The sequence below is a fragment of the Streptomyces europaeiscabiei genome (assembly GCF_036346855.1).
In the GTDB taxonomy this organism is placed as follows: domain Bacteria; phylum Actinomycetota; class Actinomycetes; order Streptomycetales; family Streptomycetaceae; genus Streptomyces; species Streptomyces europaeiscabiei.
The window spans coordinates 7,230,660-8,153,405 of record NZ_CP107841.1; the positions used below are offsets into that span (position 1 = coordinate 7,230,660).

A 922,746-nucleotide genomic window follows, 5' to 3' on the forward strand; every position below is an offset into this window, starting at 1 on the left:
CGTCGGGCGTGCCGAGGCGGGCGGTCGGGGCGTAGAACCCGGTGACCTGGTAGCCCCAGGAGCCGCCGAAGGGATGCTCGGCGATGGGCAGCAGTTCGACGTGGGTGAAGCCGAGGTCGGAGACGTACGCCGGTAGCTGCTCGGCGAGTTGCCGGTACGTCAGTCCCGGGCGCCAGGACGGCAGATGCACCTCGTAGACCGAGAACGGTGCCTCGTGCGCGGGGGTCTGCGTCCGCCGGGCCAGCCACTGCTCGTCGGTCCACTCGTAGTGCGAGGCGTGGATGACGGAGGACGTGTTCGGCGGAACCTCCGTGCGGCGGGCCAGCGGGTCGGCCCGGAGCGTCTTCGAGCCGTCCGGCCGCGTGATCTCGAACTTGTACAGCTCGCCCTCGCCGATCCCGGGCACGAACAGCTCCCACACACCGGAGGAGCCCAGCGAACGCATCGGGTAGCCCGTGGCGTCCCAGAAGTTGAAGGTCCCGGCCAGGCGCACGCCGCGTGCGTTCGGCGCCCACACCGTGAAGCGGGTGCCGGTCACGCCCTGGTGGGTCATCGGCTCGGCGCCGAGCGCCCGCCACAGCTCCTCGTGCCGCCCCTCACCGATCAGATAGAGGTCCAGCTCGCCGATCGCGGGCAGGAAACGGTACGCGTCCTCCGTCTCCTGCTCCGTCCCCTCGTACGAGACCAGCAGGCGGTACCCCTCCGGCACCTCCCGCAGCGGCAGCAGCGCGGAGAAGAACCCGCCCCCGTCGTCGTGCAGCTCCGCCCGCAGCGACTCCACCGCCACACTCACCCCGAGCGCGTAGGGCCTGAACGCCCGGAACACCACACCCCCGGGCGCGGGGTGGGCCCCAAGCACCGAGTGCGGCGCGTGATGGGTCCCGTCGAGCAGCCGCTCGCGATCGGCGCCGTCCATCGCGGGGGAGAAGACGGGCTGGGCGAGGGCGGGTTCGGCACCGGGGATGCCGACCGGCTCGGCGGCGGAGGGCTGGGGCACCGTCGGCCCGGCGGCGTCCTGCTCGGGGACCGACGGCTGGAGGGCCACCGACTCGGCCGGCACCGGCCCGGCGACGGCCTGCCTGGGCACCACCGGGTCGGGGGCTGTCGGCTCGGCGGCGGCCTGCTTGGGGAGTACCGGTTCCGGGGGCGGCGCATCGGCGGGCTTCGGCACGGGAGTGGACGTTCCGGCGCCCGGCGGGACGGCAGGGACCAACACCGCCCTCTCCGCCCGTCGCGGCGACTTCACGGCCCTCTTCGCGGCGTCGGCCTTCCTGGCGGCGGCCTCGGTGGTCACAGCTTCCTCGGCCACGGTCTTCTTGCCCGCAGCCTTCTTCGCGACGGTCTTGTTGCCCGCAGCCTTCTTCGCGACGGTCTTGTTGCCCGCAGCCTTCTTCGCGACCGTCTTCTTGACTGCTGACTTCTTCGCGACGCTCTTCCTGACAGCCGCGGGTTTCGTGACAGCTGTTTCCGCGACAGCCGTGTCCGTGTCAGCCATGTCCTGCACGGCCGCTTTCGCGACAGCCGTCTTCGCGACCGCTTTCTTCGCGACAGCCGTCTTCGCGACCGCTTTCTTCGCCACCGCCTTCTTCGCGGCGGACTTCCTGGCGGGGGCCTTCTTGGCGAGGGCCTTCCCGGCCACGCCCCCGGCCTCGGCCGACTTCCTCGGTGACGACTTCTTGGCGACCGCCCTGCCCTCGGCAGGCTCCTTCGCCGTCGGTGTCCCCTCGACGGCCTTCTTGACCGCCGCCTTGACCTCGGCCGTCTTCCCGACCGTCGACGTCCCGCCGGCCACCTTCTCGGCCGGTGGTGTCTTCTCGGCCGGCTTCCGGCCCCTGGCCGTTCCCTCGGCAGCCTTGGCCGTGCTCCTGGCCGCCGCGTTCGTCGCCTTCGTCGCCGCCTTTTTCGTCGCCGTCTTCTTCGCTGTCGCCTTCTTCGCCACGGTTTTCTTCGCGGCCGTCTTCTTCGTGGCCGTCTTCTTCACCGGGGCGGGCCCCTCGGCGGTGGGGCCGGTGTGCTGGGTGCTGTCGTCGGACGGCGGGCGGGGAGTCACAGGTACTGCCTCCTCGGCAGGGGCTGGGGTGGGGCGGTGTCAGGGGGTGTCGGCGTTGGGGTCCGTGGCCAGCCGGTGGACGGCGGCCAGGGGCACCGGTAGCCAGTCGGGGCGGTGCCGGGCCTCGTAGAGGACCTCGTACACGGCCTTGTCGGTCTCGTAGGCGCGCAGCAGTACGGGATCCATACGTGGGTCGGCCCCGGCGACGTCCGCGTAGCCGGAGCAGTACGCGGCCCTGCAGGCGGCCGCCCAGTCGGCGGCCGACGGCTGGAGGGAGTGCGCGGCGTAGTCGAAGGAGCGGAGCATGCCGGCGACGTCACGGGCGACGGGCTGCGGCATCCGCCGCTCGGCCAGCGGCTTCGACGGCTCGCCCTCGAAATCTATGAGCGACCACTCCCCGGAGGGCGAGCGGAGACACTGCCCGAGATGGAGGTCGCCGTGGATGCGCTGGGCGGTCCAGGCACGCCCCTCGGCGGCCAGGTCGGCCAGGGCTTCGAAGGCCGTGTGCAGACCGGGTGCGTACGGCCGCAGCGCGGGTACGGCCTGCGCGGCGGCCTCCAGGCGTCCGGTCATCCCGTCGACCAGCGACTCCAGTTGCGCCCGCCCCAGGGTGACCGTGGGCAGGGCCCGCGCCAGCGCGGTGTGCACCTCGGCGGTCGCCCGCCCCAGTGCCCGCGCCTCGGCGGTGAAGTCCTCGCCCTTGACGAGCATGCTCAGCGCCAGTTCCCAGCCGTCCGCCGCGCCGTGCAGGAACGGCTGGAGGACGCCCAGGACGTGATGGCCGTCGGCGCCGGCGGTTCGGTCCAGCTCCGCCACCATCCAGGCCACCGGCGCGGGTACCCGGGGGCAGCCCTCGCGGGACAGCTCCATCGGCAGTTCGAGGTCGGGGTTGTCCCCGGGCACGACCCGGCGGAACAGCTTCAGGATGAACGTATCGCCGTAGACGATCGAGGAGTTGGACTGCTCCGAGGTCACCACACGCGGCACCAGGCCCTCGGGGATGTCGTGCCGCATGTCCCGCCCGCAGCGCACCTCACCGACCTGCGCCCTGGCCCGCATCGCCTCCAGGAGGACGTCGGCGAGGCGCGGGTCGTGCAGCGCCTCGTAGACCGTCCGCCCGGCCAGCGGTCCTTCGGCCACATGCCCGATCAGCGCGGGCGCCAGCCATGGCGGCAGCGCCTCGCGTACGCCGAGCAGCAGTTGGTAGCAGTCGCCGGGGTGGGCCGGGGCGCCCTGGGACGGCACCAGCGGCTGGTGGGCGCGTACGAGGAGATGCAGCAGCCCGGCCTTGGCGGCGGCCGCCGGCAGCAGTTCGGTGGCCGCCACCAGACTGAATCCGGTGACCGGCCGCCCCTTCCCCGCGAACCAGCGCTGCCGTGGCAGCCACTCCCGCAGCAGCGGCTCCAGGGAGGTGAGCAGCCCGGGGGCCGGCTCTGTGGCGGGCGGTGGAGCAGGACTTGGCGCGGTGGGGTGCGTGGCAGCTTCCGACATGGCCTCGCGTCCTTTCCCCGGTGGCGGGGTGTTCCTGTCTGCGTGCCCCGGGCGGGCTGGGGGAAACCGGCCCGCCCGGGGTTCCGGTCGGGCTTACACGGCGTCCTTCCGCAGGCGGAACCAGTAGAAGCCGTGGCCCGCGAGGGTGAGGAGATAGGGCAGTTCACCGATGGCGGGGAAGCGCACTCCGCCGATGAGTTCGACGGGGTGGCGTCCTTCGTAGGCGCGCAGGTCGAGTTCGGTGGGCTGTGCGAAACGGGAGAAGTTGTTGACGCACAGCACCAGGTCGTCCCCGTCGCCCTCGGTCGAGGGCGCCTCCCGGAGGAAGGCGAGGACGGCCGGGTTGGACGACTGCAGTTCGGTGTAGGTGCCGAGGCCGAACGCGGGGTTCTGTTTGCGGATCTCGATCATGCGGCGGGTCCAGTGCAGCAGTGACGACGGCGACGACATGGACGCCTCGACGTTGGTGACCTGGTAGCCGTAGACGGGGTCCATGATCGTGGGCAGTGACAGCCTGCCGGGGTCGCAGGAGGAGAAGCCGGCGTTGCGGTCGGGTGTCCACTGCATGGGGGTGCGTACGGCGTCGCGGTCGCCGAGCCAGATGTTGTCGCCCATGCCGATCTCGTCGCCGTAGTAGAGGATCGGCGAGCCGGGCAGGGACAGCAGCAGGGCGGTGAAGAGTTCGATCTGGTTGCGGTCGTTGTCCAGGAGGGGGGCGAGCCGGCGGCGGATGCCGATGTTGGCGCGCATGCGCGGGTCTTTGGCGTACTCCGCGTACATGTAGTCGCGTTCTTCGTCGGTGACCATTTCGAGGGTGAGCTCGTCGTGGTTGCGCAGGAAGATGCCCCATTGGCAGCTGGAGGGGATGGCGGGGGTCTTGGCGAGGATTTCGGAGACGGGGTAGCGGGATTCCCTGCGGACCGCCATGAAGATCCTCGGCATCACCGGGAAGTGGAATGCCATGTGGCATTCGTCGCCGCCGCTGGGGAAGTCGCCGAAGTAGTCGACGACGTCCTCCGGCCACTGGTTCGCCTCGGCCAGCAGCACGGTGTCGGGGTAGTGCGCGTCGATCTCCTTCCGCACCCGCTTGAGGAAGTGGTGGGTTGCGGGAAGGTTTTCGCAGTTGGTGCCCTCCTGCTGGTAGAGGTAGGGCACCGCGTCCAGGCGGAAGCCGTCGATGCCCAGGTCCAGCCAGAACCGCAGCGCCGAGATGATCTCCTCCTGTACCGCCGGGTTCTCGTAGTTGAGGTCCGGTTGGTGGGAGAAGAAGCGGTGCCAGAAGTATTGCTTGCGGACGGGGTCGAAGGTCCAGTTGGAGGCTTCGGTGTCGACGAAGATGATGCGGGCGTCCTGGAACTGGTCGTCCTTGTCGGCCCAGACGTAGTAGTCGCCGTAGGGGCCGTCGGGGTCGTTCCTGGATTCCTGGAACCACGGGTGCTGGTCGCTGGTGTGGTTCATGACGAAGTCGATGATGACGCGCATGCCGCGTTGGTGGGCGGCGTCGACGAACTCGACGAAGTCGGCGAGGTCGCCGAACTCGGGGAGGACGGCGGTGTAGTCGGAGACGTCGTAGCCGCCGTCGCGCAGGGGCGATGTGAAGAAGGGCGGGAGCCAGATGCAGTCGATGCCCAGCCACTGCAGGTAGTCCAGTTTGGCGGTGAGGCCCTTGAGGTCGCCGATGCCGTCGCCGTTGCTGTCCTGGAAGGAGCGGACGAGGACCTCGTAGAAGACGGCGCGTTTGAACCAGTCGGGGTCCCGGTCCTTCTGCGGAGTGTCCTCGAAGGTGTCCGGAACGGGCTCGTTGACGATCATTGTGTGGGTGACCCCCCGATCTGCGGGTTGGACGGTCGCAGGACGGTCAGTACGTGGGCGGGCGTGCGGCCCGGTTCTAGACGTACGTAGTTGTTCCTGCCCCAGGTGTAGACCTCGCCGGTGAGCTCGTCGCGCACCAGCACGGACTCATGCCAGTCCAGGCCGAGTTGCGGCATGTCCAACGAGACCGTGGCCTCCTGGGTGTGGTGGGGGTCGAGGTTGACCACCACCAGAACCGTGTTCGAGCCCGCCCGCTTCGAATAGACGATCACCGCTTCCTGGTCGGCGTGGTGGAAGTGCAGATCCCGCAACTGACGCAGCGCCGGACTTCGACGCCTGATCTCGTTGAGCTTGCCGAGCAGTGGTGCGATCGTACGTCCGTCTTGTGCGGCTGTGTCCCAGTCGCGGGGGCGGAGTTGGTATTTCTCGGAGTCGAGGTATTCCTCGCTGCCGGGTTTGAGGGGTGTGTTCTCGCAGAGTTCGTAGCCGGCGTACACGCCCCAGGTGGGGGAGAGGGTGGCGGCCAGGACGGCGCGGAGTTCGAAGGCGGGGCGGCCGCCTTCCTGGAGGAAGGCGTGGAGGATGTCGGGGGTGTTGACGAAGAAGTTGGGCCGCATGTAGCTCGCGGCGTCCCCGGCGAGTTCGGTGGCGTAGTCGGTGAGTTCCTGTTTGGTGGTGCGCCAGGTGAAGTAGGTGTAGGACTGCTGGAAGCCGGTGGCGGCCAGGGTGTGCATCATGGCGGGGCGGGTGAAGGCCTCGGCCAGGAAGATGACGTCGGGGTCGGTGGTGTTGACGTCGGCGATGACCTGTTCCCAGAAGAGCACCGGTTTGGTGTGGGGGTTGTCGACGCGGAAGATCCGTACGCCGTGGTCCATCCAGTGGCGCAGGATCCGGGTGGTCTCGGCGACGAGGCCGGGCAGGTCGGCGTCGAAGGCGATGGGGTAGATGTCCTGGTATTTCTTCGGCGGGTTCTCCGCGTAGGCGATCGTGCCGTCGGGGCGGTGGTGGAACCACTCGGGGTGTTTGTGCACCCAGGGGTGGTCGGGTGAGCACTGCAGGGCGAAGTCCAGGGCGATTTCCAGGCCGAGGGCGCGGGCTTCGGCGACGAAGAAGTCGAAGTCCTCGAGGGTGCCCAGGTCGGGGTGGACGGCGTCGTGGCCGCCCTCGGGCGAGCCGATCGCCCAGGGCACGCCGACGTCGTCGGGGGTGGGGGAGAGGGTGTTGTTGCGGCCTTTGCGGAAGGTGGTGCCGATCGGGTGGATCGGGGGGAGGTAGACGACGTCGAAGCCCATCCGGGCGATGGCCGGCAGGCGGCGGGCGGCGGTGCGGAACGTGCCGTGGGGCTGCTCGGGGGTGCCCTCGGACCGTGGGAAGAACTCGTACCAGGAGCCGAACAGGGCCCGTTCCCGTTCCACCAGCAGCGGCAGCGGCTCGGAGGACGTGACCAGTTCGCGCAGGGGGTGGCGGGTCAGGACCTCGTCCACCTCCGGCGCCAACGCCGCCGCCAGCCGGGAGGACGCGGGCCGGGCGGTGTCCCGCAGCGCGTCCACGGCGGCGAGGAGCGTGCCTCGTCCGCTCCGGCCCTCGGGGATGCCGTCGGCGGCGCGTTCGTGGAGGCGGGCGCCCTCCTCCAGGACGAGTTCGGTGTCGATACCGGCCGGGATCTTGATGCGGGCGTGGTGGCGCCAGGTGGTGATCGGGGCGCCCCAGCCCTCCACGGTGTAGGACCAGACGCCCTCGCCCGGTACGGAGACGGTGGCGCCCCAGCGGTCCGTGCCGGGGGCGAGTTCGCGCATCGGGGTCCAGTCGGCCGGGCGGCCCTCCGGGTCCCTGAGCACGACGTTGGCGGCGACCGCGTCGTGGCCCTCCCGGATGACGACGGCCGAGATCTCGAACGCCTCGCCCACGACGGCCTTCGCCGGCCGGCGGCCGTGGTGGACGGTCGGCCGTACGTCGAGAACCGGTATCCGCCCGATGGTGGGGGCGCCCGGTGTCGCGGGGGTCTTCGGGGGTGGCGTGACCGGCGCGGGCGGGCCCGTGTGCGCCGGGCGTGCGGGGCGTGCGGCGGTGCTGTCGGGTGTGGCGGTGGTGGTACTGGGCGTCGGGGGTGGTGACGAGTGGTGCGTGGCGGGCATGACCGCTCCTGTCCGCGTCAACGTGGGTGGGCGGATGAGGGTGTGGGGAGGTGGGGCCAGCGGGACGTACCGGTGGAGCCTTCCCACACAGTGCGGGTGGGCATTCCGGCACTTTGTTAACTACTCACGCGTATGTCTACACACAAGACCGGCCTCGTCCGAGAGGGGCGAGGCCGGTCACTGTAGTCGCTCTGGGTAAAGAGCCGTTCACCTGTGGTGTTACGGGCTCCTACGAGTTGTCGACGTGGAGAAGCTTGTTCGGGGAGCCCGGATATTTGTCCTTGACCTTGCCTGAAATCGAACGCTCCACCAGCGCCCTGCCCACGTCGGCCGGTGCCGCCCGTGGATGGTCGGCCAGATACAGGGCCGCCGCGCCCGCGGCGTGCGGGGAGGCCATGGACGTACCGGAATGGGTCACCTTCCCGGTGTTGCTCCGGTGGGACGCGGAGGTGATGGACACACCGGGGGCGAACAGGTCAAGACTCGGGCCCCAGTTCGAGAACGTGGCGCGGACGTCCTTCTTGTCGGTGGCGCCGACCGTGATCGCCTGCTTGACGCGGGCGGGCGAGTAGAGGCGCGCGGCGAGGCCGTCGTTGCCCGCGGCGACCGTGTACGTGACCCCGGACGCTATGGAGTTGCGTACGGCCGCGTCGAGCTGGGCGTTGCCGTGCCCGCCCAGGCTCATGTTGGCCACGGCCGGCTTCCTCGCGTGCTTGGTGACCCAGTCGATGCCCGCTATGACCTGGGAGGTCGTCCCCCCGCCCGCGTCGTCGAGCACGCGTACGGCGACGACCTCGGCCTTCTTGGCGACGCCGTAGGCGGTGCCGGCGACGGTGGCCGCGACATGGGTGCCGTGTCCGTTGCCGTCCTGTGCGGTCCGGTCGTTCTGGACGAAGTCCCAGCCGTTGGCGGCCCGGCCGCCGAAGTCCTGGTGCGTGGTCCGGATGCCGGTGTCGATCACGTACACGGTGACGCCCTTGCCCGCCGACTTCGGCCAGGTGTAGCTCTTGTCGAGCGGCAGGTTCGACTGGTCGACGCGGTCCAGGCCCCACGCGGGCGGGTTGGGCTGCCGACGGCCGGACGCGACCTGGCTGCTGTCGTAGGTGACCTTCGTGTCCTGGACGACCGAGGCCACGCGGGGGTCCGCCGCGAGACGCCCGGCCTGTTTCTCGTCGGCCCGCACGGAGTAGCCGTTCAGGGCCGTGCTGTACGTGTGGCGTATTTCCGCCCCGTACTTCGCCGCTATGTCCTTTCCGGCCTTCGACGGGGCCTTCGTTCCCGCCTTGAGGGTCACCAGGTAACTGCCGTTGACGGAACCGGGACCCCCGGCTCCCTGGACGAGCCCCTCCGCGGCGGCCTGTGCGGGCAGGGAAATGGCCGAAAGTGCCGCGGCCGTCATGACCGCGGTGAGCCCTCCCGCCCAGCGCGTCCGCCTGATTCTCGCCTCTGCCGGGTGACGCATGTGTGAGAACCCCCTCCTCGAACCGGCGCACCAACACCAGGGTTCTCCGGAAGCCGGTCGTGGCGGGCTGCCGGAGTGCGCCCGATTCGGCCGAGGTCGGCCGGTACGCCACCGGGCAGCCTCTCGTGCGGTGTGAAGCACCACAAGGCCGCACGGAGGGGTGTAATCGGCCATATCGCCCGTGGGGTACATGTGAAGTTGCGGCGGGGATGCGGCGAATTCAGGACTGAACTCCCCGGGGTGGACTGCCCGGCGGGGCGGCCGGGGTACGGATGCGCCGTAATCGCATACCGAGGGACGCCCCGTGGTTGCCGGGCCCCCGCGCCGCTACCGTCAGGGGGTGACGAACGGCGCACAGCGGAGTGCGTCCCCCGGCCCGTACGTCCTGGCGCGAAGGTGGAACCCTCTGTGAAGGCCATCCGCAGATTCACCGTCCGACCCGTCCTGCCCGAAGCCCTCCATCCGCTCAGCGAGCTGGCGCGCAATCTGCGCTGGTCCTGGCACGCGGAGACCCGTGACCTCTTCCAGTCGGTCGACCCCGAGCGCTGGGCCTCCTCCGGCGGCGACCCCGTGCGCCTGCTCGGCTCCGTCTCCACCCGGCGGCTCGCCGAACTCACCGAGGACCGGCGCTTCCTGCGCCGGCTGACCGCCGCCGCCGACGACCTGCGTGACTACGTCACCGGGGACCGCTGGTACCAGGAGCAGGGGCGGGGGGAGGCGCAAGGGCAGACACGGGCACAGACGTCCGAACTCCCGTCCGCCATCGCCTACTTCTCGCCCGAGTTCGGCATCACGGCCGCGCTGCCGCAGTACTCCGGCGGCCTCGGCATCCTCGCCGGCGACCATCTGAAGGCGGCCAGCGACCTCGGCGTCCCGCTGATCGGCGTCGGGCTGCTCTACCGGCACGGCTACTTCCGGCAGTCCCTGTCCCGGGACGGCTGGCAGCAGGAGCACTACCCGGTGCTCGACCCGAACGAACTGCCCCTGGTGCCGCTCCAGGAGGCCGACGGCTCACCGGCCCAGGTCGGCCTGGCACTGCCCGGCGGACGCCGACTGCACGCCCGGATCTGGCAGGCCCAGGTGGGCCGGGTGCCGCTGCTGCTGCTCGACTCGGACGTCGAGGAGAACGACCTCGGCGAACGCGGCGTGACCGACCGGCTCTACGGCGGCGGCAGCGAACACCGGCTCCTCCAGGAGATGCTGCTCGGCATAGGAGGAGTGCGGGCCGTACGGACGTACTGCCGTCTCACCGGTCACGCCGGGCCCGAGGTCTTCCACACCAACGAGGGTCACGCCGGCTTCCTCGGCCTGGAACGCATCGCCGAACTCCGCGACGAGGGGCTCGACTTCGACGCCGGACTGGAGGCGGTCCGCTCCGGCACGGTCTTCACCACCCACACCCCCGTCCCCGCCGGCATCGACCGCTTCGACCGCGAGCTGGTCGCCCGCCACTTCGGCCCCGACGCCGAACTCCCGCGCATCGACGTGGGCCGCATCCTGGGGCTGGGCATGGAGACGTACGCGGGCGGCGACCCGAACGTCTTCAACATGGCGGTGATGGGGCTGCGGCTCGCCCAGCGCGCCAACGGTGTCTCCCTGTTGCACGGGCAGGTCAGCCGGGAGATGTTCTCGGGACTGTGGCCGGGGTTCGACCCGGACGAGGTGCCGATCACCTCGGTCACCAACGGCGTGCACGCCCCGACCTGGGTGGCCCCGGAAGTCTTCCGCCTCGGCGCCCGGCAGATCGGTGCCGAACGGACCGAGGACGCCATGACGGTCGGCGGCTCGGAGCGCTGGGACGCCGTGGGCGACATCTCCGACCAGGACATCTGGGACCTGCGCCGCGACCTGCGCGAGCAACTGGTCGTGGAGGTACGGGAACGACTGTCCGCCTCCTGGCGCCAACGCGGCGCCGGCACGGCCGAACTGGGCTGGATCGACGGAGTCCTGGACCCTGACGTCCTGACCATCGGCTTCGCACGCCGCGTCCCCTCGTACAAACGTCTGACCCTGATGCTGCGCGACCCCGACCGGCTGATGGAACTGCTGCTCCACCCGGAGCGTCCGGTGCAGATCGTGATCGCGGGCAAGGCGCACCCGGCGGACGACGGCGGGAAGCGCCTGATCCAGGAGCTGGTGCGGTTCGCGGACGACCCGCGCGTCCGCCACCGGATCGTGTTCCTCCCCGACTACGGCATGGCGATGGCCCAGAAGCTGTACCCGGGCTGCGACGTCTGGCTCAACAACCCTCTCCGCCCCCTGGAGGCGTGCGGGACGAGTGGGATGAAGGCGGCGCTGAACGGCTGTCTGAACCTGTCGGTGCTGGACGGCTGGTGGGACGAATGGTTCCGGCCGGACTTCGGCTGGGCGATCCCCACGGCGGACGGTACGGCGACGGACGACGACCGCCGGGACGACCTGGAGGCGTCGGCTCTCTACGAGCTGCTGGAACAGCGGGTCGCCCCGCGGTTCTACGAGCGCGGGCAGGGCGGCCTGCCCGACCGCTGGATCGAGATGGTCCGCGAGACCCTGACGCATCTGGGCCCGAAGGTGCTGGCCGGCCGTATGGTCCGGGAGTACGTCGAGCGCCTGTACGCTCCGGCCGCCCGAGCCCACCGGTCGCTGGTCCCGGACGTGGCCCGGGAACTGTCCGAGTGGAAGGCGCGGGTGCGGGGCGCCTGGCACCGGGTGACCGTGGACCATGTGGAGACCTCGGCGGCTCCGCTCAGTACGGCCGCCGAGCTGGGCGCGACGCTGGTGCTGCGCGTCAGGGTCGGTCTGGGCGAGCTGGTCCCGGACGACGTCGAGGTCCAGGCGGTCTCCGGCCGCGTCGACACCGACGACCGCATCACCGACGCGACGTACGTCCCGCTGAAGCCGACGAGCGGCCCCGACGACGAGGGCCGCTGGGGGTACGAGGGCCCGCTGTCCCTGGACCGCACGGGCTCCTTCGGCTACACGGTCCGCATCCTGCCCGCCCACCGGCTGCTGGCCTCGGCCGCCGAACTGGGGCTGGTGGCGGTGCCGTCGGAGGAGATGGGGGAGCAGGCGGGGGTGTTGCTGCGGTAACGGCTCCTACCGTGACCGCGCCCCGTATGGGCAGTGCCTGTACGGGGCGCGGTCACGGCCCATGGGGGCGCCGGGCAGGTGCCCTCGCGGGTGACATGTGGACATGGGGCACTTCGCGCGGGCGAGGGCAGGGCTCGTCCCATGTCTGTGTCAGCGACCTGCGGCGCTGTGGACTGCGGCCCGGATCACGCCTTCGGGTCCCCCGCCAACCGCCGCAACACCACCCCGCACCGCCGCGCATACGCATGCTGCAACCCCCTCGTCGCCGCCCCGCCCGCCCGTGCGTACCACTTCGCGCCCCGGCTGAAGGCCGTGACCGTCAGCCAGACCGTGCCGTCTCCGGTGCGGTCGACGACGAAGGCCTCCTCGCCGCACTCGGGGTGGCCGGGGAGCGTGCCGTAGGCCCAGCCCTTGCGGCGGGGCTCGTCCACGGTCCACACCACCCGGCACGGGGCCTTGATGACGCCGCCCAGCGTCACCGTCACGTCGACTCCGGGGGCCGCCTCGGGGGCGGAGGCGCGTATGCCTACGCCCAGGGCGCGGTGCATCTCCCAGGTGCGGACGGCGTGCGCGGCCCGGTCGAACACGTCCGTGCCCTCGCCTATGCGGGAGCGGACGTGCATGGGGTTGAAGTCGGGCGGGCAGTGGCCGTCGCGGGTCGCGCCGACCGCGTCGTACGTGAAGGGACCCTCGGGGAGCGGGCCGTTTGTTGCGGGCATGGCGCAAAGCCTAGGGCGGCACCCGGAGTCGCCTTCTCTCCGGGTACCGCCCCAGTCACCTATACCTGCACCACCACGTCAGGTCAGGCGTTGACGTTGACCGCCGCCCACGCCGCGTTCACCGCCGCGTACTCCGTGCTGCCGGAGCCGTAGAGGGAGGACGCCGCGTTCAGGGTCGCCGTGCGGGCGCCCTTGTAGTTGGTCGTCGAGGTCATGTACGTGCTCAGCGCCTTGTACCAGATCTGGACGGCCTTGGCGCGGCCGATGCCGGTGATCGTGGCGCCGTTGGAGGTCGGGGAGTTGTAGCTCACCCCGTTGATGGTCTTGGCGCCGCTGCCCTCGGAGAGGAGGTAGAAGAAGTGGTTCGCCGGGCCCGACGAGTAGTGCACGTCCAGGCTGCCCAGCGACGACGACCAGTAGTTGGCCGAGCTGCCGTCCTTGCTGGGCTGGTCCATGTAGCGCAGCGGGGTGCCGTTGCCGCGGATGTCGACCTTCTCGCCGATGAGGTAGTCGCCGACGTCGGAGGAGTTGGCCGCGTAGAACTCGACGGCCGTGCCGAGGATGTCGGAGGTGGCCTCGTTCAGGCCGCCGGACTCGCCGGAGTAGTTGAGGCCGGCCGTGTTGGAGGTCAGGCCGTGGCTCATCTCGTGGCCGGCCACGTCCAGGGAGGTCAGCGGCTTGATGTTGCCCGCGCCGTCGCCGTACGTCATGCAGAAGCAGCTGTCGTCCCAGAACGCGTTGACGTACGCGTTGCCGTAGTGGACGCGGGAGTAGGCGGCGACGCCGTTGTTCTTGATGCCGTTGCGGCCGAGGACGTTCTTGTAGAAGTCCCAGGTGACCTGGGCGCCGTAGTGGGCGTCCACGGCGGCGTTCTGGTCGGTCGAGGAGCTGGTGACGCTGCCGGTGCCCCAGACGTCGTTGGCGTCGGTGAACAGCGTGCCGGCCGAGGACGACGTGGCGCGGGCCTTGTTGTACGTCTTGTGGTTGCCACGGGTGGCGTCCGTCAGGTTGTACGTCGAGCCCGACAGGGTCGTGCCGATGGTGACCGAGCCGTTGTACTTGCTGTTGCCGGTGCCGGTCTGGATGGCCTCGAACTCGTACAGCTTCTTGCCGGTCTCCGCGTCGGTGATCACGTGGAGCTGCTGCGGGGTGCCGTCGTGCTGGAAGCCGCCGACGACCGTCTCGTAGGCGAGCGCGGGCTTGCCGCTCGCCGCCCAGACGACCTTGCGCGGGGCCTTGTCGGCCTCGGTCTTGGTGGAGCCCTCGGCCTTGGCGGCCTTCAGCGCCTGCTTCTCGGCGGTGGCCTTGGTGACGTCCGCGGTGAGGTCGGAGACCTTGACGGCGGCCTTGGTGGCCTTGGTCACGCTCTTGATGTCGCCGGCCTTGGACTCGTGGACGACCAGGTCGCCGCCGAGGACCGGGAGGTCGCCGAACGTGCGCTCGTAGCGCGTGTGGACCGTGCCGTCCGCGTCCTTGAGGACGTCGCGGACGACCAGTTCCTCCTTGGCGCCCAGGCCTATCTCGTCGGCGGTCTCGGCCGTGGCCGCGTCCGCCTTCTTGATCAGGGCGGTGCGCGCGGCGGGGGTCAGCTTGACCGGGGCACCGGCAGGCTGGGCCTTGTCCGCGACGGGCGCGGGCTGGGCGGTGGCACCGGAGGTCAGCCCGGTGGTCAGCAGCGCACCGGCGGCGACAGCGGTCGCGAGGGCCAGCGTGGTGCTCTTGCGACGCGCGTAGAACGGAGTCACTCATGCTCCTTGGTGGGGGAGACCGAACGGTATGGGGGTGCCGTCCGGCGGAACTGAAGTTACGAGTGCGGCGGTTGGGTGAATCGTGACACCCGGGCGCGTACATGTCAGGAGGGCAAGGTGATGTTGGCCGAAAGTCAACCGTCCTGAAATATTGCCGCTATGTAAAACCGCTTCGAACACGGCAAAGGCGCAGCAAAGCAGGCCCCGGAGAACGGCAAAGCAGCGCCCGGAGAACGGCAAAGAAGGCGCCGCCCCGGGGAGTTGGATCCACCGGGGCGACGCCCTGTCACTTCACGCTCACCTCAGGCCCCGTACATGAAGGGCCGTGGCGCGCCCTACGGGAACGTCAGCTTCCAGCCGCTGATGTGGCCGGTGTCCCGGGCCGCGTTGTCCTGGACCCGCAACTGCCAGACACCGTTCGCGACTTCGGAGGACGCGTTCACGGTGTATGTGGTGTTGAGGTTGTCCGAGCTGCCGCCGGTGCCGTACGCCTTCATGGTGTACGCCGTGCCGTCGGGGGCGACCAGCTGGACCTGGAGGTCACCGACGTAGGTGTGGACGATGTCCACGGCGACCGCGAGGTTCGAGGGGGCGTTGCCGGTCCGGCCGGAGACGGTGATCGGCGAGGTGACCGCCGCGCCGTTGTCCGGAATCGACACGTCGGTCGTGCTCTCGAACGAGGTACCGCCGCCCCCGCCACCGCCGGGCCGCGAGCCCACGTTGATGCCCGCCCACGCGTTCTGCACCGCCGTGTACTCGGCGGACGTGGTGCCGTACAGCTCACCGGTGACCGCGAGCGTGCCGGTGCGGGCCGCCGCGTAGTTGGTCGTCGAGGTGAACTTCGTGGTCAGCGCCTTGAACCAGATCTGCTCCGCCTTGGCGCGGCCGATGCCCGTCACCGGGAGACCGTCCGAGGTGGGCGAGTCGTAGTTGACGCCGTTGATGGTCTTGGCGCCGCTGCCCTCGGAGAGGAGGTAGAAGAAGTGGTTCGCGGGGCCCGACGAGTAGTGCACGTCGATCGAGCCGATGCCCGAGTACCAGGCGTCCTTGGACGAGCCGTCCTTGCTTGGCTTGTCCATGTAGCGCAACGGCGTGCCGTTGCCGTTGATGTTGATCTCCTCGCCGATGAGGTAGTCACCGACGTCGGAGGAGTTCGCCGCGTAGAACTCGACCGTCGAGCCGAAGATGTCCGAGGTGGCCTCGTTCAGACCGCCGGACTCGCCGGAGTAGTTGAGACCGGCTGTGTTGGACGTGAGGCCGTGGGTCATCTCGTGCGCGGCCACGTCGATCGACGTCAGCGGGTTGGCGTTGCCCGAGCCGTCGCCGTACGTCATGCAGAAGCAGGAGTCCTGCCAGAATGCGTTGACGTAGTTGTTGCCGTAGTGCACGCGCGAGTAGGCGCCGACGCCGTCGCCGCGGATGCCGCTGCGGCCGTGCACGTTCTTGTAGTAGTCCCAGGTGAGCGCCGCGCCGTAGTGGGCGTCGGCGCCGGCCGACTCCAGGTTCGACGGGGCGCCGTTGCCCCACACGTCGTCGGGGCCGGAGAACAGGGTCCCGGTGCCGGAGGTGCCGCGGTTGAGGTTGTACGTCTTGTGGCCGCCGCGCGCGCCGTCGGTGAGGTTGTACGTCGAGCCGGACTGCGTGGTGCCGAGGGTCACCTGGCCGCTGTACACCGTGTTGCCGGTGCCGGTCTCGACCGCCTCCCACTCGTACAGCTTCGCGCCGCTGGTGGCGTCGGTGACGACGTGCAGCTCCTGCGGGGTGCCGTCGTGCTGGAAGCCGCCGACGACCGTCTCGTAGGCGAGGACGGGCTTGCCGCTCGCGGCCCAGACGACCTTGCGGGGCGCGCGGTTGATCTCGGGGCTCTTGGCGTCCTCCGCCTTCGCCGCGCCGAGCGCCTGCTTCTCGGCCTTGCCGGTGGTGACGGTGGGCGTCAGCGAGGGGACCTTGATGGTCGCCTTGGTGGCCTTGACGATGCCCTCGGTCTCGCCCGCCTTCGACGTCTCGACGACCAGGTCGCCGCCGAGGACCGGGAGGCCGTCGTACGTCCGCTCGTACCGCGTGTGCACGGTGCCGTCGCGGTCCTTGAGGACGTCACGGACGACGAGCTTCTCCTTCGCGCCGAGGCTCAGCTCCTCGGCCGTCTCCGCCTTCGTCGCGTTGGCCTCGCGTATCAGCTCGGCCCGCTGGGCGGGGGTGAGCTTCATGGAGAGCGCACCCGGGTCGGCCTTGCCCGCAGCCGACGGTGCCTTCTCCGGGGCGGCGGTGGCGGCGCCCGACTGGACGGCCGCGGCCAACAGGGCGGTGACGGCGACGAGCGCGCCGGCGGCCGCGCGCCGACGAGGGCTGCGGCCGAAGGTGTTACCGGTGTGGGAGGTGCGTCTGTGGGACTGGCGTCTCAACACTGACTCCTTCTGCATGGCCGCGGTTCGCGCGGCCAGGGGAGACCGGACGGCTGGTGGCCGCCCGGGCAGAACAAGGTGAGAACTGGTGAACGCTTAACCACATGCGTGGGGGGTGCTTCGCGGCACGGCCGGACCTTCTTGTGAGGTTGCTGTGTCGCGGTTGTGGGCAGAGTGGCAGGAGACTGCGGGTCCTGTCAGGAGCGCGTCAAGAAGTTGGCCGGAAATGGTCCGTTGCCCGGTTGGTCATGTTCGTTATACGGACTGTTCGCCGTGGGCCACTTGAAGCGTTCCGGTGCGTACGGTTTCCTGCACTTCTTTCAGCCGAGGCCCAGTTCGTGGCGCCACCGCCACGTCAGCGCGAGGCAGGTGCGGCCCGCCGCGAGGGTGCCCGGGTGGGTCGCGTAGCCCTGGACGTTCTCCTCGGTGAAGGGGATGCCCTGATAGGCCGTGCCGGTGCGGCTGCCGACGACAAGGACGCCCTCCTCGTTGCGTTCGCCCATCGCCGCGAAGATCTCGTCGAAGGCGGGCGCGTCCCACACACAGACCAGGCAGATCTCGGGCTTCCAGGGCAGCGGGTCCAGCCCCAGCCCGAGGAAGCGCACGCGGGCCCGGCCCTCGCGCACGGCCCGCTGGAAGTCCGCGTACGGCTGGTCACGCTCGTAGTCGATCGTCACGCCGCCGTCGCCGGTGGCGTCGGCCGCGCCCAGGAATTCCTCCGCGTACTCGCGCATCGTGTTGCGCCACAGGTCGAGGTCGGACCGCCAGACGGGCAGGGCGTCCGTATGCGGCTGGAACTCCCCGGCCGGGACGACGTGCGTGATGCCCGTGGCCACGGCGACCTTGCCCGCCTCACGCCGGTGCAGGAAGAAGTACGGCCGGCCCTCCTCGACCCGGATCGTCAGGGTGCTGACTCCCGGGAGCGCGGCCCGTGCGCCCAGCGCGAAGGGGCTGCCCAGCCTGCGCCGGTAGGGCCCGGCCGACGGCCTGCCCCCACCCTTGCCCCTGCCGCGCAGATCGCGCAGCGCCGCCTCGTACGCGAGAGCCTCGCCGGTGTCCAGGCCGTCGAAGTAGCGGCTGAGGGAGAAGGTCAGGTCGAGCCCGGCCTCCGGGGCGTCCGCCGGCGGGGCGGCGACCTCCAGCAGGCGGTACGAGGGGCCGTTGAACCAGACGGCGGGGCGGTCGTACGCCTCGATCGCCGCCGAGTAGGCGGTCAGTCGGCCGGTGCGCTCGCCGCGCGGCCAGTAGCGGTGCAGCGTCGCGCGGGAACCGTTCAGCCGCTCCTCGGGGCGCGCCTCGCGCAACGTCATCCGGATGGCGTCCAGGGGCAGCGGCCGGGGCGGGATCCAGCCGGGCCGGGTCAGCAGGGGCAACTCCGGGTACGCGCGGTGCTCCGCCTGGACGCCGTGGCACGCCGTCGTCAACTCCGGCCGCCGGACCCGTAGATGCTGCCGGGTGCGGACGAACAGCGCGACACTCCGTTCCCGGCTCGCCAGCCGCTGCGGCGCGTACGCGAGCACCGCCGCCACGACCGTCACCAGCAGACCGGCAACCGCGAGCACGGTCTCCAACTCCATGACGTCCCCCGTCAGATCGGCCTTGATCATTCAACCAGGAGAAGGGAGCGGGGTGCAGTCCGTCGGGGGCCGAAACACCTGCGGCGGGGCCGTTCGTCTCGTCGCTGTCACCGCCAGGCCCCCTCTCACCGTCGGCGCGGTGGATGCCGTCAGGCCGCCCCCTCCCCGTGCCACCTCTGCCACAGCGCCGCGTACGCGCCCTTCGCCGCCACCAGCTCCTCGTGTGTGCCGAGTTCGGTGAGCAGACCGTCCTCCATGACGGCCACACGGTCCGCGTCGTGGGCCGTGTGGAGGCGGTGGGCGATGGCGATGACCGTGCGGCCGTGGAGGACGGCGGCGAGGGCGCGCTCGGTGTGACGGGCGGTGGTGGGGTCGAGGAGGGCGGTGGCCTCGTCGAGGATGAGGGTGTGGGGGTCGGCGAGGACCACGCGGGCGAGGGCGAGCTGCTGGGCCTGGGGGCCGTCGGTGCGGCGACCGCCCTCACCGAGGCGGGTGCCGAGACCGTCGGGGAGGTCGCGGACCCAGTGGTCCGCGCCCACGGCCGTCAGCGCCGTCCACAACTCCTCGTCCGTGGCCGCCGGTTCGGCGATCAGGAGGTTGTCGCGAACCGTGCCCAGGAAGACGTGGTGCTCCTGGGTGACGAGGACGACCTGGCGGCGCAGACGTTCGGGCCCGAGATCGACGACGGGGACACCGCCGACCGTCACCGTGCCCTCGGTCGGCGCGTCGATGCCGGCCAGGAGGCGGCTCAAGGTCGTCTTGCCGGCGCCGGACGGGCCCACCACCGCGAGCCGTTCGCCCGGCCGCACGGTCAGGTCCACACCGCGCAGCACCTCACCGCCCCGCTCGTAGGCGTAACGGACCCCGGTCACGTCGATGCGGTCGTCCGCCGGTTCCGGGGTGTCGGCGGCGGCGACACGCGGGGCACCGGCCAACCCCTCCACCCGGGCGAACGAGGCGCCGCTGCTCTGCAGCAGCTCCACCCGCATCAGGATCTCGTCGAGCGGGCCGCTCAGCTGCTGCAGATACAGGGCCGCCGCCACCACCGCGCCCAGGCTGACCGAACCGCGCGCGAGCAGCACCCCGCCGACGAGGAGGACGAGCACCTGGGGCACGAAGTACGAGACCTCCACGCCCGGGAAGAACACCGTGCGCAGGAACAGGGTGTGGAACCGGCGCCGCCGGGACACCTCCAGCGCGTCCCGGCTCGCGGTGGTCCGCCGCCGCTCCAGCCGCAGCGCCTCGACCGTACGGGCCCCGGACGCGGTCGCCGCGACGATCTCCGCGACCTCGGAACCGGCCGCGCCCTCCGCGAGATAGCCGGTACGCGCCCGGCGCAGATACCAGCGCAGCACCACCCCGATACCGACCAGACCGGACAGCGCGCACACGCCGAGCAGCGGATCCAGCGCGAACACCGCGCCGATCAGGAACACCGCCTGCACCGAGCTGATCAGCAGCTCCGGACCCACGTCCCGCAGCGTCCTGCCGACCGCGTCCACGTCCGCCGTGCCGCGCGCCGTCAGATCACCGGTCCCCGCCCGCTCCACGACCGACGCCGGCAACGCCAGCGTCCGGTCCACGAACTCCTCGCGCACCCGCGCCAGCGTCCGCTCCCCGAACCGGTGCCCCACGAACCGGGCCCAGCGCGCCAGCAGCAACTGCGCCACCGCGCACAGCAGGATCACCGCCGCCAGCCGGTCCACCGCTGCGACGCCACCCCCGCCGCGCACCTCGTCGATGATCCGCCCAAGCAGCCACGGCCCGGCCAGCCCCATCGCGGCCGCCGCCCCGTTCAGCCCCAGTACGGCGAGGAACGCCCGCCCGTCCGCCCGCACCAGCCGTACGGTGGCCCGCCGTACTGCGACCGCCTCCGCGACGGGCAGCCGGCCCGAGGCGGGGGGTGTGAGTTCCGTGGTCACCGTGCGACCTCCTCGACCGTGCTCTCGGTCGGGTCCGCTTCCTGGCCCGAACCGTCTTCCTGCCCCGTGGCGTCTTCCTCCCCGGGACCGTCTTCCTCTCCCGCGTCCCGCGCCACCAGCGCCCGGTATCCCGCCTCGCCCGCGAGGAGTTCGCGGTGGGTGCCGACGGCCGCGACCTTGCCCTCGACCAGGTGGAGGACGGTGTCCGCGTGGTCCAGGACGAGGGGCGAGGTGGTGGTGACCAGGGTCGTACGTCCCTCGCGGGCGGCCCGCAGCCGCTGGGCGACCCGTGCCTCGGTGTGGGCGTCGAGCGCCGAGGTCGGCTCGACGGCGAGCAGGATCTCGGGGTCGGCCACCAGCGCCCGCGCCAGCCGTACGCGTTGGCGCTGCCCGCCGGAGAGGTTGCGGCCCCGGGCGTCGATCGCCGAGTCGAGGCCGTCCGACAGGCCCTGCACGATGTCCTCGGCCACGGCCGCGCGCAGCGCCCGCGCGGCCGTCGCGTCGTCGACGTCGCCGTGTCCGCCGAGCAGGTCGCGCAGCCGGCCCGCGAACAGGTCGGCCTCGTGGTCGGCGACCAGGATCCGCGCGCGGACCTGCGCCAGCGGGATCGCGTCGAGCGGGGTCCTGCCCCAGGTCGCCGCGGTCGGCGCGTACCGGCCGAGCCGGTCCACCACGGCCGCCGCCTCGGCCGGCCGGTCGGCGGCCAGCGCGACCAGCCGCCCCGGCGGCACCCGTACACCCGACTCGGGGTCGTGCAGCGCCGAGGGCTCGGCGGGCGCGTCCGTGGTGCCGTGGTCCGGCAGCGGCTCCAGGGTCACGAACCGGATGACGCGCCGCGCGGCCACCACCCCGCGGCTCACCTCGTACCCCCAGGCGACGAAGTACGACACCGGCCGCACCAGCACGGTGACGTACCCGTACACCGCCACCAACTCGCCCACGGTGATGGCCCCCTGGGCGGCGAGCCGGGCCGCCAGCCAGGTCACCACCGCGAGGAACAGCGTCGGCAGCCCGACCCCGAGCGCCTGCATCCAGCTGGTCACCGCCCCCACCCGGTACCCCTGCGCCCGCAGCCGCTGCGAGTCCCGGTGGAACGCGTCGGCGACCAGCCCCTTGCCGCCGAGCCCGTTGAGGACGCGCAGCCCGCCCGCGAGGTCCGCGATCCGCGCGGTCAGCACGCCCTGCCGCTCCCGGTACTCCGTCTCCGTGCCCTGCAGCCGCCGCATCAACGGGCCCACGATCACGACCATCAGCGGCATCCCGAGCAGGACGACCGCGGCGATGGGCAGGGAGACCGACACGAGCAGCCCGGCGACCACCAGATACGCGGCGAACGCGCCGACCCCCGGGCCGATGACCGTCAGCGAGGAGGAGATCGTGTTGACGTCTCCCACGCCGATCGTGACGACCTCCCCGGCGCCGACGCGACGCGGCAGCGCCGCCCCCAGCCGGACCGCGTGCGCCACCACGACCTTCACCGTGCGGAAGTTGGCGTCCATCCGCACCCGGGTCATCGTGCGGTGGCGCATGACGCTCAGCCAGGCGTTGAAGGCGCCGACGCCGAAGAGCGCGGCGGTCCAGCCGGCGAGTGCCGGATGGTCGCCGGGTTCGAGTCCTTCGTCGATCGCCCGGGAGAGGAGGTACGGGGTCGCCGCGAGCAGGATCATCCACACACAGGAGATCAGGGAGCCGAGTGCGGAGCGGCCTGCCTGCTGTCTGACCAGCCACCACAGGTAGCGGCTGCCGCTGCGGCAGTCGGGTGTGCCGGGGTCCTCGTGCGCGTTGATCATGGGCCCCCGATTCTCGTGTGGGACGGGTCGTGGTTCGGCTGCGGGTGGTGGGGCTGGTCGCGCCCACGTGGCCGGCCGCATGGTGATACAGCCCCGCGCTCCTCAAGAGGGCTTCGCCCTTCTCACGGGGCGCGGTTCGTCACGCCAGGCTGTCCCTCCACGCCCGGTGCAGGTCCGCGAAACGGCCCGTGCCCGCGATCAGGTCCGCCGGGGTGCCGTCCTCGACGATGTGGCCGTGTTCCATCACGAGCACCCGGTCGGCGATCTCGACCGTGGAGAGGCGGTGGGCGATCACCACGGCCGTACGGCCGCGCAGCACCGTGGACATGGCGCGCTGGACCGCCCGTTCGCCGGGGACGTCGAGGGAGCTGGTCGCCTCGTCCAGGATGAGGACGGCCGGATCGGCGAGCAACGCCCGTGCGAAGGCGACGAGTTGACGCTGACCGGCGGAGATTCGGCCACCGCGCTTGCGTACGTCGGTGTCGTAGCCGTCGGGCAGGGCGGTGATGAAGTCGTGGGCGCCGATGGCCTTGGCGGCGTGCTCGATGTCCTCGCGCGTGGCGTCGGGGCGGCCGATGGAGATGTTCTCGGCGACCGTGCCGGAGAACAGGAACGACTCCTGGGTCACCATGATCACCCCGCGCCGCAGCTCGGGCACCGGGAGGTCGCGCAGGTCGACGCCGTCGAGGAGGACCCGCCCGGACGAGGGGTCGTAGAAGCGGGCCACCAGCTTGGCGAGGGTCGACTTGCCGGCGCCGGTGGAACCGACCACCGCCACCGTGCTGCCCGCCGCCAGGGTGAGGTCGAAGCGGGGCAGGACCTCGCCGCCGGTGCGGTACGCGAACCGCACGTCGTCGAACACGACCTCGCGGCCCGGGAGTTCGCAGGCCGCCGCCGGCAGCTCCTTCGGCTCGGCGGGCTCCGGGACCGACGGGGCCTGGGCCAGCAGGCCCGCGATCTTCTCCAGCGAGGCCGCCGCCGACTGGTACGAGTTGAGGAACATGCCGAGCCGGTCGATCGGGTCGTACAGCCGCCGCAGATACAGCACAGCCGCCGCCAGCACACCCAGCGCCAGAGTCTGGGACGCCACCCGGTACGCGCCCCACAGCACGATCGCCGCGACCGTGATGTTGGCGACGACACGGGAACAGACCACATAGCGGGCCATCTCCAGGATCGCGTCGCCGTTCTTGCGCTCGTGGTGCCGGTTCAGGGCACCGAACTCCGTGTCGTTCGCGGCCTCCCGGCGGAACGCCCGCACCGGCCGGATGCCGTTCATCGTCTCCGCGAACTTCACGATCACCGCGGCGATCGCGCTGGACCGGGCCGTGTAGACGCTCGCCGCGCGCCGCCGGTACGTCCGCACGAACCCGTACAGCGGCACGAACGACGCCAGCGCCGCCGCGCCCAGCCCCAGGTCCAGCCAGAGCAGCATCGCCGAGATGTAGACGAAGGCGAGGATCACACCGATGAGTTCCTGCAGCCCCTCGTTGAGCAGTTCGCGCAGTGACTCGACGTCCGTGGTGGACCGGGAGATGAGCCGGCCCGAGGTGTACCGCTCGTGGAAGTCGATGCTCAGCGCCTGCGCGTGCCGGAAGATCCGGCCCCGCAGATCCAGCAGCACGTCCTGGTTCACCCGCGCGGACGCCCCGATGAACGCGTACTGCAGCCCGCCGGCCGCCAGCGCGCACAGCAGATACCCGACACCCACCGCGATCAGCGGCCCGTGCCGGCCGTCCCGGAGCGCCGGTACGGCACTGTCGATGGCGTACGCCACCAGCAGCGGGCCCGCCTGCACCGCCGCCTGCTGGAGCAGGAGCAGCATGCTCGCCATGACCACCCGGGCCCTCATCGGCGCGAGCAGGGAGCGCAGCAGGGCGAGGGTGGCGCCCGGGGGAGTGGGGAGGTCGTCGTGGTCGAACGGGTCGCCGGCGGACGCCCGGTGCGCGGCGGCCGGCCGGTCGCCGCCGGGCGGCTTCGCCAAGGACGTCGCCCTGCCGGACTCGCCGTTCGACTCCTCGTCCGGGTCCTTGTCCGGCGCGGTGGTCATGGGCGCCGTCATCGCTCGTCCCCCTCGGTTCCGGACATCAGATGGGCGTACTCCGTGTTCGTGTGCAGCAGTTCCTGGTGGGTGCCCACCGCTGTGACACGCCCGCCCGAGAGCAGGGCCACGCGGTCGGCGAGCAGCACCGTCGACGGGCGGTGCGCCACGATCAGCGCGGTCGTCTCCGCGAGCACACGGCGCAGTGCGGCCTCCACCGCGGCCTCCGTGTGCACGTCCAGCGCCGACAGCGGGTCGTCCAGCACGAGGAAGCGGGGGCGGCCGACCACCGCCCGCGCCAGTGCGAGGCGCTGCCGCTGGCCGCCGGAGAGGCTGAGGCCCTGCTCGCCGACCTGGGTGCCGGTGCCCTGGGGGAGCGCGTGGGCGAACTCCGCCTGCGCGATGGCCAGGGCGCGGTCCAGTTCGGGTTCACCCGCGTCCGGCGGGGCGCCCATGAGGACGTTCTCGCCGATGGTCGCCGAGAAGAGGGTGGGTTCCTCGAAGGCCACCGCCACCTTCGCCCGCAGTTCCTCACGAGACATCTCGGTGATGTCCTCGCCGTCCAGCGTGATGCGGCCGGACGTCACCTCGTGCAGGCGGGGAACGAGAGCGGTGAGGGTGGTCTTCCCGGAGCCGGTGGCGCCGACCAGGGCCATGGACTCGCCGGGGCGGATGTGCAGGTCGATGCGGTCGAGGGTGGGGGCGCTGCCGGGGGCGGCGTCGGGATAGCGGAAGGTGACGTCGTGGAACCTCAGTCCGCTGCCCACGGCGGGGGCGGCGGGGGCGTCGGCCCGCGTCGTCGACTCCGGCTTCTCGTCCATCACCTCGAAATACCGCTCCGTCGCCGTCGCCGCCTCCTGGCTCATCGCCAGCAGGAAGCCGATCGAGTCGACGGGCCAGCGCAGCGCGAGGGCGGTGGAGAGGAAGGCGACCAGCGTGCCCGCCGACAGTTCACCGTCCGCGACCTGGACGGCGCCGAGGACCAGCGCCGCGCCGATGGCCAGTTCGGGGAGCGTGATGATGACGCCCCAGATCGCCGACAGGAGGCGGGCCTTGCGCAACTCCGTTCCCCGCAGGGTCCGCGACAGCTCGCGGAACGCGCGGGCCTGGCTGCGGTGCCGGCCGAACCCCTTGATGATGCGGATCCCGAGGACACTCTCCTCGACGACCGTGGTGAGGTCGCCCACCTGGTCCTGCGCGAGGCGCGCGACCTTGGCGTACTTCCTCTCGAAGAGGACGCAGGTGACGATCACGGGGACGACGGGCCCGAGGATGACGAGCCCGAGGGTCCAGTCCTGGATCAGCATGATGGTGACGCCGACCACGATGGTCACCGCGTTGACCAGCAGGAACGTCAGCGGGAAGGCGAGGAACATCCGCAGCAGCATCAGGTCGGTCGTGCCGCGCGAGAGCAGCTGCCCGGAGGCCCAGCGGTCGTGGAAGGCGACCGGGAGGCGCTGCAGATGCCGGTAGAGATCCGCGCGCATCGACGCCTCGACACCGGCCAGGGGCCGCGCCACGAGCCAGCGCCGCAACCCGAACAGCAGCGCCTCGGTGAGGCCGAGCAGCAGCAGGTACAGCGCCCCGAGCCACACGCCCGCCGGGTCCCGGTCGGCGATCGGCCCGTCCACCATCCACTTCAGGACGAGCGGGATGAACAGGCCCACGCACGAGGCGACTATCGCGACGAACGCGGCGACGGACAGCCGCGCCCGCACGGGCCGCACGTACGGCCACAGCCGCAGCAGCGTGCGTACGGCGGACCGCCCCTCGGCCCTCCCGGGTGCCTCGGCCCTCGCGGGCTCCTCGGGCGGCGCGGCGGTCTCGGGTTCCTCGGTCGGGTCGGGTTCCTCGGCGGTTGCACGTGTCGTGGGCATCAGCAGCGAGCCTACGGATCGGCACTGACATCGCCCACCGAGTTTTGGCCGGACCGCGGTCGGTCGTAAGACCTACGGCCTGCCTGGGCGCGAGGGCATAGCGGCAGATCAGAGGGGCCGTAGCCGCACATCGACCGATCGGCGGACGTCCGTTCGAGCGTGACGGCCGATGTGCGCGCGCGGGCTCCGCCGGGATTCTCGACACACGCCACACAGGTCGTCCACACCCGTCATCGAGGTCACCGGCCTCCGCTCCCGATCTTCCTCCAAGGGTGGGCCCAGGCGGCCGGATACGGCAGCAGACCGGCCGCGACGCTCTCCCACACGGTCCCCGGTTCGGTGAGCAGCTCCGGTTCGTCGGGGGCGAGGTCGGCCTGTTCGCGGGAGTCGGCGGCCAGGTTGTACAGGTGGTCCGCCCCCGCGGCGTCCCGGTAGTACTTCCAGTCGCCCCGCCGGAGCGCCCGGTCGGCCCGGACCCGCCAGAACAGCTCGCGCTCGGGCACGTCCTCGCCGCGCAGCAGGTGGCCCGCCCGACCCGTGGCGTCCAGCGGGTACGCCGCCTCCGGCCGGGCGCCGCCCAGTTCCACGAGGGGCGCCGTCCAGTCGGGGGTGAGAACCGGCTCGTGGCTGACCTGACGCCCGTCGATCCGGGCGGGCCGGCGCAGCATCGTCGGCACCCGGATGCCGCCCTCCAGCAGCACGAACCTCTCGCCGCCGGGGGCCAGTCGTAGGAGTAGCGCTCGCCGCCGTTGTCGCTGAGGAAGTTGGGACGCCTGCCGGTGGCCGTGGCGGGCGTCGCCTCGAAGGGGCGTTCGGGGGTGGCGGCCTCGGCGGCCTCTGCGGTGGCGGCCGTACCGGCGACGGGAGTCACCGCACCGCCACCGACGAGACCACCGAGGGCACGACGGGACATCTCGGGCATGCGATCGAGTCTGATCAGTCGGCAGCCCCTTCTGGCCAGGAATCCGGCGCGGAGTTCATGGACCTGCCACAGGCCCGAAACGTCGCCTCAGCCGATCACCCGGAGCAACAGCACACACCGCGCCGGCACCGTCACCGCCTCCCCGGCCCGGTGCACCACCCCCGGCCCCTCCACCTGCTCCTCCCGTGACGTGTCGACGACCACCTCGTACCGCTGCGCCCACGGTGTCCCCGGCAGGACGAAGCTCACCGGGCGGTCGCCGGCGTGCAGGACGGTGAGGAAGCTGTCGTCGACGATCGGGGTGCCCCGGGCGTCGCGGCCGGGGATGTCGCGTCCGGAGAGGTACATGCCGAGGGTCGCGGCCGGCGCGTACCAGTCCCGTTCGGTCATCTCGGTGCCGCGTGCCGTGAACCAGGCCAGGTCCCGCAGCCCGTCCGCCGAGTGGGCCCGGCCGGAGAAGAAGGCCCGGCGGCGCAGCACGGGGTGGTCGTGGCGGAGGGCGATCAGGCGGGCCGTCAGGTCGAAGAGGGCCTTCCAGGCGGGGTCCTCCAGGAGGCTCCAGTCGAGCCAGCTGATCTCGTTGTCCTGGCAGTACGCGTTGTTGTTGCCGCCCTGGGTGCGGCCCAGCTCGTCCCCGGCGACCAGCATCGGCACGCCCGTGGACAGCAGCAGCGTCGTCAGCAGGTTCCGCAACTGCCGCCGCCGCAGGGCCCGTACACGCTCGTCGTCCGTCTCGCCCTCGGTACCGCAGTTCCAGGAGCGGTTGTCGTCCGAGCCGTCCCGGTTGCCCTCCCCGTTCGCCTCGTTGTGCTTGCGCTCGTACGACACGAGGTCCCGCAGCGTGAAACCGTCGTGCGCGGTGATGAAGTTGACCGACGCGTACGGCCGCCGCCCGCCCCACGCGTACAGGTCGCTCGACCCCGACAGCCGGTACCCCAGATCCCGCACATCGGGCAGCGCACCCCGCCAGAAGTCCCGGACGGCGCCCCGGTAGCGGTCGTTCCACTCCGTCCACAGGGGCGGGAAGGCGCCGACCTGGTAGCCGCCCGAGCCCACGTCCCACGGTTCGGCGATCAGCTTCACCCGCCGCAGCACGGGGTCCTGGGCGATGACGGCGAGAAACGGGGACAGCATGTCGACGTCGTGCATCGAGCGCGCGAGCGCGGCGGCCAGGTCGAAGCGGAAGCCGTCCACGCCCATCTCCGTCACCCAGTACCGCAGCGAGTCGGTGATCAGGCGCAGGACATGGGGCTGGACCACGTGCAGGGTGTTCCCGCAGCCCGAGTAGTCCGCGTACCGGCGGGCATCGCTCTGCAGCCGGTAGTAGCCCCGGTTGTCGATGCCGCGCAGCGACAGGCTCGGGCCGCGCTCGTCGGCCTCGGCCGTGTGGTTGTAGACCACGTCGAGAACGACCTCGATCCCGGCGGCGTGCAGCGCCCGCACCATCCGCTTGAACTCCCCGACCTGCTGCCCCGTCGTGCCCGACGAGGCGTACGCCGCGTGCGGGGCGAAGTAGCCGATGGAGTTGTAGCCCCAGTAGTTGCGCATGCCCCGGCGCAGCAGATGGTCCTCGTGGGCGAACTGGTGCACGGGCAGCAGCTCCACCGCCGTCACGCCCAGCTTCACCAGGTGCTCGATCGCGGCGGGGTGCGCGAGCCCGGCGTAGGTGCCGCGCAGTTCCTCGGGGATGCCCGGGTGGGTCATGGTGAAGCCGCGTACATGGAGCTCGTAGATGACCGAGTCCGCCCACGGGGTCTTCGGCCGGCGGTCGTCGGCCCAGTCGTCGTCGTCGTGGACGACGACACCCTTCGGGACGTGCGGCGCCGAGTCCCGCTCGTCGCGCACGGTGTCCGCGACATGCTGCTCGGGCCAGTCCCGGACATGCGCGTACACCTCAGGCGGCAGTCCGAACTCGCCGTCCACGGCCCGCGCGTACGGGTCGAGGAGGAGCTTCGCCGGGTTCCAGCGGGCGCCGGTCCACGGGTCCCAGCGGCCGTGCACGCGATAGCCGTACCGCTGCCCGGGGCGGACGCCGGGCACGAAACCGTGCCAGATCTCATGGGTCAGCTCGGCCAGTCTCAGCCGGGTCTCCTCACCCGCTTCGGAGAACAGGCACAGCTCGACGGCCTCCGCCCCGCCCGCCCACAGCGCGAAGTTGGTGCCCGCGACCCCGTCGGGGCCCACCCGGAACCGCGCGCCGAGCGGCGTCGACGCCCCCGGCCACACGGGCCTCGTCTCCGGCGCCGGCTCATCGCGCCGACCGCCGTTCAGCACGGTGGCCGGACGCGCGGCCGGTACCCCGCGCGTCCCCCGCACTTCCTCCTGCTCGGCTGCGCTCGACACCTCAGGCCTCCCGCGGCTCGGTGGGGCGACGGAAACGGGGAGCCGGCCGTCCCTTCACCGCTCCCCATCACGTCGTCCTCCCAAGTGTTCTGCCCAGAGCACGCCTCGCACTCACGTTTCCCGGGGGCGTGCGCCGTCGTTGGGCCGCACGTGAACCACGCACAGACGCACGCGCGCCGCGCCGTGGCCGCCCTGGCCGCCGCACTCACCTGGGCAGGCCTGCTGGCCGGGGCCGCCGGATGCACCGCCGGACCGCCACTGACCAGCGAAAAGGCGCCCGACGACACGATCCGGGTCACTCCGGAGGACGGCAGCAAGGGCGTGCGCCCGGAGCAGCGCTTCGAAGTACGGGTGCCCAGCGGGCGCCTGGAGTCCGTCAAGGTGGTGAAGTCGCAGGACGCGCAGGAGTCACCCGTACCGGGCCGGTTGTCCGCCGACGGGCTGAGCTGGCGCCCCACCGGCTCACCGAAGCTCGCGCTGGCCGCCAGGTACACCGTCGACGCGGTCGCCCTCGACGGCCACGGCCGTCGCTCGGCACGGCACGTCACCTTCACCACCTCCGTCCCCGACGAGCGCTTCATCGCGTACGTCACGCCGGAGAACCGGGCCACCGTCGGCACCGGGATGATCGTCTCCCTGGAGTTCAACCGGGAGATCGAGAACCGCGCGGCCGTCGAACGCGCCGTCGACGTGACCGCCGAACCGCCCGTCGAGGTCCGCCCGCACTGGTTCGGCGGGGAACGCCTGGACTTCCGCCCCGAGACGTACTGGAAGCCCGGGACCAGGGTCACCGTCGGACTGCGGCTGCGGGACGTCGTGGGCGCGCCCGGCGTCTACGGCCAGCAGTACAAGACGTTCTCCTTCACCGTCGGCCGCCACCAGGTCAGCGTGGTCGACGCGGCGAAGCACACCATGCGCGTGGAACGCGGCGACGGCGTGCTCGCCACGCTCCCCGTCACGGCCGGGGCGCCGAAGACGACGACGTACAACGGGAAGATGGTCGTCACCGAGATGCTGGAGGTGACTCGGATGAACGGCGCCACCGTCGGCTTCAGGAAGGCGAACGGCAAGGGCGAGTACGACATCCCGGACGTCCCGCACGCGATGCGCCTCACCACCTCCGGCACCTTCCTGCACGGCAACTACTGGGCGCCGGACGCCTTCGGCCGGGCCAATGTCAGCCACGGCTGTGTGGGCCTGCGCGATGTGAAGGGCGGCGATTCCGGCACCCCCGCCGGCTGGTTCTTCGACCGCAGCCTCATCGGGGACGTCGTCGAGGTGATCAACAGTGACGACAAAACGGTCTCTCCCGACAATGGGCTCGGAGGCTGGAACATGGGGTGGAACGCATGGAAAGCGGGTGCGGCGGTGAAGTAGACGGACATAGCGCCGACATGGGGGTACGCGCGTGATGATTGAAGTTGGGACTGAACGGTGACATTCACCGAGGCCAAATCCTCCCGATCATCTGGTTAATGTACGGGCGTACGCGCATGTGGTGCGTAGGGGTGCGGGCCTGATCAGGCCGTGCGAGGGGAGAACAGAGAGTTGAACGGGCGACCGATATCGGGGGCGTCGGTTGGCGCGCGGACGCGGCGGCGCAAGGGGGCCCTGGCCGTGCTGCCGGTCCTGATGCTGCTCGCGGTCACCGCGTGCGGCGGAGGCGGGGGTTCGGACACCGGCTCCGGCGACGACAAGGGGAAGGGCTCCGACAGGACCGCCTCGGACAAGGCGGCCACCAAGGCCTCGGAGGCGGTGGTCTCCATCGCTCCGAAGAACGGCGCCGATGACGTGGCCACCAACGGCGCCCTCAAGGTGAGCGCCGCCAAGGGCAAGCTGTCCGAGGTCACGGTCGAGAACGACAAGGGCGAGAAGATCGCCGGCGAGATATCCGGCGACGGCGCCACCTGGACGCCGTCGATCCACCTCAACTCGGCCACCGAGTACAAGGTGCACGCCGTCGCGAAGGACTCCGAGGGGCGTGAGGCGGCCGAGGACTCGTCCTTCACCACGTTGACCCCGAAGAACACCTTCGTCGGTATCTTCACCCCCGAGGACGGGTCGAAGGTCGGCGTCGGAATGCCGTTCTCGATCCGCTTCACGCGGGGCATCACCGCCCCGGAGGACGTCGAGAAGGCCATCACCATCAAGACCGAGCCGGCCGTCGACGTCGAGGGCCACTGGTTCGGCAACGACCGCCTCGACTTCCGCCCGGAGAAGTACTGGAAGGCCGGCACGAAGGTGACCGTCGACCTCAACCTCGACGGTGTCGAGGGCCGCGACGGCGTCTACGGCGAACAGAGCAAGAAGGTCTCCTTCACCATCGGCCGCAGCCAGGTCTCCGTCGTCGACGTCAAGAAGCTGACCATGAAGGTCTCGCGGGACGGCAAGGTCGTCAAGACCATCCCGGTCACCACCGGCCAGCCCGGCATGGAGACCTGGAACGGCCAGATGGTCATCAGCGAGCGCCTGCGCGTGACCCGGATGAACGGCGAGACGGTCGGCTACGGCGGCGAGTACGACATCAAGGACGTGCCGGACGCCATGCGTCTGACCAACTCCGGCACCTTCATCCACGGCAACTACTGGGGCGGCGGCGCCTTCGGCAACTACAACGCCAGCCACGGCTGCATCGGCCTGCGCGACACCCGCGGCGGCTACGACCGCGGTGCGCCGGGCGCCTGGTTCTTCGACCACTCCATGGTCGGCGACGTCGTGGTCGTGAAGAACTCCAACGACCGGACCGTGGACCCGGACAACGGCTACAACGGCTGGAACATGGACTGGGACAAGTGGAAGGCGTAGGCGCCTCCTGAGAGCCCGAGATCCTGACGCACGGCCCCGGTGTGATGTACCGCACCGGGGCCGTTGCCGTTAGTCGCCGTTAACCTGCCCTCATGACTGTGCATCTCGAAGTCGCCGAAGGCGTGGGCACGATCCGCCTCGACCGGCCGCCCATGAACGCCCTGGACATCGCCACCCAGGACCGCCTCAAGGAACTCGCCGAGGAGGCCACGCGCCGCGACGACGTCCGCGCGGTGGTGCTCTACGGCGGGGAGAAGGTCTTCGCGGCCGGCGCGGACATCAAGGAGATGCAGGCCATGGACCACGCGGCGATGGTCGTCCGGTCCCGCGCCCTGCAGGACTCCTTCAGCGCCGTGGCCCGCATCCCCAAGCCGGTCGTCGCGGCCGTCACTGGCTATGCGCTGGGCGGGGGTTGCGAGCTGGCGCTGTGCGCGGACTACCGGATCGCCGGGGAGAACGCGAAGCTCGGCCAGCCGGAGATCCTGCTCGGGGTGATCCCGGGCGCGGGCGGCACCCAGCGGCTGTCCCGCCTCGTCGGCCCCTCCAAGGCCAAGGACCTCATCTTCACCGGGCGCATGGTCAAGGCGGACGAGGCGCTCGTGCTCGGTCTGGTGGACCGGGTCGTCCCGGCGGACGAGGTGTACACCGCCGCGCACGAGTGGGCCGCCCGGCTGGCGCGGGGGCCGGCGATCGCGCTGCGGGCCGCCAAGGAGTCGATCGACGCGGGGCTGGAGACCGACCTGGAGACCGGGCTCGCGATCGAGCGGAACTGGTTCGCGGGACTGTTCGCCACGGAGGACCGCGAGCGCGGGATGCGCAGCTTCGTGGAGGAGGGGCCGGGCAAGGCGAAGTTCGTCTGACGGCGGTGGATCAGGGCCGGGGGTCCGGAAACCGGCCCACAAGTTCCGCCGAACGACTTGCAGTTGACGCGATGTATGACCCGCGTCCCCCGAAGGGGCGGTTTGCCCGTTCCTTAAGGCAGTCTTAAGAGAGCCTTGCCCAAGGCTCTTGGCGCTGACCGGAGTTCAGGGTGTCGGCGCAGGTCGGACGGGCTGTCGCGGGTGGTTTACTGCCTCTGGCATATGCCATCCGAAACCTCCGGAATGGTTGGTTCCGGGGGTTGTATTCCTGCGGAACGGCCCCGGAGGAGGCTCGGGACGGCCATGATGGGGGCATGGCGGGGCTGGAGGGTATCGAACAGCCGCGGCGGCACGGGAGTGCGACCGCGGCGCGTTGGTCACCTGCGATCGAGGACGAACGGGCGCAGAAGGCACTGGAGTTGTTCGGCAACCCGACCGAGGCAGAGGTTCCGCTGCCGTCCCGTCCCGAGTCCGCGGCCACCGCCCGGCGGCTCGCCCAGGTTGTCATCCTCCGCCAGTGGCGGCTGTCGCCGAGGATGACCGAGGACGCGGTCCTGCTCGTCTCCGAACTCGTGGGCAACGCCGTGCGCCACACCGGCGCCCGCGTCTTCGGACTGCGCATGCGCCGCCGGCCGGGCTGGATCCGGATCGAGGTCCGCGACCCCTCGCGGGGACTGCCCTGTCTGATTCCGGTACAGGAGACGGACATCAGCGGGCGCGGGCTGTTCCTGGTGGACAAGCTCTCGGACCGCTGGGGGGTCGACCTGCTGCCGCGGGGGAAGACGACGTGGTTCGAGATGAGGGTCGCCGACCGGTAAGGGGTGCCCGAAGCCCTGGCAAGGAGGCGGGGCTGTGACACGGTGCGGCTCCGCCGCGCGGGCGCGACCAGCCGCGGACGACCCGCGGTCGCAAGCCGGTGGAAGCGCCCACGGCGCGCGGCCCCCAGGTGCCCGGCGGCAGCCGCCACGCACCTCCGTCGATCGGGCCAATCGCCGGAATTCGCGGCGGACCTCCCTATAAAGGTCGCGTGACCACGCCCCGCACCCCCCTCATGCAGTGCAACCTCGTGCAGCGCGCCCTCCTCGCGGCCGCCGTTCTCGCCGCCGTGGCCGCGTGCGGCGCCGGGACCGGGACCAGTGAGCAGCAGCAGAGGATCCGGGCCGACCGGGCCATCGCCGAAGCCGAAGCCGCCGAGAGGAAGAAGAAACAGCGGACGGCGGTCAGAGGACTGCGCGGCATGCCGCCCGTGCTGGACCCCAGGGACGTCTATGCCGCCGACCGCCCGAACCGGCTCTCCCCAGTGGTCGAGGACTTCCCGTCCCGGGTGTACGTCCCCAACAGCGAGTCCGACACCGTCACCGTCATCGACCCGAAGACGTACGAGATCATCGAGACGATCCCGGTGGGCCGCCAGCCCCAGCATGTCGTGCCCTCCTGGGACCTGAAGACCCTGTGGGTCAACAACAACCGGGGCCACACCCTCACCCCCATCGACCCGAGGACGGGGAAGGCGGGCAGGCCGGTCGAGGTGCACGACCCGTACAACCTGTACTTCACCCCCAACGGCGAGTACGCCGTCGTCATGGCCTCCCTCGACCGCGAACTCGTCTTCCGCGACCCGCACACCATGAAGCGGGTCAGGACCGAGCCGGTCACCTGCTACGGCGTCAACCATGCGGACTTCTCGATCGACGGCACGTACTTCATCGTGTCGTGCGAGTTCAGCGGTGAGCTGCTGAAGGTCGACACCGCGAAGATGAAGGTGATCGGGCAGCAGAAGCTCCCGTTCGAGGGGGCCATGCCGCAGGACGTGAAGATCTCGCCGGACGGCAAGCGGTTCTACATCGCCGACATGATGGCCCACGGCATGTGGGTCCTCGACGGCGACAAGTTCGACGAACCGAAGCTCCTGCCCACCGGAAAGGGCACCCACGGGCTGTACGTCGGCCGCGACTCACGCGAGATGTACGTCTCCAACCGGGGCGAGGGCTCCGTGTCCGTCTTCGACTTCACCGAGAACAGGCTCACCAAGAAGTGGCACCTCCCCGACGGCGGCAGCCCCGACATGGGCGGCGTCTCCGCCGACGGCAAGGTCCTGTGGCTCTCCGGCCGCTACGACTCCGAGGTGTACGCCATCGACACCCGCAGCGGGGAGCAGCTCGCCCGCATCCCCGTCGGCAGCGGCCCGCACGGCCTCGCGGTCTACCCGCAGCCCGGCCGCTACTCGCTCGGCCACACCGGCATCTTCCGCTGACGACCGCCCGGCGACCGGAATCTCCCGGTGACACACGACAACCGGGCGGGCTGACACGCCGCCGTACGGGTGATGATCCGCGGCCCGGCGCCGCGCAGCCGAGATCGTGCTCACCATGATCACAACTCGTCTGCGGCGCCGGGCCGCCGCCGTCGTCCTGTCCCTCTCCGCCGTCCTCGCGACCTCCGCCGCGACCGCTCCGGCACAGACACCGACCACCTCTTCGGCCAAGGCCGCCGCACCGGCCTGCCCCCAGTTCGACGACCCGGTCCACGCCGCCGTCGACCGCCGCGTGGACGTCGACCGCATCACCCCCGAGCCCGCCTGGCGCACGACCTGCGGCACGCTGTACCGCAGCGACAGCCGGGGCCCGGCGACCATCTTCGAGCAGGGCTTCCATCCCAAGGACGTCATCGACGGGCAGTACGACATCGAGCAGTACGTCCTGGTCAACCAGCCCTCGCCGTACGTCTCCACGACCTACGACCACGACCTGTACAAGACCTGGTACAAGTCCGGCTACAACTACTACATCGACGCCCCCGGCGGCGTGGACGTCAACCGGACGATCGGCGACCGGCACAGGTGGGCCGACCAGGTCGAGGTCGCCTTCCCCGGCGGGATCAAGCCGCAGTACGTCATCGGCGTCTGCCCGGTCGACAAGAAGACCAGGACGGAGAAGATGAGCGAGTGCGAGAGCAACCCGCACTACGAGCCCTGGCACTGACACCCGCCGGGGTCCCCACGGCTCGACGGGTGGCCCTATCGGGCGCTGAGCAGTATCTCGGAGCCCACCGGCAGATAGCCGGCCGACTGGAACGCCCGCACGCTGCGGGCGTTCCCCGGCGCGATCTGCGCCCACAGCGGCTCGGCGACCAGATGCCGTGCGGCACTCACCAGCGCCCGGCCCAGCCCCCGGTGCCGTACGTCCTCGTCCACCTCGACCGAGACCTCCAGCCGCCCGGCGATTCCCCGGCCCGTCGTCAGGACTCCGCCGTCCGCAGCCCAGACCCGTACGTCGTCACGGCGTCGCCGCGCGTACGCGACGCGGGGGTGTCCGGCGTCCTCGATCTCCTTCAGCGCCAGCGGCGGTTCGCCCGGCAGGGGCGAGGCGACCAGCATCGCGTCGATGGTCTCGGATGTACGGCCCGTCCGCTCCATGAGGGCCGCCAGGAACCGTGGGTTCATGCTCGCGGACAGCGCGTCGCACTCCGCGGCCGCCAGGCTCTCGTACACCCACCGGGGATCCTCGTCCGTGAAGACGACGGAGTGTGCGGTGAAGCAGAGGACGCCCGCGTCCCGGGGAGAGTGCTGAGCGACGACGGTCGTACCGCCGTCGGCCGGCGGGAAGACACCTCTGGCCACCGCGTCCAGAATGTCCCGCAAGCGCTCCGTCACCGGACTCCTTCGCCGTGCTCCTTGAGTCTCCACCCACTGGAAGGCCCACACTCGCAGACATGATCGAGAACGGCACCGGCCTTTTCACCATCGGGCAGCTCGCCCGCGGCTCCGGTCTGTCCGTCCGCACGATCCGCTACTGGTCGGACGAGGGCGTCCTGCACCCGGTCACCCGCAGCGAGGGAGGCTACCGGCTGTACGACGCCGAGTCCGTGGCCCGGCTCGAACTCATCCGCACCCTGCGGGAGCTGGGCCTCGGCCTGGACCACGTACGGCGGGTGCTCGCGGGCGAGACGACCGTCGCGGAGGTGGCGGCCACGCATGTGGCCGCGCTGGACGCGCAGATCCGCGGCCTCAAGGTGACCCGGGCGGTGCTGTCGACCGTGGCGCGACGCGGCTCGACCGCGGAGGAGATGACCCTGATGAACAGACTGGCCCGGCTGTCCGCCGCCGAACGAGGGCGGATCATCGACGACTTCATGGAGGAGACCTTCGGAGGACTCGACACCGCGGACCCCGACATCCGTACGAGGCTGAGGTTCAGCCTCGCGGATCTGCCGGAGGACCCCACGCCCGAGCAGGTGGACGCCTGGGTGGAGCTGGCCGAGATGCTTCAGGACCCGGGGTTCCGGGCGCGGATGCGGCAGACGGTCGAGTTCAACGCGGCGGACCGGGGGCCGGACGTGCCGTCGGGCACCTCCCTGTGGTTCATGAGCCGCCTGGTGCAGCTCGCGGGGGAGGCGCTGCGGGACGGCGTCGACCCCGCCTCGCCCGCCGCCGACCAGGTGCTGACAGGACTGCTGGGCGACGCCGACCGGGCCGTCCTGCTGGAACGCGTCACCTCGGCGGCCCATGCCGAGCTGGCCCGGTTCCGGGAGCTGGCCGCGCTGGTGCGGGGCGTGGAACCGCTGTCGGCGCACACCGAGGAGTTCGCGTGGGTGGTCGCCGCACTCCGCACTCGCGTGGCCGGTTAATCTGACCTGCGTCAGTAGGACTGTCAGCAGGACTGCCTGAGACAGGCAGGGCACCAAGAAGGGGCGGATCGGTGGCGGACATCGAGGCAGCGCGCAAGGAGTTCCAGCGGATCGACGCGGACGGTGACGGGTTCATCACCGCCGCGGAGTTCAAGACCGCCCTGGCCCAGGAGGGCGACTGGAACGTCACCGAGTCCGTGGCGGAGGTCATCATCCGCACCCGCGACCTCAACGGCGACAAGCTCCTGTCGTTCGACGAGTTCTGGGCCCACCTGGACAAGTGAGCCACAGGTGAATGGGGCGCCCCACCGCACCGAGCGGTGGGGCGCCCCATTCGTTTGGCTCAGCTGTTTGGCTCAGCGCGCCAGAGTGCCCCATCGCCCCCATCGCCCCCGGTCGTGCGAGGAGGGAGGGCCGCGTCTGTGAGTTCAACGAGGCGTCGTCGAGTGTCCTGGATGTGACCGGCAGGAGCTGACATCGATGCCCCGCGGCATGGGGCTCTCCGGAGGTGCGGGGGAGTCGGCCCGGTCGCAGACCTGTGGCGGTCCGGCCGGTCCGGCCGGTCAGGGCTCCCGGATCCGGACCAGTGGCGTCCGCCTTTCCCGGCACAGTCCCCGCCTCACCCCTCGCGCGTTCCGTTCCCGCTCTAGCTGTTGCTGTTCGAGCGGCCGAAGAACTCGATCTCGGCTATGGCGACCTGCTTCTTGTCGTCGGCGCCGTAGGCGGAGCGGATGGTGAAACGGACGGTCTCGGCGTCGCCGACGCGGAACTTACGGCTCTGGCCGCCGGCGGTCTGGTCGAGGGTGAGGATCTTGGTGGAGGTGGAGCCGTCGGCGGCGGTGATCGTCGCCTCGATGCGGTGCGGGCGGGCCGACTCCGCGCGCTGGTCCGGCTTCTTCGAGACACCCGGCGTGATGACCACGTCCAGCAGCCTGACGGGCTGCTCGAAGTGGGCCTCGATCCACTCCCCCTCGCCGGACTGCGTGACACCCGGGCCCCACCACGTGTTGCTGTACGTGTCGAAGGCCAGATCCGGCTTGTGACCGGGGAACGAGCGGGACGCCTTGGAGCTGTCGGGGAGGACCGAGGCGCGCTTGGCGAAGTGGTCGCGGGCCGCCTGGTAGCCGTCGTCGGCCTGGAGCGCGAGGGTGACGATCAGGGTGAGGACGAGGGCGGCGACCACCCAGTTGAGGATCCGGCCGAAGCCGCGGCGCAGGCGGGGGCGGTCGCCCGCCCACGGGGTCTGTGTGTTGTGGCCGTTCAGCATCCGGCGCCACCACGGCAGCCGTCCCGGTGCCTCCGTGCGCCCGGCCATCGGCATCGCGCAGCGCGCGCAGAAGTGCCGGTCCGGCCGGGTGGGGGTCCCGCACCAGGGACAGGGCACGCCGCCCTCCGTGCCGAACTCCGGTCCGGGGGTGCGGACTTGGGGCCGCTGCACGTCGGGGCGGCCGGGCAGTACGGGTGCGACGGCCGGTTCCGCCGGGGCACGGGGTTCGGGGTCGGCCACCGGGACCAGGAGGGACCTGGCCCGCTCGGCGGCGGAAGGGGTGTGGGCGTGGGAAGGGGGCGGCGAGGCCGGCGTCGGGAGGGGGGTGGTGGGGGCCTCGTCGTCGTGGTGGGGGTGCGCGGCCGGGTGGCCCGGTTCGGGGGTGGGGGAGGAATGGGCGGGCGGGGATGCGGGGGTGGCCGTCACGGTCGGGGCCTCGGTCTGGACGTTGGCCTGGGCCTGGGCCTGGGCCGTGGGAGGTGCCGGTGTCCTGTCGGCGGGCGACGGATCGGGGGCGGGGTGGGTGGGCGCGGTGGCTGCGGTGGGCGCGTCCGCGCGGACCGTCGTGCCGGCCTCCGGGGTGCGGACGCCGGTGGCGGCGGTCGCGGTCGCGCCCGCCTGGGCCGGGTCGTGGCCGGTGCGGGCCGTACCCGTGCCGGCGCCCGGGTGGGCGAAGGCGTCCCAGCCGCGCTCGTCGTCGTCGGCCGTCGTGCGCCCGGCGTTCGCCGGAGCCGGAGCCGGAGCCGGAGCTGGGGCCGGAGCCGGAGCCGGGGCCGGGGCGTCGGTCTTCGGGTGTCCGGTGCCCGCGCGGTCGGTGGGTTCGCTCCCGGTGCCGCCCGTGGTCGCTCGGGCCGGGGTTCCGGACCAGCCGAGTACCGCGCCGCAGGCGTCGCAGAAGGACTGGCCGGGCTCCCCGCGGGTTCCGCATTCGGCGCAGCTCCGGGCCTGGCCGGTGCCGGGGGTCTGGCTGGTCATCTCTCGGGGATCCTTTCGGCGGCGGTCACCTGGACCGTGTAGGGCATGTGGGCGGGGCGGGCGGCGGCCACGAGGCTGTCCAGCCGGTGTTCGTCCGCGGGGGTGGGGTCGGGCAGGCGAAGGGCCACGTGGAGGCGGGGTCGGGCTTCGCCGGGGACCGGGCCGAGGGGGCGGGCGTCCCAGGAGGCTGCGCCGCTCTCGGTGATCTCCGGGGTCACGCCGAACACCAGGCGCACCGCCTCGGACAGCCCGCGCCGCGTGCCGCGTACGCGGTGCAGGTACGCGGCGGCGGCGACCGCGGCGCGCAGGCGGGCCTCCGGTTCCGTGCCGTCGGTCTCGGCGCCGACCCAGCCGGCGAGCCACTGGGTGAAGTCCACGGGGGCGAGCGACGGCGTGAAGTAGGAGTCCAGGCAGTCGAGGACGGACAGGATCGGGGCGAGTACGTCGTCCAGCCCGCCGATGAAGCGCTGGGCGAGGTCGTCGTCGGCGAACACGGCGGGCAGCATGGTGCCGATGGGGGTGGGGGAGCCGAGGCCGTCTATGGAGCCCCTCATGTGTGGTCGCCTCTCGGTGAGGTGCCTGGTAGCTCGGGGCCTGCTGTTCTTCGGCGGCTGCGGGTTGTCTTTGGTTGCTCGCGCAGGTCCTGGCGCCCCTGACGGGGCGCGGCCCTCACGGCTTGTCCCCGATCACTCGGACCCGGTGGTCGAAGGAGAAGACCAGGGACGGCGGGGAGAGGTCGATGCGGTTGGTGGGGTCGCCTCGCTTGCCGGTGAGGGGGTCGGCGGGGTGGAGTTGGACGTCGTCGACGAGTTCGACGCCGGGGACGCGTTGGAGCACGGCGAAGACCTCGCCGGACTGGACGGGGCGGCCGAAGGGCCAGCCGCGGCCGTCGGCGCCGCCGGTCAGCGGATCGAGATGCCGGTAGAGCGCGTCGTGGGCCTGGCGGCGGACCCGGTCGGTGTCGGTGCCGCGGAAGGCGTGCAGCGTCGCGACGACGGTGACGCCCTGGTAGAAGGGCGGGCCGACCGCCAACCGTGTGCCTATCAGGCGGCGTTCGTCCAGATGGCGGGTGATGCGGCGCAACAGCGCGTCGCCGGGGACCAGTTGCTCGAAGCGGAGGCGGCCGCCGGGGTCCGGGACGGCCTGCGGTACCACCAGCACCCGCACCGCGTACGCCCCGTGCTCGCCCTCCTCGCCCTCCAGACAGGTGATGCGGGCGGTCTCGGGGGCCGCGCGGCGGGCGAGCTCCTCGTAGTCGCGCAGGGTCACCGCGCGTTCCTGGGCGCGCAGGGTGATCGGCGCCCGGACCTTCGCCTCCTCCACGGTCTCGGCGTCGACACCGCCGCGCGCGGCCTCGCGGTTGACGACCTCGGACACGTACGGGACGGAGGTGCGCAGCACCCGGATGGCGCCCCGGGCGACGTTGCCGGCCCTGCCGCCGCCGGTGCGGTAGCGCACGGCGCGGATGACGGAACCCTTGGGCGCGGCGGCCCCGTACGCGCGCAGGGTGCCGTCGGGCTCCCTTACCGCCGGGCCGAAGGCGATCTCGCCGGTGGCCGAGTCGAGGGTGATGTGCCGGTCGTACGAGGTGGACGCGGCGAAGGACGGGACGACGTCCCAGTCGGTCCAGCCGTCGTGCTCTGCGGTCTGCAGCAGGACGGGCGGGGTGTCACCCACCACCGGGAAGTGAGCCAGGCGCAGCCGCTGTCCGGGCAGGCCGGTGGACTCGCCGAGCGCCTCGTCGTACACGGTCTCGGCGTGGACGGCGGTGGTGGTGCCGCCGATGGTGAAGGCCTCGGACGCACGGACGGTCGGTGAGGTGGTGTAGAAGGGCTGGCCGGGCAGGGGTTCGGTGACCCGGCAGCGCAGCCAGCCGGCCTCCTGCCCGCCGGTGCGGGACAGGGTGTGCCCGCCGGGCATGTGCAGGACCACCTCGCCCGGCCGGTTGAGGCCTCCCGTGCCGTCGCGGTCGACCTCGCACGCCGTCCAGCCGTCCTCGGTCCACGCCTCCCAGACCAGCGGCGGCTGCCGCGGGTCCACGCCGACACCGTCGACCACGCTGTCCAGCTCCAGCACGATCGCGCAGTACGGCACGGCGGCGGTCAGCCCGAACAGCATGCAGTCGCCGGGCCTCGGGGACTCGGCGAAGCACATCAGGTCCTTGCCCTCGGCGAGGTCGGCCGTGCGGTCGGCGACCGGCTCACCGGGTCGCTGGGTGACCAGATACCGCAACTCGCAGGGCACGACGGACAGTTCGCGCTCGGTGGCGAAGACGACCGCCTCCTCGCTCTCGGTGCGCAGGGTGGCGACCTCGGTGCCCACGGGCAGCGGCACCGGCTCCTCCTGCGGCGCGGACAGCCAGAAGGTCACGTCCGTGCGGGCCGCCGAGGGCGGGAACAGGGTGATGCCCACCAGGTCCAGGAACGCCAGATGGTTCTTCTCCGGCACCCGGTTGAGCCGGTAGACGATCTGGTCGGCCATGTGGGCGACCGTCTCCACCAGGGTGACGCCGGGGTCGGAGACGTTGTGGTCGGTCCACTCCGGGGCCCGCTGCTGGATGTAGCGCTTGGCGTCGTCGACGAACTGCTGGAAGCGGCGGTCGTCGAGGTTCGGGGAGGGCAGGGCCATCAGCGGTCGCTTTCGGGACGGTCGGAGCCTTCGGAAGCCAGGTCCGGCTCGTCGTGGGAGGGGATGACGTAGAACGGGAAGACCAGGCTGCGCGGGTTGTTGGTGCCGCGGATCGCGTAGCGGACGTCGATGAACAGGACGCCCTGGTCGGCGCCCGCCGTCACCTCGACGTCGGTCACCTCGATCCGCGGCTCCCAGCGGTCGAGGCTCGCGTACACCTCGTGCTGGATACGGCCGGCGGTGGCCTCGTTGACCGGCGCGAACACCAGGTCGTGGATGGCGCAGCCGAACTCGGGGCGCATCGGCCGCTCGCCCGGCGAGGTGGCCAGGATCAACCGGATGGCCTCCTCGACCTCGCGCTCCCCGCTGACCAGGGCGATGCCCCCGGTGGGTCCGATGCGCAGCGGGAACGCCCAGCCGGATCCGACGAACTGCTCGGCCATCAGCGGGCCACCCTTCTTCGTGGAACGTGGGACTCCCCGTCGAACTCCCCGGCGGACTTCTCGCCGGTCTCCTCGGCGGCCTTCCGGGCAGTCACGGGACCGCATACGGAACCGCATACGGGATCGGCCTCGGCATCGGTTTCGGGATCCGTCTCGGGACGGCATACGGAATCGGTCACGGGATCGGGTACGGCTTCTTGTTGACCAGCACGATGCCCGTGATGTCCACGTTGGCCGCCCGGAGCGCCGCCTGGCCGACGGCGTTGATCTGCACGGTCCCGGCCGCGCTGATCGTCGCGGCACCGGCCGCGTTCACGGCGACGGCGCCCACCGCGTTGATGTTGACCGCACCGCCGAGCGACCTCAGGCCGACCATGCCCTGGCCCTGGAGGTTCAGGGGTCCGCCGCTCCTGATGGTCACGGACCGCAGCGCGCTCAGCGTCAGATCGGTCCCGGCCTTCACGGACACCGAGGTACCGCCCGTGATGCTGACGGCACCCTTGCTGTCCACCGTGATCTCGGTCTTCGTCCGGTCGAGGTTGATGATCAGCCGGTCGTTGCCGCTGGCGATGCGGACGCCCTGCTTGCGCAGGCCGGTCTGCTGGCTGAGCAGGTCGACGCGGTTGCCCTCCCGGTCGGACAGGGTGTGCCGGATCGCCTTCTTCTTGACCGGGTCGTGCAGCCACACGTCCTTCACGGGGGTCGGCTTGTCGATGCCGTTGTAGAGGCCGCCGATGACGAAGGGGTGGTCGAGCGCGCCCCGGTCGAAGGCGACCAGCACCTCGTCGCCGACGTCCAGCGGGAAGATCCCGCCGCCGCCCTTGCCGCCCATCTGCACGGTCCGCGTCCAGTCGCTGACGTACGTGTCGTCCAGCCACGGGAACTGGAGCTTCACCCGGCCCTGCTTCAGCGGATCCTGTACGTCGGTGACCAGCGCGTTGGCCACACTGGGCAGCCGGGGTGAGCCGGAACCGCCGCCGGACGCCAGCCCGAACAGGGAGCGCCACTGCCGGCCGCTGACGGTCACCCAGGTCTCGTAGTGGCTGCCGTCGCCGAAGGAGTGCCGTACGGAGGTGCAGGTGTACTTGCCCTCGAAGGGGGCGCCCACCTCGGTGAGCGTGACCGGCACGCCGGGCCGCAGCTGGGGGTTGCCGCGCACGGTGACCTCCAGCTCGGCGAAGGAGGAGGTGATGTCGTCGGCGAGGGAGGCGGCGGCGTGCGTGACCTCGCTCTGGAGGTCGTACGGCGTGTCGGTCTCGACCAGCTTCGCGGCCGTGAACGCGGCCGCCGCCTTCTGCGGGGTGGTGCCGATGGCGATACCGGGGTTGGCCTTCGCCGGGGTCGTCGCGGTGAGCTTCTTCTTCGTCGTGACGTTCCAGCCGCGCGCCTCGACCTTGCCGACCTGGTCGGCGGCGGTGACGGCGGCCCGGCAGCGCAGGATGTCCACACCGGCCTGCAGCACGAAGGGGCTCTTCTCGCCGGGCGTGCTCGTCGGGGGCGCGCCGGACGCCGGCTTCGGCTTGACGAACTGGAACTTCCCCTTGGCGTCCAGCGACATCACCATCTCGTTCTCGTCGGCGAGCCGCGCGAGGAAGTCCCAGTCGGTCACATTGGACTGGCTGATGAAGTCGTAGACGGTCTTGGTGGACTGCACCTGCCCGACCGGGATGCCGTTCATCCCGGCCAGCTTGCGGGCGATGTCGGCGGCCGTCTGATTGCGGTACGCCGCCACCCTGCGCACCCGCATCAGCCGGTGGCCCGGGTCGTAGCCGCGGACGACGGTGAAGGTGCCGGTGCCGTCGTAGTCGGTCTCCATGCCGGTGACCTCGCCGGTGAGCAGCGGGGACGCCGCGCCCTGCCCGTCGGCGACGGGCGCGATGACCACCTTGCTGCCGAACCTGACGTTCAGTTTGCCCAGCAGCAGCCCGTGCGGGTCCCGGAAGGTGAGCCGGAACGCGCCGGGCACCCCGGCCCCGAGATCGACCCAGCCGCCGACCAGCAGATCGGCGTACTCGGTCGGCAGCTTCGCGCCGTCGAGGGTGACATGGATGACGTTGGAGAAGGACGGCTTCACCATCACAGACCCACCTCCTCGGCAGCCGGGAGGACGAGTTCGATGCCGGTGGGCAGCCGGGTCGGGTCGTCGATGCCGTTGGCCTCGGCGATGGCCCGCCACGCCGAGGCGTTCCCGTACTCCCGCCACGCCAGCGACTGCAGCGAGTCGCCCGCGACGACCCGGTGCACGCTCTGCGCGGTGAGCGCGCCCGATGTCGGGTTCTGCCCCTTGGTCGTACTGGGGATCTCGTGCAGCGACATCCGGCAGGTGGCCCGGATCGGCACACCGGTCGTCCCGAACAGGGAGTACGTGACGTCCACGGAGCTGACGTACGCCGTGAAGCGTGCCGTGGAGAACGACCCCCACTGGAACACCACCCAGGGCGGCGACGGCTGCTTCGCGGCGAGGCTCTTCGCCGTCACCTCGCAGCACGACAGCAGCGACTCCACCTTCTTCAGCACCGTGGTGCCGCTCGGCTTGGCGGAGGAGTCGAGGAAGATCTCGACGTTCATCTGCCGGGCCTCGGGTCCCATGAACTCCGGGAGGGCGCCGTCGCGTACGGCCGCGCTGATCGTGGTCTTCCACTGGGCGCCCCGGCGCAGCGTCAGCTCCGCCGGGTTGAACTCGAAGCTGAACGTCTTCATAAGACCGCCCGGCGTCGTGCTCGTCCCGACCGGCGGCTCGTGAATGGCCAGTGTGGCCCGCACGAGGCTCTTGCCCGCGCCGCCCTTGCTGCCCTTCGCCATGTTCTGTTTCCGCCCCTCAGTCCGTGAACCCGTGGTGCGTGATCTCCAGGACCTCGGTCGCCACGCTCGGGTTCGCCGGGTCCAGGGACGGCCCCTGCCAGCTCACCGGCAGGACGTCGATCAGTCCCCAGTGCGCCACCTCCGAGCCGTCCGCGCGCAGCGCCGCGATCTGGGCCGTCGGCCGCTTCACGCCCGTCGCCACGGACGAGATCCACGCCGCGACCTTCGCCGTGTCCGGCGTCAGCGGCCTCGTCAGCCGGATGTTCGAGAACGTCACACGCGACGGGAACTGCCAGACGAACCCGTTGTTCCCGCCCTCCTGGCGGTGCTCGATCTCCACCGTCGAGGACAGCCCTTCACACCCGTTGAAGTAACCGAGGCTCTCGCCGTCGATGGTCAGCGTGAAGAAGATGGTGGAGCCCGGGTCGAGATCGCGGGGCATCGGGGAGGGCCTTTCTGGTGGTGCGGGGGCGGCGGCCGACCGGGCCGGTGTGGGTGGGCGGCGGGTCGGTGGTGGAGTCGGTGGTGATCAGTGGCGGGGGTCGCGGAGTTTGCCGATTCGTTCGCGGTCGAGACGGAGTTCGGTGCGGACGAGGCGGGTGATCCGGCCGATGAGCTTGTGCGTCAGTTCGTCGAGCTGGAAGTCGGTGAGGGCGCGGGGGTCGAACGGGGCCTTGGAGGAGGCGTCGTTGTCCACCGCGGAGTAGGGGGGCGGGAGGTCGGCCGACGCGGTGCGGTGGGCTGTGGTGGTCGTGCCGGCTGTGGTGGCCGTGGTGGCTGCGGTCGTTGCGGTCGCTGTTACGGGTGAGGCGGCTGTGGTTGTGGTGGCGGGCGTGGGACGGAGGGGGATTCCTGGGGCCCGCTGGATTGGTGCGGGTGCGGGTGCGGGTGCGGGTGTGGGGGTGATGGGTGTGGTGCCGGGTGTCTTCGGGGCGTGGGTGGTTGGGCGCTGGGCGACGGCCGGCCTGGCGGGGAGGGCGCTCGGTCGCCGGGGTGCCTGCGAGGGCGTCGTGGGGGCGACGGTGAGGGGGAGCGCCGTACGGGACGGGGCGGTGGGCTTGCCGGGCTTGTCGGGCTTGTTGGCTGTGAGGCGTTGTACGGCGGGGCCGGTGCCCGGCGATGAGGGTCGGCCGTTCGTGGAGGTGGGGCGGCGCAGGGGTATGGCGGTCCGGGGCGCCTGACGCTGGATCGCGGGGGACGCCGTGGTGGTGGGCAGGGCCGAGGTGAGGGCGCGGGTGGGGGCGAGGGGGCGTACGGGGGTGGGGATGGGGGTGGGCGAGGGCAGGGGGGAAGGCGTTCTGGACTGTGGTGCTGAGGGAGAACCTGATCGCCCAGGGAGTTGCCGGGGTGGGGTGTGGGGCGGCTGTGGGGAGGGTGGGGCTGATCGCGTGTTTCCCCGAGTCCCTTCAGGGCGGTGTCCGTGGCCCGTGGTCGTCAGTGGGACGACCGGGGGGTGGTGCGGTGCTGCCGGTGAAGAGGCCGAGACCTGAGGAAGCGGGCCCGGGGTGGGGTTCGCCTTCGCCCGGTGTGCCGTTGCCGCCCGCTGCAGGGGAGGGGGGACGGGGAGGCCTGAGCCGCCGGGGGGCGTGCGCTTGGAGAGGGGCTTCGCGTCCTCGGGCGGGGTGGAGAGGGGAGCACCGAGCAGGGGACGCTGACGGGGGGTGGAAGCTCCGGCGTGGGGTCGGTCTGGCGGGGCCGGGGCCGGGTCTTGGGGTGCGGGTGCGGCGGATCCGGGTGGCCGAGGGGTGGTCGCGGCGGGGGGCCGGGGGGCCGGGCTCGGGTGCGTGGGTGTGGGGGCGACCGTGGGGACGGGACCCGAGGTGGGTGTGCCGAGGCCTATGCGCCTTGTTCCGCCGGCGGCGCTCCGTTGTACGGGGTGGGTGCCTGGGGCGGTGGTGGGGGTGATGCCGGGGCCGGGCGTTGTCGGCCTGGGGCTGGAGAGGTTGGTGGTGTCGGCTGCTGCCGCCCGTTGGATGTGGGCATGTGGGGAGGTCGGGGTGCCGGCTGATGTACCGGCGGGGGTCGTGCTGCCGGCGCCGGCGCCACTGGCGGTGTCGAGGCTTGTCGAGGTGTGGGTGGAACGAGGTGGCCCTTCAGCCGGGTTGGCCGTGGTCCCACTGGGGAGTGCCGCAGAAGTCCCGGTGCCCGCCGCCGAGGGGTGGACGGGCGCGGTGTCGGTGAGGCTGCCGGTGCTGTCCACCGGTCCGGGGGAGTGCACCCTGAGGGGGGCGGGCGTGGTGCCCGTACCGCCGGGGTCGGCCTTCGCCCGTTGGACGTTGACGGCTGTGCTGCCGGAGGCGGAGCCGGTCGCCGTACCGCCGGGGCTGGAGACCGCGTTCGGGGAGGCGGCCGGTGTGCTGCCGCGGCCGGTGGCCGCTCTCTGGACGACGGTCACAGGATCACCTGTGCTGGAGGGTGCGCCGTCAATCGAGCCGACTGCCGCTCTGCCGAAGCCGGTTGCCGTTACGCCGGGACCGTTTGCCGCAGTGTCGCGACCGCGCACTGCCGGGCTGGGGCCGGGCGGTGTCGCGGCCGGGGTGGTCGGGGCTCCGTCGGGCTCGACTGCCGTACGGCTGGGACCGGTCACCGCTCGCTGGACGTTCACAGCTCCGCCGGAACGGCCGGTCGAGGTGCGCCCGGGGCTGCCCACCGTCCTGCCGGAGCCGGAGCCGGAGCCGGAGCCGGAGCCGGAGGTGCTCGTCCTGCCGGGCGGGGTGCTGGTGGGTCTGGCCGGCGTGGCATCGGGGTTCATCGCCGCGCGTTGGATGGCGGCCGCCGGATTGCCTGGGGCGGTTCCGCGGGGGGCCGGTGCGGGGGCGCTCGGTGCGGGGCGGTGGCCTGTCGTCGTGCCGGGCGTCGTGCCCGCCGTGTTGCCGAGTCCGGCCACGGGCCGCTGCGCGTCGACCGCCGCTGTGTTCGGGCTGGTCGGCTTCCCATCGGGGCCGCCCGATGTTCCGCGAGAGGCGGTCGGTGCTCCGGCGGAGCCGGTGGCCGTCGAGTCGCGGCCGGCGTGCGTACCGCCGGACCCGGTCGACGCCCGCTGGACGCTGACCTCGGCGGGTCCGGCGGGGAGCGGGGTGCCCCCAGAGCTGGGGCCCGTCCCGCCGGGGCCGGTCGCAGTCCCGGCAGGGTCGGCTGCCGTTCGGCCGGAGCCCGCTGGTGTACTGCCCGAGTCGGTCGCCGCCCGCTGGATGTCGAGCCCCGCCCGACCGAGGTCGGCTGCCGTCTTGCCGGGGCGCCTGGTCGCGTCGGCGAAGCCGCCCCGGGAGGTGTCGACGCCGACAGCCGCTGCGGGAGGCGCCGTTGCCCCGAGCGGGCCTCCGGACGCGCCGACCGGATCCGCACCCGAGTCGGCCGAGTCCGACGTGTTACGCGCGGACGCCGTACCCCCCGATGCCGTATTCCCCGACGGGCTGTCGCCGGACACCGAACGCTGCGGCGAAGCACCGCCGGAAGCCATGTGCCCGGACGAAGAATCGCCCGAGGTACCGCCCGGTGTCGTATGCACACCCGAGGTACCGCCCGACGCCGTACGCCCAGTCGAGGCAGCCCCCGAAGCCGTACCCCCCGGCGCCCCAGCCGCCCCAGCCGCCCGGGGAGCCTGCGGGCGTGCTGTCGGCAGCGTCCGTCGCCGGACGGCGGGCGGCGCGGCAGGGGACTTGGTCAACAGGGCCGGGCGGGTGGTGCGGGGCGGTACGGGGGTCACCCGGGGGCCGGTCGGGCGGGACGGTGTGACCTGGTAGGGCGCGCGCTGTACCGGCCGTGGGTCGGCGGGCGGGTCGGCACGGGCCTCGGGCTCCTCGTACGCCACCGGCAGGGTGCGCGAGGGAAGTTCGAGTCCGGCGACGGGTGCCGCCGATGTGGTGAGGACGTCCTTGACCAGCCCGCCCGGCGCTTCGGGCAGGACGGCATGGGACAGGGTCCCGGTGAAGGACGGGTTCTGCCAGGTGCTCAACCGCCCGCTGAACCCGGCGTCCGCGACAACGGCCCGCCCCCCGATGGCCCGCTGAATAGGGGCGAGCCCCTCCCAACCACGGCCCGAGGCAACACCACCGACCGAGTCGGTTCCACCGACCGAAGCGCCCCCGCCGACCGAGTTGCCCCCGCCGGCCGAAACAGCCCCACCGACCGCGGCGGCCCCCATTGCCCCGGACGCACCGGTCGGCGACGTCAGGCCGTCTCCCGACCCGGCGCCGAACGAACCGCTGCCCGCACCCGCCGGATTCCCCTCGGAACCCGCGGGCCCAGCGGCGGACTTCACCTCGCCGACCGAGCCGGCCCCGGCCGCAGAGCCCACGCCGGTACCGACGTCGCCCGAGACGGCTCGACCACCCGAGCCGTTCCCCTCACCCGAGTCGGCCCCGTCGGCTCGACCCCGGCGCCCCGCCGGCCCGGCGGCACCCCGTAGGCGATCCAAGAAACCCACGTGTCAGCCCTCCGCCCCGCCCCGTGTCACGAGGGACGCGATCTGTTCGGTGTAGCGGCGGCGGTCGTGGTGTTCGAGGTCGAGGATCTCCTCGAAGCTCCAGTGGAAGTGGTAGGCGACGTACGCGATCTCCTCGTGCAGCCGGTCGGTCGCGTACGTCACGATTCCCCCAGGCGGCTCCCGCCGAGTTCGACCTCGAAGGGCTCGGAGCAGTGGGGGCACTCCACGGCCGCACGGGTGTGACCCTCCGCGTTGACCTGCCGGTAGAAGTCCTGCAGGAACGCGAGGTCGGACGCGAACATGTTCTCCACGATCCCGTCGTGGACCATCGGCAGGTTGCCGAGTCGGGTGATGACCCGGCCGAGCAGCACGACCGACAGATACGCCGGGTTCTCCTGGACGCGCACGTCCCGGAGCGGGATCAACTCGTCCCGGGCGGTGGCGAGTCGCATCACGCCCTCCCGGTGGACGTTCCCCGCCTCGTCGACGTAGCCGCGCGGCAGCTCGAACGGGAACTCCGTCCGCAGCCGCTGCGCCACCGGCGCGACGGCCGGAGCCGACGCGGGGGCAGGAGCAGGAGCAGGAGCAGGAGCGGATGTGGAGACGGGGGCGAAGGCGGAAGCGGCCGGAGTCGCCTCCGCGCCCATGCCCGCACCCATGCCCGCACCCGGCACGTCCACGATCGAGCCCGAGCCCGCGCCCGCCCTGGCAGCCGAACGCCGCATTACTCGATGACCAGTTCTTCGAAGACGATGGTCACGGTCTCGGTGAGCGCGGACGCCTCGCCGGCCTTGAGGGTGCTCGCGTCGATCTTGCTGCACCAGGCGTTGCGCATGTTGTACCGCTTCACCGGATTGTTCTGATAATCCATCATGATGATGGACGCGTTCTTACGTGCCGAGCCCATCTGACCGTTGATGGAGTCGTTGATCCACGTGTTGAACGCGGCCGACTGGGTCATACCGCGCACCACGGTGCACTGCCCGTTCTTCTGCACACCGGGCAGCAGATTGACCTCGGGTCGGCCCTGGGCGGAGTTCTGCTGGTACGTGATGACGTCCTGTTCGAGGGTGAGGCCGCTGACCTCCGCGAGGTACTCGACCATCACCCCGTCGATCTGGAGGCCGAAGTTGTGTGAGGTAAGGGCGTCACCCGGCGCGAGACTCATCTGTTCTCTGTCCTTCTAGGGGTCTTGAGGTGTGGCGGACGAGGGCTGTGATGGGGAGGGGCACCGAGTGCTACTCCTCCAGCTCTCCGTTGCCGCTGGAGAACTGGGCCAGCCGGAAGATCACGAACTCGGCGGGCTTGACCGGGGCGATACCGATCTCACAGATGACCCGGCCGAGGTCGACCGACTCCGGCGGGTTGGTCTCGTCGTCGCACTTGACGTAGTAAGCGTCCTCGGGCCGCTGGCCGAAGAGGGCGCCGCTGCGCCACTCGTTGACCAGGAACGCGGAGACGTTGCGCCGGATCCGGGCCCACAGCGCGTGGTCGTTCGGCTCGAACACCACCCACTGGGTGCCGATCAGGATCGACTCCTCCAGGTAGTTGAAGTACCGGCGGATGTTGAGGTAGCGCCAGGCCGGGTCGGAGGACATGGTGCGGGCGCCCCAGACGCGGATGCCGCGGCCCGGGAAGGCGCGGATGCAGTTGACGCCGATGGGGTTGAGGAGGTCCTGCTCGCCGCGGGTGATCTGCAGCTCCAGGTCGACCGCGCCACGTACGACCTCGTTGGCGGGCGCCTTGTGCACACCGCGCTCGAAGTCGTTGCGGGCCCAGACGCCGGCGACGTGACCGCTCGGCGGGATGACGCGGGACTGGCCGCTGGCCGGGTCGAAGACCTTGATCCAGGGGTAGTAGAGGGCCGCGTACTTGGAGTCGTACCCGGCGGTCTCCTGGCGCCAGACCCGGATCTGCCGGGCGTTGAGGCCGGGCGGCGGGTCGATGACGGCGACCCGGTCGCCCATCAGCTCGCAGTGCGCGATCAGACCGAGCTGGACCGCCTTGACGGCCTCCAGGTCGATCACGCCGCGCTGGTAGGCGGCCATCAGGTCGGGCACGGCGACCATCGAGATCTCGTCCACGGCCTCCAGGCCGCCGAAGCCGGTGCGGTCGGCGGAGTCGCCGAGGTACTCGGCCGGGCCGGGGTGACCGCCGTCCGTCGCGGCGGGCGCGACGACGGCCGGGGCGGCGGGGGCCGCCAGCGCCACGGTCTGGTTGTCGGGGCGCGCGAGCTGCGCGGCCGGCGCCGTCTCCTGGACCGCGATGAGCTTGGAGCGCTCCTTGACCTGGGTGACGACGTAGTTGCGCCCGCCCTTCTTGGCGGTCACGTCGAACGTCTCCACGGCCTTGTCGCCGTCCTTGACGACCAGCTTGAACCGCTCGGCCGGGCCCTCGCCCTCGGGGTCGGCGACCTCGACGCTCAGCGAACCGCCGGCGATGGCGGTCACGCTGAACGTGCCCAGCTGCTTCGGCTCGCCCGGCGGCAGCGCGGCCGGCGCGGCGGCACCCGTCACGGCTGCCGGGCCACCGGCGGACGCGCCGCCCTGGTCCGTGCCGCCGACCCGGACGACGTACGCGGCGCTGCCGCCGTTGTTGAAGAACCCGTACACCGAGTGCGCGAGGTAGTAGCCGTCGGTGAACTCGCCGAAGGCGGCGACGTACTGGGACCAGTTGGTCACCAGCGTCGGCTCGTTCAGCGGACCGGTCGGGGCCAGGCCGACGAAGGCGGCCACCGAGGTACCCACACCCTCGATGGGACGCGAGCCGCTGGCCACCTCCTCGACGTAGACGCCCGGCGACAGGTAGGACGGCATGCTCTGCTCTCCTTGGGGTACGAGACAGGTCGCCTCTCACCCTCACGCGCGAAGCGCGTCCCCTGAAACGTCCTCCGGTACCTGATCGGGGGCACATCCGTTGCCCCCAGGGGCAGTCCGGCCGATCGGCGGGAACGCCCCGGGGCAGCCTGCTCGCGCACACCCGGCGGCAGCACCCCGCACATACCCCGCGAGCGTCCCCGGGCCCGTGCGCGATGCCCTTTGGGGCACCGCGACCGTGCACTTTCTCCTCCTGACCCGGCCCCCGCCCTCCCGGTAGCGTCCTGACGTGAGCCTCTGGACTTCCCTCGAACCCGCCTCCGCGACCGTGGACCCGGGGAGCAGTGCGACCGTTCGGCTGCGTCTGCGCAACACCGGTGACGTGGTCGACGAGTACCGCTTCGAGCCGGTCGGTGACATCGCGCCGTGGACGACCGTGGAGCCGCAGACGCTCCGCCTGTATCCGGGGACGACGGGGTCGGTGGAGCTGCGGTTCTCTCCGCCCCGTACCTCGGACGCGACGGCGGGACCGAACGCGTATGCGGTGCGCATCACGCCGACCGAGCATCCGGAGGCGGCGACGGTTCCCGAGGGGAGCCTGACGATCACGCCGTTCACCGAGGTGCGGGCGGAGCTCGTGCCGCCGACGGTGAAGGGGCGGTTGCGGGGGCGGCCCAAGCTGGCCATCGACAACCTGGGCAACACCAAGGTCACCGCGTCGGTCAGCGGCAGCGACAACGGTGACCAGCTGTCGTACGACATCCATCCGAGCAATGTGCAGATCGAGCCCGGCCGTGCCGCGTTCGTGAAGGCCACGCTGAAGCCGCGGCAGATCACCTGGTTCGGGTCGAAGGAGGAACGGCCGTACACCTTCGCGGTGAAGCGGTCGGGAGTGACGCCGCTCGACGTCGAGGGCACCTATGTGCAGCGCAGCTTCCTGCCCGGCTGGCTCGCCACCTGCCTCGGCATCCTCCTGGCCCTCGCGATCACCTTCCTCACCCTGTGGCTCGCCTACAGGCCCCAGGTCATCAGCGCCGCCACGGAGCTGCAGAAGACCGGCGTCAGCACGCTGCCCCCCAGCCCTTCGGCACCGGTGTCGACCCCTCCGCCGCCCACTCCCTCCGCGCCCCCCGCCTCCTCGGCACCCCCGCAGGCGACGGAGACGGAAGCCGGCAGCGACGGCGGGAACGGCAGCGGCGGCAGTGGCGGCGGCTCCGGCGGTGGTTCCGAGGAGAAGAAGAAGCCCGCGCCCACGGCCGCGACCGCCGTACGGCAGCTGGCCGCGGCGGACCCGGGCGGCCGGCACATCTGCTACCGAGCCTTTGTGACGGGCAAGGGCTGGACGGCCCCCGAGTGCGACGGCGACACGGCCGGCACGGTGGGCCAGGGCAGGTCGCTCAAGGCTCTCAACATCGCGGTGTCCGGCGTCAACGGCACGGCCAGTGCCGCGTTCGTCCACAACCCCGATTCGACCAACGGCCAGGGCCATTACCCGAAGCCCTGGTCGAACGCACCCGACGGCCTCGACAACTACTTCGGCAGCTCCAAGGCGGGCGCCCCGGACATGCTGGGCTTCACCATCAACGTCGACAACGGCGGCCGGGGGGTCTGCCAGTCGGTCCACCAGAAGGACCGGGGCTGGCAGAACCTGGCCTGCGACAAACCCGGCGAGGGGGAGAACTACATCTTCGGCGGCACCCTCGACAACGGAATCTGGCTCGAAGCGGTCAAGTTCACCGTGTGACAAGGCTGTTGGGGCAAGGCCGTTGGGGCGGGCGCCGGTGGCCGCCGGGGCAGCCGAGCCTGCCCCGACGGCTCCTGACCGGACGACGCCCGCCGCGTAGCGTCCCTCCGTGAGCCTTTGGACTTCTCTGGAACCCGCGTCGGCCGCGGTGGACCCCGGTGGTACTACGACCGTTCGGCTGCGTCTGCGCAACACCGGTGACGTGGTCGACGAGTACCGCTTCGAGCCGGTCGGTGACATCGCGCCGTGGACGACCGTGGAGCCGCAGACCCTGCGGCTCTACCCGGGCACGACGGGGACGGTGGAACTGACGTTCGCTCCGCCCCGTACCCCGGACGCGACGGCCGGCCCGAACCCGTACGCGGTGCGGATCATCCCGACGGAACATCCGGAGGCGGCGACGGTTCCCGAGGGGAGCCTGACGATCACGCCGTTCACCGAGGTGCGGGCGGAGCTCGTGCCGCCGACGGTGAAGGGGCGGTTGCGGGGGCGGCCGAAGCTGGCCATCGACAACCTGGGTAACACCAAGGTCACCGCGTCGGTCAGCGGCAGCGACAACGGTGACCAGCTGTCGTACGACATCCATCCGAGCAATGTGCAGATCGAGCCCGGCCGTGCCGCGTTCGTGAAGGCCACGCTGAAGCCGCGGCAGATCACCTGGTTCGGGTCGAAGGAGGAACGGCCGTACACCTTCGCGGTGAAGCGGTCGGGAGTGACGCCGCTCGACGTCGAGGGCACCTATGTGCAGCGCAGCTTCCTGCCCGGCTGGCTCGCCACCTGCCTCGGCATCCTCCTGGCCCTCGCGATCACCTTCCTGACGATGTGGTTCGCCTTCCAGCCCAGGGTGACCAGTGCCGCCACCGAGTTCACGGAGGCCGGTGTCAGCACGCTGCCTCCCTCGGCCTCGCCGCAACCGCTGGAGTCCGCGAAGCCGGAGCCGACGCCGGAGCCGGAGGCGGAATCGGCCCCGTCCGAGAAGGCGGACGACGACGGCGGTGGTGGTGGCGGTGGTGGCGAGACCGCCGGGCCGACCGAGCAGGCTGAGGAGAAGGACGAGAGCGTGCTGCCGGCGCGCAACATCCTCCTGCGCAACCTCGCCACCAAGCTGTGCGCCGACGTCCCCGGCGAGGGCAACGGGCGGAGAGACGGCCGGGTGCAGCAGTTCACCTGCGACGACAGCACGGCGGACAACCAGCTCTGGCACCTGGAGGTGAAGGCTGAGAAGAAGGCGCCCGACGGCAGTGATCTCTTCCAGATCCGCAACGCCAAGGACCAGCTCTGCATGGACCTGCCGAACTACGGAGAGAACCCGATCCATACGAAGATCACGGAGTTCACCTGTGACGGCACGACCAGCGACAACCAGTTGTGGTGGCTCGACCCGCAGCAGAGCGGCGGCTACTGGATCCGCAACTTCGCGAGCAAGAACAGGTGTCTCGAAATCGCGGGCAACGAAGACACGCGCGACGAGGTGACCTTGATGCTCTTCCACTGCACCGTCACCGACGACCAGGAATGGCAGATCGTTCCTGGCGCGGGGGCCTGACCATGAGCCTCTGGACCTCCCTCGAACCCGCCTCCGCGACCGTGGATCCGGGGAGCAGCACGACCGTTCGGCTGCGTCTGCGCAACACCGGTGACGTGGTCGACGAGTACCGCTTCGAGCCGGTCGGGGACATCGCGCCGTGGACGGCCGTGGAGCCGCAGACGCTGCGGCTGTACCCGGGGACGACGGGGACGGTGGAACTGACGTTCGCTCCGCCACGCACCCCGGACGCGAAGGCGGGCCCGAACCCGTACGCGGTGCGGATCACGCCGACCGAGCATCCGGAGGCGACGACCGTCCCCGAGGGGAACCTGACGATCACACCGTTCACCGAGGTACGCGCGGAGCTCGTGCCGCCGACCGTGAAGGGGCGGTTCAGGGGTCGGCCCGAGCTCGCCATCGACAACCTCGGCAACACGAAGGTCACCGCCGCCGTCAGTGGCAGTGACAACGGTGACCAGCTGTCGTACGACATCCATCCGAGCAATGTGCAGATCGAGCCCGGCCGTGCCGCGTTCGTGAAGGCCACGCTGAAGCCGCGGCAGGTCATCTGGTTCGGTTCCAAGGAGGAGAGACCGTACGCGCTCGCCGTCCAACGGGCGGGCGTCGCAGCGCAGTCCGTCGACGGCACCTATGTCCAGCGGGGGTTGCTGCCGGGCTGGCTCGCCACCTGCGCGGGAGTCTTCCTGGCCCTGGCGATCACCTTCGTGACGCTGTGGTTCGCCTACCAGCCCAGGGTCACCAGCGCCGCGACCGATCTCCAGCAGGCCGGCACGACGGCCCTGCCGAGTGCCAGCCCGTCCGCGATGGCCCCGGCGCCGAGCATCTCCGCGGCGCCGCTGCCCTCGGAGACCCCCGAGGCTCCCCAGCGGGAGGAGGAGCCCGAGGACCCGGGTCCGGGATCCGGTTCCGGTTCCGGTTCGGGCTCCGCCTCCGGGGGGTCGGGAGCGGGGTCGGGGTCGGACAAGGAACCGGACACGAAACCCACGACGAAGAAGCCGGCCGCCGCCAAGGGGTTCAGGATCATCGGCCAGGCCTCGAACCGCTGCGTCGACGTCACGGACGCGAAGAACGGCAAGGGCAAGGACGGCACCCCGCTCCAGATCTGGGACTGCGCCGGTACCGCCAACCAGAAGTGGGACTTCCGGGGCGACGGCACCGTGCGCTCCCTCGGGCTGTGCATGGACGTCGCCTGGGGTTCCCGCGACGACGGCGCCGTCATCCAGGTGGCCAGGTGCAGCGGCAACCCCGCCCAGCAGTTCGTGCTCAGCACGGCCGGTGACCTGGTCAACCCACAGGCCGACAAATGCGTCGACGTGAAGGACAACGGCACCGGCGACGGCGCCAGGCTCCAGCTGTGGACCTGCGCGGGCACGCCCAACCAGAAGTGGCGCGTGAAGTAGCCCTCCCGGCGGGGCGTCCTCACCGCGGCGCTCCCGCTGTCCTCACCGGGGGCGCTCTCGCCGTCCTCACCGCGGCGCCCCGCCCGACTGCTGCCGCGCCGACTACCAGTTGCCCTCGCCCGGCACCAGCCGCCCGGCCTTGCGGTACTCGCGCTCCGCGCCCTCCCGCAGGTCGGCAGTGGTGACCGCCCCGGCGCGCCCGGCGGCGGCGTAGGCGGCGGTGACGACCGCGCTGCGGATGGAACCGCCTGCCAGCTCGAAGTCACGGGCGACCGCCGCCGGGTCGGTGTCGTCCGCGCGGGGCACCGCGGCGAGGCTGTGCCGCCACAGGGCCAGCCGCTGGGCGGCGTCCGGGAACGGGAAGTCGACCACCAGATCCAGCCGTCGTGTGAACGCCTCGTCGATGTTGGCCCGCAGATTCGTGGTCAGCAGGGCGATGCCGTCGAAGGACTCCAGACGCTGGAGCAGATAGGCGCTCTCCATGTTGGCGTACTTGTCGTGGGAGTCCTTGACCTCCGACCGTTTGCCGAACACGGCGTCCGCCTCGTCGAAGAGCAGCACGGCGTCCGTGCGGTCGGCCTCCGTGAAGATCCGTTCGAGGTTCTTCTCGGTCTCGCCCACATACTTGTCGACGATCGAGGAGAGCTGCACGACATAGAGGTCCAGGCCGAGTTCGGCGGCCACGACCTCCGCCGACAGCGTCTTGCCGGTGCCCGACTCGCCCGCGAAGAGCCCCAGGACCCCGTGACCCCGGCCGCCCCCGGCACTCAGCCGCCAGTCGCCGAGCACCCGGTCGCGATGGCGGGCGCGCAGCGCGAGTTCCCGCAGCTGGGCGAGGGGCTTGTCCGGCAGGACGAGGTCGTTCCAGCCGACGTCCGGGCGGATCCGGCGGGCGTGCCGCTCCAGACCGGAGGCGGACTGCAGCCGCGCGGCCAGCCGCAGATGGGCGGCGGTCACCTCGGTGCCGTCGAACGCCGCGAGGTCCACGGCGGCGCGGGCCGCCCGCGCGATCCGGTCACCGCCGAGCCGGTACGGGGCGACCGTGGCCGCCAGGTCGAACCCCGGCCCCTCCGACCCGGCACCGAGCGCCGCCGACCAGGCGTCCACCGCGCCCGAGGGCGGCCGGGGCACGTCGAGGACCAGCGGGTCACGGTCGCACCACTGCGGGTCGTACGGCTGCGTCCCGGCGAACAGCACGGACACGTCGGCCGCCGTCAGGGCCCGGACGAGCGGCCCCGGCTTCTCCGGCAGCGGCGACACCACGACCGCGCAACCACGCAGCCGGGCCTCGCGCAGCAGCCGGGGGAGGAGCACGGCCCCCTCGTCCTGGGCCGCCGGGGGCGTGAAGTGCAGCGCCTCCATCCCCGCCGCACGAAGTGCCGCCGAGGCACGCACCAGCCCGTCGCCCTCACGGTGCTCCCGCAGATGGACGGTGACCGGGGCGGCGGCCAGCCGGGCGGCCAGCCTGGCGGTGAACCCACCGTCCTCCACGGACACGGACAACGATGGGGACAACGACGGGGACGGAGACAACGACGGAGACAACGACGGGGACGGGGACGGGGACAACGACGCAGGCGCGGCCGAGGACGAAGGCTCGTCCAGGGACGACGGCGGCGACGGCCACGCGAGCGGGCGGACATGACCGACGAGCCCCGCGTCCAGCGTGTCGTCGCCCAGCAGATGCGCGACCAGCCGGTCCGGTACCCGCAACACCCGCCCGAGGAAGGGACGTTCGGTCTCCTCGACGGTCAGCAGTCCGAGCGCGCTCAGTGGCGCCGAGGGCAGGAACCGGGCCCGCCCCCGAGCGAGATGCACGGGCAGACCGCACAGGTCGAGTGCGAGCCCTATGGTGGCCCGACGCCTGCTGACGTCGTCGTTCAGATACCCGTACAACTGCTCGTAGGAGCGGTCCAGATCGGGCGCCAGGGCGATCAGCAGGATCCGTGTGTCCAGCTCGGTGAGCCCGAGCCGCCCTGAGAGCCGCTCCAGCGGACCGTCCGGGGCCGCCTCGGCGGCCTCGAAGCCCTCGAACACGGGGGCGTACGACCCGGCCGACGGCCCCAGCAGATGCCGTACGCCCTCCTCGGACACGTACAGCCCCCGCAGCGGATCACCCGCCGTCGGATCCCCGGCACTGCGCTGGGCCACCAACTCGGCGACACGGTCGCGCAGTCGGGCGAGCCGGAGGAGGAGGGTGCCGGTGGTGGGGGAGGTGTGAGCCGGCAGCGAGCCGGGAGACGCGTGAGTGCTCACCGCTGCCGTTCTCCGGTGCTGGTGCTGGTGCTGGTGCTGGTGCTGGTGCCGGTGCCGGTGCCGGGTACGGACGTCGGACGGCGGCCCTGCCGCTCTCCGGAGATGGGCGCGGACGCCAACTGCCCCGGCCGGTGGGCGCGTTCCTCGGAGCCCTCCGGGGAGCCGTCCACGCCGCGTACGCGGATCGCCGCACCCTCGGTGACCGGGGGACCGGCGTCGTACTCGGGGAAGGCCGGGAAGGGGGCGGTGACGACGAGGTCGAGGGACGGCTTCAGCTCGCCGCCCAGCGCGGACCAGATCTCGGCGAGCGACCGCGACTCGGAGTGCAGCCCCGCCACCGACACCGGCACGGACAGGCCCAGCGCGCCCAGCGCGCCCGGAAGTTCGGCGGGCGGCAGCAGCTCGCGTGGCAGCAGGTTGGCCAGCACCGCGGAGAGCAGCCGGTGTTCGTCCTGGGGCTGTTTGGTCCACGCCGTGACCAGGTACGACAGCCGGAACCAGCGGGGCGGCTGCCGACGGCGTACGACGATGTCGCGCTCGTCGCGGACCGGCATGTGGCCGCGCTGGCGGCGGGAGACGTCCTCGCGGATGTCGTACAGATAGGTGTTGACGGCGGGCGCGTTGCGCCGGGCCGCCCAGTCGCGGGTCGGCGCCTCGAAGGAGACGTCGATGCCGGAGCCGGCCAGGGCACCACCGCCGATCAGTCCCTTGAGGACCTCGTCCACCTCGTGGATCACGGTCGTGCTCCTGCTGTGTCGTGTGCCTTTCCGTCGATCCTGTCCGCTGCGGCGCCGCCCTTCCAGACGCGCCGGGGACGACGAGGGGGCACGGTGTCCTGCCCAGCGGGCCCGGTGGGTCTGCCCGTTCGATCAGATGTAGCCTTCCCGGAGGGCATAGGCCACCGCGTGCGCCCGGTTGCGGAGATGCAGCCGGGTGGTGAGCCCGTGCATCACGTTCTTGACGGTGCGTTCGGAGTAGGAGAGTTTGCTCGCGATCTCGCCGGTGTCCATCCCCTCGGCGACGAGCCGGAGGACGTCGATCTCACGCGGCACCAGGCCGGACAGCGGCGCCCCGGTGCGGCCGGCCACGGAACGCTGCAACGTCCCCACCTGGTTGATCAGCCGGCCGAGCAGATCTGCGGGCAGATCGCCGTCCCCGCGCGAGGCCGCGAGCACGGCCTGCGACAGCCGGTGCGCGGTGGCCTCGTGGCGCCACACGATGGCCCCGACCCCGCACTCGATGACGTCGAGCAGTTCGGTCTCGCGGATCAGGCTCACCACCAGGACGGCCCGCGCCCCCTCGCTGCGCACCATCCGGCGCAGCGCGGACAGCAGTGGCTCGTCCGGCGTCTCCCCGACCAGTACGGCCACGGTGCCCGGCCGTACCTGGGCGTCGTCCACCAGGTCGATCACCGGGTGCCCGCGCAACTGGCTGAGCACTCCGGCGCGGGAGAGCGGGTCGAGGGTGTGGACCACGACCGGGACACGGCGCCGGGGCTCCTGGTGCTCCGCTGTGACGCCGGCCGTGGGCGCCGTCGTGTCCGCGGTCCGGAATGTGCTGCGCAACCGTTTCTCCCGTATGCACGAAATCGCCGCTCCTGTGAGGGGAGTGGCTGATGGGCTCGATTCACCCTTCTGTGTGTCGTGTGCGCTGCGCAATCGTGGAGGACCACGAGACACACCACGAGATTCACCACAGGACGACCGGCCACGGTGCTTTCCCGCCGACTGTCCGCGGCCGGTGCACCGCAACGGTCCAAGCCCCGTCTACGGAAGCGGATGACGACAGGCCCGCGACAGCTCATGACAGGCACGACAGTTCATGACGGTCCATGACAGTCACGACAGGAGACAGCGATGTGCGCGCCGGAACCGCTTCTCGAACGCCGTGAGCCCCTGGAGCTGCTGGCCGCCGAGGCCGCCCGCGCCCGGACCGGCTCCGGCCGCCTGGTGCTGCTGCGGGGCGCCACCGGCACCGGTCGCACCGCGCTCCTGGAGGCCGCCGCCGAGCACGCGGCGGCCAACGGCATGCGCGTCCTGCGGGCCCGCTGCTCGCCCGACCACAGCTCCGTACCGTTCGGCGCGGTCTTTCAACTCCTCTCCCACGGGCCGGAGTTCGACCAGGCCGTGGGCGAGGCGCCGGACCCGCCGGGCACCCAGCCGCACCGGGGCAGGCCCGCGCGCCTGTGGCGGCTGCTGCGTTCCTACGCGGCCGAGTCCCCGCTGCTCGTCGCCGTGGACGACGCGCACTTCGCCGACACGCCGTCCCGCAGCTGGCTCGTCGAGGCCGTCCGCCGCATCGACCGGCTGCCGGTGCTCCTGGTGGTCACCGAGCGCAGCCAGTACGACCTCGACCCCCCGGCGGACGGTCTCGCGCACGCCCTCTCCCCTGCCCTCGTGCACACCCGCACCCTGGCCCCGCTGAGCCCGGACGCCGGGGCGCGGCTGGTCCGTTCCGTCCACGGCGACGCCCCGTCGGACTGGGTGGACGCCTGCTTACGTGCGGGCGCGAGCAGCCCCTTGCTGCTGCGCGCCCTGCTGTCCGACCTCCGCGACGCCGACCCCGAGGCCTCCCCGGCGGCCCTCCCGGACACCTGCGCGGCGCTCTATCCGGGCACCTACGCCGCCGCGGTGTCCTGGTGGCTGGACAGTGCCGGGCCCGCGACCACCGGGATCGCCCGCGCGCTCGCCGCTCTGGACGACGAGGACGCCCCCGTACCGGCCGACGCCGACCTGCTCGCCCGGACGGCCGACGCCGACCCCGCCCGCGTCCCCGGCTGGCTCACCGCGATGACCGGTCTCGGCCTGCTGCGCCCCGACCCCGAGGGACGGCCCCGCTACGCCCACCCCCTGCTGCGGGACGCCGTGCTCGGCGGCTGGGCCGGCGCCGACCGGCAGGCCGCCCACCGCCGGGCGGCCGAGGCGATGCTGCACCGCGGCGACCACGCCGAGGCCGTCGCCGGCCAACTGCTGCGCTCCGGCCCCGTCGGCGAGGCCTGGGCGACCGGCGCCCTGCTCGACGCCGCCGACCTCGCCGTCCGTGACGACCGCGGCGACGACGCCCTCGCCTACCTCCGCCGCGCCCTCGACGAACCGATGCCGGCCGCCCGCCGCACCGTGGTCCTCACCGAACTGGGCTCCCTGGAATACGCCACCGTGCGCTCCACCGCCGGCATCCCCCGGCTCGCCGAGGCGATGCGCCTGCCCGGCCCGCCCCGGGAACGCGTCCACGCGGCGGTCGCCCTCGGCACCGCCCTGGCCCGCCGGGGCGAGGCCCGCGCCGCCGTCGACGTGCTGCGCGGGCTGCGCGACGAGCACCTGACGGGCCACCCGGACCTGATCCGCACGGTCCAGACCGCCTCCGCGCTGCTCTCCGACCACGACCAGGGCGTACGGCAGGAGGTGTACCGCTGGCTGCGCGAGACCGCCGAACGCTCGCCCCACCTGGTCGGCACCGCCGGACAGGCCCTCCTCGTCCGCTACGAGGCCACCGCCGGCCTGATCTCGGCGGCCTCGGCGATGCACCGCGTCCGGGCCCTCCTCGCCCAGCCGGCCGACCCGCTGTCCGAGGTCTTCCTGCTGGGCACCGCCGCCGCCGTCGCCCAGTGGGCCGACCGGCTCGACGAGGCCGAACGCCTCGTCCACCGCGGCCTCAGCGGCCAGCGCACCTCCCTCCTCCACCCCATGCATCTGGCCCTCCTCAACGTCCGTATCGACATCGCCGCCGCACGGGGCGCCCACGAGGAGGTCCTCGCCGACCCCGAGGTCGCGCGCGCGGTCGCCGGCCGTCCCGAGTCCCCCAACGCGCTGGCCCACGCGGTCATCGCCCTCGTGGAGACCGGCCGTACGGACGAGGCCGCCCGCCTCGCCGACGCCTTCGACCTCCAACGCGCCCACGACTCCTGGGAGCTGAACCGCTTCCTCTACGCCCGGGGCCTCCTTCGCGTCGCCACCGGCGACCCGGCGGCCGCCCTCGACGACTTCCTGGAGTGCGGCCGCCGCCAGTGCGCCCGGGACGTCGTCAGCCCCGTCGTCACGCCCTGGCGCACCGCCGCCGCCGAATGCCACCTCGCCCTGGGCCGCCCCCACGAGGCCCTGGCCCTCGAAGAACAGGAACTCCGCCTCGCCACCGTCTGGAACACCCCCCGCGTGCTGGGCCGAGCCCTCTCCGCCCTCGGCACGGCGACGGGCGGCCGCCGGGGCCTGGAGCTGGGGGACCGGGCGGTACGGATGCTGCGCAAGGGAGCCGACGGGGCGGCGGAGGAGGCCGCGGGGGCGGCCGGGGCCGAGGTCGTGACGCTGGGGGGCGCCGCTTCGGGGGCCGGCGGCCGGCTGTCGGCCAGGGGGCCCGCCGCGGCCGGGGGCGGCTGGAGGCAGGGCGGAGCACGGGTGATGGCGACGGCCGTGCACGGCTGGGCGCCGGGCGGAGCCTCCGCACGGGCCGTGGGCGGCTGGGCGGTGGGCGGAGCGTCCGCGGTGCCGTCGATCGGAGGCTGGGCGGCCGTCGAGGCGCCGGACGGAGTGCAGGACGGAGCGTCGGACGGTGCGCCGGGTGGAATGCCCGGTGGGATGCCGGTGGAGACGGAACTGATACCGGCGCTCGTGGCGCAGGGGCGGGCTCTCGCCTCCCTCGGGGAGCGGGCGCGGGCCCGTGACGTCTTCCGGGAGGCCGCCCGACGTGCCGAACGCCTGGGCGCGCTCCGCCTGCGCGCGGTCGCGGAGGAGGCCCTGCGCGAGGGCGGCGCCCGCCGCACGGCGGCGGCCCTGACCGGCCCCTCCGCCCTCACCGCGGCCGAGCGCCGCATCGCCGAACTCGCCGCGCAGAGCCGCACGAACACCGAGATAGCCCAACTCCTGCACCTCGCCCGCCGCACCGTCGAGACCCACCTGACCAGTACCTACCGCAAGCTCGGCATCCGCCGCAGAGCAGAACTCGGCACGGCCCTCGCGAACCCGGGCGAGAACACCTGACCGGCACCCGGCGTGGTGCGGACGTCTTGTACGCCGCCCCGAAGTCGGCGCCGGGCTCCCTGAACCGGAGACCGGGCGCATGCGTAACGAAGAACCGGGAGCACCCACGCGTAGCCGACACATCCGAGGAGTACCCATGAGCAGCACCCCGCGCCTGAACGACTGGCTCACCACGCGCCAACCCCTCGTCCTGGGCCTGTTCCGCATCGTCCTGGGCCTGCTGTTCGCCAGCGAGGGCGCAGCCACGGTCTTCGGGATCCTGGACCGCAAGGCGAGCCCGGTCGGCGACTGGCCCTTCTGGTACGCCGGAGTCATCGAGCTGACCTGCGGCGTCCTCATACTCCTCGGTGTCGCGACCCGCGGCGCCGCGTTCCTCAGCTCGGGCGTCATGGCCTTCGCCTACTTCACGGAACACCAGAAGGACGGCCTCTTCCCCCTCCAGAACGGCGGCCTCGCCCCCGTCCTCTTCTGCTGGGGTTTCCTCCTCCTGGTCTTCACCGGCCCCGGCGCCCTGTCCCTGGCGGGCCTGACCGGCCGCGAGGCGGCCCCCCGCCGCGTCACCGAGTCGTCCCGGGCGACCGCGCCCTGACCCTCGACTTCTGCTGGGGCTTCCTCCTCCTGGTCTTCGCCGGCCCCGGCGCCCTGTCCCTGGCGGGCCTGACCGGCCGCGAGGCGGCCCCCCGCCGCGTCACCGAGTCGTCCCGGGCGACCGCGCCCTGACCCTCGACGGCATGCGCTTGCCTGCTTCGCCACCCACACCAAGGACACCCCGATCGCCGCGCTGGAACTGCGTCGGCGCCGGCGCGCCCGCGCCGAAGACCGCATCCGCGCCGCCCGCGCCACCGGCCCGCGCAGCCTCCCGCTCCACGACATGGTGCAGAGCCAGATCCGGCTGGAGATCGTCCAGATCGCCCCGGACCTGCTCGCCCGGAAGCCCATGCTCGCCCGGAAGCCCATGCTCGCCCGGCAAGCCCCGTCCCCGGAGCCCCGCCGCCTGCGCCCGCGGCTGTTCTCCACCGCCACCCAGCTCATCACCACCGGCCGCCGCCGCATCCTCCGTCCCGCCCGCCGGCGGCCATGGAGCAGTGTGATGTAGACCGGCCGGTGCGGCAGGCTAGGTACCACTCGGCCTCTGTGCTCGCTCCGCGACCAGCTTCTCCAGCACCGCGACGGTGTCGTAGGCGGTCGGCATGGTGGCCACCTCCTCGCTCAGTCGGAGTGCTTCCGCTCGGTGGCTCGGGTCCTGCAAGAGCCTGAGCAACTGCTCGCGGACCTGCCCAGCCGTTATCTCGCTGTGGTGAACGAAGAATCCTGCGCCCTCCCGCTCCAGTGTCCGACCACGCAGTTCCTGGTCGGCAATGTAGGTGGAGAGGATGAGCTGCGGGACCGCGTAGGTCAGGGCGGTGGAGAAGGTGCCCCAGCCACCGTGGTGGATGACTGCCGAGCAACTTGGCAGCAGGGTGTGCAGCGCCACGTCGTCGACGACGACGGCATTGGCCGGGACAGGGCCCAACTCGGCTTTCTGCTGAGGCAGAACCGTGACCACGACTTCGATGTCGAGGTCGGACAGTGCATCGAGAATCGTGGGTATGGAGATGTAATCACCGGCATACGCTTCGGTGTTCATGTTGCCGAGCGTGAGGCAGACGCGCGGGCGCTTGGGCGGCTCACGTAGCCAGTCCCAGAGCACGGCCGCGCCGTTGTAGGGCTGGTAGCGCAGCGTGAGCTGCGGCAACGGGGTAGCCGGGCGCAGGCTCGGCGGAAGAAGATCCAGGGTGTAGTCGCCCTGCAGGAGTTGCTCGTCAGAGACGATTCCGTATGGCCGACCGCGCTCGTTCATCCAGTCGGCGAGCGGGTCGACCCGCTCGCTCTCAGGGAGTTCTGCCATGAGGCGCACATAGCGGCTGCGGGCTATGCCGAAAACATCGGCGCACCACAACATCCGCAGATGCAAGGCTCCCGCAGCGCGGGCGGCCATGGCCCCGGCGTACGAGAGCGGATCCCGAACCACCACGTCCGGCCGCCAACTCTGCGCCAGAGCCACCAGTTCGTCCATAACCGGATCGTTGAACAGGGCATAACCGTACGGGACGCTCAGTTCGTAACATTCGCGCAGGGTGGCCACATCCGTTTCGCCCTGCGCGAGTCTGCTCCAGTTGGTCAACTCGCTGTCCTGTGTCTCACGGGCCGCGGCAAGTCGCGGATGCATCGTATGGTCACGGCCGACTGGAGCCGCGACAAGACCGGTCCCGGTGATCACGTCTGTGAAACCTGGGCTGTTCGGCATCATCACCTCGTGCCCGGCTGCCGTTAGAGCCCAGGCGAGCGGTGCCATGCCATAGATGTGGGACTTCTCCGGCAGGCATGTAAACATGACCTTCATAAAGAATTCTTTCCTTCCTGGGCCTATTTGCGGAACGCTGTTGTGCGGATGGATTGCATGGAGAGGGTTTCCTGGCGGACCTTCCCGACGGCTGCGGTCGGAACCAAGGCTGTTTCAGCGTGATGTATGGCATTGAGGGGCTCCGGTGCCGGGAGGTTCCTCTAGGGAAAGCCCTAGTCATCGCCGAGGTTCTACTCGTGGGCCGGCAAGGCCAATGAAGATCTGTGCTTCAGTGGGTGGGCTGTGCGGTCGACCGGACGTCGGGCCGGTAGCCGGTGAGCGGTGGCCCGTGCCTAGTGAACTGGGAGAATTCTGATGCAAGTCGACGGCGTTTACATAGACTCATTGGGTGTCGATCTCCACGAGTGGGCTGACGCGGAGCAGGCGGTTGCGGACGGGCTGCTCTCGCAGGAAATGCTGACCACCACCGGCCTCACGGGTGCCTGTGTGGCCGGTGAGACGCCCGCCATGGACCTGGCTGCGAACGCCGCGCGGCAGGCCCTGAGCCGGTCGAAAATCCAGCCCGACGAGATTTCCGTGCATCTGCACAGTGCTGTCGCGTACCAGGGACCCGAGGGTTCCTATCCGCCCGGCTACATCATGCGGGAATTGGGGCTGGGAAATATTCCGGCATTCTATCTGCGGCAAGGCTGCAACGGAATGCTTGGAGCGCTGGAGATCGCCATCGGGCAGATCACAGGTGCTGCCGCGGCCGAGTCGGTGCTGATTACCACCGGGGAGAACTTCAGCTCTTCTGGAATTAACCGATGGGCCGACGGTCAGAATCAAACATATATCCTGGGCGACGGTGGCGCGTCGGCGTTGGTGAGTGCCGACGAGGGTATCGCCGAAGTGAAGTCACTGAACGCCGGGGTTTTGCATCGGCTGGAGCGGTGGCACCGCGGCAACGGACCCTTGTACGACGATGGAACTGCGGCATCCGACATGACTGCGATGACCCAGCAGACCATGGACTTCTACGAGTCCGACCTGTCGATCACGGAGACGTTTGAATGGATGACGCGGTTCGACCTGGAAATCATGCAGAGAACGCTGGTTGATGCCGGTCTCAACGCATCCGACGTCTCCAAGGTTCTGACGACCCATGTCGACAGGCGCGTCGTCGAGTACGCAGTGATGGCGCCCCTCGGGCTGCCGATGTCACGGTCCGGCTTCGAGTTCGGCAAGCGGGTCGGACACGTCGGAGGAGCAGACGTGTTCCTCGCCTTGGAGCACATGATCCGCACCCGCGAGGTCGGCCCGGGTGACAACGTGCTGCTGATGTCGCACGGCCCGGGCTGGATCTGCACAGCAGCGGCCCTGACCATCACGGAGTCACCAGAATGGGAGTTGGGCTGACAGCGAGTCCGCGGTGGCGCCCACCTGAGGTGGAGGCGTGACAGGGGTGCGTGCAGGGCAGGCCGACGACCCTCTAGAGGGCGCCATGGCAGAGAGCTTCACCTCGAACGAGGTCACCTTCCGGCTGGCCCGCTTCCGCCGAAGAGTGCCGAGGTCCCGGGCCGCTCCGCATGCCGTACTCGGCCTATGGGGTGTCGGACAGGACGTCCTGGAGTCGGGCGGGCGAGGACCGCTGCTCGCGGAGGCGTTGGCCCACCGCCGGGGCGTCAGGGAGCGCGCGGGCGGGATCGGGAAGACGGCGTGGTACGCGGCCGCAGGCGTCGCTCGTCCTCTGCGGGTCGACCCGCGGACGAGCACGTGGTCGCGGATCGGACGGCCAGGGGGAAGGCGAGTGCAGGGGGACCTCCACGCCTGTCCCAGGGGCGTTCCGGGGACTTTCCGCCGCGTGGACAGGGAAGGCCCTGACAGCGCTGAAAGAAACGAACGCGCTGGTCAGGGCCTATCCCCTCAGCACTCGATGATGTTCACCGCAAGCCCGCCCCGGGCCGTCTCCTTGTACTTGACGCTCATGTCGGCGCCGGTCTCCTTCATCGTCTTGATGACCTTGTCGAGGGACACCTTGTGGGTGCCGTCGCCCCGCATGGCCATGCGGGCGGCTGTGACGGCCTTCACGGCGGCCATGCCGTTGCGTTCGATGCAGGGGATCTGGACGAGGCCGCCGACGGGGTCGCAGGTGAGGCCGAGGTTGTGTTCCATGCCGATCTCGGCGGCGTTCTCGACCTGTTCGGGGGAGCCGCCGAGGACTTCGGCGAGGGCTCCGGCGGCCATGGAGCAGGCGGAGCCGACCTCGCCCTGGCAGCCGACCTCGGCGCCGGAGATGGAGGCGTTCTCCTTGAAGAGCATGCCGATGGCGCCGGCGGCCAGCATGAACCGTACGACTCCGTCCTCGTCCGCGCCCGGGACGAAGTTGATGTAGTAGTGCAGGACGGCGGGGATGATGCCGGCCGCGCCGTTCGTGGGGGCCGTCACCACCCGGCCGCCCGCCGCGTTCTCCTCGTTCACCGCCATCGCGTACAGCGTGATCCACTCCATGGAGCGGGCCAACGGGTCGCCCTCCGCCCGCAGTTGACGGGCCGACATGGACGCGCGGCGGCGTACGCGCAGACCGCCGGGCAGGATGCCCTCGCGGGACATGCCGCGGGAGACACACGCCTGCATCACGCGCCAGATGTCGAGGAGACCGGAACGGATCTCGTCCTCGCTGCGCCAGGCCCGCTCGTTCTCCAGCATCAGGGCGGAGATCGACAGACCCGTCTCCTTCGCCACGCGGAGCAGCTCGTCGCCCGTGCGGAAGGGGTACTTGAGGGGCGTGTCGTCGAGTTTGATGCGGTCCGCGCCGACCGCGTCCTCGTCGACGACGAAGCCGCCGCCGACGGAGTAGTACGTCTTCGACAACAGCTCCGTGCCCGCCGCGTCGTAGGCCCAGACGGTCATGCCGTTGGCGTGGTACGGCAGCGTCTTGCGGCGGTGCAGGACCAGGTCCTTGTCGAAGGAGAAGGGGATCTCGTGGTCGTCCAGGAGGCGGATACGGCCCGCCTCCTTGATCGCTTCCACCCGCGCGTCGGCCGACTCGACGTCCACCGTGCGCGGTGAGGCGCCTTCCAGGCCCAGGAGTACGGCCTTGGGGGTGCCGTGGCCATGGCCGGTGGCGCCCAGCGAGCCGTACAGCTCGACGCGCACCGAGGCCACGCCCGCGAGCAGCTCCTCGTTGCGCAGCCGCCGGGCGAACATGCGGGCGGCGCGCATCGGGCCGACCGTGTGGGAGCTGGACGGGCCGATGCCGATCGAGAACAGGTCGAAGACCGAGATGGCCACGGTGACTCCTCAGAACGGGGGAGGTTGGTGCAGGGGGTGGGGCACCGCGCACTCCCCAGTGTGCGGTGCCCCGGAAGAGCGGGACTACGTACCGATGAAGTCGGGGTTACTTCCCCAGCCCCGGGTACAGCGGGTGCTTGTCGGCGAGGGCCTTGACCCGGGTCCTGAGGGCCTCGACGTCGTACGACGGCTTCAGCGCCTCGGCGATGACGTCCGCGACCTCGGTGAAGTCCTCGGCGGTGAAGCCGCGGGTGGCCAGGGCCGGGGTGCCGATGCGGAGCCCGGAGGTGACCATCGGCGGACGCGGGTCGTTGGGGACGGCGTTGCGGTTGACGGTGATGCCGACCTCGTGGAGACGGTCCTCGGCCTGCTGCCCGTCCAGCTCGGAGGCGCGCAGGTCGACCAGGATCAGATGCACGTCGGTGCCGCCGGACAGGACGTCGACACCGGCCTCCCGGGCGTCCGGGGCCGTCAGCCGCTCGGCGAGGATCCGCGCGCCCTCGACCGTACGGCGCTGGCGCTCCCTGAACTCCTCGGAGGCCGCGACCTTGAAGGACACCGCCTTCGCCGCGATCACATGCTCCAGCGGACCGCCCTGGAAGCCCGGGAAGACGGAGGAGTTCAGCTTCTTCGCGAACTCCTTCTTCGCCAGGATGATGCCGCCGCGCGGGCCGCCGAGGGTCTTGTGGGTGGTGGAGGTGACCACGTCCGCGTACTCGACGGGGTTGGGGTGCAGTCCGGCGGCGACCAGGCCCGCGAAGTGCGCCATGTCCACCCACAGATACGCCCCGACCTCGTCGGCGATCCGGCGGAACTCGGCGAAGTCCAGCTGACGCGGGTACGCCGACCAGCCCGCGATGATCACCTTCGGGCGGTGCTCCTTGGCGAGCTTCTCCAGTTCGGCCATGTCGACGAGGCCGGTGGCGGTGTCGACGTGGTAGGCGACGACGTTGAACTGTTTGCCGGAGAAGTTCAGGCGCATGCCGTGGGTGAGGTGGCCGCCGTGGGCGAGGTCGAGGCCGAGGATGGTGTCGCCGGGCTGGGCGAGGGCGAAGAGGGCGGCCTGGTTGGCGGAGGCGCCGGAGTGGGGCTGGACGTTGGCGTATTCGGCGCCGAAGAGGTCCTTGAGGCGGTCGATGGCGATCTGTTCGGTGACGTCGACGTGTTCGCAGCCGCCGTAGTAGCGGCGGCCGGGGTAGCCCTCGGCGTACTTGTTGGTCAGGACGGTGCCCTGGGCCTCCATGACCGCGACGGGGGCGAAGTTCTCCGAGGCGATCATTTCCAGGGTGGACTGCTGGCGGTGCAGCTCGGCGTCGACGGCGGCGGCGACCTCGGGGTCCAGCTCGTGCAGGGGCGTGTTCAGAAGCGACATGCGTACGACCTCGTCCTCTCAGCCGGCGGTGTGGGCGACGTACTCGTCGGCGGTGAGCAGGTCGTCCGGCTCCTGCGCGACTCGTACCTTGAACAGCCAGCCGCCCTCGAACGGGGCGGTGTTCACCAGCGACGGGTCGTTGACGACGTCCTCGTTGATCTCGGTGATCTCACCGGAGACCGGTGAGTACAGGTCGCTGACCGACTTCGTGGACTCCAGTTCGCCGCAGGTCTCGCCCGCGGCCACGGTGGAGCCCACCTCGGGAAGCTGGGCGTAGACGACATCGCCGAGCGCGTTCGCCGCGAACTCCGTGATGCCGACCGTCGAGACGCCGTCCTCGGCGACCGACAGCCACTCGTGCTCCTTGCTGTAACGCAGCTGCTGGGGGTTGCTCATGGCCTGAATTCTCCTGTACGCGGGGGAGTGGTGAGGAAGGGGGGGGACTGCTGAAACCGCTGTTGAGCAGCGCGGATGTGCCCAGTGTCACTCTCGGGGTCCACACGGGTGCCGCTTCCGAACGACTACGTGTACGACCTCGCACACGACTACGGGCGGACGACTACGAAGGTGTCACTTCTGCCGCTTGTAGAACGGCAGCGCCACGACCTCGTACGGCTCGTGGCTGCCCCGGATGTCCACGCCCACACCGGCCGTGCCCGGCGCGGCGTGCGTGGCGTCGACGTACGCCATGGCGATCGGCCTGCCCAGCGTCGGGGAGGGAGCGCCGGAGGTGACCTCGCCGATCACCTTGCCGTCGGCGACGACCGGGTATCCGGCGCGCGGCACCCGGCGGCCCTCGGCGACCAGGCCGACGAGGACGCGGGGCGGGGCCGAGGCGGCGCGCTCGGCGGCCGCAGTCAGCGCCGTACGCCCGACGAAGTCGCCCTCCTTCTCGAACTTCACGACGCGCCCGAGCCCGGCGTCGAACGGCGTCAGCTCGGTGGTCAGCTCGTGACCGTACAGCGGCATGCCCGCCTCCAGGCGCAGCGTGTCCCGGCAGGACAGCCCGCAGGGCACCAGGCCCGCGCCCTCGCCCGCCTTGGTCAGCGCCTGCCACAGCTCGACGGCGTGCTCCGGCTTCACGAACAGCTCGAAGCCGTCCTCACCGGTGTACCCGGTCCGGGCGATCAGCGCGGGGACCCCGGCGACCGTGCCGGGCAGCCCCGCGTAGTACTTCAGACCGTCGAGGTCGGCGTCGGTGAGGGCGGCCAGGATGCCGGGCGACTCGGGGCCCTGGACGGCGAGCAGCGCGTACGCGTCCCGGTCGTCCCGCACCTCGGCGTCGAACCCGGCGGAACGCTCGACGAGCGCGTCCAGCACGACCTGGGCGTTGGAGGCGTTCGCGACGACCATGTACTCGGTCTCGCCCAGGCGGTAGACGATCAGGTCGTCGAGGATGCCGCCGTCCTCGCGGCAGATCATGGTGTAGCGGGCGCGGCCGGGCTTCACACCGCCGATGTTGCCGACCAGCGCGTGATCGAGCAGCGAGGCGGCCTGCGGGCCGGAGACGGTGATCTCGCCCATGTGGGAGAGGTCGAAGAGGCCGGCCTTCGTGCGGACGGCGGTGTGCTCGTCGCGTTCGGAGCCGTAGCGCAGGGGCATGTCCCAGCCTGCGAAGTCGGTCATCGTCGCACCGAGCGAGCGATGCAGGGCATCGAGCGCGGTACGGCGCGATCCAGCGGTGGGGCTACTGCTCATCGGTTCTGCTCCCAGGGCATGACAGGCGAGGGCGATCCTCCCCATCTGTCATCGGAACCTGAGAGGTTCACCACGACCGCACGTACTGGTGGTCATGGTTTGCACCTTGGGTGGAGCCGTCCTCTGCGCAAGAAGAGGTGCGGCCCGCTTTTCAGATGTGCCTCGCCCACGCGGTATCTGAGCCTGAGAGATTCAAGGGAGGGACTTGCTCCTTCGGCGCCCCAGCGAGACTGCTGGGAGCTCTCCCGCGCGGATTCAAGCGGCCGGTATGCAGTTGGCGCGCACATCATTGCACGCATCGACGTGGTGCGGCAGGGGGACCTTTCACAGGTGGGGACACGACGAGCACAGGCAGACACAGCGGTCCGTAGCAGTCTTGTGGCCATACGAGGACTGAACCAGGAGGGATCGGGCATTACCTTTTCTTTACGGTCTGTGGGGATGGGACTCCATACCCATTCCCCTGGGGAGGACGATCACGGTGAACAGGACCACGGCGTACGCGACCACTTCGGGCATCGCCATGCCCAAGCAGCCCGTCGTACCGGCCGGTGAGGCGTGCGGCCCGTTCCCGAGGCCGGTCGTCCGCGACCTCAGGGAGCGTGCTGGGCGGAGCCCCCACGGACTGTCCTTCGGACCGGACGACCTGGTGGTGGTCACCGGGCTCCCGGGCAGCGGCAAGTCGACGCTGATGCGGCGGTCCGTGCCCGGCGTCCGGATCGACTCCCAGGACACCCGGGACCGCTTCGACGCGCGCTTCGCCCGCCACCTGCCGTACGCGGCCTACCGGCCCTTCGTGCGCCTCGCGCACTACGCGGGCCTGCGGCGTGCCCTCCGCTCGGGGGAGGGCGTCGTCGTGCACGACTGCGGGGCGCAGGCGTGGGTACGAAGTTGGCTCGCGCGTGAGGCCAGAAGGCGGGGCGGCACCCTGCATCTGCTGTTGCTCGACGTGACGCCCGACGAGGCGCGGGACGGGCAGCGGGAGCGGGGAAGGGGCGTGTCGCGGTACGCCTTCGCCCGGCACAGGGGGGCGATGAGGCAGCTGCTGCGGGCGGCGGAGCGGGGCAGGCTGCCGGAGGGGTGCGGGGCAGCGGTGATCATCGATCGGGCCGCGGCGGACGTCTTGAAGCGGATCGACTTCGGGGGGTGAGATCCGGGAGAGCGTCGGGGGTGCTGTGCGTCGCGGACCGCGGGTACGGCGTGGCTGGTCGCGCCCACGCGGCCGAGCCGCCGGTCGGCGCTGTCCCGCGTTCCTTGAGGGGCGCCCCGGCGAGTCGGTGGCATTAAGGTGCAGGGACAACAGCATCACGGAGCAAAGCGGTAGGCAGCAGATGGACTTCCCGGCGGACTTTCCGGCACAGGCACATCCCCACGGGCACGGCGGGTGGCCCGGCAACGAGCTCGAGGAGGTGCTGTCCGCGTCGCTCGGCGTGCCCCAGGCCGGGGCGCGGATCGTGGAGGTGCTGGCCCGCAGCTTCGTCTGGGTGCCGCTGCCGGAGGGCGGCGGGCCGCAGAGCGGTCAGCTCGATCTGCCCACGATGGAGTTCGACGGCCAGGCGTATGTGCCGGTCTTCAGCTCCGAGGAGCAGTTCCGCCAGGTCGCCGGCAGTCACATGTCGTTCACGATCGCCCCGGCCGTCGAGTTCGCGCGCGGCCTGCCCCCGCAGATCGGCCTCGCCCTGAACCCGGACGGTGTCGTCGGTATGCCGTTGCCGCCGCCCGCCGTGGCCGAGCTGTGCCGGGCCGGGCGGACCCCGCTGGACGGATCGGCGAACGGCGCCCGCGTACGGCTGTTCGAGCCGGACTGGCAGGACGACCCCGTGGACTTCCTCGCGGCCGCCTCGGCCGAGTTCGCCGCGACCGGAGTGGTCCTCTCCGCCCGCCGCTGCCTCGCCTCCGTCGAGACTGCCGACCCCGTCATGTTCATCGGCGTCGAACTGGCCTCCTGGGAGGCCGACCGCGCACTCCCCCTGGCCGGCCTCGGCCGTGCCCTGACCAAGACCCCCGTCCCCTGGCCGGTCAACATGGTCTTCCTGGACGTGGCCCAGGACCCGGTGGGGGACTGGCTCCGCGAAAAAGTACGGCCCTTCTACCAACAGGGTTACTGACCGGATTCATTTACGGGCGCGGGGAACTGCGCGACCAGCCACGACGGCGCCGCGGCCCGCAACGCACAACAACCCCCGAGCCCTGACCGGCTCAACCTGCACACCACCTAAGCTGGTTCCTATAACCAGGGTCCAACACCAACCACGGTCCACATCGAAGGGCGGCCAACGTGAGCGCGAGCGGCAGCCGCATCGCCACCGGGCAGGTCGAGCACATGCTGCGGCAGGTGACGCCCGGGCGTTACGACGCCTACGAGGCGCTGCTGCGTGCCCTCGCCACCCCGTCCTCCGGCCAGATCTGGATGCTCCTCTGGCACGGCCAGGCCGGCTCCCCGGACGCGCAGTACGGGAACATGGAGGTCGACGGGTTCAACTACGCCCCGTGCGTCACCTCCGCCCAGGAGCTCTCCGCCAGTGGCTGGAACCGCAGTTACGAGGTGGTCGACGGCCTCGACGTGGCCCGCACCCTCTACCCCGACCACTACGGCCTCTGGCTGAACCCGCACGCGCCGGGCGGCGGCGTCGGCATCCCCTGGCTCGACCTGCGCCGGATCGCCACGGGCCTGGAGCGCCAGCCCGCGGGCCCGCTCCGGCTGTCCGAGCCGGCCATCGAGATCCCGCAGTTCTACGCCCTGCTGACGCAGAACGCCCACCGCACGCCCGCCGTGCGTTCGCTGCGCCGCGCCTGGGTGCAGCCCGCGCTCGGCGCGCCGTACCTGGCCATCGGCCTCGACGTGTACGACACCTCACCGCCGGCCGTCGACTCGGTGCGCGGGATGATGCAGCAGTCCATCGGCGCGGTCCCCGACGGCCTGCCCGTCTCCACCGTCGCCATGTCCGACGAGTACGACCCGGTCGCCATGTGGCTGCGGGCCGGCGCCCGCCCCTTCTACGACCGCGAAGCCCATGCGGCCCCGGCGCAGGCCCCGGCGGCGGGCGGATACGGGTACCCGCGCGCGTACTGAGCGCTCGCGCTCCGCGCAGGCCGCCTCGCCCCTTCATGCCGTGGCCCGGGTCACGTGTCACTGTCGTGCCCACCGCTCAACAGAGCGTCTCGTCCGGATAGCGGAACCCTGCTGGCCACATCACGGTTGCGCATACATTCGCCGCCGGGTCTGGTGCCTGATCGCGCGACCGTTGAAGACTCCCCCAGAGCGATGGGGGGATCGGACGAACGCGCTGTTCATACGGCGAAGTTCGATGCCGCGTCTCCCCTCGTACCAAGCAGTAACACAGAGCGACAGAGAGAACAGCAGTGGTGACGGACCGCACCGCAGATCCGGGCGGCCGTCAGGCACAGTCGGCAACCACCGGCACGGGCAAGCACGAGGGACGATGACCGCACCCATTGAGACGACCGGATCGCAGGCCGAGGCGCAGCCCGAAGCCGTGCTGGAAGGTGTCGAGGCCAAGAAGATCGAGGGCCGTTCGCTAGGCCAGATCGCCTGGACCCGCTTCAAGCGCGACAAGGTGGCGGTCGCCGGCGGTCTCATCGTCGTCCTGCTGATCCTGATCGCGGCCCTCTCCCGGCCGCTGCAGTCGATGCTGGGGCTCGACCCCAACACCTTCAACCAGGATCTGATCGACGCCAACACCTCCCTGCCCAAGGGCGACTTCGGCGGGATGAGCTGGGACCATCCGCTCGGGGTCGACCCCAAGTTCGGCCGTGACATCCTCGCCCGCGTCCTGGAGGGCTCCTGGGTCTCCCTGGTCGTCGCCTTCGGCGCGACGATCCTGTCCAACGTCATCGGAGTGGTGCTCGGCCTGGTCGCCGGCTACTACGGCGGCCGGGTCGACACCATCGTGAGCCGACTGATGGACACCTTCCTGGCGTTCCCGCTGCTGCTCTTCGCCATCGCCATCTCCGCGACGCTCCAGGGCGGCGCCTTCGGTCTCGAAGGACTGCCGCTCCACATCTCGGTGCTCATCTTCGTCATCGGTTTCTTCAACTGGCCGTACATGGGACGCATCGTGCGCGGTCAGACCCTGGCACTGCGCGAGCGGGAGTTCATCGACGCCTCGCGGGGGATGGGGGCCGGCGGCCCGTACGTCCTGTTCAAGGAGCTGCTGCCCAACCTGGTCGCGCCGATCATCGTCTACTCGACGCTGCTCATCCCGACCAACATCATCTTCGAGGCGTCGCTCAGCTTCCTCGGCGTCGGTATCCAGCCGCCGCAGGCCTCCTGGGGCGGCATGCTCAACGACGCGGTCGACTTCTTCCAGGTCGACCCGCAGTACATGATCGTTCCCGGCCTCGCGATCTTCATCACGGTGCTGGCCTTCAACCTCCTCGGTGACGGCCTCCGGGACGCCCTCGACCCCCGCAGCCGCTGACGTCTGCGACCGCGGCCCGGTTGTGGCCCGTAGTCCCACGCAACTGTCCAACTACGAAGGAGAACCCGACCATCATGCGAAGGTCAGCAATGGCCGCTGTCGCGGTTGTGAGCAGCGCCGGCCTGCTTCTGTCCGCCTGCAGCAAGGCGGAGGACGGCACGGAGGACACCCCCAAGGGCGCCGGCGCCAACGCCGCGACCAAGGGTGTCGTCAACGAGTCCACGGCGAAGGGCGGCACGGTCACCTACGCCAGCTCCGACGCCCCCGAGTCCCTCGACCCGGGCAACATGTACTACGCGTACGGCTTCAACTTCAGCCGCCTCTACGCGCGTCCGTTGATGACGTTCAAGCCCGGCGCCGGTGAGGCGGGCAACGAGCTCGTCCCGGACCTGGCAGAGAGCGCGGGTACGCCCAGCGACGGCGGCAAGACCTGGACGTACAAGATCCGCCAGGGCGTCAAGTACGAGGACGGCACCGCGGTCACCTCCAAGGACGTCAAGTACGCCGTGGAGCGCTCGAACTTCTCGCGTGACGTGCTCTCGCTCGGTCCGAACTACTTCCAGCAGATGCTGGACGACCCGAAGAAGTACAAGGGGCCCTACGCCGACAAGAGCGACAAGGGCATCTCCTCCATAGAGACCCCGGACGACCACACGATCGTCTTCAAGCTCAACAAGCCGTTCTCCGAGTTCGACTACCTGGCGAGCATGCCGCAGACGGCTCCGGTGCCGAAGGCCAAGGACACCGGCGTCGACTACACCAAGAAGGTCGTCTCCACCGGCTCGTACAAGTTCGAGAAGTACGACGAGGGCAAGCAGATCGTCCTCGTCCGCAACACGGAGTGGGACGCCAAGACGGACCCGCTGCGCAAGCAGTACCCGGACAAGATCGTGGTGAACCTGAAGGTCAACAAGGCCACCATCGACAAGGACGTCATGGCCGGCGACACCATGATCGACATCCAGGGCACCGGTGTCGACGCCCAGACCCAGGCCGAGGTCCTCAAGGACAAGGACAAGCTGGCCAACACGGACAACGCGTCCGGTGGCCGCCTCGTCTACACGGCGATCAACACCAAGGTCGCGCCGTTCGACAACGTCGACTGCCGCAAGGCCGTCGAGTACGCGATCGACAAGACCGCCGTGCAGACCGTCATGGGCGGCCCGAAGCGCGGTGACATCGCCTCCACGGTGCTGCCCCCGGACGTCACGGGCTACGAGAAGGCCGACCTGTACGCCACCCCGGGCAACAAGGGTGACGTCGCCAAGGCCAAGGAGAGCCTGAAGGCCTGCGGCAAGGAGGGCGGCTTCAAGACCTCCATCTCCGCCCGCACCGACCGTCAGGGCGAGGTCGACGCGGCCACCGCGATCGCCGAGGCGCTGAAGAAGGTCGGCATCCAGGCCGACATCAAGCAGTACCCGTCGGGCAAGTACTTCTCCGACTACGCGGGTGTGCCGTCCTTCAACAAGAAGAACGACATCGGCCTCATCATGATGCAGTGGGGTTCCGACTGGCCCACGGGCTACGGCTTCCTGCAGCAGATCGTGCACGGCAAGGCCATCGGCCAGTCCGGCAACACCAACCTGTCGGAGCTTGACGACCCCGCGGTCAACAAGCTGCTGGACGACGCGATCGGCAACACCGACGAGGCCGCCCGCACCGCCGCGTACACCGAGGTCGACAAGAAGGTCATGGAGCAGGCCGTCATCGTGCCCCTGACCTACTTCAAGGTCCTGCTGTACCGCTCGCCGTACGCCACCAACCTGGTGTCGTCCTCGGCCTTCAGCGGTCAGTACGACTACCTCAACATCGGTGCCAAGGAAAAGAAGTAGCCCCGGAAGGCAGGTGAAGGCATTGGCGCCCGCGGGTGATCACACCCGCGGGCGCCGGCGCCGGTCCTCGTGATCTCGTACATCATCCGCCGGACGATCGCGGCGGTGATCCTGCTGCTCGTCGTCTCCGCGGTCACCTTCGGCATCTTCTTCATCCTGCCGAAGCTCGCCGGACAGACCGTCGACCAGCTGGCACAGCAGTACATCGGCAAGAACCCCTCGCCCGAGGACATCGCGGCGGTCAAGCGGAACCTCGGCCTGGACCAGCCGGTCTACGAGCAGTACTGGAACTTCATCAAGGGCGTTGTCTCCGGTGCCACGTACGACCTGGGGCCCACCACGGTCCGCTGTGACGCCCCCTGCTTCGGCTACTCCTTCAAGGACCACCTGGAGGTCTGGCCGCAGCTCACCAGTCGGCTGCCGGTGACCATCTCGCTAGCCGTCGGCGCCGCCGTGCTGTGGCTGCTGGGCGGTATCACGGCCGGTGTCATCTCGGCCCTGAAGCCCGGCTCGTTCTTCGACCGGGCCGCGATGGGCGTGGCGCTCGCGGGCGTCTCCCTGCCCATGTTCTTCACCGGACAGCTCGCCCTGCTGCTGTTCAGCTACAAGCTGGAGATCTTCGGCAGAATCTACGTCCCCTTCACCGAGAACCCCTCGCAGTGGGCCAACACCCTGTTCCTGCCGTGGTGTTCGCTGGCGCTCCTCTACTCGGCCATCTACGCCCGGCTCACCCGCTCGGGCATGCTGGAGACGATGAACGAGGACTACATCCGCACCGCGCGGGCCAAGGGCCTGCGTGAGCGCAAGGTGGTCGTGAAGCACGGTCTGCGGGCCGCGCTGACCCCCCTGGTGACCGTCTTCGGCATGGACGTCGGCCTGCTCCTCGGCGGTGCCCTCATCACGGAGTACGTGTTCTCCCTGCACGGCATCGGCGAGTACGCGGTCCAGTCGATCAGCGCCAACGACCTGCCCCCGATCCTCGGGGTGACCCTGCTCGCGGCGTTCTTCGTCGTCTTCATGAACCTTGTGGTGGACCTGCTGTACGCCACGATCGACCCGCGGGTGAGGCTCTCGTGACCGAACTGTCCAAGACCGGGGCCGCCGTCGGCGAGCCCGCACGCGCCGGGGACGCCCCCCGGGCGTTCCTCGAAGTGCGCGACCTCAAGGTGCACTTCCCGACCGACGACGGCATGGTCAAGTCCGTCGACGGCCTCTCCTTCCAGCTGGAGAAGGGCAAGACCCTCGGCATCGTGGGCGAGTCCGGCTCCGGCAAGTCGGTGACCTCGCTGGCGATCATGGGCCTGCACCGCCTCGGCGCACGCGGCAAGAACGTGCAGATGTCCGGCGAGATCTGGCTCGACGGCAAGGAACTCGTCGGGGCGAGCCCCGACGAGGTGCGCCGGCTGCGCGGCCGCGACATGGCGATGATCTTCCAGGACCCGCTGTCCGCGATGCACCCGTACTACAAGGTCGGCAGCCAGATCGTCGAGGCGTACCGCGTCCACCACGACGTCAGCAAGAAGGTCGCCCGCAGGCGCGCCATCGAACTCCTCGACCGCGTCGGCATCCCGGAGCCCGACAAGCGGGTCGACGGCTACCCGCACGAGTTCTCCGGCGGTATGCGCCAGCGCGCCATGATCGCCATGGCCCTGGTCAACAACCCCGAACTGCTGATCGCCGACGAGCCCACGACCGCCCTGGACGTCACCGTCCAGGCGCAGATCCTGGACCTCATCCGGGACCTGCAGAAGGAGTTCGGCTCCGCGGTCGTCATCATCACGCACGACCTCGGCGTGGTCGCCGAGATCGCCGACGACATCCTCGTGATGTACGGCGGCCGCTGCGTGGAACGCGGGCCGGTCGACGACATCTTCTACGGGCCGCAGCACCCCTACACCTGGGGCCTGCTCGGCTCGATGCCGCGCATCGACCGCGCCCAGACCGACCGGCTCATCCCGGTCAAGGGCCAGCCGCCGAGCCTCATCAACGTCCCCTCGGGCTGCGCCTTCAACCCGCGCTGCCCCTACGCGGACCTCCCCAAGGACAACATCACCCGCACCGAGCGCCCCGACCTGCGCGAGGTCGGCGGCCGGCACTTCACCGCCTGCCACCTGTCGCAGGAGGACCGTACGCGGATCTGGACCGAAGAGATTGCGCCGAAGCTGTGAGCGAGACCGATACCCGGGCCGCCGTGCCGGCCCAGCGTGACGACGACGAGACACCGCTGCTCAGGGTCGAGGGCCTGGTCAAGCACTTCCCCATCAAAAAGGGCCTGCTCCAGCGGCAGGTCGGGGCGGTCAAGGCCGTCGACGGCATCGACTTCGAGGTACGCCGGGGCGAGACCCTCGGCGTCGTCGGGGAGTCCGGCTGCGGCAAGTCCACCATGGGCCGGCTCATCACCCGTCTCCTGGAGCCGAGCGGCGGCAAGGTCGAGTTCGACGGCACGGACATCACGCACCTCAAGACCGCCGGGATGCGCCCGCTGCGCCGCGACATCCAGATGATCTTCCAGGACCCGTACGGCTCGCTGAACCCCCGGCACACCATCGGCACCATCGTCTCGGCGCCGTTCAAGCTCCAGGGCGTCGAGCCCGAGGGCGGGGTGAAGAAGGAGGTCCAGCGCCTCCTGGAGCTGGTGGGCCTGAGCCCCGAGCACTACAACCGCTACCCGCACGAGTTCTCCGGCGGCCAGCGCCAGCGCATCGGCATCGCCCGCGCGCTCGCCCTCAAGCCCCGGATGGTCGTCGCCGACGAGCCGGTCTCCGCGCTCGACGTGTCCATCCAGGCCCAGGTCGTCAACCTGATGGACGACCTCCAGGACGAGCTGGGCCTGACGTACGTGATCATCGCGCACGACCTCTCGGTGGTCCGCCACGTCTCCGACCGCATCGCCGTGATGTACCTCGGCAAGATCGTGGAGCTGGCCGACCGGGACTCCCTGTACGCGACGCCGATGCACCCGTACACCAAGGCCCTGCTCTCGGCCGTGCCGATCCCGGACCCCAAGCGTCGGAACGCCAAGAGCGAGCGGATCCTGCTCAAGGGCGACGTTCCGTCGCCGATAGCGCCGCCGAGCGGCTGCCGCTTCCACACCCGGTGCTGGAAGGCCACGCAGGTCTGCACGACCACCGAGCCGCCCCTCGCCGAGCTGAGGCCCGGCCAGCGGGTCGCCTGCCACCACCCCGAGAACTTCGAGGACCAGCAGCCCCAGGACGTCGTCCTGCTGACGGCCGCGAAGGAGGCGGGCGAGCTGGTACCGGACGCGGTCAAGAAGACCGAGGCGCCTGAGGCGCCTGAGGCGCCCGTGGAGCCCGAGGCGCCCGCGGAGACCAAGGTCGCCAAGGCACCCGAGGCTCCCACGGAGACCAAGGTTGTCAAGGAGCCCGAAGTCGCCGAGGAAACCGACGACAAGTAAGCAAGAACGAGCCCCTCGCCTTGCAATGTAAGGCGGGGGCTCGTTGTTGCGTCACAATGTACGGGTGTCTCCCTACCCGCTCGACCTGATCGGCATCTTCGTCTTCGCCATCTCCGGCGCGCTGCTGGCCGTCCGCAAGAACTTCGACGTCTTCGGTATCGCCGTCCTCGCGGAGGTGACCGCGCTCGGTGGCGGGCTGTTCCGGGACCTGGTCATCGGCGCCGTACCGCCGGCCGCCTTCACCGACCTCGGCTACTTCCTCACCCCGCTGCTCGCCGCCCTCCTCGTCTTCTTCCTCCACCCGCACGTGGAGCGCATCCAGACCGGGGTGAACGTCTTCGACGCGGCCGGCCTCGGCCTCTTCTGCGTCGCGGGCACGACCAAGGCGCACGAGTACGGCCTGGGTCTGACCGCCTCCGCAGCCCTGGGCCTCGCCACGGCGGTCGGTGGCGGTGTGCTCCGTGACGTCCTCGCCAACGAGGTGCCCTCGCTGCTGCGCTGGGACCGCGACCTGTACGCCGTGCCCGCGATGGTCGGCGCCGGATTGATCGTCCTGTGCATCAGCCAGGACGCCCTGAACCCCCTCACGTCGGCACTCGCCGCGGTCACGGCCTTCGTGCTGCGGCTGCTGGCGATGCGGTACCACTGGCGGGCGCCGAGGGCCTGGAACCGGCGGTCCGCGGCGGTCGAGGAGGGGTGACGAGCGGGTCCTCCGGCCGGGGCGGACGGCTGCCTCCGGCCGGGGCGGCCAGGTCTCTCCGGCCGGGACGGCCAGGTCTCTCCGGCCGGGGTGAAATGTCACCGCAACACATAAGCTACCGCTTAGTATCTACTTGTTGTACGGTACCGCCATGGCTCAGGCATCCCAGGCGACCATCGGTAACAGCGAGTTCGACCGCGACACGACGGCCACGCGGCGCGATGAGGGCGTCTACGACATCGACCTCTCCGCAGGCTGGACCATCACCGGCGCCGTCAACGGCGGCTACCTCCTCGCCGTCCTGGGCCGCGCGCTCGCCGACGCGCTTCCGCACGGCGACCCGTTCACGATCTCCGCGCACTACCTGACCGCCTCCCGGCCCGGCCCGGCCGTCGTGCGCACGGCCGTCGTCCGCACCGGACGGACGCTGTCGACCGGCCAGGCCTCGCTCTTCCAGTACGACGACGAGGGCCGCGAGGTCGAGCGGATACGCGTCCTCGCCTCCTACGGCGACCTGGACACCCTCCCGGACGACGTCCGTACGACGGCGAAGCCGCCCGCGATCCCGCCGATCGAGCAGTGCTTCGGCGCGGAGGATGCCCCCGCCCCCGTCCCCGGTGGCTCCGCGCTCGCCGACCGGCTGCTCCTGAAGCTGGACCCCGCGACACTCGGCTGGGCGCTGGGGGCGCCCTCCGGCAACGGCGAGATGCGGGCCTGGTTCGGGCTCGCCGACGGCCGGGACGCCGACCCGTTCACCCTGCTCCTCGCGGTGGACGCGCTGCCGCCGACCGCCTTCGAGCTGGGCGTCATGGGCTGGGTCCCGACGGTCGAGCTGACCGTCCACGTCCGGAGCCGTCCGGCGCCCGGACCGCTCCGGGTCGCCATCGTCACCCGCAACCTCGCCGGCGGCTTCCTGGAGGAGGACGCAGAGGTCTGGGACAGCGCGGACCGGCTGGTCGCGCAGTCGCGGCAGCTGGCGCGCGTCAGGCTGTCGGACTGAGCGGCCTGCGGCCCAGCCGGGCCGCCATCCGGCCGTAGGCGTCGGCCCCTCCGGGGCCGACGCCTACGGTTCGAAGGGACGGCCCTCACGCGGTCCGTCCGGCAGGGCGACCCGCGCCGCCGCGAGGGAGTGCTCGGCCGGTTCCGGGTCGACCGCGACCGGTCGCCCCAGGCCCCGGAGAGGTCCCAGGTGTGCACCACGATCTCCATGACGTACGCGGACAGCACGTCCCGCCCGGGGATCTCGCCCCACGGGACCCGCACGGGCACCGCCATCCGCTCGTCGCTCTCCCGGGCTCTGAGGACCCGGGGCCTGATCTCCCCGTACGCGCTCGGCCTGTCGTCGTCCGGGACACCGTCGACGAGCATCTGTACGTCGAGCCCGTCCCCCTGCTCACCGCAGATCGCGATGCGACAGGTGCCGCCGACGATATGGCTGAGCAGGGTGCGCACGTCGTACTCGTTCCTGCTCCTCCAGGCGGCCTGGCTGGCGGAGCCGCCCGAGGGCGACGGCGAGAGCGAGCGGCTGACCGCGCGGCTGTCGTACGGAGTGCCCGGCGAGGTGCGCCAACTCCTGGTCCTCGCCGACCACCTGGAGGTGCTGGACCCTCCTGAAGCGCGCGCCGAACTGGCGGCCGCGGCCGCCTCTGTCACGAGCCTGTATCAGGGCCGAGTTGCGAGAGAAGCGTGAAAGGCCAGGTCAGATGTGGTGAGTTGGCGATCGCTTTGCTCTTCGCACAGGTTTGGCACAGCGCGAACCCAAGAGAGCCCAAAGCTGCGTTGATTCGATGCCGCCCACGAACTCTTCATCGTTCTTGGAGCTGTCTCTCATGAAGCGTGCACGTCTCGTCCCCGCCGTCGCCCTGCTGGCGGCCGCACCCCTCTTCCTTGTGGCGTGCGGCTCCAGCGACTCGTCGTCGTCCACCTCGAACAACGGCAACTCCGGCCAGCAGAGCTGCCAGGCCCCGTCGGGCGCTCCGTCCGGTGCCCCCTCGGGCGCCCCCTCCGGCCAGCCTTCCGCGAACGGTCAGGCCCCGTCCGGTGCCCCCTCGGGCCAGCCGTCCGGTGCCCCGAGCGGTGCCCCGAGCGGCGCCCCGGGGGGTGGCGGCCAGAACGGCGGCCCCGGCGGCGGTGGCGGCTGCGGCGGCGGCCCCGGCGGCGGCGGTCAGCCGGGCCAGGGCGGCCAGGCTCCGAGCGGGGCACCGAGCCAGGATGCCTCGGCGTCTGCGTCCAAGGACAGCTGACCGGCAGGCTGAACGGCAGGCAGGCAAGCAGGAGGGCGCGCCCGTTCACGGGCGCGCCCTCCGTGTGTTCGGGCAGTTCAATCCAGCCAGTGGCGACAGCCGATGCTGATCAGCCGCATACGGCGGCTCGCCAGCCGGGTCACCCGGAGGCGCTCCTCCTCCGTCTCGTCCAGGGCCGCCAGGAACAGTGAGGCGGTCACCAGCATCTGATCGACGTACAGGCCCGCGAGCATCAGCCGGTCGTCGTCGGTCCACCCGTGGGTCTCCGGCCGCTTGGCCAGTTCGCCGCGCACCTCCTCGGTGAACCGGGCCAGCTGTCCCTGGATGGCGTCCCGCACCGGCTGGACCCCGCTGTGCCGTTCGCGCGCGATGAATCTGACGTGTGCGGGGTACGCGTCCACGTGGCGGGCGATCAGGTCGACGGCGCGCTCGATGAGTTCGTCGCTGTCGCCCACCGCCGACATCAGATCCCCGAGTACCGGGTGCAGGCTGCCGAGCACCTCATCGACCAGTGCGACACCGAGGTCCGCGGTCGACCGGAAGTGCCGGTAGAACGCGGTGGGGGCGACGCCCACGGCCCGGGTGACCTCGCGAAGCCCCAGACTGCTGAGGCTCTGCTCCTCCAGCAGACCGAGCGCGGCGTCCATGAGTGCCTGCCGGGTCCGCTGTTTCTGGACCTGCCGGATGCCGGGAGTGTGACTCATGCCATGCAGTTAACAACTGTTCTCCGTAATTGCAAAGCCGGGCGACACGCTAGACTTGGCAGTCAGTGAACAGTTGTAACCACAACCGTTCACCCAGCCGTGACGAACGCGATTCGTGACGAACCATTCGTGACGAACGATCCGAAACGACGAACCGAATCGACGAACCGAAACGAGAGGCGAATCCGCCATGTTGTTCCTCGTCGCCGCACTACTGCTGCTGGGTGTCGTCCTGGGCACCGTCGCCCATGTGCCGCTGGCCGTCTCGTCCGCCCTGGCGGCCGGAATCGCCCTCTGGCTGGCGGCCTTCGCGTACCGCGAGCGCCACGCCCGCCACAGCCGCACCACCGACTGACCGTCCGTCCACCACCGACCGGCCGTCCACCGGACGACCTTCCCCGAGAGCCCGTTGGGAGCAGACCGACCATGCAACTCACCGCCGCACGTCAGCAGACCGGGACCACCACCACCCGCACCGGCCGCCGAGGCCGGGACGCCGACGGCATGGCCGTCGCCTCCTTCATCCTCGGCCTGCTCGGCCTCCTCGTCCTCAACCTCTTCCTCGGCCCCATCGCCGTCGTCCTGGCCGCGGTCGCACTGAAGCGGGGCACGACCAGGCGGGGCCGTGCCTTCCTGGGCCTGGGCCTGGGCATCGCCGACCTCGTGATCCTGGCCACCCTGATGCAGACGACGAACACGGTGTCCTGGAGCTTCTGAGAGCGGAAAGTCCCTGGCCGGAACTCTGGGCAAGCGTTCCGCAGGTCCGAACGGATCGGCGCGGCCGACAGTGCCGGGCGCCTTACGGCCAAGTCCGCGAGCACCCCGAGGTCACCCGCACGGGGCCCCGTAGAATCGGCTCACCATGGCTTACCTCGACCACGCGGCGACCACCCCGATGCTCCCCGAGGCGGCAGAGGCCCTGACCGCCCAGCTGAGCGTCACCGGCAACGCCTCCTCGCTGCACGCCTCCGGCCGCCGAGCGCGGCGCACCGTCGAGGAGGCCCGCGAAACCCTCGCCGAAGCCCTCGGAGCCCGCCCCAGCGAGGTGGTCTTCACCTCCGGCGGCACCGAGGCCGACAACCTCGCCGTGAAGGGCCTGTACTGGTCCCGTCGCGACACCGACCCTGCCCGCACCCGCGTCCTCGCCAGCCCCGTCGAGCACCACGCGGTCCTCGACGCCGTCCACTGGCTCGGCGAACACGAGGGCGCCACCGTCGAGTACCTCCCCGTCGATCCGTACGGCAGGGTCCACCCGGACACCCTTCGCGAGGCCATCGCCCGCAACCCCGACGACGTGGCCCTGGCCACCGTGATGTGGGCCAACAACGAGATCGGCACGATCCTGCCGGTCCGTGAACTCGCCGACGTGGCAGAGGAGTTCGGCGTCCCGCTGCACGCCGACGCGGTCCAGGCCTTCGGCCAGGTTCCGGTCGACTTCGACGCCTCCGGCCTCGCCGCCATGACCGTCTCCGGCCACAAGATCGGCGGCCCGTACGGCATCGGCGCGCTGCTGCTGGGCCGCGAGTACAGCCCCGTACCCGTGCTGCACGGCGGCGGCCAGGAGCGCCACGTCCGCTCCGGCACCCTCGACGTCCCGGCCATCGCCTCCTTCGCCGTCGCCGGCCGGCTCGCCGCCGAGCAGCACGAGTGGTTCGCCCGGGAGATCGGCGCCCTGCGCGACGCCCTGGTCGAGGCGGTCCGTACGGCGGTGCCGGACGCGATCCTGGGCGGTGACCCGGCCCCGGCGGGACGCCTCCCGGCCAACGCGCACTTCACCTTCCCCGGTTGTGAGGGCGACTCCCTGCTCCTGCTGCTCGACGCCCAGGGCATCGAGTGCTCCACGGGTTCCGCCTGCACCGCCGGCGTCGCCCAGCCCAGCCACGTCCTCCTCGCCACCGGCACCGACCCCGACCTGGCCCGCGGCACCCTCCGCTTCTCCCTCGGCCACACCTCCACGGAGGCGGACGTGGAGGCGGTCGCCAAGGCGATCGGCCCGGTGGTGGAACGCGCCCGCAACGCGGGTCTCAGCTGAAGAACCATGCCCGGCACGTGAGTTGACGGCGGGGCCGCGGTCACCGAGTCCGCGGATACGCGACCCCGCCGCCGTCCTGGGGCTCCCCGGCCCAGGGCATCAGGTGCCGCAGCCCGACGCCGACACGATCCGAGCGGCAGGCCCTAGCTCTCCATCACCATGAGGCCGGCCATCATGCCCTCGTCCTCGTGCTGGAGGAGGTGGCAGTGGAGCATGTACATGTATGTGTCGTCCGCGAAGTCGGTGAACTCCATGGCGATCTTGATGGAGCCGCCGCCGACCACCTCGTAGGTGTCGAACCAGCCGAGATCGACTCCGGTCGGTTCCTCGCCGTTGATCTCGATCAGCTGGAACGGCACGTCGTGCAGATGGAACGAGTGCTCCAGCATCGTGTTGTTGGTGATCGTCCAGATCTCCTTGGAGCCGAGCGTCGTCATGATCGTCGCCATGGAGTCCATGGTGGTGCCGACCGCCCCGTTGATCGCCATCTCCAGGCCGTCCTGGTCGAGGGTGATCTCGCGGGCGGTGAAGCTCGATGTGTCGTACCGCTCGATCGTGTTGAGCGAGGACGGCAGGTCGTCGGGGCTGTCCGAGGCGTCCGGGGTGACGGTGAGGAAGTCGAACGTACCGCTGCCGCCACGGACCCACCCGGTGGTGATGACGGCCTGCAGCGTGACCGCGTCGCCGAGGTCCATGACGAACTCGGCGCGACCGCCCGCCACCAGCCGGATGGACTTCACCTCGGTGGCCTCGGTGAGATAGCCCTGCTCGGTGGCGACCTGGGTGAGCGTGCCGCCGTCACCGCGCTGGACGGTGATGATGTCGGACGGCGAGGCGTTGAGCACCCGGAACCGGGTGCGGGTCCTGGTGGCGGTGAACGTGAGCGTGGTGTCGTCCACGTTCGTGCCGTTGCACAGCACCGGGAAGCTGAGGGTGTTGCGCAGATAGCCGTTCAGGTCGTACTTGATGTCGCCCGCGGCGTCGGTGGCCAGGCACTGCAGGACGATCGGGATGTCGTCGACGCCGTACTCGCTCGGCAGCGCGGCGGACGCGTCGGTCTCGTCCTCCACGATGATCAGACCGGCCAGACCGTGCACGACCTGCTCGGCCGTGGTGCCGAGCGCGTGCGGGTGGTACCAGAGTGTCTTGGCCTCGTCGAGGATCTCGAAGGTGGGGGACCAGGTCTCCCCGGCGGCGAAGGCGTTCTGCGGGCCGCCGTCCATGTCGGGCGGGATGTGCGCGCCGTGGAAGTGGACGCTGGTGTCGGCGTCGAGGTCGTTGGTGATGTTCAGCAGGACCGTGGAGCCGGTGGTCCACTTCATGGTGGGGCCGAGGTACGACCCGTTGTAGCCGGCGGTGTCGCTGGTGACACCGCTGAGGACCTCGTGGGTGCCCGTCTGGGCGGTCAGTGCGAACGTGGTGGTGCCGTCGGAGGCGGTGCCCTCCAGGAGGTCCGGGATGTTCAGCGAGGCGGTGTTGGTCGCGGCGCCCGCCTTGTTGCCCTTCGCGTCGGTCAGCAGCGAGAAGGTCGTACCGGCCACCGCGACCGCCGCCAGCCCGGCCCCCGCCATACCGCCGAGGAACTTGCGGCGGTGCAGTCCCTTGCCCTTGCGGTGTTCGCCCTTGGGACGACTGGCCGTGCCGCTGGTGGGCTCCATGTTGTTCGTCATGAGCCGGGATGCTTGACCTGAGGACTGTGTGAAGACTGGGGCGAAATTAGGAGCGGACCGAGCGGGCTGTGAGATCGCGGTGAGCAGTGACCTTCCTCAACTCCTGTGTGGGGAGGTCGGGTTGAGGCCGCCGCAGGTCGAGTCCGTGGCGTGGGACGTATCGGACGGCCGCTGAGCGGACGGCTCCCGCCGGACACGTTCGTGTGATGCCTGTCACATTCCGACTGGTCTGTGTCGCCGCTGTCCCGGCCCCCTCGCACCGCTGTGACCTGACTGTCCGCCCCGCCGATGCGACGGCTGTCGGGGTCGGCCGGGCGACGGGGTCAGGTGGGCGTCGGGGCCATGCGACGGGGTCAGGTGGGCGTCGGGGCCATGCGACGGGGTCAGGTGGGCGTCGGGGCCATGCGACGGGGTCAGGTGGGCGTCGAGGCCATGCGACGGGGTCAGGTGGGCGTCGAGGTCTGGGCGGCTGCCGCCGCGCGCACCAGCTTCATGTAGCGGTCCCAGTCCCAGCCCTCGCCGGGGTCGGTGTGGTCCGTTCCCGGGACCTCGACGTGGCCGAGGATGTGCTCGCGGTCGACAGGAATGTCGTACCGCGCGCAGACACGGGCCGTCAGCCGCGCGGAGGCCTCGTACATCTCGGCGGTGAAGTCCTCGGGGCGCTCGACGAAGCCCTCGTGCTCGATGCCGACACTGCGCTCGTTGTAGTCCCGGTTGCCCGCGTGGTACGCCACGTCCAGCTCGCGGATCATCTGTGTGACGTGGCCGTCCTTGCGCACGATGTAGTGCGCCGCCGCGCCGTGCTCCGGATCCCGGAAGACCTTCACGGCACTGTCGAAACTCCCCTGGGTGACATGGATGATCACCATGTCTATGCCGAAGTCGTCCGGCCGGTCCGCCAGCCGCCAGTTCGCGTCCGACGCCGAGACCCACTTCGCACCCGTGTAGTCGACCTCGCCCTCCTTGCGCGGCTTCGCGACACCGGGCACCCGCCACCACGCGCGCTTCAGCTCGTCCTTGGCCACGACGGCCGTACCGACGGCGGCCACGGCCGTGCCGATGAGCAGCGCCCGGCGCCCGACGCGTCGGCCCCCGTCCCCGCCCGTGCCCCCGGAAGCGCTGCCCTTTGATGCCTTTCTGGTGCCCACGAGAGCGTCAACGGATACTCGCGGGCTTCGGTTCCCGGCGCCCCGTACCCTGGAGGGGTTATGACTGAGACCTCACAGCCCCGCCCCCTTCGCGTGCTCGCCGCCATGTCCGGCGGAGTCGACTCCGCCGTGGCCGCCGCCCGCGCGGCCGAAGCCGGGCACGACGTGACGGGCGTCCACCTCGCCCTCTCCGCGAACCCGCAGTCGTTCCGCACGGGCGCGCGTGGCTGTTGCACCATCGAGGACTCGCGCGACGCCCGCCGCGCCGCCGACGTCATCGGCATCCCCTTCTACGTGTGGGATCTCGCCGAGCGCTTCCGCGAGGACGTCGTCGAGGACTTCGTCGCCGAGTACGAGGCCGGCCGCACCCCGAACCCCTGCCTGCGCTGCAACGAGAAGATCAAGTTCGCGGCCCTGCTCGACAAGGCCCTCGCCCTGGGCTTCGACGCGGTCTGCACGGGCCACTACGCCCAGGTGGTCGTCAGGGACGACGGCACACGCGAGCTGCACCGCGCCTCCGACATGGCCAAGGACCAGTCGTACGTCCTGGGCGTCCTGGACGACAGGCAGCTCGCCCACGCGATGTTCCCGCTGGGCGACACGCTGACGACGAAGGACGAGATCCGCGCGGAGGCCGAGCGCAGGGGGCTGGCCGTCGCCAAGAAGCCCGACTCCCACGACATCTGCTTCATCGCCGACGGCGACACCCAGGGCTTCCTCGCCGACCGGCTGGGCCGCTCCGAGGGCGACATCGTCGACGAGTCCGGCACCGTCCTGGGCACCCACGAGGGCGCGTACGGCTACACCATCGGCCAGCGCAAGGGCCTGCGCATCGGCACCCCCGCCCCCGACGGCAAGCCGCGCTACGTCCTCGACATCTCCCCGGTGGACAACACGGTGACCGTCGGCCCCGCCGCCGCCCTCGACGTGGACGCCCTGACCGCGATCAGGCCCCGCTGGTGCGGCGCGGCCCCCAGCGGCCCCGGCACCTACACCGCCCAGCTCCGCGCCCACGGCGGCGAGACGGAGGTCCGTGCCGAGCTGGTCGACGGCACCCTGGAGGTCACCTTCACGGAGCCCGTCCGCGGCGTGGCACCCGGCCAGGCGATCGTCCTGTACGACGACACGCGTGTCGTGGGCTCCGCGACGATCGCCTCCACCACGCGCGCGCGGGCGGGCCTCGCGTAGGCCCACGGCCACGATCGTCCCTCCCCGGGTAGCCGTCTCCGTGTGCGCGGAGCAGGCTGCTTGGTGAGCTCTCGAGCTCTTCCAGGAGGCCTTCGCGGGCCGCAGGGACGTGAAGGAGGTCGCCATGACAGCCGCAGATCCGGCAGAACAGGCTTCAAGCCCGTCCGGGGGCCCGTCCCCGGACGGGCCCGGAGACCCGTCCCGGGATCCGTCCAGGAACCGTCGGAGTCTCAGCCACCGGATGCGGTACGCCCTGCGCCATCCCCGGCGCGTGCCCGCGCACGCCCACCGGGTGGCGCGTGACACCTGGCTGCGGCTGCGGCATCGCGATCACATCGAGTTCTACCGGGCCGTGATGGCCGCCGACACGGCACGCAGCCCGGAGGCCGCCGTCGGCCACAACCCGTCCGTCGAGAAGTGGGAACGCATCGGCCGGATGCAGTTCGACTACCTCCTGCGGCACGGCCTGGAGCCCCGGCACCGGATGCTGGAGATCGGCTGCGGGAACCTGCGGGCCGGGCGCCTGTTCATCGACCACCTGGACGCCGGGAACTACTACGGGATCGACATCTCGCCGGCCATCCTCATGGAGGCCCAGCGCACCCTCGTGCGAGAGGGTCTGCAGTCCAAACTTCCTCACCTGGCGCTCGTCGCCGACCTCACGTTCTCGTTCCTGCCCGCCGCCCACTTCGACGTCGTCCACGCGCACAGCGTGTTCTCCCACTCCCCGCCGCACGTCATCGAGCAGTGCCTCGCACACGTCGGCCGCGTCCTCGCCCCCGGCGGCTACTTCGACTTCACCTTCGGCCGCACCGAGGGCAAGGAACACCAGGTGCTCCACGAGGACTTCTACTACCGGACCGACACCCTCGTCGAGCTCGCCCGGCGGCACGGCCTGTCCGCCCGCCTCATGGACGACTGGGAGGACCTGCCGCACCGCCAGTCCAAGATCCGTGTGACCGTGGCGGAGGAAGCCGGTGGGCAAGGGAGCCCCGATGTCGGTGCCGCCCCCTAACGTGGACGCATGAACATCTGCGTCTTCCTCTCCGCCGCCGACCTCGCCGAGCGTTACACGCGCCCCGCGAAGGAGTTCGCCAAGCTGATCGGCAAGGGCGGGCACACCCTGGTGTGGGGCGGTTCTGACGTCGGGCTGATGAAGGTGGTCGCCGACGGCGTGCAGGAGGCGGGCGGCAGACTGCTGGGCGTCTCGGTCGAGTTCCTGGCGGCCAAGGCGCGGCCCGGCACCGACGAGATGGTGATCGCGCGGGACCTCGCCGAGCGCAAGCGGCTGCTCCTGGAGAAGGCCGACGCGGTCGTCGTCATGGTCGGCGGTACCGGCACGCTCGACGAGGCGACCGAGATCCTGGAGCTGAAGAAGCACGGCCACACCGAGATGCCGGTCGTGCTTCTGAACACCGCCGGCTTCTACGACGGCCTGAAGGAGCAGTTCCGGCGCATGGATGACGAGGGCTTCCTGCCCCGCCCGCTCACCGACCTGGTCTTCTTCGCGGAGGAGCCGGTGGGGGCGATGGCGTACCTGGAGGAGAGCCGGGGCGTCGCCTGAGCCGTTTCTCGTCCCGCTCCGGTGATGCGAGCATGACCGCATGGCTACTCATGTGATCACCGGGGCGGGTTCCGGCATCGGCGCGGCCGTCGCCCGACGGCTGCACGAGCGCGGGGACGACCTCGTGCTGCACGCGCGCGACGCGGGGCGGGCGAAGGAGCTGGCGGCGGAGTTCCCCGGGGCGAGGACGCTGGTCGGTGACCTGGCGGACCCGGACAAGATCTCCTGGGCCTTCTCCCACCAGAGCCTGCCCGACCACGTGGACTCGCTGCTGCACATCGCGGGCGTGGTCGACCTCGGCCCGGTCGGTGAACTGACGCCCAAGGCCTGGCGCCACCAGCTCAACGTCAACCTCATCGCCCCCGCCGAGCTGACCCGTCACTTCCTGCCCCAACTCCGGGCCGCCCGTGGGCACGTGGTGTTCGTCAACTCCGGCGCGGGCCTGAACGCGCACGCGGACTGGTCCGCGTACGCCGCGTCCAAGCACGGGCTCAAGGCGCTGGCGGACTCCCTGCGGTGGGAGGAGCACGGGAACGGGGTGCGGGTGACCACGGTGTACCCCGGGCGTACCGCCAGTCCCATGCAGGCGAAGGTGCACCAGCAGGAGGGCAAGGAGTACGACCCGTCCCGGTGGATCGCCCCCGAGTCGGTCGCGACGACGATCCTCATGATCCTGGACCTGCCCCGGGACGCGGAAGTGAACGACCTGACGGTGCGCCCCGGGAGCGTCCAGTAGCTCGGGGACGACTGCGATCGGGCGGCTGCGGGTGGTTCGTGGTTGCTCGCGCAGTTCCCCGCGCCCCTCGAAAAGCAGGGGCTGCGCCCGTGCTTTTCGCCTCTGAGTGGCCGTAGGCCCTCAAGGGGCGCGGGGAACTGCGCGACCGGCCCACACCGGGCGCGCGGCTGGGGCCGAAGGGGCGCAGCCCCTGGATGAGGGCACCTCCCGCTCGAGCGAAGCCGAGAGTGGGGGAGGGACGGGTAGGGGCGGCGGGGGCGAGAAACGTAGGCTTCGGGGCGTGAAACAAGACTTCGGCTTCGGCCCCGCCACCGGCATCGGCTCCATGCCCGGCGGTGACGCCCGGGAAGCCGCCAGGACCGTCACCGGGACCTTCGAGTGGCCGGAGACGGGCATGGCGTACCTGCCCGAACTCCCCGGCAGAGGCCCCGGCGCCGACATGATCGGCAGAACCGCCGGAATGCTGGTCGAGCTGTACGCGCGCGTGGAGCCCAGCGGCTGGCGCATCGGCGACCGACCGGGACGCGACACCAAGCGCGCACGTTCGTGGCTCGGCGAGGACCTGGACGCGCTGGAGGAGTTCACCCAGGGTTACGAGGGCCCGCTGAAGGTGCAGGCCGTCGGGCCATGGACGCTCGCCGCCGCGCTGGAGCTGAGGAACGGCGAGGTCGCCCTCTCCGACCCCGGCGCCTGCAGAGACCTCGCCGGCTCGCTCGCCGAGGGCCTGCGCCAGCACCTTGCCGAGGTCCGACGACGCGCACCGGCGGCCCAACTCGTCCTCCAGCTCGACGAGCCCTCCCTCATCGCCGTCCTGCGCGGGCAGGTGAAGAGCGCGAGCGGCTACCGCACGCACCGCGCCGTCGACCGCCAGCACATCGAGGCCACCCTCAGGGACGTCATCGGCGTCCACGCTCCCGAGGGGGCGGTCGTCGTGCACTCCTGCGCCCCCGACGTCCCGTTCGCGCTCCTGCGCAGGGCCGGCGTCACCGGGATCTCCTTCGACTTCACCTTGCTCACCGAACGTGACGACGACGCCATCGGGGAAGCGGTGGAAGGGGGCACGAAGCTGTTGGCCGGTGTCGTGCCGACCACGGAGGGCCCATTGTCGGACCCTGCCGGTAGCGTCATGGGTGTCAGGGCGCTGTGGCGCAGGCTGGGGCTGCATCCGGGGCTTCTCGCGGAGGCGGTCACGGTCACTCCGACGTGCGGACTCGCGGGCGTCTCCCCGGAGTACGCGCGCCGGGCGCTCGCCCACTGCGCCAAGGCGGCGAGATCTCTCGCGGACAACCCAGAGTAACGGGAGGACGAAACGGTGGCCGGCGACAAGGACGCACAGCCCACATCGGTACCCGCCGAGGCAGCGGTACCCGCCGAGGCAGCGGTGCCCGCCGAGGCAGCGGTGCCCGCCGAGGCAGCGGTGCCCGCCGAGGCAGCGGTGCCCGCCGAGGCACGCGAGAAGCACGCGCGGCTCGCCGAACAGATCGAGGAGCACCGCTTCCGGTACTACGTGAAGGACGCTCCCGTCGTCAGCGACGCGCAGTTCGACGAACTCCTGCGCGGCCTGGAGGCGTTGGAGGAGGAGTACGCCGAACTGCGCACCCCGGACTCGCCGACACAGAAGGTCGCCGTCGAGTACGAGACCGACCTCGCCGAGGTGGAGCACCGCGAGCGCATGCTCTCCCTCGACAACGTCTTCGACGACGCGGGCCTCGCCGCCTGGGCCGACCGGGTGGCCAAGGACGTCGGCACGCCCGACTACCACCTGCTGTGCGAGCTCAAGATCGACGGCCTCGCGGTGAACCTGACCTACGAGGACGGCAGACTCACCCGCGCCGCCACCCGTGGCACCGGGCGTACCGGCGAGGACATCACGCCCAACGTCATGACGATCGCCGAGATTCCGCACCGGCTGAAGGGCGACCGTGTCCCGCGGCTCGTCGAGATCCGGGGCGAGGTCTACTTCCCGATGGCGGCCTTCCTCGGCCTCAACGAACGCCGAGTGGCGGCCGGTGAGAAGCCGTACGCCAACCCCCGTAACTCCGCCTCGGGTTCGCTGCGCCAGAAGGACCCCAAGGTGACGGCCACCCTGCCCCTGCACATGGTCGTTCACGGCATCGGCGCCCTGGAGGGCTTCGACGGCGGTTTCACCCGTCTCTCCGAGGCCTACGGCCTCCTCAAGTCCTGGGGCCTGCCCACCGCCGAGCACAACAGGGTGGTCGACGACCTCGACGGCGTACGGGAGTTCATCGCCCACTACGGCGAGCACCGTCATTCCGTGGCGCACGAGATCGACGGCGCGGTCGTCAAGCTCGACGAGATCCGTCTGCAGGGCCGTCTCGGATCGACGGCGCGCGCACCCCGCTGGGCGATCGCGTACAAGTACGCGCCCGAAGAGGTCAACACCAAGCTCATCGACATCAAGGTGGGTGTCGGCCGCACCGGCCGGGTCACGCCGTACGCCCAGGTCGAGCCGGTCACGGTGGCCGGCTCGGAGGTCGAGTTCGCCACGCTGCACAACCAGGAGGTCGTCAAGGCCAAGAACGTCCTCATCGGGGACACGGTCGTGATCCGCAAGGCCGGTGACGTCATCCCCGAGATCCTCGGGCCGGTCGTGGACCTGCGCGTCGAAGGCGAGACCCGCCCGTTCGTGATGCCGACCGAGTGCCCGGAGTGCGGGACGACGCTGAAGGCGATGAAGGAGGGCGACATCGATCTGCGATGCCCCAACGCCCGCAGCTGCCCCGCCCAGTTGAGAGAGCGCGTCTCGTATCTGGCGGGCCGGGAATGCCTGGACATCGAGCACTTCGGCGGGGTCGCCGCCGCCGCCCTCACCCGGCCCCTGGAGCCGGCCGACCCGCCCCTCGTCGACGAGGGTGACCTCTTCGACCTCACGGTGGAGAAGCTGCTCCCCATCAAGGCGTACGTCCTGGACGCCGACAGCGGTCTGCCGAAGCACGATCCGAAGACCGGCGAGCCGAAGGTCGTCACGGTCTTCGCCAACCAGAAGGGCGAGCCCAAGAAGAACACCCTCGCGCTGCTCCAGAAGATCGAGGAGGCGAAGAGCCGTCCGCTCGCCCGTTTCCTCAACGGGCTCTCCATCCGTCACGTCGGACCGGTCGCCGCACAGGCCCTGGCCCGTGAGTTCCGTTCGATCGACCGTATCGAGCAGGCCACGCAGGAGGAGCTCACGGCGGTCGACGGCGTGGGCGCCATCGTCGCGACGGCACTGGAGGAGTGGTTCGCCGAGGAATGGCACCGAGAGATCATCCGTAAGTGGAAGGCGGCCGGTGTCCCTCTGGAGGAAAAGAGGGCCGGCGAGGACGAGGGACCGAGGCCCCTCGAAGGGCTGACGGTCGTCGTCACCGGCACACTCGAACACCACACGCGCGACGGGGCCAAGGAGGCGCTGCAGAGCCGGGGCGCCAAGGTGACCGGCTCGGTGTCGAAGAAGACCTCATTCGTCGTAGTGGGTGAGAACCCGGGCTCCAAGTACGACAAGGCGATGCAGCTCAAGGTGCCCGTCCTGAACGAGGACGGCTTCGCCGTACTGCTCGAACAGGGACCGGACGCGGCGGCGGAAGTCGCGCTCCCGATCGAGGAGTAGGGGTTGAAGGCCACCCGTTCGGCGCATACCAGATGCATACGGGTGGCCGGTCGCATTCTGGCAACCGACGTCGACCGCTGCCCGTAGAAGCCTTGTGCGGCCTACTGTTGAGGTGTGCGCCTGCCGTGCCCGGACGCGTGGTGGGTTCTCGGACGCGGTGCCGTTGAGGTTGTCGGGAGCAACGGGCTGCGTGGCGTGGGCACCGCCGGCTGTGAGAGGGACGGGAATGGAACCGACCGAGAGCGTCGCCCCGGACTCACGGCTGCGCCGCGTGTCCGGGGCCTGGAGATGGGGGCGCTCCCTGCTCATGGGAGGACGCCCGTTCGAGGGAAACCGAGAGCGGGGCCCCGGGCAGGCGTCGGCGGCCAATTCCCCGGTCGGGACGGCACGGCCGCCGAGCCGTGAGAGCACGAGCGCACGCGGCCCCCTCGTTCCGGGCCCGGCACAGCTCGCCGCCGGCACGGCGGCCGGCTCGGGCGGAGCCCCTGCCGTCACCGGCGCGCTCAGCGAGGGCCGCGGACACGAACTGCCGGGCCACGACGCCGAACGGCAGCTGTCCTGGCCCGCGCTGCCCGCCCTGATCGTGGGCCTCGCCGGCGCCATCCTGGGCGCCGGCTTCTACCGGGCGTTCGCCGGGCAGCATGCTCTCTTCCCGGCCGGCGCGGTCGGCTGGTCCCTCGCCCTGCTGACCGGCATCATCGTCGGCCATCTCGTCGCCATGGGCCGCGCCCGCTGGTGGGGCGGCACCGGCTCCGGCGCCGCCCTCACCCTCGCCGTCCTGCTGCTGTACGGCTGGGTGGCCGCCGGGATGGTCAGCCTCACCGTCGTCGTCCTCGTCGGCATCGCCCGCCGGGGCCGCTGGCGCCAGGGCGTCCTGCACGGCGCGGTCGACATCATCGGCATCGGTGCCGGCGCGCTCGTCCTGAAAGTCTTCGGCCGTGTCCCCTCCGTGGAGCGGCCCTGGGACCCGGACAGCTGGAACCTCTACTCGGCGCCCCAGGTGGCCCTGGTCGCCATCGCCTACCTCGCGGTCAGCCGAGCCCTGCTCTGGTATCTGGCGGCACCGCGCGGCGGACTGCCCACCGTCGCGCGCACAGCCCTGGTCAGGCAGGGGCTCGTCGCCGTCGCTCTGCTCGGCATCGCCCCGCTCGTCTGCGTCGTCGCCATAGCCCAGCCCCTGCTGCTGCCGCTCTTCGCCATCCCCCTCATCGCGCTCGACTCCACCCTGTGGATAGCCCGCGCCCGCGCCGAGGAGCAGCTGCGCGACCCGCTCACCGGGCTGCCGAACCGCCAGTGGCTGCTGGAACGGACCTGGACCGCCCTGGACGACGCCGAACGCATCGGAGCGAGGTCGGCGCTGATGCTGATCGACCTCGACCGTTTCAGGTCGGTCAACGACACACTCGGGCATCTCGCGGGCGACCGGTTGCTGTTGCAGATAGCCGATCGGCTGCGGGTCGCCCTGCCGCGCGGAGCGGAGGTCGCGCGGCTCGGTGGTGACGAGTTCGCCGTACTGCTGCCCGTCGCCGACTCCACGACGTCCGCGTCGCGGGTCGCCCGCAACCTCGTCGCCGCGCTCGGCTCACCGCTCGACCTCGACGGGCTCACCCTCGTCCTGGAGGCCAGCGCCGGGCTCGCCGTCTTCCCCGACCACGCGCTCGACGCGGAGGGGCTGCTGCGCCGGGCGGACGTGGCGATGTACCAGGCGAAGCGCGACCGTACGGGCGTCGAGGTGTACGAGTCCAAGCGGGACTCGAACACCCCGGACCGGCTCGGCCTGCTGGGCGATCTGCGGCGCGCGCTCGACGCGCACGAGGTCGAGCTGCACTACCAGCCGAAGGTCCGCTTCGACGGGCAGGTCGCCGGTCTGGAGGCGCTGGTGCGGTGGGTGCACCCCGAGCGGGGGAAGGTGCCGCCGGACGAGTTCATAGCGATCGCCGAGTCGTCCGGACTGATGCCGCATCTGACGGAGTACGTCCTGGACACCGCGCTCGGACAGGTGGCGCGGTGGCGGGCACAGGGGCTGCACGTACCGGTCGCCGTGAACGTGTCCCCGCGCGATGTCCACACCCCCGGCTTCGCGGGTGCGGTGGCCGCGCGGCTGGCCCGCCACGGGGTTCCCGCCGGGTCGTTGCAGCTGGAGATAACGGAGCATGTGCTGCTCGAGGACCCGCAGCGGGCCGCGGACACCCTCGCCGGGCTGACCGGGCACGGGGTGAAGATGTCGCTCGACGACTTCGGGACGGGGTATTCGTCGCTGGTGCATCTGCGGCGGCTGCCGGTGAGCGAGCTGAAGATCGACCGGTCGTTCGTGGCTCGGCTGGCGATCGACAACGAGGACGCGGAGATCGTGCGCTGCACGGTCGATCTCGCGCATTCGCTGGGGCTGCTCGTCGTCGCGGAGGGGGTCGAGGACGACGAGACGTGGGAGCGGTTGCGGGACCTGGGGTGTGACGCGGTGCAGGGCTGGCTCGTCGCCGCCGCGATGCCGCCGGAGGAGGCCACGGCCTGGTTGCGGGCTCGGGGGTCCCGGGGGTGGCAGCGGCCGAAAGCGGCCTTGCCCGCGGCGACGGCGGACGAGTAGTTCCCTTCGCCCCCCGAGGGGTGCCACGCGTAGTTGTTCGGCTGCGGGTGCGTGGGGGCTGGTCGCGCAGTTCCCCGCGCCCCTGAAACGCCGGGGCCGCGCCCCGGCTTTTCGTCGGCCCGCAGGGCCGGATCCTGTTGGGGGCGCGGGGAACTGCGCGAGAAGCCCCACCGGACCCGCACCCGCCCACGAATCCGTAACCTCCCGAGCTTCGAGGCGTCCGAGTCCAAACCCGTGCGCGGGCAGCATCGCGCGCCCCATAGGATTGGCGCCAAACCACATTCACTCACCCCAGAGGATCGCTGCATGCCTGGCATCACGCGCGAGGAGGTCGCCCACCTCGCCCGGCTGGCGCGTCTGGAGCTGAAGCCCGAAGAGCTCGAACACTTCGCGGGCCAGCTGGACGACATCATCGGCGCGGTCGCCCGCGTCAGTGAGGTCGCCGACCAAGATGTACCGCCGACCTCGCACCCGCTGCCGCTGACGAACGTCATGCGCGCGGACGAGGTCCGTCCGTCGCTCACCCCCGAGCAGGCACTTTCCGCCGCCCCGGCCCAGGAGCAGCAGCGTTTCAAGGTGCCGCAGATCCTGGGGGAGGACTGATCACGTCATGACCGACAGCATCATCAAGCTCACCGCGGCGGAGATCGCCGCGAAGATCGCCGCCGGTGAACTCACCGCCGTGCAGGTCACCGAGGCCCACCTGGCCCGGATCGAGGCCGTCGACGAGAAGGTGCACGCCTTCCTGCACGTCGACCGCGAGGGCGCCCTCGCCCAGGCCCGCGCCGTCGACGAGAAGAAGGCCAGGGGCGAGAAGCTCGGCCCGCTCGCCGGTGTTCCGCTCGCGCTCAAGGACATCTTCACCACGGTCGGTATCCCGACCACCGTGGGCTCGAAGATCCTCGAAGGGTGGATCCCGCCGTACGACGCGACCCTCACCAAGCGGTTGAAGGACGCCGACGTCGTCATCCTCGGCAAGACCAACATGGACGAGTTCGCCATGGGGTCCTCCACCGAGAACAGCGCGTACGGGCCGACCGGCAACCCCTGGGACCTCACCCGTATCCCCGGTGGCTCCGGCGGCGGTTCCTCCGCCTCCCTCGCCTCCTACCAGGCACCCCTCGCCATCGGCACCGACACCGGCGGTTCCATCCGTCAGCCGGCCGCCGTCACCGGCACGGTCGGCGTCAAGCCGACGTACGGCGCGGTCTCCCGCTACGGCATGGTGGCGTTCAGCAGCAGCCTCGACCAGGGCGGGCCCTGCGCCCGTACGGTCCTGGACGCGGCGCTCCTGCACGAGGTCATCGCCGGGCACGACCCGCTGGACTCCACGTCCATCGACGCCCCGGTCCCGCCGGTCGTCGAGGCCGCCCGCAACGGCAGCGTCGCCGGGATGCGCGTGGGCGTCGTCAAGCAGTTCCGCGGCGAGGGCTACCAGGCCGGTGTCGTCCAGCGGTTCGACGAGTCCGTCGAACTGCTGAAGGAGCTGGGCGCCGAGATCGTCGAGCTGGACTGCCCGTCGTTCGACCTGGCGCTGGCCGCGTACTACCTGATCGCGCCGAGCGAGTGTTCGAGCAACCTCGCCCGCTTCGACGGGCTGCGCTACGGCCTGCGTACCGGCGACGACGGCACGAACTCCGCCGAGGCGGTCACCTCCCTCACCCGTGAGGCGGGCTTCGGCCCCGAGGTGAAGCGCCGCATCATGCTCGGCACGTACGCGCTCAGCTCCGGCTACTACGACGCGTACTACGGCAGCGCCCAGAAGGTCCGTACGCTCATCACGCGCGACTTCGAGAAGTCGTTCGAGAAGGTCGACGTCATCGTCTCGCCGACCACGCCCACCACCGCCTTCCCGATCGGCGAGCGCGCCGACGACCCGATGGCGATGTACCTGGCGGACCTCTGCACCATCCCGACCAACCTCGCGGGCAACGCCGCGATGTCCCTGCCCTGCGGCCTCGCGCCGGAGGACGGGCTGCCGGTCGGACTGCAGATCATCGCCCCGGCACTGAAGGACGACCGTCTTTACAAGGTCGGCGCCGCCGTGGAGGCCGCCTTCGTGGAAAAGTGGGGGCACCCGCTCCTCGAGGAGGCTCCGTCGCTGTGACCAACGCACTGTCCAAGGCCAAGGACTTCCAGAAGTCCAAGTCCGGCACGTACGTGTCCATCGCCACCACCGCCTTCGGCGCGTGGGGTATCGCCAAGCGGATCAAGAAGGCCCGCGCCGAGCAGGACACGCTGCGGCTGATCGACTCGACGGTCGCCGCCGTCGGCATCGTCACCGGCCTCGCCATCCTGTACCGCGAACTGAAGCGGCTGGGCGACGACGACGTCCTGCTGGGCTGAGAGGGAAGTTCAACCGTGACCACCACGACCGACCTGGTGTCGTACGAGGACGCGCTGGCGTCGTACGACCCCGTCATGGGCCTCGAGGTCCATGTCGAACTCGGCACCAGGACCAAGATGTTCTGCGGCTGCTCGACCGAACTCGGTAGGGACGCCAACACGCAGACCTGCCCCACCTGCCTCGGCCTGCCCGGCGCGCTCCCGGTCGTCAACGCCATCGGCGTCGAGTCCGCGATCAGGATCGGTCTCGCGCTGAACTGCGAGATCGCCGAGTGGTGCCGCTTCGCCCGGAAGAACTACTTCTATCCGGACATGCCGAAGAACTTCCAGACCTCCCAGTACGACGAGCCGATCGCCTTCAACGGCTACCTCGACGTACAGCTGGAGGACGGCGAGACCTTCCGCGTGGAGATCGAGCGCGCCCACATGGAGGAGGACACCGGCAAGTCGACGCACGTCGGCGGTGCCACCGGCCGCATCCACGGCGCCTCGCACTCGCTGCTCGACTACAACCGCGCGGGCATCCCGCTCATCGAGATCGTCACCAAGCCGATCGAGGGCGCGGGCGAGCGCGCTCCCGAGGTCGCCAAGGCGTACGTCCGTGAGCTGCGCGAGGTCATCAAGGCGCTCGGTGTCTCGGAAGCCCGCATGGAGATGGGGCAGATGCGCTGCGACGTGAACCTGTCGCTGCGCCCGCACGGCCGTGAGAAGTTCGGCACACGTTCCGAGACGAAGAACGTGAACTCTCTGCGCAGCGTCGAGCGTGCCGCCCGCTTCGAGATCCAGCGGCACGCGGCCGTCCTGAACGACGGCGGGACGATCATCCAGGAGACCCGGCACTTCCACGAGGACACGGGGTCCACGACCTCGGGCCGTGTGAAGGAGGAGGCCGAGGACTACCGGTACTTCCCCGAGCCGGACCTCGTTCCGGTGGCCCCCTCGCGCGAGTGGGTCGAGGAGATCCGGGCCTCGCTGCCCGAGCTGCCGCTGGTCCGGCGCAACCGGCTCCTCGCGGAGTGGGGCATCTCGGGCACCGAGATGCAGGCCATCCTCAACGCCGGCGCACTGGACCTGATCGTCGCCACCATCGAGGCCGGGGCGGACTCCGTCTCCGCCCGCAAGTGGTGGATGGGCGAGCTGGCCCGCAGCGCCAACGAGTCGGGCACCTCGCTCGACGAGCTGGCGATCACGCCGGAGCAGGTCGCCCGGGTCACCGCGCTCGTCGCGTCCGGCGACCTGAACGACAAGCTGGCTCGCCAGGTCATCGAGGGCGTCCTGGCGGGCGAGGGCACCCCGGACGAGGTCGTCGACAAGCGCGGTCTGAAGGTCGTCTCCGACGAGGGGGCCCTGACGACTGCCGTCGAGGAGGCCATCGCCGGCAACCCGGGCATCGCCGACAAGATCCGTGGCGGCAAGGTGGCAGCGGCCGGAGCCCTGGTCGGCGCGGTCATGAAGGCCACCCGGGGTCAGGCCGACGCGGCTCGCGTCAAGGAGCTGATCCTGGAGCAGCTGGGCGTCAGCGAGAGCTGAACGGGCGACCGGTTCACTGCGTATCCCTGAGGGCGGCACATCACTGCGATGGGCCGCCCTCAGGCGCGTGCACGGCAGTGACACAGGGCGACAGAGTGCCGCCGTTTGTCCTGTGAGGTGCCTCCCATCCCATGTGAGGAGAGCCTCAAAGGGGCCAAAAGATCACATTGCGGTGCAACAGTTGCCGGGAATTGCTCATGTCTCCCCCCTTTCAGGAGCACGATCCGTGGCAGCCCTCGCGCGCTGGTGTGTCCGGCACCGTCTCGTCGCCGTACTTCTGTGGCTTCTTGCGTTCGCCGGCACGGCCGCCGGCGCCGCCGCAGCGGGAGCCGCGTACTCGAACGACTACAAGACCCCCGGCACCGAGTCCAGCCGCGCCACCGAACTCCTGAGCGAAGGCTTCCCCGGCGTGAGCGGCGACAGCGCCACCGTCGTCTGGCACACGGACAAGGGGTCCGTACGGGCCGCCGCCGTCGAGCAGACGATGACCCGGACCCTCGACGAGATGGCCGACCTGCCGGGCGTCGCCGCCGTGACCGACCCGTACGACGGCGCCGACGGCGGCCGGATCAGCGAGGACGGGCGTACGGCGTACGCGACCGTCACCTTCGACAAGCCGGCCGAGGACGTGGACAAGGCGCAGGCCGAGGCCGTCGTCGACGCCGCGAAGGGCGCCGAGGGCGCCGGGCTCCAGGTGGAGCTGGGCGGCACCTCGATCGAACTCACCGAGTCCTCCGGCGGGCACCTCGCCGAGATCGTCGGCGTGCTCGTCGCCGCCGTCGTGCTCTTCCTGGCGTTCGGCTCGCTCGCCGCCAGCCTGCTGCCGATCGCGACCGCCCTGGTCAGCGTGGGCACCGCCTACGCGGGGATCACCCTGCTCGGGCACGCGATGACGGTCGCCGACTTCGCGCCCATGCTGGGCACCCTGATCGGCCTCGGCGTCGGCATCGACTACGCGCTGTTCATCGTGACCCGGCACCGGCGCGGGCTGAAGCGGGGGCTGTCCGTCGAGGAGGCCGCGCGGAACGCGGTCGCGACCACCGGACGGGCCGTCGTCTTCGCGGGCGCCACGGTCTGCATAGCCCTGCTCGGCATGCTGATCCTGCGGCTCGGCTTCCTCAACGGCGTCGCGATCGCCGCCTCCCTCACCGTGGTCCTCACCGTCGCCGCCTCCGTGACGCTGCTGCCGGCCCTGCTGTCGTTCATCGGCATGCGGGCCCTGAGCCGCCGCGAGCGCCGCCGCCTCGCCGAGCACGGCCCCGAACCCGAGCTGCCCACGGGCTTCGCCGCCCGCTGGTCCGCCTTCGTCGAACGGCACCCCAAGAAGCTCGGCGCGATCGCCCTCGTCGTCATGACCTTGCTCGCCCTGCCCACGCTCGGGCTGCGCCTGGGCACATCCGACCAGGGCAACGACCCGGCGGCGACGACCACCCGCCAGGCCTACGACCTCCTCGCCGACGGTTTCGGGCCCGGTGTCAACGGCCCGCTCACCCTCGTCACCAAGGTCGACGGCGCCGCCGACAAGCTCGCGCTCGACAACCTCGACACCACGCTGAGGGCCACCGAGGGCGTCTCGGCGGTGACCCCGGTGACGTACAACGCCGGCGGTGACACCGCCTACCTCACCGTCGTACCGGAGTCCTCCCCGCAGTCGGCGAGGACCAGCGGCCTCGTCGAACGGCTGCGCGACGAAGTGCTGCCGCGCGCCGAGACCGGCACCTCGCTCGATCTGCACGTCGGCGGGGTGACCGCCGGGTACGACGACTTCGCGGACGTCATCGTCGGCAAGCTGCCGCTGTTCGTGGGTGTCGTCATCGGCCTCGGCTGTCTGCTGCTCCTGCTCGCCTTCCGGTCCATCGGGATACCGCTCAAGGCCGCCGCGATGAACGTGGCCGCCGTCGCCGCCGCCTTCGGCGTGGTCGTCGCGATCTTCCAGTGGGGCTGGGGGAGTGAACTGCTGGGCCTCGGCAGCGCCGGACCGATCGAGCCCTTCCTCCCCGTGATCATGGTCTCCGTCCTCTTCGGGCTCTCCATGGACTACCAGGTCTTCCTGGTCAGCCGGATGTACGAGGAGTGGCTGGAGACCGGCGACAACCGGCGCGCGGTCCGGGTGGGCCTCGCCGAGACCAGCCGGGTGATCAACTCCGCGGCGGTCATCATGATCTCCGTCTTCCTCGCCTTCGTACTCAGCGGCGACCGTGTGATCGCCATGTTCGGCATCGCCCTCGCCGCCGCCGTAGCCCTCGACGCCTTCGTCCTGCGTACGCTGCTCGTCCCCGCCCTCATGCACCTGCTCGGCGGCGCCAACTGGTGGCTGCCCCGCTGGCTCGACCGGCGCATGCCGCGCATCAGCATCGAGCCGCCCGAATCCCGCGCCGCCCATGAGAGGCTGGCCGCCGCGACGGACGCCGAGGCGGCGGACGTACTGGCGGGGGACGCCGGTGAGGTACCGGCGCGGGACGCCGACGCGACGGGCGTACGGGCCACGGACGTACGGGCGAAGGAGCGACAGCCGGATGTACGCGATATCCCTGGGTGACGACGGGGCCGAACTGCGGCCCCTGGAACCCTGGCACGCCGAGGAGTTCCTCACGCACCTGGAGCGAGGGCGGGACTTCGTCAACGAGTACGTCCCCTTCGGCCAGAGCGCCACGGACGTGGGGTCCGCGCACGCCGTCCTCCAGCGCTACGCCGACATGCGCGCCGCCGACACCGGCTCCCTGCACGGCATCTGGTTCGACGGCAGTCTCGTCGGCGGGGTCCTCTTCCTCAACTTCGACGCGGAGAACGCCAACTGCGAGGTCGGCTGCTGGCTGGAGCCCGCCGGCACGGGGCGGGGCCTGGTCACCCGCGCGATGCGGATCCTCATCGACTGGGCCGTCGACGTTCGTGCCATCCACCGCGTCGAGTGGATCGCCGCCTCCGGCAACACGCCGAGCCTGAACGTGGCACGGCGGCTCGGCATGGTCAGGGACGGTGTACAACGGGAGAGGTATCCCCATCGAGGTGTCCGGCACGACTTGGAGATATGGTCCGTCCTGGCGCCCGAATGGCGTGCGGCACGTGATCGCAGTGCTCACAGCGATCATTAAGAAACCTCTCAGACAACATTCGTACGGTGCGAGGTATGGGAACCAAGACAGTTGACGAGACCGGTGCCGATACGGGCGCCGAGGCCAGGAACGACGACGAGTCGGTGAAGGGCGCCGACGTCACCAAGGACGACGCGGCGACGGAGGAAGCCACGACGGACACCGGCGACTCGGTCGAGGCCGACGACTCCGACGAGACCGGAGAGTTCGACGAGGAGTTCCCGCCGGCCGTCGCGAAGACGTCGCCGGGTGTGGGACAGGGTGCCGCCGGCATCGTGTCCGTGGTGCTGGGCCTGGTGTCGCTGACCGGCGGCTGGGTCGGCACGGTCGCCTCCGCGCGCGCGGAGATCACCGGCCAGATCGAGATGCAGGCCGCGACGAACGCGACCGTCGCCACGCAGCTCCAGGCGGTCTACGGCGATGCCTGGCAGGCCTCCGCGCTGTGGGGCGGCATCTTCGCGCTGGTCGGGCTGCTCGTCGGCGTCGCCGTGCTGGTGCGACCCGCGTTCGGCGACCCCGACCAGGTACAGACACCGTGGATCAAGTCGGTGGCCTGGGCCGGCGTCGCGGTCGGCTTCATCGGGCTGGTGCTCGCCGCCCTGAAGTACTCCGACATCCTGCTGGGGCTGCCGAGCACCTGACGCCCGCTTCGGCAGGACGGCTTCTGAGGGGCCTTAGGCCCGTCGTAGGTATCCCTACGACGGGCCTAAGGCCCCTCACGCGTTCAAGATGCGGAACTCTCCCGATGTGGCCGCCCCGCCTTGGAGACGAAGGTTGAGACATCGCAGAAAGCGAGCCGAGACCGACTCTTCACCAGGGGTATCCAGATGTTCCAGTACGAGCTCCAGCAGATCCGTTCCGCAGAGCTGATCCGTGAGGCGCAGCACAACCGTCAGGTACGCGAGGCCCGCCGCGCCCGCCGCGAGGCCGCACACGACTCCAGGACGACGGCGAGGTCCGCGTCGGGGGAGGGGGACAAGGACGCCGAACGGCCGGTGCTCGGAGAACGCATACGCCGACTGCGCTTCCCCCGCGCCGCGTGAGCGGGGAGAAGGGCCGCGAGGGCGGGGGCGTCGGCGGCGGGGGAGCAGAGGCCGGACGTGGGGGTGCGGAAGCCGGATGTGCGGCGGGCGACCGCCGTCCGGCTGTCCGGGGCCTGCGGATAATCGGTGCCGAAGTGTCCGAGGGTCGTGCGATGCTCGGCGATGTGGAGACCAGGTCCGTCAGTCCCGTGTTCGTCGGTCGCGCCGACGAACTGGAGGTGTTGCGCGAGGCGTTGGCCCGCGCCGGTGGAGGCGTCGCGCGGGCGACGGGGCACGGGGGAGGCGAGGGCGGGCCGCAGGCACTGCTGCTCGGCGGTGAGGCCGGGGTGGGCAAGACCCGTCTGGTGGAGGAGTTCGCCGGTGAGGCTGGGCGCGGGGGCGCGGTCGTCGCGACCGGCGGCTGCGTCGAGATCGGCGCCGACGGGCTGCCCTTCGCACCCTTCTCCACCGCGCTGCGCGCCCTGCGCCGTCGGCTGCCCGACGAACTGGCCGCCGCGGCTGCCGGACAGGAACAGGAACTGGCCCGACTGTTGCCCGAGTTGGGCGAGACCTCGCGCGCACGGCACGACGAGGAAGGCACGGCCCGCCTCTTCGAGCTCACCGCCCGCCTCCTGGAGCGCCTCGCCGCCGACCGGACGATCGTCCTCGTCCTGGAGGACCTGCACTGGGCCGACGCCTCCACCCGCCACCTCCTCTCCTACCTCCTGCGCACGCTGCGCACCGGCCGCCTCGTCGTCCTCGCCACCTACCGATCCGACGACATCCACCGCCGCCACCCGCTGCGCCCCCTCCTTGCCGAACTCGACCGCCTCCGTACGGTCCGCCGCATCGAACTGCCCCGCTTCGACCGCGCCGAGGTCGGCCACCAGCTCGCCGGCATCCTCGCCGCCGAACCCGACCCGGAACGCGCCGACGAGATCTTCGAACGCTCCGACGGCAACGCCTTCTTCGTCGAGGAACTCGCCGTCGCCGCCCACGACGGCGGCTGCCCCGGTCTCACCGACTCCCTGCGCGACCTGCTCCTCGTCCGCGTCGAACGGCTCCCCGAGGATGCCCAGCGGATCACGCGCATCGTCGCCGAGGGCGGTTCCACCGTGGAGTACGCCCTGCTCGCGGCCGTGGCCAGGCTCCCCGAGGACGAACTCATCGAAGCCCTGCGGGCCGCCGTCGGCGCCAACATCCTGCTCGCCGCCCCCGGCGACGACGGCTACCGCTTCCGGCACTCCCTGGTCCGCGAGGCTGTCAGCGACGACCTGCTGCCCGGCGAACGCTCCCGCCTCAACCGCCGCTACGCCGAGGTCCTGGAAGCCGACCCGACACTTGTCCCCGCCGACGGCCGCGCCACCCGCCTGGCCAGCTACTGGTACCACGCCCACGACGCCGCAAAGGCCCTGCCCGCCGTCCTCGACGCCTCCACCGAGGCCCGCTCCCGGCACGCCCACTCCGAACAACTGCGCCTCCTGGAACGGGCGATGGAGCTGTGGGACGCGGCCCCCGACGCCGTACGGGCCGCGCTGCGCCCCGTCGACTACACCGAGGTGTACCCGCCCTGCGGCTGCGCTCCGGGCACCCACCCCCTGCGCTACCTCGACCTGATGGCCGAGGCGGCCGTCGCCGGACGGCTGTGCGGAGAGCGGGAGCGGGCCCTGAGAATCACCCGGCGGGCCCTCGACCGGCTCGCGGACACGGACAACCCCCTGCGCGCCGCCTGGTTCTGGGTGCAGCGCTCCCTGCTGACCGAGGGCCTGGCCCGGGGCGACGGCTGGAAGGAGCTCGCCACCGCCCAGGAACTGGTCCGCGGCCAGCCCCCGTCCGAGGTGCACGCCGAGGTGCTCTCCCGCGTCGCCGCCTGGTCCATGCTCCACGCCCCGGGCCCCGACGCGCTCTCCGACGCCCAGCGCGCCGTCGAGTACGCGCGCATGGTCGGCGCCGAGGACATCGAACTCAATGCCCGCCTCACCCTCGGCGGCCTGATGGTCGACGCGGGCGACGTCGAAACAGGCATCACGGAGATGAAGGCCGTCCTTCGGCGCTCACTCGAACGCGGTCCCGCCGCCGTCGTGGGCCGCGCCCATGTGAACCTTCCGTCCTGTCTGGAGGGCGTCGGCCGCTCGCAGGAGGCCGCCCGCCTGCTGCGCACGGGACTCGACGTCACCCGACGCATGGGTCTGCGGGACTCCGAGGCCTGGATCTGGGGCAACCTCTCCGAATCGCTCTTCTCCCTCGGACAGTGGGACGAGGCGATGGAAGCCGCCACGAAGGCCGGGTGCACCGGGACCAGCACCAAGATGCGCGGCGGCAGCTCCCTCTCTCTCGCCGCCCTCGCGCTCGCCCGCGGCGACACCGCCGATGCCCGGCGCCAACTCGCCGCCGCTCAGGGTTACTTCGGCACCCACAACCCCATGCCCCAGAACAACCTGCCGTTGTCCTCCCTCACCATCGGCATCGCCGCCGCCGAGGGCCGCCTCCCGGACGCCCGCGCCGAACTGGCCCGCGTCCTCGACGTCGGCTTCCCCGTCGGCACCCAGTGCTACGCCTGGCCCCTGCTGCTCACCGCCGCCACCGCCGAGGCCGACGCCCGCGCCCTGCCGACCGCCGGGCCCGGCCGGGCCGACGTCCTCGACCGGATCTTCACCGTGGTCAAGAAGCTCACCACCGGCGCACCGGTCTGGCTCGCCCACGAAGGCTGGATCCGCGCCGAACTCCAGCGCGCCGAGGGCGTGACGGCCCCCGGCACCTGGTCCGACGTCGTCACCGCCTTCGAGTCCCTGGAACGGCCCTACGACCTTGCCCGCGTCCGGCACCGACTCGCCGAGGCGCTGCTGGCCGAAGGCGCGGACGACGAGGCCCGGGACCGCGCGACGGAACTGCTGCAGCTGGCCGCCGCCGTCGCCGACCACCTCGGCGCCCGCCCGCTCGCCGACGAGGTCGCCCTCCTCGCCCGCCGCGCCCGTCTCACCCTGAGCCGCGCCCCCGAGCCCGCCCTCACCCAGGCCGACCCCGTCGCCGCGCTCGGCCTCACCGGCCGCGAACACGACGTCCTCCGCCTGGTGGCCGTCGGCCGCACCAACCGCCAGATAGCCGAGGAACTCTTCATCTCCCCGAAGACGGCCAGCGTCCACGTCTCCAACATCCTCGCCAAGCTCGGTGTCTCGGGCCGGGGCGAGGCGGCGGCGGTGGCCCATCGGCTGGGGTTGTTCCCGGAGGGGGCCGGGGAGCGGCTTGCGGCGGGATGATGGCAGGGAGGACCGCCGAGGCTCCGCTGTTCGACCGGGACCGACCGCCCGCCGCCTCGCGGCCCTGGGGGAGGGAGAGCTGTGTTCAACGCCTTCGAGGAACTTTTCGCACCCGGCCGCAAGCACACCCGTGACGAGCAGAAACGGCTGGAACTGACCCGTGAGGACGTAGGGGACAACGACCCCGGACGTGGACCGATAGACCTCGCGTCCGGGAAGGTCGTCGTACGGCGGCCCGAGCCGGTGGCGGAAGAGGCCGAGGAGCGCCTCGCAGAGGAGTAGGGGCGGGCGGTCTACTTCACCTCCAGCTCCAGGATCTTGTCGTCGCCGCCCTCCGGGGAGCCCCGGCCGTCCGTCTCGCTCGTCACCAGCCACAGCTTGTCGCCGCCGGCGGAGACGACCGTGCGGAGGCGGCCGTAGTCGCCTTCGAGGAAGGCCTGGGGGTCGGCGGAGGTCTTGGTGCCGTCCAGGGGGATGCGCCAGAGGCGCTGCCCCCTGAGGCCCGCCATCCAGACGGAGCCCTCCGCCATGGCGATGCCGCTGGGGGAGGCCTCGTCCGTCTTCCAGACGGCCACCGGGTCTATGTAGCCGGACTTGCCGCCCCTGCCCTCGACCTCCGGCCAGCCGTAATTGCCGCCGGGCTTGATCTGGTTCAGCTCGTCCCAGGTGTTCTGGCCGAACTCCGAGGCCCACAGGCGCTGCTTGCCGTCCCAGGCGAGCCCCTGGACGTTGCGGTGGCCGTACGAGTACACGACGGAGTTGTCGAAGGGGTTGCCCGGGGCCGGCTCGCCGTCAGGGGTCATACGGAGGATCTTGCCGCCGAGGGAGTCCTTGTCCTGGGCCAGGGGGCCCTCGTACCGCTCGCCCGTGCTCGCGTACAGCATCTTGTCGGGGCCGAAGGCGAGCCGGCCGCCGTTGTGGTTCGTTCCCTTGGGGATGGAGCGGAGGATGGTGTCGGGGGCGCCGAGCTGCTCGCCCGCGGGCTTCTCGGGGTCGTACAGCATCCGCACGATCCGGTTGTCGGACTCCGAGGTGAAGTACGCGTAGATCATGTGGTCCGAGGCGTACTCCGGGGAGACCGCGATGCCCATGAGGCCGCCCTCGCCGGCCGGGGCCACGCCGGGGACCTCCCCGAGCACGGTCTCCTCGCCGGTCTCCTCGTCGATTCTGCTGATCGTGGCCTCGTCACGGGAGGACACGAGAAGCCCGCCCTCGGGCAGGGGCGCGAGGCCCCAGGGAGTGTCGAGGTCCTCGGCGACGGTGCGGACCACCGTCACCGAGCCCTTGGCGGGGGGTGCCGCGTCCGCCGCCTGCTCGGGCGGGGGCGACTCGGCACTGCTGCTGCTCGGGGGTGAGCTGCCGGCCGCGTCCGTCTTGTCTCCCTCGTCGGAGGAGCAGCCGGTCGTCACCAGAAGCACGGCTGCGGCCAACGCGGCCTTCACCACTCGACGTTGCACCATCACGATCCCTTCGGCGTGGAGCTTCTACTTGTCTTACACCGCGAGCGCCCCACAGGTTCCACCTCGGCCCGATCAAGCAGATATTTCCCCACGACGCCTGACGCACGACGCCTGACGCACGACGCCTGACGGACGGCCCGGCAGTCGTCCCCTCAGTCCCAGGATCCCCGCGCGGGAGGAAGGCCCGCCACCTCGGCCAGATCCTCGGCCGTGAGGCGCAGGGCGTGGGCGGCAGCGTTCTCCGTCACCCACCGTGCCTGCTTGGTGCCCGGCACCGGGACCACGTGCGGGCCGAGGGACAGGACCCAGGCGAGAGCGACCTGGGCCGGGGTCACGGTCGCCCCGTGCCGGGCCGCGACGCGACGGAGGCCGACGACGAGGGCCTGGTTGGCGGCCATCATGTCGGCGGTGAAGCGTGGGTGGCGGGCGCGGAGGTCGTCCCGCTCGAAGCCCCCGCCGGGCGTCAGGGTGCCGGTGAGGAAACCATTCCCCAGGGGCATGGCGGCGAGGAACCCGATACCGCGGGCCACGCACCAGGGGAGCAGGGAGGCCAGGGCCTCCCGAGACCAGACCGACAGCTCCGCCTGCACGGCGCTCACCGGGAAGACCTGCTGGACCCGCCGGAGCTGGCGGATCGTGGTGTCGTACATGCCCGCGCCCGGCCGACGCCCCGCCCGCGCGCCCACCGCGCACAGGCCCAACGCCCGCACCTTCCCGGCCTGTACGAGTTCCGCCATCGCGCCCCATGTCTCCTCGACGGGGACCTCGGGGTCCGCCCGGTGGAGCTGGTAGAGATCGATGACGTCGGTCTGGAGCCGGCGCAGCGAGGCGTCGCAGGCGCGTCTCACATAGCCGGGGCGGCCGTTGGCCACGATGTGCTGCTCACCCACCAGCAGGCCCACCTTGGTGGAGACGAAGGCTTCCGCGCGGCGCTCCTTCAGTACCCGGCCCACCAGCAGCTCGTTGGTGAAGGGGCCGTACATGTCGGCCGTGTCCAGCAGCGTGCTGCCGAGGTCGAGCGCCCGGTGCACGGTCCGCATCGACTCTTCGCCCCGTTGCCGCGACCCGGTGTACGCCCAGCTCATCGGCATGCACCCGAGTCCTACGGCCCCCACCTCGAGCGTCGCCGCGCCGATCGTCCTGCGCTCCACCTGGTCGTGACCCTCCCTCTCCCGACCCCCAACCTAACCTCTGCCGTGCCGGGTACCTGACATAGCCTCCGGGCATGACTGCTGACGAGACTGCCGACCCGGCCGCGGACGTGACCGCCGACGTGTGGCTCCCCATCCCGCCGGACGAGATCGAGGGGCTCCCGCAGGGTCCCCGCTACCTCTTCTGGGACGGCGGTGAGGACGGCACACAGTCGTATCCGGGCGACCCCGCGGACTGCGTCCTGTACGTGGTGCCCTACATGAAGCGCTGGCCGGTGAAGGTGAACCCGCTGGAGCACATGCGGAACCTGCGGGTGATCCAGACGCTCACGGCGGGTGTCGACGACGTCCTGGCCCGGCTCTCGGTGCTCGCTCCCGGGGTCCAGCTGTGCAACGCGCGGGGAGTGCACGAGGCCAGCACGGCCGAGCTCGCGCTCACCCTGACCCTCGCCTCGCTGCGCGGTGTCCCCGACTTCGTACGGGCCCAGCAACAGGAGTGCTGGCAGGGCGACTTCCGTCCCGCGCTCGCCGACCGGACCGTCCTGATCGTCGGCTACGGCGCGATCGGCGCCGCCATCGAGGACCGGCTCGTGCCCTTCGAGGTGGCGCGGGTGGCGCGCGTCGCGCGCTCTGAGCGCACCACGGCGCGCGGACCGGTGCACTCGTTCACCGAACTGCCCGCCCTCCTGCCGCAGGCGGATGTGGTGATCCTGTCCACTCCGCTCACGGAACAGACGAAAGGCCTGGTCAACGCCGACTTCCTGGCCCGTATGAAGGACGGGGCCCTCCTGGTGAATGTTGCCCGCGGAGGCGTCGTCGACACCAAGGCGCTGCTCGCGGAACTGGACAACGGACGCATCACCGCGGCACTCGACGTCACCGACCCGGAGCCGCTGCCGCCGGGGCACCCGCTCTGGCGTGCGCCCGGCGTGCTCATCAGCCCCCACGTCGGCGGCCCCACCTCGGCCTTCCTGCCGCGTGCCAAAAGGCTGCTGGTGGACCAGTTGGGGCGATTCGTGAACCGGGAGCCACTGCGCAACGTGGTCCTTACGACGGGCGAGACGGACGTCGTGTAATCCACTTCGGGCACCCTCCGCGTTCCTTCGGAAGCGGACCGTGCTCGTGTTGCCAGAGATGGTCACTGAGCGTAGAGGAACTATGTCCCTGAGTGACGAGACTGGTGTATCGTCCCGACAGGGGCTGCGCCGCGCATCGTTCGGCGCCGGGGACGGACTTGAGACAGCGAGGGGGGCGACGGGCGATGCACGGCCTATGGACGAACGATCCGACGCGGCGGAGCCGCCGACGGCGGCCCTGGCGAGCTGCGACGCGGAGGCATCCGCACGGGAGCCACGGCGGCCGCAGCGGTCACGGTCATCACCACGGGCACAACGACCGCAGAAGGCGCACCCACCCGACGCACCGGAGGCGCGACACGGGAGCGGTGCTCACCAGGGAGACCCGGTGAGTCCCCGCCAGTCCTCCGCCTCCACGCTGAGCCCCACGTTCCGGGCGGCCAAGCCGCTGCCCGGTCCGATGCCGCCCGGCGGGCGGTCGTCCGGCCGCGGCGGCGCGAGCCTGCGGGCCCAGCTCGTCCTCGCCCTGCTCTGCGCGGCCTACGCCGTCGGCGCCGCGCTCGGCTGGGGCGATGAGCAAGTCGCCCTTGTCATGGGTGACTTCGGGCTGAGCGCCGCCGCCGCAGCGGCCGCCGTCTCCTGCTTCCGCTACGCGCGCAGGCGCCGCAGCCGCTTTCGCCCCGCCTGGCTGCTGTTCGCCCTCTCCTCCGCCATGGCGGCCCTGGGCAACGGCGTCTGGGGGTGGTACGAGGTCGTCCTGGAGCGGCCCGTGCCCGAGCCGAGCTACGCGGACCTGTTCTTCCTCTGCTTCGCGCCTCCCGCCATCGTCGGCCTGCTGGTGCTCGCCAAGAGGCCCGTGACCAAGGCCGGGTGGGTGTGCCTGGCACTGGACTCCTGGCTCATCGGCGGCTCCCTCGTCACCATCTCCTGGAGCCTTGCGCTCGCCCAGACCGCCCAGCTCGACGGCTCCAGCACCGCGCACACCGCGCTCTCGCTGGCCTATCCGCTGCTCGACATCGCCCTGGTCAGCATGGTGCTCGCGCTGCACTTCCGACGCTCCGCGAGGCATCGCCCCGCGGTCAACACCGCGATCGGCGCCCTCGCGCTCACCGTGATGTGCGACGCCCTGTTCACCTCACCCCTGCTGCACACCAGCTACCGCTCCGGCCAACTCCTCGACGCAGGCTGGTTCGCCGGCTCCCTGCTCCTCGCCTACGCCCCCTGGGTCGGCCAGCGGCACGGACAGGCGGACGAGCGCGGGCGCGTGGTGCACGAACACATCCCGGGCCAGCGCCACGACGTGCAGCCGGGCCACCGCCACGAGGTCCAGCCCGGCCACCGGCACGACGGCCCCCAGGGAGGGCACGCGCACGTGCTCCTCCAGGGAGGAGGTCACGGTCGCAATCCGGCCACTCGCCCCATCGCCGGATCCCTGGCCGCACTCACGCCCTACCTCGCCGCCGCCGTCTGCACCCTGGGCATCCTCTACAACGTGCTCAACGGCCGCAGCGTCGACCGCGTGGTGCTCATCACCGCCTGCACCGTCGTGCTCGCCCTCGTCGTGCGCCAGGGCATCATGCTCCTCGACAACATCACCCTCACCCAGGAACTGGCGCAGAAGGAGAACCACTTCCGTTCCCTGGTGCAGGGCTCCAGCGACGTCATCATGATCGCTGCACCGAACGGCATCCTCCGCTATGTCAGCCCGGCCGCCGCCGGGGTGTACGGCCGCCCCGCGGAGGACCTCGTGGGCAAGGAGCTGGCCTCGATCATCCACCCCGAGGACCTCGGCTGCGTGGTCCACGAGGTGCGCCGCTTCCTCGCCGCCAGTCCGGCCGAGGAACCCACCACCCGCATCGAGTGCCGTTTCAAGGCCGGCGGTGGGGGAGGCTGGCTGAACGTGGAGTCCACGGTCAACCGCCACCACGGCGGCCTCATCTTCAACAGCCGGGACGTGACCGAGAGAGTGCGCCTGCAGGCCCAGCTGCAGCACAACGCCGAGCACGACCCGCTCACCGACCTGCCCAACCGCGCCCTGTTCACCAAGCGCGTCCAGCAGGCGCTCTCCGGCCGCCGCTCCTCCGACCGCGGTATCGCCCTGCGCAACACGGCGGTCCTCTTCATCGACCTCGACGGCTTCAAGGCGGTCAACGACACGATCGGGCACCAGGCCGGGGACGAGCTGCTCGTCCAGGCCGCCCGCAGACTGCAGGACGCCGTCCGGCAGGGGGACACCGCCTCCCGCCTCGGCGGCGACGAGTTCGCCGCCCTCATCGTCGGGGACGGCTCCCGCGACCGCACCGCCCGGGAGCAGCACATCCTGGAGCTCGCCGACCGGCTCCGGGTCGCCCTCTCGCAGCCCTACACCATCGACGGCAACGATGTTCGGGTCGCCGCGTCCATCGGTGTCTCCTTCGCCGAGCCCGGCCTCGGCGCGGGCGAGCTGCTGCGCAACGCCGACCTCGCGATGTACCGGGCCAAGGCGGCCGGCAAGGGCCGTGTCGAGCTGTACAAGCCTCAGATGCAGCAGGACGTCGTACGCAAGGCCGAGCTGGCCACCCGGCTGCGGGCAGCGCTGCACGACGGAGAGTTCATGCTGCTGAACCAACCCGTGGTGGAGCTGGAGACCGGCCGGATCTCGTCGGTCGCGACCGCGGCCCGCTGGCGCTCGTCCCAGGGGGTGCTCTTCACGCCCGCCGAGTTCCTGCGGGTCTCCGAGGACAGCGAGAAGACCGCGGAGCTGGGCCGCTGGATGCTGGAACAGGCCGTCGAGCAGGCCGCCGACCGGCTCACCAGCGGCCTGAACGTACCGGTGTCCGTGCGCATGAGCGCCCGGCGTCTGCTGGACCGCTCACTGCCCCCCGGCTCGGTGGAGACGCTCCTGACCCGCCACGGGCTGCCCTCGGGCTCCCTGGTCGTCGAGCTGTCCGACACCGAGCTGAAGGGCCCGCCGGACGAGCTGGAGCGCAGGCTGAACCACCTTCGCCGCCTCGGTGTCCGGATCGCCCTGGACGGGCTCGGCAGCGGCCACGCGGCCATCACGGCACTGCGCCGGCTCCCCGTCGACGTACTGAAGCTGGACCGCGGTCTCGTCGAGGGGGTCGTGGAGTCCACGCGGCTGCAGAAGATCACTCGTGGGCTGCTGCGCATCGCCGACGACCTGGGGCTGCAGTCCGTGGCCGACGGGGTGGATCTGCCCGAGCAGGTCGTCGCCCTGCGCGCGATGGGCTGCACCCACGGCCAGGGCGCCGCCTTCTCCGGACCGCTGGACGAGTACCGCCTGCGCCGGGCCCTGTCCCTCGGGCACTTCCCGGTGCCCTCCGGACCGGCGGAGCCCGCGTTCGCGGGGGGTGGGGCGGGGGTGTACACAAGTGGTGTGACCGCTGTCTACGGAGGCGGAAGTGCCCTTCGCTCACATAATGAGACTCCCGTCCCACCCACTTGACATGCGGTGCGCGCCGGGGGGAGGGTCAGTGCCATGCGCACTCGAATCCTCGTACTTGGAAAGCGCGTCGGCTGAAGCTGGGACCCACCGGACGGCGATCCGGAATCCCCAGCGACCGTACCCGACGCGCTCCCCTCGCTTGCCTCGTGGCAAGGAGGGGTTTTTTGTTGCACGGGCACCAGTCCGGCGTTAGCCGCACACCGCCACAAACCTCGCAAAACACCCTCAGCATCGAGAAGAGAATGCCGATGACCGAGCAGGCCACCGGGGCCCACCATCCGCAGCCGCGGCCCCGATCCGGAGGACCGTCCACCCCCGTCGAGCACGTCACGGGTGCGCAGTCCCTCATTCGCTCGCTCGAGGAGGTCGGGGCCGACACGGTGTTCGGCATCCCCGGGGGCACCATCCTGCCGGCGTACGACCCGATGATGGACTCCAAGCGCGTGCGCCATGTGCTGGTCCGCCACGAGCAGGGCGCCGGGCACGCGGCCACCGGTTACGCGCAGGCCACCGGCAAGGTCGGGGTGTGCATGGCGACGTCCGGGCCGGGCGCCACCAACCTGGTCACCCCGATCGCGGACGCGCACATGGACTCCGTGCCGCTGGTCGCGATCACCGGGCAGGTCGTGTCCAAGGCGATCGGTACGGACGCCTTCCAGGAGGCGGACATCGTCGGCATCACCATGCCGATCACCAAGCACAGCTTCCTGGTCACCAAGGCGGAGGACATCCCCCGGGCGATCGCGCAGGCGTTCCACATCGCCTCCAGCGGCCGCCCGGGGCCGGTCCTGGTCGACATCCCCAAGGACATCCTCCAGGCGAAGACCACCTTCAGCTGGCCGCCGGCCATGGACCTGCCCGGCTACCGTCCGGTGACCAAGCCGCACGCCAAGCAGATCCGCGAGGCCGCCAAGCTGATCACCGCCGCCAAGCGGCCCGTCCTGTATGTCGGCGGCGGCGTCATCAAGGCGCAGGCGACGGCCGAGCTGAAGGTGCTGGCCGAGCTGACCGGCGCGCCCGTCACCACCACCCTGATGGCGCTCGGCGCGTTCCCCGACAGCCACCCGCAGCACCTGGGCATGCCCGGCATGCACGGTTCCGTGGCCGCCGTCACCGCGCTGCAGAAGGCCGACCTGATCGTCGCCCTCGGAGCCCGCTTCGACGACCGGGTCACGGGCAAGCTGGACAGCTTCGCGCCGTTCGCCAAGATCGTCCATGCGGACATCGACCCGGCCGAGATCGGCAAGAACCGCGCCGCCGACGTGCCGATCGTCGGTGACGCCCGCGAGGTCGTGGCCGACCTGATCCAGGCCGTGCAGAAGGAGCACAGCGAGGGCGGTCAGGGCGACTACACCGCCTGGTGGAAGGACCTCAACCGCTGGCGCGAGACCTACCCGCTCGGCTACGACCAGCCGGCCGACGGCTCGCTCTCCCCGCAACAGGTCATCGAGCGCATCGGACAGCTCGCCCCCGAGGGCACCATCTTCACGGCGGGCGTCGGCCAGCACCAGATGTGGGCCGCCCACTTCATCCAGTACGAGAAGCCCGCCACCTGGCTGAACTCCGGCGGCGCCGGAACGATGGGGTACGCGGTCCCGGCCGCCATGGGAGCCAAGGCCGGAGCCCCGGCGCAGACCGTCTGGGCGATCGACGGCGACGGCTGCTTCCAGATGACCAACCAGGAGCTCACCACCTGCGCCCTGAACAACATCCCGATCAAGGTCGCCATCATCAACAACGGTGCCCTCGGGATGGTCCGCCAGTGGCAGACCCTGTTCTACAACCAGCGCTACTCCAACACCGTCCTGCACAGCGGCCCGGACGACGTCAATCCGAACGCCCGCGGCACCCGTGTCCCCGACTTCGTGAAGCTGTCCGAGGCCATGGGCTGCTACGCGATCCGCTGCGAGTCCCCGGACGACCTCGACAAGGTCATCGAGGAGGCGAACTCGATCAACGACCGCCCGGTCGTCGTCGACTTCGTCGTCCACGAGGACGCGATGGTGTGGCCGATGGTCGCCGCCGGCACCTCGAACGACACGATCATGGCCGCCCGGGACGTCCGCCCCGACTTCGGCGACAACGAAGACGACTGAGCGAGAGAGACTGAACGAGACATGTCCAAGCACACGCTCTCCGTCCTGGTGGAGAACACCCCCGGCATCCTGGCCCGGATCGCCGCCCTGTTCTCCCGCCGCGGCTTCAACATCGACTCGCTCGCGGTCGGTGTCACCGAGCACCCCGAGATCTCCCGCATCACCATCGTGGTCAACGTGATCGAGGAACTCCCGCTGGAGCAGGTGACGAAGCAGCTCAACAAGCTCGTCAACGTCCTGAAGATCGTCGAACTGGAGCCGGGCTCCGCCGTTCAGCGGGAACTCGTTCTGGTGAAGGTGCGCGCCGACAACGAGACGCGCTCCCAGATCGTCGAGATCGTCCAGCTGTTCCGCGCCAAGACGGTCGACGTCTCCCCGGAGGCCGTCACCATCGAGGCCACCGGGTCCAACGACAAGCTGACCGCCATGCTCAAGATGCTGGAGCCGTTCGGCATCAAGGAACTGGTCCAGTCCGGCACGATCGCGATCGGCCGCGGTTCGCGTTCGATCACGGACCGTTCGCTGCGCGCCCTGGACCGGTCGGCCTGACACTCGATACGGGCGGCCGGTGACGCCGGGCCGCCCGTATGCCGAGACCCGCAGACTTTCATTCCGCTCGCCGTCATACGGTGGGACGCAACACCTGCACTCAAGGAGAGAACCCAAAGTGGCCGAGCTGTTCTACGACGCCGACGCCGACCTGTCCATCATCCAGGGCCGCAAGGTCGCGGTCATCGGTTACGGCAGCCAGGGCCACGCCCACGCGCTGTCCCTGCGCGACTCGGGCGCGGACGTCCGCGTGGGTCTGCACGAGGGCTCCAAGTCCAAGGCGAAGGCCGAGGAGCAGGGCCTGCGCGTGGTGACCCCGTCGGAGGCCGCCGCCGAGGCCGACGTCATCATGATCCTCGTCCCGGACCCGATCCAGGCCCAGGTCTACGAGGACCACATCAAGGACAACCTGAACGACGGCGACGCGCTGTTCTTCGGCCACGGCCTGAACATCCGCTTCGGCTTCATCAAGCCCCCGGCCGGCGTCGACGTCTGCATGGTCGCCCCCAAGGGCCCCGGCCACCTCGTCCGCCGCCAGTACGAGGAGGGCCGCGGCGTTCCGTGTATCGCCGCCGTCGAGCAGGACGCCACGGGCAACGCGTTCGCGCTGGCGCTGTCGTACGCCAAGGGCATCGGCGGCACCCGCGCCGGCGTCATCAAGACGACCTTCACCGAGGAGACCGAGACCGACCTCTTCGGCGAGCAGGCCGTTCTCTGCGGTGGTACGGCCGCGCTGGTCAAGGCCGGTTTCGAGACGCTGACCGAGGCCGGCTACCAGCCGGAGATCGCGTACTTCGAGTGCCTGCACGAGCTGAAGCTGATCGTCGACCTCATGTACGAGGGCGGCCTGGAGAAGATGCGCTGGTCGATCTCCGAGACCGCCGAGTGGGGCGACTACGTCACCGGCCCGCGGATCATCACGGACGCCACCAAGGCCGAGATGAAGAAGATCCTCGCCGAGATCCAGGACGGCACCTTCGCCCAGGCGTGGATGGACGAGTACCACGGCGGTCTGAAGAAGTACAACGAGTACAAGACCCAGGACTCCGAGCACCTGCTGGAGACCACGGGCAAGGAGCTGCGCAAGCTCATGTCGTGGGTCAACGACGAAGAGGCGTGACCTCTTGAGGGTCGGCCGTGGCGGGGTTCACCCGGTGCCACGGCCGGCCTGGTTTCCCGTCCGGGTGATCCTTCCGCAGTGGCGTGAGGCGACGCCCCCGGCGCCACTACACTGCTGCACTACATACGCGTCAGGCCCACAGCGTCGTGCGTCTTCCACGCGGTCAAGCGACACCGGGGAATTCCGGGTGTCACTCCCCTCCACCGCCTGCGGCCGTCGGGACGGCCGTCCGCAGCATTGGACTTGTGAGGACTCACGTGAGCGCGAAACCAGTCGTACTGATCGCTGAAGAGCTGTCGCCCGCCACCGTCGACGCGCTGGGCCCGGACTTCGAGATCCGGAACGTCAACGGAGCGGACCGAGCCGAACTGCTCCCGGCCATCGCCGATGTCGACGCCATCCTGATCCGCTCGGCCACCAAGGTCGACGCCGAGGCGATCGCCGCCGCCAAGAAGCTGAAGGTCGTCGCGCGCGCCGGCGTCGGCCTGGACAACGTGGACGTCTCCGCCGCCACCAAGGCCGGCGTGATGGTCGTCAACGCCCCCACCTCGAACATCGTGACCGCCGCCGAGCTGGCCTGTGGTCTGCTCCTCGCCACCGCCCGCCACATCCCGCAGGCGAACACGGCGCTGAAGAACGGCGAGTGGAAGCGCAGCAAGTACACGGGCGTGGAGCTGGCCGAGAAGACCCTCGGCGTCGTGGGCCTCGGCCGTATCGGGGCCCTGGTGGCCCAGCGCATGTCCGCCTTCGGCATGAAGGTCGTCGCCTACGACCCCTACGTGCAGCCCGCGCGGGCCGCACAGATGGGCGTCAAGGTCCTGTCGCTGGACGAGCTGCTCGAGGTCTCCGACTTCATCACCGTCCACCTGCCGAAGACCCCTGAGACGGTCGGCCTGATCGGCGACGAGGCGCTGACGAAGGTCAAGCCGTCGGTGCGCATCGTCAACGCAGCGCGTGGTGGGATCGTCGACGAGGCCGCGCTGTACTCGGCGCTCAAGGAGGGCCGGGTCGCGGGCGCGGGTCTCGACGTGTACGCCAAGGAGCCGTGCACCGACTCGCCGCTGTTCGAGCTGGACGAGGTCGTCTGCACCCCGCACCTGGGTGCCTCCACCGACGAGGCCCAGGAGAAGGCGGGCATCGCGGTGGCGCGGTCCGTGCGTCTCGCCCTCGCCGGCGAGCTGGTCCCGGACGCGGTGAACGTGCAGGGCGGTGTCATCGCCGAGGACGTCAAGCCGGGCCTTCCGCTCGCCGAGAAGCTCGGCCGGATCTTCACCGCGCTGGCCGGTGAGGTCGCGGTCCGCCTCGACGTCGAGGTGTACGGCGAGATCACCCAGCACGACGTGAAGGTGCTGGAGCTGTCCGCCCTCAAGGGTGTCTTCGAGGACGTCGTCGACGAGACGGTGTCGTACGTCAACGCCCCGCTGTTCGCCCAGGAGCGTGGCGTCGAGGTCCGGCTGACCACCAGCTCCGAGTCGCCCGACCACCGCAACGTCGTCACCGTGCGCGGCACGCTCGGCAGCGGCGAGGAGGTGTCGGTCTCCGGCACGCTGGCCGGGCCGAAGCACCACCAGAAGATCGTCGCGGTCGGTGACTACGACGTGGATCTCGCGCTCGCCGACCACATGGTCGTCCTGAGCTACGTCGACCGTCCCGGTGTCGTCGGCACCGTCGGCCGGGTCTTCGGCGAGGCCGGGATCAACATCGCCGGTATGCAGGTCGCCCGCTCCGCGGCGGGTGGCGAGGCGCTCGCCGTGCTGACCGTCGACGACACGGTTCCCCAGCCGGTGCTCGCGGAGGTCGCGGAGGAGATCGGCGCGACGTCGGCGCGGTCGGTCAACCTGGTCTGAGGTTTCCTTCTCTCGCGTAGGCGGGGCCTGGCCACGTGGGTGGCCCGGCCCCGCCTTTTGCGCCCCCGCCGCCCCTACCCGTCCCATCCCAGGGGCGCTGCCCCTTCGACCCCGAGAGGGTGCGCTGTCGGGTGCGGGTGGGTGGGGGCTTCTCGCGCAGTTCCCTGCGCCCCTGGAAAGGGCCTGCGGCCCCTCAGGGGCGCAGGGAACTGCGCGACCAGCCCCCACCGGACCCGCGGTCGGGGGTCGAAGGGGCAGCGCCCCTGGTGATGGGACGGGTAGGGGCGGCGGGGGCGGGTAAACCCGGCGGTGCGGGGGTGGGGGCGCGTGCCAGGATGGCGGTGTGCCGCAGAACATGATCCACGCGCCGTTCGTCGGGCGGGACACCGAGATGGCCCGCCTGAGGGACGTGCTGGACCGGGCCGGGCAGGGTGAACCCCGCGCCGTGCTCGTCGCGGGGGACGCGGGCGTGGGCAAGAGCCGCACGCTGGCGGAGGCGGCGGCGTACGCGGTGGGCAAGGGGACGGCCGTGTTCACCGGCCACTGCGTGGACCTCGGTGATGTAGGTCTGCCGTACCTGCCGTTCACCGAGATCCTCGGTGCCCTCGCCGTGGACGAGCGATTCGCCCCGCTCCTCCAGGCCCACCCGGCGACCGCACGCCTCCTCGGTGGCGGCGCGGACGGCGGTGACCGGCTGCAGCTCTTCGAGGGCATCGCCGCGCTGCTGACGGACCTCGCCGGGACGACACCCGTCCTGCTCGTGCTGGAGGACCTGCACTGGGCCGACCAGTCCTCACGGGATCTGCTGCGTTTCCTGCTCAGCCGGGCCGTGCTCCAGCACCCCGCCCCCGGCGCCCCGGCCCACCGCCTCGCCGTCTTCGCCTCGTACCGCGCGGACGACCTGCACCGCCGCCACCCGCTGCGCCCCCTGCTCGCCGAGCTGGTGCGGCTGCCCGCCGTGGAGCGGCTGGAGCTGAGGCCGATGCCGGACACGGAGGTCGCGCGGCTGGTGCGTTCGCTGCGCGCCGAACCGCTGTCCGAGGCCACGGTCGGCCGGATCGTCGAGCGGGCGGAGGGCAACGCGTTCTACGCGGAGGAGCTGCTGGCCGCGACGGCGGACGAGCCGGGGGCGGTGCTGCCGAGCGGACTGGCCGACGTCCTGCTGATCCGGATCGAGCAACTGCCCCGCGCCGCCCAGCAGGTGGTGCGCACGGCGGCGGTGGCGGGCCGCAGGGTCGGGCACGACCTGCTGCGGGACGCCGTCCAACTCCCTGAGGACGAGTTGGAGTCGGCGCTGCGGGAGGCGGTCGGCCGGCAGCTGCTGCTGCCGGGCGAGGGATCGACGTACCAGTTCCGGCACGCCCTCACCCGGGAGGCGGTCTACGCGGATCTGCTGCCGGGCGAACGGGTGCGGCTGCACGGGGTGTTCGCCGGGCTGCTGGCCCGCCGGGGCCGCGCCGGGGAGAGCGCCGAGCGCGCCCACCACTCGCGCGAGAGCCACGACCTCGCCGACGCGCTGACGGCATCCGTGGAGGCGGCCGACCACGCACACGGGATCGGAGCGCCCGCCGAGGAACTGCGGCACCTGGAGGGAGCCCTCGACCTGTGGTCGTCCGTGGGCGCCGGGGCCCGGCCCCGGGACCTCGACACGGTCACCCTCACCCTGCGCGCATCGTCCGCCGCCGCGCGCGCCGGGGACAACCACCGGGCGGTCTCCCTCACCCGCGCGGCGCTCGCCGGAGCCGGCCCGGACGCGGACTCCGAGTTGGCCGCCCGGGTGCGCTACACCCTCGCCGGTGACCTGATGCGCGTGGACAGCCTGAAGGCCGCGTTCCGGTACAGCAGTGAGGCGCTGGAGATGATCCCCGCCGAGCCTCCGTCCCGTACGTGGGTGTGGGCGGCGGCCACACATGTGATGGCGGCGCGGTACGTGGGGGAGAACGAGGAGGCCGGGCGGGTCGCGAGCGGAGCGCTGCGCGTCGCTGAGCGGCTCGAACTGGGCGACGCCCAGGCCGACCTGATCATCTCCGTGGTCGGTCTCGACCCCCGGAGCAACCGGCGTACGAGGGAGGGCCGGGCGCGGTTGCGCGACGCTCGCGAGCTGGCCCGCCGGGCGGGCAACGTCCCCGTGGAGATGCGTGCGCTGTTCAACCTCGCCACGGGTTGCTTCGAATCCGGTGACCCGGAGGAATGCCTCACCTGGCTCTCCGAGGGGCTGGACCGCGCGGGCCGCACCGGGCTCCTCTCCTCCCCGTACCCGGTGGAGATGCGCTACCTCCACTCCCTCTGCCTCTACACCCTGGGCCGCTGGGACGAGTGCGCCCGCTCGGCCGCCCACGCCGACCGGCTGCCCGCCGCGGCCGGCTACGCGGCCGGTCCCGCCCTGTACGTCGCCCTCGCCCGCGGCGACGAGAGTGCGGTGGAGCGGGCGCGGGCGCTGCTGGACGGGCCGTACGACTGGATGGCGGGCCTCGTCGCGGGCGTCGCGCTCACCGAGGCGGCCGTCCTGCGGCACGATCCGCAGGCCGCGGTCGCGCAGTTCCGTACGAGCGTCGCCGCTCTCTCCGACGAGTCCGGGTCCCGGCCCGACGTGACCGTCCGGCTTGCCGCGCTGGCCCTCGGGGCGGTCGCGGACGCGGTGGCGGAGCGGCGGTCCGCCGGGGACGAGGACGGGGTGCGGGGCTGGGCCGCGACGGGGGAGGAGTTGGTGGAGGCCGCGCGCGCCACCGCCGCCGTGGGGGAGGACGGCGATGAGCAGGGACCTGAGGGGCTGGCCTGGCTGGCGCGGGCCGAGGCGGAGTGGGCCCGGGTGCGTACCGGGCCCGATGTGGGGGCCTGGCGCAGGGCGGTGGACGCGTTCGCGTTCGGCGATCCGTACGAACGGGCCCGGTGCCGACTGCGGCTGGCGGAGGCGTTGTTGGGGGCTGGGGCCCGGGCGGAGGCGGTGGCCGAGGTCCGGGCGGTGGGGGAGACCGCCGATCGGCTGGGGGCCGTGCCGTTGCGCGCCGCCCTGGACGCGCTCGTCCGGCGGGGGCGGCTGGCGGAGGCCTCGGCGGAGAAGGACGTCCCCGCGCTCACCGCGCGGGAGAGCGATGTCCTTCGGCTGCTCGCGCTCGGGCGTACCAATCGGCAGATCGGCGACGAGCTGTTCATCACCGGGAAGACGGCGAGCGTGCATGTGTCCAACATCCTGGCCAAGTTGGGGGCGGCGAGCCGTACGGAGGCCGTGGCCATCGCGTACCGGGAGGGCCTGATCACGACTGGCTCGCCGTCCTGACGAGGCCCTTCTCCTCCTCGGAATCCCGTACCCGCACCCCGCGCAGCGCCCCGACCGCCAGCACCGCGGCCGCCATCAGCACGACGGCCCCCGCTGTCGCCGCTCCGTGCATGCCGGTGGTGAAGGCGGCCCGGGCGGCCGCCGTCAGGGACTCGGCCGCGGGGCCGGGCAGTTGGCCGGCCACCGCGAGGGCGCCTCCGAGGGTTTCGCGGGCCGGGGCGGGCGCGGAGGCCGGCATCTCGTGGTGGTACAGGGCCGTGCCGATGGAGCCGAGGACGGCCATGCCGAGGGCGCCGCCGAACTCCTGGCCGGTCTCCAGGAGGGAGGACGCGGAGCCGGCGCGTTCCACGGGGGCGGCGCCGAGGGCGAGGTCGGTCATCTGGGAGAGGACGGTGACGATGCCGGCGGCCAGGACGCCCGCGCCGGCGAGGACCAGCCAGAGGGAATCGGTGCCGGCGACGGTCAGCAGCGCGTAACCGCACGCGGCGGTCGCGAAGCCCGCGGACACGACGTACGCCCGGTTCACACCCCGCTGGACGAGGAGCGTCGTGGCCGGTGCGGCGACGCCGACCAGCACGGAGGGGAGCAGCCCCCACAGCGCGGCCTCCAGTGCGCTCTTGCCGAGGACGGACTGGAGGTACTGGGTGGTGAAGTAGACCGACCCCATCATCCCGAAGGTCGCCACGAGGTTGAGGACGACCGCCGGGGTGAAGCCGTGGCCGCGGAACAGCGCGGGGGAGATGAGCGGGGAGGCCGTGGTGCGCTGGCGGTGGACGAACAGGGCCGCGAAGAGCAGGCCCACGGTCAGCGAGATCACGTACCGCACGTTCCAGCCCTCCGTCGGGATCTCCTTGAGGCCGTAGATGACGGGCAGGACGGCCGCCATGGACAGCGGGACGCTCAGCAGGTCGAAGCGGCCGGCGTCCGGATTCCTCGACTCGGGGAGCAGACGCGGGCCGAGGAGCAGAAGCAGCGCCATCGCGGGCAGGTTCACCAGGAAGACCGAGCCCCACCAGAAGTACTCCACCAGTACGCCGCTGAGCACCGAGCCGAGCGCCACGCCGCCCGCCATCACACCCGACCAGATGCCGATCGCCTTCGCCCGCTGGCCGGCGTCCGTGAACATCGTCCGGGTCAGCGCCATCGTCGACGGCATGAGCGTCGCGCCTCCGACACCGAGCACCGCGCGCGCCGCGATCAGCGTCTCGGCGCTGTTCGCGTACGCGGCCACCAGCGACGCCGCACCGAACGCCGCCGCGCCGAACAGCAGGAGCCGGCGGCGGCCGATGCGGTCACCCAGGGAGCCCATCGTCATCAGCAGCCCGGCCAGCACGAACGCGTAGATGTCGAAGATCCACAGCAGTTGGGTGCCGCTCGGTTCCAGGTCCGCGCTGATCGCCGGGACCGCGAAGTACAGCACCGACACGTCCATCGAGACCAGCAGCAGCGGAAGCATCAGGACCCACAGGGCGGTCCATTCGCGGCGTCCGGCTCGCGCCGCAGGAGTGTTGTTCGTCGTCATGACGGTGACTGTACGGGTGTCTTATACGATCGTCTAGTACAAGCGTATAAGACAGATGTATGGATCGTGTGGATGGGTGGATGGATGAGTGGGCGGGTGGGCGGGTGGGCGGGTGGGCCGGGCACGGGACGTGCAAGTCGACTTGGGCGGCTCATACGCCCGTCTGGGACGCTTGTATGGCTCCAGGGCTACGCTGACCTCCATGGGACACCGTGAGGATCTGCTCGAAGGCGCCAAGCGCTGCCTGCTGGCGAAGGGGTTCGCGCGGACGACGGCGCGCGACATCGTCAAGGAGTCCGGGACGAACCTGGCGTCGATCGGCTACCACTACGGCTCGAAGGACACGTTGCTGGCGCAGGCGTACGTGGCCCTGGTCGGCGACCTGTCCGAGGCCTTCGACGTGGAGGAACCGGTGACGGGCGGTGCCGAGCCCGGGTCGGTCGAACGGTTCCAGGAGGTGTGGGGGAACATCATCGACACCATGCGGGGGCCCGGTTCGATGTGGCGGCTCAGCATGGAGATCATCGTCATGGGCGATCAGATGCCCGAGCTGCGGGACCACTTGGCGCTGGCGCAGCGGGAGGCCGCGCGGGGCCTGATCCCGATGTTCATGGGCGGCCGGGAGGAGGACGCCACGGAACAGGACGTGGACACCCTGGGCGCGTTCTTCGTGACCCTGATGACCGGGCTGATCGCCCAGTGGACCTTCGACCCGCCGAGCGCCCCCGAGGCCGACCGGCTCGCCGAGGGGCTCCGCCGGGTGATGGAGACCGCGGCGAAGCGCGGGGGTGCGGGGGGCGTCCGGGCCTAGGGCAGGCCCAGGGCGCTTCTGATGGCTCCTGGTCGGAGATCATCCGGCCGATCGGCGCCGCGCGAGGTGACTCGTGAGGTGTCGGCTGCCTCACCGGGCTCGTCCACAACCGCTCACGAACGGCTTCAAGAGCCGTCAAGAACGGCCTGGGCCCGGACACCCACCTCAGGCGAGGCCCCCCGGGCAACCTCTTAGGCCGCCCGCCAGAGCGTCATGTCCGCGGTGACGAAGCTTGCCCCGTCGTCCCCGAGCGCGGTCGCCTTCACCTGGATCACCAGCAGGGCGATGTCTCCGGAAGGGTGCTTGACGCAGAACTCGCTGCCGGCCGCCGCCCCGGCGAGGGTGAAGCTGCGGCTCTTGGCACCGGTGAGAGCGATACGGCACGTGTCCAGGGTGGCGCCGGGATCGGCGTACATCATCGTGATCACGCTGGTGTCGCTCTCCAGCGCGCAGCCGATCTCCTCGCAGGTGAAGCGGACGTCCCCCTTGCGGTCCTTGCGCAGGTCCCCCTTCCGGATGTCGAGGGAGTTCTCCCTGGTCAGTAACTGCCCGGGATTGGCGGTGGGTTGAGGTTCCCGGGGCGTGGTCGGGGAGGGGGTCGCGGTCTTCGACGTCCGGTCACCGGTTCCCGAGTCCGCCGCATCCGCCCCTGAGCCCGCACCCGATGGGGCCGACGGGGACGCCGAGGACCGTGTGGACCCGCCCGCACCGGGCGTCGAGGAGGAGGCCGTGCTCCGGTCGCGGTACCGGTCCACCCCTTCCTTGACCGTCCATGCCACGCCTGTCAGCAGCAGCGTGCCCGCGCTCACGGCGACGGCTGTGATCAGCGCGGTCCGTCGGCGGCGTACCCGCCGCTCGGCCGGTCCCATCGGTCCCGTCTGCCTCGTCGGGCCTGTCCACCCCGCCGGCCCCATCGGGTGCGGCGGTGCGAGCAACGGCATCGTGTGCACCGGGGTGGGGACGGGGACCGGCGGCGGAGCCGAGACCTCCGGCCCCGTGACCTCCCGCCAGACGGCCGGGCCGCCGCCCGCGTCGGCATCCCGGCCCAGTCGCTGTCGGCACCACTCGACGACCTCCGCCGGGGTGGGCCGGTCCGCCGGGTCGACGGCGAGACACCGGGCCATCATCGGGCGGAGCTGCTCGGGCAGCACGGACAGGTCGGGCTCCGAGTGCACGATCCGGTACAGCACGCTGACCGAGGGGCCGTCCCCGTAGAGCGGCACGCCCAGTGCCGCGAACGCCGCGGTCTGGCCCAGCGCGAAGACGTCGGTGGCCGTCGTGACGTCACCCCCGGTCGCCTGCTCGGGAGCCATGAACTGGGGCGTGCCGACCGCGGTGCCCGTGGCGGTGTTCGAGGTGAGCCCGGAGGCCAGCGAGATACCGAAGTCGATCACCCGGGGGCCATCGGCGGCCAGCAGCACGTTCGACGGCTTCAGGTCGCGATGCACGATGCCCTCGTCGTGGATGGCCTGCAGCGCCTCGGCCACCCCCGCCATCAGCCACAGCACCGCGGGCACCGGAAGCGGCCCGCGCCGGGCGACGGCCTCCGCCAGGGAGGGGCCGGGCACGTACAGCGTGGCCAGCCAGGGGGGTACGCCGTCCGGGTCGGCGTCGATCAGCTCGGCGGTGTACGCGCCCCGCACCCGCCGGGCCGCCTTGATCTCCCGGCCGAACCGCCGCCGGAAGGCCGGGTCGTCGGCCAGCTCCGGGCGGACCACCTTGATCGCCACCGGCCGGCCGCCCTGTGTGTGCGACAGGTAGACCCGTCCCATGCCACCCGCGCCGAGCCGGGCGGCGAGGCGGTAACCGGCTACCTGCGGAGGGTCGTCCGCCTGGAGCGGCTGGAACACCTCAGTCGCGTTGTTCAACGCCCACGTCCCCCTGATCCCCGATCCCCCCGGCCGGTCGCTCCGATGAGCTGACCGACGGAAGCAGCCTAAAGGTTGCTGTGTGCATGCTGTTCGGAGTTGTGGCACACGTGATCAGTTGGTGATCGTCTGCTGTTCGGCGGGGGATCGGGGCGAATCCGCCTAGGCCGGTACGAGCCTCCCGGCACGCATCTCGATCGAGCGGTCCGCGAAGTGGCGTACGACCGCGCGGTCGTGACAGATGAACAGGTATCCCAGGTTCAGCTCGTCCTGGAGGTCGGCGAGCAGGTTGAGGACCCCGGCCCGCACGGACGGGTCGAGGGCGGACACCGGCTCGTCGAGGACCAGCAGGCGGGGCTCGGAGGCCAACGCTCGTGCGATACCGGCGCGTTGACACTGGCCGCCGGACAGCTCGTGCGGGAAGCGGTCTCCGTAGGCCGGGTCCAGGCCGACCCGGTCGAGGAGTTCGGCCACCCGCGCGGGGCCCGTCGCGTCCCAGCGGCCCTGGACGCGCAGGGGTTCCGCCACCGCGTCCCGGATGCGGTGGCGAGGGCTGAGCGAGCCGTACGGGTCCTGGAAGACCGGCTGCATACGGGGGCGGAGCGGGCGCAGTTCGCGGTCGGTGAGCGTCGTCAACTCGCTTCCCTCGAACCGGACTTCGCCCCCGTCCGGACGGCGCAACTGGAGCACGGCGGCGACCGTGGAGGACTTGCCGCAGCCCGACGGGCCGTTCAGGGCCAGGGTCTCGCCCGCCTCCACCGCGAAGGACACCTGGTCGACGGCGGTGACCGTGCCGTAGCGGACGACCAGGCCGCGCACATCGAGCAGGGGGTCACTCCGGTTCATACGGCCTCGGCCTCCTGGAACAACTCGGTCGGGGGATACGGGACTTCGTCCCAGCGGTGGCAGGAGACCTCATGGCCGTCGGCGACCGCCCACGGTTCCGGTTCCTCCCTACGGCAGCGGTCCGCGACGAGCGGACAGCGTGGCGCGAAGGCGCAGCCCGGTGGGAGGGCGTCGGGGGTGGGCGGGGAACCGGGGATGGAGGGCAGCCGACGGCGAAGACCGGCCGGGGGCCGGGGACCGTCACCGTCATCGCCGCGACCGCCGCCGGCCGAACCGACGGGACTGGCCGGGCCGACGGGACTGACCGAACCGACGGGAGTCACCGAACCGACGGGAGTCACCGGGCGGACGGGACTGGCCGGGCCGACGGGAGTCACCGGGCCGACGGGGCTGGCCGGGCCGACGGGAGTCACCGAACCGACGGGACTGACCGAACCGACGGGAGTCACCGGGCCGGCCGAACTGGCCGGGCCGTCGCCGCCGTCGTCCGGTGGCAGCGATGCCAGCAGGCCCGCCGTGTACGGCGCCCGCGGACGCCCCAGCACCTCCTTCGCCGAACCCTGTTCGACCTGGCGGCCGGCGTACATCACCAGCACCCGGTCGGCGTGCTCCCGGACCACGCCCAGGTCGTGGGTGACCAGCACCAGCGCGGCGCCGACCGCCTCCCGTTGTTCGCCGAGGACCCGGAGCACCTGTTCCTGGAGTTCCGCGTCGAGCGCGGTCGTGGGCTCGTCGGCGACCACGACGTCCGGTTCGTTGATCGTCGCCATCGCGATCACGGCCCGCTGGCGCATACCGCCGGAGTACTCGTGCGGATACGCCCGCGCCCTGCGGACGGCGTCGGGAATCCCCACCCGGTCGAGCGCGGCGACCGCCCGTGCGCGGGCCTCCTTGCGCGAGACACCCGCCACCGACCGTACGGCGGCGGCGAGTTGGTCGCCCACGGGGTGCACGGGGGAGAGGGCGGAGAGGGCGTCCTGCGGGACGAGGGTGATACGGCGGCCGCGCTGGGCGGCTAGATCCGTGTCACCGCGCAGCCGCACGGTACCGCTCGTCGTCGAGCCCCTGGGCAGCAGCCCGAGCAGTGCCCGCGCCGTCAGGGACTTACCTGCGCCCGACTCGCCGACCAGGGCGAGCACTTCGCGTGGCCGCACGTCGAAGGACAGTCCGCGCACGGCTTCCACCCCGTCGAACGCGATCCGCAGCCCGCGCACCGACAGCAGTACTTCGGACTCCGGCGGCACCTCGGACTCCGGCGGCACCTCGGACTCCGGCGGCACGTCGGACCCCGGTAGTACGTCGGACTCCGGTAGTACGTCGGACTCCGGTAGTACGTCGGACTCCGGCGGTGCGTCAGACTCCGGCAGTACGTCGGACTTCGGCTGCGACGTCAACGCTCTCTTCCCCCTTCGCGGTGCGCGCACGGCTGGGTTTCTTCGTACGGCGACCCGTGCGCGTCTCCGCGTACGCCGCCCCCGACACCGCGAGACCGGCCAGCAGGGCCAGGGCGACCGCCGGGGCCAGGGCCGCCCACGGGGCGCGTTCCACGTACGCGCGGGACTCGTCGAGGAGCAACCCCCACTCGGGGGCGGGTGGTTGGGCGCCGAGGCCCAGGAAGCCCAGGGATGCGAGGGCCAGGGCGATGCCCGGGAGACGCAGGACCGCGTGGCGGGCGACGGGGGCGGCGACGGACGGGAGGACGTGCCGCGTGAGAATCCACAACGGCCCGGCACCGATGGCCCGTTGGGCGGTCAGGAAGGTGGAAGCGCGGACCTCCTGGACCAGTGCCGCCGCGTGCGCGGAGAGGGCCGGCCAGGAGATCAGTGCCACGGCGAGAGCCGCGCCGCCCGTGCCCGGGCCGGCCGCCGCGGCGACGAGGATGCCGACGATCACCGGGGGCAGCGCGTTGGCGATGTCGGCCGCGCCCGCGGCCACGCCGGGCAGGAAGCCGAGCGCGAGGGAGACGAGGAGGCTCAGTACGCAGACCGCCGCCGCGGTGCCGACCGTGGAGGCCGCGCCGTGGCCGAGGCGGGCCAGCACGTCACGGCCGAGCCCGTCCGTGCCGAGCGGGTGCGCCCAGGTCGGCGGAAGCAGCCGGGCGGTGGTGTCCACGGCGTACGGGTCGCGCAGCAGGCCCCAGCCGACGGTGACCAGGAGGACGGCTGCCAGGACGAGCGGTATCGCGGGGTGGGCGCGGACCGGGCGGGCCGGCGGGAGGGTGAGGCCCGCGTCGCGCAGGGCTGGGCCGAGGAGGCGGCGCCGGGCCAGGGCGGCCAGGGCGCCGGCGACCAGGCCCAGGGCGAGGAGGGCGAGGACCGAGCCCTGGAGGAGGGGGAGGTCCTGGGACTTGGCCGCGCCCAGGGCCGTACGGCCGATGCCGGGCACCGCGAACACCGTCTCCACGGCGACCGCTCCGCCCGTCAGGCCGACCGCGGCCATGCCGAACTGCGGTACCAGGGGCGGCAGTACGCGGCGCAGCGCGGCCGCCGAGACACGGGCCCGGCTCACGCCCGCGCCGCGCCACAGCTCCACCCAGCGTTCGTCGAGCACGGCGGGCAGCGCGTCCGCGACCAGGCGGCCCAGCAGACCGCCGGCCGGGACACCGAGGGCGATCGCGGGCAGGACCAGGTACTCGGGGCCCGCCCAGCCCGCCGTCGGCAGCAGGCCCAGCCACACCCCGCACACCAGCAATGCCACCGTGGCCAGCAGGAACTCGGGCACGGCGGCGAGCATCGCGGCGAACGCGCCGGCCGACCCCCGGCCCCGCACGAGCACCGGGGCGACCAGCGCGCAGGCCAGCAGCACCGCGACGGCGAAGGCGGCGCCCATCAGACCCAGGGAGACCTGGAGGCCGGAGACCACCGAGGGGAGCACGTCCGTGCCCGACACCCACGAGGTGCCGAGGTCGCCGCGCACCAGCCCGGCGGCCCAGTTCCCCAGCAGGGAGAGGGGGCCCGCGCCCAGGCCGAGATCCTCACGGATCGCGGCCAGCGCCTCGGGCGTCGCCTCCTGCTCGGCCGACCGGGCGCGCAGCACGGTCAGCGCGGGGTCACGGCCGGACAGCCACGGCAGCAGCCCGACGACGGTCAGGACGGCGAGGAGACAGACGAGGCGGGTCGGCCCGGCGGGACCGACCCACTTCCGGGCGTGCCTCGCGGCACGTCCCACGGGTGACGGGGCGGACGTACTCCCCAGGGCACGTCCGACGGAGGGGTCGGTCGGCTTCCCCATGGCGCGTCCGACGGGTGAGGGGTCGGTCGGCTTCCCGTCGGCCCGGCCGGCCCGCGCCGGGCCATCCGGTCTCCCTGCGGATCGCTTCACCTGACGTAGGTGTCCGCGGTGACCAGCTCCCGCTCGCGCGGGTCGTGCGCGGCGTCCACGACTCCGGCCGCGTCGCCCTGGATGACCCGCTCGTGCAGCAGCGGCACGGCCGCGTCGGTGGTGAGGACGGCGGCCTCGGCGTCGATGACGGCCTGGCGGCGGGCGTCACCGGCGGTGGTGTCGGAGGCCTTGCCGAGGGCCGCGTCGACGGTCTTGTCGGCGAGCTGGGAGATGTTGAAGGAGCCTTCGGAGGCGAAGTCGCTGTAGAGGTACGCGGCCGGGTCGCCGGAGTCGAGGACCGTCGCCCGGGAGAGGATGAACGCGTCGAACTCGCCCGCCAGCGCGTCGGACTCGATGTTCGCGTACTCGCGCACGTCGAGCTTCACCTTGAACCCGGCCTTCTGCAGCTGCTGCTGCAGCGTGGCCGCGACCTCGGGCAGCTCCGCACGGTCGGTGAAGGTGCCGATGGTGATCGACCTGCCGGAGGGGTCACCCGCCTTCGCGCGCTTCACGGCCGACCGCAGCTCGGCGGCCCAGGGGAGCGCGGGCCCGAGCAGCCCCTCGGCGACATCCGCCCGTCCCTCGTACACCCCCTCGACGATCGACTTCGCGTCGACGGCCTCGCGGGCGGCGGCGCGCAGCGAGGCGTCCTTGAAGACGCCCTTGCGGGTGTTCAGGTAGAGGGTGTTGGTGCGGGGCATCGGGACCTCGGTGATCAGGTCCTGGTCGAGCACGGCTGCCTGCGACACCGGAACCGCCTCGACGATGTCGGCCTCGCCGCTGCGCAGGGAGGCCGCGCGGGCGGTGCCGTCCGGCACGAACGTCACATCGATGCCGGGCGCCTTGGCCCTGCCGTCCCAGTAGCCGTCGTAGCGGTCGAGGGCGGCGGAGGCCGTGCCGTTCACCTTGGTCAGCTCGAAGGGGCCGGTGCCGGCGCCGACCGGGTTCACCGTCTTCCCCTCGTACGCCTTCGCCGCGAGGATCGAGAGCTGCGGCGAACTGAGGCGCTGCGGGACCAGAGGGTCCTCGGCGGCCGTGGTGACGGTGACGGTGTTGCCGTCGGCCTTCGCGGTCAGCTCCACGCCGTCGAGAATGCGGGGCTTGGGAGCGGCGGTCGCCGCCTCGGTGAGGGAGTTGACGACGGCCTTGCCCGTCAGCTTCGTCCCGTCGTGGAACGTCACGCCGTCCCGGATCGTGAACGTCCACTTCTTGCCGGACCGCTTCCACCCGGTGGCCAGCGCGGGCAGCGCGTCGCCCTCCGCGTCCAGCTTCACCAGGGTCTCGGCGGTCGACCAGCGCGACAGCTTGAACGCGTCGTCGGACAGCGGCGACAGGCCCGAGCGGGGCGGCAGCATCATCGCCACCCGTATCCGCCCGCCTTCGCCCGAGGCGCCGCCCTCGTCGGCGCCCGTCGACGAGAAACAGCCCGTGAGCAGGGCGGAGGCCGCGGTGGTGACCGCGGTGAGAGGGACGAAACGGGCCGGGAGGCGCACGGGACACTCCGAGTAAAGGCGTGGTCAAAGATTCAACGTGCCCGACCGTAGCACGATGACAATCATTTTCAGAAGTGCGTTTTTGCGCCACCGGGACGGGTGGGGGAACGCGTCAGAGCCGCGCCCCCTTGAGCGCCATGTGGAGCAGCAGCCGGTCCTCGCCGTCGGACAGGTGGAGGCCCGTGAGCTGTTCGACGCGGGAGAGTCGGTAGTAGAGCGTCTGGCGGTGGATGCCCAGCTCGGCGGCGGCGCGGCCCGCCTGGCCCGCGTGGTCGAGGAACACCTCGGCGGTGTGGGCGAGGTCGCGGTGCGCGGGGGTGAGGAGGAGGCGGACGCAGGGGTCCCGGGGTGTGTCGGGAGGCAGTGCGGTCAGCAGACGGTACGGGCCGATGGAGCGCCACTCGGCGACCGGGCCCAGACGCGGATCCGCCAGCGCCGCGCGGGCCGCCGCCGAGGCCTCCCGCCAGTCGGTGCCCAGTTCGGCGAGGCCCGAGCGGGCACCCGAGACACCCGCCGCCGCGTGCGCGCCCGCGCGCTCCAGGAGCCGGGCGGCGGCCGTGAGCGCCGGGGTCGCCACGTCCGCCGAGCGGAGCCGCACCAGCAGGGCCAGGCCCTGGCCCGCGGCACCCCACGGCACCGTGCACAGCGCGGTCGCGCCCGGCACCGTACGGAAGGACGGGGCGTCGTCCGGGTCCGCGGACGGCCAGGGGGCCACACACACCAGGGTGTGGACGCCGTCGCCGCGCGGGCCGAGGGCCGCGCGCAGCTCCGCCACCGCCATGTCGCGCTCCCAGTCGCGCTCGGCGGTCAGGACCGCGCGCAGCTCCCGGGTGAGGTCGGCGCCGGCCTGGGCCTCGTCCGCGAGGAGGGCGCCGATGCGCGCGGCCACCGCCATGGCCGCGGACAGCTGGGCGTCGGTCGGGCCCGGTTCGCCGTCCAGGAGCCAGACGTACCCGAGGGCGACACCCCGATGGCGTACGGGGAGACAGATGCGGCCCCGGAGCACTCCGGCCGCCGGAGTCGGGGGGATGCGGACCGGGGCCGTGGCCCGGGTGATGCCGAAGCCCTCGAACCACTCCCGTACCACCGCCGTCGAGCGGCGGGTCAGGATCGAGCGGGTGCGGACCGGGTCCAGGTCCGACGGATCGAGGTCGCCCTCGCTGTCGTACGCGCCGAAGGCGATCAGCTCGAAGTCGCGGTTCTCCAGCGTCGCCGGGGCGCCGAGCAGCTCGGAGATCTCGTCGACGAGCTCCTGGTAGTCACCCACGTGGTGGAACGATGTGGTTTCCGGTGTCACCCGGGCATTCTCCCGCATTTCCCGAAGGCCTTCATACATTTGTCTGAGATCTGCGGCACGGATGCGTGACAGCTGTCGATGGTCGGCGATCGGGCGGATCCTTAGGTTTCACGGTGGTTCTGTCTGCTGGTCTGTGGAGGTGCCCCGTGTTGGGTCCCGTGATTCTCGCCGCGTCGCGCAGCGACCGGATACGACGCCTGATCTCGGCGGCGCCCGTGACCAAGCAGGTCGTCGACCGCTTCATCCCCGGTGAACGGGTCGACGACATCGTCCCGGTCGTCCGGGACCTCACCGGCAAGGGCCTCGAAGTGACGATGGACGTCGTCGGCGAGGACATCACCCGCCCCGAGCAGGCCGCCGCCGCCCGCGACGCCTACCTGGAGCTGATCGACCGACTGAGGGAACTGGACCTCGGTGAACGCGTCGAGATGTCGGTCAAGCTCTCCCTCTTCGGCCAGGCCCTCCCCGGCGGCCACGAGCTGGCCCTCGCGGGCGTCCGCCCGGTCGTCGAGGCCGCCGCCGCGATCGGGACGACGGTCACGCTCGACGCGGAGGACCACACCACCCTCGACTCGATGTTCGCCATCCACGACGAGCTGCGGCGGGACTTCCCGCGGACCGGCTGCGTCATCCAGGCCTATCTCTTCCGCACCGAGACCGACGCCCGCCGCCTCGCCGCGAACGGCAGCCGGGTGCGGCTGGTGAAGGGCGCGTACAAGGAGCCCGCCGAGGTCGCCTTCCAGCACAAGGCCGAGATCGACAGGGCGTACGTACGGATCCTGAAGATCCTCATGGAGGGGACGGGGTACCCGATGATCGGGTCCCACGACCCGCGCCTGATCTCCATCACCCAGGAACTCGCCCACCGGGCCGGGCGCAAGCTCGACGAGTACGAGTTCCAGATGCTGTACGGCATCCGCGGCGACGAGCACCTGCGGCTCGCCGCCGAGGGACACCGCATGCGCGTCTACACCGCGTACGGCACCGACTGGTACGGCTACTTCATGCGCCGCCTCGCGGAGAAGCCGGCGAACCTGCGCTTCTTCGTCCGCTCGATGGTCAGCAAGGGCTGAGCCCGGAACCACCGCTCGCGACACCGCTCACGTCAAGGAGACACGGAACCCATGGACGCTGTGACCCAGGTCCCCACCCCCGTCAACGAGCCGGTGCACGGCTACGCCCCCGGCTCGCCCGAGCGCGCCCGGCTGGAGGTCAAGCTGAAGGAGCTGGCCGAGAACCCGGTCGACCTGCCGATGACCATCGGCGGCGAGAGGCGGATGGGCGGCGGCGACCGCTTCGACGTCGTGCAGCCGCACCACCACAAGGCCCGCCTCGGCACCTACGGCAACGCCACCGGGCAGGACGCCCAGGACGCCATCGACGCGGCCCTCGCCGCCGCGCCCGCCTGGCGTGCGATGTCCTTCGACGACCGCGCCGCGATCATCCTGCGCGCCGCCGAGCTGCTCGCCGGTCCCTGGCGCGAGACGCTGGCCGCCTCCACGATGCTCGGCCAGTCGAAGACCGCTCAGCAGGCCGAGATCGACTGTCCCTGCGAGCTGGTCGACTTCTGGCGCTTCAACGTCAAGTACGCCCGTGACCTGCTCGCCGAGCAGCCCCCGGCCAACTCCCCGGGCGTCTGGAACCGCCTCGATCACCGGCCCCTCGAAGGCTTCGTCTACGCGATCACGCCCTTCAACTTCACCGCGATCGCGGGCAACCTGCCGACCGCCCCGGCCCTCATGGGCAATGTGGTCGTCTGGAAGCCGTCGCCGACCCAGACCCATGCCGCCGTCCTGCTGATGCAGCTGCTGGAGGAGGCGGGGCTCCCCAAGGGCGTCATCAACCTCGTCACCGGCGACGGCATCGAGGTGTCGAAGGTCGCGCTGGTCCACCGCGACCTCGCCGGCATCCACTTCACCGGCTCGACCAGGACCTTCCAGTACCTGTGGAAGACGGTCGGCGCGAACATCGAGAAGTACCGCTCGTACCCGCGGCTGGTCGGCGAGACCGGCGGCAAGGACTTCGTGGTCGCCCACCCGACCGCCGACCGCGCGATCCTCAAGACCGCCCTCACCCGGGGTGCCTTCGAGTACCAGGGCCAGAAGTGCAGCGCGACCTCCCGGGCCTACATCCCGGCGTCCATCTGGAACTCCGGCTTCAAGGAGGAGTTCGCCGCCGAGGTCGAGTACCTGACCATGGGCGACGTCACCGATCTGTCCAACTTCGTCGGCGCCGTCATCGACGAACGCTCCTTCGCCAAGAACAAGGCCGCCATCGACCGCGCCAAGTCCGACCCGACCTGCACGATCGTCGCGGGCGGCTCCTACGACGACTCGGTGGGCTGGTTCGTCCGCCCGACCGTCGTCGAGTGCACCGACCCGGCGAACGAGGTCTTCACCACCGAGTACTTCGGCCCGTTCCTCGCCGTGCACGTCTACGAGGACGACCGGTACGAGGAGATGCTGACCCAGATGGAGTCGGTGTCCGCCTACGCCCTGACGGGCTCCGTCATCTCGGGCGACCGCGCGGCGGCGGCGTACACGATGGACAAGCTCCGCTACGCGGCCGGCAACTTCTACATCAACGACAAGTCCACCGGCGCCGTCGTCGGCCAGCAGCCCTTCGGCGGCGGCCGCGCGTCGGGTACGAACGACAAGGCCGGGGCCCCGCAGAACCTGATGCGCTGGACCCTGACCCGCGCCATCAAGGAGACCCTGGTCCCGCCGACCGACTACACGTACCCGCACATGGGCTGACCTCCGACGCCCGGCGCGGCCCTCGTCCTCGCCCCCGCTCCCGCGACCCGGGAGTGGGGGCGTCGTCGTGTGACAGAAGTGAAAAGGCCAGGTCAACGGCGTGTGACTCAAGCCACCGTCTCAGATAGTAGGAAGTCCGATTAATTGTAGAGACAGATGCGCCGGCCTCACTTAGCTTTGTAGGAGCCGAACGTCTCGCTCGATCCAGCGAATGGCGGTCGTGAGCCGGAGCCCGAGGCAGGCAACCCCTGCGGCCCCGCTCCCCGCCCCTTCCGGCGTCTCGTACACCGCCCGTTTCCGTACTCCGGATTGCCTCGAAGGAGTCGATTCCCCATGGCCGAGACGACCGTCCGCCGCCGAGTCCGTCACGTTTCCCGGACCACCGAGTCCGACCGCAAGAACGCCGCAGCCGCCCTCCAGCGTGCCCTCGACCGCAGGGACAACGGCGGTTCGACCGGGCACTGAGCAACTCGCACGATCAGGTGCCGAACCGCCCGCGCTCGCGGGCGCTCGGTGCCTCCCGTCAGCCGGGAGCCGCACCCTCCCCCACTCTCTCGGCTTCGCTCGAGCGGGGGACCCCCATGGGGTGCGGCGTGGTCGTGGGTGGACGTCCTACGCGCCGCGCCGCACCTCGAAGTGGTCGATGCGCTCGCCGTCCTGCGCCAGCGCGGACACCTTCAGGGCCGGTCGCGCGCCGCTCTGCGCCTCCACCGAGAGCAGGGAGAAGCCGCGGTAGCGCACCCGTGACCACTCCACCGTCTCCGCCCTGGACCTCCGCGACCTGGTCCACTCGAAGGTCTCGACGGCGTCGTGCCGGGTGACGTGCCCCTCGTAGCTCTCCTTCACACCGGACGGGAAGCCGTACAGGTCCCGTCCGCCGCCGCCCGCCGTGACGTACACGATCCCGTCCCTCGTCGGGTCGGTCGACGCGCCGATGGGCACCGCCCTGCCGACCTTGCCGTCCTTGACGGCGTCGGTCCGCTCGTAGACGTGGTTGTGGCCGTTGATCACCAGGTCCACTTCGTGCTTCGCGAACAGCGGCAGCCACATGTCGCGGATGCCGCCGTCGGAGGCGTGCGAGGACGTCGAGTAGGCGCAGTGGTGGAAGAAGACGACGACGAAGTCGATGTCCTTGGCCGCCCGCAGCTCACCCAGCTGCTCGTCCAGCCACTTGGTCTGCCGGCCGCCGGAGTAGCCGAAGTTGGCGGGGATCTCGTAGGACACGTCGTTCGCGTCCAGCGCCACGAAGCCGACGTTGCCGTAGGCGAACGCGTACACCCCCGGTGCCGAACGCGGGTCGAAGCCGCTGTCCGGGAGGGACCAGCGGGCGAGCTGGCCGCCGTAGCCGTCCGGCGAGTACCAGGCCTCCATGTCGTGGTTGCCGGTCGTCACCATCCACGGCACGGACCTGGCCACCGACTCGTTCTGCTTGAGGAACAGGTCCCAGAACGCGGGGTCGTAGCCGTCCGACTCCACCCCCTTGCCGTTCCCGTTCGCGTAGCAGATGTCGCCGGCGTGGAGGTGGAAGGCGGGCTTCCGGCGCACGATCAGGTTGTCGTTGGCGGCAGCCGCCTTGCCGACGCCCTGGTCGCCGAACGCGGTGAACACGAACTTCTCGGGGGCGGCGGGCGCCGTACGGAAGGTGCCGATCGTCGAGCGGTGGGCCGGGGAGGCCGGGTCGAAGCCTTCGTGGCCGACGCCGTAGTAGTACGTCGTGCCGGGGCGCAGGCCGTCCAGGGCCGCGTGCAGGTAGTACTGCTCCAGCTCCAGGCGCACACCCTCGACCCCCGGCGTGTGCAGGTCACGGACCTCCGCCTCGATCTTCCGGCTCAGCTCTTCGGGCTTCGGGCCCACCCGCACGTACGGCTTCCTCACCGCGACCGGCACCTGCCAGGAGATCCGCATCTCCGTCTTCGGGTCGCCGCCGAAGGCCAGATGGCGGCCGAAGGGGGTGACGGCGGAGCCGGGCAGCTTCGAGGTGGCGGGCGCCGGGGCCGAGGCGGTCGAGCGCGGCGAGGCCGGCGATCCGGAGCCGCCGCAGCCGGTCAGCAGCCCGCCCGCCGCCAGCGAGCCCGCCGTCACCAGGGTGCGGCGCCGCGTCAGCTTCGTACGCAGGTACTCGTGCTGCTCGGCCATGCTCATCCGGCGCGCGAGCTGCGGCGGGATGCCGAAGTCGGGTATATCCATGGTGTCGAAGTTCCCAGCGAATCCCAACACCCGCCACACATACGGGTGAACGCACGGCGACGTGTGGGTGCCGTCACCCGCGTGTCCCCTGCCGGACCACCGCTTGCGCGTCCGTATCGCGGACACCTCATGTCATCCCGTGGGACAAGGAGTACGGTGCCGTCATGTCTCGCAGCCTCAATCTCGCAGTGATCCCCGGTGACGGCATCGGTCAGGAAGTCGTGGCCCAGGGGCTCAAGGTCCTCTCCGCCGTCCTTCCGCAGGATGTGAAGCTGGAGACCAAGGAGTACGACTTCGGCGCCCAGCGTTACCACGCCACCGGTGAGACCCTCACCGACGCCGACCTCGACGCGCTGAAGCAGCACGACGCGATCCTGCTGGGCGCGATCGGCGACCCGAGCGTCCCCTCCGGGGTCCTGGAGCGCGGCTTCCTGCTGAAGCTCCGCTTCGCCTTCGACCACCACGTGAACCTGCGTCCGTCGAAGCTGCTCCCGGGTGTCGCCACCCCGCTCGCCGGCCAGCCCGAGATCGACTTCGTCGTGGTCCGCGAGGGCACCGAGGGCCCGTACACCGGCAACGGCGGCACGATCCGCAAGGGCACCGAGCACGAGGTCGCCACCGAGGTCTCCGTGAACACGGCCTTCGGCGTCGAGCGTGTGGTCCGCGACGCGTTCGCCCGCGCCCAGGCCCGCCCGCGCAAGAAGCTCACCCTCGTCCACAAGAACAACGTGCTGACCTTCGCCGGTCACCTGTGGACGAACATCTTCAACAAGGTGGCCGAGGAGTTCCCGGAGGTCACCACCGACTACATCCATGTCGACGCGGCCACCATCTACCTGGTCACCGACCCGGCCCGGTTCGACGTGATCGTCACCGACAACCTCTTCGGCGACATCATCACCGACCTCGCCGCGGCCGTCTCCGGCGGCATCGGTGTCGCGGCCTCCGGCAACATCAACCCGTCCGGAGAGTTCCCGTCCATGTTCGAGCCCGTGCACGGCTCGGCCCCGGACATCGCCGGCCAGGCCAAGGCCGACCCCTCCGCCACGGTCCTGTCCGTCGCCCTGCTCCTGCGCCACCTCGGCTACGAGGCCGAGGCCGCAGCGATCGAGGAGGCCGTCTCCGCCGACCTCGCGGAGCGCGTCGGCAAGCCCGCCCGTTCGACGGACGAGATCGGCGACGCCCTCGCCGTACGAGTAGCCGGCTGACCCGCCGCGTCACTCGAAAACTTCGAAGCCGCCGGGTCGCACCAGCACCCGGCGGCTTCCGCATGTTCCCGCCGGGTGTCACCATCATCCCTGGGTCGCATTCACGCCGTTTTCTTCCGCCGGCTCCGCTTGCGATAATCGAACGCGGAGCCGCCGAATGAGGCAATGCTCGGACGTCCTAGCACTCGCCGTCGGCAGTGCGGATGTGAGCGCGGCCCGTCACACACAACCGGTGAAGGACAACCACTCATGACGCCCACGATCGAGCTCAAGCCCTCCGCCAGTCCGCTCTCCGATGCCGAGCGCGACGCGGTCCTGGCCAACCCCGGCTTCGGCCGCCACTTCACCGACCACATGGTCGTCATCAAGTGGACCGAGGGCCGGGGCTGGCACGACGGCCAGCTCGTTCCCTACGCGCCGCTCTCCCTCGACCCGGCCACCATGGTCCTGCACTACGCGCAGGAGATCTTCGAGGGTCTGAAGGCCTACCGGCAGCCGGACGGATCCGTCGCCACCTTCCGGCCGGAGAAGAACGCCCAGCGCTTCCAGTCCTCCGCCCGCCGGCTCGGCATGCCGGAACTGCCGGTCGAGACGTTCATCGAGGCCTGTGACGTGCTGACGCGGCAGGACCAGGCCTGGGTCCCGGCCCACGGCGGCGAGGAGTCCCTCTACCTGCGCCCCTTCATGATCGCCACCGAGGTCGGCCTGGGCGTCAAGCCGGCCAACGAGTACCTCTTCCTGGTCATCGCCTCCCCGGCCGGCGCCTACTTCCCCGGCGGCGTGAAGCCCGTCTCCATCTGGGTCTCCGAGGACCACGTCCGTGCCGTCCCCGGTGGCATGGGCGACGCGAAGACCGGCGGCAACTACGCGGCCTCCCTGCTGGCCCAGGCCGAGGCGGCGGCCGAGGGCTGCGCCCAGGTCTGCTACCTCGACGCGGTCGAGCGCAAGTGGGTCGAGGAACTGGGCGGCATGAACCTGTACTTCGTGTACGGCGACCGCATCGTCACCCCCTCCCTCACCGGCTCGATCCTGGAGGGCGTCACCCGCGACTCCCTGCTGACGGTCGCCGCCGACCTCGGCTACGCCGCGGAGGAGGGCCGTATCTCCATCGACCAGTGGCAGGCCGACTCCGAGAGCGGCGCCCTCACCGAGGTCTTCGCCTGCGGTACGGCCGCCGTCATCACCCCCGTCGGCACGGTCAAGCGCACCGGCGCATCCTGGCAGCAGGCCGCCGGTGAGCCCGGCCCCGTCACGCTCAAGCTCCGCGAGGCCCTGCTGAACATCCAGCGCGGCACGGTGGCGGACAAGCACGGGTGGATGCACGAGCTGGGCTGACACCGGCCGTAGATCTCCTCAGGGGCCGCCGCGGACGAAGCGTTCACGGCGGCCCCGGCGCGTTCACGGCGGCCCCCGCGCGTTCGGAGCGGAGCGTGTGCGTTCGGGGCGGAGCGTGTGCGGCCAGGGGGCACCACCGTCCCGGTCTCCCCGGACACCACCGGCGGCACCCGCGATGCCCGGGGCGCCCGGGACGTCCTCGTGCGCCACACGCGACGACCGTGAGGTGATCAGCACGCTGTTCGCATCCTGAGACGGACGGTGAGCACGGGGGCGGTCTGTGCCAGACTGCCCCCGTGCTCTCGTTCGCCACGATTATTGGCAGCAGGCGCGCCGGTCCGCAGTGACCGCCACGTACGACCAGGTACGGGCGGCCACCGTTGTTCTCGACCCGCGCGCAGACCTCTCGCACCCGCGAGGGGTTTTTCGCTTTTCTGGCCCACCTTCAGCCGGGAGCGCAGCGCGAGGGATCATTGGAGGACGGTGGAGCCGGTCATTCCGGTACGACCGAGATCCAACACAGGAGCCTTGAGACCATGACGGAAACCAGCGAGCTCGACGACTCGTTCCACGTCTTCGACACCACCCTGCGCGACGGTGCCCAGCGCGAGGGCATCAACCTCACGGTCGCGGACAAGCTGGCCATCGCACGGCACCTGGACGACTTCGGCGTCGGCTTCATCGAGGGCGGCTGGCCGGGCGCGAACCCACGCGACACCGAGTTCTTCGCCCGCGCGCAGAAGGAGATCGACTTCAGGCACGCCCAACTGGTCGCCTTCGGTGCCACCCGCCGCGCCGGCGGCAAGGCGAGCGAGGACCCGCAGGTCAAGGCACTCCTCGACTCCGGAGCCTCGGTCATCACCCTCGTCGCCAAGTCCCACGACCGGCATGTGGAACTGGCGCTGCGGACGACCCTCGACGAGAACCTGGAGATGGTCCGCGACACGGTCTCCTTCCTCCGGTCGCAGGGCCGCCGGGTCTTCGTCGACTGCGAGCACTTCTTCGACGGCTACCGCGCCAACCCCGAGTACGCCAAGGCCGTCGTCCGGGCCGCCTCCGAGGCCGGCGCCGACGTCGTGATCCTCTGCGACACCAACGGCGGCATGCTCCCCGCCCAGGTCCAGGCCGTCGTCACCACCGTCCTCGCCGACACCGGCGCCCGGCTCGGCATGCACGCCCAGGACGACACCGGCTGCGCGGTCGCCAACACCCTGGCCGCCGTCGACGCCGGCGCGACCCATGTCCAGTGCACCGCCAACGGCTACGGCGAACGCGTCGGCAACTCCAACCTCTTCCCGGTCGTCGCCGCCCTGGAGCTGAAGTACGGCAAGAAGGTCCTCCCCGACGGCGCCCTGCGCGAGATGACCCGTATCTCCCACGCCATCGCCGAGGTCGTCAACCTCACGCCGTCCACGCACCAGCCGTACGTCGGTGTCTCCGCCTTCGCGCACAAGGCCGGCCTCCACGCCTCCGCGATCAAGGTCGACCCGGACCTGTACCAGCACATCGATCCCGAGCAGGTCGGCAACACCATGCGGATGCTGGTCTCCGACATGGCGGGCCGCGCCTCCATCGAGCTCAAGGGCAAGGAGCTGGGCGTCGACCTCGGCGGCGACCGCGAGCTGGTCGGCCGGGTCGTCGCGCGGGTCAAGGAACGCGAGCTGCGCGGCTACACGTACGAGGCGGCCGACGCGAGCTTCGAGATCCTGCTGCGCGACGAGGTCGCGGGCAAGCCGCAACGGTACTTCCGCACCGAGTCCTGGCGGGTCATCGTCGAGGACCGCCCCGACGGCAGCCACGCCAACGAGGCCACCGTCAAGCTGTGGTCCAAGAGCGAGCGCATCGTCGCCACGGCCGAGGGCAACGGCCCCGTCAACGCCCTCGACCGCGCGCTCCGTGTGGCCCTGGAGAAGATCTACCCCCAGCTCGCCAAGCTGGAACTGGTCGACTACAAGGTCCGCATCCTGGAGGGCAAGCACGGCACCAACTCCACGACCCGTGTCCTGATCTCCACGACGGACGGCACGGGCGAGTGGTCCACGGTGGGCGTCGCCGACAACGTGATCGCCGCGTCGTGGCAGGCGCTGGAGGACGCGTACACGTACGGGCTGCTGCGGGCGGGTGTGGAGCCGGCGGAGTAGCCTGCCGGGAGCTCGGCGGGAGCTCGGCGGGAGCTCGGCGGGCAGGGGTGCGCGGTCGGGTGCGGGTGGGTGCGGGTGGGGCTGGTCGCGCGCTTCCCCGGACCCGACCACGCACCCCTTCGGCGAAGCCGTCAACACGACTTCTCGGCGAGTTCCTCGAACTCCTCAAGGCTCATCGCCCGGTCGTCGGCCCACACCTGCCCCGGCTTCAGCCGTCCGAGATCGGCCGTGGTGAACATGACCGCGCCGTTGGCGTCGTCATCGGTCTGGCCGTAGAAGACGAACCTGTAGGTGTGGCCCGACAGGGGCCGCTGCTCGTCCCCGGCCTCGGCCCCCCACGAGGCCGGCGGCGAGAAGAGCGGGAACTCCTCGGCTCCCGACCACTCGCCCGCCGTCTCCCAGACGGTGGTGTCAGCGTCGTCCTCGCTCGGCTCGTCCTCGTAGGCACCGGCCCAGCCCGAGAGCGTCGGGTCCTCGTAGGGGTCGTCGGCACAGGGCCGGATCAGCACGCGTGGCACCCCGTCCGTGTCGGCCGTCACGGCTGCGAGCGGTAGTTCGAGCGCCACACAGCCGCTCAACAGCACCGCCCCGGCCGCCGCGCCCACCACCGCGAGAACTCTCTTCGGCATTGCGCCCCCATCTCCCTGTCGCCCCACGTGACCAGCACCCCTTTCGAACGGTTGTACAGGCGTCCTGGCATCCACCCAAGTCGACGGTCGGCTCCCATCAAGTCACAAAAGGAAAAAGAGAGTTGAGTACGGCGACCGGACCTGGACGTGTGGGGAGGGAACCCCGACGCGGAACCGGGGAACGTCGTCGCTCGTCTCGGCCGCCCCGCTGTCCGCCCCGCTCCCGCCGCCGTTCGCTCCCACGGCCATGCCGGCCGCACCGGCGAGGGTGACCACCGGCGCCACCACCTGGGCCCACCACCTGGGCCCACCACCTGGGCCCCCTCCGGGTCACGCCACCGGTTCGGCCGGCGAACCCGTCACCACGGCGTACCGGAGGAGCACCGACGCCGACCTGCTGCTCACGGGGCGCTGCGCGGAGGCGCAGAAGAAGCCGGGGAGGCGTACGGCCGGAGCGACGCCTACCGTCTCGCGCCGCTGACCGCTGACCGCTGACCGCTGACCGCTGACCGCTGGCCGCTGACCGCTGGCCGCTGGCCGCTGGCCGCTGGCCGCTGACCGCTGACCGCTGACCGTCGACCGCTGGCCGCAGGGCGCCGACCGCTGGCCGCCGACCGCAGGCGCTGGCCGTCGACCGCCGACCGCTGGCCGCTGGCCGCCGACTGCTGACCGCGGACCGCAGGGCGCCGACCGCCGACCACAGGGCGCTGACCGCCGACCGCTGACCGCCGACCGCAGGGCGCTGACCGCCGACCGTCGGGCGCTGGCCGTCGACCGCCGACCGCCGACCGCAGGCGCTGGCCGTCGACCGTCGACCGCCGACCGCCGACCGATGGTCGGCGGCGAGCCGGGAGTCCGCCTGCTTCCGGTTCCGGTGGTGGAGCCGGAAGCCCGCCGGACCGGGGTTCCACCAACGCCCCGATGTCCGTTTTCACGCCGGTCGAGGTAGCTTCGAAGGTATGAAAGGCGCACCGGTCCGACGTCTGTTCCGCCTCCTCATGATGCCGTTCGCGGCGATGGCTCTCGCGGCCCTGGCGGTGCTGTCCGTCGGCGCGCCGGGCGCGTACGCGGCCACCGACCTCACGACGGTGGCCGAGGCCTTGCGCGAGGGCCCCGTCTACGTCGACCCGGCCGCCTCCGACCTGCTCTCCTCGGCGGACGCCGAGGCGCTCGCCGACAAGATCGAGGACGCCGACGAGCCCGTCTTCGTTGCGGTCCTCCCGGCCGGTTACCCGACCCAGGACCTTTTCCGGAACCTCCGCACCGAGACCGGCGTGAGCGGCCTGTACGCCGTCCGTCTCGGCGACCGCTTCGACGCTCGCGCCGACAGCGATGTGCTGAGCCGGCAGGCCGTGGCGAACCTGGTCTCGGCGGTCCAGGGCACCAGTGACCCGAAGGCCCAGCTCAACGACTTCGTGGACGACGCCCTGCGCAGCAACCCCGGCGGCACGGCCCCGTCGAGCTGGAGCGACGGCGGAGGCGACGCGGGCGTGGACGCGGGTGCTCTGGTGGCGACGGGCGCGGTGGTGGCGGCGGGCGGTGTGGGCGCGTACGCGCTGGTTCGCCGCAACCGTCGCAAGAAGGAGGAGGAACGACAGGAGGCGCTGGCCAGGCTCGCCGTGGTGGTGGACGAGGACATCACGGCCTTCGGCGAGGAACTGGACCGCCTGGACTTCCACCCGGCCGAGTCGGGCGCGGACGACGCGATGCGCGCCGACTACGAACGGGCCCTGGACGCGTACGAGAAGGCCAAGTCCCTCATGGCGGCGGCCACCCGCCCCGAGGAGGTCCGCGCGGTCACCCAGACCCTGGAGGACGGCCGTTTCTCCCTCACCCAGCTCGCCGCCCGCAGAGAAGGCGTGCCCCTCCCCGAACGCCGCGCGCCCTGCTTCTTCGACCCCCGCCACGGCCCCTCGGTCGCGGACGTCCTGTGGACCCCGGGCGTCGGCACCGAACGCGAGGTCCCGGTCTGCGCGGCGGACCAGGCCCGTCTCGCGGACGGCCGGGACCCCATGATCCGCGAGGTGGACACGGTGTCCGGCGGGCGTCGCCCCTACTGGGACGCGGGCCCGGCCTACGGCCCCTGGGCGGGTGGCTACTACGGCGGCGGCCTCCTCCCGGGCCTCCTCGTCGGCACGATGCTCGGCAGCATGATGGCCACCCCGTCCTACGCGGCCATGTACGGCTCCGGTTACGGCGACTTCGGCGCGGCCTCCGGCTACGGGGGCGGCGACGTCTCGGGCGCCGACTTCGACACGGACGACTTCTCCGGCGGCTTCGGCGGCGGTGACTTCGGCGGTGGCGGTGACTTCGGGGGCGGCGGGGACTTCAGCGGAGGCTTCTGAGCACGTGGCCCGCCGCGGGCACGGGCCCGGCGCGAGAGAACGCCGGGCCCGTGCCGTCGTACGACGTGGTGCCGGTTCGGTCAGAGAGTGGCCGCGGCCGAGGCGATCTGGGACGCGAAGGTGGAGACCTCGGTGTAGACGCCGGGGGCGTCGGGGCGGGCGCAGCCGTCGCCCCAGCTGACTATGCCGACCTGGATCCAGGCATTGGCGTTGTCCCGGCGGAACATCGGGCCGCCGGAGTCGCCCTGGCAGGTGTCGACGCCGCCCGCGTCGTAACCGGCGCAGATCTCCTCGCCGGCGACCAGGCCGCTGTAGAGGCCGCCGTAGGCACGGCAGGTCGAGTCATTGATGAACGGCACGGTGGCCTTGAGGAGGTAGCGGGACCCGGCGCTGCCCTCCCGGGTGGCGCCCCAGCCGGCGACGGTGAAGTTGCCGGTGTTGTACTGCGTGGTGGTGGCGATCTTCAGGGTCGGAAGGTTGATCGGCTGGGCGAGCTTGATGAGCGCCCAGTCCTTGCCGGTGCCGTTGTAGCCGGGGGCCCGGTACACCTTGGTCGAGCGGACCTGGACCCTGCCGCTGGTGTTCTGGAGGTCCACGACGCCGGCCGTGGCCGTGTAGCTGGTGTTGTTGCCGGTCGAGCCGACACAGTGCGCGGCCGTGAGCACGATCTGCTGCGTGTACAGCGCGCCGCCGCAGCCCATCGACAACCGGACCATGAACGGGAACTCGCCCTGCGCGGCGCGCGTTCCGCCGACCACCGGCGCCGGGGCGGCCTCGGCCGCCGACACGGGCTGCAGACTGGCGATCGCGAGCGCGGCGGCACCGACAGCCGCACATCTCTTCAGAGCGGTGATGAGTCGCTTCAACGTGATGCCTTCCGTGGGGGGTTGACATGCGATGACTCGTACAACCGAACCGCAGGCATGACATAGGCATGCCAGCAAGACAGCAAGAAATCAGCCTTGATGGCATGACCAGGTCAATTTCTGTTGCAGGATTATGAGAACGCCGAAAGCCCTCACACAAGAGGCATGAACCAGCCAGCTTCACTTCCGGCCCACGCACCGCTCCCGTGAAAAGGACGTGCGGCGGCGTCGGGGGAGCGCCCACACTGACCCGGTGATCGACATCACCCCGGACCTCGTACGCGCCCTGATCTCAGCCCAGTTCCCCGACTGGAGCGAGCTGCCCGTCCGGCCCGTCGACCGGCAGGGCTGGGACAACCGCACTTTCAGACTCGGCGACGAGCTGACGGTCCGGCTGCCGAGCGCGGAGGGCTATGCGGCCGCCGTGGCGAAGGAGGACCGCTGTCTGCCCGCGCTGGCCCGGCACCTGTCGCTGCCCGTGCCGGAGCCGGTCGCCGCCGGGAGGCCGGGGGAGGGCTACCCGTTCCCGTGGTCGGTACGGCGGTGGCTCCCCGGGGACACGGTCGAGGTCGCCGTGGGCGTCGACCGCACGCGACTGGCCCGCGATCTCGGCGACTTCCTGAGCGAACTGCGTAAGGCCCCGCCCGGCCGGGGTCCGGCGGCCGGGCGGCACTCGTACTTCCGCGGCTGCCATCCCAGCGTGTACGGCGACGAGGTCGAAGCGGCCCTGGAGAGGTTGGCGGACCTCGTCGACGTCACCGCCTGCCGTGCCGTCTGGGCGGACGCCCTGACGTCGGCCTGGCCGTCGCCGCCGACGTGGTTCCACGGTGATGTCGCCGCCGGGAACCTCCTCGTCACGGACGGCACCCTCCGCGCCGTCATCGACTTCGGCTCCTCCGGCGTCGGCGACCCCGCCTGTGACCTCGTCATCGCCTGGAACCACTTCACCGGCGAGGAACGGAAGGTCTTCCGCGAGGCCGTCGGCCTGCCCGACGACGCATGGCGCCGGGCACGCGGCTGGGCGCTGTGGAAGGCGCTGGTGAGCACGGCGGGGCTGTCCAGCCCCGACCCTGAGGGACGACAGCGCCGGGTGCTCGACCAGGTGCTGAACGACGCGATCGTCGTATAGGACGAGAACCGACCTATATCCGGTCTACCGTGCGGAGCATGACCACTCCCGAGGGCATCACTCCCGACGGCACGGCTCCCGAGGGCACCACTCCCGACGGCACGGCTCCCGAAGGCACCACTCCGGACGGAACGGAAGCCCACGCGTTTCCCGACGCCGGCCACCTCGACGCCTGGCTGACCGCCCACCCCGCCCCGTGCGGCGGCGGCCTCTGGGTCAAGGTCGCCAAGAAGGGGTCGGGGATTCGTTCGGTCAGCGCCGGTGACGTCAATGACGTGGCCCTCTGCCACGGCTGGATCACGGGCCACCGGCGGCGCCTCGACGAGGCGTACTTCCTGCAGCGGATCACCCCGCGGAGGCCGGGCGGCGACTGGTCGATGGTGAACGTGCGGCGGGTGGGGGAGCTGACCGCCGCCGGGCGGATGCGGGCCGGTGGCCTCGCGGAGGTTGCCGCGGCGCGGGCGGACGGCCGATGGGAGGCGGCGTACGAGTCGCAGAAGAACGCCGTGGTCCCCGAGGACCTCGCGGCCGCACTGGAGCGCAACCCCCGTGCGAAGGCCGCCTTCGACGGGCTCGGCAGGACGGACCGGTACCTCGCCATGCTCGGGGTGCTGCGGGCGCGTACTCCACAGAGCCTGGCGGCTCAGGTGGCGGCGGCGGTCGCGAGACTGGAGGAGGGACGGGTGGCCCGGTGAGGGAGGCGGACACTCGATGCGCGTGCTCGGTCCCGCGCACGCCGGACGGACCTCACGGGGTGCCGACGCCTCCGGGCCGAAGCCGAGCAGCCTGCCGGCTCCCACAGGTGCCCGGGTCCGTGACGACGGCCGATGGCCGGGGGCCGGGGGCCGCCATGAGGTGCCCGATGTGTCCGGACATGCCGAGCACCCGCCCTCCTGATACGGGGAGTCGGAGGGCGGGTGTGCTCAACGGGTGTCGGAACGGCTCGGCGTCGCCGCCGAGGGCTCACGCGTTGCGGATCGCCGAGATGTCGAAGGTCAGCTTGATCTTGTCGGACACCAGGACGCCGCCCGTCTCCAGCGCCGCGTTCCACGTGAGGCCCCACTCGGAGCGCAGGATCTCCGCCTTGCCCTCGAAGCCGACGCGCTCGTTGCCGAAGGGGTCCTTGGCCGCGCCGTTGAACTCCAGGTCGATGCTGAGCGGCCTGGTCGTGCCGAGGATGGAGAGGTCACCGGTGATGCGGTAGTCGTCGCCGCCGAGGGCCACCGCCTCGGTGGAGCGGAAGGTCATCGTGGGGAACTCCTCCGTCTTGAAGAAGTCCGCGCTCTTCAGATGACCGTCACGGTCGGCGTTGCCGGTGTCGATGCTCTCCATCTTGACGTCGATGGAGGCGGTGGACCGGGACGGGTCCGAGCCGTCCAGGTGCAGGCTGCCGGAGAAGTCGAGGAAGCCGCCCTTGACGTTGGTGACCATGGCGTGGCGGGCCGTGAAGCCGATCGTGGTGTGGGACGCGTCGATCGTGTAGTCGCCGGTCAGCGCCGCCAGCTCGGGGTTCACCGCGGAGACGGTGGCGGTGGCGGTCTCGGTGGTCGTGCTGCTGCGGCCGAAGATGCCCATGACGTACTCCTTGAGTGATGTCGTTCAATGTTCAACGAACCGAACACGGCCTACCGTAGACCTATTCCGTTCAAGTTTCAACCTTATCGATTCGGTGACCGATCCGTCACGCACTGTTGATCCCGTCGCGGCGGGGTGATAGACGGCATGGGCATGGCCCCCACCCGCCGTACCGTCCTGCTCCTCGCCGCGACCCTGGCGGCGACGACCCTCACGCCCACCCCCACCGCGTACGCCACCGACGCGTACGACACCCTCCGCCGCCGCTGGCTGACCATCGCGCTCGGCGCCGGATACGACCCCACCGTCGAGCCCTACGCCACCCGCCTGCGCGAGACCGGAGACCTCGCCCACGCCTTCCGCGCGGCCATGGCACCCACCGCCGGCTCCCTCTGGCCGGGCCACCCCTTCGACCCGCCCGCCGGGATCACCCAGAGCTACGGCCGCCTCTGGACGATGGCCCAGGCGTACGCGCAGCCCGGCACCGGCTCGACCGGCGACGCCGCCCTCCTCGCGGACGTCCTGCGCGGCCTCGACCACCTCACCGCGACGGTCTACAACCCCTCCACCACCCGCTACGGCAACTGGTGGGAGTGGCAGATCGGCAGCCCCCGCCTCCTGCTGGACATCGTCGCCGCCCTGTACGACGAGCTGACGCCCACCAGCAGGGCCGACGCCTGTGCGGCGATCGACCACTTCGTCCCCGACTCGATGCTCCACGAGTACACCGGCACCTCCACGGGCGCCAACCGCGTCGACCTCTGCCGCTCCGTGGCCCTGCGCGGCATCCTCGGCCGCGCCCCCGAGAAGATCGCCCTGGCCCGGGACGCCCTCTCGCCCGTCTTCCCGTACGTCACCCGGGGGGACGGGCCGTACGCCGACGGCTCGTTCGTACAGCACACCTGGGTGGCCTACTCGGGGACGTACGGGCAGGTCCTGCTCGACGGCCTGGGCCGGCTCTTCGCGCTGCTGGCCGGATCCTCCTGGGAGGTGACCGACCCGAACCGGCAGATCGTCCTCGACAGCGTGGAACGGGCGTACGCGCCCCTCATCCATGACGGACTGGTGATGGACAGCGTCAACGGCCGTGCCATCAGCCGGGGTTACCTGAAGGGCGACGACCGGCACATCCTGCGGAGCGACCACTTCCACGGTCAGGGGCTCATCGCCGCGATCGCGCTGCTCGCGCTCGGCGCCACCGCCGGCGAGCGCGAGCGCTGGCACGGGCGGATCAAGGGGTGGATCGAACGCGACACGGTCACGCCGATCCTCACGGCGAGGCAGTTCGGCGTCGCGGACCTGGCCCGGCTGCACGCCGTCGCCGCCTCCCCGATCGCCGCCGCGCCCGAACCCGTCGGTCACCGTCTCTTCGCCGCCATGGACAGAGCCGTCCACCGCCGCCCCGGTTTCACGGTGAACATCGCCATGGCCTCCGACCGCATTGCCCACTACGAGTGCGGCAACGGCGAGAACCCGCGCGGCTGGCACACCGGCGCGGGGCTGACCCTCTGGTGGGCCGCGGACCACGGCGACCAGTACACGGACTGGTTCTGGCCCACCGTCGACTGGTACCGCCTCCCCGGCACGACCGTCTCCACCAAGCGGCTCGCCGACAAGGAGGGCGGCGAATGGGGCGCGCCGAAGCCCGCCGCACGATGGGTCGGCGGAACCACGGACGGCGAGTACGCGGCGATCGGCCAGCACCTCGAAGGGCTCGGCTCCACCCTCCGGGCCCGCAAGTCCTGGTTCTGCGTCGCCGACGCCGTCATCTGTCTGGGGTCGGGGATCAGCTGCACCGACGGGGTGCCGGTGGAGACGGTGGTCGACAACCGGAACCTCGGGGAGGCCGACAGCGGCGACCCCGGGCAGGGCGGAGGCGGAGCATCCCAGGCCCTCGTACGAGGCCGACGCTGGGCACACCTGGAAGGCCACGGGGGCTGGGTCTTCCCGGTCCTCCCGGGCCCCGTGGGCGGCGCCCTGCGCACCCTGCGCGAGGACCGCGCCGGTGCCTGGTCCGACATCAACCTCACCAGCACGGCCGAACGCCGCACCCGGCGCTGGCAGACCGTCTGGCTGGACCACGGCACCGATCCGGTGGACGCCGCCTACGTCTACCTCCTGATGCCCGGTGCGTCACGCCACGCCGTGGCGGCTCGTGCCGCCGACCGGCACTGGTTGTCGATCCTCGCCAACGACACCACGTGCCAGGCCGTCCGCGTCCCCTCGCTCGGTCTGACGGCCGCCAATTTCTGGCAGTCGGGCACGGCGGGCCCGCTGACGGCCTCCGCCGCGGCGAGTGTGCTGCTACGCCGCCGGGGGAGGACCGCTACCCTCTGCGTGAGCGAACCGCCGCGCTCGGGCGAGCCGGTGGAGATCACTTGGCGCGGACCGGTCCGCGAGGTCGTCCGGGCGGACGAACCGGTCGAGGTGCTGGAGGCGACACGCGGCCGGCTACGGCTCCGCGTCACCCCCGGAACGGCCTGCGCCACGCACACCTGTGACCTGACTCTCGTCTGAGCGGCCCGACCGCCTTTGTGCGACTCCTACAACCTCCACACCCTCTGAGCAGTCGGTTCGCCTGCATCCCGACGAGGTTCTGTTCAGGGGTACCAGGAAAACACGCCGGAGACTGTACGGAGTCGACGGACCGGTTTCCTCGCTCGGCTTCGTAAGGTCACTACATGACCGTTTTGGATGAGGCACCGGGTGAGCCGACGGACGCGCGAGGGCGAGTGGCCGAGCTGCACGAGATCCGTGCCCAGGCGTTGGCCGGCCCCAGCGAGAAGGCGACCGAGGCGCAGCATGCCAAGGGCAAGCTGACCTCCCGGGAGCGCATCGAGCTGCTGCTGGACCCGGGCTCCTTCAACGAGGTCGAGCAGCTGCGGCGGCACCGGGCCACCGGATTCGGTCTGGAGTCCAAGAAGCCGTACACCGACGGGGTCGTCACCGGCTGGGGCACGGTGGAGGGCCGTACGGTCTTCGTCTACGCCCATGACTTCCGTATCTTCGGCGGCGCGCTGGGCGAGGCCCACGCCACGAAGATCCACAAGATCATGGACATGGCCATCGCGGCCGGGGCCCCGCTGGTCTCGCTCAACGACGGCGCGGGCGCCCGTATCCAGGAGGGCGTCTCCGCCCTCGCCGGGTACGGCGGCATCTTCCAGCGCAACACCAGGGCGTCCGGTGTCATCCCGCAGATCAGCGTGATGCTCGGCCCCTGCGCGGGCGGCGCGGCGTACAGCCCCGCCCTCACCGACTTCGTGTTCATGGTCCGCGAGACGTCCCAGATGTTCATCACGGGCCCGGACGTCGTCAAGGCGGTCACCGGCGAGGAGATCACGCAGAACGGCCTCGGCGGCGCGGACGTGCACGCCGAGACCAGCGGCGTGGCCCACTTCGCGTACGACGACGAGGAGACCTGCATCGCCGAGGTGCGCTACCTCCTGTCGATGCTCCCGCAGAACAACCGCGAGAACCCGCCGCGCGTGGAGGCCTCCGACGCGGCGGACCGCCGCGGTGACGTCCTCCTCGACCTGGTCCCGGCCGACGGCAACCGGCCGTACGACATGACCAAGGTCATCGAGGAGATCGTCGACGACGGCGACTACCTGGAGGTCCACGAGCGCTGGGCCCGCAACATCATCTGCGCGCTGGGCCGTCTCGACGGTCAGGTGGTCGGCATCGTGGCCAACCAGCCGCAGAGCCTCGCGGGCGTCCTGGACATCGAGGCCTCGGAAAAAGCTGCACGTTTTGTCCAGATGTGCGACGCTTTTAACATCCCGATCATCACGCTGCTGGATGTCCCCGGGTTCCTTCCGGGTGTCGACCAGGAGCACGGCGGAATCATCCGCCACGGCGCGAAGCTGTTGTACGCGTACTGCAACGCGACCGTGCCCCGGATCTCCCTCATCCTGCGCAAGGCGTACGGAGGGGCCTACATCGTCATGGACAGCCAGTCCATCGGTGCCGACCTCACGTACGCGTGGCCGACCAACGAGATCGCCGTCATGGGCGCCGAAGGTGCCGCCAACGTCATCTTCCGGCGGCAGATCGCCGAGGCCGAGGACCCCGAGGCGATGCGGGTCCGGATGGTCAAGGAGTACAAGGCCGAACTGATGCACCCGTACTACGCGGCCGAGCGCGGCCTCGTGGACGACGTGATCGACCCCGCGGACACCCGCGCGGTCCTCATCCGCTCCCTCGCGATGCTCCACACCAAGCACGCGGACCTGCCGTCCCGCAAGCACGGCAACCCGCCGCAGTAACCCGCCGGTTCCCTCGCGGCACCCCTGCGGAAACCTCTTCCACGGAGACTGACACCCATGAAGCTGCCTGATATTCGCGTCGAGAAGGGCCACGCCGAGCCCGAGGAAGTGGCCGCGATCACCGCGCTGCTCCTGGCCCGCGCCGCCGCCCAGCCCGTCGAGGCCCCGGCCCACCGCACCCGCCCCCGCGCCGGCTGGCGACGGCTGGAGCGCGAGCCGGGTTTCCGGGCACCGCACAGCTGGCGGTAAGCCTGCGGCGCTGAACCGCACCAAGGGGTCCCTCTGTGACAGAGGGACCCCTTGGCCGTGCCCGGCTCCCGCTCAGCGTCGTCGGGGTGAGCGTGTGGGTACGGCTGACGGTCGGTCGTGGCCGGTCGCGCAGTTCCCCGCGCCTCTGAAGACTCCGGGCGCGCCCCATGCCCTCAAGGGGCGCGGGGAACTGCGCGAGCAACCACACACGACCCGCAGCCGAACCCCAATCCGCAGGACAACGGCGCTGAACGGGGGCCGGGCACGACGAAGGGGTCCCTCTGTCGCAGAGGGACCCCTTCGTACGGCTGAGCGCCGCAGGCTTACCGCAGGCGGGCCATGAGCGCGTGCTCGACGAGGGTGATCAGCGCCGACTTCGCGTCCGACCGATGCCGTGCGTCCGTCGTGATGATCGGCGTGTCGGGTCCGATCTGCAGCGCCTCGCGCACCTCGTCCGGGTTGTACGGCTGCTGGCCGTCGAAGCCGTTGAGGGCGATGACGAAGGGGAGGCCGCTGTTCTCGAAGTAGTCGACGGCGGGGAAGCAGTCGGCGAGGCGGCGGGTGTCGACGAGGACGATGGCGCCGATGGCGCCGCGGACCAGGTCGTCCCACATGAACCAGAAGCGGTCCTGGCCGGGGGTGCCGAAGAGGTACAGGATCAGGTCCTGGTCCAGGGTGATGCGGCCGAAGTCCATGGCGACGGTCGTCGTCGTCTTGTCTCCGGTGTGGGTGAGGTCGTCGATGCCCGCTGACGCGGACGTCATCACGGCCTCGGTACGCAGCGGGTTGATCTCCGAGACGGCCCCGACGAACGTGGTCTTGCCCACGCCGAAGCCGCCCGCCACCACGATCTTCGCGGACGTGGTGGAGCGGGAAGGCCCTCCGCTAGAGCTTGCGAAGTCCACTGAGCACCCTTTCGAGCAATGTCACGGCTGGCTGGCCGCCGGCGCTCTCGTCGCCGCCGGGCTGATGAATGGCGACCAGGCCCGCCTCCGCCAAGTCGGCGACGAGGATCCTGGCCACGCCGAGAGGGATCGTCAGGAGGGCCGAGATCTCGGCCACCGACTTGATCTCCCGGCAGAGGTTGCAGATCCGCTGATGCTCGGGCAACTGGCCCTGCATCTGGTGCGGCTGCGCGGTGGTGTGCACCAGCGCCTCGATGGCGAGCTGGTAGCGAGGCCTGGTGCGGCCGCCCGTCATGGCGTACGGGCGCACCAGGGGGTTGTGCGCCGCCCCTGCGGGCGACGGCTCAGGGCTGCGGCGTTGCGGCTGCACGGGCTGGATGCGCGGCGCCGGCGGCTGGTCGTACGGCGAAGGACCGGGGCCCTGCGGTACGTACGGCTGCTGGCGGCTCGGTGCGGAGGGGAAGTTGTACCGATTCTGGTCACCCTGGCCCGGCCCCTGGCCAGGGTAGGACCAGTTGCCCGACGACGAACCGCCTGGGGGTGTTGCCACGTTCTCTCCTCCTCCGACTGTGCTGGCATCCATGGCTCATTGGAGGCCGCGTCCCGAAACCTTACGGCCCCGGGACGCCAAAACGCACCGTCTGACTGTTAGTTGAGCAGGCTGCCCTGGAGCTCCGCACGAAGATCGGGCGTCAGGACCGTACCGGCACGGTCCACCAGAAGTGCCATCTCGTACCCGATGAGACCGATGTCGGCCTCGGGATGTGCGAGAACGGCGAGCGAGGAACCATCGGAAACGGACATGATGAAGAGGAATCCCCGCTCCATCTCCACAACCGTCTGATTGACGCTGCCACCTTCGAAAATGCGGGAGGCGCCCGCGGTCAGAGAGGTCAGACCCGACGCGACGGCCGCCAGCTGGTCGGCACGGTCACGGGGAAACCCTTCGGACATCGCCAGAAGGAGTCCGTCGGCGGAGACCACCACCGTGTGCGACACCCCGGGGGTGTTGTCCACGAAATTGGTGATCAACCAGTTCAGGTTCTGCGCCGCCTGGCTCATCGGGCTCACACTAACGCTCCTGGTTGTAGGTGCTGTCAGGACCACTGTGGTGATTCCTTGTGGCCTGGCCGTTCGTTTCACTGCTTGCGTTGCGCCCCCGTTGGACCCCGCGGCGCAGGTTGCTCAGCCTGCCCCGGACGTCCTCGGGAGCGCGGGAGATCTGTGGACCTCCCTGCGGGGTCGTCTGGGCGGCGCCCTCGACCAGGTTGGCCTTGGGCACCCGCCGCGGCAGGCCGGAGGAGGTGACCCCGCCCGCCTTGGGCTTCTTCAGCTGGGAGGCCTGCTGCCAGCGCGCGTCGTTGTCCGAGCGCCAGTCGCCGTTCGGTCCCCCGGCCGTCGGCTGGTCCTGGGCCACTTCCTGCCGTCCGTTCACGGCGCCCGCGCTCGTGCCGCCCGCGCTCGCGGTGGATCCGCGGCGGGGCAGGCCGGCGTCGGTCAGCGCGTGGCCGGCGGAGGGGGTGGGTCCCGGACGGTCGAAGCCTACGCGGTCCGGCTCCTTCACGTCAGCGGCCTGCGCAGATTCCGGTTCCGGAGCGTACTCGGAGCGGTACGAGTTCTGGTAGTCCTGCTGCTGCGGCCAGTCGTCCTGATAGGACGGCTCTTCGAAGCCCGAGTACGTCTCCGGGGCGCTCGTGGCGGCCGCCGCGTGCTCGTCCTGGACGGACTCCGTATAGGCGGGCTCAGGGTAACCGCCGGTAGCGGTGAACGTGTCGTTCCCGCCCGGCAGGTGCCCGTTGCCGTTCGCCACACCGTTGCCGTTCGGACCGAAGTACGCCTCGTCGTACGACGGCTGCTGCGGCTCCTCGTACGCCGTCTGCTGGTCGTACGACCGCTGCGGGTCCACGTACGCCGTCGCGCCGTTGTCGTAGGACGGCTCGGGCGACTGGAAGTCGTCGCCGTAGCGCGGCGTCTGGCCCGCGGGCAGCTGCGGGTGCGCCTGGGCCTCCAGTGCCGCGCGACGCTCGTCGCGCATCAGCGAACGGCCCACGGGGTCCAGGTCGCGGATGTCGTCCGGCACCTCGTAGCGGCTGTCGTCGAAGCCCAGCTCGGCGGCGGTCCGCATCGGGGCCATGGCCGGCTGCTGGAACGCGTGCTGCTGTTCCGGGATGATCTGCGAGACCGTGAACTGGTCGGCCGCCGGCTGCTGCTCGCCACCGCCACCGTGGGTGATGACGTCGGGGAGCATGACCAGCGAGGTCGTACCGGCCTGTTCGCCCGAGGGGCGCAGCTGGACGCGGATGCCGTGCCGGTCGGACAGTCGGCCGACCACGAAGAGACCCATGCGCTGCGAGATCGCGGCGTCCACGGTCGGCGGGTTGGCCAGCTTGTGGTTGATGTCCGCGAAGTCCTCGGCGGTGAGGCCGATGCCCTTGTCGTGGATCTCGATCATCACACGGCCGTCGGGGAGACGGGTCGCGGTGACACGGACCTTGGTCTGCGGGGAGGAGAACGTGGTGGCGTTCTCCAGGAGCTCGGCGAGCAGGTGCACGAGGTCGGTCACGGCGCGGCCGTGGATCTCGGCCTCCGGGACGCCGGAGAGCTCGATGCGCTCGTACTGCTCCACCTCGGAGGAGGCGGCGCGCAACACGTCGACCAGCGGGACCGGCTGGTCCCAGCGGCGGCCGGGCTCCTCGCCGGCGAGGACCAGGAGGTTCTCGCCGTTGCGGCGCATACGGGTCGCCAGGTGGTCCAGCTTGAAGAGGTTCTCCAGCTGGTCCGGGTCGGCCTCGTTGTTCTCCAGGTCGGTGATCAGGGTCAGCTGGCCCTCGATCAGCGACTGGTTGCGGCGCGAGAGGTTGGTGAAGATCGCGTTGATGTTGCCCCGCAGGAGGGCCTGCTCGGCGGCGAGCCGGACGGCCTCGCGGTGGACCTGATCGAAGGCGCGGGCGACTTCGCCGATCTCGTCCGTGGTGTTGATGGGGATCGGCGCGACCCGGGTGTCGACCCGGCCGGGGTCGGTGCGCGAGAGCTGGTCGACCAGCATCGGCAGACGCTGCTCGGCGATGCCGAAGGCGGCGTTGCGCAGCTGGCGCATCGCGCGGCTCATCTGGCGGGCCATGATCCCGGCGATGATGAACGCCGCGAGCAGGGCGACGATGACGATGGCGCCGTTGATGTAGGCGTCACGCTGGGCGTCGGAGGCGATCTGGCCGGCCTCGGACACGGCGCGGTTGATCAGTTCGGTCTCGACCTCGCTGTAGCCCTCGAACTTCAGCGTGGAGGCCGCCATCCAGTTCTGGTAGGTGACGCCCTGCTTCGCCAGGTCCTCGGCGTTGGCGCCGCTGCCGATCGCCTGGATCATCTTCAGCATGGTGTCCGGCGGCGGAACGTAGTTCGCGTCCTTGGCCGCGGCCTCGGCGGCCTGCTTCTTGCCCTCTTCGGTCTTCTGCGCCATGACCGACTGCAGACGCGCGGCGTCGGCCTCGGTACCACCGGAGACGTACTCCTGTACGGCGATGTTCTCCAGGTACGCGTACGAGGTGAACGCGGTGACCTGCTGACGGAACACCCTCTCGTCCTCGCTGGGCCGGACCAGCAGGTGGGTGCCGATCGAGCGCTGCAGAGAGGCGGCGCCCTTGGCGAGCGTGACCGCGTAGACCGTACGGCCGTACGCGGTGATGTTGCCGGTACCGAGTCCGAGCTCGTTGGAGAACTCCGCCAGGAGGTGCTCGACGGTGACGTAGCCCTCTTCGGTCTGTACCGGGTCGGCGGCCCGGGTGAAGGCGGTCTGCCGGAGTTTCTCCAGCGCCGGCTCGGCCTCCTCCACCAGACGCAGACGGCGCTCCAGGCCCTGCCCGGCCGGCATCCCGACGACCTCCGCGTGGAAGGCGTCCGCCTTCTCGTCGGTGAAGGCGCGGGCGTCCTTGACGACATCGCTGTCCCGGTCGCCGTCCAGCAGCGGCTGGGCGGAGATGTCACGCTCGTTGAGCAGCGCTTCGGCGTAGACACCGGCGGCGGCCACGATCTTGGCCACCTTCTCGGCGTCCTTCGCCTCCTGCCAGGTGTCGATCGAGTTCTTCACCTGGAAGCCGCCCATGATCAGGCCGACCAGCACGGGTATGAGGAGGATCGCGTTCAGACGCGTCGGGACCCGCCAGTTGCGCGGGGAGAGACGACTGCCGCTGGGCGCGGGAGCTGCCGTCGGCTCCGGTCGGGTCACTTGTGCGGGTGCCGCTCCGCGCGACGGCGGGGTGAAATTGCCCCGCGCCGACGGCTCGGGACCTTTCTTGCTTCGCCTCACTCGACCAACAACCTCTCGGCGCCGGCACCTACGTCGTGCCGCGGGTGACTCCACGCCCTAGTACGTCTTTGACTAATGGGCAGTTCAGGCATTCCAGCACGTCACGCTGAGGACTTCCAAACACTGGGAGGCAACGATTCCGCGTGATGTAAGTCCCAGATAAATCGGTCATAAAGAGCGAGCCCCGGCAAAAAGCGGGGGCATTGTGAGCGCAGCGGTACCGATCGACCGCGACGCGTGGTCGTACCACCCTATTTCTCTGTCGAAACGTTATGAACACCGAGGCCGACCGTGTCAAAGGACACAGCCGGCTTCGGTGTAACTACGACAAGCGCCGTAGGGCGTTGTGGACTTGGGTCCTGTTTTGGGCCCAGCCGTGGTACTTCGGCCGCTCTGCCCTACCGGAGGCGGGCCATGAGCGCGTGCTCGACGAGGGTGATCAGCGCCGACTTCGCGTCCGACCGATGCCGTGCGTCCGTCGTGATGATCGGCGTGTCGGGTCCGATCTGCAGCGCCTCGCGCACCTCGTCGGGCGTGTACGGCTGGTGCCCCTCGAAGCCGTTGAGGGCGATGACGAAGGGGAGGCCGCTGTTCTCGAAGTAGTCGACGGCGGGGAAGCAGTCGGCGAGGCGGCGGGTGTCGACGAGGACGATGGCGCCGATGGCGCCGCGGACCAGGTCGTCCCACATGAACCAGAAGCGGTCCTGGCCGGGGGTGCCGAAGAGGTACAGGATCAGGTCCTGGTCCAGGGTGATGCGGCCGAAGTCCATGGCGACGGTCGTCGTCGTCTTGTCTCCGGTGTGGGTGAGGTCGTCGATGCCCGCTGACGCGGACGTCATCACGGCCTCGGTACGCAGCGGGTTGATCTCCGAGACGGCCCCGACGAACGTGGTCTTGCCCACGCCGAAGCCGCCCGCCACCACGATCTTCGCCGAGGTGGTGGCCCGCCCCGATTCAGAGCTTCCGAAGTCCACTGAGCACCCTTTCCAGCAGAGTCACGTCCGGGGCACCACCGGCGTTCTCGTCGCCACCGGGCTGGTGGATCGCGACGAGTCCGGCCTCGGCGAGGTCCGCGACAAGGATCCGTGCCACACCGAGCGGCATGGACAGCAGGGCCGACACCTCGGCCACCGACTTCACCTCGCGGCACAGGTGGCAGATCCGCTGGTGCTCGGGGAGCAGTCCCGACAGATGCGCGGGGTCTGCCGTCGTGCTGATCAGCGCCTCGAGGGCGAGCTGGTAACGCGGCCGCGTCCGACCACCGGTCATGGCGTACGGCCGAACCAGAGGCTGGTCGCCCTCGTCTCCGTACGGCTCTGCGTACGGATCGTGAGGAGCGGTGGGCGGGGTCATTGATCCTCCGAGCGGGACAGCAAGTCGGTCAGTCGTGCCGTCTGACGGGGGCCGGTGGGGGCTTTGGCGGCCGGACGGTGATTTGGTGAGTTGTGTGGATCCGCAGGCGTCAGTGGAGCAGACTGCCTTGGAGTTCGGCGCGCAGGTCGGGCGTGAGCACGGCGCCCGCGCGGTCGACGAGCAACGCCATCTCGTAACCGACCAGGCCGATGTCGCACTCGGGGTGGGCGAGGACGGCCAGGGACGATCCGTCGGAGACGGACATCAGGAAGAGGAAGCCGCGCTCCATCTCGACCACCGTCTGGGCCACGTCCCCGCCCTCGAAGATCCGGGAGGCCCCGGCCGTGAGCGAGGTGAGCCCGGAGGCGACGGCCGCGAGCTGATCGGCACGGTCGCGCGGAAAGCCTTCCGACATCGCCAGAAGAAGGCCGTCGGCGGATACGACGACGGTGTGGGACACCCCGGGGGTGTTGTCCACAAAGTTGGTGATCAACCAGTTGAGGTTCTGTGCCGCCTGGCTCATCTGGCTCAACTAACGCTCCTGCTGGTGAGTGGGGCTCGGGAAGCTGCCGGTCTGGCCGTTGCCGGCCTGTCGACCCTGCGCGATGCCCCGACGGAGATTGGTCAGCCGGCCGCGTACGTCATCAGGCGAACGCGAGACCTGCGGACCGGTTTGGTGCTGTTGCTGCTGAGCCGTGCCCGGCACGAGGTTCGCGCGCGGGACCCGGCGCGGCAGGCCGGAGGTGGTGACCCCGCCCGCCGAAGGCTGTCGGGCACGTTCGGCCTGGCGGACCAGGTCGTCGTTGGGTGTGCTGCGCCAGTTGGGGGAAGCAGGCGCAGCGGGGGTCGCCGGACGCTGAGGAGCGACCGGAGTCTGAGGAGCGACCGGAGCCTGGGGAGCGGGGGCGGCCTGCTGCTGCGGCGCCGAACCGTTGCCCGGCTGGTTGCCCTGCTGCTGACCGTTCTGCCCGCCCTGACCGTGGAACCAGTTGGTCTCCAGCGTGTCGTACAGCGGAGTACGGCCGTCCATCGGACCCGTCGCCGGGGGCAGTGCCTCCGGCTCCTGCGGACGCGCGGGGCGCTGCGGGGGCATCGGGGGACGCTGCGGCGGAACCGGCGGGCGGGGCGCGCCGAAGCTCTCCCCGTTGACCTGCGGCCGCTCGAACTGGCCGGTGTCCTGGGAGTTCTGCCGACCCGGAGCGTTGTACTGCCCGGAGCCCTGGCCGTTCTGCCGGCCGGGCGCACCGTACTGTCCCGGGTCCTGCGGGTTCGGCCGGCCCGGAGCCGGGAACTGGCCCGTGCCGGCGGCGTCGTAGCCCGGCATGGCGAACTGGCCGGTGGACGACGGGTCCTGCGAGGCGCCCCGGGACGGACCGGTGGGCGCCGGCGGAGCACCGGCCCCGCCGAACACGTCGGAGCGGACGTAGGACCCGGTGCCGTCCTGCGGCGCGCCCGCGCCGGGGCGCTGGCTGTCGAAGTCGGCCCGCGGGGAACGCGGGAAGTCCGTGGGCGAGCCCGGAGCCTGGCCGGGGTCGACGCGCGGCATCGGCGCGGTGACGTCCGGCTGCTCCTCGTGGCCGCGCGGGGCGTCCAGCGAGGCGCGCGGCACCGACGGCTGGGCGTTGTCGTCGCTCCAGCTCGGCGTCCGCGACGGGGAGTTGCCGCCGGGCAGCTCGGCGCGCGGGCCACCGCGGCCGGGCAGCTGCGGACGGCGCCTGCCGGAACGTTCCTTGCCCTGCTTGGGCGGCACGGCACCCGGACCGCCGTCGGTCCCGCCCTGCCGGGCCGCACCGGCGTCACCGGGGCCGCCGGCCGGGCGCAGGCCCGAACCGCCGCTCGGGAAGCCGCCCTGGCGTCCGGAGTCGTCGAAGCTCTCGAAGTTGCCGGGGCCACCGGTCCCGGCGGCCTGCAGGCCCTGTGGGGCACCGGGCGCCTGACCGCCGCCGAACGCACCGCCGTTGCCGAACCCTCCGGCACCGGCACCGGCGCCCGCCGGAGGCCGGTTGCCCTGCGGAGGCACCGGCGGACCACCCTGCGGCCCACGCGGACCCCCGGGGTTGCCGAGACCGCCCGGACCACTGGGGTTGCCGGGGAGCGCGGCCCGCGGACCCTGGCCCGCGCCGACCTGCCCACGCTGCGGAGGGGCGCCGAGGAGGCCGCCACCGGCGGAGGGGCCGCCGAGCGGCGGACCCGACTGGTTGCCGGCCTGGCGACGCGCGGCGGCGGCACCGGCCGCGGCCTGCGCGGCGGCCGGACCACCGGAGGAAGGCGCGCCCTGGCCGGGCTTGCCCGGGGTGGGCTTCTTGTTGCCCTGTGCCACGTCGACGGGAAGCATGACGAGGGCGGTCGTACCGCCCGAGTCGGACGGGCGCAGCTGGATACGGATGCCGTGGCGCTGCGACAGCCGGCCGACCACGAACAGACCCATGCGGCGGGAGACCGACACGTCCACGGTGGGCGGCGAGGCGAGCCGCTCGTTGATCGCCGCGAGGTCCTCGGGGGAGAGGCCGATACCCGTGTCGTGGATCTCGATCAGCACCCGGCCGTCGGGCAGCGCGTGACCGGTGACCTTGACCTTGGTCTGCGGCGAGGAGAAGGAGGTGGCGTTCTCCAGCAGCTCGGCGAGGAGGTGCACGAGGTCGTTGACCACGCGGCCGGCGACCTCGGTCGTCGGCACGGAGGACAGTTCGATGCGCTCGTACTGCTCCACCTCGGAGGCTGCGGCGCGGAGCACGTCGACCAGCGGGACCGGGCGGGTCCAGCGGCGGCCGGGTTCTTCACCGGCGAGAACGAGGAGGTTCTCACCGTTACGGCGCATGCGGGTCGCGAGGTGGTCGAGCTTGAAGAGGGAGGACAGCTGGTCCGGGTCGGCCTCGCGGGACTCCAGTTCGGAGATGAGCGACAGCTGACGCTGGATGAGGCCCTGGGAGCGGCGCGAGAGGTTGGTGAACATCGCGTTGACGTTGCCCCGCAGGAGGGCCTGCTCGGCGGCGAGGCGGACGGCCTCGCGGTGCACGTCGTCGAAGGCCGCGGCCACCTGGCCGATCTCGTCCCGGGAGTGCACACCGACCGACTCGACGGAGGTGTCGACGTCCTGCGGGTCCGACTCCGACAGCTGCTTGACCAGCTCGGGCAGCCGGTCCTGGGCGACCTTGGTCGCGGTGTCCTGCAGCCGGCGCAGCGAGCGGATCATGGACCGGGCCACGACGAACGCGCCGACCAGGGAGACACCGAGGACGAGCAGGATCAGCGCACCGGAGATGATCGCCTCTTGCTCCGCGTCGGCGCGGAGGTTTCGGGCGGTCTGTTCCATCTCCTCGAGGAGCGAGCCCTCGATCTTCTTCATCTGCTCGATCTTGGCCGCGGAGTCGTCGGTCCAGTCCTTGTACGAGCGCTTGTCCTGCCCGCCCAGACCACCCGCGCTGGCGAGGACCCGGTCCGCGTAGACGTCGGAGGCCTCGATGGTGGGGCTCGCGTCGTCGATCGGCCTGGTCTTGACCTCGGCACCGGAACCGTAGATGTCGCGGAAGGTGCTGCGGTCGGACTCCTCGTTGCCCAGCGCCGCGAACGCGTACAGCCGGTCGTTCTCGGAGAGCTGGCCGCTCTTGTTGTCGGTCTCGGGCAGGGCCGCCGCGATGACCGCGCGCTGCACGGAGGCGTACTCCTTGGCGGAGGAGAACGCCGCCAGGGCACGGGTCCGCTTGATCATGTCCGGGTTGCTGGTCGCCTCGGCCATGTCCGTGGACAGTTCCAGCAACTGATCGACCAGGCGGTGGTAGGCCTCGACCGTCTGCGTGGAGTTCTTGGGGTCCACGTAGGCGTTCTTGCGGATGGCGCTGAGGTTGTAGAGCTCGCGCACGACCCGGACGAGGCTGTCGCGGACACCGGGCAGCTTCGTGGTGGTGTTCGCGGTCTCGGCGGCCTGGGTCGCGTCCGTGAACTGGATGCGGGCCTGGTCGGTCTTCTCGCGGGCGCCCTTGACCGTGTAGTCGTTGGCGTTCAGACCGTGTGCCAGGGGACCGGCCGACACGTCACGTTCCTGCTGGAGCGCGGTGGCGAGCTCGGTCGCCTGCTTGGTCATGTCGGTGAGCAGCCGCATGTTGTCGAGCTGCTGGATGTCGTCCACGTTGTCGCCGATGCGCAGCGCACCGAGCGAGGTCGCCGCCACCACGGGGAGCGCGAGCAGCGAGACGAGACGGGTCGAGATGCGCCAGTTGCGCAGGGCTATTCGGGAGCCGTTGCCGACTCCGCCGTTGGTACCGCCCTTGGGTTTCCCGGACGGCATGGGAGCAACTGACGCGCCGGGGCGCCCGGAGCGCTCCCCGCCGTCGCCGATCTCCGCCGGACCCGGGTTCTGGGCGTGCTGGGGGGAGGAACCGTTGCCGGCTCCGTTGTGTGGCTCCGGCTCCGCCGAAGCGCTGCCATCCCTCTTGAAACGTCCCTGCACTAGCGTCGCAACCTCTGGACCAGGCGCCCCACCGCGTGAACGGCGGGACGGTGTCGGCGTCTTCGGGGGCGCCCTGAATACGTCCCCAATTGGGTGGTCGTGAGTGACCGGCGCTGGCTCCCCCTCCCACCGCCGCCAGGCGCTGTTGATCTGCGCCTCTGCGCGCCGGCACGATCCTGCGGCGGTCCGTGGAATTCCAGCACAGTGCCGGATCTGCAACAAGGCCAATGGGTAACGGTCTGTTCACTGTGACAGCATGTGATGACCGTGTCACCGGGCGTGGAAGGTGTTTCCGCTTATTACGGACATAACCGTACGGCCCCATGGCGCGAGCTGGGTGTCCCAGTCGCCATGATCAGGAGCGGAATAAGCGCTTCAGGTAACAGATGTCCGTTTCATGGGGGCGGATCGATGGCCGGGATTGCCCGTTTTACCCATGACTGAGTGAGGAAACTCACACACCGATCATGCCTTCTTCACGACTTGACCCGGGAATCGGATGTTTAGCCTGACGCTTTACAGGGATGGCGAATCCGACAACCCGCGCTTGTGGGACGGCCCTTGCGGTCCGCCCGGCGCCCGCACATGACGAGGTCCAGGACAACAGTGAAGACGACGACGATGTTCCGCAACATAGCCAACCCCCGGCGTACGACGCTGGCCCACCTCGCCGACGCCGAGGACCTGCGCACGCCGGAGCAGGAGCACTCCGTCGACCTCCCCTCCCAGACCGCCAACCCCCGCCGGACGGTCCTGATGACGGTCCCGGTCCAGACGGTGGAGTAGTTGCACGCTCAAGTACGCGCGGGATCCGCCAACCGCTCAACCCGGTTTCTGTGAAGATTCGGCGGATTCCCGTGCGTACGAAGCCGAAGGGCGCCCGGCTCGTGCCGGGCGCCCTTCCGCGTGCGTGCCTCACCAATAATGCGCGAGGCGGGCACCCCGCCCCGCGTTAGCCTGGACCGTCAGACTCCAGCCAGCTCAGTTAAGGGGCGCAAGCATCCCGTGCGCATCGCCAGGTTCTCCATCGACGGGAACGTAGCCTTCGGCGCGGTCGAGGGCGACAAGCCGGACGAGCTCGTCCTCGACATCATCAAGGGCATTCCGTTCGCGGACTTCGAGCTCTCCGGTACGAAGGTCCCGCTCAGCAAGGTCAGGCTGCTGCCGCCGGTGCTCCCCAACAAGATCGTGGCCTTCGGCCGCAACTACGCCGAACACGCGCGCGAGCTGGGCAACGAGGTACCCGACGCCCCGTTCGCCTTCTTCAAGCCGGCCACCTCTGTGATCGGCTCCGGCGACGAGATCCAGTACCCCTCGTTCTCGCAGGAACTGCACCACGAGGCCGAGTTGGCCGTCGTCATCGGCCGCCTGTGCCGCGAGGTCCCGCGCGAACGCGTCAAGGACGTGGTCTTCGGCTACACCTGCGCCAACGACGTCACCGCCCGTGACGTCCAGAAGCGTGAGAAGCAGTGGGCCAGGGCCAAGGGCTTCGACACCTCCTGCCCGCTGGGCCCCTGGGTGGAGACCGACCTCGACCCGAGCGACCTGACCATCCAGCTCACGGTCAACGGCGGGCAGCGTCAGCTGGGCCGGACGAGCGAGATGATCAACTCCATCGAGGACCTGATCGTCAACATCACCGAGGCCATGACGCTGCTCCCCGGCGACGTGATCCTCACGGGCACCCCGGCAGGGGTCGGCCCCCTCAACGTCGGCGACGAGGTCGCCGTCACCATCGAAGGCATCGGCACTCTCACCAACAAGGTGATCAAGCGTGGCTAACGGCTCCGTCCGCGTACGTTTCTGTCCGTCCCCGACCGGCAACCCCCATGTGGGCCTGGTCCGCACGGCCCTGTTCAACTGGGCGTTCGCCCGCCACACCGGCGGCACGTTCGTCTTCCGCATCGAGGACACCGACGCGGCCCGCGACTCCGAGGAGTCCTACGGGCAGCTCCTGGACTCCCTGCGCTGGCTGGGCTTCACCTGGGACGAGGGCCCCGAGATCGGCGGCCCGCACGCGCCGTACCGCCAGTCGCAGCGCATGGAGACGTACAAGGAGGTGGCCGAGAAGCTCAAGGACGCCGGCCACGCCTACTCCTGCTACTGCACCGCCTCCGAGCTGGAGGAGCGCCGCGACGCCGCCCGCGCCGCCGGAAAGCCCTCCGGCTACGACGGCAAGTGCCGCGAGGTCACGGCCGAGCAGAAGGCTCAGTACGAGGCCGAGGGCCGTGAGCCGATCGTCCGTTTCCGGATGCCCGACGAGACGATCACCTTCACGGACCTGGTCCGCGGCGAACTGACCTTCACCCCGGAGAACGTGCCGGACTACGGCATCGTCCGCGCGAACGGCGCCCCGCTCTACACGCTCGTCAACCCCGTCGACGACGCCCTGATGGAGATCACCCACGTCCTGCGCGGCGAGGACCTGCTCTCCTCCACGCCCCGCCAGATCGCCCTCTACAAGGCACTGACCGAGCTGGGCATCGCCAAGGAGATCCCGTCCTTCGGCCACCTGCCGTACGTGATGGGCGAGGGCAACAAGAAGCTCTCCAAGCGCGACCCGGAGTCGAGCCTGAACCTCTACCGGGAGCGCGGTTTCCTCCCCGAGGGCCTGCTCAACTACCTCTCCCTGCTCGGCTGGTCGCTCTCCGCCGACAAGGACATCTTCACGATCGAGGAGATGGTCGCCGCCTTCGACGTCTCCGACGTGAACCCCAATCCGGCCCGCTTCGACCTGAAGAAGGCCGAGGCGATCAACGCCGACCACATCCGGCTGCTGGACGTGAAGGACTTCACCGAGCGCTGCGCCCCGTGGCTGAAGGCCCCGTTCGCCCCCTGGGCGCCGGAGGACTTCGACGAGGCAAAGTGGGAGGCCGTCGCCCCCCACGCGCAGACCCGCCTCAAGGTCCTCTCGGAGATCACGGAGAACGTCGACTTCCTGTTCCTGCCGGAGCCGGTGCAGGACGAGGCGAGCTGGGCGAAGGCCATGAAGGAGGGCTCCGACGCGTTGCTCCGTACGGCGAAGGAGAAGCTGGAGGCGGCCGACTGGACCTCGGCCGAGTCCCTGAAGGAGGCCGTCCTGGCCGCCGGCGAGGCCCACGGCCTCAAGCTCGGCAAGGCCCAGGCCCCGGTTCGCGTCGCCGTCACCGGCCGCACGATCGGCCTCCCCCTCTTCGAGTCCCTGGAGATCCTGGGCCGGGAGAAGACCATGGCGAGGATCGACGCGGCCCTGGCCAGGCTGGCCGCGTAACTCTCGTACGGAAGGGGCGGTACCCGGCAGTCCGGGTGCCGCCCCTTCGTCATCCCCCATCCTCCGGACAGGACGGCCGGCCTCGGGCTACCGTCTGATCATGGACATCAAGGCCGTGCTCTGGGACGTCGACGACACCCTTTTCGACTACACCGCGGCCGACCGGGCCGGCATGCGGGACCATCTCGCCGCCGAGGGCCTGCTGCTCGGGTACGACTCCGTCGAAGAGGCTCTGACCCGCTGGCGCGAACTGACGAGCCTGCACTGGAGGCGGTACGCGGCGGGCGAGGGCGACTGGGAGGCCACCCGCCGCGACCGGGTACGGGACTTCCAGGGCCGGCCCCTCAGCGACACGGAGGCCGACGCCTGGTTCGAGCGTTACATCGCCCACTACGAGCGGGCCTGGTCGCTCTTCCCGGACGTGGTGCCGGTCCTCGACGCGCTCGCCGCGAGTCACCGGCACGCGGTGCTCTCCAACTCCAGCCTCCCCGTCCAGGAACGCAAGCTGCGCGCCCTCGGCGTGTGGGACCGCTTCGAGACGGTGTTGTGCGCCGAGCAACTGGGCGTCCACAAGCCGGCCGCCGAGGCGTTCCATGTGGCCTGCGAAGCGCTGGAGCTGGCGCCGCACGAGGTCGTGTACGTCGGCGACCATCCGGAGATCGACGGCCGGGGCGCCGCCGACGCCGGTCTGCTGTCGGTCTGGATCGACCGCGGTGGTCTCCACGCGACCGTCGACCCGCCCGTCGGGCCGCACCGGATCGCCACCCTCGCCGAACTCCCCGCGATCCTCGGCTCGGATACCCGTTTTGGAGCGCCGTCCACCTTCGGGTAATGTTCTTCCTGCGCCGCCGGAGCGGGCCGAAAGGCCGGGAGCCGGAGGTGCACACTAGAACAAGATCCCTTCAGGGGCTTGAGTTCCAGTGGCCTATGGTGTAATTGGCAGCACGACGGTTTCTGGTTCCGTTAGTCTTGGTTCGAGTCCAGGTAGGCCAGCTCGCAGAGCTCATCTGCACAAGCGGAGATCATCTCCGCGAAGCCCCCGTTGTGTAGCGGCCTAGCACGCTGCCCTCTCACGGCAGTAGCGCCGGTTCGAATCCGGTCGGGGGTACTGATCCTTCCCGCGAAGGTGGCCAGGGTAGCTCCCACCACCATCGATGCAGGATCGCTAGGGCCCCCGTTGTGTAGCGGCCTAGCACGCCGCCCTCTCAAGGCGGTAGCGCCGGTTCGAATCCGGTCGGGGGTACGCAAAGGTCTAAACCATATTGGTCTATGGTGTAATTGGCAACACTACGGTTTCTGGTACCGTCATTCTTGGTTCGAGTCCAGGTAGACCAGCTCGGACCTGCGGCGTTGTAAATTGAACGCGTGCAGGATCGCTAGGGCCCCCGTTGTGTAGCGGCCTAGCACGCCGCCCTCTCAAGGCGGTAGCGCCGGTTCGAATCCGGTCGGGGGTACGTCGAGTAAAGGCCCTCCACCTCGGTGGGGGGCCTTCGTCGTGCGCTCTGGCTACTCGATGCCGTAACGCCGCGCCGACTCCTCCTCCTGAGCCAGCCGGTGCAGTGAGCGGAGCACCGGCTCGAAGAGCACCGCCGCCGAGACGGCCACCTCCACCTTCTCCGTGTCGGATGCGTAGGTCTCTATGTGGTCCAGGTCCCGGGCGGCCGCCTGATGCATCAACTCGGCGTACGGGGCCATGAGTTCGGCGTCGCACGGATAGCCGAGCCGCAGCAGCGTCGCCACCAGTGCCACCAGTGAACGGTGCGCGGGGGAGAGGGGGCCGATCTCCCTCGCCGAATCCCAGCCCAGTGTCCGCAGCAGACGGTCCACCTCGGCCGTCGCGGCGACCGTCACCGGGTCGTCCTCGGCCGCGCCGGGAGTCTGCGGCAATGCCCACAGGGCCGCCCCCAGCCGGATCGTACGACCCAGCGACTCGTCGTCCACGTGCTGCAGCACCTCCCGGGCGTTCGCCACCGGCACCTTGCCCACCTGGATCAACGCCCGCACCAGCCGCAGCCGGCGCAGATGCTCCTCGTCGTACTCCGCGGTCGTCGCGTTGATCTGGCGGCCCGGCGCCAACAGCCCTTCGCGCAGGTAGTACTTGATCGTCGCCGTGGACACCCCGCTGCGCTCGCTCAGCTCCGCCAGCCGCATATCTCTTGCGCCTCTCCTTGGGAAGTGCCACTATCCAAGCATGGCTGATCGGATAGTGCCGCTCACCAATCAGGGGGAGTCATGTTCGGAAAGCGGGTTGTCGCCGGTCGTACCACCGCGGCCGCCGAGGGCGACGCGGTGGTCCTGTTGATCGGGATGAGGATCAATCACTTCTGGGCCGTGCACCACTGGGGGCCCGTGCTCGCGGCGATGCCGCGGATGCTGCGGGAGCTGCGGAAGGACCCGGACCGGGGGCTGCTGAACGCCGTGCTGCTCACGGCCTCGCCGCGGACGTACTACGTCGTCCAGTACTGGGAGTCCAAGGAGAAGCTGTACGGGTATGCGCACGCGCCCGACGCGTTCCATCGCGTGGCGTGGGCCGCGATGAACCGCAAGGAGCGGAAGGGCAAGTCGCGTCAGCATGTGGGGCTCTGGCACGAGACGTATGTGGTGCCGGAGGGGTCGTACGAGTCGATCTACGCCGACATGCCCGCATTCGGCCTCGCGGCGGCCACGGGGGTGCTGCCGATCGAGGGGCGGGGGAAGTCGGCGAAGGAGCGGTTCGCCCATCGGTCGGGGAAAGGCGTGAGTGCGTGAGCGCCCAGGTCGCTTCCGGTGGCTCTTGGTCGGAGATCATCCGGCCGTTCGGCACCGAGCGAGGTGACTCGTGAGGCGCCGGCTGCCTCACCGGACTCGTCCGTAACCGCTCACGAACGGCTTCAAGAGCCGTCAGAAACGGCCTAGCCACCGTGGGGGAGCCGTGCTCTGGCGGCCGCGGGGTGTTCGTGGCCGCTCGCGGCGAAGCCGTATTTCGATACGGCCCCGCGTCCCTGTGGGCGCGCGAGGCTGGTGTCGCCCCACGAGAAAAGGCCTGCCGCGGCGTTGAGGCAGGCCTTCTTCGTGGTTGGACGGGATCTCCGGGGGTCAGCCTGTGCGACGCAGGGCCTCCGAGAGGCGGCCTGCGGCGTCGATGACCGCCTGGGCGTGCATGCGGCCGGGGTGGCGGGTGAGGCGTTCGATGGGGCCCGAGACCGAGACGGCGGCCACCACGCGGTTCGACGGGCCGCGTACGGGGGCGGAGACCGAGGCGACGCCCGGCTCGCGCTCGCCGATGGACTGGGCCCAGCCCCGGCGCCGTACGCCCGAGAGGGCGGTGGCCGTGAAGCGGGCGCCCTGCAGGCCGCGGTGCAGGCGCTCGGGCTCCTCCCAGGCCATGAGGATCTGGGCCGAGGAACCCGCTTTCATCGTGAGGGTCGAGCCGACCGGGACCGTGTCCCGCAGACCTGAGAGCCGTTCCGCGGCGGCGACACAGATACGCATGTCGCCCTGCCGGCGATAGAGCTGCGCGCTCTCGCCCGTGATGTCACGGAGATGCGTGAGCACCGGGCCCGCCGTCGCGAGGAGGCGGTCCTCGCCGGCGGCCGCGGCCAGCTCGGCCAGCCGGGGGCCGAGGATGAAACGGCCCTGCATGTCGCGTGCCACCATGCGGTGGTGTTCCAGAGCCACGGCCAGGCGGTGGGCCGTGGGTCGTGCGAGTCCGGTGGCGCCGACCAGACCCGCGAGGGTGGCCGGACCGGACTCCAGAGCGCTCAGGACCAGGGCCGCCTTGTCCAGAACGCCGACGCCGCTACTGTTGTCCATGCAACGATACTCGCGTCTCACTCTGTGAAACGCAAGTTCAATTTCGCGTGGACCTTGCCACTCTGGAAGCAGAACAACGGCTCGCGGACCAACGAGCCCGGCGGCCGGCGCTCATACGAGGGGTACGTGCGCCCGCCACCTCCGATATCTCTAGTTGGGCCGGCGCTCGGACAAGCCGGCCGGAGGGAAAGCGATGGGTAGGACACTCGCGGAGAAGGTCTGGGACGACCATGTCGTCCGGCGCGCCGAGGGCGAGCCCGACCTCCTCTTCATCGATCTGCACCTGCTGCACGAGGTGACCAGCCCCCAGGCCTTCGACGGTCTCCGCAAGAGCGGGCGGAAGGTTCGCCGGCTCGATCTGACCATCGCGACCGAGGATCACAACACCCCCACCCTCGACATCGACAAGCCCATCGCGGACCCGGTCTCCCGCGTGCAGCTGGAGACGCTGCGTGCGAATGCCGCCGAGTTCGGTGTGCGTCTGCACCCGCTGGGTGACGTCGAGCAGGGTGTCGTGCACGTCGTCGGCCCGCAGCTGGGTCTGACCCAGCCCGGTATGACGGTCGTCTGTGGCGACTCCCACACCTCCACGCACGGCGCCTTCGGCGGTCTGGCGTTCGGTATCGGCACCTCCCAGGTGGAGCACGTGCTGGCCACGCAGACGCTGCCGCTGGTCCGCCCCAGGACCATGGCGATCACGGTCGAGGGTGAGCTGCCCGACGGCGTCACCGCCAAGGACCTGATCCTGGCGATCATCGCCAGGATCGGCACCGGCGGCGGCCAGGGTTATGTCCTGGAGTACCGCGGCGCGGCCATCGAGAACCTCTCGATGGAGGCCCGGATGACCATCTGCAACATGTCGATCGAGGCCGGCGCCCGCGCGGGCATGATCGCCCCCGACGAGACCACCTTCGAGTACCTCAAGGGCCGTCCGCACGCCCCCGAGGGCGAGGACTGGGACGCGGCCGTCGCGTACTGGAAGACGCTCAGGACGGACGAGGACGCGGAGTTCGACGCCGAGGTGGTCATCGACGGTGCCGCTCTGTCGCCGTTCGTCACCTGGGGCACCAACCCCGGCCAGGGCGCGCCGCTTTCGGCGTCGGTCCCCGACCCGGCTTCGTACGAGGACGCCTCGGAGCGCTTCGCCGCCGAAAAGGCCCTGGAGTACATGGGGTTGGAGGCCGGCCAGCCACTGAAGTCCATCAACGTGGACACCGTCTTCGTAGGTTCGTGCACCAACGGCCGCATCGAGGACCTGCGCGCCGCCGCCGAGCTGATCAAGGGCCGCAAAGTCGCCGACGGCGTACGGATGCTGGTCGTCCCCGGCTCCGCGCGGGTCGGTCTGCAGGCCGTCTCCGAGGGCCTGGACGTCGTCTTCAAGGAGGCCGGCGCCGAGTGGCGCCACGCGGGCTGCTCGATGTGCCTGGGCATGAACCCCGACCAGCTGGCCCCCGGTGAGCGCTCCGCATCCACCTCCAACCGCAACTTCGAGGGCCGGCAGGGCAAGGGCGGACGCACCCACCTGGTCTCGCCGCAGGTCGCCGCCGCGACGGCCGTCCTGGGCCACCTGGCGTCCCCCGCCGACCTGACCGACGCCACCGCCCCCGCGCCCGCTGGAGTCTGAACAGCCATGGAAGCATTCACCACACACACCGGCCGGGCCGTCCCGCTGCGCCGCAGCAACGTCGACACCGACCAGATCATCCCCGCCCACTGGCTCAAGAAGGTGACCAGGGACGGCTTCGAGGACGGACTGTTCGAGGCCTGGCGCAAGGACCCGTCCTTCATCCTCAACCAGCCCGAGCGCAAGGGCGCCACCGTCCTGGTCGCCGGCCCCGACTTCGGCACCGGCTCCTCCCGTGAGCACGCCGTCTGGGCGCTGCAGAACTACGGCTTCAAGGCCGTCATCTCCTCCCGCTTCGCCGACATCTTCCGCGGCAACTCGCTCAAGAACGGCCTGCTCACGGTCGTTCTGGACCAGAAGACCGTGGACGCGCTGCAGGAGCTCACCGACCAGGACCCCCAGACCGAGATCACGGTCGACCTCCAGGCCCGCGAGGTGCGCGCCGAGGGCATCACCGCCGCCTTCGAACTGGACGAGAACTCCCGCTGGCGGCTGCTGAACGGGCTGGACGACATCTCCATCACCCTCCAGAACGAGGCCGACATCTCCGCCTACGAGGCCAAGCGGCCCTCGCACAAGCCGAGGACGCTGAAGGTCTGACCCAGCGGCGCGAGCCACCCGTCGGGCGGCCCGTGCAAGGCGGATTCCAGCCACCGCGACACCCCCAGGTACCCCCAATCGTGCACGGTTGGGGGTACCTGCATGTCCGGGTCCGGAGACCTTCGAAGTCATGTGCAGAAAGGTTTCAACTCCCCTAGTTACAAAGGTGATTGCTGGGGTAGGCGCATCATGGTGTGGCATCGACCGGGGGTGCTCCCCAGGCCCCCGGGAGACGGCAGTTGCCCCCTGCGCAGGCGACAACTCGCCCCAGATGGCACAATCTGTGCATGGAACACGACGGCCAACTCGAGCTCTATACGGCGGTCGCGGGCCAACTCAAGGAAGCGCACTCAAGGGTGCGCGCACTGCAAGTCCCGGAGGGCGTACGCATGGCGCTGGCCCGGAAGCTGCTGGTCATTACGGCCGTGGCCAAGCACGATCTCGCCGACGCGGCAAGGCGTCTGGAGGGCTTCACGACGGACCTCGACGAGGGGCGAATGCCCACAGAGGAACGCTGAGAGAACTCCATGGCTGCCGAGTTCGTTGCGGCACAAGGGTGATAAGCCCGTTTCGTGTTTGATTTGCGGTATATATCTGCCTAACGTGCGAAAAAGCTTGAACACTTTCGTTCTGGCGATGTCTCCGAAGGGGAAGACGTGAACAAGGCGCAGCTCGTAGAAGCGATTGCGGACAAGGTCGGCGGGCGTCAGCAGGCCGCCGACGCGGTCGACGCCGTTCTGGACGCCATCGTCCGCGCGGTCGTCGCCGGGGACCGGGTGTCGGTCACCGGCTTCGGTTCCTTCGAGAAGGTCGACCGGCCGGCCCGTTACGCCCGCAACCCGCAGACGGGTGAGCGGGTTCGGGTCAAGAAGACCTCCGTGCCGCGTTTCCGCGCGGGCCAGGGCTTCAAGGACCTGGTGAGCGGCTCGAAGAAGCTTCCCCGTGGTGGCGAGGTCGCGGTCAAGAAGGCGCCCAAGGGCAGCCTGAGCGGTGGGGCTTCGGCGACGGTCAAGAAGGCCGCGGCGAAGAAGACCACGGCGGCGGCGAAGAGGGCGACGACCGCCCGCAAGACCACGGCCGCCGCGAAGAAGACCACGGCCACCGCGAAGAAGACCACGGCGAAGAAGACGACCGCGAAGAAGGCCACCACCAAGACGGCGGCGGCGAAGAAGACGACCGCCAAGAAGACCACGGCGGCGGCGAAGAAGACCGCGGCGAAGAAGGCGCCGGCCAAGAAGGCCACCGCGAAGAAGGCGCCGGCCAAGAAGTCGACAGCTCGCAAGACGACCGCGAAGAAGGCTGCCACTCGCCAGGCGTAGAACGCCGGGTACTCACACACGCGCCGGGCCGGGCTCCTGTCGAGGAGCCCGGCCCGCGGCGTGTTCCGGAGACTTCTGATGCCTGCTCGCCGTTGGGGGACATGTGCGCGGGCCGGTGCGGCGTGTGTGTGGTTGCTCCCGCAGTTCCCCGTGCCCGGATCGGGGCACGCCCCCGGTCCGGTTCCGCTTCAGAACGTCTGCAGGGTGATCAGGGTGATGCGCAGGCTCTCCGCCCCGCCCTCCGTCTCGATGCGTACGCGCTGGCCCGGGCGGAGGAGGCGCAGGGCGCCCGCGTCGAAGGCGGGGGCGTCGAAGGGGACCGGGGTGCCGTCGTCCAGGAGAACCTGGCCGGTGCGGGTGGCGGGGTCGTAGGTGTACGCGGTGGCCTGCATGGCCGCAGCCTACTGGCCGGGGATCAGCAGGCGCGCGGCCGCGGCGGCCGTACGGGGGCCGACGCCGAGGCAGAGGGCGGCGAGGAGGTCGTCGCCGGTGTCGACGTCCTGGCGCACGGAGCCGACGGTGGCGAGGGCGAGTTCCACGGCCCCGGAGCGGCGGTGGCGCAGGCGGGAGTCGGGGCCGAAGGCGGGGGAGAGATCGTGGCCGGGGGTCGCGGCGAGCAGGGTGGTGCCGGTGCCGGCGGCGTCCGGGAGGAAAGAGCGGGGGAATTCGGCGGCCGCGTTCAGGACGCGGGTCAATTCCTCGGAGCGCAGAGCGGGCAGATCGGCGTTCAGGGCCGCCACGGGGCTTTGCGGTCGTACATCGCGCACGACGGCCGTTCCGTGCCGCAGAGCGGCGTTCAGGCCGTCCGGGGATCCGTCGCGGGGGTTCTCCGGGACGGTGCGGGCGCCCAGGGCCGCCAGTTCGCGGGCGGCGAGGGGGTCGTCCGTGACCACCACCACACCGTGGACCGCCGTGGCGGCCAGGGCCGCGGCCACGGTGTCCTGGGCGAAGGCGAGGGCAAGGCCGGGGCGCACCGCGTCGGCGGCGGTGTCCGAGAGCCTGCTCTTGGCCCGCTCCAGGGGCTTCACGGGTACGACCAGGGTCCACTGCACGGGCGTTCCGTCCCTCTCTTGTCGCCGCCATTGTCACCTGGGCGCAATGGACGGCCGCAGGGCGGGGCGTACGGTGTTCTCGACAGACCGGCAGCCCGGGGCGACACTTGTGCGGCTCCGGGCCCCCGGAACAGGCCCTGGGAAGTCCTAGAGGAAGGTGTCCGCGTGCCCCGCCGGAGAATCGGCTTCTGGTACCGCCTCGCCGCGGTGATCGCCAAACCGCCCCTGGTGGTGCTGATCAAGCGGGACTGGCGTGGAATGGAGAACATTCCGGCCGAGGGTGGATTTATCACTGCCGTGAACCACAATTCGCATGTCGATCCCTTTGCGTACGCCCATTATCAGTACAACAGTGGCCGGGTTCCGCGATTTCTCGCGAAGAGCGGTCTCTTCGGCAAGGGATTCATCGGCGCCGTGATGCGTGGCACCGGGCAGATTCCCGTCTATCGCGAGAGCACCGACGCGCTGAGCGCCTTCCGGGCCGCGATCGACGCCGTGGAGCGCGGCGAGTGCGTCGCCTTCTACCCCGAGGGCACCCTCACCCGCGACCCGGACGGCTGGCCCATGACCGGCAAGACCGGCGCAGCGCGGGTCGCCCTGCAGACCAGGTGCCCGGTGATCCCGGTCGCGCAGTGGGGCGCCAACGAACTGCTCCCCCCGTACGCCAAGAAGCCCAGCCTCCTGCCGCGCAAGACCCACCACGTGCTCGCGGGCCCGCCCGTGGACCTCACGCGCTTCTACGGCCAGGAGATGAGCCCCGACCTGCTGAAGGACGCGACGGAGGTCATCATGGCCGCCGTCACCCACCAGCTGGAGGAGATCCGCGGGGAGAAGGCGCCCAGGACGCCGTACGACCCGAAGCGGGAGCGGACCGAGCAGCGGCGCAGTACCGCCCGGGCGGTCGAGCGTCGGCGGCCCGAGCAGCACAATGGAGCACTGCGGGGACAGCAACGTCAGGAAGAGGGGCAGGGCAAGTGAGCAAGCCGGTCAAGGCGGCAGTGTTCGGCACCGGTTCGTGGGGCACTGCCTTCGGCATGGTGCTCGCCGACGCGGGATGCGAGACCGTTCTGTGGGGGCGGCGCCCGGATCTCGCGGACGCGGTCAACTCCACCCGCACCAACCCGGACTACCTGCCCGGAGTGGAACTACCGGAGAACCTGCGGGCCACCGCCGACCCCGCCGAGGCCGCCGCCGACGCCGACTTCACGGTCCTCGCCGTGCCCTCCCAGACGTTGCGCGCCAACCTCGCCGACTGGACCGGGCTGCTGGCCCCCGACACCGTCCTCGTCTCGCTGATGAAAGGCGTCGAACTCGGTTCCGCCATGCGGATGAGCGAGGTGATCGAGGACGTCGCCAAGGTCGGGCAGGACCGTATCGCCGTCGTCACCGGGCCCAACCTGGCGCGTGAGATCGCCTCCCGGATGCCGGCCGCCTCCGTGGTCGCCTGCACCGACGAGGGCGTCGCCCAGCGGCTCCAGGCCGCCTGCCACACTCCGTACTTCCGCCCGTACACCAACACCGACGTCGTCGGCTGTGAGCTGGGCGGCGCGGTGAAGAACGTGATCGGCCTCGCCGTCGGCATCGCGGACGGCATGGGCCTCGGCGACAACGCCAAGGGGTCGCTCATCACCCGCGGTCTCGCCGAGACGACCCGCCTCGGCCTCGCGATGGGCGCCGACCCGCTCACCTTCGCCGGACTCGCGGGTCTCGGCGACCTGGTGGCGACCTGCTCCTCGCCGCTCTCCCGCAACCACACCTTCGGCACCAACCTCGGCAAGGGCATGACCCTCCAGGAGACCATCGCGGTCACCAGGCAGACCGCCGAGGGCGTCAAGTCCTGTGAGTCCGTACTGGACTTGGGGCGCCGGCACGGCGTCGACATGCCCATCACGGAGACGGTCGTCGACATCGTCCACGACGGCAAGCCGCCCGTCGTCGCCCTCAAGGAGATGATGTCGCGCAGCGCCAAGCCTGAGCGACGCTGAGCGAAAGCGACAGTGTGGGCACTGACTGGCGCACTACCAACGGGTACTCTCAACGCGATATGAGCAGCGAGAACCTTCCCCAGAGCCCTGAGCAGCCGTCCCGCAAGCCGCGCGTGGCCGTCGTCTTCGGCGGCCGCAGCTCGGAACACGGGATCTCCGTGGTCACGGCCGGTGCCGTCCTGCGGGCCATCGACCGGACGAAGTACGACGTCCTGCCGATCGGCATCTCCCGGGAAGGCCGCTGGTTCCTCACCGCCGACGAACCGGACCGCATGGCGATCACCGACCGTCGCACGCCGAGCGTCGAGGAACTCGCCGAATCGCGGGAGGGCGGCGTGGTGCTCCCCGTCGACCCCGCCAACCGCGAAGTCGTCTACAGCGAGCCCGGATCGGTACCGAAGGCGCTCGGCGAGGTCGACGTCGTCTTCCCCGTCCTGCACGGCCCGTACGGCGAGGACGGCACCCTCCAGGGCATGCTGGAGCTCTCGGGCGTCCCCTACGTCGGCTCGGGCGTCCTCGCCTCGGCCGTCGGCCAGGACAAGGAGTACATGAAGCGGGTGTTCACCTCCTTCGGGCTCAAGGTCGGCCCGTACGTGGTGATCCGTCCGCGCGAGTGGCAGCTCGACGAGGCCGCCGCTCGCAAGAAGATCATCGACCTCGCGGGTGAGCACGGCTGGCCCCTCTTCGTGAAGCCCGCCCGCGCGGGCTCCTCCATCGGCATCACCAAGGTCGACGACCTCGCCGGTCTCGACGAGGCGATCACCGAGGCCCAGCGCCACGACCCGAAGATCCTCGTCGAGGCGGCCCTGCGCGGCCGTGAGATCGAGTGCGGTGTCCTGGAGTTCGAGGACGGCCCCCGGGCCTCCGTCCCCGCCGAGATCCCGCCGCCCGAGGCCCACGCGTACTACGACTTCGAGGCCAAGTACATCGACTCGACGCCCGGCATCGTCCCGGCCCCGCTGACGCCGGAGGAGACCGCCGAGGTCCGCAGGCTCGCCGTCGACGCCTTCGACGCGGCGTCGTGCGAGGGCCTGGTCCGCGCGGACTTCTTCCTCACGGAGGGCGGCGAGTTCGTGATCAACGAGATCAACACGCTGCCCGGCTTCACCCCGATCTCGATGTACCCGGCGATGTGGAAGGCGAGCGGGATCGAGTACCCGGAGCTGGTGGACCGCCTGATCCAGGCAGCCCTGCACCGCTCGACGGGCCTGCGCTGAGACGCGCCCCTGTTGGGCCGAAGGCCCAAAGGGGCGCGGGGGAACCGTGCGATCAGCCACAAACCGGTCCGCACTCTCCCTACGGCCTCCTGAGGCACCCCTCAGGAGGCGACTCCCTCGGGAACCGCCTTCTTGATGGCAGGAGCGAGCCCCACCAGGATCGGTGAGGTGTCCTCCCCGGCCCGATCCGCCGACACCGTCACCTCCACGTACGCGGAGCGATTCGCCGTGGTGAAGCGGTACGCCCCGTCGTCCTGCTTCTCCATCAGCCAGTCGACCCCGTCGACGGCCCCGGCCACGGCTTCGGCGTCACGTCCCTCGGCCACCCCGGGGTCGATCATCTTGGGCGGCTGGGGCACACCACAGCGCAGTATGATCACCGCGTCGCCCCAGCCTGCCGTCAGCGCGGAGGCAGGCTGAGGATCTTGGCGGCCGAGACCGTCCACCTCTCGCGGCAGGGCCCCGTCCAGCTTCCGGCACAGTTTCGTGGCGGCAGCCCCAGGGCTGGGAACCGCCGCCGAGCCGCCGTCGTCTGCTGAGGAGCAGCCCGCGACGGCGATCAACGACACGGCCAGGACGGGCAGCCCGAGGCGAGCGGAGCGCCGGTGACGGAACGAGTTCACCGGCCAAGGGTAGACGGGGGCTACAGATGCACGACCGGGCAGGTCAGGGTGCGGGTGATCCCGTCCACTTGCTGGACCTTCGCGACCACCAGCCGGCCGAGGTCGTCGACGGTGTCGGCCTGGGCGCGCACGATGACGTCGTAGGGACCCGTCACGTCCTCGGCCTGGACGACCCCAGGGATCTTGCTGATTGCGTCGGCGACGGTCGACGCCTTGCCGACCTCGGTCTGGATCAGGATGTACGCCTGTACCACGGAACCTCCAGGGCGGCCACGAGGATCATGTGGGGAAAAGGAACGCCACGGTATCGCGTCGCCACGCGCCGCGGGGAGACCCGTGGAGGCCGCGCCGCGCACACCGGGGTGCGGGGACGACGGAAGTTGACGGTCCACTCGACCGTACCGAGGACGACAACGGCCCGCGACCGGGCACGCGTGACACTGGAAGCGGCACGAGAAGGGGCGATACGACGATGAAGGGCACCGTGGGAGAGCTGGGGGAGTTCGGGCTCATCAGGGAGTTGACCTCCCGGCTCACCACCACCCCGGCGGTCCGGGTCGGGCCCGGCGACGACGCCGCCGTGGTGGCGGCGCCGGACCGCAGGGTCGTGGCGAGCACCGACCTGCTCCTTGAGGGACGGCACTTCCGGCGCGACTGGTCCACGGCGTACGACGTCGGACGCAAGGCGGCCGCGCAGAACCTCGCGGACATCGCCGCCATGGGCGCCGTGCCCACCGCGCTGCTCCTCGGCCTGGTCGCGCCCGCCGAACTCCCGGTGACCTGGGCCACCGAGCTGATGGACGGCCTGCGCGACGAGTGCCAGGTCGCCGGTGCGGCCGTGGTGGGCGGTGACGTCGTCCGCGGCGACACCATCATGATCTCGATCACCGCTCTCGGCGATCTGCGCAACCACGAGCCCGTGACCAGGGGCGGTGCCCAGCCCGGCGACGTCGTGGCCGTCACCGGCTGGCTCGGCTGGTCCGCCGCCGGGCACGCGGTGCTCTCCCGCGGCTTCCGCTCGCCCCGCGCCTTCGTGGAGGCCCACCGGCGCCCCGAGCCGCCGTACCACGCGGGCCCCGCCGCCGCCTCCCTGGGCGCGACCGCGATGTGTGACGTGAGCGACGGGCTGATCGCGGACCTGGGCCACATCGCCGAGGCGAGCAAGTGCCGGATCGACATCCGCTCCGGCGCGATCGACATCCCCTCCCAGATGCACGACATCGGGCAGGCCGTCGGCGTCGACCCCCTCCAGTGGGTGCTCACCGGCGGAGAGGACCACGCGATCGTGGCGACCTTCCCGCCGGAGGTGAAGCTGCCCGCGCGGTGGAAGGTGATCGGCGAGGTCCTCAACCCCTCGGCGCTGCCCCAGGTGACCGTGGACGGGGCACCCTGGACCAGCAAGGGCGGCTGGGACCACTTCGCGGACATCGAGTCGTGAGCGCGTCCGGAGCCGCGGGGCCGGCGGGCGCCCCGGTGAGGGTGCTCACCGTGGCCGGGTCCGACTCCGGCGGCGGGGCCGGGATCCAGGCCGACCTGAAGACGATGCTCGCGCTCGGTGTGCACGGCATGAGCGTCGTCACGGCCGTCACCGCACAGAACTCCCTCGGTGTGCAGGGCGCTTGGGAACTGCCCGTCGAGGCCGTGCGCGCCCAGTACCGCAGTGTCGTCGACGACATCGGCGTCCAGGCGGTCAAGACAGGCATGCTCGCCTCCGCCGAACTCGTCGAGGCGGTCGCCGAGTTGCTGGCCGCCACGGACGCACCCGTCGTCGTCGACCCGGTCGGCGTCTCCAAGCACGGCGACCCGCTCCTGGCCGCCTCCGCGCTGGACTTTGTACGGACGCGACTGCTGCCGGTGGCGACCGTGGCGACTCCCAACCTCGACGAGGTCGCCCAACTCACCGGCATACGGGTCCGGTCGGAGGCCGGGATGCGCGAGGCGGCCGAGGCCCTGCTGGCGTACGGGCCCCGATGGGCGCTGATCAAGGGCGGGCATCTCTCGGGAGACGCCGTCGACCTGCTGACCGACGGTTCCGACGAGCACTGGTTGCGGGCCCCCAGGTACGACAACCGGCACACGCACGGCACTGGCTGCACCCTCGCCTCCGCGATCGCTTCGCACCTCGCGCTGGGACGGACCGTGCCGGAGGCCGTGGCGGCGGCCAAGGAGTACGTCACCGGGGCGATCGCCGCCGGGTTCGCGCTCGGTGGGGGGATCGGACCCGTGGCGCACGGGTGGGCCCTGACGCGTGGGACGCCGGCAGCTTGATGTTCGTGGCCGACTTCTCGGTGAGCCGGTCGGCGTGGATCTGCGCGGTCGCTTCGCAGTACAGCGTGATCGCGTCGCCGTACGGGTGGTGGGCCCCAGGACGTTCGGGGACGGCACGCACCTCCGGCCGGGGTGTGGGGCCGCCCTGGTCCGGCGCGACGAGATGGGGGCGGGCGGACATGGCAAAAAGCCGGCCCACCTTATGGTGGACCGGCTCTGAGCAGCGAACCAGCAGTGGCCGCGCGCTGGCTGAGCGTCAGCGCGAGACCTTGCCGGCCTTGATGCACGAGGTGCAGGCGTTCACGCGCTTCGGCGTCCCACCGACCACGGTACGTACGCGCTGGATGTTCGGGTTCCAGCGACGGGACGTACGGCGGTGCGAGTGCGAGATGTTGTTGCCGAAGCCCGGCCCCTTGCCGCAGACGTCGCAGTTGGCAGCCACGGGTCACTCCAAAGACTTCAGATGCGCTTACGGTTGATCCCGGCACGCCGGGATCACGATCCCATTGACTGGGATCTGAGTGGCGCTGCCGGGGGGAGAGTCCGACCCGGATCATCGATCCGAACCAGACAACCGGAGCAGCATACAACGACTGCGTCGGTGCAACGAAATTACCATGGCTGGTCCGGGCCTCGTCCCGGCCCCCTTACCGGCGGTCACCATCGCGGGTCTACGCTGCGTGCGACGTGTGGCGTCCCCTCTGGTCCCACGTCCAGCAGCCACGCAGCTCAAGGAGGCGCAGGTGCCGCAGGTGCCGCAGACATTCTTCGATGCTCTCGCGGTACGCACCTGGTGCGGACTCGCGCTGGCGGCGCTGGGACGCGCGCGTGAGGAGATCGACGCCATCAACGTGTACCCGGTGGCCGACGGCGACACCGGCACGAACCTGTACCTGACGATGGAGTCGGCCGCGGCGGCCGTGGAAGCGGTGTTCGCCGGCCACGAGGCCGCAGGCCCCGCGGCCGGCGCGGGCAAGCCCACGCTCGCCGAGGCGGCGCGGGCCATGGCGCACGGGGCCCTGATCGGGGCCCGGGGGAACTCCGGGACGATCCTCGCCCAACTTCTCCGGGGCATGGCCCAGGTCCTCTCCGGTGACGGTGAGGCGGCCCACACCGACGGCCAGGGCCTGCGGCTCGCCCTCCGGCACGCCGCCGACTCCGCCCGTGACGCCGTCGCCCACCCGGTCGAGGGCACCGTCCTCACGGTCGCCTCCGCGGCGGCCGACGCGGCCACCGGCACCGAGGGCGACTGCGCCACGGTCGCCCGAGCCGCCTACGAGGGCGCCGGTACGGCCCTGGCGGCGACCCCCGGGCAACTGGCCGCCCTGGCCCGCGCCGGCGTCGTGGACGCGGGTGGACGGGGCCTGGTGGCGGTGCTGGCGGCTCTGGTGGAGACCTTCACGGGGGACGCACCCAGGGCAGTGGCCGTTGCCGGGGGGCACGCGCGCGTGGCCGAGGTCGGGGAGGCCGCGGAGGTGTGCGCGGACGACCGGCCCGGCGCGGGCGGTCCCGCCTTCGAGGTGATCTACCTCCTGGAGGCGGAGGACTCGGCCGTGGCCCGTCTGCGGCGACGGCTGGACGCGCTCGGCGACTCGCTCGTGGTGGTCGGCGGGGACGGCCTGTGGAACGTCCATGTGCACGTCGACGATGCCGGGGCCGCCGTGGAGGCGGGCGTCGAGGCCGGGCGGCCGTACCGGATCCGGATCACACACTTCGGGGCCGAGGACGCCCACATGACCGGTGAGGCCGGGCGGCAGCCGCGCGAGCGCGCCCAGCGGGCCGTCGTGGCCGTCGTACCGGGGGAGGGGCTGGCCGGGCTGTACGCCGAGGCCGGCGCGACCACGGTCCTGGCCCGCCCCGGGGAGCCGCCCGCCAGCGGGGAGCTGGTCGAGGCCGTACGGCGTGCCCACGCGCGCGAGGTGGTGCTGCTGCCCAACGACGCGGACCTGCGCCACACGGCGGCCGCCGCCGCCGAGCAGGCCCGCGCCGAGGGCGTCCGGGTCGCCCTCATCCCCACCCGCTCGGCCGTTCAGGGCATCGCCGCCCTCGCCGTCCACGAGCCGGACCGCCGCTTCGACGAGGACGTCGTCTCGATGACCTCCGCCGCCGGCGCCACCCGCTACGCCGAGGTCGTCATCGCCGAGCGCCAGTCCTGGACCATGGCCGGCATCTGCCAGGCCGGCGACGTCCTCGGCCTCATCGACGGCGACGTCGCCGTCATCGGCTCCGACGTCACGCTGACCACGGCCTCGGTGGTCGACCGGATGCTGGCCGCAGGCGGCGAGATGGTCACCCTCGTCCTGGGCGACGAGGCCCCAGCGGACGTCGTGGACCACGTGGAGGCGCGAGTACGGGAACACCTGGCGGTGGACACGGTGGTGTACCGGGGCGGGCGGCAAGGGGCGTTGCTGCTGATCGGCGTGGAGTAGACCTTTTCTCGCCCTCGCCCCCGCGCCCTCGCCGCGGTTCCCCGCGCCCCTTTCCAGGGGCGCGGGGAACCGCGCGAACGGGGTCCGAGGCGGAGCCCCGAGGGATGGGACGGGTAGGGGCGGCGGGGGCGAAAGCCCCTGAGGCGCGCCCCACGCAGCTCAGCTCGGCGTACCGCTCTGAGCCGCCGCCAGCTCGGACAACCGCTCGGCCTCCGCCTGCCGCGCGACCGCCGTTCCGTCGTCCCGCCCGGCGAACGCGGACAACACGCTCCGCGCCCGATCCCCGGCGGCGACCGGCCGCCGGAGGTCGATCTCCAACCGGCCCGCGGCGAGTTCCGCGGCGGTCCGCGCGTCGAGGAAGTCCGGGCCGAGGGAGTCGTACACCGAGACCGCCCGCTCGACGAACCCGAGCGCCTCCTCGAAGACGGGCCCGAAGGCGGCGAGTTCCGCGTCCTCGGCCACGGAGCGGGCGAGCAGGTCGCCGAACTGCCCGCAGGTCTCGCCGAGTTCCGCGACGATCCGCCGCCGGTTCTCCTCACCGGTCACATCGGACAGGGCCGCCTCGCAGCCCTCCACGGCGTCACCCATCAACGCGCGGCCCTCATCCAGTCCCGAACCGTCCCGCGTCGCGTACCAGGCCCGCGCCCGCAGCGCCCGGACGTACCCGTGGACGTTCCCCAGCTCGCCCCAGAGGTCGACGGCACGCGCGTACGCCCGGTCGGCCTCCGCGGGCAGCCCCGCACGCGCGAGTGCTTCCGCGGCGAGATGGGCGAGCAGGGCGTGGTCGCGCTGGTCGGGCCAGCGCCGGGCGATGTCGGCGGCCCGCAGCCACCGTTCGGCGGCCTCGCGGTGCTCACCCAGCTCGGTGTGACAGTCGCCGAGCCACCACAGGGTCTGCGCGACGGCCCCGTCCCCGTGCGTCTCGGCGGTGAGATCCGGCAGCGCCGACTCCAGCACCTCGGCCGCCTCCGCCCACCGCCCCAGCCGCAGCAGGAACCCGCCGAGCAGATGCCGGGCCCAGGCGCCGAGCGTCGGACCCTCGCCCGCCTCGTCGGCCCAGTGCGCCGCCTCCAGGGCGTGCGCGGAGGCCGCCTCCACCCGCTCGTCGGCGCCGAGCAGTTCGGCCAGCTGGAGGTGCAGCTGGGCGTGGCCCACCGGCTCCAGATCCGACCCGCCGTGCTCCAGCGCGGCGCGGGCCGCCCGCTCGGCGGTCCCCAGGTCCCCGAGGTGCTGCGCGACCCCGGCGAGCCGCGCCTCGTACTGCACCGCGAACCACGGCAGCCCGGCCGTCACATACCGCTCCGCGGCCTCCGCGAACAGTTCGGCGGCGGTCGCCGCGTCCCCGCCGCGCGCGGCCAGCTCCCCGAACATCGCCCGCGCCTCCGCGGCCCGCGAGGCCAGCCGTACGTCCTCCGTGCGACGCGGCTCGACGAAATCCGCCAGCTCGCGCACAGCCTCCTCGGCGGGGGCAACCGCGTCCTCGTCCTCGGCCTCGTGCATCCGCTGCACGAGTATCCGAGCCCGGCCCACCAGCACGGACGCCGTCTGCCGCGCACCCGTCCCGCCGTCCGCCCACAGGGCGAGGATCCGTTCGTAGGGCTCGACGATCAGCTCAAGGGCCGCCTCGGGGTGGCCCGCCAGGGCATGGACGTTCGCCCCGCGCGCGCGTGCCGCCATTGCCTCGCCCGGGTCGCCGGCCGCCTCGTACAGCTCGGCCGCGCGTTCGAAGAGGGCGCGGCCCTCGGGCCCGAGGCCGATCGCCTCGTGATCGACGATCTCCGCGCGCTCCCAGGCGTCCAGCTCCGCGCCCTCGGCCTCGGCGGCCCGCGCCACGGCCGCCCAGGCGCCGACGGAACCGGGATGCAGCGACTCGGACAGCCGCCGCGCCTCGGCGAGGAGAGCGGGCAGGCCGTCCGGGGCGGCGGCCCCCGTCAGCTCCACGGCGGCCGGCGGCCGGGGCGCGGGCACCGCGGCGACGGTCCGTGCCGAACGCACCCCCAGCGGCAGCCGGTCCAGCAGCGGCGTCCGGTCCATCCGCTCCCGGACATGCGTGCCGACGTACGCCGTGCCGTTGCGCTCGTCGAAGAGTCCGGCCAGGGAAAGGGCCTCCTCGCGCGCGTGGGAGGCCAGTTCGCGGGCGGTCCAGGTACGCCCGGGGGGACCGGGGACCGTCTGATCGGCGAACCCACGTGCGGTGAGGCGGTCCATCAGCAGGGCCACCACACTCATGAAGTCCAGCTTGCTGCGCGGGTCCCCGGAGTCCGTGAAGTACGCCGGACGCTCGGCCAGCAGCTCCAGACCGCGGGCCTCGTTGCCGGTCAGGGCGCAGAACTCCACGTGGTCCGCGTACGCGCCCCGCATGCTCTCCATGGTCCGCACCAGCCGGAAACCGCGCAGATGGTGGGCCCGCGCCTCGTCGGGACGCCCCAGGCGCAGCAGCGGCACCAGGGAGGACGCCAGGACGGTGTGCGGCTCGTGGGCGCACGTGTACTCGCCCTCCAGCACCGGCGCCCACAGCTCCAGCGCCTCGGCGTCCTCGCGCCGCCGGGCCCGCCACCAGCCCTGCCCGTGCAGCTCGCACGCGGGACAGTCGGCCATCGTGTCCCGGTCGGCGGCCAGCCACGCCGCGTACGCCCGCTCGGCCCGCGCCAGGTCGCCGATGTGCGCGGCCACGCTCAACTCGGCGCTGCGCACGGCCCGTTCCGAGTGCCCGGCGACCCGGTAGCGGTGCTCCATCTCGCCGAGCCACTTCTCGATGGAGGCGAGCGGGACGTGCGGCTGGTTCAGCATGCCGGCCGACATCCACTTGAACACCCAGTGCAGGGAGTGGATCTCGTACTCGTCGAAGTCCTCGGGGCGCTCGTCCCACATGCGCAGCAGGCGCGCGAAGGGGACGAACATCTTGTCCTTCTCGGAGCTGTAGTTGTAGACCTTCAGCTGGTGTCCGAGCGCCTCGATCACGGCGAGCGGGACGTTCAGCTTCTCGGCCTGGGCGAGCAGCAGCTCCGCGCGCGCGTTGCGTGCGGGGCCCTCCGGCTGCTCGTAGTTCTCCGCCATGGCCCGGCGCAGCTCGTCGAAATCCATGACGTGACTCATCCGCGACCGCCCTCCCCGAAACCGGCGCCGGAGCCGGATCCGGAAGAACCCGGCCCGGACCCGGGTTCGGTGTGCGTGGCCCACTCCAGCAGGCCGATGAAGGCGCGGTTCAGGAGCGCCGAGTCGGCGGGCCTGAGCGGCCGCTGGGCCATCAGCAGGGCCTGCCCGTACAGGGACTCCGTGGCCGTGCCGATCAGCTCCCGGTCGGTCAGGGAACTGATCCTCCGGATCAGAGGGTTGAGGTGGTTGAGCACCAGCCGCGCGCGTGGGGCGCTGCTCCGCAGCGAGCCGAGGATGCCCGCCCACAGGTCGTCGGCGTGCTCCTCCGCCTCCGCGCGGGCCTGCTCGTGTCGGGAGGAGCGGTCGTCCAGGTGCAGCGCGGGCACCGAGAGCGGATGGAAGGCCCGCAGCACGACATCGCACCCCAGGGGGTCGAGCTTCGCCCGCGCGGCCGACAGGAAGCCCGCCAGCGCCAGCTCCTCGTCCGGGTCCGGCGTGTCCAGGTGCGCGGTCACGGTGTCGGCGTCAAGCTCGGCGACCACCGTCCCCGGACGCACCGACGGCAGCGCCTCGACCAGCTCGCTGTCGTACGTGTAGCCGCCGTTGACGACCCCCACGCCCTGCGCGGACGCGATGGGGGCGACCTGGCGGTACTCCTCGACCGTCCGCGTGAAGTGCACCACCGGGTGCCGCTGTGCGAACTCCTCCAGGGACAGCCGCCCGTCGGTCGTCTCGAAGGGGAGCCACGGCAGCATCGTGCGCAGCATCTCCGTGTCGTGCCGCGCCAGGGACTTCACGCCCAGGTAGTGCACCGACAGGAAGGCCGCCAGCCGCTCCGGATCACCGGCGGCGAGCCCGGTGAGCCAGCCGCGGATCCGCTCGCCCAGCGCCTCCCGTACGGCCGCCAGGGTCTCGTCCTCGTACAGCGACTCCCGCGACGCGGTGGGCCGCAGACTGTCCGTGTCGAGGACGCACCGCACGAAGAACGCCCAGTCGGGCAACAGCTGTTCGGCCCGCTCGGTGAGCAGCATGCCCTTCAGGTGCACCCGGTGGCTCGCCCGCTGGGCCGGGCTGACGGCGGCCGGCAGGACGTACGCCACGCCCCGGATCCCGGCCAGCGGCACGTCCAGCTCTATGGAGTCCAGCGGGGTGAACCCGAACAGGTCGTGACAGTGCCGGGCCAGGGCCACCCGCCGGGTGGCGGGGGAGGGGTACCCGCGGTCCCAGGGCGCCGGCAATTCGGTGACCGCCTCGTCGCCCACCCGCACGTCGTACGGCAGCAGCGACCCGAAGTCCCGCGCCAGTGTCAGCACGCGCGCGTGGGAGAGCCATTCCGCGGCCCCGGGCCGCGCGACCAGGTGCACGGTCGTGCCCGGCTCGGGGCGCGCCTCGTCGGGCAGGGTCCGCACGGTGTACGAGCCGTCGTCGGCCGCCGTCCACTCCACGGGCGGCGCGTCCGGTGTGCGGGCGCTGCGGCTGACCACACGGATCCGCTCGGCGACCACGAAACAGGCCAGCAGGCCGATACCGAACTGCCCGAGAAAGTCCGAGCGGACCTCCTGGATGCCACCGTCGTCGCGCTTCGAACTGCGCCCGATGGTGGCCAGCAGGTCGTGCACATCGGCCTCGGTGAGCCCGATGCCCGAGTCCTCCACCCGCAGCGCGCCGCCCTCGGCGAACAGCCGCACCCGGGCGGGAGCGTCGGGCTGCCCGGCGCGGCGCGCGGTGATCGCGTCCACGGCGTTCTGCAGCAGCTCCCGCAGATAGACCTTCGGACTGGAATAGAGGTGGTGCGAGAGCAGATCCACCAGGCCACGCAGATCGACCTGGAACGTATGAGGCGACTGTGGCGCCTGAGGAGTCTGGGGTGCCTGGGATGACTGTGAGGTCATTGAATCCATCGTCGCAGCGCCGGTGGGGTGGGAATCTGGCGACGGCGGCGGGGTCGGGCGGTCCCGCGAGACGGTGACCGCGGACGGGGGCGGTACGGACCCTGACACGGCTGGGCCCGGGAGTGCGTCATCCTAAGCGCGAACGACCCGTCTGACCAGCGGATTTCAAGGACCTATACGGGATTGTCAGTGCCGTGGTGTGCAATGGATCTCGTGCCCGCGCTCGAAGAACCGCTCAAGAACACGCTCGGCGCCGCCACCGCGAAGGTGATGGCCGAGCACCTCGGCCTGCACACCGTCGGGGACCTGCTGCACCACTATCCCCGCAGGTACGAGGAGCGGGGCCAGCTCACCCACCTCGCGGACCTGCCCATGGACGAGCACGTCACGGTGGTCGCCCAGGTCGCCGACGCCCGCCTGCACTCCTTCGCCTCCGCCAAGGCCCCCCGGGGCAAGGGCCAGCGCCTCGAAGTGACCATCACGGACGGCAGCGGCCGCCTCCAGCTCGTCTTCTTCGGCAACGGCGTGCACAAACCCCACAAGGACCTCCTCCCCGGCACCCGCGCGCTCTTCTCCGGCAAGGTCTCCGTCTTCAACCGCCGCCTCCAACTGGCCCACCCGGCCTACGAGCTGCTGCGCGGCGACGACGTGACGGAGACCGTCGACACCTGGGCCGGCGCCCTCATCCCGATCTACCCGGCCACCGCCAAGATGGAGTCCTGGAAGATCGCCAAGGCCGTCCAGACGGTCCTGCCGAGCGCGCAGGAGGCCGTGGACCCCCTGCCCGAGTCGCTGCGCGAGGGCCGAGGCCTGGTATCGCTGCCAGAAGCCCTCCTGAAGATCCACCGGCCCCACACCAAGGCGGACAGGGACAGCGCCCGCGACCGCCTCAAGTGGGACGAGGCCTTCGTCCTCCAGGTCGCCCTCGCCCGCCGCCGTCACGCCGACGCACAGCTTCCCGCCGTCGCCCGCCGTCCCGCCCCCGACGGCCTCCTCACCGCCTTCGACGCCCGCCTCCCCTTCACCCTCACCGAGGGTCAGCAGAAGGTCTCCAGGGAGATCTTCGACGACCTGGCCACCGAGCATCCGATGCACCGGCTGCTCCAGGGCGAAGTGGGTTCGGGCAAGACGATGGTGGCGCTGCGCGCCATGCTCGCCGTCGTCGACGCCGGTGGTCAGGCGGCCATGCTCGCGCCCACCGAGGTGCTCGCCCAGCAGCACCACCGGTCGGTCACCGAGATGATGGGCGAGCTGGCCGAGGGCGGGATGCTGGGCGGCACCGAGCACGCCACCAAGGTGGTGCTGCTCACCGGGTCGATGGGCGCCGCAGGCCGCCGACAGGCGCTCCTGGACCTGGTCACGGGCGAGGCCGGCATCGTCATCGGCACACACGCGCTGATCGAGGACAAGGTGCAGTTCCACGACCTGGGTCTGGTCGTCGTGGACGAGCAGCACCGCTTCGGCGTCGAGCAGCGCGACGCCCTGCGCGGTAAGGGCAAGCAGCCGCCCCACCTCCTCGTCATGACGGCCACCCCCATCCCGCGCACGGTCGCCATGACCGTCTTCGGCGACCTGGAGACCTCGGTCCTCGACCAGCTCCCCGCCGGCCGCTCACCCATCGCCAGCCATGTCGTCCCGGCCGCCGACAAGCCCCACTTCCTCGCCCGCACCTGGGAACGCGTCCGCGAGGAGGTGGAGAACGGCCACCAGGCGTACGTCGTCTGCCCTCGCATCGGGGACGAGGAGGACGACCCGAAGAAGTCGGGAAAGAAGTCCCCCGGGGACGAGGCCGAGAAGCGCCCGCCCCTCGCCGTCCTCGACATCGCCGCCCAGCTCGTCAGGGGCCCCCTCCAGGGCCTCGGGGTCGAGGTGCTGCACGGCCGTATGCACCCCGACGACAAGGACGCGGTCATGCGCCGCTTCGCCGCAGGCGAGACCCATGTCCTGGTCGCCACCACGGTCATCGAGGTCGGCGTGAACGTCCCGAACGCCACCGCCATGGTGATCATGGACGCCGACCGCTTCGGCGTCTCCCAGCTCCACCAGCTCCGCGGCCGCGTGGGCCGGGGCTCCGCCGCCGGCCTCTGCCTCCTGGTCACCGAGATGCCCGAGGCGAGCCCGGCCCGCCAGCGCCTGGGCGCCGTCGCCTCCACCCTCGACGGCTTCGAACTCTCCCGCATCGACCTCGAACAACGTCGCGAGGGTGACGTCCTCGGCCAGGCCCAGTCCGGCGCCCGCACCAGCCTCCGCATGCTCGCCGTCATCGAGGACGAGGAGATCATCGCGGAGGCCAGAGAGGAAGCGACGGCGGTGGTGGCCGCCGACCCGGACCTGGAGCGCCTGCCGGGCCTGAGGACAGCCCTGGACGCCCTCCTGGACGAGGAGAGGGAGCAGTACCTGGACAAGGGCTAGGGAGTACCGCTCGGCCGAGGGCCGAGGGCAGCCTCGCCGGCTTTTCGGGGCGCGGGGAACCACGCGAGGCCCCACGAACCAGCAGCCGTCCACGAGGCAGAAGCACCCCCCACCTCCGACTGCCAAACTGGACCCGTGACCACGCCCTCGAACAAGGACCCACGATGACCCGCGTGATCGCCGGCAAGGCCGGCGGACGTCGCCTCTCGGTACCCCCCGGCACCGGAACCCGCCCCACCTCCGACCGCGCACGCGAGGGCCTCTTCTCCACCTGGCAATCACTCCTCGGCGGCCCCCTGGACGGCGAACGGGTCCTCGACCTGTACGCCGGCTCGGGCGCGGTCGGCCTGGAGGCCCTCTCCCGAGGCGCCGCCCACACCCTCCTCGTGGAGGCCGACGCCCGCGCAGCCCGAACGATCCGGGACAACGTCGGATCGCTCGGCCTCCCCGGCGCCGAGGTGAGACCGGGCAAAGCGGAGCAGATCATCCAGGGCCCGGCGCCGGACGAACCGTACGACCTCGTCTTCCTCGACCCTCCGTACGCCGTCCCGGACGACGATCTTCGCGAGATCCTGCTCACACTCCGTACCGGGGGCTGGCTCGGAGACGAAGCCCTCGTCACCGTGGAGCGCAGCACCAGAGGCGGTGAGTTCGCCTGGCCGACCGGTTTCGAAGCCATCAGGGCCCGTCGCTACGGCGAGGGAACGTTTTGGTACGGTCGCGCCGCCTCTACGTGCGAAGACGCACGATGACCGGACCGGAGAGCGAGGGAGCCCAAGTGCGCCGTGCCGTCTGCCCCGGGTCGTTCGACCCCGTCACCAACGGACACCTCGACATCATTGGCCGCGCCTCCAAGTTGTACGACGAGGTCTATGTCGCGGTGATGATCAACAAGTCCAAGAAAGGCCTCTTCGAGGTCGAGGAGCGGATGGAGCTGATCCGCCAGGTCACCACCGAGTACGCGAACGTACGCGTGGAGGCCTTCCACGGCCTGCTCGTCGACTTCTGCAAGCAGCGCGACATCCCGGCGATCGTCAAGGGCCTGCGCGCGGTCAGCGACTTCGACTACGAGCTGCAGATGGCCCAGATGAACATCGGCCTGTCGGGCGTGGAGACCCTCTTCGTCCCCACCAACCCCACCTACAGCTTCCTGTCGTCCTCCCTGGTCAAGGAGGTCGCGACCTGGGGCGGCGACGTCTCCCACCTGGTGCCCCCGCTCGTCCTCGAAGCCCTCGGTGAGCGCCTGAAGCAGGACTGAGCGGACGCAGGTCCCCCGCTGGCCGTACAGTCGACCCGACCGTTTTCAACACAGTCGTAGAGAGTGGCGAGCACACGGTGGACCACACGGTGGACGTGCAGAAGAAGCTCGACGAGATCGTCTCGGTGGTCTCGGGCGCCCGATCCATGCCCATGTCGGCCTCGTGCGTGGTCAACCGCGCCGAGCTGCTCTCCCTGTTCGACGAACTGCGCGCGGCCCTGCCCGACTCCCTCGCCCAGGCACGGGAACTGATCGGCGACCGTGACCACATGGTCGAGCGGGCCCGCCTGGAGGCCGAGCGGATCATCGAGCACGCGCACGCCGAGCGCGGCTCCCTGATCTCCGACACCGAGGTCGCCCGCCGTTCCCAGAACGAGGCCGACCGCATCCTGGGCGAGGCCCGCCAGGAGGCCGAGGAGGTCCGCGCCGAGGCCGACGACTACGTCGACTCCAAGCTCGCCAACTTCGAGGTCGTCCTCACCAAGACCCTCGGTTCGGTGGGCCGCGGCCGCGAGAAGCTCCTCGGCACGGGCCCCGGCCTCGACGAGCAGGGCTACGAGGACGAGGACGCCCCCGAGCGCAGCCACGACCCCGAGACCCTGCGCCGCGACGCGGACGCCTACGTGGACGCCAAGCTCGGCGCCTTCGAGGCGGTCCTCGCCAAGACCCTGGAGGCCGTCGGGCGAGGCCGCCAGAAGCTCCACGGCCGCATCGCCACCGACGACCTCGGAGCCCTCTCCCTGACCGGCGACGGCACCTCCCAGCAGCTCACGAGCGACGCAGACTACCTGGCCGGGCTCGCCGACCTCTCCGACAACCCCGCCCAGCAGTCCCGGTCGGTGCCGGAGCAGCAGTCGTACGGCGGGCAGCAGGACGCGTACCAGGCGACGGCGTACCAGCAGGATCCGTACGGCGGCTATCAGCAGCAGTACGCCCAGCCTCAGCAGGCCGCCGACCCCTACGGCTACCAGCAGGCCGACCCGTACGCCGCCGGCTATCCGCAGCAGCCGGCGTACGACCCGAACCAGGGGCACCAGGACCATGGGCAGGACCACGCGCAGGACCACGTGCAGGACCAGCAGGGGTACGCGCAGCCGCAGGCGAACGTGCTCGACGAGACCAGCCTCTTCGACACGACCATGATCACGGCGGAGCAGTTGCGCCGCTACGAACAGGGCCGCTGACAGCGGATTGGGCCGAGAGCGAAAGGTCCAGTATCCTGGCTCTTCGGTCGTGCGTGCGTTCATGCTGTCCGCAACAGACGCCCGCGATCGAGCGCTGCCCGGAACACCAAGGGCTGCGCCCTCTTCCCACCAGTACCGAAGACCGAAAGCAGAAATGGCTCTGAACGCCCGCCTCGACCATCGCAACCCCCTCGTGTTCGACACGCACGAGCTGGGTCGGCGGCCCGGTGCGCAACAGCGCCTGACGCGTTCGATCGACGCTCCGCAGGACCTCGGGATCAAGGGGGTCGTCGGAGTGCCGGAAGGCGCCCCGATGGAGCTCGAACTCCGTCTGGAGTCGGTCATGGAAGGGGTGCTTGTCACAGGCGCCGCCCGTGCACAGGCCAAGGGGGAGTGCGTAAGGTGTCTGGAGCCGCTGGAGCTCGAACTCGAAGCGGACTTCCAGGAGATGTTCTCGTACCCCGACGCCGATGAGCGGGGCCGCGTGATCGCGGAGCCCGACACCGACGCCGAGGACGACGAGGACATGCTCTTCCTCGAGGACGGTTTGTTCGACCTCGAACCGGTGCTGCGTGATGCGGTGGTGCTCGCACTGCCGATGCAGCCGGTGTGCCAGGACGACTGCCCCGGCCTGTGCTCCCAGTGCGGAGTACGGCTGGCGGACGACCCGGACCACCACCACGACGCCGTCGACATCCGTTGGGCGGCACTGCAGGGACTCGCCGGTTCACTCGAAGATGGCGAGAAGGACGAGTTGAGCGGCGGCGCGCTTCCATCAGCGCACGTCGACGAGAAGCAGGAGAAGTAGCCGTGGCTGTTCCGAAGCGGAAGATGTCGCGCAGCAACACGCGCCACCGCCGGTCGCAGTGGAAGGCTGCGGTCCCCACCCTGGTTGCGTGCGAGCGCTGCCACGAGCCCAAGCTGCAGCACATCGCGTGCCCGTCTTGCGGCACCTACAACAAGCGCCAGGTCCTCGAGGTCTGAGCGGCTGGTGAGAGGCTCTATGTCTGACGCCAAGGCGGAGACCAACGCCAAGAAAAAGGCGGAGAACACAGCCTCGTCCCACACGCTTCTGGAAGGGCGGCTCGGCTACCGGCTCGAGTCCGCCCTTCTGGTGCGTGCACTGACCCACCGTTCGTACGCGTACGAGAACGGCGGTCTGCCCACCAACGAGCGCCTGGAGTTCCTCGGGGACTCCGTCCTCGGCCTCGTGGTCACGGACACGCTGTATCGCACCCACCCCGACCTGCCCGAAGGCCAACTGGCCAAGCTGCGGGCCGCGGTGGTCAATTCTCGTGCGCTGGCGGAGGTGGGCCGTGGGCTCGACCTCGGCTCCTTCATCCGGCTCGGCCGCGGTGAAGAGGGCACGGGTGGCCGGGACAAGGCATCCATCCTCGCCGACACCCTCGAAGCGGTGATCGGTGCGGTCTATCTCGACCAGGGGCTCGACTCGGCGGCGGAGCTGGTACACCGCCTGTTCGACCCGCTGATCGAGAAGTCTTCGAACCTCGGAGCCGGCCTGGACTGGAAGACCAGTCTCCAGGAGCTCACCGCGACCGAGGGGCTCGGCGTGCCCGAGTACCTGGTCACGGAGACCGGACCCGACCACGAGAAGACCTTCACAGCTGCCGCCCGCGTCGGAGGCGTCTCGTACGGCACCGGCACCGGCCGCAGCAAGAAGGAAGCGGAGCAGCAGGCGGCCGAGTCCGCCTGGCTCGCGATCCGCTCCGCGGCGGACGAGCGGGCGAAGGCGGCGGCTCAGGCCGCGGCTCTGCCCGAAGAATCCGCCGAGACTCCTTCGGACACCGCACCTTCGGACACCGCACCTTCGGACACCGCGTCTGCCTGATGGCGGGCGCCACCTGCCCGAGGCCGCCCCCGACCCCCGCTGAGGGATGAGGGGGCGGCTGCGGTCCGCGGGTGCGTGCAGGTCGTTCGTGGTTGCTCGCGCAGTTCCCCGCACCCCTGAAAAACCTGGGGGCGCCCCCTGATCTTTCAGGGCCGCGGGGAACTGCGCGACCAGCCAAGAAGCACCCGCAGCAGCCCCACGACATCACCCCCATCCCCCGCCCAACCTCCGGAGGACCCCGTGCCCGAACTCCCCGAGGTCGAGGTCGTACGGCGGGGTCTGGAGCGCTGGGTGGCCCACCGCACCGTCGCCGATGTCGACGTGCTGCACCCACGCGCGATCCGCCGGCACCTGGCCGGCCCCGAGGACTTCGCGCTCCGGTTGAAGGGCCACCGCATCGGGGAGCCCAGCCGGCGCGGCAAGTACCTGTGGCTGCCCGTGGAGGACACCGGCATCGCCGTCCTTGCCCACCTCGGCATGAGCGGCCAGCTGCTCGTGCAGCCGTACGACACGGCCGACGAGAAGCACCTCAGGATCCGCGTCCGCTTCGCGGACGACCTCCGCACCGAACTCCGCTTCGTCGACCAACGCACCTTCGGCGGACTGTCGTTGCACGACACCACCCCCGAGGGCCTGCCGGACGTCATCGCGCACATCGCCCGCGACCCTCTCGACCCGCTGTTCGACGCGGAGGCCTTCCACCAGGCGCTGCGACGGAAGCGGACGACCATCAAACGGGCCCTGCTCGACCAGTCGTTGATCAGCGGGGTGGGCAACATCTATGCCGACGAGGCGCTTTGGCGCTCGCGCATCCACTACGAGCGCCCCACCGCCGGTTTCACCCGCCCCCGCACCACCGAACTCCTGGGCCACGTACGGGACGTGATGAACGCGGCGCTCGCGGTGGGCGGCACGAGCTTCGACAGCCTCTACGTCAACGTGAACGGCGAGTCGGGGTACTTCGACCGGTCGCTGGACGCGTACGGCCGCGAGGGGCTGCCCTGCCGCCGCTGTGCCACGCCGATGCGCCGACGGCCCTGGATGAACCGGTCCAGCTACTTCTGCCCCACGTGTCAGCGGGCGCCGCGCGTCTCGTCGTAACGCTCGCGGGCCCGGAGCACGTCCTCCATGCGGTCCTCCACACAGGTGATGAGGGACAGCAGGCGCTCGGAGACCTCGCGGCCGAGCGGGGTGAGGGTGTAGTCGACGCGGGGCGGGTTGGTGGGCTGGGCCTCGCGGTGGACCAGGCCGTCCCGCTCCAGGGCGTGCAGGGTCTGGGAGAGCATCTTCTCGCTGACGCCGTCGACGCGACGACGCAACTCGTTGAAGCGGAGCGATCCCTCGTGCAGGGCACTCATCGTCAGCACGCCCCAGCGGCCCGTGACGTGTTCCAGGGTGCCCCGCGACGGACAGTTCCTGGCGAACACGTCGAAAGCGAGCTCGTCGAGGTCCAAGGCGTCCGCGCCCGCGGAGGCCTGCGCGGGCGTCACGGCGGTGTGCGCGGCTGTTTCCATGTCCCGAGGATACTCCGACGCAGCGCTAACCAGAAGGTTGCACTAACTCTTGGTTAGTGCAGGCTCTCTCGGGTGGTGTCTAGTAGCCGAAGTCCTGTGTCCACCACGGTCCGCCGTCGCCCAGGTGGACACCGACGCCGAGGGTCTTGAAGTCGCAGTTCAGGATGTTCGCCTTGTGGCCGGGGCTGTTCATCCAGGCCTCCATGACCGCCTCGGCGGTGGCCTGGCCGCGGGCGATGTTCTCGCCGCCCAGGCCGGTGATCCCGAGGGCCGCGGCTCGGTCCCACGGGTCCTCGCCGTCGGGGTTGGTGTGGTCGAAGAAGCTGCGGAGGGCCATGTCCTCGCTGAAGGTCTCGGCCAGCTTCGCCAGATCGCTGTCGGCCGCCACCGGGCTGCAGCCCGCCTTGGCCCGCTCCTCGTTGACCAGCAGGAGGACCGCGGCCTCGGCCTGGGTCTCCACGGAGATCTCCACCGGGGGAGTGGTCTTCTCCTTGTCCTTCTCCTTGGTGGGCTCGGCGGACGGCGTCCTGGCCTTCTCCGAGCCGGAGTCCTTGCCCGCCTTGTCGGAGGGCTTCTTCTCGGACGGCTTCTTCGAGGGGGACGGGCTGTTCGACGGCGAGGCCTCGCGCTCGGCGTCACGGCTGGTGGACTCGTCCTCGCGCTGTTCCTGCGCGGCGCCGTCCGTACCGCCCTGCTGGGTCGCCGCACCCGTCGGCTGGCCGACGGGAACCACCGTCTCGTTGCTGCTGCCCCCGCTGACCGCGTACTTGTCGCCACCCGGGAGCACCCCGGTGGCGACCGCGACGGTACCGAGGGCGACGGCGGCGGAGACGCCGAGCAGGCCGGTCTTCACGGGAGTCACGGTCCGCTTCTTACGGCGGCGCGAACCACCGCCGCGCGACGCGGCCTGGGCGTCGGCCTCCAGGACAGCGGCGAACCCGTACAGGTTCTCCGGGCCGTAGTGGGGCTCCTCGGGAGCGAAGCCCGTGTCGGTGACCCCGGCGCGCCCCCCCCTGGCGGCGCGGCCGGCGGCGGAGCGTCGGTGGCGTCCCATGTCTTGGCCTTCCTCGTCCTTGCGTGTCCTGCGGTCAACGTTGGAGATGTCGTCAACGTTGTGATCGTCGCCTTCACGAACCTCACACGAAGGGGTGAGTTTCATATGAGATTCATTGGGTGGGGACGGTACAGCATGGCGCCAGGGGAGGGAGAGACCCGAGGGACATTGGCCCGTTAGCGTGCAGCCATGAGTGAGGATGTACGGCTGGTCGTCTGGGTGCGTGGACGGGTGCAAGGGGTGGGTTTCCGCTGGTTCACCCGGGCTCGGGCGCTGGAGACCGGTGGACTGAGTGGTTTTGCTCTCAATTTGGCCGACGGACGGGTCCAGGTGGTCGCCGAGGGCCCCCGCGAGGCGTGCCAAGGGCTCCTGGAGTGGCTCCAGGGCGACGACACGCCCGGGCGCGTGGACGGCGTCACCGAGATCTGGGACACACCACGAGGAGGCTACGACGGCTTCGCCATCCGCTGACGCCCTTCGGTGAAGCCGGCTGGGCGAGAGTGGAGGGGCACGCCACCGTCATATGCCAGGAGCATGCACAAACCAGAAATGTGCAGGTGATTGCCAAGACGGGTTTGTCATGGCACGCTCCGAAGAAAGGATGATCCCCTCGCTCCGCCGGCCAGGAGAGGTCCCGGAAGTGCCGCAGCGTCGCCCCCTCAGGGCTGCGCGGCAGTGGGGTGCCCGCCGATGCGGGGCGTGATCGTGTTGACCGTCAAACTTTTTGGTGAGACGCTAAAAGCAACCCCGCGCACCTTAGCTGTTTGGCATGGAGAACGGCAGTAAAACTCAACAGTGCCAAGCATCGCGGGTGCGATTCCCTCACGACCCACACCGCTTCGGTCGGTCACTCAGTGTGGAGGACCATCCATCATGGCAAAGGCGCTTCTCGGTTACGTCGGCGGCTCCGACCCGCGACTCCTCGCCGAGATGCGACGGCTCCAGCAGCGTGTCCAGGACCTGGAATCCGAACTCGGACGAATCCAGGCGGAGAACGACGCGCTGACGGCTGCCGCTTCTCACGACTCGCTCATGGAGCTCGACGCACGCCAGGCGGAGCCTGCGCTCACCTGATCACTGCATCGCACCACGACAGACAGCAGTGGTTGGGCTGCTCGTATCAGCCGCTACGTTGTCAGATCTGCAAGGGACGCCTTCTCTAGAGGCGTCCCTTCTTTCTTTCCCCCCGAACTCCCGAGTTCCCCCACACTCTTCAACGTCTGATGTGCCCTGCACGTTCATGTGCGAAACCGCGCGTTCATGGAGTGGGACAAGGCCGGAAGGTAGAGTCCGGCGGCGTGCACCTCAAGGCCCTGACCCTCCGCGGGTTCAAATCGTTCGCCTCGGCGACCACGCTCCGCTTCGAGCCGGGCATCACGTGCGTCGTCGGACCGAACGGCTCGGGCAAGTCCAACGTCGTGGACGCGCTCAGCTGGGTCATGGGCGAACAGGGCGCGAAGTCGCTGCGCGGCGGCAAGATGGAGGACGTCATCTTCGCCGGCACCACCGGGCGCCCCCCGCTCGGCCGCGCCGAGGTGTCCCTGACCATCGACAACTCCGACGGGGCCCTCCCCATCGAGTACTCCGAGGTCACGATCACGCGGATCATGTTCCGCAACGGTGGCAGCGAGTACCAGATCAACGGCGACACCTGCCGCCTCCTCGACATCCAGGACCTGCTCTCCGACTCCGGCATCGGCCGTGAGATGCACGTGATCGTCGGCCAGGGCCGGCTCGACTCCGTCCTGCACGCCGACCCCATGGGCCGCCGCGCCTTCATCGAGGAGGCCGCCGGCGTCCTCAAGCACCGCAAGCGCAAGGAGAAGGCGCTGCGGAAACTGGACGCCATGCAGGCCAACCTGGCCCGCGTCCAGGACCTCACCGACGAACTCCGCCGCCAGCTCAAGCCGCTGGGCCGCCAGGCCGCCGTCGCCCGCCGGGCCGCCGTCATCCAGGCGGATCTGCGGGACGCACGGCTGAGGCTGCTGGCCGACGATCTCGTGCGACTCCACGCGGCGCTTCGCACCGAGGTCGCAGACGAGGCCGCGCTGAAGCAGCGCAAGGACGCCGCCGAGGCCGAACTGAGGAAGGCGCTCCAACGGGAGGCGCTCCTTGAGGGCGAGGTACGACGGCTGGCTCCGCGCCTCCGGCGGGCCCAGGAGACCTGGTACGAGCTGTCGCAGCTCGCCGAACGGGTGCGCGGCACGATCTCCTTGGCCGACGCCCGGATCAAGAGCGCCACCTCCGCGCCCCCCGAGGAGCGGCGCGGCCGTGACCCGGAGGACATGGAGCGCGAGGCTGCCCGCATCCGCGAACAGGAGGCCGAGCTCGAAGCTGCCCTGGAGGCGGCCGAGCACGCACTGGAGGACACGGTCGAGCACCGCGCCGAGCTGGAGCGCGAACTGACCGTCGAGGAACGCCGGCTGAAGGATGTCGCCCGCTCCATCGCCGACCGCCGCGAGAGCCTCGCCCGGCTGAACGGCCAGGTCAACGCCGCCCGCTCCCGCGCGGCCTCCGCCCAGGCCGAGATCGACCGTCTCGCAGCCGCCCGCGACGAGGCTCAGGAACGCGCGGTCACCGCCCACGAGGAGTACGAGGCGCTGAAGGCCGAGGTCGACGGCCTCGACGCCGACGACACCGAACTGGCCGAGCGGCACGACGCCGCGAAGCGCGCCCTGGCCGAGGCCGAGTCCACTCTCACCGCCGCCCGCGACGCCACCACCACCGCCGAACGCCGCCGCGCCGCCACTCAGGCCCGCCACGAAGCCCTCGCGCTGGGCCTGCGCCGCAAGGACGGCACGGGGGCGTTGCTCACCGCGAAGGACCGGCTCGGTGGGGTCCTGGGTCCGGCCGCCGAACTCCTGACGGTCGCCCCGGGCCACGAGGTCGCCCTGGCCGCCGCCTTCGGCGCGGCGGCGGACGCCATCGCCGTGACCACGCCCGCCTCGGCCGCCGAGGCCATCCGGCTGCTCCGGAAACAGGACGCGGGCCGGGCGGCACTGCTGCTGGCGGGGGCGCCGGAGGACGCCACATCCGCGCTCGACAGGGGCGTGGGGAACCGCGTGCCCGGCCACGACGAACCCGCAGCCGAGCGGCGGCCGCTGCACACGCCCCCTGCCGGGCGACTCGCAGCCGACCTCGTCCGCGGCCCGTCGGACCTCATGCCGGCCGTACGCCGCCTGCTGCACCGCGTCGTCGTGGTCGACACCCTCGAAGACGCCGAGGACCTCGTCTACGCGCGCCCCGATCTCACCGCCGTCACCGCCGAAGGCGACCTGCTCGGGGCGCACTTCGCGCACGGCGGATCCGCCGGGGCGCCGAGTCTGCTGGAGGTGCAGGCCTCCGTCGACGAGGCGGCGGCCGAGCTGGCGGAACTGGCCGTACGGTGTGAGGAGCTGGCCGAGGCCCAGTACAGCGCGGTCGAGTCGCGGCGCGAACGGGCCGGCCTCGTGGAGGAGCTGGGGGAGCGGCGCCGGGCCGCCGAGCGGGAGAAGTCCGCGGTCGCCCAGCAGCTCGGTCGGCTGGCCGGGCAGGCGAGGGGCGCCGCGGGGGAGGCCGAGCGGTCCACGGCCGCCGCCGCACGCGCTCAGGAGGCGCTGGACAAGGCGGTACAGGAGGCCGAGGAGCTGGCCGAACGGCTTGCGGTGGCCGAGGAGATGCCCGTCGAGGAGGAGCCGGACACCTCCGTACGCGATCGGCTCGCGGCGGACGGGGCCAACGCGCGCCAGACCGAGATGGAGGCCCGGCTTCAGGTGCGGACGCACGAGGAGCGGGTCAAGGGGCTCGCGGGGCGCGCGGACTCGCTCGACCGGGCCGCGCGCGCCGAGCGCGAGGCGCGGGCGCGGGCCGAGCAGCGCAGGGCGCGGCTGCGGCACGAGGCGGCCGTGGCGGAGGCCGTCGCGTCCGGTGCCCGACAGCTGCTCCGCCACGTCGAGGTCTCCCTCGCCCGCGCGGAGAAGGAACGCACCGCCGCCGACGCCGCCAAGGCACGCAGGGAGCAGGAGCTTGCGCAGGCCCGTGGCGAGGGGCGCGACCTCAAGGCCGAGCTGGACAAGCTGACCGACTCCGTACACCGGGGCGAGGTGCTCGGCGCCGAGAAGCGGATGCGGATCGAGCAGTTGGAGAGCAAGGCGCTGGAGGAGCTGGGCGTCGAGCCGGAAGGGCTGATCACGGAGTACGGGCCCGACCAGCTCGTACCGCCGTCGCCTCCTGCCGACGGGGAGGAGCTGCCGGAGGACCCGGAACACCCCCGCAATCAGCCGAAGACGTTCCACCGTGCCGAGCAGGAGAAGCGGCTCAGGGCGGCCGAGCGGGCGTACCAGCAGCTCGGCAAGGTCAATCCGCTGGCGCTGGAGGAGTTCGCGGCCCTGGAGGAGCGGCACAAGTTCCTCAGTGAGCAGCTGGAGGACCTGAAGAAGACCCGCGCCGATCTGCTCCAGGTGGTGAAGGAGGTCGACGAACGGGTCGAGCAGGTGTTCGCCGAGGCCTTCTGGGACACCGCACGGGAGTTCGATGGTGTCTTCGGTCGGCTCTTTCCCGGAGGTGAGGGGCGGCTGATCCTCACCGACCCGGACAACATGCTGACCACCGGCGTCGACGTCGAGGCCCGGCCGCCGGGCAAGAAGGTCAAGCGGCTGTCACTGCTCTCCGGTGGTGAGCGGTCGCTGACCGCCGTCGCCATGCTCGTGTCGATCTTCAAGGCGCGGCCCAGCCCGTTCTATGTGATGGACGAGGTCGAGGCGGCGCTCGACGACACCAACCTGCAGCGGCTGATCCGGATCATGCAGGAGCTGCAGGAGGTGTCGCAGCTCATCGTGATCACCCATCAGAAGCGGACGATGGAAGTCGCCGACGCGTTGTACGGCGTGTCGATGCAGGGTGACGGCGTGTCGAAGGTCATCAGTCAGAGGCTGCGTTAGTCGCTTCCGGGTGCGGGTAGGCGGGGCTGGTCGCACAGTTCCCACGCCCCGGGTCTGCAGTCCTGCCATTTCTTCAAGAATTGAACGCAATGTGACGAACCTCGTCTCCGGGCAACGAAGTACCCCCTCTTGACTGCAAAACTTGAAGGCATAGTCTCTGGAATGTTGCTTTTGCCTTCAAGTTAAAGGTTCCCCCCACGTCGGCAACGTTGCCGGTGGTCCGAGGAGTACAGACGTGACCAGCAGTGCGCAGGCACCCAGGACGCGAGTGCGGGTCCCCCAGCCCGACCATCTCTCGCACGTGATCTTCATCGCGGCGGCGGCCGCGATGGGCGGTTTCCTCTTCGGCTACGACAGCGCCGTGATCAACGGCGCCGTCGAAGCCATCCGGCACCGCTACGACATCGGCTCCACGGCGCTGGCGCAGGTCATCGCCGTCGCGCTGATCGGCTGCGCCGTCGGCGCGGCCACGGCCGGCCGGATAGCCGACCGCATCGGCCGCATCCGGTGCATGCAGATCGCGGCCGCCCTCTTCACGGTCAGCGCCGTCGGCTCGGCGCTCCCCTTCGCGCTGTACGACCTCGCCTTCTGGCGGATCGTCGGCGGCTTCGCCATCGGCATGGCGTCCGTCATCGGCCCCGCCTACATCGCCGAGGTCGCCCCGCCCGCGTACCGGGGACGGCTCGGTTCGTTCCAGCAGGCCGCGATCGTCGTCGGCATCGCCATCTCCCAGCTGGTCAACTGGGGCATCCTGAACGCTGCCGGCGGAGACCAGCGCGGTGAGCTGCTCGGCCTGGAGGCCTGGCAGATCATGCTCGGCGTCATGGTCGTCCCGGCCGTGCTGTACGGCCTGCTCTCCTTCGCGATCCCCGAGTCCCCGCGCTTCCTGATCTCCGTCGGCAAGGACGAGCGCGCCCGCGAGGTGCTCGCCGAGGTCGAGGGCAAGGACGTCGACCTGGACGCCAGGGTCGCCGAGATCGAGTCGGCCATGCACAGCGAGCACAAGTCGACCTTCAAGGACCTGCTCGGCGGCGGTTTCCTCTTCAAGCCGATCGTCTGGATCGGCATCGGCCTGTCGGTCTTCCAGCAGTTCGTCGGCATCAACGTCGCCTTCTACTACTCCGCGACGCTGTGGCAGTCCGTCGGTGTCGACCCGGCCGAGTCGTTCTTCTACTCCTTCACGACCTCGATCATCAACATCGTCGGCACCGTCATCGCGATGATCTTCGTGGACCGCATCGGCCGCAAGCCGCTCGCTCTCATCGGCTCCGTCGGCATGGTCGTCGGCCTCGCCCTGGAGGCCTGGGCCTTCTCCTTCGACCTCGTCGACGGCAAGCTCCCCGCCACACAGGGCTGGGTCGCGCTGATCGCCGCCCACGTCTTCGTCCTCTTCTTCGCCCTTTCCTGGGGAGTCGTCGTCTGGGTCATGCTCGGTGAGATGTTCCCGAACAGGATCCGTGCCGCCGCCCTGGGCGTGGCCGCGTCCGCGCAGTGGATCGCCAACTGGGCCATCACCGCGAGCTTCCCGTCCCTGGCCGACTGGAACCTCTCGGTGACCTACATGATCTACACGGTCTTCGCGGCGCTCTCCATCCCCTTCGTCCTGAGGTTCGTGAAGGAGACGAAGGGCAAGACGCTGGAGGAGATGGGCTGAGCCGTCGGCCGTGCACCTCCCAGGGTCCGAGGATCCGAGAAGGGGGGCGAGAGTCCCCGTTGCCGCCATCCCCGTACCCCTCAGCCGTCCCGGCCCGTCCTCCGAGCGGGCCGGGACGGCGGTTCACCGGAGTGCGAGGCGGGACGGTCAGCCGTCGAGGCGCGGCAGCACCCGCTCGGCGAACAGACGGAGCCCACGCCACCCCTCCTCGACCGGCATCCCGCCGGCCAGTGGATGCAGGACGTAGTTGTCCAGGCCCAGAGCCACGCACTCGTCCGGGGTGACGATCCGGTACACGCCTTCCGCGCGCAACTCCCCGACCGTCGACGCCCCCGACCGCACGGCCGACCGGATGCCGGCCGACTGCCAGGAGGCGTACGTCCGCGCCTCGTGCAGGAAGTGCCCGCCGTACTCGGCCCACGCCCGGTCCGGATCCTCCGCCACGTGCAGCAACGGGGTCTCGGCGGCGGGCATCATCGTCCACCCCTCGGTGCCGTACTCGACGAGCCGCTCCTTGTAGTACGCCTCCAGCTCCGGCAGATGTGCGCTCGGGAAGAAGGGGAGCCCGAGGCGGGCCGCCCGGCGGGCCGCGGCCTTCGAGGAGCCGCCGACCAGCAGCAGCGGATGCGGTTCGGTGCCCGGACGCGGGGTGACCCGGACCGTGCGCCCCCGGTAGGCGAACGGCTCACCGGTCCATGCCCGGAGCAGCGTCTCCAACACCTCGTCCTGGAGCCTTCCACGGCTCTTCCAGTCGACGTCGAACTGCGCGTACTCCTCCGGCCGGTACCCGATCCCGGCGACGGTCACCAGCCGTCCGCCGCTCACCAGATCCAGTACGGCGATGTCCTCGGCCAGCCGCAGCGGGTCGTGCAGCGGCCCGATCATCGCCGACACCGTGACCGCGATGCGCCGGGTGGCCCCGAACACCGCCCCCGCGAAGACGAACGGCGACGGCAGCCAGTTGTTCTCGACGCCGTGGTGCTCCTCCGTCTGCACGGTACTGATGCCCCGCTCATCGGCGTACGCGGCCATCTCGACGGCGGCCCGGTAGCGGGTCCGGAGCGAGGCGGGAGTGGCGCCGGGCTCTACCAGGTTGAAACGGACGACCGTGACGGGCATGGGGACCCCCTTCGGGCGGCTGTGGAGGGGGACGTTAGCTGACGATGTGTCAGGTTTCTAGAGGGGAGGGAGTGTGCGGCGACCCACTGCCTGGGCCGTCACACACCCCGGGGGCGCTTCGTCGTGTACCCGGCGGGACTCTCCGCCACTGGTCCCGTTCTGCACCCTCCCCCTCCGTGTGCGGGGAATCCCGCCCGACGCCGCTGGGCCGCTCGGTGAGCGATCGAGTCCTACGCGATCGGCGCCGGCCGGGTCGGAACCGGCCCGGTGGGGTGTCGGCCCCACGTGGGCGACGGACCGTCGGGCGGGAGGTCACGCATACTGGAGCGGTTATGGAACTCATCCTTGCTGTAGTCATCGCCGTGGTCGTGCTCGGCGTGCTGGGCGGGCTCGTCGTAGGCGGCCGCAAGAAGAAGTCGCTGCCCCCGGCGCCCCCCACGACACCCGACATCACCGCACCCCCGGCCGAGCCGCATGTCGGCGACGAGGCCGAGACGCCGCGCGACGAACCGCGCCGAACGATCGAGGAGGTGGATCTCCCCCACGGCACGGCGCCGGCACCCGTCGCCGTCGAGGAACCGCCGGCCGTCCCCGAGATCGAGATCCCGGAGCCGGCCGCCGGCCGCCTGGTGCGACTGCGTGCCCGGCTCTCCCGCTCGCAGAACGCGCTCGGCAAGGGGCTGCTCACGCTGCTCTCGCGCGAGCACCTCGACGACGACACCTGGGAGGAGATCGAGGACACCCTCCTCACCGCCGACGTCGGCGTCCAGCCCACCCAGGAGCTGGTCGAACGACTGCGCGAGCGGGTGAAGGTGCTCGGCACCCGTACCCCGGCCGAGCTGCGCACACTCCTGCGCGAGGAGCTGCTGCAGATCCTCGTCCCCGAGTTCGACCGTGTGGTCAACACCGACTCGCCGCTGGACACCCCGGGCATCGTGATGGTCGTCGGCGTCAACGGCACCGGCAAGACCACCACCACCGGCAAGCTCGCCCGCGTCCTCGTCGCCGACGGCAAGAACGTCGTCCTCGGCGCCGCGGACACCTTCCGCGCCGCCGCCGCCGACCAGCTGCAGACCTGGGGAGAGCGGGTCGGCGCCCGTACCGTGCGCGGTCCCGAGGGCGGCGACCCGGCGTCCATCGCCTTCGACGCCGTCAAGGAGGGCATCGAGGAGGGCGCCGACGTCGTCCTCATCGACACCGCCGGCCGACTGCACACCAAGACCGGCCTCATGGACGAGCTGGGCAAGGTCAAGCGCGTAGTGGAGAAGCACGCGCCGCTGGACGAGATCCTGCTCGTCCTCGACGCCACCACCGGTCAGAACGGTCTCGTCCAGGCCCGTGTCTTCGCCGAGGTCGTCGACATCACCGGCATCGTCCTCACCAAGCTCGACGGCACCGCGAAGGGCGGCATCGTCATCGCCGTCCAGCGCGAGCTGGGCGTACCCGTCAAGCTCGTCGGCCTGGGAGAGGGCGCGGACGACCTGGCGCCCTTCGAGCCGGAGGCGTTCGTGGATGCACTTATCGGCGAATAACCGCACAGACCCACCTCCGAGAACTGGTAGGTGGGGTGCTGGAAGCGCCCGCCCCCGAAGTGCAGTCGGGGACGGGCGCTTCGCTGTGTGCGTATCCGAGGGTGCCGCTATGCGCGGGACCGGTGGGCCACGTACGCCAAGGTCCCCAGCAGCAGCCGCGCGGCCGGTGGCTTCGTCGCCGAGTCGAGGGCGGGGGAGCGGAGCCAACGGACCGGACCGAGGCCACCACGGTCGGAGGGCGGGGCCGTGACATGGCTGCCGGGGCCGAGGCCGCGCAGGTCGAGGGAGGACGGGTCGTCCCAGCCCATGCGGTAGAGCAGTGTGGACAGCTCGGCGGCGGCGCCCGGGGCGACGAAGAACTGGGTGCGGCCCTCGGGGGTGGCGATCACGGGGCCGACGGGGAGGCCCATGCGTTCGAGGCGGACGAGCGCGTGACGGCCCGCGGACTCGGCGACCTCGATCACGTCGAAGGACCGGCCCACCGGCAGCATCACGGAGGCACCGGGGAACTCGGTCCAGGCCTCGGTCACCTCGTCGAGCGTCGCTCCGGCGCGGACGGGAGGCGCGAAGCCGAGTGGATGCGCGCCGGGCGCGGAGCAGGTGGTCCTGCCGCACGAACACGCGCCCGAAGCCGTCCGTGCGCCGGGGACGACGTCCCATCCCCAGAGGCCGGTGAACTCGGCCACGGCCGTGCATTCCGAGGAACGGCCGCGCCGACGCGTGCCGGATCGCATCTCCCGAATGCCGCCGATCGTGAAGCCCATGCCCCCTCCAACGGGTCCAGCGCGCCGGTGGTTACGCGACGGAGTCGGAATGCGACGCTCTGCTTCCGCATGGGAGGCGCACTGCGGCATTCAGGGTGGTGCGGTCGACGACGCGCGCCCCTGAATGCATCACTCCGCCCACTCCCGGCCGTCTTGTGTCAAGTGAATCGCGTACAGGCGACCGTGAGTTCATTCGAAGGGGTGGCGAATGGTGGCGTTTCTGGAATCACCGTGGCCGGACGCGTGATCGTAGGATTACTTTGAGTGCACGAGGCCTGGGGATGTTTGCGCTCGTGGGTATGCCGGAGGCAAGTCGTCTTTCCGTTCGATGGGTGACGAGGGTCGGACGTACGGCGTGGTAACCGGCATTCTGTTAGGGCTTGGCGCACACAGCGCACAGGTGGTTTCAGGGATGGGGGCGTTCCAGTGGGCGGCAACGGCGGAAGCGGCACGAACGCTGAGAAGCGCCCGAACGAACTGCTGGGCTCGTGGTTCGTCCGCAGCGGCTGGTCCAAGGGCGAGCTCGCCCGGCAGGTGAACCGACGGGCCCGTCAGCTCGGCGCCAACCACATCTCCACCGACACCTCGCGCGTACGGCGTTGGCTCGACGGGGAGAACCCGCGCGAGCCGATCCCGCGGATCCTGTCCGAGCTGTTCTCCGAGCGGTTCGGCTGTGTCGTCGCCGTGGAGGACCTGGGACTGCGCGCGGCCCACCAGGCCCCGTCCGTCTCCGGTGTCGACCTGCCCTGGACGGGCCCGCAGACCGTGGCGCTGATCAGCGAGTTCTCGCGCAGCGACCTGATGCTGGCGCGGCGCGGCTTCCTCGGGAGCTCGCTCGCCCTCTCCGCGGGCCCGGCCCTCATCGAGCCGATGCAGCGCTGGCTCGTCCCCGCGCCACCCGCCCCGCGCGCGGAGCCCGAGCCGTCGCCCGCCGCCCGCCGCGCCGGCCGGCTCTCCAAACCGGAGCTGGACCTCCTGGAGTCCACCACGGTGATGTTCCGGCAGTGGGACGCCCAGTGCGGCGGCGGTCTGCGCCGCAAGGCGGTCGTCGGCCAGCTCCACGAGGTGACCGACCTCCTCCAGGAACCGCAGCCCGAGGCCACCACGCGGCGGCTGTTCAAGGTCGCCGCCGAGCTGGCCGAGCTGGCCGGCTGGATGAGCTACGACATCGGCCTCCAGCCCACCGCCCAGAAGTACTTCGTCCTCGCCCTCCACGCGGCAAAGGAGGCGGGCGACAAGCCCCTCGGCTCGTACGTCCTGTCCAGCATGAGCCGCCAGATGATCCACCTCGGCCGGCCCGACGACGCCCTCGAACTGATCCATCTCGCCCAGTACGGCAGCCGCGAGTGCGCGAGCCCGCGCACCCAGTCGATGCTGTATGCGATGGAGGCCCGGGCCTACGCCAACATGGGCCAGCCCGGAAAGTGCAAACGGGCCGTCCGGATGGCCGAGGACGTCTTCTCCGACGTCGAGGAGTGGGACGACCCGGACCCCGACTGGATCCGTTTCTTCAACGAGGCGGAGCTGCACGGAGAGAACTCCCACTCCTACCGCGACCTCGCCTATGTCGCAGGCCGCAGCCCCGCCTACGCGTCGCTCGCCGAGCCCGTGATGCGCCGGGCCGTCGAGCTCTTCTCCACGGACACCGAACACCAGCGGTCGTACGCGCTGAACCTCATCGGCATGGCCACCGTGCACCTGCTCCAGCGTGAGCCGGAGCAGGGGGCGGTCATGGCCAAGCAGGCCATGGAAACCGCGAAGAAGGTGCGTTCCGAGCGCGTCAACACCCGTATCCGAAAGACCGTCGACACGGCCGTACGCGATTTCGACGGTCTTGCCGAGATCGTCGACCTCACCGAGCAGCTCGCCGTCCACCTCCCCGAGACCGCCGAGGCGGTCTGACCGGGCCCGGCGTACGCGGGCCCACTCGTACTCCGGCCGCGGCCGGCCATCCCGACTGCCCGACTCGGCTCCCCCATGCCAGGTCATCGGATGGTCTGCCGTGGTCGGTCCGTTCCGGGAGGTTCCACCGGAAGTTCCATCGGATACGAAACCGTTATCCGCCGAGGGCCCCACAGAGGCTGGGCCCCACACGGGACTAATCCTCCGAGATTCACGTTTCACCTGTCTGTAACGTGATGGGTGCCTTCGTCACATCCGGGAAACATTTCCAAACTCCCCGTGAAACGGTGCTGCGTCAGTCTCCTCAGCACAGTCGGCCCTCCCCGATAGCTCCCAAGCTTCCGCATCCGCACGGGCCGTTCCGACCACGAGGAGATACCGGCATTGAACGGCACAGATACCGGATTCGTATTGATCAGTGCGGCGCTCGTCATGGTGATGACGCCGGGCCTGGCGCTCTTCTACGGCGGCATGGTCCGTGCCAAGAGCGTGCTGAACATGCTGATGATGTCCTTCATCTCGCTGGGCATCGTCAGCATCCTGTGGGTGCTGTACGGCTACTCGCTCGCCTTCAGCGGTGACCAGGGCGGCTTCATCGGCAACCTGGACGCGATCGGCCTCAAGGGCATCGACGTCACCAGCACGGTCGACAGCTTCGTCCTCGGCGCCGGCGACAAGCCGCACCAGATCGCCGCGTTCGCCTTCATCCTCTTCCAGATGCTGTTCGCGGTCATCACCCCGGCCCTGATGAGCGGTGCGCTGGCCGACCGCGTCAAGTTCAGCGCCTGGATGATCTTCATCGCGTTCTGGGTCACCCTGGTGTACTTCCCGGTCGCGCACTGGGTCTGGGCGCCGGGCGGCTGGCTCTTCGAGCTGGGCGTCATCGACTTCGCCGGTGGTACCGCGGTCCACATCAACGCCGGTATCGGCGCGCTCGCCGCGGTCCTCGTCGTGGGCAAGCGGATCGGCTTCAAGAAGGACCCGATGCGGCCGCACAGCCTGCCGCTGGTCATGATCGGCACCGCCCTGCTGTGGTTCGGCTGGTTCGGCTTCAACGCCGGCTCCTGGCTCGGTGTCGACGGCACGACCGCCCGCATGGCGATCAACACGCAGATCGCGACCGCCGCCGCCATCATCGGCTGGCTGATCTACGAGCGCATCCGTCACGGTGCGTTCACCACCCTCGGTGCCTGCTCCGGTGCCGTCGCGGGCCTCGTCGCGATCACCCCGTCCGGCGGTCACGTCAACGCCTTCGGCGCCATCCTGATCGGCATCGTCGCCGGTGCCGTCTGCTCCTGGGCCGTCAGCCTCAAGTACAAGCTCGGCTACGACGACTCCCTCGACGTCGTCGGCGTCCACCTGGTCGGCGGTGTCATCGGCACCCTGATGGTCGGCTTCCTCGCCACCGAGGTAGGCGGCTGGGACCAGTTCGGCAAGCAGGCCACGGGTGCCTTCTCCGTCATGGGCTACACCTTCGTGGTGACGTGGATCATCGCCTTCGCCATCCAGAAGACGATCGGCTTCCGGGCGTCCGAGGAGGACGAGGTCACCGGTGTCGACCAGGCCCTGCACGCCGAGACCGCGTACGACTTCTCCTCGGCCGCCGGTTCGCACATCTCCGCCAGCACGAGCAGCGTCGCTGCCCCTGAGAGCAAGAAGGTCGAGGCATGAAGCTGATCACCGCGGTCGTCAAGCCGCACCGGCTGGACGAGATCAAGGAAGCCCTGCAGGCCTTCGGGGTGCACGGTCTTACGGTGACCGAGGCCAGTGGGTACGGTCGGCAGCGGGGCCACACGGAGGTGTACCGGGGTGCCGAGTACACGGTCGATCTGGTTCCCAAGATCCGTATCGAGGTGCTCGCCGAGGACGACGACGCCGAACAGCTGATCGACGTCATCGTCAAGGCCGCCCGCACCGGCAAGATCGGTGACGGCAAGGTCTGGTCCCTCCCGGTCGAGACGGCCGTTCGGGTCCGGACCGGCGAGCGCGGCCCGGACGCGCTCTGATCGAAGAGAAGAACAGGAGTCGCTGGGTGACGAGTACGGACGTACGTACGGATGCAGAGGACTCGGGACCCAGCGGTTATGCGGCGGCCCGGCTGCGCCTCCTCCAGGAGGAGGCGCAGTCCGGGCCGCCGCGCCGTTCGGCCCTGGCCGAGTTGACCGACGACTGGCTCGCGGGACTGTTCGGCGCGGGTGCCAACGAACTGCGCGGGGCCTCGCTGGTCGCCGTCGGGGGATACGGGCGCGGTGAACTCTCGCCCCGCAGCGATCTCGATCTGCTGCTCCTGCACGACGGGTCCGACGAGCGGGCGGTGGCCGCGTTGGCCGACCGCATCTGGTACCCCGTCTGGGACCTGGGGCTGGCCCTCGACCACTCCGTGCGCACCCCCGCCGAGGCGCGCAAGACCGCCGGCGAGGACCTCAAGGTGCAGCTGGGGCTGCTGGACGCCCGGCACATCGCGGGTGATCTGGGCCTGACCGCCGGGCTACGGACCGCCGTCCTCGCCGACTGGCGCAACCAGGCGCCCAAACGCCTCCCGGAACTCCAGGAGCTGTGCACCGAGCGGGCCGAGCGGCAGGGGGAGCTGCAGTACCTGCTGGAACCCGACCTCAAGGAGGCGCGTGGCGGGCTGCGTGACGCCACCGCCCTGCGCGCCGTCGCCGCCTCCTGGCTCGCCGACGCCCCGCGCGAGGGGCTCGCCGACGCCCGGCGCCGGCTCCTCGACGTACGGGACGCGCTGCACCTCGCCACCGGGCGCGCGACCGACCGGCTCGCGCTCCAGGAACAGGACCAGGTCGCCGCCGAGCTGGGACTGCTGGACGCCGACACCTTGCTGCGCCAGGTGTACGAGGCCGCGCGGGTCATCTCGTACGCCAGTGATGTGACCTGGCGTGAAGTGGGGCGCGTGCTGCGGTCGCGCGCGGTACGGCCCCGGCTGCGCGCCATGCTCGGCGGGGCGAAGCCCGCCCCCGAGCGGTCGCCGCTGGCCGAGGGCGTGGTCGAGCAGGACGGCGAGGTCGTGCTCGCACGGGCGGCCAAGCCCGACCGGGACCCCGTGCTTCCCCTGCGCGCCGCCGCCGCTGCCGCCCAGGCCGGACTGCCGCTGTCCCTGCACGCCGTACGACGCCTGGCGGCGGCAGCCCGGCCGCTGCCTACGCCCTGGCCCGCCGAGGCGCGTGAGCAGCTGGTCACCCTGCTGGGTTCCGGGCGCCCGACCGTTGACGTCTGGGAGGCACTGGAGGCCGAGGGCCTCATCACGCACCTGCTGCCCGACTGGGAGCGGGTGCGCTGCCGGCCGCAGCGCAACGCCGTGCACATCTGGACCGTCGACCGGCACCTCATCGAGACCGCGGTCCAGGCCTCCGAGATGACCCGCCGGGTGCACCGGCCCGACCTCCTGCTGGTCGCCGCGCTGCTCCACGACATCGGCAAGGGCTGGCCCGGCGACCACTCCGTCGCCGGCGAGATCATCGCCAAGGACGTGGCGGCCCGGATCGGCTTCGACCGCGACGACGTGGCGGTGCTCGCCACCCTCGTCCGCCACCACCTGCTGCTCGTCGACACGGCCACCCGGCGCGACCTGGAGGACCCGGCCACCGTCCGGTCCGTGGCCGACGCCGTCGGATCGCCGGGCACGCTCGAACTGCTGCACGCGCTGACCGAGTCGGACGCGCTGGCCACCGGGCCCGCCGCCTGGTCGTCGTGGCGTGCCTCGCTCGTGTCCGAGCTGGTCCAGCGGGTCGACGCGCTGTTCGCCGGGGACATCCCGCAGGAGCCGCAGCCCGGCGAGACCAGTGCCGAGCAGGAGCGGCTGGCCATCGAGGCGTTCCGCACGGGCGGACCGGTGCTGTCACTGCGCGCGCAGACGGAGGCCGCCGCCGAGGAGAAGGACGAGAAGGCAGACCCCGAGCCGCTCGGCGTGGAACTCCTCATCGCCGTACCCGACCAGGCGGGCGTGCTGCCTGCGGTCGCCGGTGTGCTCGCCCTGCACCGGCTGACCGTGCGTACGGCCGAACTCGGGACGTTCGACCTCCCGGACGGCGTCGAGGGCTCGGTACTGCTGCTGAACTGGCGGGTGGCCGCCGAGTACGGCTCGCTGCCCCAGGCGGCCCGGCTCCGTGCGGACCTCGTACGGGCCCTGGACGGGTCGCTGGACATCGCGGGGCGGCTGGCCGAGCGGGATGCTGCCTATCCCCGGCGGCGGGGCGTCGTCGCGCCGCCGCCGCGCGTCACGGTGGCCGGGGCGGCCTCCCGGCACGCCACGGTCATCGAGGTCCGTGCCCAGGACGCCCCCGGGCTGCTCCACCGGATCGGGCGCGCCCTGGAGGACGCGCACGTACGGGTGCGCAGTGCGCATGTCAGCACGCTGGGCGCCAACGCCGTGGACGCCTTCTACGTGACCGGGTCGCAGGGGGCGCCCCTGCCGGGCGACGAGGCGGCGTCCGTGGCGCGGAAGCTGGAGGAGATGCTGCGCGGCTGAACGTGACGGGCACGGACAGAGGGGCGGGCACGGGTTCGGGTGTCCCGTGCCCGCCCCTCCGCCCGTGCCCGTGCGGGGGAGGGTTCCGTCACCACTATCCACAGGGGTGGAGACCCGAACACACCCAGACAGATACCCTGGAGGGCGACCCAGACTGCCCCCGACTCCGAGGACCGACACCGCCGTGTTCGATACGCTCTCCGATCGCCTCTCAGCGACTTTCAAGAACCTGCGCGGCAAGGGGCGCCTCTCCGAGGCGGACATCGACGCCACGGCGCGCGAGATCCGCATCGCGCTCCTGGAAGCGGACGTCGCGCTGCCGGTCGTCCGGGGCTTCATCAAGAACGTCAAGGAGCGGGCGCTCGGCGCCGACGTCTCCAAGGCGCTCAACCCCGCCCAGCAGGTCCTCAAGATTGTCAATGAGGAGCTGGTCGCGATCCTCGGCGGCGAGACCCGCCGCCTGCGCTTCGCCAAGAACCCGCCGACCGTGATCATGCTCGCCGGTCTGCAGGGTGCCGGTAAGACGACCCTCGCGGGCAAGCTGGGCCGCTGGCTGAAGGAGCAGGGCCACTCGCCGCTCCTCGTCGCCTGTGACCTCCAGCGCCCCAACGCGGTGAACCAGCTCAGCGTCGTCGCCGAGCGCGCGGGCGTCGCGGTCTACGCCCCGGAGCCGGGCAACGGCGTGGGTGACCCGGTCAAGGTCGCCAAGGACTCCATCGAGTTCGCCAAGTCGAAGGTCCACGACATCGTGGTCGTCGACACCGCGGGCCGCCTGGGCATCGACCGGGAGATGATGCAGCAGGCCGCCGACATCCGGGACGCGGTCTCCCCGGACGAGATCCTCTTCGTCGTCGACGCGATGATCGGTCAGGACGCCGTCAACACGGCCGAGGCCTTCCGGGACGGCGTCGGTTTCGACGGTGTGGTCCTCTCCAAGCTCGACGGTGACGCCCGCGGTGGTGCCGCCCTGTCGATCGCCTCGGTCACCGGCAAGCCGATCATGTTCGCGTCGAACGGCGAGAAGCTCGACGAGTTCGACGCGTTCCACCCCGACCGGATGGCCTCCCGCATCCTCGACATGGGTGACCTGCTCACCCTGATCGAGCAGGCGGAGAAGACGTTCAGCCAGGAAGAGGCCCAGAAAATGGCCTCCAAGCTGGCGTCCAAGAAGGGGCAGGACTTCACCCTCGACGACTTCCTGGCCCAGATGGAGCAGGTCAGGAAGATGGGCAGCATCAGCAAGCTGCTCGGCATGCTGCCCGGCATGGGGCAGATCAAGGACCAGATCAACAACATCGACGAGCGTGATGTCGACCGCACCGCCGCGATCATCAAATCGATGACGCCGGGTGAGCGCCAGGAACCGACGATCATCAACGGCTCGCGCCGTGCCCGTATCGCCAAGGGTTCGGGCGTCGAGGTCAGCGCGGTGAAGAACCTTGTCGAGCGGTTCTTCGAAGCCCGCAAGATGATGTCCCGCATGGCCCAGGGCGGCGGCATGCCCGGAATGCCGGGTATGCCCGGCATGGGTGGTGGCCCCGGCCGCAGCAAGAAGCAGCCCAAGCAGGCCAAGGGCAAGCAGCGCTCCGGCAACCCGATGAAGCGCAAGCAGCAGGAGCAGGAGGAGGCCGCACGCCGGGCTGCCGGTGCCCAGGGTGGTGCCCTCGGACTGCCGGGTCAGCCGGCCCCGCAGGACTTCGAGCTGCCGGACGAGTTCAAGAAGTTCATGGGCTGACCGGCCTCATGCCGGACGCCGCGTGACCGGCCGGGGGGTGTGGCCGGGCGCGCGGCGCCGGGTGCCGTGTGCGTGGACGGCATGAGTGTGGTGTCGCTCGTGGTGCTTGCGGTGGCAACTCCCGTACGCAGATGTGTTGTTCCCCTGGACGATGCGTCAGGCTATGGGTGCCGTGCGGCACTTGGCCAAGCGAAAGCGCTACCGACCCGCTTTCTTCACACCATTCACACCCGCATCGGAAGAAGTCTCGAAGACCTCCTCGGGGGCTCCCCGAAGCGATCGGGGTGCCCCGAAGCGCTCAGTGACTGCCCGAAAGCGCTCGGGGGCTCCTCGAAGTGCTCAGGGGCCGACCGAAGCGCTCAGGGACTGGTCAAGCCGTCGAGACGCGCCCCGAGTCCTCAGCGCGTCCGTGCGATCAGGTAACGGAACACGTTCGGCATCCACACCGTGCCGTCCCGGCGGCGGTGCGGGTGCAGGGCCTCGGTCAGTTCCTTGTCCACCTGTGCCTGGTCGGTGGCCCCGATCGCCGCGTCGAACAGGCCGGTCGACAACAGCCCCCGGACCGCGTTGTCCACGTTGGCGTACCCGAAGGGGCAGGCCACGCGTCCGGAACCGTCCGGCTTCAGGCCGGCCCGCTGGGCGACCTCCTCCAGGTCGTCCCGCAGTGCCGGGCGCCAACTGCCCGCACTGCGCAGGGGATCGGCGAGCTTCGTGGCCACACGGAGCACGGCGGACGTGGTGCAGCGTTCCGGCGGGCCCCAGCCGGCGAGGACCACGGGGGTGCCGCGTTCCGCGAGCGGGGTCGCCGAGGCGAGCAGTTCACCGAGGCCCTCGGAGTCCCCGGCCAGACAGCCGATCGGCTCGAAGGCGGTCACCAGGTTGTACAGCGGGTCACCGGGGGTGCGGGCCGCGTCCTCGGGGACGCCTTCGACGACCCGAGCGCCGCCACGCGCGCGCGTGGCCCATGCCTCCGTCTGCAGCCGCTCCCGCGCGAGTGCGGTTCTCTCGGGGGTCCCCGAGTCGACGCCGGTGACCGCGGCGCCCCGCGACGCAGCCATCAACAGCGCGAGGCCGGACCCGCAGCCGAGGCCGAGCAGTCGGGTGCCGGTGCCGACGTCGAGCCGCCGGTGGACGGCCTCGTACAGCGGTACCAGCATCCGTTCCTGGATCTCGGCCCAGTCACGCGCGCGTGCACACCGGTCCACGCGGGGTGTGGCCCCCGCGCGAGGCAGTTGCTGCCGCACGAGCGTAGGTGTCATATCGAAAGCGCCCCAATCCGCCGTGAGTTGCCGTTGCCGGATTTCCTGGCCCCCGTGGCAGTGCGCGCTCGCACTCCCCCCGTATGCCAGGAAACTCCGCACCCGGCGAGTCGTCCAGGGGTCTCGGACACCGGCTTGCGGACTGTCTGGGAGTGAACAAAAGAATTCACATCCCCGCAACGTGGACCCGTACCATCGCGCCATGGCCAAGGCACCCGTACTCACGCCCCGCGCGGACGACTTCCCGCGCTGGTACCAGGATCTGATCACCAAGGCCGAGCTGGCCGACAACGGACCGGTGCGCGGCACCATGGTCATCCGACCGTACGGGTACGGGCTGTGGGAGCGGATGCAGCAGGAGATGGACGCCCGGATCAAGGAGACGGGCACGCAGAACGCGTACTTCCCGCTGCTGATCCCGCAGTCGTATCTCACCCGGGAGGCCGAGCACGTCGAGGGCTTCGCGCCCGAGCTGGCCGTGGTGACGCACGGAGGCGGCAAGGACCTCGAAGAGCCCGCCGTGGTCCGCCCCACCTCCGAGATGATCATCAACGACTACTTCTCGAAGTGGGTGCAGAGCTACCGCGACCTGCCGCTGCTGATCAACCAGTGGGCGAACGTGGTCCGTTGGGAGCTGCGCCCCCGACTGTTCCTGCGCACGACCGAGTTCCTCTGGCAGGAGGGCCACACGGCGCACGCGACGTACGAGGAGGCGCGCGACTTCGCCGCGCACATCCACCGGGAGGTCTACGAGGACTTCATGGTGAACGTCCTCGCGATGGACGTCCTCCCCGGCCGCAAGACCGTCAGGGAACGATTCGCGGGCGCCATCAACACCCTCACCCTCGAAGGCATGATGGGCGACGGCAAGGCCCTCCAGATGGCCACCAGCCACGAACTGGGCCAGAACTTCGCCAAGGCCTTCAACACCCGGTACCTGTCGAAGGAGGGCAAGCAGGAACTCGTCTGGCAGACCTCCTGGGGCTCCACCACCCGCATGATCGGCGCCCTGGTGATGATGCACGGCGACGACAACGGCCTGCGGGTCCCGCCCCGGCTGGCCCAGATCCAGGTCGTCGTGCTCGCGATCAAGGGCGACGACGCGGTTCTGGCCAAGGTCCGCGAACTCGGCGCCCGGCTGAAGGCCGCGGGTGTCCGCGTCCAGGTGGACGACCGCACGGACATCCCCTTCGGCCGCCGCGCCGTCGACTGGGAACTCAAGGGCGTCCCCGTACGCATCGAGATCGGCCCCCGTGACCTGGAGAACGGCACCGCGATGCTCGTCCGCCGCATCCCGGGCGGCAAGGAACCGGTCGCCGTCGACGCACTCGCACACCTGCTGCCCGCGATCCTCGAGGAGGACCAGGCGCTCCTTCTGAAGCAGTCGCGCGAGCGCCGCGAGTCCCGTACGACCGAGGTGTCCACGCTCGACGAGGCGATCGAGGCCGCAGGGGTCGGTGGCTGGGCGCGTATTCCCTGGTCGACGCTGGGCGAGGACGGCGAGAGCAAGCTCGGGGAACACGCCGTGACCGTACGGTGTCTGGTCGCCGAGGACGGGTCGGTGCCCGACTCCTACGATGCACCCGGTAACGTCGCCGTGGTGGCGCGCGCTTACTAGAGCGCTCCGTTCCGCCGGGAGAGCGGCCGAAACGCCCCTTGCGCGTCCGACGACCACAGGTGCCCCGGCGCGCGGACCTCGTCTACGCGCCTGTCAGGAGGGGCGGCCCGACAGGGCCTCGGTTGAGGGTGGTGGTGGGAGACGGGTGGGCGTACGTGCTGCTACGTACCGCCTTGTGGTGAGCTGCGAGGCTTCTCCGCAGATCAGCGCACCCGCCCTCGTCAGGACGCACTAGTGGCAACTGACGGGTACGTGCAAATTATTTGGGATGGCCCGGAATCGGAACACACGGGCACTCCGGCTCGTTGTCATTACGTGAGCACGACACAGACACCACCTGTTCTCGCCGCAGAACTGGCACAGGCGTGGGCCGACATTCAACGGCACCACCCCGAACTGCCGGATCTTGCCGCTCCCGAGTCACTGATCGGGGAGTCGTCGTCCGCATGCGGGCACGAACTCTCCTTCGAGCGACTGCTTCATGAGGCAGTCCATGGCATCGCCGCCGCGCGCGGAGTCCGCGACACCTCCCGGGCCGGCCGGTACCACAACCGCAGATTCCTCGCGATCGCCGAGGAGCTGGGCCTCGACCACCCGGATGAACCGCACCCCAGCAGCGGTTTCTCGCTGGTCACGCTCAACCCCGAGGCCAAGCGTCGCTACCGCCCGACCATCGACAGACTGCAGCGCGCCCTCAAGGCCCACACCGCGGCGACCTCCGCGGACACGGCCCGCAGCTTCCGGGGCCCGGCCGCCCGCCACGGCTCCTCCGGCGGCGGTGTCCGCGTGAAGGCCGTCTGCGACTGCGGCCGCAACGTCCGGGTCGTCCCGTCCGTACTCGCCCAGGCCCCCATCGTCTGCGGCGGCTGCGGCAAGCCCTTCCGTATCCCGGAGGTCGTGGGCGCGGCGTGACGGCCGACGAGCTGGGACGACGACTGCTCGTGGCAGCCGTACACAGCTCGTGGGCTCTGGTTCAGCCGCACCGTGGGGTGCAGCCGCGGTCATGCGTGGCTGCGGCAGTTGTGCCGCTGGGGAGGCGCTCCGTGCGCCGGGGCAGGTGAAAGGCCCTGGCGCCGGGTGCCGCTTCGGCATGGCTTCGTCCAGCCCCGGTAAGAGGCGAAGCGCAGCGTGTGGCACAATGGCTAGCTGTACTCGACAGTCGCACAGGACCCCTCTCTCCTCCGGCTGACGCGTCCATCGGGCACTCGGGTACCGCAACCCCACGCGGCCTTCTCGCCGTGCCCAATCACGTCAAATCCAGGAGAACCCACTCCAGTGGCAGTCAAGATCAAGCTGAAGCGTCTGGGCAAGATCCGTTCGCCTCACTACCGCATCGTCGTCGCCGACTCCCGCACCCGTCGTGACGGCCGTGCGATCGAGGAGATCGGCAAGTACCACCCGACGTACCACCCGTCGGTCATCGAGGTCGACGAGGAGCGCGTCGCGTACTGGCTGGGTGTCGGCGCGCAGCCGACCGAGCCTGTGCTCGCCATCCTGAAGAAGACCGGCGACTGGCAGAAGTTCAAGGGCGAGCCCGCTCCGGCGCCGCTCCTCGTGGCTCAGCCGAAGTCCGCGCGTCCGTCGTTCGAGTCCCTTGGCGGCGACGACGAGGGCAAGGGTGAGGCGATCACCCAGAAGAAGAAGGCCGACAAGAAGGACGAGGCTGCCGCCGAGTCCGAGTCGACCGAGGCCTGAGCATGCTCGAGGAGGCTCTTGAGCACCTCGTCAAGGGCATCGTCGACTACCCCGACGATGTGCAGGTGGCTTCCCGCGACCTGCGCCGTGGACGCGTACTCGAGGTCCGGGTCCACCCCGAAGACCTCGGTAAGGTGATCGGCCGCAACGGCCGTACCGCCCGCGCCCTGCGTACCGTCGTGGGCGCCATCGGCGGCCGCGGTATCCGTGTCGACCTCGTCGACGTGGACCACGTCCGCTGACAACATGCGCAGCACCGGCTCGGGCCGGGGAAGGCCACTGGGCCGTCCCCGGCCCGTAGTCGTATGACAGGAGATCAAGCACAGTGCAGCTCGTAGTCGCACGGATCGGCCGCGCCCACGGCATCAAGGGCGAGGTCACCGTCGAGGTCCGCACCGACGAGCCGGAACTCCGGCTCGCTCCCGGCGCCGTCCTGTTCACGGACCCCGCCTCGACGGGGCCGCTCACCATCGAGACCGGCCGGGTCCACAGCGGCCGGCTGATCCTGCGCTTCGAGGGCGTCCGCGACCGCAACGCCGCCGAGGCCCTCCGCAACACCCTGCTGATCGCGGAGGTGGACCCGGAGGAACTGCCGGAGGAAGAGGACGAGTACTACGACCACCAGCTGATGGACCTGGACGTGGTCACCAAGGACGGAACCGAGGTCGGCCGGATCATCGAGATCTCGCACCTGCCGTCCCAGGACCTCTTCATCGTCGAGCGGCCGGACGGGAGCGAGGTGATGATCCCGTTCGTCGAGAAGATCGTCACCGAGATCGACCTGACCGAGCAGCGGGCGGTCATCGACCCGCCGCCGGGCCTGATCGACGACCGGGCGGAGATCGCTTCCGCCCGGGACGCCGACGAAGAGGACGCCGACGAGGAGTCCGCCGCGGATCCCTCCGGACCGGCCGGGGACGAGATCTGATGCGGCTCGACGTCGTCACGATCTTCCCCGAGTACCTCGAACCCCTGAACGTCTCCCTCGTAGGCAAGGCACGCGCGCGTGGACAGCTGAACGTGCACGTCCACGACCTGCGGGAGTGGACGTACGACCGGCACAACACGGTCGACGACACCCCCTACGGCGGCGGCCCCGGAATGGTCATGAAGACGGACCCCTGGGGCGACGCCCTGGACTCCGTCCTCGCCGACGGCTACGAGTCGGGTGCCCGCGAGCCGGCGCTCATCGTCCCCACCCCCAGCGGCCGCCCCTTCACCCAGGCACTCGCCGTCGAACTCTCCGAGCGCCCCTGGCTGGTCTTCACGCCGGCGCGCTACGAGGGCATCGACCGACGCGTGATCGACGAGTACGCCACCCGGATGCCCGTTCACGAGGTGTCCATCGGCGACTATGTGCTCGCCGGCGGCGAGGCGGCCGTCCTCGTCGTCACCGAGGCCGTGGCGCGGCTGCTGCCCGGCGTCCTCGGCAACGCCGAGTCCCACCGGGACGACTCCTTCGCGCCCGGCGCCATGGCCAACCTCCTGGAGGGGCCGGTCTACACGAAGCCCCCCGAGTGGCGCGGCCGCGGCATCCCCGATGTGCTGCTCAGCGGGCACCACGGCAGGATCGCTCGCTGGCGGCGCGACGAGGCCCTGACACGTACGGCGGCCAACCGGCCCGACCTCATCGAGCACTGCCACCCCAAGGCCTTCGACAAGAAGGACCGCGAGATGCTCTCCATCCTGGGCTGGGCCCCGGATCCGGAGGGGGAGCCGTACGGCCGATTTTGGCGGCGGCCGCAGGACGTGGAAGAATAGGCCGCTGTTGTGCGTCGTCCGGCGCGCGCCCCTGCCGCAGGGGGACACGACGCCCGCCCCGACACGGACAGCATCCTCTCGATACACCTAGCTCCCGCCTATGACCTGTGGCATGGGCGAAGAAAGCAGACGAAATGTCTCACCTGCTCGACTCCGTCGACTCCGCGTCGCTGCGCAGCGACATCCCGGCCTTCCGCCCGGGTGACACCGTCAACGTCCACGTCCGCGTCATCGAGGGCAACCGCTCTCGTGTGCAGCAGTTCAAGGGCGTTGTGATCCGTCGCCAGGGCGCCGGTGTCCGCGAGACCTTCACGGTCCGCAAGGTCTCGTTCTCCGTCGGCGTCGAGCGCACCTTCCCGGTGCACACCCCGATCGTCGAGAAGATCGAGCTCGTCACCCGTGGTGACGTCCGCCGCGCCAAGCTGTACTACCTGCGCGAGCTGCGCGGCAAGGCGGCGAAGATCAAGGAGAAGCGCGACAACTGATCGCGCGCTCGAGTCTCGACTCGAGTCACAAAAGGTCGTCACAGCGGGGCCGGATACGATCTGGCCCCGATGGACACCGAAGCACAGCAGCACATGGAGCGCGACCGTTCCCCTCGCCCTTCCGGCGACGAGGTCTCCGAGGAGATCTCCGACACAGGAGGGCCTGAGGAGCGGTCGCGTTTCGCATGGGTGGACCGGACCACCGAGTGGGTGCCGGGTGGGAATTACACCCTGACCGTGCTGATCTGCCTGCTTTTTCTGGCGCTCTTCAGCAACTTCGTGATGCAGCCGTTCCAGATTCCCAGCAGCTCCATGGCCCGTTCATTGAGGATCGGGGACCGCGTTCTCGTAAATAAGTTGGCGTACCGTTTCGGATCTGAGCCGCAGCGCGGTGACGTCGTCGTGTTCGACGGCACCGGCTACTTCGGGAACGCCGACTACATCAAGCGCGTTGTCGGCGTGGGGGGAGACCGGGTGGTCTGCTGCGACCAGCAGGGGAGGCTTGAGGTGAACGGCCGGTGGGTCGACGAGTCGTCGTTTCTGTACCCGGGCGACAGCCCGTCGAACGTACCCTTCGACGTGGTCGTCCCCGAGGGCAGGCTGTTCCTCCTCGGCGACCACCGCAGTGACTCCAGCGATTCCCGCGACCATCTGGGGTCGCCCGGCGGCGGCATGGTCCCTCTCGACTCCGTGATCGGCAGGGCCGACTGGATCGCCTGGCCCGCCGACCACTGGAGGCGTCTGGACCGTCCGGACGCCTACGCGCGTGTGTCCGCCGCCGTCGGCGGTGCGCATGGGTAACCGCGGCAAACCCCGCGGTGCGGCTCCCAGCACCGCCGCCGAGAACCTGCTGCCCACCGGCACGCGGCGGTCCGGCGGGGCCGCCCGGCCGAGCCGGGTCGAACGGCGCAAGCTCGCCCGCAAGATCAAGGCGCGCAGGCGTCGCTCCGCGGTCAAGGAGATCCCCCTCCTCGTCGGGGTCGCCGTCCTCATAGCCCTGGTCCTGAAGACCTTCCTCGTCCAGGCGTTCGTGATCCCGTCAGGCTCCATGGAGCAGACGATCCAGATCGGCGACCGTGTCCTGGTCGACAAACTCACGCCCTGGTTCGGCTCCAAGCCCACCCGCGGGGACGTCGTCGTCTTCAAGGACCCGGGCGGCTGGCTGGAGGACGAGCAGACGACGGCCGCCACCGAGGACCCGATCGTCATCAAGCAGATAAAGGAAGGCCTGCAGTTCATCGGCCTCCTCCCGTCCGACGACGAACAGGACCTGATCAAGCGGGTCGTCGCGGTCGGCGGCGACACCGTCAAGTGCTGCGACACCCAGGGCCTCGTCACCGTCAACGGCATGCCGCTGGACGAGACGGCGTACATCCACCCGGGCAACCAGCCCTCGACCCAGCAGTTCCAGGTGACCGTGCCCCAGGGCCGCCTCTGGGTCATGGGCGACCACCGGGAGAACTCCGCCGACTCGCGCGCCCACCAGAGCGACGATTCCCAAACGGCGCAGTTCGGCGGCACGGTCCCGGAAGATGCCGTCGTCGGCCGGGCCGTGGTCATCGCCTGGCCGGTCGGCCACTGGGGGCAGTTGGAGGAGCCGGACACATTCACCGCCGTGCCGAGCGGGTCGACCACCGCCCTCGGCGCTTCGCATAGGGTGGCCTCCGCGGATCGAAACGGATTGATCCCTCTCCCGACCCCTGCGGAACTCCCGCTCGTTATGGGAGTGGTGGGCCTGCACCGGCTGTGGCGCGGGCGGCGGTACGGAGTGAGGAGTGGATGTGGGGGATTTGGCGGTCGGCGCACGGTCCGGACACGGTGGTTCCGAAGAACGGCCGGAGCGATCCGACGAGGCGGCTTCCCCGGCCGCGGAGAACGTGGAGGGCGTCGTGAATTCCGAGGGTTCGGCCGACGCCGGGAGTGACTCCCCGGGCGGAACCGACGGCGGTGACGGAGCCCGTACCTCGGTCGACGACGGCGACCAGCACGAGAGGCCCAAGAAGAAGCAGCGTTCCTTCTGGAAGGAACTGCCGATCCTGGTCGGTATCGCGCTGGTGCTCGCGCTGCTGATCAAGACCTTCCTGGTACAGGCGTTCTCCATCCCGTCCGATTCGATGCAGAACACCCTCCAGGAGGGCGACCGGGTCCTGGTCGACAAGCTCACCCCGTGGTTCGGCTCCGAGCCCGAGCGCGGCGAGGTCGTCGTCTTCCACGACCCCGACGGCTGGCTGAACGGCGAACCCACCCTGGAGCCCAACGCCGTGCAGCGTGTCCTCGGCTGGATCGGCCTGATGCCGTCCGCCGAGGAGAAGGACCTCATCAAGCGGACCATCGGCGTCGCCGGCGACACCGTGGAGTGCGACGGCACGGGCCCGCTCAAGGTGAACGGCAAGGCGCTGAACGAGCCTTACGTGTACCCGGGCAACACCCCCTGCACCGTCGACGACACCGGTGGTCAGTTCAAGGTGAAGGTACCCAAGGGCAAAATCTGGGTCATGGGCGACCACAGGCAGAACTCGCTGGACTCCCGCTACCACCAGAACGACACGAACGACGGCATGGTCCCCGTGAGCCAGGTCGTGGGCCGCGCCATCGTGGTCGCCTGGCCGCCCACCCGCTGGTCCACGCTGCCGATTCCCGACACCTTCGACCAGAACCTGAGCGCCGCCGCTCCCGGCGCGCTCGGCCTCGCGGGCGCGGTGCCGCTGGTGCTGTGGCGCCGGCGCCGCCTTCTGGCCGCCGAGAGCCCGAGGGTTTCTGGTACGCGTACCGCCGGGTAGGGTGCCGTCCCAGATCGCCGGTCTTCCGCGGCCCGCAAGGGGCCCGGACGGTCGATTCTCCGACCTGGGGGAGCACTGGGATGAGCGGGACGACTGGTCGTACGGACGAGGGCCACGGACGGCTCGGCAGCACGCTGTCGGGACTGGCCGTGGCCCTCGGCTGTGTGCTCTTCCTGGGCGGCTTCGTGTGGGGCGCGATCGCCTACGCGCCCTACACCGTGCCCACCGACTCCATGGCCCCCACCATCACCTCCGGGGACCGTATCCTCGCCGAGCGGATCGACGGTGCCGAGATCAAGCGCGGTGACGTCGTGGTCTTCCGGCAGGAGACCTGGGGCAACTCGGCCATGGTCAAGCGGGTCGTCGCGGTCGGCGGAGACACGGTCGCCTGCTGCACCGACGGCAAGCTGACCGTCAACGGCAAGAAGATCGACGAGGCCTATCTGCCCGAGGGCCAGGCGGCCGAGCTGACCGGTATCCCGGAGATCGAGGTTCCCAAGGGCCGGCTGTTCCTCCTCGGCGACGAGCGCAGCGGCTCCCTGGACTCCACCGCCCACCTCACCGAGGCCGGCAGCGGCACGGTGCCGCGTGCCCACGTGGACGCGCGCGTGGACGCCGTCGTCTGGCCCATGGAGGGCATGCTGGCCCGCCCCACGGGCTTCGAGAAGCTCGGCGCGCTCTCTTCTCCCGGCCCGCTGCGGCTGATCACCGCCGCGCTGGCAGTGGGCATGGTGCTCGTCCTGGGCGGCGCGGCCTACGGACCCGTCGCCAAGCGGATCGGCGGGCGCAGGCGCACCACGGAGTCGGAGCCGGCCGTTGTCGGCTGAGGACACGTACGCGGGCGGGCTGCGCAGGGTGGCCCGGGTGATCCTGCTGGATCCGCGGGACCGCATCCTGCTGCTGCACGGGCACGAGCCGGACGATCCGGCCGACGACTGGTGGTTCACGCCCGGCGGCGGCGTGGAGGGCGCGGAGACCCGTGAGAAGGCAGCCCTGCGGGAACTCGCGGAGGAGACCGGGATCACGGACGTGGAGCTCGGTCCCGTGCTCTGGCGGCGGATGTGCTCCTTCCCCTTCGCCGGACGCCGCTGGGACCAGGACGAGTGGTACTACCTCGCCCGGACCACCGATACGCGCCGGGTGGTGCCCGTCGAGGCGGGCCTCACGGAGCTGGAACGACGTAGCGTCGCCGGAGCACGCTGGTGGACGTGCGGGGAACTGGCCCGGACGCATGAGACGGTGTACCCGACCAGACTCGCCGAACTGCTCCGCACACTGCTCGACGAGGGTCCCCCGGCCAGACCCGTGGTCCTCGACACCGAAATTGTCTAGGGGCTCGCGGGACTGGCGCACAATGGTGGGATCGCACGGCTGAAGGGGAACATGCCATGAGCGCCGAGGACCTCGAGAAGTACGAGACCGAGATGGAGCTGAAGCTCTACCGGGAGTACCGCGATGTCGTCGGTCTGTTCAAATACGTGATCGAGACCGAGCGGCGTTTCTACCTGACCAACGACTACGAGATGCAGGTGCACTCGGTACAGGGTGAGGTGTTCTTCGAGGTGTCGATGGCGGATGCCTGGGTGTGGGACATGTATCGGCCGGCTCGGTTCGTGAAGCAGGTGCGGGTGCTCACGTTCAAGGACGTGAACATCGAGGAGCTGAACAAGAGCGATCTGGAGCTGCCGGGCAGCTGAGGCCGGTTCGGGGCGGGTGGGGGCGCTGCGGGCTGGTGACCGCGCTCGTCGTGTCGTCATCCGTGTGGGTGATGAAGTTATCCACAATCGGCTGCTTGTCCACCAAGATCCAATAGCGGACTGAGTGGCCCTCAGTGTTGGCGCCGGAGGTGGTGCCGACATGAGCAAGGCACGAGGTGCACTCGGCAAATACGGCGAGGAGCTGGCCGCGCGGCGGCTGGCCGAGGCCGGGATGACGGTCCTGGAGCGCAACTGGCGCAGCGGCAGGACCGGCGAGATCGACATCGTGGCGCGCGACGGGGACGCGCTGGTCGTCTGCGAGGTGAAGACCCGCAGGGCCGGCCCCTTCGAACATCCGATGGCGGCCGTCACGACCACCAAGGCCGAGCGACTGCGCGGCCTCGCCGAACGCTGGCTCCAGGAACACGGAGGGAGCCCACCGGGCGGCGTCCGCATCGACATCGTGGGCGTCGTCCTCCCCGACCGCGGTGCCCCCGTCGTGGAACACGTGCGGGGGGTGGCCTGATGGGATTCGCCCGCACGTGCTCCGTGGCCCTCGTCGGCGTCGAGGGCGTCGTCGTCGAGGTCCAGGCCGACCTGGAACCGGGGGTGGCGGCCTTCACGCTGGTGGGGCTGCCGGACAAGAGCTTGACGGAGAGCAAGGACCGGGTCAGGGCGGCGGTGGTCAACTCGGGCGCCGAGTGGCCGCAGAAGAAGCTGACGGTGGGGCTCAGTCCCGCATCGGTGCCCAAGGCCGGCAGTGGGTTCGACCTGGCGATCGCGTGCGCGGTCCTGGGGGCCTGCGAGCGGATCGATCCGCAGGTGCTCTCCGACATCGTCATGATCGGAGAGCTGGGACTCGACGGGCGGGTCCGGCCGGTGCGGGGCATCCTGCCCGCTGTGCTGGCCGCCGCCGAGGCCGGATACGAGCAGGTGGTGGTGCCGGAGTGCGCTGCCGCGGAGGCCTCGCTGGTGCCCGGCGTCTCGGTACTGGGCGTGCGCACCCTGCGGCAGCTGATCGCCGTGCTCGCGGATGAACCCGTGCCGGACGAGGAGCCCGACGAGGGCCGCCCGGACCCGCTCATGGCGGGACTCCGGCTGCCGGGCACGGGTGCGGCCACCGGGATGCACACCACGGGAGCCGCGCAGCAGGACCTGGGCCACGACCTCGCCGACGTCGTCGGTCAACTCGCTGCCCGGACCGCCGTGGAGGTCTCGGCGGCCGGCGGCCACCATCTCTTCCTGGAAGGTCCGCCGGGCGCGGGCAAGACGATGCTGGCCGAGCGGCTGCCGGCCATTCTGCCGAAGCTGGCCAGGGAGGAGTCGCTGGAGGTCACGGCGGTCCACTCGATCGCCGGTCTGCTGCCGGTGGGGAAACCACTGGTCGACGTGGCGCCCTACTGCGCCCCTCACCACTCGGCCACGATGCAGGCCCTCGTCGGTGGCGGCCAGGGTGTCGCACGGCCGGGTGCGGTCTCCCTCGCCCACCGTGGGGTCCTCTTCCTCGACGAGACCCCCGAGTTCGGCAGTCACGCCCTGGACGCCCTGCGACAGCCGCTTGAGGCCGGGCACGTCGTGATCGCGCGCAGCGCGGGAGTGGTGCGGTTCCCGGCGAAGTTCCTGATGGTGCTCGCCGCGAATCCCTGTCCCTGTGGCCGCTTCTCGCGCACGGACGACCTGTGCGAGTGTCCGCCCGCGTCGGTCCGTCGCTATCAGGCCCGGCTCTCCGGGCCGCTGCTGGACCGGGTCGACCTGCGGGTCGAGGTCGACCGGATCACCCGGTCCGAACTCACCCGGCGTGGGGCCCGGGGCGAGTCGACGGCGACGGTGGCCGACCGTGTGCGCTCGGCCAGGGAGCGGGCGGCCGCGCGTCTGGTCGGCACCCCCTGGCGGACGAACAGCGAGGTACCGGGGCGCGAGCTGCGCAGCCGGTGGCACCCGACCCCGGGCGCGATGGACGAGGCCGAGCGCTGCCTGGAGCGGGGAGTGCTGACCGCGCGCGGCCTGGACCGGGTACTGCGGGTCGGCTGGACCATCGCCGATCTCGTCGGCCACGACCGTCCGGACGCGACGGACGTCAACCTGGCGCTGCAACTGCGCACCGGAGTGCCGCGCGGGGTGCCGATGGCGATCGGAGCGCTGACGTGAGGCCCGGCGGGGCCTGCGGCCCGTCGGCGTGTGAGCCATGACCGGCGGCGGCGCGCCGGATGCCGAGCGGCTCGACCGGGCCTTCCTGGCCCGGGTCTTCGAACCCGGGGACGAACTCGGGGGGCGGTGGCTACGGGAGTTCGGAGCCCGGGAGCTGGTGCGCAGGCTCTCCGAGGGCGGGCGATCGCTCCCGGAGGCCTCGGAGAAGCGGTGGGCGGGACTGTGCGCCCGCTCCGGCCGTGCCGACCCCGAAGGGGACCTGGCCCATGCGAGGGAAGCGGGAGTCCGGTTCCTCGTGCCCGGGGATGCCGAGTGGCCCGGGCAGCTCGATGACCTCGGGGACGGGCGGCCCGTGGGGTTGTGGGTGCGGGGGAAGGCCAATGTGCGGATGTGGGCATTGCGGTCCGTGGCCGTGGTGGGGGCGCGGGCCTGTACGGAGTACGGGGCGCATATGGCGGCCGCGCTCGGGGCGGGGCTGGCCGAGCGAGGGTGGGTGGTCGTGTCCGGCGGTGCGTACGGCGTGGACGGGGCCGCGCATCGGGGGGTGCTCGGGGTCGGTGGGGCGACCGTCGCCGTGCTGGCATGCGGGGTGGACCGGCCCTACCCCAGGGGGCACGCGCAGTTGATCGGCAGGATCGCCGAACAGGGTCTGGTGGTGGGGGAGTTGCCGCCGGGGGAGCACCCGACGCCGAGCCGGTTCATCCTGCGGAACCGGGTGATCGCCGCGCTCACCGCAGGGACCGTGGTCGTGGAGGCGGCCTATCGCAGCGGCGCGCTGGTCACGGCGCGGGCGGCACAGCGGCTGGGCCGCTTCACGATGGGTGTGCCGGGGCCCGCGACCTCGGCCCTCTCGGCAGGCGTGCACGAACTGCTGCGGGGCGATGCCGTGCTTGTGTCCGACGCCGCCGAAGTCGTCGAGCTGGTGGGTGACATGGGAGAGCTGGCGCCCGCCCGACGGGGGCCCGTGCTCCCCCGTGACCTGCTGGAACCCGGAGCGCGGCGGGTTCTCGCCGCGCTGCCCGGGAGGGGGACCGTGGCCGCCGACGAGGTCGCCCGGGGTGCGGGCACGACCGTCGACGACGCGGTCGGGAGACTGTACGAACTGCGCGCACTCGGATACGTCGAACGACACGGCGACGGCTGGAAGTTGACACGCCAGGCGATGATCTCCGTCTCGTCGGATCGGAGGCGAGGTTGACCGAGCGTGTTCGGCCGTCCGGGGGAAAGCCGACAGCCTTGCGGTTTCCGGCAGTTGGTGTCCCGGCCCGATCACGCTGTGCGATCACCCTGACTCCGCGGGACCTCCAGCGGAACGTATCTGCGCACCGGCGATCCCCCGCCCTTCGCGCACTGCGACTCTCCAGTCACGCTACGCTCACGAGGATTCCGTCTCAGGACAGGCAACTCGACATCAGACCGACAGCTCACCCAGGCACCCCCAGTTCACGGCAGAACGGCACAAGGCGACGAATGCCCCAGCACACCTCCGGGTCTGACCGGGCGGCGGTACCCTCCGCCGCTCGCGGCACCGTGCGCCCGCCCGCCCCCTCGACACTCGACGAGCTGTGGCGGACGTACAAGACGACGGGCGACGAACGGCTGCGCGAGCAGTTGATCCTGCACTACTCGCCGCTGGTGAAGTACGTCGCGGGCAGGGTGAGCGTCGGGCTGCCGGCCAACGTCGAGCAGGCCGACTTCGTCTCCTCCGGGGTCTTCGGGCTCATCGACGCGATCGAGAAGTTCGACATCGACCGGGAGATCAAGTTCGAGACGTACGCGATCACCCGGATCCGGGGTGCCATGATCGACGAGCTGCGCGCGCTGGACTGGATCCCCCGGTCGGTGCGGCAGAAGGCACGCAACGTGGAGCGGGCCTACGCCACCCTGGAGTCGCGGCTCCGACGCACCCCGAGTGAGGGCGAGGTGGCCGCCGAAATGGGTATCGCGGTCGATGAACTCCACTCGGTCTTCAGTCAGTTGTCACTGGCCAACGTGGTGGCGCTGGAGGAGCTGCTGCATGTCGGTGGCGAGGGCGGTGACCGGCTGAGTCTGATGGACACGCTGGAGGACACCGCCGCGGACAACCCGGTCGAGGTCGCCGAGGACCGGGAGCTGCGCCGCTTCCTGGCACGGGCCATCAACACGCTGCCCGAGCGGGAGAAGACCGTCGTCACGCTGTACTACTACGAGGGGCTCACGCTCGCGGAGATCGGGAACGTGCTGGGGGTCACCGAGAGCAGGGTGAGTCAGATCCACACCAAGTCGGTGCTGCAGCTACGGGCGAAGCTGGCGAGTTTCGGCCGTTGACCCCGGTCCGACCTGGTGAGCTGTGGTGCGGGGCCGGGCGTCGGCGGGCGTCGGCGCGGCCCCTGTCGGGGGCTGGCCGGGGGAAGGCACTCCCGTGGGTGGCGGTCCGTCCGTAGAGTGGTTGACGTGCCAAGGATTCGAGCGGCCTCCGTGGCCGAGCACCGGTCGATGCAGCGAGCCGCCCTGCTGGACGCGGCGCGGTCCCTGCTGTCCGAGGGTGGGACGGAGGCGTTGACGTTCCCCGCGCTCGCCGAGCGCACGGGGCTGGCGAGGTCGTCCGTGTACGAGTACTTCCGGTCGCGGGCCGCTGTGGTCGAGGAACTGTGCGAGGTCGACTTTCCCGTCTGGGCGGCGGAGGTCGAGGCGGCGATGGCCGCGGTCGCGCGGCCCGAGGGCAAGGTCGAGGCGTACGTCCGCAAACAGCTGGAGCTGGTCGGGGACCGACGGCATCGGGCTGTGGTGGCGATCTCGGCGAGCGAGCTGGACGCCGGGGCGCGGGAGAAGATCCGGGCTGCGCACGGCGGGCTCGTCGCGATGATCGTGGAGGCGCTCGCGGCGCTGGGGCATGGGGAGCCGCGGTTGGCCGCGATGCTCTTGCAGGGGGTCGTGGACGCGGCTGTGCGCCGTATCGAGCTGGGGGCCGCCGAGGATCCCTCCGCGATCACCGAGGCGGCCGTGGGGATGGCTCTGCGGGGTGTGCGGGGCTGAGCCCCCTCGCGGCTCGGGCGCCCGAAACCAGGGCTGAGCCGTCACGGCTCGGCGCGTCAACTCCAGCTACCTGGGCGGGAGTGGGTTTCGCTCACCGGCGCCGGCCGGGCCCCGGCTGCGCCCACCCGTGCCGCTCCGGCGGTACGACTGCCCGCGGCCGGGGAGGCGGTGCGACTGCCCGCGGCCGGGGAGGCGGTGCGACGCTTCGTCGGCACGACTACGCGGGCACCGGCAACAGGCGTGAGGGGCCTCTCCGCAGCAGCCATGGCGGTAGCAGCGACAGCGGGTCCAGGTAGGTCTCCCCTCTGCGCAGGCCCCAGTGGAGGCATGCTGTCGGGCAGTGGGAGGGAGTTGCCTCCAGCGTGCCCAGGAGGGCGCCCGCGGTCACCTCGTCGCCCTTCTTCACCGATGTCAGGACCGGTTCGTAGGTCGTGCGCAGGGGTGGGTCGCCGGTGCCGGTCAGTTCGATGGTGACGACTCCCCGGCCCGCCACCCGGCCCGCGAAGGAGACACGGCCCGCTGCCACCGTGCGCACCGGGGACCCGGCCGGGGCGGACAGGTCGACGCCTCGGTGGCCGCGGGCGTAGGGGGTGGGCGGTGGCTCCCAGGCGCGGACCACCAGGGGGCGCAGGCCCACGGGCCAGGAGCTTCCCACGGCGGGGACGGGCTCCGCGGGGGCCGGTGGTCCCGGGGCCGCGCGCGGTGCCGTCGTCCAGGCCGTGACCAGGAGTGTCGACGCCAGGCACAGCAGGGCCGTCCACACCCCCGCACGCCGTCGGGTCGTTCGCTCGCGGGACATCTCGTGAGACATGGGGCAAGCGTCCCGTGAACCGGGCGATCATGGCCGGGATCTGTGGAGTACTCGTCGGTTGTGGATATCGACGTCACCCGGGACCCCTTGGGTCCCGTACACTTCTGGTGGCGATCCGGGTCACCGGGTCGACTTCGCACGCCCCGGTACGAGGCCCGTCTGTGGTCCGTATCAGCGCCCCTCGGTCCTTCGTGGCAACGGCGCATCGCGGGCGTCAGGCGCGGGAGCCGTCCGGTTCCCGCGGCACAACCGAGAAAATCAAGGAGAACGGCCATGGCCGTCGTCACGATGCGGGAGCTGCTGGAAAGCGGCGTCCACTTCGGTCACCAGACCCGTCGCTGGAACCCGAAGATGAAGCGCTTCATCTTCACCGAGCGCAACGGCATCTACATCATCGACCTGCTCCAGTCGCTGTCGTACATCGACCGCGCCTACGAGTTCGTCAAGGAGACCGTCGCCCACGGCGGCACGGTCATGTTCGTCGGCACGAAGAAGCAGGCGCAGGAGGCCATCGCCGAGCAGGCCACCCGTGTCGGCATGCCCTACGTCAACCAGCGCTGGCTGGGCGGCATGCTCACCAACTTCTCGACCGTCTACAAGCGTCTGCAGCGCCTCAAGGAGCTTGAGCAGATCGACTTCGAGGACGTCGCGGCCTCGGGTCTGACCAAGAAGGAGCTCCTGGTCCTCTCGCGTGAGAAGGCCAAGCTGGAGAAGACCCTCGGCGGTATCCGCGAGATGCAGAAGGTGCCCAGCGCCGTCTGGATCGTGGACACCAAGAAGGAGCACATCGCGGTCGGCGAGGCCCGGAAGCTCAACATCCCGGTCGTCGCCATCCTCGACACCAACTGCGACCCCGACGAGGTCGACTACAAGATCCCGGGCAACGACGACGCGATCCGCTCCGTCACGCTGCTCACCCGTGTGATCGCCGACGCGGTCGCCGAGGGTCTCATCTCCCGCTCGCGTGTCGCCACCGAGGGCAAGGGCGACAAGGCCGCCGGCGAGCCGCTGGCCGCGTGGGAGCGCGACCTGCTCGAGGGCGAGAAGAAGGCCGACGAGGCTCCGGCCGCTGAGGCCGAGGCTCCGGCTGCCGCCGAGGCCCCCGCTGAGGCTCCGGCCGAGGCCGCTGCCGAGGCTCCCGCCGCCGAGGAGGCCCCGGCCGCTGCCGAGGCTCCGGCCGCGGACGCCGAGCAGGCCTGACCTTCACGGTCGTAGAGCTGTCCAGGTGACGGCGGGTGGCGCCGAGCGCGCCACCCGCCGTTCACCCACAGCCCGTAGATCTTCGGCGGGCGCCCGCCCTACGAGCGGCGGCGGACGCCGACTTCGAGACTTCGAACTCCGAGAAGAGATTCACAGATCATGGCGAACTACACCGCCGCCGACGTCAAGAAGCTCCGTGAGCTCACCGGCGCCGGCATGATGGACTGCAAGAAGGCCCTGGACGAGGCCGAGGGCAGCGTGGACAAGGCCGTCGAGGCCCTGCGCATCAAGGGCCAGAAGGGCGTCGCCAAGCGCGAGGGCCGCTCCGCCGAGAACGGCGCCGTTGTCTCCCTCATCGCCGACGACAACACCTCCGGTGTCCTGGTCGAGCTGAAGTGCGAGACGGACTTCGTCGCCAAGGGCGAGAGGTTCCAGGCCGCCGCCGCCGCGATCGCCGAGCACGTCGCCAAGACCTCCCCGGCCGACCTCGAGGCCCTGCTCGCCTCCGAGATCGAGGCCGGCAAGACCGTCCAGGCGTACGTCGACGAGGCCAACGCCAACCTCGGCGAGAAGATCGTCCTCGACCGCTTCGCGCAGTACGCGGACGGTTTCGTCTTCTCCTACATGCACCGCACCATGCCCGACCTGCCCCCGCAGATCGGTGTCCTGGTCGAGCTGGACAAGGCCGACGCCGACGTGGCCAAGGGCATCGCCCAGCACATCGCCGCCTTCGCGCCGAAGTACCTCGCCAAGGAGGACGTGCCGGCCGAGGTCGTCGAGTCCGAGCGCCGCGTCGCCGAGGAGACCACCCGCGCCGAGGGCAAGCCCGAGGCCGCCCTGCCGAAGATCGTCGAGGGTCGCCTCAACGGCTTCTTCAAGGACGCCACGCTGCTCGGCCAGCCGTACGCGCTGGACAACAAGAAGTCCGTCCAGAAGGTCCTGGACGAGGCCGGTGTCACCCTGAAGCGCTTCACGCGCATCAAGGTCGGCATCTGACTCCGTTACGCGACGGGCGCCCGGCCCCGATAGGGTCGAGTGCAGTCGTTCGCGTACGCACGCCACGTGCGCGCGTGACGCGCGACGGACGACAGCGGATCTGACGAGGAGGCCATTGCCGCGCATGGGATGCGAACACCACCCCACCGGCAATGGCCTTCTTCGTATGTGCGACACGTAAAGAGGCGAGATCTCCATGACCACCAAGCCCGAGAAGAGCGACGAAAGCAAAGCGGAACGCGGCCGGTTCATGCTGAAGCTGTCCGGAGAGGCGTTCTCCGGGGGCGGTGGCCTCGGCGTCGATCCGGACGTGGTGCACGCCATCGCCCGGGAGATCGCGGCCGTCGTACGCGACGGCGCGGAGATCGCGGTCGTCATCGGCGGCGGCAACTTCTTCCGCGGCGCCGAACTCCAGCAACGCGGCATGGACCGGGCCCGTTCCGACTACATGGGCATGCTCGGCACGGTCATGAACTGCCTCGCCCTCCAGGACTTCCTGGAGAAGGAGGGCATCGACAGCCGCGTCCAGACCGCCATCACCATGGGCCAGGTCGCCGAGCCGTACATCCCGCTGCGCGCCGTGCGCCATCTGGAGAAGGGCCGTGTGGTCATCTTCGGCGCCGGTATGGGCATGCCGTACTTCTCCACCGACACCACCGCCGCCCAGCGCGCCCTGGAGATCGACGCCCAGGCGCTGCTCATGGGCAAGAACGGCGTGGACGGGGTCTACGACTCCGACCCCAAGACCAACCCGGACGCGGTCAAGTTCGACTCCCTCGGCTACGGCGAGGTCATCACCCGCGACCTGAAGGTCGCCGACGCCACCGCGATCACGCTCTGCCGTGACAACAAGCTTCCGATCCTCGTGTTCGAGCTTCTCAAGGCGGGCAATATCGCGCGGGCCGTCAAGGGTGAGAAGATCGGCACTCTCGTGGGTGATCAGGGAAGCCGGGCCTGACCGGGTCCTTCCCCTGCCCGGGGGACGGAGCCTGACCGAGGGGATGGACAATGTCCTGCCGGTCGGGAACCGTGCAGGAACAAGACGCGACGCAGCCGGCCGCCGACCTGACCAAGTACAGCTGCCGGGCCCACTCAAGACACGCAGGAGCAAGTGGTGATCGAAGAGACCCTCCTCGAGGCCGAGGAGAAGATGGAGAAGGCCGTCGTCGTCGCCAAGGACGACTTCGCCGCGATCCGCACCGGTCGTGCGCACCCGGCGATGTTCAACAAGATCGTGGCCGACTACTACGGTGCGCTGACGCCGATCAACCAGCTGGCCTCGTTCTCGGTGCCGGAGCCGCGCATGGCCGTGGTGACCCCGTTCGACAAGACCGCCCTGCGCAACATCGAGCAGGCGATCCGCGACTCCGACCTCGGCGTCAACCCGAGCAACGACGGCAACATCATCCGGGTGGTGTTCCCCGAGCTGACGGAGGAGCGCCGCCGCGACTACATCAAGGTCGCCAGGAGCAAGGCGGAGGACTCCAAGGTGTCCATCCGCGCGGTCCGCCGCAAGGCCAAGGACGCGATCGACAAGCTCGTCAAGGACGGCGAGGTCGGCGAGGACGAGGGCCGTCGTGCGGAGAAGGAGCTCGACGACACCACGGCGAAGTACGTCGCCCAGGTGGACGAGCTGCTCAAGCACAAGGAAGCGGAGCTCCTCGAGGTCTGATGAACGACTCTTCCTGGGGGGCGCCGCCACAAGCCGGGTACTGGGCGCCGACCGACCGGGGACCTGTCCAGGGGCACACCCCGGCGGGTCCCACGTACGATGCGCCTGAGGCCCAGCAGACTCGCCCCATGCCCATCGTGCCCGACGTACCCGCGCATGGCGGGAACCAGGACGACGATCGGGGGGCCGCTCGGCAGGCCGGCCCCCTGTTCCGCGACGAGACGCCGTCGGCGCACCCCTACGGGGCGGCGCCGCAGAAGCCGGAGCCCATGCCCGACGCCCCGCAGCCCGCCCCGCAGAAGAAGAGCGCGGGCCGTGACCTGGGCGCCGCCATAGGGGTCGGCGTCGGTCTCGGAGTGGTCATCGTCGCCTCGCTGTTCATCGTCAAGGCGGCTTTCGTCGGCGTGATAGCGGTCGCCGTGGTGGTGGGACTGTGGGAGCTCACCTCGCGCCTGCAGGAACGCAAGGGCATCAAGGCACCCCTCGTACCGCTCGCGGTCGGCGGGGCCGCCATGGTCGTCGCCGGGTACGTACGCGGGCCCGAGGGTGCCTGGGTGGCCATGGCGCTCACCGCGCTCGCCGTCCTCGTCTGGCGGATGACCGAGCCGCCGGAGAACTATCTCAAGGACGTCACCGCCGGGGTCTTCGCGGCCTTCTACGTGCCGTTCCTGGCCACGTTCGTCGCGCTCATGCTCACCGCCGACGACGGGCCGCAGCGGGTCCTGGTGTTCCTGCTGCTGACCGTGGTCAGCGACACGGGCGCGTACGCCGTCGGCTGGCGCTTCGGCAGCCACAAGCTCGCGCCGCGCATCAGCCCCGGCAAGACCCGTGAGGGGCTGCTCGGCGCGATCGCCTTCGCCATGGTCGCGGGTGCCCTGCTCATGGAGTTCGTCATCGACGACGGAGCCTGGTGGCAGGGACTGCTCCTCGGCCTCGCCGTCGCGGCCAGCGCCACGCTGGGCGACCTCGGCGAGTCCATGATCAAACGGGACCTCGGCATCAAGGACATGGGCACGCTGCTGCCGGGCCACGGCGGCATCATGGACCGCCTGGACTCCCTGCTGCCGACCGCGCCGGTGGTGTGGCTGCTGCTGGTGCTGTTCGTGGGCTCCGGCTGACGGACGCGTTGATGTTGTCGTGGGCCCCCGTCCGGTTCGCCCGGGTGGGGGCCCACTGCCGTGGCCCGTCGGGTGGCCGGGCGGGTTTCGATATCGTCCGTGCCCACGGGGAGAGCACGGGTGGGAGCGGACGGCAGGTATCACGGTGATCTGCCCTGTCGGTGGTGCGAGACGCTCATCGACCAGGCGGGACGGCGCAGGCCGCGGCCGTACTGCCGTATGTCCCACCGCTGGAAGAACTACGGCGCGTGGATCGTGGGCGTGGTCGGCGGGATCTTCTGACCTTCTGCCCGGCCCGGGTCACTCCAGTTGATCTGCGACACTGGGTGGGTTATGCCGAAGCCCGGAGAACTCACATTCGTCGCCCCCCGCGGAGCCAAGAAGCCGCCGCGGCATCTTGCTGACCTTTCGCCTGTGGAGCGTAAGGAGGCTGTTGCCGCGATCGGGGAGAAGCCGTTTCGCGCCAAGCAGCTGTCGCAGCACTACTTCGCGCGGTACGCGCACGACCCGGAGCAGTGGACCGACATCCCCGCGGGTGCGCGCGCGAAGCTTCAGGAGGCGCTGCTTCCGGAGCTGATGACGGTCGTGCGGCATCTGTCGGCCGATCAGGAGACCACGCGGAAGACGCTGTGGCGGTTGTTCGACGGGACGCTCGTCGAGTCGGTGCTGATGCGGTACCCGGACCGGGTAACCATGTGCATCAGTTCGCAGGCCGGGTGCGGGATGAACTGTCCGTTCTGTGCCACGGGGCAGGCGGGTCTCGACCGGAATCTGTCCACCGCCGAGATCGTCCATCAGATCGTCGACGGGATGCGGGCGCTCCGGGACGGCGAGATTCCCGGTGGGCCCGCGCGGCTCTCCAACATCGTCTTCATGGGGATGGGTGAGCCGCTCGCCAACTACAACCGGGTCGTCGGGGCCATTCGCCGGCTCACCGACCCGGAGCCGGACGGGCTGGGGCTGTCGCAGCGCGGGATCACCGTGTCCACGGTCGGGCTGGTGCCCGCCATCCACCGGTTCTCGGACGAAGGGTTCAAGTGCCGGCTCGCCATCTCGCTGCACGCCCCTGACGACGAACTGCGCGACACGCTCGTCCCCGTGAACACACGGTGGAAGGTGCGCGAGGTGCTGGACGCAGGGTGGGAGTACGCCGCCAGGTCCGGGCGTCGGCTGTCCATCGAGTACGCGCTGATCCGGGACATCAACGACCAGGCGTGGCGTGGTGACCGGCTGGGCCGGCTGCTCAAGGGCAAGCCGGTGCATGTGAACCTGATTCCGCTGAACCCGACTCCGGGGTCGAAGTGGACCGCCTCCAGGCCCGAGGACGAGAAGGCGTTCGTCGAGGCCATCGCCGCCCATGGGGTGCCGGTGACCGTCCGGGACACCCGGGGCCAGGAGATCGACGGGGCGTGCGGGCAGCTGGCGGCCACCGAGAGGTAGGCCGAGGGCGGCCGGAGGGTCGGCCCGTGGCCACCGGTAGGAGTCGGAATCAGGCCACGGGGTACTCTGACCTTCGTACACATCTTCATATTCCGACAGGGGAGCGCCACAGCGCTGAGAGTGCGGCAAGCGGGCCGCAGACCCTCTGAACCTCGCCCAGGTCATTCTGGGTAGGAAGTTCGGTCATCACTCAAGCTGTTGCGCCCTGCCCGGGAGCTTTCGGAACCTCCGACGGCCCCGGGCAGGGCCGCGTCTCTTCCTGGTCACCTCCAGGAGGAATCGACTCAGTGCACATCACCAAGAAGGCAACGGTCCTGGTCGTCGGGCTGGGTCTGGTCACGCTGTCCGCGTGCGGGTCGTCCGGCTCGGGCGGCAGCGGCAGCGGCACCGGCTCCAAGACCGTCACCCTCGTCAGCCACGGCTCCTTCGCCTACTCCAAGGACGTGCTGAAGGCGTTCGAGAAGGAGTCCGGGTACAAGGTCAAGGTCCTCAAGAGCGGGGACGCGGGGCAGGCCGTCAACCAGGCGATCCTGACCAAGGACAACCCGCAGGGCGACGTCTTCTTCGGCGTCGACAACACGTTGCTCTCCCGCGCGCTCGACAACGGCCTCTTCCAGCCGTACGAGGCGAAGGGGCTCGACAAGGTCGGTGCCGAGTACCAGTTGGACCAGGGCAGGCACCGGGTCACGCCCATCGACTCCGGTGACATCTGCGTCAACTACGACAAGGCGTACTTCAGCAAGAACAAGATCGAGCCGCCGCAGTCGTTCGACGATCTCGTCAAGCCCGAGTACAAGGACCTCCTCGTCACCGAGAACGCCTCCACCTCCTCGCCGGGGCTCGGATTCGTCCTCGGTACGGCGGCGAAGTACGGGGACGACGGCTGGGAGGGCTACTGGGAGAAGCTCAAGGCCAACGGTGTGAAGGTCGTCGACGGCTGGGAGCAGGCGTACTACCAGGAGTTCTCCGGGTCCACGGACGGCAAGAAGGCCGGTGGCGACCGGCCGCTCGTCGTGTCGTACGCCTCCTCGCCGCCCGCAGAGGTCGTCTACGCGGACCCGAAGCCGAAGACCGCGCCCACCGGGGTCGCGACCGGCACCTGCTTCCGGCAGATCGAGTTCGCGGGGCTGCTGAGCAATGCCAAGAACGCCGAGGGCGGCAAGGCGCTGATCGACTTCCTGATCTCGAAGAGGTTCCAGGAGGACATGCCGCTCAACATGTTCGTGTACCCGGTGGTCGAGGGGGCGTCCGTGCCCGCCGAGTTCACCGAGTACGGGCCCGCGGCGAAGGACCCCGAGACGATGGCGCCGGAGAAGATCGCCGAGAACCGTGACCAGTGGGTCAAGTCGTGGACCTCGCTCGTACTGAAGTGACCGAAGCAGCCCAGGAGGCCGTGGCCGCTCCGCGTGCACCCCGTCGGCCGGGGAGCGCGGCGCGGCTCGGGCTCATGGTGCTGCCCGTCGCGTTCTTCGGGGTGTTCTTCGCCTACCCCGTCGCCGCGATCGTCGTGCGGGGGCTGAAGGCCGACGGGACCTGGGACCTCGGGCGGATCGGGGAGGTCCTGGGGGACTCCGGGATCCGGCACGTGCTGTGGTTCACCACCTGGCAGGCCCTCGTCTCGACCGCGCTCACGCTGCTGATCGCGCTCCCCGGCGCGTATGTGTTCGCGCGCTTCGATTTCAGGGGCAAGGACATCCTGCGGGCGGTCGTGACCGTGCCGTTCGTGCTGCCGACCGTGGTCGTCGGCACGGCGTTCCTGGCCCTGGTCGGGCGTGGCGGACTGTTCGACGAACTGTGGGGAGTGCGGCTGGACACCACGGTCTGGGCGATCCTGCTCGCGCATGTGTTCTTCAACTACGCGGTCGTCGTACGGACCGTCGGCGGGCTGTGGTCGCAGCTCGACCCGCGGCAGGAGGAGGCCGCGCGGATGCTCGGGGCCTCGCCGTCGGCGGCCTGGCGGAGGGTGACGCTCCCGGCGCTCGCGCCCGCCGTGGCCGCCGCCGCGCTGATGGTCTTCCTCTTCACCTTCACCTCGTTCGGGGTGGTGCAGATCCTCGGCGGGCCGACCTTCTCGACGCTCGAAGTGGAGATCTACCGGCAGACCTCGGAGATCTTCGACCTGCCGGCGGCAGCCGTACTGACGCTGGTGCAGTTCGTCGCGGTCGGGCTGATTCTCGCCGTGCACGCGTGGACCGTACGGCGGCGGGAGACCGCGCTGCGGCTGGTGGACGCGTCGCTCACGGCCCGGCGACCGCGCGGGGTGGGGCAGTGGGCGCTGCTGGGCGGGGTCCTCGCCACCGTCGTCGTACTGATCCTGCTGCCGCTCGGGGTGCTGGTGGAGCGGTCGCTCGCCGCGCCCGGGTTCGGCTATTACAAGGCCTTGACCAGCGACGACAGCGGGATTTTCCTGGTGGCGCCGATCGAGGCGGTCGGGAACTCGCTCACGTACGCGCTCGCCGCGACCGCCATCGCCCTGCTGATCGGCGGGCTCGCCGCCGCCGCGCTCACACGGCGGGCCGGACGGCTCGTCCGGGGCTTCGACGCGCTGCTCATGCTGCCGCTCGGGGTTTCCGCGGTGACCGTCGGCTTCGGATTTCTGATCGCGCTGGACGAGCCGCCGCTGGACCTGCGGTCCTCCTGGATCCTGGTGCCACTTGCCCAGGCCCTGGTGGGCGTCCCCTTCGTCGTACGAACCATGCTGCCCGTGCTCCGTGCGGTGGACCACCGGCTGCGGGAGGCGGCGGCCGTGCTCGGGGCGTCGCCGTGGCGGGTGTGGCGCGAGGTCGATCTGCCTATGGTGCGGCGGGCGCTGCTGATCGCGGCCGGGTTCGCCTTCGCCGTGTCGCTGGGGGAGTTCGGGGCGACCGTGTTCATCGCGCGCGCCGACAACCCGACGCTCCCGGTCGCCGTGGCACGGCTGCTCGGTCGTCCCGGTGATCTCAACTACGGCCAGGCGATGGCCCTTTCGACGATTCTGATGGTGGTGTGCGCGGTGGCTCTGCTGGTGCTGGAGCGCATCCGTACCGATCGCACGGGGGAGTTCTGATGTTGCTCGGGCTTGAGGGCGCGACGGTACGGTTCGACGGGCGGCCCGTGCTCGACGCGGTCGATCTGGAGGTCGCCGAGCACGAGATCGTGTGCGTGCTGGGGCCCAGTGGCAGCGGCAAGTCGACGCTGCTGCGGGTGGTCGCCGGGCTGCAACCACTGCACGGCGGGCGGGTGTTGCTGGACGGCTGCGACCAGCGGGGTGTGCCCGCCCACAAGCGCGGTGTGGGCCTGATGTTCCAGGACCATCAGCTCTTCCCGCAGCGGGACGTGGCGGGCAACGTCGCCTTCGGGCCCCGTATGCGCGGCGCGGTGAAGGACGAACGGGCCGTGCGGGTGAGGGAGCTGCTGGACCTGGTAGGGCTTCCCGGAGCGGCTCGGCGACGGGTCGGGGAGCTGTCCGGCGGTGAGCAGCAGAGGGTCGCACTGGCCCGGGCCCTCGCCCCTCGCCCCCGGCTGCTGATGCTCGACGAGCCCCTCGGCCAGCTGGACCGGTCGTTGCGGGAGCGCTTGGTCGTCGAACTCCGGCAGTTGTTCGGGGAGTTGGGGACGACCGTGCTGGCGGTCACGCACGACCAGGGTGAGGCCTTCGCGCTGGCCGACCGGGTCGTGGTGATGCGGGACGGGCGGATCGCCCAGTCCGGCACGCCTCTTGAGGTGTGGCAGCAGCCGGTGGACGAGTTCGTGGCCCGCTTCCTCGGCTTCGACAACGTGGTCGAGGCGACGGTGACCGGGACGGTCGCGGACACGGCGTGGGGCAAGGTCCCGGTGCCGGAGGGCTCGCCGCAGGGGGCGTGCGCGCTGCTGGTCCGGCCCGCCGGCGTGCGACTGGTCGACGTGGCCGACGGGCTGCTGCGCTGCACTGTGGCCGCGCGCACCTTCCGGGGCACGCATGTCGCCGTGCACCTCCGGCCCGGGGACGCGCCGCGCCTGGAGGCGGCGTGCGCACTGCGGGACGCGCCGGAGCCCGGGGAGCAGGTCGGCGTGGGCTTCGACGCGGCCGAAATCGTCGTGCTGGGGGCAGGCCCGGCTGCACAAGGTGCGGCACCATAACGATGCGTACGCAAGAAGCCCGGGCCCGGCACGACCGCCAGTGCGCCGAGATCGAGCCGCGGGTGCGGCGGTTGCGGCACATCGTGACCTCCGGCGCCGCGATCTGTCGGCGACCGTGCCGACCTGCCCCGACTGGTAACTGGAGCGGCTCGTACGCCACACCGGCGGCGCCCTGCGCTGGGTCGAGCCGAACGTACGGACCCGGGCGAAGGAAGAGGTGCCCGAGCCGGACGTCCCGCTGTACGAGGGCCCGGAGAAGCAGGGGGACCCGGCCGCGCCGGCCGCGTGGCTCGCGGAGACCGGCGAGACGATCGTGGCCACGCTGCGTGAGGCGGGGCCCGAGGCCGGCGGTGTGGTCGTGGGGCTGGGAGCACAGCGCGGGGTTCGGGGCCCGCAGGATGGCCCATGAACAGGTCGTCCACGGTGCCGACGCGGCGCTCACCGTCGGACGGCCCGTCGAGGTGGCGCCGGAGATCGCCGCCGACGCGATGGACGAGTGGCTGGAGATCGTCGAGTTCGTCCGGCGGACCATGCCGCACGACGAGGCGGCCGAACTGCGCGGCCCGGGGCGCAGTATCCACCTCCATGCCACGGACACCGGCGAGGAGGAAACGCCGAGTGGTTCGTCGAGCTGACCGAGGACGTCGTGCGCCGGCGTCGCGGCCATGAGAAGGCGACGGTCGCGCCGCGCGGGCCCCTCACCGAGGTGTTGCCCGCCTTCTATCGCCGACTGCCGACTGCCGACTGCCGACTGCCGACTGCCGCCGGACGGTGGGCGGTTGGAGGCGCTGGGCGACCGTGAGCTGTTGGACTTCTGGCTGGAGCGCGCGACGTTCGGGTGAGTGTGGGGCCGTACCCCTCGGGTGGGAGACGCGAGGGCCGGCCGCCTCCCCGCACAAGCGTGTGGCCCGTACCCCTGAGTGAGAGGTACGGGCCACAGCCGTGTGGAACGGGTCAGCGTGTGGAGGCCCCACGCCGCCGCATGCTGTAGTACACGGCACCGGCACCGAGGGCGACCATCGCCACCGCGGCGCCGGCGATCGGGCCGGTGTGGGAGTCGGCACCGGTCTCGGCGAGGTTGGAGTCGCCCTCGGGGGACGGGGCGTTGTTGCCGTTCGAGCCGACGGGTGTCGTGCCCTCGGACGCGGACGGTGTGGGGGACGTCCTGGTCTCGGACGGCTCGCCCTCGCCCTTGCCCTTGCCCTCATCGTCCGCGGGCTTCGCCGGGCTCTTCGAGGCGGCCGACGGGGTGTCCGCCTTGGCGTCGCAGGCCTTGGCGGGCGCCACCAGGTTCGGCTTGATGTCCTCGTCGACGTAGTTCTCCGCCGTGACGTGGACGCGGTACTCGGCGTTCGGCTCCCAGTCCTCCTCGAAGGTGACGGTGACACCGTCGGCGGTGGAGTTCAGAACCGTCTTGCTGCCGACCTGGCGCAGGTCGGCCCCGTTGTTCTCCAGATAGACGGTGATCTCGGCCTCGATGCCGAGGGCGTCCACGTCGGTCACACGGATGACGCCCTTGTCACCGTCGCACTCGGCGACGGCGGAGAAGTCCTTGATGCTGCAGGCCATGGCATTGCCCGCGGCGCCGAACACGAGTGCGGCGGACGCGAAAGCAACACCGACATAGCGCGAAGTCCGCGCGGTACGGGGAAATATGGACACTTTTGCCCTTCACGGGAAACACAGGGGAGTGGGGGTGGCGGAGGGCCGCCGGAGGGGCGGCTTCCCCCTGTGTCTCACAGGTTTATAAGCGCGCCATAAGTACTGTCAATCCGAAGGAGTGTTTGAGCGGCTGGCTTTGCCCGCTGATGAACCGTCCGAGGGTTCGACGCGCGGTCGGTGACGGTCGTGGTTCTCACGCCCCGAGCCGGGCCAAGGCCTCAGGGGCCTCCTCGATCCGGTCCACCAGGGCGATCCTGGCCTCCATCGAACGTCCCCGGGCCAGCGACCGGAGCAGTGGCCAGGTCGGCAGTGTCTCCGTCCAGTGGGCGCGGTCGACCAGGACCATGGGTGTCGGTTCACCGCGCGACTCGTAGTAGTTGGGGGTCGCGTTGTCGAAAATCTCCTGGACGGTTCCGGCCGCGCCCGGCAGGAAGACTATGCCGGCGTCGGAGCGGGCGAGGAGACCGTCCTCGCGGGTTGCGTTGGCGAAGTACTTGGCGATGTGCGAGGCGAACGGGTTCGGCGGCTCGTGGCCGTAGAACCAGGTGGGGATGCCGACGGAGGTGCCGCCCTTCGGCCAGCGGTTACGCACCTCGAAGGCGGCGCCCGCCCACTCGGTGATCGAGGGCGTGAACTTCGGCGCCTTCGCCAGGAGTCGGAGGGACTCGGCGAGCATCTCCTCGTCGTGGGGTGCCGCGTAGGCGCCCAGGTTCGCCGCCTCCATCGCGCCCGGACCGCCGCCGGTGGCGACGGTGAGACCCGAGCGGGCCAGGGTGCGGCCGAGACGGGATGCGCCCTCGTACGCCTCCGTGCCGCGCGCCATCGCGTGACCGCCCATCACGCCCACCACGCGGGCGCCGGAGAGGAGTTCGTCGAGGGCGTCCGAGACGGAGTCGTCGTGGACGGCGCGCAGCATGGAGGCGTAGACGTCCCGGTCGGCCTTGGTCCGCTGGAACCAGGCGTACGCGAGGGCGTCGGGTGTCGCCTCATAACCGCCGTCCGACAGTGACGCGAAGAGCTCGTCGGGGGAGTAGAGCAGGCCGCGGTACGGATCGAAGGGCAGGCCGGGGACGGGCGGGAAGACCAGTGCGCCGTCCGCGCGGATCTTCGCGGCGGCCTCCTCGCGCATCGGGCAGCCGAGGAAGACGGCTCCCGTCGTGGCGGTGGCGAGCAGTTCGCGCGTACGGTCCGTCAGGTCGACGGCCTGGAGCCGGAATCCGGTGAGGGTGCCACGCGCCGAGACGATCGCGTCGAACTCCTCGATCGTCTCGATCTCGTGGTCGTCGTGGTGGGCCGCATGGGCGGGCATCGTCTGCACCCGCCCATGCTAGGTCGCTCCGTAGGGTCGGGCCGCTGGGTCGCTCCGCTGGGTCGGGCCGGGCACCCATGGGTGGGGTGACTGCGCGTGAGCGGCTGCGGGTGGGCAGGCGGTTGCTCGCGCGGTTCCCCCCGCCCCTTACGGGGAGCCTGCTCAGCCCTCGATGGCGGCCGGGTCCATCCACACGACCTCCCAGGTGTGGCCGTCGAGGTCGTCGAAGGCGCGGCCGTACATGAAGTCCATCTCCTGGATCTTCTCCGAGGCCGTGCCGCCGGCGGCGACCGCCTTCTCGACCAGCTCGTCGACCTTCGCGCGGCTCTCGGCGCTCAGACAGAGCATCACCTCGCTGGTCTTCGTGGCGTCCGCGATCTCCTTCTTCGTGAAGGACGCGTAGAACGGCTTGGTGAGCAGCATCGCCACGATGGTGTCGCTGATCACGACGGAGGCCGCGTTCTCGTCGCTGAACTGGGGGTTGAGTGCGTATCCGAGCTCCGTGAAGAACTTCTTCGAGGCGTCGAGGTCGTTCACGGGCAGGTTCACGAAGATCATCTGCTGGTACATGGCGAGGTCTCTCCCGTTCGGTTTCGGTCCGTTCGCAGGGGTAGACCGGGGACTCCCGTGAAACTCATCGCCGGTCCGGGACTTTTTTCGTACGACTTTCCGGCGCCCTCCGAGGCGCGTGTCAGGCGGCCAGCGGCAGCGCCGCCAGCTGTGCGACCGTCCAGGTCAGAGTGCCGAACACGGCGAGCAGGGCGCCCACGCGGAGCAGGGCCGCCTGGCGGGGCAGGGCGCCGGGCGCCCCCAGCCGCAGCAGCGCGGCCGTGGTGTCCGCGTGCGCCCGCCGGGCCTCGACGGCGGCCGTCGCGAGGGTGAGCACGGCGCAGCCGGCCACCACGAGCGCGCCCAGCAGGGTGAGCGGACCGACCGTGGGCCGCACGCCGGAGGACAGCGTCACCATGGCGTAGGCCCCGGAGGCCACCGCGCACACCACCCCGAGCGGGCGCCCGATGCGCCGGGCCTCTTCCTGGAGCACGCGCCCGGCGAGCAGGCGCAGTGCGCCGGGGCGTACGGACTGGAGCAGGCGCCCGGTGAGGTGGGTGAGCCCCGGCCCGGTCAGGACCAGCCCGAGTGCGGTGAGCAGCCAGCCGCCGAGGACTCCGGTGGGGCTGTCCGCGAAGCCGCCGGGGAGGCTGAGGCCGGAGCCGTCGTCGGACTGTCCGGCGTACGTCTCGACGGCGAGGCCGACCGCGAGCACGGCGATGCCCCAGGGGAGGCCGCCGGGGGCGGGGCGTGGAGCCGCCGGCTCCGCCGGCTCCAGCGGGTTCGTGGTGGCGGTGGCCTCCTCGTCCGGCTCCTCCTCGTACCTCGTGGCGCCCGCCGGGGACGCGGCCCGTCGGCCGATGGCGAAGGTGTCGTACGCCATGAAGCGGGTCCGTAGCCCGGCGGGCCGGGCGCCGGTGTGCTCGGGGCGCAGAACGAGGGCGGTCGTGACGGAGGCGACGGCCGGGACCAGGGAGAGGAGGGTGAGGGCCGCAGGGAGGGGCAGGGGCCGCCCGGCGGCGAGTGCGTCGGTCGCGGCGCCGTCGAAGGGCAGGCCGGTGAGGTCGCCGCGCAGATGGAGGAAGACGAGCAGGGCGAGGAGTGAGCCGAGGACGGTGGACAGGGCCGTCGTGACCGCCGAGATGGCCATCAGCCGGCCGGGGCCGAGGCCGATCGCGGACAGACCGGGGCGGGGCCGGGTACCGGGGTCGGTGCGGGCCACGGTCACCGCGAAGTACACGGTGGCGGCGGCGGGAGGGACGCACCAGGCCAGGCGGAGCACCGAGCCGGCCGGGGCGTGCGGGTGGGCCATGGCGTGCCCGAGGGCGCAGAGCAGCAGAAAACCCGTGCCGCCGGTGGCCGCGGCGACCAGGAGGCGCCGGAGCTGGACGGCGGGGTGGGCCCGGCGGGCTAGGCGGAGAGCGAGCACGCGGCCCGGCCTTCCCCGTCGGCGGCCCGCTCTTCCCCGTCGACGACGGACGGGCGCTCCCCTTCGACAGCGGACCCACCGCTCTGCTCGACGGCGGACTCACCTCCCCCTTCGACGGGCGGACGACCTTCCCGCTCGGTGGCGGGTCGGCTTCCCCGTCCGGTGTTGAGGAGGCTTTTGCCTGCGGTGGCGGACGGGTGTTCCGTTTCGGAGGCGGGCGGTCCTACCTCCTCGGTGGCGGGTCGGTCTCTCTGCTCGGTGGCCGGGCGGCTTTTCCGCTCGGTGGCGGGCCGGCCTCTCCGTCCGGTGTTGGGGAGGCTTTTGCCTGCGGTGGCGGACGGGTGTTCCGTTTCGGAGGCGGGCGGTCCTGTTTGGTCGGTGGCGGGCCTGCCTTGCGCTTCGGTGCCGGGTCGGCCTCTCTGCCCGGTGGCGGGTCGGCCTTCCCTTTCCGTGTTCGACCCGCCCCCTCCCGCGGCGGTGTGTCGGCCCCTGCCCGCGGTGGTGGGGCTCTGGTTCCCCTCGGGGGTGGGGCGGCCCTTCCCTTCCGTGGCGGAGGGCAGGTGGACGGTCTTCACATGGCGTCCGTCGAGCAGGGACACCGTGCGGTCCGCGAGGGAGGCGGTCGCGGGGTCGTGGGTGGCGAGGACGACCGTGATGGAGTGCGAGCGGGCCGCCGTGGTGAGGGTGCGCAGGACGTGGGTGTGTTCGGCGCGGTGCAGCGAGGCGGTCGGCTCGTCCGCGAAGAGCACGGTGGGGGCGGCGACCAGGGCGCGGGCGACGACCACCCGCTGGCGCTCGGACTGGAGGAGGGCGTGCGGGCGCTTGCGGGCCGCGTCGCGGATGTCGAGGCGCTCCAGCCACTCCAGGGCGGCGGCCTTGGCGGCCCGGCGGCCGGTGCCGCGCAGCATCAGCGGCAGGGCGGTGTTCTCCCAGACGTTCAGCTCGGGGACGAGGACCGGCTCGGGGTCGATCCAGCCGAAGCGGTCGCGGCGCAGCCGCTCCCGGGCGAGCGGACCCATGGTGTGCACGGGAACGCTGTTGAACCACACCTCGCCCCGCTGCACCCGCAGCTGTCCGGACAGACACCGCAGGAGCGTGGTCTTGCCGCTGCCGCGCGGGCCGGTGACCGCGAGGATCTCGCCCTCCCTGACGGCCATCGACACGCCTTGCAGCGCGGGCGAGCCGTCGTGCGCGTAGGTCAGACCGCGTGCCCAGAGCACGTCGTTGTCCGGCGGGGCCACCATGGGCGTACACCTCGGTTCGGATCAGGATTGCCGGGGGAGCCCCCCGTCCGGGGGAACGAAGGCAGGGCCGATCGGTTACAGGGGCACGCTAGGGAGTCAGGGTGGCGGGGGCCGGACAGCACACGGCCCGGGACGCCCTCATCTCACTCGGATGGGTGCGTCCCGGGCCGTGTGAAAGACCGGGCGGGCGGGCGGGCGCCGACAGGACCGCCGGAGGCCTACAGCAGGGTCCACGCCTCCGTCAGCGTCGCGCGCAGGATCTGCTCGATCTCGTCGAAGGTCGACTGGTCGGAGATCAGCGGCGGCGCGAGCTGGACGACCGGGTCGCCGCGGTCGTCGGCACGGCAGTAGAGGCCGTTCTCGAACAGCTTCTTCGACAGGAAGCCGTAGAGGATGCGCTCGGTCTCGTCGTCGTCGAAGCTCTCCTTCGTCGCCTTGTCCTTGACCAGCTCGATTCCGTAGAAGTAGCCGTTGCCGCGGACGTCGCCGACGATCGGCAGGTCGTAGAGCTTCTCCAGCGTGGACCGGAACGCGTCCTCGTTGTCGAGGACGTGCTGGTTGAGGCCCTCACGCTCGAACAGGTCGAGGTTGGCGAGGCCGACGGCCGCGGAGACCGGGTGGCCGCCGAAGGTGTAGCCGTGCAGGAAGGTGTTGTCGCCCTTGTAGAAGGGTTCGGCCACGCGGTCCGAGACGACGCAGGCGCCTATCGGGGAGTAGCCCGAGGTCATGCCCTTGGCGCAGGTGATCATGTCCGGGACGTAGCCGAACTTGTCGCAGGCGAACATCGTGCCGAGCCGGCCGAAGGCGCAGATGACCTCGTCCGATACCAGCAGCACGTCGTACTGGTCGCAGATCTCACGGACCCGCTGGAAGTATCCGGGCGGCGGCGGGAAGCAGCCGCCCGCGTTCTGCACCGGCTCCAGGAAGACCGCCGCGACCGTGTCGGGGCCTTCGAAGAGGATCTCCTGCTCGATCTGGTCCGCGGCCCAGCGGCCGAAGGCCTCCGGGTCGTCACCGAAGTACGGGGCCCGGTAGATGTTGGTGTTCGGGACCTTGTGCGCGCCCGGCACCAGCGGCTCGAAGGGAGCCTTCAGGGCCGGCAGGCCGGTGATGGACAGGGCGCCCTGCGGGGTGCCGTGGTAGGCGACCGCGCGGGAGATGACCTTGTACTTGGTCGGCTTGCCCTGGAGCTTGAAGTACTGCTTGGCGAGCTTCCAGGCGGTCTCGACCGCCTCGCCGCCGCCGGTGGTGAAGAAGACCTTGTTCAGGTCGCCGGGCGCGTAGGAGGCGATACGTTCCGCCAGTTCGACGGCCTTCGGGTGGGCGTAGGACCACACCGGGAAGAACGCCAGCTCCTGCGCCTGCTTGAACGCGGTCTCCGCCAGCTCGGTGCGGCCGTGGCCCGCCTGGACGACGAAGAGACCCGCGAGACCGTCGAGGTACCGCTTGCCCTTGTCGTCGTAGATGTACGTACCCTCGCCCCGGACGATGGTGGGGACCGGGGAGTTCTCGTACGAGGACATGCGGGTGAAGTGCATCCACAGGTGGTCGTACGCGGTCTGGCTGAGGTCCTTGGGGCTCACGGCTTATCCGTCCTCACGGTTATCGGGTTCCCCACATATAGGTCTGCTTCTTGAGCTTGAGGTAGACGAAACTCTCCGTCGACCGCACGCCGGGCAGGGTCCGGATGCGCTTGTTGATGACCTCCAGGAGGTGGTCGTCGTCCTCGCAGACGATCTCCGCCATCAGGTCGAAGGAGCCGGCGGTGATCACGATGTACTCGACCTCCGACATGGCCGTCAGTGCGTCCGCCACGGGATCCAGGTCGCCGTCGACGTTGATGCCGAGCATCGCCTGACGCCGGAAGCCCACGGTGAGCGGGTCCGTGACGGCGACGATCTGCATCACGCCCTGGTCGAGCAGTTTCTGGACGCGCTGGCGCACGGCCGCCTCGGACAGGCCTACGGCCTTGCCGATCGCGGCGTACGGTCGCCTGCCGTCCTCCTGGAGCTGCTCGACGATGGCGAGCGAGACGGCGTCCAGCTGCGGAGTGCCGTTCCTGGGCTCCTTGGAGTCCCTCCTGGATTCCCTGGAGTCCTTGGGGTCCCGGGACTCCCTCTGCTCTGCGCTTCGACTGGCCACGGCCTCACTGTGCACGACGTCTCGACAGTTCCGCAAGGCTGGATCGATGAAATTCGTTGTTTGAGGGCCCATGGCTTGCGGATTTCGCAGCCAATGAGGTGTCGGGGGTGTTGAAAGCGGGGGGCGGCGGATTAGGGTGGTGTCTCAAGGAGTGGACACCCACATCTGGACACCCAACCTGGAGGGCCGGCAGTGAGTACCGAGCTGGGTCGGCTGCGCAAGCTACGCAACTACATCGACGGTGAATTCCGTGACGCCGTCGACGGACGGACCACCGAGGTGGTCAACCCCGCGACGGGCGAGGCCTACGCGACCGCGCCCCTGTCCGGTCAGGCCGATGTCGACGCGGCGATGGCCGCCGCCGAGGCCGCTTTCCCGGCCTGGCGCGACACGACCCCGGCCGAGCGCCAGCGGGCTCTGCTGAAGATCGCCGACGCGTTCGAGGAGCGGGCCGAGGAGCTCATCGCGGCGGAGGTGGAGAACACGGGCAAGCCGATCGGGCTGACCCGCTCCGAGGAGATCCCGCCGATGGTGGACCAGATCCGCTTCTTCGCGGGTGCCGCGCGGATGCTGGAGGGCCGGTCGGCCGGCGAGTACATGGAGGGGATGACCTCGATCGTCCGCCGTGAGCCGGTCGGTGTCTGCGCCCAGGTCGCGCCGTGGAACTACCCGATGATGATGGCCGTGTGGAAGTTCGCGCCGGCGATCGCCGCGGGCAACACGGTCGTGCTGAAGCCGTCGGACACGACGCCGGCCTCGACCGTCCTCATCGCCGAGATCATCGGGGCGATCCTGCCGAAGGGCGTCTTCAACGTGATCACGGGCGACCGTGACACCGGGCGGCTGATGGTCGAGCACCCGGTCCCGGCGATGGCGTCCATCACCGGGTCCGTGCGGGCCGGTATGTCCGTCGCCGAGTCCGCGGCCAAGGACGTCAAGCGCGTCCACCTGGAGCTGGGCGGCAAGGCGCCGGTCGTCGTCTTCGCCGACACCGACATCGCCAAGGCCGTCGAGGACATCTCGGTGGCGGGCTACTTCAACGCCGGGCAGGACTGTACGGCCGCGACCCGTGTCCTCGTCCAGGAGAGCATTCACGACGAGTTCGTGGCCGCGCTCGCGAAGGCGGCGGCCGAGACGAAGACCGGGCAGCCGGACGACGAGGACGTGCTGTACGGGCCGCTCAACAACCCCAACCAGCTCAAGCAGGTCGCCGGGTTCATCGAGCGGCTGCCCGCCCACGCGAAGGTCGAGGCCGGCGGGCACCAGGTCGGCGAGAAGGGGTACTTCTACGCGGCGACCGTCGTCTCCGGACTGAAGCAGGACGACGAGATCATCCAGAAGGAGGTCTTCGGGCCGGTCATCACGGTCCAGTCGTTCGCGGACGAGGCACAGGCCGTCGGCTGGGCGAACGGGGTCGAGTACGCGCTCGCGTCGTCGGTGTGGACGAAGGATCACGCGCGGGCGATGCGGATGTCGAAGGCGCTGGACTTCGGGTGTGTGTGGATCAACACGCACATTCCGCTGGTCGCGGAGATGCCGCACGGCGGGTTCAAGAAGTCGGGGTACGGCAAGGACCTTTCGGGTTACGGGTTCGACGACTACACCCGGATCAAGCATGTGATGACTTCGTTGGGCTGAGCGGTTCGTCGACGGCCGCGGGTGGTGTGCGGCCGCTCGCACGGTTCCCCGCGTCCCTTCGGGGCGCGGGGATGGCATGCTGCCTGAATGTCCCTCCCGCACATCGGCCGCCGTTCGTTCTTGTGTGCCGTCGGCACGGGCGCGGCGCTCGGCGCGCTCGCCGGGTGCGGGGTGCCCGCCGCCTACGTGGCGCCCCGCAACCGCGCCGGAGTCGATCTCTCGGCCCGTGACAAGCGGCTGAGCTGGGCCAACTGGCCGTTGTACATCGACACCGACGACGAGGACGACTCGCGGCGGCCGACGCTGGAGGCGTTCGAGGAGCGGACCGGGATCGCCGTCGACTATGTCGAGGAGATCAACGACAACGACGAGTTCTTCGGCAAGATCAGCCCGGCCCTGATGAACCACCAGCGGACCGGCCGCGACCTCGTCGTCGTCAGCGACTGGATGTGCGCCCGGTTCGTACGGCTGGGGTGGGTCCAGGAGATGGACCGGGCGGGTCAGCCGAACGTCACCGAGTATCTGGATCCGCAGCTGCGTTCGCCCGCCTTCGACCCCGGCCGCCGATTCGCCGTGCCGTGGCAGTCGGGGATCACCGGCATCGCGTACAACCGCCGGAAGGTGGGCCGCGAGATACGTCGTGTCGCTGATCTGTGGGCGGACGATCTCCAGGGGCGGGTCACCCTTCTCTCCGGTCTGGACGAGGCGTTCGCGCTGCTGATGCAGGGCAACGGCGTCGATGTCACGCGCTGGACGGCGGACGACTTCCACACCGTCTGCGACCAGGTCGAGTCCCGCGTCCGGACCGGCCATATCCGCCGCTTCACCGGCAACGACTACATCAAGGACCTCGCCGGCGGGGACGTGCTCGCCTGCCAGGCGTACTCCGGTGACGTCATCCAACTCCAGGCGGACGACCCGGACATCCGCTTCGTCGTCCCCGAGGACGGCGCCGAACTCTGGTCCGAGTCCCTGATGATCCCCAACCTCGCCCGCCACAAGACCAACGCCGAACGCCTCGTCGACTTCTACTACGACCCCGAGGTCGCCGCCGAACTCGCCGCCTGGGTCAACTACGTCTGCCCCGTCCCCGCCGCCCGCGACGTCCTCGCCTCCGCCAAGGACGAGGAGACCGCCGCCCTCGCCGAGGACCCCCTGATCTTCCCCGACGACGCCATGCGCGCCCGGCTCGCCGTCGCGCGGGACATCACGTCGGAGGAACGGCAGGAGTTCGCGCGCCGGTGGAACGGGATCGTGGGGTTGTAGGACGAGGCGGAATCCGGGGGCGAATTCCGGCCCTCCCGCGGTGAATTCCGGCGGGTGAATCGTGGCGACCCTGTGGAGATAGTGCAATTGTCTGTCGCGTGGTGGCGCTTTATCAGCCTTTCGGTGTCCATTCGGACCCGACGGATCGGACGACGAAGGGTTGCGGTGCATTCCGTCGTGCCGTAGTTACGTGAAGCATGAACCTGTTCACCCGTGCTGCGTCCCTGCGCCGCCCGGCAGCCCCCACGGCCTCGCAACTCCCCCACGAGTCGCAGGCATTTCCTTCCACCGGCCCGTCCGATCCCGCCCTGGCGATACTGACCGGCGAATGGATGATCGACGCGGCGCACAGCCGTATCGGTTTCTCCGTCCGGCACGCCCTGGTGACGACCGTGCGCGGGGCGTTCACCGAGTATCAGAGCCGGCTCTATTTCGACGGCCGTGATCCCTCTCGTTCACGGGCCGAGATAGTGCTGTCCACCACGTCCGTCGACACCGGAGTGCAACAGCGCGACCATCATCTGATGGGCCGCGACTTCCTGGACGCCGCGACCTATCCGCGCATGCGTTTCGTCAGTACGGCGGTGCGTCCGGTGGGCAACGATGTCTACCGCATGGCCGGAGAACTCACCATCAAGAGCATCACCCGTCCCGTCGATCTGGAACTCACCTACATAGGGCACGTCATGGACCCGTTCGGATACGAGCGGGTCGGTTTCGACGGGACGACCACCATCAACCGTTCCGAATGGGGACTCACGTACAACCAGCGGCTCGCGGAGGGCGGTGCCATGGTGAGCGAGAAGGTGCGCCTGCAGTTCGACCTCGCCGTGATCCGCTCGATTCCCGGCGGCTGACGCCCGGTCGCGTTCCCGTGGGGCCCGGCACCTGCCGGGCCCCCACTTTTGAACGCGTTCAAGTAGGGGCGTACGCTCACCGCATGAGCGACAGAGCCGCCCTGTTGAAGGGCATCCGTGCGTGGCTGATCTTCTTCGTCGTCTGTCTGGTGCTGAGCGGCGCCACGGCGTTCCCGCTGGTCCACGAGCTGCGGTGGACCGAGGAGTTGTTGCGGTCGCTGTCCGTCGGGGAGTACCTGCCGGCGCTCGTGGAGTGGATCGAGCGCGTACGGGCGGGGCTCGACGAGGCCGACGCCGAGTACCCCTTCCTCCTGTACGGCACCGACTGGCTGGCCTTCGCGCACCTCGTGATCGCGGTGGCCTTCTACGGCCCCTATCGCGACCCGGTCCGCAACATCTGGGTCGTCGAGTTCGGCATGATCGCCTGCGCGGGGATCGTCCCGCTGGCTCTGATCTGCGGGCCGATCCGGGGCATCCCCTTCTGGTGGACGGTGATCGACATGTCGTTCGGGGTGTTCGGGGTGATCCCGCTGTACGTCCTACGGCAGCGGATCAAGCGGCTGGAGGCGCTCACCGGCGGGTGGGACCGGAAAACTGTTATCCCGGCCGCCTCCACACCGTCTCCGTAGGCACCCCCCCTGTTTCCCCACGTACAGGAGCGAGCCGCATGAGCAGTGTGATCTCCGCCTCGGAGGTTCCCCACGTCACGGAGATGGCTGAGAAGGTACGGAACACAGCCGAGTGAGCAGGGCGACCCCAGCGGGACCGGAAGGAACGTACGTGGACGGGCGGCAGTGGCGCTCCACCATCGCGGCCGCGCAGGCAGGGGACCGGCGCGCCCTCGACGAGCTGGTCGAGGGCTGGCTGCCCCTCGTCTACAACATCGTCGGCCGGGCGCTCAACGGTCACGCCGATGTCGACGACGTCGTGCAGGAGACCATGCTGCGCGCCGTCGACAACCTCGACACGCTGCGTGATCCGGACAGCTTCCGCTCCTGGCTGGTCGCGATCGCGATGCGGCAGATTCGGGACCGGGCGCGCCGCCGCACCGCCGACCAGCTCGACGACAGCGACGCCCATTCCGCCGCCGACTTCGCCGAACTGACCGTGCTGCGGCTGCAGTTGGAGGGCCAGCGCAAGGAGGTCGCGGAAGCGGTCCGCTGGCTCGACGACGAGGACCGGCAACTGTTGTCGCTGTGGTGGCTGGAGGTCGCGGGCGAACTCACCCGGCGCGAACTCGCCGCCGCCGTCGGTATCAGCAGACAGCACGCCGCCGTCCGCGTCCAGCGGATGAAGGCCCGCCTGGAGACCGCGCGGGGCATCGTCCGCGCCCTCGACTCCTCCTGCTCCGACCTGGGCCGGGTCACCGTCCGCTGGAGCGGGCGGCCCGACTCGGTGTGGCGCAAGCGCATCGCCCGGCACATCCGTGGCTGCGCCCGCTGCGACGGCCATGGGCGCCCCGGAGAGGTCGTCGTCCCGGCCGAACGCCTCCTCGTCGGCCTCGCCCTGGTCCCCGTCCCCGTCGGCTTCACCCTGTCCCTGGCGTTCGGCGGGAAGACCGCGGTCGCGGCGACCGCCGCGACCGCCTCGGTGGGCTGGTCCGCCAAAGTGCTCGGAGCCCTCACCAAGCCCGCCGTGGCGGTGACGGCGGGCGCGACGTTCGTCGCCGGGGGCGCGTACGTCGTCACGCGGCCCCCGCAGGACCGGCCTCCGCAGGCCGCGCCCAGCGCGCTCAGCACGGCCCGCGCGCCGGTGGCCACGGAGCCTCGCGCCCCGGCGCCCTCCAGGTCGCCCTCGTCCTCGCCGTCCCCCTCCGCCTCCCCGTCCGCGACCAGGAAGACCGACCTGTACGGCACCGTCGTCGACGTCGCGGACGAGGCGCCGGACCGGGACACCCCGCCCGCCGCCCTCCCGCGTCGGCCCGAGTCCGGCCTCACCAGCAGCGGCGGTCCGCGGACCGTGATGAACCACCGCGGCGACAACGTGACCTTCACGGGCGAGGGTTACGTCCTGGTCCGCTGGCAGATCTCGCCCCAGTACCGGCCGGGCGGCCTGGTCATGCCGTCCTGGACCGGTCTGAAGGGCAGGCTCTTCCACGTCGCCTCGGGCGGCGGCCGCCGTATGGACGACCCGACCTCCGCCGACGGCAGGACCTCCGGCATGGGCGGCCCCGCCACCGGATACACCGTCCTCCCCGACGGCACCCAACAGATGTGGCAGAACGAGTACTTCTACCTCGACGGCACGGTCACCCTCACCCAGAACGAACGCGGAGCCGACTACGGCGTCACCGTCGCCCCCTCCACCTGGGACGCCGTCACCGAGGACGTCGCCTACGGCCCGGACCGGGGCGCCATCCGCTACGGCCTGGTCCGCGACAACGGCAAGGACTCGGCGCCCGTGCCGCAGTACGTCACGCGCGGGAAGCCGGTGGACGCGGCGACGGTGGCGCAGCGGTCGGAGGTGTAGAGGCAGTTCGTCGGCTGCCGGGGTGCCCGGGTATCCGCGGTGCGGCGGGTGCGAGTGCGGGTGCGTCGTGGTCGATCGCGCAGTTCCCCGCGCCCCCGAAGGGGCGCTGTACACGGACCTCGGTCAAGGGCGCTGCCGCAGTGCGCACAGTGCATCGACCCGGTTGGTGGTGATCGAGTCGACGCCCATGTCCATCAGACGGCGCATGGAGCGTCGGGTGTCGGGGGTCCAGACGGAGAGGAGGTGGCCGTCGTGATGGACGCGGTCCGCCAGCGCGCGGGTGACCAGGCCGAAGCGGTAGTTGAGCCAGCGGGGGCGGATCGCGGCGAGGAGGGCGGGGCGGGGTGGGGCGAGGGTCTTCCAGGTGAGGGCGAGCTCGGCGGTGGGGGCGGCGGCGCGGACAGCGAGCGTGGTGGCCGGGTCGGCGCTGTAGTAGACGCGGTCCTCGGCGTCGTACTCCCGTACGACGTCGAGGATGTGCCGCACCGCCCGGCGGTTCACCACGCCCGGCAGGTCCACCATGACCCGGCTGTCCTTGGTGGCGAGCAGCGCGTCGGCCAGCGTCGGCACCCCGTCCGCCGTCAGCCCGCGCAGCTCCGCGGCGGAGAGCGCGGCCAGCGGCCGCTCCACCTCCCACAGCCGGTTCAGCGTCGAGTCGTGGAGCAGGACGGGCACGCCGTCACGGGTCGTCCGTACGTCGAACTCGACGGCGTCCGCACCCAGATCGAGCCCGGCCCGCAGGGAGTCGAGCGTGTTCTCACGGTGGCGGTAGGGGGCGCCGCGATGGGCGACGGCTGTCACGGTGCGCATGGGTGATGGTGGTCCCGATCGGGTCAGGGGGTCAGCCAGGCCGAGGTGTAGGTGTCGATCTCGGCGGACAGACGGGTTCTGCCGGGCTCGTCGAGGAAGGACGCCTCCACGGCGTTCTTCGCGAGCGCGGCCAGCCCCCGCTCGTCGAGGCCGAGGAGGCGCGCGGCGACCGCGTACTCGGTGTTGAGGTCGGTGCCGAACATCGGCGGGTCGTCGGAGTTGACGGTGACCAGGACCCCGGCGCGCACGAACTCCTTGATGGGGTGCTCGTCGAGGGTGCGGACCGCGCGTGTGGCGATGTTCGAGGTCGGGCAGACCTCCAGGGCGATCCGGTGCTCGGCGAGGTGCGCGAGCAGCTTCGGGTCGCCGGCTGCACTGGTGCCGTGCCCGATGCGCTCCGCGCGCAGGTCGGTGAGCGCGTCCCAGATCGTCTCGGGCCCTGTGGTCTCGCCGGCGTGCGGCACGGAGTGCAGCCCGGCCGCGATCGCCCGGTCGAAGTACGGCTTGAACTGCGGCCTCGGCACGCCGACCTCGGGCCCGCCGAGCCCGAACGACACCAGCCCCTCGGGACGCACCCGGTCCTCGGTCGCGAGCCGGGTCGTCTCCTCGGCGGCGTCGAGCCCTGCCTCGCCGGGGATGTCGAAGCACCAGCGCAGTACGGTCCCGAACTCGGCCTCCGCCGCCTTGCGCGCGTCCTCGATCGCCTCCATGAAGGCCCGCTCCTCGATCCCGCGGCGGGTGGAGGAGTACGGCGTGATGGTCAGCTCGGCGTACCGCACCTGCTGCCGGGCGAGATCCCGTGCCACCTCGAACGTCAGCAGCCGGACGTCGTCCGGGGTGCGGATCAGGTCCACGACGGACAGATACACCTGGATGAAGTGGGCGAAGTCCGTGAACGTGAAGTAGTCCGCGAGCGCCTCGGGGTCCGTCGGCACCTTGGAGTCGGGGTGGCGGGCGGCCAGCTCGGAGACGATACGGGGAGAGGCGGAGCCGACGTGGTGCACGTGGAGTTCGGCCTTGGGCAGACCGGCGATGAAGGTGTGCAGGTCGCGGGTGCCGAAGGCACCGGGAGCGGTGGACGCGCCGGGAACGGCGGGGGTCACGGGCACGCCCTGCGAGGCGCGGTGGTCGGTCAAGGTTCCTCCCCGGGAACGGCGTCCGCCCCGGACCGTGGTCTGCGTCGGGGGACGCGGGTGATCGGCTGATCGATGACTCGGGGATCATCGTAGGCGGCGATCCGCACGCTGAACCCCGGGCCTTAGCATGACCGAACGTACAGCTGATCGTGTACGACGGAAAAGACGACGCAGAACGGCACGGAACGCTACAGGGGGACCCACTTATGCCGTCCGACGAGGCACCGATCCCGGAGACACCGGCCGACCCGCAGCCCGACCCGTGGGCGTCCCCGCAGGGCGACCCCGCGATATCCCTGACGGTGGTCGACGGTGCCACGCTGCCGACGGTGACCGATGACGCTGTTCCGTCGGTGGTGGTCGACGGTGCCACGCTGCCGACGGTGACCGAAGACGCGGTACCGCCAACGGTGATCGAAGACGCCATTCCGTCGGCGGTGGCCGAAAGCGCCGACTCGGCGACGGTGGCCGACGGCGTTCCGCTGCCCATCGGGCCGGGCGCCGCTCCGCGGCCCGAGGACGCGATACCGGCCCCGACGGTCACCCTGGACAAGCCGATCGCGCCGGATGCGCCCGCTGGTTTCGCCCAGCCCGTCGCGCCGGTTCCGCCCGGGTGGTCGAGCCCGGCGGCTGCCACCGCCGCTTCTGCTCCCCACGATCCGTGGGCCGCGCCGGCCGACATCCCGGCGCCGAGCACCTCCGCTCCCTCCTCGTCCTCGGTGCACGACCGGATGACGGTCGTGTCCATGCCGGGGGTGGACGCGAGCGGTCCGGTGCCCGCCGACTCGGGTGGGCCGACCTCTCCCCAGGCCGCCGCGACGACGCAGCCCTGGGCCGGTCCCGGCGCCTTCTCACCGCCGGGGGGCCGGCCGCCCGCCGGGGCCTCCATCCCCGCCCCCAACCCTTTCGCCCCGCCCGCGCCCGACGCGCCCAGTACGCCCCACGCGTCCTACCCGCCGCCTGCGGCCGGCGCCCCGTACGCGGCCCCCGGCGCCGCCGTACCACCCCCGCCCATCAGCCCGGAAGGGCCCGGTCAGGTCCCGTACGGCTACCCGCAGTACCCCGCGTACCAGGGGGCCCACGCCTACCCCGGTGTGGGTTATCCGGCACCCGACGCCGGCTACCCGGGCGTCGGCCACCCCGCCCCCGGTGCCGGCTACGCCTGGCCCGTGATGGCGGCGCCGCCGAGCAACGGGATGGGCATCGCGGCGATGGTGCTCGGCATCTGCGCCGCCGCGCTCTTCTGTCTGTGGCCGCTGGCGATCCTGCTCGGGATCATGGCCGTGATCTTCGGATCCATCGGCCGGGTCAAGGCCCGCCGCGGCGAAGCGACGAACCCGGGGCACGCCCTGGCCGGGATCATCTGCGGAGTGGTCGGCATTCTGCTCGGCATCGGCTTCATCGTCCTGATCATCGTGGCGCCCGGCAGCGACGACTACGACTCGGACCCCGACCCCTTCGACGACGGCTACTCCACGTCGCTCTCCCTGACGCTGCCGGCCGGGGCCGACGGCGCGGCCTCCGTCACCGACGCGATGCCGCGCCGCACTCACTAGGCGCGGCACTCACTCGGCGCCGCACCCACCGAGGCGCGGCGCCCAAAGGACGCGGGGAACCGCGCGACGACCCACGACGCACCCGCGGGTGACCTGCCGGGTTCCCGGCCTCGCGCCCCCGCCCCGCCGCAGTCGCCCTCGTGCCGCACCGACCCGGCGCGGCATCCCCGAGGAGCCGAAGTCAGGCGCCGGTCCACCGTGCCCCCCGGCGGACCGCCACCGGGGGCACGGGCGGCCGGCGCCTGGCGGCTTCGCACGGGGCGTGATCGGTCACGTAGCCCCCGCAGGTGGTGGGTTACCGGGCTTCCGGCGGAGTGCTCAGGCGTCGACCCCGCTCAGCAGTCTCTCCCGGGCCGCCATCAGTGCGAAGCCCAGCAGGTTGGGGCCCCGCCAGCGGGCGGGGTCCATGGCGCGTTCGTCGTCCGCAGCGAGACCGATGCCCCAGACGCGGTCGAGGGGGCTGGCCTCGACGAGTACGCGGTTGCCCGTGCCCAGGAGGAACGTGCGCAGGTCGGCGTGGGCGGCGAACTTGTGGACGCTGCCCTCGGCGACGATCGCGAAGCGCTCCCGCTGCCACACGCCGTCGTCGAAGCCGCGCACGAGCCGCCCGATCTTCTTCGCCTGCGCGGGGCTCGACGCGGCGACGGCCTTGCGCTCCGCCTCCGCGTCCCCGAACAGCCGGGCCTTCGACGCCATCATCCAGTGCTCGGCCGTCGCGTACTCCACCCCGTCCACCGTGAACGGCGACGGCCACCACTGGCTCAGACAGCTCGCGCCGATCCGGCCGTCGGGCCGTGGCCGGTGCCCCCAGAAGTGCAGGTACTTGACCCTTGCCCCCGACTGGACCGCCTTTGTGAGCGTGTCCCAAGAATCGATCTTCTCCATGCCGACGAGTCTGTCAGCCACCACTGACAATCCGTCCTTGATTTTCCGTGCCGACTCGACACCTGGTCGACAGATTCCGTCGCGTAACCAAAAGGCAACAACGGAATCACTTGTTGGCGCCGCATGGCTCTGTCAGGATCGGCACTCAAATCGAGCCGGAGCTACGCCACCCGCCCCCGGGGACAGAAGGGGGCACCGGCGGAGGAGAGCGACATGCAGAACCCGGGCACCGCCACCCCGGACCGATTCCCCGCGCAGGACCGCTTCGCGGCCGGCGCGCAGTACATCGCCGGCCGTCTGACGAAGGGCACATCGGGACGCACCCACGCGGTCGTCGACCCCGCGACAGGCGACGAGGTCCTCACCTACGAACTGGCCGGCACGGACGACGTGGACGCGGCGGTCGCAGCCGCCCGCGCGGCGTTCCCGGGCTGGGCCGCCACCACACCCGGTGAGCGGTCGGACGCGCTGCACCGCTTCGCCGCGGTCCTGGCCGACCGGGCGGAGGAGTTCGCGCGGGCCGAGTCCCTGCAGTGCGGGAAGCCGCTCAAGCTGACGCGCGAGTTCGACGTGCCCGGCACCATCGACAACACCGCGTTCTTCGCGGGCGCCGCCCGGCACCTGCAGGGCCAGTCGGCCGGCGAGTACTCCGCCGACCACACCTCCTACGTGCGCCGTGAGCCCATCGGTGTGGTGGGTTCCATCGCGCCTTGGAACTACCCGCTCCAGATGGCGGCCTGGAAGATCCTTCCGGCGGTCGCGGCGGGCAACACGATCGTTCTGAAGCCCGCCGAGACGACCCCGCTCACCTCGCTGCTGTTCGCACAGGCCGCCACGGACGCCGGGATCCCCGACGGCGTGATCAACGTCGTCACCGGGACCGGCAAGGAGGCCGGTGAGCACCTCGTCGGGCATCCCGACGTGGTCATGACCTCCTTCACCGGGTCCACGGCGGTCGGCAGGCGCGTGGCCGAGATCGCCACGGCCACCGTCAAGCGCATCCATCTGGAGCTGGGCGGCAAGGCCCCGTTCGTGGTCTTCGACGACGCCGACCTGGAGGCCGCCGCCAACGGCGCGGTCGCGGGCGCCCTCATCAACACCGGCCAGGACTGCACGGCCGCCACGCGCGCGTACGTGCAAAGGCCCCTCTACGACGAGTTCGTCGCGCGGACGGCCGCCCTCATGGAGACCGTCCGGCTCGGCGACCCCTTCGCCCCGGGCACCGACCTCGGTCCGCTGATCTCGCACGTCCAGCGCGACCGTGTCGCCGGGTTCGTCGAGCGGGCACGCGCGTACGCGCGCGTGGTCACCGGTGGCGAGGCGCCCCGGGGGGAGTTGGAGAACGGCGCGTACTACCGGCCCACCCTCGTCGCGGACGCGTCCCAGGACAGCGAGATCGTCCAGTCGGAGATCTTCGGACCGGTGCTGGTGGTCCTGCCCTTCGACAGCGACGACGAGGGCATCCGGCTGGCGAACGACACCCCGTACGGGCTCGCCGCCTCCGCCTGGAGCCGGGACGTGTACCGGGCGGGCCGCGCCACCCGGGAGATCAAGGCCGGGTGCGTGTGGGTCAACGACCACATCCCGATCATCAGCGAGATGCCGCACGGCGGCTACAAGGCATCCGGCTTCGGCAAGGACATGTCCGCGTACTCGTTCGAGGAGTACACCCAGATCAAGCACGTCATGTTCGACAATACGGCGATCGCCAGGAAGGACTGGCACCGCACGATCTTCGGGGACCGCTAGCCAGTCCGGGGACCGGCCGCCCGACCCCCGGCCGACCCCCGCCCACCCTCCCGAAAGGGCACCTCCGAAAGGGCACCACGCGCATGGAGCAGTTCGAGCCCGACCGCCTGTCCCCGGCCCAGGTGGCCGCCATGCGGCGCAGCCTCAGGAACGGCCGGGCCGCCCTCAGCCGTCGTTCGCTGCTGCGCGCCACAACCGGCGGCGCACTCGCGATCGGCGGGCTCGGCGCGCTGAGCGCCTGCGGCATCCCCGCGGCGAAGAACACCTCGGCCGTCTCGTCCGAGGACCACTCGGCCAAGGAGAAGAAGGTCCACTTCTCCAACTGGACCGATTACATGGACATCGACGACACCGGCAAGCGCCACCCCAGCCTGGACCAGTTCACGCGACGCACCGGCATCAAGGTCGAGTACACCGAGGACATCAACGACAACGTCGATTTCTTCGGCAAGATCAAACCGCAGCTCGCCGCCGGTCAGGACACCGGTCGCGACCTCATCTGCGTCACCGACTGGCTGGCGGCCCGGCTGATCCGCTTCGGATGGGTCCAGAAACTCGACGCGTCCAACCTGCCGCACGCCTTCATGAACCTCTCCCAGCAGTTCCGCAACCCCGACTGGGACCCGGGCCGGGCGTACTCCTACCCCTGGCAGGGCATCTCGACCGTCATCGCCTACAACAAGAAGGCGCTCGACGGCGAGGAGGTGAAGTCGGTCTCCGACATGCTCGACAACCCGAAGCTCAAGGGGCGGATCGGGTTCCTCTCCGAGATGCGCGACAGCATCGGGATGACGCTGCTGGACATGGGCAAGGATCCGGCGAAGTTCACCGACGACGACTACGACGCGGTGATCGCCCGCCTCCAGAAGTCCGTCGACAACGGTCAGATCCGCCGCTTCACCGGCAACGACTACATCTCGGATCTCAGCAAGGGCGACTTCGCGGCCTGTATCGCCTGGGCCGGTGACGTGGTCCAGCTCAAGGCCGACAGCCCGGACGTCGACTTCGTCATCCCCGACAGCGGCTACATGACCTCGACGGACAACCTGCTGATCCCGAACAGGGCCCGGCACAAGACCAACGCCGAACGGCTCATCGACTACTACTACGAGCCGAAGCCGGCCGCCGAACTCGCCGCGTACATCAACTACGTGTGCCCCGTCGACGGCGTGAAGGCGGAGCTGGCCAAGATCGACCCGGACGCGGCGAACAACCCGTTGATCATTCCCGACGCGGCCATGGCAGCCAAGTCCCACGCCTTCCGTTCCCTCAGCCAGCAGGAAGAGACGGCGTACGAAGAGAAGTTCGCGAAGCTGACAGGGGCGTGAGAAGGACGATGACCAGCAAGAAGACCACGGACGACGGCAGCGGTGACGTCCGCCTCTCCGGTATAGGCAAGACCTACGGCTCCTTCACCGCCGTGCACCCGCTCGACCTGACCGTGCCGGAAGGTTCCTTCTTCGCCCTGCTCGGCGCCTCCGGCTGCGGCAAGACCACCACCCTGCGCATGATCGCCGGCCTGGAGGAACCTTCCTGCGGGAGCGTCTTCCTCGGCACCCACGACGTGACGAACCTGCCCCCGTACAAGCGGCCGGTGAACACCGTCTTCCAGTCGTACGCTCTCTTCCCGCACCTGGACATCTTCGAGAACGTCGCCTTCGGTCTGCGCCGGCGCGGCATCAAGAGCGTGAAGAAGCAGGTCGGGGAGATGCTGGAGCTGGTCCAGCTCGGCGAGCAGGCGCGCAAGAAGCCACATCAGCTGTCGGGCGGCCAGCAGCAGCGCGTCGCCGTCGCCCGCGCCCTCATCAACCACCCGAAGGTCCTCCTCCTCGACGAGCCCCTCGGCGCCCTCGACCTCAAGCTGCGCCGCCAGATGCAGCTGGAGCTGAAGCGCATCCAGACCGAGGTCGGCATCACCTTCATCCACGTCACGCACGACCAGGAGGAGGCCATGACCATGGCCGACACGGTCGCCGTGATGAACGGCGGCAGAGTCGAGCAACTCGGCTCACCCGCCGACCTGTACGAGAACCCGCGGACCACCTTCGTCGCCAACTTCCTCGGCACCTCCAACCTCATCGAGGCCGAGGTGGACTCCAGGAGCGGCGACGACATCGTGTTGAAGGCGGGCGACGGCAAGCTCGTGCTGCCTGAGGCGCGCTGCAGTGCGCCCACCTCGACCGGCGGCAAGGTCCTCGTCGGTGTACGCCCCGAGAAGATCACCCTCACGCACGCGGACGACGCCGGGGAGATCCCCGTCGGCCGCAACCGCATCACCGGGAAGATCGCCGCGACCAGCTTCATCGGTGTCTCCACGCAGTACGTGATCGACAGCTCGGTCTGCCCCGAGTTCGAGGTCTACGTCCAGAACATAGACCGCGACGCCCGGCTCGTCCCCGGCGCCGACGTCGTCCTGCACTGGAACCCCGCGCACACCTTCGGCCTGGACGCCGCACAGTCCCTGCTTGCCGGGACAGCGGGCTCCGCGGGCGTGGACGAAGGGGCGGCGCTCTGATGTCGACCCTCACCGAAGCCGAGGCGCCACCGCCCCCGGCGCCCGCCCCGACCACCGGGAAACCGCCCGGCAGGCGAGGCCGATGGACGCCGTATCTGCTGCTCGCGCCCGGCCTCGTCTGGCTGCTGGTCTTCTTCGCGATGCCGATGGTCTACCAGGCCTCCACGTCCGTGCAGACGGGCTCCCTGGAGAACGGCTACCAGGTCACCTGGCACTTCGCGACCTACTGGGACGCGCTCAGCGAGTACTACCCGCAGTTCCTGCGCTCGGTGCTCTACGCGGGCTCGGCGACGCTCCTGTGTCTGCTCCTCGGCTATCCGCTGGCGTACCTGATCGCTTTCCGGGCGGGCCGCTGGCGCAATCTGATCCTGATCCTGGTGATCGCCCCGTTCTTCACCAGCTTCCTGATCCGCACCCTCGCCTGGAAGACGATCCTGTCGGACGGCGGCCCGGTCGTCGGCGCCCTCAACACCCTGCACGTCCTGGACGTCACCAGCTGGCTCGGCCTCACGGCCGGGGACCGTGTGCTGGCCACGCCGCTCGCGGTGGTCTGCGGCCTCACCTACAACTTCCTGCCGTTCATGATCCTGCCGCTCTACACCTCGCTGGAGCGCATCGACGGGCGACTGCACGAGGCGGCCGGCGACCTCTACGCGAGGCCGTTCACGACGTTCCGCAGGGTCACGTTCCCGCTCTCCATGCCGGGCGTCGTCTCCGGCACGCTGCTGACCTTCATCCCGGCCAGCGGCGACTACGTGAACGCCGAACTCCTCGGCTCCACCAACACCCAGATGATCGGCAACGTCATCCAGAGCCAGTTCCTGCGGATCCTCGACTATCCGACGGCGGCGGCCCTTTCGTTCATCCTCATGGCCGCGATTCTTCTCATGGTCACGGTCTACATTCGCAAGTCAGGGACGGAGGATCTGGTTTAAATGGCCTTCGTCAAATGGCTCAAGCGCCGTCTCGTCGTCATCGCGGGACTGCTGACGCTCGGATATCTGCTCCTGCCGAACGTCGTCGTCACGGTCTTCTCCTTCAATCAGCCGAAGGGCCGCTTCAACTACAAGTGGCAGGAATTCTCCACGGCCGCCTGGACCGATCCGTGCGGTGTCGCCGACCTGTGCGGCTCGCTCTCGCTCAGCCTCCAGCTGGCAGCCTGGGCGACCCTCGGCGCGACGGTCCTCGGCACGATGATCGCCTTCGCGCTGGTGCGGTACCGCTTCCGCGCGCGGGGCGCCGTCAACTCGCTGATCTTTCTCCCGATGGCGATGCCCGAGGTCGTGATGGCCGCCTCACTGCTCACCCTCTTCCTGAACCTGGGTGCACAGTTGGGATTCTGGACGATCCTCATCGCCCACATCATGTTCTGCCTGAGCTTCGTCGTCGTCGCCGTCAAGGCGCGCGTGATGTCGATGGATCCGAGGCTGGAGGAGGCCGCGCGCGATCTGTACGCGGGTCCCGTCCAGACCTTCGTCCGGGTCACCCTGCCCATCGCAGCCCCCGGTATCGCGGCGGGCGCGCTGCTCGCCTTCGCGCTCTCCTTCGACGACTTCATCATCACCAATTTCAACGCGGGCTCGACCGTCACCTTCCCCATGTTCGTCTGGGGATCTGCACAACGCGGAACACCCGTCCAGATCAATGTCATCGGTACGGCCATGTTCCTGATCGCCGTACTGTTCGTGGTGGCCGGAATGGCCATCGGTAACCGCAGGAAAAGGCAAAAAGCATAAGCCGTTGTTGGCTCTGTAGGGAGTTGAAATCATGGCCCCAAGCGCCATGAACCGTTGGACGAAGTCACTGGCCGACGCACAGCCGGAGCCGTACTGGCTCGAAGATCCCGGCAAGCCCCACCCCGAGCCCGCGCTCACCGGCGCCGAGAGCTGCGACCTGCTGGTCGTCGGCGGTGGCTACAGCGGGCTGTGGACCGCGCTGATCGCCAAGGAGCGCGACCCCGGGCGTGATGTCGTCCTGCTGGAAGGCCGCGAGGTGGGCTGGGCCGCCTCCGGCCGCAACGGCGGCTTCTGTGCCGCCTCGATCACCCACGGCCTGGCCAACGGCCTCGCCCGCTGGCCCGACGAGATCCACAAGCTGGAGGAACTGGGCGCCCGCAACCTCGACGAGATCGAGGCGGCGGTCGCCCGCCACGGCCTCGACTGCGACTTCGAACGCACCGGCGAGATCGACGTCGCCACCGAGACCTATCAGGCCTGGGAACTGCGCGACTGGTACGACGAGATCACCCGCAAGGGCCTCGCCGACGGCATCGAGTTCCTGGACGCCGACGCGGTCCGCGACCAGGTCGCCTCACCCACCTTCCAGGCGGGCCTGCACGACCGCAGGGGCGTCGCCATGCTGCACCCCGCCAAGCTCGCCTGGGGTCTCAAGCGTGCCTGCCTGAACCTCGGCGTCCGCGTCTACGAGCACACCCCCGCGCTGAACCTGAAGGCGTACGGCGCCGGAATGGCCGTCCGCACGCCCTACGGCCAGGTCCGTACCCGGCAGGTGGCGCTCGGCACGAACATCTTCCCCAGCCTGGTCAAGCGCGTCCGCGCGTACACCGTCCCCGTCTACGACTACGCCCTGATGACCGAACCGCTGACCGCCGACCAGCTGGCGTCGATCGGCTGGAAGAACCGGCAGGGGCTCGGGGACTCGGCCAACCAGTTCCACTACTTCCGGCTCAGCGCCGACAACCGGATCCTCTGGGGCGGCTACGACGCGGTCTACCAGTACGGCGGCCGGGTGCGCGCCGAGTACGACGACCGGCCGGAGACGTACGCCAAGCTCGCCGGGCACTTCTTCACCTGCTTCCCGCAGTTGGAGGGCGTCCGCTTCACCCACGCCTGGGGCGGCGCGATCGACACCTGCTCCCGCTTCTCGGCGTTCTTCGGCACCGCCCACCAGGGCAGAGTCGCCTACGCGGCCGGATACACGGGGCTGGGGGTGGGCGCCACCCGGTTCGGCGCCGACGTCATGCTCGACCTGCTCGCGGGCGAGCGCACCGAGCGCACCGAACTGGAGATGGTCCGCAGGAAGCCGCTGCCGTTCCCGCCGGAGCCGTTCGCCTGGACCGGTATCGCCCTCACCAAGTGGTCCCTGGCCCGCGCCGACTCCCACGCCGGCCGTCGCAACCTGTGGCTGAAGGCCATGGACCGGCTGGGGCTGGGCTTCGACAGCTGACGGCGCGAAGAGACCGGAATCCACAGGTCAGCGGGGCGTGAAGGCGCGCACGTGATCAACAGGCGTGCGCCCTGCTGGGCCGTATTACCCCATTCACCACCAAGAAGTGGTCGGAACCCGCGTAATGCCCGGCCGCAACCTCTGTCTGTGCTCCTGACGCGAAACCGCGTCCGACGGAGCTCTAGAGAGAGGAAGGTCCCTGTCATGACTGGGGCCAAGACGGCGGCCGAGTGGCTGGCATCCGTATCACCGGATCCCGAGGCCTGTCGCTGGGAGTGGGAGCGCAACCCCCTGGGGGTCGCCCTGCTTCCGGCCGGCAGTGCCTGGGACGTGCTGATCCTGCCGGGCCTGCTCGGCTATCCCACGCTCGACGTGCTGACCCGCATCATCGACCAGCCCGGACCCGTGCTCGTCGACTTCGGCGACGACCGCATGGGCTTCTTCGTACCGCCGGGCACGGCGGCGCGGTGGCTCGGCACGGGGGTGCGCAGCGCGGGCCGCGGCACCTGGATCGTGGTGCCGTACCCGGGCCGGCAGACCGGCGGAGTCCGCTGGCTGATCCCGCCGGACGGCAGCGGCACTCTCACCGACCCGGCACTGCTCGAACTGGCTATGCACGAGGCGGCGGCGAGCCTGGCCAGGGACGAGGACCGGTGACCGGGGGCTGACAGCCCCACGACGTGACGGCGGCCGTCCCCCGGCCGCACCGCGCTCTCGTCGGCCACCCGTGCGGCCGACGCGGACGTCACCCGGCAGGACCCCGGCGTACCCGCAACCACCGCGAGGAGAGCAGCAGCCTCAGCGAGGAGAGCAGCAGCGCGCACACGCACCAGCTCGCCACCACGTCGAGCGGCCAGTGGTAGCCCTGGCGCACCAGGCCGAAGCCGACCCCGATGTTCACCACGACCGCGAGGACGACGACCGCGCGGCGCGCGGGGGCGCCGCGCAGCCACGGCAGCAGAAGCAGGACGGCACCGCCGTACGCGACGGAGGCGGTCGCGGTGTGGCCGGACGGGTAGAAACCCGTGCCCGGGCCCATGATCGGTGGGCCCGACCGGGCGATGAACTCCTTCAGCGGGATCACCCAGAGCGGTACGGCGGCCAGGAGGAGGGCCGCCGCGGCGGAGGGCCGCCACCAGTGGTCCGTACCGGTGGCACGCGTACGCCACGCGACGTACAGGAGCGCGAGGGCGAGGGCCGGGACGGCGACCGTGATGTTGCCGAGGTCGGCGAGGAACTGGGTGGGGGCGCCCCGGTGGACGAGGGAGTCGCTGAGGCGTTCGTCCGCGCGGGCCAGTGGGCCGTGCGCGAGGACCTGCCAGGTGATCAGCGCGAAGAGGAGGGCCGGGGTGCCGAGAAGGAGGAGGACGGCAGGGCGGCCGGAGGGGGTGGTCGGCCACCCCCGAACAGGGGGGGTGGTTCGGGGGCGGCCGACCGGATCGGTGTGCCGCTCGCCCCGGGGGGTTTGGGGCGGGCGGCCGTCCGATCGGTGAGGAGATCCGGAGCCGGAAGCTCCGGGTGTGTGCGCGAGGGCACGACCAGGGCGAAGCTGGGGAGGCCCCGACCCGGTGTCGCCCACAGTCCCCTGTGGGCGGGGTGTATCTCTCATCTGCGTCAGAACCTACGACAGGGAACGCGGTGACGACAGCCGGAATCGCGACCCGACATGCACCTTGCACACCTTCTTCACGTGCTCTGACGCTTGTCCACAGGGACCGGAATCCGGGATCGGATTCCGGTTCCGGGAAGCGTGGGACGTCGGAGGCGGATGGGAGATTCCGTATGCGGGCGCCCCGCACAAAGGGGCGCTCGCCCACCGTGCGCCGAACGTCAGACGCGGGTGAACGCCTGCTCGATGATGTCGAGGCCCTCGCTCAGGAGGTCCTCGCCGATGACGAGCGGCGGCAGGAAGCGCAGCACGTTGCCGTAGGTGCCACAGGTCAGGACCAGCAGACCCTCCTGGTGGCAGGCCTTCGCCAGCGCGGCGGTCGCCTCCGGGTTCGGCTCCTTCGTCGTACGGTCCTTGACCAGCTCGATGGCGATCATGGCGCCGCGGCCGCGGATGTCGCCGATGACGTCGAACTTCTCGGCCATGGCGGTGAGGCGGGCCTTCATGACCGCCTCGATGCTCTTCGCCCTGGCGTTGAGGTCGAGCTCCTTCATCGTCTCGATCGAGCCGAGGGCGCCCGCGCAGGCGACGGGGTTGCCGCCGTAGGTGCCGCCCAGGCCGCCCGCGTGCGCCGCGTCCATGATCTCCGCGCGCCCGGTGACGGCGGCGAGCGGGAGACCGCCGGCGATGCCCTTGGCGGTGGTGATCAGGTCCGGGACGATGCCCTCGTCCTCGCAGGCGAACCACTGGCCGGTGCGGCAGAAGCCGGACTGGATCTCGTCGGCGACGAAGACGATGCCGTTGTCGGCGGCGAACCTGCTGATCGCGGGCAGGAAGCCCTTGGCCGGCTCGATGAAGCCGCCCTCGCCGAGCAGCGGCTCGATGATGATCGCGGCCACGTTCTCCGCGCCGACCTGCTTGGAGATCTGGTCGATGGCCTGCGCGGCGGCCTCGGGGCCCGCGTTCTGCGGACCGGTCGGCCAGCGGTAGCCGTACGCCACCGGGACGCGGTACACCTCGGGGGCGAACGGGCCGAAGCCGTGCTTGTACGGCATGTTCTTCGCGGTCAGGGCCATCGTGAGGTTGGTGCGGCCGTGGTAGCCGTGGTCGAACACGACCACGGCCTGCCGCCTGGTGTACGACCGGGCGATCTTCACGGCGTTCTCGACGGCCTCGGCACCGCTGTTGAACAGCGCGGACTTCTTGGCGTGGTCGCCCGGGGTCAGCTCGGCCAGGGCCTCGGCGACGGCGACGTAGCCCTCGTACGGCGTGACCATGAAACAGGTGTGCGTGAAGTCCTGGAGCTGGGCGGCGGCCCGGCGCACGACGGCCTCGGCGCTGGCGCCGACGCTGGTGACGGCGATGCCCGAGCCGAAGTCGATCAGCCGGTTGCCGTCGACGTCCTCGATGATGCCGCCGCCCGCGCGCGCGGTGAACACCGGCAGCACCGACCCCACCCCCGCCGCGACAGCGGCGACACGACGAGCCTGCAGCTCCTGGGACTTCGGTCCGGGGATGGCGGTGACTACGCGGCGCTCCTGGGGAAGCGGCGGAAGGGCGGTCATGGGAGCTCCCTGGTGATCGTGCGTGTGTACGTCATGGGACGTACGGGGGCGGGTCGGCGCTCGCGCCGACCGGTGAGGGTGTTTTCGGACGGCTTGCCTTCTCTTTTCTCGCAGGCTAGGGCGGCGACCGGAGGGTGGGCATGCTCCATGTGGGCGTTGTCGAGGGTTCGTCTTGTCCGCGTTGGACATGGAGCAACGGTGGGCACGGGTGTGCGCCCGGCCGCGTAATACGGTGAGCGCAGGGGGCCGCCCGGGCGCGTAAACGGTGAACTCCCCTTGCGGGAGCGTTAGATTGGCTCGCTGATGGTGGACGGAACGGCTGGTCAGGGGGCAGGCGCGATGAACAGCGACGGAACGCGGGACGCGCGAGGCACGCAGGCGAATCCCGTGCCGCGTCCGGCGGGGTCGCCGGAGATGCCCGCGGCGCCTCCCCTGCCACCCATGCCGGCAGGAACCCCGGGAGCGCCGCCCAGGCCGGACGGGAGCGCCTTCCTGTCCTGGCTGCGGACGCCGCGACCCGACGCGGCACCCGGCGTGTGGCGGTTCGGGCACCGGCCGCGGCCGGCGGAGGAGCCGGAGACCGTCCCCGCCCGGCAGCTGCTCGGCGGCGCCCTGATCGCCTTCCTCGTCGGCTGGCTGATCTGGTCCCTGCTCTGGAACGGTTACCTCGGCGGCTGGTGGCTCGTGCCGCTCTTCGCGATGATCCCGGACTCCTGGGCGCCGGCCCACTCGTACTCCGCGGTGGTCCTCAGCTATGTCTGGTACACGGTCGTCGCCCTGACGATCCTGATCGGTGTCGGACGGCTCGGCCGCTGGGGCGAGGTCTGGCGACGGTACGGCGCTCCGCGCTTCCGGCGGCCGCAGCAGCGTCAGGCCGCACCGCCGCCCGAGGACGACCCCGCCCGGTGGAACCAGCTCCGCGAGGCCGGGGCCGTCGATGCCGCCGAGCGGCTGGTCGGCGAGGCGCAGGCCGGGCTCATGCGGGACGTGGATCATGCCCGGATCATGCGGGCCTGGCAGGGCGTGCGGAGCGGGCGGCACAGTCTGGCGACGTTCACCGGCGCGGTGCTGAAGGACGGCGCGGCGGCGTGTCTGCACCCCTCCGGGGAGCGGGACCTGCCCGGACGGCTCGCCAGGCACGACATGGTCACCGGACAGGTCCGCCTGGGCGGCACCGTCGACGACCCGCGCAACCCGTACGCCTACCGGGGCACGGGCCTCGCCCTGGGTCCCGAACTGCTCGGCACGTCCCTGCTGGCCGTCGGGCCCGCCGGATCGGGCAAGACCGGGAGTGTCGTCTGGCCCGTCGCCGAGTCGCTGTGTCTGCACGCGCTCGCCGGGCGGGCCGCGGTGGTGGTCGTGGGCGCGGCGGGTGCCGGGCTCGGACCGGCGGACGCCTACGACGTCGTCGTACGCATCGGGAACCCGGAGTCCGTCCACGACCTCGACCTCTACGGGGGGACCACGGACCCCGACGAGGCCGCGGCCGTCCTCGCGGAGGCGCTCGTCGGCGACCTCACCGACCCGCACCCCGGCGGCGACAGCCGGCGCTCCACCACGGTGCTCGCCCAGCTGCTCGGCCCGTTCCGGGCGGTGCACGGGCGCTTCCCGTCGGTGCCGCAGCTGCGGCAGCTGCTGGACGGCTCGCCCGGCCCGCTGGGCGAGCTGCGCAAGGCCCTCCAGAACGCCGGACAGGAGTCGCTGCTGCGCGAACTGGACGCGCGGGAACGTCAGCTCGGGCATCCCGGGGACGTCAGCGGCGTACTGGCCGACCGGGTCGCCCTCCTCGACCGGCCCGCCTTCGCCGGGTTCTTCGACACCTCCGGCCAGTCCCGGCCCTTCTCCCTCCGCGCCCTCGACCACCCCGTACGGGTCCGTATCGACCTCCCCGAGCGCGGCCACGCCGACGCCTCGCGCATCCTGGCGCGGCTGGTTCTGGCCCAGTTCACCGCGAGCGTCGCCGTACGGGAGGACCGGTCGCTGTTCGCCTGCCTCGTGCTGGACGACGCGACCGGGGTCGTCACGCCGGAGGCCGTACGCGCCATCCAGCGGCTGCGTTCGACCAACGCGGGCACGGTCCTCACCCTGCGCACCCTCGACGACGTGCCCCGGCCGCTGCGCGGGCCGCTCCTCGGTGCCACCGGCTGCCGGATGGCACTGTCCGGGCTCACCCCGTGGGACGGGCAGGACTTCGCCGAGGTCTGGGGCAAGGAGTGGACCGAGGCGCGGGACGTCACCGACCGGCAGATCATCGCCGACTCCCCGGCGGGCAAGGCCTGGCACGCGCTGCGCCGCGCCATCACCGGCCACGCACCCACCGCGCGGGCCGTGACCGTGCGCCAGGTCGAACGGGAACGGTGGTCGGCATCCGAACTGGCGCACGGTGTGCCGCCGGGCCACGCGGTGCTGTCGCTGACGAACGTGCGGGGCGAGCACGCGCCGCCGTTGCTGGTGGATCTGCGGGGCTGAGCCGAGCCACCGGGGAGCCGTCGTGTACGGCGTTCGATTTGAGCCACTCGGTATGCGGTGCGTGGGGCTTGTGATCGTACGGTGAGGCAGAATCGGGACAGGTCGTTCATACGCGGCGGCCAAATGTCGATGCGCGCCACGCAGCCCGACTCCGACTCCCACTCCGACTCCTACTCCGCCTCCGTCTCTGACGTCGACCTGAAGGTCACATGCCCCTCACGCTCGCCTCGCTCGTCCACCACTCCGCGCTCAAGCTGACCGTGCGGGCGGGCGAGGACCGTCTGGACGTGCCGGTGCGCTGGGCGCACGCCAGTGAGCTCGCCGATCCCGTGCCGTACATGGAGGGCGGGGAGCTGCTGCTGATCACCGCGCTCAAGCTGGACGCGGAGGATCCGGAGGCGATGCGCCGCTATGTACGGCGGTTGGTGGGCGCCGGGGTCGTCGGGCTCGGCTTCGCCGTCGGGGTGCACTACGAGCGCATCCCCGAGGCGCTCGTCGCCGCGGCGCAGGGGGAGGGGCTGCCCCTGCTGGAAGTGCCCCGGCGTACGCCCTTCCTCGCCATCAGCAAGGCGGTGTCGGCCGCCATCGCCGCCGAGCAGTACCGGGTGGTCACGGCGGGGTTCGCCGCGCAGCGGGAACTCACCAGGCAGGCGTTGACCGGTGGCCCCGAGGGGCTGCTCGGCTCGCTCGCCACGCAGGTCGACGGATGGGCTGCCCTGTACGACGCCTCCGGTGCGGTCGTCGCGGTGGCGCCCGACTGGGCGGAGCGGAGGGCCGGGCGGCTCACCGCCGACGTCGAACGGCTACGGGACCGGCCCGCGCCGGCCAGCGCGGTCGTGGGCGGCGAGGACCGCGTCGAACTGCACTCCCTGGGTGCGGGGCGCCGGGCCCGTGCCGCCCTGGCCGTCGGCACGGCGGCGGCTCTCGGCACGGCCGAGCGGTACGCCGTCCACTCCGCGATCGCCCTGCTGACGCTCACGACGGAACGGTCGCGTGCGTTGCACGCCGCCGAGCAGCGGATCGGCGCAGCCGTGCTGCGCATGCTGCTGGCCGGGGAGTGCGACCACGCGCGCGCCGTCGCCGGGGATCTGTGCGGGGAGCTGCTGGACGCCCCGTTCCGGCTGGTCCTCGCGGAGTCCGCCTCGGCGTCCGCGGCGCGGGCACGGGTGGAGGGGGCGGCGGCCGGGGCCGGTGGAGCGGCTGGGGCCGCGAGTCCGGCCAGGGGCGGGAACGCCGCCGGGGCCCGGGTCGGGGCCGGGGTCCGTTCAGGGGTGGGGGGCGGGCAGGCCTCCGGGTCCGGGGCTGTGGCCGGGTCGGGGAGCGGGTCCGGGCCCGGTGCCGGGGCTGTGGAAGGTGGGCGGTCGGGGGTCGGCGGGTCGGTGTCCGTCGGCTCGGTGTCCGTCGGCTCGGTGTCCGTCGGCTCGGGTGGTGATCTGCTCGGGCAGCTCGTCGAGGTGGTGGAGGCCGCTGCCGCGCGGGCCGGGGAGGCCGTGCTCGTCGTTCCCGACGGGGAGCGGCTCGTCATACTCGCCGTGGACGGGGGTGCGGCGGTCGCCGCGTGCGGGGAGTTCGCGGTGGCGTTGGAGACGTCGCGGGCGGCCGGACGGGATCCGGGGGCCGTCGCCGCCCCCACGTCCGTGGCCGTCCCCGTATCCGTCTCCGCCGAGGAGGAGGAACTCGTCGTCGGGCTGTCCGCGCCCGCCGGGCCGATCGCGGCCGCCGCCGCGTACAAGCAGGCCGAGCAGGCGCTGTCCGTGGCCCGGCGGCGTGGGCGGTGTCTGGTCGAGCACGAGGAGCTGGCCGCCGGGTCCGTGCTGCCGCTGCTCGGTGACGACGCGGTGCGGGCCTTCGCCGACAGTCTGCTTCGGCCGCTGCGTGAACACGACGCGACCGGGCGGGGGGATCTGGTCGCCTCGTTGCGGGCGTGGTTGTCCCGGCACGGGCAGTGGGATGCGGCTGCCGCCGATCTGGGGGTTCACCGGCACACCCTGCGTTACCGGATGCGGCGTGTGGAGGAGATCGTGGGGCGTTCGCTGGACGATCCCGATGCGCGGATGGAGCTGTGGCTGGCGTTGAAGGCTACGGCTGCGGCGGGGGAATAGGGGGCTTCCTTCGCCCCCGCCGCCCCTACCCGTCCCATCCTCAAGGGCGGTGCCCCTTCGACCCCCGGCCGCGGGTCCGTCGTGGTTGCTCGCGCAGTTCCCCGCGCCCCTGAAAAGCAGGGGCTGCGCCCCGTGCTTTTCGGCCCGCAGGACCGATGCCTTTCAGGCCTGCGGGGCCTGGTCCTTCAGGCCCGCAGAGCCCAGCCCTTCAGGCCCGCAGAGCCCGGCCCTTCAAGGGCGTGGGGCCCGGCCCTTCAGGGGCGCGGGGAACTGCGCCGGCAGCCTCCACCGGATCCGCACCCGGCGACTCACCCCTCCAATCCGGCGCAACCCCTGCCCGCACTCATACGTGCCGGACAAGCGACCCCCCGTCGCCCCGGCCCTACCGTGGAGCCGGAAGCCGACAATGTGTTACCCACCGAAGGGCCGGGATCGACTATGACCGCCACCCACGCCTTCTGGCTCGCCGGCCGTCAGGCCACCGGTGAGACCACGTTCGATGTGACGTCGCCCTGGGACGGCCGCCTGGTCGGCAGGGTGAGCGTGCCGACGGACGAGCAGGTCGAAGAGGCCGTGGCCGCCGCGTACGCCGTGCGGGACGAGTTCGCGGCGACGCCGGCGCATGTGCGGGCCGCCGTTCTCGACCACGTCAGCAGGAGTCTCGTCGAGCGGACCGAGGAGATCGCGCAGCTGATCTCCGCCGAGAACGGCAAGCCGATCAAGTGGGCGCGGGGCGAGGTCGGCCGGGCGGTGTCCGTGTTCCGGTTCGCGGCCGAGGAGGCCCGGCGGTTCAACGGCGGCGAGGCGCAGCGGCTCGACACCGACCTGGGCGGACAGGGGCGGCTCGCCCTCACGCGCCGCTTCCCCAAGGGCGTCGTCCTCGGTATCGCGCCCTTCAACTTCCCGCTCAACCTCTGCGCCCACAAGATCGCCCCGGCGATCGCGGCCGGTGTACCGATCGTCCTGAAGCCCGCCCCGGCCACCCCTCTCTCCGGTCTCGTCATCGGCGACCTGCTCGCGGAGGCCGCGACCGCGCTCCCCGCCGGGTCCTGGAGCATCCTCCCCGTCGCCAACGACCGTATGCCCGCCCTCGTCCAGGACGAGCGGCTGCCCGTGATCTCCTTCACCGGGTCCGAGAAGGTCGGCTACGCGATCATGGACTCGGCGCCGCGCAAGCACTGCACGCTGGAGCTGGGCGGCAACGGCGCGGCGGTCGTGCTCGCCGACTACGCGAGCGACGAGGACCTCGACTGGGCCGCCGGCCGCATCGCGACCTTCTCGAACTACCAGGGCGGCCAGTCCTGCATCTCCGTGCAGCGGGTGATCGCGGACGCTTCCGTGTACGACCGGCTGCTGCCCCGCATCGTCGCCGCGGTCGAGGCGCAGGTGACCGGCGACCCGTCCGACGGCGCGACCGACGTGGGGCCGCTGGTCAGCGAGGACGCCGCCAAGCGGGTCGAGACGTGGGTCCAGGAGGCGGTCGACGCCGGGGCCGCCCTGCTCACCGGCGGCAAGCGAGACGGCGCCTCGTACGCGCCGACCGTCCTCGCCGACGTACCCGCCGACGTGACGATCTCCTGCGAGGAGGTCTTCGGGCCCGTCCTCACCGTGCGGAAGGTGGAGGGGGAGGCCGAGGCCTTCGCCGCTGTCAACGACTCCAAGTACGGCCTCCAGGCGGGCGTCTTCACCCACGACCTGCAGACCGCCTTCCGCGCCCACCGTGCGCTTGAGGTCGGCGGCGTGGTCATCGGTGACGTGCCGTCCTACCGCGCCGACCAGATGCCGTACGGCGGGGCCAAGCAATCCGGTGTGGGGCGTGAGGGTGTGCGCTTCGCCATGGACGACTACACCTACGAGCGGGTGATGGTCCTGACAGGGCTCCAGCTCTGAGGATCTCCGGATTTCCGGCTCTGAGCACCTGAGCATCTGAGATCGAGCATCTGAGGATCTCCGGATCTCCGGATCTTCCGGCAGTTCCTGGTGACCTCTAGCTTGTGACAATCATTTTCATGTATTCTGGGGTCAGATCCCGGGATGAAGGGGCCCGGCACCGATGCCTTCCGGTGCCGGGCCCCTTCTGTGTGTCGGCCTGTTCCGGACCCTCAACCGGAGAAGCCGACGTGCGCCAGCCGCAGCGGGCCGCGCAGGCTGAGATGGACGTCGTGGACGCCGGCCGCCGAGACGGCGGCACGCAGGGTCGTGTACGTGTACGAGTCCGCGGTGGGCGTGCCGAGCGTGAGGGTCGCCAGCACCGGGCCGCCGACGAGCGAGAACTCGACGCTCCCCTCGCCCGCCACCTCCACCGTCATCTCGGTGACACCCGCCCCGAAGTCGCAGCGGCGGAAGAGCAGTTCGCCCGGCCCGCCCGAGCCCTCCGGCTCTCCTGGCGCGCCGCCCGCCGGCACCACCGCGTCGCCCGACACCTTCGCACGGTCGACGATCGCCGTGCCGCGCTGCTCGTCGAAGTCCGCCGCGTTCAGGCCGTGGGTCACGACCGGGCGCGGGGTGACCGGCTCGCCCTCGACGGTGACGGTCGTACGCAGACGGATGTCCTCGCTCGACGCGCCGGCCAGCAGTTCGTACGCGCCCGGTTCCAGATGCCAGGTGCCGTGTGCCACGTCCCAGAACTCCAGGACGGAGAGCGGGAGCCGGAAGGTCAGCTCCGTCGAGGCGCCGGGGGCGAGGGTGACGCGGCGGTGGCCTGCCAGCTCGCGGCGGGGGCGCGGGACCGACGGGTCCTCGGCGCGGACGTAGAGCTGGGCGACCTCGTCGGCGGTCACCGCGCCCGTGTTGGTGACGTCGAAGGAGACCGTCAGCTCACCGTCACCCATGTGGGTGACCAGGTTTCCGTACGCGAACTCCGCGTACGACAGGCCGTGGCCGAACGGGAACAGCGGGGTGCCCTCGAAGTAGAGGTACGTCTGACGGGCGCCGATCACGTCGTAGTCGAGCAGGTCGGGAAGGTCCGCGTCGGCCGCGTACCAGGTCTGCGGGAGGCGGCCCGCGGGGGAGACGTCACCGGCGAGGACCCGGGCCAGGGCGGTGCCCGCGGCCTGGCCGCCGTGCGCGGTCCACAGGACGGCGGGCAGGTCGGCGGGGTCGACGGCGTACGGGTAGGCCGAGACCAGGACCAGCGCGGTGTTGGGGTTGGCGGCGCGGGCCGCGCGCAGCAGGCGCTCCTGGTGGGCGGGGAGCGCGAGAGTCGTACGGTCCTCGGTCTCGCGGCCGTTGATGTGCGGGTCGTTGCCCGCGACCACGAGGACCACGTCGGCCTCGGCGGCCACCCTGGTCACGGCCTCCTCGCCGGGCTGCACCACCATGAGCTCGAAGGTTTCCGGATTCTCGTCGGCAACCTTCACGCCGTCGGCGTCGACAGTGACGTACCGGCCTGTCCCTGTGTGCTTGAGGAGGTGACCGTTCCCGTGGGACTCGGAGGGCTCCAGGCGGAAGGTCTCCTGGACGATCCAGCCGCCCGGCTGATCGGCCGAGGCGCGCAGATATCCGTCGTCGGCGACCGAGAGGTAGCGGCCGTCCGGTGCCCGGAAGGTGTGCACGCCCTCGCCCCAGTCGACGAGTGCCAGCTCGGTGCCGTGCGCGTCAGTGGTGAGCGGCGACAGGTCGGTGCGGCCGGCCAGGAGCGCCGGATCGAGCGCCCCCTGGGCGCCGCGTACCTCGTCGGCGGCCTCGGCCGCCTCGGGGACGGACACGAACGCGCCGGTGGACAGCGCCCTGAGGCGTACGCGGTCCACGCCCTCGGCGAACGTCACGCGCTCGGCACCGAAGCGGTCGTACAGGCCTTCGAGCGGGGTGGAGCGGTGGATGAGGGTGCCGCTGTACCAGTCGAGCTTGCACTCGTCGGCGAGCAGGCCGACGACGGCGATCCGGGTGTCGGCCGGGAGCGGCAGCAGACCGCCCTCGTTCTTCAGCAGGACGACCGCCTGCTCGGCGGCCTCCTGGGCGAGGGCGCGGTGGGCCGGGGTGTCGAAGTCCTTGAGGTCGGCGTACGGGTCGGACCCGGGGTCGAACTCGCCGAGGCGGAAGCGGACCGAGAGCTGGCGGCGGACCGCGCCGTCGATGTCGTCCCAGGTCAGCAGGGATTGGGCCAGGGCGCCCCGGATTCGTCCGATCATCGTCGAACTCTCCGTGCCGTGGTCGGTGAAGCTGTCGACGCCGGCGCGCAGCGAGGCGGCGGTCGCCTCCTCGTGGGTGTCGAAGTAGTGCTCGGAGTCGACCAGGTTCGACGGCGCGCCCGCGTCCGAGCAGACCAGCAGGTGTTCGTCGGTCCAGGTGCGCAGCTGGTCGGCCAGGTAGGGCGAGACGTGGTTGGGGCGGCCGTTGACCAGGTTGTACGCGGGCATGACACCGGCCACCGCGCCCGCCTCGACGGTCTCGCGGAAGGCGCGCAGGTCGTACTCGTGCAGGACGCGGGGACGGACCGAGGAGGACGTGACGGAGCGGTCGGTCTCGTTGTTGTGCGCCAGCCAGTGCTTCAGCACGGGGGCGGTGCGCCAGAACGTGGGGTGGTCGCCGCGCAGGCCGCGGGTGTACGCGGTCGCGATCGCCGAGGTCAGTTTGGCGTCCTCGGAGTAGCCCTCCTCGTTGCGGCCCCACAGGGGGTGGCGCAGCAGGTTGACCGTGGGGGACCAGACGTTGAGGCCGACGCGGTCGTCGCGCGCCCGCATCGCGCGGGTCTCGGTGGAGACGGCCTCGCCGACGCGGCGGACGAGGTCGTCGTTCCAGGTCGCGCCGAGCCCCACGGCCTGCGGGAACACCGTCGCGGGACCCATCCAGGCCACCCCGTGCAAGGCCTCCTGGCCGGTACGGAAGGCGGCCACCCCGAGACGGTCGACGGCGGGCGCGAACTGGTGCAGGAACGCGACCTTCTCGTCCGGACCGAGCCGCTGGAGCAGGTCGTCGATGCGCTTCGCGAGTGGCAGCTGCGGATCGCGGAAAGGCGGCGTGGGCGTCGTCTGTGCGGTCACGTGGGGATCCCTTTGCGGTGGAGCGGCGAGGCGCTTTCGAAGCGCTTCGATGCTCATTCGACCGTGGGGTGGGTGTCAAGAGACCAAGGCGCAACAGATCCGTTTCCCCACCGTCATTCAGGCCGGGATATCGAAGGTCGGAAGGGGTTGCTCCGGTCGTTCGCACCTCCGAGGAATCTGGGAATCGACCCTTGTGCACCCCCGGTCGTTCACTTAACCTCGCAGCAACATCGAAGCGCTTCGACTGTGGAGGGAAACGCTTCGCGTGCTCACCTCCCTCCGATGATCATCGCTTCAGCACAGCCAGTTCTACTCAAGACACCGCAGCCGACGGCCACCGCCGGGTGTCCTGGTGTGCGCCATGAAGGGTTGACGCAATGACGCCGAACTCCGCCACCTCCGCCGCGCCCAGCCGGAGAAGCTTCCTCGCCTCCACGGCGGTCGCCGCCGCCGTAGTGGCGGGGGGTGTGCCGCTGCTGTCCGCCTGCGGCGGCTCGCAGGAAGGCCGCAAGGAGGGCACGACGTCGGGCAAGGACGCGCAGAAGATCCTTCCGACGTTCGTCGCGTCGAGCGTCGTGGCGCCCGACATCCCGGCTAAGAACGGCGCACCCGCCGGCTTCACCAAGGCGATCCCCACGGCCGACCTGAAGACCTCGGTCCCGAAGAAGCTGGGCAGCGGCGGCAAGCTGAAGGTCATGTCCCCGTTCTGGGGGACGCCGCCGAAGGGCGACAACCCGTACTACACGGCGATGAACGAGGCCGCGGGCGTCGAGGTGACCTGGCAGAACCAGGACGGCGTCACCTACGACCAGAAGCTCGGCGCGGTCCTCGCCTCCAGCGACATCCCCGACGTCGTGGTCGTCCCCGCCTGGAACCTGATGGGCCGGATACCCAGCGCCATCAACGCCAAGTTCGCCGACCTCGGCCCGTACCTCTCCGGCGACAAGGTCAAGGAGTACCCGAACCTCGCGGCCGTTCCCACCGAGGCCTGGCAACGCGGCATCTTCGGCGGGCAGTTGCGCGCGATTCCCATGCCCGCCCCGTACGTCACGGGCATCGCGCCCATGTACCGCAAGGACCTCTTCGAGAAGAACGGCTACGACGTTCCGACGAGCCCGGACGCGTTCCTGTCCTGGGCGAAGGAGGCCACCGACGCGAAGTCCAAGCTCTGGGCCTGCGACGACATGAAGTGGGCGGCGCTCCACATCTACGGCGTCTTCCCCGGTGGCGACAAGGCGCTGTGGTGGAACATGGTCGACGGCAAGCTCGTCAACCGCGTCGAGACCGACGAGTACCTGGAAGCCCTGGAATGGACGCGCAAGCTCTACGCCGCGGGCGTGGTCCACCCGGACGCCCTCAACGTCAAGGCCGGAGGCAACGCGGGCAACCGGTTCACCGCCGGGGAGGTGCTGGTCTACAGCCAGAACATCTCCGACTGGTGGGGGAAGACGGCCGAACAGCGCACCCAGAACCCCGACTTCGAGATGGCCGCGTTCGACTACTTCGGCGCCGACGGCGGCGACCCCACCCTCTGGGCGGACCAGCCGGCCGGCATCTTCACCTTCATCAGCAAGAAGGCGAGCGCACAACAGATCAAGGACTTCCTCGCACTCTGCAACTACTGCGCCGCGCCCTACGGCACCAAGGAGTTCATGCTCACCGCGTACGGCGTCGAGGGCACGGACTACGAGACCAAGAAGGGTCTGCCGGTCAAGACCACCCAGGGCATCAACGAGGTCAACAGCGCCTACGACCTCACCGGCAACCCAGCCCCGTACGTCGCCTACGTCGATCTGCCCGAGGTCACCAAGGGCATCGTCGAGTGGCAGCAGCGCATGGGTGCCTTCACCAAGAAGACCTCTTTCTTCGGGCTGACCGTCACCGAACCCAACCGCTGGGCCAACCTCGCCGACAACTTCGAGCAGTTGGAGGACGACATCGTGCGCGGCCGCAAGAAGATCAGCGACATGCAGCAGGCGGTGACCGACTGGAAGAGCAAGGGCGGCGACGACCTGCGCGACTGGTACAAGAAGCTGCTCGACGACACCGGTTCGGCGAACTGACCCGGGGTCGAGGCGAGGAGAAGGCCGTGTCCCACAGCACGGTGCCCCGGCCCAGGGCCGAGGCGAAGACCCCCGAGGAGCCCCCGGTGGCCTCCGGCGGCACCACCGGGTCCAGCCCCCGGGGCGACCGGCGCACCGGCAGACTGAGCCTCAGGCTCAGATTCCGGCGTGACCGCACACTGATCCTGATGACGCTGCCGGCGATCCTGCTCGTCCTGGTCTTCAACTACATACCGATCCTCGGCAATGTGGTCGCCTTCCAGGACTACGACCCCTATCTCAGCGAAAACGGCTTCGTCGCCATGCTGGAGAGCCCCTGGGTCGGCCTCGAACAGTTCGAGCGGATCTTCGCGGACTCGGCCTTCTGGCACGCGGTGCAGAACACCTTCGTGCTGTTCTTCCTCCAGCTCGTGCTGTTCTTCCCGGTCCCGATCGTGCTCGCGCTGCTCATCAACAGCGTGGTCAGGCCCCGGATCCGGGCCGTCGCCCAGGCGGTGATGTACCTCCCGCACTTCTTCTCCTGGGTCCTCGTCGTCACCGTGTTCATGCAGATCTTCGGTGGCGCCGGCATCATCGCGCAGACCCTTCGCCAGCACGGCGTCGAGGGCTTCGACCTGATGACCAACCCGGAGACCTTCAAGTACCTGGTCACGGTCGAGATGATCTGGAAGGACGCCGGCTGGGGCATCATCGTCTTCCTCGCCGCGCTCTCCTCCGTCTCCACCGACCTCTACGAGGCCGCCGCCATGGACGGCGCCGGCCGCTGGCGGCGCATGTGGCACGTCACCCTCCCCGCGCTGCGCCCGGTGATCGCCCTGCTCCTGGTGCTGCGCGTCGGTGACGCCCTCACCGTCGGGTTCGAGCAACTGCTGCTGCAGCGCTCCGCGGTGGGCGTCGACGCCTCCGACGTCCTCGACACCTATGTGTGGTGGAACGGCATCCGCAACCAGGACTTCAGCTACGCCGCCGCCGCGGGACTCATCAAGGGCGTGGTCGGCCTCGCACTGGTCCTGACCGCCAACAAGGTCGCCCACCTCATGGGCGAGCAGGGGGTGTACAAAAAATGAGCGCACTCGTCGACAAGGCGGCCGAGACGGCCAAGCCCACCAACGAGCGGCCGACGGTACGCAGGCCGAGCCGCTGGGCCGCGCCGCCCCGCCCCGCCTGGGAGGAGGAACCCGCGAAGGCGGGACTCGCGGGGAAGGGCATCGTCCTTGGCTTCGCCTGCCTCGCGATCCTCTTCCCCCTGTGGGTCGTCATCGTCACCAGCCTCCAGACGAAGAAGACCATCGACGAGGCGGGCGGCCTGGTCGTCGTCCCCAAGAGCATCACCTTCATCGCCTACCGGGAACTCCTCGGCGGTGGCCAGGTCCAGACGGCCGCCCTGGTCAGCGTGGGCGTCACGCTCGTCGGCACCCTGTTCAGCATGGCCGTCTCGGTGCTGTGCGCCTACGGCCTCTCCCGCGTCGGCTCGCTCGGCCACCGCTGGATCCTGATGACCCTGCTCGCCACGATGTTCTTCGGCGCGGGGCTCATCCCGACCTATCTCCTGGTCCAGGGCCTCGGTCTCACCGACACCTACCTCGCGCTGATCCTGCCCAGCGCCGTGAGCGTCTTCAACATCCTGGTGCTGCGCTCGTTCTTCATGGGCATCTCGCCGGAACTCATCGACAGCGCCCGTATCGACGGCGCCGGCGACTGGCGCATCCTGTGGAAGATCGTGATGCCGCTGTCGAGGGCCGTCCTCGCGGTCATCGCCCTCTTCTACGCGGTCGGCTACTGGAGCGCCTGGTTCAACGCCTCCATCTACCTCACCGACCAGGACATGATGCCGCTGCAGAACGTCATGATCCAGCTCGTCCAGAAACAGGAACGCCCGGTCGGCCTCTCCGCCCAGATCAACACCGGCCAGCTCTCCCCGCTGGCCATCCAGATGGCGGTCATGGTCATGGCCCTGCTCCCCGTCGCCGTCCTCTCGCCCTTCGTCCAGAAGCACTTCAAGAAGGGCATGCTCACCGGCGCGGTCAAGGGCTGACCGGGGCGCATATGAGCTCGGGGTGGGGGTTCGTCGGCGGCTGCGGGTGATTCGTGGCTGGTCGCGCAGTTCCCCGCGCCCCTGAAAAAGCGAGGCTCCGCCCCTGCTTCTCGGCCCGGAAGGGGCCGTAGGCCCTTGAGCGGCGCGGGGAACTGCGCGAGCAACCACACACCACCCGCAGCCGCCGACGCACCGAACCCCCCGAGCCGCAAGGCGCCCACCCCGTACCCCTCCCCGCAAAACGAGGTATGTCATGCGCACCCCACAGCCGAGCCGCCGCACCGTACTCGCCGGGACAGCAGCCGCCGCACTCGCCAGCCTCCCCGCGCTGGGAACTCCGGCCCACGCAGCCGAGGCCCCGGCAGCCGACGCCGCCACCGGTGACAACACGTACCGCTGGCGCACCGCCGTCATCGGCGGCACCGGCTTCGTCACCGGTGTCCTCTTCCACCCGGCGGTACGCGGCCTCGCCTACGCCCGCACCGACATCGGCGGCGCCTACCGCTGGGACGACCGCAAGGCCCGCTGGACCCCGCTGACCGACCACCTCGGCTGGGACGACTGGAACCTCCTCGGTGTGGAAGCCATCGCCATCGACCCCGCCCACCCGAACCGCCTCTACCTGGCCCTCGGCACCTACGCCCAGTCCTGGGCCGGCAACGGCGCGATCCTCCGCTCCGACGACCGCGGCGCCACCTGGACCCGTACCGATCTCACCGTCAAGCTCGGCGCCAACGAGGACGGCCGGGGCGCGGGCGAACGCCTCCTCGTCGACCCGCGCGACAGCGACACCCTGTGGCTGGGCACCAGACACGACGGCCTGCTGAAGTCGACCGACCGGGGCGCCACCTGGGCGAAGGCGACCGGCTTCCCGGCGACCCCCAGCGCCACGGGGCAGGGCGTCACCCTGCTCGTCGCCGCCGGACGCACCGTCCACGCCGGCTGGGGCGACGGCGACGGCACCTCCGCCAACCTCTACCGGACCAGCGACGGAACCACCTGGGAGGCCGTCCCCGGCCGCCCCACCGGCACCTCCGCCAAGGTCCCGATCCGCGCCGCGTACGACAGGCACACCCGCGACCTGTACGTGACGTACGCCAACGCGCCCGGCCCCAACGGCCAGTCCGACGGCAGTGTGCACAAGCTCCGCACCACCACCGGCAAGTGGACCGACGTGACCCCGGTGAAGCCGGGCGGCACCACGAGCGACGACGGCGCCGACACCTTCGCCTACGGCGGCGTCGCCGTCGACGCCCGCCGCCCCGGCACGGTGGTCGTGTCCACCAACAACCGCTGGGCCGCCATCGACACCGTGTACCGGTCCACCGACGGCGGCCGTACATGGACCTCGCTCAAGGACTCCGCCGTCTTCGACGTGTCCGAGACTCCCTATCTCAAGTGGGGTGCGGACAAGCCGAAGTTCGGCTGGTGGATCCAGGCGCTCGCCCTCGACCCGTACGACTCGAAGCACGTCGTGTACGGCACCGGCGCGACCCTCTACGGCACCCGGGACCTCAAGCGCTGGGCGCCGCAGATCCGGGGTCTTGAGGAGACGTCCGTGCGCCAGCTGATCTCGCCCCCGGCCGGAGAGGCGCACCTGATCAGCGGGCTGGGGGACATCGGCACGATGTACCACGAGCGGCTCACGGCGTCCCCCTCACGCGGCATGGCGTCGAACCCCGTGTTCGGTTCGGCGACGGGACTCGCGCAGGCCGCGGCGAAGCCGTCGTACGTGGTCCGCACCGGCTGGGGCGACAACGGAAACGGCGCCTACTCGAACGACGGCGGCCGGACCTGGGCGCCCTTCAAGGCCCAGCCCGCCATCGCCAAGGACGCACCCGGGCCGATCGCCACCAACGCCGACGGCAGCGCGCTGCTGTGGTCCTTCGTGCACTGGGACGGCACGAAGTACGCGGCCCACCGATCCGGCGACAACGGCGCGACCTGGACAGAGGTCTCCTCCTTCCCGAAGGGCGCCACGCCGGTCGCCGACCCGGCCGACCCGACCCTCTTCTACGCCTACGACACCGACACGGGGACGCTGTACGCCAGCACAGACGGTGGCCGTTCGTTCACGGCACGCGCGACCGGACTGCCCGCGGGGGACAGCCAGTTCAAGCTGGTCGCCGCCCCCGGACTCGGCGGTGACCTGTGGCTGAGCGTGAAGTGGAACGGCCTGTACCGCTCCACCGACGGCGGGGTGACCTTCTCGAAGATCGAAAGCTGCTGGGCCTCGTACGCCCTCGGCTTCGGCAAGGCCGCCGAAGGCGCCGGCTACCCGGCGATCTACCAGGTCGGCTCGACGGAGACCATCACCGCCGTCTACCGCTCCGACGACGGCGCGAAGACGTGGACCCGCATCAACGACGACGCCCACCAGTGGGGCTGGACCGGCGAGGCCATCACCGGTGACCCGCGCGTGTACGGCCGCGTGTACCTGGCGACGAACGGACGGGGCATCCAGTACGGGGAGCCGGCCTGATGCCGGAGCCCACGACTCCCACCCTCGCCCACGCCACGCGCGGCCGCGTCCTCTTCGGCGGCGACTACAACCCCGAGCAGTGGCCCGAGGAGGTGTGGCACGAGGACGTACGCCTCATGAAGGAGGCCGGCGTCAATACCGTCACCCTCGGCGTCTTCTCCTGGGCGAAGCTCGAACCCCGGCCGGGAGCGCGGGAGTTCGGCTGGCTGGACACGTTGATGGACCTGATGTACGCAGGCGGTATCGGCGTCGTCCTCGCCACCCCCACCTCCTCCCCGCCGCCGTGGATGGGCCGCCTCCACCCCGAGACCCTCCCGCGCGACGAGAACGGGCAGGTCGAGTGGTGGGGCTCCCGCCAGCACTTCTCCCACTCCAGCGACACCTACCGCCGCTACGCAGCCGCCATCACCGAGGACCTCGCCGCCCGCTACGGCGGCCACCCGGCCCTCACCATGTGGCACATCAACAACGAGTACTGCACCTACGACTGGGGCGACGAGGCGGCGGTCACCTTCCGCGACTGGCTCCGGCGGAAGTACGGCACACTCGAAGCGCTCAACGAGGCCTGGGGAACGGCCTTCTGGAGCCAGGGCTACGACGGCTGGCACGAGATCCTCCCGCCCCGCCGCGCCCACTACATGAAGAACCCCACACACGTGCTCGACTTCAAGCGCTTCACGAGCGACATGCTCCTGGAGTGCTACGTCATCGAGCGTGACATCGTCCGCCGGCACACCCCGCACCTCCCGGTCACCACCAACTTCATGCCGATGTGGGTGGGGCAGGACGCGTGGCGGTGGGCCGAGGAGGAGGACGTCGTCTCGGTCGACATCTACCCGGACCCGCGTGACCCGTTCGGCGCGCAGAACGGGGCGCTGATCCAGGACATGACGCGCTCGCAGGCGGGCGGCGGCCCGTGGATGCTCATGGAGCAGGCCGCCGGTCCGGTCAACTGGCGCGGCGTCAACCACCCCAAGCCGCGCGGCCTCAACCGCCTGTGGTCCCTCCAGGCCGTCGCCCGGGGCGCGGACGCCGTCTGCTACTTCCAGTGGCGGCAGTCCCGGCAGGGCGCGGAGAAGTTCCACTCCGGCATGGTCAGCCACGCGGGTGAGCAGGGGCGTACGTATCAGGAGGTCAAGCAGCTCGGATCCGAACTGGCGGCCATCGGAAGCGAAGTGACGGGACATCATCTACAGGCTGGCGTGGCTGTGTTGTTCGACTGGAATTCCTGGTGGGCCGGCGCGCAGGACGGCCGGCTGTCGTCCGAGGTCGACCTGGCCCAGGTCGTGCGGTCCTGGCATCGCGCCCTGTGGGAGTCGAACCTCACCACCGCCTTCGCCCACCCCGAGCACGACCTCTCCGCGTACCGGCTCGTGGTCGTACCGCAGCTCTATCTGCTCACGGACGCGGCCGTCGAGAACCTCCTCGCGTACGTACGCGGTGGCGGCACCCTCGTCAGCGGTTTCCTGACCGGTGTCGCCGACGAGGACGACCGTGTCCGCCCCGGCGGCATGGACTCGCGGCTCCGCGACCTCTTCGGCATCCGCACCCTGCACGAGTGGTGGCCGCTGGACGCGGGGGAGGAGGTCGAGTGCGAGGGCCTCCGGGGGGTCTTCCGCGGGACCCTGTGGTCCGAGGAGATCGAGGCGGTGGACGCGGACGAGATCGTCCCCTACAAGGGCGGCGAACTCGACGGACTCCCGGCGGTGGTGCGCAGGGGCCGCGCCTGGTACGTCTCCACACTGCCCGAACCCGCAGAGCTGCGCGCCCTGTTGGCGCGGGTCGCGGCCGACGCCGGGGTACGGCCCGTGCTCGACGGACTGCCCGACGGGGTCGAGGCGGTGCGGCGCGGCGATGTGCTCTTCGTGCTCAACCACGGCCGCGACGCGGTCACCGTCGACGTACCGGGCACCCATCGCGACCTGCTGACGGAGACGACCGTCACCGGAACGCTGTCGCTCGGCCGGTACGGCGTGGCGGTGCTGCGGTCATGACCACGACCACCTGCGACACGATCACGACCACCTGCGACACGACCACGACCACCTGCGACACGACCACGACCACCTGCGACACGACCACGACGACCTACGACATGACCCCGACCACATGACCCCGACCACATGACCCCGACTACATGACCCCGACCACATGACCCCGAGCGACCGCGGTGTTCCGCCCCACCCGGAGCAGCCGCGTCGCACTCGGACTTCCTCCGGCGTCGAAACGTTCGCAGCGCCCGACCTCGTCGCCGGAGAAGACCGCGTCCTCACTCCGGGGCCGCGGTAGCTCCCCACCCCGTATTTCCCCCCACCCATGGAAGGACGCGACACCCCATGGCAACACGTACCCGCACCCGCACCCTGGCAGGGATCGGCAAGGTCCTGCTGGCCCCCGCCCTCGCTCTCGGTGCCACCGTCGGCCTCGCCGCCGCCCCCGCCTCGGCCGCAGTCTGGAACTCCTGCGACCAGTGGGGCAACACGAGCCTGAACGGCTACACGCTCTACAACAACATCTGGGGCTCCGGCGCCGGCAGCCAGTGCATCTGGGCCAACTCCGGCACCAACTGGGGAGTCTGGGCCAACCACCCCAACACCGGCGGCATCAAGTCGTACCCCAACTCCAAGAAGGTGATCAACAAGACGATCACCTCGCTCGGTTCGCTCAACAGCAGCTACAACGTCACGGTTCCGTCGTCGGGCGCGTACAACTCCTCCTATGACATCTGGGACACGGACTACGACTACGAGATCATGCTCTGGGTGAACTACAACGGGGCCGTCGGTGCGCTCGGCACCTCGCAGGGCAACGTGACGCTCGGCGGCCACACCTGGACCGTCTACAAGGGCAACAACGGCGCGAACGAGGTCTTCTCGTTCCTGCGCACCTCCGACTCCAACTCCGGCACCGTCCAGATCCTCCCCATCCTCAAGTGGATCAAGGACACCAAGGGCTGGATGGGCAACGAGACCATCGGTGACGTGCAGTTCGGCTTCGAGGTCACCTCGTCCTCCGGTGGCCTGAACTTCACCACCAACAACCTCACCGTCAGCAGCAGTTGACGTTCGTCGGCAGCTGAGCCGTAGGCGAGTCCGAGCCGGTGCCGTACCCCCACGCGGCACCGGCCCGGATCGTCCTATGCCTCTGTTGTCCGACCCTCCGGTGTGAGGCGGATCAGCAGCACGCGGGGCGTGCGGGGCATCGACACCCGCAATGCGCCTGCGGCCGGGTCCCAGACCGCCGCCGAGTCCGCACGCGCGGCGGACGGGTGCAGGATCTCCGTGCGTACGGTGGCTCCCCGCCCCGCCAAGTGCCGCACGGGGAGCCGTACTTCCGGGTCCCCGCCCCTCCGCCACACCGACACGTACGACGGTCCGTGTCCGTCTCCGTCCGGCACGCGCAGCCCCAGCGTCAGCCACTCGTCCGTCCAGCCCGGCAGGCCGAGCGGCCAGAAGGGCACCGCGTGGGCCAGGTCGCCGCGGATCGACTTGTAGGTGTCCACGGCGTCCCGTACGAGGCCGAGTTGTCGTTCCGTCATGCGGTCGAGGTGGCCCGACAGGTGGATGCGGCCGAGGAGGGCGCCGCCGAGGGTGAAGGTGATCAGGTCGTCGCTGTCGCCGGGCTGCGGGTAGGCCCAGACGGCACCCTGTTCCGGCGGTACCGCCGTGGGCGCGGCCGCGGCGATCGGGGGATAGCGGAGGGGGTCCTGCTGGTCGCTGGTGGACTGGAGCTGGGACACGGCCAGGGTGGCGCCGTCCATGCGCATGCCGCCGGAGGCGCAGTTCTCGACGACCAGGTGCGGATAGCGGTCCAGGACGTCGGAGAGCCAGCCCAGGTAGGCGTGGGCGTGGCCCAGGAGGCCGGCGCCGGGGGAGAGGTCTCCGGGGGCGGTGGTGCCGGGGTCGATCACGATGTTGTAGTCGAGCTTGAGGTAGCCCACGCCCCAGTCGCCGACGAGGCGGTCCACCGTCTTGTCGAGGTGCGCGCGGGCGGCCGGGTGGCGCAGGTCCAGCTGGTGACGGCCCTGCTCGGTCAGCCGTACGCCGTCCCGCTGGAAGAACGCCTCCTGCGGCAGCTCCGCCGCCACCGGACTGCGTACGCCCACGACCTCGGGCTCCAGCCACAGCCCGGGGACCATACCGCGCTCCCGGATCCGCCCCAGGACGGCCCGGATGCCGCCGTCGGACGGGCCACCGGTTCCGGCCTCGGCTCCGCCACGCTCTCCGGCTCGGGACGCCGACCCTGTCCGGTCACCTACTTCTGCTCGGGTGTCCGCCGCCTGCCGGCCGTGCTCTCCGGCCCCCGCCCCCCTCCCGCCGTCCACACCCCCGTCAGGAAAGCGGCGCGGTGACGGCAGCCATTCGCCGACGCCGTCCCACCAGCCGCCGTCCACGGAGTCGTCGTACCAACCGGAGTCGATGCAGAAGTACTCCGCGCCCGCGTTCGCCGCCGCGTCGACCAGTGGCAGCAGCTTCGCGGTGGTCGGGTCGCCCATCAGGGTGTTCATGTAGTCGTTGAAGACGACCGGCAGCGCCTCGTGGTCCGGATGCGGGCGGCGGACGGCCCGGCGGTACGCGGTCAGGGCGGCCAACGCCTCGTCCAGCCCCGAGCCGTGCCCGGCCCCGACATCCGACCGGTCGGCAGCACCGACGGCGGACCCAGCGGCCGCATCGGCGGTCGATCCGGCGGTCGATCCGAGAGCCGCACCGAGAGTCGACCCGATGGCCAGCGCCGCCGGCACCGTCGTGAACTCCTCGCCCGGCCCCAACCGCACCCGCCACTGGTGCTCGGCGTCGGTCGGGCCGTTCACGGCGAGGTACGCACCATGCTCGCGTTCCCCCAGGTCCCAGCGCCACCCGGCCGGCGACTCCACCTGCCAGACCCACGCCCGGCCCCCGCCCCGTTCGGTGACCGCCCCCATCGGCAGATGCCCGTCGCTGGGCCAACTGCCTCGCCCGGTGAGGGCGAGCGCCGCCCGGCTGTCGTGCTGATGGACGTCGACGCTGATGTCGGCGACCGTCGCCCGCAGCGGTTCGGCGTACCAACGGCACTCCGCGAGCCAGTCGTTGCGGGCCCGGTGCACGTCGAGAACGTCGGGGGAGGGAAGCCCGCCGAGGAGAAGGCTGCTGACGGACTGGACGACCAGGGGCTCGGTGCCGTCGTTGCGCAGCCGCACCCGGGAGCGGAGGACGGCGACGCCGGCGGGGGAGGACAGCTCGACGAACGCGGTCAACCCGCTCGCGGAATCGTGCAGTTCGATCGTCAGCCGCTCCCAGCCACCACCGCCACCGGCACCTTCATCACCACCGGAACCGGCACCTTCACCGGAACCGGCACCTTCACCGCCACCGCCACCTTCACCACCACTGTCACTGCGATGCCCCCGGTACGCGAGCCCCCCGCCGAACGCCGTACCGGTGAAGCGCGGCCCGGACCACCCGCTGCCGTGCCCGAACGCGGTCAACTCGACCAGCGGAAGGGCGACTTCAGGATCGACGGTGTCACCGGAGGGGCCGAGCCGGGTCAGCCGCAGCGTTCCGTCGGGGGCCGTCGCGAACTCCGTCTCGATCGCCGGGTGACCCCAAGTGAAGGCCACCTCCGCGCTGTTGGCGCCGGTCCCGCCGTCCCGCACGTCGCTTCCGCCGAAGTCGCTCGCACCCGAGTCCAAGTCGCTTCTCCTCCCAGGCTGTCCCGTCCGTGCGCCGTCCGCCGCCGGGAGGCGCCCGTGTGAATCCCTCGTTACGTTCTTCGTTACGTTCTCTTGACGACTCTCGTGTGACCGGTCACAATCCTGGCATGAATGTGACCGGTCACACAAGACGCCCGGCGAGCATCCGGGACGTCGCGACCGCCGCCGGAGTCTCGTACCAGACGGTTTCCCGGGTGATCAACAACCACCCGAGCGTCAAGCACACGACGCGGGAGCGGGTGCAGGCGGCCATCGACGAGCTGGGGTTCCGGCGGAACGCCACCGCGCTCGCGCTGGCCAGCGGGCGCAGCCGGGCCGTGACCGTGCTGACCGCCAACACCACCCACTACGGCTACGCCTCGATCCTCCAGGGCATCGAGGAGGCGGCGCGGGCGGCGTCGTACGCGGTCGGGATCGGTGTCCTCGAATCGGCGGACGAGGCCGCGGTCGCCGCCGAGGTGCAGCGTGCGTCGGACGCGGGCGGCGGTCTCATCGTGATCGCCTACGATCCGGCCGGTGTGGCGGCCCTCAACGCGGTCCCCGCCCAACTGCCGGTCGTCGGTGTGGTCGAGACCCCCGCGACCCCGCCCGGCGGCGACCGCCCCTGGGTGTGGACCGACGACCGCGAGGCCGCCTACGAAGCGACCCGTCACCTGCTCTCCCTCGGCCACGAGACCGTGCACTATGTCGCGATCCCGTCCAGCACCCGGCGGACCAGCGCCGCCCGTACCACCGGCTGGCGGCAGGCACTCAAGGAGGCCGGGGCACCCGAACCCCGTCCGCTGCAGGGCAGTTGGGGCCCGGCCGGGGGTCACGCGGCCGGGCTCAGGCTGGCGAAGGACCCGGCGGTCACCGCGGTCCTGTGCGGCAACGACGACCTCGCGCTCGGTGTGCTGCGCGCGCTGCACGAGGCCGGGCGGTCCGTGCCCGGCGAGGTGAGCGTCGCCGGCTTCGACGACGCCCCGCACTCCGCCTATCTGACCCCGTCCCTGACGACCGTACGCCTGGACTTCACCGGCCTCGGGCGAGCCGCGTTCGCCCTGCTGCACGGGGTCGTGGAGGAGTCCGCGCAGATCGCCCCGCACCCCGTCTCCGTACCGGAACTGGTGGTGCGGGAAAGCGCGGGCCCACCGCCCGCCACTGCCTGAGAACACCCCGGACACCCCGGCCGAGCCCCCACACTCCGGCCGGGCCCACACCCCACCGGCCGGCCGGACACCCCACACCCCTTACGACTCAGCCGAACGTCCCACTCGATCACAGCTGTTCCGCATCCCGCCCTGCCCTGAACCACCCGTTCTCGAAAGGCACGCGATGAAGACAAGAGCTCTCCCGACGCTGGCCCTCATATGCGCCCTCGGCCTGGCCGCCACCGCGTGCAGCGATCCCACGGCAGGGACCTCCGGCGCGGACACGGACACCAAGAGGACGGCCGTCGACCCGACCGCCCGTCTCGACGGCGTGAAGCTGACCATGTGGACCGCGCAGAACACGGTGACCGCGCCCAAGCAGGTCATCGACGCCTTCGAGAAGGCCACCGGCGCCGAGGTCGAGACCCAGCCGGTCCCGGACCCCTACGAGTCGAACGTGCCGACCAGGCTGGCCTCCGGCGACCGCCCCGACCTGATGTTCTGGCAACCGTCCATTTCCACGCTCCCCTTCATCCAGCCGCAGCAGAACCTCCTCACCCTCGACGGCGAGGAGTGGGTCTCCAAGCTCGGCGACACCGAGAAGTCGCTCGGCGTCATCGACGGCAAGCGGTATGCGGCGATCGTCACCAGCCCCGCCATGCTCGGCGTGTACTACAACAAGGACGTCTTCAAGAAGGCCGGGCTGAGCGAGAAGGACTTCCCGAAGTCGTACGACGAGCTCCTCGCCCTCGGCCACAGGGTCGTCGACGACACCGACGCGGCCGCCTTCTACGAGGCCGGCGGCGACAAGTGGCCCCTCCAGTGGCAGATGCAGGTGCAGCTCACCGACCTCGACAATCAGTGGTGGGCGGGCCTGAACGAGAACAAGGAGAAGTGGACCGACCCGGTCGTCGTCGGCGCGATCAAGAAGTACAAGGAGAAGCTGCTCGACGCCGGGCTCGCCCAGAAGAACTACCGGACCGGCACCTTCACCGGCCAGGCCGACGCCCTGTGGAAGGGCGAGGCGGGCATGGTCCTCAACGTCACCTCCTTCCAGAGCCAGTTGCAGGCCAAGTACTCCACCGCGGAGATCGACAAGAGGATCGGCTGGTTCCCGGTCGCCAACTCGGCCGCCACCGGCCTGTATTCACCCGACCAGACCAACGGCGTCGTCGCCTTCAAGACCGGTGACGAGAAGCGGCAGAACGCGGCCCGGCAGTTCCTCGCCTTCTGGCTCGGCCCCGACTACCCCGACTACATCAAAGCGATGAAGATCCCGTCCGTGCAGCCCTCCGTGCCCACCCCGGACGGCCTCCCTCAGGCGTCGAAGGCCCAGGTCGCGGCCCTGCCCACCGCCATCGGCGTCTTCCAGGCCAAGGCGATCGTCGCCCCGGACACACACCTGTACCTCGCCGACATGCTCTTCGACAAGAAGAGCCCCCAGCAGGTCGCCCAGGCCATCCAGGACCAGTTCGCGCAGGTGGCCAAGGCCCAGGGCGCGCCCGGCTTCTAGCCGGAGGGAGAGACAGGGCTTCCGATGGCGGACACGGCCGTACGTACGCGCAAAGAGGCACTCACGAGAGGCGAACCCCGGCGGGTGGGGCGGCTGCCCCGCGCCGCCGTGCACCACCCCTGGTGGTTCGCGCTCCCCGCGATCATCGTCTTCGCGGGCTTCTTCCTGGTGCCCAACCTGCTCAACTTCTACTACCCGTTCACCAACTGGTCCTCGTACCACCCGGACATCGCCTTCACGGGCCTCGACAACTTCACGACCATCGCCACCGACGGCACCCTCGTCCGCGCGATCCGCACCACCCTGCTGTACGCGCTGCTCGCGGCCGTCTTCCAGAACGGCTTCGGGCTGGTGCTGGCCCTGCTGCTGGAGGACGACACCCGCTTCAACCGGTTCTTCCGTGCCGTCTTCTTCCTGCCGGTGCTCATCTCGGCCCTCGCCACGGGTTATGTCTTCCAGGCGCTCCTCGACCAGGACGGCGCGGTCAACTCCGTGCTCGGTACGGACATTCCGTGGCTGGGCTCGACGACCTGGACGCTCGTCGTCGTCACGCTCATCCACGGCTGGAAGTGGATGGGCCTGTCGATGCTCATCTATCTGGCGGGCCTGAAGGGCATCCCCGGCGACATGCTCGAAGCCGCGCGGATGGACGGTGCCGGGCCCTGGCGGACCTTCTGGTCGGTGCGCTGGCCGATGCTCGCCCCGGCCCTCACCTTCAACGTCACCACGGCGCTCATCGGCTCGATGAACACCTTCGACATCGTGCAGGCCACGACCGGCGGCGGACCCGCCGCCTCCACCGAGGTCTTCAACATCTACATGTTCCGGATCTTCGGCCAGGGCCTGTACGCGCAGGCGTCCGCGATGAGCCTCGTCCTCTTCCTGGTCGTGGTCGCCGTCGCGATTCCGCTGGTCATCGGGTTGCGGCGAAGGGAGCAACTGCTGTGAACCCGTCCGTGGTCTGGCGGTACGGCCGCCCCGCCCTCGTCCTCCTCATCGCCGCTCTCGCCGTCGGTGTCCCCCTGTGGCTGGTCCTCGTCACCTCTGCCAAGCCGCAGGCCGAGGCCATCAGGCCGAACCTGGACCTGCCGGAGCAGTGGCAGCCCGGCGCCAACTACGACGACGCCGTCGCCCAGGGCGAGATGCTGCGCGGCCTCCTCAACTCCCTGCTGGTCGTGGTTCCTTCGGTGGCCCTGGTGCTGATCCTCGGCGCGGGCGCCGCCTGGGTCTTCGCGCGCCGCAGGTCGCGGCTGGTCTCGGCGGCGTACGCGCTGTGCATCAGCGGACTGCTGCTGCCGCCGGCGGTCATCACCATCGTGATGGAGCTGCGACAGCTGGGGCTGGCGGGCACCCGGCCCGGAATGATCGCCGTCTACACCGGGATGTACCTCTCCACGTCGATCTTCTTCATGACGGGCTTCATCCGTGCCATCCCCATGGAGTTGGAGGAGGCGGCCCGGATCGACGGGGCGAAGCCGCTGCGGATCTTCGCGCGAATCGTCCTTCCCCTGCTCCGGCCGGTCATCGCCACCGCGACGATCATGGTGATGCTCTACGCCTGGAGCGACATCTTCTACGCCTTCTTCGTCCTCGGCGGCGGCGACCGGGCCACTCTCCCGCTCAACCTCTACAAGGTCGCGAGCGCCCAGCTCTACCTCAACAACTGGCATCTCGTCTTCGCGTACGTCGTGGTGATGAGCCTGCCGATGGTCGCCGTCTTCCTCGTCGGCCAGCGAAAGATCGTGTCCGGAATCACCAGTGGAGCCGTCAAATGACCGGAGGTCCAACAGCGTGATCACCCCCACCCGCACGAGAACCCGCACCAGGTCGCGCACGAGAATCGCCCTGGTCACCGCACTACTTGGAGTCACCGCCATGGCAGGCACCCTCCCCGCCACCGGAGCCTCGGCGGCGTCGGCCGCCGAACCGCAGCGCCTCACCGTCGACCTCTCCGCGTCCGAGGGCCCGGTGATGCGCGGCGCCAACGGCGCGCTGTACGGGCTCAGCGACGACGGGGTGCCCAGTGACGCGGCCCTCGCTCCCCTGAAGATCACCAGCATCTCGCAGAAGCCGGAGGGCGGCGCCCAGCACCCCAACGGCGACGCGCTCACCGTCTCCAAGTCGTTCTTCCGCAACGGAGGCGGCGAGGTCCTGGTGATGATGCAGGACATCTACGCCAAGTGGCCGTACGAGGACCTCGGCATCGACGACTACCTCCCCAAGGTCGACAAGATCGTCAAGGAGGTCTCGGCCGACCCGAACAGCGACCGTTTCGTCTACATCCCCTTCAACGAACCCGACCTGATCTGGTACGGCCTCAACGCCTCCGACCCGGCGAAGTACGAGGCCAACCGTGACCGGTTCCTCAAGGACTGGAAGACGGTCCACGAGCGCATCCGCGCCATCGACCCCGACGCGCGCATCGCCGGCCCCAACGAGTCGGGCTACCACTCCCGCCTGATCACCGACTTCCTCACCTTCGCCAAGCGCGAGAACGTCATGCCCCAGATCATGACCTGGCACGAACTGGGCTCCGGTTCGCTCCGCGACTTCCAGGGCCACTACGACAACTACCGCTCGATCGAGCGGCGGTTGGACATCGAGCCCCTGCCCGTCAACATCGACGAGTACGCCAACCGCCGTGACCTCTCCGTCCCCGGCCAGCTCGTCCAGTGGGTCTCGATGTTCGAGCGGAACAAGGTGTACGCCAACCAGGCCTACTGGGACGCGGCGGGCAACATGGACGGCAACGTCGTCCGCTCCAACATCCCCAACGGCGGCTGGTGGTTCTTCCGCTGGTACGCGGGCCTGACCGGCGACACCGTCAAGGTCACCCCGCCGCAGGCGAACACCATCGACACCCTCCAGGGCCTCGCCTCCCTCGACACCTCCCGCCGCCAGGCCCAGGTCCTGCTCGGCGGCTCCGCCGGTGACACGGACGTCGTGGTCCAGAAGGTCCCCCGGTCCCTCTTCGGCCGTACGGTCACCGCGACCGTCGCCGAGGCCGCCTGGTCCGGCTACGAGGGTCAGCACGCGACCCCGCGCGTCCTCTCCCGTACGAAGGTGAGGATCGCGGACGACGGCACGGTGACCGTCCCGCTGCGCGGGCAGCACAAGATGTCGGCCTACCGCGTCGTCCTCACCCCGGGAGGCTCCGGCACCCCGGCCACCCCGTCCGTCCCCTGGACCGCCTCCTACGAGGCCGAGGACGCCGCCATCACCGACGGCAAGGTCTACACCCAGGGCACCGTGAGCAATGCCAACGGCTACGCGGCCTCCGGCACCAAGGACGTCGGTTCGCTCAACCAGGACGGCAGCAAGGTCGACTTCACGGTGTCGGTGCCGAAGGACGGCACGTACGACCTGGCGATCCTGTACGGCAACCAGTCCGGGGTCCCGGCCACCCAGAAGCTGACGGTCGACGGAGGTGACCCGGTCACCGTCACCTACCCCTCCACCGAGAACTGGACCTACCGCGCCAAGAAGGACGTCACCGTCCGGCTCTCGGCCGGCACCCACCAGCTGACCCTGTCCAAGGGCAACACCGAGGTCACCCTCGACCGGATCGACCTCACCGCCCGCACCGCCGAGCCCGCCGCCTCCTACGAGGCCACGCTCGCCGACATCGGCGGAAGGCCGTCGTACGACTACTCCTCGTCGACCGGCGTCGGCACGGGCGCCCTCGTGCTGCGCTCCGGCGACAGGGCGGTCTTCGACGTGTACGCCCCGCGCGACGGCTACTACCGGGTCGTGCCCCGGGCGTCCGCGCCGGTGAAGCTCGCCCTGCACGGGCAGTCGGTGGCCGCGGTCCCCGACCGGCCGCTGCGGCTGTACCTCGTGGCAGGCAACAACCGGATCACCGCGACCGCCAAGCACACCGCCGTCCGCTCCCTCGACGTCACCGGCGCCGGCTCGACCACCGGCACGCTCGCCTACGAGGGCGCCGCGGCCACGCTCGCCGGCGGAGCCAAGCTGGTCGACTCCGCGTACGCCTCGGCCGGGTCGTACATCGGCTGGCTCGGCAACGGCGCGGACAGCACCGCCGAGTTCACGGTGAACGCCCCCGCCTCCGGCCGCTACGTCCTGGTCGTCCACTACGCGCACAACGACCGCCGCGACAACGGTCACTCCTACAACACCGACATCATGTCCCGCACGGCGGACATCACGGTCGGGGCAGCTGATCCGCACACGGTCACCTTCAAGAACACCTGGGGCTGGGACGACTACTGGACCGTCGGCGTCCCGGTCGACCTGAGGAAGGGCGCCAACAAGGTGACCTTCGGCAACGCGGGCGCGTGGGCGCCGAACATCGACCGGATCGAGGTGGGCCGGGTCGTCGGCTAGGACACGACGGACCTCGGCCACCGGCGGACGCGCCGGTGGCCGAGGTCCGTGTCGTCCCGGGTCCCGTCAGGCCCGGTCGACCTCGGCCCGCAGCGCGTTGTAGTCGGCGAAGGCGGACTCGACGTCGGCCCGGGTGAGGCCGTACCGGGCCAGGTCGTAGCGGTGGGGACGTGTGCCCTTGGGGCGGGCGACGATCCGGGGGAGCCGAGCGGCGTCGGCGTCGGTCCAGTGGGCGCCGACGGCCTCGTAGAGCTTGGGAGCGCCCGTGGCCGGGTCCGTACCGAGCCAGGAGTACGGGACGTCCACCAGTGCCTCGCGGGGGATGGCGGCACGGGCCGCGAGGGCGCGCTCCATGGAGCGGCTCAGCAGTTCGAGCCACTGGGCGCCGAGGGCGTGCGGGTCGAGGGGGCGGAGGGTGCCGATCATGCCCTGCTCGACCAGGCTGCAGAACGACCCGACGACGGTCGCCGGGTCGCGGTGGGTCCACACGATCGTGGCGTCGGGGAAGACGGCGCGCAGGGCGTCGAGGTTGCCGAGGTGCATGGGGGACTTGAGCATCCAGCGGCGGCGTGGGCGGCCGTACTGGAGTACCTGGTAGACCTGCTTGAGATAGCCGTAGTCCGGGACGAAGTCGCGCTCGAAGTGCCAGGCCTGGTACTCGGGTATGCGGGCCTGGGACAGGGGCACCAGGGCGTGCGGCAGGACGAAGGTGCACTCCTCGGGGCCCTCGGCGGCCATGGGGTGGATGTCCTGGAAGCGCGGGGCGAACAGGTTGATGCCGCCGACCCACCGGCGCGTGGAGGTGATCGCCTTCCGCCGGGACTCGGCCGAGGGGTAGAGGTCGGGCGCGAGCAGCTCCCACAGCAGCGGGCAGCGGTGCTCGTCCGAGATCGACAGCACACCGTGGGTGAGTGTGGTGGCGGTGCGCGGCAGACCGACCACGAACACCGGCCGCTCGATGGTCTCCTGCTCGATCTCCGGGTGCTCGGCGATCAGCCGCCGGACGTGGGCCCGGTTGGTGAGATGCCTGCGCAGATGGGCCCGGGCGGACTGCCAGCCGACGGCGGTGAGGTCGGCGTCGCCCGCCCAGTGGCGCAGCAGGAACCGGAAACCGTCGGTGAACTCCTCGTCCCCGTCGCTCTGTCCGGCCTTGGTGGCGATCCGGTCGAAGACCCGGTCCGGGTCGCGCCGGGAGCCGAGCGTCGGCCGGAGTAACAGATTGGCCAGGGAGAGGGACAGGGGAGCGGAGGTCATCGAGGACTTCCCTTCGGCGCGGTTCGGGTACGTGCGGTCCGGGTCCGGGCGCGGATCCGTCGGCGGTCGCCCGGGGGACGCGCCCGTCCCCTTGATCATCCTGCCGCGCGGACGACTTCCCGTGTCCCCGGGGGTGCGGTCGCGCCCGCCCCGTCCCCGTACCGCACCCGCAGCTCCGACAGCACACCGGACACCGCCGCCGTGAGCGGCACCGCGAGGAGCATGCCGAGGATTCCGGCGATGGAGGCGCCCGCCGTGAGGGCCAGCAGGATCGCCGCCGGGTGCATCTGCACGGTCCGGCTGTGGATCATGGGCTGGAGCACGTTCCCTTCGAGGATCTGCACCGCGAAGACGACCCCGACCGCCCACAGCGCCGTTCCCAGACCGCGGTCGGCGAACGCGACGAGGATCGCCACCGCACCCGACAGGAACGCGCCCAGATAAGGGATGTACGCGCCGACGAAGACCAGCGCGCCGAGACCGACGGCACCCGGCACCTGGAGTACCAGCAGACCGATGGCGATACAGGCACCGTCGATGAAGGCGATGAGCGTCGTACCCCGCATGTAGCCCTCGATCGCCCGGAACGCGCGCCGGGCCATCACCTCCAGGGTGTCACCGCTGCCGCGCGGCGCGAGCGAGTGCAGGGACGCGACCGCCTTGTCGGAGTCCCGCAGGAAGAAGAACATCAGCAGCATCGCCAGCACCGCCGCCGCCACGAACTCGCTGACCGCGCTGACCCCGGTGAGCACCCCGGAGGCCGCGGTGCCGCCGAACTTCGACAGCAGTTCCTTCGCGTTCTTCGCGAGGTCGTCCAACGAGGTCCCCGCCAGTCCGAACTCGTCGCTGAGCGACTTCGCCGCGTCCCTGAGCGAGGAGATGATCTGGTCACCGGTGTCGATCAGCGCGGCCACCACGATGTACGCGGCCCCGCCCATCACCACCACCACCGCGGCACAAGTGAGCCCGGCGGCGAGCGACTTGTTGAACTTCATCGCGACCAGCCGACGGTAGAACGGGCCGAGCAGCGCTGTCCCGAGCAGTGCGATCAGCACCGGCGTGACCGCCGTCTGGAACGTCACGCAGATCCACACGCCCACGGAGACGACACCCGTCACCAGCAGCGTGAGCGCGCTCCACACGGCGATGTGCCGCGCGGGCCCCGGCAGGAAACCACGGGGAACGCCCCCGTCCGACGGCACGACCGCCCTCGGCGCCTCCGTGTACCCGCCGGTGGTGCGTATCGTCGTACGCGTCCGATGAACCGGTCTGCGCGCGGCCCCGCCCCTGCGGCCCGGCCGTCCCCCGCGTGCTCCGCGAGGGTCTCCCGTACGGCTGTTCATCCTCGGTCAGCTCCACTCACTCAGGGTCGTGCACACCCCCTGAGGATCATGGGATGGCCCTGGCGCCATAGCGTAGACCCGGCCGCCGAACGGCGATCGGGCCGGTCCACGCACGACGACCGAGCCGTTCTGCCTACTACGGTCGGGCCGTTCTGCCTACGACGACCGGCGACCGGGCCGTTCCGCCCACGACGGTGGGCCGGCCCTGGAACGAGGGCCGGGCCGCTCCGCCCGGTGGAGCGCCACCGATGCGAGGTGGTCTCCCGCACCCAGGGCAGCCGCCGCTCCGCCACGGCCGGCACGGAGAAGAGCGCCACACTCATCACGCTCAGCAACGCGCCCGCCGCGAACACCAGCGCCGTGTCCGCGTCGGCGCTCGACTGCACGATGACGAACCCGAGCCTCTCGTCGCCGCGAACAGCTGGGCGCCTACGCGGAGTTGGACGTCCTCCGCAGCTACGTCCGCCTACGAGACCTGACCGACCTCACCCACCTGGACCTACTGATGAGCGAGGTGGCACCCCAACTGCCCTCCGTTTGACTGCGGGCACCGTGCGCTGGGGCGGCACGGTGCCCGCAGCGGCACCTCGTGACCGCCGAGCCGCGGAAATCCCCGCCGGCCCACCCCCGCACCGATACCTACTCGGCGATCGGCAACGACACCCCGTCCCGCAGAAACACCGGAATCCGCTCCAGCGGCGCATCCACAGTCACGGACGCACCCCCCTCATACGTCTCCCCGGTCCACGCATCAGTCCACCGCGCCCCGGCGGGAAGATACGTCGTCCAGGCAGTCACCCCCGCCTCCAGCACCGGCGCCACCAGCACATCCCGCCCGAACAGGTACGCGTCGTCCACGGACCACGCCCGCTCGTCCTCGGGGAACTCCAGGAACAGCGGCCGCATCACCGGCAGCCCCTCCTCGTGGGCCTCCCGCATGACCCGCAGCACGTACGGCTTCAACCGCTCCCGCAGCCGCAGGTACGTCTCCAGGATCGTCCCGGCCTCCTCCCCGTACGACCAGACCTCGTTGGGCCCCCCGGTCATGGCCGGCCCCAGCGGCATACCGGGCTCACGGAAGCCGTGCAGCCGCATCAGCGGCGAGAACGCGCCGAACTGGAACCAGCGCACCATCACCTCGCGGTACTCCGGATCGTCGGGGTCGCCCCCGTGGAAGCCGCCGATGTCGGTGTTCCACCAGGGAATGCCGGACAGCGCGGTGTTGAGGCCCGCCGCGATCTGCCGGCGCAACGTCGTGAAATCGGTGCCGATGTCACCGGACCACAGCGCGGCCCCCCACCGCTGGCTGCCTGCCCACGCCGAACGGTTGAGGGAGACGATCTCCTCCTCACCGGTCGCCCTCAGCCCTTCGTAGAAGGTACGGGCGATCTCTGCCGGGTAGATGTTGCCGACCTCCAGGCCGGGTCCCGCCCAGTAACGCAGGTTCTCCTGGAAGCCCGGCTTGATCTCCGGCTCGCAGGCGTCCAGCCAGAACGCCTTGATGCCGTACGGCTCCAGGTAGTTCTCCTTCACCCGCGACCACACGAACTCCCGCGCCTCCGGATTCGTCGCGTCGTAGAACGCCACCTGGACCGTCGACGCGACCTCCTTGTCGGGCCAGTCGGCGTGCGCCATCGGCCCGTACTGGGTGCCGATGAAGTAGCCGCGCTGCTCCATGAGGTGGTGGTTCTCGCTCAGCGGCGAGACCGACGGCCACACGGACACCACCAGTTTGATGCCCAGCTCGTCCAGCTCCCGGACCATGGCCGCCGGGTCGGGCCACTCGCTCAGGTCGAACTTCCACTCACCGAGGTGCGTCCAGTGGAAGAAGTCGCAGACGATGACGTCGATGGGAAGGCCCCGCCGCTTGTACTCCCGTGCCACGGCGAGGAGTTCGTCCTGCGTGCGGTAGCGCAGCTTGCACTGCCAGAAACCGGCCGCCCACTGAGGCAGCATCGGCGAGCGCCCCGTCGCCGCGCTGTAGCGGCGCTGCGCGTCGGCCGGGTCGCCCGCGGTGATCCAGTAGTCGATCTGCCGGGCCGAGTCGGCGACCCAGCGGGTGCCGTTCCCGGCCAGCTCGACGCGGCCGATCGCCGGGTTGTTCCACAGCAGGGTGTAGCCGCGGCTGGAGGTGAGCACCGGGATGCCGACCTCGGCGTTGCGCTGGACCAGGTCGAGCACCAGGCCCTTCTGGTCGAGCCGCCCGTGCTGGTGCTGGCCGAGGCCGTACAGCTTCTCGTCGTCGTACGCGGCGAAGCGCTGCTCCAGGCGGTGGTAGCCGTTGCCGACGGCGGTGTAGAGGCGCGAGCCGGGCCACCAGAAATGGGCGCGGGCCTCCGAGAGCAGTTCGTGGCCGTCGGCCGTGCGGCTGTAGCGGATCAGGCCCTCGGCGTTCACCTCGACGGTGAGCGCGCCGACGGTCAGCCACCCCAGTCCGTCCTCGATCTTGACGGTGCTCTCGGTGCTCTCGGACTCGTCGAGCAGGGCGCCCGGCAGCCCGTCGAGGACCGGGCCGCCCAGGCGGGCGCGGACCCGGACCGCGTCAGGGCCCCAGGGCTCGATCCGCAGGGTCTCCTGGCGTCCGCTCCACTCCAGGGCGCCGTCCCGCTCACGGAACGTGCCGACGGTGGGGGAGGACTGGGCGAGGCTGACCGCGCCCGTCGGGGTCTGGTTCTCGGCAGGCAGATTCACGGGAGGTCTCCTGGAGGGAGGAGGGGCGGCACACCCGGCTCGGCTCCGGCGGGCCGGGCGGTGGGAGAGGAGGAGGAAGGCGGGAAGAGAGGAGGGGCGGGAAGAGGGGAGGGGGGAAGAGGGCCGTACGACGACTTCCGTACGGCGGCTTGCATACGACGTCCTGTCCGCGACGTCCTGTCCGCGACGGTGTGCGTACGACGGGGGCTCAGCCGGTGGTGGACAGTGGCCCCGTGCTCGCGCGGACCGTCAGCTCGGGGGCGAGGAGCACCACTTCTTCGGCGTCCCTGCCCTCCAGCTTGGCGATCAACTGCTCCACGGCCCGCCGGCCCATCTCCTGGGCGGGGATGGCCACGGACGTCAGCCGTACCGAGGCCTGTACGGCGACCTGGTCCGGGCAGACCGCGATCACCGAGACGTCCTCCGGCACCGCGCGCCCCTGCTGCCGCAACAGCGCGAGCAGCGGCTCCACCGCGGACTCGTTCTGCACGACGACCCCCGTGGTGCCCGGCCGTTCGTCGAAGATCCGGGCCAGGGTCGCGGCCATCGCGTCGTAGCCGCCCTCGCAGGGACGGTGCAGCACGCGCAGACCCAACTCCTTTGCCCGGGAACGGAGTCCGTCGAGAGTGCGTTCGGCGAAACCGGTGTGCCGTTCGTACACGGCGGGCGCCTCGCCGATGACCGCGATGTCACGGTGGCCGAGCATCGCCAGATGCTCGACGCACAGCGCGCCCGTCGCCCCGAAGTCGAGGTCGACGCAGGTCAGGCCGCTGGTGTCGGCCGGCAGCCCGATGAGTACCGACGGCTGGTCGGTGCCGCGCAGCAGCGGCAGCCGCTCGTCGTCGAGCTCCACGTCCATCAGGATCATCGCGTCGGCGAGCCCGCTGCCCGTGACACGGCGCACCGCGTCGGGGCCCTCCTCGCCGGTGAGCAGCAGCACGTCGTAGCCGTACGTGCGGGCCGTGGTGGCCACCGCTATGGCGATCTCCATCATCACCGGGACGTACATGTCGGTGCGCAGCGGGACCATCAGGGCGACGATGTTCGACCTGCTGCTCGCCAGGGCGCGGGCCCCCGCGTTCGGGTGGTAGCCGAGCTCCTGGATGCTCCGCTCGACCCGCTGCCGGGTGCCCGCGGAGATGGACCGCTTGCCGCTGAGGACATAGCTCACCGTGCTCGCCGAGACTCCGGCGTGCTGGGCGACCTCGGCGAGGGTGACCATCCAGCTCTCCAAGCGTGTTTAAGCGCTTCGACAGCGCGCTATCTCTGAACAAGGGCGAGTGAGGGTGGCTCGACAGTAGCCGGGCGGTGGATGGGTGTCCATAGGTTGTCGAAGCGCTTCGATAATTCGCCGGACGACCGACTGGGTGGTGGGGGTGTGCCGGGTGACGGCTGCGAGTCCGTGGGGCTTCTCGCGTGGTTTCCCGCGCCCCTTCGGGGCGCTCTGATCGCCTCCAGTCTAGAACTCGACGGCTGGTTCAGGAGGGTGCGGTGGCGACAGGAGCGCGAGAGTGCCCGCCCACGGAAGGAACCCCGTGGGGGCCGGCCGGCGAGATCATGATCCTGACGCACTCGGTCGGTATCGGCCGAGAGGGGCGCGCGCGGCGGCCGAAGCGGCCGATCGCGCACGCGAGGGGTGGCGGGGTCACCCCGAATCGGGTACCAACGATCGAGTAGCACCCATCGGTAACCGTTCAGGTACCCATCCGGTACAAGATCCCGATTCGCGGCGAGGTGAGCCTCATGTCCGCCCCACCCCTCAAGAAGCCCGTCGTCACAGAACGTGAGGCCCGACAGGTGGCCGAGGCCGCCCGGGAGCAGGCCTGGCGCAAGCCCAGCTTCGCCAAGGAACTGTTCCTGGGCCGGTTCCGCCTCGACCTCATCCACCCCCACCCGCTCCCCACCGACGAGGCCGTCCGGCGCGGCGAGCAGTTCCTGACCAAACTCCGCGACTTCTGCGAGACGAAGGTCGACGGGGCCCTGATCGAGCGCGAGGCCCGCATCCCCGACGAGGTGATCAACGGGCTCAAGGAGCTCGGTGCCCTCGGAATGAAGATCGACCCCAAGTACGGCGGTCTCGGCCTCACCCAGGTGTACTACAACAAGGCGCTGGCCCTCGTCGGCTCGGCCAGCCCGGCCATCGGCGTCCTGCTCTCGGCGCATCAGTCGATCGGCGCACCGCAGCCGCTGAAACTGTTCGGCACCCCCGAACAGAAGGAGAAGTTCCTGCCGCGCTGCGCCCGCACCGACATCAGCGCCTTCCTCCTCACCGAACCCGACGTCGGCTCGGACCCGGCCCGCCTCGCCACCAGCGCGGTGCCCGACGGGGACGACTACGTCCTGGACGGTGTGAAGCTGTGGACGACGAACGGCGTGGTCGCCGACCTCCTTGTCGTCATGGCGCGGGTGCCGAAGTCCGACGGACACAAGGGCGGCATCACCGCCTTCGTCGTGGAGACCGACTCGCCCGGCGTCACCGTCGAGAACCGTAACGCCTTCATGGGCCTGCGCGGCATCGAGAACGGAGTCACCCGTCTCCACCAGGTCAGGGTTCCCGCCGCCCACCGCATCGGCCCCGAGGGTGCGGGCCTGAAGATCGCCCTCACCACCCTCAACACCGGCCGGCTCTCGCTCCCGGCGTCCTGCGTGGCCGCCGGCAAGTGGTGCCTGAAGATCGCCCGCGAGTGGTCGGCGGCCCGTGAGCAGTGGGGCAAGCCGGTCGCCCACCACGAGGCGGTCGGCCAGAAGATCTCCTTCATCGCCGCCACCACCTTCGCCCTGGAAGCGGTGCTCGACCTGTCCTCGCAGATGGCCGACGAGGACCGCAACGACATCCGCATCGAGGGCGCCCTGGCCAAGCTCTTCGCCTCCGAGATGGGCTGGCGCATCGCCGACGAACTCGTCCAGATCCGCGGCGGCCGCGGCTTCGAGACGGCGGATTCGCTGCGGGCGCGCGGCGAACGAGCCGTCCCCGCCGAGCAGATGCTGCGCGACCTGCGCATCAACCGGATCTTCGAGGGTTCCACGGAGATCATGCACCTGTTGATCGCCCGTGAGGCCGTGGACGCCCACCTCTCCGTGGCCGGCGACCTCATCGACCCGGAGAAGTCCCTGTCCGACAAGGCGAAGGCGGGCGCGAACGCGGGCGTCTTCTACGCCAAGTGGCTGCCCAAGCTGGTCGCGGGGCCGGGTCAACTCCCGCGCACCTACGGCGACTTCCACCCCGCGGGCCACCCCGACCTCTCCACCCACCTGCGCTATGTCGAACGCAACGCCCGCAAGCTCGCCCGGTCCACCTTCTACGCCATGTCGCGCTGGCAGGGCCGTATGGAGACCAAGCAGGGCTTCCTGGGCCGGATCGTCGACATCGGCGCCGAACTCTTCGCGATGAGTGCCGCCGTCGTCCGCGCGGAACTGCTCCGCACCACGGGCGAGCACGGCCGTGAGGCCTACCAGCTCGCCGACGTCTTCTGCCGTCAGTCCCGCATCCGTGTCGAGGAACTCTTCGGCCGCCTCTGGAGCAACACAGACGACCTCGACCGCAAGGTGGTCAAGGGTGTCCTCGGCGGCGCCTACGAGTGGCTGGAGCAAGGTGTGATCGACCCGTCGGGCGAGGGCCCGTGGATCGCGGACGCGACACCCGGTCCGAGTGAGAAGGAGAACGTCCACCGCCGCATCCGATGACATCCCACGCCTTCCCGCGCTCCTGAAGACCGGCCCGCAGGGCCGTCCACAGGGGCGCGGGGCCGTGTTGGTATGCGGCTCCGCCGCGTGGGCGCGACCAGCCGCATACGGCCCGCGGCCGACGGACGGCTCTCGCGTCGACTAGCAGTACTTGTCGCTGGGGTCCCGCGTCGTCCAGGAGCAGGAGTCGACCTTCGAACCGCCGGCCTTCGACAGCGTCGCCGTGTCGCTCGTGTTGTTCCACACGTAGGCCTTGCGGTTCTGGTACTTGGTCGCGCTGGTGTCCGTGCCCGAGCCGGTGCGGACCTTGATGTACTTGCCGGCCCCGATCTTCACGTCGAGGAACGTGTACTTGTGGTTGTCGGGGTCCTTGAGCACCCAGCCCTTCAGGGAGACGGGCTTCGAGCTCGTGTTCTTGATCTGCACCCACTCGCCGTTGAGGCTCGTGTTCGTCCGCGTGTCCTTGCCGGGGCTGTCGAAGTACACGCGGTGGATGACCACACCTCCGGCGGCCTCGGCCGGGCTGCTCAGCAGGGTGCCGGTCAGGGCCACGGCTCCGGCGAGCGCGGGCAGGACGGCGCGTATGCGCTTGTGCATGGATCCCCCCAGGGTCCTCGTTCACGATCTGTTGACCCGATAATCGGATCAACAGGGCAGAAGTCATATCACCCCTGTCTTCACGCGCGCTTCACAAACGGAGAAACAGCCTCGTCGACCACAGACCGCACGAAGATGGGTCATCAAGGGGGCGCGCGGTCCTGCCGGACACCGGATGCGGCCACAATGGAGGGATGAGCGACAGTCCAGCCCCTCTCGCCGATCCGCATCTCGTCTTCGACCCGGTCGACGGTGTACGGGACGTAGTGATCCTCGGATCGACCGGCTCGATCGGCACCCAGGCCATCGACCTCGTCCTGCGCAACCCGGACCGCTTCCGCGTCACCGGACTCTCCGCCGCCGGAGGGCGGGTGGAGCTGCTGGCCGAGCAGGCGCACCGCCTGCGCGTGCGGACCGTCGCCGTCGCCCGCGAGGACGTCGTACCTGCGCTGCGCGAGGCCCTGGCCGGCGTGTACGGGCCCGGGGAGGCCCTGCCCGAGATCCTCGCAGGGCCGGGCGCCGCCACGGAGGTGGCCGCGTCCGACTGCCACACCGTGCTGAACGGCATCACCGGCTCCATCGGCCTCGCCCCGACCCTCGCCGCCCTGGAGGCGGGCCGCACCCTCGCGCTCGCCAACAAGGAGTCGCTCATCGTCGGCGGTCCGCTGGTGAAGGCCGTGGCGAAGCCGGGCCAGATCATCCCGGTCGACTCCGAGCACGCCGCCCTCTTCCAGGCCCTCGCCTCCGGCACCCGGGCCGACGTGCGCAAGCTCGTCGTCACCGCTTCCGGCGGCCCCTTCCGCGGCCGCACGAAGGCGGAACTCGCCGACGTGACACCCGCCGACGCCCTCGCGCACCCCACCTGGGCCATGGGCCCGGTCATCACCGTGAACTCCGCGACCCTGGTCAACAAGGGCCTGGAGGTCATCGAGGCGCACCTCCTCTACGACATTCCCTTCGACCGCATTGAGGTCGTCGTGCACCCCCAGTCGTATGTCCACTCGATGGTTGAGTTCACGGACGGATCGACGATGGCGCAGGCGACGCCCCCCGACATGCGGGGGCCCATCGCCATCGGCCTCGGCTGGCCGCAGCGCGTCCCGGACGCCGCGCCCGCCTTCGACTGGACCAAGGCGTCCACCTGGGAGTTCTTCCCCCTCGACACCGACGCGTTCCCGTCGGTCGGGCTCGCCCGGCATGTGGGGCAGCTCGCGGGCACCGCCCCGGCGGTGTTCAATGCGGCCAACGAGGAGTGCGTCGACGCGTTCCTGCACGGGGGTCTCCGGTTCGACGCGATCATGGAGACCGTCACGCGGGTCGTCCAGGAGCACGGCACCCCCGGAACGGGAACTTCCCTGACCGTGGCGGACGTCCTCGAAGCGGAGACCTGGGCGCGCGCAAGGGCCCGTGAACTGACCACCTCGACAGCCGAACCCACCGAGCGGACGACCGCGGAGGCCCGTGCATGACGACCCTGATGTTCATCCTCGGCATAGTGGTCTTCGTGATCGGCCTGGCGTTCTCGATCGCGTGGCACGAGCTGGGTCACTTCTCGACCGCCAAGCTCTTCGGTGTCCGCGTGCCCCAGTTCATGGTGGGCTTCGGCCCGACGATCTGGTCACGCAAGAAGGGCGAGACCGAGTACGGCGTCAAGGCGATCCCGCTCGGCGGCTACATCCGCATGATCGGCATGATCCCGCCCGGCCCGGACGGCCGGATCGAGAGCCGCTCGACCTCCCCGTGGCGCGTGATGATCGAGGACGCCCGCGCGGCCTCCTTCGAGGAGCTCCAGCCCGGCGACGAGGACCGCCTCTTCTACAGGCGCAAGCCGTGGAAGCGCGTCATCGTGATGTTCGCCGGGCCCTTCATGAACCTGATCCTGGCCTTCGTGATCTTCCTCGGCGTGATGATGACCTTCGGCACCCAGACCTCGACGACCACGGTCAGCAAGGTCTCGGACTGCGTCATCTCCGCCAGTGAGAACCGCTCGAAGTGCAAGGACAGCGACAAGGAGGCCCCCGCCAAGGCGGCGGGCCTGAAGCCCGGCGACAAGATCGTCGCGTTCGACGGCACCCCCGTCGAGGACTGGTCCGCCCTGCAGGCCGACATCCGCGACAACCCCGGCAAGCAGGTCACGCTCACCGTGGACCGCAAGGGCGAGAAGGTCGACCTCACCCCCACCCTCATCAAGAACCAGGTCAGCCAGACCGACGGCCAGGGCGGCTACGTCAAGGACAAGTACGTCTACGCCGGCTGGCTCGGCTTCACCCCCGCCTCCGACATCCTCCCGCTCTCCTTCGTCGACTCCGTGGACCGCATGGGCGACATGATGGAGAACGGCGTCGAGTCCCTGCTCTCCCTGCCCGCCAAGGTCCCCGCCCTGTGGGACGCCACCTTCGGCGACGGCGAGCGCGAGGCCGACTCACCCATGGGCGTGGTCGGCGCGGCCCGCGTCGGCGGCGAGATCTTCACCATGGACATCCCCGCCACCCAGCAGCTCGCCAGCTTCCTCATCCTGCTGGCCGGCTTCAACCTCTCCCTGTTCCTCTTCAACATGCTCCCGCTCCTCCCGCTCGACGGCGGGCACATCGCGGGCGCCCTGTGGGAGTCGCTGCGCCGGACCGCGGCCAAGGTGCTGCGCCGGCCCGACCCCGGCCCCTTCGACGTGGCGAAGCTGATGCCCGTCGCGTACGTGGTGGCCGGCATCTTCGTCTGCTTCACGCTGCTGGTGCTGATCGCGGACCTCGTGAACCCGGTGCGCATCTCGTAGTCACCCGTTGTTCACGGCGGCCGGGCACGCTCACGGAGCGGCGCCCGGCCGCTGTCGTACGGATGCGTCCGCCCATCTGTGTCCGAACTCCGCAGCGAGTCTCCCCAACGGGTGGGTTACGGATCGATGGGGGTCCCCCGCCGAGTGCATTCGAGGTGGGGGAGTGCTCGGGCACCTGCCCGTGCCGTAATCTCGAAGCCTGGAGCCCGCCCGTACCGGGAACCGATCCTGATCCACAACTTGGGGTTGCACAGCAGATGACTGCGATTTCTCTTGGCATGCCGTCCGTTCCGACCAAGCTCGCCGAGCGCCGGAAGAGCCGGCAGATCCAGGTCGGATCCGTGGCGGTCGGTGGAGACGCCCCGGTGTCGGTCCAGTCGATGACCACCACGCGTACGTCGGACATCGGCGCCACACTGCAGCAGATCGCCGAGCTGACGGCCTCCGGCTGCCAGATCGTCCGCGTCGCCTGCCCCACGCAGGACGACGCCGACGCCCTGTCGACGATCGCGCGTAAGTCTCAGATCCCGGTGATCGCCGACATCCACTTCCAGCCGAAGTACGTCTTCGCCGCGATCGAGGCCGGCTGCGCCGCCGTCCGCGTCAACCCCGGCAACATCAAGCAGTTCGACGACAAGGTCAAGGAGATCGCCAAGGCGGCGAACGACCACGGCACCCCGATCCGCATCGGTGTCAACGCCGGCTCCCTGGACCGCCGCCTCCTTCAGAAGTACGGCAAGGCCACCCCCGAGGCGCTGGTCGAGTCCGCCCTCTGGGAGGCCTCCCTCTTCGAGGAGCACGGCTTCCGGGACATCAAGATCTCGGTCAAGCACAACGACCCGGTCGTCATGGTCAACGCCTACCGCCAGCTCGCCGCCCAGTGCGACTACCCCCTCCACCTCGGCGTCACCGAGGCCGGCCCCGCCTTCCAGGGCACCATCAAGTCGGCAGTCGCCTTCGGCGCGCTGCTCTCCGAGGGCATCGGCGACACGATCCGCGTCTCCCTGTCGGCCCCGCCGGTCGAGGAGATCAAGGTCGGCAACCAGATCCTGGAATCCCTCAACCTCCGCCAGCGCGGCCTGGAGATCGTCTCCTGCCCCTCCTGCGGCCGGGCCCAGGTCGACGTCTACAAGCTCGCCGAAGAGGTCACGGCCGGTCTGACCGGCATGGAGGTCCCGCTGCGCGTAGCCGTCATGGGCTGCGTGGTGAACGGCCCCGGCGAGGCACGCGAGGCCGACCTCGGCGTCGCCTCCGGCAACGGCAAGGGCCAGATCTTCGTCAAGGGCGAGATCATCAAGACCGTCCCCGAATCCAAGATCGTCGAGACCCTCATCGAGGAGGCGATGAAGATCGCCGAACAGATGGAGGCGGACGGCATCGCCTCCGGCGAGCCGACGGTTGCGGTAGCGGGCTGAGGGGCCGCAGGCCTCTCAGGGGCGCGGGGCTGTGTCCGATGTGCGGCTCCGCCGCGTGGGCGCGACCAGCCACGACGCACCCGTACCCGCCGAAGCACAGTGGCCCCCGGGCCATGGGGCGCCCGCCCGTGGCGCAGCCGCCGGGCGCCCCGCCACAGCCCGGCAGGGTATCGTGCGGAGACCAGCGCAGACCCCAGGGTGAGGCTCCCGCACGTGTTGACCCAGACCACCACCAGGGTCCTCGAACCGAGTGACCTGGACGCCGCACTCGCCGTCCTGGACCGAGACCCCGTCGCGAACGCCTTCGTGACGTCCCGCGTCCAGGCCGCCGGCCTGGACCCCTGGCGGCTCGGCGGCGAGATGTGGGGCTGGTACGAAGACGGCGCCCTGACCTCCCTCTGCTACGCCGGCGCCAACCTCGTCCCGATCTGTGCCACCCCCCGCGCCGTGCGCGCCTTCGCCGACCGCGCCCGTCGGGCCGGCCGCCGCTGCTCCTCGGTCGTCGGCCCCGCCGAATCCACCGCCCAGCTCTGGCGGCTGCTCGAACCCAGCTGGGGCCCGGCCCGCGAGGTCCGCTCCCACCAGCCCCTCATGGTCACCGACCGGCTCCCCGACCCCGCCGAGGTCACCCCCGACCCGTACGTCCGCCGGATCCGCAAGGACGAGATGGACGCGATCATGCCGGCGTGCGTCGCGATGTTCACCGAGGAGGTCGGCGTCTCCCCGCTGGCCGGCGACGGCGGCCTCCTCTACCAGGCGCGCGTCGCCGAACTCGTGGGCTCCGGCCGCTCCTTCGCCCGCCTCGGCCCCGACGGCCGTGTCGTCTTCAAGGCCGAGATCGGCGCGGCGACCCCCCGGGCCTGCCAGATCCAGGGCGTCTGGGTGGCCCCCGAACACCGGGGCCGGGGCCTGGCCGCCCCCGGCATGGCAGCGGTCCTCCGCTACGCCCTGGCCGACGTGGCCCCCCTGGTCAGCCTCTACGTCAACGACTTCAACACGGCGGCACGGCGCACGTACCGAAGGGTGGGCTTCCAGGAAGTGGGCGCCTTCATGAGCGTCCTGTTCTGAGGGATCGGTTCTCCGAAGGGTCCTTCTCCGAAGGGTCGCTTTCCGACGGATCGGCTTCGGTGGGCGTGCGTTCCGACCGCCGGGCAAGGTGCGCGCCCTTCGAGGACACGCGGGGCCGTATCGACGTGCGGCTCCGCCGCGTGGGCGCGACCAGCCACATCCAGCCCCGCACCCCGCAGGCAACCCGAACCCCCCTGTAGCATCCGCAACATGAGCCTCGTCATCGGCCCCTTGGACCTCTCCGCCCACGTGGACGAGGCCCTGGCCGTCCAAGCCGTCGCCTTCGGTCTGGGTCCCGACGAGGTGGCCGTACGCCGCCAGATCGTCCTCCGCCACATGACCTACCCGGGGGCACGCGCACTCGGCGCCACGGCGGAAGGCCGCCTCGTGGGGTTCGTCTACGGCATGCCCAACAACCGCGGCCACTGGTGGTCCACCGTCGTGGAGCCCTACCTCCGCGCCCTCGACCACGAGCACTGGCTGGACGACTCCTTCGTGATCACCGAACTGCACGTCCACCCCCGCCACCAGAACCACGGCGTCGGCCGCGCCCTGATCACCACCATCACCGACAGCGTGACCGAACCCCGCTCGATCCTCTCCGCGATCGACGTGGACAGCCCGGCCCGCGGCCTGTACCGCTCCCTCGGCTACACGGACCTGGCCCGTCAGGTCGTCTTCCCCAGCGCCCCCAAGCCGTACGCGGTGATGGGCGCCCCCCTGCCCCTGCGCCGCAGGTAGCCGCCGTACCAGGACCTTCCGCCACCGCCGGATTTCCACGGGCCCCCGCCCCCCGGCTAACCTCCTGCCATCACGCTCCCCACTCTCGGCCGCGCTCGAGCGGGGGGACCCCCATCGGCAGGAGTACGAGAACCATGGCGAACGCACCGGTCCAGCGCATGTCCCAGTTGATGGCGAAGACGCTGCGCGACGACCCGGCGGACGCCGAGGTGCTCAGCCACAAGCTCCTCGTCCGCGCCGGCTACGTCCGCCGCACGGCGGCCGGTGTGTGGACCTGGCTGCCCCTCGGCAAGAAGGTCCTCGCCAACGTGGAGCGCATCGTCCGCGAGGAGATGGACGCGATCGGCGCCCAGGAGGTGCTGCTCCCCGCACTGCTGCCGAAGGAGCCCTACGAGGCGACCGGCCGCTGGGACGAGTACGGCCCGGAGCTGTTCCGCCTGAAGGACCGCAAGGGCGGCGACTACCTCCTCGGCCCCACCCACGAGGAGATCTTCACGCTGATCGTGAAGGACCAGGCGTCCTCCTACAAGGACCTGCCGGTGATCCTCTACCAGATCCAGACCAAGTTCCGTGACGAGGCCCGCCCCCGCGCCGGCATCCTGCGCGGCCGCGAGTTCCTGATGAAGGACTCGTACTCCTTCGACACGGAGGACGAGGGCCTCGCCCAGTCGTACGCCCTGCACCGCCAGGCGTACCAGAAGGTGTTCGAGCGTCTGGGCCTCGACTACCGCATCTGCGCGGCGACCGCGGGCGCGATGGGCGGCTCGAAGTCGGAGGAGTTCCTGGCCCCGGCCGGCGCCGGCGAGGACACCTTCGCGGACTGCCCGGCGTGCGACTTCGCGGCCAACACCGAGGCGATCACGTTCGAGTTGAAGCCGGTGGACGCCGACGGCGTGCCCGCGCTCGAAGAGATCCCGACGCCCGACACCCCGACCATCGAGACCCTCGCCGCGCACCTGGGCGTCGCGGCCTCCGCCACCCTGAAGAACCTCCTCGTGAAGGTCGACGGCGAGATCGTCGCCGTCGGCGTCCCCGGCGACCGCGAGGTCGACATGGGCAAGGTCGAGGCGCACTTCGCCCCGGCGGTCGTCGAGATGGTCACCGAGGCGGACTTCGCGGGCCGCCCCGACCTGGTCCGCGGCTATGTCGGCCCGCAGGGCCTGGGCGAGAAGGTGACATACATCGCCGACCCGCGGGTGGCGCCGGGCACCGCCTGGATCACCGGTGCCAACAAGGCCGGCACACACGCCAAGAACGTCGTCGCGGGCCGTGACTTCGAGGTCGGCGAGTACGTCGACGTCGTGGTCGTCCAGGAGGGCGACCCCTGCCCGAACTGCGGCACCGGCCTCAAGCTGGACCGCGCCATCGAGATCGGCCACATCTTCCAGCTCGGCCGCAAGTACGCCGACGCCCTCAAGCTCGACGTCCTCGGACAGCACGGCAAGCCCGTCCGCGTCACCATGGGCTCGTACGGCATCGGCGTCTCCCGCGCGGTCGCCGCCCTCGCCGAGCAGTCCGCCGACGACAAGGGCCTGTGCTGGCCCGCCGAGGTCGCCCCGGCCGATGTGCACGTCGTCGCCGCGGGCAAGGCCCTGCAGACCGAACTGGCCCTCGACGTCTCGGAGAAGCTGCGGGCCGCCGGCCTGCGCGTCCTGGTCGACGACCGTGCCGGTGTCTCCCCGGGCGTGAAGTTCACCGACTCCGAGCTGATCGGCGTACCGAAGATCCTGGTCGCCGGCCGCCGCTCCGCCGAGGGCGTCCTGGAACTGAAGGACCGCCGCACCGGTGAGCGCGAGGAGCTGACGGTCGACGAGGCGATCGCCCGCCTCACCGTCTGAAGGAAACCCTCAGAATCTTCTCCGGCGGCGTATAGGCGCCTCACAGGTTTCTCTCAGACCGTTCCCCGACCGTAGGGCGTGACAGAACGTCACTACGGAGGGGAACGGTCATGACGACCAGTGAACGAGGTGCCGTCGCGGGGATCCGCAGAGGCGCCCGGCGTACGGCGGCCACCGCGGCGGCGGTCACGCTCGCGGCGGCGGCCGGCATGTTCGCGCTGATCGGCACGATGCAGGCGGACGCGGCCACCACCGCGAGCGGCAGCGGCACGAGTTCGACATCGTCGGGCACGAGCGGCGACACGGGTTCGAGCGGCGACAGCGACAGCGGCACCAGCGGCACGGACACGTCGTCGAACTCCTCCTCCGCCTCGGACGGTTCGAGTTCCTCGGACGGTTCGAGCGACTCCTCCTCGGATTCCTCCTCCGACGCCTCCTCGGACCTCCAGTCCTCCTCCGACGCGATGACGTCCTCCACGGACGACTCCGCGGACTCGACATCGGGGGCGTCGTGATGACCGCGTCCACGACCTCCCGCCCCACGGCTGCCACGGACTGGCGAGCCCTCGGCACGAGCGTCCGCCTGGTCACCACCGAACCGGCCCTGCTCGACTCCTGCAACCTGCTCCTGGCCCGGCACCTGGCCGAGGTCGACGCCGCCTGCAGCCGCTTCCGAGCGGACTCGGAACTGTCGACGCTCAACGCTGCCGAAGGGCGTCCCGTGAAGGTCAGCCCGCTGCTGGCCGAGGCACTGGCAGTGGCCCTGCGCGCCGCCCGCGCCACGGACGGTGCGGTGGACCCCACGGTCGGTTCGGCGATGGAGGCCCTCGGCTACGACCGGGACTTCACCCTGGTCCAGGAGGACGACCGCCCGGTGCGGCTCACCGTGAAGCGGGCGCCGGGCTGGAGCCTGGTCGAACTGGACCGTGTCACGAACACGGTGACCCTCCCCGCCGGCGTCAGCCTGGACCTGGGAGCCACGGCCAAGGCCTGGGCGGCCGACAAGGCGGCGCACCTGCTGGCCCGAGCCGCCGGCTGCGGCATCCTGGTCAGCCTCGGCGGCGACACGGCCGTCGCGGGCGAACCCCCGGCCGGCGGCTGGCGCATCCGCGTCCAGGACGAGACGGCCCCGGTCGACCGACTCCCCGAGCACGGCCCGTACGCCACGGTCGGCATCCGCAGCGGCGGCCTCGCCACCTCCGGCACCACGGCCCGCCGCTGGCGCCGCGGCGACCAGGACCTCCACCACATACTCGACCCCCGCACGGGCCGGCCCGCCACCACCCCCTGGCGCACCGTCTCGGTGGCCGCCGCCACCTGTGCCGACGCCAACGCCGCCACCACCGCCGCCCTGGTCAAGGGCGAGACCGCGGTCCGCCGGCTGTCCCGCCTCGGCCTTCCCGCCCGACTGGTCACCCACGAGGGCACGGTCGTCACCACGCCGGGCTGGCCGTCACCGACCCCGAAGGCCGAGCACACCGCATGAGCGACGAGATCCTCTGGTACGCCAACAGAGCCACCGGCGCCGTCTGCCTGGTCCTCTTCACCGTCGTCGTCCTCCTCGGCATCGCGGTGCGGCTGCGCACCCGCATCCCCGGACTGCCGCGCTTCGGCACGGTCTCCCTCCACCGCGCCCTGTCCCTCTCCGCCACGGCGTTCCTGGTCCTGCACATCGCGGCCGCCGTGATCGACGACTACGTCGACATCACGGCCGTCGACACGTTCGTCCCCTTCGTCTCCGCCTACCAGCCCCTCTGGCTCGGCCTCGGCACGGTCGCCCTCGACCTGATGCTCGCCGTCCTGGTCACCAGCCTCCTGCGGGCCCGCGTCGGCCACCGCACCTGGCGTGCCGTGCACTGGCTGGCGTACGCGTCCTGGCCGTTCGCCCTGGTCCACGGCATCGGCATCGGCACGGACAACGGCACCGCCTGGATGCTCTGGCTCACGGCCGCCTGCGTCGCCGCGGTGCTCGCCGCCCTCGCCCTGCGCACCGCCCACGCCGTACGCGGCTCCCGCCCCACCCCCGCCACCCTGCTCCGCACGGCCGAAGGAGCCCGCCCGTGACCACCACGACCGCCCCCACCGTCCCGACGGTCCTCTCCGACCTCCACATGCCACCCCGCCTCCTCGCCCCCGGCGGAACCCCGGCCGACCACCCCACCCACGAACAGCGCTACGGCCCCCTCACCGCCCTCGCCCCCGCCGACCTGCTCCGGACGGCAGCCGAGTCCGGCCTCACCGGTCGAGGCGGCGCCGCCTTCCCCACGTACCGCAAGCTCGCCTCCGTCGCCGAGGCGGGCCGCCGCACCGGCCGCGCCCCGGTGGTCGTCGCGAACGGGTCCGAGGGCGAACCCGCCAGCGCCAAGGACAGGACGCTGCTGCGCCTGTCACCCCACCTCGTCCTGGACGGCCTCCGCCTGGCCGCCGAGGCGACCGGCGCGGCCGAGGCGTACCTCGCGGTCGAGGAAGGCGCGGCCCACCTGGAAGCGGCCGTCGCCGAACGCAGCGACCCGGTACCCGTACGAATCGTCCGCGTCCCCGGACGCTTCCTCTCCGGCGAGTCCTCGGCTCTCACCCGGTACCTCGACGGCCGGGCCGCCCTGCCCCGGCACCGCAACCCCCCGGTCCGCGAACAGGGGGTGCACCGCGCCCCCACGCTCGTCCAGAACGTCGAGACCCTCGCCCACCTGGCCCTGATCGCCCGCTACGGCGCCGACTGGTACCGCTCGGCCGGCACCCCGGCCGACCCCGGCAGCGTCCTGTGCACGCTCCACGTGCCGGGCCGCGCTCCCCGAGTCGTGGAAGCCCCCTACGGACTCCCCCTGCACCGCCTGCTCCCCCTCCACGGCACGAGCGCGGTCCTGATCGGCGGCTACCACGGCACCTGGATCCCGACCCGCCAGGCCGCTCGACTCACCCTCACCGCGGCGGACCTGGGCGCAGGAGTGCTCGCCGCTCTCCCCGCCGACCGCTGCGGCCCCGCCGAGACCGCCCGGGTCCTGCGTTACCTCGCCCTGGAGTCCGCCGGTCAGTGCGGCCCCTGCCTCAACGGTCTGCCCCGCATCGCCGCCGCCTTCCGGACCCTGGCCGCCCCCGGCCCGCAGGGCACCGCCCGCGACGACATCGCCCGCTGGGCCGGCCTGGTGGAGGGCCGAGGCGTCTGCCACCACCCCGACGGCACCGTCCGCCTGGTCCGCAGCGCCCTGACCACCTTCGCCCACGAACTCGACGCCCATGCCCACGGCCACTGCACGGCCACCGACCACACGCCCGTCCTGCCCGTCCCCGAGAACCGGAGCTGACACCATGAACGCCCCCACGGCCCCGACCCTCGACGTCGACTGGACCGCCTGCCAGGGCCACGGCCTGTGCGCGGAACTCCTCCCCGACCACGTCACCCTGGACGAGTGGGGCTACCCGCTGTTCGAGAAGGGGCCGCTCCCGAGAGCGGCTCTGGAACGAGCGAAGCGAGCAGCGGCCGACTGCCCCGTCCTGGCCTTGAGACTGGGGGCTCACTGAGGGGCGCGGGGAACCCCGCGACCAGCACCACACGACCCGTGGCTTCGAACGGTCCGGCCTCCGGCGAAGCTAGAGCCACCCGGCGAACTCCAGCAACAACTCCGCGTCCCGAGGCCGCCCCACCCGCCGAGCCCGAACCCCCGACTCCACGGCCCGGAACAACGTCCACCCCCGCAACCGCTCCTGATCCACATCCAACGACTCGGCCAGCTTCTTCACCCGCCGCCGAGTGATCGCCGCCCCCGACGGCGACGCGATCAGATCCTCCACCCGGTCCCGCACCAGCCGAGCCAGATCGAACGCACACTCACCCACCACCGGATCCGGCCCCACGGCCAGCCACGGCAACCGCTCCCCGGCCAGCACCTTGCTCTGCCGGAACGTCCCGTGCAGCAACCGCTCCTCGGGCGGGGCGGCCAGCAGCTCCTCCCGCGCGGCGAGGGCCGAGTCGACCAGCGCCCGCACTTCGGCGTCCCCGGCGGAGCCGAACCGCATCAGCTCGGCCTGCCGGCCCGTCCGCCCGGCCACGGTCTCGAAGACATGTGCCCCGGGCGGCTCGACCCACAGCCGCCGCAAGGTCGCCGCAGCCTCCAGCAGAGCCTTCGCCTCGGGCAGCGACCGCACCGACAGATCGGGATGCAGCCGCTCCAGCAGCAGTACGCCGGAGCTGTCCCCGGGGTTGAGCATCTGCACCGCGCCCCGCCCGTCCCAGTACGCGAGGGCCGCCCGCTCACTCTCCGGCCGGGCCCGCTCGGGCGCCAGCTTGAGCACGGCGGGGGTGTCGTCGACCAGCCGTACGAGGAGCACCAGACTGCTGCGGCCGCCGGGCGCCTGCACCCGCTCGACGGTCAACTCGCGTAGACCGACGGCCTGTTGCAGCAGCTCGGGGAGCGTTTCCAGCCATTCGCCGATCCCGTCACCGCCGTCCGGCCGCCGGGTCTCGGCGAGCGCTCGCACAAGCCGCTGCGGCGGTTCGAAGTCATCGAAAGCCATGCGCGCCATGTGCGAGTCGTTCCCTTCCGGACCGTGATCAGGTGTGCGGTGTCGCCGACGGGCCGGCGGCGGCCGTCCGCTCGGCGAGACCAGGGAAGGCTACGCTTCCGCCGCGCCACCGCACCGCCCGCACCGCCGCTTCCCGCAGCGCCTCGGCCGCCGTGCCCCGCCGGTCGCCCTCGGACGCCCGGACGAGATCGGAGTACACGCCGGCCACCCGCTCCTCCAGCTCGGCGGCGAGCCGTACTGCGGAGTCGGAATCGGTCACCTGGAAGGGCAGCGAGTATCCGGCCGCCGCCGCGGCGGGTCTGCCGCCCAGGTCCCGCACGGCCCGGGTGAGCGCGTCCCGGCGGGCCCGGTGCGCGTCGTACGCCTCCCGCGCCTCGCGCTGCCGCGTCTCGCCGATCTTCCCGCCGACGACGCCGTACCCGTACACGGCGGCGTGCTCGGCCCCGAGCGCCGCCTGTACCGCCTTCAGCTCCCCGCTGCTCACTTCGCCCCCTCCGTCAACACATACGCGTGCCCGGCCCCCGCCGCGGCCACCGAAGCCATCAGCCGGGCCACCTCACCCGGCGCCTCCAGCAACGCCTTGGCCCGCCGGTCCGCGAGACTCCGCTCGGCGGCGGCCAACTCGGCGAGGGCAGCCTCGGGGTCCTCGGGCGCGGGGGAGGAGGAAGGGGAGGAGGACGCCGACGCGGAGGCCGAACCGGACGGAGAAGCGGACGCCTCACCCGCACCCGCCTCACCGGCGCCCGCCGCCTTTCTGCTCCCGAACGCCCGGGCATGCCGTACGACCTCCGCCCGCAGCGGTGTCAGCAGCGCGGCCAGATCCGGGTGCGCGGCGATCACGGCGTCGTACCGCTCCACGAGCGCCTCACTGTCCCGGGCCACACGCGCGCGGGCCCGCTCCACGGCCGAAGGACCGCTCCCGGCGGCATCCGAGCCCTCACCCCCGGACGAGCACCCCGCGAGCAGGCCGGCACCGGCGGCCCCGACGAGCAAACTCCTTCTGCGCGGCCCGGAAAGGGCACGCGACGACAGGCTGAACGACACAGCAGACGTCCTAGGGAGGTCGTACGAACAAAGAAGCGGTGTGATCACCGTACCCGTGAAAGGCCCCGCGCCCCGATAAGGGCGCGAGGCGTATCGACATGCGGCTCCGCCGTGTGGGTGCGACGAGCCCCATGCACCCGCGGCCACCCGAATACGGGCGCCCCCGAGCCGTTGGGCACCCCCACGCACAGGCGCCGCATGGACGGCAACACCCCAGCGGAGCGGCTACCCTTTGACCTGACACGCGCCCTACCCACAACAGCACACGCGGCCGAGGAGTCACCCGGATGAGCACCACCCAGAGCGAGAGGCTGCGAGAACTACTGGAACCGCTCGTACGCTCCCAGGGCCTGGATCTCGAAGAGATCGCAGTGGACTCGGTCGGACGCAAGCGGGTGCTGCGCGTGGTCGTCGACTCCGACGAGGGCGCGGATCTGGACGCGGTCGCCGACGTCAGCCGCGCGCTCTCGGCCAAGCTGGACGAGACGGACGCGATGGGCCAGGCGGAGTACACGCTGGAAGTCGGGACGCCGGGCGCCGAGCGCGCCCTCACCGAGCACCGCCACTACCGCCGCGCCGTCGACCGGCTGGTGAAGTTCACGCTCCGCGAGGACGGGGAACTGATCGCCAGAATCCTGACCGTGGACGACGACGGCCTCGACCTCGAAGTGCCCGGAGTGAAGGGCCGCAAGGCCACCGCCCGCCGGCTCGCCTTCGACGAGATCGACAGGGCGCGCGTCCAGGTCGAGTTCAACCGCAAGGACAAGAAGGACATGACGGAAGAAGAGGAGGCGTAGCCGTGGACATCGACATGAGTGCCCTGCGGGGCTTGGTGCGGGAGAAGGAGATCTCCTTCGACCTGCTGGTCGAGGCGATCGAGGCGGCCCTCCTCATCGCCTACCACCGCACCGAGGGAAGCCGCCGTCACGCGCGCGTGGAGCTCAACCGGGAGACCGGCCATGTGACCGTGTGGGCGAAGGAGGACCCCGAGGACCTGGAGGAGGGGCAGGAGCCGCGTCCGTTCGACGACACCCCGTCTGACTTCGGGCGCATCGCCGCCACCACCGCCAAGCAGGTGATCCTGCAGCGGCTGCGGGACGCGGAGGATGACGCGACGCTCGGCGAGTACGCGGGGCGCGAGGGCGACATCGTCACCGGTGTGGTCCAGCAGGGCCGCGACCCGAAGAACGTGCTCGTCGACATCGGCAAGCTGGAGGCCATCCTGCCGGTGCAGGAACAGGTCCCGGGCGAGGCGTACCAGCACGGCATGCGGCTCCGCTCGTACGTCGTACGGGTGGCGAAGGGCGTCCGCGGTCCCTCCGTGACGCTCTCCCGCACACACCCCAGTCTGGTGAAGAAGCTCTTCGCGCTGGAGGTGCCGGAGATCGCCGACGGGTCCGTCGAGATCGCCGCCATCGCGCGCGAGGCGGGTCACCGTACGAAGATCGCCGTCCGCTCCACCCGCAGCGGCCTGAACGCCAAGGGTGCCTGCATCGGCCCGATGGGCGGCCGGGTGCGCAACGTCATGGGCGAGCTGAACGGCGAGAAGATCGACATCGTCGACTGGTCGGACGACCCGGCGGAGATGGTGGCGAACGCGCTCTCCCCGGCCCGGGTCTCCAAGGTCGAGGTGGTGGACCTCGCGGCCCGCTCCGCGCGCGTGACGGTGCCCGACTACCAGCTGTCGCTGGCGATCGGCAAGGAGGGCCAGAACGCCCGCCTCGCCGCCCGCCTCACCGGCTGGCGGATCGACATCCGCCCGGACACCGAGCAGCCGGCGGAGTAACCACTCGATCGGACGTCCGACCGGGCCATCCGGGTACTTCCCGGTGGCCGGGGAATAGATCCAAGCCGCAGGTGGCTTAGATCACGACAACAACCGTTCGATTTTTGCCCCGGAGGGGTGAGGTCGGTGCGGGGAGGTAGACTTAGCAGTGTCTGGCCGGACGCGCGCCCGCGCATGCCCTGAACGCACCTGTGTGGGGTGCAGGCAGCGATCGGCCAAGACCGAACTGCTGCGGGTCGTGGCGACCGAGGGCGAATGCGTCCCCGATCCTCGCGGTACGCTGCCCGGCCGGGGTGCGTACGTTCACCCCGCCCAGGTCTGTCTCGACCTGGGGCTTCGCCGTCGGGCGTTCACGCGGGCGCTGCGTGCCCCGGGAGCGCTCGACACAAAGGCGTTGCGCCAATACGTGGAGCAGACAACAGTTGCCGAGCAGGCAACACCGTAAGACGTGTCGTACGGAACCTCCGTGCGGCCCTGGTACCCCGCGAGTTGGAAGTAGGTCGAGATTGCGATGAGCACTCGATGAGCACGCGATGAGTACGCCCATGAAGTAGCGACGGTCCGGACGCACCCGGACCTAAAAAGGAGCGAAGTGGCTAAGGTCCGGGTATACGAACTCGCCAAGGAGTTCGGGGTTGAGAGCAAGGTCGTCATGGCCAAGCTCCAGGAACTCGGTGAATTCGTCCGTTCGGCGTCCTCGACGATCGAGGCGCCCGTTGTACGCAAACTGACCGATGCCCTCCAGCAGGGCAACGGCGGCGGCAAGCCCGCCCCCCGCAAGTCCGCCCCGGCACGTCCGGCGGCACCCTCTCCCGCGCAGGCCGCACGTCCGGCCGCCCCGCGCCCGGGTCCGGCAGCACCGAAGCCGCCCGCCGCGGAGAAGCCCGCTGCCGCGTCTCCGGCTCCGGGCCCGCGCCCGCTGCCGGGTCCCAAGCCGCCGGCGCCGAAGCCCGCTCCGGCCTCCCCGGCCCCGAGCGTGCCCGAGTTCCAGGCGCCCCCGTCGGCTCCGGCCGCCGCGTCCGCGCCGTCCGCCCCGCGTCCGGGCGTCCGTCCCGGCCCGGGTGCGCCGCGTCCCGGTGGTCAGCGTCCGGGTGGTCCGGGTCAGGACCGTCAGGATCGTGGTCAGGACCGCGGAGACCGTCAGGACCGTGGCCAGGCGCCGCGTCCCGGTGGTCAGCGCCCCGGCGGTGCCGGTGCGCCCAAGCCGGGCGGTGCCCGTCCCGCGGGTCCGCGTCCCGGTAACAACCCCTTCACCTCCGGTGGCTCCACCGGCATGGGCCGCCCGCAGGGCCCCCGCCCCGGTGGCGCTCCGCGTCCCGGCGGCCAGGGTGGTCCCGGTGGCGCCCAGGGCGGTGCGCGTCCCGCGGCTCCCGGCCAGGCGCCGCGTCCGCAGGGTGCCGGCGGCGGTCCCCGTCCGCAGGCTCCGGGCGGCTCCCGTCCGACCCCGGGCGGCATGCCCCGTCCGCAGGGTGGCGGTCCGCGTCCCGGCGGCGGCCCCGGCGGCGCCCGTCCGAACCCCGGCATGATGCCGCAGCGTCCGGCTGCCGGCCCGCGTCCCGGCGGCGGTGGCCCCGGTGGCCGTGGTCCCGGTGGCGGCGGTCGTCCCGGTGGTCCCGGTGGCGGCGGCGGTCGTCCCGGTGGCGGCGGCTTCGCCGGTCGTCCCGCCGGTCCCGGTGGCGGCGGTGGCGGTTTCGCCGGTCGTCCGGGTGGTCCCGGTGGCGGCGGTGGCGGTTTCGCCGGCCGTCCGGGTGGTCCCGGTGGCGGCGGCGGTCGTCCCGGCTTCGGCGGTCGTCCCGGTGGTCCGGGTGCCCGTGGTGGCACGCAGGGCGCCTTCGGTCGTCCCGGTGGTCCCGCGCGTCGTGGTCGCAAGTCGAAGCGGCAGAGGCGCCAGGAGTACGAGGCCATGCAGGCCCCGTCGGTCGGCGGCGTGATGCTGCCTCGCGGCAACGGACAGTCCGTCCGCCTGTCGCGCGGTGCGTCGCTCACCGACTTCGCCGAGAAGATCGGCGCCAACCCGGCGTCGCTCGTCGGCGTGATGATGAACCTCGGCGAGATGGTCACTGCCACGCAGTCCGTCTCCGACGAGACGCTGAAGCTCCTCGCGGACGAGATGAACTTCATCCTCGAGATCGTCAGCCCGGAGGAGGAGGACCGCGAGCTCCTCGAGTCCTTCGACATCGAGTTCGGCGAGGACGAGGGCGGCGAGGAGTTCCTCGTCGCGCGTCCGCCGGTCGTGACCGTCATGGGTCACGTCGACCACGGTAAGACCCGCCTCCTCGACACCATCCGCAAGACGAACGTCGTCGCGGGCGAGGCCGGCGGCATCACGCAGCACATCGGTGCGTACCAGGTCGCGACCCAGGTCAACGACGAAGAGCGCAGGATCACCTTCATCGACACCCCGGGCCACGAGGCGTTCACCGCCATGCGTGCCCGTGGTGCGAAGTCGACCGACATCGCGATCCTCGTGGTGGCGGCCAACGACGGTGTGATGCCCCAGACGATCGAGGCGTTGAACCACGCCAAGGCGGCCGACGTGCCGATCGTGGTCGCGGTCAACAAGATCGACGTCGAGGGCGCCGACCCGACCAAGGTGCGCGGTCAGCTCACCGAGTTCGGTCTGGTGGCCGAGGAGTACGGCGGCGACACGATGTTCGTCGACATCTCCGCCAAGCAGGGGCTGAACATCGACTCCCTGCTGGAGGCCGTGGTCCTCACCGCGGACGCCTCGCTCGACCTGCGGGCCAACCCCCAGCAGGACGCGCAGGGCATCGCGATCGAGTCCCACCTCGACCGCGGCCGCGGTGCCGTCTCGACCGTCCTGGTCCAGCGCGGCACGCTGCGCATCGGTGACACGATGGTGGTCGGCGACGCGTACGGCCGGGTCCGGGCGATGCTCGACGACAACGGCAACAACGTCGAGGAAGCGGGTCCGTCGACCCCCGTCCTCGTCCTCGGTCTCACCAACGTCCCGGGTGCCGGTGACAACTTCCTCGTCGTCGACGAGGACCGTACGGCCCGTCAGATCGCCGAGAAGCGCGCGGCGCGTGAGCGCAACGCCAACTTCGCCCGCCGGGGTGTCCGGTTCTCCCTGGAGAACCTGGACGAGGCCCTCAAGGCCGGTCTGGTGCAGGAACTCAACCTCATCATCAAGGGCGACGCGTCCGGTTCGGTGGAGGCCCTCGAGTCCTCGCTGCTCCAGCTCGACGTCGGCGACGAGGTCGACATCCGCGTCCTGCACCGCGGCGTGGGTGCGGTCACCGAGTCGGACATCGACCTGGCGACCGGCTCCGACGCGATCGTCATCGGCTTCAACGTCCGCGCTGCGGGCCGCGCGGCGCAGATGGCGGAGCGCGAGGGCGTCGACGTCCGGTACTACTCGGTGATCTACCAGGCCATCGAGGAGATCGAGGCGGCCCTCAAGGGCATGCTCAAGCCGGAGTACGAGGAGGTCGAGCTCGGCACGGCGGAGATCCGCGAGGTCTTCAAGTCGTCCAAGCTGGGCAACATCGCCGGTGTCCTGGTCCGCTCGGGCGAGGTCAAGCGCAACACCAAGGCGCGCCTCGTCCGCGACGGCAAGGTCATCGCGGAGAACCTCACCATCTCCGGTCTGCGTCGCTTCAAGGACGACGTCACCGAGCTCCGCGAAGGCTTCGAGGGCGGTATCAACCTCGGAAACTTCAACGACATCAAGATCGACGACGTCATCGCGACGTACGAGATGCGCGAGAAGCCGCGGTCGTAACCAGCGGTGGTTCATGCCGGCCGGGGGTGACCTGTTCACCCCCGGCCGGTGTGGCCGTTCCTGGGGGCTGTGCCCCCGGGCCTCCGGCGAAACAATCCCGTCGAGGGTGTCCGCCTTTCGTTGTACGGTTCTGATGTTCCTGCCCCGGGCTGTGGGCAGGCCATCTATCCCGTACCGGCGGGTGAACCGGATACACACATGTACGTGGGGACTCTGTCCTTCGACCTCCTGCTCGGCGACGTACGGTCGCTGAAGGAGAAGCGCTCCGTCGTCCGTCCGATCGTGGCCGAACTGCACCGCAAGTTCGCGGTGAGTGTGGCGGAGGTCGACCATATGGATCTGCACCGCCGGGCCGTGATCGGGCTGGCGGTGGTGTCCGGTGACACGGGGCATCTGACCGATGTACTGGACCGGTGCGAGCGGCTGGTCGCCGGGCGTCCCGAGGTCGAACTGCTCTCGGTCAGACGGCGGTTGCACGGTGACGACGACTGACCGGTCGCAGAGACAATCCAAGAAACAGCAGTAACGCGGAACGAGCTAGGAGACGGACCAGTGGCCGACAACGCGCGTGCCAAGAGGCTGGCGGACCTCATCCGAGAGGTGGTGGCCCAGAAGCTGCTGCGTGGGATCAAGGACCCGCGGCTCGGCTCACACGTCACCATCACGGACACCCGGGTGACCGGGGACCTGCGGGAGGCGACCGTCTTCTACACGGTCTACGGGGACGACGAGGAGCGGGCGGCCGCCGCCGCGGGACTGGAGAGCGCCAAGGGCATCCTCCGTTCCGAGGTCGGGCGGGCCGCTCAGGTGAAGTTCACACCGACCCTCACCTTCGTGGCCGATGCCCTCCCGGACACCGCCAAGACCATCGACGACCTCCTCGACAAGGCGCGGGCCTCGGACGCCCAGGTGCGCGAGAGCGCCTCGGGGGCGAAGTACGCCGGTGACGCCGACCCGTACCGCAAGCCGGACGACGACGAGGACGACGCCGCCGAATGACCCAGCAGCGCCAGAAGACCACCACGCCCGACGGCCTTGTCATCGTCGACAAGCCGTCGGGCTTCACTTCGCACGATGTCGTCGCCAAGATGCGGGGCATCGCCCGGACCCGGCGGGTCGGGCACGCGGGGACGCTCGACCCGATGGCCACCGGTGTGCTCGTCCTGGGGGTGGAGAAGGCGACCAAGCTCCTCGGTCACCTCGCGCTCACCGAGAAGGAGTATCTGGGGACCGTCCGGCTCGGGCAGACGACGGTCACCGACGACGCCGAGGGCGAGATCACGGCGTCGGTCGACGCGTCGAAGGTCACCCGCGACGCCGTCGACGCCGGTGTGGCCGAGCTGACCGGCGAGATCATGCAGGTGCCGTCCAAGGTCAGCGCCATCAAGATCAACGGAGTGCGGTCGTACAAGCGGGCCCGGGACGGCGAGGACTTCGAGATCCCGGCCCGGCCCGTCACCATCTCCTCCTTCGCGGTCCACGACGTGCGGGACGCCGTCGCCGAGGACGGCACCCCGGTGCTCGACCTGGTGGTGTCGGTGGTGTGCTCCTCCGGGACGTACATCCGGGCCCTCGCCCGCGACCTGGGCGCCGGTCTGGGCGTCGGCGGCCACCTCACCGCACTGCGCCGGACGCGCGTGGGGCCGTACAAGCTGGACTCCGCGCGGACCCTCGACCAGCACCAGCAGGAACTGATCGTGATGCCGATCGCCGAGGCCGCCACGGCCGCGTTCCCCCGCTGGGACGTGGACGACAGACGGGCGCGGCTGCTGCTGAACGGGGTGCGACTGGAGATGCCCGAGGAGTACGCGGGCCGCGGTGCCGTCGCCGTCTACGACCCCACCGGCAGCTTCCTGGCCCTGGTCGAGAACCAGAAGGGCAAGGCGAAGAGCCTGGCCATCTTCGGCTGAGGGCTGTGGCGCCGAAGACCGGCCGAGGGCTGTGCCGCGTCGAAGACCAGCCGAGAGCTGTGCCGCCGAAGACCGGCGGCACAGCTCTCGGCTCTTCGGCTGCGTGGGGAACCGCGCGGCCGGCCGCGCACAACCCGCACCCGCCGAACTCCCCAGCGGAGCGGCGGGTCCTTCTGTTCCCGCCGCTCCACGGTCCCCCTCGGTTCCCCCACCCAGAGGTGTATCCATCTGCTCGGTCCTATTCACCCCTTCGTGCAGGCGCTCGGAGTGAACGGAGGGAGCGGAAGGGGGCGCGTTCGCCGCGCGATCTTTTCCGCTGATCTTCACGTGCCTACCGTCGGAACACAGGTACGACGGGGAGGTCAGGACATGGCGGTACGGGGCCGTCGGGCGACCGACGACGGCCGCCGGGCGGCGCGGGACGAAGTCCTGGTGCGGGTCGGCGATCTGGCGGGACGACCGCGCGGCACGGGCTTCGTGGCCGATCACCACGGCACGGTCGTCACCAGCCACGAGGCGGTGGACGGACTGGCCCGGATCGTGGTGCACGCCACCGGCGACCGTGTCTGTGTGGTGAGCTCCGACGCGGTGACCCCGCTGCCGGCGCTCGATCTCGCGCTCATCCGCACCGAGGGGCTGTGCGTGGAGCCACTGCCGTTCGCCCTGCGGGACGAGGTCGGGACGGGCGCGTACGTCCGTATCGCGGCCGGCGGCTGGCGCGAGGCACGCGTGCTGGGCACGGCGGACGTCACGTACACCGCGACCGACGGGTTCCATCTGCTGCGAGGCGCCCTGGAGTTGGCGATCGGCACGGCCGGCAGCGAGGCGCTGCGGCTGGGCGGGGGCGCGGCCGGGGGACCGGTCCTCGACGTGACCACCGGGACCGTGGTGGGCGTGCTCGGCACGGCGCTGGAGGCACCGCACCGGGCCACCGGCTTCGCCGTACCCCTGCGAGGGTGGCGGGCCGAGCAGCCGCTGGCCGAGCTGCTCGCCCGCAACGCGGCGACCGTGGGTGCGTACGGAACGGATCTGAACCTGGCCGGGGTCCTGGAGCTCACGGCCACCACCGTGGGGTCGGACGGGCCGGGGGCGGGTGCCGGGGCCGTCGCGGCGGCCGGTGCCGACCCCGTCGAACGGGTCGAGGTCGTAAGGGAGTTCACCGCCTTCGCCGACGGCCCGGCCACGGTCCTCGGCCTCGTCGGCCCACCCGGCAGCGGCCGTACGACAGAACTGGCCGCCCTCGCCGCCCGGCGCGGCCGTGGGCCCGAGCCCGCACCCACACTGTGGCTCCGCGGCGCCGACCTCCTGTCCGACGACGACTCCGTGGCGGACGCCGCACGGCGCGCGCTGGAGCGGGCGGGGCGGATCGTGGCGGCGTCGGCCGCGGTGGGTGCGATGGGTGTGGCGGGACACGGGGGCACGTCGGGGGAGTGGGGCGCGTCGGCAGCGTCCGGGGCGTCGGCTGGATGGACTGCCTCGGACTTCTCCTCCGCGTCGGCTGCGTCGGCCGCGTCGGCCCCTTCGGCCCCTTCGGCCGCATCCAGCGCGGCGGGTGCGTGGGGGGCCGTGGGGGCTTCGGCGTCTTCAGGGGCTTCGGCGGCTTCGGGGACGCCGGGGGCTTCGGAAGACCGGCCGGTGGACGCGGGGTGGGTGTCGGCCGGCCGGTACGGCGGTGAGCTGGGGGACATCCGGCCGGAGCGGCTCGCCCGGCTCGCCGTGGCGGAGGGGCGGCCCATGCTGCTGCTTCTCGACGGACCCGAGGAGATGCCGCCGACGCTCGCGCACCGGCTGGCCGAGTGGACCGCCGGGACGGCCGAGTGGCTGCGGGAGAACGGGGCTCGGCTCGTGGTGGCCTGCCGTGCCGAGTACTGGGAGCGGGCCGGGGCACAGTTCCCGGCGGAACTGCTGCACGGGGCGGTGCCGGGCGGCGACGGCCAGTCACTGCCCGCCTGCGTACGGCTCGGTGACCTGACGGAGGGCGAGGCCCGGCGGGCCCGGCTCAGGTACGGGATCCCCGAGGACGCGCTCGCCGGGCCCGACGCCCGGCATCCGCTCACCCTGCGGCTCCTGTCCGAGGTACGGGCGGCGCTGCCGGACACCCCGGGCGGGCGGTCCGGCGAGGATGGCGCCTTCGCCGGACCGCCCGACGCGGGGGCGTTCCCCACCGGCCCGACACCACCCGCGTCCGGCACGGGAGCAGCCTCCGCCGTCTCGGGACGGCCCGGTCGGGACGAGGTGCTGGCCGCCTACCTGGATCTGATGTGCCTGCGGGTCGCCGTGCGGCTCGCCGTGGTGAACGGGGTGCGGGGCACGGCCGTACGGCGGCTCGCGGCGCAGGTCTCGGGGCAGGTCCACGAGGCGGCCCGGCGGTGTCTGGGGCCCGGGCAGGGAGAGCTGGACCGGGCGGCGTTCGAGGCGGTGTTCCCCTGGGGGCCGGTGCCCGGGCGGCGGCTCGGCGGCACCACCGGCTGGGCCTCGGCCGTGCTCACCGAAGGGCTGCTCGTCCCGGCGGGCGACGGCTACCGCTTCGCCCACGAGGAGCTGGCCGACTGGATCCAGGGCGCGCACCTGGACCTCGACGCGGCTCTGCACGCGCTGGTGCACCGGGGCTGGGTCACGCAGGCCGAGGCGAGGCGGGGCTGGGGCACGATGCCGTCGGAGGCCCGCATCCGCCGCCACGCCCGCCGGGCCACCCGCGACCTGCCCGTGCCCCGCCACCGCGTCGGTCCCGTGGTCCACGCCCTGCTCCTCCTAGGGCGGCAGCAGGGACCCACCGAACTCGCCGGGCGCCTGGAGGAGTTGCTCGACGCCCTGGACGCGCTGCTGCCGCCGGGCGCCCCGGTCCCCGACGACCCCACCTGGTGGGCCACCCGCCTCCTGGCCGAGGTCCTGCTCCGGGTGCCCGACGCGACGCCGTACACCCGGGTGCTGCGGTTCCTCGCCGAGCGGATCGGTGCCTGGCGGGCCCAGGGCCGGGGCGTGCCGGGGGAGTTCGGGCCGGACTTCTGGGCGTCGCTGCCGCTGCCCGGGACGGAACGCTTCGACCTGCTGCGACGCCTGGTCGTCGCCGACCCGGCCACCGGTGAGGGCTCCCGTTATCTGGACGTGGTCTCCCGTCTTCTCGCGGCCGACCCGGCCGCCGTACAGCCGCTGCTCACCCGTTGGTTCCTCGACGACACCCCGCTGGTCGCGACCCCCGACGCCACCGTGGCGACGGCCGCGCAGGCGCTGCTGCACACGCATCGGCGGTGCGCTCTCGACGACCTGACCGAGGCGCTGGTCGACAGCGCGCACCGGCGCGCCGACGAGCTGCTCGCCGTACTGTCCGAGGAGGAGCCCTCGGCGGTGTGCCGGGCCGTCGACCGGTGGGCGCACGACGAGCGCCCGGCGCGGCGGGTCGCGGGGCTCGCGTACGCACTGCGGACCGCTCCGCACGTGAACACGGAGGCAGACCGTGAGCTTCTCCGCTACGCGGCGCTCGCCCTGCTGGGCCGCCCCGCCGACGTCACCCTGCACAGCGGCGCCCTCGCCCTGCTCGTACGGGATCCGCGGACCAGGCCGCGGTATCTGCCGCAGGCACTGGAGCGCTTCGCGGCCGGAGATCCGCAGTTGCCCGCGAGCGCCCTGGTCACCGCGCTCGCCACGCATCCGGACCCGGTCCTGGACGCCTTCCGTGCCCGGCTGCGGACTCCGTGCGCCGAGGGCTCCGACGGGGATGCCCTGCGCACCCTCGCCGAGGTCACCACGCCCGGCCTCGCGCGCCGCGTCACCGCCCTCGTCCGGGAGGTCGTCGAACTGCGCCCCGAGGTGGCCGGGCACGTCGCCACGTACGTCGACCGCACGCTGCAGCACGGTCCGGGCACCCGCGTCGTACTGTTCCCCCTGGTCAGCGGACTCATCGTCGACGGTCCCGTGCAGGTCCGCGCAGCCCTCGCGGCGGTCCTCGCCGAGCCGGGCACACCTGCCTCCGGCCCGCTGCGGCGCGAACTGCTCGATCTGCTGATGGCGACCGAGCGGGACCCGTCCGTCCTCGACGCGCTGCTGCGGGCGGCCGCCGCGCGCGGGGTGACAGCGGATGCGGCGGACACCGGGGGCGTGGGAGACAGCGCGGCGACCCGGTTGCTGGTCCATCGGGTCGGGATGCTGCTCGTCCGTACACCCGAAGGGGCCACCCGTTTCGACTGGGCGCTCGTCGATCTGGCCCGCCATGTGCCCGGTTTCGCGGGGCTGGTGGCCGGCTGGCTCAGCGGCACGCCCCAGGAGTGGGCGGCCGTGGTCGGGCCGAGCACACGCCGGATGATCGAGAACCTGGCGGGGGTGCCGGGGGTGCGGGTGCCCGCGTGAAACGGGTCGGGTTCCCGTGCTCAGGGTCACAGGCCGGATGCCGATGCGGGCCGAAGGCACCGGGCATGGCACCCTTAGACCTGCGCAAGGGTCAGGCGTCAATACGGACACGGGTTCGATGAGGAGCGGTCACAGTGCAGCGCTGGCGTGGCTTGGAGGACATCCCCGAGGACTGGGGGCGCAGCGTCGTCACCATCGGTTCCTACGACGGGGTGCACCGCGGGCACCAGCTGATCCTTCGGCACGCCGTGGAACGCGCGCGTGAGCTGGGCGTTCCCGCCGTCGCCGTCGCCTTCGACCCGCACCCCAGCGAGGTCGTACGCCCCGGCACGCATCCCCCGCTGCTCGCCCCGCACCATCGCCGCGCCGAACTGATGGCCGAGCAGGGCGTCGACGCGGTGCTGATCCTGCCCTTCACGACCGAGTTCTCGCGGCTGTCCCCGGCCGATTTCGTCGTCAAGGTCCTGGTCGACAAGCTGCACGCCAAGGCCGTCGTCGAGGGCCCCAACTTCCGCTTCGGCCACAAGGCCGCAGGGGACGTGGCGTTCCTGGCCGAGCAGGGCAAGACCTACGACTTCGACGTCGAGGTCGTCGACCTGGTCGTCACCGGTGAGGCGGGCGGCGGACAGCCGTTCTCCTCGACCCTGACCCGGCGGCTGGTCGCCGAGGGCGATGTCGAGGGCGCGCGCGAGATCCTCGGCCGCCCCCACCGCGTCGAGGGCATCGTCGTACGCGGCGCTCAGCGCGGCCGCGAACTGGGCTTCCCCACGGCCAACGTCGAGACCCTCCCGCACACCGCGATCCCCGCCGACGGCGTCTACGCCGGCTGGCTGCACGTCGACGGCGAGGCCATGCCCGCCGCGATCTCCGTCGGCACGAACCCGCAGTTCGACGGCACCGAGCGCACGGTCGAGGCGTACGCCATCGACCGCGTCGGCCTCGACCTCTACGGCCTCCACGTCGCCGTCGACTTCCTCGCCTTCGTACGCGGCCAGGCGAAGTTCGACTCGCTGGACGCGCTGCTCGTGGCGATGGGCGAGGACGTGAAGAGGTGCCGTGAACTGATCGGGGCCTATCAGGGGGATTAGCCCCGAAGGCTGGTTGTGGCAGAGGGCCCGTACCGTTCGTGGATCGTGAACGGTACGGGCCCTCTGCTGTGTCCGACTCCTGCTGTCTACTGCTGGGGTGGAGCGGGCGGGTAGGGCTGGCCCTGCTGCGGGTGCTGCGGGTGCTGCGGGTGCTGCGGGTGCTGCGGGTGCTGCGGGTGTTGGGGCGGGTACGGCTGGCCCGGCGCGGGTTGGCCCGGTGCCGGCTGGTCGGGGTGGCCGTAGGGCTGCGGGGCCTGCCCGGGAACCGGCTGACCCGGATAGGGCCGGCCGGGGTACGGCTGGCCCTGCTGCGGCGGGTACGGCTGCTGACCGGGGATCTGCTGGCCCGGCATCTGCTGTCCCGGCATCGGCGGGGCGACCACCGGCGGCGGGTTGCCGTCCGATGTCCACAGGCCGTGCGACTGCTGGTGCCTGGCGATGTCCTCGGCGACCATCGCGGCGAGCGTGAAGTACGCCTCCCGCACCTTCGGTCGCATCATGTCGAGATCCAACTCGGCGCCGGCGGACAGGTGTTCGTCGAAGGGTACGACGACTACACCTCGGCAGCGCGTCTCGAAGTGGGAGACGATGTCGTCCACCTTGATCATCTTGCCCGTGTCACGGACCCCGGAGATGACCGTGAGGGAACGTGCCACCAGGTCCTGGTACCCGTGTGCGGAGAGCCAGTCCAGTGTCGTACTGGCGCTGCTCGCACCGTCCACGGACGGCGTCGAGATGATGATGAGCTGGTCGGCGAGGTCGAGCACACCGCGCATGGCGCTGTAGAGCAGGCCGGTGCCCGAGTCGGTGAGGATGATCGGGTACTGCTTGCCGAGGATGTCGATCGCGCGCCGGTAGTCCTCGTCGTTGAACGTCGTGGAGACGGCGGGGTCGACATCGTTGGCGATGATCTCCAGCCCGGAGGCCGCCTGCGAGGTGAACCGGCGGATGTCCATGTACGAGTTGAGGTACGGGATCGCCTGGACGAGGTCGCGGATGGTCGCACCGGTCTCGCGCCGCACGCGCCGGCCGAGCGTGCCCGCGTCCGGGTTGGCGTCGATCGCGAGGATCTTGTCCTGCCGCTCGGTGGCGAGCGTCGAACCGAGGGCCGTGGTGGTCGTCGTCTTGCCCACGCCGCCCTTGAGGCTGATGACCGCGATGCGGTAGCAGGACAGCACCGGCGTCCTGATCAGCTCCAGCTTCCGCTGCCGCTCGGCCTCCTCCTTCTTCCCGCCCAGCTTGAACCGGCCGCCCCCGGCCGCCGGACGGCTGCTTTTCGTCTTCTGCTTCTTGCTGTTCAGCAGCCGGTCGGACGACAACTCCACCGCGGCCGTGTAACCGAGCGGCGCCACACCGGGGTTGGTGGGCTGCCGCTGGTCGTGCTGCACGGGCTGCGGCCAGGCCGCGCCTGTGCGGGGGTCGATGGGGGCGGTGGGGGCGGAAGGGTGGGGGTGCCCACCGGGCTGACCGGGCTGACCGGGCTGGTCTGGGTGAGCAGCGTGTCCGGGCTGGCCGGGGAAGGGGGGTTGGGGTTGGCCGGGGTGGCCCGGGTGCTCCGGGTGGCCGGGTTGGGCGGAGGGCTGGGGGAAGCCGTAGCCGCTCTGGGGGGTGGGGGAATGGGGCGGGCCCTGGGGGTGGGGGATCTGGTTCGGGGTTCCCGGGGCGACTGAGGGCGGGAAGCCGTAGCCGGCTTGGGGGGTGGGGGCGCCCGGGGTGTTGGGGTGGGGTGTGGGGGCGCCCGGGTGGCCGGGCTGTTCCCCCTGCTGGGCGGGGGGTTGCGGGAAGCCGTAGCCGCCTTGCTGGGGGATGGGTGTCTGCGGGGGTACGGGTGCGCCGGGGTGCGGGAAGCCGTAACCGGGTGCGGGCTGGGCCGGGAGTGCGGCGGGAGCGGGGGTGGCAGGTTGGCTCGGCTGTCCCCCCGGCTGTCCCGGGTGTCCGGGCTGGGCGGGGGGTTGCGGGAAGCCGTAACCGGGTGCGGGCTGGGCCGGGAGTGCGGCGGGAGCGGGGGTGGCAGGTTGGCTCGGCTGTCCCCCCGGCTGTCCCGGGTGTCCGGGCTGGGCGGGGGGTTGCGGGAAGCCGTAACCGGGTGCGGGCTGGGCCGGGAGTGCGGCGGGAGTGGGGGTGGCAGGTTGGCTCGGCTGTCCCCCCGGCTGTCCCGGGTGTCCGGGCTGGGCGGGGGGTTGCGGGAAGCCGTAGCCGCCTTGCTGGGGGATGGGTGCCTGCGGGGGTACGGGTGCGCCGGGGTGCGGGAAGCCGTAACCAGCGGGGGAGGGGGCGTTGGGTGCCATCGGCTGCTGGCCGGGCGGGGGCGTCGGGCCCGGGGTGGTCGGCGTACCGGAGGCGTCGGGCACGCCGGGGGGCACGGGGGCACCGGGGGTGCCGGGTGACACGGGTGCACCGGGCACGCCGGAGGCACCGGGTGCGGCGTCGATCGGGTTGCCCCAGGCCGCGGGCGCGCCCTGAGGGGCCTGCGGGTGGAACGGCTGCTGCGGCGGCACGGACGGCTCGCCCTGTGCGGCCGCCGGCTGCTGGCCGGGCATCTCGGGGTACGCCGGCGCCGCGGGCGCGGACGGGGGCCACTGCGCTCCCGAGGCGGGCGCTGCGGGTGCGGCCGGTTGGTACGCGGGCGGCAACGGGGGAAGTACACCCTGCGGTGCCGGCGGCGTCCAGACCGGAGGCGTCTGCGGTCCATCCCCGGGGGTTCCCGGAGCGGGCGACGCGGCCTGAGGCTCGGCAGCCTGAGGCTCGGTGGGCTGTGGCGCGCTCCCCTGGGGCTCGGTGGTGCCGGGGGCACCGTCGGCGGGCTGGGCGGAGACAGGGGCGGCGTCGTGAGAGCCGGAGCCCTGCGAAGCGAGGTCCTGAGGAGCGGGGGCCTGTGGGACGACGGCCTGTGGGGCGGAGCCTTGAGGAGCGGGGGCCTGAGGGGCGGAGCCCTGAGGCGGGGGGTCCTGCGGGACGGAACTCTGCGCAACGGCACCCTGAGGAGCGGCATCCGTCGACGCGGCCCCGTCGGAGGCGTCATCCGGGGCCACGGCACCACTGGCCGGCTCGCCCTCGGCGACACCGGGCTCGCCGGACGCGTCCGTGGCAGCCGAACCCTCGGCGGCCGCACCGCCGTCGCCGCCCTGACCGCTACCGCCCTGACCGCTACCGCCCTGGGCGTCCTGACCCTCGCCGGACGAGACAGCCTCGGCGGGCTGCGCAACGGCGCCGTCACCGGCAACGGCCTGTGTACCGGCACCGGCGCTGCCCGGTCCCTGAGGCTGTGCCACCGCGGCCGTACCGGATTCCGTCACGTCTCCGGCGTCAGGGACGACCGCACCGTCACTGCCGCCGCCACCGGCCACGGCCGCGGCGTCGGTGCCCGCGGCGCTCCCCGACTCCGGGGCCGCCTCCTGCGGCGCGTTCAGCTCGAAGTCCCCGGAACGCACCGCACCACCGGAGGCAGCGCCCGCACCCACCCCCGCGTCGGCCACCGCACCCGAAGGCGAGCCCGCACCACCAGCCGTACCAGCAGTCGCAGTCGCAGCCGCAGCCGTTTCCCCGACCGCACCCGCACCCGACCCAGGGCCCGCACTCGCCCCCGCGCCGGAGGCACCCGTGGCCGCACCCGCGTCCCCGATCTCACGCTTCAACGCGGCAGCCGAAATCCGCATGGTCGCGCCGCTCTCGATGTCCCCCTCGTTCCCACCGCCGACACCGGCGTCGGGCGCGGCGGCCAACGGGGGCCAGGGCGGCGGAAACGAGCCGGGCACACCCGACATGTCAAGAGGAGGCCCCACCGGAGGCGCGGACGGCGGCGTCGCGGAACCGACGGCCGGAGGAACGACCCCCGTGCCCGTGTCAGCAGCCCCACCCGGTTCCGGGCCGGGCCCTCCCGACGGGGCGTTCTGCGTGTACCAGGCAGGCGGCGCGTAGTCGATGGTGAACTCGCCCGTCATCTCGATGGCGGACTCCGCGTCGGGCTGGTCATCGTCGGGTGTGGCCCAGCCCCCGCGCATCCCGTCCCGATCGCTGCTCACAGTTCCTCCTGGTGTGGTCGAGCACCCTCATGCCGTGCTGGGGCGACCGTTCCTGTCGTCTGATTCGCCGGGCTGGTCCCCCCTCGGGCCCCGGGCCAAGTCGCACAGCCCGTACCACCCGCGTGCGGGCAACTCGCGACGTGCTGCACCCCAGCCTAATCATCAAAACCGCGGGCCCGGCAGGCCCGTCTCTCCCGACCGGCCTCGGCCAAGCGCTCAAGTTGCCCAAAAATGGAGTAACTTGGACATAGTATCCGGACTCGATCTTCACGCGTCCGACTTGTCCCGCAGTCGGTTCAGTCCATACGACGTGCCACGCCCAGGAGACCGGTCTCCGCGTCCGTGGCCTGCGTCATCACGTACTGGCGGTCCCGCTCCGCGCACCACAGCGTGATGCCGTCCTGCAGCCCGGGCAGCGACCGTGTCTCGGGGCGCGGGAGCCCTATCACGCGCCCGATCTCCGTCGCCTCGTCCGGCGACACCCGCTGGACGCCCACAAGACGAGCCTGGCGCATCAATCGCGGCGCGACCGGACTCAGATACGGAAGCAGCGTGAGTACGGACTGCCAGGGCGCCGACGTCACGCGTCCGCGCGGCGGCCGCATGCCGCAGTCACGCACCACCAGCACCGGGGTGCCCGCCGACGCGCCCTGTGGTGGCACGCGCCCCACGTCGTACACGGCCAGGCCGTTCTGCCCGCCGCCCATGGCGTGCACCAACGGCATCCAGGCCTGTCCGCGTGCCGTCTCCACGGCCACGCGAGCCCCCGTCGCCGCCGCGCGCAGCGCGAGGACCTGTGCCGTCCACAGACCGCCGATGAGGACGACGTCGAACGGGGTCGGGCGGTTGATCCCGAGAACGGCGGGCCGGCCCTGTTGGTTGACACCCACCACCACACCGTCGTCTCCGACGGGCAGAGAGAGCGCCCCCACCTGCTCCACGGGCAGTGTGTGCCGGGGGTGCCGGGGACCCAACAGCCCGAACCCGGTGCGCAGTCGCTGCCCGAGGCCCGTGACCTCCGGAGTGCCTTCCGGCGCGGACGCGGATGACGGCGAGGCCGATGCCCTCCTGGCCATCAGCGGGTACCTCCGAGCGGCAGGGTGGCGAGAACGCCGGGGAGTTGTTCACGGTCCAGACGCACGAGCCCGGTCCGCGCCTGACGCGCGGCATTCTCCAGATCGCGCCGCGCGTCGGTCAGTTCCTGATTGCTGCGACCGGTGATGCGCAGGTGACCCGCAATGGTGACGTCTTGCCGACCGCCTTTGGCCAGCGTCAGACTGAAGGTCGTGGCCAGCGCGGGAACCGCGGTCAGATGTGCCACCAACTGTGCCAGCGAGGTGCCGGAGCCGCCCAGCTGAGGCCAGCGGCGCACCCAGTACGTGGTGTGCCGGCGATTGTCACAGCGCCAGCTGCGGCTGGACTCCTCGGTTCGCCGCTGTGGCGCCTCGTCCCGGCCCGTCTGTGCGGCCTGCGCGGTCACCAGCGGGTTGGCGCACGCGGAGGTGGCGATGGCGGCTGTCAGCTCCTCCTCCGTCAGCAGATTGGCCCGGAAGCCGGCGCCGGTCAGTCGACTGGACAAGTGCTCCGCCGACCGCACCAGACACTTCTGCGCCCCACGGAGCCCGCCGCCGCGCGCGGCCACCGCCTCGGGGCACGACTCGGGGTCGAGTTTCAACGCTATCCACATGATGCGCACCGCCGGAGCGCCGGTCTGGGCCTGGAGCGGTGCGTAATTGCTCACGACGACCGACTGCTGGGGCAGATGCAGCGCGGGCGCCGGCTGCGTGTGCACCAGGATCTGCGCCGACTCCAGCCGGATTCCGTCGACTTCGAGGACATCCTGCACGAGCGCGACGGGCAGCGGTCGGCGGCTGCGCTCGGCGCGCAGCGCACCGGCATCCGACTCCAGTTGGAGCACCGCGGTGAGGAATCCTCCGTCGCCCACCATGCCGACCGGCCGCTGATCGCGACGGTCGCCGCGGTGGAAGCTGTACGTCCGCAGGCTGGGATCACACTCCACCGCAGGTGCGAGGCCGGAATCGATCCCCGAAGGCGCCGGTGTGCTCGCGGCCCTGCGCATGCGAGCCCGCAGTGCCAGCAGCGAGCCCAGCCACTCGGGCAGGGAGTGTCCGCGGCGTCGTACGAGAGCGAGTACGACCAGCACGGCGGCGACCGCGACGGCCGGAATGAGCGCGGCCGTACCGACGAGCCATCCGACGGCCACGAGGGCGGCCGCCATCTCCAGCATCACCAGCCGCTGTACCGCGAACGAGCCCCCGTGCCCCGAGTGGGACCTCAGATGGGGCGAGACGGACCCGCGGGACGACGCGGCGGCGTCCGGCGCCGCTTCCGACCGTGCTGTCGGAGAAGGGGAAGACGAACCGCGCGAACGCGACCGAAGCGTGCCACCTGATCGCGGCCCCGATTGCGATCGCGACCGGGCCCGTGTTGCGGAAGCCATTGCTTCAAAACCCCCGAACTCTCCCGAAATCCCATGCGCTCAGGACCCTGCACGGCCTGAGCGCCCTGCCCGTGCCATCAGCACAGTCACGCAACAGGCATAGTAGGGGGCGGCTCTGACAGCCCAGGCACCAGAGGCAATTGAGGACAGGGGCGGATCTTCACAGTTCCCCCCATGGCTCCGCACGGGGAGAGAGCGGACACAGATGGCATCACGGCGGGACGAACTCAACGCCTACACCTTCGCGAAGCGCCGTACGCTCGCATCCTTCCTTCAGCCGTCTCCGTCGGGCTCGGAGGAGGGCGCCCCCAAGCCGCTGCGGGCGCTGTGGCCCGGTGCCGTCGTCGGTGTGGTGATTCTCGCGGTCTTCGGGGGCATCGGTGTGTTCAGTCCGAAGGCACCCAAGGACTGGGCCAAGGCGGAGGAGCACGTCATCGTGGCGAGCGATTCCACCACTCGGTACGTGGTGCTGAAGACGGATGGTCGCGAGCAGTTGCATCCGGTTCTCAACATGGCGTCGGCCAAACTGCTCCTGGATCCCGACAAGACCGACATCATCACCGTCGACGAGGAGATCCTGGACAGCGGCAAGCCGCCGCACGGTGCCACGATCGGGATCCCCTACGCCCCCGATCGCCTGCCCTCCCCCGACGAGGCGGAGGTCCCCAAGCGCTGGGCCGTGTGCGAGCGTCCCGGTGAGGGCGGCCGCGCCATCCAGAAGGCCGCGTTCGTCCTGGCCGAGAAGGAGTTCGACAAGACGGGAGGCTCCGAGAAGCTCTCCGGCGGCGACTTGATGTACGTCGTCGGCCCGGACGGCAGGACGCAGTACGTGGTCGACGCGCGGGGCACGGCGTACCAACTGGCCGACCCGACCGATGCCGAACTGCTCAAGGCCCTCGACACCCAGGGCAGAGACCCGCAGCGCGTGTCCCAGAAGTGGCTCGACACCCTCCACAAGGGCGACCCGATCTCCATCCCGGAGATCGACGGTACGCCCGGCGCGAAGGCGAACGCGTCCACCGGCCTCGAGCAGTACGACAAGGTCGGTGAGGTCATCAAGGCATACGACGGTCGGCGGATGCAGTACTACGTGGTGCTGCAGGGCGAGGTGGCCCGGATCTCCGAGTTCGTCGCCACGCTGCTGCTCAACAGCGGGGACCTCGTCGACGTCGGACAGGCCGGAGAGGCGCAACAGGTCCACCCCAGCGTGGTCGCCGACAGTACGACCTTCGAGGCGGACAAGACCTGGCCGGCGTTCGAGCCGAAGACGGTGAACGACGGCTCCAGCGCCACATCGGGCCGCAACACCGTCTGCAACGTCCTGCTCTCGGTCGGCTCGAAGGGGAAGACGAAGCTGTCCACCTGGGTGGGCACGGACTTCCCCGCTCAACTGCCGACCGGTTCCTCCAGCGCGTACGTCACCCCGGGCTCCGGCCAGCTCTACCGCCAGTTCAAGGGCGCGGAGACGAGGGCAGGCGGCGTCTTCCTGGTCACGGACACGGGCCTGCGTTACGCCCTGCAGTCCAACAGCGACAGCACCACCGGCGACGAGGGCATCGGCACCTCGGCCAAGCAGCGCGAGGAAGAGCTGAACGAGGCGAAGATCGCCCAGACCCGGCTCGGCTACGAAAGGGTGACACCCTCTCCCGTCCCGGCGCAGTGGTCGACGTTCCTGCCGACGGGGCCGCGTCTGTCGGAGGCGGCGGCGCGGCAGCCGCAGGGTTCGTAGACGCGCGGTGGAGGGGAGCGAAGCGATGCCGAAGGCGAACGCGAGGGCGCTGAGCGCGCGGATCAGGCGAAACACGAAGACGTGGGGGTTCCTCCGGAGCGGCCGGGGTACGAGGCCGGCGGCCCGGGCCGCCGCGACCGCGCTGATCGCCACCACCTCGGTGCTCGCCCTGCCCGCGACCACCGCCTGGGCCGACGGCGGCCAGTGCACGTTCTCGTCGAAGAACTACGCGGGCCGTCCCTGGGCGCTGCAACGCGTCAACCTCGACGAGCTGTGGGCGCTGTCCACGGGGAAGAACGTCCAGGTGGCCGTGATCGACACAGGGGTGGATGTCAAGAACCCCCAGCTCACCAAGGCCGTGGACGCCGCCAAGGGAGCGAACTACCTCCCCACGAAGAACTCCGAGGGCGAGAAGATCGACCGCGGCAACAGCCAGGGCACCACCGACACGGTGGGTCACGGCACACGCGTGGCCGGCATCATCGCGGCCCGACCGCTGAAGGGGACCGGCTTCGTGGGCCTGGCCCCGGACGCCAAGATCATTCCGATCAAGCAGAACAACGCCGAGGGCGACGGAACGGCCCTCACCCTGGCGTCGGCGATCCGTCACGCCGTCGACGTGGGCGCCGACGTCATCAACATCTCGCAGGACACGGCCAACGCCGTGAGGCCCGATGCGAGGCTGGAGGATGCCGTCGACCACGCCCTCGACAACAAGGTCGTGGTCGTCGCCTCGGCCGGCAACGACGGCCTGGGCGGCAACGTCAAGGTCACCTATCCGGCGTCGTACGAGGGTGTCCTGGCGGTGGCGGCCTCCGACCGCAACAACGAACGCGCCCCCTTCTCACAATCAGGGGAATTCGTGGGAGTCGCGGCCCCCGGCGTCGACATGATCTCCACAGTCCCCGGCGGCGGCCACTGCTCCGACAACGGCACGAGCTTCTCCGCGCCGTACGTGGCCGGTGTGGCGGCTCTCCTGAAGTCCAAGTACCCGGACTGGACCGCCCAGCAGGTCGTCGCCCAGATCGAGCAGACGGCGGAACGCTCGATTCCCGGCCATGACCCCCTGGTCGGTTGGGGAGTGGTCGACCCCGTCAACGCCCTGACGAACGTGGACCCGGAGCGCCCTGTCGAGAGCCCGAGGCCCGAGGGCGGAGTGGCCAGGGGCGAGGCACCCTCGGTCACCCCCCTGCACTTCGGTGAGTCCGCGGAGGAACGGAACACGCGCCTGGCGACGTATGTGACCGTGGGCGGCCTGGTGCTGGTGGCGGGCCTGAGCGGCACGGCGGTTGCGGTGCGGGATTCGCGGCGCAGGCAGCAGAGATCAAGGAGTGACGCATGAACGGGCTGGCCGTGATGAACGTGCTGAGCCTGGTCCTGGCCGCTGTATTCCTGGTGATGGCCTGTGCCAAGGCGGACTGGGTACGCGCCTGGCGCTCCCGTATCAACCCGTCGGCCGAGGAACTGCCCGACGCTGCCTTCATCGCCGCCCGTGTCATCCTGGTCCTCATGGCCGGCATGGGTATCTACCTCGCCATACAGGGCTTCAGCGTCTCCGACGACGCGGCGTGGGACGGCAGCGAGCCGACCGGAGCGGTGCAGGGGCCACCAACGACCTGGACGGCTGCATGAAACCCGACCGACCAGGTTGGCGACCCCCTTTCCCTCGATGACTACTCGACCCTCGTCGAGGACACGGTGTCGCAGAACGGCGGCGATGCCCCGGCTCGGGCGTGGACTCTTGTCTGCCCCGACGAGTGAGGGACTCCGCCCCTCACTGCCCGTTGCCACGCGGCCGACCATGAGCGCCGGATGGATCGCAGGACGCACCGCGTTGCGTCGAAGTCGGCGAGCCGTGCCGGCCTCCACCTCGTGTGCACCGGCAAACCGACTCCGTATAGCTTGACTTCATGGGAGTCTTCGACAAGCTGACCGGAACCAAGCGCCCCGCCGGCGGTGTCACCCCGCGATCTGCGGCCGAGGTGCACGAGGCTCTGCTCGACCTCAACCGCCCTGATGTCCCCTACGTAATCCGGGACGGTCGGGAGGAGGGGCCCGACCTGGTTGCCGAGTGGCGCATCCTGGACCCCGCCTGGCAGACATTCTTCGGCCCCACCCAGGTGAGTCGGGTCTCCCAGGTATGGATGCGCCTGGTTCCGGAAAAGAACGAAGTTCGTTCCCTCGATCAGGAATACGAGGTCACTTGGGTCGGCGACATGCCCGGACTGGCCGTCGCGGCCGAGGCCCGACGTGGCCAGGGACACACGGTCTCCAAGCGCTGGACGCTCGGCGGGGGCCAAGACGGCCGCCTCGAAGCGACCGAGACGTTCACGTTCGACAGCTTCGAGCTGAAAAGCCCGCTGCAGAACACCGTTCTGGACGCGGGGTGGACCTGGCGCGGAGTCATCACCGGCACGTTGTGAGGTTGGTGGGCCCTGACTCGCCGCCGCCTTGGCTCGCGGCTCGCCTACCCCACCCCGGCGGCCGTACGCCAGTGGCGGTGGTCGTTTAGAACACCGGGCAGGCCCTGGTGACCGCGTGCCGTGTTCAGCCCAGAACGTCAGGCCGTCGCCAGCCCGACGTTGCCCCCTGCGGGTGGCCAGGGCAGCGGTGATGAGTAGGTCACGCCCGTGTGCGCGACAACCCGGCTTCACCGAGCACTTCGCCACCGGTCTGGGCGCGGACGGCACCCTCCAGTTCTGGCGCGATCTCGCCTCCCCGCCCGGCGGCGCGGTGGAGGGCGACAAGGCCAAGCTCCTGGCCCAGGTGCAGGACGACCTGAGCATGTCGCTCGCCAACGCCTCCCACGGTGACAGCCCGGCGATGGAGGCATGGAAGAAGCACCCGTAGCGACAGCAAGGACGTTCCAGGATTCCAGTGACGAGACTTTCCGCCCTCTCCTTGGCTGCGGCTGCTCTGGTCCTGACGGCGACGTCCTGCTCAGCGGAGAACGACACGTCGACTTCGGCGGCGGACGGTTGTGAGGAAACCCTGGGAGATGCGGGAGTCAAGTAGGTCGAGAACCATGCGGACGTGGCTGGTGGCGGTGAGCTGGACCGGGGCGGTGTCGATCTGGAGGAGGCGCGGGCCCAGCACGACAAACAGCTGGAGTCCGGGGGCTCGGACGGATCCCACTGGTCGTCCGAACTGTGCACGACAACGGCCTTCGACGCGGGCAAGAAGAAGGAACTGAGGGTGCAATTCGGTCCCTCGTCCCTTCCCCTCGACTTCCAGGTGGAGGGCTCCGAGGACGGGACCATCACGCCGGTCCATTCGGACGTGAAGCTGCACCAGGCCGAGGACTACAAGGGAGTTGTCCAGTACGGCGTCTACGTCAAGTGCACGATCCCCGGCACCTCGCCCGACCAGGAGACCGAGACCCCCTTGACGGGCGTCATGACCGACACCCTCACCCTCACCAGCGGCACATCGGCTCGGGACCACATCAAGTACCTCGTGCACTCCGCGCGCGCGATGGCCGACGCCCTGGACTGCCGGAACAAGCCGACGATTCCTGCGGAACCGCCTGCTGCCGTGCAGCGAGCGTTTCCCTGCCATGACTTGAGGCGGCGACGGCTTGCTCGACGAGGACGCGAATCTTCGCGCGGGATCGGTGGGCGCGGCGGCGGGCCAGGAGAAGCGGGACCGCAATGCAGCGCGCACAGACCGCTGATGGCGCGTAGTCCGCCACGTAGGGCTTCGGCACAGTCGCGGTTAGGGAACGTCCGCTGTGCGTTGATTGTCGGTCGTGAAGGTTCGCAGGAGACGCGTACTTGGGACACCGGTGACGGCTGGAAGTGGGGGACCCGCTCGTGGGCACCTCAGCTGTGGCGCACGGGAGTTGACGCAGAGACGCGATCGATCGTCTCGGAAGTTGATGAGATCGCAAGCGGTGTGACGCCGTCGTCCGTGGTGGTGCTGAATCATGGGATAGGGCCCATGAGTGCCCGGTGCATGGCCCGCCGTGTGCACCCGTTCGCAGTGAACAGGCAAGACGGGCAAAGGGTGGCAGCCGATCGGTCTCGTAACCGAGCTGAAGCACATCGCTGTTGGCCCCGTTGCGGAGGTTGACTAGAGTGGTAAAGGCGTTGTGAGGCGCGGCTTGCTTTGCGATCGTACGGCGAGTGGTTGGCCAGGTCTCGGTCGAGTCGGGGCCGATGGCTGTACGGGGAAACGGGGAGGGGTGTCGTGCTTCCGGCAGAGATGGCGGGGGGTGTGTCGGCGGCCACAGCGGCGAACCTGGAGGTCAGTGGTGAGGCCCTGGACAAGTTCGTGAAGCGGGTGGACGCGGTTCTCCGCGACCTTGAGACGTCGGCCGGCAATCCGACGAAGGTGGGTTCCCAGACCATCAGGTCCTCGTCTCTGAGCGTGGGGGCGGACGGCATCTTCCCTGAGGCCGACGGCTTGTACACGCAGTACAACCGGGTCCATCAGGAGCTCACGTCCCTGTCCAAGATCCTCCATCTGCAGATTGAGGCGACAGCCATCGCAGTCCAGGGTGCGCATCGAGGCTTCGGCAATCTCGAAGAGGAACTGCGTCAGCGGTTCTACGCCATCCAGGGGCAGGTCAAGGACATCCAGGATGGCAAGCAGCACATCAACGACGGTCGCACCGGCATGAAGGCGTGACGATGACCGACAAACAGCACGAGGCGGACTTCGGCCGCGTCGAAGGGCAGAACGGCGTCACGGATATCGTCCGAGGGTTTGAGGACCGTCCGCAAGGTGGGTTGCTCAACCGCATGATGCGCTCGGCCTTCGTGGACAGTCCGCTCGGGCGGACCATCGCGGAGCGGACGGACTTTGAGAAGCGCGACTTCGCCCTCAACCAGCTGATTGACCTCGTCGAGCGGACGGACCCGGAGGATCTGGAAACCTCGGGCAAGGCTCTGTGGGACGCGCGCGACGCCATCAAGGCGGCAGCTGACGAACTCGAAGGCCATATCGACAACGTCCACTGGATTGGAGAGTCGGGTGATGCCTTCCGCAAATGGGGCAGCTCACTCGTCACCAACACACAGCACTTGAGTGACTTCGCCGGAGCGGCGGGGGATCAGATCACCGCTGCTGCCGTGGGCCTTGCGTCGGTGCGCGGCGCCATGCCGTCTCGTGATTCGGAAGCGAGCCGGAAGCGGCCTGAGCACTTCACAGAGGCTGAGAAAGTCGCTGACAAGGGTGAGTACACCGCCGCCGTACGGGTGGAGAAAGACCGCCAAGAGGCGATCAACCAGATGAACCGGTTGGCTTCGTACTACGCGGTGTCCGAAGAGGTCTTGGCGTCCTTGCCCGCGAGTGACAAGACGCCGGAGTTCACGGCGATGCCTGATGTCGGGGTTCCCAAGCCTGTGGCTCCGCAGGCGGACTACGCCAGTTCGGTGTCCGGCGCGGGCTCCCACGGCACCGGGACGACATCTTCCGTGGGTGATCAGGCGGCGGGCGAAGTCTCCAGGCACGGCGCAACCGACAATCAACTGACCCCCAAGGACGTCACCAGTAAGATCACGTACCCCGACGAGCCTGTCCGTACCAATATCGACAGTGTCGGCACGCTGCCACCGTCCACGACCACACCTGGGGCTGGCCACACTCCGCAGACATCGGGTACCCCTACTCCCGGGGGCGGCCAGTCGAGCATGTTCGGGGGCGGCCTTGGGATGCCGGTCTCCAACGGCACGGCAGGCCGGAACCCGGGTGGAACGGGTGCTCTTCGTGCCCCTGCGTCGGCTCAGGGCCGCGCCAGTACGCCCGGTTCGAGTAATTATGGTCCTGGGCGCTCCACTGGACAGGGGCCCATGAACCAGATGGGGCGTGCCACGCCGACCGGGCAGCCCGCCGCCAGAGGCATGGCTTCTGGAGCGCACTCGTCCCAGATGGGCCGAGCGGTCACCGGTGGTACACCGCGAGCCGGCGGCACGGCCCCTCCGCGGGTGAACAGCGGTCCTGTGACCGGAGCCGGCCGGGTAAACGGAGTGGTCGGGGGACAGCCCACGGCTGTCGGTGGCTCGTCCGCGAAGGGTGGGGCGAGGATTCCTCGCGGCACGGTCGTCGGTGGCGAGGGGGCAGCCAACTCACGGCCCAGTGCCGGCCGCCCCGGGCAGGGTGGGGTCTTCGGAGCGTCCGAGTCCACGGCGAGGTCTTCAAGCGCGACACCCCTGCGTGGTGGTTCAGGAGTATCCGAAGCTGTGACGGGCAGGCCGGTCGCACGCAACTCCATCGCAGGAGCCGAGCGCAACGGTCTGACGCAGGGCGGCGCCGGTCTCCTGCGCGGTCCTGGCCGTGGAAGGCCTGGTGATGACGGGAACGCCCAGGCATCGCCGCGTCGCGACCCCCAGGTCGAAGACGAAGAGACGTATCTGCCCAGCGGGCCGCGGCGTGATGTGCCGCCGGTCGTCAACTGAACGTGAGCGAGGACACGGAACACGATGAAGCCAGGGACCAGTCGACGAGCCGAGCGGACCATGCTCCACAGATCGCGCTGCCGTAGACCGGCGCGGGTTGTGGGCGCGGTCGTCGGTGCCCTGGCGGCTGTGAACCTGGGCTTCGCCCCTGGTGCCGCTGCGTACGACGCTCAGTCCAAGCAGTGGTACCTGGAACCGATGCAGGCCGAACAGATGTGGAAGGTCAGCACGGGGAAGGGCATCAAGATTGCACTCATCGACAGCGGGGTGAACGCGAATACCGCGTCCTTGAAGGGGCAGGTCCTGACCGACGAAGTGCCCAAGTCGGTTGCGTACGGTGCCACGGACGATTACATGGGTCATGGAACCTCCATGGCTGAATTGATGGCAGGTACGGGAGCCGGAGGAAGTCTGCAGGGCTTGGCGCCGGGGGCGAAAATCGTTCCGTATCGCATTGAGCTTGACGGACTCAAGGGGGGAGCGGAGGAACTGGAGAAGACGCCGGATGCCATAGACGCGATCAGGGCGGCAGCCGACACCGACGCGCAGATCATCAGCATGTCGTTCGGATCGGTGGGGCCGAGTTTCAAGGAGGAAGAGGCCATCGAGTATGCCGCCTCGAAGGGCAAACTGATGATTGCTTCTGTTGGTAACAAGGGGCAAAACAAGGGCTCGATTGGTTACCCGGCAGCATACCCGTATGTAGTCGGGATCGCGGCTGTGGATTCCTCCGGCACGGTGCCAGAGTTCTCCTCCTCCGGAGACTACGTTGACCTCACGGCGCCGGGAGACGGCTTCCCGGGGTGGTGTGACGCGACCTTCCGTTCATACTGCGACGACAAGTCTGGTACGAGTCCCGCAGTCGCCATTGCCTCAGCCTCCGCCGCCCTGATCTGGTCCGCCCACCCCGACTGGACGGTGAACCAGGTCACCCGATCCCTGATCGACACAGCCAGCCGTACGTGGGCGAAGGACGATCCGAGCAAGTACGCCGGTTACGGAATGGTCCGCCCGCGCAAGGTTCTCGAAGACCTCAACTACGACGCAGGCTCCGCGAACGTCGATCCACTCTCGAAGGAGAATGGCGGGGACCTTCTGGCCAACTCCGCATCCATCGCCTCTCCTTCTCCCTCTCCGTCAACCGCATCGCAAGCCCCTGACGGGGATTCCCCGGACGGTACTTCCGCGGCTGGTGCAGCCGCGGAAGCATCCAAGGACAGCAATACCCTCTGGATCGCGCTCGGCTCGGCCGCCGCAGCCATCGTGATCGGTGGTGCCGGCGTGGCTGTGATGCGGGCGCGACGCGCCAGGTGACATTGGCAGCCGTAAGGGCCGTCAGGATCCCTGGACTGTGCGGCTCAAGCCCAACAGTTGGATCAGGAAGAAGAAACAGAAAGGACGGCTGACCATGGTCAGCAAGCAGAAGCTCGAAAACGATGCAGTAGTTCTGCTCCAGAAGCAGATGCTCGAGAAGTACGAGAATGTCAAGTCACGTGTTCACAGGCTTCAGGGAATTATCGACAGCCTGGAGACCGGTCAGTGGGACGGAATCGGCCGATCCGCGTTCGACAAGAAGCAGTTCGAGATCAACGAGTCGCTGCGGAACATGGGCAACATCCTTGCCGAGGTCATCGACGCGATGACCTCGGCGCGCAACATCGTCGACAGCAAGGAGGACGAGGTGCGCGCGGCGGTCAACAGGATCGACCTCCAGGACGGTGCCCCGACGGTTTCTCCCTTCAGTTCCATGAGCTGAGCCGATTTCTGGACCAGGGCTGGACTACGGCCGCAGCAGCACGCACCAGTGAGACGAGGTAGGTAGAGATGGCCGGTAACTACACCGACGGACTTTCCGTCACTTATGACGCGCTCGACATCACGGCGACCAAAATCGCCAACGAGGCCAGGGACCTTGAGCAGGACCTGCAGGAGCTGAAGAGGCTCGTCGAGAACAGCCTGCAGTACTGGGAGGGTGAGTCCCAGAGCGCCTTCGATGCCAAGTTGAAGAGGTGGGACAAGGAAGCCACCGACATCCACACGGCGCTCACGGGTATCGGTCACGTCGTGGCCACGGCGGGCGGTACCTACATGGAAGGTGACAAGCGGGGAGCGAGTTACCTTCAGTAGCACCAGGTTCGTGGAGCAGTTCCGGGGTGGGCGCGCGCGGGAGGCGCCCACCCCGTTGTCGGATCAGGGCGTCGGCCGACGATCAGCAGACCGACACCCGTCCGTCACCCGTCACACATTCCCGTCCTCGGTCAACCCGACCTGAACCAACGGCTTCCCCCGCTTGCGCGAGACGAACACACCGCGCCCCGCGGGCATCGGCCGCGGCCGTACGCCGCCCAGCAGATCGCCCTCGCCCGGGTCGCCCGCGAGGACGACGCCTTGAGCCCCGAGTTCCTTGATGCGCTGGGTGAAGGCCTCGTAGCCGGCGCGCCCGGCGCCCGCGGTGGAGCGGGCGATGATGAAGCGGACGCCGACGTCACGGGCGAACGGGAGCATGTCCGTGAGTCCCGACAGCGGGTTGCCGCTCGACGCGGACACCAGGTCGTAGTCGTCGACGATCACGAACACCGTGGGGCCATGCCACCAGCTGCGGTTGCGCAGTTGCTCCGGTGTGACGTCCGCGGTGGGGGTGCGGCGTTGCATGAGGTCGGCCAGGGCGTCCATGTGGTGCTGCATCTGGTTCGACATGGGGATGTACTCCGCCAGATGGGAAGGAGGGGTGACACCCAGCAGCGAGCGGCGGTTGTCGACCACGAACAGCTTGCAGTCGTTGCTGTCGTAGCGCTCGGTCAGACGCTTGATGAGCAGCTTCAGCAGATTCGACTTACCGGACTCGCTCTCGCCGAAGATGAGGAAGAACGGGTCCTGGTCGAAGTCCACGAACACCGGCTCCAGGCTGTCCTCGTCGAGGGCGAAGGAGATACCGCGGTTCGGGAAGCGGTTGCCCGGGGGCAGCTGGGATGCCGGGAACTCCCGCGGCAGCAAGCGGACCTTGGGAGCGCCGGGCTGTTGCCAGTGGCGGCCGACCTCGGAGGCAAGGGCCGTCGTCGCCTCCGCCAGGTCCGTGTCGGAGGACAGACCGTCGATACGCGGGACCGCCGCCATGAAGTGTTGCTTCTGCGGTGTCTGACCGCGTCCAGGAACACCCGTGGGAACGTTCGCTGCCACCTTGCGGTCGAACTCGGAGTCCATGGGGTCGCCGAGCCGCAACTCCAAGCGGTTCATCAGATGGTCCTTGAGGTTCGAACGGACCTCCATGGAGCGCGAGGCGGTGAGGATCAGGTGGATGCCGTATCCGAGGCCGCGCGCCGCGATGTCCAGGATCACTGGATCCAACACCTCGTAGTCCGTACGGAAATTGCCCCAGCCGTCGATGGCGAGGAAGACGTCGCCCCAGGGCTGGTCGGTCACCGAGATGTCCCCCCGTGCGCGGCGCGCACGGAACTCGGCGATCGACGAGATGTTCGCGGTGCGGAAGTACTCCTCACGGCGGGTCAGGACGCCGTACACCTCGGCCACCGTACGCCGGACCTTCTCGGGGTCCAGTCGTGAGGCCACCCCGCCCACCTGCGGCAGGTCGGCCACGGCCGACAGACCGCCACCACCGAAGTCGAGTCCGTAGAACTGCACTTCGTGAGGGGTATGGGTGAGTGCGAACGACGCGATGATCGAGCGCAGCAGCGTCGACTTGCCGGACTGCGGCCCGCCGAGGACCTGCATGTGGCCGGCCGCGCCGCCGAAGTCGGTCCAGAGCGGTTCGCGCCGCTGCTCGTACGGCTTGTCGACGAGGCCGACCGGGACGACGAGCCGACCGGCACCCTCGTAACCGGGCTGCGTCATGCCCCGGCCGGCCACCGGGGCCAGTCCCGGGAGCAACGAGTCGAGCGAGGGCGGACTGTCCAGTGGGGGCAGCCACACCTGGTGGGCGGCCGGCCCCTGAGCCTCCAGACGCCGGACGATCACATCCAGCACGGTGTCGGCGAGCGCGTCGTCCTGCTGCTCGTCGGGCTCTTCCTGACGCTGCTGCGGCACCGGCGCGTACCGCACAGGTACATCGGCCGCGGTGAACAGCACGGGCCGACGGTCGACCGGGAGCGGTCCGCCGGGCACGACGGCCTGCTGGGAACCCGTGCGGTACACACCGGAGACGTACGCAGCCTTGAAGCGCACCATCTCCTCCGTACCGAACTTCAGGATGCCGGAGCCCGGCACGTTCGGTAGCTCGTACGCGTCGGGGACGCCGATCGCGGCGCGGGACTCGGCCGCCGAGAACGTCCGCAGACCGATCCGGTACGACAGGTAGGTCTCCAGCCCCCTCAGGCGGCCTTCCTCCAGACGCTGCGAGGCGAGCAGCAGGTGCACACCCAGAGAACGGCCGATACGGCCGATCTGCACGAACATCTCGATGAAGTCCGGCTTCGCGGTGAGCAGTTCGCTGAACTCGTCGATCACCAGGACCAGCGACGGAATGGGTTGGAGCGGGGCGCCGGCGGCGCGGGCCTTCTCGTAGTCGTGGATGTTGGCGTAGTTGCCGGCATCGCGGAGCAGCTCCTGGCGACGGTTCAGCTCACCGCGGATCGAATCGCCCATGCGGTCGACGAGGGTCAGGTCGTCCGCCAGGTTGGTGATCACGGCCGCCACGTGGGGCATCTGCGCCATCCCGGCGAAGGTCGCACCACCCTTGAAGTCCGCCAGGACGAAGTTCAGCGTCTCGGAGGAGTGGGTCACGGCCAGGCCCAGGACCAGTGTGCGCAGCAGTTCCGACTTTCCGGAGCCGGTCGCGCCGACGCAGAGGCCGTGCGGGCCCATACCCTCCTGCGCGGCTTCCTTGAGGTCGAGCATCACGGGCCGGCCGTCCTCGCCGAGGCCGATCGGCACGCGCAGCCGCTCCGACTGCGAACGCGGGCGCCAGGTGCGTCGTGGGTCGACCGAAGCCGCGTCGCCCAGGTTCAGCAGTTCCGTGAAATCCAGGTTGGCCAGCAGTGGTTCGCCGTCGTCGCCACCCGACGCCATGCGCAGCGGCGCCAGTTGCCGGGCAAGCGCTTCGGCGGCCTCGTACGAAAGGACGTCCGGTGTGCCCTCGTACACCATGCCGTGCGCCGACTCCAGACGCAGTTCCCTGGGCTGCACGATGATCGAGAGGTCGCCGCGCCCGGAGCTGAGGTCACCGGGGACGATCTCGATGACCGTCACGCTCTGCAGGCCTTCAGGACTGGCCAGCAGGGAAGTGGGCGGCAGTGAGACACCGTCGAGCAGGACGACCAAGTGCGGTTGATCGGAGACCGGCGGAGCCGCGGGGTGGAAACGCGGGCGGCCCTGGAGGACGGCGGTCAGCCGGTCCTCCAGTTCCATCGGATCGGTGGTGATCAGACGCATGCTGCCCGCGCCGTCCGTGACGCCCCGCGTCTGCGTGTGCGGCAGCCACTTCGCCCATTCCCACGCGGGCGCCGACTCCCGCCCGGTGGCGACCGCGATGACCAGGTCCTCGGACGAGTGCAGTGCCGCGAGGCAGGCCGTGACCGCTCGGGCGGTGCCGCGCACGGTGCCGGGTTCGCCGCTGATCGTCACGTGGTAGAAGGCGCGCAGCGAGACCGCCATCGGCAGGCCTTCGAGCGTGCTGTGCGTGGCCAGGAAACGCTGCATGGCTCCGGCGGTCAGCGGCTCCAACTCGTCGACCGGAGCGGTCTGCGGTGCGATCAGGGGAGTGGCCAGGCCCTGCGGGCCGAGGCCCACGCGCACCTGCCCGAAGTCCTCGTCACCGGTGCGACGCTCCCACACCCGGCTGCCCTCGGCGACCAGGGCCCACAGTTGCTCCGGTGAAGGATGCAGGTAGTACTGGGCGTCGCGCTGGGCCTTGGCGGTGTCCATGGCCTGGTGCCGGGTCTGCGACAGGTAACGCAGGTAGTCCCGTCGGATGTCCGCCAGTTGCCCCTGGTTGCCGCGGCGGTAGCGGACCAGCATCGCGACGCCCATGGCGATCGTGGAGGCCACCATCACCATGCCCATGATCTTCATGAAGGGCTGGGCCTGCGGGTTGAAGAAGAACACCACGGAACCGCCCATACCGAGCATGGGCAGGAGTTGCATGAGTGCACCCTCCTGCTGCCCACGCGGAAGCTCCGGCGGAGGCTGCAGCACGACCTCGTCCGTGGGCACTTCCTTCGGCAGCGCCCGCGGCGGGCGCTTGACGACGATGTGGCTCACTACGCACCAATTCCCTTGCCGGACCGAGATGTTTCGTCCGCCGCCCCGTGTCCGGCGGACGTCGATCGCGAAGGGTGATCCTACTGACAACCACCGATACCGGCGGGCGGTAGGGTGCCCATGAGGTGTGTGAGCAGTTGCGAATCGTTCCGGGAAAACCGGGCAATCCGCAACGCTCGGAACCAAGCGCCGCCCCGCACTTCCCGGGCGTGACGACATCGTTGCCCGGTTGCGCGGGCGGCGCGGCGCAACGTGCACAGGATCTTTGCGGGCGGACGGGTGTGCAGCGGCACCGCAGACCGCCCGATCACCGACGAGGGGGAACAGCAGGTGAGCTTGACGGCCTCCGCGCCGGTCGGCGCGACCGGCGGACCGGGCATCGGAGTCCCTTCCGGGGCAGGCACGGGCCTGGGCTTCTGCCGGGTCACCATCGTGGCACCCGACAGCCGCATCGACGTGGCGCTGCCCGACGACGTACCGGTCGCCGACCTGTATCCGGAGATCCTGAGGCTTTCCCAGCAGAGCCCTGACGAGGGTGCTCCCGTCGGCTATCACCTCGTACGCCGTGACGGCACCGTCCTCGACGGAGCGCGGTCGTTCGCGGCGCAGCGCATCCTCGACGGAGAACTGCTCACTCTGCGTCCGTTCGCGGAGTCGCTGCCGCCGGCCGTCCTCGACGACGTCTCCGAGGCGGTGGCCGCTGCCGTCACCCGTGACCGCACCCTGTGGAACGGCGAGCTCACACGGACCGCCGGCCTCATCGCGGGCGGCGTCCTGCCGGCGCTGCTGGCGTTCGTGGCCTGGAGCTCCGAGATCCGTCACGACATGAACAGCCTGCAGGGCATCGTCGCCGGCGTTTTCGGGCTTCTGTTGCTCACCATCGCCTGCGTGCGCGCACGGGTGTACGGCGATCGCGGCTCAGCGATCGCTCTCGGCCTGGGCTCCTTCCCGAACGTCGCTGTGGCAGGTTCCGGACTGCTTCCTCTCTCCGAGGGACAGGGCATCGGGCGGCTGCAGTTTCTGCTCGCCTGCACAGCCGTCCTGCTCGCCGCTGTGCTACTCACCCTGTTGTCGCCCGGAGGCGACGGTCCCTTCGTGGCCTTCGTCTTCGCCACCGCGATCGGTCTGATCACCACCTTCATCGCCATCCTCACGAAGCTGCGGCCCATCGAGACGGCCGCCATCTGTGCCCCGCTCTCCGTTGTCGCGCTCGCCTTCCTGCCCGGCCTGTCCATGCGCTTCGCGCGATTGCCGATCGGGTTCGAACCGCCCAATCCGTCCTGGGGCGGCTACGACGCGGGCGAGCCGGATGCGCAGGACCCCATCGACGTCGAACGCGTCGCGGCACAGGCCCGCCGCGGCCACGAGCTTCTCGTCGGCCTCGTCGGAGGCTGTGCGCTCGTCTCCGTGGGCGCGTCGATCGTCCTGGCCTTCTCCGGCAATGTGTGGGCGGAGCTCCTGGCCCTGTCCACAGGCGTGGCGATGTTGATGCGCGCCCACCTCTTCCGCTACACCGCGCAGGTGAGCGCTGCCCTGGCGGCAGGCCTCACTGCCCTGGTCTTCCTCGGACTCGGGCTCGCACTGAACCCGCCGCAGGACTATGTGCGCGACGCCCTCCTCGGCGATACGACGGCACTCGACATCCGTAGCGTCTGGCTCGCCGCGGCGATCGCCGCGGCCGTCGTCCTTGTCACCGCGATCGGTCTCATCACTCCGCAGCGTGGTGTGACCCCGTTCTGGGGACGCTTCCTGGAGATCGCGGAGAGCTTCGTCCTGCTCACGCTGATCCCGCTGGCTCTGGCCGTCTTCGACGTGTACGCACGGGCCCGGGCTCTGACGAGTTAGTGGTGGGGCCCCTCCCGCGTACCTGTCCGGGTGGGAAGCGGGCAGTGCTCTTCCGTCGGCGGGCCTGGCGAGCTCTGTCGCCGACCGGGCGAGGGCGGACAGGCAGTCAGGGGCCGAACTCCGGCCCGCCTCCTTGCCCTTGTCCCCAGCCCACTGTCGTGGCGGCTGGACCTGCGCGGGAACCGTTGTGGGCGACCCTCGGCGCCGGGTAGGTCTTCCTCCACGTGCAAGGAACAGGGCGACCTCGTCAACGACGCGGACCGGGGAAGGACCGTTCCGCGTGGGCACGGTCCGCGCCCGGGCAGGTGCCGCGCGGGTCCACGGGGTCTTTTGAGGTGAAGTGAAGCCGGCGAGCACGGACAAGCGGCGGTCGGTGTAGGGAATGCGACGGCGGTCGGTGTGGGGAGCGCGAAGCGTTAGGTGCCATACCGTGCAAGCCAATGGGGCAGGGAGCCGATCGCTGGTTCCCTGCCCCACTCATCAACGGCCGGTCTACGCGTCCAGGCCCCCATTGTGCGGAGCCGGCTCCAGATCGAACTCGCCGTCCCGGGCCCCCAGGACGAAGGCTCGCCACTCCGCCTCCGTATAGCGCAGCACGGTCTCCGGGTCGAGCGACGACCGCATCGCCACCGCACCTTCCGGGAGGTACGCGATCTCCACCCGCTCCTCGTGTTCCTCCGTGCCCGGCGCGCTGTGCCATTCGACGCCCGAGATGTCGAGCGCGTAGAGCTCGTCCTTCTCCCGCTCCTTGCGTGCCTTGAGTTCTTTGTCCTCGGCCTCGGCCATGACGGCTTCGATCCTTCCTCCGCGCCAACGCACTGTGCGGTCACCCTACTTGCTGCCGTTCTCGCTGCTCAGGGGTTTGCCCAGGTGCGACCGTAACGAAGGGTGTCGACTTCGTTACGGAGATCGGTGCGCCCTCACCAAAGCTCCACGCGGGCGACTTGGCCGCCACCGCAGGGTGAGCCGTATGGTTCTTGATCATTCCTTGTGCCCATGACCGGGCGGCAGTGTCCCCATCGCACAGGAAGGCCATGGCATTGAGTGGCCCGTCCCACTCTCCGCACACCGCCTCCGCCCTCCGATCCGAGCGCCGCACCCGACTTCGGCGGCTGCGGACGGCCGGCGCGGCGGTCCCGGCCGTCGTCGCCGCAGGCGTGCTGGGCCTCACGTCCGGCGGTGACGATGCGCAGTCGAAGCGGCGTCCGGTGGCCGTCCGGCAGGCTCCGGACGACATCCGCGAGACCGTGGAGAAGGCGCCCGATTCGCCGGAGGCGGCAGGTCCCCCTACCTCGTCGAAAAGATCAAGACCGTGGGCAGGAACATCTCGCCCGTCGGTACCTGGGCGACGGAGAGGGTCTTCGCGAGGGCATCGGGGACTACGTCCAGGCGTTCACCCACGGGGACGAGAGCAAGGAGCTGTACGAGCTCGACGTCCCCACCCCACTGTGCGCGGTGAGGCGCCACGCCGGCGTGGCCGGCTGGACGGCCGTCGCCCACCTCGGCCAGAGCCCCGATCAGGACGAGGACCCCACCACCAAGGCCATGAGCCTGCCCTGCGACCGCCTCGTGGTCTTCGATGTCGACACGGGCAGGAAGAAGTGGGACGTGAAGCTGCCGGGCGAGGCAGCGCCATGTCCGTCAACGTCACGGTGACGGACGGCGCGGTCCTCGGCACCCGGGGACAGGGCTCGGCGGCGTACGACATGACCACAGGCAAGCGGCTGTGGGCCGACACCACACCGTCGGCGTGCGAGGACTCCGGGTTCGCGGGCGGCAAGGGCCTGATCGCACTGCAGCAGCGCGGAGACGCGGGGGACCCCGAGTACCGGGTGAGAAGGTCGACGCCCGCACGGGCAGGTCGAAGTGGACCTACAAGGTCGCCACGGGCGTCAACGGGGTCTACCTGATCTCCTCCGAGCCGCCTGTCATCGCGGTCATGGCGGGCGACTACGCCGTCACCGACCCGGTCTCCCTGGACGGCAAGGGCAAGGCGCGCGCCGCGATCCGGCCCAACCGCGATCACCAGGTCATCAACTCCAGCGAGACGTTCAACGCGGTGGTCGAGACCTGCAGCACGATCGTCATGGGGGAGGAGCGGCTCTGCATCACGACGGACGACGACATCGTCGCGTACGACCTGGGCACCGGAAGGACCGTATTCAAGTTCGACTCCACACCCGGGCGGCGGATGTATCCGCTGAGGACGAGCGGCGGCGAACTCATCGCGTACCGGGAGTCCGGCAATCTCTCGCCCGCTGCGTTCGTCAGCCTCGATCCGGTGTCCCGCACAAGGAGACGCTCCCCCTGCTCGTCGGTGGTGTCCTCGACCTCGGAGCCGTCGGTGATCCGACGGGGGACGACATCATCTACGAGCACGGCCGGATCCACTTCGCCACCGAAGCCCTGGAGGGCCCGAGCGACAAGGGTGAGGTAGGGGAGGAGACCACCGTGGCGATCGGTTACGAGAGCGTCGCCCTCGTCAGACGCTGACCGGCCCCCGGACAGGGCGGTCCCCCCACCCTGGTATCCTGTGTGGCGGCCGTCTGTGTACGCACCTCCGGGCTCCCCCAGGGACACCGGAGGCAGCGCTGGCGGACCCCGTCACCCGAGTCACAGAAGCCCCCCTGAGACGCAGACCAGGGGCACTCGGTGACATCAACGAGACTCATGAGGAGTATCGCGTGTCGCTCGACGCCGCTACGAAGAAGCAGATCATCAGCGAGTTCGGTACCAAGGAGGGCGACACCGGCTCCCCCGAGGTCCAGGTCGCGATGCTCTCCCGCCGCATCTCGGACCTGACCGAGCACCTCAAGACCCACAAGCACGACCACCACTCCCGCCGTGGTCTGCTGATCCTGGTCGGTCAGCGTCGTCGCCTGCTGCAGTACCTCGCCAAGAAGGACATCCAGCGCTTCCGTACGCTGGTCGACCGCCTCGGCATCCGCCGCGGTGCGGCGGGCGCCAAGTAAGACGCCGTGAGGGGAGCGGTTCCCGGGAGAACGGGGGACCGCTCCTTTTGCTGTACGCACCGCCGCGGCTCGCCGCACGCCCCTCCCGCCACACTCGCCGGAACTCCGCCGGCCCCCGCTGGAAGGGGGCGCGCGGCCCCGACGCACGCGGGACGTACGGGCGGAAACGTGCGGAGTGTCACCACCCCTTTGTAGTGTGGTAGCACAACGCAATATGCACGACACAGCGTGAGGGCCCCCGGACACGGGCGACCGCACGCACACCGAACGAGGAGAAGCGCACCTCGCCGCCGCCGGTCCTCGGTAGTGGCCCCCGGGAGATTACGAACCCGAGGGCTTCGATCGAAGACCGGCCCGCACCAGACGGCGTGCTTCTCCGCCACCGTCCCCCTGCCACACGGGCGGGACCAGGGACGAAGACGAGGAGAATTTGCTAGTGGAGAACGAGACCCACTACGCCGAGGCCGTCATCGACAACGGCTCCTTCGGCACCCGCACCATCCGTTTCGAGACGGGCCGTCTGGCCCGCCAGGCCGCCGGCTCCGCCGTGGCCTACCTGGACGACGACACCATGGTGCTGTCGGCCACCACCGCCTCCAAGAACCCCAAGGACCAGCTCGACTTCTTCCCCCTCACGGTGGACGTCGAGGAGCGGATGTACGCCGCCGGCAAGATCCCCGGCAGCTTCTTCCGCCGTGAGGGCCGTCCCTCCGAGGACGCCATCCTCACCTGCCGGCTGATCGACCGCCCGCTGCGCCCGTCCTTCAAGAAGGGCCTGCGCAACGAGATCCAGGTCGTCGCCACGATCATGGCACTCAACCCCGACCACCTGTACGACGTCGTGGCGATCAACGCCGCGTCCGCGTCCACGCAGCTGGCCGGTCTGCCCTTCTCCGGTCCGATCGGCGGCGTCCGCGTCGCGCTGATCAACGGCCAGTGGGTCGCGTTCCCGACGCACACCGAGCTCGAGGACGCCGTCTTCGACATGGTCGTCGCGGGCCGCGTCCTGGAGGACGGCGACGTCGCGATCATGATGGTCGAGGCCGAGGCCACCGAGAAGACCATCACGCTGGTCGCGGGCGGCGCCGAGGCGCCGACCGAGGAGGTCGTCGCCGCCGGTCTGGACGCCGCGAAGCCCTTCATCAAGGTGCTCTGCAAGGCCCAGGCCGACCTCGCGTCGAAGGCCGCCAAGCCGACCGGCGAGTTCCCGGTCTTCCTCGACTACCAGGACGACGTCCTGGAGGCGCTCAGCGCCGCCGTCAAGGACGAGCTGACCCAGGCGCTCACCATCGCGGGCAAGCAGGACCGCGAGGCCGAGCTGGACCGCGTCAAGGGTCTCGCCGCCGAGAAGCTGCTCCCGCAGTTCGAGGGCCGCGAGAAGGAGATCTCCGCCGCGTACCGCTCGCTGACCAAGTCCCTGGTCCGTGAGCGCGTCATCAAGGACAAGGTCCGCATCGACGGCCGCGGCGTCACGGACATCCGTACGCTCGCCGCCGAGGTCGAGGCCATCCCGCGCGTGCACGGTTCGGCGCTGTTCGAGCGTGGCGAGACCCAGATCCTGGGCGTCACCACCCTCAACATGCTCCGCATGGAGCAGCAGCTCGACACCCTGTCGCCGGTGACGCGCAAGCGCTACATGCACAACTACAACTTCCCGCCGTACTCCGTCGGCGAGACCGGCCGCGTCGGCTCCCCGAAGCGCCGCGAGATCGGCCACGGAGCGCTCGCCGAGCGCGCCATCGTGCCGGTCCTGCCGACGCGCGAGGAGTTCCCCTACGCGATCCGTCAGGTGTCCGAGGCCCTCGGCTCCAACGGCTCGACGTCCATGGGCTCGGTCTGCGCCTCCACCATGTCGCTGCTGAACGCCGGTGTGCCGCTGAAGGCCCCCGTCGCCGGTATCGCCATGGGCCTGATCTCCCAGGAGATCAACGGCGAGACGCACTACGTCGCCCTCACCGACATCCTCGGTGCGGAGGACGCCTTCGGCGACATGGACTTCAAGGTCGCCGGCACCAAGGAGTTCGTGACCGCCCTCCAGCTCGACACCAAGCTGGACGGCATCCCCGCCTCCGTCCTGGCCGCCGCTCTCAAGCAGGCCCGTGACGCCCGCCTCCACATCCTCGACGTGATGATGGAAGCGATCGACACGCCGGACGAGATGTCCCCGAACGCCCCGCGGATCATCACCGTCAAGATCCCCGTGGACAAGATCGGCGAGGTCATCGGCCCGAAGGGCAAGATGATCAACCAGATCCAGGAGGACACCGGCGCCGAGATCACGATCGAGGACGACGGCACCATCTACATCGGTGCCCAGCAGGGCTCGCAGGCCGAGGCCGCCCGCGCCACGATCAACGGCATCGCCAACCCGACCATGCCGGAGGTCGGCGAGCGCTACCTGGGTACCGTCGTGAAGACGACGACCTTCGGCGCGTTCGTGTCGCTGCTCCCGGGCAAGGACGGTCTGCTGCACATCTCGCAGATCCGCAAGCTCGCCGGCGGCAAGCGCGTGGAGAACGTCGAGGACGTCGTCGGCGTGGGCTCCAAGGTCCAGGTCGAGATCGCCGAGATCGACTCCCGCGGCAAGCTCTCCCTCATCCCCGTGATCGAGGGCGAGGACGGTTCCGAGGACAAGAAGGACGACGGCGACAAGTGACGTCCCGTAGCTCCAAGGCGACGGCCCGCACCTCCACGGAGGCGCGGGCCGTCGCCCGTACCCAAACCCTGATCAAGGGCATGAACGGCATCGGTACGGTCCGCAAGACCACCCTCCCGGGCGGCCTGCGCATCGTCACCGAGACCCTGCCGTCCGTGCGCTCCGCCACCTTCGGCATCTGGGCGCACGTCGGCTCCCGCGACGAGACGCCCGCGCTGAACGGCGCCACCCACTATCTGGAGCACCTGCTCTTCAAGGGCACGTCACGCCGTAGCGCGCTCGACATCTCCTCCGCGATCGACGCGGTCGGCGGCGAGATGAACGCGTTCACGGCGAAGGAGTACACGTGCTACTACGCACGCGTGCTCGACACCGATCTCCCGCTCGCCATCGACACGGTCTGCGACATGCTCACCGGCTCGCTCATCCGCGAGGAGGACGTCGACGTCGAGCGCGGCGCCATCCTCGAAGAGATCGCGATGACCGAGGACGACCCGGGCGACTGCGTGCACGACCTGTTCGCGCACACCATGTTCGGCGACACCCCCCTCGGCCGCCCGGTCCTCGGCACGGTCGACACGGTCAACGCCCTCTCCGCCGACCGCATCCGCCGCTTCTACAAGAAGCACTACGACCCGACCCACCTCGTGGTCGCCTGCGCGGGGAACGTCGACCACAACAAGGTCGTACGACAGGTCCGTGCCGCCTTCGAGAGCGCCGGCGCCCTCGATCGCCCCGACGCCACCCCGATCGCCCCGCGCGAGGGCCGCCGCGGCCTGCGTACGGCCGGCCGCGTCGAGCTGGTCGGCCGCAAGACCGAGCAGGCCCATGTCGTCCTCGGCATGCCCGGCCTCGCCCGCACCGACGAGCGCCGCTGGGCCCTCGGCGTCCTCAACACCGCGCTCGGCGGCGGCATGTCCTCCCGCCTCTTCCAGGAGGTCCGGGAGAAGCGCGGCCTCGCCTACAGCGTGTACTCGTACACGTCCGGCTTCGCCGACTGCGGCCTCTTCGGCGTGTACGCCGGCTGCCGTCCCTCCCAGGTGCACGACGTGCTCAAGATCTGCCGCGACGAACTCGACCAGGTCGCCGAGCACGGGCTGCCGGACGACGAGATCGAGCGCGCCATCGGCCAGCTCCGCGGCTCCACGGTCCTCGGCCTGGAGGACACCGGCGCGATCATGAACCGCATCGGCAAGAGCGAGCTGTGCTGGGGCGAGCAGATGTCCGTCGACGAGATGCTGACCCGGATAGCCATGGTGACCCCGGACGAGATCCGTGCCGTGGCCCGCGAGATCCTGGGACAGCGACCCTCCCTGTCGGTGATCGGCCCGCTCAAGGACAAACAGGCGGCCCGTCTGCACGAAGCCGTCGCCTAACACCCCAGTTAAGGAACCAAGCAATGAGCAAGCTGCGCGTGGCGGTCCTCGGTGCCGGGGGCCGTATCGGCTCCGAGGCCGTACGGGCCGTCGAGGCCGCCGAGGACATGGAGCTGGTCGCCGCCCTGCGCCGGGGCGACAAGCTGGCGAGCCTGGCCGAGGCCGGCGCCCAGGTCGCCGTCGAACTGACCACCCCCGCCTCGGTCATGGACAACCTCGACTTCTGTGTCCGCCACGGTATCCACGCGGTCGTCGGCACCACGGGCTGGACCGACGAACGCCTCGCGCAGCTCAAGGGCTGGCTGGACGGCTCCCCGGAGACCGGCGTGCTCATCGCGCCCAACTTCTCCATCGGGGCCGTCCTGACCATGAAGTTCGCGCAGATCGCCGCGCCGTACTTCGAGTCCGTCGAGGTCGTCGAGCTGCACCACCCGAACAAGGTCGACGCCCCCAGCGGCACCGCCACCCGAACGGCCCAGCTCATCGCCGAGGCCCGCCGCGCTGCCGGCACCGCCCCGGCGCCGGACGCCACGGCGACGGCCCTGGACGGCGCGCGCGGTGCCGACGTCGACGGAGTTCCCGTGCACTCCGTACGCCTGCGCGGACTCCTCGCCCACCAGGAGGTGCTGCTCGGCGGCGAGGGCGAGACCCTGACGGTCCGGCACGACTCCCTCCACCACAGCAGCTTCATGCCGGGCATTCTGCTCGGTGCCCGCCGCGTGGTGACGACCCCGGGCCTCACCTTCGGCCTCGAACACTTCCTCGACGTGGGCTGAGCGGCCGGGAACGTCATGCGCGCGAAGATCACCTACGCCGTCACGGCAGCCGTCCTGGTCGTCTACTTCGTCCTGGTCGGCAGCCGCGGGCTGCTGCTCATAGAGACCGGTACCCCGGTCACGATCGCCTTCGGCGTCGCCGTGCTCGTCCTGCCGGGGATCGGCCTGTGGTTCCTGTGGAAGAACACCCAGTTCGTCCGCAAGGCCAACCAGCTCGCCGCCGAACTCGACGCCGAAGGGGGCCTGCCCGTCGACGAGTTGAAGCGCACCCCGAGCGGCCGCATCGACCGCGACTCGGCCGACGAGGTCTTCGCGCGGCGCAAGGAGGAGACCGAGGACGCCCCCGACGACTGGCGCACCTGGTTCCGCCTCGCCGTCGCCTACCACGACGCCCGCGACACCCCCCGGGCCCGTAAGGCCATGCAGCGCGCGATCGCCCTCCACGACGGCAGACCGGCACCGGCCACCTGACTCCCGCTCTCCGCAGACGGTCGAAAGCCCCATATGGGTGAGGGGCCGGTCCGCACCCGCGGACCGGCCCCTCACCCATATGTTCGACTACGCGGCGCGCCCGTACTCCGCCGCCCACGCCTCGATCGTGTCGGCCGCCCGGTCGAAGGCCTCCGTACGCGCCAGGAAGTCGGCGTTGTGGGTGGTCATCAGCGGCGTCACGTACTCCTGCACATGGTCCGTGCGGACGAGGAGCAGCGCCTGGCCCTGCACGGACCGCGGCAGCCCCAGCCACCGCACCGGCTGCTGCACGGTACGCACCGAGACGCTCGCCTCCCAGGAAGCCGTACGCGTTCTGAAGAAGCCCACCTGACGTACGCCCCGTGCACTCACCCAGATGCCGACCCGCAGCAGCCGCAGAGCACAGCCGATCACCAGCAGCGCCGCGCCGAAGCAGATCGCGCCCGCCCGCGGTGTCTCGGCCACCGCGATGACGACCGCCGCGACCAGCACGTACGAGGCGAGCAGCAACAGGAGCGCGGCCGCCCCGACCCGCCAGGGGCCGGGCCGGTAGGGACGCCGCCAGCGGTCGCGGTCCTCGAACGGCAGCGCTTCGTCCACCGCCTGGTCGAAGGCGCGATCGGCGGTCAGGAAGGGCAGGGGCACGGCTGGTCCTCACTCGATCCACGCACAGGTTTCGCCGGGTGAGGCTACCGAGCCGGGCCCCTCCCCACCACTCCCGGGGGTCCAACCGGGGCACAAGACGGCGCAACTCGGGCCAACCGGCCTCTCGTCGGTGCCGGGCCGTAGAGTGGGCGCCGCCCGAGAGCAGCCATGGGAAGGATCCTCCGAGCCGTGACCGACACCCCCTCCGACGACCTCAAACCCAGCTTCCGCAGCGATGTCACCGTCGAGTTGGTGAAGCACAGCGCGGCCGACTCGGACGTGTTGTGGGCCGCCCGAGTCTCCACCGCCGGTGAACAGTCCCTGGAGGAGCTGAAGAAGGACCCCGAGCGCTCCAAGGGGCTCATCAACTACCTCATGCGGGACCGGCACGGCAGCCCCTTCGAGCACAACTCGATGACCTTCTTCATCAGTGCCCCGATCTTCGTCTTCCGCGAGTTCATGCGCCACCGGGTCGGCTGGTCGTACAACGAGGAGTCCGGGAGGTACAGGGAGCTCCAGCCTCACTTCTACGTCCCCGACGAGGCGCGCAAGCTCGTCCAGGAGGGCCGTCCCGGCAAGTACGTCTTCGTGGAGGGCACGCAGGCGCAGCAGGAACTGGTCGGGCGGGTCATGGAGGACTCGTACGTCCACGCCTACGAGGCGTACCAGGAGATGCTCGCCGCCGGAGTGGCCCGAGAGGTCGCCCGCGCGGTGCTCCCGGTCGGCCTCTTCTCCTCGATGTACGCCACCTGCAACGCCCGCTCGTTGATGCACTTCCTCGGTCTGCGCACCCAGCACGAGCTCGCGAAGGTGCCGTCCTTCCCGCAGCGGGAGATCGAAATGGTGGGCGAGAGGATGGAGTCGGAGTGGGCCCGGCTGATGCCGCTCACCCACTCCGCGTTCAACGCGAACGGCCGGGTCGCGCCGTAACGGACCGCCGACTTTCGGCCAGGCACAGATGTACGGGTCAGCCGAGTGAAGTGTCCGTATTGCGGCATTTCGAGAAGTTCATCTAGCCTGATCAAACGGACCCGGCACTGCTTGAACCCCCGAGCAGGCAGTGCCGGGCTCCGCATTTGTCCTGACTTTTCCTGCCCCCCGAGGGCAGACCGTGCCCTGAGCAGCGAGTAGCGTGTTACCCATGGCTCCGACCTCGACTCCGCAGACCCCCTTCGGGCGGGTCCTCACCGCCATGGTCACGCCCTTCACGGCGGACGGCGCACTCGATCTCGACGGCGCGCAGCGGCTCGCCACCCATCTGGTGGACGCAGGCAACGACGGCCTGGTCATCAACGGCACCACCGGCGAGTCCCCCACCACCGGTGACGCGGAGAAATCGGACCTGGTACGAGCCGTCCTCGAAGCCGTCGGTGACCGTGCCCACGTCATCGCCGGCGTCGGCACGAACGACACCCACCACAGCAAGGAACTCGCCCGCGCCGCCGAGAAGGTCGGCGCCCACGGTCTCCTCGTCGTCACGCCGTACTACAACAAGCCCCCGCAGGAGGGCCTGTACCGCCACTTCAAGGCGATCGCCGACGCGGCCGACCTGCCGGTCATGCTCTACGACATCCCCGGCCGCAGTGGTGTCCCGATCGACACCGAGACGATCGTCCGGCTGGCCGAGCACCCGCGCATCGTCGCCAACAAGGACGCCAAGGGCGACCTCGGCCGCGCCAGCTGGGCCATCGCCCGCTCCGGCCTCGCCTGGTACTCGGGCGACGACATGCTGAACCTTCCGCTGCTCTCCGTGGGCGCGGTCGGTTTCGTTTCGGTCGTCGGCCACGTCGTCACCCCCGAGCTGCGCGCCCTCGTCGAGGCGTACGTCTCCGGTGACGTTCAGAAGGCCACCGAGATCCACCAGAAGCTGCTCCCGGTCTTCACCGGGATGTTCCGCACCCAGGGCGTGATGACCACCAAGGCGGCGCTCGCCCTCCAGGGTCTGCCCGCCGGACCGCTGCGCGCCCCCATGGTGGAGCTCTCGCCCGAGGAGACGGCCCAGCTCAAGATCGATCTTGGCGCCGGCGGGGTACAGCTCTAACACCGGACTTCGCGCGACGCGACAACCTGACTTCACAACTGAATAGGCAGGACGAACGTGCCTGCGTCCACATCCAACAACTGCTTTTGCACGAACGTCATGCGCGCCACGTGCCACAGAGGTACGTGGCGCGCGTGGTGAGGAGAGTCTTTTGAGTCATCCGCATCCTGAACTCGGCCCGCCGCCCCCGCTCCCCGAAGGTGGCCTGCGGGTCACCCCGCTGGGCGGCCTCGGCGAGATCGGCCGGAACATGACCGTCTTCGAATACGGCGGCCGGCTGCTGATCGTCGACTGCGGCGTGCTCTTCCCCGAGGAGGAGCAGCCCGGAATCGACCTGATCCTGCCGGACTTCTCGTCCGTCAGAGACCGTCTCGACGACATCGAGGGCATCGTCCTCACGCACGGCCATGAGGACCACATCGGAGCGGTCCCGTACCTGCTCCGGGAGAAGCCCGACATCCCGCTGATCGGCTCCAAGCTGACCCTCGCGCTCATCGAGGCCAAGCTCCAGGAGCACCGCATCCGCCCGTACACCCTAGAGGTGGTCGAGGGGAACCGCGAGCGCATCGGCCCCTTCGACTGCGAGTTCATCGCGGTCAACCACTCCATCCCGGACGCCCTCGCCGTGGCCATCCGTACCCCCGCGGGCATGGTGGTCCACACGGGCGACTTCAAGATGGACCAGCTCCCGCTGGACAACCGCCTGACAGATCTACACGCGTTCGCACGGCTGAGTGAGGAGGGGATCGACCTCCTTCTCTCCGACTCCACGAACGCCGAGGTCCCGGGGTTCGTTCCCCCCGAGCGCGACATCTCCAGTGTCCTGCGTCAGGTCTTCGCGGGCGCCGGCAAGCGGATCATCGTGGCGAGCTTCGCCAGCCACATCCACCGCATCCAGCAGATCCTCGACGCTGCCCACGAGTACGGCCGTCGGGTCGCCTTCGTCGGCCGCTCGATGGTCCGGAACATGGGTATCGCCAGGGACCTGGGCTACCTGAAGGTTCCGCCGGGCCTGGTCGTGGACGTCAAGACACTCGACGACCTGCCGGACCACGAGATCGTCCTCGTGTGCACCGGATCACAGGGCGAGCCGATGGCGGCCCTGTCCCGCATGGCCAACCGGGACCACCAGATCCGCATCGTCCAGGGCGACACGGTGATCCTGGCCTCGTCCCTGATCCCCGGCAACGAGAACGCGGTCTACCGCGTCATCAACGGCCTGACCCGCTGGGGCGCCAACGTCGTGCACAAGGGCAATGCCAAGGTCCACGTCTCCGGACACGCCTCGGCCGGCGAACTGCTGTACTTCTACAACATCTGCCGCCCGAAGAACCTGATGCCGGTGCACGGCGAATGGCGCCATCTGCGCGCCAACGCCGAACTGGGCGCCCTGACAGGCGTTCCGCACGACCGCATCGTCATCGCCGAGGACGGCGTGGTCGTCGACCTCGTCGAGGGCAAGGCCAAGATCTCCGGCAAGGTCCAGGCCGGTTACGTGTACGTCGACGGCCTCTCGGTGGGCCTCGGCGAGCCGGCCCTGAAGGACCGGCGGATCCTGGGCGACGAGGGCATCATCTCGGTCTTCGTGGTGGTGGACTCCTCCACCGGGAAGATCACCGGCGGTCCGCACATCCAGGCCCGCGGCTCCGGCATCGAGGACTCCGAGTTCAGTGCGGTCGTCCCGCGGATCAGCGAGGTCCTGGAGCGTTCGGCACAGGACGGGGTCGTCGAGCCCCATCAGCTGCAACAGCTCATCCGCCGCACCCTCGGCAAGTGGGTCTCCGACACCTACCGGCGCAGGCCGATGATCCTGCCTGTGGTGGTGGAGGTCTGACTCCCCGTCAGTGCCCGCCTGGAGCGGGGCTCCTCGATTTGCATCGGGGCGCCCCGCTCCAGTACGTTTACGGCTCCGCCCAGGGGGGAACCCGACGCAACTGTGCGTCAGGAGCCACCCGGACCGGGCGGAAATTCCGACTCAGAACTTCTGATAAAGTCGGAGTCGCCGGAGAGGGAAACGCGAAAGCGGGAACCTGGAAAGCACCGAGGAAATCGGATCGGAAAACGGTCTGATAGAGTCGGAAACGCAAGACCGAAGGGAAACTGCCCGGAGGAAAGCCCGAGAGTAGCTTGGGTGAGTACAAAGGAAGCGTCCGTTCCTTGAGAACTCAACAGCGTGCCAAAAATCAACGCCAGATATGTTGATACCCCGTCCGCCGAAACTTTTCGGTGGTCGAGGTTCCTTTGAAGTAAAACACAGCGAGGACGCTGTGAACGGTCGGGCTTATTCCGCCTGACTGTTCCGCTCTCGTGGTGTCGACCCGATTACGGGTAAACATTCACGGAGAGTTTGATCCTGGCTCAGGACGAACGCTGGCGGCGTGCTTAACACATGCAAGTCGAACGATGAACCACTTCGGTGGGGATTAGTGGCGAACGGGTGAGTAACACGTGGGCAATCTGCCCTTCACTCTGGGACAAGCCCTGGAAACGGGGTCTAATACCGGATACAACACTTTCGGGCATCCGATGAGTGTGGAAAGCTCCGGCGGTGAAGGATGAGCCCGCGGCCTATCAGCTTGTTGGTGAGGTAACGGCTCACCAAGGCGACGACGGGTAGCCGGCCTGAGAGGGCGACCGGCCACACTGGGACTGAGACACGGCCCAGACTCCTACGGGAGGCAGCAGTGGGGAATATTGCACAATGGGCGAAAGCCTGATGCAGCGACGCCGCGTGAGGGATGACGGCCTTCGGGTTGTAAACCTCTTTCAGCAGGGAAGAAGCGAAAGTGACGGTACCTGCAGAAGAAGCGCCGGCTAACTACGTGCCAGCAGCCGCGGTAATACGTAGGGCGCGAGCGTTGTCCGGAATTATTGGGCGTAAAGAGCTCGTAGGCGGTCTGTCGCGTCGGATGTGAAAGCCCGGGGCTTAACCCCGGGTCTGCATTCGATACGGGCAGACTAGAGTGTGGTAGGGGAGATCGGAATTCCTGGTGTAGCGGTGAAATGCGCAGATATCAGGAGGAACACCGGTGGCGAAGGCGGATCTCTGGGCCATTACTGACGCTGAGGAGCGAAAGCGTGGGGAGCGAACAGGATTAGATACCCTGGTAGTCCACGCCGTAAACGGTGGGAACTAGGTGTTGGCGACATTCCACGTCGTCGGTGCCGCAGCTAACGCATTAAGTTCCCCGCCTGGGGAGTACGGCCGCAAGGCTAAAACTCAAAGGAATTGACGGGGGCCCGCACAAGCAGCGGAGCATGTGGCTTAATTCGACGCAACGCGAAGAACCTTACCAAGGCTTGACATACACCGGAAACGGCCAGAGATGGTCGCCCCCTTGTGGTCGGTGTACAGGTGGTGCATGGCTGTCGTCAGCTCGTGTCGTGAGATGTTGGGTTAAGTCCCGCAACGAGCGCAACCCTTGTTCTGTGTTGCCAGCATGCCCTTCGGGGTGATGGGGACTCACAGGAGACTGCCGGGGTCAACTCGGAGGAAGGTGGGGACGACGTCAAGTCATCATGCCCCTTATGTCTTGGGCTGCACACGTGCTACAATGGCAGGTACAATGAGCTGCGAAGCCGTGAGGCGGAGCGAATCTCAAAAAGCCTGTCTCAGTTCGGATTGGGGTCTGCAACTCGACCCCATGAAGTCGGAGTTGCTAGTAATCGCAGATCAGCATTGCTGCGGTGAATACGTTCCCGGGCCTTGTACACACCGCCCGTCACGTCACGAAAGTCGGTAACACCCGAAGCCGGTGGCCCAACCCGTAAGGGAGGGAGCTGTCGAAGGTGGGACTGGCGATTGGGACGAAGTCGTAACAAGGTAGCCGTACCGGAAGGTGCGGCTGGATCACCTCCTTTCTAAGGAGCACTTCTACCGAACTCTTCGGGGTGAGGTCAGAGGCCAGATCATCAGCGAACGTCTGATGCTGGTTAGCTCAGGGTGGAACGTTGATTATTCGGCCGGTTCACGGGCCGGAGGCTGTGAGTACTGCTCGTAAGAGTGTGGAAAGCATGATCTCTGGACGAGGACCGGTCGGGCACGCTGTTGGGTGTCTGAGGGTATGGCCGTATGGCTGCCTTCAGTGCCGGCCCCAGTGCACTCGGACTTCTGGTTCGGGGTGATGGGTGGTTGGTCGTTGTTTGAGAACTGCACAGTGGACGCGAGCATCTGTGGCCAAGTTTTTAAGGGCGCACGGTGGATGCCTTGGCACCAGGAACCGATGAAGGACGTGGGAGGCCACGATAGGCCCCGGGGAGTCGTCAACCAGGCTTTGATCCGGGGGTGTCCGAATGGGGAAACCCGGCAGTCGTCATGGGCTGTCACCCTTGCCTGAACACATAGGGCAAGTGGAGGGAACGCGGGGAAGTGAAACATCTCAGTACCCGCAGGAAGAGAAAACAACCGTGATTCCGGGAGTAGTGGCGAGCGAAACCGGATGAGGCCAAACCGTATACGTGTGAGACCCGGCAGGGGTTGCGTGTACGGGGTTGTGGGATCTCTCTTGATCAGTCTGCCGGCTGGTCGACGAGTCAGAAACCGTTGATGTAGGCGAAGGACATGCGAAAGGTCCGGCGTAGAGGGTAAGACCCCCGTAGCTGAAACATTGACGGCTCGTTTGAGAGACACCCAAGTAGCACGGGGCCCGAGAAATCCCGTGTGAATCTGGCGGGACCACCCGTTAAGCCTAAATATTCCCTGGTGACCGATAGCGGATAGTACCGTGAGGGAATGGTGAAAAGTACCGCGGGAGCGGAGTGAAATAGTACCTGAAACCGTGTGCCTACAAGCCGTGGGAGCGTCGCGCATCGAGTTTACTCGGTGCGTCGTGACTGCGTGCCTTTTGAAGAATGAGCCTGCGAGTTTGCGGTGTGTTGCGAGGTTAACCCGAGTGGGGTAGCCGTAGCGAAAGCGAGTCCGAACAGGGCGACTGAGTAGCACGCTCAAGACCCGAAGCGGAGTGATCTAGCCATGGGCAGGTTGAAGCGGAGGTAAGACTTCGTGGAGGACCGAACCCACCAGGGTTGAAAACCTGGGGGATGACCTGTGGTTAGGGGTGAAAGGCCAATCAAACTCCGTGATAGCTGGTTCTCCCCGAAATGCATTTAGGTGCAGCGTCGTGTGTTTCTTGCCGGAGGTAGAGCACTGGATAGGCGATGGGCCCTACCGGGTTACTGACCTTAGCCAAACTCCGAATGCCGGTAAGTGAGAGCGCGGCAGTGAGACTGTGGGGGATAAGCTCCATGGTCGAGAGGGAAACAGCCCAGAGCATCGACTAAGGCCCCTAAGCGTACGCTAAGTGGGAAAGGATGTGGAGTCGCACAGACAACCAGGAGGTTGGCTTAGAAGCAGCCACCCTTGAAAGAGTGCGTAATAGCTCACTGGTCTAGTGATTCCGCGCCGACAATGTAGCGGGGCTCAAGCGTACCGCCGAAGTCGTGTCATTTCAGCATGAGGGCCAACGCCCGCTGGGATGGGTAGGGGAGCGTCGTGTGCCGGGTGAAGCAGCCGCGGAAGCGAGTTGTGGACGGTTCACGAGTGAGAATGCAGGCATGAGTAGCGATACAAACGTGAGAAACGTTTGCGCCGATTGACTAAGGGTTCCTGGGTCAAGCTGATCTGCCCAGGGTAAGTCGGGACCTAAGGCGAGGCCGACAGGCGTAGTCGATGGATAACCGGTTGATATTCCGGTACCCGCTGTGAAGCGTCAAACATTGAACCAGGCGATGCTAAGTCCGTGAAGCCGTTCCGGACCCTTCGGGGAAAGGAAAGTGGTGGAGCCGACGGACCAGACTTGCAGTAGGTGAGTGATGGGGTGACGCAGGAAGGTAGTCCATCCCGGGCGGTGGTTGTCCCGGGGTAAGGGTGTAGGCCGTGCGATAGGTAAATCCGTCGTGCATGTGGCTGAGACCTGATGCCGAGCCGATTGTGGTGAAGTGGATGATCCTATGCTGTCGAGAAAAGCCTCTAGCGAGTTTCATGGCGGCCCGTACCCTAAACCGACTCAGGTGGTCAGGTAGAGAATACCGAGGCGTTCGGGTGAACTATGGTTAAGGAACTCGGCAAAATGCCCCCGTAACTTCGGGAGAAGGGGGGCCATCACTGGTGAGAGGATTTACTCCTTGAGCTGGGGGTGGCCGCAGAGACCAGCGAGAAGCGACTGTTTACTAAAAACACAGGTCCGTGCGAAGCCGTAAGGCGATGTATACGGACTGACGCCTGCCCGGTGCTGGAACGTTAAGGGGACCGGTTAGTCACATTTCGGTGTGGCGAAGCTGAGAACTTAAGCGCCAGTAAACGGCGGTGGTAACTATAACCATCCTAAGGTAGCGAAATTCCTTGTCGGGTAAGTTCCGACCTGCACGAATGGCGTAACGACTTCTCGACTGTCTCAACCATAGGCCCGGTGAAATTGCACTACGAGTAAAGATGCTCGTTTCGCGCAGCAGGACGGAAAGACCCCGGGACCTTTACTACAGTTTGATATTGGTGTTCGGTTCGGCTTGTGTAGGATAGCTGGGAGACTTTGAAGCGGCCACGCCAGTGGTTGTGGAGTCGTCGTTGAAATACCAGTCTGGTCGTGCTGGATGTCTAACCTGGGTCCGTGATCCGGATCAGGGACAGTGTCTGATGGGTAGTTTAACTGGGGCGGTTGCCTCCTAAAGAGTAACGGAGGCGCCCAAAGGTTCCCTCAGCCTGGTTGGCAATCAGGTGTTGAGTGTAAGTGCACAAGGGAGCTTGACTGTGAGACCGACGGGTCGAGCAGGGACGAAAGTCGGGACTAGTGATCCGGCGGTGGCTTGTGGAAGCGCCGTCGCTCAACGGATAAAAGGTACCCCGGGGATAACAGGCTGATCTTCCCCAAGAGTCCATATCGACGGGATGGTTTGGCACCTCGATGTCGGCTCGTCGCATCCTGGGGCTGGAGTCGGTCCCAAGGGTTGGGCTGTTCGCCCATTAAAGCGGTACGCGAGCTGGGTTTAGAACGTCGTGAGACAGTTCGGTCCCTATCCGCTGCGCGCGCAGGAATATTGAGAAGGGCTGTCCCTAGTACGAGAGGACCGGGACGGACGAACCTCTGGTGTGCCAGTTGTTCTGCCAAGGGCATGGCTGGTTGGCTACGTTCGGGAGGGATAACCGCTGAAAGCATCTAAGCGGGAAGCCTGCTTCGAGATGAGTATTCCCACCCACTTGATGGGGTAAGGCTCCCAGTAGACGACTGGGTTGATAGGCCAGATATGGAAGCCTGGTAACGGGTGGAGTTGACTGGTACTAATAGGCCGAGGGCTTGTCCTCAGTTGCTCGCGTCCACTGTGTTGGTTCTGAAACCACGAACAACCCCATTCCCTTGTTTGGTCACGGGGGATGGTGCGGTTGAGTGTTTCATAGTGTTTCGGTGGTCATAGCGTGAGGGAAACGCCCGGTTACATTCCGAACCCGGAAGCTAAGCCTTACAGCGCCGATGGTACTGCAGGGGGGACCCTGTGGGAGAGTAGGACGCCGCCGAACAAATATTGAAAGAGCTGGTCCCCGAATTTCGGTTCGGGGACCAGCTCTTTTTTGTTTGGCTTTACTTGGAGTTCACGTTGCGCGAGCAGGATCCGCAGCATGGGTACCGTTGGAATGCTCAGGGCCGCAGGTGTCGGCGCCGGTGACGAAGTGGTCGTGCCGGCGTTCGGGAACCCGGAGGTCGCCCAGGCGGTGAGCCTGGCAGGGGCTGTGCCGGTGTTCGCCGACATAGACCCGGCGACGTACTGCCTGGATGCCTCGGCTGTCGAGGCCGCGGTGACACCGCGGACCGTGGCAGCGGTTGTCGTCCACCGCTTCGGCCGGTCGGCCGATATCGCGTCGCTGCGTCAAGTCGGGCAGCGGCATGGGCTGTTGCTGCTGGAGCAGGGCGAGTCGGAGACGCCGTACAGCGAGCTGGGGGAGCGCCGGCGGCAGGCCGCGTATCTCAGTGCGAAGTTGAAGGGCGTACGGACTCCCGACGGGTGTGACGGGCACACCTTCCAGCAGTACGTCGTGCGGGTGCCCGGGAACGGGCGGCCGGACCGGGACGCCTTCGCGCGCGCCGTGCGTGCCAAGGGAGTCGAGTGCAGTGTGCCGGTGAAGACACCCGTGCACAGGATGCGCGGGTTCCGGCGGGACGTGTGTCTGCCGGAGACCGAGCGTGCCGCCGACGAGACGCTGGCGCTGCCCATCGGCGGGGAGATGTCGCGGCGGGAACTGCAGCGGCTGGTGTCCGCCTGCAATGCGCTCGGCGGGTTGCTGCAGCCGGCCTTCTAGCCCTTCGGGTGCGCGGGGCAATTCGGGGGCGCGTAGACCGTTTGGCAGTGCGCCGGGTGGTTCGAAGGAGCTGCCGGTTCAGGGTATGATCTATCTCGTTGCCGCGAGGGAGACCTCGGTCAGGTGGCAGGCCCCTATAGCTCAGTCGGTAGAGCGTCTCCATGGTAAGGAGAAGGTCAACGGTTCGATTCCGTTTGGGGGCTCAGTCGAAAGGCCCCGCCCGATTGGGCGGGGCCTTTGTCGTATCCGGAATCAGTCCCTCTGGAGGCCCGGGACGCGCATCGCCAGGATGGCCATGTCGTCGGAGGGGGCGTCGGAGGCGAAGCGTTCGACCGCACGCATGACGCGGGCCGCGACCGCGCCCGCCGTGAGGCCCGTGCAGGCGGTGAGTACCTCGGTGAGGCCGTCGTCGCCCAACATGCGGGTGCCTTCACGGCGTTCGGTGACACCGTCCGTGACGCACAGGAGGACGTCGCCGGGGTCGAGGGTGATCGTCTGCTCGTAGAGCTCCAAATCCTCCATGACACCGAGGAGCGCTTGCGGTTCGGCGGCGGGCTCGACCGTGCCGTCCTGGCGCAGGCGCAGCGGGAGCGGGTGACCGGCGCAGACGACCTTCAGTACGGCGCTGCCGTCCTCCTGGGGCCACAACTCGCCGTACAGGAGCGTCAGGAAGCGGCTGCGGGCGCCCTCGTCGATGATCGCGGAGTTGAGGCGCTCCAGGACCGCCGGGCCGCCGTAGCCCTCGCGGGCCAGCAGGCGCAGGGCGTGGCGGGCCAGGCCGGTGACCGCGGCGGCCTCCGGGCCGGTGCCGCAGACGTCGCCGATGGCGAAGCCGTACGCGCCGTCGCGGATGGGGAAGAGGTCGTAGAAGTCGCCGCCGACCTCGTTGCCCTCGCCGGCCGCGCGGTAGATCACCTCGACCTCGACGCCGTCGATCTGCGGAAGCTCGGGCGGCAGGAGGCTGCGCTGGAGGGACTGGCTGATGGCCACGCGCTCCGAGTACAGGCGGGCGTTGTCCAGGGCGAGGGCGGCCCGGCGGGAGAGGTCCTCGGCCAACTCCAGGATCTCCTGGCGGAAGTGCTCGTCCGTGGGCTTGCCGAGGGTCAGCATGCCGATCACGCGGTTGCGGGCCACGAGCGGGAGGACAACTGTTTCGCCGCCCACCGCCGAGGCCGTCGCCAGCGTCGTGCCGATGCCCGAGCTGACCGTGGCGGGCTCGCCCAGCCCCAGGCTGCGCATGGACGTGCGCAGGGCCGCCTGGTGGGCAGCCTCGGCGGGAGCCGTCCAGACGCGGGCGCCCGGGGTGGGGATGGGCTCCGGCGGGCGGATCTTGGAGAGGAGGGCCTTGAGGCCGTCGATGAGGTCCTCGTCCTCGTGCAGGACGTAACTGAGGTACGGGTCCGAGGCCTGGTCGGCGATCGTGTAGACGGCACACCAGGTGGCGAGGGTCGGGATCGTCATCTGGGCCATGAGGGCCAGTGTCTGGTCGCGGTCCAGGGTGCCTGCCAGGAGGTCGGAGGCTTCCACCAGGAAGCTCAACGAGCCGCGGCGCAGGCGCTCCAGCTCGCCCAGGCGGGCCGACTCGACGGCCAGGGCGATGCGGTCGGCGGCGAACTGCAGGCGCAGGGCCTCCTCGTTGGAGTACCAGCCCTGGGACTCGGCGGCGACGCCCAGGGAGCCCGTGAGGCGGCCCTCGACCTTGAGGGGGACCGTGACGACCGAGCGCATGCCCGTGCCGTTGAGGAGGGGGACGGCGCCGGGGACGGCCGTGAGATCGTCGTGGACGGCGGGCATACGGGCCGAGCCGTAGCGGCCGGGGCCGGCGTCCACGGGGACGCGGGCGAAGCGCTGGCGGGCCGACGGGAGGCCCGTGGAGGCCCGTACCTCCAGCTCGGTCTCGTCGTCGGTCGCGAGGAGCAGGAAGGCGGAGTCCCCGTCGAGCATGTCGCGGGCGCGCTCGACCGTGCGCTGGAGCAGGCCGTCGAGGTCGTCCGGGGCGGGCGAGCCGATGAAGACCTCGAAGGGATCCGCGGCCTGGCCCTCGCCGGAACCGGAGCCGTCACCGGCCGGCATGCGGATCGGGGTCTGGAGGACGGCGCGCTCGTCGTCCCGGACGAGAAGGCAGACCGTGGAGGGGTCGCCGGCCGTGTCGCGGACCCGGAGGTGGGAGGCGTAGACCGGCGTCACGCGCCCGTTGGCGCCGCGGATGCCGTAACTGCCCTCCCAGCGGGAGAGTTGGAGGGCCTCGACGACGCCGGTGCTGGTGCCGGGGGTGTGCGGCCAGGCGGCGAGGTCGGTGAGCGGCTTGCCGATGACCTGGTCGGGGGAGTACCCGAAGAGTTCCTCAGCGTCCTCGTTCCAGGCGCCGATCGCGCCCACGCGGTCGATCTGGACGACCGCGACACGGACCCGGCCGTCGGCGAGCGGGAGCAGGTCGGCGGGGAGGGCCGGGCCGGCCGAGCGGGTGCCCACCGGGCGGTCGGGGAGGTCGAGTCGGAACCAGACCTGCTTGTGGGTGGACGTGTACTCGACGCCCCAGCGAGAGGCCATCGCCGCGCACAGCTGGAGGCCGCGGCCGCCCTCGCGGTCCGGGCTGCCCATGTTGATGTGGCTGCCCTGGAGGGGGATCTCACGCTCGGGATATCGGTCGGCCACCTCGATGCGTACGCCGTCGTCGGCCCGTAGACACAGGACGTCGGCAGAGGTTCCCGCGTGGACGACCGCGTTGGTGACGAGCTCGCTGGTGAGGACCACCGCGTCGTCGACGATGTCGGCGAAGCCCCAGCCCTGGAGGGTGTCGCGGACGAACGAGCGGGCGGTCGCGACGGATCGTGAGACGGCAGTGAAGCTGGCGGCCGCGCGCGCGGTGATCACAGAACTCCTTGTCCGGTTCTCGACGTGCGGGGATCCTGGGACGGCCTCCTGCCGTGGCAGAGGCCGGTTCTCCGTCGGCCTGGGTTCCTGGGGGGTCTCCCCGGGATGCAGTCCGGTGGTCATGGTGCGGCCGCCCCTCCGATGCCTGCCCGCTCATGCTCGTGCGCCACCGCCCAGGCCGGACGGGTCCGGCATGGTTGGACAGCCGCATGCAAGGTTACTTACCTTCGCCGTCCATGCGGATGCCGGTCGTCTGTGTTTCCGTCCGGAGGTGTGCGGACCGTGTGCGAAGCTGCCGAACTGTTATGGCCTGGTTCAGGCATGGTGAAACACTGGGCAGGCTTCCAGGAGAAGGTCGGGCCGGTCCGAGTACCTTCCCAGTGCGTCGGGGAGTGGCACCCGGCCCGCTGAGCAGAAGTATCCGAGTACGAAGCAGTACGAGTGGTACGAACAGTGTGAGCAGTACGAAGCGTTCGAATGCGGCGAAGTACGTCCAGCAGGAACGGTCGACCCTTGCGGGAGGGACACAGTGGAGTCTGGCGCAGCGACGCGGGGCACTAAGGCGCGCGCGAAAGGCGGACAGTCCCTGAGTGACCAGCGCACATCACGTAAAGCGCGTAATGGGACCACCACCGTGGACACGGCTGCCCTGAACCGGCTGCTCACGGCGCTGGAGGCGATGCGGGACGGCAATTTCCGCAAGCGGCTGACCGTCTCGGGCGACGGTGTGATGGCCGAGATCGCCGCCGTGTACAACGAGGTGGCGGACCGGAATCTGCATCTGACCGGCGAGTTGTCGCGGGTACGGCGCGTGGTGGGGCGTGAGGGCAAGCTCACCGAGCGGCTGGAGACGGGTGCCACCGAGGGGTCCTGGGCGGCTGCGATCGACGCGTCGAACGCGCTGGTCGACGACCTCGTACGGCCTGTCTCCGAGGTCAGCCGGGTGCTGTCGGCCGTCGCGGACGGCGATCTGTCGCCGCGCATGGAGCTGCGGTCGCAGGGGCCGGACGGGACCGGGCATCCGCTGCGCGGGGAGTTCCTGAAGGTCGGGCGTACGGTCAACAACCTGGTCGACCAGCTGTCGACGTTCACCGACGAGGTCACCCGGGTGGCCAGCGAGGTGGGCACCGAGGGCAAGCTGGGCGGGCAGGCCAAGGTGCGTGGCATGTCCGGTTCGTGGAAGGACCTGACGGAGTCCGTCAACACCATGGCGCACCGGCTCACCGCACAGGTGAGGGACATCGCCCTGGTGACGACCGCGGTGGCGAAGGGTGACTTGTCCCGGAAGGTCACGGTTCATGTGGCCGGCGAGATGCTGGAGCTGAAGGAGACCGTCAACACGATGGTCGACCAGCTCTCCGCGTTCTCCTCCGAGGTGACCCGGGTCGCTCGCGAGGTGGGCACCGACGGGCAGCTCGGCGGTCAGGCCGAGGTGCCGGGTGTGGCGGGTGTGTGGAAGGAGCTCACCGATTCGGTGAACACCATGGCCGGCAATCTCACCGCACAGGTGCGAGGGATCGCCCAGGTCACCACCGCGGTCGCCAACGGTGACCTGTCGCAGAAGGTCACGGTGCCCGCACGCGGTGAGGTGGCCAAACTCGCCGAGACCATCAACCAGATGACCGAGACGCTGCGGATCTTCGCCGACGAGGTCACGCGGGTGGCGAACGAGGTCGGTGCCGAGGGCAGGCTGGGCGGTCAGGCGCAGGTGCCGGGCGCGGCGGGAACGTGGAAGGACCTCACCGATTCGGTGAACACGGTCTTCCGGAATCTCACGATCCAGGTGCGGGACATCGCGGCGGTGACGACGGCCGTGGCCAACGGTGACCTCTCGCAGAAGGTCACCGTGGACGTGGCCGGCGAGATGCTGGAGCTGAAGAACACCGTCAACGGGATGGTCGACCAGCTCTCGTACTTCGGTGCCGAGGTCACGCGGGTGGCCAACGAGGTCGGTGCCGAGGGCCGGCTGGGCGGTCAGGCGCAGGTGCCCGGCGCGGCCGGTACGTGGAAGGATCTGACGGACTCCGTCAACACCGCGTTCCGGAATCTCACCGGACAGGTGAGGAACATCGCGGCGGTGACGACGGCCGTGGCCAACGGTGACCTCTCGCAGAAGGTCACCGTCGATGTCGCGGGCGAGATGCTCGAACTGAAGAACACCGTGAACACGATGGTGGACCAGCTGTCGTCGTTCGCGGACCAGGTGACGCGCATGGCCCGGGACGTGGGCACGGAGGGCCGCCTCGGCGGTCAGGCTCGCGTGGACGGTGTGTCCGGTACGTGGAAGGAACTCACCGACTCCGTCAACTCGATGGCCGGCAACCTCACCTCGCAGGTGCGCAACATCGCGCAGGTGACGACGGCCGTGGCGCGGGGAGACCTGTCCCAGAAGATCGACGTCGACGCGCGCGGCGAGATCCTGGAGCTGAAGAACACCATCAACACGATGGTCGACCAGCTCTCCTCCTTCGCCGACCAGGTGACCCGGGTCGCCCGGGACGTGGGCACGGAGGGCCGCCTCGGCGGTCAGGCGCAGGTGCCTGGTGTCGCCGGGGTGTGGCGCGATCTCACCGAGTCCGTGAACGGGATGGCCGGCAACCTGACCGGTCAGGTGCGCAACATCGCGCAGGTCGCCACGGCGGTGGCCCGTGGAGACCTCTCCCAGAAGATCACCGTGGACGCGCGCGGTGAGATCCTGGAGCTGAAGAACACGCTGAACACGATGGTGGACCAGCTGTCGTCGTTCGCGGAGGAGGTCACCAGGGTCGCCCGCGAGGTGGGCACGGAGGGTCAGCTCGGCGGTCAGGCCGAGGTGCAGGGTGTCTCCGGCACCTGGAAGGACCTCACGCAGTCGGTGAACTTCATGGCGAACAACCTGACGATCCAGGTGCGTCAGATCGCCGAGGTCACGACCGCTGTCGCCAAGGGCGACCTGTCGAAGAAGATCACCGTCGACGCCAAGGGCGAGATCCTCGAACTCGTCACCACCGTCAACACGATGGTCGACCAGCTGTCGTCCTTCGCCGAGCAGGTGACCCGGGTGGCCCGTGAGGTGGGCACCGAGGGCATTCTGGGCGGCCAGGCGCACGTGCCGGGCATCACCGGCATCTGGAAGGACCTCAGCGGCAACGTCAACCTGATGGCCAAGAACCTCACCATGCAGGTGCGGAACATCTCCCAGGTCGCGGCCGCCGTCGCCAACGGGGACCTGACGCGTACGGTGACGATCGAGGCGGCCGGCGAGGTCGCGGAGCTCGCCGACACCTTCAACAGCATGGTGAAGACGCTGAGTTCGTTCGCCGACCAGGTCACCAAGGTGGCCCGTGAGGTGGGCACGGACGGCATCCTGGGCGGCCAGGCGCATGTACCGGGTGTGGCGGGCACGTGGAAGGACCTCACCGAGTCCGTGAACTCGATGGCGTCCAACCTCACCGGACAGGTGCGCAACATCGCGATGGTCACGACCGCCATCGCCAAGGGCGACCTGACCAAGAAGATCGACATCGACGCGCGCGGCGAGATCCTGGAGCTCAAGACCACCATCAACACGATGGTCGACCAGCTGTCGTCCTTCGCCGAGGAGGTCACCCGGGTGGCCCGCGAGGTGGGCACCGAGGGCCAGCTGGGCGGTCTGGCGCGGGTGCGGGACGTCGACGGCACCTGGCGGGACCTCACCGAGTCGGTGAACGAGATGGCCGGGAACCTGACCCGGCAGGTGCGCGCCATCGCGCGCGTGGCCACCGCGGTGACCCGGGGCGACCTGAACCTCAAGATCGACGTCGACGCGTCCGGCGAGATCAAGGAACTGCAGGACTACATCAACAAGATGATCGCCAACCTGCGCGACACCACGATCGCCAATCAGGAGCAGGACTGGCTCAAGGGCAACCTCGCCCGGATCTCCGCCCTGATGCAGGGCCGCCGGGACCTCGACGACGTGGCATCGCTGATCATGAGCGAGCTGACGCCGGTGGTGTCCGCGCAGCACGGCGCCTTCTTCCTCGCGCTGCCGTTCCTGGACGGCAAGGACCTGGCCCCGGACAACGACGAGCAGTACGAGCTGCGCATGCTCGGCTCGTACGGCTACTCCATGGGCTCCATGCCGACGTCGTTCCGGCCCGGTGAGGCGCTGGTCGGGACGGCCGCGAAGGAGAAGCGCACGATCCTGGTGGAGAACGCGCCGAGTGGCTATCTGAAGATCTCCTCCGGGCTCGGTGAGGCGCCCCCGGCGCAGGTCATCGTGCTTCCGGTGCTCTTCGAGGGGACCGTGCTCGGCGTGATCGAGCTGGCGTCGTTCACGCCGTTCACGCAGATCCAGAAGGACTTCCTGAACCAGATCGCGGAGATGATCGCGACGAGCGTCAACACCATCTCCGTGAACACCAAGACCGAGGTGCTGCTGAAGCAGTCGCAGGAGCTGACCGAGCAACTGCGCGAGCGGTCCGACGAGTTGGAGAACCGGCAGAAGGCACTCCAGGCGTCCAACGCCGAACTGGAGGAGAAGGCCGAGCTGCTGGCCCGGCAGAACCGCGACATCGAGGTCAAGAACACCGAGATCGAGGAGGCGCGTCAGGTCCTGGAGGAGCGCGCCGAGCAGCTCGCGGTCTCCATGCGCTACAAGAGCGAGTTCCTGGCGAACATGTCGCACGAGCTGCGCACCCCGCTCAACTCGCTGCTGATCCTCGCCAAGCTGCTCGCCGACAACGCCGAGTCGAACCTGACGCCCAAGCAGGTCGAGTTCTCCGAGACGATCCACGGAGCGGGCTCCGACCTGCTCCAGCTGATCAACGACATCCTGGACCTGTCGAAGGTCGAGGCGGGCAAGATGGACGTCTCGCCGACCCGTATCGCCCTCGTCCAGCTCGTCGACTACGTGGAGGCCACCTTCCGGCCGCTGACCGCGGAGAAGGGCCTCGACTTCTCCGTACGGGTCTCGCCGGAGCTGCCCGCCACGCTGCACACCGACGAGCAGAGGCTGTTGCAGGTGCTGCGGAACCTGCTGTCCAACGCGGTGAAGTTCACCGACTCCGGGGCCGTGGAACTGGTCATCAGGCCGGCCGGCGCGGATGCGCCGGTGGCCATCAAGGAGCAGCTGCTGGAGGCGGGCTCGCTGCGGGACGCGGACGCCCCCATGATCGCGTTCTCGGTGACGGACACGGGCATCGGCATCGCGGCCAGCAAGATGCGGGTCATCTTCGAGGCGTTCAAGCAGGCGGACGGCACCACGAGCCGCAAGTACGGCGGTACGGGCCTGGGGCTGTCCATCTCGCGGGAGATCGCCCGGCTGCTGGGCGGCGAGATTTACGCGCAGAGCGAGCCGGGACGCGGCTCCACCTTCACCCTGTATTTGCCGCTGCACCCGAGCGAACTGCCCCCGCAGGGCTATGCGCACAGTGCGCCCGCCGCGCTGGAGGCGGGGGAGCTGCTGGCCTCCGAGCAGGAGCTGGCCGAGCGCACCGAGACGCCGGCCGAGGTGAGGTCGTACCGCGAGACGCAGAACGGGGCCGCCGCGCTCTTCCGGCGGCGTCGCAGGTCCGTGCCGACGGGCTCCCCGTCGGACCTGTACCAGGGCAACGGGCAGACACAGGAGCACTGGGCGCAACATGCCGCGCAGGAGGCGGCGGCGCAGCCGCGCCGGACGATTCGCTTCGACAGCGAGAAGGTGCTCATCGTCGACGACGACATCCGTAACGTCTTCGCGCTCACCAGCGTCCTGGAGCAGCACGGTCTGTCCGTGCTGTACGCCGAGAACGGCCGCGAGGGCATCGAGGTCCTGGAACAGCACGACGACGTGACGGTCGTTCTGATGGACATCATGATGCCGGAGATGGACGGATACGCGACGACCACGGCGATCCGCCGGATGCCCCAGTTCGCCGGACTGCCGATCATCGCGCTGACGGCCAAGGCGATGAAGGGCGACCGGGAGAAGGCGATCGACTCGGGAGCCTCCGACTATGTGACGAAGCCGGTCGATCCGGATCATCTGCTGTCGGTCATGGAGCAGTGGATGCGAAGTGAGTGACAGGACGGGCGGCCGGTGGTCGCAACCCGTCCGAGGGCACACCGAGTTGCTGACTGAGTGTGGCCGGGGTCGTGTAGAAACGCGGGATTCGGGGAACCTTCTGGTCCCCGCTTGCGTTTCTGCTACGAGCACAGTGACATCACGGTGACAGGGTGTGGCGACGGGCGGGGTGCGGCTACGATGACCGGCACAAGGACGGGTGGCGCGAGGGAGTCGTCCCCTGGGGTGACGCCGAGTGGTGTCACGTCGAGTCCTGCGGACAGGGGAGGCCCCAAGCCGGGGCGAGGAGGGCGGGCCATGGTGCAGAAGGCCAAGATCCTCCTGGTCGATGACCGGCCGGAGAATCTGTTGGCGCTGGAGGCCATCCTCTCCGCGCTCGATCAGACACTGGTGCGGGCATCGTCCGGGGAGGAAGCGCTCAAGGCGCTGCTGACGGACGACTTCGCGGTCATTCTGCTGGACGTCCAGATGCCGGGAATGGACGGTTTCGAAACGGCCGCGCACATCAAGCGGCGCGAACGGACCCGGGACATCCCGATCATTTTCCTCACCGCCATCAACCACGGACCGCACCACACGTTCCGTGGGTACGCGGCGGGTGCGGTCGACTACATCTCGAAGCCGTTCGACCCCTGGGTGCTGCGCGCCAAGGTCTCGGTGTTCGTCGAGCTGTACATGAAGAACTGCCAGCTCAGGGAGCAGGCGGCGCTGCTGCGGCTCCAGTTGGAGGGTGGCGGGAAGGGTGCGGCGGGCGGTTCCAAGGAGCCCTCCGGCGGCATCCTCGCCGAGCTCTCCGCCCGGCTCGCCGCCGTCGAGGAGCAGGCCGAGGCGCTGTCCAAGCAACTTGACGACGACTCGGCGGACGCCGCTGCCGTGGCCACCGCGGCCCATCTCGAACGCAAATTGACGGGCCTGCGCAGGGCGCTGGACGCGTTGGAGCCGGGCACGGGCGGTCCCTCGGCGCTGCCGTCGCAGAACTGAGCACGTTCCGGAGCGCGGGTCGGTGTCACACAAGTGCCCCCGACCCGCGCTTGGTTGTCAGCCGGCTGCAAGGGCTGAGGGACTGTCAGGCCGGGTCAGCCTCGGGGCTTCGAGTACGCGACACGAACGGGTGAAGCAGTAGGCACACGTGTCGGCTGTGGCCTCCACCGGTAACCTCACACCCATGGCCTCACGTCAGTCCGCAGCGAAGAAGCCGCCCGCGAAGAAGGCGGCCGCTCCGACGAAGGCTCCGGCGAAGAAGGCCCCCGCGAAGAAAGCCGCCGCCAGGAAGGCACCCGCCAAGAAGGCGACGGCGAAGAAGACGGCCCCTCCGAAGCCGGCGCCCAATCCCACCGGAGGCGTGTACAGACTCGTACGCGCCATCTGGCTCGGTGCCGCGCACGCCGTCGGCGCCGTCTTCCGTGGCATAGGGCAGGGCGCGAAGGGTCTCGACCCGGCGCACCGCAAGGACGGTGTCGCGCTGCTGCTGCTCGCCCTCGCCCTGATCGTCGCCGCCGGCACCTGGTCCAACCTGCGCGGCCCGGTCGGCGATCTTGTCGAGATGCTCGTGACCGGCGCCTTCGGCCGGCTCGACCTGCTCGTGCCGATACTGCTCGCGGTCATCGCCGTACGGTTCATCCGGCACCCCGAGAAGCCGGATGCCAACGGTCGCATCGTCATCGGCCTGTCAGCACTCGTCATCGGCATCCTCGGCCAGGTCCACCTCGCGTGCGGCTCGCCCGCCCGCAGCGCCGGCATGCAGGCGATAAGAGACGCAGGAGGGCTCATCGGCTGGGGCACCGCCACCCCGCTGACGTACACCATGGGCGAGGCCCTCGCCGTGGCGATGCTCGTGCTGCTCACGGTCTTCGGGCTGCTCGTCGTCACCGCCACTCCGGTCAACGCGATCCCGCAGCGGCTGCGGCTGCTCGGGCAGAAGCTGGGCATCGTCGCGGACGACGACGAGTACGACGAGTACGCGCAGGACGACGACCGCTACGACGAGCAGTGGCGCGATGCGCTGCCCGCGCGCTCCCGCAGGCGCGGCTCCGCCCCCGAGGCGTACGACCCCGACGGCGCCGAGCAGGAGGCACTCACCAGGCGCCGCCCGAGGCGCTCCGCCGTACGGCAGCCCGACCCGAACCGGCAGATGGACGCCGTGGACGTCGCCGCGGCCGCCGCTGCCGCGCTGGATGGGGCCGTGCTGCACGGGATGCCGCCCTCCCCGGTGGTCGCCGACCTCACCCAGGGGGTGAGCGTGGGCGACCGGGAGGAGACCACCCCCGTCCCGGCCGCGCGCAGCAAGACGCCCAGGCAGGAGCCTCCGGCCGCAAGGCCGCCCAAGGGCGCCAGGCAGGACGCCCTGGTGCCGGACCTGACCAAGCAGGCTCCGGACGAGCCCCGCGAGCTGCCGCCGCGCGCCGAACAGCTGCAGCTCTCCGGCGACATCACCTACTCCCTGCCCTCGCTCGACCTCCTGGAGCGGGGCGGCCCCGGCAAGACGCGCAGCGCGGCCAACGACGCCATAGTGGCCTCCCTCTCGAACGTGTTCTCCGAGTTCAAGGTCGACGCCTCCGTCACCGGCTTCACCCGCGGGCCGACGGTCACCCGCTACGAGGTCGAGCTGGGCCCGGCGGTCAAGGTCGAGCGGATCACCGCGCTGACCAAGAACATCGCCTATGCCGTCGCCAGCCCGGACGTACGGATCATCAGCCCCATCCCCGGCAAGTCGGCCGTCGGTATCGAGATCCCCAACACCGACCGCGAGATGGTCAACCTCGGTGACGTCCTGCGCCTCGCGGACGCGGCCGAGGACGACCACCCGATGCTGGTCGCGCTCGGCAAGGACGTCGAGGGCGGCTATGTGATGGCCAACCTGGCGAAGATGCCGCATGTGCTCGTCGCGGGTGCGACCGGCTCGGGCAAATCGTCGTGCATCAACTGCCTGATCACCTCGGTCATGGTCCGTGCGACCCCCGAGGACGTCCGTATGGTCCTCGTCGACCCCAAGCGCGTCGAGCTGACCGCCTACGAGGGCATCCCGCACCTGATCACGCCGATCATCACCAACCCCAAGCGGGCCGCCGAGGCGCTCCAGTGGGTCGTGCGCGAGATGGACCTGCGCTACGACGACCTGGCCGCGTTCGGCTACCGGCACATCGACGACTTCAACGAGGCGATCAGGAACGGCAAGGTCAAGCTGCCCGAGGGCAGTGAGCGCGAGCTCCAGCCGTACCCGTACCTGCTGGTGATCGTGGACGAGCTCGCCGACCTCATGATGGTCGCGCCGCGGGACGTCGAGGACGCGATCGTGCGCATCACACAGCTCGCGCGCGCGGCCGGCATCCACCTGGTGCTCGCCACGCAGCGGCCGTCCGTGGACGTCGTCACCGGTCTGATCAAGGCGAACGTCCCCTCGCGGCTCGCCTTCGCCACCTCCTCCCTCGCCGACTCACGCGTCATCCTCGACCAGCCCGGCGCCGAGAAGCTGATCGGCAAGGGCGACGGACTGTTCCTGCCGATGGGGGCGAACAAGCCGACCCGCATGCAGGGCGCGTTCGTGACCGAGGACGAGGTCGCGGCGATCGTCCAGCACTGCAAGGACCAGATGGCTCCCGTCTTCCGGGACGACGTCACCGTGGGCACCAAGCAGAAGAAGGAGATCGACGAGGAGATCGGCGACGACCTCGACCTGCTGTGCCAGGCGGCCGAACTGGTCGTCTCCACCCAGTTCGGTTCGACCTCCATGCTCCAGCGCAAGCTGCGCGTCGGCTTCGCCAAGGCAGGGCGGCTCATGGACCTCATGGAGTCCCGGGGCATCGTGGGGCCGAGCGAGGGCTCCAAGGCACGTGACGTTCTTGTGAAACCCGACGAGCTGGACGGCGTGCTGGCCGTGATCCGGGGGGAGACTGGGGAGTAAGGGCCGCAGCGGGATCGCGGAGGGGCGTGACAGGAGCGCACGACAGGGGAAAACCGGTTGTCCGGCGGGCGGAACGCGGATGCAATTACGGCATCCGGGTATTCGAACGTGACTCATCCGTAAGGAAATGGTGAGCAACCGTTTCCCTTCGTCGTACGTCAAGTTGGACGAGGGGACAGCCTCGTGCCCCACACCCTCACCACCAGCAGGATGTCCGGCCATTCTGATGGCGTACAAAGTCCCACCGCCCGGTTGCCCCACCCTTTCGTACCCCCCCTAGACTGAACCTCCAGCACAGGTGGCTACACGCTCGAAAGGCGCCCCCGTGTCCATCGGCAACTCCCCTGACGGCAACTTCCCCGAAGACGAGCGTCCGTTCGAAGACGACCGTGACGAACGCATGGCGGAACGCCCCTCGATCGGCCGTGCTCTCCAGCAGGCTCGCATCGCGGCCGGGCTGACCGTCGACGACGTCAGCAACGCCACCCGGGTCCGCATCGCCATCGTGCACGCGATCGAGCAGGACGACTTCACCCCCTGCGGTGGCGATGTCTACGCCCGCGGTCACCTCCGCACCCTCGCGCGCGCCGTGCGCACCGACCCCGTCCCCCTGCTCGAGCAGTACGACGAGGCCCACGGCGGGCGGCCCGCGCCGACCCCGGCGGCCCCGATGTTCGAGGCGGAACGGATCCGTCCCGAGCGGCGCGGCCCCAACTGGACCGCCGCCATGGTCGCCGCGATCGTCGCGGTGATCGGCTTCGTCGGCTTCACCGCCTTCGACCGCGGGGACGACGGCGACGCCACGCAGGTCGCCGAGGGCTCCACGCCGACCACCAGCAAGCCCGCCTCGCCCACGCCCAAGGCCGACAAGCCCGACGCCGATCCGAAGCCCGACCCCACGGACAGCGCCATCGCGGCCGCGCCCCGCGACAAGGTGACCGTACGGGTCAGCGCCTCCGACGGCCGCAGCTGGATCTCCGCCAAGGACCACAACGGCCGGTTCCTGTGGGACGGACTCCTCAAGCAGGGCGAGTCCAAGACCTTCCAGGACGGCTCCAAGATCGACCTCGTCCTCGGTGACGCCGGGGCCGTCCAGCTCTACGTCAACGGCAAGAAGATCGAGGACGACTTCCAGCCCGGCCAGGTCGAACGCCTGACGTACACGAAGGGCGACCCCGAGGTCGGCTGAGCCTTCGGAACGTCCGGGCCACGGATGTACGGACGATTCGAAGGAAAGCGCGTGAACGGGGTTGGCCAAGATCGGCCAACCCCGTCGACGTGGGCTGTCAGTCGGACGAAGTAGTCTTGAGCCCATGCCTGAACGCCGTACCGTCGCACTCGTCACTCTTGGCTGCGCCCGTAACGAGGTGGACTCGGAGGAGCTCGCAGGCCGCTTGGAGGCGGACGGCTGGGAGCTCGTCGAGGACGCCGAGGAAGCGGACGTCGCGGTCGTCAACACCTGCGGCTTCGTCGAAGCCGCCAAGAAGGACTCCGTCGATGCGCTCCTGGAGGCCAACGACCTCAAGGGCCACGGCAGAACCCAGGCCGTCGTCGCGGTCGGCTGCATGGCCGAGCGGTACGGCAAGGAGCTCGCCGAGGCGCTGCCCGAGGCCGACGGCGTGCTCGGCTTCGACGACTACGCGGACATCTCCGACCGCCTGCAGACCATTCTGAACGGCGGCATCCACGCCTCGCACACCCCGCGCGACCGGCGCAAGCTGCTGCCGATCAGCCCGGCCGAGCGCCAGGATTCGGCTGCCGAGGTCGCGCTCCCGGGGCATGCCCCCGTCGACCTTCCGGACGGCCTCGCTCCGGCCTCCGGGCCGCGTTCGCCACTGCGCCGCCGCCTGGACGGCTCGCCCGTCGCCTCCGTGAAGCTGGCCTCGGGCTGCGACCGCCGCTGCTCCTTCTGCGCCATCCCGTCCTTCCGCGGCTCCTTCATCTCCCGCCGCCCCTCGGACGTGCTGAACGAGACACGCTGGCTGGCCGAGCAGGGCGTCAAGGAGGTCATGCTGGTCTCCGAGAACAACACCTCGTACGGCAAGGACCTGGGCGACATCCGGCTCCTGGAGTCCCTGCTGCCCGAGCTCGCCGAGGTCGACGGCATCGAGCGGGTGCGTGTGAGCTACCTCCAGCCCGCCGAGATGCGGCCCGGCCTCATCGACGTGCTCACCTCCACGCCCAAGGTCGTGCCCTACTTCGACCTCTCCTTCCAGCACTCCGCCCCGGCCGTGCTGCGCTCGATGCGCCGCTTCGGCGACACCGACCGCTTCCTGGAGCTGCTCGACACCATCCGCGGCAAGGCACCCGAGGCCGGCGTGCGGTCCAACTTCATCGTGGGCTTCCCCGGCGAGACCGAGGACGACCTCGCGGAGCTGGAGCGGTTCCTGAACGGCGCGAGACTGGACGCGATCGGCGTCTTCGGGTACTCCGACGAGGAGGGCACCGAAGCGGCGACGTACGAGAACAAGCTGGCCGAGGACGTGGTGGCCGAGCGGCTCGCGCGGGTTTCGAGGCTGGCCGAGGAGCTGGTCTCGCAGCGTGCCGAGGAACGCGTCGGGCAGACCGTGCACGTGCTGGTCGAGTCGGTCGACGGCGAAGAGGGTGCCTACGGCCGCGGCGCTCACCAGGCGCCCGAGACGGACGGCCAGGTGCTGTTCACGAGCGGCGAGGGGCTGAGCGTCGGCCTTGTGGTCGAGGCCAAGGTGGTCGGCACGGAAGGCGTCGACCTGGTGGCCGAGGTGCTGCCGGGTTCGCTCGGCTCCCTCGTGTGTACTGAGGAGGCGGCCAGATGACGGGAGCCCCGGCATCCGCGGCGGGCGGCCCTCCCGGCGCCAAGGGCGCGACGAGCGCCTCCGGCGTTCCCGGCGCCCCGAGCGCTGCCGGGGATACGCGGCCCGTGCGTGGCGGGAAGCTGGGAGCTGCCGCCGTCAACCAGGCCAGCCTCTGGAACATCGCGAACATCCTGACCATGGTCCGCCTGGTCCTCGTACCGGGCTTCGTCGCGCTGATGCTCATGGACGGCGGGTACGACCCGGTCTGGCGGGCCTGGGCCTGGGCCGCCTTCGCCGTCGCCATGATCACCGACATCTTCGACGGCCACCTGGCCCGCACGTACGACCTCGTCACCGACTTCGGGAAGATCGCCGATCCCATCGCCGACAAGGCGATCATGGGTGCCGCGCTGATCTGCCTGTCCTCCCTCGGCGATCTGCCGTGGTGGGTGACGGGGGTGATCCTCGGCCGGGAACTCGGGATCACGCTTCTGCGCTTCGTCGTCATCCGGTACGGGGTCATCCCGGCGAGCCGCGGCGGCAAGCTGAAGACCCTGACCCAGGGCATCGCCGTCGGGATGTACGTCCTGGCGCTGGAGGGCCCCCTGGCCACCCTGAGGTGGTGGGTGATGGCCGCGGCGGTCATTCTGACCGTAGTCACCGGACTTGACTATGTGAGACAGGCCATTGTGCTGCGCCGGAGCGGGACCGCCGAGCGCGAAGCCGCAGCGGAGGGAGCGGAGCGTTGACTTCCACGGCCGCCGAAGTGCTGCGACTACTGACAGTGAAGGGTGAGACGCTCGCTGTCGCGGAGTCGTTGACCGGCGGTCTGGTCGCGGCCGAACTCACTGCGGTCCCCGGGGCCTCCCAGGCGTTCCGGGGCTCGGTCACCGCGTACGCCACGGAGCTCAAGCACCAGTTGCTCGATGTCGACGCCACTCTCCTGGACCAGCATGGAGCGGTGGATCCGCAGGTCGCGGTGCAGATGGCGGAGGGCGTCCGCAAGGCGCTCGGCGCCGACTGGGGAATTTCGACCACCGGTGTCGCGGGCCCGGACCCCCAGGACGGCCGGCCCGTCGGCACGGTCCATGTGGCCGTCGCCGGGCCGGGCGCAGCGGATTCGGGCGTATCAGGTGGCGGGAAAGTGTCGTCGTTGCGGTTGAACGGCGGCCGGACGGAAATCCGTATGGAGAGTGTACGGAGCGTACTCGCACTGCTTCTTGAGGAGCTTGCGGGCGAACAGACCGGGAACGAGCGGGCACAGGATACGGAACAGAACGGGGGGACCTGATGTTTACAGCCCTGAGTGAACACAACAGCGCTCCCCGCACGGCCGCAGCGCAAGGCGGTACGGTGGGGCGTGAAGGATGCGGCTACGCGGTCCGAGGAGGGAGCCACCGATGATTCTGCTCCGTCGCCTGCTTGGTGACGTGCTGCGTCGGCAGCGCCAGCGCCAGGGCCGTACTCTGCGCGAAGTCTCCTCGTCCGCCCGAGTCTCACTCGGCTATCTCTCCGAGGTGGAGCGGGGGCAGAAGGAGGCATCCTCCGAGCTGCTCTCCGCCATTTGCGACGCGCTGGACGTACGGATGTCCGAGCTCATGCGGGAAGTGAGTGACGAGCTCGCCCTTGCCGAGCTGGCCCAGTCCGCAGCTGTCACCGAGCCGGTGCCAGCACCAGTACGTCGACCGATGCTCAACTCCGTGTCGGTGGCCGGCGTGCCGCCGGAGCGGGTCACGATCAAGGCGCCTGCCGAAGCGGTGGACGTCGTCGCGGCCTGACCCGCCGCGACTGTCCGCGTGAGGTGCGGCGCGCGCCGGTGAAGAGGTAGAAGCGAAGAGTGAGCCCCGGCCGGGGCCTCCAGGGAGACCTGGGGCGCCGACCGGGGCTTTTGCGTTGCGCCGGTCGGGGAGATCAGGGCCCCGGGGCTCCCGTTTGCCGGGGTGGTGGTGTGCGGTCATGGTGGAGGTGCGGGAACGGGGTCGTACGGGCGCACACGGTCGTACGGTCGTCTGAAGAAACCGGAGCTTGCCGATGTACGTCGTGAAGAGCCCGCTGTCCGAGGCCGATCTCAAGACCGTCTCCGAGGCGCTGCAGGGCGCCCTGGTCGATCTCGTCGACCTCTCCCTCGTGGCCAAGCAGATCCACTGGAACGTGGTCGGGCCGCGCTTCCGCTCGGTCCATCTCCAGCTCGACGAGGTCGTGGACACCGCCCGGCTGCACTCCGACACGGTCGCCGAACGCGCCTCCACCCTCGGTGTCCCGCCGGACGGGCGGGCCGGAACGGTGGCCGGGAGCAGCGGTATCGGCACAATCCCGGACGGCTGGGTCAAGGACGCGGACGCGGTGAGGGCCCTGGTGGACGCGCTCGGTGCGGTGATCACCCGGATGCGGACGCGGGTGGAGAGCACCGCGGAGGCGGATCCGGTGAGCCAGGACATTTTCATCGGGATCACGGCGGATCTTGAGAAGCACCACTGGATGTTCCAGGCGGAGAACGGGTAGCGCGCGGAGAGTGGGCGGCGCGTGGCGAACGCGTGCGTGTGCCGGCCTTTCGTGACCGCGTGACCGGTGGGTCGTGCGCCTCCTCGGGGGTGGGCGCGCCGGGGGCGTGAGGTCGGCGGTGAGCGGCTGTGGGGCGCATCACGCGCCCTGTGGACGCGGTCCCTGTGAGGGGGTCGTGCGTCCCTGTGCCGGTGGTGCGCCCTCTCCGGCCGTGACGAGGGCCGTCTAGCGTCGTTCTGGGGGCCCGGAGGCCTTGGAGGTGGCGGCCATGCGGATAGTTCGCTGGGGGGCGGCTCTGGGGCTCGGTGCGTTGTGGTGGTGGGGTGTGCTGCGGCTCGCGCTGGTGCCGGATGCCGGCGCGGTGGAGGGGGCGGTCGCGGCCGGGGGGTGGGGGCTGAGCCTCCTGCCTGTGCACTGCGTGCCGAAGGGGCGGGCGCTGGGACGGTCGGGGGACGCGTCAGGGGGCGCGGGGGGTGGCCCGGTTCTGGAGGGCGCGGTGGGGGCCGCGGTCACCAGGGCATGGCCACCCCGCCGTTCGGGCGGAGGATCTGGCCCGTCGTGAACGCCGAGGCCTCGGAGGCGAGGTGCAGCACGGCGTGCGCGATGTCGTCGGGCTCGCCGACTCGGCTGAGCGGTGACAGCCGGGCCATGAAGGACTCCGTCCGCGCCTGTGCCTCGCCGTCGTGGCGGTCGGTCATGGGTGTACGGATCCAGCCCGGGGCCACCGCGTTGACGCGGATGCCGTGCGGGCCTACCTCGGTCGCCAGGGTCTTGGTCAGCTGGACCACCGCCGCCTTGGTCACGCCGTAGCAGAGCAGCCCCGGACCCCCGGTGTCGACGGCGCCGGAGGCCATGGTGACGATGCTGCCCCGCGTCTCGTCGGCGATCATCCGGCGGGCCGCCGCCTGGCAGGCGTGGAGCACACCCTTGAAGTTGACGCTCCACACCCGTTCGAGATCCTCGTCCCGGGTCTCCAGCACCGGGCTGCTGTGCATGATCCCGGCGATCGCCGCCATCACATGGAGCCGTTCGCACGAGGCCACGGCCTGCGTCAGCTGGGCGCGGTCGGTGACGTCGAGGTGGTGGGTGCGGGCGGTGCCGTTCCTGGCCTTGATGAGGGTCGCCGTCTCGTGCAGGCCCTGCGCGTCGCGGTCCGCGCAGTGCACCGTCGCGCCCGCCTCGGCGAGCAGTACGGCCGACGCGCGGCCGATACCGCTGCCGGCGCCGGTGACGAACGCGGTGCGGCCGGTGAGGTCGTACGCCGGGATGGGCATGAGGTGACGGTACGAGCGTTTCTGACGGTCCGTCAATTGGGTGTACGGCGTTGAACGCGGGGGTTCGGGCGGGGTGTTCTGGCAGAGCCCGGTGCCGGCGCCGGGCCCGACTGGCAGGTGGGGCACCAGTAGGTGGGGCGTTCGCGGGAGCCGTCGCCCTGGTCGGCCGCGCGGACGGGGGTGTGGCAGCGAAGGCAGGGACGGGGCGCCCGGCCGTACACGAACAGGTCGTGGTGGCGGCGGCCTGTCGTGTTGCGGATCGGGCGGTCGCGGTTGGCTTCGAGGAGTTTCTCGGCGAGCGCGGGCAGCCGGGCGGCGAGGTCCTCGGGGAGGGCGCCGACGGGGACCCAGGGGGTGACCCGGAGCAGGAAGCAGAGCTCGCTCTTGTAGACATTGCCGATACCGGCGAGATTGCGCTGGTCCAGGAGGGCCTCGCCGAGGGCACGGGTGGGGTCGCTCAGGAGGTTGGTGAGGGCCCGGTCGGGGTCCCAGTCCGCGCCGAGCAGGTCGGGGCCGAGGTGGCCGACGGCGTGGTGTTCGTCGGTGGTGCGGATCAACTCCAGTACGGGGAGGCGATAGCCGACGGCCGTGCGGTCGGTGTTGCCCAGGATCGCGCGGATCTGGTGTGCCGGGCCGCCGCGCCAGCGCTCGCCGTTGGCGTACACCTTCCAGGAGCCGTCCATCCGCAGGTGCGAGTGGAGGGTCAGGCCGCCCTCGATGCGGGTGAGGAGGTGCTTGCCGCGGGGCGTCACCTCCAGGACGGTACGGCCGGTGAGGTCGGCCGTGGCGTACTTCGGTACGCGTAGGTCGGAGCGGGACAGCACCTTGCCGGCGAGGGCGGTGTGGAGTCGTCCCGCCGCTTGCCAGACGGTGTCACCTTCGGGCATGGGTCAAGGGTGGCATGGGTTCGGTACCCGGCGCCCACATGGCTCGGGGCAGCGGTTGGGGGGCGGGTGCGGGGCCGTGAGTGGCCGGTCGCGCCCATGAGACGGAGCCGCATATCGACACAGCCCTGCGGCCCTGATGGGGCCCGGGCCTCGTGACGAGTGGCTCAGTGATCATGCTCGGATGCGCAGGCCGCGCGGGGTCGCGATGAAGCCCGCTGCTTCCAGGAGGGGGCCGTGGGGGGAGGTGAGGGCGGAGGTGCCGTTCACGCGTTCCACCGTGACCGTGCCCAGTGAGCCCGCGCGTGCTGCCGCGGCCAGGGCTTCGGCTGCCGGGCGGAGGCGTGGGTCGTCCATGGGTCTGGCATCCGGGTCGGCGGGCCAGGCCAGGAGGGTCTTGCCGCCGCGCTCCATGTAGACGGTCAGTTCGCCGTCGACCAGGACGACCAGGGAGCCCGCCTTGCGGCCCGGTTTGTGACCGGCCTCGGTGGGCGGCTCGGGCCAGGGGAGGGCGGCGCCGTAGGCGTTCGCGGGGTCCGCGGCGGCCAGGACGGCGGCTCGGGGGGAAGGAGTGGGGCGGCTGCGGTGCGGGTCGCGGGTGGCTCGGCCGTACGGGTCGGCGTGGGCGGAGGAGGAGCCCTGGTCGTACGCCTTGTGCGTGCCGTGGCTGCCGACCGGGGTGGAAGCGGAGCCGGGCTCGGCCGGAGTGCGGACGTCGATGGCGGCAAAGGGATCGTCGGAGGCATCGCCCGGGCCAGGGGCGTCGGGGAAGCCGTCCCAGGAAGCCGGTGTGGAGTCGTGGCCTCCGGCGAGGCCGTTCGGGGCCGCCTCCGGAAGCGGCTCGTTTCGTTCGCGGGCGTTGGACACCGCACGGAGGCGGTCCACGGCCCCGTCCATCGCGAACTGGGCGGCGCCCAGGCCCTCGACGACGTAGCCGCGGCGCGCCTGCCCGCTCTCCTCGAAGACGGACAGGACGCGGTAGACGGCGGAGAAGCCGCCCTCGACGCCCTCCGCGGCCACGGCGCCCCGGGTCACGACACCGTGGCGGTCGAGCAGGGTGCGGGCCAGGGCGTGGGCGCGGACGGTGGGGTCGGGCTCGGGGGCGGGCAGGAGGGACCAGCGGCCGGCGACCGTGGGTGGGCCCGTACGGGACTGGGGGCGTGCGGCCGCGGTCAGGGAGCCGTACCGGCCGCGCGGGACCGTGCGCTTGGCCCGGTGGGCGGTGGAGCCCGCGGTGCGGCCCGAACCCAGGAGGGAACGCATGGGGGTGAGCGTGTCGTTGGTGAGGCGACCGGACCAGGCCAGGTCCCATACGGCGTCGGCCAGTTGGGGATCTGAGACGTCGGGGTGGGTGGTCGCGCGGACCTGATCCGTGATCTGGCGGAAGAAGAGGCCGTAACCGCCGGAGAGGGTGCTCAGAACCGACTCGTGGAGCGCGGTCAGCTCCAGGGGGTGCGGGGGTGGGAGGAGAAGCGGGGCGGCGTCCGCCAGGTACAGCGAGACCCAGCCGTCCTTGCCGGGGAGGGCTCCGGCGCCCGCCCAGACGACCTCGCCGGTCGCGGTGAGTTCGTCGAGCATCGCGGGGTTGTAGTGGGCGACCCGGGAGGGCAGGAGCAGCTTCTCCAGGGCGGAGGCGGGCACGGAGGCGCCCTGCACCTGCTCGATCGCGCGCACCAGTCCGTCGATGCCGCGCAGCCCGTGACCGCCGCCCACGTGCTGCCACTGCGGCAGGAACTGGGCGAGCGCGGCGGGTGGCACCGGCTCCAACTCGTGTCGCAGAGCTGCCAGCGAGCGGCGGCGCAGGCGGCGCAGCACGGCCGCGTCGCACCACTCCTGGCCGATGCCCGCCGGGTGGAACTCACCCTGGACGACGCGGCCGTTCGCCGCCAGCCGGTGGAGTGCCCCGTCCGTGACGGCTGCACCGAGGCCGAAGCGCGCGGCGGCCGTGGCCGAGGTGAACGGGCCGTGCGTGCGCGCGTACCGGGCCAGGAGGTCGCCGAGGGGGTCCTTGACCGGCTCCGTGAAGGCTTCCGGGACACCGACCGGCAGGGCTGTGCCGAGCGCGTCGCGCAGTCGGCCCGCGTCCTCGATCGCCGCCCAGTGGTCGGTGCCGGCGATCCGCACCCGGATGGCGCGGCGGGCCCCGGCCAACTCCCGCGCCCACTGCGGCTCGGCACCGCGCTCTGCCAACTCGGCGTCCCGGAGAGGGCCGAGGAGCCGGAGGAGGTCCGCGACACCTTCGGCGTCCTTGACGCGGCGGTCCTCGGTGAGCCACTGGACTTCCCGCTCCAACTCCGTCAGCACCTCGGCGTCGAGCAGCTCGCGCAGCTCCGCCTGGCCCAGCAGCTCGGCGAGCAGCCTTGAGTCCAGCGAAAGGGCGGCGGCGCGGCGCTCGGCGAGCGGCGAGTCGCCCTCGTACAGGAACTGGGCGACGTATCCGAAGAGGAGGGAGCGGGCGAAAGGGGAGGGCTCCGGCGTGGTGACCTCGACGAGGCGGACCTTGCGGGATTCGATGTCGCCCATCAGTTCGGTGAGACCCGGGACGTCGAAGACGTCCTGGAGACATTCGCGGACCGCTTCCAGGACGATCGGGAACGAGCCGAACTCGCTCGCCACCTGCAGTAGCTGGGCCGCGCGCTGGCGTTGCTGCCACAGGGGCGTGCGCTTGCCCGGACTGCGGCGGGGCAGCAGGAGCGCGCGGGCGGCACACTCGCGGAAGCGGGACGCGAACAGCGCCGAGCCGCCCACCTGGTCGGTGACGATCTGGTCGACCTCGCCCTTGTCGAAGGCGACGTCCGCCGCGCCGAGAGGGGCCTGCTCGGCGTCGTATTCCGTGCCCGCCTTCGTGGGCTCCATGTCGAGCAGGTCCAGGCCCATCAGGTCGGCGTCGGGCAGGCGCAGCACGATGCCGTCGTCGGCGTGCATGACCTGGGCGTCCATGCCGTACCGCTCGGAAAGCTTCGCGCCGAGGGCGAGGGCCCAGGGGGCGTGGACCTGGGCGCCGAAGGGGGAGTGGACGACGACTCGCCAGTCGCCCAGCTCGTCGCGGAAGCGTTCGACGACGATCGTGCGGTCGTCGGGGACGTGGCCGCAGGCCTCGCGCTGTTCGGACAGGTACGACAGGACATTGTCGGCGGCCCAGGTGTCGAGTCCGGCGGCCAGCAGGCGCAGCCGGGCGTCCTCCTGGGACAGGGAGCCGACCTCGCGCAGGAACGCGCCGACCGCGCGGCCCAGTTCGAGCGGGCGGCCGAGCTGGTCGCCCTTCCAGAAGGGCAGGCGGCCCGGGACGCCCGGAGCGGGGGAGACCAGCACCCGGTCGCGCGTGATGTCCTCGATGCGCCAGGAGCTGGTGCCGAGGGTGAACACGTCCCCGACCCGGGACTCGTACACCATCTCCTCGTCGAGCTCGCCGACCCGGCCGCCGCCCTTCTTCGGGTCGGAGCCCGCGAGGAAGACACCGAAGAGGCCGCGATCGGGGATCGTGCCCCCGGAGGTGACGGCGAGACGCTGCGCGCCCGGTCGACCCGTGATCGTGCCCGCGACCCGGTCCCACACCACGCGCGGGCGCAGCTCCGCGAAGGCGTCGGACGGATAGCGGCCCGCGAGCATGTCGAGGACGGCCGTGAACGCGGACTCGGGGAGCGAGGCGAAGGGGGCGGCGCGGCGGACGGTGGCGATGAGGTCGTCGAACTGCCAGGTGTCCATCGAGGTCATGGCGACGATCTGCTGCGCCAGCACGTCCAAGGGGTTGTTGGGGATCCTCATGGACTCGATGGAGCCGCTGCGCATCCGCTCGGTGACCACGGCCGACTGGACCAGGTCACCGCGGTACTTGGGGAAGACCACGCCCGTGGAGACCGCGCCCACCTGATGCCCTGCGCGGCCCACACGCTGCAGGCCGGAGGCGACCGAGGGAGGTGACTCCACCTGGACGACGAGGTCCACCGCGCCCATGTCGATGCCCAGTTCGAGGCTGGAGGTGGCGACCACGGCCGGCAGCCGGCCCGCCTTCAGATCCTCCTCGACCAGGGCGCGCTGCTCCTTGGAGACCGACCCGTGGTGGGCCCGGGCGAGGACCGGGGGCGCACCCTGGGCGGCGCCCGAGCCGCCCATCAGCTCCGCCGGGGCATGGTGCTCGTCCAGGGGCACACCGGTGGCCCGCTCGTACGCGATCTCGTTGAGCCGGTTGCACAGCCGCTCCGCGAGACGCCGGGAGTTGGCGAACACGATCGTGGAGCGGTGGGCCTGGACGAGGTCGGCGATGCGCTCCTCGACGTGCGGCCAGATCGACGGCCGCTCCGCGCCCTCGCTGCCCTCGGCGACCGGGGAGCCGCCCAACTCACCCAGATCCTCCACCGGCACGACCACCGACAGGTCGAACTCCTTGCCGGACGGCGGCTGGACGATTTCCACCCGGCGTTGCGGGGAGAGATAGCGCGCGACCTCGTCGACGGGACGGACCGTGGCGGACAGGCCGATACGGCGTGCGGGCCGGGGCAGCAGCTCGTCGAGCCGCTCCAGGGAGAGCGCGAGGTGGGCGCCGCGCTTGGTGCCCGCGACCGCGTGCACCTCGTCCAGGATCACCGTCTCCACGCCCGTGAGCGCGTCGCGCGTGGCCGACGTCAGCATCAGGAACAGCGACTCGGGGGTGGTGATCAGGATGTCCGGCGGGCGCGTGGCCAGGGCGCGGCGCTCGGCGGGCGGGGTGTCCCCGGAGCGGATGCCCACCTTCACCTCGGGCTCGGGCAGCCCCAGGCGCACCGACTCCTGGCGGATACCGGTCAGCGGACTGCGCAGGTTCCGCTCCACGTCCACCGCGAGCGCCTTCAGCGGTGACACGTACAGCACGCGGCAGCGCTTTCGGGGGTCGGCCGGGGGTGGGCTCGACGTCAGCTGGTCCAGCGCGGCGAGGAACGCGGCCAGCGTCTTGCCGGAGCCGGTCGGGGCCACCACCAGCACGTCAGAGCCCTCGCCGATCGCCCGCCACGCCCCGGCCTGGGCCGCGGTGGGCGCGGAGAAGGCCCCCGTGAACCAGCCGCGGGTCGCGGGGGAGAAGCCGTCGAGGGCTCGATCTGCGGAGCTGACCATGCCCCCATCCTGCACCCGGCCACTGACAACGGCCCGGACCTGCGGAAACGGCTCGGGCGGGGCGGGTCCACCGGTTGCCGCGGTGCCGACGGGTCCGGATTCCGGCGCCCGGACGGCCCACCACGCAGAATGGGGCCATGGCGGGTTCGGCGGAGCGGGCGAGGCACTGGCGGTACACGGAGCTGCCCGGCGTCGATCTGCTGCGGGCGAGCTACGTCGAGAAGAAGTTCGTGCGGCACACCCACGAGAACTTCGTGATCGCGGCCATCGCCGACGGCGTCGATGTGTTCCACCACGGGGGCGCCGACCAGTACGCGGGCCCGGGAGCCCTGGCTCTGGTCAACCCCGACACCCCGCACACCGGCCGCGCCGGTGGGCCCGAGGGCTGGCGGTACGACGCGGTCTACCCGTCACCGGAGGTGGTGGCCGAGATCGCCGCCGAGACCACCACGATCCGCGGCACCCCGGGCTTCGTGACCCCCGTGCTCGAGGATCCGTACGCGGCGGGCCTCGTCCATCAGGTGCTGCGGGCCGTCGACGAGGGCAACGCGCTGGCCGCGGACACCCTGTTGCGGGTCGCCGTGACCCGGCTGCTGCGCCTGAACGGCGGGCCGCTGCCCCAGCGTGCCGTCCGCACGGCCGGCGCGCCTGTCGCGGCACGCGCGCGTGCCGTGCTCGAGCAGCGGATGGCCGACCCGCCGACCCTGGAGCGGCTCGCCGCCGACCTCGGCACCAGTCCCTTCGCGCTCCTGCGGGCCTTCCGTGCGGCCTACGGCATGCCGCCGCACACCTGGCTGACCGACGCCCGCGTCCGCAAGGCCCGCCGCCTGCTCGACACGGGCACGGCTCCCGCCGCGGCCGCCGTCGCCGTCGGCTTCACGGACCAGCCTCATCTCAACCGCCACTTCAGCCGGATCGTGGGCGTGCCTCCGGGCGCGTACCAGCGGGAACGTGTGGGCGGTCTCGACAACGGGTGCGAGCGCACGGACGGCATGCGCGAGGTCGAGGCACGCGGGCGCAGGACATACGCGGGCGCAAGAACGTACAAGACCCCTGAGGCTCACTGCTCGTACCGTCCGAGGTGTGGTGACTGAACAGACCGGTCTCGTGGAGACGCATGACAGTGGCGGAGCGAAGTCCGACGGAGCCGTCGTCCGGGACGCCCTGGGAGTCGGGGTCGCCGTCGGACTGTCCGGGTTCGCCTTCGGGGTGACCTCGGCCGGCAGTGGGCTCAGCCTGCTGCAGACCTGCGCGCTGAGCCTCCTGGTGTTCACCGGGGCCTCCCAGTTCGCCCTGGTGGGGGCGCTCGCGGCCGGCGGCAACCCGTTCACGGCGGCGGCCGGGGCTTTCTTCCTGGGTGTGCGCAACGCGTTCTACGGGCTGCGCCTCTCCCAGGTGCTGGCCCTCCCGCGCGTGGTGCGGCCGTTCGCCGCCCAGTGGGTCATCGACGAGACCACGGCCGTCACCCTCGCCCAGCCCACGCGTCGCGCCGCCCGCATCGGCTTCACCGTCACCGGGCTCAGCCTCTACGTGCTGTGGAACCTCACCACGCTGCTCGGTGCGCTCGGCGCCGAGGCCATCGGCGACACCGACGCGTGGGGGCTCGACGCGGCCGGCCCCGCCGTCTTCCTGGCACTTCTCGCGCCGATGCTGAAAACCACCGGGGAGCGGGCCGTCGCGGGCATCGCCGTCGTCCTGGGGCTCGGGCTGCTGCCCGTGCTGCCCGCCGGGGTCCCGGTCCTCGTCGCCGGGGTGGCCGCCCCGGTCGTTCTCTGGGCGGAAGGGCGCCGCAGGGCCGACGGCCGGCAAGGCGACGGCCGGCAAGGAGAGGACCGATGAACGTCTGGATCGCGATCGTCGGCACCGCACTCGGCTGCTATGCCGTCAAGCTCATCGGTCTGCTGGTCCCCGAGGGAGTCCTGGAACGCCCTCTCGTCCAGCGCCTCGCCGCCCTGCTGCCCGTGGCCCTCCTCGCCGCCCTCACGGCCCAGCAGACCTTCGCGGACGGGTACGACCTGGTGCTGGACGCGAGGGCCGCGGGGCTCGCCGCAGCCGCCGTGGCACTGCTCCTGCGTGCCCCCTTCCTGATCGTCGTGGCCTCCGCGGTGATCGTGACGGCGGGGGTGCGGGCGGTTGCGGGCTGACACGGCTGTTGTGGGTCCACACGCGCGTGGACGCACGTCGCGGCTCGCGTTTGTGCGGCACGCGCGTGGACCCGGTCGTCGACCGCACTCGTGTGGCGGTCGACCGCCCGTACCGGGCGGCCGGTCTCAGCCGATCGCCCGCCCGTACGCCCGCAACGTCCGCAGCGCCTCGATCGTCACGATCGGGCGGCTCTCCATGGCGGTGCTCGGGGCCCACTGACGCCAGCGGATCGGCCAGCCGCCGTCCTCCGTCTGTTCGCCCGCCAGGAAGTCGAGGGAACGGGACATCTCCTCGTCGGTGAACCAGGCACGCGCCAGGGATTCGGGGGTGTGCGCGAAGTCGTGCGGGTAGTGGTGCTCGCCCGGCGCGTAACCGGCGGACACCGGGTAGTCGTTCGGCCGCTCCGGATCCAGCGTGGCGAGCCGGTGTTCGCGCACCATGCGGCCGAGGCGGTCGGCGGCGGCCCGGGCGCGCGGGCGGTCGGGCACGGACTCCAGGAACGCCACGGCGGCATGGACCTCGTAGGGGTGCGACTTCTCCAGGGACTCCACCGCCTGCCAGCAGAAGTCGGTGGCCCGGAACAGCCAGGCGTGCCACACCTGGTTGCGATGCAGCAGCCCCACCACCGGCCCGGTGGCCAGCAGATCACTGGGCGGGTCGTCGACGATCGGCACGAACGGGGCCACCGGGTAGCCACGCTGGCTGGGGTGCACCGCGGGAAGGGCGCCGTCCGGGGTGGACACCGACGTCAGATAGCGGCACACGCGTTCCACCCGCTGTCCGCCGCAGCGCCCGATCGAGTCCAGGACACGCAGCGCGTGCCCGGTGTGCAGCGGCTGGCTCACGGGCCCGCGCAGATCGGGTTCGAGCGCGTGGCCGTACCCGTCGTCGGCGTTGCGGTAGGCGGACAGCGCGGTCTCCACCGCGTCCGCGCCCCCGTCCAGGAAGTGGTACGCGAAGCGGCGCTGCTCCAGCACGCGCGCGGTCAGCCAGACGAACTGTTCGGCGCGAGCCAGCGGGGTGTGCGCAGGGGACGACGAGGGGAGTGGGGATGCTCCGGTTTCGGCCATGGCTCCGACCGTAGGGCGGAAAGCGGTATCGGCAAGCCGTCCCGGCCAGGCCCACCCCCTGGGGCGGGATACTGGAGTCATGCGGTTGACGGTCTTCTGGCAGCGGATGGCGGAGCACTTCGGTGAGGGGTACGCCGACACCTTCGCGCGCGATCATGTGATGTCCGACCTCGGCGGACGCACGGTGCACGAGGCGCTGGACGCCGGCTGGGAGGCCAAGGAGGTGTGGCGCGTGGTGTGCGCGACCATGGGCGTTCCGGTCGAAAACCGCTGAAAAGCAACGGACTTCACCAGACGGACGCTGCTCGTTGGACCCGAAGGCCCGGGGGCGGCGTCTGAATGTCGGTGGCGTGGGCGAGACTTGGTCCGTGGCCCCCACAGACGAGACCGCCCAGTTCGCGCACCAGGCATCCCCGTTCGGCACGACACCGCCCACCGGCCCACCGGCCGCCCCTGGGCCAGGTGCCGCGCCGAGCGGCCGTATGCCCCGCTGGCTGCCCCGCGCGATGGTGCTGGCGCTCTCCCTCGTCGCGGTCTTCCAGCTGGGCAGCTGGGCGTTCCACCAGCTCATCGGGCTGCTGATCAACATCCTCATCGCGTTCTTCCTGGCGCTCGCGATCGAGCCCGCGGTGAGCTGGATGGCCTCGAAGGGGCTGCGCAGGGGCTTCGCCACGTTCCTGGTCTTCGTGATCACGCTGGTAGGGGCCGCCGGGTTCGTCACTCTGCTCGGTTCGATGCTCGCCGGTCAGATCATCAAGATGGTCGAGGACTTCCCGGCGTACCTCGACTCCGTCATCAGCTGGATCAACACGAGCTTCCACACCGAGCTCAAGCGCGTCGACATCCAGGAGGGCCTGCTCCGCTCGGACTGGCTGCAGAAGTACGTGCAGAACAGCGCCACGGGCGTCCTCGACGTCTCCGCACAGGTGCTGGGGGGCCTCTTCCAGCTGCTGACGATCGCGCTGTTCTCGTTCTACTTCGCCGCCGACGGCCCCCGGCTCCGGCGTGCGCTGTGCTCCGTACTGCCGCCCGCCAAGCAGGCCGAGGTCCTGCGCGCGTGGGAGATCGCGGTCGACAAGACCGGGGGCTACCTGTACTCACGCGGCCTGATGGCGCTGATCTCCGGTGTGGCGCACTATGTCCTGCTGGAGTACCTCGACGTGCCCTACGCGCCCGCGCTCGCGGTCTGGGTCGGCCTGGTCTCGCAGTTCATCCCCACCATCGGCACCTACCTGGCGGGTGCCCTGCCGATGCTGATCGCCTTCACGGTCAACCCCTGGTACGCGCTGTGGGTCCTTGTCTTCGTGGTCATCTACCAGCAGTTCGAGAACTACGTGCTGCAGCCCAAACTGACCGCCAAGACCGTGGACATCCACCCGGCCGTCGCCTTCGGATCGGTCATCGCGGGCACCGCACTCCTCGGCGCCGTCGGCGCGCTCGTCGCCATCCCCGCCATCGCCACCCTGCAGGCCTTCCTCGGGGCGTACGTGAAGCGGTACGACGTCACGGACGACCCCCGGGTCCACGGGCACCGTGGGCGCGGCGCGGGCAACCTCCTCGCCCGCCTGCGGAGGCGGCCGCACCGGACGGCGGAGGAGGACGGGGCCGACCGCGACGTCCTCACACGCGTGCGCAGGCGGCTGGAGGAGAAGCTCGACCAGAAGCGCGGCACGCGAGGGTCGGTGGACGACTCCGCGAACACACGCCGGGACGGCGTCACCGCGCGCCGGGACACGGAGGCCGAGGGAGGTACCGGGCCGGAGGGCGGTGCCGGGCCCGAGGGAGCCGGACTCGAGAGCGGTACCCCGTAGGGCCGGCGTCGTCGTAGCCCGCCACCCTGTGCCGAGCCCTGTTCTGGCTGCCCTCTCCGCGTGAACCCGCTCTTCCGGAAGTGCTCCGGGTGCCGCGTGGTGCGCTTGACACTAAAATCGAACATCCATTCTTATGGAAGCTCCGGCGAGGCTCCAGGTCGGACTTCGGCAGGGTTTTCGTGGAGAAGTGCCCGAGTTATCCACAGGCCGGGCGGGCGTCGGGGCCCATTGTCAGTGGCAGGCGTTAGCGTCTTTCACGTGAAGCGATCGACTCAAGCAAACCGGGTGGAACCCATGGCAGGAACCGACCGCGAGAAGGCGCTGGACGCCGCGCTCGCACAGATTGAACGGCAGTTCGGCAAGGGCGCGGTGATGCGCCTCGGCGAGCGGCCGAACGAGCCCATCGAGGTCATCCCCACCGGGTCGACCGCACTCGACGTCGCCCTCGGCGTCGGCGGCCTGCCGCGTGGCCGAGTGGTGGAGGTGTACGGCCCGGAGTCCTCCGGCAAGACGACCCTGACCCTGCACGCGGTGGCCAACGCGCAGAAGGCCGGCGGCCAGGTGGCCTTCGTGGACGCCGAGCACGCCCTCGACCCCGAGTACGCGAAGAAGCTCGGTGTCGACATCGACAACCTCATCCTGTCGCAGCCGGACAACGGTGAGCAGGCCCTGGAGATCGTGGACATGCTGGTCCGCTCCGGCGCCCTCGACCTCATCGTCATCGACTCCGTCGCCGCGCTCGTCCCGCGCGCGGAGATCGAGGGCGAGATGGGTGACAGCCACGTGGGTCTGCAGGCTCGTCTGATGAGTCAGGCCCTGCGGAAGATCACCAGCGCGCTCAACCAGTCCAAGACCACGGCCATCTTCATCAACCAGCTCCGCGAGAAGATCGGCGTGATGTTCGGCTCCCCGGAGACCACGACCGGTGGCCGCGCGCTGAAGTTCTACGCTTCGGTGCGACTCGACATCCGCCGCATCGAGACGTTGAAGGACGGCACCGACGCCGTCGGCAACCGCACCCGCGTCAAGGTCGTCAAGAACAAGGTCGCGCCGCCCTTCAAGCAGGCCGAGTTCGACATCCTCTACGGGCAGGGCATCAGCCGCGAGGGCGGCCTGATCGACATGGGCGTGGAGAACGGCTTCGTCCGCAAGGCCGGTGCCTGGTACACGTACGAGGGCGACCAGCTCGGCCAGGGCAAGGAGAACGCCCGTAACTTCCTGAAGGACAACCCCGACCTCGCCAACGAGATCGAGAAGAAGATCAAGGAGAAGCTGGGCGTCGGTGTCCGGCCTGAAGCACCCACCGCAGAGCCGGGTGCGGACGCGGCGGTCTCTGCCACGCCCGCGGACGACGCCGCGAAGACGGTGCCGGCGTCGGCTGCCAAGACCGCCAAGACCAAGGCCGCGGCGGCGAAGAGCTAGTCCGTGACGCGCAGAACGGACTGGGGCGAGTACGCATATCCCAGTGCCTCCGAGAGCCGGGGGCGCGGGGGTACCGGCGGGGGCGCCGGGGGGCCCACCGCGGACGGATACGGGTTCGGACCGTACGACGACACACCGTCGTACGGCACGGACGGGCTTCACGACGGTGAGTCCTACGACGATCATCCGAACGACGGCGACGGCGACGGCGATGGTGATGGTGATGGTGATGGTGATCCCGGTCGGTGGGAGGACGGCTCGCGCTCCGGCGCGGGCTCTGCCGCCGGAACCCGTCGGCGTGGCGGCGGTGCCTCGCGCGGTGCGGCCGGTGACGCGCCTGGCAGACGCGGCGGCCGGAGCGGTCGGCGGCGTGGCTTCGGGGAATCGGGCGACGGCCCGGACGGCGGGGGGCCACAGGACGGGGGTTCGTCTTTCTCGTCGAGGGCCGAGAAAGGGGAGTCCTCAGGGGACCCGGCTGAGCGGGCGCGCGCGATCTGCCTGCGCCTGCTCACCGGGACCCCGCGCACCCGCAAGCAACTCGCGGACGCCCTGCACAAACGCGAGATTCCCGAGGGCGTGGCGGACGAGGTGCTGTCGCGGTTCGAGGAGGTCGGGCTGATCAACGACGGTGCGTTCGCGGACGCCTGGGTCGAGTCCCGTCACCACGGCCGGGGCCTGGCCCGTCGAGCCCTCGCCCGGGAGCTGCGCACCAAGGGTGTCGACTCGACACTGATCGACGAGGCCGTCTCCCAGGTCGACGCCGAGCAGGAGGAGACCACCGCGCGCGAGCTCGTCGCCCGCAAGCTGCGCTCCACCCGAGGCCTGGACCGCGACAAACGCCTCCGCCGTCTCGCCGGCATGCTTGCCCGCAAGGGGTACCCCGAGGGCATGGCCCTCCGTGTGGTCAGGCAGGCGCTGGAGGAAGAGGGGGAGGACACGGAGGGACTGGGGGACGAGGGGTACTGAGCCGAGGGGATCGAGCGCGGGGTAGCGAGAGATTGGCGGGGGCCGGGAGCCTTGCGGGCGACGGCGCTCAGGAACCGTGGATCGGGGACGGGGACAGGGCAGGGACAATCCGGCGGCCCCCGAGCGGAGTTCACCGGGAGCCCACTCGTGTGCCAGGCGCTCAGAGCCGCTGGGGCCCTGGGCTCACTGCCAGTCGGCCGGGCGCTCCACGTGCTCCAGGCGCAGCACCCGTCCGGTGCGGCTGTAGCGGCGGATGCGGGGGAGGGGCGGGTAGTAGGCGTGTACGGAGATCGCGTGCTCCTCGGTGGACTCGTTGAGCACCTCGTGGACGTGGTGGCGCCCGAAGGAGCGGCCCTTGCCGGCGGAAAGCTGCCGCTCACGGTCGACGCCTTCGGTGAGTTCGAGGGTCTTCCAGCCGTCGGTGGGCAGCCGGGCGGCGAGTGAGTACTCCCTGAGTTCGCCGGCGGCGGTGACGAAGGCGCCCACCGAGTCGGCGTGGTCGTGCCAGCCGGTCCCGGTGCCGGGCGGCCAGCCGATGAGCCAGGCCTCGCTGCCGCCGGGGCCTTCGAGCCGTACCCAGGTGCGGCCCTCGGGATCGAGTGGGAGCGAGGCGATCAGTTCGTCGTCGGCGGCCGTCCGCCGCGCGAAGTCGAGGAGCTCCGCCTGTGTGGGGGTGGAGACGGCCCGCGCGGAGGCGGGGGGAACAACGGGGGACACGGACACGGGTACCGTCCTGAGGTGCGTTCGCTCGGGAGCGCGCGACGCCATACAGGCGGCGCGCGCGGATGAAGAGGAGAGATGCGAATTCAGCAGGACGGACGACACACGCAGCCCGCATAGCGGACGAGGTCCATATGGACCCTCCGCCACAGGCGCGTCGAGGTGTCGGTCACGGACCGGAGTAGACCATGACAGGGCGGAGCGGTCAACTGACCGTCACTATGTGGACACGCAGTGACGGTCGCGCCGACAGGCTCGGGTGTTCAGCCTGAACTCGCGGCGGCCCCGGTCGTCGCGGACTGCTGCTCCCCCACGCCCAGCGTCGCTGCCGCAGCGGTGTACAGGTCGGCCGGGCGTACGCCGCTCAGGGCCGTGACGAGGTATCCGTCGGGACGGATGAGGAGGACGGTGTGGGCGCCCGCGCCCGGGTAGGCCTCGGCGACCAGCAGCTCGGCGTGGTGCGGCAGGGCGGAGACGGCGGCGGCGAGGCGCGGCATGAGCCCGGCGCTCATCCAGTGCTTGCGCTCCCAGACCCCGGTACCCGGCGCGATCAACACGACCAGGAGCGCCCCGCGCCCGAGCCGGTCCCGTAGAGGCACGAAGGAGCCGTCCTCCGCGGTGACCTCCACATCCACGACCTGGGCGCCCGGCAGGGTGTCGACCGGAGTCTCCGCGGCGGCGCGCGGCGGCATGAGCGGGGAATCGGAGTACGCCCCCGGCGCACCGAGTGCCCCGCGCCCCAGGTGGCCGTCCGAAAGGAGTGCGTCGTGGCCCCGGGACGAGCCGGGGACGTACGACCGCAGGCCCTTCGCGCCGCGCAGCAGGGGGAGCACCTGGTCGGCGGCGCGGAGTCGGGTGGCGACGGCCGCGCGCCGTTCCGTCTGGTAGCTGTCGAGCAGGGCCTCGTGCGGGCCGTGGTGCCAGGCCAGGGCCAGTTTCCAGGCGAGGTTGTCGGCGTCCCGCAACCCCTCGTCGAGGCCCTGGGTGCCGAGCGCCCCGAGCAGGTGCGCGGCGTCCCCGGCCAGGAAGACCCGGCCGACCCGCCACCGCCGCGCGAGCCGGTGGTGCACGGTGTGCACGCCGGTGTCCAGCAGGTCGTACGGCGGTGTGGAGCCGCCCGTCCAGCCGGCGAGGGTCTCCCGGACACGGGCCACGAGGAGTTCGGGGGTCACGAGGTCCTTGCCCGGCGGCAGGAGCCAGTCCAGGCGCCAGGCGCCCCCGGCGAGCGGCCGTGCGGTGATCTCCCCGCCGGACGGTCCCGACGTACGCCACGGCGGCATGCGGTGCAGCAACGCTTCTCCCGGCCAGGGGAGTTCTGCGCGGAGTGCCGCCACCGCGTGCCGTTCCACCGCCGTACGGCCGGGGAAGCGGATGTCCTGGAGCTTGCGGACCGTCGAGCGCGGGCCGTCGCAGCCCACCAGGTAGCTGCCCCGCCACCAGGTGCTCTTGGGGCCGCGGGTGTGGGCCGTGACACCGGACTTCTCCTGCTCGATCGCGTCGAGCCGGCTCTCCACGGCGACCTTGACGAGCCGCTCCCCGGCGATGGCCTCGCGCAGGGCGGCGGTCAGGACGTGCTGGGCGATGTGGAGCGGGGGGAGGTCTGCGGAGCCCTCGACGACATCCTCCGGGCCGCCGCGAGCACCCTTCGAGGCCTCCCGGGGCGGGACGTCCGTCACGTCGAAGTCGGTTTCCCCGAAGCGGACCTGACGCATCACCTGCTTGCGCCGCATCGACCGCCATCCGGCCCAGTGGCAGCCGGCCCGGGAGAGTGGGACGCCGGACAATCGTTCCAGCAGCGCGGCCGTGTCCTCGTTCAGGACCACCGTCCGCGCGAGCCGCTGCTCGTCCTTCCCCGGTCCCTCGTCGAGGACCACGGACGGCACCTCCTGCCGCGCCAGCGCAAGGGCGAGCGTGAGGCCCACGGGCCCCGCGCCGACGATGATCACCGGGTCCACGGCGCGGCGCCCCCTGCCCGACGTGACGTCCCGGCGGACGTGGGTGAACAGAAAGTTGGAGCAGGGTGCGCGATCACAGAACGTATGCAACCCATTGCCGGTGCTTGCGTCAAGTGACGGAGGGCAGTGGCGATCATGCCACTGCCCTCCGGGGAGCGAATCGGGGGACATCCTGGGCGGATGTCACCTGAGCATTCGTCAGTTGTCGGTTTTCCTGGGGGGCGTGTCGGTCGACCCCGGGTAGGTGTCGGGCCCGAGCCCGAGACCGATTGCGCCGCCGCCTTCACCGCCGGTCGCCGTGGTACCCGCGATGGCTGCCGCCGGAAGCACCGCCCCGGTCGACTTCTTGCCCCGCCGCAGCCGCTGCTCCAGCCAGCTCGCGAAGCTGGTGATGATGAAGTTCAGGACGATGTAGATGATCGCCACCACAATGAAGCTGGGGATGACGTTGGCGTAGAACGCGGCGAGTGTCTGACGCGAGTTCAGCAGCTCGGTGAAGCTCAGCAGAGCGCCGCCGAGTGCGGTGTCCTTCACGATGACCACGAGCTGGCTGACGATGGCCGGCAGCATCACGGTGACGGCCTGGGGCAGCAGGATGGTGCCCATCGTCTGGCCCTTGCGCAGGCCGATCGCCTGTGCGGCCTCCGTCTGGCCCTTGGGAAGGGCGAGGATGCCGGCGCGAACGATCTCGGCGAGCACCGACGCGTTGTAGAGCACCAGACCGGTGACCACCGCGTAGAGCGGCCGATCCTCGTTGCTGACGCCCGACGAGCGGGCGAAGAGCTCGTTGGCGAACAGCATGAGCACCAGCACGGGGATCGCACGGAAGAACTCGACAACGGCGCCGGCCGGGATCCGAACCCATCGGTGGTCGGACAGGCGTGCGATGCCGAAGAGTGCGCCCAGCGGGAGGGCGATCACCATGGCGAGTGCTGCGGCCTTGAGCGTGTTGGCGAGGCCGGGCAGCAGATAGGTGGTCCAGGCCTCGGACGTGGTGAACGGCTTCCAGAGCTTCCACTCCAGCTGGCCCTTGTCGTCCATCGCCCGCCACACCCACCACGCGAGCAGGGCGAGCAGAGCGACAAAGACCACCGTGAGGATCGCGTTGCGCCGCTTGGCCCGGGGGCCGGGGGCGTCGTAGAGGACGGAACTCATCGCTTCACCGCCAGGCGCTTGCTCAGCCAGCCGAGGAACAGGCCGGTGGGCAGGGTCAGAACCACGAACCCGAAGGCGAAGATCGCGGCGATGAGCACCGTCTGCGCCTCCTTCTCGATCATGCCCTTCATGAGGTAGGCGGCCTCCGCAACACCGATCGCGGCCGCCACGGTCGTGTTCTTCGTGAGCGCGATCAGTACGTTGGCCAGCGGCCCGATGACCGCGCGGAACGCCTGCGGCAGCACGATGAGCCTGAGAACCTGACTGAAGCTCAGTCCGAGGGCGCGGGCCGCCTCGGCCTGGCCGACGGGCACGGTGTTGATGCCGGAGCGCAGTGCCTCGCAGACGAAGGCCGCGGTGTAGGCGACGAACCCGAGGACGGCGAGCCGGAAGCCCTGGACATCGAAGTCGTCGGGCGCGCCCATCGTCATCCGGAAGATGTCGGCGAGGCCGAGCGAGGTGAAGACGATGATGACGGTCAGCGGGGTGTTCCGCACGAGATTCACATAGGCGGTACCGAAACCGCGCATTAGGGGTACGGGGCTGACGCGCATGGCGGCCAGCATGGTTCCCCAGATCAGGGAGCCGATGGCAGAGAAGACGGTGAGCTTGACCGTCATCCAGAACGCACCCAAGAAGCTTGGGTCGTTGTAGTTTGAAAGGAAGTCGAACACTGTCTCCCGCGCTTCCGGGTGTGTGGCGTACGAGGCAGGCGACGCACCGCGCCGCCGCCTCTACCGCACTGTGCGGCGGGCGGCGGCGCGACTACGAGAACCGCGCTGGGTGCGGATGTCCGCTTACTTGATGTCGCCGATCTTCGGGGCGGGCTCGTTCTTGTACTCGGCCGGGCCGAAGTTCTCCTTGACCGCGGTCTCCCAGGCGCCGTCGCTGACCATCTTCTCCAGGGCGGCGTTGATCTTGTCGACGGTCGCGGTGTCGCCCTTCTTGACGCCGATGCCGTAGTTCTCGTTGCTGAGCTTCAGGCCCGCGAGCTTGAACTGGCCCTTGTAGTTGTCCTGCGCGGCGAAGCCCGCGAGGATCGAGTCGTCGGTGGTGACCGCGTCCACGGCGCCGCTCTGCAGGGCGGCGATGCACTCGGAGTAGCCGCCGTACTCCTTCAGCTGGGCCTTCGGGGCGATGTCCTTCTTGACGTTCTCCGCCGAGGTGGAACCGGTCACCGAGCACAGCTTCTTGCCGTTGAGGTCCGTGCCCTCAGAGATGTCCGAGTCCGCCTTGACCAGCAGGTCCTGGTGGGCCAGCAGGTACGGGCCGGCGAAGTCGACGAGCTTCGCGCGCTCGTCGTTGATCGAGTAGGTGGCCGCGATGAACTTGACGTCGCCGCGGGCCAGGGCGTTCTCACGGTCGGCGCTCTTGGTCTCGACGAACTCGATCTGCTTGGGCTCGTAACCGAGCTCCTTGGCCACGTAGGTCGCCACGTCCACGTCGAAGCCGGTGAACTTGCCGTCCGACTCCTTCAGGCCGAGACCTGGCTGGTCGTACTTGATACCGATCTTGATCTTGTCGCCGCCACCGGAACCGGAGCCCGAGCCGCTCTCGTTGCTGCTGCTGTCGTCGCCACCACAGGCGGTGGCCGTAAGGGCGAGGACGAGGGCGGTGGCCGCTGCGGCGGAGACCTTGCGAAGCTTCATGGTGAACATCCTTTGAGTGGAGAAGAGATGCGGACCGTCATGGTGCGGGTGCCGGGGGCGGGAATCGGCGTCGGCGGGGCCGTCAGTGGTGCAGGATCTTCGACAGGAAGTCCTTGGCCCGGTCGCTGCGGGGGTTGCTGAAGAACTGGTCCGGCACAGCCTCTTCGACGATGCGGCCGTCCGCCATGAAGACCACCCGATTGGCGGCCGAACGGGCGAAGCCCATCTCGTGGGTGACCACGACCATGGTCATGCCCTCCCGGGCGAGCTGCTGCATGACCTCCAGGACCTCGTTGATCATCTCGGGGTCGAGTGCCGAGGTCGGCTCGTCGAAGAGCATGACCTTGGGGTCCATGGCCAGCGCCCGCGCGATCGCGACACGCTGCTGCTGGCCGCCCGAGAGCTGCGCGGGGTACTTGTCCGCCTGGGTGCTCACACCGACCCGGTCCAGCAGGCTCCGGGCCTTCTCCTCGGCCTTCTTCCTGTCGGCCTTGCGGACCTTGAGCTGCCCCAGCATCACGTTCTCGAGCACGGTCTTGTGCGCGAAGAGATTGAACGACTGGAACACCATGCCGACGTCCGCCCGCAGTTTCGCGAGCGCCTTGCCCTCCGCGGGCAGCGGCTTGCCGTCGATCAGGATGTCGCCGGAGTCGACCGACTCCAGCCGGTTGATGGTGCGGCACAGGGTGGACTTGCCGGACCCGGAGGGTCCGATCACCACGACGACCTCGCCCCTGGTGATCGTCAGATCGATGTCCTGGAGTACGTGCAACGCGCCGAAGTGCTTGTTGACGCTCTTCAGGACGACCAGGTCGTCGGCCGCGGGCACCGCGTCCTTGACCACCGAAACTTCGGTCATCGCTTTGGGCTCCGTCTTCCTCGGTTTCGGAGGACAGTAGTGACCGGCGACGACCAGCGTCATTACATCTGAGCGAGAATTGAGCATAACGATCTGGTAGCCGGACGGACACGGCACGTGACGGGTCCGCGCGGGCATTCCGGCTGGGTAACGGAACCCGCTCGGAACTCGTACGGCCTTGACGGCGTCCTCACTCATCAGTGTGACTGCGAATGGGGCGATGCGCCCGTGCCCGGGATGCGGATCCGCGTAGTGTGTGCCAGCCGAGACGCACAAGTGACCGAAATAAGAGACCGACCGAGCCGGAAGGGGCCGGAATGAGACTGCTCCTCGTCGAGGACGACAACCATGTCGCCGCCGCCCTGTCCGCGGTCCTGGCCCGGCACGGCTTCGACGTCACGCACGCCCGCAGTGGCGAGGAGGCCCTCCAGGCACTCGTCCCCGAGGGCAACGGCTTCGGGGTCGTCCTGCTCGACCTCGGCCTGCCCGACCAGGACGGTTACGAGGTCTGCGGCAAGATCCGCAAGCGCACCAGCACCCCGGTGATCATGGTGACGGCCCGCGCCGACGTACGCTCCCGGATCCACGGCCTCAACCTCGGCGCCGACGACTACGTGGTCAAGCCGTACGACACCGGCGAGCTCCTTGCCCGTATCCACGCCGTCGCCCGCCGCCGGGCCCCCGACGAGGCCGCCGCCCCCGGCGACAGCGGGCTGCGACTGGGGTCGGTACTCATCGAGCTGCCCACCCGCCAGGTCAGCGTGGACGGCTCGGTCGTCCAGCTGACCCGCAAGGAGTTCGACCTGCTCGCGCTGCTGGCCCAGCGGCCCGGGGTGGTGTTCCGCCGGGAACAGATCATCAGTGAGGTGTGGCGGACCAGTTGGGAAGGGACCGGCCGCACCCTGGAAGTGCACGTCGCCTCCCTGCGGTCCAAGCTGCGGATGCCCGCCCTGATCGAGACGGTGCGCGGGGTCGGCTACCGGCTGGTCGCCCCGACGCCGTAGCGTGCCCGCGTGCGCACTCGTCTTCTTCCGCTGCTCATCATCCTGATGGCCGCCGTGCTGCTGGCCCTCGGCGTTCCGCTGGCGGTGAGCCTCGCGGCGGCGCGGCAACAGGAGGTCGTCGTCGACCGCATCGACGACACGGCGCGCTTCGCCTCCCTCGCCCAGTTCGTCACCGAACGCCCGAGCGGCTCCCGCGTGGACACCACCGACGGCCGCGGCGAGACCCTGCAACGGGAGCTGGAGCAGTACTACAAGGTGTACGGCATCAAGGCCGGCGTCTTCTACCGGGAGCTGAACCAGCTGCCCATGGCCAACGCCCCCCGCGAGTGGGGCAGGCCCACCGAGGGCGAGGGGCTCGCCGCGCTCAAGGAGGCTCTGCTGGGGCGCCGTCCGCACAGCCCGAAACAGGTGTGGCCCTGGCAGGAGGGCCGGCTTGTCGTCGCGTCCCCGGTCATCCATGACGGTGACGTCGTCGCCGCCGTCGTCACCGACTCGCCCACCGATCAGATGCGCTCGAAGATCCTGCGAGGCTGGCTGATCATCGGCGCGGGCGAGATCGCCGCGATGCTCCTCGCCGTCGGTGCCGCGCTGCGTCTGACGGGCTGGGTCCTCAAGCCCGTACGTGTCCTCGACTTCACCACCCACGCCATCGCCTCCGGACGCATCAAGTCCAGGGTGGCGGTGGCCGGCGGCCCGCCCGAACTCCGTCGCCTGGCACGGTCGTTCAACGAGATGGCCGACAACGTCGAGGACGTCCTGGAACAGCAGCGCGCCTTCGTCGCCGACGCCTCGCACCAACTGCGCAACCCGCTGGCCGCGTTGCTGCTCCGCATCGACCTGCTCGCGCTCGAACTGCCCGAGGGCAACGAGGAGATCGCCTCCGTCCGCACCGAGGGCAAGCGCCTCGGCTCGGTCCTCGACGACCTGCTCGACCTGGCGCTCGCCGAGCACGCGGAGTCCGATCTGGGGCTCATAGATGTGGGCGAGCTGACCGCCGAGCGCATCGCGTCCTGGTCGCCGCTGGCCGACGACAAGGGCGTGACGCTGGTCGGCACCTGCCCGGCCACCACGGCCTGGGCCGACCCCATCGCCCTGTCCAGCGCCTTGGACGCGGTGATCGACAACGCCCTGAAGTTCACGCCCGCCGGGGAGGCCGTCGAGGTGCGGGTCACCTCGAACGGTGAATCATCCACGGTCGTCGTCACCGACGGCGGGCCAGGCCTCAGCGACGAGGAACTGGAACGGGTCGGCGACCGCTTCTGGCGCAGCACCGCGCACCAGAACATCAAGGGATCGGGCCTGGGGCTCTCCATCTCCCGGGCGCTGATCGCGGCGGGTGGCGGTTCCATCTCGTACGCCCACCACAAGCCGCACGGGCTGCGGGTGACGGTGACGGTGCCCAGAGCGCGTCCGCACGTCTGAGGGAGGTCTTCCAGGGGCTTACGGGCTCAGGGGTGGCCTCCCGAACCGACGTGCTACGGCTTCACCGACAGGTAGTACGCCTTGGCGCCCTTGTGCAGGGGCAGCGGGTCCGTGTAGATGGCGGTGCGCAGGTCCACCACCTGGGCCGCGTGGACGTCCTTGCCGATCTTGTCCCGGCTCTTCAGGACCACGCGGGTCAGCCACTCGGTGAGCCTGGGGTCCAGGTCCTTGCGGGTGATGAGCAGGTTCGCCACGGTGAGGGTGGGCACGGAGTCCTTGAGAATGGTCGGGTACGCGTCGGCGGGCATCACGGACGTCCGGTAGTGACTGAAGACGAGGCCCTGGTTGTGCAGAGCCGTCACCAGGTCGCCGCGGATCGGGACGAACCGGAAGCCGTACTTCTGCTCCGTCGCGAGGTTGGTCAGACCCCTTGTGGGCAGTCCGCCCGACCAGAAGAAGGCGTCGATCTTGCCGGTACGGAGGGCGTCAGGACTCGTCGCGATGGTGTCCGGCCGCGCGTCGATGTCCTTGTCGATGTCCAGCCCGTCCGCCTCCAGCAGACGTTCGGCTATCAGCCGTACACCGGACCCCTCGGGCCCGACGGCGACCCGCTTGCCCTCCAGCTCCGAGATGTTCTGGATGGTCGAGTCGGCGGGGACGACCAGTTGCACGTAGTCGTCGTACAGTCGCGCCACGCCCCGCAGCTTTTCGGCGCCGGGCCGGCCCTCCTCGATGTACGTCTGCACGGCGTCGGCCGCGGCGATGGCGAAGTCGGCCTTCCCGGTGGCCACTTTGCGGACATTGTCCTGGGAGCCCTCGCTGCCTACCAGATCGACCTGCAGGCCTGGCATGTCCCCGGCAAGGGCGTCCCGCAGCTGCTTGCCGTACTGCTGGTAGACGCCCCGGTCGGCTCCGGTATTGAACGTGATCGTCCCGCTCGGCGGCTCCTCGCGCGGCCACAGCCACCACGCGAGCAGCCCGAGGACCACCAGCGAAGCCACCGAGCCCAGCAGCGCCTGCCGCGTGCCGATGCGTGGGAGTACCTGGACCATGCGCGAAATCCTGCCAGGTCACCGGACGGGCGGCCAGGACCGGACCCATCCGGTGCGAGGCTGTGACCTCAAGGGGCGGGGAACCGCGGTCAGCGGTCAGCGGTCAGCGGTCAGCGGTCAGCGGTCAGCGGCCGGTGGCCGGTGGCCACGGCCGTGCGGAGCCGTTCCAGCTCCCGGTGGCCGGTGGCCACGGCCGTGCGGAGCCGTTCCAGCTCCCGGTACATGACCTCGCCCGGACACTCGGTCGCCAGTCAGTCCCGGTGGCCGCTGATCTCCGCGACCTCCTTCCGGGTGCCGTTGACCGGGTTCGTGTACGTCACCCGGGCCTGCGGGTCGACGCCGTGCTGCCGGACCAGGACCTTCACCGGTCCGGTGGGCGAGGCGCGGGCGGCTTCCCTCGGGCCCTGCCAGGTGAAGGTGCCCAGCAGGGCGATGCCGAGGTTGCCGGAGTTGAGGCCGCCGACGTGGAAGGCGGTCACCAGCCTGCCGTCGGCGTCGTGCGCGGGCAGGCCGTCGTCGGAGCAGCGGCCTCGTGGATACGGCCCTCCTCCTCGTCGATCAGGAAGTGGTAGCCGATGTCGGAGGGGTCACCCGGGACTCGGCCCGATGGGCGGGGGAGGTGAGGGGAACGCCCACGACGGTCCTCGAGCGCTTGGGGTGGTACATGAAGACACAACGGAGAGCGCGGAGCGGAGTCACCGCTTCCGCCCGTGCCCCCCACTCTGACCCAATGTCAAAGATCCGCTGCACAAAGGGACTTGAGGTGCCAGGATCGTGTGGGACGGACAGAACTGTCGGCGTGGGGCGACCGGTCGGTAGGGTCGCCGGATGAGTTCCTCTCCCGCTCGCCTGGTCCGCGAGTTCCACCGGGCCTTCGGCCTCGACGCCCGTACCGCGCCCACCGAGGTCTCGCCCGAGCTGGCCGCCCACCGCGGCGAACTGCTGGCGGAGGAGGCCGCGGAGGTCGCCGAGGTGGCCGTCGACGGCCCGCTCGACCGGCTGGCCCACGAGCTGGCCGACGTCGTGTACGTGGCGTACGGCACCGCCCTCGTCCACGGCATCGACCTCGACTCGGTGATCGCCGAGATCCACCGCGCCAACATGACCAAGCTGGGTCCCGACGGGCGGGTGTCCCGCCGGGACGACGGCAAGGTGCTCAAGGGGGACCACTACCGGGCGCCGGACGTGTCGGCGGTACTGCGGAAGCAGGGCTGGACCGGCTGAGCACCCCGGGACCGGACGGGTGGTCAGAAGCGGCCGGAGAGGAACTCGTCGTCCGAGTCGGCCGTGACGGCGGTGACGGTGTAGAGATCGCGGCCCGCGTCCCGCTTGCCCTGGGCGTGGTTGTACTGGACCTTGAAGACATAGGTGCCGGGGGCGAGCGTGATCCCCGACTTCAGCGTGATGACGTACCCCAGCTGGTCGCTGGTGGAGTTCTGGCCCACGGCCACCTTGTCGCCCAGGGAGGTCCAGGCGCCGGTGCTCGACACACCGCCGGTCTGGATGACGCGGACGACGACCTTGAGCGAGGTCAGCGGCTCGGTGGACTTGACGGTGATGGTGCTCTGGTCCCAGAAGTCGTTGGAGTCGGCCTCCACGCTTCCGTCGGCCCACAGGGGGGCGGCCGTCGCCTGCGACTCGGGGTTCTTGGTGGTCGTGCTCTTCTCTCCGGTGCCGGTCGAGCCGGTCGAGCCCGAGGTGGCGCCCGTCGTGCCGCCCGTGCCGGACTTCGTGTCGGCGTCCGGCGCCGAGTCCGCCGCGCCGCCCGCCGCCGTCCCGGCGCCCGCTCCACCGGAGACGGGGACGTAGACGACATCGGGGCCGTCCTCGCCCTTGCCCTTGTCCCGCTCCTGCGGCGACGGGACGGCGGCCGCCTTCCTGGTTCCGCCCGAGGAGGATTTTTCCTCGGCGGGCCCCTCGGCCGCCGTGGTCACCTTCTCGGCGGAGCCGCTGTCCCAGTCGATGGCGGCCACGGCCATGGCGGAGCCGGCGATCACCAGGACCGCGGCGGCCGAGCCTCCGACCGCGTTCCACACCCGGCGGCCGGGCAGGAAGCCGCGGAGCGGGGTGCGGGTCTTGCGGGCGAAGAGGTCGGCGAACTCGCCGTCCCTGTCGTCGCTGTGGGTGGGCGTGTGCGGCATGGGAGCGGTCCTTAGAAGGTTGTCCGTGGGTTGGGGCGGGGGCGGGGGCAGGGCGCGGGTACAGCGGGCGAGGGGAAGCTCAGGGGCTCTGCGGGATGTCCTCGGGCCTGAGCGTCATCACGTCGGACTCCGTGGCGTCCGGCAGTTCGGCGATGCGGTACGCCTGGCGTTCCGTCATGGCCTGGAACAGCTGGCGTGCCGTACGGCCGTTGCCGAAGCCCCGGTCCCGGGGCATCGCGTCGAAGCGCGAGATCAGCGACTCGCGGGCGTCCGGGGTGAGTTCGTACTGGTGCTGGGCGGCCTGGTGCTCGACGATGCTGACCAGTTCGGCGCTGCCGTAGTCCTCGAAGAGGAGGGTGCGGTTGAAGCGGGAGGCGAGGCCGGGATTGGAGCGGACGAAGACCTCCATCTCCTTGAGGTATCCGGCGACGATCACCACCACGTCGTCGCGGTGGTCCTCCATCAGCTTCAGCAGGGTGGCGATCGCCTCCTGGCCGAAGTCGTTCGAACCGGCGTACTGGGTGAGGGAGTACGCCTCGTCGATGAACAGCACGCCGCCCCGGGCCTGCTGGAAGACGCGGGAGGTCTTCGGGCCGGTGTGGCCGACGTACTCGCCGACCAGGGCCGATCGGTCGGCCTCGACCAGATGCCCGCGCTCCAGCAGCCCGACGGCGGCCAGGATGCGGCCGTAGAGCCGGGCGACGGTCGTCTTTCCGGTGCCCGGGTTGCCGGTGAAGACGAGGTGGCGGCTGAGCGGGGGCGGGGCGAGACCCATCTCCTCGCGGCGCCGGACCATCCGCATCAGCTTCACCAGGGACGAGACGTCCTGCTTGACGCGGTCCAGGCCGGCGAGGCCGTCGAGTTCGGCGAGCAGGTCCTCGATGGTGTCCTCGGGAGGTGCCTCGGTCTCCCGCGCGGTCGACCGCGGGTCCCCGCCCGGGCTTCCGGTGGTCGCCAGGGACTGGTCCACGCCGGTCGGCAGGGACGGGTTCTTCACGTCCCGGGAGAGGCACTCGTCGAACACGGGCCGGGCGCCCTTCTCCAGCGCCACGTCCTCCTCGGTGTCCCGGACCAGACAGCCGCGCAGGACGGGGGCGCCGCCGGCCGACACATGCAGCGCCGGGAAGGCCGTGCCGTCGCCGCCGGCCCCGGCGAAGACGCAGTCCTCGAACGTGCCGCGCGCCTTCTCACCGACGAACAGGCTGTTCTTGCCGGTCCGGGCCACCGTGACGGACCTGACCCGGGGCTCGGCACCCGGGCCCACCACCAGACCGGAGCCCGCTGCGTCCCGGACCGTGCAGCCCTCGACGCCGGGCGTGGCGCGTTCGCCGATCACCAGGCCCGCTGTCCCGGTTCCGCTGATCCGGCAGTCCCGCAGCACCGGGGCCGTGCCCGTTCCGCAGGAGATCCCGGCCCGCTCGGCGTCCGTGACGTCGCACTCCTCCAGGACCACCGTCCCGGTCGACTCGGTGGTGATCCCGGCCCGGCCGCGCACCACGGAGAGGCCACGCATCCGGGCGTCGGCAGCGCTGTCGATCCGCACCCCGGACAGTCCGCAGTCCGTGATGCGGCCGCCCTCGACGGTGAGTCCGGCCCGGTCGGTGGCCCGGATCCCGTGCTCCGGCGTCGAGGCGATACGGCACGACGTGAGCGTCACCCGGGAGTCGTCGCAGGCGTGCACCGCGCTGAACGACGACTTCGTCATGTCGCCGGTGGCCATCCTGACCTCGGAACGGTCGCCCGCCAGCAGGGCGTTGGCCCGGCTGCCGGTCACCGACGTGCCCTCTGCGGTCAGCCGCGCGGAGCCCCGGGCCACCAGACCCGAGCCGTGCGCCCGGTCGACCTGGCAGTCCACCAGCTCCGCGCGGCTCTCGCCGTCCGCGCTCACCCCCGGCCCCGAGCCGTCCCGCACACGGCAGTCGAGCAGCAGGACGTCCCCGGTGCCGGAGACGGCGACCCCGTCCGTGCCGGTGCGCAGGATCTCGCAGCGGGCGAGCAGGACGCCGCCGTCCTTGCCGTCCGGACCCTCCCGGCCGTCCCGGTTCGCGACGCCTTCCCGGCCCTCGGGGCGTGCCGAACTGCCCAGCACCCGCACGCCTTCGGCGGCCGTCTCCGCCACCCGGCAGTCCAGTGCGGCGACGGTCGCCCCGTCCTCCACCAACAGGCCGCTGCGGCCCGGCCCGGAGATCCGGCACTCACGCAGCACCGCCCGGGCGGCGCCCCGTACGCGGACGCCGGACCCGGTGACCCGCCGTACGGTCAGTTCGGTGGCCTCGGCGACGGCCCGGGCGCCGATGACCACTCCGGTGCCCTCGATGTCCTCGATCACGACCCGGGTCAGCCGGGCCGGGCCGGTGGTGTTGAGGTGCACGGCGGCCAGCTCGGCCCCCGCCACCCGGCAGTCCGTCAGCGTGAGCGACGCGTTGCCGCCCGCCTCGATCCGGCCGCCGGAGACCTCGCAGCGCTCCAGCTCCAGATCGCCGGCGTTGGCCAGCACCGCGGGCAGCGCCGGGTCCTGGCCGGTCAGGGCGAGGCCCTCGACCCGTACGCCCGGGGCGGTGACCTCCAGCACGGGCCGGCCCGGGGAGGCGGCCAGCAGCCGTACGGCGTACTCCGGGCCGTCCTCGGGCAGCAGCCGCACCGCGCGGTCGAGGACCAGGTGCTCGACGTACTCGCCGGGGGCGACACGGATCTCGTCGCCGTCGTGGGCGGCGCGTACGGCGGAGGTGATGCTGCGGTGTGTGCCGCGGCCCTTGGGAGCGACCCGGTGCACGGTGGAGGTGGGGGTCACGTGAGTTCCAATCCCTCGATGGGCGAGACGGCCGGTTGCCGCGTCCCCTGCGACGGTGTCGTGGGGGTACTCGTGGACGGCGTCGTGGGTCCGGTGGTCGACGGCGGGAACGGATGGGTCGAGTCGATGTGGGCGCCTCTGGTGTTGATCCAGTAGTTGAGGATGCCCGTGGTCAACGACTCGGCGCTCTGCCAGATCAGCTCGCCGGGGCCGCCGCGATGGAAGATCCGCGAGCCCGCGGTGGTGTGGAAGGTGTACCTGGCCATCCCGCTGGTGACGCCGGTGAAGAGCGAGCCCGCCGCGCCCCAGGCGCCCGCTTCGAGGGCTTCGAGGCCGGTGTGCTTCTGGCCGCCCACTCCCCAGATGGCCGCGTTGGCGGCGCTGTTGACGAAACCGGTGAGCGCGCTGACCGCCAGGCCGTCGAAGAAGGCGTAGGTGCCGGACCGCCAGCGGACGGGGTTCTCGTACGACGACCATTCGCCGGCCCAGTCGTCGGCGGAGGCCAGGGAGTGGCGGTTCCAGTTCTGGCCCTGGTCGAGATTGGCAAGGCCGTACTTGATCTTGCCGAGTGCGGTCATGTCCTGGGCCACGTTGAAGCCGGCCCGGATGCCGCCACCGACGGCGCCGTTGAGCATCGCCCGCTCGAAGGCCACCAACGGGTCGAAGCGGGTGTTGGCGAATTCGGAGACGATGGCCGACACCGCGAAGCTGGTGCCGAACTCGATCAGGAAGCCCGTGGCGAACTCGGTGGCCGCCTTGCGCAGCTCATGGCGCCACAGCGGCATGGCGGCCGAGGAGCCGTCCTGGACGCCGGTCCAGATCTCGTGGAACGGGTCGCGGAACTCGCGGTTCACGCCACGGAACTCGGTGGTGTATCCGCGGAAGTCGACCTCGCGGCCGATGAGCCGCCAGGCGCGGTGACCGTCCAGGCCCACCTGCCCGCCGACCGACGGCAGGCTGCTGACCTCCGGCAGTTTGGCGACGTCGAACGCCGACCAGCGGCCGAAGGTGTCGGTGGCCCAGATCCGTCCGGTGATGGTGCGCTGGGCGACCAGTCGGCTGTCCTGGTACTCCCGCCACTGCCCCCACAGCGACTCCGCCTCCCGGTACCTGCCCGGGGCGCCCTCCACGGCGTCACGGCGGTGGAGCACCTTGCCCATGTCGAACTCCCGCCAGACCTCACGGTCGACGGTGACCGTAGTGGTCGGCTCGAAGTGGCGCGCGGACCGGGAGAGCAGATCCGCCAGGGTGGTCGGGCCGGTTTCCGGCGGCGGGGTGAGGGCCGACGGGGTGAGGGCCGGAGGGGCTGTCTCCTCCACCGTGTACGCGTACTCGCGGACCCGGCCGCCGGTGCGCCGCCTCACCACGTCGTCACCGATGCGGTCGGTCCAGTGGCCCTTCGCGAAGTCCTGGTACTCGCGGACGCCCTGGGAGTGGACCGTGCCGTCGGCGTCGGTCTTCCGCCAGGTCCAGGTGTGGTCGGGCTGCCGGGTGGCGTCGACCCAGACGGTGCCGTCGTCGGTGGCGCTGCGTTCCCGGAGCGCCTGGCCCGGCCGGCCGTTCTCCAGCCGCTCGAAGTCGACGAACGAGTCGTCCCAGGTGCGCGAGTACAAGGAGCCGCGGTTCTGCATGCGGATGCCCTCGGTGGCCGTCCCGTCCGGGCCGGTGGCCTTCCACTGCCAGGTGCGGTGGCGGGGGTTGCCGTGCGCCTCGATGCGGAGATCGCCCCACTGGTCGCGCCGCCCCGTGATCTGCGACTGGGTGTTCTTGTCCACCCACACCCCGGAGACGTCGTCGCGGCCGATGCCGCGCGCCGGGTTCTCGCCGAGGTACTCGCGCACGCCGGTGCCCTGCGAGCGCATCGACAGCAGTTCGTCACCGGCGGCGTTGGTGAACACGTCCTCGAAGCTGCCGTCACCGGCGACACGGCGGGTGCCGGAGACCCCGCTCGTCGTGTCCAGCCAGGGCAGCTCGTACGGGTCGGCGGAACCGTTCCACTTCGGGGCCGGGGCCCACTGCTTGGGATCGTCGAGACTGCGGCCGACCTCGACGACGTCGCCGTTCTCCAGCTTGCGGGTCTCCCGGACGATCCGGCCGAACTGGTCGACGTCCCGCCAGCCGTGACCGCCGTGCGAGACGAGCCGGACACCCTTCAGCCGGGTGCCGTCGGCGGCGGTCTCGGTCCACTTGGACACCGCGAACATGGAGTCCCCGCTGACCAGGTTCCCGACGAACCCGTCGAACCGGCCGAGGCCCGTACGTGTCTGCCAGAGGGCCGCGGGCATGCGCTGGTCGGAGATGCGTACGACGTGCAGGGTGCCGCCGTCCGCGAGGTGCTCGATGACGTCGATCGGCTTGTTGGCGGGGCCGACGGCGGAGTGCAGCTCGGGGTTCACCCGCATGCCCGCCGGGCTCTGACCGGGCAGTACCGGGTGCTCCAGGTACTGGCGGGAGCCGTGATAGCCGTTCAGCGGCCATATGTCGCCGCGCCGGTGGGCGACGGTCCGCTGTCCCGTGACCGGGTCGATGTAGGTGTCCTTGAAACCGATGTGGTTCCAGGACCACTCGCGGGTGCCCGACAGCACCTCGGTGCCCCCGGAGTCGAAGCGCGTCCACGTCCAGTCGCCGCCCGCGCCCTTCTCCGCCCGGATCAGACCGCCGTCGATGGCCTTGGTGTACGTCCGTACGTCGAGGACGTCCATCGGGGCCCAGCGGTAGGAGAGCGTGTCGTGGACGGTTCTGCGGTCGCCGTCCCAGATCCGCTCACCGGACCGCACCTTGGTCCCCGCCGGGTCGAACTCGCTCCAGCGGGCCCGGCCGACCCGGTCCAGGTCGATGTGGAGGACGTTGCCGTTGCGGAGCACCTCGCGTTCGAAGAGGGTCACGTTGCCCTCGCCGGTCAGTTTGAACCGGCCGGTTGCCGACATCTCCACCTTGGCCGTGGCGAAGCGGCCGGTGAGCGGAGTGCCCGACGAGTCGACTCGTACGGCGGCGCTGGTGGCGTGGTCGATCCTCCAGTATTCGCCGTTCGCCTTTCCGCCCTTGATCCGTACGGCGATCGTCTCCTCCAGCAGCGTGCCGGCGTCGCTGAAGACGGTCCGCTCCATCGGTTGGGCCGCCTTGCCGGTGGGGACCAGGGCGATCCCGCCGTCGTCCAGGAGCTCCGGGCGCACCCCGGGTAGCGGCCGGTCCGCCGAGTCCAGCACCCGCGGTACGCCGCCGGGGGCGTCGGCGTCGAAACGGAGGATGCCGCGGTCGCCGGGCAGCCGTACGTCGCGCAGGGTGTGCACGCCTTCGGGGCCGTAGTGCCAGCTCGTGGTGGAGGCGGCGTCGGTGACGGTGAAACCGCCGCGCGGGTTCGGCGCTGTCGTGAAGAGGCCGTCGGCCGGGCGTGCGCCCACGAAGTCGAGCGAACCCGGGGTCCACGGCCCTCCGTCGGCCGAGCGGCCGGTGATACCGACCCTCAGCCCGTCCAGGTCGCCCGGTCCGCCTCTCAGGAACACCTCCTGGTAGAGGAGTTCACGGTTCGGGCCGAAGCCCAGCGTCACGTCCGACGGGCCGTGGTGCACCGTGTAGCGGCTGCCGCCGGGCCCGCCGTGCGGCGTCGGCGTGACGGTGAAGTCGCCGATCACGCGGCCGTCGGTGCCCTGGGCCACGGTCATGGACCGGAGATCGTCGAGGCGGATCGCCGGCGGCCGGTCGAGGTAGCCGCCGAGTGTGGTGACGGCGTGCTGCCGCAGCGTCTGCAGGGCCTGTCCGGTCATCTGCCGCAACTGGTCGTTCAGCAACTCCGGGCGCAGGCCCGACCTGTCCGGCGACGAGGTCGCGTCGTCGAGCCTACGGATGACGATCTGGGCCGCGTCGTCCAGGGCGATCCCCTCGGGGAGGCCGGCGAGGCCGCCGAGGCCGTCGAGGCGAACTGGTGCGGTGCCGGGTGCGGCGTCCTCGGTGAAGCGCAGGAATCCGGGGCCTTCCGGGTCCGCCAGGTCGCGGAGGACGAGGTGGTGGTCCGCGTCGAAGTGGAAGCGGCTGTGGGTGATCGTGTCGGTCACCGTGAGGCCGTTCGGCAGCCGTCCGGAGAGCGTGCTGTCCACCGGGGTGAGCCGGAGGGCGCCGGTGAGATGCTGCGGGCCGGTCAGCTCGACCACTCTGGTCGTGGTGCCGCCCGCGCCCGGTGTGACCGTCACCTTGATCCCCAGGCCGGCCGACCCGTCGAGGCCGGGCAGTGTGATCGGCAGCTCCTGCTGACGCAGCAGACCACCGGGTTCGAACCGCCACACCGCCGTGAGACCGTCCGTACCCGGCATGGGCACCCGCACGGTCAGTTCGCTCAGCGCACCGGTCGCGTTCCCGACCGGCGTGACGGCCGCACCCCGCACGGGCACCCCGTCCCGGCCGACCACCGTCATCGCGTTGAGCGCGTCGTCGGTGAACCGCAGCGCGAAGTCGGTGCCGGACAGCGGCAGTTCCCGGTACTCCAGCTGTCCCAGGGAGTCGAACTGCCAGCGCACACCGCCCTGCGGACCGGTCGCGGTGAATCCGCCGCCCTCGCGCACGGTGACCGAGACGTCCGGCAGGCGCACCTGACCGCCCTGTGCGGTGAAGTCCACCATCTCGAGCCGGACCGAAGCCGGGACGGTGTCGGTCGCCGGAACCTCCGTGACGCGCAGCCGCAGCCCCGTCACGTCGTCCAGCCCGGACAGGGGTATCTCCCGCACCGAGGAGCCCGGCGGGACCGGGGAGTCGAGGGACTGCCTCAGGCCGGTGGGGCCGCTCAGGTCCGATGCCGGTCCCTGTGTGATGCGTGCCAGGTCGACGCCGGGTTCGCTCAGGTCCGACGTCGGTCCCTGTGTGATGCGTGCCAGGTCGACGCCGGGCACGTCCGGGCCGCCGGCGCGTCCCACCGGCCGCCCCAGTTCGTCGGGCAGCGGCCCTGCCGCGACATGCGGCGCGACCGGCGGGGCGGAGGGGACGGCCGAAGCGGGTGGCCCGACGACGGCGGGGGTCCGCGCGGTGATGTCCTGCCACGTCTGCGGATGCCGCGCGGCGATCCACTCGGCCTTGTGGCGGGCCGCCGCCATCCTGAGGATCGAGGCGGTGCTCTTGTTCTGGTGGATGCGCCCCGCGTCCGGATCCCTGGGGAACTCCGCGCGGTACCAGTCCGCGAAGGCGTCCCTGTTCTCCGGCCCGGAGACGAAGTCGTTGATCTTCTGGACCGCGGCCACCCGGTTCCCGCCCAGCTCCGCCAAAGGGTCGGTCACCAGAGAGACAGGGGCCTTCTCATGCGGGACGGAGCCCTTCAGCTCGTCCGGGAGGGTCCGGAACTCGAACAGCAGGGCTCGTTCTCCGCCGACGGTGGCGTTGTTGATACCACGTCCGGCCACCTCGTTGCCGTTCAGGATGTACTGTCTGGCCGCCGTCCAGATGGACTCGTCACCGATGGCGGGGGTCTCACGGAGGAGCCTCAGCGTCACGGCGCGGTCACCGGGCGACAGGGAGTCGAGGACGAGGCTCGGCCTGGTCCGGGGCAGCACCTTCCACTCGTTCTTCACCGCCGGATGGGTCAGCCCGTGGTACGGCGGCGCGCCGGCCCAGTCCTCGATGGGGATGCCGTGTCTGTTCACCAGGTCGGAGGTGAACTCGATGACGGACTTCGTGTAGGTGTACGCGTTCTCCACCTGCTCGGGCGCGTCGAGCGTCTCCCGCACGAGCGCCGTCCGCAGTGCGTCGTCGTTCCGGAAGGCGGGCTTGTACCAGTGGGCGTGGTCCGCCAGCAGTCTCAGCTCGTGCGTGGCACGGGTGCCGAAGTCCACGGCCCTGATACCGATCGTCGCCTGCTGCTGGGTGGTCGGCATGGAGACGGAGGGGAGTCCCTCGAGTTCCAGGCCGGTCCCGGCCGCGATGACGTGCCGGTCGCTCGTCACCTGCAACCTGTATTGGCCGTCGGGGCTGATCATCGACTCGAGCGGCCGGTGGTTGTGGACGCCGAGCCGGTCCTTGAAGACGTCGAGCAGCCATTGGGTGGCGTCGTTGCGGGCGCCGATCGCCACCTGGTCGCCCAGACGTGAGGGATAGGTGATCAGCTCCACGGTGTGCGTCTGCCAGTTTCCGTGCTGGGCCATCGGGAGGCGCGCGGGGTTGGTGTATCCGCCCGTGCCCATGTCCTTCGTGACCATGAGCAGGGGTTCGTCGGTGTCGACCTTCGTCACGAAGGCGAAGGTTCGGTCCGCGCTTCCCGGGAGGGCGACGACGAACCCGCCGAGTTCGCTCTCGGTGCCGATGGAAGGGGCCGGGAAGGACGAGTCGAATCCCGGTGCCACGGCCCGCGCGGGCCGCGTGGTCACGGGCGTTTCCGGCAGGTGCACGGTGGGAGGGGCCGCGGGAACCGGGGGCGGGGCGACGCGGGGCGGGGCGGGAGCCGGCGGGGGAGCGACCCGGGGCGGGGCGGGGATCGCCAGGCCTTCCATGGACACGTGCTCGTCGGCCGGAACCCTTCCGGTGAGATCGGTGGTGACGTCGTCCAGAACACCGTTCCCCGGGGCGGTGGCGAGCGGGAGCCGTTCCGGCAGGGGGCCGCCGAGACCGTCGAGGGCTGTCGGCGGGCCCACGGTCGCCTCCGGCGCCACCGACCCGGACACATCCAGCCGGGTGGGCGCGGCCCCGTCCGCCGGAAGGTCCACGAGCCGGCCGCCCCGGTCGAAGACGAGCCGTGCGCCGGTCGGGTCGGTCATCGCGAACCCGCCCGGCAGTCGCTGCGAGAGCTCCCCGTCCAGCCGTACGACGGAGAAGGCGCCGTCGCCCGTCCCCGGCACCGTCAGCCGGTACGCCGGTGCCGTTCCGCCGCCCGGCAGCTGGGTGAACGTCGTGGTCAGCCGGGTCCCGGTCAGCGGGCCGCCGACGGGGCCCGACAGCGTCAACTGCTCGGACAGCCGTGTACCGTCCAGGTCGAACCGCCCGATCCACGTCCCGTCCGGTGACTGGACCCGCACACCGGTGACCACGTTCAGAGCGCCCCTGACCGGCTCGATCACCACGCCGCCGGACAGTGGCAGTCCGTCCGTGCCGACCACCCGGGGAAGCGCGCCCGGCCCTGGGGCGGCCTCGAAGCGGAGGAAGCCGTCCGCGCCGGGGAACCGGACGTCACGGAACTGAAGGACCTCGTCCGCGGTGAAGACCAGGCGTATGTCCCCGGCCTGGTCGGTGAGCGCGAACCCGCCGTCGTCCAGCGGGGTCCGCTGCCATTCCATCCGTACGCCCGGTACGCCTGTGACCTGCTGAGGATTCAGCAGCACGGTCTCGCTGCGGGGCGCGGGAGCATCGAAGCGGTCCAGCCGGAACGAGTCGGTGTCGACGGAGCGGTCGGCGGCCAGGGCCGGCCGGTCCATTTCCCCCGGCGGGGGCAGGACCACCTCGTCGACGCCGGTCCGCGGTACCTGCGGGACGGAGACCGGTCCCAGGTCGCCGAGGCCCGTCGGCCGACCGTCCGCGCCGAACCCGGTGACGATGCCGTCGGGTGTGGTGAGGGTGAAGATGTCATCGGCCCTGTCCACCCGGACGTCGGGGACGATCCCGGAGTCCGTCCTGAGGACCCAGTTGACGGTCTGCCCCGGCTCCATGGTGATCCACTGACCGGTGGGCCGCCCCAGGTCGTCCAGCAGCCCCAGCTCACCGACGCGCGACTCCAGCAGCCGGCCGGAATTCGTGCCGGCCGGGGTGCGCCACCCCACGGAGACGGCCTTCACCTCGAAGTCGGTCTTGAAGGTGTCCGAAAGCCGGAGGTCGCCTGCGGCTTCGTCGAGACCGCGGAGCGCGTCGCCGACGGGCACCGGGCCACCCGCGGCCTGAGGCCCCGTCGCCCTGGGGTAGGGGCCCTCCAGGTAACTCCTGGGAATGGTGCCCTTGATCAGCCATTCCTGGTCACGGGTGGTGTTCAGCAGAACGCGGACATCTCCGGCGATCTTGCCGATCGCGTCCTTGCCGCCCCGGCCCACGACATTGACGTCGTTCTTCCTGAGGAACTCGACGACGTCGTTCCGGGAGCTGGTCCCGGTGAGTCCCGAGAAGTCGAGACGCTTCCCGATGGTCCGCTCGATCTGGTCGCCGATCAATTGCTGCAGATCCCGGGCCGGGAGAATTCCCACGTTCTGTAGATTCCCGGCCTTGATGTCCAGACCCAGCTTGTAGACGTCGAGGGCGAATTCCGTGTCGCCGTACACCTTCTCGCCACCGGCGACGGCGAACGAGGTGAAGGGGCTGTTGCTCTTCCGCTCCACGATCTCGGCACCCGCCACATGCTGGAAGGCGGTGGTCCTGCCGTCCGGGTTGGCCGGGACCATTCCGATGTCGGGCTCGAAGTGAGACTTGCGCAGGCCCTTGGTATCGACCTCCAACGCGTGGAAGTCGTCCTGCCGGATGAGCTTGACACCGCGCAGTTGCTCCAGGTCCACGTTCGACATGAGGAAGTCGTCCGTCCTGAGCACCGGCTGCGGGGTTTCCAGGGACGGCATCCCGGAACCGGTGGCCCGGCCCGCGGACTCCAGCAGGTCCGTGGGTGCTTGGACCGGCGTGGTGGCGGCCGGCGCGGCCGGCACGAACTTCAGGGAGTCGACGGTCGCATAGGGGCCCGTCAGATATTCCTTCGGGATGGCCCCCTGTACGAGCCAGGTGTTGTCGCGGCGCACCTGCAGCAGAGTCTTGATGTCCGTCGTGACCGAGGCGCCCAATTTCTTCGGCACGTTGTATTCGGCGAGGAATTTCTTGATGTCGTCGTTCTTCGTCAGGTGGGTGAACTTCGACGGGATCTCCAGAGTCGAGTCCCCGACGGCGAACCGGATCTCCTTGAGGATCTCCTGCTGCAGTTCGGTGTTGGAGAGTATCCGCACACCCTTGACGCTGTCCGCACCGGCTGTGATGTCGTTGCTGAGGGATACGAGATCGAGCCCGATCTCGCTGTTCCCGAAGGGCTTTGCGGTGCTGCCGGGCGCGGAGAACGCGGTGAACGGGCTGTTCTCCTTGAACACCTTGGCATTGGCGGTGGACACCGCCTGGAGCGGTGTGATGGTGCCGTCGATCCTCACCGGTACGAGACCGTCCTCGGTCAACCGTGTCTTCATGCCGGACTTGCCCACCGTCGCCGAGAAGTCCGCGTCCTGCCGCACCAGCCAGTGGACCTGCGGCACGGACGGCGCCGTCACCTCCGGCGCGCCGGGCACCCGCACCGGATCCCCACCCTGCGGGGCGGCCGACGGACCGGCGGGCGCCCCAAGCCGCACCGGGACGTCGTCGAGGAGGGGGCTGCCGTCCGGGCCGATCCTGGTGGCGAGGCCGTCGGGCGGAGTGAGGGTGAAGACGCCGTCGGTCATGGTCACCTTGACGTCGGGGACGACACCGGAATCCCCCTTGAGGACCCAGTTGACGGTCGGCCCGGGCTCCATGGTGATCCACTGGCCCGTGGGCCGCCCCAGGTTGTCCAGCAGCCGCAGTTCACCGGTGGGCAGGGTGGCCCCCGGGCCGTCGATGCGGGCCATCATCACCGTGACGTCCCGGCGGACCGTGTCCAGGTTCATCCCCAGCCGGTCGAACGCGATCCTGGACCGGTTGAAGTCGAGTTGCGCGGACTTCAGATCCAGCTGGGCCTTGGCGCGGCTCAGCGGCGGTACGTCGGTCAGCCCGTCGAGTTCACCGAGTCCGCGTCCGGCGGTGTCCAGCTGGAGCTGGGTGGCCTGGGTGCGCACCCAGGCCTGGAAGCGTTCCGTGGCGAGCTTGCCGGTGGCCCCGCCGGTGACGATGTCCCGCAGGGTCAGCGGCGTGAACGTGGTGCTCCCGGTGACCGGGGTGGTCAGGTCCGTGCGGACCTGTCCCAGGCCGAGCAGTTCCCGTGCGTCGCGGGAGCCGTCGGTGGTGTCGGGGATCAGCCTGGTGAGGTCGTCGAGCCTGATCCCCAGCTCGTCCATGCGGTTGCCGCCGGTCACCGAGTTCCAGGTCGGGACACGGGGGTCGGCCGGTCCGAGGACATCTACCTTCACCCCGTCCTTCAACCGCACCCGGACGTCCACCGGATCGGTCGTCCCGACCCGCAGGACGACCCCGTCCGGAGTGACGTTCACCAGGTCGATCTCGCCGTCAAGGATCTTGCTCACCTGGAACTCGGTCAGACCGCCGAGTTTGCCGTCGAGGCTCAGCTCCGCCAGCTCCGACAGCTCGTCGAGGGGCTTGAGCAGCCCGGCCCCGGTGCGCTCCACGCCCGTCAGTTCGTCGAGGTCCCGCAGCTGGTCGACCGTGGTGCGTGGGGGCAGCAGGGTGGTGGGGGAGCCGGGGGTGAGGCCGCCGCCGAACTCGTCCACCTGGTCGAACAGGGTGAGCGTGGTGCGCAACCGAGGGGACATCAGGTCGTCGCCCACCCGGCCCGTCACGGGGTTCAGCACGCCGAGCCGCTGTCCGCCCGGGACCGTGCCGACCGGCAGCCCCATCGTGTCGAGGGTGTCCAGGGCGTTGAGCCGGACGCCCATGTCGTCGAGGCCCGCCGGCATACGGGGGGTACCCGGGCCGGTCAGGGAGCCGAATCCGGGGGTACGGGGTGTCGTCACGGGCGTCACCGAGATCTCGGCCAGCTCGTCGAGGGTGGTGTTGAACTCCGGGGTCCCGGGCACGACGAGCCGGTCGGTGTCCGTGCCGGTCACCGGGCGCAGACTGCCGCCGCGGTCAAGGTTGCGGCCCGTCAGGTTCGTGAGGTCCGCGGCCAGGGAGCCCGTTCTGCCGAGCGGCCGCAAGGCCCTCGGGGTGAAGTGCAGGCCGCGGTCGATGAACCCCATGCGGGCGGCGCCCCGGTAGCCGAACCGGGCGATCTCGGAGTACCTCATGGGCAGGAGGGCCGTCATCGAGAGCCGGCCCAGGCTCATGATCGTGAAGACGCCGAGCCGTCCGGCCGTGTTGCCACCGACGAACGCGGTCGACTCGACGAAGTCGCGGGTCAGCGCGGACCAGCCCTGCCGCCAGCTGTTCCGGGCGAACCCGCCCATGAGGCGCAGGGCCGACCCGAGCATCGCGGGCGTCCGGGACAGGACCCGGGGCAGCGCCATGAACCCGCTCGCGGCCCGGCTGCCGAGCCCGCCCCCGAACCGCACGAGGCCCTGTCCGGCCAGCGACAGCAGTCGGCCGGGGGAGGAGAACAGCATCCTGCCGCCCCGGAACAGCAGCCGCCCGCTCGCGGAGAGGGCGCCGCTGAGGGCCTTCGCGCCCGACGAGGCCATGCGGGCCAGCCCGCTGAGGGTGGTGAGCCCCTTCGTCGACGGGAACAGGATGCCGAGGAAGGCGAGGCCCAGGCTGAGGGCGTTGCCGTTGCCCGTGGCGTAGTCGACGAGGGCCTTGGCGAAGAGCACCGCGCCCAGCCCGAAGGCCACCAGGCCCAGCGGGCCGCCGATCACGACCGCGATGAGGGTGATGACCAGCGCGACGATCTCCAGGACCTTGAAGAACGTCGACACGAACCGCTTCCAGAAGCTCTTCTTCGGCTTCTTCACGGGCCGCGACACCAGCCGGGCCGCCTCGCGCAGGGTGTCCTCCAGGATCTTCGCCTCGGCCTGGACGTTGTCGATCTCGGCGTCCACCTCGCCCCGGGCGCGGGTCATCTCCGGATCGTTCTCGGCGAGCGGCTGGCCGCCGACCCGTTCCAGGGCGGCGACGGTGTCCGCCGCGTTCTCGGCCCGGTCCTGGGAGTCCCCGAGGGCGCGCGCGTAGCGTGCGGTGGCGTCGGCCGCCATGTCGAACGAGCGGTTGATGTTCGCCATGAACGTCTTGAGCTCGTCCTTGACGTACGTGCGCAGCGCGTCCGCGGTCCGCCCCTCGAAGCCTCCGTCCTCGGCCTTGGCCAGCAGGGCGTCGAGGCCGCCGCCGACCCGCCCGGAGAGATCGCTGAGGCCGCGCAGCTCCTTGGTGATGTTGTCGACGACGCCCGGATTCCCCGTCACCGGATTGCCGGTGAATCCGACTCTGCTCCACTCGTCGGAGGTGGCCAAGGAGTCCTCCAGGCGGTCCGGGACTTGGGGTACCGAAAGCAGACGTACCGAGGTGGCCCCGGAGTTCAAGAAAGTGGCGCACGCCACAGTTTTCGCCGGTCAGCGCGGTGCGGACGAAATCTTTATGAACCATCCGGACCCAAGTCCTCGTCTACAGGGCGGCTCGACACACCGACACGACCGCTCACGGCCGCTTCGAGGAAAGGACGAACAGACATGGTGCGCGTCTCCTACGACTACGACCTGATGACCGTCCTCGCACGCCATCTGTGGCACCTCCGCGACGAACTCGACGCCACCTCGCACACGGACAAGACGTTCGCCGCGGGGGACATCGGCCCGCGCCGGGAGACGGCCGAGGCGCTGGAGGACTTCTACGGCGCCTGGAAGAAGTCGTTCGGTGAGGGCTGGCAGGCCATGACGGACCTCGGCAACCTCCTCGACAGGGCGGGCAAGGCCTTCTACGACCAGGACGCCTCCCACGCCGCCGGCGCCGCCCAGCAGGTGACCGCCCAGGTCCGCGACGAGGCCAACCGGCACAACGAGATACGCAAGCAGCAGCTGAACGGCAAGCTCCGCGCGCAGGAGGCCACAAGGCTGGAAGCCCGCTACAAGACCCAGCAGGCGCGCCTGAAGAAGGAACAGGACGCGCTGGTCGAGAAGCGGAAGAAGATCGACGAACAGACCGCGGCCCAGCAGAAGCGGCAGGAAAGGCTGAACAAGGAGCAGGAGGAGCTCGCCGAGAAGCGGGAGCCCTTGCTGAAGGAGCAGGACGAACTCCAGGCCAGGCAGCAGCAGCTGTGGCAGGAGGAGAAGGACCTCCTCGGACAGCGCGAGGAGAAGCTCCAGGCCAGGCGGGACGAGCTGCAGAAGGACTACGAGGCCCTCCGCAAGGAGCAGGAGCCCCTGATCAGGCAGCAGGAGGAACTCCAGCGCAAGCAGCAGCAGCTCTGGGAGGACGAGAAGGCCCTTCGTGCCGAACAGGACGTGGCCCTGGAGAAGAAGACCACCGCCCTGGAGCAGGAGCAGAAGGCCTACGACGGCAAGCAGGACGCCCTCCAGGCGAAGCAGGAAGCCCTCTGGGCGGAACGGGAGACCCTGCTGAGCGGCGGGAAGGCCACCCAGGCGGACCTCGACGCCTGGCAGCGCAGGCAGGACGCCCTGGACAAGGAGCGGGACGGCCTGTGGGAGTCCGAGGGCAAGGGGCTTTCCGCGCGGTGGGACGCGCTGGAGCGGGAACAGCGCGACCAGGAGAAGGCGTTCGCCCCGTTCCGTGAGCGACAGAAGGAACTCGACGACGAGCGTGACGCGCTGAGCCGCGCCCAGGAGCCCCTCTCCGAGCGGCAGGACGGACTCCAGGCCAGGCAGAAGGACCTCTGGGCCCTGGAGAAGTCCACTCAGCAGGAGGTCCAGGACGCTCTGAAGGCCGAGCGGGACGACCTGGAGGCCGATCGCGCCGACCTCCAGACCCGACTGGACCCCTTGGACCAGGAGTCGAACGACCTTCAGGCCCGTCAGAAGGAGCTGTGGGACGACCAGTCGGAGACCGACAAGGAGCAGACCGCGCTCACCGAGGAGGAGAAGCCCGCCCAGCAACGGCAGCAGGACCTCCAGGACAGTTTCGGCGAGGAGTACGACAAGCTGCGCGACTGGGACCCCGACAAGGACGCCGACGTCGGCCGGCTCAGGGGCATGCGCGGTCAGCTGGACGATCTGCCCGACGAGGCCTTCGTCCCCAAGGGCTACACGATCGAGGACGGCAACAGCACCACCACCGTGTCGTACCGGCTCGACGAGAACGGTGAGATCAAGGTCGACGGGAACGGCGAACCCGTCGAGACGACCACCACCGTCACCAACAAGAACACGGGCCTGACGTACTCCGAGACGTACCACCCGCTGTCCGGGGACGGTGACTCCGTGACCACGATCCGCAGCTCCGACGGCTCCGTCACCAAGGTCTACATGGACTCCGATCCCGAGGGCACGCCCGATGGATGGATGAAGCGCTACGTCACCGACGGGACCGGCCGGGACACCCTCCAGATCTGGACCAAGCGGCCGGACGGTGACTGGGAGCTGACCATGGACAAGGAGGAGTACCTCAACTCCGAGGCCGGCAAGGAGGACCCCCAGCAGCGGCTGGACCGGCCCCCCGCGTATCTCACGGTGGAGAACCCGCTGGTCGACTCCGGCGGCCGTCCGTCCGGCTCCACCGCCCCGGGGACGACGACCACGGTGCAGGAGGGCGTCACCCGGACCGACTACACCGGCGCGGACGGCTCCGTCACCAGGGTCGTCACCAACGAGAACACCGGGACCCGCTTCGTCGCCGACGCGAGCAACGAGGTCCAGGAGATCTGGCAGCGGGCCGATGACGGGACCTGGTACCTGAGGGAGTCCGTCACCCAGCACGAACGCAGCAGCGCCGAACCACCCCTCGGCACACTCGGCGAGAACTGGCGCTGACCCGCGCGGAGCGCCCCGGCGCCCGCCCCAAGCTCCCTGCGCGCGCCCCCTGCGCCGCCGGGTCCGTCACAACAGAACGAGGTGCACCATGCCGAAGAACGTCATCGACGACGAGGAAATCGAGAGCACTGCCAAGAAGCTCGACTCCGCCGTCAGCGACACACTGGTCCCCCAGCTGTCCTCGCTCCAGGCCGACGTCGAGAACCTCCTCCAGGGAGGCCTGCTGCTGACGGCCACCAGCCCGAAGATGCAGACGTCCTACGCGAACTTCAACAAGTCGCTGACCGAGGCTGTGAACAACATCACGCAGTTCTCCAAGCAGTTCCGGGACATCTGCAACGCCGTGAACAACCTGGACTCGCAGATCGCCGGCGGCATCCCCAGCTGATCCGGGTCCCCCCGAACCGGGACGCCGCCCCGGAATCCCCCTCCGTCGGCGTCCCTTCCGCAGGGGTGCCGGTCCATCCCCCCGGACCGGCACCCCTGTTCGGTTTTTCGGACAACTCATCGGTAACCTCAGGTTCCTCTCAGGAACCCTTGAAAGCTACCGAACCACTCATAGACTCCACCTTGCGGAACCTCACGTTCCACCCACGAACCGTGAGGTCACCCCGGGTACCCGCGCTCAGCCCCGCTCAGCCCTGCCCAGCCAACGCCGCAGTCGCGGCGCCCGACCGGACCGGCACAGAAGACGCACGCCGGCCCTGGGGGAATCTATGAGAACGTCCATACCCGGTCCCGTCGCGACGGGCGGTGCTCCCGCCTCGGGCGAAGCACCGCCCGCAGGCGACGGCTCCATCCGCAGGCTCTACGAAGAGCACCACGGCCCGCTGCTGCGCTATGTCTCCGGACTGATCCGCGGTGACCGCCAGCGCGCCGAGGACTTCGTCCAGGAGACCCTGGTCCGCGCCTGGCAGAGCACCGCGAGCCAGCCGCCGGACTGGTCGCCCTCCCGGGCCTGGCTGATGCGGGTGGCGCACAACCTGGTGATCGACTGGGCCCGGCGCGAGCGGCCGCACCACCAGGTCGCCCACGAACACACCCTGGAGCACCACGCCGAGACCGTGGACCCGATGAGCCAGGCCGTCCAGCGCCGCTTCCTGGTCCACGCCCTCTCCCGGCTCTCGCACCCCCACCGCGAGGTGCTCTTCTACGTCTACGTCCTCGGCTGCACCGGCACCGACGCCGCCGACGCCCTGGGCATACCCCCGGGCACGGTGAAGTCCCGCACCCATCACGCGATACGGGAGCTGCGCCGTCGGCACCCGGAACACACGCTGGCGGCGGCATGACCACGCCCGCCCTGCCGAGCCCCGGCCCGGCCGTGTCCCACCCGGTCGCCCACGACCCGGTGTCCGGTCCGGTCCTCGCGTTGGGAAAGCCCGGCGACTCGCTGCTCACCTTTCTCATCGTGGCCGCGGTCGTCCTGCTGCTGCTCGTCCTGCTGCTCCGGCACCTGGTGCGCAGACAGGGCGGCCTGCGGCGCTTCCGGCGTCGCGTCGGCCGTGAACTGACCCTGACCCGGCAGGCTTTCGGCGAACCGCTGCGCGGCTACCGGCGCCACCGGAGGGGCGTACGGGCCCTGTCCCGTCACCTGTCCGACCCCCGAGGCGCCCTGCTCGTACGACGGCTGCTGGACGCGGCCGCGACGGCTCTGGCCGACGCGCCCGGGGCGGTCCCCCACGCCGTGCGCACGCAACCCGGGCTCGCGGCCGTACAGATCGCCGCCCGTCCGCTGCCCGAACCACCCGTCCCCTGGGAGTGGTCGGACGAGCCCGGCCCGCAGCGCTGGGAGCTTCTCCTCGCGGAGGCGGACGGGCTGCCGCAGGGCCGCCCGCGCACCGGTGCGCGGATCCGTCCGCTGCCCGCCGCCCTCGGCATGGCGGACGACGCCTGCGTCCACCTCGATCTGGCCGCCGGACCACGGCTGATCACCGTCGAGGGCGACACCGCCGCCCGGGGCCGGCTGCTCCAGGCGCTGGCCGCGCAGCTGGACCGGCCCGGCAGCGGAGCCTCGGTCACCGTCACGGACGGGGTCCATCCCCAGTACCGGGGACAGCGGCTCGACGCCGTACTGCGCGACCTGGAGGAGGCGGCCGAGGAACCCCGGGAGACCGAGGTCGCCGGTGAGTTCGACGAGTCCGCTCGCGCCACCACGACCGTGGTCGTCTGCGCCGCCCCCGGCCCGGAACAGGCGCGGCGGCTGGGCGCCCTCGCGGCCTCGGGTGCCGCCGTCTGCCTGATCGACGGCCGGGTGGCGGGGCACAGCTGGGCCCTGCGGGTCGACGGTCGCGGCCGGGTGGTCGCGCCCGAGCTGGGGCTGGACGCGGACTCGGCCCCGCTGGGCGGAGCCGTCGCAGCCGCCGTCCGGGCGGACCACCGCCGACTGCGTCGCGAGTCCGCCCCGCGCCGGGGCGCACCCACGCCGCCTCGGCCCCACAGCCGGGAGCCGCAGGAGCCCGAGGAAATCCGGCGGGTCGAGGTGACCCCGGCATTCGAGGAGGCCGAGATCCTCCAGGAGGAGTCACCGGGGCCGACCCTCCCGACCCCGGCCCCGCCACGGACCACCACCGGATCCGACCTGCTCGCCGAACCGGCCACCGCCCGGGACCGCACCGCCGCCGCCTCCTCCGGCGCCCGAGAGGACTGACGTCCTCGCCCGAGAGGACCGACGCCCGACGGCGGGGCCCGAGCGCCCACGACAGGCCCCGGCCCGTGACGCCCCACCCGGCCCGTCACGCCGTACCCGAACCGCCCACCCCCGAGCACCCCCAAGGGGAGCAGTGAAACTCCTCATCACCACGGTCGCCGAAGGCGACGCCACCGGCCGTCAGGACGTGCTGCTGAGCGCGTCCGGAAGCACCCCCGTCGAGGAGGTCGCCGCCCATCTGGCCCGGCTGCGAGCCGGTGACACCGACGGGACCGGGACCTCGCCCGCCGCACCGGGACCCGCCCCGGCCTGCTACCTGGGCGACGAGCACCTCGCCCCGGGCACCCCGCTGGCCGCCACCCGTCTGATGGACGGCAGCGTCGTCGCCCTCGGCGCCCCACAGCCGCCCCCGGCCACCGCCTACGGCCCCGAACGCGACGCCATGCCGCAGCCGCACCGGGCGGACCACTCACCGGTGGTCGAACTCCAGGTGGTGGGCGGCCCGGACGCCGGACGGGTCCACCCGCTCGACCTCGGCACGCACGGCATCGGCCCGCTGGCGGACGCGGCCGTGCCGCTCGACGGGCGGGGCATGCCGGGCGAGGGCGTCCGGGTGACCGTACGCCCGGACGGTTCGGCCATCGTGGAACTGCCCGAGGGCGGCCCGGCACGGCTGTCCGTCCCGGAGCCGCCGGAGCACCGGGGCAGGCCCAACACCCCGTTGCTGCCGCTCGCGGAGCAGGACGAGGAGGACGAGCCGGAGGACGCCGCCGACAACAGCGCGGAACTCCCCGACGGCTGGGTGCTCTGGCCCGTGGGAGCGGAGCTGTCCGTCGGCGACCACCTGCTGCGGCTGACCGAACCGACCGCCAGGGACGCGGCGGTGGTGCCGTCCGAGGGCGGGGGCGGCCTGGACTACAACCGGCCGCCCCGCATCCTGCCGCACCTGGCGCCGGAGCGGTTCCGGCTGCCCGGACCGCCCGATCCCCCCGGACGCAGGCCGATTCCGCTGCTCGTGGCCCTCGCCCCGATGGTCTTCGGCGTCAGCATGATGTTCTTCCTGCAGTCGTACTTCTATCTGATCTTCATGTTCCTGTCGCCGGTGCTGATCGCCGCGAACTACGTCAGCGGACGGCGGCAGGCCCGCAAGGACTACGAGGAGAAGTCGAGCATCTACCGGCAGCGCCGGGCCTCGCTGGAGGAGGACGTCCGGCAGAAGGTCGCCACCGAACGGAGGCTGCGCGCCGAGAGCGCGCCCGACCCGGCGGTGGCCGGACTGTGGGCGGTCGGCCCCGGCCGCCGGCTGTGGGAGCGGCGCCGTGGCGACCCGGACCACCTGGCCCTGCGCCTCGGCACCGCCCCGCAGCCGTCCCTGCTCGGCATCGACGACACCGCCCGCGAGGACAACCACACCGCCGTCCACTGGACGATCCCGGACGCCCCGGTCGGCGTCGACCTCGTCGAGAGCGGCGTGGTGGGCCTGGCCGGCGCGACCGGCCCCGTGCAGGCGCTGGCCCGCTGGATGACGGCCCAGGCCGCCGTCCTGCACACGCCGCGCGACCTGCGGATCGTCGTCCTCACCGACAAGGCCGCCGAGGACTCCTGGCACTGGGCGCGCTGGCTGCCGCACTCCCGCGACGGCCTGCCCGGCATCCGCGGCGGCGCCGTCACCCTGATCGGCAACGACCCGGAGACGGTCGCCAACCGCGTGGCCGAACTGGTCTCCACCCTGCGCACCCGGCAGCGGGCCGCCGAGTCCACCATGAGCAAGGCGCTGCTCAGCGAACCGGACGTCCTGGTGGTGATGGACGGCGCCCGGCGTCTGCGCGACGTACCCGGCGTGGTCTCGATCCTGAAGGAGGGGCCGGCGGTCCGGATCTTCCCGCTCTGCCTGGACCAGGAGGAACGGCTCCTGCCGGAGGAGTGCACCGCCGTGGTCCGCCACGAGAACCACCGGCTGACCCTGCGCCGCACCGGACAGCCCGACGTCACCGACATCCGCCCGGACCTGGTCGAACCCGAGTGGTGCGAGCGCGTGGCCCGGGGCATCGCCCCGATCCGCGACGTCACCCCGGACGCCTCCGAGGGCCTGCCCGCCAGGGTCGGGCTCCTGGAACTCCTCGGTCTGCCCGAGCCGACCGCCGAGCAGGTCGCGGCCCGCTGGGAGCGGCGCCCCGCCTCCACCGGCGTCCTGCTGGGCGCCGGCTACGACGGCCCCGTAGCCTTCGACCTGGTCAAGGACGGCCCGCACGGCCTGGTGGCCGGAACCACCGGCTCCGGCAAGTCCGAACTGCTGCAGACCTTCGTGGCCACGCTCGCCGCGGTCAACCGGCCCGACGAACTCACCTTCGTCCTCGTCGACTACAAGGGCGGCAGCGCATTCAAGGACTGCGTCGACCTGCCGCACACCCTCGGCATGGTCACCGACCTCGACAGCCACCTCGTGCAGCGCGCGCTCACCTCGCTGTCCGCCGAACTGACCCGCCGCGAGCACATCCTGGCCGACGCCGGAGCCAAGGACCTCCCCGAGTACCAGGGCATGCGCCGCCGCACCCCCGAACTCCTGCCGGTGCCCCGACTGGTGATCGTCATCGACGAGTTCGCCACCCTCTACCGGGAGATCCCGGACTTCATCCCCGGCCTGGTGAGCATCGCCCAGCGCGGCCGTTCCCTCGGCATCCACCTGGTCCTGGCCACCCAGCGCCCGGCCGGTGTGGTCAGCTCCGACATCCGGGCCAACACCAACCTGCGCATCGCGCTCCGGGTCACCGACGCCTCCGAGAGCATGGACGTCATCGACACCAAGGACGCCGTCAGCATCTCCCCGGCCACCCCCGGCCGGGCCCTCGCCCGGCTCGGCCACGGCACCGTCGTACCCTTCCAGACCGCCTACGCCGGCACCCCGATGCCCGGCACACAGCCCGCCCCCGAGCCCCATGAGCGGCGGCCCGCGGAGGAGTCCCGTATCCGGGGCACCGAACTCCCCTGGCAGCGCCTCGGCCGCGCCGCAGGACTGCCCGGCACGGCGGAGACGGACGAGGGCGGAGACCCGGCGGCGGACACGGCCGACGACGACGTCCCCACCGACCTCAACGCCCTGGTGGCGGCGGTCTCCGAGGCGGCACGGCTCACCGGATGCGCCCCACAGCCCAGCCCCTGGCTCCCGGCCCTCGGCCAGAACCTTTTGATCGACGACCTGCCCCAGCCCGACGAACCGGGCGGCGCCCGCCCGGCCCCGGTCTCCTGGGGCCTGTCGGACCTGCCCGAGGCCCAGGCCCAGCTGCCGGTCCGCCTCGACTTCGTCGAGTTCGGGCACCTGTACGTCATCGGTATCCCGCGCTCCGGCCGTTCCCAGGTGCTCCGCACGATGGCGGGAGCCCTCGCCCGGGGGCACTCCAGCGCCGACGTCCACCTCTACGGCGTCGACTTCGCGGGCGGCGCCCTCACGGCGCTCGGCGTGCTGCCGCACTGCGGCGCGGTCGTGCCGCGAGGCGACATCGAGCGGTTGGAACGGCTGTTCGCCCGGCTCGACGGCGAACTGGAACGCCGTCAGGAACTCCTCACCGAGCGGCACGCCGGCAACCTCACCGAACTCCGCGAGAGTGTCGGAGCCGGCTCCCGCCCGCCGCACATCATGCTGTTCATCGACGGCTGGGACGCGCTGATCGAGGCCGTCGCCGACCACAACGGCGGCCGCCTGGTGGAACAGCTCAACCGGCTCCTGCGCGAGGGCGCCGCCGCGGGCCTGCACGTCGTCGCCACCTCCGAACGCGCCCTGCTGTCCGGCCGGGCGACCGCTCTCAACGACAACAAGCTGCTGCTGCGCCTGAACGACAAGACCGACTACCACGCCGTCGGCAAGCGGGCGCGCGACGTCCCCGACCTCGTCCCGCCCGGCCGCGGCTTCACCTCCGACGGCGGCACCGAGATCCAGGTGGCCCTGCTCGCCCCCGGCGCCACCGGCCAGGAACAGGCCGAGGCGCTGCGCCTGATCGGCGCCGAGGCGACCCGCCGCGACGCCGGACTCCCGGCCGACCGCCGGCCCGCCCGCATCGGCACCCTGCCGGTGAAGGTCACGTTCACGGACGCGTACGAGAAGGTGGGGGAGGAGTTCCGTCGGCCGATGTGGGGCCTGCTGGGCCTGGGCGGCGACGACGTCTCCCCGGTGGGCGTGGACTTCGCGGACACCTCACCCACCTTCTCGGTGGTCGGTCCGCCCGGCTCCGGCCGCAGCACCACCCTGGCCGCCCTGGCCGTCTCCCTCCTCGCCTCCGGCACCCGCCTGGTGATCCTCGCCCCGCGCGAGTCGCCACTGCGCACCCTGGGCAAGCACCCCGGCGTACGGCTGATCACCGCGACGGAACCCACCGTCGAGGAGTTCACCGAGGCCCTGGAATCCGGCGGCGGGCCCCGGGTGGTCATGGTGGACGACGCCGACCTGTTCGTCCTGCCGGACATCGACCAGAACCTCCGCACCCTGGCCCAGTCCGGCCGGGACCACGGCATCGGCATCGTCATCGCCGCCACCGCGGAGACCATGACGGGCGCGATGGGCTGGCTCAGCGCCCTGAGACGGCACCGCAAGGGCGTCCTCCTCGGCCCGCAGAGCGTCCTGGAGGGCGACTACGTCGGCGCCCGCCTCGCCCACGCCCATCTGCGTGGCCGCAAACCCGGCCGGGGCCTCACGGTCGACCAGCGCACCGGTGAACTGATCAACGTGCAGATCCCTGAGACCGTCCTCGACGGCGACGACGAGGGCGACACGACGGCCTGACCCCGGCCGAGAGACCGCAGCGCCCGGGGGACGAGGGCTCCCCGGGCGCTGCCTTAGGCTTACGGAGTGACCAACAGCAGCGACCGGAGTCAGGCAGTGGGCGTCAAGACATACGAAGTACGTACTTATGGATGTCAGATGAACGTCCATGACTCCGAACGCCTGTCCGGTCTCCTGGAGGACGCCGGATACGTGCGCGCGCCCAAGGACGCCGGGGAGGGCAACGCGGACGTCGTCGTCTTCAACACCTGCGCCGTACGGGAGAACGCCGACAACCGTCTCTACGGCAACCTCGGCCGCCTCGCCCCGATGAAGACCGCCCGCCCCGGCATGCAGATCGCCGTCGGCGGCTGTCTGGCCCAGAAGGACCGGGACACCATCGTCAAGAAGGCGCCCTGGGTGGACGTCGTCTTCGGCACGCACAACATCGGCAAGCTGCCCGTCCTGCTGGAGCGCGCCCGCGTCCAGGACGAGGCCCAGGTCGAGATCGCCGAATCCCTCGAAGCCTTCCCCTCCACGCTGCCGACCCGCCGCGAGAGCGCCTACGCCGCCTGGGTCTCGATCTCCGTCGGCTGCAACAACACCTGCACGTTCTGCATCGTCCCGGCCCTGCGCGGCAAGGAGAAGGACCGCCGCACCGGCGACATCCTCGCCGAGATCGAGGCCCTGGTCGCCGAGGGCGTCTCCGAGATCACCCTGCTCGGCCAGAACGTCAACGCGTACGGCTCCGACATCGGGGACCGAGAGGCGTTCAGCAAGCTGCTGCGGGCCTGCGGGAAGATCGACGGCCTGGAGCGCGTCCGCTTCACCTCTCCTCATCCCCGCGACTTCACCGACGACGTGATCGCCGCCATGGCCGAGACGCCGAACGTGATGCCGCAACTGCACATGCCGATGCAGTCCGGCTCGGACACGGTCCTCAAGGCGATGCGCCGCTCCTACCGCCAGGAGCGCTACCTGGGGATCATCGAGAAGGTCCGCGCCTCCATCCCGCACGCGGCCATCACCACCGACATCATCGTGGGCTTCCCCGGCGAGACCGAGGAGGACTTCGAGCAGACGATGCACGCGGTCCGCGAGGCCCGCTTCACCCAGGCCTTCACCTTCCAGTACTCCAAGCGCCCCGGCACGCCCGCCGCCACCATGGAGAACCAGGTTCCCAAGCAGGTCGTGCAGGCCCGCTACGAGCGCCTCGTCGCCCTCCAGGAGGAGATCTCCTGGGACGAGAACAAGAAGCAGGTCGGCCGCACCCTGGAGCTGATGGTCGCCGAGGGCGAGGGCCGCAAGGACGGCGCCACCCACCGCCTCTCCGGCCGCGCCGCCGACAACCGCCTGGTCCACTTCACCAAACCCGACCGGGAGGTCCGCCCCGGTGACGTCGTGACCGTCGAGATCACCTACGCCGCCCCGCATCACCTCCTCGCCGAGGGTGCCGTCCTCGACGTACGCCGCACACGGGCGGGCGACGCCTGGGAGAAGCGGAACGCCGTTCCGGCGGACAAGCCGGCCGGTGTGATGTTGGGCCTTCCCAAGATCGGTGTGCCGGAGCCGCTGCCGGTGGCCACGACGGGTGGCTGCGGCAGCCACTGAGCGCCGGTTCGGACGACGGGTTCGGCTCGGTCGTGGCCGTCGTTCGCGGGCTGCGGGTGCGTGGGGGCGTTCGCGCGGTTCCCAGCCCTCGAAGGGCGCGTGAGTCACCCCTGAGCCGCAGAAGTTACCCTGCGGATCATGCTTGTAGCCGCCGCAGTCTGTCCCTGTCCGCCGCTGCTCGTGCCCGAGGTCGCCGCCGGGGCCGCGCCCGAACTGGATGCGGCGCGGGACGCCTGCGCGGATGTGCTCGGGGTGCTCGCCGCCGCCCGGCCGGACCGACTGGTGGTCGTGGGACCCGCCGGGCAGGACGGGCAGTACCCGCAGGGCTCTCGCGGCTCGTTCCGGGGCTTCGGTGTGGATCTGGACGTCCGCCTGGGGCGCGGCAGCGACACGGCGTCCCCCGATGCCCGGCTGCCCGCCTCCCTCGCCGTCGCCGCCTGGCTGCTCGACCGGACCGGCTGGGCCGACACCCCCGTGGAAGGGCTCGGCGTGGGCGGATCTCGCGCCGTCGAGCAGTGCGTCCAGGCCGGACGGGACATCGCCGGGTCGGCCGGGCGCGTGGCCCTGCTGGTGATGGGCGACGGCAGTGCGTGCCGGACGCTGAAGGCCCCCGGGTATCTGGACGACCGCGCGACCGGCTTCGACACGGAGGTCGCCCGTGCGCTGGGCGACGCCGACATCGCCGCGCTCAAGGCGCTGGACGTACGGCTGGCCCACGAGCTGAAGGCCGCGGGCCGCGCCCCCTGGCAGATCCTGGCCGGCGCCGCCGAGAACGCGGACCTGGGCGGCAGCCTGCTGTACGACGACGCGCCGTACGGGGTGGGCTACCTGGTCGCCGCCTGGTCGTAGATCGAGAACGGCGGGTCGAGAACGGCGGATCGAGAACGGCGGGTCGAGAACGGCGGGTGAACGCGGCGGACGGCCGGGAGCGTGAGGTGCTCCGCGGCCGTCCGACGATATGCACGTGCTCAGGAAGCCGGAGGCGGTGGTGTGGTTCCGCCGCCCCGAGACGGGGGTGTGCGGCCGCCGCCCGCAGGCGGCGGCATGTGGCCGTCGCCCTCCTGGTGCGCGAGTCGGTCCATGGCGTGCTTCGCCTTGCCCGTGCCCGACTGGATCCGGCCGCTGTACTTGCCCTTGGTCTTCCTGTCGACCGTGTGCGCGGCCTTGTCGAGACCGTGCTGGATCTTGTCCTCGTGCTTCTGTGCGAGGTGCGAGACCTTGTCCTTGGCCGGGGAGAGTTTGGATTTCAAATTATCCAGCAGACCCATGGTTCACCTTCCCGCGCGGGGCAGTCACTTTCGGGCGCCCTCACTGGCCTCGTTGTCGGCCGCCTGCTCGGCGGTCTGCTGCTTGGGGATCTCCACGTCGTCCGCCGCGTCGACGGACTCCGCCGCGGGCTCGGCGGACTCGTCCTGGTCCTCGGCCACGGCCTCGGCTTCGGGCCGGGCGGCCTCGGTGGATCCCTTCGCCTCGTCCGACTCCTCCGCCTCGGTCTCGGCGGTCGGCGCGGGTGCCGTCACGGCGGCCTCTTCCGCACCCTTCGCCTTACGCCGAAACAGTGAAAAAACGCCCATATCAACCTCAATGCTAATCATGCGGGCCAATTCCCGCGCTCTCCCGGAGCGTCCCATTGCGTCATCCGGGCTGCCGGTACTCGAATCCGGCGCTACGAACTCGCAACACGCAACGACCCCGGCTCGCCCGCGTCACGTAGCTCGTTCGAGAAGAGGTCCCGACATTTGCGAGACTGGGGCGGTGAGTAGCGCAGTTCCCCCTCCACGAGTCATCGCCGTCGTCGGACCGACCGCGGCCGGAAAGTCCGATCTGGGTGTCTTCCTCGCCCAGCGCCTCGGCGGCGAGGTGGTCAACGCCGATTCCATGCAGCTCTACCGGGGGATGGACATCGGCACCGCCAAGCTGACCCCCGGGGAGCGCGACGGAGTCCCGCACCACCTCCTGGACATCTGGGACGTCACGGCCGCCGCCAGCGTCGCCGAGTACCAGCGGCTCGCCCGCGCGCGCATCGACGCCCTGCTCGCCGACGGCCGCTGGCCGATCCTGGTGGGCGGCTCCGGGCTGTACGTCCGGGGGGCCGTCGACAATCTGGAGTTCCCCGGCACCGACCCCGAGGTCCGGGCCCGCCTGGAGGAGGAGCTGACCCTGCGCGGCTCCGGCGCGCTGCACGCCCGGCTCGCCGCCGCCGACCCCGAGGCCGCCCACGCGATCCTGCCGAGCAACGGGCGCCGGATCGTCCGCGCACTCGAAGTGATCGAGATCACCGGAAAGCCGTTCACGGCGAACCTCCCGGGCCATGACTCGGTCTACGACACCGTCCAGATCGGCGTCGACGTGGCGCGTCCCGAACTCGACGAGCGCATCACCCGCCGCGTCGACCGCATGTGGGACGCCGGACTGGTCGAAGAAGTGCGCTCCCTTGCGGAGCAGGGGTTGCGCGAGGGGCGTACGGCGTCCCGTGCGCTCGGCTACCAGCAGGTCCTCGCGGCGCTCGCCGGGCAGTGCACCATGGACGAGGCGCGAGCCGAGACCGTGCGCGCCACCAAGCGCTTCGCGCGCCGCCAGGATTCATGGTTCAGACGCGACCCGCGGGTGCATTGGCTCAAGGGGGGGCTCGCCGACATGAGGGAACTCCCGCAGCTCGCACTGGCGTTGGTCGAACGACCGGTCACAGCCTGATCACGTCATGGCATCGGGTCGCCCCGGCGGTCATCCCGGCCTCCGGGGGCGTGCCATCATCGAGCTTCGATCGACCAAGTAGAGTCCGAGTTGGGAGGGCGCGTGGCGATGGAGGCCGGCCCTCGCGACACCGCACAAGGCACGGAGCAGGGCACCGCGGACGACGCGGAGCAGCTGGTCACCGAGGGGTACACACTGGATCCCGACGACGACCCGCTGAGCCCCGACGGTCCCGAGGACCAGACTCCCGGTGGTGTGAGCGACGACGGACCGGAACCGGACGAGATGTCCGGGCCGGAGGTCGAGGTCGAGCTGCGACCCCAGCGCAGACTGCGGCTCTGGCAGCTCGCGCCCATCGTGGGCCTCGCCGCGGTCGGCTCCCTGATGTTCGCCTTCCCGCTCGCCTTCGAGTTCGGTGACGGCGGCGCCGTGGTCGCCATGCTCGGCCTGCTGATCTGCGCCACCGCGGCCGGCTGGGGCATGATGGCTGCCCGCCGCGTCGGTTACACGTGGCCCGGCCTGCCCGCCCGCGGCTCCGGCCGCCGCGCGGACTGGCGGATGGCCCTGCTTTACGCCCTGATCGTGGCCGCGGTGGTCGTGCTGGCCGTGTGGCGGGTGGCACGGCTCCGCTAGAGCGTTCCGGCGGGAAGCGGGGCTGTGCCGACATGCGACTCCGTCGCGTGGGCGACCAGCCGTAATCGACCCGCAGCGACCCCGGCACCCTCCGTCGGCCCTCCCGGTGGAGCGCTCCCGTACGATCGACGAATGAGCACGCGGATCGCCTTCCTCAAGGGGCACGGGACCGAGAACGACTTCGTGATCGTCCCGGACCCGGAGAACGCCATCGACCTCTCCCCGGCCGCTGTCGCCGCCCTGTGCGACCGCCGCGCGGGCATCGGGGGAGACGGTGTGCTGCACGTCGTACGGTCCGCCGCGCACCCCGAGGCGAAGGGGCTGGCGGCCGAGGCGGAGTGGTTCATGGACTACCGCAACGGCGACGGGTCGATCGCCGAGATGTGCGGAAACGGCGTCCGGGTCTTCGCCCGCTACCTCCTGCACGCCGGTCATGTCGCCGAGGGCGACCTCACCGTCGCCACGCGCGGAGGCGTGAAGAAGGTCCACATCGACAAGGACGGCGACGTCACGGTCGGCATGGGCAGCGCCCGCCTCCCCGGAGGTGACGTCACGGTGAGCGTCGGGGAGCACAGCTGGCCCGCCCTCAACGTGAACATGGGCAACCCGCACGCCGTCGCCTTCGTGGCCGACCTCGCGCAGGCGGGCGACCTGCTCTCCCCGCCGCCCTTCAGCCCGGCCGCCGCCTACCCGGACGGCGTCAACGTCGAGTTCGTCGTCGACCGCGGCCCTCGGCATGTGGCGATGCGCGTCCACGAGCGCGGTTCCGGCGAGACCCGCTCCTGTGGCACCGGAGCGTGCGCCGTCGCCGTGGCCGCCGCCCGCCGGGACGGCGCAGATCCGGCCGTCACGGGCACCCCGGCGACGTACACCGTCGACGTGCCGGGCGGCACGCTGGTGATCACCGAACGGCCCGGCGGCGAGATCGAGATGACCGGTCCCGCGGTGATCGTCGCCGAGGGCGAGATCGACGCCAAGTGGCTGGAAAACGCGGCGCGTTGAGGTGTGGTAGGGCTTGACATGGTGGTGTCCGGAGCATGAGCGCCGTGTACATCCAAGCCCACCACGCGTTCAGGGGTGCGAATCCATGGCGCACCTCGGGTGGGGTGACTCGAAACCGTAAACCTCACAACCTTCCCTCGAATGGGTGATCCGTTTCACGCTCGGCGAGAGGCGGTCGGATGGGCGTGATGGGGTCGGTAGCATCAAGCACCGGCACGGACGGGGGAACGACGATCCCCTGAGCCGCCGCACGCCATGGGGCACCCGTCCGCCGGTCCACGCAGCCGGAGGTGCCCATGAGCGCGGAGGCCACGAACCCCGCCGTATCGCCCGCCCCTGCGCCGCCACCAGCGCACCGCAGGAAGGGCCGACCTCGTATCGACCTGCGCCGTCTGGGCCGCGCCGCACTCCTGGGCCCGACGACCCGTGACCGTATGCCCGACGCGATCAGTCATCTCGCCGACGCGCACCGCGCCCACCACCCCGACGCCGATCTCGACCTGCTGCGCCGGGCGTACGTCCTCGCCGAGTCCTCGCACCGCGGTCAGATGCGCAAGAGTGGCGAGCCGTACATCACACACCCGCTCGCCGTGACTCTGATCCTCGCCGAACTGGGCGCGGAGACAACGACCTTGACGGCGTCTCTGCTCCACGACACCGTCGAGGACACGGATGTGACGCTCGATCAGGTGCGCGAGGAGTTCGGCGAGGAGGTGCGGTATCTCGTCGACGGCGTCACCAAGCTGGAGAAGGTCGACTACGGAGCCGCCGCCGAGCCCGAGACCTTCCGCAAGATGCTCGTCGCCACCGGCAACGACGTCCGCGTGATGTCGATCAAACTCGCCGACCGGCTGCACAACATGCGCACCCTCGGTGTGATGCGCCCCGAGAAGCAGGAACGCATCGCCAAGGTCACCAAGGACGTCCTGATCCCGCTCGCCGAACGGCTGGGCGTCCAGGCGCTCAAGACCGAGCTGGAGGACCTCGTCTTCGCGATCCTCCACCCCGAGGAGTACGCGCACACCCGCGAGCTCATCGCGGAGAACGCGGCGCGGGAGGGCGACCCGCTCGCCGAGATCTCCGACGAGGTGCGCGGGGTCCTGCGCGAGGCCGGCATCCAGGCCGAAGTCCTCATAAGGCCCCGCCACTTCGTCTCCCTGCACCGGGTCTCCCGGAAACGCGGACAGCTGCGCGGCTCCGACTTCGGACGGCTCCTGGTCCTCGTCAACGAGGACGCCGACTGCTACGCGGTCCTCGGTGAACTGCACACCTGCCTCACCCCCGTGGTCTCGGAGTTCAAGGACTTCATCGCCGTACCGAAGTTCAACCTGTACCAGTCGCTGCACACGGCCGTCGCGCGGGGCGACGGCCAGGTCGCCGAAGTCCTCATCCGCACCCACCAGATGCACAAGGTCGCCGAGGCCGGCGTCGTCGCCCTGGGCAATCCCTACGCAGCTCCCGCGGAGGAGCAGACCGACGGCGAGGGCGAGCGCATCGACCCGACCCGCCCCGGCTGGCTCTCCCGGCTCCTCGACTGGCAGGAGGCGGCACCGGACGCGGACATGTTCTGGTCGACCCTGCGCGAGGACCTCGCCCAGGACCGTGAGATCACCGTCTTCCGGCCCGACGGGGGCACGTTGGGGCTCCCCGAGGGCGCCAGTTGCGTGGACGCGGCGTACGCCCAGTACGGCGAGGACGCGCACGCCTGCATCGGCGCCCGCGTCAACGGCCGTCTGGTGAGACTGAGCACCGTCCTGAAGGACGGCGACACCGTCCAGCTCCTCATGGGTCAGGACCCGGCCTCCGAGCCCTCCAGGGAGTGGCTGGAGCACGCCCACACGCCCGGCGCGCGCATCGCCATCCAGCGCTGGCTCGCCACCCACCCCTCGCCCGCCGCCGACGACGAGTCCGAGGAACGCGACGGCGCACGCAAGGACGGGACACCGGCCCTCCGCCCCGCCATGGACGAGCCCGCCGCCACCTCCGACACCGTCGGCGCCGTGGTCGTCGTCGACAGGCCCGAGGCGACCGTACGTCTCGCCGGCTGCTGCACGCCCGTACCGCCCGACGAGGTCACCGGCTTCGCCGTCCGCGGGGGAGTGGTGACCGTGCACCGCCTCGAATGCGCCGCCGTGACACGCATGAAGGGACTGGGGCGCCCGGAGATCGAGGTGCGCTGGGGGAACACCACCGAGTTCCGGGTCACTCTCGTCGCCGAGTCCTTCCAGCGGCCCCACCTCCTCGCCGACCTCACCGAGGCCATCGCCCTCGAAGGCGTCGACATTGTCACCGCCACCGTCGAACCCCCCACCCAACAGCGCGTCCGCCACACCTACACGCTGCAACTTCCGGACGCCGCACACCTCCCGAACCTGATGCGGGCCATGCGGAACGTGCCGGGCGTGTACGACGTGGGCCGGGCCCAGCACCAGGCGGTGGCCGCCCACTGACCCCGGCGGGCTGCCGCGCACGAGGTCAGGGGCGCCAGCGCACGAGGTCAGGGGTGCCAGAGCAGTAACCCCGGCGGGTGGATGAGGCCCGGCAGACGGCGGGCCGCTCGTTCGGGTGGGCCCGCTGCGAGTCGGCGGCGCGGAGCGCGTGCGCGCTGGTAGCGGTGGTCCATGCCGCTCACCCCACGCTCCCGGAGCCGCCGCGTCCAGGCCGCGCTGCTCGCCTCTGCCGTCTCCGTCTGCCTGATCGCCGCGAGCGCCCCCGCACCCGCCGTGCCCCTGGGCGTCGGCGACCGGCTCTTCCCGCACCTCGGCAACCCGGGATACGACGTGGAGTCGTACGACCTCGCGTTCACCTACCCCGGCAGCAACCGCGAGCCACTCACCGCCGTCACCTCGATCGACGCCCGGACGACCTCCCGTCTGGAACGGGTCAACCTCGACTTCTCGCACGGAAAGGTCGGCTCCGTGGAGGTCGACGGGGAATCCGCCGCCTTCACGAGCGCGGGCGAGGACCTGGTGATCACACCCCGGGAACCGCTACCCGAGGGCAGCCGGACACGCATCACCGTGCGGCACACCAGCGACCCCGTGTACACGGGGGACGAGGAGGGCGGCTGGGTGCGGACCGCAGACGGGCTCGCCATGGCCAACCAGGCCGACGCGGCGCACGTGGTGTTCCCGTGCAACGACCACCCCTCCGACAAAGCGATGTTCACCATCCGCGTCACCGTGCCCGACGGCTACACGGCCGTCTCCAACGGCCTCGCCACCGGCACCGACCGCGCCCCCGGAACCACCACCTGGACCTACCGCACCGAGCACCCCATGGCCACCGAGCTGGCCCAGGTCTCCATCGGCCGCTCCGCGGTCCTCCACCGCACCGGACCGCACCGCCTGCCCGTACGCGACGTGGTCCCCGCGAAGGACCGCGCGAAGCTCGAACCGTGGCTCGAGAAGACCCCCGCCCAGATCGAGTGGATGGAGGGCAAGGTCGGCCGGTACCCCTTCGAGACGTACGGTGTCCTGATCGCTGAGGCGCAGACCGGGTTCGAGCTGGAGACACAGACCCTCTCCCTCTTCGAGAGGGAGCTGTTCATCCGGCCCGAGTACCCCAAGTGGTACGTCGAGTCGATCATGGTGCACGAGCTGGCCCACCAGTGGTTCGGCAACAGCGTCAGCCCCCGCACCTGGTCCGACCTGTGGCTCAACGAGGGACACGCCACCTGGTACGAGGCCCTGTACGCCGAGGAGACGGCCGGCAGGACCGTGGAGGCACGCATGAAGGCCGCCTACGGTGCCTCCGACAGCTGGCGGACCGCCGGGGGACCGCCGGCGGCACCGAAGGAGCCCAGGAACGGCCAGAAGATCGGCATCTTCCGGGCGAACGTCTACGACGGGGCCGCGCTCTTCCTGTACGCCCTGCGCGAGGAGATCGGCGGCCCCGCCTTCGCCCGGCTCCAGCGGGCCTGGGTCGCCGTTCACCGGGACGGAGTCGCCTCCACCGCGGACTTCCAGGAACTCGCCTCCGGGATCGCCGGACGCGATCTGGGCGGCTTCTTCCACGCCTGGCTGTACGAGGTGAGGACGCCGCCCATGCCGGGGCACCCCGACTGGAAGTCGGCCCCGGCGAAGGTCTCGGCGAAGCGGTAGCCGTCGATCCACCGGGGGTGTGGCTCCGGCACGGACGGGAAATAACCCGGGTGACGAGACGGGTCGTCCCGTGCGACCATCTTCGAGTCGGCGGAGGGAATCTCCCGGCCGCACCGGGCGTTGTCACCAGTGACGGGTCGTGATCCGTCCGCCCTTCGGTATCCCTATCGACGTAAGGACCCAATGACCTCCTCTTCTTCCCCTTCCCAGGCCGCACAGAGCGCCTTCGCGCAGAACGACCCCGAGAACCTTCGGGCCGATGCCCTGATGGAAGAGGACGTCGCCTGGAGCTTCGAGATCGACGGAGAGCGGGACGGCGACCAGTTCGACCGATCCGACCGTGCGGCCCTGCGCCGTGTCGCGGGCCTCTCCACCGAGCTCGAGGACGTCACCGAGGTCGAGTACCGTCAGCTCCGCCTGGAGCGAGTCGTACTCGTCGGTGTCTGGACCACGGGAACCGCGCGGGACGCGGAGAACTCGCTGGCCGAGCTGGCCGCCCTCGCGGAGACCGCGGGCGCGCTCGTGCTCGACGGCGTGATCCAGCGCCGTGACAAGCCGGACGCGGCCACCTACATCGGCTCCGGCAAGGCCAACGAGCTGCGGGACGTCGTCCTCGAATCGGGGGCGGACACTGTCATCTGCGACGGTGAGCTGAGCCCCGGCCAGCTCATCCACCTCGAAGACGTCGTCAAGGTCAAGGTCATCGACCGTACGGCCCTGATCCTCGACATCTTCGCCCAGCACGCCAAGTCCCGGGAGGGCAAGGCGCAGGTCGCGCTCGCGCAGATGCAGTACATGCTGCCGCGACTGCGAGGCTGGGGCCAGTCGCTGTCCCGGCAGATGGGCGGCGGCAAGGGCGGCGGCCTCGCCACCCGTGGTCCCGGTGAGACCAAGATCGAGACGGACCGGCGGCGGATCCGCGAGAAGATGGCGAAGATGCGCCGGGAGATCGCGGAGATGAAGACCGGCCGCGAGATCAAGCGCCAGGAGCGCCGCAGGAACAAGGTGCCCTCGGTCGCCATCGCCGGTTACACCAACGCCGGCAAGTCCTCCCTGCTCAACCGCCTCACGGGCGCGGGCGTGCTCGTCGAGAACGCGCTGTTCGCGACCCTCGACCCGACGGTGCGCCGGGCCGAGACCCCGAGCGGGCGGCTGTACACCCTGGCGGACACCGTCGGCTTCGTACGCCACCTGCCGCACCACCTCGTCGAGGCGTTCCGCTCCACGATGGAGGAGGTCGGCGACGCCGACCTGATCCTGCACGTGGTCGACGGTTCGCACCCCGCGCCGGAGGAGCAGCTGGCCGCCGTGCGTGAGGTCATCCGCGACGTGGGCGCGACCAAGGTGCCCGAGATCGTGGTGATCAACAAGGCGGACGCGGCCGACCCGCTGACGCTGCAGCGGCTGCTGCGGATCGAGAAGCGTTCCATCGCGGTCTCGGCCCGCTCCGGCCAGGGCATCGAGGAACTGCTCGCCCTGATCGACAACGAACTGCCGCGCCCCTCGGTCGAGATCGAGGCGCTCGTGCCGTACACCCACGGCAAGCTCGTCGCCCGCGCCCACACCGAGGGCGAGGTGATCTCCGAGGAGCACACCCCGGAGGGCACCCTGCTCAAGGCCCGGGTGCACGAGGAGCTGGCCGCCGACCTGGCCCCGTACGTTCCGGCGGCGACGGCCTGACGGTCGACCGACGCACCTGTACGTCCGACGGTCGCCTGATCCGTCGTACCTCGACGCCGAATGATCTCCGTCCGTACGTCCCGAAGGCCCGCCCCCTCCGCTGAGGGGCGCGGGCCTTCGGGATGTGCAGGGGCACCGGCCGCCCGGTGTACCCGCATGCTCCGAGGAGACGGACGCAGGGCGCGCGGCGAACAATCCCACGCGCCCCGCCCCCGTCGTCGTCACCGCCTGCGCGGCGTCACTGCGCGAACTTGTCACTCACCGCCTGGTACACGCCCTCGGCGTCCTTGCCCAGCCGCGGCCCGGCCAGCCAGCCGGCGCTCACCGGTCCGATGGAGGTGTTGGACACCAGCGCGGGCTGACCGTCCGAACCGGTCGCCACCCAGCCACCGCCGGACGAACCACCGGTCATGCTGCAGCCGATGCGGTACATCGTCGGGTCGGACTCGACGAGCGACAGCCGCCCGGGCTTGTCCGTGCACTGGTACATCGTCTCGCCGTCGTACGGTGCCCCGGCCGGGTAGCCCGTCGCCGTGATGCTCTCCACCTGCGCGACGGCAGGCGCGTCGAAGTCCACCGGCAGCGCCGAACCGACCATCTCCTCCAGCGACTTGCCCCCGCTGCCCTCCTCCGGCGTCACATGGATCACCGCGAAGTCGTACGGCGCTCCGTCACCGCCCGACTTGCCCCCCTGCTCGATCCACTGGTCCGAGGTCTGAGCCCAGTCACCCCACCAGACGCCGTACGGAGCGACCTGCTCCTTGGTGGCGGTCTGCAGCTCCGACGCCGACATACCGCTGTCGTTGTACGAGGGCACGAAGGCGATGTTGCGGTACCAGCCGCCCGACTTGCCGGCGTGCACACAGTGGCCGGCCGTCCACACGAGGTTGGACTTGCCCGGGTTGGCCGGGTCCTGGACCACGGTCGCCGAGCAGACCATCGTGCCTTCGGGCGCGTCGAAGAACACCTTGCCCGCCTCGGGCGCGTTCGCGTGGTACTCCGCCGACACCGCCTCGGCGTCGACGGACTGCGGAGTCGGGTCGGTCACGCCCTGGTCACCGGTGAGGTCGCTCTCGTCGACCTCCTTCTCCGGCTCCTCGGCGTCCCGCATCCGGTCCGGGTCCCACAGGTCCTCGATGATGGGGTTGACGTAGTCCTCGGCCTCGCGCAGCCAGTCGTCCTTGTCCCAGTTCTTCCAGGCTCCGCCCCGCCACTTGTCGAGGTCGATCCCGTGTTCCTTGAGCTTGTCCTTGATGTCGTCCGGGATCTGGATCTTGCCGTCGCCCGCGCTGCCGCTGTCCTGCGCGGACGCCGACGCGTCGGCGTTCGCCGTGGTGTCACCCGAGCCGCACGCCGTTGCGGTCAACGACAGAACCGTGGCAAGGCCGACCGCGGCCAGAACGGGGGAGGTACGGCGGCGCGTGCTCCTCCCGCGACGAGCGGCGAAGAGCGGTCGTATGGGTCGCATGGTCTGGACTCCCCCTGGGGCGTAAGAGAACTCTGTGCTGCCGAAGCGGATCGCGCACGGCTTCTCCGCGCGCCCACCGCCCCCTTGTACGTAACCGACACGCCATCGCGCGGCTCCGTACACCTGCTTCTTCGTACGTAGTCGTCGTACGCGCGGCTTGGTACGGATCCGCCGAGCCACGTCCTTCGGAACGGCATCACACACTATGCGGTCGTTGTGGGGGACATCCGATGGAACGGCAACGGTTCCGTCACGGCAAAGATCTTCGTCTCACCCGCTTCCCCGTGCGAGTCGCGTCGTTGGTACGGGCGGGGGACCCGCCGGTGCTCGGTGCCCCCTGCCAACTCGCCTCTGAACAGCGGGAGGAAGTGCAGTCGTGGCGGTGACCGAGTCTGCGGTGGCGCCGGTGGGGCGTGAGCCCGAGCGAGCGCGTTCGGGGCACGAGTACGAACCGGCGCGCACACGACGGGAACCCGACGGGGCGCGTTCGGCGCACGAGGGCATCCTGCGGCGGCAGGCCGCCCGAGAGTCGGCGGCGCGCACCTACGCGCGAGCCCTGCCCATCGTGCCTGTCCGCGCACGCGGTCTGACCATCGAGGGCGCGGACGGCCGCCGCTACCTCGACTGTCTGTCCGGCGCGGGCACACTCGCCCTCGGCCACAACCACCCGGTCGTCCTCGAAGCGATCCGCAAGGTGCTCGACTCGGGCGCTCCGCTCCACGTCCTCGACCTGGCGACCCCCGTCAAGGACGCCTTCACCACCGAACTGTTCCGCACCCTTCCGCCAGGGCTCGCGGACCGCGCACGCGTCCAGTTCTGCGGACCCGCCGGTACGGATGCGGTCGAGGCCGCCTTCAAACTGGTCCGGGCGGCGACCGGACGCACCGGAATGCTCGCCTTCACCGGCGCTTACCACGGCATGACCGCCGGGGCACTGGAAGCGTCCGGAGGCGCCTACGACGTACGGGTGGCGCGTCTGCCGTACCCGCAGGAATACCGCTGCCCCTTCGGCATCGGCGGTGAGCGCGGCGCCGAACTCGCCGCCCGCTGGACCGAGTCCGTCCTCGACGACGCCAGGTCCGGCGTACCGCTGCCCGCCGGCATGATTGTCGAACCCGTCCAGGGCGAGGGCGGCGTCATCCCCGCCCCGGACGGTTGGCTGCGCCGCATGCGTGAGATCACCGCCGCGCACTCGATCCCGCTGATCGCCGACGAGGTTCAGACGGGCGTGGGCCGCACCGGCCGGTTCTGGGCCGTCGAGCACAGTGGAGTCGTCCCCGATGTGATGATCCTGTCCAAGGCCATCGGCGGCAGCCTCCCGCTGGCCGTCGTGGTCTACCGCGACGACCTCGACGTCTGGCAGCCAGGCGCCCACGCCGGCACCTTCCGCGGCAACCAGCTCGCCATGGCCGCCGGCACCGCCACCCTCGCCCATGTCCGCGAGAACGGCCTCGCCGAACGTGCCGAGACCCTGGGCGCCCGCATGCTCACCCGACTCCGCGGCCTCACCGACCAGTTCGCCTGTGTCGGCGACGTTCGGGGACGAGGGCTGATGATCGGCATCGAAATGGTCACGCCGGACGCACCGCGTCCATCCGACGACACCGGCCCCCGCCCCCCGGCGCCCTCCCTCGCCACCGCGGTCCAGCGCGAGTGTCTCCGCCGCGGCCTGATCGTCGAACTCGGCGGCCGCCATGCCGGCGTCGTCCGCCTCCTCCCACCCCTCACGATCACCGACGAACAGACGAACGCCGTACTCGACCGCCTGACGGACGCGATCGCCTCGGTAGCGGCCACCGCCGAAACCCGAGGCTTCGTGAGCCCGACGCCCGAGCGAGCCGGAGGACCCGGACGCCCGCCCGACGACTGACAGCCGAGCCAAGTCGAACAGCCGGCCGAAACTGCCCCCGCCCCGCCCGTGAACCAACCGCGCACCCCAGGTACCGCACCACCGAGCCACCGCCTCCACTCCCTCCTGACAAGCCCCCACTGCGCCATCGCCCCCCACGCCTCCCACAGCCCCCACCCCCGCCTCCCTCCCGCACAAGTCCCGACCCCGTTCGCCAGCACGGATCCGCGACTGCCCTCCCGCACGAGCAACCCCAGGAACCGCCTTGAAGCCGCCGCCCGCACCCGAGGCCCACACCGACGATCACCGCATGGAAGCCGGCAGCCCCCAGGCTGCCCCGAGCCCGCCGAGCGTCGAGCCATCACCCAGCCAGGTCGAGCCGAGGTCCAGCCAGGCTGAGCGGGGGGCCGATCCGGCCGAGCAGGGTTCTGGTCGGGCTGATCCAGCGCAGGCCTGCCAGGGCGCGCCGGGGCCTGGCAGGCCTGCGCTGGTTCCGTACCCTGCCAAGCCAGTCCCTCGCCAAGCCGCGTTCGCCGACCATTCGACCGAGCCACGTCACGAGCGCGAGCAGTCTGTCCCTGGCCAAGCCGGCGGAACCCGGACCACCGGACCTCTGCCCAGCCCCGCCACCGACGCCCTGCACCACCCCGACCCGCACACCGCGGCCCAGGCGGCAGCGGTCGAGAACCTCTTGCGCTGCTGGGTACGCGAACACGACCTCACCTCCCCCCACGACGGCACCCTCCGCATCCCCCTCCCCACGTCCGGCACGACACTCCTCGCCCCGGTGCACTACTGGTCCCTCACCGGCTGGCACCGATTCGGCCCGCCACACCTCGCCCACACCCGCGGGACCGCACCACCGGTCGACGCGGTCACGGTGGCGTCCCTACTGGCCAGGGAGGCGGCCGCGCGAGGCCGTCAAGAGACGGGTGTCCCCGAGCCCCGACCCACGACAGCGCACACCCTCGCGTCCCACACCACGGGTCGGCCGGATCAAACCGATCCGCTCGCCCCACTCGACCACCCTGGCCCGCCCCGCCGACTCGACCCCCTCGATCAGCCTCGCCAACCAGGTCGACCCGACCGACCCGACCGGCTCGACCAACTTGGCCAACGCGACCAGCTCGACCGGCCCGACCAACACGATCAGAACGATCGGATCGACCAGCTCGACCTGGCCCGTAGCGTCGCCGACTCCGCACGACGCGTCACCATGTTCATCGCCGAGCGCCGAGCCGAGCCCGCCGACCATCCGGACCGATTCCTCGCCGCCGAGCAGGCTCTCGTCCTCGGTCACCCCCTGCACCCCACCCCGAAGAGCCGGGAAGGGCTCGCCGAAGCCGAGGCGCGCCTCTATTCACCGGAATTGCGTGGCTCCTTTCCCCTGCACTGGCTGGCGATCGCACCCTCCGTCCTGTCCACCGACTCGGCATGGACCGAGCGCGGTCGTGTCATCCCCGCCGAACAGCTGACCGCACGGCTGGCCGGCCCGGGGCTGCCGCTGCCGGAGGGCTACACCGCCCTGCCCGTGCACCCCTGGCAGCTCCGCGAGGTCCGCCACCGCCCGGCAGTGGCCGCTCTGCTCGATGCCGGCCTGCTCCGAGACCTGGGTCCGTACGGCGACCCGTGGCACCCCACGTCCTCCGTCCGTACCGTCCACCGCACCGGCGCCCCCGTGATGCTGAAGCTCTCGCTGGGCCTGCGCATCACCAACTCCCTTCGTGAGAACCTCCGCAAGGAACTCCACCGCGGTGTCGAGGTCCATCGACTGCTGCGCACCGGCCTGGCCGCGCAGTGGCAGGCCGCCCACTCCGGGTTCGACATCGTCCGTGACCCCGCCTGGCTGGCTGCCACCGCACCGGACGGCGACCCTCTGCCCGGCCTGGACGTGATGGTCCGGCACAACCCGTTCGGCCCGGCTGACGACGCGGCCTGCGTAGCGGGCCTTGTGTCACCGATGCCGCACGCCCGTGCCGAGCGACGAGCGGACCACCCCGGTGACCAGCAGGACCGCCCCGACGGCCAAGAGCCGGTGTGCCCCGCCAGCCCCCTGCGGCAGCGCTGTGAAACACCGCCCGATGAGCGACTCACCATGCGGTCGCGGCTCGCCGAAGTCGTCACCCGCCTGGCCGGGCGCACCAACCGTCCCCGAGGCACCGTCGCCGCCGAGTGGTTCCTGCGCTACCTGGAGCAGGTCGTGCGGCCCGTGCTGTGGCTGGACAGCGAGGCCGGGATCGCCCTCGAAGCGCACCAGCAGAACACGCTCGTCCTGATGGACTCCGACGGCTGGCCCATCGGCGGCCGGTACCGCGACAACCAGGGCTACTACTTCCGTGCATCCCGTCGCGCGGATCTCGAAGCCCGACTGCCCGGCATCGGCGAGCGCAGCGACACGTTCGTCTCCGACGAGGTCACCGACGAACGGTTCGCCTACTACCTCGGCATCAACAACGTGCTCGGCCTCATCGGCGCGTTCGGCTCCCAGCGCCTCGGCGACGAGTGCCTCCTGCTCGCCGCCTTCCGCCGCTTCCTCACGGATGTGGCCACCGGACCGGGCCGGCTCAACACGACCCTGCCGGCACGGCTGCTCGACTCACCCGTCCTGCGCTGCAAGGCCAACCTTCTGACCCGTCTCCACGGCCTCGACGAACTCGTCGGCCCGGTCGACACCCAGTCCGTCTACGTCACCATCACCAACCCCCTCCATCGCTGACCGGGCCCTTCGCCGCTGTTCAGCCCACATGTCTGCGTACTGCGACTCCCTTCAGCCCCGAGGAACATGACCCGCCCGATCTCCTGAGAGGAGCGTCGCCATGACTCCCACCGACGCGAGCACCGACGCGAGCACCGACACCGCCTCGGCCCCGACGAGCAATGAGGACACGCTCGAACTGCGCCTGACCGACGACTTCCTCGCGCTCCTGTCCGAGGACGGCGACTCATGCGGCGGCAGGACCGAGGCAGTACAGGGGATGCCCCCGGCCAACGGCGAGTTGCTGGACCACCTCGCCGACTGGGGTCCGGTCGTCACCCCGGCAGGCACCCTGCACCTCGTCCCCGTCCGCCCCGAACGGGAGCTCCCGCTGGTCTCCCGCTGGATGAACGACTCGGCCGTGGCCTCCTACTGGAAGCTCGCCGGAACCGAGGACGTGACCGCGGACCACCTCCGGACCCAGCTCGGCGGCGACGGCCGCAGCGTGCCCTGCCTCGGGCTGCTGAACGGCACCCCGATGAGTTATTGGGAGATCTACCGGGCGGACCTCGACCCCATCGCCCGCCACTACCCCGCCCGTCCGCACGACACCGGAATCCACCTCCTCATCGGACCCGTGGCCGACCGGGGGCGGGGGCTCGGTGCGACCCTGCTCCGCGCCGTAGCCGATCTCGTCCTCGACAGAAGACCTTCCTGTGCCCGCGTCGTCGCCGAACCCGACCTTCGCAACTTTCCCTCCGTCTCCGCTTTCCTGAGCGCAGGCTTCCGGTTCTCCGCCGAGGTCGACCTGCCCGACAAGCGGGCCGCCCTCATGGTCAGGGACCGGCTTCTGCGTGATCTGATGTAGATCCGATGTGGATCTGCTGTGATGCCGTCATTTCTGGTACACCGCCCGCGCCGATCCGGTTCCCGATCGAACCGACTCGATTTCCGGCCTCCGAGAATCGGCCCTTCCCGACGAAGAGAACCCGGCCTTGATCCCGCCCCTCCTGCCACTCCCGCCCCGTGCCTCCGCCTTGATAACCCGTTTGTCAGTGGTGACCCGTAGGGTGGTCGCGCTATGACGAAGCCCTCACTCCACGAACTCCTGCATGCCGCCGTCGCCGCTGTCGGCGGCATGGAGCGCCCCGGCCAGGTGACCATGGCCGAAGCCGTCGCAGAGGCGATCGACGACGGCTCCCATCTGCTGGTCCAGGCGGGTACCGGCACCGGCAAGTCGCTCGGTTATTTGGTGCCCGCGCTCGCACAGGGGGAGCGCGTCGTCGTCGCGACGGCGACCTTGGCGCTCCAGCGCCAGCTGGTGGAGCGGGACCTGCCGAGAACGGTCGACGCGCTGCATCCGCTGCTGCGCCGCCGCCCCGAGTTCGCGATGCTCAAGGGCCGGTCGAACTACCTGTGCCTGCACCGCCTGAACGAAGGCGTGCCGCAGGACGAGGAGGAGGGCCTCTTCGACCAGTTCGAGGCGGCCGCGCCCTCCAGCAAGCTGGGCCAGGACCTGCTGCGGCTGCGGGACTGGTCGCAGGAGACCGAGACCGGCGACCGGGACGACCTCACCCCGGGTGTGTCCGACCGTGCCTGGGCGCAGATCTCCGTCTCGTCCAGGGAGTGCCTGGGCGCTACGAAGTGCGCGTACGGCGCCGAGTGCTTCGCCGAGATGGCCCGGGAGCGCGCCAAGCTCTCCGAGGTGGTCGTCACCAATCACGCGCTGCTCGCGATCGACGCCATCGAGGGTGCGCCGGTGCTCCCGCAGCACGAGGTGCTGATCGTGGACGAGGCGCATGAACTCGTCTCACGGGTGACCGGAGTGGCGACCGGCGAGCTCACGCCGGGCCAGGTCAACCGCGCTGTGAAGCGGTCGGCGAAGCTCGTGAACGAGAAGGCCGCCGACCAGCTCCAGACCGCCGCCGAGGGATTCGAGCGGGTCATGGAGCTGGCGCTGCCGGGCCGCCTGGAGGAGGTCCCCGAGGACCTGGCGTACGTCCTCATGGCGCTGCGCGATGCCGCCCGTACGGTGATCTCGGCGATCGGCAGCACGCGCGACAAGTCCGTCCAGGACGAGGACGCCGTCCGCAAGCAGGCGCTGGCGGCCGTGGAGAGCGTGCACGACGTGGCGGAGCGGATCAGCAACGGTTCCGAGTGGGACGTCGTCTGGTACGAACGCCACGACCGCTTCGGCGCGTCCCTGCGCGTCGCCCCGATGTCGGTGTCGGGTCTCCTCCGGGAGAAACTCTTCGCGGACCGTTCCGTCACCCTGACCTCGGCCACCCTCAAGCTCGGCGGCGACTTCAACGGCGTGGGCGCGTCATTGGGGCTGGCGCCGGAGGGCACTCAGGGGGACGACCTTCCGCAGTGGAAGGGAGTGGACGTCGGATCGCCGTTCGACTACCCGCGGCAGGGCATCCTCTACGTCGCCAAACATCTGTCGCGGCCCGCGCGGGACGGCGACCGGGCGGACATGCTGGACGAGCTCACGGAGCTGATCCAGGCGGCCGGCGGCCGGACGCTCGGCCTGTTCTCGTCGATGCGAGCAGCCCAGTTGGCGGCGGAGGAACTGCGCGTCCGGATCCCCGAGTACCCGATCCTGCTCCAGGGCGAGGAGACGCTCGGCGAGCTGATCAAGGGCTTCGCGGCCGACCCGAGGACCTGCCTCTTCGGCACGCTGTCGCTCTGGCAGGGCGTCGACGTGCCCGGGCCCAGCTGCCAGCTGGTCGTGATGGACAAGATTCCGTTCCCGCGCCCCGACGACCCTTTGATGAGCGCCCGCCAGAAAGCCGTCGAGGAGGCGGGCGGCAACGGCTTCATGGCCGTCGCCGCCACTCACGCGGCCCTGCTGATGGCCCAGGGCGCGGGCCGGCTCGTACGGGCGCAGGGAGACCGAGGTGTGGTCGCCGTACTGGATCAGCGCCTGGCGACCGCGCGGTACGGCAGCTATCTGAAGGCGTCACTGCCCGATTTCTGGTACACGACGGACCGTAACCAGGTCCGCAGGTCGCTCGCCGCGATCGACAGCGCGGCGAAGGACAGGGAAGCAGAGGCGGAGAAGGCGGAGGCGTGAACGACCGGTGGCCTGTCCCGATCGTTTCGGGGACAGGCCACCGGCCGTTCTGCGCACGGACTCAGGGCCCGGACCGTGCTTCTTCGGCGGGTCCTGGACAGCCCAGGGCCCCGGAACCGGCGCAGTGGATTCCGGGGCCCGGATCGTGGGCGGGGACGGGCCATGGGCGACCGTCCGCCGCTGGGTGTCACACGCGGCGCAGCACGGCCACCACCTTGCCGAGGATGGTCGCGTCGTCACCCGGGATGGGCTCGTAGGCGGCGTTGTGCGGGAGCAGCCAGACGTGGCCGTCCTCGCGCTTGAAGCGCTTGACCGTGGCCTCGCCGTCCAGCATGGCGGCCACGATGTCGCCGTTCTCGGCGACGGGCTGACGGCGGACCGTCACCCAGTCACCGTCGCAGATGGCGGCCTCGATCATGGAGTCACCGACGACCTTGAGGACGAAGAGCTCGCCGTCGCCCACCAGTTGGCGGGGGAGCGGGAACACGTCCTCGACGGACTCCTCGGCGAGGATCGGGCCACCGGCGGCGATCCGGCCCACGAGTGGCACGTACGAAGCGGCCGGCTTGCCGGCCGTGTCCGTCGGCTGTGCCGAGGACTGGTCGGAACCGCGGACCTCGTACGCACGCGGGCGGTGCGGGTCGCGGCGCAGGAAGCCCTTGCGCTCCAGTGCCATCAGCTGGTGTGCCACGGAGGACGTGCTGGACAGGCCGACCGCCTGGCCGATCTCCCGCATCGACGGCGGGTATCCGCGCCGCTGCACCGAGTCCCTGATCACCTCGATGACCCGGCGCTGCCGATCGGTGAGCCCGGAGCTGTCCGCCCTGATCCCTGGAGGTCGGCCGGGCAGGGCTCGCTTGGGCCCTTCATGGTTCGTGGCTTCGTTCATCGCATGCACCGGCTCGAGTCGGCTCTGGGAGCGGTCCTGGGCAGTGATGGTGGCACTGTCAGCGGTGGTGGTCACGTCGGCCCCTCTCGATGGTCTCCCGTGCAGCACAACGGTAGTTGCTTTCGAAAGGTTGCGCCAAACACACGTTCGAGTGAAAAACCGTGGATTGCCTGACGTGACCAGGTGTCTGGGTGTAGGGCCTGCGGTCCGACCGACAAAAGGGCTGATTGCTGTACTCTTCACCGCCGGGGCGAAGGGCCTTGTGGGCCGCTGTCACCGTGTGGCCCAGTCTGCCACCCGGTACTCCGTCGACCGAGTACCGACCCCTTTTTCCGCGGTGCCCGCCGTATCCCCGTCCGTTCCGCGACGGCACGGCTGCGCTCCGCGACGGTGTCCTCGTCCGGCACATGCCCATACGTGGGCGACACGCGTGCCGTGGGCGGATTTACGTGCCAAGCCCTACATCTAGTGCTTGGATTGCTGTAACAGCCCAGAAGTTGTGGTCCCCCGGGTCCTGGGGCTCTTGGTCATCCCCTATGCTTGGGGCTGCTTCCGCGGGGCCCAAGAGGCCCGTGGGGGCTATCGAGTCGTGCTGTGAGGAGGGTTGGAGTCATGCACTGTCCCTTCTGCAGGCACTCCGACAGCCGTGTCGTCGACAGTCGTACGACGGACGACGGCACGTCGATCCGCAGGCGCCGCCAGTGTCCCGACTGCTCCCGTCGTTTCACGACGGTGGAGACGTGCTCGCTGATGGTCGTCAAGAGGTCCGGCGTGACCGAGCCCTTCAGTCGTACCAAGGTCATCAATGGTGTCCGCAAGGCATGCCAGGGGAGGCCTGTCACCGAGGACGCGCTGGCCCAGCTCGGTCAGCGGGTCGAGGAGGCGGTGCGTGCCACCGGAAGTGCCGAACTGACCACCCATGACGTGGGACTGGCCATACTCGGCCCGTTGCAGGAGCTCGACCTCGTCGCCTACTTGCGGTTCGCCTCGGTCTACCGGGCGTTCGATTCGCTGGAGGACTTCGAGGCCGCCATCGCGGAACTCAGGGAAGAGCAGGACAAGCGCCCCGACGCGAACGACGAGGACGTCGAGAACGCGGTCGAGGGACGCCCGAAGAACGACCGCGGGTCCGGAGGGGCTGCCCAAGTCCCCGTGCCCGCCAACGCCGCCGACTGACGGCGAGCCGCATCGCCGGACCGATGGGTCCGGACGATCGGCGGCGATCCAGGCCTGTCGCGAACGGCTGGGCCAGCCGGGTCGCGACACAAGACAGAACACCGTGTCACGGGAACAACGTGGCACTTCAGGGCGTTTTCGCCCGTACAGGGAGGCGGCATGACAGAGACGGCGAGCGGTCCGGCACGGAGTTCCCGCGCCAAGGGCACCAAGGCGAACAGGGGCCTGCGTATCGAGCGCATCCACACCACCCCCGGCGTGCACCCGTACGACGAGGTGGTCTGGGAACGCCGTGACGTCGTCATGACCAACTGGCGCGACGGCTCGATCAACTTCGAGCAGCGTGGCGTCGAGTTCCCCGACTTCTGGTCGGTGAACGCGGTCAACATCGTCACCAGCAAGTACTTCCGCGGCGCCGTGGGCACCGCTCAGCGTGAGACCGGCCTCAAGCAGCTGATCGACCGCATCGTGAAGACGTACACGAAGGCCGGCGAGGACAACAGGTACTTCGCCTCGCCGGCCGACGCCGAGATCTTCGAGCACGAACTGGCGTACGCCCTCCTGCACCAGATCTTCAGCTTCAACAGCCCTGTCTGGTTCAACGTGGGCACCCCGCAGCCCCAGCAGGTCTCCGCCTGCTTCATCCTGGCCGTCGACGACTCCATGGAGTCGATCCTCGACTGGTACAAGGAAGAGGGCATGATCTTCAAGGGCGGCTCCGGCGCCGGCCTGAACCTCTCGCGCATCCGCTCCTCCAAGGAGCTGCTCTCCTCCGGCGGCAACGCCTCCGGCCCGGTCTCCTTCATGCGGGGCGCCGATGCCTCCGCGGGAACGATCAAGTCGGGCGGCGCCACCCGCCGCGCGGCCAAGATGGTCGTTCTCGACGTGGACCACCCGGACGTCGAGGACTTCATCGCCACCAAGGTGAAGGAGGAGGAGAAGATCCGCGCCCTGCGCGACGCGGGCTTCGACATGGACCTGGGCGGCGACGACATCACGTCCGTCCAGTACCAGAACGCCAACAACTCGGTCCGCGTGAACGACGAGTTCATGACAGCCGTCGAGAACGGCACCGAGTTCGGCCTCCGCGCCCGTATGACCGGCGAGGTCATCGAGAAGGTCGACGCCAAGGCGCTGTTCCGCAAGCTAGCCGAGGCCGCGTGGGCCTGTGCCGACCCGGGCATCCAGTACGACGGTGTGATCAACAACTGGCATACCTGCCCCGAGTCCGGCCGCATCACCGCGTCCAACCCGTGCAGCGAGTACATGCACCTGGACAACACGTCCTGCAACCTCGCCTCGCTGAACCTGATGAAGTTCCTCAAGGACGACGGCAAGGGCACCCAGTCCTTCCAGGTCGAGCGCTTCGCCAAGGTCGTCGAGCTCGTCATCACGGCGATGGACATCTCCATCTGCTTCGCCGACTTCCCCACTCAGAAGATCGGCGAGAACACCCGCGCCTTCCGCCAGCTCGGTATCGGCTACGCCAACCTCGGCGCCCTGCTGATGGCGACCGGCCACGCGTACGACTCCGACGGCGGCCGTGCCCTCGCCGGTGCCATCACCTCCCTGATGACCGGCACGGCGTACAGGCGCTCCGCGGAACTGGCCGCGGTCGTCGGCCCCTACGACGGCTACGCCCGAAACGCCGACGCCCACAACCGCGTCATGAAGCAGCACTCCGACGCCAACGGCACGGCCGTGCCGATGGACGACCTGGACACCCCGGTGTGGGCGGCCGCCACCGAGGCCTGGCAGGACGTGCTGCGCCTCGGCGAGAAGAACGGCTTCCGCAACTCGCAGGCGTCCGTACTCGCGCCGACCGGCACGATCGGTCTGGCCATGTCCTGCGACACCACCGGTGTCGAGCCGGACCTTGCGCTGGTCAAGTTCAAGAAGCTGGTCGGCGGCGGCTCGATGCAGATCGTCAACGGCACGGTCCCGCAGGCCCTGCGCCGCCTGGGCTACCAGGAGGAGCAGATCGAGGCGATCGTCGCCCACATCGCCGACAACGGCAACGTGATCGACGCCCCGAGCCTCAAGCAGGAGCACTACGGGGTCTTCGACTGCGCCATGGGCGAGCGTGCCATCTCCCCGATGGGCCACGTCCGCATGATGGCCGCGATCCAGCCGTGGATCTCCGGTGCCATCTCCAAGACGGTCAACATGCCGGAGACGGCGACCGTCGAGGAGGTCGAGGAGATCTACTTCGAGGCCTGGAAGCTGGGCGTCAAGGCGCTCGCGATCTACCGCGACAACTGCAAGGTCGGCCAGCCGCTCTCCGCCAAGACCAAGGACTCGGAGAAGGCCGAGATCACCGAGAAGGCCGAGGACACGATCCGGGCCACGGTCGAGAAGGTCGTCGAGTACCGCCCGGTCCGCAAGCGCCTGCCGAAGGGCCGCCCCGGGATCACGACCTCCTTCACGGTCGGCGGGGCCGAGGGCTACATGACCGCCAACTCCTACCCGGACGACGGTCTCGGTGAGGTCTTCCTGAAGATGTCGAAGCAGGGTTCGACCCTCGCGGGCATGATGGACGCCTTCTCCATCGCGGTCTCCGTGGGCCTCCAGTACGGCGTTCCGCTGGAGACGTACGTCTCGAAGTTCACCAACATGCGCTTCGAACCGGCCGGTATGACGGACGACCCGGACGTGCGGATGGCGCAGTCGATCGTCGACTACATCTTCCGCCGCCTGGCGCTCGACTTCCTGCCCTTCGAGACACGCTCCGCACTCGGCATCCACTCCGCGGAGGAGCGCCAGCGCCACCTGGAGACGGGCTCCTACGAGCCCACCGACGAGGACGTCGACGTCGAGGGTCTGGCGCAGTCGGCCCCGCGGCAGACGGACCTGAAGGCCGTCGTCACCCCGAAGGCCGCGGCCGAAGTGGCCGCGCCCGCCCCGAAGCAGGCCCACACCAGCGCCGAACTGGTGGAGATGCAGCTGGGCATCCATGCCGACGCCCCGCTGTGCTTCTCCTGCGGTACGAAGATGCAGCGGGCCGGCTCCTGCTACATCTGCGAAGGCTGCGGCTCGACGAGCGGTTGCAGCTGATCTGAGCGCCCCCGGGCGCGAACCGGCAGATCAGGGCGGTGGAGCCGAAATTCGGCTCCACCGCCCTCGCTGTTTCTGACGTGCGGCGCCTCAGGATCGGGGCGGGCTGCCCATGACGCGCGCGAAGGCCGCCGGATCCTCGTCGTAGCCGGTGATACCGGGGTGGAAGACCCACTCGCCGGTGGCGTCACGCACGAACTCGGCGATGGTTGCGGCGGTGGAACCGAGGACGCTGCCGAAGTCGTCCTCCGCCAGGACCGTGTAGGCCTCACGGATACGCAGGCCGGGCTGGTGGACGTTGGCGAAGGTCTTCTCGCCGGACCCCTGCTGTATGGCGACACCGATGACGACCCGCCCGTAGCGGCTGTCGAGGCGGTTCAGCTCCACGGTCATGATCTCGTCCCAGCCGAAGCCCTGGCCGGTCTTGCTGTCACGGTTGAGGGTGATGGTGCCGTCGGGCGAGCGGCTGTCGAAATGCACGACATAGGCAGGACTGCCGCTCGGATCGGCCGCCGGGTAGGTCGCCGCGATGATGTCGAGATCCGTCGGCGGCTGTCCGGTGGGGCTGGGGTCCCACTTCACCGACACCTCGACCTTGCGGATGCCCTTGTTGAGGCCGTTCAACAGAACTCTCCTCCCCGTTCCTCTGCGCTGCGAGTCGAACTGCCTGGCGGTCCAGGCCAGTTGTCCATCCTCGCACGCGCGCGGGGGCGCTCGCCCGGGTGCAACCTGTCGGAGAGTGACCGCCGCCACGTTCCGTGGCCTTACCATGGCGCGGTGCTGGTCAAGTGGATTCGCTGCACCGTGGTGGACCGCCGCGGTTTCGAGCGGGGGCAGCGAAAGTGGGCGGGGCTTCTGGGGGAGCCGGGATTCCGGGGACAGGGTGGGGGTTGGAGTCGGGCGCGGCCCGGAGTGACGCACATCTTCTCCTTCTGGGAGAGCCGTGCCTTCTACGACTCCTTCATGGCGCGCTCCCACGACCGGCTGGCCGCCTCGCAGTCGGGCACCTTCAAGGACATTCAGGTCAAACTCTTCGACCACCGCTTCGATGTGAAGACCGGTTTCGAGCCGCGCTTCACCGACGCCGATCTGGTGCGGGTGGCGCATTGTCGTGTCCACGAAGACCGCGCCGAGCACTTCGCTCTGATGCAGGAGAAGGTCTGGAACCCGGCGATGGCCGGCTCTCCGGGCATGCTGCGGGGCCTGTTCGGGGAGGCGCCGGGGCACGAGTTCATGATTCTTTCCATGTGGCGGTCGGCCGCCGAGCACGGCAAGTACCGAGCGGAGCGCATCGAACGCCTCGCCCTGCGGGCCCAGCTCGAGGCCGATGTCGCGGCTCTGGCGGGCGACATCGTGGAACTGGAGCCGAGCTGGACCGTTTGAGATCCGAACTCGGCTTGGTTTGGATCTCCAACCTCGGCGGTCGATGTGCGGGACTTGTGTGACCTACGCCGTATGACACCCGGACGAGTGCTCGATCCGCCGTCGTCCCCTTTAGGGTCTTGGCATGGCACGACCACGGCGCATCATCCTTGTCCGACACGGCGAGTCAACGGGCAATGTTGATGACACCGTGTACGAGCGCGAGCCCGACCACGCTCTCGCGCTCACCGATCTCGGCTGGCAGCAGGCTGAGGAGACCGGAAAACGCATCCGCGACGTCCTCGGCCGAGAGCGCGTCAGCGTCTACGTCTCGCCGTACCGCCGTACGCACGAGACGTTCCAGGCGTTTCATCTGGACCCCGAGCAGGTCCGCGTGCGCGAGGAGCCCAGGCTGCGCGAGCAGGACTGGGGCAACTGGCAGGACCCCGGCGACGTGCGACTCCAGAAGGCCTACCGGGACGCGTACGGGCACTTCTTCTACCGCTTCGCGCAGGGGGAGTCCGGCGCCGATGTGTACGACCGGGTCGGCGGTTTCCTGGAGAGCCTGTTCCGCAGCTTCGAGGACCCCGACCACCCGCCGAACGTCCTGCTGGTCACCCATGGGCTCGCCATGCGGCTGTTCTGCATGCGCTGGTTCCACTGGACGGTGGCGGAGTTCGAGTCGCTGTCGAATCCCGGGAACGCGGAGATGCGGCTGCTCGTTCTGGGGGAGGACGGCAAGTACGCGCTCGACCGACCGTTCGACCGCTGGCGGAACCCGGAATCGTACGGGGCCACCGGATAGAGTGGCAGGGCGATGACCGCTGACTCCTCTTCCGACGGCCGCCTGGAGCGTGCCCTGTCCAGCCTGCGCGGACTCGCGGTGGGGGACGCGCTGGGCTCGCAGTACTTCGTGCCCGTGAACTACCCGCTGCTCAAGCGCCGCGAGACCCCGTCCGGCCCCTGGCAGTGGACCGACGACACCGAGATGGCCTGTTCCGTCGTGGCGGTCCTGGCGGCTCACCACCGGATCGACCAGGACGATCTGGCCCGCTCCTTCGCCGTGCACCACGACTTCGACCGGGGCTACGGCCCCGCGGTCAACCGCCTGCTGCGTCTCGTCCGGGAAGGCGGCGACTGGCGTGAGCTGGCCTCCGCCCTCTTCAACGGCCAGGGATCCTGGGGCAACGGAGCCGCCATGCGGATCGCGCCGCTGGGCGCCTGGTATGCGGACGACCCCGAGCAGGCCACCCATCAGGCGGAGATCTCGGCCTACCCCACGCACCAGCACCGCGAGGCCGTCGTCGGCGCCATGGCCGTAGCCGCTGCTGCCGCCCTGGCGGCCGACCCGGCCGGACCGCCGAGCGCGGGAGCACTGCTGGACGGCGTCATCGCGCTGGTCCCGAAGAGCGCTGTGGGCGCGGGACTGCGGCGCGCCCGGGACATGCTCGACTACGCCGACGCGGACACCGTGGCCGCCGTACTGGGCTGCGGGCGGCGCACGACGGCGCATGACACCGTGCCGTTCGCGCTCTGGTCGGCGGCACGCGCCTTGGGTGACTACGAGCAGGGTTTCTGGACGACGGCCCAGGTGGGCGGTGACGTCGACACGACCTGCGCCATCGTCGGCGGAGTGGTCGCCTCCGGGAAGACCGGGACACCTCCCGAGGCATGGGTGGCGCATACCGAGGCGTTCCCGAGCTGGCTCCAGGTGGGATAGCGGACCGAAGAGGGTGCGCTTCCCAGGCTCCGTCGGCCGCAACCGCCTCGACTGTCACAGGAGTGCCACAGTGCCCTACTGGGGCGACCATGCGTGCTCTCCTGCGGCATACCCTGTCCGCCACGCCGCCTGTTGATCATGACGAGACGCGGCGACGAAGTACCGGCCACGGGCCTTCCGCCGCAACTGCGCGCTGCGCGGGATGGGCGCCGAGGGCCGGTCGGGGGAGGGGGTCCCATGTCCGAAACACCGTCGGCACCACCCACGCCGGAGCCCGAAGTCCCGGCACCCAGGGCACGCGCCGCGACCGAGGAGAGCCGCTCAGGGCCGAAAGCGCCCACGGACGTCGTACCGGCGCGTAGGGCGGGCGAGCCCGGACCGACACCGGGCGGACCGCCGCCCGCAGTGCCCGGACGGACCGACCTCGGCCATGATGATCCCGCACCGATCCGCACCGCGACCCTCTGGGCCGCCCTGGCCACCGGCGTCCTCAGCATGATGCTGCTGGGCGAGGGATTCGCGGTCAACATACTCGTCGTCGCCGTGCCCGCGACGCTCGCCGTGTACTTCGCCGGACGGCGAGCGGGCCGCCGCCCGCGACCGTGGGCGCTCGTCTGGGGCATCGGCGGGGTCGCCCTGCTGACCGTGCCTGCGCTGCGCGCCGCCGAGTGGCCTTCCTTCCTCGCTGTTGTCACCGCGCTCGGGGCGGGCTCCCTCGCCCTGCACGGCGGCCGCACCTGGCCCGCGGTCCTGCTCGGCCCGGTCGGCGTGTTCACCTCGCTGGTCACCGGCCCGGCCTGGGCCTGGCAGGGGCTGCGCGAGCGGGTGGGCGGCGACCGAGGCCGTCTGGCGCCCTTGCTGCGGGCACTGGTCGTGGCCGCGATCCTGCTCTTCGTCTTCGGCGCGCTGTTCGCCGGGGCCGACGCGGCCTTCGCGGATCTGCTCGGCGCTCTGGTGCCCGATGTCTCCGTGTCCGACGGGCCTTGGCGGATCCTGCTTTTTTCACTGGGCCTTTTCGGGACCCTCGCGGCGGCGCGTACGGCGGCTGCGCCGGCCCGCTGGGACCGTGTGCAGGTGCCCGCAGGCCGCGCCCGAGGCCGCGTCGAGTGGGTGGTGCCGCTGGTGGGGCTCGTCGCGCTCTTCGCCGTCTTCAACGCCGTCCAGCTCGCCGTGCTCTTCGGCGGCTACGACGCCGTCCTGAAGAAGACCGGCCAGACGTACGCCGAGTACGCGCGCCAGGGGTTCTGGCAGCTGCTCATGGCCACGCTGCTCACCCTGCTGGTCATCGTGGTCGCCCTGCGCTGGGCACCGCGCACTCGATCGGGTGACCGGACGCTCGTGCGCGGTGTGCTGGGAACCCTGTGCGCGCTGGCGCTCGTTGTCGTGGCATCCGCTGTGCGACGTATGGACATGTATGTGGAGGCCTATGGGCTGACGCGGCTGAGAATCTCGGTGCTGACCATGGAGCTGTGGCTGGGCCTGGTCATCGTGCTCATCATGGCCGCCGGGGTGTGGGGCGCCCGCTGGCTCCCGCGCGCCGTCGCGGTCAGCGCGGTCGCCGTGGTGCTGGCATTCGGGCTGGCGTCGCCGGATGCACTGATCGCCGAGCGCAACGTCGAGCGGTACGAGACCACGGGCCGCTTCGACCTCCCCTACGCCAGGGGGCTGTCCGCCGACGCGGTGCCCGCCCTGGACAGACTCGAGGAACCCATGCGGTCGTGCGTGCTGTGGGACATCACGGAGGAGCTGAACGAGCGGCACCACCTTCCCTGGTATGCCACGAGCTGGGGCGAGGCAGAGGCCAGGCGGATTCTGGACGAGCGTCCGCCGACACCGGGGGCGAGTGGCCCGGCGTGCGGTGGGTTGGAGCCGGAGTCCTACCGCTGAGCAGCCGGCGTGCGGCTCCACACGGCCGGACCATGCCCTTGTCGTCGTTCCCCTGGGCGTGGTCCGGCCGTCCGCAGCCGCTTCCGTGGTCGTCCAGTCAGCCGCCCGCGGCGGGGCCTGCCGTGCCGGAGAGGGCTTCCAGGTCGCTCTTGCGGACCCTGATCACGAAGATGGCGGTGACCAGGGCCAGCACGGCCATCGCGACGGCCGGGACGAACGCCGTCGAGATGCCCTGGGCGAGCACTTCGTGACCCCAGGGGGCGGGCAGCTGCTGGGTCCTGGCGAACTCGGCCTTCTGCTCGTCCGTGGCCTGGGCCATGAAGAGCTGCACCTGCTTGTCCGCCTCGTCACGGCTGGCCGTACCGAAGACCGTGGTGAGGATGGACAGGCCGAGCGAACCCCCCACCTGCTGTGTGACGTTGAGCAGACCTGAGGCCGCGCCCGCCTCGTGCGGGGCGACCCCGGAGACCGCCGTCAGGGTCAGCGTCACGAAGTTCAGGCCCATGCCGAAGCCGAACAGCACCATCGGGCCGAGCACTCCGCCGGCGTAGGAGCTGTCGGGACTGATGAGGGTCTGCCAGCCCAGGCCGAGAACGACCATCGTCGAACCGGCCACCATGAACGGCTTGGGCCCGAGCACCGGCAGGAACCGCTGGGACAGACCGGCACCCGTGACGATCGCGACGGTCACCGGGAGGAAGGCCAGGCCGGCCTCGATCGGCGTGTATTGCAGCACGTTCTGCACGAACAGCACGATGAAGAAGAACATCCCGAACATCGCCGCGGCGAGGCTCAACATGATCACGTACGTGCCCGAGCGATTGCGGTCCGTGAACATCCTCAGTGGGGTGATGGGCTCCTTGGCCCGCCTCTCGATGAAGCCGAACACCAGCAGCAGGGCCACCGCCGCCGCGAAGGAACCGATGGCCAGGCTGTCGCGCCAGCCGTCCTCCGCCGCGCGGATGAACCCGTAGACCAGCGAGGCCATGCCGGCTGTCGAGGTGAGCGCGCCCGCGATGTCGAACCGTCCCGGGTGCCGCTCGGACTCGCTGATGTACATCGGGGCGAGGACGGCGATCAGGACGCCGATGGGCACGTTGACGAACAGCACCCACCGCCAGTCGAGCCACTCGGTGAGCATGCCGCCCGCGAGCAGTCCGATGGCGCCGCCACCTGCGGAGACCGCGGCGAAGACGCCGAACGCCCGGTTCCGCTCGGGCCCTTCGGGGAACGTCGTGGTGATGAGCGCCAGCGAGGTCGGCGACGCGATCGCCCCACCGACGCCCTGGAGCGCCCGAGCCGCCAGCAGCTGCCAGGGCTCCTGGGCGAGTCCGCCGAGCAGCGAGGCGAGTGTGAAGACGAGGATTCCGGTCATGAAGACACGACGGCGGCCGAGGATGTCACCGGCCCGGCCGCCCAGGAGCAGCAGACCGCCGAAAGTCAGCGTGTAGGCGCTGACCACCCATGTCAGTTCGGTGGTACTGAATTTGAGCGCGTCTTGAATGTGCGGGAGTGCGATGTTCACAATCGTCGCGTCGAGTACCACCATGAGTTGGCAGGCCGCGATGACGGTGAGCGCGATGCCGGGGTGCCCCTCCCGGCGGGCGGCTCCCGGCTTCTGATCCTGAATCAACGGAGAGGTTGTCACTATGGGTCCCCCACAAGTGCCTTAGTGAACGCTTGCGTTCACTGACGCGTCCACGGTAGTGAGTCCCCCTTAGTGAACGCAAGCGTTCATTGAAGTCGCCGCCGTGGTGTGCGTCGCCCAGCGCTTCCGCTTCTCGCATCCCCACCCCTCGGCTCAACGGAGAAACACAGATGGTCACTTCGCGCTGGACGGCCGCTCCCGCTCAGACGGCCTCCCCGCGTCGGCGCGGCGCCGTGCTCGAGCGCGCGATCCTCGATGCCGCGCTCGAACAGCTCAGTACGGTCGGCTGGAGCGGCCTCACCATGGAGGGGGTCGCCGCCGGCGCCCAGACGGGCAAGGCGGCGGTCTACCGCCGCTGGCCCTCGAAGGAGGACCTCGTGGCCGACGCGCTCCAGGCCGGGCTGCCGCGCTTCGAGGAGGCGCCGGATCTCGGGAGTGTGCGCGAGGATCTGCTGGAGCTGTGCCGGCAGGCGCGCGAGGCGATGTTCTCCCGGCCAGGATTTGCTCTGCGCGCAGTGATTCACGAATGCGACACCATGCAGGCCGAGCGCTTCCATGCCGTGATCATCGGGGGCGTCGTGGAGCCGACGGTCAAGCTCCTGCGAGAGGTGGTTGAGCGTGGAATCAGACGTGGAGAGGTGCGGACCGATGCGGCCAACAGTTATGTCTTCGATGCGATTCCGGCCATGATGATGTATCGCTCAAAAATGTGCGGGAGTGAATGGAAGGAGCGTGACCTCGAGGAGATGATCGACCAGTTGATGGTGCCGTTGCTGTGTCGGTGAGGCGCCTGAACCGGGTCGGCGAGGGGGCTGGGAACGCCCTGGGAAACCTGGGTGTCGTGTGAGGGCGCGGGCGGCGTAGGCTAAGGGCGCCATGCCGTACGAACCACCTACTCACACCGTCGAGCGCTCTTTGCGTGCCACGACCGGAGCGAAGATCGTTGCCGGTGTCGACGAGGTGGGGCGCGGAGCGTGGGCCGGTCCCGTCACCGTCTGCGCGGCGGTCACCGGACTGCGCCGACCACCCGAGGGCCTCACCGACTCCAAGCTCCTGACGATCAAGCGACGGGAGTCGCTCTCCGAGGAACTGCTGAAGTGGGTGACGTCGCACGCCCTCGGTCACGCCTCCCCGGAGGAGATCGACGACCTGGGCATGACGGCCGCACTGCGGCTGGCAGCGGTACGGGCCCTCGACGCGCTTCCGGTGAGGCCCGACGCGGTCATCCTCGACGGCAAGCACGACTACCTGGGCTCACCCTGGCGGGTCCGTACGGTGATCAAGGGCGATCAGTCCTGCGTCGCCGTGGCGGCCGCCTCGGTGATCGCCAAGGTTCAGCGCGACAAAATGATGGCCGAACTGGGTGTCGACCATGCAGACTTCGGTTTCGCGGCCAACGCCGGGTACCCGTCGCCTGTCCACAAGGCCGCGCTGGCGGAGCGGGGACCCACCCCGTACCACCGGTTGTCGTGGGCGTATCTTGATGCGCTGCCCCAGTGGCGGCACCTCAAGAAGGCCCGCACCTGGGCGGACGGAAACGTTCCAAAGATCGAAGGCCAGCTCGGCTTCGACTTCTGACGGATTCGTTCGCACTCATGTGCCACCCGCCGATGCGGGTCGCATCAGTGTTTGATAAAAATCAGCTCATGCCTCTCATTCCCGAGGAGCCTCAGATTCACGAGAGTGCCCAGGGCCCGCGTGCCACTCCGGCCAGCGGCCGGGTCGCACCGACCCCCCGTCCCGTACCCGGTCCCCGTCCCGCGGCTCCGCCGCGTCCCGGTCGTCCGGGTCCTGCCCGGCCGGTGCCGGCCCAGCGCGCGGCGCACGCCGCGGTCAAGCCCGGGCCGTCCGCTCCTGCCGCCACCCCGCAGATCCAGTTGGTCCCGGCCTCGGTCGAGGGCGCACTGGACTCCGCCGAGGAAGCCGTCGACCTGCTGCTGGAGTCGGGCCGTGCGCCCGGCGACGTGCTGGTGATCACCACCGGTGAGTCGCATCCGTGGGCCGACCACGAGCTCTCCTTCGGCGAGGCCTCCTACTGGGCCCAGCACGACGCGGGCGACGACGTCTTCTACGCCGATGCCTCGGCCATCGAGCGGGCCGCGGCGCGTCCCGTGGTCGTGGTCGCCGTCAACGGCGGAACCGAGTCCGTCGCCGCGCAGGCGCTGCCCAAGGCCCTCGGCCGGGCCCGGACCCTGCTGATCGTGTGCGGTGACCCGCAGACGATCAACTCGGTGCTGGGCGCCGGAGTCTGAGCGACTGCGGACCTCGCCCCGGTCGGCCCGTCAGGGCTCGCCGGGGAGCTGTTCGCACCACCGGACAACGACCAGGGTGCCACCACGGCCACACCCCGCGACGGGCGCTTCGGCGTGCCTGCGGGGTGTTTCGGCGTGTCCGGAAGTGCTTCGCCGGAGGGTTCGCGCGCGGATACCCCGTGCCTTGTCGGTGCGGTGCGGTGCGGTGCGGTGCGGTGCGGTGCCGGCCGGATCCTGGTGTCGTGTGGGCTGAGGGTGCGAGGGCGGGTGGTCCTGCGGGAGTTGCGGGAGCGGCCGCCGTGGCTGGCTGCCAAGAGGTGTCCCTGGGACCGGCCGTGGACCCGCGCTGGGGTCGGGGGTCTTTCCGCACCCCCGCCGGCTCGGGCGCGGGTGCGGGTTGGATCGTCGTGGCCGCGTCGGAAGCCGAAGCGGCTCAGCGTGCCGCGGCTCGGCGGAGTACCTCCGACGCGACGCCGCCGGTGCGTGGCATGGGAGGCGGTGCCACGGCTGTGGCGAAGGGCTCGGCCGGTGAGTCCGCGTGGGGACGACGGCCGCCGCGCCCCTCGCCGAGAACCTGCCAGCCGTCACGTGTCAGCGTGATGTACGCGCCGCAGCGCAGCCCGTGCAGTGTGCAGGCGTCCCGCAGCCCCCACATCCACGCCCCGTCCTCCTCCGTCCAGCGCCCGTCGCCGTCACGGCAGTAGAGCAGCACGGCCGTTCGCACCGGGGTGCGTCGGCGCAGGTCGTGGGGAATGACCCTGCGCAGCTGGGAGAGGAGCGCGTTGCGGAACATCCAGCCGTCGGCCGGGGCCGGACGTCGGATGAACGAGGCGCTCGCCCTCAACCGCTCGTCGGGATCCAGGACGGCGATGACCGCCGTCGCGGGCCGGGGCTGATGCCGTGCGTGCAGCCCGCTGACGACCTCTCGGGGATTGCGCAACAGCGGAATCCCGGCGGCGGTCCACTCCGCGGGCTCGAGCATGCGGTTGGCGGAAGCGGCGGACAGGTCGGCAGGCGTCGACACGGAGGCCGCCGAGGACGGAGCGAATCCGAAGGTCACGATCCTCCCTTCGGCTACGCGCCCACTCTGCGGGCGAGGGTCGGACTTGGGGGAGCGCACGCCGCAGCAGAAGCCCTACCGATTCACGGTTAGGCCGTGCGGGGAGCGGACTCCAATTCTTCCTGGCGAACTTGGTTGCGGCAACGAGCAATTGGGGCCACTGACAGTTTTGTGGTGATTCACTGCTTATATCCCTGCGCATAGGACTCGGCGGCAACGCCCAGGCGGCACCGTGCCCACGCCCGGTTGACCTGTCGGTCACGCCCGGACGGCGAGAACGAGTGGCAACACCCCCTGTGCACCCGCGCGCCGGAGCACACGCGAGGCGACCGCGAGGGTCCAGCCGGTCTCGGTGGCGTCGTCGACCAGGAGCACGGGCCCGCCCGCCTCCTGGAGGGCGACGGCCAGCTCGGGCGGCACGGTCAGCGCCCCGTCGAGCGCCTTGAGCCGTTGTGCGCTGTTGCTACGGGTGACCTGGGAAACCGCGCCGGTGTACGCCACCGACCCCAGCAGGGGCAGGCGGCCGACCTCGGCGATCCGCGCGCCCAGGGAATCGATCAACTGCGGCCGGGAACGGGACGCCATCGTGACGACACCCACCGGGCGGGGCTGGGCGTCGGCCCGACCGGAGGCCCAGCCGCCGGGGCCCTTGGCCCAGTCGGCCAGCACGGCCACCACGGCCTTCGCCACATCGTCCGGGACCGGCCCGTCGGGGGCCTGGGGCGCCAGCATCGGCCGCAGTCGATTGCCCCAGCCGATGTCCGACAGCCGCCCCAACGCCCGTCCCGGAGCGGCCTGCTCACCGGCCGGAATACGCCCCTTCAGATTGACCCCGACCGCCGGCAGCCCCGTCGGCCACATCTTGCGGGGCTCGACCTCGACACCCGCGCGCCCCAACTCGCCACGCGCCGCGTCCAGTGCCGCAGCGGAGACGGAATCCGTGAACCTGGGCTTCGTGCAGGTGTCGCACCGTCCGCACGGGACGGCTTCCTCGTCGTCCAACTGCCGCCGCAGGAACTCCATTCGGCAACCCTGCGTCGCGACGTACTCACGCATCGCCTGCTGCTCGGTGGCGCGCTGCTTGGCGACCCAGGCATAGCGCTCGGTGTCGTACGACCAGGAGGCGCCGGTGGAGACCCAGCCGCCCTGGACGCGTCGGACCGCACCGTCCACGTCCAGGACCTTGAGCATCGTCTCCAGCCGGGAGCGGCGCAGTTCCACCAGGGGTTCGAGGGCGGGGAGGGACAGCGGTCGCTGCGCGTGCGCGAGGACGTCGAGGGTGCGGCGCACCAGTTCCTCCGGGGGGAAGGCGACCGAGGCGAAGTACTCCCAGATCGCCTGGTCCTCCTTGCCGGGCAGGAGCAGCACTTCGGCGTGCTCGACACCACGGCCCGCGCGGCCCACCTGCTGGTAGTAGGCGATGGGGGAGGACGGCGAGCCCAGGTGGACCACGAAGCCCAGGTCGGGCTTGTCGAAGCCCATGCCCAGCGCGGAGGTGGCGACCAGGGCCTTGACCCGGTTGGCCAGCAAATCCTCCTCGGCCTGCTGCCGGTCCGCGTTCTCCGTCTTGCCCGTGTACGACGTCACGGTGTGCCCGCCCTGGCGCAGGAACGCGGTGACCTCCTCGGCGGCGGCCACGGTGAGGGTGTAGATGATTCCGGAGCCCGGCAACTCGACCAGGTGGTCGGCGAGCCAGGCCATCCGATGGGCGGCGTCCGGTAGTTCGAGCACTCCGAGGCTCAGGCTCTCGCGGTCCAGCGGCCCACGCAGGACCAGCGCATCCGTGCCGCCGCCGGTGCCCAACTGTTCGGCCACATCGGCCGTTACGCGCGCGTTGGCGGTCGCGGTGGTGGCGAGCACCGGGACACCGGGCGGAAGGTCGGCCAGCATGGTGCGCAGTCGGCGGTAGTCGGGACGGAAGTCGTGACCCCAGTCCGAGATGCAGTGCGCCTCGTCGACCACGAGAAGACCGGTCGCGGCCGCCAGCTCCGGCAGGACCTGATCACGGAAGTCCGGGTTGTTGAGCCGCTCGGGGCTGACCAGGAGCACGTCGACCGTGCCCGCGGTGACCTCCTGGCGGATCGTGTCCCACTCCTCCGTGTTCGAGGAGTTGATGGTCCGCGCGTGGATTCCGGCGCGGGCGGCCGCCTCCACCTGGTTGCGCATCAGGGCGAGGAGCGGGGAGACGATGACGGTGGGGCCCGCGCCCCCCTCGCGCAGCAGGGCGGTCGCGACGAAGTACACCGCGGACTTGCCCCAGCCCGTGCGCTGCACGACCAGGGCTCGGCGTTTGTCCGCGACCAGCGCCTCGATGGCGTGCCACTGGTCCTCGCGCAGCCGCGCCACGCCCGCCGGGGCGCCGACGAGGCGGGCGAGCACGGCATCGGCGGCCGTACGCAGATCTTGGCGGTCCGTGGTGGGCTGGTCTTCGTCGCTCATGGCCCCATGCAACCCGATGCCTCGGACATCGCGCGAACGAGCCGGGCGAACTGTGGACAGATTCTGACGTGATCACGATCGGACTTATCCACAGGGCAAAGCGGAACTTCAAGATCCGCGAGATGGTCGCCGCATGACGAATCACAGCGAAGCGTCCGGGACCTCCGGCAACAGTGACATCAGCGGTCAGAACGGATGCGAGCGGGGCGGCGAGCCCTCCGCCTACCCGGGGCATGGCACGGCCGCCAAATCCAGCGGGGAACAGCAGGTCACCCTCCGTACACCGGCCGAACTCGCCGACGCCTTGCCCTACCTGCTCGGATACCGCCCGGAGGACAGCATCGTCCTCGTCGCGCTGCACGACCGGGACGCCCGTGGACGGTTCGGCGGGCGGGCGCGGCTCGGCATCCCGGCCCAGACGGACGACTGGCCGTCCGTGGCCCAACAGCTGGCCCATGGTCTGGTGACCGGGAGCGAGCGCAGGGGAGCCAAGCCGGAGAGCATGGTCGCCTTTCTGTGCCAGGACCCGACGAGCGGTGAGGCGCCACGCGACGTCATGGAACGCCTGCGGCCACTCGCACAGCTGTTGCGCAGGGCCTGCGGCAGTTTGGATGTGCCGGTGGTGGAGGCCCTGTGCATCTCCGATGGCCGCTTCTGGTCCTACTGCTGTCCCGGCAACGGATGTTGTGCGGCCGAGGGAGAGCCGATGGGGCTGCCGGGCACCTCTGTGCTGGCCGCCGCCGCGACCTACGCAGGCCTTCAGATCCGGGGCACCCTGAAGGAGATGCGGGCCAGGCTCCTGCCATGGGAGACCGCTGCCGCGCTGCAGCAGGAAGCCGCGCTCGACTCCGCGCAGTCCGCCCTCATCCCACGGATCCTGGATGCGCACAGCCGTGCGGAAGTGGCTGAGGAGACCCTCGCGGTGGCACAGCGCATCATCGGGAGCCTGGCGGACACCCCGACCCTGTCCGGCATGCTGGACGCGGACCTCCGCGACGACGAACTCATCGGCCACGTCGATGCGGCCACCCTGATCCTCGGACTCCAGGACCGGGCCACCCGCGACCGCGCCGCCGAATGGATGGAAGGCGACGAAGCAGGCCCGGCGCTCCGTCTCTGGCGTGCCCTCGCCCGCCGCTGTGTCGGCCCCTACGGCGAGCATGCGGCCGCACCGCTCACGCTCGTGGGCTGGGTCGCATGGTCCTCCGGTGACGAACTGGAGGCTCGCGAAGCCCTGGCCATGGCCCTCTCCGCAGACCCTGACTACCTCTTCGCCCGCCTCCTCCACCAGGCCTGCAACGAGGGCCTCGACCCCGAGTCCATTCGCCGCTGCCTGCGCGCGGAGCGCAGGGGGCGCGACCTGGCGGCGGCCACTGAAAGTCCTGGGGCCGATAGCGAAGCAAGCCCCTTTGACCAGTCTCCCGGCTTGCCGTCGCCCTCGGACGGGCCCTGCGTCGCCTCCGGACCCCGTCGCCGACGCAGGCCGCGCCCGGAAGGAGGTCCCGAGGCCCGCACCACCCGGCGATCGCCTGGCACCGCTCATGCCCGCCGCTCGCGTTCCGCCGACGGTAGCCCACCCGCCGGCCGACGGCCGAGGGGCGCGGCGGACGGCACGAACGGTCGGGCACGGGTCCGTCGCGGTGGTGGAGGACAGTCCCCGGAGGAGGAGACGTGAGCGTGCAGATCCAATTCGGGACTCGAATGCCTGTGCTCTCCTGGACCGGGGCGTACGTGAGCGCGCTGCTCCCCTTCGAGGGACTCGTGAGCGCATCGCCCTGGGTCCGGAGGCAGGTGGGTGGGCTGCCCTGCCGCGCTCCCCGCACGAGTGCTTCGCTGTGGCTCCGCTTCCGGTCGAACACACTGCCTCGCTGCGGTGCGACCACGCGTCTACGGCCTCGGCACCGCGCTCACATCAGCCCAGAGCTCCGTGCCGGGGCCCACACAGAGCCCGCCGCCGCTCGCAGTTCCTTGGCAACCCCAAGGACGACCCCACGTTGCTCGGTCGGCTTCCTCGAACGGAGGCGTGACCCGGAGCGGAGCCGCTCCGTTCACCTGTGTGGCGGTACCCACGGCCTGACCCAACCGCCCCATCACCCCGTCCCTCTCCGGCTCCCCACCTGGTGCCGAGCGCATCCCACGCGCGCCGAAGACAGAAGAAGCCGCCCCGTGCCCCTCCCCTCCCTGCCCGACACCCATGACGACGTTCCGGCCTTTCGCAGCTCCATCCCGCCCGCCGCGCGGGCCCGTGGGGACGGCACCGGCGCTCTGCGGACGGACATCCGCACCCCGGCGACCCGCCCCACGGGCTCACGCTCAGGAAGCCTGGGCAGCCCCGTGTCTCCCGCGCCCGGCACAGGTGACTCGCCGGGACCGTCGCACCCGGCAACGGGCGGTCGGTCAACCTCGCCGGCGCCGACCTCTGCCCCGCGCCGTCCCATGGAGCTGCCACCGGCCCACACCACGCTGATCTGCGTCGCTCTGCCGGGCCTCGCGATCTCGACGGAACAGGGCCAGCTGACCGGCAGCGGACTGGAGGGCTTCTACCGCGCGGGACGGCGTATGCTCTCCCGCTGCCAGGTACGGGTGGCCGGACGGGAACCGCTCGCCGTGCAGGCACGGATGGTGGCGGCCGACCGAGCCCGGTTCATGTCGACGCTGCGTCTGTCCGCCGATGCCGGGCCGGACCCGGACGTCATGGTCGAGCGCACGCGGTACGCGGACGGCACCGAGCGGATCACCCTGCACAGCACGGCCCGCCGCCCACTGCGCCTGCCCGTCGAGGTGTCCCTGGGTACGGATCTCGCGGAACTCGGGGCCGTCGCCTCCGGCAGAGCCGGCCCGGAACTGCCCGCAAGCGTCCACGACTCCGGCCTCCGCTGGTCCTGTGCGACCTGGCACTCCACGGTGACTGCTCATCCTCCGCCCGCCGACGCCCTGGCTTCCGCAGGACTGCTGCGCTGGGAATTGGAGCTCCCGCCCGGCGGCACCCGGAGCGTGGAGTTGCGAGTACGACCGGACGGCGCGGGGCCCATCAGACCGGTGGGGCGGGGCGCCACCAGCCCCCTCGCCCAGGCCCGGGTAGCGGGCGACGACCCGGCGGCGCAGGCCCTGCTGCACACCTGTCTGGAGGACCTCGAAGCCCTGCTGCTGCGCGACCCGAAGAACCCGTCGGACACCCACCTCGCGGCGGGCGCGCCCTGGCGCTGCGGCATGGCTCCGGCCGACGCGCTGGTCGCGGCCCGGATGACGCTACCGCTCGGAACACGCCTCGCCGCCGGCACCCTGCGCACCCTCGCCCGCACCCAACTCGCGGGCAGGGAATCCCAGTCAGGCATGATCCCAGGTCCTAGACGGGACGCGGGCCCGCATCTGCCGCCGGGCTGCACGGGCACCGAGGCGACCCTGCTGTTTCCCGTGCTCCTCGCGGAGGCACGGCGATGGGGACTCCCCGAGCAGGAGACCGAGGAACTGCTGCCCGCCGCCGAGCGCTGCCTGCGGTGGCTGCGGGGCGCGGTCGGAGGCGGTGCCTATCTGCCCGACCCGCGCCCCGGCGGGCCGCTGCGTTGCGAGACCCAGGCACACGCCCACCGGGCCGCGCTGCTCGGTGCCGATCTCCTCGATGCGTACGGCCGACCGGGTGGGGCCGAGCTGCGGGACTGGGCGAGAGAGCTGCGGAGCCGGTTCGGGGCGGACTTCTGGGTCGAGGACCGGCGCGGCGGCAGACCCGCGGCCGCCCGCACTCCGGAGGGGCGTCTCGTGCCGCACCTGGGCGCCGGCGCCGCACACCTCCTTGACACCGGGCTGCTGGGCACGGGGGAGCAGGCTCCGGGACTCCTCGACAAAGTGCGGACCGAGCAACTGGCTCGACTACTCGGGGGGCCCGCCATGGACTCGGGGTGGGGGCTGCGGAGTCTGGGTGCGAAGGAGGCCGCGTACAACCCCTTCGGCCATCGCAGTGGTGCCGTGCGTGTGCAGGAGACGGCTATCGCGGTCGCGGGGCTCGCGGCGGCCGGATACGAGAAGGAGGCGAGCGCGCTCCTGCGGGGGGTGCTGGCGGCGGCGGAGAGCTTCGGCAATCGGCTGCCCGAGATGTACGCCGGGGAGCAGCGGACGGCCGGAGGTGCCCCGCTGCCGCATCCGGCCTCCTGCAGACCGGCCGCGACGTCGGCGGCCGCGGGGGTGCTGCTGCTCGCCACCCTTCTCGGAATCCGTCCCGACGCCCCTGCGGGGACCGTGACGCTGCGGCCGGTGCGCAGCGCGCCGCTGGGCGAGATCGGCATGACGGGACTGCGTGTCGCGGGCGCCCCGTTCGCCGTGCGCGTCAGCAGGCTGGGGCTCGCCATGGTCGAGGAGGCGGCCGACGGACTGCAGTTGGGAGTGTGACCTCCCGTGACGTGAGAGGGGAGGACGAGCGGCGCCGGGTTCCCGAGGCCGGAGGTCGGCTGGTGAGATCGGTATCGGACAGAAGTGGATCAAGTGGGGAAGCGGACGCGAAGGGAGTGTTTATCGTCAGGCAGACGACTATGATCGCCGCATGCCCTACGACCCGTCGGACTACCCGCCCTTCGCTGTCACCGTGGACCTGGTCGTGCTGACCGTCCGTCGTCACGCGCTCTGCGCGCTGACGGTACGGCGGGGCGAACAGCCTTTCCAGGGGCGGTGGGCGCTGCCCGGTGGCTTCGTGCGGCCGGACGAGGACCTGTCGCAGGCCGCGGCCCGGGAGCTGGCCGAGGAGACCGGCCTGACCGCACATGAACCGTCCGAACCCGCTCAGGACAACGGCGCGCACCTGGAGCAGTTGGCCACCTACGGCGAGCCGAAGCGCGACCCGCGGATGAGGGTCGTCAGCGTCGCCCACCTCGCCCTCGCCCCGGATCTGCCGGCACCTCGACCGGGCGGCGACGCCAACAGTGCACGCTGGGCGCCTGTCGAGGAGTTGCTGGAACAGGGCGGCTATGGGCGTGACGGCGAACCGGTTGCGCCGTTGGCCTTCGACCACGCTCAGATCCTCGCGGACGGGGTGGAGCGTGCCCGTTCCAAGATCGAGTACTCCTCGCTGGCCACGGCCTTCTGCCCGTCGGAGTTCACGGTCGGCGAGCTGCGACGCGTCTACGAGGCGGTGTGGGGGGTGGCGCTGGATCCACGCAACTTCCATCGCAAGGTGACAGGTACCCCCGGCTTCCTGGTGCCCACCGGCGGTACCACCACGCGCCAGGGCGGCCGCCCCGCCCAGCTCTTCCGCGCCGGCGGTGCCACCCTCCTCAACCCGCCGATGCTGCGCCCCGAGGTCTGACACGGCGAAGCCGAAGCCCTCGTCGCCGTGTACGGCGGTCCCGCCCGGTGCCGACCCCGGAAGGGGCTGCCGGGGAACACAAGCCCGAGGCTCGGCCCGCAATCGGTACGCGGCTGGCCCGACGCCTGTGAGGCCTCCAGCGAAGCGAGCCGCAAGGTGCCCGAAAAAACGGACATACCGCGCTATCTTGCTTTGGGTGATCCAGGCCATCGGATTGACCAGCAATCCCCGCAAGGAGCTTCCGCCTGCCGTCGACGATGTGTCCTTCGAGGCGCACTCCGGCCGCGTCACCGCACTCCTCGGGGCCCCCGGCGCGGGCAAGTCGACAGCGCTGAAGCTCACCCTCGAACTCCAACAAGGCCGTGGGGTGGCCTACTTCAGAGGCCGCCCCCTGCACCGCATCGCCCACCCCGCGCGCGAAGTGGGCGTACTCCTCGGCGACGTGCCCGGTCACCCTGCCCGCACGGTCCGAGGCCATCTGCGCATGCTGTGCGCGGCCGCGGGGCTGCCGCCTCGGCGTGCCGACGAGGTCCTGGAGGTCGTGGGCCTGGTCAGCTTGCGCGACGCGCGGCTGAACACGCTGTCGCGGGGCATGGACCGCCGCCTCGGCCTGGCCTGCGCCCTGCTGTCCGACCCGCACACCATCGTGCTGGACGACCCCGCCCACGGGCTGGCCGTCCGCGAAGGCCGATGGCTCCACGGGATCATGCGGGCCCATGCCGATCAGGGCGGCACGGTCCTGTTCACCACCGGCGACCCCAAGGAGGCCGCGCGAACCGCCGACCGGGTCCTCACCCTCGAAAAGGGGAGACTCGTCGCCGATCAGGAGGTCGCCGACTTCTCCCGCACCCGGCTCCGGCCCAGGGTCGCCGTCCGCACTCCGCACGCCGCCAGGCTCGAAGCGCTCCTCATGAAGGAGGCCCGGACCGCGCGGCGTTCCGTGGAGATCGTGCGGGAGGGCGGCAACCGGCTGTCGGTGTACGGCAGTACGTGCGCCGAGATCGGCGAGACCGCTTTTCGGCACGGCGTGCTCGTCCACCAACTCGCGGACGAGATCGGGGATACGGGCCCCATGCCGTCGCCGCTGCCGCCGTCGGCAGCCGAAGGAGGCCTGGAGACCGCCGAGAGCGCTCGCGGCTCGGTTCAGGAGGCCCAGGGACCGGCTGAGGGGGGTCAGGCGCCCGCCGAAGAACCTCAGGCGCCTGCCGAAGAGCTTCAGGCCACCCCGGCCGAACCAGGGACAGCCGGCGACGACGCACCGGAGGTCAATTCCACGCCCCCCGTCGACCTCGGCCCTCATGCTCGTTCCGCGCCGCACGCAGATTCCGGATCCCGTGATCACGTCGGGGCGCATTCGGATCCCGGACCTCGCGACCGCCTCGCGCCGCGCCCTTACCCCGAATCCCGTGACCGCCTCGCACAGCATGCCGATCCCGGGCTCGGTGTCCCCTGCAGGTCCCACACCGCCCTCGCCACCGAGGCTCACACCGCACCGCCACCCCCCGTCGGGTCGTCCGATGCGGGCCCGCTCCCGCCGCCCATCGCCGTGCGCTCGGCGCCGAGCCCGTTGCGTCCGCTGCGCTACGAACTGCGTCGGGCGGGCGGAGTCGGCACCGCGTACGTCACCGCCGCGGCCGTGCTCGTCACCTCCGCCCTCATGGCGGTGCTCCTGGCCAGGGTCGGGCACACCCCGCAGCCACGGCTGCTGGCCGCGTGGCCGCGGGAGCTGCCGCTGCCACCCGCCGCCATCGGGGCGGGGCTGCTGGGGGCCATCGCCTTCGGTGACGAGTTCCGCCACCCCGCCCTGGCCGCGTACCGCGGCACCGTTCCCCGTCGGCTGGGGCTGCTCCTCGCGAAACTCCTCGTCGCGGCGGTCACCGCGCTGCTGCTGGCCGTCCTCACCGTGGGCTGCGACCTCGAAGTGCTCTATCTCGTCCATGGACCGGAGCTCGTTTCGGTTCCCGCCGACTGGTTCCCGCTCGGCGCGAGTTGGATCGGCCTCGTCGTGGGGTGCGCCTGGGCGGGGGTGCTCGCGGCGGGTGTCTTCCGGTCCACGTCCGCCGGGCTCGCGGCCGTGGTCGCCGTACCCCTCCTCGTCGTACCGCTGGTGCAGAAGGTGCTGGAGGGGTCGACCGTGCGGAGTGCGGTCGGGTTTCCGATGCGGCTGCGTGAGCTCGTACTGATGCAGTGGCCCTTCGGGGGCGAGCGCTATCTGGAGGCCGCGGCGCGAGCGGTCTCCCAACCCGTGGGCGGAGCGCTGCTGTTGTCGCTGACGGCGCTGCTGGGGGCCTACGTGCTCACGAACCTGCGCAGCCGGGTCCGGTGATGATCGCCCTCATCGTTTCGTGCTCACCGTCCGTACTCTCCCGTTGGCGCAATGCGCGCAACTCCTCGTAGAACGCCCATTTCTTTCCGATAAGGCGTCAATTGCGACGGGGTGAGCGATCACCCTTTCGTGTGCTTTTCACCAAAGACCTCAAGGGAGTTGGAAACGCAGCCGACAAAGGATGCGTGAGTACCCTTGCGCACACCATGATGACCGCCGCCCGCTCCGCCGACTCAGGCCTCGCAGGACCGGGCGAACTCGACCGCTACCCGTACGCCGGGCACCCGAGCGTCGACCGCGTGGGCCTCCCCGCCTGGGACGGCTCGGACCCCGAGCTGGGGCGTGTGGGCCGCCGTGCCGCCGGGAGCCGCGGACGCGGGCTGCACGGCCAACTCGTCCAGCAGCTGGGCCAGATGATCGTCTCCGGCGACCTGGGCGCGGACCGCCCCCTCGTGCCCGAGGAGATCGGACAGCGGTTCGAGGTCTCCCGCACAGTCGTCCGTGAATCCCTGCGCGTCCTGGAGGCCAAGGGCCTGGTCAGTGCCCGCCCGAACGTCGGCACGCGCGTGCGGCCGGTCAGCGACTGGAACCTGCTCGACCCGGACATCATCGAATGGCGGGCCTTCGGTCCGCAGCGTGACGACCAGCGCCGCGAGCTCAGCGAACTGCGCTGGACGATGGAGCCGCTGGCCGCCCGCCTCGCAGCCGGGCACGGCCGTGACGACGTTCAGCAGCGCCTCGCTGACATGGTCGAGCTCATGGGCCACGCCATGGCGCAGGGCGACCCGCTGACCTTCTCGCGCGCGGACGCCGAGTTCCATTCGCTGCTCATCCAGCTCGCGGGCAACCGCATGTTGGAGCACCTCTCGGGGATCGTCTCCTCGGCCCTGCAGGTCTCCGGCGGTCCGGTCACCGGGTGTGACCGGCCGACCGAGTCGTCCCTGGCGCACCACGCCCGGATCGTCGACGCTCTCGCCACGGGTGACGGTGGGGCGGCCGAAACGGCCATGCGTCAGCTGCTGACCGTCCACCCCGAGGTGGAGCGTGTGGTGCCGGCGCCGCGCGAGCACTGAGGGCGCCGAGCGCGGGACGAGGGCGCCACCGGGCGCGGGCCGAAGACCCTTTCGTGGCATCGCTCGACCGGTGGAGCCGTGCCGCCGGGCCTCAGCGAATCCTCCCGGGATTCGGCGGGGCCCGGCGGCACTGCGGACCGCGGGCGCCGTCCGGGACGGCCGACGCGAAGGGGCGGGCCCGACTCGCGGAGAGGACTCGTCATGTCGGGTTCGGCGGCCCTCGCGGGCTGTGAGTCCCCGTGCGGGCGCGTGACCTCGCGGAGGATGTCGGATCTCGGTGAGGATGGTGATCCACATTGAGGAGTTCGTTCGGGAATCGTTCGGGTACCTGTCCAAGCAGAACCGGTTGTGGCCTTGGTCGATTGCCTCTGGCAGTATCTGACCGCTTTTGAATGCTTACGGGGTGTGACTCGGGCCACGCAGATTGGGCGTAACGCTCGCGGGAGCAGCGCGATGACCTAAGAGGTGACAGCCGCGGAGGGAATACGGACGTCGTTCACGGCGCTGTGCATCTTCCCGGCCCCCGCCCGCACCGTCGGCCCACTCCCAAGCCGGTGGTCGGCTCCTGTCCGCAGTGGACGGGGCCGGAAGCCGTTTTCCAACGTTCCGAGAGGTTGTTCGTGTCGGCCAGCACATCCCGTACGCTCCCGCCGGAGATCGCCGAGTCCGTCTCTGTCATGGCGCTCATTGAGCGGGGAAAGGCTGAGGGGCAGATCGCCGGCGACGATGTGCGTCGGGCCTTCGAAGCTGACCAGATTCCGGCCACTCAGTGGAAGAACGTACTGCGCAGCCTCAACCAGATCCTCGAGGAAGAGGGTGTGACGCTGATGGTCAGTGCCGCGGAACCCAAGCGCACCCGAAAGAGCGTCGCAGCGAAGAGTCCGGCCAAGCGCACCGCCACCAAGACGGTCGCGGCGAAGACGGTGACCACCAAGAAGGCCACCGCCACAGCCGCTCCCGCGGTGCCCACGGCCGATGCCTCCGCCGAGGACGCCACACCCGCCAGGAAGGCCGCAGCGAAGAAGGCGGTCGCCAAGAAGGCGGCCCCCGCCAAGAAGACCGTCGCGGCCAAGAAGACGGCGGCCAAGAAGACCACCGGCAAGAAGGACGACGCCGAGCTCGTCGACGAAGAGGCCATCGAGGAGACTCCCGGCGGCAAGCCCGGTGAGGAGCCCGAGGGCACCGAGAACGCCGGTTTCGTGCTGTCCGACGAGGACGAGGACGACGCGCCCGCCCAGCAGGTCGCCGCCGCCGGTGCCACCGCCGACCCGGTCAAGGACTACCTCAAGCAGATCGGCAAGGTCCCGCTGCTCAACGCCGAGCAGGAGGTCGAGCTCGCCAAGCGCATCGAGGCCGGTCTGTTCGCCGAGGACAAGCTGGCCAACGCCGACAAGCTCGCCCCCAAGCTCAAGCGCGAGCTGGAGATCATCGCCGAGGACGGCCGCCGCGCCAAGAACCACCTCCTGGAGGCCAACCTCCGTCTGGTGGTCTCCCTGGCCAAGCGCTACACCGGCCGCGGCATGCTCTTCCTGGACCTCATCCAGGAGGGCAACCTCGGTCTGATCCGCGCGGTCGAGAAGTTCGACTACACCAAGGGCTACAAGTTCTCCACGTACGCCACCTGGTGGATCCGTCAGGCGATCACCCGCGCCATGGCCGACCAGGCCCGCACCATCCGTATCCCGGTGCACATGGTCGAGGTCATCAACAAGCTCGCGCGCGTCCAGCGCCAGATGCTCCAGGACCTGGGCCGCGAGCCCACTCCGGAGGAGCTGGCCAAGGAGCTCGACATGACCCCCGAGAAGGTCATCGAGGTCCAGAAGTACGGCCGCGAGCCCATCTCGCTGCACACCCCGCTGGGCGAGGACGGCGACAGCGAGTTCGGTGACCTCATCGAGGACTCCGAAGCCGTCGTACCGGCCGACGCGGTCAGCTTCACGCTCCTGCAGGAGCAGCTGCACTCGGTGCTCGACACGCTCTCCGAGCGTGAGGCGGGCGTCGTCTCCATGCGCTTCGGCCTCACCGACGGGCAGCCGAAGACCCTCGACGAGATCGGCAAGGTGTACGGCGTCACGCGTGAGCGCATCCGCCAGATCGAGTCCAAGACGATGTCGAAGCTGCGCCACCCGTCCCGTTCCCAGGTGCTGCGCGACTACCTCGACTAGACGGCACGGCATCCGTCGGCCCGGTCGGTCTGAAGGCCCGGTTCCCTCGAAGGAGCCGGGCCTTCGGCGTGTGTGCGGTATGCGGAAGCCGATCCGGTGGATCACTCTGGGTGTGCCATCCATGTCCCGGAGTGAGGAGTGCGCATGCGTCGATCGTTCGCCCGACTGCTGGCCGTCGCGGCCACCACGGCCGTCATACCGCTGGCGTCACCGCCACCGGCGACGGCCGAGGTCGTCATCGGCGGTCATCCGGTCGAGATCTCCCAGGCGCCCTGGACGGTGGCGCTGTCCAGCCGTGACCGGTTCGGGGGTACGCGGGCAGGGCAGTTCTGCGGCGGTGTCGTGGTCGGCCGCTCGACCGTTCTGACGGCCGCCCACTGCCTCAGCGAGGACGTGCTGGGAGATCCTCCGGAACGGGTCGCCGATCTGCGGATCATCGCGGGCCGTGCCGAGCTGCAGTCGGCCGAGGGTCAGGAGATCGCGGTGAGCGGCGCCTGGGTGAACCCGGAGTACGACCCCTACACGAACGCCGGGGACTTTGCTGTCGTGACTCTCGTCTCACCGCTGCCCGAGAGCTCTGTCATCGCATTGGCGGGGGCCGACGACGCCGCGTACGCGCCTGGCACACAGGCTGCGGTCTACGGCTGGGGGGACACCACCGCCGCCGGCGACTATGCCCAGGGCCTGCGGGCCGCACCGGTGAAGGTGCTGGCCGACGACGTCTGCGAGAGGGCCTATCCGGGCAGCGCCGAGGGCAGATACCAGTCCGGTTCCATGGTGTGCGCCGGGGAGCAGGACGGCGGCCGGGACGCCTGCCAGGGGGACAGCGGAGGGCCGCTCGTCGCCCAGGGGAAGCTGATCGGGCTCGTGTCGTGGGGCAGCGGCTGTGGGCTCGCCGGGAACCCCGGCGTCTACACCAGGGGCTCGTACATGGCCCGGGTGCTCGAGGGGAGCCGCTGAGGCGCGGGTACGCGGCCGCACGTGATGTGCGGCACGAGAGCGGGCGGCCACCCCGTGGGTACGGGAGTGGCCGCCCGGTCACCGGCCTCGAGCCGGTGGCGGCTCGTCGTGGGTGCGAAGCGTCAGCGCTCGTCCTCTTCCGCGGTCGCGGGAGCGGCCGTGAGCCGCTCCGTCTCGTCCTGTATCTCCGCGGCGATCTTCTTGAGCTCCGGCTCGAACTTGCGGCCGTGGTGGGCGCAGAACAGCAGCTCTCCACCGCTCAGCAGGACGACGCGCAGGTAGGCCTGGGCGCCGCAGCGGTCGCATCGGTCAGCGGCCGTCAGCGGGGTCGCGGGGGTCAGAACAGTAGTCACGTCGCCTCTTCTCTAGCTCGACGAGCTGTCGTACCAGGGTCAACATCCAACCAGGCCGAAAACGTTCCCGCTCGCGGCTTTAACTCGAAAAAATCTTTCCGGGCCGGCTGTCTGCTGCCGGTTGGCGGCGAATGAGCCGTAGTGCGTGTCTTCGTGTCGTACGGGCTTCGCGCTGTCGGTCGATGGTTCTGGTGGTTGTTCTTTCGGTTGTACGGTCCTCCCGGCTGGGTTGCCGGTTGTTCATGAGGACGTGCCCGGAGCCTAAATGGTTCATGCCCCGAAGGGAACGTGATATGTACTTCACCCCATCGAGGGATCGAACGCGTATGCGACTCTGGACTACTCTGAGTTTCGGACGAGGGTGGCGTGACAACGGCTCTACCAGGCCTCGGTACCCTCGGAACGGCTACAGAGCCCGGCCCCTTACCCAAATGGGCCCCACCTGAAATTCAGCGAGGAGCGAACCGCGTGACCGCCGATACGTCCGTGCCGTCCACAGCCCTGCTGACCGGAGCAGACCGGGACGGTTCCAACTACACCGCGCGGCACCTGCTTGTCCTCGAGGGGCTCGAGGCCGTGCGGAAGCGCCCCGGCATGTACATCGGCTCGACCGACAGTCGAGGCCTGATGCACTGTCTCTGGGAGATCATCGACAACTCGGTGGACGAGGCCCTGGGGGGCTACTGCGACCACATCGATGTCATCCTCCACGACGACGCCTCCGTGGAGGTGCGGGACAACGGCCGGGGCATCCCGGTCGACGTCGAGCCCAAGACCGGCCTGTCCGGGGTCGAGGTCGTGATGACCAAGCTGCACGCCGGTGGCAAGTTCGGCGGCGGCTCGTACGCCGCCTCCGGCGGTCTGCACGGCGTGGGCGCCTCCGTGGTGAACGCGCTCTCCGCCCGCCTGGACGTCGAGGTCGACCGCAACGGCAGTACCCACGCCATCAGCTTCCGGCGCGGCGTGCCCGGCTCCTTCGCGGGCATCGGTTCGGACGCCAAGTTCGAGACCGGTGGCCTGCGCAAGGGCAAGCGGATCCCCAAGACGCGCACCGGCACACGCGTGCGCTACTGGGCCGACCGCCAGATCTTCCTCAAGGACGCCAAGCTCTCGCTGGAGCACCTGCACCAGCGTGCCCGCCAGACCGCCTTCCTCGTGCCCGGACTGACGATCGTGGTCCGTGACGAGTTCGGCCTCGGAGAGGGCGGCAGCAAGGGCGAGGAGTCGTTCCGGTTCGACGGCGGCATCAGTGAGTTCTGCGAGTACCTGGCATCCGACAAGCCGGTCTGCGACGTCCTCCGCTTCTACGGGCAGGGCACCTTCAGGGAGACCGTGCCCGTCCTGGACGAACACGGCCAGATGACGCCCACCCAGGTCACCCGCGAGCTCGGTGTCGACGTCGCCATGCGCTGGGGCACCGGCTACGACACGACCCTCAAGTCGTTCGTGAACATCATCGCCACCCCCAAGGGCGGTACCCATGTCGCGGGCTTCGAACAGGCCGTGGCCGCCACCATGAACGAGGTGCTGCGCGCCAAGAAGATGCTGCGCGTCGCCGAGGACGACGTCGTCAAGGACGACGCTCTGGAGGGCCTCACCGCCGTCGTCACGGTGCGGCTCGCCGAACCGCAGTTCGAGGGCCAGACCAAGGAGGTCCTCGGCACCTCGGCGGCCCGGCGCATCGTGACGCAGGTCGTCACCAAGGAGCTCAAGGCCTTCCTGACCTCCACGAAGCGGGACGCCGCCGCTCAGGCGCGGGTCGTCATGGAGAAGGCGGTCGCCGCCGCCCGCACGCGCATCGCCGCACGTCAGCACAAGGACGCGCAGCGCCGCAAGACGGCCCTGGAGTCCTCGTCCCTGCCCGCCAAGCTCGCCGACTGCCGCAGTGACGACGTCGAGCGCAGCGAGTTGTTCATCGTCGAGGGAGACTCGGCGCTCGGCACGGCGAAGCTCGCGCGGAACTCCGAGTTCCAGGCGCTGCTGCCGATCCGGGGCAAGATCCTCAACGTTCAGAAGTCGTCCGTGACGGACATGCTCAAGAACGTCGAGTGCGGCGCGATCATCCAGGTCATAGGGGCCGGATCCGGGCGTACGTTTGATATCGACGCGGCGCGCTACGGCAAGATCATCATGATGACCGACGCCGATGTGGACGGGTCGCACATCCGGTGCCTGTTGCTGACGCTCTTCCAGCGGTACATGCGGCCGATGGTCGAGGCGGGCCGGGTCTTCGCGGCCGTGCCGCCGCTGCACCGGATCGAGCTTGTCCAGCCCAAGAAGGGGCAGGACAAGTACGTCTACACGTACTCGGACCGTGAGCTGCGCGACAAACTGCTGGAGTTCCAGAGCAAGGGTGTCCGGTACAAGGACTCCATCCAGCGCTACAAGGGCCTCGGCGAGATGGACGCGGACCAGCTGGCGGAGACGACGATGGATCCGAGGCACCGGACACTCCGGCGGATCAACCTGTCGGACCTGGAGGCCGCGGAACAGGTGTTCGATCTACTGATGGGGAACGACGTGGCGCCGCGCAAGGAGTTCATCTCCAGCTCGGCGGCGACGCTGGACCGGTCGCGCATCGACGCTTAGCCGCTGCGCCGGCTCGGCCGGCCGGGGTGCCTTCGGTCCGATGGTGGGTCGGAGGCGCGCCGTGGGGTGTCCGTCCTGGGAACGGCGCGGAATCGGTCGGCTGGGGAAGTCGGAATCGGTCGGCTGGGAAGTCGGACGTGCTGACGCGTCGACCGCTGCGGGCGGACACCCCCCGACGCGCCCCCTTCTCGCCGTGCGCGGCCCATCCGCCGTCGGGGTGCGCGTTCGGTCGGGCATGACTGCCCCGGGTGGGGGAGGCTGGCCGGGGCTTCACCTGATGGGGTGAATAATCGTGAAGAGGTACGGCGGGGGTCTTTCCGTTCTGTCCATGCTTGGGCATGCAGTCAAGCACCGGCCGTCCCCGCCGACGCGGGAGCGGTTCAGAGAGCCCGGTTGAGCAGCACGAGGGGCACGTCCTCGCCGGCGAGGACGTGCGGTTCGACGATCCGTGGTACGACGCGCTGGCCTCCGGCTGGGGGGAGTTGGACGGCACGGGCGGGCCGACCCCGGTCGCGGTCGAGGCGCGGGAGAGCCGGGGCGGGGGCGCGGCGGACGTCTATCTGGAGGTCCAGCGGAGTGCGGCCTTCCAGGAGGTCCGCAGCCGTTACCGCAGGTTCGTGATCCCGGGCGTCGCCGTCTTCTTCAGCTGGTACGTGGCGTATGTCGTGACGGCTACCACCGCCCCCGGGCTGATGGCACGACCGGTGGTGGGCGCGGTGAACGTGGCGATGCTGGCGGGGCTCGGACAGTTCCTCACGACGTTCCTGTTCACCTGGGCGTATGCGCGGCACGCCAGGCTGCGCCGGGACCGGGCGGCGCTCGATCTGCGGTGGGACACCCAGGAGTTGACGCGCGGCGTCAGAGGGGGCGAGCGGTGACCGCCGACCATCAGACGCTGGCGCTGCTGCTGTTCAGCGCGTTCGTGGCAGTCACGTTGGGCATCACGACGTGGGTGAGCCGCAATCGGCATGGCTCGGCGGAGGAGTTCTACGTCGGCGGGCGGCTGTTCTCGCCGATGGAGAATGGTTTTGCCATCGCGGGCGACTACATGTCCGCCGCGTCGTTCCTCGGTATCTCCGGGCTCATCGCGCTCTTCGGGTACGACGGGCTGCTCTACTCGGTGGGCTTCCTGGTCGCCTGGCTCGTGGTGCTGTTCCTGGTGGCCGAACTGGTGCGCAACTGCGGGCGGTTCACACTCGCGGACGTGGTCGCGGCGCGCATGAGCGAGCGACCGGTGCGGATCGCGGCGGGAACTTCCTCGGTGACCGTGTCCGTTCTCTACCTGGTGGCGCAGATGGTGGGAGCGGGCACCCTCGTCGCGCTGCTGCTGGGGGGAGAGGGCGAGGCGGCGCAGGCCTGGACGGTCATCGGCGTCGGTGCGCTCATGGTCGTCTATGTGTCGTTGGGAGGGATGCGGGCCACCACCTGGATCCAGATCGTGAAGGCGGTCCTGCTGATGGGCGGGGCGATCGCGCTCACCGTCCTCGTACTGGTGCGGTTCCACGGCGACTTCGACCAGTTGCTACGGACGGCGGCCGAACGCAGCGGACACGGCGATGCCTTCCTCGCGCCCGGGTTGAAGTACGGCGGTGACTGGGTCGCGCGCTCGGACTTCATCAGCCTCGGACTCGCTCTGGTGCTGGGCACGGCCGGACTGCCGCACATCCTGTCGCGCTTCTACACGGTGCCCACCGCGCGGGCCGCACGCCGCTCGGTGGTCTGGTCGATCGGGCTCATCGGCGGCTTCTATCTGATGACGATCGTGCTGGGCTTCGGTGCGGCCGCCATCGTCGGCCCGGATGCCGTACGGGGCTCCAACGCGGCTGGGAACACAGCGGTGCCGTTGCTGGCCCTCGATCTGGGCGGTGGCGCGGACTCCACCGGCGGAACGGTTCTGTTCGCGGTCGTCGCCGCCATCGCCTTCGCCACGATCCTCGCGGTCGTCGCCGGCATCACCCTCGCCTCGTCGGCATCCGTCGCCCACGACCTGTACGCGTCGCTGCGGCGCAGGCGTTCGAAGCCGCGCAGCGAGGTCACCGTGGCACGTACGGCGGCCGTGGGTATCGGCGTGGTCGCGATCGGGCTCGGGCTGCTCGCCAAGGACCTCAACGTGGCCTTTCTCGTCGGCCTCGCCTTCGCGGTCGCCGCCTCCGCCAATCTGCCCGTGCTGCTGTACTCGCTGTTCTGGCGCGGCTTCACCACCCGCGGCGCGGTGTGGTCCGTGTACGGGGGACTGATCCCTTCCGTGGTTCTCGTGCTGTTGTCTCCCGTCGTGTCGGGGAGCGCCGACTCGCTGTTCCCCGGCGCCGACTTCCAGTACTTCCCGTTGCAGAACCCGGGCCTCGTCTCCATCCCGCTGGGCTTCCTCGCGGGCTGGCTCGGCACGGTCCTGTCGGCCGAGCCCCCGGACAAGGCGAAGCACGCGGAGACCGAGGTGCGGTCGCTGACGGGCGCGGGAGCGGTGTGACGGTCAGGGCGACGTTACGAGGGAGTACGGCCCATGGAGGCGTGTGTGAGGGCCTGGCGAGGGCTCCTCAGGGGCGGGTCGCCCACTCGTAGCGGTGCTCGGGACGGCCGGCGTCGCCGTACTTCAGGGTCAGCCGGGCCCGTCCCGTGCGTTCCAGGAGCTTCAGATAGCGCTGGGCGGTCTGGCGGCTCAGGCCGGTCCGTTCGGCGATCTCCTGGGCGGACAGCGCGCCCTCGGCGGTCATCAGGGCGCGGCGTACCAACTCGGTGGTGGTGGGGGAGTGGCCCTTGGGCAGGTCCGGTTCGCCGCCTGCCGAGAGAGCGCCGAAGATCCGGTCCACCTCGGCCTGTTCGGCCTCGCCACCGCCGTCCAGGGTGCGCCGCAGCTCCGCGTACGCCTCCAGCTTCGCCCGCAGCCCGGCGAACGCGAACGGTTTGACCAGGTACTGGAGCGCGCCCTGGCGCATCGCGGCCTGGACGGTCGAGACGTCGCGGGCCGCCGTCACCATGATCACGTCGCTCTGGTGGCCCCGGCGCCGCATCTCCTGGACCACCATGAGCCCGGTGTCGTCCGGCAGATAGTGGTCCAGGAGAACCAGGTCCACGTGGGGCAACGTCTCCAACCGGTGCAACGCCTCGGCCGCGTTGTGGGCCACACCGGCGACGTGGAAACCGGCGACCTTCGCCACGTAGGCGGCATTGACGCGGGCGACTCCGGTGTCGTCGTCCACGATCAGGACCTCGATCATCGCGACTCCTTGTCGGCGGCTGTGGTGGCGGCTTCGGGCTCACGTTCGGGGCCCGGTCGTCCGTCGCGGCCGGCCGTCGGCTCGTCCTGCCGGGCCGGCTCGTCGTCGGGTGCCGTGGAGATGGGCGTCGGTGTGGGCGCCGGCGTCACCAGGCCCTGCTCCGCGAGTGCGTCCGGCAGGACGACGGTGAACTCCGCGCCGCCGCCCGGTGCCTCCGTGACCCGGGCGCTGCCCCCCTGCCGCTCGGCGAGCCGACGCACCAGACAGAGCCCGATGCCGCGCTCGCGATGGGCCGGCGGCGCCTTGGTCGACCAGCCCTCCGTGAAGATCAACTCCCGCTTGTCGGGCGGGACTCCGGGGCCGGTGTCGCGGACCCGGAGGATCGCCGTACGCCCCTCGGCGCGCAGATCGACCTCCACGCGCGCGTGCGGCGTACCCGCGACGGCGTCCAAGGCGTTGTCGACGAGGTTGCCGACGACGGTGACCAGCCCACGGGGGTCGATCAGCCGGTCCGGCAGCATCGTGCCGCCCGCGACCGACAGGGCCACTCCGCGCTCGGCCGCGACCGTCGCCTTGCCGACCAGTACCGCGGCGAGCAGCGGATCGTGGATCTTCTCGGTGACCTGCTCGGCGGTCGCCCGATGGTCGCCGACCACCTCGCCGACGAAATCCACGGCCTCGTCGTACAGCTCCAGTTCGAGCAGGCCGAGGAGCGTGTGCATCCGGTTGGCGTGCTCGTGGTCCTGGGCACGCAGGGCATCCGTCAGACCGCGCGTGGAGTCGAGTTCGCGGCCGAGCTGCTCCAGCTCGGTGCGGTCGCGCAGGGTGGCGACGGCGCCACCGTCGTCGGTGGGCATGCGGTTGGCGACCAGCACGCGCTGACCGCGCACAGTCAGCAGATCGGTGCCCGTGACCCGGCCCGCCAGTACATCGGTCGTACGGCCGGGGCCGAGCGCGTCGTCGAGCGACCTGCCGACCGCCTCGTCGCCTATCCCGAGCAGCCGCCGCGCCTCGTCGTTCAGGAGGCGTACGTGCCCGGCGCGGTCCAGCGCGACCACGCCCTCCCGGATGCCGTGCAGCATCGCCTCGCGCTCCGCCAGCAGCCCCGCAATGTCGGAGAAGGCCAGGTCACGGGTCTGGCGGTGGACCCGCCGGGAGATCAGATACGCGGCCAGCGCCCCGACGGCCATGGCTCCGCCGGCGTACGCGAGGAGCCCGGGGATCGCGTGGATGAGCCGGGCGCGCACATTGTCGTACTCGATGCCGACCGAGACGGCGCCGACGATCTTCCCGTCGGCGTCACGCAGTGGCACCTTGCCCCGGGCGGAGCGCCCCAGCGTCCCCGAGTCGATCTCCATGACCTCGTTCCCGGCCAGGGCGCGGCGCGGGTCCGTCGAGACCAGCCCGCCGATCTCCGCCGGGTCGGGGTGCGACCAGCGCACCCCGACCCTGTCCATCACGACCACGTACTCGGCTCCGCTGGCCTTCCGGATCCGCTCGGCCTCGACCTGAACGGGGCCGGTCACGGACGGTCGCGTCGACACCAGGTCCTGAGCGATCTGCGGCTGGACCGCAGTGGTCTGCGCGATCGCGAGGGCCCGGCGCATCGCCTGGTCGTCCAGCTGTTCGCTGAGCGGCGCGAGGAACAGCCCGGTCGCGAGGACGGCGACACCGGCGGCGATCGCCACCTGCATCAGCAGAACCTGCGAGAACGCCCGCCGCGGCATGCCGAGACGCAGGCGGCGTGCGGGGGGAGTGGGGCTCATACCCATGAAGGTACGTGGACGGGGTGGTCCGGCCGTAGAGGGGTGTGGCAGGGATCTCAGGTGCGGGGTGTTTGTACGGCGACGGGACCAGGGTCGGGGCTGAGGCCGGGTGGCCTGTCGGCTCCGCCGTGACAGGCCGTCGGTCGGCTAGCGCGTGACCGCGGCCGGGGACAGCTCTCGTACGGTCAGCACGTCCATCCTCGCCGGGGAGCCCAGTGCGGAGCCGCAGCTCTCCGGGCGGGGCGGCTGGGCGGCGCCCTGGGAGACGGCGACGGTCCAGCGGCGGCCGTCTGTGTGGGCGACGGTCACGTCCCAGTGGGGCGCCGAGCCCGCCGTGCGGAGCACGGTGAGCGAGTCGGCCGCGTCCTCGCCCGTCTCCGTACGCACCGCCAGCTCCGCCGCCTGCCCGGGGCGCTTCCAAGCGGAGCTCCCGCGGCACCCCTCGGTGACGACGCGGCCTTCCCGCACGCCTTGGAGGACCTCCTTGACGTGGTGGGCCTCGGCGCGGCCGTAGATGTAGCCGAAGGGCAGCACGAGCACGGTGGGCGAGAAGCGGTGACCGCCCAGATGGGTGACCTCCCAGGTGCCCTCGACTCCGGAGGCGGCCAGTTCGGCGGCGAGCGGCCGGCCGAGGAGCGCGCAGCAGCGGTCGCGCTTGCCGTTGGTGCAGACGAGCGCGAGGGGGGCGCCGGTGTGGGGCCGACCCCGCAGAGCCGTCCCGAAGGTGCGGTGGTCGCCCCTGCCGAGGGCGGTGAGGTCGAGGTCGAGCAGCTGCTCGGGATCGGTCGTCGTGGCGCTGTGCAGCCACACGTTCCCGGGCACGGTGTGGGCGACGTACACGCGGCGCTCGCGGACCTCGCGGCAGTCCGCGTGGCGGCCGGGGCGCCGGATGAGCGCCACGCGTACGCCGGTGCCCTCCGCCGCGGTTTCGAGGGCGCGGCCGATTGCGGGGTCCAGGTGGCTCGACGTGAGCGCCTTGACGCCCCAGGGGCCGGGTTGTTCCAGCAGCAGCCATGTCCTCGCCGTGGCGGCGGTCCCCGCGAGAGGCTCGCCGAGGTGTCGGGACGCGGAGGTGCACGTACTCACAGAGGTGAGCCTAACCTGACTTGGGCGCGAGCGAATTCCGGCCGGGCCGAAGGGGTGCGAACAGGGTCCACAAGGGGTGCATTCGGGACCCGGGGCGTCGTGGAGAGCGGGCGAGGAGGCGGCGAACGCTCACTCCGGGAGCGGTTGGGGCGGCCGCGCCCCCACGTACTGGCCGCTCGGGCGCATGCGCAGCGGACGCTCCCCGTACTCCTCCAGGGTGTGGGCGATCCAGCCCGCCGTGCGGGCCACGGCGAAGACCGTCTCGCCCGCGGCCGAGGGCATGCCGAAGGAGGTGGTGAGGACCGCGAGGGCCAGGTCGACATTGGCGTGCAGCGGTGTGTGGCGGGCGGTGGTCGCCACGATGTCGCGGGCGGCCGCGAGGGCCGGTTCCGCGTGGGGGATGTCCTCCAGGAGTGCGAACAGGGCACGCGCGCGTGGATCCTCGCCCGCGTAGAGGCGATGGCCGAGCCCGGGGATGCTGCGGCCGGCACGCAGTTCGTCCGCGATCACGGGGGCCGCGCTGCCGTGGTCCAGTACGTCGAGGAGCAGCCGGTGGGCGAGCGAGCCTGCCGCGCCGTGCAATGGGCCTTCGAGGGCGCCGAGACCGGCCGAGACGGCCGCGTACGCGTGGGCGCGGGCCGACGCGGCGACGCGGACTGCGAGCGTGGAGGCGGCCAGGTCATGGTCGACGAGCAGGCCGAGCGCCGTGTCCAGGACGCGCAGCGACGCCTCGTCGGGGGTACGGCCGCTGAGCCGGGCCCACAGACGGCCGGCGAGCGGGCCCGAGTCGCGGTGGGAGCGCAGGACCGGTGGGAGGGCGGCGACGAGGGTGGGAATGAGGGTACGCGCGGTGCCGAGGACCGCTTCCTCGGAGAGGTCGAAGCGCAGCGGGTCCGCCGCCGAGGCGGCGATCGCGGCCACCCGCAGCCGGTCTAGAGGGCCGGTGTGCTCCGGCAGCGCGTCGACCGCCCGGCGGGCGGCGGTGACGGATGCCTTCGGGGCGGTGAACGTCACGCCGGGCCGCAACTTGCCGGTCCACAGCCACTCGGCGACCTCTTCGTAGGAGTGGCGCGCGGCGAGTTCGGTCGCGTCGACCCCGCGGAAGTAGTAGCGGTCCTTCTCGATGAGAGTGAGCCGGGTACGGACGGCGAACTCGCCTCCCGTGGCCGGACTCCCGCTGCTTTCCCGCCTGTTGCGCCGCGCGAGCGCCGCCACCTCCTCGGCGTCGAACGTGCTTCCGCGCCCTGCGGGATCTCGCACGCTGCTGAGCTGCCCGCGGCTCACATACGCGTACACGGTCTCCGGTTTCACACCGAGCGACTCGGCGGTCTCCCTGGTGCTGAGCCGTCGGCCGGCGCGGGCGGGGCCGGTCGCCGGCCCCGCCGATTCTCGATCGCCTTGCTCCTCCATGGACGCCACCGTATCCGCATGGACGGCATATTGATTCAATCAATATTGACAGGGATTCAATCAAGCATGGACAGTCGAATCAAGTTCAAGGAGGAGACATGCTGATCAACCGGGTCGCAACCACCCCCGTCGACGTCCCGCGCGGACTCGCGGGCGTCGTCGTCACCGACACCTCATTGGGTGACGTCAGGGGGCAGGAGGGCTTCTACCACTACCGCCAGTACTCGGCCGTCGAACTCGCGCGGACCCGTGACTTCGAGGACGTCTGGCACCTGATGGTCCACGGCGAACTGCCGGACGTGGCACGGCGGACCGCGTTCGCCGTGCCACGTCCGGCCCCTGCGCAGGCTGCCCGACGACGTACAGGCCGCACTGCCCGCGATCGCGACGGCGAGCGCCCGCTCGGGCCCGCTGTCCGGTCTCCGTACCGCCCTGTCGCTGTTCGGCGCGTCCAAGGGCTTCCGGCCGGTGTACGACCTCGACGCGGACCGCCGCAGGGCGGACGCGCTGGCCGCGTCGGCGGCGGTGCCGACCCTGCTCACGGCGCTGTACCGCCTGGGGCAGGGGTTGGACCCGATCGAGCCGCGGGACGACCTTCCGTACGCCGCGAACTACCTGTACATGTTGACCGGTTCGGAACCGGACACCCTCCGGGCGCGGGCGGTCGAGCAATACTTGATCTCAACCATTGACCACGGATTCAACGCATCAACATTCACGGCACGAGTCATCGCGTCGACGGGCGCGGACGTGGCCGCGTGCCTCGTGGGCGCCGTGGGTGCCCTCTCCGGCCCCCTCCACGGCGGTGCGCCGAGCCGCGCCCTGGACACCCTCGATGTCATCGGCACCCCCGATCGCATCGACACCTGGATCCGTGAACGTGTCCACGCCGGTGACCGCATCATGGGCTTCGGTCACCCCGTGTACCGCACCGAGGACCCTCGCTCCCGCATGCTTCGCGGCATCGCGGAGCAGTTCGGTGGCCCTCGGGTCGCCTTCGCGGTGGAGGTGGAACGCCAGGTCGAGTCGATCCTCGCCGAGCTGAAGCCCGGTCGCGCCCTGCACACCAATGTCGAGTTCTACGCCGGCGTCGTCATGGAACTCTGTGGTCTGCCCCGTGAGATGTTCACCCCGACCTTCGCGGCCGCCCGCGCCGTCGGCTGGAGCGCCAACATCCTCGAACAGGCGGAGGACTCGAAGATCATTCGTCCGGCGGCGCGGTATGTGGGGCCGGGCGCGCCGGTGGCGGTGCCTGCGGCGGTCTGAGACATACGTGAGGCCCGGTGCCGTTCTGGCGCCGGGCCTGGCGTCGGAGTGCCGAGCGAGGTCCGGGGTGTTGCGCCGCTCAGCAGAAAGGCCCCGGGCCGCTCAGCGATCGCAGGCGGCGGGGCGGTACAGCACGGAACGAGTCAGGGGTGGACTCGCTGCCCGTCGGGTGGGCGTCAGGCGTCGGGGATCTCAGCCTTGGCGCGAAGCAGCGTCTCTCTGCTGATGACCACGATGCGCTCGTGGTCCCCGCGCGCGGCATCAGCGGGGAGCTCGCTGTCGAGCGTCGCTGTGGCCTCCGTCCCGATCACGGCGAAGTTGCCGTTATTGAGCTCGAAGATGTCGGGGCACGTCTCCCCGGACAAGCTGCCTCGTTCGCGTGGGGACGCGCCAATGCGGCGCACGATTCTCAATGGGGATCCCGGTCCTCGCGTGTCGTTGGTGACTGGCGGGGACAGGCTAGCCGAGGCCGAGTGCCCCGAATGGTGAAGGGTTACGCCAACTGGTCGCTCGACAGAGGGCGTTGACCTTGTCGTCTCAAGGGTTCGGCTCGGCGGGGGGTTCACCCACGACCCACCACCGCTCGGTGTCGGCTTCATCCAAATCGTGGATGAGCGCGTCCATCATTTGACCCACGCGTGCTTCTTCCGAGTCTTCTTTGAGGCTTGCCCGGTGGTGGCGTGTGGCGTCCCAATAGTCGCGAAAGACGGCGCTCTGGCAGATCACCCGAAGGTGCCCGTGGAGCTCCTCCCAGTTGACGACGCCGACGCGATACGCGAGCAGTGCGTTGGTGTACATCGCGTTGGCGAAGAGGTATTGGCGTCGCCGGGGCGGATCCACTTCGTCGACGGTGCTCAGCACCTCGGCGAGGTCCGGGTCGTCGAGGGCCTTGTCGAGGAGGTAGGCCTGCAGGCGCTGCTGCTCCGCGAGCCTCGCGTCCCGGCCGGTGGTCCGCTCTACGCGGGTGACCCGCAGCCGCAGTTGTTCGAGTCGGCGCTGCTGGGCGGCCAGGACGAAGAGAACCCCGGCCGCGCATGCGAGCCCCGCCGTGGCGGCGGAGCTCCACCTCCGTGGTTCAAATTTCTGTGTGGCCATGTCAACCCCCGGTTCGGGCGGCCGTCCGCCGGCCGTCGGGTGCGGGGCGACGGGATGGGGACCGGCGAGCGGTGGGCGGCGCTTGCCGCCTCAGTGTCGCCGAGCAGCGCTGGTCGGCTGGGAGGCGGAGAGGAGGCGCACGGAGGGATGTGCGGGTCGCGCGAACCGGCGCCATGCCCAACGTGTGCCCCGCGGGCGCCGCTAACAATCGTTCACTCCACGGGGCGTTCGCCCCCACTCGTATCCTGGGGCAGCATTCAATGGGCGTGCGAGAGCTGCGGCGTTCCGGTGAGAGCCGGTCCACGAGCCGGCCTCGTGCGGTGGTCGGCCGTGAGCCGGCGCACGCAACGGTGTGAGAGAGGGCGCGTTGTTGAGTCAGTCGAGCCAGGCGTCGGGTCCGAGTCCGCTGGGTTCGCGGCAGATCCCGGTCGTCGTCCTCGCCGGATTCCTCGGTTCCGGCAAGACCACCCTGCTCAATCACCTCCTCCACCGCAGCGGTGGCAGCCGTATCGGTGCCGTCGTCAATGACTTCGGGGCGATCGAGATCGACGCGATGGCGGTGGCCGGGGCGCTCGGGGACTCCACCGTGTCGCTGGGCAACGGGTGTCTGTGCTGTGCCGTCGATGTCAGTGAGCTGGATGTCTATCTGGAGCGGCTGGCCGAGCCGTCCGCCGGGATCGATGTCATCGTCATCGAGGCGAGTGGTCTCGCCGAGCCGCAGGAGCTCGTGCGGATGGTCCTCGCCAGCGAGAATCCCCGGGTGGTGTACGGCGGGCTCGTCGAAGTCGTGGACGCGGCCGAGTTCCCGGAGACCCGGCAGCGGCACCCCGAGATCGACCGGCATCTGGCCATCGCCGACCTCGTGGTCGTCAACAAGCTCGACCGGGCGGAGGACGGGGAGCGCGTCCTGGCGCTCGTCCGGTCGCTCGGTGACCGTGCGGCCGTCGTGCCCGCCACCTACGGGCGGATCGATCCCGAACTCCTCTTCGACTGCCGGCCCTCCGAGGAGCGCATCGGGCAGCTCTCCTTCGACGATCTCCATCGACACGACCACGACGGGGAGGAGGGCGCTCACTCCGGGCATCTGCACACCGGCTACGACAGCGTCGCCTTCGTCTCCGACCTCCCGATGAACCCCCGGCGGCTCATGGACTTCCTCGACGGCAGATCCGAGGGGCTCTACCGCGTCAAGGGGTACGTCGACTTCGGGCCGTGCGACGTCCGGAACCGTTACGCCGTGCACGCCGTCGGGCGGTTCCTGCGGTTCTACCCCGAGCCCTGGGCGGACGGTGACGAGCCACGGCTCAGCCAGCTCGTGCTCATCGGGGCGGGGATCGACGGCACGGCCCTGAGCAAGGAGTTGGAGGCGTGCAAGGACGACGCCCCACACGCCGACGAGCACGGCATGTGGGGCGTCCTGCGCTACGTACGGGAAGCGGAGGCCGAGGAACCCGACGAGCCCGACGGTCCCCCGGCCTCCTACGACAGCCTCTGAGGCCTCCGGCTCACACCGGCCCCGCCACCGACGACACCGTCTTGCCCAGGGACACGCCCGAGCCGTCGCGGCGCGGGTCCATCTCCGGGAGGTCGGCCGGGGTGCCGTTCTTCTGGGCGGCGCGGGCCGGTGCGGGGCCCGCCCAGGCGACGGAGAGGCAGTCCTCGCCCTTGAGGAACCGCTGGCAGCGGACGCCGCCCGTGGCGCGGCCCTTGCGGGGGTACTGGTCGAAGGGGGTGAGCTTGGCCGTGGTCTGGACGGAGTCGTCGAGGGTGCCGCGGGAGCCCGCCACCGTGAAGACGACCGCGTCGACGGCCGGGTCGATGGCGGAGAAGGAGAGGACCTTCGCACCCTCGGTGAGCTTGATGCCGGTCATACCGCCGGCCGGGCGGCCCTGCGGGCGGACCTGGGAGGCCTGGTAACGCAGCAACTGGGCGTCGTCCGTGATGAAGACCAGGTCCTCCTCGCCGGTGCGCAGCTCGATGGCGCCGACGATCCGGTCACCTTCCCTGAGCGTGATGACCTCCAGCTCCTCCTTGTTGGCCGGGTAGTCGGGGACCACACGCTTGACGACACCCTGCTCGGTGCCGATGGCCAGCCCCGGCGACGACTCGTCGAGCGTCATCAGACAGATGACCGTCTCGCCGTCCTGGAGGGAGAGGAACTCTGCGAGCGGGGCGCCGCCCGACAGGTTGGGGGCCGCCGACGTGTCCGGCAGCTGAGGCAGATCGACCACGTTCAGGCGCAGCAGGCGGCCGGTGGAGGTCACCGCGCCCACCTCGCCCCGGGCCGTCGCCGGGACCGCCGAGAGGATGACGTCGTGCTTGGCGCGCTTGCCGTCCTCGTCCGCCGCGAAGGGCTCGCCGTTCGCCGTACGGGCCAGTAGACCCGTGGACGACAGCAGCACCCGGCACGGGTCGTCCGCCACCTGGAGCGGGACCGCGGCCACCTGGGTGCCCGAGGACTCCAGCAGCACCGTACGGCGCTCGGTGCCGAACTTCTTGGCCACCGCGGCCAGTTCGCCGGAGACCAGCTTGCGCAGCTCCGCGTCCGAGTCCAGGATGCGGGTCAGCTCGGCGATCTCGGCGCTGAGCCTGTCCTTCTCGGACTCCAGCTCGATGCGGTCGAACCTGGTGAGGCGGCGCAGCGGGGTGTCGAGGATGTACTGCGTCTGGATGTCCGACAGGGAGAAGCGCTCGATCAGGCGCTCCTTGGCCTGCGCGGAGTTGTCGCTGGAGCGGATCAGACGGATGACCTCGTCGATGTCCACCAGCGCGGTGAGCAGACCCTCGACCAGGTGAAGACGGTCGCGCTTCTTGCCGCGGCGGAACTCCGAGCGGCGCCTCACGACCTCGAAGCGGTGGTCGAGGTAGACCTCCAGGAGTTCCTTGAGGCCCAGCGTGAGGGGCTGGCCGTCGACCAGGGCCACGTTGTTGATGCCGAAGGACTCCTCCATCGGCGTCAGTTTGTAGAGCTGCTCCAGGACCGCCTCCGGCACGAAGCCGTTCTTGATCTCGATGACCAGACGCAGGCCGTGCGCGCGGTCGGTGAGGTCCTTGACGTCGGCGATGCCCTGCAGCTTCTTCGAGCCGACCAGGTCCTTGATCTTGGCGATCACCTTCTCCGGGCCGACGGTGAACGGCAGCTCGGTGACGATCAGGCCCTTGCGGCGGGGCGTCACGTTGTCCACCGTGACCGTGGCGCGGATCTTGAAGGTGCCGCGGCCCGTCGCGTACGCGTCCCTGATCCCGGAGAGGCCGACGATCCGGCCGCCGGTCGGCAGGTCGGGGCCCGGGACGTGCTTCATCAGCGTGTCCAGGTCGGCGTTCGGATACCGGATGAGGTGGCGGGCGGCCGCGATGACCTCGCCCAGGTTGTGCGGCGGCATGTTGGTGGCCATACCGACGGCGATGCCGGACGCGCCGTTGACCAGCAGGTTCGGGAAGGCGGCGGGCAGGGCCACCGGCTCCTGCTCCTGGCCGTCGTAGTTCGGGGAGAAGTCGACCGTGTTCTCCTCGATCGACTCCGTCATCAGGCTCGTCGCGTCGGCCATCCGGCACTCGGTATACCGCATGGCGGCCGGCGGGTCGTCGTTGCCCAGTGAGCCGAAGTTGCCGTGGCCGTCGATCAGGGGGACCCGCATGGAGAAGGGCTGCGCGAGGCGCACCAGGGCGTCGTAGATCGACGAGTCGCCGTGCGGGTGCAACTTACCCATGACCTCGCCGACGACACGGGCGCACTTCACATAGCCGCGGTCGGGGCGCAGGCCCATCTCGTTCATCTGGTAGACGATCCGGCGGTGCACCGGCTTCAGCCCGTCACGGGCGTCCGGCAGGGCTCGGGAGTAGATGACCGAGTACGCGTACTCCAGGAAGGAGCCCTGCATCTCGTCGACGACGTCGATGTCGAGGATCCGCTCCTCGAACGCGTCGTCGGGCGGCGGGGTCTTCGTGCTGCGGCGGGCCATCGCTGCCGGCTCCTCTTTTTCTGGTCGCTCACCTACGGGGCGCGCTCACGTCTCCGGTTCACTTCACCGAGACGTGAACGGGATCTGACGCGCACCATTGTGGACTGCCGCACTGACAACCCCGACACGACCCGGCGCCGACCGCCGGGCACGGGCTCCCGAGCCGCCGCGTCAACAGCGTGCGCCGACTGTAACCAGTGACCGCCCGCCGCAACCCCCATCTCGCTCTCGGCGTACGACGCCCGGGAACTTCTCCAGGGGTCCACGCGCTTGCATACAGTGGCAGGACCGGCAGGAGAACAGCGGTTTCCGCGACGATTCCACGACGGATCCCGCGCACACAGCACAGCGATCGAAGGGACGTACCGCCCATGGGTCACACGGCCACAGCCGAGGCCGGCTCCGAAGGCCTGACAGTGAGGGAGCACCGCCTGGACAACGGCCTGCGCGTGGTGCTCTCCGAGGACCACCTGACCCCGGTCGCCGCGGTGTGCCTCTGGTACGACGTCGGTTCGCGCCACGAGGTCGAGGGCCGTACGGGCCTCGCCCACCTCTTCGAGCACCTGATGTTCCAGGGCTCGGGCCAGGTGAAGGACAACGGTCACTTCGAGCTGGTCCAGGGCGCGGGCGGTTCGCTGAACGGCACCACCAGCTGGGAACGCACCAACTACTTCGAGACCATGCCCACCCACCAGCTGGAGCTCGCGCTGTGGCTGGAGGCCGACCGCATGGGCAGCCTGCTGCTCGCGCTCGACCAGAAGAACCTGGACAACCAGCGGGCCGTCGTCCAGAACGAGCGTCGGCAGCGGTACGACAACGTGCCCTACGGCACGGCCTTCGAGAAGATCTTCCGCCTGGCCCACCCCGAGGGCCACCCGTACCGGCACACGCCGATCGGCTCGATGGACGACCTGGAGGCGGCCAGCCTGGAGGACGCCCAGCAGTTCTTCCGGACGTACTACGCGCCCAACAACGCCGTCCTGTCGATCGTCGGCGACATCGACCCGGACCGGACACTCGCGTGGGTGGAGAAGTACTTCGGCTCCATCCCCTCCTACGACGGCAAGCCAGAGCCGCGCAGCGGCGCGCTGCCCGACGTCATGGGCGAGCAGCTGCGCGAGGTCGTCGAGGAGAACGTGCCCGCGCGCGCGTTGATGGCCGCCTACCGGCTGCCGGAGGACGGCACGCGCGCGTGCGACGCGGCCGACCTGGCGCTCACGATCCTCGGCGGCGGCGAGTCGTCCCGCCTCTACAACCGGCTCGTCCGCCGTGACCGTACGGCCGTCACGGCCGGGTTCGGCCTCCTGCGGCTGGCCGGTGCGCCCTCCATGGCGTGGATGGACGTGAAGACCTCCGGTGACGTCGAGGTGCCCGTCATCGAGGCCGCCGTCGACGAGGAGCTCGCCCGGTTCGCCGCGGAGGGGCCCACGGCGGAGGAGATGGAGCGCGCCCAGGCCCAGTTGGAGCGCGAGTGGCTGGACCGGCTCGGCACGGTCTCGGGCCGAGCCGACGAACTGTGCAGGTATGCGGTCCTGTTCGGCGACCCGAAGCTCGCCCTCACCGCCGTCGACCGGGTCCTGGAGGTGACGGCCGACGAGGTCCAGGAGATCGCCAAGGCGCGCCTGAGGCCCGACAACCGCGCGGTGCTCGTGTACGAGCCCGTCGCAGGCGAAGAGGGCGCCGAAGAGGAGGCCGCCGAGGCGGAGGCCGTCGAAACCACCGACGAGAACGAGGAGTCGGCGAAGTGACCGAGCTCGCGACCATGGACTTCCACCCGCAGCCCCAGGCCGGCGACGCCAGGCCCTGGGCGTTCCCGGCGCCCGAGCGCGGCACCCTGGACAACGGTCTGACCGTGCTGCACTGCCACCGCCCCGGCCAGCAGGTCGTCGCCGTGGAGGTCATCCTCGACGCGCCCCTGGACGCCGAGCCGACCGGCCTGGACGGCGTCGCCACCATCATGACCAGGGCGTTCTCCGAGGGCACCGACAAGCACACGGCCGAGGAGTTCGCCGCCGAGCTGGAGCGCTGCGGCGCCACCCTCGACTCGCACGCCGACCACCCCTGCGTACGTCTGTCCCTCGAAGTGCCCGTGTCGCGGCTGGAGAAGGGCCTGGGGCTGCTCGCCGACGCGCTGCGGGCACCCGCGTTCGAGGACAGCGAGATCGAGCGGCTGGTGGCCAACCGGCTCGACGAGATCCCGCACGAGACCGCCAACCCGGGCCGCCGGGCCGCCAAGGAGCTCTACAGGGAGCTGTTCCCGGCCACGTCCCGCATGTCGCGGCCCCGCCAGGGCACCGAGGAGACCGTCGAGGGCATCGACTCCGCGGCCGTACGGGCCTTCTACGAGCGGCACGTACGCCCCGCGACGGCCACCGCAGTGGTCGTCGGCGACCTCGCCGGGGTCGACCTCGACACGCTGCTGGGCGAGACCCTGGGCGCCTGGACCGGCTCCGCGGCCAAGCCGAGCACCGTGCCGTCGGTGAGCGCCGACGACACCGGGCGCGTGATCATCGTGGACCGTCCCGGCTCCGTGCAGACCCAGTTGCTCATCGGCCGGGTGGGCGCCGACCGGCACGACCGTGTGTGGCCGGCCCAGGTGCTTGGCACCTACTGCCTCGGCGGCACCCTCACCTCCCGCCTGGACCGCGTCCTGCGCGAGGAGAAGGGCTACACCTACGGGGTGCGCGCGTTCGGCCAGGTGCTGCGTTCCGCGCCCGACGGCTCGGGCACGGCGATGCTCGCCATCAGCGGCTCCGTCGACACACCCAACACCGGCCCGGCGCTCGACGACCTGTGGACGGTGCTGCGCACCCTCGCCGCCGAGGGGCTGACCGACGCCGAGCGGGATGTCGCCGTGCAGAACCTCGTCGGGGTCGCCCCCCTCAAGTTCGAGACGGCCGCGGCCGTGGCGAACACGCTGGCCGACCAGGTCGAGCAACACCTGCCGGACGACTACCAGTCGACGCTGTACCGCCAACTCGCCGCCACCGGCACGGTGGAGGCCACCGCGGCCGTCGTGAGCGCCTTCCCGGTGGACCGTCTGGTGACCGTCCTCGTGGGCGACGCCGCGCAGATCGAGGAGCCGGTCAGGGCCCTCGGAATCGGTGAAGTCACCGTCGTACCGGCCGAGTAGAAACCGGACAGAAGGACACACGTCCGTGGGGCCCTGGTGACTGAAGAGTCACCAGGGCCCACGTTTGTCCGTATTGATGGCGGAGGCTGTGTGTCTGACCTGTGGCGTACTTAACAAATCCTGTGATCCGTTTGTTATTTCGAAGACGGCGCACTTAGCGTCGGTCCGGCTGTTCGTCAGAGGTTCGCCGCAGCCGCGGCACCGGACAGTCATCGCCGAATCCCCATGGCGCGAGCCCGGGGAGCCGGGGACCCACCGAAGTCCCCTGGGGTGAATCGGGTGCCCTTCGCGAGCGACGCGAAACGAGGGGCAGCCGTAGGAGACCTTCCTGCTCCGAACCCGTCAGCTAACCCGGTAGGCGAGAAGGAAGGAAAGGATCAGCCACTTCATGGCGTTCACCCGCGCCCCCGGCAAGCACCGCCGTCCCGGCCGTGTACAGCGCACGACCACGAGGAACGTGGGCGTAGCCGCTCTCACCACCACCGGTGTCATCGGCACCCTCGCCGGCCCCGCGCTCGCCGCGGAGGAGCCCGCCGTCGAGCAGACCGGCCTGAACCAGATCATCGTCCTCGGCGACACGGTCGCCGACCAGGTGGACGCCCAGGCCGTTGCCCAGCAGCAGGCCGCCGAGGTGGCGGAGGTCAAGAAGAAGGCGCAGGAGGAGGCCCGCAAGGCCGCCGCCGAGAAGGCCGAGCAGGAACGTGCCGCCGCCAAGGAGCGCGAGGAGATCAAGGCACGCGCCGCCCGCGCGGCCGAGCGCGAGCGCCTCAACACCTATGTCTCCCCCATCAGCGGCTCGTACATCTCCACCGGCTACAAGGCCGGCGGCGCCGTCTGGTCCTCCGGCAGCCACACCGGCGTCGACTTCCACGCCGCGTCCGGCACCGCCGTCCACGCGGTGGGCTCCGGCACCGTCGTCGAGGCCGGCTGGGGTGGCGCGTACGGCAACAACATCGTCATCAAGATGACCGACGGCACGTACACCCAGTACGGCCACCTGTCGTCCATCGGCGTCTCCGTCGGCCAGACGGTCACCCCCGGCCAGCAGATCGGCCTCTCCGGGGCGACCGGCAACGTCACGGGCGCGCACCTGCACTTCGAGGCCCGGACGACGGCCGAGTACGGCTCGGACATCGACCCCGCCGCGTATCTGCGCTCGCACGGCGTGAACGTCTGACGCGGCGCGCAACGCTCCCCGAAGGCCCCGGCTCACGAGCCGGGGCTTTTCGCGTTGTGACGTACCTCCTGTCCCGTACCTCCTGTCCAAAAAATATCCCTGGATTCCGGCCTGCCATCGGAAATTCCGGCCCGCTGCAATAGAGTCGCTGGAACACACGTCAATCATCGACGTTTCACGGGGATTAAGGCGGAGGTCGGTATGCGTATTCCGGCGCACTCGGTATGCACGGCGATCCGTGATGACATCGTCGCGGGTGTCTACGAGCGCGGCAGCCGTCTCACCGAGGAACTGCTCGCCCGCCGGTACGGCGTCAGCCGGGTCCCCGTGCGCGAGGCGCTGCGCACGCTGGAGGCCGAGGGCTTCGTGGTGACCCGACGGCACGCGGGCGCGTGCGTCGCCGAGCCGACCGAGCAGGAGGCCGCCGACCTGCTGGAGATGCGCATGCTGCTGGAGCCGTTGGGCGCCGCCCGTGCCGCCCAGCGCCGCACGGAGGCGCACCTCAAGGTGTTGCGAGGCCTGGTCAGGCTGGGGCAGGAGCGGGCCAGGAGGGGCACCAGCGAGGATCTGCGCTCCCTGGGCGGCTGGTTCCACGAGACGCTCGCACAGGCGTCCGGCAGCCCCGCCCTGACGTCGACACTCGCCCAGCTGCGGCACAAGATCGCCTGGATGTACGCGGTCGAGGCGCCCGCCGACCCCGTGGAGTCCTGGGCGGAGCACGGCGGCATCGTGGACGCCGTCGCGCGCGGCGACAGCGACCGGGCCCGCACCATCACGTCCCTGCACACCGAGCGCGCCACCGCCGCGCACCGGCTCCGATTTCCGGGCGGGGCCGGCGGGGCGGAGCGCCCGGACCGTGTGAGGACTTCGCAACACCCCGTAAACACGCCGAGTCTGCGGCATTAACACGGGAGCCGTATACAAAGAGGCAAGAATTCCGAGGGGTATTCTTTCTGCTGCCCACGGAACGCCGAACAGGACGAAAAATACGAAGGGCCCGCCCGATAAATCGGACGAGCCCTTCGGTGTGTGGGCGGGTGGCCTTTCAGGCCTTTTCCGTTCCGCCTACCCGGCCGCTCAGACCGTCTCGGGGAGTTCTTCGAGCCCCTCGGCCACGAGCTTCGCCAGCCGGTCGAGGGCGACGTCCGCGCCCTCGGCGTCGGAGGCGAGCACGATCTCCTCGCCGCCCTGGGCGCCGAGGCCCAGGACCGCCAGCATGGAGGCCGCGTTGACGGGGTTCCCGTCGGCCTTGGCGATCGTCACGGGGATACCGGAGGCCGTGGTGGCCCGGACGAAGATGGATGCGGGTCGGGCGTGGAGGCCCTCGGCCCAGCCGACGTTGACGCGGCGCTCAGCCATGTGATGCTGCCCTTCAGGTGTCTCGGGTGCTTCAGAGAGGTCTAGACCATGTTGTCTAGACCAGTTTCCCATATCGTGCGACGCACCGGAACGGGCCCACGGCCTGACCGCGAACCGGCTGTCGCGCTTGTGTTGTGCGTCCCCAGACTGCCCCGCGCCGTTGCCGTACGCGAGCCGTACTCTGGGGCCCATGCAGACCTCGTCGGACCGGCACGAGTACCCCGCCCACTGGGAGGCCGACGTGGTGCTGCGCGACGGCGGCACCGCACGCATCAGGCCCATCACCGTTGATGACGCCGAGCGTCTCGTCAGCTTCTACGAGCAGGTCTCGGACGAGTCGAAGTACTACCGCTTCTTCGCGCCGTACCCTCGCCTGTCCGCCAAGGACGTCCACCGCTTCACGCACCACGACTTCGTGGACCGGGTGGGGCTCGCCGCCACCGTGGGCGGCGAGTTCATCGCCACCGTACGCTACGACCGCATCGGCGCCGACGGGATGGCCGCGTCCGCCCCCGCCGACGAGGCCGAGGTCGCCTTCCTCGTCCAGGACGCCCACCAGGGCCGCGGTGTCGCCTCCGCCCTCCTCGAACACATCGCCGCCGTCGCCCGCGAACGCGACATCAGACGCTTCGCCGCCGAGGTACTCCCCGCCAACAGCAAGATGATCAAGGTGTTCACCGACGCCGGGTATCAGCAGAAGCGCAGCTTCGAGGACGGTGTCGTCCGCCTGGAGTTCGGCCTGGAGCCCACCGACCGCTCCGTCGCCGTGCAGCGCGCGCGGGAGCAGCGGGCCGAGGCCAGATCCGTCCAGCGGCTGCTCGCCCCCGGCTCGGTCGCCGTCATCGGCGCCGGGCGCACGCCGGGCGGAGTGGGCCGCAGTGTCCTCGCCAACCTGCTGGACGCCGGCTTCACCGGGCGGCTGTACGCGGTGAACAAGGCCCTCCGGGACGACGAGAAGGAACTCGGCGGGGTGCTCGCACACCGGTCGGTCACCGCCATCGAGGGGTCCGTGGACCTCGCGGTCGTCGCCGTTCCCGCCGCCCACGTCCCCGAGGTCGTCGCCGAGTGCGGAGCGCACGGCGTGCAGGGGCTCGTGGTCGTCTCCGCCGGGTACGCCGAGAGCGGTCCCCAGGGGCGCGAGCGCCAGCGCGAACTGGTGCGCCAGGCGCGCACCTACGGCATGCGCATCATCGGGCCGAACGCCTTCGGGATCATCAACACCGCTCCCGACGTACGGCTCAACGCCTCGCTCGCTCCCGAGACACCGCGCTCCGGTCGCATCGGTCTCTTCGCCCAGTCCGGCGCCATCGGGATCGCGCTGCTGTCCCGGCTGCACCGGCGCGGGGGAGGGGTCACCGGCGTCACGGGCGTCTCCACCTTCGTGTCGTCCGGCAACCGCGCGGACGTGTCCGGGAACGACGTCCTCCAGTACTGGTACGAGGACCCGGACACCGATGTCGTCCTCATGTATCTGGAGTCCATCGGCAACCCGCGCAAGTTCACCCGCCTCGCCCGGCGCACGGCGGCGGTCAAGCCGCTCGTGGTGGTGCAGGGGGCGCGCCACGGTTCCGCGCCCCAGGGGCATGCCGTACGCGCCACCATGCTGCCCCACACCACCGTGTCGGCGTTGCTGCGGCAGGCCGGGGTGATCCGGGTCGACACGATCACGGAACTGGTCGACGCGGGACTGCTCCTGGCCCGGCAGCCGCTGCCGGCGGGGCCGCGGGTGGCGATCCTGGGCAACTCCGAGTCGCTGGGGATGCTCACCTACGACGCCTGTCTCTCCGAGGGGCTGCGGCCGCTGCCCCCGCTGGACCTGACGACCGGGGCCTCGGCGCGGGACTTCCACGCGGCGTTGTCGCGGGCGCTGGCCGACGACTCGTGCGACGCGGTGGTGGTGACGGCCATACCGGCACTCGGGGAGACGTCGCCCGGGGACGCGGCCCTGGCCGAGGCACTGCGGTCGGCGGTGGCTGCGAACCCGTCGAAGCCGGTGCTTGTCGTGCACGTCGAGCTGGGTGGGCTGGCGGAGGCGTTGTCGGCTGCGGCGAGCACCGCACCACGGGGCGGTGAGAAGGCCCTCGGAGCTGCGGGCGGTGCCCGGCTTCCCCTGCTCCCGGCTTCGCCCGAGCCGGGGGATCCGCGTCGCCCCGCGGAAGGAGGACTGCCCGGCGAAGTGCGTCAGACGTCGGAACCCGCCGCCGAGGAGCACCTCATCCCCGCCTATCCCGCTGCCGAGCGGGCCGTCCGCGCGCTCTCCGAAGCCGTGAACCTCGCCCAGTGGCGGCGGGAGGCGGCGGACCCGGGGCGGGTGCCCGCGTACGAGGACATCGACGAGAAGGGTGCGGCCGAGCAGATCGACACGTCGCTGGCAGACGGTGAGGGGCTCACGCTCGGCGCGCAGGAGGCGGGCGCGCTGCTCGCGCGGTACGGCATCCGCCTACGGCAGGCGCGGCCCGCCCCCACGCCCGAGGAGGCGGCGCGAGCGGCCGAGGACATCGGTTACCCCGTCGCGCTCAAGACGACCGCCCCGCACCTGCGGCACCGGGCCGACCTGGGCGGCGTACGGCTCGACCTGGCGGACGAGGAGCAACTGCGGCGGGCGTACGCGGAGTTGACGGAGCTGTTCGGGAGGCCCGAGGAGCTGCGGCCGGTCGTCCAGGGCATGGCCCCGCGCGGGGTCGACACGATCGTACGGTCGGTGGTGGACCCGGCGGCCGGAGCCGTGCTCTCGTTCGGGCTCGCCGGGCCCGCGTCGCAGCTGCTCGGCGACATGGCGCACCGCCTGATTCCGGCCACCGAGCGGGACGCGGCCTCGCTGGTCCGGTCGATCCGGACGGCGCCCCTCCTCTTCGGCTGGCGGGGCTCCGCCCCCGTCGACACGGACGCGCTGGAGGAGCTGCTGCTGCGGGTCTCCCGGCTGGTCGACGATCATCCCGAGGTCGTGGCGGTCTCCCTGGAACCCGTCGTGGTCGCGTCGCACGGCCTCAGCGTCCTGGGTGCCACCGTCCGGCTCGCCCGCCCGCCCCTGCGTGACGACCTCGGCCCGAGGACGCTTCCCGTGTACTGAGGGCGGCGCTTTCGGCCTGCCGGCGACGGCGCGCGGGCCCGTCACGGACGGCGCACGGCCCCGCGCTTTGATCCGTTCACGACAGAACGGAGACGGCGGAGCGGTCCCTCGCAGTCGGTGCGCCACCGTAGGATGGACGTCATGGCCAAGACCAGTACGACGACCCAGGGGCTGCGTGCGGCGATCGAGCGCAGCGGCTACTACCCGGCCCTCGTGGCCGAGGCGGTGGAGGCCGCTGTCGGTGGCGAGGCCATCAAGTCGTACCTGGTCCACCAGGAGACGACGTTCGACGCGAACGAGGTGCGGCGGCACGTCACCGTCCTCGTCCTCACGGGCAACCGCTTCATCGTGAGCCACACCGACGAGCAGGCCGCGGACAGCACATCGCCGACGCCGTACGCCACGACGTCGACCGAGTCGGTGAAGATCGGCCGGATCTCGTCGGTCGTGCTCAGCCGTGTCGTCGCCAACCCGGAGTCGTACACACCGGGCACCCTGCCCCGCGAGGTCGTCCTGACCATCGGCTGGGGCGCCGTCTCCCGCATCGACCTGGAGCCCGCCGCCTGCGGCGACCCCAACTGCGAGGCGGACCACGGGTACACGGGCAGCTCCACGGCGGACGACCTCAGCCTGCGGGTCAGCGAGGCCGGCGACGGCCCGGAGACCGTGCGCCAGGCCCTCGCCTTCGCGCAGTCCCTCTCCGAGGCGACCGCGGACACCGCCCGCTGATGGCGCTGCCCACCTGGGACGACCCGGAACCCCTCGCCGTCGGCTCCGCCCCCGTCCCCGAGTACGGCGCCGGATCGCTCGCCGACCTCCTGCCCACCCTTGCGGCGGGCATGGGGGTCCCCGGGACGACCGCGTCGATACCGGAACTGACGGCGGCCGACCGGGCCTGCGTGTTCCTGGTCGACGGCCTGGGCTGGGAGCAGCTGAAGGCGCACCCGGACGAGGCGCCCTACCTGACCGCGCTGCTGGCGTCCTCGCGCGGCGGCACCGGCCGCCCCATCACCGCCGGCTACCCCGCGACCACCGCGACCTCCCTCGCCTCCGTGGGCACCGGCCTGCCCCCGGGCGCGCACGGACTGCCCGGCTACACGGTCCGCAACCCGGAGACCGAGGAGCTGATGAACCAGCTCCGCTGGCAGCCGTGGACGTCACCGCGCGTGTGGCAGCCGTACCCCACGATCTTCCAGCTCGCCGACAAGGCGGGTGTGCACACCGCCCAGGTCACCTCCCCGGTCTTCCAGAACACCCCCCTCACCCAGATCGCGCTGAGCGGCGGCACTTTCCACGGCCGCCTGGCCGGCGAGGACCGTATGGATGTGGCCGCCGCACAACTGGCCGCCGGGGAACGTGCGTTGATCTACACGTACTACTCCGAGCTGGATGGCGCGGGGCACCGCTTCGGTGTCGACTCGGATGCCTGGCGCGGCCAGCTCATGCACGTCGACCGGCTGGTCCAGCGCCTGGCGGAGCAACTGCCGCCGCGCACCGCGCTGTACGTCACAGCCGACCACGGCATGATCGACGTCCCGTTCGACGAGCAGCACCGCATCGACTTCGACGAGGACTGGGAGCTGCGCGCCGGTGTCGCCCTGCTGGGTGGAGAGGGCCGCGCGCGCCATGTGTACGCCGTGCCGGGCGCTCAGTCGGACGTCCTGACCTGCTGGCGCGAGGTGCTGGGCGAGCAGTTCTGGATCGCCTCGCGCGACGAGGCGATCGAGGCGGGCTGGTTCGGACCGCACGTCGACGAGCGCGTGTACGCCCGCATCGGCGACGTGGTCGCGGCCGCGTGCGACGACGTCCTGATCATCGCCTCCGAGCGGGAGCCCAAGGAGTCGGCGATGGTCGGCAACCACGGTTCGATGACCCCCGCGGAACAGCTGGTCCCGCTGCTCGAAGTACGCTCCTGAAACCCTGCCCACCTGCCCCCTCGCCGTCCTGACAGCCCCGTCGCCCCCTCGCCCTCCATGCCGAAAGGTGCTCAACTCACCATGCCCGAGCTGGTGTTCTTCTCCGGAACCATGGACTGCGGGAAGTCGACGCTGGCCCTCCAGATAGAGCACAACCGTTCGGCGCGCGGCCTCCAGGGCATGATCTTCACGCGTGACGACCGCGCGGGCGAGGGCAAACTGTCGTCGCGGCTCGGCCTGGTCACCGACGCCGTGGAGGTCGAGGACGGCCAGGACCTCTACGCGTACCTCGTCGACCACCTCTCCCAGGGCCGCCGCGCGGACTATGTGATCGCCGACGAGGCCCAGTTCCTCGCCCCCGAGCAGATCGACCAACTCGCCCGCGTCGTGGACGACCTGGGTCTCGACGTCTACGCCTTCGGCATCACGACCGACTTCCGCTCCAAGCTCTTCCCCGGCTCCCAGCGCCTGGTAGAGCTGGCCGACCGCGTCGAGGTCCTCCAGGTGGAGGCCCTCTGCTGGTGCGGCGCCCGCGCCACCCACAACGCCCGCACCATAGGCGGTCAGATGGTCGTCGAGGGGGCCCAGGTCGTCGTCGGCGACGTCAACCAGCCCGACGACATCGGCTACGAGGTCCTCTGCCGCCGTCATCACCGCCGCCGTACGACAGCGGCCACGGCCCACGCGAGCGCCCTCTCCCCGGACGTCCTGCCGGTCGAGGCGGTCTGACGGGCACGGCCGTGCCCAGGGGCCCCGACCGCACCAGGTCACCTGAGATCACCCGACCGTGCGACGGGCCGAGCCGACGGTTCAGCGTTCCGTGTGCACCACCGCGAACGTCGCGCCCTCCGGGTCCGCCAGGGTGGCCACGGGGCCGTGCGGCGTGTCGTGGGTGGGCTTGAGGACATGCCCGCCGAGCTCGATGACACGGTTGGCGGCCTCGTCGGGGTCGGTCACCTCGAAGTAGGTCAGCCAGTGGGGGCCCCGGTCGCGGGGGAGGGCGCTGCCGACGCCGTGGATGCCGGCGACGGCGCGGCCCCCGACGTGGAGGGTGACGTAGTCGAGGTCGGCGGAGACCACGGGCTCCTCCTCGTAGCCGAAGGCCGTCTCGTAGAACTTGGCGACGAGCGAGCTGTCGACGGTGAGGAGTTCGTCCCACGCCGGGGTGCCGGGGACGCCGGTGATGTCCGCGCCGAGGTGCTCCGCCGCCTGCCAGATACCGAAGACGGCGCCCGACGGGTCGGAGGCGATCGCCAGACGACCCGCCTCGCCGGCGTCCAGCGGGCCGACGCCGACGGTGCCGCCGCAGTGCCGTACGGTCGCCGCTGTCCGGTCCGCGTCGTCCGAGGCGAAGTACGGCGTCCAGGCGATGGGGAGATGGCGGTCGGGCGGCAACTGGCCGATGCCCGCCACCTGGTGCCCGTCGAGCAGTGCCCGCACGTACGGGCCGAGTTGCCGGGGGCCGGGCTGGAACTCCCAGCCGAACAGCGCCCCGTAGAAGTCCTGGGTCGTGGTCATCCCGTGCACCATCAGGCTCACCCAGCAGGGTGTGCCCGGTGGATACGCCGCACCGTTCAGCCCGGTCGACCCCCGTGCCTCGGTCATCGTCACTCTCTCCTCGGCCCCTCGCGGCGGCCGTGTCCGTCCGCCCTCCGTACGCGTGTACCGCGTCCGCGCGCGATCACGCCCCGTGCCGATGCTCGCACCACCCGTAGTGCCCCGGGCCCGCGCCGCACCGTCGGCGCGACGCGTCCGTACGCGAGGATGCCGGGCTCGCCGGTACCGGTCGCTTTCCGCATCACTGCCGGGCGGTGTCCATCGGCCGTACGGCATGTGCCCGAGCCGGTACGCCTCGTGATCGGCACCGCCCGGCGGGCAGAGTAGCCGGACCCGGGCGACGCGGCCACCCCGTAGGCGAGGATGGGGCCATGAACGCCATCATCTCCGCCTCCGACCTCGCGAACGAGCTGGCGGGAGCCCACCCGCCGGTCCTCCTGGACGTCCGCTGGCAGTTGGGCGGCCCGAACCTGCGCCCCGAGTACGAGAAGGCGCACATCCCGGGAGCCGTCTTCGTCGATCTGGACGCCGAACTCGCCGGCCCGGCGGGCTCCGGCGGCCGCCACCCGTTGCCCGACACCGGCGCCTTCGGTGCGGCGATGCGGGCGGCCGGGGTCCGTGCCGACCGTGCCGTCGTCGTGTACGACGGCGGGCTCAACTGGGCGGCCGCGCGCGCGTGGTGGCTGCTCGGCTGGGCGGGCCACCCCTCGGTACGGGTCCTGGACGGCGGTCTGGCTGCCTGGGAGGGCCCGTTGACGGCGGAGATCGCGGAGCCCGTGCCCGGTACCTTCGAGCCCGCCCCCGGCGCGCTGCCGCTGCTCGACGCGGACGGCGCCGCCGCCCTGGCCCGTACCGGGCTGCTCCTGGACGCACGGGCCGCCGAGCGCTACCGCGGTGACGTGGAGCCCATCGACCCGGTCGGGGGACACATCCCGGGCGCGGTGTCGGCCCCGACCACGGAGAACGTGGCCGAATCCGGCCGCTTCCGGTCCGCCGCCGAACTGGCCGACCGCTTCGAGGGACTCGGCGCGGCCGCCGACTCCGAGGTCGGCGTCTACTGCGGCTCCGGCGTGTCCGGCGCCCATCAGGTGCTGGCTCTGGCCGTCGCGGGCATCCCGGCGGCCCTGTACGTGGGCTCGTGGTCGGAGTGGTCCCGGGACGGCAGCCGCCCGGTCGCCACCGGGCCCGACCCCCGGTGACCCGCGGTTGACGGCACACCGTGGGGCCCGCGTCTGAACGACACGGGCCCCACACACGTATGAATGACCGATCCTGCACCAACAAGGACCAACAGAGAAGCAAGCGAAGACACAGCCGCGAACACAGACGAAGAAACGGATCTGCGTGAACGACCGGTCCAACTCCCCACCGCTGAGGGCCCGCTACTCCTGCTTCTTGCGTCGGGTACCGAACACGATCTCGTCCCAGCTCGGGACAGCCGCGCGACGGCCCGGACGGACACCGTCGGCCTCGGCCTGGCGGTCGGTGGCGCCGATGAGCCGGTCGCGGTGGCCGTTGACCGACCGAGGCATGAGGACGTCCGCGTAGGCGGAACCGGCCGAGGCCGCGGGGGCCGCGGACTCCTCCTCCGCCACCTCCTCGACGGACTCCTCCTGCGGTTCGACGGAGGGCAGGTCGGGCACCACCAGGTCGCCCCGGTAGCTGGGGACGGCCTCCAGGATGCTCGTGAGCGAGTCGCGCTCGCTCTCCAACTCCTCGTCGGACTCGGACGGCGGGGGCAGGGCGGGACGTTCCGCCTGGCGGTCCAGGGGGCGGTCACGGGGCAGCCGGGCGATCCTCGGCACGAACGGGAAGCTCGGCTCGGGCGTCCCGAGGTCGTCGGACTCGCCGATCAGCGAACGCGCCTCGTCGTCGACGGCCTGGACGAGCCGCCGGGGCGGGTCGTACGTCCAGCTCGCCGAGTGCGGTTCGCCCGCGACGCAGTACACCAGCAGAACTTCCCAGGTGCCGTCGTCGCGGCGCCACGAGTCCCACTGGACGGTGTCCTTCTCGGCGCCGCGCAGCACCAGCCGCTCCTGGACGGCCTCGCCGAGCTGGGGCCCGGCGTTCTCGCCGGGGCGGCGGACCGGGGTCTTGCGGGCCCGCTCGGCCATGAAGGCGCGCTCGGCCAGCACGGGGCCCTCGAACCGGCGTACCCGGTCGACGGGGATGCCGGCGAGCTGCGCGACTTCCTCGGCCGTGGCACCCGCGCGTATCCGCGCCTGGATGTCACGGGGACGGAGATGGCTCTCCACCTCGATCTCGATCTGACCGAGGCGTGGACGGTCGCCGCGCACGGCGGCACGCAGCCGTTCGTCGATCGGTAGCGTGTACTCCGTGGAATCGGCAGCCTTCAGCACCAGCCGTGTGCCGTCATTGGAGACGGCCACGACACGCAGTTCGGGCATGGGAACCTCCCGGGTGGTGCCTGCCGACGTCACGTGCGTCGCTGCTTCCGCTAGTCGAGTGTGGCCTGCCCGGGTGCAGCCTGCCACAACCTTGCCGAGTTGCCCGGCGTGTCGAGCGTGAGCCCGAAGCTGCCGTTATGGCACGGTTATCAATTCGCAACGCTAAGTGACGAACCTCATCACCCTGTGCAACGATCCCCCTCCCGGCGGTCCTCTAAGGCCCCGGACACCCTGGCGGGAGTCCGGATCCAGGGCTCGCAACAGTACTCCATTCGGGCCACTTGCGTGGATCGGCACGCCGCTCAACTTCTCATGAGGAACGGCGATCCGCTGCCGGAACAGACCTTTTCGTGACCTCGGGAGGGGCGCGCTTCACGCGATCACCGGAACCGCCCGCCCCGCTAGGCCCCGAGCACCCGCCGCAAGTAGTCGTTCTGGAAACGCCGTTCGGGGTCGAGCCGGTCACGCAGCGCGGTGAACTCGCCGAAGCGGGGGTAGACCTTGGCGAAGTAGTCCGTGTCCCGGGTGTGCACCTTGCCCCAGTGCGGTCGCCCCTCGTGCGCGGTGAAGATCCGCTCGGCGGCGGTGAAGTACGCCCTATAGGGCGTGCCCTTGAACATGTGCACGGCGACGTACGCGCTCTCGCGGCCGGACGCGGTGGAGAGCGTGATGTCGTCGGCCGGGGCGGTGCGGACCTCGACGGGGAAACTGACGCGCAGCTTCGAACGGTCGACCATCGCCTTGAGTTCACGCAGCGTGTCCACCAGGGCCTCGCGCGGAACGGCGAACTCCATCTCCACGAAGCGCACTCGGCGCGGAGACGTGAAGACCTTGTAGGGGATGTCGGTGTAGGTCCGCGCGGACAGGGCGCGGCTGGAGATCTGCGCGATCGTCGGGATGGTGGCGGGGACCGCCTGGCCGACCCAGTTGGCCACCTGGAAGACGCCGTTGGAGAGGAACTCGTCCTCGAACCAGCTGTTCAGCTGTGGTACGGGCTTCTCGGGACCGGCGCTGCGGTTGTTGCGCTTGGTGTTGGTGCTGCCGGTGTGCGGGAACCAGTAGAACTCGAAGTGCTCGTTCTCGGCGTGCAGTTCGTCGAACTCGGCCAGCACCTTCTCGAACGGCATCGGTTCCTCGCGTGCCGTGAGCAGGAAGATCGGCTCCACGGCGAAGGTGATCGCGGTGACGATGCCGAGGGCGCCGATACCGACGCGGGCGGCCGCGAAGACATCGGGGTTCTCCGTCGCGGAACAGGTGAGGATCGAGCCGTCGGCGGTGACCAGTTCGAGCCCCCGGATCTGGGCGGCGATCGAGGCCGAGTCCCGGCCGGTGCCGTGCGTGCCGGTACTGGTCGCGCCGGAGACCGTCTGCTCCATGATGTCGCCCATGTTCGTGAGCGACAGTCCCTCGCGCGCGAGGGCCATGTTGAGTCTCTTGAGCGGGGTGCCGGCGGCGACCGTGACGGTCATGGCCTCACGGTCGATCTTGCGTATGCCCGTCAACAGTTGAGGACGGATCAACACGCCGTCGGTCGCGGCGGCCGCTGTGAAGGAGTGGCCCGTGCCGACCGCCTTCACCCTGAGGCCGTCCTCGGCGGCCTGCCGTACGGCAGCGGCGAGTTCCTCGACGGTGGCAGGAGCGACCTCCCGCACGGGCCGGGCGGTGACGTTCCCCGCCCAGTTACGCCACGTGCCGCTCTTGCCGATCACTGTGGTGCTCATGGGGCCCTCCCCGCCTTGGAGCCGGCCTGCGTAGCCGGCGGTACCCGAGGAAACCGACCGCGACCGCGACGGTCCCGGACGCCGCCGGAACCACGTACCCCGCCTCCGCCCCGGCCGCGTCGATCACCCAGCCGGACACCGAGGAGCCGAGCGCGACCCCGACCAGGAGCCCGGTGCCCACCCAGGTCATGCCCTCGGTCAGTTGCGTGCGTGGTACGTGCTCTTCGATCAGGGACATCGTCGTGATCATCGTGGGTGCGATGGACAGGCCCGCGACGAAGAGCGCCACGGCCAGAAACGGCAAGTTTCCGACCAGTAGGAGGGGGATCATACTCACGGCCATCCCACACACGCCCAGCAGCCATCGACGTTCCGCCGCCCCGGTGAAGCGCAACAGCCCGAAGACGATGCCCGCGGCACACGAACCGGCCGCGTAGAGAGCCAGGACGACGCTCGCGGCGGCCTTGTGGCCCCGCTCCTCGGCGAAGGCGACGGTGACCACGTCCACGGCCCCGAAGATCGCCCCGGTCGCCACGAAGGTGGCCACCAGGACCTGCAGTCCGGGCGAGCGCAGCGCCGAACGGCCCTTGTCGTGCCCCCCGCGCGGGTGCGGCGCCGGTTCGGTGGCGCGCTGGGCGGTCAGCCAGAAGACGCCGACCGCGAGGAAGCAGGCGGCGAGCAGCGGCCCGGCCTCCGGGAACCACGCCGTGGACAGCCCGATGGAGATGATCGGCCCGAAGATGAAGCAGACCTCGTCGATGACGGACTCGAAGGAGTACGCGGTGTGCAGCTGCGGGGTGTCCCGGTACAGGGCCGCCCAGCGCGCCCGGGTCATCGCCCCGAGGCTCGGCACACAGCCGATGCCGGCGGAGCAGACGTACAGCACCCAGTCCGGCCAGCCGTAGTGCGCGGCGAACAGCAGGCCGGCCGACGCGGTCAGCGCGACCAGGGTCGCCGGGCGCAGCACCCGCCGCTGGCCGTGCTGGTCCACCAGCCGTGAGATCTGCGGGCCGAGCACGGCGGCGAACAGCGCGATGGTCGCCGAGAGCGCGCCGGCCAGGCCGTACCGCCCGGTGAGCTGGGAGATCATCGTGACCACGCCGATGCCCATCATGGACAGCGGCATCCGGCCGAGGAGACCCGCGGCGGTGAAGCCCTTGGTGCCGGGGGCGGCGAACAGGGCGGTGTAGGGGCTGGGCACGGGGTCTCCGGTGGGTCCGGTAAGCGGAGGAGAGAGTTCCTCGTAAGGCGTCACTTCGGTCCACACAGCTTACGGGTGAGATGCCCGGGTCATCTTCGGGCGTGGGCCGGGATCCCGGCTGCCGGCGCCGGGTGGCAGGATCGGCGACATGCGACACGCGCACGACGCCACCCCCTACGACGCCCTGCTCCTGCTCTCGTTCGGCGGCCCGGAGGGCCCGGACGACGTGGTCCCGTTCCTGGAGAACGTGACGCGGGGGCGCGGCATCCCCAAGGAACGTCTCAAGGAAGTCGGGCAGCACTACTTCCTGTTCGGCGGGGTCAGTCCCATCAACGACCAGAACCGCGCCCTGCTCGACGCCCTCCACAAGGACTTCGCCGAGCACGGCCTGGACCTGCCGGTCTACTGGGGCAACCGCAACTGGGCGCCCTACCTGACCGACACGCTGCGCGAGATGGTCACCGACGGCCGCCGCCGCGTCCTGGTCCTCACCACCAGCGCGTACGCCTCGTACTCGGGCTGTCGCCAGTACCGCGAGAACCTCGCCGACTCGCTCGCCGCCCTGGAGGCCGAGGGCCTTCAGCCGCCGAGGATCGACAAGATCCGGCACTACTTCAACCACCCGGGCTTCCTGGAGCCCATGATCGACGGTGTCCTGGAGTCGCTCGCCGACCTCCCCGAGGACGTCCGCGACGGCGCGCACCTCGCCTTCTGCACGCACTCCATCCCGAACGCCTCGGCGGACACCTCCGGCCCGGTCGAGGAGCACGGGGACGGCGGCGCGTATGTCGCGGAGCACCTGGACGTCTCGAAGCTCATCGTCGACGCCGTGCGCGAGCGGACCGGCGTCGAGCACCCCTGGCAGCTTGTCTACCAGTCCCGCTCCGGCGCCCCGCACATTCCGTGGCTGGAGCCCGACATCTGCGACCACCTGCAGGAGCGGCACGAGTCCGGGGCGCCGGCCGTCGTGATGGCGCCCATCGGGTTCGTCTCGGACCACATGGAGGTCCTGTACGACCTCGACACCGAGGCCATGGCCAAGGGCGGGGAACTGGGTCTGCCGGTCCGCCGCTCGGCCACCGTGGGCGCCGACCCCCGGTTCGCCGCAGCGATCCGCGACCTCGTCCTGGAGCGCGCCGCGGCCGAGCGGGGCCGGGACGTGACGCCCTGCGCCCTCGGCGAGCTCGGCGCGAGCCACAACCTGTGCCCGGTCGGCTGCTGCCCGGCCCGCGCCCCGCAGCCCGCCGCCGCGGGCGCCGACAGCCCGTACGCGTGAGGAGCACCGTGACCCACCAGTCAGAGCGTCCGGACGGCCTGAAGGCCGAACTGCTGGAGATCGCCCTGGACGCGGCCCGCCGCGCGGGAACCTTCCTGCGCGACGGCCGGCCCGCCGATCTCGGCGTGGCCGCCACCAAGTCCAGCGCGGTCGATGTCGTCACCGAGATGGACATCGCCTCCGAGAAGCTGATCACCGGCCTGCTGGCCGAGCGCAGGCCGCACGACGGCGTGCTCGGCGAGGAGGGCGCCAGCGTCGAGGGGAGCAGCGGCGTCCAGTGGGTGATCGATCCCCTCGACGGCACCGTCAACTACCTGTACGGACTGCCGAGTTGGGCCGTGTCCATCGCGGTCCGGGTGGACGGTGAGACGGTCGTCGGCGTGGTCGACGCCCCGGTGCGCGGCGAGGTCTACCGGGCGGTGCTCGGTGAGGGCGCGTACGTCAACGACCGTCCCGCGCGCGTGCGGCCGGCCCCGGAGCTGGGTCTGGCCCTCGTCGGCACCGGCTTCGGCTACCGCGCCGAGCGGCGGGCCAGGCAGGCCGACGTGCTGCGCGAGCTGATCCCCCACGTGCGGGACATCCGGCGCGGCGGCTCGGCCGCGATCGACCTGTGCGACGTGGCCGTGGGCCGCCTGGACGCGTACTACGAGCGCGGTCTCAACGCCTGGGACTACGCGGCGGGCGACCTCATCGCCCGGGAGGCGGGCGCCCTGACCGGTGGCCGCCCCTCAGAGCCCCTCTCACCCGACCTGACCATCGCGGCCCCACCCGCCCTCTTCGAGGCCCTCCAGACCCGCCTGGAGGACTTGGGCGCCTGGCACGACTGACACGGCCACAACAGCAGACGGCGCTCTTCGGCGAGTGAGCCGAAGGGTCGAGCACGATCGCCGTCTCGACACCGGCATGGGCGCCCCGGAGGCGAACCGAGCCCCCAAAAAACCAGCAAACCCCCGGTCTGGATCTGCCGGGGGTTCGCTGTCGTGCGTGTGGGCCGGGAATTCAGACGCTGTACGCGCCGACCTCCACGCCGTGATCGGCGGCGAGGCGGCGCAGGTCGTCGAGCTCGCCCTGCTCCACCTCGGCGAGGAAGTCGTCGCCCTCGTCGCGAGCCCTGGTCAGGTCGGACTCGGCCGTCCTTATGCGCTGCAGAAGTCCTGAGGTGAATGCGTCCATGCTGCGCCCCCTCGTCCTGGGTCGTGGGTCGGTGGCACGGGGGTGTGCCGTTCGGAAGGGGCGATCACGTCTCCTGTGGATGCCCAGCGCTGCCCAGGCCGGGCGGCGACGGTGCCGGACACCCACACCCGCTCTGCGGAAAAGCGGATCGCTGCGTACCGCATGGTGGTGCGGCACAAGCAGAGCGTGATCGCGGGGTGTAAAGCCGTCTTCCCCCCGGTCTCTCGGACGGAAACCTCGGCGGAAGAAAAAATCCCGCATTCCCGGCCGTGCGCCTTGGGCCTTCCCGTCCCGAGGGTCGCCTTACAGCCGACTTACGGCCGAAAAAGGCAGGATGGACGTCACACACCCACGAACACCCTGCCCGTGTGCGCCTTCGGCGCGCTACGCGGGTGGACACAGGAAGGACAAGCGACGTGCGCGTACTCGTCGTCGAGGACGAGCAGCTGCTCGCCGATGCGGTGGCCACCGGACTGCGCCGGGAGGCCATGGCCGTCGACGTCGTGTACGACGGTGCGGCGGCCCTGGAACGCATCGGCGTCAACGACTACGACGTGGTCGTCCTCGACCGCGACCTCCCCCTCGTCCACGGCGACGACGTCTGCCGCAGGATCGTGGAGCTCGGCCTGCCCACGCGCGTGCTGATGCTCACCGCGTCCGGCGACGTCAGCGACCGCGTCGAGGGCCTGGAGATCGGCGCCGACGACTATCTGCCCAAACCGTTCGCCTTCAGCGAGCTCATCGCGCGCGTACGGGCCCTCGGTCGGCGCACGAGCGTGCCGCTGCCGCCCGTCCTGGAGCGCGCCGGCATCAAGCTCGACCCCAACCGCCGCGAGGTCTTCCGCGACGGCAAGGAGGTCCAGCTCGCGCCGAAGGAGTTCGCGGTCCTGGAGGTGCTGATGCGCAGCGAGGGCGCCGTCGTCTCGGCGGAGCAGCTCCTGGAGAAGGCCTGGGACGAGAACACCGATCCGTTCACCAACGTCGTGCGCGTGACGGTCATGACGCTGCGCCGCAAGCTCGGCGAGCCACCGGTCATCGTCACCGTGCCCGGCTCCGGCTACCGGATCTGATCCGCCATGGCCCCCATTCCCGCGCCGCCCCAGGCGCCCCCGAAGCCCACGTGGGACCCAGGGCGGGCGCAGACCCCCTTCCCGTGGCTGCGCCCGACCATCCGGATACGGCTCACGCTGCTGTACGGCGGCATGTTCCTGATCGCCGGGATCCTGCTGCTGTCGATCATCTACCTGTTGGCCGCCCAGGCCGTGAGCACCGGCAACACACCGGTGTTCAAGATCGAGGACGGCAAGGACATCAGCGTGTCCAGCAACATCTGCCCCGCGGTCGATGCCAACACGGCCCCGACCAACCTTCGGCTCGACGACTTCAACGCGGCGATCTCGGCCTGTATCGACCACGAGCGTCAGGTCGCCCTGGACACCCTGCTAAGCCGCTCCCTGCTGGCGCTCCTCGGGCTCGCCGTGATCGCGTTCGCCTTCGGGTACGCGATGGCGGGCCGGGTGCTCGCGCCGCTCGGCCGGATCACGCGGACCGCGCGCGCGGTGGCGGGCTCGGACCTGTCCCGCCGTATTGAGCTGGACGGTCCGGACGACGAGCTGAAGGAGCTGGCGGACACCTTCGACGACATGCTGGAGCGGCTCCAGCGGGCCTTCACGGCCCAGCAGCGGTTCGTCGGGAACGCCTCGCACGAGCTGAGAACACCGCTGGCGATCAACCGGACACTCCTTGAGGTACACCTCTCCGATCCGGGCGCGCCGGCCGAGCTGCAGCAGCTGGGCAAGACGCTGCTGGCCACCAACGAGCGCAGCGAACAGCTCGTGGAGGGTCTGCTGCTGCTCGCCCGCAGCGACAACCAGATCGTCGAGCGCAAGCCCGTGGATCTCGCCGAGGTCGCCTCCCAGGCCATCGACCAGGTGCGCTCCGAGGCGGAGAGCAAGAAGGTGGAGATCCGCGGCGAGTGGGCCCCCGCGGTCGTCCAGGGCAACGGCGTCCTGCTGGAGCGGATCGCCCTGAACCTCGTCCAGAACGCCGTCCGGTACAACGTGCCGGGGCCGGGCGGCTGGGTGGAGGTCACGACGGAGCTGCAGCACGGTCAGGCGGTCCTGGTGGTCACGAACACCGGGCCCGTGGTTCCGGCGTACGAGATCGACAACCTTTTCGAGCCGTTCCGGCGGCTGCGTACGGAGCGCACGGGCAGTGACAAGGGCGTGGGCCTCGGCCTGTCGATCGTCCGGTCCGTGGCCCGCGCGCACGGCGGCCACATCGCCGCCCGGCCACGTGAGGGAGGCGGACTCGTGATGCGCGTGACCCTGCCCGTCTGAGAAAATGACCCCGGTTCCGGGACGTGTTCGCTTTGCGCGGAATTTCCTGGGTACCCGATCGAATTGGTCGTGCACGACCGATGTGTGATCGATCACATGGGCGAATTTCAAGCCATCTACCGAGCGTGATCATGTGGCCTCCGGAAAGCCGGGAACATCCGGGTTTTCGGGGGTTGAGATCACGGGAAGTACATGCTGAGGCGCCTTTGTATGCAGCCTCAGGACCGTGTACGGTCCCGTTCGCCATCCAAGCCGATCACTCTTGAGGAGTCCGGTTGGGTGTCGATTGAGTAACAGACCTTGATGTGAGGCAAAATCTCCGCCTCAGGTCGGGCACAAGTCCGGCCTCTCACGCGTTACGTGCGCTGGAGACACCGCAGACACCCAGAGGGGGAGAGCGCGACATGGCAACGGATTACGACACCCCACGCAAGACCGACGACGACGTCGACTCGGACAGCCTGGAAGAGCTCAAGGCTCGCCGGAACGACAAGTCGACGTCCGCCGTGGATGTAGATGAGTTCGAGGCAGCAGAAGGCCTGGAACTGCCCGGGGCCGACCTCTCGAACGAGGAGCTGGCCGTCCGGGTGCTGCCCAAGCAGCAGGACGAGTTCACCTGCATGAGCTGCTTCCTGGTGCACCACCGCAGCCAGCTGGCCCGCGAGAAGAACGGTCAGCCGATCTGCCGCGACTGCGACTGAGGCAGGGTCGGCCGTGACTGGCTCGACCCCTCCTTGGAAGCGCCGCTCCCGAAAGGGGGCGGACCCGGGGCCGTACGACGGCTCCGACGGTGTGCGTGACGACGAGCGGGGCTCCTCCGATCAGGGAGCGGCCTCGCTCGAACGTGCGCCCGCCAGGGCGTCGGGGGGCGCCACGGATGAGCAGGGACGCCTGCCCGTACCGGTGGACACTCCGGCGCCGGTCGCCGGACGACGTGCGGCCGTCGTCCGGGACGGACTGAGACAGGGCCTCAAGGTGGGGGCCCGCAAGAGCGGTGACGGGGCCAGAGCGGGCCTCGCGTACATCACCGACCGCGTCATCGAGATCGCCCCGCGGATCCCCGTGCGCGACCTCGCGACCCTTCGCGCCCACTTCCCGGGGCTGGGGCCCGAGCAGATCGCCGACAAGCTCGTCGCGGGGGCCGCCAACGCGTCCTCCACGGTGGGCGCGGGCGTCGGGGCCGCCGCGATGCTGCCGGCGCCGCCCGCCATGCCCGCGGAACTGGCCGCCGAGATCACCGGGGTCGCCGCGATCGAGCTGAAACTCATCGCCGAACTGCACGAGGTGTACGGGGCGCGGCCGCCGGGAAACCTGCGGCAGCGCAGCACCGCCTATCTGAACTCCTGGTCCGGGGAGCGCGGCATCGACGTGACCCGGCCGTCGACGATCAACTCGGCGCTCGGCGGGCAGATGAAGCGGCAGCTGCGGCAGCAGATCATGAAGCGGATGGTGCGGAACCTGCCGAACCTGATGCCGTTCCTGGTCGGCGCCGCGGTCGGGGCGGTCATGAACCGCCGGGACACCAAGCGCCTCGCGGAGCGGATCCGCAAGGACCTGCGGCGGACGCAGGTGCCGTGGGAGGCGTTGCCGGAACTGCCGCCGCTGGAGGAGCCGGTCGATCCCCTGACGGTGGGGGAGCTGCCCAAGGAACTCGGCGGGGGCTGAGCGGGAGGCGCCGGGCGCCCTCGGTCCCTCGACCTGGTGCGCCCGAGTCCGGCACCGTCCCCGTCGGCCTTGCGCCTCAGCGGCTGATCGCCCCTCACGGCGGCAAGAGGGTTCCCGGCGGCAGGCCGTGTCCCGGCGGTAAGAGTCCGGCGAGAAAACCACGCGGTCGAGTCGGTCCGCCGTCGTGGGCCGGCTCTTTCCGTCACCGCCGGGTGACGAGCCGCGCTATGCCGCTGTCCTGGCCGCCTCCAGGGCGGCCACCAGACGCTCCGGTTCCCTCGTCGACAGGTACGCGTACGGGGTCGGGTCCGCCGGGTCGGTGATCGGGATACGGAGCGCGGTGGGGATGTAGGCGCGCAGCAGCATGAAGGCGTGGGAGTTGGCCTTGTACGTGCGCCAGGCCTGGGCTTCCTCGCGGTCGAGGATCTCCGGCTCGCCCAGGGCGCTCACCGGGATCTTCGCCTCGCCCGCGATCAGTGAGTCGCCGACGACGCGGATACGGACCGAGCCGTACGAGCTGGTGACGACCGCGGCGACCGCCGTGCCGCCGGCGAGCCCGCCCAGCAGAGGGAGCGTGCCGAAGGGCAGCAGGATGAGGGCCATCGAGACGCCGACCAGGAAACAGACGAGCCACCAGGTGCGGGGAGCGGTCAGGCGTTCTTCGTACGGCGGGGCGGAGGGCTGCATGGCGTCAAGCTTGGCATGCGGGCCTGTCAGCCCCGGAATAGGGGCGCCCGAGGGGAAACCCTGCCCGTAGGGGCGGTGGCCGGGCGCTGACGGACGGGTAAGGTCTGCGGCTGTGAGAGGTACTTCCGCGGCCCTGCGACCCCCGGCGGACGCCACGGCGCCCGTACGGCACCCCGAGGCGCCCGCCCCCGGTGAGTTGCTCGGCACGCACTACGGGCAGTGTTTCGGCTGTGGTGGTGAGCAGCCCCACGGGCTGCATCTGGAGGCGAGGGCTGGTGAGGGCGTCACTCTCACAGCCGAATTCACCGTGCGGCCCGCGCACCAGGGGGCCCCGGGCCTCGCGCACGGCGGGGTCCTGGCCAGTGCCCTCGACGAGACCCTCGGCTCCCTCACCTGGCTGCTGCGCACCATCGCGGTGACCGGGCGGCTGGAGACCGACTTCCTGCGGCCCGTCCCCGTCGACACCGTGCTGCATCTCCGGGCAGAGGTGACGGCGGTGGCCGGGCGGAAGATCTTCGCGACCGCCCAGGGGCGCATCGGTGGCCCCGACGGCCCGCTGGCCGTCCGCGCCGACGCGCTCTTCGTCGAGGTCAAGGTCGACCACTTCATCGACCACGGCCGGGACGAGGAGATCCAGGCGGCCATGAAGGACCCGGACCAGGTCCGGCGGGCCCGAGCCTTCGAGGTGAACCCGTGAGCGGCGGCCGTGCTCCTCTCGATGTCCTGATCCGGCGCGTCGACCCCGACGTGCCGCTGCCGGACTACGCGCGGCCCGGTGACGCGGGAGCCGATCTGCGCACCACGGAGAGCCGGGAGTTGAAGCCGGGTGAACGGGCCGTACTTCCCACGGGAGTGTCCATCGCGCTCCCGGAGGGGTACGCGGCCTTCGTGCACCCACGGTCCGGTCTCGCCGCCCGCTGCGGCGTCGCCCTGGTGAATGCCCCGGGGACGGTTGATGCCGGGTACCGTGGGGAGATCAAGGTGATCGTGGTGAATCTCGACCCGCATGAAGCCGTGCGGTTCGAGCGCTTCGACCGGATTGCCCAACTGGTCGTCCAGCAGGTCGAGAAGGTGCGCTTCCAGGAGGTGGCGGAGCTTCCCGACTCGGCGCGGGCCGAGGGGGGCTTCGGGTCCACCGGCGGTCATGCCGCCGTGGGCGGACCATGGGTGGCAACGGGTGGGAATCGATACGCTTCGGTCGTATCCGACCGGGAAGGACAGTGACGTGTTCGGACGTCGCAAGAAGAAGGGTTCCGCCGAGGACGCGGCGGACGCGGCGAGCGAGGCCGAGCAGGTCGACGGCGTCGCTGGGGACGCCGACACTGAGGCGGACGAGGTCGCGCGCGAGCGCGTACGGCTCGAACCCGAACCCCGGCCCGACGGGCCGTGGGACAGCTCCGAGGTGCGTGAGCCCGGCGAGGGCCGGGTGGACCTCGGCGGCATCTTCGTGCCCGGAGTCGACGGCATGGAGCTGCGGGTCGAGGTCGCGGGCGACGCGATCGTCGCGGCGACCGTCGTGCTCCGCGACAGCGCGGTCCAGCTGCAGGCCTTCGCCGCACCCAAGCGCGAGGGCATCTGGGGCGAGGTCCGCGAGGAGATCGCCACCGGCATCACCCAGCAGGGCGGTGTCATCGACGAGGTCGAGGGCCCCCTCGGCTGGGAGCTGCGCGCGCAGGTGCCGGTGCAGCTGCCGGACGGCACGGGCGGCTTCCAGGTGGTCCGGTTCGTGGGTGTGGACGGACCCCGCTGGTTCCTGCGCGGGGTGATCTCCGGCCGGGGCGCGGTGGAGCCGCAGACCGCCGGGCTGCTGGAGCAGATCTTCCGGGACACGGTCGTCCTGCGCGGCGAGGGTCCCATGGCTCCGCGCGACCCGATCGTCCTCAAGCTGCCCAACGACGCGCAGATGGTTCCCGAGGGCGTCCAGCAGGAGGAGCAGGCCGGTTCCCGCTTCTCCGGCGGCATGGGGCAGCTGCAGCGCGGCCCGGAGACCACCGAGGTCCGCTAGCCGCCGCGTCTGCGGGGCCGTGGGCGACCGCGGGCCGGTGGGGACTGTCGACGCAGTTCCCCGCGCCACCTTGTTGGGCGCTGTATTTGGCCGTGCACGGGCCGCATTCCCTGGTGGGGTGCGGCCCTTCGCCATGTGCGCGCTCCACGCGGGGGGTGCGTCAGGGTTGCGTCAAAGAGCGGCTCCGGTCCGCCTCGTGTCCCCTTTGCCGTGATTATTGGCCGTAGGGTCGACGCTGCGTAGGCAGCGGTCACGGGAAGACAATGGGGCCATGGGACGCGGGAAGCTTCGGATCTATCTCGGTGCGGCACCGGGCGTCGGAAAGACGTACGCGATGCTGTCCGAAGCGCACCGCCGGACCGAACGCGGCACCGACTGCGTGGTGGCCTTCGTGGAGCACCACGGCCGCTCCCGCACCGAGGTGATGCTGCACGGTCTCGACCGGATCCCGCGGCGGGAGCTGGAGTACCGGGACGCGGTCTTCACCGAGATGGACGTGGACGCCGTCCTCGCCCGGCGGCCCCGGGTCGCCCTCGTGGACGAACTGGCCCACACCAACGTGCCCGGCTCGCGCAACGACAAGCGCTGGCAGGACGTCCAGGAACTGCTCGCGGCCGGCATCGACGTGATATCGACCGTCAACATCCAGCACCTGGAGTCGCTCGGTGATGTCGTCGAGTCGATAACGGGCGTACGGCAGCGCGAGACGGTCCCCGACGAGGTGGTGCGGCGGGCCGACCAGATAGAGCTGGTCGACATGTCGCCACAGGCACTGCGGCGGCGGATGGCGCACGGCAACATCTACCAGCCCGACAAGGTCGACGCGGCCCTGTCGAACTACTTCCGGCCCGGGAACCTGACCGCGCTGCGGGAACTGGCGCTGCTGTGGGTGGCGGACCGGGTCGACGAGTACCTGAACGCGTACCGCAGCGAGCACCAGGTGTCGAGGATCTGGGGATCGCGGGAGCGGATCGTGGTCGGCCTGACCGGCGGCCCCGAGGGGCGGACCCTGATCCGGCGGGCCTCCCGGCTCGCCGAGAAGGGCGCGGGCGGCGAGGTCATGGCCGTGTACATCGCCCGCAGCGACGGGCTGACCTCGGCCTCGCCCAAGGAACTCGCCGTCCAGCGCACCCTCGTCGAGGACCTCGGCGGCACCTTCCACCACGTAGTCGGCGACGACATCCCGGCCGCGCTGCTGGCCTTCGCGCGCGGGGTCAACGCCACCCAGATCGTGCTCGGCGTCTCGCGGCGCAAGAGCTGGCAGTACGTGTTCGGGCCGGGCGTCGGCGCGACCGTCGCCCGGGACTCCGGACCCGACCTGGACGTCCACCTGATCACCCACGACGAGGCGGGCAAGGGACGCGGGCTGCCCGTCGCCCGGGGCGCGCGGCTGGGCCGGGCCCGGATGGTCTGGGGCTGGCTGGTCGGGACGGCCGGACCGCCGCTGCTGGCACTGCTGCTGGCCAACTTCGAGACCGACCTGGGGCTCGCCAACGACATGCTGCTGTTCCTGTCGGTGACGGTGGCCGCGGCCCTGCTGGGCGGTCTGCTGCCCGCCCTGGCCGCCGCCGTGCTGGGGTCGCTGCTGCTCAACTGGTTCTTCACCCCGCCGGTGCACACCCTGACGGTCGACGACCCGACGAACATCGTCGCCATCGTGGTCTTCATAGGAGTCGCGGTGTCCGTGGCGTCCGTGGTCGACCTCGCGGCCCGGCGCACCCACCAGGCGGCCCGGCTGCGCGCCGAGTCCGAGATCCTCTCCTTCCTCGCGGGCAGCGTGCTGCGCGGAGAGACCAGCCTGGAGGCACTGCTCGAACGGGTGCGTGAGACCTTCGGCATGGAGTCGGTGGCCCTGCTGGAGCGCGAGAGCGATGTGGACCCGTGGACCTGCGCGGGCAGCGTGGGCCCCCGGCGGGTGGACCGTCCGGAGGCCGCGGACGTGGACATGCCGGTCGGCGGCCAGATGGCGCTCGCCCTCTCCGGGCGCGTCCTGCCCGCCGAGGACCGCCGGGTGCTGGCCGCGTTCGCCGCCCAGGCCGCCGTCGTACTGGACCGCCGGCGCCTCAAACAGGAGGCGGACCAGGCCAAGGAGCTGGCCGAGGGCAACCGCATCCGCACCGCGCTGCTCGCCGCCGTCAGCCACGACCTGCGCACCCCGCTGGCCGGTATCAAGGCGGCCGTCTCGTCCCTGCGCTCCGACGACGTGGCCTGGTCGCAGGAGGACGAGGCCGAACTGCTCGAAGGGATCGAGGACGGCGCCGACCGGCTCGACCACCTCGTGGGCAACCTCCTCGACATGTCCCGCCTGCAGACCGGCACCGTCTCCGCACTGATCCGCGAGATCGATCTCGACGAGGTGGTGCCGATGGCCCTCGGCGGCGTTCCCGAGGGCAGTGTCGGACTGGAGATCCCCGAGAGCCTGCCCATGGTCGCCGTCGATCCCGGGCTGCTGGAGCGCGCGGTCGCCAACATCGTCGAGAACGCCGTCAAGTACAGCCCGCCCGGCACGCCCGCCCAGGTCTCCGCCAGCGCCCTCGGCGGCCGCGTCGAGGTCCGCGTCACCGACCGGGGCCCCGGCGTCCCCGACGAGGCCAAGGAGCGCATCTTCGCCCCCTTCCAGCGCCACGGCGACGCCCCGCGCGGGACCGGCGTGGGGCTGGGGCTCGCGGTCGCCCGAGGCTTCGCGGAGGCCATGGGCGGCACGCTCGACGCGGAGGACACCCCCGGCGGAGGACTCACCATGGTGCTCACGGTGCGGGCCGCGGCGATCGGCTCCGGGGCCGGTACGGGCCCTTCCTCGGGCACCGAAGTGTCGGCAGGCACGTCTACGTCGGTGGACATGTCCAGGTCGGCCGCCGCCGCGTCGGCGAACATGTTCCCTTCGACGGACATGGTCGCCTCGGGGGACACGGTCCCGTCGGCGGACAAGGCCGCGTCGGGGAGCGAGGCGGCACCGCCAGGCACGGCCGCATCGGCAGAGAGGCGAAACACATGACCCGGGTGCTCGTGGTCGACGACGAGCCGCAGATCGTCCGCGCGCTCGTGATCAACCTGAAGGCCCGCAAGTACGAGGTCGACGCCGCCCACGACGGCGCGACGGCCCTCGAACTCGCCGCCGCCCGCCACCCCGACGTCGTCGTCCTCGACCTGGGATTGCCCGACATGGACGGCGTCGAGGTGATCAGGGGACTGCGGGGCTGGACCCGGGTCCCGATCCTCGTCCTGTCGGCCCGGCACTCCTCCGACGAGAAGGTAGATGCCCTCGACGCGGGCGCCGACGACTACGTCACCAAGCCTTTCGGCATGGACGAGCTGCTCGCCCGGCTGCGCGCCGCGGTCCGCCGTGCCGAGCCCGTCGGGGGCGCGGAGGGCGACGTGATCGTGGAGACCGACGACTTCACCGTGGACCTGGCCGCGAAGAAGGTGAACCGGGACGGCAGGGACGTCCGGCTTACCCCCACCGAGTGGCACCTCCTGGAGGTGCTGGTCCGCAACGCCGGCCGCCTGGTCAGCCAGAAGCAGCTCCTCCAGGAGGTCTGGGGGCCGTCCTACGGGACGGAGACCAACTACCTCCGGGTCTACATGGCCCAGCTGCGGCGCAAGCTGGAGGGCGACCCCTCGCGGCCGAAGCACTTCGTCACCGAGGCGGGGATGGGGTACCGCTTCGAGAAGTAGCCGGGGTGCGGCTCTGTCGGCGGGCCCCGGTACGCTTTTGTCATGAGTGCTGTTCCTCGTTCCGAGAAGCCGGCGGGCCGGTTCCGGCGCATGCTCGACCGGCTCTCCTCCTCCCAGACGGACCTGGAGTCGGAGGAGCTGCGCGAGGACGCGGACACCGCGGGCTGCACGCGCATATGTGACTGCCACGACCGACAGATAGTGACGGTTACTGGTACCTTGCGCACGGTCACGCTGCGCCCACGGGCCGGTGTCCCGGCCCTGGAGGCAGAACTGTTCGACGGTTCGGCCGCGCTGGACGTGGTGTGGCTGGGCAGACGCTCCATCGTCGGGATAGAGCCGGGGCGCAAGCTGATCGCATCCGGCCGGGTCTCGATGAGCCGGGGCCGTAGGGTGCTGTTCAATCCGAAGTACGAACTCAGACCCCTCGGACGGGAGTAGCCGGTGACGTCGCTCGACAAGCCGACGGAAGACGCCCAGCGCGGCGTCCAGGACGCACAGGGCGGACAGGACGGCTCGCAGGACTCCAAGGCGGTGACGGAGGCCGCGCTGTTCGAGGCGTTCGGTGGCGTGCGCGGCATGGTCGAGACCGTGCTCCCGGGCCTGCTCTTCGTCTCCATCTTCACGATCAACAAGGACCTGCACGCCGCGGCCCTCGCGGCCCTCGGTGTCTCCGTCCTGCTGGTCGTGGTGCGGCTCGTCATGAAGGACACCGTCAAGCACGCCTTCAGCGGTGTCTTCGGGGTCGCCTTCGGTGTGGTCTTCGCGATGATGACCGGCAACGCCAAGGACTTCTATCTGCCGGGCATGCTCTACACGCTGGTCCTCGGGCTCGCGTACATCATCACGACGCTGGCCGGCGTGCCGCTGATCGGCCTGATGCTCGGCCCGGTCTTCAAGGAGAACCTGTCCTGGCGGAAGCGGAACCCGGGCCGCAAGAAGGCGTACGCGAAGGCGAGTTACGCCTGGGGCGCGATCCTGCTCGCCAAGTGCGCGATCCTCTTCCCGCTCTACTGGTGGGCCGACACCACCCAGCTGGGCTGGGTGCTCATCGCCCTGAAGATCCCGCCGTTCCTGCTCGCGGTCTGGCTGACCTGGGTGTTCCTGGCGAAGGCGCCGGCCCCGATCGATGTGTTCGCCGAGATGGAGGCGGAAGAGCGCGCGGCGGAGGAGCGGAAGGCCGCGGCGCGGGCGGGTGACTAGCCACCCGGCGTCGGTGCGGGCCTCGCTGGGGGCTGCCGCCCCCGGACCCCCGCTTGCGGCCTGAACGGCCTCGTCCTCGAACGCCGGACGGGCTGGCGCTGCCCGGACCGGACTGAAAGGTGACGCGGACCGGACCGGACTGAAAGGTGACGCGGACCGGACCGGGTTGAAGGTGACGAAGACTTGGGGCGCCCGGATATCTCCGGGCGCCCCAAGCTCGTATCGGACCCCGCTAGCTCGTCGCGTCCTCGCGGCGGACCGACAGGAGGTCCTCCAGCTGTTCCTCGCGGGCCTGGGCGGCCACGAAGAGGAGTTCGTCGCCCGCCTCCAGGGAGTCGTCCGGAGTGGGGGTGAGGACCCGGGTGCCGCGGATGATCGTGACCAGGGAGGTGTCCTCCGGCCACTCGACGTCGCCCACCTGCGTGCCGGCCAGGGCCGACTCGGGCGGCAGGGTCAGCTCGACCAGGTTCGCGTCGCCGTGGCTGAAGCGGAGGAGCCGGACCAGGTCACCGACGCTGACGGCCTCCTCGACCAGGGCCGACATCAGCCGGGGGGTCGACACGGCCACGTCCACGCCCCAGGACTCGTTGAACAGCCACTCGTTCTTGGGGTTGTTGACGCGGGCGACGACGCGCGGAACGCCGTACTCCGTCTTCGCCAGCAGCGAGACGACCAGGTTGACCTTGTCGTCGCCGGTCGCGGCGATGACGACGTTGCAACGCTGGAGCGCCGCCTCGTCCAGGGACGTGATCTCACAGGCGTCGGCCAGCAGCCACTCCGCCTGGGGGACGCGCTCGACCGAGATGGCGGTCGGCGCCTTGTCGACGAGAAGGACCTCGTGGCCGTTCTCCAGCAGTTCGCCCGCGATCGAGCGGCCGACCGCTCCGGCACCGGCAATGGCGACCCTCATCAGTGACCGCCTTCCTCGTCGGGGCCCTCGGCGAAGGTCGCCTCGACCTTCTCGACGTCGTCCGTCCGCATCATCACGTGCACGAGGTCGCCCTCCTGCAGCACCGTCTGCGAGGACGGCAGGATCGCCTCGCCCAGGCGGGTGAGGAACGCGACGCGGACGCCGGTCTCCTCCTGCATCTTGCTGATCTTGTGGCCCACCCAGGCCGACGAGGCGTGCACCTCGGCGAGCTGGACACCGCCGGTGGGGTCGCGCCACAGCGGCTCCGCCCCGGAGGGCAGCAGCCGGCGGAGCATCTGGTCGGCGGTCCAGCGGACCGTGGCGACCGTCGGGATGCCCAGACGCTGGTACACCTCGGCGCGGCGGGGGTCGTAGATCCTCGCCGCCACGTTCTCGATGCCGAACATCTCGCGGGCGACACGGGCGGCGATGATGTTCGAGTTGTCACCGCTGGAGACGGCGGCGAACGCCCCCGCCTCCTCGATGCCCGCCTCACGCAGGGTGTCGCGGTCGAAGCCGACCCCGGTGACGCGCCGGCCGCCGAAGCCCGAGCCCAGACGACGGAAGGCCGTGGGGTCCTGGTCGATCACGGCGACCGTGTGCCCCTGTTGCTCCAGGGTCTGGGCGAGGGTGGAACCCACTCGCCCGCAGCCCATGATGACGATGTGCACGACCGTCCTTCCGGTGTCAATAGCTACTGTTCAGCCGAAACGTCGAAAACAGGGTCTCAGACCGTCGCCCAAGCTACACACGTGCGGTCCACCGGGGGCACCCCCGTGCAGACTCCGGTCACATCGTGGGACGACGCCGGCTGATCCGGCGGACGCTGATCCCCGTCAGGACGCCGAGCCCGACGAGGGAGGCGAGAGCGCCGATCAGCTCCGCGGTCGCGGCCTGCATGGGGTCTCCAGAGGGTGAGGAGGGTGAGGTGGACGAGAACGCCACGGGATTCGTCATATGGATCGGGATTCGTCATATGGACATGAGGACGCCGTCCGTATGACTGGAGGATGCGTGACGTGACGCACTTCGCAGTCGCCGCCGGACGGATTTCACCCCGGGGCCCGCCGGGATTTCACCCGGATGTGCCCAGAACCAGTCGGGGCGCTTACGATCCTCTGCGTGTCCAAACTGACCGACGTGCCCAAACGGATCCTGATCGGGCGCGCCCTGCGCAGCGACCGGCTGGGCGAAACGCTCCTGCCGAAGCGCATCGCTCTCCCCGTCTTCGCCTCCGACCCGCTCTCGTCCGTGGCGTACGCACCCGGAGAGGTGCTGCTGGTTCTCTCCATCGCGGGCGTGTCGGCCTACCACTTCAGCCCCTGGATCGCCGTCGCGGTCGTCGTGCTGATGTTCACCGTTGTGGCGTCCTACCGGCAGAACGTGCACGCGTATCCGAGCGGTGGCGGCGACTACGAGGTGGCGAACACCAACCTCGGCCCCAAGGCCGGCCTCACCGTCGCCAGCGCGCTCCTCGTCGACTACGTCCTCACCGTCGCCGTGTCGATCTCCTCCGGCGTGGAGAACCTCGGTTCGGCCGTCCCCTTCTTCGTCGAGCACAAGGTGCTGTGCGCGATCGGCATCATCGTGCTGCTCACGGTGATGAACCTGCGCGGCGTGAAGGAGTCCGGGAAACTCTTCGCGATTCCGACGTACGTCTTCGTCGTCGGCGTCTTCGTGATGATCGCCTGGGGTGCCTACCGCGGCCTCGTCCTCGACGACACGATGCGGGCGCCCACCGCCGGCCTGGAGATCAAGCCCGAGCACCAGGGCCTCGCCGGCTTCGCGCTGGTCTTCCTGCTGCTGCGGGCCTTCTCCTCCGGCTGTGCCGCCCTCACCGGTGTCGAGGCCATCTCCAACGGCGTACCCGCCTTCCGCAAGCCCAAGTCGAAGAACGCGGCCACCACGCTCGCCGCGATGGGCCTGCTCGCCGTCACCATGTTCTGCGGCATCATCGGCCTCGCCATGGTCACCAAGGTGCGGATGGCGGAGAACCCGGCGGCCGACCTGTTCCGCGACGGCACCCCGGTCGGTGACTCCTACGTCCAGAACCCGGTGATCTCCCAGGTCGCCGCGGCCGTCTTCGGCGACGGCACGTTCCTGTTCGTCGTGCTGGCCGCCGCCACCGCCCTCGTGCTGTTCCTGGCCGCCAACACCGCCTACAACGGCTTCCCGCTGCTCGGCTCGATCCTCGCCCAGGACCGCTACCTCCCGCGCCAGCTGCACACCCGCGGCGACCGTCTCGCCTTCTCCAACGGCATCGTGCTCCTCGCGGGTGCCGCCGTGCTCCTGGTGTGGATCTACGGCGCCGACTCCACGCGCCTGATCCAGCTGTACATCGTCGGGGTGTTCGTCTCCTTCACGCTCAGCCAGACGGGCATGGTCCGGCACTGGAACCGCCATCTGCGCACCGAGAAGGACCCGGCCAAGCGCCGCCACATGGTCCGCTCCCGCGCGATCAACACCTTCGGCGCGTTCTTCACCGGACTGGTCCTGATCGTCGTCCTCGGCACCAAGTTCACGCACGGTGCCTGGGTCGCCCTGCTCGGCATGGTGATCTTCTACGCGACGATGACGGCCATCCGTAAGCACTACGACCGGGTCGCCGCGGAGATCGCCGCGCCGGACGGCCCGAGCGACGACGTCGTACGGCCGTCGAGGGTCCACTCCGTGGTGCTGATCTCCAGGATCCACCGCCCCACCCTGCGCGCCCTCGCCTACGCCAAGCTGATGCGCTCCCACACCCTGGAGGCGCTCAGCGTCAACGTCGACCCGGCCGAGACCAAGGCCCTCCAGGAGGAGTGGACCCGGCGCGGCATCGACGTACCGCTGAAGGTCCTCGACTCGCCGTACCGCGAGGTCACCCGGCCGGTCATCGAGTACGTCAAGGGGCTGCGCAAGGAGTCCCCGCGCGACGCGGTGTCGGTGATCATCCCCGAGTACGTGGTCGGCCACTGGTACGAGCACCTGCTGCACAACCAGAGCGCACTCCGGCTCAAGGGCCGGCTGCTCTTCACGCCGGGCGTCATGGTGACCTCCGTGCCCTACCAGCTGGAGTCCTCCGAGGTCGCCAAGCGACGGGCGCGCAAGCGGCAGGAATGGAGCGCGCCTGGGTCGGTGCGGCGCGGGCCGGCGCACGAGCGGCCGAAGGAGCCGTCGGCCAAGCCGTCGACCAAGTCGTCGAGCAAGTCGTCGGCCGACCAGAGCTGATGTTCGACATGAGCTGACGTTCGTGGTCAACGGTCGGACGGCACCCACGTAGACTGGTGGGCTGTTGTCCGGCCGTTGTCGCGTTCCTCATCTCCTGGAGTCACCCCACCATGCAGGCAGAACCGAAGAAATCGCTGGTGGGAGAGGAATACGAGGTCGAGGTCGGCCCCGTCGCCCACGGCGGCCACTGCGTCGCGCGTACCTCCGATGGTCAGGTCCTCTTCGTACGGCACGCGCTGCCCGGCGAGCGGGTCGTGGTGAGGGTGACCGACGGTGAGGAGGGCGCGCGCTTCCTGCGGGCGGACGCCGTCTCGGTCCTGTCGGCCTCCAAGGACCGCGTCGAGGCCCCCTGCCCCTACGCGGGCCCCGGCCGCTGCGGCGGCTGCGACTGGCAGCACGCCAAGCCGGGCGCCCAGCGCCGACTCAAGGGCGAGGTCGTCGCCGAACAGCTGAAGCGGCTCGCCGGCCTGACCCCGGAGGAGGCCGGCTGGGACGGCACGGTGATGCCGGCCGAGGGCGACAAGCTGCCGCCGGGCGAGGTGCCTCAGTGGCGTACGAGGGTGCAGTACGCGGTGGACGCGGACGGCAACGCCGGGCTGCGGCGCCACCGTTCGCACGTGGTCGAGCCGATCGAGCACTGCATGATCGCGGCGGCCGGCATCAGCGAGCTGGGCATCGAACAGCGCGACTGGGCCGGGATGGAGTCCGTCGACGCGATCGCCGCGACCGGATCCCAGGACCGCATGGTCATCCTGGAGCCGAAGCCGGGCGCCCGTCTGCCCCTGGTCGAGCTCGACAAGCCCGTCTCCGTCATGCGCGTCGAGGAGCACGACGGTGGCATCCACCGCGTCCACGGCCGCGCGTTCGTCCGCGAGCGCGCCGACGGCCGTACGTACCGGGTCGGCAGCGGCGGCTTCTGGCAGGTCCACCCGATGGCGGCGGACACGCTGATGAAGGCGGTCATGCAGGGCCTGCTCCCGCGCAAGGGTGACATGGCCCTCGACCTCTACTGCGGCGTCGGCCTGTTCGCGGGCGCCCTCGCCGACCGCGTCGGCGACAAGGGGGCAGTCCTCGGCATCGAGTCCGGCAAGCGTGCCGTCGAGGACGCCCGGCACAACCTCGCCGCCTTCGACCGGGTCCGGATCGAACAGGGCAAGGTCGAGGCGGTGCTGCCGAAGACAGGCATTACCGAGGTCGACCTGATCGTTCTGGACCCGCCGCGCGCCGGGGCGGGCAAGAAGACCGTCCAGCACATGTCGTCGCTGGGGGCGCGCCGGATCGCGTACGTGGCCTGCGACCCGGCCGCGCTGGCGCGGGATCTGGGGTACTTCAAGGAGGGTGGATATCGGGTGCGGACGCTGCGGGCGTTCGATCTGTTTCCGATGACCCACCATGTGGAGTGCGTGGCGATCCTTGAGCCTGTCGGCAAGGGTGCCTGACCTGCAGGTTCTCTGTTCCGGGTCGACTCTCGACCTGTTTTGCCGTGTCCAACAGGTCGGACGGCAACTCAGTACCTCACCTGCGGTTTTCCGCTGCCGAGACCCGCGTGGGGGCGAAGGAGAGTCGACTTGCGGAAGATCTTGACGCTCATATGACGCTCGGACCGCCGGAGGGTGGAGGGCCTGCGGTTCTGCGCGGTAGCTGTTGCCCACCAGGAACGGTGCTCCTGCGGGGTGCTGTGCAGCCCTGATCCCGGCGAATGCCACTGATGACAGAGGGGCATCGACGAGTCGCCGGCTCTGGCCGTCCGGCTCAGTGTCTCCGCGACGCCGTTGCGGAACTTCGTGCAGGGCTGGGCCGTGCAGGTGGCCATAGTCCGCAGACCGGAGACGTCCGCACGGGCCTCCGTGACCTGGAGGCCCGTGCGGCGAGGGCTACCAGCCTGGACGAGGCACGGACGATCGCCGCGGAAACCAGCCGCATCCGTCGTGGTGCGGCAGTCGGCGGGACCCTTGCGGTCCGGAGCCACGCGCTGGACGTCGAACGGGTGGGCACTCACGTCCGCGCGGACGGCCGGCATGTAGTCGATTCCCCGCTGGGCCAGGCCGGCCCGCAGGTGGGCATTGGTGCCGTAGGCGGCATCAGCCACGACCACGGGCGGGCTCATGCCCCAGTCGGCCAGGGCGTCGAGCATGTCCAGAGCCAGCCGCCACTGCAGCGGGCAGGAGGCGGTGTCACCGGCGGCGTGGACGCCGACCACGACCTGGCAGTTGGCACCTTCGCCCAGGGCTCCGCAGTGTTGCGGAGCCACCCCGGCCGACATCCGGCCGTCCTTGGACACTGACCGTCGTCGATCACTCAGGCCGCCGCTTCGGCCAGGGGCAGCATGCGCTCACGGATCAGCCGCTGCACCGGCATCGGGTCCCAGGTGGACTGGTTCACGAACTGTGCTGCAGTTTCTGTCCGTTGCCGTCCGGCAGACGAACGGCCAGAGCCTGGATCGACTTGCGGCGGCCGTCCAGCATCAGTCCCCGTGGGTAGCAGTCGCCCTTGGCCCGCTGCTCCTTGCGTGGCCCCGAGGCGGACACATCAGCCACGTACAACGCCAACCTCACCCGGAAACGGTTCGCTTCATGTGCGTCCGTCCGTCCACCATGCCCAGGAAGAGGCCGAACCCGAAGACCTGGCGGAGTCCTACGAGGGTCGCATCTGCCGGTTTCGGGCAGGCGGGGAGGCCGGTTCCACTGGGCATGACCGTGCCGGGACTCGGTCGTTGTCGTCCGGGCTTCGGGGAATCAACTACCGGGCCCCCGGGCGGGTGATGGTACAAGAGACAGGTGATCAGGTCGGTGGCCGCGCGCGTACGGTGGAGTGGCCTGCCCGGATGAGCTTGGGAGAAATCGTGACGTTCGAGCAAGAATGGGCCGAATTGCGCGAGGCGGCGACCGAGCGGACTGCCATGCGGCTCAACAGCGCTCCGGCCGCGGGCGGTGCAGGTGGTGGTGGCGGGAAGAACCTGGTGGTCAATCGGGACGATCTCGGCGCTATCGGCAATGAAGCGTATGACCTGTTGGGGCGGCTGGGGAAGGAGGGCGACATCGCCCGTCCCGCCACGTTCGACGCGGCGATAGCGCTGACCAACGGGAACTTCGTGAGCGGTTCGGCCGTGCTGAAGGTGCACGATTTCTGGCAGACCCATCTGAGGACGCTGCTGGACGCCTGCGCGCAGATTTCCAATCACCTCGATTACAGCAAGGCGCAGCACGCCAAGGACGAGGTGAAGATCGAGGGGGATCTCATGCGGACGTCCGTGCTGTCGGACTACATGAAATAGGGCTCGGGGGAGCGCGCACCATGCTGACGTACGAGGACATCATCGACGCGCCGGTGGCGAAGTTGAAGGCCGCTGTCGACGACTGGTCGGAGATGGCGAAGAAGCTGGACACTCTTGCCACGGACGCCATCGACGGGATGAAGGCAAAGGCGGACAAAGCCTCCTGGGAGGGTGTCAACGCCGGGGTCACCAAGGCGTTCATCGGTAAGACGGCCAAGGAGTTCGCGGACGCTGCCGCGGAGGCCAAGGGCGTGAAGCTGATCCTGGAAGAGGGTCACGCGGCCATCAAGAAGGCCAGGGACGACCTGGTCAACATCCGGGACCACGAGGGGCCCGCGGCCGGCATCCGCGTGGACGGCAACGGCAAGGTCACGGCGAAAAGCCCGTTGTCCCAGATCCCCGCGGCGCGGCACGACCCCGACTACAGCGATCTTCTACGGGAGGAGCAGCGGAACATCGAGTCGTGGCAGAAGAGGATCGACCGCATCGTCGACAACTGCAACGACGCCGACGTCGCCCTCAAGAACACCCTTGAGGCCAACGTCACCGACCGCAAGGACTTCAACGCTCCGACGTACACGAAGCTGGACCAGGAGGAAGCCGCCCGCGCCGCCGCTCTGGCGGGCAAGGGCCGGGACCTCACACACTCCGAACTCCAGCAGCTCAACGAGCTGCTGAAGGACAACGGCAAGTCGGTGGAGTTCTCCAAGAGCTTCTACGAGAAGCTCGGCCCCGAGAAGTCCCTCGCGTTCTTCGGCCAGCTCTCCATGGACACGTACGAGTACGCCAAGGTCGACCCGCAGCGCCTCAAGGACGTCCAGCAGCTCCAGGAGAACCTCGGCCTCAACCTGGCCACCGCCTCACACGACAAGGAATTCGCCGACAAGTGGGGCCCGGAGCTCCGCAAGTTGGGTACGGAGCGCATTCCGCTGTCCAAGAACGACTACGGCGGGCCATTCGGCTATCAGCTGCTCGGCGGGATCATGCGGCACGGGAACTATGACGCGAAGTTCCTCAACCCGATCGCCGAACACGTGGCGCAACTGCACGCGAAGGAACCGGACATGTTCGCCGAGAACAAGGCGGTGAACAGTCTGTTCAAGAACCCGTACAACCCCTCCGGCGTGAACGGCGCCGGCTACGACCCGGCCACCGCCATGCTGGAAGCGCTCGGCAACAGCCCGGAAGCGGCGAAGAAGTTCTTCACCGACCCGCCGACCGCCTACAACGAGGACGGCACGGTCAACCAAGGCGCCACGGCCGCGCTCGGGAAGAACAAGGACGGCGAGCCGTTCGACAACTACTTGGACTTCTTCAGCGACGAGAAGTGGGAGTCCTTCCCCGACGTCAACTCGGTCGACGAGCACGAGGCGGCGCTCGGCCAGATGCCCGACGCCCTCGGCCACGCCCTGGAGGCGGCGACCCTCGGCTACCCGGCCGGGCACCCGGACGCCGGTGTGGTGCGGGACGCGGACAACGCCGCGGTCATGCAGAAGGTCATGGAGAAGTACGCCGCGGACCCGGCTCTGCTCAAGGAGCACCACGAGGCGATGTCCGACAGCCTGGGCGTCATGGGCGGCGGCTACATCGACGACATCAACTGGGCGTTGGCCAAGAACGACTCGGGCAGCGTGTTCGCGCCGGGCAAGAACCCGGAGGGGCACATCGACTTCGCGGACACCGTGGACGGGCACGGGCGCAGCGTCGCCCGGGGCTTCCTCAGCACCCTGGGGCAGCATCCGGACGCCTACGCGACGCTCTCGGCCGCGGAGCAGGTCTACACCCGTAGTGTGCTGGAAGGGACGGTGGGCCCGGACGGGATCAAGGAGGGTGCTGCCAGGGCGGCCGTGCGTGTGGGCGCCGAGGTGCAGGGCATGCTCGACCAGTCCCGGGCAGACCAGGTGGAAGCGACGAACCTCAAGACCCACGAGGACTACGAGAAGGCGGTCGCCAAGCGGGCGGGCTGGGTCCAGTTCGGGGCCGCGGCGGGCATCGCGGCGGGCGTCGCCTTCCTGCCCGCGACCGCGGCCGTGGGCACGGCCGCGGTGCTCATCCCGCTGGCGACGGATACCGCCGCTGGCGCTGCCGAACAGGTCATCGGCCAGATGGTTGGCGACATCTCTGGCAACTCGGTGGATGAGCACAAGGAGAAGGTGGAGGACCTTATCGACGAGGAGAAGAACAAGATCTACTCCGCCGGTGAGAGCATGGCCGAGGCGCCGATGGAGGCTTTCCTGGATCGGTACATCGTGGATGAGGACACTGTGTTCGAGGAGGACCTGCGCCAATCGATGCTGATCGGCTACGGGGTCGGCAACGACCGGGCGCAGCAGCAGGGCAACGGTCCGGAGACCGGCTGAGGCCGGTGGACGGCCGAGGACACGTGAGGATGCGGACAGTGATCAGTCGTAGGTCGGTACGCGGGAGACTCCTCTCCGGGGCCGTGGTCGGCTTGTTGTATCTCGGGACCACCGGTTGTGGTGGGGACGGAGACAGGGAAGCGGCCGACAAGGCTCTGGCGGGGACGCAACTGTGCGGTGGCGACGCCGTGTCAGCCCAGGCGTCCAAGGCACTGAAGGTGATCACGGGGTCATCGCGGTTCGGGACGACGGCGGATACGTCCACCGTCGCGCAGGCCGCGACGGGCCTCGCCGAGGCGTTTCCGGTCGCCACCAATGGGCGAGACGACGTCTGCCGCATCTACACGGCCGACGGTACGTCGGATTTCGCGATCCGAGTCACCTGGGGGCTGAATGACGGCCCCCCGACGGGCACCCCGGCCCCGAATTTCACTGTGCTGAAGATGGGGGAGCGGGCCGTGGCGGCAGTAGACAAGGCGCGCGTCTATTTCGCGTGCCGGAGCGACAGGTTCTCCAACTCGACGACAGAGGCCCACGTCGTCATCGGCGTGGAGCGCTGGATGTTTCCGACGGAACCCGAGGGTGACACCAAGGCCCTGAAGGACGCCTACGCGACCGTAGCCCACTCCGTCTCGCTGGCCATGGCCAAGGAACTGCGCTGCGAGAACAACGGCGGGCTCCCTGCGAAGCCCGTGCTGGATCCCGCGTAGCCGCTGACGTACGCGGGTGCGGCCATGCTCAGGGGCCCTTCCTGTCCGGAGGAGGGCCGTCTGCCGTATGCGGTCCGCCACGGGCGAGCGGTGCATGGACCTTGTCTCAGGGGGCGCCGACCTCGCGCTCGCCCACGATTCCGACCCGGCCCGGCTCCCCGTACCGGCCGGTGCGGAGAAGCCCTCCTCGGCGAAGGCCGGTCGAGATCTGCGTACCGGTCGCCCACCCCCTCGCCGTTCGGGCCGTGCTGACCCGCCAGGACCTGACCGGTGAACGCTGGGGTCACCCCTGGCCGGCGGTGACGAGTGCCACATGTGGATCCTGCTGGATCCTGCTGCCCATGCGGACCCTGCTGGAACTCAACAACCTCGTGCAGATCGCCCCTTCCCGGCCGTGGAGTGCTGCTCGGCGAGGAAGCTCGGCGGCTCGGCCGTGACGCTTCCCGGCACGATCCGCCGGAGGCGCCCGAGCTGCCGGGTATGAGCGAGCCCCGGCTCGAGAGGGATCGGGAGGGCGCCCACCCAGAGGTGGGTTCCCTCGGTGACGTACCCGCCTGGGTGTCGGGGGCGCCTGCAGGGGCCGAGGGCCCGGGGAGGCCGGAGAGACGGCGCCGCGCCACGGCGGCCTGCAGGGGCCGTGACCGAGGATCAGGAGTCGGGCCTACAGGAGCTGCCGGCCGACGCCCAAGACCGCCTCGAAGGCGGTGACCGGCACGACCCGCCGGGCGTGCGGCGGGCGCTCGGCACGGTGCGAAGTGACCTGCCCGGCTTCCGGCAGCAGGCGTCCGACCGGATCCGCGCCCGGCTCGATGCCCTGGACCCCACCGTGGAGGAGCGGGCCCAGGCGCTGCGGCGTGTGGAGACGAACGACCTGGCTACCGCCGCAGACCTCTGCCGGTCCTGCGCGGAGCGTGGCGGCGATGTCGGCCATGGGCGCCGGGTTCTCGCGGTGGCCTCGGCCGTGACTCGGGGACTGCGGCGCCGGCCTCGGCCGTCGCACCCGTCAGTGCGGTTGCGGCGCTGTGCCCTTGTGCCCGATCGGATCCAGAAGTGTGCCCATCGTGGCGGGATGGCCGGCCGCCGGGTCGGGTCCGGACCGGGCGGCGGCCGGTCCCGCGGTACCGGCCGCCGGTCCCCGTTCCCGGCTCCGGTTGCGTCGCGAGGAGCGAAGGTTGCGGGCACCGGACGGGCGCTGAGCGGCCGTTCACGCCTCCGCGGCCTGATCGTTTTCGGTCAGGGTGCCGGTTCCGCGTCCGCCTGCGGGGCGGTGGACATCGTTGATCCGGCCACGGGGGCCATTGTTTTCCGGCTGCTCCCACCTGCTCCCTGGGCCACGCGGGCCCACCGGACAAGGCGGTTGTCCGGTATGGCTTGATCGGATCACCTGTGCGATAGCGAATCAGCCATTCGCGCGGGCGGGGTGGTCGGATCCCGGGTGTGGAATCCGACCACCACAGGTCCCGGGGAGTGTCATGGTTACCGAAGGTAAGGATCAACGGGTTCCCGGAAGCGCTATTCCACCCCGGATTACTCGATGCGAATGCGCACACCTGATCTCTTGTGCAGTCCGAGAAAAGGAAAGAGGATTCCCTGATTCCGCGTCATCGAAGCCCCTGACCTCAGGGACGGCCGGAAAACACCAGGGAACCGGCCCGGCCGCTCAGGTATTGTCGTCCAGGCGCTCCGGTGAGGACGGTGGGCGGAGTTCTGGGGGGAACATCCGTGGGTGAGCGGGTCGGTTTCAAGATCCTTGGGCCCCTGTCGGTGACGGCGAACGGCCGTGCGCTCACCGTCGGCGGTGCGCGCCAGCGAACGGTCCTGGCTCTGCTGCTGCTCAACCCCGGCCGGATCGTGCCGGTCGACACCCTCGTCGACGCTGTCTGGAACAGTGGCCCTCCCGCCACCGCCCGTACCCAGATCGCGATCGTGATCGCCGCCCTGCGCAAGACCTTCAAGGCCGAGGGCGTCACCGAGGACATCATCGTCACCGCCCACCCCGGTTACGTCCTCAGATCCGAGGGTCACGCGGTCGACTCGGTGGACTTCGCCCGGCTGGTCAAGGACGCCGAGACGGCAGTGGAACAGGGCCGACACGCCGACGCGGCCGACAGCTACGCGCAGGCCCTCGCCCTGTGGACGGGCCCCGCCTTCGCCGGCATCGCCAGCCCGGTGGTGGAGGACGAGGCCGCCCGGCTCGAAGGACACCGTCTCAACGCCTACGACGACGCCACCGCCGTCCTGCTGGAACTCGGCAGCCACCAGGACCTCGTACCGGAGCTGACGTCCGTCGTGCGGGAGCATCCGCTGCGCGAGCGCACCCGGCACCATCTGATGCTCGCGCAGTACCGGTCCGGGCGGCGGGCCGAGGCGATGGGCACCTTCCGGGAGGCGCGCGCCCAGTTCATCGAGGAACTCGGCATGGAGCCGGGTCCCGACCTGCAGGAACTGCACGACGCGATCCTGCGCGACGACCCCTCCCTCGCCCCCGCGCCGCCGGTTTCCACCACCGAGGCGCTGCGCTCCGACTCCGTCATCGTCCCCTCCGAACTCCCGCCGGACGTGCCCGGCTTCACCGGCCGCGGGGCCGAACTGGCGTTACTGGACCTGCTGGTGGCCGACCGGGACCGGCAACAGGGGCCCGCCTTCGGGCTGATCACCGGTATCGCGGGCGTCGGCAAGACCGGCCTCGCGGTCCGCTGGGCCCACCGGGCCGCCGCCCACTTCCCGGACGGACGGCTCTTCGCCGACCTGCGTGGCTACGACGAGGAGCACGAGCCGACCGTCGCCGCCGACGTCATCAGCCGCTTCCTGCGCTCGCTGGGCGTACCCAGTGACCAGATACCGCCGGAGACGGAGGCGCTCGTCGCGCTGTACCGCAGCGTGCTCGCCGAGCGGCAGGTGCTCGTCGTCCTGGACAACGTCCGCTCCTATGCGCAGCTGCGCACCCTGCTGCCCGGCAGCGGGCGCTGCGCCGTGCTGGTCACCAGCCGGGACCAGCTGGAGGAACTGGTCACCTGGCCGCAGGAGGCCCGGGTGCACCTCGGCGTGCTGCCCGAGCCGGAGGCCGTGGAACTGCTCGGCCGGATCGTCGGCACCGAACGCATCGCCTCCGCCCGCGCCGACACCGTACGGCTGGCCGAGCTGTGCGACCGGCTGCCGCTGGCACTTCGCATCGCCGCCGCCCGGCTCGCCTCCAAACCGCACTGGACCGTACGGCACCTGGTGACCCGGCTCAACGACGAGGCCCGTCGGCTGGACGAGCTGAGCCAGGGCGCTTCCCGGGTACGGGCCAGCTTCGCGCTGTCGTACCGCTATCTGCCCGAGGACGCGGCGCTGCTCTACCGGCGGCTCGGCCTGCTCGACGTGCCGGACTTCGCCGCCTGGGTCGGCGGCGCGCTGCTCGACATCGACGTGCTGGACGCCGAGCGGATCATGGAGGATCTCGTCGACGCCCAGTTCCTGGAGGTCGTCGGCGTCGACGCGACCGGCCGACTGCGCTACCGGCTGCAGAACCTGATGCGCCTCTACGCCCGCGAGCGGGCCTACGCCGAGGAGCCGTCGGACGCCCAGCGGGCCGCCCGCGAGCGCGCTTTCCGCACCTGGCTGACGATCGCGGAGGAGGCCCACCGGCGGGAGTTCGGCGGCCACTTCAGCGTCGTGCACAGCGAGGTGGCGCGTCGGCGGGTCGACCCCATCCACCTCGACGAACTCCTCGACTCGCCGCTGGAATGGCTGGAGGCGGAACGCCTGTCGCTGGTCGCCGCGGTCGAGCAGACGGCCGCCCTGGGCATGGCCGACCTCGCCTGGGACCTCACGGTCTCGGCGGCGGTGCTCTTCGAGACGCGGCACTACCTGGACGACTGGCGGATCTGCTCCGAGGCGGCGCTGGCCGCGGCCCGCAGGACGGGCAACCTGCGCGGGCAGGCCGCCATGCTCCACCAGCTCGGCGGCGTCGCCCAGTCCTACCGCCGACTGGAGGAGGCGCACGCCCGCTACAGCGAGGCGCTGGAGCTGTTCGAGCAGGCCGACGAGGAGCACGGGCAGGCGCTGAACCTGCGCAACCTGTCGATCCTGGACCGGTTCCGCGGCAACCTGGACGTCGCCATGGAGCGGCTGCGGACGGCCCGGGACATCCTGCGCCGGGTCGGCGACACTTCCTCCGAGGCGCACACGCTCGACAACATGGCGCAGATCGAACTGGACCGCGGCTCCACCGAGCTGGCGATGAAGCTGAGTCTCGAAGCGGTGCAGCTCATGGAGTCGATCGGCGGCGGCAGCCGGCGCGGCGCCGCCCAGACCCTGCACCGGCTGGGCCGGGTGCATCTGGCCCGGTCGGACTTCGACCAGGCGGAAAAAGCGTTCCAGCAGGTGGTCGCGCTGGTCACCGACAAGTCCGACCGGGTGGGGCTCGCCTACGCCCTGTTGGGACTCGGGGAGAGCCGCCTGGGCGCGGACGAGGTGGACGCCGCCGCGACCACGCTGACCGAGGCGCTGGAGATCGTCGAACGCATCGACGCCCCCCTCGTCGACGGCCGGATCAACCTCGCCCTCGGCGACACGCTGCGCCGCCTGGGCCGCCACGACGCGGCGCGTGAACGGCTGACCACCGCCCACGACGTCTTCGTCCGCGCCGACGCCCCGCAGTGGCGCGCGGAGGCGGAACGCGCGCTGGCCCGGCTGGAGAACGAGGAAGGCTGACGCCGGGCGGCTGCGGGGCGGGGCCCGGGTCCCCGTGACTGCCGTTGTAGACGACCGATACCCCACCGATAAGCGGGCTGCCTACGTTCGGCCGGTACCACTGTCAGCCGAAATGTGGAGTACACGATGCCGCCTGTCGCCAAGGCGCCCACCTTCGCCGTGATCTCCGGGGCCCAGGTCCACCGGGTCCTGGCGGGCCGCCACCAGGAGGTGGTGCGTCTGATCGAAACGGCGTACCGCGTCCACGGTGCCGGTGACACCGTCAATCCGCCGTCCTACTTCCTTCGCTTCCCCGACCGGCCGGCCTCCCGCATCATCGCGCTCCCCGCGTCGATCGGCGGCGGCATCGGCGTGGACGGCCTGAAATGGATCTCCAGCTTCCCCGACAACGTGGCGGCGGGCCTCCCGCGCGCCTCCGCCGTGCTCATCCTCAACGACCCGGACACCGGCTATCCGCTGGCCTGCCTGGAGAGTTCGATCATCAGCGCGGCTCGTACGGCCGCCTCCGCGGCGCTGGCCGCCGAGGCCCTCGGCCGGGCGCGCGGGGACCGGCCGCGCCGCGTGGGCTTCTTCGGCACCGGTCTCATCGCCCGGTACATCCACCAGTATCTGGCGGGTACCGGCTGGGAGTTCGACGAGATCGGCGTGCACGACCTGTCGGCGGAGCACGCCGCCGGGTTCGCCGGACACCTCGACCGCTCCGGGTCCGGGGGCCGGGTCACCGTGCACGGCTCGGCCGAGGACCTCGTCCGCGGCAGCGACCTCGTCGTCTTCGCCACCGTCGCCGGCACCCCGCACGTCACCGACCCCGGCTGGTTCGGCCACCACCCGCTGGTGCTGCACGTGTCGCTGCGCGACCTGGCGCCGGAGGTGATCCTCACCGGCGCCAACTTCGTCGACGACGTCGAGCACTGCCTGAAGGCCGACACATCCCCGCACCTGGCCGAACGGCTCAGCGGCGGAAGGGAGTTCATCGACGGCACCCTCTACGACGTGCTGACCGGCGTGGCCGCTGTGCCCGCCGACCGGCCCGTGTTCTTCTCGCCGTTCGGACTCGGCGTCCTCGACCTCGCCGTCGGCAAGCACGTCTACGACCGGCTGCTCGAATCCGGTGAACTCGCCGTCGAGCAGGACTTCTTCCACGAGCTGCGCCGCTACGGCTGACCATCGCCCGCCACCTTTCGAGGATGGGTTCACCTGTGACCACACTGCTCGACTCACCGCCCCGAGCGGCCGGCGCACCACGCCGGTCCCTCACCGTCCGCGTCGACGAGACCTTCCTGCCCCCGCACGACCCGCTGGACCTGTACGCGGCCCTGCGCGCCCGCGCCGCTGACGAGGTGTTCCTGCTGGAGAGCCTCGCCGCCCCCGAGGGGGACGGCAACGGCGCCGTCGTCGGCCACGGCCGGCTCGCCGAACTCCAGGTGCATTCCGACCGCGTCACCGTCGACGGAGCCCCCGCCGTCACCGAGGCGCTGCGCGCCGCCGCCGTCGACCTGGGGCTGGCCGAACTGCCGGACGGGGCCCGCGCCCTGGCCGACGCCGACCAGGTGTGGGAGCTGCTGCGGGCCGCCCAGCGGGCGTTCACCGTGGAGAGCTCGGTGCCCGCGGACGGATACGCCTTCGGCTTCCTGGCCACAGTCGGCTACGGCGCCGCCTGGCACATGGAACGGCTGCCCGAGCGCACAGCCGACGGCGGCCCCGACCTCGTCCTGACCCTCTTCCGCGAGGTCGTGTGCTACGACCTCGACGCGGGCACCGCCCGGCTGCTCACCGCCCGTTGCCCGGACTTCCCACCCGCCGCTCTCCCCGGCCTCGTCGCCGCGGTCGCCGCCGGGCTGCGCCCGCCCGCGCCGGAGCCCGCCCCGCTGCCCGCGGTGCCCGTCCCGCGCACGGTCCGCGACAGCACCGATGAGCGGACCTTCCTCGCCCAGGTGGAACGCTGCATGGCACACATCGGCGTCGGGGACATCTACCAGATCCAGATCGGCCATCGCATCGACGTGGACACCGAGCTGACGCCGCTGGACGTCTACCGGAGGCTGCGGCACCGCAACCCGTCGCCGTACATGTACCTCGTCCCGCGCGACGGCTCCACGCTCATCGGCGCCAGCCCTGAGGTGCTGTTCCGCACCGAGGGCGACCGGATCGTCATGCGGCCCATCGCCGGCACCACCCCGCGCAGCGGCGACCCGGCGGTCGACGGGCCGCGCATCGAGGCACTGAAGGCCAGCGAGAAGGAACGCGCCGAGCACGTCATGCTGGTCGACCTGTGCCGCAACGACATCGGCCGGGTCAGTGTGCCGGGCACACTGGACGTGCAGCGGCTGATGACCGTGGAGACGTACTCGCACGTCTTCCATCTGGTCTCCACCGTCGAGGGTGCCCTCGCGCCCGGCGAGGACACCTGGTCGGCGCTGCGCGCCACCTTCCCGGCCGGCACGGTCACCGGCGCCCCGAAGATCCGCGCCATGGAGATCATCGAGGAGTTGGAGAGCGAGCCCCGGCGGATGTACGCGGGCGCGGTCGGCCTGGTCGACGTGCGCGGCTGGTCCCGGCTCGCCCTGTGCATCCGCACCATCACCCACGACGGGACGGCGTACTCCACCCAGAGCTGCGCCGGCATCGTCGCCGACTCCGAGCCGCTCGCCGAGTGGCACGAGACGCTGCACAAGATGGGCGCCGCCTATTGGGCGCTCACCGGTGAGGAGCTGCTGCCGTGAAGGTCCTGCTCGTCGACGCCTACGACAGCTTCACCCACATCATCGACCAGTACCTGCGCACCCTGGGCGCCGAGACCGACGTGGTGCGGTCGGGCACCCGCACCCCGGCGCAGCTCGCGGCACGGGGGGCGGAGGCGGTGGTGCTGGGGCCCGGGCCGGGCCATCCGGCCGACTCGGGGCACGTGGAGCTGGTGCACACCTTCGCCGGGCGGGTGCCGCTGCTCGGCATCTGCCTCGGCCACCAGGCGATCGGCCTCGCCTACGGGGCACGGATCGCCGTCGCCGCCCGGCTCAAGCACGGCAAGACCAGCCCCGTCGCGCACGACGGCGCCGGGGTTTTCACCGGCCTGGGCGACGAGGTGACCGCCACCCGGTACCACTCGCTCGTCGTCGAGGAGCCGTTGCCGCGGGAGCTGACCGTGACGGCACGGGCTGTCGACGACGGCTATGTCATGGGTCTGCGGCACCGCGCGTTGGCGGTGGAAGGGGTGCAGTTCCATCCCGAGTCCATCACCACGGTGGGTGGAATGCAGCTGCTGGAGAATTTCCTGCGGATGCCGGCACGGGCCGTCGTACCGGCTGTCTGAGGAATTGAATTCTTTTCGCGTATGGCCCGTGCGAGCTGCGGGGAGGGCCTCCGCAGCCCCCGCGCTACCCCTGGAATCCATGGGTCCGCATTCTCCTTTAACCCATTGTGACCTGCGAGTATATCGCCGTTATTGCTCCAGCAGAGATCGGTGAAGCGCCTCCGATAATCAACTAAAGCCGTAGCTCCGTAATTTTCTCGGTGTCGGGACGGAACGGGACGGACCGAAACCACGAGAACAATTAACGGGGAGACGGAAATGCAGCTCACGCAGATCAAGAAGTCCGGGATCCAGGCCCTCGCCGTAGCCGCGTTCGCGGCCGGCGCCTTGTTCACCAGCGCGGCGGTCGGCGGCGAGGGTGTGGACCCGTGGAGCAACGTGGTGGCGGGCGATGACGGTGTGGACCCGTGGAGCAACGTGGTGGCGGGCGATGACGGTGTGGACCCGTGGAGCAACGTGGTGGCGGGCGATGACGGTGTGGACCCGTGGAGCAACGTGGTGGCGGGCGACGAGGGTGTGGACCCGTGGAGCAACGTGGTGGCCGGCGACGACGGTGTGGATCCCTGGAGCTGACGCCCGCTGGGCACTGGTCCCCGGACCGGATGACTGAAGGAGAACCGGAGTGAACGCAAGGACCGCATCGGGTGGGCCGCAACGGTCCTGGCCCGGACTGCTCGGCTCCGTCCTGAACGGTCGCGACCTGTCCGAGCCGGACACCGCGTGGGTGATGGACCAGGTGATGCGGGGCAAAGCCTCCGACGCCCTGATCGCCGGCTTCCTGGTGGCGCTGCGCGCCAAGGGGGAGACGGTCGGCGAACTGGAAGGGTTGGTGCGGGGCATGATGGCGCACGCAGTACGCATCGACGTGCCGGGGAGGACCGTCGATGTGGTGGGCACCGGCGGGGACGGGGCGAAGACCGTCAACATTTCCACGATGTCCGCGGTCGTGGCGGCGGGCGCGGGAGCGCGCGTCGTCAAGCACGGCAACCGTGCCTCCAGTTCCGCCTCGGGCTCGGCCGACGTACTGGAGAAGCTCGGGGTGAGTCTGCGGCTGCCGCCGGGACAGGTGGCGGCACTGGCGGAGGAGGTCGGGATCACGTTCTGCTACGCCCCGGACTTCCATCCGGCGATGCGGCACGCGGCGGTCGCCCGGCGCGCGCTCGGCATCCTCACCGTCTTCAACGCCCTCGGGCCGCTGACCAACCCGGCGTCGCCCGCGGCCCAGGCGGTCGGCGTCGCCGACGCCCGGCTGCTGCCGCTCGTCGCCGGGGTGCTGGCGCGCCGGGGGGTCGACGCGCTGGTGTTCCGCGGCGACGACGGGCTGGACGAACTGACCGTCACCACCACCTCCACCGTCCTCACGGTCGAAGGCGGCACGGTCCGCCAGGAGTCGTTCGACCCACGGGCAATAGGTTTCGGGTACGCCCCGGTCGAGGCGCTGCGCGGGGCGGACGCCGGATACAACGCGGACGTGGCGCGGCGGATTCTCGGCGGTGAGCGGGGGCCGGTGCGGGACGCCGTCCTCCTCTCGGCCGCCGCCGCCCTGGCCGCGCTGGAGCCGGCCGGCGGACGGACGGTCACCGAACGTCTCGCCCCGGCCGTGGGCCGGGCCGCCGAGGCGATCGACTCGGGTGCCGCCTGGTCCACCCTCGAACGCTGGGCTCTGGCCAGCGCCACCTACGCCCTGACACCGGCGGCCTGACCATGGGCATCCGTACGACCGAGACGCCTCCGGTTGCCGCCGTCACGGCGGGAACCGGAGGCGCGGGGGCGGGCGGGGCGCGGGGCCGCGGATCCGGACCGGCGTGCGGCGGGGGCCGTGGCGCGCGTCCGGGCGGACCCGCACCGGCCCGGGCCGGAGCGGCCGGGGCGGCCCGTCGGGCGGACCCGCCTGCGGCGGGCCGCGTCACGCGGCGGTGACCGGCTGGGGGACGGGGCCGGACGGTTCCGGGGCCGGTGTACGGCGGAACCAGGCGAGGGCGGGAGAGGTCATGGCCGTGGTGATCAGGGCCATCAGGACCAGGATGGTGAACAGGTCCGGGCCGATGACGCCCAGTTCCAGGCCGAGGTTGAGGACGACAAGCTCGGTCAGGCCGCGGCAGTTCATCAGCGCGCCGACCGACATCGCGTCCCGCCAGGACTGGCCCGACAGCCGTGCCGCCGCCGTACTGCCGCCGAACTTGCCGAGCAGGGCAACCGCCAGGACGGCACCGGCCCACAGCCACTGGGCGGCGTCACCGGTGAGCAGCGAGACGTCGGTGCGCAAGCCGGTGCTGACGAAGAACAGCGGCAGCAGCACCGGGACGGTGAACGCCCGCAGCCGGGCGGCGGACAGCTCGACCGCCCGGGAACCGCGGGGCATGACCACGCCGAAGAGGAACGCGCCGAACAGGGCGTGGATGCCGATGCCGTCCGTGACGAAGGCAGACACGCACAGGCCGGCGAAGACGAGCACCAGGACCGAGCTCTCCGCGACCTTGCCGGCCTGCCGGGCCAGCCGGGCCAGCACCGGCCGCACCAGGTACATCATGCAGGCCACGAAGACCAGCGACCAGGCAGCGGTGACGGCCGCCTGCTCCGCCGAGCCACTGGTGCTGACCGCCGCGACCAGCGCCAGCAGGCACCACGCGCTGACGTCGTCCACGGCCGCGCACGCCATCGCCAGCGACCCGAGGGGAGTGGTGTAGAGGCCGCGGTCGGTGAGGATGCGGGCCAGCACCGGGAAGGCGGTGATGCTCATGGCGACGGCGACGAACAGGACGAACGGCAGCCGGTGCACCCCGGCCGGAGCGAACGGGCCGTACATCCCGAGCGCCAGCAGCGCGCCCAGCAGCAGAGGCAGCGCGATGCCGACGTAGGAGACGGTGACCGCTGTACGGCTGTGGCCGCGCAGGGCCGACAGGTCCAGCTCCAGGCCGACCAGGAACATGAAGGCGAGCAGGCCGAGATTGCCCAGCACCAGCAGGTGGGGGAGGATCTCCGCCGGGAACAGCCAGTGCTGGGCGGCGGGGGAGATCCAGCCGAGCAGCGACGGGCCGAGCAGGATGCCGAGGGTGATCTCGCCGATGACCGGGGGCTGCCCGATCCGGCGGAAGAGCAGCGCGCCGATACGGCACACGCCGATCACCACGGGTACGGCGACGAGCAGGCCGGGCAGCGGGTCAGGAGCCGACACGGGCTTCTCCTTCCAGGGGTGAGGGTACGGCGAGCGCGGGTGCCGGCAGGGCGGGGGCCGGCGCGGGCCGTGCCTCCGGCGCCGGGGCCGACTCGGCCGCCGACCAGCGGGCGTACCGGCGTCTGCCGTAGAGCAGCGGTGATCTGCCGTCGGTGTGGGTGACGCGGGTGACCCGGCCGAAGACGGCCGTGTGGTCGCCGACCTCCACGGCGTGCACCACCGTGCAGTCCGCGACGGCGAGCGCGGCCTCCGTCAGGTGCGGCCCCGCGGCACCCAGCGGGAGCCGCCACTCGGCGTGCGCGAACCGGTCGGTGCTGCCGGAGGCGAACAGGTCGGAGACGGTCCGCGCCTCCTCGTGCAGCAGGTTCAGAGCGAAGTGCCCGCTGTCCAGGGCGGCACGCAGGGTCGGGCCGGCGGTGCGCAGGCAGACCACCAGGGTCGCCGGGTCCAGCGCCACGCTCGCCAGCGAGCTGCACGTCATCCCGCGCGGGGCGGAGTCGGCGCCGAGCGCGGTCACCACGCTGACCCCGGAGGGGAAGGACGCCATCAGGGGGCGTATGTCGGGTGAGTCCGGCGCGGCGGCCGGCGCCGCCGAAGGGGTCGAAGTGGTCGAGAGGGTGGTCGTCGTCTCAGCTGTACCAGTCATGCGGTCGGCTCCTGTCGGAAGCAGGATCGGGCACGGGATCGGGACGGTGCGGGTCTGGCCCGGCGGGCTGCGGTGGCTCAGCGCCGCCGGGCCGATCCGTGGTCGGGGGCGGTCGGGGGCTACTTTCCGTGCAGGCTGCGCAGGTAGTCGTAGGCGCTGGGCAGCGTGTCCAACAGGTGCTGCTGCTCCTGTTTGACCTTGTCGAACAGCGGCTGGGCGCCCGCGACGGACTCCGGCTTGTGGGCGAGCGCGGGCAGCGGACTGTCCGGCTCCAGGCCGAGGCCGGCGAAGATGCAGTAATAGCTGCCGTTGGTCCAGAAGTTGCGGAACTCCGCCTCGAAGTTCCCGTAGTACGTGGACTCGTCGGCGATCGGGGAATTGACCGGGAGTCCCGCCTTGTACGCCTCGATCTTCCGCTGGATGTTCTCCGGCAGCTTCAGCTCCTTCTGGGCCTGCCAGAACGGCGAGTCGTTGCGCGGCGCGTAGTAGAAATGCGCCTGGATGAAGTCACGGGTGTCGTCGAACATCACCTCGATCTCCTGGTTGAAGCTGTCCACCAGGGCCGGGTTGAAGGTGCGGTCGGGGAAATGCTTGGCGAGCTGGTAGATCGCGGCGGTGATGAAGTAGATGCCGGTCGACTCCAGCGGCTCCAGGAAGCACGAGGAAAGGCCTATGCTCACTACGTTGTTGACCCAGGCGCGGCGGTTGCGGCCGACCCGGAAGCGGACGTGGTTGAACTGCGTCTGGGCGGGGTCGAGCCCCCACAGTTCACAGAACTCCGCGGTCGCCTCGTCCTGCGAGGTGAATCTGCTGGAATAGACGTAGCCGGACCCGAAACGGCCCAGCATCGGAATCTTCCAGGCCCAGCCGGAGGACATCGCGATGGCCGAGGTGTACGGCTCGACCCCGTTCGCCTCGTCGTCGTGCGGCACGGCGGTGGCCACCGCGCTGTCACACATCAGGTGGTCGCTCATGTCGACGAACGGCTCGCCCAGCGCCTTGTTGATCAGCAGCCCGCGGAAGCCCGAGCAGTCGACGAACAGGTCGGCGTCGAGCACCCGGCCGGACTTGGTGTGCAGGGCCGTGACATGGCCGCGCCCGTCCTGCTCGACCCGCACCATCTCGTCCTGGATGTGCTCCACGCCCTGCTTGTCGGTGGCGAAGCGGCGCAGGAAGTCGGCGACCAGGGCGGCGTCGAAGTGCCAGGCGTACCGGGTGGACTCGGTGCCGTCGAGCCACTTCGGTGACTTCTTCGCGTCCATCACCGGCGGCTCGCGGAAGCAGGCGTAGTCGAACGGCTCGTCGGTGCGGCCCTCGTGCCTGTTCTTGTACCAGTAGTGGGACAGCGGCGTGTTGTCGTGGTCGGGCAGGATGCCGAACGGGTGGTAGAAGTGGTCCGGCCGGCCGCTGTCCAGCGTGCGCGCCCCGGGCTCACCGCGGCCCGGGGTGCGCCAGTTGACGAAGCGCACGGCCATCTTGAAGCTGGCGTTGCACTCGCGCATCCACTCCTCCTCGGATATGCCGAGGTAGTCGAAGAGCACTCGGTGCAGATTCGGCACGGTGGCCTCGCCCACGCCGATCCGGGGAATGGACGGGGCCTCCAGTACCTGGATGTCGACGGTGCCCTGGAGCGCCTTGCCGAGATAGGCGGCGGTCATCCATCCGGCCGTGCCACCGCCGAGGATGACGACTTTGCGGATGCGGGAGTCGGTGTCGGTCGTACCGATGTCGGTCATAGGGGAGCTCATTTCTCCGGTCGGGTGCGTCTGTGCGCCTTTGTGTGCAGCGCCTTTTCGTGCTGTCCAGTGCGTTTACACGCCAGAATCGGCTGGCCCGCTATGCGGCATCTATAGGTGGCCGGAACTGCCGCTTGAGCAGGTTCATATGGGTGAGGTATAGGCGGCTCGGCGATTCTCGGGTGGCGTCGAAAACCGCCCCGCAACTCCCAGCAGAGGATGGCTGCATCAGATGCCGTACGAAGACGGGAATGCCGTTGCCCAGGGACCGGGCGGACTTCCCGGCATGCCGCCTGCCGAACTCCGGGGAATCCTGGCCGTGGTGGGGAAAACCCCGCTCATAGAGCTGGAAAGGCTCGCACCGGACATACCGGTACGCCTCTTCGCCAAGGCCGAGCGGTTCAATCCCGGCGGCAGTGTCAAGGACCGGTCGGCGCTCTCGATGGTGCTGACCCGGATCCGCTCCGGGGAGCTCGTGCCCGGTCGTTCCACGGTGATCGAGTCCAGTTCCGGGAACCTCGCGATCGGACTCGCCCAGATCTGTGCGTACTTCGGACTGCGCTTCATCTGCGTGGTCGATGCGCGCACCACCCAGCAGAACCTCGCGATCCTGCGGGCCTACGGCGCCCGGGTCGAGGTCGTCACCGACCCGGACCCGGTCACCGGGGAACTGCTGCCCATGCGGCTGCGCAGGGTGGCCGAACTGCTGGCCTCGACACCCGACTCGTACTGGCCCGACCAGTACGCCAACCCGCTCAACCGGCAGGCGCACCTGACCACGATGCGTGAGATCGCCGAGGCGCTGGACGGCAAGGTCGACCACCTGATCCTGGCGGCCGGCACCGGCGGCACCCTGGGCGGTTGCGCCGAGTACATCCGGCAGAGCGGCCTGACGACGACCGTGCACGCGGTGGACGCCGTCGGCAGCGTGCTGTTCGGTCGGACCGCCGGCTGTACCCGGCTGGTGCCGGGCCACGGCGCGTCGATCCGGCCCAAGCTGCTGCGGCCCTCGGACGCCGATCACGTCGTACACGTCACCGACCTGGACTGTGTGGTGGGCTGCCGCCGGCTCGTACGGCGCGAGGCGATCCTCGCGGGCGGCTCCTCGGGAGCCGTGGTCTCCGCGCTGGACCGCATCGCACCGGGCCTCGAACCCGGCTCCAACGTCGTGCTGATCCTGCCCGACGGCGGCGACCGCTACCTCGACACGATCTACGACGACACCTGGGTGCGCCGGCACTTCGGCGAGATCGCCGAGCTGTCGCAGGAGAGCGGTCTGCCGCCGCAACTCATCGCTGATTTAGAGGAGTTGGCGGATATAGGGCACCGATAGCGGGCCCCGCCACCATGAACGCATCCCCGAACACCACCACCCGAGGCCCGCGCGGCCGACACCGATGCACGGAGGCAACTGATGACCACTCAGCTCCCCGCCCTGAACGACGGGCAGAAGGCGGAGATCAAGGAGATCGTCTGTGACATCCTCGAGCTGGAGCTCGACGAGGTCACCGACGTCAGCCTGTTCAAGGAGGAGCACGACGCCGACTCGCTGCGCACCATCGAGATCCTCTCCTCCCTGGAGCGGACCTTCGGCATCACCCTGACGCAGTCCGAGCTCAGCCGCATGGTCAACCTCGCCGGCGTCTACGCCGTGGTCGCCGAGGCGCAGGTCAAGTGAGCGGGGACGCGACGCCGGGTCACGGCGGGCGCGGCGCCCGGCACCGGGTGGTCGTCACCGGCCTCGGAGTGGTGACGAGCATCGGTACCGGTGTCGACGCCTTCGCCGCCGGCCTGCGGGCCGGCCGCAGCGGCGCGAAACCGATCGGTGCCTTCGACACCACCGGCTTCGCGTACTCCAACGCCTGCGAGATCACCGACTTCGACGCGGCGGCATGGCTGACCGCCCAGACCCCGGACGACCTGGGCCGGGCCGCGCAGTTCGCGGTCGCCGCGAGCCGGATGGCGGTCGCCGACGCGGGCCTGACCGCACAGCAGGTGCGCGACGTGCGCTCGCTGGTCTCGGTCGGCACCACCGACGGTGAGTCCCGCGACCTCGACCACCTCACCGCGCTCCAGGTCGCCGAGGGCGAGGACACCCTCGACGAGGCGGCGGCCCGCCGGGTGTGGCCCGGCCGGCTGTCGGCCGGCATCGTCCGCGAACTCGGCCTGGAGGACGTGGAGACCGTCACGGTGCCCACCGCCTGCGCGGCCGGCAACTACGCGGTCGGCTACGGCTATGACGCGATCAGCTCCGGAGACGTCGAGATGGCGCTGTGCGGCGGCGCGGACGCACTGTGCCGCAAGACCTTCACCGGCTTCTACCGGCTCGGCACCATCGCACCCGACGTGTGCCGCCCCTTCGACGCCGACCGGCAGGGCATCCTGACCGGCGAGGGCTCCGGCATCCTGCTGATGGAGTCGCTGGAGTCCGCGCTCGCCCGCGGCGCCCGGATCTATGCCGAGGTGCTCGGCTACGGCCTGTCCTGCGACGCCAGCCACCCGGTGGCCCCGGACCGGGACTCCATCGCCCGCTGCATCACCGCGGCACACCGCAACGCCGGCATCGAGGCCGCGGACGTCGACTTCATCTCCGCGCACGGCACCGGCACCAGGGCCAACGACGTGACCGAGGTCGGCGCGATCCGGCAGGTGTTCGGCGACACCCTGCCGCGCACGGTCTCCATCAAGTCGATGATCGGCCACACCATGGGCGCCGCCAGCGCCCTCGCCTCCGCAGCCTGCGCGCTGGCGCTGCGGGACGGCTTCATCCCCCCGACGATCAACCACCGTTCGACCGACCCCGAGTGCGCGGTCGACTGCGTGCCCAACGAGGCGGTCGAGGCGGAGCTGAGGGTCGTTCAGAACAACGGGCTCGCCTTCGGCGGCAACAACGCCGTCCTGGTGCTCGGCAAGTGGGAACAGGCGGCGTAAGGGGGCCTTGCGCGATGCCCGCCCGGGTCGCGTGGGTCTGGTGCCGCACTTCGCCGCGTTGCCGAAAGGCCCTGGTAGCTCCGCTACGAGGGCTCTCCGGCGCCCTGCGATGCACGGCACCAGACCCACGCGACCTCATCGGGCGCTCCTAGTGCAAGGCCCCCTGAGAGCCGGCGGCCGCAACCTTGAGAGGAGTTGACGAGCATGGCGCTCCAGACGAACGCAGCCGCGCCCCGGCTGGCGATATCCGGCTGGGCCGTGTCCTCGCCGTACGGACTGGGCAGGAACGGCTTCACCGAGGGCCTCAGGTCCGGGCAGCGGGCCGTCGCGCCGGTGGACGCGGACACCTGGCCGGTCCCCTACCCGGAGGCCGGGCTGATCCCCGGCTTCGACATCAGGGCCGTCCTCGGCCGCAAGGGCACCCGTTCCATGGACCGGGTCACCGGCATCGCGGCCACCACGGTCGGCATGCTCCTCGACGAGTACGGCACCGGACTCGCCGCCGACCCGGAGCGCACCGGCCTGGTGCTCGGCACCTCCGGCAGCGTCCAGTCGATCATGGACTTCACCCGGGACGCGCTCACCGGCGACAAGCCCTACCTCGTCGACCCGGCGCGTTTCCCCAACACCGTCATGAACTGCCCCGCCGGCGCCAGTGCCATCCGGCACACCCTCAAGGGCCCCAACGTCACCGTCTCCGGCGGCGCCGCCACCGCCCTGCTCGCCCTCCAGTACGCCTCCCGGCTGTTGCGCGGCGGACACGGCACGGCGCTGCTGGCCGGCGCGGCCGAGGAGTTCTCCGTACAGCGGGCCCGGCTGGAACGGGTCGCCGACCACGGTGGTGCCGAACCGCAGCCGCTCGGCGAGGGCGCCGCGCTCTTCCTCCTGGAGGAGGCGTCGGCCGCCCGAGAGGGAGGCCGGCCCGTGCTCGCCTCGGTCCTCGGCTCCCGTTTCCGTGCCTTCCAGGAGACGGGCCGGGCCGGAGCGGCGCTGGAACGCTGCGTCGCCGACGTCCTGGCCGACGCGGAGGCCGCCCCCGGCGACGTCGAACTGATCGTGCCCGGCAACCCGCCCGGCCTGCTCGGCAAACAGGAGGAGTCCGCCCTCGACGGGCTGACCGGCAACCGGCTCCCGGTGCGCTCTCTGGTCGGCGACGCCGGCGCGGCCTCCGCCGCCTTCCAGCTCGCCGCCGCGCTCGCCGAGGCGGAGAGCGAACCGAGCCTGGTGGACCGGCTCGCCCTGATCACCGCGGCCGACCGCGACGGCACCGTCGGCGCGCTGCTGCTGCGGCTGGCCTGAGACACCCGCGCCACCCGTTCCGTCACCGAGGAGAAAGGCACGTCACATGTCCGACACACCGAGGCCGGTGGCCCTGGTCACCGGCGGTTCGCGCGGGATCGGGCGGGCCGTCGTGGAGACCCTGGCCCGCGACGGCCATGACGTAGCGCTGTGCTACCAGTCGAACGAGGAGGCGGCCGCACTCGCCGCCAAGTCGGCCGCCGCACACGGCGCCCGCACCCTCGCCCGCCGCGTCGACGTGACGGACCGGGCCGCGGTGGCCGCGTTCGCGGCCGAGACCGAGGAGCTGCTCGGGCCGGTGGACGTGGTGGTCACCGCAGCCGGGATCGTCCGTGACGGCCACCTGGCGATGATGGCCGACGAGGACTGGGACGCCGTGGTGCGCACCAACCTCGACGGCACCTACAACGTCGTTCGCACGCTCGCCTTCCCCATGCTCAAGCGCCGCCGCGGCACCGTCGTCACGCTCTCCTCGGTCGCCGCGGCGGGCCACGCCACGCAGACCAACTACTCCGCGTCCAAGGCAGGGATCATCGGCTTCACCGCGGCCTTCGCCAAGGAGGCTGGACGCTCCGGCATCCGCGCCAACGCCGTCGCCCCGGGCTTCATCAGCACCGACATGACCGGCGGCCTCTCCGAGAAGCACGCCAAGGAGATGACCCGTCGCATCCCGCTGGGCCGCTTCGGCGAACCCCAGGAGGTCGCGGAACTGGTGTCCTTCCTGGCCGGCGACCGCGCCGCCTACATCACCGGACAGGTCTTCGCCGTCGACGGCGGACTGGTCGTCTGAGAACCCCACCCGCTCAAGGGAGTCAGCCATGCCACGCGCCGCCCGGCCGCCGCGCTTCTACTTCAACCTGCGCAGCCCCTACAACTTCTTCGCGCTGCGCGAGCTGCGCGAGAACCACCCCGGCCTGCTCGACCGGCTGGAGTGGCGGCCCTTCTGGGAGCCCGACGAGACCAGCCGGAAGCTGCTGGCCGAGGCGGGCGCCGAGTTCCCCTATGTCCCGATGTCCCGGGCCAAGCAGTTCTACATCCTGCGGGACGTGCGCCGGCTCGCCGCGGCCCGCGGGCTCACCCTGACCTGGCCGGTGGACGCCGACCCGTGGTGGGAGCCCGCACACCTGACGTGGTTCCTCGCCGAGCGCCGGGGCCTGGGCCAGGCGTGGGTGGAGCGGGCGGGCAGCGCCCGCTGGCTGGAGGGCCGCGACCTCTGCGATCCGGCCACCGTGCGCGAACTGGCCGCCTCCATCGGCCTGGACGCCGGAGAGGTCGGCGCCGCCACCGACGACCCGGAGATCCGGGCGCAGGGCGCCAAGGCCCTGGTGGACGTTTCCCGCGACGGCGTGTTCGGGGTGCCGTACTTCATCCACGGCTCGGAGCCCTTCTGGGGCCTGGACCGGGTCGCCGACTTCGCGGCGACCTTCCCCGAGCACGCCCCGGCGCCCGCCGCGGAGAACCCCGAGCCCGCCGAGCCGGGCCTCGCCCTCGTCGGCGGCCCCGCCTCCGACCTGAGCCACGCGGGAGGCTGCGGATGAGCACCGCCGTGCCCGCCCTGCCGCTGACCTCGATCCAGGAGGCGATGTGGACCGCGTACCGCATCGCCCCGGACAGCGCCGCCTACAACATCGTGATGCCGCTGCGGCTGAGCGGCCGGGTCGACCCTGTCGCCATGGACGCCGCCGTCACCGCGGTCGGCGAACGCCAGGAGCTGCTGCGCTCCGTCTTCGCCGAAGCTGGCGGACGCCCGGTCCGTATCGCCTCCGACGCACCCGTCGTACGGCTGGAACTGCGGGACCTCGACGGAATCGACGAGGACGGGCTGCTGCGCGCCGCCGAGGAGGCCGGGGCCCGGCCGTTCCGGCTGGAGTCGGGGACCTTCCGGGTGGTGCTGCTGCGCCGCGCCGACGACGACTGGGCGCTGGTCACCTCCGCCCACCACATCGTCAGCGACTTCACCTCCCGCTGGCTGCTGGTCCGTGACGTCCTCGACGCCTACGCTGCCCACGCCGCCGGCACCGCGCCCGGCTGGCGCCCGCTGAAGGGCTCGTACACCGAGCACGCGGCGGCGGAGCTGGCCCACACCGCCTCCGAGGCCGGTCTGCGGGCCGCTGTCGCCTGGCGGGAGTCGGTCGCCGGATCGGCTCCGGCCGAACTGCCGCTGGACCGGCCGCGCCCCCGGGTGCGCTCGTTGCGCGGCGACACGGTCGTACGGCGGCTCGCCCCCGAGGCCGCCGACGGGATCGGCGCGGCGGCGGGCGCGGCGGGCGTGACACCCTTCGCGTACCTGCTCGCCGTGTTCCAGTCGCTGACCCACCGCTGGACCGGGCAGGACGACTTCCTGCTCGGGGTGCCCGCCTCCAGCCGCTCCGGCCGCGGTCAGCGGGACGTGATCGGCTGCTTCCTCAACACCATCCCGGTGCGAGCCGAGTTCGGGCCCGGCGCCACCTTCCGGGACGCCGCCGCGCAGGCCGGTGAGCGGATCATGCGGGGCATGCTGGGCGTGCGCTACCCGTGCGGCCTGGCCTTCCCGCAGGCCACCCTGTTCCGCGCCGCGCTGTTCCTGGTCCACATGGACCGCATGGAACCGCCGGTGCCCAACGTGCTGCCGGGCCAGGCGGTCGGCCGTGTCATCCCGTACGCCGGTCTCGACATCGCCCTGATCGACGTACCGCAGCAGGAGGGCCAGCTGGACCTGCTGCTGCGTATCGAGCAGACCCCCGAGGGCGTGACCGCGGTCTTCTCCTACGACACCGACGTCCTGGACCGGACGACCGTCGAGCGGTTCGCGGACGGCTATGAGCGGATGCTCACGGCCGCCGTACGGGACCCGGACGCCCGGATCACGGATGTCGAACTGGCCGCCGACGCCGACCTGGACGCCGTGCTCGCCCTCGGCTCCGGCGAGACCGGCGCCTTCGACGACTTCAACTCATTCAACTCCTTCAACTCCTTCGACTCCTTCGAGAAGGCATGGGACCACCGATGACCACCACCACGATCGCGGTGATCGGCGCGGGCATCGGCGGACTCACCGCCGCCGCGGCCCTGCACCGCCGCGGCATCGACGTCCACGTCTACGAGCGGGGCGACACCCTGCGCGAACAGGGCGTCGGCATGCACCTGGGCCCCAACGGCACCCGGCTGCTGACCCGCATGGGCCTGGCCGGACAGCTCGCCCGGAAGGCGGTGCGGCCCGAGGCCCTGGAGGTCCGCGCCTTCCACGACGGCTCCACGGTGGCGCGGCAGGAGATGGGCGTCGCCTGGGAGGAGCGGTTCGGGGCCCCCTACCTGACAGTGCACCGCGGCGACCTGCACCGGATGCTCGCCTCGCTGCTGCCCGCCGAGCGGGTGCACACCGGGCGTGAGCTGACCGGCTACGAGGAGGGCTCCAAGGGCGTCACGCTCCGGTTCGCCAACGGCACGGTCGCCCGGGCCTCCGCGCTGATCGGCGCGGACGGCGTGCACTCCCTGGTCCGCCGTCGGCTGGCCGGGCCCGAGCGGCCCGTGTACTCCGGCAACAGCGCGCTGCGGGGTCTGGTGGACGCGGCCGTGCTGCCGGACCTCGACCCCGCGCTGATGTACATGTTCGCGGGCCCCGCCGGGCGCGTACTGCTCTACCCGGTCCGCGGCGGACGGCAGTTCACCTACGTCGCCGTCGCCCCGGCGCCCGAGGGGCTCGACGAGTCCTGGACGAGCGCGGCCGGGCCCGCCGACCTCGACGCGACGCTGGCCGGATGGGCGCCGCAGGTGCGGGCCCTCGTCGGCGCGGCGCGGGAGGTGCGCCGCTGGGCGCTGTACGACCGGGCGCCGCTGGAGCGGTGGAGCACCGCCCGCACCACGCTGCTCGGCGACGCGGCCCACCCGATGCTCCCGCACCACGGACAGGGAGCCAACCAGGCCATCGAGGACGGGGTGGCACTCGCGATCTGCCTCAAGGAGGAGACATCGGGAGCCGCGGGCATCGCCGCCGCGCTCCGCCGCTATGAAGCGACCCGCCGGCCGCACACGACCCGAGTGCAGCTGGGTTCACGGGACGGACAGCCCACCACAGAGAAGAGGAACCCCTCTATGAACAACAACCTCAACAACAACGCGAACAGCAACCGCAACGGCAACGGCAACAGCAACGTCAACAACCAGGCCGCCAACATGGCGTGGGTCCTCGCCAACGACGTCGAGGCCAACCTGAACAACTACAACCGGAACAACAACAACCTGAACAGCAACGCCGCCTGATTGCTCGTCAGCGACGAGTCCAGGGCAGGCAACCACGAGCCCCCGGCGCCCCTCGGCGCCGGGGGCTCGCCCCTGTCCACGGTGTCCTCGGCGAGCGTATAGGCGGCCGATAAACCCCCGATAGCGCTGCGTTCAACCATGGGCCACACCTCACCGCGCAGAAGGGATACCCCATGACTGAACACATGAGCGACGAAGACGTGTACCGCGTCGTGCTCAACGACGAGGAGCAGTACTCGATCTGGTGGGCCGACCGAGCCCTGCCCGCCGGCTGGCACGCCGAGGGCACCGAGGGCAGCCGCGCGGAGTGCCTGGAGCGCATCAACGTCCTGTGGACCGACCTGCGCCCGCTGAGCCTGCGCCGCCGCATGGCCGAGGCCGGCGCCGGCAGCTGATCCGCACCGCCGATCCCGATGGAGGAGAGATCGTGAACGAGCCTGCGAAGTCGGGACGCGTCCCCGGCCATCTACTGATACTCCCGCTGTTCCGCGCCCAGGCCGCCCGCACCCCGGCCGCACCCGCCGTCGTCCGCGCCGACGGCACCGCCGTCACCTATGCCGAACTGGGCGCGCTCGCCGACCGGTTCGCGGCCGGGCTGCGGTCGGCCGGGGTACGTCCCGGCGACTTCGTCGGGGTGTGCCTGCGCCGCGGCCCGGAACTGGTCGCCGCGTTCCTCGGCGTCTGGCTCGCGGGCGCGGCGTACGTGCCGCTGGACCCGCGGCACCCTGCGGCCCGCCTGGCGGCGGTCCTCGCGGACACCGGCGACCCGGTCGTCCTCGCCGAGCGGGCCACCGCCGACAGCCTGCCCGGCACCGTCCGCACGCTGACCGTGGAGGGGATCCAGGGCGTCCAGGGCGCCGAGAGCGCCGAGAGCGCCGAGAGCGCCGAGGGCGAACTGCATCACGAGGGAGTGCAGTTCGCGGCCGACGCCGACCGGCCCGCCTATGTCCTGCACACCTCCGGCTCCACCGGCCGCCCCAAGGGCGTGCTCGTGCCGCACGGCGGGATCGCCAACCGGGTGCGCTGGCTGGCGCACCGGCACCGGGTCGGCGCGGGCGACCGCATGCTGCTGAAGACGACCGTCGGCTTCGACGCCGCCGGCCTCGAACTGTTCTCCCCCCTGATCGCGGGCGGCACCGTGGTGCTCGCCCCCGAGGGCGCCGAGCGCGACCCGGCCGCCCTGCTGCGGGCCGTCACCGACGGCGGCGTGACGATCCTGCAGGGCGTACCGTCCGTCTACCGCCGCCTCGTCGAGGAGCCCGGCTGGGAACGCGCAGGCGCACTGCGCCTGCTCTTCAGCGCCGGAGAGCCGCTCCATGCCGAGCTGTGCCGTGCCCTGCACGAGCGGGTGCCCGGGGCGGAGATCTGGAACACCTACGGGCCCACCGAGGCGTCCGTCGACATCACCGAGCACCGCTGGGACCCGGCCCAGGACACCGGCGCCGTGCCGATCGGGCGGCCCATCGGCAACATGCGCGTCCTCGTCCTGGACCAGGCCGGGCGCCCGGTGCCCGTCGGCGTCCCCGGCGAACTGCACGCGGGAGGGGTCGGTCTCGCCCTCGGCTACCTCGGCCGCCCCGACCACAGCGCCGAGCGCTTCGTGCCCGACCCGCACCGGCCGGGCGCCCGCCTCTACCGCACCGGCGACCGGGCGCGCTGGCGGACCGACGGCGTCCTGGAGTATCTGGGCCGCCTGGACCACCAGGTCAAGGTCAACGGCGTCCGGATCGAGCCCGGCGAGGTCGAGGCCGCGCTCGCCGCCCACCCATGGGTGCGGGCCGCCGTGGCCGCCGCTGTGCCCGACGGCCGCGGAGGACACCGGCTGGTCGCCTGGGTGCAGTCGCGCGGCGAGCCGCTCGGCCCGCAGGAGCTGCGCGCCTTCCTGCGCCGCTCGCTGCCGGAGCCGCTGGTGCCGACCGCCTACGTGCCGGTCACCGAGTTCTCGCTCACCCCCAACGGCAAGATCGACCGGTCCGCGCTGCCGGATCCGGCCGACGCCGCCGCCGAGACCGCGCACATCCCGGTCCGCACCCCCGCCGAGCGGGTCGTCGCCGAGGAGTGGGCGCGGCTGACCGATACCCCGGCCGCCGAGATCGGCGCCACCCACGACTTCTTCCAGCTCGGCGGCTCCTCGCTGATGCTCAACCAGCTCGCGGCCGGCCTGTCCCGGGCCGCCGGACGGCACCTCCCGGCGACCGCGCTGCTGACCGCCACCACCGTGGAGCAGCAGGCCGCGCTGCTCACCGCCGGCCGGGCGGCGGACGACACCGCCGTACCCGTGACGCAGCGGTCCGTGACCCCGGTCGCCCGCGACCCGCACGGCCTGCCGCTCTCGCCCGGCCAGCAGAGCATGTGGCTGCTGGACCGGCTGCGCCCCGGCAGCGCCGAGTGGAACGCGCCGGTCTTCCTCACCCTGCCCGCCGAGTACGACGACACGGTCGTACGCCGGGCGCTCAGCGCGCTCGCCGCCCGCCACGAGATCCTGCGTACCCGCTACCTGCTGCGCGGCACCGAGCCGGTGCAACTCGCCGACCTGCCGGCCGAGTGGGACGTCCGCTTCGCCCGCGCCGACACCGCGGACGAGCTGAACGCGCTGGTGGAGGCCGACTTCGCCGTCCCCTTCGACCTGGCGCGGGGGCCGGTGCGCCGGGCCCTCGCGGTGCGCGGCCGGGGCACGCTGACCCTGCTGCTGAGCATCCACCACATCGCCTGCGACGGCTGGACCTCCGTCGTCCTGGAACGCGACCTCAAGGCGCTCGCCGAGGCCGTGCACACCGGCACCGACGCGCACCTGCCCGCCCTGCCCGTCCAGTACGCCGACCACGCCGCCCACCGGCGCGCCCGGCTGACCGACACCTTCCTCACGGCCGAACTCGCGCACTGGAAGGACGCCCTGGACGGCATCGCCCCGGTCGACCTGCCCGCCGACCGGCCCCGCCCGGCCACCCGGGACGCGGCCGGCGCCGCGCACACCTTCACCGTGCCGGCCCCGCTCGCCGAGCGGGCCGCCGCGCTAGGCCGCAGCTGCGGGGCCACCCTGCAGCAGACCCTGCTGACCGCGTTCGCCGCACTGGTGGCCCGGTTCAGCGGCAGCTGGGACGTCCCGGTCGGGGTGCCGGTCGCCGGACGGCACGGCGACGAGGTCGCCGAGGTCGCCGGCTACTTCCTGAACACGCTGGTGCTGCGCTGCGACGCGCCTGCCGGCACACCGTTCCGGGAGGCGCTGGTCCGGGTCCGCGACACCGCCCGTAGGGCCTTCGCCCACCAGGAGCTGCCGTTCGACCGGCTGGTGGCGGAGCTGGTCGACACCCGCGACCCGGCCCGCACCCCGCTCTACCAGGTGATGTTCGACCTCCACGAGGAGGGCCGCACCGGCACCGCGGTCGACGCCGGTGACGTGGCCGCCTTCCGCGGCGCCTGGCGCACCGCCCGCACCGACCTGACCTTCGTGCTCCAGCGCCGCCCCGACGGCTCGCTGCTCGGCCTCGCCGAGTACGCCACCGCCCTGTTCGACGCGGCCACCGTCGAGCGGCTGGCCGACTGCTGGATCCGGCTGCTGGAGTCGGTCACCGCCGACCCGGACCGCCGGCTGGCCGACGCCGACCTGCTGCCCCCGCCGCTCCGCGCCGAGCTGCTCGGCCGCGGACCCGGCCGGCCGGAGCCCGGCACGGTCACCGGACCCGAGCGGACCGTCGACGCGGCGATCGCCGCGTCGGCCCGGCGCGCACCGCAGGACACCGCGCTGGTGTGCGGAGGCGAGAGCTGGACGTACGAGCGGCTGGAGCGCCGGGCCGATGCGTTCGCCGCCCGGCTGCGGGCCGCGGGCGCCGGCGAGGGCTCGGTGGTCGCCGGTCTCCTCGGCCGCACCCCCGACCTGGTTGCCGCGTTCCTCGGCGCCTGGCGGGCGGGCGCCGCCTACGTGCCGCTGGACCCGGCCGCCCCGGACGAGCGCACCGCGCACGTCCTGGCGGACGCGGCGGCGGCGGTCCTGGTCACCGACGGCACGCACGCCGCCCGGCTCACGGGCCGCTTCGAAGGCCGGGTACTGGACGTGGGCACGGTCGCGGAGACCACGCAGACCGCTGCCGGTACGCCCGCGCAGCCCGTCCCGGCGGTCGCCGACGACCCCTCCCGCCTCGCCTACCTCATGTACACCTCGGGCTCCACCGGGCGGCCCAAGGGCGTCGCCGTCGAGCACGGCTCGCTGCTCACCATGTTGCGCGCCTCCCAGGCCCACCTGGACTTCGGCCAGGGCCCGGACGACGCCTGGCTGGCGCTGGCGCAGGTCACCTTCGACATCTCCTGCACCGAACTGTTCATGCCACTCGTGGCCGGGGGCCGGCTGGTGCTCGCCCGGGAACATGAGCAGCGAGACCACGCGGCCCAGCTGCGGCTGATCGACGAACACGACGTCAGCCACCTCCAGGTGGCCCCGACGCACTGGCAGCTGCTGCTGGACGCGGGGCTCGGCCACCGTCCGATCGTCGGCCAGACCGGCGGCGAACCCTGCCCGCCCGCGCTGGCCCGCGAACTCTCGCGCCGCCTGATGCGGTTCATCAACGAGTACGGGCTGACCGAGACCACCATCGCCGCCACCCGCTGGGACGCCGACGACGCCGCCACCGGTGTGCCCGTCGGCCGCCCCTACCCGCATGTGACGGCGTACGTCCTCGACGACCGTCTCCAGCCCGTGCCGTACGGCGTCACCGGCGAACTGTGCGTCGGCGGCGACGGACTCGCCCGCGGCTACCACGGCCGCCCCGGCCTGACCGCCGCCGCCTTCGTGCCCGACCCCTACGGTCCCGCCGGGGCGCGGCTGTACCGCACCGGCGACCGGGCCCGGATGCGGCCCGACGGCACCCTGGAGTTCGCGGGCCGCGCCGACGGCCAGGTCAAGATCCGCGGCCGCAGGGTGGAGACCGGCGAGGTGCAGGGCGTCCTCGTCGAGCACCCGGCCGTCGCCCAGGCGTTCGTCACCGTGCACGGCTCCGGGCCCGAGGCCGCCCTGGTCGGCTACTGGACGCCCGCCCCGCACGCCGAGCCGACCACCGACGGCGAGCTGCTCGACCACTGCGCCCGTCGGCTTCCCGACTACATGCTGCCCGCCCTGCTGGTGGGCCTGGAACGGCTGCCGCTGACCCGGCACAACAAGGTCGACACCGCCGCGCTGCCCGTGCCCGACCTGGCCGCCGCGCTCGCCGACGAGCCGTACGGCGCGCCCGAGGGACCGGTCGAGGAGGCCCTCGCCGAGATCTGGTCCGAGGTGCTGTTCGGCGATCCCGCCGCCCGGCCGGTCGGGGCCCGCCAGGGCTTCTTCCGCATCGGCGGCAACTCGGTCCGCGCGGCCCGGGTGATCGCCCGCATCCAGGAGGAGTTCGACGTCGAACTGCCGCTGAGCGCCGTCTTCGAGCGGCCCACCGTGCGCGGCCTCGCCACCGCCGTGGAAGAGGCCGTACGCGCCGAGATCGAATCGCTCACCGAGGCCGAACTGGCCCTCGCCCAACGGGAGTACCAGCCGTGACCGCACCCACCGCACCGAACCGGGAAGAGCTGGCGGCCGAACTGCTGCGCCGCCGGCTGGCAGCCCGCGCCGGAGGCCGCCGCGCGGTCCCGGCCGGAATACCCCGCGCCGACCGCTCGGCACCCCTCGTCCTCTCCGCCGGACAGCGCAGCCTGTGGTTCCTGCACCAGCTCGACCCGGACAGCCCCGAGTACCTGCTGCCGATGGTGTACCGGCTGCGTGGCCCCCTCGACACCGGCGCCCTGCGTCGTGCCTTCGACACGCTGGCCGCCCGCCACGAGATCCTGCGCACCCGATACGTCCTCGACGGCACCGAACCCCGTCAGGTGATCGACCCGGCCGGCCCGGCGGACTTCGCCGTCGTCCGGGGCGCCGACGCCGACGCCGACGCCGACGCCGACGCCGACGCCGACGGCCGCGCCGTCGCCTTCGCGGAGGAACAGGCCGCCCGGCCCATCGACCTCGCGGCCGAACAGCCGCTGCGCGTACGACTGCTGCGGCTCGCCGCGGACGACCACGTGCTGGTCGCGGTGGTGCACCACATCGCCTGCGACGCGATGACCAGACCGCTGCTGTTGTCCGACCTCTCGGCCCTGTACACGGCCGCTGTCGAGGGCCGTGACCCGGCGGGTGCGCTGCCCGAGCCGGCCGTCCAGTACGCCGACTATGCGGCGTGGCTCACCGAGCGGGACAGCTCACCGGCCGCGGCCGCCGACCTGGCCTGGTGGCGGGAGCGGCTGGCCGGGCTGGCCCCGCTCGGGCTGCCCACCGACCGGCCCCGGCCCGCCGTCCGCGACGGCGGCGGCGCCACGACGCGCTTCGAGGTGCCCGCACCCGTCGCGGAGAAACTGCGCGGACTCGCCCGGGACGAGGGCGTCACTGCTTTCATGGTCCTGCTCGGTGCATGGCAGCTGCTGCTCGGCCGCTACGCCGGCACCACCGACGTGTGCGTCGGCACCGCCTCCTCCGGCCGTACCCGGCCCGAGCTGCGCCAGATGGCCGGCTACGCCTACAACACCCTGGCGCTGCGCGCCGCCTGGCGGCCCGGGACGCCGTTCCGCCGCTTCCTCGCCGACAGCCGTACGGCCGTGCTGGCGGCCTTCGACCACCAGGGCACCCCCTTCGACCGGATCGCCGACGAGGTGGAGCCGGAGCGGGACCTGTCCACCACCCCCGTTTTCCAGGTCATGTTCGACCTCGTTTCCGGCGAGGGCGGCCCCGAGGGCCTGGAGCTGCCCGGCGTGACCGTCGCGCCCGTACCGGCCCAGAGCCGCGTCTCCCGCTTCGATCTCACCCTGCACCTGGCCGAACGGCCGGACGGCACCCTGCACGGCAGCCTGGAATACGCCACCGCGCTCTTCGACGCGGCCACCGCCGAGCGGATCACCCGCCACTACCGAACCCTGCTCGCGGCGATCGCCCGGGCCCCCGGCACCCCGGTCGCCGACCTCGACGTCCTGGACGCCGCCGAACGCGCCCTGCTCCTCGACGGCCCGGCCGTCCCCGTGGGCACCGACCGCCCGCTCGAGCTCGCCGCCCTGCGCCCGGTCTTCGAGACGATCGCCGCGCAGATGGCGGCCACCCCGGACGCGCCCGCACTGCGGCACGACGGCACCACCGTCACCTACGCCGAACTCGACGCCCGCGCCGACCGGTTCGCCCGCCGCCTCACCGAGCTGGGTGCCGGTCCCGAGGCCGTCGTCGCCGTCCTCCTCGACCGCGGCCCCGACCTGGTCGCAGCGCTGCTGGGCATCTGGCGGGCGGGCGCCGCCCATCTCCCGGTCGACCCGGCCCACCCGGACGACCGCGTCGCCCACATGCTGGCGACGACCGCGACCACCCTGGCCGTCACCGAAACCCGGTACGCAGGCCGCTTCACCGGCGTCCGCACGGTCGTCGTCGACGACCCCGCCGAACGGGCCGCGCTGAAGGCGGCCGACGCCGAACTGCCCGCCGCCCACGACCTGGACCGGCTCGCCTACGTCATCTACACCTCCGGCTCCACCGGGCGCCCCAAGGGTGTCCTGATCAGCCACCGCGGCCTCGCCAACTACCTGGGCTGGACGGTCCAGGCGTACGCGAGCGCGGGCACCGGGGGAGCGCCGCTGTTCTCCTCCGTCGCCTTCGACCTGGGCATGCCCGACCTGTACGCGCCGCTGATGACCGGGCAGCCGGTGCACCTGCTGCCGCAGGACTTCGACACCGCCGACCTCGGTGACCTGCTCGCGGCAGGCGGACCGTACGCCTTCATCAAACTCACCCCCGGCCATCTCGACCTGCTGGAGCAGCAGTTGAGCCCGGAACAGGTGCGCGGCCTGGCCGGACTCGTCATCGCCGCCGGTGACTCCTTCACCGCCCGGCTCGCCGAACGGTGGGCGACGGCGGCGGGTGAGGGCGGCACCCGGCTGGCCGCCGAGTACGGGCCGACCGAGATCACCGTCGGCAACTCCGCCTACTTCCTCGACGGACCGGTCGCCACCGAGCTGGTCCCCATCGGCCGGGCCGTCCCGCACACCACGATGTACGTCCTGGACGACCGGCTGCGCCCCCTGCCCACCGGCGTCCCCGGCGAGGTGTGGATCGGCGGCACCGGACTGGCACGCGGCTACGCCGGCCGGCCCGACCTGACCGCCGAGCGGTTCGTGCCCGACCCCTACGGCCCGCCCGGCAGCCGCCTCTACCGCTCCGGCGACCTGGCCCGGGTGCTGCCCGACGGCAACCTCGACTTCCTCGCCCGCGTCGACCACCAGGTCAAACTGCGCGGCTACCGCATCGAGTTGGGAGAGGTGGAGGCCGCGCTCACCGCGCACCCGGCCGTCGCCGAGGCCGTCGCGATCGTCCGCGAGGACACCCCGGGCGACAAGCAGCTCGTCGCCTACCTCGTACCGGCCCCCGGCACCGGCGCCGACGACCTCGGCCCGGCCGCCCTGCGCGGACACCTCGGCGCGTCGCTGCCGCCGTACATGCTGCCCTCCGCCTACCTCACCCTGGACGCGCTGCCGCTGACCGGCAACGGCAAGCTCGACCGGCGGGCGCTGCCCGCGCCCGGCCGCGCCGCCACGGCCGTCGGCGCGCACGTCGAGGCCCGCACCGACGCCGAGCGGGCGATGGCCGCCGTATGGGCGCGGGTGCTCGGCCTGGACACCGTCGGGGTGCGCGACAACTTCTTCGACCTGGGCGGCGACTCGCTGCGCGCGGTCGGACTGGTCGGGGCGCTGCGCGCGGCCGGCTGGGAGACCAGCGTCCGCGACGTCTTCGAGCACCGGACCGTCGAACGCCTGGCAACGGCCGTCGCCCGCACCGGCGCCCCGGCCGCCGACACGCCCCGGACCGTCGCACGGTTCGCGCTGATCGACGCCGCCGACCGGGCGGACCTGCCCGCCGACGTCACCGACGCCTACCCGGTCTCGCGCATCCAGGCCGGGATGCTCGTCGAGATGCACGGCGGCAGCGGCGAGAACCGCTACCACAACATCACCTCCTTCCGGATCCGCGACGAACTCCCCTTCGACCCGGCCGCGTTCCAGCGGGCCGCCGACCTGATCGTCGAGCGGCACGAGGTGATGCGCACCTCCTTCGCCCTGGCCGGGTACTCCCAGCCGCTCCAGCTGGTGCACGCCGCCGCGCACATGCCCGTCGTCCACGAGGACCTGCGCCACCTCCCCGAGGACGCCCGCCGACAGGCGCTGTGGGACTTCGCCGACCGGGACCGGGCCGAGCTGTTCGACCTGACCCGGGCACCGCTGATGCGGATGGCCGTGCACCTCCTGGACGACGAGAGCTGGTGGCTGTCGATCACCGAGTGCCACCCCGTCATCGAGGGCTGGAGCTACCACTCCCAGCTGATGGAGATGCTCCGCGCCTACCGTGCCCTGCGCACCGGCGGCGAGCCCGCCCCCGCGCCGCCGGCGCCAGCCGTCCGCTACGCCGACTTCATCGCCGGTGAGCTGCGCGCCCTCGACGACCCGGCCGACCAGGAGTTCTGGCGCGGGATCGTCGAGGGACACGACAAGTTCACCCTGCCGCCCGGCTGGGCGGGCGACCCCACGGGCCCCGACGAGCGCTACCGCATCGACCTGCCGCTGACCGACCTGGAACCCGGCCTGCGCGCCCTGGCGACCGCCGCCGAGGTGCCCTACAAGAGCGTGCTGCACGCCGCGCACAGCAAGGTTCTGTCGCTGCTGACCCGCTCCGCGGCCTTCCGCGGCGGCATGGTCGTCGACGCCCGGCCCGAGGAGGCCGGCGCCGAGACCGTCTCCGGCATGTACCTCAACTCGGTGCCCTTCCCCTACGAGCGGACCGCCCGCACCTGGGGCGAACTGGCCAGGCAGGTCTTCGCGCACGAGGTCGCGCTGTGGCCGCACCGCCGCTACCCGATGCCCGCGATGCGGGTGCCCGGCGGCGAGGCCCACCTGATCGACGTGCTCTTCCACTACCTGGACTTCCACCAGGTCGACACCGAGCTGATCGACATCATGGCCAGCCGCGACGACAGCCCCAACGAGTTCCCCGTGGTCGTCGGCACCCCCGTCCGCGGCCACCTCTCCCTCGCCTCCCGCACCCGCACCTTCTCCCGGTCCGCCGCCGACCGGCTGGCCGGGCTGTACCGCGCGGTGCTCACCGAGATGGCCCGCGCGGGCGCCGACGGCGACAGCACCGGCGCCTTCCCCGACCGTTACGAACGCGTCCGCCTCAAGGCGCCCGCCCTGCCCCACCCCGAGACCCCCGCCGACGTCCTCGGCGCCTTCGAGGCACAGGCCGCCCGCACCCCGGCGGCCACCGCCCTGCACGGCGAGGACTTCCGCCTCTCCTACGGCGAGCTCGACGCCCGCGCCAACCGGATCGCCCGCCGGCTGCTCGCCCTCGGCGCCGGCGCCGAGACCCGGGTGGCGGTGCTGCTCGACCGTGGCCCGGACCTCGTCACCGCCCTGCTCGGCGTGTGGAAAGCGGGTGCCGTGCAGGTGCCCCTCGACCCGTGCGCGCCGGACCTCCGGTTCGCCGGGACCGCGCCGCGGATCGCCGTCACCCAGCGCTCGTACCGCTTCCGGCTGCCCGTCGCCGAGGTGCTGCTCGCCGAGGACGCCGCCCACGACGGTGACGGCTCGCCGCTCGGCCTGCGGCACGACCCGGACCGGCTCGCCTACGTCCTGCACACCTCCGGCTCCACCGGCACCCCCAAGGCCGTCGAGGTCTCCCACCGGGCCCTCGCGCACTACCTCGACTGGGCCGTACGGCAGTACACCGAGGCCGGCCGCGGCGGAGCGCCCTGGTTCACCCCGGTCGGCTTCGACCTCGGGATGCCCGCGCTGTACGCGCCGCTGATGACCGGGCAGCCGGTACGGGTGCTGCCGCAGAGGTACGCCACGGCCGAGTTAGGGCCGCTGCTGCTGCGGGGCGCGCCGTACGCGTTCGTCGGCCTGACGCCGGGCCATCTGGCGCTGCTGGAACACCAGCTGACCGACCGGGAACTGGCCGGGCTGGCCGGGCTCGCGGTCTGCGCCGGGGACGCCTACCCCACCGCGCAGGCCGACCGGGTCGCCGCTCGGATCCGCGCCGGCGGCGGGGGCATGTCCCTCGGCGCCGAGTACGGGCCCACCGAGGCCACCGTCGCCGCCACCTACGGCCCCGTGCGCGCCCGGTCCGGTCGGGCCCTGGTCCCGCTCGGCGCCCCGCTGCCCGGCGTCCTGGTCCGCGTCCTCGACGCGGAGCTGCGACCCGTGCCCGACGGCGTCACCGGCGAGGTGTTCCTCGGCGGCGACGGACTCGCCCGCGGCTACGGCGGCCGTCCCGACCTGACCGCGCTCGCCTTCCGGCCCGACCCGTACGGACGGCCCGGCAGCCGTCTCTACCGCACCGGCGACCTGGCCCGGCGACTGCCGGGCGGGCTCCTGGAGTTCGCGGGCCGCACCGACAGCCAGGTGAAGATCCGCGGCCACCGCGTGGAGCCCGGTGAGGCCGAGGCCGCCCTCACCGCTGACCCGGCTGTACGGGAAGCGCTGGTCACGGCCGTCCCGGCCGCCGACGGCGGGAAGCGGCTCGCCGCCTGGGTGGTGCCCGCCGAGGGCCGCACCGTGGCGGTGGCCGCGCTCCGGGACCGGCTGCGCACCCTCCTGCCCGCCGCGCTCGTCCCGGCCGTAGTCGAGGTCGTCGCCGCCCTGCCGCTCACCCGCAACGGCAAACGCGACCGGGCCGCCGTCGTGGCCCGCGAGGCGACCGGCGCGGGCGCGGCACCGTACGCGGCACCGCGCACCGCCACCGAACGGCAACTCGCCGCGGTCTGGGCCGAGGTGCTCGGCCTCGAACGGGTCGGCGTCGACGACGACTTCCGCGAACTGGGCGGAGACTCGCTGCTCGTGCCGCCGCTGCTGGTCGCCGCCCGCCGCGCGGGCCTCGCTCTCGACCTGGCCACGGCCCTGCGCCACCACACCGTCGCGCGGCTCGCCGCCGCCCTGGACCACTCCACAACCAGCTAGGGAAGGCTGATCCCATGGACGTCCGCCGGGACGTGCGCCACCTCATCTCCGTCGACGACCTCACCGACCACGAACTGCACCGCGTCGTCGCACGCGGCGCCGCGTTCTCCGCCGGCCTCGCCGACCCGGTCCGCCCGCTGGACGGCCTGGTCACCGGGGTCTACTTCGCCAAGACCTCCACCCGCACCCGGACCGCCTTCTCCTCCGGCGCGCTGCGCCTGGGCGCCTCCCTCGTCTCCTACGGGCCCGGCGACCTCCAGCTCAACACCGGCGAGACCACCGAGGACACCGGCCGGGTGCTGTCCGGCATGCTCGACGTGCTGGTGGCCCGCACCGCGGGACCGGAGGAGGAACTGCGCGGCTGGGCGAGCCAGCATCGGATGGCCGTCGTCAACGCCATGAGCGCCGAGGAGCACCCCACCCAGGCGCTGACCGACCTGACCACCCTGCTCCGGCACTTCGGCCGCATCGAAGGCCTGCGCGTCCTCTACGCCGGAGAGGGCAACAACACCGCGGCGGCCCTCGCCCTGGCCCTCAGCCGCTACCCCGGCGTTCACCTCGACCTGCGCACCCCGCCCGGCTACGGGCTCACCGCGTCCGTCGCCGCGCGGGCCGCGGCCCACGCCGTCCGCAGCGGCGCCCGGATCACCGAGCGGCACGACATGGCCGCCCTCGCGGGGGAGTACGACGTCATCTACACCACCCGCTGGCAGACCACCGGCACCAGCAAGCCGGACGCGGACTGGCGGGAGATCTTCGCGCCGTTCCAGGTCGGCCCGTGGCTATGGGACGGCTCGCCCCGCGCCGTCTTCATGCACGACCTGCCGGCCCACCGCGGCGAGGAGGTCACGGCGGACGTCCTGGACGGCCCGGCGAGCATCGCCTTCGCGCAGGCCACCAACAAGATGCACAGCGCCATGGCGGTCCTGGAGCACACATGCGCCCCGCTGACGGCCCGGGTGCCCGAGATCGCTGCCGCCCGATGAGCGGTACCACGCGTCCGGCCACGGACCCCTCGGAAGTGCCGTGGCTGATGGCGGAGGAGGCGCGCGACGGGAGCGAGAGCAGGGCGGGTACGGTCACCGAGGCGCCCGAGCCGACACCTGGGCCCGCACCGGAGCCGGCGGCTGCCGAGTCCGCGCCCCCGCACCTGCCCCTGCGCCGCAACCGGGACTTCACCCTGCTGTGGGGCGGCGCCGGGCTGTCGCTGCTGGCCGGGCGGGCGACCGCCGTGGCGTATCCGCTGACCGTGCTGTGGGCCACCGGATCGCCAGGGGACGCCGGACTGGTCGGCACCGCGCTGCTGCTGCCCATGCTGCTGATGCAGCTGCCGGGAGGGGTGCTCGTCGACCGCTACGACCGGCGGCGCATCATGATCGGCGCCGGGCTCGGCCAGCTACTGATCGCCGTCGTGGTGACCGGGCTGCTGCTCAGCGGACGCATCTGGCTGTGGGCGCTGCTGGTCGCCGCGTTCACCGAGGGTGCCCTCGGCGTGCTGCACCAGCTCGCCGAACGGGCCGCTGTGCCGGCCGTCGTCCCCCGCGAACAGCTGCCCGCCGCGCTCACCGGCAACGAGGCCCGCACCCGCGGCGCCGCCATCGCCGGACAGCCGCTCGGCAGCGGACTCGTCGCGCTCGGCGCCTCACTGCCCTACGCGGTCGCCGCCGTCAGCCAACTGGCCTCCGTCATATGCCTGTTCGGAGTGCGGGGCAAGCTCCAGCAGAAACGCACCGGACCGCCGGCCCGGCTCGGCACCGAGATCCGCGAGGGCCTGGTGTGGATGTGGCGGCAGCCCTTCCTGCGGGCCGTGATGACCGCCGTCGCCGTCACCAACGTCCTCTTCCAGGGCCTCAACCTGGCCGTGATGGCGGGCATCCAGGAACGGCACGGCACCCCCTTCGAAGTCGGCCTGGTGCTCTCGCTCAGCGGCGTCGGCGGGCTCGTCGGCGCGGTCACCGGCGGCTGGTGGAGCACCCGGTTCCCGCTGCGCACCCTGGTCCTGGGCGGACTGCTCGCCTGGACCGCCTTCATGGTCCCGGTCGCCGCCGCCCTGAACACCCCCATCCTGCTCGGCGCCCTGTTCGCGGCGAGCGGCTACGTCGGCGGCGTCTTCAACGTCGCCGGCGGGGTCCTCCTCGTCCGGGCCGCGCCCGACCAACTGCGCGGTCGCGCCAACTCCCTGGCCAACCTGGTGGGTTCGGGCGCCATGGCGGCCGGGCCGGTCGCCGCCGGCTTCCTCCTGGAGTCCACGGACGCGCTGCGCACCACCCTCGCCCTCAGCGCCGTCATGGCGCTCACGGCACTGGTGGCGCTGGCCTCGCCCGGCCTGCGCGAGGCACCCTTCCCCGAGCCGGGTGCCACCCCCGCCGACGGCCCCGGGAACACCCCTCGGAAGCGTCCCTGAAACCCGTCCGGACACCGGCCCTGACCTGCCAGTTTCCGGTATAGGTCGCCGATAGGGCCGTACGCGAGAGTCGTAGCAGGAAACAGCTGGGCCACCGGCCCGCATCCCCGCCCGGCACACCCCGTGCATCCGCCCCCTGCAAGGAGAACGCGCATGACGCTCAACACCCTGGACCGGAGAAGTGCCCTGCGGGCCGCCCTCGGCGTCGCCGGAGCGACCGCCACGGCGTCCCTCCTCGGCACCACGCCCGCCGAGGCCCACGGCAGCCGACGCCACCCGTCTCTGCCGGAGGTCCCCGGCATGGTCGGTGACCGCTGGGCGAACGAGTTCTGGTACGCGTACGACGAGATGTCGTACTACAACCCGTCCCAGGAGATGAAGGACGCGGTCGGCGCCATCATCGCCCCCTTCGGCGGCTTCACCAAGACGTACGACGCGTGGGTCGCGACCCGCCGGAGCGGCCGCTACCCGCGCAGCTTCGTCGAGCTGATCCAGCCCAACAAGGCCGCCTTCGAGGTCCTCTCCCGCGAGCAGATCAAGGTCTACGACCGGTTCTACGGCAACGACCCACGCGGGCTGGTCTCCGCCTTCCAGGAGTTCGGCCAGGGCACCCTGTTCGACCCGCGCAGCCCGGTCGGCCAGAAGGTCCACATGATGAACTACACGCCGCCGTCGCCCACCCACGCCTACCACCGCTGGCACCCCTTCCTGGTCGGCTTCGCGCTCCTGGGCATCGAACGTCGCTACTGGACCCACATCAACCGCCTCGTCGGCACCGCCTGGGAGCTCCAGTCGCTGGCCCAGCCGATCACGGACCGCCCGGACAATCCGCACCTGCCGCGGCGCACCGTCCGGAACGTCACCGCCAAATGGCTGTGCCGCGACCGCCAGGAACTCGACACGGCCTTCGACGTGTGGCCCTTCCCGGTCGACCTCGGCAAGTAGCCGCCCGTACCGCTCGCATCACCCGCACCGCCCGTGTCCGCGGGCCGGGGCGTCCCCGGAAGCCACCGGCACCACCCGGCCCGGCACCATCTCAGCCCAGGAGGCAGGCTCACCATGCAGGACACCGCCCGATCCCACGGAGACCCCCGGTCCCTCGGCGACTCCCCGCGCGTCGGAGTCTGGCTGGTCGGCGCCCGCGGTTCGGTCGCGACCACCGCCGTCGTCGGGGCGGCCGCCATCGCGGCCGGCCTCGCCTCCGCCACCGGCTGCGTCACCGAGTCCCCGGACTTCACCGCGGCCGCGGACTCCCTCCCCGCCCTCGCCGACCTCGTCTTCGGCGGCCACGACGTCGTCGACGTGCCGCTGACGGCGAGGGCCGGCGAGCTGGCCGACGCGGGCGTGCTGCCCGGCGCCCTGGCCGCGGCGGTGCGCCCCGCCCTGGAGGCCGCCGAGCGGGAGATCCGCGACGGCTCCCCGCGCGCCGGGGAACCCCAGTACACCGCCGCCCGGCGGTTCGCCGCCGACATCACCGACTTCCGCACCCGCAACGGCCTGGATCAGGTCGTCGTCGTCAACGTCTCCTCCACCGAGCCGCTGCCCGAGCCCGACCCCGCCTTCCTCACCCTCGCCGACCTCGACAAGGCCCTCGCCGCCAGCACCGGCCTGCTGCCGCCCAGCTCCCTGTACGCCTACGCCGCCTTCCACGCCGGCTGCGCCTACATCAACTTCACCCCCTCCGCCGGTGCCGCGCTGCCCGCCCTGGAGGAACTCGCCCGGCTGCGCGGGGTCCCGCACGCGGGCCGCGACGGCAAGACCGGCGAGACGCTGGTCAAGAGCGCCCTGGCGCCGATGTTCACGCAGCGCGCGCTCCGGCTGCGCTCCTGGTCCGGCACCAACCTGCTCGGCGGCGGCGACGGCGCCACCCTGGCCGACCCCGCCGCCGCGCGCAGCAAGACCGAGTCCAAGCAGCGCGCCCTGGAGGAGACCGTCGGACACGCCGTCGAAGGCGTCGTGCACATCGACAACGTGCCGGAGCTGGGGGAGTGGAAGACCGCATGGGACCACATCACCTTCGAGGGGTTCCTCGGCGTGCGCATGACCCTCCAGTTCACCTGGCAGGGCTGCGACTCGGCGCTGGCGGCGCCGCTCGTCCTCGACCTGGTCCGGCTCGCCGCGCTGGCCCGCCGCCGCGGGGAGAGCGGGGCGCTGCCCGCGCTCGGCTTCTTCTTCAAGGACCCGGCGGCCTCCTCGGAGCACAACCTGACCCTGCAGTACGGAGCCCTGACCGAGTGGGCGGCCATCTCCGCCGAGCCCGCGCACCGGTCCGAGGTGGCGCGATGACCACCGCGACCGCTCCGCCGCCGGCCGCCGACGCTTCGGGCGCCTCGGCACCCCGGCAGCCGGGTTCCCGCCGCCGTACCCTGCGTGACCTGACCCGCGGCGCCCGTGACACGCTCACGGCGTGCCGTGCGGCGGCCCGGGCAGCGTCGTCGGCGTTCCGGACGGCGCGGGAGACCCCCTCCGGTCCACCCCGTCCCCGGTACGACACCGGGTACCGGCCCCGTTCCGTCGCGGTCCGGCAGTACGCCACCGCGGTCGCCGAGCTGGTACGGGCGCCCGCCGCGCTCACCGTCCCCGGTGACGTACTGGCCGGTGCGCTCAGCGTCGGCCGCCCGGCGGGCGGCCGAACCCTGCTCCTCGCCGCCTCCTCCGTCAGCCTGTACTGGGCCGGCATGGCTCTCAACGACTGGGCCGACCGCGAGGAGGACACCCGCGAACGCCCCGAACGCCCGGTGCCGTCCGGGCGGATCAGTGCCGGGGCCGCCCTGGGCATCGCCGGCGGGCTCACCGCCGCGGGCCTCGGCCTGGGCGCGCTCGCCGGCGGCCGCCGCGTCCTGCTGCGCCGGACCCTGCCGCTCGCAGCCACCGTGTGGGCGTACGACCTCCGCCTGAAGCACACCCCACTGGGACCCGCCGCGATGGCGGCGGCCCGTGCCCTCGACGTGCTGCACGGGACCGGCCCCACGCCGGCCGGTCCCGCGCTGCGCGCCGCGGCCACGGTCGGCGCCCACACCTGGGCCCTGACACGCCTCAGCCGCCACGAGGTGCACGGCACGGCGGGCCGCGAGCCCCTGTTGTCCCTGGCGGCGACGGCGGCGGTGACCCTGGCGGCGACGGCCGGCACCTTACGTGCCCCCGAGCGTCGGCGTCCGAACACCGCGTCCGCCGCGGCGCGGCAGTCGTCGAGCGGTCCGCCGGACACCACGTTCGCCGTGGCGCGTCACCTCCTCGGCTCCGCCGCGCGGTCGGGCCCCGGCATCGGAACCGACGCGCCACGGCTGCCCGGCCGCTCCATCGCCGTGACCGTCCTGACCGCCACCGTCTACGCGGTCACCTGCGCCCGCGCCCAGTCCGCCGCCCTGCGCGACCCGGACGCCGCGCGGATCCGGGCCGCTGTAGGCGCCGGCATCCACGCCCTCCTGCCCCTCCAAGCAGCCCTCGTCTCCCGCGCCGGCTCTCCGAACCTCGCCGCCCTGTTCGCAGCGGCCCTCCCTCAGGCAGCCCGCCTCGCCAGGAAGGTGTCCCCGACGTGACAGCCCACCAGGCCCCCGAGCACGACACCCACCCGGCACAGGCGGAAGCCCGCGTGACCGCGGCCGACCGCGCCCCGGCTGTCACTGGTGCCGGCGTGGCTGCGACCGACGCCCGCCCGGGCATGGTTGACGCCGATCCGGTCGCACTCGAGACCGGCGCGGTAGTGGCCGACGCTGCCCCGGTTGCGGCCGACGCCCGCCCGGGCATGGCTGACGCCGATCCGGTCGCACTCGAAACCGGCGCGGTAGTGGCCGACGCCGCTCCGGTTGCGGTCGACGCCGGTCCGGGCATGGCTGACGCCGATCCGGTCGCACCCGAAACTGCCCTGGTAGTGGCCGACGCTGCCCCAGTAGTGGCCGACGCCCGCCCGGGCATGGCTGACGCCGATCCGGTCGCACCCGAAACCGCCCCGGTAGTGGCCGACGCCGCCCCGGTAGTGGCCGACGCCGCCCCGGCTGCGGCCGACGCCGCCCCGGCTGCGGCCGACGCTGCCCCGGCTGTGGTCGACGCCGGTCCGGCTGTCGTCGGTTCTCGTCCGGTGGTTGGTGGTCCTGGTCCAGTGGTTGCCGATTCCCGCCCGGCTCCCGCCGACCCGCACCCGGCGCAAGCGGAGCCCCTCCGCTTCGCCTACGGCACCAACGGCTTCGCCGATCACCGGCTCACCGACGCCCTCGTGGTCCTCGCCGACCTCGGGTACGACGGGGTCTCGCTCACCCTCGACCACCAGCACCTCGACCCGTACGCTCCTGGCCTGGCGGCCCGCGTCCGGGACGCAGGGCGGGCGATCCGGCGGGCCGGGCTGGCCGTGGTCGTGGAGACCGGGGCGCGCTATCTGCTCGACCCGATGCGCAAGCACCGGCCGACGCTGCTGAGCGCCGAGCCCGAGGGGCGGGCCGCCCGGCAGGAGCTGCTGCGGCGCGCGATTGTCATCGGGGCCGAACTGGGCGCCGAGGCCGTGCACTTCTGGAGTGGCACGCCCGATCCCGGCACCACCCGGGACGAGGCGTGGCGGCGGCTGGAGGAGGGCTGCGCGACGGCCCTTGCCGACGCCGAGCGGGCCGGGGTCCGGCTCGCGTTCGAGCCCGAGCCGGGCATGCTCGTCGCCGATTTGGCCGGGTACCGCAGGCTGTTGCGGGCGCTGGGCGCGCCGGACCGGCTGGGGCTGACCCTGGACATCGGGCACTGCCGGTGCCTGGAGCCGTACCCGGTGCGTCGGTGCGTCGAGCTGGCCGCCGACCGGCTGGCCCACGTGCAGATCGAGGACATGCGGCGGGGTGTGCACGAGCACCTGCCGTTCGGGGCGGGGGAGATCGACTTCCCGCCGGTCCTCGACGCGCTGCGCGTGGCCGGCTACCGAGGTCTGGTCTCCGTGGAGCTGCCCCGGCACAGCCATGCCGCGACGGCGACGGCCCGCCACAGCATCGAGTTCCTGCGCGCCGCGGCGGCCCGTACCGCCGTACCCGCGCCCCGCATGCCTCGTGCGCCCGCACCCCTCTCGAAGGAGGTCACACCGACATGACCGCACCCACACTGACGCAGGCGCCCGAGGCCGTCCACGATGCCCTGACCGTGCGCACGCTGAAGGAGTCCCTGCTCGCCGTCCTCTCCCCGGACCAGCGGAACCGTTTCGTCCGGGACACCGCCGCCGTTGCCGAACAGGGCGCCACCGCCCTGGACACCCGCTTCCCCGCGGCCGGCCGGTACTACGGACGCGGCCCGCTGCCCGGCTGGGCCGACTGGAGCGTGGAGGACGGCATCCGTACCGTCCTGCTGCTGCGGCTGCCGGCGCAGGGCGGCGACCCGGCCGCGGAGGCGGCCGCCCGGTACGGCGGCGGCGACGCCGCCGAGCGCCGGGGCGTCCTGCGCGCCCTGCCGTTCCTGCGTATCGGCGCCGCCGGGTTGACGATCACCGACGACGCGCTGCGCACCAACGACACCCGGCTGATCTCGGCCGCGCTCGGCCCGTACGCGCGCGTCCACCTGGACCAGTACCGCTGGCGCCAGGCGGTACTGAAATGCCTGTTCACCGGTATCCCGCTGCACCGGGTCGCCGGGCTGCACGAGCGCCGTGACGCCGAACTCGCCCGCATGGCGCAGGGGTTCGCCGCCGAACGGCGGGCCGCCGGCCGGACCGTACCGGCCGACCTGTGGCTCGTCGCGACACAGGAAGCCGCGTAGGTCATCGCGGACCGAGCCCCGTACGACGCCCGACCTCACCCACCCCGAGCGGAAGCCACGGCCATGCGCATCTTCGATCCCCACATCCACATGACGTCCCGTACGACGGACGACTACAAGGCGATGCACGCCGCGGGCGTCCGGGCCCTGGTGGAGCCCGCGTTCTGGCTCGGCCAGCCCCGCACCCACCCGGCGAGCTTCACCGACTACTTCGACTCGCTGCTGGGCTGGGAGCCCTACCGGGCCGCCCAGTTCGGCATCCGCCACTACTGCACGATCGGCCTGAACCCCAAGGAGGCAAACGACCCGCGCTGCCTGCCGGTCCTCGACCTGCTGCCGCGCTACCTCGCCAAGGACGGCGTCGTCGCGGTCGGCGAGATCGGCTACGACACCGTCACCGAAGCCGAGGACCTCGCCTTCTCCCGGCAGCTGGAACTCGCCGTGGAGCACGGCCTGCCCGCCCTGGTGCACACCCCGCACCGCGACAAGGCGGGCGGCACCCGGCGTTCCCTGGACGTGGTCCGCGCCTCCGGCATCGACCCGGCCATGGTCGTCCTGGACCACCTCAACGAGATCACCGTCGGCGAGGTCGCCGACAGCGGCTGCTGGATGGGCTTCTCCATCTACCCCGACACCAAGATGACCGCCGAGCGCATGGTCGCCGTCCTGAAACGGTTCGGCACCGAGCGCGTGCTCGTCAACTCGGCCGCCGACTGGGGCCACAGCGACCCGCTGCTGACGCGCGCCACCGCCGACGCGATGCTCGCCGCCGGCTTCGCCGAGGACGACGTGGACCGGGTCCTGTGGCGCAACCCCGTCACCTTCTACGGGCAGTCGGGCCGACTGGACCTCGACGGATACAACGACACCCAGGCCGCCGGCCTGTTCGCGGGCAACTCCGTCGCCCGCGGTGGGAGCTGAGGACCCCTCATGCGCTTTCGACACCCTGACGGCAGCACCGTCCACCTGGCGTACTGCACCAACGTGCATCCCGCCGAGACCCTCGACGGCATCGTCGGCCAGCTCGCCGCGTACGCGGAACCGGTGCGCGTCGCCGCCGGTGCCCGGCTGATCGGCATCGGCCTGTGGCTACCCGCCGAGACGGCCGGCGCGCTCGCCGCCGACCCGGCCGGCGTGGCCCGGCTGCGCCGCGAGCTGAGCACCCGCGGCCTGGAGACGGTCACCCTCAACGGCTTTCCCTACCGCGGCTTCCACGCTCCCGTCGTCAAACGGGCCGTGTACTACCCGGACTGGTCGGAACCGGCCCGCCTGGAGTACACGCTGAACCTGGCCCGGGTGCTCGCCGGACTGCTGCCCGACGGCACCACGCGCGGCTCGATCTCCACCCTGCCGCTGGCCTGGCGCACCGTGTGGACCTCGGCCCAGCGCACCACGGCGGCTCGGCAACTGGACGCGCTCGCCGAGGGGTTGAAGCAGATCGCCGCCGACACCGGCAAGACCGTACGGGTCGGCATCGAACCGGAGCCCGGCTGCGTGGCGGAGACCACCGAGCAGGCCGTCGACGTGCTGGCCGGCACCGACCCGCAGTGGATCGGCGTCTGCCTCGACGCCTGCCACCTCGCCGTCGCCCACGAGGAACCGGCCGCCGCGCTGGCCCGGCTGCGCGAGGCGGGCATCCCGGTGGTCAAGCTCCAGGCGTCCACGGCGCTGGAGGTCCCCGACCCTGCGGAGACCTCCGTACGCGAGGTGTTGGCGCCCTTCGCGGAGCCGCGGTTCCTGCACCAGACCAGGGAGGCGGGTCCGGACGGGGCGCTGCTGGCCTGCGACGACCTCGGGGCCGCGCTCGCCGGCGCGCTGCCGGGCCGGGCGCCCTGGCGCATCCACTACCACGTGCCCCTGCACGAGGAGCCCCCGCCGCCCCTGGCCGGCACCCGCGAAGTGCTGCGCGGGACCTTGCGGACGCTGTTCGCGGGGGAGCGGGCGGTCACCGACCACGTCGAGGTGGAGACCTACACCTGGTCCGTGCTGCCCGGCCACCACGACGACGCCCTCGTGACCGGACTGGCCGCCGAAATGACGTGGATGCGGGACGAGTTGCTGGCTCTGGGGCTCACGCAGGTGACGTCGTGACCGGCGGCCGGACGGGCCGACAGGTCGCCGTACTGTGCACGGTCGGCCTGACCCGGCGGCTGCTCGATGAGATGCCGCACGTGCGCTCGGTCGGCGAACAGGGCTTCACCGCCCGCCTGGACACCGTCTTCCCGGCCGTCACCGCGACCGTGCAGGCCACCCTGACCACGGGATCGCTGCCGCGCGAGCACGGGGCGGTGGCCAACGGCTGGTACCACCGTGACCAGGGCGAGGTCATGATGTGGCGCCAGCACAACGGGCTGGTGCACGGCGAGAAGGTCTGGCAGGCGGCCCGCCGCCGCGACCCGGAGCACTCCACCGCCTACCTGTGCTGGTGGTGGGCTATGGGCGCCGACGTCGACACCGTCCTCACCCCCCGCCCCGTCTACCATCACGACGGCCGCAAGTCCCCGGACTGCTACACCGTCCCGGCCTCCCTGCGCGACGAACTCACGGTCGCACAGGGCGACTTCCCGCTCTTCCAGTACTGGGGCCCGACCGCGTCGATAGCCTCCACCCGCTGGATCGCGGGCGCCGCCCGGTACGTGGTCGACCGCCGCCGCCCCGACCTCACCTTCATCTACGTCCCGCACCTCGACTACGACCTCCAGCGGTACGGCCCCGACAGCCCGCGGGCCGTCCGCGCTGCCCGGGAGACCGACGCGGCCCTCGCCCCGCTCCTCGCCGACCTGCGGGAGCGCGGCACGACGGTGGTCGCGCTGAGCGAGTACGGCATCACCGCGGTGAGCCGGCCCGTCGACATCAACCGCGCCCTGCGCCGCGAGGGACTGCTCTCGGTCCACACCCAGCGCGGCATGGAGTACCTCGACCCGCACACCTCGCGGGCGTTCGCCGTCGCCGACCACCAGGCCGCGCACGTCTACGTCGCCGACCCCGCCGACGTTCCGCGGGTGCGGGACGTCCTGAAGGCACTGGACGGTGTCGACGAGATCTGGGACCGCACCCAGCAGGCCGACCACGGCATCGACCACCCCAACTCCGGGGAGCTGGTGGTGGTCTCGGAACCGGACGCCTGGTTCACCTACTACTACTGGCTCGACGACGCCCGCGCACCCGACTTCGCGCGCGGCGTCGACATCCACCGCAAGCCGGGCTACGACCCCGCCGAGCTCTTCTTCGACCCGTCGATCCCGGCGGTGAAGGCGAAGGCGGCACTGACCGTGCTGCGGAAGAAGGCCGGGATGCGCGCACCGCTGACCGTGGTGCCGCTCGATCCCGGCCTGGTCAGGGGCAGCCACGGACGGCTGCCCTCGGACGACCGGGACGGGCCGCTGCTGCTGTGCTCCGACCCGGTCCAGGAACGGGACCGCTACCACGCCACCGAGGTGAAGGAACTCCTCCTTCGCCTCAACGGACTGGCCTGAGACCGGCCGTGACGAGAAGAGAGGAGGAGAAATGGCATCGCTACCGACCCCGGCCGCAGCGCACATCGATCACGCGGCGGACATCAGCGACGTGTACGTGCCGGAGACAGCACGCACGGTGGTGGCCCGGCTCGGGGAGAACGGTGAGGCACATGTGTGGTGGTGGCCGCTGAACGAGGCCGTGGACCCGGTCGACTTCGCGCTGCTGGACGAGGCGGAACGGGCCCGTGCTCGCCGCTTCCACGCGGCGCGGGACGCGGCGGCCTTCACGGCCACCCGGGCCGGCGCGCGCCGGGCGGTGGCGGAACTGCTGGGCCTGGCCCCGCGGTCCGTCCGCTTCGGCCGGCGCATCTGCCCCGGCTGCGGCGACGCCGAACACGGTCCGCCCGCGCTCGTCCGGCCGCCCGTCCCGCTCGCGGTCAGCCTGTCCCGCACCACCGGCTGCGGTGTGCTGGCGGTCCGGGCGGGCGACTGGGTGGGTGTCGACGTGGAGGCATACCGCACGGTGGAGTCCGCAGCACTGGCGGAACTGGTCCTGACGCCGAACGAACGCGAACAGATCCTGTCCTTCGCCGAGGGCCCGGAGCGCACCAGAACCTTCCACCGGGCCTGGACCCGGAAGGAGGCGGTCGTCAAAGCGGTCGGTCTGGGCCTGATGGGTATGCCGCTGAACACCCTGGACGTGAACCCGTCCACGGACGGCCCGCTGACCGTGCGCCACGTGCACCGCGACCGCACCACGACCTGGCACGTCGAGGACCTGCACCTGCCGGGCCCCTGGTCGGCCTCCCTGTCCCGCCCGTCCGTCGGCCCCCTGGGCCCGATCCACGTCCATCCGCCCGCCTGACCCCCGTATCGACCCGTCGGTACGGGCCCAGCCCGGGAGCGTCCCCCGGCTCCCGGGCACCGCGGTTCCCGGCCCCCGGCCCTCCCCGGCGGAGGCCGGGAACCATCCCGGTCGCCACCCCCGTGAGGGAGAAACGATGGCCCACACCACCGGCACCGGCAGCCCGCTCCTGACCCCGCCCCCCGAACCCCCGCCGGCCCACGCCACCGGCACCGGCACCCCGCTCCTGGCGCGGCCCCCCGAACCCCCGCCGGCCCGCAGGAGCCCTCCGCACGCCCCGCCCCCGGTGCCGCCCTGATCGTCGGCGGACTCGCCGCGGTCGGCGCCGCCCTGTTGACCGGCGTGCTCGCCGCGGGTGCCCTGCGCGACTTCCTGGACCACATGGCCGGCGTCATCGCCCTGGTTGCCCTGTCCGCGGCCGTCATGCCCGGCCTGGCCACCGCCCTGCGCGGACTGCTGTCGCCCCCGGTCCGCTCGCACGCGCAGCGTCTGCACCGCGCGGTCGGCGCGGTGGGCGTCGGCGCGCTGCTGGCCCACATCGGCGTGAAGGTGGCGGGCGGCCGGGTGGACGCCGCGACCGCCGCGCCCGGTGGGGCAGCGGCGACGCCCTGGTCGGCCTGGGCACCCTCGCCTGCCACCTCTTCCTGCTCGCCCTCGCCACGGGCATCTGGCGCGGCATCTTCGCGCCACGCCACCGGGTCCGCCCGTTCCGCATCCTCCACGGAGCCTCCTACGCCGCCTGGGCCGCCGCCATGACCCACGGCCTCACAGCAGGCCGCCCCCGGCCCCCCGGGTCGTAGGCGCCTGCACGACAGGCGCCGCAGCAGTGACAGCAACCCCGATTCTCCGCTGGACCCGATCCCGCACCTGACGGGTACACAGCCGACCCCCGACAACGGCGCCCCGCCGGTCCGGCCGAAGGCCGTTACCGGCGGGGCGCCGCAGCCGGTCCGGCCCGAGCCCCGAGCCACCGGGCCGCGCTCGAAGACCTCACCGGACCCAGCCCTCCGCCGCGCCCAAGCCACCGCACCTGCCCACTTTCGGACGATTCTCCGCGTCATCGGCTGAAACACATGCCCTGGTCCACCCGTCGGGCCCTTTCCCATAGGGCCGATATAGATCGGACGGCCAGGTTCGATCCGATGCACTTCCGCTGTCGGCGGAGGCGCTCACCGCCCCCACGCGACGATGGATGGAGAGGACTGGTCACGCATGATGACCGAGAGGACCAACACCGAGCCGCGCAGCGGCACCGTCACCCGGAGCAACGCCCTGCGGCTGGACGAGGTCAGCAAGGTCTACGGCAGGAACGGCCGTGGCGTCAGGGCTCTCGACGGCGTTTCCGTAAGCATCGAGCGCGGCTCGTTCACCGCGGTCATGGGCCCGTCCGGCTCCGGCAAGTCGACCTTCCTGCACTGCGCGGCCGGCCTCGACAAGCCGACCTCCGGCCGCGCCTGGATCGGTGACACAGAGCTCGGAGGGATGAACGAGACCCAGCTGACCAAGCTGCGCCGCCAGCGCATCGGCTTCGTCTTCCAGGCGTTCAACCTGATCTCGTCCCTCTCCGTGCGCCAGAACGTCGAGCTGCCCCTGCGCCTGGCCGGCGAGCGCTTGGACAAGCGGTGGCTGGAGGAGATCCTGTCCCGCGTCGGCCTCGGCGGCCGGGCCGCCCACCGCCCCGCCGAACTCTCCGGCGGCCAGCAGCAGCGCGTGGCGATCGCCCGCGCCCTGATCACCCGTCCCGACGTGATCTTCGGCGACGAGCCGACCGGCGCCCTGGACACCGTCACGGCGAAGGAGATCCTCTCGCTGCTGCGGTCCTGCGTGGACGACACCGGCCAGACCGTCGTCATGGTCACCCACGACCCCATGGCCGCCTCGTACGCCGACACCGTCCTGTTCCTCGCCGACGGCCGCCTGGCCGACCGTATGCACGCCCCGACCGCCGAGCGCGTCGCGGACCGGATGACGCACCTGGGAGCGTGGGCCTGATGCTGCGTTACGCATTACAGACCCTCAGGGCCCGCAAGGGCGGATTCATCGGCGCGTTCCTGGCGCTGATGTGCGCCGCCGCCCTGGTCACGGCGTGTGGCATCCTCCTGGAGACCGGCCTGCGCGGCACCATCGGCACCGAGCGGTACGCGGCGGCCCCGGTGATCGTCGGCGGCGACCAGAACGTCCACCAGACCACCGTCAAGGAGAAGAAGGGCAAGACCAAGGTCAAGCACAAGGCGAAGCCGCTCGGAGAACGCGTCTGGCTACCCGGCTCCACCGTCACCGCGCTGGAGGAGGTTCCCGGCGCACGGGCCGTCGTCCCCGAGATCACCTTCCCCGCCTACGCCATCAGCCCCGAGGGACGCGTCGTCGAGGGCGTTGACGGCAAGGACTCCTACGGGCACGCCTGGGCCTCGGCAGCCCTCACCCCGTTCACGCTCGTCTCCGGCACCGCGCCCGCGTCCGACGCCGATGTCGTCGTGGACCGCGAACTCGCCGACCGTACGGGCCTGAAGGCCGGTTCGCAGCTCACCGTGCAGTCGACCGACGCCCCGCGCACCTACACCGTCAGCGGCATCGCGGCACCCGCGGGCGGCGACCTGAAGCAGCAGACCTCGCTGTTCTTCTCCACCACCGAGGCCCAGCGGCTCTCCGGCCGCGACGGCCAGATCACCGCGATCGGCGTGCTGCCCGCGAAGGGCGTCGGCACCGCCGAACTGGCCGCTCAGGTGAAGAAGGCACTGGACGGCACCACCGCGCAGGTCGTCACCGGCGGCGACCGCGGCCCGGTCGAGTTCCTGGACGCGGCCAAGGCCCGCGTCAAGCTCGTCTCGATGGGCGGCGCCATCGGAGGCACCTCGCTGCTGGTCGCGATCCTCGTGGTCGTGGGCACCTTCGCCCTCTCCATCCAGCAGCGCTACCGCGAACTCGCCCTGCTGCGCGCCATCGCCGCCACCCCCAAGCAGGTACGGCAGCTGATCGGCCGCGAGGCCCTGATCGTCGGCCTGCTCGCCGGGGTGCTCGGCGCCGTCGCCGGACTGCCGATCGCGTACTGGCTGCACCACAAGTTCGTCGGCTTCGGCACCATCCCCGACACCCTGGAGGTCACCTTCGGCTTCTTCCCGTTCGCCGCCGCAATCGGCGCCTCCCTGCTGGGCGCCTGGGCCGCGGCCCGTATCTCCGCCCGCCGCACCGCCCGTATCCGGCCCGCCGAGGCGCTCGCCGAATCAGCCATGGAGCGGACCGGCTTCGCCTGGGGCCGCTTCCTCGCCGGAGCGCTCACCCTGGCCGGCGGGGTGGTGCTGCTGGCCGTACTGAGTGTGCTGAAGACCGAGCCGGCGTCCACGCCGGTGACGTTCCTGACCGTCGTGGTGCTGGCGGTCGCGGTCTCCCTGCTCGGCCCGGTCATCGCCCGGCTCGCCGTCGCGGTCCTGGGCGTCCCGCTGCGCGCCTCGCGCGTCGCCGGCCACCTCGCCACGGCCAACGTCCGCGCCAACACCAAGCGGATGGCGTCCGCGATCACCCCGCTGGCCCTGCTCATCGGCATGGCCTGCACGGTGCTGTTCGTGCAGACCACGATGGGCGACGCAGCCTCGGCCCAGGCCGAGGACGGCAACCGGGCCGACTGGGTGGTGGCCTCCTCCGGCCCCGGTGTGCCTGCGCAGGCCGCCGACGCGCTGCGCGGCACCCCCGGTGTCACCGCGATCACCGAAGTGGTCCGTACGACCGTCCGCGTCGGCCTCGACAAGTACCCCTCGCAGGGCCTGTCCACGGACGGCCTGCAGAAGAACTGGGACCCGGACGTCAGCGAGGGATCACTGGCCGGCTTCGGCACCGGCAGCGTCGCGCTCAGCGAGGTCGCCGCCGACCACCTCGGCAAGAAGCCCGGCGACTCCCTCAAGATCACCCTCGGCGACGGCACCGTCGTCACCCTGAAGGTGGCCGCCGTCTACGCCCGCGGACTCGGCTTCGGCGACCTGACCATGGCCCACGACCTGGTCGCGCGGCACGTCGACAACCCGCTCGCCTCCTCCGTCCTCGTCCAGACCGCCGACGACGGCACGGTGGGCCGCGAGCAGCTGCAGAAGGCCGTCGGCGCGTTCCCGGGCGTCGGCGTCCTGGACCGCGGCCAGGTCGAGGACCTCCAGGCCGAGGTGCAGCAGTCCAACGCCGAGGTCAACTACGTCGCCATGGGGCTGATCATCGCGTTCACCGCGATCGCCGTGGTCAACACGCTCTCCATGTCGGTCTCCGACCGCTTCCGTGAGTTCGCCCTGCTGCGCCTGGTCGGCACCACCCGCCGGCAGGTCATGGGCATGCTGCGCATCGAGTCCCTGGTCGTGGTGGTCATCGCCGCGGCGCTCGGCAGCGGCATCGCCTTCGCCGTCCTGACCGCGTTCAGCATCGGCATGACGGGCACGGCGGCACCCTCCGTCGACCCGTGGATGTACCTGGGAGTCCTCGGCTTCGCCGGCGTCCTGGCCCTGCTGGCGACGGTCGTACCGGGCCGACTGTCGCTGACCGGCCGTCCCGCGGACGTCATCGGCTCCCGCCAGTGACGGCACCGCGCCGCGGCACTCACGGCTGAAGGGCCGGCCCCGCGGGGCCGGCCCTTCAGCCGTCAGTCGCCGTCCTGTCCTAGTCCAGCACCGCGCCACCGCCCTTGCGGTCCACCCGGCTACGGCGGTTGTCCAGGTGCGCGTAGACCCGCTCCAGCCAGCGGTCCGCGCCGTCGTAGCGCGGAACGAAGGAGGTACGGCCGTGCACCGCGATCCGGTTGTCCACGACGGCGAAGTCACCGACCCGCAGCCGGTGCGCCGTCATCGTCTCGACGAACGCGTCCCGCAGCCCGGCCATCGCCGCCTTCGCCGTGTCGTCCAGCGGGTGGGTGGCGGCGAAGTCGATCAGCACGTTGGGGTCCTCCGGGTCGCCCAGGAGCACCGGGTGCGCCGACCGGACGCCGGCGAGGCCGCCGAACGACGGCGGCGGCTCGGTCAGGAACCGAGGCTCGGCGAGCACCCGGCGCGTCTCCTCCGACAGCAGCGGCAGCGCGCGGCGGACGGAGGAGGTGCACAGTTTCGCGTCGCCGGTCGGGTCCTCCCGTATGCAGAGCAGTCCCACGTAATCGGGCCGGTTGTCGTGGAAGGCGTTCTCCACGTGCAATTCCAGGAGTACGGAACCGGCGTTGCTCTGCGATGCCTCCCGGCCCGGCACCGGCACCACGTTCTGCACCAGGGCGCCGTCCTTCTCGCTCCGGAAAGAGATCACCTCGCCGAGTTGCAGCATCAGCGAGGTGATGACGGAGGCGGCGGTCGTCGGAACGCGCTCGACGGAATTCGGCACGCTGGGCGTCGGCGGCAGCGGATCGCCCGCCACCACCGGCAGGTTGCGCAGCAGCAGCACCCCGTCCTGATTCGGATCGTGCCGGAACGCGCGCAGCGTGGCCAGCAGCGTACGAGGCAGCAGCGAGGAGGTGGCGAGGGCCGCGGCCAGCCACCCGGAGTTGTCGATGAGCGGATGCCCCGGGCCGGTCAGCCGGCCGGTCAGGGCCACCAGCTGCTTCCTTTCCCGTTCGCTGAGTTCATGCCCGGTCACCGTGTTCGATGCGGCCGGACCCAGCATCTGAATCTGAGTCATAGGAAAGATTCCTCAGGTTGTCGGCAATTTCCCGGGCAATTCTGGAAGCCCGGCCTATCGCGCCCCTATGGGCGTCGGTATAGGCCGTCAATAGTCCTGGGGAGGAGGCTCGGGAACAGTGACCGTACACATCTGAGTACATCTGAATAACCCGGTCGCCCCGGCGGACGGGTGCGGAAAGGAGACGCGGGACATGACGCTCCCACGCGATCGAAGCCGGGCGGACACCCCCGGCAGGGCAGAAGAAGAGCCCCGCACCACCGCGGGTACCACCGGGCGGGTCCGGGGGAGCGGAGGGACGGGGCCAGGTGAGGCGGCCGGGGGAGAGAGGGCGCCGGGTGCGACCCGGCCTGGCGAGCGGTCCCGGCTCGGCGAGGCGGGTCGGCCTGGTGAGGGTCGTCTCGCGGGTGAGGGGGGTCCGCCCGGTGGGGATGCCCCTCTTGGGGACGGCTGTACCGCGGGCGAGTTCCCCCGGCCCGGTGAGGCCCGTACCGCTGACGGAGGTGCCCACCCCGGCACGGATGTCGACGCCCGCGGCGACGTTGCTCACCGGGGCGGCGGCCGTACCTCCGACGAGGACCCCCGCCTCGGCGACAACGTCCCCGCAGCCCCCGGCGGAGTCCGCCCCGGCGTGCGTGCCGGCGCGGACGCGGGCGCCGGCACGGATCCGGGCGCGGGCCCGGCCGCCGTCATGACGGCCGCCGCCGACCGGATCATCGCCCGAGGCGAGGCGCACGTGTGGTGGTGGCGCTGCCCCGAGCGGGTCGACCCTGCCGACCTCGCGCTGCTGGGCACGGAGGAGTTCCGGCGTGCCCTCGGCATGCTCGCCGAACGGGACGCCGCCGAGTTCGTGCGCACCCGGGCCGGAGCGCGCCGCGCGCTGGGCGAACTGCTCGACATCTCCCCGGCCACCGCCCTGCTGGGACACCGGCGCTGCCCGGGCTGCGGCGCGGACGACCACGGCCCGCCGCTGCTGGTGCGCCCCGGGCTCCCGCTGGCGATCAGCCTGAGCCGTACGGCCGGCTGGGGCGTCTTCGTGGTCGGCGCCGGCCTCGGCATCGGCGTGGACGCGGAGGCACTGCGCCCGGTGCGCGAGAGCCTGTACGCCGGGTCCGTACTGACCGCGGCCGAGCGGCGCCATCTGGACGCCATGTCGCCGGGCCCGGCCAGGCACGCCGCGTTCCACCGGGTCTGGACCCGCAAGGAGGCCGTCGTCAAGGCGGTCGGCGTGGGCCTCGTCGGCACGGAGCTGGACCAGCTGGAAACCCACCCCGACCAGGACGGACCGCTGCGCGTCACCCACCACGGCATCGGCCGCCCCACCGAGTGGACGGTGGAGGACCTGCGCCTCTCCGACCACCTCGCGGTGGCCCTGGCCCGTGCGGCCGGCCCCGCGGCCCGCGGCCCGGTCCACCTCCACCCGCCCACCGGCCCGTGACCCGGCGGCCCACCCCCGAAAGCCAGGGCTCCGACCGCAGTCCCGACCGCACCCCGAGAGAGGACGTCACGCATCATGACCACGGAATCCGTCGCACCGCCGGCCCGTCGCGCGGACCTCGACACCACACTCCGCAGGCCCCGCACAGGTCATCTGTCCGCCGCCGAACTGGCCATGTACTTCGACACACTCGCCGAGGCCGTTCGGCGGGTCGACCCCGGCCCGTCCGCGCCGTGCGGCTGGGAGAGCCGGGAGCGGCTGTGGTTCTCCACCTGGGTGCGCGCGGCCTACGAACACCCCCTGTCGGCAGCTGTGTTCGGCCACCCCGACGCCGGTGTGGCCCGTTCCGCGCAGCACCGCCAGGCTGCCGAACTCGGTCTGCGCATGGACGTCTCGGGCACCGGTGTCCGCCCCGCCCGCCCAACCCCCCAGGTCCGCGCGGCCGCAGCCGTGGCCGCGGTCTGGTCGGTCACCGCGCTGGCCGTCACGCAGTCCCCGCGGCCCCCGCGCGAGCGCGTCGTCTCCGACGCCTGGCTGATCGCCCAGGAGATCATCGCCCCGGCCCTGCCGACAGCCGGACCCGGCCTCACCCGCGCTCGCGCCCGCGGCGCGTGGTGACGTGTCCGGCTCACCGGACTCCCCGTGCGAGGGCGAAGCCGAGCAGGAGACCGCGTACAGGCACCCGCACACGGGCAGCGCCACGTACAGGCACAGCCACAGGGACAGTGACACGGCCGGCTCACCCCGCCCCGGTGACCGGCGTGCCCCGCGGAGCCGCGGGCGCGAGTGCGAGCGCCAGCGAGGACGCCTGCTCCCGCGGTCCTGGCGCGTCCCACGGGGCCGCCGCCGCGAGCAGCCGAATGAGCTCGTGGCAGCGGTACAACGGCCGTCCCTGGTCGTCGAGTCCGGACAGTTCGAGGAGCGCGGCGTCGACGAGGGACTCCAGGGCGTTCTCCGCCGTGTCCTCCGACAGTCCGAGCCGGTCCCCGGCCCACCGCGCGGGGAACGGCTCGCCGTCCGCTCCACCGAGCGCCCCGAACACCGACCGCTCGACCGCTCCGAGCTGCTCCACGGAGGACCCCAGGACCCGGCTCAGGTCGAGGTCGCCGAAGGCGAGTTCGGCCAGCCGGGCGGCGGGGTCGGCGAGCCGGGCGGCCAGCCGGGCCGCCGTCCAGTGCGGCCGGGCCGCCAGCCGGGCGCCCGCGATGGCCAGCGCCAGCGGCAGCCCGCCGCAGTACGCCACCAGGTCCTCGGCCCGGTCCGGGTCATCGAGCAGCCGCTGCCGTCCCGCGCGGGCGGCCAGCAGATCGAGGCCCGCCTCCTCGTCCAGCAACGGCAGCGCGAACGTGTCGCCCGCCGTCACCCGGGCCAGCCGCCGCCTGCTGGTGATGAGGACGGCGGCCGGCCCGGCCGGCAGCAGCGGGGCGAGCTGCCGGTCGCCGGAGACGTTGTCCAGCACCAGCAGCAGCCGCCGCCCGGCGGTCCGCGTCCGGTACAGCCGTACCAGCTCGTCCAGATCGCCCGCGGGCAGGTTCGGGTCGCTCTCGCCGAGCGCCCGCAGCAACTGCGCGAGCACGGCGCGCGGAGCCCGCGGGGCGCCGTCCGAGCCGCGGAGTTCGGCGAAGAGCAGCCCGTCGGGGAAGTGCTCCCCGCTCTCGGCGGCGGCCCGTACCGCGAGCGCGGTCTTGCCGATGCCGGCCATGCCGGTCACCAGGATGCGCCGCTGCGCGGGCTCCTCGTGCCCCAGCCGCCCCCGCAGCGCCCGCAGTTCGTGCTGCCGCCCGACGAGTTCCCCGTCGGAGGCCGGCAGCATCGAGGGCACCGGACCGGTCCGCCCGGCCCGCGCCCCGGCAGTCCGCCCGAGCCCCAACTCCCCGCCCAGCACGGCCTGGTACGTCGATCCGAGCACCTCGCCGGGATCGATGCCGAGCTGCTCGGCGAGGACGGCGCGCCCCTCGTAGTAGGCCTGCAGCGCGTCTGCCTGTCGGCCGCACCGGTACAGCGCGGTCATCAACTGGGCTCGCAGCCGCTCCCGTACCGGGAACGAGGCGACCAGCCCGGTCAGCTCCGCCGTCACCTGCTCGTGCCGCCCCAGCTCCAGATCGGCCTCGATCCGGGACTCCAGGGCGAGCATGCGCTCCTCCTCCAGCGGCGCCAGCTCGGCGTTGAGCAGGTGCTCGGTGACGTTCGCGAGCGCCGGCCCCCGCCACAGCTGCATCGCCCGGCGCAGCGACTCCGAGGCTTCCTCGAACCGTCGTTCCGCCAGCGCCCGTCGGCCGTCCCGCTCCAGCCGCCGGAACTCGACCAGGTCGATCAGGGCGCCGGGGGCGCGCAGCACGTACCCCGGAGGCCGCCGTACGATGTCGGCCTCGTCGCCCAACTGCTTGCGCAACCGGGACATGTACGTGTAGATCTGCGCGCTCGCCGTCGCCGGCGGATCCCAGCCCCACAGCAGTGAGCTGAGCCGCGCGTCGGACACGACCCGGTCCTGCGCCAGCAGCATGGCGGCGAGCACTGTGTGAATCTTGGACCCGGAGAGGGCGACCCGTTCGCCGTCCCGTACAGCCTCCACCGGCCCTAGGACCAGAAATTCCATGGGGCACCCCCCTTCTGGTGTGGCCATTCCTACAGTTGAAGAAGGTAGGAGGCGCCGTTATTGGCGGGTTATCGCCGCGGCGCGGTCCGCTCCCCGGGCCGATGTGTCGTGATCTCCACCGCAGCTCAACCGCCCTTCTGCCCGCCGCTCCACGGGGCCTGGCACCGAGTCATGAACACACCTCCCTCGGCGCCGGCCGGGCCATCGACCTGGGCCTCCCCGACTGCCGGGCTCCGGTGCACCGCCTCGGGGTCACCCGGGACACCGGCGAACAGCAGCCGCTCGGCCCGTACGTCACCGGCATGTTCGCCTCTCCGGTCGTCGACCTGAAGGACGCGGGCGACGACGCCGGTTCCCCCAGTGCCTGCGGGGCGCGTACCCGGGACTGGCCAGGACGGCCCTGAAGCAGGAGTGCCCCACGACGAACGCGACCCGCGGGTGTGCGCCCCGCGGCCCGTACACCGGGGCCGGATACCCGGATCTCGGAAAGTCGGAAAGTCTGAGCACTTTCCGGTAGCGGCAGTGCCTGGCCGCGATGTAGGGCGGACGCCTTCGGCCGGCGTTGTCCGGGTTCTCGGGCACGGACCCTGACGAGAAGGGAAAGCGCGCGGGCAGTGCCGAGGGGAAGCCGCGATGTCCGAACCGCTCTACGTTCCCGTTCTGCCCGTGCCCGGCGGCATGCCCGGATGGCTCACGAGCGTCTCCGCCCGGACATACAGGCGGTGGTCGCGCCCCTTTGGAACCTCCCACCCTCCCCAGGAGTGGCTCCGGCGGAACTGGCGAAGGCCCACTGGCAAAGGGAACTGCGCCGCGTGAGAGGCGCGCACCGGCGCCGTCGGGGCTGGATCGACGCCCCGTTCGCCGAGGCCGCGCAGATACCGGCGCGCGCCGTGATCCTGGCGGAGTACAGCGCACGCTCCTGCTTGCTGCGCCCGGTGACCGGGCCCGAGCGGAGCGAGGCACAGCAGACGGCCGCGGTGCAGACCGCCCGCCGCTGCGGCTGTGGGGCCGGTGTCCGCGTCCGCACTGCCGGGGGAGTGGGACGGAGCCACCGTCGATGCCGTCGGTGGACTGCTGGCCCGGATCGACCGGGAGGTGGCCGTCGACCTGCTGCTGGACCTGGGCACCGCCCTGCCCGTTCGCCCGGGATGCGGGAAAGGAGGCGCTGCCTGCCCTGGACGCTCTCGTGACCCTGGCCGACGACGGGCGGACGGTCGCCGTACCCGGCGGGGCCTTCCCCCAGGTCTCGGACGACATGCAGCAGTGATCCGGAAGACGGTGGGGATGAACCAGTCGTACGTCGTGCCGGGGGCCGTCGGATCGGGCCATGGCTTCTGCATCGGCAGACAGACGAGGTCGCCTTCAACGATCAGCGCGACCGGAGGGGGCGGCGCGTTACCGGTCAAGGGGATCTTGCGGAATCCGTCCGCCAGGAATGCGCGCCCGTTGCCGGGCACGTTGGGATCGTTCGAGGGCGAGCAGGCACTGCAGATTTCGGTGATCTCCGGCGACGACGCGGTCGCCTCCGGTTTCCCGGCGCGCGGCCTGGGCGGTGCGTTGCGCCGCGCCGGCTCAGTCCGTACCGGGCGAACCGCGCCGGGGCGACGGTTCGGCGGCCCGGCGCGGGGTCTCCGACGGCGCGATGGTCGCGGCATCGGAGCGGGTGGGTGGGATCGAGGGGACGGGACTCGGGGGCTGTTCGGTGGGCGGAGGGGTGTCGGGGGTGCGGGAGGCCGACGGAGTGGGGGACGGGCTGGTCGCGGGGCGCGGGGCCATGGGGACCGACGGGGAGGTGGGGGCGTCGTTCCTGGCGAGGTGCAGGGGGAGGGCGATGAGGGCGACGGCCGCGCAGGTCGCGGCGGCGCCGACCGCGGCCCGGACGAGGCGGCGGCGGGCCGCGGTGCGACGGATCGTCTCGTAGCGGCCGGGGGGCGGGCCGAGACGGTCGGCCGGGGGGCCCAGGATGATGGTGAGCGGGTCGTCGGGCTCGAAGTCCGGGCCCTCGTCAGGGCGTGTGATCAAGGCTTCTCCTCAGGTGGGCGCGGAGCAGTTCGCGGGCCGCGTGGAGGTCGGCCTTGACGGTTCCTTCCTTGCGTCCGGTCAGCACGGACACCTCCCGGATCGGCATGTCAGCGTAGTAGTGCAGGAGGATCGGCACGCGCAGCCGTTCGGGCAGCGACTGCACGAGCAGCCGTACCGAGGGGTCCGACTGTTCGGCATGGTCGGGCAGCGGGCGCACCGAGGCCTCGGCCGTTGCCCGGCGCATCGCCTTGCGTTCGCGTTCGAGCTTGCGCCAGTGGTCCCGGACGAGGTTGGCCGCGGTGACGTAGAGGAAACCGTGCGGCTCCGCCACGGACGTCCAGCGGGCCCAGAGCCGTGTGAACGCCTCCGACGCGATCTCGTGGGCCGTCTCGTCGTCGTCGACCAGCCGACGGCACCAGCCGGCGAGGCGCGGGTAGAGGGCGGCGAACAACTCGGACGCGGCCTTCTCACGGGACCGTTTCAACACTCTCCATGGTCGTGGTGGTGCGGCAAGTGGCAGTGGGAGGCCGGTGGTTGGCGGGTCGGCCGGCCGGCCGTGCGTCACCGGACGGTGTGTCACCGGACCGTGCGCCGTAGGGCCCCGTGTCGTCAGGCCCCGCATCACCGGTCCGCGGTGCTCAGTGTGGCGAAGACGATCACGTTGTCGCGGTACTCGTCGCCCGTGCGCGGACCGCCGCAGGTGACGAGACGCAGTACGGGGCGGTCCGCGTTTCCGTAGACCTCGTCCGCGGGGAAGTCGGCCTTGGCGACCGTCCGAACGCTGTCGACGGTGAACTCCGGTGTCGTGCCGTTCTCCAGGCGCGCCCTGATCCGCTCGCCCCGTCGCAGCCGGGCGAGGCGGCGGAAGACCCCGTCCCCGTAGCGGCCGACCGTGACATGGCCCAGGATCACCGACGGGCCGGTCTGCCCCGGCGTCGGCGAGTGCTCGTACCAGCCCGCCCGGTCGTGCGCCGTGATCGGCGGCACCTCCACGGTGCCGTCCGGCGCCAACCCCAGCCGGATGACGGGGGTGTCGACCTCGATGGCCGGGATCAGCAGTCTGACCGGGACCGAACGGCCGAGTGCGCGTGCGGCGCCGGTGTCGGACGACGAGGGCGGCACGGACGGGGGCCGGGACACGTCGCCCGCGGCGGGTGCGGTCGAGGCGGAGTCGGTTCGTCGGCCGTCGCAGCTCACGAGCAGCGAGGCCGTCGCCGCGGTGGCGAAGGCGCGCCTGGAGAGCAAGGTCACGCCCCGTTCGCCCGCCGACGGCGTACGAGAACGACGGCCGCGCCGCCGCCGAGGAGCACCGCGGCGGCGCCCGTGCCGGCCAGCACCGCGCTGCCGGACCCCTCCGACTCCGGCGTCGCACCGGTGTCGGGCGCGCCGCTGGGGACGACGGAGACCTGGCTCGGCACCGGGCTGGCGTCGCTGTCGTTCGGGGCCCTGGTGGGTTCGGCCGAGGACGGGGGCTCGGTGGCCGGGGACGGGACCGCGCTCGGTGCCGCCGAGGCCTCCTGCGGCGCGACGGTCGGGCTCGTGTCGTCGGCGAACGCGGGCAGCGCGGTCGCCAGCACGGCGGTGAAGGCGAGTGCCGCGGCACTGAGGACGGTTCGGCGCATGAGTCGCTCTCTCTCGTCGGGTTCAACGGGCCGTCCGCCCCGTCCGGTTCGACGGGGCCGACGACTTCGTGGGCCGCCCGGCGGGTTGCCCGGCACGCGGCGGCATCACGTATCGAGCGGAGAGACGAGACAGCGGCGGGACGCGTTGTAAAGAGATGGCAAAGTCGTTGGGCGGAGGCTTCCGGAGGGGGCTTCCGGGGGCTTCCGGAGGGGTTTCCGGGGCGGAGGATTCGCCCTGATCCGCTCGGCGTCGGCGTCGGCGGCGCGGACGGGCCAGTCGGTGCCGCACAGGACGTGCCCGGTCCGGGCGAGCTCGCGTACAGGCTCCGGGCCGGGACGGGTACGCCGACGATCACATCGTTGCGCCCCGCCCTGCCCCGCCCTGCCCCGCCCGGTACGCGCGGCGGCGGGGTCCGGATCCGAATCGAGGCCGGTGGAGACCGCTCAGGGACTGGCTGGGGAACTGGCTCGGGGACCCGCTCAGTACACGTCCCGCACGTACCGCTTCTCCGTCGACAGTTGCTTCATGTACGCGGCGGCCTCGCCCTCGGTCATCCCGCCGTGTGTGACCGCGATGTCCCGCAGGGCCCGGTCGACGTCCTTCGCCATGCGGGAGGCGTCGCCACAGACGTAGAAGCGGGCGCCGTCCTGGAGCCAGTGCCACAGCTCGGGGCCGTGCTCACGCATACGGTCCTGGACGTAGACCTTGGCGCGCTGGTCACGGGAGAAGGCGGTGTCCAGCCGGCTGAGCACGCCCGACCCCTGCAGGGCCGTCAGCTCCTCCTGGTAGTAGAAGTCCGTCGCCCGGTGCTGCTCCCCGAAGAACAGCCAGTTGGGAGCCCGGTGGCCGAGGGCACGCCGTTCCTGGAGGAACCCGACGAAGGGGGCGACGCCGGTGCCGGGGCCGACCATGATCATGGGTGTCACCGGGTCGGCCGGCGGCCGGAAGTGCGGTGAGCGCTGCACGAAGACCGGTACTTCCAGTCCCGCCTCGCCGTCCGCGAGGAAGGGCGAGCAGACCCCACCGCGCGGGCGCCCGTGCAGGTTCTCGTACCGCACTACCGACACCGTCAGCGAGACGTGGTGCGGATCGACGAGCGGGCTCGACGAGATGGAGTACAGCCGGGGCTGGAGCCGTTTGAAGACGCCGGTCCATTCCTGTGCGGAGGCCCGTACGGCGAACTCGGTCACCACGTCGACGGCCTGCCGTCCCCACGACCACTGGGCCAGCCCGTCCTTGTTGTCCGGGCGCATCAGTTTCTTCAACTCCCGGTTGTCCCGCGTCCGTTCGGAGACGAAGCGGAGCAGGTCCGAGGTGATCCGGGTGACGTCGAGGTGCCGGTGCAGAGCCTCGGTGAAGGGGACTGCGCCGACTCCGTTGACCTCCACGGGAGTCGAGCCGTCCAGGCCGGTCACCGCCAGCCATTCCGCCACCAGACCACCGGAGTTGACCGGCCGCACGCCGAGCGCGTCGCCCGCCTCGTACGACAGACCCGTCCCGCTGGTGTCGAAGGTGAACCGGCGCACCTCCTTGCCCGCCCCGGGCAGGCTGAGCAGCCGGTTGCCGACCAGTCGGGCGGCGGCGGGCGCGGGCTTGGCGGAACGGGTGGGCGTGGGTGCGGAAGCGGGCGCGGACGCGGGCGCGGTGATCTGCGGGACGGTGGCGGGGGCGGTGCCGGTGAAGGCCTGCGGCTTCGTTCCCGGAGCCATGGGCTCACCGCCGCCCGCGTCCCTGTCCGTCTCCGTGCCGAGCGCCGTGATGACCTGTCCCAGCCAGGCGTCCGCCGACGGCTCGTAGTCCGGCTCGCAGTCCGTACGCGGGGCCAGGCGCACCGCGCCCAACTCGTCGAGCCGGGCGTCCAGTCGGCGGCCGTGTCCGCAGAAGTCGTCGTAGGAGGAGTCGCCGAAGGCCAGCACGGCGTAGCGCACACCGTCCAGGCGGGGGGCCTCCTGGTGGGACAGCGCGTCCCAGAACCCGGAGCCGTTGTCGGGCGCGTCGCCGTCCCCGAAGGTGCTGGTGATCAGCAACAGGTCCGCCCCGGTCGGCAGTCGCTCCGGTTCGGCCTCGTCCATCCCGACGAGCGTCGCCCGGTGTCCGGCGGCCCCGAGATGCTCGGCGGCCGCCACCGCGAACTCCTCGGCCGTCCCGGTCTGCGAGGCCCAGAGCACCACGACCTCACGCCCGGCGGGCCCGGCGGTGGCGGGTGCCGGGCTCGGGGCCGCCGAGCGCGAGTACATCCCGGCGAGCACCCCGTTCACCCACATCGCGTGCTCGGGGCTGAACGGAGCGTCCGCCGGCAGCACGGGCACCCCCCGCACCCCGGAGCCGAGCCCGGCGAGGAAGCCGGTGAGGTACTGACGCTCCTGGGCGGACAGGACGGGTGGGGGAGAGGGTTCGAGACCGAACGGGTTGGCAGCGGGGGTGACAGCTGTCGGCACGGTCACCGTCGCGGGCACGAGCGCCTCGGTGGGCCTGGTCTCGACCGGTGTCGGTACCGGAACCTCCACCGGCGCCGACACCCGTACCGGCGCCGCCACCTTCGCCAGCGACACCGCGCACACCTTCAACTCCGGCTGGAACGACAGCGGATCCACCGCGTCGCTCGTCACCGCGTTGATGCTCAGATACTCGCCGAACAGGTCGTTCCAGTGGAACGGCGCGAACACGCACCCGGGCATCACCCGGTCCGACACCACCGCCGGGAGCACGGCACGCCCCCGCCGCGACGCGACCTCCACGGAGTCCCCGTCCTGGACGCCCAGTTCACGCGCGTCCTGCGGATGCACCTCCACGAACGGCCCGGGGTTCAGCTTGTTGAGCTTGGCGACCCTGCCCGTCTTCGTCAGGGTGTGCCACTGGTGCTGCAACCGCCCGGTGTTGAGCACGAACGGATAGTCGTCGTCCGGCATCTCCGCGGCCGGCATGTGCGGCCGGGCATGGAACACGGCCCGCCCACTGGCGGTGGGGAAGACGAGCCCCCCGTCCGCCCCGGCATCGGCGTAGCGGATCGGATTCCGTGCAGGCCCGTCCTCCGAGGTCGCCGGCCACTGCACCGAGCCCGACCGCAGCCGCTCGTAGCTCACGCCCCGCAGGTCCCACCCGGTCTTCGGGTTCCACGCCCGCTTGATCTCCTCGAAGACCTGCTCGGCGCTGTCGTACGAGAACCCCTTCTCGAACCCCATCTCCCGTGCGACGGCCGCGATGATCCGCCAGTCGGCCATGGCCTCGCCCGGCGGATCGGCGGCGGGGGCCGCGAGCGTCAGATTCCGCTCGCTGTTGATGAGGACCCCCTCGGACTCGGTCCACAAGGCACCCGGCAGGACGACATCGGCGTACGCGTTGGTCTCCGTGTCGGCGAAGACGTCCTGCGTGACGACGAACTCGGCGGCCTCGAGACCCTCGATCACGGTCTTCCGGTTGGCGACCGAGGCGACCGGGTTGGTGCAGATGATCCAGCAGGCCTTGATCTCCCCGTCGGCCATCTTCTGGAACATCTCGACCGTGCCCTTGCCGACCCCGTCCTTGCGCAGGCTGTCCGGGGCCAGCTCCCACAGCTCTTCGACGAACGCCCGCTCCTCGTCCACGAGCACGGACCGCTGGCCGGGGAGCCCGGGCCCCATGTAGCCCATCTCGCGACCGCCCATGGCGTTGGGCTGACCGGTGAGCGAGAACGGGCCGCTGCCCGGACGGCAGATCGCGCCGGTCGCCAGATGCAGATTGACGAGCGCGTTGGTGTTCCAGGTGCCGTGCGTGGACTGGTTGAGCCCCATGGTCCAGCAGCTCGTCCACTCGGCGGCCTCGCCGATGAGCCGTGCGGCCTCGCGGATGTCGTCCGCCGGGATACCGGTGATCCCGGCGACCGTGTCCGGCGCGTACTCGGCGAGGAAGTCGGGCATCGCCTCCCAGCCCTCGGTGTGGGCGGCGATGAAGACCGGGTCCGTGTGCCCGTCCGTGTGCAGCAGATGGAGAAGCCCGTTGAGCAGGGCCAGGTCCGTGCCCGGACGTATCTGCAGGAACAGATCGGCCTTCTCGGCCGTCGCCGTGCGACGCGGGTCGACGACGATCAGCTTCGCGCCCGCCTTGACCCGGTCCATCATCCGCAGGAACAGGATCGGGTGGCAGTCCGCCATGTTCGAGCCGATGACGAGGAAGACGTCCGCCTTGTCGAGATCGTCGTACGAGCCGGGCGGCCCGTCGGCGCCCAGCGACAGCTTGTAGCCCGTGCCGGCGCTCGCCATGCACAGTCGGGAGTTCGACTCGATCTGGTTGGTGCGGATGAATCCCTTGGCGAGCTTGTTCGCCAGGTACTGGGCTTCGAGGCTCATCTGGCCGGAGACGTAGAACGCGAACGCGTCGGGTCCGTGCTCGTCGATGATCGCGCGCAGCCGCCGGGCGGTCTCGGCGATCGCGTCGGACACCTGCGCGGGGACCGGCTCGTCGCCCCGGTCGGCCCGTACGAGGGCGGTGCTGAGGCGGCCGGGCGCGGCCAGCATGTCGGCCGTGGTCGCGCCCTTGGTGCAGAGGCGGCCGAAGTTCGCCGGGTGGGACTTGTCGCCCGTCGCCCTCAGTACCGTGCGCCTGCCGTCGGGACCCATCCCGACGTCCAGGAGCATGCCGCAGCCGACACCGCAGTACGAGCACACGGTCCGCACCTGGGTCGTGGTGCTCTGCGGGCCCTGTGCGGCCACGGGCGGCCCCTCTCTGTCGGCGTCCGGGGTGTCCGGTCGGTCGTCCGGCCGGTCCACCGGTCGCTGTCCGGCACGGCGGCCGGTTGCCTGTCCGGCGCGGCGTCCGGTTGGTGTCTGGTACGGCGGCCGGTCGGCTTCCGCTCAGCTTCCGGGACACGGCCCGGCAGCTTCGATCGTACGAATTGCCCGTTACGCCTGTGTCACATGACCTGATCATGAGGCGTTACGCCCGCCACACACGGCCGCGCAAGGGGCTGTGAGGGCGTGTTCCGGCCGTTGTCGCGGAAGGAGGTGTCGCGGTCCGTGTCGCTGTTGGGCCGAACGGGTGACCATGCGTAAGAATTGGCTGATGCAGTCATTCAGTGCGAGCCAGGGGGAAGGCCGGTGAACAGGGTGAACAGCCACGATGTCACCGACGAACAGTGGGAGGGGCTCGCCCAGGTCGTGCCGTTGCGGGGCCGGGACGCCTGGCCGTCGGCGGTCGGCCACCGGACCATACCGGAAGCCGAGACCGAGGCCCGGCGCCGCTTCGTGGTGCTGCGCGTCAACGTCTTCGCGGACGCCCGTGACGTGGCAGAGACGCTGATGGCGGGCATTCCGGTGCTGCTGGACCTGTCGGGTGCGGAGACCGATACCGCCAAGCGCGTGCTGGATTTCAGCACGGGGGTTGTTTTCGGCCTCGCCAGCGGAATGCACCGGGTCGACCGGAACGTGTTCCTTCTCACGCCGCGCGGAACCGAGGTGCGTGGGCTGATGGAAGGCGCCGGGGTTCCCGGGATGTGACGCGGGGTGCCGGGTCCCTGGGGTGTGACGCGGGGCGTCGGGAGTGCGGAGAGGCGGCGCGGGGTGCCGCGGCTGAGCAGGGCGGCGCCCGCTGCGAAGCCCTGCCGCCTCGTGCGGAGCCGTTTGTGCCTTGAGTGGAGCCTGCCGTCTGGTCCGGGGCGCGCTCGCGTTCGTTTCAAGGTGCTCCCGATCGGTGCGTGGGCTGATGGAAGGCGCCGGGGTCCCCGGGTGAGACGCGGCCGTCGGGGCCGGGGGGCCGGGGGGCCGGGATCGGGGGGCGATGAGAGTGGCGCCCGCGGGCGCGCACTGCCCCCTGCGGAATCCTTTGGATCTCGCGCGGAGCCCTCCACGTCGTCCCGGGGCGCTCGCGGTCGGTCCTCGGCGCTCGCGATCAGTCCCTGGCGCTCCCCGTCTGTCCAGGGCGCTCCCGATCGGTGCGGGGCGCCCTCGCCCTGTCCAGGGCGCTCCCTCGATCGTAGGAAGATCGTCTGGGCGGAACGGTTCGCCTGACAGGTGGGCCCCTACTGTCCGCATATGACCGTGTCATCCCTGTCGCCGAAGCTGCCCGGCGCGGACGCCGGAGCGCGTCCGGAACGGCCGAGCGTCACCGAGCTGCGGCTCTCCGCCTTCGCCGGGCACCGGGGTGCCTTCCTCCCGCTGGGTCCGCTGACCCTCCTCGCGGGGCGCAGTGGCAGCGGCAAGACCACCGCGCTCCGGGCGTACGAGGCGCTGGCGAGACTCGGCGGCGGCGCCCACCTCGACGAGGCCTTCCCCGACCCGCGCGGCTGCGTCCCCGAACGGGCCCGCCCCGACGCCCAACGGCGGCGCGGCTTCCGCATCGGCTGCACGGCCGACGGTCCCGAAGGGCCCGTACACCTCGATGTCGCCGTGCAGGCCGAGCCCGAACTCCGCATCGTGGGCGAGCGGTTGACGTCCGGCGGACTCACCCTGCTGCAGACGGCGCTCGTCGACCCGGGCCGCCCCGTCGTCCAGGCCTCCTGGCACACGGCCGGCACGTCCCCGGTCACCCGTGGCCCACTGCCCGACGACCGCCTCGGCACCGCGCTGCTCCCGCTGCGGGTCGCCGGCAAGACGGACGGCCAGCGTCGGGTCCTCGCCGCCGCCGAGCAGATGGTGGTCGCCCTCCGCTCGGTCTACGCCTGCGATCCGCGCCCCGGCCGGATGCGCGCCGCCGTGCCGCTCGGCTCCGGACGGCTGCTCCGGGGCTGCGACAACCTCGCCGACGTGCTGTGGCGTACGCGGACGGAGTGCGGCCGACGCCACGCGCTGCTCGTCGGGGCCGTTCGCGACGGCTGTGCGGGACCGGTCCTCGATCTGGTGGCCGAGCCGCTGCGCGACGGCGCGGTACGGGCGGTGCTGGACCGGGGCGACGGGGTGCGGACGGCCCTGGGCCTGCTCGGGGACGGGGAGCTGAGGTATCTGGCGCTGGCCCTCGTGCTGTTCACCGGCCCCGGGGTGCTGGAGGTCGACCCGGTCGCGGAGGTGCCCGCGGCACTACAGACGCTCACGGTCCTCGCCGACGGCTTCGACCGGGCCCTCGACCCGAGGCAGGCCCTGGAACTGGTGAGGCTGGCGGCCCGGATGTGCGAGCGCGGCCACATCCGGCTGGTCGGCGCGGTGAGCGACGCCTCCTGGGTCGCCGGGGTGGCGGGGGCGACGGTGGTAGACCTGAACCGTGAAAGATCCTGAACCCGCGCGGGAGTCCGCGCGAGAACCCGTGCGCGAGCTCGACGTGGCGACCCTGCAGCGGCGGCTCGCCGAGTTCTCTGCCGCCCGCGACTGGCGGCGGTACCACACGCCGAAGAACCTGGTCTCCGCGCTGAGCGTGGAGGCGTCCGAACTCGTCGAGATCTTCCAGTGGTTGACGCCCGACGAGTCCGCACGCGTGATGGCGGACCCCGAGACCGCCCATCGCGTCACGGACGAAGTCGCCGACGTGCTCGCCTACTTGCTCCAGCTGTGCGAGGTGCTGGGCATCGACCCACTGTCAGCCCTGGATGCGAAGATCGACCGCAACGAACGGAGATTTCCGGCGCGCGAGAAGCCCTGACGGTGTTGGGCGGTGATCGCGTCACCCGATTCGTCACTCTCCGGAGTCACGGAGTTGTTCACAGTCGACTTGTTATCCACAGATTTCAGGCTTCCTCTGGCTTTCCGTCTCAGTGACCCTCACTGTGGGTAATGAACAGGCAGGAGTTCGGGCGGACGTGCGAGAGCGCGTCGGGACAGTCGGGGGCAGCGCATGGATGCGGTGCGGCTCATCTTGGCGAGCAGGCGTGCACTGGCGGGCAGCGTCGAGGGGCCTCAGCTCATGGCGGAGGCATGGCAGTCCTATGCCCTCGCCCAGGCGATCGGCAGCCGTCTCGCGGTCTCGGGACCCCCCGAACTGCGCGGCGAGGCACTGGGGTTGACCGAGTTGGCCGGCAGCGGCTGCGGCATACTCGGCGCCCCGATGCTCGGCGTGGGAGATTTACGCGCCGCCCAGCTCACCGAGTTGGGCGACGCCCACGAGTCGCTGCTGAGGCTCGGGGGCCTGCTGGGGGAGGTCGGTATAGCGCTCGTGGGGCTGGCGAGTGGGGCGGACGACGAGGCGACCTACTGGCAGTGCATGGAAGCGATCGACGCGGCGGACGAGGCCCGTGACCGCGTCCTGGAGATGCTGCGACGTCTGGCGGTGAGAGACCAGGTCCTGTCGGAGAGAGACGCGGCGGCGGGGTGAGCGATTCGGCTGCGGGGTGGGTGCGGTGCTGCCCGGTTTCACCGCCCCCTGAAAACCAGGGAGCACCCCTGGTTCTCAGGGGCGCGGGGAACTGCGCCACAAGCCCCCACCCGCCCCGCACCCGCCCCACAACCGCACAACCCTTCCTCACTTCCTCACTTCCTCACAGGGGGTCGAAGGGGCACAGCCCCGGGGAGCGGGACGGGTAGGGGCGGCGGGGGCGAGAAGAATTCCGGCGGCACCCGGGGAACATGGCGAACGCCCGGCCGCGAGAGAGGACCGGGCGCCGGGCTTCACGGCTCGGGCAGGGTCAGACCGTGTCGCTCTCCTCCGAGGCAGCGGCCCGCGGCACCGACAGATCCGCGTCGAGCTGGGACAGGTCCGCGTTCAGGGCAGCCATCAGCTCCTCCATCTGCTGGAGCAGACCCTTCGGCTGCGCAGGCACGGCTGCCTGCTCCGGCACGGCTTCCTGGGACATGTGACGGCCTCCTCGGCCCTCGCCCCCCGAGGGGGCACGTGTGCAGGCGTCCCGGCAGCGGCCGCCGGCGACGGGTGCCGGGCGGTCCGGCTCCCCCCGAGCAACGATCACCGTTCCCGCCGGTCACTGGCCCGAGCCCGCCCCATGCGCCGGATTGACGGAATTTCACCCGACCGTGGCCGCGCGGCACGGCCGGGACCAGTGCCGTCGACCGAGGGCCGAGCATGCAGGATGGAGCCATGGATCTTCGCATCTTCACCGAGCCCCAGCAGGGGGCGACCTACGACACCCTCCTCACCGTCGCCAAGGCCACCGAGGACCTCGGCTTCGACGCTTTCTTCCGCTCCGACCATTACCTCAGCATGGGCTCGGCGGACGGTCTGCCCGGCCCCACCGACGCCTGGATCACCCTGGCCGGACTCGCCCGCGAGACCAAGCGCATCCGCCTGGGCACCCTGATGACTGCAGGAACCTTCCGCCTGCCCGGCGTGCTCGCCATCCAGGTCGCCCAGATCGACCAGATGTCCGGCGGCCGTATCGAACTCGGTCTCGGTGCGGGCTGGTTCGAGGAAGAACACAAGGCCTACGGCATTCCCTTCCCCAAGGAGAAGTTCGGCCGTCTGGAGGAGCAACTGGCCATCGTCACCGGCCTGTGGGCCACCGAGGTCGGCAAGACGTTCTCGTACGACGGCACCCATTACCAGTTGACCGACTCGCCTGCCCTGCCCAAGCCGGCGCAGGCCAAGGTGCCGGTCCTCATCGGCGGCCACGGCGCGAGCCGCACCCCGAGGCTCGCCGCGCGGTACGCCGACGAGTTCAACATGCCGTTCGCCTCGGTCGAGGACAGCGAGCGCCAGTTCGGCCGGGTCCGCAAGGCCGCCGAGGAGGCCGGCCGCAAGGGCGACGACCTCGTGTACTCGAACGCCCTGGTCGTCTGCGTGGGCAAGGACGACGCCGAGGTCGCCCGCCGTGCCGCCACGATCGGCCGCGAGGTCGACGAGCTCAAGGCCAACGGCCTCGCCGGCTCCCCGGCCGAGGTCGTCGACAAGATCGCCCGCTACCAGGCCATCGGCTCCGAGCGCGTCTACCTGCAGATCCTCGACCTCGACGATCTGGACCACCTTGAGCTGATCTCCGCCCAGGTGCAGTCCCAGCTGTCGTAGCGGGGCCCCCGGCCCCGCGTCCCGCAAAGGGCGCGGGGCCGCGCCGGCCCGTGGCTGCTCCGCATGGGCGTGAGCAACCACGCACGGTCCGCCGCCGACCCACGGGGGCGGCTACCGGGCCCAGCCGAAGAGTTCCCACAGCCATGGGTTGCCCTCGAAGAGCGGGGACGGGCCGTGGCTCAGGCGATGTGCGGGTGGTCCTACGGTCGGGTGAGGGGGTGTCGGGACGAGGTTCCGGGGACAGCCGGACGCGCGTGGGGGCGCGCGGTGGCGTGCGGAAAAAGCCTGAGTGCGGTCCAAGCCTTCCCTGTACGTTGGGGGCGCGCGCCGAAACGGGACGATGCGCAGGTATCCGCAGTTCAGGCGCCTTCTCCTCGAACTCGCTCACCCGCACCAGACACCCACCACACCCACCACGAGGCACCCCACCGTGTTCCTGACGATCAGTACCACCGGTACCCCAGAGCGCCCCGCGACCGATCTCGGCTTCCTGCTGCACAAGCATCCCGACAAATCGCAGGCATTCTCCACCTCCTACGGCAATCCGTAGATACGTAGATTGAAACTGCCCTACGCTCTGGTCCATGGGAGAGACACAGAGGGCGCTACTCGCCGCACGGATCAGCATCGACACCGACGAATCGACTTCCATCACACGGCAGTTGGAGAAGCTCCACACGTGGGCTGAGGGGCTTGGGCACGCCGTAGCGGGAGTGGTGGAGGACCGGTCGGTGTCTGGCGCCGTAGACCTCCCTGAGCGCCCCTCTATGGGCCCGTGGCTCACCGAGGAAGGGCGGGAGAAGTGGGACGTGTTGGCGGTCGCTACGCAGGACCGTCTCAGCCGTGACGATCTCCACTTCATGGCGTTCGTCAAGAACGTTCTTGACTGGGGGAAGACCCTCGTTGTTCTCGATGATCCGTCGTTCGATATCTCTACCGAGACGGGACGGCTCATTGCCTACGCGAAAGCCACTCAGGCAGCAGGAGAGCTGAGGAAGATCAGGCAGCGCGTAGCCGACGCGCGCGACTACCTACGGCGTAACGGTCTGTTCGCTGGTGGTTTGACTCCCTTCGGCTACGTCTACGGGGATTCTGAGGACGGGAAACACTATGTCCTGGTGCCGGAAGCCGAGTACGCCAAGCTCTTGCAAGAGATCTCAGAGCGTGTACGTAGTGGAGTCTCCACCAATCAGATTGCCCGAGAGTTAAACGCCAAAGGGGTTCTGACGTGGCGTGACTACCTGAGGGAGCTGAGAGGGAAGGACCCAAGGCGCAGGAACGGCAAGGCTCTGACGGAACCCAAGGGAACCAACTGGAGTCCTCAGGTCGTTCAGCGCATTCTCAAGCATCCTGCGTGTGCCGGATTCCTCGCCTACAAGGGTGAGCCATACGAGGATGACCAGGGGAATTTGGTTATGGCTACCGAGTATCCGATTCTCACCAATTCCGAATGGCAAGCCACCGTTACGGCCATCAAGTCTCGTGGCGTATCGGATATCCGCCGAACAAATCAAGCATCCCTACTGACCGGTGTTGCGCGGTGCGGAACCTGCGGCGCACGGATGTTCTGTCACCGCTTGAAGAAGACGCTTGCCACAGGAGAAGTCAAGGTCTATCGGCATTACTCATGTGCGGCCCGCTCCAAGGGAATGCCCTGTGCCAATTCTGCGCGCATCCCAGAGGACTTGCTCAATGAAGTCTTTGAGGAAGCGCTGCTCAGCCGACTCGGGGAGCTTCCTGAGGTAGTGAAGATGACAGAGCCAGGGGAGGATCACACAGCGGAGCTTGAGCAGGTCAGAGCACGTCTGCTGCGTCTGGAAAAGGACTATGAGAACGGACGGTATGACGATGAGGACAAGGAAGAGTCGTACTGGCGTATGCATGGGAACCTGACCAGGAAGCAGAAGGAACTCAAAGCCAAGCCGGTACGCCCTGCGGTTACTCGATTCGTTCCTACGGGTCTTACGTGGGCTCAGAAGTGGGGAGGCATGAGGACCGAGGAACGACGGGATTACCTGACTGGCAGGGGTGTACAGGTGTACGTGTGGAAGAAAGCAATTCCCAATGTCGCGCACGGCGTTGTGGTCTCGCTCGGAGATCTCAAGCAACTTGCCCAAGCTGCGGGATTGGGCGCTGCCTCTGTCGAGGGATGGCAGGTGACCGGATGGAACGTACCGGCGCACTGGATCAACCCTGAACTGAGGGATTTTCCAGGGTTGACACTGGAGCCTGTACCCGAGTTCCTTAAGGAACTGAAAGCGGTATAAAAGAATGAGGCGTAAAGAAAAGGCTCCACTGGGTAGCGGGGCCTTTTTGTTTTCCTATTGGTTATAAATTCGACCACTCCCACCTTCAACGGTTCAATAACAATTGAAGGTGGTCCGGTCTCTGTCGTGCCTGAGGCTCCCTATGGGGGGCAGTAGCCCCATGGGGCTAGACCAGGGCTTTCCTCCATCCTTGACAGATCTTCATAGGGTATGTATCACGCGCAATGCGCGTATTGAGCCCCAAGTGGAAGCTATGAGGATTATTATAGGGAGTAGATCATTTCTCCTTAAGGGGGATAGGGGGCAGGGCTTCGGCATAGTCACATGACGTCCGGTTCGTGATCATGTGAGGCCGAGTAGGGCGAGCGGACGGTTGGGGTCGCGGGCGTTGGCGCGGAGTGCGGCGGCGATGTTGGTGGCGCCGGACAGCTTGAGGGCGCCGATGGCCAAGTTGCGCCAGGTCGCCATCGCGCGTGGTGCATTGCCGGTCCGCAGTTGGGAGGCGTCCTCGGCGAAAGTCGTGTCGCGGACGTGGTGCAGGGCCTCCACCTTCCAGTGGTCCCGGACCAGCTTGGCCAGCTGGGCAGGGGTGGACTGCTCAGTGGCCAGGCTGGTGACGGCGTAGACGGTTTTGACAGTGGTTCTGCCCGTCTTGCGGTCGGTGCGGCGGCGCTTGATCTGGAGCGCCTGGCTGGCTCCGGGGAACAGCAGGTTGTTCACGGTGACGACCTTGATCCGGCGGATCTCGGACCGTCCGTGACCGACGGCGCGCGTGCGGCCCTGGAGCGGGATGTCCTTCCAGGGAAGGGCTTTGAGCTGCTTGCGGAGCCTCTTCTGATTGCCCTTGACGATCACGATGTAGTGGGCTCGGCGCCCAAGGAGGTAGACGGCATGCTCGCGCTGGGTGTGCAGCGCGTCGCTGGTGACGACCACGCCGGCCAGGTCGGTGACCGTCTCCAGCAGCGGCTGGAAGCAGGTGATCTCGCCGGTCTTCTCACCTACGTCCAGCTGAGCCAGCACGAGGCTGGTGGTGTGGTCCAGCGCGGCCAGCAGATGGATCCTGCGGCCCTTGGCCCTCGCGGCGCCGCGCAGGCTCTTTCCGTCGACGGCAAGTCCTCGCAATGGGAATGCGGTAGGGGCGCGGCGGTCGGCGAGCCAGCAGCCCACGGCCCGGTCAAGTGCGTCACCGTCGATGCGGGCCAGCAGTCTGCGTACGGTCGTTTCCGCTGGCAGGTTCCGCTTCGGGCACAGTGGGTCCGGCCGCACGCCGAGGGGTTCGAGCAGCTGGGGAGGGGTGTCGACGATCCATTCGCCGACCGCCAGCAGGGAGTTCGCCCCGGCCAGCACCGCGCACGCGGTCAGCGCGAGCACGACGGTCAGGCCATGCCTCACCCCGCGCGGATCGCGCGGGTCGGGCACCTCGGCAAGACGTTGCAGAAGGCCGGGGACTTCCCCCGGCACCACCTCTGGATGCTCACTGAGCTGGTCAAGGGCAGGCGGGATCGGCGATGATGCGTCGGCAGGCACGGTCTTCCAGGCAGGTCACGGGGCGTCAAGAACTCCATGATCTTGGGAGTCCGTGCCTGTCCGGCTTGCCGGGAGCCGTCGAGCCGGCGGAGCGTCACCCGCCGGTGCTGCGCAACCGAACCGGTCCACGCCGGACCGTCGGTCTCATCGAGGACCATCGAGCGGCAGTTCCACACGTCGCCCGAGACCGATCTCTTCCGCCTCATCGTTCGTGACCATCGCGAACACTCCGCTCGGGATGCCCGGAACTCTGGCCACGCGGGACGCGACGGCCAGGAGATCCGCCTCGGCGGCCCCGGTGATGAAGAAGACGTACGCCTCGCCGTACTCCTCTCCTTCGTCATGCACTCCCGCTACCCCCTGTTCAGCCAGGAAGTCCTCGACCTGGTCGATCCAGGGGAAGACATAGGAACCCTCCGGAGTGCCCGGGGCCTCCCCAAGGGGCACATGGATCTCAACGACGATGTCCATGCAGGCATTGTCCCTGGCCAGGACCCGGCTGCATGCTCCGCTCCTGGAACACCGCGAGGCGCGGTAAATCAACACGAACCAGACGGGCATCTGACTACGCCGAAGCCCTGGGTCTCGAGGCGGCTCGGAAGAACGGCAAGGTTGGTGGTCGTCGTCCGGTCATGACTGAGGCTCTGACAGCTCAGGCTGTGGCGCTCAGGGGCAAGGGATTCACCATCCGGCAGATTCAGCCTCACCTCACCTACAAGACCGGGAGCGGAGAAACCCGTAACCCGTCCGTCGGTGCCATCTCTCAGGCTCTCCAGGCTCACGACGAGAGCCAGGGCTGAACGGCTCACAGGGCCTCACGAGACCCCTACCGACTGGTGGGGGTCCTCTGTCGTTCCGGGGTAATCCAGTACCGGCGCGGGCCCGCTGACACGCATACTCGGACACGTGTTCCTGACGATCTCCACCACCGGCAATGAGCAGCACCCGGCTACTGACCTGGGGTTCCTCCTCCATAAGCACCCTGACCGAGCGTTCTCAACCAACCTGTCCTACGGCAAGGCGCACGTCCTCTACCCCGAGGCCGGCGTCGAGCGGTGCACGGCCGCGCTGTTGCTCGAGGTGGACGCGGTGGCACTGGTCCGGCGCGGCAAGGGCAAGGGGCGTGGCGGGGCACCGGACGCCGCGCTCGCCCAGTACGTCAACGACCGCCCGTACGCGGCCTCCTCCCTCCTCGCCGTCGCGTTGAACGACGTCTTCTCCAGCGCCGTGCGCGGCCACTGCAAGGCCCGGCCCGAACTCCCGGGGCGGACCCGTCCGCTGCGCGTCGAGATACCGGCGCTGCCCGCACGCGGCGGGCCGGCCCTCGTCGCCAAGCTGTTCGAGCCGCTCGGCTGGACGGTCACGGCCGAGGAGGTGGCGCTGGACACCGAGTTCCCGGAGTGGGGCGCCTCCCGTTACGTACGGCTCGTCCTGGAGGCGGAGTCGCTGACCCTCGCCGAGGCACTGCGCCACCTGTATGTCCTGCTGCCGGTCCTCGACGACACCAAGCACTACTGGGTGTCCTCCGACGAGGTCGACAAGCTGCTGCGCGCGGGCGAGGGGTGGCTCCCGGCCCACCCCGAGCACAAGCTGATCACCAGCCGGTACCTCTCCCGCCGCTGGTCGCTGACCCGGCAGGCCATGGAGCGCCTGGAACTCGTACGGCTGGCCGAGGCCGACGACAGCGAGGTCGAGGCGATCGACAACGCCGTCGAGGAGGCCGCGGACGGGGAAGCCGAGGGCGAGGAGAGGCCGACGCCGCTCGCCGTGCAGCGACGGGACGCGATCATCGCCGCGCTGGAGGAGTCCGGCGCCGCGCGCGTCCTCGATCTCGGCTGCGGTCAGGGCCAGTTGGTCCAGGCGCTGCTCAAGGACGTCCGCTTCACCGAGATCGTCGGTACGGACGTGTCGATGCGCGCGCTCACCATCGCCTCCCGCCGCCTCAAGCTCGACCGTATGGGCGAGCGTCAGGCCTCCCGCGTCCAGCTCTTCCAGAGCTCCCTCGCCTATACCGACAAGCGGCTCAAGGGGTACGACGCCGCCGTGCTCTGCGAGGTCATCGAGCACCTCGACCTGCCGAGGCTGCCCGCCCTGGAGTACGCGGTGTTCGGCTCGGCCCGCCCGAGGACCGTCCTCGTGACCACCCCGAACGTCGAGTACAACGTCCGCTGGGAGAGCCTCCCCGCCGGCCATGTCCGCCACGGCGACCACCGCTTCGAGTGGACGCGGGAGGAGTTCCGTACCTGGGCGACCGCGGTGGCCGAACGGCACGGCTACGACGTCGGGTTCGTGCCCGTCGGGCCGGACGACCCGGAGGTGGGGCCGCCCACCCAGATGGCCGTGTTCAAGCAGCGCAACACCAACGAGAAGGAGGCGAAGGCGGCATGACCGAGACCCAGCTGAAGCAGGGGCGCGTCCTGCCCGTCACCGACCTCTCCCTCGTGGTGCTGATCGGCGCGTCCGGCTCGGGCAAGTCGACGTTCGCCCGACGGCACTTCAAGCCCACCGAGATCATCTCGTCCGACTTCTGCCGGGGCCTCGTCTCCGACGACGAGAACGACCAGGGCGCGACGAAGGACGCCTTCGACGTCCTGCACTACATCGCGGGCAAGCGCCTCGCGGCCGGCCGCCGTACGGTCGTCGACGCGACCAGCGTGCAGCAGGAGTCCCGCAAGCAGCTGATCGAGCTGGCGCGGAAACACGACGTGCTGCCGATCGCCATCGTGCTCGACGTGCCGGAGGAGGTGTGCGCCGAACGCAACGCGGCCCGCACCGACCGCGCCGACATGCCGCGCCGGGTGATCCAGCGCCACACCCGCGAACTCCGCCGTTCCCTGCGGCACCTGGAGCGCGAGGGCTTCCGCAAGGTGCACGTCCTGCGGGGCGTGGAGGACGCCGAGAACGCCACGGTCGTCACCGAGAAGCGCTTCAACGACCTCACCCACCTCACCGGCCCGTTCGACATCGTCGGTGACATCCACGGCTGCGCGAGCGAACTGGAGGCGCTGCTCGGCAAGCTGGGCTACGTCGACGGCACGCACCCTCAGGGCCGTACGGCCGTCTTCGTCGGCGACCTCGTCGACCGGGGCCCGGACAGCCCGGGCGTGCTGCGCCGCGTGATGTCGATGGTCGGCTCGGGCGACGCGCTCTGTGTGCCCGGCAACCACGAGAACAAGTACGGCCGTCACCTCAAGGGCCGCAACGTCCAGCACACCCACGGACTCGCCGAGACCATCGAGCAGATGGAGGGCGAGAGCGAGGAGTTCAAGAAGCAGGTACGGGAGTTCATCGACGGGCTCGTCAGCCACTACGTCCTCGACGGCGGCCGGCTGGTCGTCTGCCACGCCGGTCTGCCGGAGAAGTACCACGGCCGGACCTCCGGCCGGGTGCGCAGCCACGCGCTGTACGGCGACACCACCGGCGAGACCGACGAGTTCGGGCTGCCGGTGCGCTACCCGTGGGCGGAGGACTACCGGGGTCGCGCGGCCGTGGTCTACGGCCACACCCCGGTGCCCACCGCCACCTGGCTGAACAACACCATCTGCCTCGACACGGGCGCCGTCTTCGGCGGCAAGCTCACCGCGCTGCGCTGGCCGGAGCGCGAGCTGGTCGAGGTGCCCGCGGAGCGGGTCTGGTACGAGCCGGCGAAGCCGCTGGCCACGGAGGCCCCCGGCGGGCACGAGGGCCGGCCGCTGGACCTGGCGGACGTGCACGGCCGCCGGGTCGTCGAGACCCGGTACGCGGGCCGGGTGTCGGTCCGCGAGGAGAACGCGGCCGCCGCCCTGGAGGTCATGAGCCGCTTCGCGGTCGACCCGCGGCTGCTGCCGTACCTGCCGCCGACCATGGCCCCGACGGCCACCTCACACATCGAGGGCTATCTGGAGCACCCGGCCGAGGCGTTCGCGCAGTACAAGGAGGACGGCGTCGCGCGGGTCGTGTGCGAGGAGAAGCACATGGGGTCGCGGGCCGTCGCCCTGATCTGCCGTGACGCGGACGCGGCCCGTGAACGCTTCGGCGTGGACGGTCCCACGGGCTCCCTCTGCACCCGTACCGGCCGCCCGTTCTTCGACGACGAGGCCCGCACCGAACTGGTCCTCGGCCGGGTCCGCGAGGCCATGACGGCGGCCGGCCTGTGGGACGAACTGGAGACCGACTGGGTACTGCTGGACGCCGAGCTGATGCCGTGGTCGCTGAAGGCGTCCGGGCTGCTGCGCACCCAGTACGCGGCCGTCGGCGCCGCGTCCGGCGCGGTGTTCCCGGGCGCGCTGGCCGCCCTGGAAGGCGCGGTGGCACGTGGCGTGGACGTGAGCGAGCTGCTGGCCAAGCAGCGTGAGCGGGCCGCCGACGCGGCCGCGTTCACCGACGCGTACCGGCGCTACTGCTGGCCGACCGAGGGCCTGGACGGCGTCCGGCTCGCCCCTTTCCAGATCCTCGCCGTCCAGGGCCGCAGCCTCGCCGCCCTGCCGCACGACGAGCAGCTGGCCCTCATCGACCGGCTCGTCGAGTTCGACGTCAGCGGTCTGCTGCAGACGACCCGGCGCCTCTTCGTCGACACCGGCGACGAGGCCTCGGTGCGGGCCGGGATCGACTGGTGGCTGGAGATGACCGGCCGCGGCGGCGAGGGAATGGTCGTCAAGCCGGTCGAGGCCGTGGTAAGGAGCGGCCGGGGAAGGCTGGTCCAGCCGGGCATCAAGTGCCGGGGCCGGGAGTACCTGCGGATCATCTACGGGCCGGAGTACACCCGTCCCGAGAACCTCGACCGGCTGCGCGGCAGGTTCCTCAACCACAAGCGGTCGCTCGCCCTGCGCGAGTACGCCCTGGGCCTGGAGGCTCTGGACCGGCTCGCCGAGGGGGAGCCGCTGTGGCGGGTGCACGAGGCGGTGTTCGGGGTACTGGCACTGGAGTCGGAGCCGGTCGACCCTCGTCTGTGACACCCCCCGTCCTCGTCTGTGACACCCCCCGTCCGGGATGTGGGGCCCCCGTCCGGGACGTGACACCCCCACGTCCTTGACGGGTGGACCCGCGCCCGGGAGGCGACAATGCGGCTGATAATGTCGCAGCCAGGCGTGGCCGTGCACTGCGTTCGAATGGTTCCAGCGGTTCCGGCAGTGCTCGGGGGACAGTGATCGCAGCCAGTCGCAGGCGATCGCTGTCACCCGGGTCGGTCCCATCGGTCCCATTCGAAGGTATGTGGGGTTTCCCATGCGTCGCACCACCACGCGGTCCGTAACGCGGTCCGGGCGAGAGCGATCGGCACTCGACGCCGCGTACGACGAGTGCCGCCGCCTGGTCCGCACGACACGGCCCACCGAGTACGCCCTGATGCAGCTCATGCCCCCGGCGGTACGACCCGCCTGCTGGGCCCTGTACGCCGCCCTCGCCTCCGCCGACGACCTGGTCGACTCCACCGAGGGTACGCCGCAGGAGCGCGCCCGGCGGCTCCGGGAGTGGCGGGTCGCGCTGGAGGCCGACCTGGCGAGCGGCACCAGCGACGACCCGGTCCGGCGCGCGCTGACCGACGCGGTGTGGCACTGGGGACTCGACCTCGGTGATCTGCTGGGCGCCCTGGACGCGGTCCAGGGGGACGAGGGCCGTGAGGGTGTCGCGACCTGGCAGGAGTGGCGCGAGCGCGCCCACGCCCAGAACGTCAGCTGGCCCGAGCAGCTGATGCGGATGCTGGTCCGGTCCGGGCTGCCCGTACCGGTGCGGCTCCGCGACCTCCCGGGCTTCACCCGCTTCGTGGACGGGCTGTTCCTCACCGACATGCTTCGCGACCTCCCCGAGGACCTCGACGGCGGGCAGGTGTGGTTCCCCGCGGAGGTCCTCGACCGCTTCCAGGTCACCCCCGCCGAGCTGATCTCCCGCGAGTGGACCCCCGCGGTCCGGCAGCTGGTCGCGCACCTGGCCGATCAGGCCCGGGAATGGCTGGAGGCCTCCCGCCGGGCGCTGCGGAACACGCTGCCGCTGGGCCCCTCCATCGTGCTCGACAGCGCTGTCGAGCTGTTCGGCGCGGAGCTGGACGCGATCGTCCGGGCCGGATCGGCCGTCCTGCACCGCCCGGTTCGCGTCCCCCGGCACACCGAGTGGCGGATCCTCGGCCCGGCCCGGGCGCGGGCCGCCGTGGTGTGGCGGCTGACGCTGCCGCCCGGCGGGCAGGACACCCCGGCGAGGACGGCGGCCGTTTCCCGCGCGGGTGCCACGTCTCCCACCGACGGCACCACGGACGAGTCGGCCCTGCTCGCCGGTCCCGAGTCGCACGTCACGCGGATCGCCGAACCGCCGCTGCCGCCGCGCCCGCACCGCGACGGTGCCCGTCCGCCGGCCATAGCCGAGGCACATCTCCCGCAGCACGTGGCGATCGTCATGGACGGCAACGGACGCTGGGCCACCGGGCTCGGGCTGCCCCGCGACGAGGGCCATCGCGCCGGAGCGGTCGCCCTGCGGGACGTCGTCCAGGGTGCCCTGGAGATCGGGCTCGCCCATCTGACCGTCTACGCCTTCTCCACCGAGAACTGGAAGAGGTCGCCCGACGAGGTCTCCAAGCTCTTCGCGATCATGCGCTCCGAGCTGCTCGACGGTGAACTCCTCGACCACGACGTACGCCTGCGCTGGGTGGGTTCCCCCGACGGCCTCCCGGACGACGTGGTGGAGGTCCTCCGCGCCCAGGAGCACGCCACCCGCAACCGCACCGGCCTCACCTTCAACGTCTGTGTCAACTACGGCGGCCGCGCCGAACTCACCCGCGCGGGCGCGGCACTGGCCCGTGCCGCGCTGGCCGGCGAGGTCGACCCCGCCCGGGTCTCCGAGCAGCTCTTCGCCGCCCATCTGCCGCACCACGCCATGCCCGACGTCGACCTCCTGTGGCGCACCAGCGGCGAGATCCGCACCTCCAACTTCCTCCCCTGGCACGCCCACTACGCCGAACTCCACTTCACCGACCAGCCCTGGCCGGACGTGGACCGCCGCGACCTGTGGGAGGCGGTGGTCGCCTACACCCACCGCAAGCGCCGCAAGGGCGCAGCGGCGGCGCCCACGTCTGCCGACGGGGACAAGTAACCGGGCCGCTTCAGAGCTCGGGGGTGCGGCTTCGGCGGCGGCTGCGGGTGGTGCGTGGTTGCTCGCGCGGTTCCCCGCGCACCTTGGCGGCATGGGTCGCGCCCGGAGCTCTCAAGGGGGCGCGGGGAACTGCGCGACAAGCCCCCACTCACCGGCAGCCGAAGAACGCACCGACCGGGGGTCGAAGGGGCGCAGCCCCTGGTGGCGGCGCTCCCGCTCGCGAGCGAAGCCGAGAGTGGGGGAGAGACGGTAGGGGCGCCGGGGGCGGCCCCACGCGTCAGCCCACCAACCGCAACCGGACCCCCGCCACCCCCACCCGCACCGTCTGCCCCCACGTCAACTCCAGCGCGTCCCCTTCCATCCCGTCCCCGAAGACGATGAGCCGGTCCGACTCGACGGTGAGCCGGAGCCGGGCGGCCGCCGCCAACTGGCCGGCCACCAGTGACGTGCCCGTGGCCGGAGAGGGCCACGCCTCCCGCACGAACCACAGCAGCCGGGCCTCGTCCGGGCCGGGCAACGTCAGCTCACTCGCCCGTTCCTGCCACACCGACCGGATCCATCCGCTCGCCCCGGTCCCGGTCCCGACGAGCACCCCGGAGGACGCCTGGGGCTCGACGGCACCCCTGTCGCCGTCGAGCCCCAGGCGGTACCGGGCGGTCTGGTGCCCCGCCGCGCCGAGGTAGATCTCGTTGAGCGCCACCAGCCGCTGCGTGTCGTCGGCGACGGCCTCGACCATGGTCAACTCATCGGCCCGGGCGCCGTGCCGCAGCGAGGAGGAGAGCAACTTCCGGGCCTGGTCGGGCCGGTGGCGCACCAGTACCCCCGGATTGCGCCGGGGATCGGGGTTGATCCCGACCACCGGCTGCCCCGCGAGGTACTTCGCGACATTGGCCACCAGCCCGTCCTGCCCGACGACGACCACGACGTCCTCGGGAGCGAACAGGAACCGGTCCAGGTCACCCCGTTCGACCCGCGCCTGACGCCAGGTCAGCGGCACCGAGGACGTGACCTCGGCCAGCGCCCCGCGCTCCCGCCGGTGCCGCTCGGCCACGTCCTCGATGTCCCGCCCCCGGGACCGCAGGAAGAAGGCGGCCTGCCCGTGCGTACCGTGCCGGGCCACCAACTCCTCGTACTCGGTGGTGCGATGGACCAGCACCACCCGCGGCGCGAGACTCACGCCGAGCCCCCTTGGGTGCCCGTCCCGCCCAGCTTGGAGAGCAGCCCGGTCAGTACGTCGGGGGACACGGTCACGCTCTCGATGCGCGGCAGGTTCTCCGCGAGCCGTGTCCCGGTGAGCGCGTGCAGTGTCGACGCGTCCACCTCGGCGTGCACCCGCAGCCACGCCGCCTGGGCCTCGGCCCGTGCCGCACCCACGACCCGCGCGGCCCGAGCCTCCGCCTCGGACAGCTTGACCTGCCGCGCCGCCTCGGCCTCGGCCAGCTTCACGCTCCGCGTCGCCTCCGCGTCCGCGAGCCTGACGGTCCGTTCGGCCTCCGCCTCGGTCAGCCGTACCGTCCGGGCCGCCTCCGCGCCCGCCTTCACGGCGTCCGCCGCGGCCCTCTCCTCCGCCTCCCGCCGCGCGTTCGTCCCTCTCTGGTCGACCAACTGCTCCTCGCGCCGGGCGAGTTCGATCTGGCTGGCCAGCTCGTTCTCGGCGATGGCCCGCTCCCGCTCGACGGCCACGGCACGACGCTCGTACGTCGCCTTGTCCGCCTCCTGCTGGATCTGTTCCCGGGCCGGCGTGCGCAGTGCCCGCTCCACCTCGGGCTCGGGCCGCAGCGCCACCACGCGTACGGCCACGATCTCGATCCCGGTGGCCGGCAGCCGGGGCTCGGCCGCCAGCCCGCTCGCCACCCGCTCCCGGACCGCCGCGACCCCGTCGACCAGGGCCGACGCCAGTGTCGTACGGGCCAGGACGTCCAGCGCGTGCTGCTGGGCCGTCTCCGTCAGCAGAGTCGACAACTGCTCCAGGGGAGCGCCGCGCCAGACGCCGGTGTCGGGGTCGATGGAGAAGTCGAGGCGGGCGGCGGCGGTTGCCGGGTCGCTCACCCGGTACGTCACCGTCGCCTGTACCGCCACGTCCTGGAAGTCGGACGTGCGGGCGTGGAAGGTCATCGCCAGCTCCCGGTCGTCCACCGGGACTTCGGAGAGCGCTGCGCTCAGCGACCGGTACCAGAAGCTCAGCCCCGGGCCGTCGTGCACGAGCCGCCCGGAGCGGTGGTGGCGGATGTGCGCGGTGGGCGCGCCGCGCAGATGCCGCCAGCCGAGCCGTCTGGTGATGTCGGCCATGGAAGATCCCCCTCGCGACGACTGAGCGACACCAGTTAGTGTCACTTAGACGATAATCGAGTGGCCCGCTTATCGTCAAGAGGACGAGATGGAAGGATTCCGATTCGGCCGACCGGCGGGTGAACACGCGCCCGAATGGTCAGGATGAGGACATGGGATTCCATGTCGACTCCGAGGCCGGGCGGCTGCGCCGCGTCATCCTGCACCGGCCGGATCTTGAGCTCAAGAGGCTCACCCCCAGCAACAAGGACGCGCTGCTCTTCGACGACGTGCTGTGGGTGCGCCGGGCGCGCGCCGAGCACGACGGATTCGCCGACGTGCTGCGTGACCGGGGCGTCGCCGTCCACCTCTTCGGCGACCTCCTCACCGACGTCATGCGCATCCCGCAGGCCCGGGAGCTGGTCCTCGACCGGGTCTTCGACGAGAAGGAGTACGGTCCACTCGCCACGGACCACCTCAGGGCCGCCTTCGAGTCGCTGCCCCTGACGGAACTGGTCGAGGCCCTGATCGGCGGCATGACCAAGCGTGAGTTCCTCGACGCGCACATGGAGCCGGCCTCGGTCCGCTTCCATGTCATGGAGCTGGACGAATTCCTTCTCGACCCCCTCCCCAACCACCTCTTCACCCGTGACACCTCCGCCTGGATCTACGACGGGGTCTCCATCAACGCCATGCGCTGGCCCGCCCGTCAGCGCGAGACCGTCCACTTCGAGGCGATCTACCGGCACCATCCCCTCTTCCGCGACGAGGCGTTCCACGTCTGGTCGGAGGGGCAGGCCGACTATCCGTCCACCATCGAGGGCGGCGACGTCCTCGTCATCGGCAACGGCGCCGTCCTTATCGGAATGAGCGAGCGCACCACCCCGCAGGCCGTCGAGATGCTCGCCCACAAGCTCTTCGCCGCCGGTTCCGCGCAGACCATCGTGGCCCTCGACATGCCGAAGCGCCGGGCCTTCATGCACCTCGACACCGTCATGACCATGGTCGACGGCGACACCTTCACCCAGTACGCCGGCCTCGGCATGCTCCGCTCGTACACCATCGAGCCCGGCGTCGGGGAGAAGGAGCTCAAGGTCACCGACCATCCGCCGGAGCACATGCACCGTGCGATCGCCGCCGCGCTCGGCCTCGACGCCATCCGGGTGCTGACCGCCACGCAGGACGTCCACGCCGCCGAACGCGAGCAGTGGGACGACGGCTGCAACGTCCTCGCCGTCGAGCCGGGCGTCGTCGTCGCCTACGAACGCAACGCCACCACCAACACGCATCTGCGCAGGCAGGGTGTCGAGGTGATCGAGATCCCGGGGAGCGAGCTGGGCCGGGGGAGGGGCGGGCCGCGCTGTATGAGCTGTCCGGTGGAGAGATCCGCCGTGTAGCGGTGTGCCGTCGGCGGTGTGCCGTGCGGATCCAGGTCGCGCGGAGGTGCGCCGTATAGAAATGTGGAACATCGTATAGACTTCCAGTCTTCCTACGCTGTCCCTGCCCCGTCGACCCAGGAGCGCCCCCATGGCGACCGTTCCCCACGCCCTCGCCGGGCGCCACTTCCTCAAGGAGCTGGACTTCACCGCGGAGGAGTTCCGTGGGCTGATCGGGCTGGCCGTGGAGCTGAAGGCGGCCAAGAAGGCGGGTACGGAGACCCAGTACCTGCGGGGCAGGAACATCGCGCTCATCTTCGAGAAGACCTCGACGCGCACCCGCTGCGCGTTCGAGGTCGCCGCGGCCGACCAGGGGGCCCGGACGACGTACCTCGACCCGTCCGGCTCGCAGATGGGCCACAAGGAGTCCGTGCGGGACACCGCGCGGGTCCTCGGCCGGATGTTCGACGCGATCGAGTACCGCGGTGACAGCCAGGCGAACGTCGAGGAGCTCGCCGCGTACGCCGGAGTTCCGGTCTACAACGGCCTCACCGACGACTGGCACCCCACCCAGATGCTGGCCGACGTCATGACGATGACCGAGCACAGCGACAAGCCGCTCGACGACATGACCTTCGCCTACCTCGGCGACGCCCGCTTCAACATGGGCAACTCGTACCTGGTCACCGGAGCCCTGCTCGGCATGGACGTCCGTATCGTCGCCCCGCGGGCCTACTGGCCGGCCGAGGAGATCGTCGACCGCGCGCGCAAGCTCGCGGAGATCAGCGGGGCGCGGATCACGCTCACCGAGCACGTGCACGAGGGGGTCGAGGGCGCCGACTTCATCGCCACCGACGTCTGGGTGTCCATGGGAGAGCCCAAGGAGGTCTGGGACGAGCGCATAGGAGCACTCTGCCCGTACGCCGTGACCATGGACGTCCTGCGCGCCACCGGCAACCCCGACGTCAAGTTCCTCCACTGCCTCCCGGCCTTCCACGACCTCGGTACGAAGGTCGGCCGCGAGATCCACGAGCTGCACGGGCTGGACTCGCTGGAGGTGACGGACGAGGTGTTCGAGTCGTCGCACTCGGTCGTCTTCGACGAGGCGGAGAACCGGTTGCACACGATCAAGGCGGTTCTCGTGGCGACGCTGGGGTGATGCGCGGGTGAGAGTTCGGGGGGCGGGGGCGCGTCGGCGAGCGCGGGTCGTTCGTGGTCGATCGCGCGGTTCCCCGTGTCCCCCGGGGGCACCTACACGTGGCGGCGCTGTGGCGGGACAGTCGGGAGCCGGAACCACACCGCCTTGCCGGAGTCGGTGGGGCGGTGGCCGCAGGCGGAGCTGAGGGCGCGGATCAGGAGGAGGCCGCGGCCGTGCTCCTGCCAGGGGTCGGGGTCGATGTGGCCCGGGGTGGTGAGATCGCCCGGGGGTGCCGGATCCGGGTCGTGGACCTCCACCTTGCAGCCGGTCGGCACCAGCTCCACGACCAGCTCTATGGGTCCGTCCCCGGCCGCGTGCTCGATCGCGTTCGCGACCAGTTCCGCCGTGAGCAGCTCCGCCGTGTCACAGTCCGCCCCGTGCTCCAGCTCGGTCAGCGCCGTACGCACCAGTGCGCGGGCCATGGGCACGGCCGCGGCGGTGTGCGGCAGCGCGACGCGCCAGGAGGCGGGGGCGGAGGGTTCTTGCAAGGCGGCGGATCCGTTCATGGAGCAGGTCATGGGTCGTCCTGCTTTCAACGTGATGAATGGTACGGCGCGAACCGGTAAAACCGCTCGGCGGGCGCCGCGGGGACCTTCGGCCCCGTTGCCAGCCGGTCTACCCGGAGCAACGCTCCGCCTCGCCCGGGCGAGCCCGTCGTTACGGCCTTGTCGAACGTCCGTGACCGAGTCACGGACGGCCCGGATCACCACCGAAGGGGGCGGTGACGATACGCCGGTCGACCTATCGCGCACTCGTGACGGCAGTCATATATCGGTGATAACTTCGTGGGTGGGAAAGTGGCCGCAGCGCTGCGGCAGCCCCCGAGGAGGCCGCCCGTCATGAGTCCCTTCACCGGCTCCGCCGCCCGCACCTCCCACTGGCGGCATCTGCGGTGCGAGATCGCCGACGGTGTCGCCACCGTCACCCTCGCCCGCCCCGAGAAGCTCAACGCCCTCACCTTCGGCGCCTACGCCGACCTGCGCGACCTGCTCGCCGAACTCTCCCGGGAGAAGTCCGTACGGGCCCTGGTGCTGGCCGGCGACGGCCGTGGCTTCTGCTCCGGCGGCGACGTCGACGAGATCATCGGCGCCACCCTCGCCATGGACACCGCCCAGCTGCTCGACTTCAACCGGATGACCGGCCAGGTCGTACGGGCCGTACGCGAGTGCCCCTTCCCGGTGATCGCCGCCGTGCACGGCGTCGCCGCGGGCGCCGGCGCCGTCCTCGCCCTGGCCGCCGACTTCCGTGTGGCGGACCCCACGGCCCGCTTCTCCTTCCTCTTCACCCGCGTCGGCCTCTCCGGCGGCGACATGGGCGCCGCCTACCTCCTGCCCCGTGTCGTCGGCCTCGGCCACGCCACCCGTCTTCTGATGCTCGGCGAACCCGTCCGCGCCCCCGAGGCCGAACGCATCGGTCTCATCAGTCGGCTCACGGACGAGGGCGGCGCCGACGAGGCCGCGCAGACCCTGGCCCGCCACCTGGCCGAGGGACCGGCCCTGGCGTACGCCCAGACGAAGGCCCTGCTGACAGCGGAGCTGGACATGCCCCTGGCGGCCGCCGTGGAGCTGGACGCGGCGACCCAGGCCTTGCTGATGAACGGCGAGGACTACGCCGAATTCCACGCGGCGTTCACGGAAAAGCGCCCCCCGAAGTGGCAGGGCCGCTGATGCCGCCCTCACCTGCCATACCGCCCTCACCTGCCATACCGCCCTCACCTGCCATCCCGACCCCGGTGGCAGCCGACCCAGGGGCGCGGGGCAGCGCCGATATGCGGCTCCGCCGCGGGGCGCGACCGGCCACGACACACCCGCAGCCGTTCGCGAAGCCCGGCCACCCCCACCGCATCGCCGTCATCGGCGGCGGCCCCGGCGGCCTGTACGCCGCCGTCCTCCTCAAACGCCTCGATCCCACCCGCGAGATAACCGTCTGGGAACGCAACGCCCCCGACGACACCTTCGGCTTCGGAGTGGTCCTCTCCGACGAGACGCTGGGCGGCATAGAACATGCCGACCCACTGGTCTACGAGGCCCTGCAAGCACACTTCACCCGCTGGGACGACATCGACATCGTCCACCGGAACACCCGCCACACCTCCGGCGGCCACGGCTTCGCCGCACTGGGCCGCCGCCGCCTCCTGCAGATCCTGCACGACCGCTGCCGCGCACTCGGCGTCGAACTCCGTTTCGGCACGGAGGCCCCGTACCCCGCCTGGCTCTGCGAGACGTACGACCTGGTCATCGCGGCGGACGGTGTGCACAGCGCGACGCGGGAGGCGTACGCGGAGGTGTTCCGGCCGGCCGTCGAGACGCACCGCTGCCGCTACATCTGGCTCGCCGCCGACTTCGCCTTCGAGTCGTTCCGCTTCGAGATCGCCGAGACCGAGCACGGCGTGATGCAGCTGCACGGCTACCCGTTCTCGCCGGACGAGTCCACCGTCATCGTCGAGATGCGCGAGGAGGTGTGGCGGGCCGCCGGGCTGGACCGGGCGGACGAACGGGAGTCGGTCGAGCGGTGCGCGAAACTCTTCGCGGACGCGCTCGGCGGCCGGCCCCTGCGCTCCAACAACTCCACCTGGACGACCTTCCGCACGGTCGTCAACGAGCGCTGGTCGCACGGCAATCTGGTGCTGGTCGGCGACGCCGCGCACACCGCGCACTTCTCCATCGGTTCCGGCACGAAGCTGGCCGTCGAGGACGCGCTGGCGCTGGCCGCCTGTCTGGAGGAACAGCCCGACCTCACAAGGGCGTTGACGGCGTACGAGGAGGAACGGCGCCCCGTCGTCGCCTCGACCCAGCGTGCGGCGCGAGCCAGTCTGGAGTGGTTCGAGAACATCGGGCTCCATCTCGCGCAGCCCTCAAGGCAGTTCGCCTTCAACCTCCTCACCCGAAGCCGCCGCGTCACCCATGACAACCTCCGCCTCCGCGACCCGCACTTCACCGGCGCGGTGGAGCGCGAGTTCGGCTGCCCACCCGGAACGCCCCCGATGTTCACCCCGTTCCGGCTGCGCGGTCTGACCCTGCGCAACCGCGTCGTCGTGTCCCCGATGGACATGTACTCGGCGACCGACGGTGTCCCCGGTGACTTCCACCTCGTCCATCTGGGCTCCCGCGCCCTCGGCGGCGCCGGGCTCGTGATGACCGAGATGGTGTGCGTGAGCCCCGAGGGGCGCATCACCCCGGGCTGTGCCGGACTGTGGAACTCCCGGCAGGCCGACGCCTGGCGCCGCACGGTGAGGTTCGTGCACGAGCGGGCGCCGGGCACTGCCATCGGCGTCCAGCTGGGTCACTCCGGCCGCAAGGGCTCGACCAAGCTGATGTGGGAGGGCATCGACGAGCCCCTGGACGCGGACAACTGGGCCCTGGCGGCCGCGTCCCCCGTGCCGTACAAGACCGGCAGTCAGACCCCGCGCGAACTGTCCCGCGCCCGACTCACCGACATCCGCGAGCAGTTCACCTCGGCCGCGAGCCGAGCCGCCCGCAGCGGCTTCGACCTGCTCGAACTCCACTGCGCCCACGGCTACCTGCTCTCCGGCTTCCTCTCGCCGCTGACGAACCGCCGCACCGACAGTTACGGCGGCTCCCTCGACCACCGGCTCCGCTTCCCCCTCGAAGTCTTCGACGCCGTAAGGGCGGTGTGGCCGGAGGAACGGCCCATGACCGTCCGCGTCTCGGCGACGGACTGGGCCGACGGGGGCACCACGGCCGAGGACGCCGTAGAGATCGCCCGCGCCTTCGCCGCGCACGGGGCCGACGCGATCGACGTCTCGACCGGGCAGGTCGTCGCCGACGAACACCCCGCGTACGGCCGCTCGTACCAGACGCCGTTCGCGGACCGGATCCGGCACGAGGCGGGGGTGCCGGTGATCGCCGTCGGCGCCATCTCCTCCTGGGACGACGTCAACTCCCTCATCCTGGCGGGCCGCGCGGACCTGTGCGCCCTCGGCCGCCCCCACCTCTACGACCCCCACTGGACCCTTCACGCGGCAGCCGAACAGGGTTACACCGGCCCGGCCGTCACCTGGCCCGCCCCCTACCGAGCGGGCAGCCGCCGCCCCAACACGGGCCGCACGGACGCCCCGAAGCCCCGGCTGAGCCTGTCCTAGCCGTGGGCTACCGCGCGGCTCGCGGCGGCTTCGCTCACCGGCGCCGGGGTCGCCTCGGACTCCAGCACGTCCAGGTGCGACAGTGTGTGGACGGTCATCGGGATCCCTCCGTGGATACTCCGCCCTTCAGAGCGGAGAGGAAACAGACTCCTGCGGAGCAGGGCAGGGAAAGGCGATTCGCCGTCAGGGCGGATCGTCGTCCGCCACCCGATACCCGCAGAAACTCACGAACTGATGCGATAGTTTGTGAGCTGTGATCACTCACGTGAAGCGGGCGTTCAAGTACCGCTTCTATCCCGACGATGCGCAGGCAGCGGAGCTGTCGCGCACGTTCGGGTGCGTGCGCAAGGTCTACAACCTGGCCCTCGAAGCCCGGACCGCCGCGTGGTACCAACGCCGGGAGCGGGTCAACTACAACGCGACCTCGGCGATGCTCACCGCGTGGAAGAAGACCGAGGAACTCGCCTACCTCACCGAAGTGTCCTCGGTGCCGTTGCAGCAGTGCCTGCGGCATCTGCAGGGCGCGTTCACCCACTTCTTCGAGGGCCGGGCGAAGTACCCACGGTTCAAGTCGCGCAAGAAGTCCCGCCGTTCGGCGGAGTACACCAGCTCCGCGTTTCCGCTACCGCGACGGTGCCCTGACGCTCGCCAAGATGCGCGAGCCTCTCGCCATCGTGTGGTCGCGTCCGCTGCCTGAGGGTGCGGTCCCGTCCACGGTGACCGTGTCCCAGGACGCGGCCGGACGCTGGTTCGTCTCCCTGCTGTGCGATGACACGATCCCCCCGGCACCGGCCACCACGGCCGCGGTCGGCATCGACGCGGGCATCACCTCCCTGGTGACCCTGTCCACCGGGGAGAAGGTCACCAACCCTATGCCCGAACGCCGTGACCGGGCCCGGCTGGCGAAGGCGCAGCGGGAGCTGTCCCGCAAGGCCAAGGGCTCCGCGAACCGGGACAAGGCCCGGGTGAAAGTCGCCAAGGTCCATGCCCAGATCACCGACCGGCGCCGGGACCATCTGCACAAGCTGACCACTCGTCTCGTCCGTGAGAACCAAACGGTCGTGATCGAGGACCTCACCGTCCGCAACATGGTCAGGAACCACAAGCTGGCGCGTGCGGTCTCGGACGCGGCCTGGCGCGAGCTGCGGATGATGCTGGAGTACAAATGCGCCTGGTACGGGCGCGAACTCGTCGTGATCGACCGCTGGTTCCCCAGCTCCAAGCTGTGCGGGTCCTGTGGCACGGTCCGGGCGAAACTGGCGCTGAACGTCCGCGAGTGGACGTGCGGCTGCGGCACGGTGCATGACCGCGACGTGAACGCGGCGAAGAACATTCTCGCGGCCGGGCTGGCCGTGTCTGCCTGTGGAGACGGTGTAAGACCTCAACGGGAGTCCTCCCGGACGGGGCGGTCGTCGATGAAGCAGGAACCCCAGCGGGCGACCGCTGGAATCCCCCACCTTTAGGCGGGGGAGGAAGTCAAACGAGGCCCCGGTCCGCCAGCAGCGCGTACACGTACGCGGCCGACTCCTCGGGCGTCTGGTCCTGTGTGGGGAGCACGAGCGCGGGGTCGGCCGGCGGCTCGTACGGGTCGTCGACACCGGTCAGTCCCTTGAGTCGGCCCGCGGCCTGACGGGCGTACAGACCCTTGACGTCGCGCTCGCTGCACACCTCGACGGGGGTGGCGACATGCACCTCGAAGTACGGGGTTCCGCTCACGTCGTGGCGCTTGCGGACGGCCTCGCGGCTGTCGGCGTACGGCGCGATGACGGGGACGAGGGCCAGCACGCCGTTGCGGGCGAGGACCTCGGCGACCAGGCCGATGCGCTGCACGTTGGTGTTGCGGTCCTCGCGGGAGAAGCCGAGGCCGGCCGAGAGGAAGCGGCGGATCTCGTCACCGTCGAGAACCTCCACACGGTGTCCCTCGGACCGCAGCCGGCCGGCGAGGACACGGGCGATGGTGGTCTTGCCCGCGCTCGGCAGTCCGGTGAGCCAGACCGTGGCTCCCTGGGCCGTGGACGCCCTGGACGAGGTGGTCATGCGTGCGTTCCTTTCGCGGCGCCGGCGGCGATGCCGTGCCGTTGCTCGTGGAGGGAGGTGAAGAGGGACTCCCAGCGGTGATGGACGGAGTCCGGGCCGTAACTGGCGGCCGTCAGGACCGCGGCCACGCCCATGTCGGCACGCAGCACCTCGTCGGCCATCAGCCTGGCCATGGCGTCGGCGAGCGCGTCGGGGTCCTCGGGTGCGACCAGCAGCCCGTCCACGCCGTGGGTGAGCACGTCGGCGGGGCCGGTCGGGCAGTCGAAGCTCACCACGGGAAGGGCGTGGCTCATCGCCTCGATCATCACCATCGGCAGCCCCTCGAAGCGTGAACTGAGCACGTAGAAGGAGGCCTTGGCGAGTTCGTCGTCCAAGCGGTCGGTGTGTCCCATGAGGAAGACGTGATTGTAGAGATGGTGTTCTTCGATCAGATGGCGAAGCTCCGACTTCTTCTCACCGCTGCCGTAAATTCTCAACTGCCAGTCGGGGTAGGCCTCGACGAGCTTCGCCCAGGCCGGGATCAGCAGGTCGAAGCCCTTCTGCGGGAAGAGCCGGCCGGCCGCCACCGCGATCTTCGACCTCGGGTCGGCGGGGACCTGGTCGAGGGAGTGCACGGCGTTGGGGATGCGGACGACCCGGGTGCCGGGCAGGAGTTCCGCGTACTCGTCGCGATCACGCTCGGTGAGCACGGCGACGGTGGCGAAGTGCGGGTACGTCTCCCGGATGCGCTGCTGCACGTCCCGCTTGTGGGTGCCGAGGTTCATGTGTTCCTGGGCGACGCGGACCACACCGCCGGTGGCGTGCTCGGCGGCCAGGAAGTTCAGCGCGGGGCGGGTGGTGACCAGGACGCCGTCGGTCAGCGACCGCAGGTATGCGATGAGCCGGTCCTCGACGTACCGGTTGAAGTAGCGGTAGCCGAACTCGCCCTTCGGGACGTGCCGTGCGGGCGCCTCCAGCAGTTCGCCGCGCCTGCGGTCGCGCCAGCGGGCGACGAGGCCCGACGGCGGGGTGTGGGCGCCCTCGCGCATGTCCACGACGGTGGAGACGCTCACCCGGGGGTCGAGCGGGAACTGGATGTCGTCACGGCGGCGCAGCGCGCTGACGATCTCCACGGTCCAGCCCGCCGCCACGAGGGAGTTGGCCTGGTTCATCACCGTGCGGATGGTGCCGCCCCGGCCGTACGCGTGCAGCAGCAGATACCGGACGTGGGGGCGCTGGGGGAGTGGGCGGCGGTCGGTCATGCGGGGCCTCCCGTACGGCACTCCAGAGACAGGTTGTCCTTGATCGTGTAATAGGGGCGCACCCGGAGGTCTCCGGTGCGCTGCTCCGGATACACGAAGATCCTCTTCTTGCCGCGTACGTCGTCGAGGTGCTTCCCGGCGCGCAGTTCGACCTCGCCGTCGGTGAGGTGGATGTCCCACTCCTCGACGGGCGCCCGGTCGGAGGCGGCGAGGTCGTCGACGGGCAGCTCGCTCTCGAAGCGGTCGCCCTGGACGGCGGCGTCGTAGCGCAGTCGGCGGCCGGCGTGGGAGCGGCGGGTGAGGACCAGCCGCCAGGTGCCTTCCGTCGGTACCCCGTGGATGCGTCCGAGGAGTCTGATGCGGCCGTCGCGCGGCCAGACCTCGGCTATCTCGGCGTGCGGCCTCACTTGCCGTAGCCCCACGCCCGGCACATCGGCCGGAGGATCTCCGGGATGTCGTCCTCGGCGGGGAGCGCGCGCCCCGCCTGCACCTGACCGGTCCTGATCTTGTCGCGCCAGTCGCCGAGGCCCTTCACGACCTGGGCGTCGTCCTTCCTGCCGTAGTCGAGCATGGCCGGTTCGAAGGCGATGTCGAGGAAGTCGCAGAGCCGCCGCATCTCCTTCTCGGGTTCGGCGGTGATGTCCTCGTAGCGCACGGTGTGGCCCGTGAGCGCCTTGCGGGCCTTGTCGACGGCCTTCATGTAGCGCAGCGCGTCGGTGGCGGCCTCGTCGTAGGTGCGCTTGTCGGGGTCGCCCTCGTGCCACGACTGGGCGATGGAGACCGGGTGGCGCAGCAGGAAGACGAAGCGGGCGTCGGGCCAGCAGTCCCGGATGCGCTCGTACACGAAGGCGTTGCTCGGGGTCTTCTCGACGACGAAGTCCTTGCCCGACCTGACCAGTTCGCGGTGCATGACCCGGTCCCACAGCAGATGCTCCAGGTCACCGCGCTCCAGGTCGAGGGCGCTCATCGCCTTCTGCGACAACCTGCTGCCGTAGCCGACCTCCAGACGGCGTATGTGCAGCTCGTGCGGGGAGTACAGCCGCGGGTGCGCGTTCATCAGCATCCGCAGCAGGGTGGAGCCGGACCGCACGGGAGACATGATGAAGACCGGCTGCCTGAGCAACCGGTCCGTGGCGAGGTCCTCGGGAGCCGGACATCGGTACACCGCCGTGGGCTTCTTCACGGCCGGCTTCGGCGGCGTGGCCCTGGGAGCGGGGGGCGCCGCCGCGGGGGCCCTGCGTACTTGCAGACCCGTGGTGGCGGTGAGAGCACGGTTCAGGTTGCGCATGAGACTCATGCGTCAGGATGGTAAGTAAGGATTCTGAGAAGATTGAAGTAGAACCCTGAGGGTTCCCTTTGTGAAAGAAATTGTTACAGGGCTTTACGATTCGGTGGCGGCGAAGGCCGCCCCCGCGTCCCGCAGCCGCGCGTGCAGCGCCCGGAACACGGCCGCCGAGCGCACGCCCGGCCAGTCCGCCGGAAGCAGCGCGGCGGGCAGCCCGGGGTCGGCGTACGGCAGCTGGCGCCAGGAGTCCAGGGCCAGCAGGTAGTCGCGGTACGCCTCCTGGGGCGGGGTGTCCACGCGGTGCTCCCAGCCGTGGAGCACGGGCGCGTGCCGGTCGAGGAACGCCTCGTGCTGCTTGGCGATCCCGGCCAGGTCCCACCACCGCGCCACCGCCTCGGCGGTCGCCGCGAACCCGAGGTGCTCGCCCCGGAACAGGTCCACGTACGGGTCGAGCCGCAGCCGGGTCAGGGTGTGCCGGGTCTCCTCGTGGAGCCGGGCCGGCGCGATCCACACGCCGGGGGCTGCCGTGCCGAAGCCGAGTCCGGCCAGCCTGGAGCGCAGCACGTGGCGTTTCTGCCGCTCGGACTCCGGCACCGAGAACACGGCGAGGACCCAGCCCTCGTCCTGCTCGGGCGCCGTCGCGTAGATCCGCCGGTCGCCGTCCTCCAGGAGCTGCCGCGCGTCGCCCGACAGCTCGTACCCGGCCGCCCCCGCCGCCGTGCGGGCCGGCAGCAGCAGGCCGCGCCGTTTCAGCCGGGACACCGAGGAGCGGACGGAGGGCGCGTCGACACCGAGGGCGGCGAGCAGCCTGATCAGCTCGGAGACGGGCACGGGACCCGGCACCGAACGGCCGTACGCGCCGTAGAAGGTGACGATGAGCGAACGTGGTGCGTGCTGTTCGGACACGTTGATCATTTTAGGTCGTCTGCATCACTGCTGGTCACTTAGGGTGCGTAGCCGGAACCGCTGGAGTTTGCCGGTCGCCGTGCGCGGCAGCGCGTCCAGGAACACGATCTCGCGCGGACACTTGTACGGCGCCAGCTCCGACTTGAGGAACGCGCGCAGTGCGTCGCCGTCCCGTCCGGCCCCCGTCGCGACGACCACATAGGCGACGACGACCTGGCCGCGGGCCTCGTCGGGCCGCCCCACCACCGCCGTCTCCACCACGTCCGGATGGCGCAGCAGGGCCTCCTCGACCTCGGGGCCCGCGATGTTGTAACCGGCCGAGATGATCATGTCGTCGGCTCGCGCGACATAGCGGAAGTACCCGTCCGGCTCGCGGACGTACGTGTCACCCGTGACGTTCCAGCCACCCCGCACGTACTCCCGCTGACGCTCGTCCGCCAGATAGCGGCACCCCACCGGACCGCGTACGGCGAGCAGCCCCTGCTCCCCGTCGGGCACCGGCGCCCCGTCCGCGTCCTGCACGCGCGCGTGCCACCCCGGTACCGGCACCCCGGTCGTCCCCGGCCGTATGCCGTCGTCGGCCGCGGAGATGAAGATGTGCAGCAGTTCGGTCGCGCCGATGCCGTTGATGATCCGCAGTCCGGTCCGCTCGTGCCAGGCCCGCCAGGTGGCCTCGGGCAGGTTCTCGCCCGCCGACACACACCGCCGCAGCGACGAGACGTCGTACCCGTCCGACCCGTTCAGCTCCCCGAGCATCGCCCGGTAGGCCGTCGGCGCGGTGAACAGCACCGACACCCCGTGCTCGGCGACCGCGGGCAGCAGCTGCCCGGGGCCCGCCTGTTCGAGCAACAGGGCGCTGGCACCGGCCCGCATCGGGAAGACGACGAGGCCGCCGAGACCGAAGGTGAAACCGAGCGGGGGCGACCCGGCGAACACGTCGTCCGCCCGGGGCCGCAGCACATGCTTCGAGAAGGTGTCCGCGATCGCCAGGACATCCCGGTGGAAGTGCACACATCCCTTGGGCCGCCCGGTCGTACCGGAGGTGAACGCGATCAGCGCCACGTCGTCGGCCGCCGTGTCCACCGCCTCGTACGGGCCCCGGGCCACGTTCGCCGTCGGCGGGCCGGGCACGAGCGGGTCGTCGGGGCCGTCCCCGCCGAAGGTGGTGATCCGCAGCCCCGGCACGTCGGCCTTCGTGAGGTCGTCCACATGCCGGGTGTCGCACAGCGCGTGCGACACCCGCGCCAGCTCACAGATCGTCGCCAGCTCCTGCGGCCGCTGCTGGGCCAGCACGGTCACCGCGACCGCCCCCGCCTTGAGCACCGCCAGCCAGCACGCGGCCAGCCAGGGCGTGGTGGGCCCGCGCAGCAGGACCCGGTTGCCGGGCACCACGCCGAGGGCGGACGTCAGCGTGTGCGCGACCCGGTCGACCCGGACCCGCAGTTCGCCGTACGTCCAGACCTCCCCGGCGGGCGTACGGAAGACGGGCCGGCCGGGATCACCGCCGTCGAGCAGCTCGGCGGCGGCGTTGAGCCGGTCGGGGTAGCGCAGCTCGGGGAGCTCGAAGGACAGCTCCGCCCACTGGTCCGGCGGCGGGAGACGGTCACGCGCGAAGGTGTCGAGATGGGCGGTGACCCTGGATTTCATGACGTTCGCCCCCTGCTGTCGTCCCTGCCGAAGTGGACTCGCACGTGGTGGTGGGCTCGCATGCCGTGGGTGGCCTCGCACCAGCGAGCGTATCGCCTTGGTGACGGCAGTCAACAGTTCGCGATAGCCTCGGCAGTGGCCCCAAGGGGAGAAGGGATCGGCGATGACCGCATTCTCGCTCGAACCGGCACAACTCGCCCGGCGTGCCGAACTGCGCGCCCTGGCCGTCGAACGCCTGCGCCCCTTGGCGGACAAGGGTGAGCCGGGCCATGTCAACCGCCCCCTCGTCGCCGAGCTGGGCCGACTGGGGCTGCTCTCCCGGCTGTTCACCTCGGGCGCCCTCGACCTCTGTCTGATGCGCGAGGCACTGGCGTACGTCTGCACGGAGGCCGAGACGGCGCTGGCCCTCCAGGGTCTGGGCGCCCACCCGGTGCACGCCCACGGCACCGAGGCCCAACGCGCCCGCTGGCTCCCCCGGGTGAGCAGGGGCGAGGCGGTCGCGGCCTTCGCGCTCAGCGAGCCGGACGCGGGCTCGGACGCGGCGGCCCTGTCCCTGCGGGCGGAACCCGACGGCCCCGGCCGCTGGCGCCTGACCGGCGAGAAGTGCTGGATCTCCAACGCCCCCGAGGCCGACCTCTACACCGTCTTCGCCCGCACCACCCCTGGCGCGGGCGCCCGTGGTGTGACGGCGTTCCTGGTCCCGGCCGACCGCCCCGGCCTCACCGGCACCCCGCTCGACATGCTCTCCCCGCACCCCATCGGCGCCCTCGACTTCGCCGCCGTACCCGTCACGGCCGATGACGTCCTCGGCGTACCCGACCGGGGCTTCCGCGTCGCCATGGCCACGCTCAACCTCTTCCGCCCGAGCGTCGGAGCCTGCGCGGTCGGCATGGCGCAGGCCGCGCTCGACGCGACGCTCACGCACACCGCCCGACGGAACGCGTTCGGCGGCACGCTGCGGGACCTGCAGACGGTCGCCCACCAGGTCGCCGAGATGGCGATGCGCACGGAGGCGGCCCGGCTGATGGTCTACGCGGCGGCCGGGGCGTACGACTGCGGCGACCCGGACGTACCCCGGCGGGCCGCGATGGCGAAGCTGCTGGCCACGGAGACCGCGCAGTACGTCGTCGACGCGGCCGTCCAGCTGCACGGCGCGCGGGCGCTGCGGCGCGGCCATCTGCTCGAACACCTCTACCGGGAGGTGCGGGCGCCGCGCATCTACGAAGGGGCGAGCGAGGTCCAACGGGCCGTCATCGCAAAGGAGTTGTACGCGAGGGAGGCATCCGCGCGGGAGACGGGGGTGCGGGAGACGGGGGTGCGGGACTCCGCGGGAGAAGGGCGGCCGGCATGAGCACCGAGCGCGTGAACCCGGCCGGGTTGTCGCCGCCCACCGGCTTCTCCCACGCGGTGGTCGCCACCGGCAGCCGGGTCGTGTTCCTGGCGGGCCAGACCGCGCTCGACGCGGAAGGCAAGGTCGTGGGGGAGACGCTGGAGGAGCAGTTCGAGCGGGCGCTCGGCAATCTGCTGACCGCGCTGGAGGCTGCCGGCGGCACACCGGCCGACCTCGCCCGAGTCACCGTCTACGCCAAGGACGTCGCCGACTATCGCGTCCAGGCTCCCCTGCTCGGCCGGGTCTGGCGGAGGCTGGCGGGGCGGGACTATCCCGCGATGGCGGTCGTCGGCGTCGTACGGCTCTGGGACGAACGGGCCCTGGTGGAACTCGACGGCTTCGCGGTCCTGCCGTAGCCGTGGGGGAGGAGCGTCTCAGGCGGCGGTCGCCAGGTCGGCGAAGACCGGTCGGTGCGGGGCGATCACGCTGCCGTCGGGCAGCAGTTCACCGGTGTCGTCGAAGACGATGGCCCCGTTGCACAGCAGGTTCCAGCCCTGCTCGGGGTGGAAGGCGACGATGTGCGCGGCGTCGCGGTCCGTGCTGTCGATCGGGGGGCACAGGGGCTGGTGGGCACACATGGCGACCTCCACGTCTTTGTGAGTGCCGGCGGCGAGTCACCGCCTCGCACTACAGACCATGCCCGCGCCGGGAACCCGTGGCCACACGGTTTCGTGAGACGTGACAGCACCCGGACGTGCTGTGACAGGACGCGGACATAACCCAGGGCGCGCGGGGCGCACCCGGTAGTGAGGACGGCGGAACCGACGCGCCGACGGAGGGGTGATGATCACCGGCGCGCCCCGGCCGGGCCGGTACCTCTGGAGCCCCGTCCAAGGAGGTACCCCATGCCCTTGTCCCAGGCCTTCTCGCAGGTCCCCCGCGTTCTCGGCGCCGCCGCCGGTGCCGCGCTGCTGCTGTTCTCCGCCGCCCCGCCCGCCGGTGCCACGAGCGAGGCGTCCGAGACGCTGACCATCGACCCCACCGGGTACGTAGCCCCGGACGGCACCCTCACCCTGTCCGGCACGTACCGCTGTCTCGGCGCCGACGGCCCCGTCTTCGTCTCGTCCTCGCTCCAGCAGGGCGACAGCAGGGTCCGCAAGGGGGTCGGCGGGTCGTCGGCGGTCTGCGACGGCGCCGACCACACCTGGACCAACACGGACAGGGCGGAGCCGGGCCGTTACCGGCCCGGTCCGGCCCGGGTGGAGGCCACCGTCACCGAGCTGTCGGGCAGCGGTCTGCCGCTGCCCAGGTTCCACGCGGTGCGGCAGCAGGACATCACCCTCGTCGAGGGCTGAGCCGGCGGCCGGGCGCGGCCTGTGCACGGCGACGGCCCCGGCAACACGAAGGCGGCCCCGGTGTGGGTGGTTCACCGGAGCCGCCTTCCCCTTGCCAGGGGCCTGTTACTTGAGCAGGTGCACGCGCTGCGTCGTCAGGTCGTAGCGGGCGCCGACGATGGCGACCTCGCCGGCCTTCAGCTTGGCGGCGAGGTCGGAATCGGCCGCGAGCTTGGACCGGACCAGCCGGACGTTCGCGTCGATCGTCGCCGCGACCCGGGCGTCGCCGGTCACGCTGTGGTCGATGGCCGGGGCGATCTCGTCGGCGATGTACTGGATGCCGCTCGGCAGCTCCTCACCGCTCTCGTCCACCGCGACGGCGGCCTTCACGGCGCCGCAGGACTGGTGACCCAGCACCACGACCAAAGGGATGTCCAGTTCGAGGACGCCGTACTTGACGCTGCCGAGCACCGACTGGTCCAGCACCTCGCCCGCGCTGCGCGCGGTCATCAGGTCGCCGAGGCCCTGGTCGAAGACCAGCTCCGGGGGGACACGGGAGTCGATGCAGCCGAGGACGAAGGCGAAGGGGTGCTGAGCGGTCGTCAGGGTCTTGCGGAGGGTGGCGTCCTCGTCGGGGTGCCGCTGGTTGAAGGTCCGCCAGCGGCGGTTGCCCTTCGACAGCTCCGTCAGCGCCTCGTCCGCCGTGCTCGGCCGCTTGCGGGTGGCGGCGGAGGGCTTGGGGGTGGCGCGGGAGACGGGCTCGGCGTCGGCCGGGAAGGCGCCGACGGCGAGGCCGCCGCCGATGACGGCGGTGCCGGCGAGTGCGGCGCGCAGGAGTGAGCGCCGGCCGCGAGGCTTCACGTGGGATATCGGGGCGTCGGCGCTGGTGGCGGTCGCCTCGGCGTCCTCGCCTCTGTGGGGTGTTGCGTCTGGGTTCACGGGCAGGAACGTACGTCCGGTCTAAACGCTCAAACGTTCAAGTTGCGGAATCATGGACGAGCGTTGATCAAACATGGGCGACCCTTGAATCGTTCTTGGTCACTTCAGGGAAGGTTTTTGGCCAGCTCGTCTCTTGTTGTTCGCTTTAGGAGTCCTTGCAGAAAGATCGTGTTGTGGCACGGTGGAGATGTACGTGATCCCGTCTTCTGTGGGGTGTGAGCATGGCGCGGCGGAAGCCGTGGGAGATCAGCGACGAGTTGTGGGCGGTGATCGAGCCGCTGTTGCCGAAGCATGAGCGGCGGTTCCGGTACCCGGGGCGCAAGCGGATCGATGACCGCAAGACGCTCCAGGGAGTCCTGTTCGTCCTGTACACCGGTGTCCAGTGGGAGTTCCTGCCGCAGGAGTTGGGGTTCGGTTCAGGTCCCACCTGCTGGCGGCGGCTGGCCGAGTGGCAGGGGGCCGGAGTGTGGGAGGAACTGCAGCGGGTGCTGCTGGACCGGTTGCGGGCTGCGGACCGCCTGGACTTCTCCCGCGCCACGATCGACGCCTCGCACGTGCAGGCCAAGCGGGGGTGTGGCAGCCCAAAAGTCGGTCCGAGTCCGGTTGACCGCGGGCGGCCGGGCTCGAAGCATCACGTGCTGACCGACGCGCATGGCACCCCGCTGCGGGTGTCACTGACCGGCGGTCACCGCCACGATGTCACCCAGCTTCTGCCGCTGGTCGACGGGATGCCGCCGGTGCGGGGCAAGCGGGGCCGGCCCCGGCGCAAGCCCCGGACCCTGTATGCCGACCGCGGCTACGACTACGACGTCTACCGCCACCGGCTGCGTGAACGCGGCATCACACCGAAGATCGCCCGGCGCGGACAGCCGCACGGTTCTGGCCTGGGCAGGGTCAGGTGGGTTGCCGAGTCCGCCATCGCCTGGCTCCACGGCCCCCGCCGCTTACGGACCCGCTGGGAAGCCCGAGACGACATGCACGACGCCTTCCTCCAACTCGCCCACTGCATGATCCTCGCCCGCAAGAACCCAGCATTCTGAAAGGACTCCTTAGGGCGTGCAGATCATTAACTCGCGGCTTTCTGCTCGGTGGTTCGTTGGTCTGGCATGAGCGGGTTGAATGGGCAACGGGCCGTGCTGGCAGCCAAGTTCGAGGCGATTTTGCCGCACCTCGACGAGCGGCAGCGTCGCTTGTTGATAGGGGCGGAGGCCCAGTCCCTCGGCCACGGCGGGATCAGAGCGGTCGCCCGTGCCGCCGGTGTTCGCGAGGCCACTGTGTCTGTCGGAGTGCGGGAACTCGACTCCGGCCAGGCTCCGTTGGGACGTATCCGCCGGCCCGGCGCCGGCCGCAAACGCGTCGTCGACCGCAACCCTGCCGTTCGGGAGGCACTCCTTGCGCTGGTCGAGCCCGACGTCCGCGGAGATCCCATGTCGCCGCTGCGCTGGACCACCAAATCCACCCGCAAGCTCGCCGAGCAACTGACTCGGCAAGGCCACAGGATCTGTGCGGATACGGTGGGCGACCTCCTGCGCGAGGAGGGCTTCAGCCTGCAGAGCAACGCCAAGACCATGGAAGGCAAACAGCACCCCGACCGGGACGCACAGTTCCACTACCTCAACGAACAGGCCCGCGACCACCAGGACGGCGGAGCTCCAGTCATCAGCGTGGACACCAAGAAGAAGGAACTGGTCGGCCCGTTCAAGAACAACGGCCGTGAATGGGAGCCGAGAGGCGAGCCGGTGCGGGTCGACACCCACGACTTTCCCGACCGCGAGCTGGGCAGAGCGGTGCCCTACGGCATCTACGACGTCGCCGCGAACACCGGCTGGGTCAACGTGGGCACCGACCACGACACCGCCGCGTTCGCCGTCGAGTCGATCCGCCGCTGGTGGAACGGCGCCGGGAAAGCCGCCTATCCGACGGCCGGCCGACTGCTGATCACCGCCGATGCGGGCGGCTCCAACGGCTATCGCACCCGCACCTGGAAGACCGAACTCGCCCGGTTCGCCGTCGAGGCCGGCCTGACGATCACTGTCTGCCACCTGCCTCCGGGCACGTCGAAGTGGAACCGGATCGAGCACCGGCTGTTCTCCCACATCACCATGAACTGGCGCGGCAGGCCCCTGACCAGCCACGAAGTCATCGTCGAAAGCATCGCGGCGACCACCACTAAAACCGGCCTGACCGTGCATGCCGAACTCGACACCAACGCCTACCCCACCGGCATCCAGGTCAGCGACGACGACATCGCCGCCCTGCCGATCACCCGGCACCGCTTCCACGGCGACTGGAACTACACCCTGCACCCCCGGCACCCGCTGGACGCGACGCCGGACAACAGCACCTCAGACCAGGCCCCGGCGACCAGACCGCCCGGCCTCACGCAGCACGCGCTGCAGGACCCAGAACTGACCGGCATGACCCGCCAACAGCTCAGCGAACTCATCAACGCGCTCACTCCTGCGCTGGAGGTTCAACGCGAGCAAGTGCTCCGCACACGTCGCGGTCACGAGCGCCTGGTCGCCCCTGGCACTGGTGCCAAAGCCAAGCTCACCCCAGCCGACCGGATCCTGGCCACCGTGCTCCACCTGCGCAAACTCGCGACTATGGACCTCCTCGGGCAGCTCTTCGACGTCACCGCTCCGACCATCAGCCGCGCGAAACAGGAAGTCCGCCCACTCCTGGAAGCACACGGCCACCACATCAACGCCTCAACCGCACGCCTCCGCACACCAGCCGACGTCGCGACCTTCCTCGTTTCCGACCCCACTCGAAGCAAGGTCAAAAAGACGAGTTAATGATCTGCACGCCCTTAGGGGATGGGAGCGCTCTCTGTCCCCGTGTCCAGCCACGTTGTCAGCGCCCACCACCAGTGCAGCGTCGTCAGCGTCCCGGACGGGCCGTCGAGGGAGCCGTCGGTGAGCGAGGTACCGGTGAGGTGATGCAGTCGGCCGAGGCGGTAGCGGACGGTGTTGGGGTGGGTGAACAGCGCCGTCGCGGTCCGGTCGAGACGGCGGCCGCTGTCGAGGAACGCCAGTGCGGTGAGCGCGAGTTGGCGGTGGAAGTCGTCCGCCGGGTCCAGCCCGCCGAGGAACCGGGCGCTCAGTGCCGCGCCCAGCACGGTGTGGTCAGCCATCGCGATCTCCCCGGCCAGATCGGTCAGTTCGCGCACGCCGCGCAGCCCGCGTCGACTCCCGATCTCCAACCCCCGTACGCACAGCCGGTACAGCGGCCGGAGCCGCTCCGGCGTGGCGACCGGTGACGCGACGACGAGCGTCACGCCGTCCCGGCCCAGCTCTGACAGTTCGTCGTTCCGCGGCAGCCGCGGACACAGACCCACCGGACGGCCGTCCACCACCCCGAACACCCCGGGCAGCGCCGAGAGCCGGGCGGCCAGTGCGCGGGCGTGCGCCGCATCGCCGGGATCCGCCACCACACAGTGGTACCGGCCGTCCGTCCGTACGCCTTCCCGCGCCAGTTCCGCCCGGGAGGGTGCGGGTGTGTCGTCACCCTCGGTCAGCAGTCGCCGCAGCAGCCGCGCGCGGGCCTCGCCCGCCCCGCGCGGGGTCCCCGACTCGGCGGCACGGTAGCCGTTGACGACATGCCGCTCCAGGGCGTCGCCGTACTCCTTCAACCGCAGGACGACGGTGAGCAGCGCGGTGTCGGACACGCCGGCCGAGCGGCTGCGCTCGACGGTGATCTCGACGACCCGGGTGAGGGCGGCCTGGACGCCGCGCAGCACGGCGGTCATCGGGATGCCCTGGGCCGCGCGGTCGGCGCCGAGCAGCAGCGCGGCCGCGAAGTCGTGTTCCTCGACCCGGCCGAGCGTGGTGAGCCACGCCTCGGCGGCCCCGATCAGGGCGTTGACGTGGGAGAGGGTCTGCGCCTCGCCGAGCCGGGCCAGTTCGGGGGAGCGGCCGCGGGCCGCGCGGACCAACTCCTCGCACACGTCCGCGTCGGCGGCCATGGCCCGCAGGACACCGGTGACCGGTTCGCGCTCGTGGACGACCGTCATGCGCGCTTCTCCCGTCCCGTACCCACCGGTGACCTTCCGTCCCCGGCGCTGTCGCCGGGCCACAACGAAGTGGTGGATGTGTTGATCCCCGGCCACTACCCCATGGTTGTGACGACCTGGTTTCCTTGAAGGCTACCGACGGTAACAGCGCTGGTGTCGCAGGAACAGCCCCCGTCCCGCGCGTACTTCCTGTCCCTCCCCCCTCCGGAAGGTCCACGCCCGTGCCCATCTCCATGGAGAACTCCGCCTCCCCGGACGGGGTCAGCCGCCGCCGGGTCCTGACGACGACCGGTGGTGTGGTGGCCGGAGCCGCCCTCGCCGCGCAGGCGGCCCCGGCCTTCGCTGCCGGGTCGTCGAACGACGCGGACGCGATCGTCGTCGGCCACGGTCTCGCCGGTCTTGTCGCCACCGCCGAACTCGCCGCGGCCGGCCGCAAGGTGCTGCTGCTCGACCAGGAACCGGAAGCGAGCATCGGCGGCCAGGCCTTCTGGTCCTTCGGCGGACTGTTCCTCGTCGACTCCGCCGAACAGCGGCTGATGGGCATCAAGGACTCCCAGGAACTTGCCTGGCAGGACTGGCTGGGCACGGCCGGCTTCGACCGGGGCGTCAACGACCCCTCAGGACAGGACCACTGGGCCTACAAGTGGGCCGAGGCGTACGTGGACTTCGCCTCCGGGGAGAAGCGGTCCTGGCTCGCCGGCCTCGGCGTGCAGTGGTTCCCCATCGTCGGCTGGGCCGAGCGCGGCGGCGGCCTCGCGGACGGGCACGGCAACTCGGTGCCCCGCTTCCACGTCACCTGGGGAACCGGCCCGGCCGTGGTCGAGCCCTTCGAGAAGAAGGTGCGGGCGGCCGTCTCGGCCGGGAACGTCACCTTCAAGTTCCGCCACCGCGTCGACGGCCTGGTGACGACCAACGGCGCCGTCACCGGTGTACGCGGCGCGGTCCTGGAACCCAGCAGCGTCTCGCGCGGCAAGGCCAGCTCCCGCACCGTCGTCGGCGAGTTCGAACTGAAGGCCCCGGTGGTCGTCGTCACCTCCGGCGGCATCGGCGCGAACCACGACCTCGTCCGGGCGAACTGGCCCGCTCGTCTCGGCGCCGCACCCAAGACCATGATCACCGGCGTGCCCGCGCACGTGGACGGCCGCATGCTCGCGATCACCGAGAAGACGGGCGCCCGGATCGTCAACCCCGACCGTATGTGGCACTACACCGAGGGTCTGCGCAACTACGACCCGATCTGGCCCGGCCACGGCATCCGCATCCTGCCCGGCCCGTCCTCCATGTGGTTCTCCGCCACGGGCAAGCGCTTCAGCGCCCCCGACATCCCGGGCTACGACACCCTCCACACCCTGAAGACGATCACCGACACCGGGTACGACTACTCCTGGTTCGTGACCACGCAGAAGATCATCGCGAAGGAGTTCGCGCTCTCCGGCTCCGAGCAGAACCCGGACCTCACCGAGAAGAACATCTGGATGCTGCTCTCGCGCATCTGGCAGACCCCGGAGCCGATCGAGAAGTTCAAGAAGAACGGCGTGGACTTCGTCGTGGCCTCGTCCCTGTCCGAAATGGTCCGGGGCATGAACAAGCTGACGGGGGAGAACCTGATCGACCTCGCCGACCTGACGCGGCAGATCGAGGCCCGCGACCGCGAGATCGGCAACGAGTACTCCAAGGACGCCCAGGTCATGGGCATCCGCAACGCCCTCAAGTACCCCGGCGACTCGATCAGCCGCACGGCCTCCGCCCACAAGATCATGGACACGAGCGCCCACCCGCTGATCGCCGTGCGCCTGAACATCCTCACCCGCAAGTCCCTCGGCGGCCTCCAGACCGACCTCTCCGGCCGCGTCCTGAACGCCTCCGGCAACCCGGTCCCCGGCCTCTACGCGGCCGGCGAGGTCGCCGGCTTCGGCGGCGGCGGAGTCCATGGCTACCGCTCCCTGGAGGGCACCTTCCTCGGCGGCTGCCTCTTCTCGGGCCGCCAGTCGGGCAAGGCGGCGGCGGAGGCCACGGCCTGAACCGACGCGGGGTCCGGACGGCGGGCGCGTGTGCTGCGCCGCCCTCCGGTCCCCGCGTTCCCACGCACTGGACGCCTTCGCGTCCGTACGCCTTCGCGTCCAGTGCGCCTTCGCGTCCAGTGCGCCTTCGCGTCCAGTGCGCCTTCGCGTCCAGTGCGCCTTCGCGTCCAGTGCGCCTTCGCGTTCGTACGCCCTCACGTCCGGTGCGCGAAGACCACCAGGTTCTCCGTGTAGTCCATGACCTCGCGGTCGTAGTCGCCCGCACAGGTGATCAGCCGGACCTCGGGCCGGGACGCGTCGGCGTACACCCGCTCGTCGGGGAAGTCGTCCTTCTCGAACCTCTCCACGGCGTCGACCACGAAGTGCGCCCTGCTGCGGTCGGCGCGTACGACCTGGAAGACGTCCCCCTTCGCCAGTTCGCCGAGCCTCGCGAAGACGGCCGGTGAGGTCACCGTGTCGACGTGCCCGGCGATGATCGAGGTGCCCGTCTCCCCGGGGGCGGCCCCCTCGGCGTGCCAGCCGACGAGGTTCACGTCGTCGGCGGGCGGGGCCTCCAGCTGCCCCGAGCGGCCGACGGAGAGCGGAACGAACGGGGCGCTCACCCGGATCTTCGGAATGAGCAGGAGGACCGGCCGGTGGCGGGGATCCCGCTGTCGCCGCTCCACCGGAGGTTCGGCGGCGGAGGCGTCCTCGAAGGGGGAGCCGGGGACGGGGGCGGCCTGCGGGGCGTGCCGGGCGTTCGGCGTGCGGGAGGCGTCGGACGAGGAGTCCTCGCCGCCGAACAGGCTCACCGCCAGGATCATCAGGGCCACGGCGCACAGTGCGGTCAGATTGACGCGGGTGCCAGGCCGGGTGGGCACCGGATCGGTGCCGGGGGAAGAAGGGTGGGCTGCCATCGGACACCACCTCACCAGGTACGGCAGCTGAACGGACGGACAGGCGGAGGGCGGGCGGGGGACGCGCCGGAACGCCGGCCGGGCCGCCACACGACACACGGTGTGGCGGCGCGGCCGCAGCTATCGCGCCAGGTATCGCGCCCGGCATGGGATCAGACCACGCTTCCGGCGCTCTTCCTGCGACGCAGGGCGTACAGGCCCGTACCGGCCACCGCGAGGACGGCCATCCCGCCCGCGGTCACCGTCGGCGAGGCGAGGGCACCACCACCGGTGTGCACACCGCCGCGGGGCCTGTCGTGGTCGCCCTTCCAGGACCCCTCCTGCTCGTCCTTCCAGGAGCCCTTGTCCTGCTCGCCCTTCCACGACTCGTTGCCGTGGTCGCCCTTCCAGGCCTCCTTGTCCTGGTCGGCCTTGGTGGACTCGTCCTCCTTGTCGTAGCCTCCCGCCCCGGGCTTGGCTGCCCGCTCGGAGTTCCACTCCCCCTCGTTGTTCAGCGAGGTCAGCGCACCGCCACCCGTGTGAATCCCGCCGCGCGGTCCGTCGTGGCTGCTGTCCTTGTCGTGCTCCTTGCTGTAGCCATGGTCCTCGTGGTCCCACTTGTCACCGTCGGCGTAGGCGCCGGGTGCGGTGATGGCCAGGACTGCGGTGGCCGCCGCGGTAGCGAGAAGCATGCGAGCAGAACGCATCTGATGGTCCTTCCGCCGCAGCCGGGCAGCTGGTGCTTCGTCAGCTGACTTGACCCGGCTTCGACGTGATCCACCGTCAGCCGGATCACCCTCCTCCACCACTCGGGGCGCTCAGCCGGGTGAACCGGAGCAGAGCACGCGGGGACCGGCCCCCCGGCCGGTCGCCACACGGCGATGACCGGGCCGGGAGAGGACGCGGACCAGCGACGAGTCGTGGAGGAACGGGACCGGCGGACTGCCCCTGAGGTCGTGCACGACGTCCCACGCGGTGTGCACCGGCGGGCCGACGCCGATGAAGGTCCACGAGGCCGGACCCAGGGCGGGCGACCTGGGTGACCAGCGCCGTGAACGCCCACTCCCAGCCGCCCGGACCGCCCCGCTGCGCCAGGGGCGCCCGCCCCCGCCAGGCACGCGCCCCACCGCCCCCGGGGGCGCTGCCGACAGATTGCAACGGGTTGTCGGCACCGCCCGGGCGGCCTGTCTACTCCGCCCGCGCGGAGTCCCCGAAGGCCTCCAGGATGCGCTCCGCGGCCAGCGTGGCCGTCAGCTCGCCGTCCCTGACCTGTTGTTCGAGGCCGGGCGCGAGGGACCGGACGCCGGGGTGGGTGCGCAGCCGGTCGAGGAGTTCGTCCCGGACCATCGACCAGGTCCAGTCGACCTGCTGGTCACGGCGCTTGGCCGCGAGGCGGCCGGTGGAGTCGAGGAGGGTGCGGTGCTGCTCCAGGCGCTCCCAGACGGTGTCCAGTCCGGTCGACTCGCGGGCGCTGCAGCTCAACACCGGCGGCGTCCAGGCCGCGTCCGCCGGGTGCATCAGCCGCAGGGCGCCCGCCAGCTCACGGGCCGCCGTGCGGGCGTCGCGCTCGTGCGGGCCGTCCGCCTTGTTGACGGCGAGCACGTCGGCCAGCTCCAGGACGCCCTTCTTGATGCCCTGGAGCTGGTCGCCGGTGCGGGCGAGGGTGAGGAGGAGGAAGGAGTCGACCATGTCGGCCACGGTCGTCTCGGACTGGCCGACACCGACGGTCTCCACCAGCACCACGTCGTAGCCGGCCGCCTCCATCACCACGATCGACTCGCGGGTGGCCTTGGCGACCCCGCCGAGCGTGCCGGCCGTGGGGGAGGGCCGTACGAAGGCCGCCGGATCGACGGCCAGGCGCTCCATCCGGGTCTTGTCGCCGAGGATCGAGCCGCCCGTACGGCTCGACGACGGGTCCACCGCCAGCACCGCCACCCGGTGCCCGAGCGAGGTCAGCATGGTGCCGAACGCGTCGATGAACGTCGACTTGCCGACGCCCGGCACCCCGCTGACCCCGATCCGCCGAGCCCGGCCGCTGTGCGGCAGCAGCGCGGTCAGCAACTCCTGTGCCAGCGCCCGGTGTCGGGGCCGGGTGGACTCGACGAGGGTGATGGCGCGGGCGACCACCGCCCGCTTCCCGTCGAGGACGCCCTTGACATAGGTGTCGACATCGATCACAGGTCGTGCCCGAGGTCGTCCGACAGCCTCTGCACCAGGTCGTACGCCGCGTCCGGGATCACCGTTCCGGGCGGGAACACGGCGGCGGCGCCCATCTCCAGCAGTGTGGGCACGTCCTGCGGCGGGATCACCCCGCCGACCACGATCATGATGTCCTCGCGCCCCTCCCCGGCCAGCTGCTCCTTGAGCGCCGGTACGAGGGTGAGGTGACCGGCGGCCAGCGACGACACCCCGACGATGTGCACGTCCGCCTCGACGGCCTGCCGGGCCACCTCGGCGGGGGTCTGGAACAGCGGGCCGACGTCCACGTCGAAGCCGAGGTCGGCGAAGGCGGTCGCGATCACCTTCTGGCCGCGGTCGTGGCCGTCCTGGCCCATCTTGGCGACCAGGATGCGCGGTCGGCGGCCCTCGGCCTCGGCGAAGGAGTCCACCAGGCTCCGGGTGCGCTCCACGTTGGGGGACTCGCCTGCTTCGTTGCGGTACACGCCGGAGATCGTACGGATCTGGCTCGCGTGGCGGCCGTACACCTTCTCCAGGGCGTCGGAGATCTCACCGACCGTGGCCTTGGCACGGGCCGCGTCCACCGCCAGCTCCAGCAGGTTGCCCTCACCCCCGGCGGCCCGGGTGAGCGCGTCCAGCGAGGCCTGGCACGCCTGCTCGTCGCGCTCGGCGCGCAGCCGGCGCAGCTTCTCGATCTGCTGGGTGCGGACGGAGGAGTTGTCGACCTTGAGGACGTCGATCTGCTCGTCGGTCTCCACGCGGTACTTGTTGACGCCGATGACCGGCTGCCGCCCGGAGTCGATCCGGGCCTGGGTACGGGCCGCGGCCTCCTCGATGCGCAGCTTGGGGATGCCCGCGTCGATGGCCTTGGCCATGCCGCCGGCCGCCTCGACCTCCTGGATGTGCTGCCAGGCGCGGCGGGCGAGGTCGTACGTCAGCTTCTCGACGTAGGCGCTGCCGCCCCAGGGGTCGATGACCCGGGTCGTGCCGGACTCCTGCTGGATGAGGAGCTGGGTGTTGCGGGCGATGCGCGCCGAGAAGTCGGTGGGCAGGGCGAGGGCCTCGTCGAGGGCGTTGGTGTGCAGCGACTGGGTGTGGCCCTGCGTCGCCGCCATGGCCTCCACGCAGGTGCGGGTGACGTTGTTGAAGACGTCCTGCGCGGTCAGCGACCAGCCCGAGGTCTGTGAATGGGTGCGCAGGGAGAGGGACTTGGAGTTCTGCGGGTCGAACTGCCGCACCAGCTTCGCCCACAGCAGGCGGGCCGCGCGCAACTTGGCGACCTCCATGAAGAAGTTCATGCCGATCGCCCAGAAGAACGACAGCCGGGGCGCGAACGCGTCCACGTCAAGCCCCGCCTCACGGCCCGCGCGGATGTACTCCACGCCGTCCGCGAGCGTGTACGCCAGCTCCAGGTCGGCCGTCGCGCCCGCCTCCTGGATGTGGTAGCCGGAGATGGAGATGGAGTTGTAGCGGGGCATCCGCTGCGAGGTGAAGGCGAAGATGTCGGAGATGATCCGCATCGACGGCTTCGGCGGATAGATGTAGGTGTTGCGGACCATGAACTCCTTGAGGATGTCGTTCTGGATGGTCCCCGCCAGTTTCTCGGCAGGCACCCCCTGCTCCTCGGCCGCCACGATGTAGAGCGCCAGCACCGGCAGCACGGCGCCGTTCATCGTCATCGACACGGTCATCCGGTCCAGCGGGATGCCGTCGAAGAGCTGCCGCATGTCGAGGATCGAGTCGATCGCCACGCCCGCCATGCCGACGTCACCCGTGACACGTGGATGGTCGCTGTCGTAGCCCCGGTGGGTGGGCAGGTCGAAGGCGACCGACAGGCCCTTCTGACCGGCCGCCAGGTTGCGCCGGTAGAAGGCGTTCGACTCCTCCGCCGTGGAGAACCCCGCGTACTGCCGGATGGTCCACGGCTGGTTGACGTACATCGTCGGGTACGGGCCGCGCAGATACGGCGCCATGCCGGGGTAGGTGCCCAGGAAGTCCAGGCCCTCCAGGTCCTGCCCGGTGTACAGCGGCTTGACCGGGATGCCCTCCGGGGTCTCCCACAGCAGGTCGTCACCGCCGGCCGCCCTCTTGACCGCCGTACGCCAGTCGTCGGCGCCGCCGTCGACGGCCGGGGAACCCAGCTCGATCCCGGAGAAGTCGGGGACGGAGGGGACGGTCATCAGGACACTCCCATGCGGTCGAGGGTCGCGGACAGCACGGCCACGGCGTCGCAGCCCGCGAAGACGTACGCGTCGACATCGGTGTACGGCCCGGGGCGGCCGGCGAGGAACACGTGCGCGGCGCCGGCGGCCTTCAGCTCGGCCGCCACGGTCGCGGCCCGCTCCTCGTACAGGGCGTCGCTGGAGCACACGCACACCTCGGTGGCGCCGCTCTCCTCGAACGTGCCGTCGGTGACGGGTTCGATGCCGCCCGCCTGGAAGAGGTTGGCGGCGAAGGTCGTACGGGCGGTGTGGGCGGCGGCGGGGCCGAGGGCGGCCAGGTAGAGGCGGGGCCGGGAGCCCGTCGCGGCGAGGTGGGCGTCCGAGCGGGCGCGCAGCGCCTCGTACGCCTCGTCGCGGTGGACGCGGGGCAGACCGCCGGACGGCGGCTCGGGGGCGGGCTCGCGGACGACCGGCTTCTCGGACAGGTGCGGGAACTCGCTGACGCCCGTGACCGGTTCGCGCCGCTTGGCGAGCTTGCCGGCGCGGGCCGCCCAGGTGTCGGCGAGGTCCTGTCCGAGGCGGCCCGAACGCAGCGCGGCCGACTGGCCGCCCTGCCCCTCGATTCCCTGGAAGAACTCCCAGCCCGCGTGGGCGAGTTCGTCCGTGAGGCGTTCCACGTACCAGGAGCCGCCCGCCGGGTCGATCACCCGGGAGAGGTGGGACTCCTCGATGAGGATCGTGGAGGTGTTGCGGGCGATGCGCCGGGCGAACGCGTCCGGCAGCCCGAGCGTGTGGTCGAAGGGCAGCACGGTGACGGAGTCGGCGCCGCCCGCGCCCGCGGCCAGCGTGGCGATGGTCGTGCGCAGCATGTTCACCCACGGGTCGCGGCGCGTCATCATCACGGGCGAGGTCACCACGTGCTGTGTCTGCGCCCCGGCGGCGGGCACCCCGCACACCTCGGCCACCCGGGCCCAGAGCCGGCGCGCCGCCCGCAGCTTGGCGATCGTCAGGAACTGGTCCGCGGTCGCCGCGTACCGGAACTCCAGTTGCGCACAGGCCTGTTCCACGCTCAGCCCGGCCCCGGTCAGTTCCCGCAGATAGGCGACACCGGTCGCGAGCGAGGCGCCCAGCTCCTGTGCGGCCGAGCCGCCGGCCTCGTGGTAGGGCAGGGCGTCCACGGTCAGGGCCCGCAGCCCCGGATAGTCCTCGGCGCACAGCCGGGCGAGCCCGGCCACGGGGGCGAAGTCGTACGTCTGTCCGGTGCGGGCCTCGTGGCCGAGGGGATCCGCGCCCAGGTTGCCGCGCGCCGCCTCCTTGGCGACGCCCCGCTCTGCGTACAGCCGCAGCAACTCCCGTGCGGCGGGCTCGACCTCGGCGCCCGCGTCCAGGACGACCGGTGCGAGATCGAGGAGGACACCGGCGAGGACCCGGCCGAGCGAGGACACCGGGAGCCCGGCCCCGCCGAGCACCAGCCACAGGGAGGTGACGCCGTTCTCCAGGTCGGCGAGCACCGCGTCGCCGTCCGCCGCCGTGTGCCGCTGGCGGACGTCCCAGCCGCCGACGGTGTTGCCCGCGGCCCGGCCTCCTCGTACGAAGGGCGCGAAGCCGGGGAAACCCGGAGGGGGCGCGGTGTCGTGCGCGGTGTACAGAGGACGGGTGCGCAGCCCGTCCTCCAGCGCGGTGGACAGGGCTTCCTCGGCCTGAGCGCCCTCGACGTCCTTGCCCGACTTGCGCAGCACGCCCGAAACGAGGCGGTGCCACTGCTCGTGGGTTGCGTCAGGGAACTCGGCGGCCAGCTCAAGCCCGTCGTCAGGCAGGACCGTCATGCTCGGATGCTAGGCCAGAGGCGCAAAGGAGCAGCAGGGGGCACGGCTGTGACCTTGCCCTCTATACATCGACCTCGAATCCGAACGGGTCACCTGCCGGGGCTTGACTGAACGTGGTGGGGCCGTCCGCCGTACCTCGTGCCAAGCGGTTCGTGAGCCCCTACGGCACAGTCACCGGGCCGACCGAGGACAGGAGCGACCCCATGGCCGAGAAGTACTTCACCGTGTCCGGCATGAGCTGCGGCCACTGCGCCGCGAGCGTCACCGAGGAGGTCGTCGCGGTGCCCGGCGTCATCGAGGTCGATGTCGACGTACGGGCCGGCCTGGTGACCGTGCGCGGGGAGGCGGTCGACGACGCGGCCGTCCGCGCGGCGGTCGTCGAGGCGGGCTACGAGGTCGCGGAGGTCGTACGGCACGCCGCGGCCTGAACCGGGAAGCAGGAAGGAAAGGCACGGGAACATTGCCGGAACACGGCAATGAACCGGCCCCCCTGCCCGTGTGAGGATCTCGTCAAGCCGGAGACCGGCGGCGGGGTGAGAGGGGGCGGCGCGTATGGCCTGGTTCTTCGGACTCGGCATCACGGGGGTCGCGCTGCTCGCCCTGTCGCTGGTCTTCGACGGGGTGCTCGACGGCGCGTTCGACGGTGTTCTGGACGGCGCCCTGGACGGGTGGCTGTCGTTGCCGGTCGTCGCCGGATTCCTGGCGGCGACCGGCTTCGGCGGGGTCCTCGCGACCGAACTGCTCGACGCCGGCCCGGTGGTCGCCACCGGATGCGGTGCGGCCCTGGGGGCCGGTGCGGCCTGGCTGACGTACCGCTTCGGCCGTGCCCTGATGCGTGATCAGACGGCTGTCGCCCCGCGGGGTGACGACCTGGTGGGCACCGCGGGCCATGTGGTGACCGCCATTCCGGCAGACGGGTTCGGCGAGGTGCTGCTCCGGCTCGCCGGGCAGCCGGTGAAGTTCGCCGCGCGCAGCGGGGGGCCGGTCTCCCGGGGTACCGAGGTGTGGGTGGAGGCGGCTCCTTCGGCCACGTCGGTCGTCGTGCGCCCCGTGGACCGCTGAGCCGCCGCTCTCTCCTCTTCCGTGCCGTTCCGTTCCTTTCCTTTCCTATCTTCTCTTCGCGTAGGCGATTCGGGGGCATTTGCCATGAGTCCTGTCGTTCTCGCGGTGCTGGGAGTCGTCGTACTCCTGGTGCTGCTGGCTCTCGTCGTGGTCACCCGCTACAAGGTGGCGGGTCCCAGTGAGGCGTTCATCGTCACCGGCCGGCGCGGCAAGCAGGCCACCGATCCGGACACCGGGCGGGTGTTCACCGACAACAGCGGTCAGAAGGTCGTGGTCGGCGGCGGGGTGTTCGTCGTGCCGTTCGTGCAGCAGCGGTTCACCCTGGACCTGTCGTCACGTCACATCCCGGTGGCGGTGCGCGGCGCGGTCACCCTGCGCGGGATCAAGGCGAACCTCGAAGGCGTGGCCATCGTCAAGGTCGGCGGTACCGAGGACTCGATCCGGGCCGCCGCCCAGCGGTTCCTGATGCAGCAGGACGGCATCGTCGGCTTCACCCAGGAGGTGCTGTCGGGCGCGCTGCGGGCCATCGTCGGCCGGATGTCCGTGGAGGACGTCATCCGTGACCGGGCCGCGTTCGCCGGTCAGGTCGCCGAGGAGGCCGAGGCCAGCCTGTCGGGGCAGGGCCTCGTGCTGGACGCCTTCCAGATCCAGGACATCACCACCGAGGGCTCCTATCTGGAGGACCTCGGCCGTCCGGAGGCCGCGCGCGCCAAGCAGGAGGCCGACATCGCCGAGGCGGTGGCCCGGCGCGCCGCCGAGCAGGCCCGGCTGAAGGCGGAGGAGGAGATCGCGGTCGCCCAGCGGACCTTCGCCCTCAAGCAGGCCGAGATCAAGGCCGAGACGGATTCGGCCGCCGCCCAGGCGAACGCGGCCGGCCCGCTCGCCGAGGCGGCCCGTCAGCAGGACATCCTCGCCGAGCACGAGAAGGTCGCGGAGCGGCAGGCGGCGTTGAAGGACCGTCAGCTGGACACGGAGGTCCGCAAGCCCGCCGACGCCCAGCGGTACGCGGCCGAACAGGAGGCCGAGGCCCGGCGGGTGGCCCGGGTGAAGCAGGCCGAGGCCGAGCGGCTGGCCGAGATCGCGGGTGCCCAGGCGGAGGCCGAGCGGGCCCGGCTGACCGGTGAGGGCGAGAAGCAGCGGCGTACCGCGCTGGCCGAGGCCGAGGCCGTCGAGGGGCTCAGGCAGGGCGAGTCGGAGCGGGCGCGGCGGGCGGCGATCGCGGAGGCGGTGCGGCTGGAGGGCGAGGCGGAGGCGGCGGCGATCGGCGCGAAGGGCGCGGCCGAGGCCGAGGCGATGAGGCAGAAGGCCGACGCCTTCGGGCGGTACGGCGACGCGGCGGTCCTGCAGATGCTCGTCGAGGTGCTGCCCCAGGTCGTCGCCAAGGCGTCCGAACCGCTGTCCGCGGTGGAGAAGATGACCGTCATCTCGACCGACGGCGCCGCCCGCATCCCGCGCGCGGTCGCCGACAACGTCGCCCAGGGGATCGAACTCCTCGGCTCCACCACGGGCGTCGACCTCGCGGAACTCCTGAAGGGACTCTCGCGGGGCGGTGGCAGCGGTGCGACGGCGGGGGAGCGGTCGGGGGAGGGGTCGGGGGAGCGGTCCACGCGGCACGGTGACAACGGAAAGGTCGAGATCGGCGAGTGACAGGATGAGCCCGAGGTAAAGGGAAATGGGTAGCGCTTTACCTATTGTGTGATTTCACCTTTTCGGATTGCGCTAGAATCCTTTACCAAGCGCTGACGCTCTGGTGAGCGCTTATTTGCTCATTCGTTCGAGTGGTGGTCGGTGGTGTGGCCGACGGCGTGTTGGGGGGCGTGACATGGGTCGAGTAATCCGCGTGCGCGTCGTGAACGCCGCTCGCGACGCCGTACCCGATACCGGCCGCGCCGCGGGCCCGGGCGACCGCCGCGCCCGCTGACGCTCTCGCGGCCGTAGCAGAGTTCGTCGACTGTCCGATGCCCTCGGGCGGTCGACGTCCCGTCATGTCATGCGACCGAGCCCTGCGGGAAACCCGCGCGCCCGTACGACACCGACGGCCCCGCCCGACCGGTGTGCCGGGCTCCGCCGCCCGCATCCGCATCCGCGGTCGTAGCCGCACGGACCAGCGCACCCGCACCCGCCGGCGCACTCGAACCCGGACCCGCACCCGAACCCGCACCAGGCACAGACGCCGTCACCGCACTCGTCAACGGAGGACAGACGCCCGTGCACAACACCACCGCCATGCTCATCGAACTCGGGGCGATCATTCTCGCCCTGGGTCTGCTGGGCCGCCTCGCCGGACGGGTGGGCTTCTCACCCATACCCCTCTATCTACTTGCCGGGCTCGCCTTCGGCCAGGGCGGCATACTCCCCCTGCAGGCCAGCGAGGAGTTCGTCGCCACCGGCGCCGAGATCGGCGTCATACTCCTGCTGCTCCTGCTCGGCCTGGAGTACAGCGCCTCCGAACTCGTCACCAACCTCAAGACCCAGTACCCCTCCGGCGCGGTCGACTTCGTCCTCAACGCCGCCCCCGGCGCCGCGATGGCGCTGCTGCTCGGCTGGGGCCCGGTCGCCGCCGTCGCCCTCGCCGGTGTCACCTGGATCTCCTCCTCCGGCGTCATCGCCAAGGTCCTCGGCGACCTGCGCCGCCTCGGCAACCGCGAGACCCCGGTCGTGCTGGGCGTCCTGGTCCTCGAAGACCTCTCCATGGCCGTCTACCTGCCGATCCTCACCGCCCTCCTCGCCGGGGTGAGCCTGGCGGGCGGCGCCCTCACCCTCCTGATCGCCCTGGGCACCGTGGGCGCCGTCCTCTATGTCGCCCTGCGCCACGGCCGGCTGATCAGCCGTGCCGTGTCCTCCGACAACGCCGAGATGCTCCTCCTGGTCGTCCTCGGCCTCACTCTCGTCGTCGCCGGGGTCGCCCAGCACCTCCAGGTCTCGGCCGCCGTGGGCGCGTTCCTGGTCGGCATCGCGCTGTCCGGTGAGGTCGCCGAGGGTGCCAGCAGCATCCTCAGCCCGCTGCGGGACCTGTTCGCCGCGGTGTTCTTCGTCTTCTTCGGCCTGCACACCGACCCCGCCGACATTCCGCCCGTCCTCCTCCCGGCCCTCGCCCTGGCCGCCGTCACCACCCTCACGAAGATCGCCACCGGTTACTGGGCGGCCCGGCGGGCCGGGATCTCTGCCAAGGGCCGCTGGCGGGCGGGCGGAACGCTGGTCGCCCGGGGCGAGTTCTCCATCGTCATCGCGGGCCTCGCCGTCGGCGTCGAGCCCCGCGTCGGCCCTCTCGCGACGGCGTACGTCCTCATCCTGGTCGTCCTCGGCCCCCTCACCGCCCGCTGGACCGAGCCCCTCGCCACCCGGCTCACCCGCCGTGCTTCGGCCACGCCCCGACGGACACCGCCGGCGCGGCCCGACCTGAACCCCGAGCCCACCACCGAGGCCGTGCACGCGAAGGTCTGAGGAGGCTGTGCAGGGGCGCGACCGAGTCGGGGCGACGCGGCGCCGGGCGACCCCGGCCCACTTCGCGCGGCGCCACGGCCACCGGAACCCGATCGCCCTCGAACCGATCGCCCTCGAACCGAACGGGGAGGACATGAACGGTCAGTACGTGAACGGCAGAAGCGTGAACGACAGAGGAAGCGTGAACGGTGCGAGCGCAGCCGGCCGCAGCGCAGCCGGCCGGAGCGCAGACGGTCGGAGCACAGACGGCCGGAGCGCGGGCGTTCGGAACGCGGCCGGTGAGAGCACGGCCGGCGGGCACCCGGGCGAGGACTTCCTCGACGGATTCGAACAGGTTCTCGCGGACGCCGCACCCACCGGTCGTCGTCTGACGCGCGACGAGATCGAGTCGCGGCGGGCGCTCGGCGCACGGGCGGCGGAAGCCGGGCACGGCTGGCGGTCACTGGTCAGGGCGCACCTCGTGGCCGGCCGGGACAACTGGCCGCGGGCCGCCGACCCGGACAGCGTCCTCGCCGTCATCGAACAGGCCGTGGACGCCTTCGCCGACGGCTACGAGCGCGCCCAGCGGCTCGTGGTCCGCAAGGAGGAGGCCGCCCGCCGGGAGTTCATCGACGACCTCCTCCACGGCCGCGGCGACCCGGGTCAGCTCGCCGCCCGCTCCGAACGGTTCGGGCTGCGGCTGTCCCGCGCGCACGCGGTCGCCGTCGCCGAGGGGCCGGAGAAGTACGACGAGACCGACCCCGTACCCCGGCAGGTGGCGAGCGAACTCTTCGCCCGCTTCGAGAACCGCCGCATCCTGTTCACCACCAAGGACGGCCGGATGGTGTGCATCGCCCCCGGAGACCAGGACGACGTCCTCACCCACTTCGCCAAACGCTCCTACGCCGCCACCGGCCGGGCCCAGGTCGCCATCGGCCGCTCCCGGCCCGGCACGGTCGGCATCGGGCACAGCTACGAGGAGGCCCTCAACGCCCTGGACGTGGCCCAGCGCATGGGCCTGGAAGAGCCGCTGTTGCGCGCCGCCGACCTGCTGGTCTTTCCCGTACTGGCCCGGGACCGGCAGGCACTCGTCGACCTGGTGAGCAGCACGCTCGGCTCCCTGGAGCAGGCGCGCGGCGGGGCCCAGCCCCTGCTCGACACCCTCACCGCGTACTTCGACACCGGTTGCGTGGCCGCCTCGACCGCCCGGCGGCTCTCCCTCAGCGTGCGCGCCCTCACCTACCGGCTGGCCCGCGTCCACACCCTCACCGGCGCCGACCCGACCGACCCCACCGACCGCTACACCCTGCAGACCGCGGTCATCGGCGCCCGTCTCCTCGACTGGCCGACGAGACCCCTGAGTTCCACCGAGGCGTCTCCCTAGCCGCTCGCGGTCAGCCGGCGGCCCGCCACCCTCGCGGCCTCAGATGTCCCGGGAGGGACCAGCAGGCCGCGTGACGTGCTGCGGGTGTCGGCGGTGGGTGCGTGCCTCTCACCTCGGCCGGGTCATCAGACCGGGTCCCATCCGTCCGTGCCGGCCAGGTACTTCTCGGCGGTGTAGCTGGCCGCCTCGGAGTCGCTCATCTGCGGTGAGTTCGGGCCGAAGCCGGTTCCGTCGCCCCAGTTCCAGTACTCCTTGAACCGGGCCGACTGCCAGGGGTAGTCGGGGACCATGTTGGTCCAGGGTTGCGCGTCCTTGATGCCCGCGGCGATCTCGGTCTGCCGGACCACCGCCTGGGGGCTGACCTCCGGGGCGTTCTTCCACGGCCGGCCGAGGTGCATCGTGTCGTTCGGCACACCGGCGGTCGTGATCCTGCTTCTGATGATCAGGATGCCGTACTTCTTCCGGTAGTCGGTGTTGGGCGCCAGCACGGTGCCACCGGGCCATGGGAGCGCCTGGATCGAGGACCGGTCGATCACCGCGGTGGCGTTGCCGAAGATGAAGTCCACGTCGCCCCGGATGAAGCAGCCGACGAAGTACTGCCGGGCCTGGGTCGTGGGCGTCTCTCCCTTGACGAGCAGGGTGTCCTGATGGCTCATGATCGAGACGTTGCGGAAGACCTGCCGGTCCCCCATGGCCGCTACCGCGACGGCCTGCGTCTCGTACGGACTGATCTCGGGGTGCGCGGCGCGGTTGAACGTGTTGCTGATCGTGAGATTCCGGACGGTCAGGTTGGGGGGCCTGAAGGTGGCCACCGCGCTGCCCTGGGTGCCGTACTTCGCGCCGGTCGACGGGTTGATCATCCCGTTGCACCTGGAGTTGTGGATGATGACATCCCCGCGCTTGCCGCTGACGCTCTCGATCGTCAGCCAGCTCTTGCCCTTCGGGACGCTGATGACCTCGTGGTAGACGCCCGTGTCGATGACGATGGTGTTGTCGCCCGAGTTGGGAATGGCGTTGATCGCGTCCTGCACGGTCCAGTAGTCGCCGGTTCCGTCGGCCGCGACGAGCAACGTGGTTTCCGCCAAGAAGCCCCTGCCCCGGCTGTTCTTGTCCGAGTGGTGGGCCATCATGAGCACTCCCGCGAGCGCCGCCGCGGTCTCGTAGACGGCGCCGCCGATTTCGAGTTCGGGCGAGAGGGCGGCGCTGGCCACGAGGACCGCACCCAGAAGCGCAGCGCTCATCAGGGACCAGTTGTTGTGCTGCGCCATGTGTTGCGCGGTGACGATGTACGGCTGACCTTGGCCGAACGCCACCGCGGTCGCAGCCGCTTGGTTCCGGAACCGGGAGGCTTCGGCGAGTGCCACGATGATCTGAAGGATCGACCGCGCCCCGACAGGGGCTCTGATGAACTCACCGCTGTCCCACAGGTTCATCACGGAGGCGTGCAGGCTGGCGGGAGTGATCTCCATGCCGTCGCGGGTGGCGCCCTGCTGCGCCAGGTCGCTGTAGTTCGCCAGGCCTTCCCACCGACTGTTCGTGTTCCCGGCGATCTCCCTCCCGGTGCTGTCCCGGACGGGCCGACGGGCACCCGGCAGCGTTATGTCGCTCTCCAGGTGGTAGAAAGTGCGCCACGCCACGCTGCCGTCGGCGTTCTCGGTGCCCGACCGCCATCCCATGACGTAAGTGTCCGACCGGCGCATGAACACCCGGATCATCGCGGGCCTGTCCTCGGCGTGCAGGTCGACGGTGATGTACGAGTTCCGCCCCTCGCTGTCTGTGACGTAAACGGGGCGGCCCGTGGGGTCCCCGTTGCCGTCACTCGGCCTGACCCTGTGGCTGCTGATCGCCTGATTGATGCCGCGAATCATGTTGGCGTAGCCGGTCCTGGCGTCGGCGGCCTCACTGGTGATTCTCCAGGTGACGTCCGCGCCGTCCGCGGCGCTGGCGCGGCCGGCGCCGGCGACCACCGTGCCGCCCGCCAGCATGCTGCCGGCCGCCACAGCGATGGCAGTGGCGAGAAATGACCTTCGAGGGAGTTGCCCCTGCGTTTCGGTCGTCACTTGAGCTCCTTGTCGTTCCGAACCGAGCGCCCCATGAAATGGACTGCGCTGCGCGGCGGTTGCCGATCCTGACGCTGACCTTCATGCCGGTTCAGGCGCTCACGTACTACTGGCGAGCCCTGACAGGGCACTCCTGAGCGCGGTTCAGAGGCCCGCGGCGCAGGAGGGCGAGCCCTGTCGTGCGTCATGGAAAGAGGTTCGGCGCGGGGGCTGCCCCGAGGCCATGGGTACTTCTACGGGCCGGGCCCCCGCAGCGGGACCGGGTATTTCTACGGGGTTGTCCTACGGGGTGGGTCCCTGGTTCGCTGTCCACCAGGACGCGATCCGGGCGCGGGAACCGAAGGCGAGCTTGGCCAGGATGTTCTCGACGTGGCCGTGGACCGTGCGGGGTGACCGTCCGAGCGCGGAGGCGATCTGCCGGTTGCTCATGCCTTCGGCGATCAGCGCGGCCACTTCCCGCTCCCGGGGGGTCAGCGGACTCGGGGCGGGGACCGTGGCGGCTGCCGGGGCCGGGGCGGTCGGCTCGGCCTCGGCGCGCAGGGCGTAGGCGATGGCCTCGGCGGGGCCCCGGTGGCGCCCTCCCTGTACGAGGGCGTCCTCGTACGCTGCCGGGCCCAGGACCCGTACGATCTCCTCCTCGCACTCGGCGTGCTGGTCGACCATGTGCGGTCCGAACGTGGAGATGCTGGTGTCGATGTCCCGCCACAGGACACGCGCGGCACCCAGCAGCCGGCCCGCCCGCTGGTGGTCACCGCTCGCGGTGGTGACCCAGGCGAGCTGCTCCAGCATCAGTGCGACCCTGATGTAGTCGTTGAAGCCCTGCTCGTTCTCCAACGCGGCCCGGATCATGACCGCGGCCTCCGCCAGGTCGCGGCGCACCCAGGCGTCGTAGCCGAGCGTCCACTGCGCGTGCGCCCGGGCCAGCCGCTCGTCATGCGCCTCGGCGAGGGCGAGCGCCTGCCTGCAGGTTTCCGTGGTGCCCGGATCCCCGAGGTGGGCCTGGGCGGTGGCCATGAGAATCAGCGTGTAGACCGCCCCGATCTCCTCGTTCGTCCGCCGGTGGGCGACCACCGCTTCCTCCAGTAAGGACACGGCCTCCACCAGCCGGCCGCTGAACAACGCCAACGTGCCCCGCAGGTTCTGGACGTGGGCCGACACCACGCGGTCGGCCATCCGCTCGCCCAGCTCCGCGGCCTCGTCCAGCAACCGGTACGCCGCGGCGTGATCGTGCTGCAGCACCGCCACCCAGGCGGCGACCCACAACCCCCTGGCCCGGGCGGGGCTTGGTTCGGGTGCGGCGGTGAGCGCGTGGTCGAGCCAGCGGCGTCCCTCACCGAGGAATCCGCCCTCGCACCAGTGGAAGCGCAGCGCGGCGGCCAGTGCCAGCGTGGCTTGGGGGTCGCCACCCTGTGCCAGCGCCGAGCGCAGATTGGCATGTTCGGCACGCAGCAGGGTCAGGCTTTCCTGCTGGCCGGGGCCGTACCAGCCGTCGGCGAGGCGCTCGGCGAGGGCCAGGTAGAAATCGCGGTGCCGTCGCAGCGTCCGCTGCTCCTCACCGGACTCGGCGAGCCGCTCCCGCCCGTACTGGCGGATGGTCGCCAGCAGCCGGTAGCGCGGCAGTCCCTCGCGCCCGCAGGGCAGGACGACGGACTGCACGACGGACTGCACGACCAGCCGGTCGAGGAGGTCCAGCACCTCGTCGCGGCCGATGCCGTCGCCCGCACACACATCCTCGGCCGCGTCCAGGCAGAAGTCGTCCGCGAAGACCGACAGCCGGTTCCACAGCAGCCGCTCGGCGGGGGTGCACAGCTCGTGGCTCCAGTCGATCAGTGCGCGTAGCGTCCGCTGGTGCGGCCGGGCGACCCGGCAGCCGCTCGTGAGCAGTCCGAAGCGGTCCTCCAGCCGGTTCACCGCCTCGTCGACGGTCAGGGTCCGCAGCCGGGACGCGGTCAGCTCGATGGCCAGCGGCAGCCCGTCCAGGTCCTCACACAACCGGAGGACCTGGGCGCGGTTGCTTTCGGTCACCCGGAACTCCGGGCGCACGGCGATGGTCCGGTCCCGCAGCAGTTCCACCGCGTCGTCCGGCGTCAGCGGAGGGACGACGAAGACGTGCTCGCCGTGGATTCCCAGCGCGCGGCGGCTCGTCGTCAGAATGCGCATGCCGCAGGACGCCGACAGCAGCGCATGTGCCAACTCGGCGCAGGCGTCGATGAGGTGCTCGCAGTTGTCCAGCACGATCAGCGGACTGCGGTGGGTCAGAAAGGCGGCGAGCTGGTCGACGACCGGTCGTGTGCCCAGGTCCGGCACCCCGAGCGCGGCTGCCACGGTGTTCGCCGTCAGCGACGGGTCCCGCAGTGGCGCCAGATCCACCAGCCACACCCCGTCCGCGAAGTCGGTCGTCGACGCGGCGGCCACCTGCAGCGCCAGCCGTGTCTTGCCCACCCCGCCCGCACCGGTGAGCGTCAGCAGCCGCGTCGTCCCCAGACGGCGGCGTACTTCGGCGAGGTCCCGGTACCTGCCCACGAACGTGGTCAGGGCCGCGGGCAGATTCCCCACGGCTGTCGTCCGAATGGTCATGCGTTCCTTCTCGCCTTTCAACGACTCGCCCTCGTCCTGGAACATCGAGGAGCATCGAGGACGCTTTTCTGCGGTGGCAGCACGCTTCGTCGCGAGCGATCGAGGTCGCAGTCCTGTCGCCGTACGCCAGTTGCCGTGCCCCGTCTCCGCAGCCGGAACGAATATGTCGGCGGTGACAATTCCGGTGTGCGGTACTCGGAGTGGCGGATCGGACACACTCTCCTATATACCGCTGAACAGTATCCATTGGGTGGCGGGTCACCGGTGCCGGCTGTGACTGAGTTCTCATGACCACCTGGCAGTGGCCGACCTCGTACGGACGGTGGGACCCGTCGGCGCTCGGGCCGGGCCCCCAGGTTTCACGTGCGTGGGCAGGCAGGGGCGGGACGACAGTCGGGTGGCCGCCGTGCAGGGCCTCAAGCGAGGAGCGGACCCGAACGCCGGGCGAATGCGCCGACCGTTGGTCGAGGGTGAAGGCGCCCACCACCTCACCTGCCCACCACCTCACCCGCGCGCCCGCGGGTAGACGAGGCCGAATTCGGGAAGGCGGCCTCCGGGGTGGCGGATCCACGTCGCGGCTGACGGCAGCTGTGACGCGCGACCGTCCCCGGCTTCTTCTCCATGGCTTCGGCCGTCTCGGCCTGCGGACGGCCGGGCGCGCGGCGGAGCTGGAGCGACCGGCCCGGCCGACGGCGACAGCGCGCGCGGCGCGGCGGGTTACTCCGTCAACGTGCCCATCGCCCGGTCGAGCCACGGCCGGCGGGACAGACCCCTCACAGGCCACCCACCCCGTGGTGATGCCGAGTTCGGCGGCCATCGGCACCCTGCCGTCCCAGTGGCCGTCTCGGCGGTCGAGCGTGGCCCTGGTCTTCCCGGTGGACTTCGTGATCTCGAAGGGGCCGGTTCCCCTGCCATGGACTCCGACTCGCACGGCACCCACACCGTCACGACGGCCGCCGGGAACATGGACAGCAGGGTCACCGTCACCGGTCTGGCCGGCCGCGTATCCGGGCTGGCACCCGCCGCCCGCATCGCCGTCTACAAGGTGTGCTGGGCCGACGGCTGTCCCTACGTGGACGTCGTGGCGGCCGTCAACCAGGCCATGGCCGACGGTGTGGAGTCATCAACCACTCCATCGGCGGCTATGGCGTCCTCGGCGGCGTCCTCGAACTGGCCATGCCCAACGCGGCCGAGCCTTTCGGCTCCGGGTAGGTCAGCTCCGGGTAGGCATTCGACCCGGGAGTATTCTCCGAAGTCCTCCCGGCTCGACCCGGAACTCGACATGGAATGGAAGTCCTCCCGGCTCGACCCGGAATGCATCAAGGCGTTTCCACGGCGCACTCGGCCCAGATGGTCTTGCCGACCCGGGTCTGGCGGCTGCCCCAGCGCTCGGAGACCTGGGCGACGAGCAGCAGCCCGCGCCCGCCCTCGTCGAAGACGCGGGCCCGGCGCAGGTGCGGCGCGGTGCTGCTGCCGTCGGACACCTCGCAGATGAGCGCGGAGTCGTGGATCAGCCGCAGCTCGATGGGGGCGTCGCCGTAGCGGATGGCGTTGGTGACCAGCTCGCTGACGATCAGTTCGATGGTGAACACCGCCTCCGCCAGTCCCCAGGCGGCCACCTGTTCGCTCGCCATCCTGCGGGCCCTGGCCACGGCCGCGGGGTCCTTCGGCAGCTGCCAGGTGCGTACCTTTCCGGTGTCGAGAGCGGATGTCCGAGCCAGCATCAGAACGATGTCGTCGGCGGGACTGTCGGTCAACACGGTGCGCAGCACCTGGTCGCAGGTTTCCTCCAGTGGTGCGGCGGGGCCGCTCAACGCCTGGCGCAGCAAAGTGAGCCCCACCTCGATGTCACGGTCGGCGGCCTCGACCAGTCCGTCGGTGTAAAGGGCGAGCAGGGTGCCCTCCTCCAGCTCCACCTCGGCGGCTTCGAACGGCAGGCCACCGAGGCCGAGCGGCGGCCCGGCCGGCAGATCCATGAACCGTACGCTGCCGTCGGGAGTGACCAGGGCGGGTGGCGGGTGCCCGGCGCGGGCTATGGTGCAGCGGCGGGAAACAGGGTCGTACACGGCGTACAGGCAGGTGGCGCCGACCTCCACCGCCGCGTCCTCCGCCCGCTCGCGTATGTCCGGGCCCTCCTCCCGGTCGAGCCTGATGACGAGGTCGTCCAGCTGCGTGAGCAGTTCGTCGGGGGCGAGATCGATGTCCGCGAGGGTCCGGACGGCGGTCCGCAGGCGGCCCATGGTGGCGGATGCCCGGATGCCGTGGCCCACCACGTCGCCCACGACCAGCGCGACCCGAGCGCCGGACAGCGGGATCACGTCGAACCAGTCCCCGCCGACGTCCGTACCGGAACCGGTCGGCAGGTAGCGGTAGGCCACCTCGATCGCCGCCAGACCCGGCGGCCGCTCGGGAAGGAGGCTGCGCTGGAGCGCCAGTGCGGCCCGGCGTTCACGGGTGTAACGGCGGGCGTTGTCCACGCTCACAGCCGCTCTGGCGACGATCTCCTCGGCGAGCAGCAGGTCGTCCTCGCTGAAGGAATCCGCTGTCCGGTGTCGCAGGAAGTGCACCAGCCCCAGGGTCACCCCCCGGGCGCGCAGCGGCACCATCATCACCGAGTGGATCACGTATTCGGCCATGGACTCGGAGCGGGCGGGGGAGGACCTGATCCACTCCCGCAGCCCCGGATCTCCTGATATGTGCCGTGTGCCCCGACCGGTGACCAGCGTCCGCATCGGCTGTGTGCCCACGGGGTAGTGGGTCGTGTCGCCCGAGGCGATCACCGACTCCGGGCAGCCCTCCAGTACCGACCGCTGCGCCGTGCGGAGAACGGTGACCGGCTCACCCGGCGGTACAGGTCCCGGCTCGTCGCCCAGTACGACGGACTCCAGCAGGTCCACGGTGACGAAGTCCGCGAACTCGGTCACGGCCACTTCGGCCAGTTCCTCGGCCGTCCGGGTCACGTCCAGGGTGCTGCCGATGATGAGGCCGGCGTTGTTGAGGACCGCCAGGCGGCGGTGGGCCCAGTACTGCTCCGTGGTGTCGAACACGGTCGAAGACACCCCTCGAGTAGTGCCGGTCTCGTCCTTCAACGGCGAAACGAACATCGACCAGGCATGCGGCCGGACCTCACCCGGGGCTTGGCCGTGCTCCTCGTGGAACACCATTTCACCGGTGCGCAGGACCTGCCGCTGGAGGCGGTCGTATTCGTCGAAAGGCCAGGTGGGCTCGATCTCCCACAGGGTCAGGCCCCGCATCTCCTCCTCGGTCCTGCCCATCACCCGCGTCATGATCTCGTTGGCTGCCACGAACCGGGCCTCGCGGTCGTAGACCGCCACCGGCACCGGGAGTTGCGCGAGCGTGAGGTCCCACAAGGCCACCGCCCCAGGATCGGGCCGCCAGGCCACGTTCGCCGGTGCGGAAGCGGTCACGAGCCAGAGCCGCTCGGGGCCGGCGTCCGCCAAGGGCGTCCCCTGCAGCCGCACCACGACACGGTCTCCGCCTCGGTGCCGAAGCGCCACCTCGCTGGTCCACCGGTGCCCGGAGGCCAGATGGCGCCGCGCGGATCCGGGCAGGTCGGCGGCGAGCAGGTCGGCGGCGGGTCGGCCCACGATCTCGAGGGGTTCGTATCCGAGCAGCTGCTGAGCCCCGGTGCTCCACACCATGATCGCCCCGTCGGCGCCGATCAAGACCGCAAAGTCCTCCGGTACGCGTTCCTCCACGGTCCCTCCGGATGTGAGGTCCCTGCTTCATGGACTTCTCGTCCCGTTCAGTCTGACCAGAACGGGGTTCGGCAGCACCTGGGACCCCGTCGACATCCGGGCACCCTCTCCAGGATCCCGCCGCACCGACTCCCGCTCAACCGGGGCGGAAGGGATTTTTCGGGCCTTGCTCCGAGGTGTCGACGTCACGAGTGGCAGGGGTCTGCCGAGCGGATGGGCGGCATCGCCCGGGACAGGTGGCCACGTCGGCGGTGACCACGACACCCTCCCCGAACTCGCGCCCCTCAGGTCGGGAAGCAACGGCGCCTGCGGGAGCACGTGGCCGCTGACCTGTACGAATCCATCATGTCGATGTCGTCGCGCGGACGCGCGTCGCCAGGCACCCGCCGCGGACATGGGCCTCAGCCCTGAGCGAAGCTGACAGAAAGCGTGCTTGGGCTTGTGTCCGGTTCTGCGGTGTGCTCGTTGGACAGATCATGGGGAAGAGCCCGCCGTGGCTGGTGACGGACGACTTGTGGGTGCGGATCGAACCGCTTCTTCCGGTGCGGTCCCGGCGGGCACGGAATCCGGGACGGCTGCCGTGGGATGACCGGTTGTGCCTGCAAGGGACCCTCTTCGTTGGCACGCGGGCATCCAGTGGGAGCGGCTGCCGCAGGAACTCGGCTTCGGCTCCGGGATGACCTGCCGACGGCGGCTGCGGGACTGGAGCGAGGCCGGTGTGTGGGACAGACTGCACCAGGTGGTGCTGACCGAGCTGCATCAGGCCGGGAAGCTTGACTGGTCCCGGGCGGTGATCGACGGCTCGCACCGGCAGGCGCGTCGGGGCGCCCCGAAACCGGGCCGAGCCCGATCGACCGCGCCGGACCGGGCTCGAAACGGAGGAGGGAAGCGGGGCATGCCGGCGGGGTCAGTCTTGCGGCGGCTTCGGGACAAAGCCCGGAAGGCGGTCCTTGCGCCGCACGAGTACGAGTCCCCATGCTGAGGTTCCCCGCGATGCGGGGAACGGTGACAGCAGGTCAGACAGGTCTTTTGAGAGGACCCTGGCGATGCCTGCCCCGAGGAAGTACCCGCTGAAGTGGCATGAGTGTGCGGTGCGGAGGTACCGGACCGCTGAGCCGAAGCCCGCGATCCGTCGCATGGCCGAGGAACTCGGCGTGCATCACGAGGCTCTGTGAGGCTGGATCCGGCAGGCCGATGCCGATGCCGGTGAGCGGGACGGCCTGCTCACACCGTCGGCCCAGGATGTACACCTCTTGGTGACGGGGCGTGAGAGCAAGGCGATCAACCCGGAACTACTTCAACTCCTACGTCTGGAAGCCCGCCCTGGCCGGCTTCATCCGACGTTGGAGGAGAGCGCTCTGGACGGATCCCGCGTCTGGGAGACGTCTCGGGAGCACGGCTCACCTGCCTTGCGCCACTTCCACGCCTCCGAGCAGTTGGAGGCCGGCGAGTCGGTCGTCTCCCCGGCCCGGTGGCAAAGCCACTCGGACCCAGGGTTCACGCTCCGGAAGTACGCACTTCCTGCCCCGCGCGGGAGCACGCGGCAGCGCCGCCGTCGACGCGGTCTTCGCATAGCCGTGGCCCCCTTAGCCCCCGTGGCAACCGGGAACAACCCGGCCCGGCCCCAAAGTCCCAGAGAAGCCCCAGAGATGCCGTCGCACCCTCCTCTGACCCGCATCCATGCAGTTCAGGCAGGGTGCGGCGGCATCCGTCACTCAGATGTCCCGGAACTCCTATACGAAGTATCTGACCTGCGTAAACGAAGCGTTCAAAGATCATCTTGCGGTCGCTGCACAAGCCGAACAATGCAGGAGTCACGCGGCCCTCGTGTAGGCGCTTCGGACCGCGATGCGGATCTTGGAACCGGCTCCGACGATCCGGTGCACGTACTTACGTAGAGTAAGTAGCTGTTGTCGTTCCGATCTTGAGGGGTGGGTGTCGAACGGGAGTCTCGATCGGGTGATCGCAGCTGTTCGCGGGCATGAAGGCAGGGCCTCTCGGTAGCTCGGGGTTGCGAAGCCAACCGAGATCCAGGAGACCCTGTTGCCGCAGTTCTACGTGCTCACGCCGGTGGAGTTCAACTCGGCTGCACCGTCGTGTGATTGTGTCGCTCACCGGTTCAAAAACGCGGCCGATCACCCGGAACGTGTTCGGCGGTATCCCTCGGACATGACGGACGCGGAGTGGGCCGTGGTCCGGCCGCTGCTGCCGGTGCCCGGCTGGCTGCGTGGCCGGGGCGGGCAGCCGGAGGCGTACTGCCACCGGCAGATATTGGACGCGATCCGGTAGCTCGTCGACAACGGGATCAAGTGGCGGGCGATGCCGTTGACTTCCCGCCCTGGGACCGGGCATACGCGTTCTTCCCCCGCTGGCGCGACCACGCTCTGGTCAAGGAGTTCCACGACCGGCTGCGATCGAGGATCCGCGAGAGGGAGGGGCGCGATGCGGAGCCGACGGCCGGCGTGATCGACTCGCAGTCCGTCAGGGCGGACGCCGTCGTCGGCTTGGACAGCCGGGGCTTCGACGGCGGAAAGCTGGTCAACGGGCGCAAGCGGCATGTCGTGGTCGACACCCTTGGCTGCTGCTGGGGGTGATGGTCACCGCCGCGGACACCGGCGACCGCGCCGCCGCCCAGGTCCTGCTCGGGCAGGTCGCCGACGCGCACCACCGCCTCGCCCTCATCTGGGCCGACGGCGGCTACACCGGCCCCCTCGTCGAGTACTGCCTGACCACGCTCGCGCTGGTCCTGGCGATCGTCAAGCGCAGTGACGACATGCGCGGCTTCGTGGTCCTGCCCAAGCGGTGGATCGTCGAGCGCCTCTTCGCCCACCTGATGCGCACCCGCCGCCTGGCCCGCGACTACGAACGCCGCATCACCAGCGCCGAAGCGATGGTCTACTGGTCGATGATCCTGCTCATGACCCGCCGCCTCGCCCGGCCACACCCTGCGCGAGCGTGAACCGGCCCGCCTGCTGCTCTGCCAGCCAGCCCCGCGCGACCAGGCGTTTCGCCTTCGACCGCAGCGCCTCCACCTTCGCCGGCACCGCGTCCAGCCCGGACAACACGGCCAACTCCTGGCAGGTCAGCGGACCTTGATGGAGCCGGTCCCGGTCCGCGAGCGCGGTGAGGATGCGCTGACACTCCGACAGCACCGACCAGGCCAGCCCTCACGCCACACCGGAACCTGCGACCTCGCCCTCGCCGCCTGCCGGGACGTCGAGCCCGAGACCGGGCCGGAGACGACCTCCTCGACAGCGATGCTGCCGCCGTCCGGAGCCAGAACCGTGCCCACTCGCCTGCGGGCGATCGCCCACTCCTGCCATTCCTCCTCGGCCGCGGCCGGCTCGGCCTGGATGCGATCGGCTTCCTCACGCAACCTCTCGACACGACGACGAGCAGCGAGCTCGTGCTGTTCCAGCAGTCCGACCACCGACGGCATCCGCGACCTCCCGGGGAGCGACGACACGACACGCCACCACTCCCACCGAACCGCCGACGCTATGCCTGACCAGCGAAAACATCGCCCTCAGATTCGGAACGACAACAACTTCTGACGCCGCTGGGCTCGTTCGTACCGGCGTTGGCGAAGATGACGTCCAGGTGGCCGAAGCATCGGACGACTGCCGCCACCGCGCCGTCGAGCGCGGTGGTGTCCGTGATGTCGGCTTCGATCACCTCCACGCGCTTGGTGTCAAAGCCCGCCACGGTCTCGTGCAGCGGCTCCCGACGGCGGCCGAGGACCGCCACCGCACGCTTCCTCTTCGGGGAACGCGCGTGCGGTCGCCCGGCCGATGCCGGTGCCGGATCCCATGACCAGGATGACCTGGCCTTGGTAGGGGTAGGTGGTTCAGGCGATCACGACTGCAGCGACTCCTGGAGGGCCGCGGCGGCGGCCTTGAGTACTTCGGCTGCCACGGCGACACCCTCGACGGGGCCGAGTTCGGTGTCCTCGTGCTCGATGTTGACCATCATGTCCGGGTCGACCTCGTGCAGGGCGCGAAGGAACTCGGTCCAGTAGGCGACGTCATGGCCCTTGCCGAGGGCGACGAAGTCCCACGCGGATGCCTTGGGCCACTCGTTGGCCCACTCGTCGCCGCCGAGGTTGGTGCGAGGCTCCTCGGGCGACAGACGGCGGAAGCTGTTGTCGAGCACGCCGTGGAGTGCTGCGTGTTCGGGGTTGATGCGGACGTCCTTGGCGGCGGCGTGGAAGACGAGTTCGCCGAGGTGGCGGACGACCGCGACGGGGTCCATCTGCTGCCAGAACAGGTGCGAGGCGTCCAGTTCGACGCCCACGTGGGTCGCGCCGGTGAGGTCGATGAGTTTGTGCACGTCGGCGGAGTTGAACACGACGTTCTGCGGGTGCAGTTCGAGGGCGACCTTGACGTCGTGGTCACGGGCGAGCCGGTCGGTCTCGCGCCAGAAGTCGGCGACGATCTTCCACTGGTGGTCCAGCACGTCCAGGGCCGCGGAGTTCCATGCGTTGACGATCCAGTTCGGGCGGGTGGCGCCGGGCTCGCCGCCGGGCAGACCCGACATGGTCACGAGGCGGTGCTGTCCGAGCCGTTCGGCCAGGCGGATGGAGCGGCGGATGTCCTCGGCGTGCTTTTCACCGATGACCGGGTTCGGGTGGAGTGGGTTGCCGTTGGCGTTCAGGCCGGCGATGGAGACGCCGGTGCCCTCGAAGAGACCGAGGAAGTCGTCCCGGGCGGTGTCACTGACGAGGATGTCGTCGAACTTCGGTACATGCACGGCGGGCAGGAAGCCACCGGTGTTGATCTCTATGCCCGTCAGGCCCAGGTCGGCGATGACTTTGATCGCCTCCGGAAGCGGCCGGTCGTGCAGGATCGCGTTGTACAGTCCCAGCTTCATTTCGTGATTCCTCGGTCCTTCTCGATGATGACGGTGGTGCCGCTGACGAGGGCGGAGGAGCTCGTGCGAGCCCCGCGTATGCAGGGCTGTGCCTGGCGTATACGGCACGGGTGGTGGGCAGCCCTGCAGTGGCGGTTCTCCTGCCGGAGAGCTGAACGGAAGGGGGCAAGCCGAGCCGACCTCACTGGACGGTGACGGCCTGTCCTCCGGCGTCGGCGGAGGCGACGATCGCATCGATGACGCGCAGGTTGTGCAGCCCGTCGGCAAGGGTGGGGCAGGACGGCAGCCCGTTCAGACCTGCGATCTGCTCCAGGAAGGCCCGGGCCTGCCAGACGAAGAACTCGTGCTGGCCGTGACCCACGCTGGGAAAGTCCATGGGCAGACCACCGGCGATGTAGGGGTGGCCGGGGCCGACCACGATGCGCCGGTAGCCGTCCACAGGGGCGGAGGCCGCCGAGTCCACGATGGTGAACTCTGCGGGACGCGACAGTTCGAAGGTGGCCGCGCCGCCCTTCGTGAACACCTCGAAGCCGAGGGAGTTGGCCAGACCGCGGGCGATGCGCGAGACGGAGAAGGTGCCGACGGCGCCGGAGGCGAAGGTCGCGGTGAAGGTGGCTATGTCGTCGTTCTCGACGAGCTCGCGTTCCTGACTCACCTGTACGTCGGCCGAGTGGCCCACCGCGGTGCCCAGTGGCAGAGGTCGCTCGTGCACCTGGGTGGAGAGCACGGCGCCCTGAACGCTCTGCACCGGACCGCAGAAGTACTCGCCGAGATCGATGAGGTGGCTGCCGATGTCGGACAGTGCCCCGGAGCCGGGTCCGCCCCGGTAACGCCAGCTCATCGGTGCCTCGGGGTTGTGGCCGTAGTCGCACCAGTAGTGTCCGTTGAAGTGTTGTACCGGCCCGAGCGTGCCCTCCCGCACCTGCTGCCGGATGGCGTTGATGGCGGGGGAGCGGCGGAAGGTAAAGCCGGTGGCCGCCACCAGGCCGGTGCCCTCGGCCGCCGCCACCATGGCCTGCGCGTCTGCCACACTCGGCGCGAGCGGCTTCTCGCACAGCACGTGCTTGCCCGCCGCCAGCAGGGCTTCGACGATCTCGCGGTGCAGGTGGTTGGCGACCACGACGCTGACCGCGTCGATGTCGTCGGCCTCGACGATTGCCCGCCAGTCGGTCTCGGCCCGCTCGTAGCCGTAGCGGCGGGCGGCGTCCTGGGCGAAGGGCTCATGGGCGTCGGCGACAGCGACCAGGCGGATCCCGGGCAGCCCGTCGCCGTACAGCGTCGAGGCCTGTCTGTAGCCGTTGAGGTGGGCCCGGCCTGCCATTCCGGCCCCGATGACCGCCACCCCGATCGGTCGTGTGCTCATGGTGGTTCCTCTCCGGCGCGCCGTTGTGCCGTGACTAGGGGGATGGGGACCGAGCGTCGTGGGCGCGGGTTTCACCTTGGGATCTACCAGCCAAGACCTCGTTTAAAGCGCTTTAAGCACTGGTACTATCGGCGGCGTTACGGGCGTATGTCAAGCGGTGCCGTAAATCCACGGGAGACCGCGTGGGCGACTTTGGCCCGGCTGCCCCCGCAGGCCTGGACGGCGCGATACCGCGTCCCCCGATCGGAGGACGTCACCGCGTGCGTCCACCGTCCTGCCCCAGCCGCCGGTGCTGTGGCCGGCCCGTCGTTTCGAGGGCTGCAGGATCACCGGTGCAAACTCGGCGTCGTGTGCGGTGCTGGACGGCGACGGTGTCGACCGGGCCGTCGACGCCATGGTGGGCCTCGGTGATCGTGCGGTCGCCACGGCAGCTGGGGCGAGGTTGTCATCGCCGCCGACCGTCGCCGCGGATACCGGAGCGCCATGCGCCGCCACGGCCTCGTCTCGCTGATCGGGATCCTCCATGGTGCCACTGAGGAATCCGGCAGCGGGGCCGGGTCGGCATCCCGTCGGCGGACGGCGCTCTGTCGGCCGCCGTCGTGACGCTCCATGACCGGAGTGCTCTGGCCTCGCTGACTGCCTTCCGGCGGGCGGAGGAGAGGTTCCCGGCGCCGGTCCGTCGCGGGCTGCGGCGGCGCTCTTGTCCCCGCTGTGCTGCTTCATCTGACCGCGGTCGGCCAGAATGCCGAGGAGCAGGACCGGTCAGGCCGTCATCGCCGTGGTCGTACGCCTTGATCGGGGTGGTATCGCGTCCCGCGAGACATCTTTGCCTCCTCCCTCCTCCTGCGTGGAACCACATCGCAGCCGCGCTGATCGGGCGAACCGCTTGGTGCGTTCCGGCCACCGCCGGCCGCTGTCCGCGTGGGCGCCAAATGTGTGCCCTATGCAGCCTTTTGCGGTCAGTGGTGGCGCAGTGCGCATTCTTCCGCGAAAAGGCCCTTGACACGTTTCGGAAACACAAGCATGCTCTGGCCAGCACTTAAAGCGATTTAAAAGATCACGAATACGAATCCGCACTCACCAGTCCGTCCGGCGTTGCCGTGATCGCCGCAGCACCCTCCTGGCGAGCTCTTCCGTCGCTCGCCCACGCCTGTAAGCCCAATCACGCGAATACCCGGTACTGCGGACGTGCCCGGTCTTCCCCGCGCAATCGCGCGCCCCGGTTCGTACACGTCACCGTCGCACCACCACCCCGAGACATGCCTGGCCTCGCTCACACGCGCCTCGGCATCACTCAAAGGAGCACCCCGCACATGGATCACACCCAGTCCCGGCGACTGCTCGGTCGCCGTCCTGCCCGAAGAGCTCTGACCGCGGTGAGCCTGCTCGCCGTCATGGCGGTCGCCGCGACCGGATGCGCCAGTGGTAAGGCCTCGGGCGGCGATGGCGACCGGTCGTCTGCGCCTGCCGAGGGCGGATCGACGTCCGCCGCGAAGAACGGCAAGAACGCCATCTACGTCATAGGCGGCAAGCCCGACGACCCGTTCTGGTCCGCGGTCAAGCGGGGCGGCGAAGACGCGGCGAAGCTCGTGAAGTCCGGCGGCGGTTCTGTGACATTCCTCGGCCCCAAGACGTACGACAACCTCGGCCCGGACGCCGCCAAGCTGACGCTCACCGCGCTGTCGCAGAACCCGTCGGCGATCGTCGTACCGGACTGGGTGCCCGAGAACCAGGACGACGCGATCAAGCAGGCCGTGAAGCAGGGCGTGCCCGTCTTCATCTACAACGCGGGCGGTGTCGACGCGGCCGAGAAGACCGGGTCGCTCAAGTACATCGGATCGGACGACTACGAGGCCGGCAAGGCCGGTGGCGTCAAGTTCGCCGAAGAAGGCGCGAAGAACATCCTGTGCGTCAACACCGTGCCCGGCGCGGCGAATTCGGAGGCCCGCTGCGACGGCATCGCCGACGGTGCCAAGAGCAAGGGGGCCAAGTCCAAGCAACTGCCCCTGCCCTCCTCCAACTTCGGCAACCCCTCCGCGGTGACCCAGGCCATCAAGGGTGCCCTGCTGAAGGACGACACCATTGACGCCCTCGTGACGATCGGCGTCCAGGACGCGGACAGCGCGGCCGCCGCGATCGACCAGGCGAGCGCCGCCGACAAGGTGAAGCTGGGCACCTTCGACCTCTCGGACAGCCAGCTCAACCGGATCAAGGCCGGCAAGCAGCTGTTCGCCATCGACCAGCAGCCTTACCTACAGGGCTTCTACGCGGTGTCGATAGCCAACCAGTACCTGTCCTACGGCGTGATCCCGCCGCAGAACCCGCTGCTGACCGGCCCGCTCCTGGTCACCAAGGACAACGTCGCCGAGGCGATCGCGGGCACGAAGGCCGGCGTCCGCTAGTCGGCGGAGGACCGCTCCCGGCCCGAGTCGCTCATCCCTCGTTCACCGTCCCGCGTTTCCCGTTCCGCGTGGAGGTGCCGGGCCCGGCCCGGGCGCGGCACCTCTCGCAGGCGAACGACGCGCCGCACATCCGAGATCCACAAAGGTGGTACCAGACCGATGACAACCTCCCTCCCGAAGACGACGGCCGGCCCGGAGACCGCCGTCATACCGGCGAAGCAATCCGAGAGTCGGCTGGGGCAGCTGCGCCATCGCCCCGAGGCTGGAGCGCTCATCGGAACACTGAGTGTCTTCGTCTTCTTCGCGATCTTCGGCGGTGAGAAGTTCCTCGCCCAGGCGGGGGCAGCGAGCTGGCTGAACATCGCCGCAGAACTCGGCATCATCGCCATCCCCGTCGGGCTGCTGATGATCGCCGGCGAACTCGACGTGTCCGTGGGCTCGGTGCTCGCGGGCAGCTCGATGACGCTGGCCATCGTGTCCGGGCACTGGGGCGCGCCGATGATCGTCGGTATCGTGCTCGCACTCGCGCTGGGTCTGCTCACCGGCCTGCTCAACGGGATTCTCGTCACCAGGAGCAACGTCCCCTCCCTGGTCGTCACCCTGGCCACCCTGTTCGCGCTCTCCGGGCTCACCCTCGGCCTGTCCCGGTTCACGACCGGTACCACCAGCGTCGCCCTCGCCCCCGACCCCACCTCCAAGGCGATCTTCGGACAACTGATCGGCGGCCAGTTCGAGGTCGCGATCTTCTGGTGGATCGCCGTGGCGGTCGCCGTCACCGTGCTGCTGCAGGCCATGCCGTACGGCAACTGGATCTTCGCCATCGGCGGTGACAAGGAGAGCGCCCGCGCCAACGGCATCCCCGTCGCCCGCGTGAAGATCTCCCTGTACCTGGCCAGCGGATTCTGCGCCGCCCTCGTCGGCGTGATCCAGACCATCCTCTACAACGGCGCCCAGGTCGCCAACGGCCAGTCCTTCGTCTTCAACTCCATCATCGCCGTGGTCATCGGCGGCGTACTGCTCCAGGGCGGCTACGGCTCGGTCGTCGGCGTCGTACTGGGAACCCTCACCTTCGCCATCGTCAACCAAGGCATCTACTTCACCGGCTGGAACTCCGACTGGGCCGCCCTGATCCTCGGCGTCCTCATCCTTGCGGCGGTGCTGATGAACAACACGTTCCGCCGGCTCGCCCTGTCCCACAAGCCCCGCTCCGCGAAGAAGGCCTGACCATGACCACACCCCTTCTGCGACTGGAAGGCGTCAGCAAGTCCTTCCTCGGCACCCACGCGCTGCAGGACATCTCCCTGGAGGTGGACGCCGGAAAGGTGCTGTGCCTACTCGGCGACAACGGTGCCGGCAAGTCGACCCTCATCAAGATCCTCTCCGGGTTCCACAAGCCGACCACCGGCACCATCGAGGTCAACGGTGCCCCGGCCGTCTTCGACAGTCCGCGCGACGCCAGCGCCCAGGGCATCGCCACCGTCCACCAGTTCGGCGGTACGTTCCCGTTGATGGGCGTCGGCCGCTGCTTCTTCGTCGGGGCCGAACCCACCAAGGGCTGGGGCCCGTTCAAGTTGTTCGACAAGAAACTGGCGGGCGAGATCGCCGTCCGCGAGATGCAGTCCCTCGGCATCACCCGCGTCACCGACGGCGCCCGCCTGGTCGGCAGCCTCTCCGGCGGCGAGCGCCAGGCCCTGGCCATCGCCCGCGCCGTCTACTTCGGCGCCAACGTCCTCATCCTCGACGAACCCACCGCCGCCCTCGGTGTCAAGGAAGCCGCCCACGTCCTGCGCATCATCATGCAGGCCCGCGCCAAGGGCGTCGCCGTCATCCTCGTCACCCACAACGTGCGCCACGCCATGATGGTCGGCGACCACTTCGCCGTCCTCATCCGCGGCCAGAAGGCCGACGACTTCCGCAAGGGCGAACGGACCCGCGAGGAGATCACCGACCTCATGGCCGGCGGCGAGGCCATGGCCGACCTCGAGGCCGAACTCGCGGAGCTTCAGGCCGGCGCCTGAGCCCAGCGCTCCGGGCCCGACCACCCACTTCGGCCACCGACTTCGCGTCCCTCCCCCGCGAGCCGGAGGCCGAGATACGCGGCGCGACCGGAAACGGTACGCGCTGCCCCCAGCCCGTACCGGGTGGAGCTCACTCTCCGCCCGGTACGGGCGCGACTGCAGTCGACCCGGCGGGTCTGGGCACGGCAGGTGACGTCGTGCACGGGCAGACGGCCCGTGAGTAGGGATGCAGGGCGCCTGGCGAGTGCCGGGCGCCCTGGCATGAGCCATCCTTGGATGCGGGAGAAGAATGGGCGTATCGCACTCTGAGCGGGGGAGCGGCTGGGGTCGTCGCGACTCTGGTGGAGGTGAGACGGTGGGGAGACGGCGGAATCACCCACGACGCCGAACTGTCGAACCGCGTCGACACGTCCGGCGACTCACGGACGGCGCGTGCCGTTGTAGACGAACACGGCGTGATCGCCGAGTGGAAGGAGGGCGCTCGTCGCCTACTCGGCTATGCGTCTGCGAAGGGACGAAGAGATCTCCGCGGAGGCACTGCGTCGACTTCCGAGCCTGCCGAGGTGGAGCGGGAGGGTCCGGCTGCGGCACCACGACGGATACCAGGAAGTCCGGTACAGGTCGCCGGAGAGATCCGCAAGCAGGCTCCTTTGGCGAGGGCGACCTGTTGCTGGCCGAGGAGATCACCGCCCGGGCCGCGGTCTGCATCGACAGTCCTGCGGGTGTCGTCGATCTCATGGATACCGGCCGGTCCCCCGTTGGGACTGGGCGGGTTGCCGTTCGAGACCACCGAGATCACCCTTCCTGAGGGAAGCCTGCTCGCTCTCTATACCGATGGGGCTGGTCGACTCCCGGGAACAGGACCTCGACGAGGGAACCGCGCGCCTGTGCAGCGCCGTCGCCCGTCCCGCGTTGTACGGTCCGCGTCCTCTGGACGATCTTTGTCACGACGTGCTCGCCACCGTGCCACCCGAGCACCCAGCCGACGACATCGGCCAGGGCACGCAAGCTTGTCACCGCGCAGCTCGATGCGTGGAATGTGTCGGAGGCGTCCTTCGCCATTGAGCGTTTTCAGTACGGCCACTGATCGTGTGACGTCGATGGGTGCGCAGCGCACGAGGCTCCCATGCCGTTGGGGGAGGTGTTCGAAGTCTCAACCCACAGGTACAGGAGCCGCGTTGGTTCCGTATTCTGCCGCACTCGACCTGCCTCACGCCCTGGTCGAGTCGGTGACGATGCTCATCGTCACCCACGAGGGTGACCGCCGTTGCAAGCTCCCGCCGCACCAGCGTGCGCTGGTCAGGTTGGTGTACCTGCGCGCCGGCGGAGCGTGTCCCGATAGGGGTCTTGGCCTCGAAGACACCGTCACAGTTCTGACCGTTCCACCGTCCGGCGCTGACTATCGGTACGTCGTCGAACAGGAGCACCGTGATCACCCTCTGCATGCCTGCGGCCTTTCCTGCTGCCCACGCTGTCGAGGCCGCGGCCGAGCCGCGCGTGGTGGTGCTCGGCGTCGACACTCACAAGGACGCGCACGTCGCCGTCCTTGACCACCTTGGCGGACTGCTGAGCAGCGGGGAGTTCCCGGCCACCGCGGCCGGCTACGGCCAGCTTCTTGACTGGACACGTCAGTGCGGGACGGTGCTGCGGGCTGGGTTGGAGTGCACCGGCTCCTACGGTGCGGGACTGGCCCGCTACCTCGCGACCCAGCAGGTTTGCGGTGGTGGAGGTTAATCAGCCTGATCGATCCACCCGGCGTCGGCGCGGCAAGACCGACGCCGTCGACGCCGAGGCTGCCGCCCGGGCAGCGCTGTCCGGCATCGCACGGGCGCTACCGAAGAGCGGCGACGGGCAAGTGGAAGCGCTGCGGATGCTCCGGTTGGCGAAGAGGCATCCCTCGCCGCCCTGTGCGGCGTCAGTCCTGTTGAGAAGTCCTCAGGGAAGAGCCAGCGCCGTCGGCTCAACCGCGGCGGAGACAGGCAGGCCAACGCCGCGCTGCACCGCATCGTGGTCACCCGCCTACCATCTACCGGACGGAGTGGAGGCACACGCCCGGACGGCCCGCCTGGCCGCCGCACATGGCCGAGAACGGATTTCGGCCCGCATGCGGCGCGTGGGGGCGACGCCCTCGACGAACACACGTTGTGAAGGGCCCCGCGCGCACCTGTCGGCGGGCGGGACCTCTCAAGGGGTTCTGTGAGGCGGCTGGCGACGCCGCGTGCAGATTCGGGCTCTACGAGCTCCGGCTCTTCGGTGGTCAGGCGGTGGGCGGGACCGTGACGGCGGCGCCACCGGCCTGGGAGGACTCGACGACGGCCTTGATGATCTCCATCGTGCGCAGCGCGTCGGCGAACGTGGCGCAGGCAGGCAGCGGCGCGGCCACCCCCGCGACCTGGTCGAGGAAGGCGCGGGCCTGGTAGGTGAAGTTGTCGCCGTTGCTGGCGCCCACACCGGGCGCCTCCATCGGGACACCGCCCGCGAAGTACGGCATCTGCGGGCCGGCGATGATCTGCCGGGCGCCGCGCGTACGGGCGTCGGGCTGGGCGTCGTCGAAGAGGTACTCGGCGGGCCGGTGCTGGTCGAACGCGGCCCGGCCGCCGAGGCCCAGGACGTCGAAGAACAGCCCGTTGGGCAGGCCGAAGCCGGTGCGTGTCACCGAGAAGGTGCCCACGAGACCGGACTCGAAGCGGGCCGTGAACGACGCGGTGTCCTCGTTCTCGACCTCGCCGAACTCGTCGGAGACGGGAGCCGCGTTGTGGCCGACGACCGCGCCCAGCGGTAGCGGACGCTTGGGGATCTGCGTCGACAGCGCGGCACCGGAGACGGAGGCGATGGGCCCGGCCACGTACTCGGCGGCGTCGATGACGTGCGAGCCGACGTCACCCAGCGCGCCGGAACCCGGGCCGCCCTTGAAGCGCCAGCTCAGCGGGCCGTTCGGGTCGGTCGCGTAGTCGCACCAGTACCGGCCGCTGAACAGGGTCAGGTCACCCAGCTCACCGCGCCGCACATGGTCGCGGATCGCGGCGATACCGGGGGAGCGGCGGAAGGTGTAGCCCACGGCCGTCACGACCTCGGCGGAACGCTCCAACCCGGCCATCGCACGGGCGTCTTCCAGCGACCCGGCGAGCGGCTTCTCGCACAGCACGTGCTTGCCCGCCGCGACCAGGGCCTCCGCGATCGGCCGGTGCAGGGCGTTGCCCACGACGATGCTGACGGCGTCGATCGTCGGGTCCTCGACGACGGCCTCCCAGCTGGGGAGCGCCTTCTCGAACCCATAACGGCGGGCGGCGTCCTCGGCGAGTGCGACATTGGCGTCGGCTACCGCGGCCAGCCGCACCGGCGGCAGACCGGCGCCGAAGACCGTGTTGACATTGCGGTAACCGGCGGCGTGGCTGCGGCCGGCCATACCGGCACCGATCACGGCGACTGACAGAGGCTTGGCGGACGTGGTCATGGGGGTGCCTTTCGAAGAGCTCTGAGAACAGCGGGAGGGCCTGGTCAGGTGGCGTACTGTCCGCGGAAGTGGGACTCGATGGCTTCCATCGAGCGCCCCCGGGTCTCGGGAACGGTGCGCAGGTAAGGGAGGAAGGTGGCGGTGTTGATCGCGGCGAAGATCAGGAAGGTAAACCCGCCGATCGCGTCGATCAGCGGCGGGAACACCAGGAAGTTCGCCATCCAGGTGCCGAAGACGGCCGTACCCATCGCGAAGCCGCGCAGCCGGAGCGGGAAGATCTCCGAGAGCATCAGCCAGAACACGGTCGCGATGCACCCCTGCATGAACTCCCCGGGCGAGGGGGCCATGAAGGGCACTGCTCCGGAGATGACTCCGGTGTCGTAGCCGAAGAGGAGCCCACCGAAGGTCGCGATGACCGTGATGGTCCGCAGCCTCCGGTAGACCTTCGGCGAGGTGTCGCCCATGGCGGCGGTGCTCGGTGCGGGCGCCTGAGTCGCGTCGTCCCTGACGCCCATGGCCACCTCCTAGCGGTCGATGTGGGGGGACGGGATCAACTCAGGTGCTGGTGGGGAAGTTGAAGCCGGCGTTCACTTGCTGGGCGGGCTGGGGCCAGCGGGTGGTGACGACCTTGGGGCGGGTGTAGAAGCGGATGCCTTCGGGGCCGTGGATGGGGGAGTCGCCGATGAGGGAGTCCTTCCAGCCGCCGAAGGAGTAGTACGACATCGGCACGGGCACGGGGACGTTGATGCCGATCATGCCGACCTTGATGGTGCGCTGGAAGCGGCGGGCGGCCTCGCCGGAGGCGGTGAAGAGGGCGGTGCCGTTGCCGTAGGGGTTGGCGTTGATGAGGTCGATGGCCTGGTCGAGGGAGTCGGTGCGGATGACGGCGAGGACCGGGCCGAACAGCTCTTCCTTGTAGGCGTCCATGTCGGTGGTGACGTGGTCGAGGAGGGAGGGGCCGGTGAAGAAGCCGTCCTCGTGGCCGTCGATCTTGAGGCCGCGTCCGTCGACGACGACGGTGGCCCCTTGGGTGGCGGCGCCGCCGACCGCGTTCTCGACGCGTTCCTGGGCGGTCTTGGTGACGAGTGGGCCCATGTCGGTGCCGGGCTGGTCGCCGGGGCCGACCTTCACCTCGCGGGCCTTGCGCTGGAGGATCTCGACGAGCTCGTCGGCGGCGTCGCCGACGGCGACGGCGACGGAGACGGCCATACAGCGTTCGCCGGCGGAGCCGTAGGCGCCGGCGGTGATGTGGTTGGCGGCGAATTCGAGGTCGGCGTCGGGGAGGACGACGGCGTGGTTCTTGGCGCCGCCGAGGGCCTGGACGCGTTTGCCGTGGGCGGTCGCGGTCTCGTGGACGTACTTGGCGATGGGGGTGGAGCCGACGAAGGAGACGGCTTCGATGCCGGGGTGGGTGAGGATCGCGTCGACGGCCGGCTTGCCGCCGTGGACGACGTTGAAGACGCCGTCGGGGAGGCCGGCTTTCTGGTAGAGCTCGGCGACGAAGTTCGCCGCCGACGGGTCGCGCTCACTGGGCTTGAGGATGAAGGTGTTGCCGGTGGCGATGGCGATGGGGTGCATCCACAGGGGCACCATGGCGGGGAAGTTGAAGGGGGTGATGCCGGCGACGACGCCGAGGGGCTGGCGGAAGTTGTGCACGTCTACGCCGCGTGAGACCTGGTCGGAGAAGGAGCCCTTCAGCACGTCGCCGAGGCCGCAGGCGAACTCCACGACCTCGCGGCCGCGTGTGATCTCGCCGCGTGCGTCGTCGACGGTCTTGCCGTGCTCGGCGGAGATGATCCGGCCCAACTCCTCCTCGTGCTCGACGAGCAACTGGCGGAAGGCGAACATCACCTGGGTGCGCTGGCTGAGCGAGGACTCCGACCAGGTCTCGAACGCGGCGGAAGCAGCTGCGACGGCGGTGTCCACGTCGGCGGTGCCGCCCAGGACCACCTGTGCCTGCTCGGCACCGGTGGCCGGGTTGAACACCGGCTGGGTGTTGGCGGCGGAGCCCGGGGTGGGGCTGCCGTTGATCCAGTGCTGGATGGTAGTCACGGTGCGGGTTTCCTTTGCGGGGACGGGACTTACAGGTAGTGCCGCTGGGTGCGCTTGTGGGCGGCGTATGTCTCGTACGCGGTGCGGGTGGTGTCGAGGGCGGAGGTCTGGCTGACGGGGACGTCCCACCAGCCGTGGCCGGGTGGGTTGGGCCCGTAGAGGTCGGTCTCGACGTGCACGACCGTGGTGTGGGTGGCGGCTTTCGCCTTCTCCATCGCGGTGCGGAATTCGTCGACGGTGGTGGAGTGCAGGACGTCCGCGCCGAGGGAGGCGGCGTTGGCGGCGAGGTCGACGGGGAGGATGCCGCCGTCGAGGCGGCCCGAGTCCTCGTCGCGGAAGCGGTACTTGGTGCCGAAGCGCTGCGAGCCGAGGGACTCGGACAGGGCGCCGATGGAGGCGAAGCCGTGGTTCTGGACGAGGACGATGATGACCTTCAGTCCTTCGGAGACCATGGTGACGATCTCCTGGGCCATCATCAGATAGGAGCCGTCACCGACCAGGACGACGACCTCGCGCGAGGGGTCGGCCATCTTGGCGCCGACGCCGGCGGCGACTTCGTAGCCCATGCAGGAGTAGGCGTACTCGACGTGGTAGGCCTTCGGATCCCGAGCCCGCCACAGTTGTTGCAGGTCGCCGGGCATGGATCCGGCCGCGTTGATGACCACGTCGCGGTCGCCGAGGACGTCGTTGAGGGCGCCGAGGATCTGGGTCTGGGCGGGGAGTTCGCCGGTGTTGCGGTCCGGGGCGAAGCATTCCTCCTCGATCTCCCTTGTACGGGCGATCAGTTGGCGTGTCCGGTCGCGGTACCCCTGGTCCACCTCCCAGTCCGTCAGCGCGCCCGCGAGGGCCTGGATGCCGAGCCGGGCGTCCGCGACCAGGGGTTCGGCGGAGTGCTTCACCGCGTCCAGGCGGGCGACGTTGAGGTTGACGAAGGTGGCGTCGGGGTTGGCGAAGACGGTGTGGCTGGCGGTGGTGAAGTCGGAGTAGCGCGTGCCGATCCCGAGGATCACATCGGCCTCGCGTGCCAGCTCGTTCGCGGCATACGAACCGGTCGAGCCGATCCCGCCGACCGCGTACGGGTGGTCCCAGGCGACGGCGCCCTTGCCGGCGTGGGTGTCGGCGACGGGGATGCCGGTGGCTTCGGCGAAGGCCCGCAGCTGAGTCTCGGCACCGGAGTAGACGGTGCCGCCACCTGCGACGATCAGCGGCTTGCGGGCGCCTCGCAGCAGGGCGGCGGCGCGCTCGACTGCGGCCGGCTCCGGAACCGGGCGGCCCACATGCCACACCCGGCGCCGGAAGAACGAGACGGGCCAGTCGTACGCTTCGGCCTGCACGTCCTGCGGGAGGGCGAGGGTGACGGCGCCGGTCTCGACGGGGTCGGTCAGTACCCGCATCGCGGCGAGTGCGGCCGGGATCAGCTGCTCGGGACGCGAGATGCGGTCGAAGTACTTGGATACGGCGCGGAAGGTGTCGTTGACGGTGACGTCGCCGCCCCGGGTGTCCTCCAGCTGCTGGAGGACGGGGTCGGCGGCGCGGGTGGCGAACATGTCGGAGGGCAGCAGCAGCACCGGGATGCGGTTGGTGGTGGCGAGCGCCGCGCCAGTGATCATGTTGGTGGAGCCGGGGCCGGTGGAGGCGGTGCAGGCGAAGGTGGCGAGCCGGTCACGCATCTTGGCGTAGGCGACGGAGGCGTGGACCATGCCCTGTTCGTTGCGGGCGAGGTAGTAGGGCAGGTCGGCTTCGCCGGTCGTGGCTGCCTGCAACAGTGCCTGGCCGATGCCGGCGACGTTGCCGTGCCCGAAGATGCCCCACACACCGGGGATGAGGCGGTGTTCCTGGCCGTCGCGTTCGCTGTACTGGTGGGCCAGGAAGCGTACGAGCGCCTGGGCGGTGGTGAGTCGGATGGTGTTCATTGCTCGGTGGGCCCTTCGAAGGGAAGCCGGTCGTCGACGTCCTGGGACTCCCAGGTGGAACGCACCCAGCCGTGGGCGGGGTCGTCGCAGATCAGCCAGGCGCGGTCCTGCCCCGGACCGGCCATGACGTTGAGGTAGTACAGGTCGTATCCGGGGGCCGCGATCGACGGGCCGTGCCAGCCGTGCGGAATGAGGACGGCGTCGCCGGAGCGCACCTCGGCGAGCACCTCGATGGGCCGGTCGGTGGTGCCGTAGACCCGCTGGTAGCCGAAGCCGTTCCCGTCGCCGGAGACCTCGAAGTAGTAGATCTCCTCCAGCTCTGACTCGACCGGGTTGCCGGCCTCGTCGGTGCGTACCTCGTCGTGCTTGTGCGGCGGGTACGAGGACCAGTTCCCGCCGGGGGTGAGCACCTCGCACACCAGCAGCTGCTCGGCGTCGAACGTGCCGGGCAGGCAGTAGTTGTTGACCTGTCGCGAGCACGCCCCGGCACCCCGCAGCTCGACAGGGACGTCCTCCTTGCGCCCGTACCGAGCCGGTTGACCTCCCCGCTCGGTACGGGCGGAGGGCAGCGCGAACCGTCCACCGGACGCGCTGCTGATGAGAGCCTCCGACTCGCGCGAGAGATACGCGAAGTCGGTGGTGGAGGCGAACACGCCTGTCCGGCCGGCGAGTTCGAAGGCCTTGGTGTCCGTGGTGAGGGTGCAGGAGCCTGTCAGCGGCAGGACCAGGAACTCGGAATCTCCGGTGGACAGGGTGTGTGCCTCGCCCGGAGCCAGGGTCAGGATCCTGAGGCCGGAGTATTCCCAGCCCGCCGACTCCGGCGTGATCAGGAGGTCGTAGGGGCCGTCGGCCGATGTGCCCCTGGGCAGGTGGTACTTGCTCGTGTCGCTCACAGCAGGCTCACCGCCCGGTCCACCGCCCCGGCGACATCGCCGTCCGAGGGGTAGAGCAGGGAGCGGCCCACGACCAGACCCTGAGCGGTGGGCTGCTTCAGTGCCTTGCCCCAGGAGGCGAAGGCCGCGTCGGCGTCCTTGACCTCGCCGCCCAGCAGCAGCGCGGGCAGCGTGGAGGAGGCGAGCACGCGCTCCATGTCGTCGACGACCGGCAGCTTCAGCCAGGTGTAGGCGGTGCGGCGCCCCAGCCCGGAGGCGATGGTGATCGACTTGACGACAGCGTCGGTGGAGAGGTCGTTGCGGATCTTCCCGTCCTGCCAGAGGGAGAGGAACGGCTCGACCATGGCTATGAGCTGCCGGTCGTTCAGCTCGTCGACCGCGCGGGCGGTGTTCTCCAGGATCGACGGGGTGGCCGGGTCGTCGAGGGCGATGCGGGTGAGCATCTTGCCGCCGTCGAAGCCCATCGCCGCGATCGTCTCGGCGTCGTACCCGGTGAACCGGTCGTCGATCTCGAACACCGAACCCGCCAGCCCACCGCGGTTCATGGAACCGAAGACGCTCTTGCCGTCGAGGACGCCGAGCAGCAGCAGGTCCTCCAGGATGTCGGCGGTGGCCAGGACGCCGGTCACTCCGGGCCGTTCCAACGCCACGCACAGGCGGTCGAGCAGCTTGAAGCGGTCGGCCATGGCGGTCGGGTCGCCGCCTACGCCGTTGGCACCTCGCGCCGGATGGTCGGCGGCGATGATCATGGCTTTCCCGTGCTTGCCGAGCAGCGAGGTCGCCTGCACACGGCGGGCGGCGGCCGCCGCGATGGCACCGGGGTCGTTGACGCGGGCCCCCACGATCCGGCTCATATTGTCGGGCAGCATGGGGTCACACCTCTCGCTCATCGGATGCGAGGGCTGCCTCGCGGAGCTTGGCCGCGACCTCGGCCTCGGTGGGCATGGCGTCGGAGCAGGACAGCCGGCCCGCCACGATCGCCCCGGCGGCATTGGCGAAGGACACCGTGCGGCGCGTGTCCCAGCCGGACAGCAGCCCGTGGCACAGCGCGCCGCCGAAGGCGTCACCCGCGCCGAGACCGTTGACGACGTCGACGGGCACCGGCGGGATCTCGGCGGCCCGGCCGTCCCGGGTCATGGCCAGCACGCCCTTGGGGCCCTGCTTGACCACGGCGAGCTCGACCCCGGCGGCGAGCAGTGCCTTCGCGGCGGCGTACGGCTCGCGCTCCCCGGTCGCCACCTCGCACTCGTCGAGGTTGCCGACGGCGACGGTGGTGTGGCGCAGGGCCTCGGCGTAGTACGTACGGGCCTGGTCCGGGTCGTTCCAGAACATCGGCCGCCAGTCCAGGTCGAAGACCGTCGTGCCCGCCTTCGCCCGATGCGCCAGCGCCGCGAGGGTGGCCGAGCGGCTCGGCTCCTCGCTCAGCCCCGTCCCGGTCATCCAGAAGACACTGGCGTCGCGCACGGCGTCCAGGTCGAGCTCGTCGGGACGGATGTCCAGGTCAGGGGCCTTGGGCAGGCGGTAGAAGTACAGCGGGAAGTCGTCCGGCGGGAAGATCTCACAGAACGTCACCGGCGTCGGCGCGATGTCCGACGTCCCCACGAAGCCGGCGTCGACGCCGTATCCCTCCAGCGCCTGCCGGACGAAGTCCCCGAACGGGTCGCGGCCCGTCTTGGTGACGACGCTCGCGGTGTGCCCGTAACGGGCGGCGGCCACCGCGACGTTGGTGGGGCTGCCGCCGAGGTACTTGCCGAACGACGTGACCTCGGCCAGTCCCACACCGGTCTGAAGCGGATACACATCCACCCCCACACGGCCCATGGTCAGCACTTCGAACGGCATAACGGCAGCTCCCCTTCTTCCTTAAAGCGCTTTAAGCGACTGCAGCGAGAACGATGCCTTCCGACATATGTCATGTCAATAGGTTGTTAGGTCAATAGATGTCAGGACCAAGTGGCCAGGTACTCGTCGATCTTCTTCCGCATGAAGACGGACGACTCCTTCGCGCGGTCCTCCCAGGCGAAGACGCAGGACGTGAGAGTGCCGTCGAAGCCGTTCGCGCGCAGTTCGCGGAAGAGCTCGTCGAAGTCGACCTCGCCCTGACCCATGTCGAGGTGCTGGTGGACGCGTGCCGTCGTGCCGGGCGGGTTGAGGATGTAGCGGTTGCCCGAGGAGGCCGTGTGGTCGAGGACGTCGGCCAGATGAACATGGGTGAGCAGATCGCCCGCGTGCTTGATGATGCCGGGGGCGTCGTTGCCGATGTGGAAGGTGTGCGGGGCGCAGTAGAGGAAACTGACGCTGGGGTGGTTGATCCCGCGGATCAGGTTCACCGCGTCGTGGCCGTCCTCGATGAAGTCGTCCGGGTGCGGCTCCAGGGCGAGCTTGATGCCCTCCCGCTCGAAGAGCGGAAGGAGTTCGTCCATCGACTTCCAGAACTGGGCCTCGCTGCGGTCCGGGTCCTCGGGGCGCCCGTTGAACTCGGAGATCATGCTGTCCACACCGAGGTCCGAGCAGATCTGGATGGACCGCTTCCAGTATCGGACGGCGGCCTGCCGCGCGTCCTCGTCGGGGCCGGACCAGCGGAAGAGGGGCAGGAGGGAGGAGATCCCGACGCCCGCCGCGTCCAGCGCCTTGCGGAACTTCCCTACGGTGGCGTCGTCCACGCGCGGATGGCGGAAGAAGGGGATGAAGTCCTCTCGGGGGGAGAGCTCGATCCATTCGTAGCCCAACTCGGCGACCACTGCGGGCAGTTCGAGGAGCGGGACATTGCGGATCATGTATGGGTCGAGGGCGATCTTCACGACGGGGTGCCTTCCGGGGTGTCAGGGGAGGACGGTGGAGCGTCGGGGCCGGTTCACGCGGCCCCGTCCTTCGAGGTGGCCACGGGTGCGGTGAGGTCTCCTTCCTCGGGGAGTTCGTCGACGTCGACGCCGCGTACTTGGGCGAGTTCGTGTTTGAGGGCGGCGAGTTCGGTGCCGCCTGCCATGTGGTTGGTGAGTTCTTCGAGGCTGACCTGGTCGCGGGCGGCGGAGAGTTCGAGGGTGCCGAGGCGCAGGACGCTGAAGTGGTCGCCCACCATGTAGGCGTGGTGGGGGTTGTGCGTGATGAAGATGACGCCGAGGCCGCGGTCGCGGGCGGCGGCGATGTACTTCAGCACCACGCCGGACTGTTTGACGCCGAGGGCGGCGGTGGGCTCGTCGAGGATGAGGACGCGGGCGCCGAAGTAGACGGCGCGGGCGATGGCCACGCACTGGCGCTGGCCGCCGGAGAGGGTGCCGATGGGCTGGTCGAGGTCGTCCAGGACGATGCCCATGTTGCGCAGTTCGGTGTCCGCGGTCTCCTTCATCCGGGCGATGTCCAGACGCCGGACGGGCCAGGGGCCCTTGGTGAACTCCGAGCCGAGGAAGAAGTTGCGCCAGACCGGCATCAGCGGGACGGTCGCCAGATCCTGGTAGACGGTGGCGATGCCGGCGTCCAGGGCCTCGCGCGGGGTGGTGAAGCGCACCGGCTCGCCGTCGACGAGGACCTCGCCCTCGGTGTGCTGGTGCAGACCCGAGATGATCTTGATCAGCGTGGACTTGCCGGCGCCGTTGTCGCCCAGGACGCAGGTGACGCGGCCGGGGTGGACGCTGAGGTTCACGCTGTGCAGGGCGCGGACATTGCCGTAGGCCTTGCCGGTGCCGCGCAGTTCTACGACGGGGGTGTCGTTCTGGGATTCGGTGTCCGTGACGATAGCCGTGTTGGTGTTGGTCATGGGGTGGTTCACCTCCGGGTCGCTTGGCTGCGGACCCACAAGTTGACGAGGGCGGCGATCAGGAGCATCACGCCGAGGAAGGCCTTGAACCAGTCGGGGTTCCAGTTGGCGTAGACGATGCCCTGGGAGACCATGCCGAAGATGAAGGCACCGATCACCGGGCCCACGGCCGAGCCGTAACCGCCCGTCAGCAGGCAGCCGCCGATCACGGCGGCGATGATGTACAGGAACTCGTTGCCCACGCCCTCACCGGACTGGACCGTGTTGAACGAGAACAGCAGGTGCATCCCGACGAACCAGGCGCCCGCGCCGACGCCCATGAACAGGGCGATCTTCGTGAAGTTCACGGGCACGCCGACGGCCCGCGCACTGTCCTTGCTGCCGCCGACCGCGAAGATCCAGTTGCCGAACTTGGTGCGCAGCAGCAGCCAGGTGGCGATCGCCGCGAACGCCAGCCAGTAGAAGACCGTGACCTTGACATCGACGCCGCCGATGCCGACCTCGGAGGCGAAGACGTTCTTGGCCTGGTCGAAGCCGTCCATGTCGCTGATGGAGTCGCTGGCCACGTTGCCGGTGAAGATCTTCGTGACGGCGAGGTTGGAGCCCTGCAGGATCAGGAACGAGCCGAGGGTGACCAGGAAGCTGGGCAGCCCGGTCCTGATCAGCAGCCAGCCGTTGAACGCGCCGACGGCGAGGGACACGATCAGCGCGACGAAGACACCGGTCCACACGTTCACGGACAATTGGAAGCTGATGACCGCGGCGGTCAGCGCGGAGGTGGTGACCGCGACACCGGCGGACAGGTCGAACTCCCCGCCGATCATCAGCAGGGCCACCGGGATCGCCATGATGCCCATGACGGAGGCCTGGTAGAGCACCGTCGCCAGCGAACTGGCCTCACGGAACGAGGGGGCCACGGAGAAGAAGAACGCGTAGACGCCGATCGCGGCTATGAGCGCGCCGACCTCGGGGCGGGCCAGCAGCCTGCGCCCCAGCGAACGCTGTACGGTGCGGCCGTCCTTGTGGGCGGCCGGCGGAGCCGGCGACGAGGGGGAACTCGCCGCCGGTGCCGTTGCTTGGGTCATGATCAGATCACCGGGTGCCCTTCGCGGCGAACTTGGCGATCGTGTCGACGTTGTCCTTGTCGACGAAGGCCGGGCCGGTCAGCACCGGCTCCTCGCCACCGCCGCTGTAGTTTCCGTTGTTCTTGTAGAGCCAGAGCGAGTCCACGGCCAGGTAGCCCTGCAGGTAGGGCTGCTGGTCGACGGCGAACTCGATGTCGCCCGCCTTGATGGCGTCCGTGAGCTCCTTGTTCAGGTCGAACGTGGCGACCTTCGCCTTGCTGCCCGCGTCCGAGATCGACTCCACCGCCGTCAGCGCGAACGGGGCGCCGAGGGTGACGACCTGGTCGATCGAGGAGTCCTGCTTGAGCTTGGCCGAGATGGTCGACTTGGTCGCGGGCATGTCGTTGCCGTTGACGTAGAGGTTCTCGGTCTTGCCCTTGAAGGTCTTCTTCACGCCGGCGCAGCGGGCCTCCAGGCCTACGTGCCCCTGGACCTGGACGACGCAGAGCGCGTGCTTGGCGCCGGTCTCGTTGAGCTTGTTGCCGAAGGCCTGGCCGGAGACGGCCTCGTCCTGGCCGAAGAAGGAGAGCAGCCCCTGCTCCTTCCAGACGTCCATGCCGGAGTTGAAGCCGACGACGGGGATGCCGGCCTTCTGTGCCTTGGCGATGGCGTCCTTGAGGGCGTCGGGCTTGGCGAGGGTGACGGCGATGCCGTCGACCTTCTGGTCGATCGCGTTCTGGATCAGCGTCGCCTGGCCGCTTGCGCTCTCGTCGTTGGAGTAGATCAGCTCGACGTTGTCCTTGGCGGCGGCGGCCTGGGCGCCCTTGCGGATGATGTCCCAGAAGGTGTCGCCGGACGGCGCGTGGGTGACCATCGCGACCTTCATACGGGGCGTGTCGGCCTTGCCGGCCGCGGCGTCCGCCCCGCCCTCCTCGGCCTCCTTGCCGCCGGAGCTGCTGGAGCAGCCCGCGAGGACCAGGGTGGCCGCGGCGGCCGCGGCCACGACGGAGGCTGTTCTGCGAGAGCGGGGAAGGGAGGTTCGGTTCATGATTCGTGCACCTCACTGTGCAACTGGGAGGGTCGGTGGAACGGCGGCCGTGGGGATGGATGGTGGGTGTGGCGGCCTTGATGTCCTGAGCGAGCGCCTTGTGGGCGTCGTCGACCGAGCCGGAGAACACGATCCGCGCGGACCGCGCTTTCGAGCTGGCTTAGTCGGAACATCAGCACAATTTAAAACGCTTTAAGTTCTGGTACTATCGGATTGTTTCGCGAGCGTGTCAAGGGTGTTGTGCCAGCAGATTTCCGCAGGGGAGGCGCAAGTGGGCGACGGTGATCCCGTACGTCACCGGAATGGCGCGAACAAGCGTCCCCGGCTGGAGGACGTGGCCGCGCGGGTGGGCCTGTCCACCGCGTCGGTGTCTCTTGTGCTGCGTGGGGTGGCCGGTCCCAGTGAGCGGACGCGGCAACGTGTCCTCAGGGCGGCCGCAGACCTCGGCTATCAGGTGGACCGTACGGCCAGCGTGCTCGCGAGCCGGCGCAGCCGTCTGCTGGGCGTCATGATCGACATCTACAGCCCGTTCCACGCCGAGTTGGTCGACCATCTGCATGTGGCGGCCGAGGAGGTCGGCTATGACCTGGTGCTCAGCACCCTGACGCGCACCCGCGACGAGCACACGGCCGTCGAGACGCTGCTCGCCTACCGCAGCGAGGCCCTGATCCTCCTCGGCCCGACCGTCCCCACCGCGACCCTCGCCGCCCTCGACCGCAAGGCGCCGGTCATCGCCGTCGGCCGCCGGATCTCCGACGCGGCCCTGGACGTCGTGCGCACCGCTGACGACGACGGGGTCGGCCAGATCGTCGACCATCTCGTCGGGCTCGGCCATCGTGCGATCACCTATGTCGACGGTGGCAAGGGCGTGATCGCCACCGATCGGCGCCGGGGTTACCGCACCGCCATGCGCCGCCACGGCCTGGACGAACACATCAGCGTCCTGCGCGGCGACCACACCGAAGCGGCCGGCGAGCGCGCCGCGGGCCAGCTACTCGAAGCCGGCGATCTTCCCACCGCCGTCGTCGCCTTCAACGACCAGTGCGCCATCGGCGTCCTGGCCGCCCTGGCCCGCGCCGGGGTCGAGATCCCTGGCCGGGTGTCCGTGGTCGGCTACGACGACGACACCCACTCCCGGCTGAGCTGCTTCAATCTGACCACGGTCAGCCAGGGGGCCGAGGCGCAGGCGCGGCATGCGGTGACCGCGGCCGTCGAGCGCCTCGACCAGGACCGGACCGAACCCCGCGAGGTCGTCCTCACCCCGCGTCTCGTCCTCCGGGGGACGACGGCGAAGCCCGTCTGACGTATACGTCGTGCCAGGGCGTGCCCGAGCGGTTTGATGCAGATCAGCGGTTGGATCTTGTCGGCCGCTGTGGACACGGTTCGTGCCTGCGCCGCTGTAGGGCTGACCCGCAGGTCGAGCAGGATCTGGAACTTCGTGTGCCAGACGATGTCGGCCACGCAATACCACCTTTTCATTGTGAAAAGCCGTGAGAACTACGGTAGCGACGACTACTGACAACGAGGGATGGAGCAGGCACGGCAATGGTCGTAAATCGGCCGCCGCACCGGGCCGGGCATCCGCCGCGACCGTGCTGTCGGCTTCCCCGTCAGCGTCCTCGCGGTTTGTCGGGACACGAATATCGCAGCCGTGAAGCCAACGTCGGTGTCAGTGAACAGGCTTCGGGGGGAGCACTCGCTCAAGGAAGTCCAGTCGAACCTGGCGAGGCAGTTGGCTGTCCAAGCCGAGGGCTGTGCGGATGGAATCGGCGCTGACGTCACGTGGGATGTCCAGCCGACGCTCGGCATCTCCGATGATCTCGCCAATGATGTGGTGGGCGGCTTGTGGATGATGCCCGATAAGCCAGTCCAGCGTCTTCGCCACAGGTGTTGCGATGCCGTAGAAGGGCGAATCCGTACCGCCGGTGGCTCTGTGCACTTCCTGGCCGTAGGCGAACTCGTCGAGGATGGCGTGTCGGAGAGTGGCGGCCAGATCGTAGGGATCGATGATGCTGGCGGTGTCTGCGGCGACACTCCAAGCGAGTTCATCGGCGACCTCTTGAACGGAAGCCTGGGTGCGGTGGCGCAGGGCCCCGCGCTTGCGCCAGTCGGGCCGCTCCCACAGGACGCCGAAACCGCATTTAGGAGTGTCGTGCCCCTCATCTCCTAGGGGCACGACACTCCTACCGATCAGATGTCCCGGAAGAGACCAGCGAGTCCTGTGACCTGCCGCAATGGGTGGCTCCTGACTGCTGACCTGCGTTAATGTCCTTTCTGCTGTTTCACGCTCATGCCTGTTGATGCGGCCGGAAGTCCCAGAAAAGTCCCAGGAGACTCCCATCGCCCGCTGTCACTCTTTCGGCTCTATGCAGAGTGTGCGGGTGCGGTGTGGGCTGGTGTTCGTGCATCGGTGGTCGGCCCTGAACGAACGGCAACGCGTGCTTCTCGAACGGCTTGCGGCGGGAGAGGAGCCCAGAGCCTGGGCGCCGGGTGAATGGCGCTCGGCTTATGCCCTGCGTGATCGCGGGCTCCTGACTGTCAGCCGCGGTGGCGGTGACGTGCGTATGGAGGTCACCGAGGCTGGCCGGTTCTACCTTCGGCAGGGTCATCATCCAGACGACCCGGCGTTCGCGGACGTCGATGTTCACGGAGTGTCCGCCGAACCTGTGGCGCCGGTGAAAGGGGGAGGACGGCGCGAGACCACGAGTCGAAAGCGCACCTTGACGCCCTACAGTGAGCGGCCCGTCGCGCGCGCTCGACAGGCGAAGGCGCAGGAGTTGATCGAGCGACTGGTTACCGGGGGGCGTGTCTGTCTCGTCGACCCCGATGACGACGAAATCGCGGAGTGGCGGCGCGTGGTCAACTACGCGAAGCGACACGGCTTGGAGCCGCCGGGCAAGCGCATCGAGAAGGTGGGCCTCGGTTCACGTGGGTTGGAGATACACCTTGTGGAAGGCCCGCATCCCAATTCACGGAGCCAGCGGCTGAAAGACGACGCGTCGGTGGTCCCGGTACCCGCGCGACTGAGTTCCCTCCATCCTGCTGTGGTTGCGCTCAGGGACGACGAGGGGCAGTTGGTGATTCCGCCTGTGCTCCGTCGCCGGTCGCTCCTGATTCTGCAGGCACTGGCTGCCGAGGCGGTGCGGCGGGGCTACGAGATCAGGCGCGGCCGGTTGTCCTACTCGCGGCGTGAAGGCGGGGTGGACGTGGTCGTCGACGGCTTCGCGCACACGGTCACCGTCAGGCAGGAGTTCCCGCAGTCCACGAATCCCGAGCGCTCCGTGCGTCTCGTTGTCGAGCTTGACCACGGCCGTTTTGGCCAGTCAGGCCGGACGGGCCGATGGCGGGATCGGAAGGACCGGGTGCTTGAGGACGCCCTGGGCTTTATTCTCGGGGAGATCGAGGCGCGAGTGCTGGAGGACGCACAGCGCAGAGAAATCGAGGAGCGGGCCAAAGCGGAGCGTGCAGTTCGCTGGCGAGCGGCCGTGGAGGAGGCGAAGGCGCGAGCAGTTCAGGATCAACTCGCCGAGGTGCTTCGTGAAGAGGCCGACCGCTGGCGGGAGGCCGCTGTGCTCGGTGAGTACTGCACAGCGCTGGAACGTCGTCTCGGCGAGCTGGGCGGTGCCATGGACGAGTCGGCTCTGGACTCGGCCCGGCGTTGGTTGGAGTGGTCGTACGGCTACGCGCGGGAGATCGACCCCTTGCTCCGGCTTCCGGGAATGCCGAACACACGTGAACCGACGCCGGAGGAGCTCGAACCACACCTGAAGGGATGGAGCCCCTACAAGCCGGAACGACGGAACGGACGGTGACTCGGTAGTGAACAGCCTGCTGGCTCCGTCGGGCAGGTGTCTACGGAGGGGCGGAGACGCTTCGGGACGGGCCGACAGTGGGCAGCGCAGCTGTGCTGTCGACTTTCGGCCAAGTTGCGGTGAACGTGTGCGGACGTAGCCGGACGTCCACGGACTGACGCGAACACAGTGAGAACTACTGAGACTGAATGGGACTGGCCAGGTTCGATCCACGATGGGTTACCTGCTTTGTTCCGCGGGCCACACTGCCTCTATGACGAGCTTTCAGCAGCGGAAAGCAATAGGTGACGCGCATGAGCGGCACGTCGCCGAGCAACTCACCGAGCGAGGGTGGGAAGTCGACTTCTGGGGCCAAGGGCAGCTGAGCCGGGCGCTTCAATGGGCGCTCCGGAAGACCGACAGTTCCATTCGCTGGTTCCCGGATCTCATTGCGGCGAAGGCCAAAGACCTCGTACTGATCGACTGCAAGGGCGGCATGACCAGCAGGCGAACGGGCCGACATGCTGTCGAACGCGCCGCCGTGCTGGCGCACTTGCAGCTCGTTGCCTGGACGCAGCTCCCGATCTACTACGTGTTTGATGGCCTCGATGCGTGGTCGCCATACGACGTGCTTGTCGCGGGGCAGGAAGGGCCGCACAGCATTGCGGGATCGGGTGCCCCGTACTTTCTGATCTCTGCCCAGGGAGCCCGTCGCTTCGACGACCTGTTCGGCACGCCGGACGTCGCCCAGTTCGGTATCGCCTCGTAGTCCTGGTCGTTACTTGCTCGGCCGCCTTCAAGCCGAACAGGGAGCCGACACGAGCAACCCTGACTTTCGGCCCCGTACGCGCTGTCGACACCTCGAGTCATCGCCGGGCTCTCTTCAAGCCTCGCATCATCGCGTTGCGCATCCGAGGTATTGGGAAACTCTCGGTTGGGCCGGTGGCGGTGAACCCGCCAGTTCCAGGGGCGCCGACCCATTCCGCGGCGTCGGCGCCCCGGTTGAGGCGGGACTGGCTTCGAATAGGTCTTCTGGCCCCGGGGGGCGATCTCTGGGCCGGTTGCGAACGCGACTCGATTGGCCCCACTTGGGTGCGAGCCGTGTGCGGCCTCGCGGTGATGGGCTGTCAGGCCAGAACAGCGACTGCTCGCGGCGATTCAGGCAGACACCGCCCACCACATCGGGATCGTTAAAAGCGATCCGGGCGGCAACCTGACAGAGCCGACTCAACGGTCCCGTCGACCAACTCCCGCGCGACCAGGCGGCCCACGGCCGCGGCGAGCGTGACCGCCGAGTGCATCACTGCCAAGTAGAGGCCGGGGACCTCGGCGACCGGGCCGACGATCGGCTCACCGTCGGCCGGCATGGGGCGCACTCCGATTCGGGTGCTGAGCAGTTCGACGCTCCCGGCGCCATGGAAGGTGGACCGGACGGCGGCAAGGGTTCGTTCGGGCGAGTCCGCGGCGGCGATCAGTCGGTCCGGGGCGACCTGCCGAAGATCGAAGTCCTCGGTGTTGACCACGGTGCGGACCAGACCGGCCGGGGCGCTGAGCCGGAACAGCTGCGACGGCGACGGTTCGACCGGGACGCGCACACCGAGCGGTGCGCCCAGCGCGGCCGTGGCAACTCCGGCCGCCAGCACCACCGTCGCACCGGAGAGGGGTCCTGCTGTCGTATCGACCCCGGCGATCCGGCCCGCCGTGTCCCGGCGGACCGCGGTAACCGGCGTGTCCAGATGTACCCGGGCTCCATGGGTGCGAGCGGCCTCGACCAGCCGCTCGGTCACGCCCACCGAGTCAACAGCGCCGTCACCTGGCGCCCAGACAGCCCACTCCGGAGGCTGCCGAAGGGCGGGCTCGAGCGTCGCCACGGTGGCCGCATCCAGGATCGTCTGCCCGGGTCCGGCGTCCGGCGCACTGTCATGCCTGTTCCAGCTCAGCGAGCCGGACCAGGTCACTGGGAGTCCCGGCAACTCGGCCCCGAGCCGGTGGTACTCCGCCGTCGCGGTGGCCCGCAGCCCGGCGGCCGGAACTGTGAGCACGCCGGACGATCCGATCCAGGCGAACGAGTCCGCCGTCACGCCGGCGCCTGGCCGCCCGGCGTCGACCAACGTCACGTTGGCGCCCGCCCGGGCGGCGTGATAGGCCACCGATGCGCCGACAATGCCGGCGCCCACGACGACCAAGTCCCTGTTCACTGATGGGCTCAACACGTGCACGACCTCAGCGTCCGCCCGCGCGGCCTGGTGGGCCGACGCCCGCTGACCGAAGGCTGCCCGTAAACGAGATTCAGACGCGGGACACCAGTCACGCGCGTGCTGCAGACGTGCCAGAACCCCGTTCTCATCTACGCAGCCTCCAGTCGGTATCGGTAGGCGGAGACGTGCGACCGCGACTCGGCGGTGAACTCGGCACCCGTCCAGTCCGCGTGCCTGGTCTCCAGCTCGAATCCGGCCAGTTGCGCCATGAGGTCGAGTTCGGCCGGCCAGATGTAGCGGTGCGGGCCGCGCCCCAGCCGGGCCTGCCCGGTCTCGTCGAAGTGGAAGTGGTGCGATACGACGTGCTGGTTCAGAACGTCGTAGGTGTCCAGACCGATGTATCCGGGCTCAGAGCCCCAGACGACCGCCGCCTGCCCGGGTGGAAGCTTGCGCAGCTCGGGCACCCAGAGCTCGATGACGAACCGGCCGCCGGGTGTGAGGTGGCGGGCGGCGTTGCGGAAGCACTCGACCTGCTCAGCCTGGGTGAGGAGGTTGGAAATGGTGTTGTAGACGAGGTAGACCAGCGTGTACTTCCCGGGGGCCACTGAGGTCGCCATGTCACCGATGACCACGGGAATCGTCGCTTCGTCTGCCTTGGTGCGCAGTTGATCGACCATCGGCCGCGACAACTCGATGCCGGTGACCGGTACTCCTCGCTCAGCCAGCGGGACGGCCACCCGGCCGGTGCCGACAGCGAATTCGAGTGCTGCTCCGTCGCCTGCGAGTCCGGCGAGGCGATCCACGGTCGGCCCCAGGATCCCGGGCGCGAACATGCCCGTCCCGGGCGTGTCATAGTGCTGGGCGGCATCGACGTCCCAGAGAGATTCCTGCTGCATACCGCCAGCCTTCGCCGTCGGCCCGAGCGATGTCCAATGATTATCGGCCCCCCCTACCAAGCAGCCGCCTTGATCACGTCCACGGCGATGTCCTCGACCGACCGGCCGTCGGTCGGGATACGAACAGTGCCCGCCGGAGCCTTCTCGTCCAGTTCCCGTGCGTTCCGCAGGCTCCGCTCGATGTGGGCGGTGAGCTGCGAGCCGGTTTCGCGTTGGGCGAGGCGTTCCCGCACGGTCGTCTCCCCTGCCGTGAGTAGGACGCAGGTGGCTCGGACCTCGCCGCCGCCCATGGCCCGGCTGATCATCGGCGCTTCCAGGATGCTCACCGTGTTCGTGTAGACGAGGCGACGCTGGCCCAGAGCGGCGTAGTTCGACCAGACCGCCGCGGTGTTCCGTTCGGTGATGGCCGCGCGGTGAGGGTCGTCCTGTGGGGCCGGATGGATCTGGTCCATGTAGTCGCCCTCGATCAGACAGTGCGCCGTTCCCTTCCCCTGCAATGCCGCAGATACCTCCCATGCGACGGTCGTCTTGCCGACGCCCGCCCCACCACCGATGAGCAACAGTTCGTAAGCGGTCACGGCTCGTCAGCCTGGCAGAGTCCGGACTGTCACGTCGACCGGAAATACCCAGGGCCGGAATTCGGGCTTCGTGGAGAGGCGGTGGGAAAAATGACCGGCGCGGGCTGGTCGCACGTGCTCTCGTAAGGGGAACGAGACGTTCTCGAACCGAGGGGGCAGGTTGCCGGACCACGGATGTGTCTTCTGCGCGATCGCGCGAGGCCAGGCTGAGGCCAGCATCGTCTTCGAGGACGAATGGGTCCTCGCGTTCATGGACCTCCAACCCGTGACCCCGGGGCACTTGCTCGTCATCCCGAAGGCACATGCGGAGGGGCTGGAAGATTTGCAGGAGGACATCGGCGGGCGGGTCTGGACGGTGGCGCACCGGCTCGGACGCGCGCTGCGGCTGTCCGGCCTGCGGTGCGAGGGGGTCAATCTCTTCCTGGCCGATGGCGAGGCTGCCTTCCAGGAGGTCTTTCACGTCCACCTGCATGTCTTCCCCCGCTTCCAAGGGGATCCGTTCCGCATCGAGGCGGGCTGGCGGGTGCGCGAACGTCATCTGCTGGACGAGACGGCAGCGGCGGTCCGCAGCGGAATCACCGCCCTGGAGGACCCCGTTGCTGAGGCGGCGGGTGGAGTCGGGCCACCGGGCGTCCTGGAGCAGCCGTAAGGCGCCTCTCGCACAACCACCGCCATCCGCCGAAGACGGGAAGACCCACGATGAAACAGGACCCCGAAAACGGCCTCACAGCGGCGGGCCCGGACATGCCCGCAGCGACAGGCAGCCGGAGGATGGCCTGGTCGGCGATGCCGCGCGAGGTGACCGCAAGGATCGAGCGGTTGCTCGGCAGCCCGGTGGCTGAGGCGATCAGCCAGCCGGGCGGGTTTTCCGAGGGCTTGGCCGCACGCGTGCGCCTGGCGAACGGCAGACGTGTGTTCATCAAGGCGACGAGCGCGCTGAGGGCACCGGCGGTGGCGGACTTCCATCGCCGAGAGATCGCGGTGTCCGACCGGCTTCCCCAAGAGGTACCGGCCCCACGTTTGCTCGATGCGTACGACGACGGCACCTGGGTGGTGCTGGCCTTCGAGGAGATCCTTGGACGTCTGCCAGCTCAGCCGTGGCAGCGGGAGGAACTCGCCCGGGTACTCGCGGCGGTGACCGACATGGCGGAGATACTGACGCCGTCGCCCGTGAACGAGGCGCTCTTGGGCGAGCCGCGCCTTGGAGGATGGCTGGCGGTGGCGGACGATGCCGCAGTCAGGGGCAAGGTGGGAAAGCTGTCGTCGTGGGCGGCCCGTCACTTCGACGAACTCGCGGCGTTGGAGGAGAACGCTTCGCTGGATGGCTCCACCCTCCTGCACGGAGACCTGTACCCGTTCAACATCATGCTGACCGCGGACCGCGTCTTCGTCGTCGACTGGCCGCACGCCTGGATCGGTCCCCGCCACTGTGACGCGGTCACGTTGATGTCCAGTGCTTCCCTCAGCGGCGTGGATCCGCAGCCGATCGCCGAGCACCACCCGCTCACCCGCGATCTCGACCCCGTCCAGGTCAACGAAGTGCTGGCACTGCACGCCGGATTCCTCCTGCGAGCCGCCGCCATGGCCGGGCCGGCCGCCGATCCCCACCTGGTGACCATGATGGCCACGTTGGGGCTCGCTTCACTGCGCTGGCTACGACAGCGACGACGGCTGTGAAGTGGCTGGTGCCGGGCTGCCGACAGGCAAGGTCGCGACAAGAAACAGGTTGCAGTTGAAGATCGTGGCGCGGATGCTTCCGCCATGAAGATGCACGCCAACCAGCGGACGGTGTCGCCTGAAACGGTGCGCACGTTGGTCGATCAGCAGTTTCCTGAGTGGCGGAGCCTGCTGGTCAGGAGCATCGCTGCGCAGGGTACGGTTAACGCCCTCTTCCGCATCGGCGATCGGTTCGCAGCTCGATTCCCTCTTGAGGCCGCAGACGTCGAGCCGACCCGGCGCTGGCTGGAGTCCGAGGCGGAAGCGGCTCGCGAGCTGGCAGGTCGTACCCGTTTCCCCACGCCCGAGCCGGTCGCGCTCGGTGAACCCGGGGCAGGCTACCCACTTCCGTGGTCGGTGCAGACGTGGCTGCCCGGGGTCGTGGCCGACGATGAGGACCCCGGCGAATCGGTGGCGTTTGCCCACGACTTGGCCGATCTCATCGGCGACCTCCGCGCGATCGACACGCGTGGCCGCACGTTCGCCGGCACAGGTCGAGGAGGCGACCTGCAATCCCATGACGCGTGGATGGAGACCTGTTTCAGACACAGTGAGCAACTCCTGGATGTCCCTCGGCTTCGCCGTATCTGGGCAACTTTGCGTGATCTGCCGCGAGGTGCAGCTGAGGACGTCATGGCCCATTGCGATCTGATTCCTGGCAACGTGCTCGTGTCCGCCGGCCGTCTTGTGGGGATTCTCGACGTTGGCGGCTTCGGGCCGGCTGACCCTTCTCTGGATCTCGTGAGCGCGTGGCATTTGCTCGAGGCCGGGCCGCGGCAGGTGCTCCGCGATCACCTGGGTAGCGACGACCTTGAATGGGAGCGAGGCAAGGCGTGGGCTTTCGTTCAAGCGATGGGGTTGGTCTGGTACTACGTCGAAAGCAACCCGGTCATGAGTCGGATGGGTCACCGATCCTTGGAACGCATCCTGGCGGACAGTTCGCTTCGATCATCGACGTGACGACGATGCGCCGACAATGAGATGGATGTTGGTCAGGCAGCGGCCTCCATCACGGCCGGGGCGATCGGTGCCCGTGCTGATCGTCGTGTCGAGCTGCTACTTCGCCCAGTCGACGAGTGTGCCCGCGTAGGCAGAGTCTGCCCGGACGATGTCGATGCGATTTTCCGAGCTGTCACGCGTCGAGCCAACGCTCCGCGATTTCGAGCGTCCTTCGACGCACGCGGGCTATCCCCAGGACACTGTTGAACGCGGCGAAGGACGGCCACAGCAACAGGAAGACCGCGAGTTCCTCCGCCAGCAACGCGCTCCGCAGCGTGTGGCGTTCACACGGCCGACTGTCCACGTACGCGTCGATCAGCGCCTGAGGGGCCGTCATGCCGGCAGGTGTGGCGCGAACGCTGAGGAAGGCCAGATCGGAGGCGGGGCGGCCGATACCGGCTGCCTGCCAGTCGCAGAAGACGACTGAACCGGCTCCGCGGGAGTACACAAGGTTGTCCGTGTGGCAGTCGCCGTGGATGAAGACCGGCGGTACGGCATCCATCTGGTCCCCCAACTCGGCTCGATGAGCAAGGAGTTCGGGGAGCTGCGGGAGCGTGGGGGCCCAGAAGGCATTGATCTGCTCCAGGTCGGGGTCGGCGAGAGCCTCGCGCAGCGCGTCGGGGCGGGTCCACTCCGCCTTCGTAGGCAACGGCATGCTGTGCAGGCCGGCCAGTTCCCGGCCCAAGTCCGCCCACATCCGTGGCGTCCACGCGCCGGGCTCCTGAGCCTCGCCGGCCGCCTCAAGCAGCACAGCCACGCCGTCCTCGGTGTCCAGGTGGCCGAAGAGCCTTGGCGTGCGTACCGGCGCGAGCGGCGCGAGGTCCTGATAGAAGCGCAGCTCTCGCAGAGCGGCCGCGATCGCCTCCGCGCCCAGCATGGCAGGAGTGACCTTGAGGTACGCACCTTGGCCGTCGACCGTACACACGGCATGAACTCCGGCACCGGACCGGGACTCGAGTGGTGAAGGGGACGCACGGCGCTCCAGCCGCAAGGAGTCCAAAGCGGCTTTCGTGAAATCACTCGGCATTCGGGCGCCCGGACCTTGGGATCTGGTCACAGCGTCTGGAGCCCGCCTCGGGCCACGATGCGCTCACGGATACGCGCGGCCATGTCAACGAACTCCTCGGGCCGCATGGCCAACACACCGTTCTCTGTCATCAGCGCGTGGAACTGCTGCTGCTCATACGGCACGTCCGACGGCAGACCGGCGATGTGCCAGTGGAGATGCGCGTTGCCCTGCTGGCTCCCCAGCGAATAAAGATATGTCCGCTCGGCTCCCACGCAGTCTTCCACCGCCAAGGCGACCTCCCGAACGACCAGCATGAGCCGGACGTACGACTCTTGGTCGAGATCACGAACGACGTGCTCGACATGCCTCCTGGGCGCGACCAGGATCTTGCCGGACAGGGTCGGCCACCGGTCGAGGAACGCGACGTGATCGTCGTCCTCGAAGACTGTGTGATGCGCATAGTCGGGGTGCCCCGACACAAAGGCGCATACGAAACACGGCCCTCGACGTGCTCTGGCCTCGTACGCATCCATGTCCGACCTGTGCCGTTCTGTCGGCATGCGCAACCCCTATGCTTGACGTTTAAGGTCCGGCGTCGAACGCGGCTCGAACTTGACCAGCTTTTCGCAGTTCAGCGGACGTGAAGACGGCCTTCGTCTGATCCTGTGCTCCGTCACAGAGGCAGAGGAACCGATACGAAGGCCGTGGCCGTGAGTCTGGGGTATCAGGGCGTCCTGCGGGATGCGTTCACGGAAGTGTCATGCTTCCGGACGGAGTTGTACTCGTGCCTGACCGCTCGGGGCGATGCACTGTTCGAGTTGTGCGACGCGTTGTTGTGCACGGACGGGCCGGTGCGGACGCTGGCTTCGGGTGTCGTGCTACTGCACGCGCAGACGCCCTACCCGCTCCGGTAATTCGGTTGTGGAGGCCCGTCGAAGGTACGCCATGATGGGCGTGACCACACCGCCGAACCTCAGGAGACCCCGAATGCGCCGACTCCTCGGAACGATCCAGCGCCCCCACTGGCTCACGGTTCTTGAGGACTCGACCACGCATGCACACCCTGAACATCGGCATTCTGGCGCACGTCGACGCTGGTAAGACCAGCCTCACCGAGTGGCTCCTCTTCGGCGGCGGCACGATCGACCGGCTCGGCAGCGTCGACGCCGGCGACACCCGCACCGACGACGGGGAGATCGAGCGTCGGCGCGGCATCACGATCCGCTCAGCCGTTGCCGCCTTCACCTCCGGCGACGTCCAGATCAACATCATCGACACCCCCGGTCACTCCGACTTCGTCGCCGAGGTCGAGCGTGCCCTGGAGGTCCTCGACGGTGCGGTGCTGCTGCTCTCCGCCGTGGAGGGCGTCCAGGCCAGGACGCGGGTCCTGCTGAAGACCCTGCGGCGGCTCGCCCTGCCCACGCTCGTCTTCGTCAACAAGATCGACCGGGCGGGCGCCCGCGAGGAGGGCCTGCTCGACGACGTCCGGCGCCTGCTCACCCCGCACGTCGTACCGCTCACCGGAGTCGAGGACATCGGCACGCCGCAGGCCCGCGTCGTACCGCGTCCGCTCACCGCACCGGGGGTGGGCACTACGCTCGCCGAGGTCGACACCGGGATCCTCGCCGCGCTCGTGGACGGCCCCGCCCCGACCGAGCACGACCTGCGGGCCGCGCTCGCCGCGTACACCGCCGACGGGTCCATGCATCCGCTGTTCTTCGGCTGCGCGATGGACGGGCAGGGCGTCGCCGAACTCGTCGAGGGCATCGTCCGATTCGTGCCGGCGCCCACGCCCGAGCGGCGCGGCGCGGGCCGCGTGGGCCACGGCGCCACGGAGGCTCCCCGGGGCACCGTGTTCGCCGTACAGCCCGGCCCCGGCGGCGAACGGAGGGCCTATGTCCGGTTGTACGAGGGTGAGGTGACGAATCGTCAGCGACTGACCTTCCTGCGGCGCGAGGCCGACGGGCGTACGACGGAGGTGGCGGGCCGGGCGCTGGAGCTCACCGTGGTCGGGCAGCCCGGGGCGGTATCCCTCACCGCGGGGAACATCGCCGAGCTGCGCGGTGTCCCCGGCATCCGCGTCGGCGACCGGCTCGGGGAGATCACCGACAGGGCGCCTCAGTTCGCCGCACCGACACTGGAGACCCTGGTGCGGGCACGGCACCCCGCGAAGGCGGCGCCCCTGCGGTCGGCACTGCTCTCCCTGGCCGACCAGGACCCGCTGCTGCACGCCCGGCCCGCGGGCGCCGGCGCCACCGCGCTGCTCCTGTACGGCGAGGTGCAGAAGGAGGTCATCGCGGCGACGCTCGCCGAGGACTTCGGTATCGAGGCGGACTTCGAGCCGAGCCGTATGCGGTTCCTGGCACGCCCGGCGGGCACCGGAGAGGCGTACGAGGAGATGCCGTGGCTCGACCGGACGCACTACATGGCCACGATCGGCCTGCGCGTCGAGCCGGGCGTCCGCGGTTCGGGCACAGTCTTCGTGTACGAGACCGAACTCGGCGCCCTGCCCCGCGCCTTCCACCAGGCCATCGAAGACACGGTCCACGCGACGCTGCGCTCCGGCCCGCACCCCTGGGCGGTGACCGACTGCCGGGTCACACTCGTCCGGTCCGGCTTCTCCTCGCAGCACAGCACGGCGGCCGACTTCCGCGCGCTCACCCCGTACGTCCTGCTCCTGGCCCTGGAAAGGGCGGGCACGCGGGTGTACGAGCCGTACCACGCCTTCGAGGTCGAACTCCCCCTGGACGCGCTCGCGCCGGTGACGGCCCGGCTCGCCGCGTACGGAACGGAGTTCGGGGAGACGACGGGCGGCCGAACTGCGTGGCTGGTCACCGGCGAACTCCCGGCGCGCCACGTGCGGGACATGGAGCTGTGCCTGCCGGGGCTGACGCGCGGCGAGGGCGTGTGGTGGTCACGGCCGTCGGGGGACCGGCCGCTGCGGGCGGAGCGTTACTGACCTCGGCTCGTCAGGGTGAGTTGAAGGGGCAGGGGTATAGGTCCAAGATGCGCGACTTCGGGAGTCACCCGCGCTGGGTGGCGTGTGACGCTCGTGTCCCTTCCTCGATAGCTGCCGGACCAGACGTTCGCCGCCACGATGATCTGGTGTTCGCGCTCACATCGCTCGGCTTCCTTGTGCGAGCCGCATGCTCTCGTTGCACAGGCTGAAGACCGAACTTAGGTCTGCAGGCGTACCAGGCGTACGTCTCAAGCCCGTTACGTCCGGTCGTCGCGGTCCGTAGCGTCGAGGTCATGGACACCACCGGGACCCTCGACGAAGCCCTCCAGCGACTGCACGACTACGGCCCCGAACGGGGCGGTTGGCTGTCCAACCACGGTCCGATGGCGGTGGAGGCGCTGGTCCGCAACGGTCACGCGGCCACTGTGCACCGCTGGCTGGACTACTACCGCGACAAGCTGGAGGACCTGTCCCGCGGCACCGATCCGATCACCGAGGACGGATGGCAGGAGGCGTTGGGCGATCCCCGCCGGATCGGCGACTGGACGGAGCACTTCGTTCGCGAGACGGCCGACCGGCCGTGGCGCGACGTGCTGGTGCAGTGGTGGCCACGCCTGCTGCCGGGCATCGCCGCCGGTGCCACCCACCCGGTGATCCGGGTCGGCCATGCCGTCCGCACCCTCCTGGACGACGACCACGGCAAGGACGCGGGTGCCGGGTCGAGCGCCGACCCGCGTACCGCGGAACTGGCCCATGGTCTCGCCTACTGGGCGGCCCGCAGCCTGCCGACGCCCGGCGTCGCTGCGCCGGGCGGCACCGTCGGCCCGGGTAAGGCGCTGGACGGCATCCCGTTGATCGCGGACCAGGACGGGGGCTTCCGTGACGGCCTCGCGCAGCTGGCTGGAACGCCCGGCTGGACGGCGGCGACCGCCGCGCTCCGCCCGGCAGTGACGCCTGAGGAGTCCCGCGACGTGCTGGCCGAGCTCGTCCGGGCAGCCACCCACCGCTACGCCACCCACGGCCACCTCAGCCCGATCATGCTGGTGCACGCCGCCACCGCGCCCAACGCCGTGCTGCGCACCCTGCCCGCGCTGCCGCCCGCGCTGTGGGCCCCGAGTCTGAACGCCGCCTGGACGGCGAGCGCCGTGGTGACCGCCCTGTACTCACCGGCCACTCCCGCGCCGGCGTCCGAACTACCGAAGGCCCCCACCGGATCCGTAGCGGATGCCGCACAGGAAGTCTTCGCACGCGCGGCTGAGCACGGCGACGAGCATGTGGTGAAGTTCGCCGATACCGCGCTGGACGTCGCCGCCACCACTGGTAGCACCGGCGCGCTGGTGGCCGCAGCACGGGCCTGCGAACTGATTGGCCCGATTCCGTAGCGGAAGCCGGCAACTCCGCCGTGCTCGTGGAGATGGACCAGGGCCTGTCCGATCGGCGGGGAGTGAACACCGGACAGGCCCTGGCGTATTGGGGCGCGGCTGGGCGCGCGTGAGATGTCGGCTGGGGTGATCCTCTCGCCGTCCCTCAGTCTCGATGCAGCAGGACGGTGATGTCGGGGGGCAGCATGCCGGCTCTGTCCAGTGGTCCTGAGGCGAGCAGGGGGCTGGTGGCGTCGGGGAGCGGGATCGGCTGGTCGGAGAGGTTGACTGCGCACAGCAGGCCGTGGCCGCGTTCGAAGATGAGGGTGCCGGCCGGGCTGTCCAGCCAGCGGAATTCCTCGCTGCGCAGGCCGGAGTGGGTGCGGCGCAGGGACAGGGCGGAGCGGTACAGCTGGAGCATGGAGGTGCGGTCGGCCTGGTTGGCTTCGGCGGTGTAGGACTTCCAGTCGTCGGGCTGGGGAAGCCAGGGGGAGGCGGACACAAACGTGCCGAAGCCGAAGGGAGGGGTGTCGCCGGTCCAGGGGAGGGGGACGCGGCAGCCGTCGCGGCCACGGACGGTGTGGCCGGAGCGTTCCCAGGTGGGGTCCTGAAGCGCCGATTCGGGGAGGTCTTCGACCTCGTAGAGACCGAGTTCTTCGCCCTGGTAGATGTAGGCGCCTCCGGGCAGGGCCATCATCAGCAGTGCCGCCGCCCGGGCTCGGCGGGTGCCCAGGGCGAGGTCGGTGGGATGGTGGCCCTGGTCGCGCAGCGGGGTCGTGACGCCGGTGTGGGCGCGGCCGTAGCGGGTGACATGGCGGGTCTCGTCGTGGTTGGAGAGGACCCAGGTCGCGGGGGCGCCGACCTTCGCGAGGTCGGTGATCGTGCGGTCAATCACCTCCCTCAGCTCGTCCGCCTGGAGGGGGCATTTGAGGAAGTCGAAGTTGAAGGCGGTGTGGAGTTCGCCGGGGCGGAGGTAGTCGGGCAGGCGGCCGGGGCGGACGTGGGCCTCGGCGACGAAGACGCGAGGGTCGGGGTAGCTGTCGGCGACGGCACGCCAGCTGCGGAAGATGTCGTGGACGCCGTCGCGGTCCCAGTGCGGGTGGTTGTCTTCGTGGGCGATGACGGAGAACTCCGTCAGGCCGAGGTCGGGGAGGGCCGGGTCCTTGGCCATGCCGTGGGCAACGTCGATGCGGAAGCCGTCGACGCCCAAGTCGAACCAGAAGCGCAGGATCGACTCGAACTCCGCCCGGACCTCGCCGTTGTCCCAGTTGAGGTCGGGCTGTTCGGGGGCGAAGAGGTGGAGGTACCACTGGCCGTCCGGGGTGCGGGTCCAGGTGGGGCCGCCGAAGGCCGCGTGCCAGTCGTTCGGGGCCAGGGAGCCGTTCTCGCCCTTGCCGTCACGGAAGATGAACCGCTCCCTTTCCGGGGAGCCGGGTGCCGCCGCCAGTGCTTCCTTGAACCAGGCGTGTTGGTCGGAGGTGTGGTTGGGGACGATGTCCAGGATCACCCGCAGGCCCACTTCGTGGGCCTCGGCGATTAGTTTCCGGGCTTCGTCGAGGGTGCCGTAGGCGGGGTGGATGTCGCGGAAGTCGGAGACGTCGTAGCCGCCGTCGGCCAGCGGGGACGGGTACCAGGGGTTGATCCAGATCGCGTCGACACCGAGGTAGGCCAGGTACTGCAGGCGGGAGCGGAGACCGGCGATGTCGCCGGTTCCGTCGCCGTCGCCGTCCGCGAAACTGCGTATGTACACCTGGTAGATCACCGCAGTGCGCCACCAGGAGTCAGTCGCGGCGTTGTGCGTGGGGGTCGGGATACTCATGGTGGGTCGGTCCAGTCAGAGGGGTTCAGGGAGACGTTGCTCCCAGGGGGGCGGGTACGCGCTTCGGCTGCGCGACCGGCGTCGGTTTCACGCCTGGCTATCCCTTGGTCGCGCCTGCCGTGCCGCCTCGTACGAAGTGCCGTTGGAAGGCGAAGAAGACCAGGGCCACGGGGATGGTCATGAGCAGGGCCGCCGCGAGCTTGATCGGGTACAGGTTGCCTTCGCCGAGCTGGCCGGAGACGAGTGAGGCGACTCCGCTGGTGAGGGTGTTCAGTTCCGGACTCTGCCGGGACACGATGAAGTGCGGCAGTTCGTTCCAGGACCCCTGGAACGACAGGATGGTCAGGGTGATGAGGGCCGGCTTGGCCATTGGCAGCACGATGGACCAGAAGGTCCGGAAGGTGCTCGCGCCGTCGATGCGGGCCGCTTCCTCGACGCTGACGGGGATCGACTCGAAGAACTGCTTCATGATGAAGATCCCCGCGGCGTCCGCGAGAAGCGGGACGATCATGCCCGCGTAGGAGTCGTACAGCCCGAGCTGGTTGAGGACGAGGAATTTCGGGATGAGCAGGACGACGCTGGGCACGGCCATGACCGCGATGACGGCGGCGAACAGTGCGCCCCGGCCGCGGAAGCGCAGCCGGGCCAGCGCGTAGCCGGCGAGGGAGTCGAAGAACACCCGGCCCGCGGTGACGAAGAGCGCGACCACCACTGAGTTCGCGAACCAGCGCGGATAGTCCGCATCGGCGAGCCGGCTGAAAGCCTCCGTCGTGAAGTGCTGGGGCCACAGCGACAGCGGGTGGCTGGTGGCGTCCGCATCGGTCTTGAAGCTCGTCGCGAGCTGGATGAGGAACGGATAGATGTAGATCAGCGCGATGACGGCGAGGGCGGTGTAACCCAGAGCGCGTATGAGGGCACTGCCGCGGCGCGAGCGGTTGCCTGAGCGGCCGGTTGTGTGCTGCTCGACGGTGTGCGTCGTGGTGTCTGCGTCGGCGAGCTGGTGCTGTGGGCTCATCGCGTGCCTCTGTTGTGGACGTCGGCTGTGGTGGGCGCGGTCGCGTCGGTTCCCGGGGGTGCGGGGTGGGCCGTCGCGGCGGTGCGGGTCATCCGGCCGCCCCCGTGGTCGGGCCCGACCCGGAGCGGGCCGCCTTCGCCGCGCGCCGTGTGGCGGCCTTGGCGCGGGCCTCGTCCTTGTCGCGCAGGACGAACCGCTGCAACAGGGTCATCGCGACGATGATCGCGAAGAGGATGAAGGCGATGGCACTGCCCTGGCCCCACTCGTTGTCGGTGAACGAGGACTGGTACGACAGGAACGCGGGGGTCATCGTCGTCTTCGCCGGCTCGCCTCTGCTCATGACGTAGATCTGGTCGAAGACCTGCCAGGTGCCGATGAGTCCGAGGGTCAGGACGAGGAAGAGCGTCGGCTTGAGCATGGGCAGCGTCACGTGACGGAAGCGCTGCCAGCGCCCGGTGCCGTCGATCTCGGCGGCCTCCTCGACCTCGAGGGGGATGTCCTGGAGTGCGGCGAGGAACATGAGCATGAACGTGCCCGCCGTCGTCCACACCACCAAGGCGATGATCGCGGTCATGGCCACACTGGGGCCGGAGAACCACTCCCACAGGGACAGACCGCCGACGGTGGTGTCGGTGAGTGCGGAGGGTGGTGCGTCGGTGTTCACGCCGAGGCCACCGAGGGCGAGGTGGATGATGCCGCGCGGATCGGCGAACCAGGCCGGTCCGTCGACTCCGATCTTCTCCAGCAGGGAGTTGACGACGCCGCTGGAGGAGAAGATGAACAGGAAGACGACCGAGATCGCCACCGAACTCGTCACTGACGGGAAGTAGTACGCGGTGCGGAAGAACCCCTTGCCCTTCAGCCGCTTGCCGTTGACCAGGAGCGCCAGGCCCAGCGCGAGCACGGTCTGCAGCGGGACGACGAAGAGCACGTAGTAGCCGTTGTTGCGCAGGCTCATCATGAAGTCGCTCTGCGCCAGGCCCGATTCCGTGAGCAGGGGCGCGTAGTTGTCTCCGCCGACGAAGTCCACCCCTGACGAGAGGGGGCTGCCCTGGCCGTTCCAGTCGGACAGGCTCACCCACAGCGCCATGGCGATCGGCACGACCAGGAAGAGTCCGAGCACGATGAGGACGGGTGAGACGAACAGCCAGCCGGCGAGACCTTCCCGTCCTCGGATACCGCCGCGGGGGGCTCGGGTGTGGCGGCTTCCGCCGGCCTTGGTGCCGTCCGCGCCGGTGTCCTTGCCGCGCCCGCGCGGCGCGGACGACGGGGGGTGGGTCTTCGTAGTGCCTTCCGGGCGGGCCGGTGCCGGCCCGCTACCCGGGCCCTGTGCGGGCCCGGGGTTCGGTTCACTCATCGCAGATTCACTCTCGCTCTGTCCGTATCCTGCGTGCCCGGCTCACTGGCCTACGACGGCCTGCGCGTTCTTCTGCAGCCGCGCGAGGATGTCCTTCGGGTCGGTCTTGGGCAGGCCCTGCAGGCCGGTGTCGAAGTCGGTGAGCACCTGGTCGATCTTCGCGACGTTCACCGGGGCCTGGGCGTACGCGGCGCCGTCGATGTATGCCTTGTCCTGCGGGAACTTCGCGACGTAGTCGGCCTGGACGGACTGCCGCGACGGCATCACCCCGACCGCCTCGGCGAAGGTCATCTGGTTGTCCTTCGCGGTCATCGCCTTGACGAAGTCGAGGGCCGCCGCCTTGTTCTTGCTCTTCGCCGCGATGCCCCAGCACTGGGTGAAGGCGAGTGTGCCCTCGCCGGCGGGTCCGGCCGGCAGCGGGACGGCCTTGTACTTGACGTCCGGGTAGTCGTTCTTCATGGCGCCGGCGATCCAGTTGCCCTCGATCGTCATGGCGGCCTTCTGCTTGCCGAAGGCTTCGCCCGACCAGCCGGAGTCGAGCTGCTTGGGGTACTTGGCCGAGCCGTCGGCGAGCAGCGACTGCACGAACTCCAGGGCCTCAAGGTTCTCCGGGGAGTCCGCGGTGACCTTGGTGGCGTCCTTGTTCGTCACCCAGCCGCCGGCCTGGACCATGAAGGCACCGATGCGGTCGCGTGTGTCGCCGAGCGCGAGGCCGACCTGCTTGCCCGTGGTCAGCTTCTTCGCCACGGCCGCCAGTTCTTCCCAGGTGGTGGGAATGTCGGCGTCCGTCAGGCCGGCCTTCTTCCACGCCTTGGTGTTGATCTGCAGGGCGAGCGTGGAGAAGTCCTTGGGGGCGCAGTAGAGCTTGCCGTCGTAGGTGAAGGCTTGGCGCAGCGCGGGGTAGAAGTCGTCCTTCCCCTCGAAGCTGTCGCCGTACGGTTCGAGATTGCCGGCGCTCGCGTACGTCGCGAAGCGGCCGGCGTCGACGTAGAAGACGTCCGGCGGGGTGTTCGCGGCGAAGCCCTGGCCGAGCTGCTGGATGATGTCGGTGGCCTGGGTGACGGTCGCCTTGTTGCCGGACTTCGTCGCCCATGCGGTGGAGGCGTCCTTGACGGCCTTCGTCTCGGCGTCACCGCTGGAGGCGATGAGGACCTTGATCGAAGCGGGGCCGGACGACTCCTGACCGTCCCCTTCACCCGAGTCGTCGAACCCGCTGCCACCACAGGCCGACAGGCTGAGCGACAGCAGCGCGACGGCACCAACGGCCCAGCGGGTACGCGGATTTCTCATGATAAATCTCCTTGTGCGGGACCGGCCTGACGAGCCGGTGGTAGAGGGGTGCCGCGTCCCGTCGCCGCACTGTGGCCATGAGCGGGATCGCGGGTGTTCGCCGAACGGACTACGGAGCGGCTCGGCGGGGTGAGGGGGGTGTGGGTGCCGCTGAGCGGCTCAGCCGCTCGCCCGGACGACGAGCCGGGGCGGCAGCAGGATCGGGGAGGGCGGGACGGCCGGCGGCTTCGGAGTCGCCAGCAGTTCCTGAAGCATCCGCAGACAGGCGGCAGCGGCCTCGTCGTACGGCTGCGCCACGCTGCTCAGTCCGACGACCCCTGCGGTCGGGGAGTCGTCGAAGCCGACCACCGCGACATCGACACCGGGTCTCAGGCCCCGCGCGGTGATCTCCGTCCAGGCCCCGAGCGCCAGCGAGTCGCTCGCGCAGACGATCGCGGTCGGCGGGGTGAGCAGGTCGAGCATCGCCGCGGCAGCCTTGCGGCCGGTGTCGAGCCCGTCGGGGACGCCCACGTCGTAACCGGCTGGGGTGTCGAGCCCGGACACGGCCATAAGGGCGGACCAGCCGCTGCGCCGGTCGTCACCGACCTCTAAACCGTCCGGCCAGCCGAGGAAGGCGATCCGCTGATGGCCGGCCTCGATGAGGTGCCGGGTCGCGGCAACGGTCCCTTGCGCGCCGTCGACATCGACCCAGCCATGCCGCTCGGGGGCCTCGGGTTCAGCCCCCCAGGGCCGGCCGAAGGTCACGAACGGCACCCGGCGCTCGGTGAGCCATTGCGTCCGGCGGTCGCCGGCGTGGGTGGCGTGCAGAACGAAGGCGTCGAGGTCGTGATCGTCGAGGAGCTGTTCGTACAGCGTGCATTCGTGGTCGTCGTCGGTGGCCGTGAACACCACGATCCGGTAGCCGGCTTCCTGGGTTCGGGCGGTCAGCGACTGCAGGAAATGAGCGAGGACGGCACCGTTGACACCGTCACGCGGCGGCTCTATACGGGCGCCGATCAGACGTGAACGCCGGGTCCGCAGCGTCCGGGAAGCCTGGTTCGGGCGGTAGTTGAGTTCCTTGATGGCGGCCTGCACGCGGGCCAGCGTCTCCGGGCGCACCCGGTGCGGCGCGTTGATGACATTGGACACCGTCTGCATCGACACAGAGGCATGCCGCGCCACGCTCTCGAGTGTTACTCGCGCCATCGCGAAGCCACCTCCACAAGTTCACCGCGCCGCAGCGTATCGCCGTCGCGGTGCAGCATCGTCACCGTCATCGCACTTGGATTTGAACGTTAAATTTAGCGTTCTGATCGGTTACTGTGGCGATCCGCGCCCGGACTGTCAAGAGTCGGCGCGGTTACGAATCGCCTCACGACTCGCCCCACAATCCGCCCACGAGACACGAGGGCACCGGACGGAGCTTTCATGACTTCACCCCAGCGGCAGCCGCTCCTGCACGACCTCGCGGTCACCCTCGCCGCCCCGACCGTCGTGCTGTCCGAGCCGGACGGCAACCTCGACGCCGCCGCTCCCGGGGGCGGCGTGCAGGGGCTCTTCCACGCTGATGTGCGCGCGGTGAGTCTGCTGCGCGTGACGCTGCGCCCCCTAGGCGCCCCGTCCGGCGAGCACGCCGGGAAGGCGCCTGCGGCAGTCGGCGGCGAGGGCTGGCTGCCGGTCGTTGCGGTCATGAACGCTGCGGACGGACCCGGCCGCAGCCGTTTCGTCGGCCTGGCCCAGGCGCTCGGCGACGCCATTCCTGACCCGACCGTCCGGGTCGACCGGAAGCGCATCCTCAACCCCGGCCTGCTCACCGAACAGCTGACCGTCCGCTCCACCGCGACGGCGCCGGTGCATCTCGCCCTCCGGGTCGAAGTCGCTGGAGACCTCGTGACCCTGGAGCACGCGAAAGCCGGCCTCGCGCCCCGGTCTCCGCTTAAGCCGGCGGGCGAACTCTCGTCCAGCACCGGCGAGTTGAGGTGGGGCGACGGCGCGGTCGCCGTCGCCGTCAGCGCGCCCGGCGCGACCCCCGACGCCGAGCACTCCGCGCTGACCTGGGCCCTCACGGTCGCGCCCGGCGAGAGCGTCGACCTGCACCTGGCCGTCGAGATCACGGAGCCCGACGCGGTCGTGACGGCCGCCGATCCCCGGCCCACCTGGCAGCGTCCGGAGGTCACCGCCGACGACCGCCGGCTGCCCGCCCTCGTCGCGCAGAGCCTGGACGACCTCCACTCGCTCCGTATGGCCATGGCCGCGTCGCCCGGTGACGTCTTCCTCGCCGCGGGCGTCCCGTGGTTCTTCACGCTGTTCGGCCGGGACAGCCTGTGGGCCGCACGGATGCTCCTTCCGCTGGGCACCGATCTCGCACTGGGCACCCTGCGCACCCTGGCCGCCCAGCAGGGCACCCGCACCGATCCCGCATCGGAGGAGGAGCCGGGCAAGATCCTCCACGAGGTGCGGCGCGGAGTCTTCGACGACGGCATGGGCCTTGTCCTGCCGCCGGTCTACTACGGCACGGTCGACGCGACCCCCCTGTGGATCTGCCTGCTCCACGACGCCTGGCGCTGGGGCCTGCCCGCCGCCGACATCGAACCGCTGCTGCCCGCGCTCAAGGCCGCGCTCGGCTGGATCGACGCCGCGGCCCGGGCCGGTGACGGGTTCCTCTCCTACATCGATCACAGCGGCACCGGCCTGGCGAACCAGGGCTGGAAGGACTCCGGTGACGCCGCCCGGTTCGCCGACGGCCGCCTCGCCGAAGCTCCCCTGGCTCTCGCCGAAGTACAGGGCTACGCCTACGAGGCCGCCCTCGCCGGGGCGGCACTCCTCGACGCCTTCGGGCTGCCGGACGGCGAACGCTGGCGGACCTTCGCGGCCCACCTCGCCGCCCGGTTCCGCGCCCGGTTCTGGGTCTCCGACCAGCACGGTCCGTACCCGGCCATGGCACTCGACGGCTCGGGCCGCCCGGTCGACGCCGTCGCGAGCAACATGGGCCACCTCCTGGCCACCGGCATACTCAACGCCGACGAGAGTGCCGCCGTCGCCGCACGGCTCGCCGCCCCGGACATGTCCGACGCCTACGGGCTGCGCACCATGTCGTCCCAGTCAGGCGGATACGGCCCGCTGCGCTACCACTGCGGCACCGTCTGGCCGCACGACACCGCCATCGCCGTCACCGGCCTCGCCCGCAGCGGCCACCCCGAGGCCGCCGCCCGCCTCATCGAGGGCATCCTCGACGCAGCGCCGGCCTTCGACTACCGGCTGCCGGAACTGTGGGGCGGCGACGCCTGCCCGGACACCCCCGCACCCGTCCCCTACCCGGCCGCCTGCCGGCCACAAGCCTGGTCGGCGGCAGCGGCCATCGCCCTCATGACCGCACTGACCGGCCTGGAGCCCGACGTACCCGCAGGCCGTCTCCACATCCGGCCGACAGGCCCACTCCCCGTCGGCGCGCTCACCATCGCCGGGCTCACCGTCGCGGGGGAACGGCTCGACGTCACCATCAACTCCGGCGGCAGGGTCGAGTCGGTAACAGCACCTGCGGGACTGACCGTTGAGGAATCCGCGGCGTCGCGGGCCTGAGGATCGCCCCAGCCGGTGCCACGACCGGTCCAGCAAGGCCGGCGGCGACCCGGCAGCGGTCCTACCGCCGCATGAACGGCCGAGTTTGCTCAGCCTGAGCAGCGATCAGTTCAAGCAACTCGGGCTGAGCAACCGAAGGTTCCTCCCTGAGGGGTACCTTTGCCGCGCTCGCCGATGGCAGCACCACATTCAGAGCTCGCGCTCGCGAAACGTGAGAATGGCCGCCCAGTTGTTCGCCTGGTTGTCGGCATGAGGCCCTGGACGTAATTCCTCCGGCTGAGGGAAGCCGCTGAGCTGCAGGGCGGTCTCATCAACCTGGACCTGGCAGACCCGACGGAAGTACGGAGCGACGCGGCCGCCCATTTGGCCAGCAGGCTCTCGGATATCGCTGCTTACGACCTTCCGGAGATGAGGGAGGTATGCGACCAACTTGCGTGGTCGACAGCAACGCGTCTCTGCGCAGCCCATGTAAGCAAGGCTTGGGGCGCCTTTCTCGTCGCGGATATTTTCACCCGCTACCTGCGCTGCCGCCTCTTCCGCCAAGGAGTCGCCGATCATCTCGTGGGCCAGCCGTTACCCGCGTCGTTCACCGACGTGCTCCCTCTTCAGACGAGATTTGCGAACACTTTCTGGCCACCCACGTCGGTCCTCGGGGGCACCGCCGGACCTGGGATGCCGTACCCACTTACTTGGTCCGCCACCTACTTACTCACGCGCAACAGGCCGGGTGAGTCGGTGATTTGCTGTCCGAACCTGAGTTCTTGGTCCATGCAAGCCGGGAGCCGCCGAAGCTGCCCTGTCCCGCACCGCAGTGAGCCCGGATGTCCGGGAACTCGTGTCGTTCTATCGGAGCACTCCCGGGCTGCATGTTGCCGATGCTCAGACGCGCAGACAGTTGCTGGCGTTGAATGCGACGCGACAAGGACTCGTCGCATTCCGGGACGCTTTCTCGCGCCAACAGCCCTGGCGTCCCCGCTGGATTGTCTCTGTCGACGCCGCTCAAAGCGTAGACCGCCCCCCCCAAGGCACTGGAACCCGCCGTCGCCGTCCGTTCCATGGCTCCAGCAGTGGTCGACGGGCATCCCCTAGTCATGACCGAACGGGCCCACCCGACCTGGCTTCCTCTGTACTTGGCCTTGTGCCGGTCTAGGAGATCTGGCTGCTGCTGTGACGTGGTTGGTGTCCAACGCGGAGCCTTCATCACATCTGAGAACAGAGCAGGCGCTTAGAAGGCGCCTGGCGAGGATACGGTCGCTGTGCCTGTGACCTGCCCTTACGTGATGACCTGACCAGCCGTCAGCGAGTCTTCCGGCGTTTTTGGGAAGGACCCCGTCGGCCCCGGCCGAGGAGTTGATCGAGCGGCTGGTTGCCGAGGGGCGTGTCTGGGTGTGGGCTGCGCCGGCGTGCTCCCGAGGATGAGAGGTGAGCCCGCTGCGGTCCTCCGCGTCAGGAGGGCGACAGGAGGTCGACAAGACATCCGGCGAGACGATCAAGAAGGCGTCAGGGAACGGTTTGGGGCGTTCGCGCCGCCGTAGCGTCGTGAACGGTCCGGCTGCTCCGTGCTCCGGGCCGTATGTCTGTCCGAAGGAAACAGTGAGCACCATGACGACAACCACGCCCGGCGCCCCCACAACCGCTGCGGTCGACAGGCACATAGATGCCCGCGAGAAGGACATCATGCGCTTCCGCACCGTGTCCGGGCCCGATCTGACCACCCGCAACGACGCGTACCTCGCCTGGCAGCAGGATCGTGAACAGGCGGAGCTGTGGCCCTACTTCCGCCGCTACGACACCTCCCTCACCCCGCGCGCCACCGCCGTCTCGGATCGTGGCGTGGTCACACACGGCCCCAACTTCGGTGGCCAGGACTACCTTTCGCTCACCACGCACCCCGCGGTCCACGAGGCCGCCCACCAGGCGCTGCGCGACTACGGTCCGATCACCGCCGGGTCACCCGCCCTGGGCGGCGCGAACCCGCTGAGCAAGGCGCTGGAGGCGGGCCTCGCAGAGGCGCTGCGTACCGAGCACGTCATGCTCTTCCCCACCGGCTGGGCCGCCGGCTTCGGGACGATCCGCTCACTGATGCACCGCCGTGACCACATCCTGCTGGACAAGCTCTCGCACGACTCGCTGCGCCAGGGCGCCGCAGCCAGCGGGGCCACTGTCGAGTTCTTCCGGCACCTCGACAACGAAGCCGTCCGCCGACACCTCAGTGGCATCCGTGCAACCGACACGAAGAACGCCGTCCTGGTGGTGACGGAGGGCGTGTTCTCGATGGACTCCGACACCCCGCACCTGGCGGAACTGGTCGCGCTCTGCCGTGAGTTCGACGCCAAACTGCTGGTGGACGTTGCGCACGACTTCGGGGCGATGGGCGAAGGCGGTGGCGGCCAGCCCGAGGTGTACGGGGTGCTGGGTCAGGTGGACTTCGTCGTCGGCGCGTTCTCCAAGTCCTTCGCCACCACGGGCGGCTTCATGGCCACCAACTCGGCATCGGCGCGCGAGTTCGTCCGGATGTTCGGCGGACCACAGACCTTCTCCAGTGCGATCACCCCGGTGCAGACCGCGGTCGCGCTGGCCGCCCTCGATATCATCCGGTCGCCGGAGGGTGCCCGGCGACGGGAAGCCGTCATCCGCAACGCCGCCCGGCTGCGCGACGGCCTGACGGCCCGGGGGCTGGAGGTCATGGGTGACGTGGTCTGTCCCGTCGTCCCCGTACTCATCGGTCACACCGCCGCCGGACGGATCGCCTCCGGGCTCATCGCGAGGGCCGGGCTGATAGCCCACCTCGTCGAACAGCCCGCGGTCGCCTCCGACGCGGCCCGCTTCCGTATGCAGGTCATGGCGGAGCACGCCGACGCCGACATCGACGCCGCCGTCGACATCCTGGACACCTGCATCCGGCAGGCGCGCGAGGTTCTGGACACGACGCGCTGACGGTGCCGTTCCGGCGCTCGGCGACCTCCACCGAACAGGTGGGCCAGCCGCCGAGCGCCGGGGGCCGGACCCGGCGGTCAGCCCACGTGCACCCGCGGTCGCCGGGCCCGGTCCGGTTCGGCCTCGCGCAGGACCTCTCGGGTGACCGGGGCGACCTCGCCCTGGCCGAAGAGGAAGAAGCGCAGGAAGTTGGCGAAGGGGCTGCCCTCGGTCCACTCGAAGTAGATGTGCGGGAGGCAGCCGGTGGTGTCCCGGACGTGCAGGACGAGGGCGGCCAGCGCGTTGGGAACGGAGGACGACTGCAGGGTGAGGACGCGGTAGCGGCCGTGCAGGACCTCGCCCCGTACGGTCAGGTCCGCCTCGAACTCGGAGGGGTCCAGGACGGTGACCTCGACGAAGACGAAGTCCTCCTGGGCGGGGACGTCGTTGTCGTGGCGGATCTGCTCGATCTTCTCGCGGTACTCGGCGATGTCGCGGTTGTCGGGCTCGTTGGCGATGAACCGGATCCGGCGGCTGGCGATGTCCCGTACGAACCGCTGCGCCATGTCGTCCAAGGTCACGCTGGTGACGCGGAGTTCGAAGGCACGGGCGAGGCGCGAGAGGAGGGAGACGAGGATGATGCCGGCGATGAAGCAGGCGCCGATCTTCACGCCGTCCGGGCGTTCGATGACATTCGCGACGGTGACGTAGAGGAAGACCACCGAGATCACGGCGAAACCGATCGTCCAGTTGCGCTGGCCGGCCTTGCGGGCGGCGATGGTCACGGCGATCGCGGCGGAGCTGATGAGGACCAGGACGCCGGTGGCGTAGGCGCCGCCCTGTGCGTCGACGTCCGCGTCGAATATCCAGGTGACCAGGAACCCGATCAGGGTGAAGACGATGACCATCGGGCGGACGGCGCGGGCCCAGTGCGGGGCCATGCCGTACCGGGGCAGGTAGCGGGGCATCAGGTTGAGCAGCCCGGCCATGGCGGAGGCGCCGGCGAACCACAGGATGGCGATGGTGGACACGTCGTAGACCGTGCCGAAGGCGTTGCCCAGGTACTCGTGTGCCAGATACGCGAGCGCGCGTCCGTTGGCCTCGCCGCCCGACTCGAACTCCTTCTCCGGGATGAGCAGCGTGGTGATGAAGCTGGTTGCGATCAGGAACACGCTCATGATGAGCGCGGCCGTGGTCAGCAGCTTCTTCGTGCCGCGGATACGGCCCTTCGGGTTCTCCTCGGTGTCCTCGGGATCGCCCTCGACGTGCGGCATGACGGCGACACCGGTCTCGAAGCCGGACAGTCCGAGCGCCAGCTTCGGGAAGACCAGCAGCGCCACACCCACCATGGCGAAGACGTTTCCGTGCTCGGCGGTCAGGGCGGTGGACCAGTCGCTGATCACATGCCCCTCGGTGGCCACGTGCCAGAGCCCGGTCATCACGACCACGACGTTGAGCGCCAGATAGAGGCCCACCAGCGCCACGGCGACACCGATCGCCTCCAGGAAGCCCTTGAGGAACACCGCGCCGAGCAGGGCGACAAGGATCATGGTGATCAGCACCTGCTTGTCGTGCAGCGCATCGGCCAGATGAGGGTTCTCCACCAGGTGGGTGGAGGCGTCGGCGGCAGACAGGGTGATGGTGATCAGGAAGTCGGTGGCGGCGAAACCGAGCAGGGTCAGGACGAACAGCTTGCCCTTCCAGAAGGTCAGCAGCCGCTCCAGCATGGCGATCGAGCCCTCGCCGTGCGGGCTCTCCTCGGCGACCCGCCGGTACACCGGCAGAGCGCCCGCCAGGGTGACGACGACCAGCACGATCGTGGCCACGGGCGACAGCAGCCCCGCGGCGAGAGCCGCGATGCCCGGCTGGTATCCGAGTGTGGAGAAGTAGTCGACGCCGGTCAGGCACATCACCCGCCACCAGCGCTGGCCCTTGTGCACGGGCTCCGGCTTGGCGGGCCGCGGCGCCGCCTGCCGACCTTTGCCCATGTCTGACAGGCCCTCCAGCATCCAGGCGCGCAGACGACTGGGAGGAGGGTGTTCGGTGGTGGCCATCGGCGTACTCCTGATGTCCGGCTCGGCGTGCGGTTCCGGCCATCACACGGACGGCGGCACCAGCGTATGCAGAGAGTGACGCACAGGCCCACGGATGAGTCCGCCGAGGGCGTCAAGCTTCCGTTAAGAGGGGCGGTGTGACCATGGGAGGCACGCCAAGGTGACGACGTCCTGGCTTCGGGGAGCGGCCTGGGCCATTTGGGGGACGTTACGGGCCGCCGGTCAGGCGCGGACACCCAGCGTCATCGCGTACGCCCGTTTCACGGGCCCGGTCACCTTGCGCATGCCTTTCTGTTCGATCACCGACGCCTCTGTGCGTCGCTGAGGGGACAGGGAAGGGCGGGCGGGGACGGCGCGGCCGTATGGCCGGTCCTGTCTCTCCGCCCGCCCCTCCGGTCGGGTCAGCGCCGGCCGGGCCTGTGGCCGTGGTTCGACTTCTTCTTGCGACGGGCCCTCTTTTTCCGGGCGCGCTTCGACATGTGCATCAATTCCTTTTCCTATAGGGCGAGTTCAAGCAGCGCGGCCGACGAGCAGGTCGGCCAATCTGCTGAGACGCTTCACCGTGCGGTCCTCCACCGCGGCCGGTGCCGGGGCGACCCGCTCGCCACGGTCGTAGTAGGCGCCGTTGACGATCTCGACCGCCGGGTCGCACAGCCGGACCACGGATGCCGCTCCCTCGGCCGGCGTGACGCCCTCGTGGGAGTAGAGCCGGAGCAGCGCCGTGTCGCAGACGCCCGGGTGCACCGAGACCGCCGTGACGCGCGGGTCGGCCGCGAACACCGTGAGCGCGAGCTGGGACTGGGCGTACGCGGCGAGCCGGGAGTAGCGGCGGACGCGGTTCGGGTCGCTCCACTGGATGGACCCGGTGCGGTGCAGCGACGAGGAGACGTTGACGACTCGGCCGCCGGGGGAGCTGGTGAGTGCCGGTTCCAGCAGGCACGTCAGCAGGTAGTGGGCGAGGAAGTTGACCTGGAAGGCGATCTCGTTGCCGTCCGCGGTGACGGTGTGCCGCTCGGGCGCCGCCATGCCCGCGTTGTTGACGAGGACGTCGAGGTGCGGGTGGTCGAGGATGATGTGGTCGGCCAGGGTCTCGACCTCGTCGAGGTGGGTGAAGTCGGCTGCGTACGTGTGCAGTTGGGCGGCGTCGATACCCGCTGTGGCGACGAGCCGGTCGGCGGCGGCGCGCGCCTCCTCGGCGGTGCGGCCGTGCAGCAGCACGGTGGCGCCGCGCTCGGCGAGCTGCCGGGCCGTCTCCAGGCCGATGCCGGAGGTGGCACCGGTGACGAGGACGGTACGGCCGGAGCGAGGGGAGAGGGTGGCGTCAGACATGGTCCATCCAGGAGTGCGCGTACGGAGTCACGTACGGGTTCGGGTCCCCGTACGACTGGCGTACGGGCATGAGAAAGGGCGCCGGACAGGTGTCGCGGCGCCCCAGGGGCTACGGAAGTCGCGTCAGCGGACGGCGGACGCGGGCGTTTCCGGACAGCGGGGCACATGACGGGACGCCCGATGGGGCGGCCGGTCGATGAGGAGCCACTCGCTGTTCATGCTGTCGATGGAACCCGTGCGAGCCGTCCCGGACAAGCCCAGCTGGCCATCCCTTACGCGCCCCTGACGTGCGTGGACGGTTCCTTGACGGGGTCTTGCTCCTTACCCCGGTCCGGGCACCCGCGATATCAGCAGGTCGATGAGCTTGATGCCCAGGAAGGGGAGTATCGGCCCGCCGAGCCCGTACAGCATGAGGTTGCGGCGGAGCAGGTCGCCCGTGGCCGAGGGCAACGCTCGTGAGCCATGCGTCTCTAGGTGTCCGTCAGCCGTGTCTCCTCCAGGTCCAGGGAGCGTTGCAGCCGACGGCGGGTCGTGTCGCTGATGCGGTGGTCGTCGTACAGGCGCTGGAGTTCGGCCTCCTCGACCGTGATCAGGTCGCGGCGGAGCTGGCGGTAGGTGAGGTCGGCGGATTCCGTCGGCGCGCCGTCGCCGTCGACCTGGGTGAGGCGGTCGCGGGCTGCGTCGAGACGGGCCGTGAGCCCGCGGCGGAGGCGGTCGAGGACGACGTCCGGGACCGCCTCCAGCTCGGAGATCTCGTCCAGGCGGCCGAGACCCGCGTTCGCCAGGCTGCACCGGGCCTCGGCCTCCTCGCGTTCCGTGTGGTCGGGTTCGAGGGCGATGCCGGAGCGGCGTACGACCGGGGCGAGGGTGAAGCCCTGCACGACGAGGGTCACTACGACGACCGAGGTGGTCAGTACCAGGACGAGAGGGCGTTCCGTGAGCGCGGAGCCGTCGTCCGCCGCGACGGGGATGGACAGCGCGGCCGCCAGCGGGACCACGCCTCGGGTGCCCGCCCAGGTGAGCACCATCGGCACCCGCCAGTTCATGCGCTGGATGCCGCCCTTGCGCTGGACCACCGCGGACAGGGGGGCCAGCCACAGCATGCGCATGGCGATCAGCGTGGCGGCGACGGCGAGCGCGTACAGGGGCCAGGCTCTGTCGCCGTCTGACAGGGCCCGCACCTGGGCAGGCAGCGCGAGTCCGATGAGGCTGAACACCACGCTCTCCAGCAGGAAGACCACGGTTGCGTAGACCGCGTGCAACTGGAGGCGGATGCGGGCGTTGGTGAGACGGTCGCCGTGACCCCCCAGCACCACCCCGGCCACCACGACGGAGGTGACCCCCGACGCGTGTGCGGCCTCGGCCAGGACGTAGGCCGCGTACGGCGTGACCAGGGCGATCACCGTCTCCAGTACCGGGTCCTCGGTGCGCCGCCGGATCAGTGTCACCACGCCCGCGACCGCCGCGCCGATGACCATACCGCCGCCCGCCAGCAGCGCGAACTCACCCGCCGCCGCACCCCAGCCGCCCGCCGCCGATGCCACGGCGACACCGACCGCGACGCGGAACAGGACGAGGGAGGTCGCGTCGTTGAAGAGGCTCTCGGCCTGGACCAGCACCTGCACCTTCGGCGGCAGCGCGAGCCGTCTGCCCAGCGCGGTGACCGCCACCGGGTCGGTGCTGGCGAGCACCGCGCCCAGCACGAAGGCCATCTGCCACGACAGCGGACTCACCAGAGACGCCACCGCGCCGACCGCCGCGGCCGAGGCCAGCACCAGGCCGACGGACAGAATCCCGACCGGTTTCCAGACCGCGCGCAGCTCGCGCCACGACAGTTCCTCGGCGCTCGCGTACAGCAGCGGGGGCAGGACGACCAGGCCGATGATCTCGGGGTCGATCCCGATCTCGGGCGTGCCGGGCAGCAGGGCGACGGTGAGGCCGGCGACCACGAGGAGGGAGGGGGCCGGGATTCGCCACCGGCGGGCGAAGGTCGCCACCAGGGTGGCGAGTACGACGAGAGCCAGGACCGTTCCTACGCTGCGCATGCCGTCCCCTTGGCCAAGATGAGGAGACCTTGTGGCTCCCCGCCGACCAGACTTCCCGGCACACCTCCTTCACCCTATCGGGCCATCACCCGTCAAGGCGGTGTCAACGTCCTCGTGACCGGCGCCAAGGATGCGTCAAGGAACGCGCCGAGGACCTCGGACAAGCGCTTCGGTAGGGGCAGTAACCCCTTCCCCCCGGGGAGTTGATCGCCAGTGAGCGGAGCACGTCGGCTGCGATGAGTGACGTACGGACCAATACTAGTGAGGTACGGACCGGCAGAGGTGAGGTACCGGCGGGTGCGGGTGACGTACGCCCCGGACGCCTCAAGGTCTACCTCGGTGCCGCCCCGGGGGTGGGGAAGACCTATCGCATGCTCGACGAGGCGCGGCGCAGAGCGGCACGCGGCGCGGATGTCGTGGTGGGGTTCGTCGAGTGCCACGGGCGTCCCGGCACGGAGGGGATGCTCGACGGACTGGAAGTCGTCGAGCGGGCCTCGTGCGTCTACCGCGGCGGGGAGTTCGAGGAGATGGACCTCGCCGCGGTCCTCGCGCGCCGCCCGCAGGTCGCGATCGTCGACGAGTTCGCCCACAGCAACGTCCCCGGCGGCGGCCGCAACCCCAAGCGCTGGCAGGACATCGAGGAACTGCTCGCGGCGGGGATCGATGTCATCAGCGCCCTCAACATCCAGCATCTCGCATCCCTCAACGACGTCGTCGAGAAGATCACCAGAGTGCCGCAGCACGAGACGGTGCCCGACGAGGCCGTACGACGGGCCCATCAGGTGGAGCTGGTGGACATCCCGCCCGAAGGACTGCGTCGCAGGATGGCGCACGGCAACATCTACGCCCCCGAGAAGATCGACGCGGCCCTCGCCAACTACTTCCGCCCCGGGAACCTGACGGCGTTGCGACAGCTCGCCCTGCTCTGGGTCGCCGACCGCGTGGACGAGGCCCTTCAGTCGTACCGCTCCGAGCACGGCATCGGCGGGGTGTGGGAGACCCGGGAGCGAGTGGTCGTGGCCCTGACGGGCGGACCGGAGGGCGACACACTGATCCGCCGGGCCGCCCGGATCGCCGACAGGTCGGCCGGCGGTGATCTCCTCGCCGTCCACGTCACGCGCAGCGACGGCCTCGCCGCCGGCACCTCGCACGCCTCCCTGGCCCGGCAGCGGCGGCTGATCGAGGACCTCGGCGGCAGCTACCACTCCGTGGTCGGAGACGACGTCGCCGGCGCCTTGGTGGAGTTCGCGCGCGCCGAGAACGCCACCCAGCTCGTCCTCGGCACCAGCCGCCGTGGCCGTCTCGAACGCTTCGTCACCGGACGCGGCACCGGCGAGACGGTGGTCGAGCTCTCCGGCGACATCGACGTCCACAAGGTCACGCACGAGCGGGCGGGGCGCGGCACGCTGCTGCCCTCCCGGCGCCGGACCCTGTCGACCGTACGGCGCACAGCGGGCCCGGTCGCCGGACTGCTGCTGCCCGTTGCACTCACCTTCCTACTGGACCTGAACGTGGCCAGGGACAAGCTCAACCTCACCAGCGAGGCCCTGCTCTACCTGCTCACCGTGGTGGGGGTGGCCTGCATAGGCGGGGTCATGTCGGCGGTGATCGCGTCGCTGACGGCGTCGGTGCTGCTCAACTACTGGTTCATTCCGCCCGTCGGAGAGTTCACGCTCGACGATCCGAACGCGTTCGTCGCCCTGTCCGTCTTCGCGGTGGTGGCCGCCGTGGTCGCCGCCGTCGTGGACCGCTCGCTACGCCTGTCCCGGCGCTCCGCCCGCGCCACCGCCGAGGCGGAGACGATGTCCTCGCTCGCGGGCACCATCGTGCGGGGCGGCGCGACCATACCCGCACTGGTGGAACGTACCCGCGAGACCTTCGGCATGGCCTCGGCGGAACTGGCGGAGCTGATGGACGAGCCGCCCGGAGAGGACGGCATGACGGCCGTACCCGCCGGCCCCGGTGCCTTCCTGGTCCTGAGAGGCCGCACCCTCCCCTCCTCCGAGCGGCGGGTCCTGGCCGCCTTCGCCGCGCACGTGGGGTCGGCGGTCGAGCGGGCCCGGCTGGCCGAGGCCGCCGCCGAGGTCGAGCCGGTCAAGGCCGCCGACCGGATGCGTACGGCACTGCTGCGGGCCGTCGGCCACGACCTGCGCACCCCGCTGGCCGCCGGCTGGGCAGCCGTCACCTCGCTGCGCAGTCGCGACGTGGAGTTCTCGCCCGAGGACCGGAACGAACTCCTCGCCACCGCCGACGAGTCCATGGCCCGGCTGAACCGGCTGATCGAGAACCTCCTCGACCTCAGCCGCCTCCAGGCCGGCGCCCTCACCCTCGACCTGCGCGCCACCACCCTGGAAGAGGTACTCCCGGCCGCGCTCGCCGACACCCCCGAGGTCGAGGTGGCGGGCCTGGAGGAGGTTCCGGTGGTGCTGGCCGACCCGCCGCTGCTGGAGCGGGTGATCGCCAACCTGGTCGGCAACGCCGCCCGCCACAGTCCGGCGGGGCGCAAGGTACTGCTGACCGCGAGCGCCCACGCCGGCCGGGTGGAGGTCCGGGTCGTCGACCGGGGCCCCGGCCTTCCGCCGACCGACCGCGACCGACTCTTCGAGCCGTTCCAGCGCCTGGGCGACACCGACAACACGACGGGGCTCGGCCTGGGCCTGGCACTCTCGCGGGGCCTGGCGGAGGCCATGGACGGCACCCTCACCCCGGAGGACACTCCCGGCGGCGGTTTGACCATGGTGCTGTCCCTGCCCTTCGCCGAGCGGGCGGAGCATCCCAGTGGTACGCAGACCATAGGAGGCGGCGTATGAGCTCCGGAAGCGGCGTACGAGGGCATGGGCCCTCAGGCGCTGTGGCGAACGCAGGAGGAGACGGTGTGATGACCGGTTATCCGCTCCGGGACAGGCTCGCCCTGGCGGCGGGGCTCGTGGGACCGTTCCTGGTGGCACTCGCACTCGTGCCCTTCCGTACCGACCTGTCCCGCACCAACGCCGCGCTGATTCTCGTCGTGGCCGTCGTCGCAGTCGCCGCTCTCGGGAGCCGCGTGGCCGGCGTGCTCGCCGCGCTGTCGGCGACGGCCTGGTACGACTTCTTCCTCACCCGCCCGTACCAGACCTTCGACATCAACGCCTCCGGTGACATCGAGACGGCGGTGCTTCTGCTGATCGTCGGCCTGATCGTGTCCCAGCTCGCGGCCCGTGCCCGCCGCCTGGAAGTGATCACGGTGACGGACGCCGACCACCTCCGGCGCATCCACGAGACCGCCGCACTCGCCCAGTCGGCCAACTCCGCGGACACAGTGGTCGACCACGTCCGGGGCCAGCTGACCGAACTGCTCGGCCTGCGTGCCTGCCGCTTCGAGTACGGCACCCTCATGGGTCGGCCACCCCGCCTGGAGCAGGACGGGAACATCGCGGTCGGCCGCCGGCGCTGGGACGTCGACGCCGGCGGCTGGCCGGACGGCGAGATCGAACTGCGCACGTACGGCAACGGCCACTACCTCGGCCGTTTCATGCTCACGCCCGGTCAGGGTGCCGTCCCGCCGCTCCGGGCTCGCCTTGTCGCGGTCACCCTCGCCGACCAGACGGGCGCGGCCCTCGACACGGCGGGGCCGGTACAGGACGGCTGACACCGGAGGAGGCACACCGGCGGTACCAGCGAAACCGGCGGCACCGGAGCCGCATCCGGCGGACCGGCCGGGGACGAGCCCCGACCGGTCCGCCGAGCAGCACTTCGTGCGACGGGCTCAGTCCAGCCCGGAGACCTTGAACACCGTCAGAGCCGTCGCACGGTCGATCTGCTCGGACAACTGGTGCAGCGCTGTCGCCCCGCAGAGCAGCAGCCCGGCGTCGGCCGACTTGTGGGCGTCCTCGTGCAGGTGGCGCCACAGCTCAGGATTGCTCATCAGAACCTGGGGATCGATCTCGACCCGGCCGCCGAACTCGTCCCGCAGGAGGAGCCGTTGGGAGACGCCGTCCAGGCAGCGCACCGACACCAACCGGTCGGTGCGGACCCGCCGCTCGCGCAGCAGCGCGCGCGAGGACAGCCAGCCCTGGCCCGCAGTGACCCTGGGCGGGAAGAGGATCACGAACAGGAGCGCGGCGAGACCGGCCCACAGCCCGCACCGTACGGTCGTGAGGCTGCCGTCGCCCCAGTCGATCAGCAGGAGAAGAGCGAGAAGTACGGTCGAGCACTGGACCGCGCCGCGTAGTTCCCCGGCCCAGCGGCGGTCGTACGTCACTTCCGCGGCGGGCTGTGCGTGTGAGTGGACCGAGTCGTCCCGCGCGTCATGGCTGCGTCCCATAGGACCGACGGTAGGCATCCGGGAGGCCGGGATCCCGCCCTTTGACGCGACTCTGACGGGTGCCCTGCTCCTCCTTGACGCCCGCAGCGATGCGGGCCGAGGGTCGGGACATCACCGCGACGGAAGTCGTGCGGGTCACAGGGCCGTCAAGGCAGCGTCAAGGTTGGGGGCTTCGGCGCGAAGAAGGCGCAAGGAGCGGTCGCACACGGCGGGAATCGGACAGAGCCTGGGCACACCCGCGCATCGCCTCCCCGCGTGCGCGGGCCCTTCGTCCAAGGAGCACGCGTCCATGTCTGTCCTGACCATCGAGCCGGGCGAGGCCCCCGCCGCCGAGGAACCGCCCGATACCGGTGAACGGCACCGGCTGACCGCTGTCACCGGCCTGGCCGCTCTCTCGCTGGACGCGATGGCGTCGGTGGCGTACGGCCCCGAGGCGATCGTCCTGGTGCTGGCCGCCGCCGGCGCGCACGGGCTCGGGTTCACGCTGCCGGTGACGCTGGCGATCGCCGGGCTGCTCGCGGTGCTGGTCGCCTCGTACCGGCAGGTCATCGCGGCCTTCCCGGACGGCGGGGGTTCGTACGCCGTGGCGAAGACGCACCTCGGGGCGCGCACCAGCCTGGTGGCCGCCGCCTCCCTGGTCCTCGACTACGTACTCAATGTCGCCGTCGCCGTGACTGCGGGTGTCGCCGCCCTGACCTCGGCGTTTCCCTCCCTGTACGGCGACCGGCTGTTGCTGTGCCTCGTGGTCCTGGTGCTGATCACCGCGGTGAACCTGCGTGGGATCGTGGAGTCGGCGAAGGCGTTCATCGTGCCGACCGCCGTGTTCGTCGTCTCGATTCTGATCCTGATCGCGGTCGGGCTGTTCCGGTCGGCGCCCGTCAGTACGGCCACCGCGGCCGGGCATGCCTCCGTCCTCGCGGACAACGCCACCACCGTCGGGGCCCTGCTCCTGCTGAAAGCTTTCGCCTCGGGCTGTTCGGCGCTCACCGGTGTGGAGGCCCTCGCCAACGCCGTGCCGTCCTTCCGGGTGCCACGGGTCAAGCGGGCGCAGCGTGCGGAGGTGGCGCTGGGGGCCGTGCTCGGGGTGATGCTGATCGGGCTGTCGGTGCTGATCTCGCGCTTCCACCTCCAGCCGGTCGAGGGCGTCACCGTCCTGGCCCAGCTCGCGGACGCCTCGCTCGGGCACAACTGGGCTTTCTACGTCATCCAGTTCGCGACGATGATCCTGCTCGCCCTGTCCGCGAACACGTCCTTCGGCGGTCTCCCGGTGCTGCTGAAGCTCCTCGCCCGGGACAACTACCTGCCGCACGTCTTCGCACTGAAGGCCGACCGCCAGGTCCACCGCCACGGCGTACTGGCGCTGTCCCTGATCTCCGCCGCGCTGCTGGTCTTCTCCGGCGGTGACACCAACACTCTCGTGCCGCTGTTCGCCATCGGTGTCTTCGTCGGCTTCACGATCGCCCAGGTCGGCATGGTCCGGCACTGGCGCGAGGAGCGTGGGACGGGCTGGCGGGGCAAGGCGCTGCTGAACGGCTTCGGCGCCGTCCTGACGGGTGTGTCGGCCGTGGTCGTGACGGCGACGAAGTTCGAGGAGGGCGCCTGGCTGATCGTGATCGCCCTGCCGCTGCTGGTCGCCGCCTTCACGGCCGTGCACCGCGCCTACGGCCGGATCGGCGAGCGGCTGGGCCTGGGCCGGATCCCCGAGCCGCCGCACCGCGACCGTTCCGTGGTGATCGTGCCCGTGTCGAACCTGTCCCGGCTGACCTGCGAGGCCATCAACGCCGCCGCCTCCCTCGGCGACGAGGTGCGCGCGGTCACCGTCTGCCACTCCGACCCCGAGGACCGTGCCCACGCGGCCGCCCTGGCCCGCGACTGGGCCCGCTGGGACCCCGGCGTGCCGCTGATCCCGCTCACCTCCGAGCGCCGCTCCCTGGGCCGCCCGATCGCCGCCTACGTGGGCGAGACGGCCGCTGCCGAGCCCGGTGCCCGAGTGACCGTGCTGATCGCCGAGGTCGAGCCGGACCGGCTGTGGCAGCGGCTGCTGCAGAACCAGCGGGGCGCCGTGGTCGCCCACGCCGTGCGGAAGGACACGGACGCGGTGATCTGCCGACTGCGATTCCGTATCTGACCCCATCTGATCCCCGCCCCGATGGCCCGTACATCACGGTCCTGGCCGGCGGCGCGATCAGGCGCCCGGGGGGATTGGTTCCGGCAGATGGATCAGCCCGCCGTAAGAGTTCCGTCAAAGGCGCACGAACCTGCGTATGGGAGGCGTCAACGACAGCCGAATCCGGCCAGACAGGCGCTTTCCTCTAACAGTCCGCTCGATCCGAACCTCATCTAGGAGTTAGCGATGGCCGACCTGGCCTTCGTCGTCATCACGATCGCGGTGTTCGCGCTGGTGGCTCTCGCCGCCAAGGGGGTGACGAAGCTGTGACCGCCGAGAACGTTGTCGGCCTGATCGTGGCCGTCGCCCTCCTGGGTTATCTCGTCCTCGCCCTGATCTTCCCGGAGAGGTTCTGAGAACGCGATGGGTCCCGTACTTGCCGGCATGCTCCAGCTGCTCGCTCTGATAGCGGCACTGGCGCTCGCCTACGTCCCCCTCGGCGACTACATGGCCAAGGTCTACTCCTCCGACAAGCACTGGCGCGTCGAGAAGTGGATCTACAAGGGCATCGGCGCCAATCCGAACACCGAGATGCGCTGGCCCGCCTACCTGCGCGGTGTCCTCGCCTTCTCGGCCGTTTCGGTCCTCTTCCTCTACCTGCTCCAGCGGCTCCAGGGTGTCCTGCCGGGCTCGCTGGGCTTCTCCTCGATCGACCCGGACCAGGCGTTCAACACGGCCGTGTCCTTCGTGACGAACACCAACTGGCAGTCCTACTACGGCGAGCAGGCCATGGGCCACCTCGTCCAGACCGGTGGACTGGCGGTCCAGAACTTCGTCTCGGCGGCCGTCGGCATCGCCGTCGCGGTGGCCCTGGTACGAGGGTTCGCCCGTTCGCGTACCGGTGAGCTGGGCAACTTCTGGTCCGACCTGGTGCGCGGTGTCGTACGCATCCTGCTGCCGTTCTCCGTCGTCGTCGCGGTCGTGCTGGTCGCGTGCGGCGTGATCCAGAACTTCTCCGGCATTCACGAGGTCGGGCAGTTCATGGGCGGGTCCCAGCAGTGGAACGGGGGCGCGGTCGCCTCGCAGGAGGCCATCAAGGAGATCGGCACCAACGGCGGCGGCTACTTCAACGCCAACTCCGCGCACCCCTTCGAGAACCCGACGCCGTTCACCAACCTGTTCGAGATCTTCCTGCTGCTGGTGATCCCGTTCTCGCTGACCCGGACGTTCGGCCGGATGGTCGGCAGCCTGAAGCAGGGCTACGCGATCCTCGCCACCATGGCGACCATCTGGGTCGGCTTCGTCGCCCTGATGATGTGGACGGAGTTCGCCCACCACGGCCCGGCGTTCGACATCGCCGGCGGTGCGATGGAGGGCAAGGAGACCCGTATCGGGGTCGGCGCCTCGTCGATCTTCGCGGTGTCGACGACGCTGACCTCGACGGGGGCGGTGGACTCCTTCCACTCCTCGTTCACTGGGCTCGGCGGCGGGATCACGATCCTGGGCATGCAGTTGGGCGAGATCGCGCCCGGTGGTACCGGCTCCGGCCTCTACGGCATGCTGATCATGGCGGTCATCGCGGTGTTCATCGCCGGTCTTATGGTCGGCCGTACGCCCGAGTACCTGGGCAAGAAGATCGGCACCCGTGAGATCAAGTTCGCGGCCTGCTACATCCTGATCACCCCGGCGCTGGTGCTCGTCTTCACGGCAGCGGCGATGGCGTTGCCGACCCCGGGCAACTCGATGACCAACAGTGGTGCGCACGGCTTCTCCGAGATCCTGTACGCCTACACCTCCGCGTCGAACAACAACGGTTCGGCCTTCGCCGGGCTGAACGCGGACACCCAGTGGTTCAACACGACCCTGGGTCTCGCCATGGCCCTGGGCCGGTTCCTGCCGATGGTGTTCGTCCTCGCGCTGGCAGGTTCGCTGGCCGAGCAGCAGCCGGTGCCGGCGACCGCGGGCACCCTGCGGACCGAGAAGCCCCTGTTCACGGGTCTGCTGGTGGGCGCGATCCTCATCATCACCGGTCTGACCTACTTCCCGGCGCTCGCGCTGGGTCCGCTGGCCGAGGGGCTGGCGTCATGACCACCCGCACAGAGAAGCAAGAGGACTCGATGTCCACATCCACCCCTACCCGGGCGCCGCACAGCGATGTGCCGACCGGCCACAAGGACGAAGGACGCGTCGGTGCGGGTCTGTTCGACCCGAAGCTGCTGCTGAAGGCGCTGCCGGACGCGTGCCGCAAGCTGGATCCGCGGGTGATGGTCAAGTCCCCCGTGATGTTCGTGGTGCTGGTCGGGTCCGTGCTGACGACGGTGTTCTCCTTCAAGGATCCGGGCGACTGGTTCGGCTGGGCCATCAGCGTCTGGCTCTGGCTGACCGTGATCTTCGCCAACCTGGCGGAGGCGGTCGCAGAGGGGCGCGGCAAGGCCCAGGCGGACACACTCCGCAAGGCCAAGACCGACACGATCGCGCGGCGGCTGGCCTCGGACGGCAAATCCGAGGAGCAGGTGCCCGGGACCGAGCTCAGGATCGGCGACCTGGTCGTCTGTGAGGCCGGTGACATCATCCCCGGCGACGGTGATGTCGTCGAGGGCGTCGCGTCGGTGGACGAGTCGGCGATCACTGGTGAGTCGGCTCCCGTGATCCGCGAGTCGGGCGGCGACCGGTCGGCCGTGACCGGCGGTACGAAGGTGCTGTCCGACCGGATCGTCGTCAAGATCACGACGAAGCCCGGCGAGACCTTCATCGACCGCATGATCGCCCTGGTCGAGGGCGCGGCCCGGCAGAAGACGCCGAACGAGATCGCGCTGAACATCCTGCTGGCCTCGCTGACCATCGTGTTCCTGCTGGCGGTGGCGACCCTGCCGCCGTTCGCGGACTACGCGGGCACGCATCTGACGATGGTCGTGCTGGTGGCGCTGCTGGTCTGTCTCATCCCGACCACGATCGGCGCGCTCCTGTCGGCGATCGGCATCGCGGGCATGGACCGGCTGGTGCAGCGCAATGTGCTCGCCATGTCGGGGCGTGCCGTCGAGGCCGCCGGTGACGTCTCGACCCTGCTGCTGGACAAGACGGGCACCATCACGCTGGGCAACCGGCAGGCGTCGGAGTTCGTGCCGGTGAGCGGGACGACGGAGGCCCAGGTCGCGGACGCCGCCCAGCTGTCCTCGCTGGCCGACGAGACGCCCGAGGGCCGCTCCATCGTCGTCCTGGCGAAGGAGAAGTACGGGCTGCGCGAGCGCCAGCAGGGCGAGTTGGCCGGTGCCGAGTGGATCGCCTTCACCGCCCAGACCCGCATGTCGGGCGTGGACGTCGACGGGCGTAAGGTCCGCAAGGGCGCGGCCGGATCGGTCGTCGCCTGGGTGCGGGAGCAGGGCGGCGAGGTGTCCGAGGACGCCGGCGCGCTCACCGACCGGATCTCCGAGGCCGGAGGCACCCCGCTGCTCGTGGCCGTCGAGGACACCGACGGGGCACGGGTGTTGGGCGTCATCCACCTCAAGGACGTCGTCAAGGAGGGCATGCGGGAGCGGTTCGACGAACTGCGCCGCATGGGCATCAAGACGGTCATGATCACGGGCGACAACCCGCTGACCGCCAAGGCGATCGCCGAGGAGGCGGGCGTCGACGACTTCCTCGCGGAGGCGACTCCCGAGGACAAGATGGCCCTCATCAAGCGGGAGCAGGCGGGCGGCAAGCTGGTCGCGATGACGGGTGACGGTACGAACGACGCGCCGGCCCTCGCCCAGGCCGACGTGGGTGTGGCCATGAACACCGGAACCTCGGCAGCCAAGGAGGCCGGGAACATGGTGGACCTGGACTCCAACCCGACGAAGCTGATCGAGATCGTCGAGATCGGCAAGCAACTCCTCATCACCCGGGGCGCGTTGACGACGTTCTCCATCGCCAACGACGTCGCGAAGTACTTTGCGATCATCCCGGCGCTGTTCGCTGCCGTCTATCCGGGCCTGGACAAGCTCAACATCATGGGACTGTCCTCGCCCGACTCCGCGATCCTCTCCGCCGTCATCTTCAACGCGCTGATCATCATCGCGCTGGTGCCGCTCGCGCTGCGAGGCGTGCAGTACAAGCCGATGAGCGCCGACAAGATGCTCCGCCGCAACCTCACGATCTACGGCATCGGCGGCCTGATCGCCCCCTTCATCGGCATCAAGATCATCGACCTGCTCATCTCCCTCATCCCCGGAATCGGCTGATCCCATGAACAACTCGGTTACCAACACCGCCCGGTTGCTCTGGGCCGGCCTGCGCGCGCTCCTCGTGCTCACCGTGGTGACGGGCGTCATCTACCCCCTGGCCGTCACCGGTGTCGCCCAGGCCCTGTTCAACGACAAGGCGAACGGCTCGGAGATCAAGTCGGAGGGCAAGGTCGTCGGCTCGTCGCTCATCGGGCAGTCGTACAACCTGCCGTTGAAGAAGGGTGAGGAGACACCGGCTCCCGACCTGAAGTGGTTCCAGGGACGGCCGCAGAACGGCCTCGGCAGCAACAGCGTCAACACCCAGTACAAGCTGATCCTCTCCGGCGCGACCAACCGCTCCGGCGACAACAAGGACCTCATTGACTGGGTGACTGCCGCCAAGGCCGCCGTCATCAAGGACAACTCGGTGGGCGGCTACACGGTCAAGCCCGCCGACGTACCCGCCGACGCGGTCACGTCCTCCGGCTCCGGCCTCGACCCGGACATCTCCCCGGAGTACGCCGACCTCCAGGTCCACCGGATCGCCGAGCAGAACGGACTGACCGTCGCCCAGGTGCAGAAACTGGTCGACGACCACACCGACGGCCGCACCCTCGGCTTCATCGGCGAGCCGCGGGTCAACGTCCTCGAACTCAACATCGCGCTCAAGGAACTCGTGGCGAAGAGCTGATGGCCTTACGCGCACCACGCGGGAGTTGGCAGACCGGGCGACACTCCGATCCGTCAACTCCCGCAGCCATGAAGCTTGTTCCGCACGGCTCCGGCCCTCCGCACGACAGGAAAGGCGTACACCGATGACCCGGGTTCTGGTGGTGGAGGACGACCCTCAGCTCGTCCGGGCTCTGGTGATCAACCTGCAGGCCCGCCAGTACGGAGTGGACCCGGCGCCCGACGGCGCCACCGCGCTCCGCCTCGCCGCCGCTCGCCAGCCCGACGTGGTCCTCCTCGATCTGGGCCTGCCCGACATGGACGGCGTGGACGTCATCAAGGCTCTGCGCGGCTGGACCCGCGTACCGATCCTGGTCCTGTCCGCCCGCCGGGCCTCCGACGAGAAGGTGGCCGCTCTGGACGCGGGCGCCGACGACTACGTCACCAAGCCGTTCAGCATGGACGAACTGCTGGCCCGGCTCCGCGCGGCCGTCCGCCGCACCGAGTCGACACCGCTCGCCCCCGAAACCGTCCTGGTGACGACGGACGACTTCACCATCGACCTGCTTGCCAAGAAGGCCACCCGGGACGGACACGACATACGACTCACCCCGACCGAGTGGCACCTGCTGGAGATCCTGGTCACCAACCCCGGTCGGCTGGTCACGCAGAAGCACCTGCTCCAGGAGGTCTGGGGGGTCACACAGAGCAACAAGACCAACTATCTACGGGTCTACATGGCCCAACTGCGCCGCAAGCTTGAGTCGGACCCCTCTCACCCCCGCTATCTCATCACCGAGCCCGGCATGGGATACCGCTTCGAAGGCTGAAGCGGGCGCGGTCACCACGGACCGGCCCCGCACTTCACCGCCCCCCCGTACCCGTACTGGCACCCGCACCGGCCCCCGCCCGCAGAGACGAAGAGACGAGAAGATGGCACGCGGCAAGCTTCGGATTTACCTCGGTGCGGCACCGGGCGTCGGCAAGACCTACGCGATGCTGTCCGAGGCGCACCGTCGCGTCGAGCGGGGCACGGACTGCGTGGTCGCCTTCGTGGAGCACCACCACCGGCCGCGCACCGAGGTGATGCTGCACGGCCTGGAACAGATCCCGCGCAGGGAACTGGAGTACCGGGGAACCGTCTTCACCGAGATGGACGTGGACGCGGTGCTCGCCCGGAACCCCCGGGTGGCCCTCGTCGACGAGCTGCCCCACACCAACATCCCCGGCTCGCGCAACACCAAGCGCTGGCAGGACGTCGAGGAACTCCTCGCGGCCGGCATCGACGTGATCTCGACCGTCAACATCCAGCACCTGGAGTCGCTGGGCGACGTCGTCGAGTCCATCACCGGCATCCGGCAGCAGGAGACCGTACCGGACGAGGTCGTCCGACGGGCCGACCAGATCGAGCTGGTCGACATGTCCCCGGCGGCACTGCGCCGGCGTATGGCACACGGCAACATCTACAAGCCGGACAAGGTCGACGCGGCCCTGTCCAACTACTTCCGCCCGGGCAACCTGACCGCACTGCGCGAGCTGGCGCTGCTGTGGGTCGCCGACCGGGTGGACGAGTACCTGAACGAGTACCGCAGCGAGCACCAGGTGTCGAAGATCTGGGGCTCCCGCGAGCGGATCGTCGTCGGGCTGACCGGTGGGCCCGAGGGCCGCACGCTGATCCGGCGGGCCGCGCGGCTCGCGGAGAAGGGGGCCGGCGGCGAGGTCATGGCCGTCTACATCGCCCGCAGCGACGGCCTGACCTCCGCGTCACCGAAGGAACTGGCCGTCCAGCGCACCCTCGTGGAGGACCTGGGCGGCACCTTCCACCACGTCATCGGGGAGAACATATCGACGGCGCTCCTGGACTTCGCGCGCGGTGTGAACGCCACACAGATCGTCCTCGGGGTGTCGCGCCGCAGGGGCTGGCAGTACGTCTTCGGTCCGGGCGTCGGCGCGACGGTGGCCCGTGAGTCGGGGCCCGACCTCGACGTCCACCTGATCACACACGACGAGGCGGGCAAGGGGCGCGGACTGCCCGTGGCCCGCAGTGCGCGGCTCGGCCGGTCCCGGGTCATCTGGGGCTGGCTGGTAGGCGTGGCCGGACCGGCCCTCCTGACGCTGCTGCTCACCGGCGTCACGCCTTCGGTCGGCCTGGCCAACGACATGCTGCTGTTCCTGACCCTGACGGTGGCCGCGGCCCTGCTCGGCGGGCTCTACCCGGCCCTGGCCTCGGCGGTGGTGGGCTCCCTGCTGCTGAACTGGTTCTTCACCCCGCCCATCCACACCCTGACGATCGCCGACCCCAAGAACATCGTTGCCATCGCCATCTTCGTCGGCGTCGCCGTGTCGGTGGCCTCCGTGGTGGACCTCGCGGCCCGGCGCACGCATCAGGCGGCGCGGCTGCGCGCCGAGTCGGAGATCCTCTCCGTGCTGGCGGGCAGTGTGCTGCGCGGGGAGAACAGCCTGGAGTCGCTGCTGGAGCGGGTCCGGGAGACCTTCGGGATGGAGTCGGTCGCCCTGCTGGAGCGGGCCAGTGACGTCGATCCGTGGACCTGCGCGGGCAGCGTGGGCACGCGAACGGCGGTCGCACGGCCGGAGGACGCGGACGTCGACATGCCGGTCAGCGACCGGATGGCGCTGGCTCTTTCGGGGCGGGTGCTGCCGGCCGAGGACCAGCGGGTGCTCGCCGCGTTCGCCGCACAGGCCGCGGTGGTCCTGGATCGCCGGCGGCTCCAGTCCGAGGCCGACCAGTCGCGTGCGCTGGCCGAGGGCAACCGCATCCGTACGGCGCTGCTCGCCGCCGTCAGCCATGACCTCCGTACACCCCTGGCGGGCATAAAAGCCGCTGTCTCCTCGCTCAGATCCGATGACGTGGACTGGTCCGAGGAGGACCGGGCGGAGCTGCTCGAAGGCATAGAGGAGGGTGCGGACCGTCTCGACAATCTCGTGGGCAATCTGCTGGACATGTCCCGGCTGCAGACCGGCACGGTCACCACGCTGATCCGCGAGATCGACCTCGACGAGGTGGTGCCGATGGCACTGGGCGGCGTACCCGAGGACAGCGTCGAACTCGACATCCCCGAGACCCTGCCGATGGTCGCCGTCGACCCCGGGCTCCTTGAACGCTCGGTCGCCAACCTGGTCGAGAACGCGGTGAAGTACAGCCCTGCCGAGGAGCGGGTCCTGGTGTCGGCGTCTGCGATGGCCGATCGGGTGGAGATCCGGGTGGTGGACCGTGGCCCGGGTGTCCCGGACGATGCCAAGGACCGCATCTTCGAGCCGTTCCAGCGGTACGGGGATGCGCCGCGCGGAGCCGGGGTGGGCCTGGGTCTGGCGGTGGCGCGCGGCTTCGCGGAGGCGATGGGCGGCACCCTCGCCGCTGAGGACACCCCCGGCGGCGGCCTCACCATGGTCCTTTCCCTCCCGGCAGCGTCCGACGTTCACCCGGTCCGCCCCGAGCTTCCGGCTACCGCCACTTCCTGACACCCCCTGCTCCCGGGGTATTCCGGGAGCAGCCCTCGCTGAGCCAGGTCTCGCCGGCCTGCTCGACCACCTCGGTGGACAGGATCTGCGGCAGCTTCTGGTGGCCGGGTCGGCTGGCGCCTGTTCGCGCTGCGCCGAGGTGAACGAACCACGCGTGCGGGCTACGCCCGTCGGCATGGGGCGGCGAGGGTCACTTCCCGGCTGTGCCGGATTCCCCGCTGATGGATTCCTGGTAGACGTCCGCATAGGTGGGAGAGTCCTTGACCAGGTCGTCGCAGAACGCGGCGACGTCGTTGCCGACGAGTTCCAGGACCCCCTTGCCCGCGGCGACGCCCTCCTCGAAGAAGTCGACGATCCCGGGGAGCAGGGGCCCGTCAGGCAGGTCGATCGGTCCGATCTTGAACAGGTACTTCTGCATCTCCTTGTAGACGATCCGGTAGTCCTGCGGAAGTGCCTTGACCCGAGCCGTGTGTGCCCGCCACTGCTTCTTGCCCTCGATGATGTCCTGGATGCCCACGTCAGCCTCCCAGCCGGCTCAGTTTCCTTGCGACGTTCCTGTTCAACTGCTCGCGCCACCGGTCGCGATAGGTTCGCGCCCCTTCTCCACCGGCCAGCGCTGTGCAAAAGCCTCGGATGTCGTCGCCGAGCACCTCGTGGACGTTCTGCCCGTCCGCCGCTGTTTCTTCGAGCAGCCCCAGGGCGGCGTCGAGGATCGGCATCAGGCTGCGGCCGGTGAAGCTCCCATGGGGAAAGAGGTGGCCCTTGATCTGTTCCCACGCCGCCTGGTGGTCGTCCGGCAGGGCCTCGGCCCGGGCTTCGAACGCCTTCCATTCCCTGGTGAGATCGCTGCCTGTGATGGTCTCCCAGAAGTTCATCTCGCGCCCTCCTTGAGCTTGTCGATGCGTGCTGAGACGTACTGCCATTTCGCCCAGAACTTCGCGAGTTCCTCGCGTCCGGCTTCGTTGAGCGCGTAGAACTTGCGCGGCGGACCAACCCCGGACGGTCGTTTCGTCACCTGGACGAGTCCGTTCCTCTCCAGCCGCAGCAGGATCGTGTACACCGTCCCCTCGATGACGTCGGCGAAGCCGAGCTCGTTCAGCTGACGGGTGATGGCGTACCCGTAGGTCTCCTCGCTGCCGATGATTTCGAGCACGCACCCTTCGAGCGTGCCCTTCAGCATCTCCGTCAGGTCGTCCATCGCGGTTACTCCTCAGCGCTATCGGTACTGCGTGGTACCGAGTACCGCTATACCGTATCACCTAGTAGTGGAGGGTGGCAGTGTCTCCTTCGTGCAGGTGAGCGGCGGCGAAGCGGCTCAGGTCGTCGAGACCGGCATTCAGACACCCGTAGGGCAGGGCTGGGTGACGGTTCATGACGTATCACCTGCGCCGGGACCGGCAGCGTGCGACCGGACTCCAGTAAAACCCGCTCGCCCTCACCGTCATTGCGACCGCCTGCTTCGTCATCCGCTGCGGCTTCAAGCGCAACGGCTGGCTGTAGTCCACGGCCACGGGACCACCGGATCGCCGAAGCCTGTCACAATCCACGATGTCCTGAATTCAGGAATCCGTGTACTGTCGTGAGTGTGCTGACTGTTGCCTCCGACATCGAAGTCCTCGCCCGGTTCGGCCGCGCGCTCGCCGACCCGATCCGCTGCCGCATCCTGCTCGCCTTGCGCGAGGCTCCGGCCTACCCCGCCGACCTCGCCGACACGCTCGGCGTCTCCCGCACCCGGCTGTCCAACCACCTCGCCTGTCTGCGCGACTGCGGACTGGTCGCCACCGTGCCCGACGGCCGTCGTACCCGTTACGAGTTGGCCGACGAACGCCTCGGCCACGCGCTCGACAACCTGCGTACCGCCGTGGTGGCCGTCGAGACCGACCGCACCTGCGTGGACGCCGACGAGAAGGGGTGCTGCTGATGACGGCGATATCCCTCGGCCCCTCCCCGGCCCGGCGTGACGCGCTCGCCCGACGGATACGTCTGCTGGTGGCCGCGACCATCACGTACAACGTCATCGAGGCGGTCGCCGCCCTCACCGCCGGCACTCTGGCCTCCTCCACCGCCCTGATCGGCTTCGGCCTGGACTCCGTCATCGAGGTCTCCTCGGCCGCCGCGGTCGCTTGGCAGTTCTCCGCCCGCGAGCACGCCGTACGCGAAGCGCGCGAGAAGACGACCCTGCGCATCATCGCGGTGTCGTTCTTCGTGCTCGCCGCCTATGTGGCGATTGATGCCGTACGTTCACTGGCCAGCACCAGCGAGGCGGAACGCTCCCTCCCCGGCATCGCGCTCGCCGCGCTCTCCCTCGCGGTCATGCCGCTCCTGTCCGCAGCCCAACGCCGGGCCGGGCGCGAACTCGGCTCCGCCAGCGCGGTCGCCGACTCCAAACAGACCCTGCTGTGCACGTACCTCTCGGCCGTACTCCTGGTCGGCCTGATTCTCAACGCCACCCTCGGCTGGTCCTGGGCCGACCCCGCCGCCGCTCTCGTCATCGCGGCCATCGCAGTCAAAGAGGGCCGCGACGCCTGGCGCGGGGACGGGTGCTGTGCCATCCCGGTCACCGGTGCGGCCCAGGCCCAGGCCGAGGACGGGTGCGGGTGCCGGTCCGGCTGCACTTGCTGCTGACACGCAGCCCGTTCAGGGTGTCGCCACCGCCGTGAGCGTCCCCTGAAGCCGAATGCCGCGGTTGAAGCGACGCAACAGCAGCAGCGCGGTCGTGGCGAGGCCGGTGAGCAGGCCCAGCCAGATGCCGACGATCTCCCAGCCCGTGGCGAGGCCGGAGAGCGCGGCGGCGGCGTCGAGCATCGCTGTCATTTCGTCGCAGATGAGCCAGCGGGGGCGCAGAACGAGGGCGCGGGCCAGGCAGGCGCGTTGGAGCTGTCCGTTGCTGACCTCGTGCGGGTGTCTGGGCAGCAGGTCGGGGGTGAGGCCGAGGGTGATGGCGAGTTCGGGGACTACCGTCTCGGACCTCCCCGGTGGAGCGCCCGTGGCATCAGCCGCGTCCGCCGGAGAATCCATCACCCGGCAGTGCGGAAAGGGTTGACGGAGCTCTGGATCGGCGCAAAACACCTCGAGACCGCTGCGGGAGCGAGACGGCACTTTGCGCGAGATCCGGAACGGTTCAACCAGTCATTTGGTCCGAGCCGAGCGAGGGATCGGGCCCGAAGTCGTCCACCTCCATCGTGGCGTGTCCGCCTGGTGGGCTGGTGAGTCTGCCCTGGACACGGACGGGGATGCCGTCATCGTGGCAGCGGACGGCGGTGTGGTACGCGCTGTCGGGCAGGTCCATCCAGACGGTTCTGCTGCGTCGTTTGATCAGAGTCTGGACCCCTACCCGGCCGGTTTCATCGTCCGGATGGCGACTGAGATCGGTGACGATGCCGTAGATGAGGTGTTGGCTGGTGTAGATGCGGGTCTTCAACTGCGCGGACACCCGGTCGACGATGTCGATCGCCGCTTGGTTGAACTCCACCTGCGGAGGAGTCCCTGGTGGCGGCGAGGCCACCCGGGACCAGTTGAAAGAGACGTTGAGGGAGCCGACGGAGTCCGTGCTCACCACTTTGCTGAGAGCTTGGCACAGCTCATAAGAGACGCCCTCGCCGATCGAATCCGTGATCTCGCTGGGGGTGGGCTCCCGTTCAGTGCTCGCCATGTCTTCCAGTACTCCCAGGGCGCGGGACATCGTGGCAGTGACGCGTCGGTCGAAGAGCGTTTCCTCCACCCCGACCTCGATGTACTCCTGACCGGGGAAGTACACGTCCTCGGGGGAGCGCGCCTGGCTGATGATGGGGACGATGTACGACCCCCTACGGGTCTGCCCCAGCCGGACCTCCCGTGCCTGTTCCCGTGCCCGGGTGGGGAAGTTACGGAAGTGCCCCTGGCGTCGGATGGTGGCTGCGGCGGACGCTACACGCAGGCGCTTGGCGGAGATGAACAGTTCGTAGCCGGCCTCCAAGGGGATCGATCCGTCGCTGAGCGAGGGGTGGGATGCCTTGAGATCGGTCACGTCGTTGAAGACGGTGGCAACGGCGTCGTAAACGGTTCGCGTGTCCTGGGACTCGATGCGTGCCAGATCTGCCAGGAGGATCTGGGTTCGCTTGGCGAAGTCCGGGGCGCCTGGCTTCATGGGCACCAGGACAACCTCTTCGGATGGTCCGGGCAGACTCCACAGCTCCGCAACGGTGCCACCGGAAACCGGAGTCCAGCCAGTGACCTTGAGGTAGCTGCGGATCTCCTCAGGACCGAAGTCGGGCTCACTGTGCACCACCTCAGTCCACCTCCCGACCGCTGGCATTGGTCAGCCGACGCGCCGCGTCGAACATCGCGTTCATGGCCTTCACTGTGAGCGGCTGGTGTTCAGGGAGGCTGACTGCAGTGGTGACGCTGCCGTTGGCCTTCCCCTTGCCCTGTAACGAGGCCCAATAGCCATGACAGGCCAGGACGATCGACTCCGGCTGATGAGTCACCCAGCGGCCGATGTCCGGGGGAACTATCAATAAGGCGAGGTGGCCCGGGGCTGAGCGTTCCGGGTCGCGCAGCTTGTCGTACGTCTCGACGTCGAGGTCGAAGCTGTAGCCACCACGAACGATGCGCGGGCTCTGCGTGCACTTGAGCTGGATGTCGACCATCAGGCCGTGCGAGCGAAGGGTGACATCGACGCCGTCCTTGTCGACATTCCAGTCGCAGATCGTGTAACCGCCCTGAGTTGCAAGGACATGCACATAGGCGCGACTGACTTGTTCCTTCTGCCAACTCGACGCCTCTGCGGCCACTGGTCCCCCTCCCCTTGGCGTGATCGCGAGGATAAGCGGAGAGAGACTCCGGGGGAATAGGGCCTCATCTCTCACGTACGTCGGAGAGTCCCGTCCTCCGTGCCCGAGCCTGTCGACAACTCCGGTGCGCCCGCCCGTGAAGTGGGATCGAGTGGAACCCTGTCCTGGCGAGCTGACGGGGGTGGGCGCGGCCTACAGGCCGGTGACGGGTTGCCCGGTGAGTGCTTGGGCGATCTGCCAGAGCTGTCCACCGCGGGACGCCTTCACGAGGACGACATCGTCGGGGCGGAGGATGGAGGCCAGGTAGGCGGCGGCGGTGCCGTTGTCACCGACCATCGCGATGTCCGGGACGCCCGCTGCGCCCGCCGCGAGGGCGAGTTGCTTGGCGAGGGTATCGCCGACCGTCACGACGAGATCGACGCCGTTCTCGGCCGCCATGCGCCCGACCTCGCGGTGGGCCTCCACTGCTTCGTCGCCCAACTCCAGCATCTCTCCGAGTACGGCGACCCTCCGGCCGCCTGTGGCCTCGGTCGTGTCGCCGTCTGTCTCGGGCATCAGGACTCTCCGTTGTTCAAGGGCGCGAAGGCGATCGCGCGGCCGGTGTAGGAAGGGGACAGGCGGCTGAGGGGCAGGACTTCGTTGCGCGGCAGATCACACCATTTTCTTCGCGATCTCCAACAGTGCGGTGAACCAAGTCACTGTTCGCTGAGGTCCACCCCAGTCCAATCACGGCAACTGAGACCACGCACGGAGAAAGGCCCCCACCGCGAACGGGCCCAGGCACTGGCGGAGGATGCGAGATTCGAACTCGTGAGGGGTTGCCCACAACACGCTTTCCAAGTCTTCGCCTGGGGGTTCGGTAGGGAACGGGGGTGTTCTGACCTCGGGTGGAGGGAGTGGTGGGGAGGGCTTCGGACGGCGCTGGACGGGGGCGAATGAGACCAGAACTGAGACCAGGGTGCCCAGTGTTGTGCCTGGTCGGACGCTGTGTCTGGGCCCGTGCGACGTGCTGTTCAGGGGCCGGTGTCGCCCGGCTGACCGCGTGCCGGTGCCGGAGTCCGTGTATGTGGATTGTCCCCTCAGAGTGTCAGTGGTGCCCGGTAGGTTCTGCTGGGGCACGTAACCGCGAACGGGGAGACATTTCGATCATGTACGACGCCGAATTGATGGCCGTGGCCACTGGTGCGGCCGGCACGCTCGTCGCGGCCATAGCCACGTCGGGCGCCGAGGTGATGCGCCTGAAGGTCGCGCACTTCTTTCGTCTGGCCACCCCGGATCAACAGAGAGTTGCTGCTCAGGCAGTGGACGACACCGCTGCGCAGCTCACCTCGCCTTCTCTAGAAGCCCAGGCGCTCGCAGCGACCGCTTGGGCGCAGCTCATCGCCCGGTATCTTGCCGAGCACCGCGGCGCCATGAACGAGGTGGACGAACTCGCGGTGTCTTCCTCGCGGGTCTCGAAAGTCTGGAACCAGCACAACACCGGCACTGGAACGTTTATCGGTGGTGACGTCCAGGGTGGCGTGACCTTCAACTATGGCGGGGCGTCAGATGGTGGACGCTGAGCACCGTGAGCAGCACAACCACGGCTCCGGCACGTTTGTGGGCGGCGACGTGCACGGTGGCCTGTGGCAGGTCTTTCTCCCGCCCTACGGGAAGAAGACGTCCGGCAATCCGGCGCCGACGCAGCGACAGCACGAGCAGGACGACGAGGGTGAGAATGACTACGAGGGCGTTCTGGGGTCTCTGATCGGGACTGCATTGATTTCCGCTTGGGCTGGTCTGGTCGTCGTCTATGCGGTCATGGGCTGGCCTTGGACCGACCACGAACCGACTCCGGGCATCGCTGCCCGCATCGGCGGAGGGCTCGTTGCTTTCTACGCCTGCTTGGCCGCGGCAGCTGCCTCCTTCGCCCGTCTCGCTCAGATTTTCGAGCTCTGGTCGGAGCAATGTGCCATCACGGCTGTACAAAGCCGAGGTCGGTTGTTTGCCAGGCCCCCTGCGTCCATGTCCAGGGCAATGGCTGGCTTGACGGCAGCGGCAGCTGTTGCAGCCGAACTGCTTGCGTCTTTGTACGGCTGGTCCTCTTACGGGGGTGAAGTATCGCAACGCGCGCATCTGGCCCGCCTCAACGCGGCTGCCAACGCGGAGTCGGCTCGCGCCGCGACGAATAGGCCCAAGGCATAGTCGCTGTAAGCCACTGCCAGAACTCCTCCGCGCCGAGCCCGGCCGCTTCCCGACCACCTTGCGTCAACTGTCTTGCCCCCTGCGCGAATCACGCCCTGTTGCGTTTGGCACGAGGAGGAGTATTTAGTCGAGGCCGCCAAGCTCCGCAACGGCGGCTGGCGGGTCGCGTAGCTCCGGGCTCGGCTTCTGTTGCTACTGCCGTTGATCCCGCCGACGGTACATCCCTGCCTATGCCGATTTTGGTCTCGCGTGACCGGCGGGGCGCATCCAGATGCGGGTGCTGCTGCACGTCTGTACGCACGCCTACCTCGGTACGGGACCTGTAGCGGATGTCTCATGTATCCAATTATGAAAAGAAACTGACCACACATCACATCTGGCGCTAGCGTCACGGATGTCCCTGTGGGCCTAACAGCCCCATACCCTTGTAACCCAGGACGCTCGTGAAGATTAAGCGCGTATGTATCGAGAACTTCTGCTGCCTGCGCACGCTGGACGTCTCGTTCGATGCCATCACCTCCCTCATCGGCCCCACGGGCGTTGGCAAGTCCACCGTGTTGCGCGCCCTTGACTGGTTCTTCAACGGAGACAAGGGCGGAGGGCTCGGGGAAGAGGACGTTCACTCGGCGGCGGAGGGCAAGCGGATCCGAGTGGAAGTGGAGTTCGACGGGCTGACGGCCTCCGACCGCGTCGCGTTGGGCTACTACGCGCCTGACGGGGTGGAAACGATGCGGATCTGGCGTACGTGGGAGGACGGAGACGACCGGATCACCGCGAAGGCACTGGCGTACCCGCCGTTCGACGAAATCAGGCGGCAGGAGGGGAAACGCGAGAAGGGCAACGCGTACAAGGTGCTGCGGGAGGGTAACCCTGGGCTGGACCTGCCTGCCGCAAAGAGCTGGGACGACGCAGAGGCTGCCATGCGCGTCTGGGAGTCGAAGAACCGCGACCAACTCGCCGAAACGGACGTCGAGAGCACGCAGTTCTTCGGGTTCGCCGGACAAGGGCTGCTGGCCAAGCTGATCGACTTCGTGTTCATCTCCGCTGACCTGCGCGCATACGAGGAGGCGGACGACAGCAAGGCCACGGCGGTGGGCCGGATCCTTGAGCACGCGGTGGACCGCTCTGAGGCCGAGGCCCGGTTCACCGCGATCGAGGACGACGCGCAGACGGCTCGCGAGAAGGTGCACAAGGAGGTCTACGGGCCGATGCTCAAGAGGCTGTCCGGCTCGCTGTCCGACGAGGTCGCCAAATTCAGCACGGGGCGACACATCGTCGTGAAGCCTGTGGCGCAGACTCCGAAGCCGGCCAAGACAGCGTTCGCGGTCAGCATCAGGGACGGGGCAGCCATGACCTCGGTGCGTCGCCAGGGCCACGGCTTCCAACGAGCGCTGATCATCGCGGCGCTGAAGTACCTCGCGGAAACTCGCCGACCCGAGGACGGGACCCGATCGCTGTGCCTGGCCATCGAAGAGCCGGAGCTTTTCCAGCACCCGGCGCAGACAAGGGTCTTCGCTCAGGTTCTGCGCGGCCTTGTCGCTTCGGCGGCGGACCGAACTCAGGTGATGTACGCGACTCACAGTCCGGTATTCATCGACCCCCGCAACTACCAGCAGATCCGTCGGCTGGCCAGGGTAGGTGGTAGGGACCATCCCGACGTGAAGGTGCGGCAGCTCTCCGAACAGGATCTGGTGGAGTCCCTCAACGGTCGAGTGTCGGAGAAGTCCATCCGGCGTCATGCGACAACGCGCTACGTGAAGGACCTGGCAGAGGGACTGTTTGTCACGGCTGCTGTGCTCGTCGAAGGGGAGTCGGATGAGGCTGTCATCCTCGGGTTCGCCGAACAGCAGGGCCTAAGCCTCGGCGCGAACGGCATCAGCGTCATCAATGTAGAGGGCAAGGGCAACCTTGTCCTCGCCCACGCCATCCTGAGTGGGTTCGGTGTCAGGTGCTACGTCGTCTTTGACGGCGACACGGGCCCCAAGGCGATGGCGGGCAAGCCTGACAAAGTGCCTCTAGAGGGCGAGAAGAACATGAATATCCTTGGCTACCTGGGTGCTTCAGAGACCGCTCGGCCGGCCACCGCATGCGAGGCGACCCATGCGGTCTTCGAGGATGACTTGGAGTCGTATCTCGCCGAACACTGGCCAGCGTGGAATGAGCGTCGTAAGGAACTGGCCAAGCAGGGCGACGGCTACATCGCAGACTGTAAGCACGCACCGACCTACGCCGAGGCCGCTCGTACCGCCGGGGGAGAGCCGAAGCTCCTGTACGCGCTGTTGGAGAACGTGATGGCGCTGGCCAGTTAGCCCTGGGCTTGTGCTGAGCCCTCTCGCGACAGTTGGCGATCTCCGTCCTGTCGAGGACCCTCGTTGGCCGGTGACCTCGCTGCCGAGCGAGGCCACCGGCACCCTTGTTCGCACGTCAGGCGGTCTATTCGACTGCCAGTAGTGCTCCTTATCGTGTTGATATGGCAAATGGGGTGTGGCACACCGGATATGACATAGAGATCAATCTGTCCCTGCCTGACCTCGGTCACGAGGATCGACCGGATCTGCTCCGAGAGATCACCGCGAGCGTCGCTGACCGCGACTCGCAGCTGCTCGAATGTCTCGCGCATCATGACGGGCGCGAGTGTCTGTCGGAGTCCGGCGGAAAGTCTCCGTGGATGTTTATCCGCCGAGGCCGCGTTGGGGGCCGTCGGCCGCTTGTGGCGTCACATCTGCCGATTACGCACAAGGCGACCCCGGCGGAGAGCGCACAGCACAAGGCCACGAAGGAGCGGGTCGTCGAGACGGCTTCGCGCTCCGGTCTGGATGCAGATGCAGAGGTTGCCACGGCGAATCGACGGACGGTCTCCGATGCCCTCATCATCGGCCCTGGGGGTCTCCGCATTGGCTGGGAGATCCAGTACCACCACCTCAGCCCCAGCAGCGTTCATCGCCGGTCCGTCAACGCCGTACAGCACGAGATCACACCTCTGTGGGTGGCGAAGGACCGTACGGCCTCGCTGATCGACCGGGCGCCGTGGGCTCGCGTGGACGACATGCCGTGGAAGGAGATCGCCGATGGCAAGGAGATGGTGATCCGCGGTGGATATCGCTATCTCCAGGTCTGGAAGTGCGTGTCCAGCAGCGATCGTCACTGCCCCCTCTCCGGAGGAGCAGGCCACTGCGGTGGGACTCATGCCGAGTGGTTCCTCCCCGCTCTGTGCCTACCGGAGAAGAAGCCGGTCCATATCGAGGATCTCGTTCTCTCCAGCGCGACAGGGGAGAGTGTCCCCGTCTACGTGCCCAATCGGGGCAGTGGCCGGGCTGGCCGGCACATGTGGGTGCCGGCGGACGACTGCGAGTTATGGCGGGAGCTGGTCGGGGAGAAGACGCCCCTTCCCGTCGCGCCGGTGCAGGAGGAGGACGACCAGATCACCTTCGCCGACCAGGAGATCGACCGCGTGTGCCGCGCAGGCGAAGAGGGATGGTTCGTCAGCGACGCTCGGCCCATCCGTGATCTGGGACAGCCCACCGGCGGCTACACGCTGCCGCGAATGCCGCTGCAGCGATCTGTGAAACCGTCACTGATCACGTCTGTAGAGCGGGCCGCCGCCTCGGCCGCGCTGGGCTGTCCACCCTGGGAGCTGGGGCTGTGCACAGGCTGCGGCCAGATGATGCGCCGGCACGGACGCGATGCGGCCATGTACTGCGCGGTGTGCCGCGTCGAACTCAACGGCCCATAGCCGGGGCCTTTGCACTGTCTCGTGCGAACCGGGTAGGCCCTGAATCGGGCGTTCTCGAACCTACTCACCGTCGGGGCTGCCGCGTTGGCCGGAGCCAAAATTGACTGATGCTGGATAAACCCCAGACTCGGCAAGATTCTTCGAAGGTGAAAGCACCAGGCCAGGTGCTTGGTCACGCCTTTCCGACGAACGGTCGGAAAAAGCACAACTAGGCGAGGGCTACCATGACTTGACAGAATATCGCTGTCGGGAGTTGATCGCCGTGAAGACGTATCTGGTGGGTTCGCGCGCCAGCAATCTGGCCAAGGTGCAGGTTCGAGAATACCTGGCCCCACTTCGCGTGCAGTTTCCGGGCGTTACGTTCACACACCGAGTGATCCTTGAAGGCGGCGACAAGGACCGAAAGTCCCGCCTTTCCGCTGTCTCGGTGATCAGTGGCGGCAGCGCCTTCAGTTCTGAGCAGGAAGCGGCGCTGAGCAGGGGAGACGTGGACGTAGTCATCCATTCTCTGAAGGATCTGCCGACTGCGAACCCGCCTGGGCTGACTCTTCTGCCGCCCCCTGGTCGTGAGGATGTGCGGGATGCTTTGTGCGGTTCCACGCTGGCCGATCTCCGAAGGGGTGCTCGGGTAGGAACTGGTGCCCCGCGGAGAATTGCTCAGCTCCTAGCTGTCCGCCCAGATCTCGAAATCGTGCCGATCAGGGGTAATGTGCCGCCCCGCTTGAAGAAGATTGAGACGATGGGCCTTGATGCGGTTGTATTGGCGGCGGCAGGGCTTCGCCGCCTGGGTCTCGATGACGCAATTGGTGAACTGCTGCCCTTGCGCCAATTTCCACCCTCGCCTGGACAAGGTGCCCTCGGAGTTCAGGTCCGAGAAGACAGTCCTGAACTCCAGGAGATCCTCTCCAGTGTGGGAGACGCTGCCGTCGACGCCCACGTGCGGGCGGAGCGGGCCCTGCTCGCCGAACTGCACGGCGGGTGCAGCGTCCCCGTGGGCGCGTACGCGCAGACGCGGCCGGACGGCTCCCTGTCGCTCTTCGCCCAGGTCACTTCGTTGGACGGTACCCGGCGGGTCGAGGGTACCCTTTCCGGCCCGATGGGCGAGCCGGAGAAGCTCGGTGCGGCCCTGGCCGCTGAGCTGATCGACCAGGGCGCGCGGTCCATCCTTGACGTGATTCGGGGTGAGTCCGCGGTCAGTCGTTGAGGTGGCGGGCGATGTCCAGTGCTGCGTACGTGATGCTGGCTTCCGCGCCGGCCCGCTTGAGCATGGTGAAGAGTTCCACCAGCCGGCGCACGTCCCGCTTGCCGGTCGCGCTGTCTATATGCGAGAGCGTCGTGTACTCGCCCGAGACCGAGAACGGGAAGAGCGGCGCCAGCGTGCGCTTCCTCAGCTCGGTGAGGACGTCGGCGCTGAACATCGCCGGTTCGAGGAGGAGCATGTCCGCGCCGTCGCCGACGAGTTGGAGAGCGGTGTCGATGAACTGCTCGGGCTTGCCGGGGTTGATCTGGAACTCGCGGTCGGAGCCAGCCTGCGGGGTGGCGCCCATCGTGAGCCGGAAGCCGTCGTAGAGGCTGCTCCAGAAGATGACGTGCGGCATGATCGACACGCTCTCGTGGCCGGACGCGTTCAGCGCCTCACGGGCGCCTTTGGTGGTCCCGACGACCATGGAGGCAGGGCCCACAATGTCGGCTCCCGCCGCCGCGTGCGCGACGGCCTGTCGGGAGGTCACGTCGGTGGTGGCGGCGATGTCAGGGTGCCCGTGCCGGTCGGTGACGTAGCAGAAGCCGGTGTCGGTGTACGAGCAGAGGCAGGTCTCCGTTATGACGGCGATCTCGGGTTCCGCGTCCTTCGCCGCCCGCACCGCGCGGGCCATGAGGGCATCCGGTACGACGGAGAACTCCCCGGCGGCGTCGCGCTGGGTGGACTCGGCGAAGACTTTTACGGACCGGATGCCGAGTTGCCGGGCCTGGCGCATCGCGGCGGGAATCTGGCCGACCGTGAGGGTCGGCATGGGGCGGTCGGCCTCCTTCTCGGTGATCAGTAACACCAGGGACAGGTCGGCCGGGTCGAGCGGAGGGCCTTCGAGGAAGCGGCGAACAGCCGGACGACTGCGGAGCGGGCTCGTGGCTCCATGGGTTCGGGCGGGTGGCGCGATGACGCTCATCAGTCCCTCACTTTCGTCGGGTGGCGCATGGGCCCGCCGACAGGCACAGGGAGATATGCGGATTGGTGCCTGCCGACGGGGGTCTGTGTGGGGCGAGGCGCTCGGGCCTACGTCTGTCCCCGGCGCTTGATGTCCGCGAGCTTGGCTGCGGCGTCCTCCGCAACGTCCGTGCCGACCTGACGAGCGGCTGAGGGGAGCCCGTCGTCCTTGGCGACGCCGATACCGGCGCCTATCGCACCGATGAGGTCGAACAGCTCGTCGTCGTCTTGTTCCTGGGTAGCCAAGGCGTCTCTCTTCGCATGGTTGGTAGTGGCCCCGTCCCTGCCGCGACCTGTCCTTCTGAGGTCGGGGGAGCCTCCAGTTGGAACGGCAGGGACGGGGGACTGAAGGCCCGCCCAGGGCACGGCTGTCCCCTTAGGCGACGTAGGCGGGCGGTCTGTCGAGTGGCGCGCAGATGGGCCACTGGCCGATAGGGAGAGGCTCCGCGGGTGCGGAGCTGGGGGCGTCCTGTCGGCGGAAGGCCCGCTCGCTCATCGTGTAGTGGAGCTGTTCGAGCCTGAAGACGCACCACTGGCAGGCGGCGAGGGGGAAAGCCCTTCCGGCTACCGTGATTTCGCCGATCTCTGCGACGGGAACGCCGGTCTGCTCGCACCTGAAGCAGCTCCCGTCCTGCCAGTCGAAGCGGCCCCACAGCTCACGGGGTTTCAGTCCCACTCCGGCTCCTCCTCCGTGATGTGGGGGAGAGGGCTTCCGCCGACGACGGGCACGAAGCGCACCGGCCGGGCATGCCAGATGAACGTGTACGGCCCGGCCGAGAGAGGAAGCGTGAACTCCTCACCGTTCTTCAGCGCCTCGGCGGGCTCCCGCCATCCGTCGGACAGCCAGTCCCAGACGTAGCCGACCAGCGAGGCGTTGATGGCCGAGGCGATGACGCGCATCTGAATGCGGGCCCAGCGGATCGCGCGGTCCGGTGTGGGCATGGTCGCGATTGCGAGCTGTCTGCCGTCTTCCTGGCGCCACTCGCACCAGAACCCCGATTTGGGTACGACCGGCTCCGGTACGGCGATCGTGCACCACGTGCGGGTGCCGTCCTCGCTGGTGCCCCAGTCCTCGGCGAGGGCTTCGACGATCAGCATGCCGCGACCGCTTTCCTCGTCGTCGGTCGGGCGCTTCACCTGAGGCCGGCCCGGAGTTCCGTCGGCCACCTCGACACGGACCTCGCCCCGCCAGTACGAGACGGAGAAGGTGACGTTCTCCGTCTCGCCGTACCGGATGGCGTTGGTGACCAGCTCGCTGATGAGCAGGCCGGCGGTATCGATGCAGGAGCCGACCCCCCACAGCCGGAGATGGGCGGCACTGATCCGGCGTAGTTGCTGCACCCGCTGCGGCACGCGGGTGCAGGAGATGACGAAGCGAGCGGGCTGGTCCATGTCTCTCCCCGGACCGCGTACGTGCGGGACCCTTCCCTGAGGCGGAACAACATTGGCTATGCCGCCGGAAGCGCTCCGTAATCTCCCGCGCGTCGCCTCGGGAGCGGTTGCACTCTGCAAGGCAAGGGCCATCGCTGTCCTCCGCACGTCACGGGCAGGAAGGTTGCTCTCGGCACGGCACCTCGGGTGCGTTCGCCGGCTTCCCCTGGTTGCTCGGGTTTCGAGACGACCGTATGACGACTGCGTCTCAACTCCCAAGAAGATTGCGCGAGTTTGCAGCAAGTCGTTTGACGGCGATGAATGCCGCGCAGACTATCGAGGTGTCGCGCAAATCAGCGCAAGGCAGCGGACGGGAGAGCAGCCGTGAAGCTACGGTTCCTTGGTAAGAACTCCACCCCCGGAGACAGCCCCACCCTGTACGCCAGTGACCAGGACAGCTACGTCATCCAAGGCTGGAAGGTGTTCGCGAACGACTTGCTCATGCAACTCGACGTGCCCGAAGGCCAGACGGTGATCGAGGTACCGCCGGAACTGTTCGAGCACCTGGCGAAGGACGGACACGTGACCGGCGAGATCAAGAGCTTCACCGCCCCAATCATGCTCGTCACGGAACAGGACACGTGCATCCTGCAAGGCCCGGAGATGACCGATCCCGAGGCGCTGAGCCAGATGCGGATGCCCGACTATGAGACCTGCATCGAGGTCCCCAAGTCCTCGATCACGGCCCTACTGGAGGAGAACGGTGGACCTGATCACCCCAGCCCAGCGTGACGAGCTGTTCAACAGCTTCGAACGCGACGCCTTCCATCTGGAGCTGAGGGACGACTACGGTTCTCCCGTCGAGGACACGCCCTACGCGCGGTGGCAGCGGGGCGAGCCTGACGACTACGCGTGGCTCGACTCCTGGATGACGCTCATGAAGCGCGTCTCGGGTGAGGGGAAGACCGTCCGGCGGGTCCGTGTCGTCACGGAGCCGCACTCCCAGTACGTCGGCTGGGAGCACTCGTTGACCCACCTCAACCTGGAGGCCGGCGAGGACATCCGGTGGCTCCCACGGCACCGGTTGCCGGAGGGCATCACGTTCCCGGCTGACGGCAATGACTGGTGGCTGTACGACGACCGTCTCCTCGCCGTCGGCCATTTCGACCCGGAGGGCCGGGTGTTGGGGTCGGAGATTGTCGAGGACCCGGACATTGTGGCCGCGTGCGTCCGCGTGCGTGATCTGCTCTGGTCCGCCGCCATCCCACACGCCGAGTACAAGCCCTGACCTATCAGTGAATAACCAAGCTCAAGAGGCACGCGAGGCACTGGGTGCCCGGCTGCGCGGATTCCGGAAGGACGCGGGGTTCGCGAGCGGCCGGGCATTCGCCGTGGCCACGGGGTGGGCCGAGTCCAAGGTCTCCCGGCTGGAGAACGGCAAACAGAACCCCAGCGAAGACGACATCCGGGTCTGGTGCATCAAGACCCAACGGCAAGAGCACGTCGAGGACTTGATAGCCACGGTTCGCCACATCGACGAGCTGTGGCTTGAGTGGCGCCGGCAATTCCAGACGGGGGTGGAACAACGCCAGCGCAAGGCCCTGCCGGTCTACGCCAAGACCAAGGTCTTCCGCATCTGGCACCCCACGCTCGTGTGGGGGACGCTCCAGACGGCGGAGTACGCGGCTGAGACGTTCAGACAGGTTGTCGACTACTTCGAGATCCCCGACGACGCGGAAGCCGCCACCGCCAAGCGGCTCGAACGCCAGCAATACCTGTACCAGGGCAACCGGATCTTCAATGTCGTGCTCGGCGAACAGGCCCTCTACACCAACTTCGGCGGCCCAGACGTGATGAAGGGCCAGCTCGACCGTCTGCTGGCGGTGATGAGGCTTCCCCGGCTGAGCCTGGGCATCATCCCCCGATCCGCGCCCCTGGGCATCTGGCCCGGAAACTCCTTCTCGATGTTCGACGACAAGCTCGTCCTCGTCGAGACCTACTCGGCGGAGTTCTCCGTCACTCAGCCCCGCGAAATCGAGCTGTACACCAAGGCGTTCGCCCTCTTGAAGCAGTCAGCGGTCTACGGAACCGCAGTCCGAGACCTCATCCTCACAGCCATTCATGACTTCGATCAGATGCCGAACGACTAGGAGAACACCATGCAGCCCGCGACCCCGAACTGGCGTACCAGCTCCTACACAGGGACAGAGAACTGCGTTGAAGTGGCCGACAACGACCCAACGAAGGTGATGGTTCGGGACACCAAGGCGCGCGATCGGGGATTTTTGGCCGTCCAACGAGGCACCTGGACGGCGTTCGTCGGGTACGCCACGCGGGGATAGCGTTCCGAGTGGAGGGCCACATACGGGAAGGACGCTCCAGCCCGTGAACCGGCTGGAGCGCTCCTATCAGTACGCCCACCCACCGCCGACAGGGCCGGCGATGTCTGTTTCCGGAGCACGGCTCGTCACGAGGAGCCGCCCAGGAACGTATCCGCGGTCGGCGACGCCGCGGGGTTGCGTCCGCCTCTGACGTGACGGATGGAGAACGTTGTGGTTCCGGGGCGCTGGAGGTGTGACTTCCAGGAGAGGATTCAGTCGGCTGTCCCAGCACGGCAGCTTGGATGACGGGCCAGGCGCCTTGCCGCCACCAGGCGAACAGCCTGCGGCTGGCGATGACTGGTACGGCCAGCGACTCGACGAACTCCGGTCGGCCATAGACCTGCGCGGAGCGCTGAGCCGGGTCCAGCTTGTGCTGGTGGTTGACGACGAGTGCGCCTCCAGCCACAGGCTGGGACGGGCGGATCTGCGGCCACGTGCGAGGGTGCTTCTGCAGGGCGTTGACGAGGCTCTCGGACGCGGTGTCAACTACGCGAAGCGGCATGGTCTTGAGCTTCCCAGCAAGCGCATCGCGAAGCAGAGCGGGCTTCCTGGACGCTCGAAGATGGCGATGTCATGTCGCAGCGATGATGCTGTTCGAGCTGTCAGGCCGACGGGGTCGGCTGGAACTCTGCGTGCGGTGTCGCCCGCGCCCACACGGACTCGAAGGCCGACTCGCAGAGCTTTGCGACCTCAGGGTCTTCGGTGAGTTCCATCTCCATGTTCTCGCCTTTGCCGTCGAAGTGGTTGACGAGGACGAGGCTGGGGTCGAAGAGCCAGAAGTCGTTGCCCGGAAGAGCGAGGTCCGTGGCGTTGCGCCGGGAGAGCCAGCGCACGTCCTCGCCGGCGGCGATGTTGAGTCCGTCCGTTACGTCGTACTCGAAGCGGATGTACTCGCTGACGGGAGTCGACACGACGCGGGCCCGGCGGACCTCGACGCCTCGCGAGGATGCCTCCGTGACGAGGCTGAGCCAGTCACTCCAACGCGCGGCCGGGTCGAGTGCCGTACCGGCCTGCCAGTCGACGAAGGCCGGGTCCGACTTCATGTAGGCGTCACGCATCTCCAGATGGACGGCCGTCCGCCGGCAGTCGCGGAACAGTTCCTCAAACGTCGGGGTCCTCATCAGCTTTCTTCACCTCCAGGAAGAACTGCACCATGCGCCGGGGGATCTCCACCACCGACTCATGACCCGGGATGTCCATCTGCCCGAGACGCTCGACGTCCTCCACCTTCAGCCCCTGCACGAGGTAGCTGTCCTTCTCCTCGTCGAGGTAGATGGTGGGGGAGCCGCCACTGGGACTCTCCGGGTCCTTACCGAGCCTACGCAGGGCCATGATGTCCTCCTCGGACACCGGTAACGATCTCTGTGCCAGAGCTTGCCCGCCACTGTGCCGTGGAGCGAGGAACTTGCCGAAACTTGCCAGACGTACCGAAGTTGACCTTACGTAGCCAGGGTCGGGGTGACGAGCAGCGGGCCAACGACGGCACTCCGGGGGGCGGCCGGATCCGATCGCCGTCCCTCCTCCCTCAGCGCCCAGAGGAGGGGTATAGCCCCAAGCCGGGAGACCCTGGTCGACGCGCACGGACGCATGGGGCGTTTCACTTCGACGATTCACCAGTTCGCCGGAGGCAGACAGGGAAGATCCCGAAGGTACTGGTACTCCGCAGACGTGCATGTCAACGTGGATGACTGTCCGAAACCCCAGGTCAACGAAGGTCGTTGACCCATCCCCGAGCCAACGGAGGCGCTCCTGCACCCGCACCACCCCAGCGATCCTTCCCGTCCCGACTTGTCGGACCCGGTGTACTGGGTCACCCCGCGTCACCTCGCCGGTGATGACGGCTCGCTCGCCGAGCGGGTCGGCGACACCCTGGCCGACCTCGACTGGCGCATGTGGCCCACCTCGCGCCACACCTTGCTCTATGTGAGCCCGGACGAGCTGCGCGGCGCCGAGTGGATCCTCGCGGCCTATCCGTTCGAGCTGGGCGGCCTGCCCGTTGCATGGCAGTTGAATGCCCGTCCGCATGCCAACTCCGTGATGACGGAGTGGAACGCGTACTTCACCACCGGCGTCCCGTACGAGGCGCTCGCCGATCTCATCGTGGCGATCGACGTCCGCGAGGCGCCCGACACCGACTTCGAGGGGCCGGAGGCGGTCCTCAACGAGCTTGGCGCACAAGGGTGGATCCGCGACGTGGACCGGCCTCGCACCACTGCCACAGATCCTGGGCTCTCCTCCAGCGTGTCCCTGGAACCGGTGCCGCCGCTCATCCAGGACGCCGACCCGCGCCCGGACCTGGTGGGCTGGCAAGCGTGGGCGGAACCCGTTCTGGGCGCCCCGTACCTGTGGTGTGCCAGCTTCAGCGCCAGCGTTCCGAACGACGTGGTCGCCGCGTTTGCGTCATCGCTTGCCTCACCGGTCCCGGTGCCCCGCCGCACTGTGCCCGAGAACGCCGTGGGTCGGCTCACGGTCGTCTGCTGCGGCTGACGACCTCTGCCTCAGCGGAGTCGACTGCTCACCAAGGTCCAGGCTGCCTCCTGACCACCCTGCTCTACCAGTGCCCTCTGTCTCGGCAGAGGGCACCGGCATATGTGCTGAATCACCGCGTCTTGCGGGGCTGGCCGTCTCGGTTCGGGGCGGGCGAGACAGCGCGCCCACTGCCCTTGGCCGCAGCGAGGGTGCGGTCGGGCATCGTGTTGGCGTCAGCGGGCAGGTCGGCCAGGCGGCGCAGCCGCCACACCAGCACGTCGCTGATCGAGTCGGCGGTGCCCAGCTCCCGCCGTCCGGCAGCCTCGCCCAGCAGCGCGACCGGGTCGTGGCCGGCGATCTCGGTATCGGTGAGGGTGGCCGCCAGGGCGTGCCAGCCCGGCTCGGCCAGGATCTGTTCGGCCAGCTCCGGCACGGCCGCCCGCAGACGGGTGGCCTGCTTCTGGCACAGGGGCTGGGACAGACGCCGGCCTCGCTGGTACAGCACGCCCAACGGGACGTCGGCGGCGGCTTGGTAGGCGGTGCGCAGATGTTCGGCGGCCTGGCGGGCTGCGGCGGCCTGCTGGGCGTGGGCCTTCTTCGCATGCCAGTGGGCGGTGGCGGTGACGAGGAAGAACAGCATGTCGATGACCATCGCGGTGGTGGCGCCGTCCTCCCCGCGGCCGAGCGCGGGGCCGCTGTAGACGAGGTCGCGGGCGGCCTGGCGCAGGGCCCGGTCGTGTCCGCGTTCGGCCTGGATGTGGGAGCGGGTGGCCCGCTCGAACACGAAGGCCGCGTCGCGCAGTTCGGCGCGGGTGTGGGCGGCTGAGGTCTTGGCGAGCGCGTCCAGGACCTCCCCTGCGGCGGCGATGTGCGAGGCCACCTGGCTGTCCTCGCCATGATCGATGATCAGCAGCGCTTGCCATGCTGTGGTGGCGGCACTGCGTCGCGCGGCGGCCGGACCGGGCGACCGGGGGGACGGTGCGCTGTCGCTTCGGCTGGAGGCGTCGCCGTTGCCGGAGAAGCGTTTGCGGATGCGGGGCAGGGACAGGTCGGGGGAGAGCGTGGAGCCCGCGTAGAACACGGGCTCCTTCTCGCCGTTGCGGTTGTCCGGGAGGGCGACCTTGTAGCCGAGCAGGTCGCCGGAGGGTGCGGCGCGTTTGCGGATCAGCAGGCCGGCGGCGGCCAGCCGGTCGAAGAACTCCTCCTCGCTCATGGCTCCGGCCACTGCCCGCCGTACGGTCTCCCGCAGCTCCTCGCGAGCGGCCTGCTCTCTGCCCTCGCGTCGCGCCTTGTGGCGTTCGGCGCTGGTGGGGGGCTTGGCGGCGGTGCCGTCCCCGGGCGGGACACGGCGCAGCCCGTAGTCGACTTCGATGCGGCGGCATTCGGCCTGGGCGCGGCGGGCCTCGTTGTGCCGACGGGGTCGGCGGCCGTCGTCGCGGATGAGGGTGGCGATGATGTGGATGTGGTCGTCGGCATGGCGTACGGCTGCCCACCGGCAGGCTTGCTCGTCGCCGTCGGGGGCGATGCCGGTGGCGGCGACCATGCGGCGGGCGATGGCCGCCCAGTCCTCGTCGGACAGGATCGGGTCCTCGGGGGCAGCCCGCACCGACAGGTGCCACACGTGCTTCTCGGGGCGCTTGCTGGCGGGCAGGGCGTTGACGGGCTGGTCGAGCAGGTGCTCAAGCTGCTCGTAGGTGGCTTTCGGGTCGCGGCCGGGGTCAGGGGTGAGCGGGTCGAAGGCGGCCACCAGGTGCGGGTCGGTATGCACCTCGTCGGTGCCGGGGCCGTAGAGGTATTTGATGAGTCCGATCGTTTCGCTGCCGCGCTTGTGGATGCTGGGGATCACGCGATGCCACCGCCGTCCCGGTGGGCGAGCAGGGCATCGGCGGCGGCCTCCATACGGCGGGCGGCGCGCCGGACAGCCTCGGCCGAGGCATCCAGGTGGGGTGCGTCGGCGCCGGAGTTGAGAGCCTTGGCGACCTGGTTGAACAGGCCGTGGATGCGGCCCAGGTGCCGGCGGGCGGCGAACAGCTCGTCGATGACCTGCCGTTCGGTGGCGATCTCGGCGGCGGTGCGGTTCAGGTCGCGGGCGGCCTTGTCGACGGCGTAGGAGAGGAAGGCGGCGTTGGACATCTGGCAGTGGGCGGCGGCGTCGGTGAAGCGCTTGAACTCGGGATCGTTCATGCGGCAGCTGGGCTGGTGCACGCGCTTGCGCGACTTCGGCTGACGCGCGCGCTGACGTCTCTTCGAGAGGGACTCGGCCTGCCGGTTCCCTCCCTGCTGCGGTCCGCCCTCGGCCGCAGCCTGACGGTCCGGTGCCCCCTGGCGCCGGGCTGTTCCCGCCACCCCAGGGGCGGGAACTCCGGGAGCATTGCTCCCGGTACAACTTGCTGTGCCGTTGTCTGGGGCAGTGGTCGTCTCCTGCTGTGCAGTGGGGCGTTCGTGGTGCTGGTCGTGCACGCTCGGTTCTCCGTGTGGTCTGCGTGATGAGGGGTGGTCGTGCTGCTTGGCCAGGGCGGGCCGTCGTTTCGGGCGCGTGAGGGCGCGAACCGCGACCGGGGCTGGTCTCGGCCTGCCGCCGGAGATGGGTTCCGGGACCGTGGGGCGGCTGGGGACCCGGGGGCGGGGCCCTTGGGGACCGGTCCCCGAAGTGACGTGATCCACGGTCCCCACATCGTTCGGGGCCACGCTGCGACGTTCGTCGGGGACGGTCCCCCTGACGTGGCGTCAGGGGGACCGTCCCCGTTTCGGTGCCGCCCACGAGGCGGTCCCCAACGTGCCAGGGTCGGCTGCGGGGACCGGTCCCCGCAGTCGGGGACCGTCGTGGGGACCGGCCTCGTAGCGCCCTGAGCAGGGGTTTCCCGGAGCGATCCGGTGCTGTCACCGTCCACGCCGGCTCTTGCACCGTCCCGCGCGGGACGGTCCCCGATGGACCGTCAGCGGGACGGTCCCCCTGACGGTGTGTCACGGGGACCGTCCCGCTGAGCTGTGTGGGGATCGGGCCATCGGAGGCCGGGGTCTGTTGCGGGGACCGGTCCCCATCGAGGGTCCGAGGAAGGTCACGCAGCCTCACGCCGGGCGACTTCCGCAGCAGCGAGGTCCACGCGGGTCGGGTGAGGCGTGGCGCGAGGTGCGTTGGCCCGGGTACGGCCGTCGGGGCTGACACGTCGGGTGCGGCAGGGCTCGCCCTCGGCGGCGTGGCACCACTGGCATGCCACGCTGAGGGCGTCGGGGCGTCCTTCGGCGACGGCGGTCTCGCGTGCGGCTCGGGTCGGCCGGTAGCGGGCGAGCTCGGCGCGGGCGGTCGGTGGGATGCACGTGCCGATGGTGCGCAGGCGGGCTTCGAGGTCGGGGTGCGGGCCGCCGGTAGTGATCTGCCGGTGTGTCGAGGGCGCGGCCGTGCCGGCGGCGACCGCGTGGCGGGCGGCGAGCAGTTCGGCACGCCAGGCAGTCTCGTCGTCCGGGTCGGCGGACGGGGTGGGGTCGGTGTGTCGTCCCAGGCGGTCGCGACGATAGGCACGCCATTTGCGAGCGACGTCCACGGGCAGGATCGGGTACGGAGAGTCGAGGATGTGGGCTCGTATCGCCTCGCGGACATCCCAGCCGTGGGCGGTGACGAGGGGCACGTCGCTGAGTAGCTCGTGCCACTGGGCGATCTGGTCACGGGCCTCGCCGGAGTCGGTCCGGATGGTGCGGGGGTCGAGGCGGCCGATGTAGGCGAGGGCGGCGGCGACTTCGCGTCGTTCCAAGGGCGGGTTACTCCGTTCCTGTTGGTTCGTCGAGGGCGGCGAGCAGGGCGGCGGTGTGTGCCTCGGCGCGGGTCATGCCCGGCGCCGGGGCGGGGGTGCCGCCGGGCACGGCGTGCAGGTGCGTGCGTCCGGGGGCGGGGGTGCGTTCGCGGGCGATCCAGGCGCGCCAGTCGCCGGCCCACGCGGCGGCGACACGGGGCTCCCACGTTGCCCGGTACGAGCGCCACTTCTCATCGGCGGCGTGCAGGCCGTCTTCGCCGAGCCGGTCGAGATGGCCGTGTTGCTGCAGCCAGACCTGCGTGGCCTCGTCGACCTGCCATTGGGCAGCGGAGACGAGCGGGGCAGAGCTGCTGCTCTTACCGTTCACCTTTGGTTCTCTACTGTTCTGGGGGTCGGAATCCGTGCCCCCGACGGGCCGGAATCCGGTCCACCCGGGGGTCGGAATCCGTTCCCCGGGGTCGGATTCCGGTCCCCCTTCGAAGGGTGCGGCAGGGTCGGATTCCGGTCCTTCAAGGGTCGGAATCCGGTCCCCCGGGAGGGTCGGATCCTGGTCCCTTTCGGCCTGTTCGGCGAGGAACCGGGCGGCGGTCGGGAGGTGGTAATACGTCTCTCCCCGTGGCCCCTTGCGGCCAGTGAGCTGCACAAGCTCGCCGTCGGCGATCAGCCTGTCGAGAGCGTCCCGTACGGCCGTACGGGACGCATTCGCCCGCTTCATGAGGGTGGGGACCGAGGCGTACGCGACGCAGCCGAGGTCGAGGCACCTGTCGGCGATCAGGGTGAGGACCATGCGGGCGGTGCCCTTGCTGCGGCTGTGGTCCCACACCCATGTGCGGGCGTCGTGGCTCATCGAGTGGTGGCTCCTGGGGCGGTGAGGGGAGTGGCCGGCCCGCTGCGGGGCGGCGCAGAGAGGGTTCGCCGTGGCGTCCTGGCCTGGGGGCACAGGCGAGGGCCTCAAGCGGGTGCACGAGGGCTGCCTGGTCCCGGTTTCGGATACCGGGGTTGCTCGGGCGGGCGACCGGAATCAGCACTCCGGGCGCCTGAGCAAGACAGCCACACCCACCCCGGACAAGTCCAGCATTCCGCCGAGAAAGCAAACAGCTCACGGCGAACGTGTCGTTCAGGGGTCCATAAATCTTAAGCCCGGATCGCCGGTTGACAAAAAAGTAGAGGAAGGCGACAGGATGAATAGGGCAACTCGTAACGCATAGGCGGCCGTGTCGCGCTGGCCTGTCCACCAGGCAGGCCGACCGGAAGCACCGCTATTTCGTCAACGGCGGATCCCGTGCTATGTTCCGCAATTTTCTGACGGCAGAACAGAAAATCGGGGCAGCAAGGGCAGGGAACATAGCAGCGGATCGCCGGTTGGCCAAACCGGCGATTCTCCGGAGAGTTGTGGTGCCAGTCGAGGCTGATCCCGCCCATGGATCCATATACCGCTATCGGCCGGCGACTCCGCAATCCCGTCTGCCTTTCGCACCCGACCCGGCGAAAGCACAGGGCTCCCGCCCCCTGCCGAAGGAACAACGCTTGACGTCCCCGTCCCGCCGTACCACCGAAAAACTCACGGTCGACGAGTTCTGCGCCGACCTCCGCATCTCCCGCTCCACCTTCTACGACTGGCGCAAGAAGGGCAGGGGACCGCGCTGCATACGCATCCCCAACGGAGCCCTGCGCATTCGCCGCACTGACTACGAGAACTGGCTGACCGACCGCGAGGACCACGCGTGAGCAACCGGTCCTACAAGGTCCGCTTCTACGACACCGAGGTCTACAAGGGAAAGCGCAAGACCAGCTACACCGTCCGATGGTCCGTCAACGGCAACCGTCGCGGCCAGAGTTTCGCCACCAACGCGCTCGCCGAATCATTCCGCGCGATACTTCGCGTCGCCGCGAACAACGGCGAACCGTTCGACATGGAGACCGGCCTGCCGGTCTCCCAGGCCACGCCCGCTGCCGAGATCACCTGCTACGAATTCGCCCTCCAGTACGTCGACATGAAGTGGCCGCGCATCTCGGCGAACAACCGCAAGAACACCGCCAAGGCCCTCACCAAGGCCACCCTCGCCCTGCTCCGCACCGAACCCCCGGACCGCTTCGACCCGATCGACGTGCGCCGAGCCCTGCGCGAATACGCCTTCAACAAGCTGAGACGCGACGAGGCGCCGCCCGAGATCCGCACCATCCTGTCGTGGACAGCCCGCAACTCCCTGCCCATGACGGCCTGGGAGGACACCAAACGCGTCGACGCCGTCATGCACGCGCTCGACACACTTCTCGACGGCAGCCCGGCCGCCGCCAGCTCTGTCAAGCGTGAGCAGCGGATCCTCAACGTGGCGATGAAGTACGCCGTCCGCCAGAAGATCCTCATCGCCAACCCCCTCCCGAAGGGCAAGGAGGAAGGCGCCGCCCCCAAGACGGCCGAGGCCGTCGGCAAGCGATCACTGCTCAACCCCGGCCAGGTAGCCCGCCTCCTGGCCTGGATCGCCGATCGCCCCCGAACCGGCCACCGCCTGCACGCTTTCTTCGTCACCCTCTACTACGCCGGTCTGCGGCCGGAGGAAGCCATCGCCCTCCGCGTCAGCGCGGCCACGCTGCCCGCCCAGGGCTGGGGGGAACTGCTCGTCCACACCGCCGAGCCCGAGGTCGGCAGTCACTGGACCGACGACGGCCGGGTCCACGAGACACGCGACCTCAAGGGCCGCGCCGAGGGCGACACCCGCCCCGTCCCCGCCCACCCCGCACTCGTCGCCGTCCTCCGCGACCTGGTCAAGCAGGACGGCCTCCAGCCCGGCGACCTGCTCTTCCCCGGCGAGAAGGGCGGACTGTTGGCCGGATCGGTCTTCCGCCGAGCCTGGAACAAGGCCCGCAAGGCGGTCCTGCCGGAGCACGAATACGAGTCCCCCGTCGGCAAGCGTGTCTACGACCTGCGCCACACCTGCCTGACCACCTGGCTCAACAACGGCATCCCACCCGCCCAGGTCGCCGAGTGGGCCGGCAACAGCGTCCCCGTCCTGCTCGCCACCTATGCCCGCTGCATCACGGGCCAGCTCGCCGAGCTTCAGCAGCGCATCGAAGGACCCCAACGGCTGCCCACTGGGCGGCCCCCAAGCATGCCGGTTCCCAAGCCTGGTGCCTTGCCCGCGCCGCGTCGCCGGGCCTGATCCAGGGACGCGTAGACCTCCGCTCCGGCCCCTGTCGTTCAATCGGCGATATCGACTCCGTAGCCGCGTGCGAGGGCTTCGAGGCCGTGGTCGTAACCCTGGCCGATGGCACGCATGCGCCAGACCGGGCCCCTGCGGTAGATCTCCGCGAGCAGCATGGTGCGTTCGGTGGTGGCGGCGTCCAGGGTGGCGCGGGTGAGTGGCGCCCCACTGTCGCCGGGCGCGACGCCGATCTGGATCGCGCCCACCGTTCCGAAGGTGGCTGCGCCGTCGATGGCCGCAGCGACGACGACCTTGCGCGTCGCGGGTGGCAGGGACGCCAGGTTGAGGGTGATGGTCTGTTCGGCGGGGCCGCCGGTCAGCAGCCGTACCGTCCCGGCGGGGCTCTCGGGGGCTCCGTAGAAGATGAAGTCTTCGTCGAAGGTGACCTGTTCGTCCTCGTCGAGGAGGAAGGCGACGATGTCGATCTCGCAGTCGGTCTGCGGGGCCCAGCCAGCGGTGACATGCCACTCCGGCGCGGGCCTGCCGTGCGGCATGGGGAGATCGATGACGCCGCCTCTCGGCATCACGTGCGGCTCCCAGGGCCGGTGAGGAGCCGAAGCGCCTTGGTCCGCAGCGGTCGGAGCGATGAGCCAGTGGAGGTCGTGTACGGGAAGCCCAAGAGTGGCGATGCGACCCATACGCCGGTCACCCTCCCCTCCCGGTAGGAGCACGACGTCGGTGACACTGGCGGACAGGTTGACCGCCGCGGACCCGCCCAGCTCGACGACACGGGTACGGGCCGCCGCGGCATCGGCATGGACTCCACCCAGCACCAGCACACGACGCACCGCCAGCGGCTTGGCCAAGGTGCGGGCCGAGGGCTCCGGTTGGCGCGGAGCGGCTACGGACACACCGGGGGTGCCCGTGGGAAGGGCCGCTGGTTCCGGGACAGGCGTGGCAGAGCTTGTGGTGGACACCGGCTCCACGGGTCCGACGACCGGTTCTGCTTCCGGCTCAGCGACCGGGGCAACCATGACGGCCGTCGCCTCATGCGCTGCCCCCGGCCGCACGTCGGCCAGCAGCCGCAGGAAGGTGTGCTCGTCGATGACCGGCACGCCTTCGGCGAGAGCGCGTCGGGCCTTTGCCGAATCGGACGCCGGTTCGTTCGTGACCAGCACACTGGTGTGCCGGCTGACGGAGGACATCATGTTCAGTCCGGCGGCAACCGCCCGCCCGACCAGCTCCGCCCGGGCGTGGGCGGTCTCCCCGGTGATCGCGACCTTCATGCCCTGCTGGAGCGGCCCGCCGGGAACCAGCCGTCCCGGATTGCGGTAGGCGCAGGACGTCTTCGGCGGCTTCGGCGTGAACTGCGATTCCGCCCGGGGCGGGCAGGTCACCAGCGGCAGGGGCAGATCGAGCCGCGCCGCCTCGCGCAGGGACGCTCGCAGGATGCCGGCGAGCACCCGGGTGTCGTCCAGCGCATCGTGTGCACGCTGCTGTGGGACGCCGTAGTGGGCGGCGAGGGTGCCGAGCTTCATGTCGTCTGTCGGCGGATCCACCTGGCGATTCAGAGCCAGGGTGCACAGCCGCTGCGACACCGGCAGCCACATTCGCGCACGGGCGAACTCGTGGGCCAGGAAGTCGTAGTCGAACTGGGCGTTGTGGGCGACCAGAACCCGGTCCTGGAGCATCGCCCCGATCCGCCCGGCGACCTGGTCGAAGGTCGGCGCGCCCTGCAGCCGCTCGACGGTCAGCCCGTGGACGTGCACCGGCCCCGGATCGCACCCCGGATCGAGCAGTGTCGAGAACTCACCGGTCTGCTCACCGTCCGGACCGATCGTGATCACCGCGACGGACAGCACGCGGTCCCGCCGGGCCATGAGGCCCGAGGTCTCCACGTCGACCAGGGCCCAGTCGTAGGCGTAGTCGCCCGTGGCGGGCACGTCTAAGAAGGAGGAGGCGAGACTCATGGCGCCAAGGATGATCCGACATAAGAGCCTCCTTCAACCTGAATGCCGATTTGCCCTCCTCTGGAAGGCCGCGACGCGGCGGTCGTCTCGTGCCAACCGCAGAGAGACCGCACCGAAACTTCGGGAAGTTTTCGGGAAGAACACCCGCCAAGGACCGGATAAAACCGTCTCCAGCCGGACTGTCAGCGGCTACGACAGGGGCGCCGACCGCACCCGCGCAACCACTCCACGGGTCCTGGCAAACCGCGTCTGACCAGCAAAAACGCCCTCCCGGAGGGAGAGCGGAGAAAAGGCGCCCCCGGCAGGACTCGAACCTGCGGCCAAGCGCTTAGAAGACGCCTGCTCTGTTCCGGCACTTTCGCTCGTTCAGGTCGAGTGCTTGGTGGGCGGGCGTCAGCGATTTCGGGGTCAGCGTGGTGATTCGCTGACGGCAGACGTATTGAGCCCGGAAGGGACTGGAATTGCGCGGCGAAGCAAGTGAACCTAGAGCAGCTCACGGAAGATCGTCTGCGTGATCGGCGCAACATAGCACGGGATCGCCGGTTACCCAAACCGGCGATTCTCCGGACTATTGGAGAGGTTCGGTCGCCGTGCGATTCACATGCGGTGTCCGGACTGCTGTGCCTACCCGTGCCTCACCTCAAGGAGCTTTCCCATGGCCGCAGTTGTTGGTGCCCAACCGCTTCTTCTGACCGATCGGCAGTGCATTTCGATCCTGAACTGGGCCGCCGAACAGCCCCAGAACGGTCTCGTACTGCGGGCTTTCCTAGCGTCCATCGCTCTCGCGGCGCTGCAGCCGAAGGAAGCCCTGGTGCTGCGCGTCCGAGACCTGGAACTCACGGACGACGGCAGCGGTTGGCTCCTGATCCACCCTCAGGGACAAGAGCGCCGCGACACGGATTCGGAGCGCGCGGGCGCCGAACGGCGTGTTCCCGCCTGCCGGGAGTTGGTGGCGCTCCTGAAGGCGGAGATCACCCGGCGCGATCTCCGCCCCGATGACGCGATATTCGTTCTCGACAACGGGCGACCGCTGACCGCCCCGGTCTACCGGAAGATCTGGCAGCAAGCGCGGGCGGCGGTTCTGGAAGCGCATGAGGCCGACTCGTCGCTCGGCAGGAATATCTCCGCTCTGCGTGACGCGTGCATCGCGGCGTGGCTGAAGAACGGTAACCAGAGCGCGGCGCACATCATGTTGGTGGCCGAGTGCGCCGGAATGAAAGCTCCTCGCCTCGCCGAACGCTTCGCGCCCTGCCTTCGTAAGCCGACACGGGATGAAATCCCCTGGGACCGGCTCGAAGCTGCCCTCGCCCTTCCTGACCTGTCGAGTGAGCCGGCCCCGACCGCCGTGCGCCGTCCGTAGCGCTGTTCCGCGTTGCGGATTGTCTGCGATTCGCTTCCTGCCGCATGACAAGGCGACGGGTGGGCGGAATTGGATTTCCGCCCGCCCGGGCTCATTCCTCCCTACCTCGAGAGAACCACCGATGCCTGGACGATCTTCGCTTGCCGCTACCGCTTCCTCGGGCGCCGTATCCGCCGCCTTCCTGACCGTGAAGGACGCCGCCGACTATCTCGGCCTCTCACCCCACACGCTCTACGTCTGGCGCCACCGTCGTCAGGGACCCCCGAGCTTCCGTATGGGACCCCGCGGTCGCGTCATGTACCGGCTCGAAGGGCTCGACGCGTGGGTCCGCGAACAGGAACAGGCCGACTCCCGCTCTAACCCGGCTCTCAATCCGCTCAACACCCCTCTGCAGGAGCGGTCGATCCGCTTCCGCGGCGCCTGAAACCCCAAGCGCCGTAGAGCGTTGCCTCCATCCCCATCACCAAGGAGTTCCACCTGGCCGGCTACATAGAAGACCGATGGCTGAAGAAGCGCCCGAACCCGAAAACCGGCAAGCGCGACCGCACCGCCATGTACGGCAAGTGCACCCGCTATCGCGTCAAGGGCATCCCCGGCGTGAAGGACCGGTCCTTCGACGCCCTCCAGGACGCCAAGACCTGGCTCGCCCAGGCTCAGACCGACGCCCGCCGAGGCGAGTTCGTCGATCCCCGCGATGGGGCCATCTCCCTCAAGGACTACATCGCGACCCACTGGTGGCCCACCCAGAGCGGTGACCCGTCCACGATCGAGAGGATCGAGCAGAGGGTACGCCGGCACATCGTCCCCCACCTCGGGGCTCAGACGCTCAACGCCATCGGCACGGAAGTCCTGCGCCACTGGAAGAAGCGGCTGGAGAAGGACCTCGGCCCGACCTCGATCCGTCTGGTCTGGGCGACGCTCTCCAGTGTCCTCCAGGCGGCCGTCGAGGACCGTCGCCTCGGACGCAACCCGTGCCGCTCCAGCACGGTCGGCCCACCGGCCGCCACCCCCGGCAGGGTCGAGGCGTGGCCGCCCGAACGGGTGCTCGCGGTACGGGCGGCCATGCCGGACCGCTACCGGCTCCTCCTCGTGATCGGAGCAGGTCTTGGGCTCCGCCAAGGGGAGGCGCTCGGGCTCTCAGCGGATGACGTCGACTTCGAGAAGGAAGTCGTCCACGTCCGGCGGCAGGTCAAGATGGTGCGGACAAAGCTGTGTTTCGCGCTTCCCAAGGGGCGCAAGGTCAGGGACGTGCCGTTGCCGCCCAGCGTGGCCCGGGCCATCCGGCAGCACACGGAGCAGTTCGCGCCGGTGCCGGTCACGCTGCCCTGGGACGACCCGACTCCTGCCGAGACGCCGGTGGAAGCCAAACACCGGCGGCCGAGGACCTACAGCCTCCTGGTGACGGGACGCGAGCGTAAGGCCATCAACCGGAACTACTTCAACTCCTACGTGTGGAAGCCCGCTCTGGCTGCGGCGGGCGTGATCGCTCCGCTGGAGGAGGGCAGCGCCGACGGCGCTCGCGTGTGGGAGCCGTCCCGGGAGCACGGCTTCCACGCCCTGCGCCACTTCTTCGCCTCCGAGGAACTGGAGGCTGGCGAATCGGTCGTCTCCCTGGCACGCTGGCTGGGGCACTCCGATCCCGGGTTCACGCTGCGGAAGTACTCCCACTTCCTGCCCCGCGCCGGCGCACGGGGCACCGCCGCCATCGACGCGATCTTCGCGTAGCTGCGGCCGGTCGGCAGAGCCTGTGGAGCTTGGCCCGTAGCCCACCGCGGGCCCAAAGTCCCAGAGAAGTCCCAGAGATGCCGCCGCACCCCTCCCTGACCCGCTAAGCAGCAGGTCAGACGGGGTGCGGCGGCATCCGCACATCAAATGTCCCGGAAGATCTCGATCTGTGCCCCCACCGTGTTCAGGCGCTCCGCGAGGTCCTCGTAGCCGCGGTTGATGACGTAGACGTTGCGGAGGACGGACGTGCCGTCGGCGGCCATCATTGCCAGGAGGACGACGACGGCGGGGCGCAGGGCGGGCGGGCACATCATCTCGGCGGCGCGCCAGCGGGTGGGGCCCTCGACCAGGACGCGGTGGGGGTCCAGCAACTGGAGGCGTCCGCCGAGGCGGTTGAGGTCGGTCAGGTAGATCGCGCGGTTGTCGTAGACCCAGTCGTGGATGAGGGTCTGGCCCTGCGCGGCGGCGGCGATGGCCGCGAAGAACGGGACGTTGTCGATGTTGAGGCCGGGGAACGGCATGGGGTGGATCTTGTCGATCGGTGCCTGGAGCTTCGAGGGGTGGACGGTGAGGTCCACCAGGCGCGTACGGCCGTTGTCGGCGAAGTACTCCGGTGAGCGGTCGTGGTCGAGGCCCATCTCCTCCAGGACCGCCAGCTCGATCTCCAGGAACTCGATCGGCACCCGGCGCACGGTCAGTTCGGACTCGGTGACGACCGCGGCGGCCAGCAGGCTCATCGCCTCGACCGGGTCCTCGGAGGGCGAGTAGTCGACGTCCACGTCGAGGTGCGGCACGCCGTGCACGGTGAGCGTGGTGGTGCCGATGCCCTCCACCCGTACACCGAGTGCCTCCAGGAAGAAGCAGAGGTCCTGGACCATGTAGTTGGAGGAGGCGTTGCGGATGACGGTGACGCCGTCGTGGCGGGCGGCGGCGAGCAGTGCGTTCTCGGTCACCGTGTCGCCGCGCTCGGTCAGCACGATCGGCCGGCCGGGGGTGACGGACCGGTCCACCTCGGCGTGGTAGAGCCCCTCGGTGGCCGTGATGTCGAGGCCGAACCGGCGCAGCGCGATCATGTGCGGTTCGATGGTCCGTGTCCCGAGGTCGCAGCCGCCCGCGTACGGCAGCTTGAAGTGGTCCATGCGGTGCAGCAGCGGGCCGAGGAACATGATGATCGAGCGGGTGCGGCGGGCCGCCTCCGCGTCGATCGCGTCGAGGTTCAGTTCGGCCGGCGGCACGATCTCCAGGTCGACACCGCCGTTGATCCACCGGGTGCGTACGCCGATGGAGCCGAGCACCTCCAGAAGGCGGTACACCTCCTCGATGCGGGCCACCCGGCGCAGTACTGTGCGCCCCTTGTTCAACAAGGTGGCGCACAGCAGCGCGACACAGGCGTTCTTGCTGGTCTTCACGTCGATCGAGCCGGACAGTCGACGCCCGCCGACCACCCGCAGATGCATCGGACCCGCGTATCCCAGCGAGACGATCTCACTGTCCAGGGCTTCACCGATTCGGGCGATCATCTCAAGGCTGATGTTTTGATTACCGCGCTCGATTCGATTGACCGCGCTCTGACTCGTGCCGAGCGCCTCCGCCAACTGGGACTGTGTCCAGCCGCGGTGCTGCCTTGCGTCACGGATGAGCTTGCCGATGCGTTCGAGGTAGTCGTCTGCCATGGGGTCGAGGTTATCTCAGATATGAGATGGCACCTCTGGGGGGGTCCGTTGGGGTTGTGACGAGGGCCCGTTCAGGTGACGGGGCGTCAGCCGTGCGGGAGGACGCCGCCGTCGGCGGTGATCGGGCCGCCGGTGAGGCTCAGTGGCGCCTGGCCTTGCGTGTGCGGCGCCAGCCGAAGGGGCCGGGCAGGTCCATCGAGGTCGTACGGCGTCCCGTGCTGCTGTGGGTGTGCCGGGGGCCGTTGCGGCCACCGGTGGTGATGGACCAGGAACGCTTGTTGATGTTCAGTCGCACACCCGGCAGGATGCGGAAACTCTTGCGGAACGTGAGCGGCATGTGTGCCTCCTTCCCGATGCACACCGGGTACCCCTCCCGGCCGTTCGCATCCCTGTCACTTGTGGGCAACTGCGAGTTCGGTGAGGGGTGTTGGCGGTGAGTCGGGGCTGGGGGTCGGTCCGGGGCCGGGAGATTCCGGCGGTGGCGGTGGCGGTGACGGTGGCGGCGGCGGGGTGCAAGGGGCAAGGTCGGCCGGGTGGCCGGGTGGCCGGGTGGCCGGGTGGCCGGGTGGCCGGGTGGCCGGGTGGCCGGGTGGCCGGGGGTGGTCGGGTGGCCGGGTGGCCGGGGGTGGCCGGGGGTGGCCGGGGGTGGTCGGGTGGCCGGGGGTGGTCGGGTGGCCGGGTGGCCGGGTGGCCGGGTGGACGGGGGTGGTCGGGCTCCTGCCTGGATCGCGGGAGGCTCCGCCCGGGTCGCCGGAGGCTTCCGCGGATCGGGGAGGCTCTCGCCTGGGTCGGGGGAGCCCCGCCCGGCGCGGTCACCTGCCGCCCGTGCGGGTCACGCCCTGCCCGGACTGCTAGGTGCCGCCCATGTGGGTCACGCCCTGCCCGGACTGCTAGGTGCCGCCCATGTGGGGCACACCCCGCCCCGGACTGCTCGGTGCCGCCCGGATCCGTCCCGCCGGCTCCCGCCTGTTCGCGTCAGCGTGGCGGCAGTACGCAGAACTCGTGGCCGTCCGGGTCGGCCATCACCACCCAGTCGACCTCGCCCTGGCCGATGTCGATCCGCGTCGCGCCGAGGGAAAGGAGACGGTCGACCTCTGCCTGCTGATCGCCGTCGGAGGGCGGGGCGAGGTCGAAGTGCAGCCGGTACTTCCCGGCCTTCGGGGCCAGTGGCGGGCCGCCCCATGTGATCTTCGGACCGCCGTGCGGCGAGCGGATCGCGGTCTCCTCGTCCTGGTCCCAGACCAGCGGCCAGCCCAGCGCCCGGCTCCAGAAGTACCCGACCTCCTGCGAGCCGTCGCTCGCGAGCGCTCCGATGAATCCGCAGTCCGCGAGGAAGTTGTTGCCCGGCTCGATCACGCAGAACTCGTTGCCCTCGGGGTCGGCGAGAACGACATGCTCCTCGTCCGGGAGCTGGCCGATGTCGATGTGCCGGCCGCCTAGTTCGAGAACCCTCGCCACGACCCTCCGCTGGTCGTCGAGGGACTCGCTGGTCAGGTCGAAGTGCATCTGGTTCGCGACGGTCTTCTTCTCCTGGCTCGGCAGGAAACGGAGCCGGAACCCGGTGTCGTCGTTCGGTGCGAGCGCGATGCCGTCGTAGGGGTCGTCGACCGTCTCCCAGTCCAGGACGCCGGCCCAGAAGCGCGCGAGACCGACGGGGTCGTTCGCGTCGAAGGAGAGCGCGTGGAGGTGAGAAGTCATGCCCGGGGATCTCCGATCCGCTGACTCACGGCCGCGGAGGGGTTCATCCATCCGCGGACAGGGCCGGTCCGGCCGCGGACGGGGCTCGTCCCCCTGCCCATGAGGGCCACAATGCTAGGAAGCCCGGGAACCTCCGTGCAACGCAAATAAATCGGTGCAACGCAGAGAGAACAGCCCCGGCGCCGTGCCCGGTCGCCCGGCGATCGCCCGGAGATTGGCGCACGCCACATCGGGCCGGGCATGACCAGCCCGCGCCCATGTACTACTGTTATCTCGACATCGAGATATCTGCCGAGGCGCACTGCGGCCGCCCACCCCGGTAAGGGGTACCTAACTTAGCCTGACCTTAGCGGATCGGCCAAGAGGGCCTGGCGGCAGGATGCGGTGGTACGCGCACATGGAATGAAGGAGACTGTCGTGTCGGCGAACAGCTTCGACGCCCGCAGCACGCTGCAGGTGGGCGACGAGTCGTACGAGATCTTCCGGCTGGACAAGGTGGAGGGCTCGGCTCGCCTGCCCTACAGCCTCAAGGTCCTGCTGGAGAACCTGCTCCGCACGGAGGACGGCGCGAACATCACCGCCGACCACATCCGTGCCCTCGGCGGCTGGGACTCGCAGGCCCAGCCCAGCCAGGAGATCCAGTTCACGCCGGCCCGCGTGATCATGCAGGACTTCACCGGTGTGCCCTGTGTGGTGGACCTCGCCACCATGCGTGAGGCCGTGAAGGCGCTCGGCGGCGACCCGGCGAAGGTCAACCCGCTCTCCCCGGCCGAGATGGTCATCGACCACTCCGTCATCGCCGACAAGTTCGGCACCAACGAGGCCTTCGCGCAGAACGTCGAGCTGGAGTACGGCCGCAACAAGGAGCGCTACCAGTTCCTGCGCTGGGGCCAGACCGCGTTCGACGACTTCAAGGTCGTCCCGCCCGGCACCGGCATCGTCCACCAGGTGAACATCGAGCACCTCGCGCGGACCGTCATGGTCCGTAACGGCCAGGCGTACCCCGACACCCTCGTCGGCACCGACTCGCACACCACCATGGTCAACGGCCTCGGTGTGCTCGGCTGGGGCGTCGGCGGCATCGAGGCCGAGGCCGCGATGCTCGGCCAGCCGGTCTCCATGCTCATCCCGCGCGTCGTCGGCTTCAAGCTCACCGGTGAGCTGACGCCCGGCACCACCGCCACCGACCTCGTGCTGACCATCACCGAGATGCTCCGTAAGCACGGTGTCGTCGGCAAGTTCGTCGAGTTCTACGGCGAGGGCGTGGCCGCCACCTCGCTCGCCAACCGCGCCACCATCGGCAACATGTCGCCGGAGTTCGGCTCCACCGCGGCGATCTTCCCGATCGACGGCGAGACCATCAAGTACCTGAAGCTCACGGGCCGCAGCGAGCAGCAGCTCGCGCTCGTCGAGGCGTACGCCAAGGAGCAGGGCCTCTGGCTCGACCCGGCCGCCGAGCCCGACTTCTCCGAGAAGCTGGAGCTGGACCTCTCCACGGTCGTCCCCTCCATCGCCGGCCCGAAGCGCCCGCAGGACCGCATCGTCCTCGCGAACGCCGCCGAGCAGTTCAAGGTCGACGTCCGCAACTACGTCGACTCCGTGGACGAGGCCGGCCAGGAGTCCTTCCCGGCCTCCGACTCCCCGGCCGTCGCCCCGAACGGCGCCCCGTCCAACCCGGTCACCGTGACCGCCGCCGACGGCTCGACCTACGAGATCGACCACGGTGCGGTGACGGTCGCGGCCATCACCTCCTGCACCAACACCTCGAACCCGTACGTCATGGTCGCCGCCGCGCTCGTCGCGAAGAAGGCCGTGGAGAAGGGCCTGACCCGCAAGCCGTGGGTGAAGACCACCCTCGCCCCGGGCTCCAAGGTCGTCACCGACTACTTCGACAAGGCGGGCCTGACCCCGTACCTCGACAAGGTCGGCTTCAACCTCGTCGGCTACGGCTGCACCACCTGCATCGGCAACTCCGGCCCGCTGCCGGAGGAGGTCTCCAAGGCCGTCAACGACCACGACCTCGCGGTCACCTCGGTCCTCTCCGGCAACCGGAACTTCGAGGGCCGGATCAACCCCGACGTCAAGATGAACTACCTGGCCTCCCCGCCGCTGGTCGTCGCGTACGCCCTCGCGGGCTCCATGAAGGTGGACATCACGCGCGACGCGCTCGGTGTGGACCAGGAGGGCAAGCCGGTCTTCCTGGCCGACATCTGGCCCTCCGAGGCCGAGGTCAACGACGTCGTGGCGAACGCCATCGGCGAGGACATGTTCTCCAAGTCCTACTCCGACGTCTTCGCGGGCGACGCCCAGTGGCAGGCCCTGTCGATCCCCGAGGGCAACACCTTCGAGTGGGACCCGCAGTCGACGTACGTCCGCAAGCCCCCGTACTTCGAGGGCATGACGATGGAGACCACTCCGGTCTCGGACATCGCCGGCGCCCGCGTCCTCGCCAAGCTGGGCGACTCGGTCACCACCGACCACATCTCCCCGGCCGGTGCGATCAAGGCCGACACCCCCGGAGGCAAGTACCTCACGGAGCACGGTGTCGAGCGTCGTGACTTCAACAGCTACGGCTCGCGCCGAGGCAACCACGAGGTCATGATCCGCGGCACGTTCGCCAACATCCGCCTGCGCAACCAGATCGCGCCGGGCACCGAGGGCGGCTACACCCGCGACTTCACCGTCGAGGGCGCGCCCGTCGCCTTCATCTACGACGCCTCGCGCAACTACATCGAGCAGGGCATCCCGCTGGTCATCCTGGCCGGCAAGGAGTACGGCTCCGGCTCGTCCCGCGACTGGGCGGCCAAGGGCACGGCCCTCCTCGGCGTCAAGGCCGTCATCGCCGAGTCGTACGAGCGCATCCACCGCTCGAACCTCATCGGCATGGGCGTGCTGCCGCTCCAGTACCCGGAGGGCGTCACCGCCGAGTCCCTCGGCCTCACCGGCGAGGAGACCTTCTCCTTCACCGGTGTCGAGGAGCTGAACAACGGCACCACCCCGCGCACGGTCAAGGTCACCACCGACAGCGGCGTCGAGTTCGACGCGGTCGTCCGCATCGACACCCCCGGTGAGGCCGACTACTACCGCAACGGCGGCATCATGCAGTACGTGCTGCGCAGCCTGATCCGCAAGTAAGCGATCCGGTACGGCAGTCGGGCCGCACTCCCCGCTTCGGGGGGTGCGGCCCCTCGCGTGTGCACTCCCCCTACACCCAGCCCCGCTGCGCGGCCCGCACCCCCAGCTGGAACCGGCTCGCCGCGCCCAGCCGGTCCTGCAGCTCGCTCACCCGTCGCCGCAGGGTCCTGAGACTCACTCCCAGATGCCGGGCCACCGCCTCGTCCTTCATCCCCGCCGCCAGCAGCCGCGTCAACGTCCGCTCCCCCTCGGAGAGTTCGCCCTCACCGGCGCCCTGGCCGAGCGGTGTCGCCTGCTGCCAGGCCAGCTCGAAGAGCTGCTGCAGGGCCTCGGTCACCGCCGAGTGCCGGACGACCGCCGCGCAGTAGCCGCCCGCGTCGGACGAGGTCAGCGGCAGCATCGCCCGACGTCCGTCGACCAACAGCAACTTGACCGGCACCGAGGGCAACACCCGTGCCCGCTCGCCGAGTTCGACCATCTTCCAGGCATGGAAGAGGACGTCCGGATCCTCCAGGGCGGTCGCCGCGTAGACCGTGCGGTACACGATGCCGCGGCTGAGCAGATCGGACTGGAGGTCCAACTGTGGGGTACGGGGGGCGAGATAGGGAGGTGTGTCGAAGACGCACACCTCGTGCTCGGCGTGCGCGTACAGCTCTTCCAGGCGCGCCGCGTTGGCGCCCTCGCCGGAGACGACCTCGACCAGCCGCGACGGCTCCTCGCGCAGCAGCCCGGCCTCGTGCGCGGTGGCCATCTCCTCGGCGGTGGCGGCCAGCAGCTCGGACTCGGTCTCGCGCCGCCGGATCAGCGCGCGGATCGCCACGCGCGGGTCGACCGCGCGTAACCCGCCCATGGAGTCCGGCGGTTGCAGCAGACCCAGCGCGAGCAACCGGTTGCAGGAGTCGCGGACCCGGGCCGGCGCGGCGCCGGTCAGCAGCGCCCAGCCGGCCGCGCCGGCGTCGGGCTGGTGCAGGATCGACTGGTACACCAGCTCGTCGAAGGCGGAGACCCCCACCGCGGACCAGGGGCTCGCGGCGGGGGTCGGTCCTGCGGTGTCGTGCGCCGTGCCATGTGCTGTCTCGTGCGTTGCGACATGTGCCGTGTCGTGTGCTGCGACATGTGCCGTGTCGTGTGCCGTGTTCACCATGTCCCGGCACGGTAGACGAACTCTGTTAAGGCTGGGCAACAGGTGCCGGGCGGCGCCTGCTTCGGGTCGCGCCTACTTCAGGCCGAACGCCCGCAGCACGGTCTGGTCGATCCCGTTGCCGTCACGGTCGGCGGCCCGCACCCGCAGCGACACCGACTCGGCGCCCTTCGGCGGCTCGAACCGTGCCTTGCCGCTCTTGACCTTCACCTCCTGCCAGGACGTGCCGTCGTCGTAGGAGACCCAGGCCTCCAAGCTGCTCGCCTTCACACCGCCCAGCTGGTTCGCGAGCGGCAGGTCTACCTTCAGCTCCCGGCCGCTCTTGGCCCGGTTGAGGAGGTCGAGGCCCTTCGGCGCGATGCCGACGGTGAGCAGCGGCAGCGCCGTCCCGGTGTCGGTGTGCGCCGAGGCGAAGGTCCACTCGGTGTGCGTGCTCGTCGAGTACGTGGCCCAGGCCGCCCGGCGCCGCACGTCCAGCTCGAAGCGGTACGAGGCCTTCTCCGCCGCCACGTCGAAGGTGCCGTACCCGCCGAGCGTCGAGTCGCCAACCAGCTTTCCGTCCGCGTAGAGCCTGCCCTTCGCGGTGGTGTCGGTACCGTCGACGTATCCGTAGTGACCCGGCGTGGAGTCGCTCAACTCCGCCACGGAGAAGGTGAGCCGGTCGCCGGTGCGTTCGGAGAGACCGTACTCCTCGCTGGTTCCTGGACGGACGACCTGGCGCAGCCAGTTCTCGGTGGGTTCCGTGGCCGCCTCCCCGAAGGTCCGCAGCGGGCTCCACTGGCCCCTGAACGTGTTCCAGTTCGGATAGACGACGTGCCAGGTGCGGGTGTCGGGGTCGACGTAGTAGTACTCGTCGCGGTCCGTGCCCAGCCGCATGTACATGCTGTTCTCGATACCGAAGAGCTGCCAGGGGCGGTAGGTGTACAGGGCGTCCGCGCCGATCTCGCCGTCCGTGGCCCCGTGGTAACGGGCCTTCCGCTTCACCGTGTTGGAGCTGTCCATGCGGTACGTCTGGTCCGCGGAGATGGCGCCGCTCTGCGCGGCGAGCAGGTTGTAGACGTACGGACTGTCCGGCGTGCCGCTCAGCTTCAGTGTGACCTTCTCGCCGGTCCGCAGCAGACCGGTGAGCGCGGCACCCTCCTCGCCGGTGGCGATCATCAGCGGGACATTGGTGGCGCGGTCCACGGCCTCGATCCAGAAGCCGGGCGTCCTGCGGTACGCGATGAGGTAACCCGCACCGGCCTCGGTCGCGTTGTCCAGAGCGTTCTGTGCCCGTTCGGTGGGGCCGAGCGCGACCACCGCCACCTTGCCCTTGACGTCGAGCCCCGCGAAGTCGTCCTTGGTTCCGCCGCCCGCGTCCACCGCCCGGACCTTGTGGTCACCGCTGATCCGCAGCGGGAAGTCCTCGTACGTCTGGGAGTAGTAGAGCGAGGACAGCGGGGTCTTCCGCGGGCTGGTGACGCTCGCCGTCAACTCCTTGGCGTACAGACGGAACTTGGCGGAGAACTCCAGGGTGCCCTCGGTGACCTGCTCGGTCGGCGTCACATAGAGGTGGTCGGTCCAGAAGCCCTGGCTGTAGGTGAGCCCCCAGGCGTTGCCCGGCCCCTCGCGGTGCACGTTGGTGCTGAAGCCCTGGAACTCGGAGTCCTCCTTCGTCTCCGGCTTGATCTCCACCGCCTTGCGGGCGTCGAGGACGACCTCGGTGTCCTTGCCCACCTTGATCTCGGGGTTGGCGACGACCGAGGTGCCGACGGCCAGACCACCCGCGTCCCGGTCCGGGATCCAGGTGGAGACCGAGTAGGTGCCGGCCGGAACCTGCCAGGTCCAGCCGGTGCCGAGGAAGCCGTACTCGTCGGGGACGGCGCCGTTCAGCTCCATGAGCGTGTAGATCGACCCGCCGGTGGGCGGCCTGCCGTCACGGCCCAGGAGCGAGACCTTGAGGTCGTACGTCTTCGGGGCCTTCTCGAAGCCGACACCCGTGGTGACGTGGACACCGTCGGCGGTCGCTGTGATGTGGCCCGCGTACCTGCCCTCGCTCGCCGGCGCGGGGTCGACGCCGACCGGGACCGTGGCGGTGCCCCGCGCGGGCACGGTCAGCGTGCCGGCGCCCACGGTGAGGTCGGCGAGCGAGGAGGCGATCTTCAACTCCACCGCTTTGTCGGTGGTGTTGGTGTACGTGATGTCCTTGGTGGTGACCCCGGTGTCGCCGTCCTCGAACTTGCCGAAGCTCAGCGTCGGGGTCGCGAAGATGTTCTGCCCGACGGCCCGTACGGCGTCGACCCGCCCGTCGCCCTGCTCGAACACGGAGTCGTCGGTGTTCGTCCTCGCCGTGCTGGCCAGGGCTTCCTTGATCTGCCGGCCGGTCCAGTTGGGATGTGCCTGCGCGACCAGTGCCGCGGCGCCCGCGACATGCGGGGTCGCCATCGACGTACCGTTCGCCGTCGTGTAGTCGTCGTCGACCGGCGTACCCATGGTGGTGCCGGCGGCCCGGGCCGCCGTGATGCCCACGCCCGGCGCGGTGATCTCCGGCTTGACCGCGAAGTCACCGGGGCGCGGGCCGCGGCCGGAGAACGACGCCAGCCGGTCCGACTTGTCGACCGCGCCCACGGTGAGCGCCGAGTCGGCGATGCCCGGGGTGCCCACGGTCTGCTCGCCAGGACCCGCGTTGCCCGACGCGATGACGAAGAGGGTGCCGGTGGAGGCGGAGAGCTCGTCGACGGTCTCACTGAGCACGTCGGAGGGGCCCGTCGCCGTACCGCCCAGCGACATCGAGACGATCGGCGCGCCGGAGTTCGCCGCCCACTCCATGCCCGCGATGATCCACGAGGACTGGCCCTTGCCCGCATTGTTCAGCACCTTGCCGACCAGCAGCTCCGCGCCGGGCGCCACACCCTTGCGCCTGCCGTCCGAGGCCGCGCCGGAGCCGGCGATCGTGGACGCCACATGGGTGCCGTGTCCGTGACCGTCCTGCACCGCCTGGTCCGGGACGAAGGTCCGCGACTCGGCGATCCTGCCCGCGAGGTCCGGGTGCCCGGTGTCCACGCCCGTGTCCAGGACCGCGACCTTCACACCCTTGCCGTCGTGGCCCGACCGCCACACCTCGGGTGCGCCGATCTGCGGGACGCTGGTCTCCAGGGACACCTCCACCTGGGCGTCCAGCCAGATCTTGTCGATGCCCTCGCCGAGCCTTCGCGCGGCCTTCGTGGTGGATTCCGTGCCGAGCGCGGGGGCGATGTCCGCCCAGAACGCGGTCGACTTCTCGGCGCTCAGCGCCGCGCCGCCGATCCCGGGCAACGCGAGCGTGCGGCGGGCGCCTTCGGGCGTGGCACGGCCTTTCGCGTACGTCGCGATCAGGGGGGTCGAGCCGGTCTTCTCGTCGGTGTAGCCCTGCTTCGCCAGCCGGGTGACGTTGAAGAGGGCCGGGTCGAGGCGGCCCGCCCGCACCAGCGGGATGGCGTCCGCCGGCAGGACGCTGACCTCGCCGTCGCGTTCGCTCGACAGGAACGTGGCGGCCTCGCGGCCGGTACCGCGCCGCACGTCGACGGCGTACCTGCCGTCCGGGCCGGCGGTGAGCGAGACGGTGTCGCCGGTGATGAGGGTGACGGCCTGGGTCGTGGACGGTCTCGCGGCGCCGGTGTTCCCGCCGCCGGAGGCCGAGCCGCTGTCACTTTCGCTTCCGGGGCCGGCGGTCGCGGGCGTGATCGCCGCCGCGAGCAGACCTGCCGCTCCTGCCACGGCCCCGAGGGTGTGGAGTCTTCGCATGGGTTGTGCGTCCTCCCCTGAACGCTGACGAACGCTTCCGGCCTGGTGGGCGGAAGGCCAGTGATCAGCGTGGGCGGCGCGCCGGGAGAGGCTCAAGGGATTCCTGTGGCCGGTCCGTGCCAACGCCCGCTTCGGTCACGGCAGTTGGCGGCCGACCGGGCGACTCGCGCCGGATTCCGTCGCGGTGCCGTCCGCGCCCGCCGACCAGGTCGCACGGCTCCGGCTCAGCCGGAACACAGGGTTCCCTCAGGCGACCGGGACAGGATCAGGACATGGCTGGCACCTCCGCGACCCGAACCGGGCGAGTTCGTGTCCTCATCGTCGACGACGAACCCGGACTCACCGAACTGCTGTCCGTGGCCGTCACGGAGGCGGGCTGGCGCGCCTACCCGGCGGCCGACGGACACAGCGCGCTGCGGGTCGCGCGCGGCTGCGCCCCGCACGCCGTCGTCCTCGACGGGATGCTGCCCGACCTCGACGGCCTCCAGGTGCTGCGACGGCTGCGCTACGAGAACCCGAGGCTGCCCGTCCTCATGCTCACCGCCAGGGACGGGCTGGAACACCGTATCGACGGACTCGCGGCGGGCGCCGACGACTACGTGACCAAGCCGTTCTCCCTGGAGGAGGTCGTCCTGCGGCTGCGCGGCCTGCTGCGCCGGTCCGGCGTCGAGGAGACCAGGTCGTCGGACGACGGTGACCTCGTGCTCGGTGACCTCGTGTTCAGTACTCGGACGCGCGAGGTGCGCCGCGCCGGTACGCCGGTGCGGCTCACCGCCAAGGAGTTCGACCTGCTCGGCCTGCTGCTCGGCCACCCGCGCCAGGTGCTGAGCAAGGCCCAGATCCTGGACCACGTGTGGAGCAGCTCCTTCGACGGTGGCGGCAACCTGGTGGAGGTCTACATCTCCAGCCTCCGCCGAAAGATCGACAAGGGCAGGGCGCCGATGATCCACACGGTGCGCGGACTCGGATACGCGATCCGGGCGGGGGAGGACGGAAGATGACGACGCGTTCGCGGACCTATGAGAGCGGAACCCGGCGGGCCTTGGGGAGCGGAACCCGACGGGCACTGCGGAGCGTCGCCACGCGGGCCCTGCGGAGCGTCGCCACGCGGGCCCTGCCAAGCGGAATCCGGCGGCCCTTGCGGAGCCGTTCCCTCCGTACCCGCCTGCTTCTCTCCATCTCCGCCACGCTGGTCGCGGTGTGCGCCGCGATGACGCTGGCCACGGTCGTCGCGCAGCGTGCCTCGCTGCTCGGCGCCCTCGACGAGCGGGTCACCGACGCCGCCGAGCGCAGCCTGGGCGGGGTGGGCGTCGGCCCCCGCAACCACACCGACCTGACGTTCCTCAGGGAGCAGGGCCAGGCCGTCGGCACGCTCGCCGCGCGGCTCGACGGCGCCGGGAACATCACCTCCGCCGAGGTCGTCGACGCGAGCGGCGACCCGGAGACCCTCGGCGCCGAGCAGCGGGCCGCCCTCGACGGCATCGCGGCCGACGGCTCCACGCACACCCGGACCGTGCCTGGCCTCGGCACCTACCGGATCACCGCCCTCAGCGAGGACGGGCTGCACGTCCTGACGGGCCTGCCCATGGACGACGTCCAGGACATGATCGGCGGTCTGGTGGTGGTGGAGGCGCTGGTCGCGGGCGTCGGACTCACCGTGGCGGCCTGTGTCTGCGCGGTCGTCATCCGTCGCCAGCTGCGCCCCCTCGGCCGGGTCGCCGCCACCGCCGTCGAGGTCTCCCGCTCCCCGCTGGACCGGGGTGAGGTCACCGGCCTGACCCGGGTGCCCGACCGCGACACGGACCCCGGCAGCGAGGCAGGCCAGGTCGGCGCCGCCCTCAATCGCATGATCGACCACGTCGAGGCCTCCCTCGCCCAGCGGCAGCGCAGCGAGGAACGCATGCGCCGCTTCCTGGCCGACGCCAGCCACGAACTCCGTACGCCGCTGGCCTCCATCGCCGGGTACGCGGAGCTGATGAACCGGGGGACCGACCGGATCGAGCCGACGCTGGCGTGGCGGCGCGTATCGGCCGAGTCGGCCCGGATGACGGGCCTGGTCGAGGACCTGCTGCTCCTGGCCCGGCTGGACGACGGCCGCCCCCTGGAGTCCGCCGAGGTGGACCTCGCGGCCCTCGTGGCGGAGGCGGTGTGGGACGCGCGGGCGGCGGGCGAGGACCACAACTGGCAGCTCGCGCTGCTCCTGGACGCGCCGGCCCTGGTCACCGGCGACGAGGCGCGCCTGCACCAGGTGGTGGCCAACCTGTTGGCCAACGCCCGTGTGCACACACCCGTGGGCACGACGGTCACGGCATCCGTGGAGAGCACCGCCGACCTCTGTGTGATCCGCGTGCGCGACGACGGCCCCGGCATCCCGCCGGCCCTCCTCCCCGCCGTCTTCGAACGTTTCACCCGCGCCGACGCCTCCCGCGCCCGCGCCACCCCCCACGCGGGCGGCTCCGGCCTGGGCCTGGCCATCGTCGCCGCGATCGTCTCCGCCCACGGTGGCCGCCTCGACGTCACCAGCGAGCCGGGCCGCACCGAGTTCACCATCGAACTCCCCCCGACCGGCACCACGGAACTCCCGACCATCGACACGGTCTCGGCGCCCTCCGTCCCCTCCGCCCGGTCGGTGCCGTCGATCCCGTTGTGACCGCTCGGCTGGCCTGGCCCGATGGTGGGGGAGGAGAATTTCGGTCCGCTGTTGCGACGGCTGCTGGACCGCAGGGGCCTGGACCCGGCGGCCCTGCCCCGGCGCGCTTGCGTGCCCGAGCCCGAACTGGTGGCCGTGCTTCACGGTGAAGTGCCGAGCCCGCTCCTTCTGCGGCGGCTCGCGCCCGCCCTCGGCCTCCACACGGCGGACGTCTTCGCGATCGCGGGCGTCTGCATCCCCGACGACCTCGCCCCGCTGGACGCGACGGCCGGACGGCGGCTTCCCTCCCTGATCCGGGACGCCGTCCTCCTCCCGCCCGAGGGGAGGACCGCGCTACGCCGACTTGTGGCGTCCCTGCCCCGGCAGGGCCGCACACGACCCGTCCCGGAACCGCCTCGGCGCCAGCAGTATCCTCCGGGTCCCGGCGCCCTCCTCATGCGCATGATCCGGAACCGGAACCTCGGCCTGTCGGCCACCGCCCACATGTTCCTGGTGGTCACGGGCCGATACTGGTCCGCCGCCACCTACGGTCAAGTGGGCAGTGGCCTCAAGCCGTTGACCCCCGACCTCCTGGCGGACCACGCCGCTCTGCTCGACGTGCCCGCCGCCGATCTCGCCGCGCTGACCGGGATCCCCCTGCCCACCGCCTCCCCGAACCCGAACCCGAACCCGAACCCGAACCCGAACCCGAACCCGAACCCGACGCCCGACGTCACCGGAATCGCCGAACTCATCTGGGAGCTGCGCAGCCTCACCGCGGACCGGCTCCAGGAGGTCGGCGACGCGGCGGAAGCCATGCGGAAGCGGCTGCCGAGCGGGTGAGCCGGGCCGACGCGAGCAGGTGTCACGAACATCGCCCCACAGCATCTGGCGGTAGGGAGGCCGCAGGGCGAAGACTCGCACTCATGGATGCACCGATGCGGCGCACTGCCCCGCTCCCGTTCGTCGACGAGCAGACGATCCTCGTCGAGGCGCATGCCGGTGAGGTCTGGTGGGCCCTGGCCGAGGCGCTCGACTGGGCCTTCTCGCGCCCCGCCGTGGTCCGTTACGCCAAGCTCGTGGGCTGTGCCGACCACACGGCGGCCGGACCGCGCCCGCCCGTCGAGGGCACGACGACGTTCCCCGGCTTCCGGACGGCGACCGTGATCCCGGCCCGGGAACTGACCCTCCTGGGCCGCCACCGCTTCTCCTCGTACACCTGGACCTTCCGCCTCGACGAGGCGGAGCCGGGCCGTGTCCGCCTCCGCGCCGAAACCAGGGCCGCCTTCCCGGGCCCGGCCGGCGGCCTCTACCGGCTACTCGTCCTGGGCACCGGCACGCACGCGAGACTCACCCGCAGTCTGCTCACCACCGTCCGCCGGCAGGCCGAACGTCCCTGGAGAAAATCATCGGCATGACGACCCGTTTCCGCATCGACCGTATCCTCGGCGACCGTCCCTTCGCCGAGATCGGCGATCCCATCCTCGCCGTCCGCGACGAGGATCACCGCCTGCCGGCGGTGGCGGGCGCGTGCGGGGCGGTGGCGAGCATGCAGGAGTTCGGCCGTATCGCACCGGTCGGTGTCCACGCCACGATGACCTGCAACCGGCCTGGGTCTTTCGGACGGATCGGAAGGCCACCACCCTCGATGCCGACACCGAGACCGTGTACGTCACCTACGACGACGGCGAGCTCGGCGGGCTCGATCTAACATGACGGTACGGTGCGCCGGCGACAGCACCTGACGGTCGCGTCGCTACCCGTCGTGCCGACCGCGTCGACCGTGACCGGGCCCGGCCGGCTCCTGATCGGCACCACCGACGCGCGGCTCCTGGTGTGCACGGTCGGGTAGCTGTCCCTGCCCCGGCTCCCCGGCCCGGCTCGTTCGGCTTCAGGTTTCGCTCAGCTTCGACCCGCAGGGTCGTCCCGTACGGCGGTGCTTGCGGTGTACGAGCGTGTTCCGTCACAGCGGGGGCCGCACCCACCGGGGTGCGGCCCCCGCGCATCGGTACGCGTCAGCCGTTTACAAGCGCGGCGCTCCGCGCTAGCTTCCGAAGTAGGTGGGGTGGGAGCGCTCCCATATGGGTGTGGCGGACCGGAACCCGTCACCCCCCCCGGGCCCGCTCCCACCCGCACCATTCATCCGCACCCAGGCACCTTCCGCATCGGCACGCGCACGTTCCCCCACCTCCAAGCCGTACACGCAAGGAGCGTTTGTCATGCACGTGACAGATTTACGATTAAGGCTGCCCCGGCGCCACAGCGCACTCCTGCTCGTTCTGCTCGCCCTCGTGACCACGATCCCGGCGCTCGGCCTGGTCGTCGCGGCCGGCAGCGGCAAGGCGGAGGCGCACGGCACTCCGATGAAGCCCGGCAGCCGCACCTTCCTGTGCTGGCAGGACGGGCTGACCGACACCGGGGAGATCAAGCCGGTCAACCCGGCCTGTCGCTCCGCACACCAGGTGAGCGGGACGACCCCGTTCTACAACTGGTTCTCGGTGCTCCGCTCGGACGGCGCCGGCCGCACCCGAGGCTTCGTCCCGGACGGCCAGCTGTGCAGCGGCGGCAACACCAACTTCACCGGGTTCAACACCCCGAGCGCCGACTGGCCGTTGACGCATCTGACCTCAGGCGCGACCGTCGACTTCTCGTACAACGCGTGGGCGGCGCACCCGGGTTGGTTCTACGTCTACATCACCAAGGACGGCTTCGACCCGACGAAGACGCTCACCTGGAACGACTTGGAGGCGCAGCCGTTCCTGAGTGTCGACCACCCGCCGCTGAACGGCAGTCCGGGCACGGTCGAGGCCAACTACTCCTGGCGGGGCCAGCTCCCCGCGAACAAGTCGGGCCGCCACCTCGTCTACATGGTGTGGCAGCGCTCCGACAGCCAGGAGACCTTCTACTCCTGCTCCGACGTCGTCTTCGACGGCGGCAACGGTGAGGTGACCGGCATCAAGGAGCCCGGCAACCCCACCGAGCCGGTACCGGGCGAGTGCGCCGCGACTCGTCGTACGACGGGCAGCTGGACCGGCGGCTATCAGTCCGAGGTCGTCGTCACCAACACCGGCGACGTGCCGATGCTCGGCTGGATGGTCAACTGGACCCTGCCGACCGGGCAGAAGGTCGACAGCCTCTGGAGCGGCAGCGCGACCTACAGCGGACAGAACGTGATGGTGCACAACGCCAACTGGAACGGGGAGCTGGATCCCGGCGAAACCGCCACGTTCGGCTATGTGGTGCAGGGGTCGGGAGGTGATCCCGCGACGACACTGCCCTGCCGGGTGGGCTGAGGCGGTACCAGATACGCGGAACGGACCAGATCCGCGGAACGGACCAGATCCGCGGAACGGACCAGATCCGCGGAACGGGCCCGATCTGCAGAACCAGTGCGACTCGCAGCACCGGCCGGTCCGCACGACCAGCCCTGTGCGGGGGCCGGTGTTGAGCTCGGGGCGGACCGGGTGGGCAGGCGGTGCGTGCCCACCCGGTCCGCGAGCCGCGACCCGGTACGGGGGAGACCGGGCGCGGGGAAGTGCGGCTGAGGGGACCAAGTGACAGGACAACGTTGTCGAGTGGTCTGGACAAGACTCTATCGTTTCTGCGGGCAACCAAGTCAAGCCGGTCCGGGTCGAGTAGGTCACAGCACCCGTCCGCACCGAGGCACCCGGCGAGCCACGCCCCGGGTACCTGGCGAGCCACGCCCGGGGCACCCGGCGGTCATGGACCGCCGGGTGCCGGGTGCCGGGTACGGGTCTTCGTTCCGAGGTCAGGACAGCAGTTCCACCTCCGCGAGTGTCGCCGCGCCGTCGAGGACCAGTCGGTGGTGGTCGTACGCCTTCGGGACGGGGATCGAGAAGGCGCGGGTCTGGCGGTCCCAGGTGAAGGACTCACCGGAGCGCTTGTCCAGGGTCTGCCAGGTGGTGCCGTCGGTGGAGCCCTGGAGGGTCCAGCCGGTCGGGGCCCCGCTGCGGTCGGCGGACGTCAGCGTGTACTGAACCGCCCTGGTCCGGGCGGGAACCGGCAGGGGCAGCGTCTCCACGGACGCCTTCGTCGACGACGTGTCGTCGAAGAGTTCGCCGTCGCCCTCGATGGCGTCCGAGCGGGGTGCCGGCACCTTGCCGTTCTTCGTGATCGACACCGGGGCCGCGCTCTCGCCCGTGCCCCAACGGGACGGCTTCGGGCCCATGTCGAACGTCAGCACGCCGCCCTGGGAGATGACCGAGTGAGGCAGTGAGGTCGACGTCCATGCCTTGCCGTTGACCTTGAGGCCCTGCACGTACACGTTCCTCGCGCTGTTCTCCGGGGCCTCGACCACCAGGTCCCTGCCGTTCTCCAGATGGACGGTCGCCTTGGTGAACAGCGGGGAGCCGACGGCGTATTCGCCGCTGCCCATCACCAGCGGGTAGAAGCCGAGCGCGGAGAACAGGTACCAGGCGGACTGCTCGCCGTTGTCCTCGTCGCCGTGGTAGCCCTGGCCGATGGCGCTGCCGGCGTAGAGGCGGGAGAGCACCTCGCGGACCTTCTCCTGGGCCTTCCAGGGCTGACCGGCGGCGTCGTACATGTAGATCGCGTGGTGGGCGACCTGGTTGGAGTGGCCGTACATGCCCATGCGGACGTCACGGGCCTCGGTCATCTCGTGGATGACTCCGCCGTAGGAGCCGACGAAGTCGGGGGAGGCCGTCTCCGGGGTGGAGAAGTAGGTGTCCAGCTTCCCCGCCAGTCCGGCGCGACCGCCGTACAGGTTGGCCAGGCCCTTGCTGTCCTGCGGTGCGGTGAAGGCATAGCCCCAGCCGTTGGTCTCCGTGTAGTCGTGGCCCCATACGCGGGGGTCGTACTTCGCGGAGTCGAGCCGCCAGGCCCCGTCGCCGTCGCGGCCCTGGAAGAACCCGGCCTCCTTGTCGAACAACTGCACATAGTTCTGGGCCCTGTTGAGGAAGTAGGCGGACTCCTCCTCGTAGTGCTTCTCACCCGTCTTCCGGTACAGGGCCCGGCCCATCCGGGCGATGCCGTAGTCGTTGAGGTAGCCCTCCAGGGCCCAGGACAGGCCCTCGTGGGTGTCGGTGCCGGTATAGCCGAGGAAGGGCGAGGTGGCCATACCCTTGCGGCCGACGCCCGCTGAGGGCGGCACGACCGTGGCGTTCTTCAGGGCCGCCTCGTACGCCGACTTCGCGTCGAAGCCGACGCCCTTCACATACGCGTCCGCGAACGCCACGTCCGACGAGGTGCCGGTCATCAGGTCCGCGTAGCCGGGGGAGGACCAGCGGGAGGTCCAGCCGCCGTCCTTGTACTGCTGCACGAAACCGTCGACCATCGCACCCGCCTGATGGGGCGTCAGGAGCGAGTACGCGGGCCAGGTCGTCCGGTAGGTGTCCCAGAAGCCGTTGTTGACGTACACCTTGCCGTCGACGATCTTCGCGCCGGTGTGGGTCGGGGTGTCCTGGCCGGTCATGGGGGAGAAGGGCGAGGCGTACTTGTACGTCGAACCGACCTTCTCGAAGCCTGAGTTGGGGTACAGATACAGCCGGTAGAGGCTGGAGTACAGCGTGGTGAGCCGGTCGGGGGTCGCACCCTCGACCTCCACCTTCCCCAACAGGCGGTCCCACTGCGTTCGCGCCCGGTCCTTCACCGTCTCGAAGGACGTGCCGTCCGGGATCTCCTGGCGCAGGTTCTCCTTCGCCTGGCCGAGGCCGATGAGGGAGGTGGCCAGGCGGAGCGTCACCACTCGGTCCTCGCCCGCGTCGAAGCGGAGGTGGCCCTTCACACCGGTCGAGCCGCCGTCCGTGACCGGTGCGTCGAAGACCCCGTACACGAAGAGTCGGGTCGCGCCCGTCGAGAGCCCCGACTTCACATCCGAGAAGCCCGTGACGACCCCGGCGTCCTTGTCCAGGGTCAGGCCCGCCTGGTCCGTCACGTTGTCGAAGAGGACGCTCGCGTCGTCCCCGGGGTAGGTGAAGCGCAGCACCGCCGCGTGGTCGGTCGGTGCCATCTCGGCCTTGACGCCGTTCTCGAAGCGCACCCCGTAGTAGTACGGGCGGGCCGTCTCGTTCTCGTGCCGGAAGGGCAGCGCCCTTGCCGTGCGGCTCAGTTCGGGGGTGCCGGTGGCGGCGGAGGGCATCACCTGGAAGGTCTGCCGGTCGCCCATCCAGGGGCTCGGCTCATGACTAGCGCTGAGCGCCTGGACGGTCGGCAGGTTGTCCGCGTTGTTGGCCCGTGCGTAGTCGTACAGCCAGCTCAGCGAGCCCGCGTTGGTCACCGGCGTCCAGAAGTTGAAGCCATGGGGCACCGCCGTCGCGGGGAAATTGTTGCCGCGGGAGAAACCGCCGCTGGAATTCGTTCCCCTGGTGGTCACCGCGTAGTCGGAAAGATGCGTCTTCGGCCGCTCGGGCGCATGCACCCGCAGTGTCACGTCGTCGAGCCAGCCGCGGAACCTCGCCGGGCCCTTCGGGGAGTCGTAGGCCACCACGATCCGGTCCACGGTCCGGCCTGCGGCGACCGAGCCGATGCGTGAGACCACGTCGTTCCACTGGTTGACGTACAGCACCTTCGCCGCACCCTGTCCGCGCGGCGACAGCGGGAATCCATGGCTGTCCACCGCCCGCAGACCGCTGAGGGAGGTGCCGTCGGTGAAGACCAGGTCGACCGAGACGTTCGTGGCGGCGTAGTCCAGATCGCCGTCCGCCATCGACGGGAAGATCCGGTACGCCAGCTCGGTGTTCCGCTCGACGGCCACGTTCACGTCGAAGACCTTGTTGTACGAGTATGCCCGGCCGCCCGCCGTGTGCCGGCCCGCGTACCTGAGGGCCCGCTTGCCGGTGAAGCCCGCGCCGGCCTTCGCGGTCGCCGAGCCGCTCGGGCCCCGGTCGACCAGCGACAGCATCTCCTTCGGCGCGGGTGCCTGCCCGCCACCCGTGGAGAACTGCACATCGGCGAGCTGGGTGATCATCGAGGCGCCGTTGTTCCGGGTGATGTCGAGGCGGAGGTGCCGGTACTCGGCCGTCAGGTCGCCGGGAATGTCGTACGACTTCGTCCGGAACCGCCCCTCGAAGCTCTCGCCGGAGCGGGTGTCCAGGGTCCTCCACTCCTTGCCGTCGGTGGAGCCCTGGAGGGCCCAGTCCTTCGGGTCGCGGGTCTCGAAGTCGTTCGCCGAGGTCAGCGCGTAGGTCACCACCTTGGCCGGCCTGTCGAGGTCGAACTCGGCCCAGCCGGTGGGCTGGAAGGTGAGCCACTTGGTGCCGGACTCGCCGTCGACGAGGTTCTCCTTCACCTCCCCGCCGCTCGCGTTCTCGCCGCTGGCCCGGACGTCGGTGACGTGGTCGGTGATGTTGCCCGGGATGCCGGTGGTGTACCCGCCGTCGACACCGGAGGCCCGCGCGGAGCCGTCCGGTGCCGTGTCGACCGTGCTGAGCCAGTCCGGAGCCGGGTCGTCCGGTTCGAACGAGGAGCTGAACTCCCGCTCCCCGGCCGCCGGTCGGTCCGGTAACGCGACGGCCGCCCCCTGCGAGGCCACCACCAGAGCGAACGCGGCGGCGCCCAGCGCCGCCGTGGAACCCCGTCCGTGCCGCATCGGCGAGCACCCTCCCTACGTCCAGCAGACAGTTTTCGATCAAGAAATGATCGAAAGAGGACAACGTTGTCGACCGCTTAACGCAGGGACCAGTAGGGGTTGAAGTGACGAGTGATGTCAAGGGTGTTGAGTGCGCCATCCGGGTCGAATGGCGGGAATTTTCCGGTCAGGTGGCGCAGGGGCGCTCATATTTCCGAGAGGTCTCAACTCGGAAAAGACCGATGGTGAACCTTGCATTCGATCTTGCCCCTCTGGCGGGAAGTGGACTATACCTGTCGGCGTCCGCATAGTCGTCGCACAGCTGCGGGCAGGCGCTACCTGGGGGGAATTACCGGTGGTCGCGGACGTGTCCGCGCACCGACCGCCGTATTGGCCCTGTTGAATCCTCACGCACGACCCCAGTTTGAACCGACCGCGGTGCCGGGAGGATCCGGTTCACCGCCTGAGTCCTGGAGTGGAGGAGGCGAGGACTTGAGCGTGACTCCACCCATGCGCAAACGCGCGGGCTTCCTGCGGCAGTGGCTAGGCCACGTCGCAGCGGACCAGCCCGGCCCGGGTGAGGACGTTCGTTGCGCCGACGAGATCTGCGTTGGCCGCGAACCCGCATCTGACGCATTCGAACCTGGCTTGCGAAGCGCGGTTCTCCTTCGCGACGTGGCTGCAGGACAGGCAGGTGCGGGAGGTGTTGCGGGCGGTTACTTCGATCACGGTACGACTGGCGCTTTCAGCCTTGTTCGCCAAGATCGAAAGGAACTGTCCCCAACCCGCGTCGAGGATGCTGCGGTTCAGGCCCGCTTTGGCGGCGGCGCCGTTAGGGAGGAAGGAGCCGGGCGCTTCTGGGTCGGGCTTGGGCCTGGGCGTGCGGGTCATGCCCGCCGTGTTGAGCCGTTCGTGCGCGATCGCGTCGTGGTCCCGTACGAGGGCACGAGCGGTCTTGTGGTGGAAGTCGGCACGCTGTCGGCGGATCTTCGCGTGCAGCTTGGCCACGTGGCGGGCCGCGGCACGGTGGCACTTGGTGCGGTGCTTCGTCCGCCGGGGAAAGGTGGAGAGGTACTGCTGCGCTTCGGCCAGCTCCTCGGCCCCTTGGTCGAGGAACTTGGGGTTGGCGACGTGCCGGCCGCCGGAGGTGGTCAGGAAGTGCGTGGTGCCCATGTCGATGCCGACGACCGCGCCCGTGGCGGGCAGGGGCTCGGAGGGCACGTCATCACAGGAAAGGACGATGTACCAGCGGTTGCCCTCGCGCTTGACCGCGATCGTCTTCACTCGGCCCTTGACAGGCCGGTGCTGGTGTACCCGGACGTGCCCGACACCCTGCAACCGGACGCGGGTCTGCGGATCGTGCGGAGTGGAGTCCCAGCGGCAGCCATCACCGTCCTTCGGGAAGATGGCAGTGTCGAAGTGCCCGACCCCCTTGAACCGCGGGTACCCGGGCGTTCTGCCGCTCTTCACGCGCCGGAAGAATGCGGTGAACGCTTTGTCCAGGCGGCGCAGGGTGGCCTGCTGGGACGAGAACGACCAACGCCCCTGGCGCCCGGGGTCGAACGCTCGGATCGCCTTCAGTTGCGCCGACTGTTCCCCGTACTTGATGCTCGTCCTCGATGCGTGCCGGTAGGCGTCCCGGCGTTCCTGAAGCGCGCCGTTGTAGAGCGAGCAGTGATCCCGCAGCATCTCGCTCAGCGCGACCATCTGACGGACCGTGGGGCGCAGCAGGAACTTGTACGCGCGGATCATGAGCCCTCCCCCTTCTTCCGGGGGCGTTCCCACTGGCTGTCGATGTACCGCTGTACCGTCTCGGCGCTGATCGCGCCGACCGAGGCAGCGAAGTACGACGACGACCACAGCGTCGGAAGCTTCGAGCGAAGGTGCGGGAACTCCTCGCGCAGCACGCGGGAAGTGAACCCCTTGAGCTGGTTGGCGACATACGAGGCCGACGACTTCGGGTCGTGCTTGACGAACAGGTGGACGTGGTCAGGCATCACCTCGAGTGCCACGATCTCCCATTCCCGTTCGTCGGCCTTCTGCCGGATCAGCTCGTCCAGACGTGCCGCGACCCGTCCACCGAGAACCGGACGGCGGTACTTCGGGCACCACACCACATGCAGCCCGAGGTCGCACACACCGCCGGATAACCGGCGAATCTTCCTCCTCGCTACCACATCGTGAATATATAGGCGCTGTCTGTAGATGAACCTTCTGGTCCCTGGACCTCACGCGTACGTGTGAGGTAGCTGCCCCGGTTGACGCCAGGCCGCCCCGAAGGGGCCTTCGATTCCTCCACCGGCCAAAGCCGGTGGTCCCCTCGAAGGAGATCTGATGGGATCCACTACCGCTGAGAACAACGGCCCCGAGGGCGTCGGCAGCACCACCCCCGAAGGTGTCGGCCGCCGCGATCTGATCAAGCGTTCCGCCGCGCTCGGCCTGATCACCGTCCCGACGATGAGCTTCCTGTCCGCGTGCGCCAGCAGTGGCGGAGGCGGCGAGGAGAAAGCCGAGGCGGGCGAGAAAACGGCGAAGAACCCCCTGGGTGTCAACGAGGGCACGCGGATGGAGTTCGTCCTCTTCGACGGCGGCTTCGGCAAGGAGTACGCCGAGGACGCCGTGAAGATCTACGAGAAGAACTTCCCCAAGGCGAGCGTGAAGTTCTCCGCCACCCAGAAGATCCAGTCCACGCTCCAGCCCCGCTTCAACCAGGGCACGCCGCCGGACCTGATCGACAACTCGGGCGCCGAGCAGATGGACATGGGCGTCCTGGTCGGCAAGAAGCAGCTCGCCGACCTCACCCCGCTCCTCGACGCCCCGTCCTATGACGACCCGGACAAGAAGGTCCGCGACACCCTGCGCCCAGGGATCGTGGAGATGGGCCAGTTCGACGGCGACCCCGTCTGGATCATGTACTACGCCTACACGGTGTACGGCGTCTGGTACTCCCAAAAAGCCCTGGACTCGCTCGACGAGGAGTACCCCGAGACCTGGGACCAGATGCTCGCGGTCTGCGAGAAGGCCAAGAAGAAGGACATGGCGGGCTGGACGTACGCGGGCAAGTACCCGTACTACATCCCCTTCTCCCTCTACCCGATGATCGGCAAGGTGGGCGGTCGAGAGGTCCTCGACTCGATCGACAACCTGGAGCCGAACGCCTGGAAGCATCCGGCGGTCAAGGCCTGCTTCGATGCCTACTACGAGCTCTACGCGAAGGGCTACATCCTCCAGGGCACCCCCGGTCTGGACCACATCCAGTCGCAGACCGCCTGGGCCGAGGGCAAGGCGCTGTTCATCCCGAACGGCTCCTGGGTGGAGAACGAGTCCGCGAAGGTCATCCCGGCCGACTTCGATCTGGCCGTCTCCGCGCCCACCGGTATCGACAGCTCGGACAAGATGCCCTTCGGCACCATCTGGGCCTCCGGTGGCGAGCCCTTCATCGTCCCGGCCAAGGCGACGAACGGTGCGGGCGGCATGGAGCAGCTGCGCATCATGCTCAGCGAGGCGTCCTCCAAGAACTTCACCAGCAAGGTCAAGTCGCTGACCGCGTACAACGGCGGCACCGACGGCATCACCCTCACTCCCGGTCTTAAGTCCGGGGTTGCGGCCCTGGAACTGGCCGGCGACAACGTGGTGAACCCACGCATCCAGGACTGGTACGTGCAGTTGCAGAAGGAACAGATCGGTGTGGCGGGGCTCGGCGAGATGATGGCCGGCCGACTCACCCCGGCCGAGGCAATCAAGAAGATCCAGGGCTTTGCCGACGCGGCGGCCAAGGACTCGTCGATCAAGCACTACAAGCACCAGTGAGGAATCGTCATCAGGGCCTGTCCGTGGCGTACAGCCCGGACGGGCCCTGGCGGCTGGGTCCGCGCGCAGATCGGGGTCGGTGGTAATGCAGCACGGCAAGTACCGGTTCATCATGGGGTTTCTGGCAGTGCCCCTCGGGCTATACGCACTTTTCGTCGTCTGGCCGTTCATCCAGTCCATCTATTACTCGTTCACGGACTGGACCGGGCTGAGCCCCGAATTCAAGATGGTCGGTTTCGGAAATTACGAGCGGATGCTCGACGACGCGATCTTCTGGAAGTCCTTGCAGCACAGTCTTCTGTTTGCGCTGGTGCTGCCGGTTATCACGATCGGTCTCGCGTTGTTCTTCGCCTTCATGATCAATGTGGGGGGACGCCACCGGAGGGGCGGTCCGGTCGTCACAGGTGTTCGCGGCTCGTCCTTCTACAAGATCGTCTATTTCTTTCCGCAGGTGCTCTCGATCGCGATCGTGGCGTTGTTGTTCGCCTTCGCGTACAACCCCGACAGCGGCGCGATCAACTCGATCCTGCGCGGCATCGGGCTCGACAGCATCCAGCCGCTGTGGCTGGGCGACCCCGACCTCGCCCTGTGGGCGGTGATGGCGGTCCTCGTCTGGTCCACGGTCGGTTTCTTCGTGGTCCTCTTCTCGGCGGGCATGGCCTCCATCCCGACGGAGATGTACGAGGCCGCGCTGCTCGACGGGGCGAGCCGCGCCACCACCTTCTTCCGGATCACCCTGCCCTTGCTGTGGGACACAGTGCAGTCCGGCTGGATCTACGTGGGCATCCTCGCCCTCGGCGCGGAGTCGTTCGCGGTCGTGCAGATCATGACGACCGGGCCCGGAGGCCCGGACTACTCGACCACCGTCATGGTCCTCTACGTGTACCAGAAGGCGTTCCGCGACGGGCAGGCCGCCTACGCCACTACGATCGGCGTCGCCCTGCTCGTCGTCACGCTGGCCTTCGCCGCCGTCGTGATGCGGCTGGGCCGACGCGAGCGGCTGGAGTACTGAGCTGATGAAGACGACCGAGACCCCCGCCCCCGTACCGGCCGAGTCCGGTGCGCCCGTCGTCAAGGTCGACGGCACGGCCGGGCCGCGCCGCAGCGAGAAGAAGGAGGGCGTCACCCTCAACGTCTTCTCGCACGCGATCCTGATCATCTGGGCGATCATGGTCGTGATGCCGTTGCTGTGGGCGGTGATGACATCCTTCAAGGACGACCGCTCCATCTTCTCCTCACCCTGGTCGCTGCCGGACGAGCTGCACTTCGACAACTGGTCGCGAGCCTGGACCGAAGCCAACATGAGCGACTACTTCCTCAACACCATCCTGGTGGTGGGGGGGTCGCTCATCGGCACCCTGGTGTTCGGTTCGATGGCGGCGTACGTTCTGGCCCGCTTCGACTTCCCGGGCAACCGGTTCATCTACTTCCTGTTCATCGGCGGGATGAGCTTCCCGATCATGCTGGCGCTGGTGCCGCTGTTCTACGTCGTGAACAACATGGGCCTGCTGAACACGATCCACGGTCTGATCCTGGTCTACATCGCGTATTCGCTGCCCTTCACGGTGTTCTTCCTGACGGCGTTCTTCCGCACGCTGCCGACGTCGGTGGCGGAGGCGGCCTTCGTGGACGGCGCCTCCCACACGAGGACGTTCTTCCAGATCATGATGCCGATGGCCAAGCCGGGCCTGATCAGCGTCGGCATCTTCAACTTCCTCGGCCAGTGGAACCAGTACATGCTCCCTACGGTCCTCAACACCGACCCGGACAAGCGCGTCCTCACCCAGGGTTTGGTCCAGCTGGCCGTCAGCCAGGGATACAAGGGCGACTGGTCCGGACTTTTCGCCGGCCTGGTGATGGCGATGCTTCCAGTGCTGGCCGCGTACATCGTGTTCCAGCGGCAGGTCGTGCAGGGGCTGACCGCCGGAGCGCTGAAGTAGCGCGGTGGGGCCGACCGACACGGCCCCACCCCGGTCCCCCGAGTGACCCGTTCCGGGACCTCAAGTAGCCGCAGAGTGACATTTAGTGGTCATTCGGTGGTCTCAGTTTCCGTCAAGGACTTGACTGCGGTAACCCGTTCAGCGGAGCTTGGAGTTCACAACTTGTAAGTGACCCGGTTCCGCTGCTGTGACCTGGGTCACGGGCGGCGTGCGGGCCGCCCAGCCTGGGACGGGAGTGGATGAGTCGATGGAGACTCCGGGATCGCAGTCGTCGCTGCACCGAGCAAATCTCGAGCGCGTCGTACGGGCGGTGCGGCTGGCCGGGTCGCTCACTCAGGCGGAGATCGCCAGGACGACCGGCCTGTCCGCGGCCACGGTCTCCAACATCGTGCGCGAGCTGAAGGACGGTGGAACCGTCGAGGTCACGCCCACGTCGGCGGGCGGCCGCCGGGCGCGCGCGGTCTCGCTCAGCGGTGACGCCGGGATCGTGATCGGCGTGGACTTCGGGCACACGCATTTGCGCGTCGCGATAGGGAATCTCGCCCATCAGGTGCTCGCCGAGGAGGCCGAGCCGCTGGACGTGGACGCCTCCTCGACCCAGGGGTTCGACCGGGCGGAGCAGCTGGTCACCCGGTTGATCGAGGCCATCGGTGTGGATCCTACGAAGATCGCGGGTGTGGGTCTCGGCGTGCCGGGACCGATCGACGTGGAGTCGGGGTCGCTCGGCTCCACCGCCATTCTGCCGGGCTGGACCGGCACCAAGCCCGCCGCCGAGATGCGCGACCGCCTCGGTGTGACGGTGCACGTGGACAACGACGCCAACCTCGGCGCCCTCGGTGAGCTGGTCTGGGGCAGTGGCCGGGGGGTTCGGGACCTGGCGTACATCAAGGTGTCCAGTGGTGTTGGTGCCGGGCTGGTGATCGATGGCAAGATCTACAGGGGCCCGGGTGGCACGGCGGGAGAAATCGGGCATATTACTCTTGATGAATCCGGTCCTGTCTGCCGCTGCGGCAACCGCGGCTGCCTGGAGACCTTCGCGGCCGCGCGCTATGTGCTCCCGCTCCTCCAGTCCAGTCACGGCACCGACCTGACCATGGAAGGGGTCGTACGGTTGGCGAGGGACGGGGACCCGGGCTGCCGTCGGGTGATCGCCGACGTCGGCCGACACATCGGAAGTGGAGTCGCCAATCTCTGCAATCTGTTGAACCCGAGCCGTGTGGTCCTCGGTGGCGATCTCGCCGAGGCCGGGGAGCTGGTGCTCGGTCCCATAAGGGAGTCGGTCGGCCGGTACGCGATCCCGAGTGCCGCACGTCAACTCTCAGTGCTGCCAGGGGCACTTGGCGGCCGTGCCGAGGTCCTCGGGGCCCTGGCCCTGGCCCTCAGCGAGATGGGTGATTCGACCCTTTTGGACGGAACCCTCTCCGCAGCAACCCCTGCCTTCACTTAGAGAACGAAACACGCCGTTGCCAACCCGTTAAGGATTTACTTCTTGACGTCGCACGTGTGGCCGAGTTGACTTCCAGCCACCTCGGCCGCAGTGCTGCGGCCCGTGTCAGGGAGGCACAACCCAAATGAACGCAACGATGCGTAGAGTCGCGATCGGCGCCACCGCGATCTCGCTGGCGCTGTCCGTGGCCGCCTGTGGCAAGGCCGGCGACGACAAGGACTCGGACAGCGGCAGCGACAACGGCTCGGACAGCAAGTCGATCGGTCTGCTCCTGCCCGACTCGGTCACCGCGCGCTACGAGAAGTTCGACAAGCCTTACTTCGAGGCCAAGGTCAAGGAACTCTGCGACGACTGCGACGTCCAGTACGCGAACGCCGCGGCCGACCCGAACAAGCAGGCTCAGCAGATGAGCACCATGGTGACCAAGGGCGTCAAGGTCATCGTCGTCTCCGCCCAGGACTCCGCCGCCATCAAGTCCTCCATCCAGGCCGCGGTGGACAAGGGCGTCAAGGTCGTCGCCTACGACCGTCTCGCTCAGGGCCCGGTCTCGGCCTACGTCTCCTTCGACAACGTCAAGGTCGGCGAGCTGCAGGGCCAGGCGCTCCTCGACGCCCTCGGCGACAAGGCGACCCCCAAGGCCAAGGTCGTCATGATCAACGGCGACGACGCCGACCCGAACGCCGGTCAGTTCAAGGAGGGCGCGCACAAGGCCCTCGACGGCAAGGTCGACATCGCCTACGAGCAGTCCGGCCTCTGGAAGGACACCGTCGCCGCCGAGAAGATGTCCGCGGCGATCACCCAGCTGGGCGCCAAGAACATCGCGGGCGTCTACGCCGCCAACGACGGCATGGCCGGTGGCATCGCCAACACCCTCAAGGGTGCGAAGATCAGCAACATCCCGCTGACCGGTCAGGACGCAGAGCTTGCGGCCATCCAGCGGATCGTCGCCGGCACGCAGTCCTCCACGGTCTACAAGGCCTACAAGCCGGAGGCCGACACGGCCGCCGAGCTGGCGGTCAACCTGCTGGAGGGCAAGGACATCAAGTCCCTGGCCGACACCGAGGTGACCAGCGGCTCCGGCGACAAGGTCCAGGCGAAGCTGCTGACCCCGGTCTCGGTGACCAAGGAGAACATCAAGGACACGGTGGTGAAGGACGGCCTGTACACGGTCGCCGACATCTGCACCGCCGAGTACGCCAAGGCGTGCAAGTCCGCCGGTCTGGAGTAGTCACTCCGGCCCGCTGAGCCTGTCCGGCGCCCGCCCCACCTTCAGACCCCGCTTCCGGGGCGGGCGCCGGATGGAACCGTGACGCTCCGCTGGCGGTGCCGGGAGGGCCGTCGGTCGCCCTTCCCGTCGTCGTGGCTGGTCGCGCAGTTCCCCGCGCCCCTTCAGGGCACGGGTGGGCACGGCGGATCTACGCATGTTCCCCTGTAAGTCTTGTGCGTCACGCACATTTCCGCGCCCGGTTACCGGCGCGGCATCCCCGCCGGTCAGGCGGCGAAGGAGATGGTTCACGTGTCCGCTACGCCCGTGCTGGCGTTGCGCGGAGTCTCCAAGCGATTCGGTGCGGTGCAGGCACTCACCGACGTCGATCTGGAGGTCCACGCCGGAGAAGTGGTCGCCCTGGTGGGCGACAACGGCGCAGGAAAGTCCACCCTGGTCAAGACGATCGCGGGTGTCCACCCCATCGATGAGGGCGTCATCGAGTGGCAGGGCGACCCGGTCCGGATCAACAAGCCGCACGACGCCCAGGGACTCGGCGTCGCGACGGTCTACCAGGACCTCGCGCTCTGCGACAACCTCGACGTCGTGGGCAACCTCTACCTCGGGCGCGAGCTGCTGCACCGGGGTGTCATCGACGAGGTGTCGATGGAGAAGAACTCCCGCGAGCTGCTCTCCACGCTCTCTATCCGGATCCCCAGCGTCCGTATCCCGATCGCGAGCCTCTCCGGCGGTCAGCGCCAGGTCGTCGCCATCGCCCGTGCCCTCATCGGCGACCCCAAGCTCGTCATCCTCGACGAGCCCACCGCCGCCCTCGGTGTCGAGCAGACCGCGCAGGTTCTCGACCTGGTCGAGCGGCTGCGCGAGCGCAACCTCGCCGTCATCCTCATCAGCCACAACATGGCCGATGTGAAGGCGGTCGCGGACACCGTCGCCGTCCTGCGGCTGGGCCGGAACAACGGTTCCTTCTCCGTGAAGGACACCAGTCACGAAGAGATCATCGCCGCGATCACGGGTGCCACGGACAACGCCGTGACCCGTCGTGCGGGGCGGCGCACCACGGAGGCGGCAAAGTGAGCGACACGTCCAAGACCGTGAAGAGCGATTCCGCACCGGACACCGGGGCCGAGGGTCAGACCACGGTCGCCCCCGCCGACGACCCCACGGCCGCGCCGGTCAGCGTCGTCGACCCGCGTCTGCTGGTCCGCGAAGAGGGTCTCAAGGGCTACGTCACCGAGTTCAAGCGCAAGGTGAAGGGCGGCGAGCTGGGCTCGCTGCCGGTGGCCATCGGGCTGATCGTCATCTGGACGATCTTCCAGCTGCAGAACGACCTCTTCCTGAGCGCCGAGAACCTCTCGGACATCAGCTACTTCCTATCGGCCACCGGCATGCTCTCCATCGGCCTGGTGTTCGTGCTGCTGCTCGGCGAGATCGACCTGTCCGTGGGTTCGGTCAGTGGTCTGGCCTCCACCCTGTTCGCCGTGCTCGCGGTGAACCAGGGCATGAACTCCTGGTTGGCACTGCTCCTCGCGATCGTCACCGGTCTCGCCATCGGCGCGCTGCACGGCTGGTTCTTCGCCAGGGTCGGCGTACCCGCGTTCGTCGTCACCCTGGCCGGCTTCCTCGGCTGGAACGGCGTGATGCTGTGGATGCTGGGTGACAGCGGCACGATCAACATCCCGTCGGACACGGGTCCGGTCCATCTGCTCGGCAAGAGCTCCTTCTTCATGGACCAGGCCATCATCGGCGCGTACATCCTGGCCGGCCTCGCTGTGGCGCTCTCGCTCGTCGGCAACGTCAACGAGCAGCGCCGTCGTCGAGCCGCGGGTGTGCCGTTCCGGCCGACCAGCGAGATCGTGCTGCGTGTCGGCGCGCTCGCCGTCGTGTCCTTCGTCGCTGCCGCCGTGCTCAACGACGCGGCCGGTGTCTCCAACGCGCTGGTGATCTTCCTGGCGGCGCTGGTGATCGTGGACTTCGTGCTGCGTCGTACAACCTACGGCCGTCAGGTGTTCGCGGTCGGCGGCGGCATCGAGGCAGCCCGCCGTGCGGGTATCAATGTGCCGATGGTCCGGATCACCGTGTTCGCCATCTCCGGTGGGTTCGCGGCGATCGGCGGCATGTTCTTCGCCGGTCAGACCGCGAGCGCGACGCTGTCCGCCGGTGGTGGCAACGTCCTGATGCTCGCGATCGCCGCAGCCGTCATCGGTGGCACCAGCCTCTTCGGCGGGCGGGGATCGGTGTGGTCCGCGCTGCTGGGCATGCTGGTCATCCAGTCGATCACGACGGGCCTCAACCTGCTGAACATGAACACCTCGATCCAGTACATGATCACGGGTGCGGTGCTGCTGGGCGCGGTCGTCATCGACTCCGTCAGCCGTCGAAGCCAGAAGGCGGCGGGCCGCGCGTAGCGGTCCGGCCCGGCGCCCTTCAGGGCGCGCATGTGCCCGGTGCCTGACAGGCACCGGGCACTTCTCCTTGTTGTCGGACGTTTCGTACGGGTACGTCTGCGCAGGATGGTTTACGGCCGTTTGCGTGACGTAGGAGTCGACCGCCCGGCGGTCGGCCGTGTGCGCGGAAGATTAGACTTCGACGAGCCCGGTAACGCTCGAACAGCACTATCGCAAGGAGGCACGGGTGCCGCTGCTGACCCGCATCAGGGGACCGCGCGATCTGGACCGGCTCAGTCTGGAGCAACTGGACCAGCTGGCGGAGGAGATCCGGACCTTCCTCGTCGAGGCGGTGTCGAAGACCGGCGGTCACCTCGGCCCGAACCTCGGCGTGGTCGAGCTCACCATCGCCCTGCACCGGGTCTTCGACTCGCCCAAGGACAAGGTGCTCTGGGACACGGGCCACCAGTCCTATGTCCACAAGCTGCTCACCGGTCGTCAGGACTTCTCCCGGCTGAAGATGAAGGGCGGCCTCTCCGGCTACCCCTCGCAGGCCGAGTCCGAGCACGACGTCATCGAGAACAGCCACGCCTCCACGGTGCTGGGCTGGGCCGACGGCCTCGCCAAGGCCAACCAGGTGCTGAAACGCGACGACCACGTGGTCGCGGTCATCGGCGACGGCGCCCTCACCGGCGGTATGGCCTGGGAGGCGCTCAACAACATCGCCGACGCCAAGGACCGGCCCCTGGTCATCGTCGTCAACGACAACGAGCGCTCCTACGCGCCGACCATCGGCGGCCTCGCCAACCACCTGGCCACCCTGCGGACCACGGACGGCTACGAGCGGTTCCTGGCCCGCGGCAAGGACCTGCTGGAGCGGACACCCGTCGTCGGCAGGCCGCTCTACGAGACGCTGCACGGCGCCAAGAAGGGGCTGAAGGACTTCATCGCCCCGCAGGGCATGTTCGAGGACCTCGGGCTCAAGTACGTCGGGCCGATCGACGGGCACGACATCGAGGCCCTGGAGTCCGCGCTCGCCCGTGGCAAGCGGTTCGGCGGGCCGGTCATCGTGCACTGCCTCACCGAGAAGGGCCGCGGATACCAGCCCGCTCTCCAGGACGAGGCGGACCGCTTCCACGCCGTCGGCAAGATCCACCCGGACACGGGTCTGCCGATCGCCTCCTCCGGCGCCGACTGGACCTCCGTCTTCGGCGAGGAGATGGTGAAGCTCGGCAAGGAGCGCGAGGACATCGTCGCCATCACGGCGGCCATGCTCCAGCCCGTCGGCCTCGACAAGTTCGCCAAGGCCTTCCCCGAGCGCGTGTACGACGTCGGCATCGCCGAGCAGCACGGCGCGGTGTCCGCGGCGGGCCTCGCCACGGGCGGTGTGCATCCTGTCTTCGCGGTGTACGCCACCTTCCTCAACCGTGCCTTCGACCAGGTCCTGATGGATGTCGCCCTCCACAAGTGCGGTGTGACCTTCGTGCTGGACCGGGCCGGCGTCACCGGCACCGACGGGGCCTCGCACAACGGCATGTGGGACATGTCGATCCTCCAGGTCGTACCGGGTCTCAGGCTCGCCGCGCCCCGTGACGCCGACCAGGTCCGCGCCCAGCTGCGCGAGGCCGTCGAGGTCACGGACGCGCCGACCGTGGTGCGCTTCTCCAAGGGCGCCGTCGGCCCCGCCGTACCCGCCCTGCGCCGCGTCGGCGGCATGGACGTGCTGCGTGAGCCGGGCACCGACACCCCGGACGTGCTCCTCGTCTCCGTCGGCGCCCTCGCGCCGATGTGCCTGGAGATCGCGGACCTGCTCGACAAGCAGGGCATCACCACGACCGTCGTCGACCCTCGCTGGGTCAAGCCGGTCGACGAGCACATGGCACCGCTCGCCGACAAGCACCGCGTGGTCGTCACCGTCGAGGACAACTCCCGCGTCGGCGGGGTCGGCTCGGCCGTCGCCCAGGCGCTGCGTGACGCCGGTGTCGACATTCCGCTGCGTGACTTCGGCATCCCGCCGCGCTTCCTCGACCACGCCACCCGCGCCGAGGTCCTGGCCGAGATCGGGCTCACCGCGCCCGACATCGCCCGCCAGGTCACCGGGCTGGTCTCCAAGATCGACGGCCGGTTCGGCGAGACCGCCGCCGAGGTGGAGCCCGCGCGCGACTGACCTGTCCGACCGGGCTGTTCGGGCCGGTTTCACCATCCTTTACGGTGGTGAGACCGGCCCATTCGCGTGAAACCGCTCGCGCCGGGGCATACGGAACACGCCCCCTCTCGATCATGTCGAGGACGACAAGCGTGGGAGGTACGCCTGTGAGCAGCACACTCTTTCGGACGAAGAAGGTCGAGCAGTCCATCCTCGATACCGAGGAACCAGAACACGCGCTCAAGAAATCCTTGTCCGCGCTGGATCTGACGGTCTTCGGCGTCGGTGTCATCATCGGCACCGGCATCTTCGTCCTCACCGGCACGGTGGCCAAGAACAACGCCGGTCCCGCCGTGGCCCTCGCCTTCGTCGTGGCCGGCGTCGTCTGCGCGCTCGCCGCCCTCTGTTACGCGGAGTTCGCGTCCACGGTCCCGGTCGCCGGGTCCGCGTACACCTTCTCGTACGCCTCCCTCGGAGAGCTGCCCGCCTGGATCATCGGCTGGGACCTGGTCCTGGAGTTCGCGCTGGGGACGGCGGTGGTGGCCGTCGGCTGGTCCGGCTACATCCATTCGCTGCTGGCCAACGCGGGCTGGGAGCTGCCGGCGGCGCTCAGCACGAGAGACGGGGCCGACGGCTTCGGCTTCGACATCCTCGCCGCCGCGCTCGTCCTGATCCTCACCGCCATCCTCGTGATCGGCACCAAGCTCTCCGCGCGCGTCACCTCCGTCGTCGTCGCCATCAAGGTGACGGTCGTCCTGACCGTGATCATCGCGGGCGCCTTCTTCATCGAGGGCGCCAACTACGACCCGTTCGTCCCGAAGGCAGAGGCGGTGCCCGCGGGCGACAGCCTCCAATCACCGCTCATCCAGCTGATGTTCGGCTGGGCGCCCTCCAACTTCGGTGTGATGGGCATCTTCACGGCCGCCTCCGTCGTCTTCTTCGCGTTCATCGGCTTCGACGTCGTCGCCACGGCCGCGGAGGAGACGAAGAACCCGCAGCGGGACATGCCCCGGGGCATCATCGGCTCCCTCGTCATCTGCACCACGCTGTACGTGGCGGTGTCGATCGTCGTCACCGGCATGCAGCACTACACGAAGCTGTCGGTGACCGCGCCGCTCGCCGACGCCTTCAAGGCCACCGGGCACCCGTGGTTCGCGGGCTTCATCAGCTTCGGCGCCGCCGTCGGCCTGACGACCGTGTGCATGATCCTGCTGCTCGGCCAGACCCGGGTGTTCTTCGCGATGAGCCGCGACGGGCTGCTGCCGCGCTTCTTCTCCCGCGTCCATCCCCGGTTCAAGACCCCGCACCGGCCGACCATCCTGCTCGGTGTGGTCATCGCGATCCTCGCGGGCTTCACCCCGCTGAGCGAGCTGGCCGAGCTGGTGAACATCGGCACGCTGTTCGCCTTCGTGGTCGTCGCGATCGGCGTGATCATCCTCCGCCGGACCCGCCCCGACCTGCCCCGGGCGTTCCGCACCCCCTGGGTGCCGTTCATCCCGATCCTGTCGGTGTGCGCCTCGCTGTGGCTGATGCTCAACCTGCCCACGGAGACCTGGCTCCGCTTCGCCGGCTGGATGTTCCTCGGCTTCCTCGTCTACTTCGTCTACGGCCGCTCGCACAGCCGCCTCGGCCGTCAGGAGGAGACCGGGCCGGGTGGGGCCCTCAAGCCTCCGGGACGCGGCAGCGAGTAGCCGCCGCCCCGCGACCGACCCGCCCCTCCGGCCCCGCACGTCCCGCGTCCGCGGACTGCGGGGCCGGAGCGCGCACCAGGGGTGCACCTTTGCCCCGCAGGGTGGGTCGAGGATCCTTCAGGACGCGCCGCGAACCGTTCGGGGCCCGGCTACCTCGGCACCCAACTCGCCGACCCTGCGCCGCAGTTCGCGGTCGGCGGTGACCACCAGGCAGGGGCGGTCATGGGCCTCTGCGGCGACGAGTTCCACGATGCGGTCGTCGCCGCTGCGGGGGGCCGCCTCGACCCGCACGCCCGGTACCGGTGCCACGCCGCGGGCGGCGCCCTCGACGACCATCACGAGTTCGACGGGCTCGTCCCGGCCGGGGACCCCGTCCCGGGCGAGCCGGTCGCGCAGGCGTTCCGCGGCGCCGCGTCGATCGCGCCACCAGCCGTCGGGCACGGAGCCGATGACGTTGGCGGCGTCGACGATCACGAGCAGGGGGTCGTCCATGGGGCCAGGGTCGCATGCCGGGCGGCCTACACCATGTGAGTGAAACGTTCATCCTATGATGGGGGGTCGCTCGGCCGTCCGCGTTCCCGTGCGAGAAGGCGGCGCCGGGGTGCCGCGCCGAGCGTCATGGAAGGGGCAGGTCTCGTCATGCGGACCAGATCCGGGCGCGCCGCTGCACAGGGTGCGACGGCCGACACCTCGACGAACGGCGGGGGCGAGCGGCTCAGGGCCGAGGCCACCCTTGCCGGTTCCTGGCTCGTCCTCGGCAAGGACGGCAGGCTCACCGCGTACGCCCGCGCGCGGACGGGCCTGCTGCGCTGGACGCAGGAGAAGCCCGGCGGCCCGCGGTGGACCGGTCCGGAGCTCTTCCCCGTGTCCGGTCTGACCGACCTCCACATCGTGCAGGGCGCGAACACCTACGTGCACTTCCTCGGCCGCCGCGAGGTCGTGAAGGCCGACGGTCCGCCCGCCGTGGACGTCGTGCACGCCATCCAGTACCAGACGGGCCGGCCCGTCACCGAGTGGCGTTCGCTGGGCAATCCGCACAAGGACCGGGCGAAGGCCGCGCGCTTCGGGACACCGACCGGGGGAGTGAGCGCCGACGGCAGTGTCCACGTCCTCGCGCGCAACGCGGGCGGCGGCGTCATGCTGCGCCGTGAGCTGACCGGCGGCAAGTGGAGTCCGTGGACCGATCTCAAGGGCAGCGGGGTGCAGGACCCGGTGACCGTGGTCGCGTACTCCTCCGGGCGGGTCGAGGCGATGGCCGGCGGCCGGGACGTCATCATGCGCTGGACGCAGGAGAAGCCCGGCGGCGACTTCGGCCAGGCGCCCACCATCCCGCTCGCGGTGGCCCGCGGCAGTGCGGTGGGCCTGGAGACCGGGCCCGACCGGGCCACGTACTACTGGACCGACCCGGCGACCGGAGGCATCGTCGCCCATCGCCCCGGAGGCCGGGTGATCCCGCTGGGCGGGGCACCGGCCGAGGACCCGGTCGCCGTGCTGCGGGCGCCGCTCGACGGGCACGACTGCACGGTGCTGGCCCATCGCGACGTCGAGGGGCAGGTCGTGCTCGCTGCGTGCGGTACGGAGAACGAGCAGGCCGGGGTGTGGTGGTCGCCGACGGGCGAACGTTGCGTGGGGGCGCCGGCGTTGGCGCGGGACGCGTACGGGCGGGTGGTGCTCGGGGCGGTCGGGGCCGATGGCGCGCTGCGGACGGCCCGGCAGAACGATGAGGCCGGCTTGGCCCTGGCGCCGTTCGTACGTGTCTGACGGCGGGGGCTTTCGGGTGCGATCAGGCTCGTACGGACCGCCTGCGCGTCCGCTGCTTCAGGCGGCCTCGCGGGTGCGGGTGGTACGTGGCTGGTCGCCCGGTTCCCCGCGCCCCTGACAGTGGCGCGGGGCCGGTCTTGTCGTACGCGACCGGGAGCATGATCGTGTCCATGGCGGCGGGGGCGACGCCGTTCGTGCTGCGGGTGAAGTCGGACAGCGCGGTGAGGGAGTCGAGTGCGGAGCGGACTCCGCGTCTGCCGCCTCCTTGAGGACTCTCCGGGCGGACAGGAGCAGAGGGCCCCCGCCCGAAAGCGGAGGCCCTCCTGATACCCGTACGACCGTTACGCGGGGACCGAAGCCACCCCGGCCTCCAGGAACTTCTTGCCGTTCACCCGCTCACTGACGCCCTCACGGTCCAGGTACGGCGTGATGCCGCCCAGGTGGAAGGGCCAGCCGGCGCCGGTGATCAGGCAGAGGTCGATGTCCTGCGCCTCGGCGACGACACCCTCGTCGAGCATGAGCCCGATCTCCTGGGCGACGGCGTCGAGGACACGGGCCCGCACCTGCTCCTCGGACAGGACGACGTCGCCCTGCTTGAGCAGCGCGGCGACCTCGGGGTCCAGCTCCGGCTTGCCGGAGTCGTAGACGTAGAAGCCGCGCTTGCCGGCCTTGACGACCGCGGCGAGGTTCGGGGACACCGTGAAGCGGTCCGGGAAGGCCCGGTTGAGGGTCTCCGAGACATGCAGACCGATGGCCGGGCCGACCAGCTCCAGGAGCACCAGCGGCGACATCGGCAGACCCAGCGGCTCGACCGCCTTCTCGGCGACCTCGACCGGCGTGCCCTCGTCGATGACGTTCTGGATCTCGCCCATGAAGCGGGTGAGGATGCGGTTCACGACGAACGCCGGGGCGTCCTTCACCAGCACCGCGGTCTTCTTCAGCTTCTTGGCGACACCGAAGGCCGTGGCAAGGGAGGCGTCGTCGGTCGCCTCGCCCCGGACGATCTCCAGCAGCGGCAGGATCGCGACCGGGTTGAAGAAGTGGAAGCCGACGACCCGCTCGGGGTTCTTCAGCTTCGACGCCATCTCGGTCACCGACAGCGAGGAGGTGTTGGTGGCGAGGATCGCGTGCGCCGGGGCGACCGCCTCGACCTCCGCGAACACCTGCTGCTTGACGCCGATCTCCTCGAACACGGCCTCGATGATGAAGTCCGCGTCCGCGAAGCCCTCGGCCTTGTCCAGGACACCGGTGACCAGGGCCTTGAGGCGGTTGGCCTTGTCCTGGTTGATACGGCCCTTGAGCAGCAGCTTGTCGATCTCGGCGTGGACGTAGCCCACACCCTTGTCGACGCGCTCCTGGTCGATGTCGGTCAGTACGACCGGCACCTCCAGGCGGCGCAGGAAGAGCAGTGCGAGCTGGGAGGCCATCAGACCGGCGCCGACGACACCGACCTTGGTGACCGGACGGGCCAGCGACTTGTCCGGGGCGCCGGCGGGGCGCTTGCCGCGCTTCTGCACCAGGTTGAAGGCGTAGATGCCGGAGCGCAGCTCGCCACCCATGATCAGGTCGGCGAGGGCGACGTCCTCGGCGTCGAAGCCCTGCTGGAGGTCGCCGTTCTTCGCGGCCTCGATGATGTCCAGCGCGCGGTAGGCGGCCGGGGCCGCCCCGTGCACCTTGCTGTCCGCGATGAACCGGCCCTTGGCGACGGCCTGGTCCCAGGCCTCACCGCGGTCGATGACGGGACGCTCGACCGTGACGTCGCCCTTGAGGACGTTCGCCGTCCAGATCAGCGACTGCTCCAGGAAGTCGGCGCCCTCGAAGATCGCGTCCGCGATGCCGAGGTCGAAGACCTGCTGGCCCTTGAGCTGCTTGTTCTGGTTGAGGCTGTTCTCGATGATCACCGAGACGGCCTTGTCGGCGCCGATCAGGTTCGGCAGCAGCGCACAGCCGCCCCAGCCCGGGACCAGCCCGAGGAAGACCTCGGGGAGGGAGAACGCCGGGATGGCCTTGGAGACGGTCCGGTACGCGCAGTGCAGACCGACCTCGACGCCACCGCCCATCGCGGCACCGTTGTAGTACGCGAAGGTCGGGACGGCGAGCGCGGACAGCCGCTTGAAGACCTCGTGGCCGCCCTTGCCGATGGCGAGCGCGTCGTCGTGGTTCTTCAGCAGCTCGACGCCCTTGAGGTCGGCGCCGACCGCGAAGATGAACGGCTTGCCGGTGACACCGACACCGACGATCTCGCCGGCCGAGGCCTCCTTCTCGACCTGGTCGAGGGCGGTGCTCAGGTTCGCCAGCGACGCCGGGCCGAAGGTGGTCGGCTTGGTGTGGTCGAAACCGTTGTCCAGCGTGATGAGCGCGAAGCGCCCGGCGCCGAACGGCAGGTCGAGGTGGCGTACGTGCGCGGACGTCACGACCTCGTCGGGGAACAGCTCGGCCGCGCCCTTGAGGAGTTCGGTGGTGCTCACTTGTCGCCTCCGGCGTCCTTGTGGTGCGGGTTCTCCCAGATGACCGTCGCGCCCATGCCGAAGCCGACGCACATGGTGGTGAGGCCGTAGCGGACCTCGGGCTGCTCCTCGAACTGACGGGCCAGCTGCGTCATGAGACGCACACCCGAGGAGGCCAGCGGGTGACCGAAGGCGATGGCGCCGCCGTACTGGTTGACGCGCGCGTCGTCGTCGGCGATGCCGTAGTGCTCCAGGAAGGCCAGCACCTGCACGGCGAAGGCCTCGTTGATCTCGAAGAGGCCGATGTCGTCGATGGACAGGCCGGCCTGGGCGAGCGCCTTCTCCGTCGCCGGGATCGGGCCGTAGCCCATGACCTCCGGCTCGACACCCGCGAAGGAGTACGAGACGAGACGCATCTTGACCGGGAGGTTGTTCTCGCGGGCGAAGTCCTCGGAGGCGATGAGCGAGGCGGTCGCGCCGTCGTTCAGCCCGGCCGCGTTACCGGCGGTGACCCGCCCGTGCACCCGGAACGGGGTCTTCAGCCCGGTCAGGTTCTCCAGGGTCGTGCCGGGGCGCATCGGCTCGTCGGCGGTGACCAGGCCCCAGCCCGTCTCGCCGGCCTCGGCGTTGGTGCGGCGGACCGAGATCGGCACCAGGTCGGCCTGGATCTTGCCGTTGGCGTACGCCTTGGCGGCCTTCTCCTGCGAGCGCACGGCGTACTCGTCGGCGCGCTGCTTGGTGATCGTCGGGTACCGGTCGTGCAGGTTCTCGGCGGTCATGCCCATGAACAGGGCGGACTCGTCGACCAGCTTCTCGCTGACGAACCGGGGGTTCGGGTCGACACCCTCACCCATCGGGTGGCGGCCCATGTGCTCGACACCACCGGCGATGGCGATGTCGTACGCGCCGAAGGCGACGGAACCGGCGACCGAGGTGACGGCGGTCAGGGCGCCGGCGCACATGCGGTCGATGGAGTAACCGGGGACCGACTGCGGCAGACCGGCGAGGATGCCCGCGGTGCGGCCGATGGTGAGCCCCTGGTCACCGATCTGCGTGGTCGCGGCGATGGCGACCTCGTCGATCTTCGCGGGCTCCAGACCGGGGTTGCGGCGCAGCAGCTCCCGGATCGCCTTCACGACGAGGTCGTCGGCGCGGGTCTCGTGGTAGATGCCCTTCGGGCCCGCCTTGCCGAACGGGGTGCGGACGCCGTCGACGAAGACGACATCCTTGACGGTACGAGGCACGATGGCTCTCCTCCAGAGGTGCGGGACGGCACTGCTGCGATGCGCAACCGCTGAGCGGGCGCTCAGCCCCCATGCTACTTACGAGTAACAGTGCTGCACACCCCTGGGGAGGGGAGCGGCGAACGTCACATGGGTTCCACGGGTTACCGCCGGTTACGTGTAGCCATCCTAGGGGCGCGGGGAACCGCGCGACCAGCCACGACGCACCCGCGGCCCCGTACGGCGATCAGGGGGCGGGTGCGGTGGACCCCCGGGGAACCAGCACGGGCGTGGCCACCGGATGAGAAGCCCCGTCCCCGGCGATCACATCGAACAACGTCCGGGCCACATCCGCCCCGAACCCATGCACGTCATGACTCATCGCGGACAGGGTCGGCCGAGTGAGCCGGCAGAGCTGCGAATCGTCCCAGGCCAACAACGACACGTCCTCCGGCACCCGCACCCCCATCTCCGCGGCCACCGACAACCCCGCCACCGCCATGATGTCGTTGTCGTAGACGATCGCCGTGGGGCGGTCACCTCCCGCCCCGGTCAGCAGCGACCGCGTCGCCCGAGCCCCCGCCTCCCCGGAGAAGTCGGTCGCCACCTGCCGGGCCCCGGCCAGCCGCAGCTCCCGCGCCACCCGATCGAACGCCGCCGTCCGGATCGCCGTGTGCCCCAGCGCGGCCGCGCCCCCCACCCGCGCGATCCGCCGATGCCCGAGCGCCGCCAGATACCGCACCGCCTCCGTCACGGCGGTCATGTCGTCCGTCCACACGGACGTGAGCCCCCCGGTCAGCGACGGATGCCCGACGGCCACCACCGGCATCCCCAGCCGCCCCACCGCGGCCACTCTCGGATCGTCCGCGCGGAAATCGACGAGGATCGACCCACTGACCTGCCGCCCCCGCCACCACGCGTCCTGGAGCCCCACCTCCTCCTCCAGGTTCCGCACCAGCCGCAGCAGCAGCGAGCAGGACCGCTCGGTCAGCACGCTCTCCACCCCGGAGATGAACTCCATGTAGAAGGGTTCGAGCCCCAGCAGCCTCGCCGGCCGGCAGACCGCCAGCCCCACCACGTCCACCCGCTGACTCGACAGCGACCGCGCCGCCAGATTCGGCGCCCACCCCAGCTCGCGCGCCGCCGCGAAGATCCTCTCCCGCGTGGCGTCGGCCAGCCCCGGCTTCCGGTTGAACGCGAGCGACACCGCCCCCTTGGACACCCCGGCACGCGCGGCGACGTCCTTGATGGTCACGCGCGGGGCCGGGGGCGGGGGTGGGGTCGGTGAGGCACTCATCGCGCGGGCTCCACGCAGTACAGAGCCCGCCGTACGTCCTCCACGCCCGGCACGTCCTCCCACCCCCGCACCCCGATGGTCACCCGCTCACCCGGCAACAGCGTGACCAGCCCCGTGTCCGCCCGAGCCGCCGTCCCCAGCCGGTCCGCCTGGAGCAGCAGGTCCCGCACCAGCGTCCGAGCCGACACGGTCACCGAACCCGGACCCACCTCGACGTCGAACTCCGGCTGTGGATACGGCACTTCACGATCCGGCACCGGAAAGTACACCGCCCGCAGTCCATCCCCGTCGGCCACCAGGAACTCCTTCGCCTCCACGGGTTCCACCTCATGCGGCACCCGTACCCCGGCGACCGTACGCGCGGATGCGGACACGCTCACCGTCACCTCGGCGACGACCACCCCCTGAACGGACATCCGCCGCAACCGCACGCCCGCCGGGTCCCACGCCTTCCCCGCCTGATTGACGGCGGCCAACACCAGTCCCTCGTCCCGTACTTGCAGCGTCAGCAGCCGGTCCGCGTACAGCCGCCGCAGCTCGTGGTAGAGCGGCTTCTCCCTGCCGTCCCCGTCGATCGCCGCCCAGGAGGTCACCGGCCAGCAGTCGTTGAGCTGCCAGACGATCGTGCCCGCGCACACCGGCCAGTGCGATCGCCAGTGCTCGATCCCGGCGGCGATCGCCCGCGCCTGGTTGACCTGCGTCAGATAGTGCCAGCGGTCGAAGTCCCCCTCGGGCAGAGCGAAATGACGCGCGAGCCCCCGCGCCAGCTTCCCGTTCCCATCCTCCGCCTTCTGGTGGTGCAGCATGCCCGGCGAGTCCGGGGCGAGAACCTCACCCGGCAGCGCCCGCCGCAAGGTCGCGTACGCGGGCGGCGCCTGCCATCCGAACTCGGCGACGAAACGGGGCACGTTCGCCCGGTACTCCGCGTAGTCCTCCCGGTTCCACACCTCCCAGGAGTGGTGCGTGCCGTGCGCGGGGTCGTTCGGATGGCGTTCCCACGACCCCGACCAGGGACTGCCCGCCGTGTACGGCCGCGTCGGGTCCGACTCCGCGACGACACGCGGCAGCAGCCCCAGGTAGTACCCCTCACCCCACGACTCCCCGGCGAGCCGCTCCTCCCAGCCCCAGTCCCTGAACCCCCACAGGTTCTCGTTGTTGCCGTTCCACAGCACCAGCGACGGATGCGGCATCAGCCGTACGACGTTCTCCCGCGCCTCGGCCTCCACCTCGCCCCGCAGCGGCTGTTCCTCCGGGTAGGCCGCGCACGCGAACGGGAAGTCCTGCCAGACCAGCAGCCCCAGCTCGTCGCAGACGTCGTAGAAGTCCTCGCTCTCGTAGATCCCGCCGCCCCAGATCCGTACGAGGTCGACACCTGCCTCGGCCGCCCGCGTGAGCCGCGCGCGATACCGCCCGGGAGTGATCCGCGAGGGAAACACGTCGTCCGGGATCCAGTTCACCCCGCGCGCGAACAGCCGCTCACCGTTGACGACGAGGGTGAACCCGGTGCCGTGCTCATCGGCGCTCCGGTCCAGCTCCACGGACCGGAACCCGACCCGCCGCCGCCACAGATCGAGCACGTCGCCCTCGCTGTGCAGGGTCAACTCGACCTGGTACAAGGGCTGTTCGCCATAACCGCGCGGCCACCACAGCTCCACGCCCGGCACTTCCAGCCGTACGACCCCGCTCGTCCCCTCGACCTCCGCGACCGCGCCGACACCCCCCACCCGGGCCTCCAGCCGCAGCCCCGTCTCCCCGGCCGCCCGTTCCACGTCGACGAGCAGTTCCACGTGCCCGGTCGTGCCGTCGACGGTCACCAGCGGACGTACCCGGGCGATACGAGCCGTCGACCACCTCTCCAGCCGGACGGGTCGCCAGATCCCGGCCGTCACGAGCGTCGGCCCCCAGTCCCAGCCGAAGGAGCAGGCCATCTTGCGGATGTACTGGAAGGGTTCGGGATAGGCGTTGGGCCGGTCGCCGAGCCGTTCGCGCACGGCCTCGGCCTCGGCGTACGCGGAGGCGAAGCGCACGGACAGCCGGCCGCTCATGCCGGTGATGTCGAAACGGTACGAGCGGTGCATGTTCCGTACGGAGCCGAGGAGCCGGCCGTCGAGCCGGATCTCGGCGGCCGTGTCGAGCCCGTCGAAGACCAGATCGGTCCGGTCGTGCCCGTCGGCCGCGTCGACGCCCGGCAGGTCGACCTCGTACGTCCACTCCCGGCGCCCCACCCAGGCCACCTCGGCCTCGTTCCGCCCGAGAAAGGGGTTCGGGATCAGCCCCGCCGCCAGCAGGTCGGTGTGCACGCATCCGGGCACGACGGCGGCGAGCGGGCCTTGCTCGTGCCGCAGGATCCAGCCCTCGGTGAGCGGTGTGGCCTCCAGCATGCGCACTCCCTAAACCGGTCCAGTTCGAGTCACCGACAGCATGGCGAAATCTTTCGACAGCCTTGGCGGAATTGGGACTTTACCGGTTCAGTAAACGGCTGTCAGAGTGCCGAACCAGCCAACCCACTCGTGCTCGTCCGTCCCGAACGGAGCTGGTGCACATGAACCATCGGAAGACGCTCACCGGAACACTGCTGGCGGCCGCGCTGCTCGCGTCGGGCTGCACCGGCAGCGGAGGAAGTTCGAAAGGGGCCGACGCCGGAGCGGCTGACGATCCGTCAAAGGTCTCCGGGACCATCACGGTCCTCACCCACCGGACGGACATCGTGCAGGACGGCACGATGAAGAAGTACGCCGACGCGTTCAACAAGACCTATCCGAAGGTGAAGGTCAAGTTCGACGGGATCACCGACTACGAGGCCGAAGTCAAGATCCGTATGAACACGGAGAACTACGGCGACGTCCTCATGATCCCGGCCGTCATCCAGAAGAACGACTACCCCAAGTTCTTCGCTTCCCTGGGCACCCAGAAGGAGCTGAGCGAGAAGTACCGCTTCACCGGCTTCACCGCGGTCGACGGCAAGGTCTACGGCCAGAGCCCCATGGGCGCGACCCCCGGCTTCCTCTACAACAAGAGGATCTGGGCCGAGGCCGGCGTCACCGACTGGCCCACCACCCCGGCGGAGTTCCTCACCGCGCTGAAGGCCATCAAGTCCAGGACCGACGCCGTCCCGTACTACACCAACTTCGCCGCCCAGTGGCCGCTGACCCAGTGGACGTACATCAACGGCTCGGTCAGCTGCGACACCGGGGCCACCACCGCGCTCGCCGAGGGCAACCCCTGGGGCGAGGACGGCGAACTGCGCGTGGGCGACCGGCTGTTGTACGACATCGTGGACCAGGGCCTGATCGAGAAGGACCCGGCCACCACGAACTGGGAGAACTCCAAGCCCCGGTTGGCGAAGGGCGAGATCGCCACGGCGTGGCTCGGCAGCTGGGCGGTCACCCAGTTCCGGCAGGCGGCCGAGAAGGCCGGAGCCGACCCCGACGACATCGGCTTCATGCCGTTCCCCGCCCGGGTCGACGGCAAGGCCTGCGCGACCGCCAACCCCGACTACAACCAGGCCGTCAACATCCACTCCGAGCACAAGGAGGCGGCCCGCGCCTGGATCGACTGGTTCACCGACAAGTCGGGCTACGCGGCGGACAACCTCTCGATCTCGACACTCAAGGACGCCCCGCTGCCCGAGGTGCTCAAGCCGTACGAGGAGCAGGGCGTCGAACTGATCGAACTCGACGACACCGCGGGCGGCACGGTCAAGGACATCGACAGCGCCTCCGAGGTCGGAATCTACGGCCCCGCCTACCGCCAGGAGCTGATCGACCTCGCCCGCGGCGCCAAGGACGGTGACGTCGACGACTTCCTCGCCGACCTCGGCAAGCGCTGGACCGAGGCTCAGAAGACCGTGGGTTCCTGATGCCCCACACGCGTACGACGCACCCCTCGCACGCGGTGAAGAAGGTGGCGCGGCCCTCGACGGCCGCGCCGCCGGCCCCCACGCCCCGGCGCGCCCCACGCAAGGTGCGCCTGTGGCGGAAGCTCACCCCCTGGCTCTTCCTGGCCGCCCCGCTGGCCCTGCTGATCGCCTTCACGTACGCCCCGGTCGCCAACATGCTGGCGTACAGCTTCACCGACTGGGACGGTGTCAGCCCCGAACTGAGCTACATCGGCGCCGACAACTACGTCGAGATCTTCACGCGTCCCGAGCTGTTCCAGGTGTTCTTCGTCAGCGGCTACTACCTGGCCGCGTCGGCCGTGCAGATCGTGGTCGCCCTCTACTTCGCGACGGTCCTGAGCTTCAACATCCGCTTCCGGAACCTCTTCAAGGGCCTTCTCTTCTTCCCGTACCTGATCAACGGCGTCGCGATCGGCTTCGTCTTCCTCTACTTCTTCCAGGACGGCGGCACCCTCGACTCGGTCCTGGCGCTCTTCGGCCACGAGTCCGACCGCGCCTGGCTCTCCACCTCGACGTCCGCGAACGTCTCCCTCGCGAGCGTCTCCGTCTGGCGCTACATGGGCCTGAACTTCGTGCTCTTCCTCGGCGCGATCCAGTCGATCCCGGGGGAGCTGTACGAGGCCGCCGAACTCGACGGGGCCAACCGCTGGCACCAGTTCCGGTACATCATCGCGCCCGGTATCCGCCCGGTCCTGAGCCTGAGCGTGATCCTCTCGATCTCCGGTTCCCTGTCGGTCTTCGAGATCCCGTACATCATGACGGGCGGCGCCACCGGCACCGAGACCTTCGTGATCCAGACGGTCAAGCTCGCCTTCCAGTTCAACAAGACGGGCCTCGCGTCCGCCGCCGCGGTCGTCCTGCTGCTGATCATCCTGGCGGTGACGTGGCTGCAACGCCGACTGGTCCCCGACGACAGGGTGGACCTCGTATGACGACGGTGACGACCTCAGCCCCGGTGGCGCGCAGGCGAGCAGCCCGTACGCTCACCTATCTCTCCCTGGTCGGCGCTTCGGTCGTGGTCCTGCTGCCGCTCGTGGTGGTCCTGCTGACCTCGCTCAAGACGGAGCGGCAGATGGCGGACGACAGCGGCGCCCTCACGATGCCCGACAGCTTCCTGAACCTCGGGAACTACGCGACGGCCTTCCGCGACGGCGAGATGCTCACCGCCTTCGGCAACACGGCGTTCATCCTCTTCTTCGCCGTCTCCGGTACGGTCCTCATCGGCTCGATGGCGGCCTACGCGATCGACCGCTTCACCTTCCGCTTCCGGAAACTGGTCGTCGCCCTCTTCCTGGTCGCGACCCTCGTCCCCGGCGTCACCACCCAGGTCGCGACCTTCCAGATCGTCGACAGCTTCGGCATGTTCGACACCCTCTGGGCCCCGATCGCCCTCTACATGGGCACCGACATCGTCTCGATCTACATCTTCCTGCAGTTCGTGCGATCGATCCCGATCTCCCTGGACGAGTCGGCCCGCCTGGACGGCGCCAACGCCTTCACGATCTACCGGAAGATCATCTTCCCGCTCCTGAAACCCGCCATCGCCACGGTCGTCATCGTCAAGGGGATCACCGTCTACAACGACTTCTACATCCCCTTCCTCTACATGCCCTCCGACGACCTGGGCGTGATCTCCACGTCCTTGTTCCGCTTCAAGGGCCCCTTCGGCGCCCACTGGGAAACGATCTCGGCGGGAGCGGTGCTGGTGATCCTGCCGACGCTGATCGCCTTCCTGGCCCTGCAGAGGTTCATCTACAACGGCTTCATGCGGGGCGCGACGAAGTAACCGCCGGGTACGGCAGGCTTCTCAGGGGCGCGGGGAACTGCGCGATCAACCATGACGCACCCGTGCCCGCCCGGGCACGGACACCGCTACGGCGCTCAGGCCTCCTTGGCCTTGACCACCGCGGACATCGCCCCCACCAACACGGGGGTCACCAGTTCCACCTGCCATGCCCGCGCCCCGTACCCCGCCAGCGCCGTACTGACGGATTCCGCGTCCAGGGCCTTCGGCGGCTCCCAGCACAGCCGTCGAACCGTGTCCGGGGTGATCAGGTTCTCCTGGGGCATGTTGATCTGTTCGGCGAGCGCGCTCACCCCGGCCCGAGCCGCGGACAGGCGCGCGGCAGCCGCCGGATCCTTGTCGGCCCAGGCCTTCGGCGGGGGCGGCCCGGTCACGGGCTGCCCGTGCGCCGGCAGCGCCGAGTCCGGCAGCGCCCTCGCCCGGTCCACGGCGGCCTGCCACTGTTCCAGCTGCCGCCGCCCCATCCGATGCCCGTACCCGTTCAACGCGGCCAGCGCAGTCGCGTCGGCCGGCAGGGCCAGGGACGCCTCGACGATCGCCGCGTCGCTCAGCACCTTGCCCGGCGACACGTCCCGCCGCTGCGCGATCCGGTCCCGCGCCTCCCACATCTCCCGGACGACCGCCATCTGCCGCCGGCGCCGCACCTTGTGCATCCCGGACGTACGCCGCCAGGGATCCTTGCGGGGCTCGGCGGGCGGCGCGGAGGCGATCGCGTCGAACTCCTGCCGCGCCCACTCCAGCTTCCCCTGCCGGTCCAGCTCCTTCTCCAGGGCGTCCCGCAGGTCCACGAGGAGCTCCACGTCGAGCGCGGCGTACCGCAGCCACGGCTCGGGCAGCGGGCGCGTGGACCAGTCGACCGCGGAGTGGCCCTTCTCGAGGACGTAGCCGAGAACACCCTCGACCATCGCGCCGAGGCCGACTCGGGGGAACCCGGCGAGCCGGCCGGCCAGCTCGGTGTCGAAGATCCGGGTCGGGACCATGTCTATCTCGCGCAGACAGGGCAGATCCTGGGTCGCGGCGTGGAGCACCCACTCCACGCCGGAGAGCGCCTCGCCGAGGCCGGAGAGGTCGGGGCAGGCGACGGGGTCGATGAGCGCGGTGCCCGCGCCCTCGCGGCGCAGCTGCACCAGATAGGCCCGCTGGCCGTAGCGGTAGCCGGACGCGCGTTCGGCGTCCACGGCGACGGGGCCGGAGCCGGCGGCGAAGGCGGCGATCACCGCGGCGAGCGCGGACTCGTCGGCGATCACGGCCGGAATGCCGTCCCGCGGCTCCAGTAGAGGGATCGGCGCCCCCGCTTCAGAAGATCCGCCGTCGTCCGGAGGGGCGCCTCCGGTGGTTCGCAGGGTCCTGTCTGCTGCGGTCTCTTGGGCGTCGGTCACCTGTCAAGGGTATCTGTGTATGGACATGGCCCGCCGACGGAACGTTCCGCCGACGGGCCATCCAGGGGCGTAAACCAGTCACGTGTCACACGTGTCAGTGAATGTTCCCGGCGAACCGGGATAGGCCGGACATCAATGAACGATCCCGGCCTCTTCCTCTCTCGGTGTCCTTGGCGTCAGTGGATGATCCCGGTGCGCAGGGCCACCGCCACCATGCCGGCGCGGTCGCCGGTGCCGAGCTTGCGCGCGATTCGGGCCAAGTGGCTCTTGACCGTGAGCGCGGACAGGCCCATGGAGACGCCGATCGCCTTGTTCGACTGTCCCTCCGCGACCAGGCGCAGCACCTCGACCTCGCGGCCCGACAGCTCCCGGTAGCCGCCCGGGTGGCTCGGGGCTCCCGGGGGGCGGCGGTGCATACGGGCGGCGGAGCCGATGGGGGCGGCACCAGGGCGGGAGGGCAGCCCGATGTTGGTGCGGGTGCCGGTGACGACGTATCCCTTCACGCCGCCCGCGAGGGCGTTGCGTACGGCACCGATGTCGTCGGCGGCGGAGAGGGCGAGGCCGTTGGGCCACCCCGCCGCGCGGGTCTCGGAGAGGAGGGTCAGGCCGGAACCGTCCGGCAGGTGGACGTCTGCGACGCAGATGTCACGCGGGTTGCCGACACGGGGCCGGGCCTCGGCGATGGACGAGGCCTCGATGACATCGCGGACCCCGAGGGCCCACAGATGCCGGGTGACGGTGGACCTGACCCGTGGATCGGCGACCACCACCATCGCGGTCGGCTTGTTCGGACGGTAGGCGACCAGGCTTGCGGGCTGCTCGAGGAGAACGGACACCAGGCCTCCGGGGTACGGGACGGGGGCGGGCTCGCCGGCTCGTGGGGTCGAAGCCGGGACGAACCGTGCTTTCAAGGTCACAGAGGTCTTCGGCATCAAACCTCTGCTCCTTTAGAGAATGATCACGATTTAGTGAGTAACAATCCGTGCAATTCGGACACATCTTCGATCATTCGAAGACCGAACGGTGTCGCTTCACGTCGATACGAGGCCGAAAGTGGCCGTATCGACAAAGTGATGGTTTTGATCGGCGTGGCGACGCGCACGGAAAAGGACCGCACGCCCCACGGCGTACGGTCCTTGGTTCTGCGGGGTTCTCAGCGGGACTGCGGCCCCCGCCGCTGCGGCAGCGTCACCACCGCCGCGTCCCCGGGGTCGACCGACGGAGGCAGTCCCGCGATCTGGGCGAGCAGGTCGCACCACGCGGCGAGATGCGCGGCGGTGTCGGGTACGCCGCCCAGAACCTCGCGCGGGGTCCACGACGCCCGGATCTCGATCTGCGACGCGGCCGGCCGCGTCGCCAGCCCGCCGAAGTAGTGCGAACTCGCCCGCGTCACGGTCCCGCTGGGCTCGCCGTACGACAGTCCCCGGGACTGCAGCGCGCCGGTCAGCCACGACCAGCAGACCTCCGGCAGCAGGGGGTCCGCCGCCATCTCGGGCTCCAGCTCCGCCCGGACCAGGGTCACCAGCCGGAAGGTGCCCTGCCAGGCGTCGTGCCCCGCGGGGTCGTGCAGCAGGACGAGGCGGCCGTCGGCCAGGTCCTCGTCGCCCTCGACGACCGCGGCCTCCAGGGCGTACGCGTACGGGGCGAGCCGCTGGGGCGGTTTGGTCGACTCGATCTCGATCTCCGGCCGCAGCCGTGTGACCCTCAGCGCTTCGACGGCGGAGCGGAACGGCAACGGTGCCGTCTCCATCGCATCGCGCTCCCCCTCTTTCGCGTCGTCCATCCCGCCAGCGCCGTCCGACAGTCGTCCCTGAGCCGCAGCCATGCCGGAACATTAAGGGGAACCGGGCCTCGGCGCAGGGCAAGACACCCGTGCGCTGGGTCACTGTCGGATCGCGCTCAGCGAACGGAGGCCGCGCCGACGGCCGGAACCGGTGGCCGGAAATGCGAGGGTCCGGGTTGTCCACAGCCCGGACCCTCGCTGTCAAGCGGGCGTGCGAGACTTTGCTTCGTGAGTGCCAACGCCAGCCCCTCGGGCCACCAGCCGACCGCCACGTACAACTCCGCCTTCCTGAAGGCGTGCAGGCGTGAGCCCGTGCCGCACACACCGGTGTGGTTCATGCGACAGGCCGGGCGCTCGCTCCCCGAGTACCTGAAGGTGCGCGAGGGCATCGGGATGCTGGAGTCGTGCATGCGGCCCGAGCTGGTCACGGAGATCACGCTCCAGCCGGTGCGCAGGCACCACGTGGACGCGGCGATCTACTTCAGCGACATCGTCGTCCCGCTCAAGGCCATCGGTATCGACCTCGACATCAAGCCCGGCGTCGGCCCGGTCGTCGAGAAGCCGATCCGCAGCCGCGCCGACCTGGCCCAGCTCCGCGACCTGACCCCCGAGGACGTCTCCTACGTCACCGAGGCCATCAGGCTGCTCACCGCCGAGCTGGGCGAGACACCCCTCATCGGCTTCGCCGGCGCCCCCTTCACCCTCGCCAGCTACCTCGTCGAGGGCGGCCCGTCCCGCACGTACGAGAACGCCAAGGCGATGATGTACGGCGACCCCGAGCTGTGGGCCGACCTGCTCGACCGCCTCGCCGGGATCACGTCCGCGTTCCTCAAGGTGCAGATCGAGGCGGGCGCCTCCGCCGTCCAGCTCTTCGACTCCTGGGCCGGCGCCCTCTCCCCGGTGGACTACCGCCGCTCGGTGCTGCCCGCCTCCGCGAAGGTCTTCCGGGCCGTCGAGTCGTACGGCGTCCCGCGCATCCACTTCGGCGTCGGCACCGGCGAGCTGCTGGGCCTCATGGGCGAGGCCGGCGCTGACGTCGTCGGCGTCGACTGGCGTGTCCCGCTCGACGAGGCGGCCCGTCGCGTGGGCCCCGGCAAGGCGCTCCAGGGCAACCTTGACCCGACCGTCCTGTTCGCCGGCACGGAGGCCGTCGAGGCCAAGACCCGCGAGGTCCTCGACAGCGCCACCGGCCTGGAGGGCCACATCTTCAACCTCGGCCACGGCGTCATGCCCAGCACCGACCCGGACGCCCTGACCCGGCTCGTGGAGTACGTCCACACGCAGACCGTGCGCTAGGCAGAGTCGAGCCCCGGGTTCACCAGCCGGGCCGCGCCCGTCTGCCGAACAGCAGGCCGCGTGGCTCGGGTGGGGGTGGGGTGCCCGGGCGCAGGGGCCAGGCGAGGAGCATGCCGGCGACGAAGCCGACGAGGTGGGCCGCGTACGCCACCGTGCCGATGCCGGAGACGGACTCGCGGGACGAGTCGACGGCCTGGAGCACGAACCAGGAGCCCAGCACCAGCCAGGCGGGCAGTCTCAGGGGCAGGAAGACCAGGAACGGGACGAGGACCCAGACCCTGGCCTTCGGGTAGAGGACGAGATACGCGCCGAGGACCCCGGCGATCGCCCCGGACGCGCCGATCAGGGGGTCGCCGGAGTCGGCGTTGAGGACCGCGTAGCCGTACGACGCCGCGTAGCCGCAGGCCCCGTAGAACAGGGCGAACCGTATGTGGCCCAGCCGGTCCTCGATGTTGTTGCCGAAGATCAGCAGGAAGAGCATGTTGCCCAGCAGGTGCAGCCAGCCGCTGTGCAGGAACAGCGCGGTGAGCACGGACAGCGCGGGCGACTTGTCGTAGCCCGGCGGGCCCAGGGCACAGCCGCCCGACCGGGCGAGTTCGCCGGTGGGCACCAGCTGCGGCAGCTGATGACGGATCAGCTCCCGCGGTATCGCCGCGTACTGCTCCAGGAACGCCTGGGTGTGACACAGCCGGGCCGCCTCGCTGTCGCCCGGCACGGAACCGGCGAGACCCGGCATGAAGACGAAGACGAAGACGTTCGCCGCGATGAGGGCGTAGGTCACGTAGGGCGTGCGGCCCGCGGGGTTCACGTCATGGACGGGGATGACCACACCGGACTTGTGCCCTGGATACGGGGGCGGAATCAGCGCGCCCGGTGTCGGTGCGGGCCTCGGCGACGGAGTCGGTGAACGTGCGGGGCGGGTGGTGCGTATGACTCCTCAACCGCGGATCTACGTGAGGAACAGGCGATGAACGACCGAGTTGCCCCGGCGATGCACGCCACCCCCGATGGTGAGGCCGAGATTTCGCTGGTGGTGCGGCTGCCCTGGGAAGACGTGGCCGCGCTCGGCCAGGAGGCCGGGCGGTTGGCTGCGCGGATGCAGCGGCCGGTGACGCTGGACGAGGCGGTCAGTCATCGACTGAGGTCGGCTCGGCCGGCGGCCGCGCATGCGAAACCGGCGGCGGCGCCGACGACCGCGCCGGCCGCGGTGACGTCCTCCGCCTCCGTGTCCTCGTTGCCGGCCCGGCCGCCGGCGGAACAGGCTCGGCAGGCCATCGACCGGATAACCGGTACGTCGGCTGTCTGACGGCGGCTCGCCGTCGGGGGTGCTGTGCGGCGCCGACCGCGGGTGCGTCGTGGCTGGTCGCGCAGTTCCCCGCACCCCTTTGAACGCGGGGGCGCGGCCCCCGTCATGAGGCGCTCACCTCATGAGGCGCCCGACCTCACCGCCGCCACCGCCTTTCTCGCCGCCACCAGGATCGGGTCCCAGACCGGGGAGAAGGGCGGGGCGTAGCCGAGGTCCAGGGCGGTCATCTGTTCCACCGTCATGCCTGCGGTCAGGGCCACCGCCGCGATGTCGACGCGCTTTCCCGCGCCCTCCCGCCCGACGATCTGGACGCCGAGGAGACGGCCGGTGCGGCGTTCGGCGAGCATCTTGACCGTCATGAGGGCGGCGCCCGGGTAGTAGCCGGCGCGGCTGGTGGACTCGATGGTGACGGCGACGTACTGGAGGCCGGCGCGGTCGGCGTCCTTCTCCCGGAGGCCGGTGCGGGCGATCTCCAGGTCGCAGACCTTGCTGACGGCGGTGCCGACGACGCCGGGGAAGGTGGCGTAGCCGCCGCCGACGTTGGCGCCGATGATCTGACCGTGCTTGTTGGCGTGGGTGCCGAGCGGGATGTGGCGCAGGTGGCCGGAGACCAGGTCGAGAACCTCGACGCAGTCGCCGCCGGCCCAGATGTTCTCGTGGCCCCTCACCCGCAGGGCCAGGTCGGTCAGCAGGCCGCCGTGGTCGCCCAGGGGCAGCCCCGCCGCCTTCGCGAGTTCCGTCTCCGGGCGTACGCCGATGCCGAGGACCACCACGTCCGCCGGGTACTCGGCATCCTCCGTGGCCACCGCGCGGACCCGGCCGTCGTCGCCGGTGCGCACAGCGGTGACCTCGGCGTCGTCGACCATCGTGATGCCCAGGCCTTCCATGGCCTTGTGCACCAGACGGCCCATGTCCGGATCGAGGGTGGACATGGGCTCCCTGCCCCGGTTGACGACCGTGACCTCGTACCCCCGGTTGATGAGCGCCTCGGCCATCTCGACGCCGATGTAGCCCGCGCCGACGACCACGGCACGGCGGCCCTCCGTGGCGGTCAGGGTGTCCAGGAGGGCCTGGCCGTCGTCCAGGGTCTGCACGCCGTGCACACCGGGGGCGTCGACGCCGGGCAGGTCGGGGCGGATCGGGCGGGCGCCGGTCGCGATGACGAGCTTGTCGTACGAGGTCCAGGACTCGGTGCCCGAGTCGAGGTCCCGCGCGCGCACGCGGGCGCCCTCGACGTCGATCTCCACGACCTCCGTACGCATCCGCAGATCGATGTCGCGGGCCCGGTGCTCCTCGGGCGAGCGGGCGATGAGCCGGTCCCGTTCGGGGACGTCGCCGCCCACCCAGTAGGGGATGCCGCATGCCGAGAAGGAGGTGAAGTGGCCCCGCTCGAACGCCACGATCTCCAGCTCCCCGGCCCCCCGCAGCCGGCGTGCCTGCGACGCGGCGGACATGCCCGCCGCGTCGCCTCCGACGACCACCAGGCGTTCCCTCGAACGTTCCTCGATACGGCTCATGTTCATGGGAACACGCTACGGGGGCCCGGCATTTCGCTTCGTCGACGTCCGTCGGACCGGCTGTCAGTCCCGCTCCTCCTCCTCGTCCGGTGCGGCGGCCGGCGCCGAACCGGCGGTACCCGAACCGGCGGTACCCGAACCGGCGGTACCCGCAGCGGCCGTGGCCGCGGAGGGGCGGCGGGAGCGGACGAAGCGGGACCACAGGAACAGGAGGATCGCGGCGGCCACCGCGAAGGGGAGGATCGCGGCGAGGGCCATGCCCAGCCAGCGGAACACGGCGACGAACGCGTTCCAGCCGCCCGCCAGCGCGTCCACGAAGCCGGGGTCGTCGTCCTTGGCGGCCTTCTTCACCGCGGTCTCGGACAGGGACAGCGTGATGGTGGCGAGGCTCGTGCGGTCCTTCAGGGACTTCTGCTGGGCGAGCAGCGACTCCAGGTCCGCCTGACGGCTGCTCAGCTCGCCCTCCAGGGTGACGACGTCACTGAGCTTGGTCGCCCGGTCCATCAGCTCGCGGATACGGGCCACACTCGCCCGCTGCGTCTTGATCCGGCTCTCCACGTCGACGACCTGGTCGGTGACGTCCTCGGCCTTCGTCTTGCGCTCGATCAGCTTGCCGGTGCCCTCCAGTTCGGTGAGGACCTCGTCGTACTTCTCGGTGGGCACGCGCAGGACGACCCGGGTGCGTTCGCGGTCCTTGCCGTCACGGGTCGTGGACTCGTTCCCGATGAACCCGCCCGCGTTCTCCACGGTGGTGCGGGCCTCGTCCAGGGCCTTCGGCACGTCCTTGACCCGCACGGTCAGGGTGGCGGTGCGGATGATGTGGTTCGGCGCGATCTGGGTCGGAGCGTCGGCGGCCTTGCCCTTGTCCGTGTAACCGCCGTCGGCGCTCTCGCCGTCGAGCGCGCCCTGCCGCTCGGCCGCGTTCTCGTCGACCTTGCTCTGGGCGGCGTCGTCCGCCGCGCCGCTCATGGCGTCGGCCCCCCTGTCGGCGCTGCAGCCGGTGAGTGCCAGGGCGGCGGCGAGGAACAGGGCCGCCAGGGCCCCTGCGGGCCGCCGGGAACGTCGTACGTGTGTTTCGGCCATTGCGGCGTACCCCCCGAAGGTCGTGACAGGCGGGGCTTGCCCGCCTTGCTGATGCTCCTTCGACGCCGGAGGGGCCCGGAACGTTGGAGGGAACCGGTCCCGAAGCGGTCACGGTCGGGACTCGGTGAGGCCACGCACCCCCCGTGGGCCGATGGCGGACCCGCGGCATGACTGTCAGTGACATCTGAGAGGGTGGAGTCATGAGCGGATCACGGACGGACGTCGGGCGCGACGCCGGGCATGTCGTCGTCATCGGGGCCGGGATCGCGGGGCTGGCCGCCGCGCACAAGCTGCTGGACCGTGGCGCGAGAGTGACCGTCCTGGAGGCCTCGGACCGGGTCGGCGGCAAGCTGCTGCCCGGCGAGATCGCGGGCGCCCGCGTCGACCTCGGCGCCGAGTCGATGCTGGCCCGCCGCCCCGAGGCGGTCGCCCTCGCCCGCGAGGTGGGCCTCGCCGACCGGCTCCAGCCGCCCGCTTCCGCCTCCGCCTCCCTCTGGACCCGGGGCGCCCTGCGGCCCATGCCCAAGGGCCACGTGATGGGCGTGCCAGGCACCGCGTCCGCCCTCTCCGGGGTCCTGTCCGACGAGGGCCTGGCCCGCATCGAGCGCGACGCCGATCTGCCGCGCACCGAGGTCGGCGACGACGTGGCGGTGGGGGAGTACGTGGCGGCCCGCCTCGGCCGCGAGGTCGTCGACCGCCTGGTGGAACCCCTGCTCGGCGGTGTCTACGCGGGCGACGCGTACCGCATCTCGATGCGCTCGGCCGTCCCGCAGCTCTTCCGGGCCGCCCTGGCCCACACCTCCCTCACCGAGGCCGTCCGGGGCATCCAGGAGCGCGCTGCCGCCGCACAGCAGACCGGCCCGGTGTTCATGGGCATCGAGGGCGGGATCGGGCAACTGCCGCTCGCGGTAGCCGAGTCGGTGCGGGAGCGCGGCGCCGAGATCCGCACCCGGACACCTGTCACGGAGCTGCGCCGCGAGGCCTCCGGCGGCTGGCGTGTGGTCAGCGCAGGCACCGGTGGCGCTGGGGGCACCGGGGACCGTGTCCTGCACGCGGACGCCGTGGTCGTGGCCGCCCCCGCCCCGGTCGCCGCCGGCCTCCTCCGCGCCGAGGCCCCCGAGGCCGCCGCCGAACTGTCGGGCGTCGAGTACGCCTCGATGGCGCTGGTCACCCTCGCCTACCGCCGTGCCGACCTCACTCTCCCCGAGGGCAGCGGCTTCCTGGTGCCGCCGGTCGAGGGCCGCACCATCAAGGCATCCACCTTCTCCTCCCAGAAGTGGGGCTGGATCGCCGACGAGAACCCGGACCTGCTGGTCCTGCGCACCTCGGTCGGCCGGTACGGCGAGACGGCGATCCTGGACCACGACGACGCCCACCTCGTGGACGTGTCGAGGACCGACCTGCGCGAGGCCACGGGCCTGTCCGCCACGCCCCTCGAATCCCGCGTCACCCGCTGGGACGCCGGCCTGCCCCAGTACCCGGTCGGCCACCACGCGCGCGTGTCCCGGCTTCGCGAGCACCTCGGCAAGCTGCCGGGCCTCGCGGTCTGTGGCGCGGCGTACGACGGCGTCGGCATCCCGGCCTGCGTCGCGAGCGCCGCCGCCGCGGTCGACCAGATCCACGGCGACCTGCGCGCGGTGCGGGACCTCACCGCCAACCCGGTGCGGAGCCTGCACGGCGGAGCGGGAGAATAGGCACCATGAGCGACGTCGCCCCCACCACCGAGTCCGGCCGGATCCCGAACAAGGGCAAGCTGGCCAAGGACCTCAACGAGGTCATCCGCTACACGCTGTGGTCCGTCTTCCGGCTGAAGGACGTGCTGCCGGAGGACCGCGCCGGTTACGCCGACGAGGTCCAGGAGCTGTTCGACCAGCTCGCCGCGAAGGACGTGACCGTCCGCGGTACGTACGACGTGTCGGGCCTGCGCGCCGACGCCGACCTCATGATCTGGTGGCACGCCGAGACCGCCGACCAGCTCCAGGAGGCGTACAACCTCTTCCGCCGGACGAAGCTGGGCCGCGCGCTCACCCCGGTGTGGTCGAACATGGCGCTGCACCGCCCCGCCGAGTTCAACCGCTCGCACATCCCCGCGTTCCTCGCCGACGAGACGCCCCGCGACTACGTCAGCGTCTACCCCTTCGTGCGCTCCTACGACTGGTACCTGCTGCCCGACGAGGACCGCCGCCGTATGCTCGCCGACCACGGCAAGATGGCCCGCGGCTACCCGGACGTCCGCGCCAACACGGTCGCCTCGTTCTCGCTGGGCGACTACGAGTGGATGCTCGCCTTCGAGGCCGACGAGCTCTACCGCATCGTCGACCTCATGCGTCACCTGCGCGCCTCGGAGGCCCGTATGCACGTCCGCGAGGAGGTCCCGTTCTACACGGGCCGCAGGAAGTCGGTGGCGGAACTGGTGGCGGGCCTGGCATAAGGGCTCCGACAAGGGGCGCGGGGCCGTCACCTGTGCGGCTCCGCCGCGTGGGCGCGCTCAGCCGCTGACGGCCCGCAGTTCCTTCATCCCTTGACCCGCGGAGCGCTCGGCTCCGGTCGCGGCGCGCATGCCGCGCGCCGCTCCGGCAGCCGCCCCTCCAACAGGTACGCCTCCAGGTACCCGTTGACGCACTTGTTGGCCCCCCACCCGACCCCGTGGTTACCGGCATCCCGCTCGGTCACCAGCACCGACCCCCACAGCCGCCGGTGCAGTTCGATCGCCCCTTCGTACGGCGCGGCCGCATCCCGCTCGGCCGCGAGAATCAGTGTGGGCGGCAGCTCGCCGGGCCCGGTCCGCACGTCGAGCGGCTCCTGACGGGGCCCGCTCCAGTACGCGCACGGCAGGTTCGTCCACACGTTGTCCCACGTCTCGAAGGGCGCGGTCCGCGCGAGCCGCGTGTTGTCGCGGTCCCAGACCCGCCACTGTGTCGGCCACGGCCCGTCGTTGCACTCGACGGCCGTGTAGACGGCGCTCGCGTTCTCCTGCTCGACGGACGCCTCCGGGTACGGACCGGCGATCCGGACCAGCGGCTTCGGGTCGCCCTTCAGATACGCGGAGAGCGCCAGGGCACGCTGCGGCCAGTGGTCGTCGTAGTAGGCGGCCTGCAGGAACGCGCCCTGCAGCTGTCCCGGCCCCACCTTGCCCCCGGCGGGTCGGGTGGCCAGCCGCGCGGCCGCCCGCTCGTAACTGCGCAGCACCTTCTGAGGGGTGTCACCCAGCCCGTACACCTTGTGGTGCCTGGCGGCCCAGGCCCGGAAGTCCGCCCAGCGTCCTTCGAACGCGGCCGACTGGTCGAGGTTGTTGCGGTACCAGATCTGTTCGGGGTCCGGGTTCACCGCCGAGTCGAAGACCATCCGGCGTACGTGCGAGGGGAACAGCGACGCGTACAGGGCTCCGAAGTACGTCCCGTACGACGACCCCATGAACGTCAGCCGCGGCTCGCCGAGCGCGGCACGCAGTACGTCGAGGTCACGGGCGTTGTTGCGGGAGTGGTAGTGCCGCAGGGCGCTCCCGTTGCGCTGCGCACACCCCCGCGCGATCGTCCTGGCCCGCGCGATCCGCTCCTTCTTGTACGCCTCCGAAGGGTGCGTCGGTGCCGGTGAGGGCCCCCGGTGCAGCCGTTTCGGGTCCTGGCAGGACAGCGGCGCCGACCGGCCGACCCCACGCGGGGCGTACCCGATGAGGTCGTAGGCGGCGGCGACCCGCTTCCAGCCAGGGAGGTGGCCGACGAGCGGGAAGAACATCCCGGAGGCTCCGGGGCCGCCCGGATTGAACACGAGCGCCCCTTGCCAGGGGACCTTCTGTCCTCTGGCGTTCTCCCCCTTGGCCCCGACCCGGCTGACGGTCAGTGAGATCTGACTGCCGTCGGGCCGCGCGTAGTCGAGCGGCACCTTGACCGTCCCGCACCGCACCCCGTCCGGCAGCCCCTCCACCACCGGGCACTTCCCGAACCGGATGCCTTCGGCGGCGGCCCGCTCCGCCGCGACGGCTACCTGCTGCTCCTCCGTCCAACCCATGTCACTCTTGGCCGGCACGGCGCCGAGAGCACTCAGCAACACCGCCCCGACGGTCCCGTAGAGAACGGCAGCTCGCATGGAGAGTCCCTCCGAAGCACGACAGCGACAAAGGGATGTTTGGTGCGAAAGAGGGTGAATGTAAAGCACCGTTCGACGGTGTCGCCGCTGCTTTCGGGGGCGCGGGGAGCCGTGCGATCGGCCATGGACAGTCCGCGGTCCGCAATTCACAAGGCCCGCCCGTGGCGCTACCGCTGCTCGAACGCCGCCCGCATCTCAGGAGACTCCACCGCCCCCACCCCCCAGACAGCCACGGAGACCAGGTCCGCGAAGTCACCCCCGCCCCGCCCCGCCACCCCTCTCAACACCCTCACCCCTTCCGGCGATGCCCACCGCGCACCCGGCGGCCCCTCGATCCGGGCGATGACCAGACAGCTCAAGGTCAGCACCAAAGGCAACGCGAACCACAACGCGACCAGCACGCGCTGCTCCGCGAACCCCTGCGAGGGCAGCATCAACGCCAGCGCCCCCAGTCCGCACACGCCCAGCGCCGCGCCCCGTACCTGCGTGACCGCGTCGTCCACCCGTGTTCGTGCGGCGTCCGGTACGGCCAGCCCCGCCGCGACGAGCCGGTCGGAGAGGCGCCGTACGGACTCCGCGGCCGCGACGGTCCGCCGTACGGGCGCTATCCGGGACTGTCCGCCGGGGCCTATCGCGCCTATGACGGAGCGCTCCATCTCGTCCCGCCCGTCCGGGTCCACGACGGTCGCCCAGCCGGTGTGGGCGAGGAGGAGCCGGCGTCGGCGGGCCATGGAGACGAGGGTGAGGTCGGCGACGCGCGCCGGCCCGCCGGACAGGAACGCCGCCTCGTACAGCGTGAGCCGGTGGCAGTGGTGGACGTGGTCCGCGCGGACGTCGGTGACGGCGGCCGCCGCACGCAACGAGGTCAGGCACAGTCGGGCACAGGACACGCCGGCGGCGGCCCAGGCCAGGAGGAGGAAGAGCACCCAGAGCATGGCGTGTTTCTATGCGCCCGCCCGGTCCGGCGGTGTGCGATGTCCGTAATCCGGAGGGAAGGTTCCCGGTCTCTTCCGTTTGATCGCCGTTGCGGCCCGCAATTGCCAGGTCCCGCGAGCGGGGGACGGCCGGCTTGTAGGGTCGGGCCAGGGGGTGATCATGTCGGATCGCGGCTGGGACGACGACGCCGATTACCACGACGCGGTCCGGCGGGCCGATCGGGCGACCCGGTTCGGCTGGGTGGCGATCGGCGGCACGGCAGGGGCGCTCGGGTGTGCGCTGATCGCCGCGGCCGTCGTCTGTGCGGCCGTGGTCGTCGCGTGCCTGTACATCGTGGTGGCGGGGCACTACTGAGCGACGTTCCGGGCGATGCCTCACCGGGAGGCGGGCCGGGCGGCTCCCGGCAGTCTCCGGACCGTCTCCCGGTCGTCCCCCAGGGCGCTTCTGATGGCTCTTGGTCGGAGATCCATCCGGCCGATCGGCGCGCGCGAGGTGACTCGTGAGGCGCCGGCTGCCTCACCGGACTCGTCCGTGACCGCTCACGAACGGCTTCAAGAGCCGTCAGAAACGGTCTAGCCGTCGTCCGCCGGACCGTTGGCGGCCGGCGGCAGGGTGAAGCGCGGTGCGGACGTCGCGGGGCGCGGGGTGGTCGGTGAGGGGGACGGGGTCACCGGGACCGGGGAGCCGGGGTCGGCCAACGGACCGGGCGGGGCCGGGGAGTTGGTGAGCGGCGGGGCGCTCGCGGAGACGGTGTCACGGGCGATCGCGTCGTAGTCGACGAGCCCGGTGGCCTCCAGGACCTTGATGTGGTCGAGGACGGTGGTGTTGGCGTCGTCGGCGAGGTCGCGGACCAGCGAGTTGCGGGTGGTGGCGCGGACCTGGGCGACGACGGAGAAGACCTTGCCGTGCGCCAGGCGCAGGATGTTGGCGAACTCGCGGTCGTAACTCTCGCCCTGCGCCGCGGTCAGGGTGTCCAGCCACGCCTTCTGCTGGTCGTTCGGCTGATTGGGCAGGGGCAGAGCGAGGCGCGCGGCGACGTTGCGGACGCGGGCGTCGAGGTAGGTGTGCCCCTCGATGAGATGCGCACCGGCGGTCCGCACGGCCGCGGTGGTGCCCTTCGTCTCGGCCTGCTGCCCGGCGGGCAGCTCCCACAGCCCCGCCAGCCTGACCTTGGTGACGAACTCCCGGTCCAGGGCGGACAGCGGACCGTACTGCGTCGTCACGGTGGATGCGTTGAGCACGCTGACGCCGGTGCCCGAGCGGTCCGCGTACGACCAGATCGGGAAGATCAGCGCGATGAGCGTCGCCGTCAGTCCGGCGACGATGAGTCCTGTGCCACTGAAGGGTCCCCCTCTGCCGTTCGTGGTTCGCATGGTGCCTCCCTCGCGGCACCGCACGCTAATGCGCAACGGGTGCTGATCGGCCTACGGACCGGTATGTTACTGCCCGGTCTACGCCAACTGCCGTATGCGGAGGAACGGTTGAGGAGGGGACAAAGCGCGTCGGATGGGGTACGCGGAGCGGTGGGTGAATCACATCAAAACGTGCCTTAATGACGGCAAACCCGTGTGTGGGGCACGGGTTTGTTAGTCGCAGCACATCCGGGGGCGAACACCCCGACTCAGCGGCGCAGCAGCACCCTGCGGGTGGCGCGGGCCAGCCGGGCCGTCGGGCGCCCGGAGAGCGGGGCGGGACCCGAGCGCTCCAGCCACCACCGGCGCAGCTCGCGCAGGACGTCCCCGTCGTCGGGACGGCCCGTGAGGAGCACGTGCTCGGCGAAGGAGAGGGCGTCACGCCGGTAGCCGTCGGTCATCGGGTGGCCCTGCGCGTACGCGACGAAGGCCGGCCGGTACGACGAGCCGAGGATCTCCGGGAGCTCCGGCGCCACCTTCGCCACGACGTCCGCCCGCTTCGCCGCGAGGGCACGCGCCTGGACGCCCAGCCGCACCCGGTCGAACCCCTCGGGCACCGGGGTCCCCGCGACCAGCGCGGACAGCAGCGCGGCCTGCCCGAGCCCGAGCCGCTGGCGGGCGGCGGGCTCGACGGCTCCGACGGGCGTCGGCCCGGCGGAGCGGGCCTTCTTCCCGGGGCTGTGCACCTCGGCCTTCTCCAGCACCCCCCGGATCGCCGTCAGCTCCCGCTCCAGCTCGCCCGGCTCGGGGAAGTTGTCGTCGCGCTCCAGGAGGACGCCCGGCGGGGTCACACGGGAGGTGAGGTCGGCGAGGACGTCGAGGACCTGCTGGGGGACGGGGTGGGCGTGGCTGTCGTGCCAGACGCCGTCCCGCTCGAAGCCGCCCGCGACATGGACGTACGCGATGGCCTCGACCGGCAGCTCGTCGAGTGCCTTCGCGGGGTCCTCACCCCGGTTGACGTGGTTGGTGTGCAGGTTCGCCACGTCGACGAGGAGCCGGACGCCGGTGCGGTCGACGAGGTCGTAGAGGAACTGCCCCTCGGTCATGTCCTCGCCCGGCCAGTTGATGAGCGCGGCGATGTTCTCCAGCGCGAGCGGCACGGGCAGCGCCTCCTGGGCGATGCGGACGTTCTCGCACAGCACGTCCAGGGCGTCCCGGGTGCGCGGCACCGGCAGCAGGTGCCCGGCCTCCAGCTGCGGCGACGCGGTGAGGGCGCCCCCCGCCCGGACGAACGCGATGTGCTCCGTGACGAGGGGGGCGCCCAGGGCCTCCGCGCGCTCGGCGAGGGAGCGCAGGCGCTGCTCGTCGGGGCGGTCGGCGCCGCCGAGGCCGAGGGAGACACCGTGCGGCACCACCGTGACGCCACGCTCGCGCAGCCGCAGCAGCGACTCGGCGATGTGGCCGGGACAGACGTTCTCGGCGACGACCTCGACCCAGTCGACACCACCCGCCGACCCGGCCATGCGCTCGACGGCGTCGGCGATCTCCGGCCGCCAGCCGATCCCCGTCCCCAACTGTGCGATCTGCTCCATCGTCCCCTCCTCGGTCACGTCGGCCACGGCTGCACCAGCGACTGCGTCTCGTCGTGCCACGTCTCCCTGCGCGGACCCGTGTTCCGGCGTGACGGAGTCATGGCCCCGGGATACGGGTCCGAACCCCGTGGAGGGGACCTTCAGAGCAACATTTGAGCTTTCTACTGGACCGCCGGCTCGCCCTGATCCTTGTTGATCTCCTCCGGGTCCGGACGGCCGGTGGGGACCTGGTTGGACGGGAACGGCGACGGGGTCGACTTCAGGTCCGGGTTGGTGGACGGCACCGCGGGGGGCGCGGCGGGCGGCACCTGACCGGGGGCGGGCGGCGGCGGGCCGGACGGGCTGGCGGTACCGCTGACCGAGTTGTTGGCGATGGTCGCGAAGTCGACCTCCCCGGTGCCCTCCAGGATCGTGATGTGGTCCAACACGGTCTGGTTGGCGTCGGAGGCCAACTGGCGGATCAGCGTGTTGCGGGTGGAGTTCCGCACCGAGGCGATCGCCGGGAAGATCTTGCCGTGAGCGGTCCGCAGCAGGTTCGCCCAGACCTTGTTGTACTCGGCCTCGGTCTTCGCGGCGGTCATCTGGTCCAGGAAGCCCTGCTGCTCCGCCGTCGGCTGGTTCGGCAGCTCGACGCCCAGCTTCGCCGCGATGACCCGGGACCGCTTGTCGAGGTCGGCGTGGCCCACGATCAGGTGGTCGGCGGCCTCTCTGACGGACTTGCTGCCGCTGCGCTCCAGAGCCTGCTGCCCGGCAGGCAGCTCCCACAGACCCGCCAGCCGCACACGGATGAGCAGGTCGCGGTCGCCGGGGGTGAGCGGCCCCCACTGCGTGGTCACCGTGTCACCGGTGAGCGCGGCCGCGGCCGTGGCGTTGCGGTTGGGGTACGAGTAGAAGATGGGGTAGGCGACCGCGGTGAGCGTGCCGGCGATCGCCAGGGCGACGAGGACAGAGCCCTTGGAGCGTCGCAAATGAGCCTCCCGGAGGAAACCAACTGATCGTTGGGGACTGACTGTTGCTTGGGGGTGCGGAGATGACCGCGGTGTGTCGGGTCCGGCCCGCCGCTCGCAGGCGGAGCCGGGGCCGCGTCAGATCGTGCCGTTGGCGATCGCGTCGAAGTCGACCTGTCCGGTCTTCTCCAGCATCGTGATGTGGTCGAGCACGGTCTGGTTGGTGTCCGAGGCCAGCTGGCGCACCAGGGTGTTCTCGGTCTGGTTCCGGATCGTCCCGATGGCCGGGAAGATCTTGCCGTGGGCGGAGCGCAGCAGGTTGGCCCACACACGGTCGAACTGGTCGTCCGTCGCGTTGTCCATCTGCTGGAGGAATCCCTGCTGCTGCTCGTTCGGGACGTTCGGCAGCTCCATGCCCAGCTGGGAGGCCACGGCCCGCACCCGCTCGTCGAGGTCCTTGTGGCCCACGATGAGGTGGTCGGCCGCCTCCTTCACCTGAGGGCTCTTCGACCGCGCCATTGCCTTCTCGGCGGCGGGCAGCTCCCAGAGCCCCGCCAGCCGCACGCGCATGATCAGATCCCGGTCGGAGGCCGTCAGCGGCCCCCACTGGGTGTTCACCGAGCCGGCGGCCATATTGGCCTGGGCGGTGCCCGAGCGGTCGGCGTAGGACCATACGGGGAACGCCAGTGCGCCGACGGTGACGACGAGGGCAAGGCTGGCGATGAGCGAGCCGTTGAGACGCCGCAAAGTGATCCTCCCGGATGATGCCAACTGGTCGTTGGGGCAGTTACTTGGCCAGTGCCGGAAGATACGTGCGGGGCGGCGGAGTTGTTCAACGAGCTTTGAACCGGCTGAGTACATCCGGTTCGGACGGACGTTCAGGCGGACACGATTCAACGCGGCCCGGGCGGGAACCGTTCGGCGGGGGTCAGCCGCGCAGCGCCCGATGGTCCGCGACCACCGTGCTGGAGCCCGGGGCGACCTCCGTGAAGCCCGCGTCACGCACGAGGGGGAGGCCGGCGCTGGTGAGGGCCTGCCAGTGGGCGGGGGCGGCGGTGCGGACGGCGAGCGGGAAGCCCGCGTCCCGCCAGACGGCGCGGGCCGGGTCGTCGAGGTCCCACCACGCGAGCTGCGCGCCGTGACCGGCCTGGACCATCGCCTTGCCCGCCGACATGTCGACCTCGGGGTTCATCCAGAGCACCGGGGCGGCGGGGTCGGGACCGGACGGCGGTTCCGGGTCGTCGAGATCCGTGCCGGAGACCTGGAGGCGGGCCAGGTCCTTGGGCCAGCCGTCGAGGGGGACCGGCGGGAAGACGCGTACCTCGGCCGACTTGCCCGCCACGGTGATCCCCGGCAGCGCCTCGGCCCGCCGCCACTCCGCGCCGCGTGCCCGCCGGACCACCTTGCGGATCCGGGCGTCCTGCCAGCTCCGCATCGCCTCGGCCCATTCCCCGTCGCCCAGCGACCGCGCGTCGCTCAGCATCACCAGCACCGCCCGCGCCGCCGTCTCCAGCGCGTCCGTACGCGCCGGGGGAGCGCCCCGCTCGATGCGCGCGACCAGGGGCAGCACGAACTGCGGCGCCTCGTCACGCGAGGTCCGCTCGTCCCGGAAGGGGCTGTCCTGGGCGGGCATGGGGGCCGGAGTGGGGACGGGGGCCTGGGCGGGGGTCGGGTCGCTCGTGGTCACCCGCCCAGTCTGCCAGGCGGAAGGTGACCTCCCCGGACCCGTACTCGCCCGCTTGTACGAGGATGGGGGCATGGAACGTGAGTTACTGCTGAGGCTGGAGGGAGTCGGCCGCCGTTACGGCTTCCGTGGCGCGTGGGTGCTGCGCGGCGTCGACCTGGAGATCGCCCCCGGCGCGCTGATCCGGGTCGAGGGCGCGAACGGCACCGGCAAGTCGACGCTTCTGCGCGTCCTCGCCGGGCTCGACGCCCCCACGGAGGGCCGGGTGACGGGGCGCCCGCGCACGGCGTACGTCCCCGAACGCTTCCCCGCCGCGCTGCCGTTCACCGCCGCCGAATACCTCACCCATCTCGGCGCCGTCCACGGCCTGGACCGCCCGGCCGCCGCCCGCGCCGCCGCCGAGTGGCTGGAGCGCTTCGGGGCCGCCGAGTACGCCCGTACGCCGATGGCGGAGCTCTCCAAGGGCAGCAGCCAGAAGGTCGCCGTGGCCCAGGCACTGCTCGCCGAACCGGAGTTGATCGTCCTCGACGAGGCGTGGACCGGCCTGGACGCCGACGCCCGCGACGAGTTGGAGCGCGTGGTGGTCGAGCGGACCGCCGCCGGGGCCGCCGTGGTGTTCGTCGACCATGACCCGCGGCGGCTGGCGGGGATGCCGGACGCGACGTACACGGTGGTCGGGGGAGCGCTCGAACTCCTTGCGGGGAGGGGGAGTTCGGGGGAGGGTGACTCCTCGGACTTCCCGGCCTCCGTCGTCGTCGAGGGGCGTGGTCCGGGGCCGGGTGCTCAAGTTCCCGACCGCATGAGGAAGTTGGTGGATGCCGTGGAGGAAATGACCTCCGGCGCACACCGGTTCACCGTTCCGCAGGCGGAATCCGACGAACTGCTCAGGGCGATGCTGGGCGCCCGACCGCCCTGGCACGTGGTGAGCGTGATTCCGGCACCCGCGGCGCTGCGCGAACCGGAACCGGAGATGGAACCAGAACCGGCGAAGGAACCGGAGTCGGAAAGGGAACTGGAAGTGGAGAACTCCTGATGAACGCCCTCCTCCGCTACCAGGCGGCCCTTCTCGTCCGCTCCCAGCGCTGGCTGCCGCCCGTCATCCTGTACGCGGCGTTCCTCGCCATCGGAGTGCAGCGCGGGCAGCCGGTGCTCGACTCGCTCGGCTACACGGCCGCCGCGCTGCTGCCCGTGTCCGCCTGGCTGATGCGGATCTGTGTCACCAACGAGCCGCCCGCCGCCCGCAGTTGTACGGGAGCGGCGACCGGACCGGGCCGGGCGCACCTGGCCTGTGTCCTGGTCGCGTTCGCGGCGGCGGCGCTGCTCGGGACGGCGGCCACGGTCCTCGTCACGATCATCAGCGCCCCCACGAGCACGGACCACCAGACCCGTGTCGAGGTGCTCCCGGCGGGCGGCGCGGGCCTCCTGGCCGCCCTCGTCTGCGCCCTCCTCGGCACGGCCGTCGGCGCGCTCACCAACTGGCCGCTGCTGCGCTCGCCGGGCCGGGCCGTCCCCGCCCTCCTGCTCGGCGCGCTGCTGGCCCTGGTGGTGGCCGGGTCCCCGGCCCGGGCGGCGGTCACCGCCCTGGTCGACGGCTCGCAGCGCGCGACGATCCCGGTCCCCGTCCTGCCACTGCTCGCGGCCGGGCTCCTCACGGCCGCCGCCACCGCCGTGGCCTGCGCCCTGACGACCCGCCGCTCAGCCTGAACAGGCGGTCCGCTCGGCCTCCCGCCACTCGCACACCGGGCACAGGGTGATCCCCTTGTGGGACTCCGGGTACTCGGTGGGCTTCTGGCACAGGACGCACTCGGCGAAGGGCGGGCTGTGGCGCGGGCCTGAGGCCGGGCCCCGGCCGGTTCCGCGGTCGTCGGTTCGGTGCCGTAGCGGTCGCTCATGTCTCCAGCGTAGAGCGACCGCGCGGGGCCGGCTCAGGGCGCCGCGTCCGCCATCGCCGCGGTCGCTGTCGCCGCCGCTGCCGTCGTCGCCGTCGTCCCGACCAGCTCCGACACCTTCACGAACCGGAAGCCGCGCTCCCGAAGCGCCGGCACGATCTTCCGTACGGCCCGCTCTGTGACCGGCGCGGCACTCCGGGTGCAGTGCATGACCACGACGGACCCCGGCCGCACCCCCTCCAGCACCTCCCGCACCACCTCGTCCGGGTCCGTCGCGAACGCGTCCCCGCTCACCACGTCCCACTGCACGGCCGTCACGCCGGACGCGCTGAGCTGCCGCAGCGCGCGGCTGTCGTAGCAGCCGCCGGGGAACCGGAAATACGGCATCGGATCCGTCACTCCCGCGGCTCGGAACACCCGATAGGCCCGCTCCAGATCCGCCCGCATGCGCCCTGGCGCCATGGTCGGCAGGCCGTGGCAGTTCTCGGTGAAGGCGTGATGGCTGTACGAGTGGTTCGCCACCTCGAACAGAGGGTCCCGCCCGATGGACCGCGCCTGGATCGGGTACTCCTCGACCCACCGCCCCGTCATGAACACCGTGGCCGGAACCTTCAGCTGCCGCAGGGCGGCGATCAGCTCCGGATTGTCGAACCGTTCGCCTGCGGCGGCCCGCTCCCCCTGATCCGCGGCCATGTCCGCGTCGAAGGTGAGCGCCACGGTCTTGTCGGCGCGGGTCCGCAGGCCGTGCTCGAACACCGGGGTCAGCCCGGCCGGTCCCGGCGCGAGCGTGGGCGGTCGGGACGACGACAATGCCGAGGGGCTGGCGGTGGCGTTCACGATGCGCGTCGAGGCATGCGGGGTGCCACAGGCGGCGAGAGCGGCGCCGAGTGCGCAGAGCGCGGAGATTCTTCGTACAGGACTGATCACCGCACGAAAGTACGGCGGTGGGGTCAGCGGGTAGTCGGTTTAGCTGCCGGATCACAGGGAGTCCGGCACGAAGTCACCCGCCTGGGTGATGAAGGGGGTCCAGGCGGCGGGGGAGAGGGACAGCTCCGGGCCGGCGGGGTGCTTGGAGTCGCGGACGTGGATGGTGGAGGGGAGGGTGGCGACTTCTACGCAGTCGTCGCCCTGGGCGCTGCTCTACGTCGACTTTCGCCAGGCGAGCGCGATCTCGACGCAGCTGTCGCCCTGCGTGCCGCTGTAGCTGCTCTTGAAGCAGGCGAGTTCGGACCTGCTCATTTCGCTCCTCGCATTCGCACCGACAGGCTCTCCGAGTCGGCTGGGCCGAGGGCCTGCGAGCGCAGTGTCGCATTCCGCTGGTTGAGCAAACGGGCCTCTTTCCCGTCGGAGATCAGCCGCCCGCTCTGCTGCCCCTCGGAGTGGGCGAGCCGACGTCCGTCCGACAGCTCGACGAGTTGCACAGGGCCGTCGAAACACGCGTGGTGCTTGCTGCTCAGAGCGTGATCTGAACCCCGACATTCCGGAGCCGCATCTGCTCCAGCAGGTGGTCCGGCATCGCGCGCGTTACCTTCTGCCCGCCCAACTCCCGCCGGATGACGGCCTCCTCGATCGTGAAGCAGAACGAGGTGTTGGGGCGCTCGCGGAGCAGCCGCTGCCGATCCATGCGAGTGTCACCTGGGCTTCGAGTTGCTCGTCGGCCAGTGGCGGAATGCTCTCCCCGAACACGGCCCGCACATACGGCTCCGACTGCAGCAACCCCGGCACCGGCCGGCACTCGACGTGCTCAGACTGACCGCCTGACCCTCCAGCCGCGCCCAATTCCGGAACCACGAGCCAACCCCGGCTGCCGCGACAGATGCTTCGCCGCTCTCAGCAGCGCCCCCGTGTCCCCCAACACCCGATCCGTCCGCTCCACGAACACCTCGTCCGCCGTCCGCCTCCCCAGCTCGATCGAGGCGACCGTGTGCACGCTGAACCGCACCAGCGGCGCGAACGGCTCCCTCGTGTGTCCGTGATGCTCCCGCAGCGCCTGCACGTACGCCCCGAACGTCTTCAGAGTGTCGGACGGGCCGGGTTCCCAGCCGACGCTCATGCTCGGCCACCTCCGGGTGGGTCGGATCTCCCCACGATCAACTCACCCAGAGTCGCGAACGGTTACGCGTACTGTCCATCGAACACGCATGTACGGCGACGTGCCGTACATGCGTGTTCCCCTCTTTCCGCTCGGCTCAGGTCACGTACGTCGCCACGGCCCCGTCACCGCGAAGGTCGTGCCCGGGGTGTAGCAGTTCACGTACATCGTGTCGCCGTCGGGGGAGAAGGTGACGCCTGCGAACTCGCCCCACTCGGGATCGGTGGGGGTGCCGATGTTCTGGGCGTTGCGGGCCATGGCGTAGACGTCGCCGCGCCGCGTGACGCCGTAGACGTGTTGGGTGCCGTTGCCGTCCTCGCAGACCATGAGGCCGCCGGAGGGGGCCAGGCAGATGTTGTCGGGGGACTCGCCGGGGAGTTGGAGGTCGGTGTCGGGGCCGAAGGCGATCACCAGGGTGAGGGTGCGGTGGTCGGGGTCGTAGCGCCAGATCTGGCCGTAGTGGTCGGCGGCCGAGCCGTCCGCGCTGCGGGCGAAGGAGGAGACGAAGTAGACGCTGCGGCCGCCCCAGTAGCAGCCTTCCAGCTTCTGCGCGTGGGTGATGCCCTTGGGGCCGAAGTCCTGGTGGCGGATGGCGGTTTGGGCGGCCAGGGGGTCGGGGACGTCGACCCATTCGATCCCCTCGAAGTGGGCTCCGGGGTCCTGGATGGGAGAGAGGTCGGGTACGCCGGGGACCCGCATCGCCTGGAGCCGGCCGCCCGCGCGCAGTGAACCCAGGCCGCCCTTCGGCCTGTTGGGGAGGAAGCGGTAGAAGAGGCCGAAGGGGCGCTCGAAGGCGTCCTCCGTCTCGTAGACCACTCCGCGTTTCGGGTCGACGGCGATCGCCTCGTGCTGGAAACGGCCCATCGCGGTGAGGGGTACGGCCCCCGATCGGCGCGGGTCGGCCGCGTCGACCTCGAAGATGAAGCCGTGGTCCTTGGTGTAGCCGTTGGTGCCGGCCTTGTCCTCGTTCTCCTCGCAGGTCAGCCAGGTACCCCAAGGGGTGGGTCCACCCGCGCAGTTGACCGCGGTGCCGGCGATGGCGACGCGTTCCGCGAGGACCTTGCCGCGGGCGTCGAGGGTCAACGACGTACAGCCGCCCTTGCCCGTCGGGTCATAGGTGAGGCCCTCGATCGTGGGGACCGGGATGCGGCCGTTGTGGCGGTTCTCGTGGTTGCGGACGAGGTGGACGCGTCCGTGTCTGCCGGGGAAGGCGGACATACCGTCGTGGTTGCTGGGGACCTGGCCCTCGCCGGAGCGGAGGGGGTCGCCCTCGCGGGAGAGGACCCGGTAGCGGAAACCTTTCGGCAGGTCGAGCAGGCCGTTCGGGTCGGGGATCAGGGGGCCGTAGCCGGAGTGGCCGAGATCGCTCTGCGCGGCGGCCGAGCCCGCGAAGAGTTCGGACAGGGCTCCGGTGAACGCGATGCCTGCGATACCTGCGCCCAGGGCGCCGGAGCGGGCGAGGGCCTGACGGCGGGTCACTGACACGGGAATACCTTCCTGTTGGCGGACAGGATGTGACCCGCCTGTGTGTATCACGCGGTCACGGCCACGTGAACCACGCGAGGAGGGGGAGGCGGAGGAGTCGTCCCGGTGTCACTCGGTCGGAGGGGGCGGGAACGGTGGGGGCGGGGGAGACGGGTGGGGCCGTGGAGGGGGGTCCGGTGGGGGGCCTGCCTGGGCTCGTTCCAGGAAGCGGAGCAGCTCCACCGGGAAGGGGAGCACGAGGGTGGAGTTCTTCTCGGCGGCGACCGCCACCACCGTCTGCAGCAGGCGGAGTTGGAGGGCGGCGGGCTGCTCGGACATCTGCTGGGCGGCCTCCGCGAGCTTCTTGGATGCCTGCAGCTCCGCGTCCGCGTTGATGATGCGGGCCCGGCGTTCGCGGTCGGCCTCGGCCTGGCGGGCCATGGAGCGTTTCATGGTGTCGGGGAGGGAGACGTCCTTGATCTCCACGCGGTCGATGGTGACGCCCCACTCCACGGCCGGGCTGTCGATCATCAGCTCCAGTCCCTGGTTGAGCTTCTCGCGGTTGGAGAGGAGGTCGTCGAGGTCGCTCTTGCCGATGATCGAGCGCAGGGAGGTCTGGGCCATCTGGGAGACGGCGAAGCGGTAGTCCTCGACCTGGATGACCGCGTTGGCCGCGTCGACGACCTTGAAGTAGACCACCGCGTCGACACGTACGGTGACGTTGTCGCGGGTGATGCCCTCCTGGGCCGGGACGGGCATAGTCACGATCTGCATGTTGACCTTGCGGATGTGGTCGATGCAGGGGACGACCATGGTGAAGCCGGGGGTTCTGGGCCCGCCGCGCAGGCGGCCCAGGCGGAAGACCACGCCTCGTTCGTACTGCTTGACGACCCGGGCCGCGGCCGCGACGTACACGACGGCCGCTGAGCCGACCGCTGCGGCGGCTATGAGCAGCTCTTCTACCATGACGACCCCCTTGAGTCGTCCCGTATTCGTGCGAATACCACGATATGCCGGGGGTGGGGGCTCGGTCGACTGCCGTGGGGGAGAGTGCGGAGCCGGAGCCGGAGCCGGGGCTGGGCGGGGCGGGTGGGCACTCGGTGCCGGGGCTGGGCGGGAGTGGGAGGCGCTTGCCGACGCTGACAGGGTGCCGCTGCGCCCACCCTCCCCCACTCTCGGCTTCGCTCGAGCGGGAGGTGCCCCCACCGCCCCAGCGGCACGATTGCCCGCAGTGGGGGCAGGCAGCTGGGACGGCTCGGGCGCTGGTGCCGGGGACGGGGCCCCAGGGAGGGGCCCCAGGGAGGGGCCCCAGGGAGGGGCCCCAGGGAGGGGCCCCAGGGAGGGGCCCCAGGGAGGAGGCCGCAGGTCAGGGCGTGCCCGACCGTACCTTTTCCGGTTCCGGGACCGTCATCCGCACCGGTTCCGTGCCCGTCGTGCTGTGGCGGGACGCCCAGTTCTCGAGCGCGGTGCGGCAGGCGTGGTCGAGGTGGTGGAGGCCGGTGAGGTGCAGTTCCACCGGGCGGTCCTGGGGGAGGGACTCCAGGTTGTCGAGGATCTTCGGCAGGCGGAGGAAGGTCGCGTTGCCGGAGAGGTAGGCCTGGACGGGGCCGGCGCCCTTGTCGATGACCTCCAGCTTGATGTGCGAGGCCTCCCAGGCGGTCTTGGCCACGGAGAGGGCCAGACCGATCAGTACGCCCTCGAACATGTTCACCGCGACGATCGCCACCGCCGTGGCCACCAGGATCAGCGCCTCGCCCCGGTGGGTGCGCCAGAGGGAGACGACCGCGCGGAACGGGATCAGCTTCCAGCCCGCGTGGACGAGGATGCCGGCCAGGGCGGGGAGCGGGATCAGGGCCAGGGCGCCCGGCAGCAGGGCCGCGAAGAGCAGCAGCCAGACGCCGTGCAGGACCCGGGACGCCTTCGTCCTCGCACCGGCCTGGAGGTTGGCCGAGCTGCGGACGATCACCGCGGTCATCGGCAGCGCGCCCAGCAGCCCGCACACGGTGTTGCCGGCGCCCTGGGCCATCAGTTCCTTGTCGTACTCGGTGCGCGGACCGTCGTGCATACGGTCCACGGCCGCCGCGCTGAACAGGCTCTCGGCGGAGGCGATGAGCGTGAAGGCGAGGATCGTGCCGAGGATCGCCACGTCCGCCAGCGCGCCGAATGCGTCCAGGCCGGGGGGCTGGATCGCGTCCAGCAGGCCCTTCACCTCGACGTTCGCCACCGGGAGGCTGAAGGCCAGGGTGGCGAGCGTGGCCAGGAGGACCGCGGCGAGTGCGCCGGGGACCAGCTGGGCCTTCTTCGGCAGACGCTTCCACAGCACCAGCACGGCGATGGTGCCCGCGCCGATCGCCAGCGAGGCGAGTGCGGCCGTGCTGCCCATGGCGTCGGCGAAGGCGCCGGGCAGGCCCGCGATCTTGTCGATGCCGGAGGCGGGGGCCTTCAGGCCGGCCGCCGCGTACAGCTGGCCCGCGATGATCACGAGGCCGATGCCGGCGAGCATGCCCTCGACGACGGAGACGGAGATCGCGCGGAACCAGCGGCCCAGCTTCAGCGCGCCCATGGCGAGCTGGAGCAGGCCGGCGGCGAGCACGATCACGCCGAGGGCGGGCAGCCCGAACTGGCGTACCGCCTCGAAGACCAGCACGGTCAGACCGGCCGCCGGGCCGGAGACCTGCAGGCTGCTGCCGGGCATCAGACCGGCGACGAGACCGCCCACGATGCCTGTGACCAGGCCGAGTTCGGCCGGTACACCGGAGGCGACGGCGACGCCCACGCACAGGGGGAGGGCGACCAGGAACACGACGAGCGAGGCGCCGAAGTCCTGTCGCAGGTGGGGGAACCTGGATATGAGGGGGGACTTGGAGAGCATGGAGGTCCTGGGGTTCTTGTCGGTCGTCTCGGACACCTGGCCGCCGCTCACAGGGTCTCGAACTTGTCGGTGTCCGCGCGGTGTTCGCGCACGGAGCCGGTGTGGACCTCGTAGTACCAGCCGCGCAGCCGCAGTCGGCCGTCCGCGAGGCGCTTCTCCACGCAGGGGTAGGAGCGCAGCCGCAGGAGCTGGCTGAGGACGTGGTTCTGCACACCGTCGGCGACGGTCGGGTCCTCGACCGCCCCTTCGGGGCGCGGAGTGGCGTGGGTCAGCCAGTCGCGTACGGCCGGTACGGCGTTCAGGTCGTCGCCGCGGACCAGGGCGCCGACGGCGCCGCAGTGCGAGTGTCCGCAGACCACGATGTCGGTGACGCCGAGAACCTCCACGGCGTACTCGATGGTGGCCGTCTCACCGGTGGGGCGGTCAGAGGCGTACGGGGGGACGATGTTGCCGGCGGTGCGCAGCTCGAAGAGCTCGCCGGGGCGGGCGCCCGTGATCAGGGCCGGGACGACCCGTGAGTCCGAGCAGGTGATGAACAGGACCTCGGGGGACTGGCCTTCGGCCAGCCTGGCGAACTCCTCAGGGCGCTGTCCGAACGTCCGGGCGTTGTCGATGAGGGGCTGCATGATGTGGTGACTCCTCCTGGCGCGCCTCGATGGCGCGTCGGGCTTGCACGACAGGTGTGGGGGGAGACAGGCTCCGCGGCTCAGCAGCGGAAGACCTGCAGAACGGCCGGGGTGTGGGCCGTGAGGGATCTCGACGCCCGGTGGTGCCGGGTCGGGGGCCGTTCGGGTTCGCTCGCGGCCGTCGGGTTCTCCCCCGGCGACGGACGCGCGGGCGCCCCGGTGACGGTGTGCGTGTGTGTGCGATGCCGGTCGCGTGTGCGGAGAGGACCGGTCGGGTCCTGCGAGGGTGCGCACGTGCGGTGGGTGACGGCCTTGTCACGCACCGGCTTCGCCGTGAGGGTGTTTCCGGGCTCGGCCTTGGCCTTGACCTGACCGGGCGTGTGCGCGGCTGCGAAGGATGCCGTGGGAGCGAAGAACGTGAGGGCGAGCAGGACGGCGGCTAGGGCCGAAAGGGCGGTCCGGGTCGTCGTACCTCGCAATATGAGCCTCCTCACTGGCAGTTCCCGGTGTCTCCCACGCGTCGGCAGTTACCCGACTTGGTCAACCGATGGTCAACCACTGGTCAAGAAACACGTTAACCCTGCAAAGTTGTTTGCAGGGTTAACTTAACGTTGCGAGCTGAAGAGAGCCTGAAAGGCGAGGGTGGGTTGGCCGGAATCACCCCTTGACCTGGGGGAGTTGTCCTGAGCCCGCCCACGGCCGGAGCCTGTGGGGTCAGTGCTCCACGAGTCGCCTCGCGTCGCGCGCGAGGGCGGTGAGGCGGGAGATGGCCCGGAAGTACTTCTTGCGGTAGCCGCCGTTCAGCATCTCCTCGCTGAACAGCCGGTCGAAGGGCAGCCCCGAGGCGAGCACGGGCACCTCGCGGTCGTACAGCCGGTCGGCGAGCACCACGAGCCGCAGGGCCGTGGACTGGTCCGGGATCGGCCGGACGTCCGTCAGACAGACCGCCTTCAGGTCGTCCGTGAGCGCGCCGTACCGGCTGGGGTGGACGCGCGCGAGGTGGTCCAGCAGATGCGGGAAGTCGTCGAGCGAGGCGCCCTCGGTGGCGTACGCCGCCTTGGTGACCTCCTCCTCGGAGTACGGCGCCGGGGCCTCGGGCAGACCGCGGTGGCGGTAGTCCTCGCCATCGATGCGCAGGGAGCGGAAATGGGCCGACAGACCCTGGATCTCGCGCAGGAAGTCGACCGACGCGAATCGGCCCTCACCGAGCTTGCCCGGCAGGGTGTTCGAGGTGGCGGCCAGGGCCACGCCCGCGTCGACGAGCTTGCCGAGCAGGGTCGACACGAGGACGGTGTCGCCCGGGTCGTCCAGTTCGAACTCGTCGATGCACAGCAGGCGGTGTCCGGAAAGCGTCTGGACCGTCTTCTGGAAACCGAGGGCGCCGACCAGGTTCGTCAGCTCCACGAAGGTGCCGAAGGCCTTGAGCGAGGGCTCGGCCGGGGTGGCGTGCCAGAGGGAGGCGAGGAGGTGGGTCTTGCCGACGCCGTAGCCGCCGTCCAGGTAGACACCACGGGGGCCGGCGGGCACCTTGGGGGCCTTCGCCCTGCCGAAGCCGAGGAAGCCGCGCCTGCCGGCGCCGGTCGCGTGCGCCCCGCCGAGGCCCGACGCGAAGCCGCTCAGGACGCGGACGGCCTCGGTCTGGCTGGGCTGGTTCGGGTCCGGGATGTACGAATCGAAGCGGACCGAGTCGAAGCGGGGTGGCGGCACCATCTCGGCGACGAGCCGGTCCGCGGGGACGTGTGGCTCGCGGGTGCACAGGGACGAGGGAGCCGCTTCGGGTATCGGGCCGATTCCGGACACGGTGGCTGAGGACGACGACACGGTTACCGAGTCTAAGGGTCGTGCCACACTGCTCGACATGCGACGCCTGCTCCCTGTGACCGAAGAGACAGCGGCCCGGACGCCGGAAGTGACCGGTGGTGCGAAGGTGACCGAGGTGCGAACGCCGGGTGGGGGTGAGGGTCCGGCGGGGGCCCGGACGCCGGGCGGGATCGGGATCGGGACGTCGGGTGCGGCCGGGGCCCGGAGGCCGGGTGCGGCCGAGGTCCGGACGTCGGGTGCGGCCGGGGGGTCGGACTTCGTCGACCGGGAGTGGAGTCTCGGTGAGCTGGCCGTGGCGTACGCCTATCCCGAGCCTGCGCCCGGTGGGCGGGAGCCGTGGCTGCGGGCCAACATGGTGTCCACCCTCGACGGCGCCGCCCAGCACGGCGGACGTTCGCAGCCGATCTCCAGCGACGCCGACATGCGGATCTTCGGCACGCTGCGGGGGCTCGCGGACGCGGTGATCGTCGGCGCGGAAACGGTGCGACAGGAGGGGTACCGCCCGGCACGCGCGCGGGAGGCGTTCGCGCAGGCGCGTCGGGCGGCCGGACAGACGCCCGCCCCGGCGGTCGCGGTGGTGAGCGCCAGTCTGGATCTCGACTTCTCGCTGCCGCTGTTCAGCTCGCCGTCGGTCCCCACCATCCTGCTGACCGGTGCCGCCGCGGCCCCCGACCGGGTCGCCACCGCCGAGAAGGCCGGTGTCCGGGTGGTGGTCGCCGGGGACGGCATGGGCGTGGACCCCGCGCGAGCCGTACGGGCCCTCGCCGGCCTGGGGCTGACCCGGCTGCTGACCGAGGGCGGACCCCGGCTCCTGGGCCAGCTGATCGCCGCCGACGTCCTGGACGAGCTGTGTCTGACCGTGTCGCCGATGCTCACGGCGGGGGACGCCCAGCGGATCGCCGGGGGCCCCTCGGTACCGGTGCCCAAGCGGTTCGCGTTGGCGTCGCTGCTGGAGGAGGCCGGGTTCCTGTTCGGTCGTTACCGTCGTACGTGAAGGCGGGACCGTCGTACGTGAAAGCGGACGGAATATACCGTTCCGTTTAGCTTTCGCCGGGCACACTAGAACCCTGAGGATCGAGGGCCCGTGGGGCCCTCCGAGGAGAAGGGCGCCTGTGGTGTCGTTCACGAGCGTATTGATGATCGAGAAGGCTCTGACGTCCGCGGACGTGGAGTTCGTCACGACCCTGCACGGCGACGAGCAGGCCTCCTTCCATGTGTTGCTCCAGCCGCGGGGCAATCAGGCCGACCGGTTGCTGCGGGCCATCGACGACCTCGCCCTCGGTGAGCTGGACGAGGCGACGCGGGAGGGCGAGACGCCGGAGGGGGAGCTGGCGCTCGACGCCGGGGAGCAGGCTCTCGAGGTGTCGTTGCAGGCGTTGCGGGGGGCGGGGAGTTCGGCGGAGGGGCGGCTGATCGAGGATCATCCGCTGGACGCGCTGAAGTCCCTGGTGGAGGAGGTCGGGGCGGACGAGGTGCTGGTGCTGACCGATCCGCACTATGTGGAGGAGTTCTTTCATCGGGACTGGGCGTCCCGGGCCCGGCACAAGGTGGGGGTGCCGGTGCTGAAGCTGTTCTCGCACAGTCGGGTCTAGGCCGGGGCGCCGTAGGCGGAGTCGTGCTCTTCGGCTGCCGGTTCGTCGTGGCTGGTCGCGCGGTTCCCCGTGCCCCTTTGGGGCGCGGCCCCGGGCCGGCGTTTTTAGGGGACCACCAGCGCAGGCAATAGGCTGGGGGCGTTCATCGGCTTCGTACGTCACTTGGAGAACACGCATGGCACCCGGCCTTCCCAGCGCCATGGAGCGACCGCACTTCATCGGGATCGGTGGGGCCGGGATGTCGGGGATCGCGAAGATTCTCGCCCAGCGCGGTGCCCAGGTGGCCGGCAGCGATGCCAAGGAGTCGGAGACGGCGGAGGCGTTGCGGGCGCTCGGGGCGACCGTGCACATCGGGCATGCCGCCGGGCACCTCGCGGACGACGCGACGTCCGTGGTCGTGTCGTCGGCCATCCGGGCCGACAACCCGGAGCTGGCCCGCGCCGCCGAGCTGGGAATTCCCGTCGTCCACCGGTCCGACGCGCTCGCCCGGCTGATGGACGGGCTGCGGCCGATCGCGGTGGCCGGGACGCACGGCAAGACCACCACGACGTCCATGCTGGCGGTGTCGCTGGGGGAGCTGGGACTCAAGCCGTCGTACGCCATCGGCGGCGACCTCGACGTACCCGGCTCCAACGCGTCGCACGGGGACGGGGAGATCTTCGTCGCCGAGGCGGACGAGAGCGACCGGAGCTTCCACAAGTACGCGCCCGAGGTGGCGATCGTCCTCAACGTGGAGCTGGACCACCACGCCAACTACGCCTCCATGGACGAGATCTACGAGTCCTTCGAGACGTTCGCGGGCCGGATCGTGCCCGGCGGCAAGCTGGTGATCTCGGCCGACCACGAGGGCGCGCGGGAGCTGACCTCCCGGCTGTCCGGGGTGCGTGTGGTGACGTACGGCGAGCGCGAGGACGCCGACGTGCGGGTGCTGTCGGTCGTGGCGCAGGGGCTGAAGAGCGAGGTCACGGTGGTGCTGGACGGGCAGGAGCTCGTCTTCACGGTGTCCGTGCCCGGTCGGCACTACGCGCACAACGCCGTGGCCGCGCTGGCGGCGGGCGTCGAGCTCGGGGTGCCGGCGGCGGAGCTGGCGCCCGCGCTGGCCGCGTACACCGGGGTGAAGCGGCGACTGCAGCTGAAGGGCGAGGCGGGAGGCGTCCAGGTGATCGACTCCTACGCGCACCACCCGACCGAGATGACCGCCGACCTGGAGGCCATGCGGGCCGCGGCCGGGGACGCGCGGATCCTGGTGGTCTTCCAGCCGCACCTGTTCTCCCGCACCCAGGAGCTGGGCACCGAGATGGGGCAGTCCCTGGCGCTGGCGGACGGGTCGGTCGTCCTCGACATCTACCCGGCCCGTGAGGACCCGATCCCGGGCGTGACCAGCGAGCTGATCATCGAGGCGGCGCGGAGCGCGGGCGCGGAGGTCACGGCCCTGCACGACAAGGCGGAGGTGCCCGACGCCATCGCGGGAATGGCGAAGCCGGGTGATCTCGTTCTCACCATGGGCGCGGGTGACGTGACGGACCTGGGCCCGAAGATCCTGGACCGTCTTTCTGATTGAGGGGCTGAGGCTCATGTCGTACGACGTCGAGAAGCCGGACGAGCAGTGGCGTGCGGAGCTGACACCGGCCGAGTACGCCGTGCTGCGACAGGCCGGTACGGAGCCCGCGTTCGTCGGTGAGTACACCGACACCAAGACCAAGGGCGTCTACTCCTGTCGCGCATGCGGCGCCGAACTCTTCACCTCCGAGACGAAGTTCGAGTCGCACTGCGGATGGCCCTCCTTCTTCGACCCGAAGGACAGCGACGCGGTGGAGCTGCTCTCCGACCGGTCGCACGGCATGGTGCGCACCGAGGTGCGATGCTCCCGGTGCGGCTCGCACCTCGGGCACGTCTTCGAGGGCGAGGGGTACGCCACCCCGACCGACCAGCGGTACTGCATCAACAGCATCTCTCTGACGCTGACCGCCGACGAGAGCTGACACCGGCCGGATCCGGAGCGCCGGTCCCGGAGCGCCTGATCCGGAGCGCTGGTTCGGGCCGGTTCCGGGCCGGAACCGCAGGACTGGCTCCGGGCCGGTCCCCGTCGCGGTCCCTTCACCTGTCGTCGCCCGTCCGGCCGCTGCCGGGGTTGACCATGTGGCTATTGTGTGAAGGATGTTGACGGGGATCGAACGGAAGACGACGAGGTCGAGTACCCGGCCGGTCATCGGCGCGAAGTCTGCCGGACCGGGCCCGTGGGTCTGATGTGAACGGACTGGTCTACTTCATGGCGGCCGCCGTCGTGTGGACCGGCTTCGCGGTCCAACTGCCCGGCCTGTGGCACGGCCGGCGTGATCCGCTGAAGCGCGTGGTCTGCGCCGTGGTCTTCCTCGCCGGCCTCTGCTTCGCCCTCGGCGCCCCGCCCACCGTCGGCTTCGTCAACCACACCGTCGGCGTGCCCAACGCCGCCGCGTGCGTCACCTACGGGGCAATGAACGCCTTCTCCGCCGCGTCCTTCGTCCTGATCGTCCACTGGCGCGGCGCCGACGACCCCGCCCGGCTGCGGCGGGTCTCCCGCAGGTGGCTGCTCGTCTACACCGTGGTCATCGTGGTGCAGACCGCGCTCTTCGTCGCCGGTGACGCGCCCGTCGAGCGACGCGCGGACTTCGACACCTACTACGCCGCCACACCGTTCCTCCGCGAGATGATCGTCCTCTATCTCGTGGCCCACATGGCGGCGGCCTTCACCACCACGATCCAGTGCTGGCGATGGACACTGCAGATCAGCGGCTGGACGCGGCGGGTCCTGGCCGTCCTCGCCGTCGGGTGGCTGTGCATCAGCGCGTACGGCGTCGTCAAGATGATCGCCGTCGTCGGCCGGTGGGGCGGGCAGCACTGGGATCCGCTGAGTACCCGGCTGGCCCCCATGCTGGTCACCGTCGGCGCGGTTCTCGCCTCGGTCGGCCATGTCCTGCCGCTGCTCGGGCCGCGCATCGACAGCTTCCTCGCCTTCCTGCGGCTCGGGCCCCTCTTCCGACTCGTGGGTTCCAGGAACAACGGCCGCAACAGACACAACGTCCTGCTGTCCTGGCGCTCCCTCGGCGACGTCGAGCTGCGCCTGACCAGCCGTACGACGGCCATCCGGGACGGCCTGAAGGATGTGTCCGTCCACTTCGACGAGGCCGTCCGGGAGCGCGCCTACCATCAGGCGCTCTCCCTCGGTTCCACCACCGGCGAGGCCGAGGCCATCGGGGACGCGGCCATGGTGGCCGTCGCCGCGCTGTCCGGCACGGGCGACCGTGCCGGAGGGCTGGATCCGGCGGTCCTGGACGGTGTCGCCCTCGACGCCCTCGTCGGATTCACCGCTGGGTACCCGGGACCCGCGGCCGACGAGCAGAGCCTGGACACCGGCCAGCCCTCCCTGATCCGGATGTCGCGGGCCGTACGCGAGGGTGTCGTGGTGGGGGCGGTCCTCGCGGAGCGCGCGAAGAGCGGACAGGCGTCGTGAACGCGTCACAGTACGAGGCCCGGGCCGGGTGGCCCCACCCGGTGGCGACGAGTGAGGCCCTGTACCCGCTTCCTGTCAGCTTGTCGCCCGTACCGCGTCGACGATCACCGACGCGACCTCCTTGGGGCGGGAGACCGCCACGGCGTGCGAGGCGCCCTCGATCTCGACGACGGTGGCCCCGGCACGCTTGGCGCCGAAGCGCTGGACGTCGGGGTTGATGGCTTCGTCGGCGTCGGCGACGACGGCCCAGGAGCGCTTGGTCTGCCAGGCGGCGGTCGCGGTCTCCTCGGTGAACACCGCGGCGGCCAGGGGGCGTTGGGAGACGGCGAGGATCCTGGTGACCTCGGCCGGGACGTCGGCGGCGAAGATGTCCGGGAAGGCGTCCGGCTTGATCGTGACCTCCACGCCGGGGTCCGCGCCCTCGACGGGGTACGTCCACTCGTCGAGGTTGGCGACGAGCGGGGCCAGCGGGAAGCGGCCCTGCAACTCGCCCAGGCTCTCGCCCTGTTCGGGGACGTACGCGGCCACGTAGACCAGGCCGACGACGTTCTCGGCGGCGCCCGCCACGGTGATGACCGCGCCACCGTAGGAGTGGCCGACGAGGACGACCGGGCCGTCGATCTGGGCCGCCGCCGAGGCGACGTACGCGGCGTCGGAGGCCAGGCCGCGCAGGGGGTTCGGCAGCGCCCGGACGGGGATGTCCTGGCTCCGCAGTTCCTCGATGACACCGGACCAGCTGGACGCGTCGGCGAAGGCGCCGTGCACGAGCAGGGCGGTGGGGGTGGGGGACATGGTGAGTTCTCCTTCTCGGTGCCGGGTGACCCGGCGGCTGTGGGTCCTTCGGGAGCCGGGTCGCTCAGCTGCCGTGCAGGGCGGTGCGCAGGGTCCCCGCGGCGAGGGTGATCGCGGCCTCGGCGGCATGCGTCCCGCGCAGGGCGTTGAGCATGACGAAGTCGTGGATGACGCCCTGGAAGCGCACGGCGGTGACCGGTACGCCGGCCTCGCGCAGCTTGTTGGCGTACGCCTCGCCCTCGTCGCGCAGGACGTCGGCCTCGCCGGTGATGACCAGGGCCGGCGGCAGGCCCGTGAGCTGCCCGACGCTCGCCCGCAGCGGGGACGCGGTGATCTGGGCGCGCTCGGCCTCGTCGGTCGTGTACTGGTCCCAGAACCACTGCATGCCGTCGCGGCGCAGGAAGTAGCCGGTGGCGAACTGCCGGTAGGAGCCGGTGTCGAAGCTCGCGTCCGTCACCGGGTAGAACAGCACCTGCTGGACCAGCGGGACGTCACCGCGCTGCTTGGCCATCAGGGTCAGTGCGGCGGTCATGTTGCCGCCGACCGAGTCACCGGCGACGGCCAGCCGGGCACCGTCCAGGTCCTTGGTGGCGCCCTGCTCGACGATCCACTTCGCGACCGCGTAGTTCTGCTCGATGGCTACCGGGTAGCGGGCCTCGGGGGAGAGGTCGTACTCGGGGAAGACCACGGCGGCGTTCGCGCCGACGGCCAGTTCGCGCACGAGTCGGTCGTGGGTGTGCGCGTTGCCGAACACCCAGCCCGCGCCGTGGATGTAGAGAACCACCGGCAGGACGCCCTCGGCGCCGGCGGGCCGTACGATCCGCGCCCGGACACTGCCCGTCGGACCGCCCGAGACGGTGACCCACTCCTCGTCGATCTCCGGCTTCTCGATCTCGCCGGACTGCACCTCGTCGACCGCCTTCCGCCCTTCCGCGGGCGGCAGTTCGAAGAGGAAGGGCGGGTTGGCGGTGGCTTCCGCGAACGCGGCGGCCGCCGGTTCCAGGACCGGCCGGGTCGGCTCGAAGGTGTCGGACATGTGGATCTCCCGATGGTGGTGCGACGTGGTGCGGTGCGAGGCGCGTGATACGTGGTGCAGCCACGTGATACGCGGTGTGTTGGGCGAGATTGCGTGGTGTGTCGAGTGAGATGCGCGGTGTGTCGAGTTGAGCGAGATGCGCGTTGGGCCGCGCGAAATGCGTGGTGTGCCGTGCGCGACACACGCCGTGCTCTGCGGCGCTCAGCGCTTCGGCCAGCACGCTAGAACCGGAAGGCCGTGGGGAATTGCCCACCAGCGCACCGAAACCGGTCCGAGAGCGCACTGCCTCGGGGAACGCCGGTGCCAGTGCGCTGTGAGGACGAGTGCGGTGCGCTGCCGGAACACGGAGACGGCTTCGCTCCGCCTGGCTTCGAGAGCGATGCCGGTTCCGAAGAGGGGATCTCCGAAGTTGTCCACGATGCCGCTCGGAGGGCTTGTTCCCGGGGCCACCGACGCCGCCGCCGACCCTGTCGTCCGCAACGCGAGGATCCACACCGGCGACCCGCGTCGCCCGGCGGCCGAGGCGCTCGCCGTGCGCGCCGGTGTCGTCGGGGCCGTCGGCGACGACAAGGACGTGGCACCCCACATCGGACCCGCCAGCACAGTCGTGGACGCCCATGGCCGCGCGTGCCGTCCCCGGTCTCGGTGTGCGCGGGTGGCCGGGCGGTGCGGGCGGGTCCCGCGCTACCGGCCCCGAGGCCGCGCGCCCCGTCCGCCCGCCGTGTCCCGTCCCGCAGTGTCCCGTCCCGCCGTGTCCCGCCATTCGCTCGGTGACATGCCGTACGCCGCCCGGAACACCCGGCTGAAGTGGGTCGCGCTCAGAAAGCCCCAGCGGCCGGCGACCGAGGCGATGGTGCGGCGGTTGCGGACACCGAGCACCAGGTCGCGTCGGCACTCCTCCAGCCGGCGGCGCTGGATCCAGCGGCCCACGGTCGTGCCCTCGTCCTGGAAGAGCTTGTGCAGGTAGCGCACCGAGATGTGATGGGCCCTCGCGATCGCCTCGGGTGACAGGTCAGCGTCGGCCAGGTGCTCGTCGACGAACCGCAGGACACGCGCCACCAGCGGGGACCGGCTGCCCGGTGTGCCCGACGTGCCCGGTGTGTCATACGTGCCCGGTGTGTCCGTCACGGTCCGCCCCAACTGCTCCGTGGCGAGGGTGGCCAGCAGGTTCACGGCGTTCCGGGCGAGCATCTCGCCGACCAGGGGCTCGGCGGAGACGGCCGTGTCGGCCAGCTCGGCCAGGAACGGCGACACCAGCGTCCCCAGCCGGGAGGACCGGGCGACCGGGGTCGCGAGGATGCGCCGGACGTCGTCGTCCTCCAGCCCCAGCTCCTCGCGCGGGACGAGGAAGACCTTCAGCCGGGAACGCTCGGGGAAGTCCGGTAACGGCGGGTGGTTCGCGTCGTAGAAGCAGATGTCCCCGGGCCGGAGGGAGACATCCGGTATCCGCTCGGCAGGCGCGAGGCCTGTCCCGCGCACCCCCACGAGCACGTACGCGCCGCCGATCCGCGCGGTCAGCCGGTACGCATCCACCGCGGGCCACCCGTCGCCGGGCAGCTCCGCGGCTGTCCCGCCGAGGCCGAGGCCGACGTCGAGGCCCACGTCGAGGACGGAGATGCGGAGCCCCGCTGCCCCGACGGTGCTGGTGTTCAACCTGGTCATCTGTCGTCTCCTCCACGGCAGTTCGAGCACGCCGTCCATCACGGCACTCGGAGCGTAGGAAGGGAGATGTGAAAAAAGAGTGACGGTGAAGTGACGGTGGCGGCTACGGGGTGTCGGCGTGCGAGTCGTGGTCGAGCAGGCGTCGTCCGGCGGCGCGGCGGTCCTCCGGTGAGTCGTACGTCGTGGCCGGCTCGGCGGCGAAGACGCGCAGCAGGCGGTGCTGGGTGTAGCGGCCGGGCGCGTGCTCGGTGAGGAGGTGGGCGTCGGCGAGCTCGTCCAGCAGCAGCCGGGCCCGGCGGGCCGGGAGACCGGACAGGGCCGCGGCGGTGTCCGGGGTCAGGTCGGGGCCGAGGTGCAGGGACAGTAGCCGGAACAGCCGGGCGCTCTCCGACGGCAGGCGACGGTAGGAGCGGGCGAAGGCGGCGCGGAGGTCGGGTCTCACGGTGGTGGGGGTGAGGTCGGCAGGGGTGGTGGGCGCCTCGGCGGGGTGGGTGGGCGCCTCGGCGGGGTGGGTGGGCGTTCCTCCGGTGTTGTCGGGGGTGGTCTGGGTGTGGGGTGTTCCTCTGGGGCTGGTGGGGCTGGTGGGGGTGTGGGGTGTTCCCCTGGTTGTGGTGAGGCCCGTAGGGGTATGAGGTGTCCCTCCGGTGGTGGTGAGGCCCGTAGGGGTATGGGGTGTCCCTCCGGTGGTGGTGAGGCCCGTAGGGGTATGGGGTGTCCCTCCGGTGGTGGTGAGGTCCGTGGAGGTGTTGGGTGTTGCTCCGGTGGCGGTGAAGGCGTCGAGGCTGTCTCCGGAGTGGCGGAGTTCGGCCGCGACGGCCGTGAGGGGGAGGTTCGGGCGGGCGGCGGCGCGGGTGGCGACGATGGTCAGGGCCAGTGGCAGTCGGCCGCACAGGGCGACGATCTCGTCGGCAGCCTCGGGCTCGGCGGCCGGCCGGTCGTGGCCGGTGTGTGCGGCGAGCGTCGCCCGCGCGTCCGCCGCCGACGGCAGGCCCAGACGCAGCGGATGGGTGCCCGAGGCGATCAGACCGGACAGCGCGTTGCGACTGGTGACCAGGGTCAGACAGCCGGGTGATGCGGGCAGCAGCGGCCGTACCTGTTCGGTGTCGGCCGCGTCGTCCAGCACGACCAACAGCCGTCGGCCGGCCAGCAGACTCCGGTACAGCCCGGCGAGGGAGTCCGTGCAGTCCGGCATGCGCGTGGGCGGCACGCCGAGCGCGGCGAGCATCCCGCGCAGTGCCGCCGCCGGGTCCAGGGGGACTCGGACGGGGTCGAACCCCCGCAGCCCGACGTGCAGTCGACCGTCGGGGAAGTGTCCGGCGACCCTGTGGGCCCAGTGCACCGCGAGGGCCGTCTTTCCGATGCCGGGCATTCCGCTGATCAGCACGGTGGCGGGTGCGTCCGGGGACACGGCGCGCGTGCTCGGTGTCGGCCCGGCCGAGACGGCGACCACGTCCGTGATCTCCGCCAGGCGGGCGAGTTCGGAGCGCCTGCCCATGAACACCGGCGGATCGGGCGGCAGCCGGGTGAGGTGGGCGGCGGCGGACGCCGCTCCGGGCTGCGGCGTACGCGAAGGGGGCTCCGGTGCCCCGGCCGGACGGGCAGTCGTGGAGACCGGTGGGCCGGGGTGTGGTGTGTGTGAAGAGGGCCCCGGCGGCCCTGCCGATCGGGCAGCCACGGAACCCGGTGCCGTGTGCGGACCGGTCGGCCCCCACTCCTGCCGGAGCACCCTGGTGTGCGCCGCGGCCAGTTCCGCGCCGGGTGCCACCCCCAACTCCTCGGCCAGCAGCCCTCGTACGCGCTCGTACGCGGCCAGCGCCTCCGCCTGGAGGCCGGACGCGGCCAGGGCCATGACGAGCGCGGCGTGCAGCGACTCGTCGAGGGGGTCGAGTTCGAGGGCCTGCCGCAGCCGGGGCAGCACCTGCTCGGTGGTGCCGCAGAGGAGCGCCGCGTCGGCGGCCATCCGGGCCGTGCCGGCCAACTCGCGTTCCACCGCGGAGAACACGGCGTGCTCCCGTACGGCGGCGGGGATCCCCATCGCCACCGGACCGCGCCACTCGCTCAGCGCGTCCAAGAAGTGCCGCGACGCCACCTCGGACCGCCCGGTGGCCGCCGCCCGCTTGCCCCGCTTCGTGAGCGCGCGGAACCGCAGCAGATCGACCTCGTCCTCGCCCGCCTCCAGCACATAACCCCCGGCGCTGCGCAGCAGCCGCCGTCCCGGCGCCCGGGGCGGCAGCCCGGGTTCGAGCAGCCGCCGCAGCGAACCGGCGTAACGGCGCACCACGTTCCGCGCGCTGGCCGGTGCCCGCTCCGGCCACAGCACGTCGACGATCTCGCCCGACGGCACCGGCCGACCGGCCCGCACCACCAACAACGCCAGCAGCGCCCGCTGTTGGGGGAAACCGAGGTCGAGCTCCTCCTCGCCCCGGCGCACCCGAAGGGGCCCCAGTACGTCGAACCGCATCAACGCCCCGCAGAGGCGGACGGGTTGACGGCGGCCTGCCCGGCTCGGCCCGGCGGCCCGCGCCGCACCTCGGCGGCACTCGGGGCGCCGGTCACCCGCATCGCTCGCTCGCGGCGATCTGGGCCCGGACCTCGTCGGCGTCGGGGTGGCCGAGGGTGATGAGAAGGGTGAGCGCCTGCTGCCGGACCTCGTGGGCGGTGTCGTGGTCGCCCATCGCGGTATGTGTGTCGCCGATGTGGACGAGGGTGCAGGCCTCCAGATAGGGCACGCCCAGCTCCCGGTAGAGGGCGAGGGCGTGACCGTAGCCGACGAGGGCGTTGGGGTGGTGGCCCAGGTGGTGGTGGGCGTAGGCGATGGTGTGCCAGGTGGAGGCCTGGCCGTAGCGGTCACCGAGTTCCTGGAGCAGGGTCAGGGCCTCGTGGCAGTGGCTCAGGGCCTCCCGGTGCTCGTCGAGCAGCGCGTGGTACCAGCCGACGGAGTTGAGGACACTGGCGTACGCGGCGCGACGGCCGCTGTGCCGGAACAGCTCCATGGCCAGCCGGTTGTGGTGCAGGGCGCCGGGCAGATCGCCCTCCTGCTCGTGGGTCCAGCCGAGGCTGCGATGGGTGTCGGCCCGCCCGATGTCATCGCCCAGCCCGGCGAAGAGCCGCAGCGCACGGTCGAGGCGGGGGTGGGCCGATGCGTGCAGACCGAGTCGGCCCTCGGCCCGGGCCAGTGCGCGCAGCCCCCTGGCCTCCCACGCGGGATCGGACAGCCGCAGGGCCGCGTCGAGGGCGATCCGCTGGACGGTGGCCCAGTCGTGCCAGTGCCCCCGCCGGTCGAAGAACGACTCCAGTGACCAGGCCAGCAGACACGCCGTCCGGTCGCGGCCGGACCGGGCGGCCGCCCCGACGACGGCGAGCAGCACCGGATGCTCGGCGGCCAGCCAGGCGAGCGCCTGCTCGTGACCGACGAGCGGTTCGGCATGGACGCCGGCCGGGAGCGGCCCCGGCGGCATCGGGTCCGCGTGCGGCGCGAGGAGCGGTTCGGTGGCGTGCGCGGTGTGCAGGTAGTACGCGTACAGCCGCTCGGTGGCCGCCTCACGCCCGGCGTCCGGGAGCCGCTCCTCCAGGAGTTCGGCCGCGTGGGCGCGCAGCAGGTCGTGCAGGGCGTAACGGCCGAGGGCCGGCTCGCCCACGAGGTGGACGTCGGCCAGCTCGGCGAGGAGCGATCGCGCCCGGCGCAGGGGCAGTTCGGCCAGCGTTGCCGTCGCGGACACGGAGAAGTCCGGGCCGGGGTGCAGTGCGAGCAGCGGGAAGAGGCGCGCCGCCTCGGCCGACACGGCGCCCAGCGACCAGGAGAACACCGCCCCGACGTTCGCGGAGGCGTCCGTCCGGCTGAAGGCGTCCAGACTGCCGTGCGCCTCGCGCAGCTCCGCCGCGATCGCCGACAACGAAAAGCCCGGGTGTGCCGCGGCCCGCGCCGCGACACAGGCCAGCGCCAGCGGAAGCCCGCCGCACAGCGCCGCGATCTCCGCCACCGCCCGTGCCTCGCCCGTGAGCCGCCCGGCCCCCAGTCGGCGTTCGAGGAACATCCGCGCCTGTTCGGCGTCCAGCGGACGCAGGGGCAGCGTGTGGGCACCGTGCGCGGACACCAGGCCCGACAGCTGGTTGCGGCTCGTCACGATGGTGAGACAGCCGGGCGTGCCCGGCAGCAACGGTCGCACCTGTTCGGTGTCCCGCGCGTTGTCCAGCAGCACCAGGAACCGCCGCCCCGCCAACAGGCTGCGGTACAGCGCCGCCTGGGCGTCGACCCCGTGCGGGACCCGCTCCGGAGGTACGCCCAGTGCGTCGAGGAATACGCGCACGGCTTCTCCCGCCCCCATCACCGCACCCGACGGCGCGAACCCCCGGAGGTTGACGTAGAGCTGCCCGTCAGGGAACCGGTCCGCGACCCGATGGGCCCAGTGCACGGCGAGCGTGGTCTTGCCGATCCCGGCCATACCGCCGATGGCGCTGATCACGACGGTGCCGGCGGGAGGCGCCGTGTCGCCGGCGCCGCGGTCGCCGCTGTGATGGACGTGGCTGTGGCCGGTGAGGAGGGCCAGTACCTGCTCCAGCTCGGCGCGACGGCCGGTGAACGTCGGTAGATCGTGGGGGAGTTGGGCGGGAACGGTGGTAGGGGGACGCGGGGCCGGAGGGACGGCGGGCCCGTTCGCCGCCTCCGCTCCCGAGGCGGTGGGCGTGGTCGGGCCGGCGCCGCGCACGACTGCCGCGTGGGCGTCGCGGAGTTCCGGCCCCGGATCGATGCCCAACTCGTCGGAGAGCCTCGCGCGGGCGGCCCGGTAGATGCTCAGCGCCTCGGCCTCGCGTCCGGTGGCGGCCAGTGTGAGCACGAGCCGGGCCAGCAGGGGTTCGTCCAACGGGTCGGCGACCGCGGCTTCCTGGAGCAGGTGCAGGACGGCCGCGGGGGTGCCGGCGCGCAGCGCCGCGTCGGCCGCCTCCCGTACGGCCGCCGGTCGTTCCCGGTCGACCGCCCCGAACCCGGCACGCTCCCGCACCTCGGCGGGCAACCCCGCCCCGACCGGCCCCCGCCACAGGGAGAGGGCCTCGGTGAGAAGCTCCACGACCCGTGCCGACGCCCTGTGGCCGTCGGCGCCGACCCGACGTGCCTCGTCCCGCAGCCGACGGAACCGCAGCAGATCCAGGGAGCCGGCGTCGACCACGAGCCGGTACCCGCCCGCGTCCCGTATCAGCCACCGGCCGGCGGCACGGTTGGGCAGACCGGGCTCCAACAGGCGTCGCAGCGACCCCACATGGCGGCGGATCACATTCACCGCGCTGTCCGGCGGCAGCCGCCCCCACAGCACGTCGACGATCTCGCTCACCGCCACCGGCTGCCCCGCCCGCGCCGACAACAGCGCCAGCAGAGCCCTTTCCTGCGGACGCCCCCACGTCGGCTCCACTCCCGCCCGCTCCACCCGAACCGGCCCCAGAACCGCGAACCACACCGGCTCCAGCGCCAATTGACCCTCCTGATATCTCGTATCTCATATCTTCCTCGCGCCTCATGACCATACGTGACGTCGAGGGTTACCCACAGTTACGCGCACGTCGCACCGGGGGCGGTCCGCACCTGGCACCGTCACGGTGCGTCGACCTCCCTCCAGGCTCTTGGCGCCTGTGGAAAGCGCCGGCTCCGCTCACGGCCCGCCACATGAACCGCCCGCCGCGACAACGCCGTGCGGCGCCATGCCGTGCCAAGCCGCGCCACTCCAGGTCACCGGCCCCGTCGATCGGCCTCGACCGTGGACGACTCGGTCGAATCAGATACGAATCGGATTCGAATCGGGTGCCCGGTCGGGTTCGCCCCCGGGTCCGTCCCGGGTTCGCCCCTGGGTCCGTCCCGGGTGCGACGAGGAGTGCGCGGCGGACGGCGGACGCGCGGCAGGCGCGCCGATCCCCCCACGGGAGGAGCCGAGGTGGGACGCAGAGCCGCAGCTCAGCCCACCGACACCACCACGCCCCGTACCATCGACGGAACGTAAAAATCCCTCGCCCTAACAAGGGTTGCCGTGAGGGTCCCCGCCGCCCGCCGCGCGCGAGCCCTCGTCACCGCGGCCTGCACCACCGCCCTTCCTGGACCTCCGCGAGTACCCGGACGCAGTCCCCGAGATCGCGATCGGTCCGATACCGGACATCATGAGCCGTGCTGTCACCGGCCACACTCTCGCTCTTCACGGACGCATGGAAGCACGGTCCGAAGAACCGCCGCGCGGGACGTTCCGCCTGCCCCGAGCGCACCGTACCGGCCCTCCGCCCAGCCCTCGCTCCGCCCGGCCGACCGCCTCCCGCACCCCATCCGCCCCTCCCGTACCCCACCCGCCGCACAGCCCTGCGGGAGATCTTGACGGCGGTGATGTTACCGGTAACACTTCGAGGGTCCCAGCCACGGAGAGGCGGAGCCCCGCGTGCCCGACGCATCGACCGCGCAAGAGGTGAGGCACATCCGGCAGGCCCCGGAAAGCAGGGTGTTCAGCCCGGCCGCCGTGGTCGCGTCCTGTGTCGGCTTCGTCCTCATCGGCGTGCTCCAGTCGCTCTACGGGCCCGCCATCCCTGCCTTCCGTGACGAGTTCGGACTGTCGCCGTCGGCCGCCGGGCTCGGGCTGAGTGCCCACTTCGTCGGCGGGGTCGCCGGCGTACTGCTCTTCGACCGGCTGTACGGGCGGCTGGGCAACCGGCGGATCCTCGGCACCTCGTACCTGCTGATGGCACTCGGCGCGGCGGGCTTCGCGCTCGCGCCGAACTGGCCCGCCGGTCTCGCCGCCGCCCTACTCGCCGGACTCGGCTTCGGCGGCATCGACTACGGCCTCAACCAGCTCTTCGCCGTCGGCTTCGGCCACCGCTCGACCGCCATGCTGAACATCCTCAACGCCCACTTCGGCGTCGGCGCGATCCTCGGCCCGGCCCTGATCGCCGCGGTCGGCGCCGAGCACTACCCGGTGCTCTTCCTGGCCTTCGCCGCCGCCAACCTGCCACTGCTGCTGTGCCTGCGGGGCGTGCGCGACCAGGTGCCCCAGCCCGCCGCCGAAGGGACCGCCGCTCAGGCCGGTGGCTCGGCGCTCAGCCGCAGCCTGGGCTCGGTGCTCGCCGTGTTCGTCACCCTCTACGTCCTGCACGTCGGCATCGAGGCCGGGGTCGGCGGCTGGGAACCCACGCACCTGGAGACGGTCGGATACGGCGCCGGGGCCGCGGCGACCGCAACCTCCGTGTACTGGCTGATGATGACGGTCGGCCGCTTCCTGGTCGCCCCCCTCGCCCTGCGCCACCCACCCCGGACGATCATCACCGTGTCCTGCGCCGGCATGACGGTCTGCCTGCTGCTGGCCTCGGTGCCCCGGCTCGCCCCGTACGCCTACGCCGGAGTCGGCCTGTTCATCGCGCCGATCTTCCCCACCGGCCTGCCCTGGCTGCACGCGGCCGCACCCCGGGCCCGCCGGGCCGGAGCGCTCGTCATCGCCGCCTCCATGCTCGGGGGAGTGGCGGCCGGCCCCGCGCTCGGCAAGGCCATCGAGTGGTCCGGCGTCCGTGCGGTCCCGCTGCTGCTCTCCGCGGTCTCGGCCCTGTGCCTGCTGGCCACGCTGTGGCTGATCCGCGCCACCCGCTCCAACGCCCCGTCCCCGTAACCGCGTCCCCGTCCCCGTGACCCCGTCACGTGGACGCCCGTCCGTCTCCGCACCCGGCCTCCTGCCACCCGCACGACGGCATCGTCCCACTCCCCCCATACGCCCCGCCGAAGGGAATCAGCCTTGCGCACGCCCGCTCTGACCACGACGTCCGACGGTTTCCTCCTGAACGGTGAGCCGTTCCGGATCATCTCCGGCGCGATGCACTACTTCCGCATCCACCCCGACCTGTGGGCCGACCGGCTGCGCAAGGCCCGGCTGATGGGCCTCAACACCGTGGAGACGTACGTCCCCTGGAACCTCCACCAGCCCGACCCGGACAGCCCGCTCGTCCTCGACGGCCTGCTCGACCTGCCCCGCTATCTGCGGCTCGCCCGCGCCGAGGGCCTGCACGTCCTGCTGCGCCCCGGCCCGTACATCTGCGCCGAGTGGGACGGCGGCGGCCTGCCCTCCTGGCTGACCTCGGACGCCGACATCCGGCTGCGCTCCAGCGACCCCCGCTTCACCGACGCCCTCGACCGCTACCTCGACATCCTGCTGCCCCCGCTGCTGCCGTACATGGCCGCGAACGACGGCCCGGTCATCGCCGTCCAGGTGGAGAACGAGTACGGGGCGTACGGCGACGACACCGCGTACCTCAAGCACGTCCACCAGGCGCTGCGTGCACGGGGCATCGAGGAACTGCTCTTCACCTGCGACCAGGCGGGCTCCGGCCACCACCTGGCCGCCGGCAGCCTGCCCGGCGTCCTGTCCACCGCCACCTTCGGCGGCAGGGTCGAGGAGTCTCTGCAGGCGCTGCGGGCCCACATGCCCGAAGGGCCGCTGATGTGCTCGGAGTTCTGGATCGGCTGGTTCGACCACTGGGGCGAGGAGCACCACGTCCGGGACGCGACGAGCGCCGCCGCCGACCTCGACAAGCTGCTGGCCGCCGGCGCCTCCGTCAACATCTACATGTTCCACGGCGGCACCAACTTCGGCTTCACCAACGGCGCCAACCACGACCAGTGCTACGCCCCGATCGTCACCTCCTACGACTACGACGCCGCCCTCACCGAGTCCGGCGACCCCGGCCCCAAGTACCACGCCTTCCGCGAGGTCATCGCCCGCCACGCCCCGGTCCCGGAGGAGCCGGCCCCGGCTCCCGCACCCAAACTCTCGGGCATCACCGTGGAACTGGACCGCCGGGCACCCCTGCTGCCGTACGCCACCGCACCCGGAACCGCCGTGGAACGCACCGAACACCCGGTCACCATGGAGGAGTTGGGGCAGCGCTCCGGTTACGTCCTCTACCGCACCACCCTTCCCGAGGCGGGCGACGGCCTGCTCCACTTCGACGGCGGGGTCGGCGACCGCGCCCAGGTCTTCGTGGACGGCGCCCCCGTCGGCGTCCTGGAACGCGAACGCCACGACGAGACCCTGCCCCTGCGCGTCCCGCACGCCGGTGCCACCCTCGACGTCCTGGTCGAGAACATGGGCGGCGTCAACTACGGCCCCCGCATCGGCGCCGCCAAGGGCCTCCTCGGCCCGGTCACCTTCAACGGCACCGCCCTGCTCGGCTGGGACACCCACCGGCTGCCGCTGGCCGACCTCTCCACGGTCCCCTTCGCCCCGGCCGGGACGGCGGCCCCGGTCACCGTCCCCGCCTTCCACCACGGCACCTTCGACGTCGACACCCCCGCCGACACCTTCCTCTCGCTGCCCGGCTGGACCAAGGGACAGGCCTGGATCAACGGCTTCCACCTCGGCCGCTACTGGAACCGGGGCCCGCAGCGCACCCTGTACGTCCCGGCCCCCGTCCTGCGCCCCGGCGCCAACGACCTGGTCCTGCTGGAACTCAACGCCACGACCAGCGCCCGCGCCGAGTTCACGGACACACCCGACCTGGGCCCGGTGAAGCCCTGATGACGCCGGCGCACCATGTGCGCGTACCGGCGCCCGGCGACCCCCCGCTGCGCGGCCACCTCCCCTTCGCCGACGCTCCGGGGGCCGCCGATCCCATAGAGGTCAACAGCCGTTGGCTGACGCGGGGCGGCCGTCCGTGGTTCCCCGTCTCCGGCGAGTTCCACCCCACCCGCTACCCGGCGGGGGAGTGGGAGGAGGAGTTGCTGAAGATGAAGGCGGGCGGGGTGACGGTCGTCGCCGCCTACGTCATCTGGATCCACCACGAGGAGACCGAGGGCCGCATCCGTTTCGACGGCGACCGCGACCTGCGCCGCTTCGCCGAACTCTGCGCCCGCCATGGCCTGGACCTCATCCCCCGTATCGGCCCCTGGGTCCACGCCGAGGTCCGTAACGGCGGCCTGCCGGACTGGGTCCTGGACCGCACAGACGCCCCCCGCACCGACGACCCGGGCTACCTCGCCCCCGTACGCACCTGGTACACCGCGATCGCAGGGCAGCTGCACGGTCTGGACCGGTCCAGAGGCGGCCCGGTCGTCGCCATCCAGATCGAGAACGAGCTGTACGACCAGCCGGGCCATCTGCTCACGTTGAAGCGGATGGCCCAGGAGGCCGGACTGTCGGCTCCCCTGTGGACGTCGACCGCCTGGGGCGGAGTGCGCCTGCCGCCCGACGAGCTTCTTCCCCTCTACGGCGGCTACACCGAGGCCTTCTGGACCGAGGCGGACGGCGGCTGGCCCGACACCTGCCGCAAGCACTTCTTCTTCACCCACCAGCGCGACGACGAGGGCATCGGCGCGGACCTCCGTCCGACGACGGTACGCGGTGGTGACCCTGCGGCATCGACGGGCCGATTCCCCTGGGCCACCTGCGAGCTGGGCGGTGGCATGGCGGTGGCCTACCACCGCCGGCCGCGCGTCGACGCCGCCGACGTCGGCGCCCTCGGCCTCACCAAGATCGGCTGCGGCTCGGTCTGGCAGGGCTACTACATGTTCCACGGCGGCACCAACCCGACGGGCGACCTCACTCCCCTCCAGGAGTCCCACGCCACCGGCTACCCCAACGACCTCCCCGTCCTCACCTACGACTTCCAGGCCCCCCTCGGCGAATACGGCCAGTACCGCCCCTCCTACGACGAACTCCGTCTCCAACACCTCCTGCTGGCCGACTTCGGACATCTGATCGCCCCGATGGACTCGGCCCTGCCCGAGCGGCGGCCGACGGGCCAGGACGACCGGGAGACGCTGAGGTGGGCGGTTCGCGCCGACGGCCGATCGGGCTTCCTCTTCGTCAACAACCACCAGCCGCACGAGCCGCTGCCGGACCATCCGGGGACGACGTTCACGGTCGAGTTCCCGGGCGGCCCGGAGAGTACCGAGGGGCCGCCCGGTACGACCGGCTCCGGCGGTACGACCGGCTCCGGCGGTACGACCGGCTCCGGCGGTACGACCGGTCGGGTGCTGTCGCTGCCGAGCGCACCCGTCACGATCCCCCGAGGGGCCTACCTCATCTGGCCGTTGAGGCTGGACGTCGCCGGGCTGCGGCTGGACTGGGCCACCGCGCAGCCCGTCTGCACGGTCGACGACGGCCACGGCCGCACGGTCCTGGTCCTCGCCGCGACCGACGGCATCACCCCCGAACTCGCCCTGGACATCGGCACGGTGACGACGGTCTCCGCGCCTTCGGGAAAGGTCACGACCGTGGGCGACCGCATCCTGGTGACCGGACTGCGCCCCGGCACGGACGCCCTGGTCGAGGTCGACACCAGCGACGGCAGCCGGGTCGGCCTCCTCGTCCTGGACGCGGCGACGGCCCGTACCGCCTACCGGGGCCCTGCCTGGGGCGCCGAGCGGCTCGTTCTCGCCGACCCCGACGGTGGTGTGGTCTTCGACGCCCACGCGGACGAGGTACGCGTCCACAGCGCGACTCCGGAACCGTCGTTCGCCGTACTGCCCGCCCCGGCGCGGCCGCCGGTGGTGACCGGCGCGGTGGTGAAGGAGGCGACGGACGGAGTCTTCGTCCGCTACACGGTGGTGTCGCGGGACGCCGGTCGGCGGGGACCCGGCGGCGCGGACGGTGAACCTCCGGTCACCTTGGTCCGACCGGCGGGCCAGGCGCCGCCCGTCACGACGGGTGTACAGGGGCGGGCGAGTGTGCCGGCCGACGAGCACTTCGACACGGTGGCCGCCGAGTACGACATCGTCCTGCCGGACGATACGCCGCCCGGGACCCTGCTCCGCGTCCACTGGACCGGCGACGTGGCCCGTGCCTACGTGGGGGACCGCCTCGTCGCCGACCAGTTCTACTCGGGAGGTGTCTGGGACATCGGCCTCGACCGGGTGCCGGTGGCGGCGCTGCGCACGGAGGGGCTGCGGCTGCGGCTGCTGCCGCTGCCCGCCGGCGCGCCGGTGTACGTGCCGGGGTGGGCGGGCGACTCGGGGATCCCGGCGGGGATCGTCCGAGCCGAGTTGATCACCACCCACACCTGGGCCCTCCGGCCCGGCTGAGCCCCGGTTTCGTCGCCCCCGCCGCCCCTACCCGTTCCCATTCCCAGGGGCTGCGCCCCTTCGACCCCCAGCCGCAGGTCCGTCGTGGTTGCTCGCGCAGTTCCCACCCGCCCCTGGAAAGGGCCTGCGGCCCCCCAGGGGTGCGGGGAACTGCGCGACCAGCCCCCACCCGCCCGCAGACAACCGACACACGTGAACGGGGCCGAAGGGGCGGCGGGGGCGAAACCGCCAGACCTATCCTGTGGCCCCGACAGAACCACACCGATCCGGACCCCGTCGAAAAGGACCCAGCCGCATGCCCCGAAGCACGACGGACGGCGACGCGGCCGACGACTCCGGCGGAGTCACCCGAGGCCGCAGCCGGCGCAACTTCGCCGGCTCCCGCCCGGTGATGGACGACGTGGCCCGTCTCGCCGGCGTCTCCAAGCAGACGGTCTCCCGCGTCCTCAACGACAACCCGGCGGTCCGGACGCAGACCCGGGAAGCCGTACTGGAGGCCATGCGGACGCTCGGCTACCGCCCCAGCCGCAGTGCTCGCTCGCTGGCCAGCGGCCGGACCCGCATGCTCGGGGTGATCTCCTTCGACGCGGCACGCTACGGCCCGGCCTCCACCCTGACCGCGATCAACACGGCGGCCCAGGAGGCGGGTTACCTCGTCAGCTCCATCGCCCTCGACACGGCGGACCGGGACACCGTCGTCCAGGCGGTGGACCGGCTGTCGGCCGAGGGCGCGGACGGGATCATCGCCATCGCCCCCCAGCGGCCGGTCGCCACCGCACTCGCGCGGGCCCGCCCGGACACCCCGCTGGTGATGCTGGACAACGGCCTCGGCGACGGCACCCCCGTGGTCACCTCGGACTTCACGGCGGGCGCCCGGCTGGCGACCGAACATCTGCTGGGCCTCGGCCACCCCACCGTCTGGCACATCGCGGGCCCCACCGGCTGGACGTCGGCCGACCGACGCGCCGCGAGCTGGCGCGAGACCCTGACACGAGCCGGCGCACGCGTCCACGAACCCCTCGTCGGGGACTGGAGCGCAGACTCCGGCTACGAGCTGGGCCGGCGGCTCGCGGGCCGGGACGTCACCGCCGTGTTCGTCTCCAACGACCAGATGGCGCTCGGCCTGCTGCGCGCCCTGCACGAGGCCGGCCGCCGGGTCCCGGACGACGTGAGCGTGGTCGGCTACGACGACATCCCGGAGGCGGCGCATCTGCTGCCGCCGCTGACGACGATCCGTACGGACTTCTCCGCGATCGGCACGACGGCGCTGCGCTTGCTGTTGAGGCAGTTGGACGACCCGGAGTCGACGGGGGACTCTCTGGAACAGGACCCCGTCGTCCCTGTCGATCTCATCGTTCGCGACAGTACGGGGGCGGCGAAGTAGTCCCCGTGCGTTTCGGGGGTGCCGCGACGGGGTGTCGGGCGCCTGCGGGCCGGTGAGGGCTGGGCGCGCAGTTCCCCGCGCCCGCTGAAGGGTGCGCCCCTGGTCCGGCAGCGAGCGCCGGGCCAGGGGCGCACCGTCTAGATCACGGCTTCCTCGCGATCGCCCCGTACATCGCGATGTCCTCGTCGCGGATGTTCTCCTCGCCCGAGCCGTCCGGGTGCCACTTGTGGACCTGGACGATGCCGGGCTCGACGAGTTCGAGGCCGTCGAAGAACTCGTGGGCCTCGTCGATCGTGCGGAGCCGCATCGGCATGTCTCGGGCCGCGTACTCGCGCGCGACGCGGCCCACCTCCTGCGGGGCGAACTCGGCGGTGCCGATGGTCATCGCCAGGTAGCTGCCCGAGGGGAGGGGTTCGAGGAGACGGCGAACGATGCCGACGGCATCGTCCTCGTCCAGCACGAAGTGGACGATCGCGATCACGGTGAGCGCGACCGGCTTGTCCAGGTCGAGGGTCTCCGCGAACTCGGGCGAGCCGAGCACGGTCTCCGGGTCCTGGAAGTCAGCCTCGATGTACGCGGTCCTGCCCTCGGGGGTGCTGGCCAGTAACCCCTGGGACAGCGTGAGGACGATCGGGTCGTTGTCCACGTAGACGACCCGGGACTCGGGGGCCACCGACTGGGCTATCTCGTGGAGGTTGGGGGAGGTGGGGATGCCGGTTCCTATGTCCAGGAACTGGCGCATGCCCGCCTTCTCGGCGAGCCAGCGCACCGCGCGGTTCATCCAGTCGCGATTGGCACGCATGTGGACCGGCAGGGCCGGCCACTCGTGCGCCATCGCGTCACCGGCCTCCTTGTCGGCCGGGTAGTAGTCCTTGCCGCCGAGGATGTAGTCGTAGATACGCGCGGAATGCGCGTGCTCGGTGTCGATCCGGTCGGCAGGCCATCCGTTGTCGGGCAACGCCGTCCCTCCCATCAGGTCGTGTCGTGCAGGTGTCGTTCACACAGGTGGTGCGTCAGCGAGGCGTGGGCAGCAAGCAGGTCAGAGCAGGAAGTCGGCCTCGCCCGCCTTCACGCCGGCCAGGAAACTGGTCATCTCACGGGGGGTGAAGAGCAGCGCCGGGCCGTCCGGGTCGGTCGACTGGCGGACGGCGACCCGGCCGTCGGCGAGCTTCTTCACTTCGACGCAGGCACCGCCGGCGTCGTCGCTCCACGGCCGGTGCCAGTCCTGTTTGCCGAGGTCGCGGGCGGGCATGCCGTTGCGGACGCGGTTGTGTACTCCGTCGGGTGTGTGGTGGTGCACGTCAGAGCTCCTTGCGTATCGCACCGAGGAGGGCCTCGGTCTTGCGGGCGGGCGCCGACTGCGCGCCCAGCCGGTCCAGGGCCTCGCGGTAGACGACGACGTCGTCCCCCTTGTCGAGGTAGACGGCGCCCACCAGACCGTTGAGGTAGACGATGTCCGGCAGCTCGGGTGCCCTGAACCGGAAGAGGTGGAACGCGCCGGCCCGCATCGCCGGATGCGGGCCGTTGTGGAACGGCATGACCTGGACCGTCACATGGGGCAGCCGGTTCAGTTCGATCAGATGGTCGATCTGGGCGCGCATCACGTCCGGTCCGCCGACCGGCCATCTGAGCACCGTCTCGTCCATCACCACCCACAGCCGGGGCGGTTGCGCACGGGTGAGGAGTTCCTGGCGCCGCATCCGCAGCGCCACCCGCCGCTCGGTGTCCTCGGTCGCCGCGTGCGGATTGCCGGCGCCGAGCAGCGCGCGGGCGTACGCCTCCGTCTGCAGCAGGCCGTGCACGAACTGGGCCTCGTACGCGCGGATCTGGAGCGCGGCCTGTTCCAGGCTGAGGTAGGCGGCGAACCAGTCGGGCAGCACGTCGCGGTAGGTGTGCCACCATCCGCGCTTGTTGGCCTCGCGGACCGACTTCAGGAAGGTCTCGATCTCCTGCTGGTCCTGTACGCCGTAGATCTGGAGCAGTTTCTCGACATCCGGGAGGCGGAGCCGGGCGACCTTGGCGGCTTCCAGGCGGCGGATCGTGGAATGGCTGACCCCGATCGCCTCGCCCGCCTGCTCGAACGTCAGCCCGGCGCGAGTGCGCAACTCCTCCAGCTGTCTGCCGAGGATCATGCGCAACACGGAGGGGGCCCCGCCCCACTCCGTTTCCGCGGTCACGCCCCACCACCCCCTCACACCGAGCACAGAGGACATGTCGAACTGTCTTACGGGTCTTGTGCGTTTTCGTTCAAAGATTGCGCATTGTTGTTCGGGTCGCTTCGAGAGCGCAGTCTCGCACGATCTTGGCTCGAACGGAGATGGCCTGCGACTCACAAATTGCAAATTTCAACTTGCTGGTTGCGAGGTGTTGTTCGCGGATGCCACAGTGGACGTACCGTCACGGCTTCGGTGAACGCTGAGGCTGCGCGGCCAGGTTGGGGGAGATGTGGCCGCAACTCAGCGCTGTTCGTCGCGAGTTGTCAGAGCTCACGACGGACGGCGAGACGGCCGTGGCACCGGCACCGCTGCGGTGCGAAGGGCCGACGAAAGGCATACGGCGATGGCTCCGCCCACTCTCCCCCAGTCCACGGACCGGTTAGCCCCGGTCATGTACCCACCCCTTGGAACAGAGGCGTACGAACCCCACAGAGCGGGTGTGTTCGGGCTGCCCGCGGTGCCCGCGTCGGCGGGCGAGGCGCGCAGAACCGTGCGCGAGCTGCTCGGCGAGTGGGAGGTGCGTCCGGAGACCTGTGAGGACGTCCTCCTGATCACGTCCGAGCTGGTCACCAACGCGTTGACACACACGGACAGCGAGTGGATCGTGTGCCGGCTGCACTTCACCGGCCGTCGGCTCCGTATCGAGGTCGAGGACCAGAACAGTGGTCACGCACAGCCTGCCCGGCGTCGTCCGGGCCCCGACGACCAGAACGGGCGTGGGCTCATGCTGGTCGGCATGCTCAGCAGCGACTGGGGGGTGCGCGACACCCCACAACGGTCCGGTCGTGTCGTCTGGGCAGAACTGCCGTCGGAGGGCCGGGAAACCGCCGAGCCCGCCCCTCCGACGGCCCCGCACGAGCACGGGAACCTCCCCTTGCCCGACCTGACCGACCCGTCCTGGACCTAGGGCGCTTCTGATGGCTCCTGGTCGGAGATCATCCGGCCGATCGGCGCCGCGCGAGGTGACTCGTGAGGCCCTGGCTGCCTCACCGGACTCGTCCGTACCCGCTCACGAACGGCTTCAAGAACGGTCAGAAACGGCCAAGTGCCGTGGCAGGCCGCGGCACTCGTGCCCGTTGTCACGTTCCCGCCCCGCCCCGCGACGCCGGAGCACGCGCCTGACGCCGCGAGGCCGCCCGCCGGGCGACGGCGCGAAGGTGACGACAGGTCCCGGGCCCGTCGCCGCGTTCGCCGGTGAGGGTGACCGGAGTCCCGCTCCGGTCACCCCCGGTCCGCCCGGCCGTACGCTGCCTCCACAGCGAAATCCTCGCCACCGGAGGCATGGTGCGCACCGAGTCCGAGATCGACGTCCTCGTGCTGGGCGGGGCGGGCGTCGACACGATCGTCTACGTCCCCGAGCTGCCGCTTCCGTTCGCCGACAGCCATCTGGTGCCGGCCATCGAGACCCGGGCCGGGCAGACCGGCGACTTCATGGCGGTGGCCGTGCACACCCTCGGCCTGCGGACCCACCACCTGGACCTGCTCGGCGACGACCTCCCCCAGTTCTCGGCCGCGCTCGAACCGGGGGGACCCCCATGGGCGACCTGGTCCGCGCTCTGCACCGCGACCGGGGTGTGCCGTTCACCGAGGCGCCCCTGCCCGGCGGCACCCGGCGCGCGGTGAACCTGGTCGGCCCGGACGGGCGCCGCTGCTCTCTCTACGACGGCAGCCGGAGCCAGGAGGTGCGCGAACTGCCGCCGCACACGGTCCGCGCGCCGGTCGGAGTCAGCCGCCACGTCCGCGTCTCCATCAGCCGGCCTTGCGCGGCCTCCCTGCCCCTCCTGCGCGACCTGGGTGTGACCGTCTCGACCGACCTGCACGACCGGGACGGCGTCAACCCGTACCACGAGCCGTTCGCGCACGCCGCCGACCTGGTCTTCCTGTCCGCCGCCGGGCTCGCCGACCCGGAGAAGAATGCGCCGGATCACCGAGCGGGGCCGTGCCCGGACGGTCTTCGCCACGGACGGGGCGCGGGGCGCGTACCACCTGGTCGACGGCGAGCTGAGCCACATCCCGCCGGTGACGCCGCCGACGCCGGTCGTGGACTCCAACGGCGCCGGGGACGCCTTCGCGGCGGCGTACCTCTTCGGTCGGCTCACCGGCGAACCCCCGCACCGCTGCGGCCTCTACGGCGCGATCGCGGGCGCGCCTACGCCTGCACCGTCCCCTCGACCCGCACCGACTCCATCAGCCGCGCCGACCTCCTCGCCCGAGCCGGGGAACCGGCCCCCTGAGCCTCGGCCGGGGCCGCGGAGCGGGCGCCGGTGGGTCTCAGCCCGGCCGGAGGCCCGCCGCCACCAGCCGGGCCTCCATCTTCCGGCGGGCCGCGCCGAGCACGGCCAGCAGGAGCTCTTTGCTGGACTGGCGCTGGCGTACGTCGCACAGGAGGACCGGGACGGTGGGTGCCAGGTCGAGCGCCTGGCGGACCTGCTCGGCGTCGACCTCACGGCGGCCGTCGAAGCAGTTGACGCCGACCGCGAAGGGGATGGAGCGGGACTCGAAGAAGTCGACCGCGGCGAAGGAGGCGTCGAGCCGCCGGGTGTCGGCGAGGACCACGGCCCCGAGCGCACCACTGCACAGGTCGTCCCACATGAACCAGAAACGGTCCTGGCCGGGCGTGCCGAAGAGATAGAGCACCAGCTCGGGGGAGATGGTGATGCGGCCGAAGTCCAGGGCGACGGTGGTCGAGACCTTCCGCTCGACGCCCCTGAGGTCGTCCACACGCCGGCCCGCCGCGCTGATGTGCTCCTCGGTCGCCAGCGGGGTCACCTCGCTCACCGCACCGACCATGGTGGTCTTGCCGACGCCGAAGCCACCCGCTATGAGGATCTTCAGGGCGGTGGGTACGACGGTCTCGGAGCTGACGGACACCATCCATCACCCTTTCGACGAGTTCCGGGCCCGGCCGCCGTGGCGGCTCACGCGTCCTGCACGTAGTCGGAGGGGGTTTCCGCACGGGGCGCGGCGCTCAGGTACTTGCCGACCTGCTTGACCAGGGTGCCCATCTCGAACGCCATCATGCCGACGTCGACCTCCTCCGAGGCGATCGCGGCCAGCCGCGCGCCCCGGCCCGCGGCGGTGACGAAGAGGAACGCCCGCTCCATCTGGATGACCGTCTGCTGGACCTCGCCGCCGTGGAAGTGGCGGGCCACGCCCCGGGCCAGGCTGTGCATGCCCGAGCCGACCGCGGACAGATGTTCCGCGTCGTCGAACCTGATGTCCTTCGACTTGCCGATGAGGAGGCCGTCCCCGGACAGCACGATGGCGCAGTGGATCTCGGGTATGCGTTCCACGAGCCCGTCCAGCAGCCAGTCCAGCTGGGGGCCGGTTCGTACCTGCTCAGTCATGTCGTGCGTGTTCCTCACGGTCGGTCGGCGCCGATGTCGGCGGCGGTTCGTCGGGGCGCCGGTGGCAGCGCCCGTCAGGCGGCGTCGGGGCCGGGCCGTGGTGCCGGTCGGCCGTCGGTGCTGTCGGTGTCGTCCGGTCCGCCGAGCCGGGCGCGCGTCGAGCCCCGCTGGATCGCCACGATGGCGCGGGCCAGGGCGTCCGGGCGGAGCGTGTCGTCCGCGTCGTCGTCCGTTCCGGAGGCCTCGGCCGTGCCTTCGGGGGGCAGTGGCGCGGCCGGTGTACTCCGGGGCCGTCGAGGCAGGCCCTGGGGGAGAAGCGGAACGCCGGCCTCGGAGCGGGGCGTGTCACCGCTCATCCGGTCCACCGTGGCGTGTCCCGCGTGGGGCCGATGCGGGGGAGGGTGCCTGGCATCTGATTCCTCGTACGACGGCGGACATCCGATGGCGATGGGGGTGCCGCGAGCCGCCCGGCATCCCCTGTGCTCCGGCTTGACACACCGTCGGCGAATGTCAGCGGGCGGACGGAACGGTATCAGGACCCGGGCCCCGTCGTCAGCACCCGCCGGACCGCAACCTGGCGCCGCACGAGGGTAATTGACGACGGATCCGGAGCCGACCCCGGGACCGGCCAGGAGAGGTGCCTCCGGAACGAGTCCTTCCGGGGGCTGCCCGGAATGGGTACTTGTCGACACGGCAGGGTTTCGGAATCGGCACTGTCCAGCCACATTTGCCTCTTTGAGGGGTGGCTGGAAATCTGTGTCACCCTGATCAAACATGCACAGACGGAGCGTCGGTTTGGTATTTGGGGGTGCACAGTGCTGCGGGAAGGCTTGTCAGGGCGGGTGTGCCTGGTGATCCGGTCGGCGGGTGCGCGACCCCGGGTCGAGGCAACCGGGCAAGTTCGGCTTGGAAAGTATCAAAATGTGGACATCAACCACTTCTCATCTCACATTCAAGCTCAAACTTCAACTGCCCATGTTTCGGCCAAACCCACTAAACGATCTTGGCGTTAGAGGTTGATTTGTAGACCATGTTGCACGTCGGTCAGTCTCCCAACCGGAACCACGGCTGACGCACAGCCACCGCGTCTCCCCCGGGCGCGGGAAAACGCCTAGAAGGGCTTGGCGTGGAACACGTCTTCACGACCCAGGATCACGAGGATCTACGGCAGCGCGTACGCGAGTTCGCCGAGCGTGTGGTACGACCACTGATACCCGAGATGGAGAGCTCCCGGACCGCACTGGTCGGGCTCTCCAGGCTGATCGCCCAACAGGGCTGGATCGGCGCCACGATCGACCCGGCATACGGAGGCATGGGCGCGGGCCATCTCGCCAAGACCGTCATCATCGAGGAACTGTCCCGTGTCAGCGGCGCGATGGGGGCCATGGTCCAGGCCTCCCAGCTGGGCGTCGCCAAGATCGTTCACTTCGGCGACGACAGCCAGAAGAGGTACTGGCTGCCGAGGATCGCCGAGGGAGAGGTGCTGCCGACCATCGCGGTCACCGAGCCGGGGTCGGGGGGCCATGTGGCCGGCATGGAGAGCAGCGCGGTACGGGACGGCGACGACTACATCCTCAACGGCCGCAAGGTCTTCGTCGGCAACAGTCATGTGGGTGACGTGCACGGTGTCGTGGTCCGCACCGGTCCGGGTTCCCAGGGCATGACGGCCTTCCTCGTCGAGTCCGACCGGCCCGGCTTCTCCCTCGCCGAGCAGGTGCCCTCCATGGGTCTGCACGGATTCAGCTTCGGCGAGCTCATCTTCGACAACTGCCGGGTGCCGGCCGCCAACCGGCTCGGCGAGGAGGGCGAGGGGCTGGCCGTCGCGTACTCCTCGTCGGTGCTCTACGGCCGTCTCAACCTGACCGCGGTGTCCCTGGGCATCCACCAGGCGGTGTTCGAGGAGACCGCCCGGTACTGCGGTGAGACGCAGCGTTACGGAAGTCCGTTGGGGCACCTGCCCAACATCAAGATCGAGCTGGGGCGGATGCTGCAACGTCTCACCCTCGCGCGGCAGAGCGCGTATCTCGCCGCGCATCTGCTGGACAACGGTCGGCCCTGCGACATCGAGCTGATGTCCGCGAAACTCTTCAACGTCGAGTCGTCCATCGAGTCGGCCCAGGCGTCCGTCAAGATGCACGCGGCCTGCGGCCTGTTCACCGACCGCCCGGTCGAGCGCTATCTTCGCGACGCCTTCCACATCTACGCCCCCGCCGGCACCTCCGAGATCCAGGGCCTCAGGCTCGGCGAGTTCGCACTCGGTGAGAACAAGGGCCAATGGTCCGAGCGTCTCGCCGATCTGGTCCGTACCCCGCAGGTCGAGTCGCGGGAACCGGAACCGGTCCCGGTCGGCGAACTGGTCTAGGCACGGTCTGGGCACCGTCCGGCGGAGCGAAGCTCCCCGGGCGCGAGGCAGCCCCGCACCCCCGGAGGGGTTGGGGGTGTGCGGGGCAGGCCCGCACACCCCCAACCCCTCCGATCAGGGAACGGGACCCCGGGGCCCCGATCACCGGCGCCGGCCGTCCCGGCCCTCACCGGCCGTCCCCGAGGACCGCACCGAAGCACGCCGCCGCTCCGCCGACGGCCGGGACGGCCGGGGACGCCGACGACCGCAAAGTCCCGGCGCCGGGACGGGCGCATCCGCGACCCGGTGGGTGCCTCGGTCGGCTGTCGTCGAGCGACCCGACCCGCCGGACACACCGCGGCCCTCACCCGCTCGCACCCCGGATCCCATCCGTCGGCCGGGCTCCGAACGCAGAGAAACCGCGGACACGACGTCGTGTCCGCGGCTTTCGTGAGCCGGATGCCCGGCGGCCCGCCTCCTCTCGCCCCACCCGCTTCCCCTCGCCCCCGACCGGCGGCGGCGCCCGGCCGGGCTCAGCGGCCGGAGGCGATGGCCTGGATCTGGTCGGACATCTCCTGCGCCATGTGCTTGATGATCTCCAGCCGCTGCCGTCCCCACGTACGGGAGTCGGTGTCGACGACACAGATCGTGCCGAGGTTCATCCCCGCCAGCGTGTCGACCAGTGGCGCGCCCATGTAGGAGCGGATGCCGATCTCGTCCACGACCGGGTTGCCGGCGAACCGCGGGTAGTCGCAGACGTCGTCGAGCACCAGCGCCGCGGTCCGCTTGACGGTGTGCGGGCAGAAGCCGTGGTCCAGGCGCATCTCCCGGCTCATCGAGGTCTCGGCCGCCTGCCCCTGCGCGATGTTCACGGGCCCGGCGTCGGGCGTGTAGAGCCCGGCGAAGAACTGGCGCCTGTCGTCGACGAAGTTGACCATCGCGTACGGCGCGTCCAGCTCCAGGGCCAGCCGGCGCGCGAACGCGTCGAACTCGGCCCGGGGGGTGTCGGCGAGCCCGAGCTGGGCGAGCCTGGCGGCGCGTTGAGGGCCGGCCGGATCCTCGGGGGTGAGGAGCAGACGGTCGAGCGGTGGCTCGTAGGAGGCATAGGGGCTGTTCATCGGGACTCCGTTCGAGATCGGCCGAGTTGAGTGAGAATCAACGGAGCACGGGTGGCTGGTACGTCGCCACGCCGGGTGTCATGCCGAGCAGGTGCTGTATGAGTTCGACGAGCACACCTGTACCGGAGCTGCAGTGCCGGGCGTCGCAGAACACGATCGGTGCGTTGGACTTCAGGCCGATGGCGTCGCGGACCTCCTCGACGGAGTACTGGTAGGCGCCGTCGAACTCGTTCACCCCCACGACGAACGGGATTCCGCGCACCTCGAAGAAGTCCACCGCGGGGAAGCACGCGTCGAGCCGGCGGGTGTCGGCGAGCACCACCGCGCCCAGCGCCCCGTCGGACAGCTCGTCCCACATGAACCAGAACCGTTCCTGCCCGGGGGTGCCGAACAGATACAGGACGTGCTCGGAGTCGAGGGTGATCCGGCCGAAGTCCATGGCCACGGTGGTGGTGGACTTCTCCTCCACCCCGTCGAGGCTGTCGGTGCGGACACTGGCCGTGGTGATGACCTCCTCGGTGCTCAGCGGGGCGATCTCGCTGACCGCCCCCACGAAGGTCGTCTTGCCCACCCCGAACCCGCCCGCCACGAGGATCTTCAGGGCGGTCGGGAAGGGGTCAGAGCCGTGCGCGTAGGCCATCAAGTACCGCCTCCAAAACTTCTCGGTTGGCGGCGGAGGCCGCCTCGACGGCACGGGGCGCCCGTGCGGTGAGCGCCTCGTGCTGCACTAGGTCGGACAACAGGACTTTGGTGACGGCGATCGGGAGGTTCATCCGCGCGGCCACCTCGACCACCGGCACCGGCCTGACGCACAGGCCGAGCACCAGGTCGTGGTCGGGGCCGAGGTCGGTGATCGTCCGGATGCCGGTGGCCATCACCAGGGTGAGCAGGTCGAACGGCGTGGAGGGCCGAGTGCGCCCGTTGCTGACGGTGAACGGCCGAACTAACCGTCCGGCCTCCTCGTCCAGGAACATCTCGTCCGTCATCGAGTCACATCCCCGCGCCGGACGGTGCGTTGGTCGGGCGGCGGGCCGGCGTGGCGAGGAACGGCTGCACGGCCCGGATCAGCATGCCCATCTCGTAGCCGAGCGTCTCGGTGTGCGTCGTCGCGTCCGCGGTGACCGCCAGCACGGCGCCGTGGCCCGCCGAGGCCACGATGAGGATGCCGTTGTGCAGTTCCACGATGACCTGGCGGACGGTGCCGCCGTTGCCCAGCACCCTGTCGTGGCCGAAGGAACGGCCCAGGGAGTTGAGGCCGGAGGATATCGCCGCCAGCCGGTCGGCGTCGTCGGCGCTCAGGTCGACGTGTGCCTTGCTCAGGCCGTCGGACGACAGCAGCAGCACCTGCCGGGTGCCGGGCACGGTCTTCTTGAGGTTCTCCAGCAGCCAGTCGATGTTCTGTCCGGTGGGGTGGCTATCGCTCACCATGGTGGGGTTCTTCTCCTTGCGGTCGGGGCGGGGCCCAGCGCGTGTCGTCGACGGGGATCGCGTCGGAGGTCGCGCCGGCGAGACCGAAGCCTCGATTGATTCCGGCCAGGAGGCCGGGGCTGAAGTTCAGTTCCTGCTCGTGGGTCTCGGGACGTGGAGGGGGCCCCTGGCGGAGCTCGGGCGCCAGGTGCTCCATCGCACGGCGCTTCGGCAGGACCGGCCTGGCGGGCCCACCGGACCCCTGCGGTGCGGCCGTCGGACGCTCGTAGCCCGACGCGGGGCGGTACTCGGGCCGCCTGTCGGAGACGTGCTGCGGCCGCTCGTGCCGGGCGGCCGCCGGGGGCGGCACGGGGGCGGCCGCCCGCTGCGGCACGCCGGCCGGGGGACCGGCCTGGGAGGGGATGGAGACCGGGGGACCCGCGTGCGCGTGGGCCGGTACGGCGCCGGGCGGCGCCGGGTGGGACCGGGCCTCCCAGGCGGGCGCCTGCCCCGGATGGGGTGCGGCGGGCGGACGCACCTGGGCCGGTGCCTGGACGGGAGCCTGCCCCTCCTCCTCGCCCAGCAGCCCCTGCGGGAGCACCAGGATGGCCTGGACACCGCCGTAGATGTTGCTCTGCAGCTGGACGGCGATGCCGTGCCTGCGGGCCAGGGAGGAGACCACGAACAGACCGATCCGGCCGTCGGCGAGCAGCTTGGCGACGTCGATGCGGGCCGGGTCGGCGAGCAGTGTGTTGATCCGGTCCTGGTCCTCCTGGGGTATGCCCAGGCCGCGGTCCTCGACCTCGATGGCGATGCCGGCGGTCACCCGGCGGGAGCGCAGGAGGATCTGGGTGTCCGGGTGGGAGAACATGGTGGCGTTCTCGACCAGTTCGGCCAGCAGGTGGATGACGTCGGCGACCGCGTGGCCGCGCAGCGTGCCCTCGATGGGCGGCACCAGCTTGACGCGGGAGTACTGCTCGACCTCGGCGATGGAGGACCGCAGCACCTCGGTCAGCGACACCGGGTTGGTCCACTGGCGACGGGAGATCGCGCCGCCGAGCACCGCGAGGTTCTCCGCGTGCCGCCGTATTCGGGTGGCCAGGTGGTCGATGCCGAAGATGCGCCGGAGCAGGTCCGGGTCCTCGACCTGGTTCTCCAGATCGTCCAGTTCACGGATGGTGCGGTGGACCAGCGACTGCAGCCGGCGGGCCAGGTTGACGAAGACCTCGACCTTGTCGCTGTTGTCGTCGGAGGCGGACTGGAAGTAGCTCGCCGCCCAGACGAGGGCCTCGCGGGCCCGGTGCTGGGCCTCGGTGACGTCGTACTGCAGCTTCTGGTACGGGTCTTCGGCGCGCGACGCCTGGTAGGCGAACCCGCGCGAGAGCAGCTGCTCGCCCCGCTTGAGGCGGGTCAGGTCCTCCTCGAGCGCCCAGTTGCCGGTCGTGATGGCCTGCCGCAGCGACTCGGCGCGCTTCGCTTCGGACCTGGCCCGTGACCTGGCCGCCATCACGGCCGCGGCCAGGCAGCCGCAGCCGAGGACCGCGCCGCCCGCCAGCACGCCCCAGGTGGCGGCGTCGGCCGTGCCCTCCTGCAGTCGCAGGACCGTGCCCGTGACGGCAGTGGATATTCCGGCCATGAACGCCGCGGGGAGCACGGCGAGCCGCGTCAGTCGGGGCTGGGCCGCGAAGGAGTTGGCGGAATCCGACGCCCCGGTCTTTCCGTGCCGGTGACGAGACGGGGGAGTCGTCGTCTCCGGCCGACCGTGTTCCGGGGTCGCTGCGAAGGGTGGGGGTTCAGGCATCGGAGTCCTCTCGATCAGCCAGTACGCGACAGAGTAGCGAAGAACGTCAACTATCTGACCAGCGGTCCTAGACGCTCAGGGGAGGTCTGTCACCTGAGGTGCCGTCAGCGGTGGCAAGGGTCTGCGACGCCTTTTTACCCTCTCATCACGGGGTGGTGCCGCAGCAGTTCTTCACACGTCGACATGACACCGCGCCGTCTGTGAAAGAGGGCGGCCGGGCGGCGGGTCACCTGCGGGTTCCGTCGCGGCTACGCTCACTCCGGTCTCGCGGAGCGCAAGATTCACGCCATTCGGCCGTCGTGCTGCCTCGTGTCAACTGCCGTCGAGGCATGCGGAGTCGGGTGCGACACGGGTCCCGTCGCACACGGTGCGCACAACACGACCCGGGAATATTCACACCGGTTGGGTCGGAAAGGGCGGGATCGACGCCCGGTGATGCTTTGGCTAAGCTTTAGACTTCAATCGAACCGTGGGAGGGGCGGGTGTGAGAATCTGTTCCGCGAGTGGCCCCTCGCCGTGGGTTTCCGCCGAACTCTCCTTATTTCATGAGGAGTTGAGTCAGCGTGTGCTCTGGCGCATCTCCCGAGGGCTGACGCCGTAGCGCCGCCGGAAGGCCGTGCTGAGGGCGCTGGCGGAGGAGAAGCCGGCGGAGTAGGCGAGGTCCGTGATCGTCATGTGCTCGCACTCCGCGCACAGTAAGCGGTCCCGGACCAGCCGCAGCCGCTCCTCGCGGATCAGCTCGCGGGGTGTGGTCCCCGCCTTCTGCAGGGCCAGTTGGATCTGGCGCAGCGACCAGCCGAGGGCGCGCGCCACCGCCGTACCCGTGAGGTTCGGATCGGTCACGTGGTCGCGCACATAGCGGCGGACCATCGCCTCCACCTCGCCCAGCTGTCCGGGGGCGTCGGGGCGGTCGTCGCCGGCGGTGAGCATGCACACCAGCTCCACGACCCGGTCGGAGACGGCGTTGAACTCCGGGTCGGTGAGGTGCTCCCGTTCCTCGTGCAGCCCGGTCAGCATCGAGCCGACGATCCGGCCGAGGCCGGCTGTGAGGTCCAGACCGCTGGCGACCGGTGATCCGGTGTTGAGCCGGCCGTCCACCTCGCGGGCCGGGATCGTGAAGATGAACGCGTCGATGGCGTCGCTCTGCAGGCACTGGAAGGGCGCCGCGAAGGTGACCAGAGCCGCCGTGCCCGGGGTCAGCCGGGCCTCCTCGCCGTCCTGCCGCAGTACGATCTCGCCGCTCGTCGGCACCAGCAGTCGGTAGTCCTCGTCCGGGTCCTGGCGCACCTGACGCATCGTGCGGGTGTACTCGATCTCGTCGGACCGGTACTTGACCAACTGGTACGTGTCAGTGCGCTGTCGGACGGTCTCGCCGCGGAAGTTGTCCGACCGGGCGTACCTGAAGCCCATCCGGGACTGGTACGTGCCGATCCGTTCGGTCCAGAAATCGGCACGCTCGCGCGGGTTCAACTCCTCGGTGGTCAGCGCCTCGACGCTGTAGCTTCCCGCGGGCAACGCTGCTCCTCCCTGGCGTCGGCCCCCGACTGCGTGCTTGTGGTCCATTACGGTCGCCGACGGGAAAGTCTTCAACATCTGCTTGATCAAAGACGGTTACCGTCCGGTCGGACCTGGAGGGCACCCTAGCGCGGCAAGCGGTTGCCATGTTGGCGGGCCGAGGGTGGCCGAATATGCCAGGGGAAGGGTCGGAGCGTCACCTGCGCCCCTTGCGCCACTCGTGCGCCCTGTGACAACTTCCCTGCGCGTCACGGAAAGTACCCGCGCGGTCGCGCCGCTAGCGTCGGGCGCTCCGTCAGCTCCCGCCCGGCGTCCCGGACGCGCCGACGCCCGGGGACGTGAGGACGTAAGGACTCGTACTCCATGACCGAACCGATACCGCAGGCGGTGACCTGGGCGCTGGCAGTGGCCCTGTTCGCCGCCGCCGTACTCCTGCTGCGCCAGCAAGGGATCACCAGGCGGCAGCGCAGAAGGAACGCCGTCCTCGCCGACGACGTGCGGATCCGGGAGGAGGAGCTGCGCCATCTGGTCACGGTCCGTCTGCCGGCCCTCGCCGACCATCCCGGCCGGACCGTCCCGGGCGTCGGACCGCTCGACGGCCGGTTCGCCGAGACGGAGTTCGGCAAGGGCCTCGACGAGGTGCTGGCCCGCTTCTCCGGCGCCGTCGAGCACGCGCAGACCCGCGCAGACCAGTCCGCCAAGGCCGCCCTCAAGGCGTCCATGCGCTCGATCCAGGCACTCGCCAACGAGCAGCAGGTCTCCATCTCCGAGATGCAGGACCGGCACGACGACCCCGACGTGCTGCGCGACCTCCTCGAAGTCGACCACACCAACGCCCAGTTCGGCCGTCGCGCCCAGGCCATCGCCGTACTCTGCGGCTCCTGGCCGGGACGGCAGCGCGCCACCTCCTCGCTCGTCGAGGTCGTCCGGGGTGCCACCTCGCGCATCCGCGACTACCGGCGCGTCCGCGTCCACGGCCAGGTCGACATCGCCGTGGAGAGCCGCGCCGTGGAGCCGGTCGTCCTCGCCGTCGCCGAACTGCTCGACAACGCCGCCCGCCACTCCCAGCCCAACACCAAGGTCGAGGTCGACGTCCAGCACGTGCACAACGGTGCGTGCGTCGTCATCGACGACGCGGGCGTCGGCATGGACGCCCACGCCGTGCAACACGCCACCCGGCTGCTGAGCGGACGCGGCGAGGTGGACGTCACCCGTCTCGACGACCCGCCCCAGTTCGGCTTCGCCGTCATCGGGATGCTCGCCCGGCGCTACGGGTTCACCGTCTCCGTGGACACCCGCTCCCCCTACGGCGGCGTCCGCGCCGTCGCGTTCCTGCCCACCGCTCTGCTCACCCACCTGGAGCCCGCCGCCCCGGAGCCACAGATCGACCTGACACCCCCTCCGGAGACGGCCCCCGTCCCACGTCGGGCCGTCGCCGGGACCACTCCCGAGGCCACCCCCGAGGACGTCACCGCGGGCGGACTGCCCAAGCGCCGCCGGCGCACCCCCAAGCCGACGGCCGCCCCCGAGCCGGAGCCCGCGACGGCCGACGAGATCCCCGGCCGATCGCCCGAGGAGAACGCCCGCATCATGGGCGCCTTCGCCCGCGGCACCCGCTTCGGCCGGGCGGCGGGACGCATCCTCGACGAGGACGAGTACGTCCCCGACCCCGCCGCCGACACCCGGCGGCCCACCCCCCACGAGAACGAAGGGACCCCCCACGCATGATCGAGCCCACGACCAACGAGCTGGGCTGGATGCTCGACGACGTGCTGAAGGTGCCCGAGGCCCGCCACGCCATCCTGCTCTCCGCCGACGGCATGCTCCGCGCCCACTCCGCCGACATCGACCGCGACGACGCCGAGCGGCTCGCGGCCGGGCTCTCCGGACTGCAGTCGATCAGCCGCAGCACCGCCGAGTTCTGCGGCCCGGCACAGAGCCCGTGGCGACAGACCCTGATCGAGTTCGGACACGGCTTCGTCTTCCTCGTCGCCGCAGGCGAGGGCGCCTACCTCGCGGTGTCCACCGGCGACGAGGTCGACATGGAGTCCGTGACCTATCGCATGCACAAGCTCGTGGACCGGCTCGGCAAGGAGCTGACCAGCCCGGCGCGGCTGGACTCGGGCAGCAGGGCATGACGCCACGCCGCCGGCCCGAGGGACGTCTGGTGCGGTCGTACGTCGTCACCGGGGGCCGCGCCCACCCGACCCGCAACACCCTGGACCTGGTCACCCTGCTGGTCGCCACCACCGACCTGTCGCTGTCCGGCCTCACCCCGGAGACGCGCCGGGTGATGGAACTGTGCCGACCCGGCGCGCTCTCCCTCGCCGAGGTCGCCGGCCGTCTGCTGCTGCCGGTCAGCGTCACCAAGGTGCTGGTCGCCGACCTCATGGACAGCGGCCACATCGTCACCCGCGCCCCCATACCGGCCGCCCGGCCGTCCGACGCCAGAATCCTCCAGGAGGTCCTCGATGGGCTCCGCGCCCGCCTCTGACGACGTCTACCTGCGGCCGACGGTGAGAACGGCTGCCAAGCTGCTCGTCGTCGGTCACTTCGCGGTCGGCAAGACCACGTTCGTCGGCACGCTCTCCGAGATCCGGCCGTTGCGCACCGAGGAGGTCATGACCGAGGCGGGCGCCCTGGTCGACGACCTCGCCGGCACCCGCGACAAGACCACCACCACGGTCGCGATGGACTTCGGCCGGCTCACCCTCGACGACTCCCTGGTGCTGTACCTGTTCGGCGCGCCGGGGCAGCAGCGCTTCACCAAGCTCTGGCAGGACATGACCCGCGGTGCCCTCGGCGCGCTGGTCCTCGCCGACACCCGCCGCCTGTCCCACTCCTTCGACGTGATGGGCGTCCTGGAGGAGCTGGGCCTGCCGTACGCCGTCGCCGTCAACGACTTCGACGGTGCCCCCGTGCACGATCTCGACGAGGTGCGCGAGGCTCTCGACCTGCTGGACGAGACCCCGCTGGTGCGCTGCGACGCCCGTGAGCCGGACTCCTCAACCCGGGCACTGATCGCCCTCGTCGAGTACCTCCTGAGCCGCGAGACCGAGACCGAGACCGAACGGGAGCACGTGTGACCTCCGCATCGCCGGCCGGCCCGCCCCCGGGCTGCCCGGCCCACCGGCCCATGTACGGGCCGGAGTTCGCCGCCGACCCGGCCGCCTTCTACCGGAGGGCGCGCGCGACCGGGCCGACCGCACCCGTCGAGCTGGCCCCCGGCGTGCGGGCCACCCTCGTCACCTCCTACGACGCCGCGCTGCACGTACTGAGAAGCACGGAGACGTTCGCCAAGGACCCGCGCCGCTGGAACGACCTCAACGACGGCACCGTCCCTCCGGACAGTCCCGTCGTCCCGATGATGATGTACCGGCCCAATGCCCTGTTCTCCGACGGCGAGGAGCACCGGCGGCTGCGCGGCGCCATCACCGACAGCCTCGCCCGGGTCGAGCCCCACACCCTGCGCGGCTATGTCGAGCGCAGCGCCGACACCCTCATCGACCGGCTCGCGCCCACCGGCAAGGCGGACCTCCTCTGCGAGTACGCCCAGGTGCTGCCCCTGCTCGTCTTCAACCACCTCTTCGGCTGCCCGGCCGAGCTGGGGCTGAAGCTGGTCGAGGGCATGTCCGGCATCTTCGACGGGGTGGACGCCGAACGGGCCGACGAACTGCTCACCGCCACGCTCTTCCAGCTGGTCACGCTGAAGCGGCAGCAGCCCGGTCCGGACGTGACGTCGTGGCTCACCCTGCATCCGGCGCGACTGACGGACGAGGAGATGATCCACACCCTCGTGGTCCTCATGGGTGCGGGCACCGAGCCGCAGCAGAACCTCATCGCCAACGCACTGCGCCTGCTGCTGGCCGACGACCGCTTCGCCGGCGACCTGCACGGCGGCAGCCTCCCCGTCGAGGACGCCCTCGACGAGGTGCTGTGGACCGACCCGCCGATGGCCAACTACGCCGTGCACTACCCGAAGCGTGACGTCATGTACGAGGGCGCGCTGCTGAAGGCCGGCGACCCGCTCGTCGTCTCGTTGGCCGCCGCCAACACCGACCCGGCCCTGACCAACGATCAACACGTGGGCAACCGGGCCCATTTGGCGTGGAGCGTCGGCCCGCACAACTGCCCCGCGCAGAGCGAGGCCCGGCTCATCGCCTCGGTGGCGGTCGAGAAGCTCCTCGACCGGCTGCCGGACGTCGAACTCGCCGTACCGTTGGGGGCGTTGGAGTGGCGTCCGGGCCCCTTCCACCGGGCGCTCGCCGCGCTGCCGGTGACGTTCCCGCCCGCGCCCGTGGTCGGTGCGACGGCCGAGGAGCCCGCGTCTCCCGCACGCCGCTCGACGGCGCCGTACGGCAGCGCTTCCGGCGCCCGGCCGCCGGAACCCACCCGTCCGAAGAGCGGCTGGGCCCGGCTGCTGACCTGGTGGCGCGGCGAGTAGCCGTAGCGCAGGCGAGACCCGTCGGGCATCAGGGATGCGGTGCGTCTGTCGGGCCGTGTGGATGTGGGCCACCCCGTCGGGCCCACGGAGCCGGGGTGTCTGACGCAGGTCTTGCGGGCGAGGGGGTTGGGTGGGCCCGGTGGGCGCGGGGGTCCGTTGGGTTTTGCGGATGTGGGGTGTGTGTCAGGCTCCGCGGATGCGGTGCGTCTGTCGGGCCTTGTGGACGCGGGGCATTCGTCAGGCCAGGGTGGGTTCGGTGCGTCTGTCGGGCCGTGTGGATGTGGGCCACCCCGTCGGGCCCACGGAGCCCGAGTGTCTGACGCAGGTCTTGTGGACGCGGGACATTCGTCGGGCCCAGGGGACTGCGGGACGTCCGTCAGGCCTTGCGGACCGGGAGGTGGCGGTGGCCGTTGGAGATGAACGACTCCACGTACCCCAACTCCTCGCTCGTGGCGCTCAGTTCGAGGGTCGGGAACCGCTCGAAGAGTGCCGGGAGCGCGATCCGGGCCTCCATGCGGCCGAGCGGGGCGCCCAGGCAGAAGTGGACGCCGTGCCCGAAGGCGAGGTGCTCCTTGTCGGCGCGGGTGACGTCGAAGACGTCGGCGTCCTTCCCGTGCCGCTCGGGGTCCCGCCCGGCGGCGGCGTACGCGGCCAGGATCGGTTCGCCCCTGCCGATCACCACGCCCTGTGGGCCGCCGAACTCGGCGAGATCCAGGTCCTCCACGGCGTAGCGCAGCGGCAGGCTCGCCACCGGCGCCTCGAACCGCATCGTCTCCTCGACCACGTCGTCCCAGCCGGCGCGCCCCTCCCGGACATGGGCGAGCTGCTCGGGGTGGGCCAGCAGGGAGTGCACGGCCTGGTCGAGGAGGTTGACCGTGGTCTCGTGCCCGGCGCTGATCATCAGCACCAGGGTGTCCAGCAGCTCCTGCTCGCTGAGCCGGGTGTCGTCCTCGTCACGCGCCGCGATCAGCCCGGAGGTGAGGTCCTCACCGGGCGACTCCCGCTTGGCGGCGACGAGTTCGCCCAGCACGCCGTACAGCCGCTCGTAGGCGGCGGTCATCTCGCCCGGGTCGGCGGAGGTGTCGAAGATCTTGTCCACCAACTCCCGCAGCAGCGGCCCGCGTTCCTCGGGCAGCCCGAACAGCTCGCTGATGACCTGGATCGGCAGCGGGTAGCAGAACTCCTCCCGCAGATCGACCGCCTCCCCGCGCAGGAAGCTCTCCTCGACCCGGTCGAGCAGCTCCTTGGTGATCTCCTCGATGCGGGGCTGCAGCGCGGCCGTCCGGCGCGCGGTGAACGCCTTGGAGACCAGTGCGCGCAGCCGTTTGTGGTCACCGCCGTACGCGGTGAACATGTTCTGCACGGCGACCCAGGTGAACAGCGGCCACTCCGGGGTGATCTCACCGGCCCCGAACCTCGGCCAGTGCTGCCGCGCGTCCTTGGACACCCGGGGATCGGTGAGCAGCCGCTTGAGCAGCTCGGGGCTGCTGACGGCCCAGGCCTCGACGGTGGGCGGCCCCGGCAGTACGACCCGGGTCGCCGGACCCGCCTCGCGGATACGGGCGGCCTCACCGTGGATGTCACGGCCGGTCGCGTCGATCACCATGGGGGTGGGGTTGCCCATCGGGCCCTCCTGCGGTCGAAAAAAGTCCAACAGCACAACGTGTATGACCGGTCACGCTACGACCCCGTAGCGTCGCCGGGCGAGATCACGTGGCGTCCGCTGCGTACGACGGCAACTTCCCTGCGCGTACCCGCAAGTCGGGTTCCGGGCCGACTCCTAGGATCGGGCCCACCCTCCATGAAATGCCGGTGAGTGCCATGACTGTCAGCAGGGCCCCGCGCTGGATGTGTTCCTACAGCTCCGAAGTGCGCACTGTGCCTGCCGGGCGCTGGTGGACCGGCGTACGGGTGCCGGTCGCTCTGGGCGCCCTCGCTCTGAAGTCCCTCGGGGACGAGACGGGCGCCGTCATCAAGGACGGCTACGGCGGCATCATGTACTGGCTGGTTCCCCCGGGCGACGCGTCCGAATGGCGCCTGCCCGACGTCCAGGTCCTCGGCCGCGGCAGCCATGTGGCCGTTCCGCCGCTGCGCCGTACCTCGGGCCCCGGCCTCTACTGGCGCGTCCCGCTCTCCCACGACCGCTACTGGACGAACGCGGAACGCCTGCGCGCGGCCCTCACGGCAGCCGCGGTCACGGCCGCACTGTAAAAAAGCCGACCCCGCGCCCCGTCAGGGGCGCGGGGAACCGCGCGATCAATCACGAACCACCTGCACGCGCCGAACGACCTCGACTACCCGAGCTCTACGGCGTGCTTCTCTCTCCGCTTCGCGGAGCGCTTCGGCCGGGGCTCCTGATCCGGCAGCCAGCCGAAGGCCAACGTGCTGCCCACCGCGCCCATCAACAGGCCCACGACGAACCCGCCGATGTTGGAGGTGAGCCAGGTGCCCAGCGAGAGCATGATCCCGAGGATGGAGTAGAACAGCCGCTGCGTGGGGTTGAAGAGGATCAGCAACCCGCACACGATCATCAGCGAGGGCAGCAGGTAGCCCGCCAGACCCTGCATTCCGACCTTCAGCATGACCGGCAGCGGTGCCTTCATGGTCAGCAGGATCTCGGCGCCGCCCAGCACCAGCAACAGACCACCGGCGAAAGGCCGGTGCCCCCTCCATTCCCGGAATCGACTCACTGCGGGCAGCCCTCGCTCGTGAAGCTCATGTGCAGGTCGGGGAGCTTGAAGACGGCCGCGGTGGCGGCGTAGTTGTGCTGGTACAGGTCGGTGATGGTGACCGAGTCGGCCTGCTGGCCGTAGACACCCTGCGGGCCCTGCTGGTCGACCTTGTCGAACGTGCTGGAGTCACGGCCGATCTCGATGTTGTTGAACGAGGCGTCGCCCGAGATGTCGTCGGAGTCGATCGCCAGGTTCTTCACACTCACCGGCGTGCCCTTGTTGCCGGCGGTGAGGACCAGCTGGATGCCGCCGAGGTCGACGCTCTGGCACAGGTTCGTCAGCTTGCCGTTCTTCACGACCGAGGTCACGACCAGCACCTGGCCGCCGGTGTCACCCTCGTTCGGGCTGTTCTCGATCATGTGGTCGAGTGAGCCGAACTGGGCGAAGCCGGTGCCTTCGAGCTTGTCGGCGGTGACCACGAACGGCATGCCGGAGATGGCGAACTGGACACCCAGAGCACCCTGCGCGGTGAGGATCATCAGACCGGCTGCGACCGCCGTGGCCGGCACCGCCATCACTGCGGCGCGCTTCAGGCGGACCCGCCCGCGTCTGCCGGACGCTTCGGGACCCTCGGGTCTTTCGTTGGTGGACGCCGTGGCGTCCGAGGACGAGGCCATGTGTGCTCCCTGGACTTCCAAGTCATTGCAGATGGGGCTTCAACGGCACGTTGTCCTGGCGCGGACAGCGGTTGCGGCGCACGCCCGACCGCACCTCCCGTAGGTGCAAGGGCTTACTTGCTACGCCGCAGTAGCCATTTGGGAAGTTACCGGTGGTTACAATCAAGGGTCAAGGCGCTTGTGGCAAAAGGATGTTGGTTGTGCCGCCTCTGTGAAAGGTGAACATCTCTCACCTTTGGTTTTACCGCCAGGGGCCCCTGATTTCGGCCACCCCATGAACGATCTTGAGACACCAACTTCCTTGCGATGCCTTGACGTTGACTGTCCCTCAGGTCTACAACTCATCGGGGTTTCCCCCACGGATCCGTGGCGCCGGATCCGACGCGCAGCGCATGCCACCGTCCCGAACACCCCGTCGCAGGCGGGGTGTGGGTGGCGCCACCTGAACGCGCTGCGCGGCCCGACGCAGCACCACCCCTCACCGCGGTGCCGGGCACGGTCGCCTTCCCCTCCACTGGGCCGTGTCCGGTCCCCGGCTGTCGCTGTCGATCCGTCACGTACGGAGAAGGCGTGTCACGGATCGGCAGCGACCGTACGGCGCTGTGCGGCATCGCCGCGTTCCCCCGCGCGAACGGTGTCGACTCGCGCGCTCACCGCAGCCCCCGCTTCGCGGGGGCCGTCACCCGCACCTTCCGAGGGCCGTCACGCGGCCCTCACATCATGAGAAGAGGCACCCCCATGCGTACGCGATCCCTCCTTGCCCTCGCCGCCACCACCGCCGCCGTGATGGTGGCCGCCGTCGGCCCGGCCTCCGCCGCAGACTCCGTGCTCACCACCGGCGGCCTCGCCGGCGACGCGGTCGCGGTCGGCGACGTGCTCAACGCGTCGCTGGCGACCGGCACGACCGGCAAGTTCTACTCCAGCGCGACGGGCACGAGCGGTGTCTCCTGTGCCGCGTCGACGTTCACCGCGACGGTCACCGACAACCCGGCCGCGCCCGGCACGGCCACCGAGACGGTCGACGCCCACACCTTCGGCAGCTGCACCAGCAACGTCCTCGGCGTGCTCGGTGTCACCAGCGTCACGGTCAACAACCTGCCCTACACCACCGCCGTGACCTCGGACGGCGTCGTCACGGTCAGCCCGGCGTCGGGCTCGGTCCTCCAGACCACGGTCGTGCTGCGCACCCTGCTGGGCACCATCAACTGCGTCTACCAGGCGGCCAGCATCACCGGCACGTCCGACAACAGCGACAACAGCATCAACTTCACCAGCCAGCCGTTCACGAAGACGTCCGGCTCGTCCCTGTGCTTCGCCACCGGTTACTTCACGGCGAAGTACGCGCCGGTCACGGACGCCAACCAGGGCGGCGCGGCCGTCTACACCAACTGATCCGACCCCCGACGTCAGTTACCGGTCCGGCGGCCGGTAACTGACTCAACCGATGCACGTCACCGATCAGTTGCTCGATCGGCAGTCCGGCCGTTCGCCGGTCAGCCGTCGATGCGAGAGCGGCGCCTGCGTCCGCGAAGGAGGAGGGCGGTGCCCACGGCGAGTACCAACGCCGTGGCACCGCCCGCCACCAGCGGCACGGAGGCGCCGCTCTCGTCGGTCGTGGAGGCGACGGGGCTGCCGGGATCGGCCGCCTGTACGTCGGTGCCGGCGCCGGTGGTCGGTGCTTGGGTGGACGGCGTGGGCGTGGTCGTGGCGGGCTCGGACTTCTCGGCGGCCGGCTTCCCTGCACCGGCCTCCTCGCCCTCCTCGCTCCCGACGGGCGTCTCCTGCGAACTCCCGCCCTTCGTACCGGAGTCGGCCTGCTTCGCGTCCGGGAACACCACGTCCGAGCACGAGTAGTAGGTGTCGACCGTGCTCGTGTTCTGCCAGATCGTGTACAGCACATGGTGCCCGGACCGGTCCGCGGGCAGCTTCGCCGAGAACTGGTACGAGCCGTTCCGCAGCGGTGGGTCCGTGACCGACGCGAACGGCTTCCCGGGCAGATCGGACCATGTCAGAGGCTTCGTGGGGTCGTACCCCGGTTTCGTCAGGAACAGCTTGAAGGTCCCGGTGTGCGGGATGGTCGACCGGTAGGTCAGGTCCAGCGTGGTGCCGGGGGAGAGACGGGTCGAGGGCCAGTCGGCGCGGGCCAGGTCGAGCCCCTTGTAGGGGGCGAGCCCTCCGCTGCACAACTGCCCGTCCGGGACGACCTCCCGGTCCCGTCCGTTCACCCCGGCGATGCGCATGTTGTCCCACGCGGTGAACGGAGCGCCGTTCGCGGCGATCGCCGCCCTGCACGCCGCCGACCCCTGACTGCCGCCCTCGGGCGAGCACGCCGAGACCCGGCTCACCGGATCCGTCGGCGCGCCGTGCGCCCAGGCCGGGGTGACGGTGCCCGCGGTGAGGAGCAACGGGGCCGTGAGGGTGACGGCGGCGGCCGTGACCGCGCGGCGACCGGTGCTGCGGCAGCCGTGGGTGCGGCGGGCGGACAAGCGGTACATCCGGTACGTCCGATCCATGGGGGTCGAGGGCTGGCGGTCCACCGTGTCGTACGGGACCCGGGGGTGCCGCGTTCAACACCGTGACCTTGTTCGACCGGTCGGATCCGGCCATGGGTCGTGCGGTGGCCGGGCCTCGGCAAACCCGGCGAAGCGGCACATCGGGGCCCGACTGCCGGGTGGCATAGGGGAGTTCTCCCGGGGTCGAGGGTTTTCCCCGTATCCCCATGACCTGGGCTTTGCCTAATGTCATCGCACAGCCGAACCATAGGTAACCCCTGGTGGCGAGGCTCGCGCCTGGTCGGCCTTCGCGCCATCCCTTTCTGGACCCCCCGCCGCTTCGATGAAGAAGCGTTTCACTGCCGCTCCTCCCCTGACATGAGCAGGCCACGAAAGGCGAAGCCCTTGCGTACCTCCACTTCCCGTACCTCCGGACGGAAGCTCATATCCGTCGCCGCGGTCTCCGTCGCCCTGGTGGCGGGCATGACCTCCTCGGTCGCCGTCGCCCAGGCCCCGTCCGCCAAGGCCGACGCCGCGCCCGCCGTCGCCGGTGCCACCGAGGCAGCGCCCGGTACCACCGCCGAGCGCCTGATCGTCGGGTACAAGTCCGGCGCCGCCGAGGCCACGTCGAACAAGGCCGCCGACGCCGACGCCACGGCCAAGGGCAAGGAGGCCGGCGAGAGCCTCGACTTCCAGCGCCGGCTGGGCAGCGGCGCGGCCCTCGTCGACCTGGGCGAGGACCTCTCCAAGGCGGACGTCGCCGACGTCATCGCCGAGTACCAGGCCGACCCGCAGGTCGCCTACGTCGCCCCGGACCGCCTGAACACGGCGATGGCCACCCCGAACGACACCGAGTACAGCAAGCAGTGGGACCTCTCCGAGGCCACCGCGGGCATGAACGTGCCGGGCGCCTGGGACAAGGTCACCGGCACCGGTGTGACGGTCGCCGTCATCGACACCGGTTACGTCGCCCACTCGGACCTCGCCGCGAACATCGTCGGCGGCTACGACTTCATCGCCGACACCGCGGTCTCCGTCGACGGCAACGGTCGTGACAGCAACCCGGC

714 protein-coding genes, 6 tRNA genes, 3 rRNA genes, 21 pseudogenes and 3 riboswitches (2 of these 747 running past the window's edge) are annotated in these 922,746 nt (G+C 70.6%); of the genes and pseudogenes, 455 read left to right on the plus strand and 289 right to left on the minus strand.

Annotated features, from left to right (window positions below; all coding sequences use genetic code 11):
- The 5 genes from glgB to OG858_RS31835 form a co-directional block, all read right to left on the minus strand.
- Positions 1-2,050, minus strand: partial view of a 1,4-alpha-glucan branching enzyme gene (gene glgB, locus OG858_RS31815; protein ID WP_328544211.1) — the 5' portion only. The gene continues 1,262 nt to the left of window position 1, outside the view; 2,050 of the gene's 3,312 nt are visible here — the first part of the coding sequence; its start codon is at positions 2,048-2,050; the stop codon falls past the left edge of the window.
- A gap of 39 nt (positions 2,051-2,089) precedes the next feature.
- Positions 2,090-3,541, minus strand: a complete 1,452-nt coding sequence (locus OG858_RS31820) for a maltokinase N-terminal cap-like domain-containing protein (RefSeq protein ID WP_328544210.1) — start codon at positions 3,539-3,541, stop codon at positions 2,090-2,092.
- Between the two features lie 93 nt (positions 3,542-3,634).
- Positions 3,635-5,353, minus strand: a complete 1,719-nt coding sequence (gene treS / locus OG858_RS31825; RefSeq protein ID WP_327744972.1) for a maltose alpha-D-glucosyltransferase — start codon at positions 5,351-5,353, stop codon at positions 3,635-3,637.
- Complete coding sequence (locus tag OG858_RS31830; RefSeq protein ID WP_327724921.1) at positions 5,350-7,488, minus strand: alpha-1,4-glucan--maltose-1-phosphate maltosyltransferase; 2,139 nt, start codon at positions 7,486-7,488, stop codon at positions 5,350-5,352. Before OG858_RS31830 ends, treS begins: the two co-directional genes overlap by 4 nt.
- Before the next feature lie 229 nt (positions 7,489-7,717).
- Complete coding sequence (locus OG858_RS31835; protein ID WP_328544209.1) at positions 7,718-8,950, minus strand: S8 family peptidase; 1,233 nt, start codon at positions 8,948-8,950, stop codon at positions 7,718-7,720.
- Between the two features lie 408 nt (positions 8,951-9,358).
- On the opposite strand from OG858_RS31835, the gene glgP reads away from it, so the two are divergent.
- Positions 9,359-12,019, plus strand: coding sequence for an alpha-glucan family phosphorylase (gene glgP / locus OG858_RS31840; RefSeq protein WP_328544208.1), 2,661 nt, complete (start codon positions 9,359-9,361; stop codon positions 12,017-12,019).
- Positions 12,020-12,204: 185 nt separating this feature from the next.
- Here glgP and OG858_RS31845 read toward each other — a convergent pair whose 3' ends face one another.
- The 10 genes and pseudogenes from OG858_RS31845 to glgX all read right to left on the minus strand — a co-directional run bounded on the left by OG858_RS31845 (position 12,205) and on the right by glgX (position 29,360).
- Positions 12,205-12,738 (minus strand): DUF1990 family protein, encoded by a 534-nt coding sequence (locus tag OG858_RS31845; protein WP_319268338.1) that lies wholly within the window; start codon positions 12,736-12,738, stop codon positions 12,205-12,207.
- 83 nt (positions 12,739-12,821) lie between these two features.
- On the minus strand, positions 12,822-14,483 hold the full coding sequence (locus tag OG858_RS31850; protein WP_319069508.1) for a M4 family metallopeptidase: 1,662 nt from the start codon (positions 14,481-14,483) through the stop codon (positions 12,822-12,824).
- Between the two features lie 338 nt (positions 14,484-14,821).
- On the minus strand, positions 14,822-16,906 hold the full coding sequence (locus OG858_RS31855) for a M4 family metallopeptidase (RefSeq protein ID WP_319069507.1): 2,085 nt from the start codon (positions 16,904-16,906) through the stop codon (positions 14,822-14,824).
- A gap of 302 nt (positions 16,907-17,208) precedes the next feature.
- Complete coding sequence (locus OG858_RS31860; RefSeq protein WP_319069505.1) at positions 17,209-18,495, minus strand: hypothetical protein; 1,287 nt, start codon at positions 18,493-18,495, stop codon at positions 17,209-17,211.
- A 119-nt stretch (positions 18,496-18,614) separates the two neighbouring features.
- Positions 18,615-20,387, minus strand: coding sequence for an ABC transporter ATP-binding protein (locus OG858_RS31865; protein WP_319069503.1), 1,773 nt, complete (start codon positions 20,385-20,387; stop codon positions 18,615-18,617).
- The gene (locus tag OG858_RS31870; protein WP_319069500.1) at positions 20,384-22,177 is read right to left on the minus strand and encodes an ABC transporter ATP-binding protein; all 1,794 of its coding nucleotides are present in this window, start codon (positions 22,175-22,177) and stop codon (positions 20,384-20,386) included. The genes OG858_RS31865 and OG858_RS31870 overlap by 4 nt, the downstream gene beginning before the upstream one ends.
- A gap of 139 nt (positions 22,178-22,316) precedes the next feature.
- The gene (locus tag OG858_RS31875) at positions 22,317-24,239 is read right to left on the minus strand and encodes an ABC transporter ATP-binding protein (RefSeq protein ID WP_319069498.1); all 1,923 of its coding nucleotides are present in this window, start codon (positions 24,237-24,239) and stop codon (positions 22,317-22,319) included.
- Positions 24,236-26,095 (minus strand): ABC transporter ATP-binding protein, encoded by a 1,860-nt coding sequence (locus OG858_RS31880; RefSeq protein WP_328544207.1) that lies wholly within the window; start codon positions 26,093-26,095, stop codon positions 24,236-24,238. The genes OG858_RS31875 and OG858_RS31880 overlap by 4 nt, the downstream gene beginning before the upstream one ends.
- 239 nt (positions 26,096-26,334) lie before the next feature.
- Positions 26,335-26,858: pseudogene (locus OG858_RS31885) on the minus strand (twin-arginine translocation pathway signal protein); the annotation flags it as partial.
- 246 nt (positions 26,859-27,104) lie between these two features.
- Complete coding sequence (gene glgX / locus OG858_RS31890) at positions 27,105-29,360, minus strand: glycogen debranching protein GlgX (RefSeq protein ID WP_327724925.1); 2,256 nt, start codon at positions 29,358-29,360, stop codon at positions 27,105-27,107.
- Between the two features lie 150 nt (positions 29,361-29,510).
- Here glgX and OG858_RS31895 point away from each other — a divergent pair, with 150 nt between their 5' ends.
- The 6 genes from OG858_RS31895 to OG858_RS31920 all read left to right on the plus strand — a co-directional run bounded on the left by OG858_RS31895 (position 29,511) and on the right by OG858_RS31920 (position 36,006).
- A complete protein-coding gene (locus OG858_RS31895; RefSeq protein WP_328544206.1) occupies positions 29,511-30,737 on the plus strand; it encodes a L,D-transpeptidase in 1,227 nt (408 codons plus the stop codon).
- Between the two features lie 171 nt (positions 30,738-30,908).
- Positions 30,909-32,165: a L,D-transpeptidase gene (locus tag OG858_RS31900; RefSeq protein ID WP_319069493.1), complete on the plus strand. Its 1,257-nt coding sequence runs from the start codon at positions 30,909-30,911 to the stop codon at positions 32,163-32,165.
- 92 nt (positions 32,166-32,257) lie between these two features.
- The gene (locus OG858_RS31905; protein ID WP_319069491.1) at positions 32,258-33,025 is read left to right on the plus strand and encodes an enoyl-CoA hydratase/isomerase family protein; all 768 of its coding nucleotides are present in this window, start codon (positions 32,258-32,260) and stop codon (positions 33,023-33,025) included.
- A 314-nt stretch (positions 33,026-33,339) separates the two neighbouring features.
- Complete coding sequence (locus tag OG858_RS31910; protein ID WP_319069490.1) at positions 33,340-33,843, plus strand: ATP-binding protein; 504 nt, start codon at positions 33,340-33,342, stop codon at positions 33,841-33,843.
- A gap of 233 nt (positions 33,844-34,076) precedes the next feature.
- Positions 34,077-35,279 carry a YncE family protein gene (locus OG858_RS31915; RefSeq protein ID WP_328545290.1) on the plus strand — a complete coding sequence of 401 codons (1,203 nt, stop codon included), beginning with the start codon at positions 34,077-34,079 and terminating at the stop codon, positions 35,277-35,279.
- Between the two features lie 115 nt (positions 35,280-35,394).
- Entirely contained in the window at positions 35,395-36,006 is a 612-nt protein-coding gene (locus OG858_RS31920; protein ID WP_455681696.1) for an ADP-ribosyltransferase, read from the plus strand.
- Between the two features lie 35 nt (positions 36,007-36,041).
- Here the strand turns inward: OG858_RS31920 and OG858_RS31925 are convergent, their stop codons facing one another.
- Positions 36,042-36,677, minus strand: coding sequence for a GNAT family N-acetyltransferase (locus OG858_RS31925; RefSeq protein ID WP_319069487.1), 636 nt, complete (start codon positions 36,675-36,677; stop codon positions 36,042-36,044).
- A 59-nt stretch (positions 36,678-36,736) separates the two neighbouring features.
- On the opposite strand from OG858_RS31925, the gene OG858_RS31930 reads away from it, so the two are divergent.
- Together OG858_RS31930 and OG858_RS31935 are read left to right on the plus strand one after the other, a co-directional pair.
- A complete protein-coding gene (locus OG858_RS31930; RefSeq protein ID WP_319069485.1) occupies positions 36,737-37,651 on the plus strand; it encodes a helix-turn-helix domain-containing protein in 915 nt (304 codons plus the stop codon).
- A gap of 71 nt (positions 37,652-37,722) precedes the next feature.
- Positions 37,723-37,935 carry an EF-hand domain-containing protein gene (locus OG858_RS31935; RefSeq protein WP_013000557.1) on the plus strand — a complete coding sequence of 71 codons (213 nt, stop codon included), beginning with the start codon at positions 37,723-37,725 and terminating at the stop codon, positions 37,933-37,935.
- Between the two features lie 362 nt (positions 37,936-38,297).
- On the opposite strand, the gene OG858_RS31940 is transcribed toward OG858_RS31935, so the two are convergent.
- The 12 genes from OG858_RS31940 to OG858_RS31995 all read right to left on the minus strand — a co-directional run bounded on the left by OG858_RS31940 (position 38,298) and on the right by OG858_RS31995 (position 53,008).
- Positions 38,298-39,893, minus strand: coding sequence for an NADase-type glycan-binding domain-containing protein (locus OG858_RS31940; RefSeq protein ID WP_327744982.1), 1,596 nt, complete (start codon positions 39,891-39,893; stop codon positions 38,298-38,300).
- Positions 39,890-40,447 (minus strand): phage tail protein, encoded by a 558-nt coding sequence (locus OG858_RS31945; RefSeq protein WP_037695689.1) that lies wholly within the window; start codon positions 40,445-40,447, stop codon positions 39,890-39,892. The genes OG858_RS31940 and OG858_RS31945 overlap by 4 nt, the downstream gene beginning before the upstream one ends.
- 115 nt (positions 40,448-40,562) lie before the next feature.
- A complete protein-coding gene (locus OG858_RS31950; protein WP_086750112.1) occupies positions 40,563-42,521 on the minus strand; it encodes a putative baseplate assembly protein in 1,959 nt (652 codons plus the stop codon).
- Entirely contained in the window at positions 42,521-42,964 is a 444-nt protein-coding gene (locus OG858_RS31955) for a GPW/gp25 family protein (protein WP_086750113.1), read from the minus strand. The genes OG858_RS31950 and OG858_RS31955 overlap by 1 nt, the downstream gene beginning before the upstream one ends.
- A gap of 175 nt (positions 42,965-43,139) precedes the next feature.
- A complete protein-coding gene (locus tag OG858_RS31960) occupies positions 43,140-45,041 on the minus strand; it encodes a VgrG-related protein (RefSeq protein WP_319069479.1) in 1,902 nt (633 codons plus the stop codon).
- Complete coding sequence (locus OG858_RS31965; protein WP_328544205.1) at positions 45,041-45,766, minus strand: CIS tube protein; 726 nt, start codon at positions 45,764-45,766, stop codon at positions 45,041-45,043. Before OG858_RS31965 ends, OG858_RS31960 begins: the two co-directional genes overlap by 1 nt.
- Before the next feature lie 16 nt (positions 45,767-45,782).
- A complete protein-coding gene (locus tag OG858_RS31970) occupies positions 45,783-46,208 on the minus strand; it encodes a phage tail protein (RefSeq protein ID WP_037695699.1) in 426 nt (141 codons plus the stop codon).
- Positions 46,209-46,295: 87 nt separating this feature from the next.
- The gene (locus OG858_RS31975) at positions 46,296-46,463 is read right to left on the minus strand and encodes a hypothetical protein (RefSeq protein WP_162948575.1); all 168 of its coding nucleotides are present in this window, start codon (positions 46,461-46,463) and stop codon (positions 46,296-46,298) included.
- A gap of 3,732 nt (positions 46,464-50,195) precedes the next feature.
- Positions 50,196-50,354, minus strand: coding sequence for a DUF6760 family protein (locus OG858_RS31980; protein ID WP_086750330.1), 159 nt, complete (start codon positions 50,352-50,354; stop codon positions 50,196-50,198).
- On the minus strand, positions 50,351-50,917 hold the full coding sequence (locus OG858_RS31985; protein ID WP_319069477.1) for a hypothetical protein: 567 nt from the start codon (positions 50,915-50,917) through the stop codon (positions 50,351-50,353). The genes OG858_RS31980 and OG858_RS31985 overlap by 4 nt, the downstream gene beginning before the upstream one ends.
- Positions 50,917-51,360: a phage tail protein gene (locus OG858_RS31990; protein ID WP_033526822.1), complete on the minus strand. Its 444-nt coding sequence runs from the start codon at positions 51,358-51,360 to the stop codon at positions 50,917-50,919. Before OG858_RS31990 ends, OG858_RS31985 begins: the two co-directional genes overlap by 1 nt.
- Positions 51,361-51,430: 70 nt before the next feature.
- Positions 51,431-53,008 carry a phage tail sheath subtilisin-like domain-containing protein gene (locus OG858_RS31995; RefSeq protein WP_328544204.1) on the minus strand — a complete coding sequence of 526 codons (1,578 nt, stop codon included), beginning with the start codon at positions 53,006-53,008 and terminating at the stop codon, positions 51,431-51,433.
- A gap of 289 nt (positions 53,009-53,297) precedes the next feature.
- Between OG858_RS31995 and OG858_RS32000 the strand changes: the two genes are divergently transcribed.
- The 3 genes from OG858_RS32000 (at position 53,298) to OG858_RS32010 (ending at position 57,701) form a co-directional block, all read left to right on the plus strand.
- Positions 53,298-54,752: a hydrolase gene (locus OG858_RS32000; RefSeq protein WP_319268369.1), complete on the plus strand. Its 1,455-nt coding sequence runs from the start codon at positions 53,298-53,300 to the stop codon at positions 54,750-54,752.
- Positions 54,753-54,861: 109 nt separating this feature from the next.
- Entirely contained in the window at positions 54,862-56,298 is a 1,437-nt protein-coding gene (locus OG858_RS32005) for an RICIN domain-containing protein (protein ID WP_328544203.1), read from the plus strand.
- 2 nt (positions 56,299-56,300) lie between these two features.
- Positions 56,301-57,701: a ricin-type beta-trefoil lectin domain protein gene (locus OG858_RS32010; RefSeq protein ID WP_328544202.1), complete on the plus strand. Its 1,401-nt coding sequence runs from the start codon at positions 56,301-56,303 to the stop codon at positions 57,699-57,701.
- A gap of 102 nt (positions 57,702-57,803) precedes the next feature.
- Here OG858_RS32010 and OG858_RS32015 read toward each other — a convergent pair whose 3' ends face one another.
- From OG858_RS32015 to OG858_RS32025, 3 genes are all read right to left on the minus strand, one after another.
- Positions 57,804-59,957, minus strand: coding sequence for an ATP-binding protein (locus tag OG858_RS32015; RefSeq protein ID WP_319319190.1), 2,154 nt, complete (start codon positions 59,955-59,957; stop codon positions 57,804-57,806).
- Positions 59,954-60,694, minus strand: a complete 741-nt coding sequence (locus OG858_RS32020) for a DUF4255 domain-containing protein (protein ID WP_328544201.1) — start codon at positions 60,692-60,694, stop codon at positions 59,954-59,956. Before OG858_RS32020 ends, OG858_RS32015 begins: the two co-directional genes overlap by 4 nt.
- 132 nt (positions 60,695-60,826) lie before the next feature.
- A complete protein-coding gene (locus tag OG858_RS32025) occupies positions 60,827-61,522 on the minus strand; it encodes a helix-turn-helix transcriptional regulator (RefSeq protein ID WP_179201503.1) in 696 nt (231 codons plus the stop codon).
- Positions 61,523-61,813: 291 nt separating this feature from the next.
- Between OG858_RS32025 and OG858_RS32030 the strand changes: the two genes are divergently transcribed.
- The 3 genes and pseudogenes from OG858_RS32030 to OG858_RS32040 all read left to right on the plus strand — a co-directional run.
- Positions 61,814-64,927 carry a helix-turn-helix transcriptional regulator gene (locus tag OG858_RS32030; RefSeq protein ID WP_328544200.1) on the plus strand — a complete coding sequence of 1,038 codons (3,114 nt, stop codon included), beginning with the start codon at positions 61,814-61,816 and terminating at the stop codon, positions 64,925-64,927.
- Positions 64,928-65,063: 136 nt separating this feature from the next.
- Positions 65,064-65,516, plus strand: a complete 453-nt coding sequence (locus tag OG858_RS32035; protein ID WP_319069468.1) for a DoxX family protein — start codon at positions 65,064-65,066, stop codon at positions 65,514-65,516.
- A 108-nt stretch (positions 65,517-65,624) separates the two neighbouring features.
- Positions 65,625-66,023 (plus strand): annotated as a pseudogene (locus OG858_RS32040) (transposase); the annotation flags it as partial.
- An 18-nt stretch (positions 66,024-66,041) separates the two neighbouring features.
- Here the strand turns inward: OG858_RS32040 and OG858_RS32045 are convergent.
- Positions 66,042-67,310, minus strand: coding sequence for an activator-dependent family glycosyltransferase (locus OG858_RS32045; protein WP_328544199.1), 1,269 nt, complete (start codon positions 67,308-67,310; stop codon positions 66,042-66,044).
- Between the two features lie 315 nt (positions 67,311-67,625).
- Here OG858_RS32045 and OG858_RS32050 point away from each other — a divergent pair, with 315 nt between their 5' ends.
- Entirely contained in the window at positions 67,626-68,669 is a 1,044-nt protein-coding gene (locus OG858_RS32050; RefSeq protein WP_086749740.1) for a ketoacyl-ACP synthase III family protein, read from the plus strand.
- Positions 68,670-69,176: 507 nt separating this feature from the next.
- Here OG858_RS32050 and OG858_RS32055 read toward each other — a convergent pair.
- The 4 genes from OG858_RS32055 to gcvT all read right to left on the minus strand — a co-directional run bounded on the left by OG858_RS32055 (position 69,177) and on the right by gcvT (position 73,614).
- Positions 69,177-70,544, minus strand: a complete 1,368-nt coding sequence (locus OG858_RS32055; RefSeq protein WP_319268388.1) for an L-serine ammonia-lyase — start codon at positions 70,542-70,544, stop codon at positions 69,177-69,179.
- Positions 70,545-70,650: 106 nt separating this feature from the next.
- A complete protein-coding gene (gene glyA / locus OG858_RS32060; RefSeq protein ID WP_327748364.1) occupies positions 70,651-71,916 on the minus strand; it encodes a serine hydroxymethyltransferase in 1,266 nt (421 codons plus the stop codon).
- Positions 71,917-71,934: 18 nt separating this feature from the next.
- Positions 71,935-72,312, minus strand: a complete 378-nt coding sequence (gene gcvH, locus OG858_RS32065) for a glycine cleavage system protein GcvH (RefSeq protein ID WP_037695734.1) — start codon at positions 72,310-72,312, stop codon at positions 71,935-71,937.
- Between the two features lie 174 nt (positions 72,313-72,486).
- Entirely contained in the window at positions 72,487-73,614 is a 1,128-nt protein-coding gene (gcvT, locus tag OG858_RS32070; protein WP_319066608.1) for a glycine cleavage system aminomethyltransferase GcvT, read from the minus strand.
- Between the two features lie 35 nt (positions 73,615-73,649).
- Positions 73,650-73,775: riboswitch (glycine riboswitch) on the minus strand.
- A riboswitch (glycine riboswitch) is annotated at positions 73,776-73,872 on the minus strand. It abuts the riboswitch before it with no gap.
- A gap of 223 nt (positions 73,873-74,095) precedes the next feature.
- Here gcvT and OG858_RS32075 point away from each other — a divergent pair.
- From OG858_RS32075 to OG858_RS32130, 12 genes are all read left to right on the plus strand, one after another.
- Positions 74,096-74,764, plus strand: coding sequence for an AAA family ATPase (locus OG858_RS32075; RefSeq protein WP_319066610.1), 669 nt, complete (start codon positions 74,096-74,098; stop codon positions 74,762-74,764).
- A 181-nt stretch (positions 74,765-74,945) separates the two neighbouring features.
- Entirely contained in the window at positions 74,946-75,722 is a 777-nt protein-coding gene (locus OG858_RS32080) for an enhanced serine sensitivity protein SseB (protein ID WP_086748483.1), read from the plus strand.
- Positions 75,723-75,892: 170 nt separating this feature from the next.
- Positions 75,893-76,687 (plus strand): enhanced serine sensitivity protein SseB C-terminal domain-containing protein, encoded by a 795-nt coding sequence (locus OG858_RS32085; RefSeq protein ID WP_086748484.1) that lies wholly within the window; start codon positions 75,893-75,895, stop codon positions 76,685-76,687.
- A gap of 370 nt (positions 76,688-77,057) precedes the next feature.
- Positions 77,058-78,056, plus strand: coding sequence for an ABC transporter permease (locus OG858_RS32090; RefSeq protein WP_086748485.1), 999 nt, complete (start codon positions 77,058-77,060; stop codon positions 78,054-78,056).
- A 74-nt stretch (positions 78,057-78,130) separates the two neighbouring features.
- Positions 78,131-79,888, plus strand: coding sequence for an ABC transporter substrate-binding protein (locus OG858_RS32095; RefSeq protein ID WP_179200980.1), 1,758 nt, complete (start codon positions 78,131-78,133; stop codon positions 79,886-79,888).
- Positions 79,889-79,957: 69 nt separating this feature from the next.
- Positions 79,958-80,965, plus strand: coding sequence for an ABC transporter permease (locus OG858_RS32100; RefSeq protein WP_086748487.1), 1,008 nt, complete (start codon positions 79,958-79,960; stop codon positions 80,963-80,965).
- On the plus strand, positions 80,962-82,056 hold the full coding sequence (locus OG858_RS32105) for an ABC transporter ATP-binding protein (RefSeq protein ID WP_086748488.1): 1,095 nt from the start codon (positions 80,962-80,964) through the stop codon (positions 82,054-82,056). Before OG858_RS32100 ends, OG858_RS32105 begins: the two co-directional genes overlap by 4 nt.
- Positions 82,053-83,303 carry an ABC transporter ATP-binding protein gene (locus tag OG858_RS32110; protein WP_086748489.1) on the plus strand — a complete coding sequence of 417 codons (1,251 nt, stop codon included), beginning with the start codon at positions 82,053-82,055 and terminating at the stop codon, positions 83,301-83,303. The genes OG858_RS32105 and OG858_RS32110 overlap by 4 nt, the downstream gene beginning before the upstream one ends.
- A gap of 64 nt (positions 83,304-83,367) precedes the next feature.
- On the plus strand, positions 83,368-84,003 hold the full coding sequence (locus OG858_RS32115; RefSeq protein WP_060890653.1) for a trimeric intracellular cation channel family protein: 636 nt from the start codon (positions 83,368-83,370) through the stop codon (positions 84,001-84,003).
- A 151-nt stretch (positions 84,004-84,154) separates the two neighbouring features.
- A complete protein-coding gene (locus tag OG858_RS32120) occupies positions 84,155-85,003 on the plus strand; it encodes a thioesterase family protein (protein WP_408059439.1) in 849 nt (282 codons plus the stop codon).
- Between the two features lie 207 nt (positions 85,004-85,210).
- On the plus strand, positions 85,211-85,693 hold the full coding sequence (locus tag OG858_RS32125; RefSeq protein ID WP_319066614.1) for a hypothetical protein: 483 nt from the start codon (positions 85,211-85,213) through the stop codon (positions 85,691-85,693).
- A gap of 139 nt (positions 85,694-85,832) precedes the next feature.
- A complete protein-coding gene (locus OG858_RS32130; protein ID WP_319066615.1) occupies positions 85,833-86,246 on the plus strand; it encodes a hypothetical protein in 414 nt (137 codons plus the stop codon).
- Between the two features lie 77 nt (positions 86,247-86,323).
- On the opposite strand, the gene OG858_RS32135 is transcribed toward OG858_RS32130, so the two are convergent.
- Positions 86,324-86,950, minus strand: a complete 627-nt coding sequence (locus tag OG858_RS32135) for a TetR family transcriptional regulator (RefSeq protein ID WP_086748492.1) — start codon at positions 86,948-86,950, stop codon at positions 86,324-86,326.
- A gap of 190 nt (positions 86,951-87,140) precedes the next feature.
- Between OG858_RS32135 and OG858_RS32140 the strand changes: the two genes are divergently transcribed.
- The 3 genes from OG858_RS32140 to OG858_RS32150 all read left to right on the plus strand — a co-directional run bounded on the left by OG858_RS32140 (position 87,141) and on the right by OG858_RS32150 (position 88,982).
- A complete protein-coding gene (locus tag OG858_RS32140; RefSeq protein ID WP_037695778.1) occupies positions 87,141-87,305 on the plus strand; it encodes a hypothetical protein in 165 nt (54 codons plus the stop codon).
- Positions 87,306-87,376: 71 nt separating this feature from the next.
- Positions 87,377-87,667: a DUF4190 domain-containing protein gene (locus tag OG858_RS32145; RefSeq protein WP_086748493.1), complete on the plus strand. Its 291-nt coding sequence runs from the start codon at positions 87,377-87,379 to the stop codon at positions 87,665-87,667.
- A gap of 145 nt (positions 87,668-87,812) precedes the next feature.
- On the plus strand, positions 87,813-88,982 hold the full coding sequence (locus tag OG858_RS32150; protein ID WP_319066616.1) for a cysteine desulfurase family protein: 1,170 nt from the start codon (positions 87,813-87,815) through the stop codon (positions 88,980-88,982).
- A gap of 143 nt (positions 88,983-89,125) precedes the next feature.
- On the opposite strand, the gene OG858_RS32155 is transcribed toward OG858_RS32150, so the two are convergent.
- Together OG858_RS32155 and OG858_RS32160 are read right to left on the minus strand one after the other, a co-directional pair.
- Positions 89,126-90,652 carry a multicopper oxidase family protein gene (locus OG858_RS32155; protein WP_086748495.1) on the minus strand — a complete coding sequence of 509 codons (1,527 nt, stop codon included), beginning with the start codon at positions 90,650-90,652 and terminating at the stop codon, positions 89,126-89,128.
- Between the two features lie 443 nt (positions 90,653-91,095).
- On the minus strand, positions 91,096-91,800 hold the full coding sequence (locus OG858_RS32160; RefSeq protein WP_319066617.1) for an N-acetylmuramoyl-L-alanine amidase: 705 nt from the start codon (positions 91,798-91,800) through the stop codon (positions 91,096-91,098).
- 60 nt (positions 91,801-91,860) lie between these two features.
- Here OG858_RS32160 and mnmA point away from each other — a divergent pair, with 60 nt between their 5' ends.
- The 17 genes from mnmA (at position 91,861) to OG858_RS32245 (ending at position 113,005) form a co-directional block, all read left to right on the plus strand.
- The gene (mnmA, locus tag OG858_RS32165; protein ID WP_319066619.1) at positions 91,861-92,988 is read left to right on the plus strand and encodes a tRNA 2-thiouridine(34) synthase MnmA; all 1,128 of its coding nucleotides are present in this window, start codon (positions 91,861-91,863) and stop codon (positions 92,986-92,988) included.
- A 241-nt stretch (positions 92,989-93,229) separates the two neighbouring features.
- A complete protein-coding gene (locus OG858_RS32170; RefSeq protein WP_086747196.1) occupies positions 93,230-94,003 on the plus strand; it encodes a class I SAM-dependent methyltransferase in 774 nt (257 codons plus the stop codon).
- A gap of 9 nt (positions 94,004-94,012) precedes the next feature.
- Positions 94,013-94,552 (plus strand): LOG family protein, encoded by a 540-nt coding sequence (locus OG858_RS32175; protein WP_086747195.1) that lies wholly within the window; start codon positions 94,013-94,015, stop codon positions 94,550-94,552.
- Positions 94,553-94,592: 40 nt separating this feature from the next.
- Complete coding sequence (locus OG858_RS32180; protein ID WP_319066621.1) at positions 94,593-95,288, plus strand: SDR family oxidoreductase; 696 nt, start codon at positions 94,593-94,595, stop codon at positions 95,286-95,288.
- A 325-nt stretch (positions 95,289-95,613) separates the two neighbouring features.
- Entirely contained in the window at positions 95,614-96,585 is a 972-nt protein-coding gene (locus OG858_RS32185; protein ID WP_408059500.1) for a methionine synthase, read from the plus strand.
- A gap of 102 nt (positions 96,586-96,687) precedes the next feature.
- Positions 96,688-98,892 carry an NAD-dependent DNA ligase LigA gene (ligA, locus tag OG858_RS32190; RefSeq protein ID WP_319267831.1) on the plus strand — a complete coding sequence of 735 codons (2,205 nt, stop codon included), beginning with the start codon at positions 96,688-96,690 and terminating at the stop codon, positions 98,890-98,892.
- Between the two features lie 226 nt (positions 98,893-99,118).
- Positions 99,119-101,476 (plus strand): putative bifunctional diguanylate cyclase/phosphodiesterase, encoded by a 2,358-nt coding sequence (locus OG858_RS32195; RefSeq protein WP_319267802.1) that lies wholly within the window; start codon positions 99,119-99,121, stop codon positions 101,474-101,476.
- Between the two features lie 306 nt (positions 101,477-101,782).
- Positions 101,783-102,079, plus strand: a complete 297-nt coding sequence (gatC, locus tag OG858_RS32200) for an Asp-tRNA(Asn)/Glu-tRNA(Gln) amidotransferase subunit GatC (protein WP_005480000.1) — start codon at positions 101,783-101,785, stop codon at positions 102,077-102,079.
- Between the two features lie 7 nt (positions 102,080-102,086).
- Positions 102,087-103,583: an Asp-tRNA(Asn)/Glu-tRNA(Gln) amidotransferase subunit GatA gene (gene gatA / locus OG858_RS32205; RefSeq protein WP_086750019.1), complete on the plus strand. Its 1,497-nt coding sequence runs from the start codon at positions 102,087-102,089 to the stop codon at positions 103,581-103,583.
- Entirely contained in the window at positions 103,580-103,822 is a 243-nt protein-coding gene (locus tag OG858_RS32210) for a hypothetical protein (RefSeq protein ID WP_086750018.1), read from the plus strand. The genes gatA and OG858_RS32210 overlap by 4 nt, the downstream gene beginning before the upstream one ends.
- Positions 103,823-103,837: 15 nt before the next feature.
- Positions 103,838-105,352: an Asp-tRNA(Asn)/Glu-tRNA(Gln) amidotransferase subunit GatB gene (gatB, locus tag OG858_RS32215; protein WP_319267799.1), complete on the plus strand. Its 1,515-nt coding sequence runs from the start codon at positions 103,838-103,840 to the stop codon at positions 105,350-105,352.
- A gap of 226 nt (positions 105,353-105,578) precedes the next feature.
- Positions 105,579-107,891 carry an MMPL family transporter gene (locus OG858_RS32220; protein ID WP_319066624.1) on the plus strand — a complete coding sequence of 771 codons (2,313 nt, stop codon included), beginning with the start codon at positions 105,579-105,581 and terminating at the stop codon, positions 107,889-107,891.
- Entirely contained in the window at positions 107,869-108,444 is a 576-nt protein-coding gene (locus OG858_RS32225; RefSeq protein ID WP_319066625.1) for a GNAT family N-acetyltransferase, read from the plus strand. The genes OG858_RS32220 and OG858_RS32225 overlap by 23 nt, the downstream gene beginning before the upstream one ends.
- A 35-nt stretch (positions 108,445-108,479) precedes the next feature.
- On the plus strand, positions 108,480-109,085 hold the full coding sequence (locus OG858_RS32230; protein WP_319319693.1) for a hypothetical protein: 606 nt from the start codon (positions 108,480-108,482) through the stop codon (positions 109,083-109,085).
- A 186-nt stretch (positions 109,086-109,271) separates the two neighbouring features.
- A complete protein-coding gene (locus OG858_RS32235; protein ID WP_319066626.1) occupies positions 109,272-109,487 on the plus strand; it encodes a hypothetical protein in 216 nt (71 codons plus the stop codon).
- 152 nt (positions 109,488-109,639) lie between these two features.
- Positions 109,640-112,723 (plus strand): helix-turn-helix transcriptional regulator, encoded by a 3,084-nt coding sequence (locus OG858_RS32240; RefSeq protein WP_319267828.1) that lies wholly within the window; start codon positions 109,640-109,642, stop codon positions 112,721-112,723.
- 81 nt (positions 112,724-112,804) lie between these two features.
- A complete protein-coding gene (locus OG858_RS32245) occupies positions 112,805-113,005 on the plus strand; it encodes a DUF6191 domain-containing protein (protein ID WP_086752428.1) in 201 nt (66 codons plus the stop codon).
- A gap of 11 nt (positions 113,006-113,016) precedes the next feature.
- Here OG858_RS32245 and OG858_RS32250 read toward each other — a convergent pair whose 3' ends face one another.
- A complete protein-coding gene (locus OG858_RS32250; protein WP_319066627.1) occupies positions 113,017-114,183 on the minus strand; it encodes a PQQ-dependent sugar dehydrogenase in 1,167 nt (388 codons plus the stop codon).
- 152 nt (positions 114,184-114,335) lie between these two features.
- Positions 114,336-115,334: an aldo/keto reductase gene (locus OG858_RS32255; RefSeq protein WP_319066628.1), complete on the minus strand. Its 999-nt coding sequence runs from the start codon at positions 115,332-115,334 to the stop codon at positions 114,336-114,338.
- A gap of 74 nt (positions 115,335-115,408) precedes the next feature.
- Between OG858_RS32255 and OG858_RS32260 the strand changes: the two genes are divergently transcribed.
- The 7 genes from OG858_RS32260 to OG858_RS32290 all read left to right on the plus strand — a co-directional run bounded on the left by OG858_RS32260 (position 115,409) and on the right by OG858_RS32290 (position 128,744).
- Positions 115,409-116,410 (plus strand): 2-hydroxyacid dehydrogenase, encoded by a 1,002-nt coding sequence (locus tag OG858_RS32260; RefSeq protein WP_319066629.1) that lies wholly within the window; start codon positions 115,409-115,411, stop codon positions 116,408-116,410.
- A 388-nt stretch (positions 116,411-116,798) separates the two neighbouring features.
- The gene (locus OG858_RS32265) at positions 116,799-119,855 is read left to right on the plus strand and encodes a putative bifunctional diguanylate cyclase/phosphodiesterase (RefSeq protein WP_319066630.1); all 3,057 of its coding nucleotides are present in this window, start codon (positions 116,799-116,801) and stop codon (positions 119,853-119,855) included.
- Between the two features lie 248 nt (positions 119,856-120,103).
- Complete coding sequence (locus tag OG858_RS32270) at positions 120,104-121,951, plus strand: acetolactate synthase large subunit (protein ID WP_319267785.1); 1,848 nt, start codon at positions 120,104-120,106, stop codon at positions 121,949-121,951.
- A gap of 21 nt (positions 121,952-121,972) precedes the next feature.
- Positions 121,973-122,500: an acetolactate synthase small subunit gene (ilvN, locus tag OG858_RS32275; protein ID WP_037695846.1), complete on the plus strand. Its 528-nt coding sequence runs from the start codon at positions 121,973-121,975 to the stop codon at positions 122,498-122,500.
- Between the two features lie 118 nt (positions 122,501-122,618).
- Positions 122,619-123,620, plus strand: a complete 1,002-nt coding sequence (gene ilvC / locus OG858_RS32280) for a ketol-acid reductoisomerase (RefSeq protein WP_037695847.1) — start codon at positions 122,619-122,621, stop codon at positions 123,618-123,620.
- 257 nt (positions 123,621-123,877) lie between these two features.
- Positions 123,878-125,467 carry a phosphoglycerate dehydrogenase gene (gene serA / locus OG858_RS32285; RefSeq protein ID WP_319066632.1) on the plus strand — a complete coding sequence of 530 codons (1,590 nt, stop codon included), beginning with the start codon at positions 123,878-123,880 and terminating at the stop codon, positions 125,465-125,467.
- Between the two features lie 355 nt (positions 125,468-125,822).
- A complete protein-coding gene (locus OG858_RS32290; protein ID WP_408059501.1) occupies positions 125,823-128,744 on the plus strand; it encodes a helix-turn-helix transcriptional regulator in 2,922 nt (973 codons plus the stop codon).
- On the opposite strand, the gene OG858_RS32295 is transcribed toward OG858_RS32290, so the two are convergent.
- Positions 128,722-130,266, minus strand: a complete 1,545-nt coding sequence (locus tag OG858_RS32295) for an MFS transporter (RefSeq protein WP_319267779.1) — start codon at positions 130,264-130,266, stop codon at positions 128,722-128,724. The two genes, OG858_RS32290 and OG858_RS32295, sit on opposite strands and share 23 nt — an antisense overlap.
- 202 nt (positions 130,267-130,468) lie before the next feature.
- On the opposite strand from OG858_RS32295, the gene OG858_RS32300 reads away from it, so the two are divergent.
- A complete protein-coding gene (locus OG858_RS32300) occupies positions 130,469-131,077 on the plus strand; it encodes a TetR/AcrR family transcriptional regulator (RefSeq protein WP_319066636.1) in 609 nt (202 codons plus the stop codon).
- A gap of 191 nt (positions 131,078-131,268) precedes the next feature.
- Here the strand turns inward: OG858_RS32300 and OG858_RS32305 are convergent, their stop codons facing one another.
- The 6 genes from OG858_RS32305 to OG858_RS32330 form a co-directional block, all read right to left on the minus strand.
- A complete protein-coding gene (locus tag OG858_RS32305) occupies positions 131,269-132,945 on the minus strand; it encodes a serine/threonine-protein kinase (protein ID WP_328544197.1) in 1,677 nt (558 codons plus the stop codon).
- A gap of 162 nt (positions 132,946-133,107) precedes the next feature.
- Positions 133,108-133,791: a dipeptide/oligopeptide/nickel ABC transporter ATP-binding protein gene (locus OG858_RS32310; protein WP_319066638.1), complete on the minus strand. Its 684-nt coding sequence runs from the start codon at positions 133,789-133,791 to the stop codon at positions 133,108-133,110.
- The gene (locus tag OG858_RS32315; RefSeq protein WP_327724949.1) at positions 133,788-135,185 is read right to left on the minus strand and encodes an ABC transporter ATP-binding protein; all 1,398 of its coding nucleotides are present in this window, start codon (positions 135,183-135,185) and stop codon (positions 133,788-133,790) included. Before OG858_RS32315 ends, OG858_RS32310 begins: the two co-directional genes overlap by 4 nt.
- The gene (locus OG858_RS32320; protein WP_328544196.1) at positions 135,145-137,022 is read right to left on the minus strand and encodes an ABC transporter permease subunit; all 1,878 of its coding nucleotides are present in this window, start codon (positions 137,020-137,022) and stop codon (positions 135,145-135,147) included. The genes OG858_RS32315 and OG858_RS32320 overlap by 41 nt, the downstream gene beginning before the upstream one ends.
- An 86-nt stretch (positions 137,023-137,108) precedes the next feature.
- On the minus strand, positions 137,109-138,605 hold the full coding sequence (locus OG858_RS32325) for an ABC transporter substrate-binding protein (protein WP_327724951.1): 1,497 nt from the start codon (positions 138,603-138,605) through the stop codon (positions 137,109-137,111).
- 112 nt (positions 138,606-138,717) lie between these two features.
- Positions 138,718-139,920 (minus strand): PucR family transcriptional regulator, encoded by a 1,203-nt coding sequence (locus OG858_RS32330; RefSeq protein ID WP_327724952.1) that lies wholly within the window; start codon positions 139,918-139,920, stop codon positions 138,718-138,720.
- Between the two features lie 128 nt (positions 139,921-140,048).
- On the opposite strand from OG858_RS32330, the gene OG858_RS32335 reads away from it, so the two are divergent.
- The 3 genes from OG858_RS32335 to OG858_RS32345 all read left to right on the plus strand — a co-directional run bounded on the left by OG858_RS32335 (position 140,049) and on the right by OG858_RS32345 (position 143,123).
- A complete protein-coding gene (locus tag OG858_RS32335; RefSeq protein WP_086749802.1) occupies positions 140,049-140,975 on the plus strand; it encodes a proline dehydrogenase family protein in 927 nt (308 codons plus the stop codon).
- Between the two features lie 51 nt (positions 140,976-141,026).
- Positions 141,027-142,658: an L-glutamate gamma-semialdehyde dehydrogenase gene (pruA, locus tag OG858_RS32340; RefSeq protein WP_086749803.1), complete on the plus strand. Its 1,632-nt coding sequence runs from the start codon at positions 141,027-141,029 to the stop codon at positions 142,656-142,658.
- A gap of 333 nt (positions 142,659-142,991) precedes the next feature.
- Positions 142,992-143,123 carry a hypothetical protein gene (locus OG858_RS32345; RefSeq protein WP_005479955.1) on the plus strand — a complete coding sequence of 44 codons (132 nt, stop codon included), beginning with the start codon at positions 142,992-142,994 and terminating at the stop codon, positions 143,121-143,123.
- Positions 143,124-143,270: 147 nt separating this feature from the next.
- Here the strand turns inward: OG858_RS32345 and OG858_RS32350 are convergent, their stop codons facing one another.
- Positions 143,271-144,845, minus strand: a complete 1,575-nt coding sequence (locus OG858_RS32350; protein ID WP_319267770.1) for a purple acid phosphatase family protein — start codon at positions 144,843-144,845, stop codon at positions 143,271-143,273.
- A gap of 164 nt (positions 144,846-145,009) precedes the next feature.
- On the opposite strand from OG858_RS32350, the gene OG858_RS32355 reads away from it, so the two are divergent.
- From OG858_RS32355 to cimA, 3 genes are all read left to right on the plus strand, one after another.
- Entirely contained in the window at positions 145,010-146,053 is a 1,044-nt protein-coding gene (locus tag OG858_RS32355; RefSeq protein ID WP_046708325.1) for a 3-isopropylmalate dehydrogenase, read from the plus strand.
- A gap of 249 nt (positions 146,054-146,302) precedes the next feature.
- Complete coding sequence (locus OG858_RS32360) at positions 146,303-147,388, plus strand: branched-chain amino acid aminotransferase (RefSeq protein WP_086749805.1); 1,086 nt, start codon at positions 146,303-146,305, stop codon at positions 147,386-147,388.
- A gap of 536 nt (positions 147,389-147,924) precedes the next feature.
- Complete coding sequence (gene cimA, locus OG858_RS32365; RefSeq protein ID WP_319066645.1) at positions 147,925-149,529, plus strand: citramalate synthase; 1,605 nt, start codon at positions 147,925-147,927, stop codon at positions 149,527-149,529.
- Positions 149,530-149,660: 131 nt separating this feature from the next.
- On the opposite strand, the gene OG858_RS32370 is transcribed toward cimA, so the two are convergent.
- Positions 149,661-150,158, minus strand: coding sequence for a hypothetical protein (locus OG858_RS32370; protein WP_319066646.1), 498 nt, complete (start codon positions 150,156-150,158; stop codon positions 149,661-149,663).
- Between the two features lie 247 nt (positions 150,159-150,405).
- Here OG858_RS32370 and OG858_RS32375 point away from each other — a divergent pair, with 247 nt between their 5' ends.
- The gene (locus OG858_RS32375; RefSeq protein ID WP_327744993.1) at positions 150,406-150,639 is read left to right on the plus strand and encodes a hypothetical protein; all 234 of its coding nucleotides are present in this window, start codon (positions 150,406-150,408) and stop codon (positions 150,637-150,639) included.
- A gap of 478 nt (positions 150,640-151,117) precedes the next feature.
- Positions 151,118-152,503, plus strand: coding sequence for a hypothetical protein (locus OG858_RS32380; RefSeq protein WP_086751779.1), 1,386 nt, complete (start codon positions 151,118-151,120; stop codon positions 152,501-152,503).
- Positions 152,504-152,583: 80 nt separating this feature from the next.
- Here OG858_RS32380 and OG858_RS32385 read toward each other — a convergent pair whose 3' ends face one another.
- The gene (locus OG858_RS32385) at positions 152,584-153,369 is read right to left on the minus strand and encodes a S1 family peptidase (RefSeq protein ID WP_086751781.1); all 786 of its coding nucleotides are present in this window, start codon (positions 153,367-153,369) and stop codon (positions 152,584-152,586) included.
- A 253-nt stretch (positions 153,370-153,622) separates the two neighbouring features.
- Between OG858_RS32385 and OG858_RS32390 the strand changes: the two genes are divergently transcribed.
- Both OG858_RS32390 and OG858_RS32395 read left to right on the plus strand, forming a co-directional pair.
- Complete coding sequence (locus OG858_RS32390) at positions 153,623-154,498, plus strand: aminoglycoside phosphotransferase family protein (RefSeq protein WP_327724954.1); 876 nt, start codon at positions 153,623-153,625, stop codon at positions 154,496-154,498.
- A gap of 38 nt (positions 154,499-154,536) precedes the next feature.
- A complete protein-coding gene (locus OG858_RS32395; RefSeq protein ID WP_319321187.1) occupies positions 154,537-155,193 on the plus strand; it encodes a YdeI/OmpD-associated family protein in 657 nt (218 codons plus the stop codon).
- Between the two features lie 268 nt (positions 155,194-155,461).
- Here the strand turns inward: OG858_RS32395 and OG858_RS32400 are convergent, their stop codons facing one another.
- Entirely contained in the window at positions 155,462-156,073 is a 612-nt protein-coding gene (locus OG858_RS32400) for a YceI family protein (protein WP_319066650.1), read from the minus strand.
- A gap of 147 nt (positions 156,074-156,220) precedes the next feature.
- Between OG858_RS32400 and OG858_RS32405 the strand changes: the two genes are divergently transcribed.
- The 3 genes from OG858_RS32405 to OG858_RS32415 all read left to right on the plus strand — a co-directional run bounded on the left by OG858_RS32405 (position 156,221) and on the right by OG858_RS32415 (position 160,587).
- Positions 156,221-158,590 carry a polysaccharide lyase 8 family protein gene (locus OG858_RS32405; RefSeq protein ID WP_328544195.1) on the plus strand — a complete coding sequence of 790 codons (2,370 nt, stop codon included), beginning with the start codon at positions 156,221-156,223 and terminating at the stop codon, positions 158,588-158,590.
- A gap of 164 nt (positions 158,591-158,754) precedes the next feature.
- On the plus strand, positions 158,755-160,338 hold the full coding sequence (locus OG858_RS32410) for an acyl-CoA carboxylase subunit beta (RefSeq protein WP_086751973.1): 1,584 nt from the start codon (positions 158,755-158,757) through the stop codon (positions 160,336-160,338).
- Positions 160,339-160,395: 57 nt separating this feature from the next.
- The gene (locus OG858_RS32415; RefSeq protein WP_319066654.1) at positions 160,396-160,587 is read left to right on the plus strand and encodes an acyl-CoA carboxylase epsilon subunit; all 192 of its coding nucleotides are present in this window, start codon (positions 160,396-160,398) and stop codon (positions 160,585-160,587) included.
- Between the two features lie 323 nt (positions 160,588-160,910).
- On the opposite strand, the gene OG858_RS32420 is transcribed toward OG858_RS32415, so the two are convergent.
- From OG858_RS32420 to OG858_RS32455, 8 genes are all read right to left on the minus strand, one after another.
- A complete protein-coding gene (locus OG858_RS32420; RefSeq protein ID WP_013000463.1) occupies positions 160,911-161,492 on the minus strand; it encodes a GTP-binding protein in 582 nt (193 codons plus the stop codon).
- Positions 161,473-162,042 carry a DUF742 domain-containing protein gene (locus OG858_RS32425; RefSeq protein ID WP_086751022.1) on the minus strand — a complete coding sequence of 190 codons (570 nt, stop codon included), beginning with the start codon at positions 162,040-162,042 and terminating at the stop codon, positions 161,473-161,475. Before OG858_RS32425 ends, OG858_RS32420 begins: the two co-directional genes overlap by 20 nt.
- A gap of 98 nt (positions 162,043-162,140) precedes the next feature.
- Positions 162,141-162,554 carry a roadblock/LC7 domain-containing protein gene (locus tag OG858_RS32430; protein ID WP_005479603.1) on the minus strand — a complete coding sequence of 138 codons (414 nt, stop codon included), beginning with the start codon at positions 162,552-162,554 and terminating at the stop codon, positions 162,141-162,143.
- 10 nt (positions 162,555-162,564) lie between these two features.
- A complete protein-coding gene (locus OG858_RS32435; RefSeq protein WP_179201283.1) occupies positions 162,565-165,795 on the minus strand; it encodes a sensor histidine kinase in 3,231 nt (1,076 codons plus the stop codon).
- Between the two features lie 398 nt (positions 165,796-166,193).
- Entirely contained in the window at positions 166,194-166,769 is a 576-nt protein-coding gene (locus OG858_RS32440; RefSeq protein ID WP_020114072.1) for a GTP-binding protein, read from the minus strand.
- The gene (locus OG858_RS32445; protein WP_013000459.1) at positions 166,750-167,148 is read right to left on the minus strand and encodes a DUF742 domain-containing protein; all 399 of its coding nucleotides are present in this window, start codon (positions 167,146-167,148) and stop codon (positions 166,750-166,752) included. The genes OG858_RS32440 and OG858_RS32445 overlap by 20 nt, the downstream gene beginning before the upstream one ends.
- 109 nt (positions 167,149-167,257) lie before the next feature.
- On the minus strand, positions 167,258-167,671 hold the full coding sequence (locus tag OG858_RS32450) for a roadblock/LC7 domain-containing protein (protein ID WP_005479910.1): 414 nt from the start codon (positions 167,669-167,671) through the stop codon (positions 167,258-167,260).
- Positions 167,672-167,680: 9 nt separating this feature from the next.
- Complete coding sequence (locus tag OG858_RS32455; RefSeq protein WP_319066661.1) at positions 167,681-171,595, minus strand: sensor histidine kinase; 3,915 nt, start codon at positions 171,593-171,595, stop codon at positions 167,681-167,683.
- A 606-nt stretch (positions 171,596-172,201) separates the two neighbouring features.
- On the opposite strand from OG858_RS32455, the gene OG858_RS32460 reads away from it, so the two are divergent.
- The 9 genes from OG858_RS32460 (at position 172,202) to OG858_RS32500 (ending at position 176,299) form a co-directional block, all read left to right on the plus strand.
- Positions 172,202-172,381 carry a hypothetical protein gene (locus tag OG858_RS32460; RefSeq protein ID WP_319066663.1) on the plus strand — a complete coding sequence of 60 codons (180 nt, stop codon included), beginning with the start codon at positions 172,202-172,204 and terminating at the stop codon, positions 172,379-172,381.
- 219 nt (positions 172,382-172,600) lie between these two features.
- The gene (locus OG858_RS32465; RefSeq protein ID WP_037695907.1) at positions 172,601-173,377 is read left to right on the plus strand and encodes a fumarylacetoacetate hydrolase family protein; all 777 of its coding nucleotides are present in this window, start codon (positions 172,601-172,603) and stop codon (positions 173,375-173,377) included.
- The gene (gltX, locus tag OG858_RS32470; protein WP_086748783.1) at positions 173,370-174,845 is read left to right on the plus strand and encodes a glutamate--tRNA ligase; all 1,476 of its coding nucleotides are present in this window, start codon (positions 173,370-173,372) and stop codon (positions 174,843-174,845) included. Before OG858_RS32465 ends, gltX begins: the two co-directional genes overlap by 8 nt.
- Before the next feature lie 100 nt (positions 174,846-174,945).
- Entirely contained in the window at positions 174,946-175,677 is a 732-nt protein-coding gene (locus OG858_RS32475; protein WP_086748784.1) for an HAD family hydrolase, read from the plus strand.
- A gap of 89 nt (positions 175,678-175,766) precedes the next feature.
- Positions 175,767-175,838 (plus strand) — tRNA-Gln (locus OG858_RS32480).
- A 42-nt stretch (positions 175,839-175,880) separates the two neighbouring features.
- Positions 175,881-175,953, plus strand: a tRNA-Glu gene (locus tag OG858_RS32485).
- A gap of 62 nt (positions 175,954-176,015) precedes the next feature.
- Positions 176,016-176,088, plus strand: a tRNA-Glu gene (locus OG858_RS32490).
- Between the two features lie 20 nt (positions 176,089-176,108).
- A tRNA-Gln gene (locus OG858_RS32495) sits at positions 176,109-176,180 on the plus strand.
- Between the two features lie 46 nt (positions 176,181-176,226).
- Positions 176,227-176,299, plus strand: a tRNA-Glu gene (locus OG858_RS32500).
- Positions 176,300-176,351: 52 nt separating this feature from the next.
- On the opposite strand, the gene OG858_RS32505 is transcribed toward OG858_RS32500, so the two are convergent.
- The gene (locus OG858_RS32505; protein WP_086748785.1) at positions 176,352-176,996 is read right to left on the minus strand and encodes a MerR family transcriptional regulator; all 645 of its coding nucleotides are present in this window, start codon (positions 176,994-176,996) and stop codon (positions 176,352-176,354) included.
- 81 nt (positions 176,997-177,077) lie between these two features.
- On the opposite strand from OG858_RS32505, the gene OG858_RS32510 reads away from it, so the two are divergent.
- Positions 177,078-177,593: a DUF4188 domain-containing protein gene (locus OG858_RS32510; RefSeq protein WP_086748786.1), complete on the plus strand. Its 516-nt coding sequence runs from the start codon at positions 177,078-177,080 to the stop codon at positions 177,591-177,593.
- 327 nt (positions 177,594-177,920) lie between these two features.
- Here the strand turns inward: OG858_RS32510 and ndgR are convergent, their stop codons facing one another.
- A complete protein-coding gene (ndgR, locus tag OG858_RS32515) occupies positions 177,921-178,637 on the minus strand; it encodes an IclR family transcriptional regulator NdgR (RefSeq protein WP_003993203.1) in 717 nt (238 codons plus the stop codon).
- 193 nt (positions 178,638-178,830) lie between these two features.
- Here ndgR and leuC point away from each other — a divergent pair, with 193 nt between their 5' ends.
- From leuC to OG858_RS32535, 4 genes are all read left to right on the plus strand, one after another.
- Positions 178,831-180,261 carry a 3-isopropylmalate dehydratase large subunit gene (gene leuC, locus OG858_RS32520; protein ID WP_086749493.1) on the plus strand — a complete coding sequence of 477 codons (1,431 nt, stop codon included), beginning with the start codon at positions 178,831-178,833 and terminating at the stop codon, positions 180,259-180,261.
- 6 nt (positions 180,262-180,267) lie between these two features.
- On the plus strand, positions 180,268-180,861 hold the full coding sequence (gene leuD / locus OG858_RS32525) for a 3-isopropylmalate dehydratase small subunit (protein ID WP_319066670.1): 594 nt from the start codon (positions 180,268-180,270) through the stop codon (positions 180,859-180,861).
- Positions 180,862-181,148: 287 nt separating this feature from the next.
- Positions 181,149-181,379 carry an SCO5555 family protein gene (locus tag OG858_RS32530; protein ID WP_086749491.1) on the plus strand — a complete coding sequence of 77 codons (231 nt, stop codon included), beginning with the start codon at positions 181,149-181,151 and terminating at the stop codon, positions 181,377-181,379.
- Between the two features lie 138 nt (positions 181,380-181,517).
- Complete coding sequence (locus OG858_RS32535; protein ID WP_086749490.1) at positions 181,518-182,180, plus strand: HU family DNA-binding protein; 663 nt, start codon at positions 181,518-181,520, stop codon at positions 182,178-182,180.
- Positions 182,181-182,368: 188 nt separating this feature from the next.
- Here the strand turns inward: OG858_RS32535 and OG858_RS32540 are convergent, their stop codons facing one another.
- Complete coding sequence (locus OG858_RS32540; protein WP_037695927.1) at positions 182,369-182,572, minus strand: hypothetical protein; 204 nt, start codon at positions 182,570-182,572, stop codon at positions 182,369-182,371.
- A gap of 9 nt (positions 182,573-182,581) precedes the next feature.
- Positions 182,582-183,232, minus strand: coding sequence for a 2-phospho-L-lactate guanylyltransferase (cofC, locus tag OG858_RS32545; RefSeq protein ID WP_319066671.1), 651 nt, complete (start codon positions 183,230-183,232; stop codon positions 182,582-182,584).
- 165 nt (positions 183,233-183,397) lie between these two features.
- On the opposite strand from cofC, the gene OG858_RS32550 reads away from it, so the two are divergent.
- From OG858_RS32550 to OG858_RS32560, 3 genes are read left to right on the plus strand one after another with little or no spacing between them, the layout of a single operon-like run.
- Positions 183,398-184,210 carry a lysophospholipid acyltransferase family protein gene (locus OG858_RS32550; RefSeq protein ID WP_086749488.1) on the plus strand — a complete coding sequence of 271 codons (813 nt, stop codon included), beginning with the start codon at positions 183,398-183,400 and terminating at the stop codon, positions 184,208-184,210.
- Positions 184,207-185,217, plus strand: a complete 1,011-nt coding sequence (locus tag OG858_RS32555) for an NAD(P)H-dependent glycerol-3-phosphate dehydrogenase (RefSeq protein WP_086749487.1) — start codon at positions 184,207-184,209, stop codon at positions 185,215-185,217. The genes OG858_RS32550 and OG858_RS32555 overlap by 4 nt, the downstream gene beginning before the upstream one ends.
- Positions 185,218-185,276: 59 nt before the next feature.
- A complete protein-coding gene (locus OG858_RS32560; RefSeq protein WP_086749486.1) occupies positions 185,277-186,434 on the plus strand; it encodes a D-alanine--D-alanine ligase family protein in 1,158 nt (385 codons plus the stop codon).
- Positions 186,435-186,535: 101 nt separating this feature from the next.
- Here the strand turns inward: OG858_RS32560 and OG858_RS32565 are convergent, their stop codons facing one another.
- Together OG858_RS32565 and OG858_RS32570 are read right to left on the minus strand one after the other, a co-directional pair.
- A complete protein-coding gene (locus tag OG858_RS32565) occupies positions 186,536-187,057 on the minus strand; it encodes a DUF3515 domain-containing protein (RefSeq protein WP_086749485.1) in 522 nt (173 codons plus the stop codon).
- Positions 187,058-187,077: 20 nt separating this feature from the next.
- Positions 187,078-187,311, minus strand: coding sequence for an Lrp/AsnC family transcriptional regulator (locus OG858_RS32570; protein ID WP_037695943.1), 234 nt, complete (start codon positions 187,309-187,311; stop codon positions 187,078-187,080).
- A 218-nt stretch (positions 187,312-187,529) separates the two neighbouring features.
- Here OG858_RS32570 and OG858_RS32575 point away from each other — a divergent pair, with 218 nt between their 5' ends.
- Entirely contained in the window at positions 187,530-188,495 is a 966-nt protein-coding gene (locus tag OG858_RS32575; protein WP_086749484.1) for a thiamine-phosphate kinase, read from the plus strand.
- On the plus strand, positions 188,492-189,325 hold the full coding sequence (gene thiD, locus OG858_RS32580) for a bifunctional hydroxymethylpyrimidine kinase/phosphomethylpyrimidine kinase (protein ID WP_319066673.1): 834 nt from the start codon (positions 188,492-188,494) through the stop codon (positions 189,323-189,325). Before OG858_RS32575 ends, thiD begins: the two co-directional genes overlap by 4 nt.
- Positions 189,326-189,581: 256 nt before the next feature.
- On the opposite strand, the gene rpmB is transcribed toward thiD, so the two are convergent.
- Complete coding sequence (gene rpmB / locus OG858_RS32585; RefSeq protein WP_003993230.1) at positions 189,582-189,767, minus strand: 50S ribosomal protein L28; 186 nt, start codon at positions 189,765-189,767, stop codon at positions 189,582-189,584.
- A 301-nt stretch (positions 189,768-190,068) separates the two neighbouring features.
- Between rpmB and OG858_RS32590 the strand changes: the two genes are divergently transcribed.
- Positions 190,069-191,754 (plus strand): DAK2 domain-containing protein, encoded by a 1,686-nt coding sequence (locus OG858_RS32590; protein WP_319266431.1) that lies wholly within the window; start codon positions 190,069-190,071, stop codon positions 191,752-191,754.
- 159 nt (positions 191,755-191,913) lie between these two features.
- On the opposite strand, the gene OG858_RS32595 is transcribed toward OG858_RS32590, so the two are convergent.
- Both OG858_RS32595 and OG858_RS32600 read right to left on the minus strand, forming a co-directional pair.
- Positions 191,914-194,838 carry a tetratricopeptide repeat protein gene (locus tag OG858_RS32595; RefSeq protein ID WP_327724956.1) on the minus strand — a complete coding sequence of 975 codons (2,925 nt, stop codon included), beginning with the start codon at positions 194,836-194,838 and terminating at the stop codon, positions 191,914-191,916.
- An 8-nt stretch (positions 194,839-194,846) separates the two neighbouring features.
- Complete coding sequence (locus OG858_RS32600; RefSeq protein WP_327724957.1) at positions 194,847-196,751, minus strand: HSP90 family protein; 1,905 nt, start codon at positions 196,749-196,751, stop codon at positions 194,847-194,849.
- A gap of 195 nt (positions 196,752-196,946) precedes the next feature.
- Here OG858_RS32600 and recG point away from each other — a divergent pair, with 195 nt between their 5' ends.
- The 8 genes from recG to mutM all read left to right on the plus strand — a co-directional run bounded on the left by recG (position 196,947) and on the right by mutM (position 204,546).
- Positions 196,947-199,154 carry an ATP-dependent DNA helicase RecG gene (recG, locus tag OG858_RS32605; RefSeq protein ID WP_327724958.1) on the plus strand — a complete coding sequence of 736 codons (2,208 nt, stop codon included), beginning with the start codon at positions 196,947-196,949 and terminating at the stop codon, positions 199,152-199,154.
- Between the two features lie 164 nt (positions 199,155-199,318).
- Positions 199,319-199,906, plus strand: a complete 588-nt coding sequence (gene rsmD / locus OG858_RS32610) for a 16S rRNA (guanine(966)-N(2))-methyltransferase RsmD (RefSeq protein ID WP_086751371.1) — start codon at positions 199,319-199,321, stop codon at positions 199,904-199,906.
- Between the two features lie 26 nt (positions 199,907-199,932).
- Positions 199,933-200,412: a pantetheine-phosphate adenylyltransferase gene (gene coaD / locus OG858_RS32615; protein ID WP_037695960.1), complete on the plus strand. Its 480-nt coding sequence runs from the start codon at positions 199,933-199,935 to the stop codon at positions 200,410-200,412.
- 89 nt (positions 200,413-200,501) lie between these two features.
- Positions 200,502-201,596 carry a cell division initiation protein gene (locus tag OG858_RS32620; RefSeq protein ID WP_327726079.1) on the plus strand — a complete coding sequence of 365 codons (1,095 nt, stop codon included), beginning with the start codon at positions 200,502-200,504 and terminating at the stop codon, positions 201,594-201,596.
- 154 nt (positions 201,597-201,750) lie between these two features.
- Positions 201,751-202,404 carry a YceD family protein gene (locus tag OG858_RS32625; RefSeq protein WP_327724959.1) on the plus strand — a complete coding sequence of 218 codons (654 nt, stop codon included), beginning with the start codon at positions 201,751-201,753 and terminating at the stop codon, positions 202,402-202,404.
- A 2-nt stretch (positions 202,405-202,406) separates the two neighbouring features.
- Positions 202,407-202,580, plus strand: a complete 174-nt coding sequence (gene rpmF / locus OG858_RS32630) for a 50S ribosomal protein L32 (RefSeq protein ID WP_007493396.1) — start codon at positions 202,407-202,409, stop codon at positions 202,578-202,580.
- Positions 202,581-202,599: 19 nt separating this feature from the next.
- Positions 202,600-203,445 (plus strand): ribonuclease III, encoded by an 846-nt coding sequence (rnc, locus tag OG858_RS32635; protein ID WP_319266423.1) that lies wholly within the window; start codon positions 202,600-202,602, stop codon positions 203,443-203,445.
- A 240-nt stretch (positions 203,446-203,685) separates the two neighbouring features.
- On the plus strand, positions 203,686-204,546 hold the full coding sequence (gene mutM / locus OG858_RS32640) for a bifunctional DNA-formamidopyrimidine glycosylase/DNA-(apurinic or apyrimidinic site) lyase (protein WP_319066688.1): 861 nt from the start codon (positions 203,686-203,688) through the stop codon (positions 204,544-204,546).
- Here the strand turns inward: mutM and OG858_RS32645 are convergent.
- Both OG858_RS32645 and OG858_RS32650 read right to left on the minus strand, forming a co-directional pair.
- A complete protein-coding gene (locus OG858_RS32645; protein WP_086748230.1) occupies positions 204,519-204,959 on the minus strand; it encodes a winged helix-turn-helix transcriptional regulator in 441 nt (146 codons plus the stop codon). The two genes, mutM and OG858_RS32645, sit on opposite strands and share 28 nt — an antisense overlap.
- Positions 204,960-205,038: 79 nt before the next feature.
- Positions 205,039-206,013, minus strand: a complete 975-nt coding sequence (locus OG858_RS32650) for a CAP domain-containing protein (protein ID WP_319066689.1) — start codon at positions 206,011-206,013, stop codon at positions 205,039-205,041.
- 189 nt (positions 206,014-206,202) lie between these two features.
- On the opposite strand from OG858_RS32650, the gene OG858_RS32655 reads away from it, so the two are divergent.
- The 4 genes from OG858_RS32655 (at position 206,203) to OG858_RS32670 (ending at position 212,586) form a co-directional block, all read left to right on the plus strand.
- Positions 206,203-206,484 carry an acylphosphatase gene (locus OG858_RS32655; RefSeq protein WP_046704867.1) on the plus strand — a complete coding sequence of 94 codons (282 nt, stop codon included), beginning with the start codon at positions 206,203-206,205 and terminating at the stop codon, positions 206,482-206,484.
- A 402-nt stretch (positions 206,485-206,886) separates the two neighbouring features.
- Positions 206,887-207,087, plus strand: a complete 201-nt coding sequence (locus OG858_RS32660) for a hypothetical protein (protein WP_005479841.1) — start codon at positions 206,887-206,889, stop codon at positions 207,085-207,087.
- A gap of 224 nt (positions 207,088-207,311) precedes the next feature.
- Positions 207,312-210,932 (plus strand): chromosome segregation protein SMC, encoded by a 3,621-nt coding sequence (gene smc / locus OG858_RS32665; RefSeq protein WP_328544194.1) that lies wholly within the window; start codon positions 207,312-207,314, stop codon positions 210,930-210,932.
- A 235-nt stretch (positions 210,933-211,167) separates the two neighbouring features.
- Complete coding sequence (locus OG858_RS32670) at positions 211,168-212,586, plus strand: sugar porter family MFS transporter (RefSeq protein ID WP_086748228.1); 1,419 nt, start codon at positions 211,168-211,170, stop codon at positions 212,584-212,586.
- Positions 212,587-212,733: 147 nt separating this feature from the next.
- Here OG858_RS32670 and OG858_RS32675 read toward each other — a convergent pair whose 3' ends face one another.
- A complete protein-coding gene (locus tag OG858_RS32675) occupies positions 212,734-213,705 on the minus strand; it encodes an LLM class flavin-dependent oxidoreductase (protein ID WP_319066691.1) in 972 nt (323 codons plus the stop codon).
- A 332-nt stretch (positions 213,706-214,037) separates the two neighbouring features.
- Here OG858_RS32675 and ftsY point away from each other — a divergent pair, with 332 nt between their 5' ends.
- On the plus strand, positions 214,038-215,237 hold the full coding sequence (gene ftsY, locus OG858_RS32680) for a signal recognition particle-docking protein FtsY (RefSeq protein ID WP_319066692.1): 1,200 nt from the start codon (positions 214,038-214,040) through the stop codon (positions 215,235-215,237).
- Positions 215,238-215,344: 107 nt separating this feature from the next.
- On the opposite strand, the gene OG858_RS32685 is transcribed toward ftsY, so the two are convergent.
- Positions 215,345-216,001: a bifunctional DNA primase/polymerase gene (locus tag OG858_RS32685; protein ID WP_086746537.1), complete on the minus strand. Its 657-nt coding sequence runs from the start codon at positions 215,999-216,001 to the stop codon at positions 215,345-215,347.
- 426 nt (positions 216,002-216,427) lie between these two features.
- Between OG858_RS32685 and nsdA the strand changes: the two genes are divergently transcribed.
- The 5 genes from nsdA (at position 216,428) to ffh (ending at position 224,121) form a co-directional block, all read left to right on the plus strand.
- A complete protein-coding gene (gene nsdA / locus OG858_RS32690) occupies positions 216,428-217,903 on the plus strand; it encodes a transcriptional repressor NsdA (protein WP_086746538.1) in 1,476 nt (491 codons plus the stop codon).
- 384 nt (positions 217,904-218,287) lie between these two features.
- Positions 218,288-219,574, plus strand: a complete 1,287-nt coding sequence (locus OG858_RS32695; RefSeq protein WP_086746539.1) for an ammonium transporter — start codon at positions 218,288-218,290, stop codon at positions 219,572-219,574.
- Complete coding sequence (locus OG858_RS32700; protein WP_003997576.1) at positions 219,571-219,909, plus strand: P-II family nitrogen regulator; 339 nt, start codon at positions 219,571-219,573, stop codon at positions 219,907-219,909. Before OG858_RS32695 ends, OG858_RS32700 begins: the two co-directional genes overlap by 4 nt.
- A gap of 26 nt (positions 219,910-219,935) precedes the next feature.
- Positions 219,936-222,386, plus strand: coding sequence for a [protein-PII] uridylyltransferase (locus OG858_RS32705; protein ID WP_086746540.1), 2,451 nt, complete (start codon positions 219,936-219,938; stop codon positions 222,384-222,386).
- A 184-nt stretch (positions 222,387-222,570) separates the two neighbouring features.
- Positions 222,571-224,121: a signal recognition particle protein gene (gene ffh / locus OG858_RS32710; protein ID WP_319066694.1), complete on the plus strand. Its 1,551-nt coding sequence runs from the start codon at positions 222,571-222,573 to the stop codon at positions 224,119-224,121.
- 398 nt (positions 224,122-224,519) lie between these two features.
- Here ffh and OG858_RS32715 read toward each other — a convergent pair whose 3' ends face one another.
- A complete protein-coding gene (locus OG858_RS32715) occupies positions 224,520-225,278 on the minus strand; it encodes an SAM-dependent methyltransferase (RefSeq protein ID WP_319066695.1) in 759 nt (252 codons plus the stop codon).
- A gap of 304 nt (positions 225,279-225,582) precedes the next feature.
- Between OG858_RS32715 and proS the strand changes: the two genes are divergently transcribed.
- The 18 genes from proS to OG858_RS32805 all read left to right on the plus strand — a co-directional run bounded on the left by proS (position 225,583) and on the right by OG858_RS32805 (position 240,579).
- On the plus strand, positions 225,583-226,998 hold the full coding sequence (gene proS, locus OG858_RS32720) for a proline--tRNA ligase (RefSeq protein ID WP_319066697.1): 1,416 nt from the start codon (positions 225,583-225,585) through the stop codon (positions 226,996-226,998).
- A gap of 315 nt (positions 226,999-227,313) precedes the next feature.
- The gene (locus OG858_RS32725; protein WP_086746543.1) at positions 227,314-227,910 is read left to right on the plus strand and encodes a hypothetical protein; all 597 of its coding nucleotides are present in this window, start codon (positions 227,314-227,316) and stop codon (positions 227,908-227,910) included.
- Between the two features lie 363 nt (positions 227,911-228,273).
- Positions 228,274-228,693, plus strand: coding sequence for a 30S ribosomal protein S16 (gene rpsP / locus OG858_RS32730; RefSeq protein ID WP_328544193.1), 420 nt, complete (start codon positions 228,274-228,276; stop codon positions 228,691-228,693).
- 2 nt (positions 228,694-228,695) lie between these two features.
- Positions 228,696-228,935 carry an RNA-binding protein gene (locus OG858_RS32735; RefSeq protein WP_086746545.1) on the plus strand — a complete coding sequence of 80 codons (240 nt, stop codon included), beginning with the start codon at positions 228,696-228,698 and terminating at the stop codon, positions 228,933-228,935.
- Positions 228,936-229,018: 83 nt separating this feature from the next.
- Entirely contained in the window at positions 229,019-229,621 is a 603-nt protein-coding gene (rimM, locus tag OG858_RS32740) for a ribosome maturation factor RimM (RefSeq protein ID WP_319266412.1), read from the plus strand.
- Positions 229,621-230,454, plus strand: coding sequence for a tRNA (guanosine(37)-N1)-methyltransferase TrmD (gene trmD / locus OG858_RS32745; protein WP_319266410.1), 834 nt, complete (start codon positions 229,621-229,623; stop codon positions 230,452-230,454). Before rimM ends, trmD begins: the two co-directional genes overlap by 1 nt.
- 134 nt (positions 230,455-230,588) lie before the next feature.
- Positions 230,589-230,939, plus strand: a complete 351-nt coding sequence (gene rplS, locus OG858_RS32750; protein WP_013000407.1) for a 50S ribosomal protein L19 — start codon at positions 230,589-230,591, stop codon at positions 230,937-230,939.
- 69 nt (positions 230,940-231,008) lie between these two features.
- Positions 231,009-231,740 carry a signal peptidase I gene (gene lepB, locus OG858_RS32755; RefSeq protein ID WP_319266408.1) on the plus strand — a complete coding sequence of 244 codons (732 nt, stop codon included), beginning with the start codon at positions 231,009-231,011 and terminating at the stop codon, positions 231,738-231,740.
- On the plus strand, positions 231,733-232,863 hold the full coding sequence (gene lepB / locus OG858_RS32760; RefSeq protein ID WP_328544192.1) for a signal peptidase I: 1,131 nt from the start codon (positions 231,733-231,735) through the stop codon (positions 232,861-232,863). The genes lepB (OG858_RS32755) and lepB (OG858_RS32760) overlap by 8 nt, the downstream gene beginning before the upstream one ends.
- Entirely contained in the window at positions 232,829-233,719 is an 891-nt protein-coding gene (lepB, locus tag OG858_RS32765) for a signal peptidase I (protein ID WP_319066699.1), read from the plus strand. The genes lepB (OG858_RS32760) and lepB (OG858_RS32765) overlap by 35 nt, the downstream gene beginning before the upstream one ends.
- Positions 233,720-233,799: 80 nt before the next feature.
- A complete protein-coding gene (lepB, locus tag OG858_RS32770; RefSeq protein ID WP_319066700.1) occupies positions 233,800-234,546 on the plus strand; it encodes a signal peptidase I in 747 nt (248 codons plus the stop codon).
- A complete protein-coding gene (locus tag OG858_RS32775) occupies positions 234,536-235,051 on the plus strand; it encodes an NUDIX hydrolase (protein ID WP_086749635.1) in 516 nt (171 codons plus the stop codon). The genes lepB (OG858_RS32770) and OG858_RS32775 overlap by 11 nt, the downstream gene beginning before the upstream one ends.
- Before the next feature lie 56 nt (positions 235,052-235,107).
- Entirely contained in the window at positions 235,108-235,416 is a 309-nt protein-coding gene (locus OG858_RS32780) for a DUF2469 domain-containing protein (RefSeq protein ID WP_005311352.1), read from the plus strand.
- 160 nt (positions 235,417-235,576) lie between these two features.
- Positions 235,577-235,942: a YraN family protein gene (locus tag OG858_RS32785; protein WP_086749634.1), complete on the plus strand. Its 366-nt coding sequence runs from the start codon at positions 235,577-235,579 to the stop codon at positions 235,940-235,942.
- A complete protein-coding gene (locus OG858_RS32790) occupies positions 235,942-237,564 on the plus strand; it encodes a YifB family Mg chelatase-like AAA ATPase (RefSeq protein WP_086749633.1) in 1,623 nt (540 codons plus the stop codon). The genes OG858_RS32785 and OG858_RS32790 overlap by 1 nt, the downstream gene beginning before the upstream one ends.
- A 37-nt stretch (positions 237,565-237,601) precedes the next feature.
- Positions 237,602-238,762: a DNA-processing protein DprA gene (gene dprA / locus OG858_RS32795; protein WP_319266404.1), complete on the plus strand. Its 1,161-nt coding sequence runs from the start codon at positions 237,602-237,604 to the stop codon at positions 238,760-238,762.
- A 272-nt stretch (positions 238,763-239,034) separates the two neighbouring features.
- Complete coding sequence (gene whiG, locus OG858_RS32800) at positions 239,035-239,871, plus strand: RNA polymerase sigma factor WhiG (protein WP_037696035.1); 837 nt, start codon at positions 239,035-239,037, stop codon at positions 239,869-239,871.
- Positions 239,872-240,021: 150 nt separating this feature from the next.
- Entirely contained in the window at positions 240,022-240,579 is a 558-nt protein-coding gene (locus OG858_RS32805) for a TetR/AcrR family transcriptional regulator (protein ID WP_086747927.1), read from the plus strand.
- 217 nt (positions 240,580-240,796) lie between these two features.
- Here the strand turns inward: OG858_RS32805 and OG858_RS32810 are convergent, their stop codons facing one another.
- Positions 240,797-241,390, minus strand: a complete 594-nt coding sequence (locus tag OG858_RS32810; RefSeq protein WP_086747928.1) for a M23 family metallopeptidase — start codon at positions 241,388-241,390, stop codon at positions 240,797-240,799.
- 273 nt (positions 241,391-241,663) lie between these two features.
- Between OG858_RS32810 and rpsB the strand changes: the two genes are divergently transcribed.
- From rpsB to OG858_RS32865, 11 genes and pseudogenes are all read left to right on the plus strand, one after another.
- Positions 241,664-242,590: a 30S ribosomal protein S2 gene (gene rpsB / locus OG858_RS32815; RefSeq protein WP_086747929.1), complete on the plus strand. Its 927-nt coding sequence runs from the start codon at positions 241,664-241,666 to the stop codon at positions 242,588-242,590.
- A 159-nt stretch (positions 242,591-242,749) separates the two neighbouring features.
- On the plus strand, positions 242,750-243,586 hold the full coding sequence (gene tsf, locus OG858_RS32820) for a translation elongation factor Ts (protein ID WP_086747930.1): 837 nt from the start codon (positions 242,750-242,752) through the stop codon (positions 243,584-243,586).
- Positions 243,587-243,782: 196 nt separating this feature from the next.
- Positions 243,783-244,544 carry a UMP kinase gene (gene pyrH / locus OG858_RS32825; protein ID WP_086747931.1) on the plus strand — a complete coding sequence of 254 codons (762 nt, stop codon included), beginning with the start codon at positions 243,783-243,785 and terminating at the stop codon, positions 244,542-244,544.
- A gap of 156 nt (positions 244,545-244,700) precedes the next feature.
- Entirely contained in the window at positions 244,701-245,258 is a 558-nt protein-coding gene (gene frr, locus OG858_RS32830) for a ribosome recycling factor (protein ID WP_037696051.1), read from the plus strand.
- Positions 245,258-246,376: a phosphatidate cytidylyltransferase gene (locus tag OG858_RS32835; protein ID WP_086747932.1), complete on the plus strand. Its 1,119-nt coding sequence runs from the start codon at positions 245,258-245,260 to the stop codon at positions 246,374-246,376. Before frr ends, OG858_RS32835 begins: the two co-directional genes overlap by 1 nt.
- A gap of 99 nt (positions 246,377-246,475) precedes the next feature.
- Positions 246,476-246,658: a hypothetical protein gene (locus tag OG858_RS32840; RefSeq protein WP_143677155.1), complete on the plus strand. Its 183-nt coding sequence runs from the start codon at positions 246,476-246,478 to the stop codon at positions 246,656-246,658.
- Positions 246,659-246,709: 51 nt separating this feature from the next.
- Positions 246,710-247,816 (plus strand): 23S rRNA (adenine(2503)-C(2))-methyltransferase RlmN, encoded by a 1,107-nt coding sequence (gene rlmN / locus OG858_RS32845; RefSeq protein ID WP_037696055.1) that lies wholly within the window; start codon positions 246,710-246,712, stop codon positions 247,814-247,816.
- A gap of 287 nt (positions 247,817-248,103) precedes the next feature.
- Positions 248,104-249,189 carry a thiamine ABC transporter substrate-binding protein gene (locus OG858_RS32850; protein ID WP_086747933.1) on the plus strand — a complete coding sequence of 362 codons (1,086 nt, stop codon included), beginning with the start codon at positions 248,104-248,106 and terminating at the stop codon, positions 249,187-249,189.
- Complete coding sequence (locus OG858_RS32855; RefSeq protein WP_373420799.1) at positions 249,165-250,862, plus strand: ABC transporter permease; 1,698 nt, start codon at positions 249,165-249,167, stop codon at positions 250,860-250,862. Before OG858_RS32850 ends, OG858_RS32855 begins: the two co-directional genes overlap by 25 nt.
- The gene (locus tag OG858_RS32860) at positions 250,862-251,914 is read left to right on the plus strand and encodes an ABC transporter ATP-binding protein (RefSeq protein WP_319266367.1); all 1,053 of its coding nucleotides are present in this window, start codon (positions 250,862-250,864) and stop codon (positions 251,912-251,914) included. Before OG858_RS32855 ends, OG858_RS32860 begins: the two co-directional genes overlap by 1 nt.
- A gap of 2 nt (positions 251,915-251,916) precedes the next feature.
- Positions 251,917-252,756: pseudogene (locus OG858_RS32865) on the plus strand (maleylpyruvate isomerase N-terminal domain-containing protein).
- Between the two features lie 112 nt (positions 252,757-252,868).
- On the opposite strand, the gene OG858_RS32870 reads toward OG858_RS32865, so the two are convergent.
- The 7 genes and pseudogenes from OG858_RS32870 to OG858_RS32900 form a co-directional block, all read right to left on the minus strand.
- Entirely contained in the window at positions 252,869-253,576 is a 708-nt protein-coding gene (locus OG858_RS32870; RefSeq protein WP_319266365.1) for an LAETG motif-containing sortase-dependent surface protein, read from the minus strand.
- Positions 253,577-253,769: 193 nt separating this feature from the next.
- Positions 253,770-254,894 (minus strand): LOG family protein, encoded by a 1,125-nt coding sequence (locus OG858_RS32875; RefSeq protein ID WP_086751620.1) that lies wholly within the window; start codon positions 254,892-254,894, stop codon positions 253,770-253,772.
- Positions 254,895-255,047: 153 nt separating this feature from the next.
- Positions 255,048-255,455, minus strand: a complete 408-nt coding sequence (locus OG858_RS32880; protein ID WP_086751618.1) for a VOC family protein — start codon at positions 255,453-255,455, stop codon at positions 255,048-255,050.
- Positions 255,456-255,576: 121 nt separating this feature from the next.
- Positions 255,577-256,863: a hypothetical protein gene (locus tag OG858_RS32885; RefSeq protein WP_319066707.1), complete on the minus strand. Its 1,287-nt coding sequence runs from the start codon at positions 256,861-256,863 to the stop codon at positions 255,577-255,579.
- Between the two features lie 530 nt (positions 256,864-257,393).
- A pseudogene (locus tag OG858_RS32890) lies at positions 257,394-258,107 on the minus strand (ABC transporter ATP-binding protein); the annotation flags it as partial.
- A gap of 218 nt (positions 258,108-258,325) precedes the next feature.
- Positions 258,326-259,725: pseudogene (locus OG858_RS32895) on the minus strand (aspartate aminotransferase family protein).
- Positions 259,710-260,264 (minus strand): Lrp/AsnC family transcriptional regulator, encoded by a 555-nt coding sequence (locus OG858_RS32900; RefSeq protein WP_086748165.1) that lies wholly within the window; start codon positions 260,262-260,264, stop codon positions 259,710-259,712. Before OG858_RS32900 ends, OG858_RS32895 begins: the two are co-directional and overlap by 16 nt.
- A 177-nt stretch (positions 260,265-260,441) precedes the next feature.
- On the opposite strand from OG858_RS32900, the gene OG858_RS32905 reads away from it, so the two are divergent.
- From OG858_RS32905 to OG858_RS32925, 5 genes are all read left to right on the plus strand, one after another.
- A complete protein-coding gene (locus OG858_RS32905; RefSeq protein ID WP_086748164.1) occupies positions 260,442-261,887 on the plus strand; it encodes a gamma-aminobutyraldehyde dehydrogenase in 1,446 nt (481 codons plus the stop codon).
- Positions 261,888-261,974: 87 nt separating this feature from the next.
- Positions 261,975-263,153, plus strand: coding sequence for a polyamine ABC transporter substrate-binding protein (locus OG858_RS32910; protein ID WP_319066708.1), 1,179 nt, complete (start codon positions 261,975-261,977; stop codon positions 263,151-263,153).
- A gap of 197 nt (positions 263,154-263,350) precedes the next feature.
- The gene (locus OG858_RS32915; protein WP_037696086.1) at positions 263,351-264,010 is read left to right on the plus strand and encodes a YceI family protein; all 660 of its coding nucleotides are present in this window, start codon (positions 263,351-263,353) and stop codon (positions 264,008-264,010) included.
- 83 nt (positions 264,011-264,093) lie between these two features.
- Positions 264,094-264,639 (plus strand): hypothetical protein, encoded by a 546-nt coding sequence (locus OG858_RS32920; RefSeq protein WP_086748162.1) that lies wholly within the window; start codon positions 264,094-264,096, stop codon positions 264,637-264,639.
- A gap of 151 nt (positions 264,640-264,790) precedes the next feature.
- Positions 264,791-266,479 (plus strand): sigma-70 family RNA polymerase sigma factor, encoded by a 1,689-nt coding sequence (locus OG858_RS32925; RefSeq protein ID WP_319066709.1) that lies wholly within the window; start codon positions 264,791-264,793, stop codon positions 266,477-266,479.
- A gap of 123 nt (positions 266,480-266,602) precedes the next feature.
- Here OG858_RS32925 and OG858_RS32930 read toward each other — a convergent pair whose 3' ends face one another.
- Positions 266,603-267,289 carry a glycerophosphodiester phosphodiesterase gene (locus tag OG858_RS32930; protein WP_319066710.1) on the minus strand — a complete coding sequence of 229 codons (687 nt, stop codon included), beginning with the start codon at positions 267,287-267,289 and terminating at the stop codon, positions 266,603-266,605.
- A 23-nt stretch (positions 267,290-267,312) separates the two neighbouring features.
- Positions 267,313-268,425, minus strand: a complete 1,113-nt coding sequence (locus tag OG858_RS32935) for an adenosine deaminase (protein ID WP_373420874.1) — start codon at positions 268,423-268,425, stop codon at positions 267,313-267,315.
- A 206-nt stretch (positions 268,426-268,631) separates the two neighbouring features.
- On the opposite strand from OG858_RS32935, the gene OG858_RS32940 reads away from it, so the two are divergent.
- Complete coding sequence (locus OG858_RS32940) at positions 268,632-269,981, plus strand: DUF4190 domain-containing protein (RefSeq protein WP_328544191.1); 1,350 nt, start codon at positions 268,632-268,634, stop codon at positions 269,979-269,981.
- Positions 269,982-270,299: 318 nt separating this feature from the next.
- Here OG858_RS32940 and OG858_RS32945 read toward each other — a convergent pair whose 3' ends face one another.
- Complete coding sequence (locus OG858_RS32945) at positions 270,300-270,866, minus strand: NADAR family protein (protein WP_179201494.1); 567 nt, start codon at positions 270,864-270,866, stop codon at positions 270,300-270,302.
- A 213-nt stretch (positions 270,867-271,079) separates the two neighbouring features.
- Between OG858_RS32945 and OG858_RS32950 the strand changes: the two genes are divergently transcribed.
- From OG858_RS32950 to OG858_RS32980, 7 genes are all read left to right on the plus strand, one after another.
- A complete protein-coding gene (locus OG858_RS32950; RefSeq protein ID WP_319321967.1) occupies positions 271,080-272,615 on the plus strand; it encodes a gamma-aminobutyraldehyde dehydrogenase in 1,536 nt (511 codons plus the stop codon).
- Between the two features lie 83 nt (positions 272,616-272,698).
- Complete coding sequence (locus tag OG858_RS32955; protein WP_319321141.1) at positions 272,699-273,943, plus strand: polyamine ABC transporter substrate-binding protein; 1,245 nt, start codon at positions 272,699-272,701, stop codon at positions 273,941-273,943.
- 8 nt (positions 273,944-273,951) lie between these two features.
- Positions 273,952-275,130, plus strand: coding sequence for an ABC transporter ATP-binding protein (locus OG858_RS32960; protein WP_319266354.1), 1,179 nt, complete (start codon positions 273,952-273,954; stop codon positions 275,128-275,130).
- Positions 275,130-276,065, plus strand: coding sequence for an ABC transporter permease (locus tag OG858_RS32965; RefSeq protein ID WP_086746576.1), 936 nt, complete (start codon positions 275,130-275,132; stop codon positions 276,063-276,065). Before OG858_RS32960 ends, OG858_RS32965 begins: the two co-directional genes overlap by 1 nt.
- Positions 276,066-276,866, plus strand: coding sequence for an ABC transporter permease (locus OG858_RS32970; protein WP_328544190.1), 801 nt, complete (start codon positions 276,066-276,068; stop codon positions 276,864-276,866).
- 31 nt (positions 276,867-276,897) lie between these two features.
- The gene (locus tag OG858_RS32975) at positions 276,898-278,316 is read left to right on the plus strand and encodes an NAD(P)/FAD-dependent oxidoreductase (protein ID WP_319066714.1); all 1,419 of its coding nucleotides are present in this window, start codon (positions 276,898-276,900) and stop codon (positions 278,314-278,316) included.
- Positions 278,317-278,520: 204 nt separating this feature from the next.
- Positions 278,521-278,973, plus strand: a complete 453-nt coding sequence (locus OG858_RS32980; RefSeq protein ID WP_319066715.1) for a hypothetical protein — start codon at positions 278,521-278,523, stop codon at positions 278,971-278,973.
- 88 nt (positions 278,974-279,061) lie between these two features.
- Here OG858_RS32980 and OG858_RS32985 read toward each other — a convergent pair whose 3' ends face one another.
- On the minus strand, positions 279,062-279,925 hold the full coding sequence (locus OG858_RS32985) for a phosphatase PAP2 family protein (protein WP_319066716.1): 864 nt from the start codon (positions 279,923-279,925) through the stop codon (positions 279,062-279,064).
- Positions 279,926-280,146: 221 nt separating this feature from the next.
- A complete protein-coding gene (gene gabT, locus OG858_RS32990; protein WP_327745008.1) occupies positions 280,147-281,490 on the minus strand; it encodes a 4-aminobutyrate--2-oxoglutarate transaminase in 1,344 nt (447 codons plus the stop codon).
- Between the two features lie 339 nt (positions 281,491-281,829).
- On the opposite strand from gabT, the gene OG858_RS32995 reads away from it, so the two are divergent.
- From OG858_RS32995 to OG858_RS33005, 3 genes are all read left to right on the plus strand, one after another.
- Entirely contained in the window at positions 281,830-283,959 is a 2,130-nt protein-coding gene (locus OG858_RS32995; protein WP_086751394.1) for an ATP-binding protein, read from the plus strand.
- 209 nt (positions 283,960-284,168) lie between these two features.
- The gene (locus OG858_RS33000; RefSeq protein WP_319066717.1) at positions 284,169-286,061 is read left to right on the plus strand and encodes a PucR family transcriptional regulator; all 1,893 of its coding nucleotides are present in this window, start codon (positions 284,169-284,171) and stop codon (positions 286,059-286,061) included.
- A 438-nt stretch (positions 286,062-286,499) separates the two neighbouring features.
- On the plus strand, positions 286,500-287,951 hold the full coding sequence (locus tag OG858_RS33005) for an aldehyde dehydrogenase family protein (RefSeq protein WP_319066718.1): 1,452 nt from the start codon (positions 286,500-286,502) through the stop codon (positions 287,949-287,951).
- Between the two features lie 212 nt (positions 287,952-288,163).
- Here the strand turns inward: OG858_RS33005 and OG858_RS33010 are convergent, their stop codons facing one another.
- Entirely contained in the window at positions 288,164-291,043 is a 2,880-nt protein-coding gene (locus OG858_RS33010; protein WP_319066719.1) for a glycoside hydrolase family 3 C-terminal domain-containing protein, read from the minus strand.
- Between the two features lie 377 nt (positions 291,044-291,420).
- Between OG858_RS33010 and OG858_RS33015 the strand changes: the two genes are divergently transcribed.
- From OG858_RS33015 to OG858_RS33045, 7 genes are all read left to right on the plus strand, one after another.
- Positions 291,421-293,106, plus strand: coding sequence for an extracellular solute-binding protein (locus tag OG858_RS33015; protein ID WP_319066720.1), 1,686 nt, complete (start codon positions 291,421-291,423; stop codon positions 293,104-293,106).
- Positions 293,107-293,132: 26 nt separating this feature from the next.
- The gene (locus tag OG858_RS33020) at positions 293,133-294,173 is read left to right on the plus strand and encodes an ABC transporter permease (protein WP_086752645.1); all 1,041 of its coding nucleotides are present in this window, start codon (positions 293,133-293,135) and stop codon (positions 294,171-294,173) included.
- Positions 294,170-295,141 carry a carbohydrate ABC transporter permease gene (locus tag OG858_RS33025; RefSeq protein WP_086752647.1) on the plus strand — a complete coding sequence of 324 codons (972 nt, stop codon included), beginning with the start codon at positions 294,170-294,172 and terminating at the stop codon, positions 295,139-295,141. Before OG858_RS33020 ends, OG858_RS33025 begins: the two co-directional genes overlap by 4 nt.
- Before the next feature lie 253 nt (positions 295,142-295,394).
- On the plus strand, positions 295,395-297,623 hold the full coding sequence (locus OG858_RS33030) for a 1,4-beta-glucanase (protein WP_328544189.1): 2,229 nt from the start codon (positions 295,395-295,397) through the stop codon (positions 297,621-297,623).
- Complete coding sequence (locus OG858_RS33035; protein ID WP_319066722.1) at positions 297,623-299,617, plus strand: beta-galactosidase; 1,995 nt, start codon at positions 297,623-297,625, stop codon at positions 299,615-299,617. The genes OG858_RS33030 and OG858_RS33035 overlap by 1 nt, the downstream gene beginning before the upstream one ends.
- Positions 299,614-299,736, plus strand: a complete 123-nt coding sequence (locus OG858_RS33040) for a hypothetical protein (RefSeq protein WP_328544188.1) — start codon at positions 299,614-299,616, stop codon at positions 299,734-299,736. The genes OG858_RS33035 and OG858_RS33040 overlap by 4 nt, the downstream gene beginning before the upstream one ends.
- A gap of 223 nt (positions 299,737-299,959) precedes the next feature.
- Positions 299,960-300,685 (plus strand): glycoside hydrolase family 12 protein, encoded by a 726-nt coding sequence (locus OG858_RS33045; protein WP_319066724.1) that lies wholly within the window; start codon positions 299,960-299,962, stop codon positions 300,683-300,685.
- A 74-nt stretch (positions 300,686-300,759) separates the two neighbouring features.
- Here the strand turns inward: OG858_RS33045 and OG858_RS33050 are convergent, their stop codons facing one another.
- Entirely contained in the window at positions 300,760-303,291 is a 2,532-nt protein-coding gene (locus OG858_RS33050; RefSeq protein ID WP_328544187.1) for an alpha-galactosidase, read from the minus strand.
- A 128-nt stretch (positions 303,292-303,419) separates the two neighbouring features.
- On the opposite strand from OG858_RS33050, the gene OG858_RS33055 reads away from it, so the two are divergent.
- From OG858_RS33055 to OG858_RS33075, 5 genes are all read left to right on the plus strand, one after another.
- Entirely contained in the window at positions 303,420-304,460 is a 1,041-nt protein-coding gene (locus OG858_RS33055; protein ID WP_086753584.1) for a LacI family DNA-binding transcriptional regulator, read from the plus strand.
- Positions 304,461-304,626: 166 nt separating this feature from the next.
- Positions 304,627-305,955, plus strand: coding sequence for an ABC transporter substrate-binding protein (locus OG858_RS33060; RefSeq protein ID WP_327724976.1), 1,329 nt, complete (start codon positions 304,627-304,629; stop codon positions 305,953-305,955).
- A 24-nt stretch (positions 305,956-305,979) separates the two neighbouring features.
- Entirely contained in the window at positions 305,980-306,903 is a 924-nt protein-coding gene (locus tag OG858_RS33065; RefSeq protein ID WP_086753588.1) for a carbohydrate ABC transporter permease, read from the plus strand.
- The gene (locus OG858_RS33070; protein WP_319317611.1) at positions 306,900-307,730 is read left to right on the plus strand and encodes a carbohydrate ABC transporter permease; all 831 of its coding nucleotides are present in this window, start codon (positions 306,900-306,902) and stop codon (positions 307,728-307,730) included. Before OG858_RS33065 ends, OG858_RS33070 begins: the two co-directional genes overlap by 4 nt.
- A 100-nt stretch (positions 307,731-307,830) precedes the next feature.
- Positions 307,831-310,302, plus strand: a complete 2,472-nt coding sequence (locus OG858_RS33075) for a CBM35 domain-containing protein (RefSeq protein ID WP_086754072.1) — start codon at positions 307,831-307,833, stop codon at positions 310,300-310,302.
- 66 nt (positions 310,303-310,368) lie between these two features.
- Here the strand turns inward: OG858_RS33075 and OG858_RS33080 are convergent, their stop codons facing one another.
- The 4 genes from OG858_RS33080 to OG858_RS33095 form a co-directional block, all read right to left on the minus strand.
- The gene (locus OG858_RS33080; RefSeq protein ID WP_319066729.1) at positions 310,369-311,556 is read right to left on the minus strand and encodes a sulfotransferase family protein; all 1,188 of its coding nucleotides are present in this window, start codon (positions 311,554-311,556) and stop codon (positions 310,369-310,371) included.
- A gap of 95 nt (positions 311,557-311,651) precedes the next feature.
- On the minus strand, positions 311,652-312,698 hold the full coding sequence (locus OG858_RS33085) for an AI-2E family transporter (RefSeq protein WP_086753344.1): 1,047 nt from the start codon (positions 312,696-312,698) through the stop codon (positions 311,652-311,654).
- 840 nt (positions 312,699-313,538) lie between these two features.
- Complete coding sequence (locus OG858_RS33090; protein WP_086753340.1) at positions 313,539-315,590, minus strand: glycoside hydrolase family 31 protein; 2,052 nt, start codon at positions 315,588-315,590, stop codon at positions 313,539-313,541.
- Between the two features lie 208 nt (positions 315,591-315,798).
- Positions 315,799-316,812, minus strand: coding sequence for a LacI family DNA-binding transcriptional regulator (locus OG858_RS33095; RefSeq protein ID WP_319268773.1), 1,014 nt, complete (start codon positions 316,810-316,812; stop codon positions 315,799-315,801).
- Between the two features lie 521 nt (positions 316,813-317,333).
- Here OG858_RS33095 and OG858_RS33100 point away from each other — a divergent pair.
- Positions 317,334-319,274, plus strand: a complete 1,941-nt coding sequence (locus OG858_RS33100; protein WP_086749113.1) for an acyl-CoA dehydrogenase family protein — start codon at positions 317,334-317,336, stop codon at positions 319,272-319,274.
- Between the two features lie 141 nt (positions 319,275-319,415).
- On the opposite strand, the gene OG858_RS33105 is transcribed toward OG858_RS33100, so the two are convergent.
- On the minus strand, positions 319,416-319,871 hold the full coding sequence (locus OG858_RS33105) for a lamin tail domain-containing protein (protein WP_086749114.1): 456 nt from the start codon (positions 319,869-319,871) through the stop codon (positions 319,416-319,418).
- 194 nt (positions 319,872-320,065) lie between these two features.
- Between OG858_RS33105 and dxr the strand changes: the two genes are divergently transcribed.
- The 11 genes from dxr (at position 320,066) to OG858_RS33160 (ending at position 331,222) form a co-directional block, all read left to right on the plus strand.
- Positions 320,066-321,340, plus strand: a complete 1,275-nt coding sequence (gene dxr, locus OG858_RS33110) for a 1-deoxy-D-xylulose-5-phosphate reductoisomerase (protein ID WP_319268778.1) — start codon at positions 320,066-320,068, stop codon at positions 321,338-321,340.
- Entirely contained in the window at positions 321,337-322,641 is a 1,305-nt protein-coding gene (locus OG858_RS33115) for a M50 family metallopeptidase (protein ID WP_086749116.1), read from the plus strand. The genes dxr and OG858_RS33115 overlap by 4 nt, the downstream gene beginning before the upstream one ends.
- Positions 322,642-322,898: 257 nt before the next feature.
- A complete protein-coding gene (gene ispG / locus OG858_RS33120) occupies positions 322,899-324,056 on the plus strand; it encodes a flavodoxin-dependent (E)-4-hydroxy-3-methylbut-2-enyl-diphosphate synthase (protein ID WP_086749117.1) in 1,158 nt (385 codons plus the stop codon).
- A 213-nt stretch (positions 324,057-324,269) separates the two neighbouring features.
- A complete protein-coding gene (locus OG858_RS33125; RefSeq protein WP_319317614.1) occupies positions 324,270-325,124 on the plus strand; it encodes a GNAT family N-acetyltransferase in 855 nt (284 codons plus the stop codon).
- A gap of 210 nt (positions 325,125-325,334) precedes the next feature.
- Complete coding sequence (locus OG858_RS33130) at positions 325,335-325,865, plus strand: GNAT family N-acetyltransferase (RefSeq protein ID WP_086749119.1); 531 nt, start codon at positions 325,335-325,337, stop codon at positions 325,863-325,865.
- A gap of 134 nt (positions 325,866-325,999) precedes the next feature.
- On the plus strand, positions 326,000-327,703 hold the full coding sequence (locus OG858_RS33135) for a proline--tRNA ligase (RefSeq protein ID WP_086749120.1): 1,704 nt from the start codon (positions 326,000-326,002) through the stop codon (positions 327,701-327,703).
- A gap of 110 nt (positions 327,704-327,813) precedes the next feature.
- On the plus strand, positions 327,814-328,218 hold the full coding sequence (locus OG858_RS33140) for a hypothetical protein (RefSeq protein WP_179201070.1): 405 nt from the start codon (positions 327,814-327,816) through the stop codon (positions 328,216-328,218).
- The gene (locus OG858_RS33145; protein WP_319268786.1) at positions 328,218-329,189 is read left to right on the plus strand and encodes an FAD:protein FMN transferase; all 972 of its coding nucleotides are present in this window, start codon (positions 328,218-328,220) and stop codon (positions 329,187-329,189) included. Before OG858_RS33140 ends, OG858_RS33145 begins: the two co-directional genes overlap by 1 nt.
- The gene (locus tag OG858_RS33150) at positions 329,186-329,767 is read left to right on the plus strand and encodes a ferric reductase-like transmembrane domain-containing protein (RefSeq protein WP_319066742.1); all 582 of its coding nucleotides are present in this window, start codon (positions 329,186-329,188) and stop codon (positions 329,765-329,767) included. Before OG858_RS33145 ends, OG858_RS33150 begins: the two co-directional genes overlap by 4 nt.
- Positions 329,764-331,005 carry an NADH-ubiquinone oxidoreductase-F iron-sulfur binding region domain-containing protein gene (locus OG858_RS33155; RefSeq protein ID WP_328544186.1) on the plus strand — a complete coding sequence of 414 codons (1,242 nt, stop codon included), beginning with the start codon at positions 329,764-329,766 and terminating at the stop codon, positions 331,003-331,005. Before OG858_RS33150 ends, OG858_RS33155 begins: the two co-directional genes overlap by 4 nt.
- Positions 331,006-331,009: 4 nt before the next feature.
- Positions 331,010-331,222 carry a ferredoxin gene (locus OG858_RS33160; RefSeq protein WP_086749969.1) on the plus strand — a complete coding sequence of 71 codons (213 nt, stop codon included), beginning with the start codon at positions 331,010-331,012 and terminating at the stop codon, positions 331,220-331,222.
- Between the two features lie 69 nt (positions 331,223-331,291).
- Here OG858_RS33160 and OG858_RS33165 read toward each other — a convergent pair whose 3' ends face one another.
- From OG858_RS33165 to OG858_RS33175, 3 genes are read right to left on the minus strand one after another with little or no spacing between them, the layout of a single operon-like run.
- A complete protein-coding gene (locus OG858_RS33165) occupies positions 331,292-332,224 on the minus strand; it encodes an aminoglycoside phosphotransferase family protein (protein WP_373420846.1) in 933 nt (310 codons plus the stop codon).
- Between the two features lie 28 nt (positions 332,225-332,252).
- Entirely contained in the window at positions 332,253-332,708 is a 456-nt protein-coding gene (locus tag OG858_RS33170; protein ID WP_086749970.1) for a ferritin-like domain-containing protein, read from the minus strand.
- Complete coding sequence (locus OG858_RS33175; RefSeq protein ID WP_406199316.1) at positions 332,705-333,268, minus strand: hypothetical protein; 564 nt, start codon at positions 333,266-333,268, stop codon at positions 332,705-332,707. Before OG858_RS33175 ends, OG858_RS33170 begins: the two co-directional genes overlap by 4 nt.
- A gap of 287 nt (positions 333,269-333,555) precedes the next feature.
- Between OG858_RS33175 and rimP the strand changes: the two genes are divergently transcribed.
- From rimP to OG858_RS33220, 9 genes are all read left to right on the plus strand, one after another.
- Positions 333,556-334,065 (plus strand): ribosome maturation factor RimP, encoded by a 510-nt coding sequence (gene rimP, locus OG858_RS33180; protein ID WP_086749972.1) that lies wholly within the window; start codon positions 333,556-333,558, stop codon positions 334,063-334,065.
- A 2-nt stretch (positions 334,066-334,067) separates the two neighbouring features.
- Positions 334,068-335,054, plus strand: a complete 987-nt coding sequence (gene nusA / locus OG858_RS33185) for a transcription termination factor NusA (protein ID WP_037696211.1) — start codon at positions 334,068-334,070, stop codon at positions 335,052-335,054.
- A gap of 148 nt (positions 335,055-335,202) precedes the next feature.
- Positions 335,203-335,499 (plus strand): YlxR family protein, encoded by a 297-nt coding sequence (locus OG858_RS33190; protein ID WP_086749973.1) that lies wholly within the window; start codon positions 335,203-335,205, stop codon positions 335,497-335,499.
- Between the two features lie 147 nt (positions 335,500-335,646).
- Positions 335,647-338,799: a translation initiation factor IF-2 gene (gene infB / locus OG858_RS33195; RefSeq protein ID WP_319066748.1), complete on the plus strand. Its 3,153-nt coding sequence runs from the start codon at positions 335,647-335,649 to the stop codon at positions 338,797-338,799.
- A gap of 198 nt (positions 338,800-338,997) precedes the next feature.
- A complete protein-coding gene (locus tag OG858_RS33200) occupies positions 338,998-339,291 on the plus strand; it encodes a DUF503 domain-containing protein (protein ID WP_013000329.1) in 294 nt (97 codons plus the stop codon).
- Positions 339,292-339,351: 60 nt separating this feature from the next.
- Positions 339,352-339,798, plus strand: coding sequence for a 30S ribosome-binding factor RbfA (gene rbfA / locus OG858_RS33205; protein WP_037696213.1), 447 nt, complete (start codon positions 339,352-339,354; stop codon positions 339,796-339,798).
- On the plus strand, positions 339,795-340,709 hold the full coding sequence (gene truB / locus OG858_RS33210; protein ID WP_086749042.1) for a tRNA pseudouridine(55) synthase TruB: 915 nt from the start codon (positions 339,795-339,797) through the stop codon (positions 340,707-340,709). Before rbfA ends, truB begins: the two co-directional genes overlap by 4 nt.
- Positions 340,710-341,078: 369 nt before the next feature.
- Positions 341,079-345,053, plus strand: a complete 3,975-nt coding sequence (locus tag OG858_RS33215) for a trypsin-like peptidase domain-containing protein (protein ID WP_328544185.1) — start codon at positions 341,079-341,081, stop codon at positions 345,051-345,053.
- A gap of 134 nt (positions 345,054-345,187) precedes the next feature.
- On the plus strand, positions 345,188-346,141 hold the full coding sequence (locus OG858_RS33220) for a bifunctional riboflavin kinase/FAD synthetase (RefSeq protein ID WP_086751929.1): 954 nt from the start codon (positions 345,188-345,190) through the stop codon (positions 346,139-346,141).
- 86 nt (positions 346,142-346,227) lie between these two features.
- Here the strand turns inward: OG858_RS33220 and OG858_RS33225 are convergent, their stop codons facing one another.
- From OG858_RS33225 to eccE, 3 genes are all read right to left on the minus strand, one after another.
- Complete coding sequence (locus tag OG858_RS33225) at positions 346,228-350,163, minus strand: SCO5717 family growth-regulating ATPase (RefSeq protein WP_328544184.1); 3,936 nt, start codon at positions 350,161-350,163, stop codon at positions 346,228-346,230.
- A 296-nt stretch (positions 350,164-350,459) separates the two neighbouring features.
- On the minus strand, positions 350,460-351,239 hold the full coding sequence (locus tag OG858_RS33230; RefSeq protein ID WP_086748481.1) for a hypothetical protein: 780 nt from the start codon (positions 351,237-351,239) through the stop codon (positions 350,460-350,462).
- Positions 351,239-352,624, minus strand: coding sequence for a type VII secretion protein EccE (eccE, locus tag OG858_RS33235; protein ID WP_086748480.1), 1,386 nt, complete (start codon positions 352,622-352,624; stop codon positions 351,239-351,241). The genes OG858_RS33230 and eccE overlap by 1 nt, the downstream gene beginning before the upstream one ends.
- 205 nt (positions 352,625-352,829) lie before the next feature.
- Between eccE and eccB the strand changes: the two genes are divergently transcribed.
- From eccB to OG858_RS33285, 10 genes are all read left to right on the plus strand, one after another.
- A complete protein-coding gene (gene eccB, locus OG858_RS33240; protein WP_086748479.1) occupies positions 352,830-354,353 on the plus strand; it encodes a type VII secretion protein EccB in 1,524 nt (507 codons plus the stop codon).
- A gap of 25 nt (positions 354,354-354,378) precedes the next feature.
- On the plus strand, positions 354,379-355,695 hold the full coding sequence (mycP, locus tag OG858_RS33245; RefSeq protein ID WP_086748478.1) for a type VII secretion-associated serine protease mycosin: 1,317 nt from the start codon (positions 354,379-354,381) through the stop codon (positions 355,693-355,695).
- Positions 355,692-355,985, plus strand: coding sequence for a hypothetical protein (locus OG858_RS33250; protein WP_327724979.1), 294 nt, complete (start codon positions 355,692-355,694; stop codon positions 355,983-355,985). Before mycP ends, OG858_RS33250 begins: the two co-directional genes overlap by 4 nt.
- A 278-nt stretch (positions 355,986-356,263) precedes the next feature.
- Positions 356,264-356,776, plus strand: coding sequence for a hypothetical protein (locus tag OG858_RS33255; RefSeq protein ID WP_319066753.1), 513 nt, complete (start codon positions 356,264-356,266; stop codon positions 356,774-356,776).
- A 190-nt stretch (positions 356,777-356,966) separates the two neighbouring features.
- On the plus strand, positions 356,967-357,203 hold the full coding sequence (locus tag OG858_RS33260) for a hypothetical protein (RefSeq protein ID WP_327724980.1): 237 nt from the start codon (positions 356,967-356,969) through the stop codon (positions 357,201-357,203).
- 1,338 nt (positions 357,204-358,541) lie between these two features.
- Complete coding sequence (locus OG858_RS33265; protein WP_319269346.1) at positions 358,542-358,982, plus strand: hypothetical protein; 441 nt, start codon at positions 358,542-358,544, stop codon at positions 358,980-358,982.
- A 2-nt stretch (positions 358,983-358,984) separates the two neighbouring features.
- A complete protein-coding gene (locus tag OG858_RS33270; RefSeq protein WP_086748471.1) occupies positions 358,985-360,751 on the plus strand; it encodes a mediator complex subunit 15 domain-containing protein in 1,767 nt (588 codons plus the stop codon).
- A 60-nt stretch (positions 360,752-360,811) separates the two neighbouring features.
- Positions 360,812-362,065, plus strand: coding sequence for a S8 family serine peptidase (locus OG858_RS33275; RefSeq protein WP_328545289.1), 1,254 nt, complete (start codon positions 360,812-360,814; stop codon positions 362,063-362,065).
- A 94-nt stretch (positions 362,066-362,159) separates the two neighbouring features.
- Positions 362,160-362,507, plus strand: coding sequence for a WXG100 family type VII secretion target (locus tag OG858_RS33280; protein ID WP_086748469.1), 348 nt, complete (start codon positions 362,160-362,162; stop codon positions 362,505-362,507).
- 68 nt (positions 362,508-362,575) lie between these two features.
- Complete coding sequence (locus OG858_RS33285) at positions 362,576-362,878, plus strand: WXG100 family type VII secretion target (RefSeq protein WP_037691669.1); 303 nt, start codon at positions 362,576-362,578, stop codon at positions 362,876-362,878.
- A gap of 111 nt (positions 362,879-362,989) precedes the next feature.
- Here OG858_RS33285 and eccCa read toward each other — a convergent pair whose 3' ends face one another.
- Complete coding sequence (gene eccCa, locus OG858_RS33290; protein WP_328544183.1) at positions 362,990-366,964, minus strand: type VII secretion protein EccCa; 3,975 nt, start codon at positions 366,962-366,964, stop codon at positions 362,990-362,992.
- Positions 366,965-367,294: 330 nt separating this feature from the next.
- On the opposite strand from eccCa, the gene eccD reads away from it, so the two are divergent.
- The gene (eccD, locus tag OG858_RS33295; RefSeq protein ID WP_373420809.1) at positions 367,295-368,809 is read left to right on the plus strand and encodes a type VII secretion integral membrane protein EccD; all 1,515 of its coding nucleotides are present in this window, start codon (positions 367,295-367,297) and stop codon (positions 368,807-368,809) included.
- A gap of 492 nt (positions 368,810-369,301) precedes the next feature.
- Here the strand turns inward: eccD and OG858_RS33300 are convergent, their stop codons facing one another.
- Positions 369,302-369,595 (minus strand): DUF397 domain-containing protein, encoded by a 294-nt coding sequence (locus tag OG858_RS33300; protein ID WP_086748467.1) that lies wholly within the window; start codon positions 369,593-369,595, stop codon positions 369,302-369,304.
- Positions 369,596-370,264: 669 nt separating this feature from the next.
- Here OG858_RS33300 and OG858_RS33305 point away from each other — a divergent pair.
- The 8 genes from OG858_RS33305 to OG858_RS33340 all read left to right on the plus strand — a co-directional run bounded on the left by OG858_RS33305 (position 370,265) and on the right by OG858_RS33340 (position 377,060).
- Entirely contained in the window at positions 370,265-370,465 is a 201-nt protein-coding gene (locus OG858_RS33305) for a hypothetical protein (RefSeq protein ID WP_319066761.1), read from the plus strand.
- Positions 370,444-370,719, plus strand: coding sequence for a hypothetical protein (locus OG858_RS33310; protein WP_319269355.1), 276 nt, complete (start codon positions 370,444-370,446; stop codon positions 370,717-370,719). The genes OG858_RS33305 and OG858_RS33310 overlap by 22 nt, the downstream gene beginning before the upstream one ends.
- A gap of 29 nt (positions 370,720-370,748) precedes the next feature.
- Entirely contained in the window at positions 370,749-371,246 is a 498-nt protein-coding gene (locus tag OG858_RS33315) for a hypothetical protein (RefSeq protein WP_319066762.1), read from the plus strand.
- 247 nt (positions 371,247-371,493) lie between these two features.
- Positions 371,494-371,781, plus strand: a complete 288-nt coding sequence (gene rpsO, locus OG858_RS33320; protein ID WP_033529274.1) for a 30S ribosomal protein S15 — start codon at positions 371,494-371,496, stop codon at positions 371,779-371,781.
- Positions 371,782-372,217: 436 nt separating this feature from the next.
- Positions 372,218-374,437, plus strand: a complete 2,220-nt coding sequence (locus tag OG858_RS33325; RefSeq protein ID WP_037691664.1) for a polyribonucleotide nucleotidyltransferase — start codon at positions 372,218-372,220, stop codon at positions 374,435-374,437.
- Positions 374,434-375,813 carry a M16 family metallopeptidase gene (locus OG858_RS33330; RefSeq protein ID WP_086748463.1) on the plus strand — a complete coding sequence of 460 codons (1,380 nt, stop codon included), beginning with the start codon at positions 374,434-374,436 and terminating at the stop codon, positions 375,811-375,813. Before OG858_RS33325 ends, OG858_RS33330 begins: the two co-directional genes overlap by 4 nt.
- Positions 375,814-375,836: 23 nt before the next feature.
- Positions 375,837-376,589 carry a 4-hydroxy-tetrahydrodipicolinate reductase gene (gene dapB, locus OG858_RS33335; RefSeq protein WP_086748462.1) on the plus strand — a complete coding sequence of 251 codons (753 nt, stop codon included), beginning with the start codon at positions 375,837-375,839 and terminating at the stop codon, positions 376,587-376,589.
- A gap of 15 nt (positions 376,590-376,604) precedes the next feature.
- Complete coding sequence (locus OG858_RS33340) at positions 376,605-377,060, plus strand: tetratricopeptide repeat protein (RefSeq protein ID WP_086748461.1); 456 nt, start codon at positions 376,605-376,607, stop codon at positions 377,058-377,060.
- Positions 377,061-377,147: 87 nt separating this feature from the next.
- Here the strand turns inward: OG858_RS33340 and OG858_RS33345 are convergent, their stop codons facing one another.
- The gene (locus OG858_RS33345; RefSeq protein WP_046706237.1) at positions 377,148-377,705 is read right to left on the minus strand and encodes a hypothetical protein; all 558 of its coding nucleotides are present in this window, start codon (positions 377,703-377,705) and stop codon (positions 377,148-377,150) included.
- A 189-nt stretch (positions 377,706-377,894) separates the two neighbouring features.
- Here OG858_RS33345 and thyX point away from each other — a divergent pair, with 189 nt between their 5' ends.
- From thyX to OG858_RS33385, 8 genes are all read left to right on the plus strand, one after another.
- On the plus strand, positions 377,895-378,635 hold the full coding sequence (gene thyX / locus OG858_RS33350; protein WP_319066765.1) for an FAD-dependent thymidylate synthase: 741 nt from the start codon (positions 377,895-377,897) through the stop codon (positions 378,633-378,635).
- Between the two features lie 211 nt (positions 378,636-378,846).
- A complete protein-coding gene (gene dapA / locus OG858_RS33355; protein WP_037691651.1) occupies positions 378,847-379,746 on the plus strand; it encodes a 4-hydroxy-tetrahydrodipicolinate synthase in 900 nt (299 codons plus the stop codon).
- 151 nt (positions 379,747-379,897) lie between these two features.
- On the plus strand, positions 379,898-381,580 hold the full coding sequence (locus tag OG858_RS33360) for a ribonuclease J (protein ID WP_319066768.1): 1,683 nt from the start codon (positions 379,898-379,900) through the stop codon (positions 381,578-381,580).
- 501 nt (positions 381,581-382,081) lie between these two features.
- Positions 382,082-383,607, plus strand: a 16S ribosomal RNA gene (locus OG858_RS33365).
- Between the two features lie 314 nt (positions 383,608-383,921).
- A 23S ribosomal RNA gene (locus tag OG858_RS33370) occupies positions 383,922-387,043 on the plus strand.
- Positions 387,044-387,139: 96 nt separating this feature from the next.
- Positions 387,140-387,256 (plus strand): 5S ribosomal RNA (gene rrf, locus OG858_RS33375).
- Together the 16S, 23S and 5S rRNA genes form the textbook arrangement of a ribosomal RNA operon.
- Before the next feature lie 114 nt (positions 387,257-387,370).
- A complete protein-coding gene (locus tag OG858_RS33380) occupies positions 387,371-388,033 on the plus strand; it encodes a DegT/DnrJ/EryC1/StrS family aminotransferase (RefSeq protein ID WP_086746943.1) in 663 nt (220 codons plus the stop codon).
- A 130-nt stretch (positions 388,034-388,163) separates the two neighbouring features.
- Positions 388,164-388,236 (plus strand) — tRNA-Thr (locus tag OG858_RS33385).
- 49 nt (positions 388,237-388,285) lie between these two features.
- Here the strand turns inward: OG858_RS33385 and OG858_RS33390 are convergent.
- On the minus strand, positions 388,286-391,030 hold the full coding sequence (locus OG858_RS33390; RefSeq protein WP_328544182.1) for a SpoIIE family protein phosphatase: 2,745 nt from the start codon (positions 391,028-391,030) through the stop codon (positions 388,286-388,288).
- Positions 391,031-391,541: 511 nt separating this feature from the next.
- On the opposite strand from OG858_RS33390, the gene OG858_RS33395 reads away from it, so the two are divergent.
- From OG858_RS33395 to OG858_RS33440, 10 genes are all read left to right on the plus strand, one after another.
- Positions 391,542-396,932 carry a HAMP domain-containing protein gene (locus tag OG858_RS33395; RefSeq protein ID WP_408059440.1) on the plus strand — a complete coding sequence of 1,797 codons (5,391 nt, stop codon included), beginning with the start codon at positions 391,542-391,544 and terminating at the stop codon, positions 396,930-396,932.
- 297 nt (positions 396,933-397,229) lie between these two features.
- Complete coding sequence (locus tag OG858_RS33400) at positions 397,230-397,913, plus strand: response regulator (protein WP_037701013.1); 684 nt, start codon at positions 397,230-397,232, stop codon at positions 397,911-397,913.
- Positions 397,914-398,097: 184 nt separating this feature from the next.
- Positions 398,098-400,833, plus strand: a complete 2,736-nt coding sequence (locus OG858_RS33405; protein ID WP_256960890.1) for an FtsK/SpoIIIE family DNA translocase — start codon at positions 398,098-398,100, stop codon at positions 400,831-400,833.
- A gap of 325 nt (positions 400,834-401,158) precedes the next feature.
- Entirely contained in the window at positions 401,159-402,022 is an 864-nt protein-coding gene (locus OG858_RS33410; protein WP_086752038.1) for a helix-turn-helix domain-containing protein, read from the plus strand.
- 124 nt (positions 402,023-402,146) lie between these two features.
- Entirely contained in the window at positions 402,147-403,628 is a 1,482-nt protein-coding gene (gene rimO, locus OG858_RS33415; protein ID WP_086752036.1) for a 30S ribosomal protein S12 methylthiotransferase RimO, read from the plus strand.
- Positions 403,625-404,356 carry a CDP-diacylglycerol--glycerol-3-phosphate 3-phosphatidyltransferase gene (pgsA, locus tag OG858_RS33420; RefSeq protein ID WP_086752033.1) on the plus strand — a complete coding sequence of 244 codons (732 nt, stop codon included), beginning with the start codon at positions 403,625-403,627 and terminating at the stop codon, positions 404,354-404,356. The genes rimO and pgsA overlap by 4 nt, the downstream gene beginning before the upstream one ends.
- Positions 404,353-404,898: a CinA family protein gene (locus OG858_RS33425; RefSeq protein WP_086752031.1), complete on the plus strand. Its 546-nt coding sequence runs from the start codon at positions 404,353-404,355 to the stop codon at positions 404,896-404,898. Before pgsA ends, OG858_RS33425 begins: the two co-directional genes overlap by 4 nt.
- 109 nt (positions 404,899-405,007) lie before the next feature.
- Positions 405,008-405,385: a helix-turn-helix domain-containing protein gene (locus OG858_RS33430; RefSeq protein ID WP_086752029.1), complete on the plus strand. Its 378-nt coding sequence runs from the start codon at positions 405,008-405,010 to the stop codon at positions 405,383-405,385.
- Positions 405,386-405,638: 253 nt separating this feature from the next.
- Positions 405,639-406,109: a Dps family protein gene (locus OG858_RS33435; RefSeq protein WP_319064303.1), complete on the plus strand. Its 471-nt coding sequence runs from the start codon at positions 405,639-405,641 to the stop codon at positions 406,107-406,109.
- A gap of 268 nt (positions 406,110-406,377) precedes the next feature.
- Positions 406,378-406,671, plus strand: coding sequence for a hypothetical protein (locus OG858_RS33440; protein WP_079104296.1), 294 nt, complete (start codon positions 406,378-406,380; stop codon positions 406,669-406,671).
- On the opposite strand, the gene OG858_RS33445 is transcribed toward OG858_RS33440, so the two are convergent.
- The 3 genes from OG858_RS33445 to OG858_RS33455 all read right to left on the minus strand — a co-directional run bounded on the left by OG858_RS33445 (position 406,619) and on the right by OG858_RS33455 (position 413,355).
- The gene (locus OG858_RS33445; protein WP_319264405.1) at positions 406,619-407,383 is read right to left on the minus strand and encodes an SDR family NAD(P)-dependent oxidoreductase; all 765 of its coding nucleotides are present in this window, start codon (positions 407,381-407,383) and stop codon (positions 406,619-406,621) included. The two genes, OG858_RS33440 and OG858_RS33445, sit on opposite strands and share 53 nt — an antisense overlap.
- A gap of 32 nt (positions 407,384-407,415) precedes the next feature.
- Complete coding sequence (locus OG858_RS33450) at positions 407,416-408,270, minus strand: DNA-formamidopyrimidine glycosylase family protein (RefSeq protein ID WP_086754620.1); 855 nt, start codon at positions 408,268-408,270, stop codon at positions 407,416-407,418.
- 171 nt (positions 408,271-408,441) lie between these two features.
- Positions 408,442-413,355: an ATP-dependent helicase gene (locus OG858_RS33455; RefSeq protein ID WP_328544180.1), complete on the minus strand. Its 4,914-nt coding sequence runs from the start codon at positions 413,353-413,355 to the stop codon at positions 408,442-408,444.
- 137 nt (positions 413,356-413,492) lie between these two features.
- On the opposite strand from OG858_RS33455, the gene OG858_RS33460 reads away from it, so the two are divergent.
- The 3 genes from OG858_RS33460 to OG858_RS33470 are packed head-to-tail and all read left to right on the plus strand — an operon-like array spanning position 413,493 to position 415,499.
- Positions 413,493-414,449 (plus strand): AraC family transcriptional regulator, encoded by a 957-nt coding sequence (locus tag OG858_RS33460; protein ID WP_319264411.1) that lies wholly within the window; start codon positions 413,493-413,495, stop codon positions 414,447-414,449.
- Entirely contained in the window at positions 414,442-415,194 is a 753-nt protein-coding gene (locus OG858_RS33465; RefSeq protein WP_319264519.1) for an AzlC family ABC transporter permease, read from the plus strand. Before OG858_RS33460 ends, OG858_RS33465 begins: the two co-directional genes overlap by 8 nt.
- Entirely contained in the window at positions 415,191-415,499 is a 309-nt protein-coding gene (locus OG858_RS33470) for an AzlD domain-containing protein (RefSeq protein WP_086748081.1), read from the plus strand. The genes OG858_RS33465 and OG858_RS33470 overlap by 4 nt, the downstream gene beginning before the upstream one ends.
- A 126-nt stretch (positions 415,500-415,625) precedes the next feature.
- Here the strand turns inward: OG858_RS33470 and OG858_RS33475 are convergent, their stop codons facing one another.
- On the minus strand, positions 415,626-416,570 hold the full coding sequence (locus OG858_RS33475; RefSeq protein ID WP_086748080.1) for a hypothetical protein: 945 nt from the start codon (positions 416,568-416,570) through the stop codon (positions 415,626-415,628).
- 79 nt (positions 416,571-416,649) lie between these two features.
- Between OG858_RS33475 and OG858_RS33480 the strand changes: the two genes are divergently transcribed.
- The 4 genes from OG858_RS33480 (at position 416,650) to recX (ending at position 420,769) form a co-directional block, all read left to right on the plus strand.
- Positions 416,650-416,844, plus strand: coding sequence for a DUF3046 domain-containing protein (locus OG858_RS33480; protein WP_086748079.1), 195 nt, complete (start codon positions 416,650-416,652; stop codon positions 416,842-416,844).
- A gap of 94 nt (positions 416,845-416,938) precedes the next feature.
- Positions 416,939-418,381 carry an AI-2E family transporter gene (locus OG858_RS33485; RefSeq protein WP_179200935.1) on the plus strand — a complete coding sequence of 481 codons (1,443 nt, stop codon included), beginning with the start codon at positions 416,939-416,941 and terminating at the stop codon, positions 418,379-418,381.
- A gap of 294 nt (positions 418,382-418,675) precedes the next feature.
- Positions 418,676-419,803: a recombinase RecA gene (gene recA, locus OG858_RS33490; protein WP_319064308.1), complete on the plus strand. Its 1,128-nt coding sequence runs from the start codon at positions 418,676-418,678 to the stop codon at positions 419,801-419,803.
- Positions 419,804-419,806: 3 nt separating this feature from the next.
- On the plus strand, positions 419,807-420,769 hold the full coding sequence (gene recX, locus OG858_RS33495) for a recombination regulator RecX (protein ID WP_327724984.1): 963 nt from the start codon (positions 419,807-419,809) through the stop codon (positions 420,767-420,769).
- Positions 420,770-420,952: 183 nt separating this feature from the next.
- Here recX and OG858_RS33500 read toward each other — a convergent pair whose 3' ends face one another.
- From OG858_RS33500 to OG858_RS33530, 7 genes are all read right to left on the minus strand, one after another.
- The gene (locus OG858_RS33500) at positions 420,953-421,492 is read right to left on the minus strand and encodes a cupin domain-containing protein (RefSeq protein WP_086747950.1); all 540 of its coding nucleotides are present in this window, start codon (positions 421,490-421,492) and stop codon (positions 420,953-420,955) included.
- An 83-nt stretch (positions 421,493-421,575) separates the two neighbouring features.
- Positions 421,576-421,662: a putative leader peptide gene (locus OG858_RS33505; RefSeq protein ID WP_316731559.1), complete on the minus strand. Its 87-nt coding sequence runs from the start codon at positions 421,660-421,662 to the stop codon at positions 421,576-421,578.
- 90 nt (positions 421,663-421,752) lie between these two features.
- Positions 421,753-423,444 (minus strand): FAD-dependent monooxygenase, encoded by a 1,692-nt coding sequence (locus OG858_RS33510; protein ID WP_086747951.1) that lies wholly within the window; start codon positions 423,442-423,444, stop codon positions 421,753-421,755.
- 198 nt (positions 423,445-423,642) lie between these two features.
- A complete protein-coding gene (locus tag OG858_RS33515; RefSeq protein ID WP_327748323.1) occupies positions 423,643-424,599 on the minus strand; it encodes an amino acid ABC transporter permease in 957 nt (318 codons plus the stop codon).
- Positions 424,596-425,273, minus strand: coding sequence for an amino acid ABC transporter permease (locus OG858_RS33520; RefSeq protein ID WP_327748322.1), 678 nt, complete (start codon positions 425,271-425,273; stop codon positions 424,596-424,598). The genes OG858_RS33515 and OG858_RS33520 overlap by 4 nt, the downstream gene beginning before the upstream one ends.
- Positions 425,274-425,396: 123 nt before the next feature.
- Positions 425,397-426,248, minus strand: a complete 852-nt coding sequence (locus OG858_RS33525) for a glutamate ABC transporter substrate-binding protein (protein ID WP_328544179.1) — start codon at positions 426,246-426,248, stop codon at positions 425,397-425,399.
- A gap of 82 nt (positions 426,249-426,330) precedes the next feature.
- Positions 426,331-427,107, minus strand: coding sequence for an amino acid ABC transporter ATP-binding protein (locus OG858_RS33530; RefSeq protein ID WP_046705386.1), 777 nt, complete (start codon positions 427,105-427,107; stop codon positions 426,331-426,333).
- Between the two features lie 317 nt (positions 427,108-427,424).
- Here OG858_RS33530 and OG858_RS33535 point away from each other — a divergent pair, with 317 nt between their 5' ends.
- Complete coding sequence (locus OG858_RS33535; RefSeq protein WP_037700951.1) at positions 427,425-428,111, plus strand: response regulator transcription factor; 687 nt, start codon at positions 427,425-427,427, stop codon at positions 428,109-428,111.
- 9 nt (positions 428,112-428,120) lie between these two features.
- Positions 428,121-429,533 carry a HAMP domain-containing sensor histidine kinase gene (locus OG858_RS33540; protein ID WP_319264420.1) on the plus strand — a complete coding sequence of 471 codons (1,413 nt, stop codon included), beginning with the start codon at positions 428,121-428,123 and terminating at the stop codon, positions 429,531-429,533.
- A gap of 53 nt (positions 429,534-429,586) precedes the next feature.
- Here OG858_RS33540 and OG858_RS33545 read toward each other — a convergent pair whose 3' ends face one another.
- Positions 429,587-430,585, minus strand: coding sequence for a TAXI family TRAP transporter solute-binding subunit (locus tag OG858_RS33545; protein WP_086747956.1), 999 nt, complete (start codon positions 430,583-430,585; stop codon positions 429,587-429,589).
- A 251-nt stretch (positions 430,586-430,836) separates the two neighbouring features.
- Positions 430,837-431,064 (minus strand): peptidoglycan recognition protein family protein, encoded by a 228-nt coding sequence (locus tag OG858_RS33550; RefSeq protein WP_256960349.1) that lies wholly within the window; start codon positions 431,062-431,064, stop codon positions 430,837-430,839.
- Between the two features lie 349 nt (positions 431,065-431,413).
- Between OG858_RS33550 and OG858_RS33555 the strand changes: the two genes are divergently transcribed.
- Positions 431,414-431,809: a pyrophosphohydrolase domain-containing protein gene (locus OG858_RS33555; RefSeq protein WP_327724985.1), complete on the plus strand. Its 396-nt coding sequence runs from the start codon at positions 431,414-431,416 to the stop codon at positions 431,807-431,809.
- Positions 431,810-431,832: 23 nt separating this feature from the next.
- Here the strand turns inward: OG858_RS33555 and OG858_RS33560 are convergent, their stop codons facing one another.
- The 3 genes from OG858_RS33560 to OG858_RS33570 form a co-directional block, all read right to left on the minus strand.
- Positions 431,833-432,726: a hypothetical protein gene (locus OG858_RS33560; RefSeq protein WP_319317425.1), complete on the minus strand. Its 894-nt coding sequence runs from the start codon at positions 432,724-432,726 to the stop codon at positions 431,833-431,835.
- A 79-nt stretch (positions 432,727-432,805) separates the two neighbouring features.
- A complete protein-coding gene (locus tag OG858_RS33565; protein ID WP_319317422.1) occupies positions 432,806-435,517 on the minus strand; it encodes a right-handed parallel beta-helix repeat-containing protein in 2,712 nt (903 codons plus the stop codon).
- Complete coding sequence (locus tag OG858_RS33570; RefSeq protein WP_328544178.1) at positions 435,514-447,531, minus strand: actin cross-linking domain-containing toxin; 12,018 nt, start codon at positions 447,529-447,531, stop codon at positions 435,514-435,516. The genes OG858_RS33565 and OG858_RS33570 overlap by 4 nt, the downstream gene beginning before the upstream one ends.
- Positions 447,532-447,747: 216 nt before the next feature.
- On the opposite strand from OG858_RS33570, the gene OG858_RS33575 reads away from it, so the two are divergent.
- From OG858_RS33575 to OG858_RS33605, 7 genes are all read left to right on the plus strand, one after another.
- A complete protein-coding gene (locus tag OG858_RS33575) occupies positions 447,748-450,000 on the plus strand; it encodes a coiled-coil domain-containing protein (protein ID WP_319264429.1) in 2,253 nt (750 codons plus the stop codon).
- 88 nt (positions 450,001-450,088) lie between these two features.
- On the plus strand, positions 450,089-450,388 hold the full coding sequence (locus OG858_RS33580) for a hypothetical protein (RefSeq protein WP_086748184.1): 300 nt from the start codon (positions 450,089-450,091) through the stop codon (positions 450,386-450,388).
- Positions 450,389-450,716: 328 nt separating this feature from the next.
- Positions 450,717-451,292, plus strand: a complete 576-nt coding sequence (locus OG858_RS33585; RefSeq protein ID WP_086748185.1) for a sigma-70 family RNA polymerase sigma factor — start codon at positions 450,717-450,719, stop codon at positions 451,290-451,292.
- Positions 451,289-452,650 carry a hypothetical protein gene (locus OG858_RS33590; RefSeq protein WP_327745025.1) on the plus strand — a complete coding sequence of 454 codons (1,362 nt, stop codon included), beginning with the start codon at positions 451,289-451,291 and terminating at the stop codon, positions 452,648-452,650. Before OG858_RS33585 ends, OG858_RS33590 begins: the two co-directional genes overlap by 4 nt.
- A 133-nt stretch (positions 452,651-452,783) precedes the next feature.
- Positions 452,784-457,424, plus strand: a complete 4,641-nt coding sequence (locus OG858_RS33595; protein WP_319264434.1) for an FtsK/SpoIIIE domain-containing protein — start codon at positions 452,784-452,786, stop codon at positions 457,422-457,424.
- Between the two features lie 66 nt (positions 457,425-457,490).
- Positions 457,491-459,014: a tRNA (N6-isopentenyl adenosine(37)-C2)-methylthiotransferase MiaB gene (gene miaB / locus OG858_RS33600; protein WP_086746105.1), complete on the plus strand. Its 1,524-nt coding sequence runs from the start codon at positions 457,491-457,493 to the stop codon at positions 459,012-459,014.
- Positions 459,015-459,152: 138 nt separating this feature from the next.
- Positions 459,153-459,863 (plus strand): class III extradiol dioxygenase subunit B-like domain-containing protein, encoded by a 711-nt coding sequence (locus OG858_RS33605; RefSeq protein WP_319064317.1) that lies wholly within the window; start codon positions 459,153-459,155, stop codon positions 459,861-459,863.
- Between the two features lie 119 nt (positions 459,864-459,982).
- On the opposite strand, the gene OG858_RS33610 is transcribed toward OG858_RS33605, so the two are convergent.
- Positions 459,983-460,282: an antitoxin gene (locus OG858_RS33610; protein ID WP_319064318.1), complete on the minus strand. Its 300-nt coding sequence runs from the start codon at positions 460,280-460,282 to the stop codon at positions 459,983-459,985.
- Positions 460,283-460,306: 24 nt separating this feature from the next.
- Positions 460,307-460,534, minus strand: a complete 228-nt coding sequence (locus tag OG858_RS33615; protein ID WP_319264436.1) for a hypothetical protein — start codon at positions 460,532-460,534, stop codon at positions 460,307-460,309.
- 235 nt (positions 460,535-460,769) lie between these two features.
- Between OG858_RS33615 and miaA the strand changes: the two genes are divergently transcribed.
- The 6 genes from miaA to hflX all read left to right on the plus strand — a co-directional run bounded on the left by miaA (position 460,770) and on the right by hflX (position 469,126).
- Positions 460,770-461,708 (plus strand): tRNA (adenosine(37)-N6)-dimethylallyltransferase MiaA, encoded by a 939-nt coding sequence (gene miaA, locus OG858_RS33620; RefSeq protein WP_086746101.1) that lies wholly within the window; start codon positions 460,770-460,772, stop codon positions 461,706-461,708.
- 102 nt (positions 461,709-461,810) lie between these two features.
- A complete protein-coding gene (locus OG858_RS33625) occupies positions 461,811-462,341 on the plus strand; it encodes a hypothetical protein (RefSeq protein ID WP_086746100.1) in 531 nt (176 codons plus the stop codon).
- 132 nt (positions 462,342-462,473) lie between these two features.
- Positions 462,474-463,343: a diaminopimelate epimerase gene (gene dapF, locus OG858_RS33630; protein ID WP_086746099.1), complete on the plus strand. Its 870-nt coding sequence runs from the start codon at positions 462,474-462,476 to the stop codon at positions 463,341-463,343.
- 296 nt (positions 463,344-463,639) lie between these two features.
- Positions 463,640-465,793: a RelA/SpoT family protein gene (locus tag OG858_RS33635; protein ID WP_179200731.1), complete on the plus strand. Its 2,154-nt coding sequence runs from the start codon at positions 463,640-463,642 to the stop codon at positions 465,791-465,793.
- Between the two features lie 171 nt (positions 465,794-465,964).
- A complete protein-coding gene (locus OG858_RS33640) occupies positions 465,965-467,446 on the plus strand; it encodes a M1 family metallopeptidase (protein WP_319264440.1) in 1,482 nt (493 codons plus the stop codon).
- 183 nt (positions 467,447-467,629) lie between these two features.
- Positions 467,630-469,126, plus strand: a complete 1,497-nt coding sequence (hflX, locus tag OG858_RS33645; RefSeq protein ID WP_037700909.1) for a GTPase HflX — start codon at positions 467,630-467,632, stop codon at positions 469,124-469,126.
- A gap of 238 nt (positions 469,127-469,364) precedes the next feature.
- On the opposite strand, the gene OG858_RS33650 is transcribed toward hflX, so the two are convergent.
- Positions 469,365-470,594 (minus strand): trypsin-like serine peptidase, encoded by a 1,230-nt coding sequence (locus tag OG858_RS33650; protein ID WP_086747999.1) that lies wholly within the window; start codon positions 470,592-470,594, stop codon positions 469,365-469,367.
- Positions 470,595-470,970: 376 nt separating this feature from the next.
- Between OG858_RS33650 and OG858_RS33655 the strand changes: the two genes are divergently transcribed.
- The 4 genes from OG858_RS33655 (at position 470,971) to OG858_RS33670 (ending at position 478,214) form a co-directional block, all read left to right on the plus strand.
- The gene (locus OG858_RS33655; protein WP_408059441.1) at positions 470,971-472,464 is read left to right on the plus strand and encodes a diaminobutyrate--2-oxoglutarate transaminase family protein; all 1,494 of its coding nucleotides are present in this window, start codon (positions 470,971-470,973) and stop codon (positions 472,462-472,464) included.
- 289 nt (positions 472,465-472,753) lie between these two features.
- Complete coding sequence (locus tag OG858_RS33660) at positions 472,754-475,159, plus strand: IucA/IucC family protein (protein WP_408059442.1); 2,406 nt, start codon at positions 472,754-472,756, stop codon at positions 475,157-475,159.
- Positions 475,160-475,259: 100 nt separating this feature from the next.
- On the plus strand, positions 475,260-476,006 hold the full coding sequence (locus OG858_RS33665; protein WP_319264442.1) for a GNAT family N-acetyltransferase: 747 nt from the start codon (positions 475,260-475,262) through the stop codon (positions 476,004-476,006).
- Positions 476,007-476,219: 213 nt separating this feature from the next.
- Positions 476,220-478,214, plus strand: a complete 1,995-nt coding sequence (locus OG858_RS33670) for an ATP-dependent DNA helicase (protein WP_086751112.1) — start codon at positions 476,220-476,222, stop codon at positions 478,212-478,214.
- Positions 478,215-478,401: 187 nt separating this feature from the next.
- Here OG858_RS33670 and lexA read toward each other — a convergent pair whose 3' ends face one another.
- A complete protein-coding gene (gene lexA / locus OG858_RS33675) occupies positions 478,402-479,178 on the minus strand; it encodes a transcriptional repressor LexA (RefSeq protein ID WP_020114122.1) in 777 nt (258 codons plus the stop codon).
- A gap of 537 nt (positions 479,179-479,715) precedes the next feature.
- On the opposite strand from lexA, the gene nrdR reads away from it, so the two are divergent.
- Positions 479,716-480,279, plus strand: coding sequence for a transcriptional regulator NrdR (gene nrdR / locus OG858_RS33680; RefSeq protein WP_086751114.1), 564 nt, complete (start codon positions 479,716-479,718; stop codon positions 480,277-480,279).
- Positions 480,280-480,438: 159 nt separating this feature from the next.
- Positions 480,439-483,333, plus strand: coding sequence for a vitamin B12-dependent ribonucleotide reductase (locus OG858_RS33685; protein ID WP_319064326.1), 2,895 nt, complete (start codon positions 480,439-480,441; stop codon positions 483,331-483,333).
- Between the two features lie 90 nt (positions 483,334-483,423).
- Here the strand turns inward: OG858_RS33685 and OG858_RS33690 are convergent, their stop codons facing one another.
- Positions 483,424-483,957, minus strand: coding sequence for a TerD family protein (locus tag OG858_RS33690; RefSeq protein WP_086754265.1), 534 nt, complete (start codon positions 483,955-483,957; stop codon positions 483,424-483,426).
- Positions 483,958-484,110: 153 nt separating this feature from the next.
- Here OG858_RS33690 and OG858_RS33695 point away from each other — a divergent pair, with 153 nt between their 5' ends.
- The 4 genes from OG858_RS33695 (at position 484,111) to OG858_RS33710 (ending at position 488,302) form a co-directional block, all read left to right on the plus strand.
- On the plus strand, positions 484,111-484,716 hold the full coding sequence (locus tag OG858_RS33695) for a YdbC family protein (RefSeq protein ID WP_319064327.1): 606 nt from the start codon (positions 484,111-484,113) through the stop codon (positions 484,714-484,716).
- A 124-nt stretch (positions 484,717-484,840) separates the two neighbouring features.
- Positions 484,841-485,500: a histidine phosphatase family protein gene (locus OG858_RS33700; RefSeq protein ID WP_078935341.1), complete on the plus strand. Its 660-nt coding sequence runs from the start codon at positions 484,841-484,843 to the stop codon at positions 485,498-485,500.
- Between the two features lie 12 nt (positions 485,501-485,512).
- A complete protein-coding gene (locus OG858_RS33705; RefSeq protein ID WP_327724991.1) occupies positions 485,513-486,415 on the plus strand; it encodes an ADP-ribosylglycohydrolase family protein in 903 nt (300 codons plus the stop codon).
- A gap of 237 nt (positions 486,416-486,652) precedes the next feature.
- A complete protein-coding gene (locus tag OG858_RS33710; RefSeq protein WP_328544177.1) occupies positions 486,653-488,302 on the plus strand; it encodes a DUF4153 domain-containing protein in 1,650 nt (549 codons plus the stop codon).
- A 97-nt stretch (positions 488,303-488,399) separates the two neighbouring features.
- Here OG858_RS33710 and OG858_RS33715 read toward each other — a convergent pair whose 3' ends face one another.
- Positions 488,400-489,950, minus strand: coding sequence for an MFS transporter (locus OG858_RS33715; RefSeq protein WP_328544176.1), 1,551 nt, complete (start codon positions 489,948-489,950; stop codon positions 488,400-488,402).
- Positions 489,951-490,120: 170 nt separating this feature from the next.
- Between OG858_RS33715 and OG858_RS33720 the strand changes: the two genes are divergently transcribed.
- The 3 genes from OG858_RS33720 (at position 490,121) to OG858_RS33730 (ending at position 492,202) form a co-directional block, all read left to right on the plus strand.
- Positions 490,121-490,735 (plus strand): TetR/AcrR family transcriptional regulator, encoded by a 615-nt coding sequence (locus OG858_RS33720; RefSeq protein WP_319264452.1) that lies wholly within the window; start codon positions 490,121-490,123, stop codon positions 490,733-490,735.
- A gap of 91 nt (positions 490,736-490,826) precedes the next feature.
- Positions 490,827-491,528 (plus strand): ribonuclease HII, encoded by a 702-nt coding sequence (locus tag OG858_RS33725; RefSeq protein WP_086751095.1) that lies wholly within the window; start codon positions 490,827-490,829, stop codon positions 491,526-491,528.
- A 68-nt stretch (positions 491,529-491,596) separates the two neighbouring features.
- On the plus strand, positions 491,597-492,202 hold the full coding sequence (locus tag OG858_RS33730) for a hypothetical protein (protein WP_319264455.1): 606 nt from the start codon (positions 491,597-491,599) through the stop codon (positions 492,200-492,202).
- 433 nt (positions 492,203-492,635) lie between these two features.
- On the opposite strand, the gene OG858_RS33735 is transcribed toward OG858_RS33730, so the two are convergent.
- Together OG858_RS33735 and OG858_RS33740 are read right to left on the minus strand one after the other, a co-directional pair.
- Positions 492,636-493,262, minus strand: a complete 627-nt coding sequence (locus OG858_RS33735; RefSeq protein WP_037700867.1) for a hypothetical protein — start codon at positions 493,260-493,262, stop codon at positions 492,636-492,638.
- A gap of 258 nt (positions 493,263-493,520) precedes the next feature.
- The gene (locus tag OG858_RS33740; protein ID WP_327748310.1) at positions 493,521-495,701 is read right to left on the minus strand and encodes a RecQ family ATP-dependent DNA helicase; all 2,181 of its coding nucleotides are present in this window, start codon (positions 495,699-495,701) and stop codon (positions 493,521-493,523) included.
- 133 nt (positions 495,702-495,834) lie between these two features.
- Between OG858_RS33740 and OG858_RS33745 the strand changes: the two genes are divergently transcribed.
- From OG858_RS33745 to OG858_RS33775, 7 genes are all read left to right on the plus strand, one after another.
- Complete coding sequence (locus OG858_RS33745) at positions 495,835-497,376, plus strand: DUF4192 domain-containing protein (RefSeq protein ID WP_086751090.1); 1,542 nt, start codon at positions 495,835-495,837, stop codon at positions 497,374-497,376.
- A 761-nt stretch (positions 497,377-498,137) separates the two neighbouring features.
- Positions 498,138-500,084 carry a glycogen debranching N-terminal domain-containing protein gene (locus OG858_RS33750; protein WP_327748309.1) on the plus strand — a complete coding sequence of 649 codons (1,947 nt, stop codon included), beginning with the start codon at positions 498,138-498,140 and terminating at the stop codon, positions 500,082-500,084.
- A gap of 151 nt (positions 500,085-500,235) precedes the next feature.
- A complete protein-coding gene (locus OG858_RS33755; protein ID WP_086747306.1) occupies positions 500,236-500,994 on the plus strand; it encodes an NUDIX hydrolase in 759 nt (252 codons plus the stop codon).
- Positions 500,995-501,190: 196 nt separating this feature from the next.
- The gene (locus OG858_RS33760; RefSeq protein ID WP_328544175.1) at positions 501,191-503,320 is read left to right on the plus strand and encodes an ABC transporter ATP-binding protein; all 2,130 of its coding nucleotides are present in this window, start codon (positions 501,191-501,193) and stop codon (positions 503,318-503,320) included.
- 185 nt (positions 503,321-503,505) lie between these two features.
- The gene (locus OG858_RS33765) at positions 503,506-504,393 is read left to right on the plus strand and encodes a FadR/GntR family transcriptional regulator (protein ID WP_086747304.1); all 888 of its coding nucleotides are present in this window, start codon (positions 503,506-503,508) and stop codon (positions 504,391-504,393) included.
- A 620-nt stretch (positions 504,394-505,013) separates the two neighbouring features.
- The gene (locus OG858_RS33770; RefSeq protein ID WP_086747308.1) at positions 505,014-506,558 is read left to right on the plus strand and encodes an RNA polymerase sigma factor; all 1,545 of its coding nucleotides are present in this window, start codon (positions 505,014-505,016) and stop codon (positions 506,556-506,558) included.
- 144 nt (positions 506,559-506,702) lie between these two features.
- Complete coding sequence (locus OG858_RS33775; protein WP_086747303.1) at positions 506,703-507,518, plus strand: S1 family peptidase; 816 nt, start codon at positions 506,703-506,705, stop codon at positions 507,516-507,518.
- 122 nt (positions 507,519-507,640) lie between these two features.
- On the opposite strand, the gene OG858_RS33780 is transcribed toward OG858_RS33775, so the two are convergent.
- On the minus strand, positions 507,641-507,871 hold the full coding sequence (locus OG858_RS33780; RefSeq protein WP_013000244.1) for a DUF7455 domain-containing protein: 231 nt from the start codon (positions 507,869-507,871) through the stop codon (positions 507,641-507,643).
- A gap of 468 nt (positions 507,872-508,339) precedes the next feature.
- Here OG858_RS33780 and OG858_RS33785 point away from each other — a divergent pair, with 468 nt between their 5' ends.
- From OG858_RS33785 to OG858_RS33795, 3 genes are all read left to right on the plus strand, one after another.
- The gene (locus OG858_RS33785) at positions 508,340-510,460 is read left to right on the plus strand and encodes a DNA gyrase/topoisomerase IV subunit B (protein ID WP_086747302.1); all 2,121 of its coding nucleotides are present in this window, start codon (positions 508,340-508,342) and stop codon (positions 510,458-510,460) included.
- A 338-nt stretch (positions 510,461-510,798) separates the two neighbouring features.
- The gene (locus OG858_RS33790; protein WP_179200870.1) at positions 510,799-511,338 is read left to right on the plus strand and encodes a DUF485 domain-containing protein; all 540 of its coding nucleotides are present in this window, start codon (positions 510,799-510,801) and stop codon (positions 511,336-511,338) included.
- Positions 511,335-512,927, plus strand: coding sequence for a solute symporter family protein (locus OG858_RS33795; RefSeq protein WP_086747301.1), 1,593 nt, complete (start codon positions 511,335-511,337; stop codon positions 512,925-512,927). Before OG858_RS33790 ends, OG858_RS33795 begins: the two co-directional genes overlap by 4 nt.
- A gap of 67 nt (positions 512,928-512,994) precedes the next feature.
- Here OG858_RS33795 and OG858_RS33800 read toward each other — a convergent pair whose 3' ends face one another.
- The 4 genes from OG858_RS33800 to OG858_RS33815 form a co-directional block, all read right to left on the minus strand.
- On the minus strand, positions 512,995-513,675 hold the full coding sequence (locus tag OG858_RS33800) for a response regulator (protein ID WP_037700841.1): 681 nt from the start codon (positions 513,673-513,675) through the stop codon (positions 512,995-512,997).
- Positions 513,672-515,441 (minus strand): sensor histidine kinase, encoded by a 1,770-nt coding sequence (locus OG858_RS33805; RefSeq protein ID WP_327725063.1) that lies wholly within the window; start codon positions 515,439-515,441, stop codon positions 513,672-513,674. The genes OG858_RS33800 and OG858_RS33805 overlap by 4 nt, the downstream gene beginning before the upstream one ends.
- Positions 515,442-515,588: 147 nt before the next feature.
- Positions 515,589-516,527: a sucrase ferredoxin gene (locus OG858_RS33810; RefSeq protein ID WP_327725064.1), complete on the minus strand. Its 939-nt coding sequence runs from the start codon at positions 516,525-516,527 to the stop codon at positions 515,589-515,591.
- A gap of 129 nt (positions 516,528-516,656) precedes the next feature.
- Positions 516,657-517,937 carry a citrate synthase gene (locus tag OG858_RS33815; protein WP_327725065.1) on the minus strand — a complete coding sequence of 427 codons (1,281 nt, stop codon included), beginning with the start codon at positions 517,935-517,937 and terminating at the stop codon, positions 516,657-516,659.
- 98 nt (positions 517,938-518,035) lie between these two features.
- Here OG858_RS33815 and OG858_RS33820 point away from each other — a divergent pair.
- Positions 518,036-519,203, plus strand: a pseudogene (locus OG858_RS33820) (citrate synthase/methylcitrate synthase).
- Positions 519,204-519,379: 176 nt separating this feature from the next.
- On the opposite strand, the gene OG858_RS33825 reads toward OG858_RS33820, so the two are convergent.
- Together OG858_RS33825 and OG858_RS33830 are read right to left on the minus strand one after the other, a co-directional pair.
- Complete coding sequence (locus tag OG858_RS33825) at positions 519,380-519,616, minus strand: hypothetical protein (protein WP_086747296.1); 237 nt, start codon at positions 519,614-519,616, stop codon at positions 519,380-519,382.
- Positions 519,617-519,740: 124 nt separating this feature from the next.
- Positions 519,741-520,298, minus strand: coding sequence for a DUF6082 family protein (locus OG858_RS33830; RefSeq protein WP_319064330.1), 558 nt, complete (start codon positions 520,296-520,298; stop codon positions 519,741-519,743).
- A gap of 370 nt (positions 520,299-520,668) precedes the next feature.
- Here OG858_RS33830 and OG858_RS33835 point away from each other — a divergent pair, with 370 nt between their 5' ends.
- On the plus strand, positions 520,669-521,793 hold the full coding sequence (locus OG858_RS33835) for a CobW family GTP-binding protein (protein WP_086747294.1): 1,125 nt from the start codon (positions 520,669-520,671) through the stop codon (positions 521,791-521,793).
- Between the two features lie 10 nt (positions 521,794-521,803).
- On the opposite strand, the gene OG858_RS33840 is transcribed toward OG858_RS33835, so the two are convergent.
- Positions 521,804-524,260 carry a DNA gyrase/topoisomerase IV subunit A gene (locus tag OG858_RS33840; protein WP_319064332.1) on the minus strand — a complete coding sequence of 819 codons (2,457 nt, stop codon included), beginning with the start codon at positions 524,258-524,260 and terminating at the stop codon, positions 521,804-521,806.
- 371 nt (positions 524,261-524,631) lie between these two features.
- On the opposite strand from OG858_RS33840, the gene OG858_RS33845 reads away from it, so the two are divergent.
- The 4 genes from OG858_RS33845 to OG858_RS33860 all read left to right on the plus strand — a co-directional run bounded on the left by OG858_RS33845 (position 524,632) and on the right by OG858_RS33860 (position 529,476).
- Positions 524,632-526,008 carry a M16 family metallopeptidase gene (locus OG858_RS33845; protein WP_319264470.1) on the plus strand — a complete coding sequence of 459 codons (1,377 nt, stop codon included), beginning with the start codon at positions 524,632-524,634 and terminating at the stop codon, positions 526,006-526,008.
- On the plus strand, positions 526,005-527,393 hold the full coding sequence (locus tag OG858_RS33850) for a M16 family metallopeptidase (RefSeq protein WP_037700821.1): 1,389 nt from the start codon (positions 526,005-526,007) through the stop codon (positions 527,391-527,393). Before OG858_RS33845 ends, OG858_RS33850 begins: the two co-directional genes overlap by 4 nt.
- A gap of 203 nt (positions 527,394-527,596) precedes the next feature.
- Positions 527,597-527,768, plus strand: a riboswitch (cyclic di-AMP (ydaO/yuaA leader).
- Positions 527,769-527,781: 13 nt separating this feature from the next.
- Positions 527,782-528,570: a M23 family metallopeptidase gene (locus OG858_RS33855; protein ID WP_319064334.1), complete on the plus strand. Its 789-nt coding sequence runs from the start codon at positions 527,782-527,784 to the stop codon at positions 528,568-528,570.
- A 201-nt stretch (positions 528,571-528,771) separates the two neighbouring features.
- Positions 528,772-529,476, plus strand: a complete 705-nt coding sequence (locus OG858_RS33860) for a GntR family transcriptional regulator (protein WP_319064335.1) — start codon at positions 528,772-528,774, stop codon at positions 529,474-529,476.
- Between the two features lie 171 nt (positions 529,477-529,647).
- Here OG858_RS33860 and OG858_RS33865 read toward each other — a convergent pair whose 3' ends face one another.
- Positions 529,648-529,929: an HPr family phosphocarrier protein gene (locus tag OG858_RS33865; RefSeq protein WP_037700813.1), complete on the minus strand. Its 282-nt coding sequence runs from the start codon at positions 529,927-529,929 to the stop codon at positions 529,648-529,650.
- A 190-nt stretch (positions 529,930-530,119) separates the two neighbouring features.
- Here OG858_RS33865 and OG858_RS33870 point away from each other — a divergent pair, with 190 nt between their 5' ends.
- From OG858_RS33870 to OG858_RS33885, 4 genes are all read left to right on the plus strand, one after another.
- Positions 530,120-532,999 (plus strand): bifunctional acetate--CoA ligase family protein/GNAT family N-acetyltransferase, encoded by a 2,880-nt coding sequence (locus OG858_RS33870; RefSeq protein WP_319264473.1) that lies wholly within the window; start codon positions 530,120-530,122, stop codon positions 532,997-532,999.
- A 141-nt stretch (positions 533,000-533,140) separates the two neighbouring features.
- Positions 533,141-533,728 (plus strand): DUF5998 family protein, encoded by a 588-nt coding sequence (locus OG858_RS33875; protein WP_184900191.1) that lies wholly within the window; start codon positions 533,141-533,143, stop codon positions 533,726-533,728.
- Positions 533,728-534,915 carry an alkaline phosphatase family protein gene (locus OG858_RS33880; RefSeq protein WP_319064338.1) on the plus strand — a complete coding sequence of 396 codons (1,188 nt, stop codon included), beginning with the start codon at positions 533,728-533,730 and terminating at the stop codon, positions 534,913-534,915. Before OG858_RS33875 ends, OG858_RS33880 begins: the two co-directional genes overlap by 1 nt.
- 81 nt (positions 534,916-534,996) lie before the next feature.
- Positions 534,997-535,644 carry a thymidine kinase gene (locus tag OG858_RS33885; RefSeq protein WP_046708447.1) on the plus strand — a complete coding sequence of 216 codons (648 nt, stop codon included), beginning with the start codon at positions 534,997-534,999 and terminating at the stop codon, positions 535,642-535,644.
- Between the two features lie 81 nt (positions 535,645-535,725).
- On the opposite strand, the gene OG858_RS33890 is transcribed toward OG858_RS33885, so the two are convergent.
- Positions 535,726-536,520: a VOC family protein gene (locus tag OG858_RS33890; protein WP_319064339.1), complete on the minus strand. Its 795-nt coding sequence runs from the start codon at positions 536,518-536,520 to the stop codon at positions 535,726-535,728.
- Positions 536,521-536,843: 323 nt separating this feature from the next.
- Between OG858_RS33890 and OG858_RS33895 the strand changes: the two genes are divergently transcribed.
- Complete coding sequence (locus OG858_RS33895; protein ID WP_319264479.1) at positions 536,844-537,671, plus strand: sulfurtransferase; 828 nt, start codon at positions 536,844-536,846, stop codon at positions 537,669-537,671.
- A gap of 183 nt (positions 537,672-537,854) precedes the next feature.
- Here OG858_RS33895 and sepH read toward each other — a convergent pair whose 3' ends face one another.
- The 3 genes from sepH to OG858_RS33910 all read right to left on the minus strand — a co-directional run bounded on the left by sepH (position 537,855) and on the right by OG858_RS33910 (position 541,802).
- Entirely contained in the window at positions 537,855-538,880 is a 1,026-nt protein-coding gene (gene sepH, locus OG858_RS33900) for a septation protein SepH (protein ID WP_319064341.1), read from the minus strand.
- A gap of 401 nt (positions 538,881-539,281) precedes the next feature.
- A complete protein-coding gene (locus OG858_RS33905) occupies positions 539,282-540,601 on the minus strand; it encodes a D-arabinono-1,4-lactone oxidase (protein WP_328544174.1) in 1,320 nt (439 codons plus the stop codon).
- Positions 540,561-541,802, minus strand: coding sequence for an MFS transporter (locus OG858_RS33910; RefSeq protein ID WP_319064343.1), 1,242 nt, complete (start codon positions 541,800-541,802; stop codon positions 540,561-540,563). Before OG858_RS33910 ends, OG858_RS33905 begins: the two co-directional genes overlap by 41 nt.
- A 148-nt stretch (positions 541,803-541,950) precedes the next feature.
- Here OG858_RS33910 and OG858_RS33915 point away from each other — a divergent pair, with 148 nt between their 5' ends.
- On the plus strand, positions 541,951-543,078 hold the full coding sequence (locus tag OG858_RS33915) for a ferrochelatase (RefSeq protein WP_319064344.1): 1,128 nt from the start codon (positions 541,951-541,953) through the stop codon (positions 543,076-543,078).
- A gap of 8 nt (positions 543,079-543,086) precedes the next feature.
- Entirely contained in the window at positions 543,087-543,905 is an 819-nt protein-coding gene (locus tag OG858_RS33920; protein ID WP_319064345.1) for an inositol monophosphatase family protein, read from the plus strand.
- A gap of 172 nt (positions 543,906-544,077) precedes the next feature.
- Here the strand turns inward: OG858_RS33920 and OG858_RS33925 are convergent, their stop codons facing one another.
- Positions 544,078-544,251, minus strand: a complete 174-nt coding sequence (locus OG858_RS33925; protein ID WP_162948511.1) for a hypothetical protein — start codon at positions 544,249-544,251, stop codon at positions 544,078-544,080.
- Positions 544,252-544,667: 416 nt separating this feature from the next.
- On the opposite strand from OG858_RS33925, the gene OG858_RS33930 reads away from it, so the two are divergent.
- The 4 genes from OG858_RS33930 (at position 544,668) to OG858_RS33945 (ending at position 548,255) form a co-directional block, all read left to right on the plus strand.
- The gene (locus OG858_RS33930; protein ID WP_319064346.1) at positions 544,668-545,321 is read left to right on the plus strand and encodes a response regulator transcription factor; all 654 of its coding nucleotides are present in this window, start codon (positions 544,668-544,670) and stop codon (positions 545,319-545,321) included.
- Between the two features lie 6 nt (positions 545,322-545,327).
- Positions 545,328-546,590 carry a sensor histidine kinase gene (locus OG858_RS33935; RefSeq protein ID WP_319064347.1) on the plus strand — a complete coding sequence of 421 codons (1,263 nt, stop codon included), beginning with the start codon at positions 545,328-545,330 and terminating at the stop codon, positions 546,588-546,590.
- A 404-nt stretch (positions 546,591-546,994) separates the two neighbouring features.
- Positions 546,995-547,291 (plus strand): DUF4193 domain-containing protein, encoded by a 297-nt coding sequence (locus OG858_RS33940; protein WP_005481602.1) that lies wholly within the window; start codon positions 546,995-546,997, stop codon positions 547,289-547,291.
- Positions 547,292-547,304: 13 nt separating this feature from the next.
- Complete coding sequence (locus OG858_RS33945) at positions 547,305-548,255, plus strand: hypothetical protein (RefSeq protein ID WP_319264486.1); 951 nt, start codon at positions 547,305-547,307, stop codon at positions 548,253-548,255.
- A gap of 225 nt (positions 548,256-548,480) precedes the next feature.
- On the opposite strand, the gene OG858_RS33950 is transcribed toward OG858_RS33945, so the two are convergent.
- Positions 548,481-548,942 carry a DUF3093 domain-containing protein gene (locus tag OG858_RS33950; protein ID WP_319064349.1) on the minus strand — a complete coding sequence of 154 codons (462 nt, stop codon included), beginning with the start codon at positions 548,940-548,942 and terminating at the stop codon, positions 548,481-548,483.
- 112 nt (positions 548,943-549,054) lie between these two features.
- On the opposite strand from OG858_RS33950, the gene OG858_RS33955 reads away from it, so the two are divergent.
- The 7 genes from OG858_RS33955 to OG858_RS33985 all read left to right on the plus strand — a co-directional run bounded on the left by OG858_RS33955 (position 549,055) and on the right by OG858_RS33985 (position 555,825).
- Positions 549,055-549,639: a PaaI family thioesterase gene (locus tag OG858_RS33955; protein ID WP_037700786.1), complete on the plus strand. Its 585-nt coding sequence runs from the start codon at positions 549,055-549,057 to the stop codon at positions 549,637-549,639.
- Positions 549,636-550,166: a dUTP diphosphatase gene (gene dut, locus OG858_RS33960; RefSeq protein ID WP_319064350.1), complete on the plus strand. Its 531-nt coding sequence runs from the start codon at positions 549,636-549,638 to the stop codon at positions 550,164-550,166. Before OG858_RS33955 ends, dut begins: the two co-directional genes overlap by 4 nt.
- A 1-nt stretch (position 550,167) precedes the next feature.
- Positions 550,168-550,947, plus strand: a complete 780-nt coding sequence (locus OG858_RS33965; RefSeq protein WP_319064351.1) for a DUF3710 domain-containing protein — start codon at positions 550,168-550,170, stop codon at positions 550,945-550,947.
- A gap of 271 nt (positions 550,948-551,218) precedes the next feature.
- Entirely contained in the window at positions 551,219-553,942 is a 2,724-nt protein-coding gene (locus OG858_RS33970) for a sensor histidine kinase (RefSeq protein WP_328544173.1), read from the plus strand.
- On the plus strand, positions 553,939-554,622 hold the full coding sequence (locus OG858_RS33975; protein ID WP_319264491.1) for a response regulator: 684 nt from the start codon (positions 553,939-553,941) through the stop codon (positions 554,620-554,622). The genes OG858_RS33970 and OG858_RS33975 overlap by 4 nt, the downstream gene beginning before the upstream one ends.
- A 42-nt stretch (positions 554,623-554,664) precedes the next feature.
- Complete coding sequence (locus OG858_RS33980; RefSeq protein WP_005481623.1) at positions 554,665-555,063, plus strand: OB-fold nucleic acid binding domain-containing protein; 399 nt, start codon at positions 554,665-554,667, stop codon at positions 555,061-555,063.
- 3 nt (positions 555,064-555,066) lie between these two features.
- A complete protein-coding gene (locus OG858_RS33985; RefSeq protein WP_319064355.1) occupies positions 555,067-555,825 on the plus strand; it encodes a DUF3159 domain-containing protein in 759 nt (252 codons plus the stop codon).
- Between the two features lie 232 nt (positions 555,826-556,057).
- On the opposite strand, the gene OG858_RS33990 is transcribed toward OG858_RS33985, so the two are convergent.
- Positions 556,058-556,735, minus strand: coding sequence for a potassium channel family protein (locus OG858_RS33990; RefSeq protein ID WP_319064356.1), 678 nt, complete (start codon positions 556,733-556,735; stop codon positions 556,058-556,060).
- Positions 556,735-557,406, minus strand: coding sequence for a potassium channel family protein (locus OG858_RS33995; protein WP_037700766.1), 672 nt, complete (start codon positions 557,404-557,406; stop codon positions 556,735-556,737). Before OG858_RS33995 ends, OG858_RS33990 begins: the two co-directional genes overlap by 1 nt.
- Positions 557,407-557,857: 451 nt before the next feature.
- Between OG858_RS33995 and OG858_RS34000 the strand changes: the two genes are divergently transcribed.
- The gene (locus tag OG858_RS34000) at positions 557,858-559,945 is read left to right on the plus strand and encodes an APC family permease (RefSeq protein ID WP_319064357.1); all 2,088 of its coding nucleotides are present in this window, start codon (positions 557,858-557,860) and stop codon (positions 559,943-559,945) included.
- Positions 559,946-560,055: 110 nt separating this feature from the next.
- A complete protein-coding gene (locus tag OG858_RS34005) occupies positions 560,056-561,384 on the plus strand; it encodes a class I SAM-dependent RNA methyltransferase (protein ID WP_319264493.1) in 1,329 nt (442 codons plus the stop codon).
- Between the two features lie 509 nt (positions 561,385-561,893).
- On the opposite strand, the pseudogene OG858_RS34010 reads toward OG858_RS34005, so the two are convergent.
- Positions 561,894-562,500: pseudogene (locus OG858_RS34010) on the minus strand (transposase); the annotation flags it as partial.
- 287 nt (positions 562,501-562,787) lie between these two features.
- On the opposite strand from OG858_RS34010, the gene OG858_RS34015 reads away from it, so the two are divergent.
- Genes OG858_RS34015 through OG858_RS34025 form a run of 3 tightly spaced genes read left to right on the plus strand, consistent with a single transcriptional unit; the run spans position 562,788 to position 566,289 of the window.
- The gene (locus OG858_RS34015; protein ID WP_319264495.1) at positions 562,788-563,219 is read left to right on the plus strand and encodes a hypothetical protein; all 432 of its coding nucleotides are present in this window, start codon (positions 562,788-562,790) and stop codon (positions 563,217-563,219) included.
- 20 nt (positions 563,220-563,239) lie between these two features.
- Positions 563,240-565,579 carry a hypothetical protein gene (locus tag OG858_RS34020; protein WP_327745034.1) on the plus strand — a complete coding sequence of 780 codons (2,340 nt, stop codon included), beginning with the start codon at positions 563,240-563,242 and terminating at the stop codon, positions 565,577-565,579.
- Positions 565,580-565,608: 29 nt separating this feature from the next.
- Complete coding sequence (locus OG858_RS34025) at positions 565,609-566,289, plus strand: hypothetical protein (protein WP_327745035.1); 681 nt, start codon at positions 565,609-565,611, stop codon at positions 566,287-566,289.
- A gap of 661 nt (positions 566,290-566,950) precedes the next feature.
- Here the strand turns inward: OG858_RS34025 and OG858_RS34030 are convergent.
- Positions 566,951-567,220: a hypothetical protein gene (locus OG858_RS34030; RefSeq protein ID WP_327745036.1), complete on the minus strand. Its 270-nt coding sequence runs from the start codon at positions 567,218-567,220 to the stop codon at positions 566,951-566,953.
- A gap of 791 nt (positions 567,221-568,011) precedes the next feature.
- Between OG858_RS34030 and OG858_RS34035 the strand changes: the two genes are divergently transcribed.
- From OG858_RS34035 to trpD, 6 genes are all read left to right on the plus strand, one after another.
- On the plus strand, positions 568,012-570,987 hold the full coding sequence (locus tag OG858_RS34035) for an AfsR/SARP family transcriptional regulator (RefSeq protein WP_327725088.1): 2,976 nt from the start codon (positions 568,012-568,014) through the stop codon (positions 570,985-570,987).
- Positions 570,988-571,113: 126 nt separating this feature from the next.
- Positions 571,114-572,151 (plus strand): 2,3-diaminopropionate biosynthesis protein SbnB, encoded by a 1,038-nt coding sequence (gene sbnB / locus OG858_RS34040; RefSeq protein ID WP_319264501.1) that lies wholly within the window; start codon positions 571,114-571,116, stop codon positions 572,149-572,151.
- A 35-nt stretch (positions 572,152-572,186) separates the two neighbouring features.
- On the plus strand, positions 572,187-573,710 hold the full coding sequence (locus tag OG858_RS34045) for an anthranilate synthase component I family protein (protein ID WP_327745037.1): 1,524 nt from the start codon (positions 572,187-572,189) through the stop codon (positions 573,708-573,710).
- Positions 573,707-574,297, plus strand: a complete 591-nt coding sequence (locus tag OG858_RS34050; protein ID WP_086753003.1) for an anthranilate synthase component II — start codon at positions 573,707-573,709, stop codon at positions 574,295-574,297. Before OG858_RS34045 ends, OG858_RS34050 begins: the two co-directional genes overlap by 4 nt.
- A gap of 258 nt (positions 574,298-574,555) precedes the next feature.
- Positions 574,556-574,870 carry a hypothetical protein gene (locus OG858_RS34055; protein ID WP_328544172.1) on the plus strand — a complete coding sequence of 105 codons (315 nt, stop codon included), beginning with the start codon at positions 574,556-574,558 and terminating at the stop codon, positions 574,868-574,870.
- 49 nt (positions 574,871-574,919) lie between these two features.
- Entirely contained in the window at positions 574,920-575,999 is a 1,080-nt protein-coding gene (gene trpD / locus OG858_RS34060) for an anthranilate phosphoribosyltransferase (RefSeq protein WP_327745039.1), read from the plus strand.
- Positions 576,000-576,203: 204 nt separating this feature from the next.
- Here trpD and OG858_RS34065 read toward each other — a convergent pair whose 3' ends face one another.
- The 3 genes from OG858_RS34065 to OG858_RS34075 form a co-directional block, all read right to left on the minus strand.
- Positions 576,204-577,472, minus strand: a complete 1,269-nt coding sequence (locus OG858_RS34065; RefSeq protein ID WP_327745040.1) for a cation:proton antiporter domain-containing protein — start codon at positions 577,470-577,472, stop codon at positions 576,204-576,206.
- A complete protein-coding gene (locus OG858_RS34070) occupies positions 577,459-578,118 on the minus strand; it encodes a flavin reductase family protein (RefSeq protein ID WP_086752044.1) in 660 nt (219 codons plus the stop codon). Before OG858_RS34070 ends, OG858_RS34065 begins: the two co-directional genes overlap by 14 nt.
- 119 nt (positions 578,119-578,237) lie before the next feature.
- Complete coding sequence (locus OG858_RS34075; protein WP_086752046.1) at positions 578,238-579,854, minus strand: tryptophan halogenase family protein; 1,617 nt, start codon at positions 579,852-579,854, stop codon at positions 578,238-578,240.
- Positions 579,855-580,140: 286 nt separating this feature from the next.
- Between OG858_RS34075 and sbnA the strand changes: the two genes are divergently transcribed.
- The 16 genes from sbnA to OG858_RS34155 all read left to right on the plus strand — a co-directional run bounded on the left by sbnA (position 580,141) and on the right by OG858_RS34155 (position 606,260).
- On the plus strand, positions 580,141-581,187 hold the full coding sequence (gene sbnA, locus OG858_RS34080; protein ID WP_086752048.1) for a 2,3-diaminopropionate biosynthesis protein SbnA: 1,047 nt from the start codon (positions 580,141-580,143) through the stop codon (positions 581,185-581,187).
- A gap of 81 nt (positions 581,188-581,268) precedes the next feature.
- Complete coding sequence (locus OG858_RS34085; protein ID WP_086752050.1) at positions 581,269-581,532, plus strand: acyl carrier protein; 264 nt, start codon at positions 581,269-581,271, stop codon at positions 581,530-581,532.
- Positions 581,529-582,785 carry a beta-ketoacyl-[acyl-carrier-protein] synthase family protein gene (locus tag OG858_RS34090; protein WP_319064371.1) on the plus strand — a complete coding sequence of 419 codons (1,257 nt, stop codon included), beginning with the start codon at positions 581,529-581,531 and terminating at the stop codon, positions 582,783-582,785. The genes OG858_RS34085 and OG858_RS34090 overlap by 4 nt, the downstream gene beginning before the upstream one ends.
- Before the next feature lie 204 nt (positions 582,786-582,989).
- Positions 582,990-584,084, plus strand: coding sequence for a beta-ketoacyl synthase N-terminal-like domain-containing protein (locus OG858_RS34095; protein WP_086752056.1), 1,095 nt, complete (start codon positions 582,990-582,992; stop codon positions 584,082-584,084).
- 46 nt (positions 584,085-584,130) lie between these two features.
- Positions 584,131-584,874: a 3-oxoacyl-ACP reductase FabG gene (gene fabG, locus OG858_RS34100; protein WP_319064373.1), complete on the plus strand. Its 744-nt coding sequence runs from the start codon at positions 584,131-584,133 to the stop codon at positions 584,872-584,874.
- Between the two features lie 28 nt (positions 584,875-584,902).
- Complete coding sequence (locus tag OG858_RS34105) at positions 584,903-585,622, plus strand: 2-hydroxychromene-2-carboxylate isomerase (RefSeq protein ID WP_319064375.1); 720 nt, start codon at positions 584,903-584,905, stop codon at positions 585,620-585,622.
- Positions 585,619-587,073 (plus strand): condensation domain-containing protein, encoded by a 1,455-nt coding sequence (locus OG858_RS34110; RefSeq protein ID WP_328544171.1) that lies wholly within the window; start codon positions 585,619-585,621, stop codon positions 587,071-587,073. The genes OG858_RS34105 and OG858_RS34110 overlap by 4 nt, the downstream gene beginning before the upstream one ends.
- Complete coding sequence (locus OG858_RS34115; protein WP_327725095.1) at positions 587,070-588,323, plus strand: FAD-dependent monooxygenase; 1,254 nt, start codon at positions 587,070-587,072, stop codon at positions 588,321-588,323. Before OG858_RS34110 ends, OG858_RS34115 begins: the two co-directional genes overlap by 4 nt.
- Before the next feature lie 185 nt (positions 588,324-588,508).
- Positions 588,509-588,718, plus strand: coding sequence for an MbtH family protein (locus OG858_RS34120; RefSeq protein ID WP_179200817.1), 210 nt, complete (start codon positions 588,509-588,511; stop codon positions 588,716-588,718).
- Between the two features lie 32 nt (positions 588,719-588,750).
- On the plus strand, positions 588,751-593,844 hold the full coding sequence (locus OG858_RS34125; RefSeq protein WP_328544170.1) for a non-ribosomal peptide synthetase: 5,094 nt from the start codon (positions 588,751-588,753) through the stop codon (positions 593,842-593,844).
- Positions 593,841-600,317: a non-ribosomal peptide synthetase gene (locus OG858_RS34130; protein WP_328544169.1), complete on the plus strand. Its 6,477-nt coding sequence runs from the start codon at positions 593,841-593,843 to the stop codon at positions 600,315-600,317. Before OG858_RS34125 ends, OG858_RS34130 begins: the two co-directional genes overlap by 4 nt.
- A 14-nt stretch (positions 600,318-600,331) precedes the next feature.
- Positions 600,332-601,303, plus strand: coding sequence for an ornithine carbamoyltransferase (locus OG858_RS34135; RefSeq protein WP_086748980.1), 972 nt, complete (start codon positions 600,332-600,334; stop codon positions 601,301-601,303).
- Positions 601,300-602,721, plus strand: coding sequence for an MFS transporter (locus OG858_RS34140; RefSeq protein ID WP_328544168.1), 1,422 nt, complete (start codon positions 601,300-601,302; stop codon positions 602,719-602,721). The genes OG858_RS34135 and OG858_RS34140 overlap by 4 nt, the downstream gene beginning before the upstream one ends.
- Before the next feature lie 153 nt (positions 602,722-602,874).
- Positions 602,875-603,666: a Tat pathway signal sequence domain protein gene (locus OG858_RS34145; RefSeq protein WP_327745044.1), complete on the plus strand. Its 792-nt coding sequence runs from the start codon at positions 602,875-602,877 to the stop codon at positions 603,664-603,666.
- Positions 603,667-603,780: 114 nt separating this feature from the next.
- Positions 603,781-605,007 (plus strand): inositol-3-phosphate synthase, encoded by a 1,227-nt coding sequence (locus tag OG858_RS34150; protein WP_086753617.1) that lies wholly within the window; start codon positions 603,781-603,783, stop codon positions 605,005-605,007.
- A complete protein-coding gene (locus OG858_RS34155; protein ID WP_327725098.1) occupies positions 605,004-606,260 on the plus strand; it encodes an SCO3242 family prenyltransferase in 1,257 nt (418 codons plus the stop codon). The genes OG858_RS34150 and OG858_RS34155 overlap by 4 nt, the downstream gene beginning before the upstream one ends.
- On the opposite strand, the gene OG858_RS34160 is transcribed toward OG858_RS34155, so the two are convergent.
- Positions 606,221-606,868 (minus strand): hypothetical protein, encoded by a 648-nt coding sequence (locus tag OG858_RS34160; RefSeq protein ID WP_328544167.1) that lies wholly within the window; start codon positions 606,866-606,868, stop codon positions 606,221-606,223. The two genes, OG858_RS34155 and OG858_RS34160, sit on opposite strands and share 40 nt — an antisense overlap.
- On the opposite strand from OG858_RS34160, the gene OG858_RS34165 reads away from it, so the two are divergent.
- From OG858_RS34165 to OG858_RS34210, 10 genes are all read left to right on the plus strand, one after another.
- A complete protein-coding gene (locus OG858_RS34165) occupies positions 606,821-607,780 on the plus strand; it encodes a sugar phosphate isomerase/epimerase family protein (RefSeq protein WP_328544166.1) in 960 nt (319 codons plus the stop codon). The genes OG858_RS34160 and OG858_RS34165 overlap by 48 nt on opposite strands.
- Positions 607,777-608,439, plus strand: coding sequence for an EboA domain-containing protein (locus OG858_RS34170; protein WP_319263336.1), 663 nt, complete (start codon positions 607,777-607,779; stop codon positions 608,437-608,439). Before OG858_RS34165 ends, OG858_RS34170 begins: the two co-directional genes overlap by 4 nt.
- A 63-nt stretch (positions 608,440-608,502) precedes the next feature.
- Positions 608,503-609,360 carry a TatD family hydrolase gene (locus OG858_RS34175; protein ID WP_328544165.1) on the plus strand — a complete coding sequence of 286 codons (858 nt, stop codon included), beginning with the start codon at positions 608,503-608,505 and terminating at the stop codon, positions 609,358-609,360.
- A gap of 9 nt (positions 609,361-609,369) precedes the next feature.
- Positions 609,370-610,530 carry a metabolite traffic protein EboE gene (eboE, locus tag OG858_RS34180; protein ID WP_086752584.1) on the plus strand — a complete coding sequence of 387 codons (1,161 nt, stop codon included), beginning with the start codon at positions 609,370-609,372 and terminating at the stop codon, positions 610,528-610,530.
- Positions 610,527-611,915, plus strand: coding sequence for an alkaline phosphatase family protein (locus OG858_RS34185; RefSeq protein WP_086752586.1), 1,389 nt, complete (start codon positions 610,527-610,529; stop codon positions 611,913-611,915). The genes eboE and OG858_RS34185 overlap by 4 nt, the downstream gene beginning before the upstream one ends.
- Positions 611,916-611,946: 31 nt before the next feature.
- Positions 611,947-612,762 (plus strand): 4'-phosphopantetheinyl transferase family protein, encoded by an 816-nt coding sequence (locus OG858_RS34190; RefSeq protein WP_086752588.1) that lies wholly within the window; start codon positions 611,947-611,949, stop codon positions 612,760-612,762.
- Positions 612,763-612,898: 136 nt separating this feature from the next.
- Positions 612,899-613,060, plus strand: coding sequence for a hypothetical protein (locus OG858_RS34195; RefSeq protein WP_328544164.1), 162 nt, complete (start codon positions 612,899-612,901; stop codon positions 613,058-613,060).
- A gap of 35 nt (positions 613,061-613,095) precedes the next feature.
- The gene (locus tag OG858_RS34200; protein ID WP_330346574.1) at positions 613,096-613,518 is read left to right on the plus strand and encodes a hypothetical protein; all 423 of its coding nucleotides are present in this window, start codon (positions 613,096-613,098) and stop codon (positions 613,516-613,518) included.
- Positions 613,519-613,974: 456 nt separating this feature from the next.
- On the plus strand, positions 613,975-614,754 hold the full coding sequence (locus OG858_RS34205) for an ABC transporter ATP-binding protein (protein ID WP_319064392.1): 780 nt from the start codon (positions 613,975-613,977) through the stop codon (positions 614,752-614,754).
- Positions 614,754-617,315, plus strand: a complete 2,562-nt coding sequence (locus OG858_RS34210) for an FtsX-like permease family protein (RefSeq protein ID WP_256960942.1) — start codon at positions 614,754-614,756, stop codon at positions 617,313-617,315. Before OG858_RS34205 ends, OG858_RS34210 begins: the two co-directional genes overlap by 1 nt.
- A gap of 79 nt (positions 617,316-617,394) precedes the next feature.
- Here OG858_RS34210 and OG858_RS34215 read toward each other — a convergent pair whose 3' ends face one another.
- The gene (locus tag OG858_RS34215) at positions 617,395-618,393 is read right to left on the minus strand and encodes a TauD/TfdA family dioxygenase (RefSeq protein ID WP_086752631.1); all 999 of its coding nucleotides are present in this window, start codon (positions 618,391-618,393) and stop codon (positions 617,395-617,397) included.
- A 631-nt stretch (positions 618,394-619,024) separates the two neighbouring features.
- Here OG858_RS34215 and OG858_RS34220 point away from each other — a divergent pair.
- On the plus strand, positions 619,025-619,831 hold the full coding sequence (locus tag OG858_RS34220; protein ID WP_319064393.1) for a 4'-phosphopantetheinyl transferase family protein: 807 nt from the start codon (positions 619,025-619,027) through the stop codon (positions 619,829-619,831).
- Positions 619,832-619,906: 75 nt separating this feature from the next.
- Positions 619,907-620,449: a hypothetical protein gene (locus OG858_RS34225; RefSeq protein WP_327725102.1), complete on the plus strand. Its 543-nt coding sequence runs from the start codon at positions 619,907-619,909 to the stop codon at positions 620,447-620,449.
- Between the two features lie 121 nt (positions 620,450-620,570).
- Here the strand turns inward: OG858_RS34225 and OG858_RS34230 are convergent, their stop codons facing one another.
- Positions 620,571-622,427, minus strand: a complete 1,857-nt coding sequence (locus OG858_RS34230) for an AfsR/SARP family transcriptional regulator (RefSeq protein WP_319064395.1) — start codon at positions 622,425-622,427, stop codon at positions 620,571-620,573.
- Positions 622,428-622,528: 101 nt separating this feature from the next.
- Here OG858_RS34230 and OG858_RS34235 point away from each other — a divergent pair, with 101 nt between their 5' ends.
- The 3 genes and pseudogenes from OG858_RS34235 (at position 622,529) to OG858_RS34240 (ending at position 623,694) form a co-directional block, all read left to right on the plus strand.
- Positions 622,529-622,831 (plus strand): hypothetical protein, encoded by a 303-nt coding sequence (locus tag OG858_RS34235; protein ID WP_328544162.1) that lies wholly within the window; start codon positions 622,529-622,531, stop codon positions 622,829-622,831.
- Between the two features lie 282 nt (positions 622,832-623,113).
- Positions 623,114-623,398, plus strand: a pseudogene (locus OG858_RS48255) (beta family protein); the annotation flags it as partial.
- 86 nt (positions 623,399-623,484) lie between these two features.
- Positions 623,485-623,694 carry a hypothetical protein gene (locus tag OG858_RS34240; RefSeq protein ID WP_256961182.1) on the plus strand — a complete coding sequence of 70 codons (210 nt, stop codon included), beginning with the start codon at positions 623,485-623,487 and terminating at the stop codon, positions 623,692-623,694.
- A gap of 305 nt (positions 623,695-623,999) precedes the next feature.
- Here OG858_RS34240 and OG858_RS34245 read toward each other — a convergent pair whose 3' ends face one another.
- From OG858_RS34245 to OG858_RS34265, 5 genes are all read right to left on the minus strand, one after another.
- Entirely contained in the window at positions 624,000-624,449 is a 450-nt protein-coding gene (locus OG858_RS34245) for a hypothetical protein (RefSeq protein WP_319064396.1), read from the minus strand.
- Complete coding sequence (locus OG858_RS34250) at positions 624,433-624,933, minus strand: RNA polymerase sigma factor (RefSeq protein WP_037700713.1); 501 nt, start codon at positions 624,931-624,933, stop codon at positions 624,433-624,435. The genes OG858_RS34245 and OG858_RS34250 overlap by 17 nt, the downstream gene beginning before the upstream one ends.
- Before the next feature lie 137 nt (positions 624,934-625,070).
- Complete coding sequence (locus OG858_RS34255) at positions 625,071-625,700, minus strand: class F sortase (protein WP_179201276.1); 630 nt, start codon at positions 625,698-625,700, stop codon at positions 625,071-625,073.
- Positions 625,697-626,071, minus strand: coding sequence for a sortase-dependent protein (locus OG858_RS34260; RefSeq protein ID WP_319064397.1), 375 nt, complete (start codon positions 626,069-626,071; stop codon positions 625,697-625,699). The genes OG858_RS34255 and OG858_RS34260 overlap by 4 nt, the downstream gene beginning before the upstream one ends.
- Positions 626,072-626,551: 480 nt before the next feature.
- A complete protein-coding gene (locus OG858_RS34265; protein ID WP_328544161.1) occupies positions 626,552-630,760 on the minus strand; it encodes a molybdopterin-dependent oxidoreductase in 4,209 nt (1,402 codons plus the stop codon).
- Positions 630,761-631,153: 393 nt separating this feature from the next.
- Between OG858_RS34265 and OG858_RS34270 the strand changes: the two genes are divergently transcribed.
- The 4 genes from OG858_RS34270 to OG858_RS34285 all read left to right on the plus strand — a co-directional run bounded on the left by OG858_RS34270 (position 631,154) and on the right by OG858_RS34285 (position 634,283).
- Positions 631,154-631,543 (plus strand): cell division protein SepF, encoded by a 390-nt coding sequence (locus tag OG858_RS34270; RefSeq protein ID WP_086749013.1) that lies wholly within the window; start codon positions 631,154-631,156, stop codon positions 631,541-631,543.
- A gap of 534 nt (positions 631,544-632,077) precedes the next feature.
- On the plus strand, positions 632,078-633,253 hold the full coding sequence (locus OG858_RS34275; protein WP_086754599.1) for an AAA family ATPase: 1,176 nt from the start codon (positions 632,078-632,080) through the stop codon (positions 633,251-633,253).
- The gene (locus tag OG858_RS34280; protein WP_086754600.1) at positions 633,240-633,614 is read left to right on the plus strand and encodes a nucleotide pyrophosphohydrolase; all 375 of its coding nucleotides are present in this window, start codon (positions 633,240-633,242) and stop codon (positions 633,612-633,614) included. Before OG858_RS34275 ends, OG858_RS34280 begins: the two co-directional genes overlap by 14 nt.
- A gap of 192 nt (positions 633,615-633,806) precedes the next feature.
- Positions 633,807-634,283 (plus strand): DUF6099 family protein, encoded by a 477-nt coding sequence (locus OG858_RS34285; RefSeq protein ID WP_328544160.1) that lies wholly within the window; start codon positions 633,807-633,809, stop codon positions 634,281-634,283.
- A 310-nt stretch (positions 634,284-634,593) separates the two neighbouring features.
- Here OG858_RS34285 and OG858_RS34290 read toward each other — a convergent pair whose 3' ends face one another.
- The gene (locus tag OG858_RS34290) at positions 634,594-634,761 is read right to left on the minus strand and encodes a hypothetical protein (protein ID WP_179200997.1); all 168 of its coding nucleotides are present in this window, start codon (positions 634,759-634,761) and stop codon (positions 634,594-634,596) included.
- 239 nt (positions 634,762-635,000) lie between these two features.
- Here OG858_RS34290 and OG858_RS34295 point away from each other — a divergent pair, with 239 nt between their 5' ends.
- The 3 genes and pseudogenes from OG858_RS34295 (at position 635,001) to OG858_RS34305 (ending at position 638,191) form a co-directional block, all read left to right on the plus strand.
- On the plus strand, positions 635,001-635,924 hold the full coding sequence (locus OG858_RS34295) for an LLM class F420-dependent oxidoreductase (RefSeq protein WP_086748616.1): 924 nt from the start codon (positions 635,001-635,003) through the stop codon (positions 635,922-635,924).
- Positions 635,925-636,264: 340 nt separating this feature from the next.
- Positions 636,265-636,465 (plus strand): annotated as a pseudogene (locus tag OG858_RS48260) (3' terminal RNA ribose 2'-O-methyltransferase Hen1); the annotation flags it as partial.
- Positions 636,466-636,508: 43 nt separating this feature from the next.
- Positions 636,509-638,191, plus strand: a complete 1,683-nt coding sequence (locus OG858_RS34305) for a recombinase family protein (RefSeq protein ID WP_086748617.1) — start codon at positions 636,509-636,511, stop codon at positions 638,189-638,191.
- A 342-nt stretch (positions 638,192-638,533) separates the two neighbouring features.
- Here the strand turns inward: OG858_RS34305 and OG858_RS34310 are convergent, their stop codons facing one another.
- Positions 638,534-639,610 carry an ISAs1 family transposase gene (locus OG858_RS34310; RefSeq protein WP_456243142.1) on the minus strand — a complete coding sequence of 359 codons (1,077 nt, stop codon included), beginning with the start codon at positions 639,608-639,610 and terminating at the stop codon, positions 638,534-638,536.
- Here OG858_RS34310 and OG858_RS34315 point away from each other — a divergent pair.
- Entirely contained in the window at positions 639,575-639,703 is a 129-nt protein-coding gene (locus OG858_RS34315; RefSeq protein ID WP_256960434.1) for a hypothetical protein, read from the plus strand. The genes OG858_RS34310 and OG858_RS34315 overlap by 36 nt on opposite strands.
- 159 nt (positions 639,704-639,862) lie before the next feature.
- On the opposite strand, the gene OG858_RS34320 is transcribed toward OG858_RS34315, so the two are convergent.
- Positions 639,863-640,189 carry a hypothetical protein gene (locus OG858_RS34320; protein WP_319263316.1) on the minus strand — a complete coding sequence of 109 codons (327 nt, stop codon included), beginning with the start codon at positions 640,187-640,189 and terminating at the stop codon, positions 639,863-639,865.
- 435 nt (positions 640,190-640,624) lie between these two features.
- On the opposite strand from OG858_RS34320, the gene OG858_RS34325 reads away from it, so the two are divergent.
- The 3 genes from OG858_RS34325 to uppS all read left to right on the plus strand — a co-directional run bounded on the left by OG858_RS34325 (position 640,625) and on the right by uppS (position 646,774).
- On the plus strand, positions 640,625-642,106 hold the full coding sequence (locus OG858_RS34325) for a 3' terminal RNA ribose 2'-O-methyltransferase Hen1 (RefSeq protein ID WP_319263314.1): 1,482 nt from the start codon (positions 640,625-640,627) through the stop codon (positions 642,104-642,106).
- Positions 642,103-644,649, plus strand: coding sequence for a polynucleotide kinase-phosphatase (locus OG858_RS34330; RefSeq protein WP_319263312.1), 2,547 nt, complete (start codon positions 642,103-642,105; stop codon positions 644,647-644,649). Before OG858_RS34325 ends, OG858_RS34330 begins: the two co-directional genes overlap by 4 nt.
- 271 nt (positions 644,650-644,920) lie before the next feature.
- Positions 644,921-646,774, plus strand: coding sequence for a polyprenyl diphosphate synthase (gene uppS / locus OG858_RS34335; protein WP_319263310.1), 1,854 nt, complete (start codon positions 644,921-644,923; stop codon positions 646,772-646,774).
- A gap of 277 nt (positions 646,775-647,051) precedes the next feature.
- On the opposite strand, the gene OG858_RS34340 is transcribed toward uppS, so the two are convergent.
- Together OG858_RS34340 and OG858_RS34345 are read right to left on the minus strand one after the other, a co-directional pair.
- Positions 647,052-647,951 (minus strand): NAD(+)/NADH kinase, encoded by a 900-nt coding sequence (locus OG858_RS34340; protein WP_328544158.1) that lies wholly within the window; start codon positions 647,949-647,951, stop codon positions 647,052-647,054.
- The gene (locus tag OG858_RS34345; protein ID WP_086752136.1) at positions 647,948-649,063 is read right to left on the minus strand and encodes an SPFH domain-containing protein; all 1,116 of its coding nucleotides are present in this window, start codon (positions 649,061-649,063) and stop codon (positions 647,948-647,950) included. Before OG858_RS34345 ends, OG858_RS34340 begins: the two co-directional genes overlap by 4 nt.
- A gap of 152 nt (positions 649,064-649,215) precedes the next feature.
- Here OG858_RS34345 and OG858_RS34350 point away from each other — a divergent pair, with 152 nt between their 5' ends.
- Together OG858_RS34350 and argF are read left to right on the plus strand one after the other, a co-directional pair.
- A complete protein-coding gene (locus OG858_RS34350) occupies positions 649,216-650,439 on the plus strand; it encodes an arginine deiminase (protein WP_328544157.1) in 1,224 nt (407 codons plus the stop codon).
- A gap of 130 nt (positions 650,440-650,569) precedes the next feature.
- Entirely contained in the window at positions 650,570-651,577 is a 1,008-nt protein-coding gene (argF, locus tag OG858_RS34355) for an ornithine carbamoyltransferase (protein ID WP_319263306.1), read from the plus strand.
- Between the two features lie 92 nt (positions 651,578-651,669).
- On the opposite strand, the gene OG858_RS34360 is transcribed toward argF, so the two are convergent.
- Positions 651,670-652,122, minus strand: a complete 453-nt coding sequence (locus OG858_RS34360; protein ID WP_256960901.1) for an ATP-binding protein — start codon at positions 652,120-652,122, stop codon at positions 651,670-651,672.
- A 333-nt stretch (positions 652,123-652,455) separates the two neighbouring features.
- Between OG858_RS34360 and OG858_RS34365 the strand changes: the two genes are divergently transcribed.
- The 3 genes and pseudogenes from OG858_RS34365 to OG858_RS34375 all read left to right on the plus strand — a co-directional run bounded on the left by OG858_RS34365 (position 652,456) and on the right by OG858_RS34375 (position 657,181).
- Positions 652,456-653,283: an enoyl-CoA hydratase family protein gene (locus OG858_RS34365; RefSeq protein ID WP_328544156.1), complete on the plus strand. Its 828-nt coding sequence runs from the start codon at positions 652,456-652,458 to the stop codon at positions 653,281-653,283.
- 101 nt (positions 653,284-653,384) lie between these two features.
- Positions 653,385-655,718 (plus strand): bifunctional salicylyl-CoA 5-hydroxylase/oxidoreductase, encoded by a 2,334-nt coding sequence (locus OG858_RS34370; protein ID WP_328545287.1) that lies wholly within the window; start codon positions 653,385-653,387, stop codon positions 655,716-655,718.
- A gap of 253 nt (positions 655,719-655,971) precedes the next feature.
- Positions 655,972-657,181: pseudogene (locus tag OG858_RS34375) on the plus strand (RNA-guided endonuclease InsQ/TnpB family protein).
- A gap of 13 nt (positions 657,182-657,194) precedes the next feature.
- On the opposite strand, the gene cysC reads toward OG858_RS34375, so the two are convergent.
- From cysC to OG858_RS34405, 6 genes are all read right to left on the minus strand, one after another.
- Positions 657,195-657,755 (minus strand): adenylyl-sulfate kinase, encoded by a 561-nt coding sequence (cysC, locus tag OG858_RS34380; protein WP_328544155.1) that lies wholly within the window; start codon positions 657,753-657,755, stop codon positions 657,195-657,197.
- Positions 657,752-658,996 carry a glycosyltransferase family 4 protein gene (locus OG858_RS34385; RefSeq protein ID WP_086752152.1) on the minus strand — a complete coding sequence of 415 codons (1,245 nt, stop codon included), beginning with the start codon at positions 658,994-658,996 and terminating at the stop codon, positions 657,752-657,754. The genes cysC and OG858_RS34385 overlap by 4 nt, the downstream gene beginning before the upstream one ends.
- Positions 658,993-659,403: a hypothetical protein gene (locus OG858_RS34390; protein ID WP_179201360.1), complete on the minus strand. Its 411-nt coding sequence runs from the start codon at positions 659,401-659,403 to the stop codon at positions 658,993-658,995. The genes OG858_RS34385 and OG858_RS34390 overlap by 4 nt, the downstream gene beginning before the upstream one ends.
- Positions 659,400-660,293, minus strand: a complete 894-nt coding sequence (locus OG858_RS34395; protein ID WP_328544154.1) for a sulfotransferase family protein — start codon at positions 660,291-660,293, stop codon at positions 659,400-659,402. The genes OG858_RS34390 and OG858_RS34395 overlap by 4 nt, the downstream gene beginning before the upstream one ends.
- 84 nt (positions 660,294-660,377) lie before the next feature.
- Positions 660,378-661,196: a PaaX family transcriptional regulator gene (locus OG858_RS34400; RefSeq protein WP_086752156.1), complete on the minus strand. Its 819-nt coding sequence runs from the start codon at positions 661,194-661,196 to the stop codon at positions 660,378-660,380.
- Between the two features lie 15 nt (positions 661,197-661,211).
- Positions 661,212-662,834 carry an AMP-binding protein gene (locus OG858_RS34405; protein ID WP_319263297.1) on the minus strand — a complete coding sequence of 541 codons (1,623 nt, stop codon included), beginning with the start codon at positions 662,832-662,834 and terminating at the stop codon, positions 661,212-661,214.
- Positions 662,835-662,997: 163 nt separating this feature from the next.
- On the opposite strand from OG858_RS34405, the gene OG858_RS34410 reads away from it, so the two are divergent.
- A complete protein-coding gene (locus tag OG858_RS34410; protein ID WP_319263295.1) occupies positions 662,998-664,185 on the plus strand; it encodes an acyl-CoA dehydrogenase family protein in 1,188 nt (395 codons plus the stop codon).
- Positions 664,182-664,580: a RidA family protein gene (locus OG858_RS34415; RefSeq protein ID WP_319064402.1), complete on the plus strand. Its 399-nt coding sequence runs from the start codon at positions 664,182-664,184 to the stop codon at positions 664,578-664,580. The genes OG858_RS34410 and OG858_RS34415 overlap by 4 nt, the downstream gene beginning before the upstream one ends.
- An 18-nt stretch (positions 664,581-664,598) precedes the next feature.
- Here OG858_RS34415 and OG858_RS34420 read toward each other — a convergent pair whose 3' ends face one another.
- The gene (locus OG858_RS34420) at positions 664,599-664,802 is read right to left on the minus strand and encodes a DUF5999 family protein (protein WP_060906190.1); all 204 of its coding nucleotides are present in this window, start codon (positions 664,800-664,802) and stop codon (positions 664,599-664,601) included.
- Positions 664,803-665,069: 267 nt separating this feature from the next.
- Here OG858_RS34420 and OG858_RS34425 point away from each other — a divergent pair, with 267 nt between their 5' ends.
- The gene (locus OG858_RS34425) at positions 665,070-665,519 is read left to right on the plus strand and encodes a DUF6299 family protein (RefSeq protein ID WP_319263293.1); all 450 of its coding nucleotides are present in this window, start codon (positions 665,070-665,072) and stop codon (positions 665,517-665,519) included.
- A 105-nt stretch (positions 665,520-665,624) separates the two neighbouring features.
- Here OG858_RS34425 and OG858_RS34430 read toward each other — a convergent pair whose 3' ends face one another.
- Positions 665,625-666,437, minus strand: a complete 813-nt coding sequence (locus OG858_RS34430; RefSeq protein WP_086750668.1) for a carbonic anhydrase — start codon at positions 666,435-666,437, stop codon at positions 665,625-665,627.
- A 221-nt stretch (positions 666,438-666,658) separates the two neighbouring features.
- On the opposite strand from OG858_RS34430, the gene OG858_RS34435 reads away from it, so the two are divergent.
- Together OG858_RS34435 and OG858_RS34440 are read left to right on the plus strand one after the other, a co-directional pair.
- Positions 666,659-667,477, plus strand: coding sequence for an IS5 family transposase (locus OG858_RS34435; protein WP_328544153.1), 819 nt, complete (start codon positions 666,659-666,661; stop codon positions 667,475-667,477).
- Between the two features lie 66 nt (positions 667,478-667,543).
- Complete coding sequence (locus OG858_RS34440) at positions 667,544-669,235, plus strand: ISAzo13 family transposase (protein WP_328544056.1); 1,692 nt, start codon at positions 667,544-667,546, stop codon at positions 669,233-669,235.
- A 14-nt stretch (positions 669,236-669,249) separates the two neighbouring features.
- On the opposite strand, the gene OG858_RS34445 is transcribed toward OG858_RS34440, so the two are convergent.
- Complete coding sequence (locus tag OG858_RS34445; RefSeq protein WP_328544152.1) at positions 669,250-670,452, minus strand: PucR family transcriptional regulator; 1,203 nt, start codon at positions 670,450-670,452, stop codon at positions 669,250-669,252.
- Positions 670,453-670,685: 233 nt separating this feature from the next.
- Here OG858_RS34445 and OG858_RS34450 point away from each other — a divergent pair, with 233 nt between their 5' ends.
- Positions 670,686-672,473 (plus strand): FAD-binding dehydrogenase, encoded by a 1,788-nt coding sequence (locus OG858_RS34450; RefSeq protein ID WP_328545286.1) that lies wholly within the window; start codon positions 670,686-670,688, stop codon positions 672,471-672,473.
- Between the two features lie 194 nt (positions 672,474-672,667).
- Here the strand turns inward: OG858_RS34450 and OG858_RS34455 are convergent, their stop codons facing one another.
- The 6 genes from OG858_RS34455 to OG858_RS34475 all read right to left on the minus strand — a co-directional run bounded on the left by OG858_RS34455 (position 672,668) and on the right by OG858_RS34475 (position 679,514).
- Positions 672,668-673,369, minus strand: a complete 702-nt coding sequence (locus OG858_RS34455; protein WP_328544151.1) for a class F sortase — start codon at positions 673,367-673,369, stop codon at positions 672,668-672,670.
- A gap of 152 nt (positions 673,370-673,521) precedes the next feature.
- Positions 673,522-674,055: a hypothetical protein gene (locus tag OG858_RS34460; RefSeq protein WP_319263291.1), complete on the minus strand. Its 534-nt coding sequence runs from the start codon at positions 674,053-674,055 to the stop codon at positions 673,522-673,524.
- Between the two features lie 111 nt (positions 674,056-674,166).
- The gene (locus tag OG858_RS48265) at positions 674,167-674,520 is read right to left on the minus strand and encodes a DUF6010 family protein (RefSeq protein WP_408059443.1); all 354 of its coding nucleotides are present in this window, start codon (positions 674,518-674,520) and stop codon (positions 674,167-674,169) included.
- Between the two features lie 16 nt (positions 674,521-674,536).
- Positions 674,537-675,526, minus strand: coding sequence for a methylmalonyl Co-A mutase-associated GTPase MeaB (gene meaB / locus OG858_RS34465; RefSeq protein WP_319263289.1), 990 nt, complete (start codon positions 675,524-675,526; stop codon positions 674,537-674,539).
- The gene (gene scpA, locus OG858_RS34470) at positions 675,523-677,706 is read right to left on the minus strand and encodes a methylmalonyl-CoA mutase (protein WP_086748773.1); all 2,184 of its coding nucleotides are present in this window, start codon (positions 677,704-677,706) and stop codon (positions 675,523-675,525) included. Before scpA ends, meaB begins: the two co-directional genes overlap by 4 nt.
- Positions 677,706-679,514, minus strand: coding sequence for a methylmalonyl-CoA mutase family protein (locus tag OG858_RS34475; protein WP_328544150.1), 1,809 nt, complete (start codon positions 679,512-679,514; stop codon positions 677,706-677,708). Before OG858_RS34475 ends, scpA begins: the two co-directional genes overlap by 1 nt.
- Before the next feature lie 203 nt (positions 679,515-679,717).
- Here OG858_RS34475 and OG858_RS34480 point away from each other — a divergent pair, with 203 nt between their 5' ends.
- From OG858_RS34480 to OG858_RS34500, 5 genes and pseudogenes are all read left to right on the plus strand, one after another.
- Positions 679,718-679,942 carry a heavy-metal-associated domain-containing protein gene (locus OG858_RS34480; RefSeq protein ID WP_086749333.1) on the plus strand — a complete coding sequence of 75 codons (225 nt, stop codon included), beginning with the start codon at positions 679,718-679,720 and terminating at the stop codon, positions 679,940-679,942.
- 124 nt (positions 679,943-680,066) lie between these two features.
- Positions 680,067-680,576: a hypothetical protein gene (locus tag OG858_RS34485; RefSeq protein WP_086749332.1), complete on the plus strand. Its 510-nt coding sequence runs from the start codon at positions 680,067-680,069 to the stop codon at positions 680,574-680,576.
- An 84-nt stretch (positions 680,577-680,660) separates the two neighbouring features.
- Positions 680,661-682,223: an SPFH domain-containing protein gene (locus OG858_RS34490; protein WP_319064407.1), complete on the plus strand. Its 1,563-nt coding sequence runs from the start codon at positions 680,661-680,663 to the stop codon at positions 682,221-682,223.
- A gap of 561 nt (positions 682,224-682,784) precedes the next feature.
- Entirely contained in the window at positions 682,785-684,020 is a 1,236-nt protein-coding gene (locus OG858_RS34495; RefSeq protein WP_319064408.1) for a cation:proton antiporter, read from the plus strand.
- Positions 684,021-684,327: 307 nt separating this feature from the next.
- Positions 684,328-685,383, plus strand: a pseudogene (locus OG858_RS34500) (PucR family transcriptional regulator); the annotation flags it as partial.
- A 125-nt stretch (positions 685,384-685,508) separates the two neighbouring features.
- Here the strand turns inward: OG858_RS34500 and OG858_RS34505 are convergent.
- Positions 685,509-687,443 carry a pectinesterase family protein gene (locus OG858_RS34505; protein WP_319064409.1) on the minus strand — a complete coding sequence of 645 codons (1,935 nt, stop codon included), beginning with the start codon at positions 687,441-687,443 and terminating at the stop codon, positions 685,509-685,511.
- 282 nt (positions 687,444-687,725) lie between these two features.
- The gene (locus tag OG858_RS34510; protein WP_319064410.1) at positions 687,726-690,020 is read right to left on the minus strand and encodes a LuxR C-terminal-related transcriptional regulator; all 2,295 of its coding nucleotides are present in this window, start codon (positions 690,018-690,020) and stop codon (positions 687,726-687,728) included.
- A 913-nt stretch (positions 690,021-690,933) separates the two neighbouring features.
- On the opposite strand from OG858_RS34510, the pseudogene OG858_RS34515 reads away from it, so the two are divergent.
- A pseudogene (locus tag OG858_RS34515) lies at positions 690,934-691,077 on the plus strand (S8 family serine peptidase); the annotation flags it as partial.
- A gap of 262 nt (positions 691,078-691,339) precedes the next feature.
- Here the strand turns inward: OG858_RS34515 and OG858_RS34520 are convergent.
- Complete coding sequence (locus OG858_RS34520) at positions 691,340-693,739, minus strand: SpoIIE family protein phosphatase (RefSeq protein ID WP_319263281.1); 2,400 nt, start codon at positions 693,737-693,739, stop codon at positions 691,340-691,342.
- A gap of 476 nt (positions 693,740-694,215) precedes the next feature.
- Between OG858_RS34520 and OG858_RS34525 the strand changes: the two are divergent.
- From OG858_RS34525 to OG858_RS34540, 4 genes and pseudogenes are all read left to right on the plus strand, one after another.
- A pseudogene (locus OG858_RS34525) lies at positions 694,216-694,615 on the plus strand (transposase); the annotation flags it as partial.
- A 1,293-nt stretch (positions 694,616-695,908) separates the two neighbouring features.
- The gene (locus tag OG858_RS34530) at positions 695,909-696,028 is read left to right on the plus strand and encodes a transposase (RefSeq protein ID WP_256960572.1); all 120 of its coding nucleotides are present in this window, start codon (positions 695,909-695,911) and stop codon (positions 696,026-696,028) included.
- 20 nt (positions 696,029-696,048) lie between these two features.
- On the plus strand, positions 696,049-696,333 hold the full coding sequence (locus tag OG858_RS34535) for a hypothetical protein (RefSeq protein ID WP_256960571.1): 285 nt from the start codon (positions 696,049-696,051) through the stop codon (positions 696,331-696,333).
- A complete protein-coding gene (locus tag OG858_RS34540; RefSeq protein ID WP_256960573.1) occupies positions 696,321-696,698 on the plus strand; it encodes a transposase in 378 nt (125 codons plus the stop codon). Before OG858_RS34535 ends, OG858_RS34540 begins: the two co-directional genes overlap by 13 nt.
- On the opposite strand, the pseudogene OG858_RS34545 reads toward OG858_RS34540, so the two are convergent.
- From OG858_RS34545 to OG858_RS34560, 4 genes and pseudogenes are all read right to left on the minus strand, one after another.
- Positions 696,655-697,178, minus strand: a pseudogene (locus tag OG858_RS34545) (hypothetical protein). The gene OG858_RS34540 and the pseudogene OG858_RS34545 sit on opposite strands and share 44 nt — an antisense overlap.
- Before the next feature lie 59 nt (positions 697,179-697,237).
- Positions 697,238-697,486 carry an SDR family NAD(P)-dependent oxidoreductase gene (locus OG858_RS34550; protein WP_328544149.1) on the minus strand — a complete coding sequence of 83 codons (249 nt, stop codon included), beginning with the start codon at positions 697,484-697,486 and terminating at the stop codon, positions 697,238-697,240.
- 108 nt (positions 697,487-697,594) lie between these two features.
- Entirely contained in the window at positions 697,595-698,608 is a 1,014-nt protein-coding gene (locus tag OG858_RS34555) for a sugar phosphate isomerase/epimerase family protein (RefSeq protein ID WP_086749518.1), read from the minus strand.
- Positions 698,609-698,789: 181 nt separating this feature from the next.
- Positions 698,790-699,971 carry a Gfo/Idh/MocA family protein gene (locus tag OG858_RS34560; RefSeq protein WP_086749517.1) on the minus strand — a complete coding sequence of 394 codons (1,182 nt, stop codon included), beginning with the start codon at positions 699,969-699,971 and terminating at the stop codon, positions 698,790-698,792.
- Positions 699,972-701,284: 1,313 nt separating this feature from the next.
- On the opposite strand from OG858_RS34560, the gene OG858_RS34565 reads away from it, so the two are divergent.
- The 6 genes and pseudogenes from OG858_RS34565 to OG858_RS48575 form a co-directional block, all read left to right on the plus strand.
- Positions 701,285-702,373, plus strand: a complete 1,089-nt coding sequence (locus OG858_RS34565; RefSeq protein WP_086749516.1) for a sugar ABC transporter substrate-binding protein — start codon at positions 701,285-701,287, stop codon at positions 702,371-702,373.
- A 159-nt stretch (positions 702,374-702,532) separates the two neighbouring features.
- Complete coding sequence (locus OG858_RS34570) at positions 702,533-703,597, plus strand: ABC transporter permease (protein WP_328544148.1); 1,065 nt, start codon at positions 702,533-702,535, stop codon at positions 703,595-703,597.
- A gap of 2 nt (positions 703,598-703,599) precedes the next feature.
- Positions 703,600-704,391 (plus strand): ATP-binding cassette domain-containing protein, encoded by a 792-nt coding sequence (locus tag OG858_RS34575; RefSeq protein ID WP_086749514.1) that lies wholly within the window; start codon positions 703,600-703,602, stop codon positions 704,389-704,391.
- A gap of 722 nt (positions 704,392-705,113) precedes the next feature.
- Positions 705,114-705,221 (plus strand): annotated as a pseudogene (locus OG858_RS34580) (protein phosphatase); the annotation flags it as partial.
- Between the two features lie 348 nt (positions 705,222-705,569).
- Positions 705,570-705,710, plus strand: a pseudogene (locus OG858_RS34585) (IS5/IS1182 family transposase); the annotation flags it as partial.
- 124 nt (positions 705,711-705,834) lie between these two features.
- A pseudogene (locus OG858_RS48575) lies at positions 705,835-706,431 on the plus strand (IS110 family transposase); the annotation flags it as partial.
- Positions 706,432-706,648: 217 nt separating this feature from the next.
- Here the strand turns inward: OG858_RS48575 and OG858_RS34600 are convergent.
- From OG858_RS34600 to OG858_RS34650, 11 genes are all read right to left on the minus strand, one after another.
- Positions 706,649-707,845 (minus strand): Gfo/Idh/MocA family protein, encoded by a 1,197-nt coding sequence (locus OG858_RS34600; protein ID WP_086749512.1) that lies wholly within the window; start codon positions 707,843-707,845, stop codon positions 706,649-706,651.
- 44 nt (positions 707,846-707,889) lie between these two features.
- Positions 707,890-708,360 carry an MFS transporter gene (locus OG858_RS34605; RefSeq protein WP_327745072.1) on the minus strand — a complete coding sequence of 157 codons (471 nt, stop codon included), beginning with the start codon at positions 708,358-708,360 and terminating at the stop codon, positions 707,890-707,892.
- 40 nt (positions 708,361-708,400) lie between these two features.
- A complete protein-coding gene (locus OG858_RS34610) occupies positions 708,401-709,897 on the minus strand; it encodes a CoA-acylating methylmalonate-semialdehyde dehydrogenase (protein WP_086749511.1) in 1,497 nt (498 codons plus the stop codon).
- A gap of 29 nt (positions 709,898-709,926) precedes the next feature.
- On the minus strand, positions 709,927-711,810 hold the full coding sequence (gene iolD, locus OG858_RS34615) for a 3D-(3,5/4)-trihydroxycyclohexane-1,2-dione acylhydrolase (decyclizing) (protein ID WP_328544146.1): 1,884 nt from the start codon (positions 711,808-711,810) through the stop codon (positions 709,927-709,929).
- Positions 711,807-712,703 (minus strand): 5-deoxy-glucuronate isomerase, encoded by an 897-nt coding sequence (gene iolB, locus OG858_RS34620; protein ID WP_328544145.1) that lies wholly within the window; start codon positions 712,701-712,703, stop codon positions 711,807-711,809. The genes iolD and iolB overlap by 4 nt, the downstream gene beginning before the upstream one ends.
- Positions 712,700-713,572 (minus strand): Cgl0159 family (beta/alpha)8-fold protein, encoded by an 873-nt coding sequence (locus OG858_RS34625; RefSeq protein WP_086749508.1) that lies wholly within the window; start codon positions 713,570-713,572, stop codon positions 712,700-712,702. The genes iolB and OG858_RS34625 overlap by 4 nt, the downstream gene beginning before the upstream one ends.
- Positions 713,573-713,576: 4 nt before the next feature.
- On the minus strand, positions 713,577-714,545 hold the full coding sequence (iolC, locus tag OG858_RS34630) for a 5-dehydro-2-deoxygluconokinase (RefSeq protein WP_086749507.1): 969 nt from the start codon (positions 714,543-714,545) through the stop codon (positions 713,577-713,579).
- Positions 714,546-714,646: 101 nt separating this feature from the next.
- A complete protein-coding gene (locus tag OG858_RS34635; protein ID WP_327745073.1) occupies positions 714,647-715,504 on the minus strand; it encodes a sugar phosphate isomerase/epimerase family protein in 858 nt (285 codons plus the stop codon).
- 53 nt (positions 715,505-715,557) lie between these two features.
- Complete coding sequence (locus OG858_RS34640) at positions 715,558-716,457, minus strand: ATP-binding cassette domain-containing protein (protein WP_086749505.1); 900 nt, start codon at positions 716,455-716,457, stop codon at positions 715,558-715,560.
- 8 nt (positions 716,458-716,465) lie between these two features.
- Positions 716,466-717,542: an ABC transporter permease gene (locus OG858_RS34645; protein ID WP_328544144.1), complete on the minus strand. Its 1,077-nt coding sequence runs from the start codon at positions 717,540-717,542 to the stop codon at positions 716,466-716,468.
- 7 nt (positions 717,543-717,549) lie between these two features.
- Positions 717,550-718,569: a sugar ABC transporter substrate-binding protein gene (locus OG858_RS34650; RefSeq protein ID WP_319064411.1), complete on the minus strand. Its 1,020-nt coding sequence runs from the start codon at positions 718,567-718,569 to the stop codon at positions 717,550-717,552.
- 271 nt (positions 718,570-718,840) lie between these two features.
- Here OG858_RS34650 and OG858_RS34655 point away from each other — a divergent pair, with 271 nt between their 5' ends.
- The gene (locus tag OG858_RS34655) at positions 718,841-719,872 is read left to right on the plus strand and encodes a LacI family DNA-binding transcriptional regulator (RefSeq protein ID WP_256960208.1); all 1,032 of its coding nucleotides are present in this window, start codon (positions 718,841-718,843) and stop codon (positions 719,870-719,872) included.
- A gap of 366 nt (positions 719,873-720,238) precedes the next feature.
- On the opposite strand, the gene OG858_RS34660 is transcribed toward OG858_RS34655, so the two are convergent.
- A complete protein-coding gene (locus OG858_RS34660) occupies positions 720,239-720,745 on the minus strand; it encodes a hypothetical protein (protein ID WP_319263259.1) in 507 nt (168 codons plus the stop codon).
- Between the two features lie 388 nt (positions 720,746-721,133).
- On the opposite strand from OG858_RS34660, the gene OG858_RS34665 reads away from it, so the two are divergent.
- Together OG858_RS34665 and OG858_RS34670 are read left to right on the plus strand one after the other, a co-directional pair.
- The gene (locus OG858_RS34665) at positions 721,134-722,381 is read left to right on the plus strand and encodes a hypothetical protein (protein WP_328544143.1); all 1,248 of its coding nucleotides are present in this window, start codon (positions 721,134-721,136) and stop codon (positions 722,379-722,381) included.
- A gap of 253 nt (positions 722,382-722,634) precedes the next feature.
- A complete protein-coding gene (locus OG858_RS34670) occupies positions 722,635-723,129 on the plus strand; it encodes a hypothetical protein (RefSeq protein WP_328544142.1) in 495 nt (164 codons plus the stop codon).
- Positions 723,130-723,550: 421 nt separating this feature from the next.
- Here OG858_RS34670 and OG858_RS34675 read toward each other — a convergent pair whose 3' ends face one another.
- The 3 genes from OG858_RS34675 to OG858_RS34685 form a co-directional block, all read right to left on the minus strand.
- Positions 723,551-724,558 (minus strand): NAD(P)/FAD-dependent oxidoreductase, encoded by a 1,008-nt coding sequence (locus tag OG858_RS34675; protein WP_328544141.1) that lies wholly within the window; start codon positions 724,556-724,558, stop codon positions 723,551-723,553.
- 149 nt (positions 724,559-724,707) lie between these two features.
- The gene (locus tag OG858_RS34680; protein WP_328544140.1) at positions 724,708-725,454 is read right to left on the minus strand and encodes a class I SAM-dependent methyltransferase; all 747 of its coding nucleotides are present in this window, start codon (positions 725,452-725,454) and stop codon (positions 724,708-724,710) included.
- Between the two features lie 53 nt (positions 725,455-725,507).
- Positions 725,508-726,032 (minus strand): AAA family ATPase, encoded by a 525-nt coding sequence (locus OG858_RS34685; RefSeq protein ID WP_328544139.1) that lies wholly within the window; start codon positions 726,030-726,032, stop codon positions 725,508-725,510.
- Positions 726,033-726,192: 160 nt separating this feature from the next.
- Between OG858_RS34685 and OG858_RS34690 the strand changes: the two genes are divergently transcribed.
- The 3 genes from OG858_RS34690 (at position 726,193) to OG858_RS34700 (ending at position 728,708) form a co-directional block, all read left to right on the plus strand.
- Positions 726,193-726,681, plus strand: a complete 489-nt coding sequence (locus tag OG858_RS34690) for an HIT family protein (RefSeq protein WP_328544138.1) — start codon at positions 726,193-726,195, stop codon at positions 726,679-726,681.
- Between the two features lie 50 nt (positions 726,682-726,731).
- Positions 726,732-727,709: an aminoglycoside phosphotransferase family protein gene (locus OG858_RS34695; RefSeq protein WP_328544137.1), complete on the plus strand. Its 978-nt coding sequence runs from the start codon at positions 726,732-726,734 to the stop codon at positions 727,707-727,709.
- An 84-nt stretch (positions 727,710-727,793) separates the two neighbouring features.
- Complete coding sequence (locus tag OG858_RS34700) at positions 727,794-728,708, plus strand: aminoglycoside phosphotransferase family protein (protein ID WP_328544136.1); 915 nt, start codon at positions 727,794-727,796, stop codon at positions 728,706-728,708.
- A gap of 172 nt (positions 728,709-728,880) precedes the next feature.
- On the opposite strand, the gene OG858_RS34705 is transcribed toward OG858_RS34700, so the two are convergent.
- Positions 728,881-729,672 (minus strand): phosphotransferase family protein, encoded by a 792-nt coding sequence (locus tag OG858_RS34705; RefSeq protein ID WP_328544135.1) that lies wholly within the window; start codon positions 729,670-729,672, stop codon positions 728,881-728,883.
- 128 nt (positions 729,673-729,800) lie between these two features.
- Positions 729,801-730,289 (minus strand): HIT family protein, encoded by a 489-nt coding sequence (locus OG858_RS34710; RefSeq protein WP_328544134.1) that lies wholly within the window; start codon positions 730,287-730,289, stop codon positions 729,801-729,803.
- Between the two features lie 521 nt (positions 730,290-730,810).
- Here OG858_RS34710 and otr(A) point away from each other — a divergent pair.
- Positions 730,811-732,715 carry a tetracycline resistance ribosomal protection protein Otr(A) gene (gene otr(A), locus OG858_RS34720; RefSeq protein WP_328544133.1) on the plus strand — a complete coding sequence of 635 codons (1,905 nt, stop codon included), beginning with the start codon at positions 730,811-730,813 and terminating at the stop codon, positions 732,713-732,715.
- Between the two features lie 293 nt (positions 732,716-733,008).
- Positions 733,009-734,097: a questin oxidase family protein gene (locus OG858_RS34725; protein WP_328544132.1), complete on the plus strand. Its 1,089-nt coding sequence runs from the start codon at positions 733,009-733,011 to the stop codon at positions 734,095-734,097.
- 145 nt (positions 734,098-734,242) lie between these two features.
- On the opposite strand, the gene OG858_RS34730 is transcribed toward OG858_RS34725, so the two are convergent.
- From OG858_RS34730 to OG858_RS34750, 5 genes are all read right to left on the minus strand, one after another.
- Entirely contained in the window at positions 734,243-735,895 is a 1,653-nt protein-coding gene (locus OG858_RS34730) for a glycoside hydrolase family 13 protein (protein ID WP_328544131.1), read from the minus strand.
- Between the two features lie 97 nt (positions 735,896-735,992).
- A complete protein-coding gene (locus OG858_RS34735; protein WP_328544130.1) occupies positions 735,993-736,910 on the minus strand; it encodes a carbohydrate ABC transporter permease in 918 nt (305 codons plus the stop codon).
- Between the two features lie 88 nt (positions 736,911-736,998).
- Positions 736,999-738,267, minus strand: coding sequence for a carbohydrate ABC transporter permease (locus OG858_RS34740; protein WP_328544129.1), 1,269 nt, complete (start codon positions 738,265-738,267; stop codon positions 736,999-737,001).
- Positions 738,268-738,309: 42 nt separating this feature from the next.
- The gene (locus OG858_RS34745) at positions 738,310-739,557 is read right to left on the minus strand and encodes a sugar ABC transporter substrate-binding protein (RefSeq protein WP_328544128.1); all 1,248 of its coding nucleotides are present in this window, start codon (positions 739,555-739,557) and stop codon (positions 738,310-738,312) included.
- 159 nt (positions 739,558-739,716) lie between these two features.
- Positions 739,717-740,718, minus strand: coding sequence for a LacI family DNA-binding transcriptional regulator (locus tag OG858_RS34750; protein WP_330346575.1), 1,002 nt, complete (start codon positions 740,716-740,718; stop codon positions 739,717-739,719).
- Between the two features lie 246 nt (positions 740,719-740,964).
- Between OG858_RS34750 and OG858_RS34755 the strand changes: the two genes are divergently transcribed.
- Together OG858_RS34755 and OG858_RS34760 are read left to right on the plus strand one after the other, a co-directional pair.
- Positions 740,965-743,115 (plus strand): glycogen debranching N-terminal domain-containing protein, encoded by a 2,151-nt coding sequence (locus tag OG858_RS34755; RefSeq protein WP_328544126.1) that lies wholly within the window; start codon positions 740,965-740,967, stop codon positions 743,113-743,115.
- A 1,602-nt stretch (positions 743,116-744,717) separates the two neighbouring features.
- Positions 744,718-746,052 (plus strand): aminotransferase class I/II-fold pyridoxal phosphate-dependent enzyme, encoded by a 1,335-nt coding sequence (locus tag OG858_RS34760; protein ID WP_328544125.1) that lies wholly within the window; start codon positions 744,718-744,720, stop codon positions 746,050-746,052.
- Positions 746,053-746,129: 77 nt separating this feature from the next.
- Here OG858_RS34760 and OG858_RS34765 read toward each other — a convergent pair whose 3' ends face one another.
- The 5 genes from OG858_RS34765 to OG858_RS34780 form a co-directional block, all read right to left on the minus strand.
- Entirely contained in the window at positions 746,130-748,085 is a 1,956-nt protein-coding gene (locus OG858_RS34765; protein ID WP_328544124.1) for an APC family permease, read from the minus strand.
- Positions 748,086-748,486: 401 nt separating this feature from the next.
- A complete protein-coding gene (locus OG858_RS48275; RefSeq protein ID WP_408059502.1) occupies positions 748,487-748,570 on the minus strand; it encodes a 50S ribosomal protein bL37 in 84 nt (27 codons plus the stop codon).
- 25 nt (positions 748,571-748,595) lie between these two features.
- The gene (locus OG858_RS34770) at positions 748,596-749,414 is read right to left on the minus strand and encodes an SDR family NAD(P)-dependent oxidoreductase (protein ID WP_328544123.1); all 819 of its coding nucleotides are present in this window, start codon (positions 749,412-749,414) and stop codon (positions 748,596-748,598) included.
- A gap of 321 nt (positions 749,415-749,735) precedes the next feature.
- Entirely contained in the window at positions 749,736-749,864 is a 129-nt protein-coding gene (locus tag OG858_RS34775) for a hypothetical protein (protein WP_328545370.1), read from the minus strand.
- Positions 749,865-749,884: 20 nt separating this feature from the next.
- Positions 749,885-751,459 carry a Na+/H+ antiporter gene (locus tag OG858_RS34780; RefSeq protein WP_328544122.1) on the minus strand — a complete coding sequence of 525 codons (1,575 nt, stop codon included), beginning with the start codon at positions 751,457-751,459 and terminating at the stop codon, positions 749,885-749,887.
- A gap of 236 nt (positions 751,460-751,695) precedes the next feature.
- Between OG858_RS34780 and OG858_RS34785 the strand changes: the two genes are divergently transcribed.
- Both OG858_RS34785 and OG858_RS34790 read left to right on the plus strand, forming a co-directional pair.
- Positions 751,696-754,269, plus strand: a complete 2,574-nt coding sequence (locus tag OG858_RS34785; RefSeq protein ID WP_328544121.1) for an ATP-binding protein — start codon at positions 751,696-751,698, stop codon at positions 754,267-754,269.
- A gap of 68 nt (positions 754,270-754,337) precedes the next feature.
- Complete coding sequence (locus OG858_RS34790) at positions 754,338-755,087, plus strand: DUF4118 domain-containing protein (RefSeq protein ID WP_328544120.1); 750 nt, start codon at positions 754,338-754,340, stop codon at positions 755,085-755,087.
- A 117-nt stretch (positions 755,088-755,204) separates the two neighbouring features.
- Here the strand turns inward: OG858_RS34790 and OG858_RS34795 are convergent, their stop codons facing one another.
- Positions 755,205-755,762 (minus strand): hypothetical protein, encoded by a 558-nt coding sequence (locus OG858_RS34795; protein ID WP_328544119.1) that lies wholly within the window; start codon positions 755,760-755,762, stop codon positions 755,205-755,207.
- 289 nt (positions 755,763-756,051) lie between these two features.
- Between OG858_RS34795 and OG858_RS34800 the strand changes: the two genes are divergently transcribed.
- The 7 genes from OG858_RS34800 (at position 756,052) to OG858_RS34830 (ending at position 766,220) form a co-directional block, all read left to right on the plus strand.
- Entirely contained in the window at positions 756,052-757,890 is a 1,839-nt protein-coding gene (locus OG858_RS34800) for an APC family permease (RefSeq protein ID WP_328544118.1), read from the plus strand.
- Between the two features lie 305 nt (positions 757,891-758,195).
- Positions 758,196-758,285 carry a K(+)-transporting ATPase subunit F gene (kdpF, locus tag OG858_RS34805; RefSeq protein WP_018566520.1) on the plus strand — a complete coding sequence of 30 codons (90 nt, stop codon included), beginning with the start codon at positions 758,196-758,198 and terminating at the stop codon, positions 758,283-758,285.
- 7 nt (positions 758,286-758,292) lie between these two features.
- Positions 758,293-759,957 carry a potassium-transporting ATPase subunit KdpA gene (gene kdpA, locus OG858_RS34810; protein WP_328544117.1) on the plus strand — a complete coding sequence of 555 codons (1,665 nt, stop codon included), beginning with the start codon at positions 758,293-758,295 and terminating at the stop codon, positions 759,955-759,957.
- On the plus strand, positions 759,954-762,089 hold the full coding sequence (gene kdpB / locus OG858_RS34815) for a potassium-transporting ATPase subunit KdpB (protein WP_328544116.1): 2,136 nt from the start codon (positions 759,954-759,956) through the stop codon (positions 762,087-762,089). The genes kdpA and kdpB overlap by 4 nt, the downstream gene beginning before the upstream one ends.
- Before the next feature lie 4 nt (positions 762,090-762,093).
- Complete coding sequence (locus OG858_RS34820) at positions 762,094-762,762, plus strand: potassium-transporting ATPase subunit C (protein WP_328544115.1); 669 nt, start codon at positions 762,094-762,096, stop codon at positions 762,760-762,762.
- Between the two features lie 124 nt (positions 762,763-762,886).
- On the plus strand, positions 762,887-763,570 hold the full coding sequence (locus OG858_RS34825; protein WP_328544114.1) for a response regulator transcription factor: 684 nt from the start codon (positions 762,887-762,889) through the stop codon (positions 763,568-763,570).
- Positions 763,571-763,673: 103 nt separating this feature from the next.
- The gene (locus OG858_RS34830; protein WP_328544113.1) at positions 763,674-766,220 is read left to right on the plus strand and encodes a sensor histidine kinase KdpD; all 2,547 of its coding nucleotides are present in this window, start codon (positions 763,674-763,676) and stop codon (positions 766,218-766,220) included.
- Between the two features lie 190 nt (positions 766,221-766,410).
- On the opposite strand, the gene OG858_RS34835 is transcribed toward OG858_RS34830, so the two are convergent.
- Genes OG858_RS34835 through OG858_RS34845 form a run of 3 tightly spaced genes read right to left on the minus strand, consistent with a single transcriptional unit; the run spans position 766,411 to position 767,418 of the window.
- Positions 766,411-766,737, minus strand: a complete 327-nt coding sequence (locus OG858_RS34835; RefSeq protein ID WP_328544112.1) for a DUF1048 domain-containing protein — start codon at positions 766,735-766,737, stop codon at positions 766,411-766,413.
- A 1-nt stretch (position 766,738) separates the two neighbouring features.
- Positions 766,739-767,095: a DUF1048 domain-containing protein gene (locus tag OG858_RS34840; protein WP_328544111.1), complete on the minus strand. Its 357-nt coding sequence runs from the start codon at positions 767,093-767,095 to the stop codon at positions 766,739-766,741.
- On the minus strand, positions 767,092-767,418 hold the full coding sequence (locus tag OG858_RS34845) for a PadR family transcriptional regulator (RefSeq protein WP_328544110.1): 327 nt from the start codon (positions 767,416-767,418) through the stop codon (positions 767,092-767,094). Before OG858_RS34845 ends, OG858_RS34840 begins: the two co-directional genes overlap by 4 nt.
- A 387-nt stretch (positions 767,419-767,805) precedes the next feature.
- Here OG858_RS34845 and OG858_RS34850 point away from each other — a divergent pair, with 387 nt between their 5' ends.
- Positions 767,806-768,141, plus strand: coding sequence for an ArsR/SmtB family transcription factor (locus OG858_RS34850; RefSeq protein WP_328544109.1), 336 nt, complete (start codon positions 767,806-767,808; stop codon positions 768,139-768,141).
- Positions 768,141-768,845 carry a cation transporter gene (locus tag OG858_RS34855; protein ID WP_328544108.1) on the plus strand — a complete coding sequence of 235 codons (705 nt, stop codon included), beginning with the start codon at positions 768,141-768,143 and terminating at the stop codon, positions 768,843-768,845. The genes OG858_RS34850 and OG858_RS34855 overlap by 1 nt, the downstream gene beginning before the upstream one ends.
- A gap of 12 nt (positions 768,846-768,857) precedes the next feature.
- Here OG858_RS34855 and OG858_RS48280 read toward each other — a convergent pair whose 3' ends face one another.
- The 4 genes from OG858_RS48280 to OG858_RS34875 form a co-directional block, all read right to left on the minus strand.
- Complete coding sequence (locus OG858_RS48280) at positions 768,858-769,319, minus strand: ATP-binding cassette domain-containing protein (RefSeq protein ID WP_408059444.1); 462 nt, start codon at positions 769,317-769,319, stop codon at positions 768,858-768,860.
- A 22-nt stretch (positions 769,320-769,341) separates the two neighbouring features.
- Positions 769,342-770,346, minus strand: coding sequence for a hypothetical protein (locus OG858_RS34865; protein ID WP_328544107.1), 1,005 nt, complete (start codon positions 770,344-770,346; stop codon positions 769,342-769,344).
- A 142-nt stretch (positions 770,347-770,488) separates the two neighbouring features.
- Positions 770,489-770,992, minus strand: a complete 504-nt coding sequence (locus OG858_RS34870; RefSeq protein ID WP_328544106.1) for a DUF4365 domain-containing protein — start codon at positions 770,990-770,992, stop codon at positions 770,489-770,491.
- Positions 770,993-771,184: 192 nt separating this feature from the next.
- Complete coding sequence (locus tag OG858_RS34875; protein ID WP_328544105.1) at positions 771,185-771,547, minus strand: glutamate ligase domain-containing protein; 363 nt, start codon at positions 771,545-771,547, stop codon at positions 771,185-771,187.
- Between the two features lie 593 nt (positions 771,548-772,140).
- Between OG858_RS34875 and OG858_RS34880 the strand changes: the two genes are divergently transcribed.
- The 5 genes from OG858_RS34880 (at position 772,141) to hemC (ending at position 778,113) form a co-directional block, all read left to right on the plus strand.
- A complete protein-coding gene (locus OG858_RS34880; protein ID WP_328544104.1) occupies positions 772,141-772,554 on the plus strand; it encodes a hypothetical protein in 414 nt (137 codons plus the stop codon).
- Positions 772,541-773,176, plus strand: a complete 636-nt coding sequence (locus OG858_RS34885; protein WP_328544103.1) for a hypothetical protein — start codon at positions 772,541-772,543, stop codon at positions 773,174-773,176. Before OG858_RS34880 ends, OG858_RS34885 begins: the two co-directional genes overlap by 14 nt.
- Before the next feature lie 443 nt (positions 773,177-773,619).
- Positions 773,620-775,485: an ATP-dependent nuclease gene (locus OG858_RS34890; RefSeq protein ID WP_328544102.1), complete on the plus strand. Its 1,866-nt coding sequence runs from the start codon at positions 773,620-773,622 to the stop codon at positions 775,483-775,485.
- 161 nt (positions 775,486-775,646) lie between these two features.
- Complete coding sequence (locus OG858_RS34895; RefSeq protein ID WP_328544101.1) at positions 775,647-776,909, plus strand: competence protein CoiA family protein; 1,263 nt, start codon at positions 775,647-775,649, stop codon at positions 776,907-776,909.
- A 262-nt stretch (positions 776,910-777,171) separates the two neighbouring features.
- On the plus strand, positions 777,172-778,113 hold the full coding sequence (gene hemC / locus OG858_RS34900) for a hydroxymethylbilane synthase (protein ID WP_328544100.1): 942 nt from the start codon (positions 777,172-777,174) through the stop codon (positions 778,111-778,113).
- On the opposite strand, the gene OG858_RS34905 is transcribed toward hemC, so the two are convergent.
- From OG858_RS34905 to OG858_RS34920, 4 genes are all read right to left on the minus strand, one after another.
- Complete coding sequence (locus OG858_RS34905) at positions 778,103-779,074, minus strand: hypothetical protein (RefSeq protein ID WP_328544099.1); 972 nt, start codon at positions 779,072-779,074, stop codon at positions 778,103-778,105. The two genes, hemC and OG858_RS34905, sit on opposite strands and share 11 nt — an antisense overlap.
- A 107-nt stretch (positions 779,075-779,181) precedes the next feature.
- Positions 779,182-779,358 carry a hypothetical protein gene (locus OG858_RS34910; protein WP_328544098.1) on the minus strand — a complete coding sequence of 59 codons (177 nt, stop codon included), beginning with the start codon at positions 779,356-779,358 and terminating at the stop codon, positions 779,182-779,184.
- Between the two features lie 130 nt (positions 779,359-779,488).
- Positions 779,489-779,788: a hypothetical protein gene (locus tag OG858_RS34915; protein WP_328544097.1), complete on the minus strand. Its 300-nt coding sequence runs from the start codon at positions 779,786-779,788 to the stop codon at positions 779,489-779,491.
- Complete coding sequence (locus OG858_RS34920) at positions 779,779-780,504, minus strand: ATP-binding protein (protein WP_328544096.1); 726 nt, start codon at positions 780,502-780,504, stop codon at positions 779,779-779,781. The genes OG858_RS34915 and OG858_RS34920 overlap by 10 nt, the downstream gene beginning before the upstream one ends.
- Positions 780,505-780,867: 363 nt before the next feature.
- On the opposite strand from OG858_RS34920, the gene OG858_RS34925 reads away from it, so the two are divergent.
- Genes OG858_RS34925 through OG858_RS34940 form a run of 4 tightly spaced genes read left to right on the plus strand, consistent with a single transcriptional unit; the run spans position 780,868 to position 782,825 of the window.
- On the plus strand, positions 780,868-781,275 hold the full coding sequence (locus tag OG858_RS34925) for a hypothetical protein (RefSeq protein ID WP_328544095.1): 408 nt from the start codon (positions 780,868-780,870) through the stop codon (positions 781,273-781,275).
- The gene (locus tag OG858_RS34930; protein ID WP_328544094.1) at positions 781,247-781,771 is read left to right on the plus strand and encodes a DUF6879 family protein; all 525 of its coding nucleotides are present in this window, start codon (positions 781,247-781,249) and stop codon (positions 781,769-781,771) included. Before OG858_RS34925 ends, OG858_RS34930 begins: the two co-directional genes overlap by 29 nt.
- Positions 781,772-781,778: 7 nt before the next feature.
- Positions 781,779-782,633: a helix-turn-helix domain-containing protein gene (locus OG858_RS34935; protein ID WP_328544093.1), complete on the plus strand. Its 855-nt coding sequence runs from the start codon at positions 781,779-781,781 to the stop codon at positions 782,631-782,633.
- 9 nt (positions 782,634-782,642) lie between these two features.
- Complete coding sequence (locus OG858_RS34940) at positions 782,643-782,825, plus strand: DUF397 domain-containing protein (protein WP_328544092.1); 183 nt, start codon at positions 782,643-782,645, stop codon at positions 782,823-782,825.
- A 641-nt stretch (positions 782,826-783,466) separates the two neighbouring features.
- Here OG858_RS34940 and OG858_RS34945 read toward each other — a convergent pair.
- Positions 783,467-783,988 carry a DUF6879 family protein gene (locus tag OG858_RS34945; RefSeq protein ID WP_328545284.1) on the minus strand — a complete coding sequence of 174 codons (522 nt, stop codon included), beginning with the start codon at positions 783,986-783,988 and terminating at the stop codon, positions 783,467-783,469.
- Positions 783,966-784,196 carry a hypothetical protein gene (locus OG858_RS34950; protein WP_328544091.1) on the minus strand — a complete coding sequence of 77 codons (231 nt, stop codon included), beginning with the start codon at positions 784,194-784,196 and terminating at the stop codon, positions 783,966-783,968. The genes OG858_RS34945 and OG858_RS34950 overlap by 23 nt, the downstream gene beginning before the upstream one ends.
- Positions 784,197-784,664: 468 nt before the next feature.
- Here OG858_RS34950 and OG858_RS34955 point away from each other — a divergent pair, with 468 nt between their 5' ends.
- Positions 784,665-785,351, plus strand: a complete 687-nt coding sequence (locus OG858_RS34955) for a DUF317 domain-containing protein (protein ID WP_328545283.1) — start codon at positions 784,665-784,667, stop codon at positions 785,349-785,351.
- A gap of 112 nt (positions 785,352-785,463) precedes the next feature.
- On the opposite strand, the gene OG858_RS34960 is transcribed toward OG858_RS34955, so the two are convergent.
- The 4 genes from OG858_RS34960 to OG858_RS34975 form a co-directional block, all read right to left on the minus strand.
- On the minus strand, positions 785,464-787,179 hold the full coding sequence (locus OG858_RS34960; protein WP_328544090.1) for a relaxase/mobilization nuclease domain-containing protein: 1,716 nt from the start codon (positions 787,177-787,179) through the stop codon (positions 785,464-785,466).
- Positions 787,176-787,517, minus strand: a complete 342-nt coding sequence (locus tag OG858_RS34965; RefSeq protein ID WP_328544089.1) for a plasmid mobilization relaxosome protein MobC — start codon at positions 787,515-787,517, stop codon at positions 787,176-787,178. Before OG858_RS34965 ends, OG858_RS34960 begins: the two co-directional genes overlap by 4 nt.
- A gap of 875 nt (positions 787,518-788,392) precedes the next feature.
- On the minus strand, positions 788,393-789,082 hold the full coding sequence (locus OG858_RS34970) for a hypothetical protein (RefSeq protein WP_328544088.1): 690 nt from the start codon (positions 789,080-789,082) through the stop codon (positions 788,393-788,395).
- A 7-nt stretch (positions 789,083-789,089) separates the two neighbouring features.
- Positions 789,090-789,929 carry a helix-turn-helix domain-containing protein gene (locus OG858_RS34975; protein ID WP_328544087.1) on the minus strand — a complete coding sequence of 280 codons (840 nt, stop codon included), beginning with the start codon at positions 789,927-789,929 and terminating at the stop codon, positions 789,090-789,092.
- A 680-nt stretch (positions 789,930-790,609) separates the two neighbouring features.
- Between OG858_RS34975 and OG858_RS34980 the strand changes: the two genes are divergently transcribed.
- Entirely contained in the window at positions 790,610-790,810 is a 201-nt protein-coding gene (locus OG858_RS34980; protein ID WP_328544086.1) for a helix-turn-helix transcriptional regulator, read from the plus strand.
- Positions 790,807-792,243: a tyrosine-type recombinase/integrase gene (locus OG858_RS34985; RefSeq protein WP_328544085.1), complete on the plus strand. Its 1,437-nt coding sequence runs from the start codon at positions 790,807-790,809 to the stop codon at positions 792,241-792,243. The genes OG858_RS34980 and OG858_RS34985 overlap by 4 nt, the downstream gene beginning before the upstream one ends.
- Before the next feature lie 38 nt (positions 792,244-792,281).
- On the opposite strand, the gene OG858_RS34990 is transcribed toward OG858_RS34985, so the two are convergent.
- Entirely contained in the window at positions 792,282-794,195 is a 1,914-nt protein-coding gene (locus OG858_RS34990) for a DEDDh family exonuclease (protein WP_328544084.1), read from the minus strand.
- 655 nt (positions 794,196-794,850) lie between these two features.
- Between OG858_RS34990 and OG858_RS34995 the strand changes: the two genes are divergently transcribed.
- The 3 genes from OG858_RS34995 (at position 794,851) to OG858_RS35005 (ending at position 797,280) form a co-directional block, all read left to right on the plus strand.
- Positions 794,851-795,555, plus strand: a complete 705-nt coding sequence (locus OG858_RS34995; protein ID WP_328544083.1) for a hypothetical protein — start codon at positions 794,851-794,853, stop codon at positions 795,553-795,555.
- Between the two features lie 121 nt (positions 795,556-795,676).
- Positions 795,677-795,979, plus strand: a complete 303-nt coding sequence (locus OG858_RS35000; protein WP_328544082.1) for a helix-turn-helix transcriptional regulator — start codon at positions 795,677-795,679, stop codon at positions 795,977-795,979.
- Between the two features lie 80 nt (positions 795,980-796,059).
- Positions 796,060-797,280, plus strand: coding sequence for a tyrosine-type recombinase/integrase (locus OG858_RS35005; protein ID WP_328545282.1), 1,221 nt, complete (start codon positions 796,060-796,062; stop codon positions 797,278-797,280).
- 143 nt (positions 797,281-797,423) lie between these two features.
- Here OG858_RS35005 and OG858_RS35010 read toward each other — a convergent pair whose 3' ends face one another.
- From OG858_RS35010 to OG858_RS35020, 3 genes are all read right to left on the minus strand, one after another.
- Positions 797,424-798,953: a helix-turn-helix domain-containing protein gene (locus OG858_RS35010; RefSeq protein WP_328544081.1), complete on the minus strand. Its 1,530-nt coding sequence runs from the start codon at positions 798,951-798,953 to the stop codon at positions 797,424-797,426.
- 139 nt (positions 798,954-799,092) lie between these two features.
- The gene (locus OG858_RS35015; protein WP_179200808.1) at positions 799,093-799,290 is read right to left on the minus strand and encodes a DUF4236 domain-containing protein; all 198 of its coding nucleotides are present in this window, start codon (positions 799,288-799,290) and stop codon (positions 799,093-799,095) included.
- 638 nt (positions 799,291-799,928) lie between these two features.
- Positions 799,929-800,651, minus strand: coding sequence for a VOC family protein (locus OG858_RS35020; protein WP_319064412.1), 723 nt, complete (start codon positions 800,649-800,651; stop codon positions 799,929-799,931).
- Between the two features lie 417 nt (positions 800,652-801,068).
- On the opposite strand from OG858_RS35020, the gene acnA reads away from it, so the two are divergent.
- A complete protein-coding gene (acnA, locus tag OG858_RS35025) occupies positions 801,069-803,786 on the plus strand; it encodes an aconitate hydratase AcnA (RefSeq protein WP_086747691.1) in 2,718 nt (905 codons plus the stop codon).
- A gap of 70 nt (positions 803,787-803,856) precedes the next feature.
- On the opposite strand, the gene OG858_RS35030 is transcribed toward acnA, so the two are convergent.
- Both OG858_RS35030 and OG858_RS35035 read right to left on the minus strand, forming a co-directional pair.
- Positions 803,857-804,930 carry a helix-turn-helix transcriptional regulator gene (locus tag OG858_RS35030; protein WP_328544080.1) on the minus strand — a complete coding sequence of 358 codons (1,074 nt, stop codon included), beginning with the start codon at positions 804,928-804,930 and terminating at the stop codon, positions 803,857-803,859.
- A gap of 72 nt (positions 804,931-805,002) precedes the next feature.
- Complete coding sequence (locus tag OG858_RS35035; protein ID WP_328544079.1) at positions 805,003-808,689, minus strand: S8 family serine peptidase; 3,687 nt, start codon at positions 808,687-808,689, stop codon at positions 805,003-805,005.
- A 272-nt stretch (positions 808,690-808,961) separates the two neighbouring features.
- On the opposite strand from OG858_RS35035, the gene OG858_RS35040 reads away from it, so the two are divergent.
- From OG858_RS35040 to OG858_RS35065, 6 genes are all read left to right on the plus strand, one after another.
- Positions 808,962-809,690 (plus strand): response regulator transcription factor, encoded by a 729-nt coding sequence (locus OG858_RS35040; RefSeq protein ID WP_086753688.1) that lies wholly within the window; start codon positions 808,962-808,964, stop codon positions 809,688-809,690.
- Between the two features lie 209 nt (positions 809,691-809,899).
- The gene (locus OG858_RS35045; RefSeq protein ID WP_306300442.1) at positions 809,900-811,339 is read left to right on the plus strand and encodes a sensor histidine kinase; all 1,440 of its coding nucleotides are present in this window, start codon (positions 809,900-809,902) and stop codon (positions 811,337-811,339) included.
- Between the two features lie 21 nt (positions 811,340-811,360).
- Positions 811,361-812,161, plus strand: a complete 801-nt coding sequence (locus tag OG858_RS35050) for a hypothetical protein (protein ID WP_328544078.1) — start codon at positions 811,361-811,363, stop codon at positions 812,159-812,161.
- 95 nt (positions 812,162-812,256) lie between these two features.
- A complete protein-coding gene (locus OG858_RS35055) occupies positions 812,257-812,736 on the plus strand; it encodes a hypothetical protein (RefSeq protein WP_086748721.1) in 480 nt (159 codons plus the stop codon).
- Entirely contained in the window at positions 812,733-813,029 is a 297-nt protein-coding gene (locus OG858_RS35060) for a hypothetical protein (protein ID WP_319263847.1), read from the plus strand. The genes OG858_RS35055 and OG858_RS35060 overlap by 4 nt, the downstream gene beginning before the upstream one ends.
- Positions 813,030-813,537: 508 nt before the next feature.
- Positions 813,538-814,611 carry a lytic polysaccharide monooxygenase auxiliary activity family 9 protein gene (locus tag OG858_RS35065; RefSeq protein ID WP_319263845.1) on the plus strand — a complete coding sequence of 358 codons (1,074 nt, stop codon included), beginning with the start codon at positions 813,538-813,540 and terminating at the stop codon, positions 814,609-814,611.
- 476 nt (positions 814,612-815,087) lie between these two features.
- Here the strand turns inward: OG858_RS35065 and OG858_RS35070 are convergent, their stop codons facing one another.
- The 3 genes from OG858_RS35070 to tnpA all read right to left on the minus strand — a co-directional run bounded on the left by OG858_RS35070 (position 815,088) and on the right by tnpA (position 821,023).
- Positions 815,088-818,885 (minus strand): GH92 family glycosyl hydrolase, encoded by a 3,798-nt coding sequence (locus OG858_RS35070; protein WP_328544077.1) that lies wholly within the window; start codon positions 818,883-818,885, stop codon positions 815,088-815,090.
- A gap of 522 nt (positions 818,886-819,407) precedes the next feature.
- Positions 819,408-820,616, minus strand: coding sequence for an RNA-guided endonuclease InsQ/TnpB family protein (locus OG858_RS35075; RefSeq protein ID WP_086748718.1), 1,209 nt, complete (start codon positions 820,614-820,616; stop codon positions 819,408-819,410).
- A complete protein-coding gene (tnpA, locus tag OG858_RS35080) occupies positions 820,613-821,023 on the minus strand; it encodes an IS200/IS605 family transposase (protein ID WP_107482336.1) in 411 nt (136 codons plus the stop codon). The genes OG858_RS35075 and tnpA overlap by 4 nt, the downstream gene beginning before the upstream one ends.
- Before the next feature lie 175 nt (positions 821,024-821,198).
- Here tnpA and ngcE point away from each other — a divergent pair, with 175 nt between their 5' ends.
- The 9 genes from ngcE to OG858_RS35125 all read left to right on the plus strand — a co-directional run bounded on the left by ngcE (position 821,199) and on the right by OG858_RS35125 (position 833,507).
- Positions 821,199-822,674 (plus strand): N-acetylglucosamine/diacetylchitobiose ABC transporter substrate-binding protein, encoded by a 1,476-nt coding sequence (gene ngcE, locus OG858_RS35085; protein WP_319064419.1) that lies wholly within the window; start codon positions 821,199-821,201, stop codon positions 822,672-822,674.
- Between the two features lie 85 nt (positions 822,675-822,759).
- Positions 822,760-823,686 carry a carbohydrate ABC transporter permease gene (locus OG858_RS35090; RefSeq protein ID WP_086748715.1) on the plus strand — a complete coding sequence of 309 codons (927 nt, stop codon included), beginning with the start codon at positions 822,760-822,762 and terminating at the stop codon, positions 823,684-823,686.
- A 4-nt stretch (positions 823,687-823,690) separates the two neighbouring features.
- A complete protein-coding gene (locus tag OG858_RS35095) occupies positions 823,691-824,614 on the plus strand; it encodes a carbohydrate ABC transporter permease (RefSeq protein ID WP_086748714.1) in 924 nt (307 codons plus the stop codon).
- 247 nt (positions 824,615-824,861) lie between these two features.
- A complete protein-coding gene (locus tag OG858_RS35100; protein ID WP_086748713.1) occupies positions 824,862-826,061 on the plus strand; it encodes an ROK family transcriptional regulator in 1,200 nt (399 codons plus the stop codon).
- A gap of 136 nt (positions 826,062-826,197) precedes the next feature.
- Positions 826,198-827,289 carry a sugar ABC transporter substrate-binding protein gene (locus tag OG858_RS35105; RefSeq protein ID WP_086748712.1) on the plus strand — a complete coding sequence of 364 codons (1,092 nt, stop codon included), beginning with the start codon at positions 826,198-826,200 and terminating at the stop codon, positions 827,287-827,289.
- 279 nt (positions 827,290-827,568) lie between these two features.
- A complete protein-coding gene (locus OG858_RS35110) occupies positions 827,569-828,360 on the plus strand; it encodes an ATP-binding cassette domain-containing protein (RefSeq protein ID WP_086748722.1) in 792 nt (263 codons plus the stop codon).
- Positions 828,357-829,691 carry a sugar ABC transporter permease gene (locus OG858_RS35115; RefSeq protein WP_086748711.1) on the plus strand — a complete coding sequence of 445 codons (1,335 nt, stop codon included), beginning with the start codon at positions 828,357-828,359 and terminating at the stop codon, positions 829,689-829,691. Before OG858_RS35110 ends, OG858_RS35115 begins: the two co-directional genes overlap by 4 nt.
- Positions 829,692-829,917: 226 nt before the next feature.
- Positions 829,918-831,837, plus strand: a complete 1,920-nt coding sequence (gene dxs / locus OG858_RS35120; protein ID WP_319064421.1) for a 1-deoxy-D-xylulose-5-phosphate synthase — start codon at positions 829,918-829,920, stop codon at positions 831,835-831,837.
- 146 nt (positions 831,838-831,983) lie between these two features.
- Complete coding sequence (locus tag OG858_RS35125; RefSeq protein WP_086748709.1) at positions 831,984-833,507, plus strand: amino acid permease; 1,524 nt, start codon at positions 831,984-831,986, stop codon at positions 833,505-833,507.
- Positions 833,508-833,624: 117 nt separating this feature from the next.
- Here OG858_RS35125 and OG858_RS35130 read toward each other — a convergent pair whose 3' ends face one another.
- Positions 833,625-833,999, minus strand: a complete 375-nt coding sequence (locus OG858_RS35130; protein ID WP_319064422.1) for an NTP pyrophosphohydrolase — start codon at positions 833,997-833,999, stop codon at positions 833,625-833,627.
- A gap of 147 nt (positions 834,000-834,146) precedes the next feature.
- On the opposite strand from OG858_RS35130, the gene OG858_RS35135 reads away from it, so the two are divergent.
- Positions 834,147-835,268, plus strand: coding sequence for a hypothetical protein (locus OG858_RS35135; RefSeq protein WP_328544076.1), 1,122 nt, complete (start codon positions 834,147-834,149; stop codon positions 835,266-835,268).
- Positions 835,269-835,395: 127 nt separating this feature from the next.
- Here the strand turns inward: OG858_RS35135 and OG858_RS48285 are convergent.
- The 5 genes and pseudogenes from OG858_RS48285 to OG858_RS35155 form a co-directional block, all read right to left on the minus strand.
- Positions 835,396-835,509, minus strand: a pseudogene (locus tag OG858_RS48285) (LCP family protein); the annotation flags it as partial.
- 100 nt (positions 835,510-835,609) lie between these two features.
- Positions 835,610-837,736 (minus strand): 3-hydroxyacyl-CoA dehydrogenase NAD-binding domain-containing protein, encoded by a 2,127-nt coding sequence (locus OG858_RS35140; protein ID WP_086746621.1) that lies wholly within the window; start codon positions 837,734-837,736, stop codon positions 835,610-835,612.
- Complete coding sequence (locus OG858_RS35145; RefSeq protein WP_086746622.1) at positions 837,733-838,959, minus strand: thiolase family protein; 1,227 nt, start codon at positions 838,957-838,959, stop codon at positions 837,733-837,735. The genes OG858_RS35140 and OG858_RS35145 overlap by 4 nt, the downstream gene beginning before the upstream one ends.
- A gap of 226 nt (positions 838,960-839,185) precedes the next feature.
- A complete protein-coding gene (locus tag OG858_RS35150; RefSeq protein ID WP_328544075.1) occupies positions 839,186-840,235 on the minus strand; it encodes a LacI family DNA-binding transcriptional regulator in 1,050 nt (349 codons plus the stop codon).
- Complete coding sequence (locus OG858_RS35155) at positions 840,232-842,616, minus strand: glycoside hydrolase family 2 protein (RefSeq protein ID WP_328544074.1); 2,385 nt, start codon at positions 842,614-842,616, stop codon at positions 840,232-840,234. Before OG858_RS35155 ends, OG858_RS35150 begins: the two co-directional genes overlap by 4 nt.
- A 161-nt stretch (positions 842,617-842,777) precedes the next feature.
- On the opposite strand from OG858_RS35155, the gene OG858_RS35160 reads away from it, so the two are divergent.
- Genes OG858_RS35160 through OG858_RS35170 form a run of 3 tightly spaced genes read left to right on the plus strand, consistent with a single transcriptional unit; the run spans position 842,778 to position 845,919 of the window.
- On the plus strand, positions 842,778-844,094 hold the full coding sequence (locus OG858_RS35160) for an ABC transporter substrate-binding protein (protein WP_086746849.1): 1,317 nt from the start codon (positions 842,778-842,780) through the stop codon (positions 844,092-844,094).
- Positions 844,094-845,065: a carbohydrate ABC transporter permease gene (locus tag OG858_RS35165; RefSeq protein WP_319263827.1), complete on the plus strand. Its 972-nt coding sequence runs from the start codon at positions 844,094-844,096 to the stop codon at positions 845,063-845,065. The genes OG858_RS35160 and OG858_RS35165 overlap by 1 nt, the downstream gene beginning before the upstream one ends.
- Entirely contained in the window at positions 845,062-845,919 is an 858-nt protein-coding gene (locus OG858_RS35170) for a carbohydrate ABC transporter permease (protein WP_086746847.1), read from the plus strand. Before OG858_RS35165 ends, OG858_RS35170 begins: the two co-directional genes overlap by 4 nt.
- Before the next feature lie 95 nt (positions 845,920-846,014).
- On the opposite strand, the gene OG858_RS35175 is transcribed toward OG858_RS35170, so the two are convergent.
- From OG858_RS35175 to OG858_RS35185, 3 genes are all read right to left on the minus strand, one after another.
- Positions 846,015-847,316, minus strand: coding sequence for a ribonuclease D (locus OG858_RS35175; protein ID WP_319263823.1), 1,302 nt, complete (start codon positions 847,314-847,316; stop codon positions 846,015-846,017).
- Between the two features lie 176 nt (positions 847,317-847,492).
- On the minus strand, positions 847,493-848,152 hold the full coding sequence (locus OG858_RS35180; protein ID WP_037701061.1) for a helix-turn-helix transcriptional regulator: 660 nt from the start codon (positions 848,150-848,152) through the stop codon (positions 847,493-847,495).
- A gap of 317 nt (positions 848,153-848,469) precedes the next feature.
- Positions 848,470-849,141: a DUF3000 domain-containing protein gene (locus OG858_RS35185; protein ID WP_319064429.1), complete on the minus strand. Its 672-nt coding sequence runs from the start codon at positions 849,139-849,141 to the stop codon at positions 848,470-848,472.
- 186 nt (positions 849,142-849,327) lie between these two features.
- Between OG858_RS35185 and hemE the strand changes: the two genes are divergently transcribed.
- Complete coding sequence (hemE, locus tag OG858_RS35190) at positions 849,328-850,395, plus strand: uroporphyrinogen decarboxylase (RefSeq protein ID WP_086754060.1); 1,068 nt, start codon at positions 849,328-849,330, stop codon at positions 850,393-850,395.
- A gap of 19 nt (positions 850,396-850,414) precedes the next feature.
- Here the strand turns inward: hemE and OG858_RS35195 are convergent, their stop codons facing one another.
- Entirely contained in the window at positions 850,415-851,224 is an 810-nt protein-coding gene (locus tag OG858_RS35195) for a rhomboid family intramembrane serine protease (RefSeq protein ID WP_086754058.1), read from the minus strand.
- Between the two features lie 138 nt (positions 851,225-851,362).
- On the opposite strand from OG858_RS35195, the gene OG858_RS35200 reads away from it, so the two are divergent.
- Positions 851,363-851,701 carry a hypothetical protein gene (locus tag OG858_RS35200; RefSeq protein WP_037700545.1) on the plus strand — a complete coding sequence of 113 codons (339 nt, stop codon included), beginning with the start codon at positions 851,363-851,365 and terminating at the stop codon, positions 851,699-851,701.
- Between the two features lie 119 nt (positions 851,702-851,820).
- Here OG858_RS35200 and OG858_RS35205 read toward each other — a convergent pair whose 3' ends face one another.
- Together OG858_RS35205 and OG858_RS35210 are read right to left on the minus strand one after the other, a co-directional pair.
- Positions 851,821-853,224 (minus strand): FAD-dependent oxidoreductase, encoded by a 1,404-nt coding sequence (locus tag OG858_RS35205; RefSeq protein WP_319064431.1) that lies wholly within the window; start codon positions 853,222-853,224, stop codon positions 851,821-851,823.
- 57 nt (positions 853,225-853,281) lie between these two features.
- Complete coding sequence (locus OG858_RS35210) at positions 853,282-854,301, minus strand: DUF4349 domain-containing protein (RefSeq protein ID WP_319064432.1); 1,020 nt, start codon at positions 854,299-854,301, stop codon at positions 853,282-853,284.
- 200 nt (positions 854,302-854,501) lie between these two features.
- Here OG858_RS35210 and hemG point away from each other — a divergent pair, with 200 nt between their 5' ends.
- Positions 854,502-855,995, plus strand: a complete 1,494-nt coding sequence (gene hemG, locus OG858_RS35215) for a protoporphyrinogen oxidase (RefSeq protein ID WP_319064433.1) — start codon at positions 854,502-854,504, stop codon at positions 855,993-855,995.
- Between the two features lie 5 nt (positions 855,996-856,000).
- Positions 856,001-856,732: a hydrogen peroxide-dependent heme synthase gene (gene hemQ, locus OG858_RS35220; RefSeq protein ID WP_037700533.1), complete on the plus strand. Its 732-nt coding sequence runs from the start codon at positions 856,001-856,003 to the stop codon at positions 856,730-856,732.
- 83 nt (positions 856,733-856,815) lie between these two features.
- Here the strand turns inward: hemQ and OG858_RS35225 are convergent, their stop codons facing one another.
- Positions 856,816-858,387, minus strand: a complete 1,572-nt coding sequence (locus tag OG858_RS35225) for an alpha/beta hydrolase (RefSeq protein WP_086753117.1) — start codon at positions 858,385-858,387, stop codon at positions 856,816-856,818.
- A 167-nt stretch (positions 858,388-858,554) separates the two neighbouring features.
- A complete protein-coding gene (locus OG858_RS35230) occupies positions 858,555-859,322 on the minus strand; it encodes a TIGR04222 domain-containing membrane protein (RefSeq protein ID WP_319064434.1) in 768 nt (255 codons plus the stop codon).
- A 160-nt stretch (positions 859,323-859,482) separates the two neighbouring features.
- Here OG858_RS35230 and OG858_RS35235 point away from each other — a divergent pair, with 160 nt between their 5' ends.
- Positions 859,483-859,677: a hypothetical protein gene (locus OG858_RS35235; protein WP_319064435.1), complete on the plus strand. Its 195-nt coding sequence runs from the start codon at positions 859,483-859,485 to the stop codon at positions 859,675-859,677.
- Between the two features lie 218 nt (positions 859,678-859,895).
- On the opposite strand, the gene OG858_RS35240 is transcribed toward OG858_RS35235, so the two are convergent.
- The 5 genes from OG858_RS35240 to OG858_RS35260 form a co-directional block, all read right to left on the minus strand.
- On the minus strand, positions 859,896-860,696 hold the full coding sequence (locus OG858_RS35240) for a DUF4142 domain-containing protein (protein ID WP_319064436.1): 801 nt from the start codon (positions 860,694-860,696) through the stop codon (positions 859,896-859,898).
- A 248-nt stretch (positions 860,697-860,944) separates the two neighbouring features.
- Positions 860,945-862,267: a DUF692 domain-containing protein gene (locus tag OG858_RS35245; protein WP_319064437.1), complete on the minus strand. Its 1,323-nt coding sequence runs from the start codon at positions 862,265-862,267 to the stop codon at positions 860,945-860,947.
- 161 nt (positions 862,268-862,428) lie between these two features.
- Positions 862,429-863,235 carry a DUF4142 domain-containing protein gene (locus tag OG858_RS35250; RefSeq protein ID WP_319064438.1) on the minus strand — a complete coding sequence of 269 codons (807 nt, stop codon included), beginning with the start codon at positions 863,233-863,235 and terminating at the stop codon, positions 862,429-862,431.
- Positions 863,236-863,352: 117 nt separating this feature from the next.
- Positions 863,353-863,961, minus strand: a complete 609-nt coding sequence (locus tag OG858_RS35255) for a DUF4142 domain-containing protein (RefSeq protein WP_037700516.1) — start codon at positions 863,959-863,961, stop codon at positions 863,353-863,355.
- A gap of 181 nt (positions 863,962-864,142) precedes the next feature.
- Positions 864,143-864,847, minus strand: a complete 705-nt coding sequence (locus tag OG858_RS35260; RefSeq protein WP_328545281.1) for a peptidyl-tRNA hydrolase — start codon at positions 864,845-864,847, stop codon at positions 864,143-864,145.
- 124 nt (positions 864,848-864,971) lie between these two features.
- Here OG858_RS35260 and OG858_RS35265 point away from each other — a divergent pair, with 124 nt between their 5' ends.
- Together OG858_RS35265 and OG858_RS35270 are read left to right on the plus strand one after the other, a co-directional pair.
- Complete coding sequence (locus OG858_RS35265) at positions 864,972-865,931, plus strand: ABC transporter ATP-binding protein (RefSeq protein ID WP_179201451.1); 960 nt, start codon at positions 864,972-864,974, stop codon at positions 865,929-865,931.
- On the plus strand, positions 865,931-866,602 hold the full coding sequence (locus OG858_RS35270; RefSeq protein WP_179201450.1) for an ABC transporter: 672 nt from the start codon (positions 865,931-865,933) through the stop codon (positions 866,600-866,602). Before OG858_RS35265 ends, OG858_RS35270 begins: the two co-directional genes overlap by 1 nt.
- Before the next feature lie 221 nt (positions 866,603-866,823).
- On the opposite strand, the gene OG858_RS35275 is transcribed toward OG858_RS35270, so the two are convergent.
- The 9 genes and pseudogenes from OG858_RS35275 to zapE form a co-directional block, all read right to left on the minus strand.
- Entirely contained in the window at positions 866,824-867,714 is an 891-nt protein-coding gene (locus tag OG858_RS35275) for a polysaccharide deacetylase family protein (RefSeq protein WP_086753768.1), read from the minus strand.
- A gap of 51 nt (positions 867,715-867,765) precedes the next feature.
- Positions 867,766-868,026, minus strand: a pseudogene (locus OG858_RS35280) (DUF397 domain-containing protein).
- A pseudogene (locus OG858_RS35285) lies at positions 868,023-868,840 on the minus strand (helix-turn-helix domain-containing protein). Before OG858_RS35285 ends, OG858_RS35280 begins: the two co-directional pseudogenes overlap by 4 nt.
- 141 nt (positions 868,841-868,981) lie before the next feature.
- Positions 868,982-870,358: a PhoX family protein gene (locus OG858_RS35290; protein WP_319064572.1), complete on the minus strand. Its 1,377-nt coding sequence runs from the start codon at positions 870,356-870,358 to the stop codon at positions 868,982-868,984.
- Positions 870,359-870,472: 114 nt separating this feature from the next.
- Entirely contained in the window at positions 870,473-871,309 is an 837-nt protein-coding gene (locus OG858_RS35295) for a slipin family protein (RefSeq protein ID WP_319064497.1), read from the minus strand.
- A gap of 400 nt (positions 871,310-871,709) precedes the next feature.
- Entirely contained in the window at positions 871,710-873,215 is a 1,506-nt protein-coding gene (locus OG858_RS35300) for a SulP family inorganic anion transporter (RefSeq protein WP_179201445.1), read from the minus strand.
- A gap of 47 nt (positions 873,216-873,262) precedes the next feature.
- Positions 873,263-873,841 carry a carbonic anhydrase gene (locus OG858_RS35305; RefSeq protein ID WP_037700488.1) on the minus strand — a complete coding sequence of 193 codons (579 nt, stop codon included), beginning with the start codon at positions 873,839-873,841 and terminating at the stop codon, positions 873,263-873,265.
- Positions 873,842-873,921: 80 nt separating this feature from the next.
- Complete coding sequence (locus OG858_RS35310) at positions 873,922-874,320, minus strand: hypothetical protein (RefSeq protein WP_086753656.1); 399 nt, start codon at positions 874,318-874,320, stop codon at positions 873,922-873,924.
- Positions 874,321-874,555: 235 nt separating this feature from the next.
- The gene (gene zapE / locus OG858_RS35315; RefSeq protein ID WP_319321692.1) at positions 874,556-875,701 is read right to left on the minus strand and encodes a cell division protein ZapE; all 1,146 of its coding nucleotides are present in this window, start codon (positions 875,699-875,701) and stop codon (positions 874,556-874,558) included.
- Between zapE and OG858_RS35320 the strand changes: the two genes are divergently transcribed.
- The 5 genes from OG858_RS35320 to OG858_RS35340 all read left to right on the plus strand — a co-directional run bounded on the left by OG858_RS35320 (position 875,700) and on the right by OG858_RS35340 (position 880,744).
- Positions 875,700-876,656 carry a pyrimidine reductase family protein gene (locus tag OG858_RS35320; protein WP_408059445.1) on the plus strand — a complete coding sequence of 319 codons (957 nt, stop codon included), beginning with the start codon at positions 875,700-875,702 and terminating at the stop codon, positions 876,654-876,656. The genes zapE and OG858_RS35320 overlap by 2 nt on opposite strands.
- Before the next feature lie 142 nt (positions 876,657-876,798).
- Positions 876,799-877,254 carry an indole-3-glycerol phosphate synthase gene (locus OG858_RS35325; RefSeq protein ID WP_319064574.1) on the plus strand — a complete coding sequence of 152 codons (456 nt, stop codon included), beginning with the start codon at positions 876,799-876,801 and terminating at the stop codon, positions 877,252-877,254.
- Positions 877,255-877,429: 175 nt separating this feature from the next.
- The gene (gene murC, locus OG858_RS35330; protein ID WP_327745206.1) at positions 877,430-878,815 is read left to right on the plus strand and encodes a UDP-N-acetylmuramate--L-alanine ligase; all 1,386 of its coding nucleotides are present in this window, start codon (positions 877,430-877,432) and stop codon (positions 878,813-878,815) included.
- Positions 878,816-878,828: 13 nt separating this feature from the next.
- Positions 878,829-879,236: a peptide-methionine (R)-S-oxide reductase MsrB gene (gene msrB / locus OG858_RS35335; RefSeq protein ID WP_086750484.1), complete on the plus strand. Its 408-nt coding sequence runs from the start codon at positions 878,829-878,831 to the stop codon at positions 879,234-879,236.
- Between the two features lie 266 nt (positions 879,237-879,502).
- Positions 879,503-880,744 carry an MAB_1171c family putative transporter gene (locus tag OG858_RS35340; RefSeq protein WP_256960685.1) on the plus strand — a complete coding sequence of 414 codons (1,242 nt, stop codon included), beginning with the start codon at positions 879,503-879,505 and terminating at the stop codon, positions 880,742-880,744.
- Between the two features lie 75 nt (positions 880,745-880,819).
- Here the strand turns inward: OG858_RS35340 and OG858_RS35345 are convergent, their stop codons facing one another.
- The 5 genes from OG858_RS35345 to OG858_RS35370 all read right to left on the minus strand — a co-directional run bounded on the left by OG858_RS35345 (position 880,820) and on the right by OG858_RS35370 (position 889,699).
- Positions 880,820-881,536 carry an alpha/beta fold hydrolase gene (locus tag OG858_RS35345; protein WP_319263799.1) on the minus strand — a complete coding sequence of 239 codons (717 nt, stop codon included), beginning with the start codon at positions 881,534-881,536 and terminating at the stop codon, positions 880,820-880,822.
- Between the two features lie 64 nt (positions 881,537-881,600).
- Positions 881,601-882,572, minus strand: coding sequence for an alpha/beta hydrolase (locus OG858_RS35350; RefSeq protein ID WP_327745207.1), 972 nt, complete (start codon positions 882,570-882,572; stop codon positions 881,601-881,603).
- 684 nt (positions 882,573-883,256) lie between these two features.
- Positions 883,257-884,234, minus strand: coding sequence for a helix-turn-helix domain-containing protein (locus OG858_RS35360; RefSeq protein ID WP_327745208.1), 978 nt, complete (start codon positions 884,232-884,234; stop codon positions 883,257-883,259).
- Between the two features lie 103 nt (positions 884,235-884,337).
- Complete coding sequence (locus OG858_RS35365) at positions 884,338-886,695, minus strand: AfsR/SARP family transcriptional regulator (RefSeq protein WP_328544073.1); 2,358 nt, start codon at positions 886,693-886,695, stop codon at positions 884,338-884,340.
- A gap of 91 nt (positions 886,696-886,786) precedes the next feature.
- Positions 886,787-889,699 (minus strand): AfsR/SARP family transcriptional regulator, encoded by a 2,913-nt coding sequence (locus OG858_RS35370; protein WP_328544072.1) that lies wholly within the window; start codon positions 889,697-889,699, stop codon positions 886,787-886,789.
- A 945-nt stretch (positions 889,700-890,644) separates the two neighbouring features.
- Between OG858_RS35370 and OG858_RS35375 the strand changes: the two genes are divergently transcribed.
- The 4 genes from OG858_RS35375 (at position 890,645) to OG858_RS35390 (ending at position 897,649) form a co-directional block, all read left to right on the plus strand.
- Complete coding sequence (locus OG858_RS35375) at positions 890,645-891,859, plus strand: MFS transporter (RefSeq protein ID WP_319263789.1); 1,215 nt, start codon at positions 890,645-890,647, stop codon at positions 891,857-891,859.
- A gap of 123 nt (positions 891,860-891,982) precedes the next feature.
- Positions 891,983-893,761, plus strand: a complete 1,779-nt coding sequence (locus tag OG858_RS35380) for a glycoside hydrolase family 35 protein (protein WP_086753123.1) — start codon at positions 891,983-891,985, stop codon at positions 893,759-893,761.
- Positions 893,761-896,265: a beta-galactosidase gene (locus tag OG858_RS35385; RefSeq protein WP_328544071.1), complete on the plus strand. Its 2,505-nt coding sequence runs from the start codon at positions 893,761-893,763 to the stop codon at positions 896,263-896,265. The genes OG858_RS35380 and OG858_RS35385 overlap by 1 nt, the downstream gene beginning before the upstream one ends.
- Positions 896,266-896,560: 295 nt before the next feature.
- Positions 896,561-897,649, plus strand: a complete 1,089-nt coding sequence (locus tag OG858_RS35390; RefSeq protein WP_086747805.1) for a LacI family DNA-binding transcriptional regulator — start codon at positions 896,561-896,563, stop codon at positions 897,647-897,649.
- Between the two features lie 142 nt (positions 897,650-897,791).
- Here OG858_RS35390 and OG858_RS35395 read toward each other — a convergent pair whose 3' ends face one another.
- From OG858_RS35395 to OG858_RS35405, 3 genes are all read right to left on the minus strand, one after another.
- Positions 897,792-898,607, minus strand: coding sequence for an SAM-dependent methyltransferase (locus OG858_RS35395; RefSeq protein ID WP_086747806.1), 816 nt, complete (start codon positions 898,605-898,607; stop codon positions 897,792-897,794).
- Positions 898,608-898,688: 81 nt separating this feature from the next.
- Positions 898,689-898,949 carry a DUF397 domain-containing protein gene (locus tag OG858_RS35400; RefSeq protein WP_046706438.1) on the minus strand — a complete coding sequence of 87 codons (261 nt, stop codon included), beginning with the start codon at positions 898,947-898,949 and terminating at the stop codon, positions 898,689-898,691.
- A 1-nt stretch (position 898,950) separates the two neighbouring features.
- Positions 898,951-899,826, minus strand: a complete 876-nt coding sequence (locus OG858_RS35405; RefSeq protein WP_086747807.1) for a helix-turn-helix domain-containing protein — start codon at positions 899,824-899,826, stop codon at positions 898,951-898,953.
- A 478-nt stretch (positions 899,827-900,304) separates the two neighbouring features.
- Here OG858_RS35405 and OG858_RS35410 point away from each other — a divergent pair, with 478 nt between their 5' ends.
- The gene (locus OG858_RS35410; protein ID WP_086747808.1) at positions 900,305-900,772 is read left to right on the plus strand and encodes an ATP-binding protein; all 468 of its coding nucleotides are present in this window, start codon (positions 900,305-900,307) and stop codon (positions 900,770-900,772) included.
- A gap of 374 nt (positions 900,773-901,146) precedes the next feature.
- Positions 901,147-902,099: pseudogene (locus OG858_RS35415) on the plus strand (PfkB family carbohydrate kinase).
- Positions 902,100-902,136: 37 nt separating this feature from the next.
- Here OG858_RS35415 and OG858_RS35420 read toward each other — a convergent pair.
- The 3 genes from OG858_RS35420 to OG858_RS35430 all read right to left on the minus strand — a co-directional run bounded on the left by OG858_RS35420 (position 902,137) and on the right by OG858_RS35430 (position 903,568).
- On the minus strand, positions 902,137-902,739 hold the full coding sequence (locus OG858_RS35420; RefSeq protein ID WP_319064506.1) for a GTP-binding protein: 603 nt from the start codon (positions 902,737-902,739) through the stop codon (positions 902,137-902,139).
- 44 nt (positions 902,740-902,783) lie between these two features.
- Positions 902,784-903,212 (minus strand): roadblock/LC7 domain-containing protein, encoded by a 429-nt coding sequence (locus tag OG858_RS35425; protein WP_037700447.1) that lies wholly within the window; start codon positions 903,210-903,212, stop codon positions 902,784-902,786.
- Between the two features lie 74 nt (positions 903,213-903,286).
- A complete protein-coding gene (locus tag OG858_RS35430; RefSeq protein WP_086747819.1) occupies positions 903,287-903,568 on the minus strand; it encodes a hypothetical protein in 282 nt (93 codons plus the stop codon).
- A gap of 770 nt (positions 903,569-904,338) precedes the next feature.
- On the opposite strand from OG858_RS35430, the gene OG858_RS35435 reads away from it, so the two are divergent.
- Positions 904,339-905,574, plus strand: coding sequence for an acyl-CoA dehydrogenase family protein (locus OG858_RS35435; RefSeq protein WP_086747811.1), 1,236 nt, complete (start codon positions 904,339-904,341; stop codon positions 905,572-905,574).
- 512 nt (positions 905,575-906,086) lie between these two features.
- Here OG858_RS35435 and OG858_RS35440 read toward each other — a convergent pair.
- From OG858_RS35440 to OG858_RS35465, 6 genes are all read right to left on the minus strand, one after another.
- Complete coding sequence (locus OG858_RS35440) at positions 906,087-906,671, minus strand: GAF domain-containing protein (protein ID WP_086747812.1); 585 nt, start codon at positions 906,669-906,671, stop codon at positions 906,087-906,089.
- 37 nt (positions 906,672-906,708) lie between these two features.
- On the minus strand, positions 906,709-907,311 hold the full coding sequence (locus OG858_RS35445; RefSeq protein ID WP_086747813.1) for a GTP-binding protein: 603 nt from the start codon (positions 907,309-907,311) through the stop codon (positions 906,709-906,711).
- Positions 907,289-907,657, minus strand: coding sequence for a DUF742 domain-containing protein (locus OG858_RS35450; protein WP_086747814.1), 369 nt, complete (start codon positions 907,655-907,657; stop codon positions 907,289-907,291). The genes OG858_RS35445 and OG858_RS35450 overlap by 23 nt, the downstream gene beginning before the upstream one ends.
- Before the next feature lie 4 nt (positions 907,658-907,661).
- Positions 907,662-908,099 carry a roadblock/LC7 domain-containing protein gene (locus tag OG858_RS35455; RefSeq protein WP_037700433.1) on the minus strand — a complete coding sequence of 146 codons (438 nt, stop codon included), beginning with the start codon at positions 908,097-908,099 and terminating at the stop codon, positions 907,662-907,664.
- On the minus strand, positions 908,086-909,879 hold the full coding sequence (locus OG858_RS35460) for an ATP-binding protein (protein ID WP_328544070.1): 1,794 nt from the start codon (positions 909,877-909,879) through the stop codon (positions 908,086-908,088). Before OG858_RS35460 ends, OG858_RS35455 begins: the two co-directional genes overlap by 14 nt.
- A 558-nt stretch (positions 909,880-910,437) precedes the next feature.
- Positions 910,438-911,394, minus strand: coding sequence for a helix-turn-helix domain-containing protein (locus tag OG858_RS35465; RefSeq protein WP_328544069.1), 957 nt, complete (start codon positions 911,392-911,394; stop codon positions 910,438-910,440).
- Positions 911,395-911,757: 363 nt separating this feature from the next.
- Here OG858_RS35465 and OG858_RS35470 point away from each other — a divergent pair, with 363 nt between their 5' ends.
- The 5 genes from OG858_RS35470 to OG858_RS35490 are packed head-to-tail and all read left to right on the plus strand — an operon-like array spanning position 911,758 to position 915,838.
- Complete coding sequence (locus OG858_RS35470) at positions 911,758-913,122, plus strand: ATP-binding protein (protein ID WP_319064508.1); 1,365 nt, start codon at positions 911,758-911,760, stop codon at positions 913,120-913,122.
- A complete protein-coding gene (locus OG858_RS35475) occupies positions 913,119-913,532 on the plus strand; it encodes a roadblock/LC7 domain-containing protein (protein ID WP_319064509.1) in 414 nt (137 codons plus the stop codon). The genes OG858_RS35470 and OG858_RS35475 overlap by 4 nt, the downstream gene beginning before the upstream one ends.
- Positions 913,529-913,888: a DUF742 domain-containing protein gene (locus OG858_RS35480; RefSeq protein ID WP_086750219.1), complete on the plus strand. Its 360-nt coding sequence runs from the start codon at positions 913,529-913,531 to the stop codon at positions 913,886-913,888. The genes OG858_RS35475 and OG858_RS35480 overlap by 4 nt, the downstream gene beginning before the upstream one ends.
- Positions 913,866-914,480 (plus strand): GTP-binding protein, encoded by a 615-nt coding sequence (locus OG858_RS35485; protein WP_086750218.1) that lies wholly within the window; start codon positions 913,866-913,868, stop codon positions 914,478-914,480. Before OG858_RS35480 ends, OG858_RS35485 begins: the two co-directional genes overlap by 23 nt.
- A gap of 50 nt (positions 914,481-914,530) precedes the next feature.
- A complete protein-coding gene (locus OG858_RS35490) occupies positions 914,531-915,838 on the plus strand; it encodes a cytochrome P450 (RefSeq protein WP_328545280.1) in 1,308 nt (435 codons plus the stop codon).
- A gap of 376 nt (positions 915,839-916,214) precedes the next feature.
- Here the strand turns inward: OG858_RS35490 and OG858_RS35495 are convergent, their stop codons facing one another.
- Complete coding sequence (locus tag OG858_RS35495; RefSeq protein ID WP_319263779.1) at positions 916,215-917,462, minus strand: cytochrome P450 family protein; 1,248 nt, start codon at positions 917,460-917,462, stop codon at positions 916,215-916,217.
- A 245-nt stretch (positions 917,463-917,707) separates the two neighbouring features.
- On the opposite strand from OG858_RS35495, the gene OG858_RS35500 reads away from it, so the two are divergent.
- The gene (locus OG858_RS35500; protein ID WP_256960441.1) at positions 917,708-918,049 is read left to right on the plus strand and encodes a hypothetical protein; all 342 of its coding nucleotides are present in this window, start codon (positions 917,708-917,710) and stop codon (positions 918,047-918,049) included.
- Positions 918,050-918,132: 83 nt separating this feature from the next.
- Here OG858_RS35500 and OG858_RS35505 read toward each other — a convergent pair whose 3' ends face one another.
- Both OG858_RS35505 and OG858_RS35510 read right to left on the minus strand, forming a co-directional pair.
- A complete protein-coding gene (locus OG858_RS35505; protein WP_234441294.1) occupies positions 918,133-918,528 on the minus strand; it encodes a DUF6114 domain-containing protein in 396 nt (131 codons plus the stop codon).
- Entirely contained in the window at positions 918,525-919,187 is a 663-nt protein-coding gene (locus OG858_RS35510) for a DUF6230 family protein (protein WP_037700417.1), read from the minus strand. The genes OG858_RS35505 and OG858_RS35510 overlap by 4 nt, the downstream gene beginning before the upstream one ends.
- A 738-nt stretch (positions 919,188-919,925) precedes the next feature.
- On the opposite strand from OG858_RS35510, the gene OG858_RS35515 reads away from it, so the two are divergent.
- Positions 919,926-920,579 carry a Tat pathway signal sequence domain protein gene (locus OG858_RS35515; RefSeq protein ID WP_086748675.1) on the plus strand — a complete coding sequence of 218 codons (654 nt, stop codon included), beginning with the start codon at positions 919,926-919,928 and terminating at the stop codon, positions 920,577-920,579.
- A 101-nt stretch (positions 920,580-920,680) separates the two neighbouring features.
- Here the strand turns inward: OG858_RS35515 and OG858_RS35520 are convergent, their stop codons facing one another.
- A complete protein-coding gene (locus OG858_RS35520; protein ID WP_328544068.1) occupies positions 920,681-921,682 on the minus strand; it encodes a lytic polysaccharide monooxygenase auxiliary activity family 9 protein in 1,002 nt (333 codons plus the stop codon).
- Positions 921,683-922,057: 375 nt separating this feature from the next.
- Between OG858_RS35520 and OG858_RS35525 the strand changes: the two genes are divergently transcribed.
- On the plus strand, positions 922,058-922,746 hold the start of the coding sequence (locus tag OG858_RS35525; RefSeq protein WP_408059446.1) for a S8 family peptidase. 1,144 nt of this gene lie beyond the right edge of the window; 689 of the gene's 1,833 nt are visible here — the first part of the coding sequence; it begins with the start codon at positions 922,058-922,060; the stop codon falls past the right edge of the window.

What these genes read in the sequence shown, in the direction of transcription:
- OG858_RS31820 (WP_328544210.1), bottom strand. Translation starts at nt 3,541, where the DNA reads ATGTCGGAAGCTGCCACGCACCCCACCGCGCCAAGTCCTGCTCCACCG.
- treS (WP_327744972.1), bottom strand. Translation starts at nt 5,353, where the DNA reads ATGATCGTCAACGAGCCCGTTCCGGACACCTTCGAGGACACTCCGCAG.
- OG858_RS31830 (WP_327724921.1), bottom strand. Translation starts at nt 7,488, where the DNA reads ATGCCCGCCACGCACCACTCGTCACCACCCCCGACGCCCAGTACCACC.
- OG858_RS31835 (WP_328544209.1), bottom strand. Translation starts at nt 8,950, where the DNA reads ATGCGTCACCCGGCAGAGGCGAGAATCAGGCGGACGCGCTGGGCGGGA.
- OG858_RS31845 (WP_319268338.1), bottom strand. Translation starts at nt 12,738, where the DNA reads ATGCCCGCAACAAACGGCCCGCTCCCCGAGGGTCCCTTCACGTACGAC.
- OG858_RS31855 (WP_319069507.1), bottom strand. Translation starts at nt 16,906, where the DNA reads ATGCAGAAGGAGTCAGTGTTGAGACGCCAGTCCCACAGACGCACCTCC.
- OG858_RS31860 (WP_319069505.1), bottom strand. Translation starts at nt 18,495, where the DNA reads ATGATCAAGGCCGATCTGACGGGGGACGTCATGGAGTTGGAGACCGTG.
- OG858_RS31870 (WP_319069500.1), bottom strand. Translation starts at nt 22,177, where the DNA reads ATGATCAACGCGCACGAGGACCCCGGCACACCCGACTGCCGCAGCGGC.
- OG858_RS31875 (WP_319069498.1), bottom strand. Translation starts at nt 24,239, where the DNA reads ATGACGGCGCCCATGACCACCGCGCCGGACAAGGACCCGGACGAGGAG.
- OG858_RS31880 (WP_328544207.1), bottom strand. Translation starts at nt 26,095, where the DNA reads ATGCCCACGACACGTGCAACCGCCGAGGAACCCGACCCGACCGAGGAA.
- OG858_RS31905 (WP_319069491.1), top strand. Translation starts at nt 32,258, where the DNA reads ATGACTGTGCATCTCGAAGTCGCCGAAGGCGTGGGCACGATCCGCCTC.
- OG858_RS31910 (WP_319069490.1), top strand. Translation starts at nt 33,340, where the DNA reads ATGGCGGGGCTGGAGGGTATCGAACAGCCGCGGCGGCACGGGAGTGCG.
- OG858_RS31915 (WP_328545290.1), top strand. Translation starts at nt 34,077, where the DNA reads ATGCAGTGCAACCTCGTGCAGCGCGCCCTCCTCGCGGCCGCCGTTCTC.
- OG858_RS31920 (WP_455681696.1), top strand. Translation starts at nt 35,395, where the DNA reads ATGATCACAACTCGTCTGCGGCGCCGGGCCGCCGCCGTCGTCCTGTCC.
- OG858_RS31930 (WP_319069485.1), top strand. Translation starts at nt 36,737, where the DNA reads ATGATCGAGAACGGCACCGGCCTTTTCACCATCGGGCAGCTCGCCCGC.
- OG858_RS31940 (WP_327744982.1), bottom strand. Translation starts at nt 39,893, where the DNA reads ATGACCAGCCAGACCCCCGGCACCGGCCAGGCCCGGAGCTGCGCCGAA.
- OG858_RS31945 (WP_037695689.1), bottom strand. Translation starts at nt 40,447, where the DNA reads ATGAGGGGCTCCATAGACGGCCTCGGCTCCCCCACCCCCATCGGCACC.
- OG858_RS31950 (WP_086750112.1), bottom strand. Translation starts at nt 42,521, where the DNA reads ATGGCCCTGCCCTCCCCGAACCTCGACGACCGCCGCTTCCAGCAGTTC.
- OG858_RS31955 (WP_086750113.1), bottom strand. Translation starts at nt 42,964, where the DNA reads ATGGCCGAGCAGTTCGTCGGATCCGGCTGGGCGTTCCCGCTGCGCATC.
- OG858_RS31960 (WP_319069479.1), bottom strand. Translation starts at nt 45,041, where the DNA reads ATGGTGAAGCCGTCCTTCTCCAACGTCATCCATGTCACCCTCGACGGC.
- OG858_RS31965 (WP_328544205.1), bottom strand. Translation starts at nt 45,766, where the DNA reads ATGGCGAAGGGCAGCAAGGGCGGCGCGGGCAAGAGCCTCGTGCGGGCC.
- OG858_RS31970 (WP_037695699.1), bottom strand. Translation starts at nt 46,208, where the DNA reads ATGCCCCGCGATCTCGACCCGGGCTCCACCATCTTCTTCACGCTGACC.
- OG858_RS31985 (WP_319069477.1), bottom strand. Translation starts at nt 50,917, where the DNA reads ATGCGGCGTTCGGCTGCCAGGGCGGGCGCGGGCTCGGGCTCGATCGTG.
- OG858_RS31990 (WP_033526822.1), bottom strand. Translation starts at nt 51,360, where the DNA reads ATGAGTCTCGCGCCGGGTGACGCCCTTACCTCACACAACTTCGGCCTC.
- OG858_RS31995 (WP_328544204.1), bottom strand. Translation starts at nt 53,008, where the DNA reads ATGCCGTCCTACCTGTCGCCGGGCGTCTACGTCGAGGAGGTGGCCAGC.
- OG858_RS32010 (WP_328544202.1), top strand. Translation starts at nt 56,301, where the DNA reads ATGAGCCTCTGGACCTCCCTCGAACCCGCCTCCGCGACCGTGGATCCG.
- OG858_RS32030 (WP_328544200.1), top strand. Translation starts at nt 61,814, where the DNA reads ATGTGCGCGCCGGAACCGCTTCTCGAACGCCGTGAGCCCCTGGAGCTG.
- OG858_RS32035 (WP_319069468.1), top strand. Translation starts at nt 65,064, where the DNA reads ATGAGCAGCACCCCGCGCCTGAACGACTGGCTCACCACGCGCCAACCC.
- OG858_RS32045 (WP_328544199.1), bottom strand. Translation starts at nt 67,310, where the DNA reads ATGAAGGTCATGTTTACATGCCTGCCGGAGAAGTCCCACATCTATGGC.
- OG858_RS32050 (WP_086749740.1), top strand. Translation starts at nt 67,626, where the DNA reads ATGCAAGTCGACGGCGTTTACATAGACTCATTGGGTGTCGATCTCCAC.
- glyA (WP_327748364.1), bottom strand. Translation starts at nt 71,916, where the DNA reads ATGTCGCTTCTGAACACGCCCCTGCACGAGCTGGACCCCGAGGTCGCC.
- gcvH (WP_037695734.1), bottom strand. Translation starts at nt 72,312, where the DNA reads ATGAGCAACCCCCAGCAGCTGCGTTACAGCAAGGAGCACGAGTGGCTG.
- gcvT (WP_319066608.1), bottom strand. Translation starts at nt 73,614, where the DNA reads ATGAGCAGTAGCCCCACCGCTGGATCGCGCCGTACCGCGCTCGATGCC.
- OG858_RS32080 (WP_086748483.1), top strand. Translation starts at nt 74,946, where the DNA reads ATGGACTTCCCGGCGGACTTTCCGGCACAGGCACATCCCCACGGGCAC.
- OG858_RS32090 (WP_086748485.1), top strand. Translation starts at nt 77,058, where the DNA reads ATGACCGCACCCATTGAGACGACCGGATCGCAGGCCGAGGCGCAGCCC.
- OG858_RS32095 (WP_179200980.1), top strand. Translation starts at nt 78,131, where the DNA reads ATGCGAAGGTCAGCAATGGCCGCTGTCGCGGTTGTGAGCAGCGCCGGC.
- OG858_RS32120 (WP_408059439.1), top strand. Translation starts at nt 84,155, where the DNA reads ATGGCTCAGGCATCCCAGGCGACCATCGGTAACAGCGAGTTCGACCGC.
- OG858_RS32125 (WP_319066614.1), top strand. Translation starts at nt 85,211, where the DNA reads ATGACGTACGCGGACAGCACGTCCCGCCCGGGGATCTCGCCCCACGGG.
- OG858_RS32130 (WP_319066615.1), top strand. Translation starts at nt 85,833, where the DNA reads ATGAAGCGTGCACGTCTCGTCCCCGCCGTCGCCCTGCTGGCGGCCGCA.
- OG858_RS32135 (WP_086748492.1), bottom strand. Translation starts at nt 86,950, where the DNA reads ATGAGTCACACTCCCGGCATCCGGCAGGTCCAGAAACAGCGGACCCGG.
- OG858_RS32140 (WP_037695778.1), top strand. Translation starts at nt 87,141, where the DNA reads ATGTTGTTCCTCGTCGCCGCACTACTGCTGCTGGGTGTCGTCCTGGGC.
- OG858_RS32145 (WP_086748493.1), top strand. Translation starts at nt 87,377, where the DNA reads ATGCAACTCACCGCCGCACGTCAGCAGACCGGGACCACCACCACCCGC.
- OG858_RS32150 (WP_319066616.1), top strand. Translation starts at nt 87,813, where the DNA reads ATGGCTTACCTCGACCACGCGGCGACCACCCCGATGCTCCCCGAGGCG.
- OG858_RS32155 (WP_086748495.1), bottom strand. Translation starts at nt 90,652, where the DNA reads ATGACGAACAACATGGAGCCCACCAGCGGCACGGCCAGTCGTCCCAAG.
- mnmA (WP_319066619.1), top strand. Translation starts at nt 91,861, where the DNA reads ATGACTGAGACCTCACAGCCCCGCCCCCTTCGCGTGCTCGCCGCCATG.
- OG858_RS32170 (WP_086747196.1), top strand. Translation starts at nt 93,230, where the DNA reads ATGCGGTACGCCCTGCGCCATCCCCGGCGCGTGCCCGCGCACGCCCAC.
- OG858_RS32175 (WP_086747195.1), top strand. Translation starts at nt 94,013, where the DNA reads ATGAACATCTGCGTCTTCCTCTCCGCCGCCGACCTCGCCGAGCGTTAC.
- OG858_RS32180 (WP_319066621.1), top strand. Translation starts at nt 94,593, where the DNA reads ATGGCTACTCATGTGATCACCGGGGCGGGTTCCGGCATCGGCGCGGCC.
- OG858_RS32185 (WP_408059500.1), top strand. Translation starts at nt 95,614, where the DNA reads ATGCCCGGCGGTGACGCCCGGGAAGCCGCCAGGACCGTCACCGGGACC.
- OG858_RS32195 (WP_319267802.1), top strand. Translation starts at nt 99,119, where the DNA reads ATGGAACCGACCGAGAGCGTCGCCCCGGACTCACGGCTGCGCCGCGTG.
- gatC (WP_005480000.1), top strand. Translation starts at nt 101,783, where the DNA reads ATGCCTGGCATCACGCGCGAGGAGGTCGCCCACCTCGCCCGGCTGGCG.
- gatA (WP_086750019.1), top strand. Translation starts at nt 102,087, where the DNA reads ATGACCGACAGCATCATCAAGCTCACCGCGGCGGAGATCGCCGCGAAG.
- OG858_RS32225 (WP_319066625.1), top strand. Translation starts at nt 107,869, where the DNA reads ATGTACGCGATATCCCTGGGTGACGACGGGGCCGAACTGCGGCCCCTG.
- OG858_RS32230 (WP_319319693.1), top strand. Translation starts at nt 108,480, where the DNA reads ATGGGAACCAAGACAGTTGACGAGACCGGTGCCGATACGGGCGCCGAG.
- OG858_RS32235 (WP_319066626.1), top strand. Translation starts at nt 109,272, where the DNA reads ATGTTCCAGTACGAGCTCCAGCAGATCCGTTCCGCAGAGCTGATCCGT.
- OG858_RS32240 (WP_319267828.1), top strand. Translation starts at nt 109,640, where the DNA reads ATGCTCGGCGATGTGGAGACCAGGTCCGTCAGTCCCGTGTTCGTCGGT.
- OG858_RS32250 (WP_319066627.1), bottom strand. Translation starts at nt 114,183, where the DNA reads ATGGTGCAACGTCGAGTGGTGAAGGCCGCGTTGGCCGCAGCCGTGCTT.
- OG858_RS32260 (WP_319066629.1), top strand. Translation starts at nt 115,409, where the DNA reads ATGACTGCTGACGAGACTGCCGACCCGGCCGCGGACGTGACCGCCGAC.
- OG858_RS32270 (WP_319267785.1), top strand. Translation starts at nt 120,104, where the DNA reads ATGACCGAGCAGGCCACCGGGGCCCACCATCCGCAGCCGCGGCCCCGA.
- ilvN (WP_037695846.1), top strand. Translation starts at nt 121,973, where the DNA reads ATGTCCAAGCACACGCTCTCCGTCCTGGTGGAGAACACCCCCGGCATC.
- OG858_RS32290 (WP_408059501.1), top strand. Translation starts at nt 125,823, where the DNA reads ATGATCCACGCGCCGTTCGTCGGGCGGGACACCGAGATGGCCCGCCTG.
- OG858_RS32295 (WP_319267779.1), bottom strand. Translation starts at nt 130,266, where the DNA reads ATGACGACGAACAACACTCCTGCGGCGCGAGCCGGACGCCGCGAATGG.
- OG858_RS32300 (WP_319066636.1), top strand. Translation starts at nt 130,469, where the DNA reads ATGGGACACCGTGAGGATCTGCTCGAAGGCGCCAAGCGCTGCCTGCTG.
- OG858_RS32310 (WP_319066638.1), bottom strand. Translation starts at nt 133,791, where the DNA reads ATGAACCGGAGTGACCCCCTGCTCGATGTGCGCGGCCTGGTCGTCCGC.
- OG858_RS32320 (WP_328544196.1), bottom strand. Translation starts at nt 137,022, where the DNA reads ATGGGGAAGCCGACCGACCCCTCCGTCGGACGTGCCCTGGGGAGTACG.
- OG858_RS32330 (WP_327724952.1), bottom strand. Translation starts at nt 139,920, where the DNA reads ATGCGGGAGAATGCCCGGGTGACACCGGAAACCACATCGTTCCACCAC.
- pruA (WP_086749803.1), top strand. Translation starts at nt 141,027, where the DNA reads ATGGACGCTGTGACCCAGGTCCCCACCCCCGTCAACGAGCCGGTGCAC.
- OG858_RS32345 (WP_005479955.1), top strand. Translation starts at nt 142,992, where the DNA reads ATGGCCGAGACGACCGTCCGCCGCCGAGTCCGTCACGTTTCCCGGACC.
- OG858_RS32350 (WP_319267770.1), bottom strand. Translation starts at nt 144,845, where the DNA reads ATGGATATACCCGACTTCGGCATCCCGCCGCAGCTCGCGCGCCGGATG.
- OG858_RS32355 (WP_046708325.1), top strand. Translation starts at nt 145,010, where the DNA reads ATGTCTCGCAGCCTCAATCTCGCAGTGATCCCCGGTGACGGCATCGGT.
- OG858_RS32360 (WP_086749805.1), top strand. Translation starts at nt 146,303, where the DNA reads ATGACGCCCACGATCGAGCTCAAGCCCTCCGCCAGTCCGCTCTCCGAT.
- cimA (WP_319066645.1), top strand. Translation starts at nt 147,925, where the DNA reads ATGACGGAAACCAGCGAGCTCGACGACTCGTTCCACGTCTTCGACACC.
- OG858_RS32370 (WP_319066646.1), bottom strand. Translation starts at nt 150,158, where the DNA reads ATGCCGAAGAGAGTTCTCGCGGTGGTGGGCGCGGCGGCCGGGGCGGTG.
- OG858_RS32375 (WP_327744993.1), top strand. Translation starts at nt 150,406, where the DNA reads ATGCCGGCCGCACCGGCGAGGGTGACCACCGGCGCCACCACCTGGGCC.
- OG858_RS32380 (WP_086751779.1), top strand. Translation starts at nt 151,118, where the DNA reads ATGAAAGGCGCACCGGTCCGACGTCTGTTCCGCCTCCTCATGATGCCG.
- OG858_RS32395 (WP_319321187.1), top strand. Translation starts at nt 154,537, where the DNA reads ATGACCACTCCCGAGGGCATCACTCCCGACGGCACGGCTCCCGAGGGC.
- OG858_RS32400 (WP_319066650.1), bottom strand. Translation starts at nt 156,073, where the DNA reads ATGGGCATCTTCGGCCGCAGCAGCACGACCACCGAGACCGCCACCGCC.
- OG858_RS32405 (WP_328544195.1), top strand. Translation starts at nt 156,221, where the DNA reads ATGGGCATGGCCCCCACCCGCCGTACCGTCCTGCTCCTCGCCGCGACC.
- OG858_RS32410 (WP_086751973.1), top strand. Translation starts at nt 158,755, where the DNA reads ATGACCGTTTTGGATGAGGCACCGGGTGAGCCGACGGACGCGCGAGGG.
- OG858_RS32415 (WP_319066654.1), top strand. Translation starts at nt 160,396, where the DNA reads ATGAAGCTGCCTGATATTCGCGTCGAGAAGGGCCACGCCGAGCCCGAG.
- OG858_RS32430 (WP_005479603.1), bottom strand. Translation starts at nt 162,554, where the DNA reads ATGAGCCAGGCGGCGCAGAACCTGAACTGGTTGATCACCAATTTCGTG.
- OG858_RS32445 (WP_013000459.1), bottom strand. Translation starts at nt 167,148, where the DNA reads ATGACCCCGCCCACCGCTCCTCACGATCCGTACGCAGAGCCGTACGGA.
- OG858_RS32450 (WP_005479910.1), bottom strand. Translation starts at nt 167,671, where the DNA reads ATGAGCCAGGCGGCACAGAACCTCAACTGGTTGATCACCAACTTTGTG.
- OG858_RS32475 (WP_086748784.1), top strand. Translation starts at nt 174,946, where the DNA reads ATGGACATCAAGGCCGTGCTCTGGGACGTCGACGACACCCTTTTCGAC.
- OG858_RS32505 (WP_086748785.1), bottom strand. Translation starts at nt 176,996, where the DNA reads ATGCGGCTGGCGGAGCTGAGCGAGCGCAGCGGGGTGTCCACGGCGACG.
- OG858_RS32510 (WP_086748786.1), top strand. Translation starts at nt 177,078, where the DNA reads ATGTTCGGAAAGCGGGTTGTCGCCGGTCGTACCACCGCGGCCGCCGAG.
- ndgR (WP_003993203.1), bottom strand. Translation starts at nt 178,637, where the DNA reads ATGGACAACAGTAGCGGCGTCGGCGTTCTGGACAAGGCGGCCCTGGTC.
- leuC (WP_086749493.1), top strand. Translation starts at nt 178,831, where the DNA reads ATGGGTAGGACACTCGCGGAGAAGGTCTGGGACGACCATGTCGTCCGG.
- leuD (WP_319066670.1), top strand. Translation starts at nt 180,268, where the DNA reads ATGGAAGCATTCACCACACACACCGGCCGGGCCGTCCCGCTGCGCCGC.
- OG858_RS32530 (WP_086749491.1), top strand. Translation starts at nt 181,149, where the DNA reads ATGGAACACGACGGCCAACTCGAGCTCTATACGGCGGTCGCGGGCCAA.
- OG858_RS32540 (WP_037695927.1), bottom strand. Translation starts at nt 182,572, where the DNA reads ATGCAGGCCACCGCGTACACCTACGACCCCGCCACCCGCACCGGCCAG.
- OG858_RS32560 (WP_086749486.1), top strand. Translation starts at nt 185,277, where the DNA reads ATGAGCAGCGAGAACCTTCCCCAGAGCCCTGAGCAGCCGTCCCGCAAG.
- OG858_RS32575 (WP_086749484.1), top strand. Translation starts at nt 187,530, where the DNA reads ATGAAGGGCACCGTGGGAGAGCTGGGGGAGTTCGGGCTCATCAGGGAG.
- OG858_RS32595 (WP_327724956.1), bottom strand. Translation starts at nt 194,838, where the DNA reads ATGGATTTCGACGAGCTGCGCCGGGCCATGGCGGAGAACTACGAGCAG.
- OG858_RS32600 (WP_327724957.1), bottom strand. Translation starts at nt 196,751, where the DNA reads ATGGATTCAATGACCTCACAGTCATCCCAGGCACCCCAGACTCCTCAG.
- recG (WP_327724958.1), top strand. Translation starts at nt 196,947, where the DNA reads ATGGATCTCGTGCCCGCGCTCGAAGAACCGCTCAAGAACACGCTCGGC.
- rsmD (WP_086751371.1), top strand. Translation starts at nt 199,319, where the DNA reads ATGACCCGCGTGATCGCCGGCAAGGCCGGCGGACGTCGCCTCTCGGTA.
- OG858_RS32625 (WP_327724959.1), top strand. Translation starts at nt 201,751, where the DNA reads ATGGCTCTGAACGCCCGCCTCGACCATCGCAACCCCCTCGTGTTCGAC.
- rnc (WP_319266423.1), top strand. Translation starts at nt 202,600, where the DNA reads ATGTCTGACGCCAAGGCGGAGACCAACGCCAAGAAAAAGGCGGAGAAC.
- OG858_RS32645 (WP_086748230.1), bottom strand. Translation starts at nt 204,959, where the DNA reads ATGGAAACAGCCGCGCACACCGCCGTGACGCCCGCGCAGGCCTCCGCG.
- OG858_RS32650 (WP_319066689.1), bottom strand. Translation starts at nt 206,013, where the DNA reads ATGGGACGCCACCGACGCTCCGCCGCCGGCCGCGCCGCCAGGGGGGGG.
- OG858_RS32655 (WP_046704867.1), top strand. Translation starts at nt 206,203, where the DNA reads ATGAGTGAGGATGTACGGCTGGTCGTCTGGGTGCGTGGACGGGTGCAA.
- OG858_RS32660 (WP_005479841.1), top strand. Translation starts at nt 206,887, where the DNA reads ATGGCAAAGGCGCTTCTCGGTTACGTCGGCGGCTCCGACCCGCGACTC.
- OG858_RS32675 (WP_319066691.1), bottom strand. Translation starts at nt 213,705, where the DNA reads ATGCCCGTCACGGTCGTCCGTTTCAACCTGGTAGAGCCCGGCGCCACT.
- ftsY (WP_319066692.1), top strand. Translation starts at nt 214,038, where the DNA reads ATGGAACTCATCCTTGCTGTAGTCATCGCCGTGGTCGTGCTCGGCGTG.
- OG858_RS32685 (WP_086746537.1), bottom strand. Translation starts at nt 216,001, where the DNA reads ATGGGCTTCACGATCGGCGGCATTCGGGAGATGCGATCCGGCACGCGT.
- OG858_RS32700 (WP_003997576.1), top strand. Translation starts at nt 219,571, where the DNA reads ATGAAGCTGATCACCGCGGTCGTCAAGCCGCACCGGCTGGACGAGATC.
- OG858_RS32715 (WP_319066695.1), bottom strand. Translation starts at nt 225,278, where the DNA reads ATGCTGGTACCGCTGTACGAGGCCGTCCACCGGCGGCTCGACGTCGGC.
- proS (WP_319066697.1), top strand. Translation starts at nt 225,583, where the DNA reads ATGGCCAAGGCACCCGTACTCACGCCCCGCGCGGACGACTTCCCGCGC.
- OG858_RS32735 (WP_086746545.1), top strand. Translation starts at nt 228,696, where the DNA reads ATGCTCGAGGAGGCTCTTGAGCACCTCGTCAAGGGCATCGTCGACTAC.
- trmD (WP_319266410.1), top strand. Translation starts at nt 229,621, where the DNA reads ATGCGGCTCGACGTCGTCACGATCTTCCCCGAGTACCTCGAACCCCTG.
- rplS (WP_013000407.1), top strand. Translation starts at nt 230,589, where the DNA reads ATGTCTCACCTGCTCGACTCCGTCGACTCCGCGTCGCTGCGCAGCGAC.
- lepB (WP_319266408.1), top strand. Translation starts at nt 231,009, where the DNA reads ATGGACACCGAAGCACAGCAGCACATGGAGCGCGACCGTTCCCCTCGC.
- lepB (WP_328544192.1), top strand. Translation starts at nt 231,733, where the DNA reads ATGGGTAACCGCGGCAAACCCCGCGGTGCGGCTCCCAGCACCGCCGCC.
- lepB (WP_319066700.1), top strand. Translation starts at nt 233,800, where the DNA reads ATGAGCGGGACGACTGGTCGTACGGACGAGGGCCACGGACGGCTCGGC.
- OG858_RS32780 (WP_005311352.1), top strand. Translation starts at nt 235,108, where the DNA reads ATGAGCGCCGAGGACCTCGAGAAGTACGAGACCGAGATGGAGCTGAAG.
- OG858_RS32785 (WP_086749634.1), top strand. Translation starts at nt 235,577, where the DNA reads ATGAGCAAGGCACGAGGTGCACTCGGCAAATACGGCGAGGAGCTGGCC.
- OG858_RS32790 (WP_086749633.1), top strand. Translation starts at nt 235,942, where the DNA reads ATGGGATTCGCCCGCACGTGCTCCGTGGCCCTCGTCGGCGTCGAGGGC.
- dprA (WP_319266404.1), top strand. Translation starts at nt 237,602, where the DNA reads ATGACCGGCGGCGGCGCGCCGGATGCCGAGCGGCTCGACCGGGCCTTC.
- whiG (WP_037696035.1), top strand. Translation starts at nt 239,035, where the DNA reads ATGCCCCAGCACACCTCCGGGTCTGACCGGGCGGCGGTACCCTCCGCC.
- OG858_RS32810 (WP_086747928.1), bottom strand. Translation starts at nt 241,390, where the DNA reads ATGTCTCACGAGATGTCCCGCGAGCGAACGACCCGACGGCGTGCGGGG.
- rpsB (WP_086747929.1), top strand. Translation starts at nt 241,664, where the DNA reads ATGGCCGTCGTCACGATGCGGGAGCTGCTGGAAAGCGGCGTCCACTTC.
- tsf (WP_086747930.1), top strand. Translation starts at nt 242,750, where the DNA reads ATGGCGAACTACACCGCCGCCGACGTCAAGAAGCTCCGTGAGCTCACC.
- pyrH (WP_086747931.1), top strand. Translation starts at nt 243,783, where the DNA reads ATGACCACCAAGCCCGAGAAGAGCGACGAAAGCAAAGCGGAACGCGGC.
- OG858_RS32835 (WP_086747932.1), top strand. Translation starts at nt 245,258, where the DNA reads ATGAACGACTCTTCCTGGGGGGCGCCGCCACAAGCCGGGTACTGGGCG.
- rlmN (WP_037696055.1), top strand. Translation starts at nt 246,710, where the DNA reads ATGCCGAAGCCCGGAGAACTCACATTCGTCGCCCCCCGCGGAGCCAAG.
- OG858_RS32860 (WP_319266367.1), top strand. Translation starts at nt 250,862, where the DNA reads ATGTTGCTCGGGCTTGAGGGCGCGACGGTACGGTTCGACGGGCGGCCC.
- OG858_RS32880 (WP_086751618.1), bottom strand. Translation starts at nt 255,455, where the DNA reads ATGTACCAGCAGATGATCTTCGTGAACCTGCCCGTGAACGACCTCGAC.
- OG858_RS32910 (WP_319066708.1), top strand. Translation starts at nt 261,975, where the DNA reads ATGTCCCTCCCGCACATCGGCCGCCGTTCGTTCTTGTGTGCCGTCGGC.
- OG858_RS32915 (WP_037696086.1), top strand. Translation starts at nt 263,351, where the DNA reads ATGAACCTGTTCACCCGTGCTGCGTCCCTGCGCCGCCCGGCAGCCCCC.
- OG858_RS32920 (WP_086748162.1), top strand. Translation starts at nt 264,094, where the DNA reads ATGAGCGACAGAGCCGCCCTGTTGAAGGGCATCCGTGCGTGGCTGATC.
- OG858_RS32930 (WP_319066710.1), bottom strand. Translation starts at nt 267,289, where the DNA reads ATGCGCACCGTGACAGCCGTCGCCCATCGCGGCGCCCCCTACCGCCAC.
- OG858_RS32940 (WP_328544191.1), top strand. Translation starts at nt 268,632, where the DNA reads ATGCCGTCCGACGAGGCACCGATCCCGGAGACACCGGCCGACCCGCAG.
- OG858_RS32945 (WP_179201494.1), bottom strand. Translation starts at nt 270,866, where the DNA reads ATGGAGAAGATCGATTCTTGGGACACGCTCACAAAGGCGGTCCAGTCG.
- OG858_RS32950 (WP_319321967.1), top strand. Translation starts at nt 271,080, where the DNA reads ATGCAGAACCCGGGCACCGCCACCCCGGACCGATTCCCCGCGCAGGAC.
- OG858_RS32955 (WP_319321141.1), top strand. Translation starts at nt 272,699, where the DNA reads ATGGAGCAGTTCGAGCCCGACCGCCTGTCCCCGGCCCAGGTGGCCGCC.
- OG858_RS32960 (WP_319266354.1), top strand. Translation starts at nt 273,952, where the DNA reads ATGACCAGCAAGAAGACCACGGACGACGGCAGCGGTGACGTCCGCCTC.
- OG858_RS32965 (WP_086746576.1), top strand. Translation starts at nt 275,130, where the DNA reads ATGTCGACCCTCACCGAAGCCGAGGCGCCACCGCCCCCGGCGCCCGCC.
- OG858_RS32970 (WP_328544190.1), top strand. Translation starts at nt 276,066, where the DNA reads ATGGCCTTCGTCAAATGGCTCAAGCGCCGTCTCGTCGTCATCGCGGGA.
- OG858_RS32975 (WP_319066714.1), top strand. Translation starts at nt 276,898, where the DNA reads ATGGCCCCAAGCGCCATGAACCGTTGGACGAAGTCACTGGCCGACGCA.
- OG858_RS32980 (WP_319066715.1), top strand. Translation starts at nt 278,521, where the DNA reads ATGACTGGGGCCAAGACGGCGGCCGAGTGGCTGGCATCCGTATCACCG.
- OG858_RS32985 (WP_319066716.1), bottom strand. Translation starts at nt 279,925, where the DNA reads ATGAGAGATACACCCCGCCCACAGGGGACTGTGGGCGACACCGGGTCG.
- gabT (WP_327745008.1), bottom strand. Translation starts at nt 281,490, where the DNA reads ATGACCGCCCTTCCGCCGCTTCCCCAGGAGCGCCGCGTAGTCACCGCC.
- OG858_RS32995 (WP_086751394.1), top strand. Translation starts at nt 281,830, where the DNA reads ATGAACAGCGACGGAACGCGGGACGCGCGAGGCACGCAGGCGAATCCC.
- OG858_RS33000 (WP_319066717.1), top strand. Translation starts at nt 284,169, where the DNA reads ATGCCCCTCACGCTCGCCTCGCTCGTCCACCACTCCGCGCTCAAGCTG.
- OG858_RS33005 (WP_319066718.1), top strand. Translation starts at nt 286,500, where the DNA reads ATGACCGCCACCCACGCCTTCTGGCTCGCCGGCCGTCAGGCCACCGGT.
- OG858_RS33015 (WP_319066720.1), top strand. Translation starts at nt 291,421, where the DNA reads ATGACGCCGAACTCCGCCACCTCCGCCGCGCCCAGCCGGAGAAGCTTC.
- OG858_RS33025 (WP_086752647.1), top strand. Translation starts at nt 294,170, where the DNA reads ATGAGCGCACTCGTCGACAAGGCGGCCGAGACGGCCAAGCCCACCAAC.
- OG858_RS33030 (WP_328544189.1), top strand. Translation starts at nt 295,395, where the DNA reads ATGCGCACCCCACAGCCGAGCCGCCGCACCGTACTCGCCGGGACAGCA.
- OG858_RS33035 (WP_319066722.1), top strand. Translation starts at nt 297,623, where the DNA reads ATGCCGGAGCCCACGACTCCCACCCTCGCCCACGCCACGCGCGGCCGC.
- OG858_RS33040 (WP_328544188.1), top strand. Translation starts at nt 299,614, where the DNA reads ATGACCACGACCACCTGCGACACGATCACGACCACCTGCGACACGACC.
- OG858_RS33045 (WP_319066724.1), top strand. Translation starts at nt 299,960, where the DNA reads ATGGCAACACGTACCCGCACCCGCACCCTGGCAGGGATCGGCAAGGTC.
- OG858_RS33055 (WP_086753584.1), top strand. Translation starts at nt 303,420, where the DNA reads ATGAATGTGACCGGTCACACAAGACGCCCGGCGAGCATCCGGGACGTC.
- OG858_RS33060 (WP_327724976.1), top strand. Translation starts at nt 304,627, where the DNA reads ATGAAGACAAGAGCTCTCCCGACGCTGGCCCTCATATGCGCCCTCGGC.
- OG858_RS33065 (WP_086753588.1), top strand. Translation starts at nt 305,980, where the DNA reads ATGGCGGACACGGCCGTACGTACGCGCAAAGAGGCACTCACGAGAGGC.
- OG858_RS33075 (WP_086754072.1), top strand. Translation starts at nt 307,831, where the DNA reads ATGGCAGGCACCCTCCCCGCCACCGGAGCCTCGGCGGCGTCGGCCGCC.
- OG858_RS33080 (WP_319066729.1), bottom strand. Translation starts at nt 311,556, where the DNA reads ATGACCTCCGCTCCCCTGTCCCTCTCCCTGGCCAATCTGTTACTCCGG.
- OG858_RS33095 (WP_319268773.1), bottom strand. Translation starts at nt 316,812, where the DNA reads ATGGTCACCCTCGCCGAGGTCGCCCAGCACGCCGGAGTCTCGGCGAGC.
- OG858_RS33100 (WP_086749113.1), top strand. Translation starts at nt 317,334, where the DNA reads ATGTCCGCCCCACCCCTCAAGAAGCCCGTCGTCACAGAACGTGAGGCC.
- OG858_RS33105 (WP_086749114.1), bottom strand. Translation starts at nt 319,871, where the DNA reads ATGCACAAGCGCATACGCGCCGTCCTGCCCGCGCTCGCCGGAGCCGTG.
- dxr (WP_319268778.1), top strand. Translation starts at nt 320,066, where the DNA reads ATGAGCGACAGTCCAGCCCCTCTCGCCGATCCGCATCTCGTCTTCGAC.
- OG858_RS33115 (WP_086749116.1), top strand. Translation starts at nt 321,337, where the DNA reads ATGACGACCCTGATGTTCATCCTCGGCATAGTGGTCTTCGTGATCGGC.
- ispG (WP_086749117.1), top strand. Translation starts at nt 322,899, where the DNA reads ATGACTGCGATTTCTCTTGGCATGCCGTCCGTTCCGACCAAGCTCGCC.
- OG858_RS33130 (WP_086749119.1), top strand. Translation starts at nt 325,335, where the DNA reads ATGAGCCTCGTCATCGGCCCCTTGGACCTCTCCGCCCACGTGGACGAG.
- OG858_RS33135 (WP_086749120.1), top strand. Translation starts at nt 326,000, where the DNA reads ATGGCGAACGCACCGGTCCAGCGCATGTCCCAGTTGATGGCGAAGACG.
- OG858_RS33140 (WP_179201070.1), top strand. Translation starts at nt 327,814, where the DNA reads ATGACGACCAGTGAACGAGGTGCCGTCGCGGGGATCCGCAGAGGCGCC.
- OG858_RS33145 (WP_319268786.1), top strand. Translation starts at nt 328,218, where the DNA reads ATGACCGCGTCCACGACCTCCCGCCCCACGGCTGCCACGGACTGGCGA.
- OG858_RS33150 (WP_319066742.1), top strand. Translation starts at nt 329,186, where the DNA reads ATGAGCGACGAGATCCTCTGGTACGCCAACAGAGCCACCGGCGCCGTC.
- OG858_RS33160 (WP_086749969.1), top strand. Translation starts at nt 331,010, where the DNA reads ATGAACGCCCCCACGGCCCCGACCCTCGACGTCGACTGGACCGCCTGC.
- OG858_RS33165 (WP_373420846.1), bottom strand. Translation starts at nt 332,224, where the DNA reads ATGGCGCGCATGGCTTTCGATGACTTCGAACCGCCGCAGCGGCTTGTG.
- rimP (WP_086749972.1), top strand. Translation starts at nt 333,556, where the DNA reads ATGAGCACCACCCAGAGCGAGAGGCTGCGAGAACTACTGGAACCGCTC.
- OG858_RS33200 (WP_013000329.1), top strand. Translation starts at nt 338,998, where the DNA reads ATGTACGTGGGGACTCTGTCCTTCGACCTCCTGCTCGGCGACGTACGG.
- truB (WP_086749042.1), top strand. Translation starts at nt 339,795, where the DNA reads ATGACCCAGCAGCGCCAGAAGACCACCACGCCCGACGGCCTTGTCATC.
- OG858_RS33215 (WP_328544185.1), top strand. Translation starts at nt 341,079, where the DNA reads ATGGCGGTACGGGGCCGTCGGGCGACCGACGACGGCCGCCGGGCGGCG.
- OG858_RS33230 (WP_086748481.1), bottom strand. Translation starts at nt 351,239, where the DNA reads ATGGCCAGGAGGGCATCGGCCTCGCCGTCATCCGCGTCCGCGCCGGAA.
- eccE (WP_086748480.1), bottom strand. Translation starts at nt 352,624, where the DNA reads ATGGCTTCCGCAACACGGGCCCGGTCGCGATCGCAATCGGGGCCGCGA.
- eccB (WP_086748479.1), top strand. Translation starts at nt 352,830, where the DNA reads ATGGCATCACGGCGGGACGAACTCAACGCCTACACCTTCGCGAAGCGC.
- mycP (WP_086748478.1), top strand. Translation starts at nt 354,379, where the DNA reads ATGCCGAAGGCGAACGCGAGGGCGCTGAGCGCGCGGATCAGGCGAAAC.
- OG858_RS33250 (WP_327724979.1), top strand. Translation starts at nt 355,692, where the DNA reads ATGAACGGGCTGGCCGTGATGAACGTGCTGAGCCTGGTCCTGGCCGCT.
- OG858_RS33255 (WP_319066753.1), top strand. Translation starts at nt 356,264, where the DNA reads ATGGGAGTCTTCGACAAGCTGACCGGAACCAAGCGCCCCGCCGGCGGT.
- OG858_RS33260 (WP_327724980.1), top strand. Translation starts at nt 356,967, where the DNA reads ATGAGTAGGTCACGCCCGTGTGCGCGACAACCCGGCTTCACCGAGCAC.
- OG858_RS33270 (WP_086748471.1), top strand. Translation starts at nt 358,985, where the DNA reads ATGACCGACAAACAGCACGAGGCGGACTTCGGCCGCGTCGAAGGGCAG.
- OG858_RS33275 (WP_328545289.1), top strand. Translation starts at nt 360,812, where the DNA reads ATGCTCCACAGATCGCGCTGCCGTAGACCGGCGCGGGTTGTGGGCGCG.
- OG858_RS33280 (WP_086748469.1), top strand. Translation starts at nt 362,160, where the DNA reads ATGGTCAGCAAGCAGAAGCTCGAAAACGATGCAGTAGTTCTGCTCCAG.
- OG858_RS33285 (WP_037691669.1), top strand. Translation starts at nt 362,576, where the DNA reads ATGGCCGGTAACTACACCGACGGACTTTCCGTCACTTATGACGCGCTC.
- OG858_RS33300 (WP_086748467.1), bottom strand. Translation starts at nt 369,595, where the DNA reads ATGGCCGAGGCCGAGGACAAAGAACTCAAGGCACGCAAGGAGCGGGAG.
- OG858_RS33310 (WP_319269355.1), top strand. Translation starts at nt 370,444, where the DNA reads ATGTCCGTCAACGTCACGGTGACGGACGGCGCGGTCCTCGGCACCCGG.
- OG858_RS33315 (WP_319066762.1), top strand. Translation starts at nt 370,749, where the DNA reads ATGGCGGGCGACTACGCCGTCACCGACCCGGTCTCCCTGGACGGCAAG.
- dapB (WP_086748462.1), top strand. Translation starts at nt 375,837, where the DNA reads ATGAGCAAGCTGCGCGTGGCGGTCCTCGGTGCCGGGGGCCGTATCGGC.
- OG858_RS33340 (WP_086748461.1), top strand. Translation starts at nt 376,605, where the DNA reads ATGCGCGCGAAGATCACCTACGCCGTCACGGCAGCCGTCCTGGTCGTC.
- dapA (WP_037691651.1), top strand. Translation starts at nt 378,847, where the DNA reads ATGGCTCCGACCTCGACTCCGCAGACCCCCTTCGGGCGGGTCCTCACC.
- OG858_RS33380 (WP_086746943.1), top strand. Translation starts at nt 387,371, where the DNA reads ATGCTCAGGGCCGCAGGTGTCGGCGCCGGTGACGAAGTGGTCGTGCCG.
- OG858_RS33390 (WP_328544182.1), bottom strand. Translation starts at nt 391,030, where the DNA reads ATGACCACCGGACTGCATCCCGGGGAGACCCCCCAGGAACCCAGGCCG.
- OG858_RS33400 (WP_037701013.1), top strand. Translation starts at nt 397,230, where the DNA reads ATGGTGCAGAAGGCCAAGATCCTCCTGGTCGATGACCGGCCGGAGAAT.
- OG858_RS33405 (WP_256960890.1), top strand. Translation starts at nt 398,098, where the DNA reads ATGGCCTCACGTCAGTCCGCAGCGAAGAAGCCGCCCGCGAAGAAGGCG.
- rimO (WP_086752036.1), top strand. Translation starts at nt 402,147, where the DNA reads ATGCCTGAACGCCGTACCGTCGCACTCGTCACTCTTGGCTGCGCCCGT.
- pgsA (WP_086752033.1), top strand. Translation starts at nt 403,625, where the DNA reads ATGACGGGAGCCCCGGCATCCGCGGCGGGCGGCCCTCCCGGCGCCAAG.
- OG858_RS33430 (WP_086752029.1), top strand. Translation starts at nt 405,008, where the DNA reads ATGATTCTGCTCCGTCGCCTGCTTGGTGACGTGCTGCGTCGGCAGCGC.
- OG858_RS33435 (WP_319064303.1), top strand. Translation starts at nt 405,639, where the DNA reads ATGTACGTCGTGAAGAGCCCGCTGTCCGAGGCCGATCTCAAGACCGTC.
- OG858_RS33440 (WP_079104296.1), top strand. Translation starts at nt 406,378, where the DNA reads ATGCGGATAGTTCGCTGGGGGGCGGCTCTGGGGCTCGGTGCGTTGTGG.
- OG858_RS33445 (WP_319264405.1), bottom strand. Translation starts at nt 407,383, where the DNA reads ATGCCCATCCCGGCGTACGACCTCACCGGCCGCACCGCGTTCGTCACC.
- OG858_RS33450 (WP_086754620.1), bottom strand. Translation starts at nt 408,270, where the DNA reads ATGCCCGAAGGTGACACCGTCTGGCAAGCGGCGGGACGACTCCACACC.
- OG858_RS33455 (WP_328544180.1), bottom strand. Translation starts at nt 413,355, where the DNA reads ATGGTCAGCTCCGCAGATCGAGCCCTCGACGGCTTCTCCCCCGCGACC.
- OG858_RS33460 (WP_319264411.1), top strand. Translation starts at nt 413,493, where the DNA reads ATGGCGGGTTCGGCGGAGCGGGCGAGGCACTGGCGGTACACGGAGCTG.
- OG858_RS33470 (WP_086748081.1), top strand. Translation starts at nt 415,191, where the DNA reads ATGAACGTCTGGATCGCGATCGTCGGCACCGCACTCGGCTGCTATGCC.
- OG858_RS33475 (WP_086748080.1), bottom strand. Translation starts at nt 416,570, where the DNA reads ATGGCCGAAACCGGAGCATCCCCACTCCCCTCGTCGTCCCCTGCGCAC.
- OG858_RS33480 (WP_086748079.1), top strand. Translation starts at nt 416,650, where the DNA reads ATGCGGTTGACGGTCTTCTGGCAGCGGATGGCGGAGCACTTCGGTGAG.
- recA (WP_319064308.1), top strand. Translation starts at nt 418,676, where the DNA reads ATGGCAGGAACCGACCGCGAGAAGGCGCTGGACGCCGCGCTCGCACAG.
- OG858_RS33515 (WP_327748323.1), bottom strand. Translation starts at nt 424,599, where the DNA reads ATGAGTTCCGTCCTCTACGACGCCCCCGGCCCCCGGGCCAAGCGGCGC.
- OG858_RS33525 (WP_328544179.1), bottom strand. Translation starts at nt 426,248, where the DNA reads ATGAAGCTTCGCAAGGTCTCCGCCGCAGCGGCCACCGCCCTCGTCCTC.
- OG858_RS33530 (WP_046705386.1), bottom strand. Translation starts at nt 427,107, where the DNA reads ATGACCGAAGTTTCGGTGGTCAAGGACGCGGTGCCCGCGGCCGACGAC.
- OG858_RS33535 (WP_037700951.1), top strand. Translation starts at nt 427,425, where the DNA reads ATGAGACTGCTCCTCGTCGAGGACGACAACCATGTCGCCGCCGCCCTG.
- OG858_RS33545 (WP_086747956.1), bottom strand. Translation starts at nt 430,585, where the DNA reads ATGGTCCAGGTACTCCCACGCATCGGCACGCGGCAGGCGCTGCTGGGC.
- OG858_RS33555 (WP_327724985.1), top strand. Translation starts at nt 431,414, where the DNA reads ATGAGTTCCTCTCCCGCTCGCCTGGTCCGCGAGTTCCACCGGGCCTTC.
- OG858_RS33560 (WP_319317425.1), bottom strand. Translation starts at nt 432,726, where the DNA reads ATGCCGCACACGCCCACCCACAGCGACGACAGGGACGGCGAGTTCGCC.
- OG858_RS33575 (WP_319264429.1), top strand. Translation starts at nt 447,748, where the DNA reads ATGGTGCGCGTCTCCTACGACTACGACCTGATGACCGTCCTCGCACGC.
- OG858_RS33580 (WP_086748184.1), top strand. Translation starts at nt 450,089, where the DNA reads ATGCCGAAGAACGTCATCGACGACGAGGAAATCGAGAGCACTGCCAAG.
- OG858_RS33585 (WP_086748185.1), top strand. Translation starts at nt 450,717, where the DNA reads ATGAGAACGTCCATACCCGGTCCCGTCGCGACGGGCGGTGCTCCCGCC.
- OG858_RS33590 (WP_327745025.1), top strand. Translation starts at nt 451,289, where the DNA reads ATGACCACGCCCGCCCTGCCGAGCCCCGGCCCGGCCGTGTCCCACCCG.
- OG858_RS33605 (WP_319064317.1), top strand. Translation starts at nt 459,153, where the DNA reads ATGCTTGTAGCCGCCGCAGTCTGTCCCTGTCCGCCGCTGCTCGTGCCC.
- OG858_RS33610 (WP_319064318.1), bottom strand. Translation starts at nt 460,282, where the DNA reads ATGGGTCTGCTGGATAATTTGAAATCCAAACTCTCCCCGGCCAAGGAC.
- dapF (WP_086746099.1), top strand. Translation starts at nt 462,474, where the DNA reads ATGAGCACGCGGATCGCCTTCCTCAAGGGGCACGGGACCGAGAACGAC.
- OG858_RS33635 (WP_179200731.1), top strand. Translation starts at nt 463,640, where the DNA reads ATGAGCGCGGAGGCCACGAACCCCGCCGTATCGCCCGCCCCTGCGCCG.
- OG858_RS33640 (WP_319264440.1), top strand. Translation starts at nt 465,965, where the DNA reads ATGCCGCTCACCCCACGCTCCCGGAGCCGCCGCGTCCAGGCCGCGCTG.
- hflX (WP_037700909.1), top strand. Translation starts at nt 467,630, where the DNA reads ATGACCTCCTCTTCTTCCCCTTCCCAGGCCGCACAGAGCGCCTTCGCG.
- OG858_RS33650 (WP_086747999.1), bottom strand. Translation starts at nt 470,594, where the DNA reads ATGCGACCCATACGACCGCTCTTCGCCGCTCGTCGCGGGAGGAGCACG.
- OG858_RS33660 (WP_408059442.1), top strand. Translation starts at nt 472,754, where the DNA reads ATGGAAGCCGGCAGCCCCCAGGCTGCCCCGAGCCCGCCGAGCGTCGAG.
- OG858_RS33665 (WP_319264442.1), top strand. Translation starts at nt 475,260, where the DNA reads ATGACTCCCACCGACGCGAGCACCGACGCGAGCACCGACACCGCCTCG.
- OG858_RS33670 (WP_086751112.1), top strand. Translation starts at nt 476,220, where the DNA reads ATGACGAAGCCCTCACTCCACGAACTCCTGCATGCCGCCGTCGCCGCT.
- nrdR (WP_086751114.1), top strand. Translation starts at nt 479,716, where the DNA reads ATGCACTGTCCCTTCTGCAGGCACTCCGACAGCCGTGTCGTCGACAGT.
- OG858_RS33685 (WP_319064326.1), top strand. Translation starts at nt 480,439, where the DNA reads ATGACAGAGACGGCGAGCGGTCCGGCACGGAGTTCCCGCGCCAAGGGC.
- OG858_RS33700 (WP_078935341.1), top strand. Translation starts at nt 484,841, where the DNA reads ATGGCACGACCACGGCGCATCATCCTTGTCCGACACGGCGAGTCAACG.
- OG858_RS33705 (WP_327724991.1), top strand. Translation starts at nt 485,513, where the DNA reads ATGACCGCTGACTCCTCTTCCGACGGCCGCCTGGAGCGTGCCCTGTCC.
- OG858_RS33710 (WP_328544177.1), top strand. Translation starts at nt 486,653, where the DNA reads ATGTCCGAAACACCGTCGGCACCACCCACGCCGGAGCCCGAAGTCCCG.
- OG858_RS33720 (WP_319264452.1), top strand. Translation starts at nt 490,121, where the DNA reads ATGGTCACTTCGCGCTGGACGGCCGCTCCCGCTCAGACGGCCTCCCCG.
- OG858_RS33725 (WP_086751095.1), top strand. Translation starts at nt 490,827, where the DNA reads ATGCCGTACGAACCACCTACTCACACCGTCGAGCGCTCTTTGCGTGCC.
- OG858_RS33730 (WP_319264455.1), top strand. Translation starts at nt 491,597, where the DNA reads ATGCCTCTCATTCCCGAGGAGCCTCAGATTCACGAGAGTGCCCAGGGC.
- OG858_RS33740 (WP_327748310.1), bottom strand. Translation starts at nt 495,701, where the DNA reads ATGAGCGACGAAGACCAGCCCACCACGGACCGCCAAGATCTGCGTACG.
- OG858_RS33745 (WP_086751090.1), top strand. Translation starts at nt 495,835, where the DNA reads ATGACGAATCACAGCGAAGCGTCCGGGACCTCCGGCAACAGTGACATC.
- OG858_RS33750 (WP_327748309.1), top strand. Translation starts at nt 498,138, where the DNA reads ATGGAGCTGCCACCGGCCCACACCACGCTGATCTGCGTCGCTCTGCCG.
- OG858_RS33755 (WP_086747306.1), top strand. Translation starts at nt 500,236, where the DNA reads ATGCCCTACGACCCGTCGGACTACCCGCCCTTCGCTGTCACCGTGGAC.
- OG858_RS33775 (WP_086747303.1), top strand. Translation starts at nt 506,703, where the DNA reads ATGCGTCGATCGTTCGCCCGACTGCTGGCCGTCGCGGCCACCACGGCC.
- OG858_RS33790 (WP_179200870.1), top strand. Translation starts at nt 510,799, where the DNA reads ATGCAGTCAAGCACCGGCCGTCCCCGCCGACGCGGGAGCGGTTCAGAG.
- OG858_RS33800 (WP_037700841.1), bottom strand. Translation starts at nt 513,675, where the DNA reads ATGATCGAGGTCCTGATCGTGGACGACGACACCGGAGTCGCCCGCGTC.
- OG858_RS33805 (WP_327725063.1), bottom strand. Translation starts at nt 515,441, where the DNA reads ATGAGCCCCACTCCCCCCGCACGCCGCCTGCGTCTCGGCATGCCGCGG.
- OG858_RS33815 (WP_327725065.1), bottom strand. Translation starts at nt 517,937, where the DNA reads ATGGAGGAGCAAGGCGATCGAGAATCGGCGGGGCCGGCGACCGGCCCC.
- OG858_RS33830 (WP_319064330.1), bottom strand. Translation starts at nt 520,298, where the DNA reads ATGGCCACACAGAAATTTGAACCACGGAGGTGGAGCTCCGCCGCCACG.
- OG858_RS33840 (WP_319064332.1), bottom strand. Translation starts at nt 524,260, where the DNA reads ATGGCCCGCCGCAGCACGAAGACCCCGCCGCCCGACGACGCGTTCGAG.
- OG858_RS33845 (WP_319264470.1), top strand. Translation starts at nt 524,632, where the DNA reads ATGGGTCACACGGCCACAGCCGAGGCCGGCTCCGAAGGCCTGACAGTG.
- OG858_RS33855 (WP_319064334.1), top strand. Translation starts at nt 527,782, where the DNA reads ATGGCGTTCACCCGCGCCCCCGGCAAGCACCGCCGTCCCGGCCGTGTA.
- OG858_RS33860 (WP_319064335.1), top strand. Translation starts at nt 528,772, where the DNA reads ATGCGTATTCCGGCGCACTCGGTATGCACGGCGATCCGTGATGACATC.
- OG858_RS33865 (WP_037700813.1), bottom strand. Translation starts at nt 529,929, where the DNA reads ATGGCTGAGCGCCGCGTCAACGTCGGCTGGGCCGAGGGCCTCCACGCC.
- OG858_RS33870 (WP_319264473.1), top strand. Translation starts at nt 530,120, where the DNA reads ATGCAGACCTCGTCGGACCGGCACGAGTACCCCGCCCACTGGGAGGCC.
- OG858_RS33875 (WP_184900191.1), top strand. Translation starts at nt 533,141, where the DNA reads ATGGCCAAGACCAGTACGACGACCCAGGGGCTGCGTGCGGCGATCGAG.
- OG858_RS33880 (WP_319064338.1), top strand. Translation starts at nt 533,728, where the DNA reads ATGGCGCTGCCCACCTGGGACGACCCGGAACCCCTCGCCGTCGGCTCC.
- OG858_RS33885 (WP_046708447.1), top strand. Translation starts at nt 534,997, where the DNA reads ATGCCCGAGCTGGTGTTCTTCTCCGGAACCATGGACTGCGGGAAGTCG.
- OG858_RS33890 (WP_319064339.1), bottom strand. Translation starts at nt 536,520, where the DNA reads ATGACCGAGGCACGGGGGTCGACCGGGCTGAACGGTGCGGCGTATCCA.
- OG858_RS33895 (WP_319264479.1), top strand. Translation starts at nt 536,844, where the DNA reads ATGAACGCCATCATCTCCGCCTCCGACCTCGCGAACGAGCTGGCGGGA.
- sepH (WP_319064341.1), bottom strand. Translation starts at nt 538,880, where the DNA reads ATGCCCGAACTGCGTGTCGTGGCCGTCTCCAATGACGGCACACGGCTG.
- OG858_RS33905 (WP_328544174.1), bottom strand. Translation starts at nt 540,601, where the DNA reads ATGAGCACCACAGTGATCGGCAAGAGCGGCACGTGGCGTAACTGGGCG.
- OG858_RS33915 (WP_319064344.1), top strand. Translation starts at nt 541,951, where the DNA reads ATGCGACACGCGCACGACGCCACCCCCTACGACGCCCTGCTCCTGCTC.
- OG858_RS33925 (WP_162948511.1), bottom strand. Translation starts at nt 544,251, where the DNA reads ATGGACGCATTCACCTCAGGACTTCTGCAGCGCATAAGGACGGCCGAG.
- OG858_RS33935 (WP_319064347.1), top strand. Translation starts at nt 545,328, where the DNA reads ATGGCCCCCATTCCCGCGCCGCCCCAGGCGCCCCCGAAGCCCACGTGG.
- OG858_RS33940 (WP_005481602.1), top strand. Translation starts at nt 546,995, where the DNA reads ATGGCAACGGATTACGACACCCCACGCAAGACCGACGACGACGTCGAC.
- OG858_RS33950 (WP_319064349.1), bottom strand. Translation starts at nt 548,942, where the DNA reads ATGCAGCCCTCCGCCCCGCCGTACGAAGAACGCCTGACCGCTCCCCGC.
- OG858_RS33970 (WP_328544173.1), top strand. Translation starts at nt 551,219, where the DNA reads ATGGGACGCGGGAAGCTTCGGATCTATCTCGGTGCGGCACCGGGCGTC.
- OG858_RS33975 (WP_319264491.1), top strand. Translation starts at nt 553,939, where the DNA reads ATGACCCGGGTGCTCGTGGTCGACGACGAGCCGCAGATCGTCCGCGCG.
- OG858_RS33980 (WP_005481623.1), top strand. Translation starts at nt 554,665, where the DNA reads ATGAGTGCTGTTCCTCGTTCCGAGAAGCCGGCGGGCCGGTTCCGGCGC.
- OG858_RS33990 (WP_319064356.1), bottom strand. Translation starts at nt 556,735, where the DNA reads ATGAGGGTCGCCATTGCCGGTGCCGGAGCGGTCGGCCGCTCGATCGCG.
- OG858_RS34005 (WP_319264493.1), top strand. Translation starts at nt 560,056, where the DNA reads ATGCAGGCAGAACCGAAGAAATCGCTGGTGGGAGAGGAATACGAGGTC.
- OG858_RS34020 (WP_327745034.1), top strand. Translation starts at nt 563,240, where the DNA reads ATGCTGACGTACGAGGACATCATCGACGCGCCGGTGGCGAAGTTGAAG.
- OG858_RS34025 (WP_327745035.1), top strand. Translation starts at nt 565,609, where the DNA reads ATGCGGACAGTGATCAGTCGTAGGTCGGTACGCGGGAGACTCCTCTCC.
- OG858_RS34030 (WP_327745036.1), bottom strand. Translation starts at nt 567,220, where the DNA reads ATGGCCGACATCGCCGCCACGCTCCGCGCAGGACCGGCAGAGGTCTGC.
- sbnB (WP_319264501.1), top strand. Translation starts at nt 571,114, where the DNA reads ATGCCGCCTGTCGCCAAGGCGCCCACCTTCGCCGTGATCTCCGGGGCC.
- OG858_RS34055 (WP_328544172.1), top strand. Translation starts at nt 574,556, where the DNA reads ATGCAGCTCACGCAGATCAAGAAGTCCGGGATCCAGGCCCTCGCCGTA.
- OG858_RS34070 (WP_086752044.1), bottom strand. Translation starts at nt 578,118, where the DNA reads ATGACTGGTACAGCTGAGACGACGACCACCCTCTCGACCACTTCGACC.
- OG858_RS34075 (WP_086752046.1), bottom strand. Translation starts at nt 579,854, where the DNA reads ATGACCGACATCGGTACGACCGACACCGACTCCCGCATCCGCAAAGTC.
- sbnA (WP_086752048.1), top strand. Translation starts at nt 580,141, where the DNA reads ATGCCGCCTGCCGAACTCCGGGGAATCCTGGCCGTGGTGGGGAAAACC.
- OG858_RS34085 (WP_086752050.1), top strand. Translation starts at nt 581,269, where the DNA reads ATGACCACTCAGCTCCCCGCCCTGAACGACGGGCAGAAGGCGGAGATC.
- OG858_RS34095 (WP_086752056.1), top strand. Translation starts at nt 582,990, where the DNA reads ATGGCGCTCCAGACGAACGCAGCCGCGCCCCGGCTGGCGATATCCGGC.
- fabG (WP_319064373.1), top strand. Translation starts at nt 584,131, where the DNA reads ATGTCCGACACACCGAGGCCGGTGGCCCTGGTCACCGGCGGTTCGCGC.
- OG858_RS34105 (WP_319064375.1), top strand. Translation starts at nt 584,903, where the DNA reads ATGCCACGCGCCGCCCGGCCGCCGCGCTTCTACTTCAACCTGCGCAGC.
- OG858_RS34110 (WP_328544171.1), top strand. Translation starts at nt 585,619, where the DNA reads ATGAGCACCGCCGTGCCCGCCCTGCCGCTGACCTCGATCCAGGAGGCG.
- OG858_RS34115 (WP_327725095.1), top strand. Translation starts at nt 587,070, where the DNA reads ATGACCACCACCACGATCGCGGTGATCGGCGCGGGCATCGGCGGACTC.
- OG858_RS34120 (WP_179200817.1), top strand. Translation starts at nt 588,509, where the DNA reads ATGAGCGACGAAGACGTGTACCGCGTCGTGCTCAACGACGAGGAGCAG.
- OG858_RS34135 (WP_086748980.1), top strand. Translation starts at nt 600,332, where the DNA reads ATGGACGTCCGCCGGGACGTGCGCCACCTCATCTCCGTCGACGACCTC.
- OG858_RS34140 (WP_328544168.1), top strand. Translation starts at nt 601,300, where the DNA reads ATGAGCGGTACCACGCGTCCGGCCACGGACCCCTCGGAAGTGCCGTGG.
- OG858_RS34145 (WP_327745044.1), top strand. Translation starts at nt 602,875, where the DNA reads ATGACGCTCAACACCCTGGACCGGAGAAGTGCCCTGCGGGCCGCCCTC.
- OG858_RS34150 (WP_086753617.1), top strand. Translation starts at nt 603,781, where the DNA reads ATGCAGGACACCGCCCGATCCCACGGAGACCCCCGGTCCCTCGGCGAC.
- OG858_RS34155 (WP_327725098.1), top strand. Translation starts at nt 605,004, where the DNA reads ATGACCACCGCGACCGCTCCGCCGCCGGCCGCCGACGCTTCGGGCGCC.
- OG858_RS34170 (WP_319263336.1), top strand. Translation starts at nt 607,777, where the DNA reads ATGACCGCACCCACACTGACGCAGGCGCCCGAGGCCGTCCACGATGCC.
- OG858_RS34175 (WP_328544165.1), top strand. Translation starts at nt 608,503, where the DNA reads ATGCGCATCTTCGATCCCCACATCCACATGACGTCCCGTACGACGGAC.
- eboE (WP_086752584.1), top strand. Translation starts at nt 609,370, where the DNA reads ATGCGCTTTCGACACCCTGACGGCAGCACCGTCCACCTGGCGTACTGC.
- OG858_RS34190 (WP_086752588.1), top strand. Translation starts at nt 611,947, where the DNA reads ATGGCATCGCTACCGACCCCGGCCGCAGCGCACATCGATCACGCGGCG.
- OG858_RS34195 (WP_328544164.1), top strand. Translation starts at nt 612,899, where the DNA reads ATGGCCCACACCACCGGCACCGGCAGCCCGCTCCTGACCCCGCCCCCC.
- OG858_RS34205 (WP_319064392.1), top strand. Translation starts at nt 613,975, where the DNA reads ATGATGACCGAGAGGACCAACACCGAGCCGCGCAGCGGCACCGTCACC.
- OG858_RS34210 (WP_256960942.1), top strand. Translation starts at nt 614,754, where the DNA reads ATGCTGCGTTACGCATTACAGACCCTCAGGGCCCGCAAGGGCGGATTC.
- OG858_RS34215 (WP_086752631.1), bottom strand. Translation starts at nt 618,393, where the DNA reads ATGACTCAGATTCAGATGCTGGGTCCGGCCGCATCGAACACGGTGACC.
- OG858_RS34225 (WP_327725102.1), top strand. Translation starts at nt 619,907, where the DNA reads ATGACCACGGAATCCGTCGCACCGCCGGCCCGTCGCGCGGACCTCGAC.
- OG858_RS34230 (WP_319064395.1), bottom strand. Translation starts at nt 622,427, where the DNA reads ATGGAATTTCTGGTCCTAGGGCCGGTGGAGGCTGTACGGGACGGCGAA.
- OG858_RS34235 (WP_328544162.1), top strand. Translation starts at nt 622,529, where the DNA reads ATGTGTCGTGATCTCCACCGCAGCTCAACCGCCCTTCTGCCCGCCGCT.
- OG858_RS34240 (WP_256961182.1), top strand. Translation starts at nt 623,485, where the DNA reads ATGCCGTCGGTGGACTGCTGGCCCGGATCGACCGGGAGGTGGCCGTCG.
- OG858_RS34260 (WP_319064397.1), bottom strand. Translation starts at nt 626,071, where the DNA reads ATGCGCCGAACCGTCCTCAGTGCCGCGGCACTCGCCTTCACCGCCGTG.
- OG858_RS34275 (WP_086754599.1), top strand. Translation starts at nt 632,078, where the DNA reads ATGACCGTGTCATCCCTGTCGCCGAAGCTGCCCGGCGCGGACGCCGGA.
- OG858_RS34285 (WP_328544160.1), top strand. Translation starts at nt 633,807, where the DNA reads ATGGATGCGGTGCGGCTCATCTTGGCGAGCAGGCGTGCACTGGCGGGC.
- OG858_RS34290 (WP_179200997.1), bottom strand. Translation starts at nt 634,761, where the DNA reads ATGTCCCAGGAAGCCGTGCCGGAGCAGGCAGCCGTGCCTGCGCAGCCG.
- OG858_RS34295 (WP_086748616.1), top strand. Translation starts at nt 635,001, where the DNA reads ATGGATCTTCGCATCTTCACCGAGCCCCAGCAGGGGGCGACCTACGAC.
- OG858_RS34305 (WP_086748617.1), top strand. Translation starts at nt 636,509, where the DNA reads ATGGGAGAGACACAGAGGGCGCTACTCGCCGCACGGATCAGCATCGAC.
- OG858_RS34315 (WP_256960434.1), top strand. Translation starts at nt 639,575, where the DNA reads ATGCCTCACCCCGCGCGGATCGCGCGGGTCGGGCACCTCGGCAAGACG.
- OG858_RS34320 (WP_319263316.1), bottom strand. Translation starts at nt 640,189, where the DNA reads ATGGACATCGTCGTTGAGATCCATGTGCCCCTTGGGGAGGCCCCGGGC.
- OG858_RS34330 (WP_319263312.1), top strand. Translation starts at nt 642,103, where the DNA reads ATGACCGAGACCCAGCTGAAGCAGGGGCGCGTCCTGCCCGTCACCGAC.
- uppS (WP_319263310.1), top strand. Translation starts at nt 644,921, where the DNA reads ATGCGTCGCACCACCACGCGGTCCGTAACGCGGTCCGGGCGAGAGCGA.
- OG858_RS34345 (WP_086752136.1), bottom strand. Translation starts at nt 649,063, where the DNA reads ATGGCCGACATCACCAGACGGCTCGGCTGGCGGCATCTGCGCGGCGCG.
- OG858_RS34350 (WP_328544157.1), top strand. Translation starts at nt 649,216, where the DNA reads ATGGGATTCCATGTCGACTCCGAGGCCGGGCGGCTGCGCCGCGTCATC.
- argF (WP_319263306.1), top strand. Translation starts at nt 650,570, where the DNA reads ATGGCGACCGTTCCCCACGCCCTCGCCGGGCGCCACTTCCTCAAGGAG.
- OG858_RS34360 (WP_256960901.1), bottom strand. Translation starts at nt 652,122, where the DNA reads ATGAACGGATCCGCCGCCTTGCAAGAACCCTCCGCCCCCGCCTCCTGG.
- OG858_RS34365 (WP_328544156.1), top strand. Translation starts at nt 652,456, where the DNA reads ATGAGTCCCTTCACCGGCTCCGCCGCCCGCACCTCCCACTGGCGGCAT.
- OG858_RS34370 (WP_328545287.1), top strand. Translation starts at nt 653,385, where the DNA reads ATGCGGCTCCGCCGCGGGGCGCGACCGGCCACGACACACCCGCAGCCG.
- cysC (WP_328544155.1), bottom strand. Translation starts at nt 657,755, where the DNA reads ATGACCACCTCGTCCAGGGCGTCCACGGCCCAGGGAGCCACGGTCTGG.
- OG858_RS34385 (WP_086752152.1), bottom strand. Translation starts at nt 658,996, where the DNA reads ATGACCGACCGCCGCCCACTCCCCCAGCGCCCCCACGTCCGGTATCTG.
- OG858_RS34395 (WP_328544154.1), bottom strand. Translation starts at nt 660,293, where the DNA reads ATGAGTCTCATGCGCAACCTGAACCGTGCTCTCACCGCCACCACGGGT.
- OG858_RS34400 (WP_086752156.1), bottom strand. Translation starts at nt 661,196, where the DNA reads ATGATCAACGTGTCCGAACAGCACGCACCACGTTCGCTCATCGTCACC.
- OG858_RS34405 (WP_319263297.1), bottom strand. Translation starts at nt 662,834, where the DNA reads ATGAAATCCAGGGTCACCGCCCATCTCGACACCTTCGCGCGTGACCGT.
- OG858_RS34410 (WP_319263295.1), top strand. Translation starts at nt 662,998, where the DNA reads ATGACCGCATTCTCGCTCGAACCGGCACAACTCGCCCGGCGTGCCGAA.
- OG858_RS34415 (WP_319064402.1), top strand. Translation starts at nt 664,182, where the DNA reads ATGAGCACCGAGCGCGTGAACCCGGCCGGGTTGTCGCCGCCCACCGGC.
- OG858_RS34420 (WP_060906190.1), bottom strand. Translation starts at nt 664,802, where the DNA reads ATGTGTGCCCACCAGCCCCTGTGCCCCCCGATCGACAGCACGGACCGC.
- OG858_RS34425 (WP_319263293.1), top strand. Translation starts at nt 665,070, where the DNA reads ATGCCCTTGTCCCAGGCCTTCTCGCAGGTCCCCCGCGTTCTCGGCGCC.
- OG858_RS34435 (WP_328544153.1), top strand. Translation starts at nt 666,659, where the DNA reads ATGGCGCGGCGGAAGCCGTGGGAGATCAGCGACGAGTTGTGGGCGGTG.
- OG858_RS34440 (WP_328544056.1), top strand. Translation starts at nt 667,544, where the DNA reads ATGAGCGGGTTGAATGGGCAACGGGCCGTGCTGGCAGCCAAGTTCGAG.
- OG858_RS34445 (WP_328544152.1), bottom strand. Translation starts at nt 670,452, where the DNA reads ATGACGGTCGTCCACGAGCGCGAACCGGTCACCGGTGTCCTGCGGGCC.
- OG858_RS34450 (WP_328545286.1), top strand. Translation starts at nt 670,686, where the DNA reads ATGGAGAACTCCGCCTCCCCGGACGGGGTCAGCCGCCGCCGGGTCCTG.
- OG858_RS34455 (WP_328544151.1), bottom strand. Translation starts at nt 673,369, where the DNA reads ATGGCAGCCCACCCTTCTTCCCCCGGCACCGATCCGGTGCCCACCCGG.
- OG858_RS34460 (WP_319263291.1), bottom strand. Translation starts at nt 674,055, where the DNA reads ATGCGTTCTGCTCGCATGCTTCTCGCTACCGCGGCGGCCACCGCAGTC.
- scpA (WP_086748773.1), bottom strand. Translation starts at nt 677,706, where the DNA reads ATGACCGTCCCCTCCGTCCCCGACTTCTCCGGGATCGAGCTGGGTTCC.
- OG858_RS34475 (WP_328544150.1), bottom strand. Translation starts at nt 679,514, where the DNA reads ATGACGGTCCTGCCTGACGACGGGCTTGAGCTGGCCGCCGAGTTCCCT.
- OG858_RS34480 (WP_086749333.1), top strand. Translation starts at nt 679,718, where the DNA reads ATGGCCGAGAAGTACTTCACCGTGTCCGGCATGAGCTGCGGCCACTGC.
- OG858_RS34485 (WP_086749332.1), top strand. Translation starts at nt 680,067, where the DNA reads ATGGCCTGGTTCTTCGGACTCGGCATCACGGGGGTCGCGCTGCTCGCC.
- OG858_RS34490 (WP_319064407.1), top strand. Translation starts at nt 680,661, where the DNA reads ATGAGTCCTGTCGTTCTCGCGGTGCTGGGAGTCGTCGTACTCCTGGTG.
- OG858_RS34510 (WP_319064410.1), bottom strand. Translation starts at nt 690,020, where the DNA reads ATGACCATTCGGACGACAGCCGTGGGGAATCTGCCCGCGGCCCTGACC.
- OG858_RS34530 (WP_256960572.1), top strand. Translation starts at nt 695,909, where the DNA reads ATGACGGACGCGGAGTGGGCCGTGGTCCGGCCGCTGCTGCCGGTGCCC.
- OG858_RS34555 (WP_086749518.1), bottom strand. Translation starts at nt 698,608, where the DNA reads ATGAAGCTGGGACTGTACAACGCGATCCTGCACGACCGGCCGCTTCCG.
- OG858_RS34560 (WP_086749517.1), bottom strand. Translation starts at nt 699,971, where the DNA reads ATGAGCACACGACCGATCGGGGTGGCGGTCATCGGGGCCGGAATGGCA.
- OG858_RS34565 (WP_086749516.1), top strand. Translation starts at nt 701,285, where the DNA reads ATGGATCACACCCAGTCCCGGCGACTGCTCGGTCGCCGTCCTGCCCGA.
- OG858_RS34570 (WP_328544148.1), top strand. Translation starts at nt 702,533, where the DNA reads ATGACAACCTCCCTCCCGAAGACGACGGCCGGCCCGGAGACCGCCGTC.
- OG858_RS34575 (WP_086749514.1), top strand. Translation starts at nt 703,600, where the DNA reads ATGACCACACCCCTTCTGCGACTGGAAGGCGTCAGCAAGTCCTTCCTC.
- OG858_RS34600 (WP_086749512.1), bottom strand. Translation starts at nt 707,845, where the DNA reads ATGACCACGTCCGCCAAGCCTCTGTCAGTCGCCGTGATCGGTGCCGGT.
- OG858_RS34605 (WP_327745072.1), bottom strand. Translation starts at nt 708,360, where the DNA reads ATGGGCGTCAGGGACGACGCGACTCAGGCGCCCGCACCGAGCACCGCC.
- iolD (WP_328544146.1), bottom strand. Translation starts at nt 711,810, where the DNA reads ATGAACACCATCCGACTCACCACCGCCCAGGCGCTCGTACGCTTCCTG.
- OG858_RS34625 (WP_086749508.1), bottom strand. Translation starts at nt 713,572, where the DNA reads ATGCTGCCCGACAATATGAGCCGGATCGTGGGGGCCCGCGTCAACGAC.
- iolC (WP_086749507.1), bottom strand. Translation starts at nt 714,545, where the DNA reads ATGCCGTTCGAAGTGCTGACCATGGGCCGTGTGGGGGTGGATGTGTAT.
- OG858_RS34640 (WP_086749505.1), bottom strand. Translation starts at nt 716,457, where the DNA reads ATGACCAACACCAACACGGCTATCGTCACGGACACCGAATCCCAGAAC.
- OG858_RS34645 (WP_328544144.1), bottom strand. Translation starts at nt 717,542, where the DNA reads ATGACCCAAGCAACGGCACCGGCGGCGAGTTCCCCCTCGTCGCCGGCT.
- OG858_RS34650 (WP_319064411.1), bottom strand. Translation starts at nt 718,569, where the DNA reads ATGAACCGAACCTCCCTTCCCCGCTCTCGCAGAACAGCCTCCGTCGTG.
- OG858_RS34665 (WP_328544143.1), top strand. Translation starts at nt 721,134, where the DNA reads ATGGAGGTCACCGAGGCTGGCCGGTTCTACCTTCGGCAGGGTCATCAT.
- OG858_RS34670 (WP_328544142.1), top strand. Translation starts at nt 722,635, where the DNA reads ATGACGAGCTTTCAGCAGCGGAAAGCAATAGGTGACGCGCATGAGCGG.
- OG858_RS34680 (WP_328544140.1), bottom strand. Translation starts at nt 725,454, where the DNA reads ATGCAGCAGGAATCTCTCTGGGACGTCGATGCCGCCCAGCACTATGAC.
- OG858_RS34695 (WP_328544137.1), top strand. Translation starts at nt 726,732, where the DNA reads ATGAAACAGGACCCCGAAAACGGCCTCACAGCGGCGGGCCCGGACATG.
- OG858_RS34700 (WP_328544136.1), top strand. Translation starts at nt 727,794, where the DNA reads ATGAAGATGCACGCCAACCAGCGGACGGTGTCGCCTGAAACGGTGCGC.
- OG858_RS34710 (WP_328544134.1), bottom strand. Translation starts at nt 730,289, where the DNA reads ATGGATGCGTACGAGGCCAGAGCACGTCGAGGGCCGTGTTTCGTATGC.
- OG858_RS34725 (WP_328544132.1), top strand. Translation starts at nt 733,009, where the DNA reads ATGGACACCACCGGGACCCTCGACGAAGCCCTCCAGCGACTGCACGAC.
- OG858_RS34730 (WP_328544131.1), bottom strand. Translation starts at nt 735,895, where the DNA reads ATGAGTATCCCGACCCCCACGCACAACGCCGCGACTGACTCCTGGTGG.
- OG858_RS34735 (WP_328544130.1), bottom strand. Translation starts at nt 736,910, where the DNA reads ATGAGCCCACAGCACCAGCTCGCCGACGCAGACACCACGACGCACACC.
- OG858_RS34740 (WP_328544129.1), bottom strand. Translation starts at nt 738,267, where the DNA reads ATGAGTGAACCGAACCCCGGGCCCGCACAGGGCCCGGGTAGCGGGCCG.
- OG858_RS34745 (WP_328544128.1), bottom strand. Translation starts at nt 739,557, where the DNA reads ATGAGAAATCCGCGTACCCGCTGGGCCGTTGGTGCCGTCGCGCTGCTG.
- OG858_RS34755 (WP_328544126.1), top strand. Translation starts at nt 740,965, where the DNA reads ATGACTTCACCCCAGCGGCAGCCGCTCCTGCACGACCTCGCGGTCACC.
- OG858_RS34760 (WP_328544125.1), top strand. Translation starts at nt 744,718, where the DNA reads ATGACGACAACCACGCCCGGCGCCCCCACAACCGCTGCGGTCGACAGG.
- OG858_RS34765 (WP_328544124.1), bottom strand. Translation starts at nt 748,085, where the DNA reads ATGGCCACCACCGAACACCCTCCTCCCAGTCGTCTGCGCGCCTGGATG.
- OG858_RS48275 (WP_408059502.1), bottom strand. Translation starts at nt 748,570, where the DNA reads ATGCACATGTCGAAGCGCGCCCGGAAAAAGAGGGCCCGTCGCAAGAAG.
- OG858_RS34770 (WP_328544123.1), bottom strand. Translation starts at nt 749,414, where the DNA reads ATGTCTGACGCCACCCTCTCCCCTCGCTCCGGCCGTACCGTCCTCGTC.
- OG858_RS34780 (WP_328544122.1), bottom strand. Translation starts at nt 751,459, where the DNA reads ATGCGCAGCGTAGGAACGGTCCTGGCTCTCGTCGTACTCGCCACCCTG.
- OG858_RS34785 (WP_328544121.1), top strand. Translation starts at nt 751,696, where the DNA reads ATGAGTGACGTACGGACCAATACTAGTGAGGTACGGACCGGCAGAGGT.
- OG858_RS34790 (WP_328544120.1), top strand. Translation starts at nt 754,338, where the DNA reads ATGACCGGTTATCCGCTCCGGGACAGGCTCGCCCTGGCGGCGGGGCTC.
- OG858_RS34795 (WP_328544119.1), bottom strand. Translation starts at nt 755,762, where the DNA reads ATGGGACGCAGCCATGACGCGCGGGACGACTCGGTCCACTCACACGCA.
- OG858_RS34800 (WP_328544118.1), top strand. Translation starts at nt 756,052, where the DNA reads ATGTCTGTCCTGACCATCGAGCCGGGCGAGGCCCCCGCCGCCGAGGAA.
- kdpA (WP_328544117.1), top strand. Translation starts at nt 758,293, where the DNA reads ATGGGTCCCGTACTTGCCGGCATGCTCCAGCTGCTCGCTCTGATAGCG.
- kdpB (WP_328544116.1), top strand. Translation starts at nt 759,954, where the DNA reads ATGACCACCCGCACAGAGAAGCAAGAGGACTCGATGTCCACATCCACC.
- OG858_RS34820 (WP_328544115.1), top strand. Translation starts at nt 762,094, where the DNA reads ATGAACAACTCGGTTACCAACACCGCCCGGTTGCTCTGGGCCGGCCTG.
- OG858_RS34825 (WP_328544114.1), top strand. Translation starts at nt 762,887, where the DNA reads ATGACCCGGGTTCTGGTGGTGGAGGACGACCCTCAGCTCGTCCGGGCT.
- OG858_RS34830 (WP_328544113.1), top strand. Translation starts at nt 763,674, where the DNA reads ATGGCACGCGGCAAGCTTCGGATTTACCTCGGTGCGGCACCGGGCGTC.
- OG858_RS34840 (WP_328544111.1), bottom strand. Translation starts at nt 767,095, where the DNA reads ATGAACTTCTGGGAGACCATCACAGGCAGCGATCTCACCAGGGAATGG.
- OG858_RS34845 (WP_328544110.1), bottom strand. Translation starts at nt 767,418, where the DNA reads ATGGACGACCTGACGGAGATGCTGAAGGGCACGCTCGAAGGGTGCGTG.
- OG858_RS34855 (WP_328544108.1), top strand. Translation starts at nt 768,141, where the DNA reads ATGACGGCGATATCCCTCGGCCCCTCCCCGGCCCGGCGTGACGCGCTC.
- OG858_RS34865 (WP_328544107.1), bottom strand. Translation starts at nt 770,346, where the DNA reads ATGAAGCCAGGCGCCCCGGACTTCGCCAAGCGAACCCAGATCCTCCTG.
- OG858_RS34875 (WP_328544105.1), bottom strand. Translation starts at nt 771,547, where the DNA reads ATGCCCGAGACAGACGGCGACACGACCGAGGCCACAGGCGGCCGGAGG.
- OG858_RS34880 (WP_328544104.1), top strand. Translation starts at nt 772,141, where the DNA reads ATGTACGACGCCGAATTGATGGCCGTGGCCACTGGTGCGGCCGGCACG.
- OG858_RS34885 (WP_328544103.1), top strand. Translation starts at nt 772,541, where the DNA reads ATGGTGGACGCTGAGCACCGTGAGCAGCACAACCACGGCTCCGGCACG.
- OG858_RS34895 (WP_328544101.1), top strand. Translation starts at nt 775,647, where the DNA reads ATGGCAAATGGGGTGTGGCACACCGGATATGACATAGAGATCAATCTG.
- OG858_RS34905 (WP_328544099.1), bottom strand. Translation starts at nt 779,074, where the DNA reads ATGAGCGTCATCGCGCCACCCGCCCGAACCCATGGAGCCACGAGCCCG.
- OG858_RS34920 (WP_328544096.1), bottom strand. Translation starts at nt 780,504, where the DNA reads ATGGACCAGCCCGCTCGCTTCGTCATCTCCTGCACCCGCGTGCCGCAG.
- OG858_RS34940 (WP_328544092.1), top strand. Translation starts at nt 782,643, where the DNA reads ATGCAGCCCGCGACCCCGAACTGGCGTACCAGCTCCTACACAGGGACA.
- OG858_RS34950 (WP_328544091.1), bottom strand. Translation starts at nt 784,196, where the DNA reads ATGGCCCTGCGTAGGCTCGGTAAGGACCCGGAGAGTCCCAGTGGCGGC.
- OG858_RS34965 (WP_328544089.1), bottom strand. Translation starts at nt 787,517, where the DNA reads ATGAACGATCCCGAGTTCAAGCGCTTCACCGACGCCGCCGCCCACTGC.
- OG858_RS34975 (WP_328544087.1), bottom strand. Translation starts at nt 789,929, where the DNA reads ATGAGCCACGACGCCCGCACATGGGTGTGGGACCACAGCCGCAGCAAG.
- OG858_RS34990 (WP_328544084.1), bottom strand. Translation starts at nt 794,195, where the DNA reads ATGAGTCTCGCCTCCTCCTTCTTAGACGTGCCCGCCACGGGCGACTAC.
- OG858_RS34995 (WP_328544083.1), top strand. Translation starts at nt 794,851, where the DNA reads ATGGCCGCAGTTGTTGGTGCCCAACCGCTTCTTCTGACCGATCGGCAG.
- OG858_RS35000 (WP_328544082.1), top strand. Translation starts at nt 795,677, where the DNA reads ATGCCTGGACGATCTTCGCTTGCCGCTACCGCTTCCTCGGGCGCCGTA.
- OG858_RS35010 (WP_328544081.1), bottom strand. Translation starts at nt 798,953, where the DNA reads ATGGCAGACGACTACCTCGAACGCATCGGCAAGCTCATCCGTGACGCA.
- OG858_RS35015 (WP_179200808.1), bottom strand. Translation starts at nt 799,290, where the DNA reads ATGCCGCTCACGTTCCGCAAGAGTTTCCGCATCCTGCCGGGTGTGCGA.
- OG858_RS35020 (WP_319064412.1), bottom strand. Translation starts at nt 800,651, where the DNA reads ATGACTTCTCACCTCCACGCGCTCTCCTTCGACGCGAACGACCCCGTC.
- OG858_RS35030 (WP_328544080.1), bottom strand. Translation starts at nt 804,930, where the DNA reads ATGGTGAACACGGCACACGACACGGCACATGTCGCAGCACACGACACG.
- OG858_RS35035 (WP_328544079.1), bottom strand. Translation starts at nt 808,689, where the DNA reads ATGCGAAGACTCCACACCCTCGGGGCCGTGGCAGGAGCGGCAGGTCTG.
- OG858_RS35040 (WP_086753688.1), top strand. Translation starts at nt 808,962, where the DNA reads ATGGCTGGCACCTCCGCGACCCGAACCGGGCGAGTTCGTGTCCTCATC.
- OG858_RS35045 (WP_306300442.1), top strand. Translation starts at nt 809,900, where the DNA reads ATGACGCTGGCCACGGTCGTCGCGCAGCGTGCCTCGCTGCTCGGCGCC.
- OG858_RS35050 (WP_328544078.1), top strand. Translation starts at nt 811,361, where the DNA reads ATGGTGGGGGAGGAGAATTTCGGTCCGCTGTTGCGACGGCTGCTGGAC.
- OG858_RS35055 (WP_086748721.1), top strand. Translation starts at nt 812,257, where the DNA reads ATGCGGCGCACTGCCCCGCTCCCGTTCGTCGACGAGCAGACGATCCTC.
- OG858_RS35060 (WP_319263847.1), top strand. Translation starts at nt 812,733, where the DNA reads ATGACGACCCGTTTCCGCATCGACCGTATCCTCGGCGACCGTCCCTTC.
- OG858_RS35065 (WP_319263845.1), top strand. Translation starts at nt 813,538, where the DNA reads ATGCACGTGACAGATTTACGATTAAGGCTGCCCCGGCGCCACAGCGCA.
- OG858_RS35070 (WP_328544077.1), bottom strand. Translation starts at nt 818,885, where the DNA reads ATGCGGCACGGACGGGGTTCCACGGCGGCGCTGGGCGCCGCCGCGTTC.
- OG858_RS35075 (WP_086748718.1), bottom strand. Translation starts at nt 820,616, where the DNA reads ATGATCCGCGCGTACAAGTTCCTGCTGCGCCCCACGGTCCGTCAGATG.
- ngcE (WP_319064419.1), top strand. Translation starts at nt 821,199, where the DNA reads ATGGGATCCACTACCGCTGAGAACAACGGCCCCGAGGGCGTCGGCAGC.
- OG858_RS35090 (WP_086748715.1), top strand. Translation starts at nt 822,760, where the DNA reads ATGCAGCACGGCAAGTACCGGTTCATCATGGGGTTTCTGGCAGTGCCC.
- OG858_RS35095 (WP_086748714.1), top strand. Translation starts at nt 823,691, where the DNA reads ATGAAGACGACCGAGACCCCCGCCCCCGTACCGGCCGAGTCCGGTGCG.
- OG858_RS35100 (WP_086748713.1), top strand. Translation starts at nt 824,862, where the DNA reads ATGGAGACTCCGGGATCGCAGTCGTCGCTGCACCGAGCAAATCTCGAG.
- OG858_RS35105 (WP_086748712.1), top strand. Translation starts at nt 826,198, where the DNA reads ATGCGTAGAGTCGCGATCGGCGCCACCGCGATCTCGCTGGCGCTGTCC.
- OG858_RS35110 (WP_086748722.1), top strand. Translation starts at nt 827,569, where the DNA reads ATGGTTCACGTGTCCGCTACGCCCGTGCTGGCGTTGCGCGGAGTCTCC.
- OG858_RS35130 (WP_319064422.1), bottom strand. Translation starts at nt 833,999, where the DNA reads ATGGACGACCCCCTGCTCGTGATCGTCGACGCCGCCAACGTCATCGGC.
- OG858_RS35135 (WP_328544076.1), top strand. Translation starts at nt 834,147, where the DNA reads ATGCGGACCAGATCCGGGCGCGCCGCTGCACAGGGTGCGACGGCCGAC.
- OG858_RS35150 (WP_328544075.1), bottom strand. Translation starts at nt 840,235, where the DNA reads ATGAGTGCCTCACCGACCCCACCCCCGCCCCCGGCCCCGCGCGTGACC.
- OG858_RS35155 (WP_328544074.1), bottom strand. Translation starts at nt 842,616, where the DNA reads ATGCTGGAGGCCACACCGCTCACCGAGGGCTGGATCCTGCGGCACGAG.
- OG858_RS35160 (WP_086746849.1), top strand. Translation starts at nt 842,778, where the DNA reads ATGAACCATCGGAAGACGCTCACCGGAACACTGCTGGCGGCCGCGCTG.
- OG858_RS35165 (WP_319263827.1), top strand. Translation starts at nt 844,094, where the DNA reads ATGCCCCACACGCGTACGACGCACCCCTCGCACGCGGTGAAGAAGGTG.
- OG858_RS35170 (WP_086746847.1), top strand. Translation starts at nt 845,062, where the DNA reads ATGACGACGGTGACGACCTCAGCCCCGGTGGCGCGCAGGCGAGCAGCC.
- OG858_RS35185 (WP_319064429.1), bottom strand. Translation starts at nt 849,141, where the DNA reads ATGGCTGCGGCTCAGGGACGACTGTCGGACGGCGCTGGCGGGATGGAC.
- OG858_RS35200 (WP_037700545.1), top strand. Translation starts at nt 851,363, where the DNA reads ATGAACGACCGAGTTGCCCCGGCGATGCACGCCACCCCCGATGGTGAG.
- OG858_RS35205 (WP_319064431.1), bottom strand. Translation starts at nt 853,224, where the DNA reads ATGAACATGAGCCGTATCGAGGAACGTTCGAGGGAACGCCTGGTGGTC.
- OG858_RS35210 (WP_319064432.1), bottom strand. Translation starts at nt 854,301, where the DNA reads ATGGCCGAAACACACGTACGACGTTCCCGGCGGCCCGCAGGGGCCCTG.
- hemG (WP_319064433.1), top strand. Translation starts at nt 854,502, where the DNA reads ATGAGCGGATCACGGACGGACGTCGGGCGCGACGCCGGGCATGTCGTC.
- hemQ (WP_037700533.1), top strand. Translation starts at nt 856,001, where the DNA reads ATGAGCGACGTCGCCCCCACCACCGAGTCCGGCCGGATCCCGAACAAG.
- OG858_RS35225 (WP_086753117.1), bottom strand. Translation starts at nt 858,387, where the DNA reads ATGCGAGCTGCCGTTCTCTACGGGACCGTCGGGGCGGTGTTGCTGAGT.
- OG858_RS35230 (WP_319064434.1), bottom strand. Translation starts at nt 859,322, where the DNA reads ATGCTCTGGGTGCTCTTCCTCCTCCTGGCCTGGGCCGCCGCCGGCGTG.
- OG858_RS35235 (WP_319064435.1), top strand. Translation starts at nt 859,483, where the DNA reads ATGTCGGATCGCGGCTGGGACGACGACGCCGATTACCACGACGCGGTC.
- OG858_RS35240 (WP_319064436.1), bottom strand. Translation starts at nt 860,696, where the DNA reads ATGCGAACCACGAACGGCAGAGGGGGACCCTTCAGTGGCACAGGACTC.
- OG858_RS35245 (WP_319064437.1), bottom strand. Translation starts at nt 862,267, where the DNA reads ATGGAGCAGATCGCACAGTTGGGGACGGGGATCGGCTGGCGGCCGGAG.
- OG858_RS35260 (WP_328545281.1), bottom strand. Translation starts at nt 864,847, where the DNA reads ATGCCCGCCCAGGACAGCCCCTTCCGGGACGAGCGGACCTCGCGTGAC.
- OG858_RS35265 (WP_179201451.1), top strand. Translation starts at nt 864,972, where the DNA reads ATGGAACGTGAGTTACTGCTGAGGCTGGAGGGAGTCGGCCGCCGTTAC.
- OG858_RS35270 (WP_179201450.1), top strand. Translation starts at nt 865,931, where the DNA reads ATGAACGCCCTCCTCCGCTACCAGGCGGCCCTTCTCGTCCGCTCCCAG.
- OG858_RS35295 (WP_319064497.1), bottom strand. Translation starts at nt 871,309, where the DNA reads ATGGTAGAAGAGCTGCTCATAGCCGCCGCAGCGGTCGGCTCAGCGGCC.
- OG858_RS35300 (WP_179201445.1), bottom strand. Translation starts at nt 873,215, where the DNA reads ATGCTCTCCAAGTCCCCCCTCATATCCAGGTTCCCCCACCTGCGACAG.
- OG858_RS35305 (WP_037700488.1), bottom strand. Translation starts at nt 873,841, where the DNA reads ATGCAGCCCCTCATCGACAACGCCCGGACGTTCGGACAGCGCCCTGAG.
- OG858_RS35320 (WP_408059445.1), top strand. Translation starts at nt 875,700, where the DNA reads ATGCGACGCCTGCTCCCTGTGACCGAAGAGACAGCGGCCCGGACGCCG.
- zapE (WP_319321692.1), bottom strand. Translation starts at nt 875,701, where the DNA reads ATGTCGAGCAGTGTGGCACGACCCTTAGACTCGGTAACCGTGTCGTCG.
- OG858_RS35325 (WP_319064574.1), top strand. Translation starts at nt 876,799, where the DNA reads ATGATCGAGAAGGCTCTGACGTCCGCGGACGTGGAGTTCGTCACGACC.
- murC (WP_327745206.1), top strand. Translation starts at nt 877,430, where the DNA reads ATGGCACCCGGCCTTCCCAGCGCCATGGAGCGACCGCACTTCATCGGG.
- msrB (WP_086750484.1), top strand. Translation starts at nt 878,829, where the DNA reads ATGTCGTACGACGTCGAGAAGCCGGACGAGCAGTGGCGTGCGGAGCTG.
- OG858_RS35345 (WP_319263799.1), bottom strand. Translation starts at nt 881,536, where the DNA reads ATGTCCCCCACCCCCACCGCCCTGCTCGTGCACGGCGCCTTCGCCGAC.
- OG858_RS35350 (WP_327745207.1), bottom strand. Translation starts at nt 882,572, where the DNA reads ATGTCCGACACCTTCGAGCCGACCCGGCCGGTCCTGGAACCGGCGGCC.
- OG858_RS35360 (WP_327745208.1), bottom strand. Translation starts at nt 884,234, where the DNA reads ATGACCAGGTTGAACACCAGCACCGTCGGGGCAGCGGGGCTCCGCATC.
- OG858_RS35365 (WP_328544073.1), bottom strand. Translation starts at nt 886,695, where the DNA reads ATGCGGTTCGACGTACTGGGGCCCCTTCGGGTGCGCCGGGGCGAGGAG.
- OG858_RS35385 (WP_328544071.1), top strand. Translation starts at nt 893,761, where the DNA reads ATGACGCCGGCGCACCATGTGCGCGTACCGGCGCCCGGCGACCCCCCG.
- OG858_RS35390 (WP_086747805.1), top strand. Translation starts at nt 896,561, where the DNA reads ATGCCCCGAAGCACGACGGACGGCGACGCGGCCGACGACTCCGGCGGA.
- OG858_RS35420 (WP_319064506.1), bottom strand. Translation starts at nt 902,739, where the DNA reads ATGGTGTCCGTCAGCTCCGAGACCGTCGTACCCACCGCCCTGAAGATC.
- OG858_RS35425 (WP_037700447.1), bottom strand. Translation starts at nt 903,212, where the DNA reads ATGACTGAGCAGGTACGAACCGGCCCCCAGCTGGACTGGCTGCTGGAC.
- OG858_RS35430 (WP_086747819.1), bottom strand. Translation starts at nt 903,568, where the DNA reads ATGAGCGGTGACACGCCCCGCTCCGAGGCCGGCGTTCCGCTTCTCCCC.
- OG858_RS35440 (WP_086747812.1), bottom strand. Translation starts at nt 906,671, where the DNA reads ATGAACAGCCCCTATGCCTCCTACGAGCCACCGCTCGACCGTCTGCTC.
- OG858_RS35445 (WP_086747813.1), bottom strand. Translation starts at nt 907,311, where the DNA reads ATGGCCTACGCGCACGGCTCTGACCCCTTCCCGACCGCCCTGAAGATC.
- OG858_RS35450 (WP_086747814.1), bottom strand. Translation starts at nt 907,657, where the DNA reads ATGACGGACGAGATGTTCCTGGACGAGGAGGCCGGACGGTTAGTTCGG.
- OG858_RS35455 (WP_037700433.1), bottom strand. Translation starts at nt 908,099, where the DNA reads ATGGTGAGCGATAGCCACCCCACCGGACAGAACATCGACTGGCTGCTG.
- OG858_RS35460 (WP_328544070.1), bottom strand. Translation starts at nt 909,879, where the DNA reads ATGCCTGAACCCCCACCCTTCGCAGCGACCCCGGAACACGGTCGGCCG.
- OG858_RS35470 (WP_319064508.1), top strand. Translation starts at nt 911,758, where the DNA reads ATGACCGAACCGATACCGCAGGCGGTGACCTGGGCGCTGGCAGTGGCC.
- OG858_RS35475 (WP_319064509.1), top strand. Translation starts at nt 913,119, where the DNA reads ATGATCGAGCCCACGACCAACGAGCTGGGCTGGATGCTCGACGACGTG.
- OG858_RS35480 (WP_086750219.1), top strand. Translation starts at nt 913,529, where the DNA reads ATGACGCCACGCCGCCGGCCCGAGGGACGTCTGGTGCGGTCGTACGTC.
- OG858_RS35485 (WP_086750218.1), top strand. Translation starts at nt 913,866, where the DNA reads ATGGGCTCCGCGCCCGCCTCTGACGACGTCTACCTGCGGCCGACGGTG.
- OG858_RS35490 (WP_328545280.1), top strand. Translation starts at nt 914,531, where the DNA reads ATGTACGGGCCGGAGTTCGCCGCCGACCCGGCCGCCTTCTACCGGAGG.
- OG858_RS35495 (WP_319263779.1), bottom strand. Translation starts at nt 917,462, where the DNA reads ATGGGCAACCCCACCCCCATGGTGATCGACGCGACCGGCCGTGACATC.
- OG858_RS35510 (WP_037700417.1), bottom strand. Translation starts at nt 919,187, where the DNA reads ATGGCCTCGTCCTCGGACGCCACGGCGTCCACCAACGAAAGACCCGAG.
- OG858_RS35515 (WP_086748675.1), top strand. Translation starts at nt 919,926, where the DNA reads ATGCGTACGCGATCCCTCCTTGCCCTCGCCGCCACCACCGCCGCCGTG.
- OG858_RS35520 (WP_328544068.1), bottom strand. Translation starts at nt 921,682, where the DNA reads ATGTACCGCTTGTCCGCCCGCCGCACCCACGGCTGCCGCAGCACCGGT.